Raw genomic sequence first — 922,746 nt, 5'->3', positions numbered from 1 at the left:
AAGGGTTTTATCTCTCTCAACAAAAAACATATTAGTGCATGGACAATATTCTTTCTAAATGAAGGGCTTCTATAAGCTTCCACAGGTAACATGCAAAGCATGTTACCTCAGAAAAAGGTAAATGTCAAGATAATATTAATGAGGTTATTGTTCGTATAATACGCTATAGGTCTTTTTCGCAGCTATGTTGCTGATAGGCCTGTAATACATTATAAAACCGGTAATGTACAAACAGAGATATTTGGTTTAGGGACTTATAGTGAAATTTTACAAGAAATATCTAAAAATGAAAAATATAAAGAAGCTATAATAAAACGTATTTTTGAAATTGTAAAAAATAAAGAAAGTAATAGTGAAATAGAAATAAACCAAGGCTTAAATAATTTTGCCGAACAATTAGCTCATTTATTATTTATTGTAGAGATGCAAAGAAATAATGCTACGTTATTTACTGCACCGATATTTCTTGAACTTATTGCAAAAGACGCAAAATATTTAGAATATGAGAAATTTTTTCCTATGTCGGCAAAAACTGCCGTTTCCCAAGCACGAGGAGTAATCAAAGACTATAGCAAGGAATTACCTAACACTCATATATGGATTACGATACAACTAATGTAAAAAATGGTTATATACTACTTAAAAGAGAAGGAGGTATTTTTGTTGAATGGCTTAATATAGTGATGGGTAATAGTGTATTAAATTATATAACTCAAATATTTGATGCAGTAACTTTAGTAGAAATTATTAGTAACAAAAAAATAAATCGTATAAGTATTCAAGAATTACAAAATTTTTTAGACGATATAAAAAAAATAGATAATTGTCCTCATAATTTATTAACTGCATTGGCAGAAAGCTTAAATAATTTAATACCTAATTTTGGAAAAAGATCAGAGCAATATTTAAATCTTGCTAAAGAAAATCTTCTCAAAAAAAATATATTTACAGAAGATATTAAAGACTTAATAGAAGTAACCTATTATATATTTCAAGAAACGTTAACTAAGCTTGAGAGCTTTTTACTACAAGCACAAATAAAATTAGCTGCCGATATTGAGAAAATTTTACCGGAAATTCTTACTGTGTTATGTGAGAAAATAAAAGAATGGTATAATATTAAAGTGCCGGAATATATTACCGCCAACCTGCCTCCTAAAGATATAACAGATAGTAAAGTTCTCAGAGATATTACAGTTAATGTTAATATTGACTCTAGCTCTAATTCTATAAAAATTTTATTATCTAATCCTTGTAAAAGAAAAGAAGTAGATGGAAATATAAAAAATGATAATAATAAAGTTCTAAAACTATTAGCTGAAAAAGAAATAGATAATTTTCTTAATATAATATATGAGGAATTGCCGGTAATAGGTGAAGATTCATCTTATAGTCTTTAATTTTTTACTTCAATTTTTCTAAAATCAGTGTGGATAGAATTTTTGCAAAGCATTCAGGTGTCATGCCGGCGTTGTTACGTGGCTCATAATTTACCGTATTATGGTTATTACAAGTATGGTGTCATACCGAGGCTTGAGCCTGTGTTGTAGAACGTTAAAGAAAAGGCTGTGTCATTCTAGCCCGGATATTGCATGAGATATAGGAGACAAAATCCTCGTAAAGCTGTATAATACTGGTATTTCATTAGAATAATACAAAGGATTTTGTCATGACAAATTGTATAGCATATAGTTACCAGTTTTCCAAAGTAAAAAATCGGACAATAGAGATAAATTTCACTGGAGGTGATATTAGTAGCGATGGAGGTGTGTTGTTATTAAGAGAAGCAGATAACCCGGATATTGCATGAAGTGAGATTTAAAGTAAGAAATTGAGTAATTTATAATATTAGCAATGATACTTTTGTAAAAATTTTGCCAAAAAGTGCTTTGAAGCCGTTATTTTCAAATTTTAGATGTAATGCCCCTTACCCCATTTTTTCTAAGCACCGGGAACAGTGCTAATCTAGGTTATTCTAATGCTAATTTCTTCATCACATGATTCCATACCTGTCGGTAAGGATATGATGAAGATAACAAAAACTTAATACGCCTAGTATTACGGATAATTACTACCCCAATTTTTAATAATTTTAAACGTATTGTACCTATTTGTGCTTTTGCTAATGCACTACCTTGTAATAAATTACCTCTGATATATTCTACTAAAGTGTATGCAAGACCCGATAAAATCATTCTGAGCTGATTAGCCCACCATCTATGACAAGAAGTACGATCTGCAAATAATTCTAGTTGTTGCTCTTTTATACGGTTTTCCATATCACCACGACCACAGTAAACTTTGTCGTATAAATCTTCAGGTTTATCTGATAAATTAGTTACTATATACCTTGGATTTTCTCCAAGCATTGTCATTTCTGCCTTACCAATTATTCTACGTTCATGACTCCAACTACCAGCCTTATATGGAAACTCACTAAAAAGACGTTGCTTTTCTTGGGTTATAATAAATGCTGCTTTTGACTTCTCCATTGTAGGTTTCAGTAACTCATTTAGTCTGTTATTTTGGGGCATTCCTACAATATATTTTATATTATGAATATCACACCAATCAAACATCTGATGACGACAAAATCCACTATCACCACGAAAAATAATCTTTACCTCTGGCCAAGCTTGGCGAAAACGTTTTACTAACAATGATAATATTGCCCAAGAATGTTTTGCTTGATCCTGCTTTGACGTCCTAAGATAACTAACTAACAGATGCTTTCCACAAAAAACATACAAAGGTAAAAAGCAATTATGACCGTAATAACCATGATAAAACTTACCTTCCTGTTGCCCATGAATTTCATCATCCGTAGCATCAAAATCAAGTATTAGCTGCTTTGGTACTATTTTATGAGACTTAATAAATTTATCAAGCATTAGTTCATGCACTTTAATTGCAAAGTGTCTATCAGCATTGTTTTCTATACGACATAAGGTAGAACTACTTGCCATATCATCAATTGTTTCCATAGCTGTTTGCATAGCAGGACATTTTCGTAGATAATTGTGGTCATTTAAATCTTCATAACCTAATGCAATACCATAAATTCGTTGCCTCAGCATTGTTGCCATATTATGGGTAATTTTACTACCATCTCGTCTATCAGGAAATATTTTAGCAAGCTCCTCTGTTATACCAAGCCTTTTATCTGCTTCTCTTAATAACAACACACCTCCATCGCTACTAATATCACCTCCAGTGAAATTTATCTCTATTGTCCGATTTTTTACTTTGGAAAACTGGTAACTATATGCTATACAATTTGTCATGACAAAATCCTTTGTATTATTCTAATGAAATACCAGTATTATACAGCTTTACGAGGATTTTGTCTCCTATATCTCATGCAATATCCGGGATAAAAGGCTTGGTATAACAGAGGAGCTTGCTAAAATATTTCCTGATAGACGAGATGGTAGTAAAATTACCCATAATATGGCAACAATGCTGAGGCAACGAATTTATGGTATTGCATTAGGTTATGAAGATTTAAATGACCACAATTATCTACGAAAATGTCCTGCTATGCAAACAGCTATGGAAACAATTGATGATATGGCAAGTAGTTCTACCTTATGTCGTATAGAAAACAATGCTGATAGACACTTTGCAATTAAAGTGCATGAACTAATGCTTGATAAATTTATTAAGTCTCATAAAATAGTACCAAAGCAGCTAATACTTGATTTTGATGCTACGGATGATGAAATTCATGGGCAACAGGAAGGTAAGTTTTATCATGGTTATTACGGTCATAATTGCTTTTTACCTTTGTATGTTTTTTGTGGAAAGCATCTGTTAGTTAGTTATCTTAGGACGTCAAAGCAGGATCAAGCAAAACATTCTTGGGCAATATTATCATTGTTAGTAAAACGTTTTCGCCAAGCTTGGCCAGAGGTAAAGATTATTTTTCGTGGTGATAGTGGATTTTGTCGTCATCAGATGTTTGATTGGTGTGATATTCATAATATAAAATATATTGTAGGAATGCCCCAAAATAACAGACTAAATGAGTTACTGAAACCTACAATGGAGAAGTCAAAAGCAGCATTTATTATAACCCAAGAAAAGCAACGTCTTTTTAGTGAGTTTCCATATAAGGCTGGTAGTTGGAGTCATGAACGTAGAATAATTGGTAAGGCAGAAATGACAATGCTTGGAGAAAATCCAAGGTATATAGTAACTAATTTATCAGATAAACCTGAAGATTTATACGACAAAGTTTACTGTGGTCGTGGTGATATGGAAAACCGTATAAAAGAGCAACAACTAGAATTATTTGCAGATCGTACTTCTTGTCATAGATGGTGGGCTAATCAGCTCAGAATGATTTTATCGGGTCTTGCATACACTTTAGTAGAATATATCAGAGGTAATTTATTACAAGGTAGTGCATTAGCAAAAGCACAAATAGGTACAATACGTTTAAAATTATTAAAAATTGGGGTAGTAATTATCCGTAATACTAGGCGTATTAAGTTTTTGTTATCTTCATCATATCCTTACCGACAGGTATGGAATCATGTGATGAAGAAATTAGCATTAGAATAACCTAGATTAGCACTGTTCCCGGTGCTTAGAAAAAATGGGGTAAGGGGCATTACATCTAAAATTTGAAAATAACGGCTTCAAAGCACTTTTTGGCAAAATTTTTACAAAAGTATCATTGCTAATATTATAAATTACTCAATTTCTTACTTTAAATCTCACTTCATGCAATATCCGGGCTAGTTCTCACGGCATCCAGAAAAATAAAGCCATATTAGACTTATTTTAGAGCCTTTTTATGACGTTATAAAACTGGATGCCGTGGTCAAGCCACGGCATGACACCGCCGTACGCTTTGCAAAAATTCTATCCACGCAACAATGCTTCCTCGCAATAACGATTCTTCCTTTTCACCCCTCTTCCTCAAGCTGTTCTACCGGCTCTAAGCCGTATAGTGATACCATACGCTCAAATACACGTCCGGCAGTAGGGGCAGCTGTCCAGCTTGCCGTTGCAAAGCCAAAGCTTTCTTTTGTCCCTTTCGGTTCATCAAACCTGATAAAAATAACATATTGCGGGTTAGATACGGGCAGCATACCTAAAAATGAGGAAGCTCTGCTATTTTTTAGATATTTCTTTTTGCCGCCGCTGCCTTGTGAAAGCTTTTCTGCCGTACCGGTCTTACCGCCGACAAGATAGCCTTTTACTTCTGCTCTTTTGCCGTTGCCGTCTTTTACTACCGATCTAAATAATTTCCTCATTTGGTTAGAAGTGTTTTCACTAAAAACTCTAGTTCCTACCGGATTATTTTCTTTTCTCTTTAACAATGTAAGATCATGTAACATACCGCCATTTACCACCGGTAACATTGCTTTGACAAAATGCAAAGGGCTAATTGAAATACTATAGCCGTAAGACATAGTAACGCTTGTTAGCTCATTCCATCTTTTTTCAGACGGAAAGAGAGGAGTGCCTCGCTCCGGCAACTCTATCTGCAACTGATCTAACAAGCCTAATTTCTTTAAATATTCTTTAAAATCTTTTTTACCGATTTCCAGCATAATTTGACTTGTGCCGATATTTGAGGAATGCAGAAAAATTTCAGGCACGCTATGCCACCCTTGTCTTGGCGTATAATCCTTAAGTTGGAATCCTCCGACCTTCATATAGCTAATATCATAAGCATCATTCATAGTTATCGAATTAGTATCAAAACCAACCGCCATCGTTAATGATTTAAAGACCGAACCCATTTCATAAATGCCAAGGCTTGCTATGTTAAACAACTCTTCCGGCTTGGCTAAATTAGGGTAATGAGGGTCAAAATCAGGTTTATTTACTAACGCTAAAATCTCTCCGTTATTCGGATTAGCAATAATCCCTACCGCTCCCACGGCATTAAACTGTTTGAAGGTTTTATCGATTTCTTCGCTTAAGATATTTTGCAGTCTTATATCGATAGATAATTTAAGAGGTTCTTTTTGATTTCCTGCCTCGCTTAAATTCGGGTCGGAATTGGTAAGAAATTTATCGTAAGCAAGCTCTAAGCCGCTAAGACCGGTAAGGTCTCGACCTACATACCCGACAATATGAGATAATAAATTAGAAAAAGTATAAATTCGCTTTTGCTCTTCCTCAAATTCAAAACCCGGTAATCCTAAATTAGCAATTTTTTCTTGTTCTTTCGGTAATAAATCTCTTTTTATCCAGACAAAACTTTTATTTGATTTAAGCTCGGCAAGTAATTTTGCTTTATTAATTTCCGGTAATATTTCTGCCAATCTGTCTATTGAAGTTTTAGGATCGATAATTATTTGAGGATTAGCAAATAATGAAGATAAAGGTACATTAACCGCTAATAAATTACCGTTACGATCAACTATTTCTTTTCTAAATTGATTATGTTTTTTTGAGTACCCGGCGTTTTTATCATAGCCGTTTGTGGCAACTATTATTAAACGATAGGATAAACCACAAAAGAGAAAAGCAAAACTGCACATAACTACTATTAATCTTGCCTTGATGTTTTTGTTACAAACATTCCAATCGGTAAGATTTTTGATAGCAGGTTTTAGCTTTTCTAAAGTTTGTTTCATATTGCAGCGATGTCATTCCCGCGAAGGCGGGAATCCAGAAATTTTTTAAATAAATAGTATTTATGATATAATCCTACTCGTTTTAAGCTTTTTCTGGATTCCCGCCTTCGCGGGAATGACATCGAAAATTTGTTCCAAACCATATTCCACGAAAATACCCCAAAAGACCTAAACTTCACGGTTTCACCCTACTTGAAATAGTTTGGACATATTTATTATTAACGCTTCTTTTATAACGCCATTTATTACCGCTTGTAGAAATATTTTGATTAAATTTTACATATTGCACATCATTTGGAACTAAAGGATCTTTTATCATCTGAGAAGATTTAATAGTGTCTAATTGTAAATAAGCACTAGCCAATTTTTTAAGCCTTGACGGTGAAATAAGATAAGCTTTTTCTGCTTTCAAAAGGTGGATATTATTGGTTTCGTCGTTAATCTGTTTTACTACGCTACTCAATTGATAATCAAGTGTTGAAACCTTATCCTTAATACTGAATAGACTACAAACAGCAATAATTATTATCAATAACGCTAAATAATGAAATTTTTTAATACTCATAAATTTTGTATTTTTTCAGCAGCTCTTAGCTTTGCCGACCTAGAACGTGGGTTTATAGAAATTTCCTTATCCGAAGGATGCAACGCTTTATTAGTAATAATTTTAAGCCATTTACTCGAATCAATAATTTCGTTCGATTTTTTTGCATATTTAGATTTAGCTACTATTTTTTCGGAATTTTCTCGAAAAAAACTTTTAACAATTCTGTCTTCCAACGAATGAAAAGATACGATTATTAACCGCCCGTTTTTCTCTAATATATTACGCACATTTGCTAAAAACTCTTCAAGCTCTCCAAGTTCATTATTTACATAAATACGAATAGCTTGAAAAGTTTTAGTCGCCGAGTCAATTTTACCCTTTCTAAACCCGATACTATTACGAACTATTGCAGCTAGCTTTGCAGTGCTATTAATTCTTTCGGTTTTTCTATGTTCAACAATTCTTTTTGCAATCCTTCGTGAAAAAGTCTCATCACCGTATTTATAAATTATATCGGCTATTTCTTTCTCTTCAGCACTATTAATAAAATCCCCGGCACTAAACCCTTCGTTGCTCATTCTCATATCTAAAGGTCCATCATGTGAAAATGAAAATCCCCTAGCTGCTATATCTAATTGCATAGAAGAAACACCTAAATCTAATATCACGCCGTTAAACTTTTTTTCCCCTAATTTAGCAAAACTGTTCGAAAAATTTGTTTCAATAAAATCAAACCTACCCGGATAATTTTTGGTAATTTCCGCAGCTCGCAATTTAACGCTCGGATCACGATCTAAAGCCGTAACATAGCAATTGCAGGAGTTTAAAATTGCTTCACTATACCCCCCTGCTCCAAAAGTACAGTCTAAATAAGACTCGCCGGCTTTTGGCTTCAGGTTGTTCAGCATCTCCTGTAACATTACCGGCTTATGAGTATACTGCTCGTCTTTCAAAAATTGGTTTGTCATTCATTAACCTAAAGGGTGTCATGCCGTGGCTTGACCACGGCATCCAGTCTTTTTATCAGTAATTTTCTGGATTCTCGTTTTCACGGGAATGACAGACGTTTTTTAAGTTCCAATATTCTTCAAAGTCAATCGACTATTTTGGGCAATTTCTCTAGCATGTGCTAAATACTCTGCAAAATTTTGCGGTTGCCAAATTTCAAAAATTACTCCTTTACCGACAAAACAAGCTTGATCCTCAATGCCCGCATGCTCTATTAACGATTTTGATAAAATTACTCTTCCTTCGCCGTCAAACGGTAATTGCACTGCCTCACCGAGTATTATAGTCTCAAATGCATCTCTTTCCTCGGAATAAGGGTCTAATGTCCCTATTATCTGACTTAGCTGATTGATACGGGAAATACCGCACACTTCAATACATTTATTTCTAAATGACGGATAAGCAATAACTCCATTAAACGATTCATTATTTAATGTCGCACGATAATGTGCCGGCACCGATACCCTACCCTTTTTATCAATATTGTTGATATATTTCGATAAAAATATATTCATATTAGTTAACTTGGTAATGTTTGGGTTATTTTGGGATTTAATGGAAAATTATAGGATATTCTACTAATATTTCATAGTCAAGAGGTTTTAATGGTATAAGATTTAAAATATTGACAGGTGTTTTAAAAAGAACTAGACTAAGTTAGTTTAATTTAAAGGCTTAAAATGCAAGTTGTTAATACTCATAGTGCTAAAACTCGTTTGTCGGAGCTTATCAAGTCAGCAGCAAACGGCGAAGAAATAATTATATGCAAAGCCGGTAAACCTATGGTCAAACTTGTACAATATAATTCTAAGCGACAAGAGCGTAAACCTGGATATTGGGAAGGTAGAGTTGTTATAAAAGAGGATTTTGATAAATTACCTGAAAGTTTTATTAATTTGATGAAAAAAGATATTTAATGCGATATTTATTAGATACTCACGTTTTATTATGGTGGTTAAACGGTGATGTAACTTTATCAAAGAAGGTGCGAGAAATTATTGCTAACCCCGATAACATTATTTTTATTAGCAGTGTTAGCACATGGGAATTTGCTATAAAAAAGTCTTTAGGGAAACTTATCGCTCCAGATGATTTAGAAAAAGCCATTGAAGCTAATGAATTTCAAAAATTACCGATTACTATTAAACACACTATATTTATTGAGAATTTACCTGCATATCATGATGATCCATTTGGTAGGTTACTAATAGCTCAAGCAATAATCGAAGGGTTAACCTTATTAACTCGTGATGCTCAAATACCTAAATATCAAGTGCATACAATTAAAGCTTAGTATACGATTAAACTCCCAAGATATCATTTTATTTGCCTTGAAAATTCATGTTATTTAATATATTAATTTAGCTTTAATAATAAAGGCGAGGTTTTTGTGTTGGAGAAAGTCAAAAACGAACAACTACAAAAATCCGTAGAAGAATTGTTTCAAGCATTTTACCTCGGAAATGTTGATAAAATTAAATCTCTTATTGAGTCGGCTTTAGCTCAAGGTGTTGACCCACATTCTAAGGATGATACAGACGATTCTTTGCTTCACTATATTTTTATGTGGGAGCTTAAAGACAAGGCTAAGCTTTCATTAGATAATGGAGCTGATCCTAATATTAAAAATAACCATGATAGAACTCCTTTACATATAGTAGCTAACAATTATGAAGAAAATCTTATTTTAGTAGCAATGCTTCTTAAAAAAGGTGCTTTAATAGAGTTAACAGATTGTTGGGGATTTACTCCTCTTCTATTAGCGGCTCGTAGCGGACATAAAGAAATAATTAAATTATTACTACAATATGGTGCTGATCTTAACGTAATAGTTCCACCCTCTTTTTTTGATAAGCCAGATAAAAGCTTGATAGGACTAGTACCTGATGACAAGCTCGAACTAAAAGCGTTGTTGCAGTTAGCAAAAGCATGCAATAATAATGATTTTAGCATAATAGATAATTCTGTTACTGCTGAGAATATAAAAGAATTTTTTGACTAGAAAATATCAATAAAGCCTAAAGATATTAATTGCAACTCTAAGCTTTTTTCCAAACATTTAAGTGAATTATATAATTTCAAAGAATTTCTAAAAATTAATGCTGAGTTTAAAGATAGTCAGGGACTAGAAAAGTTAAATGATACTCTAAATCTCTATACAAACGCTAAATATTTAGAGAAAGATGAAAGCCTAGCTTTAACTTTAAAAACTTTATTAGAGTTTAATATTGCAAAAAATCCTGAGCTATATAAGGATAATCCTAAAGTTAATGAGCTACCTATAGGTATAATAGAAGAACTTGAAGAATATGGAGTTGATTTAAGCGGTGAAGTAAATAAAGCAGAAGAAAGCATAATAGAAGAATAAGCAAATGTTGTATGGATAGTGTTTTTGATGTCATTCCCGCGAAAGCGGGAATCTAGAAAAAACACTTAAAATAAGTAAAATTATATAAAAATTTACTACATAATTCGCTTAAATATTCTCTAGATTCCCGCTTTCGCGGGAATGACACCAAAAATTCGAGCCATGCAACAATGCCTGCAGCTGCTCGCAATGACGTCTGAGGTATCCACGCAACAACGCCACCACGGTATGACAACATACTTTGAAAGCATTTTTTACTCGTTAAAGTAATAAAAACATCCTGAATATACTACTCGCATATCAAAGATTAATAGCTTATAGTTTAAATTTAATTATACAAACTTAAGCTATGTCTAAAATACCAATCGACAATATTATAGTTTTTATATATCTAATATCGATTTTACTTATCGGTATATATTATCGTGCTAGGCATAGTAGTTTTAAAAATTATGCTAATGTCGGAGGAAGTGCTAAAAATAGTAGATTGCTCTTAATAGCCACAATATTTGCTAGCTCCGTCGGCGGTGCGACTACCTTCGGCATTACGGAAAAAGCATTTTCCGGTTATGCATATTACGGTTATGCTTTAATGCTTACTTTGCCTATAGATATATTAATTGCTATTTATGTGGTACCACGTATTGCTACGCATTACGGAGCCGAGAGCGTCGGGGATATAATGAGTAAATATTACGGAGGAGTCGGACGCTTTATCGGCGGGATTAGTTCAATTATCGTATCTATTGGATTTGTGGCAGCACAAATTAGCGTTAGCGGCTATATCTTTCAGTATATTTTAAAGATAAACTATATTGAAGGCGTAATTTTAAGCTATAGCATCGTGCTAATTTATACTACCGTCGGCGGGTTACAATCAATTATTTTTACTAATTTATTACAATTTTTTGCGATGATACTCGCTATACCGATTATAACTATCGTCGGCTTAAATAAAATCGGCACAATGACTTTTTTTAGCCAATTATCTACTACACAAACAAATTTTGATTGCTCTAATTTACTTCCTTTAACAATTGCCGCTGCGTTAAGTTTTTGCGTAATGAATCTCTATCCTCACTTTATTCAACGAGCTTTGATTAATAAAAATCCTGCTCAAACAACTAAAGCAATATATGTAAAATCTGCTATCTATATTACTTTTCTAATATGCGTTACTTTAAACGGCTTAATTGCTTATAATCTTTACCCAACTCAACCTTCTAATTTGGTACTGCCCTACTTGATTAACCGGATAATACCTCCTTTTGTGCAAGGCATAGTAATAACAGGCTTGCTTGCAGCCGTTATGTCTACAGCAGATTCTGATTTAAACGTGACATCTATAGCTTTGGTAAAAGATATATTAAATCCTATTTTTAAAGTCAAAAACCAACAAAAATTATTATTGATTGCTAGGATTACTAATCTCATAATCGGCAGTTTTGCTATAGTTATAGCCTTAAAATTTAATAATGTTATTGATTTGGTAGTATTTATTACCGGTTTTTGGGGACCGATAATATTAGTACCGCTGGTAATGGCTTTGTTTGGTATTGTCGTATCGGCAAAAATGATGGTTTTATCATCTATTAGCGGTGCAGCTGCATTTTTATTATGGGAACATTTTTCGCTGCAGTATTTTTATTTTAAAGGCGTCTTTGTCGGTACGATGACAAGCCTCTTGGTATTCGGTTGGGGAATTATTAGGAAGAGGCAGCGGTAATATAGTTGCATGGCTCTAAAAAAGTGCTATATGTCATTCCCGCGAAAGCGGGAATCCAGAAAAAAATATTTTTAAGTCATCCTGAATTTATTTCAGGATATACTAAAAAGATGCTGAAACGAGTTCAGCATGACAAAAAAAGTCTGGATTCCTGCTTTCGCAGGAATGACATCAAAAATTCGATCCATGGCAACAATGCTCCGCCTTTAGCTAGAAAATGACGTCTTCGGACATAATTCTCTAATCTATGGCAGAAATAATATCTCAATAACTACAATTGAAATTTTTTATTAGAATACTTATTAATGGGCTGCCAAAATAACCGGTTTATTAGCACGACAAACAGCGACATCATTCCGATCCCTAAAATTATTTTGTTAAAATCCGCCGCTACCGTCATTTCTGCTATATAGCTGCCAAGACCTTTAGCTACTATTTTTTGATCACCGAAATTAATAACTTCAGCAACAATACTTGCATTCCACGCTCCGCCGCAAGCGGTAATGCTACCCACAATAAAATAAGGAGTAATTGCCGGTAACATTACTTCTTTCCACCATGCTAAGCCTTTGACGTTTAAAATTTTTGTTGCGTCTTTAAGCTCACTAGGCAAAGACGACACCCCGACTATAACATTAAATAATATATACCACTGCGTACCCATAATCATTAAAGGGCTAACCCGGATATTGCATGAAGTGAGATTTAAAGTAAGAAATTGAGTAATTTATAATATTAGCAATGATACTTTTGTAAAAATTTTGCCAAAAAGTGCTTTGAAGCCGTTATTTTCAAATTTTAGATGTAATGCCCCTTACCCCATTTTTTCTAAGCACCGGGAACAGTGCTAATCTAGGTTATTCTAATGCTAATTTCTTCATCACATGATTCCATACCTGTCGGTAAGGATATGATGAAGATAACAAAAACTTAATACGCCTAGTATTACGGATAATTACTACCCCAATTTTTAATAATTTTAAACGTATTGTACCTATTTGTGCTTTTGCTAATGCACTACCTTGTAATAAATTACCTCTGATATATTCTACTAAAGTGTATGCAAGACCCGATAAAATCATTCTGAGCTGATTAGCCCACCATCTATGACAAGAAGTACGATCTGCAAATAATTCTAGTTGTTGCTCTTTTATACGGTTTTCCATATCACCACGACCACAGTAAACTTTGTCGTATAAATCTTCAGGTTTATCTGATAAATTAGTTACTATATACCTTGGATTTTCTCCAAGCATTGTCATTTCTGCCTTACCAATTATTCTACGTTCATGACTCCAACTACCAGCCTTATATGGAAACTCACTAAAAAGACGTTGCTTTTCTTGGGTTATAATAAATGCTGCTTTTGACTTCTCCATTGTAGGTTTCAGTAACTCATTTAGTCTGTTATTTTGGGGCATTCCTACAATATATTTTATATTATGAATATCACACCAATCAAACATCTGATGACGACAAAATCCACTATCACCACGAAAAATAATCTTTACCTCTGGCCAAGCTTGGCGAAAACGTTTTACTAACAATGATAATATTGCCCAAGAATGTTTTGCTTGATCCTGCTTTGACGTCCTAAGATAACTAACTAACAGATGCTTTCCACAAAAAACATACAAAGGTAAAAAGCAATTATGACCGTAATAACCATGATAAAACTTACCTTCCTGTTGCCCATGAATTTCATCATCCGTAGCATCAAAATCAAGTATTAGCTGCTTTGGTACTATTTTATGAGACTTAATAAATTTATCAAGCATTAGTTCATGCACTTTAATTGCAAAGTGTCTATCAGCATTGTTTTCTATACGACATAAGGTAGAACTACTTGCCATATCATCAATTGTTTCCATAGCTGTTTGCATAGCAGGACATTTTCGTAGATAATTGTGGTCATTTAAATCTTCATAACCTAATGCAATACCATAAATTCGTTGCCTCAGCATTGTTGCCATATTATGGGTAATTTTACTACCATCTCGTCTATCAGGAAATATTTTAGCAAGCTCCTCTGTTATACCAAGCCTTTTATCTGCTTCTCTTAATAACAACACACCTCCATCGCTACTAATATCACCTCCAGTGAAATTTATCTCTATTGTCCGATTTTTTACTTTGGAAAACTGGTAACTATATGCTATACAATTTGTCATGACAAAATCCTTTGTATTATTCTAATGAAATACCAGTATTATACAGCTTTACGAGGATTTTGTCTCCTATATCTCATGCAATATCCGGGCTAGTATTTTTAAAATGTCAGGATGGCGTAAATTTTGGCAAATAGAAGTTCCTTTTGCTATTCCTTCTTTGGTGTGGAATATGGTGGTGTCAATGTCTAGTAGTTGGTTTTTTGTAGTAGCTTCCGAGGTAGTTACGGTAGGTAATAACAAATTTACCTTGCCCGGTATCGGGTCATATATATATTTAGCGATCGAGCAGCAAAATATGGCAGCAATTTTATATGCGGTGCTAGCAATGTCGTTGATAATTATACTGTATGATCAGCTATTATTACGCCCTTTAATAGTATGGTCGGAGAGATTCCGCTACGAAACATCCGCAGGGGTTAAAGCAGGTCATTCATGGGTATTAACTATATTTCAAAGAAGCGTAATTATTAAAAAATTTTTTTCGCCTTTAATATATGTTGCAAAATTTCTTCTTTATTCTCCTTTATTTAACGGTGTAAATAGCCTTACAGTAAACCCTCCCGAAATTACGGAAAATAATCATAATAAATTATGGTTAAATTATCTATGGTATTTCATATTAATTGTTAGCGGCGTGATTGCTCTTTTTTATATCGGTTCTTTTTTACGTAATATAGGTTGGCATGAAATTGTTAAAGTATTTATTTTAGCCTCGATTACTCTATTGCGGATCATAATACTCATAACTCTTGCCTCGCTATTTTGGGTGCCTATCGGTATATATATCGGTTTACGTCCTCGGTTAACGGCAATTACTCAGCCTTTTACTCAGTTTTTTGCAGCTTTCCCGGTAAATTTATTATTTCCGATAGTTTTTATTATCATCACTAAATATGATTTAAATCCTAATATTTGGCTTAGCCCGGATATTGCATGAGATATAGGAGACAAAATCCTCGTAAAGCTGTATAATACTGGTATTTCATTAGAATAATACAAAGGATTTTGTCATGACAAATTGTATAGCATATAGTTACCAGTTTTCCAAAGTAAAAAATCGGACAATAGAGATAAATTTCACTGGAGGTGATATTAGTAGCGATGGAGGTGTGTTGTTATTAAGAGAAGCAGATAAAAGGCTTGGTATAACAGAGGAGCTTGCTAAAATATTTCCTGATAGACGAGATGGTAGTAAAATTACCCATAATATGGCAACAATGCTGAGGCAACGAATTTATGGTATTGCATTAGGTTATGAAGATTTAAATGACCACAATTATCTACGAAAATGTCCTGCTATGCAAACAGCTATGGAAACAATTGATGATATGGCAAGTAGTTCTACCTTATGTCGTATAGAAAACAATGCTGATAGACACTTTGCAATTAAAGTGCATGAACTAATGCTTGATAAATTTATTAAGTCTCATAAAATAGTACCAAAGCAGCTAATACTTGATTTTGATGCTACGGATGATGAAATTCATGGGCAACAGGAAGGTAAGTTTTATCATGGTTATTACGGTCATAATTGCTTTTTACCTTTGTATGTTTTTTGTGGAAAGCATCTGTTAGTTAGTTATCTTAGGACGTCAAAGCAGGATCAAGCAAAACATTCTTGGGCAATATTATCATTGTTAGTAAAACGTTTTCGCCAAGCTTGGCCAGAGGTAAAGATTATTTTTCGTGGTGATAGTGGATTTTGTCGTCATCAGATGTTTGATTGGTGTGATATTCATAATATAAAATATATTGTAGGAATGCCCCAAAATAACAGACTAAATGAGTTACTGAAACCTACAATGGAGAAGTCAAAAGCAGCATTTATTATAACCCAAGAAAAGCAACGTCTTTTTAGTGAGTTTCCATATAAGGCTGGTAGTTGGAGTCATGAACGTAGAATAATTGGTAAGGCAGAAATGACAATGCTTGGAGAAAATCCAAGGTATATAGTAACTAATTTATCAGATAAACCTGAAGATTTATACGACAAAGTTTACTGTGGTCGTGGTGATATGGAAAACCGTATAAAAGAGCAACAACTAGAATTATTTGCAGATCGTACTTCTTGTCATAGATGGTGGGCTAATCAGCTCAGAATGATTTTATCGGGTCTTGCATACACTTTAGTAGAATATATCAGAGGTAATTTATTACAAGGTAGTGCATTAGCAAAAGCACAAATAGGTACAATACGTTTAAAATTATTAAAAATTGGGGTAGTAATTATCCGTAATACTAGGCGTATTAAGTTTTTGTTATCTTCATCATATCCTTACCGACAGGTATGGAATCATGTGATGAAGAAATTAGCATTAGAATAACCTAGATTAGCACTGTTCCCGGTGCTTAGAAAAAATGGGGTAAGGGGCATTACATCTAAAATTTGAAAATAACGGCTTCAAAGCACTTTTTGGCAAAATTTTTACAAAAGTATCATTGCTAATATTATAAATTACTCAATTTCTTACTTTAAATCTCACTTCATGCAATATCCGGGCTAGCTGCATCATTTAAATCTGCCGGCACTGTTTTAAATGATTGATAGCAACTAAAAATCATATTCCAGACTTGCGAGGTAAAAATAGCAAATATAGCTGCACATTCCACCCCCATAATACTAGAAGGGAAAAGAGCTAAGAAAGCCGTAACGGTAAATGAAATATAGCCGAGAATCGGTACCGATTGCAAAATATCTAATAGCGGAATTAAAATTTGCTCTAGCTTAGGGTTTTTAGCGGCAAGCGTTGCATATATCAAGGTGAAAATTAAAGAGATGACCATTGCAATCATCATCCGCAAGATGGTTCTAAAAGAGTAGCCTATTAAATTACTATATTCAAGGGAAACCGGATCAAGCGTTAGAGTATTTAGCGGCTGGGTCATTCCCTTCAAGCCCCAGGATATAAATATAAAAGCGGCAACAACTAAACTAAACGCCAAAAAATTAAAAAATAACGATACGCCATTCTTTTTTTTTGTACAAAAAATATTTCGCAGGATGCCTTACCATTATTAAATAGTCTCCGCAATTTTCGCTTGTTTTAATAAACGTTCTACTTCAGCGGCATTATCAAACCCGTGATCATAATGAAAACGAATATCCGGAGAAAATTTCAGGTTAATTTTCTGAGTTATAAAATTTCGTATAGCATTTTTGGAATTATTTAACGCATCCATTAGCTCCGCTTCTTTTAAATTAGTATTAAAAGGCAAAAAATAACAATTTGCGAGTTTCAAATCACCCGTTACTAAAACTTTTGTAATCGTTACCGGACAATCAAGAAGCCGCCCGTCAAGCATTCGTCCACGCCTTAATATTTCAATTAAAGCTTCATTTATTAAAGCCGCTACTTTATGTTGTCTATGTGAATTCGTTTTATCTAGTTTTTTCATAAGGTAAGGTATTTTATTTAGTAGTTAACGACATTGCCACTCCGTGGCTTGTAGCACTAGTGTACGAACGTTGAAAAAAGGCTGTGTCATTCTAGTTCCTTGATCACGGCATCCAGTCTTTTTATTAAGGTTTTTTCTGGATACCGTGGGAGGGGTCACGGTATGACGCCGTACGCTTTGCAAAAATTCGTTCCATGCAACAACACAGGTACAAGCTGCAGTATAGCAGCTTTTTACATTAATGAAGTATACAATATCATTATATAATAACATGCTTTCACTATACAACCAATGCTTAAAAGCTTTAAAAAATTTATTCTAAAAAAACCGGCAAATAAAGAAATAAAACTTCCCCAAAAAGGAAAAATTATTAAAGAAAGCAAAATTACATCATATTTTAAACAAAATTTAGCAATATCTTTATGCCTGAGAAGTTTTTGCTCGTCCTTAGAAAAATAAAAAATATTTAGTAATATTCTGCCAAAAATATAATTTACCGTTGTAGCAACCATAGAAGCACAAACAGCTACTAGCAGCATTATTAAGGGGTTATAAACACCAAACATTTTCATCGAGTGGAATATTAGTTCACGCTGAAATCCTATAGCAAGATTGGCAACAAGACTATCAACAAATAATAAGCTATATATTTCAAATGGCGTCATGTTAATATTTAAAATGAATTTTTGGTGTCATCCCTCTGCAGGGGCGTTGTTGCATGACTCGAGAGAATCACGTTTTACTTAAAGCAACATCTTAGTCTGGTAATTTTTTAAAAAATTATCAATAATTATTTTATCTTTTTCATCTATTTCCCCGGAAGTCGGAGTTAAATTAGACAGCTTATTTAATTGAGCAAGCAAATTTACTAATTTATTCAGGGTTTCGGCAATATTTTTCGTAGCTACTATATTATTCTCGTTTCTTTGCAACATCAGCAAAGTAAGTTCGTCTTCCAGTAAAATAATAAGCCTAGCAATAAAATTATATAGGCTGTCTATGGTATCTATTATATCTTTGGTCATAAATTATCGCCGCCGGCAATAGGTTTAAGCCCGACAAAAGCCCTCTTCTCATTTAACGTCATGAAATTAGCACCAGCTATTTTAGCCCATAAATTTTCCCTTTTTTCGGTAAGAGCCGAAATACTATCTCGATCAAAATCAATAATGATATCTTCTTGATATAAATATGAAAACCAATTGCTTAAAGCGTCGGCAAGCTTATCAAGCAAAGGTATTAACGTTTCTTCCCACAAAGCAAGCCGTGCCTCTTGCATATTGCTATAAGTATTATCGCCGTTAATACCGAGTAATTGAGGCGGTACACCGAAAGCTAAGGCTATCTCTCTTGCCGCTGAATTTTTTGACTCAATAAAATCCATATCTTTAGGGTTAACGCTCATCTCTTGCCAGCCGAGACCGCCTTCTAATAATAACGGTTTGCCGGTGTTATTACTACCGGTAAATTTATCCACTAGCTGAGCTTGCAACCTTTCAAATTGTTCATCACTAAGATAGCCGTTTCCGTCTTTTACTATTAATGCACCGCTAGGACGTGCTCCATTTCGCAACAAAGAATTATTCCAATAAGTGGCTTGCTGATGTAAATCAATCGGTAAAGAAGCGGCGTCCAAGGCTGATAATCCATAATGCCCGTTAGTCGGATGGTAGTTTTTTAAATGCAAAACCCTACTTATTTTATTAATAGGATTAATATGGTAAATTTTTTCGCCGCTGCTACTTTTATATCGATAAGCAACCGCTTGATTTTGCTCCAATACTATTTCCGTAGCAGTTGGATGAAGTAAATAAATCTCTAGCGGTTTTATATCTGATGTAGATAAAATATAGCTATTCCCGAATAACAACTTGCTTGCTATCAGTTCACTAAAAAAATCAGCACCGGCCTTTTCCGGATTAGGTTTTTTTAATAAATGATATAGCGGATGCTTTGCAATTACTTCATTATTTTTCATTAATTTCCAAGGCACGTGACCTGCCGATTGAGCTATTAAATTAACGCATCTATATACTATGACGTTTTTTCGATAAGCATCTATACCGACTTTGATTTCTCGCAAATCACCATAGGCTACATTATTAAACTCAATAAAAGATTGTGATTTACGGTTTTGGTCTCTAAAAATATTCTTCAAATATTTCCTGATCATAACAGCCTCAAATATTTATTACATATAAAAATTATATAACAATTTATTTGATCCACTAAGAGAGCTGTAAATTTTAGAAATTAAATCAACATTGCCGCCATCGTAGCCGGCATTGTTGCACGGATACCCCAAACGTCATTGCGAGGAGGCGTTGTTGCGTGGAGCGGAATCATTACAAAAAACCCCGTCATTGCGAGGAGGGACGTAGTGCCGATGTGGCAATCTAGGAAAAAAAACAGCAAAAAATGCTATGAAAATTATTATTTTCTAGATTGCCACGCCGCTTGCAGCGGCTCGCAATGACGTTGCAGGTATCCACGCAACAACGTCGATCTACTATAAGAGATGTGCAAAAATGTATTTCTTCAATTATATTAACACACTCTAAAAATCCTAGAATATTTACTTGACATGTATCCACAAAGTAATTACAATATACTAAGACATTTATATTGGTATTGAAAAATGCATGCAGAAATTATTAAAATTGGTAATTCTAAGGGATTAAGAATCCCTCAAGCTTTTCTTAAACAATGCAAAATAAGAAATACTGTAAATTTAACAGTAAAAAATCATTCTCTTATAATAACTCATTATGAAGAGATAAGAGACGGTTGGGAAGAAAGCTTTAGCCTTATGGCTAAAAAGAAAGATGATTACCTTTTAGATGAAAATTATATAGACCCTTCTTTAGATACAGAGGAATGGGAATGGTAAATGTTAGTCGATTCGATATATTACTTATTTCCCTTGATCCCTCTCAAGGAGCAGAAATAAAAAAGACCAGACCATGCTTAGTTATTTCTCCTAATGAAATGAATAAATATATTAATACTCTTATTGTTGCACCTATGACAAGTAAAATTAAAAACTATCCAACTCGGATACCGGTTACCTTTGACGGTAAGAAAGGGAGTATTGTTCTTGATCAAATTCGTACTATAGATAAATCTAGAATTATAAAAAAACTCGGAGTGCTAGATGACAAAACTACAACTTTAGTTTTTAAGACTTTAGAAAAAATATTTACTTGAATTATAAATATAGACTTAAAAACAAATTTTACTTATTTTTTCATAAGCTAATTCCAATTCATCAGTAGTGATTGAATAAGGAGGTAATATATAAATAGTATTACCTAGAGGTCTAATTAATAACCCGGCTTCTAAAAATTTTAGTTTAAGGAGTTGATTATAATTGCTATCACTGTTTTTTAAGGCAAATGCACTAATAGTGCCAAGTATTCTTGAATGTTCAATATTTGGGCAATTTGCTTTTAAGTATGAAATCCCTTTTTTATGGGATTGATTGATAGACCGCACCGCATTTTTGGTGTTTTCTTGCTGAAGCAATTTTAGCGATGCTAAAGCTGCAGCACATGCTAAAGGGTTAGCCGTATATGAATGCCCATGGGCAAAAGCATATTTCCATTCGTTACCCAGAAAAGCATTATAGATATTATCTGTTGTAACCGTAAGTGCAAGGGGTAAAAATCCTCCTGTTATTCCTTTTGAGAGACACAAAAAGTCTGGTGTTAAGCCGATCTGTTCGAGTGCAAAGTAACTTCCTGTGCGTCCAAATCCTGTCATTACTTCATCGAAAATTACCAAAATACCTTTTTTTCTAACTTGCTCTATAACAGCTCTAATAAATTCAGGTCTACACATACGCATACCGCTTGCACCTTGTACTAAAGGTTCAAGAATAAGTGCTGCAATTTTATGGCTATATTCATTTAAATATCCATTCAAGACAGATAAAGCATGATCCTCTTTTGAGCTTATATTTAAATCTTCCTCCCAAGTTTCAGGATATGGAATAGTTAGTACCTTAAAAAAGAGGTCAGAGAAGGTATTATGAAATCCTGAATGTGCTCCTACAGACATTGCACCAAATGTGTCTCCATGATATCCACCTTCAAAGCTTAAGAATAATGTCCGATCGAGTTGATTTTGATTATGCCAATATTGATAAGCCATTTTTAAGGCGACTTCTACAGAAGTTGAGCCGTTATCAGAAAAGAAAAATCTATTTAATTCTTTAGGTAATAACTCCCTTAAACTTTCGCATAACTCAACAGCTGGTGCATGAGTAAAGCCTGCAAAAATAACATGCTCAAGTTTTAAAGCTTGGTCATAAATACTACGAGCAATATCGGGATGTGCATGACCATGTAGATTAACCCACCAGCTGGAGATAAGATCAAGATACGGCTTATTATTTTCATCATAGATATAAGAGCCTTTAGCCTTTTTAACAGCAATATTTGGTGAGGCTGTTTTTTCTTGAGTAAAAGGGTGCCAAATGATTTTTTTATCACGAGCGGAAAGAGAGGTCATTATTATACTCTAAATATTTGTTTTAAATTCTGCGTTAACGGTATTTTACTTAAAATTTCCTTATTAATTTCAGGTAAATAAGGAAATTGAATTAAAATTTTTGTTGCCCCGTAATACTCTATCGCATCACAATTATATTGATTTAGCTTACCGCTGACAATACACCCTAATATTTCTATATCTTTACTTCTCAAAGCCTCTAAACTTAATAAAGTATGGTTAATAGTACCAAGTTCAGAACTTGCAACAAGAATAACAGGTATAGAAAAAAGTTTTATTAGGTCAATCATTAGGTAATTACGGTTAATAGGAACTAACAGCCCGCCCGCACCTTCAACAATTAAATCTTTAGTTTTGGGTAGTTTAATTTTGCTTATATCAATTTCCTCATTTTCAAACATTGCCGCCAAATGAGGTGATAACGGTTCTTGATAAATATATACTTCTTTATGTATTTTATTACCTGTAAGGTGGGATATAGTCCAGCTATCGGTATGCCCGTAACCCCCGGTTTGAATCGGTTTAAAATACTCGTACCCGGTATGTAAACATAGCCAACTAGATATAAGCGTTTTACCGATATTTGTATTTGTACCTGTAATAAAAACTTGCATTATATTCTCTTTTTTTCCTTGAAGAATCGCATGCGATTCTTCAAGGAAGTTTTAAATAATGAGTAATAAAGGCAAAAGGCGGCTTCCGCCTTTATTACAAAATAATTTTATATTTCTTATTTTCGCTACTCTTCATTTATCCGGAGTGTATTCTCTTCATTATTCCAAAAAATACTTTATAAGTTATACTAAATTCCTGATCATGATTTTTGATTAGGTTCTTTATTTTATGTAGAGGCATTGTTGTAGAGCTTGCACCGGCACCTAAGTTTTGTAAATATTTTATAAAGAAATAAGCATTTTTGAATGTTAGCTGAAAATCTTTGATATCAAAATGGTAATTATTTGGTTCTAATGTTAATAAAAAACTGATTAAATTTTTTTTAAGTGGATATTGTTTAAGCATTATAGATAACTCATAATCTTTGAGAATATCTTGCCACTCTTTAAAAGTTCCATCAAGTAAGCAAGAAAAAGCCAATGTTTTTGACTGTGCATAGAATTTTTGCAAAGTCGCTTCTAGATTATTCACCCATTGCAGTGCAAAATTGCTAATAATAAGATCGTGATCCTGAAAATATCCATATTCCATATCACTTATATAAAAATTAAACTTTTCAGCCTGGCAAAATTTATTCTGCACTATTTTTATCATATTTGGTGCAATATCATTAAGTGTATATGAAGATTTGGGATAATGTGATAATAAGCCTGCCGTCACATAACCTGTACCTACTCCTAAATCTAGAATCGTTTCCGGATAAAATTTATAGTCGAACTCACGCAATTTTGTAACTAAAATATGTGCACTTTCTTTTTGAACATTTGCTACATTATCATAAGAATTACTTGCTGCATCAAATCTTGTCTGAATTTTTCTTTTCATAATGTTTTAAGTACCTTAAGAAGCTGCACTATATCTTGTTCTTTATGGCTAATGTTAAGAGCAATACGAATACGTGATGATCCGGGAGGAACGGTTGGAGGTCTAATGCAAGAAGCAATAACTCTATTTTGTAATAGATTTTCTTTTGCCTTAATCGCTAACTCTTCTGTACCTAAAATAATTGGAATAATATGTGAAGATGATAGACCGATATCAAGACCTAAATTTGTAAGACCTGCTCGCAAAGTAGCCCCTAAAGAAAATAAATAGTTACGTTCTTCTTCAAAATCTTTTATCATATCCCAAGCTTTACTTGCAGCACCAATTACCATAGGGGAACTCGCAGTAGAATAAATAAAACCCGGAGCTTTATTTATTAAATAATCTTTTAATATTTGGCTGCAAGCTATATAGCCTCCGCTACCTCCTAAAGCTTTGCTAAAAGTACCCATGATAAGATGAGGAATATGTTTCATATTAACTGTTGTTGATAAACCATATCCATAATGACCAATAATACCGGTAGCATGAGCTTCATCCAAATATAAAAAAGCACGATGCTTTTCGGCTAAAGATATTATTTCATGGATAGGCAAGATATCACCGTCCATGCCAAAAATAGTTTCTGTGACGATAAATTTTGGCTTTTGGTCATTTTCGTATTTATTTAGAAGAGATGATAAATGTTCTATGTCATTATGATGGTATCTAATAAGTTCGGCACCACTTAAAAAAACTGCTTGATAAAGACTGGAATGATTTAATTTGTCAAAAAATACCAGTGCTTTTGTGCCTAGAATTTTAGAATCAAGTAAACTAGATAAAACACTAAAATTTGTTTGAAATCCGGAATTAAAGATAAGGGCTGCCTCAGTCTCTTTATCTTGTGCAATTTTATTTTCCAGAGATTCAAATAATTTATTATTACCCGAAAGCAACCTAGAGCCGGTAGCTCCGACCCCATAACTGTCTAGAGCAAGCTTCGCTGCCTTAATAACGCAAGGATGATGACTTAAAGCAAGGTAATCATTTGTAGAGAAATTTACGTAAGTTTTTTGGTCTAGATATTCTAGCTCTGGTAATTTACGATATTTCCCTGTATTATGCAGCGTAGATAAATATTGTTTATATAATTCGTACATTTAGATTTACTTAATTTGGTTAGACTTAACGCTATGCAAAAAAAATGGACTTTACACCGGGCAAAAGAAATTTTCAATTTACCTTTAACAGAGCTTCTTTATAAAGCTCAAAAAATACACCTAGATCATTTTATCCCTGCTACAGTACAAATCAGTACCCTTTTAAATATAAAAACAGGAAGTTGTCCAGAAAATTGTTCTTATTGTCCTCAATCTGCACATTATAACACGGGTTTAAAAAAAGAGCCACTTATGAAAATGGAAGAGGTGGTTGCTGCAGCTAAAAGAGCAAAAGATGCAGGGAGTAGCAGGTTTTGTATGGGAGCTGCATGGCGTGGACCACGAGATGAAGATTTAAAAATTGTTTGCGAAATGATAACGGAAATTAAAAAATTAGGCTTAGAAACGTGTGTAACTCTTGGGTTGCTAAAAGATTCTCAGGCACTCATGCTCAAGGAATCAGGGCTTGATTTTTATAATCATAATATAGATACCTCACCTGAATTTTATGAGCAAATCATCACAACTCGTACTTTTGAAGATCGCTTAAATACATTAGAATTGGTCAGAAAATCCGGTATTAAGGTTTGTTGCGGCGGTATCTTAGGTCTCGGAGAAACAAATGATGATCGTATAAAAATGCTGACTCTTCTTGCCAATTTAGAAGAACCGCCGGAATCTGTTCCCATTAACAAGCTGATAAAAATTCCAGGCACACCTCTTGAAAATCAAGCAGATATTGACCCTTTTGATTTTGTTCGAACAATTGCACTTGCCAGAATTTTAATGCCCAAATCTTATGTCAGGCTTTCAGCCGGACGTGAACAAATGTCGGATGAATTACAAGCGTTATGCTTCATGGGCGGGGTAAATTCCATATTTTACGGTGAAAAATTACTCACTGCGGGTAATCCTATTCCAGAGCGAGATAACCAATTATTTGAACGCCTTGGCTTAAAAAAATTACAATAATATTAACACAAACTTAAATAGCCCCAATTATAAATTGTTTTCTTAATGACCTTGCAAAAAAATAACGACATTCTACGGTGAGCCAAATTTATTAACCGTGCTAGCGGATATTTTATTTAAATATTTATCAAATAATTTGCACCTTGAGCTATAATTTCTAATTACAAAAATGCCTCCAATCCCTATATCATAAAGACTTTTGAGCCTTTTTACAACTCCAAATAATCTTTAATACTAACATAATTATTTTTTAATTATTTCAAATTACTCTATTTATAATAATTTATTTGTGTTATAAATCGTTAAATTATGATTAAAATAAAATATAACAAGGAGGTAGAATTAAGAATAATTATGGATACAAACCAAAAAGATTCAGTATTAAGTTGTTTCGACGTAGCTAATTATTTTCTGGTTTTAGTAGATAGAGAAGCCGGAGACACTATAACTCAATTAAAGTTACAAAAACTAGTTTATTTTGCTCAAGGGATAAGTCTTGCTTTATTTAACAAGCCACTTTTTAACGAAGAAATTGAAGCTTGGGAATTCGGACCGGTAGCACCAAAATTACGTATACCGTTTGGCAATCTAAAGAATGGTCCAATTGCAGCCCCCGGTGAGATGGATTTTGATATTTATAATCAGCAACAAAAAGGATTCATTTATAAAATATATTCTATATATGGTGAACATACAGCACATTATTTAAGTAATTTAACTCATACGCATTCTATTTGGCAAGAAGCTATAAAAAGAGAAGATACAACAATTACTAAACAAGAAATGCAGAATTTTTTTCAGAAATTTTTTACTGATACTGAAGATGCTAAACATAATTTTTCATTTCTTACTCCAAAAGATATGGAAGAAATAGAAAACGCAGAAGATCGGTGGTGGATGAGTTATGATAGTGGGGTACCTGCTGAAAATATCACAGAACAACTCTTAAAAGCAAAACAGAAACAAGAAGGCAAAAAAATTGAAAGTTATTTGGTCTGATGAAGCTTTAAAGCAGTTAGAGTTTTGGAAACGTAATAACCCCCAAATAATTAAACGAATCCAGCTTTTGATAGATAATATTATTCTAACTCCTTGCATTGGAAAAGGAAAGCCGGAGCCTTTAAAATATGACTTAAGCGGCTTTTGGTCTCGAAGAATAGATCAGGAGCATAGATTGGTATATTCTTTTAATAAAAAAACTCAAATTATAGAAATAGAAAGCTGCAAAGGACATTATTAACCTTTTGCAAAGAAACAGAAACTGAAAATTTTTGTTATTGAATGATTAATTCCCTCCGCAAAAATGTTTTTCAAACTCCCCCAAAACCACTTCTCAACCGCCGGTATAGGATAAGGAAGGAATAGAGATACAAGGCTTTTTTTTTCTAAAAAATCTATTAACTCTTTCATATTTTACTCCTTGATTAAATTTTTATTAAAAAACTAGCTAAATATGATAGGGTGATAATAAAAAAGTTTAAGGAGGCAAGAGATATTTAAATTGAAATGATTTACGGCTTATAAGAAGGGCAATAACCAGAGAATATTATTGTAAGGTTTTAGCACTACTATTCGTTTCTTTGAGAAGCAGCCCGTAAATTTCAGGATATTCAGCTTTGAATGCCGGTTGAAATTTATTATTAACACATATTTATCCCTTAAGTAAAAAAATATTGACTTTCAACGAAAAAAATATAACCTCTTTGTGTTTAATTAAAATGTTAAGAAGATGTTAGGCTATGAAATAGAGCAGAGAAGTTTAACAAGAGAACAAAAAAAAGCTATTGGACTATTATCTGTAGGTACTTTTCTTGAATACTTTGACTTAATGCTTTATGTACATATGGCAGTACTTCTTAACGAGTTATTTTTCCCAAAAACTGATCCTTATACTGCTTCTCTTCTTACCGCCTTGGCTTTTTGTTCTACGTTCGTTTTTCGACCTATCGGAGCTTTAATATTTGGTTGGATTGGTGATAATATAGGACGGAAAACCACTGTTATTATAACAACTTTTCTAATGGCTACTTGTTGTATAATAATGGCAAATCTTCCAACTTATGAACAAAAGGGTCTTGTGGCTACAGTAATTATAACATTATGCCGTGCTATTCAAGGTATTTCCTCTATGGGAGAAGTAATAGGGGCAGAGCTATACTTAACAGAAACTATAGCACCTCCTGCAAGGTATCCTGCTGTTGCAGTAGTATCAGTATTTGCAGCGTTAGGAGGAACTATTGCGTTAGGCGTCTCTTCTTTAGTAACTTCCTTTGGATTTAATTGGCGTGTAGCTTTCTGGATAGGTGCAGGAGTAGCTTTCGTAGGTACGGCAGCTCGAAGTAGCCTTAGGGAAACGCCTGAATTTGTGGATGCTAAACGTCAACTGAAAAAAACGTTAGAGGCGGCTAATGAAGACCTTTCAATATTACGAAGTAATCCTATAGTAAATGAGAAAATTATAAATAAAAACTTTTTAGCATATTTTTTAATAGAATGTTGTTGGCCTGTAGTTTTTTATTTTATATACGTTTATTGTGCAGAGATACTTAAAAACTCTTTTGGTTACAATTCAGAACAAGTTATTCATCACAATTTTATTATTTCTATAGTAAATTTATTTGGTTTTTTAATATTAACATATTTAAGTTATAAAATTTATCCTTTAAAAATTTTAAAAGTGAAATTATTTGCGTTTATTCTTTTTGTCGTAGCTGTCCCTTATATACTAAATAATCTTACAAATCCTACACAGTTACTTTTACTTCAAAGCATCGTTATTTTATTTGTATCAGATAGTATTCCTGCAGCACCAATTTTTTACAAACACTTTCCCATTTTTAAACGTTTTACTTCTGCTACTCTTATATATGCTTTATCAAGAGCTGTAATGTATGTTTTTGTATCCTTTGGACTTGTGTACTTAACTAAATATTTTGATTATTGGGGGTTAGTTCTTGTTTTTGCTTTAATAGTGACAGGATTTGCATTTGGGCTATCTCATTTTGAAAAACTGGAAAAAGAGACAGGGAATTATCCTCTGTAAATAACTGATATCGTTCTTGAGCCGAAAAATATTTAGTAATGGACAAATACTGATAGCATAAGTTTATTAATTTTTGCGTTAATGCCGGTATTTCTAAATGCATAGCAACTATCACGAACTCTCTTAAACTTTCTTTTATTATTTTTTTTGCCTTTTCCGGTGATTTAGCCCCTAATGTTTGTATATTATGAATTCTATCGAAAAGTTTAATAAGCCCTGTATCATATCTTTTTTGTTGAATTAATAAATTTAAACTTTCCTCGGCACTAATCTTTCCATAGGGTTTGACACGAGTTAAGCCTTCTACATGACTTGCTATATTTTTATCGAAAATTTTTGTAATATCATCTTCCGTAAGCGGCGTGTCCTCTATCGTATCGTGTAATAGAGCAGCATTTAGCATACTAGGGACGAAAAGCTTAGCCCGGATATTGCATGAAGTGAGATTTAAAGTAAGAAATTGAGTAATTTATAATATTAGCAATGATACTTTTGTAAAAATTTTGCCAAAAAGTGCTTTGAAGCCGTTATTTTCAAATTTTAGATGTAATGCCCCTTACCCCATTTTTTCTAAGCACCGGGAACAGTGCTAATCTAGGTTATTCTAATGCTAATTTCTTCATCACATGATTCCATACCTGTCGGTAAGGATATGATGAAGATAACAAAAACTTAATACGCCTAGTATTACGGATAATTACTACCCCAATTTTTAATAATTTTAAACGTATTGTACCTATTTGTGCTTTTGCTAATGCACTACCTTGTAATAAATTACCTCTGATATATTCTACTAAAGTGTATGCAAGACCCGATAAAATCATTCTGAGCTGATTAGCCCACCATCTATGACAAGAAGTACGATCTGCAAATAATTCTAGTTGTTGCTCTTTTATACGGTTTTCCATATCACCACGACCACAGTAAACTTTGTCGTATAAATCTTCAGGTTTATCTGATAAATTAGTTACTATATACCTTGGATTTTCTCCAAGCATTGTCATTTCTGCCTTACCAATTATTCTACGTTCATGACTCCAACTACCAGCCTTATATGGAAACTCACTAAAAAGACGTTGCTTTTCTTGGGTTATAATAAATGCTGCTTTTGACTTCTCCATTGTAGGTTTCAGTAACTCATTTAGTCTGTTATTTTGGGGCATTCCTACAATATATTTTATATTATGAATATCACACCAATCAAACATCTGATGACGACAAAATCCACTATCACCACGAAAAATAATCTTTACCTCTGGCCAAGCTTGGCGAAAACGTTTTACTAACAATGATAATATTGCCCAAGAATGTTTTGCTTGATCCTGCTTTGACGTCCTAAGATAACTAACTAACAGATGCTTTCCACAAAAAACATACAAAGGTAAAAAGCAATTATGACCGTAATAACCATGATAAAACTTACCTTCCTGTTGCCCATGAATTTCATCATCCGTAGCATCAAAATCAAGTATTAGCTGCTTTGGTACTATTTTATGAGACTTAATAAATTTATCAAGCATTAGTTCATGCACTTTAATTGCAAAGTGTCTATCAGCATTGTTTTCTATACGACATAAGGTAGAACTACTTGCCATATCATCAATTGTTTCCATAGCTGTTTGCATAGCAGGACATTTTCGTAGATAATTGTGGTCATTTAAATCTTCATAACCTAATGCAATACCATAAATTCGTTGCCTCAGCATTGTTGCCATATTATGGGTAATTTTACTACCATCTCGTCTATCAGGAAATATTTTAGCAAGCTCCTCTGTTATACCAAGCCTTTTATCTGCTTCTCTTAATAACAACACACCTCCATCGCTACTAATATCACCTCCAGTGAAATTTATCTCTATTGTCCGATTTTTTACTTTGGAAAACTGGTAACTATATGCTATACAATTTGTCATGACAAAATCCTTTGTATTATTCTAATGAAATACCAGTATTATACAGCTTTACGAGGATTTTGTCTCCTATATCTCATGCAATATCCGGGTTAGGTGCTTCGGTTGCCGTAAACTCAGCTAACAAATAAGCCACTTCTATTGGGTGGGAGTAATAAGGATCTCCTGATTGTCGCATTTGTGCACCGTGATATTTCCGTGCATAGTAAATACCCTTCTTAACTTCTCGAATGTCTATAGGATATTGTACTAACTTGTTTAAAGAAATAACCTTATCTAATAGCCTTGCAGCATAACCGCACATCTCAAACTTTTCTTCCCAGCAATTAATATCTTCCACAAAAATTAACCCAAATTTATTAGATTAATCCTTATAACATTTTCTATTGAAAATTTAAAGTAATTAATTGTAATAGGAAATATTTTTTAACCTTGTAATTTACTAATGATCTTTAAATAATATGAAATAAAAAACTTAAAATACATTAACATAATTTAAATTCTACGAAGCTGCATATTATATGCTTTATTTTTGCAACGAAATAATTTGTAGTCCAATTTAAAATATTATTTTAGCTTTTCCGCAGAATCTCTGAGTAATATATAACTAATTAAATAATATTTTTGCTATAAAATATTTTCAACTTATGATAAAGATAGATTTATTAATTGGCTAAAATGTAATTAGGCTGTAAAATGAAAGAAACTAATCTTACACAAGGTGAAGCTGACTTTTTTCTAAAGATGAAAAAAATTAAAGTAACTAAATGAATTTTGGAGTTTACCTGATTGCGGAGGTAAAATATCAGTTCCTTTAACCTCTCTTGATAAAAAAGAACATTTTTTGCTTGATATTAGTCGAGCAAGAATAAATCTTAAAAGGCAAAAATATCAAGCCCGCGTTAGAGAAGCTATAATATTGGCACGACTAGATTTAAGCGGCAGACATAGAAATCCTAACGGTGAAGAAGCAGGCACTCCCCACTTACACTTGTATAGAGAAGGGTATGGCGATAAATGGGCATTTCCTGTTCCGGATAATATTTTTCAAGATATTAACGATGCTTGACAAACACTACATGACTTTATGAAATATTGCGAAATAATTGAAACACCAAATTTTATAAAAGGGTTATTTACGTGAGTGGAACCGTTGAATCTCTTATAGAAGACTATTATAAATGGTTGAAAGACAAAACTGCTTGGCAGCAATTAAAAGATTGGGTAGAGATTACTACTCCTTACCTCGATCGCCATAATGATTATATCCAAATTTATCTAAGGCAGGAAGGAGGTCATTACATCCTTACCGATGACAGTTATACCATTGAAGACTTAGAACAATCAGGCTGTTTGATCTGTCAACAGTTTTCCGGACAGTTTTTTACGCACATTTTTGTATTTTTTCGTATTGTACTGGTGATAGATAATCGTTAGCAGAATGCATTCTTATACGATTATAAAATACCTCTATATATTCAAATATAGCATGTTTTGCTTCCTCCCTAGTTTTAAATTTATGTTGATAAATTAATTCTGTTTTTATAGTATGAAAAAAGCTTTCAGCAACAGCATTATCCCAGCAATTTCCTTTACGACTCATACTCTGTATAATACCATGTTGTTTTATAAGTTTTAAATGACTATCAGAACAATATTGGCTACCTCTATCAGTATGCCAAATAAGCTTTTTAGGTGGTTTACGTTGCCATATTGCCATTAGCAAAGCATTATTAACTAAATCAGCTTTCATATTACTATTCATTGACCAGCCTATTACTTTTCTAGAAAATAGATCAATAACTGTTGCTAAATATAACCATCCTTCTCCAGTTGGGATATAGGTGATATCACCAACCCAATAACAATTAACATTAGAAACTTTAAACTGTCTATCCAATAAATTAGGAGCAACTTGCTTATTATGCTTAGAATCAGTAGTTGCTTTAAATTTATACTTAGTTTTACATACTAAGCCAGCTTCATTCATTAGTCTTGTAATTCTCCTACGACTAACAATTATGCCTTGCCTCAACAAAGCCTTTTTAATGGGTCTAGATCCATAATTTCGTCTACCTTCCTGAAAAATAGCTCTAACCTTACAGGTTAATTCTCTATTTTCTTTATCTCTATTGCATCCAGGGTTATTTAACCACTCATAATAACCGCTACGTGATACCTTCATACATTTGCACATAATTGCAATTGAGAAATCATCTTGATGCTTCTTTATCCATGCATACCTTACAGGGACTCTTTTGCAAAGTACGCTGCAGCCTTTTTTAGTATATCACGCTCCTGTGTTACTATCACCAGCTCTTTCTTTAATCTTTTTAATTCATCATACAGATGTTCATCTGTTCTTGTTATTGATTCTTCAAATTGTTTAGAATATTTATCTATCCAACTATATAAAGTATTCTTACTGATACCTAATTCTTTTGCAGTCTGAATAACAGGTCGCTTCGATTCAGTTGCCAATTTAACTGCTGATTCTTTAAATTCACTAGAATACATTTTTGTTTTTGTCATACTGTATTTCCTTTCTGTTAATATTGTCTCATACTAACTGTCCGGAATACTATAGCCACATCACTACCTACTATACTTGAATTATGGCAATCGATTTTACAAAAAGCAGAGCATGAGGGATGGGATTATACTAAGTTTTTATCTATCCTTTTTGAATACGAAGTAGAAGCTCGTCAGAGGAAAAAGATTCAAACTTATTTAAGAAAAGCTCATCTACCGGTAGGTAAATCTTTAGCTACTTTTGATTTTAGTCAGGTTCAAACTTTAAATAAAGCAAAAGTAGATGACCTAGCTTGTAATATTAGTTGGGTTAACCCGGATATTGCATGAAGTGAGATTTAAAGTAAGAAATTGAGTAATTTATAATATTAGCAATGATACTTTTGTAAAAATTTTGCCAAAAAGTGCTTTGAAGCCGTTATTTTCAAATTTTAGATGTAATGCCCCTTACCCCATTTTTTCTAAGCACCGGGAACAGTGCTAATCTAGGTTATTCTAATGCTAATTTCTTCATCACATGATTCCATACCTGTCGGTAAGGATATGATGAAGATAACAAAAACTTAATACGCCTAGTATTACGGATAATTACTACCCCAATTTTTAATAATTTTAAACGTATTGTACCTATTTGTGCTTTTGCTAATGCACTACCTTGTAATAAATTACCTCTGATATATTCTACTAAAGTGTATGCAAGACCCGATAAAATCATTCTGAGCTGATTAGCCCACCATCTATGACAAGAAGTACGATCTGCAAATAATTCTAGTTGTTGCTCTTTTATACGGTTTTCCATATCACCACGACCACAGTAAACTTTGTCGTATAAATCTTCAGGTTTATCTGATAAATTAGTTACTATATACCTTGGATTTTCTCCAAGCATTGTCATTTCTGCCTTACCAATTATTCTACGTTCATGACTCCAACTACCAGCCTTATATGGAAACTCACTAAAAAGACGTTGCTTTTCTTGGGTTATAATAAATGCTGCTTTTGACTTCTCCATTGTAGGTTTCAGTAACTCATTTAGTCTGTTATTTTGGGGCATTCCTACAATATATTTTATATTATGAATATCACACCAATCAAACATCTGATGACGACAAAATCCACTATCACCACGAAAAATAATCTTTACCTCTGGCCAAGCTTGGCGAAAACGTTTTACTAACAATGATAATATTGCCCAAGAATGTTTTGCTTGATCCTGCTTTGACGTCCTAAGATAACTAACTAACAGATGCTTTCCACAAAAAACATACAAAGGTAAAAAGCAATTATGACCGTAATAACCATGATAAAACTTACCTTCCTGTTGCCCATGAATTTCATCATCCGTAGCATCAAAATCAAGTATTAGCTGCTTTGGTACTATTTTATGAGACTTAATAAATTTATCAAGCATTAGTTCATGCACTTTAATTGCAAAGTGTCTATCAGCATTGTTTTCTATACGACATAAGGTAGAACTACTTGCCATATCATCAATTGTTTCCATAGCTGTTTGCATAGCAGGACATTTTCGTAGATAATTGTGGTCATTTAAATCTTCATAACCTAATGCAATACCATAAATTCGTTGCCTCAGCATTGTTGCCATATTATGGGTAATTTTACTACCATCTCGTCTATCAGGAAATATTTTAGCAAGCTCCTCTGTTATACCAAGCCTTTTATCTGCTTCTCTTAATAACAACACACCTCCATCGCTACTAATATCACCTCCAGTGAAATTTATCTCTATTGTCCGATTTTTTACTTTGGAAAACTGGTAACTATATGCTATACAATTTGTCATGACAAAATCCTTTGTATTATTCTAATGAAATACCAGTATTATACAGCTTTACGAGGATTTTGTCTCCTATATCTCATGCAATATCCGGGTTAAGCGAGCCGAAAATTTATTAGTTTTTGGTCCATCCGGGGTAGGAAAAAGTCATTTAGTTGCTGCACTAGGGTATGCATTGGTAGAAAAAAATATCAGAGTACTCTTTACTTCCCCCACTAAGCTTGTTCAAAATCTGCAAGCCTCTCGTCGAGATTGTCGCCTTCCGGCAGAACTTGCTAAACTTGATAAATATGATGTTATTATCCTTGATGATATAGGATATGTACGTAAGGATGAAGCTGAAACGCATGTTTTGTTCGAACTGATTGCTCAGCGATATGAATCAGGGAGTCTTATTGTTACATCTAATCAGCCTTTTAGTGAATGGGATAGTATTTTTGCTACAAACTCTATGACTGTAGCAGCTATCGATAGGCTAATTCATCATTCTACGATTCTAGAAATTAATTCTGAAAGTTATAGGAAAAAACATGCTCTTAAACAAACTTAATACTTACAGAAAAACAATTATAAAATCAAGTATGACACAAATTTAACGTTGTTATATCTAGAATTTAAACTTAAGTAAATATTCCAATATTATAAAGCATTAACAAAAAGGAGGCTTATTTATGCAAACTTATCCACCCTCTTACCGGCAAAGTTAGCTGTCATCCCCAGGCAATAAATTTTGTCGTTGCATATCGCCACTTATATAATTTTTAACTAGTTGAAACCCTTTTTGTTCACCGTTACCTTTGCCTATTATTTGATGAACAGCTTTATAATCCGACCAATCTTTGTACCTAAAGCCTATTGCTTTGCCTCTTCTTGACCTGAAAAAGGCTATTAGCTGCTGCCATTGTTCTTCTGTTTTTATACCGCTACTTATGTCGTATCTAGCCCGTGCCTCTTGCCAGTTAATATTACGCTGCTCGTGTCCGCTAAAAGTTGTGACGATGTCGGTTGAAAACATCGCTCCGCCCTTAGAGCCATAAGATATTTCCGGCGGAAATTGTATTTCGGCAAAGGGGTTAATCATATTTAGAGAACAAAGAATGCTTATATTCCAGAAATTGAATTTTATTTTGAAGGGTGAACGCACGCAGCTTATTATAATAAGTGCCAAAATATAATAACTTTAATGGGTGAATCCCTGATAAAATGAAAGAGCAATTTTTGAAAGATGAGTATTCTTATAGGTTTCTTTTACTTCTGGATATCTGCCTTGCCATGTCGGCGGTAATTTGATTACGGCTTTGATTGAATGAAGCAATATCGGGCGTTTGAATATTCATATTAACAACTATATTACCCCCACTTGCTCCGGTTGTTTCTAAATTACTAAAAGGGACTATACTACCGATTGAATGCGGAATAAATAACTCCGGCTCGCCACCATCACCGACAATATGGGCTTTGCCGGGGCGTGCTGTACCGCCTTTAGCAAAGAAACCACCAAATGTAGAACCAAGCCCTGATAAAAAACCGCTGCCATTACCGCTTTTATTGCTACTACCAAATAATCTGCCTAACATTCCACCCTTGCTGCTTGTGCCTATTATATCCTCCTTCAGAGTCATTTTTAGAATATCGCTTTGTAACTCCTTAAAAAAATCACTGCAAGTTTCCTTTAAACTTTTAATATGACCGCCTGCACCAAAAGCAGCATCGGCGAAATTATCAATTAAATTATTAGCTCCGTCTTTAGATTTTTCGGTGATTAAATCAAATACATCTTTGCTATGTTCGCCGAATCTATCAAGCTGCTCTTCGCTTTGTTTTAAAGCTCTGTTATAAGTCTCTTGATCGATTAAACCTTGTTTTAGTAATTTATTTAGCTTCTCAATTTGAGCATTATGTTTTTCTAAAGGAGTTCTGGTTTGCTCGAATATTTGCCTAGCGTCACCTAACATTTCATTACTTTTACTCATAACTGCCATTTCTTCCTTTTTAGGAAGATTTAATTTTAAAGTCTCTATTACCCTTGGGGATTCAAGTGCTTTATTGTGTTTCTCTGCTGCTTCACTGCTTTTATTAAACCATTTTGTTAAAGTCACAAGCCCTGCAACTGTGCCGGTGATTGCTATAGCTGTTAAAGCCAATGGATTTGCCGTTAAGGCTACTGTAAAAGTCCTTACTGCCGCAGCAGTTGTAATAAACCATGCAGCTAATTTCAGCCCTAAAATCGTTGTAATAGCAGTTATGATAAAGGTAATTGCCGGACGACCTTCACGCATAGCTTCAAAAAAACTTGTTACAAGCGGCAATATCGGCACTAAACAGGAGGTTATCAGGCTTATCAGCACTGTCTGTAATTTATTTAATTCACTATTAAATTGTGCCATGGCGGTGCAGTCTTCTTCAGATAAAGAAACGCCTAGTTTTTGTGCTTCTTCCCGCATTCGCTGAATTCCTACCGCTCCTTGCTCAAGAACCCCCGTTAAAGTGCTACTTTCAGAGCCAAATAATTTCGCAGCAACAGTAGCTTTATCTGTGCTATCTGTTAACCTTTCAAACTGGCTAGCTATTTTCTCTAATTGCTGATCAGGGCTTAGACTAGCAAGCTCCTTAGCTGACAAACCGAGGGCTTGCAAAGCCTGTTTTGCTTCACCGCTACCTTTTGCCGCTTCATTAATTCTTGCAGCCATAACAGTTAAGCCTGACGTCAGGCTATCAAACTCCACACCACAATTGCTAGCCACATATTTTAGTTCCGATAAGCTACGAGTCGACATATCAAGTTTTGCTGACAATTTGCCGATCTGCTCCCCGCTATCGATTATTTTCTTTAAAGCATGAGTACTAAAAGCCGCAGCAATCGCCGTGCCGATTCTACCGAAACCGAAACTAAGCTTGCTGGTTAATTCTTGCAGCTTCTTAAAGTTTTGCCGAATCCTGCCAAAAGCTTCCCTAGTTTTATCGATACCCCGGAACGTTACCCTGACTTCCTTGTTTGTCACTTCCTTAATTTATTCTGTTTTTCTTTTTTAATCTTAAAATAAGCGAGCCAATGATGCCATTCGTCGATTGTCATTTGTTCAATTTCGGAAACTGTTTTATGTAAATGCTCGGCAAGCACAAACATATTCAGCAATATTGGCTCATCTATTAGTTTTTTTCCGACATCTCTAAATCGCTTTCACTCATAATATTATTAGCAATTCTGATTAAAACGTCAGGGTCACAACTACGCATTAATTCAGGCTTATCAGCTCTACTAAATAAGCAATTGCCTTCTTTATCTTTAGCTTTCATAATTAAAGCCTCAACCATCAACCCTAAATCATCTTCTTTAGCCATTTTATACAGGCGATTTTTTTGAGCCAAAGTTAAAGGGGAACAGTAAATATATAGCGGATTATCCCCGTCGCCCCATTCGGGTACTTCAATTATTTTGATTTCTGAGGTGGTACCCTTTGTCTAGACAAATTTTTTAAATTTTAGAGGTGTAATTCTCCTGTATTAATGTATTGGTTTTTCAAAGTAAAGTTTGCATTTTCTATGTCATATAGCCTCTTGATAATTTTCTAGTTTTTCTGCAAAATGTATCATTTCAGGTGTCTTATATTCAAGCGATTGATGAGGTCTTTGCTGATTATAAAATTCTATATAATCTCTGATAGCTATCTTTGCTTCACGTACTGTTTCAAGATCAAAACGATAAATCTTCTCTTGTTTCAAAGATCGCCAAAAACGTTCAATAAATACATTATCTAAGGCTCTGCCTTTGCCGTCCATACTAATAGCTATGCCTTGTTGCTCAAGTATTTGAGTAAAATCTTTTGATGTAAATTGTACTCCTTGATCCGTATTAAAAATGTCAGGCTTGCCATGTATAGATATTGCTTCATTTAGAGCTTCAATACAAAAATCATTTTCTAAACTAATCGACACCCGCCAACTCAAAATATAACGACTATACCAATCCATTATAGCAACCAAATATACAAAACCTTGCTTTAATCTTATGTAAGTAATATCTGCACAGTAAACTTGATTGGAGCAAACCACCTCTATATTATTTAATAGATATGGGTATACTTTATGAGCCTGATTCCTACGGCTTAAATTAATCTTTGGGTATACTGCTTCAATACCAAGTATTTTATAATATTTTCTTATCATCTTACGACTAACATTTAACCCTTCGGATTTTAGGACATGAGACATTCTTCTAGTACCATAATAGGGATGCTCTGTAAAAATCTCATCAATTCTGTTCAGTACTCTATACTCCTTATCATCTAAGGTATTCCTAGCTCGGTAGTAGTAACTTGAGCGGTTTAAATCTAAAAGTTTGCATTGTCTTGCTATGGTTAAATTTGAAGCATAACTTATCATTTTTTTCCTAACCTCTAAATCCAAAGATACTAGATTTTTTTTTAAGCCAGTCTCTTTCAACTGTTAACTGGCCTATTTGCTCAAATAATGATTTAATTAAATCTTCTTGGCCGGTATCTTGTTGTTTAGATTTCGATTTAAATCCAGAAACCATAAAATCTAAAGCTTCTTTCTTCCATTTATAAATCTGATTAGCGTGAACACCATATTTGCTGGTAATTTGAGCTATAGTCATTTCTCCAGATATTGCTTCAATTGCTATTTTTGCTTTTTCTTCTGCACTATATTTTTTAACTTGTTTTTTCATTTTTTGCTCCTTTTCCTAGGAGATATTATACCTACTTTTCTCTATTTTCTTGTCTAGTTTTTGGGTACCATTATATTCCTTAGCGTCAAAATGTGCTTTCACTCGATCTATAATTTTGTCATTCATTGTTATATCCTTTTTATTCTGGTAGATTTCTTTTATAGGTCGCTTATAGAGAGGAATTTAAAGGAAACACTTCACTGCGAACCGCAGCGTAGTAAACCTACGTGAGGATGAGGGGTTAGGATTGACGTATAAATTACCTCTAGAAGTAGAGCTATAAAAGAAATCTATTGTTTTAATTCGCCGTTACCTTGAAAAGTAAAAGAGCTTTCAACTAATCCGTCAAATGATGCTTGCCTTGAAATGCCGGTAACAATTGCACTGCCGTTAAAATATTTGCCGTTATTATCACCTTCAGGATAAAGTCGCAATTCTACAGTATTGCCGATAGCCATTTTACCTTGACCCTCTAAATCTTCCGTATCCCAAAATGCATCAATCGAACCTGACCAGCTTTTAATAGTTGCTTGATTCTTACGCCACTCTGTACCTATAATACTTGCGTCAACAGTGTCGCAAACTTCTTCCAGCGACCATGATTTTACTTCCATAATTTGTTTTTCGCCTATTTTGACGATTCCTTCCGATCCTGCATGGGTTGACATTTTCTTTTTCCTCCTTTTTTAGTTAATTTTTATATAATAATTTCCGGCTTGTCTTCCTTGGTTCTGTAACTCACCGAAAATACTAGAGTTGCCACCGCTACCGGTTGATCGCCGTCGCTATTAAGGTTGATGTCGGTTGATTGTAGTCGGCAATCCTTGCAGAGTTTTTTAAGGATAATGCTATTTGCAACTAACCGCTCAATTTCAGCCGCTATATTATCAACTGTTATATTAGCTTCTTTTGTTGCTTTGGCGTAGCACTCGACGATTATTTTAGCTATTCGATCTTGTGAGCGTGGCGGCGTTATCGTTGAAGTAGTCACTTCTTCATTGATTGAAAAAACGATAATACCCGGTAGTGAGGTATATCCCATATTGTAAAGTCTACTATCATAAACCCGATTGCCGACTAGCCCGGATATTGCATGAAGTGAGATTTAAAGTAAGAAATTGAGTAATTTATAATATTAGCAATGATACTTTTGTAAAAATTTTGCCAAAAAGTGCTTTGAAGCCGTTATTTTCAAATTTTAGATGTAATGCCCCTTACCCCATTTTTTCTAAGCACCGGGAACAGTGCTAATCTAGGTTATTCTAATGCTAATTTCTTCATCACATGATTCCATACCTGTCGGTAAGGATATGATGAAGATAACAAAAACTTAATACGCCTAGTATTACGGATAATTACTACCCCAATTTTTAATAATTTTAAACGTATTGTACCTATTTGTGCTTTTGCTAATGCACTACCTTGTAATAAATTACCTCTGATATATTCTACTAAAGTGTATGCAAGACCCGATAAAATCATTCTGAGCTGATTAGCCCACCATCTATGACAAGAAGTACGATCTGCAAATAATTCTAGTTGTTGCTCTTTTATACGGTTTTCCATATCACCACGACCACAGTAAACTTTGTCGTATAAATCTTCAGGTTTATCTGATAAATTAGTTACTATATACCTTGGATTTTCTCCAAGCATTGTCATTTCTGCCTTACCAATTATTCTACGTTCATGACTCCAACTACCAGCCTTATATGGAAACTCACTAAAAAGACGTTGCTTTTCTTGGGTTATAATAAATGCTGCTTTTGACTTCTCCATTGTAGGTTTCAGTAACTCATTTAGTCTGTTATTTTGGGGCATTCCTACAATATATTTTATATTATGAATATCACACCAATCAAACATCTGATGACGACAAAATCCACTATCACCACGAAAAATAATCTTTACCTCTGGCCAAGCTTGGCGAAAACGTTTTACTAACAATGATAATATTGCCCAAGAATGTTTTGCTTGATCCTGCTTTGACGTCCTAAGATAACTAACTAACAGATGCTTTCCACAAAAAACATACAAAGGTAAAAAGCAATTATGACCGTAATAACCATGATAAAACTTACCTTCCTGTTGCCCATGAATTTCATCATCCGTAGCATCAAAATCAAGTATTAGCTGCTTTGGTACTATTTTATGAGACTTAATAAATTTATCAAGCATTAGTTCATGCACTTTAATTGCAAAGTGTCTATCAGCATTGTTTTCTATACGACATAAGGTAGAACTACTTGCCATATCATCAATTGTTTCCATAGCTGTTTGCATAGCAGGACATTTTCGTAGATAATTGTGGTCATTTAAATCTTCATAACCTAATGCAATACCATAAATTCGTTGCCTCAGCATTGTTGCCATATTATGGGTAATTTTACTACCATCTCGTCTATCAGGAAATATTTTAGCAAGCTCCTCTGTTATACCAAGCCTTTTATCTGCTTCTCTTAATAACAACACACCTCCATCGCTACTAATATCACCTCCAGTGAAATTTATCTCTATTGTCCGATTTTTTACTTTGGAAAACTGGTAACTATATGCTATACAATTTGTCATGACAAAATCCTTTGTATTATTCTAATGAAATACCAGTATTATACAGCTTTACGAGGATTTTGTCTCCTATATCTCATGCAATATCCGGGCTAGAGTTTTACCTTGTAGCAGTTCAACAAAAGCCTCTCTTATTGTGGTTCTGGCGTGCATTGTTTAGCTTTGCCTTTCGAGTAGCAAACTAGCCCAGCCGCTGCCGTCAGGTTTAATTTCAACAATGCGGTAATTACGATTCTGGACTGTAAGTAAATCCCCATACTCAACTTCTATAATATCATCCTCGGCACATTCAAATATAGGCTTACTGCCTGCTACTCCGGCTGTGCCGCTATCAATATCAAAATAGTCTTCGCTCATAATGCCCTTAATTACATAAGACTCACCGAATGCCGGTGTTAAAATAGCATTAACTGCGAATCCTTGCTCAATATCTAAAAACTCGCTAAAATCTTCTTGAAATGACATAAAATTTGATGTAAATGTTATAACGCTTGAAGTTAAACTGATAATGTTATAAAATGATAGTAAGCTTTAAATGCAAACACACTGAGAAATTACACAATAGAGAGTTAGTTAAACGATTTGAAGCCTTTGCAGAAACTGCACGTAAAAAATTATATATGTTACACACTACTGTTGAGCTAGAAGATTTACGTATACCGCCTTCAAATCGTTTAGAAGCTCTCAAAGGTGATCGTAAACATCAATATAGTATTCGTATTAATATACAATGGCGTATATGTTTTACTTGGCATGACGGAAATGCCCATGATGTTGAAATTGTTGATTATCATTAAATTAATAAGGTTTAGATTTATGACAAAAAAATTACCTCCTATATCACCCGGTCAAATTCTTTTAGAGGAATTTATGCAGCCTTTGGATATTAGCCAAAGTAGGCTTGCTCGTGATATTGATGTACCTGTTACCCGTATAAATAATATAATCAAACATCATCGCTCTATTACAGCTGATACAGCTTTGCGCTTAGGGAAATATTTTAATGTAAATCCTCGGTGGTGGATGAATATGCAAAATCAATATGACTTAGAGCTAGCACAGGATCATGGTTGGCAGGCAACATCTCAAAGAATACGTACTTTATCGTATGCTAGTTAAAAGTTCTACTTCCTAGCCACAGCAAACGACTCAACATGCCTAATAGCAATGTCGATATCTTGCATTAAACGAATACGGATGCCGCCGCTAGTACCTAAAGCGTACGGGTCAACTAATACGTCTAACACGCCCCATTGCCCAATGATTAAATCGGCAAAATTACCGAATAATAAAGTATCTGCCGGCATTTGGTTAGTCGTGCCGACTCTATAGCCGTTAAGATACCCGAAGCCTGATGCTGCTCCTTTGCTTTCCCAGATAAATTGGGCTGTATTTTCTGCTTTTTCGGTTTGTTTTAAGTGACCACGCAGTGCGGCATTGCACAAATAACCGCCGGCAGTATTAACCAGCTTTTGCAAGTCTCTTTTTTCTAGTATTACGTCCAGCGGAATAAAAAAGCTTGCAGGTTCTCGACCCACTCGTTTTGCTATTTCAGTTGAAGCCTCCTGCTCCAGTTCTGCACCCCTCCAATTGCCGGCAACTGCTGCCTTTATGGCTTTGATTATCGAAAAGTTACGTGCTTCTTTCTCACTCATACCTATTATAGTTTGGTCGGGGGAAGAGGTGTTAATAAGCGGCACAGAACTAATATTTTCTAAAATCTTTTGCCTGAAAGCATCTAAACTTTTACCTTCTCTAATAAATTCCATAGCGGCATTTTTCATATTATGCTTATCGCCAAGGGTTAAGATTTCATTAATTCTAGTAGTTTCATTTTGCCTTATATCTTTAGTGATTTGTTCGGGGTTAACATTACTTATTGTTCTTACTTCATTGATAAAATTATTTGCTGTATTTTCATTAATTACTTGGTCATGATTATTTTCCATGCTACTTCTTACTCCATATTTATAATTAATTGTTTTCTTTGGTTCTTTGTTATCCTGATTATCCTGTTTTTCTGCGGGTTTCTCTTTACTTCTACCGATGCCAACAGTTGGGTCAGCCGGAATTGAAACAACTGATATTTCTAGCGGCTCCCAGGCTTTTATTCTAAATACTGCCGGTTTACTGCCTTTGGCTTCTTTTTCTAAAACTATATCGGTTTGTAAATAACGATAACCGACTGAAATATTGCTTCTAATGCCATCTAATACATCTTGATAAATGCTTTCAGCTAAGGCACTTTTACTAAATCGTACTTTTGCCCGAGCTTTGCCGTCGCCGGTTAGTTCGGCTGCCTCAATTACGCCGATTTGCTTAGTAGTATCATGATCAAGTAGTAGTGGAGCACTACCTGAATTAAGCCATGAGAGCTGTACGCTACCTGCCTTATGGTCAAGTATCTCTAAGCCATAAAAACGCTCTGCCGGTTCTTCGCTGGAAAAAGTAATCCAAAATCGGCGATTCCTTGTTTCTTCAATATTTAAAACCGGCATATTAGCATAACGCCTCTCAATTATCCCTCGCACGTTTAAATTATTCATCTGTTTTATCATTTGTAATTTCTTGATTTGTAATGTCTTGTCCGGCATTATTTTCTTGCTCCTTGTTTAAATTTAATCCGTATTTTTTCGCTAACTCCTCTTCAAAAACTATTTGTTTAAATAATTCTTCAATGTCTATGCCTTGGTCAGCTACTATTTGGCTGCGGCTTCTGGTTTTCTGATCTATTGCAATCTGGTTAGCGTGGTTATCTTTGAGTGGATCGACCCAAGCCCAGCCACGAGGTCGCCAAATAGGCTGGTTGAATTTATCGAATTCATTTATCGGAATAGGAATTTTGTTTTTGGTGATTGCCATTAATAACCAGTTTTCAAAGATTGGATTACAAAAATGCTCTATCATCCAGTTTTGTAACATCCGCCAGCTATCCCGATCCTCTAAATTACCATGCCTGATTGATGAAAAATTGACATTTTCAAGGTCATTGACAAGGGTGGCGTAAGAAATATCAAGACCGCTGGCGATTACAGCCCGAACCTGCAGCCTGATACCGCTATTACCGATTACATTGGTAGAAGTGCGTTTTAAAAATCTACGTGCATAATCGTTATTAATACATAGCTCTCGTGACCTATTGCGTAACAACTTTAAGCTCTTATAAAGCTCGGCATCGGCAGACAAACCGCTTGTAATCCAGTCGGACGTTAACCTATTAATAGTGGCAGCGTTATATTGACGCTGTGGCTGATCTTTGCGTTTTAAGAGACCTAAAATATTTGGAAATTTCATGAGTTCAAGTGTCATTCCCGCGGAGGCGGGAATCTAGAATAGCTTAAAAAATACGGATTTTAATAATTAAAGTAAGTATGGATACCCGCCTTCGCGGGTATGACATCACAGTGGATTACCGAATCTGATTTTGATTAAATTATGACCGCTAAGCCCTTTACTAAGCTGTTCTTCTTGCAAATTTCTTGCATATTCGGCTTTATAAACATCACGCCATTTTAATAATTCTGTCGGGCTTAATCGTGATAGGCTTCTGCTGCTAATCGAATATGAGAGTTGATCACGGCTAGCTTTACCAAGAATTGTAGCCTCTAATGCATCGAGTACCTGCTTAACGTGACTACGACCGTCGTAAGAATCAAGCAAAGCTAGATTAGGTTTAATGACAAACTCGCCGTTTTCTAGCACATATTGCATTTCTTCTTTGATAATTCTCGACTGCCACCAATAAATAGCCGGTTTATATTTGCTGGTTTCTTCGGAACTTAAACGGATAACATAATAATTATTTTCAGCTTGAGCCTTAACCTCAAATCTATACGCAAAATTACGAAAACAATAGACTAATTGCCAGCCGTCTTTAGGTGAATAATTAACTATTTCCTTCTGCCACTGCACAGTTTCACCGACTGTAAAGCTTGTAGGTTCAATATTTGGGGTATTCATTTTATTTATTTACCAGTTCTTGACAAAGCCGCTGGGAGGTCTTTTTGTAGGAATATATGAAGTTAGCAGCTGTTCTTTTTCTTCTTTAACTTCAGGCTTAATATCTTGCATTTTCTTTGCTAAAGCTTCTAAATTAGGATTTAATATATGCAGTGCCGCCAAAGCATAAACTCGGCAGTCTAAGGCTTCATTACGTCTGCCGCTAGGCTTTTCCCACTTACGAACGGGGAAGCCTTTATTATAGCGTGTTACGCATTTTTCGGCTTGTTAGCTGCTTAAAATATTGCTCATCATAAATAGCTGGAAAATGACAATAACCGCTACCGGGTTCTGTAATTTTAAGCCTGCTATAAATCATTTCTTTTGCCGTATCCGTGCCGATGGAAAATAATTTAACACGCATCTTATTAGTAATCGAAGGATGGCTAATTAGTGCTTTGCCGGTAACAGAAGAACCCTTAACGGCAAATATTCTACGTAACTGTCTTTTTTTGCAGTAGCTGTAAACGCTTTGGGTATGATGCCCGCCTGAATCTACGCAAGTACAAGCTATACGTAATTTAACGCCTATATTATTTTCTATTTGTTTTTCTAAGATATTGTCTAAATCATCCCATACTTGATTTTGTGCAGGGTCGCCGTAAATTACTCGATAATCAAGTGACCAGCTTTCTTCAGATATTCCCCAGCCGACTATTTCCATTTCTAGCCGATCATTTTGCACATCTACGCCGGCAGTAATTATAACGATTTCTTTTGGAATTAAAACGCCCCAATTTTCCTTACGAGCAAGTAAATTAGTCTCATCAATGCTGTCGCCGCTTTCTTCCCAAGTCTCACCAAGTGTTGTATTTACCCAGGTTTTAAGAGTTTCAGGCATTAGCTTTGCTTTCAGAAACTCACAGGCTATTTTTGACCAGGAAACCCAAGGGGAGTACAGTTCGCTTAAATGAAATCCGGCAATATTGCCTTTTATACCTTCAATATGCCACTCACCGTTTTTGAGCATTTGTTGTTTGTCTGTATCATAAAGAATACAGCCGTTAGCTTCACAGACATAATAAGCTTCTTCAGGCTTACCTTCATCCCACTTAACTTGTGACCATTTTAAAATTTGATATTCACCGCAATATTTGCAAGGCACGTAATAACGCCGTTGATCACTCTGTAAATATGCCTGTTCAATTCGGCTTAAATCTTTAATTGTAGGTGTGGAGGTTAGGACTATTTTACGATTCCAGAAGGTGGTAGCTCTTTTTTTAGCTAGATTAACGGGATCACCTTCAGCTCCAGCACTTGCCGGATATCGATCAACTTCGTCACAAAGTACTATTCTTACAGGTCTGCTGGCAAGCGATGAAGGCGAATTACTGCCTGCCATAGTAATATGACCGCCGGGGAATTTCTTAGTATGCAACTTACTAAATCGTACTTACCTCTAATGGGTGCAGGTAATATATTTTCTTTAACTAGCTGCTGAACCCGACGAGTAGTTAAAGTTAACACTTTTGCTATATCAAGTGCTTTGTAGTTAGTAGTACTCATAATCTGAATAAAAATTTACTCATCCTTTGAAATAAGTTTTTTTGGTTTTTTATTTCCTGCGAGTAAATAATTTTCTTTACTAATTATTGATTTTCCACTTTTCTTCTCTAGCTCACGTCTAGCATTTCCTGCAATAGTACCACCAGCTTTTGCGGCTGAATAATTTTCCTTAAACCCTTTAGCATCGGTATTACGGCTAATTTCAGTGGTAGATGCCTCTCCAAGCATTGAGAAAATAAGTTCTAAATCGTTCATGTGATCCCGTAAATTTTCTCGCTTTAGCCCTTTATATTCCTTATATTCAGAGGGCTTCATGCCAAAAGCTGCTTTCGTAATTTCAGCAGTTAAGATAGCAAATTCCTTATCTTCTAAAACGCCTCTATTGTTCCATTCGTCTGTTAACTCTTCGCGAATAGCAATGCTACGCATTCTCTTTTCAATCCAATCTTCGCTATATCCTTTCTCTTTATAAGTATTACGTGTACGAATACTTGCAAGTTCCGGATCTTCGATTTCTTGAATTCGTTCATAACCAACTTTTGCTAGCCATCGCTTAAATGGTTCAGCCTTAGTAGATGGAATAGATTGAATAATACGAAATACGGATTCTGTATTAGCACAATCTGTTTCACGCATCCTTCCGTCTGGAGCTTCCATTTTCAAGTGTACGATTTTTTCGTACAGTTGGGTAAAGCCTTCTTTTTCTATCAGTTGCTTTTTTAAATCTGACCAATAGCGGCGAGGATTAACGCTATCTGTTAGTACTCCCACTACATCAATAACTGAGAACCACCATTCTTCATTATGTAAAATTTTTCTGATAGATTTATCTTTAAAAACTACTAATTTTTGAATTTTATCAATATTATTCATACCAAATGTTTATTTAATTATTTCCTAAAAAGATATAATCTAACTAAATAGATTTTACAACTCTATTAAGAACCTAATTACATTGATACTGATCTTGCAACAAAAAAACGGACAAATTAAAGAGAGACGTTTTTAATTTTTTTATAATGTAACTCGTACTCATTTGGAGTTTGATAATTTAATGTAGAGTGCCTCCGTTTTTGGTTATAAAAAGTAAAAATATAAGTAAATATATCAAGCTTTGCTTCTTCTAAGCTTTGGTATTTTTTAAAATAAACAAGCTCAGTTTTCAGAGTGTGGAAAAAGCTTTCCATAGCAGCATTATCATAGGACACACCAGTCTTTCCATGACTTAAAACAATTCCGTGTTTTTTGGTTGCATTATAAAAGTCAAAACTAGTAAATTGGCTTCCAAGATCAGAATGATGAATAAGCCCTTTTAAGGGTTTACGTTGTAATGCAGCAGAGTTAAGAGCTTTAATTATCAAATCAGTTCTCATAGTTTCTTCTAACGCCATACCTACTACTTTCCGTGAGAACAGGTCAAGTACTATAGCAAGATAAGCCCATTTATTATTTACAGAAATATAACTTATATCAGCTACCCAAATGCTATTTGGGCTTGAGGCAGAAAAATTTTGTTTAACCAAATCTTCTCCCCTATGATAAGGTTTATCAGACTGCCTTGTAGTCTTTTTAAACTTTCTGTACATTTTTGCTTGAATGCTATTTACTTGCATTAGCCTTGCTACTCGAGGGCGTGAGCAAACAAAGCCTTGTTCTTTTAACTCTGTATGAATCCTTGGACTTCCATAAGTTTTATAACTTTCTGTAAAAATAGTTTTAATCTTACTTATCAATTCCTCATTATATTCAGCTCTTTTACTTGGCATGTGATTAATAAAATCTTAATAACCACTTCTACTAACCCCTAAAATCTTAGCCATCTGATCTACACAAAAACAAGAACTATGATTCTTCATAAATTCGTACCTTTGTTTGCGGGAGCTGAAAAGATGACCACTGCTTTTTTTAGGATATCTCGCTCTTGTTTTACAAGATGTAATTCCCTCTTTAAATCTCGTACCTCTTGATTCATTACATTGCCACTACCAACAAAGCTAGCCTCTCCTTTGCCTTTGTAATTCTTAAGCCAATATCCCAAACCAGAGCGTGAAACCCCTAAATCCTTAGCAATATCATTGATGCTTTTACTACCTTTATTTGCTAAATACAGTTTTACTGCATTAATTTTAAATTCTTTATCGTATATTTTTTGACTCATTGCAAATCCTCCTAAGATTTATTTTATCTCATCTTAATTCGATTTGTACGTTTTTTTATAGCATGATCAAGTAGTATTGATGATAGAAAAAATGATATTTATGATACAAGTATAGAACAAATGCTTATTCAAAGTACAGATAATAATGAAGTAGAAAAAGTAAAGCTTCTTGAGCAGTTATCTGATAAAGTAAAAGATAAGAGGGAACAAATTGAAGATGAATTTAATAAAACTCCTAAATCAACGATTATAAGAACTGGCCAGCAAATAGCAGATAATATTGGCATTAGCGATAAGGCGATAAAGAAAAGAAATATTAAACTACCAGGCTATAAAAATGACAATAATTAAAAAGAAATCTATACAAAATATCAAAAAATTAGCATTCATATTTATCTTACCATTAATATTTTTTAGCAGTGCTTTTGCAGAAAATACCACTAGTATTGTTAATGAAAAACCACAACCAATAGATCTACAAAGCAAGATTCAAGATCCCAATATTTTAGCAGAAGAGTATTTTAATATTGGAAGCTCTCTTTATAAATTAGGTAAATATGAAGAAGCAATTAAAAATTATAATTTAGTTATTAAATATAAATCTGATTGTGCTAAATGCTATAACAATAAAGGCATGACTTTAAATACATTAAAACAATACCAAGAAGCAATAGACAATTATGACTTAACTATTAAATATGATTCTAGTTTTGCAGAAGCATATAATAACAAAGCAAATGTATTATGCACAATAGGAAAGCATCGTGAGGCAATAATATCATACAACCTCGCTATAAAAAATAAGCAAGACTTTGCAGCAGCTTATAATAATAAAGGTAGTGCATTAAATGACTTAGGAGAATACCAAAATGCAATAGAAAATTTTGGTACTGCTCTTAAATATAATCCTAGATATCCGGAAGCTTATTATAATAAGGGAATATCTTTAATGTCTTTATGGCAACATCAGGAAGCGATAGAAAACTATGATTTAGCTATTAAGTATAAATCAGATTATGCAGATGCTTATAACAACAAAGGTGCAGCTTTAATAAACTTAGGAAAATATCAAGAAGCAATTGAAACCTGTAGTATAGCCATTAAATATCAACCCAATTGTGTAGAAGCATACTACAATAAAGCTATCTCTTTAAACATATTAAAAAAATATCAGGAAGCAATAACAAACTGTGATTTAGCAATTAAATATGATCCTACAGATTAGAAAAGAGCGAGGTAGAGCAATTATTGTTGATTTAACAGGTAGCTTTACGGATCGATTTTTTGATCCAAAATGTGATAAGTTACTCAATCCTTTGCAAGATGGTACAGAACATTGGTTACCATGGAATGATTGTCATGAAATTTGGGATTTTAATGATATAGCAAGTAGTTTTAGCAATTATAATCCAAAATTAGATGATTTTTTTGCTAAAAGTGCTGAGTTAGTGTTAGCTGAAGGATTAAGATTATATCATGATAGCAAAGATATCAAAAAGCTAATAAATACTATTCTTTATGCAAATAATAAAGAATTTGCAAGAAGTTTTAAGAATAGTGCAGTGTCCGGTATCATTAGTAGTAGTGCCCCTGAGACATCTTCAGGTATTCAAGCAACTGTTAGTAAGAATATTGAAGCTCTACAACATTTAAAGCCTAAAGGTGAGTTTAGTATTAGAAAGTGGTTTACTGCGGACAAAGGTTGGTTATTTATAACTAGTACTCCTAATCAAAGAGTAATGCTTCGACCACTTATTGCTGCATGGATTAGCATAGCTATAAAAGCATTAATGAACAGGAATATCAATAATGTTCATAATAATATGTGGTTTGTGATTGATGAGCTGCCAGCTTTACAAAAGATATCTTCTTTAGGGGTAGCTTTAGCTGAGAGTAGGAAATATGGTGGCTGCGTTGTTGCAGGTATGCAAAATATTCATCAATTAGAGGAAATATATGGTCATGCAGGAGCAGCTTCAATGCTTGATCTATTTGGCAGCAAGTTTATTTTTCGAGTAAGTGATCAACAAACAGCACATAAATCAGCTTTAATGCTTGGTGAGCAAGAAATTATTGAAACTCAAGAAAGTCTCTCATACGGAGCTAACTCTATGCGGGATGGAGTTAATATGAATCATTTAGAGAAAAGAAAATTATTAGTAATGCCTTCTGAAATTATGAATCTAGAAGATCTTACCTGTTATGTAAAACTTGTGGGTAATTTCCCGATTACTAAATTACAAATGAACTTACAACTTGATTTCAATGCAAAAATATAGAAACCATTTTAATAGCATTTTTAAAAGATTTCAATTGTTTGATAGAGGGATTACCTTATAAAGAAAAATCCTATTATAATGCCCCTTTAAATCGCTAATTTAGTATTACGAGTTTTAGAGGTAAGCTGTGTATAAAAAACTTTTTTGTTATTTCAGAATTTTTTATAAATGATTTTTCAAACAGCAGAGTAAATTTTACAAGAAATATGTTTACTCTAAAGAACTAATAAAAGCTTCATCAAGACCGGTTACACTAGAAATTAAAGCAATATAGCAACCTTGAGCTAACATTTTCTTTGCTACCTCTACTGCTTTATTATATTCCCCTTCAGCTTTTCCTTCAGCTTTTCCAATTTGGATACCTTTAGCTTCACCAATTTGGATACCCTCAGCTTTTCCTCTAGATTCACCAATTTGGATACCTTGAGCTTTACCAACTTGTAAGCCTTCAAGAATACCTAATTCTTTTCCTTCTTGTTGCCAATGCTCTGCTAAACTTCTCATAAGCCTTGTTCCTATTTCTGGATTCAACTTTGTTGATAATAAATTCTCTAGTTTTATTTTATCAGCTTGCTCTATCTTTGTCAAAGTATAATATAATATCATTTCTAGATAATCATAGCCTATCGTTATTTTGGTTAATTCCGGTAATATATCTGATATTTCTTGCCATCTTTTTAATAATTCCCTCTCATGTATATGCTTGAGAAAAAATTCTAATATCCCTGACCATATCCTTTGTTTAAACTCTTCATCAGGAATTTCATGGACATTCACTAATTGGTAATCATTAATCCATAATTCTCTTGCTAATTTGTTATTAGCAAATAAATCCCACAAATTCCTTGCAACATTATATTTCTCCTGACCATTGTAAAATATCATCGGGTATATTAATGGTAAAGTCTTAGCTTTAGGATTTTGTATTAAATATCGCTCACAAATATTAATCATATATTTAAAAAGCCTAAAAGCCATAAAATGATCTGCTTTTGATTGATGTTCTACAAGCAAAAATAAGTATCCGTCTTGTTTATCAAATTTGCATGAGAATAAAACATCAGAGATAGAATCTTTTAAAGAGCTTTCTACAAAAGTGGTATTTTCCATTGCTAAACTAGGAAAATCTATTAAACTTTTAATATTTGGGGGCAAATGTGCATTAAAGAACTCATGGGCGACTAGAGGATTCTCCAGTGCCTTACGAAATATCTTATCATGCTTAGCTTTCTTCGTGCCTTTATCTGGATCACCCAGCAGGTTTCCTTGTTCACTCATATATTTATATTTTTTAACTTGATAAAATATTATTACACTACACTCTAAACTCTTATTCCTTGATTTAGCTTGATCTCAGATACTTGCTTTACTGCACTTCTTATTTCTTTAGCTATTTCTGAGCTTGGACTTATATATTGCATTACTTGTTTATCTCTTCCTATGGCATTTAAGTAATCTTCAGGGACGAGATGGCTTTTGCCTTGAAAATCATGTACTACTATATCAGAAAATTTTTTATCACCAAGATTATAATTAGGATCAAATTTATTCTGCATAATTTGTAAATCTTTCTGTATCTTCTGCTCTATTGCTGCTATGCAAATCTTGTTACTATAAGCAGTACAAGAATCTATACCTTTTTCTCTGTAGATTTGTAAAGCAGTATCGATATTTTCTGCTGTGCCAAACTTGGCTAGAGCTGTTATTTGCTGTTGTTGCAAATTATTTAGTCCGTTATTATCGTTATTTGCAAATTTTGAAAATAGTAATTCTATAGACTTAATTTGTGATTTGCTATTATCATTTGCTTTTAAGGATGATTTAAGTTCTGTTGCCTTACTAGCTGCTGTTAATTTTATTATTTCAGGCTCTATAAGCTTGTCTATAGATTCTGCTCCTTGGGATTTTAACATATCATTAAAATCGCCTTTTTCTGGTGGTCGTATTATTGCTACCGTCGCTCCTTGCCTAATTAATTCTTCCTGAGCCTTAATTACAGTATTAACTGATACTGCATCTTTGCCATCATTATCAGCAGCAATTATTATTCTCTCACCTTTGATAGGCTCATAGTTCCTGATGTTACTTACACCTAAACTACAAAGCATTTTGCCCTTAATACCAGCTTCTGCAATGCTTAAAGTTGTCTCGAGCCCCTCTGCTATAATCGTTACATTACTTGCTGAATTGTTGCCATCTTTACTGTTTGGTATGTTCTGCTGTTCATTATTTTTACTAATCTCAACAAAAGAACCTCTGATTCTGCCAAAAGAACGTTTATTAACCTCAATATCAGCTTTATTATTTGTTTCTTTGTTTAAATAAATTGATTGTCCACCGGTAATATTACCATCTTTATTTCTAGCAAAAGCAATTAATGCAGGATAATATTGTTTGCTATTACTGTCCCACATCATATTGGTTCTAAGATCATTATTGATATCCTGTTAATATTTTTTTAATTCCACGATGTTCTAATAAATATTTTTTTGCTATATTATTTGGCGTCATATAGATTATAGAATCTGATTTTTCATATAATTCTTCAGCTCTCTTTATCTTAGATATTTCAGCATATTTCGCTTGTTGATCTTGATTCTTAACTTTTTGGTCAAATTGCTCTTTTATCTTATCTTCTAATAACTTGCTATTGTTTGATATACCAACCATATCTTGTAAATATTTCTTAGCTTCTACAAAATCACAATTTTTTTCTCTTTGTACTAAGGTAAATAAATCTCCTCCCTCTCCTTTACTAAAATCATACCATCTGCCAGCTTTACTGCCGCCTATCCTCATCACTATTTTGCCATCTTTCTCCCAGCGTAACACTTGACTATTTGATAAATGCTTATTTGGACTACCTAGCAAATTTCTACCTATTTCTTCCGCTTTAAATGATAATCTTTGCTTCAATTCCAATGCTTCTTGTTTATTAATAGCATTATAATCTATTTTATTCTTTGCCATAATATCCTCTTGTAATTTAACACTTATTGTTGTATCTTGTTTATTACAATTCTTGAGGTTATAAGAAGAGCTTTTTCGCTCTTCTTGGGCTTTATGGCTTGTGGCAAGATTTGTGCTAGTGCTTCTTAGGATTTCTGCTACTTTAGCAGGTGGCTCTAACTTCACTCTTAAGTGGTAATAGTTATCATTACTGTGTAATCTATCCTTAATATCTTCTACTACCCCTTTAAACCAATTACCTACTTTATCTATAATATTAGGACTCTTGCTTTCCTGAACTGCTAGCAACTCTTCTAAAGTTTTAAAATTAATGCTAGATAGCCTATTATCTATTTTGCTAAGTTGCGATATTAAACTGGCCATATTCCTGGTAGCCTTCCTATTATAGTAAAGTTTTACCTCTTCTATATGTCTAGTCATGGCTACATAAGAATTTCTGCTATTTCCTGCTAGATTATGTAATACATAGACATCTTTAATTGATGCTCCTTGTGCTTTATACACTGTAGAAGCATAGCCATGTTTAAAGCTTACATCTTGAGGATTAAATTCTATTTCTTTTCCGCTATCTGTTTTAGCTATCAATCTATCGTTACTTACTGAAGTTATCGTTGCAAATTCACCATTTTCTATTTGTAAATCTTTATTAGTACTTTTAAACAAAATACGATCTCCTGCCATATAATCTTCGTGCTTTTCAGATGATAGATAGTGTCTATATTCTTTACCGGTAAGCAAGCCTTTAGCTTTTAATAACTCCCTGATCCCTTGATTAATACTATCTACTTCAACATTACGCATGGTAATTATTAAACGCTCATTTAGAGCAAATTTGCTGTTACTCCAATCATTAATTAATCTTGCCATTGATTCTTCTAGCGTATGATCAATCTTTAAACATTTATGCTGTTCTAGTAACCGCAGACCACCGGCAATATCTGATTTTGCAAAGCATGAAGCCATTTCTCTTGCCCATACTTTATTTTGTCTTCTAATGCTACTTAACTCATATGAGCCAAATTTACTAGCCAATACTGCAAACATTCCTCCTCGCTCAACGGAAGTGAGTTGTCTCTCATCTCCAGCCAGTATCAAATTACAATTATTACTCCTTGCTACTTTTAATAATTCTAAATAATCACTATTACCTACCATTCCTGCTTCATCTACTACTAGCGTAGTATTTCTTGGTAGATTAGCTTTACATTTTCCAGCACGAAATTGGATTAAAGCATGGCTTAAATCTGGCGTGATGGAAGAATATCAATTCACCAAAACAACAGTTGGAACTCCTCAAGGGGGAGTAATAACCCGGATATTGCATGAAGTGAGATTTAAAGTAAGAAATTGAGTAATTTATAATATTAGCAATGATACTTTTGTAAAAATTTTGCCAAAAAGTGCTTTGAAGCCGTTATTTTCAAATTTTAGATGTAATGCCCCTTACCCCATTTTTTCTAAGCACCGGGAACAGTGCTAATCTAGGTTATTCTAATGCTAATTTCTTCATCACATGATTCCATACCTGTCGGTAAGGATATGATGAAGATAACAAAAACTTAATACGCCTAGTATTACGGATAATTACTACCCCAATTTTTAATAATTTTAAACGTATTGTACCTATTTGTGCTTTTGCTAATGCACTACCTTGTAATAAATTACCTCTGATATATTCTACTAAAGTGTATGCAAGACCCGATAAAATCATTCTGAGCTGATTAGCCCACCATCTATGACAAGAAGTACGATCTGCAAATAATTCTAGTTGTTGCTCTTTTATACGGTTTTCCATATCACCACGACCACAGTAAACTTTGTCGTATAAATCTTCAGGTTTATCTGATAAATTAGTTACTATATACCTTGGATTTTCTCCAAGCATTGTCATTTCTGCCTTACCAATTATTCTACGTTCATGACTCCAACTACCAGCCTTATATGGAAACTCACTAAAAAGACGTTGCTTTTCTTGGGTTATAATAAATGCTGCTTTTGACTTCTCCATTGTAGGTTTCAGTAACTCATTTAGTCTGTTATTTTGGGGCATTCCTACAATATATTTTATATTATGAATATCACACCAATCAAACATCTGATGACGACAAAATCCACTATCACCACGAAAAATAATCTTTACCTCTGGCCAAGCTTGGCGAAAACGTTTTACTAACAATGATAATATTGCCCAAGAATGTTTTGCTTGATCCTGCTTTGACGTCCTAAGATAACTAACTAACAGATGCTTTCCACAAAAAACATACAAAGGTAAAAAGCAATTATGACCGTAATAACCATGATAAAACTTACCTTCCTGTTGCCCATGAATTTCATCATCCGTAGCATCAAAATCAAGTATTAGCTGCTTTGGTACTATTTTATGAGACTTAATAAATTTATCAAGCATTAGTTCATGCACTTTAATTGCAAAGTGTCTATCAGCATTGTTTTCTATACGACATAAGGTAGAACTACTTGCCATATCATCAATTGTTTCCATAGCTGTTTGCATAGCAGGACATTTTCGTAGATAATTGTGGTCATTTAAATCTTCATAACCTAATGCAATACCATAAATTCGTTGCCTCAGCATTGTTGCCATATTATGGGTAATTTTACTACCATCTCGTCTATCAGGAAATATTTTAGCAAGCTCCTCTGTTATACCAAGCCTTTTATCTGCTTCTCTTAATAACAACACACCTCCATCGCTACTAATATCACCTCCAGTGAAATTTATCTCTATTGTCCGATTTTTTACTTTGGAAAACTGGTAACTATATGCTATACAATTTGTCATGACAAAATCCTTTGTATTATTCTAATGAAATACCAGTATTATACAGCTTTACGAGGATTTTGTCTCCTATATCTCATGCAATATCCGGGATAAGTCCCTTACTTTTAAATACAGCTCTTCATGGAATGGAAGACATACTTAACATAACTTATGATAAATATGATCATCTCCATCCAAAATCTGAATATGCTTTAGTAAAATATGCTGATGATTTTATAGTTTGTGCAAAATCTGAAAGCTCTTGTATTAAAGCAAAGAAGATAATTAACGATTGGTTAAATATTAGAGGATTAGCATTATCAGAAGAAAAGACTAAGATACTTCATATTAAAGAAGGGTTTGATTTTCTGGGATTTAATATCCGGCAATATAATACCAAGAGTAGAAGAAGAGGTATAACACTACTAGTTAAACCATCCAAAGATACTATAAAATCATTCAAAAAGCGAATGATGATAGAATGGAAAAGAAGCTTCTCATGGGAAATTGATAGGATAATTGAAAACCTTAATCCTAGAATAATGGGATGGTGCAGTTATTTTAACAAAGTTATAGCCAAAAGAACTTTTATCCAACTAGATCGTTGGATGTGGATGCGACAAGCAAGATTTGCTTGTAGAAGACATCCTAATAAATACTGGTGGTGGCTTAAAGAGAAGTATTGGTATGCAACGACAAAATTTATTGCCTGGGGATGACAGCTAACTTTGCCGGTAAGAGGGTGGATAAGTTTGCATAAATAAGCCTCCTTTTTGTTAATGCTTTATAATATTGGAATATTTACTTAAGTTTAAATTCTAGATATAACAACGTTAAATTTGTGTCATACTTGATTTTATAATTGTTTTTCTGTAAGTATTAAGTTTGTTTAAGAGCATGTTTTTTCCTATAACTTTCAGAATTAATTTCTAGAATCGTAGAATGATGAATTAGCCTATCGATAGCTGCTACAGTCATAGAGTTTGTAGCAAAAATACTATCCCATTCACTAAAAGGCTGATTAGATGTAACAATAAGACTCCCTGATTCATATCGCTGAGCAATCAGTTCGAACAAAACATGCGTTTCAGCTTCATCCTTACGTACATATCCTATATCATCAAGGATAATAACATCATATTTATCAAGTTTAGCAAGTTCTGCCGGAAGGCGACAATCTCGACGAGAGGCTTGCAGATTTTGAACAAGCTTAGCCCGGATATTGCATGAAGTGAGATTTAAAGTAAGAAATTGAGTAATTTATAATATTAGCAATGATACTTTTGTAAAAATTTTGCCAAAAAGTGCTTTGAAGCCGTTATTTTCAAATTTTAGATGTAATGCCCCTTACCCCATTTTTTCTAAGCACCGGGAACAGTGCTAATCTAGGTTATTCTAATGCTAATTTCTTCATCACATGATTCCATACCTGTCGGTAAGGATATGATGAAGATAACAAAAACTTAATACGCCTAGTATTACGGATAATTACTACCCCAATTTTTAATAATTTTAAACGTATTGTACCTATTTGTGCTTTTGCTAATGCACTACCTTGTAATAAATTACCTCTGATATATTCTACTAAAGTGTATGCAAGACCCGATAAAATCATTCTGAGCTGATTAGCCCACCATCTATGACAAGAAGTACGATCTGCAAATAATTCTAGTTGTTGCTCTTTTATACGGTTTTCCATATCACCACGACCACAGTAAACTTTGTCGTATAAATCTTCAGGTTTATCTGATAAATTAGTTACTATATACCTTGGATTTTCTCCAAGCATTGTCATTTCTGCCTTACCAATTATTCTACGTTCATGACTCCAACTACCAGCCTTATATGGAAACTCACTAAAAAGACGTTGCTTTTCTTGGGTTATAATAAATGCTGCTTTTGACTTCTCCATTGTAGGTTTCAGTAACTCATTTAGCCCGGATATTGCATGAAGTGAGATTTAAAGTAAGAAATTGAGTAATTTATAATATTAGCAATGATACTTTTGTAAAAATTTTGCCAAAAAGTGCTTTGAAGCCGTTATTTTCAAATTTTAGATGTAATGCCCCTTACCCCATTTTTTCTAAGCACCGGGAACAGTGCTAATCTAGGTTATTCTAATGCTAATTTCTTCATCACATGATTCCATACCTGTCGGTAAGGATATGATGAAGATAACAAAAACTTAATACGCCTAGTATTACGGATAATTACTACCCCAATTTTTAATAATTTTAAACGTATTGTACCTATTTGTGCTTTTGCTAATGCACTACCTTGTAATAAATTACCTCTGATATATTCTACTAAAGTGTATGCAAGACCCGATAAAATCATTCTGAGCTGATTAGCCCACCATCTATGACAAGAAGTACGATCTGCAAATAATTCTAGTTGTTGCTCTTTTATACGGTTTTCCATATCACCACGACCACAGTAAACTTTGTCGTATAAATCTTCAGGTTTATCTGATAAATTAGTTACTATATACCTTGGATTTTCTCCAAGCATTGTCATTTCTGCCTTACCAATTATTCTACGTTCATGACTCCAACTACCAGCCTTATATGGAAACTCACTAAAAAGACGTTGCTTTTCTTGGGTTATAATAAATGCTGCTTTTGACTTCTCCATTGTAGGTTTCAGTAACTCATTTAGTCTGTTATTTTGGGGCATTCCTACAATATATTTTATATTATGAATATCACACCAATCAAACATCTGATGACGACAAAATCCACTATCACCACGAAAAATAATCTTTACCTCTGGCCAAGCTTGGCGAAAACGTTTTACTAACAATGATAATATTGCCCAAGAATGTTTTGCTTGATCCTGCTTTGACGTCCTAAGATAACTAACTAACAGATGCTTTCCACAAAAAACATACAAAGGTAAAAAGCAATTATGACCGTAATAACCATGATAAAACTTACCTTCCTGTTGCCCATGAATTTCATCATCCGTAGCATCAAAATCAAGTATTAGCTGCTTTGGTACTATTTTATGAGACTTAATAAATTTATCAAGCATTAGTTCATGCACTTTAATTGCAAAGTGTCTATCAGCATTGTTTTCTATACGACATAAGGTAGAACTACTTGCCATATCATCAATTGTTTCCATAGCTGTTTGCATAGCAGGACATTTTCGTAGATAATTGTGGTCATTTAAATCTTCATAACCTAATGCAATACCATAAATTCGTTGCCTCAGCATTGTTGCCATATTATGGGTAATTTTACTACCATCTCGTCTATCAGGAAATATTTTAGCAAGCTCCTCTGTTATACCAAGCCTTTTATCTGCTTCTCTTAATAACAACACACCTCCATCGCTACTAATATCACCTCCAGTGAAATTTATCTCTATTGTCCGATTTTTTACTTTGGAAAACTGGTAACTATATGCTATACAATTTGTCATGACAAAATCCTTTGTATTATTCTAATGAAATACCAGTATTATACAGCTTTACGAGGATTTTGTCTCCTATATCTCATGCAATATCCGGGTTAGTGGGGGAAGTAAAGAGTACTCTGATATTTTTTTCTACCAATGCATACCCTAGTGCAGCAACTAAATGACTTTTTCCTACCCCGGATGGACCAAAAACTAATAAATTTTCGGCTCGCTTAACCCAACTAATATTACAAGCTAGGTCATCTACTTTTGCTTTATTTAAAGTTTGAACCTGACTAAAATCAAAAGTAGCTAAAGATTTACCTACCGGTAGATGAGCTTTTCTTAAATAAGTTTGAATCTTTTTCCTCTGACGAGCTTCTACTTCGTATTCAAAAAGGATAGATAAAAACTTAGTATAATCCCATCCCTCATGCTCTGCTTTTTGTAAAATTGATTGCCATAATTCAAGTATAGTAGGTAGACGTAACTCTTTTAAAAGTATAGGTAGTGCTGTAGCATTATGCATGGCTAACCTCTCTTACTAAAAATGAAGGCAAAAGATGATTATATGTTTGTAGTGGAATGTTGCTTAATTTCTACAGGAGGAGGTACTAACTTCATACAAGGTTGATATCGGTTTTGTAACGTTCCTAAACAAGGAACCTTACCTTTAATTAGGGATGACACAACAAATTCTCCTAATTGTTGCTCACAGTTATAATCTGCTGCAAGCTTTAAAATACCTACCATCAATTTATTAGCCTGACGTGGTGTACAATGTTGATCAATTAGCAACCAAATTTTTTTATATATAGGAGTTGGTAGTATGTCATCCCGCAGAATAGAATAGCGAAAAGCTCCGGGTTTACGTACCAAGCTATTAATTAAATGACGATAATTAATGCATCTAGCTGCTTTTTGCTTGTCATCCCCTCTTACTCTAGGTAAATCCAAAACATGATCACTTCCCAAGTAACATGACAAACGATCATCATAAATATGTATTCCTAATTGATACCCTATTAATCTGGAAGGTACACTATACATAACTTTTTTTACTGTAATAGTGCTAGAAGTTGTCACCCTAGCTGTTGTTTGGCTAAAATCTATAGTTCTGTGGGCCGGCAATCCTTTTAAATAAGATCGTTCAATATAAAGTTGTGGTTGATGACGATTATTGTGTCGTTGAACAACAGAGTCTATAAAATTTTGATAGTCATCTATAGATTCAAAATTATAAGAACCACGCAATAAAAGAGCTTGCTCTAAACGTCTCTTAAGATGACCATGTGCAGCCTCAACGCTACCATTCTCATGTCCTTTCCCACGATTGTTTCTTGTAGCATGCATGCCATAATGAGCACATACTTCTTTATAAGAACATGTTATATCATCTGACTCCTCTTGCGATAAATTCTTGAAAGCAGCTGACAAACTGTCAGTCCTATGTTCTTCAGGACATCCTCCTAAACTCCATAATGCATCCTGAAGCGATTGAGAAAGAGCGGTAAAACTTTCTCCGCCCTGAATCACTTTCATAAAAGACCAATTACTATAAGCTAACCGAAAATGATACAATAGATGCTTAACCCGGATATTGCATGAGATATAGGAGACAAAATCCTCGTAAAGCTGTATAATACTGGTATTTCATTAGAATAATACAAAGGATTTTGTCATGACAAATTGTATAGCATATAGTTACCAGTTTTCCAAAGTAAAAAATCGGACAATAGAGATAAATTTCACTGGAGGTGATATTAGTAGCGATGGAGGTGTGTTGTTATTAAGAGAAGCAGATAAAAGGCTTGGTATAACAGAGGAGCTTGCTAAAATATTTCCTGATAGACGAGATGGTAGTAAAATTACCCATAATATGGCAACAATGCTGAGGCAACGAATTTATGGTATTGCATTAGGTTATGAAGATTTAAATGACCACAATTATCTACGAAAATGTCCTGCTATGCAAACAGCTATGGAAACAATTGATGATATGGCAAGTAGTTCTACCTTATGTCGTATAGAAAACAATGCTGATAGACACTTTGCAATTAAAGTGCATGAACTAATGCTTGATAAATTTATTAAGTCTCATAAAATAGTACCAAAGCAGCTAATACTTGATTTTGATGCTACGGATGATGAAATTCATGGGCAACAGGAAGGTAAGTTTTATCATGGTTATTACGGTCATAATTGCTTTTTACCTTTGTATGTTTTTTGTGGAAAGCATCTGTTAGTTAGTTATCTTAGGACGTCAAAGCAGGATCAAGCAAAACATTCTTGGGCAATATTATCATTGTTAGTAAAACGTTTTCGCCAAGCTTGGCCAGAGGTAAAGATTATTTTTCGTGGTGATAGTGGATTTTGTCGTCATCAGATGTTTGATTGGTGTGATATTCATAATATAAAATATATTGTAGGAATGCCCCAAAATAACAGACTAAATGAGTTACTGAAACCTACAATGGAGAAGTCAAAAGCAGCATTTATTATAACCCAAGAAAAGCAACGTCTTTTTAGTGAGTTTCCATATAAGGCTGGTAGTTGGAGTCATGAACGTAGAATAATTGGTAAGGCAGAAATGACAATGCTTGGAGAAAATCCAAGGTATATAGTAACTAATTTATCAGATAAACCTGAAGATTTATACGACAAAGTTTACTGTGGTCGTGGTGATATGGAAAACCGTATAAAAGAGCAACAACTAGAATTATTTGCAGATCGTACTTCTTGTCATAGATGGTGGGCTAATCAGCTCAGAATGATTTTATCGGGTCTTGCATACACTTTAGTAGAATATATCAGAGGTAATTTATTACAAGGTAGTGCATTAGCAAAAGCACAAATAGGTACAATACGTTTAAAATTATTAAAAATTGGGGTAGTAATTATCCGTAATACTAGGCGTATTAAGTTTTTGTTATCTTCATCATATTCTTACCGACAGGTATGGAATCATGTGATGAAGAAATTAGCATTAGAATAACCTAGATTAGCACTGTTCCCGGTGCTTAGAAAAAATGGGGTAAGGGGCATTACATCTAAAATTTGAAAATAACGGCTTCAAAGCACTTTTTGGCAAAATTTTTACAAAAGTATCATTGCTAATATTATAAATTACTCAATTTCTTACTTTAAATCTCACTTCATGCAATATCCGGGTTAATTGTAAAGTGCCAGGAGAAAGGGTACAAATGGACGTTTGCAAAATTGCTAATAATTTATATCAATATACTGCTATAGATGATTGTACCAGGTATAAAGCTTTAGCTTTATATAATAGACGCACTGCTGTAAAACTTTGGATTTTTTAGATCAGGTTATAAAACGTATACCATTCCCTATACAACGCATACAAACTGATAGAGGGCAAGAATTTTTTGCTTATGTAGTTCAAGAATATTTAAGAGAACGAAAAATTAAATTTCGTCCTATCAAACCTTTATCTCCTCATTTAAATGGTAAAGTAGAAAGAACACAAAGAACAGATTTAGATGAATTTTACAGCAGCGTTGATCCTAAGGATTCAGAACTCCAAAACAAACTTATGGTTTGGGAAAAATATTATAATCAGCATAGAGTTCATAGCTCTCTCCACGGCAAAACTCCAAATGAGAAATATGAGAATTTAAAACATATTATTCCTTCCATACAAGAAATTAATGATAACTATAATTCAAAAAAAGAACCATTTGCTGTACAAAATTACAAACATGATCAAATGTTAAATGCTTTACTTAGCAAAAAACAATGACTTACGAGGATGTTTATTGTCACAGTAATAAACTAGAAAGTTACAACTTCATCTGACGACCAGATTGTAATAAGGTATATAAATCACACACGTTAGACCTCCTAATTCTTTCAAGTATACTTGCACGTTCTGCTTCTGCTATGCTGCTTAGAATAGTAATCACCATTTTTCCTGTGCTTCCTTCCGTACTAATCCCATCATCTAAAAAACGAATAGCCACGCATTCTCTTATCCCTAATGATGTTGAAGTATACTAACAGCAAGCTCTATTAATTCCTGCTCTATCTCTTTTATACCTAAATATTTTGCAAGAGGTACATAAATTCTAAGTGTTTCCTTAGCCTTTTTTATTTGCTTTATAGGCGGCATATATTTTATTGTGTGCAAGTTATGTAATCTATCTACTAGCTTAATCAAGATCGCTTTTCTGGATTGTTTGCCACAGGTAAGCTTTAATACGATTTCTTCTTCTGTCAATCGATAAATATTAATTGAATCATTGAGCTTTGTAACCTTAGCTACGAGTTGAGAAATATTATGATTAAAGAGAAATGTAATTTTTTCTAAAGTGAACTCCGTATCTTCTACAGTATCATGTAATAATGCAGCTATTATTACTTCTGAATCTAGAGACCAATCTAGTATTATATATGCAACTTCAAGAGGATGAGAGTAGTAAGGTTCTCCTGTTTTTCTTTTTTGATTACCATGATATTTTTTAGCATAATAAATAGCTTGTTTTATTTTAGAAATATCTAACGCAATATTTCCTTTATTCAATAACGAGATTTTACCTAATAGCTTTTTAGAATAATAACATAATTCTAAATAATCATTAATAACTTGCATAAAATCATACTTATTATATATTAACTATAATGATTGAGATTTCTTAACTTAAGTTAAGAATCCCTAAAGCTTTTTATATAATATAATTCAAACATATGACAACAATAAAATTATATTATTTAAATGATTGGAATAAAATAAAATTATATGGGTGGCAAGCTATCTGTGATAAAGGTTTAGTAGCCCTTAAATCTCCACATAAACTACATAGATGTAATCTATGTTGGGATATAAATTCTGAATCTATGTTACAAGAGATAATAGCATTTTATGGAGATAACCCATTTTTTTTATATAATACATGTAATATTAATTCTAATTATCTGCAATCAGAAGGTAATCTTTTAGAAATGAAATTTGAAACATATAATATAAAAAAAATAAACTGTTATAAAAATGACAATGATTCAATGTTCCTGGAGACCCAAGACATATATTTGTGGGCTAAAGTACTTGCAAACGCAATTAACAAGGAGCATAAGACATTGTTTTTATTTATAAAAACAATGTCAGCTCTAAAAAATTCTAAGTTTTTTTTACTATATTGGAAAAATATTCCTGTAGCTACTTCGATGTTGAGTATTTACGATAATAATGCAGTTCTATCTTTTGTAACAGTTCAAAAACAATTTAGATTACAAGGCTTAGGGAGAACTATTATATTGAAAATAATTAGTTTAGCACACGATATGGATATTAAAACTATTTATTTATACTCAACAGATAGAATTAGCCATGTATATGTAAAGATTGGTTTTACCTTAATAAATAGCTTTTACCTTTATAGAAGCATCTTATGAAAGTATAATAATTTTATTCAAAAATTATTATACTTGGAACTAAAACTAAATAATCCTTATCTAAGAATCGTCACTAGTTGCTAGGATTGGGAATCAATTGCAAAATAACTTAGTTAGAAGGTAAAATTAATGAGTGTAGATATAATAATTCTAATTACTTTTCTTTTAGCTAATCTTATAGTTGGTATATTTTCATCAGGAAAAATTAAAACAGTTAAAGAATATGCTGTAGGAAGGCAAGATTTTAGGACAAGTGATATTGTGGCAACGATAGTAGCTACTTGGGTAGGTGGTGGGATGTTTTCCAATGTTCTACAAAAAACCTATACGGATGGTTTTAAATTTTTGATTGCTGATATTACTAATTGCTTCTCTTTTCTTTTTTGCTATATGCTTGTTCCACGTATGGGTGAATTTTTAGGTGCAACTTCTATAGCTACAGCAATGGGTAATATATATGGGAAATATGTAAAACTTATTACAGCAATTGCTGGATTAATTGTCTCTGTAGGTTTTATTGGTATACAACTCAAAGTTTTTGGTGGCTTAATAGGACATTTTTTTGATGTCCCCATAGCATATACAATATTTATCAGTGGAATAATAGTTGTATCATATTCTTGTTTTGGTGGAATAAGAGCTGTAACTTTTACAGATGTATTACAATTTTTTACTTTCTGTGCCTTTATCCCAATTCTAGGATTCTCTATATGGAGACATTCCTCTCAGGATATAATTGATATTCTAAAAAATTCTCCTTTACTTAATTACCGGGATATATTTAATAGTTCTCAAGAATTTTTCATTTTTATTACTCTTTCGTTGTACTTTGCATTACCATCATTTTATCCTGCATATTTTCAGCGTTTTGCTATTGCAAAAAATATTTTTCAACTACGCAAAGCATTTTTAATTGCAACTTTAATTTTGTTATTAATGAAAATTTTTATAGCATTAATTAGTATATTTCTATATTCAGTCAATCCCACACTACAACCTAATTTAATGCTTGGATATATTATTGATAACTATTCTTATCCAGGGCTGAAAGGTATTATAGTATCAGGGCTTGCAGCTCTTATTATGTCTACTGCAGATTCACATATCAATGCTGCATCTATGCTTGTAGCTTCTGACATAATGAATAAAGATAGTAATTCTAATAATCTATTTGTATGCAGATTGGCATCAATAATAATTGGTGTTTTAGGAATTTTTCTTGCTATTTCACAAAATAATATTCTTGATATAATGCTTATGTCAGCAAGTTTTTACATGCCTATTGTAACTGTACCATTTATTTTTACTGTAGTTGGATTTCGAAGTAGTGGTAAAGCTGTGTTAATTGGCATGATAGCCGGTTTTATAACAGTTGTTATTTGGCGTATATTCTTTATGAATACAGGTATAGATAGTGTAGTTCCGGGTATAATTGCAAATTTATTATTTCTGTTTGGTAGCCATTATTTATTAAAACAACCAGGTGGATGGGGCATGATAAAAGATCCTTATACCATAAAAGCTATTCAAGATGAAAGAAAAAGAAAAATTATTAGTATTTATCATTCTTTTACTAAGTTTAATTTAACTAAATTTTTAGAAAATAATACTCCTAAAAATAATATCACCTATAGTTTTTTCGGTGTTTTTATTTTCTTCTCTACCATAGCAACTATTTACACAGTAAAAATATTCGTATTAGTTGTAGAAGAAAAACTATTAACTACTATATTTCAAATAATGTTAATTATGTCTGCTTTATTTATTTGCTACCCTATATGGCCTGCAGGGTTAAATAAAAAACTAAAACAGATGCTTTGGTTCATAAGTATATTTTTTCTTTTAACCTTATGTAATAGTTTTTTTGTTATTATCAATAACTTTGCTACATCTCAACTAATTATCTTTGCTTTAAATACGGTAGTATTAGCTATGCTTATAAGATGGAAAGTTGCAGTTATTACATTAATTATTGGCACATTTTGTAGTATTCAGATTTGTGAATATTTTATATTACCTGCTCTTCAAATTAAGATTACAATAAGTTATTTTTATATTACATATATATGTTTACTTATTAGTACAATTATAGTTGCTTTTATTATCCCAAAAGAAAAAGAAAAAGAATTGATAGCATTTTTTTTAAATCAGCTTACACATCAAAATGAAGAAAGAAAAAAAACTCTCCTAAAAGTATTGCAGTATAGAACAGAATTTTTTAACAATATTGATCAAAATTGTATAAGTTTATTCCAAAGTTTAAATCAAAAAATTCAGTCATTGAATCAAGATATACAGCAATGTAAAGAACCTAAACAAATCCTACAAAAAAGCAAAAATCTTTCAAAGGTAGTATCCAAAATTAATGAAGGTGGGGAATATTTACGTAAAGTAATATTTCAATTACAACATAATTTAAAAATAAACTTAGATGAAGTTAATTTACGTGATTTTTTACAAAAAATTGTGGATGAGCAAAAACCATTATTGTTTAATAAAAAAATCTTATTTCAATTCAATAGTGATAATACGGAAAATATCTATCTAGATGTAATTTTAATTAAACAAATTATTGAACTTTTTATTCAAACTGGTATCAAATACCTAACTCAAGATATTATACTAATAAAGATCGATGATACAGAAATATGTTATGATTTAAGCTTTACAGATAAAATGAAAGCTATAAGAAAAGCGGTGAAAATTACAGTAATATTTAATGCTGTTAAGGTAACACCTAAAATTATAAGCACTTTGCTATTAAAATTAAATGATGTAAATTCAGATTTTTATCAAATAGTTTTTGCCCATTTTGGAAAATGTAATTTACAAATAACAGAAAAAAAAGAACTTTGTTATTCTTTAACTATTCCTAAAGAATTAAATAAAATTAGATCAGCAAAATTTAATTTGCTTAATGATGAATGGGAAAAAATAATATCCATGTATTCTGAATTAAAAGAGACAAGTGATCAAGTTAAAATTAATGTAGCAAAAAAACTTTTAGAACATGGTATAGATAATTATATAATTTCAAAATCTACTAACTTACCTATTGAAGAAGTGAATAAGTTAACAACATAAACGTTAAACATAATAGGGTGCTGTTGCAAATAGAATAAGAGTAATTTAATTCTTTTGCACACGATCAATTTGATATTGCAGAGCTATTTTCTTACAGAAAAAAGCCATAGATATTTTGATATATTTGTGTGATTTATATACCTTATTACAATCTGGTCGTCAGATGAAGTTGTAACTTTCTAGTTTATTACTGTGACAATAAACATCCTCGTAAGTCATTGTTTTTTGCTAAGTAAAGCATTTAACATTTGATCATGTTTGTAATTTTGTACAGCAAATGGTTCTTTTTTTGAATTATAGTTATCATTAATTTCTTGTATGGAAGGAATAATATGTTTTAAATTCTCATATTTCTCATTTGGAGTTTTGCCGTGGAGAGAGCTATGAACTCTATGCTGATTATAATATTTTTCCCAAACCATAAGTTTGTTTTGGAGTTCTGAATCCTTAGGATCAACGCTGCTGTAAAATTCATCTAAATCTGTTCTTTGTGTTCTTTCTACTTTACCATTTAAATGAGGAGATAAAGGTTTGATAGGACGAAATTTAATTTTTCGTTCTCTTAAATATTCTTGAACTACATAAGCAAAAAATTCTTGCCCTCTATCAGTTTGTATGCGTTGTATAGGGAATGGTATACGTTTTATAACCTGATCTAAAAAATCCAAAGTTTTACAGCAGTGCGTCTATTATATAAAGCTAAAGCTTTATACCTGGTACAATCATCTATAGCAGTATATTGATATAAATTATTAGCAATTTTGCAAACGTCCATTTGTACCCTTTCTCCTGGCACTTTACAATTAAGCATCTATTGTATCATTTTCGGTTAGCTTATAGTAATTGGTCTTTTATGAAAGTGATTCAGGGCGGAGAAAGTTTTACCGCTCTTTCTCAATCGCTTCAGGATGCATTATGGAGTTTAGGAGGATGTCCTGAAGAACATAGGACTGACAGTTTGTCAGCTGCTTTCAAGAATTTATCGCAAGAGGAGTCAGATGATATAACATGTTCTTATAAAGAAGTATGTGCTCATTATGGCATGCATGCTACAAGAAACAATCGTGGGAAAGGACATGAGAATGGTAGCGTTGAGGCTGCACATGGTCATCTTAAGAGACGTTTAGAGCAAGCTCTTTTATTGCGTGGTTCTTATAATTTTGAATCTATAGATGACTATCAAAATTTTATAGACTCTGTTGTTCAACGACACAATAATCGTCATCAACCACAACTTTATATTGAACGATCTTATTTAAAAGGATTGCCGGCCCACAGAACTATAGATTTTAGCCAAACAACAGCTAGGGTGACAACTTCTAGCACTATTACAGTAAAAAAAGTTATGTATAGTGTACCTTCCAGATTAATAGGGTATCAATTAGGAATACATATTTATGATGATCGTTTGTCATGTTACTTGGGAAGTGATCATGTTTTGGATTTACCTAGAGTAAGAGGGGATGACAAGCAAAAAGCAGCTAGATGCATTAATTATCGTCATTTAATTAATAGCTTGGTACGTAAACCCGGAGCTTTTCGCTATTCTATTCTGCGGGATGACATACTACCAACTCCTATATATAAAAAAATTTGGTTGCTAATTGATCAACATTGTACACCACGTCAGGCTAATAAATTGATGGTAGGTATTTTAAAGCTTGCAGCAGATTATAACTGTGAGCAACAATTAGGAGAATTTGTTGTGTCATCCCTAATTAAAGGTAAGGTTCCTTGTTTAGCCCGGATATTGCATGAGATATAGGAGACAAAATCCTCGTAAAGCTGTATAATACTGGTATTTCATTAGAATAATACAAAGGATTTTGTCATGACAAATTGTATAGCATATAGTTACCAGTTTTCCAAAGTAAAAAATCGGACAATAGAGATAAATTTCACTGGAGGTGATATTAGTAGCGATGGAGGTGTGTTGTTATTAAGAGAAGCAGATAAAAGGCTTGGTATAACAGAGGAGCTTGCTAAAATATTTCCTGATAGACGAGATGGTAGTAAAATTACCCATAATATGGCAACAATGCTGAGGCAACGAATTTATGGTATTGCATTAGGTTATGAAGATTTAAATGACCACAATTATCTACGAAAATGTCCTGCTATGCAAACAGCTATGGAAACAATTGATGATATGGCAAGTAGTTCTACCTTATGTCGTATAGAAAACAATGCTGATAGACACTTTGCAATTAAAGTGCATGAACTAATGCTTGATAAATTTATTAAGTCTCATAAAATAGTACCAAAGCAGCTAATACTTGATTTTGATGCTACGGATGATGAAATTCATGGGCAACAGGAAGGTAAGTTTTATCATGGTTATTACGGTCATAATTGCTTTTTACCTTTGTATGTTTTTTGTGGAAAGCATCTGTTAGTTAGTTATCTTAGGACGTCAAAGCAGGATCAAGCAAAACATTCTTGGGCAATATTATCATTGTTAGTAAAACGTTTTCGCCAAGCTTGGCCAGAGGTAAAGATTATTTTTCGTGGTGATAGTGGATTTTGTCGTCATCAGATGTTTGATTGGTGTGATATTCATAATATAAAATATATTGTAGGAATGCCCCAAAATAACAGACTAAATGAGTTACTGAAACCTACAATGGAGAAGTCAAAAGCAGCATTTATTATAACCCAAGAAAAGCAACGTCTTTTTAGTGAGTTTCCATATAAGGCTGGTAGTTGGAGTCATGAACGTAGAATAATTGGTAAGGCAGAAATGACAATGCTTGGAGAAAATCCAAGGTATATAGTAACTAATTTATCAGATAAACCTGAAGATTTATACGACAAAGTTTACTGTGGTCGTGGTGATATGGAAAACCGTATAAAAGAGCAACAACTAGAATTATTTGCAGATCGTACTTCTTGTCATAGATGGTGGGCTAATCAGCTCAGAATGATTTTATCGGGTCTTGCATACACTTTAGTAGAATATATCAGAGGTAATTTATTACAAGGTAGTGCATTAGCAAAAGCACAAATAGGTACAATACGTTTAAAATTATTAAAAATTGGGGTAGTAATTATCCGTAATACTAGGCGTATTAAGTTTTTGTTATCTTCATCATATCCTTACCGACAGGTATGGAATCATGTGATGAAGAAATTAGCATTAGAATAACCTAGATTAGCACTGTTCCCGGTGCTTAGAAAAAATGGGGTAAGGGGCATTACATCTAAAATTTGAAAATAACGGCTTCAAAGCACTTTTTGGCAAAATTTTTACAAAAGTATCATTGCTAATATTATAAATTACTCAATTTCTTACTTTAAATCTCACTTCATGCAATATCCGGGTTAGGAACGTTACAAAACCGATATCAACCTTGTATGAAGTTAGTACCTCCTCCTGTAGAAATTAAGCAACATTCACTACAAACATATAATCATCTTTTGCCTTCATTTTTAGTAAGAGAGGTTAGCCATGCATAATGCTACAGCACTACCTATACTTTTAAAAGAGTTACGTCTACCTACTATACTTGAATTATGGCAATCGATTTTACAAAAAGCAGAGCATGAGGGATGGGATTATACTAAGTTTTTATCTATCCTTTTTGAATACGAAGTAGAAGCTCGTCAGAGGAAAAAGATTCAAACTTATTTAAGAAAAGCTCATCTACCGGTAGGTAAATCTTTAGCTACTTTTGATTTTAGTCAGGTTCAAACTTTAAATAAAGCAAAAGTAGATGACCTAGCTTGTAATATTAGTTGGGTTAAGCGAGCCGAAAATTTATTAGTTTTTGGTCCATCCGGGGTAGGAAAAAGTCATTTAGTTGCTGCACTAGGGTATGCATTGGTAGAAAAAAATATCAGAGTACTCTTTACTTCCCCCACTAAGCTTGTTCAAAATCTGCAAGCCTCTCGTCGAGATTGTCGCCTTCCGGCAGAACTTGCTAAACTTGATAAATATGATGTTATTATCCTTGATGATATAGGATATGTACGTAAGGATGAAGCTGAAACGCATGTTTTGTTCGAACTGATTGCTCAGCGATATGAATCAGGGAGTCTTATTGTTACATCTAATCAGCCTTTTAGTGAATGGGATAGTATTTTTGCTACAAACTCTATGACTGTAGCAGCTATCGATAGGCTAATTCATCATTCTACGATTCTAGAAATTAATTCTGAAAGTTATAGGAAAAAACATGCTCTTAAACAAACTTAATACTTACAGAAAAACAATTATAAAATCAAGTATGACACAAATTTAACGTTGTTATATCTAGAATTTAAACTTAAGTAAATATTCCAATATTATAAAGCATTAACAAAAAGGAGGCTTATTTATGCAAACTTATCCACCCTCTTACCGGCAAAGTTAGCTGTCATCCCCAGGCAATAAATTTTGTCGTTGCATACAAAAATATTGTCACGGATTTTTTTAATTATGTGCCAAGCAGATTCCGGTATATTTTTAAAACCGTCATACTTAAGCAACGCAAAAACAGGATTATTAATTAACTGATTATCGCAAATAATATAACCTTGTTTAGCGAGATACTTAGCAATGGTATATTTCCCCGTGCCTGGTTTTCCTATTAGATAAATGATAGTGGTCATATTGTTTTCAGCATCCATTTTCAAAAAATCTTATAATTTGCAGTTAAAAAGAACTAAAATAGAGTAATTTAAATTTTGTTCGCAGAGCCTAATGTCTAAAAATTCCATTCTTATTATTTCTTACCCTATCTTCTATCATATTTCATACTTATTCGAAAAGAATTTTAGCTAAGTGAAGATAAATATCCATAGTTTCACGCTCATCTTTATTAAAAATATAAGGAGCTTTTACGTAAATAAGATTTTTTAAATTAGGTTGATTTATTTTATCCTTAGATAAATACACATATAGCTGATGAGAAGAATTAGGTTTATCCGTATTTGTTTCCGCATTCAATACTTGAAAAGCTGTTATCTCTTTTTTAGTGCTCGCTAAAAAGGAAGATATTGAATCCTCTAATTCTTGTTTGAATAAAAAACTTAATTCCTTATCTTCTGCCAATTCTTCTTGTGATATTATTCTAATATCATCTAGTTTAAAGTAAAATTTAATATTTTCTAAAAATGACAAAATATAATTTTGTGATGGAGGAAATTCAAAATTTTTAGTAAGTTGGTTATGAAGAAATTTTTTATCTAAATAAAACTGGATTACTTTTAAGTCTTTTTCCTTTAAAATTTTTTCATATCGCCATAATTTTATAGCACCCATTACAATTATAAAGATAAAAACGCTAAGTAGCAGAGGGCATAAAATATTCATTTGGTTGAGCATTATTTTAATTAGTTTAATAAATTAAGTACCTATAGTAGTAAAATTTATTTTAATTTCAACTAATTTATTTATTTTAGTTTCAACCTATTTGTTTTTGTATTTTTAAAAGCAAATTGCTTATTAAGCTGGCTATGATTTAATAATACCTACTTTTCTTGAAAATTGACTAAAGTTATTGAAAGTAAAAGAATTCAACTAAATTGAGTTTTAAAATCTATTTTTAAAGTTAAAACTCTTACTTGATTTAAATCTGAAGATGAATTATAATTAACTTTATGGTTAACTATATTTATAGGTTATAATGAAGGTAGCAAAAATTTCACAATGTTCCGTTGAAAAGATTTGTGAATTACCTCTATATGAAACAAAAGTCCAAGCAGGTTTTCCTTCGCCGGTGGATGGGTATATGAGTAATAGCCTTGATTTAAATAGTCATTTAATTAAACATCCGAAAGCAACTTTTTTTGTTCAGGTGACCGGTGATTCTATGCTAGATGCCGGTATTAAAGAAAATGATTTGTTAATAGTCGATAAATCAATAAAGCCGACTAATAATAAAATAGTCATTGCCGTTATTAATAATGAATTTACAGTTAAACGCTTGAAGATAATAAATAATGAAGCATATTTAGTGCCGGAGAATAAGGATTTTTTACCTACTAAAATAGAAGAAGGTACTTATATTTGGGGCGTAGTAACAAGTGTAATTCAGCAATTTTAACGAGGTATCTAAAAAAGGATATTAAACGCTATATATCAAAATATTATTAAGCTATAGCTTTTTCGAAACTTCTATAAAATAATGAATTGCGTGGAATATAGGCGCGGATAGGGTGGGATTCGAACCCACGGTACGGTTGCCCGTACGCCAGTTTTCAAGACTAGTGCCTTAAACCGCTCGGCCACCTATCCAAGGAAATTCATAGCAAATAACTTCCACTAATTCAAGTAAAATCGAAAAAACTTTCTCAAAAAGAATCTTTTTGCGTAATTTATGCCGTTCTTAAAGCTTCCTATGTGGTTTGCGTAAAAACGAGGTCTTGTTGCACGTCTTGAAAAAAGTGCTATATGTCATTCCTGCGAAAGCAGGAATCCAGAAAAAACACTTAAAATAAGTAAAATTATATAAAAATTTACTATATAATTCGCTTAAATATTTTCTGGATTCCCGCCTTCGCGGGAATGACATGGAAAATTTGAGCCACGCAACAACGCCTCCAATTGCTTACAATGACGGATCATTTCTTACACCATGCAGCAATGCCATAAATTTACCGCACTTTGTGTTTAAAATATCATCACTTTATTAATATTCAAGTGATATAGACCGGTATGATAGTTTATATCATTGAAAAGCTTTTTTAAAATCCTCAAACTATTTAAGATTAAGTTAACTAAATAACTTAAATTTACTAAAATATCAAAGTCAGTTTACGTTACAAAAATTGCTGCTTTTTAATTAACAATTATTTATTTATGAATTTATGAAGAAATATCTTAAGAGGTGTTTTAAGCGTGTTAACTTTATGATATTAAATATATTGATTGTTTCAGGGAATATTACGGCAGCTACTACTAATACCACTTTTCAGGTTACTGCTACTATCCTTGACGCTTGCAGCATTTCAGCAAATGCTCTTAACTTTGGTAGCTATGTATATACGGCTAATTCAGATCAAATAACAACTATTAACGTAACGTGTACAGCCGGCACAACATATAAGATTGCTTTAGATGCCGGCTTATCCGGAGGTACAACCTCAAGCCGCAAAATGAGAGGAACGCCGACAACAAATACCCTAAACTATTTTCTTTACTCTGATTTTGGTAGGACTGCTAACTGGGGAAATATAATAGGCACTGATACGGTAGCAGGTACAGGAGATGGTACTACTCAAGGGATAATAGTATATGGTAGGATTCCTTCAGGTCAGAATACTGCAGTTGTTGATTCTACTTATACAGATACAATAACCGTAACGGTAACATTTCCATAATTTTAGAATAGAGATTACATAATATGAAAAAACAATTTTACGCCCTATTAACTGTGATATTAATCTGCCTTAATTCCTCTGTTGCTCAAGCGGTTTTTACTATCGCTCCGGTAAAACTGACGATAAATAAAGATAATAGGGTAGCTAATATTAACTTAAGAAATGATAACGATGGACCAAAGAGTTTTCAATTAGTACTTTATAAAGTAGAATATATCAAAGGTAAAGAAGTCTTAAAGGAAACAAAGGATTTGATGGCAACACCCGTAATGTTTAGAATCGGTGCCGGAAGAACTCAATTGATACGTATTGCTTTAACTAATAAAATGAGTTACAGCAGAGAACCGGACGCTTACCGCATTGCAGTAAAGGAGCTAGCACATAGGCAGCTAGACGTACAATCTCAAGTTCAGTTTGTAGTAGAGTTTAGAGTACCGGTAACTATAAATTAGGATGTCATTCCTGCCTGTATGGGAAGGTTGTTGTGTGGTTCTAAAAAAGTGCTATATGTCATTCCCGCGAAGGCGGGAATCCAGAAAAAACACTTACAATAAGCAAAATTATATAAAAATTTACTATATAATCCGCTTAAATATTCTCTGGATTCCCGCCTTCGCGGGAATGACATAAAAAATTCGAGCCATGCGGGCTGTCGGTCAAGCCACGGCACGACAAGCGTTGACGCCCATCATCATTACCGGAATGGCAAAGAGATTGTGGGAATGATAATAAATCAACAATTTCTTAAGATGGTTTTTCGTATTAAGATATTATTAATTGCAAGCATTATCTTACTAATAACTACTAGCTTTGCTGATGATAATATAGAAAATAGTACAGAAAATGGAGCATTAATAGTAACGTTAAAGGTTAATTACATTGACTCTGAGAATTTTTCTATAGTAGTAAAGAATAACGCAAACCATATGTTAGTCCCTTTAGATGATCTGAAGGCCTTTAATATTAAAGATGAATATTTAGAAAGTGCTAGCATAGATTTACACGATATACGTTATGTTAATTTAAATTTACTTCAAGGAGTAAATTATCATTTAGATGAAGAAACTTTAGCTTTAGAAATCAAATTTCCTCCTAGTCAAATGAAACTTCAACAATTTAATGCTATAGAGATGCCAGAGAAAGAAATTTCCGGTAAGCAGATAAGCGGAGCATTTCTAAATTATGACTTAATATTAACGGATACCTCCCACTCCAAATCTTTAGCCGGCTTCCAAGAGTTAAATTATTTCTGTGAATATGGAACATTGAGTAATAGTTTTGTTATGCGAAGTGCACCTGTTAATTCCAGTTTTAAACCACAAAAGAATTTTAAACGAGACTATAATATTTTTACTAGGCTTGAAACAAATTGGACGTTTGATAACGTCGAGAATGTTGCTAGGTGGAGGATCGGCGATAGCCTAACAAAAGCGGCGGATTGGTCTAATAGTAGCAGGTTCATCGGTTTGCAATATGCTACTAACTTTTCGGTAAGACGAGTCAGTCATATAATTTGTGTAAGTTGAAAAAAAGCAGATAAAGAATTACTGTAAAAAATAACAACTTAACCAAAGGAAATTATGGCTAAAAAATTAGAACAAGAGACAGCAAAAACAAATATAAATAATGAACTAGTAGAAGAGCTATTATCGCAAGCTAATCCTTCTGAGCTATTTGGTAAAGATGGACTGTTTCAGCAACTAAAGAAGCGTCTAGTAGAAAGAATATTGGAAAGTGAACTAAATCATGAATTAGGATATTCTAGGCATAGTAAAGTAGCGAAGATAGATAGCAATCGTAGGAATGGTACAACAGAAAAAACAATAATAGACGAGAGCGGTCAAAAAATAGTAATTGATGTACCACGTGATAGAGATAGTGAGTTTGAACCGCAACTAATCCCTAAAGGAGTTAGAAGGTTTTCCGGATTTGATGATACGGTTATTTCTCTCTACGCTCGAGGTATGACCATGAGTGAGATACAAGCACATTTAGAAGAAATCTACCACACTGAAGTTTCTAAGGAGCTCATCTCTACTATTACCGATGGAGTAATGGAAGATGTAATAAGATGGCAAGCTCGAGCATTAGATAGGATATATCCGATTGTTTATTTAGACTGTATAATGGTAAAAGCAAGAGATAATAATATGGTTATAAATAAAGCTGTTTACCTTGCTATTGCAGTTAATACAGAAGGTAAGAAAGAGTTGCTTGGTATTTGGATTAGCAAAAATGAAGGTGCAAAATTTTGGATGCAAGTTGTAACCGAGCTAAAAAATCGAGGTATAGAACAAATTTATGTAGCATGTATTGATGGGCTTAAAGGCTTTAGAGATGCCATAAACAGTATATTTCCAAATACTATAGTACAGCTTTGTATCGTGCATATGGTTCGTAATTCTGTAAAATATGTTTCTTATAAAGATCTTAAAGAAGTAACGTCTGACTTAAAACAAATCTATACAGCAAATAATGAGAGCATGGCAAATTTAGCATTAGAAGAGTTTGCTAAAAAATGGGATAGCAAATATCCGGTTATTTCTGATATATGGAAACGTAATTGGACTGGAATAGTGCCTTTTTTTGCCTTTCCGGAAGAAATTAGAAGGGTCATCTATACTACTAATACGATTGAATCGGTAAATCGTCAAATCCGTAAAATTATCAAAAATAAGGGAGTTTTTCCAGATGATAAATCTATTACAAAAATCGTCTTTCTGGCCCTAAAAAATGCTGCAAAAAAATGGACCATGCCCATTAGAGAATGGTCCCTTGCTTTAAATCAATTTGAGATACTTTGCGGAGATTTTAAATATGAATTATTAGAAAATGAATTTTAGATACTTACACAAAATTTATGATTGACTCATAAAACACTATTATACGCTCATGATTTACATTAAAAATCTTTTTAGTGTAAAGATTATTTCTGCATATCTAATAGTAATTGTTTTCTAGTACTTGCATCTGGATTATCAGGATCCAATTCTAACCCGGATATTGCATGAGATATAGGAGACAAAATCCTCGTAAAGCTGTATAATACTGGTATTTCATTAGAATAATACAAAGGATTTTGTCATGACAAATTGTATAGCATATAGTTACCAGTTTTCCAAAGTAAAAAATCGGACAATAGAGATAAATTTCACTGGAGGTGATATTAGTAGCGATGGAGGTGTGTTGTTATTAAGAGAAGCAGATAAAAGGCTTGGTATAACAGAGGAGCTTGCTAAAATATTTCCTGATAGACGAGATGGTAGTAAAATTACCCATAATATGGCAACAATGCTGAGGCAACGAATTTATGGTATTGCATTAGGTTATGAAGATTTAAATGACCACAATTATCTACGAAAATGTCCTGCTATGCAAACAGCTATGGAAACAATTGATGATATGGCAAGTAGTTCTACCTTATGTCGTATAGAAAACAATGCTGATAGACACTTTGCAATTAAAGTGCATGAACTAATGCTTGATAAATTTATTAAGTCTCATAAAATAGTACCAAAGCAGCTAATACTTGATTTTGATGCTACGGATGATGAAATTCATGGGCAACAGGAAGGTAAGTTTTATCATGGTTATTACGGTCATAATTGCTTTTTACCTTTGTATGTTTTTTGTGGAAAGCATCTGTTAGTTAGTTATCTTAGGACGTCAAAGCAGGATCAAGCAAAACATTCTTGGGCAATATTATCATTGTTAGTAAAACGTTTTCGCCAAGCTTGGCCAGAGGTAAAGATTATTTTTCGTGGTGATAGTGGATTTTGTCGTCATCAGATGTTTGATTGGTGTGATATTCATAATATAAAATATATTGTAGGAATGCCCCAAAATAACAGACTAAATGAGTTACTGAAACCTACAATGGAGAAGTCAAAAGCAGCATTTATTATAACCCAAGAAAAGCAACGTCTTTTTAGTGAGTTTCCATATAAGGCTGGTAGTTGGAGTCATGAACGTAGAATAATTGGTAAGGCAGAAATGACAATGCTTGGAGAAAATCCAAGGTATATAGTAACTAATTTATCAGATAAACCTGAAGATTTATACGACAAAGTTTACTGTGGTCGTGGTGATATGGAAAACCGTATAAAAGAGCAACAACTAGAATTATTTGCAGATCGTACTTCTTGTCATAGATGGTGGGCTAATCAGCTCAGAATGATTTTATCGGGTCTTGCATACACTTTAGTAGAATATATCAGAGGTAATTTATTACAAGGTAGTGCATTAGCAAAAGCACAAATAGGTACAATACGTTTAAAATTATTAAAAATTGGGGTAGTAATTATCCGTAATACTAGGCGTATTAAGTTTTTGTTATCTTCATCATATCCTTACCGACAGGTATGGAATCATGTGATGAAGAAATTAGCATTAGAATAACCTAGATTAGCACTGTTCCCGGTGCTTAGAAAAAATGGGGTAAGGGGCATTACATCTAAAATTTGAAAATAACGGCTTCAAAGCACTTTTTGGCAAAATTTTTACAAAAGTATCATTGCTAATATTATAAATTACTCAATTTCTTACTTTAAATCTCACTTCATGCAATATCCGGGCTAACGCTTTATTAAATGATTCGAGGGCTAAGTTATATTTTTTCCAATTAAATAATGTAACACCCTTATCAATATGAGGTGTAGGATTATTAGGGTCTAATTCTATTGCTTTATTAAATGATTTCAGTGCAAGTTCATATTTACCAAGCTTTCCTAATAATGATCCTTGCATAATATAATTAGTAGTATCTATAGGATCAAGTTGTATGGCTTTATTATAAGACTCAAGTGCTAACTCGTATTTATCTAAACTATATAATGTACGTCCTTTATCACTATAAGCTATAGGATTATTAGGGTCTAACTCTATTGCTTTATTATGTGATTTCAGTGCAAGCTCGTATTTACCAAGCTTTCCTAATAGTGATCCTTGGTTGATATAATAAGTAGCATCTGTAGGATTAAGTTGTACGGCTTTATTATAAGATTCAAGTGCAAGCTCATATTTACCTAAGTTTTCTAACACTACCCCCTTATTAGAATAGGCTCCAGAGTATGTAGGGTTTAATTCAATTACTTTATCATATGAATTAACTGCAAGTTCATATTCTCCAAGACCAATTAAAACAGCTCCTTTATTAAGATAAATTTTAAAATCATTAGGATCAACTTCAATTGCTTTATTATACACTTCAAGAGTATGCAACGACAAAATTTATTGCCTGGGGATGACAGCTAACTTTGCCGGTAAGAGGGTGGATAAGTTTGCATAAATAAGCCTCCTTTTTGTTAATGCTTTATAATATTGGAATATTTACTTAAGTTTAAATTCTAGATATAACAACGTTAAATTTGTGTCATACTTGATTTTATAATTGTTTTTCTGTAAGTATTAAGTTTGTTTAAGAGCATGTTTTTTCCTATAACTTTCAGAATTAATTTCTAGAATCGTAGAATGATGAATTAGCCTATCGATAGCTGCTACAGTCATAGAGTTTGTAGCAAAAATACTATCCCATTCACTAAAAGGCTGATTAGATGTAACAATAAGACTCCCTGATTCATATCGCTGAGCAATCAGTTCGAACAAAACATGCGTTTCAGCTTCATCCTTACGTACATATCCTATATCATCAAGGATAATAACATCATATTTATCAAGTTTAGCAAGTTCTGCCGGAAGGCGACAATCTCGACGAGAGGCTTGCAGATTTTGAACAAGCTTAGTGGGGGAAGTAAAGAGTACTCTGATATTTTTTTCTACCAATGCATACCCTAGTGCAGCAACTAAATGACTTTTTCCTACCCCGGATGGACCAAAAACTAATAAATTTTCGGCTCGCTTAACCCAACTAATATTACAAGCTAGGTCATCTACTTTTGCTTTATTTAAAGTTTGAACCTGACTAAAATCAAAAGTAGCTAAAGATTTACCTACCGGTAGATGAGCTTTTCTTAAATAAGTTTGAATCTTTTTCCTCTGACGAGCTTCTACTTCATATTCAAAAAGGATAGATAAAAACTTAGTATAATCCCATCCCTCATGCTCTGCTTTTTGTAAAATCGATTGCCATAATTCAAGTATAGTAGGTAGACGTAACTCTTTTAAAAGTATAGGTAGTGCTGTAGCATTATGCATGGCTAACCTCTCTTACTAAAAATGAAGGCAAAAGATGATTATATGTTTGTAGTGAATGTTGCTTAATTTCTACAGGAGGAGGTACTAACTTCATACAAGGTTGATATCGGTTTTGTAACGTTCCTAAACAAGGAACCTTACCTTTAATTAGGGATGACACAACAAATTCTCCTAATTGTTGCTCACAGTTATAATCTGCTGCAAGCTTTAAAATACCTACCATCAATTTATTAGCCTGACGTGGTGTACAATGTTGATCAATTAGCAACCAAATTTTTTTATATATAGGAGTTGGTAGTATGTCATCCCGCAGAATAGAATAGCGAAAAGCTCCGGGTTTACGTACCAAGCTATTAATTAAATGACGATAATTAATGCATCTAGCTGCTTTTTGCTTGTCATCCCCTCTTACTCTAGGTGATCTGTCAACAGTTTTCCGGACAGTTTTTTACGCACATTTTTGTATTTTTTCGTATTGTACTGGTGATAGATAATCGTTAGCAGAATGCATTCTTATACGATTATAAAATACCTCTATATATTCAAATATAGCATGTTTTGCTTCCTCCCTAGTTTTAAATTTATGTTGATAAATTAATTCTGTTTTTATAGTATGAAAAAAGCTTTCAGCAACAGCATTATCCCAGCAATTTCCTTTACGACTCATACTCTGTATAATACCATGTTGTTTTATAAGTTTTAAATGACTATCAGAACAATATTGGCTACCTCTATCAGTATGCCAAATAAGCTTTTTAGGTGGTTTACGTTGCCATATTGCCATTAGCAAAGCATTATTAACTAAATCAGCTTTCATATTACTATTCATTGACCAGCCTATTACTTTTCTAGAAAATAGATCAATAACTGTTGCTAAATATAACCATCCTTCTCCAGTTGGGATATAGGTGATATCACCAACCCAATAACAATTAACATTAGAAACTTTAAACTGTCTATCCAATAAATTAGGAGCAACTTGCTTATTATGCTTAGAATCAGTAGTTGCTTTAAATTTATACTTAGTTTTACATACTAAGCCAGCTTCATTCATTAGTCTTGTAATTCTCCTACGACTAACAATTATGCCTTGCCTCAACAAAGCCTTTTTAATGGGTCTAGATCCATAATTTCGTCTACCTTCCTGAAAAATAGCTCTAACCTTACAGGTTAATTCTCTATTTTCTTTATCCCTATTGCATCCAGGGTTATTTAACCACTCATAATAACCGCTACGTGATACCTTCATACATTTGCACATAATTGCAATTGAGAAATCATCTTGATGCTTCTTTATCCATGCATACCTTACAGGGACTCTTTTGCAAAGTACGCTGCAGCCTTTTTTAGTATATCACGCTCCTGTGTTACTATCACCAGCTCTTTCTTTAATCTTTTTAATTCATCATACAGATGTTCATCTGTTCTTGTTATTGATTCTTCAAATTGTTTAGAATATTTATCTATCCAACTATATAAAGTATTCTTACTGATACCTAATTCTTTTGCAGTCTGAATAACAGGTCGCTTCGATTCAGTTGCCAATTTAACTGCTGATTCTTTAAATTCACTAGAATACATTTTTGTTTTTGTCATACTGTATTTCCTTTCTGTTAATATTGTCTCATACTAACTGTCCGGAATACTATAGCCACATCATATGCCCATTATCTTCGTCCGCTAGAAAGTATTTGGTAGTCATAAGTTTATATGATTTTTTAGAAAGAATTTTTCCTTGATTCAGAGCTTTATACCATTTAATAAGATCAAAAGTGTTAGAGACGATCCCCACATCCGCATAAGGACGAGCAACAAAATCAGCATTAGCTAAAGAAAATATAGGTTTATTGTTAGTAGGTTCAATAAAATACCTAATGGGATAATTCGCACTAACATCATTTCTTTGAATTCCGATAGCTTCATAAAACGAAGCAAGTTTTGTAGATTTCATATGCAGAGGATTAAAAAATTCATCTCGAAAGAAATCAGCTAGATTTTGACCGCTTACTTTTTCAATAATCATGCCGAGTACAATAAAATTAGTATGACTATAATTATATTTTTTACCTATCTGTACTTCTAAAGGCTTTGTAGTAACATATTGTATTATTTTTTTATTAGCCTCTTTCTGAGACATATCAAAATCTAGCTTAACAAACCCAAAATACTCGGCAAGACCGCTAGTATGAGTTAGTAAATTATGAATTGATATTTTATACGCCCAATCAGGTATAACGCCTTGCCAAATATCGGCATCAAGATATTGATAAATTTTATCGTTAACATTTAATAATCCTTTATCTTGCAGCCTTAAAATCCCTGCAGCCGTGATCGGTTTTATGCCTGAAGAAACAGGCATTACTTCATTAGTCTTTAATTGATCACCGCTTAAAGAAAAAATTCCCTTAGCTCCTGTTATTAAAATCTTTTCATCATTCTCAAACCTAAAGACTGCATTCAGAAACCTGTTGGCTAAGTAATCTTTTTCAGCAACTATAATCCTTTCCTGCATATCTGCAAAACTATCTACATTATCAATTAACAGAAAAATAAATAACAAAAAATATTTACGTGTCACAATCACTCCTTATAAAAAATGTACTTTCTTCTACTTCGGATTAATAATATATACATGTAAAGTAAAATCTTCTAAAAAATATGAAGTTAAAGGTTTTATTTGATATTAAAAAAATAATTCGGCAATTTTACCTCTAAAGTAATTTCTTCACCGAATATTTTTTCATGTAAAACTATCTTGCTTGCATGAAGTAGCATATGTTTAGAATATGAAGAAGATTGTGCAGAACCATATTTAGTATCGCCGACTATCGGACAATTTAACAATTTCGCATGAAATCTTAACTGATGCATTCTGCCGGTAATCGGTGTAAATTCTATTAACGATAAGTTGTTATTAAGAGGTTTTAATAATTTATAATAAGTAATTGCGAGTTTGCCGTTTTCATTATCGACATCAACAATTTCATACGCTCCGTCTCTTTTCTTTCCTATTAACCCACGAATCTCTCCCGAGTCTTCAAGAGGTCTACCGAAAACCACGGCAATATAAGTTTTTGCAATTAGCTTTTCTTTAAAAGCATTTACGAGCTTTACACTGCTTTCATAATTTTTAGCAACTAATAATAAACCGCTTGTTTCCTTATCTAACCTATGCACTAATTTATAGTTTAAATACTTCAATGCGTCATCGATAGAAAGGTTGATTTTAGTCCCCCCTTGCGTTGCAAGCCCGGCAGGCTTATTAATCGCTATAAAATGCTCATTTTCATAGATTAAATAATCTTTAGTAATTTTGCTTGCCAATTTAATTACTGAATCGGAAAATATTACTTCCAAGGTTTCTTCTTGCGGTAAATTTAATTTGTCGTTTATAAAAATTTCATCATCTTCCTTTACTCTTAAATTTGCCTCTACTTTATGACCGTTAACCATTATTTGCTTTTGCCTTAAAGCTCGCTCAATAATTCCTTGCGTAAGTCTAGGGTATAAACGCCTTAGATATTTGTCTAGCCTACAGGGAATAGTTGTATCTACTTTAATAATCATTTTAAATAAAACTCTTCAAGTTCCTTACTAACTCAGCATTGCCTGCGTGGATCAATAAGCACGCTCTTTATGTCATTCCTGCGAAAGCAGGAATCCAGAAAAAACACTTAAAATAAGTAAAATTATATAAAAATTTACTATATAATTTGCTTAAATATTCTCTGGATTCCCGCTTTCGCGGGAATGACATCGAAAATTAGAGTCATGCAACAATGCTAATGCCTCGCAGGAATGACATTTCAAGCTAAGTATTTTTAATTAAAAAATAACACCATATTATAGTAGACAATAGAATTACGGCAAAAATTTGATGCATAAGAGCAATTATAAGTGGAACAGCGTATAAAATAGTCAAAATGCCGGTTAGCATTTGTATTAGCAAAGCAATAATTAAACAGTAAGCTACTTTATTTAATTTTGGATGCCGAATTTTTAATAAACTCACTATAAGGAACGATACAATAATAAATACGCTATAAGCCCCTAACCTATGTATAAATTGGACAAAAACCGGATCGTACCAATTATTTATATTAGCAAAATTATTTTTTATCTCCAGAGGAACAAAACTATCACCCATCAACGGAAAGCTATTATATACAAGCCCGCCGTGCAAACCGGCAACTAAGCCGCCCAAGAAAATTTGTCCATAAACTATAGCAATAGCAGCTAAACAAAAGAATAACGGTATTTTTAAATTTATTTGCGGAGAAATTAAGAGAATATCAAAGCTATTTTTTATTAATTGATAAAAAAGTAAATGATAAATAATAACGGCAATAATTAAATGAAATGCTAACCTAAAATGGCTAACGCTTGGATTATTAATTAATCCGCTTTTAACCATATACCATCCCATAAAACCTTGTATACAAAACAATATTAATACAGAGATATAGGGTACAATTGCGTATCTTTTAATTTCTCTTTTCAAATAAAAATATATTAAAGGTAGGAGATATATTAAACCTGCAACTCTTCCGGCTAAACGATGAATAAATTCCAGCCAGTAAATAAATTTAAATTCCGACAAAGTCATACCGTAACGAATATGATATTCAGGAAATGTTTGATATTTAGCAAATTCTATTTGCCACTGCCAAGCATTTAGAGGGGGGACAATACCGGTTATAGGTTGCCATTCAACAATTGATAACCCCGATCCCGTAAGCCTGGTTACCCCGCCGATAAGAACCATGAATATTACCATAATACAACATAGGAATAACCATTTTGTAACTAACGCTTTGGACATAATTATTGACTAAGTTATACGGAAGATGTAATTCCCACCTGAAATAGGCATTGTTGCATGGCTCGAATTTTCGATGTCATTCCCGCGAAAGCGGGAATCCAGAGAATATTTAAGCGAATTATATAGTAAATTTCTATATAATTTTACTTATTTTAAGTGTTTTTTCTGGATTCCTGCTTTCGCAGGAATGACATACAGCACTTTTTTCGATCCATGCAACAACGCTCGCCGCAGCTAGGAATAATATCAACAATATCTTTAAGTTATCGGCGGTTGCTCACTATTTTCTTTAGAAGTATCTTTATTTAAATTACCGGCAGACGAACGCTTATAATTTCTTCTATTGCGATATTTACGTTTCGGCATCACTTTTGCCTCAACTCCCTCTATTGCTTTATTATCATCAGGTGCCGTATAACTTTCATCTCCCTTGGGATTATTTACCGGTGGTACGTCTTCAACATCATTGGTAACAGGTTCTTGTAGAGTTTTTACCGCTTCCGCATCTTTATTTTTTAATTCTTCAGAAGCTACCGATTCATTATTATTAGTTTTCCATTTCTGTTTACCTTTGCGTAGTGCCTCTTTCCTTTGCCCGACTCCTTCATGATTGTTAGCTTCATGATAATCAGCACTATCATTTTGGATCATCGGTTTACTTATTGCTTCGTTGACATTATTTTTTTTAAGCAATTTTATTTTTTCAATAGAATAATTATCCGAGGTAGCATTAGGATCGGAATAAAAATTAAGTTTTATATTATATTTTTCTTCAATAAATTTAATTTCTCGGCGTTTGCTATTAAGCAGATAAATTATTGAAGAAATATTTGCAAAAATATTTACTATATCAACGTTTTCCTCACAAATTTCGTCTTCTACCGTCCGTAAAATTAACATGGCATTGGATTCATCGGCACGTACTATCCCCTTACCGTTACAATGAGAACAAATTGCCGAATTAGCTTCCAAGAAAGAGGAACGCAATCTTTGTCTAGAAAATTCAAGCAAACCGAATTGACTAATATGACTGGTTTGTATACGAGCACGATCACGACTTAAAAACTCTTTAAAAGATCGCTCTATGATTTTACGGTTTCTAAGCTCACTCATATCGATAAAATCTACGACTAGCAAGCCCGATAAATCTCTAAGCTTAACTTGCCTTGCTACTTCTTTTGCTGCTTCTAAATTAGTCTTTAATGCCGTTTCTTCTATATTTTTTTCAGAAGTTGATTTACCGGAATTTACGTCGATAGAGATAAGTGCTTCGGTTGGATTAATTACGATATATCCACCGGAAGGTAAAGTAACAACCGGTTGATAAAGTTTGGACAATTGCTCTTCAACTTGAAATTTAGTAAAAATCGGTATTTTATTTTTATGCTCTTTAAGCTTTACAAGTTCCGAAGGTAAAATATCTTGCATAAATCGTGTGGCAGCCACATAAGCATCTTTCCCTTGGATTATGACCTCTTTGACGCTGTGATCACACATATCCCTGATAGTTTTACGAATTATACTATCTTCTGCATGTATAAAACAGGGAGCCGGAAATTTAGTAGTAGTTTTGCGAATTTTATTCCACAATTTCACTAAATAATTATAATCTTTCTTTAAGTCAAGAGTAGTACACCCCTTACCTGCAGTGCGAACAATGACGCTAGAGATATTTTTAGCATTCTCGTTATTTATTATTTTACTAATAATATTCTTAAGTCTCTTCCTCTCGTCAGCATTAGATATTTTTCGTGATACACCGTTTTGAGCGGATTTATTAGGCATTAGAACACAATATTTTCCGGCAAGCGATATGTAAGTGGTAAAAGAGGCACATTTATTACCTCTTTCTTCTTTGGTGACTTGGACTAATAATATTTGGTTTTTTCTTATTACTTCCTGAATTTTATACTGTTTATGAGGCGTGTTTTCTTCTTTAATATTAGTAATAATTTCGACATCGTCAGCCGCCTCTAAATTAAATTCCGACTGGAATTTATTGTCGACTAATTCTTCTATAACTTTTAAATCAATTTCTTCACTATCCATTAAAGGGTCGTAAGAAGCCGTTAAAGGGATTTCATCGCCTTCCTCTAAAACAATATCGTGCGATATTATTTCCGGAAATTCATTAACGGGGAAATTTTTCTCCGTCTGAGGTAAATTATAATAATTAGGGTGGATTTCACTAAAAGGTAAAAATCCGCTTTTATCCATACCGTACTCTATAAAAGCGGCTTGCAAAGACGGCTCTACTCGTGTTATTTTTGCTAAATAAATATTACCTTTATTTTGTTGTTTTATTGACGTTTCATATTCAATATCTTCTATATTGTCGCTATGTCCTAATAATGCCACTCTCGTTTCATTAGGAAAATTAGCGTCAATTATAATTTTTTTACTCATTAATTTTGCTCACTATGACTTAAACACAAAATAGTAACAATCTATAAGTTTATTATTGCCCTATTTCGGTTTGAATTTTTATATAATAAAGAACAGCTACCTGCTATATCCTCATATTATTATTTATTAAAATTTTTATATTTATTTATATTTACAGTAAAATTAAATATGTAGTTACATTACATGTATTTTTAAAATCTTTATATGATTTTAATAAAGTTATATACAAATCAAATGTAATACTTTAACATAATATGCATGTAAGTATATGAATTTATTAAACAATCATAAAATATAGATAACAGTAAAATATAGATTTAGGGGAAATAAATTATATTAAATTTAATTATGAGCTATATAATCTGAAGGCAAGGATAACCATATTCTTGACCATAATTTATATACCATGTATTTGTGTTTAGCAAACAATTATTTATGCCTTTAAAAGTCGATTATAAAACAATTTTTTTCTCTCTGCTGGGAATATTTTTTTTCTCTTGTATTAATAGTACTTACTTTTATATACTTAAACCTTTTTTACTAATTAAAGGTTTAAACGGGGAACAATTAGAACACCTCGCTCAAACTAGACTTCTCGGTTTTATAATAGCCGCCTTTTCTTTGACCCAATTAATTAATAAATTAAGCAATAAGAAAATCATAATTACTAGCTCATTTATAGTTATAATTAATATAATAAATCTTATTATATTTAATAATTATACTATAATTGAAATTAGTCTTGTCGTAATGAACGGTGCGGCATTTGCCTACTTTACCGCTGTAATAATGCATATTATTGAATCAGCGAATGATAAAAAATATCTTTTTTTATCCCTTATCATTTTTTTTTGGGCAGGTGGACATATTGCCGTATCTTTTCTAAAACCCTTATTAAAGCCTAATCCTTATACGATGGTAATTTGTGCCTTACTTTACTGCATCAATATTTTAACGGAATTATTACATACTAATAAAACTCCTCACAATTTAGAATCAAATTCCAAATTTTCCTTATTAATAAAAAATATAGAATTACAATTATTGACGGGTTTTATAGTAGCTTACGTTGCTTTTGACACATTATGGTATTATGAAGCTTTTGCTCTTAAACAAGAATTAGCATTAATAAGCTCAAACATTATATTTGCTTACATATTCAAAGCTATATTTTTTTCTATAATACCAATGTCTTATATACTAAATAAAGCTAACAAATATTTTGCTAACCTACTGTTAATATTAATACTTTTAGGATGTTTTATTTTATTACCTCTATATGGGATGAACCAAAGCTGGAATATATTACTTATAATCCTAGTCGGTATTTGCCTATGCTCGATTTTTATCTGCAATTTATTAATATTATTAGATAAGTTTAAAGCATATGATCTCCGAACCGCAATATTTTCATATTTTTCCATGTATGCGGTAGGAGTATATGCCGGTGCTTTATCTTCCAGCACGCCATATGGATTAGTTGAAGGTAATGACTTTTTATTTTCTATTTTTGCCGTGGTAGGAACTTTTGTAGTTTATTATTTTTGCTACTTTATTAAACATAGATTATATAAACATTAATAACTAAAATACCTAACCCGGATATTGCATGAGATATAGGAGACAAAATCCTCGTAAAGCTGTATAATACTGGTATTTCATTAGAATAATACAAAGGATTTTGTCATGACAAATTGTATAGCATATAGTTACCAGTTTTCCAAAGTAAAAAATCGGACAATAGAGATAAATTTCACTGGAGGTGATATTAGTAGCGATGGAGGTGTGTTGTTATTAAGAGAAGCAGATAAAAGGCTTGGTATAACAGAGGAGCTTGCTAAAATATTTCCTGATAGACGAGATGGTAGTAAAATTACCCATAATATGGCAACAATGCTGAGGCAACGAATTTATGGTATTGCATTAGGTTATGAAGATTTAAATGACCACAATTATCTACGAAAATGTCCTGCTATGCAAACAGCTATGGAAACAATTGATGATATGGCAAGTAGTTCTACCTTATGTCGTATAGAAAACAATGCTGATAGACACTTTGCAATTAAAGTGCATGAACTAATGCTTGATAAATTTATTAAGTCTCATAAAATAGTACCAAAGCAGCTAATACTTGATTTTGATGCTACGGATGATGAAATTCATGGGCAACAGGAAGGTAAGTTTTATCATGGTTATTACGGTCATAATTGCTTTTTACCTTTGTATGTTTTTTGTGGAAAGCATCTGTTAGTTAGTTATCTTAGGACGTCAAAGCAGGATCAAGCAAAACATTCTTGGGCAATATTATCATTGTTAGTAAAACGTTTTCGCCAAGCTTGGCCAGAGGTAAAGATTATTTTTCGTGGTGATAGTGGATTTTGTCGTCATCAGATGTTTGATTGGTGTGATATTCATAATATAAAATATATTGTAGGAATGCCCCAAAATAACAGACTAAATGAGTTACTGAAACCTACAATGGAGAAGTCAAAAGCAGCATTTATTATAACCCAAGAAAAGCAACGTCTTTTTAGTGAGTTTCCATATAAGGCTGGTAGTTGGAGTCATGAACGTAGAATAATTGGTAAGGCAGAAATGACAATGCTTGGAGAAAATCCAAGGTATATAGTAACTAATTTATCAGATAAACCTGAAGATTTATACGACAAAGTTTACTGTGGTCGTGGTGATATGGAAAACCGTATAAAAGAGCAACAACTAGAATTATTTGCAGATCGTACTTCTTGTCATAGATGGTGGGCTAATCAGCTCAGAATGATTTTATCGGGTCTTGCATACACTTTAGTAGAATATATCAGAGGTAATTTATTACAAGGTAGTGCATTAGCAAAAGCACAAATAGGTACAATACGTTTAAAATTATTAAAAATTGGGGTAGTAATTATCCGTAATACTAGGCGTATTAAGTTTTTGTTATCTTCATCATATCCTTACCGACAGGTATGGAATCATGTGATGAAGAAATTAGCATTAGAATAACCTAGATTAGCACTGTTCCCGGTGCTTAGAAAAAATGGGGTAAGGGGCATTACATCTAAAATTTGAAAATAACGGCTTCAAAGCACTTTTTGGCAAAATTTTTACAAAAGTATCATTGCTAATATTATAAATTACTCAATTTCTTACTTTAAATCTCACTTCATGCAATATCCGGGCTAAGCGTAGATGGTTAAAATCACCAAAAACTGTCACCTAGCGGCTTGCTAAGCGTTGTTGTATGGATCAAATTTTTGATGTCATTCTAGCTAAAAGCGGGAATCCAGAGAATATTTAAGCGAATTATATAGTAAATTTCTATATAATTTTGCTTATTTTAAGTGTTTTTCTGGATTCCCGCTTTTAGCTAGAATGACATATAGCACTTTTTTCGAGCCACGCAACAATACCTCCACCTTCGCAGGAATGGCATTAGGACGCTAGTATAGCAAAAAGCATTAAGGTATAGACCTTAATGGTTGAAGCTATATGTAATATTTTGTAACATAATATAGCTTGTACATATCAGCGTTAAATATTAATATTTTATTATATTTTTTAGATGATATAAATTAATGCAAGTATCACTACGGAAACCGGTTAGTTGTTATGGAATAGGAGTTCATTCGGGTAAAACTGCACAATTAACTTTAAAGCCTGCTAAAGAAGATACGGGTATTGTATTCGTTAGAACCGATATCTCGGTAGAGGAAACCAATTACATCCAAAGTAGTTATTTAAACGTTTCCGACACTTTGCTATCGACAAGTATAAAAAATCCTCACGGCGTATATGTTTCAACGATTGAACATTTAATGGCGGCACTTTGGGGCTGCGGAATCGATAACGCTATAATAGAAATTGACGGTCCGGAAGTACCGATAATGGACGGTAGCAGTAAACCGTTTGTTTTTATGATTGAGTGTGCAGGTAAAAAATTACAAAAAGCTTCTAAGAAATATTTGAAAATTTTAAAAGAAATAAAAGTAAGTCATAAAGATTGTGAGTTATTTTGCACTCCCTCCCCTAATATGACTATAGATTTAACTATAGACTTTACTAGTAAAGTTATCGGCAGACAAAATTTATTTTTTTCCGGAAAAGAGTTTTTTGAGAAAAATATTGCCGACGCTCGAACTTTCGGTTTTATACAAGATGTTGATTATTTAAAAAGTAAAGGTCTTGCACAAGGAGCTTCTCTTGATAATGCTATAGGTATCGACCGAGATACTATTTTAAATCCTGCCGGTCTGCGGCATGAAGATGAATTTGTTCGTCATAAACTCCTAGATTTATGCGGTGATTTATATACTAGCGGTGCTAATTTTATCGGAGCAATTAACGGTTATAAAACCAGCCATACATTAAATAATGAATTTTTACGACAAATATTTAGCGATCCCGGTGCTTATAAATTTGTTAGCAGCTCTGATTTAAATCCTTAATTTATTCTTCAAATATTCCATAATTTAAGTTTTCGATCCATACCCACGAGACATTATTGCATGGCTCTAAAAAAGTGTTATATGTCATTCCCGCGAAGGCGGGAATCCAGAAAAAACACTTAAAATAAGCAAAATTATATAAAAATTTACTATATAATTCGTTTAAATATTCTCTAGATTCCCGCCTTCGCGGGAATGACATCAAAAATTTATCCATGCAACAACGCTGGCTTGACCACGGTATGACACTAAACGCTTTGCAAAAATAGGTTCTGTGGATATTTATCAAATCACCTATTTAATAATTCTAACATAGTTTTACCGATATCGGCGGGCGATCTGGTAATAGTCACGCCGGCACTTTGCAGAGCTTCCAGCTTATCCTCGGCTGAACCTTTACCGCCGGATATAATAGCACCGGCATGCCCCATTCTTTTACCCGGCGGTGCGGTAATACCGGCGATGAAACTTACTATCGGTTTTTTTATTTTTGAATGTTTAATAAATTCAGCAGCTTTTTCTTCATCATCTCCGCCAATTTCACCGATTATAATAATTGATTTTGTTTCTTCATCTCTTAAAAACATTTCAATACAATCAACGAAATTAGTACCGTTAACCGGATCGCCGCCAATCCCTACACAAGTTGATTGGCCTAACCCCACCTCGGTAGTTTGTGCGACCGCTTCGTAAGTTAAAGTGCCGGACTTTGAAATAACGCCGACTGAACCTTTTTTATGGATATGACCCGGCATAATGCCAATTTTACACTCGTCCGGCGTAATCACGCCCGGGCAATTAGGACCGATTAATCTGGTTTTAGAACCGATAAGCACCCGCTTAACCTTTACCATATCAAGCACCGGTATCCCTTCGGTAATACATACGACGATTTCAATGCCCGCATCTATCGCCTCTAATATAGAATCGGCAGCATGAAGCGGCGGTACATAGATAACGCTGGCATTAGCTCCTGTTTTTACTTTTGCTTCGTGAACGGTATTATATACGGGCAGGTCAAGGTGAGTGTTTCCACCTTTGCCGGGAGTTACCCCGCCGACCATTTTTGTCCCGTAGATTATTGCTTGCTCGGAATGAAAGGTTCCTTGTGAACCGGTAAATCCTTGACAGATTACTTTAGTATTTTTATTGATTAATATTGCCATTTTTGCCTTATTTATTATTATTTTTTAGCTTTTCATGTCATTTTTCAGCTAGCACGGATACCAAAATCGTCATGGCGAGCGGGTATAGCTAGAAGCTAATAAAACGGCTATGGACAATAATCTCTAAAGAGTTGATCAATATCACATTGATATTTTCTCCTAATAGATTTAGCTTGAGCCCATTTATGTTCAATTGGATTTAAATCTGGGCTATATGCCGGTAAATATTCAAGGATATGCCCAGCATTTTTGATATAATATTGCATATCTTTATTCTTATGAAAAGCAGCATTATCTAAAACAATTACACAACCATCTGGTAATTTAGGCATTAAATCCTCTTTTACCCAATGAGTAAAAGTTTGTGTATCAATATTATGTTCGAAAAGACTAACTGTCAAAAGTGCTTTGTCTAGCAAGGCTCCTATAGCATTAGTACGTCCTTTAGCTCCCCAATCATGTGTACCAAAACATCTTTCTCCCTTCATAGAATATCCATGAGTACGAGGCATGTCATGCATAAAACCACTTTCATCCAAGTATACTATAGGTTTTCCATCATGTGTATATTGAGTAATTTTATTTTGAAAGCATAACCTCTCTTTTGCTTTGGCTTTTGGGTGATTCAGTGTTTTTTTTATATGTAATATTTAAGCGTTTAAGAGCTCTCCAAATGCCATGTGTACTTACAACTAAACGTTCAGCTCTCTCATAATTATAAGCATCAGGATAGTCCTTGACATCTTGTTTTAATGCTTCCATGTTGATTTTTGTTGCAGGTTTATTACGAGTACGTGAAGGCTCCAAACGTTTTGCCCAACGCACTAATGTTGTCTTCCCTACATCAAAACGCTTGGCTGTTTGTACATAACTTAAACCTTCTTTGTTCTTTATCTTAAATACCTTTCTACGAAAATCTATACTATATGTCATAAGTCTTTTTTTATAGCCGTTTTATTAGCTTCTAGCTATATTGTTGCATGGATACCCTAAACGTTCTCGGTGTCATTCCCTCGAAAGAGGGAATCTACTTAATAATATGACAAAAGTTAGATACCAGCTTTCGCTGGTATGACACCAAAAATTCGATCCATGCAACAACGCTTTCAGTCGCTCGCAATGACGGAGGAGATCAGCATTACTTAATTGCTTCAACAATTTTATTTGCCGCATCTGCTAAGTCATGTGCGGGGATTATTTCTAAACCGGAATTAGATAAAATATCTTCTCCTTTTTCAACGTTAGTGCCGGCAAGACGAACTACTAGCGGAACTTTTATACCAATCTCTTTAGCAGCGGCAATAATGCCTTCGGCTATAATATCACAGCGCATAATACCGCCAAAAATATTCACTAAAATACCTTGTACGGCTTTATCCGATAAAATAATTTTAAAAGCCTCTTTAACTCGTTCACGATCAGCTCCACCCCCAACATCAAGAAAATTTGCCGGTGCTGCACCGTAAAGCTTAATAATATCCATAGTAGCCATAGCAAGACCTGCTCCGTTTACCATACAGCCGATATTCCCGTGCATCTTCACGTAGCTAAGCCCGGCATTTGAAGCTCTAGTTTCTAAGGGATCTTCTTCATCGTTATCACGCATAAATAGAATATTTGGATGCTTAAATAAAGCATTATCGTCAAAAGTAATTTTTGCATCTAAAGCAAGCAATTCCCCGTCTGTCGTGACTATTAAAGGATTAATCTCAATTTGTGCCGCATCGTTATCTATAAAAGCATTATAAACTGCTTCAATGATTTTCTTCATTTGCTTTACTTGATCATCTTTAAACCCTAATTCATAAGCAATGCCTCGTGTATGAAATGCTTGCAAACCTGTTGCCGGATCGACAAAAAACTTAATTATTTTTTCAGGGGTTTTATCAGCTACCTCTTCAATATCAACACCACCTTCAGAAGAAGCTATAAACGCAATGCGGCTACTCGATCTATCAAACACGACGCTAAAATAATATTCTTTAAAAATATTCTTTCCTGATTCGATATAGAGGCGGTTAACTTTTTGTCCTTCCGGACCCGTTTGGTGAGTTACTAAATTAATGCCGAACATATCATGTGCCACTTTTTTAGCTTCTTCTTTACTTTTTACAACTTTAACTCCGCCGGCTTTTCCTCTTCCGCCCGCATGTATTTGAGCTTTAACAACATATACTTCAGCGTTTAAGCTATCAATAGCCGCATTAATATCTTGCGTTTTTGTGATTACTACACCGGTAGAGGTAGGCACGCCGTATTTCCTTAAAATTTCTTTTGCCTGATATTCATGAATATTCATATTTTACAATTTCTCTGAAGGATTAACTAGCTAATAGTATAATAATTTATCTTTAATCTGTAAAGATTTTATAGAGGATACTTCTCGATGTAATATTTATCCTTATCACGTAAATCGAAGGTCTTATAATTTTGATTAAATAACTTATTTGCTTTATTTAAAGCATCGATATATTTTAAGGCTTCTTCAGTTCCTGTTTCAGACATTTTAACTGTAATATTCCCCTCAAGGTTCAAGTCCCATCTACGATCCCCGCAGCGTACGGCAGATAAGGATTTAGTCATTAGAGCCGGATATTTTTTTAACTCCTCCACCAATTTACTAGCATAGATATTAGCACCGTTGCCGACCACATGTAATAAATGCGGAAAAGGTTCGATGTTTTTAGTAATCTCATAACCTTCTTCATCAATTAGAAAAAGCTGTCTATTAATTTGCCAAATGGCGATAGGCTCACGTTCAAATAATTTGATATAGACGGTATTTGGTAACCGCCTGCCGACATAGACGTCTTTAATCCATTTATTATTTTTTAAATTATTTCTAATTTCATTTAAGTTAAGGGCAAAAATAGGAGTACCCTTATCGGCATTTAAAACTTTTAATATATTAGATTCTAGAACATTTTGTTGCCCTTCTATTACGACATTTTCAAGCCTAAACCCCATATTTGCCGTCGATTCATAAATATTTTGCACTATTTTATGTTTGGTAGAAGCAAAATATTTTGTAAAAAAAAACAAACCTACAAAAATAATTAGTGAAATTTTAATAATAAATATCATTCTAGTATAGATTAGTCCAATCTTTCTACGCAGTGAGATATTAGTTTTTTTTACCTTATTTTTTTTGTTAGAGTTTTGTTTTTTTCTCATGAGTCAAAGCTTGCCGTCTTTAAAATTTCTTCAATTAAAGTAATAAAATTTATGCCGCTATAAGCTGCTATCTCCGGTACTATCGATAAAGGCGTCATACCGGGATGGGTATTTATCTCAAGAGCAATTAATTTATTTGTTTGATCTTCTAAAATAAACTCTACTCTTGCTGCTCCCTTGCAATGCATGGTTTTATAGATTTTTTCAGATTTTGCAAGCAATTCCGAATATATTTCGGAAGGTATCGGTGCAGGGCATAAATGCTGAGCAAATCCTTCCGTATATTTAGTTTCATAATCATAAAAACGATTTTTTAAAAGCTTAATCTCCAAAGCTCCTAAAGCTTTGCCGTTTAAAACCGCTACTTGTAGCTCCCGCCCTTTTATATATTTTTCTATCATTATTTCATCGCCATAAGGAAAATCATAATCGGTAAAATCAAAATCATCTTCCGCAAAAATGATCTCAACCCCGATACTTGAACCTTGTGTGAGGGGCTTTATTACATACGGGCGTGGTATAGGGTCACTTTTAATATTATCACTTTTATTTACTATAATACTCTCCGCCATAGTAATATTATTTGCCGTGAACCAAGCACGGGAATGTATTTTATTAAATGCTAAAGCAGAGGTAAGTATGCCGCTATGCGTATATGGAATACGCATAATATTTAATAGCCCCGGTAAGCAACCGTCTTCACCGTATGTGCCGTGCAGACAGTTAAAAACAATATCGGGTTTTATCTCGAGAAGCTTTATAGCAATATCTGCACCCATATCTATAAAAGTAACCTGATACCCCGCATCTGTTAATGCTTTGTTAACCCCTTCAGCCGATACTAACGATACTTCCCTTTCGGCAGACATCCCCCCGCCGATAACGGCGATATGTTTTTTGCCGCTACTAGTTAGTATCGTAATTTTAGAATCCTCTACCCAACATGTTTGATATTTATGCATATACTGCCCGTTAATGTTATTATTTTTCTACTTTTATGTCATTCCCGCGAAGGCGGGAATCCAGACTTTTTTTGTCATGCTGAACTTATTTCAGGATATACTAAAAAGTGTTTTTCTGGATTCCCGCCTTCGCGGGAATGACATAAACAAAAACTTTTCAGGCTAATTAACTATACCTGCCTATCCGTTTAATTTCCCACTCTAACTTAACACCGCTATCTTCAAATACTTTTTGTTGTACAAAATTGCCTAAATCTTCGAGCTCTTTAGCAGTTGCGTTACCGTGATTTATCATAAAATTACAATGAAGCTCTGAAATAGAGGCGTCGCCTATTCTATATCCTCTAAGACCCGCCTTGTCAATAAGTTGCCAAGCTTTCATAAAATGTTGAGTTGTCATACCGGGGCTTGACCCTGGTATGACATTATTAATTTGTTTGCCCGTAGGATTAGCAAACGTACTGCCGCCGGTGCGTTCTTTTATCGGCTGGGTTTGAGACCTAGCATCATTTATTTCATTCATCCGCTGCGTTATATCTTCTTCGCTACCCGCTTTAGTCTTAAAAATAGCTTTAGTTATAATCAAATTTGAAGGTAAATTGTTACTGCGATATTTAAAACCTACTCCTTCATTAGAAAAAATTAAAGTTTTTCCGGAAAAATCAACTGTTTCTATTTCTACTATAATATCTTTAAATTCGGAATTATAAGAACCGGCATTCATTGCAACGCCGCCGCCGATAGTCCCGGGGATCCCCACTAAAAACTCAAAGCCGCTAATAGAATTAGCCTGACAGAATTTGGCGAGATTATAATTAAGGCAGCCGCTACCGACCGCAAGGCGGTTATCTTTAGTAAGCTCAATATTAGTAAAATTTTGTCCAAGCTTTATTACGCAGCCTTCTATCCCGCCGTCTCTAATAATTATGTTGGAACCTGCCCCTAAAATCGTTACCGGTAATTCTTGGTTATTTTGTTGCAAAAAGCTTACCAAATCATCAGTGTCGGCAGGCTTAAAAAATATCTCGGCATTGCCGCCTACTTTAAACCAAGTCAGATGCTTTAAATTATAATCTCTTCTATACTCACCTCGAATTTTGGGTAGTTTCATAAAAAACCCCGAGAGATGCCATTCTCACAATAAGGTGGCATTGTTGCATGGTTCGAAAATATAAGAAAATTTCTGATGTCATTCCCGCGAAAGCGGGAATCCAGAAAATAATATTTAATTATTAATACAGTATTTATAGTAATTTTATAATAAAAAAGCTGGATTCCCGCTTTCGCGGGAATGACATCGGATATGAAATCTATAATATCAAGCATATTATCAATCCGTACCTTTCAATTTTAGATCATTAGCCCAGGTTGAAATATTGCCGGCACCCATCATTATTATCATATCGCCCGGGCGTGCATGATCTTTAATAATTTGGGCTATATTTTGCGGATAAGGTATAAAGCTTGCTTGAGCGTGATGGTTATTTTTCGTTATTTGCTCAACTAAATTCTTAGACGTTATACCCTCTATCGGCGATTCGCCGGCTTCATATATATCGGTAATATAAAGTATATCGGCATCGTTAAAACAAATCATAAAATCATCAAATAAATATTGTACCCTGGAATATCTATGCGGCTGAAAAATAGCAATAACTTTGCCGTTTTGCTTATCGGCAATATTCTTAGCGGTAGCAAGCGTAGCCTTCACTTCTTCCGGATGATGAGCGTAATCATCGATTATAGAAGCATTATTATATTCGGCTACTTTTGTAAATCTTCGCTTTACCCCTTTAAAGTTACTAAAACCGTTTTTAATAACCTTGATACCAAAATCTAGCTCTACTCCGACTGCAACGGCAGCTAAACTATTTAAAATATTATGTCTTCCGGGCGTTGGGATAGTAATTCGCTCAATAATCGTAACACCGCTTACATTCGGTAATTTAATTCTGATATCAAAAGTCGAAGAGGCAATATCAGTACTGATATTAAAAGCCTTAACATGTGCGTCATCCGAATTTATGCCGTAAGTAACAATTTTACGTTCAGTAACGGTGCTAATTAATTCTCTTACTATTTTATGATCAATACAAGCAACGGCAAAGCCGTAAAAAGGTAAATTAGTAATGAAGCTTCTAAAAGCGTTAATTAGCGTAGCAAAATCTTGATAATAATCTAAATGTTCGGGGTCGATATTGGTTATTATCGCAATAGTTGATGGTATGTTAATAAAAGTAGCATCTGATTCATCGGCTTCCGCAATTAAATAATCTCCCGATCCAAGATAAGCATTTGTTGATCTATTATTAATAATACCGCCGTTAATTACTGTAGGAGATAAGCCTGCCGCTTCAAATAAACACGCTATAAGGGAAGTAGTGGTAGTTTTGCCGTGCGAGCCGGAAACCGCTACTGAGCATTTTAACCTCATTAATTCGGCAAGCATTTCAGCACGCCTAATAATCGGAATTTTTCTTTGCAAAGCCTCTTGTATTTCCGGATTATTTTTATTAATTGCCGAGGATATCACTACATACGAAACATTAGTAATATTTTGTGCATGATGTCCCAAGAATATTTTAATGCCGTTTGACTCTAACCTTTTGGTATTATAATTCTCCGATAAATCAGAGCCTTGTACTTTGTAACCGAGATTATGCAGTATCTCGGCGATGCCGCTCATGCCAACGCCGCCGATACCTATAAAATGGATAGTCTCAAGGATTTGTTTAGTTCTTTTTAATTCAAGTAAAAGCATTTAATTATTTAATATAAAATTTTAGGAATAAGTCTCTTCCCATATAAGTTTTTGATACATACGTCAAGCCTCGATGCCATTCCCACGTGGATAAGGGGGTGTTGCGTGGCTCGATTTTTTGATGTCATTCTAGCTAAAGGCGGGAATCCAGGCTTTTTTTTGTCATGCTGAACTCGTTTCAGCATCTTTTTAGTATATCCTGAAATAAATTCAGGATGACTTAAAAATATTTTTTTCTGGATTCCCGCCTTCGCGGGAATGACATACGGCACTTTTTTAGATCCACCCAACAACGCCTTCCGCAGCTAAGAACGACGTCGAGAATGCCGCTTTTTAATCTTTTCTTAATTCTGCTAATTCTTTTTGTAATTTTATTACTAAAATTTGCAGCTTCTCAAATTCTTCTCTAGTGACATAATTATCTTTTAATATTTTATCTTCAATTAAGTTATGGCTTTTCTCTACTATATTATTAGTAACTTTTTGTGCTATGCTGCCGGCACCTATCATTACTTTTAGAATATTATTTGTTTTCATAATGTCTCTATTGATAAAGCGTGTAAACCGTTTGCTAGCTCGTCTGCAAGAAGGTTGTTAATTATACGGTGTTTTGCTATTAAACTTTTACCTATAAATAAATTTGTAGAAATTTGTACTTTAAAATGGCTTTCAATGCCAGCGTTATGCCCGGCATGTTTGTGGCTTTCATCTATTATTTCACAGAAATGTGGTTTTAGTGCCTTTAATTTTTCTTTTATCCGATCTATTCGAGTCATATTTCGCTATTATTCATTATATAAATTTCATATTATCATATTATATTACTAAAATAAACATGATAAAATTAATGACCGAACTAGAAATTTTCCAGTCAGAAATTGATAATTTAAAAGAAGGTACATGTTTATCTTGTAAATTAGCCAATTATTATGAAATTAAAGCTATAAGAAAAGATCGTTACCCGATAATTGAGGAACTTAATCAAATTATTGATCGAGTAAGCACGGAGCTTAATACTCCACTTAGCTATAAAAAAATTAAAAAAGATAGGATATTATTTATCTTAAAAACGCAAGATTCTCATTTAATTAAAAATTTTGCTAGAAAACTATATTTACTTTCTCAGCTTTACACTGACTCAGGACATCCCGCTATTTACATGAACTGCTATATTGCAAGCATTCAATTCCCTCAAATAAACAATAATGCCGAGGAAATTAAAAACATTTTAAATATGCTTCTTTCGTCGCAAAACGGCGAATATTATTACCGAGAATATAACCTTATTGATTATGATTTAGAAAATATTAAAAAATCTAATATTCAGCTTAATTTACTCCGGCAAGCCTTAGCTAAAAAAACCATGATATTTGCTTATCAGCCGATTATCGATCGCACGACTATGAAAATCCATTATTATGAATGTTTACTTCGAATACCGGATGAAAACAATAATTATATTTCCGTCGGTCCGATAATTCCTATGGCAGAAAATAAAGGATTAATTTTTGTGATTGACCAAATTGTCCTTGAAATGACTATTCAAGAATTAGTTAAAAACCCTGATTTAATTCTTACCGTTAATATTTCAAATGTTGGTACGACAGATGAAGCTTTATGGGAGCTTGCCGAAAATTTACTACAAACTTATGACGTACATGGTCGCTTAATTATTGAAATCACTGAAACTTCTTTTAATGAAAATTATGAAAAAATAACGTTATTTATTAATAAATTACGTAAATTCGGTTGTAAATTTGCTTTAGACGATTTCGGCTCCGGTTTTACTTCCTTTAAGCAACTACAAAATTTACCGATTGATATTATAAAAATTGACGGTAAATATGTACGTAACATTATAAGTGACGCACACAGCCAGTATTTTGTTGAAAAGTTAATTAAGATTTCAGAAGATTTAGGAATAAAAACAGTAGCGGAATTTGTTGAAAACGGTGAAATAGCACAATTTTTGATTAATTTAAAAATTAGCGGCATGCAAGGAAATTTTTTCTCGGAAGCAACATTTGATAGGGTTAAGGATATTAAGAGGTGATGACGTTTTGACCTATCCACGGTGTTCTTTATTCTCTTGTAATTTTTCTCTGAGTTTTGCAAGCCTTAAGAAACGTGCAAAGGCAAAAATCATTGAATCAATAAAACCGTCAAAGCCGAATATAAAATATCGCCTAATAAAAAAAGCTTTAAAAAAACATAATAGCATTTCCGTAACAATTCGAGCGTGCGACGGCACTTTACCGGTGTTAAATAAATCTTTTGCTTGCTCTCCCGAATAAAAATTTGCTTTAGCAACCAACTGCTCAATTGAAGTACCGGAATGATGATAAGCTACGCCGTTTAAAAGGTATATTTTATTCTCAATACCCTCATTAAATACTACCGAATCATGAGTAGTGCTATCATGAGTATTGCCGAAACTAGCAAATTTTTTATTATATAACCTGATGCATTTATTATAAGGTGCAAATCGACTGGGTTTTGAATTATTACGATGTATTATTAAGAGCTTTATTTGATAAGCTAAATAACGATCTTGGTTTTTGGCAGCAAAAATATACTCTATTTCATCTTGCAGCTCTTTCGATAATTCTTCATCGGCATCAATGTTAAGTATCCAGTCATTAGAACATAATCCTTCTCCGAAAGTTTTTTGTGCAACATAACCGGACCAAGGGTTAACGATTACTCTAGCACCTAATTTTTTAGCAATTTCTACTGTCTCGTCAGTACTTTCACTATCAACTACAATTACTTCCTCGGCAATATTTTTTACGCTATTTATAGCTCTGGCTATCCTTGCAGCTTCATTTTTTGTAATGATAAAAGCAGAAATTTTTGTCATTTTTACTAAGATAAAATAAATAATTGTCTTGATTATCTGTTATACCGTGGTCAAGCCGGCATTGTTGCGTGGCTCGAATTTTTGATGTCATTCCCGCGAAGGCGGGAATCCAGGGAATATTTAAGCGAATTATATAGTAAATTTCTATATAATTTTGCTTGTTTTAAGTGTTTTTTCTGGATTCCCGCCTTTAGCTAGAATGACACAAAGTGTAAAACCGATCCATGCAACAACGCCATTACAACCACCGAAGTAACCAAAACGCCGCTTTAACTATAAAAGTTAAAAGCAACGTTGCCGTTATACCGCCGAGCCACAAGATAATAAACCATTGCCACCCTTTTAGGGAAGACATTACTTTTAAAAGCTTAAGGTGTATTTTCTTAATATATTGGGTGATGAGTCGATTTTCCACGAAATATATAATAACAATAAATTGTATAACCAAGTATCACCGGTAAAAATATTCCGATACCGATTAATAACAGAGATTGCGATTCAGGAGCAGCTGCCGCTTGTGCTAAAGTTACTTGGTAAGGCACTATAAACGGCCATATACTTATACCAAGACCCAAATAACCGCATAAAAATAAGAGGATTACGCATATAAAGGACTGTACGTCATTTTCTCCACGAATAGTTTTAATTAATCTAAAGAATATTAAAGCCGTTAAAATAGGAATAATTGCCAGATATAAAATATTAGGCATGCTAAACCAACGATCATGTATTTGCTTATTTAAAAAAGGCACCCATAAACTTACAAGTCCCATAAATAGCACAACGTAGCACGAAATATAAAGAGCGGATTTACGAGCCCATTGTTGAGTATTATCCGCCGTTTTCATTATTAACCAGCTAGAGCCGAGAAGAGCATAGCCACATATAAGGGCAAATCCCGTCATTATAGAAAAAGGACTTAACCAGTCAAAAGCGTTGCCGGCAAATACTCGCCCTTTAACTTCTATTCCCTGCACAAAATTACCAAGCATTACCCCCTGACAAAAAGCGGCAAGCAACGAACCGAAATGAAAAGAATAATCCCAAATATAACGATGATTTGCACGAGCTTTAAATCTAAATTCAAAAGCCACGCCACGGAATATTAAACCCAGTAACATTAATGTAATGGGAATATATAAAGCCGGCATTAGAATTGAATAAGCAAGAGGAAAAGCGGCAAACAACCCTCCTCCTCCGAGTATTAACCATGTTTCGTTACCGTCCCAAAAAGGTGCTATAGAATTCATCATTTTATGGCGACATTCATCGGTCGGTGCAAAAGGAAATAATATACCTACCCCTAAATCAAATCCGTCTAATAAAACATAAAGACAAATCGCCGTAGCAATTAAACCGCCCCAAATAAGCGGTAAATCTATATAAGAAGCAAAGTTAAGCATCAGTTTTTCCTAAATTTTAATTGCGGTATAGTTCCGTGTAGATAGCTAAACATCATGGCAAGAAGGTATTTATGCCATTGCGAGCGGCTTGATCGGCGTTGTTGCATGGCTCTAAAAAAGTGCCGTATGTCATTCCCGCCTTCGCGGGAATGACATCAAAAATTCGAGCCATGCAACAACGCCAGCCACTTCGTGACCTCGCCATGACGATTCCGGGAGCCATCCTACTTAATATTAAACTTATCCTGCATAAGTTTATTTTCTACTGCTCCTACTAAAGAATCGGCAAAATTTTCGGAAAGGTTTTTACTTAGTATACCCAATTTTCTTTTAAGCCACGGCTGTTTAGCACTAACATATTGAAATTTGATATTTTCACCGAATTTTTCTTTCATAACACTATACATATCATTGATGCCGTCAATTAAACCGTAATCAGCGGCAACTTGTCCTACCCAAAATTCACCGTTAAATAAAATATCATCTCCTTGGGTTAATTTACCGATACGTCTTTCTTTCACATAATCGACAAAATGCTCATAAACTTGCTTTTGTAAATTTTTAATTATTTTAAGATCATCTTTTTGTATCGGCTGAAAAGGGTCTAAAATTGCTTTATTTGTCCCTTCGGTATAAATACGCCGCTCTATTCCAAGTTTACCGATAGCTTCATGAAAACCAAAGCCGCTTGCTATAACCCCGATACTGCCTATAATCGAACTACGTGAGGCATATATTTGATCGCCGATGCAAGCAAGCCAGTATCCTCCCGAGGCAGCAACGTCCTCTATAAAACTATAAATTTTTATTTCATTTTCTTCAGCAAGCTCACGAATACGTTTGGCAATAAGCTCTGCCTGTACCGGTGCACCGCCGGGTGAATTAATCACTAAACAAACCGCTTTAAGTTTTTTTATTTTAAAAGTTTTTTCTATTAATTCATTTAACGATTCTAAAGTAAGCCCTGACTGCATAGTACTGATTTTGCCTATCACCCCGCTAAGCCGCAGAACAGCGATAACATCTTTGGAATTGGTGAAAATTGACGGAAAAAAAGAAAATAATTGTTCTAATTTACTCATTTGACGTTTACTTATTATCGGTTCAAATTCTGCTTTAGCAATGACGCTTTTATTTCTTTCATTCATTATTTTGCTCTTTTTTATCTTCTGAAGTAAATTCTTCATCCGAAGTTGATTTTTCTGACTCACCTTGATTTGTAGATTTTTTGACCGTGCCTTTTTGCACTGGTTTTAAAGGCTTACCGGGCTGATTAAGAGACCCTTCATTATAACTATTTTTTGGATCAGGATAATTTCCCGGAATATTGGATAAAATAATCCCTCTAATTTTTTCGTCATGCCAATTTGTATTACCGGTAAAGCTAGCTATTTTTTTTCCCTCCGGACTTATTAATATACTAGTCGGTATCCCTACAATTGAAAATGCTTTAAATAATTGATTTTTATAATCGTGATAAATCGGTAAATATCTTATTTGATAGCTTTTAAAATGTTCTTGGATAACTTTTACCCCTTGATAATCCTCCGATACGGGTATTATCTCAAAAGGTAACTTTCTAAAATCTTTTTGTAAAATATCAAGATCGGGCATTTCTTTAATACATGCCGCACACCAAGTTGCCCAAAATACTAATAATATAGTTTTTCCTTCAAACTGATCAAGAGAATATTGATTTTTTTCTTCATCAAAAAATATTACGTTATCCGGAACGTTCGAGCCGCTTAAAAATTTTACGGTAGGTTTACCGAACTGGGAAGAGGCGAAGCTAGTTGTAGTTAATAATAAGCTTACTATAATAATAAAAAAGTATTTACTATAATTTTTCAAAATCATATAAATAAAAGTATTTTTTATAGTTTTACGAGATTTTAATGAAAACATTTTTACTTTTTTTATTATTAATATCTACAATATTAAGTAGCTGCGGTATCAAAAAACCGTTAGAGGTTCCTCAACAAACAGAAGTAGCTTGATGTCATTCTCATTAGGCATTGGCATTGTTGCATGGATTAGTTTTACACTTTGTGTCATTCCCGCGAAAGCGGGAATCCAGAGAATATTTAAACGAATTATATAGTAAATTTCTATATAATTTTGCTTATTTTAAGTGTTTTTTCTGGATTCCCGCCTTCGCGGGAATGACATACTGCTACTTTTATTGATCCATGCAACAACGCCCACAGGCAGGAATGACATACGACACCTTTTTAGAACCACACAACAATGCTCTGCGAGGTGGATACATATTTACACTAATATCTCTTTAAAGTAGTGCCTGACAACACCAAATCAAAGCAATATGCTTTTATTTCTTGTTCTACAGTAAATAAAGCCGGATTCATTTCACCGCACTCACCTTCACAAATATTTTTATCGGATAATTCTAATCGTGTTTGCAAAGTCTTAAGGCTAGGATGTTCCACTCTAATATTTGCATTCTTAAAACGAGAAGATAACATACTAATAAAATAATATTCCCCTTTGTTATTAGTAGTAGCAGTACCGGAGCCGGTAAAACTTGAATTACTATTAGCGTAGAATCTTTTTTTATCGACCCGTGTCCGTAGCGGCTCATACGGATATCTTCCGTCTTGCCCGACTTGCCATAAATATATTTTTGCATCTGACACCGGTACACAATTCTGGTCCAGCACTCTACCCTTTATTAAAATTTTTTCGCCGCTATATTTAGATAATTGACCTGTTTTACGAAGTAAGTTATTGGTGGGTTCAAAAACTTTCGGTTCATAATCATTTAATATATTTCTAGTAATATTACAACGATTAAGGTTATTACTATAAAATTGAGGCGTAGCAGCAAATACGTTAACTGCCAAAAAACAAAGTAAACAAAATAAAAAATTTTTCACATTTTACCACTTATAATTATTTTTATTAAACTTGTCCCCTTGGTCAAGTCAGCGTTGTTGCGTGGCTCGAATTTTTGATGTCATTCCCGCGAAGGCGGGAATCCAGAGAATATTTAAACGAATTATATAGTAAATTTCTATATAATTTTGCTTATTTTAAGTGTTTTTTCTGGATTCCCGCCTTCGCGGGAATGACATACGGCACTTTTTTAGAGCCATGCAACAACACAGCTACAAGCCTCGATACGACAACTCTTTAAATTAACCAAGTTATATAATATATTAGTAGATCAATTAATTACGTTAATCAAATTAATTTTAAGTATAATTTTTATTTGTTTGTTGATCAATTGATTATTGATTGTTAATATACATAAAACATTAATCCTCAAACCTGCTATGCAAAAATTTTTAACTCTAATAATTGTAATGTTAATACTTTACAACATTGTAAAGATAAAAGCATCACCTTCTTTAGAGAATAATCAAAAAGAACAAGCAACCGTCAGTAACCTTACTTCTGAAAACCGGTCGCCCGATCATGCTGAGCCGAATAATCTGTTAACCGGTAATTTAATTGAAAAAACCATTTCAAAAGTAATAATAAATGCCCTTAAAACCGAAGAAGGAAGAGTATTTTTTGAAAATCTTATCCAGCCGTTAAATAAACCTCTCGATACTGAAAATTATACAATAGAAGTGCATAAAGATTTAATCACACCGTTATTTAAAATTAATACTATCGGTAACGGTAATATCGGTCCTGCTTCTTGCGGTCATGTCGTAACGGTATATTATCAATTATCTGATATTGATAATAATTTACTTACCGAAGACACCAAGACTTTTACTTTAGGTTCAAGAGCTATATTACCGGGGATGGATAGCATAATTGTCGGAATGATGGTCGGTCAAGCAAGAGAGGCGATTATTCCGGCAAAATATGCCTATTATAATCAAGAATACCAAAGTAAAAATATTGACCCAAACAGTCCGTATAGGCTGAATGTCGTATTAAAATCTATATTACCGCAAAACTTTATACAAAGTAATGAAGTAAAAGTATTTGATGATGAAATAGCTTACCGTGTACCTTTGTTATGTGGAGAAAAGGTAGCCTTTGATGCAAAAATCACTCGTTTATCAGACGGTAAAATATTATATGATTCAAAGCTATCGCAGAAAAAAATTGATATGAAAATAGGCGATATTGCTTATCCCTTAATTTTTTCATATGCTCTGCACGGCAAAGTGCCGATAGGAACTAGAACGGTAATTGCTAAAGGCAAAACTTTTAAAGCCACGGGATCGAATTTAAATAAAATTATTTCTAATGACTCCTTACCCTTGGAGGAATATTTAATGCTTGAGTTAAATAATTTCAGCTCTTTTTAGTAGTTTTGTTTTCGATGTCATTCTCGCTAAAGGCTGGGTGTTGTTGCATGGCTCATAATTTACCGTATTATGGTTATTACAAGTATGGTGTCATACCGTGGCTTGACCTGGTTTGTTGCACGGATCGAATTTTTGATGTCATTCCCGCGAAGGCGGGAATCTAGAAAAAACACTTAAAATAAGTAAAATTATATAAAAATTTACTATATAATTCGCTTAAATATTCTCTGGATTCCCGCCTTCGCGGGAATGACACATAGCACTTTTTTTGAGCCATACAACAACACCGATCAAGTCGCTCGCAATAACGGATTTTTATTAATTCTCGAGCCATGCGACAACGCCTGCTTGACACCGGGCTTGTAATAACCTAAGTAGAACATAAAATAATAAAAATATGCCTTCAAAAAAAAATATTAAAAAACAAAAGAATTATATTTTGTTAACTATTCTTGTCATTATGGTTATATTAGTGTATTTTGTCTCTTTAATAAAAATTGCCGGCTAAACTTTTATAGATGCTTACATGAGAAATATTATTTTATTATTAAGTTCAATAGGTTTTTTACTAGCAATAATTACAATTATCGCTATAAATAAGCAACCTAGTAAAGATACTAAAGAAGAGATATTAGAAGTAAATATTATTATAAAAGATCATAAATTTATTCCCAGTATGATTGAAGTACCTAAAAATACGAAATTACTGTTAGTTATTCATAACCAGGATGATGTAGTAGAAGAATTTGAAAGTAATGATCTCCATCGGGAAAAAATAGTAATGCCTAACTCCTCTATAAATATTATACTTGCACCTTTAGCACCCGGGAGGTACGATTTTTTTGGTGATTTTCACCAGGAAACTGCTCAAGGTTGTCTTATCGTTAATTAGATGTAAGGTATAAAATGTTTAAAATTGCTTTAATTGTATTCCGTGAATGTTTAGAGATATCTTTATTACTTGGGATAATACTTGCCGTAATAAAGCAAATAGAGAAATCACGTTTATATATTATTGCCGGCATCCTGCTTGGAGTAGTATCTGCCTCAATTTTTGCATTTTTCACTCGAAAAATATCTTTATCCTTTGGAGGGATGGGTGACGAGCTGTTTGACTCTTGCGTTATGATATTAACCACTATCTTAATTAGCTGGACGATAATTTGGATGCAAGGTTACGGTGTTAAAGTAAAGCTACATCTTAATGATTTATCCGCAAAAATTAGCGAAGGGAGCGGCAGTTATATAATGCTGGTTTTACTTGTGGCCAGCACTATTTTACGCGAGGGAGCGGAAATTATTATTTTAGTATATAGTATCTCTTCAATTGAAACACTTACTAGCAGTGTTTATTTACAAGGGGTTATCATAGGCACGACAACCGGATTTTTACTTGGTTTAATAATATATTTCGGGTTAATAAAAATTACCAATCAAAAATATATTTTTAAAATTTCTACTATCTTATTAATGCTGATCGCCGGAGGCTTTGCGGCAAGTGCCGCCGGTATCTTAACTTCCTCAGGTCTAATTACGTTTTTATCCGATCAGCTTTGGGATAGCTCTTGGTTAATCTCTGATAAGAGTATAACAGGCAAGGTATTACATATTGTTACCGGTTACATTGCAAGACCAAACGGTTTACAGGTTGTGGCTTATTTTTTCACTATAGGTTTAATTAATATTTTAATACAAATAAAATTAAAATATACGAAGTTTTCATACTAGTTGACTTTAGAATAAATTTATTCTAAACACATTTAAAAAATATTATATGTTCAAATTCTTATCAGAAATCGGTCCTGTAATAGCATTTTTTGCCGGATTTTTTTATGGCGGCGGTATACAAAGTGCTACTTTGTATATGCTTATCACCGCTATTATTTGTATCACTCTTTGTTATTTTATCGACGGGAAAGTATCAAAATTATCTCTAATTTCTGCAAGTGTTTTACTTGTTTCCGGTAGTGTCACGCTAATTAGCGGCAATTCGATGTATATAAAAATAAAACCGACTATCTTATATATTATTTTCGGTATTATTTTTCTTATGAGCGGTATAAGAAAAAATCCCTTTATTAAATATGCTTTAGAAAATATAATTGAGCTTAAAGAAGAAAGTTGGATTACTTTAAGCTACAGAGCTGCCGGGTTTTTCTTTGTCATGGCCATAATTAATGAAATAGTTTGGCGTAACTTTACGGAAGTAACATGGGTAAAATTCAAAGTATTTGGGGTAATCCCGATTACTCTTATATTTATTTTATTACAAGTACCTTACTTGCTAAGAAACAAATTACCTGATAAAAAATTATAATTATGCAAAAAATTTTAATCATCATGTTTTTATCTCTTACGCTAAGCGGTTGTTTACCGGCAATCTTTACCGCTGCAACTACTACCGGTATTGCCGCTTCAAAAGATCAGCCGATGTCGGAAACAATCAATGACGCAAAAATCTCGGCGGCAATTAAAACGGCACTCATTAAAAATAACTTTAAGGAGCTCGGTGCAAAAATTAAGGTAGAAGTGTCACAAGCACGAGTATTATTCACAGGAAATATAGAAAAAGAAGAAGATGCCTTGAAAGCAATCGAAATTGCTTGGAATCAAAAAGGAGTTAAAGAAGTTATTAATGAACTTAAAGTTAATAAAAAAAGCAATCACTTTGATTTAGTGCAATATACCAGAGACAGCCTTATAACAACGCAGATTAAAACAAAAACTTTAGTTAGAAAAGATATAAAATTTGCAAATTATACAGTTCTTACCGTAAATAATATCGTATATTTGTTCGGTGTGGCTAGGTCAGAAGAAGAATTAGCAAAAATATCTGCTATTTCATCAAAAATAAAAGGGGTTGAGAAAGTAGTCTGTTATGTTAAAATCATGGATAATTTTTCCGATACTAATGAAAATAATGATATAGATGATGGTAACTTATAATAAATTAAAATTATTAATTTTTTTGATCCTATGTTTTGGGCTTATAAGCTGTAATACTTCAAAGCAACATCTATATAAAAAGCTCTCAAAAGATGATCCTCACAATTTGAGTTATCAAGGACACTATAAAGTCGGAAAAAGCTATAAAATAAATGGTAAGACTTATAAACCTCAAAGTCCTAATAAAATATATACCCAGCTAGGCATAGCTTCCTGGTACGGCACTAAAGGCGGATTTCACGGTAAGAAAACTGCTAATGGAGATAAATATAACAAAAACCTATTAACGGCAGCCCACAAAACCCTACCCTTGCCTTGCCTTATAAAAGTAACCAATCAAGCTAATAATAAATCTGTGATACTTATGGTCAATGACCGAGGTCCTTTTAAAAAGAATCGCATCGTAGATGTTTCCGAAAAAGCCGCTGAAATTTTAAATTTTAAAAAGCAAGGAATAGCAAAAGTTAAGGTAGAATATTTAGCTCATGAAACAGATAAATTTTTGAAAAATATAAAATTAAAGCCTCAAGAAAATTTTATTGTAAAACGCACCTCAACTACCTTAGCTAGTAGCCAATGTAGCGTTAACTGCCACATTAAGCTAGTCAACTTAAAACACAAATTAGCTTTAACTCCTTAGATTCTGTGGGCATTGTTGCGTGGCTCTAAAAAAGTGCTATATGTCATTCTAGCTAAAAGCAGGAAGCTACTATCTTAAGAGTCAAGAATAAAAAAGTTAAATTTTATAAAATTAGTTACTGCTTCATCTATATTATTAATTTTGTAATGTTTTTTATTTATAGATATATCTAGTGTTGCTTTTGATACGTCTCTTCCAATAAATACCTTGTTTTCTTCTGTCATTTCTGCTACCTTGGGACATTGTTGCCTGGCTCAAAAAAAGTGCTATATGTCATTCCTGCGAAAGCAGGAATCCAGAAAAAAATATTTTTAAGTCATTAAGTCATCTTGAATTTATTTCAGGATCTACTATAAGAAATGCTGAAACAAGGTCAGCATGACAAAAAAGCCTAGATTCCCGCTTTTAGCTAGAATGACATCAAAAATTCGAGCCACACAACAACGCCTGCCTTTAGCTAGAATAACATCGAGAGCGTTTTACGATCCATGTGCAAATATATAAAAAAACAACTAACGAGTTTGAAATGGACAATTATGATTTAGTGGTAATAGGCGGTGGTCCAGGGGGATATGTTGCGGCAATCAGGGCGGCACAATTAAAGAAAAAAGTTGCTTTAATCGAGAAAGAGCATTTAGGAGGGGTATGCCTTAACTGGGGATGTATACCGACCAAGTCGCTACTTAAATCGGCAGAAATTTTTGAGCATATAAAACATGCTGCGGATTATGGTGTTGAAGTAGGTAGTCCGACGATTAATATAAAAAAAATAGTTGAGCGTTCAAGAGAAATATCCGCTAAGTTAGCAGGCGGTGTTAAATTATTGCTTAAAAAAAATAAAGTTACCGTAATAGACGGGATAGCATCACTAAGTGCTGATAAAGTAATAAATATAGATTCATCGCTCGGTAAATCGGCGATAAAGGCAGAAAATATTATTATAGCGACAGGAGCACGTCCAAGAATTTTAAAAGGATTTGAGCCTGACGGCAAACAAATTTGGACTTCTAAGGAGGCAATGGTGCCGCACGAGTTGCCTAAATCGATGATTATAGTGGGTTCAGGTGCAATCGGGATAGAATTTGCTTCGTTTTATAATAGCTTAGGCGTGGATGTTACGGTGATTGAAGCACACAGCCGAATATTACCCGTTGAGGATGCTGAAATTTCTTTAATTGCTAGAAAAAGCTTTGAAAAAAGAGGGATAAAATTTTATACTGATGCAAAACTTTTAAAGCAAACTAAATTAAAAGATAAAATAGAGGTAGAACTTGAAATAGCAGGGAAATTATACAAATTACCGGCTGAAATTTTACTTATGGCGGTCGGGATTATTGCTAATACTGAAAATTTGGGACTGGAAAAAACCAAAGTCAAAATAGAAAATGGGCATATCGTAACGAATGAATTTATGCAGACCGATGAGGCAGGAATTTATGCTATAGGCGACGTTGCCGGTAGCCCTTGGCTCGCACATAAGGCGAGCCATGAAGGTATTATTGCGGCAGAATTTATAGCCGGGCTTAAACCTCATATTATTAATAAGCAGAATATCCCCGGCTGTACTTACTCCTCTCCGCAAGTTGCTAGTGTCGGACTCACGGAAGAAGCGGCTAAGAAAGCGGGCTATCAGCTAAAAGTCGGGAGATTTCCTTTTTCGGCAAACGGTAAAGCCCTAGTTAGCGGCGATAGTGAAGGGATGATAAAAACCGTCTTTGATGCTAAAACCGGTGAGTTGCTCGGAGCTCATTTAATAGGAACAGAAGTTACCGAATTAATCCACGGTTATGTAATTACCAAAAACTTAGAAGGCACAGAGCTAGATATAATTAATAGTATTTTTCCGCATCCGACATTATCGGAAATGACGGCAGAATCAGTATTACAAGCTTTCGAGAGAGCTATACATATTTAAAAAGTACCATGACTAGAGAAAAATTAATTAAAAATTATGCCGCTGCGTTGTTTAATAATGGTAGAGATAATAACACCGAGGGAGAAATTTTTGAACAAATCAAGGTCATAAATCAAGCTATCGATGATAATACTAATATCAAAAAAGTTATGTCTTCGCCTATAATTCATAAGCTGCATAAAATTAACGCTATCAAATTACTAGCAAAAACGTTAAAAATTAATAATATGGTGCAAAATTTTTTATTGTTATTAATAGAAAATTCCCGTATGTCTATTTTAGAAGAGATAGTAAAAATCTATCATCAATTATTAGATGAAAGTAAGAATATAAAAGCGGTACAGGTTATTTCAGCTAAAATATTAAAGTCACAAGAACAAGGTTGGCTAAAGAATTATATAGAGGAAGAGTTGAAACAAAAAGCCGAGATAGTTTTTACTTTAGACCCTACAATTATCGGTGGGGTGGTAATTAAATATGATAGTATATTACAGGATTATTCTATAAAAGGAAGTTTAGAGATGATAGCAAAAACCTTAAAAACTGCGAGATAAAACCAATGAAGTTAAAAGCCGTTGAAGTTGTCGAAATATTGCAAAGAGAAATTGCCAATATTGATCAACTTACTGAATTACAGGAAGTTGGGCAGGTGATAACTATCGGTGACGGCGTAGCTAAAATATACGGTCTCGATAACGTAAAAGTCGGTGAAGTAGTAGAATTTGAGTCAGGCATTAAGGGGTTTGTTCTTAACTTAGAAACCGACTGTGTGGGCGTCGTGATTATGGGGGATGATAATCAAGTAGAGCAAGGCGATAAAGTAAAAAGAACTAAAGAAATTTTAGAAGTGCCGGTTGGAAAAGCTTTGCTTGGTCGAGTCGTTGATGCACTGGGCAAACCGATTGACGGAAAAGGTGATATTGCGGCAGAGCAGTATCGACATATTGAAATGAAAGCACCGGGGATAATAGCCAGAACTAGCGTTAGCGAACCGGTACAGACAGGCATTAAAGCTATTGATTCGCTGATTCCTATCGGTAGAGGTCAAAGGGAGTTAATTATCGGTGACAGGCAAACCGGTAAAACCGCAATAGCTATCGACACTATTATCAATCAAAAACAAGCTCATAGCCTCACCAACGAAAAAGATAAAATTTATTGCATTTATGTTGCCATCGGACAAAAAAGGTCAAATGTTGCACAGATAGTAAAAAAATTAGAAGATGCCGGTGCGATGGATTACACGATTATCGTCTCGGCAACGGCATCGGAAGCGGCTGCACTACAATTTATTTCGCCTTATTCTGCTTGTAGTATGGGGGAGTATTTTCGTGATAACGGTATGCATGCTTTGATTATTTATGATGATTTAAGTAAACATGCGGTAGCTTATCGGCAGATTTCATTATTACTTAGACGACCTCCGGGACGTGAAGCTTACCCGGGTGATGTCTTTTATTTGCATTCAAGGTTATTGGAGCGAGCCGCTAAAATGTCTGATGCGGAAGGCGGCGGGTCGTTAACCGCTTTGCCGATAATTGAAACGCAAGCAGGTGACGTATCGGCATATATCCCGACTAATGTTATCTCAATTACCGACGGGCAGATATTTTTAGAGAGCGAGCTTTTTTATAAAGGCGTGAGACCTGCAGTAAATGTCGGTATATCGGTCAGTAGAGTCGGCTCCGCTGCACAAATAAAAGCTATGAAACAAGTAGCAGGTTCGGTGAAACTTGAGCTTGCACAATTTAGAGAACTTGAATCCTTTTCACAATTCGGTTCTGATTTAGATCCCGCAACTAGGAAGCTTATCGACCACGGCAAAAAGCTTGTCGAAATATTAAAGCAAAGTCAATATCAACCTTTTCCGATAGAAGAGCAAGTAATTAGTATTTACATCGGCACTAAGAAATATTTAGATAATGTTCCGGTAGAAAGAGTTAAAGAATTTGAACATAAATTGTTAGAAGAAATGAAGGCTAGTAAAAAAGACATTCTCGACTCTATTAAAAATGAAAAACGTATAACGGACGAAAATGAAAAAAAGTTAAAGGTGTTTTTAGAGGTATTTGTGAAAGGGTTTTTAGTTTTAGAATTATCATGACGTGGTGGCATAAAGCCCTCTCTATGTCATTCCCGCGAAAGCGGGTTTAGTTTTAGAATTATCATGACGTGGTGGCATAAAGCCCTCTCTATGTCATTCCCGCGAAAGCGGGAATCCAGACTTTTTTTGTCATGCTGAACAAGTTTGCCGCAGCTAATTCAAGGGATACTGAAATAAATTCAGGATGACTTATTTTTTTCTGGATTCCTGCTTTCGCAGGAATAACATCATCAGATATAAATAATAATTATGTCAAATTTAAAACAATTAAGATCAAGAGTAAAAAGTATTAAATCTACTCAAAAAATAACTAAAGCGATGCAATTAGTTTCGGCGGCTAAACTTGCAAAAGTAAAGAGTCAAATCGTTAATTCCGGTTATTATGTAGAAGCGATACAAAAAATGATGGCAACTATATTGTCCGGTAATAATATATACGACTTATCAGTAGAAGATCAAAAATTTTTCTTGAACGAACAGCAAAATAAATCGCATTTATTTATAGTATTGACCTCTGAACGTGGATTATGCGGGACGTTTAATTCATCGATAATTAAACAAGTAAAAACTGATATTATAGATTTGGAAAATAACGGCACACAGATAAAGCTTATTATTATCGGTAAGAAAGGTTACGAGGCACTTAAAAAGGAATATTCGAATTATATCGATAGTTATTTTGAACTGTCAAAAACATATGACGAGAATTTACTTTTTCAAATAAAGCAAAAAATCCTGGAGGCAGTTGAAAATTCAGAAATTAGCCACTGCTCGGTATATTTTAATAAATTCAAAAATGCGATGATGCAAGTAATCACCAAGCAACAAATTTTACCGGTTGAGCAATATACCAAGGTTCAGGAAGAAAAAGCCGTAAATTATATTTATGAATATGAAGGTGAAAATCTCATTGCTAATATGATTAATTTATATATTAATTCTCAAATAAATTATGCATTGTTGCAAAATATGGCAAGTGAAGAAGGTGCAAGAATGACCGCTATGGAAAATGCAACAAATAATGCTAATGAGATTATTGATAAATTAACTTTGAAATTAAATAGATCACGACAAGCTATTATCACTAATGAGTTGATAGAGATTATTGCCGGTGCGGAGGCTGTATAGCTTGTTTATGTTATTCTCATGCAGTATTGTTGCGTGGATCGAATTTTTGCAAAGCGTACGGGTGTCATGCCGTGGCTTGACTGCATAACTGTTGAAAGTGAGAAAGAGTATCTTAAAATATTCTTTATATGAGGTAAAAATTACTACTAATAATATCGCAATATTACGATTATTTCCTTCTTTAGTAGTAAAAAATTGTAATAACTTAATTACTACTTTCTCACTTTCAACAGTTATGGGCTTGACTGGCTTTGTTGCATGGATCGAAAAAAGTGCCGTATGTCATTCTAGCTAAAAGCGGGAATCCAGAAAAAACACTTAAAATAGGCAAAATTATATAAAAATTTACTATATTTACTATATAATTCGCTTAAATATTCTCTGGATTCCCGCTTTTAGCTAGAATGACATAGAAAGCAGATAGGAATAACATCGATAACACTAACGTTTAAGGGCAAAAAAATGACAAAAAATATCGGTAAAATCACTCAAGTTATTTCAGCAGTAGTTGACGTGAAATTTACAAATATCAGTAAATTACCGCCAATTTTAAATGCCCTTGAGTGCTATAACGATGATCAAAAATTAGTGCTAGAAGTAGCACAGCATATCGGGGACGATACGGTACGCTGTATTGCAATGGACTCAACGGAGGGGCTTGTGCGAGGGGTAGAAGTAACCGATACGGGTACACCTATTCGTATACCGGTGGGCATTGAAACTTTAGGCAGAATTATCAACGTTACCGGTCAACCGATTGATAATAGGGGAGAAATCAAAACTGAAAATTATTCTTCTATCTATAAAGAAGCTCCGGCTTTCACCGACCAATCAACTGATAGAAATATTTTAGTAACAGGAATCAAGGTAGTAGATTTACTAGCACCTTATACAAAAGGCGGTAAAATTGGTTTATTCGGTGGTGCAGGAGTGGGAAAAACTGTGCTGATAATGGAGCTTATTAATAATATAGCTAAGGCACACGGTGGATATACGGTATTCGCCGGAGTGGGTGAACGAACCAGGGAAGGAAACGACCTTTATAATGAAATGATCGATGCCGGCGTTATTAATCTTGAAGAGCCACGAAAATCGAAAGTGGCACTAGTTTACGGTCAAATGAACGAGCCACCGGGTGCCAGGGCAAGGGTTGCGTTAAGTGGTTTGACTATTGCCGAAAGTTTTAGAGATATGAATGAGGGGCAAGATGTGTTGTTTTTTGTCGATAATATCTTTCGTTTTACTCAAGCGGGGTCGGAGGTATCAGCACTTCTAGGTAGGATACCGTCGGCGGTCGGTTATCAACCGACTCTGGCAACGGATATGGGCGAGCTACAAGAGCGTATTACTTCTACTAAAACCGGTTCTATAACTTCGGTGCAGGCTATATATGTACCGGCGGACGATTTAACCGATCCGGCTCCCGCTACCTCTTTTACGCATTTAGACGCTACAACGGTATTAAGCCGTCAGATCGCCGAGCTAGGTATTTACCCCGCTGTCGATCCGCTTGATAGCAATTCTCAAATACTCGATCCGGTGATTGTCGGGAAAGAGCATTATGAAGTTACGCGGAAAGTACAACAGATTTTACAAACTTATAAATCGTTGCAGGATATTATTGCGATTTTGGGCATGGATGAGCTATCGGAAGAAGATAAATTAATCGTTGCTAGAGCCAGGAAAATACAAAAATTTTTATCTCAACCGTTCCATGTAGCGGAAGTATTTACCGGTGCTGAGGGGAAATTTGTAAATTTGGCAGATACTATTTCAGGGTTTAAAGCTTTAGTAGAAGGTAAATACGATGACTTGCCGGAAGCCGCATTTTATATGGTTGGGACGATTGAAGAAGCTATAGAAAAGGCTAAAACTATTAAAGGGGAAGTTAAAAATTAATTCTTAATTTACCGTATTATGGTTATTACAAGTATGGTGTCATACTGTGGCTTGTACCTGTGTTGTTGCGTGGATAGAATTTTTGATGTCATTCCCGCGCAGGCGGGAATCCAGAAAATATTTAAGCGCATTATATAGTAAATTTTTATATAATTTTGCTTATTTTAAGCGTTCTTTCTGGATTCCCGCCTGCGCGGGAATGACATACGGCACTTTTTTAGAGCCATGCAGCGGCGTCGATCAAGTCACGTGGCATCCCCACGACTTTTTAACTTACGAGCGGTATACTAACTTTATACTAACATTTTTACATTAATTCTAATGATTACATTATTTGACGTTACGATTTTTGCAATTATTACTATTTTCTCATTCATTGGGTTATATCAAGGAATAATAGGTTTTATCTTTAGAGTGGTAGGTTTTACGGTCTCTATAGCCCTTACCTATTTTTTGTATCCATATGCGTTAGAAATAATCCATAAATATACCGACAATGAAATTATAGGAATAATTTTTGCCGGTGTTGCATCATATATTATTTCTTTAATTTTATGTATTTTTATAACCTATAAATTCCTTGCCGTAATTTCTTTTATGAGAGGGGGGCTTGTTGATAAATCCTTAGGGCTACTATTAGGGCTCGCTATCGGTATTATTATCTCGACTATTTTATTTCTTATTACGGCAATGTTTACTTCTACTAGCTATTTAAAAAGCGAAACTTTTGAAGGATTTATACAAAGTAACGATAATAATAAATATTCCGGTATATTAAAAAGATCTTTAACTACCGGTTATTTAGATGAAATAAGTAAAAATATTATAATAATAGTGCCGCCAAGTAGTTTAAAATCAATTGAGATATTAAATAATAAAGCTTCGGATAGTTCCAAAAATACCGTACATAAAACATTTAAAAGTAAGAACTCCGGAACTAATCACGAGTTTTCAGATGATCTACAAGATGAGCTTGACGGAATTTCATCGCATATAGATGATGAATAAGTTTCGCAAAAAGTAAATTCATGAAATTATATAGTTTTGCCGAGCATCTTTCAGAGTTAAAAACTCGATTATTTAGAATAATCGCTATTTTTATTGTTACTTTTATTATTTGTTATTATTTTAGCGATAATATATATAGTTTTTTATTACGACCTTTAGCAAAATTAAGTCACGATAATTTAAGGAATATCATTTATACCGGTCTTACCGAAGCATTTTTTACTTATATAAAACTTTCGGCTTTTTCTGCCTTGCTAATTATCATTCCGGTTATAGCAATTGAATGCTATTTATTTGTTAAACCCGGCTTGTATTCGCATGAAAAAAAAATTATCGCCTTTCTTCTTTTTATGTCTCCAGTTTTGTTTTGGGGCGGAAGTATTTTTGTATTTTATTTTGTAATGCCGAAAGCATGGATTTTTTTCCTTAGTTTTGAAAAACGTGATATAATAGTACCGATAATACTAAAAGCAAAAATTAGTGAATATCTAAATTTAGTAATTCAATTAATTATTGCATTTGGCGTAGCTTTTCAATTACCGATTGTTATTATAATATTGAATATATTAAAAATAATAAAGGTAAGCACGCTGCAGAATAAAAGGAGACTTGCTGTGGTAATTAACTTTATTATTGCCGGAATATTAACACCGCCGGACGTGTTAAGTCAATTAGCTCTTGCAATACCGCTGCTTTTATTATATGAAATTTCAATTATAGTATGCTGCTTTATAGAAAAAACCGAAAAAATAACCAAGGAAATTAAATGTTAAGTATTAAATGGATTAGAGAAAATAAAAATATCTTTGACGACCTCTTAAGAAAAAGGTTCATTGAGCCGATGTCGGATAAAATTGCTAAATTAGACGAAGATAAGCGAAAAATAACAAATTTAATTCAAGAATTTCAACATGCACGTAAAACAAAATCCAAAATTCTTGGAGGTATGGACCCTAAGAATGAAGAGTTTAAAAGCATAAAACGTGACGTTGAACATATAAATGAAAAGCTAGAAGAGCTTAATCTTGATTTAAATAATAATACCGAATTAAACGATATATTAAATATGCTGCCGAATATACCGGAGGAAGAGGTTCCTTACGGTATTGACGAAAGCATGAATAAATTAATACGAACCCACGGCGAAACAAAAACTTATCCATATAGCAAACAACATTTTGAATTAGGTGAAAAACTAAAGCTAATGGATTTTGAGCAAGCAGCTAAAATGTCCGGCAGTAGATTTGTAATATTAAAAGGGGATTTAGCAAAATTAGAGCGTGCTTTAATTAATTTCATGATTGATACTCATACTAGCGAGTTCGATTTTGTTGAAATTTCACCGCCGGCGTTAGTTCGTGACATAGCAATGTATAATGCCGGTCAATTACCTAAATTCGCCGATGATTCTTTTGAAACTACTAACGATTATAGACTTATACCGACTGCAGAAGTGCCGCTAGTGAATATGGTGGCCGATAGCATTATCGCACGTGAAAAATTACCGATCCGTTATGTTGCTCATACGCCGTGCTTTAGGTCGGAAGCAGGCAGCAGCGGCAGGGACACTAGAGGGATGATTAGGCTACATCAATTTAGTAAAGTTGAATTAGTAACAATTACCACACCTGAAGAATCAAAACGTGAACATGAGCATATAACTAATGCCGCCGAAACAATTTTAAAAAAGCTTGATCTATCTTATCGAGTTATGCTACTTTGTACCGGTGATATGGGATTTTCAGCACAAAAAACTTATGATTTAGAAGTATGGTTGCCAGGTCAAAAACAATATCGAGAGATTTCCAGCTGCTCCAATTGCGGAGATTTCCAAGCTCGAAGAATGAAAGCACGATATAAAGAATTCGGTAGCTCGGAAACTACTTTTGTTCATACTTTAAATGCTTCCGGTTTAGCGGTAGGACGCACGATTATAGCCATTTTAGAAAACTATCAAAATGCAGACGGTTCTATAACGGTGCCGGACGTTTTAGTGTCTTACATGAATGGATTACAAAAAATTTCTATAGATGAAGAATAAATTGTTTTGTTAACGCTAAATATTAAGGTAAGATTTTAAAGTTGGAAAAGGATATAATATTGCAGGAGTAGTTAAAGCGTTCTTGATATTATTTCTGCTACCGACTATGTCATTCTAGGCGGGATGCCCTTGGTGTTTTGCATGGCTCGAATTTTTGCAAAGCGTATGGTGGTCATACCGTGGCTTGACCACGGTATGACCACCATACTTGTAATAACCATAATACGGTAAAATCGAGTCACGCAACAACGCCAATGCCATGCGGGAATGACATCGAAAATCTGAGCCATACGAGCAACACCTTACTAGCAGTATAATTTATAGGTATCATTTGTGTTTAGTGATCTAAGAAAAGTTGATAAGGATATATATAATAATATTGCGGAAGATTTTATACCTATCGCATGTCATTATAACGAAAATACTTTGCTTACTAAAGATGGAAAATTACTACAAATTATCCAAATAAACGGTCTTAATTCAGAAAAAATTAGCGATAAATTATTTAATTTACGTGAGTTAGTCCGCTCTTCCATAAAAAAAAATATAACTAATCATGATTTTGCATTTTGGGTACATACGGTACGTGAAAAACAAAATTTAGACGATCCTACTTTATATAAAAAATTACTATCCGCTAACATCCATGAGTTGTGGCAAAAGAAAAATTACTGGCATGATAAATTTGTTAATACCTTATACATATCAATAGTCTACGATTCAACGAAAATTAAAATTAATAATCTTAATTCGTTAATAAACTCCTTATCCTCTAAATTAATAGTCGATTTTGAAACTACATATTTAGATAATGCTTTTCAAAAATTAAATAATATTGTCGATAATATCCTTTCAGACTTACAAGAATTCGGTGCAGAAAAATTAGGAATAATATTTGAAGGAGATAAATCTTTTTCTGCTCCTATGTATTTATTTAATCGGATAGCTAATCTTAGCGATGATTATTGCTTAGTACCGATAACTGATTTATCTAGTGCTTTGGGGAAAAGTAAGTATGCGGTCGGCAATGATAAAATTACGGTTATTGATAATGAAGCAAATCAACAATTTATTTCCATCCTTTCAATAAAAGAATATCAGGAAACCCCTTCTACCGCTCTGGACAAGTTTCTTCAACTACCTATCGAGCTAATAATAACGGAAATATTTTATTTTATCAATAAAAAGCAAATAATCTCAGCTCTAAAAGATCAAGATTATATTTTAAAAATTAGCGGCGACGTGGAGCTTAGTAGATATAAAGGAATTAATAAAATAATAGAACTACCTGATTCATCAAATCAGTTTTGTAATCAACAAATTTCTATCGCCGTTATAGAAAATGATCTAACAAAGCTTTACAAATCTACTGCTAAAGCATCTACTGAACTCTCTAAGCTTGGCATTGTTCACGTAAAAGAAGATATCAACCTTGAACAAACATTTTGGGCACAATTACCGGGTAATTTTGCATTTATACGAAGAATGACGCCGATAATTTTAGAAAATATTGCAGCTATGGCAGCACTTCATAATTCACCGCTCGGTAGTCAATATAGCCCTTGGGGTAAAGCCTTGACTTTACTTAGAACAGAGAAAGGCACTCCCTATTTTATGAATTTTCATGATAAAACCGGCAAGGGACATACTTGTATTTTCGGAACCGGGAAAACCGGAAAAACCGTATTATTAAATTTTTTAATATCCGAAGCTACAAAATACAATCCGACAATAACTTATATTTCCAATAACAATGATTCTAAAATTTTTATCGAAGCACTTGAAGGTAAGTGGGTTGAGCCGGAAAAAGAATTTTTTAATCCTTTTTTATTAGATAATACGGAAAAATCACAAGCTTTCATTCAAGAATTTTTAAAAATAATATGTAATCATTATGTTACTCCGCTTACTGAAGCGGAAATATCTTTTTTGCAAAAACTAAAAGATAAAATTCTTTTAATAGAAAAAGAAAATCGGAATTTTTCTACAATTTTAAAATCAGAAGATTTTAGCATAGAAGGCGGAGAGCAAATACGCATCAGACTACAGGATTTTCTAGAAGGAGGATTATATAGCGGAGTATTTGACGGTTCAGTGCTTAATATATCAGAGGGAAGTATAACGGGGTTAAATTTATGTAAATTTTCAGAAGAATATTTTACAAAACAATTTTATCCTACGGAAAGGAAATTTTTAGAACAATTTACTATAAATTTAACTAAGCATCAAAGTGTTTGTGCCGGCTTAATATACGCCCTTACTTATCATTTAACTTTAGTCGGGACAGCTCCAAAAATATTTGCAGCCGACAATCTGGATAAGTTTTATAAACCTGAAATTTATTATGATACTATAAATTTGATTTTTGATAACCTAGCTCAAAATAACGGTATTATGGTAAGTAATTTTGATTTTATTTATCTTAAATCATCACCTGACCGTATCTTGCAAAAATGGTTAGATTTAATTAATACTAAAATTATTTTATCGTCCGACGTAAAAATTGAAGATTTGGATAAGATTTTAGGCTTGAATAAGTCGGAAATATATAAATTATCACAATTTGTTCTTTCTTCAAGAATGTTTTTAATCAATAAAGACGGGGAGTCTATTGCCTCTGAGCTTAGTATAGCTGCATTGATAGGAATAGTCCGAATTTTATCGAGCAAAACTAAGGAATTGGATATTTATCGGGAGATATTAGAAAAATATCAAGGTCCTCCTGATAATTGGCTTAATTATTTATATAATGCATTAAATACGATGTACTAGGTTCTACGTCATTCCCGCAGGGCGGAGTGTTGTTGTGTGGATACCCCAAACGTCATTGCGAGCGACTGAAAGGAGCGTGGCAATCCAGTTTTTGTCATACCGTGGCTTGACCACGGTATCCAGAAAAATAAAGCCATATTAGACTTATTTTAGAGCCTTTTTATGATGTTATAAAACTGGATACCGTGGTCAAGCCACGGTATGACACCATACTTGTAATAACCATAATACGGTAAATTATGAGCCACGCAACAATGCTGATGCCACGCAGGAAGCACATCAAGGCAGGAATGAAATTGTGATATATTATCCATTAAACCTGTATTATTTAGAGTTTCAAAAGTGTTAAAAAAATATTACTTAGCCTTATTGCTTTTAATTTTTTCTTGTAATGCAGTGGCATCTGTATGGGGTGATATTGGCGATTGTTTGTCCGATCCTTGCAATTGCGGTCAAGGTGATAGAACTGAAATTTGGAACGCCGGTACTATAAATGCAGTAACAAAAACCTTTAAACCGGGTAGTTTATGCCCTCCTTGGAATAAAAGCGACGGACGTGATGAAGATACTTGTTTATTACAATATGATCATCCGGACACATTCATTGGTTTTTATTTAAAAAGATGTGCAGAAGCAACAGCTAGCAGTAGTTATTTTTCGCCAAAAATTCGTATACGAATTCAAAGTTGTAATGCGGCTGCCTGTTGGAGTCAATCCTCTACCTTAAATTGGGACGGTGAATGTGTATTATGGCCTACCGGTTACGGTCTACCGTTAACTCGAATTTGTGCACGTGTTGCAATACCCGAAACGCCGCCGCCGCCCGGATTAAAAGCTCAAGGCAACCCCGCTGATCCCGGTTATACCGCAGGAAAACATCTAAATGAAGTCGGTTATATAGAAAATGATGACACAATTACCGGCGTAGACGGAGTAGCAATTACACTTCAATCTCCTAAACTTTGTGCTTATAGCGATCCGGGACTAGTCAACCTTGTTTCGGATTCAGGAGGTAATACCGATGCAATGGACTGGAATCCGAATAGTCAGCCTTTGCATAAAACTACGGACCTTAGCCCTATTGCAAAAGTATTAAAATTTTTAGTCGATACTGCCGGCAGTGAAAATCTACCAAATTTACTTGGCAGTTTATTAGATATGATGGGAGCAGAAAATTCTGAAATTTTAAAAGTTTTTAAAACAGTATTTAAAGCAATAGGAGAAATTTTAAATTTTTTTCCAAGTTTGATAATCGAGGCTATAGAAGAATTCGGATCATTAAATAGTGCTGTAGATAATTATTCATTCGGCTGCGTACAATTACCTTTCGGACCTTATCCTCCACCATTTTGTTCATCATTGAATGAACTTACCGTTAGCCCGCTTCTTCATAATATTTGTAGCCAAAAAAATTCCGACGGTACATTTAATCAGTCTTCGACTATATCACCTTGCGTGGTCTCAAATGTAGCAAATAATGTTATTAATAATGCCGTGCGAGTTAGCTTTAATAATCTTGTTCCACTGTGCAGAGGGGCAAGTCCTGATCTTACGACGTGCATTGAGTTAAAAAATATAGAGCCGTTTTCTTCAGCCCAGGGTGCTCACCTAGCTACTAGCTATACGGATTTAATAAAAGTTTGTAGTTCTGCAACAGCGGGTGCTCCATGTATTAATACCGCCATCCCTTTATCCTGTAGCGTAACGGCAAACGGTTGCAACCAAGGCTTTAGAATTGTATATTCTCAAGAAATAAGTACTAGCTCCACCCCAAGTGATTATTATATAAGTGATTTACCTGATTGCGGTGCAGCTACTACCTGCCAAAAAATATGGGGAGTTAATATTGGCGAATTTATTGATATAAGCGTAAAATTTCCTATGGTTCAAAATCAAACTGACTTAACACCATTGCAACAAACTTTTTCATTAAAAGATAATAACAACAAGGCAAGAAATTTTTATGCCTCGATTGTTAACAAGACGACCGCTCAACAATCTCCTGCAGATATTTGCGTATTTGAATCTGCTAGTTTAATAGGTTGTCAAGCAAGGGTAGATAAGGGTTATAGTCTTGTTACGTACAAATGCGGGGAACATGCAGGGCTTAATTGTCCTAATAATACTTATTATACACCTCAATTCATTGCTTCAATGCAAGTAAGAGACGATAGCAACAATATTTTAGCAGAAACCAATACTATTGTTACACCTCTGTCCTTTACAGGTAGCCCTAATTCTACGGCAATAGAAACTATCGCAACGCTCGCTGGGTATGATTTTAGTTCTTCCGTGGCATATATTCCTGCAATACCGCCGAAAAGTCCAGCCGATAAATATATTGCTATGCCTTTTTCAGGTCCTAATTCTCTGAATCAATCAACTATTTATGGAACATATAAAAATAATGAAACACCCTATGACGCTAGCGGACGAGTTAACCCTAATGCCGTATACTTAAAATATCTGGAATATATAAACGGTAAATATATTCAAGGAGGAACACATGCTTGCTTAATGCCGAAAGATTTTCAACATTGCGTTCCTATGATACCGCCATCAAAGCCAAATATTCCAACACCGCCACAAAATACTCAAATTAATTGTACGCTTGCTAAGTTAACAGAATCCGATACGGTTGATTGTAAAACCTTTCAAGGTAAATCTATTTTATATCCAAATCTTGGAATATGTCAGGGTGATATAAGTAGCTGTACCCAAAAAGAAGTTGTAGCTGGTAATAAAGGCAAGGGTATTACGATTTATAGTTGTGGAATTACTAATTGTTATACTAATAATGACAAGGCTAATACTCCCGTATGCGTTCTAAGTAAGGATTATCAAAATAGGATTGATCCGGCTCCTGATAAAGGTCCTATATTAACCGATTCACAATATTACGCTGTTAAATACGATAAAAATAACAATTATATTGTTCCCGATAGCAACCAAACGTATACGTTAGCAGTTGCCGACGTCCGGGATAAAACCTCTCAAGAATTAAATCTTTGCGTGCCGATTTTAGGAATCTGCTCAGCAATTACTACTCCTTCAAATGATAGCGGTAATGCTACTTGGCCTGAAACCGATATAGGAGATTTAGCTAAAGGAACATGTAAACCTGATTGGATAACCATTGATCCAAATAAACCGTTAGAACGTTATTGCTTATCAAATTTTGATAGCAAAACCGTGGCTTTTGAAAAGCTAGCTACTGATGTTGGGTGCAGAGAATCTAAAGGTATTACTATTGAAGACCCGGACAGTAATTTTCCTGAAAATGTTGACTCTTCAAATCAATATGATAATTCTAGTAAAATCGGCAGCTTTACTTTAAATAAAGAACCGCAGAATAACGGTGCTTTTCCTGAGGATGTAATAATAACTCAAGGCTTGTATCACGCAATTTATAAGTTTGAAATTGATTCCATTATAGATGATATAGAATATTTTCAGATAAAAAAAGTAGCCTATGATGATTGTGTTTTAATAAAAATTAATGATCAGAAAGTTTTAAGTGAACCTACTGATGTTAACGATTTTAATCTTAATACATGTAACGGCGGAAAAGATCAAGGAAACGTTAGATTTACTACAAATGTACCGATTGATGTAAAAAGCAAATTAAAACAAGGCACAAATACGATTTCTTTTCAACTAGGCGTCATAGGGAAAGGAGGATTATATTATCATATGGAATATAAAATGCGCAGATAATATTACTTATCTTTAAGGCAGGTTAATAGTGATTCGTATTTGATAAGATCAGTTTTAATAATATTTATTTTCGTAGTATTTGTTTCATTATTTATATTATTTTTAAGATTAGCTATTTCTTCCGATATCTCAACTTGACTAAGCTTTGTAACATTGACAGCAAATTCAGTTACTATATTAACCTCTATACCGGTTACTTCCGCCATACCTTTATAAATAAAATAAATAGTATCTTGCTCGCTAAGGTTATTTATAAAAATCTTTACTAACCCCGGTTTTAAACTAGCTATTAAAGGAGCGTGATTAGGTAGTACGCCAAATATACCTTCCTCCCCCGGCATTGTCACCATTTTGGTCTTGGCTTCAAAGACAATATTTATAGGCGTAATTATTTTAAGGGTAATTGTTTCATTCATTTTGATATAATTTATTTTTGTTATGCAGGGCTTCTATGTCATTTCCACACGCTAATGGTGTTGTTGTATGGCTCTAAAAATGGTTTCAATGTCATACCGTGGCTTGACCACGGTATCCAGAAAAAACCTTAATAAAAAGACTGGATGCCGTGATCAAGGAACTAGAATGACACAGCCTTTTCTTTAACGTTCCTACAACACAGGTACAAGCCAAGGTATGGCACCGTCCGTGTTTGCGTAGTATACAACACACTATAAATATAAACGATAATATTATTAACTTCTATTGAATAATTTAGTCTATTGCATATATATTATAATCAAATGAGCTAAATTAAAATAAAGAAATTAAATTATTATGAGTGAGAAGGTTTTTTATAATTTATCGGGTAAGACCTTAGTTGCTACGCCTTATGTCATTAAAGAAGGGATGTTCCATAAATCTTTAATTTATATGCTATCTCATACAAAGGAAGGAGCGATAGGGCTAATATTTAATCGTTTAGTAAATTATATAGAATTTAAATCATTTTTTAAAATAAAAAGTGATGCAATAGACGATAATGTCATGATACCGATATATCTCGGTGGACCGGTCGAACATGAAAGGGGGTTTTTCCTTCATTCAAATGATTATGATAAAAATTTGCTGTTGCAGTTTCAAAACGATTTAGCGGTAAGTTCTAATTCGGAAATTTCAGAGGATATAGCTTTCGGTAAAGGACCTAAAGATAGCTTATTTATCGTAGGTTATACAGCATGGAAAGCCGGGCAGCTTGAACAAGAGCTAGAAAATAATTTATGGCTGATAATGGATTGTGATAAAGATTTTATTTTTGCGGATCATCCTGAAAATAAATGGTCTGATGCATTAAAGCATTTAGGAATAGATGAAGTACATTTTGCTGCACAAATAGGCAATGCTTGATGAGGTTGATATCACTCTTATGCTCCTTATGTCATTCCCGCGTAGGCGGGAATCCAGAGAATATTTAAGCGAATTATATAGTAAATTTTTATATAATTTTGCTTATTTTAAGTGTTTTTTCTGGATTCCCGCCTACGCGGGAATGACATCAAAAATTCGAGCCATGCAACGACGCCAAGAGGCACCTCGCCATGACGATTCTGGGAATCACACAACAACGCCCGCCGTAGCTAGGAATGACATAAAAACGGGAATGATATCTAAACCTTAATAGAGGATAAATTTTGACTTGGATTGTTTTTTGCACTGTAATTTTGACCTTATTGATTTTTGATCTCGGGTTTATACATCGCAAAAATAATGTGATGAGCTTCAAGCAAAGTTTACTTTTTAGTCTTTTTTATTTTACGATAGCATGCCTATTCGGCGTGTATATTTTTTACGCTATGGGAGGAGATAGCACTAAAGAATATTTCACCTGTTTTTTAATTGAAAAAGCAATGTCGCTTGATAATGTTTTTATTATCTCGATGATTTTTCAATTTTTTTCTATCCCTTCTAACTATTAACATCGGGTGTTATTTTTAGGTATAATCGGCGTAATAGTCTTTCGGGCTATTCTGATTTACGGCGGCATTATTATCATAGCTAAATTTTCTTGGATATTATATATTTTTGCCGTAATACTGATTATTACCGGCGTAAAAACTTTCTATATATCGCACAAAACTTTTGATATCCAAAACTCCTACATTTATGGAGTGCTAACAAAGCGTTTAAATATTACGCCTAAACTTGCAGGTGGTAAATTTTTTATTACTCTAGATAAAAAATTATACGTTACTCCTCTTTTCGTATCGTTACTACTTATAGAAATTATAGATTTAGTATTTGCTATCGATAGTATTCCGGCAATATTTGCTATTACAAATAACCCTTATATAATTTATACTTCAAATATTTTTGCTATTTTAGGGCTTAGAGCGTTGTTTTTTTGCTTAGCAAATATTGTAGAAAGATTTAGATATATAAAATACTCTTTAGCTTTAATATTAATATTTATCGGCATCAAAATATTTATTCATCCTTTTATGGAAATTCAGCCCTTTATTTCTCTTATTGTTACAATTACCTTATTAATTTTAGGAGTTATCGTATCTATTGCTAAAAAAATTAAAAAATCGGCGTAGAATTTTAGTTGACCGTACCTAAAGCCGATATATAATAGGCTTTTTTTTAAGTCTGTTTTTATGATTAAATTATCTAAAATATTTACTGTAATTTGTATTTATTATTTTGTTGTTATTACTTCGGTTGCATACGCACAAGAAGAAGAGGTTAATCAAAGATCTTTATATATAGGAGCGGAGGGCGGAATAGTGGAGCCGGTCGTTAGTAAATTTCGTCACAAAAGCTCTAATACCGCTATTACTTTAAAAAGATCGGGTATGTATAGCGGTAAAATAGGCTATATTTTTTATCCGCAAATGGCTATTGAATTTTCGGCAACCTATCAGCCGAAATATCGCCTTCATTACGTATTACCGCAGCAAGATTTAAGTAACGGTTTATCTATTCCGAAAACACCGGGTAAAACTAGAGTAGTATCTAATATATATATGGTAAATCTTATCTATGATTTTCAGGAAGTAAAAAGCCTTACTCCTTTTGTAATATTCGGTGCAGGCATAGCACAGGTGAAAGTTAAACCGACTTCTTCCAGATGGGATTTAATGAATACGGAATATTTTAAAGTAAGAAGAACTCACACTAATTGCTTTGCTTGGCAAGCCGGTCTTGGTGTTTCAAAATATGTAACTCCAAATTTTAGCATTGATTTAGCCGCAAAATTGCAAGTAGTTCAAAACGTAAAAATTAATTACGATACCCTAAATATTCAAACTCAGCAATTCGCACCGGCAAATCCTATCAAAAAAACTATAGGTGTCGGAGAATTTGGTATAGGATTTACTTATAAGTTGCCAATTTAGAAATTTTTGATGTAATATACTTAAGTGACGCTGTCATACCTGTATAGGAATTTTGATGTCATTCCCGCGAGGCATTGTTGCGTGGATACCCAAATCGTCATGGCGAGGCATCTCTTGGCATTGTTACATGGAACGAGTTTTCTATGTCATTCCCGCGAAGGCGGGAATCCAGAAAAAACACTTAAAATAAACAAAATTATATAAAAATTTACTATATAGATTTGCTTAAATACTTTCTGGATTCCCGCCTTCGCGGGAATGACATAGAAAATTCGTTCCATGTAACAATACATCACAATATGACAAGTAACTTTAATTTATCAATTTACAAGGAAGAACTATGAACGTAAAACTTGCAACTCCAGCCAATACTTATGACGAAGTGCCGTATGAAAGCTATCCGTATGCACTAACTAATCCTTATCATTTAACTACTCTTGCTACATTATTCGGTATGACTCCGCCGCCGCTAGAAACCGCCAAAGTTTTAGAACTCGGTTGTGCAGCCGGCGGTAATTTAATACCGCATGCCGTTAATTATCCTAAAGCTCATTTTGTCGGTGTTGATTTATCTAAAGTACAAATTGATGAAGCAAACAAGCACAAAGCAGGGCTTGGGCTTAAGAATATAGAATTTCATCATTGTTCTATAACCGATATTGACAAGTCTTTCGGTAAATTTGATTATATTATTTGCCACGGCGTAATTTCTTGGGTACCGAAATTTGTTAGAGATAAAATTTTTGAAGTCTGCAATAAAAATTTAAGTGAAAACGGTATAGCCTATATTAGCTATAATACTCTGCCCGGCTGGAATATGGTACGCACCATTAGAGATATGATGCTTTATCATTCAAGTTCATTTCCAAATGTACAAGATAAAGTCGCTCAATCTAGGTTGTTACTTGAATTTGTTAAAGATAGTTTAGAAAATTCTAAAACTCCTTATGCTGAAGTATTAAAAAACGAAGCGGGATTACTTGCTAAACAAAGCGATCATTATTTACGTCATGACCATTTAGAAGAAGATAACGCCCAGTTTTACTTTCATGAATTTATGGATGAAGCTAAAAAACATGATTTACAATATTTAAGTGATTGTAACATATCAACTATGTATCTCGGTAATATGCCGCCAAAAGTTGCTGAAAAGCTCCAAGCGGTGAATGATATAGTAAGAACCGAGCAATATATGGATTTTATTACTAATCGCCGTTTTAGAACTACCTTATTATGTCATAATAACGTTAAATTAAATAGAAATATCAATAATGACGATATTACTAAATTCAATCTAGTCTTTAATATAGTGCCGGAAAAACCTCTTGCCGAGGTCGATCTTAATAATTCCGCCGAATCTTTAAAATTCTTTTTAAACGGTAATAAAGAATCTAACTTATCGACTTCCTCACCTTATATGAAAGCTATTCTTTATAGCTTTAGCGAAAATATTAATAACCCGCTAAGTTTTGAAAAAATCACGTCTGAAGCTAATAAAAAATTGCATAATACTAAATTAAATGAAATAAAAGCCGAGCTTTTAAATAATGCCATGAAGTTAGTATTACAAGGTTATATTAATATTACCATGCAAAAACAGAGAAGTGCGCCGAACCTTGATAAGCCTAAAACATCAAAATTTGTGTCATATCAAGTTAGTAATAGTCCGGCTATGTGGGTGACAAATTTGAAACATGAGCCGATAGGTGTTAATTTCTTTGAAAAATTTGCTTTAAAATATATGGACGGCAAACATGACAAAAAGGCAATTATCGATGCCGTAATGACTCATGTAGCTAGCGGTGAGATAGTTTTAAATAAAGACAATAAAAAGATAGAAGATAAAGAAGAAATTAGAAAAGAGTTGGAAGTTTTATTTGCTCCAACGATAGAAAAATTTGCCGCTAATGCTCTATTGGTCTAATGCTACCGGCGTTATTGCATGGCTCTAGAAATGCCCAAACTCGTCATTGCGAGCGGGCATTGTTGCGTGGATCATAGTTATCGTATTATGGTATTACAAGTACGGTGTCATACCGTGGCTTGACCCTTTGTTGTACGAACGTTAAAGAAAAGGCTGTGTCATGCCGTGACTTGATCACGGCATCCAGTCTTTTTGTTAAGGTTTTTTCTGGATACCGTGGTCAAGCCACGGTATGACATTGGAGTCGTTTTTCGAGCCATGCAACAACGCCTTCGTGGCTTCGCAATGACGTTTGGGATATCCATGCAACAATGCCTCCTCGCAATGACGATTTTGGTATTCACGCCACGATTACTTATTATAAATGAAGTCCGGGTAAATTTATTATATCCGTCAGCCGCAAGCCCTTATCGCAGGCATTTGCCAATTCCGGCATAATCGGTATTTTATGGATTAAAGGTATATTATATTTATCCGAGAAATATTTACCGCTATTACCGTCAAATATATTTAAAATTTTCCCGGAAGATGGATCGCTTAAATAACTCATATTTTCAATAATGCCCAGAATAGATAGGCTCAGCTTTTGATATAAATCGATAGAACGAATTACATCTATTTGCGACATTTTTTGCGGAGTGGTGACAATTATAACACCGTTTAAATGATAATTTTCTAAAATACTCAAATGAATATCGCCGGTACCCGGGGGCATATCAATAATTAAATAATCGAGATTATCCCATTTAGTTACCGATAATAATTGATAGATAGTTTTGCTAGCCATCGGTCCACGCCAAATAATTGCGGAATAATCTTTAACAAAAAAGCCGATAGAGATAATTTGAATATTACGTGATATTAAAGGAATTATTCGCTGATTGATTGTTTGCGGCACCTCATTAATACCGAATATCTGCGGGATTGACGGTCCGTAAATATCCGCATCGACTATACCGACTCGATGCCCTTCCTTGTTTAATTGCTCGGCAATTAAGGCAGCAACGGTAGATTTACCGACGCCGCCCTTGCCCGAAGCAACTAATATTACTTTTTTTACATTCTCTATAAAATGTTTAGCTTTTTGCGGAGAATTTTTTATATTTTGAGGTTTTTTATCTAGGCTTTTGCTACTGGTAAAAATAATTGTTATTTTGCCGATACCGGCAATTTCACTAAGTTTATCTATCGCCTTAACTTTTATTTCCTGTGCTTCTTCTTGATTTTGTTCAGAGATATCAATTGAAAAACCTATATTTTGACCTTTAATAATTATATTTGATATAATATCGGTTAAGTTAGTGCCGTCTTTAAATATAATATTTTGGAGTTTATTAAAAATTTGTTGTTTAAGTAAGTCAGTCATATTTTTTAATCTTATATTTAGTTCATAGCTTATTGACCTTAATTAGTATAGTATATATAATAATAAAATTCGCATTCTTAATATATTTCAAATATACAAAAAAAATGTTTAACAAAAAATATATTCAAATTTTCAAAAAATCTCCTTGGAAAGATTTTGAAGATAATAATGATAATAACATATTCACAAGACCACGGAAAAATCAATTTGATTTTAATAAATTTAACTTTAACTTTAATTTTAGTAGTAAAGCTATAATTTTAGCGATATTTGCACTTTTAGCTCTGTGGCTTGCCTCCGGTATTTATGAAGTAAAGGAAGGAGAGGAAGCTGCCGTAATAAGATTCGGACGCTTTGTACGCAAAGGGTTTCCCGGTCTTAATTATCGGTTGCCTACACCAATTGAAACGGTAATAATAGAAAAAGTTAATCAATCTCGTAGGATTGAAATCGGTTATCGAACAAGCAATTTAGGTAAAAACAGCAATGATAATACTAAAAATGTTGCCGGCGAAAGTATTATGCTAACGGGCGATGAAAATATTGTTGCTTTAAATTGTGATGTAATGTGGCATATCAGCGATCTAGAAAAATTTAGCTTTAATATATTAAGACCTGAGGAATCAGTCAAAGCTACCGTTGAAAGTGCTGTTAGGGAAGTGATCGGCAATACTCCTATTTCTTGGGTATTATCCGATCAAAAACAGGAAATTACTTATAAAATTGAGACTTTAGCACAAAAAATCTTAGATAGCTATAATGCGGGCGTTACTATTGAAATGGTACAATTGTTAAAAGCTGAACCGCCGGCCGAGGTAATAGACGCTTATAGAGACGTACAAACATCCAAAGCCGATAAAGAAAGAGAAATAAACCAAGCTCAAGCTTATAATAATAAAATTTTGCCGGAAGCACGTGGGCTTGCCGCAAAAATTTTCCAAGAAGCAGAAGCTTATAAAGCAGAAATAATTTCAAAAGCCGAAGGGGATAGCCAAAGATTTAACGCTATTTATAAGCAATATGCGATGAACAAGCAATTAACTAGAGACCGCTTATACCTAGAAACGGCAGAAGAAGTTTTAACAGGAGCAAATAAAACGATTATCAATAATAACCTTTTACCCCACATGGCTATTAAACCTTCCGGGAATTAAGGCGTTTGTGTATAGACGATGTTAGTTTAAGGATAGGCGAAAAAAGCCGGTAACCGTCATGGCGAGCTTTCAATTACCCATAAGTTATAAAATAATATACAATAGGAAAAAATTTATGAGTAAATAATGCCAAGAAATAAATTTTCAACACAAGCAGAATTAAGTAAGGTAGTAAGAAACCATGGTCAGAAGAAGTGGTTAGATAGCGATAGTGCAGGTAATGGTTTTAAGGATAAGCGTTTACAGCAACGTTTTAGAAAACTACTTGAACAGATATGGAACAGTTTAGGTCAAACTATACCTCTTGCCTGTCAAGACTGGGCAAATACTAAAGCTGCATATAGATTTCTGTCAAATGATAAGGTAAGCACACAAGAGATATTAGAAGGACATTTCCGGATTACAAAAGAACGTGTATCAGCTCATAAAGAAGGAAAGATACTTGTACTTCAGGACACTACAGAGTTTTCATATAATAGAATAAAAGCTGAAGATATAGGCTGGACTCAAAACATCCATACAGGTAAGGATATAATGGGTAGACCTATCTTGCATAAAAAATGTGGTATTTTAATGCATTCAAGTTTAGCAATAACTGACAATGGTTTACCACTAGGTCTTTGTGCCATCAAGTTTTGGACACGCAAGCAATTTAAAGGAACTAATGAATTAAAAAAACGTATTAACTATACCAGATTACCTATTGAAGAAAAAGAAAGTTATCGCTGGCTAGAAAATTTGACACAATCGACTGTTCTACTGAAGGCACCACAGAGATGTGTTCATATTGGGGATAGGGAAAGTGACATTTATGAATTATTTGTAATAGCGAAAGAATTTGATACGCATTTTCTTGTCAGAATTTGTCAGGATCGGTTAATTGAAGATGGCTCTCGTACTATTACTAATAAAATGAATACGGTAAAAATCAATGGATTGCACAATATTGCGATCAAGAGCTCGGATGGTAGTATGATAGAAGTGGCCTTAGAAATCAGATATCAGAATATAAAAATACTTCCTCCTGTTGGTATTAAGCAGAAGAAATATCCAGCATTACTACTCACAATCATCCATGCAATAGAAAAAGAAACGCCAACTAGTAGAGAAAAAATAATATGGAAGCTTGTTACAGATTTACCTGTTACAACAATAGATGAAGCCATTGAAAAACTCGATTGGTATGCCTTAAGATGGAAAATAGAAACTTTTCATAAAATACTCAAGTCCGGTTGCAGAGTTGAATCATTAAAACTCAGGACAGAGGCACGCCTGAATAATATTATTGCTATATTCTGTATAGTAAGTTGGAGAATTTTTTGGATGACTATGATGAATAGGTGTACACCTAATGCACCACCAGAATTAGCTCTAACAGATGAAGAAATTACCCTAATTAATGCCTTGCCCAATAATAAAGCTAGTGATAACATACAAAACAAAACTCTTTCTTATTACTTAACCAAGATAGCCAGGCTTGGCGGGTATATGAACAGAGCATTAGACCCACCTCCTGGGAATATAGTAATGTGGAGAGGGTTGTCTAGGTTGGTTGACCTTAGGTTAGGATTTAATATTGCAATGAAAATGACTTATGGGTAATTGAAAGCATGGCGAGGCGGCGTTGTTGCGTGGATCGAATTTTTTGCAAAGCGTTCGGTGTCATGCCGTGGCTTGTACCTGTGTTGTTGCATGGCTCAAAAAAAGTGCTGTATGTCATTCCCGCGAAGGCGGGAATCCAGAGAATATTTAAGCGAATTATATAGTAAAATTTTATATAATTTTGTTTATTTTAAGTGTTTTTTCTAGATTCCCGCCTTTAGCTAGAATGACATAGGTGATGTTGATGGATTACCGTGTCGGCAAAAATGCCTCCTCGCAATGACGTTTAACGATCCATGCGGGCAATGCTCATAATGACGGACAAGTATACGGAATTCAAAAAACAATAAAGAATACTAAAGGGATACTAGATGAAAAAAATTTATTACTTAATTTTTGCGATTATTTGCGGACTAATATTAATTTCTAGCTCGTTATTTTCTGTTGATCAACGTCAATTAGCCGTGGTATTCCAATTCGGTGAAGCAGTAAGAACTATAGAAGCTCCTGGCTTACATATTAAAATTCCGTTTATTCAGAATGTAGAGTTTTTTGATAAGCGTATTTTGGATGTCGAAGTAGAATCAAAGGAACTAACGGCAGCTGATGGAAAAAGGGTTATTGTCGACGCTTATGCCAAATTCCGTATTAATAATCCGGTAATGTTTTATAAAACAGTACATAATTATCAAGGCGTTAAAATAAGGCTTACTAGAAATTTAGAGTCCTCAATGCGTAAAGTGATCGGTAAAGTATCCCTAAGTAACCTTCTTACCACGGAACGCACTAACGTAATGTTTAATATTTTAAATCAAGTGAACGAGGAAGCAAAAAATTTCGGCATTGATGTAATTGACGTCAGAATATTAAGAGCGGATTTACCGAAAGAAAATAGTGCTGCTATTTATCGCCGTATGCAAACTGCTCGTGAAAAAGAGGCCACACAAATTAGAGCCGAAGGACAAGAGGAAGGTGTGCGTATTCGTTCAAGGGCTGATAAAGAAAGTAAGATATTATTAGCCACGGCTTACAGAGATTCACAAATCATTAAGGGTGAAGGGGACGAGAAAGCTGCGAAAATATATAATGCCGCTTACTCTATCGATCCGGAATTTTACAAATTTTACAAATCACTTATAGTATATAAAAATTCTTTAAAGAAGGAAGATACTGTATTTGTAGTTTCGCCTGACTCGGAACTGTTAAAATATTTGAACTTATCGAAATAAATATTGTGAATATGTTATACTATTCATCTTTCAAGAATTGGAGACCGTTACCCCGTGACTTGATCAGCGTTGTTGCCCGGCTCGAATTTTTGATGTCATTCCCGCGTAGGCGGGAATCCAGAAAATATCTTAAAAAAAGACTAGATACCGTGGTCAAGCCACGGTATGACAACTTTTCATTTATGAGTAATATACTAAATCTTAAATACATTATCTTTTGTTTAAGTTTGATTCTAAACAGTCACGTATTAGCGGAAAAAAATTCCAAAACGATAGAAAATGATTTTACTGAAATAAGTTCCGTGCCGTTAAAAATTAACGAATCAGCACGTTATAGCTTTGCCGATATAGTTGAACCGTTGATACCTGCCGTAGTAAATATATCGACTATTGAATATATAAATAATAAATCCGAATCTAATGATAAAGAGCCTTTGCGTGAAAAAAATCCGTTAGATTGGATTAATGAATTTTTAGAACGCTTAAATATTCCTCTTAATTTAGAAGAAGTTGATTCAGCTCCTAAATCTGTTCCTTTGGGTTCCGGTTTTATTATTGACCCTAGCGGTCTGATCGTTACTAACTATCATGTAATTGCCAACGTAAATAAAATTAGCGTTAAGCTAGCCGATAATACCGAGCTATCGGCTAAAATAATAGGTAGTGACACCAAAACCGATTTAGCCCTGTTGAAAGTAGAATTTCCTGACCCGTTACCTTTTGTTGAGTTTGGAGATTCGAATAAAGCCAGGGTAGGCGATTGGATTATTGCGATAGGCAATCCTTTCGGCAATCTCGGCGGTACCGTAACTGCCGGTATTATATCGTCAAAAGGTCGAGATATCGACATAGATACCAATAATATAGTAGATAACTTTATTCAAACCGATGCAGCAATTAATAACGGCAATTCAGGCGGTCCGATGTTTAACCTTGAGCAAGAAGTAATAGGGGTAAATACCGCTATTTTCTCACCACTCGGTACTAATATCGGGATAGGTTTTGCTATTCCTTCCAACACTGCAAAGCCTATTATAGAAAGGTTAAAAAAAGACGGTAAAGTTAGCCGTGGGCGTCTTGGGATAGTAATTCAAGATTTAACGGATGAAATCGCCGCAGGGCTTGAATTAAAAGATACTAACGGGGTAATAGTTGCAAAAGTACAAGAAGGCGGATCAGGAGATAAAGCAGGAATAAAACCCGGTGACGTAATAATAGAATTTGCCGGTCAAGCGGTTAAAAATACTAGAAAGTTACGAGTAATAGTTGCCGAAACGCCAATTGACCAAGAAGTGAAAATTAAGGTAATACGTGGCGGCAAAAACCTAGAATTAGCAACTAAGGTTACTGTTGATAACGAAGAAATAATAAAAGAAACAACAGAAGATAATGATAAAAAAGTTATTGAAGGTGAAGAAGGAAACAATCTATCTATTGTAAAAAATAATATTACTTTTAGCAATTTAACTGATAAATTAAGAGAAAAGTTTGCTATTTCTAAAGATAAATCAGGCGTTATTATTACTAATATCTTGGAAGAACAAGAAGAAAATACCCAAGGAGGAAACGCTTTTAAAGTCGGTGATTTAATATTAGCCGTTAATCAAGAAGATATCGTCGATGTTAATGGATTAGAAAAATTATACGAAGCTGCCAAAAATGCTACAAAGTCAAATATTTTACTTTTAATTGAAAGAGGTAGTACTAGTATGTTTATACCTTTGTTGATAAATAGCGACTAGAAAAACGTTATTGCGAGGTGGCATTGGCTTTGTTGCCTGGCTCGAATTTTTGATGTCATTCCCGCGAAGGCGGGAATCCAGAAAATATTTAAGCGAATTATATAGTAAATTTTTATATAATTTTGCTTATTTTAAGTGTTTTTTCTGGATTCCCGCCTTCGCGGGAATGACATACTGCTGCTTTTATCGAGCCACATAGCAACGTTTTCAGTCGCTCGCCATGACGATTCTGGGAGCCACGGCAACAACGCCGGCAGTGCTGAGCAATGACGGTTCAAGCATATTATGCAACAACGCCTTACAACAATGACCTTAAACCCTAATATAAATTTAACGTTAATTAATTATGATAGCAATTTTAAGTTTTTATAGTTTTGTTAATATAGAAGAGCCGGAGTTTTTAATAGCTAAGCTTTTACTTATCGGTAAAAGGAAATATGTAAAAGGCACTATTCTTGTATCGCACGAAGGTTTTAACGGTTCAATTTCCGGTTCTCATGAAAACGTTCAAATTATCCTTGAAGAAATTACAAAATTGACCAAGGCTAAAGACGTTAATATTAAAATAAATTATAGCGATATTCATCCTTTTCAAAAGTTAAAAGTAAAGCTCAAGAAAGAAATTGTGGCTATGGCAGCCGGCAGGCTAAATATAGACGAATTAAAAGGCGAATATATTGAACCTAAAAACTGGGATGATTTCATTACCAAGGAAAATGTTATAGTAATTGATACACGCAACAACTATGAAGTAGAAGTTGGAAAGTTTAAATCTGCTATTAACCCGCATACGGAAACATTTAAGCAATTTCCGGCATGGGTAGAACAAAATAAAGATATTCTCGCCGGGAAAAAAATTGCTATGTATTGCACCGGCGGCATTAGATGTGAAAAATCCACCAGTTTACTAAAAAATTTAGGCTTTACCGATGTATATCATTTAAAAGGCGGAATATTACAATATTTAGAAGATACTCAAAATAAAAATAATTTATGGCAAGGAGAGTGTTTTGTTTTCGATGATAGAAGAGCGGTAGCAAGCGACTTAACCCCTGCAGAAGGGCATTGGTTACAAAGAGAGACATCGTTGCATGACTCAAAAAATTAATCCGTGCGAAGCCACGAAGTGGCTGGCGTTGTTGCATGGCTCAAATTTTTGATGTCATTCTAGCTAAAAGCGGGAATCCAGAAAAAACACTTAAAATAAGCAAAATTATATAAAAATTTACTATATAATTCGTTTAAATATTCTCTGGATTCCCGCTTTCGCGGGAATGACATACAGCACTTTTTTCAAGCCATGCAACCAACGCCAATGCCTCTTCGCAATAACGCTTCCGGTAGCCACACAACAAGGTCACAAAGAGTATAATATGACAAAAACAAAGCAAGAAGTTTATGATAATAGACCTACCTCCCCTCATTTAACAATATATAAACCGCAAATAAGTTCCGTTTTATCAATTATGCATCGCATGACAGGAATAGGCTTATTTTTTGCTCTTTCAATATTAGCGTGGGGAGTAATTTTATGGAGATTTAGTGAATTCGATAATAGTTATTTGCAGCTTGCTAATAGCTGTATTATTAAAATTTGTTTAATATTAGTTACTTTTTCATGGTTTTATCATTTGTGTAACGGTATTCGTCATTTATTTTGGGATAGCGGTTACGGCTTTTCTATAAAAGCGATTAACATTACCGGCTGGTGCGTGGTTATAGCTTCAGTAGTAATGACAATATTATTGTGGATATAAAATGTCATATAATTTAAAAACAGATATTGCAAAAGCTAAAGGTCTCGGCTCTGCAAAAACCGGTTCACATCATTGGTTAATGCAGAGAATAACCGGCATTATTTTAGTTATATGTTCGATTTGGTCGGTAGTTTTTATAAAATACCATAGCGGTAAAGATTTAACTACTTTTATCGATAATCTAAAAAAACCATATAATATAGTAGCTATAACTATTTTTATACTAATGTCTTTCTATCATGCTATGCTCGGTATGCGGGTAGTAATCGAGGATTATATAAGCTGTGTTAAACTGCGTAATATACTAATTATAGGGATACAATTATTTACTATTGTAACTGTTGTAGCTCTTATAGTTGCATGGTTATATTAGGCACTGTTAATAAATATTTCCATAATCAGTTTTTAAAACGAAATAACTTGCAGATACTGCTCTTCATAACTATTTTATATTTGTACTTCTATCCTTTTAAAATGTTTAAATAAAAATTTATGCTCAATAATATTAGAAAAACTGCCGATAGCTTTGTAATGCGTATTTTATTTGCCATGATTGCTTTTGCCTTTGTCGGATGGGGGATTAAAGATGTATTACCTAGAGCGATCGGCGGCGACTTCGTTACTTTTACTCATGCCAAAAATATAAGCCGAGAAGATTTTTTGAAAGCAAAATCAATGGAAATTAATGCTATTCAAAAACAAATGGGCACGAATTTAAGCGAAGAAGAGATAAATCAGTTAAATATCGATAAGCAAGTTATGAAAGGACTTATATATAATAATATTTTAGATTATTTAGTTGATTATTATGATTTTGATTTAAGCGATAATACCGTTACGGAATTAGTTAGGGAATCGCCTGTTTTTAAAAATGAACAAGATGTTTTTGATATAAGAATTTTTAAAACTTATTTCAGAAATTCCTATCTTAATGAAGAGGAATATTTATTAAATTTCAAAGAAAAAACTTTAAAAAATGTTCTTGTCAGTAGTTTTTTAGAAAGTTTTTATGTCCCTAAAGTAATGACTCAAAACATCATTAATTATATGGCAGAAAAAAGAAACGTTGAATTGTTACAAATAAATTTGAAAAACAAACCGAAAGATTTAAAAATTCCTCCGCCGAGTGATGAACAATTAGAGGATTTTTATAAAAATAACAAAAATTTATTTGAGATACCGGAAAAACGTAGCTTTTCTTATATTAAGATATCTAATCAAAATTTACAGAAAAAAATTAATATTACTAAAGAAGAATTATTAGATTTTTATAATGAGAATAAAGAAGAGTTCGGTGACAAGAATTTTGATGCGGTACAAAAGCAATTATATGATTTATTACTAAGTCAAAAAATTGACATGCTTAATATGGAGCTTGCGAAAAATCTAGAAGATGACGTAGCCGCCGGCTCAACCTTAGTCGAGATTGCCGAAAAATATGAATTACCGTTGCAGAATGTTAATTACGTAAGTTATGAAGAACTCATTGAAAATAAAATAATTGCCGAGAATGTCGATAGTATTTTTGAACTTGCAGAAGGCGAATTATCATATCCTATAGAGTCTGAAGATAAAAGTTATCTTATATTAGTAGAGTTAAAAGCGATTCAACCGGCAAAAATTCCGGAGTTTTCTATTATCAAAAATCAAGTAGCAGTTAGCTGGAATAAACAATATTTAGCCGATATTAATTTACAAACTATAAAAGATTTAGCAAAGGAATATAAATCGGGGCAAGAAGATATAAAAAACCTTAACTTAGTAGGAATCGAGGTAAGCCGACAAAGCTATATAAGATCGGAAATTGAAAATGATACAACCTTATCTCCGGAGATATTATTATCGATTTTCAGAACTAAAACCGGTAGTAATACGCCGGTTTTTCAAATAGGTAATAAAGTTTATTTTGCACATATCAAATCAATAAGCTTGGATAAGTTAGCTGCCGAAACTATCCAAAAAAATTCAGAAGAAAATATAGCAAATACTATTAAGAATTCTATTGTTGATGAGCTTATAAATTATGCAATAAAGCAAAATGATATGAAAATAAAAGGCGGCTTAAAAACTGTTGGTTAAGGCGATATAGTAGTTAACTCCAAATTACTCTAATTTCCCTTCTCTAATCTTTTTAAAAAAACTTTTCATCAATATTTTTGACTCTAGGGCAAGTATATCACCGTATATCTCCGGTCTATGAAAACAAGCTTTACTATTAAAAAAGCGTAAGTTACTCTCAATAGCTCCTTGTTTAGGATCGTTTGTGCCGTAAAATAAACGACTTAATCTGCTATGTGCTATTGCACTAGCACACATTGCACACGGCTCTAAAGTAACATATATATCATGACCTATTAAATTTTTACTGCCTAAAATCCGACATGCTTTATTAATAGCGATAATTTCGGCATGAAAAAGTGCATTATTTTTTTCTTCGGTAATATTATGAGCTACCGCAATAATTTTTTGATTTACCCGATCAACTATAACTGCACCAACCGGAATTTCGTTTTTGCCGAAAGCAAGCCTAGCTTGCTTTAGTGCTTCTTGCATAAAGAAATTATTTAATCTCATCACGATAATTAACTTGCTCTTCTAAGCCGTAAGGGTCTTGGTGAATTATTATCTCGGCACCGGGAAATTCTTTTAATATTTCAAGAAGGATTTCATCGCTAATTTCATGAGCATTATATAACGATATATTACCGTCTAGTTCTAAATGACACTGGATAAAAGGTTTGTGGGCTGCATATCTGGTTTTCATATCATGCATTCCTTTTACTTTTTTATGCTTATTAACTATCTCGATGATTTTCCGCCTATCTTCCTCCGGTAATTCTTGATCAATCAAATTTTTAAAAGCTTTTTTAAATAAAGAATAAGAAGCATAAAATATATATAGTGATATAACAATGCCAAATAACGGATCAATAAACCAAAAATGGCTACTTAAATTTATAGATATTATTACTAAAATATTTGTCAGCAAATCGGTGAAATAATGTAATTTATCGACTTTAATAATTTCCGAATGAGTTTTTTTTATTACATATGTTTGATAAAGCACTAATATCACAGTAAGAAATATACATAAATACATTATGTTAGTGCCGTACACAATATTCTCAGGGGAATTGCCGTCCGTTAAAGATTTAAATGAGGAAAAGCAGGTAAAAAGAGCCGAAGCAAAAAAGAACATTGATTGTGAAAAAATTGTTAAATCCTGCACTTTTTCGTGACCGAATCGATGGTGGTAATCAGGAGGTTGAAAAGCGAAACGTATTGCAATTAAATTAACGAAGGAGGATGAAATATCAAGCATTGAATCAATCAAAGAGGCAAGTATTGATTGCGAATTTGTTATAAACCAGCCGTAAGTTTTAATAATTAAGATAATCGCAGCTATCGTAAATGATAAATAAGACGCCGATTTTATTAAATTATTCTGCTTGATAGTATTCATAAAATATTTTTTGGTTGTTTTGCGATATAAAGTTAAATAATTTGGTTGTATGCAGTCTAACAGAGAAAATATAAAATTCAATCGTTAGAATAAATATTAGAGCTTTACAAAAATCTTTTTATAAGGTAATTTTTAACTTACTTTTTACAATAGGTAATTTATATGAAATTAATATCTAAATTTATTGTTATGATCTTAGCATGTGGGGTGTTACAAGCATGTTCCGGTCCGGGCGGCATGAATAAACAAGGTAGCGGTACGTTAATCGGCGGAGCAACCGGTGCTTTACTAGGAGCTCAATTTGGTAAAGGTACAGGAGCATTATTTGCCACCGGTGCAGGTGCGTTAATCGGTGCATTAGTAGGCGGTCAAATCGGAGCCGGTATGGATGAGCAAGATAGAAAACTTGCCGAACTCAGTTCTCAAAGAGCTTTAGAAGCTGCCCCTACGGGCAATACCGTAGAGTGGCGTAATCCTGATAACGGTCACCGTGGTGCCATCACACCTACCAGTACTTTTAAAAATGATCGTGGTCAATATTGCCGTGAATATACTCACACAGTCGTAATAGGCGGACAGCAACAAAAAGCTTATGGAAAAGCGTGCCGTAAACCTGATGGACAATGGGAAGTGGTGAATTAAATACTCGCGGTAACAAGAGGTGTCATGGTCAAGTCGACTTTGTTGTATGACTCAAGAATTAATAAAAATTCGTCATGGCGAGGCGGCGTTGTTGCGTGGATCAAATTTTTGGTGTCATTCCCGCGAAAGCGGGAATCCAGAAAAAACACTTAAAATAAGCAAAATTATATAGAAATTTACTATATAATCCGTTTAAATATTCTCTGGATTCCCGCTTTCGCGGGAATGACATCGTTCTCGATTTATTGGGGAATGACATTTCGGATATAACACTTACAAAACCAAAAGGAGTAAGTTATGACTTTTGAATTAATAAGTACGGCATTTAATCATAAAGAGCGTATCCCTGATAAATATACTTGTAAAGGCGAAAATATTTCCCCTGCTTTAGAATGGAAGAACGCTCCTGTAGGTACGAAGTCTTTTGCTTTAATTATGGATGACCCTGATGCCCCCGTAGAGCTAGCACCTCCTCACGGAATATGGGATCATTGGATAATTTATAATATTCCGGCATCTACATTAAAATTGTCGGAAGGAAAAATAGATGCTGCTATTAAAACGCTTAATAATAGTTGGGGCGAGAAAAAATACGGCGGTTCTTGCCCTCCTCCAGGCAAAGCTCATCGCTATTTTTTCAAATTATATGCTTTAAAAGATTTTCTTGAACTTAAAGAAAATGCTAGCAAGCAGGATTTACTATCGGCAATAGAAGAGCATATTTTAGGAAAAACTGAACTAATCGGCATGTACTCTATCGATAAATGAGTGTCAAGCCACGGTAGGCATTGTTGCGTGGATTGAATTTTTGATGTCATTCCCGCGAAAGCGGGAATCCAGAAAAAACACTTAAAATAAGCAAAATTATATAAAAATTTACTATATAATTCGCTTAAATATTCTCTGGATTCCTGCTTTCGCAGGAATGACATATAGCACTTTTCTTGATCCAGGCAATAATACCGATCAAGGAACTAGAATGACACCGAACGCTTGGCAAAACTTTGATCCATGCAACAACGCCGCCTCGCAGTAACGATTTTTTGACAGTTCACAGAAAAATATCCATATAAAACAGTAACATTTACCTTGGAAAATCCCTTAATAGAATTTCGTAACGTATCTAAAAAATTTGGCAATAAGTTACCGATCAATAATATTAGTTTTACTATAAAAAGAAATAATATTACTACCTTAATAGGTCCAAACGGTGCCGGTAAAACTACTATAGTCCGACTAATGCTGGGCTTAGAAAAGCCAAGTAGCGGCGAAATAATAATTAATTCTAAATTAAAGATTGGTTACGTGCCGCAAAAATTTAATCTTGGTGCTTCTTTACCGATCACGGTTAGAAAATTTTTAGATTTATTAGCTCCCAATAATAAAAATAATGAACTAAAAGAGGTTCTTACTTTTATTAATTTAGAGAAATTAAAAGATCATGATATCTCAGAGCTTTCTATGGGGCAATTCCAAAAATTGGTTTTAGCGAGTGCTATACTTAGTAATCCGGATTTAATTATCTTAGACGAGCCTATTCAATCCCTTGACGTTGCAAGCCAACAAGAATTTTATCAGATCATTAACCATATTAAAAAAAATCTTGATATTACGGTTTTCATGATTTCGCACGATTTATTTACCGTGATGAAAAATTCCGATCAAGTAATATGTTTAAACGGGCATATATGTTGTAGCGGAGTGCCGAATGAATTAACGCCTAATTCAGATTTTTCTAATATACTTTCTTCGTTAGGATTTTATACTCATCACCACGACCATAAACATTAACCTAGCTACTCATGAAAAATATTTTTCTACAATCTTTAACCTTGGAAAATTATCGTAATTTTCGGCATTTTGAGGTTAAAACAGATAACAAAGCTATAATATTAATCGGCGAGAATGGCAGCGGCAAAACTAGTATTTTAGAGGCGATTTCGTTGTTTTATCCAGGAAGAGGCTTACGCTCTGCAAAACTTGCCGATATTTGTAAAAGCTCAGAAGATTATTGTTCCATTCATTCATTATTGCAAAGCAAGCTTGGGCTAGCAGAAATTATTACAAAATTTAATCGTAATTCTAATAAACGTATTACCGAATTTAACGGTGCCAAAATACTAAATAACGAACTAAGTAAATTTACTAGTATAGTATGGTTGACACCGCAGATGGAAGGTATTTTTGCGGCAGGAGCTAGCGACAGAAGAAAATTTTTTGATAAAATTGTTTATAATTTCGATTCTAATCATGCGAGTTTAGTTAGCAAATATGAATATTATATGCAGGAACGCAATAAAATTATTGTAGAAGATTATATAGATGAGAATTGGCTTAAAGTAATTGAGGAAAAGATGGCGGAGATATCCGCTCAAATCGCTTCTAACCGACTCAAAACTTTAAAATATATGCAACAAGCAATCGATGAGCTTGATAACGAGTTTCCTAAAGCCGACTTAGCTATTGACGGGGTAGTAGAGCAAAAAATATTAGCAGATGGAGAAGAAGTAACGGAATTTATCATTGATGAGCTCTATAAAACACGTGCTAAAGATAAATTAATCGGACGCACTAGTTTTGGGGTACATAAAAGCGATATTTTAGTAAAGCATAAGAAAAAGAATATTTTAGCAAAATTTTGCTCTACCGGTGAGCAAAAAGCAATATTAATTACCGTAATGCTTGCAGAAGTTAATTATTTTATTAAATCTAATCAAGCGCCCCCTATTTTATTATTAGATGAGGTTTTTGTTCATCTTGATAATAAGAGGCGTGAATATTTGACAGAGTTTTTTATAACCGCCGGTTTACAATTATGGATTACCGCCACCGACCTTCAGGGTATAGAAAGCTTAGCAAGGCATGCACAGCTAGTAGAGTTATAATACCATTGTCGTTCAGTTCAAAGGAGGCATTGTTGCGTGGCTCGAATTTTTGGTGTCATACCAGCGAAAGCTGGTATCTAACTTACTAATTTTGTTATATTGTTAAGTAGATTCCCTCTTTCGAGGGAATGACACAAAGTGTAAAACCGAGCCACGTAACAACGCCCACTCGCAATGACGTTTGATGTATCTACGGAAATTATTTAGCGTTCATTACATTACTAGCATTATTTAATTTGTAAATGTATATATTCCTTGCTTAATTCTACTAAATTTTTTAAAATCACCTTTTTTATTTAGGAAAAATCATGACCGCACAAAATAATAAAATATCTTACGACGAAATTCCATATTCACCGTTTTCTTTTGGCTATACCACACCTGACCATTTAAGAACTATCGGGTTGTTATTCGGATTAAATCCGCCAAAAGTAGAAAAAGCAAGAATATTGGACATAGGTTGCGGCGTCGGCAGCAATATGTTTAATTTTGCTGAAATTTATCCTAATTCTTATTCACTCGGTATTGATTTATCAAAAAAACAGATAGAGCAAGGCATTAAAGTAGCTAATGACTTAAAACTCAAAAATATAGATTTAAAGCATTTATCTATAATGGATTTAGATGACTCTTTTGGTAAATTTGACTATATAATTTGTCATGGCGTATTTTCTTGGGTACCGGATGCGGTAAAAGAAAAAATCCTTGAGGTTTCTAATAAATTGTTAAATCCAAACGGCATCGCATTTGTTAGTTACAATACTCTGCCTGGCTGGAATATGCAGAGAACTATTAGGGAAATGATGATATTTCATTCGGAAATTTTTCAAAATAGTAATGATAAATTGCAACAAGCAAAATTACTATTAAGCTTTATTAACGAATCGTTAGGTGATTCTTCTTCTTATGCTAAATTCTTACAGGATGAAGCAAAAATTTTAGCTTTATATGACGATGCATATCTGTTGCATGAATATTTAGGTGAAGAAAATACCGGCTTTTATTTTTATCAATTTATGGAGATGGCGAGCAAATACAAGCTTGCTTACCTTGGCGATACTTCTCCGGCTTCGATGTTTGTCGGTAATTTACCACCAAAAGCGGCGGAAAAATTGCAAACTATTAATGATATAGTGCGTACAGAGCAATATATGGATTTTATTACTAACCGCAAATTTCGTGCTACCTTGTTATGTCATAATAACGCTCCTATAAGTAGAAATATTGAATTTAACAAATTAAAAAATTTCTACACCACTTTTAATATTATACCGGTAACTAATCAGCAAGATATCGACCTAACTAATGAGCAAGAAAATATTAGCTTCTATTACGAAAGTTCGTCAGAGCCTTTTATTTCCACTACTTCATCGGTTATGAAAGCTATTTTATACGTATATAGCGAAAATATTGCGAGTCCAGTAAGTTTAGAGCAAATTGCCGAATTAGCATTAAAGAAACTCGGAAAATTCCAATTACAAGATTTTTTAACAGCGTTGGAAGCAAATTTTGTTAAGTTTATATTTCAAGGTTTCGTAAAAATATATGCCGAAAAGCCGAATGCTATAGCAAATATTACTGCAAAACCAAAAGTTAGTGAATTTATGAGATATCAGGCAAAACATGCATATTTTAATGCCGCTAATAAGCTGATAAGTGTTACAAATCGACTTAACGATATGATTGGTGTACAAATCAAGAAAAATGTATTTTGGAGCTGCTAGATGGAACTAACGAGATTAAAGATATTGAGCAAGAAATTCTGAAAAAATTTATTTCTAAAGAATTAACCGCTCTTGATGAAAAGGCACAGCCGGTAACAGATGAGGCATTACTTAAAGAATTTGTTAAGCATGTTGTTACGCTAACGTTAGAAAAATTTAGAATTAATTATTTTCTGATTGGGTAAAGATTATAGAAGAGCCGTAGGCTTTGCTGGGCGTTGTTGCCTGGCTTGAATTTTTGATGTCATTCCTGCGAAAGCAGGAATCCAGAAAAAAACACTTAAAATAGGCAAAATTATATAAAAATTTAATATATAATTTGCTTAAATATTCTCTAGATTCCCGCCTTCGCGGGAATGACACCAAAAATTCGATCTACGCAACAACGCCGGCTTCGATCACGGTATGACACCATACTTGTAATAACCATAATACGGTAAAATCGAGCCATGCAACAACAACGTTAATGTCATGTTAAAAAATCATAACGCTATACTTAACTCATTATTTTGCCCTGTTATTTTAACATTCATACCGCCGCTTACCTCACCGCTAAGAATCATTTTAGCCAGATTATTTTGTAACTCTCGCTGGATAAGGCGTTTTAACGGGCGAGCACCAAATATCGGATCGTAACCTTTTTCGGCTAAATAATTCAAAGCCGACTCGTCAAATTCTAAAGTTATATTTTGCTGCAATAAAATTTTCTTTAAATTATCCAGCTGGATTTTAACTATATCGTGAATATTATCACGATTTAACCGATGAAATAATATAATTTCATCAAGTCTATTTAAAAATTCCGGTTTAAATACGGCTCTTACATATTCCATAACTTGGTCTTTTACTTTATATGTATCTTCGCCCTCCTGCTGATTAACTAATATCTCGGCACCGAGATTGGAAGTTAGAACAATAATAGTATTTTTAAAATCAACGGTGATGCCTTGGCTATCGGTTAACCTGCCTTCATCTAATATTTGTAGCATGATATTAAAAATATCGGGATGAGCTTTTTCAACTTCATCAAATAATATTACTTGATAAGGACGCCGACGTACCGCTTCGGTTAATACGCCGCCTTGATCATAGCCGATATATCCAGGAGGTGCACCGATCAACCTTGAAATAGCATGCTTCTCCATATATTCGGACATATCGATACGCAAAATTGCATTGCGATCATCAAAGAGAAAATAGGCAAGTGCCTTAGTCAACTCGGTTTTACCGACACCGGTTGGACCAAGAAATAAAAACGAACCTAAGGGGCGGTTAATATCCTGAATACCGGCACGTGATCTACGCACCGCATCACTAACGCCTTTTATTGCCTCATCCTGCCCAATTACCGACTCCCTTAATTTTTGCTCCATAACAAGTAACCGCTCACGCTCACTAGATAACATCGTGTCGACAGGAATACCGGTAATTTTGGAAATAATATTTGCTATATCGCTCTCTAATACCACTTCTTTTAAAACATTTTTTCCGCCGTTTAACTCAACCTCTTTAATCTTTTTTGTTAGCTCAGGGATGATACCATATTTTAATTCGCTTGCTTTAGTTAAATTTGCACTTCTCTCGGCACGTTCTAACTCCCCTTTTGCTTTTTCTAGCTCCTCTTTTAATTTTTGCTCAAGCTGCATTTTTGACTTTTCCGCTTGCCATTTTGTCGTCATATCGTGAGAAGCCGCTTCGAGTTTATTTAATTCTTCCGTTAAATGGGTAATTTTCTTTTTAGAATGCTCATCATTTTCCTTATTTAAGGCAGCAAGTTCCATTTTTATCTGAATAATACGACGGTCAAGCTCGTCTAGCTCTTCGGGCTTGCTTGATAATTCAATCTTTAACCTACTACAAGCCTCATCAATCAAATCAATTGCTTTGTCCGGTAAATAACGATCGGTAATATATCGATTTGACAAGGTAGCCGCCGCCACTATTGCACTATCGGAAATCCTAACGGCGTGATGTAGTTCATATTTTTCCTTAATACCTCGAAGTATTGAAATAGTATCTTCAACTGTCGGCTCACTAATATAAACAGGCTGAAATCTTCTAGCCAGTGCGGCGTCTTTTTCAATATATTTACGATATTCGTCCAAAGTAGTTGCACCGATACAATGTAATTCCCCTCTAGCTAACATCGGTTTTAAGAGATTAGAAGCATCCATTGCACCATCCGTTTTACCGGTACCGATTAGCAAATGCAGCTCATCGATAAATAAAATAATCTCGCCGCCGGCTTCTTTAATTTCCCCAAGAACTGCTTTAAGTCGTTCCTCAAACTCACCTCGATACTTGCTACCTGCAATAAGTGCCCCCATATCCAGCTCGATAATACGACAATTAACTAAAGTCTCCGGCACGTCTTTACTAAAAATTCTTTGTGCAAGCCCTTCAATGATAGCGGTCTTACCGACTCCAGGCTCACCGATGAGAACAGGGTTATTTTTCATCCTGCGTGATAATACTTGCACCGTTCTTCTGATTTCCTCATCTCTGCCGATTATCGGGTCTAACTTGCCGTTTTCGGCAAGCTCGGTAACGTCTCTGCCGTATTTTTTAAGAGCGTCATAACTATTTTCTGCCGATTCGGTATCGGCTTTTTTACCCTTTCTGAGCTGTAAAATCGCCGCAGCAATTTTTTTATTAGTGATAGAAGCATTAGCAAGGAGCTTGCCCGCTACGCCGTTATCATACGCTAAGGCTTCAAAAATTCGCTCAATCGTGACAAAATTATCGCCGTTATCTTTGGCAAGGCTAGTAGCTTTTTCTAAGCATTTCAGGCTTTCGGCAGCAAAATAAAGCTGCCCTCCTCCCTCTACTTGAATTTTCGGAACTTTATTTAGCTCTAATTGTAAATTAGAGTTAAGGTTATTTAAATTACCGCCGATAATATTAATAAGACCGGCAATAATTCCTGTATCTTCATTTAAAAGAGCCGCTAATATATGCAACGGCAACACCTGCTGATGATCGTTTTTGGCAGCTATTGCTTGGCTACCGGCAATTATATTTTTAGCATGTGCAGTAAATTTATCAATGTTCATATAAATAACATATTCTAATTATTAAGATTAAATATTTTCAATAGATTATTTTTATATAATTATTTTAAATTAAAATACAAGAGATGATGAAATTAATGAGGAGTGTTTGAAATGCCTACAGATTTAAATGTTAGATTTAATAAAGATAAAGCGTTTCTTATAGAACAAACAAAAGAATTTTTAAAAGATAAAAGTAGATTTAGCGAGCCTTTAACAGCAACTAGGGAAGACGTCGCAAAAGCTGTTGGAGAAGGTAATTTTACTGAAGCTTTACAGAACCTGGAAATTTTACGTGAAAAACAAGCCGGCATAACATTGATCAAAATAGAGGGCAAAGACGGTAACTCCCCGATGATAATCCGTGACGGTCGTGAAAATCCTAATGATTCACGCATTCTTGGCACGGAAGGCTTTGAAATGCAATATTTAAATGCTATTAGAGCAGGCATTGATATTGCTAAAATCGAAGGAAAGCCTGAGCTTGAAGAGCAGCTGAAAAACGAAGCAGTTACATTTATTGAAAACTTCAACAAGAAGAATAAAAATAACTCTCAGGAAGAAATTTCTGTTAACGTCAAAAATAAAATTAATGATATAGCAATAGTTCTAGAAACAAATGGTATTAAACAGGTACATAAGAAACTTAATGTTGCTAAGGATTTTCAGAATCTTAATGATGAACATTGTAATATAGTTACTGTCTCAAATATTAAAGATAGTCAAGGTAAAGAGCATGCTGTTATTGAAGCGGAAGTAGCTCTAAAAGGATTAACAAACGAACAAAAAGCGGAATATGAAAAAATAAAAACAACTAATAAACCTAAATGGTTTACAAAAATGGACAATTGGGAAGGTAAATTGGTGGAACAATATGCTCCCAAAATAACAGCAGGTAATCATGTTATTTCTACTCAACTGCGGCAAATAGTCGGTATGAAAAATGCTTTTGAAAAAATTACCGCTATCGCTAACGATAATGGAGAGCTTGATGTTATACATACTTCAAAACATGCAGGAACGTTGGCCTCTATTTCTCATGATAAGAACTCAAGACAAGAAATTACCAATTTAAATGCTAAGCAAGCACAAGAATGGATGGGCAAGGACCATATTCTTCATACTAATACTTTAAATAGCGGTCCTGCTAATATTCCATTCCCGTCAGTTCAAATCGATATAGATATTGTAAAAAACACAAATTTAGCAATGCAAGCAGTAGGTGGCAAAAATACTAATACAGCTTTCAACAAATTTAGAAAAATTGCTGCCTTCAATAATTTCAATGGAGTAAAGGATCAGCTTAAGGATATTGCCAACAATTTACCAAAAGAAGGAAATTTCGAAAGTATTGCAACTCATTTAAAACCTAGAGGAAGATTAGAAAGATTTTTTGGTATTAATAAACCTGTAGGCGATCTTACGGGATTACTAGACATCGCTAAGAAAACTCATAATTTATCTCCAGAAACCCATAAAATATTAGAAGACGCTGCTAATTTAAAAAAGGATATAGAAAAAGCTGATGTCGTTTTTGCTAGAGGAGCAGATAAAGAAAATATTAGCGTAGATATTTCAAGAAAGCTTAATTATTTAAGCCACCAAATCTCAAACTCTGAAGATTTTGTTTTTAGAAAGGTTCCAAAGTATGAGATACTCACTATGTGTGCCAGTGGCAAAGATCGTACTGGGCTTGCGGAGCACGATCAAAGTAGCAGTGCTGTAGCCGCTAAATTAGGAATACAAGTTACTGAAGTTGATAAGCAACTCCTAAAAACAGGACATACTGCCGGTCAAGCCGGAGGAGTCTATGCCGGCGGGGCAACAGTTGGTTGCTATGGTACATTACAAGTAACCGGTGAAGGATTCCCGGCAAGTAGAAAGGAATCGCTGCAATCAATAATAGAGGTGACAGGTGCTAATAATAAAATTAAAAAACTGAAAAAAGGTGAGATTATAAATGAGAAGGAAGAGCAGAAAAAAGCTACAGAAATTCCTAATATGTATAGAGATGAAGGATATACAACATCTGCCAAACAACCGGCATTGGCAACAAGTATAGCACAATCTAATAAGCAAGCTCCAGTTGCACCTGAAGTAAGCCAAAGTCAACAACAAACAAGGAAATCTAACAAGGAAATCGAAAAAATAGATAAGCCTATTCCTACGCCGACTCGTAAAGATGAGATTCAAAAAAAACGGAAAAAAGGAAGACAAATGAAACAGTTTACTAAATATTAAGAGCGTTGTTGTGTGGCTCTAAAAAAGTGCCGTATGTCATTCCTGCGAGGCATTGTTGCGTGGATAGCCATAAAGCACCTTTGATGTCATGGCTCAAATTTTTGATGTCATTCCCACGAAGGCGGGAATCCAGAGAATATTTAAGCGAATTATATAGTAAATTTTTATATAATTTTGCTTATTTTAAGTGTTTTTTCTGGATTCCCGCCTTCGCGGGAATGACATACTGCACTTTTCTCGAGCCACGCAACAATGCCTCGCGGTAATGACATACAGTTAGAGCAATCCAACGCAGGAATGACATTCTAGGTGCTTTAACCATCTACGAGAGCAATGCCTAGTGGATTGACATCGGAATATAATTAATACAATATCATTAAATACAAATTACAAGGGAGAAAATAATGTCAAGGCTAGCGATAATAACAGGCGGGACAAGAGGAATAGGCAAGGCTACCGCTATTGCATTAAAAAATAAAGGCTTTACGGTTGTTGCCAATTTTTTCAGCAACCACGATGCAGCTAAAGAAATGCTAGAAAAACATGCAATACGAACCAAACAATGGAACGTAGCGGATTATGACGAGTGCCGGCAAGCGGTCAAAGAAATCGAAGAGGAATACAAAAAACCGGTAAGTATTTTAGTAAATAATGCCGGTATTACCAAAGACGGAATGCTACATAAAATGACTCAACAAGATTGGCATGACGTTATTAACGTTAACCTTAATTCGTGTTTTAATATGTCAAGTAGCGTGATCGCACAAATGCGTAACCAAAATTACGGGCGTATCGTTAATATTAGCTCGATCAATGCTCAAGCCGGACAGGTGGGACAAACTAACTACTGTGCTGCCAAGGCTGCACTTATCGGCTTTACTAAAGCATTAGCCAAAGAATCTGTTTCTAAAAACATCACTGTTAATTGTATTGCCCCGGGTTACGTCAGGACGGAAATGGTTGGACAAATACCCTCTAGCGTTCTTGAGCAAATAGTTGCAACTATCCCGATGAAAAGACTCGGAGAACCCGAAGAGATAGCTAGAGCCATCGAGTTTTTAACCGATGAAAATGCCGGATTTATTACCGGCGAAACTCTATCGATCAATGGCGGTCATAATATGGTATAAATAAAATTTATATGAAAAATAAAACGCTGCAAGATTACTCTGAACAAGAGGAAACACTATTGGCTTCAGGCGATTTAGAAGCAATGAAGGCTTTTATTGGGGAATGTTACCGGCAAGGGCACACTTATTTTGAGAGGGGGGCTTTTCAGGAAGCAGCAGAATTTTTTCAGTATGTATCTGTGCTTGACCCAAAATATCTCGATATTTATTATCATATGGGGATAGCTTTTTATAAATCGAATAATAACCGTCAAGCATATATTGCTTTTAAAAATGCTATTAAATTTGATTCACACAATACAGAAATAATAAATCTTATGAAAAATGTTCAAATAAATTTAGGAATAGAAGTAACGGAAGAAGAAACAGATTTTCAAAGAATAACTAAAAATTTACCACAATTTTCTTCAGGTGAAGGAATGTTTCTTTTTGGACAAGCTATACTTGAAGCTATTCAAAACCAAGAAACACGTACACAAAATCACGAAGTACGGATACAGAAGACAGAACACAAAATTACAAGTTACCGGAGTTGATGATTCATACGATATTTCTATAGAGGTTAATAGTTTAGATCCTCAATCTCGTATTTATTATAACAGACTTTATTCAGTCTTAGAAAGCACATTAGATGCTTGCAGACTGGTAGGCAACGGGTTGACAGCTGCACAAACAGCAGATACGATGAACCCACACGTGCAGGTTCTCAAAAAAGTATTATTTTGCGGTCTTTGCGGTATTATTACGCATATACCATGGGTCGGTATAGGAGCGACGATTTTCCACGAATATGTTGATGATATGTGGGATATTTCAGCTGACAAAGCTGAAACAGAAAAGATGAAGAAGATAGCAAGTATAGTAACTACCAAGCTTAGTAGTATAAATGCTAGAGAAGTAGCTGCCGAAACATTAGCATTAAATTTTGTTAAGCTAAGAAGCGAAGAAATTTTAACAATTAATAAAACTGATGAACAAAATAATAGTAAAATTAAAAATATTTTTAATTTGTTTATTAAAAAGTTATCTATATCTAATACGCCTAAAATTACCGTTATTGGGATTAAGGAAGATGTTGAGTCTATTACTAAACTAGCTTTGCTGGACGCAGCTTTAATAATAAAATACTTATATGATAATCATGAAAGGATAATAGCAAGCTCAAATGAATTTATCCAAGAAATCAATAATACTATTATTTTGAAAGAATTAGTCAAGATACAATCTGGTATAGAACAAAATCAGTTTATGGCTCTACAATATGATTTATACAATCAAATTGAATGTAAAATATCGCCCGTAAATATAAAAGAAATACGTGATAAAGCAGCAATAGGTCAATGGGAAGATATGAGGTGGTACCCTTTGTCTAGACAAATTTTTTAAATTTTAGAGGTGTAATTCTCCTGTATTAATGTATTGGTTTTTCAAAGTAAAGTTTGCATTTTCTATGTCATATAGCCTCTTGATAATTTTCTAGTTTTTCTGCAAAATGTATCATTTCAGGTGTCTTATATTCAAGCGATTGATGAGGTCTTTGCTGATTATAAAATTCTATATAATCTCTGATAGCTATCTTTGCTTCACGTACTGTTTCAAGATCAAAACGATAAATCTTCTCTTGTTTCAAAGATCGCCAAAAACGTTCAATAAATACATTATCTAAGGCTCTGCCTTTGCCGTCCATACTAATAGCTATGCCTTGTTGCTCAAGTATTTGAGTAAAATCTTTTGATGTAAATTGTACTCCTTGATCCGTATTAAAAATGTCAGGCTTGCCATGTATAGATATTGCTTCATTTAGAGCTTCAATACAAAAATCATTTTCTAAACTAATCGACACCCGCCAACTCAAAATATAACGACTATACCAATCCATTATAGCAACCAAATATACAAAACCTTGCTTTAATCTTATGTAAGTAATATCTGCACAGTAAACTTGATTGGAGCAAACCACCTCTATATTATTTAATAGATATGGGTATACTTTATGAGCCTGATTCCTACGGCTTAAATTAATCTTTGGGTATACTGCTTCAATACCAAGTATTTTATAATATTTTCTTATCATCTTACGACTAACATTTAACCCTTCGGATTTTAGGACATGAGACATTCTTCTAGTACCATAATAGGGATGCTCTGTAAAAATCTCATCAATTCTGTTCAGTACTCTATACTCCTTATCATCTAAGGTATTCCTAGCTCGGTAGTAGTAACTTGAGCGGTTTAAATCTAAAAGTTTGCATTGTCTTGCTATGGTTAAATTTGAAGCATAACTTATCATTTTTTTCCTAACCTCTAAATCCAAAGATACTAGATTTTTTTTTAAGCCAGTCTCTTTCAACTGTTAACTGGCCTATTTGCTCAAATAATGATTTAATTAAATCTTCTTGGCCGGTATCTTGTTGTTTAGATTTCGATTTAAATCCAGAAACCATAAAATCTAAAGCTTCTTTCTTCCATTTATAAATCTGATTAGCGTGAACACCATATTTGCTGGTAATTTGAGCTATAGTCATTTCTCCAGATATTGCTTCAATTGCTATTTTTGCTTTTTCTTCTGCACTATATTTTTTAACTTGTTTTTTCATTTTTTGCTCCTTTTCCTAGGAGATATTATACCTACTTTTCTCTATTTTCTTGTCTAGTTTTTGGGTACCATTATAATCCGTTGACAGTAGTAAAGAACCAAAAAATTATACATGTATTGAAAAATTTAAAGAAGCTTATTCCGATATAGTTAATAAGCTAATGGATTTCCAAATATGGCGTTTATTTCCAAATAAAAAAATAATTGATATATGCGTTGAAAATCCACAGCTTAAGTTACAAATTACAGACAGCTTAAATAATGTTAAAGGACTTCAAGATTATTTGAACCCTCCCTATCCCCTAGAGCGTATAGGCGGTAATGAGGTTGATCCAATAGATGAATGGGTTGTGGTAGTGGGAGGGAGTAGTAACTAGCAGCGTTGTTGCGTGGATACCCCAAATCGTCATTGCAAGGAGGTATGTATCCATTCAGCAGCGTGGTTTAAGAGACAAGAGATAGGAGATTTTGGAATGGGTTTAGTTGTTGTTGTTTGCAAGTTAAATACAAAGAAATTATCCGCTCTAGGAAAATATTTCCTCGCTCAGATTGAGTAAAGTATGAGTTTTTGCGATAGACCACGTAATGCCTGATTTGCCTTTCAGCATGGTTATTAGTCAATGGAATATTCATTGGATCATCTAAAAATTTCCACATCATATTTTCTACTTTTATAATATTCTTTGCCACTCTAACAGCATGAACAGCATTGCTTATACAAGTAATATTTTTAAGATAATACCATGTTCGCTTTCGCAATTTTCTAGTTCGTCTTAAAAATCTAAGCATAGCAATTTCATTATTTGATAAAGCTTTTTGTAACGCAAATAATTCACTGGCTACCTGCCTTAAATAACAGCCTAATTTCTTAACCTCTATATGTTGGCTATGAGCAAACCTTTCAAAATCACGTGCTAAGTGAGCCCAGCAAATTTGCCTATTTTCTTTGGCAAAATAATTGTAAGCTGCGTATCTATCAGTAACGTATATGTTATCGCTGCTACTAAAGCTACTAGTTTCTAAAACCTTCTTACCTCTAGAATTAGTTAACTTTAGTAAACTACCGACTTGACTCGTAAACATCCAACACCAGCCAAGCTTACCTTTGTTATAGTGGCTAGTTTCATCTATATGTATTATCTTACTTTTGACAACTTCCTGTTCTATCGCATAGTAGTAATCTTTGCATTTTGCTGAAACTCTATTCTCACTATTAGAGATACTACCGACACTAATATCAAGGTTAAATATATCCTTCAATATATTAGCTACTTCTTGCTTAGAATTTTTGTAAAATCCTGTTAACGCAGCTATTACTGACTTAACATTTGAGCCGAATGTATCTGCCGCAACTCCTTCTGGAAGCCTACTTGCCTTTCTTCTGCCGCATCTTCTGCAACGACCATGTTGTAGATGATATTCTACTACATACGGCTTAATTTCAGGTAAATCTACTTTTTGATGAACATAGTCTGTTTTTGATAAAGCTATTTCACCTCCGCATCCACATTGCACTGCTAGAGGAACTTGAATTATTTTATCAGCAAGCATTTTTTGACGTCTCACACCATTATGACCAACCTGTCCACCTGCCTTACGGTCGCTCTTTGGCTTATTTCTCTTCAGTTTATATAGTTCTTTTGAACTAGGTAAAGAGCTATTCTTTGAAGTTAACCCCAGCTTTTCCTTTAGCTCAGCATTTTCTAATCTTAAAGCCTCATTCTCTGACTTTAAAATCCTTATCTCTTCTATTAATCTTTCTATTATTTCTTCTAACTTGCTCATCTAGTTTTTCAATTTTAACTTGTATCTTATTATTAACTCTTTTTATCTACCTTGTCACTTATATTTTTACCGCTCTACTGAATGGATACGGAGGTATTGGAGTTATTGCATGGCTCGAAAAATGGCTTCAATGTCATACCGTGGCTTGACCCTATGTTGTACGAACGTTTAAATTAAAGAGGTAAAATCCTGTCATTCCGTGGCTACGACCACGGAATCCAGTTTTATAACGTCATAAAAAGGCTCTAAAATAAGTCTAATATGGCTTTATTTTTCTGGATGCCGTGATCGAGTCACGGCATGACACCGTACGCTTTGCAAAAATTAGAGCCATGCAACAACACTCATCCCTCCTCGCAATGATAAGGTAAGATCGATCCACGCAACAACACCCAACGCCACGCTGCGTAGGCTCGCCTTTAAATTCATCAAATCTTCCGCTTTCTGAATTTAGCTGTACTATTTTTACCCGGTAAAAGCCGGATCAAAACCTACCGTATTTCCCATAACCTCAGACGGGTTGTAGCTCTCAAAAATTTCAGCTCCATCAAAACTCACATTACCCATTTTACAATAACTTTCAACTAGTTCAGGACAACAGTCTTTTGTATCTAAGTCAGATAAAGGAATGCTTTCAACATCTTTTAACGCTATTACTTTTAAGAAGTTGTAGTAAATTTTGTTATCCATCTGATATGGCATTTCTTCTATGATTAGCTTTTTATATATAATATCATAAATCTCTTTGTTAATATCCTTAATAGGCTTCAAGTCAACAAATTTTTGCCATCTTTCGGTTAATATGTTAAGAACGTAATTAGGATCACGCTCTATAACCAATTCCTTTAAAACTGCTATATTAGTTTTTAGCAAATCTACCGCTAAATCTACCCCACCGGTAGGGGACGTAATGTTAAGCATATGTTTTATTATTGTAAAATTATTTATATCTTTGTCTGCAAGAATTGATTGTAACAATTTTAAGCTATAGATGTTCTTTATAGTATCTTCGCCTAAAATTTTTGTAGGATTAGACAATTCTCCTAAAAATGCCTTTAAGCGGCAAGGAAAAAAATCTTGCATAGCAGTTTTAAAAGATTCTACTAATTGCTTATTTATATCCCCAATACTTAAAACTCCGTCAGCTAACATTTTAAACCAATTATCATGCATGTTTGTTATATTTTCTCTATTATCTGCACTTTATTGCCGTAAAATATTTTAAATAATCTACATAACTACTTAATTTAACGTTTAATTCGCTTGATTCTTTATTTGTTAAAACATTGTATAATGCATTATTTAATGCTAAAAATTTTGCAGTATCATTATCTATAATATTATTATTAGAAGAATCATTACCAGGATTTTTTAACCATTTAAAAATGCCTTGCAACTTCTTTAATGCTTCAGTATTCGGCATATCCATGCGACCATCGCAGATTTTCTTTGTTTCTAGGGTGAATAGCGAAGCTTTTTCCTTCTCCCACTTTGTTTTTATTTTATCACTTAATTTGCTTATACCGTCTCTTAACCCCTCCTTAATGTAAGATTGCAGGGTTAAGATATCAGATATATCCGCAGAACTCATCGTTATTTTATTATCTGCATTAGTTAAAATGGAAAGCGGTTTATTTAAAATAGCTTGTAAATCCTTTCCTAAAGTTAATTCTCCGCAAGAAAAAGGACGAACAATACAAATTGAGTAGCGCAGAATAGCTATAATTTCTACTTCCTTCTTTATAAGGTTCTTCTCCTCTTCCACAGAGAACGTCCACCTTAAAGCGTGATTACCACGAAGCTGCTCCATATACTCAAATATATCCTTCTTGTCTCTATAAGCAAGATGACTGGTAACAACAAGAGAAAAATTATTTTCGGTTAACGGAATTTTTTCTAGTAAAATAGCAAGTTTTTTTACTTGACTTAGAAATTCCTTTCTAAAATCGCTGCCTCTCACATCTATCATATTAGTAAATTTATCTTCACTATCTTGCATAGTAAGAATAAATTTAGTGTTATTGCTTACAATTTTTTGTAGATATAATGCATTAACCGTTGCTTCTGATTTAGAAAGATTGTCTTGAAGGTAATTGCTATCGCAAACTATTAAACCATCAACACCTTTTATTATATTGATCACAGGCTTGTTAGACAAAATAATATCTTGCGAAAATTTGGAAGACGAGGAAGCTATTATTAATTTTCCGCCGCTCTCTTCTAACTTAAGAGTTTTGTGAGCCAATAAATTAGTTAAAATATTTTTGTCATTAGTTGAATTTCCAAAAACAATTACGGCTTGAGTTTCTTTTAATGCAGAATTAGGCTTCATACTTTGCTTATCTAAACTGTTATTGTATCCTTCCAATAACGAATAAAACTTGCTATTATACTTCTTATCCAACAATTCTAATGTTGGATTGAATTTATTTTCAACTATTATTTCCTGCTGTGGTGTAGTTTCATTAGTTACACTACCCGCTTCTGTATAATTACTAATGACTGGTGAAACTGATGAAGCTTCGTTTACTAGTTGCTCTGTCGGCTGCAATGCAGGAATTAGGTTAGCAACCGGTAAAAGAGATACCGGTTCCTGCGGTTCTGGTTCAGGAATCACCTCCTCTACCCATACATCTAATGCGTCCGGTAATAATGTGTCAGACGTTTTGAGAAAAGCTTCAATTTCTTTTTCTTCAACTAGTTTGGTTAATAATTGATAAGTTTCCAGTGTTACATTTGTTGTATTCGGCTCCTCAACCTGCTCTGTTCCAACATGAAAACTTTTAACACTATCGTTAAACTTTAAAAAATGTATCAGAGCCTCTATTCCTTCATTATGTATTTTGTTATTATCAAAATGAAATTCGACTAGATTACTATTTTTTTTATGAGCCGCCAACCAATATTTAAACCCTCTATCGCTTATATTATTGTCACTAAAGTTAAGGAATGTAACAGGAGATTTTTCGGCTATTTTAGCAAAAGCTTTTAAGCCGTTATCGCCTATTTTATTGTTGTTAAGAGAAAGAGATTGTATGGTTTTATTATTTGCAAGGATACCGGCTAAAATTTCCGCTTCTTTACTTGTAAGATCGTTGTTAGAAAGATCAAGATTTTCGAGTGAGGTACAGTGAGTAAATACATCTTCTAACTTTTCTATTTCGTCCCCTGTTAACTTAATAGAATTAATAGTTAATGCTATAACATTATGCTTGGTATTCTTTATCGATTCTACAAGCACCCCCATATCAATCGGTCTTGTGGAAATCATAATTCTATGTGAGGGGTCAAGAAATTCCGAATTATTTAATTTTGCTATAACTTCCTTAAATTCTGGGCTAAATTCCAAGAGCATAATTTGTACTGTTATTAATTTAAATTTTGTTCACTGAGTCTAAATATTAACTTTAAAATACTATCCTTAGAAATTTAATTAGTTTAGTTAATAGCTTAATTATTCAATTAATTTAATAAGGTGCTTATAGTAAAATTATCACAGGTGATTTACCGTTATAGCTAAGTAATTCCATAAACTACTTTTATTTTATCCTGTCTAATCCTTATTATATCTAAGATAGTTATAGTTAAGTTAGTAATAAAAAATATGAAACGCCATAAACACTCTACATCTATTATAAAAATTTTTATGTCCATTGGGATAATTGTAGGCATAATAGCTACATATTTATTATATTCGACTGCTCACCAATCCAAACCTAATATTATTGTAAAAAATGATAATAATAATATTAACGCTACCGGAGATTTCACACTTATTGATCAAAACGGTAAAAAATTTAAAAGTAGTTATTTAAACAACCATTTGAGCTTAATTTATTTTGGAGTTACTTACTCTTTAACCGATTATAATTATATGAGGCAACTATCTGAAATTATTAAAATTCTACAACAAGAACATATAATTGTTAGGCTGGTCTTTATTACTTTAGATCCTGAACATGATAATAGTGAGGTACTCAAAAAGTATTTAGAAAAGTTTAATAGTGATTTTATAGGTTTAACAGGTTCTGTTGAAGATATTCAAGATGTTGCTCGTAAATTTGAGGTTTTTTACAGGCAAAAACAATTTGATAAGGAAAATAATAGTTACCGACTTGAACATTCTGCTTTTGTTTACCTAATAAATAGTGTAGGTAAGTTCTTAAAATATTATTGTTTAGGATTACCGAAAGATTAATAAAAATCCGTCACCGGCGTGACACCGAAATGCCTTAACTCTTCAAGGTTAATTGAATATGACTATGACAAACAAGATTATTTGGGTACTCGGCGATAATAAAGCGGGTAATACGAATCAAGCTATAGCCCTAGCGGAAGAACTAGGAGAAAAATATGAATTAATAGAGCTAAAATATAATTACTTTAGCAAGTTACCGAATTTTTTTCTTCAAGGACGATCTACCCATATCAAAAATAAATTATTACGATCTTTAGAAGCAAAACCATTCCCCGATATAATAATTACGGCCGGAAGAAGGACAGCAACGCTGGCACTTTATTTAAAGAGAAAATCTAATAATAAAATAAAGCTGATTCAAATAATGCAGCCGGCTATTACTTACGATGAATTTGATACCATAATCTTGCCGTATCATGATTCTCTAATGCAAGAATCCGCAAATGTTATAAGGATTACGGGTGCACTTAGCGGCGTTTTGCCGAAACTGCCTTTTGCCGCTGAGGAGTTACATAAAAATTATCCTCAGCTTGAAAAATTTATAGCCGTTATTATCGGCGGAAATAATAAATATTATAAACTTAGTGATGAGGATGCTTTTCTATTATCATCGTTATTATTTAGAGTAAATCATGTTCGGAAGCTACCCTTTTTTATTAGTTTTAGTAGGCGTACGCCAAGAACGGTGAAACTGATTATTAAAAACTTGATGCCTGACTCTACAATTATTTACGATCCTAAGGAGAATGATAACTCAAGCAATAAATTTAATCCGTATTTAGGTATGCTCTCTCAAGCGGAATATATAGTTTCTACTGCCGATTCAATTTCAATGTGCAGCGATGCAGCAGCTAGCGGCAAACCTCTTTATATATTTTGTCCCCCTAGCTTTAATGCTCCAAAACATCAAGTTTTTATCAAACAACTCGTAGAGCAAAAAATAGCAAAAATTTTTGATCAGTTTACTACCTCACTAGAAAAATATAGTTACACTCCTCTGAATGAAGTTAAAAAAGTAGCAGAGATTATTAAGAAGAAGTTCTAGGATTAAAGATATTGGAAGATACAGCGTCATTGCGATCGCTTGATGGCATTGTTGTGTGGTTCTAAAAAAGTGTTCTATGTCATTCCTGCGAAAGCAGGAATCCAGAAAAAACACTTAAAATAAGCAAAATTATATAAAAATTTACTATATAATTCGCTTAAATATTCTCTGGATTCCTGCCTTCGCAGGAATGACATCCGCCCCTAGCCGCCTATTACATAACCCAAGGAAGTTAAAACATTTACCGTTTCAAATAAAGGCAGCCCCATAACATTTGAGTGAGAGCCTGAAATAAATGGAATAAAAGCTTCCGCATAGCCGGAAATTCCGCATCCACCTGACTTATTTAATCCTTCATTAAGTGAACAATAAAAGTCGATTTCTTGCCGGCTTAATCTTTTAAATTTAACGATTGTTTGAACTATTTTTTGTCTTACCGTCGTTTGATTGTGATGTTTTTTAATAACACACAAACCGGTATAGACTCGGTGACGTCTTCCTGATAATATATTAAGGCAATTTTTTATTTCTTCATGGGTGGTGGCTTTCGGTAATAATTTTCTACCGGCTACAACGACGGTATCCGCCGCTATAATAATAGCCGGTTCTTCTATTTGCAAAGCAATTTTTACGGCTTTTTCATTTGCAAGTCTGATAGCTAAATGATTTGGTAATTCACGCAAACGCGGTGATTCGTCAATATCGGCAGGTAAAATTTGAGTTGGAACAATTTTTAATCTTTTTAATAACTCAAGTCTAGCAGGTGATGAAGACGCTAATATGATGGGTAAATTATGCATATTTTGTATATGAGAGATAATTAATTACGATGAATTACTCGACCTTTAGTTAAATCGTACGGAGTCATTTCAACGGTAACCTTGTCTCCTACTAATATTCTAATACGATTTTTACGCATTCTACCGGAGGTATGAGCAATAATTAAATGATCATTTTCTAGCTTTACCTTAAAGGTTGCATTAGGTAAAAGTTCAAGCACGACTCCCGCAAATTGGATTAGATCTTCTTTTGACATTTATATTTACAAATATGTTTAAAAGCTACCGCTATTTTATTTCTCAATAGCAGCTTGGCGTTATGTTATAGCTATAATACTCGTATTTCGAGAATTGGACTTTATTTTAAAGGGTGAATACGCACAACGCACACTTAAGTAACGTGAGTACATGAATCCCTGACAAAATGCAAGCGTTGATGGATACCTAAAGCGTCATTGCGAGTGACTAAAGGCATTGTTGCATGAATCGATAAAATAGCAGTATGTCATTCCCGCGAAAGCGGGAATCCAGAGAATATTTAAACGAATTATATAGTAAAATTTTATATAATTTTGTTTATTTTAAGTGTTTTTCTGGATTCCCGCCTTTAGCTAGAATGACATCAAAAATTCGATCCATGCAACAATACCTTCGCCATGACGGATTTTTATTAATTTCTCGATCCAATTCTTGAAATATAAGTAGTATATACAATAATTTTTCAACTTTGTCTAGGCTCAGTGAACAAAATTTAAATTATTTATATTTTAAGGTATTTTTATACGAAAATTAATAAGATTTTTGCAGGAATAGTTATTCATATTTCAAAAAAATCTTATTAATTTGCAGTTAAAAAGAACTAAAATAGATTAATTTAAATTTTGTTCACTGAGCCTAGGTAATTCGGAAGCGGATAGGTCGTATTTCAGTTTAATCTTAACTTGTTTTAAAGTTCTAGCATTTGCGTCAATGACTTCAATTTCAATATTGTCCGAGATATTTATTTTAGTACCGATTGACGGAACGTTGCCGATTTTTGTAAGTACCAACCCCCCTATCGTATCAAATTCATCAGCCTCTTCTTTTAATTTTTCACCGATTAATTTTTCTAATACTTCTACTTCTACACGAGCATTTGAGATAATAGTGTTATTATCAATAATCTTAAAATTATCGCTGTCTAATTGCTTATCGTGTTCATCGTCTATTCTGCCTACTATCGCTTCCATAATATCCTCAATAGTCACCATTCCATCAGTACCGCCATATTCGTCTATAACTATTGCTATATGAGTCCGCTCTCTTCGCATTTTAGCAAGCAAATCAATTAACTTTATGGAAGGTGCGGCAATTATATGTTTACGAATTAGTTTTTTTAACTGAAAATTTTGTTTAGTAACTAATGCTTTAAATAAATCTTTAATATGAAGAAAACCGACTATATTATCTAAAGTTCCGTCATATATTAGAGTTCTAGTATGCGGAACTTTTGCTTTAATAATCTTATTTAATTCTTCTTCACTAGTCGTTAGCTTTATTGCGGCAATGTCTGACCTCGGAATCATTATATCTTCAACGGTTTTACCTTCTAATTTTAAAAGATTAGTTAAAATATTACGTTCGTCTAGTGTCATTTTTCGACTATTAACTCTAAGCTGTTTAATAGTAATAGAAAAATCATCCTTTACTTTGGCTTTACCTAAAAGATTTATAAAGGAAGATTTAATAGAGGATAACAATTTTTGTGAAGTAGGAATAATTTTATGATTTAATTTATTAGTCATTTGATTAATAAGGTGAAGAAATGTTGAAATAATTTAATATTTTAATTTCTAGATTTTCCATAATATTCGCTTCTTCGTCATTTTGATGGTCAAATCCGATTAAGTGTAAAATACTATGGATTAAAAGGTGAATAAAATGATTTTCAAAAGTTTTTTTCTGTTCAAGGGCTTCGTGGTAAATTGTTTCATAACCGAAGGCTATATCGCCTAAATACACATAAGGAAGATTAGCCTGTCGCTTGGTGTTTTTTGTTACCGCATCATTTAAACGTAAATCTTGCCAATTTAATTCTTCATGAGGAAAAGAAAGAACGTTTGTAGCTTTTTCCTTATCACGAAATTGGCTATTTAAATCTAGCATCCTTGGATTATTCGTCAATAAAATTGATAGTTCAAATTGCTTTATAGTAGCGAAATTATTAAATCGCTGTAATATATTATGAGTAATTTTTTTAATTAAAGCTTTGTTAATTAACTTATGTTCTTGCCATTTTTTATAATTTTTTATGAGTTCTATATTAATTATCATGTAATATACTTAAATATAACCTGAAGAGTTGTAGTTTATACCATTCCCACGTAGCAATGACGTTGTTGCGTAGCTCGAATTTTTGATGTCATTCTAGCTAAAGGCGGGAATCCAGAAAAAACACTTAAAATAAGCAAAATTATATAAAAATTTACTATATAATTCGCTTAAATATTCTCTGGATTCCCACCTTCGCGGGAATGACATACGGCACTTTTTTAGAGCCATGCAACAACGCTCATAGCAATACACTACGCCGGCATAACATTGATTAAATTTGCATTATTATAATTATTTTTCAGTTTTTGAAAATCCTCATCAGCATGGTAGGAGGAGCGAGTTAAAGGGCTTGCCGAAACCATTAAAAAGCCTTTAGTCTTAGCTACTCTTTCAATATACTTAAATTCTTCCGGCGTAACGTATCTTGCAACCGCCGCATGGTTTTTAGTAGGCTGTAGATATTGACCGATAGTTAAGAAATCAACTTTTGCTTCTCTTAAGTCATCCATTACTTGGATTATTTCGCTCGTTTCCTCTCCAAGCCCTACCATCATACCGGATTTAGTGAAAATTTCAGGAGATAATTTTTTTATATTATGCAGTAAACTCAAAGAATTATAATATCTTGCCCCCGGTCTTATCTTTTTATACAAGGAGGGAACAGTTTCAACGTTATGATTAAAAACGTCGGGCTTTGCTGCCGCTATTATTTCCGCCGCTCCGTCTTTTCTTAAGAAATCAGGGGTTAAAATCTCAATTGTTGTAGCCGGGGAAGAGTGTCTAATTTCTTGAATGCAATTAGCAAAATGCCTAGCTCCGCCGTCTTCTAAATCATCACGATCAACGGAAGTAATTACTACGTGCTGAAGATTTAATTTTTTCACTGCTTCAGCAAGGCGCTGAGGTTCATGAGGATCAAGCAAATCCGGTCTGCCGGTTGCAATATTACAAAACCTACAAGCTCTGGTACAAACCGAGCCTAAAATCATGACGGTCGCATGTTTTTTAGACCAGCATTCCCCTATATTAGGACAAGCGGCTTCCTCACAAACCGTATTTAATTTTAAATCTGTTATTAATTCTTTTGTTTCCCGGTATTGCTTAGAAGTCGGAGCTTTTACTTTTATCCAATTGGGGCGTTTTATTGGCAATATTGTCTCTATTTTCTCATTATGCAGCATATAATCAAAATATTTTTAAACCCAACGGTTTTTACTATAACGCAAATCGTGAATTGAAGCGATAAGTCTAAAATATGCTATAAAAATTATGAGGTCAATGTTAATAAAGAATAATTGTTGTATGGTTCTAAAAAAGTGCCGTATGTCATTCCCGCACAGGCGGGAATCCAGAAAAAACACTTAAAATAAGCAAAATTATATAAAAATTTACTATATAATTCGCTTAAATATTCTCTGGATTCCCGCCTTTAGCTAGAATGACATCAAAAATTCGAGCCACGCAACAAAGCTCGTACCTCCCCCGCCATGATGGATTTAAGTATAAAGGCTATAACTCTCTGTGTGGCTTTAGCACTGATTTTTTGTTGCCGAAAATATTTATTGTGGAAAATAGATTAGCCAGAGATTGCGGTTTTTTTAAATTACGTTTATAAGGCTTGCCGGTCACGAGAGTATAGCTTGTAATCAGCGATGGTATAACCTCGTTATAATATATTTTATAAAGGTCTTGCATAGTCGCCATTGTCGTTAAATAGCCCCACTTCATCACTTGTTGCGGAACTCTAGCTAGTGCTTCGATACAAGCGATAGCCTCTTCAATTTCCGGATTTTTATTTTTATAAACATCTGCCATCGGGGATAAGTTAGCTTGCATATCCTTAAACATTGCTTCAATCATTAATCCCATATATTGATCGCTTTTAAATTTTCTAATAAAAATTAGCTTATGTTTATCGGCATAATTTAAAAGCTGATATTTATATATAAAAATCATTAATTTGATCCAATAAATTTTTAAACCGTAAATATTATTTTTATGATAAAATTTAAGTTTTGTTTCATGTTGGATTTGTTTGTTCATACCGGCTTTAAGCAATTTATGAAGTAAAGCATTACAATTTATTATATCGTCTTTCCTGCTTTGGCGAGCCGCAGGAGTTGCTTTCGTACCGGAAAAATTAGCGGAATGGCGACCGACTTGCCGCCCCAAATTATCACGTTTTATATCGGCAAAATGACCGAGCTCCTGAGCTGCTATAATTTGCAGCCTTGCAACTGCCGACCAACCGTTGCCGTAAGTCGGATGGTCTTTATTTGTCTCGGCAAATGGATTCCCACCACATGAGACAAAAATAGCAACGTCTTTACCGTTAGTACTTTGCATACCGCTATTAGAGCCGGCACGCTGCCAATCGACAATATCCATCATGTCGCCGATATTATGGGAGTAAGTAATAAATACCTCGACTTTGTCATATAACAGCCATTTTATTACGATTGGGTGAGCCGATTGGACGAAAATCCGGGTTAATTTTTCTGTAACCTCTTTATTTACGGGGCGTAATTTATGTATTTGTTTTTTTAAATCGGCAAAAATCGATGCCATTTTTTTATCGGAAATTGAATTTTTATATAGAGCTTTAAAAAAATTAATAGTAGAGGGAATTAAAGCCGGCGAAGTTAATTCCTCTTTACTAACCATTAAACTAATATTAAATGCGGGATCGGAAAATCTTGCGAAATTACAACAATCATCCGTATCTATCCGTAGCTTTCCCGACTTAATCAATTGCTGTGCTAATAATTCATATTCTATTTGCATATCCTCGGCATAAATAGCAGGCACACGGTCAAGAATGTGATATATCGAACTCATAATTAACTTTGAATAAAGTTTATTTAAAACTTAACATGTATGGACCTCCCTAATAATGCAAGAAAAAAATAATATTTAATAGCAAAGAAGCAAATGCAGACATGTATCCGGCTTATAATTGATAAATTATTTCAAATTTATCATATAGCCCTGATGGAATTCGCTACCTACAAACTTTTACTTATCACTTTTGCGGCTTCATTAGAGCCTGTGTGTCAATCAGTTTTTTCATAGGCTAAGGTTTGTCTTATTTACCGTCAATATTATTTCTCACGCATATTCTAGGTTGGTATCTCTATATCATTCGTTTTATTTTATTATCTATTTATTATTAACACTTAATTAAATATTTAATACTATTAAGTTATTCATCTTTTATTAGCTACAAACTTTACTTTCATTATAATCGTTGCCGTTACGTAATACTGCAAATACTACTCGTGCCAATTTATTCGCTATTGCGACGGTAGTTTTATTATGCCCGCATCGTTCCGATAAATTAAACATCCATTCAGTAAATTTACTAAAGTCTTTTTTATTTTTTTGTGCTTCGGTTGTAAATCTTAGTTTAGCATTTAGCCCGGATATTGCATGAAGTGAGATTTAAAGTAAGAAATTGAGTAATTTATAATATTAGCAATGATACTTTTGTAAAAATTTTGCCAAAAAGTGCTTTGAAGCCGTTATTTTCAAATTTTAGATGTAATGCCCCTTACCCCATTTTTTCTAAGCACCGGGAACAGTGCTAATCTAGGTTATTCTAATGCTAATTTCTTCATCACATGATTCCATACCTGTCGGTAAGGATATGATGAAGATAACAAAAACTTAATACGCCTAGTATTACGGATAATTACTACCCCAATTTTTAATAATTTTAAACGTATTGTACCTATTTGTGCTTTTGCTAATGCACTACCTTGTAATAAATTACCTCTGATATATTCTACTAAAGTGTATGCAAGACCCGATAAAATCATTCTGAGCTGATTAGCCCACCATCTATGACAAGAAGTACGATCTGCAAATAATTCTAGTTGTTGCTCTTTTATACGGTTTTCCATATCACCACGACCACAGTAAACTTTGTCGTATAAATCTTCAGGTTTATCTGATAAATTAGTTACTATATACCTTGGATTTTCTCCAAGCATTGTCATTTCTGCCTTACCAATTATTCTACGTTCATGACTCCAACTACCAGCCTTATATGGAAACTCACTAAAAAGACGTTGCTTTTCTTGGGTTATAATAAATGCTGCTTTTGACTTCTCCATTGTAGATTTCAGTAACTCATTTAGTCTGTTATTTTGGGGCATTCCTACAATATATTTTATATTATGAATATCACACCAATCAAACATCTGATGACGACAAAATCCACTATCACCACGAAAAATAATCTTTACCTCTGGCCAAGCTTGGCGAAAACGTTTTACTAACAATGATAATATTGCCCAAGAATGTTTTGCTTGATCCTGCTTTGACGTCCTAAGATAACTAACTAACAGATGCTTTCCACAAAAAACATACAAAGGTAAAAAGCAATTATGACCGTAATAACCATGATAAAACTTACCTTCCTGTTGCCCATGAATTTCATCATCCGTAGCATCAAAATCAAGTATTAGCTGCTTTGGTACTATTTTATGAGACTTAATAAATTTATCAAGCATTAGTTCATGCACTTTAATTGCAAAGTGTCTATCAGCATTGTTTTCTATACGACATAAGGTAGAACTACTTGCCATATCATCAATTGTTTCCATAGCTGTTTGCATAGCAGGACATTTTCGTAGATAATTGTGGTCATTTAAATCTTCATAACCTAATGCAATACCATAAATTCGTTGCCTCAGCATTGTTGCCATATTATGGGTAATTTTACTACCATCTCGTCTATCAGGAAATATTTTAGCAAGCTCCTCTGTTATACCAAGCCTTTTATCTGCTTCTCTTAATAACAACACACCTCCATCGCTACTAATATCACCTCCAGTGAAATTTATCTCTATTGTCCGATTTTTTACTTTGGAAAACTGGTAACTATATGCTATACAATTTGTCATGACAAAATCCTTTGTATTATTCTAATGAAATACCAGTATTATACAGCTTTACGAGGATTTTGTCTCCTATATCTCATGCAATATCCGGGTTAGTACCGCTCTTGCTCCTTGAATTAATAAAGTACGCAAATAAATATCACCTCTTTTACTAATCCCAAGTAGCTTATCTTTACCGCCACTAGAATATTGTTTCGGTACTAAACCGAGCCATGCCGATAATTGCCTGCCGTTCTCAAAATATTTTGCATTACCTATTGCTGCTATTAATGCCGTAGCGGTAATTAAACCTATACCGGGTATAGCTGTTAATTGTTTATAATGTTCTAATCCACCGACTAGTATTTTTAATCGTTTTTCTAACTCTGTTATTTTTTTATCATTCTCTACAAATTCTTCTTTCAACTCACTAACCCGGATATTGCATGAGATATAGGAGACAAAATCCTCGTAAAGCTGTATAATACTGGTATTTCATTAGAATAATACAAAGGATTTTGTCATGACAAATTGTATAGCATATAGTTACCAGTTTTCCAAAGTAAAAAATCGGACAATAGAGATAAATTTCACTGGAGGTGATATTAGTAGCGATGGAGGTGTGTTGTTATTAAGAGAAGCAGATAAAAGGCTTGGTATAACAGAGGAGCTTGCTAAAATATTTCCTGATAGACGAGATGGTAGTAAAATTACCCATAATATGGCAACAATGCTGAGGCAACGAATTTATGGTATTGCATTAGGTTATGAAGATTTAAATGACCACAATTATCTACGAAAATGTCCTGCTATGCAAACAGCTATGGAAACAATTGATGATATGGCAAGTAGTTCTACCTTATGTCGTATAGAAAACAATGCTGATAGACACTTTGCAATTAAAGTGCATGAACTAATGCTTGATAAATTTATTAAGTCTCATAAAATAGTACCAAAGCAGCTAATACTTGATTTTGATGCTACGGATGATGAAATTCATGGGCAACAGGAAGGTAAGTTTTATCATGGTTATTACGGTCATAATTGCTTTTTACCTTTGTATGTTTTTTGTGGAAAGCATCTGTTAGTTAGTTATCTTAGGACGTCAAAGCAGGATCAAGCAAAACATTCTTGGGCAATATTATCATTGTTAGTAAAACGTTTTCGCCAAGCTTGGCCAGAGGTAAAGATTATTTTTCGTGGTGATAGTGGATTTTGTCGTCATCAGATGTTTGATTGGTGTGATATTCATAATATAAAATATATTGTAGGAATGCCCCAAAATAACAGACTAAATGAGTTACTGAAACCTACAATGGAGAAGTCAAAAGCAGCATTTATTATAACCCAAGAAAAGCAACGTCTTTTTAGTGAGTTTCCATATAAGGCTGGTAGTTGGAGTCATGAACGTAGAATAATTGGTAAGGCAGAAATGACAATGCTTGGAGAAAATCCAAGGTATATAGTAACTAATTTATCAGATAAACCTGAAGATTTATACGACAAAGTTTACTGTGGTCGTGGTGATATGGAAAACCGTATAAAAGAGCAACAACTAGAATTATTTGCAGATCGTACTTCTTGTCATAGATGGTGGGCTAATCAGCTCAGAATGATTTTATCGGGTCTTGCATACACTTTAGTAGAATATATCAGAGGTAATTTATTACAAGGTAGTGCATTAGCAAAAGCACAAATAGGTACAATACGTTTAAAATTATTAAAAATTGGGGTAGTAATTATCCGTAATACTAGGCGTATTAAGTTTTTGTTATCTTCATCATATCCTTACCGACAGGTATGGAATCATGTGATGAAGAAATTAGCATTAGAATAACCTAGATTAGCACTGTTCCCGGTGCTTAGAAAAAATGGGGTAAGGGGCATTACATCTAAAATTTGAAAATAACGGCTTCAAAGCACTTTTTGGCAAAATTTTTACAAAAGTATCATTGCTAATATTATAAATTACTCAATTTCTTACTTTAAATCTCACTTCATGCAATATCCGGGCTAAACGTTTGATAACTAAGTCGGCTTAAAGTTCCGCTATCTAAAATTTCCGTTAATTCGGCAGTAATTTTATTTATCCCTTGCGGAATAATTAAACCGAATTCATGCAATAATCCCCTAACCCGGATATTGCATGAGATATAGGAGACAAAATCCTCGTAAAGCTGTATAATACTGGTATTTCATTAGAATAATACAAAGGATTTTGTCATGACAAATTGTATAGCATATAGTTACCAGTTTTCCAAAGTAAAAAATCGGACAATAGAGATAAATTTCACTGGAGGTGATATTAGTAGCGATGGAGGTGTGTTGTTATTAAGAGAAGCAGATAAAAGGCTTGGTATAACAGAGGAGCTTGCTAAAATATTTCCTGATAGACGAGATGGTAGTAAAATTACCCATAATATGGCAACAATGCTGAGGCAACGAATTTATGGTATTGCATTAGGTTATGAAGATTTAAATGACCACAATTATCTACGAAAATGTCCTGCTATGCAAACAGCTATGGAAACAATTGATGATATGGCAAGTAGTTCTACCTTATGTCGTATAGAAAACAATGCTGATAGACACTTTGCAATTAAAGTGCATGAACTAATGCTTGATAAATTTATTAAGTCTCATAAAATAGTACCAAAGCAGCTAATACTTGATTTTGATGCTACGGATGATGAAATTCATGGGCAACAGGAAGGTAAGTTTTATCATGGTTATTACGGTCATAATTGCTTTTTACCTTTGTATGTTTTTTGTGGAAAGCATCTGTTAGTTAGTTATCTTAGGACGTCAAAGCAGGATCAAGCAAAACATTCTTGGGCAATATTATCATTGTTAGTAAAACGTTTTCGCCAAGCTTGGCCAGAGGTAAAGATTATTTTTCGTGGTGATAGTGGATTTTGTCGTCATCAGATGTTTGATTGGTGTGATATTCATAATATAAAATATATTGTAGGAATGCCCCAAAATAACAGACTAAATGAGTTACTGAAACCTACAATGGAGAAGTCAAAAGCAGCATTTATTATAACCCAAGAAAAGCAACGTCTTTTTAGTGAGTTTCCATATAAGGCTGGTAGTTGGAGTCATGAACGTAGAATAATTGGTAAGGCAGAAATGACAATGCTTGGAGAAAATCCAAGGTATATAGTAACTAATTTATCAGATAAACCTGAAGATTTATACGACAAAGTTTACTGTGGTCGTGGTGATATGGAAAACCGTATAAAAGAGCAACAACTAGAATTATTTGCAGATCGTACTTCTTGTCATAGATGGTGGGCTAATCAGCTCAGAATGATTTTATCGGGTCTTGCATACACTTTAGTAGAATATATCAGAGGTAATTTATTACAAGGTAGTGCATTAGCAAAAGCACAAATAGGTACAATACGTTTAAAATTATTAAAAATTGGGGTAGTAATTATCCGTAATACTAGGCGTATTAAGTTTTTGTTATCTTCATCATATCCTTACCGACAGGTATGGAATCATGTGATGAAGAAATTAGCATTAGAATAACCTAGATTAGCACTGTTCCCGGTGCTTAGAAAAAATGGGGTAAGGGGCATTACATCTAAAATTTGAAAATAACGGCTTCAAAGCACTTTTTGGCAAAATTTTTACAAAAGTATCATTGCTAATATTATAAATTACTCAATTTCTTACTTTAAATCTCACTTCATGCAATATCCGGGCTAATTTCATTAGCAAGTGCCGTACGATTTCTTACTAGTCTTGCTCTTATTCTATGAATTGACAAAATATCTTGTTGCTCTATACTCTTGATCGGAACAAATCTCATATTTGGTCTTGCTACCGCTTCGCATATTGCTTCGCTATCTGCTTGATCGTTTTTATTAGTTTTTACATACGGTTTTACAAATTGTGGAGCTATCAATTTAACCTCATGTCCTAATTTTGTTATTTCTCTTCCCCAATAATTAGCTCCTCCGCAAGCTTCCATTCCTACTAAACATTTTGGTAAGTTAGCCATAAAACTCAATACTTGATCTCTCATCAATTTTTTCTTCAGTACCGTCTTCCCGTTTTTATCTACCCCATGAATTTGAAAAATTCTTTTTGCAATGTCTATGCCAATTGTGGTAACTTCCATTTGGACCTCCTTATTGTTGTCTAGGATTAATTTCCTATTCTAGAACTATAACTACTGTTATTGATTCTGTATATAGGGAGGTCCATTCCATTACGCCTAGGGACTCTTGAAAGAAGTGATAAGTTTCCTGAAGTTCATCAATGCTATTATTATGATAGATTTGCAAGCGGAAGACTATAAGAGATAGTAGCTGTCTTGCAGTTTTGCTTAAGATTTTACCATTATTAGAGGTCAGATTATTCCATTCAGGTGGAATAAAATTCCCAACAAAATTGTAGAAAATAGTGGGATTTTTATCACCTTCATCATGGATTACACAATCAGGAGTGAAATGTGAGCAGCATATAGTGTGCATAAGACCTCAACTTAAACATCAGTTTATAAGAGGCACACAAGGCAATTATAGTACTATTTTTCAAAATGCAAGGAGCATATAGTGAGCATACGGAGTATGGAGATAAAATTAGCAGATTAAGAAAAGCTTGACTTTATACTGGTGGAGATGAAGGGAATTGAACCCTTGACCCTCTGCGTGCAAAGCAGATGCTCTACCCCTGAGCTACATCCCCTGTTATTTATTAATGAGATTTGTGAGGTGAAATGAGGTGAAATATTAAGATAAACTTTTTACTAATCCCCAAGCTAATGCTTTGCCGTTATTTCCTAAAACTAGATCGCCTGAACCTTCATATTCGGCTGCCAAAAAAGAAGTTTGAGCAGATATAAGCTTTACCGGCTTAATTTTCTGACCGTTATAAAAATATTCTTTAGCTTGCTCCCTAGAAGTCGGGTTATTTTTTGAAGCAGTTTTTGCTTTTGACATATAGAATTAATATTTATTTAAACTTAAAAGATAATATAAAATCTTTTTACTTATTTGTCAATAAGAAGGAGCGGTAAATTTAGAAAGACCGGCACAAGGAAATATAATTATTTACAAAATAATACATCATGCTATCATTTCGGTAAGGTTTTAATTATTTAAATAGAGGTAATAAATGTCAACTAACTTAGCAAGGTTATTAGAAGGAAAAAAAGGGTTAATTACCGGCATTGCAAACAACATGTCCATATCTTGGGCAATTGCTCAATTAGCCAAAAAACATGGGGCAAGGCTTGGTTTCACTTATCAATCGGAAATCCTTGAAAAACGCATAATGCCTTTAGCTGAAGAAGTAGATTGCGATTTTGTAACAATGTGTGACGTTACGGATGAAGATTCAATTAATAAGTTATTTGAAATTATTAAAGAAAAATGGGGAACATTTGACTTTCTCGTTCATTCTATGGCTTTTGCCGATAGAAATGAGTTAAAAGGGCGTTATATCGACACGAGCTTAGCCAATTTCCTAAATTCAATGAATATATCCTGCTACTCCCTTACAATGCTTGCAAAACATGCAGAGCCTTTAATGACTGACAAGGGAAGCATTATAACGTTAACTTATTACGGTGCTGAAAAAGTAATCCCTAATTATAATGTTATGGGAGTCGCTAAAGCTGCATTAGAAGCAAGCGTTAAATATCTAGCGAGCGACATGGGTAGTAATAACATCAGAGTAAACGCTATTTCGGCAGGACCGATTAAAACCCTTGCAGCCAGCGGTATTAACGACTTTAATTCTATGCTTACCTCTCATGAAGCAAATGCACCGTTACGCCGGAACACTTCAGGACAGGATGTAGCAGGAGCAGCGGTATATTTACTAAGCGAGCTATCTTCAGGCGTTACCGGTGAAATACATTATGTCGATTGCGGTTATAACATAATGGGCAGTAATAGGCTTAAAGGTTAGTATAGTAACGTTGTTGCGTGGCTTGAAAAAAGTGCTATACGTCATTCTAGCTAAAGGCGGGAATCCAGAAAAACCTTAATAAGCCTGGCTCGAGAAAAGTAGCAGTATGTCATTCCCGCGAAAGCGGGAATCTAGAGAATATTTAAGCGAATTATATAGTAAATTTTTATATAATTTTGCTTATTTTAAGTGTTTTTCTGGATTCCTGCTTTCGCAGGAATGACATATAGCACTTTTTTAGAACCGCAACACCAGAGACGCCTCGCCATGACGGTTTGGGTATCCATACAACAACGCTCTCAGCGGGTAATAGACAACAAAAGATAATTATCTGCTATTCTTTTTTTAAATTTATTGTTATTTTAATGACAAAGTTCTTAATTATAGTTAATATTTAACTTTTAATTATAGTTAAGATTTATATGAGCTTAATAGATAAATTGGTTTTAAACAACCAAATATATAAAGCTAACTTTCGACAGAATAAGCTTTTCAAAATCGTTAAAGAAAATAAATTAACCCGGATATTGCATGAGATATAGGAGACAAAATCCTCGTAAAGCTGTATAATACTGGTATTTCATTAGAATAATACAAAGGATTTTGTCATGACAAATTGTATAGCATATAGTTACCAGTTTTCCAAAGTAAAAAATCGGACAATAGAGATAAATTTCACTGGAGGTGATATTAGTAGCGATGGAGGTGTGTTGTTATTAAGAGAAGCAGATAAAAGGCTTGGTATAACAGAGGAGCTTGCTAAAATATTTCCTGATAGACGAGATGGTAGTAAAATTACCCATAATATGGCAACAATGCTGAGGCAACGAATTTATGGTATTGCATTAGGTTATGAAGATTTAAATGACCACAATTATCTACGAAAATGTCCTGCTATGCAAACAGCTATGGAAACAATTGATGATATGGCAAGTAGTTCTACCTTATGTCGTATAGAAAACAATGCTGATAGACACTTTGCAATTAAAGTGCATGAACTAATGCTTGATAAATTTATTAAGTCTCATAAAATAGTACCAAAGCAGCTAATACTTGATTTTGATGCTACGGATGATGAAATTCATGGGCAACAGGAAGGTAAGTTTTATCATGGTTATTACGGTCATAATTGCTTTTTACCTTTGTATGTTTTTTGTGGAAAGCATCTGTTAGTTAGTTATCTTAGGACGTCAAAGCAGGATCAAGCAAAACATTCTTGGGCAATATTATCATTGTTAGTAAAACGTTTTCGCCAAGCTTGGCCAGAGGTAAAGATTATTTTTCGTGGTGATAGTGGATTTTGTCGTCATCAGATGTTTGATTGGTGTGATATTCATAATATAAAATATATTGTAGGAATGCCCCAAAATAACAGACTAAATGAGTTACTGAAACCTACAATGGAGAAGTCAAAAGCAGCATTTATTATAACCCAAGAAAAGCAACGTCTTTTTAGTGAGTTTCCATATAAGGCTGGTAGTTGGAGTCATGAACGTAGAATAATTGGTAAGGCAGAAATGACAATGCTTGGAGAAAATCCAAGGTATATAGTAACTAATTTATCAGATAAACCTGAAGATTTATACGACAAAGTTTACTGTGGTCGTGGTGATATGGAAAACCGTATAAAAGAGCAACAACTAGAATTATTTGCAGATCGTACTTCTTGTCATAGATGGTGGGCTAATCAGCTCAGAATGATTTTATCGGGTCTTGCATACACTTTAGTAGAATATATCAGAGGTAATTTATTACAAGGTAGTGCATTAGCAAAAGCACAAATAGGTACAATACGTTTAAAATTATTAAAAATTGGGGTAGTAATTATCCGTAATACTAGGCGTATTAAGTTTTTGTTATCTTCATCATATCCTTACCGACAGGTATGGAATCATGTGATGAAGAAATTAGCATTAGAATAACCTAGATTAGCACTGTTCCCGGTGCTTAGAAAAAATGGGGTAAGGGGCATTACATCTAAAATTTGAAAATAACGGCTTCAAAGCACTTTTTGGCAAAATTTTTACAAAAGTATCATTGCTAATATTATAAATTACTCAATTTCTTACTTTAAATCTCACTTCATGCAATATCCGGGTTAAGTACCGACGCACAAAAAGAAAATTTCCTTAATTACTTTCAAATATGGTCAGACGAGTTTCAAAAAATGATTCTGGCAAGAATAGTCTTTTCTGAAGGCAAAAGTTATTCTAATCTTGCATGGCAGCATTTAGAAGAAGAATTCGGTCACAATTTACAGCTTTTAAAAAGCCGTAAAAACTATGTAGCTGTCGAAGACCCTATTTTTGAAGCATTAGCTAGTTGGTTTACTATGAAAATGTTAACGCTTAGCGATGCTGAGCGAACCGTACTGATACATTTAGTAATAGAATCCTGTGCTACTATATTTTATGAATATTTAGGTCCCATCTTTTTAGATAATAATAAAGAAGAAGAACATTTTAATACTCACCAAGAACTTGATCCGGAGCATGAACAAATCGGCATAGATTTACTAAAAAAAATGAATGTTACGGACTCGTCTCTAATAACCATCCAAAAAAAAGGCTGGGCGATGATTGAAGCTTTATTTACCCGCCTTGCCGAAAATTGTTTAGATTAGGATTTAGTATAAAATAATACTTAACTTTACGGTAAAAATGCTTTTTGAATAGGCAATAATTTCAAATCTGGTAGCATCGGCATAATTAAATCTATACCTTTTTTCTCGTTGCTATTGCCATGTACTAATATAAAAGAGCCTTCTTTTACAATTTCACCTTTGGCGAGCCAGCTTTTACTTCCAAGCGGAATAAGACCGAATTTTTTTAATTTCCTAACTAATGTCTTATCGGAAATTAAACCTGGAAAGCGGAAAAAAGGCGACGGTGCAATATTATATTGTAATAATATTTTTTCCGTTTCAAAAACTTCCTTTTCAAAATCGTTTTTATTAGAAAGTAGGAAATTATTTTCAAACGGAACATCCTTAAAATAAGGATGAGTAAGGGAATGATTAACCCAAGTTATTTGTAATTTACCGCTATCTTGTTGTTTTTTTAACCATAAAAATTCATCTGCGTGTTTAACTATCCATAACCCCGATATGCATATAGCGATAGGTAGCGGCTTATGTAATTGATCCGATAACTCCACTAATTTTTTAAAAAAATCTTCTTCAAAGCTTTTAGAAGAGGGACACATATCAATAGTTAGAAAGCAACCGTTTCTTTTATATATTGATTCGGTAGCACCATAATTTTGCTGGATGTAAGGAGGAGAACTATATTTATTTAAAGTTTTTAAATAAGGCGTTTTATTTAAACTTTTTATGATCTTACGCTGCTTTTTTTTATTACCGGAAAAGGTTACTTTATTAGCTAAGGATATTTCAGTCTTGAATGAATAAGGATCTACTAAAACAAAAAACGATTCTGAAAAATGCGTATAAGAACGGATAGCAATTTTTATTTTTTTATCTTGTGTAGAAACCGGTAAGAATATCGGTTTATAATCTTGTATGGCTTCAATTTTTTCCTTTCCATACGATGAGCTACTATATATAAAAATTAATATTATATAGATACATTTCAATATAGAGGAGGTAAAATATTTTTTCATTCTAGCTTTCCTTATTTAAAAGCTAGAATATACATGAAATATTTAATTTTGTTAAGTTATTTTTAGTAAAATATTAATTTTTATTAAATATGATCGACCACCTAACTATGTAACGTTGTTGTGTGGCTTCCGGAATCGTCATGGCGAGGAGGCTTTGTTGCATGGATCAAATTTTTGATGTCATTCCCGCGAAAGCGGGAATCCAGAGAATATTTAAACGAATTATATAGTAAATTTTTATATAGTTTTGCCTATTTTAAGTGTTTTTTCTGGATTCCCGCCTTTAGCTAGAATGACATACAGCACTTTTTTCGAGCCACGCAACAACGCCGCCACGAAGTGGATAATGAACTTACTTAAATTAATATAAAAACAATTTATTAGAGCTTTTATTGACATTTTTGTTATTATTTGCATTTGGATAGTGAGTATTAGTATTTATTGATTTTAAATACTTATTTATCGCTTGCGTAAATTCTTCAGTTTTATAACGGAAAAAATGATCTGCTCCGGTAACTATTTTATAATCAACTTTTATATGTGATTGTTGCTTAGATAATTTATTTGCTAATTTACGTACTTCCTCAACCGATACGATACTATCTTTATCGCCTTGTAAGATAAAGCCCGGGATAGGACACGGCGATAGAAAAGAAAAATCATATTTATTTACCGGCGGCGAGATAGCAATAAAATTATTGATTTCAGGACGACGCATTACCAACTGCATAGCTATCCATGCACCAAATGAAAACCCTAATATTAAATTAATACCGCTATTAGGGTTATTTTGCTGGAGCCAATCAAGGGCGGTTGCCGCATCTATTACCTCACCTACACCATTGTCAAATTTACCTTGAGAACGCCCTACCCCTCTGAAATTAATTCGCAGTACCGTAAAACCGTTATCGGCTAAAATTCTATATGAGTTGTAAACTACCTTATTATTCATAGTTCCCTCATATAACGGGTGTGGATGCAGAACTAAAGCAAGAGGAGCATATTGTAAAGCAGATTTTGTATAAACTCCTTCAATTCGTCCGATAGGACCGTTAAAATAAATTTGCGGCATATGATTTATAATAAATTTTATAGGTTAAAATATAACATATTAATTAATGCGGATCAAGAAAAGTAAATAAGCATAATTAATTTGATGTCATTCTAGCTAAAGACGCAGACGCCTCGCCATGACGATTCTGGAAACCATGCAACAACGCTCTATGGAAGCGGGAATGACATAAGAGGTGCAGGAAGGACATAGGAATATGCAGGCAATGCACCACGATATAACAAACAATACTACTTAATCGCTTCAATTAACTTCTTAACGCCGTCGACTGAATTGTTAAATAATATTTTTTCTTCCGTATTTAACTCTATTTCTATTATTTTTTCGACGCCGTTTTTACCTATAATAATCGGTACGCCGACATATAAACCCTCTACGCCGTACTCACCTTGTAAATAAGCAGCACAAGTAAGGATTTGGCGTTTATCTTTTAAGTAAGATTCTAACATCTGGATTGCCGAAGCTGCCGGTGCATAGTAAGCAGAGCCGGTTTTAAGTAATGCTACGATCTCTCCGCCGCCATTTCGAGTGCGATCGATTATTTGATCGATACGTTCCTTACTCGATAACCCCATTTTTATTAAATCCGGTATTGGGATACCTGAAATAGTCGAGTATCCGGCAAGCGGTACCATCGCATCACCGTGACCGCCAAGTACCATGCTAGTAACATTCTCTATGGATACTTTAAATTCATCAGCTAGGAAATAATTAAATCTTGAGGAATCAAGTACGCCCGCCATGCCGATAACTTTATGATGCGGCAAACCGCTAGTCTTTAGCATCACGTAAACCATAACGTCAAGCGGGTTAGTAATGACTATAACAAAAGCGTTCGGGGCATATTTCTTTATATTTTCCGCCACCGTCTTCATGATGGCAGTATTCACGCTAATCAAATCGTCTCTGCTCATCCCCGGTTTTCTCGGTAAACCGGCAGTAATAATTATTGCGTCGGAATCTTCTATATCTTTATAATCGTTAGTACCCTTTATTGTAATGTCAGAACCCGTAACCGCATTTGCTTGTGAAAGGTCAAGTGCCTTCCCTTGCGGCAAACCTTCCGCCACATCAAATATTACTATGTCACCGAGTTCTTTAATGCTAATTAGATGGGCAAGCGTTCCGCCTATATTACCCGCACCGATTAATGATATTTTAGGGTTTTTCTTCATTATTTCCTCCATAAATTATTTTTATGTTGCGTGGATCATACAAGTATGATGTCATACCGTGGCTTGTACCTGTGTTCTTGCGTAGCTCGAATTTTTGATGTCATTCCTACATCCATTTATGTCATTCCCGCGAAGGCGGGAATCCAGAGAATATTTAAGCGAATTATACAGTAAATTTTTATATAATTTTGCTTATTTTAAGTGTTTTTTCTGGATTCCCGCCTTCGCGGGAATGACATACAGTACTTTTTTCGATCCACGCAACAATGCCGCACGGGAATGACATCAGAGACACCTTAACCTTATGAATTCATTAAATCAAAAAATTCGCTATTAGTTTTAGTATTTTCTAATTTCTTCAATAAAAATTCCATTGCTTCCGTTTCGCCCATTGGATTGATAAGACGGCGAAGTACCCACATTTTCTTTAAAGCTTCTTTGTCAACTAATAGCTCTTCTTTTCTAGTACCTGACTTGGTAATATTAATTGCCGGATAAATACGTTTATCGGCAATTTTCCGATCTAAGACGATTTCCGAGTTACCGGTTCCTTTAAATTCTTCAAAAATCACTTCATCCATCCGTGAGCCGGTCTCAATTAAAGCCGTTCCTATTATGGTCAGCGAACCGCCATTTTCAATATTTCGTGCTGCTCCGAAAAATCTTTTCGGTCTTTGCAAGGCATTAGCGTCAACACCGCCCGTTAATACCTTACCTGATGACGGAACAACGGTATTATAAGCCCGTGCAAGCCTTGTTATCGCATCCACTAAAATTACTACATCTTGTTTGTGTTCAACCAAACGTTTGGCTTTTTCAATAACCATTTCGGCGAGCTGAACGTGCCTACTTGCCGGCTCGTCAAAAGTAGAGCTTACCACTTCTCCACGCACGGAACGCTGCATATCGGTGACTTCTTCAGGGCGTTCATCTATTAATAATACTATTAAAAATACTTCCGGATTATTAGTAGTAATAGCGTGAGCTATATTTTGTAGTAATACGGTTTTACCGGTGCGAGGCGGAGCAACGATTAAAGCACGTTGTCCTTTGCCCATAGGAGAGACTAATTCTATAACTCTTGTACTTAAATCTTTGCTGTTATCCTCAAGCTCTAAGCAAAGTTTTTCATCCGGATATAAAGGTGTTAGATTATCAAAATGTACACGATGATAAGATTTGGCAGGATCTTCAAAATTAACTTTATTCACTTTCAGTAAAGCAAAATAACGTTCTCCGGCTTTCGGTGCTCTAATTTGACCTTCTACGGTATCACCGGTACGCAAACCGAAGCGACGAATTTGGCTAGGGGAAATATAAATATCATCGGGACCGGCTAAATAATTCACTTCCGGAGAACGTAAGAAACCAAAACCGTCAGGTAAAACCTCTAATACCCCCTCCCCCAAAATTAATCCGCCCTGCTCAACCGATTTTTTTAAGATCGCAAAAACTAATTCTTGTTTTAATAAAGAATTAACATTTTCGATTTTTAGCTCTTCAGCTTGTGCTTGGAGTTCTTCAGGTAATTTCCCTTTTAATTGTTTTAAATTAATAACATTAGTAGTTTCTACGGGGATATTGTTTGTATTGTGTTCGTAATTATTAGATTCTTCTTTAGGTTCTTTATTTATTATGCTCATTGATTTTATTTTTTATGGATTTAGTTAAATATGGATGGATTAAATATTAGGTCTCGTGAATATTTTTATTGAAAGTTTATTTTGAGTAGCAACATTTACAAAGCTTATAACCTCAACTATTTTACCTCGTCATTGCTAGGAGGCTTTGTTGCATGGATCGATTTTACCGTATTATGATTATTACAAGTATGGTGTCATACCGTGGCCCCTCCCACGGTATCCAGAAAAAACCTTAATAAAAAGACTGGATGCCGTGATCAAGGAACTAGAATGACACCGTATGCTTTGCAAAAATTCGAGCCATATAACAAAGCCCCTAAAATAAGGGAATGATAATATAGTTTATTTTAAATTTTGTTCACAGGACCTAGATTAAGGATAAAATTAGATTTGTATACTGCTTAGAGTCAAAAATCAAATTTTATTTATGAATATGGCAAATGCGATAAACTTAAGTATATTCTAGCTTTAAATAAAATGAAAAATGATTTTTGAAAAATGAGTAGTTATATAGAACTCATCAGCTTTGCAAGCCATTCGGCTATGTTTATGCCTGACTATATTTATATTTGGTCTGGTATTAATTGAAGTTTTAACAAGTTAAGAGCTAATTGTCAAGTAATTTGTCACGCTATACTCTATAAGGCATTGTTACATGGCTCGAATTTTTGGTGTCATACCGGCGAAAGCCGGTATCTAACTTACTAGTATTGTTATATTGTTAAGTAGATTCCCGCTTTCGCGGGAATGACACAAAATGTAAAATCGAGCCATGCAACAATGCCGCTCTATAATCAGGTTACTTTTTATTATCTCTAATATCTTTAACCATAGTTTGCAATTGTACTAAATCTATTAAGCCGGGTATTAATCGACCGTTTATAATATAAACCGGAACGCCGTTAATTTTTAAATTTCTAGCTATTTCCATATCTTTCTCAATTAAGGCTTTAATTTCTTTACTATCTGCTATTTCTTCAATTTCCGAAATATTTAAATTATTTTCTAATAATAAGTCTTCTACCGATTTTTTAGTAATATCTTGTATTTCCATTAACCCGTCGTGAATAACTTTAAATTTAATCGGATTAACCTTATAAACAGCCAAAGCAACCTGTGCAAGATACGAAGAGGCGTTCCCTAAAATGGGTAACGGTCTTAACAACACTTTAATATTTGTGTCATTTTGTAATAACTGATTTATCAGTAAATCACTTTTTTTACAATAAGAACAATTATAATCAAAAAATGCTACTATCGTTATATCACCGTCTTCATTGCCCAGAGTCGGGAAGCTTTTAATATTCTCAATATCTATTTGATTATTTTTAATATAATCATTAACTTTATTTTCTTTTTCTTGGATTTTACGTTTTTGTAATCCTTCAATTGATTGAATAATTACCTCAGGACTATTTATTAAATATTCTTTTATAATTTCTTTAACCCTTTCTTCTTCATAAATTTTATCCACTGATTTACTTTCCGTAATGATTACGGACACCGGTTTTGCATATGAAACTTTCATAGTTTTATAAATAAATAAGGCCGCTATAGTAATTATAACTATAAATAGTATTTTACCGATGATATTTTGCATAATTTGTTTTGTTTAAACTTATAATATAATTTATAGAAAATTTATTTTTTAAAGTAAAGTATAACAGTAGCTTTATAGATAAAATAAATTAAGGCTCTGTTATTAAATATTTTATTTCTGCCTCATTAACCTACTTTGGTCTCTTTTCCAATCTTTTTCTTTAATGGTTTGTCTTTTATCGTGTAATTTTTTACCCTTTGCAATACCTAACTCAACTTTTATTTTATTTTTTTTATTAAAATATAACGAAAGTGCCACAAGAGTATAACCCTTTATCTTAACTTTACCGATTATTTTTCTTATTTCACTAGCATGCAAAAGTAATTTTCTGGGTCTTCTAGTCGTATGATTAAGTCTATTAGCTTGCTCATATTCTGCAATATGACAATTATATAAGAATATCTCATTTAATGAATCTGCCGCATGGCTTTCCTCAATTGAGGCTTTACCGAGGCGGAGCGATTGCACTTCGCTACCCTTTAATACTATGCCTGCCTCTAATCTTTCTTCGATAAAATAGTTGAACAGTGCTTTCTTATTTTGGGCAATAATTTTTTTATATTCACTCATAATATTAATTAGTTTTTTTCGTGCACCGGTATTTTTAACAATTTCTTTATAGCTTCTTCTATTTGTTGTTTAGTATTATAGCTTGCCTCCGTTAAAGGTAGTCTAATCTCGTTACTAGATAAACCTAAATAATGAGCGGCGTATTTTACCGGAATCGGGTTTGACTCAGCAAATAATGCTTTATATAAAGGTAGTAACTGCCTATGAATTTCAAGGCTACCTGCAACATCATTCTTATACCATTTATCTAATAATTCTCTGCATAATTTCGGCACAATATTGGAAGTTACGGAAACCCACCCTACTCCGCCTTGTGCACTATAAGCTAAAGCCGCTTCATCATTTCCCGTTAAAAGATTAAAGTCCTCACCCGCTACTGCTCTAACTCGAAGTGGACGCTCTAAATCTGCTCCACAATCTTTTAAAGCTACAATTCGTGGTAACTTAGCAAGTTTGAATATTGTCTCATCGGCAAAATCTACCCCGCTTCTACTCGATACCGAATATAGCATAATAGGCAGATTGCTTGCTTCATGCATAGCTTCAAAATGCTTATATATCCCTTCTTGAGTAGGTTTTAAGTAAGATGGCGGACTAGCCATAAAACCGTCAACTCCAATTTTTGTAGATTCAGCAGCAAGCTCTACGGCATAAGCGGTATTGTTCGAGGAGCAACCGGCTATCACCGGAATACGCTTATTAACGATTTCCATACTAGTTTGTAGCAATAATTTATATTCTTCAAAACTTAAACTACTCCCCTCGCCCGTCGAACCTGCGACCACCACGCCGTCAATTTCTGCTGCCATTTGATATTTAAGAATTTTCTCGAGTGACGTTAAATCTAATTTATTGTTTTTAAAAGGAGTTATAATTGCCGTGATTAAACCTTTAAATATATTCTGCATTTTATTTACTCTTTAATTCTTATGGTTTTATTAAATACGGTGTTATGCCGTGGTCAAGTCCTGTGTTGTACGAACGTTGCAAAAATCGTCATACGTAACATTATTACTTACTCAATTCCATATATTCCTGATTTAGTTTTACTATATCCCATACCCACAACGCCAATATAATAATAAAAATAATCAACAAGTAGAATATTATGGAGTCAAAGGTAGCACTCGGAATTATTATAAATATCAAAGATTGAATAAATGCCCCCAAAGACTTACCGAACTTAGTGCCGATTACTTCAACAGCCGCTTTACCTTTAGTTCTAAGCTCTAAAGATAACGGAATATACGCCATCTCTTTTGTTGAATCGAATAATGAATATTTTGCCGATTTACTTAATATATTTTGTACTCCGCCGACAAATACTGCTGCATATAAAAGATTAATATTTTCTGCAACTAAACCTATTTCTTCTAAAAAGATTATAAAAACAAAAAACAAAAAACCGGTTATAAATAACATCAGCGGAGTTAATAAAGCAGCAACCAACCAGCTAAGCCTTCTAAGGATATTACTACCGATCACCATAAAAGTAACACAGGATATCCCCATCCAAATATTAAATCTGCCCATAAAATGAACGTAATCTATCGTATTTGGATAGAGCTCCTTTACTTTAGCTTTCCACGGTCCTTCAACGATGTTAATGAGCAATCCGTAACAAATTATCAATAATGCTATACGCCCGATATATTTCGACTTGATTATTAACTTAATACTCTCTCTTACAGAAAGTGAGGTTTTTGTTTTCGCCGTTACTTTTTTTAAATCAAGTGTACTTGTAGCGTCGGTTAAAATAAACCGATTAATTACCTTAAATAATATCATCGCCGTTATGCCGGCAACAACTATTATCGACATGACGGGTTTTAACATTGCTTCCGATCGGTATTCTAAAGTAAAAGAATCGGGTAATAAATCAAAATCTATTACTTCTTTCACTTGCGAGAAAGCGACTAAGACATTTCCTGCAAGTATAAGACCGATATTTCCGACCATTCCAAGGACCGGATAAAATCTTTTTGCTTTACTTGTATCAAAAATATGATTAGCAAATTGCCAAAACATTAAATTAATAACTACCGCACTCCATAACTCGGAGAAAATATACATTACGGCATAGCTCCACTTACCGGCTATTTTGATAAACCATTGAAAATTAGGATAAGAAAGAATTAAGCGATTTATTAATTCAGGATTTGGATGATAAAAATCTTGATTGGGGAAAATAATGTAAGCAAATATTAAGAAAAATAATAGAAAACAACTAACTATCAGATAAAAGATATACTCAAAATTAAACTTATTACTAAGTTTAACATAAGCAATAGTAAAAATAACACAGGAAGGTAGAACTAACCATAATTTTAGGAAGCTGATAACTTCCGCACCCATAGCAGGAACTACTAGTGCATCTTTAATGGAGCGAAGTGCACCAAAATTAAAGAGTATACAAAGCATCATTAAGGCCATAGGCAAAAAAAGTTTTAGCTCTTCTTTCTCTATCGGCCAAATAATTTCTTGAATTTTGTTGGTTTTTGGCAGTAACATTATTTATACTGAGACCTTTGCATAAAATAGAATAAACTTTTAGATCGCCTAAGGGATAAAGTCAATAAAAATAGCCGAATTGTTATACAGCTAAACCGAGATGTTGTTGCATGGATCGAAAAAAATGCTATATGTCATTCTCGCGAAGGCGGGAATCCAGAAAAAATACTTAAAATAAGCAAAATTATATAAAAATTTACTATATAATTCGCTTAAATATTCTCTGGATTCCCGCTTTCGTGGGAATGACATCAAAAATTCGAGCCATGCAACAATGCCCAGTCGCTCGCAATGACGAGGTAAAATCGATCCATGCAACAACGTCCTAAACCGATCGAGACGACGCTATACTGAAATATCTTTCCACGGGGTTACCTCTCTATATTGCCAGTAATTTTTTACATTTTCACTTAATTTATCTCGGTTAGTTTTCCATAATTCTTGTATCTTAGGAGTCCACGGCTTCGGACCTGCATAATGTGCTATAAAATATGAAAAATAAGGATTTACATCATCAAAATAAGTAGAAAAATTCCATCTTATTGACAAAGGATAAATATAATTACAAAATGCTACATTAAATAAATCTTGATCAGGAAAAGGAAAATTACATTCTGAGCCATTTAAAGTTTTTGATAAAAAAGCACCGGCTTTTTTCTTTTTCATATTTTCTAAGTTAAAAAATATTACTCCACTGTTTTTATAAGAATTAATCATATTTTTATGACATTTAAGATTAATATTACTTTTAGAATGAACTAAACTTAAGTCCATAACTCCGGCAGCAATATAATTATCCATATCTATTTTTTTTAGAGAATTTAAGTCATGCAACACTATTATATCGGCATCAAGATATAATATAGAATCTAAATCCGGAAAAATTTGATCAAGATACAAACGGTAAATTATCAGCAACGGCCAATGAGAGGGAAATTTTACCTTCTTTTGTATCAAATCTTTAGTTATTAAGTTTTCCGGAAAATTAATAAAATCTATTGAATAATTTTTTATGTATTGCATAGCCGATAATTTTGCTTTTGATTCTGTAGAAACCTGATCATTAGGATTCATAACTATATGAAATCTATAAAAACTATCTAAATCTGAATTAAGTAGAGCGGAGGCAATAACTACGCCTGCATGAGATGCAAATTTATCATTAATAATTAATGCTATATCAAGAATGTTATCTTGTTTAATTTTTGTGATTTTAATAGTTTTTTGTAGCTCTTCCATAGCAAGCATATAATTAGGATCAGGAATTCCCTCATTAAACGATGATCTACCGAATAAATGAATTAAGCTAAGCCTATATAAACATTTTGCCGTAAGAGGTGGAACATCAAGCGAAATTAGACTATTTAAAAAAGGAATTTCATCTTTTGCATAACCTGTATAATATTTTGTAAAATCAAGGTCACTTGCTAAACCTAATAACTCTTTTACTTCTTTTTCATATCCTTTAACGATTAGTTTTACTAAATTAATTGCCCCCCTTTCCGTATAAATAACGTCTAAACCGTAACTACCGTTTTTTATGGCTTTATATATCTCTACTAAGGTAGAATTTTCATTTGCATATAAACGAAGTAAACAGTCATATCCTTTGGCTACTTCTAGCCTGTCTATTCCATCTTCTACATGAAAAGAACATATCTTTTCTAACTTTTCTTTATCTTGCTTACTTAAAGTTTTATTACCTAATTGCTCAAGAGAAAAATCAAAATTTAATTGATTTTCACGTATAAGGCTATAAAATTTTATATAACTATAGCTAGTAATATCCCGTGTATGATTAAAATCTCGATATATTTTAATATTACTTATGAAGAAACCAATTACTATTATTATTAAAATAAACACCGTTACTAATAATAGCAGAGTAAGGGATTTATAATTAAAAATTTTTTTAAGGCTTATAATTAGGCTCATCAAAATATTTTCATAATAAAAAAATAAAATATAGCAACTAATAAATAATAAAGCAATCTTCTTGCCCGGGTAACTTTATTATTATATTGTGACTTTTTTTATATATCTAATTTATTTATGCTAAGCAATTCTCGATTATTCATTGCCTGGTTATTTGGTTTTATCAGCGGTTTTGCGATAATGATCAGCGGTAATACTTTGAATTATTGGCTTGCTAAAGAAAATATTAATTTACAAACCATCGGTATATTTTCTTTTATACTCCTGCCTTATTCTATTAATTTTCTATGGGCACCGATTTTTGACACCGTAAAGCTTGGGCGACTAAATAAAATATTCGGTCATAGGCTATCCTGGCTTTTCCTTATCGGCATTTTTTTAGCATTTGCTACATTTGCTTTAAGCTTTTTAAATCCTACTAAGGATTTATGGTTATTTGCCTTAGTAGCATTAATTATTTCCTTTTTAAGTTCAGCACAAGACACTATTTTAAGTGCATTCAGAACGGAGATAATAACAAAAGAAGCTCAAGGAACCGCCTCAGGAATATATATATTCGGCTATCGATTTGGTATGCTACTTTCCGGCTTCGGTGCTATATATTTATCTAGTTATTTAACATTCGGTGAAATATATAAAATTTTTGCTATATTAGTACCGATTTATTTGATCCTGTTGTTTTTCTCTATTAAATGCTTTAATATTGTGGCAAATAATATTTCTTTTCCTCCAATAACAAATTATCCTAATAATTACCCTAATAATATTTATAATTTTCTATCCGACATATTAAAACCTATCGGCTCATTTTCTTTTATTACTTTAATAATAATTTTTCTAATTTTATATAGATTACCCGATAATTTTATTAACGTTATGATCAATCCGTTTTTAATCCATATTGGTTATAATGCAATTGAGATAGCTAGCCTTAGCAAATTTCTAGGAATAATGGGGGCTATAATCGGGGGATTAATAGCAAGTTTCATAATGAAAAAAAAGAATATCTTAGATAGTATATTTCTATTCGGTGTTATTCACTCGCTAGCTCATATTTTGTTTATTGCATTAGAAATATACGGCAAAAATTTTTCCCTATTATTTATCACGGTAGCAATAGAAAGTATCACGGGCGGTATGGCAATGGCGGCATATATTGCTTTTATTTCTTCTCTTTGTCACGGTAAGTTTAGAGCTACTCAATATTCTTTTTTCTCATCGATGATGGGATTCTCAAGAGCAATTTTCCCGACTATTTCCGGCTATGTAGTAGTAAATTTCGGTTGGCAAAATTTCTTTGCTTTTACTACTATTATCACTATTCCCTCTTTGCTAATCGCCTTAAAAATAAAAAACCGATTTTTGCGAAAATAGACCTCTTGCATACTTATATAAGTATATATTAAGCTAATTACATATGTTTATGGACGTTATAAATTATTCAGAGTTTCGTAGTAACCTTGCAAAAATTTTAGATAAAGTAAATGATGATCATACTCCCGTAACTATAACTCGGCAAAAGGGAAAGCCTGCAGTAATAATATCTTTAGAGGATTTTAAATCATACGAAGAAACCGCTTATTTAATGGCAAGCCCTAAAAATGCTAAGTGTTTAAACCAATCTATAAGAGAAATAGAGCAAGGTAAAGTTATAAGACAAGCTTAACATCAACCTCGTCATTGCGAGGAGGCATTGGCATTGTTGCATGGATCGATAAAAGTAGCAGTATGTCATTCCCGCGAAAGCGGGAATCCAGAAAAAACACTTAAAATAAACAAAATTATATAAAATTTTACTATATAATTCGCTTAAATATTCTCTGGATTCCCGCCTTCGCGGGAATGACATCAAAAATTCGAGCCACGTAACAACGCTCGTCCCTCTTCGCAATGACGTTTAGGGTTATCTACACAACAACGCTGAACTAGAATGACAATACAATACTCAATTCAATTCGCTTAATTCAGCTCTTGCAAATAATTTAATTTGAAAATTAACAAAATCGTAATTAACGTTAGGGTTTGCAGCGGCAAATTTGTTCGCCTTGATTAATAACTCTAGATCACGTGCTAAATCGGCAAAGAAAAATTGTATTTCGCCGCTTTGCTTCATGCCTAGAATTTCACCGCCGCCACGAAGTTTTAAATCTTGTTCCGCTATATAAAATCCATCGTTAGTTGACTTCATTATTTCAAATCTCTTGCGTGCTACGTTACTTAATCTTTTGGGGTTATATAATAATATACAGTAAGAGGGGGCTGAACCCCGCCCTACTCTTCCCCTTAATTGATGAAGCTGGGCTAAACCGAATTGCTCGGCGTTTTCTATAATAATTAAAGTGGCTTCCGGTACGTCAATGCCTACTTCGATAACGGTAGTTGCCACTAACAATTTAATTTGCCCTTCCTTAAATTGCCTCATTACCGCATCTTTTTGATCATTTTTCATTTTACCGTGAATAATACCCCCTATTTTGGGATATACTAAATCAATAGCGGCAAAACGACTCATTACGTCGGTAAGCGGAATAATATTTTCTGCTATTTTAAGTTCTTTATCGTTTTGATCAATTAAAGGACATATCCAGTAAATTCTTTCGCCTAGAGTGAGTTTTTTATTTAATACTTCTATGATATTTTCTATTCTACTAAAGGGCATAACATTAGTGGTAATAGCTAGCCGATTTTTGGGCTTACTAGTCAATTTTGAGATAGCCATATCACCGAAGACCGTCAGTGCAAGGCTTCGAGGAATCGGCGTTGCCGTCATAACTAACACGTCGGGATTTGCTCCTTTATTTATTAGATTCAAACGCTGTTGCACCCCGAACTTATGTTGTTCGTCTATAACGATATAGCCAAGATTTTTAAAATTTACCTTTTCTTGAAATAAAGCATGCGTACCTATTAATATGTCAATCTCGCCGTTTTCAAGCTGAGACATAACATTTTTTCTGGCAATACCTAATATTTTACCGGTCAAAAGAGCAACTTTTATATCGGTATTTTTTAAAGCTTTAACAAAAAACTCATAATGCTGATTTGCAAGCAAATCGGTAGGTGCCATAAGGGTTGCTTGAAACTTTGCTCCTACCGCATTTACGATAGTAAGCAGAGCTACCAAGGTTTTACCCGATCCGACGTCGCCTTGTAACAGTCTCATCATTTCAAATGAAGAACTTTGATCTTGCTCTATTTCTGCGATAACTTTTTGTTGCCCTTCTGTCAACTCAAACCCTAATTCATTTAATACGGATTGCTGTATAACTGTAGCTTTGCTAAAATTATTGCCACGCTTTAACTGAATTTGTTTGCGGATATTATAGAGAGATATTTGATTAGCGATAAGCTCCTTAGCGGCTAAGCGTTTTATAGATTTTTCTATAATATTTTCTTCAGTGTTATTTCTGTTTACTTCCGTGTCCTTCTCTCTTACTTCGATGTCATTCCCGTGAAAACGGGAATCCAGACTTAATTTTTCTAGATTCCCGCCTTCGCTGGAATGAGATAATGAAGCGTAGGAATGACATATTGAGGCATCATAGGGATATTGAAAATGAAGGATTTTTAAATCGGCTAATAACGATTCTATATATTCCATTACTTCTTTATTAGCTCCTAGCTTTAACTTATTATATTTCTCTTCAAATATATCAATTAGCTTTAAGATGTAAGAATAAATTTGTTTGTTGTTAATCCCGAATGTTAAGGGATAAATCGGTTCTATTGCACCTGCAAATTTAGGATTATAAATAAATTCCGGGTGGAAAATTTGCACATAATGATCGAAAAACTGTACCTTACCGCTAATCGTGTGGGTAGTACCGACTTTTAATTTATTAAAAATGAAAGGCGGTAATTTATGAAAAAATACCATTAATAAAGAACCGGTATCATTAGCTGCCGTAATCTTTAACGGCTGATGTTTTTTTATCGGTAAAAATATTTTTTCGATTGTTACCTTGGTTTGAATTAACTGCCCTTCTTTTACCTCGTATAAATTCGGCGATATTATTTTTACCTGCCATGAAATCGGACGATAAAATAATAAATCACGCACGGTTATTATACTGAGCCTTTTGAGACCTTGAGATATATTTTCACTAAGGTTAAGCAGTGAGCCGACTGAAACAAATAAAAACTTTTCTATATTGATTAACATAATTCTCAAATATCTTTCTATAAACTTAAGATACGAATATACTATACTCAAATGATTTGAAGAATTAAATTTTATATTGAATTTTATTTTGATGGGGAATGTACGCAACCTATATTTGTGAATACACGAAATTACTGCAATAGTCTTATTAATTTTTGTATAAAAACACCTTAAAATATAAATATATTTTAATTTTGTTCACAGAAGCTAGCTAAATACTTGACATCCAGGGTATCGATCTTTAAATTTGTTTATATTCAGAGGGTGCGGGTTTAAGGAGTAATACCAGCGTTGTTGTGTGGCTCGAATTTTTGCAAAGCACTCGGGTGTCATGCCGTGACTTGACCACGGCATCCAGAAAAAATCTTAATAAAAAGACTGGATGCCGTGGTCAAGCCACGGCATGACACCGTACTTGTTATACCATAATTATGAGCCACGCAACAACGCTATGACTTCTCTCTATGACGGTTTCGAAAACAATTTTGATACACACAAACAACTTTTAAATTAATTACAATTTATGAATAAAATTTATCCCTCTTCTGAGTTAGCACTAGAAGGTTTGCTTTACGACGGTATGACGATTATGGCAGGAGGATTCGGTCTTTGCGGTATTCCGGAAAATTTGATAAATGCGTTACTTAAAAGCAAAGTGCAGAATTTAACCGTTATGATGTGGCTATAGTATTCCGGACAGTTAGTATGAGACAATATTAACAGAAAGGAAATACAGTATGACAAAAACAAAAATGTATTCTAGTGAATTTAAAGAATCAGCAGTTAAATTGGCAACTGAATCGAAGCGACCTGTTATTCAGACTGCAAAAGAATTAGGTATCAGTAAGAATACTTTATATAGTTGGATAGATAAATATTCTAAACAATTTGAAGAATCAATAACAAGAACAGATGAACATCTGTATGATGAATTAAAAAGATTAAAGAAAGAGCTGGTGATAGTAACACAGGAGCGTGATATACTAAAAAAGGCTGCAGCGTACTTTGCAAAAGAGTCCCTGTAAGGTATGCATGGATAAAGAAGCATCAAGATGATTTCTCAATTGCAATTATGTGCAAATGTATGAAGGTATCACGTAGCGGTTATTATGAGTGGTTAAATAACCCTGGATGCAATAGGGATAAAGAAAATAGAGAATTAACCTGTAAGGTTAGAGCTATTTTTCAGGAAGGTAGACGAAATTATGGATCTAGACCCATTAAAAAGGCTTTGTTGAGGCAAGGCATAATTGTTAGTCGTAGGAGAATTACAAGACTAATGAATGAAGCTGGCTTAGTATGTAAAACTAAGTATAAATTTAAAGCAACTACTGATTCTAAGCATAATAAGCAAGTTGCTCCTAATTTATTGGATAGACAGTTTAAAGTTTCTAATGTTAATTGTTATTGGGTTGGTGATATCACCTATATCCCAACTGGAGAAGGATGGTTATATTTAGCAACAGTTATTGATCTATTTTCTAGAAAAGTAATAGGCTGGTCAATGAATAGTAATATGAAAGCTGATTTAGTTAATAATGCTTTGCTAATGGCAATATGGCAACGTAAACCACCTAAAAAGCTTATTTGGCATACTGATAGAGGTAGCCAATATTGTTCTGATAGTCATTTAAAACTTATAAAACAACATGGTATTATACAGAGTATGAGTCGTAAAGGAAATTGCTGGGATAATGCTGTTGCTGAAAGCTTTTTTCATACTATAAAAACAGAATTAATTTATCAACATAAATTTAAAACTAGGGAGGAAGCAAAACATGCTATATTTGAATATATAGAGGTATTTTATAATCGTATAAGAATGCATTCTGCTAACGATTATCTATCACCAGTACAATACGAAAAAATACAAAAATGTGCGTAAAAAACTGTCCGGAAAACTGTTGACAGATCATTATTAGTAATAATTGCGGGGTGGATAATTTCGGTCTTGGGCTGTTACTCCAAACTAGACAGATAAAAAAAATGATTTCCTCGTATGTCGGCGAGAATAAAATTTTTGAACAACAATATTTAGATAAGACGCTAGAGCTTGAACTTAACCCGCAAGGAACTTTAGCCGAAAGAATTAGAGCCGGCGGCAACGGTATTCCGGCTTTTTACACCAAAACCGGTATCGGGACAATAGTAGAAGAAAACAAAAAAGTAGGTGAATTTAACGGTGAAAAATACCTGATGGAAACCGCACTTTTTGCCGACCTTGCTATTATCAAAGGCTTTAAAGCCGATAAAAGCGGCAACGTAATATACAATAAAACGGCAAGAAATTTTAACCCTATAATGGCAGGAGCTGCTAAAGTCACTGTTTGTGAAGTAGAAGAAATAGTTGAACTCGATCCCAATAATATTCATACCCCTAATATTTTCGTACAGAGATTGGTTTTAGGAGAAAAATATGAGAAACGTATAGAACAATTAACAACTCGATCAAAATAGGGTTAAAAATGGCTTGGAGTAAAGAACAAATTTATCAAATAACCGCTGAACTTGAACTTAAAGAAGGCTTATATGTTAATCTCGGAATAGGAATGCCGACCTACGTCGCCAACTATATCCCTAAAGGAGTAAATGTCATATTTCAAAGCGAAAACGGCATGCTAGGTATGGGACCGTTTCCTTTGCCCGGTGAAGAAGATGCTGACTTAATTAATGCCGGTAAACAAACTATTACCGAACTAGCAGAAAGTAGTTATTTCGACAGTAGCTTTTCATTCGGCATGATTAGAGGCTCCCACATTGATTTAACTATTTTGGGGGCAATGCAAGTGTCACAAAAAGGTGATCTTGCTAACTGGACTATACCGGACAAAATGGTAAAAGGCATGGGCGGTGCTATGGATTTAGTGGCTAATACCAAAAGGGTCGTCGTGATAATGGAGCATACGGCAAGAGACGGCGGCATTAAATTACTAAAAGAATGTAGCTTTCCTTTGACAGGTGCCAAGGTAGTTAGCAGAGTAATAACCGACCTTGGAATTTTTGATATTGATAAAGATGAAATGTTACTAACCACAATAGCACCGGATGTAACGCTCGACGAGATTAAAGCAAAAACCGAAGCAGAATTTAAAGTAGCTTTGTGACTATCCAGGTCAGTATTGTTTTGTGGGTAGTTAAAATCACTTAAAAATTTTTTAATATATTTTAGCTCTATGACCGATAATAACTTGTAATAACAATAATCCCGAAAGATGCAATTACGTACATTAAAGCTCTTGAGAAATTAAAGATCAAATTAACTTGTCTGTAACGTTTAAAAATCGAAAAGCTTTTATAAAATATAGCAAAAGCCGGAAATGATGTTGGGGCTAATAAACAAATAAATGCTTGGAAAAGCGATAATTGGTACGGCGTTGAAATATAATTTAATCCAACGCAAAAAATCGGAATAAAAATACTAAATATAATTAATTTTATTTGCAAAATTTTTAAAGGCGGTACTCTACCAACTAAATATTTAAATAAACGGCTGATAGATATGAAAATTGCCTATGAATAATAAAGCTATAGTCTCTCTATGATGTTTAGTTAATTTTATTCCATTATTCATCATCTTAATAAAAGCTTTTGGCAAGCATGAAAAAATACCGATTCATTATCCGCTATCATCTAGGTAATCGTCGTCTTCTTCTTCATCCCATTCACTTATACCCCCTTTACTTGCTAAAACTGTATCTACTAATTCCTTAATCTCATTTACTTGTTTAGAAAAATTTTCTAAATTTGCTTCTACTTTTTTTTCATAATTGAAAATTTTTGTTTCTATTGAATGCATAAAAATATTATCCTTATTTTTAGTTGGCGTCTTAAGTAAGAGTTTAAATTACCTAAGACATAATCTGCTACATGACCAGTTAAAGCGTGCTTTAATCGATATTCAAAAATTCTTGGATGTCGGTGTTATCTATGAGAGAAACTAACTGAAAAGTAGGATGAAGAATAACAAAGCAATATTTTGAGATGTAGAGCCAGCTAAATACTTAAGTCGGGTTGTTTTTGGACGGGCTATGTTTACGGAATAATTTTTAGATGAGTGGAATTTATTTGAAACGACAATTTTATAACTTTTAAAACGAGATGTGCTACTACCTATTATATATTTAGGTGCGATTATCCCCTTGCCTTCTTTAAAGCTTTTTGGTATGTTCATAATCGTACTATGTCTTAGTCACATTTGTATTAGACCGGTAAATATTTTAATTTTGACGAATCGGAATATTTACTGGTTATATAAAATTTTTATAACTTACAAAAATGCAGTTACATATATGTAATTATGTTAAGTGGTTTTTTAAAAAAATGTCAATAAAAATATTCATTCATCTGTTATTTTAATTGTAATTAATAATAATATTTTAAATCTGTAATAAAAACGCAACGGTAGTTTAAAAACCTATGTCAGATACGGTATTACAAAAAAATTTATATAAGTTTATAAAAGAGCGTAATATTCAAATTAAGGAACTTGAAATAAAGGCGGGCTTAAAAAAAAATAGTGCTTATAACATCCTCAAAGGGATATCTAAAAAACCTTCTGCAGAAATGCTGCAGACAATAGCTGATACTTTAGGCGTTACAATTAAAGATCTATATGACCCTACTATTAAAGTTAACGACTTTCTTAACGAAAAAGATTACCTCTTAATAGAGAAAATCCTTCCTGAAATAATAAAGACAATAAATAAATTAAATTTGGTGGTTTCTGAAGTAGAGTTTGCTCATGTATTTAGTGAAGTATTTCGTTATTATCGTTCAATGCCTGAGGAGGATATTGATAATAAAGTTATTGAATGGATATTACATCAACGAGTACAAGAAAAATACCTTGGGTACCAATAAATAAATTATTATTGATCTAAATTTATATCTTATTACTCATATATTTAGTAAAATCTACCACTTGCCCCATATTTTTATTGGAAGTATTTGATTTATTTAATAAAGGATAAATAACTTCAATTACGTGTGACTTGTCATTTGAAAAAATATTATATTTAAATTTATGTTCTTTTAGTGATTTGAATATCTTGTGGCAGTTTAAAATAAAAAAATCTATATGTTCTTCTATTATAATATCTGATAATTTAATCATTTTTCTTTCATCTAACGGAAAACTATCATTAACAATAGTAATCTTATTCTCACTAAAATTTATTGTAAGTATTTGAGGAATATTGCTTTGTCTATCCATAAATTTTATTAAATTGAACACTAAGCTAAATATTAACTGGTAAAAAACTTCAGCAGAGCAATTAATTTCAATATCCTTTATATTGCTGGTAATTCTAAGACCTATCTTGGCAAAGTAAGGGGCAAAATACTCTTGCAATAATTGAGTCAAATTTTTTATATTAATTATGGTAAGCGATAAATCGGTTAAATATATAGGAAATAGCTGATTTTTAGATGAAAGAGTATTTGGATCGTATGTTTCGCCTAATTCTCGTTTTAAATACATTTCTGTCAATTTTCTTATAAAAAGCTTTTTCAGTTGATGATCAACTTTAATATTATTAAGTAATGCCGTATTAATTTTTTTCTCTTCATATATCTCTTGACTTAATATGCTAAATTTCCTCTTTATGTTACTGCTTACCCTTAAATAAAAATATAAAAATATTGAAAAAATTAAAAACGAACTAATGCCGGAAATCAAAATACTTTTCTGTAATTTATTCTTCTTATCTAAATAAAATATTGATTCTTTTTTAATTCCTAATTTTAAACTTAAAATATCATTTAATCCTATTGAGTTATTTTGAGTTAAGTCATATTCTGTTTTTTGGTTTCCATCAGTTAATATATTATGATTATTAAAGCTTAATTCATAAGTTATAAACGCAGGAAATATTTTGTTTATAGTTTCTTTTAAGTCAGGTAAATCAAAGATATATTCTTCTTTTAGATTTTTTACTTTCATAACATCAGGACTTAATATAATTAAGTTTACCGCAGGCTTTGACCTAGTAATAATTTCAAAATCTTTCAGTAAAAAAAACTTTTTATTAAGGGAAGAATTATTAAGCACATTTTCTAAATCTTGCGTAAGTAGACTGGCTATGCTACTTGTATAACCTTTAAGCAATAGGGCGTATTCTTTTTTCTGATGATATATTAAGTAATTGTAAACTATAATATTAAAAATAAGAAAAAGAAAAACTGCTATAATGTAAGGGGCTAATTTATTAATAACATGTTTCACTAAATACCTTTTAACATACTTGGCTTATCTTAGAGAAAAAGGTTAAAATTTTTCTACTAAAAGTCAATGAGATTTTTTAATACGTTAGTGACCTGGATTATGACATTTCAAATTTAAAATTTCTATACTCCGTGGGTGATCACCGCCAAATTTTTCTATATGGTGATTACGAAATTTCTTGTGCCAAAATTTTTGAGGTATATCGCTGTCTTTAGGCACACCACAACTAGCTTTAACAGCGTCAAGATACATAATACTTATTTCATCAACGTTTTTCATATTTTCTCGATAGTTATTCCAATATATATTTTCTGCTGTCGCATAAGACTTAACTGCTTCTTCATTTTTATTAAGAACAGCTAAAACATCTCCTTCTACAACAAATGCCTTTGCTAAATCTACGTCCGGTGAAGTAATGATGTTATTGTTATATCTAATTGGATCATTAATGAAGATTGTTTTAGCTTTTCTCGCATGTTCTAAAGCTTCAGCAACTTTTCCGAGCCCAAGTTCCGCTCTAGACATCTCAGTAAAAATACGCCCGAATATTTGATTATCTTCTTTTTTATTAGGTTTATTCATATTATACACTTGTTCCGCTTGAGAATAAGCTTCTTTAAATCTCCCAAGACTATTTAATATGTTTGATTTAATTAGATACCTCCACTAAGAAATAAATCTTTAGGATTCATTCCACTTTCAATACATATATTTATAGCATTATCAATTTGCTCTAGGGCTTCATAATATTTACCTTGAATAATAAATAGTTTCGCTTTTGCAGAATACAAAGTTGTGATATCAGCTTTATCTACTAAACCTTTATTAAACATATCTTCAACTATTTGAATATTTTTTTCTGCTTTCTCTAGATTCCCTAGTTGAATATTATCTATAGCTAAAGCATAAGCTACATTACATTTAACAGAATCATACCCCTTAACCTCATCATATACTTCTTTTGCTTTGATATCATATTTAATTGCTTTTTGATAATCTGAACATTTCGCATAATATCCTCCCATAATTCCAAAATAGGCAGCATAATCACATTTTTCATCGTTATTCATTATCCATAGTTTAAATTTATTTTCTTGATCGTTTTTATCAAACCAATCTACTAATTTTTTTGCATTATATAAATCAGAATAATTAACATACTGTATTATCAAATTTAATTTTAACTGTAAAATTTTGTATATTGATATGTCATATTTTTCAGCATTTTCTGTAATTATCCTAATATTATCTGATATCGTTTTAGCATTTCTAAACATACTTCCTTTTACTACACTTTTAGGTATGGAATTTAAAAGATTGGTAGCAAGCTGCTCAAGATGTTCTTTATTGTTTTTATTTCCGTTCATTTGTAGTATTTTCTCAACTATAATATCGTGCATCTCAAATACCGGATTAACCCGGATATTGCATGAGATATAGGAGACAAAATCCTCGTAAAGCTGTATAATACTGGTATTTCATTAGAATAATACAAAGGATTTTGTCATGACAAATTGTATAGCATATAGTTACCAGTTTTCCAAAGTAAAAAATCGGACAATAGAGATAAATTTCACTGGAGGTGATATTAGTAGCGATGGAGGTGTGTTGTTATTAAGAGAAGCAGATAAAAGGCTTGGTATAACAGAGGAGCTTGCTAAAATATTTCCTGATAGACGAGATGGTAGTAAAATTACCCATAATATGGCAACAATGCTGAGGCAACGAATTTATGGTATTGCATTAGGTTATGAAGATTTAAATGACCACAATTATCTACGAAAATGTCCTGCTATGCAAACAGCTATGGAAACAATTGATGATATGGCAAGTAGTTCTACCTTATGTCGTATAGAAAACAATGCTGATAGACACTTTGCAATTAAAGTGCATGAACTAATGCTTGATAAATTTATTAAGTCTCATAAAATAGTACCAAAGCAGCTAATACTTGATTTTGATGCTACGGATGATGAAATTCATGGGCAACAGGAAGGTAAGTTTTATCATGGTTATTACGGTCATAATTGCTTTTTACCTTTGTATGTTTTTTGTGGAAAGCATCTGTTAGTTAGTTATCTTAGGACGTCAAAGCAGGATCAAGCAAAACATTCTTGGGCAATATTATCATTGTTAGTAAAACGTTTTCGCCAAGCTTGGCCAGAGGTAAAGATTATTTTTCGTGGTGATAGTGGATTTTGTCGTCATCAGATGTTTGATTGGTGTGATATTCATAATATAAAATATATTGTAGGAATGCCCCAAAATAACAGACTAAATGAGTTACTGAAACCTACAATGGAGAAGTCAAAAGCAGCATTTATTATAACCCAAGAAAAGCAACGTCTTTTTAGTGAGTTTCCATATAAGGCTGGTAGTTGGAGTCATGAACGTAGAATAATTGGTAAGGCAGAAATGACAATGCTTGGAGAAAATCCAAGGTATATAGTAACTAATTTATCAGATAAACCTGAAGATTTATACGACAAAGTTTACTGTGGTCGTGGTGATATGGAAAACCGTATAAAAGAGCAACAACTAGAATTATTTGCAGATCGTACTTCTTGTCATAGATGGTGGGCTAATCAGCTCAGAATGATTTTATCGGGTCTTGCATACACTTTAGTAGAATATATCAGAGGTAATTTATTACAAGGTAGTGCATTAGCAAAAGCACAAATAGGTACAATACGTTTAAAATTATTAAAAATTGGGGTAGTAATTATCCGTAATACTAGGCGTATTAAGTTTTTGTTATCTTCATCATATCCTTACCGACAGGTATGGAATCATGTGATGAAGAAATTAGCATTAGAATAACCTAGATTAGCACTGTTCCCGGTGCTTAGAAAAAATGGGGTAAGGGGCATTACATCTAAAATTTGAAAATAACGGCTTCAAAGCACTTTTTGGCAAAATTTTTACAAAAGTATCATTGCTAATATTATAAATTACTCAATTTCTTACTTTAAATCTCACTTCATGCAATATCCGGGTTAACCTCATTAGGATCAATATTTGAGATCAACGCAAACTTAGAAAGTTGGTAAATGTCATCATCTAAACTATCCTTATCTTCAGTAATAGAGTTTAATAATTCTTTTGAAAAACTTTGATTATTTATTAAAGCTATGTCATTTAATAATTTTTTAGCTGTCGGTTTTAATTCATTAATGGCGAGTTTTATATTTAACTCAATTTTATCATCAGATGCTCGTATCTTTTTCTTATATTCTTCAAGATTTAAGCCTTGTACTTGATTTAATATTTGAGTGCAAGAATAGGGTAACCTTGAAATTCTTGCGTTAAAAATTCTATTAATTCAGGATTTTTATTTTCTAAAATATTTTTTGCAAGCAAGGCAGTTTCTGTTTTACTAAAAGCATTTACTTTTATTATATTAGGTAATAACTCACTATCTTGAGAACAAAATATAATGTTGCCGTTATGCTCCCAATTAATAAAATCCTGTATTTTTTTGTTTTCCTTTATTTTTAAATTATCAAATACCAACAACCATCTATCTTTGCTTGCTAGCCCGGATATTGCATGAAGTGAGATTTAAAGTAAGAAATTGAGTAATTTATAATATTAGCAATGATACTTTTGTAAAAATTTTGCCAAAAAGTGCTTTGAAGCCGTTATTTTCAAATTTTAGATGTAATGCCCCTTACCCCATTTTTTCTAAGCACCGGGAACAGTGCTAATCTAGGTTATTCTAATGCTAATTTCTTCATCACATGATTCCATACCTGTCGGTAAGGATATGATGAAGATAACAAAAACTTAATACGCCTAGTATTACGGATAATTACTACCCCAATTTTTAATAATTTTAAACGTATTGTACCTATTTGTGCTTTTGCTAATGCACTACCTTGTAATAAATTACCTCTGATATATTCTACTAAAGTGTATGCAAGACCCGATAAAATCATTCTGAGCTGATTAGCCCACCATCTATGACAAGAAGTACGATCTGCAAATAATTCTAGTTGTTGCTCTTTTATACGGTTTTCCATATCACCACGACCACAGTAAACTTTGTCGTATAAATCTTCAGGTTTATCTGATAAATTAGTTACTATATACCTTGGATTTTCTCCAAGCATTGTCATTTCTGCCTTACCAATTATTCTACGTTCATGACTCCAACTACCAGCCTTATATGGAAACTCACTAAAAAGACGTTGCTTTTCTTGGGTTATAATAAATGCTGCTTTTGACTTCTCCATTGTAGGTTTCAGTAACTCATTTAGTCTGTTATTTTGGGGCATTCCTACAATATATTTTATATTATGAATATCACACCAATCAAACATCTGATGACGACAAAATCCACTATCACCACGAAAAATAATCTTTACCTCTGGCCAAGCTTGGCGAAAACGTTTTACTAACAATGATAATATTGCCCAAGAATGTTTTGCTTGATCCTGCTTTGACGTCCTAAGATAACTAACTAACAGATGCTTTCCACAAAAAACATACAAAGGTAAAAAGCAATTATGACCGTAATAACCATGATAAAACTTACCTTCCTGTTGCCCATGAATTTCATCATCCGTAGCATCAAAATCAAGTATTAGCTGCTTTGGTACTATTTTATGAGACTTAATAAATTTATCAAGCATTAGTTCATGCACTTTAATTGCAAAGTGTCTATCAGCATTGTTTTCTATACGACATAAGGTAGAACTACTTGCCATATCATCAATTGTTTCCATAGCTGTTTGCATAGCAGGACATTTTCGTAGATAATTGTGGTCATTTAAATCTTCATAACCTAATGCAATACCATAAATTCGTTGCCTCAGCATTGTTGCCATATTATGGGTAATTTTACTACCATCTCGTCTATCAGGAAATATTTTAGCAAGCTCCTCTGTTATACCAAGCCTTTTATCTGCTTCTCTTAATAACAACACACCTCCATCGCTACTAATATCACCTCCAGTGAAATTTATCTCTATTGTCCGATTTTTTACTTTGGAAAACTGGTAACTATATGCTATACAATTTGTCATGACAAAATCCTTTGTATTATTCTAATGAAATACCAGTATTATACAGCTTTACGAGGATTTTGTCTCCTATATCTCATGCAATATCCGGGCTAGATACGTCATTAAATCTTTCCTTACTATTGCTACATCTTCTGAAATCATCGGAGATTTTAATTGAGTATTAATAGACTTTGCTAATTTTAGTAATTGTTGATTAATGTCTAGATTACAGTCAATAAACCAGATTACGTCGTAGTTATTTTTATTTTCGTAAGCATACATCCTAGCAAGCTGGGTTTTACCCATACCGCTTATACCTACTATACTAGACTGCTTATATTTAGTTAGATTGCTTTTAAGCTTTTCCAATTGTGATACGTGATTAATAAAATAACTAACCGGCACAACAAGATTATTTATTTGCTCTTGTGCAAATACAGCTTTATTCATTAAAAGCATAATTATTACTAATATATATTTTTTCATAATATTTTTACTATTATTTTACTATTCTAAATTTCTAGGTGTAAAGATTTATGACTTTTCGATTAAAAGTCAATAGAAATTTTATACTGTGGGATTATGAGGTGAAAAATGAAGCATTTTATTAATGCTTCATTGAGATGAGAAAATAGATAACTAAAGCTTTAAGTGATTATAAGGATATTTCGCAACCTTCTTTAGTTGCAGGAGTATTTTGACCTGCAAGCGGCACTTTCTTCTCCGGTAAATCATGAGTATCACTATAGGTAGTAGGATAAGAATTAGTAGAATTTATTTGGGTGTTAGGTTCATTTCCAGCTTTCATAAAACATTTAAACATTGTCTGCCAACAAAAGCAAAGCCAGCTCCCAACTCAATTAAAAATTTTTCTATATGTTTAGTTAATTCTTTTTCTACTTCCCTTTCATGTGCTTCATTTCCTACACTTAAAAAATCAAAAACATATGGATCTTTGAGCGTATAATGTGCTAGATCAGAGTGTGGATATGCAAGTTTACTTTGAAAATTTGTTATTGCTTGTCCTTGCCTCTTATGTAACTCAAGTTCAATTTGCGTAGTAAGTACACTACGTGACCACCCATATTCAACTGTTTTTTTCATGTAAAAGATTCTGTGCTGATTATCTTTTACCTTATCTAATAAAATAACTATATGAAACCACGGTAATTGTGCAGCAACTTGCTGCACAAATTCTACATCTTTATATTCTTCAGCAAAACGCCTCATATATTTAAGGTTCCTACTACTAAATCCTTTCATTTCAGGAAATGCAGAATGTAAATCACGACTTAAGTTATCTATTACTTTAGCACCCCAACCATATATTTCTTGTCGTTTAAGAATTTCATTACCTATATGATGGTAAAGCTTTATTAATTCACTATTTACTGTTCTTGCAGCTTGATAGCGACTTTCAGATACACGAATTTTCAATTGCTCTACAAATTCTAAATATTCCGAATTAATAATATTTTTATTCATAAAAATTTTTATTTATTAGTAGGTAATAATTTTATTACCTGACCTTAATTTAAATCGTTGAGATAATTATTATTTTCTCTAATTATTTATTTTTTTACATTGATCAATTTTATCTTGAATTTCTTAGTATATTTCAAGAGGGTTTCCAATACCATTTTAGCTTATCTAATATCGGGGCATAATATTGAACCCAACGATAAATTGTAGAATGGTCCACCTCTACTCCTCGCTCAAGCAACATTTCCTCTAAATCACGAACTGATGCCATATTTACAATACCATCTTACTGCCCATATCATTATATCGTATTTAAAATGACGTCGCTTGAAGATATTCATAAAACCTTATTTTATTAATTTTTCCACTCCTTATATATTTATTACTACCTATTTGCAACGGTACCTTTTATTCCCTTAATCCTTATTTTCTCAAGCAATTCCTCTAAAATATTTCATTATATCTACATCTGTTGGTATGTGACATATCTGAAACAATTATTGATTTTTCGTGTAAAATCAAGTATGTTGTGTTTACTATTTAATAATTAACGATTAAGTTATAAATTAAGTTTAGTAACTCAAAAATTAATTTAATTACGTTTCACTTTTTAATAAACAATATAAAAAGAAAGACAGCTGTATAAATAATTATTTACTAACTTGTTTAATCTCCTCAGAAGTTCCTAATTAATTTATATTTTGTACTATTCTTTACGAAACTATCCAACTTTTATAAGCATAAACACGCATGCTTTGAAATTGTTTCGTAAATAAGCAACAAAAACAAAATATAATACTCTCAAATACATCTTCTTTAAAATCTAAGCTTAAGTTTTTCGTTAAATATCAAATAGCTAAATAATAATTTTATTAATTAACATAAACATTTAAGGATTAAACATATGCCAATAAGTACAACAAATAATGTAATATAGCTAGAAGCTAATAAAACGGCTATAAAAAAAGACTTATGACATATAGTATAGATTTTCGTAGAAAGGTATTTAAGATAAAGAACAAAGAAGGTTTAAGTTATGTACAAACAGCCAAGCGTTTTGATGTAGGGAAGACAACATTAGTGCGTTGGGCAAAACGTTTGGAGCCTTCACGTACTCGTAATAAACCTGCAACAAAAATCAACATGGAAGCATTAAAACAAGATGTCAAGGACTATCCTGATGCTTATAATTATGAGAGAGCTGAACGTTTAGTTGTAAGTACACATGGCATTTGGAGAGCTCTTAAACGCTTAAATATTACATATAAAAAAAACACTGAATCACCCAAAAGCCAAAGCAAAAGAGAGGTTATGCTTTCAAAATAAAATTACTCAATATACACATGATGGAAAACCTATAGTATACTTGGATGAAAGTGGTTTTATGCATGACATGCCTCGTACTCATGGATATTCTATGAAGGGAGAAAGATGTTTTGGTACACATGATTGGGGAGCTAAAGGACGTACTAATGCTATAGGAGCCTTGCTAGACAAAGCACTTTTGACAGTTAGTCTTTTCGAACATAATATTGATACACAAACTTTTACTCATTGGGTAAAAGAGGATTTAATGCCTAAATTACCAGATGGTTGTGTAATTGTTTTAGATAATGCTGCTTTTCATAAGAATAAAGATATGCAATATTATATCAAAAATGCTGGGCATATCCTTGAATATTTACCGGCATATAGCCCAGATTTAAATCCAATTGAACATAAATGGGCTCAAGCTAAATCTATTAGGAGAAAATATCAATGTGATATTGATCAACTCTTTAGAGATTATTGTCCATAGCCGTTTTATTAGCTTCTAGCTATATTACCTCCTAAAGGTAAAGGAATACTCCCTCCTAAATTAGATATGGAAATGTCAGATCAGGATTACAATAAATTATTGGAAGCTGTAAAAAACGATAAATCGGAAGAATTTATTGCTGAATATAAAAAAACGCATAACTTTTTAAATGATAAAGATGTAATTAGCATCGGTTTAAGCAAATTTATTAATAATTATGATGCAACATTATATAATGGTACCCAAAAACTAGACAAGAAAATAGAGAAAAGTAGGTATAATATCTCCTAGGAAAAGGAGCAAAAAATGAAAAAACAAGTTAAAAAATATAGTGCAGAAGAAAAAGCAAAAATAGCAATTGAAGCAATATCTGGAGAAATGACTATAGCTCAAATTACCAGCAAATATGGTGTTCACGCTAATCAGATTTATAAATGGAAGAAAGAAGCTTTAGATTTTATGGTTTCTGGATTTAAATCGAAATCTAAACAACAAGATACCGGCCAAGAAGATTTAATTAAATCATTATTTGAGCAAATAGGCCAGTTAACAGTTGAAAGAGACTGGCTTAAAAAAAAATCTAGTATCTTTGGATTTAGAGGTTAGGAAAAAAATGATAAGTTATGCTTCAAATTTAACCATAGCAAGACAATGCAAACTTTTAGATTTAAACCGCTCAAGTTACTACTACCGAGCTAGGAATACCTTAGATGATAAGGAGTATAGAGTACTGAACAGAATTGATGAGATTTTTACAGAGCATCCCTATTATGGTACTAGAAGAATGTCTCATGTCCTAAAATCCGAAGGGTTAAATGTTAGTCGTAAGATGATAAGAAAATATTATAAAATACTTGGTATTGAAGCAGTATACCCAAAGATTAATTTAAGCCGTAGGAATCAGGCTCATAAAGTATACCCATATCTATTAAATAATATAGAGGTGGTTTGCTCCAATCAAGTTTACTGTGCAGATATTACTTACATAAGATTAAAGCAAGGTTTTGTATATTTGGTTGCTATAATGGATTGGTATAGTCGTTATATTTTGAGTTGGCGGGTGTCGATTAGTTTAGAAAATGATTTTTGTATTGAAGCTCTAAATGAAGCAATATCTATACATGGCAAGCCTGACATTTTTAATACGGATCAAGGAGTACAATTTACATCAAAAGATTTTACTCAAATACTTGAGCAACAAGGCATAGCTATTAGTATGGACGGCAAAGGCAGAGCCTTAGATAATGTATTTATTGAACGTTTTTGGCGATCTTTGAAACAAGAGAAGATTTATCGTTTTGATCTTGAAACAGTACGTGAAGCAAAGATAGCTATCAGAGATTATATAGAATTTTATAATCAGCAAAGACCTCATCAATCGCTTGAATATAAGACACCTGAAATGATACATTTTGCAGAAAAACTAGAAAATTATCAAGAGGCTATATGACATAGAAAATGCAAACTTTACTTTGAAAAACCAATACATTAATACAGGAGAATTACACCTCTAAAATTTAAAAAATTTGTCTAGACAAAGGGTACCACCTCATTAGATACAAAAATATTATTTTATTTACCAAGAAACTTATTATATTTTAAAGAAAAATTTAACTTTGAGTCAATAGTAACAACAGATAAGTATGGTAACACTCCTATTTATTATGCTTTAAAACAAGATATATGTGTAAAAGCAATTATTACCTTTATAGATATAGCTCCAGAAATGAATCCTGCACTTTCACCAAAGAAGTTTATACTCGACGACGATTCGATAAAAAAAATCGCCCAAGTAATGCATAAAACTAATTATGAGGAACATCCTAATGTAATTATAAAAGAAATTTTTACTCCCTTATATACGGAAGAAAGTATAGAAAAATTGATAGGAGAATTAGATGAAGACTGGTTAGATAGTTACTATTCTTAAAATATAAATTGCTTCGTGCTTCGGTTTTTATAAATAATATATACAAAGCTTGTTGTTTCTGGCATACCAGAAAATGGAATCCAAAACCACCTTTCCACACGTCCGAAAACACTTTTATGAATATACCTATTATATGCTTTTTAATTTTAGCATGCAGCTTTATGTACAACAATGCATATGCTGATCTTGTTTACAAAATCAAACATACAGGTGAAGAGATTTTCATACAAGCTCGATTTGATAGTTATGACATTACTGGAGTGGAAGAGTTATATGTGCCAGAGCGAATATGGGGTACAGATTATAGTCAACAAATCAAAAATTTAAGGATAAATAGAGGAGCTTTTCATAGTACTAATTATTTTAAACCTAGTAAAGACTCTCAACTAAACTTAGTTAATGGCAATTATAGTATTGAATATAGCATTAAAAACGTGCCGTATGATAACTTAGTAAATACATTTGGTAATCGTTATTATCATTTTTTTAATAATGATTACTTTTTTCTATTCGGACTTGGTCTTTTTATATTACCTAAAAATTTATTAGACCAAAAGAATGAGAAAGTAAGCATCATAATTGATTCAACTGTTAAACATATTATATCAACAATTACACCTTATAACAGCAATATTATTGAAACAAACATCGGCAGTTTAGATAATATAATCATTGTTGGGAATGAAAGATTAAATCAGCTACAGGATAAAAACTTAAATATCAATATTATAGTACCACATTTAAAAAATAAATAACATGGTACTAGATACAATAAAAAAAGAACAAGAATTTTTTGATGATAAGTTTACTAAGGCAAAACTGTTTTTATTTATTCCATCCCCATTTTCAAACAGCAAAAAAAAAGTTTGTGGTGGTACAGTAATTGGTAATGCTGCTATCATTTTTATTAACCATAATGCTTTAGATTATAATGATATATTAGAGGTTATAAAGCACGAAAGCTTACATTTTTGGATCGGTAATAAGGGTTTAATTAATGGACCGATTTGGGTTAGAGAGGGATTTACAGATTATTTAGTAGATAAAATTACTTACTATTATTCTAAAGATAAATTAAGTTTTATAAAAAAATATAATAAAAAACTGCAAAAATACTTTGTTACTATGGTTGATAATATACCCGATGATATCATAAATGATAACTTTTTTAATTATACATTAACTGAAAAATTATATTATTTAAAAGGATATATTATCTTAGGGCAAATAGATAATATTATTGATTTGCATAGTGCGTTAAAGTCTATGATTAAAAATTGTAAAGCAAGTATTGATATTTGTAAATTTTCTACGGAACTTCTAGCTCAAAACATTGATATAGAAACAAATATAAAAAGCAGTATTGGAAATATAATAAATAACTTAAATGCAGAAAAGCTTAATCCACAATTTTTTGGGGCTAAACTTTTTAATAAACGTATGCAAGTTGAGCAAATACCTAACTTTGTCAATGCAATTAAAAGTGGGTATATAGAATCAATATATCTTAATAGTTCAGAGTTCCAAGATAAACAATATATTATAGATGAGATAGTACGAGAAGATTCAGGCAAACTTAAACTATATATATATGTTAATGAAGATATAAAATATGCACCTCTTAAAGCATATAAAACTACAATAGAAGTTCCTTATTATGAGTAATATATTAGTTCTTGAAAATAAAGATATGCAAATACAAGAAAATCCGTTCAAATATTTTATTGCAAAAAAATTCTTTACAGATGAATATGCCAATATTTTACTTAAATGGGTTCAAGGTCATACAGCTTGGACTAGGGTTATAAAACACTTCTACGACCAATATGAATTTAGGATTAACAAAAGCGATTCGTTACCAAGCTTTGTTAACGTCTTGGTTGAAACAGAATTTTTACAAAAAATTAGAAAATATGCAGAATATGCATTCAAAGTTGCTCTAAAAGATAAAATTGATGTAGATCTACACAAGCTTCTACCTGGTCAAGCAATAAGTATACACAATGATCATACTGGCAACCCAGATTATGAAACGCATAGGATAGTGGTACAACTTAATAATGGTATGACTGTAGAAAATGGAGGTATTTTGTGTACTTTTAAAAGTAATTCTATAGATAATGTTGATAAAGCAATTAGACCAATGCATAACAGTTGTTTTGGGTTTGAAATTAGTAAGGACTCATATCATGCGGTGTCGCCTGTAATTTATGGCGAAAGGTTTACTTTAATATTTTCTATGTACAGAATCATAGTACCCTACGTTTTTAAAGAGAAAGAGTTAGAAAAGGTATGCAAAGGTTGAAAATTAGTTAACAAAATAGTTTGAATTAGGCTTTTAGAGCTAGTAAAAGAGTTGAAAAAAGTAGATTTAATATATTAATGTTTAATTAAAATTTGAGTCAGTCATATAATTTGTGTAAGTTGAAAAAAAGCAGATAAAGAATTACTGTAAAAAATAACAACTTAACCAAAGGAAATTATGGCTAAAAAATTAGAACAAGAGACAGCAAAAACAAATATAAATAATGAACTAGTAGAAGAGTTATTATCACAAGCTAATCCTTCTGAGCTTTTTGGTAAAGATGGGCTGTTTCAGCAACTAAAGAAGCGTCTAGTAGAAAGAATATTGGAAAGTGAACTAAATCATGAATTAGGATATTCTAGGCATAGTAAAGTAGCGAAGGTAGATAGCAATCGTAGGAATGGTACAACAGAAAAAACAATAATAGACGAGAGCGGTCAAAAAATAGTAATTGATGTACCACGTGATAGAGATAGTGAGTTTGAACCGCAACTAATCCCTAAAGGAGTTAGAAGGTTTTCCGGATTTGATGATACGGTTATTTCCCTCTACGCTCGAGGTATGACTATGAGTGAGATACAAGCACATTTAGAAGAAATCTACCATACAGAAGTTTCCAAGGAGCTTATCTCTACCATTACCGATGGAGTAATGGAAGATGTAATAAGATGGCAAGCTCGAGCATTAGATAGGATATATCCGATTGTTTATTTAGACTGTATAATGGTAAAAGCAAGAGATAATAATATGGTTATAAATAAAGCTGTTTACCTTGCTATTGCAGTTAATACAGAAGGTAAGAAAGAGTTACTTGGTATTTGGATTAGCAAAAATGAAGGTGCAAAATTTTGGATGCAAGTTATAACCGAGCTAAAAAATCGAGGTATAGAACAAATTTATGTAGCATGTATTGATGGGCTTAAAGGCTTTAGAGATGCCATAAACAGTATATTTCCAAATACTATAGTACAGCTTTGTATCGTGCATATGGTTCGTAATTCTGTAAAATATGTTTCTTATAAAGATCTTAAAGAAGTAACGTCTGACTTAAAACAAATCTATACAGCAAATAATGAGAGCATGGCAAATTTAGCATTAGAAGAGTTTGCTAAAAAATGGGATAGCAAATATCCGGTTATTTCTGATATATGGAAACGTAATTGGACTGGAATAGTGCCTTTTTTTGCCTTTCCGGAAGAAATTAGAAGGGTCATCTATACTACTAATACGATTGAATCGGTAAATCGTCAAATCCGTAAAATTATCAAAAATAAGAGAGTTTTTCCAGATGATAAATCTATTACAAAAATCGTCTTTCTGGCTCTAAAAAATGCTGCAAAAAAATGGACCATGCCCATTAGAGAATGGTCCCTTGCTTTAAATCAATTTGAGATACTTTGCGGAGATTTTAAATATGAATTATTAGAAAATGAATTTTAGATACTTACACAAAATTTATGATTGACTCTAAAATTTTTATAAAGTAAAGCAAATGTATGATATTTTAATATTAGGATACCAATTTTTATTAATATAGTTATTTGGATTATAGTCAGTCAGGGAAGTAAACATATCTATAAATTCTTTATCTTCTTTTGTAAGGGAATCATTAGCAACATTTCTACGATTTAAAAGTGAGTAATCTACGTCAATACAAGTGTCTCTATAATCACCAACGTTAAACGTGTTCTTCATAATTTTATTCCATGTACTGAATAAAATTCATATTTAAATTTTAACCTCTCATATTTCAAGCTTTTTCTATTCTTATATATTGTCTTATCTAAAGTTTTTTATAAGATCTATAGACGAGTAATTAATATTATCTTTAGTATGTTCTGATGCTATTATTTCTTTAATAAACGTTCTAAAGGTAAGCCATTTAATTAAATCGGCATGCTTTCTTTTATCATAATTTATTTTAACTTTCTCAACAGCATGGAAACTTTTTAATTCTTGTTCTCGAATTCGTGATTCGACAATACCCCATTTTTGCTCAATAATATCTAAAAAGTCATGATCTTTAATATCACAATCAATATTTCTAGCATCCTCATCCTTCAGTTCCATATCAATATCAACTTCCGTATAATGAATTCGGCTTTCACTAAAAAATTGGTCATAATTTAAAGCTATTATCTTTTCTAACTCTTGTTTATTATTTGATATAGTTAACTTATTAGCATTAGCAAAGTGAGTTATCTCTATAATAGTTGGCGGGATATATTTTGCTAAAAAATCTATTACCAGGACTGCTCTTTGTAATGACTTTAGATCAAGGTGTAATATAGCTCCTGGCTTTATGTGACCTTCTGCTAAAAGAACAGGATAAAGATTTTCCGGTACATCTTGATAATATACTTCTAAATCCAAATTTTTGGCTTCTTTAAAATATGAAAGTATAAAGTGCTTACTGTCTTCAAACGCTATACATTTAAGTTTTCTTAAGAGTTTAATTAATAAATACTCATTATGAATTTTATAATACAACCGTACCGGCATAAATGGTTCATTAGTGGTTGTATAAATTATTTGCTTATTATTATGTCTATCACGACTATATTTTGTCAGCATAAGATTTTCTTAATAACTTTCTTTAAAGAAAACAGTAAAATTAGTGATTTTTAATCAAAAATTATACTTCTATTTGTTTTAGTGTCAAGGGTTGATATTTTTAACAAAAAATTTAATTTGTTTTTTATATGCGATATTATAACACAATTTGCTGTTAAAAGCTTGATATATTAAGGATAAAAGCAATTTATATAGCAATAAGCTTTTGTTTATTGCTATATAGTAACCATTCTTTTAGCTTAGAATAACGTAATAATCCTTTATTATTTTCCACTGCAATTGCTAAAGCTTTTCTCTATCCAACTATTATTACCAATTTTTTACCTCGTGTGATAGCAGTATAAATAAGGTTGCGTTGTAACATCATAAAACTTTGCATAGTTAGGGAAATAATTACTGCTGTATATTCCGATCCGTGAGACTTATGAATTGTTGTAGCATAAGCAAATAAATCAATTTCAAACCTTTTATTTGAAACCGCTATGGGATTTAGTATAAAAATTTATTTAACTGGATGACCACGTCGGCACGATGTACCTCCTCGCCATGACGATTTGGGTATCCATACAACAACGCTGTCGTAGCCGCGGAATGACATCGTTTTTTAGACATTCCTTGAGCCATTACAGCCGCAGTATCGTTAATAAAATATATCAAGCTATAGACACCAACCAGCATTACCGTTGCCGCTCTTATTTACAGTGTCGCTTGTCTGCTCAGTATCAGAATCTCCCATTAAAGATACATTGGAAAAATCTACTATCTCACTTACATTTACACCATCCCCGTCCTCTTCTATATCAAATGAAAGCAGAGAACTAATTTTAGGCGTAGGAAATAATACGTTGAGGTAACCTAAGGAATTTTTTTTAATATCCTCTCTAATTTTTTGCTTTATATTATTATCAATTTTTATTTTTTTATCAGAATAGAAGCTGTTATCGCATGTAATGAATTTAGAACAATTATAAATTCTATTATCAAGATATACATTATCTAACAAGCAATTATTATGATAAACATCTAAACGACCTAAACATTTCTCCGAATACAATTGCTGACCTAAAAGGATTAAAAAATCTCCGTTATCTTTATTGCTGGTATATTCATTATATATCCAGCCGTTATAATGCAATTGTGCTGCATAAAAACAAGCATCTCCTTGCCCGAGCAATGCTGCATATTTTAAATTTTGCATCATTTGTGTAAAAAGTTCTTTATGTTCTTCTGCTATCACGACTGTTTTTGCTGCATTTTGTTTAAAATCATAAATTTTTATAAACTCTTCATATTGCTCTATTGCTTTAGCTAGCATTTGAGTAGAGGTCAAATAAATAGTTTTTTCTTCTTTCATAATTTATTTCCTTTTATTATGTGATAATACATCCACCATCGCAACAATTATCAAAGTAGTGTGGATTCTTGGCTATTAACTTTGAGGTATTATCTTCTTCATTGTGCATATTTGGCTCTTGCTTAGGTATTTCCTGTAATTCTATTGCTATTGGTGTAAAGTCATTTAATTCTATATGACTTTTCATATCACTATCATTGAGGATAAAGTGACATTGTATTTTTTGCTTTTGAAACTCGTTATTGCATTCTTTTAGAATTGCCTCCAGAACAGATCTAAATAAATAATTTACTATTGGTATCCTAGTCCACACTAATCTCTCACCCTCCATAATATTTAGCACAGGCTCGTCACATTGAATCTGTTCTGCCACTAATATAGCTTTGTGAACTTTATCTATTACCGTTCCTGTATCTTTAAGGCGTATGTTAATAGGATCGTCGTTATAAAACTTTGCTACTGCAACAAAAGCATCTTTATTACCTAAAATCATAGCACATTGTAGGTATTGCATAGCTTCCGTATATTTTTCTATTTTGTTATTGGAGTTAGCCTCAGTCTCGGCTTCCTGGTATAAACTTATACCCGTGTTGTATAACTCTACAATATTTAATGGCTCACTTATAGGTGAAAACTGAAGAGATTTTCTCACAATATTTTTTAACATACATCATCACTCATAAATTGAACTTAAGATTTAAAATTTAATATTATTTTATTTAAAAAGAAAGTTCGCCGGCTACAAAATAAGATATTTTTTTTGGAGAGAGTTGTATAATTATCCTACCAAGCTCATCGATGCCTTTAAATATACCCGTAATAGGAGTGCTATTATCGTTAATCGTGACTGATTCATTTAGTTTATAAGCCTTTTCTAGCCAAATTTTTCTAATTTCGGTGAATCCTTTTTGCTGCCAAATTTGATAATATTTTTCAAAATTTACTATAAAAATATCAAGTAACGCTGTCGGTTCATGAATTGTTATATTCTCGGCAGAGAAGCTAGTAGTTAGTTGATCAATATTTAATGGGTTATGTATTATATTGATTCCTACCCCGATTATTAGATAATTATTATTTGCAACGGTAAGAGATTCAAGAAGTATGCCGGAAATTTTTTTATCGTTGATCAGGATATCATTCGGCCATTTCAATTTAATACTATTTTTTCCTACAGTGTCATTCCCGCGAAGGCGGGAATCCAGGAAAATATTATATAGATTCCCGCCTTCGCGGGAATGACATTGAAAAATAAGAGACTTTATAGTTTCATATACGGCAAGACCTGTTACAAAAGATAACTGAGGGAAAAATGTTAGTTCTTTATTGGGCTTTAATAATAAACTAGCATGTAAATTGCCTAGTAAGGATTGCCATTTTTTACCGTTCCGTCCACGTCCTTGGGTTTGAGTTTTTGCAAGTATTGCATAATTTAGAGAAGGGTTAGTTTTTGCGATTCTAATAGCCTCTAGGTTAGTACTATCTATTTCGTCGAAGATGAGCAGCTTATAGTTGTTCATATATTATATTAAGTTATTCCCACTTTTTCTTATGTCATTCTCGTTTTCACGGGAATGACATAAAACATGTTTTAACTCATTTATGCAGTAATTGCCTCTGAACGTCTGGCGGCTATTAATTCATCGACAAGGGAAATATCTTGACCAAGCTTATTAGTATAATTTTTTACTTTTGCTTGTAATTTGCTTAGAGCTTGATCAGGGGTAGTAATATATATTATATCCTCTTTCATATGCAATATAATATCATCTCCCGGTGTAAGGTGAAGGTTTTGACGAAAAATTGCCGGAATAATAATTCTGCCCCCATCACCTAGTTTTGTACGTATAACTTCCATAATACCCTCATTTTGCCATATTATTTTTTTATATGTAGCCTGTTTTGTAATAAACATCAAATATAAAGTCAAAACTTAATAAAAAAAGAAGCAAAAAGTAAAAAAACTATAACTATGGAATTAATTAATAGCAACCCATATTGCGACGGTATTTTTTTCTCGACTAGCTCAATATTTTCGACAAAAGACATGGTTTTAATAATTTTGAGATAATAATAAGCGGCGATAACGCTAGTAAAAATACCGACAAAAGCTAATAAATATTCCCCTTTATTAATTGCTTGATAAAAAAGATAATATTTTCCTAAAAAGCCGGCTAACGGCGGAATGCCTATCATGGAAAACATAATAACCGTTATGGCACCTGCCAGTGCTTTGTGGTTTGCAGCCACTCCTTTTATAGTTTCAAAAGTTGCTTTATCTGCTTCACTTCCTAGCAAGGCTATTAGACACGCAAAAAATCCTATTGTGCCGGTGGCATATATTAGCATATAAAGCATAGCGGCAAAATCTCCATCGACGCTATGTAATGCTACTCCAACCAACACATAACCGACATTTAAAATACTACTATATGCCATTAGCCTTTTTAAAGATGTTTGCCTAATTGCTCCGAGTGCTCCAAAAATCATTGATAATACGGCTATTATTTTTACTAAATTAACACTAATTGAGTGATAATCACCGATAATTAGATTCATTACATTTAATAAGACCGCAACCATGCCGATTTTTGAAGCGGTAGCAAAATACGTAACCGAGCTTATAGGTGAGCCTTCATATACATCCGGTGCCCATGAATGCAAAGGAACGCTTGCAAGTTTAAAAAATAAGCTGCTTAAGAAAAGTACAATCCCGACTATTAAACCGATATTCGCATTAGCAGTATTTAATTTATATGAAATATCGCTAAACTCTAAACTTCCGCCGAAGCCGTAAATAAAAGAAATACCGAATAACGATAAACAAGTAACTAAACTACCTAAAATAAAATATTTTAATGCTCCTTCCGATGATCTGATATCGTTTAATTTAAAGCCGGCAAGGACGTACGCTATTAAAGCCGATAGCTCCATAGCGCAAAATAATAGCAAAAAATTTCGTGCCGAGATTGCAACAAAAATTCCTGCAGTTGATAATAACACTAAAGTAAAGAATTCATTTTTTAATTCTTCTTCGTTAGTAGCACAGTAATCGTAGTAAATCAGCATCGTCAATATAGTAAATATTAAAACTAAAGCTTTATAGTTACCTGTAACTACGTTAGTAGCAAAGGAATCGTTAAATGCGATAGCTTCCTGACCGGAAATTTTTAAAACCACAAAAACTACTATTATTGATAATAGAATAGTAGTATTAACAATAATCTTGTTTTTACCGGTAAAAATTACGGCAAAAAATTGGCTAAAAAGTGCCAGTAATATAAGCGTTAACTCGGGTATTAAAATATTAAATTGTGCAAGCATGATGTTATTCATAAAAAAAATAGATATTAGTAAATAAATAATGCTTAATCAATAAACTTCATTATTTTATATGTTATAACATACTACTCTATCATATTTTCGTTCTTTTTTCTTCCCCTTTATGCTATATTCGTGTAATCTACGGTTAATAAAATTTATGTTTAAATATTTAAGTTAAAAATGCACTTAGTATCATTTATATTAGTATGGTTAAATACGTTATTCCGTCAATTGCGGCTATCCGTTAGCTCGATAAATTTTTATAAAGATGTTTATAGGAATTACCAAGGATACGGTATTAGGTATTTATTTGTCGTTTCTTTTATCCCTTCAATAATTTATTGTATTTTTGTATTAAATTATATAACAACGTTAAAAGATTATTTTGACGGGAAGCATTTATCAAAAGCTACCGAAAACATTGAATATATCATAAATCAACTGCCGGATATTCAATATAACGGTACAAAAATTTCCTTAGAAGAGGAAGAGCCTTTATATTTATATAGCAAAAATAAAAATAAAATAGTAGCTATCGACGTTAATAATCAGCTGCCGCTTAACGAAAAAAGTAAGATACCTATTATATTAACCGCAAATAAGCTTATAATAAATTTAGTAGAAGCCACTACTAAGAAAAAGTTAACTACCGATATTGAATATTTTAAAATATTTGGTCCAAACCAAAACGCTTTAACTCCCGAGATGGTAAAAAAATATTGTGCAGATAGTTTAGATAAAATTCCGGGTCTCTTTATTTATATAGGGATGCCGATTATACTTCTTTTTTGGTTTGTTACTTTTTTATTTGAAAAAAGTTTTATAATTTTATTAGTTTACGTTTTAACTAATTTATTCGGTCCTAAAACCCCAATGAAAATTTGTATAAGACTGGTGATGTTTGCTAGCGGCGTGCCAATATTACTTCAACCTATTATTACGTTACTCTCTCCCGCACTTGGCGAGGTGATACTTTTCCTCCAAATGTTTACTGTTGGATTGTTATTTGCAGCACTTTGGCAAATAAAAAATAAAGAAATATTCGGTAAATATAGTTAGAGGGAGGTTGGAGAGATATTTAAATGCTAGCGTTGTTGCATGTCTCTAAAATTAATAAAAATCCGTAATGGCGAAGCCACGAAGGCGTTGTTGCGTGGCTCGAATTTTTGCAAAGCGTACGGTGTCATTCTAGTTCCTTGATCACGGCATCCAGGAAAATAAAGCCATATTAGACTTATTTTAGAGCCTTTTTATGACGTTATAGACTGGATTCCGTGGTCGTAGCCACGGAATGACAGATTTTCACCTCTTTATTTAAACGTTCGTACACTAGTAGGCTTGACCACGGTATGACATTGAAGCCATTTTCAGAGCTACACAACAATGCTTGTGCCGCCTCGCCATGACGATTCCAGGAGCCACACAACAACGCCCTATTCAGGTTAATCGGAATATGCTATTTTTCCTTGTTCAACGCCTGAAAAATTATTTGTGCTAAGGGAGTGCTGATGCCTTTTACTTTCGATAATTCGGCTATGCTAGCTTCGCATATTGCTTTGTAAGAGCCGAAATAATGTAGTAATGCTTTTTTGCGTATTTCTCCGATATTATCTATTTGATCAAGGCTAGATATTTTTATAGCTCTCGACCTACCTAGTCTATGGTTTTTTATAGCAAAATTATGTGCCTCATCTCGCAGAATTTGTAAATATTTCATCAGCGGCTGATTCTTATCTATGGTAAAAACCTCTCTATTTACCATATGAAGCTGCTCGAGACCGGCGTTTCTATCAGGACCTTTTGACATACAAACAAACGGCAAGTTTATACCTAATTTATTCATTACTTCTTTCACTATGCTTAAATGTCCTTTCCCGCCGTCGATAATCATTAAGCTTGGGGTTTTATGTGGCTCTTGCTTTAGCCTTGTAAGCCTTCTTGTGAGAACTTGCCTTAGCATATCAAAATCATCTCCCCTGCTCTCTCCTTTAACGTCGTCCTTTTCAGTTACCGCAACGTTAGAAATTCTATATTCTTTCTTATCAAAACCTGATTTACCGGCGACAATCATCACTCCTACTGCAAACTTGCCCATAATATGGCTATTATCATATACCTCTATACGTTCGGGCAGTTCCGGTAGATCAAATAAATCTTTGATTTCTGTTATAACTGCTTGATTTTTGGCAAATCTTTTTAAATGCTGATCTAAGGATAGTGCCGCATTTGCTTCAGCATTTTCTATTAATTTAGCTTTGCCGCCGCTAACCGGCATAGTAATAGTAAGCTTAGCCATATTATTAAATTTTTTTATGGCTTCTACTATATTCTCTTTATTATTTAGTGAGCAATTAACTATTATTTCCGGCGGAGCTTGTTGTTTTTGATAAAACTGCAGTATGAAATACTCTAAAACCTCTTCCTTACTACTATTCTCCGTATGAACCGGAAAATAAGAGATATTACCGCATGCTTGACCGATGCGATAGAGAAACACCTCTACGCAATAATGACCGTTTTTTTCTATAATAGTAATCACATCGGCATCTTTAACGGCATTAAATATACCGGCTTTTAGCTGCACGTAACTTAAAGCTTTAATACGATCCCTAATTTCCGCTGCTTCTTCAAAACGCATTTGCCGGCTTAATTCTTCCATTTTGCTAGATAAATTTTCTTGCAGCTCTTTAGTGCGACCTTGCAAAAAATCTTTCACTTGCATCACTAGCTCGGCATAATCTTCTTTATTAATTTTCCCGACGCAAGGAGCATAACAACGCTTAATCTCATATTGTAAACATGGACGTTTGCGAGTATTGAAATAATTATCGGTACAAGAACGTAATTTAAAAATTTTTTGTAATTCTTTTAAAGTAGTAATGACATGAGCAGGAGAAGCAAAAGGACCAAAAAACTTACCGTTTGTTAAATTTCTCCCTCTAAATTTAAGTAACTGAGGGTAATCGTGATCTAAACGTAATTTGATAAAAGGAAATGATTTATCGTCTTTTAGTAATATATTAAATTTCGGTTGGAATTTTTTAATTAACTGTGCTTCTAGAAGCAGAGCCTCTACCTCGGAATTTGTCACGCTATATTCCAAGAAATGAGTAGCCGCTACCATCCGAATAGTTTTGGTATCTAAGTCAGTGTTAATATAATTAGTAAGACGTTTTTTTAGATTTTTAGCTTTCCCGACATAAATAATTTGTTTGCTAATATCAAACATGCGGTAAACCCCCGCACTAGTCGGAGCATCTTCAAGACGAGATTTTATTAACCTACTTCCTATAAGTTGTTTTAATTCTGAAGCCATGCAACAATGCCAATATTCTTAATCATGTAATTTAACAATGTAACTTAATAATTTATATATTTTTATTATAAAATAGTTGTATATCCTTACCTCTTTCTCTATTATGTTGCTAAAATATGCTCTACACAGAAGTTGTAGTTATATATCTTATAATTAACTAAATTTCAATTCAAAAAATTTAAATATGACTCATAAGAATTTATCACATTTGACTGAACAACAAATTAAAGAGCTAATAAACCGCTACTATAATAATGAGAAAGTAACAGGTTTATTAAAAGAATTTGAAATTAATGTGGCTGCCGGTGTTTTAGTTAGTCTATTTCCACCTGTAACTCATAATGAATTATTTTGCAAATATTGCCAAGATACAAATTTAATTAGCAAACTAGAAAGTAGAAGTTATTATAGCTATTATGGTGAAACGGTTTTTGATCCTTTTTGTCCTATATGTAATCATAAATATAACTCTCCTTGTTCATGTGATAATTGCAAGGAAACTAGAAAACAGAAAAAACAAGTTGAAGAAGAAAATAAAAGAAATCTTATAAAAGAGAGATATTATTATGATTATATTAAAACCGGCTCGGAAAATATCTCAATTGAAAAATTAACTTTAAAAGATGCTTTATATTTATTAAGTGTAGTACCGCATTCTGCTTCTGAAAATTTTGAATTTATAGAGCCGTTTTCTAAAAACCCTTCCATCCCCGATTTAACACCTGATAACGAGTTAACTTTTAAGATTATAGATCATTTATGTAGTAAAAGCTTTATAGTAATTAGTCCTTCAAGTCCTCTTGATGCCTTTAAGTTTGATACAGAACAAAAATTGCAACTATATTCCCCAGAAAAAATATTATGGGAACTTTTACCATCAATGAATATTAAGGAAAAACAACAATATTTAGATGGTATAAGGAACGTTGTTAAAGGTGAGTGGCCTTTGTCATGGAAAAACGATATTGCTGAGATATGGCAACAAATTGCTAGCTATGAATGTATAGAAAATTTTAAACATTTATTAGCTAAAAGAGATTTTACTTTAAATGAGCCTATTGGAGAAAAAACTATGAATACTTTTATAGGTTTGTTAAAAAATTTTTCAGTAGGACAAATATTTATGTTATCGTGGCAGGCAGTTAGCCCGGATATTGCATGAAGTGAGATTTAAAGTAAGAAATTGAGTAATTTATAATATTAGCAATGATACTTTTGTAAAAATTTTGCCAAAAAGTGCTTTGAAGCCGTTATTTTCAAATTTTAGATGTAATGCCCCTTACCCCATTTTTTCTAAGCACCGGGAACAGTGCTAATCTAGGTTATTCTAATGCTAATTTCTTCATCACATGATTCCATACCTGTCGGTAAGGATATGATGAAGATAACAAAAACTTAATACGCCTAGTATTACGGATAATTACTACCCCAATTTTTAATAATTTTAAACGTATTGTACCTATTTGTGCTTTTGCTAATGCACTACCTTGTAATAAATTACCTCTGATATATTCTACTAAAGTGTATGCAAGACCCGATAAAATCATTCTGAGCTGATTAGCCCACCATCTATGACAAGAAGTACGATCTGCAAATAATTCTAGTTGTTGCTCTTTTATACGGTTTTCCATATCACCACGACCACAGTAAACTTTGTCGTATAAATCTTCAGGTTTATCTGATAAATTAGTTACTATATACCTTGGATTTTCTCCAAGCATTGTCATTTCTGCCTTACCAATTATTCTACGTTCATGACTCCAACTACCAGCCTTATATGGAAACTCACTAAAAAGACGTTGCTTTTCTTGGGTTATAATAAATGCTGCTTTTGACTTCTCCATTGTAGGTTTCAGTAACTCATTTAGTCTGTTATTTTGGGGCATTCCTACAATATATTTTATATTATGAATATCACACCAATCAAACATCTGATGACGACAAAATCCACTATCACCACGAAAAATAATCTTTACCTCTGGCCAAGCTTGGCGAAAACGTTTTACTAACAATGATAATATTGCCCAAGAATGTTTTGCTTGATCCTGCTTTGACGTCCTAAGATAACTAACTAACAGATGCTTTCCACAAAAAACATACAAAGGTAAAAAGCAATTATGACCGTAATAACCATGATAAAACTTACCTTCCTGTTGCCCATGAATTTCATCATCCGTAGCATCAAAATCAAGTATTAGCTGCTTTGGTACTATTTTATGAGACTTAATAAATTTATCAAGCATTAGTTCATGCACTTTAATTGCAAAGTGTCTATCAGCATTGTTTTCTATACGACATAAGGTAGAACTACTTGCCATATCATCAATTGTTTCCATAGCTGTTTGCATAGCAGGACATTTTCGTAGATAATTGTGGTCATTTAAATCTTCATAACCTAATGCAATACCATAAATTCGTTGCCTCAGCATTGTTGCCATATTATGGGTAATTTTACTACCATCTCGTCTATCAGGAAATATTTTAGCAAGCTCCTCTGTTATACCAAGCCTTTTATCTGCTTCTCTTAATAACAACACACCTCCATCGCTACTAATATCACCTCCAGTGAAATTTATCTCTATTGTCCGATTTTTTACTTTGGAAAACTGGTAACTATATGCTATACAATTTGTCATGACAAAATCCTTTGTATTATTCTAATGAAATACCAGTATTATACAGCTTTACGAGGATTTTGTCTCCTATATCTCATGCAATATCCGGGTTAGCCAGACAAATGATTATATTTCTGCAGAAAAAATAAACTACTCACATGGAAGAAATATGTTTATAGGCAGCATACAAAGAAAAGCTGATAAAGCAATTGCGGAAGGCTGGACAATAAAAAATGCTAGAAGAGACTTTTATCTTCCACAAACTATAATTAGCTCTACCTTTTTCAATACATTTTTAGAATTAGGGAATGAATATTATGAAAATGTTATGCCGGTTGATTACAAACGATAATATATAACAAATAACTTCAGGAAAGCTTTTATAACCTCAAATTAACATAATTTTTGACCGTTCAGTGCTTTAGGGTCAACCGTAACTAAACATATATCATTGTTGCTATCCGGAAAGCCTACCAATAAAAACTGCGATAAAAAACCTGCTATATTTTTCTCTCCTAAATTTACACAACCGACTATAGATTTACCGATTAAGGTTTCAAGAGCATAATGTTTTGTTATTTGTGCCGAGGTCTGCAATATACCAATGTCTGTCCCAAAATCAGCCCAGACTTTAAAAGCCGGTTTTTTAGCTCTCGGAAATTCTTCTACTTTGGTGATTGTACCGGAACGTAACTCCACTTGTTCAAACTCTTCATATGTTATAGTTTTCATATTTTCCTGATATTTTTAAATTGCTTAGTCAGTATAAGACAATAGGCTTCCACCTTAGCAGGAATGACATATAACACTTTTTTCGAGCCATGCAACAAGGTCAAGGCTGAATCGGGATAGTGGCAATCTCAGATAGTTAGGTTAATTAAGCATATTATTTTTTTTCATCTTCAAAATTATCGTCGGTAAAAACTTGATTATCTAAATCAGAATAATCTTCTCCTATATAAATATCCGATCCGCCCGGTATATAGTCAAAATTTTCAACGTTTTCTTCTATTTCACTATCACCGTTATCGTAATTAATAGGCTCAATTCTGCTTTTGGTACGTAAACGGTTCAGCAACTCACTTTCTAAATGAGGAACCGATACCTGACCGGAAGCAATTTGACGAAGTATGCTTACCGTCGGTTTATCACGCTTTTCTTTATTATTAGGATTAATTTCCGCTCTAGAATTTATATATTTAGCCCCTTGTGCCGCAAGTGCTACCAGCTTAAATTTATCATTAACTTTTTGAGCACAATCTTCAACTGTAATTCTTGCCATAATTTACTCCATTTATTAAACTTAACTATACACTATTTTATCAAAACATTATACTCTTATAATATTTGCACCGCAATTATTTAGTTTTTTTTCAAGTGTTTGAAATCCACGGTCTAAATGATAAATCCTATGGACTATCGTTTCATCTTTAGTAGTAAGCCCTGCTAAAATCAGCGAAACCGAGGCTCTAAGATCGCTTGCCATAACTTCCGCACCTTTTAAAGCCGGCACTCCTCGCACTATTGCCTTATTACCGTGTACGGTGGTAATATCCGCTCCCATTCTACATAATTCAGGAACATGCATAAGGCGGTTTTCAAAAATATTTTCGGTGATTACCGAAACACCGCTTCCAAGCGTCATAAGGCTCATAAATTGGGCTTGCAAATCTGTTGAAAAGCCTGGATATGGATTAGTCTCCACATCTACCGAGTTTAATTTATCCGTATAAGTTACCCGAAATCCATTGTCAAACGGTGTAACTTTTATTCCGGCTTCAATAAGCTTTAGAGCTATATTTTCAATGATATGATAATCAATCCCTAAGATTTTTAAATCACCTTTGGTAATTGCCGCCGCAAACATATATGTACCGGCTTCAATACGATCCGGCATTACTCTATAGCTCGTTTCATTTAAAGAAGATTTGCCTTTAATGGTTATTTCGCTAGTACCGATGCCGGAAATATCAGCCCCCATTTTATTAAGACAATGACATAAATCTACAATTTCAGGTTCTTTTGCACAATTAAAAAGTATAGTTTCTCCTATCGCTAGGGTTGCAGCCATTATTGCATTAATTGTTGCTCCGACGGAAACTTTGTTAAAAGCAAAATGAGTAGCTTTTAAGCGACCTTTACTTACCGCCTTTATATAGCCATTCTCAATTTCAATTTCAGCACCCATAGATGTTAAGACGGCAACATGCAAATCTAGCTGTCTTGCCCCTATGGCACAACCGCCGGGCAAAGACACTTCTGCTTTACCGTAACGGCTAACTAGCGGTCCAAGAACCCAAATAGAGGCTCGCATTTTACGAACTATATCATAGGAAGCTTTAAAATTATTTATATTATTACAATTAATCGTTAGCTCAAATTGATCAGGATGCTCTACTATATCAATAATACTACCGTGGCTTTTAAGCAAATCCTGCATAGTATATACGTCAGTCAATTTCGGGACATTAGTAATATGTAGCTTATCGGTAAGCAATGAAGCTGCCATAATAGGCAATACGGCGTTTTTAGCACCGCTAATATTAATATTACCTTTAAGGGGTTTACCGCCTTTAATTATTAATTTCTGCATAATGTTTAATATTTTAATTTTTGCCGTAAGGCAGTGCTGCATGGATAAGTTAAAATGTATCCTATGTCATTCCCGCGAAGGCGGGAATCCAGAGAATATTTAAGCGAATTATATAGTAAATTTTTATATAATTTTGCTTATTTTAAATGTTTTTTCTGGATTCCCGCCTACGCGGGAATGACATAGACTAAGACCTAATAAGCTCTTTATAGTGTTTTGCTAAAACCTTCACCCCGTACATCCAGACAACGCAAACAATAACGAAAACAAACATAAGCATCCCTGCAAGGTCATTATGTACAGCATTTGGGAAAATACTGAAAGAGATAAATTGAATAATTGCTCCTATTGACTTACCTATTTTATAGCCCATAACATCAACGGCCGCTTTACCTTTAGTTTTCATCTCGTTATCAAGAGGAATATATGCCATTTCTTTACTTGAATCAAAAAGAGAGTATTTCACACTTTTGGCAAGCACATGCCATAATCCGCCAATGAAAACTGTTATAACTAACGGTGAAGCATAACCGAGTGCTAAAACAATATCTCCTAAATGATTCTCAAGCACCGTAAAAGAGAAAAACATAACTCCGGATATAAACATCATGATAGGCGTGGCAATGGCCCCCCAAAACCAACCAAAAACTCTAATTAAACTACTTCCTAAAAAAGCACTAATTAGCGTTAATACTCCTGTCCAAAAGAACACTTCTCCTTGATAAGAGATAAAGCTTTGCGTTGTCGGGTAAAGCTGCTTTGTTTTAGACATCCATAAGCCTTCAATCAAATTAATGCTCATAGAATATGAAATCATTAATATACAAATAAAACCTAAATATTTAGAGGTTAGAACTATTTTTGCACTGTCTCTTAACCCTAATTTTAATATATCGGTTCTTTTATTTTTAAATTTAATATTTTTATCCGACTCTACTATTGTAAAATCAATAAGTTTATGAAGAGCTAAACAAATTACTCCCGATAACAATACAACCGTAGTAAATGATTTTAAAAGAATTTCCGTTTTATCGCTTAAATGAGCAAATAACGGTAAAAAGAAATGATCACCCTTAGCAAAATAGATAATTATCGTTCCGGAAATTAACAAATTAGTCTGACCGAATAAAGTGAAGAAGGAATAAAATCGCGGTGCTTCTTCAACTTTAGTAATCTTATTTGCCAGCTGCCAATATAAGAGAGTAAAGACAATTACCGGCCATAATTCACCAATTATATAAAATAATACTAAACTCCACTGCCCCCAGATTACTATAAACCATTTTAAATGAGGCAATAACGTTATATAATGTTTAATTAATTCAGGATCGGGGTGAAAATATTCTCGGTAAGGAAATAAGATAAAAGCAAAAACGGCAAAAAAGCCAAGAAAAACACAGATTATTATTCTAAAAACTTGCTCCGTAGTCATGATATTACAGAGTTTCGAGTAAAGAATAACAAACAAAATTCCCATCGGCATTTCGCCCCAAAGCTTTATAAAGCTAATTACTTCAGAACTAATTAAAGTAATAACAAAACTATCTTTAATGCTACGTACTAAATTCTGGTTAAGCAAAATAAAAAACATTAACAGTGCCATCGGAATGAATTTGGTTAATTCATACGATCTAATCGGCCATACAATATGTCTAAATTTACTATTCCTAGCCTTGTTCCAGAGTGTAAAATTAGAGTTCACGGCGTCCATTAATTACCTTTAAGCTTATTTTAGAGCAACCTAAACTATAAGAAAAATTATGTCAAGGTTTTTTAAGTTCTGTGTATTTCTTAAGATTTATAAACAAATATTTAACTTAAAGATATCTCATGCTCTTCATAAAATTTTATAGCCTTTATTAAATCTTCTTCCGTATCTACGGAAATCGGCACGTTATCTACTAAACACGTACCGATACTCATACCATTTTCAAGAGCTCTTAGCTGCTCCAAACGTTCTATTTTTTCCAGCGATGTAGGCTCAAGCTCAACAAATCTTTTTAAAGCATTTTTTCGAAAAACATACATCCCCACATGATATAAAAAATCCTTGGCACCATTTGGAATTATGCTGCGTGAGAAATATAACGCTCTACCTTTAAGATCAACCACCGCATTTACATTACTGTGGTCTTTTACCACATCAATACCGACTTTAACTACCGGTGTCATAATATCATAATCGTTCTTTTTTAGCTCTTCAATTGCTTTTATGATTGAACTAGGCTCAATAAAAGGCATATCTCCCTGAACGTTCACAACATAATTAATATTTGTATTATCAGGAATTTTAGTAAAAGCCTCATATACTCGGTTTGTACCGCAAGGAATATTACTATCCGTAAATATTACTTTTCCACCAAGTTTAGTAATTTTATCAGCTATTTTTTCTGAGTCGGTCGTAACGTAAATATGTTCAAGGTTTGTTCGTGTTACATTAGTAAATACCCGTTCAATTATTGATAATGAACCGATAAGCTTTAACGGTTTTTCAGCTAGCCTAGTTGAGCCAAGTCTTGAAGGAATAATTATTGCGACGTCGGAATGAGGCATAAAGCTACTGTATTATTTGATTATTACGGAAAATAATTGTTGACATACTAGCCTTTTTCCACGATAAAGTAAAACATAATTTGAATGTAGTTTTAGGTGTTATTTTATATAGCACTTTAAATAGCAAGAGCATTGTTGAGTGCAAAAGCACCTTGGATGTCATTCTAGCTAAAGGCGGGAATCCAGACTTTTCTTTGTCATGCTGAACTTGTTTCAGCATCTCCTTAAATAGATCCTGAAATAAATTCAGGATGACTATAATTTTTCTGGATTCCCGCCTTTGCGGGAATGACATCACTGTTTAAACTGCCCTGCTATTCTAATATTTAAAACTTATATTCGAGCTCGTAGCTCAGTTGGTAGAGCACTTGACTTTTAATCAGGTTGTCCCGGGTTCGAGCCCCGGCGAGCTCACCATATTTTTAGTTGTTTTTAAGATTAATCTGCATTGTTGTATGGATAGAAAAAAGTGCTGTATGTCATTCTAGCTAAAAGCGGGAATCCAGAAAAAACACTTAAAACAGGCAAAATTATATAAAAATTTACTATATAATTCGCTTAAATATTCTCTAGATTCCCGCTTTCTCGAGAATGACATCAAAAATTCAAGCCATGCAACAATTCCAGGTTAATCCCCAAATATACGCAAAGTATTTCAAGAATTGAATTTTATTTTGATGAGCGAGCACACACTTAGTATGTGGGTACGCAAAACCCCAAAAAATGAAAAAACGATTCTTGAAAGACGAGCAGTATATAGTCAATTCAGATGAATCTAGGACTAGGCACAAGGAGTAGAGCCTATAAATAATAGGCGAGCCGACGAGCAACGACGTCCTAGGTTTATATCAATTGACTATTAAGGGTTTGTAGCTCAGTTGGTTAGAGCACACGCCTGATAAGCGTGAGGTCGGAAGTTCAAGTCTTCTCAAACCCACCATTCTTTAGTTTTTGGTATTTCTACAAAGGCATTAAACGGCGGACGTAGAGAGTAGATGTCATTACCGCCTTGACCACCTTTCAATTACCCATAAGTCATTTTCATTGCAATATTAAATCCTAACCTAAGGTCAACCAACCTAGACAACCCTCTCCACATTACTATATTCCCAGGAGGTGGGTCTAATGCTCTGTTCATATACCCGCCAAGCCTGGCTATCTTGGTTAAGTAATAAGAAAGAGTTTTGTTTTGTATGTTATCACTAGCTTTATTATTGGGCAAGGCATTAATTAGGGTAATTTCTTCATCTGTTAGAGCTAATTCTGGTGGTGCATTAGGTGTACACCTATTCATCATAGTCATCCAAAAAATTCTCCAACTTACTATACAGAATATAGCAATAATATTATTCAGGCGTGCCTCTGTCCTGAGTTTTAATGATTCAACTCTGCAACCGGACTTGAGTATTTTATGAAAAGTTTCTATTTTCCATCTTAAGGCATACCAATCGAGTTTTTCAATGGCTTCATCTATTGTTGTAACAGGTAAATCTGTAACAAGCTTCCATATTATTTTTTCTCTACTAGTTGGCGTTTCTTTTTCTATTGCATGGATGATTGTGAGTAGTAATGCTGGATATTTCTTCTGCTTAATACCAACAGGAGGAAGTATTTTTATATTCTGATATCTGATTTCTAAGGCCACTTCTATCATACTACCATCCGAGCTCTTGATCGCAATATTGTGCAATCCATTGATTTTTACCGTATTCATTTTATTAGTAATAGTACGAGAGCCATCTTCAATTAACCGATCCTGACAAATTCTGACAAGAAAATGCGTATCAAATTCTTTCGCTATTACAAATAATTCATAAATGTCACTTTCCCTATCCCCAATATGAACACATCTCTGTGGTGCCTTCAGTAGAACAGTCGATTGTGTCAAATTTTCTAGCCAGCGATAACTTTCTTTTTCTTCAATAGGTAATCTGGTATAGTTAATACGTTTTTTTAATTCATTAGTTCCTTTAAATTGCTTGCGTGTCCAAAACTTGATGGCACAAAGACCTAGTGGTAAACCATTGTCAGTTATTGCTAAACTTGAATGCATTAAAATACCACATTTTTTATGCAAGATAGGTCTACCCATTATATCCTTACCTGTATGGATGTTTTGAGTCCAGCCTATATCTTCAGCTTTTATTCTATTATATGAAAACTCTGTAGTGTCCTGAAGTACAAGTATCTTTCCTTCTTTATGAGCTGATACACGTTCTTTTGTAATCCGGAAATGTCCTTCTAATATCTCTTGTGTGCTTACCTTATCATTTGACAGAAATCTATATGCAGCTTTAGTATTTGCCCAGTCTTGACAGGCAAGAGGTATAGTTTGACCTAAACTGTTCCATATCTGTTCAAGTAGTTTTCTAAAACGTTGCTGTAAACGCTTATCCTTAAAACCATTACCTGCACTATCGCTATCTAACCACTTCTTCTGACCATGGTTTCTTACTACCTTACTTAATTCTGCTTGTGTTGAAAATTTATTTCTTGGCATTATTTACTCATAAATTTTTTCCTATTGTATATTATTTTATAACTTATGGGTAATTGAAAGCTGGTAAAGGCGGTCTATAAAAGCAAAAGGGTTGTAGTATTATTCTATAGTATTAATAACATTAGGAATAATAGTGTGATGAATATTAGAAGGAAGAATATTACAGCTTTAATAATAAAGCCAATTTAAATTAACCTTTTTTTAAGATAAGTTAGTATCAAAAATAGAGTTTTAGCTTTTTATTTGCCTAATACGTTTACTTATTTTTGGGTTAGTACATTTCCAAAATTGTAACTGCTCTAGGGTTTTATCAGACCAAATGACTTTCAACTTTTATTACCTTCTTTTTTCTGCTTTACCTTTAACAGGTATTCTGTAATATCTTCAGCAGGTACGCCACTATCATAGTTCATCCACCACCCATCTTCAGCATTTTCTATTTGAGCAATATCTGCTTAATGTGTATGTGTTAAGTTACGTAAATAAGCAGCTGAATGTTCACCATAAAAAGAATATACTTTGTGAAGTAATTTTTTTGTTGCTAAGTCATAAATAGCAAAGTCTATTTCTCCGGGCAAAGGAATTACATTATCTCTAAAGCTACCAAATATTGTGTCAACAGCGGTCGAAAAATGATACAGATTTTAAATATGTGCCGGCTGAAAATTGATACAGTATCATAAAAAAAAATCTGATATTTAAGTCATAAAATTATCCTCCTGTTTATTAATAATTTCTATTGGCACAAGACCAGCTTTCTTTTTATCCTTAAGCCTGAAACTATCACCTTTGATATTGAGTATAGTGGAGTGGTGAAGCAGACGATCTAAGATAGCAGCTGTAAGAGCACTATCCTGAGCAAGACTATTATGCCATTGCCCAAATGGCAGATTACTTGTAAGAATTATGCTACCCTTCTCATAACGCTTTGCTATAACTTGAAATAACAGATTAGCTTGTTCCTGTTTTAACGGCAGATACCCAAATTCGTCTATTATAAGTAATTTATATGGTAGTATGACTCTTTTGAATATGGAGTCCAGGTTTCCCTGATTTAGCCCAGCATTAAGTACAAGCATCAAATCTGCAGCTATTGAAAATTTAGTCTTGATTCCACATTGTGTAGCTGCATAACCAAGGGCAATAGCTATATGGGTTTTCCCTACTCCAGAAGGACCAAGCAGAATAATATTTTCCTGTCTTTCTACAAAAGACAGAGACCTTAGACCTTCTAGAATCTTGCGTTTTATTCCTGTAGCAAAATCATAATCAAAATTATCCAGCGTTTTAATAGCAGGAAAGCCTGCCATTCTGGTGAGTATTGATTTACTTCTATTCTGTCGTGCCAACAGCTCTGTTTTTAATATTGACTCAAGGAAATCCGTATAACTTGAGTCTTCTTTACTAGAGGATTGTGCAATATCAAAATAATTTTCAGCTATCTGAATAAGGTTTAAAGAGCGGCATAGCTCTTCTATACGTTGGTGCTGCAGGTTCATAATGCCTCCAGTATACTTTGGTATATGCAGAGGGAATGTTGTAAGGAAACTGTAGAAAATCGTTTCCTTTTATCTTCCATAATCTCTAGTACTGCAGGATGACTACCGCTATAATCCAATGGTAGTGGCTGAAGATTGCTCCTTTCAAACTTTAATCTTTCTGCAGGTATTTCGCCTGTTGTGCCATGCACACGCCGATTCGCAGTATCACGCAACCATTTTAGCACCTCCGAATTTGCAGTATCCACATCCAACACTAACTCTGCAGTTTTTAATTTTGTCGCTAATGGGTTATAAAAGCTTTCTCTTATATATCTGTTAAATCGCTCAACCTTGCCCTTAGTTTTTGCTCGATAAGGTCTACACATGTATGGACCTCCCTAATAATGCAAGAAAAAAATAATATTTAATAGCAAAGAAGCAAATGCAGACATGTATCCGGCTTATAATTGATAAATTATTTCAAATTTATCATATAGCCCTGATGGAATTCGCTACCTACAAACTTTTACTTATCACTTTTGCGGCTTCATTAGAGCCTGTGTGTCAATCAGTTTTTTCATAGGCTAAGGTTTGTCTTATTTACCGTCAATATTATTTCTCACGCATATTCTAGGTTGGTATCTCTATATCATTCGTTTTATTTTATTATCTATTTATTATTAACACTTAATTAAATATTTAATACTATTAAGTTATTCATCTTTTGTTAGCTACAAACTTTACTTTCATTATAATCGTTGCCGTTACGTAATACTGCAAATACTACTCGTGCCAATTTATTCGCTATTGCGACGGTAGTTTTATTATGCCCGCATCGTTCCGATAAATTAAACATCCATTCAGTAAATTTACTAAAGTCTTTTTTATTTTTTTGTGCTTCGGTTGTAAATCTTAGTTTAGCATTTAGTACCGCTCTTGCTCCTTGAATTAATAAAGTACGCAAATAAATATCACCTCTTTTACTAATCCCAAGTAGCTTATCTTTACCGCCACTAGAATATTGTTTCGGTACTAAACCGAGCCATGCCGATAATTGCCTGCCGTTCTCAAAATATTTTGCATTACCTATTGCTGCTATTAATGCCGTAGCGGTAATTAAACCTATACCGGGTATAGCTGTTAATTGTTTATAATGTTCTAATCCACCGACTAGTATTTTTAATCGTTTTTCTAACTCTGTTATTTTTTTATCATTCTCTACAAATTCTTCTTTCAACTCATTAAACGTTTGATAACTAAGTCGGCTTAAAGTTCCGCTATCTAAAATTTCCGTTAATTCGGCAGTAATTTTATTTATCCCTTGCGGAATAATTAAACCGAATTCATGCAATAATCCCCTAATTTCATTAGCAAGTGCCGTACGATTTCTTACTAGTCTTGCTCTTATTCTATGAATTGACAAAATATCTTGTTGCTCTATACTCTTGATCGGAACAAATCTCATATTTGGTCTTGCTACCGCTTCGCATATTGCTTCGCTATCTGCTTGATCGTTTTTATTAGTTTTTACATACGGTTTTACAAATTGTGGAGCTATCAATTTAACCTCATGTCCTAATTTTGTTATTTCTCTTCCCCAATAATTAGCTCCTCCGCAAGCTTCCATTCCTACTAAACATTTTGGTAAGTTAGCCATAAAACTCAATACTTGATCTCTCATCAATTTTTTCTTCAGTACCGTCTTCCCGTTTTTATCTACCCCATGAATTTGAAAAATTCTTTTTGCAATGTCTATGCCAATTGTGGTAACTTCCATTTGGACCTCCTTATTGTTGTCTAGGATTAATTTCCTATTCTAGAACTATAACTACTGTTATTGATTCTGTATATAGGGAGGTCCATTCCATTACTTATTTACACAAGAACCTGTTTGTATTTAACGAGCTCGCTCGGTAGGTTTAAAGGGCTTTTTATGTTGTTCATTTAGTTCTTTATTAGAGGTGTTATTATATTTAAATTTTTTTGCCTCTTCTCTTATTTCCATAAGTGATTGTTGTACTTCAGGGGCTAACTTACTCAAAAATGCCGGTATTTTTTGTTCATCCTTTTTAAATATATTTTCATTTTTTACTTTTACTTCTTGTAACGATTCCTTAACCTGCCTACCTAATACTTCATCTAAAGAAACATTTTTATACTTTGCTAGTTCCACGACTGTACCGCTATTAAGTGTTTTTGTACCACCTTTTAGAAAACTTCCAAGCACCGTTTCACTGCAACCCATAATTCTGCTTAATTCATATGAGTTTAACCCGTCTTCTTTTAGCGTATTATTTATAAAATTTCTTAAATGCTCACTATATTCTCCTTTTGAATATTCTTTTTTAACATCGCTCATTATCACTTTTTCCCGTAAAATTTACCTTTAAGAAACATTGAAGACCTACAAAAATTTATTTCTAATAAACGAATTTATAGTTTTAAACCTACCTATCTATATTGATTATGACTTGTTTATAAGAATCATCACATTATTATTAAAACTAGCACTTTTTTAAATTATTAATTTCTTAAGAGTCATTCTTTTGCTTTTTAAATTATATAAGCCTAGCCTTGAGAGTAAAGGAATATATAGAAGAGGGGAAAAATAAACACCAAATAAGCCATTAGCTAATGGGGCTTTTGCACTACCCAAAAAAAATTTATTTTTTTAATATATATATAATAAGCTGTAAATAGAAGAGATTTATATAGAAATTATTAAGTTTAATATATAAATAAGTACCAATAAAACAAATTATATAAAATTTGGTCATAATACGTAACCGCTAGTGGTATATATGCCTTGTTCATATTTTGGAGGTTGATTTTATTGGATATTTGATAATGCGGAGGCATTGTTGCATGGATCGGTTTTACACTTTGTGTCATTCTAGCTAAAGGCGGAAATCTACTTATAACAATATAACAAAATTAGTAAGTTATTTTAAAACAAGTCAGCATGCGTGCCTGTGCGATATAAAATAACTACATCTTCTTTTACTTCGTATATTAATAGCCAATCAGGTTCAATATGGCATTCCCATTTTGGATAATGATCACCTGTAAGTTTATGAGGTCTGTATTTTGCCGGTAGGGGGGTATTATTTACAAGCATACTTACTATTACTTGTATTTTTTTTATATTTTTGCTTCTCTTAACCAATCGTTTTAAATCACGATTAAAAATTACAGTAGAGCGAATTTGCTTCATTTAGCCATATCATCTAAAAATTTTTCAAACTGATTTAAATTATGGGTTTTAAACTCTCCATTTTCTGCCTGCTTAAATGAGTCTAACGTTTCTTTATTGGGACTCTTAGCGTGTGGTTTAAAAGGCAAACCGCCACTATTTATACATTGATTTAGAAATATCCTCATGGCTTCTGACATAGTCATACCCATTTGTTTAAATATTTCTTCTGCTTCAACCTTTACGTCTTCCGAAACGCGTACCCTAATATCTACTGTACTCATAATATAGCATATAGCTCCATTTAGTTATTATCCGCCATTGTGGCATATATAGCGGCATACGTCAATTATATTCTTGCTTATTACTTTAATTTAAATTGTGGTTCTGTGGTTGAGCCTGTGCTGTAATTTATTATTGCCTCTACTCTACCTCATCAACGAGAGCGAACCACAGGCTAGAGTTTGCAAATCTTTTTTGCAAACGACGGGAAAGTATACTTAAAAATGCCTCATTTTTGGCACTCTTTCCGTATCCTGCATCGTAATTTATCCTTAACCGAATGCCATTGTCCATGCAACAACACCGTTATTAATTTACTATATTTAAGAGATAGTGCCTGATATTTCGAAGAGATTATGTAAATTACAGATTGTTTTTTCGGTATCTTGATCATTGATTAAGAGAGAAATTTTAATTTCTGATATTTGCACCATTTTTATTGTTATATTATCTTTTTCTAAATTAGCTAATATAGTTTCAAGTAAGCTATGATCATTTTTAATGCCGTGACCGATTATGGACACTATAGCGATTTCGACATCAAGAACAAAATTACCTATTTGATTATTTTTCTTTAGCTTAGTAAGTAAATTTTGTAAGTTATTTTTATCAGCTAAGCCGGTGATGAAACTATATTGTTTTTTCGGAGCAATTTCCTGCATTAATTCGATATGGCTATTGCTTGCGGCGATTATACCGGCGGTTTTGATAAAACTTATTGTTGGATTTTCTATTAATATTTTTAATAAGTTTTTATTAGACGTAATACCGGTAATTACTCTATTTTCCATAATTTTATCCTTTGAAGTAATTAATGTACCGCTTACTTTTGAAGTAAAAGAAGAAAGAACACGCATAGGTATTTGATAACGCTTTACTATTTCTGCAGCTCTAGAATGAAGTATCTTTGCACCGCTTGAAGCAAATTCGAGCATTTCTTCAAAATTTATATTATTTAATTTTTTTGCCTTGGGAACAATTCTTGGGTCGGCAGTAAATACCCCTTCAACATCGGTATATATATCGCATCTATCCGCTTTCATCGCAGCAGCAATTAAAGCCGCACTAGTATCTGATCCGCCTCTACCTAAGGTAGATAGCCTACCCAAGCAATTTATTCCTTGAAAACCGGCAATTATCGGAATAACATTTAAATTTATACATTCCTTTAATAAGGATGTAGATATTGATTCGACTAAAGCTTTGCTATAATTACTATTAGTTATGATAGGTAATTGCCAAGCGAATACTGATCTAGCATTTATTTCTTCTTCCTGCAATCTTAAAGCAAGCAATGAAGCGGTAACCATTTCACCGCTACAAAGAGCAGCATCATATTCCGCCAGTTGATTTGCATTGCCAAGAGAGGATATCTCATTACATAAGGTAACTAGTTGATTTGTTACCCCTGCCATAGCGGAAACAACCACTATTAGCTGATTATTTTGTGTTAGCTCAGATTTAATTATAGGAATAATTGCGTTTATTCTATTGATGTTGGCGACGGAAGTACCGCCGAATTTTTGAATTATTAAGGCCATAAATTATAAAAGCCTTGTTATTGAGGGGGAAGCGTTATTGCACATAGACTTCAATTTAAGGAATAATCTCTGAAGATATCATTCCCGCAGGGCATTAGCGTTGCTGCATGGTTCCCGGAATCGTCATTGCGAGGAGGTCTTGTTGCGTGGATCGATAAATCAGCAGTATGTCATTCTAGCTAAAAGCGGGAATCCAGAGAATATTTAAGCGAATTATATAGTAAATTTTTATTTTAAGTGTTTTTTCTGGATTCCTGCCTTCGCAGGAATGACATATAGCACTTTTTTTGATCCATGCAACAACACATACATATCCCCGCAATGACGGTTTAAGTAACTATGCACTTACTTTTTCTTCTCTAGCGTTAACGTTAACAAATTTTTGATCTTTCTTAGTTACAAATTCAACCAAGCCTTCTATCAACGCAAATATAGTGTGATCCTTACCAAGACCGACATTTTTTCCGGGATGAATTTTTGTACCGCGTTGCCTGACAATAATATTACCGGGTATTACATATTGACCGTCTGCTTTTTTTGCTCCTAGCCTTCGTCCGGCTGAATCTCTTCCGTTCCTAGAACTACCGCCAGCTTTTTTGGTTGCCATTTTATAATTCCTTTATTCTTCTATTATTGTTTAGTAATATCTAATATTTTTAGCTCTGTCAATTCCTGTCTATGACCGGCTTTACGACGATAATTTTTCCTACGCTTTTTCTTAAAGACGATAATTTTATTATCTTTAAATTGGTTAGTAATCTCAGCGGTAACAACTGCCCCTTTTACCATTGGAGTACCGATAAAAGATGGTTTTGAGTTTTCACCTATCATCAAAACTTGATCAAGACTGATTTTAGCACCAAGCTCTCCCTCAATCTTTTCTACTTTGATGATACTGTTTGTACCTACTTTATATTGTTTTCCACCTGCTTTTATGACTGCGAACATGAAAAATATCTCTTAAAAAATTATAAACACTTGCGGTATCATATTATTATATTAAAAATTAGTCAATAGAAACATTATGTGAATGTAACATAGTGGTTTAACTGCTGTTGATGTCATTCCTAGCTGTGGCGAGTCTTGTTGTATGGTGACCCCTACGGGAATCGAACCCGTGTTCCCACCGTGAAAGGGTGGTGTCCTAACCGCTAGACGAAGGGGCCTTTATGTAAAGGATAACAAGCTAAAGTTTTATACATCATCCTTGAAAATATTGCAAGCATGAAATTATGGGTAATTACTGCGTTGTACGAACGTTGCAAAATCGTCATTGCGAAGCCACGAAGTGGCTGTGGCAATCCATAAAACATAATAAAATTATGCTAAAATTAGCATTTTTACTGGATTGCTTCGTCAATTTACTACCGTAAATTTCCGGCGTTGTTGCATGGATCGAGAAAAATGCTATATGTCATTCCTGCAAAAGCAGGAATCCAGACAAAACGCTTAAAATAAGTAAAATTATATAAAAATTTACTATATAATTCGCTTAAATATTCTCTGGATTCCCGCTTTTGCGGGAATGACATCAAAAATTTGATCCATGCAACAAGGTTCTCTGCTTAAGCTATCCTTGCTTTATAACTACAAATATCGTAATATTAGAAAATAGGAATTTCATAAACGAAAATATTAAATATAGATATGAATTATCTTGCTTTTCAAGAACAATTATTTAGTTTAGAAAAAAAGTAGAAAAATAATAAATTAAACTAACTCTTCATTTACGAGCAGTATATTTATGATCGTCGGCGTTGGAACAGATATAGTACAAATTCCTAGAATCGAAAAAATATTATCTTTATATAAAGAGCGTTTTATTAAAAGAATTCTAGCAGTAAGTGAGTTAAAAAAACTTGCTTTACTAAATGAAGAAGCACATGCCGGTTTTTTAGCAAAACGTTTTGCCGCAAAAGAGGCTATTAGTAAAGCTCTAGGTACTGGAATCGGTATGGGAATCAGCTTTAAAGATATCATAATATTAAATGATAGCTTTGGGAAACCTTTTGTTGAGCTCGCCTCAAATTACTTAGAAAAATTTACTTCCGTAAATATCCATCTATCTATTTCGGATGATTACCCTGTTTGTATCGCTTTTGCAGTGATTAGCAAATAATATCCCAATATATTTTAATTGAGATGATTTAATTTGTCATTCCCTATAATTTGGAGTGTTGGCATTGTTGCCCGGCTCTAAGAATCGTCATGGCGAGGCGTCTCTTGACGCCGTGACCATCCAGGCTATCCTGAATATATGAGGAATTTAATTAGAATACTAAACTTGTAAATTCTATTCCGGTAAATATTTTACTAATATATAAGCCGGAATAAAACAAAAGCTCGATAATATAAAAAAGTACGGCCATCCAAGGTAAGTAGCACTGAATCCTGAGACGCTACCTAAAAATATAGGAGTAATAGCAGCGGTAGAGGTTAATATCGCAATTTGAGTTATACAATATTTTTGAGTGCAGCATTTTAATTGATAGGAAAAAAAGGGCGAAAGCGTTAATCCTTTAGTAAGTTCTTGAAGAAAAACTACTATATATAAGTTAACAAGGTTTCTGTCGTAATAATAAAGGAATAGGAAAGATAAACCGGATAATGCATGACATATTAACACTCTTTTAAATATAAACCGGTAATCATATTTGTAGCATAAATATCCGCCGAGAAATCCGCCCACAGTAGCTGCACCCAGCCCTAGAGCTTTATAGCCGAGTGCTAAATCCGTTTTTGAATAGCCGATATCTAGGTAAAACATATTCGGCATCATAGCGACAAAATTATCTTGCAGCCTATATAGCAACATAAAACTAACGATTAATAGTAACTTTGGTTTTTTAATAAAATCGTAAAAAGCAGGTAAGAATTTATAAGAAATGTGAGAGCTAGTACCAATATCAATACAAAAAGAATAAAATACTATTAAAAATAATGACGGCAAACATAAAATTGCCATAATTTGATAAACTTGTTCCCATGAGATAATAGTAGATAAATACAATGCTCCGGAACTTGCAACTAATAGACCTATTCTAAAACCCGTCGTACAAGCAGCTTCGCTTAAACCCCAATTTTTACTACTAACAAGCAATATTTGAGAAGAATGAACAAGTGTTTGATAAATAGAAGAAAAAAATCCTAAAACTACTAACGTCAAAGCAAATAATGTAAAATCATTATCAGGTTTAAAGAGTGTTAAAGTGTATAAACATATAATGCAGGCGAGCAGCGAAAAGATTAAACAATATTTATAGCCTTGAGAGTTTGGATTTGAAAAACTTATTTTCTCAAGTAGCGGTCCCCATAAAAATTTAAATATCTGAAGAAAATTCACTAAACTAAAAAGCCCGATAGTGATTTTATCAAACCCGGATTCCCTTAGCCAGAAGGAAAGAGTAGCTCCACTAAGTAAAAAAAACAACCCGGATGGGAAGATTATTACTAAAATAAATAAAATACTGAAAGTAGGTTTTAGTTTTAAAAAAATAGAATTTATAAATTTAACCCTCTTTGTTGTTTATATTGAATTAGACGTTTATTTTCGAAGTGCATAGATGTTAATAATCGAAGCTATACCCCTAATTTTGAGCCTTTTGACTGGCTTTGTTCAACATTTTGAGTTTGAGATTTTACTTGTTTTATAGCAAGGTCGACTATATGTTCATATCTCCCGCCGTTCTCCAGTAGCACATGACCATATTTATTTACCTCCTGAACATCTTCTTTAGAAAATTTGTTAATAATTATATCCGTAATATCATATAAAAACTTCCAGGATAATTCTATCCTTTCTTGCATAGTAAGTTTCTTATCTTGCTGTTTTCTATTATTAATTCCAAGCACTTCAGGAACTGTTACAGCATTTAAAGTATTTTCCGTTAGATTGATATTTTTCCGATTAGCAGAAAATTTTTTGTAAATTAGAAATATTACCACTAATGACAAGCCCATTATGGCTATTAAAATATTAGTATTTAGCATTTTTTATCCTCTTTTAAGTTTTCGGCGTTGTTGCGTGGTCCGAATTTTTGATGTCATTCCCGCGAAAGCGGGAATCCAGAGAATATTTAAGCGAATTATATAGTAAATTTTTATACAATTTTGCCTATTTTAAGTATTTTTTCTGGATTCCCGCCTTCGCGGGAATGACACAAAGTGTAAAACCAATCCACGCAACAATGCCGATCAAGTCACGGCATAACACAACCTTTTTTCAACGTTCGTACAACACAGGGTCAAGCCACGGCATGACACCATGACTTGTAATAACGGTAAATTATGAGCCACGCAACAACGCCAATTCCTCCTCACCGTGGGCGGTCATTTTCCTCTCGACTGACTCGGTGTTTCTGTTCTAGATATTTTAGTTATTATAGCTTTACTTATCCCTACCATGCTCATTATAACCGGTGCTAATTCTTTAAGTACCACGATTTCTTTAGGTAATATAGTTTCTACGCCTCTTTTTACGGTGCTATTTATTGCACTTACTAACCTTTTACCGCCGGGGACTCGTTCAGCTATTTTTGTCATTTCTTCGGCAATCTCTTTTATATTGTTAGCTGCTTCACAACATGCCGCTACTTTTTCAGCAAAAGAAGTTTGCGGGTTAACAACTTTCGCCAATTCTACCGTTGCCTTAGTTAAATTCTCTGAAATAATTTTTTTGCAGACATTAATTTATCCTTATCTATATCTGCCGGAATAATTTTTTCCAAATCATTTTTTATGTCCGATATTGTTTTTTCCACTTCTTTTTTACTTTTAGGCATTGATTCAGACGCTTCAACAATCTTATTAACAGACTTTTTTTCCTGATCATTAAAAACCTTTTTACTTGCTTCCTTTAACGAATCTTTGTTTAAATTTAATGCAGCTACCTTATGCGGTGCAACTTCAGCTTTTTCTGCAACTTCAGCAGTTTGTTCTGCTTTTTGGTAAACTCCTCCAAGTTTTTCATTATTCGCTATTTTTTCTTGCATTGTCTGAATATCTTTATGCCACTTTTTTACTTTAGGCAGTAGATTTTCATGACCGATAACATCATTTATTTTATCAAAAATACCGCTCATTTTTATTAAAGCTCCGACTAACGGTAGCTGCGTAGAAATAGCTCCAATTAACAAAGTTTCTAATGATTCAATAATTGCTTTAGAGGTTCCCGGATACATCTTGTCTAATGCTTCTTCAAATTCTAAGATTTTCTTGAGAACGCTCAGAATTTTTTCTGCAACAACGCCGTCAAATAGAAAAATATCCGTTGTTTTAAGTTGCCCTTGATAAGTATTTTCTATAGTTTCTAACAAAGCATCTTGAGCTTTTCCTATAGTATCGTCAAAAAGCTTTTCGATATCTAATTTTTCCGTTTCTGAAAATTCGACTAAAGAATTACGCAAAATATCACGCATCTTTTTACGAAAATCTTTTAGATTTACGACAGTAGCCTTAGCAACATTATTTGCTCTATCCGAAAGTTTTTGTAATTCTGCCTTCTGCTCGTCGGTTAAAGTAGCAAATTGTGCTAGGTTAATAAATGACACGGTCATAAAAATCTCTCCAAAAATTGTTTGTATTTTGCTCGTCTTTGGCATTGTTGCATAGATCGAAAAAAGTGCTGTGTGTCATTCCTGCGAAAGCAGGAATCCAGAAAAAAATATTTTTAAGTCATCCTGAATTTATTTCAGTATCTACTATAAGAGATGCTGAAACAAGTTCAGCATGACAAAAAAAGCCTGGATTCCCGCCTACGCGGGAATGACATCAAAAATTTGATTTATGCAACAACGCCCTCGTTTTTCAAGAATTGAATTTCAGTATTTAACTCAAATTCTAATATTAATAAAGCAAAATGTAAAACGACTTACATAGTTATATTGCTCTTATGATTAATTTTTGTTATATTACGTGCTAGCATTGCTACAAAAATCTGTATTTTTTAGTTTTAAAACATCTAATATTCTTGCAGAGATAAGCAAAATTCCTTAATCTTAATAGTTATTTATAAAAATATTTATGCGTAAATTAGCTGTACTCATTATTATCCTATCGTTTGGCTCACCGGTTTTTGCTATTAATTTAGAAGAGGCTCTAACTAGAGGGTATGAAAATAACGATGATTTAAAAACTATTAGAAATAAATTTTTAAATGAAATCGAACGATTTCCGCAGGCTTTTTCTAATTTTATGCCTAGTGCTTCGTTAGAAGTGGCAAAAGTAAATACTAAAAATAAACTTAATAGTCAATATGCTAATACATTAGGTCGTACTCCGAGAGAAATAGATAGTCAACAAGGAGCATTAAAAATAAAACAATCTGTTTTTAGCGGCGGCTCTAGCGTAGCGGCACTTAAATCTGCACAATCTGCTTTTAGAGCTTCCCGAGGTGACTATTATGCTCAGGAACAAAAAGTTCTTCTGAGTTTAATAAATGCTTATCTTGACTATTATGAAACTAAAGAAAAATATGAAATTTCCGAAAGTCGTTTGCGTACTAACATTCAGCAGATAAGAACTGTGGAAGAGAAATTAAGGCTCGGCGAAGCAACTGAAATAGACATGGCGACGGCAAGAGCCGGTCTTGCGGCAGCAGAGACGGATAAACTTATTGCTTACGCTAATTTTCAATCAAAAAAAGCTGCTTTTATTAGACTATTCGGGATAGAGCCGAATAATATCACAATGCCTGCTTTACCGGAAAATTTACCGACTTCCTTAGATGAATTAACGCAGAAAGCAATTAAGCTAAATCCTAATATAGATGCCGCAAGACACAACGTACAAGCTACCAAAGCAAATGAAATGGTAGAAAAAGGTAAATTATTACCGCAGGTAGATTTTAGCGTGCAAAGCGGTAAAACTTATTATAATCCGGAAGATATTGTGCAGCGTGATCTTAATAATAGAACTATTACCTCTACGCTTTCAGTAACCATACCTATTTATCCGAACGGCGGTGCACAATATTCGGAGATTAGAAAAGCCAAAAACCAAACTAGAAGTAATGCAATTCAACTTGATAATACGATAAAACAAATCCAAGCACTCGCCATTAGCAGCTGGGAAGAGTTAGCGGCTGCAAAATCCCGTATTATTTCTACTAATCACGGAGTTGAGGCGGCACAGATATCATATAACGGAACGGTACAAGAAGAAATTGTCGGCTCTAAAACAATATTAGATGTTCTAAATGCCGAAGATAAATTATATGAGGCAAAAACATCACGGGTCGATGCGTATAAAGCTTCGATACTAGCTGCGTATCAAATGAAGTCTTTAACAGGCGAATTAACTGCAAAAAGCTTAAAGCTTAAAGTGCGATATTTTAGCCCTGAAGATGAATTTAAAAATATTAAAAAGAAACTTATTATAGGTTTTTAGGTGGGTAAGGAAGATAAAAAACATCATGATATGTCGGTAGAGGAAATACTGAAATCAATAAAAGGAGTAATTAACGAACGTAAGCATCTTAACCCTACTATTAGTCATGATGAAGATATACTTGAGCTGACTGAAATAATGACTGATAAGGAAGAGGGATTAGATGGCTCGGATGATGAAGATTCTAACACGGAAGAACCTTTAATATCACCAAAATTTGCTTCTGAAACTAGCGATATTTTGAAAAATTTTGCTCATACTATAAAAGATAAGCAGTTAGATACTTCCGCTCCGACAAAAAATGCACTTGAAGAGTTAATAATCGAAATGTTAAAACCGGAGCTACGTCAATGGTTAAACGCAAACTTACCGACACTTGTTAAACAATTAGTAGAATGCGAAATAAAAAAACTGATACCGAATAGTAAGAAATAAGGCGGCGGTGTTATTTCGGCAACGGCGGGGCGTTGTTGCGTGGCTCGAATTTTTGATGTCATTCCCGCAAAAGCGGGAATCTAGAGAATATTTAAGCGAATTATATAGTAAATTTTTATATAATTTTACCTATTTTAAGTATTTTTCTGGATTCCTGCTTTCGCAGGAATGACATACGGCACTTTTTTAGAGCCATACAACAATACCTTATCTACGTAGGAATGACATCAAAAGTACTTTTAAAAAAATAAATTATATAGGGATATATGTTAAGTAAAATATATAAGATATTATTTTTTAATATATTGTTGCTTACGGCTCAGAGCTATGCAGCACCGCCTTTACCTTCAGGCTCACCGCCGCCTTTACCTATTCAAGAAATAAAGTCTACTGTTTCTGCAAATGAAAAACCGCAAGAAATATCAACCCAAGAAATATCGACTTTTGCTAAAATAAAACAATTTTTTTATAAACCGAAAATTTCTCCTGTATCTCAAACAGTAGAAGAGGAAAATAAAGTAGCTAATAAAACAAATGCTACTACTATAAATGAAGAGCCGGAAAAAGATAATTCTCTAGAGCCGTTTATTGACCTTGGTGACCATAAACTACCTAGTGCTGCAGAATCACAAACCATAGATCACCAATTAAAGCCTTCTGCCGATAGCACGAGTTTAGCATCTAATACTATCAAAAGCACGCCTTTACCTGTAACGACTAACGTACCGGCTCCATTGGTAAGCGAGCCTCCGACGACTCCGGTAAATGCTCCGGTATCACCGCCTCAAACCGTAGCACCGCCTGCACCGCAGTCTCCTAGCTTTCCCCCTACTCCAATGCCGATAATTAACTCACCGGTGAATAGCAATAATGTACCTACTCCACCTGTACCGGTAAACGTTCCGACATTACCGCCACCGCCTGCACCGACAACCGATTCTACAGATAAAATAAATACTCCTCCGGAAAGTAAAGTTGTTCCTCCGGAAAATACAACGCCTCAAAATGAGCCAAATCCTAGCAATGTACAAAAATCTTCTACTACTGCTACAAATTGGTATACCCCGCTTACCCCCATCAAGGTAGTTGCTAACCCTCAAAGTCAATCAGCTCCCCTCCCTCTTCCCGCTACAAACAAAGAAGTACAACAACCTATAGTAAAGCCGAATAATGAACCGACTAGTGACAAAAAAATTATAACTGCTAAAGAGAAAGAAGATAACGCCCTTACCGTAGCTTCTCCGTCGGCTACGAAATTTGCTAAAGATGAAACGCAAATGCTGCTTTTACCCAATGATGATATAGTATTAGGTAAATTAACGGAGCAGGCAAAGTTAGAACAAATGGATATATATTCTTATATAAAATTAATGCAGAAAAAAGAAGAATGGATAGCAAATACCGCTCGACGAGAAATAGTAAGTAATTTTATTAAGTATGATAATACTTTAAACAAAAAGGCAATAATTTATTCAAATTTATCCTATTGTGATGCTATAGAAAATGCTTTTGCCGCAATAAACAAGGATAATCTTTTTATACTTCGGTCATTACTTGACGTTTACCCGATTTTACAAGACAAGAACAGAAACGGCGAAACGCTTTTAACCGCAGCTGCTCAAAACGATAGTTATTATTTAGCAAAATTTCTAGTAATTCGTGGTATTAAAATTTCCTCGCTTAATTCTGAATGTCAAAATGCTTTAGACATTGCTTTAGCAAGGAATAACAATAACATAGTCTGTATGTTAACAAAAGCTAGAGGGTGGTAGATATATGAATATATCTGGGGATTCTGCTGAGATGGCATTGTTGCGTGGATACCTGCAACGTCATTGCGAGCGACTAAAGGCGTTATTGCCTGGTTCGAATTTTCGATGTCATTCCTGCGAAAGCAGGAATCCAGAGAATATTTAAACGAATTATATAGTAAATTTTTATATAATTTTGCCTATTTTAAGTGTTTTTTCTGGATTCCTGCTTTCGCAGGAATGACATATAGCACTTTTCTCGATCCATGCAACAACGCCCCGTTTGAACTAGAATGACACCGGAAGTGTTTTTTCCATTCATACATAATAACTTTCTTACAATGACGACTTCAGTATCCACGCAATGCTTGCTTTCTTTAGGTAAATAGTTTAATTTATTCAAAAAATTACAATCAAATTTACCGATATATGAGTGATCTTTTCAGTTTTAACAATGAAAAAAAAACTAAAATCGTCAATTCTTATAGTGCAAAAGACATTGAAGTATTAGAAGGTCTTGAGCCTGTTCGGAAAAGACCCGGGATGTATATAGGCGGGACGGATAGTGCCGCTATGCATCATCTAGTTTCCGAGGTATTAGATAACGCTATGGATGAAGCGGTTGCCGGCTTTGCCAATGTTATCGCTATAAAAATGCATGCAGATCACAGTGTCACTATCTGGGATAACGGTCGAGGGATACCGGTAGACAACCATCCTAAATTTCCCAATAAATCAGCATTAGAAGTAATTTTAACTACGCTTCACTCGGGCGGGAAATTCTCAAGTAACGTCTATCAAACGGCCGGTGGATTGCACGGCGTCGGTATATCTGTAGTCAATGCTTTATCGCAACATTTGGAAATTAAAGTTTATAACCAAGGAAAATTATATAAGCAATCATACTCTAAGGGCGAAAAATTAACGGAACTTATATGCGAGGGGACGCTTAAAAAATTAAAAGGCACTGCTATCAACTTTAGTCCCGATCCGGAAATTTTTGGTGAAAATACTCATTTCAACCCTAAAAAAGTCTATGAACTTGCACGCTCAAAAGCTTATTTATATCGTGGCGTTACTATCGAATGGGAATGCGAGCTTGAATTAAACAACGACATACCTAAGAAGGCTTTAATAAATTTCCCAAACGGCTTAAAAGATTATTTAACTTCAAAAATTACTGCCGATAATTTAATCACTCCTAATATTTTTGCAGAAAATATAGAAGGAGAACAAGGGGGGCAAAAGCAAGATAAGATAAAAATCGAGTGGGCAATTTGTTGGCAAAATAATGAGCAACAGGCATTTATTCAATCATATTGTAATACTGTACCGACGCCCCTTGGCGGAACTCATGAGCAAGGACTTAAAAGTGCTTTACTACGAGGTATTAAAGTATACGGCGAAATGGTCGGCAACAAAAAAGCTGCCAACATCACAATCGAAGATATCTTAGAAACTGCTTTAATAGTGCTTTCAATCTTTATACCTGAGCCGTCCTTTCAGGGGCAAACTAAAGAAAAATTAGTATCAAACGGCGTTAGTAAAATCGTTGAGAATATTATAAAAGATCATTTTGATCATTGGCTTAGTAGTGATAAAACGGCAGCAACCGGGCTAATTGAGCATATTATTAATATAGCTGAATATCGCATAAATAAGAAAAATGAAAAAAATATTTCTCGTAAAACCGCTACTCAAAAATTACGGTTACCCGGTAAGCTGGCAGATTGTACTCGAACTTCACCGCTCGGTACGGAATTATTTATAGTAGAAGGCGATTCAGCCGGCGGCTCTGCTAAACAAGCGAGGAATAGGGAAACTCAAGCCGTACTTCCTTTATGGGGAAAAGTATTAAATGTTGCAAACTCTACTTTAGAGAAAATTGTTAATAATCAATCAATTCAAGATTTGGAAATAGCACTTGCTTGCGGCAGCTTAAAAAACTATCGTAGCGAAAATTTACGTTATGAAAAAATAATTATCATGACCGATGCAGATGTTGACGGTGCTCATATAGCAGCACTTTTAATGACGTTTTTTTTCCTTAGAATGCCTAAATTAGTAGAAGGCGGGCATCTATATTTAGCCAAGCCACCGCTTTATCGCTTAACTCAGTCTAACAAAACTCATTATGCCGGCGATGAAGATGAGAAAGCTAGCATGATCGCTAAATTATCCAAAGCTAGCAAAGCTAAAATTGAAATTGGTAGGTTTAAAGGACTCGGCGAAATGATGCCTGCTCAGTTAAAAGAAACTACGATGAATCCCGAAAAAAGATCGCTTTTAAAAGTTACTCTAGAAAATTTTAAGAATGTTGATAAAATAGTAGATGATTTAATGGGCAAAAAACCGGAAAAACGCTTTCAGTTTATTTATGAGCAAGCCTTAGTTAAAATGGATAAAATAATAAATAACTTGGATATTTAACTCTGTTATTGTCGATGTCATTCCGGCACAGGCATTGTTGCATGGCTCAAATGTTTGATGTCATTCCCGCGAAGGCGGGAATCCAGAAAATAATAGTCATCCTGAATTTATTTCAGGATTTGATTATAAAGAGATGCTAAAATAAGTTCAGCATGACAAAAAAAGCCTAGATTCCCGCCTTCGCGGGAATGACATCGAGGGGTGGAAATAACACCCTTACTTAATTAATTATATTTGGAATATTATGTACTTACGTTTAATCTTACTATTACTTTTTATCACGAATTTTACTATTTCTTTTGCTGAAGAGAAAGAGGAAGAAGAAGTTAAAAATACCATATCGGATCAAGAATATTATAAACAGTTTCAAGAAGTATTTGAACGGGTGAATAAAGATTATATTCAAGTTCCAGATAAACAAAAAATGATCGACGAAGCAATTAATGGTATGTTAAATTCTCTTGATCCTCATTCAAGCTATTTTACCGGTGAAGATTTAGAGGATATCTTAACTTTTACCGAAGGTGAATTTGGCGGTATCGGTGTTGAAATAATGTATGATAGCGGTGCTATTAAAGTAATATCGCCGATTGATGATTTGCCGGCATATAAAGCCGGTATTAAAGCCGGTGATTATATAGTCGGGGTAAACGACGAATTAGTCTCTTCTTTAGGTGCCAATAAAGCTGTAAAGGAAATGCGTGGTCCCCCGGGGACTAAGGTAAAATTATTGGTGATCAAAGAGGAAGAGCCTAAACCGCAAGAACTAGAAATTACTCGTGAGATAGTTAAAATAAAGCCGGTGAAGGCACATTTAGAAAAAGGCAATATTGCCTATATACGCATAATCACTTTTAATAATTTGACGATTTCAGAATTAAAAGACGCCGTAAAAAAATTAAAAACCGAAAGTAAAGATAATATTCAAGGTATTATCTTAGATTTACGCAATAATGCCGGCGGTATATTAGATCAAGCTATTGCCGTTAGCGAGTATTTTATTGATTCCGGAATAATTGTAACGACTAAAGGAAAAACTCAATCAAGCAATAGCGAAGTTAGTGCTAATAAATTTTCACCGAAAGCTCCGAAAGTGCCGATGGTAGTTTTAATAAACGGCGGTTCTGCTTCTGCATCGGAAATAGTAGCCGGAGCTTTGCAAGATCATAAAAGAGCCTTGCTACTCGGGACAAAATCTTTCGGCAAAGGGTCTGTTCAATCTCTTACGCAAATTAATGCACGTGCTGCCGTAAAACTTACCATTGCTAAATATTATACGCCAAACGGTCGCTCCATTCAGGCAGAAGGGATTGAGCCGGACATTATTATTAAGCCGGAAAAAATTGAATATGCCGAGGAAAAAAAGCCAAATATACGTTTTTCTGAAAGTTCTTTAAAAAACTACTTAAAGAATGATAGCGAAAAAAATAAAGACAAAAATACTAGTTCATCTAAAAATAAAGATAGCAAAAAAGGAACAAAAACAAAAAATAATAAGCCGGAAGAAGAACAATTATCGGAATTATATAAAAAAGATTATCAATTTGCACGGGCTTATGATGTAATTAAAGGATTAATTCTTAATCAACAATTAAATACAAAAATTGAGGATAAGTAGGTATACTCGATGTTGCTCTAGTACAGTATTGTTGTGTTGATAGGTTAAAGCATGCTGTATGTCATTCCGCGAAAGCGGGAATGACATACAGCACTTTTTTAGAGCCACGCAACAACACAGCTACAAGCCACGGAATGACAAACGCATTAAGCCGACTTAATATAAAGATCAAATATAATGAACCAAAATAAATACATAGTAAGATTGTCATTCATTGTATTATTTCTTAATATTATCATAAATATGATGTTTTATCGTTATTTTATGATAAAGGAAATGATCTTAAAACATGTGGCGGCGGAAAATATTCAAATTGCCGAAATTTATACAAAACATGTTTGGAATACTCATCCGGCGGCAACAGAAAAATTGCATAAATTCGGTTATATGAGTTTATTGCAGGATCAAGATTTTATTGACTTTGCTACGGTTTCTGCCGACTGGTTTACTAATCTTAATATTAATATTTCTTTATACGATATTAAAGGTAATAGATTTATCACTAGCGGCTTGCTTAACATGTATAGTGTAAAAAGCTATCCGGACGATAATTTGTATGAAATAATTACCGCAAAAATTGATAGATATTTTTTAAGACAGTTTATTTTTACAGGAGTACTTCATAAAGCATTTAACGGAATCACAAGCCATATATTAGCACCTAAAGTAATAATAGAAAATAATAACAACCAAGAAAAAGCTGTTTTTATTACAAGCTATATACCTATAATAGATAACAACCTATATGAGTTTCCGGTGGACGGCGTATTAGAAATTAATACCGATATTACCGATCAATGGGCGAATATATTAGAGCTTGAGAAAAAAGTTTTTATAGCATTTATCATTATTTTTATAATATTTTGTACTATAATTATTAGTAATACTAATTATGCTAGACAAATTATAGACCAACAGCTTAAAACTAATAGAAACTTAAAAGCAGAAATAATTAAAGCAGAAAAAACAAGTTCTTCAAATACTAAATTTTTTGCTAATATTAGTCATGAGTTGCGTACCCCGCTTAATGCTATAATAGGTTTCTCGGAAATTTTAATGTCGGAGAAAGATGCGGCAAAAAATACTACTTACCTACAAGATATTAATAATGCCGGCAAGCACCTACTTAGCATGATTAATGATATTTTAGACCTTTCTAAAGCCTCTGCCGACAAATTAAAAGTAGATAATATCGATCTCGATCTAAATAAATTAATTAGCTCTTCAATAAGACTTGTACAGCCGAGAGCAGACCAAGCAGGGGTAACATTAGTCACTAAATTACCTCAAGACCACATTATTATAAAAGCTGATCCGAAGAGGCTTAAACAAGTATTATTGAACCTTTTATCGAATGCGGTTAAATTTACTAATAACGGCGGTACGGTAACTATAAGTATCGAACAAAACCAGCTAGAAAGATTAGTATATATAAAAGTTATAGATACCGGCATCGGTATTGAAGAAAAAGATATACCGAAAACATTATCGGCATTCGGGCAAATTGATAGTGAGCTCAGTCGAAAATACGAAGGTACCGGACTTGGTCTGCCGTTAACAAAAAAATTAGTTGAACTTATGAAAGGTAAGTTTAATTTAGAGAGCAAAATAAAGGAAGGAACGACGATAACTTTAACTTTTTCTTATGACGAAAGTATGGAAATATAAAAAGATATGGAATAATAATAAAAAATCGGTATTATACTATTCGTAAATGAAGGATCATAGATGTCATACTAGTTCAAACGAGACGTTGTTGTGTGGTTCTAAAAAAGTGCCGTATGTCATTCCCGTGAAGGCGGGAATCCAGAAAAAACACTTAAAATAAGCAAAATTATATAAAAATTTACTGTATAATTCGCTTAAATATTTTCTGGATTCCCGCCTTCGCGGGAATGACATCGAACCACGTCTGGACTATGTCCCTCCTCACCATGACAATTTCGGGAGCCACACAACAACGCTCTGTTTAAACTAGTATGATATCAAAAAAATAAAAAATATATGAAAATAATTACCTTAATAATTACTGTTTTGTTACCTTTCTATGCATTTGGAGATAGCCAAGCAATTAAAAGTAAAAATCTAAAATTTGTAGCAAATAATGATTATGAAAATAGATTAGACGAGCAGGAAAAAGAAATTCAGCGATTACTCGGCAAAATTGAAATCTTAGAGCATAAAGTTGGAATAATAACAAAACAATTAAATATTACGGAGTCTGCTCAAAATTCGGACAATATACCGGAAACTTCCGACACGCCCGATGTATTTGACGTATCTGCTTTAGAAGAGATAAATAATACCCCTAATTCCACAGCTCCCGTTATTAACAAAAAAGATATAGCAGCCGACAAACAAGCTTATGATTTAGCCCTTGCTTCTTTTAAAGACGGTAAATTAGAGGAAGCGGAGAAGAAATTTGCAAATTTTATACATACTTACCCGAAAAGTGAGGTAATTAGTAATGCTTATTTTTGGTATGGAGAAAGTTTTTTTAAACGCAAAGATTTTAACGGTGCGGCGATCAATTATTTAAAATGTTATAAACAATCTCCTAAAGGTCCTAAATCTTCCGATGCTTTACTTAAATTGTCGTTATCACTCGGTGAATTAAAGAAAACACAAGAGGCATGTAATATCCTTACCAAGCTTGATAAAGAATTTCCGACTAATAGATCCGCAACATCTAAAAAAATGGCGGAGGATGCTAAAGTTAAATTTGGCTGTAAAGTTAATAAAGATAGGCAAAGTAAATAAAAATGTCTGATATTCTAGAAGAAGTATTAAATGACCAAAACGAAGAAAAAAGGTTAAAATTTTTCAAAAAGATTTTACCTATCATTATAGTTTTTGCGATATTTATTGTGATTATAATGATAATTAATAACCGTCATAAAGATAACCAAATTAAAAATAATCAGAAAAACGGTGATATTTTTGTTAAAGCCGTTAGCCTTGAAATGAGCGAAGGCAATAAAGATTTAGCTTTTAGTACCTTAGAAAATTTAAGCAATACAAGTAGCAATAGAATAAAAGAAATTGCTTTATTAGAGCAAGTTGCTATAAAGATTTCAGAAAAAAAGCACCAAGATGCTAAGGCTTTATTAGAAAAAATTATTCAAAATACCGAGTATCAAGAAATAACTACGGCTTATGCCCGTATTTCATGGTTAAGTTTAGTTATTGACGAAGAAAATATAGCTAAAGAAGATAAAGAAAAGGCATTAACATATTTAAAATATTTTGATAACGAAGAAAAAGCTTTTTGGGCTACGGGCAACTTTATAAAAGCAATTTGGGATATAAAAAACGATATGCCGGACGTAGCAAAAGAAACTTTAAAAATACTAATAGCGTCAAATAATGCTCCGGAACTGACAAAAGATCAGACCAAGGCTTTACTCTCAAATTTAGATAGTGATAAGGACAAGAAAATATGAACAAAAAATTAGCAATTTTATTATTACCTTTTATTTTAATTTCCTGTAACGGACTCGGACCTAAAAGGGTAAAAAATATTGTAGAATTAACTCCAAGGCTCTCAGTTCAAACTAATGAATCAATATATTTAGATTCTAGTAGAGAGACTTATTTATTTAACCCTAACACGTTAAAAAATAAAGGATATTCCTTTACTAAATACAAAACCGTTACTGAGCCGGTTTTTGTTAATAACATAGTGTATGCTTTAGATATTAAGTCAAATATATCGGCATTTTCCAAAGAAAAAAATAGTATAATCTGGTCTTATAATATCAGTAGAAATAAAGCAGATAATTATATCGGCGGCGGAATTTTGTATCATGACGGAAAATTATACGTAACATACGGTTCAAGGTTATTAGTAGTATTAGATGCAAAATCAGGGCATGAACTAATACGGAAAGAGCTGCCGGATATTATCAGAATTAAGCCGATTATGATAAATGACGATACTATTTTAGTTCAAACTATTAGTAATCAGCTAGTTGCTTTAAATACCAAAACTTTAAACCCTATTTGGCAACATGAAGGAATGGTAGAAGTTTTATCTTCTAGCTATCAAGTTGCTCCTATAATATATCATGATCGTGTCATAGTTACTTACAGTTCGGGACAAATTCTTGCTATTAACACCAAAAAAGGTGAAGTTCTTTGGAGTTTTGAGCTTACAGATTCCGAGTATGCGGCTCTACCGAATTTTGAAGAAGCTAGCATATTATGCACACCTATTAGCGACAATAATAATTTATACATAGCAAGCGGTTTAGGTAAAATAATAAAGCTAAATATTGCAACCGGTGCCGTTATTTGGCAAACTAACGCTAATGATGTTCAATCCATGTCATTAATCGGTAATAGCTTATTTATCACAAATAATGCTCGGCAGGTTGCAGCACTCTCTCTTGCATCAGGTCAAGTAAAATTTATCGCCGATTTAAATGACGGTAAAGACGTTAAAAAATTAAAATCAGCAATTTTTTTAGCACCTTCTGTTAGTAAAGATAATACGGGTATGAGTTTAAACGTTATTTCCGTTAACGGAGTTTTATATAGTTTCCACTCAGATAAGGACGGACATTTAAATACAATACCTACTATTACAAAAATTACTAAAAATATCCGTTATTACGGGATAGGGTTTGATAATAATATGTATTTTTCTACCGATAAAAAAATAATATTCGATACTAACAAGGCGATTTAATAATTAACTTGACAAATAGCCGGCTTTAATGCTATTTAATATGCTCAAATAATCTTGATTTGAATAATTCTAATTAAAAAGATATTACTGTGAAAACTTACTCTGCAAAACCATCGGATATTCAAAAAAAATGGTGGGTTATAGACGCACAAAATCTGGTTCTTGGTAGGCTTGCTAGCAAAGTTGCTAATATATTACGCGGTAAACATAAACCTACTTTTACTCCTCATATGGATTGTGGAGATAACGTAATTATAATTAATGCGGAACATATAAAATTAACCGGTAAGAAAGCAAATCCCAAAGACGGTAAAGTGTATTACAGACATACGGGATTCCCGGGCGGGATTAAAGAAACTACGGCAGGGAAAATTTTAAGCGGCAAATATCCTGAACGCATTGTTAAATTAGCTGTAAAAAGAATGATTACGAGAAATGTTTTGGGTACAAAGCAAATGAGTAATTTATATGTTTATGCAAAAGAGGAACACCCTCATCAAGCACAACAACCGGTAGCTTATGATTTTGCAAGCCAGAATCCCAAAAATAAAAAGTAATTTAGTATGACAAAATTAAAGATTAAAAACGAAAAAGAGCCTTTAACTCAAGAAAAATTGTTAGTTAAATCTCCTAAAGAAAGTTCAGAAAATACTAATAAGTTTTACGCTACGGGCAAAAGAAAAAATGCTATAGCTAGAGTTTGGATAAAAGCCGGCAAGGGTAAAGTAACGGTTAACGAAAAAAATATAGATCAATATTTTACTTCTAATACGCATGTTAAAACCATTTTACAACCTTTTGTTTTAACAAAAACTAGCGGACAATATGATGTAGTTTGTACCGTCAAAGGCGGCGGGATTTCCGGACAGAAAGGTGCTATTTTACACGGAATTGCTAAAGCACTTGATATATCCGCTCCGGAATTTCATCCGCTTTTACGTAAAGGTGGGTTTTTAACTCGTGATTCTAGAGTTGTAGAACGTAAAAAATACGGACAACGTAAAGCACGTAAGAAAACTCAATTCTCTAAACGTTAAGATATTCCTGACAATGTTGTTAATGACTGTATTATAACCATACGTCAAGGTAGGTATTGTTGTGTGATAGTCAAAAAATTCTCGATATCATTCCTAGCTAAAGTCGGCACTGTTGCGTGGTTCTAAAAAAGTGCTATATGTCATTCCCGCGAAGGCGGGAATCCAGAGAATATTTAAGCGAATTATATAGTAAGATTTTATATAATTTTGCTTATTTTAAGTGTTTTTTCTGGATTCCTGCTTTCGCAGGAATGACATCAAAAACTCGAGCCATACAACAACGCCGATCAAGTCGCTCGTAATGACGTTTGTGGTATCCATGCAACAACGCAGCTACAAGCCACGGTATGAACACCATACTTGTAATAACCTTTAGCATTCTAAACTATAATATTTCCCCTGGCGGGGTAGCTCAGTTGGTTAGAGCGGCGGAATCATAATCCGCATGTCGGGGGTTCAAATCCCTCCCTCGCTACCATTAAAATTATACTTACCTTTAAGTTTTACTATATACTATAATATACAGCTCGCTCGTAAGGCAGTAGCTGCGTGAAACGTTAAACGTCATTGTGAAGCCACGAAGGCATTGTTGCATGGCTCGAATTTTCGATGTCATTCCCGTGAAAACGGGAATCCAGAGAATATTTAAGCGAATTATATAGTAAATTTTTATATAATTTTACTTATTTTAAGTGTTTTTTCTGGATTCCTGCTTTCGCAGGAATGACACCAAAAATTTGAGCCATACAACAAACCCGATCAAGGAACTAGAATGACATCGTACGCTTTGCAAAAATTCGAGCCATGCAACGACGTTGCTATATCTCCTTAGAACATAGAGTTTATTACTATGATATATAAAAATCTTATAAAAGCAGTTGTTATTTTCGGCATTAGTGTGCTTGCTAGTTTATTCTTATATAAAATTATAAATGAAAAACATCCTGGATTTTTTGATCAGCCTCAAAATCTTGTAGCATTTTTTTCAGCGTTGATAATATTAATTAGTTTTATATATAGTTTTTTCAGTCAAAATAACTTACGAAAATTTTTTCTGCAACTATCAAGTTGGGGAATTATTTTTTTAGTTATAATAATCGGCTATGCTTTTAGGTTTGAATTAACTTATGCGAGTCAGCGTGTATTATCTGTACTAATTCCTTCATATAGCTGGGTTAATAGGCAGGGTGAAATCGTTATAGCCCGCAGCGGTGACGGACATTTTTATCTCGAGGCACTTGTAAACAACATGAAAATAAACTTTATGATCGATACCGGTGCAAGCGATGTAGCTTTGACTCAGCAAGATGCTAAAAAATTAGGATTTGATTTATCTAAATTAAACTATAGCAGAGTCTATCTTACCGCTAACGGTGCAAGTAAAGCTGCTCCTATAACGTTAGATAGCGTGGTGATCGGTAGAGTATTTAAAGATGTCAACGGTCATATAGGTGTCGGCGATCTAGATATTTCACTACTCGGTATGTCGGTACTTCAGCGTTTTAAGGGCTTTAAAATAAATAAGGATTTGTTAATACTGAGTTATTAGCTCCTACTCCTCTACGATAATTTTAGGCGTTGTTGCATGGATCGAAAAAAGTGCTATATGTCATTCCCGCGAAGGCGGGAATCCAGAAAAAACACTTAAAATAAGCAAAATTATATAAAATCTTACTATATAATTCGCTTAAATATTCTCTGGATTCCCGCCTTCGCGGGAATGACATCAAAAATTTGAGCCATGCAAGCTGATCAAGGGACTAGAATGGCACCGAACACTTTGCAAAAATTCGAGCCACGCAACAACGCCGAGATACCGCATTACTTAAATTATTCTTGTATCAAGCCGCCAAATTAGTTATATGTTATTATTACTATACAAATTTTTTAATAATTTTCGTGTTATATTATATAAATAAATTTTTTTCGAATAACAAGCTACAAGCTGTTATTTTAAGCGTGATAGGTTTAGGCATTATTTGTGCTTTAATAACTTATAAAACCGATGATCCTTGCTTTAATTTAGTAACTCAAAGATATCCTAACAATTTATTAGGTGTTTTCGGTGCATATTTATCGGATTTTTTGTATCAATTTTTTGGTATAGCCGCTTTTATTCTACCTATTTGTTGTTTTATTTGGGCGAAAAGCCGTTGGCTTGCTCAAAATAAATTGTTACCAGCACGTATAATTGTAATGTTATTTACTATCATTAGTATGGCAACATTATTTGCAAATCTCGAGATACCCTATTTGCAAGGAAGTGCCGGCGGAGCAATAGGGATAGCTAGCTTTAATTTTCTTAAGCAATTTACGAATCAACTTTATCTATTATTAATCTTCTCGACATTTATTTTATTCGTTATTTTACTTGAAATAAAATTTACCTCACTGAAGGATTTTATAATAAAATTATATAGCATTCTATCTTATCAAATACGTAATACCTTATCTAATCTAATGCCTTACTTATCGCTTGCAAAATTTTTATTGCCTAAAAAAGACGAAGCAAACCAGCCAAGAATTACCCCTTCTTATTTTGCTACTCAGGAAAAAACAAAAGTAACGGAAATAAATATAGCTAAGCCGGCAACTAATATCCAGCCGAAATTTTTTAATAAATCTACGTCGCTACCCAAAAATGAACAAAGCAATCTAGTATTGTTACCGCCTATTTCATTACTGCGAAATGCTGATAATCACCATATAAAAAGTGATTCTTCGCAAGAGCTTAAACAAAAATCAGAAAAATTATTAACTGTTCTGAGTGACTTCGGCGTTAAAGGGCAAATTATTAATATTAGTCAAGGACCGGTGGTTACTTTATACGAATTTGAGCCGGCAGCCGGTACAAAGACCTCAAGAGTAGTAGGGTTATCCGACGATATAGCAAGATCGCTTTCCGCCGTTTCAACCAGAATAGCGGTAATACCCGGTAAAAACGTTCTTGGTATTGAGCTACCGAATAAGCATAGAGAATTTTTTTGTTTAAAGGAGCTAATTGAAACACCGGAATATCAAGATCAATCTATTTTATTGCCGCTAATTTTAGGGAAAGATTTAGCCGGCAAACCATTAATCGCCGATTTGGCTAAAATGCCTCATTTACTAGTTGCAGGAACTACCGGCTCCGGTAAGTCGGTCGGGATTAATGCGATGATCGTCTCACTATTATATCGTTACACCCCCGAAGAATGCCGCCTTATTATGATCGATCCGAAAATGCTGGAGCTATCTGCCTATGAAGGAATACCGCATTTACTGACTCCCGTCGTAACCGAACCTGCTAAAGCGGTGGTAGCTCTTAAATGGGCAGTAAAGGAAATGGAAAATCGTTATAGAATGATGTCGAATATCGGCGTTAAAAATATTGCCGGTTATAATGCTAAAATTTTAGAAGCAGCAAGGCAAGGTAAAACCCTTGAACGTACTATTCAAACAGGATTTGATCATGAAACCGGCAGACCTACTTATGAAACGGTAGAAATGAATATGGATAAATTGCCGTTTATCGTGGTGATTGTTGATGAGATGGCCGATTTAATGTTAGTTGCCGGTAAAGATATTGAGTTATCTATTCAACGACTTGCTCAAATGGCAAGGGCTGCAGGCATTCATATTATTATGGCGACGCAAAGACCGTCCGTAGACGTTATTACCGGCGTAATTAAAGCAAATTTCCCCAGCCGTATTAGTTTTAAAGTTACTTCCAAAATCGATAGTCGGACAATTTTAGGCGAGCAAGGCTCCGAACAGTTACTCGGCATGGGAGACATGTTATTTATGGGTAATACTTCAAAAATTACCAGGGTACACGGACCTTTTGTCGATGAAAACGAGATTGAGAAAATTACCGAATATTTAAAAGAAACCGGTACCCCTGAATATATTTCGGCAGTAACCGAACAGATCGATGAAGGAGATGCAGCTTTAGAGAATAGTAGCAACGACGGAACAACGGACGAAATGCTGTATAAAAGAGCAGTGCAGATAGTGCAGCTTGAACGTAAAGCTTCAATTAGCTATATTCAACGAGCACTCCGAATCGGTTATAATAGAGCAGCTATTTTAGTCGAAAAGATGGAACAAGACGGCATAATTTCCCCGCCGAATCACACCGGCAAAAGAGAAATATTATTACCGGAGAAGTGAGTAAGCGTTGTTGCATGGTTCGAGAAATCAGTGTGACAACCGTGGCTTGATCCACTAGTGTACGAACGTTGCAAAAAGGCTGTGTCATTCTAGTTCCTTGATCACGGCATCCAGTCTTTTTATTAAGTTTTTTTCTGGATTCCCGCTTTTGCGGGAATGACATACAGCACTTTTTTCGATCCATGCAACAACACAGGGCTTGACCACGGTATGACACCATACTTGTAATAACCATAATACGATAATTATGAGCCACCGCAACAACGCCTTTTCACAGGAATGATATAAAACAGCATACAACATGATAAAAACGTTATTTAATATCACCGCTAAAACCTATTTGCTATTTCAGCTTATTACTAGGCTGTCCTTATGCATTTATGCCATATGGCATAAACAAATTTCTTTTGCCGATTTGCCGTTAATATTTCTTCTAGGCGAGATTAACGATCTAATATCCTGTAGTTACTTTCTGCCGGTAATATTAATTTTAACGCTATTATTTCATTTAATATTATCAAGGTGCGAATTTTTACACCGATTATGTTGCTACGCATTTTACTGTTGTTTTATTACTTTTCTGATTTTTATCTCAATTGCCGAAATTACCTTTTGGGACGAATTCGGTACGAAATTTAATTTTATTGCCGTCGACTATTTAATTTACACACATGAAATTATCGGCACAGTAAAAGAATCTATGCCGTATGTCGAGATATCAACCGGCATTATTGCAATCGCTGTGGTGATTACTTATTTGCTAAGAAATACTTTAATTAATGCCGCAAGTAACATACAAATCAAATCTCATTTGATTGCAATAATTATTTTAAGCATATGTAGTTTTACGGCTTTTAAGTTCTATGCTCCCGAAAAGCTTAATTTTTCTAATAACAGATATGCGGTAGAATTAAGCAAAAACGGTCCTTACGAATTTTTCTCCGCTTATTTTAATAATAGCTTAAATTATAATAGTTTTTACCCGATAATCGATAATGCTCGTGCTTTAAGCGTGGTGCGTACACTACTTCAAAATAATAATTCAAAATTTTTATCTACGGATTCAATAGAACGCATTATTACTCCAAAAACCTTATTCGGCGGTAAATATAACGTGATGCTTATTACTGTTGAAAGTCTTAGTGGAAAATTCATGAAAAGCTTTGGGAATTCCGATAATATCACGCCGCACCTAGATAAACTCGCTGATAACGGCATATTTTTTACCAACCTATATGCTACGGGGACAAGGACAGTGCGAGGCTTAGAGGCTATTACTTTATCCGTACCGCCGACACCCGGCTCTTCAATTATTAGAAGACCAGATAACCAAAATTTATTCAATATCGGCACTATTTTTAAACAACAAGGTTATCAAATTAATTTTATCTTCGGCGGCTATAGCTATTTTGATAATTTTCAGAATTATTTTACCGGCAACGGTTATAATATAATTGATCGAAGTAACTTAACGGCAAATGAAATAAGCTTTGCAAATATTTGGGGAGTAGCGGACGAAGATATATTTAATAAATCGCTTGAGGCAGCTGATCAAGATTATAAAACCGGTAAACCGTTTTTTTCTTTGATTATGACAACTTCCAATCATCGCCCTTATACTTTTCCCGAAAATAGAATTGATTTGCCTTCCGGCGGCGGACGTAATGCGGCAGTGAAATACACTGATTACGCCATCGGTCAATTTCTAGAAAAGGCAAAAACTAAAGAATGGTTTGATAATACTATTTTTGTAATTACCGCCGATCATTGTGCCGCAAGTGCCGGTAAAACAGAGCTGCCGGTTAATAAATATCACATACCTTTAATTATTTATGCACCTAAAATATTATCCCCGCAAAAAGTAGCTAATTTAGCCAGCCAGATAGATATAGCACCAACGATTTTCGGCTTATTGGGTTTTGAATATAAAAGTAAATTCTGGGGACAAGATATATTAAACGAGCCGGCAAATAGGGCATTTATAAGTACTTATCAATTGCTCGGCTTTATGAAAGACGAATATTTAGTAATTCTAAGCCCAAACTCTCTACCTAAAACTTATAAATTATCCCCGAACGGCAAAAAACAGGAAATATTAGACCTCCCAATTTTAACAGAAGAAGCCATTAGCCTTTATCAAACAGCCTATGATTTTTATATCCAGGGCAAAATGACGGAATAGCTAGCTCATGCTCCGCTTGCTCTGCCTTAATGTATATGAGAGAAAAGCAACAGGCTCTATCCTCACGCCCGATCTCTAATTCATATATTACAATCTTCCTTGTATTAATAATAAAAAATATATATACTTATATAAATCATGGATTGTTTTAATTTCTAATCAGCGATTATATCAATTGTTGATCCGAAAAATCATCGTATAATAATATGTGAATTAAAAAACAATTATTACAAATGAAATCAACTACTCAAGAATACTCTAAGCCTCTATTATTGAATATTTTGAATAAACAAACTCCATCATTAGATAAAATTGATTATGCGGTATGGCTTGGTGATGTAGAAAAATTTTTATCAAATCTTCCTATGGAACCGATATTTGACCTAATTATAACTTCTCCCCCTTATAATATCGGGAAACCGTATGAAAAAAAAATGATTTATAAATATATTTAGAATGGCAAAAAAGAATAATTGATCAGCTAATTCCAAGATTAAAATCTACAGGAAGTATTTGTTGGCAAGTCGGTAATTTTATAGATAACGGTTATATCGTTCCTTTAGATATTGAATTTGCACCTATGTTTAAGGAACACAAATTACAAATGCGTAATCGTATTATTTGGCATTTTGGGCATGGGTTGCATTCTAAAAAACGCTTTTCCGGTCGTTATGAGGTTGTTTTATGGTATACAAAATCTAATGAATATACATTTAACCTTGACGATGCACGAGTACCCTCAAAATATCCAGGGAAAAGACATTTTAAAGGTCCAAAAGCCGGTCAGCTATCGGGGCATCCTCTTGGTAAAAACCCTGATGACGTTTGGAATATTCCGAATGTAAAAAGTAACCATGTTGAAAAGACAAGCCACCCCTGTCAATTTCCGGTGGGGCTTATAGAGCGTTTAACCTTAGCACTTACCAATAAATCAGAGCTAATATTTGATCCGTTTGCCGGAGTTGCTTCAGCAGGAGTAGCAGCTGCTATACATTCCAGACGTTTTTGGGGTTGTGAATTAAATAAAGAGTATGCAAAAATAGGTATTACCCGTTTAGAAGAAACTTTAAGAGGGCAGGCCAAATATAGACCGCATGATAAACCTCTATATGACCATACTAAAAGTAATTTATCTTTAATGCCTGAAAATTTAAACTTAATCTTTGAAATCAGAGGAAAAAAAATGAGATACTGCTCAATAAGCCATTTTGAAGGTGACCAAGTTGTGACTAAGGATATCATGAATGAGGTTGCAGACGCAATAAATCAAGTAGTGATCATGCTATAAAAAAACGTACAAATCGAATTAAGATGAGATAAAATAAATCTTAGGAGGATTTGCAATGAGTCAAAAAATATACGATAAAGAATTTAAAATTAATGCAGTAAAACTGTATTTAGCAAATAAAGGTAGTAAAAGCATCAATGATATTGCTAAGGATTTAGCCCGGATATTGCATGAAGTGAGATTTAAAGTAAGAAATTGAGTAATTTATAATATTAGCAATGATACTTTTGTAAAAATTTTGCCAAAAAGTGCTTTGAAGCCGTTATTTTCAAATTTTAGATGTAATGCCCCTTACCCCATTTTTTCTAAGCACCGGGAACAGTGCTAATCTAGGTTATTCTAATGCTAATTTCTTCATCACATGATTCCATACCTGTCGGTAAAGGATATGATGAAGATAACAAAAACTTAATACGCCTAGTATTACGGATAATTACTACCCCAATTTTTAATAATTTTAAACGTATTGTACCTATTTGTGCTTTTGCTAATGCACTACCTTGTAATAAATTACCTCTGATATATTCTACTAAAGTGTATGCAAGACCCGATAAAATCATTCTGAGCTGATTAGCCCACCATCTATGACAAGAAGTACGATCTGCAAATAATTCTAGTTGTTGCTCTTTTATACGGTTTTCCATATCACCACGACCACAGTAAACTTTGTCGTATAAATCTTCAGGTTTATCTGATAAATTAGTTACTATATACCTTGGATTTTCTCCAAGCATTGTCATTTCTGCCTTACCAATTATTCTACGTTCATGACTCCAACTACCAGCCTTATATGGAAACTCACTAAAAAGACGTTGCTTTTCTTGGGTTATAATAAATGCTGCTTTTGACTTCTCCATTGTAGGTTTCAGTAACTCATTTAGTCTGTTATTTTGGGGCATTCCTACAATATATTTTATATTATGAATATCACACCAATCAAACATCTGATGACGACAAAATCCACTATCACCACGAAAAATAATCTTTACCTCTGGCCAAGCTTGGCGAAAACGTTTTACTAACAATGATAATATTGCCCAAGAATGTTTTGCTTGATCCTGCTTTGACGTCCTAAGATAACTAACTAACAGATGCTTTCCACAAAAAACATACAAAGGTAAAAAGCAATTATGACCGTAATAACCATGATAAAATTTACCTTCCTGTTGCCCATGAATTTCATCATCCGTAGCATCAAAATCAAGTATTAGCTGCTTTGGTACTATTTTATGAGACTTAATAAATTTATCAAGCATTAGTTCATGCACTTTAATTGCAAAGTGTCTATCAGCATTGTTTTCTATACGACATAAGGTAGAACTACTTGCCATATCATCAATTGTTTCCATAGCTGTTTGCATAGCAGGACATTTTCGTAGATAATTGTGGTCATTTAAATCTTCATAACCTAATGCAATACCATAAATTCGTTGCCTCAGCATTGTTGCCATATTATGGGTAATTTTACTACCATCTCGTCTATCAGGAAATATTTTAGCAAGCTCCTCTGTTATACCAAGCCTTTTATCTGCTTCTCTTAATAACAACACACCTCCATCGCTACTAATATCACCTCCAGTGAAATTTATCTCTATTGTCCGATTTTTTACTTTGGAAAACTGGTAACTATATGCTATACAATTTGTCATGACAAAATCCTTTGTATTATTCTAATGAAATACCAGTATTATACAGCTTTACGAGGATTTTGTCTCCTATATCTCATGCAATATCCGGGTTAGGGGTTTCACGCTCTGGTTTGGGATATTGGCTTAAGAATTACAAAGGCAAAGGAGAGGCTAGCTTTGTTGGTAGTGGCAATGTAATGAATCAAGAGGTACGAGATTTAAAGAGGGAATTACATCTTGTAAAACAAGAGCGAGATATCCTAAAAAAAGCAGTGGTCATCTTTTCAGCTCCCGCAAACAAAGGTACGAATTTATGAAGAATCATAGTTCTTGTTTTTGTGTAGATCAGATGGCTAAGATTTTAGGGGTTAGTAGAAGCGGTTATTATGATTTTATTAATCACATGCCAAGTAAAAGAGCTGAATATAATGAGGAATTGATAAGTAAGATTAAAACTATTTTTACAGAAAGTTATAAAACTTATGGAAGTCCAAGGATTCATACAGAGTTAAAAGAACAAGGCTTTGTTTGCTCACGCCCTCGAGTAGCAAGGCTAATGCAAGTAAATAGCATTCAAGCAAAAATGTACAGAAAGTTTAAAAAGACTACAAGGCAGTCTGATAAACCTTATCATAGGGGAGAAGATTTGGTTAAACAAAATTTTTCTGCCTCAAGCCCAAATAGCATTTGGGTAGCTGATATAAGTTATATTTCTGTAAATAATAAATGGGCTTATCTTGCTATAGTACTTGACCTGTTCTCACGGAAAGTAGTAGGTATGGCGTTAGAAGAAACTATGAGAACTGATTTGATAATTAAAGCTCTTAACTCTGCTGCATTACAACGTAAACCCTTAAAAGGGCTTATTCATCATTCTGATCTTGGAAGCCAATTTACTAGTTTTGACTTTTATAATGCAACCAAAAAACACGGAATTGTTTTAAGTCATGGAAAGACTGGTGTGTCCTATGATAATGCTGCTATGGAAAGCTTTTTCCACACTCTGAAAACTGAGCTTGTTTATTTTAAAAAATACCAAAGCTTAGAAGAAGCAAAGCTTGATATATTTACTTATATTTTTACTTTTTATAACCAAAAACGGAGGCACTCTACATTAAATTATCAAACTCCAAATGAGTACGAGTTACATTATAAAAAAATTAAAAACGTCTCTCTTTAATTTGTCCGTTTTTTTGTTGCAAGATCACTTATCTTGGATAACAGCTTTTTTACCTCGATACATAAAAAAGATGATAGCAGTAAACAGACCAATAGTAAAAGTAATAATACCTTCTTGCCAAGCTGAATGCAATAAAAATTGCCCAAATTGATTGATATTATGCGAATGCTGTGTAACATGCCAAAATTTATGAACAAATTCTTCAGCATTACGGTAAACCCAAGCTTTTTGCTCTAAATAATAGAATTTAATACCTATTTGATCTATAGGATAAAAATGTTCTCCTATAGCAAGTTTTAACTCCGCATATCTCTCTATAATAAAATAATATAAGCTTACTAAGGATAATTTCTGATATGTACGCCACATTAACCAAACTATGGTAAATACCAAAGCAACTGTTAAAGCATTGATACTTCCTTGACTAAACATTCTCATCTGATGAGCAAAAATTTGTGAACCACGAGTAAAATTATTTTGATTTTGTTGCATCCAATTATAAATTATCTTGCATTATCTTTAATTTTTCTTCAAACTCATTAGCCATTAGATCATTACCTAATTGCCTTAAAGCTTTAATTATTGCTTCATATTCTGTCATAAGATTAGGTTTGTATTTAAGAGCTAAGTGAAAATTTTCTTTAGCTTCCTTATGTTTTTCCATGCTAATTAAAGTAATCCCTTTTTCTAATGTGCTAAACATTTTAGCTTACTATCTCTTAGGTCACTTTTCTCATAATCTTCTTTCCATTCATTATTTAGCGATGTTTTTAGATTAACCCTATACACATAATCAAACTTACCTGACCAAATTTCTCCAATACTCCATTTATGTGCCATATACTGCATCAACGTACTCTTACCAACTCCAGCAGCACCAAGAATCAACAATTTGGCTGGATCTTTAGCATCCGCACTTTCTTCTAACCTACGGAAGATCTGTTCTATTTCAATTTCCTTTTTCTCTCCAAGTATACTCTCATAAACACTGCTTTTCCTCTCTTCATCCTCCTTGATAATAGTCTGTAACTTTACGTAGTAGTCCTGCATAGTTTGCTGAGGAATCTCATCTAGCCCTTCTATCAATTGTGCGATCTTATCTTGTCTTTTATATATTTCTTTTAATTTGTCCTGAAATGTCATGATTTATCACTCAGTTAAATTTATTAAACTAATTTTGTACGAGTAGAGCTTTGGTATTATGTTTAATGCTAATCATTCAAAATTAGTTAATTTCTGACTAACCATAGGCTTGATTTGAACCTAGCAATGGTAGAAAAACAAGAGTCATAAAGATACATTAATTATCTTTAACAAGTTTAATACCTTAATATTAAATAAAATTTAATATTTTTATAGCAAAAAAAAAGTGGAAAAAGAAAAATAGCTACAAAAATATTAATTTTTACAAGAAGATTATAAACTAGGTTCTATGAACATTTCTCACCTCAGCCAAATAAAAGTTGAAACAAAGTGAAGAAATGCTAAAAAAGAGCTAGCCGTTTTATCAAATCTCGAAAAAATTCGTCTAAAATGTTTAATTTTGCTAAAAAAACATTCAATCAAATGACGTTCTTTATAGACATGTTTATCATACTCCCTTTGGTCTTTTCGGTTCTTTTTTGGTGGAATAACTGAGGTGGTACCATTTGTCTAGACAAAATTTTTAAATTTTAGAGGTGTAATTCTCCTGTATTATGTATTGGTTTTTCAAAGTAAAGTTTGCATTTTCTATGTCATATAGCCTCTTGATAATTTTCTAGTTTTTCTGCAAAATGTATCATTTCAGGTGTCTTATATTCAAGCGATTGATGAGGTCTTTGCTTATTATAAAATTCTATATAATCTCTGATAGCTATCTTTGCTTCACGTACCGTTTCAAGATCAAAACGATAAATCTTCTCTTGTTTCAAAGATCTCCAAAAACGTTCAATAAATACATTATCTAAGGTTCTGCCTTTGCCGTCCATACTAATAGCTATGCCTTGTTGCTCAAGTATTTGAGTAAAATCTTTTGATGTAAATTGTACTCCTTGATCCGTATTAAAAATGTCAGGCTTGCCTGTTATGCCTCTACCTAAAAAACAAGTAGTAGTCATCGAGAAACCGGCATTACAAAACAAACCTGCTAATGCTCAATATACTGGGAATGTTATTAAGCCTAATGCTAGTAACACTAAAGTTCAAGATGGTAAAGCTGCTAAAGAACAAATTAAAGCAGAAAAAGCCAGGGTGCTAGCCGAACAACAAAAAGAAGCTCTAAAAGCTAAACTTACCAGATGGAAAACAGAATACAAACAAATCTTAAAATTACTGCAATCAAAATATCCTCTATGCTTCTCTTTTGCCAAAAAACCACTTGCTATAGGTATTAGTAAAGGAAGTTATAGTGCTAGAGAAAGATAATTTCTCAAAACAACAGATGCGTAGGTTTTTAGAAGATATTGTTCTGATTACAGATATAAAAAACTCCTTGTTGAAGGAGCTCAGCGTTTTAACTTAGATGGCACACCTGCTAGTTTAGTAACTAAAGAGGAAGTACTGCCAAAAACTCATAAATTCTCTAAACCTCAAAAACCTACTAAGAGCCTGTCTTGAAAGTGTTTAAGCATTGTAACTTATATTCATATAACTTTCAAGACAGGCTCTAAAATACCTCATTTAAATTAGACAAGATAATCTAATTTTTATAACTTTTATCAATTTCCTATCCTAACTATTTCAATCTTTATATTGCTCTAATACTACACTGGTTATCTTTATAACAATAATTTTATAATTATCTTAAATAACTTAGTTGATAAAACCAAAAAAGCTGATATAATGACCAGCGTCACAATAGTAGCAATAATAACAATGCCACGAATAAATAATTTTTTAATAAAACTCAAGAGATAAAAATGAATAATGAAATTTTTTCCCTATCTTTAAAAACCTTCAACACTATCTGGGACCGTACAAAAACATGTGATGATAGCGATAAAACATTTGCAATTGTAAAACTTGGTAATACTCTTCGTAAGAGTACATATCGTCTTATGGATCAGAAACTTATTTCTAGTAACTGCTTCTCTGATAACAATTGTTCACTCGATGAAGAAGTAGAATGTAATATTTTTGACTTTGTAAACAAAGGTAGTAACTCTTTAAACCTAATAGCATATGTTGAACACGTAAATAATACCATATTTAGAGTCGTAAACTCATTCAATAATATAAGAATCTTTGGTCCAGAATATAAAATCTTTAGTCTTAACAACACTCCACTATTGTATGAACATCAGTGTCTTACAGATGAGTCAATACTGATTAAGAATGTACATAAGACGGTGCTGCAAGGTCAAGATGTGTCTATGCGGACACCAAAAACGGGAAAATGTGGTATATTCCGTATAGAATATATGTCTGATAAATTAAAACAAATGGTACAAGAAGTAATACCCGATTTAGTTAATAACACCACTTCATCTATACTAGACTTCTTCTCTACAACTGCAACCGAACAGACAAGCTTAAACTATACTAATAATTATGGAATGATAGATTATAATAGTACCAATAGTACTGATATTAGTAGCTATGATAAACAGCATAGCCAAGATAATACTATGTTAGTAAACGGGTTAGTTTTAGCATCAACAGTAACATTTACCGTATCAATGACATATTTATTAACGCGTATGTATAATAAATACTGTAAAGCACCCATAGTACAACTAGAAACTTCTGATACTAATATTAGCGATCCTAATCTAATTGAGATTAATAGTAAAAAAGTTAAAATATATTACAGTGATAGTTCTTCAGATGGCAAAGATTATGCTATCGTAGATATTGCTAGTAAGAAGGCTAAATATACAAAATCTACATATGACTCTTCAAATCCCTCTAGCTCACATTCTAACGATCACGAAAGAATGGAGTTAATGAATTCAAGTGATGACTCTATACACGATAACATTAATATAAATGCCTATAGCCTTGCTAGCTCCTCAGCAAATAAAACAGATTATGTTAATATGTCTAGTAAGAAAGAAACAGATAAGAAATCTACACATGATACTTCACATCCTTATACTTCTGACTCTCACATCTACGAAACAATTGATAAAATAACTGATCAAGGATATGCAACTGATAGCTCTACTTATGATCACAGTAATGTCAATGCTTATGGTCTTCCTAAATTACATCCAAAAGAAACACCACATATTAAAAGACAAGTTAAGACTCAACTGCAAATAAGTGTTGATATAGAGGACAAAGACTCTGGGATGCCAATATATGACGATTGTGGTCCAGTTTATGATTACCCTCCTCTACACCCAAGACCTGTAACTGTCATCGAAAACAAAAACTTTCATTTTCCAGTAGAACAATATCATGATGCTACCCTTTTAGGATTAAGTGAATTCCCATGCTGATTGCTCTTGCAGTAATAACGCATTTTATGGGACTGTTGCAAGATGAATGTTTTGTTTCAAATTTTCTAATTTGAGAACAAAAGTATCAGGATTTCGGGGTATATATTTTATAATTTGATCAAAAATTTTTCATCTCGCAACAGTCCCAAAATGTAATTAATTTTTACTGAAGTATTATTTATTGTATTTAAGTAATTTTTATCAATCTCATCTAACTCAAAAATAAATTGACGTTCTTCATCAGTGAGTTTAGGTATTTTATATAATTTATCGTAATCATCATCAGATAAGATTCTCAATCTTGTCATAATTTGTTATTCCAGAAACTGCTGTTTTTGATATCCCAAAATTATATTACACTTCTGTAATGTATTCTTAGTAAATATCTATTCCAAAACTAATGCCAATTGACATTAGATGAAAATACCTTATCATTTAGGTTTTTGGAACATTTTATTTAAAATAAAAAGTAAAAAATGAAATTTGGTTATGCTAGGGTTTCTAAAAATGAACAAAATTTAGATATTCAAATTCAAAAACTAACTGCTGCCGGTTGTGATGAAATTTTTAAAGAAAAAGTTTCCGGAGCAAAAGATGATAGATTAGAGTTAAACCGTCTTATCAGTAAACTCCGGAAAGGCGATACCGTGCGTGTTGTTCGGCTTGACCGCTTAGGACGAAGAACCACAAAACTAATGGAGCTTATAAATGATTTTAAAGTAAAGGGAATTGAATTTATTTCATTAGAAAATAATATTGATACCACAACTCCAATGGGAATGGCACTGTTTATAATATGTGCAGCGTTTGCTGAAATGGAAAGAGCACTTATTACCGAACGAGTTAAAGCGGGGCTTGAAGCGGCTTATCTCAAAGGTAGAAAAGGTGGAAGACCTAAAGCTCTTACTCACGAAAAGCTTAAAAAATTAAAATCATTAGCAAAATCAAAGGATTTTTCAGTAACCGAAATCTGTAATATGGTTGGGATTAGCAGATCTGTATATTATCGGGCTATTACAAACAAGCCTTAAAATATGAAAATTATGCAAAGCCGAATTCCTTGATTTAACAGGCTTTTAGAGTAATACTAGCTCATGATTTTAAAATCAATTTGTCCTCTGAAAGCCTTATAAGTAAAGGGCTAAATACCTCTTGCGAGAAAAATTGTCCTTTCCTGTAGAAAACCCCTTAAAATGGCTTAAAAGTTCTGGCGATATATGGAAGGGCATGTTTATAATTTTTCGCTCCTTATACTCTATATCTCAAAACTTCGCAATAGATGCGACAGAACCCAGATGCTCGGGTTAACTAAATTCTTTTGATTACCAACAATTATAGTCAAAATTCAATATGAGACTGATAATTTTGACAATTTGTATAAAATTTATGGCTAATATACTTGTTAATTTGATTTTCTTATTATAATCTAATCTAAATATTTAAAAACTTGAGCTATAATGAATAAAATATTGGTTACAGGAGCAGCTGGTTTAATTGGATTAGCTTTAGTAGAGAAATTAGAACAACATGGTTATGAAGTAATTTGCTGTGATATAAGGTTAAAGGATAATCCACTAAATTTTTACTCAGAACAAATTATACCGTTGCTTAATGAGTGCATTGGAATTGTTCATCTTGCAGCAATTTCAAGAGTTATTCATGGAGAACAATATCCAGATTTATGTAAGAAGGTTAATGTTGAAGATACAACAAAATTTTTAGAACTATGTAAGTTACTTCCCCATAAACCTTGGTTTATTTATGGAAGTAGTAGAGAAGTATACGGAGAACAAAGAAATTTACCAGTAACAGAATCCGCTCCTTTAAGTCCAATGAATAATTATGCTAGGGGCAAAGTATTAATAGAAGAACTTGTAGCAAATTTAGAAAATTTTGGTTTTAATATAGCAATTTTAAGGTTTTCAAATGTGTATGGTGGTTTATCAGATCATTATAATAGAGTAGTTCCAGCATTTTGTATTAACGCATTAAAAGGAGAATCTGTAAGAATAGAAGGTAAGGAATGTGTTTTTGATTTTACTTACCTAAAAGATGTAGTAGATGGTATATCTTTAACTGTTAGTCATTTGCAAAATATCAAGTCTTCCCTACCCCCAATTCATTTTACCACTTGCAGACCTTGTAGCTTGGAAGAATTAGTAAACATAACATTAGAACTGACTAATAGTAATTCAAAAGTTGATTTTCATCCTTCAAGAAATTTTGATGTAAGCCGTTTTTATGGTGATTTTGGTAGAGCTAAAAAATTACTTGGTTGGTCACCAAAACATTCTTTAGAAGATGGGTTAAGTAAATTCATAGCAAATCTTAAGAATGGTAAGAAAAAATGTCCTAAAAATTTAGATATGGTAATATATGAAAATATTGAAAGTTATTCATGGCTACCCGCCTTATTATAGTGCTGGTTCTGAAGTATATAGTCAAATCCTTGCGCGAAAATTATCTGACAATCACGAGGTGCAAGTTTTTGCTCGGCTTGAAAATAGTTTTTTACCTAGTTTTCACTACAGTACAGTTTTAGATTATGGAGATCCTAGAATTTTATTACATTTGATTAATATACCTATAACTAAATATCGTTATAAATTTATTAATGAAGAAGTAAATATAAGATTTGAAAAAATAATAGATGATTTCAAACCTGATCTTATCCATTTTGGTCACTTGAACCATTTATCTACAAGTTTACCTGAAATTGCCGCAAAAAGAGATATACCTACAGTATATACTTTACATGACTTTTGGTTAATGTGTCCAAGAGGAAGGTTCATTCAACGTAATTCTAGAGAATTACTGCAACTTTGTGATGGACAAGAGGACAAAAAATGCGCAATAGAGTGTTATAAAGGATATTTTACAGGGGATGAAGTATTTTTAAATTCAGAGATAACCTATTGGAAGCAATGGGTATCTACTAGAATGAAGCAAACTAACAAAATAGTTGATTACGTTGATTGCTTTGTTGCTCCATCAAAATTTTTGATGAATAAGTTTGTTAAAGAATTTAACATTCCACATACGAAAATTTCTTATCTTGACTATGGTTTTGATTTAAATCGTCTAAAGGATCGAAATAGAATTCCAGAAGAAGACTTTGTTTTTGGTTATATTGGTACTCATACTCCAGAGAAAGGTATAGATTTATTACTTAAAGCTTTTTCTAGTTTATTAGCAAAGGCTAAACTTAGAATTTGGGGGGTGTTAAGCCAAGAAACTGCTGGACTTAAAGCAATCGCTGATCAATTTTCACAAAAAGTCAAAGATAAGATAGAATGGGTGGGACATTACAGGAATGAAAATATAGTTACAGAGGTATTTAACAAGCTTGATGCCATTGTTGTCCCATCGATCTGGGGAGAAAATTCCCCGCTAGTTATTCATGAAGCCGAGCAATTAAGAATACCTGTAGTTACTGCTGATTATGGTGGAATGGCAGAATATGTACAAGATAGAATAAATGGATTGTTATTTAAGCATAGAGACGTAGAAAGTTTATCAGCGAAGATGGAAAACTTAGTTACAGATAAAAAACTATATACTAAACTCACCCAGAAAGGTTACCTTTACTCTGATGATGGTAACGTACCCTCTATAAATGAACATACTAAGCAACTTGAAAAAATTTATTTTAATATCATTACAAGCAAGAACAAGTCAATATCTACAAAGCCTGGACCTTGGAGAATTACTTTTGATACTAATCCAGATTATTGTAATTACGCTTGTGTCATGTGTGAATGTTTTTCTCCTTATAGTAAAGTCAAGGAAAACAAAAAAGCCAAAGGAATTAGACCTAAAATAATGCCAATTGCCACTATTAGAAAGGTAATACAAGAAACAGCTGGCACACCTTTAAGAGAAATTATCCCATCTACTATGGGAGAACCTTTAATGTATAAAAATTTTGATGAAATAATAAACATATGTCATGAATACGGATTAAAACTGAATCTAACAACTAATGGTTCTTTTCCTGCTAAGGGAGCTAAAAAATGGGCGGAGTTATTAGTACCAATTTTATCTGATATTAAAATTTCCTGGAATGGAGCGAGTAAAGAAGTACATGAGAAAATTATGATTGGCTCAAAATGGGAAGTTGTAACAGAAAATTTAAAAACCTTTCTTGATGTGCGGGATGAGTATTTTTCTAAAACAAAAAAACGTTGTAGTGTTACCCTGCAATTAACATTTTTAGAAAGTAATCTATTTGAGTTGTATGGTATAGTTAAAATGGCTATAGGGTTAGGTATTGATAGAGTTAAAGGGCATCATCTATGGGCACATTTTGAAGAAATTAAAGATTTATCAATGAGAAGGGATGAATCATCAGTAAAGAGATGGAATACTGAAGTAAAAAAATTATATGAATTAAGAGATAACATGTTATTGCCAAATGGCAAGAAAATAATATTAGAAAATTTTACTATTCTTGCTAAAGAAGGAGTAGAAGATTTAGCTCCAGGTGGTCCATGTCCGTTTTTGGGTAAAGAAGCATGGATTAATCCTGAAGGAAAATTTAGTCCTTGTTGTGCTCCTGATGATTTACGACAAAAGTTAGGAAATTTTGGTAATATAAATGAAGTAAAATTAGAAGATATATGGCAGAGTAACCAGTATAAAAACTTACAAAAAAACTATTTTAATCATGAGTTATGCAAGACATGCAATATGAGAAAACCACTGGTCAGTTAAGAGAAAATAATCAACTGAAGTTTATTAAGATTTCACCTTGTAGGCAATTTCATACGCTCCATGAGAAACCATTATATGCAGCAAGGTTTCTGCATGTAGAGAAATTTCATGAACCAGGTCTTGCTCCTGTTCATGATAAAACAGGAGCCTATCATATCAATTTAAAAGGAGAAGCGATTTATACAAAAAGGTTTAATAAAACCCATGGGTTTTATTGTGGAAGAGCAGCGGTAAAAGATGATAATAGGTGCTATCATATAGACTCTTACGGTAGTAGAATATACAAGCAATCATACCAGTGGATTGGAAATTATCAAGAAAATATTTGTGTAGTAAGAATATCTAATAAATTTTACCATATTGATTTACATGGTAATAAACTTTACCGGGAAGAATATGATTATGTTGGGGATTTCAAAGATGATATTGCGGTAATTTATAAAGATGACAAAGCTACTCATATTAATCCTCAAGGGAAATTAATACATAATAAGTGGTATAAACAGCTAGGTATTTTTCATAAAGGATTTGCCATAGCCGAAGATAATAATGGTTGGTTCCATATAGATATAGAAGGAAATGGAGTTTATTTACAAAGATATAAAACTGTTGAGCCGTTTTATAATGGACTTGCTAGAATAGAGACGTATAACAATACTTTAGGACAAATTGATACTATAGGCAATATAAGGCTTACTACTTTTACTCCAGGGACAGAATCTCAGATACATAAAATTTCTGCAGAACTTGCCGGTTTTTGGAAAACCTATTTAACAAATGTTGCTATTGAGCTTGATTTATTAAATATCTTACCAGCAACTACGGAATTATTATCTAAGAAATTAGGTATTATTGAGTCAAATTTACAGAGATTACTCAGAGCTTTGTGGGAAATAGAATTAATAGTATATAATCACAATAAAGACCTATGGCAACTCTCAGTAAAGGGAGAATTCCTAAAAGATAGCTCATTTTTGCCTCAAGCAGCAAAAATGTGGGCAAGAGTTGTTACTGAAAAAAATTGGTTAAAAATAACAGATTTATTAAAACAAAAAGCTATATATTCATTTTCATCTTTTAAGGAACAAGAAACTTCATTAAAGACAAAAACTGAATTTTATCAAGCCTTGATAGGTTATACTAAACTTGATACTAAGGAGTTTAATAACAAAATAAGTATAGAAGATAGTAAAAATATATTACTATTTGGGGTACACTCTTTAGCTTTAACTGAAGCCTTAAGAAATAAAGACATGAACACTACAAATTTAAATTATTATAATGATCAAGAAATTCCTGAGGAGTTAATAAAAGCCTATAATGTTAGCTTGAGTACCCAAGATAAATTAGCAAATTATGATTTAAGTATATTCTGTCGTTTCTTGCAAAATCAAGATGACGAGAAAGTAATATCTTATTTCAAACTTGTAAAAGATAAGAAAATAGAGCGTATTTTGCTAATTGAAACTATTTTAACTGATAGTTCTCCAATGGGAGGTGCTGTAGATATCAATATAATGGTTGAAACAGGTGGAAGATTAAGAAAATTAGATGATTGGGAAGTAATATTAGCACAAGTAGGTGGTCTAAAAATATTTGATGTTTTGCCTTTAACTAATTATTTATCAGTTATTGATATAAGGTGTCCATAATATGGAAAAATTACAAGATGATGGTTTTTTTATTATAAAAAACCTTGTTTCTTTAGACTTAATTGTCTGGTATTTGCATGATATTAAGAATAAAATAGATCGATCAGCAGAGGAGCTTAATGTATCTGTTCCAGATTATCTAAATTGTACTGGTAGATGGGGTACTCCATCACAAATTACTAAAACTATCTCAGATTTATTAAATGATACAATTAAAGATAATCTTGAAAAATTATTACAATGTCAAATACTAAACAAAAAATCAAATATTATATGTAAAACTGCTGATTTAGTTGATGCTGTACCTTTTCATCAAGATATTTCTTACAGTCCTGATAGCCCTTATCACTTTTCCGTATGGCTTGCGTTAAATGATGTTGATGAGACTTCAGGCGCTCTACAAATTATAAAAAATAGTCATAATTGGAAGATAAAACCAGCTGTTGATTTTTGGTCACCATATTTTATCGATAAATATTCAGCTAAATTAACTAATCAGCAAACTATAACATTACCTATTTCAGCAGGTGATGCAATAGTTTTTAATTCAAGATTATGGCATGGTAGTGGAGAGAATTTAGATGCTAAAGATAGGTTTGCTTATGTTACAAGATGGGTTATAAAGAATAAAGAATTTCCTGTTATTCCAAAACCTAAGCCATTAATTTTTGGTATGTATAATTGTGGTTTATTAACAGAAGATATACTTAAAAAGGCCTTATTATATTTTAATAACTACCATGATGTAAAAGAAAAAAACAAAGAAGAACTTATAAAAACTTGGTTATCTTATCTAGAAAATAATCATGATATTTCTGAAATTGACATTGCTGCAGCTAGTAAAGACCTATCTAAATTACTGATTCTTGATCAAGCTACTGTGCTACATAATGCTGGAGATATTTCTGGTAAAATATATAAAAACCTATGGTTTTCTTTTCTCAACTTTCTCAATAAAAAGGTTCAAGTATTAAAAAATCTAGAGTTACAATGAGTAAAAGTACCTTTCATGATTTAAAAAATGTTCTTTTATTTATATTAAAGATATTACCTCAATTCAAGCTAAATATAGTAATAATGTTTTTGGTATCTTTAATGTGGGCTATTGATTTATCTTTGAGAAAATATGTAATAAAGGATATTTTGGATATAGCTGTAAAATATCAAGGGGGTAGTATTATTGAACATCTTTTTTTACCTATAAGCATTTATATTTTTATGGGATTGTTTATTACTACTATTTTTAGGCTTTATGGCTATTTTGTAGATATCAAAATGGTTCCATTACTTAAAGGAAAAATAGCTGACAGAGCTTTTTATATGTTATTAAACCAAAGTCATTCTTACTTCCTAAATAATTTCTCAGGTGATTTAACGCATAAAGTAAATAATTTAATTGATAGTACAATAGAATTAATTAAGCTAATTATAGATCGTTTTTTTGCCTATAGTTTAGCATTAATTTTTGCTATTTATATTTTATCGTTAGCAAATATAAAGTTTGCGATAGCTACTTTAATTTGGGTAATTATTTTTATACTAGTTTCAATTTTATGTTTTCGAAAACTAAGTAATTTAGCTAACTGCTATTCAAGTAGCGGTACTAAAGCTACTGCCAATCTAACTGATAGCTTATCAAACATAACAATAATACGTCTATTTACTAAGCAAACTTATAAGAGGCTTAAATTTCTGCGGATTTACAAGGAAAAAATAGATACAGAAAAAAAAATGCAAAGGGCATATTTCTGGATTTGGTTCATATATGGCTATTCATTTGAATTATTACAAGCTATAAGCTTATACTTTTTAATTTATGGCTATCAATCAGGAGAGGTAGAACTCGGAGATATAGCTCTTGTACTTGGTATTAATATAGCAATAGTAGAATTCTTGAATCAACTTACTGGATATATGACTCAATTTTCTACTCATTTTGGTAAAGTTTCAGATGCTTTGTCTTCTATCAATACTAAATTAGAAATCACAAATAAAGAAAATGCAACAACACTTGAAGTCAACAAGGGAGAAATAAAATTCAAGCAAGTTTTGTTTTGTTATCCTAATAAAAAGCCTTTATTTAAAGATTTTTCAGTTACTATTAATCCTAAAGAAAAAATAGGTTTAGTAGGCCACTCCGGTAGTGGTAAATCCACTTTTATAAATTTAATCTTAAGATTATTTGAAGTTAAAGAAGGAACGATACAAATTGATAATCAATTTATAACTGATGTTACTCAAAACTCATTAAGGCAGAAAATAGCTGTAGTACCTCAAGATTTAATGTTATTTCATGATACTATTTTAGAAAATATTCGTTATGGTGGTAATAACGAGACAACTGAGCAAGCGGTAGTTCAAGCTGCTAAATTTTCAGGTATTCATAAGTTTATCAATGGTTTGCCTAAAGGCTATTATACTATAGTAGGCGAGAAAGGTTTGAAATTATCAGGGGGTGAGAGGCAAAGAATAATAATTGCGAGAGTTTTTCTTAAAAATACTCCAATATTACTTCTTGATGAGGCAACAAATCAGTTAGACTCAGTAACAGAAAAAGAAATCCAAGAAAGTTTATTTAAGTTAATGGAACATAAGACTACAATTGTAATAGCCCATCGTCTTTCTACTCTTCTTCATATGAATCGTATTTTAGTATTTGATAATGGTACAATAGTTCAAGATGGAAGTCATTCTGAATTAGTTATACAGAAGGGACTTTATCAAGATATATGGAATACTCAAACAGATGATATATTACGTTATTGACTATATTAATTATGAAAAAAGTAAAAATTATAGATTTAAGGAGTGATACTGTAACTTTACAAACCCCGGAAGTTATAGAAGCAATGAACACAGCTGTTGCAGGTGATTCTGCTTATGGTGAAGATCAAAGTTGTAATGATTTAACAGAATATTGCAAACACTTATTTAAAGTAGAGGATGCATTATTTGTTACAAGTGGTATGCTTGCAAATAGGTTAGCTATTGCCAGTCAAACAAGCTCTGGGGACGAGATAATTACTCATTATAATTATCATATAAATTTTTTTGATAGTGCCGGTAATGCAAAAGTAAGTAATATTGTATTCAACTGTATAAATAATACTAGTGGAATCTTAGAAAACAAAGACATAAAGTACGCTATTAATTCCAAGCCAAGGTATAAAATTTTTGCTCAAGTTAAGCTAGTTACCATAGAAAATAGCATAAATGGTTTTAATGGTAAGATTTATCCATTTGAAAAACAAGTAGAGTTATATAAGTATTTAAAGTCTAATAATATAAATCTTCATCTAGATGGGGCTAGGTTATTTAATAGCCATGTTGAAACAAATATTGATCTGGCAGATTATGCAAAATATACAGATACATTAAGTTTTTGTTTTTCCAAAGGGTTAGGGGCTCCATTTGGATCAATGTTAATAGGAAAAAATGAAATAATTGAAAAAGCTAGAAAATTACAAGTTTGGCTAGGTAGTGGATATCACCAAATTGGCTATTATGCTAATGCAGCAAAATATGTGCTTCAGAATAATATATCCAGGCTCAAAGATGACAATAAGCTTGCTAAATTATTTTGTGATGGCATCAAAGAAATCCAACATATAAAATTAATCTATCCATATCCTGAAACTAACATAGTAAGTTTTAGTATAAAAGAATTAAACATTACTAACGATATTTTTCTGAATGAGTGTCAAACTTATGGCTTGCTGTTATTTCCTTGGCTCCAGCATCATATTAGAGCAGTAATTCATCTAGGTATAACTAGATTAGACATTGCAAATGCTATTGGAATTATACAAAAGGTAGTTTTAGTTTATAAAAAGTAATATGAAAATGGAAATCGACTTTTTCAGTGATTCAAATACTAATCCTTCTATTGAGATGAGAAAAGCTATGACAAGAGCTGAAGTTGGTAATGAAGTTGCAGGTGAAGATCCAACTGTAAATGAGTTAATAGAAGAAACCTGTAAAATATTAGGAAAGCCCGCGGGGATATTTTTAGTTTCAGGTACAATGTGTAATGTAATTGCATATAAAACTCATATAAAAAATCCTGGAGATTATTTAATACTTGATGAAACATCACACCCATTATTAGTACAATCAGGTCTTATTGCTGGCCAAGCACATGCTACTCCATTACCAATAAAAGGAAACAGAGGTATATTTACAGCAGACCAAATTAGAGAGTTTGTTACCCGTCCTAACTTAAGGAACATACCAAAAGCTAGATTAGTATCAATTGAACAAACAACAAACTTTGGTGGTGGTGCTGTATGGCCTTTAGAATATATTAAGGATATTTCTAAATTATGTAGAGCAAATAATGTATTAACCCATTTAGATGGAGCTAGATTATTTAATGCCTGCACTTATACTAAGATTTCTTCAAAAGAATATGCGGATTATTTTGACTCTGTATTTGTTGATTTTAGTAAAGGACTGGGAGCCCCTATGGGTGCTGTACTAGTTGGTAGTAAGGAATTTATAGAACAGGCTTGGTACTATAAATTTCAAATTGGCGGTGGAATGCATCAAGCGGGTATTATTGCGGCTGGCTGCTTGTATGGCTTAAAGAATAATATAAATTCCTTAGAGGAAGATCATAAAAAAACAAATTATCTAGTGGAATGTTTGAGTAAAATAGAACAAATTGATATAGATTCAAATTTGTATAAAACAAATATAGCATATTTTACATTAGTCAATACCTCTGTATCTGAAAAACAACTAGTAGATATATTAATAAAAGAATACAGGATAAGGATGCCTATCGTATTGAGTAAGATTAGAGTTATAACTCATAGGGATATAAGTTATAAGGATATTGATACCACTGTATTGGCTATAAAAAAGATTTTAGGTTGTGTATAAACGTATAGGCTGCCAACCATATGGAAAAGCTTTTGCAGCAAGTTGAGAGGACACATCCAATATTACGGAATAACTTTTAACATTAAAACAGTAGAGAATTTTGTATGGAAAGCAGTAGCAATAATGTTCAAATGGCTAAATCGTCGTAGTCAGAGAAAATCATTTAGTTGGGAGAAATTTAAGTTATTTATAGAACGCAACCCATTACTAAGGGTAAAAATCTACCACGCCTTAACATAAGTAAAAGACCATGTGAATGATGATATCCTGAGCCCATTGCCTTAATAGGGTATGATGAGGTTCTCACGAGGGGCGTAAGGGGTAACTTTTACGTCTACCCACTTATGCGGCGTATGGCGAAGTATTTACAAACCCAAGGGTTTGCAGTAGGACGCAGCGGTGTAAGGCGTTACTACCGGATAATGGGACTTGCAGCTGTTTATCCTTATAACAGACAAAGAATGCATCAAGCTTTGGATTATAAGACTCCAGAATTTATATATTTTGAGAAAAATATTGTATTAAAATCATTAATTTATGAGAATTCTATCTCAATATATCTGTTTTTTTTTCTAGACAAATTAGACCATCATCAAGAGTTGATATAGAGTATAGATTGATAGAATCCCAAAAAGATATGATTAAGTTGTATGAGGAGAAGTTAGGGAAGAGGCTTGATTGGCTTTGGGAAATTAAATACTAATAATTAACATTATGAATAAAAGTAAACATCAAGAAAAGAGAAAGTAACTATGTTTAAAATAAGTAAGGCAATAAAGGGTTTAGCAACAACAGTATTAAGTAAAGTGAAGATAGGACATAAGAACTATAATGGTAAGATTTGTAAAGAAGTGGGACAACAGTTTCATAATAAAGAATTAAAAGCCATATCAAAAATATCTGATATAAATTTGGTTAAGTATAAACTTCAGGAAGAGTTTAAAGAGTATAAGTTATTAGGATATAATTTTGCTGATCAGAAGGATGGTTTAGAAAGAAGCATGTCATACTTGTGTGACGATAAGATAGGATCAGAGAAGAATAATGATCTGTTAGAAATGCTATCATTAAAAGATCGAATGTTAGAGTTATCTGTGTCAGGGTATATATTAAGATATACAGGAGAAGAGGGGTTAAGAAATAGTTTGAAAGAGATAAATCAAGTAAGCAAGAATGTCTTAATGAAATGATGATAATAATATCTGGCATAGATAATATATCAGAAATAGATAGAATTGAAGAAGTAGATGTTCTAGGAGGAATGGGAATCATCTAAATAGATAAAATTAGGAAGGATGGATTGTTTAGTGAATAGTTTAAAATGTTATTTACTTCCTAAACAATTCAATTTTTAATCTCATTGAAATAGTAACACGAAAAAGAAAGGATAGAGAAGATATATGTCAGGTATAAGTAATGCAAAGAAGAATTTAAATATCAGTAGTATAAAAGAGTATCCAAAATTAAGGGATAAGTTAGCAAGACTTGCATATAATTGTTTAGAGGAGTTGCAAGTTATCAGGAAAGAATTAACTATGGCATATATAGTTAGTGGAAAAGTGGTGACAGAAGAAGATGATAAGTATGAGTTTAGAAATGAGAAAGAAGTCAGGATAGATAATAAGCAAGGACAAGATATTGATAAGAAACAGAGAGAAGAAGAACAAATACTAAAAGATCTTAAGATATTATGTTCTATTAAAAATAATATAGCGGATAATTCGGCAAGAGGTAATCAAGAAGAAAAGGGAAATATTAAGGAAAAAGTAAGAAATAATTTTTTAGGAAAGATATTAAGATTATTAAAGAGAGTATTTTTTTAACTGTGTCATAGTAAAAAAGTCACTTTTTAAAATTAAGCCTATTAGGAAAGAAAATATCTAGCTGAGATATAGTCAAAGCCCAGTTTTGCAGGGGCTGATTCCATTTAGCAGTATCTGTTTTATAGCACAAAAAACTAGCTTAAATAGTAAGCGTCTGGTGAAGCTTTCAATTACCCATAAGTTATAAAATAATATACAATAGGAAAAAATTTATGAGTAAATAATGCCAAGAAATAAATTTTCAACACAAGCAGAATTAAGTAAGGTAGTAAGAAACCATGGTCAGAAGAAGTGGTTAGATAGCGATAGTGCAGGTAATGGTTTTAAGGATAAGTGATCTGTCAACAGTTTTCCGGACAGTTTTTTACGCACATTTTTGTATTTTTTCGTATTGTACTGGTGATAGATAATCGTTAGCAGAATGCATTCTTATACGATTATAAAATACCTCTATATATTCAAATATAGCATGTTTTGCTTCCTCCCTAGTTTTAAATTTATGTTGATAAATTAATTCTGTTTTTATAGTATGAAAAAAGCTTTCAGCAACAGCATTATCCCAGCAATTTCCTTTACGACTCATACTCTGTATAATACCATGTTGTTTTATAAGTTTTAAATGACTATCAGAACAATATTGGCTACCTCTATCAGTATGCCAAATAAGCTTTTTAGGTGGTTTACGTTGCCATATTGCCATTAGCAAAGCATTATTAACTAAATCAGCTTTCATATTACTATTCATTGACCAGCCTATTACTTTTCTAGAAAATAGATCAATAACTGTTGCTAAATATAACCATCCTTCTCCAGTTGGGATATAGGTGATATCACCAACCCAATAACAATTAACATTAGAAACTTTAAACTGTCTATCCAATAAATTAGGAGCAACTTGCTTATTATGCTTAGAATCAGTAGTTGCTTTAAATTTATACTTAGTTTTACATACTAAGCCAGCTTCATTCATTAGTCTTGTAATTCTCCTACGACTAACAATTATGCCTTGCCTCAACAAAGCCTTTTTAATGGGTCTAGATCCATAATTTCGTCTACCTTCCTGAAAAATAGCTCTAACCTTACAGGTTAATTCTCTATTTTCTTTATCCCTATTGCATCCAGGGTTATTTAACCACTCATAATAACCGCTACGTGATACCTTCATACATTTGCACATAATTGCAATTGAGAAATCATCTTGATGCTTCTTTATCCATGCATACCTTACAGGGACTCTTTTGCAAAGTACGCTGCAGCCTTTTTTAGTATATCACGCTCCTGTGTTACTATCACCAGCTCTTTCTTTAATCTTTTTAATTCATCATACAGATGTTCATCTGTTCTTGTTATTGATTCTTCAAATTGTTTAGAATATTTATCTATCCAACTATATAAAGTATTCTTACTGATACCTAATTCTTTTGCAGTCTGAATAACAGGTCGCTTCGATTCAGTTGCCAATTTAACTGCTGATTCTTTAAATTCACTAGAATACATTTTTGTTTTTGTCATACTGTATTTCCTTTCTGTTAATATTGTCTCATACTAACTGTCCGGAATACTATAGCCACATCATTTTTAGTATATCACGCTCCTGTGTTACTATCACCAGCTCTTTCTTTAATCTTTTTAATTCATCATACAGATGTTCATCTGTTCTTGTTATTGATTCTTCAAATTGTTTAGAATATTTATCTATCCAACTATATAAAGTATTCTTACTGATACCTAATTCTTTTGCAGTCTGAATAACAGGTCGCTTCGATTCAGTTGCCAATTTAACTGCTGATTCTTTAAATTCACTAGAATACATTTTTGTTTTTGTCATACTGTATTTCCTTTCTGTTAATATTGTCTCATACTAACTATAATGGTACCCAAAAACTAGACAAGAAAATAGAGAAAAGTAGGTATAATATCTCCTAGGAAAAGGAGCAAAAAATGAAAAAACAAGTTAAAAAATATAGTGCAGAAGAAAAAGCAAAAATAGCAATTGAAGCAATATCTGGAGAAATGACTATAGCTCAAATTACCAGCAAATATGGTGTTCACGCTAATCAGATTTATAAATGGAAGAAAGAAGCTTTAGATTTTATGGTTTCTGGATTTAAATCGAAATCTAAACAACAAGATACCGGCCAAGAAGATTTAATTAAATCATTATTTGAGCAAATAGGCCAGTTAACAGTTGAAAGAGACTGGCTTAAAAAAAAATCTAGTATCTTTGGATTTAGAGGTTAGGAAAAAAATGATAAGTTATGCTTCAAATTTAACCATAGCAAGACAATGCAAACTTTTAGATTTAAACCGCTCAAGTTACTACTACCGAGCTAGGAATACCTTAGATGATAAGGAGTATAGAGTACTGAACAGAATTGATGAGATTTTTACAGAGCATCCCTATTATGGTACTAGAAGAATGTCTCATGTCCTAAAATCCGAAGGGTTAAATGTTAGTCGTAAGATGATAAGAAAATATTATAAAATACTTGGTATTGAAGCAGTATACCCAAAGATTAATTTAAGCCGTAGGAATCAGGCTCATAAAGTATACCCATATCTATTAAATAATATAGAGGTGGTTTGCTCCAATCAAGTTTACTGTGCAGATATTACTTACATAAGATTAAAGCAAGGTTTTGTATATTTGGTTGCTATAATGGATTGGTATAGTCGTTATATTTTGAGTTGGCGGGTGTCGATTAGTTTAGAAAATGATTTTTGTATTGAAGCTCTAAATGAAGCAATATCTATACATGGCAAGCCTGACATTTTTAATACGGATCAAGGAGTACAATTTACATCAAAAGATTTTACTCAAATACTTGAGCAACAAGGCATAGCTATTAGTATGGACGGCAAAGGCAGAGCCTTAGATAATGTATTTATTGAACGTTTTTGGCGATCTTTGAAACAAGAGAAGATTTATCGTTTTGATCTTGAAACAGTACGTGAAGCAAAGATAGCTATCAGAGATTATATAGAATTTTATAATCAGCAAAGACCTCATCAATCGCTTGAATATAAGACACCTGAAATGATACATTTTGCAGAAAAACTAGAAAATTATCAAGAGGCTATATGACATAGAAAATGCAAACTTTACTTTGAAAAACCAATACATTAATACAGGAGAATTACACCTCTAAAATTTAAAAAATTTGTCTAGACAAAGGGTACCACCTCAAACTGTCCGGAATACTATAGCCACATCAGTATGAGGAGAAGTTAGGGAAGAGGCTTGATTGGCTTTGGGAAATTAAATACTAATAATTAACATTATGAATAAAAGTAAACATCAAGAAAAGAGAAAGTAACTATGTTTAAAATAAGTAAGGCAATAAAGGGTTTAGCAACAACAGTATTAAGTAAAGTGAAGATAGGACATAAGAACTATAATGGTAAGATTTGTAAAGAAGTGGGACAACAGTTTCATAATAAAGAATTAAAAGCCATATCAAAAATATCTGATATAAATTTGGTTAAGTATAAACTTCAGGAAGAGTTTAAAGAGTATAAGTTATTAGGATATAATTTTGCTGATCAGAAGGATGGTTTAGAAAGAAGCATGTCATACTTGTGTGACGATAAGATAGGATCAGAGAAGAATAATGATCTGTTAGAAATGCTATCATTAAAAGATCGAATGTTAGAGTTATCTGTGTCAGGGTATATATTAAGATATACAGGAGAAGAGGGGTTAAGAAATAGTTTGAAAGAGATAATATCAAGTAAGCAAGAATGTCTTAATGAAATGATGATAATAATATCTGGCATAGATAATATATCAGAAATAGATAGAATTGAAGAAGTAGATGTTCTAGGAGGAATGGGAATCATCTAAATAGATAAAATTAGGAAGGATGGATTGTTTAGTGAATAGTTTAAAATGTTATTTACTTCCTAAACAATTCAATTTTTAATCTCATTGAAATAGTAACACGAAAAAGAAAGGATAGAGAAGATATATGTCAGGTATAAGTAATGCAAAGAAGAATTTAAATATCAGTAGTATAAAAGAGTATCCAAAATTAAGGGATAAGTTAGCAAGACTTGCATATAATGAGGTGGTACCCTTTGTCTAGACAAATTTTTTAAATTTTAGAGGTGTAATTCTCCTGTATTAATGTATTGGTTTTTCAAAGTAAAGTTTGCATTTTCTATGTCATATAGCCTCTTGATAATTTTCTAGTTTTTCTGCAAAATGTATCATTTCAGGTGTCTTATATTCAAGCGATTGATGAGGTCTTTGCTGATTATAAAATTCTATATAATCTCTGATAGCTATCTTTGCTTCACGTACTGTTTCAAGATCAAAACGATAAATCTTCTCTTGTTTCAAAGATCGCCAAAAACGTTCAATAAATACATTATCTAAGGCTCTGCCTTTGCCGTCCATACTAATAGCTATGCCTTGTTGCTCAAGTATTTGAGTAAAATCTTTTGATGTAAATTGTACTCCTTGATCCGTATTAAAAATGTCAGGCTTGCCATGTATAGATATTGCTTCATTTAGAGCTTCAATACAAAAATCATTTTCTAAACTAATCGACACCCGCCAACTCAAAATATAACGACTATACCAATCCATTATAGCAACCAAATATACAAAACCTTGCTTTAATCTTATGTAAGTAATATCTGCACAGTAAACTTGATTGGAGCAAACCACCTCTATATTATTTAATAGATATGGGTATACTTTATGAGCCTGATTCCTACGGCTTAAATTAATCTTTGGGTATACTGCTTCAATACCAAGTATTTTATAATATTTTCTTATCATCTTACGACTAACATTTAACCCTTCGGATTTTAGGACATGAGACATTCTTCTAGTACCATAATAGGGATGCTCTGTAAAAATCTCATCAATTCTGTTCAGTACTCTATACTCCTTATCATCTAAGGTATTCCTAGCTCGGTAGTAGTAACTTGAGCGGTTTAAATCTAAAAGTTTGCATTGTCTTGCTATGGTTAAATTTGAAGCATAACTTATCATTTTTTTCCTAACCTCTAAATCCAAAGATACTAGATTTTTTTTTAAGCCAGTCTCTTTCAACTGTTAACTGGCCTATTTGCTCAAATAATGATTTAATTAAATCTTCTTGGCCGGTATCTTGTTGTTTAGATTTCGATTTAAATCCAGAAACCATAAAATCTAAAGCTTCTTTCTTCCATTTATAAATCTGATTAGCGTGAACACCATATTTGCTGGTAATTTGAGCTATAGTCATTTCTCCAGATATTGCTTCAATTGCTATTTTTGCTTTTTCTTCTGCACTATATTTTTTAACTTGTTTTTTCATTTTTTGCTCCTTTTCCTAGGAGATATTATACCTACTTTTCTCTATTTTCTTGTCTAGTTTTTGGGTACCATTATACTCTTTCAACTGTTAACTGGCCTATTTGCTCAAATAATGATTTAATTAAATCTTCTTGGCCGGTATCTTGTTGTTTAGATTTCGATTTAAATCCAGAAACCATAAAATCTAAAGCTTCTTTCTTCCATTTATAAATCTGATTAGCGTGAACACCATATTTGCTGGTAATTTGAGCTATAGTCATTTCTCCAGATATTGCTTCAATTGCTATTTTTGCTTTTTCTTCTGCACTATATTTTTTAACTTGTTTTTTCATTTTTTGCTCCTTTTCCTAGGAGATATTATACCTACTTTTCTCTATTTTCTTGTCTAGTTTTTGGGTACCATTATAGAGAGTATTAGAGTCAGTCATATAATTTGTGTAAGTTGAAAAAAAGCAGATAAAGAATTACTGTAAAAAATAACAACTTAACCAAAGGAAATTATGGCTAAAAAATTAGAACAAGAGACAGCAAAAACAAATATAAATAATGAACTAGTAGAAGAGCTATTATCGCAAGCTAATCCTTCTGAGCTATTTGGTAAAGATGGACTGTTTCAGCAACTAAAGAAGCGTCTAGTAGAAAGAATATTGGAAAGTGAACTAAATCATGAATTAGGATATTCTAGGCATAGTAAAGTAGCGAAGATAGATAGCAATCGTAGGAATGGTACAACAGAAAAAACAATAATAGACGAGAGCGGTCAAAAAATAGTAATTGATGTACCACGTGATAGAGATAGTGAGTTTGAACCGCAACTAATCCCTAAAGGAGTTAGAAGGTTTTCCGGATTTGATGATACGGTTATTTCTCTCTACGCTCGAGGTATGACCATGAGTGAGATACAAGCACATTTAGAAGAAATCTACCACACTGAAGTTTCTAAGGAGCTCATCTCTACTATTACCGATGGAGTAATGGAAGATGTAATAAGATGGCAAGCTCGAGCATTAGATAGGATATATCCGATTGTTTATTTAGACTGTATAATGGTAAAAGCAAGAGATAATAATATGGTTATAAATAAAGCTGTTTACCTTGCTATTGCAGTTAATACAGAAGGTAAGAAAGAGTTGCTTGGTATTTGGATTAGCAAAAATGAAGGTGCAAAATTTTGGATGCAAGTTGTAACCGAGCTAAAAAATCGAGGTATAGAACAAATTTATGTAGCATGTATTGATGGGCTTAAAGGCTTTAGAGATGCCATAAACAGTATATTTCCAAATACTATAGTACAGCTTTGTATCGTGCATATGGTTCGTAATTCTGTAAAATATGTTTCTTATAAAGATCTTAAAGAAGTAACGTCTGACTTAAAACAAATCTATACAGCAAATAATGAGAGCATGGCAAATTTAGCATTAGAAGAGTTTGCTAAAAAATGGGATAGCAAATATCCGGTTATTTCTGATATATGGAAACGGTATGTAATGTCATGTAAGATTGCCGAGGGATGACAGTTAGCTTTGCCGGTGATAAAATAGGCATCTGAATACTTTTGGAGTTTACAGATGCCCGGTAGAAGAATAACAAATCAGCAATACGAGGTATATATGAAATTAAGAAAATCAGGTTTGAATCAAACAATTTGTTCAGCTAAAGCAGGTTTTTCACAACGTAGTGGTAGGAATTTAGAACGTAGGGAAGTGTTATCTTTATCGAAAGGGAAGAAAGTACGTAAGTACCGTAACGATCCATTAGAAGGAGTATGGGAAGGTGTATTAGTTCCTTTATTAGAACAACTACCATATTTAACATCTTGGACATTATTAGAATATCTTCAAGACGAATACCCAGGAAAATATCCGGACAGCATTTTAAGAACTGTTCAGCGACGCACTAGCAAGTGGAGAGCATTATATGGTCCGGAAAAGGAAGTTATCTTTCGCCAGCTTCATGTACCCGGTCGTCAAGGTTTATCGGATTTTACTGCTTTAAAAGGCATAGAGATTACTATTTGTGGTAAACCGTTTAAGCATCTATTGTATCATTTTCGGTTAGCTTATAGTAATTGGTCTTTTATGAAAGTGATTCAGGGCGGAGAAAGTTTTACCGCTCTTTCTCAATCGCTTCAGGATGCATTATGGAGTTTAGGAGGATGTCCTGAAGAACATAGGACTGACAGTTTGTCAGCTGCTTTCAAGAATTTATCGCAAGAGGAGTCAGATGATATAACATGTTCTTATAAAGAAGTATGTGCTCATTATGGCATGCATGCTACAAGAAACAATCGTGGGAAAGGACATGAGAATGGTAGCGTTGAGGCTGCACATGGTCATCTTAAGAGACGTTTAGAGCAAGCTCTTTTATTGCGTGGTTCTTATAATTTTGAATCTATAGATGACTATCAAAATTTTATAGACTCTGTTGTTCAACGACACAATAATCGTCATCAACCACAACTTTATATTGAACGATCTTATTTAAAAGGATTGCCGGCCCACAGAACTATAGATTTTAGCCAAACAACAGCTAGGGTGACAACTTCTAGCACTATTACAGTAAAAAAAGTTATGTATAGTGTACCTTCCAGATTAATAGGGTATCAATTAGGAATACATATTTATGATGATCGTTTGTCATGTTACTTGGGAAGTGATCATGTTTTGGATTTACCTAGAGTAAGAGGGGATGACAAGCAAAAAGCAGCTAGATGCATTAATTATCGTCATTTAATTAATAGCTTGGTACGTAAACCCGGAGCTTTTCGCTATTCTATTCTGCGGGATGACATACTACCAACTCCTATATATAAAAAAATTTGGTTGCTAATTGATCAACATTGTACACCACGTCAGGCTAATAAATTGATGGTAGGTATTTTAAAGCTTGCAGCAGATTATAACTGTGAGCAACAATTAGGAGAATTTGTTGTGTCATCCCTAATTAAAGGTAAGGTTCCTTGTTTAGGAACGTTACAAAACCGATATCAACCTTGTATGAAGTTAGTACCTCCTCCTGTAGAAATTAAGCAACATTCACTACAAACATATAATCATCTTTTGCCTTCATTTTTAGTAAGAGAGGTTAGCCCGGATATTGCATGAAGTGAGATTTAAAGTAAGAAATTGAGTAATTTATAATATTAGCAATGATACTTTTGTAAAAATTTTGCCAAAAAGTGCTTTGAAGCCGTTATTTTCAAATTTTAGATGTAATGCCCCTTACCCCATTTTTTCTAAGCACCGGGAACAGTGCTAATCTAGGTTATTCTAATGCTAATTTCTTCATCACATGATTCCATACCTGTCGGTAAGGATATGATGAAGATAACAAAAACTTAATACGCCTAGTATTACGGATAATTACTACCCCAATTTTTAATAATTTTAAACGTATTGTACCTATTTGTGCTTTTGCTAATGCACTACCTTGTAATAAATTACCTCTGATATATTCTACTAAAGTGTATGCAAGACCCGATAAAATCATTCTGAGCTGATTAGCCCACCATCTATGACAAGAAGTACGATCTGCAAATAATTCTAGTTGTTGCTCTTTTATACGGTTTTCCATATCACCACGACCACAGTAAACTTTGTCGTATAAATCTTCAGGTTTATCTGATAAATTAGTTACTATATACCTTGGATTTTCTCCAAGCATTGTCATTTCTGCCTTACCAATTATTCTACGTTCATGACTCCAACTACCAGCCTTATATGGAAACTCACTAAAAAGACGTTGCTTTTCTTGGGTTATAATAAATGCTGCTTTTGACTTCTCCATTGTAGGTTTCAGTAACTCATTTAGTCTGTTATTTTGGGGCATTCCTACAATATATTTTATATTATGAATATCACACCAATCAAACATCTGATGACGACAAAATCCACTATCACCACGAAAAATAATCTTTACCTCTGGCCAAGCTTGGCGAAAACGTTTTACTAACAATGATAATATTGCCCAAGAATGTTTTGCTTGATCCTGCTTTGACGTCCTAAGATAACTAACTAACAGATGCTTTCCACAAAAAACATACAAAGGTAAAAAGCAATTATGACCGTAATAACCATGATAAAACTTACCTTCCTGTTGCCCATGAATTTCATCATCCGTAGCATCAAAATCAAGTATTAGCTGCTTTGGTACTATTTTATGAGACTTAATAAATTTATCAAGCATTAGTTCATGCACTTTAATTGCAAAGTGTCTATCAGCATTGTTTTCTATACGACATAAGGTAGAACTACTTGCCATATCATCAATTGTTTCCATAGCTGTTTGCATAGCAGGACATTTTCGTAGATAATTGTGGTCATTTAAATCTTCATAACCTAATGCAATACCATAAATTCGTTGCCTCAGCATTGTTGCCATATTATGGGTAATTTTACTACCATCTCGTCTATCAGGAAATATTTTAGCAAGCTCCTCTGTTATACCAAGCCTTTTATCTGCTTCTCTTAATAACAACACACCTCCATCGCTACTAATATCACCTCCAGTGAAATTTATCTCTATTGTCCGATTTTTTACTTTGGAAAACTGGTAACTATATGCTATACAATTTGTCATGACAAAATCCTTTGTATTATTCTAATGAAATACCAGTATTATACAGCTTTACGAGGATTTTGTCTCCTATATCTCATGCAATATCCGGGTTAGCCATGCATAATGCTACAGCACTACCTATACTTTTAAAAGAGTTACGTCTACCTACTATACTTGAATTATGGCAATCGATTTTACAAAAAGCAGAGCATGAGGGATGGGATTATACTAAGTTTTTATCTATCCTTTTTGAATACGAAGTAGAAGCTCGTCAGAGGAAAAAGATTCAAACTTATTTAAGAAAAGCTCATCTACCGGTAGGTAAATCTTTAGCTACTTTTGATTTTAGTCAGGTTCAAACTTTAAATAAAGCAAAAGTAGATGACCTAGCTTGTAATATTAACGCGAATAGTGAATTAATGAGAGTATAAAAAAGAATAAGAAAAAGTAGACAGGATAAGGGATCATAGGCTATTTTTTTGGTTTAAAAACTAAAGGAAATAACCTATGAAAACTGATTTTACCTCATTATTTTGTTTTGTCGATGATTTGTTTAAAGAATTTGATAAAAATACTCTAGCAATTAATAGTAGCAAAGCTAAACCTGGTCCGAAAAGTTCTTTAACTAAAAGTGAAGTTTTAACCATATTAATAGGCTATTATCAATCATCATCAGATTGCTTTAAAAATTATTATAAATACACAATTTTACCTATACATTCCAAAGATTTTAAGCTAGTTTGTTATGAGCATTTTAATAAATTGATAGGAGAATATCTGCCTTATCTTACGATTTTACTAAATCATCTATTTGATAAATGCACCGGTACTTCGTTCGTAGATTCAACTTCTATTGCTGTTTGTAAGAATTATCGTATTTATTCACATAAGGTTTTTAATGGCTTAGCTGCTCGAGGAAAAACAACAAAAGGATGGTTTTTTGGACTTAAATTGCATTTGATTATAAACCCGCAAGGCTCTTTAATAAAGGCATCTTTCAGTAGTGGTAATAAAGATGATCGCAAACATTTTTCTTCTAGGATTAAAGATATTTTTGGCAAGGTATTTGGTGATCGTGGTTATATAAGTAAAGAGTTATTTAATGATTTACTTGATAAAAATATTCAGCTTATTACAAGAATTAAGAAAGGTATGAAAAATATCTTAATGCCTCTTAATGATAGAGCACTACTGCTAAAACGAGCTTTAGTTGAAACGGTTATCGGCAAAATAAAATTGCTCAATAAGTTCGAACATTCAAGGCATAGATCAGTCAAAAATGCCTTCTCTCATATGATCGCTTCTCTTATCAATTACCAGTTGCTCCCTACCAAGCCTTCTATCGACACGATACTTAATTCTTCATCTCTTTAATTCGCTATTCGCGTTAATATTAGTTGGGTTAAGCGAGCCGAAAATTTATTAGTTTTTGGTCCATCCGGGGTAGGAAAAAGTCATTTAGTTGCTGCACTAGGGTATGCATTGGTAGAAAAAAATATCAGAGTACTCTTTACTTCCCCCACTAAGCTTGTTCAAAATCTGCAAGCCTCTCGTCGAGATTGTCGCCTTCCGGCAGAACTTGCTAAACTTGATAAATATGATGTTATTATCCTTGATGATATAGGATATGTACGTAAGGATGAAGCTGAAACGCATGTTTTGTTCGAACTGATTGCTCAGCGATATGAATCAGGGAGTCTTATTGTTACATCTAATCAGCCTTTTAGTGAATGGGATAGTATTTTTGCTACAAACTCTATGACTGTAGCAGCTATCGATAGGCTAATTCATCATTCTACGATTCTAGAAATTAATTCTGAAAGTTATAGGAAAAAACATGCTCTTAAACAAACTTAATACTTACAGAAAAACAATTATAAAATCAAGTATGACACAAATTTAACGTTGTTATATCTAGAATTTAAACTTAAGTAAATATTCCAATATTATAAAGCATTAACAAAAAGGAGGCTTATTTATGCAAACTTATCCACCCTCTTACCGGCAAAGTTAGCTGTCATCCCCAGGCAATAAATTTTGTCGTTGCATAAACGTAATTGGACTGGAATAGTGCCTTTTTTTGCCTTTCCGGAAGAAATTAGAAGGGTCATCTATACTACTAATACGATTGAATCGGTAAATCGTCAAATCCGTAAAATTATTAAAAATAAGGGAGTTTTTCCAGATGATAAATCTATTACAAAAATCGTCTTTCTGGCTCTAAAAAATGCTGCAAAGAAATGGACCATGCCCATTAGAGAATGGTCCCTTGCTTTAAATCAATTTGAGATACTTTGCGGAGATTTTAAATATGAATTATTAGAAAATGAATTTTAGATACTTACACAAAATTTATGATTGACTCATGAAATCAGAACTCATCAATCTTTGGCAGCTAAAACTCCTCTTGCTTTCTTACAAAATTGTCAACGAATTACGTAACCTTTACAGTAGAAATTTACTTTAATTTCTCAATCTCTTCTTTTTTTAAGCCTGTAAAATTTACAATCTTTTCTATAGGTTCTTTGATACCTATCATCTTTTTAGCTAAATTAATCTTTTCTTATTTTTATTTCACTTCTCGTTCTTTCTTGTTTTATGCCTTGTTGCTCCCAATGATGTGCTAAACTGCCCATAAGTTTTTCTCTTAATTCAGGGTTTAAATAATAAATCAAACAAAAGAAATATTTAGCCTTATTCCTAAAGCTATAGCGGCACGGTCGAGAGTATCGAGGGTAACATTTGGGTTGTTAGGATTTAGAAGTCTATTTACAGCTGATCTACTTGTTTCCATTTTTTCAGCCATTTCTGATTTTGTTATGTGCTTTTGTTCCATAATTTGCTTTATTTGTTCAGCAAGGATACGCTTATGAGCTATTGCTGTAACCTCTTCTAATATTCCAATTTCATTAAGAAAATCATCAAAATTAGAACCAATATGCTTTTGATTAAGTTCATTCACAATTCCACCTCTTTTTTTCTTTTATATGCTAATTCTAATTCTTTCTCAGGAGTTTTTTGAGATTTTTTTATAAATCCATGTAAAAGAATCATTTTATTACCTATTATACAAAAAAATACTCTTCCTATTTTGCCGTTTGTTAAGTTTGATCTCACCTCATACATTCCTTTACCTAAAGATTTACATACAGGCATCCCCATTGGCCAAGAGTATTCTATAGTTTTTATATCCGTACCAATGATTTTACAGTCTTTAGAGGCTAGTTTAAGTAACCAATCACGTACCGGTTCTTTTTTAGTCACAGATCGATAAAATTTTACAGTAAGAGTTTTTGAAATATTAAGCATTATATCAGTGTACCATATTTAGTACAATTTGACAATTTATATAATAAAAAATTATTTAAAGAAAGAACAAAATCTTGTTTTCTATAGATTTGGATAATCGCATCATATTTGGTTTATCAGACATAATATTAGTCTTAATTGTAAATAAAGCAATATTATATAAGCTTCTTCCTCATGAGTATATTAAAAAATGAAACCAATTTAGAAACCATCATTTGTAAATCTTTAATACCCGCCTTCATCCTCATTATACGTTTGTCCTAAAATATTTGTTTCATCTGGATAAATATCCAAGATATTTGAATTTAGAACTACCGGTAGGACAATCTTGTTTTTTATGGGGAGCACGGAAAACCGGTAAATCGACTTATTTAAAAGAAAAATTTTCACAAAGCCTTTATATAGATCTATTGCAGGCAGATATATATCAAATTTATTTTCGGTATCCTGAGCGTTTACGAGAGGAAATTCAAGCACAAAATAAAATATCTACTATCATCATTGATGAAGTACAGAAAGTACCGTTACTTCTTGATGAAGTACATCATTTAATAGAATCAAATAAATCTCTTCAATTTATTCTTTGTGGATCAAGTGCAAGGCGTTTAAAATCAACAGGTGCTAACTTGCTTGGAGGTAGAGCTTGGCGATATATGTTTTTACCTTTATGCTATCCTGAAATAAAAGAAATTAATTGGCATAAAATTTTTAATCATGGTCTTATACCTAGCCATTATACAGCTCCAGTGATGGTTCACAAATTTTTAGCCTCTTATCTGTTTGACTATATTTTACCTGAGGTACAATTTGAAGCAGGCCTTAGGAAAAGAGAAGCCTTTGCAAAGTTTTTAGAAATTATAGGGATTTCTAACGGTGAAATGGTCAATTTTAGTAATATTGCTAGAGATTGTGGAATTGATGCAAAAACTGTAAGAACGTATTTTGAAATATTAGAAGATATGTATTTGGGATATTATTTATATCCTTATAGATCACGTACAAAACGACAAATTATAACAGAAACACCTAAATTTTATCTTTTTGGCACCGGTCTTGTAAATTATTTAAGAAGATATGAGTACAAAGAAATGATAGGATTTGAAGCCGGCAGAGCTTTTGAGCATTATGTATTTCTCGAATTTATAGCATACAAGTATTTACATGATAAAAGAGATCAATTATTTTATTGGCGTACAAAAGAAGGTTATGAAGTTGACTTCATAGTTCAGGATAATGCATTTGAAGTTAAAATTTCCTCATCTATACAAAAAAATCATTTAAGAGGTCTTTTAGAAATTGCCAAAGAGCATAATTTTAAGTTACATATTATTTGTTTTGAAAAGAAAAAGCGTATAATTACCATAGAAAATAAAGAAATTATTATTTGGCCTATAAAAGAGTTTTTAGATACATTATGGTGCCATGATATATGGAAATAAGAAACTATTTAAGAAATTTTGCTAGCTTTGGAAACTCCAATACAACTTCAGCACTATGGTGTATAAATTTCAGCTATTAGTAATTGCCTGTGGCGTCCTCTCCTAGTATCACCCAACCTTCTTCTTTAAGACTTTCGCTTGTATAATTATTTTGGCATATTATATTTATCGGCTGGTGCGGAGAGTTACCAAACCATAATTTTTCCTTATCTAATGCAACCAAATTCACAATTGAACGATCAATTAAATATTCAGGATGATGGTCTATTATCTTCTGAAATAACCAGGGATATTCATGCACAAATTTTTGAACGCAATTATAATCTTTACTTTTCATAGCACCTAACCCGGATATTGCATGAAGTGAGATTTAAAGTAAGAAATTGAGTAATTTATAATATTAGCAATGATACTTTTGTAAAAATTTTGCCAAAAAGTGCTTTGAAGCCGTTATTTTCAAATTTTAGATGTAATGCCCCTTACCCCATTTTTTCTAAGCACCGGGAACAGTGCTAATCTAGGTTATTCTAATGCTAATTTCTTCATCACATGATTCCATACCTGTCGGTAAGGATATGATGAAGATAACAAAAACTTAATACGCCTAGTATTACGGATAATTACTACCCCAATTTTTAATAATTTTAAACGTATTGTACCTATTTGTGCTTTTGCTAATGCACTACCTTGTAATAAATTACCTCTGATATATTCTACTAAAGTGTATGCAAGACCCGATAAAATCATTCTGAGCTGATTAGCCCACCATCTATGACAAGAAGTACGATCTGCAAATAATTCTAGTTGTTGCTCTTTTATACGGTTTTCCATATCACCACGACCACAGTAAACTTTGTCGTATAAATCTTCAGGTTTATCTGATAAATTAGTTACTATATACCTTGGATTTTCTCCAAGCATTGTCATTTCTGCCTTACCAATTATTCTACGTTCATGACTCCAACTACCAGCCTTATATGGAAACTCACTAAAAAGACGTTGCTTTTCTTGGGTTATAATAAATGCTGCTTTTGACTTCTCCATTGTAGGTTTCAGTAACTCATTTAGTCTGTTATTTTGGGGCATTCCTACAATATATTTTATATTATGAATATCACACCAATCAAACATCTGATGACGACAAAATCCACTATCACCACGAAAAATAATCTTTACCTCTGGCCAAGCTTGGCGAAAACGTTTTACTAACAATGATAATATTGCCCAAGAATGTTTTGCTTGATCCTGCTTTGACGTCCTAAGATAACTAACTAACAGATGCTTTCCACAAAAAACATACAAAGGTAAAAAGCAATTATGACCGTAATAACCATGATAAAACTTACCTTCCTGTTGCCCATGAATTTCATCATCCGTAGCATCAAAATCAAGTATTAGCTGCTTTGGTACTATTTTATGAGACTTAATAAATTTATCAAGCATTAGTTCATGCACTTTAATTGCAAAGTGTCTATCAGCATTGTTTTCTATACGACATAAGGTAGAACTACTTGCCATATCATCAATTGTTTCCATAGCTGTTTGCATAGCAGGACATTTTCGTAGATAATTGTGGTCATTTAAATCTTCATAACCTAATGCAATACCATAAATTCGTTGCCTCAGCATTGTTGCCATATTATGGGTAATTTTACTACCATCTCGTCTATCAGGAAATATTTTAGCAAGCTCCTCTGTTATACCAAGCCTTTTATCTGCTTCTCTTAATAACAACACACCTCCATCGCTACTAATATCACCTCCAGTGAAATTTATCTCTATTGTCCGATTTTTTACTTTGGAAAACTGGTAACTATATGCTATACAATTTGTCATGACAAAATCCTTTGTATTATTCTAATGAAATACCAGTATTATACAGCTTTACGAGGATTTTGTCTCCTATATCTCATGCAATATCCGGGCTAAATAGCTGCTTTTACAAGCATCCAAGCCAAATGAAATATTTTACAATATATTCTGCTTCAAAAATCATACAAACCTTGCTTGAAGAAAGTGATGACCGTCTAGTTATTATACATCCTAAACTTAAAAAATCTTCTTTAGAATTAGCACAAGAGCATATCAAAAATGATTATGGGGCTTCGAAATTTATAAAGGCTTATCTTAGTTTAGCACCATTAAAAGATTACCTTAATAAGCACGTTCCTGAATTTATAAAAAATGGTGGCACAAGAGAGCTTATATTAGAGAGAGGAAGTACGGATAGTAGTATACTAAAAGTTAAAGAAAAACTACAACCTGAAGTTTTAAACAAAATAGCAGAATTAGCAAGTATAGGAAGGTGGAGTTTCAAAAGCATACTTAATAATTGGGGAGTCAAGGGTTATTTAGAAGAACAATATTTACAAAAAGTATTAGGAAATTTATACAATAATTGGACTTTAGAAATTGCCCAAATGCTTTGTTTTGAAGCAACTTGTTTAGCCCGGATATTGCATGAGATATAGGAGACAAAATCCTCGTAAAGCTGTATAATACTGGTATTTCATTAGAATAATACAAAGGATTTTGTCATGACAAATTGTATAGCATATAGTTACCAGTTTTCCAAAGTAAAAAATCGGACAATAGAGATAAATTTCACTGGAGGTGATATTAGTAGCGATGGAGGTGTGTTGTTATTAAGAGAAGCAGATAAAAGGCTTGGTATAACAGAGGAGCTTGCTAAAATATTTCCTGATAGACGAGATGGTAGTAAAATTACCCATAATATGGCAACAATGCTGAGGCAACGAATTTATGGTATTGCATTAGGTTATGAAGATTTAAATGACCACAATTATCTACGAAAATGTCCTGCTATGCAAACAGCTATGGAAACAATTGATGATATGGCAAGTAGTTCTACCTTATGTCGTATAGAAAACAATGCTGATAGACACTTTGCAATTAAAGTGCATGAACTAATGCTTGATAAATTTATTAAGTCTCATAAAATAGTACCAAAGCAGCTAATACTTGATTTTGATGCTACGGATGATGAAATTCATGGGCAACAGGAAGGTAAGTTTTATCATGGTTATTACGGTCATAATTGCTTTTTACCTTTGTATGTTTTTTGTGGAAAGCATCTGTTAGTTAGTTATCTTAGGACGTCAAAGCAGGATCAAGCAAAACATTCTTGGGCAATATTATCATTGTTAGTAAAACGTTTTCGCCAAGCTTGGCCAGAGGTAAAGATTATTTTTCGTGGTGATAGTGGATTTTGTCGTCATCAGATGTTTGATTGGTGTGATATTCATAATATAAAATATATTGTAGGAATGCCCCAAAATAACAGACTAAATGAGTTACTGAAACCTACAATGGAGAAGTCAAAAGCAGCATTTATTATAACCCAAGAAAAGCAACGTCTTTTTAGTGAGTTTCCATATAAGGCTGGTAGTTGGAGTCATGAACGTAGAATAATTGGTAAGGCAGAAATGACAATGCTTGGAGAAAATCCAAGGTATATAGTAACTAATTTATCAGATAAACCTGAAGATTTATACGACAAAGTTTACTGTGGTCGTGGTGATATGGAAAACCGTATAAAAGAGCAACAACTAGAATTATTTGCAGATCGTACTTCTTGTCATAGATGGTGGGCTAATCAGCTCAGAATGATTTTATCGGGTCTTGCATACACTTTAGTAGAATATATCAGAGGTAATTTATTACAAGGTAGTGCATTAGCAAAAGCACAAATAGGTACAATACGTTTAAAATTATTAAAAATTGGGGTAGTAATTATCCGTAATACTAGGCGTATTAAGTTTTTGTTATCTTCATCATATCCTTACCGACAGGTATGGAATCATGTGATGAAGAAATTAGCATTAGAATAACCTAGATTAGCACTGTTCCCGGTGCTTAGAAAAAATGGGGTAAGGGGCATTACATCTAAAATTTGAAAATAACGGCTTCAAAGCACTTTTTGGCAAAATTTTTACAAAAGTATCATTGCTAATATTATAAATTACTCAATTTCTTACTTTAAATCTCACTTCATGCAATATCCGGGTTAGCAGCTTGCCGGCATCTTGAGAATCCATTTTACTAAAATATGTCTTAAGTTCATTTTCATAAGCCCCTTTATATTTTCCCCGAGTAATATAAGCCTCTATAAAAAGCTCTAAGCTTTTATTTTGATCACCTAAATCATAGTAAACCCTTCCAATATCATACAGAGCTTTAAAAATATATTGCCCCTCTATATCTTTATCTTTATGCATTTTACAGAATTTTTTAAAGCCCTGCTCCAAAAATGGTAAAGCCAAATGTAGGCTGCTTTTTTTTAATGTGTTATCGTTTTGCTCTTCAGCTTTATTTAAGTATGCTATTCCCTGATTATAATCTACAATAGCAGATTCAAGGGGTGAGATATTTTGGTCTTGTTCTAGCTGTTTTATTTTTCCTTTAATTATTTCTATAGACTCAAGGTATGCGGCAATATCAGGATGATTTGGATTCAGGCTTTTCTTTACTTCATAAGCGGGTTTAATGTAAGACTTTAAGTAATCTTGTGCTTTATATGGATATAATTCTACACCAATTATTCCAGCGTTATAACGAGCTGTAGCAATTAGTCTATCAAATACTAAATCTTGTAACTTTAATTCATGACTTGAATTAAAGGCTTTGTTTATTTCTAAAACTTTTTCATAATATTGATATGACTGTTGAAGATCATGCTTAATAAATTGGTTATAAGCCGCAAGTTTATTGTATAAATTCGCTAACTCAGTATTTGTTATGAGTAACTTTTTATTTTCACAATCCTTTAATATTTTTTCTGCATATGTATAAAGTATTTTTGCTTTTTCCCATTCCTTTTCTTGCTCTTTATTTATTTCAGGAAAAATTGTATCCAAAGCTTTTATCAAATTTTTATAAATTTCAATTTCTTGTGTATAGCCTCTATCATTAGGAGGATAATATTTATTTACTGCTTCTAAAATTGACTCTGTTAATTTTATTTTATTTTCGCTTTGTTCTTGTTGCATTAATACCCAAAACCCTAACTCTATCTTTGTATCTATAACAGTTTTATCAAATAAGCTTGTAAGGATTTCTACAGGTATAGAATTAGTGCCTAAATAACTAGAATGCAGCAATATATTCCAAGCTGTAACATGCTCCTTCTGCATTAACTCAAACAATTTAAACAACTTCTCTATCGTAACAATATCATTAGCACTTTTTTCTTTCATAAATATTTCATTTGTTAATCTATAATTGTTAAAGAAGTTTAATAGACTAACTTTACTTTTTCAACCTAAATTTAAGTTCTGTGAACATTTCCAATTGATTTACTATTTTGAGATGTTTTTTAGCGAAAATTAATAAGGTTTTTGTCGGAATAGTTGCAACTGATCTTGCAACAAAAAAACAGACAAATTAAAAAGAGTTGTTTTTAATTTTTTTATAATTTAACTCGTACTCATTTGGAGTTTTGTATTTTAAAGTAGAATGCCTCCGTTTTTGGTTATAAAAAATATAGATATAAGTAAATATATCAAGCCTTGCTCCTGCGAAGCTTTGGTATTTTTTAAAATAAACAAGCTCAGTTTTTAAAGTATGAAAGAAGCTCTCCATAGCAGCATTATCATAAGAAATACTGTTTTACCATGAACTTAAAACAATTTTAGAAGGTTAAGTAAACATTACGAACATACTGTCAAATCTGCTACTAATCAGATTTATATTGCTTTGATCCGATTAATGCTTAATAGATTAATACCTATTTACAGATAGGCTCTAAGGTTTTATAAATTTAAAATAATTTAATATTATATTTTATATAGTTTAAGTAGCCATACCATTAAGCATTTACTATGTGTTATCTCTATACTAAATATTATAAAATATCTTAGTTTAAAACGTGATAATAGCTCTTCTACTTAAGTGAAAATAGAAGAGCCATTAGGGAAAATATTAGCTTTTTACTTCAATTTTCCTTGAAGTACTTTGTTCTTTTTTTGGTATTTTTATATGCAATATACCATTTTCAAAACGAGCTTCTACATTTTCTTCATTGATGTTTAACGGCAAACTTATTGATCTTTGAAAAGTTCCGTAATATCTTTCTCGCATGTGATAATTCTTATTTTTATCTTCTGAACTTTCTTCTCTTGAGCCTTTAATAGTTAAAATATTATTGTCTATTTTTAATTCTATATTTTGCTGAACTACTCCCGGTAATTCTACTTCTAAATTATATTCTGTATCTGTTTCCGATATATCTGTTCTAGGTGCTAGATTCCTTGCTGTATCGGTTAAACCGGGATTCGTCAAAGAATAAAAATCATTAAAAAATTCGTTAAATATATTATCTAAATAACTATATCTTGCATTATTATTGGCTTCAGATTTATTCCTTATCCGTGGTAAATTAAATGCCATAACGTACCTCCTTTCCAATTTGGTTAATAGATCGAAGGAGTTAGCCTCCGTAGATTAACTCCTTCTAAGTAATTATTTTTTATTCATCGTCATGGTCGCCTTTATGAGAAGCATGTCCTCCTTTAGCAGCTATTTCTCTAACTTTTTCTTTATCCATAGCGGCAAATCCTCGTTTTCCTGATTTACTATCATCATGCTCGCTGTGACCATGCCCGCCATGAGAAGCGTGCCCTCCTTTAGCAGCTATTTCTCTGACTTTTTCTTTGTCCATGGCAGCAAATCCTTTATCTTTATTAGTCATAATGCCCTCCTTAATATTCAGGGTTGATAAGATAGAACCACTTTTATATCGTTTTGTGTAGCTCCATATATAATGGTAGGAAAATCTAACCCGGATATTGCATGAAGTGAGATTTAAAGTAAGAAATTGAGTAATTTATAATATTAGCAATGATACTTTTGTAAAAATTTTGCCAAAAAGTGCTTTGAAGCCGTTATTTTCAAATTTTAGATGTAATGCCCCTTACCCCATTTTTTCTAAGCACCGGGAACAGTGCTAATCTAGGTTATTCTAATGCTAATTTCTTCATCACATGATTCCATACCTGTCGGTAAGGATATGATGAAGATAACAAAAACTTAATACGCCTAGTATTACGGATAATTACTACCCCAATTTTTAATAATTTTAAACGTATTGTACCTATTTGTGCTTTTGCTAATGCACTACCTTGTAATAAATTACCTCTGATATATTCTACTAAAGTGTATGCAAGACCCGATAAAATCATTCTGAGCTGATTAGCCCACCATCTATGACAAGAAGTACGATCTGCAAATAATTCTAGTTGTTGCTCTTTTATACGGTTTTCCATATCACCACGACCACAGTAAACTTTGTCGTATAAATCTTCAGGTTTATCTGATAAATTAGTTACTATATACCTTGGATTTTCTCCAAGCATTGTCATTTCTGCCTTACCAATTATTCTACGTTCATGACTCCAACTACCAGCCTTATATGGAAACTCACTAAAAAGACGTTGCTTTTCTTGGGTTATAATAAATGCTGCTTTTGACTTCTCCATTGTAGGTTTCAGTAACTCATTTAGTCTGTTATTTTGGGGCATTCCTACAATATATTTTATATTATGAATATCACACCAATCAAACATCTGATGACGACAAAATCCACTATCACCACGAAAAATAATCTTTACCTCTGGCCAAGCTTGGCGAAAACGTTTTACTAACAATGATAATATTGCCCAAGAATGTTTTGCTTGATCCTGCTTTGACGTCCTAAGATAACTAACTAACAGATGCTTTCCACAAAAAACATACAAAGGTAAAAAGCAATTATGACCGTAATAACCATGATAAAACTTACCTTCCTGTTGCCCATGAATTTCATCATCCGTAGCATCAAAATCAAGTATTAGCTGCTTTGGTACTATTTTATGAGACTTAATAAATTTATCAAGCATTAGTTCATGCACTTTAATTGCAAAGTGTCTATCAGCATTGTTTTCTATACGACATAAGGTAGAACTACTTGCCATATCATCAATTGTTTCCATAGCTGTTTGCATAGCAGGACATTTTCGTAGATAATTGTGGTCATTTAAATCTTCATAACCTAATGCAATACCATAAATTCGTTGCCTCAGCATTGTTGCCATATTATGGGTAATTTTACTACCATCTCGTCTATCAGGAAATATTTTAGCAAGCTCCTCTGTTATACCAAGCCTTTTATCTGCTTCTCTTAATAACAACACACCTCCATCGCTACTAATATCACCTCCAGTGAAATTTATCTCTATTGTCCGATTTTTTACTTTGGAAAACTGGTAACTATATGCTATACAATTTGTCATGACAAAATCCTTTGTATTATTCTAATGAAATACCAGTATTATACAGCTTTACGAGGATTTTGTCTCCTATATCTCATGCAATATCCGGGCTAAATAGCAAGTCAACCTAAAAAATCATAAATTATAAATTATTATTGTTGTTAATAAAATTAATTTTTAAGTATTTTAGGTTATCTTTAAAAAGTTTAGTTTTATTGTTGTTTTTTTAACCTTGACCTGAAAAAATTTAAGGAGTAAGCTTATAATTGCAATAGAAATTAAGGAGGCTAAAATGACAACTTTAGTAGGAACTCAAAATAATTTTGTAGACGCAACAACACTTTTAGTTGCTCGCAATGACATTGAGAATCTACCTACCCACCAAATTGTTCTTTTATAATTCGATCTTCAAGAGTGTGATTTTTATTAAAAAGTAATTTTATAGCTTTGTCTTTTACTGATTTAATAGTTACCGATTTTATATTACTAAATTCTTGAAAGTCTGCAGTTGCATTTATAGGTCTTTTATTTACTTCAAGTATCTCAAACTTGATGGAAGTAGAGGAGGGCAGTAATGCTCCGTGCCATCTCCGAGGTCTAAATGCACAGATAGGAGTTAAGCATAATACGTTTGATTCTAGCGGTAGAATAGGACCACCTGCGGAAAGATTGTAAGCACTACTACCTGCCGGAGTAGAAACTATAGCCCCGTCGGCGATTAACTCACTCATCCGCTCGATTTGATTAACTTCAATACTAAACTTAGCGGCTTGATTGGTTTTACGAAATATTGATACTTCATTTATAGCAAGAGCATAATGGATATTGCCGTTAACGTCTTCCGCCTCCATTGAGAGGGGATTTAAGTCAGCAGTTATACTTTCATGTAAATTTTCTAATAATTTTTCATTATTAATAGGGTTCATTAAAAAACCTAAACTACCTGAGTTAATGCCGTAAAAAGGTAGATTAAGGTTCATATAACGATGGATTGCGTGTAATAATTCTCCGTCCCCTCCTATTACAATAATTATTTCAGCCTCACTTGGTTTGCTAAAGGAAAAAAGTTTTTTCAGTTGCTCGGCAAGTGCAACGGATTTAGGAGAATTATTATAAACCACCGCTATTTTATTTACGTTCATTGGATTAAGTTCCTCTTAAACTTTAAGTTTTTGATATTATTCTTGCACTCTATGTCATTCCGTTGATCGCAGGAATCCAGAAAAAACACTTAAAATAAGTAAAATTATATAAAAATTTACTATATAACTCGCTTAAATATTCTCTGGATTCCCGCGTTCGCGGGAATGACATATACCACTTTTCTTGATCCACGCAACAATACTTATACTTTACGAGAATGACATTGACGCAGTCTTTGCCATACCAAGTATAATATATGATTAACTACTAAAATAATAAAACAAGATGCCGCAACATCACTAATAAAATGTCCGCCCATTAATATACGGCTAAAGCCAACTAACGAACCGAAGAGTAGGGCGGTAACATAAAGCCATGAAAAATATATATGCGGTAAAATATAAGCAAAGCTAGTGAAATAATAACCCATGGCGGCATGACCGGAGGAAAATGAGCAATTACGATCACATTGATCGGTTATTAGTAAAGCCTTGGTAAAATCTTTTTCTCCGCCGAAATTCTCTATTTGCGTCGGGCGGGCTCTACCGAAATTCTCTTTTAAAGCGTAATTAACTATCAACCCCGGACCGATAGCAGCAGTAATTAATATATAAAAACTCCATGATAAAAAAATAGTTTTTCTATATTTAATAAGATAATAAAATGTCCATAATAAAGATATTATAACTATCGCTTTCGTTAATATCGGTATAGATAAAAATAAAAACCTCACTATAGCGGTATTTTTATAAATAAAGCCGTTACTATGGTGATAGAAAAATTTAGAAAAATCTATATCTAACTGAGGAAATAAAGTAAGTATAATTAAAATAATTCCTGATATAAACATACTTATATAAACTAAACGATTATTAATCATAGACGATAGAACAAGAATAAGTTATAAGTTAAGATTATAATAACTATAGAAATTAATTATGTCATCATTCAATATTAAAAACCATAAAAATGATTTACTCTTTGTGCCGCTCGGTGGAGCTAACGAAATAGGGATGAACGTTAACCTTTATCATTATAAAGGTAAATGGTTGATGATTGATTGCGGTAGCGGATTTGCCGATGATTATTTACCCGGCGTTGATATGGTAATTGCTGATATTAGCTTTATTGAAAAACATAAAAAAGATTTAGTGGGTCTTATACTTACGCATGCTCATGAAGATCATTTAGGGGGCGTACAATATTTATGGAATAGCCTGAAATGCCCAATATATGCCACTAAATTTACGGCAAATTTCTTAAGGCTGCGTTTAGCCGAATATGATTTTGCTAAAAATATCAAGATTCATGAAGTAGACGCCGGTGCAAAAATTAATATAGAGCCGTTTTCTCTTGAAATGGTGCCGTTAACACATTCAGCACCGGAAATGCAAGCTATTATGATCCGTACCGAAATGGGGAATGTGCTTCATACGGGAGATTGGAAATTTGATAACGATCCGATATTAGGGGTGAAAGCCGATGAAGAGCTTTTGACTAGGTATGGCGATGAGGGAGTTTTAGCTCTAGTATGCGATTCAACTAACGTATTTAACGAAGGGAGTTCCGGTTCGGAAGGGGAAGTACGTAAAAGTCTGATAGATATAATAGCCGGTTGCCCTAAATTAGTGGTGGTTTCAACTTTTGCTTCAAATCTTGCACGATTAGATACTTTAATACATGCAGGGCAGTTAGCAGGCAGAAAAGTTGTTTTAACCGGCAGAAGCTTACATAGAATGATGAGTGCAGCACAAGAAAGCGGCTATTTTCAAGATATCGAGCCGTTAATCAATGAGAGAGACATAAGTAGATTTAAAAAAGAGGAATTATTAGTAATTGCTACCGGCTGTCAGGGCGAGCCGATGGCAGCAACCGCTAAAATGGCAAGTAATTCTCATCAATCAATAAAATTAGCTCCAAAAGATACCGTTATTTTTTCTTCAAAAATTATCCCCGGTAATGAAAAGAAAATATTTAGGATGTTTAATATATTTGTTAAAGCCGGTATTGAAGTGATTACCGAGCGTGACCATTTTGTGCATGTATCGGGTCACCCGGCTGTTGACGAGCTTAAAAAAATGTATTCTTTAATTAGACCTAACGTTTGTGTACCTGTTCACGGTGAACCTGTGCATATCCACGAACATGTTAAACTTGCTAAGAAAAATGGCATAAAACACGCAGTAGAAGTAGAAAACGGCAGTGTAGTATTGCTTGAGCTAAATAATTCACGAGTAATTGCTAAGGTTAATAGCGGCTATTTAGCTGTTGACGGCAATTATCTATTACCGGTAGAGTCTTCAATTTTTAAGGCTCGTAGGCGTATGCGTGAGTCCGGCATAGTAATAGCTACGGTTGTAATAAATAATAAAGGTGAATTAGTAGCAAATCCTGTATTATCGATGCCCGGGCTGCTTGATTCAAAAGAAGACATAAAATTAATTAATTTAATCAAAAACGATATTGTTAAACTTATTGAAATTCAAAATAAGCAAGTAAAAAGAATTTTATCAACTGAACAAATTGAAGAAGCTATAAAATCGACTATCCGCAAAACTTTAAAACACGAAGTCAATAAATCTCCGGTAACTAAAGTAAATATTGAAAAAATTATTGAATAGTTGTTTCTTATAAATCAGAGTTTATTAGACATGATTATAACATGTTTAAATCAAAATATTTATTACATTTTAAAGGGATATTATGAGTGAAGTATGTTTAATCGATAAGGTCTGTGTTCCATGTCAAGGAGGTGTGCCTCCTTTAAATGATAAGGAAATAAACACATTTTTATCTCAACTTGAAAAGGATTGGCTAATTAATGAAGTTGGGCATTTATATAGAAAATATATATTTAGTAATTTTATGGAGGCTATGGATTTTGCTAATAAAATAGCCAACCTTGCTGAAAAGGAAGCCCATCATCCGGATTTAACCGTATCGTACGGCATGTGTAAGGTAGAAATATGGACTCATAAAATCAATGGTCTTTACGGAAAGTGATTTTATATTAGCCGCCAAAATTGAAGCCATTGACGGTAGTAAATAGCGTCGTTACCTGGCTCGAAAATTAATAAAAAGCGGCGTTGTTGCATGGGTCAAAAAAAGTGCCGTATGTCATTCCCGCGAAAGCGGGAATCCAGAAAAAACCTTAATAAAAAGACTGGATACCGTGGTCAAGCCACGGTAGACATTGAAGCCATTTTTCGATCCACGCAACAATGCCTCCTCGCATATCGTAATATATTTAACTAAAATATTTACGCTCTTTAATCATATTGCTGTCTTCAGTAGTATTTTCTTCACCCTTTGAGCGTTTTTTATTGACCTCACGCTGATCATTCTCTGAATTTTCTTTGAAATTATTTTTTGGTTTTATATCAGCTTTTACCGATTGCTTTAAACCTTCAGCATTTTTTATAGTTAATTTTGCTTTACCTTTATTATCAAAGCCGATAAGTTTAACTTTCACTATATCACCGTATTTTAAAACACTAGCTACCGACTCAATTCTTTCTTCGGAAATTTCGCTAATATGCACGAAGCCGTCTTTGCTGCCGAGATAGTTAATAAATGCACCGGAATCTAACACTTTCACCACGGTGCCGTCAAATATTTCGCCGATTTCAGGTTCAATAGCAATTGATTTGACTTTGTCCATGGCAATTTTTAATTTTTCCTTATCTGAGGCATAAATAGAAACTGTACCGTCATCGCTGATATCGATTTTAGCACCGCTAGTTTCACAAATTTCTTTTATTACTTTGCCGCCGGTACCTATAACTTCTCTAATTTTATCTTTATCGATTTTTATACTTTGAGTACAAGGTGCATGTCGGCTAATTTCCAAATTAGGTGAATTAATTACTTTATTCATTTGCTCAAGGATATGCAAACGACCGTTTTTTGCTTGTTCAAGTGCTTCCTTCATTATTTCAAAAGTTACGCCGGATATTTTTATATCCATTTGCAACGCCGTTATTCCTTCACTACTACCGGCTACCTTAAAATCCATATCGCCTAAATAATCTTCATCGCCTAGTATATCCGATAATACGGCAAATTTACTACCTTCTTTAACAAGCCCCATTGCAATACCGGCAATAGGTGATTTTATAGGAACACCGGCATACATTAAAGCAAGCGAAGTACCGCAAACCGTCGCCATTGAAGAAGAGCCGTTAGATTCGGTAGTTTCGGCAACTATCCTGATTGAATAAGGAAATTGTGCTTTAGTCGGTAAGACGGAATTAATAGCACGCCATGCGAGTTTACCGTGTCCGACCTCACGACGCCCCGGTGCTCTCATCGGTGTTGCTTGCCCGACGCAATAAGGCGGGAAAATATAATTAAGCATAAAACGCTCTTTATACTCACCTTCTAAACTATCAACGATTTGTTCATCTTGAGTAGTGCCGAGTGTTGCGGTCACTAAACTTTGTGTTTCGCCTCTAGTAAATAAAGCTGACCCGTGAGTCCTCGGCAATATTCCTACTTCACAAGCAATTTGTCTGATATCGGTAGATTTACGTCCGTCAATTCGATGGTTATTTTGTAGAATATCACTGCGTAATATGTCAGCTTCAACTTTTTTAAGAGCTGACTCAATTTGATAATTATTATAAGTTTTATTAGCCATATCCTCGGCAAAATGCTCAAGAACTTTGGCAGGAATAGCATCTAAGGCGGTACTAAGTTCCTGTTTTGAAGTTATGGTAAAAGCTTCCTTTATTTCTTTCCCTACCATTTGCTCAATTTGTTCTTTTAAATGTGCGGGGTATAAATCCTGCATTTGTAATTTCGGTTTACCTGCTTCTTTTGCGAGTTCTTTAATTATTTGAATTACCGGCTGAAATGCGTCATATCCGAACTTTACGCCTGCAAGCATTTGATCTTCGGATAATAAATTAGCTTCTGACTCAACCATCATTACGGAAGTTTCAGTACCTGCAACGATTAATTCTAATTGACTAGATTTTAAGGCTTCAAATGACGGGTTTAAGACAAATTCGCCGTTGATAAAACCGACTTTACTAGCGGCAATAATTTCCGTATATGGAGCAGGGGATAGTGCTAGTGCTGCTGAAGCCCCAATAACCGCAAGAATATCGGTAGTACATTCCGGATCGTACGAAAGGACAGTACAAACTACTTGCGTTTCATTAACAAAAGCCGGATGAAATAGCGGTCTAATCGGTCTGTCGATTAAGCGAGATATTAAAACTTCTTTATCGGATGCTTTACCTTCACGTTTAAAAAATCCACCCGGTATTTTACCCGCTGCACCTGCCATTTCTCTATAATGGGTAGTTAACGGGAAAAAACCTATACCTTCTTTTGCTTCTTTAGCACTTACTGCCGTACATAATAACACGGAATTACCCATTTTTACCATTACCGCACCGTCTGCTTGCCTAGCAATTTTACCGGTACTGATCTCAAGGGTTTTCCCACCCCATTCTACTGTTTTCATTATTTCATTAAACATTTTCATCTCATAATTATAATTGTTTTTTTGTTATCCGTATGTCATTCCCGCGAAAGCGGGAATCCAGAGAATATTTAAGCGAATTATATAGTAAATTTTTATATAATTTTGCTTATTTTAAGTGTTTTTTCTGGATTCCCGCTTTTAGCTAGAATGACATACAGCACTTTTTTAGAGCCACACAGCAACGCCATACCTTCGCAGGAATGACACCGCAAGGCATTCTACCTTGAAATCTCTAACGTGTCTTTCTAATTCCGAGCTTACCTATTAGCTCTAAATAATTACTTACACTTTTTTTCTTAATATAATTTAGTAATCTGCGACGACGGCCGACTAAAATTAACAACCCTCTTCTGGTGGTAAAATCTTTAAGATTAACCTTACAATGTTCAGTTAAGTTGTTGATTCTCTCGGTTAAAATAGCACATTGTACTTCGCTAGACCCCGTATCGGCTTCCGTAAGGGCATATTCTTTAATTAATTGTTGTTTACGCTCAGCTGTAATCGACATCGATAAATCTCCTTATTTTATTAAATTAAACACACGCATAGAATTAAAGCAATTCTTGTTTAAGCTACCGATAGCAAGCAAAACACCTTCATAACGAACCCATAAAAGAGTAACATCATTTTCATAATTAAAATAACATTGCTGTCCGTATTTAATTTGTTGTGCTTGCACTGAATTAGCATCAAGAACCAGGATGTCGTCCAGTATTGCCTCAATTCTTATACTCTTTTCCTCAAGAAACTCTTTTGTTATCTCTTGCTTTGATTCTTCAGGTTTTGACATTATAATAGCATTTTCCATTTTAAATGCCCCAACCTGAGTACGGCGTAATTCTATCACAAATGCTAAACTTTGCAAGGATAATGCCATATCTTCTGCTAAAGTCCTTATATAAGTACCTTTTGAGCATTCGACGCAGTAAGTAGCAATCGCTTTTTTTTCATCGAAATTAATACATTTTAGGTTGTAAATCGTTATATTTCGTGCTTTTAATTCTGTAGCTAATCCTTGTCTTGCAAGTTTATAAGATCTAACACCGTTAACTTTAATAGCCGAAAAAGCCGGCGGAGTTTGTGAGATTATACCGGTAAATTTAGAACAAACGCTGAAAACTTCTTCTTTAGAAGGAATATAACTAGTGGTATTTATTATTTTACCGCTGTAATCACCGCTATCAGTTTGTACGCCGAATTGCAAAGTGAAAATATAAGTTTTTTTAGCATCGATTAGTATTTGCATTAATTTTGTCGCTTCACCTATGGCTAAAGGTAAAACGCCTTCCGCCTCTACGTCCAAAGTTCCTGCATGACCGATTTTTACCTTACCAAGTAGCTGTTTAATCATCGCAACGGCTTTTGCCGAGCTTATACCTTTGGGTTTATAGATATTTAGCCAATAACTGTTCATATTTGATATTATTCCCGCCTTTATAGGGCATTGTTGCATGGCTTGAGAAAAGTGCTGTATGTCATTCCCGCGAAAGCGGGAATCCAGAAAAAACACTTAAAATAAGCAAAATTATATAAAAATTTACTATATAATTCGCTTAAATATTCTCTGGATTCCCGCTTTCGCGGGAATGACATCAAAAAGCAGGCATTGCTTGCCGCCTCGCAATGACGATGTTTTGATAATTTACACTTGACTTAAATAAGAAAAATCTTTAATATAGGGCTCTAACCAAGCAACATGTAGGTTAGGCTGAAAGATGGCAATTATCCCAGACATTTCGAAAAATTCTTCTTCATTGTTAAAAACTAATCTAGATAAATCTACTACTAAAATCAACAAATTTTTAGACTATATTTGGCCCATAGAGCGTGTTGAGCTTTCTAAGTTCTTAGCTATAACCCTATTAATGTTCTGCATTTTATTTATTCAAAATTTAATCAGAGCTTTAAAGGATAGTATCGTTAATACTATGATCGGCGTAGAGACTATTTCTTTCCTTAAATTTTGGGGAGTGATGCCGGCCGCCTTTTTAGTCACGGCTATTTACGTTAAGCTTGTCAATCATATGAAAGGTGAAAATATCTTTTACCTTATTATGTCGATTTTTTTAGCATTCTTTGCACTTTTTGCTTTTGCTATTTTTCCGAATTATGAGATGTTGCATCTAAATGCCGATACTGCTCAATCATTAATTCAATCTTTTCCTAATCTTAAATGGTTTATCCTGCTTTTATCAAATTGGAGCTTTTCCTTATTTTATATTATCGCTGAATTATGGCCAAATGTAGTTTTTGCCTTACTTTTCTGGCAATTCGTTAATAACGTTACTACGGTCGAAGAGTCAAAAAGATTCTATCCGTTATTCGGTTTGCTTGGTCAAACAGGGCTTTATCTAGCAGGACAGTTTTTAACAAACCTCGAATATATAAATAAATATGTTACCGATAAATTTGCTTTGCAAGCATCTTATAACACTATTTCAATCCAAGTTATATTAACTATAGTTTTAATTTTAGGCTTCTTGGCTATTAAAACTTTTTGGTTACTTAATCATAAAATATTAGATAAAGAACATATTGCATTATTACGCTTTAAGGTCAAGAAGCAATCAATGACAATTGTTGAGAGTTTCAAAATGATTTTATCGTCAAGGCATATAAGATTAATTGCCACTCTACTTATTTGCTACGGGTTAGCGATAAATCTAGTCGAAGGTCCTTGGAAAGCTACAGCAACAAAGATTTATAAGACTCCCACCGAATATGCCGCTTTTATCGGTAGCTATTTAAGCTATACCGGCATACTAACCCTTATATTTGTTATTTTAGGTTCAAATATCGTTAGAAAACTAGGTTGGTTTACGGCGGCTATTATCACGCCGCTAATGGTTTTTATAACGGGTTTATTATTTTTTGCCGTCAATAATTTTGAAGGATTCGCAGCAATAATAGTAGTAAGTTTCGTCTTTGCCGATCCGACTTTAATTGCCGTAACAATCGGTGCTATTCAAAACGTGCTTAGTAAATCTAGTAAATATACCTTATTCGATTCGACAAAAGAAATGTCTTATGTGCCTCTTGATAACGAATTAAAGATAAAAGGTAAAGCCGCCGCCGACGTAGTAGGTACAAAACTCGGTAAGTCCGCTGGTGCATTTTTACAATCAATAGTTTTTATTATTTTGCCTTCTGCAAGTTATCAGTCGATTTCTCTGTGTTTAATGATAATATTTATTATTACTTGCTCAATATGGATTTGGGCAACAAAAGAATTAAATAAAGAGTATAATGCGGCAATAGAAAATAGTGGGCAAAAAAATTGTCATTATTAAGTTTTAACGGTGTTGTTGTGTGGGTCGATAAAAGTAACAGTATGTCATTCTAGCTAAAAGCGGGAATCCAGAAAAAACACTTAAAATAAGCAAAATTATATAAAAATTTACTATGTAATTCGCTTAAATATTCTCTGGATTCCCGCTTTCGCGGGAATGACACCAAAAATTCGAGCCATGCAACAATGCTATTTTTAACTTGAAATAATTGAATTTAAAACTTACTGTTAAATAAGTTTAATTATTTCAATAATTAAGGAGATGATATGAGTAACGAAACCGATACAGAGATAGCAGCACAAACTACTCCGGAAGCAGGAGATAGTATTTTTCAGTCGCAGAAGTCGCAGACGATATCCACTCCGGAGCTTAATGCTTTATCTGCTTCAGTAAGTAGTAAAGAAGCAGTTGATCCGATTACTAAGGCTATTAGGGAAGAAATTCTGCAAAAACAAAGAGATGTTTTAAGAGATTATTTTTTAAAGCCTGAAAATTTAGCAAAGTTGGATGAAAAAATTAAAGAAGATTTAGCTAAACAATTAGAAAACGATGAAAAATTTAGAGAATTTTTAAGTAATTTAGAGAAAGAGAAAGATGAAGAAAAAAGAAAATTACTAAATGCTGCTTTGAATACCGCTTTAAATGATCCGGCAACTAAGGAAAAGTTTGAAGCCGTCGAAATAGCCGGCTATAAAAAAGTTCATACAGATTTTAAAGATAGTTTTAAAACAATAGCATGGGACGGTCCTACAGGAGAAGACGCTAATAAAAATACTACCCAATCCCAAAAAATTACCAATGATGTTGATGGCGAAATTTGTACTTTAACTGAAACGACACATGCAACTAAACCAATATCCGTAACAAAATCAGACGGAACAGAGGTAAAAGTTAATTCCTACCGGACAATAGATTTTCCGGTAAAATTAAACGGGGCTCCCGGTAATATGCACTTATCGATAGTAGCGTTGGATGAAAACGGCAATAGACCTCCTATAGATAAAGCAGTATATTTTACCGCTCATTATGAAGAAGGACCTAACGGTAAACCGCTGCTTAAAGAAATTAGCTCGCCGATGCCTATAAAATTTATAGGTGATGGTAAAGATGCCATAGGATATGTTGAGCATGGCGGGAAAATTTACACGATGCCGGTAACACGCGGCAAATATGAAGAAATGATGCAAGAAGTTGTTGCAAATAAAGGGCATGGTGTCGATTTATCACAAACTGTGCAAGAAATAGCTAACGATAAAGTTATGAATATGAGCCAAGAGCAGGGTGATAAAAGCATAGTAGACGGCTATAAAGCTATATCTGAAAAATATGCTGATTTGCAGAAAAATCCTGAAGGTAAATTGCCGGAAGAATTATCAAAAGAAGAATTGAAAGATAAAAAAGCATTTATTAAAGACCTATCCAATAACAATAACTCATTAAGCGATAAAGATAAAGTAGTAATATTAGAAGAGTTAATAAAGTATGAAACTAATCGTGGCGAAAAAGTTATCGGTGATGGTAAAATAGCTATCAATGAAACACTTGAAATGTTAAATACTGAAAAAGGAATACTTAAAGAAAGGATTGTAGAACAAGATAAAGCTAAGCTAACTAAAGAAAAAGAAACAGTTGAACATTTTTCAGAGTTGCCGTCTCATGGTCTGACTGCGGAAGAAATGCAAAAAGAAGCTTCAGAAAATAAAGAAAAAGAAACAGCTAAACTTTTTTCAGAGTTGCCGTTTCATGATCGTGAAGAATTGGATGCTAAATTGAAGACAGTTAGCACTCCTTATTATACATCTGATTCTAAAAATCTACAACAAGTGGAGGCACAAACAGCTCAACCTATTCAACAAAATAAAGGAAGTGAAGTTGTAGAGTCTACTGTAGCTCTTAATCCTATAGAAAATAAAGCCGAAATTGAACAAGTTTCACCGCCGTCACCGCCACCAATACCTCCTAGACCTGACAAGCCTTTAGAGTCAGAAGGAAAGGCTGAACATGATGATAAACAAGCTCCTATACAGAGTGAAACAAAGTCTGAACTAGCTGTACCAACTCAAATTTCTTCTTCTCATCCTGTTGAATCTTTATCTTCTAAAATTTCTCAGCCATTGGATGCTAAAGCGGAGACAGTTAGCTCTCATACATCTGATTCTAAAAATCTACAACAGGTAGAGGAGCAAGCAGCTCAACTAATGGCAAATTTAGGAGGCAGTAGTTCAAGCAGATCAACAGAGGGAGAATCGACAAAACAAAAACTTCATGCAGCTGCAAAAGCTGTTATAGATGAAGCGGAAAAGCTCGTTGATCAAATGCCCGACTCTAAAGTCAAAGCTGACAATATAAAAAATATTCTTTCTAGCTCTGCTCCTATATATCCAAAAGAAGATCAAAAAAAACAAATAATCGATGAATATAATAAGCAAAATACTATCGATGAAAAGAAGTATTTTATTGAAGATAAAATAGTCAGCAATAAAGATTTATCTAAAGAAGAACGTTTAGGTATAATAGATAAGTTAATAATACTAGAAGTAAACGAAAGATATAGTAAAGTAGAAAATGCTGAAGTAACTACAGCAAGGAATCCAACAGCAGGACAGGTAAAAACCCCTACAGAGCAAACAGAACTTCAAAAAGTACAAAATCAGCAAGGCGAAAAAGCTATAAGGCAAACGCAAGTAGAAACTGTTAACACTCCAAATAATGTTGGAATAATAACCGGATTAAATGAAGCAAAAATAAAAATCAATAGTGAGGATCAATCTTTAAGTAAATCAGCAATTACTAAACAAGGACATATACGCTAAGTATGTCATTCCTACGAGGCATTGTTGCGTGGTTCTAAAAAAGTGCTATATGTCATTCCCGTGCAGGCGGGAATCCAGAAAAAACATGCAACAACGCCGCCTCGCCATGACGATTCTGATAGCCATGCAACAATAAAGCTATTGACTATTCCGATATAGGTGTCGAAATGTTATTGACTATTCCGATATTTGGTTATAGAATAGTTGTAAATTTATATGACTATATTATTGATAAATCTTGCTTTGATAGTACCGGCTATTACTTTTTTGTCTCAATTTATTTAAAGGATACATCTTAAAGGTACGGCAAGAAATTTATCAGAAAAAGTGATTATTTCATTACCGGTATAAAGTATAATACCATGCATAATTCGTGGTGCTAGTGCTTCAGATAAATCTTTAAGCCCCATAAAATGTCGGCTCTGAATAGTTTCTGTGGCTTTACACTCTAAACCACAAAATATATCGCCTTTATATAGCAGAAAATCAACCTCTTTTCCTAAATGTGTGCGATAAAATGCTTGCTCTACGCCCGTAGTTAAGGTTAATAATTTCCTAAGTTCTGCCCATAACCATGTTTCGAATATTGCCCCATAATAAGGGCTTTTTAACAACAAATTAGGAGTTGCTATACCGTTTAAATATGAAGCATAGCCTGAATCATTTATATAAATTTTAGAAGTTTTAATTAATCTTTTACGTGTATTGCTAAACCAAGGCGTTAATTGATTTACCTGAAAAGTTGTTTCTAGAATCTCTAAATATCTTGATATTGTTCTTTGATCTAACCCTATTTCAATACTTAAATTCTTTTGATTTAATAAATTACCGCTTTGTAAACCAATCAGGCGAAAAAGTTTAGCAAAAGAAACAACGTCTAAAAATTTATTTATATTTCTTACATCTCGTTCAATATAGGCTGATTGATAAGAAGAAAACCAACGTTCACGAAATCTTTCTTGCTTTTTTAAGACAATTTCCGGAAATCCACCATAGAAAATATATTCATTTAAAAATTGATTATTTATTTCCGGTTTATATTCTAATTCTTTAGCCCATTTGTCTTTTAATTCAGGAATAGTTAACCCTGAAAAAATATCTAATATAAAGGAAGAAGGTTTATTTTGATTTAAAATTTCTCCTAGGCTTAACCCTTCAAGATGTATTACGTCAATGCGTCCTGCCAAGCTTTCGGACACTCCTGGGTAAGAAAAAATATTAGCCGATCCGGTTAAAAGGAAACGACCGGGTCTTTTATCTTCATCAATTGATTTTTTTATAGCTTTTAAAAGATCGGGAGCTCTTTGAATTTCATCAATCGCAAGAGGATAATTTGCATTTTTTATAAATCCATGAGGGTCGCCGGTAGCCGCTTCTAATTGAGAAATATCATCTAAAGTAATATATGATTTAAAAATTCCTTCATCATATAACTGCTTTACTACTGTAGACTTCCCCACTTGCCTAGCTCCAATAATAAGAACCGCAGAGAAATCTTTTAAAGATTGTTTTACAAACGATATTATGTGTCTATTAATCATGTTGTAAATAATAACATACAAATGCTATTATTTACAACTATAATTTTTACTTTAAATAATATAGTATGCTGTGGTTCGAAGTGAGGTGTGTTCTTTAAGTTGTTGCAAACAGAGAATTAAGTTTATTATAAATAATGAAAAACTTTAAAAATATTATTTTGCTAATTTATGTATTGATTTATTCTAAGATAAATAATAAAACTATAGAAATCTAATAAATAAAAAATTATAGGCTTTTTATGATAGCACAAAAAAGTTACAATTGATAATTGAGAAAATCTGGATTCCTGCTTTCGCAGGAATGACATCAAAAATTCGAGCCATGCAACAACGCCTATGCTCACGTATGAGAATACAATGAAGAAAAAAACTAGACTGATTAAGTTTATCTAATGTATACTGACTAAATTTAATCAGTGAGTGTTATACGCAACTTGATCCTAGATTTAAAATTAGGTTTATAGAAAAATGAAATTCGAAATATATCTTGCTTCTTGGAATTCAGATTATTTAAATGCTTTACAAACTTGCCCGATTACTAAACAAACAGTAATCAATATAGCTTTTGGAAGCTTCAACTTTAATGCCCAGGATACTATTAACGGTATAACTACTATTACTGATGACCAGATAAAATTTATTATATCTTATGCCCGTAATAAAGGTGCTAAAGTTAAATTAGCTTTAGGAGGAGGAACAAGTCCCTATTTCTTAAGTAAATCTAATTTATGGAATGATATAGATAATATGTCTAAGGCCATTACTCGTATTTTGATTAAATATACTTTAGACGGATGCGATCTAGATATTGAGGAACCTAATAAGGATGGATTACAACAAAAAACCTTTTCTTTAATAAAATCTTTAAGAGCACTAAACCCTGACAAGATACTAACTCTCACAGTACCCGGACAAGGATGGGATAGCTATTGGAAACCACTATCTATAGAAGCTTATAGTTATCTAGATTATATTAATTTTATGGAATATTATATAACGGTTAGCCCAAATATTACTTTTGATGAACAAATCAAAGCCGATATTAAGGATTATTATATTAGCCAGTGGAATATACCAAGCAATAAAATTTGCTTAGGTATTATGCCGGGAAAAAGCACTACCGAAAATATTTTAACATTAGATATGGCTAATTCTTTATCATCATGGGCGGCTAATGAGTCTTTAGCAGGAGTTATGCTTTGGAATATGAATAGAGATTATAGCGGTATAGATACACAACCATCGTTTTCCTATATAAATACCGTATTAAAAAATATCAATAAATAGTAGGTGCTAAATAATGATAGAAACATTATCTAAAATTCTTGCAGTAATTTTAAAAATAAAAGACTTAATAGAAGTATTAAATCAATCTCAAGGAGCTATAAATAATAATATTTATAATGAATATATAGTAGATCTGGTTGACCTTATAAAACAAGCTAAAAAACATCTAATGTTATATCAAGGTACAGATAAGATATTAAAATCTTTGGATAATATCATTATTAAAATTCAAAACGGTAATAATAGTTTATCAAAAATAATTACCGATTTACAAGTAATCGGTAACGAGATAAGTAGCATTTTTACTGAAGAAAAAGAAGCAGTAAATACAATTCTTAATTTAATTAAAACTATCAAAACCTTATTTCTTGATCTACCTAAACTATAGCTCCTATTCTTAAAATACATGCACTTGCGGATGTTGTTGTATGGATACCAAAACCGTCATGGCAAGGCACCTCTAGCATTGTCGCATGGATCGAGAAAAGCACTATATGTCATTCCCGCGAAGGCGGGAATCCAGAGAATATTTAAGCGAATTATATAGTAAATTTCTATATAATTTTGCTTATTTTAAGTGCTTTTTCTGGATTCCTGCCTTCGCGGGAATGACACCAAAATTCGATCCATGCAACAACGCTGCGTAGGTGCAGGAATAACATCAGAGATGTATTTTACAAATTAAATTAGTTTTCATATTGTGCGTATTTTTTTTACTCTAACTATATTTTTTATGTTATCTGCATTTTCAAATACAAATTTCCAAAAAGATAATCTTAAATTTATTGAATTATTAAAAGATAAATCAATTACGGTTGTTGCTCCGGCTTCCGGTGCCGATAATACTGAATTATCCATTTTAAAAAATATTAGTTCATTAAAATTAAATATGCCTGTTGGATGTGTTGACACTACAAAAAGACCGTTTCATTCTAACAGCGACGAATTAAGATTTGATTTTTTAAAAAATGCATTATTTAATGACTCAAATCATGTAGTGTGGGCATTACGAGGCGGGTACGGCTCGGCAAAACTAATTCCGTATTTACAAAAATTAGCAAAACCGGCTAAAGAAAAATTTTTTATAGGCTATAGCGATATAACTGCACTGCATATTTTCCTTGCTCAAGAATGGAATTGGAAACCCATTCACGGCAGCGTTATAACTGAAATATTAAAGCCCGAGAAAGATCGTAATAATTTCACGAAAATAGCCAAAATAATTTCCGGCAAACTCAAGCAAGTTACGATTAGCGGCTTATCGGCAATTAATTCTATAGCAAAATCAAGCAAAATCAGTTCCGGTAAGCTTACCGGCGGTAATTTAACTATGGTGCAGACAAGCATCGGTACAAACTGGCAAATAAAAACCGCTAATAAAATTCTTTTTTTGGAAGATGTCAATATAAAACCTTACCAACTAGATAGGACTTTACTACACCTACAACAAGCGGGGTTATTAAAAGACGTAAAAGCAATAATATTCGGTAGTTTCGCTCCTGAAGATAAAGATATTACGGCAGTACTTAATAATTTTGCCACTAGTTTAACTATTCCGGTATTTAAGACTAACAGATTTGGGCATGGCAAAATTAACGATCCGATTATTTACAATACGGCGAGTAAAATCATTTCTACCGATGACGGTAATTTTAAGTTAATAATGGATATTTGATAAGTATGGTGTCATACCGTGGCTTGACCACGGTATCCAGAAAAAACCTTAATAAAAAGACTGGATGCCGTGGTCAAGCCACGGCATGACACCGTACGCTTTGCAAAAATTCGAGCCATGCAACAAAGCCTTCAATCGCTCACAATAACGATTCCGGTAGTCATGCAATAATGCCGGAATATATGACTGTTTTTTTATCTTCTTAAATGTAAATAATCGTTATACTTCAATAAATCTACACTGTAAGGGAAGAATTTATTAGTTATATAATATTCTAATAAGTTTATTAATCCTTGTTTGTGACGGCTTAAAGCTTCTTTGTTTAACTTTATTGCCGTTAATTGAATATAAGGCTCGGAACTCGAAATTTTTACGTAAGCGATGGTTATATCATGGTCAATATTAGGCATAATTGCAAAGCCGTTTTCTAATATCATTAAGCTTTCAATAATAAGCTGTGGCGATAGCCCCGAATCAATTTCTTTTTTACTTGGAATAGCACCGGTTTTATAGTCTAGTATAGTTACTTGATTTAATTTGTTGATTTCAATTCGATCGGCTATGCCGATAATTTTTAAATTATGCCCCGCAATATTTAGCTGTAATTCGCCTTTAAGCTCAAAATAAATATTTTTACAATTTTTTCTTTGCTCATCGTCAAACGAAATAAAAGCTTTAGCAAGCGGTAGGAGCTTTATTTGCCAGGTCTTTTTTGTGTATACCGGTAGAGTCGTGTTTTGCAAAATATTATTGCCGATATTTATTAGGAGTTGTTGCTTTATATTGGAATCGACATACTGATCATAGCTTTGGCGGTCATAATCCTTTGAATATTTCTCTAATACTTTATGGATAAAATTACCGAAATCCGATATTTTAGGTTCTTCCCAAATCATATCTTTTTTGCGTAAATTTAGAATTTTTTTAGCGTAAAAACTATATGGATTTCTTATTAGTATTTCTATATCGGTAACCGATAATATGTCCGGGAAAGTTTTACTATATGCTCCTTTAATTTGACCTTCTTTTGTTAGTTTTTTTTCATGCCGAACTTGTTTCGGTATCTTTATAGATGGATAACCGTACTGTAATTTCAATAAGAAGTTAGACGGGGTCGTAGATTTACCGTCCTGTTTTTTAGAGCGTAATATAATTACTTGTTTATTATGTAAAAACAAATAAAAATGATATAAAGATAAAGCCGTAAAGATTTCATCATAATTTATTTCTAACTGTTGCCGTGCTTCCTTGCTAAGCCACGGATGAATAGGGGTAGGCGGTGGCCAGTTTTCACCGGTAAAGTTTGGTAAAATCACTAAATCAAATTTTGATAGGGCTAAATCCTCTGCACAGCCGATTATTATATTAGCGGTGTCATTACTATTGAAATATCGCACGCTAGATATTAGAGAAGCAAAAATTTTTGGAAAATCTTGTTTGCTCTCAAGGGTTATATATCGGCTAAAATTTATTAAATTAGCCAAGAATTCTAATATTTCTTTCCCTCCTTCTTCTTGCCAAATGTTTGGATAAAGCTTTGCGGCGACTTCGCTAGTAGTTTTTAAAATATCCTGGATAGTATAGACTTTAGCCTCAAATAAAATGCTAATTAACTCCCTGCAATAGACTATTAGCTCTTCGTCCTCTGTTGCCTCTACTATCAATAATAAATATTTTGGAGAGGAGATAAAGCGATTTTTATTTGATAACAATATCTCTAATTTTTGAATTTCCAAGGAATTTATTAAAGGATTTTTTAGCAATAAAAATAATGTTTTTAAGTCGAAACCATTACATAATATTTTGCTAATAGTAACTAATATATGGCTAATATTAGTAGTTGCTAAATCATTACCGAGCAAATCCACGAATTCTAGCGAATATTTAAGTAAAGAATTACCGTATATTTCTTTAGCTTTTTGATTATTTACAATAATTGCGACTTTTTGACTGCTATTTTGTTGGCATATTAAAGCTATTTGCTGTGCTTCTTCGTAAATATTTAAGGGTTCTGCATAATATATATTATTAGGTGAAGTAGCAGGATCGGGAAAGCTTGCCTCAGGATTAATTATAGATACGGAAGGGATAGGTGCTAATTCTTGTAAAAACTTTTTGGACATAATATCCTTAGCAAATAATCCCGCTATTATCACTCCTTTGTTACTATTTTTTATTTTTGTTATTTCTTCTTGCAATATTGCCAATTTATAGGCGGCTCTATTTTGCTTCCCTAGCTCCTTTATTTTTGTTTGCCATCCGTCAAAGCCGTATTCTAAGAATTTATAAATTGTTTGCCAATATTTAGAATTATTATAAGTTTCAATAGATTTTATAGAAATATCATTGCTTATTAGTTCGTTAAATAATTTGCTTAAAAGTTCAGCTGCCTTTAGTGCTTCATTCATACTAAATTGCAACTTGTCGTAATTGATAATTATTTCCGCTAGGAGAAGTTTTTCTTCTAAAGGGGCTATCGGTTCATAATCTTCAGAGGTATTTTTTCTATCCGCAATAATAGCTGCGAAGGGGAGAATGGTCGGTAAAGTTGTGATTTGATAATCTAGGGTTAAAATTTTTTTTAGCTCCGTGCAAGCAAAATTATTAGGTAATATTATCTTAAGCTGCGGTTGCAAATTTTGTTTACCGAATTCATCAATAATAAATTTAGCCACTACTTCTAAAAAAGAAAAATTAAGAGAAATTTTATATAAATTCATGGGGGTTTTTTTTATAATGTACATACTTCCCACGTTATCGCAAGGGGCGTTGGTGTTGTTGCATGGATCTAAAAAAGTGCTATATGTCATTCCCGCTACCCCCGATGTCATTCCCGCGAAGGCGGGAATCCAGAGAATATTTAAACGAATTATGTAGTAAAATTTTATATAATTTTGCCTATTTTAAGTGTTTTTTCTGGATTCCTGCTTTCGCAGGAATGACATATAGCACTTTTTTTGATCCACGCAACAATGCCACACGGTTACCCTATCCCAAATATTTAGCATTCTCTTCTTTTACTAACTGCGTTAACTGCTCTATAGTCAAAATTTCCTGAGCTTCTACACCGAGTTTCCTGATCGTTACAGTGTTATTTTCCATTTCTTGCTTACCTATTACGGCGATTAACGGTACTTTTTGATTAGAAAATTCTCGAATCTTATAGTTAATTTTATCAGGAGAGATATTAATATCAACTCTTATATTATTGTTAATTAAAGCTTTTTGCACTTCAACAGCATAATCGTTTAAATCGCTAGTAATAGTAGCAATTGCTACTTGAACGGGAGCAAGCCAAAGCGGAAAACGACCGGCATATTCTTCGATTAAAATACCGATAAAGCGCTCAAAAGTACCTATAACGGCTCGATGAAGCATAACCGGTCTCTTTTTTTCGCCACTTGCCGCAATATAATTAGCGTCTAAACGCTCCGGCATAACAAAATCAACCTGCAGCGTACCACATTGCCATTCACGCCCTATTGCATCAGTCAAAACAAATTCAAGCTTTGGTCCATAAAATGCTCCGTCTCCCGGATTTAGAGTATATAAATAGCCCGCCTTTTTTACCGCTTCTTTTAAAGCATTTTCCGCCTTGTCCCAAACCTCATCACTGCCGGCTCTAACTACAGGACGATCCGAAAATTTAATTTTAAATTCAGTAAAACCGAAATCTTTATATATTTCCGTCAGTAACTTACAAAAACTTACTGTTTCACTAGTAATTTGCTCTTCAGTACAAAAAATATGAGCATCATCCTGGGCAAAACTTCTAACTCTCATAAGCCCGTGTAAAGCACCTGATGCTTCATTTCTATGGCATAAACCGAACTCAGACATACGCAAAGGTAAATCACGATAGCTTTTAATACCTTGCTTAAAAATTTGCACATGGCAAGGGCAATTCATCGGCTTTAAGGCTAAAGTTTTATCTTCTGCTTCTAAGGCAAACATATCTTCTCTAAATTTCTCCCAATGCCCTGAAGCTTCCCAAAGGCTTTTATCGACTAAAACCGGTGTTTTAACTTCTATGTAACCGGCTTTTTTAATCTTTCTTCTGATATATTGCTCAATAATATTATAAATATTAAAGCCTTTGTCATGCCAAAATACCATTCCTTGAGCTTCCTCTTGGAAGTGAAATAAATCTAACTCTTTTCCTAGCTTTCTATGATCACGTTTTTCTGCTTCTTCCAGCATATAAAGGTAGCTATCTAGCTGCTCTTTTGTAGCCCATGCAGTGCCGTAAATACGCTGCAACATGGGATTACGACTATCACCACGCCAGTAAGCACCTGCAACCTTCATTAACTTAAAATGCTTGACAAAACCTGTTGAAGGAGCATGCGGACCTCGACATAAATCAATAAAATTACCTTGCCGATAAAGGCTTATAGCTTCATCGCTTGGAATTGAGGCAATAATTTCCGCTTTATAATACTCACCTATTGACTTAAAAAACTCTACCGCCTTATCACGATCCCACAGCTCACGAGTAACTTGTTCATTTCTTTTGACAATTTCCTGCATTTTGGCTTCTATTTTTACCAAATCTTCCGTGGTAAACGGCTTATCTCGCACAAAATCGTAATAATAGCCATTTTCAATTGCTGGACCGATTGTTACTTGCGTTTCCGGAAATAATTCTTTCACCGCTTCGGCTGTTAAATGTGCTGCGTCGTGCCTTATTATCTCAAGACATTCAGTATCTTTAGCAGTTAAAATTCTTAATTTACAGTCAGTAGCGATTATAGTACTTAAATCTTTTAACTCACCGTTTATTTCAGCAATCATTGCTTGTTTTGCTAAAGAAGTAGAAATTTTATTTGCTACCTCAAAAGCACTAATATTTTTTTCAAATTGCTTGGAATTTCCATCGGGAAAAGTAATATTAATCATTATTTTATAACTTATAATTTGTTATTTAACGCCATTTATAAATGACGCTGTAAATTATAACGTATTTTATATTTATTTAAAAGAATTAAGGTACAGAAATTTCAGAGCGGGTTAAGGCAACGATGCCGCCTCGCCATGACGATTCCAGGAGTTCTGCAACAACGCCGGTAATTTGACGAAATAGAAAATGCCCGTTTCAGCGCTAAAGGAATCTCAATAATGTCGTGTCCCCCTACATTGCGGAAAGCGTGAACATCCGTAAAATTTGTTTTTATCCCACCTTCTTTCTCGTACAATCATTGCAGAATTACAGTGCGGGCATTTCACATTCCTAAGAGCCGGTTTACTAGGCTTGGATCCTTTTCCTCCTTTACATTTGTTGCAGAAACGACCATAGCCGCTGCGAAGTTTCCTATCTCTAACCCGGATATTGCATGAGATATAGGAGACAAAATCCTCGTAAAGCTGTATAATACTGGTATTTCATTAGAATAATACAAAGGATTTTGTCTCCTATATCTCATGCAATATCCGGGCTAGATTAGCACTGTTCCCGGTGCTTAGAAAAAATGGGGTAAGGGGCATTACATCTAAAATTTGAAAATAACGGCTTCAAAGCACTTTTTGGCAAAATTTTTACAAAAGTATCATTGCTAATATTATAAATTACTCAATTTCTTACTTTAAATCTCACTTCATGCAATATCCGGGCTAAAGTCGTCCCGTTCCTTTACCTTTTTGCATTGCGGACATTCCTTCATACACCCGCTTTGAAGGCCATCTATGTTTTTATGAATTTCGGTAACTATTGAGTGGTTGCCATAGGTTTTTTTTTTATAAGTCCTTCTAGGCGAAGGCTCAACGTTGCCACAGGGTCTTTGCCTACGTTAAAGCGGTTTAGCCTTAGGAAATTATAGCCGTAACTTTCCAGCACCTTTTCACGGTAAACATGCTTTTCCGTATGATATTCATCATAATTAAATTCATTCACTAAAGAAAAATCTTGGAAGTGGAATTCAAACCCGTCATATTCAATAATGATTTTATGTTGCTTACCTTCCGCATCTAGGTAAACAAGTAAGAAATCCACCACGAAGGTCGGGTGCGAGTAGCGTTTATCTAGCTGCTTAATATATTTGCCCAGAGGAAATTGCGTGTGCAGTTCAATAACGGCTTTATTGGTCTTGAAAAATGTCGTTTCCTGTATCCAGTGCAGCACTTTCTTTTCCATCGGTGAGCGTGAATCGGTGCTTTCCGAATTCGGCAGGTGTTTAGCTTCCTCACAGGTTTTTTGATAGTGTCGTAATGCTTCGCCGATTGAGCCGGTGTAATCTTCAAGCGGCTTGCTCAAGTAAAAATCCATGCGTTCTTTCGCACGGCTGAAGCCGACATTTAGACGCTGCAATTTGATTGTCCCGCCTTCTTCAAGCTCTACGCTAGTGCGATCTTTAATGAAAATACCCCAAAGCTTATCTGACACGGCACTTGCCACCATCGAATAAAGAATAATATCACGCTCCTCCCCTTGGCATGTGTCAAACGTCATAATTTTTAACTTATGCTGTTTGACAAAATGCTCATTATCAGGATGCTTTGAAAATGCGTCCACCAGTAATTTTTGCTGGTTAGTGTGCGGAGTAATAATGCCGATCGAGCGGTTAGGCTCCTCCCGAGCAATACGCTCAATTTCGGCAATAATTGCCTCACGCTCAAGCTGATTGCTATTTTCAATTAGTTCAATGCGTCCGTCATGCTCAATAAAGTTAAAGCGGATCGTGTTTTCTATCGGCGTGGCACGTATTTTAACCGCTTGTAGGTTATCACCGTAAAAATACTTACTGGAATATGAAATTAATTCCCGATAACCCCGAAAATGCTTTTTAAGCATGATGTTATAATTACTGATATGCTCAAAAAATTCGAGAACGGAAGTTTTGATATTGAACTTGCTAAGGCGTTCAAGTTTAGCGGATTCGTTCGAAATCGTTTCTACAAAAATACCACGCAAGCGGTTAAGATATTCTCGATTGGTGTCAGAACGTGCTTGGTTGGATTTAACATTGCTAAACTGCTTTTTATCACCGAGAACAATGATTTTTTTGCCACGTAGCAAAGCCGGAAATGCTTGAGCAATGCTGACCTGTGAAGCTTCATCTAAAATCACTAAATCAAAAATTTCCGATTCCAGCGGTATATATTGAGCAAAATCCCTAATACTGGCAAGTATACAGGGGAAGGATTTTTTAAGTTTATCAAAGCTGTTTTTATCAAAGCGTTGCTTTTTAGAAATCACGCCGGACAGCGTTTTAGCATCATTCTTGTGGTTTTCAAAGAAATTAACCACACGCTCATCCATTTTATAGGTCATCTGCGTGGTAACGAGTTCTTCAATCGTTTTCTTTTCCGCTATGTAATTATGTTCAGGGATTTTGTTAAAGTGATCATGTAGAGCATTTTTTAAGTAAAGATATCTTGCTAGCTCGTTAAACTCCGTTTCGGGATATTTAGTAAGGGTGTTGTCAGTAAAGCTAAAAATATTGCTGCTTTTCGCACCTATATTTGCAGCAGTTTTGCTATGCTGATTAAGGCGTGCCACGATATCGGAAATAGAATCTAATAAATCTTTGCGTTCAGTCGCCGTTGTCAGAGGCAAATTGAGTGTAAGTAACTGGTGAACGCTTTTATTGAAATCCTGCATAAACTCAAAGCCGCTAGCTATTTCTTGTGCCTCTTTCAGCTGCTTGCAAATTCTAAACAGTTCAGCAATGCTTTTCAGCTGCTCTAACTGCGTATGTGGTGCGATAAAATCATTAGCCAATTTTGCACCTAATTGCTCATTTAGTGCCGCAATCTGTCTTCCTTTGAAAAAAAAACGGACCAACTTGCTTTAAACTGCTCGCATTTCGTTATGTAGTTTTCCAAAGCAGCTAACCCCTCAGCAGAAGGATTGCGAATTTTAGCAATATGCTCCAGCCGGCTATTTGCCTTGATGCGTAAATCATCAACAATAGCCATGAAGGTAATAAAATGCCGGAATGCGGTTACGCTTCTATCGTTAGGGTAAAAATTCTTAAAAAGGTTCACCAGCCTACTTTGCGAGTCGTTAAGCTTATCCTTCAATTTCAGCATTTCCGCTCGGAGATTAATTAAACTATCTTCTAAAAGCCGGTCACCGTGTAACTCCATCAGATCCAGGGGTAAGTTTTCCGCTGCGGTAATTCGGTTTTCTAGTTTGATGAATTCAGCAATTTCGATCAGCTTGATTTTTTCGTAAGCGGTAACAGTGTTGCCGATCTAATTTTTTAGGTTCGATACTGACTGTTCAATATTGGTTTCAAGTTTTTTGTATTCGTTCTTAACCGCTTTGTAATGCTCCTTGATGCGTTCCATTGAGGTGGTGGAAAGGATTTTTGAGTAGGTATTACTTCCCCGTCCAAGCCGTAAAATAGGATTTTGAAACTCGCTATCTAACCTCACTTTATTCATAGTTTCAGTGATTTTATCTTCCACTACGTCCAGTGCTTCTTTCTTATCGGAAAGCACCAAAATGGATTGATTTTTAAGAATAGCATTGCATGCTATCGCCGTAATAGTGTGGCTTTTACCCGTACCCGGCGGACCTTCCACCGTGATATATTTGCAGTGTTTTTTATTTAGAGCACTGAGAATCTGCCTTTGCTCTTCATTCAGCGGGACAGGGCTAGCATAAACCAGCTTTTCGTTCAGCTCAGTATTATCCCAATCATGTTCAATTTCGGCTATCACCGAGACAGGGTTGTTTGTAATAAAATCATCCACCATCGATTGAAAGGCGGCAGCTAAAACGTTATCACCGCCATTTAACTTCTGAAAAACTTCTTCATAATCATTTACTAAGGATTCGTCTGATTTATTAAATAAACCGAGATAGCAGCTATTTGTAATCTGCAAGCCCCGCCCCTTAGCAACTTGGCGTTCCGGACTGTTAATATTAATGTAAGGAGTTAGTCCAAAATAGTTGATTGCTTCCTTAACCCGGATATTGCATGAGATATAGGAGACAAAATCCTCGTAAAGCTGTATAATACTGGTATTTCATTAGAATAATACAAAGGATTTTGTCATGACAAATTGTATAGCATATAGTTACCAGTTTTCCAAAGTAAAAAATCGGACAATAGAGATAAATTTCACTGGAGGTGATATTAGTAGCGATGGAGGTGTGTTGTTATTAAGAGAAGCAGATAAAAGGCTTGGTATAACAGAGGAGCTTGCTAAAATATTTCCTGATAGACGAGATGGTAGTAAAATTACCCATAATATGGCAACAATGCTGAGGCAACGAATTTATGGTATTGCATTAGGTTATGAAGATTTAAATGACCACAATTATCTACGAAAATGTCCTGCTATGCAAACAGCTATGGAAACAATTGATGATATGGCAAGTAGTTCTACCTTATGTCGTATAGAAAACAATGCTGATAGACACTTTGCAATTAAAGTGCATGAACTAATGCTTGATAAATTTATTAAGTCTCATAAAATAGTACCAAAGCAGCTAATACTTGATTTTGATGCTACGGATGATGAAATTCATGGGCAACAGGAAGGTAAGTTTTATCATGGTTATTACGGTCATAATTGCTTTTTACCTTTGTATGTTTTTTGTGGAAAGCATCTGTTAGTTAGTTATCTTAGGACGTCAAAGCAGGATCAAGCAAAACATTCTTGGGCAATATTATCATTGTTAGTAAAACGTTTTCGCCAAGCTTGGCCAGAGGTAAAGATTATTTTTCGTGGTGATAGTGGATTTTGTCGTCATCAGATGTTTGATTGGTGTGATATTCATAATATAAAATATATTGTAGGAATGCCCCAAAATAACAGACTAAATGAGTTACTGAAACCTACAATGGAGAAGTCAAAAGCAGCATTTATTATAACCCAAGAAAAGCAACGTCTTTTTAGTGAGTTTCCATATAAGGCTGGTAGTTGGAGTCATGAACGTAGAATAATTGGTAAGGCAGAAATGACAATGCTTGGAGAAAATCCAAGGTATATAGTAACTAATTTATCAGATAAACCTGAAGATTTATACGACAAAGTTTACTGTGGTCGTGGTGATATGGAAAACCGTATAAAAGAGCAACAACTAGAATTATTTGCAGATCGTACTTCTTGTCATAGATGGTGGGCTAATCAGCTCAGAATGATTTTATCGGGTCTTGCATACACTTTAGTAGAATATATCAGAGGTAATTTATTACAAGGTAGTGCATTAGCAAAAGCACAAATAGGTACAATACGTTTAAAATTATTAAAAATTGGGGTAGTAATTATCCGTAATACTAGGCGTATTAAGTTTTTGTTATCTTCATCATATCCTTACCGACAGGTATGGAATCATGTGATGAAGAAATTAGCATTAGAATAACCTAGATTAGCACTGTTCCCGGTGCTTAGAAAAAATGGGGTAAGGGGCATTACATCTAAAATTTGAAAATAACGGCTTCAAAGCACTTTTTGGCAAAATTTTTACAAAAGTATCATTGCTAATATTATAAATTACTCAATTTCTTACTTTAAATCTCACTTCATGCAATATCCGGGTTAAGTGCCAAGTCAATTTCTTTCATCAGATATCGGTGCTTTTCTGCAAGGTAAATAATGCGTTCAGCAAATGCACCCAGAGAGCCTTTACGGTCAATTGCGGCGTTGTAATTCTGTGCTATAAATTGCACCGCTTTTTTGTTCACATATAAGAGAGAATCAAAACTAAAGGTACAATATTCCGTGCTTTTCTGTATCTGAATGGGAATATAAAATAGCGGGTAAGTTTTATTTTTATAGCTGATATCACAGAAATATAAGTAAAATTCCTGCTTTTCCATAAGGCTCTTGTTATTGACCAGTTCAGAAACCTCAAAAAATAAGTCGCCGGAGGCAAAACCCTTAAAAAAGCTTTCTAACTTATTTTGCACGTCCTTAAGTTCAAAAACCCGCTCTAGCGATTGCTCAGTCTCGATCTCTTTTCCTAAGCTAATCTGGTTGATGATCGAAGACACCGCATCTTCCAGTGAGTGTATTAAAATGTCAGTGCATTCTTCCTCAATTTGATATACGGAATCAATCGTAGCCGTGCGGATTTTATCTAACGGCTCTCGAATTTTCTCCACGAAAGAGGCAAGGAAGTTTTCACGAATGACTCGGGCAATGCCGTCAAGTGCAAAGGTTACGGCGGCGGTGGTATCGTTAGGGCTTTTGGATATCCCTAACTCTATTTCATTGTGGAACAGTTTTATAACCGTCTCAACTTCTTCTGACTTAATCGCAGCTATTTGGTCTTGCACTAGCTGCAGGAGAGATTGAGGAATAGCGGTGGTATGTATACCACGCTTAAGCTCGTTGAGAGTGCCGTCTTCAAAGCCGCTTCTAATGACTTTCCACACTAGTGAGGTGTATTTTTTGTATTTGTTAAGGTTTATGCAAACTTGCAGGTTATTACTGTTGCGATGCTGGATATGACGTTTAGGGTTTTTAACTTTATGAAAATCGGTTTCCAAGAAGTCCATGAAGTAACGAGCCACTTCCGTTACAAACGGTATAACCCCTTTTGGTTCAGGTTCTTGTTTTGCTGATACCGATATCGTCATTTGCTCCCATTCCTGTTTGACATTGCTTTTCTGCAAAGCAATCCAATTTTTTTAAGCCTTGACGCTTAAAACTCCTTACATAAAAATAGGGTAAAATTTTCTAAAGATAAAGCTTTTTATTAGAATGGGTTAGTTGCAATTCAACTTTTAATCCCCGGCGTTGTATCTGTGCCGGCAAGGGGCGTTGTTGCATGGATATCCCAAACGTCATTGCGAGCGACTGAAAGCGTTATAAAAGTAGTAGTATGTCATTCCCGCAAAAGCGGGAATCCAGAAAAAACACTTAAAATAAACAAAATTATATAAAAATTTACTATATAATTCGCTTAAATATTCTCTGGATTCCCGCTTTCGCGGGAATGACATACAAGCACTTTTTTTGAGCCACGTAACAACGCCAAAACTTGTTCAGCATGGTAAAAACTAGATTGCCACAGCCACTTCGTGGCTTCGCAATGACGGAGTTTTTATTAATTTTCAAGCCATGCAACAACTATGCTCATTGATTTTCGTCTTTAAACTATCAAAAACATTTTTATGTTCATGTATATTATTTTTTGCTAAGTCATCTAATCCTTCAGTAATAGCCATAAGTATTTTCATAAAATCATTTAAAATTTTAACTTTAATATATATTATGGTTAGTTATTAAACAAATATATTATATGACTTCCCGGAGTAAGTTTGCAAAAATCCAGCCTATCCCTTTTTTATGGTCTGTTATAAAGCCGTATAAATATCTATATCTTGTTATGATGATTGCACCGTTTGCGGGTAGCATTCATCCTATTATATATAACTATGCCGTAAAGCTTTTACTTGATTTATTTACTCAAAATGAGCAAATTACATTTGCACAAAGTTATAAGCCGGTAACGTGGTTTATAATGGCACAAGTTATACTTGATGGAGCTTGGCGTGCTCACAATTTTGCACAACTTAAAGCCATGCCTTATGTTTTTCAAGGTATGATGAATAAAATATGTAGCCACTGTTTTAATTTGCCGTACATCTATTTTCAAAATAATCTTTCCGGCTCCATAGTAGGAAGAATACGTGGCATAGGTGATAATTATCATAAAATGCACCAAGCAATTGAATATAAATTAAGCCAACCTCTACTTATTACGTTGTTTTCCGGTATTGTACTTGCTTTTATTAATATCAAAATATTTACTGTTATTATGGCCTTTACCGCCACTTATTTACTGCTTGCATTGCGGTTTTTTACCAAACTTGCTAAAATGGAACAAGCTAGGCAAGATGCGTGGTATAATTTGTTTGGTATAGTAGCTGATTGTATTAGCAACATCTTTACTATTTTTTCATTTGCCGCAAAAAAGCGAGAATTAAATAAGATAAATGATTGCTACAATAATGTACATAATCCTTTAGCGATTAAATATTATAAATATGATCTAATTATCTCTATAATACTGTCCTTGGTGTATTGGGTATATTTGATAGGGGTATTTGTATATGTAATTTATTTGCGTAATCTAGGCGAAATTGGCATTGGTGATATCGCTTTTATTATGTCACTAACTTTTTTATTTGCTGAAAATTCTTGGCATGCTACTATGGCAGTTAAAGACTTTTTAGAAGATGTAGCCGCTTTTCGTTCGAGCTTTACAATAATGCAAACCCCGCAAGATACCATAGATAAAGAAAATGCGACTGAATTAAAAATTTCTAACCCGGATATTGCATGAGATATAGGAGACAAAATCCTCGTAAAGCTGTATAATACTGGTATTTCATTAGAATAATACAAAGGATTTTGTCATGACAAATTGTATAGCATATAGTTACCAGTTTTCCAAAGTAAAAAATCGGACAATAGAGATAAATTTCACTGGAGGTGATATTAGTAGCGATGGAGGTGTGTTGTTATTAAGAGAAGCAGATAAAAGGCTTGGTATAACAGAGGAGCTTGCTAAAATATTTCCTGATAGACGAGATGGTAGTAAAATTACCCATAATATGGCAACAATGCTGAGGCAACGAATTTATGGTATTGCATTAGGTTATGAAGATTTAAATGACCACAATTATCTACGAAAATGTCCTGCTATGCAAACAGCTATGGAAACAATTGATGATATGGCAAGTAGTTCTACCTTATGTCGTATAGAAAACAATGCTGATAGACACTTTGCAATTAAAGTGCATGAACTAATGCTTGATAAATTTATTAAGTCTCATAAAATAGTACCAAAGCAGCTAATACTTGATTTTGATGCTACGGATGATGAAATTCATGGGCAACAGGAAGGTAAGTTTTATCATGGTTATTACGGTCATAATTGCTTTTTACCTTTGTATGTTTTTTGTGGAAAGCATCTGTTAGTTAGTTATCTTAGGACGTCAAAGCAGGATCAAGCAAAACATTCTTGGGCAATATTATCATTGTTAGTAAAACGTTTTCGCCAAGCTTGGCCAGAGGTAAAGATTATTTTTCGTGGTGATAGTGGATTTTGTCGTCATCAGATGTTTGATTGGTGTGATATTCATAATATAAAATATATTGTAGGAATGCCCCAAAATAACAGACTAAATGAGTTACTGAAACCTACAATGGAGAAGTCAAAAGCAGCATTTATTATAACCCAAGAAAAGCAACGTCTTTTTAGTGAGTTTCCATATAAGGCTGGTAGTTGGAGTCATGAACGTAGAATAATTGGTAAGGCAGAAATGACAATGCTTGGAGAAAATCCAAGGTATATAGTAACTAATTTATCAGATAAACCTGAAGATTTATACGACAAAGTTTACTGTGGTCGTGGTGATATGGAAAACCGTATAAAAGAGCAACAACTAGAATTATTTGCAGATCGTACTTCTTGTCATAGATGGTGGGCTAATCAGCTCAGAATGATTTTATCGGGTCTTGCATACACTTTAGTAGAATATATCAGAGGTAATTTATTACAAGGTAGTGCATTAGCAAAAGCACAAATAGGTACAATACGTTTAAAATTATTAAAAATTGGGGTAGTAATTATCCGTAATACTAGGCGTATTAAGTTTTTGTTATCTTCATCATATCCTTACCGACAGGTATGGAATCATGTGATGAAGAAATTAGCATTAGAATAACCTAGATTAGCACTGTTCCCGGTGCTTAGAAAAAATGGGGTAAGGGGCATTACATCTAAAATTTGAAAATAACGGCTTCAAAGCACTTTTTGGCAAAATTTTTACAAAAGTATCATTGCTAATATTATAAATTACTCAATTTCTTACTTTAAATCTCACTTCATGCAATATCCGGGTTAAGTGCCAAGTCAATTTCTTTCATCAGATATCGGTGCTTTTCTGCAAGGTAAATAATGCGTTCAGCAAATGCACCCAGAGAGCCTTTACGGTCAATTGCGGCGTTGTAATTCTGTGCTATAAATTGCACCGCTTTTTTGTTCACATATAAGAGAGAATCAAAACTAAAGGTACAATATTCCGTGCTTTTCTGTATCTGAATGGGAATATAAAATAGCGGGTAAGTTTTATTTTTATAGCTGATATCACAGAAATATAAGTAAAATTCCTGCTTTTCCATAAGGCTCTTGTTATTGACCAGTTCAGAAACCTCAAAAAATAAGTCGCCGGAGGCAAAACCCTTAAAAAAGCTTTCTAACTTATTTTGCACGTCCTTAAGTTCAAAAACCCGCTCTAGCGATTGCTCAGTCTCGATCTCTTTTCCTAAGCTAATCTGGTTGATGATCGAAGACACCGCATCTTCCAGTGAGTGTATTAAAATGTCAGTGCATTCTTCCTCAATTTGATATACGGAATCAATCGTAGCCGTGCGGATTTTATCTAACGGCTCTCGAATTTTCTCCACGAAAGAGGCAAGGAAGTTTTCACGAATGACTCGGGCAATGCCGTCAAGTGCAAAGGTTACGGCGGCGGTGGTATCGTTAGGGCTTTTGGATATCCCTAACTCTATTTCATTGTGGAACAGTTTTATAACCGTCTCAACTTCTTCTGACTTAATCGCAGCTATTTGGTCTTGCACTAGCTGCAGGAGAGATTGAGGAATAGCGGTGGTATGTATACCACGCTTAAGCTCGTTGAGAGTGCCGTCTTCAAAGCCGCTTCTAATGACTTTCCACACTAGTGAGGTGTATTTTTTGTATTTGTTAAGGTTTATGCAAACTTGCAGGTTATTACTGTTGCGATGCTGGATATGACGTTTAGGGTTTTTAACTTTATGAAAATCGGTTTCCAAGAAGTCCATGAAGTAACGAGCCACTTCCGTTACAAACGGTATAACCCCTTTTGGTTCAGGTTCTTGTTTTGCTGATACCGATATCGTCATTTGCTCCCATTCCTGTTTGACATTGCTTTTCTGCAAAGCAATCCAATTTTTTTAAGCCTTGACGCTTAAAACTCCTTACATAAAAATAGGGTAAAATTTTCTAAAGATAAAGCTTTTTATTAGAATGGGTTAGTTGCAATTCAACTTTTAATCCCCGGCGTTGTATCTGTGCCGGCAAGGGGCGTTGTTGCATGGATATCCCAAACGTCATTGCGAGCGACTGAAAGCGTTATAAAAGTAGTAGTATGTCATTCCCGCAAAAGCGGGAATCCAGAAAAAACACTTAAAATAAACAAAATTATATAAAAATTTACTATATAATTCGCTTAAATATTCTCTGGATTCCCGCTTTCGCGGGAATGACATACAAGCACTTTTTTTGAGCCACGTAACAACGCCAAAACTTGTTCAGCATGGTAAAAACTAGATTGCCACAGCCACTTCGTGGCTTCGCAATGACGGAGTTTTTATTAATTTTCAAGCCATGCAACAACTATGCTCATTGATTTTCGTCTTTAAACTATCAAAAACATTTTTATGTTCATGTATATTATTTTTTGCTAAGTCATCTAATCCTTCAGTAATAGCCATAAGTATTTTCATAAAATCATTTAAAATTTTAACTTTAATATATATTATGGTTAGTTATTAAACAAATATATTATATGACTTCCCGGAGTAAGTTTGCAAAAATCCAGCCTATCCCTTTTTTATGGTCTGTTATAAAGCCGTATAAATATCTATATCTTGTTATGATGATTGCACCGTTTGCGGGTAGCATTCATCCTATTATATATAACTATGCCGTAAAGCTTTTACTTGATTTATTTACTCAAAATGAGCAAATTACATTTGCACAAAGTTATAAGCCGGTAACGTGGTTTATAATGGCACAAGTTATACTTGATGGAGCTTGGCGTGCTCACAATTTTGCACAACTTAAAGCCATGCCTTATGTTTTTCAAGGTATGATGAATAAAATATGTAGCCACTGTTTTAATTTGCCGTACATCTATTTTCAAAATAATCTTTCCGGCTCCATAGTAGGAAGAATACGTGGCATAGGTGATAATTATCATAAAATGCACCAAGCAATTGAATATAAATTAAGCCAACCTCTACTTATTACGTTGTTTTCCGGTATTGTACTTGCTTTTATTAATATCAAAATATTTACTGTTATTATGGCCTTTACCGCCACTTATTTACTGCTTGCATTGCGGTTTTTTACCAAACTTGCTAAAATGGAACAAGCTAGGCAAGATGCGTGGTATAATTTGTTTGGTATAGTAGCTGATTGTATTAGCAACATCTTTACTATTTTTTCATTTGCCGCAAAAAAGCGAGAATTAAATAAGATAAATGATTGCTACAATAATGTACATAATCCTTTAGCGATTAAATATTATAAATATGATCTAATTATCTCTATAATACTGTCCTTGGTGTATTGGGTATATTTGATAGGGGTATTTGTATATGTAATTTATTTGCGTAATCTAGGCGAAATTGGCATTGGTGATATCGCTTTTATTATGTCACTAACTTTTTTATTTGCTGAAAATTCTTGGCATGCTACTATGGCAGTTAAAGACTTTTTAGAAGATGTAGCCGCTTTTCGTTCGAGCTTTACAATAATGCAAACCCCGCAAGATACCATAGATAAAGAAAATGCGACTGAATTAAAAATTTCTAACCCGGATATTGCATGAGATATAGGAGACAAAATCCTCGTAAAGCTGTATAATACTGGTATTTCATTAGAATAATACAAAGGATTTTGTCATGACAAATTGTATAGCATATAGTTACCAGTTTTCCAAAGTAAAAAATCGGACAATAGAGATAAATTTCACTGGAGGTGATATTAGTAGCGATGGAGGTGTGTTGTTATTAAGAGAAGCAGATAAAAGGCTTGGTATAACAGAGGAGCTTGCTAAAATATTTCCTGATAGACGAGATGGTAGTAAAATTACCCATAATATGGCAACAATGCTGAGGCAACGAATTTATGGTATTGCATTAGGTTATGAAGATTTAAATGACCACAATTATCTACGAAAATGTCCTGCTATGCAAACAGCTATGGAAACAATTGATGATATGGCAAGTAGTTCTACCTTATGTCGTATAGAAAACAATGCTGATAGACACTTTGCAATTAAAGTGCATGAACTAATGCTTGATAAATTTATTAAGTCTCATAAAATAGTACCAAAGCAGCTAATACTTGATTTTGATGCTACGGATGATGAAATTCATGGGCAACAGGAAGGTAAGTTTTATCATGGTTATTACGGTCATAATTGCTTTTTACCTTTGTATGTTTTTTGTGGAAAGCATCTGTTAGTTAGTTATCTTAGGAGGTCAAAGCAGGATCAAGCAAAACATTCTTGGGCAATATTATCATTGTTAGTAAAACGTTTTCGCCAAGCTTGGCCAGAGGTAAAGATTATTTTTCGTGGTGATAGTGGATTTTGTCGTCATCAGATGTTTGATTGGTGTGATATTCATAATATAAAATATATTGTAGGAATGCCCCAAAATAACAGACTAAATGAGTTACTGAAACCTACAATGGAGAAGTCAAAAGCAGCATTTATTATAACCCAAGAAAAGCAACGTCTTTTTAGTGAGTTTCCATATAAGGCTGGTAGTTGGAGTCATGAACGTAGAATAATTGGTAAGGCAGAAATGACAATGCTTGGAGAAAATCCAAGGTATATAGTAACTAATTTATCAGATAAACCTGAAGATTTATACGACAAAGTTTACTGTGGTCGTGGTGATATGGAAAACCGTATAAAAGAGCAACAACTAGAATTATTTGCAGATCGTACTTCTTGTCATAGATGGTGGGCTAATCAGCTCAGAATGATTTTATCGGGTCTTGCATACACTTTAGTAGAATATATCAGAGGTAATTTATTACAAGGTAGTGCATTAGCAAAAGCACAAATAGGTACAATACGTTTAAAATTATTAAAAATTGGGGTAGTAATTATCCGTAATACTAGGCGTATTAAGTTTTTGTTATCTTCATCATATCCTTACCGACAGGTATGGAATCATGTGATGAAGAAATTAGCATTAGAATAACCTAGATTAGCACTGTTCCCGGTGCTTAGAAAAAATGGGGTAAGGGGCATTACATCTAAAATTTGAAAATAACGGCTTCAAAGCACTTTTTGGCAAAATTTTTACAAAAGTATCATTGCTAATATTATAAATTACTCAATTTCTTACTTTAAATCTCACTTCATGCAATATCCGGGCTAAAGGGGAAATCATATTTAAAGAAATATCTTTTGCTTATAAAGATGGCAGTAAGGTATTTGAGCATCTTAATTTGCATATTAAAGCCGGTGAAAAAATAGGTATTGTAGGGCATTCCGGTGCCGGCAAGTCTACTTTGATTGCATTATTATTAAAAAATTTTAAAGCAACAAATGGAGATATTATCATCGATAACCAAAGTCTCTACGATACTTCCTCTGATAGTTTGCGAACGCAGATATCGTTAATCCCTCAAGATATCATGCTTTTTCATCGTTCAATTGGCGAAAATATCGGTTATGCAAAAGAAAATGCTACGCAACATGAAATAGAAAATGCGGCAAAAGCGGCAAACATCCATGAATTTATCGATGGGTTACCGGAAAAATATAACACAGTTGTTGGTGAGAGAGGTATAAAGCTAAGCGGCGGGCAAAGGCAGCGAATAGCAATTGCCCGGGCTATTCTTAAAAACGCCCCGATCTTGATTTGATCATGCTATAAAAAAACGTACAAATCGAATTAAGATGAGATAAAATAAATCTTAGGAGGATTTGCAATGAGTCAAAAAATATACGATAAAGAATTTAAAATTAATGCAGTAAAACTGTATTTAGCAAATAAAGGTAGTAAAAGCATCAATGATATTGCTAAGGATTTAGGGGTTTCACGCTCTGGTTTGGGATATTGGCTTAAGAATTACAAAGGCAAAGGAGAGGCTAGCTTTGTTGGTAGTGGCAATGTAATGAATCAAGAGGTACGAGATTTAAAGAGGGAATTACATCTTGTAAAACAAGAGCGAGATATCCTAAAAAAAGCAGTGGTCATCTTTTCAGCTCCCGCAAACAAAGGTACGAATTTATGAAGAATCATAGTTCTTGTTTTTGTGTAGATCAGATGGCTAAGATTTTAGGGGTTAGTAGAAGTGGTTATTATGATTTTATTAATCACATGCCAAGTAAAAGAGCTGAATATAATGAGGAATTGATAAGTAAGATTAAAACTATTTTTACAGAAAGTTATAAAACTTATGGAAGTCCAAGGATTCATACAGAGTTAAAAGAACAAGGCTTTGTTTGCTCACGCCCTCGAGTAGCAAGGCTAATGCAAGTAAATAGCATTCAAGCAAAAATGTACAGAAAGTTTAAAAAGACTACAAGGCAGTCTGATAAACCTTATCATAGGGGAGAAGATTTGGTTAAACAAAATTTTTCTGCCTCAAGCCCAAATAGCATTTGGGTAGCTGATATAAGTTATATTTCTGTAAATAATAAATGGGCTTATCTTGCTATAGTACTTGACCTGTTCTCACGGAAAGTAGTAGGTATGGCGTTAGAAGAAACTATGAGAACTGATTTGATAATTAAAGCTCTTAACTCTGCTGCATTACAACGTAAACCCTTAAAAGGGCTTATTCATCATTCTGATCTTGGAAGCCAATTTACTAGTTTTGACTTTTATAATGCAACCAAAAAACACGGAATTGTTTTAAGTCATGGAAAGACTGGTGTGTCCTATGATAATGCTGCTATGGAAAGCTTTTTCCACACTCTGAAAACTGAGCTTGTTTATTTTAAAAAATACCAAAGCTTAGAAGAAGCAAAGCTTGATATATTTACTTATATTTTTACTTTTTATAACCAAAAACGGAGGCACTCTACATTAAATTATCAAACTCCAAATGAGTACGAGTTACATTATAAAAAAATTAAAAACGTCTCTCTTTAATTTGTCCGTTTTTTTGTTGCAAGATCATTAGCAGTGGTGCACCTGAGACTTCGTCCGGTATTCAAGCAACTGTTAGTAAAAATATTGAAGCTCTGCAACATTTAAAGCCTGATGGTAGTTTTAGTATTAGAAAGTGGTTTACTGCGGACAAAGGTTGGTTATTTATAACTAGTACTCCTAATCAGAGAGTAATGCTACGACCACTTATTGCTGCATGGATTAGCATAGCGATAAAAGCATTAATGAATAGGAACATCAATAATACTCATAGTAATATGTGGTTTGTGATTGATGAGCTGCCAGCTTTACAAAAGATATCTTCACTCCCTATAGCTTTAGCTGAAAGCAGGAAATATGGTGGCTGCGTTGTTGCAGGCATGCAGAATATCCATCAATTAGAGGAGATATATGGTCATGCAGGAGCAGCTTCAATGCTTGATCTATTTGGTAGCAAATTTATTTTTCGGGTAAGTGACTGGCAAACAGCACATAAATCAGCTTTAATGCTTGGTGAGCAAGAAATTATTGAAACTCAAGAGAATCTCTCTTATGGTGCTAACTCCATGCGTGATGGAGTAAATATGCATAGCTTAGAGAAAAGAAAATTATTAGTAATGCCTTCTGAAATCATGAATCTACCGGATCTTACCTGTTATGTAAAACTTGTGGGTAATTTCCCGATTACTAAATTACAAATGAACTTACAAACTTGATTTCAATGCAAAAATATAGAAACCATTTTAATGGCATTTTTAAAAGATTTTAATTGTTTGATAGGGGATACCTTATAAAGAAAAATCCTATTATAATGCCCCTTTAAATCGCTAATTTAGTATTACGAGTTTTAGAGGTAAGCTGTGTATAAAAAACTTTTTTGTTATTTCAGAATTTTTATAAATGATTTTTCAAACAGCAGAGTAAATTTTACAAGAAATATGTTTACTCTAAAGAACTAATAAAAGCTTCATCAAGACCGGTTACACTAGAAATTAAAGCAACATTGCAACCTTGAGATAGCATTCTTTTTGCTATCTCAACTCTTTCTTCAGCTTTTCCTCTAGCTTCACCTCTAGCTTCACCAATTTGGATACCTTTAGCTTCACCAATTTGGATGCCTTTAGCTTCACCAATTTGGATACCTTTAGCTTCACCAATTTGGATACCTTTAGCTTCACCAACTTGTAAGCCTTCAAGAATACCTATTTCTTTTCCTTCTTGTTGCCAATGCTCTGCTAAACTTCTCATAAGCCTTGTTCCTATTTCTGGATTCAACTTTGTTGATAATAAATTCTTTAGCTTTATTTTATCAGCTTGCTCTATCTTTGTCAAAGTATAATATAATATCATTTCTAGATAATCATAGCCTATCGTTATTTTGGTTAATTCCGGTAATATATCTGATATTTCTTGCCATCTTTTTAATAATTCCCTCTCATGTATATGCTTGAGAAAAAATTCTAATATCCCTGACCATATCCTTTGTTTAAACTCTTCATCAGGAATTTCATGGACATTCACTAATTGGTAATCATTAATCCATAATTCTCTTGCTAATTTGTTATTAGCAAATAAATCCCACAAATTCCTTGCAACATTGTATTTCTCCTGACCATTGTAAAATATCATCGGGTATATTAATGGTAAAGTCTTAGCTTTAGGATTTTGTATTAAATATCGCTCACAAATATTAATCATATATTTAAAAAGCCTAAAAGCCATAAAATGATCTGCTTTTGATTGATGTTCTACAAGCAAAAATAAGTATCCGTCTTGTTTATCAAATTTGCATGAGAATAAAACATCAGAGATAGAATCTTTTAAAGAGCTTTCTACAAAAGTGGTATTTTCCATTGCTAAACTAGGAAAATCTATTAAACTTTTAATATTTGGGGGCAAATGTGCATTAAAGAACTCATGGGCGACTAGAGGATTCTCCAGTGCCTTACGAAATATCTTATCATGCTTAGCTTTCTTTGTGCCTTTATCTGGATCACCCAGCAGGTTTCCTTGTTCACTCATATATTTATATTTTTTAACTTGATAAAATATTATTACACTACACTCTAAACTCTTATTCCTTGATTTAGCTTGATCTCAGATACTTGCTTTACCGCACTTCTTATTTCTTTAGCTATTTCTGAGCTTGGACTTATATATTGCATTACTTGTTTATCTCTTCCTATGGCATTTAAGTAATCTTCAGGGACGAGATGGCTTTTGCCTTGAAAATCATGTACTACTATATCAGAAAATTTTTTATCACCAAGATTATAATTAGGATCAAATTTATTCTGCATAATTTGTAAATCTTTCTGTATCTTCTGCTCTATTGCTGCTATGCAAATCTTGTTACTATAAGCAGTACAAGAATCTATACCTTTTTCTCTGTAGATTTGTAAAGCAGTATCGATATTTTCTGCTGTGCCAAACTTGGCTAGAGCTGTTATTTGCTGTTGTTGCAAATTATTTAGTCCGTTATTATCGTTATTTGCAAATTTTGAAAATAGTAATTCTATAGACTTAATTTGTGATTTGCTATTATCATTTGCTTTTAAGGATGATTTAAGTTCTGTTGCCTTACTAGCTGCTGTTAATTTTATTATTTCAGGCTCTATAAGCTTGTCTATAGATTCTGCTCCTTGGGATTTTAACATATCATTAAAATCGCCTTTTTCTGGTGGTCGTATTATTGCTACCGTCGCTCCTTGCCTAATTAATTCTTCCTGAGCCTTAATTACAGTATTAACTGATACTGCATCTTTGCCATCATTATCAGCAGCAATTATTATTCTCTCACCTTTGATAGGCTCATAGTTCCTGATGTTACTTACACCTAAACTACAAAGCATTTTGCCCTTAATACCAGCTTCTGCAATGCTTAAAGTTGTCTCGAGCCCCTCTGCTATAATCGTTACATTACTTGCTGAATTGTTGCCATCTTTACTGTTTGGTATGTTCTGCTGTTCATTATTTTTACTAATCTCAACAAAAGAACCTCTGATTCTGCCAAAAGAACGTTTATTAACCTCAATATCAGCTTTATTATTTGTTTCTTTGTTTAAATAAATTGATTGTCCACCGGTAATATTACCATCTTTATTTCTAGCAAAAGCAATTAATGCAGGATAATATTGTTTGCTATTATTATCCCACATCATATTGGTTCTAAGATCGTTACTTAGTTGGTATCTTGTTAATACTTCTTTAATTCCACGATGTTCTGATAAATATCTTTTTGCTACATTATTTGGCATGACATATTTTATAGAGTCTGATTTTTCATATAAGCTTATAGCTCTCTTAATTTTTACTATTTCAGCCTCTTGCTCTGTTTGAGTTTTAATTTGTTGATTTTTGTTTGCTGCTAAATTTGTTGCTAGATATTTACTGTTTGTTGATATACCAACCATATTTTGTAAATATTTCTTAGCTTCTACAAAATCACAATTTTTTTCTCTTTGTACTAAGGTAAATAAATCTCCTCCCTCTCCTTTACTAAAATCATACCATCTGCCAGCTTTACTGCCGCCTATCCTCATCACTATTTTGCCATCTTTCTCCCAGCGTAACACTTGACTATTTGATAAATGCTTATTTGGACTACCTAGCAAATTTCTACCTATTTCTTCCGCTTTAAATGATAATCTTTGCTTCAATTCCAATGCTTCTTGTTTATTAATAGCATTATAATCTATTTTATTCTTTGCCATAATATCCTCTTGTAATTTAACACTTATTGTTGTATCTTGTTTATTACAATTCTTGAGGTTATAAGAAGAGCTTTTTCGCTCTTCTTGGGCTTTATGGCTTGTGGCAAGATTTGTGCTAGTGCTTCTTAGGATTTCTGCTACTTTAGCAGGTGGCTCTAACTTCACTCTTAAGTGGTAATAGTTATCATTACTGTGTAATCTATCCTTAATATCTTCTACTACCCCTTTAAACCAATCACCTACTTTATCTATAATATTAGGACTCTTATTTTCTTGATCTTGAATCGCTACTAATTCTTCTAAAGTTTTAAAATTAATGCTAGATAGCCTATTATCTATTTTGCTAAGTTGCGATATTAAACTGGCCATATTCCTGGTAGCCTTCCTATTATAGTAAAGTTTTACCTCTTCTATAGTCTAGCCCGGATATTGCATGAAGTGAGATTTAAAGTAAGAAATTGAGTAATTTATAATATTAGCAATGATACTTTTGTAAAAATTTTGCCAAAAAGTGCTTTGAAGCCGTTATTTTCAAATTTTAGATGTAATGCCCCTTACCCCATTTTTTCTAAGCACCGGGAACAGTGCTAATCTAGGTTATTCTAATGCTAATTTCTTCATCACATGATTCCATACCTGTCGGTAAGGATATGATGAAGATAACAAAAACTTAATACGCCTAGTATTACGGATAATTACTACCCCAATTTTTAATAATTTTAAACGTATTGTACCTATTTGTGCTTTTGCTAATGCACTACCTTGTAATAAATTACCTCTGATATATTCTACTAAAGTGTATGCAAGACCCGATAAAATCATTCTGAGCTGATTAGCCCACCATCTATGACAAGAAGTACGATCTGCAAATAATTCTAGTTGTTGCTCTTTTATACGGTTTTCCATATCACCACGACCACAGTAAACTTTGTCGTATAAATCTTCAGGTTTATCTGATAAATTAGTTACTATATACCTTGGATTTTCTCCAAGCATTGTCATTTCTGCCTTACCAATTATTCTACGTTCATGACTCCAACTACCAGCCTTATATGGAAACTCACTAAAAAGACGTTGCTTTTCTTGGGTTATAATAAATGCTGCTTTTGACTTCTCCATTGTAGGTTTCAGTAACTCATTTAGTCTGTTATTTTGGGGCATTCCTACAATATATTTTATATTATGAATATCACACCAATCAAACATCTGATGACGACAAAATCCACTATCACCACGAAAAATAATCTTTACCTCTGGCCAAGCTTGGCGAAAACGTTTTACTAACAATGATAATATTGCCCAAGAATGTTTTGCTTGATCCTGCTTTGACGTCCTAAGATAACTAACTAACAGATGCTTTCCACAAAAAACATACAAAGGTAAAAAGCAATTATGACCGTAATAACCATGATAAAACTTACCTTCCTGTTGCCCATGAATTTCATCATCCGTAGCATCAAAATCAAGTATTAGCTGCTTTGGTACTATTTTATGAGACTTAATAAATTTATCAAGCATTAGTTCATGCACTTTAATTGCAAAGTGTCTATCAGCATTGTTTTCTATACGACATAAGGTAGAACTACTTGCCATATCATCAATTGTTTCCATAGCTGTTTGCATAGCAGGACATTTTCGTAGATAATTGTGGTCATTTAAATCTTCATAACCTAATGCAATACCATAAATTCGTTGCCTCAGCATTGTTGCCATATTATGGGTAATTTTACTACCATCTCGTCTATCAGGAAATATTTTAGCAAGCTCCTCTGTTATACCAAGCCTTTTATCTGCTTCTCTTAATAACAACACACCTCCATCGCTACTAATATCACCTCCAGTGAAATTTATCTCTATTGTCCGATTTTTTACTTTGGAAAACTGGTAACTATATGCTATACAATTTGTCATGACAAAATCCTTTGTATTATTCTAATGAAATACCAGTATTATACAGCTTTACGAGGATTTTGTCTCCTATATCTCATGCAATATCCGGGCTAGTCATGGCTACATAGGAATTTCTGCTATTTCCTGCTAGATTATGTAATACATAGACATCTTTAATTGAGGCTCCTTGTGCTTTATACACTGTAGAAGCATAACCATGTTTAAAGCTTACATCTTGAGGATTAAATTCTATTTCTTTCCCGCTATCTATTTTAGCAACAAACTTATCGTTGCTTACTGAAGTTATCGTTACAAATTCACCATTTTCTATTTGTAAATCTTTATTAGTACTTTTAAACAAAATACGATCTCCTGCCATATAATCTTCATACTGCTGAGATGGTAGATAGCGTCTATATTCTTGACCGGTAAGCAAGCCTTTAGCTTTTAGTAACTCCCTGATCCCTTGATTAATACTATCTACTTCAGCATTACGTATGGTAATTATTAAACGCTCATTTAGAGCAAATTTGCTGTTACTCCAATCATTAATTAATCTTGCCATTGATTCTTCTAGCGTATGATCAATCTTTAAACATTTATGCTGTGCAAGTAACCGCAGGCCACCAGCAATATCTGATTTTGCAAAGCATGAAGCCATTTCTTTTGCCCATGCCTTGCTTAGAGCAAATTTGCTTTGTCTTCTAATATTACTTAATTCATATGAGCCAAATTTACTAGCCAATACTGTAAACATTCCTCCTCGCTCAACGGAAGTTAGTTGTCTCTCATCTCCAGTCAGTATCAGATTACAATTGTTACTCCTTGCTACTTTTAGTAATTCTAAATAATCACTATTACCTACCATTCCTGCTTCATCTACTACTAGCGTAGTATTTCTTGGTAGATCAGCTTTGCCATTATATAATTTAAATAAAAACCCTTTTATCGTATGACATTCCTGATATCCTTTACTTTTAAGTTCTGATGCTGCTTTATGAGTAGGGCTAAGCCCTATAATATTTTGTCCATGATTGGTGGCAATTTTATAAGCCTTCGCAAGTACTTGTGACTTACCGGTGCCGGCTCTACCTTGTAAAATCCTAATCCCTTGATTATTAATTAAAATATGCTGCAGACTTTCTCTTTGTGCTTCATTAACACTTGCAAGATTATCGATAGCACTTTTAAGCTTAATAACGTTATTAAAATGAATCTGGCTATTTACCTTATCTGCTATTCTAACTATCCTTAATTCTTCATCCCGTATATCTATAGTAGTATAGTATTTAGTATCCGTGCCATCTTCATTATATAGTTTTACCAGCCTATCTGAATTTAATATTTCCCTTATTAGTTTTTGCTTTTCTGCTTCTTCTGGAATCTCTTTTACTGCTTTTTCTATATCCAATTTAGTAAAAATAGATTGATGACGAATAATACGATCAAGTATCCCATCTGCTCCTTTGATGATTTCAAGATGGGCAAGCCTGCATATTTTATTTTGCTCTGCTATTTCATTGATAATACTTCGCATTCTAGTAGGGCCGACATGCTGCTGTGGCATAAAACTTATTGGGTCTACTCTGATTTCTAAACCTAACTTGGCAAAATATTTATTGATTACTTCTTTAGCTCTCTCATGAATAATTTTATTGATCATGCTATAAAAAAACGTACAAATCGAATTAAGATGAGATAAAATAAATCTTAGGAGGATTTGCAATGAGTCAAAAAATATACGATAAAGAATTTAAAATTAATGCAGTAAAACTGTATTTAGCAAATAAAGGTAGTAAAAGCATCAATGATATTGCTAAGGATTTAGCCCGGATATTGCATGAGATATAGGAGACAAAATCCTCGTAAAGCTGTATAATACTGGTATTTCATTAGAATAATACAAAGGATTTTGTCATGACAAATTGTATAGCATATAGTTACCAGTTTTCCAAAGTAAAAAATCGGACAATAGAGATAAATTTCACTGGAGGTGATATTAGTAGCGATGGAGGTGTGTTGTTATTAAGAGAAGCAGATAAAAGGCTTGGTATAACAGAGGAGCTTGCTAAAATATTTCCTGATAGACGAGATGGTAGTAAAATTACCCATAATATGGCAACAATGCTGAGGCAACGAATTTATGGTATTGCATTAGGTTATGAAGATTTAAATGACCACAATTATCTACGAAAATGTCCTGCTATGCAAACAGCTATGGAAACAATTGATGATATGGCAAGTAGTTCTACCTTATGTCGTATAGAAAACAATGCTGATAGACACTTTGCAATTAAAGTGCATGAACTAATGCTTGATAAATTTATTAAGTCTCATAAAATAGTACCAAAGCAGCTAATACTTGATTTTGATGCTACGGATGATGAAATTCATGGGCAACAGGAAGGTAAGTTTTATCATGGTTATTACGGTCATAATTGCTTTTTACCTTTGTATGTTTTTTGTGGAAAGCATCTGTTAGTTAGTTATCTTAGGACGTCAAAGCAGGATCAAGCAAAACATTCTTGGGCAATATTATCATTGTTAGTAAAACGTTTTCGCCAAGCTTGGCCAGAGGTAAAGATTATTTTTCGTGGTGATAGTGGATTTTGTCGTCATCAGATGTTTGATTGGTGTGATATTCATAATATAAAATATATTGTAGGAATGCCCCAAAATAACAGACTAAATGAGTTACTGAAACCTACAATGGAGAAGTCAAAAGCAGCATTTATTATAACCCAAGAAAAGCAACGTCTTTTTAGTGAGTTTCCATATAAGGCTGGTAGTTGGAGTCATGAACGTAGAATAATTGGTAAGGCAGAAATGACAATGCTTGGAGAAAATCCAAGGTATATAGTAACTAATTTATCAGATAAACCTGAAGATTTATACGACAAAGTTTACTGTGGTCGTGGTGATATGGAAAACCGTATAAAAGAGCAACAACTAGAATTATTTGCAGATCGTACTTCTTGTCATAGATGGTGGGCTAATCAGCTCAGAATGATTTTATCGGGTCTTGCATACACTTTAGTAGAATATATCAGAGGTAATTTATTACAAGGTAGTGCATTAGCAAAAGCACAAATAGGTACAATACGTTTAAAATTATTAAAAATTGGGGTAGTAATTATCCGTAATACTAGGCGTATTAAGTTTTTGTTATCTTCATCATATCCTTACCGACAGGTATGGAATCATGTGATGAAGAAATTAGCATTAGAATAACCTAGATTAGCACTGTTCCCGGTGCTTAGAAAAAATGGGGTAAGGGGCATTACATCTAAAATTTGAAAATAACGGCTTCAAAGCACTTTTTGGCAAAATTTTTACAAAAGTATCATTGCTAATATTATAAATTACTCAATTTCTTACTTTAAATCTCACTTCATGCAATATCCGGGCTAACCATTTATGCGGTGTAATAAACCGCCAACTATTATCGAGCCTTTGAGCTATTTTATTTGGATGATTTGCAAATTCTTCGGTAGCATTTTGACCGATTATATATAACTGCCCCGATCTTGGGGAGTCAGGCGGCGAAGTTATATAAACCTCGTGAATTACCGAATTTACTAGTACATCAAGCATATTTAATGCTTCATTATGGGTAATTTCCTTCTGTGCCTGCCCGCTATGGATAAGCGGCAGTTTTAACCGATTTGTATATGTCATATTTTATTCTTGAATAGTTTTATTAAAAGCTTTATTATTAGTACTAATTAAAGTAATTTAGAGATATTAGTATGAGTCACGTAATTTGTGCAGATGTAGTAGCAAGTGTTTCTGAGCTTAAGTCAAACCCTATGGGTACTATACAAAGTGCCGGAGGGAAACCACTTGCTATATTAAACCGCAATCAACCGGTTTTTTATTGTGTTCCTGCTGATTTATATGAAGCAATGACTGAAATGATTGATGATATTGAGTTAGGTAGAATTATAGATGAACGTAAAAACGATAAAGAAATACCGGTAAATATTAATGACCTATGAATTGACCTTTTTAGAAACTGCTAAAAAGGAATGGAGAAAGTTAGCACCAGATATTCAAAAACAGTTTAAAGCAAAATTACAAGAACGTCTTATAAATCCCTGTGTTCCTAAAGATAAACTTAGTACAATGCCAGATTGTTATAAAATTAAACTTCGCACTGTAGGTTATCGTTTAGTTTATAGAGTTATAGATTCAAGGTTAGTAGTACAAGTTATAGCTATAGGGCGTCGTGATCAAAATACTGTTTATAAGCTAGCACATAGTCGTTTATTTTAAAATGATATAGTAGTTCCGTAGCCTCTACCTATTTGAGAAGAAAGCTGGTAGATAGTGGCGGTTAGTTCTTCCGGGGGATTTCTAAAGTCGTTAGTTACTGATGTTACGCAGTATTTATCAAATAGGCATATTTGCCGCCATATTTTTTAATTGCTGAAATGCGATTTGATTAGCTTTTACAAGTAGCTTATATTTTATAGCAAAATGGTTAAGGTGAGTTTTTATTTTAAGTTTTTCCAATTTACAGTAAGCTATTAGTACAGAAAAAATATGGTTACATTGTGAACGAATAACTTTAGTCGGAGACTTTGCCAAACTAGCATTTTGCTTTATTGATTTGTGATATTCTTCGATACGCCACCGTTTTTGATAGAGTTCGTAGAAATATGGAACTTCTAGGCTTAAATCATTGGTAATCAAGTATAATATACCTTGTTTGCCGTTCTCGTTTGTGAAAACTTTTTTGAGTAGTTTGACCGGAAAATCAACTTCTTTAAGCCAAACCGTTAAAGTAGTATTATCTTGCATATTTAATGATTCAATACGTTTAAAGTTTCCTAGCCCGGATATTGCATGAGATATAGGAGACAAAATCCTCGTAAAGCTGTATAATACTGGTATTTCATTAGAATAATACAAAGGATTTTGTCATGACAAATTGTATAGCATATAGTTACCAGTTTTCCAAAGTAAAAAATCGGACAATAGAGATAAATTTCACTGGAGGTGATATTAGTAGCGATGGAGGTGTGTTGTTATTAAGAGAAGCAGATAAAAGGCTTGGTATAACAGAGGAGCTTGCTAAAATATTTCCTGATAGACGAGATGGTAGTAAAATTACCCATAATATGGCAACAATGCTGAGGCAACGAATTTATGGTATTGCATTAGGTTATGAAGATTTAAATGACCACAATTATCTACGAAAATGTCCTGCTATGCAAACAGCTATGGAAACAATTGATGATATGGCAAGTAGTTCTACCTTATGTCGTATAGAAAACAATGCTGATAGACACTTTGCAATTAAAGTGCATGAACTAATGCTTGATAAATTTATTAAGTCTCATAAAATAGTACCAAAGCAGCTAATACTTGATTTTGATGCTACGGATGATGAAATTCATGGGCAACAGGAAGGTAAGTTTTATCATGGTTATTACGGTCATAATTGCTTTTTACCTTTGTATGTTTTTTGTGGAAAGCATCTGTTAGTTAGTTATCTTAGGACGTCAAAGCAGGATCAAGCAAAACATTCTTGGGCAATATTATCATTGTTAGTAAAACGTTTTCGCCAAGCTTGGCCAGAGGTAAAGATTATTTTTCGTGGTGATAGTGGATTTTGTCGTCATCAGATGTTTGATTGGTGTGATATTCATAATATAAAATATATTGTAGGAATGCCCCAAAATAACAGACTAAATGAGTTACTGAAACCTACAATGGAGAAGTCAAAAGCAGCATTTATTATAACCCAAGAAAAGCAACGTCTTTTTAGTGAGTTTCCATATAAGGCTGGTAGTTGGAGTCATGAACGTAGAATAATTGGTAAGGCAGAAATGACAATGCTTGGAGAAAATCCAAGGTATATAGTAACTAATTTATCAGATAAACCTGAAGATTTATACGACAAAGTTTACTGTGGTCGTGGTGATATGGAAAACCGTATAAAAGAGCAACAACTAGAATTATTTGCAGATCGTACTTCTTGTCATAGATGGTGGGCTAATCAGCTCAGAATGATTTTATCGGGTCTTGCATACACTTTAGTAGAATATATCAGAGGTAATTTATTACAAGGTAGTGCATTAGCAAAAGCACAAATAGGTACAATACGTTTAAAATTATTAAAAATTGGGGTAGTAATTATCCGTAATACTAGGCGTATTAAGTTTTTGTTATCTTCATCATATCCTTACCGACAGGTATGGAATCATGTGATGAAGAAATTAGCATTAGAATAACCTAGATTAGCACTGTTCCCGGTGCTTAGAAAAAATGGGGTAAGGGGCATTACATCTAAAATTTGAAAATAACGGCTTCAAAGCACTTTTTGGCAAAATTTTTACAAAAGTATCATTGCTAATATTATAAATTACTCAATTTCTTACTTTAAATCTCACTTCATGCAATATCCGGGTTAGGGGTTTCACGCTCTGGTTTGGGATATTGGCTTAAGAATTACAAAGGCAAAGGAGAGGCTAGCTTTGTTGGTAGTGGCAATGTAATGAATCAAGAGGTACGAGATTTAAAGAGGGAATTACATCTTGTAAAACAAGAGCGAGATATCCTAAAAAAAGCAGTGGTCATCTTTTCAGCTCCCGCAAACAAAGGTACGAATTTATGAAGAATCATAGTTCTTGTTTTTGTGTAGATCAGATGGCTAAGATTTTAGGGGTTAGTAGAAGTGGTTATTATGATTTTATTAATCACATGCCAAGTAAAAGAGCTGAATATAATGAGGAATTGATAAGTAAGATTAAAACTATTTTTACAGAAAGTTATAAAACTTATGGAAGTCCAAGGATTCATACAGAGTTAAAAGAACAAGGCTTTGTTTGCTCACGCCCTCGAGTAGCAAGGCTAATGCAAGTAAATAGCATTCAAGCAAAAATGTACAGAAAGTTTAAAAAGACTACAAGGCAGTCTGATAAACTATAATGGTACCCAAAAACTAGACAAGAAAATAGAGAAAAGTAGGTATAATATCTCCTAGGAAAAGGAGCAAAAAATGAAAAAAAATGAAAAAACAAGTTAAAAAATATAGTGCAGAAGAAAAAGCAAAAATAGCAATTGAAGCAATATCTGGAGAAATGACTATAGCTCAAATTACCAGCAAATATGGTGTTCACGCTAATCAGATTTATAAATGGAAGAAAGAAGCTTTAGATTTTATGGTTTCTGGATTTAAATCGAAATCTAAACAACAAGATACCGGCCAAGAAGATTTAATTAAATCATTATTTGAGCAAATAGGCCAGTTAACAGTTGAAAGAGACTGGCTTAAAAAAAAATCTAGTATCTTTGGATTTAGAGGTTAGGAAAAAAATGATAAGTTATGCTTCAAATTTAACCATAGCAAGACAATGCAAACTTTTAGATTTAAACCGCTCAAGTTACTACTACCGAGCTAGGAATACCTTAGATGATAAGGAGTATAGAGTACTGAACAGAATTGATGAGATTTTTACAGAGCATCCCTATTATGGTACTAGAAGAATGTCTCATGTCCTAAAATCCGAAGGGTTAAATGTTAGTCGTAAGATGATAAGAAAATATTATAAAATACTTGGTATTGAAGCAGTATACCCAAAGATTAATTTAAGCCGTAGGAATCAGGCTCATAAAGTATACCCATATCTATTAAATAATATAGAGGTGGTTTGCTCCAATCAAGTTTACTGTGCAGATATTACTTACATAAGATTAAAGCAAGGTTTTGTATATTTGGTTGCTATAATGGATTGGTATAGTCGTTATATTTTGAGTTGGCGGGTGTCGATTAGTTTAGAAAATGATTTTTGTATTGAAGCTCTAAATGAAGCAATATCTATACATGGCAAGCCTGACATTTTTAATACGGATCAAGGAGTACAATTTACATCAAAAGATTTTACTCAAATACTTGAGCAACAAGGCATAGCTATTAGTATGGACGGCAAAGGCAGAGCCTTAGATAATGTATTTATTGAACGTTTTTGGCGATCTTTGAAACAAGAGAAGATTTATCGTTTTGATCTTGAAACGGTACGTGAAGCAAAGATAGCTATCAGAGATTATATAGAATTTTATAATAAGCAAAGACCTCATCAATCGCTTGAATATAAGACACCTGAAATGATACATTTTGCAGAAAAACTAGAAAATTATCAAGAGGCTATATGACATAGAAAATGCAAACTTTACTTTGAAAAACCAATACATTAATACAGGAGAATTACACCTCTAAAATTTAAAAAATTTGTCTAGACAAAGGGTACCACCTCATACCTTCTATTAAGTTATCATGACCAAAATTTATCTCTTTGCCATCCGTTAAAAGTGATGCATGTAATTCTTGTAGACGTTTATCATCATTAGGTGCACGATGGTCACAAACTACTATTCCGTTTATTTTTTGTCCCGCCACTTGGCTTATATCTCGTAAATAATAATTTTAAATTAAATCAATATATTTTTTATTGTGGCAATAGTTGCGATTGCTGTAATTGCCCAGCCTGCATCTGTGCTTTTGATATTTTTCCTAAATATTTATTAAATAACGCATAATTATTTGCTGCTTTCTTCTCAGTCATAAACCCCTCTCATTCCTCATATTATAGAGGTTTTTACTATGGATTACAAATGGAAAAGCAATAAAAGGTTAACTTATGGTTATCATCGTAAATTATTCTATTTATTAAGCTATTTTTATGTTATGATTCACCTATAAATTGTAATAATGATTGAGAAATGCTAAAACTTTCTACAGATAAAATAGAAAATATAGATGAATTAAAAAATACTGCCGCAGAAAATGATGAGGAATATATAGAAGATGGTGAATGAGTTATGATAGCGGCGTACCTAAGCAACTTTTAGAAGCAAAAAACATAGACGAATTCACAAAACTGAAAAAAACTGAAAATTTTTGTTATTGACCGGTTAATTCCCTCCGCAAAAAATTTTTTCAAACACCCCCCAAGCCCATTCCTAAAGCCAAACACCCCCCTATTGAAACTTTAGTCTTAAGTTCTGGCAAAAAAATAAGAAAAAACGGCAAAAAATGGCTAGAAAACCATAATATTTAGCTTAATTCGTTAAATTAGCCTTAACTCTCTGCTTTTCCATCAGAGGGCTAAGCAGTGAGAACCCTGATAACTATAAGGATTGCAATAGTCTTTTAGTTCCGTATGTTCCGAATATGCTCCTTTAACGTAAAACTATATTATTATACTAATTATTATAATTGCTTCTTTGCTAATACAATTAATTTAAGTAGTTAAAGTATAGCCGAGCTAATAAATATAATTGTCTTATTATTTAGTGGTTTATATTGACCTCGCTTTTTTGGTTTATCCTATGACATCGATAGGATAAACCAAAAAAACAAGTAATTATATATAAGTAAAATAATTACACAAACAATAGTAATAAATAAATTTATAAATAAATATTTTTTTACCGTTATGAAGTAAATAGATCACAATAACAACTTAACTATTAATAAATTGTGAAATTTAAAACTTTAATAAACTTAACAAGTAATAATTAACATTAACAAAAAATTTTATATTATACGTAAAATAGATTTTACGACTGATGGCGAGGCTGAGGCGTTAGAATATAACGACGAATTAATTACTGCGTATTACAAAGACAAGCAGGAAATAACCAATAAGAATAACTCGCTGGAGGATAGGCTTAATAGGCTTGATTTAATGTTTTGTAATAATAATTTAGATTATCATATATGTTTTGAACCTTTAATTTTCAACGAAATAATAGCTTTTGAATGCGGCTTAATACCCTTTAAATATCGAGGTAAGAGTATGTTAACTGCAACCTTTTACGGCAAGGAGTTAACCGTTTGGCTAGGAACGTATGAATTATTAGCAAATATTATAATTAATAACCGGGGCAACTTTTTTACCTCTAAAGGTGAAATTTCTAAGAAGTTTAAAAATCTTATGGACAAAAACCTAGCCGAGAAAATCCTAAAAATATATTTAAAAGTATCAAAAACCCTTAACGATAAAACTAAAGAGAATTAGACTTTTACTAATTCAAAAGTAAAATTACAACTTTCACAAGCTAGCCTTAATGCGGTATAGTATTTACCGCTGATCCACGACCCTATGAAAGGGGTTTCGGGTTTAAGCGTTATTCGTCTTGAGTCGTTATTTTCTTCAACCGCCTCCAATTTACTAAACCAAGATTTGTCAATAGCCTCGCCGTATTGTTTTATTAAATATTGCCTTACTTTATACCATACCGAGTTAGGGTTTAACCCTGCAAGCCCAAGGTAACCGCTATCGGCTGTTTTAAGGGGTTGTTTAGGGGCGTTACCGGTAAAAGGTAAGATTTCTAAACGCTGTATTTCTTGCCCATATACCGCTTGTATTTCTTGAAGCAATCGGGTTTTGATATAATCGGGCAAAGTAATATTTTTTGTTAATTTTAGTTGATAAGCCTCCGAGGCAATTTCAGAAAAATTACAAGAGCGTAGCAAAGCGTAAGCAATATCCGGTTCGAAAACTGCCGCTATTTTTCGCTCTAATTGTGCCTTTTGACTCGTACCTAAGCCATATTCTTTTTCAGCTAAATATTCATCTCGTGCTTTAGTAGCCTCATCCGTTTTAAACCTAAAGCCCTCGTTATTCACGACCGGTGCTTGTCGTAGCTCATAAGTCAAAGCTTTAGCCATGTAATTTAAAACTGCTTTTTTGTTATAAAATTTATTATCTGGGTATTGCTCGGCAAGTTTCATCAGTAATTTATTCATATAGCTTAAGTTAAATTCTCGATTTGATCGAAGCCGCAATATGCCTGCCTCTTCTTCGGTTAACGGATGGAATTCGGATAATTTCCTACCGCCGCACCATTTTTTTGCCTTATCGATAAGCGTAGAAATGGGATTAGAGGAAGCAGGAGGGGAAGCGGAAGCACTAGAACCGGAATCGGTGGAGTGAGAATTTGCTGCTGGCGGGGGTGTAGGAGTTTTTACCTGGTCGTTTTTATTACTTATTTCTAAATTTTTATTAACAAAATTAGATTTATCTTTATATTTATATTTATACTTAGATATAGATATATCTATTATATTGTCTTGTTGAAAATTCTTGTCGGTTAACCCGAAATTTTTTTCCGGTTCAGTGGAAATATTTTTCTTATAAGGTTCAAATTTTTTTACCAGTTGTATTTAAAGTAAGCTTAATAAAACCGCCGTCACGTAATTCAAGCAAACACTGCCTGATACGTTTCTGACATACCCCGAGTAGCTGCTCAAAATAATAATAACTTTCTTGTAATTCATCATTTACCCCGTCGGAAATCTGATCATTTTGTAACTGCGAAACTATCAATGATAAAACTTGCCGTGCGGTTTTACTTAAAATTTTACCGTCGCTAGAGGTCAGCGTACGCCACTCAGGAGGGATGAAATTACCGACTATATTATAAAAGATGGTATCGCTAGAATTGGAATTTTTAACAGAAATTGCGTCAAAAGGTGTAACTATTTTGTACATATTACACCCCTCTGAAATCCAGTCAGGAAGAGGCTTGGCGAGCTATTACACCACTCGAAAATTAAGTCAAAAGGCGAATAAAAGGAGCATACGGAGTTTTTAGGAAATTTAGGAAAGCCCTGAAAACCCCAGCAGGAACTGGCGGGAGTGACGGGGCTCGAACCCGCGACCTTCTGCGTGACAGGCAGACGCTCTAACCAACTGAGCTACACCCCCTTCTAAGATGAAAGGCAACAGGCGTTAATATATAATAATTATTCCGTCACTGCAAGGGCAAAATGTGAAAATATAAACAAAATTATTTACTGGTAGGTCATTCTTAGCCGGCATTGTTGCGTGGATAGAATTTTTGCAAAGCGTTCGTGTGTCATACCGTGGCTTGACCACGGTATCTAGAAAAAATCTTAGTAAAAGGCTGGATGCCGTGGTCAAGCCACGGCATGACACCGTACTTTCATGGCGAAGCCACGAAGCGGCTGTGATCATGACGAATTTTTATTAATTTTCAAGCCATGCAACAACGCTAGGTCTAACCAATAAAGACACTTCCTTAAATTTTCAAACTCTAAAATAGGTTAATTATTTTAAAGCCTAACTCTTAGTTGTGATCTAAAAAATTATTATACTTTGCAAGACTCATTAATAAGGGAGGTTTGTATCTAAATTCAAAAAAAATCTTAACATAATTTAATAAATTTTATTTTAAATCCCTTAATATGAGAGGTATAGAATGGCTAAGCCAAATGTAATTAGATTAACTACTCCGTTTGAACGCATAAAACTATATAATGTTTCTCCTGATGTTGCACTGCGTAGAGCTATCATTACGCAAGCAATAATTGATGCAACTAATACTTCACCGAAACGAGAAGCGAAAAAAATAGAATATGAGGCAAAAGAATGGATTTTTGGAGGAAGCGAAGCGTTTCTTTCAACTTGTTCTGAAGCAGGAATTAATCCTTCTTTAGTAGTTAAAATTACTAAAGAGTTAATTAAATTACATAAGAGTAAATTGAGATTTAGAGATAAAAGGGTTGCATCTTTAAAATCAAAATCTACTAGAAATACAAAAAAATTTCCTTATTAACATAGGCTTATTTCAGTATTTTTATGATAAACTTAAAAGTCAAAATTTTATTTAATAATAAGGACTTGAGTTTAATTTAATTATCTATTAATTATATAGGTGTATTTAAGCTCTAGCTACCTATATAATAATAATTATTGTATAATTATAGGAAATAGATATTAAATTATATCATCAATTTTTTTATTACTAAATCACAGAGGTATTTATGAGTATATCAGTTTCAGGACAACATATTTCTATAGGTAGTGCCTTACAGGAACATTCAAAAGAACGTACTACCCAAATAGTAAAAAAATATTTTGCCGATATAATAAATACAAATATACATTTTTCAAAAGATAACTCCCATTTTACTTGCGATATCATAGTAAAATACGGCACCGGAAAGCATAATACAGTAAAAAGTAGTTTCAGCTGTGACGATATATATTCTGCATTTGATATGTCGCTTGTAAAACTTGAAAAACAACTTAGAAAATATAAGTCAAAATTTAAAAATCATCATGCCGACAAGGTGAAAATTTCCGAAATCGCTTCTGCAGGAACAAAATATATTATTAGTAGCAAGAAACATTCGGAAGATGAAGAGCTAAATGATAACGATAGCGATAATAGTCCGGTTATTATTGCTGAAAAATCTTTAGAAATATTAACATTATCGGTAAAAGAAGCCGTAATGAAAATGGATTTAGAAGATCTGCCGGCTATATTATTTAAAAATAGCAAGAATGATCGTATTAATGTAGTTTATTATCGCAAAGACGGTAATATTTCTTGGATAGACTATAATAATTAATAAAATGTCTTTTAATATTGTCCCTTATCAAGGGATTACTCCCGAAATTGATAAAGAAGCTTATATTGCACCTAGCAGCACTTTAATAGGAGCGGTAAAAGTCGGTAGTAAATCCGGTATTTGGTTTAATACCGTCCTTAGAGGTGATGTTAATTCGATCAAAATCGGCAGTAACACTAACATACAGGACGGGACGGTAATTCATACCTCTCGGTTTAACGGTCCCGTAGAGATAGGAAATAACGTAACAGTCGGTCACCTTGCTCTTATACATGCCTGCAAAATTCATAATAATGCCTTTATCGGTATGCGATCTACTATAATGGATTATTCTATAATTGAAGAATATGCTTTTATTGCCGCCGGGAGTCTTATTCCTCCAAATAAAATAATTAAATCGAAAGAATTATGGATGGGATCGCCGGCAAAATTCGTTAGATATTTAACTGATCAAGATTTAGAATATATGGAAGATAACATAAAAAATTATGTCAATCTTGCCGACACCTACTTAAAATTACAGAAATAATTGCTATATTTTGAGTGTTTTCCTAAAACGCTTCGGTGTCATATCGGCTAGGCGTTGTTGCATGGATACCCAAATGTCATAGCGAGGTGCCGCTTGGCGTTGTTGCGTGGATACCTGCAACGTCATTGCGAGCCGCTGCAAGCGGCGTGGCAATCTAGAAAATAATAATTTTCATAGCATTTTTTGCTGTTTTTTTTCCTAGATTGCCACGTCGGCACTACGTCCCTCCTCACAATGACAGGGTTTTTTGTAATGATTCCAATCCACGCAACAACGCTGCACTGTTGCTGGAATGACATCGGTTTTAAAAGATTTCGAATTTATAATTTTTCTTTTATTTTCTTTTTGTTAGCCAAGCACTTTACTAAATTGTTAATTGCTTGTTGCTCCGTACTATCAATTTTCATGAAATTTCTTGAAACTTCAATACACATACGTTGATGTTGAGTATGAATAGGCTGCGGGTTATCGGCTTCGTCTAATCCGTCAAAAAAATAATCAATATTTCTATCTAAAGCTTTTGCAATAAATACTAATCTACCGACCGAAATTCTGTTAATTGCTTTTTCGTATTTTTGTAGTTGTTGATGTGTAACATCTATCACTTCTGCAAGTTGTTGGCGAGACAAACCTTTTGCAAGGCGCAAGGAATAAATCTTTTTTCCGATAAAATCATCAATTTTTTGTATGAAGTCATTTTTTCTTACCATTATTATCTCCCTGATTAATTATTGTTTACTAGACTTCTCACATAACTTGCTTCTAAGGGTAATTTGTACGTCAATCCAGTACTCGCATCCTCACGTACTTCTTTGTACGCTACGGTGTAGGTAAAGTGTTTCCTTCAAATTCCGCCTTATTAGTTACGTTATGCAAGAAGTCTGCTGTTGTAGCAATTGTCCTTCTAACAAAATTGTCAATTATTGTGTTTTGCAAAAATACTAATTATTAAAAATCTAGTATTTATGAATGTTATACAATTATGGGTGGAAATTGTACCATATTTTAATATTATATACAACTATAAAATAACAATTTTTAAGCTTTTTGTAATTATTTATTAAATATTTCTTAAGTATGTTCTAATATATTTGAGATAAAACCTAAAAATAAAAGAAAATTGTAATAAATTTAAAATATTTCTTATTAAATTTGTACTTTAGCAGTATATTAGTATTCGTTTAAAAATAACTTAATTTTCGACGATAATATTTAAAAATATTTTTATAAAGATTTATAGTAAAAATATCACATAAATATCGCAGATAGATATTAAGTTAATAAAAATTTTAACTGCTTTATATTTTTAACAAATCAGCTACTTATCAAAAATTATTTTCTACCAAAAGTATAAATAATTTCAATTTATAAAAAGTTTTAATTTTCGGTATTATATAGATTTATAAGGTTTAAGCAAGAAGAATTTTAAAAACTTATTAAAAATAATTTTAAAAAAATAAGGATGTGTTTTTTATACCTATATAATAATTTAAACATAGATATTTTTAATATCACTTTGCACTTTACTATAAAACTTTGTATGCTTTCCAAGTTATATACTAAAATAAAAAACCTTTAATGAGTAAAATTTTTAGCTGCCTTTATCATGCACTTTTCAGAACTATAGAACATGACGGGGTTGAACATTCCGGTTATATGTCGTTTATGATACTCTTATCTATTTTTCCTTTTCTAGTATTTTTATTAGCTCTTACAAGTTTTTTGGGAGCTTCGGAACTTGGACAAAATTTTATACAAATTTTTCTAGAAAGCATGCCTGAACAAGCCACCGAATCAATTCAAAAAAGAATAAAAGAATTATTAAGTGCTCCTCCTCAAAGCCTTATGACTCTTGCGGTGGTAGGTAGCGTCTGGACAGCTTCGTCATTTGTTGAATGCCTTAGAACAATATTAAACCGTGTATACGAAATAAAATCTCCCCCGCCTTATATAAGAAGAAGATTACTTAGCATTATACAATTTCTTATAATAAGTATATTAATCACCCTTACAATGTTTCTTTTAGTTTTTATCCCGATAATACTTACAAAAATTCCGGTAATATTAGAAGTTATTGACCAACATAAAAACACTTTAAATTTTATAAGATATGCTTTAATTTTAGCTTTACTATTCCTCGGGGCTTCTTCGCTATATTATATATTACCTAATATAAAATTAAATTTTGTCGATGTATTTCCCGGTGCTTTTTTAACGGTAATATTATGGGTAATAAGCGGCTACTTACTTTCTACTTATATCGTATATTATAATCAATTAAACATAATGTACGGGTCTTTGGGCAGCATAATAGTTACACTGATATTTTTTTATATTATCAATATGATTTTCATTTACGGCGCAGAATTTAATTATCTAATGAATAATTATAGTTCAAATACCAATTGAGATAGTAGAACGATATGACGTTTTTTTGAGTCATACAGCAACGCTGGAGCTACGGGTGTTGTTTGGATGGCTCAAGAAAAGTGCTATATTTCATTCCTGCGAAAGCAGGAATCCAGAAAAACACTTAAAATAAGCAAAATTATATAAAAATTTACTATATAATTTGCTTAAATATTCTCTGGATTCCCGCTTTCGCGGGAATGACATCGAAAATTCGAACCAGGCAATAACGCCTTTAGTCGCTCGCAATGACGATTCCGGGAGTCATGCAACCAAGACCAATGCCGGTCGCAATGACGTTTAGCGTCCCAGGCAACAGGCTATAAGTGACCGGTAGAACCGAAGCCACTTGAACCCCGTGCCGTTTCCTCCAGAGATTCGGCTTCTTCCCACGATATTTGCTCATATTTGGCAATCACCATTTGAGCAATTCTCATGCCTCGTTCAATAATAAAATCTTGCTTACTTAAATTAATTAAAATAACTTTTATTTCACCGCGGTAATCAGCATCAATAGTACCCGGAGAATTAGCAACCGTAATACCGTGTTTAGCAGCAAGTCCTGAGCGTGGTCTTATTTGAGCTTCAAATGAAAAAGGCAAAGCTATGGCAATACCGGTGGGGATTAATATTATTTCCCCTGCTTTGACAGTGACAGGCTCGATATTTGCGGCAAACAAATCCATACCTGCACTATGTTCCGTTGCATAACTAGGCAATAAGCTTGTGAAATTCGAGAGTTTTTGAATTTTTACTTTAGCGACCATATAAAAAAATGTGATAATTATAGAAGGAAAGAAATTATAGTTATTTAGCTGCTTTGTCAAGAAGCCGAAGTTATAGAATAAATTTATTCTAACTTCGGTTATGGTTATTACAAGTATGGTGTCATACCGTGACTTGTACCTGTGTTGTTGCGTGGATCGAATTTTTGATGTCATTCCCGCAAAAGCGGGAATCCAGAGAATATTTAAGCGAATTATATAGTAAATTTTTATATAATTTTACCTATTTTAAGTGTTTTTTCTGGATTCCTGCTTTCGCAGGAATGACATATAGCACTTTTCTCGATCCATGCAACAAGGCTGGCTTGACCACGGTATCCAGAAAAAAGCTTCATAATTTCTTTTCCATTAACGGATTATTCAAACCATGTTCACCGTAAGTTTCTTTATTCTCAGCTATCACCGTCCTTTAATGATTAAATGCATGATATAATATAATCCGGAACCGAACACCACGGCATAAACCAGTATAAAGGCAATAAGAGAAATAAATACATACTCCCCAAGCACGGGCGATACTACTTCCGATGTTCTAAGAATATTATAAACAATATAAGGTTGCCTACCGATTTCGGTAACAAACCAACCGGCAAGTACTGCTATAAAACCGGAGGGGGCCATTGCTATATACCAATATTGAAACCAACGGGTAGTATATAACCTTTTTTTCAGATAAAGATATAATCCCGCAAGTCCCGTAAATACCATTAAAAACCCGATTCCAATCATAATACGGAAACTAAAAAATACAATAGCAACAGGTGGACGATCTTTTTTTGACCATTCTTTTAGCCCTTTTATTTCGCCGTTTAAACTATGAGTTAATATTAGACTTGCACCTTTAGGAATTTGAATTGCATATTTAGTTTTTTCTTCTTTTTGATCAGGAAATCCTATCAGAGTAAATGCTGCTCCTTTCTCCGTATCCCAAATCCCTTCCATAGCAGCTATTTTTGCCGGTTGATATTGCAGCGTATTTAAACCATGCCGATCGCCGATAAAAAGCTGAATAGGAGCAACGAATAATGCCATTAACACTGCCATAAAAAGCATAATTTTAGCGTGTTCTTTATAGCGGTTATTTAGTAGATACCAACAACCTACACCGCCAATAACAAAAGAAGTAGTAAGATATGAGGCAGTAAGCATGTGCAAAAAGCGGTAAGGAAAAGAAGGATTAAAAATAATTTCTAACCAGTTTAAAGGATAGAAAAAACCGTCTTCATTTAATCTAAAACCGGTTGGGGTGTGCATCCAACTATTAGCGGACAAAATCCAAAAGGCCGAAATAACCGTGCCGATCGCTACTATTAAAGTAGCTATAAAATGCATTTTTTTGCTAACTTTGTTAAAGCCAAATAGCATAATACCAAGAAAAGAGGACTCAAGGAAAAAAGCCGTAAGAACTTCAAAGCCTAACAAAGGACCGAGTACGTTACCGACTTTGTCCGAAAAACCCGACCAGTTAGTACCGAATTGATAAGACATTACTACACCGGAAACTACACCCATACCGAAAGTAACGGCAAAAATCTTTACCCAAAATTTATATATTTCTTGATAAATATTATTTTTTGTTTTTAGCCATAATCCTTCCACGACGGCTAGCCAACTAGCAAGCCCGATAGTGAATGCCGGAAAAATTATATGAAAGCTTATTGTAAAAGCAAATTGTATCCTTGACAATAATACTTGATCAAATTCCATATTATACTATTTGCTTTAATTAGTTGTTTTTGATATGATTATATTCATTCTGACCGGTTTTTATAAATTTTTCTTTTACAGGATTCCAGCTATAATGAACGTTTACAATTCTTACTTCCGTTACATTGACATCACCATTAGGCAGTTGTGTTACGTCAAACCCTCTTCGTATCGATTCGGTAATTAACGCACTTGCTTGACAAATATATTTTACATCAAAAAAAGGCGAATCGTTATTTTTTAATGATTTTTTTTTAGTTTCTAAAAGGTTAGAAGGTAATTCTTTTTCTTTCATTTCTAATGATTTAAGGTTATTTTATCCATTTTTTGTAACATTATTTACAAAAAGAAGCAAGGTTTGTTTGTTATTCTATTTGCAAATTATAAATTATAGAGCATATATCGTGGCGAAAGCTCCCAATCTTTCTAAATCTACAATGAATTTAGGTTTTTATTTTCTAAAATTCAAGAAGATACAAATTATTCTCCTAGCCGTAAGCTGCGTAATATTTGGTATGATACCGGCGGTTGATAGCATATTATTACAAAAGATTATTGACTTAATTGAATCTTTCGGCGATGAACGTACAAATAATCTTGTATCTTCTATGCTCTTCTGGGCAGTAACTTACGGTCTTTGGTGGGAGACAATTAATATTACATATCGTGTATATGATTATCTTTATCTTAAAACTATGCCTTATATAAAAGGTAAAATACTAGATGAACTTTATGATTATACTCAGTATCATAGCCATAAATTTTTTCAAGATAATTTAGCCGGACATATTAGTAATCGTATTACCGAAACTGCTAGGTCTTTCGAGATGATTATTTCAATATTGGGTGAAAAAATTATTCGTAAGGTAGCAATTATTGTTTTTGCTCTTATTGCTTTATATTCGGTACATTACATAACCGCCACTATCTTCATAATATGGATTTCTGTTTTCTTCGGCATTAGTATGTTCTTTTCAAGTAAAATTAATAAATATTCAATAAATTATGCAAGAAGTCAATCGCTAGTCTCCGGTAGTATCGTTGACGCTATTACTAATATTAGTGCGGTTAGGATGTTCACCTCGCATAAATTTGAACGTCACCATTTAGAAACCAGAATAGAAAATGCCATTGCCGACGAGCAGACTATGCAGTTTTTTATGTTCAAATTACGCTATATATTAGGTCTGTCTTGTTCAATAATGATCTTTATAATGATTTATTATTTATCATCGCTCCGCTCGCAATTATCTATTACCATCGGGGATTGTGTACTTGTCTTAACGCTTTGTGTGAATGTATCGGATGATATTTGGGAGTTAACGCAAGAAATCGGCGATGTGTTTGAACAAATCGGTGCATTTAATCAAGGATTATCATTAATGGCACCGCATATTATCACCGATATTGAAAATGCTACTCCTTTAAATGTAGATAAGGGACAAATAGAATTTAAAAATGTTACTTTTAATTATTATCACAATAATAACTTATTCCAAAATAAATCGGTACTAATTCCAAGCAGGCAAAAAGTAGGGTTGGTAGGATTCTCCGGCTCAGGTAAAACAACTTTTGTAAGTTTAATTACTAGGTTGCACGATATAGAGGAGGGAATGATTTTAATCGATAATCAAAATATTAGAGATGTAACTCAAGACTCTTTACGAAAAGCGATTAGCGTTATCCCGCAAGAGCCGATTTTATTTCATAGAACCATTATAGAAAATATTAATTACGGCAAGAAAGATGCTAGTATTGAGGAAGTTATGGAAGCAGCAAAAGCTGCACATATCCATGATTTTATAATGAATTTACCGGAAGGTTACGATACTATGTGTGGAGAACGCGGTAATAACCTATCCGGCGGGCAAAGGCAAAGGATTATAATAGCTAGAGCAATATTAAAAAATGCTCCTATATTAATTCTTGACGAAGCTACCAGTAGTTTAGATAGCGAAACCGAGAATTTAATTCAAGATTCTCTGCGTTATTTAATGAGTAATAAAACTGTGATAGTTATCGCTCATAGATTATCTACTTTATTGCACATGGACAGGATTTTAGTGTTTAATAAAGGTAGTATAGTTGACGATGGAGCACATACGGAATTGTTAAAAAACAGTGAACTCTATCAAAGGCTGTGGAATTCACAAGTAAAAGGGTTGATAGTGTAAATAACAATGAAACTATCCGATTTTGATTTTAATTTGCCTACTGAGCTGATAGCACAAATGCCTAGTGAAAAGCGTGATCATTCGGATTTGCTAGTTGCTGCTCTAGAGCCTATTAAAACCAAATTTTATAATATAATTGATTATTTATTACCGGGCGATTTACTAGTTTTCAATAATAGTAAAGTGATTAAAGCTAAGCTAAATTTAGGGAAAAATATAACTATCAATTTAAATAAAAAACTACATGGTAATTGTTGGGCAGCTTTTGCTAAACCCGCTCGTAAACTTCATGTCGGCGATGAGTTTACTTTTGATAAGCACAAAGTAGTTGTTGTAAAAAAGCTAGCAATGGGTGAGATTGAATTACAGTTTGAGCTGGATAATATTACCATTTTTGAATTTTTGGATAAATATGGTGAAATGCCGCTGCCGCTTTATATTAAGCGTAATAAGCTTCAGGCTAATACTCCTTTATGTCATACCCGCGAAAGCGGGTATCCAGAAAAATTAAAAATAGATTCCTGCTTATACGGAAATGACGACGTACTAGACAACGACCGTTATCAAACTGTTTATAGTAAAGTTAAAGGATCGGTAGCAGCACCGACTGCCGGTTTGCATTTTACTAATGAGATACTTGATAAAATCAAGGAAAAAGGCGTAGAAACAGCTTTTGTAACGTTGCATGTCGGAGCCGGAACTTTCATGCCGGTAAAATCTGAAAATATCGATGAGCATAAAATGCATACGGAATATTGTTCTATTACTTCTGAAACGGCTGAAATTATCAATAAAGCGAAACAAGAAGGGCGGCGTATTATTGCCGTCGGGACTACCGCTATGCGTACCTTGGAAAGCTCAGCACTGCAAGGAAAAATTAAAGCAGGTGATTTTGAAACAAGTATTTTTGTTAAACCCGGCTATAAGTTTCAAATGGTCGATATGCTACTTACTAATTTCCACTTCCCTAAATCTACTTTATTTATGTTAGTATGTGCGTTTGCCGGTTTTGAAGAGATGCATAAATTATATAAATATGCTATAAAAGAAAAGATGCGTTTTTTCAGCTATGGCGATGCAACACTTTTATATAGAGCTACTATATGAACAATATAATGCAATATTCTTTTTTGACAAATTTAACTAAATTACCTTTTATAAAGGAAATTTGGCTTTTTGGCTCACGTGCTCGAGGAGATAATAATGAACGTGCGGATATTGATATCGCCTATCCTTTGCCCTAGTGCAAATGAAAACGATTGGCATCAAGTTTTAGAAATAATATATGATGCAGATACACTTTTAAAAATAGATTGTGTACGATTCGATACATTAAATGATGATGATAAATTTAAACAAAATATCAATAATTTTAAAAAAATTCTTTATAAAAAAGGAGAAGTTCTAATGGAAAAAATATTTTGGCAAGATTATTTTAAAACACTAGGACAAGCAATAAGCCGTTTACATGAAGTTATAGAACGATCAGCAATAGATACAGATTCTATTATTTTAGATGCGTCTACTCAACGATTTGAATTTGTTATTGAACTATTCTGGAAAGTATTAAAAAAAGTACTAGCCTATGAAGAAATTGACAGTACCACCCCAAGAGATGTAATAAGTAAAGCATTTCAATTTAACATGATTGATGATGAAAAAATATGGTTAAGAATGCTTGATGACCGCAATAATACTTTACATGTTTATAAATATGAAGACGCAAAACGAGTTTTTGAAAATATTAAATTATACTTACCGATTTTGGAAAAAACATATCATAAATTAGAGAAAAAATATTTTGGATGACTTTAAACTCGTATCCTTCGTTAGTATTAGACGAAAAACAAAGCACTTTATTAGATGAGCTAAAAAAAATAGCTACGGAACTTAATAAAAAAAAGTCTTTACTTGATATCTTAAACAAAAAAAACTTAAAAAGCATAATCTTTTATATCTATTCAATCTTTAGAAAAATTTTACGAAGAAGTCTAAATTATTTAGTTAGTAATCTTTTTGTTAACCTAGGCTGTAATGTTGGAAATAGTTTTTTTGCTTCTTTGTAAATATAATCATACTCATCAGTTACTTTATATACTATTTTATCTCTATTAAGGTAAAAAGTAATATTACCTTAATATATTACTTCTCCGCCTTTAATAGAAAATTTTGCAAGTCCAGCTACATAATAAGTTGAAATAGTTGTATCACTGAAGAAATCGTTTTTCATTGAGATAATTTCTTTAATATTATATTCGCCAGGCTCTAGTATATACGAGCATAGACTATAACCTTCCAAATAATTTTTAGGATCTGTAACCCATAGTGTACGATGTATATTTTTTTGACCAGTATTTTTCCACACAATGTAAGCTGGTAAATAGTCTTTATTAGAATAAGTACTAATTCTAGAAACTGATACTACTAAAGCTTTTTCATTATTCTTGACTAAATCGATGTCTTTTTTTGAAATAACATAGTTTTTGCAAGAAGTAAGAATAAACAAAGCTAGAATTAATATAATTTGTTTACAATTTATTATCATAGTTAGTAATAATTTATTTAGGTAATTTACTTATGAAGTCTTTAAATTCTTCACTTACACTACGAATTTTTTCAGGATATTCATTTCTTATTAATTTTTTTGTTAATCTATACTGTAAGACTGGGTAGGTGCTTTTAACCACTGCATAAGCTTCATCATAATCATCTATTATTTGATATATTATTTCATTTTCATAACGATAAAAAATAATATTACCTAAATAAATTACTTCTCCTGCCTTAACAGAGAATTTCAGCAAATTAGGTGTATATAAAGTGGAAACAATACCAAATTGCTCATCAGCACTTATACCGTAAAAAGCTACTTTTTGTAAGGTATATTCTCCTGGTTCTAAAACCCATAAACGATAGTCTACGTATTGGGAGTTATTTTTTGACAATTCAAAAGTCTCAATTTTTTTTAAATTATTTGACCTAGACCAGCCGGTATGAGCAAAAGCAAAAGAATAATAAGGATAGGTAGCAATTTCGGAGTTAAAGATAATTATAGCTTTTTCATTATTTAGAACTGCATTTAAAGTTTTTTCCGGTACTTTAAAATTCATACAGTTAGATAGAAAAAATAATACTAACAATAATATTATTTTACTTTTAAATTTCACAATGTTCCCTAAAATGAATTTGCTAAAGAAATTATTAGAAGTTATAATACTTAAAATAATTATTTAGTAAATGCTTTTGTGAGTTTCGATATAAAACTAGACTTAAAACAAATTGCTTTATCAAAAGAGTTAGCTGAGGTTGCATTAAAGCTTAATAAGCCTCGAAAATTACTTCAAATATTTAGTAAAAATAACTTAAAAAGCGGTATTTACTTATACGGTTCTGTCGGCACGGGTAAGACTATGTTGATGAATTCTTTTTTTGAATTATTAACTACCTCAAAAATTATAATTCATTATCAGAATTTTATGCAGCAAGTGCATCAAGCTATGCATCAATTACAAGGTAAGAATGAGTCAAAAAATAATATCATTCCTAAAATAGCCAAGAATTATGCAAAAAAAACTAAGATACTTTGTATTGATGAGTTTGAAATTAAAGACATCACCGATGCGATGATCATAGGTAATTTGCTTACGGAGTTAATAAAACAAAGCATATTTATCTTTGTTACAAGCAATACAAAGCCTGCTAATCTTTATAAAGACGGCTTGCAAAGAGAATCATTTTTACCTTTTATTGATAAAATAAATGCCGAATTTTACATTATGCAATTAGATAACAATCATGATTATAGGTTTGATAAGGCTCTAGAAATAGCTAATGATAGAATAATTTACCCTCTGACTCTTGAGAATCAAAGTAAATTAACACAGATTATTAAAGATATTACCGAAGACCGTTTAACACCTCAAACTCTGGAAGTTTTGGGGAGAGAAATATCATTTAAGCAAGGCTATAAAAAAGTGTTGATAACAGATTTTGAGGAGCTTTTTACTCGCAATCTTAGCTACATAGATTATGTCAATATTTGCCAAAAATTCAATATTATCATAGTTGAAAATATCCAAATCATCCGACCGGATAACACCGATATAGCCGTTAGATTCATTAACTTTATCGATAATGCTTATTTTTATAAAATATTATTATTTATGACTCTCGAAGATCAGCCGGAAAAAATATGTCAAGGAGCAGCTAGACGAGAGGAGTTTAAACGCACCGTGTCAAGATTACGGGAAATGAATAGTGATTTATATTTATAGGAAGCATTACCTAAAAAAGTGCTGTATGTCATTCCCGCGAAGGCGGGAATCCAGAGAATTATAGTCATCCTGAATTTATTTCAGGAGCTATTAATGAGATGCTGAAACAAGTTCAGCATGACAAAAAAAAGCCTGGATTCCCGCTTTCGCAGGAATGACATCACAAATTTGATCCATGCAACAAGGCTACTTCAACCTCTTGAAATCAATAAAGTACCGACAGGTATATCTACTCCCCTTAAAAACTCTTCGGTAATTACTATTTTCTTTCCTTCTTGCTGTAGCTTTTTAATGATCAATATACCGGTGCCGCAAGCTATTTCTAATTTTTTACTAATGACGGTGCCGGCTAAAAAATCATGAGGTTGATTTAGATAATCCGCCTCAAGAATTTTGATAATTTTATCTTTATAACTAAAATATACTCCGGGCCATGGATTCATTCCACGAATTTTACAATCTATTTGATAAGCGGCTTCTTCCCAATTAATTTTTCCTTCTTCTTTAGTGAGTTTATGTGCATAACTTACACCTTGGTCGATTTGAGGAACATGCGGCAAATGATCTATTTCATCTAATGTTTTAATTAAAAGTTCGGCTCCTATAGCAGCACATTTATTATGCAACTCCTCTAACGTCATTCTCGCCGGTATATCAAAATTTTGTTTTACTATTATATCGCCGGTATCAAGCCCCTCATCCATTCGTATAATACATACGGCACTTGCTTTATCTCCGCAGATAATAGTACGCTGCAAAGGTGCAGCCCCACGATGCCGTGGCAAATCAGACGGGTGAATATTTAAACAACCGTATTTCTTAGCATTTAAAATTGCCGTCGGAACTATAAAACCGTAAGCTACTACTACTATTATATCGGCTTCTATAGAATTGATAAGGTTAATTACTTCATTTGATTTTAATGTAGACGGAGTATAAACCGGTATTCGATGCTGCAGGGCTAATTGATGTACAGGGGATTTCACCTCGTGAAGCCCCCTGCCCTTAGCTTTCGGCTTTTGCGTAAAAACACTAATTAGTTGGTGGTTATTAGAGTATATAAGTTTTTCAAGGGCGGGCAGTGCAAAGGCAGGCGTCCCCATGAGGATTATTTTCACACTATATTATTTTTAAGTTTTCGGAGTTTTCTTAAAGCAACATCTCTTTTTAGACTACTTAAATAGTCGATCATTAATTTACCTTCTAAATGATCGTATTCATGCTGGATAACTCTTGCTAGCCAGTTATTCGCCGCAAGCTCTTGCAGATTATTATGATAATCAAGAAATTTTATTTTTATAGATTCAGGTCTTGTTATTTCAAATCTCTGTTCCGGCAATGAAATACAACCTTCTTTAGCGGTTACTAATTCTGCTGATTTTTCTATTATTTCAGGATTTACTATAAATAGAGGATAAAAATTTGCCGGTCTTGGCACATCATCATGATCTTTTATATCAATTACCAAAATTCTTTTCAAAGCTCCGACTTGTACGGCAGCAAGACCGGAACCATCTTCATGATACATAGTTTCCACCATATCATCCATGAATTTTTGAGTTTCTTTAGTAATTAGCTCTACCGGCAAAGATTTTTGCTTTAATCTATTATCCGGAGCCGTTACTATCGGTAATATCGACATAAATACCTTAGCCCGGATATTGCATGAAGTGAGATTTAAAGTAAGAAATTGAGTAATTTATAATATTAGCAATGATACTTTTGTAAAAATTTTGCCAAAAAGTGCTTTGAAGCCGTTATTTTCAAATTTTAGATGTAATGCCCCTTACCCCATTTTTTCTAAGCACCGGGAACAGTGCTAATCTAGGTTATTCTAATGCTAATTTCTTCATCACATGATTCCATACCTGTCGGTAAGGATATGATGAAGATAACAAAAACTTAATACGCCTAGTATTACGGATAATTACTACCCCAATTTTTAATAATTTTAAACGTATTGTACCTATTTGTGCTTTTGCTAATGCACTACCTTGTAATAAATTACCTCTGATATATTCTACTAAAGTGTATGCAAGACCCGATAAAATCATTCTGAGCTGATTAGCCCACCATCTATGACAAGAAGTACGATCCTGCAAATAATTCTAGTTGTTGCTCTTTTATACGGTTTTCCATATCACCACGACCACAGTAAACTTTGTCGTATAAATCTTCAGGTTTATCTGATAAATTAGTTACTATATACCTTGGATTTTCTCCAAGCATTGTCATTTCTGCCTTACCAATTATTCTACGTTCATGACTCCAACTACCAGCCTTATATGGAAACTCACTAAAAAGACGTTGCTTTTCTTGGGTTATAATAAATGCTGCTTTTGACTTCTCCATTGTAGGTTTCAGTAACTCATTTAGTCTGTTATTTTGGGGCATTCCTACAATATATTTTATATTATGAATATCACACCAATCAAACATCTGATGACGACAAAATCCACTATCACCACGAAAAATAATCTTTACCTCTGGCCAAGCTTGGCGAAAACGTTTTACTAACAATGATAATATTGCCCAAGAATGTTTTGCTTGATCCTGCTTTGACGTCCTAAGATAACTAACTAACAGATGCTTTCCACAAAAAACATACAAAGGTAAAAAGCAATTATGACCGTAATAACCATGATAAAACTTACCTTCCTGTTGCCCATGAATTTCATCATCCGTAGCATCAAAATCAAGTATTAGCTGCTTTGGTACTATTTTATGAGACTTAATAAATTTATCAAGCATTAGTTCATGCACTTTAATTGCAAAGTGTCTATCAGCATTGTTTTCTATACGACATAAGGTAGAACTACTTGCCATATCATCAATTGTTTCCATAGCTGTTTGCATAGCAGGACATTTTCGTAGATAATTGTGGTCATTTAAATCTTCATAACCTAATGCAATACCATAAATTCGTTGCCTCAGCATTGTTGCCATATTATGGGTAATTTTACTACCATCTCGTCTATCAGGAAATATTTTAGCAAGCTCCTCTGTTATACCAAGCCTTTTATCTGCTTCTCTTAATAACAACACACCTCCATCGCTACTAATATCACCTCCAGTGAAATTTATCTCTATTGTCCGATTTTTTACTTTGGAAAACTGGTAACTATATGCTATACAATTTGTCATGACAAAATCCTTTGTATTATTCTAATGAAATACCAGTATTATACAGCTTTACGAGGATTTTGTCTCCTATATCTCATGCAATATCCGGGTTAGCTTAATATTTATTACTATACCATAAAATAGTGGATATGTAAATACTCGCAAAATGCCGGCGTTGTTGCATGGCTCGATTTTACCTCGTCATTGCTAGGAGGCATTGTTGGGTGGATCGAATTTTTGCAAAGCGTTCGGTGTCATTCTAGTTCCTTGATCACGGCATCCAGTCTTTTTATTAAGGTTTTTTCTGGATACCGTGGTCAAGCCACGGTATGACATTGAAACCATTTTTGACCTATGCCACAGCCACTTCGTGGCTTCGTCATGACGGATTTTTATTAATTTCTCGAGCCATGCAACAACGCTCAAAATGGCTAGAAATATTTATGAATTTTAAGGTGGATAATATGATTTATTGATTATTTTGCGGTGAAGTTGTATCTCCTATAGGCTCGACGTCGACGACGAGCCAGTCCTTTTCTTCCCTAATAGTAAAATTATTACTATCTTGTGGTTGCTCACCTACTAAATCATTAATATACTTAGTAATATTATCTGCAATATAAACTGCAATATCGGAAGTAGCTCCGGTTGCACTTCTTACCACACGTGCAAGACCATAAGAAAAAAAATCTAACATCTGAAATTTATTTTTATATTATAAATAACTTAACACACTAAAATTAAATTATTGTTCATATCTCCTATCGGCAACACTTCTTCCATAGTATAATTTTGTAAATCCGAATATGCTAAGGGATATTGATCTATCAATACTAAACTGCCATATTCATGCTCATCAAATAATACAACGTCTTTCCCTGTAGATTTTACAGCTTTAAACTGAGCATTGTTCTTATCATCTCTTAATATCGGTTGAGTCTTATTCCACCCCTCTACTACATAAACAAGCTTATCTAAATCAGCAAAATTATGAAGCTTATGTTGGTTGATTTGCTCCGTTATACTTGTAATACCTAAATAATCGATACTTGTTTGAACCACAGAGCCGATTGTATTGTATAAATATTCGCCCCATCCCCAAAGCCCTGCTGCCTTCGGTGCTTTTTGCTCTTCTACTATATTATTTTTTACTTGCGGAAGAACTAAATTTACTTCTCCAAAAGAAGTATTAGTAGTATTGATAAAATTAGGTTTTGCATTATATATTACGGAATGCTTAGCTAATTCTTCTATTGAAGCCTTAACTTCACCCGTAAATAGCTTTTCTTGGATAGCATATTTTACTACTTCACTTGAGCCTGGACTATCAAAAGTTGTCGATTTATCAAACTTAAAATTACGTGAATATAACTCCACCGCAGTTAAATCTGACACAATAGCTCCAAGCATACGCATCAAGTTAAGAAAAGCAAGTAGGTTATACTGGTATTACGGTAGTAAATTATGAATTAAAAAGAAGCTAATATATGGTATAAATTTTTGCAAGATTAACAACTAAATTGTGAGAATTTGTACTATGGGGAAAATAGTAAACTTAGCAAAACTATGCCAAGAGTTTTTTGGAGAGACAGCCAATAATTTATCCATTACAACAGGATTTATTAAGAGACAACGAAAAATAACTGGTTCAGCTTTTCTAAAAGCTATAGTGTTTGGTAATATGAGCGATAGTAATTGTAGTCTTGATGGAATGCGTAACTTTTTAAGTGAAGAAACTATAGATATTTCTGCCCAAGGCTTAGACTTTAGGTTTACTGAGGTAGCAGTAAAATTTATGCAGTCAATGTATGAACAATGCTTGAAATTATTTAGAAATACTATGCCGCTTGATTGCAACATTTTGCAGCAATTTAATAGCGTTAAATTATTGGATAGTAGCCATATTATTCTACCTGCCAATATGGCGGATATGTATAAGGGTTGCGGTGCTTGCTATAAGGGGCGTAGTAGTACAGTGCAATCTTCTCTTAAATTACAGGTAGTATTTGATTATTTAAATCAATCGTTAGATAAAGTCGATATAACAGAAGGTATAAGGGCTGATCAAGGATATAGAGAACATTTATCAAACATATCTACTAAGGACTTATTAATATCTGATTTAGGTTATTTTGTCCCAGCTTCATTTATTCAAATTATCGAACTTGGTGCATATTTTATTAGTCGTTATAAAGCAGATACTAATATATATGACCCTATCACTGAGGAAAAAATTGATTTATTAAACTTATTAGATAATAAATTCTTTTTATCAAAAGATGTACTTTTAGGTAAACAAGCAAAAGTTAAGCTACGGATTATATGTCATAAATTGACTGATGAACAGGCTATTGGTAGAAGAAGGAAGGCTAATTTATTAGCTAAGTCTCATAAATATAAATCTTCTTCAAGAAACCAGAGATTACTAGATTGGTCAATATTTATCACTAATATATCAGAGGATATGGTTAATGCTGAGCATATAATGATAATTTATCGAGCAAGATGGCAAATTGAATTATTATTTAAATTATATAAAAGTCATGCAAAAATTGAGAATCTTAAAGGGAGAAGTAAACCTGCAAGAGTTTTGTGTGAATTATATGGTAAATTATGTAGTGTGCTTATTTTTCATGGATTATCGAATTGTGTAGAATTAGCAAATGATAGAGAAATTAGTTTAACCAAAGCATTTATTGAACTACAGAAAAGGTCAAGAGAATTATTCCTGTCTATTACTGGACGTCTTAATGATTTAGAGCAGTTCCTTAAGAAATTAATTATAGATTGGGGGAAATTTTCTTTGAAAGATAAATATCGTAAAACCAGATTATCTTCCTTAAATACACTAAAATTATTAACAATTATGGCTTAACTTGATGCGTATGATAGCTCCAAGAGAATGCCCGCTAGTACTAAAAGTATAATTTTGTACTGCTTCTTCTCTATTTTCCTCTTTGGCGATTTTTGCAATTATTGCATCAATAAATTCTTTAGCTGAAGCTAGTTTATTAGGAGTATAATGAAAAGTAATTAACATATCGTCCCATAAATCATGCTTATCAGCTTTTGTTCCTGCACTGGCAATATGAATTTCTTTAGTCTGCTTATTAATAAATGCGACGGCTTTATAACCATACTGCGAAGTATTCAACTCACTTGATGTGGCAAATATTTCAAAGCCGCTACCGACCAACTCTTTACCGTCTATTTCTAAAGCCTTTGCTAAATATTTATCTGGATCAGCACTATTATATGCAAGATTTATTGCTGAATGAGCAAGTTTATTAGAACTTATAGATTTATTAGGAATCTCCGTTAAAGAAACTAGTTCCATATCTTCTAAACTTATTAAGTTTCCACTCATAAATATACCCTAAATTAATTTAGGCAAAATATACCAACATTTTAGCTAAAAGTCAAGCATTATTTAATTTTTATTAATTAATTACAAAAAACGAAGTAAATTAATATTTACAAGTTGTTTTACTTCTCCACCCACTGTCCTTTTTCATTTTTATGATATTTTTTTTCGACTGCTGCCCAAGCTACTTTATATGCTACTGTTTCTCTTGAATCATTACTGCGTCTTTTTTCCGGTGATTTATATTCTTCGAAAGCGTGATTAAAAGCTTCACGATAAATATCTTGTGCATGTTTCGGAAGATGATTTTTAACTGACTCAGGTAAGCTAGCATTATTTTTGTACGGCATAACTCCTCTCAATTTAATATTAGTAGATAATCTATTATAATATAATATAATATTTAAGGTTTAAATTCCATACAAAAATTTTAATAAAAATCCATCATGGATAGACGGCATTGTTGCGTGGATACCTGCAACGTCATTGCGAGCGACTGAAGGCTTTGTTGCATGGATCAAATTTTTGATGTCATTCCCGCGAAGGCGAGAATCCAGAGAATATTTAAGCGAATTATATAGTGAATTTTTATATAGTTTTGCTTATTTTAAGTGTTTTTTCTGGATTCCCGCCTTTAGCTAGAATGACATACGGCACTTTTTTCGATCCACACAACAACACCTAATACCTGTGCAAATGTCCTAAAAAACTATGACCATAAATTTTTCATTTTATTAAAAAAATTACTATCATTGTCTTTATCGTTTACCGATTCTTTTTTAAATTCTTCTAATAATTCTTTTTGTCTTTTGGTTAAATTTTTAGGTATCTCAACGTGGATATGGGCAATCATATCACCCCTAATAGTTGCTCTAATCTTAGACATTCCTTTGCCTCGAAGTCTTAGCTGATCGCCGCTTTGCGTACCGGCAGGAATTTTTAAATTTACTTTTCCGCCTTCAATTACCGGCACTTCTATATCATCGCCAAGAGCAGCTTTTACAAAACTAATCGGTAGCTTACAATGTAAATTTACTCCCTCTATTTTATAAAGATCATGAGGTTTTATGGCAATATCGACATATAAATCGCCGCTGCTTCCTCCTCGAATTCCTGCTTCCCCCTCACCGGTATGCCTTATCCTCGTGCCGTTTTCCACGCCGGCAGGAATATTTACCGTTAAGTTCCTATGTTTAGCATAACGCCCATTACCACGACATTTTTTACATGGATTTTTTATAATTTGTCCGCTACCCTGGCAATGATTACAGGTCTGCTCTAAGGTAAAAAATCCTTGTTGCATCCTTGTTACTCCATGACCGCCGCAAACACTGCAACTAGTCATTCCTTCATTAGTTTCAGAACCGGTACCGTGGCATGAATCGCATTTTACTTCACTAGAAAAACTAACATTTTTATCGACACCGTGAAATGCTTCTTCTAAACTAATTGTTAAATTATATTTTAAATCCGACCCCCTAATTTTGCTTGAAGTAGAGCGTGATCTTTTATTCCCACCCATGAAATCACTAAAAAAGTCACCGAATATGTCATTAATATCGGCATGAAATCCACCGGCTTGACCATGTGATTGCTGACCTCCACCGCCTCTATTTTGAAAAGCATCATGCCCGAAACGATCATAAGCCGCTCTTTTTTGCTCATCTTTTAGAACATCATAAGCGGCACTTATTTCTTTAAATTTTTTCTCGGCATTTTTATCCTCAACCTTATTATTATCGGGATGATATTGCTTAGCGAGCTTATGATAAGCTTTTTTTAGCTCTGCTTGAGTCGCAGACTTACTAACGCCAAGTATTTGATAGTAATCAGTTTGTGACATGATTTAAGAATAATTAATTATGTGTTTTTTATTAACGTCATTCCCGCACAAGCGGAGCGTCGTTGCGTGGACACCAAAATCATGGCGAGGCTCCCTTGACGCCGTGACCATCCAGTTTTTGATGTCATTCCCGCGAAAGCGGGAATCTAGAAAAAATACTTAAAATAAGCAAAATTATATAAAAATTTACTATATAATTCGCTTAAATATTCTCTAGATTCCCGCTTTCGCGGGAATGACATCAAAAATTCGATCCATGCAACAATGTTGGTCAAGCCACGGCATAACACCGTACACTTTGCAAAAACTCGATCCACGCAACAACCCAGGTACAAGCCGCAGGATGACACGTTAGTTACTTCTTCCCTGCCTCTTCAAAATCGGCGTCTACTATTTTTTCATCATTAGCGGCTTCCGGTTCAGCAGTATTTGTATTTTCCGCTTGAGATTTATACATTGCTTCACCGATTTTCATACTACTAGCCGTTAACGCTTCCGTTTTTTCTTTAATCTGAGCTAGATCTTCCGACTCTAAAACAGCTTTTAAGCCTGTAACAGCTTCTTCTATTCCGGCTTTATCTTCAGCAGATACTTTATCACCGTAATCTTTAAGGGTCTTCTCGGTAGAATAAATTAGACTATCGGCGTTATTTTTAGCTTCAATTAACTCTTTACGCTTTTTATCTTCATCGGCATTTTTTTCGGCATCTTTCACCATCTGCTCAATTTCTGCTTCACTAAGCCCACCCGATGCTTGGATAGTTACCTTTTGCTCCTTCCCGCTAGCTTTATCTTTAGCGGAAACATGCACTATGCCGTTAACGTCGATGTCAAAAGTTACCTCTATTTGCGGCATGCCTCGTGGTGCAGGAGGGATACCTTCAAGGTTAAATTGCCCGAGTAATTTATTACTAGCCGCCATTTCTCGCTCACCTTGGAACACTCGAATAGTTACCGCATGCTGATTATCGTCGGCAGTAGAGAATACTTGGCTCTTTTTGGTCGGGATAGTAGTATTACGATCAATTAACCTGGTAAATACGCCTCCAAGTGTTTCAATTCCAAGCGATAAAGGCGTAACGTCTAATAATAATATATCCGTTACTTCTTTATTTAATACCCCCCCTTGAATAGCAGCACCGAGTGCTACAACTTCATCAGGATTAACTCCCTTATGCGGTTCACGACCGAAAAACTCTTTAACTTTTTCAATTACTTTCGGCATTCTGGTCATACCGCCGACTAGTACAACCTCTTGAATGTCGGAAGCCTTTAAGCCGGCATCTTTTAATGCTTTACGGCAAGGCTCAATAGTATTGTCGATTAAATCGGCTACTAGTGATTCTAATTTTGCTCTGGTAAACTTAATATTTAAATGTTTTGGACCGGTATTATCTGCAGTAATATAAGGTAGATTAATATCGGTATTTACTGCAGAAGATAGTTCTTTTTTAGCTTTTTCGGCAGCTTCTTTTAAACGTTGCAAGGCGAGTGGATCATTACGTAAATCAACGCTACTTTCTTTTTTGAATTCATCTATTAAATAATTTAATATTCTAGTATCAAAATCTTCGCCGCCAAGGAAAGTATTGCCGTTAGTCGACTTAACTTCAAATACGCCGTCGCCTATCTCAAGTATCGATATATCAAATGTTCCCCCACCAAGGTCATAAACCGCAATGGTTTTACTAGCTGATTTATCGAAACCGTAAGCAAGGGCTGCGGCTGTCGGTTCGTTAATTATACGTAAAACTTCAAGACCGGCGATTTTACCGGCGTCTTTTGTTGCCTGACGTTGTGCATCGTTGAAATAAGCAGGAACGGTAATTACCGCTTGCGTTACCTTCTCGCCTAGATAATTTTCGGCAGTTTCTTTCATTTTTTGCAAAATATAAGCACTAATTTGACTAGGCGAATATTTTTGCCCGTCTACTTCAACCCATGCATCATTATTATCGGCTTTTACTATTTTATAAGGCACGATATCTTGATCCTTTTTAACCATCGGATCGGTAAAATTTCTGCCGATTAATCTTTTTACCGCATAAATAGTATTTCTTGGATTAGTTACCGCTTGCCTTTTTGCCGACTGACCGACTAATTTTTCGCCGTTAGCAAAAGCTATGATAGACGGCGTAGTCCTCTCACCTTCAGAATTTTCTATTACTTTGGGCTCTTTGCCTTCCATTACGGCAACGCAAGAGTTTGTCGTCCCCAAATCAATACCTATTACTTTTCCCATAATTATCCTCTTTAAAATTTTATTCTTGCAGTATTTTCTTATTTACGTTTATTATACATCTTTTATTATTTACCTTTTTGATATAATGCTAGGGTGATAATTTTACAAGAGGAACAAATGAAAAAAGTCCCAATTTTAATAAAAATTTTATTTATCATTAACTTGTTTTTCGTAAATATTGTTAATGCCGCCGCTATTCCTAACAGTTTAGAACACGCAAAAAAAGCCATAGTGACTATCGACAGCAGAATTGCCGTATCCGCCTATAAGGATATAGGTAGCTGAACCGGTACCGGTTTTGTAACCGATAAAGCAAACGGTTTTATCGTTACTAACGCACATGTGATCGGTAGGGCTTCTATCGGCACTTATTTTGTTACCTTCCATAGCGGTCAGCAAGCCGAGGCAAAACTTATTTATTACGATATCTGGCAGGATTACGCTATTTTAAAAGTAGCAAAATCAGACTTACCGGAGTCGGTTGAACAAATAGTTTTTTCGAAGGAAATACCTAAATTAAATCAAAGCGTTTCTGTCGTAGGTAATACCGAAGCACAAGGTTTTTCCTTTCATAGCGGCTATTTATCCGATTTATATAGTATTGACGGAGGGATGCCTCAAGGCTCTTATATAATTAACCTTAATATTACCGGAGGTGCAAGCGGCTCGCCGGTGTTAAATGAAAAAAATGAAGCTATCGGCATAATATACGGTGGGGGACAAACTTATGCCTTAGCTCTTCACTCGGATTATGTGCAACGTAGTTTAGAGAGCCTTAAAAATAATAAAGTTCCAAATAGGAATCATATCGGTATTATTACCGAATTATATTCTTTAAATAAAGCAGTAAGGCATCGTAATTTTCCACAAGCAGAAATGGATATATATTTAAAAAAATTCCCCGATGCACGAAATAGAGTAGTGATTGTTAAAACTATTATACCGAATTCTCCTGCTGAAAAATTTCTTAAACCAGGTGATATTATTTGGAAAATTAACAATATAGAACTCGGCGGTAACCTTACTATGTTTGATAAAGAAATGGATAATAGTAGAAACCCTAATATTAAACTCGTAATTTATCGTGAAGGGAAAAAGATAGAACAAACTATAGATTTGTATAACATCAATAATAACAAAATAGAGCAGCTTGTTAATTTTGGCGGTGCAATCTTTTTTGAAGCCGATGATTATTTTAGCAGCAAATCAGGTGTACCTCTTAAGGCACTAACGATAGCAACCGTTCAATCAGGCAGTAGCTTTAGTGCGATACCGGCTTATTTTACTCAAGATTATAAAAATTTATATCGCACTCATATTTATGCGATAGAAAATTATAAGTTAGATAATATTACGGATTTAATCAAATATATGCCTAGTATTACTAAAGAAAAATTTATAACTATTCGGTTTAAAAATTATCAACCTTATTATTCTTCTTTCGGTCATAGTTTCATTTCTTCGCATGACGATATGATCGCCGATATAGTCCTCGATTCTATTGACACTAAACCGTATATATTGAAATATAATAGTATTTCTAACGAGTGGGGTACGGAGGATATAGAGTTAAGGAATTAGTTAACAAATCTATTGTCCTGATATTTTCGGTTTTGTTGTATGGTTCAAATTTTCGATGTCATTCCCGCGAAGGCGGGAATCCAGAGAATATTTAAGCGAATTATATAGTAAATTTCTATATAATTTTGTTTATTTTAAGTGCTTTTTCTGGATTCCCGCCTTCGCGGGAATGACATATTACGGCTTTTACTTTTTAGGGATTATTTATAGAGTCATAATTTACTACTCTAATATTTTAGCCAAAAAACCTGCACTTTCTTTTTCCGAAAGAAAACCTTTTTTACTAGCATTTTTTGCCTGCATTACCCAATACATATCTTCAAGCTGATTAAATTTTTCATATTCTTCATGAGAGATAAGAGCTTCCTCTGAGCTTTCAGCAGCTTCTAGTAAATTATCTATTTCTTTCAAAGTCTGGTTATATTCTGTTTCTGTCTTTATAATTTTTATTTCCATAATTAAACCTCCTTAATATTCACTTTATCATAATTATAACCCATAAAGATAACAAAAAGCAATTCTTGAAAGCTACAGAGTATTTCACTATAATAGACTTAAATTAATATAGGCAGTACAATTGTGACTAGTAATAAAGATTATCCTAATTTAATACCGGTAAATATTGAAGACGAAATGAAATCGTCTTACCTTGATTATGCCATGAGCGTTATAGTAAGCAGAGCAATACCGGATGTACGGGACGGACTGAAACCCGTACACCGCCGTATAATTTACTCGATGTATGAAGCCGGTAATCATGCCGACAAATCTTACCGCAAATCGGCAAGAATCGTCGGTGATACGATGGGTAAATATCATCCGCACGGCGATAGTGCTATTTATGATTCATTAGTCCGTATGGCACAGGATTTTTCACTGCGTCTGCCCCTCATTGACGGTCAAGGTAATTTCGGCTCAATGGACGGTGATGCGGCGGCGGCAATGAGATATACCGAATCACGTATGGCAAAAGTTGTTCATAAACTGATTGAAGATATCGACAAGGAAACAGTAGGGTTTATTCCTAATTATGACGGTTCAGAAGAAGAACCGTTAGTTTTACCTGCAATGTTCCCAAATTTACTGGTTAACGGTAGCGGCGGTATTGCCGTCGGTATGGCAACTAATATCCCTCCCCATAACCTTGGTGAAGTTATTGATGCATGTTGTTTATATGTCGATAATAACGATATAGATATTCTGGATTTGTTAGAAGTAGTAAAAGGTCCTGATTTCCCGACCGGCTCAATGATTTTAGGTACGCACGGTATTAAATCGGCATATTTAACTGGTCGTGGAAGTATTGTGACCAGAGGACGTGCACGAATTGATGACCTGCCGAATAATAGACAAGCTATTATTATTACCGAAATCCCTTATATGGTTAATAAAGCCAAATTGGTAGAGAAGATTGCCGAAATGGTTAAAGAAAAGCGTATTGAAGGCATTAGTGATTTACGTGATGAGTCAAATAAAAAAGGTATAAGAATTTATATAGAGCTAAAAAAAGATGTAGTAGCGGAAATAGTATTAAATCAAATATATGCCTGTACGCAGCTACAAACAAGCTTTGGCGTAATTATGTTAGCCCTAAAAGACGGGCTACCGAAAGTTATGAATTTAAAAGAAGTGATAAGTGCTTTTGTTAATTTTCGGGAAGTAGTAATTACTAACCGTACTATATATTTACTTAACAAAGCTAGAGATAGAGCACATATATTACTCGGTCTTACTATCGCAGTTAGTAATATCGATGAAATTATCCGCATTATTAAATCGGCAAGTGATCCAAATAGTGCAAAACAAGAATTAATGGCAAGAAATTGGGACGCTCAAAGTATCTTACCTCTTATGAAGCTGGTTGACGATAAAGCTATGCTAGATGAGCAAGGGAGATGTTATTTTACCGAAGCTCAAACCAAGGCTATCTTAGAAATGAGATTGCAACGTTTGACCGCCATGGAGAAAAATAAATTAGAAGAAGATTTAAAAAATCTTGCTAAAGAAGTTAGTGAATATCTTAATATCCTCGAATCTCGTGAAAGGCTTTTAGAAATTTTAAAAGATGAATTAATTAAGGTTAAAGAAGAGTTCGCCACCCCTCGCCTCACCTCAATTGAATTCGGGGAATTTGATCAAGATATAGAGGATTTAATTCAGCGTGAAGAAATGGTAGTAACCGTAACGCTTGGCGGTTACATAAAACGTGTGCCGTTAACTAGCTACCGAGCACAAAAACGAGGCGGTAAAGGTAGATCGGGTCTGTCAATGAGAGACGAGGATATTACCACGCAAATATTCGTCGGTAGTACCCATACGCCGATGCTGTTCTTCTCTAATATCGGGCAAGTTTATAGCTTAAAGCTTTATAAATTACCGCTAAGCAATCCGCAAGGAAAAGGTAGACCGATTGTTAATATCTTACCTTTAAAAGATAAGGAATATATTACTAATATTATGCCGCTGCCGGAAAATCAAGATGAATGGGATAATTTAAATATCATGTTTGCAACTTCTTTGGGGAATATTAGAAGAAGCGATTTAGTGGATTTCAAACGTATCCAAGCAAACGGCAAAATCGCCATCAGGCTTGACGACAATGATAAATTAGTTGACGTAAAAGTTTGTAAAGAAGAAGAGCATATTTTACTTGCCACAAAAGCCGGCAAAGCTCTAAGATTTCCGGTTGAATCTCTACGGATTATTAAAAGCCGCACCTCTGACGGTGTCCGAGGAATGAGACTAACAAAAGATGACTCGGTAATTTCTATGACAGTGCTTAAAGGCGTTTCTTGTACGATGGAAGAGCGTGAAGCTTATTTATCGATTCCGACGGAGCGAAGGCTTGCAATTGCCAAGGGAGAAGCCTTTTCACCGGAAGAATTCGGCTCAACGCTAAGCTCAGATATGATTTTACAAATGGCAATTTCAGAAGAATTTATTATGACCGTTAGCGAAAACGGCTTTGGTAAAAGAAGCTCGGCTTACGGCTATAGAATTACTAATCGCGGCGGCAGCGGCATTGTCAATATGGATATATCCGACAAAACCGGTCTCGTGGTCGGAGTAATGCCTGTTGCCATGGATGATGAATTAATGTTAATTACTAATAGCGGTAAGTTAATTCGCTGCAAACTCGAATCCGTGCGTATAACAGGACGTAATACCGGCGGAGTAATCTTGTTTAAAACTGAAGACAATGAAAAAGTTGTATCTGCATCGTTAATTGCTGAAAATTCTGATGACGAAGAGGATAATGAAGAGGAAGCTAAAGAAGTATAATAGCACATAGCGAGGCGGCATTGTTGCATGGATCGATAAGAGTAAATCCGTTTTCAAAACAACATTACTATATGTTTATTACTCATAATGTCCCCACATTCTAAGTATTTTTATTATTTTTTTATCCTCTAATATTTCATAAATTAATCGATGTTGTAAATTAATTCTTATAGAACGCTTACCCGCTAAATCACGATAAAGTCTTTTGCTATTTGGAGGAGTGGGATTAATAACCAAATTATTACATAATTGTTGTGCTTTATCTATTAATTTAGCTACGGTTAATTTATCCTTGTCGGCTACTGCTCTTTTGCCATATATTAGAGTATATTTCATGATTTCCAAAATTCTTCATGGCTAATAAATTCTTCTAATGGTTCTTTACTAGCTTCAAGTATTGATTCCACTAATCTAGGTACAGAATAAATAGCCAAAGTTTCTTGTAACCCTTCGTAGTCTTTTTCTGATATAATTACCGCATTATTACGTTTTCCCTTTATATAAATAGGCTCATGAGTTTCATTTGTCTCGTCAATAAGATTAAATAGTTTAGCTCGTGCCTGTGTACTCGTGTAAATAGTCACAATAGTACCCCTAAAAAAGTTGTATGTTTAAGTGTACTATATTATGTACGCAATAGCAATAATAAAACTTTTTTTAATAGAGTTCTTTGAACGGTTACGTAAAATTATGTTCTTAACTTCTTTGTTATCTTGACAATTCGTGTGCCGAATAAAATAGCGGTTGCTAAATCTCCTTTAGGGGGAGCAATATCAGGGGAAGATTTATGATTTGACTGTGTCATAAGACCCGACCAACTACCTAAGCGATTAGTAATATCATGATTCGGTAATTCATGATCGGCAAAGGTAGGGCATGCCTCCCCTTGTCCTACCCAAATCATACCGTGCTGCATAGCTAGATGAAATAGCTGTTGAATACTGCAAAGCTTATCTCCTGAATAACAAGCGGAATTAGTAAAACCTGCGGCTATTTTATCTTTCCATTTTTGTTCAGTCCATTTAACAGAAGTGGCGTCCATAAACACTTTAAACGGTCCGGCTATACTGCCCATATAAGTCGGTGCTCCGAAAATAATTGCATCCGCCTCGTCAAGTAGCTGCCAATCTATATTATTTACATTATCCTTACTTATTTGAATCAAAGAACTATTAGCTCCGGCTTCACTCGTTCCTTTATGTATCGCCTCCGCTACTTTAGCAGTATGACCGTATCCGCTATAATATATAATAACTACTTTAATCGTCATATTGTTCCTCATTAAAAAAATTTAACCTATTCTCAACTTTATATTTTTTGTTAACAAAAGCAAAGGACTATTTATTCTTTACCGATTTTTAAAGCAGCAATAAAAGCTGATTGTGGGATATCGATATTGCCGTATTGTCGCATTTTTTTCTTGCCCGCTTTTTGCTTTTCGAGTAGTTTTCGTTTACGGGTTATATCACCGCCGTAACATTTAGAAAGTACATCTTTACGAAGTGCTTTAATAGTTTCTCTTGCTATTATGCGGCTACCTATAGTTGCTTGAATAGCGATATCGATTTGCTGCCTTGGTATCAAATCTTTAAGACGCTCACATAACGCTCTGCCTCTCTGCTCGGCACGAGTGCGATGGACGATTGTCGAAAGAGCGTCTACAACTTCGCCGTTTACTAAAATCCCAAGTTTAACAAGCTCGCTGGGCTGATAGCTATCCATTTGCCACTCAAAGCTTGCATAGCCTTTTGAACAGCTTTTTAGCCGATCGTAAAAATCATAAACTATTTCGTTTAAAGGCAATTTATAAATTAATCTAGCTCTATTGGCTATATAACCATGGTCTAGCTGAATGCCCCTTTTTTCCGTACATAGCGATAAAACCGCCCCTAAAAATTCATCCGGCACCATGATCGTCGCTTTGATCCAAGGCTCTTCCATAGATTCGATTTTTTGTATATCCGGTAAATCCGCCGGGTTATGAATCTCAAAAACCTCCCCTTCCCGTAGGTGAATTTTATACACTACGCTTGGTGCAGTGGTAATCATGTCTAAATCAAACTCACGCATTAAGCGTTCTTGGATAATCTCTAAATGCAATAATCCTAAAAATCCGCACCTAAAGCCGACGCCTAGAGCCGACGAACTTTCCATTTCGAACTCAAAACTTGCATCATTCAAACGAAGCTTGGCAAGCGAATCTTTTAAATGCTCAAATTCTGCACTATCTGTCGGGTATAAACCACAAAATACTACCGGTAAATTTGGCTTAAAACCGGGCAGAGGCGTAAGGCACGGCTTTTTCTCATCGGTTATAGTGTCCCCTACTCTACAATCGGCTACTTGCTTAATTGAAGCGGTAAAAAAGCCGATTTCTCCGGCATATAACACATCGGATATATGTTTTTTGGGAGTAAAATATCCGACATTTTCCACTATATAACTGGAATTTGTCGCCATCATTTTTATACGCATATTTTTACGCAAAGCCCCGTCAATTACTCTAACTAAAATAACCACACCAAGATATGGGTCGTACCAACTATCCACCAGCAATGCTTTTAAAATATCTGTATTATTCTCTGCCGGCGGCGGTAGCCTTTTAACAATAGCTTCTAATACTTCTTCTATCCCGATGCCGCTTTTTGCAGAAATTAACACGGCATCACTTGCATCAATACCTATTATATCTTCTATTTGTTGTTTAACTTGCTCGGGTTCCGCTGCCGGTAAGTCAATCTTATTAAGTACGGGTATAATTTCATGATTATTTTCGATTGCTTGATAAACATTGGCAAGCGTCTGAGCCTCTACCCCTTGGCTACTATCAACTACCAATAACGACCCTTCACAGGCGGCAAGCGACCTACTCACCTCATAAGCAAAATCGACATGCCCGGGCGTATCCATTAAATTTAAATAATAATTATTGCCGTCTTTGGCTTTATATACTAGCCTAACAGTCTGTGCTTTAATAGTAATGCCGCGTTCTTTTTCTATATCCATCGAGTCCAGCACTTGATGGCTCATTTCCCTTGATTGTAACCCGCCGCAATACTCTATTAGCCTATCTGCTAAAGTAGATTTACCGTGATCGATATGAGCGATAATTGAAAAGTTTCGGATAAATTTTTGATTGTTCATGATATATGTGGTATAATTCGGTTTATTGTTATAACTGCTTTTCTATGTCATTCCTGCACGGCATTGTTGCGTGGATAAAGTTAAAGCATGTTCTATGTCATTCCCGCGAAGGCGGGAATCCAGGAAGTCATATAAGCGAATTAAATAGTAAATTTATTATATACATTTTGCTTGTTTTAAGTATTTTCTAGATTCCCGCCTACGCGGGAATGACATCGAGAGCGTTTTTATCGATCCACGCAACAAGACCTCGCGGGAATGACATCTAATATATAACAAAACAAAATTTTATAGTAGGAAAAAATAATGCGTGCCGAAATTGAAACTTATGTAAAAAAAATTGAGCAATCTTTAGAGTTGCTTCGGAGGTCACTTTGACGTCGATACTTCTACGGCAAGGCTTACTGAACTAGAAGAATTAGTAGCAAATCCTACATTATGGCATGACCGAGCTAATGCTCAAAAACTTTCAAAAGAAAAAAGTATTTTAGAAGAAAAATTAAATTCTTTTCATAAGCTTAAAACTGATTTAAACGATGCTTTAGAATTTGAAGAGCTGGCAGGTATTGAGAACGATACCGCAACGCTTAATCAAATAGAGAAAGACTTACAAAAATTAAGCGTTGTTGCCGAGAAATTTGAAACTGCTTGTTTATTTTCCGGTGAAGCCGACAATAATAATTGTTTCCTAGAAATTAATGCCGGTGCCGGTGGAACGGAAAGCCACGACTGGGCTTCTATTATGATGCGGATGTATTTACGTTTTGCCGAGCGTTTAGGTTTTAAAACCGAGATAATTAACTTAATTAACGGCGAAGAAGCTGGCATAAAATCATGCACTATTAAAGTAATAGGTCATCAAGCTTACGGGTGGTTTAGAACTGAAGCGGGAGTACATCGATTAGTCAGAATATCGCCCTTTAATGCTGCCGGTAAAAGAATGACCAGCTTTGCCAGTAGTTGGGTATATCCGGAGATTGACGATAGCATAGCGATTGTTATTGACGATAAGGATTTAAGAATAGATACTTACAGATCATCGGGAGCGGGCGGACAACATGTTAATACTACCGACTCAGCCGTTCGTATTACTCATTTGCCGACCAATACCGTGACCCAATGCCAAAGCGGCAGATCGCAGCATAAGAATAAAGCCGAAGCAATGAAAATGTTACAAGCAAAACTTTATGAGTTAGAACTACAAAAACGTACCGATAGCGTGAACGAACAAAATGCCGCTAAAACCGATAATAGTTGGGGGCATCAAATTAGGTCGTATGTACTGCAACCTTATCAAATGGTGAAAGATTTACGCACCGGTTTTGAGACTTCCGACACTAAAGGCGTGCTTGACGGCGATTTAGAAAAATTTGTTTCGGCGAGTTTATCAATGAATGTCGGCGGCGGTATTAAGTACTAGGTTCTGTACAGGCGAGGTCTTGCTGCATGGCTCAAATTTTTGATGTCATTCCTGCGGAGGCAGGAATCCAGAGAATATTTAAGCGAATTATATAGTAAAATTTTATATAATTTTGCCTATTTTAAGTGTTTTTTCTAGATTCCCGCCTTTAGCTAGAATGACATACATCACTTTTTTTGAGCCATGCAACAAAGCCTCCTCACAATGACGATTTGGGCAACTTCTAGAACCACGCAGCAAGATCCCCGTAGGCGGCAATTTTTATCAGTCAAAATTTACCTTAATCTGCGAATATTTTTAACAATATAAGAAACGGTAGTTATTGGATGACAAATAATTATTTTTACAAGTTTAATATATGTTTTAAAATTTTTATCTTCAATAAACCACATATACAAATCATAAATCGGTTTGTTCTTTTCAGGAATTACATATTTATCTTGAAATATTTTTTTCAAAGTTTTTTTCGCAATTCTAATCTCTTCTTTACGTTCTTCTGTAAGGCTTGTAGGGTGAACACGGTAAAAATATAAAGATTCCTTAAGATGAAAAAATTTGGTAATTAGTCCTAGGCGAAGCCAATATTCATAATCCTCTACTAAAAACATCTTTTCATTATATTCCCCTACTTGCCGAGCTAAATTAGCCCGATATAAAAAACAGGCACCGACGCAATCTCTAATAGGCAAAAATTCCGGCGGCTCTTGGTATATTCTACTTCCTATTTCATTCTTTTCGTTAATTAAAGTATAGTCCGTATATACAAGACCTATATCCTCTCTATCGTCTAAACATTTACTCATTTTTCCTAAGGCATCTTTATGATATAGATTATCATCGGAAATCCATGTAAGGTATTGACCTTTAGCTTTTTTAAAGCCTATATTCAACGTAGCGGGTAGTTTTTTATTAGTTTTATTTTCTATTATTCTGATGCGGTTATCTTGGCTTGCATAATCACGGGCAACTTCAAGACTATTATCGGTAGAACAATCATCAATTATTATTAGTTCAAAATCGGTAAATGTTTGCGTAAGGCAACTTTCAATAGTTTGAGATAAATACTCTGCTCTATTATATGAAGGTAATATTATCGAGATTTTAAAGAGAAAGTTAGAAGTCATTTTGTGTTTTATATAAAATTGTTGGTATTGTTAAGTAATCACCGGAATCGTCAGCGATTGCGAGGAGGTACCGGTCTTGTTGCATGGCTCGAATTTTTGTAAAGCGTACGGTGTCATTCTAGTTCCTTGATCACGGCATCCAGTCTTTTTATTAAGGTTTTTTCTGGATACCGTGGTCAAGCCACGGTATGACATTGGAACCATTTTCCGAGCCATGCCACAACGCCTATCTCACGACTTGCAAATTTATATATTTTGTATTCAGATACTCAAATATTCCTTCAAATGAGCCTTCTACGCCAAAACCGGAGGCTTTACGTCCGGCAAAAGGTGCTTTAGCATTTGCCGGTAATGGATCGTTAACTGATATCATACCGAAATCTAATTGATAGGTAATACGTTGAACCGTGACTAAGTTTTTTGTGTAAATATAGCATTGCAAGCCGTATTCGGTATTATTTGCTCTTTCTATAACTTCCGTCTCGGTACGAAATTTATAACAAGCAACCACCGGTCCAAATATTTCGGTTTTAAAGATATCCATATCGTCAGTGCAATCGACAATAACCGTCGGCTCTAAAAAATTTCCTTCAGCTTTCCCGCCGCAAAGTAATTTAGCTCCTTTAGCTTGTGCATCTTTTAGTAAATGCTGAATTTTATCAACGGCAGCTTTATTAATTAACGGTCCGATATCTGATTGCTCATTTAAGCCGTCACCGACTTTAAGCTTAGCAAATTTAGCGGTAAAAATTTCTATAAACCCCTCATATATTTTTTCATCAATAAATATTCTATTCGGTGCGGTACAAGATTGCCCGCTATTTCTAGTTTTAGCAATTACTAAACTATTAGCCGTTTGGTCTAAATCCGTATCGGCAAACATAATAAAAGGTGCATTACCGCCAAGCTCTAAAGATAAACGTTTAACAGTAGATGCTGAATTTTGATAAAGTATTTTGCCGACATTTGTTGAACCGGTAAAGGATAATTTGCGGATTCTGAAATCTTCACAAAATGCTTTACCGATAATATCGGCATCACCGGTAATGATATTAAATACTCCTGAAGGTAAACCGGCATCACTGCCAAGTTTTGCAAGCACCAGAGCAGAAAAAGGCGTAAGGCTTGAGGGCTTTAATATTACGCTACAGCCCGCAGCTATTGCCGGAATAACCTTGCGGGTTATCATAGCATTCGGGAAATTCCACGGTGTTATGCACGCAACCGGTCCAACAGGTTCATATTCGGTGATAATATTATGACCTTTATATTTTCCGGCTCTTGTAGTTCCGTGGATATTATAGATAACACTCGCATACCATTCAATAAATGATGCACCGTATAGAATTTCATTTTTTGATTCCTTAAGTATCTTGCCTTGCTCTAGAGTTAATATATAGCTTAATTCTTCGATATTTTCGAGTATTAAACTATGCCATTTTCGTAGTATCGATATTCTCTGCTCAAAAGAACTTTCCGACCATCTATTAAAATTCTTTATAGTGTTATCAATAGCATTATTAATTTCAGACAAAGCTAAATTCGGCACTGAACCGATTTCTTTTAAGGTTGAAGGGTTAATAACCGGTATTTGCTTTATAGAAGTCAGCCACTCACCGTTTATATAATTTTTTCCTGTAATAATTTTAAATATATCCATAAAATTCCTATTTTATTATTACCTTGAGTTGGTAAAGCACTAACGATGTCATTCCCGCGAAGGCGGGAATCCAGAAAGTGTTTAAGCAAATTATATAGTAAATTTTTATATAGTTTTGCCTATTTTAAGTGTTTTTCTGGATTCCCGCCTTCGCGGGAATGACATCAAAAATCTAATTATACGCTAAACGATTTTCCACAGCCACATTCAGCTTTTTGATTTGGATTGGTAAAAACAAACCCCGATTTAAATTGACTTTCAACATAATCCATTTCGGTATTTATAAGATACATTAATGCTTTAGGATCAATCAATATTTTTACGCCTTTTTCTTCAACTATTTCATCAAACTGGCTTTTATTGTCAGCATATTCTACATAATAAGAAGTTCCTGCACATCCTCCTGATTTTACTCCAACCCTAATGCCGAAAGACGGCTTACCTCGTTTCTCAAGCAATAATTTAACTTGTTTTGCTGCTGCTGCAGTTAATGCAATAACATTTTTACTCATTATTTTTTTTATTTTTATAATCAGCTATGGCTGCTTTTATTGCATCTTCGGCAAGTAGTGAGCAGTGAAGTTTTACAGGCGGTAGTGACAGCTCTTTTGCTATTGCAGTATTTTTAATAGTCTCTGCTTCGTCAACCGATCTACCTTTAATCCATTCCGTTACCAAAGAACTTGAAGAAATAGCGGCACTACAACCGAATGTTTTAAATTTAGCATCTTCGATAATGCCGTTTTCATCAACTTTAATTTGTAATTTCATTACATCGCCGCAAGCCGGTGCACCGACAAGTCCCGTACCGACATTTTTATCTTCTTTATTAAGTACACCGACATTACGAGGATTTTCATAATGATCAATCACTTTCGGGCTATATACCATTGTTATTCTCCTATTATTTAAGTATTTACTATCGATGTCATTCTAGCTAAAAGCGGGAATCCAGAAAAAACACTTAAAATAGGCAAAATTATATAAAAATTTACTATATAATTCGTTTAAATATTCTCTGGATTCCCGCCTTCGCGGGAATGACATACAGCACTTTTTTCGAGCTATGCAATAAGGCTCGCATCTCCTCGCAATGACGAATTTAATGAGTTGCCCATTTTATTTTTGTTAAATCTATCCCTTCTTGCATCATTTCCCAAAGCGGGCTTAATTCCCTTAATTTATTGATTTTTTCGGTTATTAACTCTACAGCATAATCAACTTCTTTTTCAGTCGTAAATCTTCCTATACCGAACCTAATAGAGGTATGTGCAAGTTCTTCGCTGATTCCCATAGCACGCAAGACATAAGACGGCTCTAAAGAAGCTGAAGTACAAGCAGAACCTGAAGAAACCGCTAAGTCTTTAATACCGACTATAGTAGATTCACCTTCAACTCCGGCAAAACTTAAATTTAAATTACCTTTATATCTATTATCTTTATCGCCGTTTAAATGCACATCCGAGATTCTTTTATTTATATTACTTAAAAATTTATCGAATAAATAATTTACGTGTTCAAGGTCTTTATGCATTTCATTTAAGGCTATTTCAGCAGCAACGCCAAGCCCGACAATTAACGGAGTCGGAAGTGTTCCCGAACGCATTCCTCTTTCTTGCCCGCCGCCATTTATCAGCGGTGTTAACCTTACTCTAGGCTTTTTCCTAACATATAAAGCACCGATACCTTTAGGAGCATATATTTTATGCCCGGAAATACTTGCAAGGTCAATATTACATTCATTAACATCAATCGGGATTTTACCGAATCCTTGAGCAATATCTGAATGAAAAAACACGCCTTTTGCTCGACAAATTGCCCCTATTTCTTTTAAGGGCTGAATAACCCCGATTTCGTTGTTAACCGCCATTACTGATACTAACATGGTTTGATCAGTAATATTACTTTTTAATAGCTCTAAATCTATTAAACCATTTGTTTGAATCGGTAAATAGGTAACTTTAATGCCTTCCTGCTCTAAATGCCGACAAGCATCTAATACGCATTTATGTTCACTAACAACGGTAATAATATGATTTTTTTTGCCGCCGTAAAATTTAGCTATGCCTTTTATAGCTAAATTATTAGATTCGGTTGCACCGGAAGTAAAAATAATTTCTTTAGCTTCCGCTCCTATAAGCGTCGCTATTTGTTTTCTTGCTTCTTCTACGGCTTCTTCAGCTTCCCAGCCAAAAGAATGACTACGTGAATGAGGATTGCCGAATTTAGTAGTAAAATAAGGAATCATCGCCTCCATTACTCTTGGGTCTATCGGAGTAGTAGCTTGATAATCCATATAAATTAGACTTCTTGCATAACTTGCTTTTTCCGCTTCGCTCATATTAATTCCTGTTTATAAATTTCTTCAAACGCTTTAATAAAAATTTTAACGTCTTCCGATGTTTCATTATGACTAAACGATACTCTAATAGAAGAGCTTATTTCGTCCTCGTTTAAACCCATAGCACTTAGCACATGCGATTTAGATACTTTACCTGATGAGCAGGCAGAGCCGGAGCTAACATAAATATTTCGCAAATCAAAAGCTATTAATTTTGCTTGTGCATCGGTTTTAGGTACTATAATTAACGAGGTATTAGGTAACCTTGAAACGCCCTGTCCTACTATTTTCACATTTTTATATTTACTGAGATATTTCTCTAATAACTCCTGTAGCATCTTTATTTTCTTGTATCTCTCTTCTATTTCATTTGTTACTATTTCACAAGCAAAGCTAAAACAGGCAATTGCTAAAACATTTTCCGTACCGGAGCGTATATTTTTCTCTTGTCCGCCGCCAATCATTATCGGCGTCAGTATATTTTTTGAGCTAGCAATTAATGCGGAACTACCATACCCCGCACCTATTTTATGCCCTGAGATCGTACAAAAATCTAGCTCTAAACTCTTAATGTTTATCGGTATTCTACCGAGTCCTTGCACGCAATCGCTATGGAAAACCGCACCGTATTTTTTAACAACCACGGCAATCGCCGCTATATCCTGAATAACGCCCGTTTCGTTGTTGGCAAGCATTATAGAAACTAGCTTTTTATTATTCTTACTTTGAGATAGCAGATTTTCTAGGTTTTCTAAATCAATAATGCCGTTATTGTCAACCTTTATTATTTTAATGCTAGGAGCATATTTTACATGATTAAAAATTGATAAATGTTCGGTAGCGGCAATGAAAATATCACCGTCATAATAATTTTTCATTATTAAATTATTGCTTTCAGTACCCGAAGAAGTAAAAATAATTTCATATTCTTTTGAGTTTAATTTTAATCCCACTGAGTTTGCTATTTGCTCCCTCGCCTCTTCTATTATTTTTCTAGCTAACCGCCCTTGTGTATGAATAGAAGAAGGATTTAAAGCACCCCTCATTAAACTTACCATTAATTCCCTAACTTCCGGCTCGGTAAAACTAGTAGCGTTATGATCCAAGTATAACATGACTATTTCATTATGTCTTGTATTGATATATTTTCAAAATAATTACGAATATGATTAGTAAGACCTAACCACAAATGATGTGAATTACATTTTACTTTATTAGGTATGCAAGCCTTCATTGATTTTTGATAACATTTTGCCATTTCAATATTCTCATCTACCGCATCCATAATATTGGAAATTTTTATTTCATTCAATGTAGTATTAAAAACATATCCGCCCTTCGGTCCCTTAATCGATTTTACTAAATTAGCTTTTTTAAGCTTAGCAAAAATCTGTTCTAAATAATTAACGGAAATATTTTGTTTTGAAGAAATCTCGGCTAAAGTAATAGGTTTATCGGTTGACCTTGATGCCATCTCCAAAATAGCCATCACCGCATATCTGCCTTTTGTTGTTAGCATCATATACTATTCCTTAAAAATTTAAATTATTTATACATTATAACTATAATATCATAGTAATTTAGTCAAGTATTATTATTTAATGAAAAAATTAATTTGTGAAGACAAGTTATTGCTGCATGGTTCGAAATCAATGGCGTTGTTGCATGGATCGGAAAAAGTGCTGTATGTCATTCCCGCGAAAGCGGGAATCCAGAGAACATTTAAACGAATTATATAGTAAATTTTTATATAATTTTGCTTATTTTAAGCGTTTTTTCTGGATTCCCACCTACGCGGGAATGACATAGAACATGCTTAACCTATCCATACAACAACGCCGAAATCTATTAACTATTTATAAACATAATTAATTATAAGCGTAATTAATATTTCTTCTAGCAAAACCTATATTTTTTAAACGCTCGTATACTTTTTCAAATACTTGCTTAGGTAAGGTATTTGAGGTAGTAATTTGGAGAAATTTATCATCTTTTAACTTAATAAAAAAAGACGGCTCATAAAATTCCGGTCCGTCAATTTCCCGAGAAATTTTTATAAAATAACCGATTATGTGACTATTATAATAATCGCATTTACTAATCATTTTTTTTGCTATTTTATTAATATAAATATCTGTTCTAACGGTATAAGTAAAAGCAAGAGCAATGCCGAGCATCAGGCGTTGACGGTGACTAAAAGGAATATCGGAGGATAAAATAAATTCCGAAACAAAATTTGCTCGAAGAGTCTTATCGATATTTTTATTATACTGTGCCAGCATGATAGCCAGTTCTATGGTGATAAGCGTCGTAGCATCAGGGTTAATTAAAAGATATTTTATCGCTTCAACATATTTATCAATTTTACAAATATCTCTATCAAATTTTACTAATTTTTTTACTCGCTCATAAATAATATCTTTTTTCTGTTCGTGGTAGGGAAGCGAATCAAATCTAACGCCCTCTTTCAAACCATAATTTGAAATTATTATTTTTTCCGGCGAAAACACCTTAATCATCGACTTTACTACTAAAACCGCATTATAATTAATAGCTTTTTGTTCGTAATAACTTAGTTTTAGTTTGTCGATGTGAGATAACTTTTCAAGATAAAATTCAAACTCAGCTCGGTTTATTTCAAAATTATGTAAATTTTTAAGGGGATAATTGATAGATTCCATATATAAACGACCCATCAACCTTAAAGCTCCGCCGATTAAATATAAATTAGGATAATGTAACTCACCAAATTCTTCTTTAATCATTTTAGTAATTAAATTACTACTATCAAAATGATTGCTAGTAATAACTTTCGTCCCTAAAGGCAAAGACTTTAATTTACCGACCTTTTTATTTTCAATTTGTGCAAGCTCAAGACTTCCGCCACCTAAATCAGCCACCACTCCGAAAGCATCGCTTATGCCCGAAATCAAACCGGCAGCAGTTAAATAAGCTTCTCGCTCACCGGAAATAATTTCAATATCTATATTAAATTTCTTTTTAATTATTTCCTTAAATTCTTTAGCTTTGGGGTGACCTCTAAGTATTGCGGTAGCAACGCATTGTATGTTGCTAACAGAAAGCCTAGTAAACACATGAATAAGATATTGTAGTGATAGGTAAGTTTGATGCTTGATTTCTAAATTGTCTAGATCGAGTAAATTTATAATATAACTTTTAAATTTATAATTAAAAATCTCGGGAGCTCCTAGTTCATCACATTCATAAACTACAGCCCTTACGGCATTAGAACCTATATCAATAATAGCTGAACGCATGATAATATATTATTTATTCGTTTCAGCAGAAATATTTTCCGTTTCTGCCGATATTTCTTCGGAAGATTCACTATTTGCTTTAGGATCAAAAGGCACTTGCGTAGGTACAAATGTAGGAGGTAATAACCTACTAGTAAAAAACTTATCCTCATAATATTTAATCTTACGAGATTTTATAGGAGGAAAGGACTCAATTAAAACAATTTGCTCATCCTTCGGTAATTGTATTACTTCTTGCGGTAAAAGTAAAGCTCTTTGAACCTGTGATACATTTTGTGTTCTAGTCGAAATATTAAGGTCGAAAAATATAGGTTTACTAAATGACCTTTGTTCTACTGTTTTGTTACCGACAAGTTGCGATATCAAATTAGCCGTTTCATAGTTATTAGCCGCAAAAGTAATTCGATATGTAGCATTTGATAAAAACGAATTCATGCCGGCATCTTCATATGTCCCTTTGAGCTGTTGAGTATCCTGAATAATCAGAAACAAGCGAACTCTATATCCTCTAAAATAAGCAATACCGGATTTAAACGTATCCATTTTGCCGAGCGTCGGAAATTCATCCAATAAAAACATCACGCCGTATGGTTCTTCCTTAAGATCGGGCATTTTACGACTTAAAAATTCCGTACTCTGCTGATAAAATACCTGCATTAATTTTTGCAAACGCTGAATGTTATCAGGTGTGAGACCGACATATATCGTGGTTTTTTTTCTTTTTAATTCTTGGATATTAAAATCGGAAGAAGCGGTAGCGGCATCAATTAACGGATTTGCCCATAATTCAAGTGACGAGTTCATGGTAGAGATCACACCGGAGCGTTCCTTATCGGCTTTCTGTAAAAACGCCGCAATATTCATATAAGCAACGGGATGTATTACTTTGCCTAAAGTATCAAGTACCACCGCTAAGTTATATACTACGTCATCACTACGCATTGTTCTAACTACTTCTCCGAAAGATTTTGTTTTATTCGGATCGGCAATTAAATATAGCGTTACGCCAAGGAATAAGCTGCGTGCTTCGTTATTCCAAAAATCTTTTTCCGGCATAATGAGGTTAGAAATTTTTTGAACGTCATCAACCATTTGCCCGGGCTTAGTACTAACCCAGTCTATAGGGTTATAACAATGGGTTACGCCGTCGGGATTTGACGGTTCCCAAACAAAAACCGCTTGACCTTGCTTTTGCCGCCAGCCGCTAGTTAAACCGTGATTCTCTAATTTAATATCATGTACAACTATCGAATCGCTCCAAAATAACAAATTTGGAATTACAAACCCTACCCCTTTACCTGATCCGGTCGGAGCAAATAATAGAGCATGCTGAAATCCGTCGGCAACAAAATAACCTCCGCTATCGACTCCTATTAACATACCTTTTTTGGCACGAAGACCCGCAGCTTCAATATCGCTATAGCTTGCCCAACTTGCATCACCATATACTTTTTCTTGCTGTTTAAAAAACTGTAATGCCTTTATTCTGTCAAAATTTTTAATATAAAAAATTATGACGGTTATGGAAGGAACAAGAAGAGATAATATTAATTTTAACTTTAAATAGTTATAATCGGTAAATTTTAATTGCCCCCATACATTGATAAGCCAATAAGCCCATTTATAAGCAATATTTATAGCATTTACATTGATGCCTAAGTTACCGAGTTCATTGGTAAAAATTGCCACAAAAGCACCGCTTACCCATAATGTACAAAAAATAACACACGGATGAATTATAGCATGCCCGAATATATTTCTGGTAACTCTAAGTATCTTATACCACTCCATTAATATTCCTATTTTTACCTAAAATTATTTTTCGTGTAGTGTTGTTGCGTGGATCATAATTATCGTATTATGGTTATTACAAGTTATGGTGTCATACCGTGAAGTATAGTGTCATACCGAGGCCCCTCCCACGGTATCCAGAAAAAACCTTAATAAAAAGACTGGATGCCGTGATCAAGGAACTAGAATGACATAGCCTTTTCCTTAACGTTCGTACACTAGTCGGTCAAGCCACGATATGACACATAATAATGACAAGAATACACCTAAACCATTCCGGTAGCATTTCTGTTTTTCTTATAATATACCTCGGAAACGTATCTTTTTCCGCCGCTACCACGCTTTAATTGCACGACAATATCGACCACGGATAGAATATATTTTTTTACCTCTTCAGGCGGCATACCTAAATCCGCTTGCATAACCATCAGCTTCATTTGTTCTATCGCCATAGCCGGACTATCGGCATGCAGAGTTGATATAGAACCCGGGTGACCGGTATTAATTGCACGCAAAAAACTAAAAGCTTCTGCACCTCGTAGCTCTCCGACTATAATTCTATCAGGTCGAAGCCGCAAGCACGCTTCTATTAAACTTTGCGTATTAACATTAGCACGACCCTGCCCGCCTTTAGAAGAAAGTAAATGTACTTTATTAGGATGTTTCGGCAATAACACTTCCCTTGCATCTTCTACCGTAATTATTCTTTCTTCTATCGGTATTTCACCAAGTGCCGCATTAGTAAAAGTAGTTTTACCGGTAGAAGTTCCGCCGCTAATAATAATATTTTTCTTTGAAACCACCGCATGTCTAACAAATTCTTTTATCTTTTTTTCCGCTAAGTAATTATTTAGAATTCCTTCATTTTCGTCTATTATTGCTTCAGTAACGGTTGCATCGAAAGCCCCCATTTTAGCATATTCATCTAATGAAAGATTCATAGTACTACCTTTCCTAATCGAATAGATAATTTGCCCTATCTCACAAGCGGGGGGGAATACTATTTGAATACGATAACCATTCGGCAAAGAAGCTGAAAGCAGCGGTTTTTCTTCTGAAATAATTTGCTCTGTAGATTGAGCAACTAAACGCCCGAGCGACATAAGATGCTCAAAATCAAGGTCGGGTATTTGCTTAGAATATATTTCTCCTTTCTTTTCAACCCAAACTTCCCCGGGTTTATTAACCATGATCTCATTAATACCTTCCTCGGCAAATAAATCCTTAAAGGGCAATAAAAATGTTTCTAGTGCAGCAAATGCATCCGCCATACCAACTCCTAATTATAAATAAATACTGATTATTGCATTAACCTTGATTTTAATAATACAGCTTTCGGAAATTTATAATCTTTATTAACATATATTTTAATCGCAGTACCTTGATTAATAGTAGTGGTCGGCTTAAACTCTTGTTGTGCTATCATGTCTTTAACCGTATTAGTTACGTCAGTAAAAGCTTGAGTAGATGCTTGCTGTGCTTGTGTCGGAGCAGAAGCGGTAGTAGCCGTAGTCAATAAACTTGCAGCAGCACTATTTACTGCTTGCACTAAAGCAGCTAATCGTTGAGCTGCAGTATTTGCCGTTGCCGGATTTTGAGCGGTGGTACAACTTTGCGTCATTGAAGAATAAGCCGCCGAAGTTGTATCGGTAATAGCACCGAGTACGCTAGTACAAATCATTACAATTCTTACATCTTCGGTCATGGCAGTATTAGCGGCATTCGATTGAGCTATATTTTGTATTTGCGTTGCAATAGTACTATTCGCCGCTGCAGCTTGTGAGTTAATCGGCGGTGCTACTACTTTGTCAAGGGCATTTGCAAACGCAATATTAAAGGCTGATTGTAAGATAGAGTTAGCAAAACGTTCTTTAAATTTATTATCTACCCTTCCTTGCGTTCCTTTTCTGCCTAAGTTATCTACAGCAATAGCATCAAAATCGATAGTATAACCATTGGTAAGGTCAATCCTACTCCATATTATTGAAATTCTACCGTAAGCGTCTGATGAAGTTCCATAAGTCCCAAAAATCTTCGATCCTTTTGGAATCAAAATAACTTTACCTTTCTCTGAGAATACGTCTCTACTAATCATGGCTTCCACTTCACCGCCAAAATCACTATTTATAGCCGTTTCTAATACTGCATCAATTATTTTGCCTCTACCCAAGATAAAACTCATGTCGCCACGATCTTTAAAAGTCGCTTCTTGCGTCACTTGTTCCGGAGTTTTTTTAACTTCCGTGCCGCCGATTAATACTATGGAAGATTTTCTTTTTGCTTCACGACGTTGTTTTTCTGCATCGCTATCGACTAAATTTGACTGAGCAGACGGCAAAGAAAGAGACGGAGGTAACGGCACTTTATCTTTGTCTTTATCTTCTACCGGAGAAGGCAAAACTGGCGGAGCTACTACTACAGGCGGCGGAGGCGGAGAAGCAGGTGTCTCAAGTTTAGGAGGTTCCGGTAATTTAGGGATTTCGGGAATATTATCCTGAACGTCTTGAGCCGGTTTTGCAATATTAACAAGCGGCACCGAATCCTGAGAATCATCCTTTTTATTACTAAAGAAAAGATAGAAAAATATATATGCAAAAATACCGCAAATTATCACTAAAATAGCGATACTTTTGTTAAAGCTAACAGAAACTTTAGAAAGCTCTTTTTGAACCTCGGGTAACTCGGTCGCTGAAGAATTAGGATTATTAATATTTTGCTCTTCGGCCATAATTAAATTTGTGTTAATTTTAAATGTTCTTCGTGTAACAGTTATATTGATACTTAAAACGTCGTAGTGAAGCACCTTTAGTTTTGTCGCACGGATCGAATTTTTGATGTCATTCCCGCGAAGGCGGGAATCCAGAAAATATTTAAGCGAATTATATAGTAAATTTTTATATAATTTTGCTTATTTTAAGTATTTTCTGGATTCCCGCCTTTAGCTAGAATGACATATAGCACTTTTCTAGAACCACGCAACAATACCTACAGCGGCTCGCCATGACGCTTTACCCTCAAAAATCGTTAGACCTTTTTTTAGGATAATAAAATCTAATTACATATACTAAGTCTTTTTCGCGTCCTTCTTCGAGTTCCATAGCCGCAATATCAAACTCATAAGTTCTTTTATTAGTTATTATAGTCATATTTGTTCTAATATCTTTTTCCAAGGGTTTTATAAACAACCTATTAGCTAGCGGCGTTATTTTCCACGCATAGGCATCTCCCAAAGTTATAGTTTGAATTTCTTCATTCTTGGCAAATTCTATATGAGATTGAAAACCGAAATGTAAAACTAATAAATAAACCTCATTGGGATTATATATATAAGTTTTTATTCTATTATCGGTAGTTATAGATAGGTCATCGATATAATTATCATTATATGATCTAGCCGGTCCTAAAGAACACTCAGCCTTTACCGTGAAGCTACTTAATAATACTATAATTAAAAAACAAAATTTAGCTATTGTCATCGTCTACCCTATATCCGCTTACTTGAAAACCCACCGGGTTTATATCAAGCTCTACGTCTGTTAATTCCATCGGTACATAAGAAAAACTTATCACCGATATTTTGTTAAAAACTCGTCGGTCTCCTGATGTTTCACTTATAGAGAACCTTACTATATATTTATCTTGAGCTAATTTTGACCATGATTTTATCGTTAAAAAAGTAGTGTTATCCTGGGCATATTTTAAGATAGGATCATTATCTTTGTTTCTTATAAACCCTAGATAATTATAGTAAACACTGCTTGTGGAAAGTAATCGAACGGTAGTACGAGCGATAGTTGTAAAATCTACGGGATTATAAGTTTCTCTTGCTACAAGGTATTTTTTTATAAAATATCTTGTAAGAGAATCATCGGCAGCAAGTAGCGTTGAAGAAACAGGGGTCACTATTACCGCCCTTCCCGTACTATCATCAAGCTGAATTACAAACGGATCAAATTGTTTGGAATTTACCACAAAAGCAATCACCAAAGTAGCTATAACCATAAAACTTGTAAGAATTATTAACAATATCATTAATAAATTACGCTGAACGATTATTTTGTCCGATCGTTCTTCATACCAATTTTGAGTAGCTTTTAATGCGTTAAGCGGTTTGTCGCTTACTTGATTTGGCTGTAAGCCGTCTCCGGTTTGCAGTTGCCCATTTTCTTGCTTATTAGTACTCGATTTTAAAGAGCTAAATATATCACTTATTTTGAACATTATATATTATCACATTATGAATGGTTATTTACATAAATAAGTATTATTAAAATAATAAGCATTAATTTTCTAATTTTACAAAGAAAAGCCAATATTCAATTTAAAAAAATAATCTTTAATCATTACGCTATATCAACTAATGAATTAACCGGTCTACGAACACACGGATTTACGGGTACACTAAATAAGTCATTTGATTCAGCCGATACGCAAGGGCTTTTTATTTCATAAGGAGCCGAAGGCGTGCATGATAACAACTGCAAAAGTATAACCAACGATATTGAAAGTTTTAATAATCTTAACATTATTAATTAATTATAAAATTTCTTGTTCTGCTTTAAATTAACTTAGTATAAAATACTTCTCAAGCATTTTTTATAAAAAATTTACTTTTATATGAAAATAAATTAATGAAGCTTGTAAAGTTTCTAATTACTATAGTCTATAATAAATAACGGTTATTATAAATTTAAATTTACAAATTAGTTTTTTTAGTTCAAACTTAATATTATGCACCTGACATAGTAGCAACAAAATAAACTTATTTATTAGTTTAAATAACCAAGCATGTTAATAAATAATAATTATATTTAAATAAATATGCTAGACTTTAGCAAATTAAATGAATAGCTATTAAATAACTATGGATCCAATACTTAGCTCCGTACAAGAATATATTAAATCGGGAGAATATTTCGCCGACGCAAAAAAATGGTATAATTTTAAATATGTAACCCCCTTAAGTCAGAGGTCTTTATTATTTTTAACTTGCACTGTTTTCTTGATATTACTTATAACAATTTGTGTAAGTATTAACGCCTTATTACCGATAAAGCAAAAAGTAAGCTATGCCGTACAATCAAAAACGGAAAAGCACGCGACAATAACCGATACAAACAAAGCTACGCAACATGATCCTTATACTTCCCTTGTTAATATTATGATTAAAAATTATTTAACAAAACGGGAAACGTATAATTATAATACGATAAAAGAGCAGTTTACTTTTATCCAAAATACTTCAACCCGAATAGTTTACATGCAATTTGTTAACTTTATGAATATCGATAACCCTTTATCACCGGTTATGAGATATCAAAAATTATTTAGACGTTCCGTGGTTATATCATCAATTACCAATATTAATGATAACGAAGTAACCGTTATTTTTGAATCATTAGCAAAAAATACTGCCGGTGAAATTTTAGAAAATATGGTATGGGAAGCAACAATAGGTTTTATAATGGACTCAATTAATTCAGATTTAGCTCCAGGATCACCATATAATTTTACCGTTACCAGCTATAAATTAAAATTATTAAAAGATAAGAAATAATATGAAGCAATTATTGATATTTTGTATATTAATATTCTTTACGCTAAATGTATTTGCCGTTAGAGAATCAAGACCGCTTGGTACTGATCCACGTATCAGGATTATGGTTTATAATCCTGACGATGTTTTTAAGTTTACCGGCTATTACGGCTATCAAGCAAGTATAGAACTTGCAAGGGATGAAGAAATCGTCAGTATTTCTATGGGTGATACTACTTCTTGGCAGATCGTACCGGCAGGACATCGGATTTTTATAAAACCTATGGAGCAAGACGCTACCACTAATATGACGCTTATTACTAATAAACGCACTTACTTTTTTGAATTATATGCAGCGGAAACTCTTGATATGAGAGACCCGGAAATGGTTTTTAACGTAAGATTCATCTATCCAGATGACGAAACCGATAGCAGCAGTCATATGCAAACTTATACGGCATCTTTAGCTAGTCCTGATTTAGCTCACCCCGAAAAATATAACTTTAATTACTCTGTTAGCGGTAATGAAGAAATCGCTCCTATCAAAATTTTTGATGACGGCGAATTTACATATCTACAATTTAGGGATAAAAATGCCGAAATACCGGCTATTTTTGCAGTCGACGAAGCCTTAAGAGAGTCTATGGTAAATTATCGCTTAGCACAGGACACTCCTAATATGATCATTATCGAACAGGTTTTTCCAAAATTATCGATACGCAAGGGTAAAAAGGTCACATGTGTATTTAACGACTCCTTTAAGGCGTATTAACGCTGATGTCATTCCTGCACGGTAGTATTTTACATGGCTTAATAAAAGCAGCAGTGTGTCATTCCCGCACAGGCAGGGCGTTGTTGCATGGCTCTAATTTTTGATGTCATTCCCGCGTAGGCGGGAATCCAGAAAAAACACTTAAAATAAGCAAAATTATATAAAAATTTACTATATAATTTGCTTAAATATTCTCTGGATTCCCGCCTACGCGGGAATGACATCTAGCACTTTTTTAGAACCACGCAACAATGCCTATGCTCACTCACAACGACAATATAACTTTATGCACCTTTCAATCTATTTTTTTGCATTAATAATTTTAACATGCGGCTTATTTATAATGCTTACCGGCCGTAATTATGTTCATAAAATTATAGGGTTTGGGGTTTTTCAAAGTTCCGTATTGATTTTTTACTTAGCTCTTGGTAAAATTAACGGCGGCGGAATCCCTATTCAGCAAGAAGGGATAACTGCTTATTCTAGTCCACTACCTCATGTATTAATGCTCACCGCTATCGTCGTCGGATTTGCTACTTTATCGGTGGGGCTTAGTCTAATATATCAAATCTTCAGGCAGTTCGGCACTATCTCGGAAGATGAAATTAATTTTAACGATAATAAATGACTTTACTAATACAACATTTCCCCTCTTTACAAATATTATTACCGCTCGCAGGTGCTTTACTAATAATATTAACTTTCCACCACCTTTTTATTGCTAGAATAATTGCTATTATCTGCGTTTTTGCAAATTTTATACTTAGTATTTACGGCTTTACTATCATAGATGCCGGACAAATATCTTATACCTTCGGCGGATGGAAGCCGTGGGTCGGTATTGAATATCAATTAACATCTTTCAATCAACCTATTATCATCTATCTTAACTTTGTTTTATTATTCTTTTTAGTTTTTTGCCGTAATCTTATTGAAGATACGGTTACAAAATTCATTAGCGATAAAAGAAAATCTTTATTTTACTCGGTATTATTATTTGCTCATACGGGATATTTAGGGATGGTTAGTACTAACGATTTTTTTAATCTCTATGTATTTATTGAAATTGCTTCACTTAGCAGCTATGTTTTAATGGCTCAAGGTAACAATCCTAAAGCTTTTATTGGAGCTTTTGATTATTTAATAATGGGTAGTATCGGTGCAACTTTCATATTAATAGGCATCGGGTTTTTACTTAGCTTTACCGGCAGCCTTAATATGCTAGACGTAGCAACCCGTGTTCAAGGATATTATAATTCTCGAATAGTAATAGCCGGTATTAGCTTCTTTTTAATCGGTGCTATCCTTAAAACTGCTTTTTTTCCTCTACATTTCTGGATGGTAAGAGCTTATACCGGCACTGCTGCGGTTATTCTAACTTACCTTGCCGGTATCTCTACTATAATAGGCATTTATATAATATTTAAATTTAGCCGTTTAGTGTTAAATTACGACGAAATAGCTACACCTTTAGCAAATTTTATAAGACCGATAGCTTTATTTACTATTATTATAGCCCCCTATTTTGCTTATAAAGCAAAATATTTAAGAACTATTATAATTTACTCCGGACTTACGCAAATCGGTTATGCCTTCCTATTATTAATAACAACAGAAGGTGAAACAATTTTACCGGTTTTTTTACTAGTCGACAGCATTAACAAAATCGCTTTATTTTTAATTACTGCCTATAATGAGACATACGGAGAAGTTATTCAAAGTAAAACATCTTGGCGTAGTGTGGTAATAGTTAGCATAATTTGCAGCACCGGCTTACCTATCAGCCCGTTATTTATAATTAAAATTAACATTTTTGATTTACTCATTAGACAAAATTTATGGCTAGATTTTATTATTATATTAATAAGCTCGGTAGGATCGCTCTTTTATCACTATAAAATAGTTAAAATATTATTTTGGGAGCAGAATAATATAGTATTATTGCGTGATAGATAACGCACTTTCGATGTCATTCCTGCGAAAGCAGGAATCCAGTAAAACATATAAAAAACTTGTTTTTTTATATGTTTATTTTATCAAATATATAATTTTTGTACCAATATTAAGGTTATTTTTTTCTGGATTCCCGCTTTCGCGGGAATGACACCGGAGCTATGCAACAACGCTTTCGGTCACTCGCAATGACGTTGATATTAAAACCACAACCATATTAAACAACAACATGATTGAATTATTTGCCGTACCTAACCTTTTGATATTCTCGACATTACTGGTAGGTATGTTAAATTTAACTATTCCTTTCGTCACCAAGGAAGATAGCTTTATTCGTAATTTCCTACTAATTGCAGTGAGTATTTTTTTCTTCGGTAATATTTTAATCATTGATTGGTTATTTTTAAAAGGTATAAGAACTAATATTACATTTCATATATTAGGCAATTATTCTATCGGCTTGTATCTTGAGCCTTTAGGGCTTATTTTCTTGAGTCTGCTTGGATTTTTATGGATATGTGCCTTGCTTTACACTCCAAAATATTTAGCAATTAATAATATTGAAAATTCTGATAGGTTTCTATTTTTCTTTAACTCAAGCATACTTGCCGGTGTTTTTATTGCTTTATCGGCTAATCTTTTTACGATGTTTATTTTTTATGAACTTCTAACTTTAGCAACCGCTTTCCTTATCGGTCATTCCGGTGGAACTAATGTTATGACCGGATTGTATAAATACTTAAAAATTCTAATGATTTCAGCGACGCTATTATTCTTACCTGCCATAATAATTATTTACGTTAAAACCGGCAGCGGAGATTTTACTAGCGGCGGCTTTATCAGTGATTATTTTTCCAAAAACGAGGCTATTATTTTGCTGCTAATGTTTATTTTCGGCATAGCTAAAGCAGCTTTATATCCTGTGCATTCATGGTTATCGGCGGCTATGGTCGCCCATTATCCGGTAAGTAGTTTGCTCCATGCCGTGGTAATAGTTAAAGCCGGTCTATTCTGTATTTATAAAATTTTAATATATATCTTCGGCTTAACATATTTACAATCAATATTTGCACCTTTTAATTGGCTACTATTTTTCCCGATAATAACCATATTTTACAGCTCATTTAAAGCTCTGGGGACGGATAATATCAAGAAAATTCTTGCTTACTCAACTATGAATCAACTAGGCTTAGCTCTGCTTAGTGCCTTTATGCTAACCCCAAAAGCCTTAGGTGCCGCAACATTACATTTAGTTTCTCATTCATTCACTAAAATTTGCTTGTTTTATAGCATGGGAAGTATTTATAGTTTGAAAAAAACTAATCAGGTGCAAGATTTAGCCGGTGTAAGCAAGGAGCTACCGATGGTATCTTTTATCATATTTATTGCCTCGCTATCATTAATAGGTATACCGATTTTTAGCGGCTTTATTAGTAAATTCTCAATATTCCTTGCAGCAAGCGAGCAAAATCAGATTCTAGTAATGGCGGTTATAGTAATTAGCAGTATATTCTCGGCTCTTTATCTTACAAAAATACTTAGTTTTATCTATAAACCGCAATTAGAAAAACAGCCTGAAATATCTAAAAAACTCCCCTATTCTATGCAATTAAGTTTAGTTATATGCTCTTTAGCGATAACATTATTTTACTTTATTCAAATTTTTATTAGAGGATTTTTGGAGTATATTGTATGAGCCTGTAGATTGCACTTTACTTAAAAAGTATATAATCATATAATATGTAAATATGATATTATTTCGAGGTAACAAATGGCACAAATTATTAGAGCAACAGAGGTAGTACGTTCTTTTTCAGATATTATGAACAGGGTTTATTATAAAGGAGAAAGTTTTGATATTCAAAAAGGGCATAATATAGTAGCAAGGATCTCACCTATAGAAAACAAACCTCCTGTACCGACAGGTACTCTAAAGGAGTTTTTAAAGAATGCTCCTAAACTTGATCCTGACGATGCAGAACAATTTATAAAAGATATTGATGATATAAGACGCAGTACTAGAGTAGACATTAAAAAGTTGTATCAAAAATGGGATTAATAATTGATACATCTTTTTCGATGCCATTCTAGTTCAGACGGAGCGTTATTGCATGGCTCGAATTTTTGCAAAGCGTACGGTGTCATTCCCGCGAAGGCGGGAATCTAGACTTTTTTTGTCATGCTGAACTCGTTTCAGCATCTTTTTTAGTAGATACTGAAATAAATTCAGGATGACTTAAAAATATTTTTTTCTGGATTCCCGCCTTCGCGGGAATGACATATGGTACTTTTTTAGAACCATACAACAACACTCCGCCTTCGCAGGAATAACATAAATCTTAATGCAGATAACAGATAACATTCTTCAAATTTCGCTAACTAGTTTTACTCTTATCTTCGATTTCAGTTCGCAAAATAAGTTAATAGCACTAGCATTTTTAATTATTGCAGCGGTTACCGGTTTATATGCATTTAGTCAAAATAGAAAAGTTGAAGTTTTAATAGGCAGTTTATATTGTTTATCTTCGCTTGCTTGCTTATTTGCCGGCGATTTTATTTCTATGCTTATCTTCCTCGAATTCATGACCATATTTGCCTGTATACTTATTTTTTACGGCGAACGCTTAAATAATATGCAAGCCGTAAGGCAATATTTTCTTACTCATCTATTTAGTAGCGGGTTGATTCTTATCGGTATTAGCTTGATAATTGCTAAAACTAACGACAATAAAATTATCTCTTTAACAGAGTTTGCAAGTAACTATAATTTGCCGGCAATATTGATACTTACGGGCTGCTTGATCAATGTCGGTTGTGTATTTTTCACCGGCTGGATAGTTAACTGCTACCCTACTGCTTCCGGTTCAGGCTTTATATATTTAATTAGTTTTACCAGCAAAGTTGCGGCAATAATCTTGCTTAAGTTATTTAGCGGCTTTATTATGCTAAAATTCTTCGGCATAGCAATGATTATATACGGCATGATATATGCTTTAATTGAGCAGAATCTTAAGAGATTATTATGTTATCTTACTATTGCACAGCTTGGTTTTATAGTAATAGCTATCGGAACAAACTCGAATATGCTAACCTATGCCGTTATTAGTTTTCTCTTTATTCATATATTATATAACGGCTTACTTGCTCTATATATCGCCGTAATTACCGATTCGCAAAATATAAAAAATTATTCCGAACTTAAAAATATCTCATTATTACAACATCCTATATTATTAATTAGTTTAATATTTGGTATAGCAATAGCTGCCGGTTTACCGCTATTTGCTACTTTCGCCACCAAAATTGCTCTAATGAACCTAATAGAGTGTAACGTTAGTTATTATGCCGTACTCTTTTTAAAAATATCTACTTGTATAATATTATTCTCAATATTTTTAGAACATGGGTTTTTATCAAAAGCCTTCTCTAATTCTACAAAGTTTTTGGCAAATTTTAGTCTTTTCATCATGTTTAGTATTACGATGATTATTTGCTTATTATTACCGCAAATATTATTGATTACCTGGCAAGACTACCCGCTTGAGATACTGAGCACACAGCGATCAGATATAATTAAACAAATAGGCGTTATAATAATTTCGGCAATTTCAGCCTTAATATTTAGAAAAATCCCAAGAATATCAAGCGAGTATATTAGCCTTGATTTATTCCAATTAATCGAGATAACTCTACGGTATTTTGCCGGCAGATATAAGAAAAAAGATATTAATCATGAAGAGGATAAACAATATTCTTACCTAAAGCCTTATATACAAAATATTTTAAGTAAAATAACTGCTTTTCATAATCAACAAACTAGCATATTTACGGTATTGCTGTTATTAATTATTTTAATTTATATATTATTATAAACAGCATGTTCTATGTCATTTCCGCTGTTGCTGAACGTTGTTGCGTGGATCGAGAAATTAATAAATCCGTCATTGCGAGCGACTGAAAGGAGCGTGGCAATCCAGTTAAATAAATTTTTATACTAAACTTGTTTAGTATTCTAATTAAATCCCTCATATATTCGGGATAGCCTGGATTGCCACGTCGGTACTACGTACCTCCTCGCAATGACGAGGTAAAATCGATCTATGCAACAAGGCTGGCTTGACCAGGGCATGACACCGAACACTTTACAATTTTTTAAATTAATTAAATATATTAAAATTAATCATGAAAAATTTGTTTTTATTGATTAAGTGGGAATTATTGGTACAAAATCGTATTAACAATATTACTAAATATCTTGTTGTATTTTTTTTATTTTGTACTATTAGCACTAGTTTGATTAATAGCCAAGAGGATATTAAAAAATTCGGTTTAGTTTTCTCGGTAATTTGTTTATTAATTTCGTTAATCGGTTTTACGCCGCTTTTATTTAAATCTGATTTAGAAGACGGTAGTTTAGAGTTATTGCTATCAAACTTTAATTCAGAAAAGATTATATTAGCTAAATTTTGTGCTATATTGATAAGTAGTTTTATAGGTATAATTTTAGTTATACCGGTTATTTACATTTTCTTTAGCTTGCAACTATTGGAAATTATACATTTGTTTATCAGTTTATGCCTTTTATTCATGTTAGCAAGTGCTTTAATCGTTTTATCAAGTAGTATGCAAAGCTATTTTAGGACTAATACTAATTTTCTCGGTACGTTTATTATGCCTTTATTAATACCGAGTGTAATAATGACCGGTTTAATTTTGCAAAATAATAATATAAATGATAATTTGGGATTGATTTTTATTATGACCGGAATCAATTTAATATTTTTACCGATTTTATTTTTTTTATCTGCGTATTTAATTAGAAATATTTACAATATTTAAAGTGTATAAAATTATTTTTCTTTGTTTTATTAAAGTGATAGTATAAAATATTTTAGAATATATTTATAATTGTTGAGAGTTGAGAAAAAATTTATGTGGCAAGCTTTAAGAAGGCTAATTGCGGCTAACCCTATGGGACTGTTTCTCTGGGGTATTATTAGCAAATGGTACTTAATGGTGGCAATTACATCGTTAATCGTACTATATTATGTAGCAAAAGGGCTTGACGATATAGGGTTTATAGATTATGTAACTAAAACTGTTTCAGAGGAGTTGGAACAGACAAAAGCAGCTGCTCAAAATTGTACTCCAAAACTCGGAGCCGACTGGAATCATCTTGTTAGATTTTGGAATTGTTTGGGCGATCCGGGAAAATATGAAGTTAGAGAGGGTACGGGTGAGCAGCAATTGCAACAAGGCATGGATAAGCTTATACAAAGCCAACCTGACGGAACAATACCGGAACCTGCTACTCCTGTAGTAAATCCTTATGACTCGGGTAATACCAGTAATAATAACCAGTAAAGTATATTTTTGTTGCAGGCTATAAAAATTATTAACTATCGATGTCATACCGAGGCTTGTACTTGCGTTGTTGCGTGGATACCCCAAACGTCATTGCAAGCGACTAAAGGCGTTGTTGCGTGACTCGAATTTTTGATGTCATTCCTGCGAAAGCAGGAATCCAGAAAAAACACTTAAAATAAGTAAAATTATATAAAAATTTACTATATAATTCGCTTAAATATTCTCTGGATTCCCGCCTTCGCGGGAATGACATACAGCACTTTTTTCGATCCATGCAACAACAGAGGTACAAGTCACGGCATGACATCGTACTTTTTTAATCCAAGTACAAATATTAAAATATGACATTATCTGAAATGACAGAGCAATTATTGAAAGACGAGCTGGATAAGCAGACACGTAGGGACTTTATGGTGCTATCCGCTACCGGTATAGCAGCGGTCGGAGCGGTTTGTACTGCGTGGCCGTTAATTGATTCCTTAAATCCTTCTGCCGATGTGCTGGCTTTGTCGTCAATTGAAGTTGATTTATCTAATATTGCGGCAGGTCAGACTGTTACCGTGAAATGGCAAGGAAAACCTGTTTTTATTACTAATCGCACTCCTGATAAAATCACCGAAGCAAGAAATGTTAAAATGTCGGAGCTGATCGACCCCGAAGCGGATCAAGATAGAGTTAAGGCTGGGCATGATAATTGGCTAGTAACTATCGGCATTTGTACGCATTTGGGATGCGTTCCCTTGGCTAATCAAGGTGAGTATGACGGCTGGTTTTGCCCGTGCCACGGTTCGCAATATGATTCTTCCGGTAGAGTTCGTAGAGGTCCTGCACCGTTAAATTTAGCAATCCCGCCTTATAGCTTTATCAGTGATAAAAAAATCAGAATCGGATAATTATTTATGCACGAAAATAATACTCCGGAAAAATCTTCTGGCTCAATAATAGAATGGATCGACTATAGATTACCCATTTTTTCCTTTTTAAAACATTTTAGCCAGTATCAAACTCCTAAAAATTTAAGTTATTTGTGGAATTTAGGCTCGATAGCCGGCATTGCGTTAGTAATTCAAATAATTACCGGCGTAGTTTTGGCGATGCACTATACGCCTCATGTCGATTATGCATTTGATAGTGTCGAGAAAATAATGCGCAACGTTAATTATGGCTGGTTGATACGTTATGCACATGCAGTCGGGGCTTCGATGTTTTTCGCTGCCGTGTATTTACATATTTGTCGAGGGCTATATTACGGTTCATACAAAGCACCACGTGAATTGCTTTGGCATATCGGCATTATTATTTTCCTAACCATGATGGCAACCGCTTTTATGGGCTATGTACTCCCTTGGGGGCAAATGAGTTACTGGGGAGCAACGGTAATTACTAATTTATTTTCGGCCATTCCGTTTGTCGGCAAATCAATAGTTACTTGGTTGTGGGGTGGATTCTCGGTTGATAACCCCACTCTTAATAGATTCTTTGCACTGCATTATTTGCTGCCGTTTATTATTGTTGCACTTGTGTTATTGCATATCGTTGCTCTGCACCGACACGGCTCGAATAACCCCAAGGGGATTGATGTTAAGACCCCTAAAGATACTATTCCTTTTCATCCATATTATACTGTTAAGGATTTTGTCGGATTCGGCGTTTATTTTATAATATTTGCCTATTTTATCTTTTATCAGCCGAATTATCTAGGACATCCCGATAATTACATACCGGCGAACCCGTTAGTAACGCCGGCACATATCGTCCCTGAATGGTATTTTTTACCCTTCTATGCAATATTGCGAGCCGTGCCGTCAAAGCTTGGCGGGGTATTGCTAATGTTTTCAAGTATATTTGTGTTATTTGTTCTGCCTTGGCTTGATAGCTCAAAGGTAAGGAGTAGCAATTACCGACCTATCTATCGCATTGCTTTCTGGATATTTATTGCGGATTGTTTACTGCTCGGTTATTTAGGCGGTCAACCGGCAGAAGAGCCGTATATTACGTTAAGTCGTTTTGCTGCAAGCTATTATTTCTTTCATTTTTTAGTCGCATTGCCGTTAATTAGCAAATACGAAAAGCCGTTACCGCTACCGGAGGAGTTATAAAAGCCTCTTATAATGATGTGATAGTTATAAGCGTAGGAACGACATTTATAGAGAAGAATATTATGAAACAAACAAACTGGGCTGAACCACAAAAAGTAACAGCTTCCTATGCATGGAGAAGATTTTTTGCTAGAGGCGTTGATTGCCTTTTTTATTGGTATTTGGTTAATTTAACATTAAAAATAATTAATTATGCTTTTTCTGTAAATTATTTTTACACAATTAAAGATAAATTAAATAATAACTATTTTATACAGTGGGTGGTAACAACTTATATATGGTTATTTGTTAATGCATTTTTAATGCATTATTTTGGTAATACGCTGGGAAAAAAAATATTAGGTATAAAAGTATTAGAATCAAATAATATGGAACCAAGCCTTATTAGACTTATTAAACGCGAATTCTTAGTGTTATTAAAAGGTATGGCATTAGGAATTCCTATTATCAGTTTGATACCAACATTTTTATCTTATAAGAAGTTAATCAAATTTCAAAATACTTCATGGGATACAAAAATGAATTTTAAGATAATATATCGCAAGCAAAGTTTATTAATTACTCTTATTATTATATTTGTTTATATTATTTTTTTTGAGTTGCTGAATATTTTAAAATAATTCGTTTATGCAAGTTAAATTTATCATTTCTATTTTTATATTGTTGATATCTCAGATTACGCTAGCCAACGAAGCTTTGCCGCCGAAAAAGATGAATTGGCCGTTTGATGGAGTGTTCGGTAGTGTTGACCGTGAGGCAGCCCAAAGGGGCTTTCAGGTTTATAAAGAAGTATGTAGCGTTTGCCACGGACTATATAATTTATCTTACCGGAACTTGAAAGATATCGGCTTTTCCGAAGATGAAATAAAGGAAATAGCCAAAGGTTACACTGTTAAGGACGGTCCGAACGATGAGGGTGAAATGTTTGATAGACCCGCTTTGCCGGCTGATCATTTTGTGCAGCCCTATCCAAATGAGCAAGCAGCAAGAGCCGCAAATAACGGTGCTTATCCGCCGGATTTGTCATTGATTATTAAAGCCCGTCATGATGGAGCCGATTATTTATATTCTCTACTTACCGGTTATGCCGATGCACCTGCCGGCTTTAAATTAATGTCGGGGCTAAGCTATAACCCATATTTTGCCAATGATCAAATTGCTATGCCGCCGCCACTCACAAACGGGCAAGTGACTTATATAGACGGCACGCCTGCAACTGTTGAGCAAATGAGTAGAGACGTTGCCGTATTTTTGCAATGGGCGGCGGAGCCGGAAATGGAACACCGTAAATCTATGGGACTTAAAGTAATGATGTTTTTAGTAGTATTTACTATATTATTTTATATTGCTAAAAACCGCATCTGGTCAGATTTTAAATAAAGGGTAAATTTCACTAGCAACGGTTTTCGGTATTTTTAATACTATAAATTAATTTATTACTTGACTATTGCTATTACTTAGGTATCACACCTAATCTAATGATGCTTAACTTCCATCGTTGATAATACCAACTTTAAAAAATCTTGGTTTTTATGCCGGGAGCCCTCTATCTTTTATATATGCATAAAAGGTAGAGGAGGTTGTTTATACAACGACTGAAGTTAGCTCTCGGCACCATTTTTATCAGATATTAATTTTTGTAGATAGTAGGCTTTGCTGCATGGCTCGAAAAACCCCGTCATTGAGAAGGCACAAAGGCATTATTGCATGGCTCTAGAACTTGCCCAAACGTTATTGCGAGCGACTGAAAGGAGTGCAGCAATCCAATTTTTGTCATGCCGAACTCGTTCCGGCATCTTTTTTGTAGAACCTGAAATAAATTCAGGATGGCTATTATTTTATTAAATTGCCACAGCCACTTCGTGGCTAGCGTTGTTGCATGGCTCGAATTTTTGATGTCATTCTAGCTAAAAGTGGGAATCTAGAGAATATTTAAGCAAATTATATAGTAAATTTTTATATAATTTTACTTATTTTAAGTGTTTTTTCTGGATTCCTGCTTTTAGCTAGAATGACATATAGCACTTTTCTTGCTCCATGCAACAATTCTTTCGTGGCTTCGCAATGACGGATTTTTATTAATTTCTTGGTCCATGCAACGATGTTTGTCTAATATCAAGGGGATAGGTAAAGGATACTATTCTGATTGTATATTAGGTTTGAGGTATTTAGAATGACCCGTTTTATAAAAGTGACATATCTGTTCAATATAATTACGAAAATCCGTATTTTCTTTAGCTAAACGGTTCGCCGTATCCCAGTCTATTTCTTGCCGTTCTTTTGCCGGAATTTTAATATAGCTTTCTAAAGGGTCATCTATATTAAGCTCAATAACACCAATCCCATGTAAGTTGCATAGTATTGTTAGTTCTTTTATTGTATTTTTACCTTGAATTTCTGTGGTAACTAAATATCCCAAATTAGCCCAAGAAGAATTGCTAACAGCTTGAAAAAATACTTCACGAACATTGACCGGATTAATGAATGTTTTTACTTCATATGAGGTTAATTTTGTTTTTTTGTTAAAATATTCCCTTACACAATCTTTGATTTCACGATTCCAATCAGTACTTAGATCTTCTACTCCAACAATATCGGGATATAACCATTTATTACCGTTCCGCCCACGCTTGTTGGCTGAACGTTTTTCGTTAATGCGATGACTATATATATTGAGCTCTGAGTGTAAATATGTGGATAATTTACTATACAAATCTTTTTCTTTTAGCAAAGGCTGGTTTTGTGAAGAAGAGATAGAAGTATTAAACATCTCTGTCTGCTCAACTTCTTCTGTATCGATTTCTGCCTGCTTGGCTTCTTCTATATCGGTTTTTTCGGTATAGTAATATTTACGAGGTCGTCCTTCTATCGTTTTAATTTGAGGGTACTTCTTCTGTAAGCTTGGTCAAAGCCTTCCGATCTCAGCTGCAATTTGCTCGATCAAAGCCTTATCATCTATTAATAATATTTTGGTTGCTTTACTTCTTTGTCGTTTTTCTTCGCATTCTCTAGGATAATTTTTAAAAATTTCTTTGGCAAGCTCGCGAGCTGTAAATTTCTCGTTAGAGTGTTTTTGTAAAAATTCAGGAATAATTTTTGGTAAATTTAATGTCATACCTATTCTTATTTTCATTTCTTGCTGATACTGGTGTTGGTTGCATGGCTCTCAGAAGGCGTCGTTGCATGGATCGAAAAAAGCACTGTAGGTCATTCCCACGAAAGCGGGAATGACGTTGATAGCGTTTTTATTGTTCTGTTTTACCCTTCATGTGTAGCATCAGCATTATCGCCTGCTAACCCGGATATTGCATGAGATATAGGAGACAAAATCCTCGTAAAGCTGTATAATACTGGTATTTCATTAGAATAATACAAAGGATTTTGTCATGACAAATTGTATAGCATATAGTTACCAGTTTTCCAAAGTAAAAAATCGGACAATAGAGATAAATTTCACTGGAGGTGATATTAGTAGCGATGGAGGTGTGTTGTTATTAAGAGAAGCAGATAAAAGGCTTGGTATAACAGAGGAGCTTGCTAAAATATTTCCTGATAGACGAGATGGTAGTAAAATTACCCATAATATGGCAACAATGCTGAGGCAACGAATTTATGGTATTGCATTAGGTTATGAAGATTTAAATGACCACAATTATCTACGAAAATGTCCTGCTATGCAAACAGCTATGGAAACAATTGATGATATGGCAAGTAGTTCTACCTTATGTCGTATAGAAAACAATGCTGATAGACACTTTGCAATTAAAGTGCATGAACTAATGCTTGATAAATTTATTAAGTCTCATAAAATAGTACCAAAGCAGCTAATACTTGATTTTGATGCTACGGATGATGAAATTCATGGGCAACAGGAAGGTAAGTTTTATCATGGTTATTACGGTCATAATTGCTTTTTACCTTTGTATGTTTTTTGTGGAAAGCATCTGTTAGTTAGTTATCTTAGGACGTCAAAGCAGGATCAAGCAAAACATTCTTGGGCAATATTATCATTGTTAGTAAAACGTTTTCGCCAAGCTTGGCCAGAGGTAAAGATTATTTTTCGTGGTGATAGTGGATTTTGTCGTCATCAGATGTTTGATTGGTGTGATATTCATAATATAAAATATATTGTAGGAATGCCCCAAAATAACAGACTAAATGAGTTACTGAAACCTACAATGGAGAAGTCAAAAGCAGCATTTATTATAACCCAAGAAAAGCAACGTCTTTTTAGTGAGTTTCCATATAAGGCTGGTAGTTGGAGTCATGAACGTAGAATAATTGGTAAGGCAGAAATGACAATGCTTGGAGAAAATCCAAGGTATATAGTAACTAATTTATCAGATAAACCTGAAGATTTATACGACAAAGTTTACTGTGGTCGTGGTGATATGGAAAACCGTATAAAAGAGCAACAACTAGAATTATTTGCAGATCGTACTTCTTGTCATAGATGGTGGGCTAATCAGCTCAGAATGATTTTATCGGGTCTTGCATACACTTTAGTAGAATATATCAGAGGTAATTTATTACAAGGTAGTGCATTAGCAAAAGCACAAATAGGTACAATACGTTTAAAATTATTAAAAATTGGGGTAGTAATTATCCGTAATACTAGGCGTATTAAGTTTTTGTTATCTTCATCATATCCTTACCGACAGGTATGGAATCATGTGATGAAGAAATTAGCATTAGAATAACCTAGATTAGCACTGTTCCCGGTGCTTAGAAAAAATGGGGTAAGGGGCATTACATCTAAAATTTGAAAATAACGGCTTCAAAGCACTTTTTGGCAAAATTTTTACAAAAGTATCATTGCTAATATTATAAATTACTCAATTTCTTACTTTAAATCTCACTTCATGCAATATCCGGGCTAAGTGTATCTCTGCCTTCTCAGGGTTTTCTGATGTTCCACCGCCAAGTCCAGTTTTTTCTTTTGCAATTTGTACCGCTTCTTTATGATCGGAGGCATCAGGGTTAGTAATATGGCTGACATGAACGCCTGTATTGTTTTCAACAGATTTATCGGCAGCCCTACCTAATTTATCGGCTTCTTTGTCTAATTGCTTGGTGCCTTTATCTATTTCTTTACTAAGTTGTTTTCCAAGTTTTTTCATAACTACCTCCATAATTTACAGTTTATAATATAATTATAACATTTAACTTGTCATATGCAAGAATTTTTAGAAAAAAATAGATGGCATTGCTAAATAAAGAAAGATACCTTGGAAAATCTACGTCATTGCGAGGAAATTACGAAGTAATTGACGTGGCAATCTAGGAAAAAATGACAAAAAGTGCTATGAAATTTATTATTTTCTGGATTGCCACGTTCCTTACAGTCGCTCGCAATGACGATATCTATCTTTATTTTACAGATTAACTTTATTCACAGAGCCTAGCTATTAAATTTTGTACGGACGAATTAAAGACTTTGAAAATAGAGTTTGGCATTAGACCGAAATAAATAATTAAAAAGCATAAAGGAGCGATCGCAATTATTTCATAGGTATATAAATCTTTAAAACTTAGAATCTCTTTATTGTTTATCTCTCCAAGCATTACTTCTTTGTAAAGTTTTAGCATATAAATTGCACCGAGAATTATCCCAAGTGCTGCCGCAAAAGCAGCTAATATATTAACGTGATAAATACCGAGTAAACTTAAAAATTCTCCTATAAAACCGCTGCTACCAGGTAGACCTATAGAGCCAAGCATTGCAATCATGAAAAAAACGGCAAGTATCGGCATTTTGCTTGCCACACCGCCATATTGCACTATTTCTTTCGTATGTAGCCTTTCGTATAAAGTACCGACTATCAAGAATAAGCAAGAAGATACCACGCCGTGGCTAAGCATCTGAAATAAAGCACCTTTAATTCCGGCTTCCGTAAAGCTAAAAATACCTGCCGTCACATACCCCATATGGGCAACCGATGAATAGGCAATCATTTTTTTCATATCTTTTTGTGCTAACGCAACAAGTGAGGCATATATTATTGCTAAAATACTCAAAGCTAACACATAAACGGCAAATTCTTTGGAAGCTATGGGCAGCAAAGGCAATAAAACACGTAAAAAGCCATATCCGCCAAGCTTTAGCAGAATACCGGCAAGTATTACCGAACCGGCGGTAGGAGCTTGAACGTGAGCATCAGGAAGCCAAGTATGAAACGGCAACATCGGGATTTTTACTGCAAAGGCTATAAAAATTGCCCACCATAAAAATTGTTGTGCCAGTAACGGTAAATTAGCAAGTGAGCTGCCCAACTCTAATAAATTGAAACTATGAAATTTACTATAAATATAGATTAACGATAACAGGAAAAACACTGAACCGAAGAAAGTATATAAAAAGAATTTAAGAGCGGCATAAACTCTATTTTCTCCTCCCCATATCCCGATAATAATATACATCGGGATTAGTATCACCTCGAAAAAAAGATAAAATAATAATAAATTTATGGAAGTAAACGCACCGATACAAAAGGATTCAATCAATAAAAAACATAATAAATATTCTTTTATGTATTTTTTAACGGTAAATAAGCTAGCTATTATACAAATAAGCGTAAGAAAAGAGGTTAAAACTACAAATAATATTGATATACCGTCAACGCCGACATGGAATTCAAGCCCGATTTTCTCGATCCAGCTATAACGCTCAACAAATTGATAAGAGGAATTTTTTGAATTAAATTCTATTAATATATAAATGGTTGAGATAAAAGTTAAAACAGAGCTAAGCACCGCTACATACATTGTATATATTTGCCTGTTCGGCTTTTTGCTCTGACTAATAAATAATATGATATATAACGCACTTATCAACGGCAGAAAAATACTAATTGATATAATCGGTAATTCTAACATTTGAAACTCTAAAATATTTTTTTCAGCTTAAGGGGATAACGCTTGTCATGCCGTGGCTTGACTCTCTAATGTATGAACGTTCCCGATGTCATTCCCTCGAAAGAGGGAATCTACTTAACAATATAACAAAATTAGTAAGTTAGATACCAGCTTTCGCTGGTATGACACCAAAAATTCGATCCACGCAACAAGGTCTTCCCGCGAAGGCGGGGATCCAGAAAAAAACACTTAAAATAGGCAAAATTATATAAAAATTTACTATATAATTCGTTTAAATATTCTCTGGATTCCCGCCTTCGCGGGAATGACATAGAAGAGCTTTTGCTTCTACTCATACAGAAATAACAGATAGCCCTATAAAACAAGTAATTACACTAACCACAAATAATACTATATATAACGTATAATTAAAAACATAACCTGTTTGGGTTTTGCTTGCTAGAAAGCCAAAACAATTAACAACTCTTGAAAAGCCTTCCGGTCCAAAACGATCAATTATTTTCTGATCACTAAAGTAAAATAAGCGACTAATTTGGGTAAGCGGCTTTACTATTGCTAGCTCATAAATCTCATCAAAATAATATTTATTTTGTAATATATGCCGGGTTAACCTCAAGGGTGTCATATTACAACCTCGTCTGCTTTGTTGCATAGTTTTGGATATACCTTCGATGTCATTCCCGCGAAAGCGGGAATCCAGGCTTTTTTTGTCATGTCGAAATTGTTTCAGCATCTTTTTAATATATCCTGAAATAAATTCAGGATGACTTTTTTGTATTTCCTGGATTCCCGCCTTCGCGGGAATGACATCGGAAATTCGTGCCATGAAGCCAAGCTCACTTTGCCATGGAGTGACAGTCCTTAACCTGTAAACATAAATACCTATAATAATTCCTATTATACCGACTGCCATCGGTAACATTTTAATATATAACGGCGGATGGTTAATTAATAATCTGTAAATATGCAAGCTAAATATACTCTCATGGAAATAGCCGCCCGGTTTATCTATCGATAGTAAATAATAACCGATCATACCGCAAAAAAAGCTACCCGCTACTAGTATTGTAAGGGGATTATTCATAATACTCGGCGGCTCATGGGCGTGTTCAAAAACGTCATGAGCTAATTTGGTTTTACCGTGAAATACTAATATTATGATTTTCATTGAATAAATTGCCGTCAAGATTGCCGCAATAATACCGAATATGAACATAAAGGAACCGGCACTATAAACTGATTCTAAAATTAAATCTTTAGAATAGAATCCGGCTAATGGGTAAATACCTATTAAAGCAAGCGAGCCTATTAGAAAATTCCCGTAAGTAACCGGCATTTTATCACGAAGTCCGCCCATCTTAAATATATCTTGCTCATGTATTGCATGGATCACGCTACCCGCTGATAAGAATAATAACGCCTTAAAAAAGGCATGCGTAACCAAATGAAATATGGCAGTGTTATAAGCAGATACGCCGCAAGCAAGGAACATATAACCGAGCTGGCTACATGTTGAGTAAGCAATAATTTTTTTGATATCACTTTGTGCTATCGCAATGCTCGCTGCAAAAAGGCAGGTAATACCGCCGATGACAGTAATAAATTGTAAGATAGCCGGGCTATATTCAAACAAGTAAGAACAGCGTGCTACTAAAAATACTCCCGCCGTTACCATAGTTGCCGCATGAATAAGTGCCGATACCGGCGTCGGTCCTTCCATTGCATCAGGCAGCCAGACATGCAAACCTATTTGTGCCGATTTACCCATACAGCCGATGAATAACAGCAGGCATATAATATCTAACCTTGAAGGTAAGAAACCAAATAAGTTAACCGGAGCATTAGCTAGCCCTTTTGCAGCTAAAAATACCTCTGTAAAATTTGCCGAACGACAATAGAAAATAATAGCAATAATGCCTAAGATAAAAGCAAAATCTCCTATCCTATTCACGATAAACGCTTTGATAGCCGCTTTATTTGCCGCTTCTTTTTTATACCAAAAACCGATTAATAAATATGAGCAAAGCCCGACTCCTTCCCAGCCAAAAAATAACTGGAGAAAATTATCGGCTGATACTAACATCAACATAAAGAAGGTGAATAACGACAGAAAGGAAAGAAACTTGGGGAGCCCTGTATCTTCCGCCATATAGCCAAGCGAATAAACATGCACTACGCTAGAGACGCATGTTACTACTAAAAACATAATGCTAGTCAGCTGATCAACGTAAATTGCCCAATTTACCTTAAATTTAGCAATTTCAAACCATTTACCTAAAGTGATATGTATTATATTTTGATTTAAGCCGGTATAATAAAATATGTATAACGAAAATAATGCCGAAATAATTATAGCACTACTTGAAATTATAGACGCATATTTTTTGTTTACTACCAGGCATAACGCACCGTTAATAATAGCCGAAGCTAACGGCAATATTACAATCAATAAAGCAATAGTTCCCTGCATTTTATCCCTTCATCTGATTAACGTCCGCTACCTCAATCGTGCCTTTATTACGGAAATATACCAATAATATAGCAAGCCCGATAGAGGTCTCGGCAGCTGCAACCGTCAAAATTATTATACTAAAAACCTGCCCTGATAATTCTTGCATATATACGGAAAATGCGACAAAATTTATATTTACCGCAAGCAGCATTAACTCGATCGACATTAATATCGTAATAATATTTTTGCGATGCATAAATAACCCAAGCATACCGATAGTAAAAACTAAGCAGCTTACGATTAGATAATGTTCAAGCCCTATACAATTATTCATGGTGTTTTTTTCTTCTTATTTTGTGGTGTCATTTTCGCATTTCCTTATGTCATTCCTGCATAGGCGGGAATCCAGAAAAAGTATAAAAAGTCATCCTAGATTTGTTTTAGGGCCTCTTTAAATTAGATACTGAACAAGTTCAGCATGACAAAAAGACTGGATTCCCGCCTACGCGGGAATGACATAAATCATAACTCTCACTTATACTTAATTCCCTCTACCCCCTTATTTAAATCAGGGCTAGTCATTAATACAGAGTTAGCTTTATTCTTACTATTTTGCTCTGCTATATTTTGCCGTTTTACTCCTACACGTTTCCGAAGCGTCAGCGTAATACACGAGATCATCGCCACAAATAAAATAATACCAGAAATTTGAAACGGCAATATAAAATCGGTATAAAGTACTGCACCTATTGCTTCGGTATTGGTAATACTCTTCGGTATAGCAAATAATTTATCAGAATTAAAGTTAATATTTTTAGTACCGAGCAGAATAATAATTATTAAATCGGTGAACATAACTAATGCCACCACGATACTTAAAAATAAATTTTCCTTTAGCTGCGATATTGTGGCGGTTAAATTAATATCTAACATCATTATTACGAATAAAAATAATACTGCCACCGCACCGACGTAAATAATAATTAGCATCATCGCCAAAAACTCGGCACCGAGTAGTATCATCAATCCGGAGCCGTTACAAAATGCAAAAATTAGCCACAACACCGAATAAACGGGATTTTTGCTTAAAACTACGCAAACACTGCTTATAGTAATGAGTGTAGCAAATAAATAAAAAAATATCGGCATAATGTTTTTGTTTAAGCGTTCTTACAATTTATAGTTAACCTCATGGCGAGGAGGCTTTGGCTTTGTTGCGTGGATACCCAAACCGTCATGGTGAGCGACTGAAGGCGTTGTTGCATGGATCAAAAAAAGTGCTGTATGTCATTCCCGCGAAGGCGGGAATCCAGAAAAAACACTTAAAATAAGCAAAATTATATAAAAATTTACTATATAATTCGCTTAAATATTCTCTAGATTCCCGCTTTCGCGGGAATGACATCAAAAATTCAATCCGTGCAACAACGCTGACAAGCCACGGAATAAACGTTCGTACAACACAGGGCTTGACCACGGTATCCAGAAAAAACCTTAATAAAAAGACTGGATGCCGTAATCAAGGAACTAGAATGACACCATACGCTTTGCAAAAATTCGAGCCACGCAACAATGCCAACTTGACCACAATACAACCTTATACTACCTATATTTGTAATCCTGCTGCAGCTTAACGGCTAATTCTTGCTCCCACCTATCGCCGTTTTGTAGTAATCGCTCCTTATCATAAAGTAACTCCGTATGGGTAAGGGTAGCAAACTCAAAATTAGGTCCTTCGACTATTGCATCCACCGGACACGCTTCTTGACATAGCCCGCAATAAATACATTTCGTCATGTCGATATCATAACGAGTAGTACGACGGCTGCCGTCTTCTCGCTCATCCGCTTCTATTATTATCGCTTGTGCCGGACAAATCGCTTCACAAAGCTTGCAGGCAATACAACGCTCTTCGCCGTTTTCGTAACGCCTAAGTGCATGCTCGCCCTTAAACCTTGGACTTACCGGACTTTTTTCATAAGGATAATTAATTGTAACCTTTGGCTTAAACAAATATTTCAAAGTTAGAGCCAAACCCATTATTATCTCAAATAAAAAAAATGACTTTAAGTAATTTATCATGTTATATAAACACTTTTGAATTCGGTAAATTATCGGTATACATTAACACGCTTGACATTAGTATAACCCAAAATAAAGTTAACGGCAAAAATACTTTCCATCCCAAACGCATTAGCTGATCATAGCGATATCTCGGCAAGGTTGCTCTGATCCATAAAAAACAGAATAATAAAAATCCGACTTTTAAAGCAAACCAAATAAAGCCTGGCACGAAAGCCAACCATGATATATTAAAAGGCGGCAAATAGCCACCTAAAAAGAAAGTTGTAGTAATTGCACTTACTAATATCATATTAGCATATTCGCCTAAGAAGAATAAAGCAAATCCCATAGAAGAATATTCGACGTTATAACCGGCTACTAGCTCTGACTCTGCTTCCGGTAGGTCAAAAGGTAATCTGTTAGTTTCGGCTAAAACTGAGATGAAAAATACAACGCACATCGGTAATAACATCAAATCTATCCACCACGGCAAGTTTTTTTGTGTTTCAATGATTTCGGATAAATTAAGGCTACCGGTAGTCAGTAATACAGTAACAATCACCAGCCCCATCGATACTTCGTAAGAAATCATTTGTGCCGATGAGCGGATCGCTCCAAGAAATGCGTATTTCGAATTACTTGCCCAGCCGGCAATAATAATTCCGTAAACGCTTAGCGAAGATATTGCTAGAATATATAAAACGCCGACATTAATATCGGCAAGTACTATCCCTTTAGCAAAAGGAATTACTGCCCAACCGATTAAACTTAAGATAAAAGTAATAATCGGTGCAATGATAAATAATATTTTATCGGCGTTAGTCGGGATAATAGGCTCTTTAAATAGTAATTTAACGGCATCGGCTATGGGCTGCAACAAACCGAAAGGACCGACAACGTTTGGACCCCTTCGTAGCTGCATTAACCCAATTACTCGACGCTCCGCATAAGTTAAACATGCAACGCATAATATCAAAGGGAGAGTAATCGCTATTACTTTTAACGCTATAAGAATTAACGGCCAAGCATATTCATAAAAAAGTTCGGTCATAATTGGTATACTTAGTTAATCTAAAGAGTCGGTTTTTATGTCATTCCTGCCTGTGAGCGTTGTTGCATGGCTCGAAAAACCCCGTCATAGAGAAAGCACCTATAGCATTGCTGCATGGCTCTAAAAAAGTGCTGTATGTCATTCTAGCTAAAAGCGGGAATCCAGAAAAAACACTTAAAATAAGCAAAATTATATAAAAATTTACTATATAATTCGCTTAAATATTCTCTGGATTCCCGTTTTCACGGGAATGACATCGAATACGCTTTAACCAAATGCGAGATACACATTATGCTACTTCCTCTCGTTCCTGCTTTGCTTGCACGCATTTTGCCATAGTAACCGAAGCTCTGCTAATTACGTCCGTCATATAATAATTGATCAATGGCGTCACTATATCATCTTTTAATAACTTATCTTTAGAGCTAAATTTTACAAATTTATTTTCTATAATTTTATTGATATTGGCAAATATCGGATATTCGGCTGCTAGCTTGCTTCTAACTTCTTCTAAATTATTTACACCAATTTCTATCTTTAAATGATTAGCTAAATTTTTAATGATTAACCAATCTTCTTTAGCTTCGCCTACCGGTTCTACTGCTTTGTTTGATATTTGCGGTCTACCTTCTAAATTGACGTAAATACCGCTTTGTTCAGTATAAGCGGCACTCGGTAAAATCACATCGGCATTTGTTGCACCTAAATCTCCGTGATGACCGTGATATACAATAAAAGCTGATTTTAGTTTATCAAAATCAATCTCATCGCTTCCTAGCAAATAAACTAATTTTATTTCTTTTTGTTCTGCTTTAGCTAAAATTTCGTTGGTAGTAATAGAGTTAAAGCCGATATCAAGCCCACCGACAATAGAAGTATGATTATGCAGTATGTTAAAACCGTTCCAAGCTTCTCGTACAATATTATATCTATCGGTAATTTTATGGATAAGCGATAAAATAGCATAGCCGTCATTTCGTGAATATACTCCGTCACCAATTATAATCATCGGATATTTTGCTTCACTTAGCTCTTTCGCAAACTCATGTGTTCCTTCAGCTAAATCTTTAATTATTTCTACACTATTTCCTAGTTCCTGCACTTTATATGTTTGATTATGTCCCTCGCCGATTCTTGCAACTTTTAATGTGCCTAATCGCTGACATTTACCGATACGGCTATTTAACACCGGTGCTATCTGCCTTGGATTTGCACCTATTAATAAACATAAATCGGCTTTTTCTATACCGGCAATGCCAGTATTAAATAAATAATTACCTCTGTTTGAATTATCAATTTTATAACCAAACTGATTAACGTCAAAATTATTACAACCGATTTTTTGCAATAAAGTTTTTAAAGTAAACATCGACTCTACGCAAGCAAGCGAGCCGGCTATAGAAGCTATTTGATTGCCTTGTAGCGATGTTATTTTATCGGCTACGACTTTTAAAGCTTCACTCCAACTTGCTTCAATTAATTTGCCGTTTTTTCGAATATATGGACGATCTAAACGCTGATATTTCAAGCCGTCATAACTAAAGCGAATTTTATCCGAAATCCATTCTTCGTTAATTTCTTCATTAATGCGAGGTAATATCCTCATTACTTCCTCGCCTCTGCTATCAATACGGATATTAGTACCTTCCGCGTCTAACACTCCTATCCCATCGGTATGTTTCAGTTCCCAGCTGCGAGCCTTAAAGGCATAAGGCTTAGAGTTTAAAGCACCGACCGGACAAATATCGATCATATTACCGGAAATTTCAGAATCTAAACTTTGCTCTAAATATGAAGTAACTTCCATATGCTCACCTCGGTGAATAGCACCCATCTCTTCAATGCCGGCTATATCATTGGCAAATCTAATACATCTAGTGCATTGTATGCATCTGGTCATTGCCGTTTTAATGAGCGGTCCCATATATTTATCTTTAACGGTTCTTTTATTCTCGTGGAACCTGTTAGTAGCTTTACCGTATTTAAAAGCTTGATCTTGCAGATCGCACTCACCGCCTTGGTCACAAATAGGACAATCTAAAGGGTGGTTAATGAGTAAAAACTCCATCACTCCTTCTCGTGCTTTTTTAACCATTAAGGTATCGGTATGAATTACCATACCATTACCCGCCGGCATAGCACACGAAGCAATAGGCTTTGGCGATTTCTCCATCTCAACCAGACACATACGACAATTACCGGCAATTTTCAGCTTCTCATGATAACAAAAATGCGGGATTTCTATACCGGCTTTTGTACATGCTTGAAAAACCGTACTACCTTCCGGTACTTCTACTTCTTGCTCATTTATAGTCAGCTTTATCATTCTTTATACTATTAATCTTTACCAATTTTAGAGGTCATTCATGAACTCCTTTATGTCATTCCCGCGAAGGCGGGAATCCATTCTTGTCATGCTGAACTTGTTTCAGCATCTTTTTAGTATATCCTGAAATAAATTCAGGATGACTTTTTTGTATTTTCTGGATTCCCGCCTATGCGGGAATGACATCTCACTTTAATTATTTAATCCAAAACGTCTCAGGATTTGGATGAGATCGGTCGTTTAGTAAATATTTAAAGCCGACGGCAATGCGTAGCAAAAACCAAAGAGATACAGCTATATATAACACCAACCCGATATAAATTATCATAGTAATTGTTGATATGACATAGCTGATAAATGCAAGCCAAAAAGTACGAAATAAAAATATATAATGGCTTGATAAAAATCTATCGCTAACATCTTTATTAACATAAGCAAAAAATACGCCGACTACCGGTAATAAAGGAGCAACAATTCCGCATAAATATAAGATATATAATATAATTAGGTTTTTCTTACCTGCTTGAGTGTATTCTTTTATTTGTTTATCCATATATTTGTTCCTTTGTTATTTTTATGGAAAAGGAATTTTATTGCATAGATTCAATGTCATTCCCGCGTAGGCGGGAATCCAGAAAAATCTTTGCCTAAATCTTCCTACTCAGGATTGATTTTTTCTATTAATTTTATTTTCCAACTACGATTCCATTTCTTTAACGTTTTTTCTCTTGCAAGGGCTTCTTTGATATCAGTAAATTCTTCTGTATAGACAAGCTTTATAACATTATACTTTGTCGTAAAACCCTTGATTATTTTTTGCTTATGTTCATAAGTACGACGCAGTATATTATTAGTAATACCAATATATAAAGTACCATTGCGATTAGAACATAATATATATACCCAATACATTACTAGTATTTTTGTTTTACTGTTTTCTGGATTCCCGCTTTCGCGAGAATGACATACGGCACTTTTCTCGAGCCACGCAACAATGCCCTCCTCGCAATGACGGTGAGTATCACTTCTCAATTCTTTAAATTCTGCACTACTAAATGCATTATACTGCCGTGTTTTATATAGTTTATCTCATTATCCGTAAATATTTGCAATATTAAATCAACAGTTTCTACTGTTCCACTTTGTCTTTTTATCACACATTTAAGCTTTTGATAAGGTTTTATTTGATCATTTAAGCCTTCAATATTAACAAGCTCCGATCCGTCAAGTTTTAAATCTTTTCTAGTCATACCATTTGTAAAAATAAGCGGTAAGACTCCCATCCCTACCAAATTCGATCGATGGATTCGTTCAAAACTTTTGGCAATTACGGCTTTCACGCCGAGCAATTGAGGTCCTTTAGCTGCCCAATCTCTTGACGAACCGCTACCATAATCTTTTCCGGCAAAAATTACTAATGGAATATTGTGAGTTTTATAATCCATTGTCGCCTCATAGATGTTTGTTTGCTGACCATTTAATTGGTTTATAGTAACTCCTCCTTCAACGCCTTCGCACATTTCATTTTTTATCCGAATATTGGCAAATGTTCCACGCATCATTATTTCATGATTACCGCGGCGTGATCCGTAAGAATTAAAATCCGCAATATCTATATTATAATCCATTAAATATTTAGCAGCAGGACTTGTTTTACTAATATTTCCTGCCGGCGAAATATGATCGGTAGTAATAGAATCTCCAAAAACCGCAAGAATTCGTGCCGATATTATATTTTGTATAGTTTTATTTTCTTCCGTTATATTGTCAAAATAAGGCGGGTTTTGTATATAAGTGCTTTCTTCACGCCAATTATAAGTAGCCGTATTGCTAATTTTTAACTCTTGCCATTCTTTAGGTCCAACAAATATATCTGCATATTTATCTATAAACATAGATGAATTAATCGAATCTTTAACTACTTCATCTATCTCCTGCTTTGTCGGCCAAATATCTTTTAAATAAATCTCTTTTCCCTTATCATTTTTTCCTATCACACCATTAGCAAGGTCAATATTAACAGTGCCGGCTAAGGCGTAGGCTACGACTAATAACGGCGAAGCAAGATAGCTAGCACGAACTGAAGGATTTATTCTACCTTCAAAATTTCTATTACCGGAGAGAACAGCAACCGTAACAAGCTGATTTTTATTAATTACTTCTTCTATTTCCGGCATGAGCGGACCAGAATTGCCTATGCAAGTAGTGCAGCCGTAACCGACTAAGCTAAATCCCAGGTCGTCAAGGTATTTATCAAGACCGCTAGCTTTTAAATATTCCGTCACTACTTTCGAGCCTGGAGCTAAAGAAGTTTTAACCCACGGCTTTACGGCAATTCCTTCCTCTATTGCTTTCTTAGCAAGCAAAGCTGCACCAATCATAACATCAGGATTTGAGGTATTAGTACAGCTAGTAATTGCCGCAATTGTTATGTCACCATGTCCAAGGAGATAATCTTTATTATTAACTTGGTATTTTTTATCTATATCCGTTTCATTTAAAGCAAGCGACGGCAATTCGTGTTTAAAGTTATTTGCCGTATCTTCTAAATTAACTCTATCGTGCGGACGCTTCGGACCTGCCAAAGAAGAAGATATTTGATTTAAATTTAGCTCTAAAATATCGGTATATTCAGGTGCATCATCAAGACTATACCACAAATTTTGTGCTTTGGCGTACTGCTCTACTAATTTAATATGTGCCGAAGGTCTACCGGTTAGCTCCAAATATTTTAGAGTTTCGTTATCGATCGGGAAGAAACCGCAAGTAGCTCCGTATTCAGGTGCCATATTAGCAATAGTTGCTCTATCGGCAAGCGAAAGAGAATTAAGCCCCTCGCCGTAAAATTCTACAAATTTCCCGACCACTTTTTTTGCTCTAAGTAACTCCGTTACTCTTAAAACAAGATCGGTAGCGGTAGCCGTACCACTTAAAACACCGCTTAATTTAACGCCTATTACTTCCGGTAAAATCATCGATAGCGGTTGTCCGAGCATTGCCGCCTCCGCTTCAATCCCGCCAACTCCCCAACCGAGAACGGATAAACCGTTAATCATAGTAGTATGGCTATCCGTACCGACTAACGTATCGGGATAGGCAATATTTACGCCTCCTTCTTCCTTTATCCATATTACTTTTGCTAAATATTCTAAATTTACTTGGTGACAAATTCCGGTACCCGGCGGTACTACTCTAAAATTATCAAATGCTTGCTGTCCCCATTTTAAAAATTCATAACGCTCTAAATTACGCCTCATTTCCATTTGGACATTCTTAGTAAATGAATCGTTAGAAGCATAATAATCCACACTTACTGAATGGTCTATAATGAGATCGACGGGAATAAGCGGATTAATCTTTGAAGTATCGCCGCCGAGTTTTTGCATAGCATCCCGCATGGCCGCCAAATCAACAATAGCAGGCACACCGGTAAAATCTTGCATCAAAACCCTAGTCGGCATAAAAGCTATTTCTGCGGTTGATTTTTTATTTACCAACCATTCTTTAAAAAGTAACAAATTTTGCTCAAGACCGTGACAACGCAATATATTTTCAAATAACACTCTTAAACTAAAAGGAAGTTTTTTAAGATTAAGATCAATATCGCTTGCGGCTTTATTGATATCAAATATTTTATATATAATATTGTCTACTAATAATTCCTTAATATATTTTGAATTATTGCCTTTAGTCATTTTACCCTCAAATTAAATCACTTTAGTTAGCTTACTCGAAAAAACAAATATTTTAAATGATTTAATGTGTTAGCATAACATATTAGTAATAATTGATTGATTTTTATGAACATGCTACAATATGTGTTGTGTACATATTAAGGGTGTCTTATGCAAAAAAAATTAACAAAAAGTGCTGTATGTCATTCCCGCGAAGGCGGGAATCCAGAAAAAACACTTAAAATAAGCAAAATTATATAAAAATTTACTATATAATTCGCTTAAATATTCTCTGGATTCCCGCCTTCGCGGGAATGACATCAAAAATTCAATCCACGCAACAATAACATCAGAAACTTTATAACCTTAATAATTACAAATGCTATCATTTCATCGACTAAAATTTAATATCGAGCAAAGAAATTTGTTCAATTTGAGTATTACTTTTTTGCCGTCTTCTATTGTTTGTGTTCAAGGAGTAAACGGTTCAGGAAAAACCTCTCTTCTTAAGATGATTGCAAACATCATGCAACCGACTGATGGGAATATTTATTATAAGAATATAAATTGCAATATTTTAGAAAAACCTTACTGTAACTATATCGGGCATAATTTAGCCTTAAAAACTGAAATGACCGTATTTGATAATCTTAAATTTTGGTCGGAAATTTATAACTCACCTGAAACAGTTGAGGCAGCAATATATTATTTTAAATTATATGAGTTGTTAAATGAAAAATGCTATAAACTCTCTAAAGGCATACAGAAGACGGTGGCGTTAGCAAGGCTTATCGCTTGTCAATCGGATTTATGGTTATTGGATGAAGTAGAGACTCACTTAAGCAAAGAGAACCGAGATTTATTAAATAATTTGATTGTTATGAAAGCAAATAGCGGCGGGATCATTCTTTTAACGTCACACACGGAAACGACAATTAAATCCGCTCAGATATTGAACCTGGATAGTCATTGCGAAACGTCGTAGCGTCGTTGGCTTGAATTTTTTATGTCATTTTGTTTATTGTAAGTATTTTTTCTAGATTCCCGTTTTCACGGGAATGACATAGAACACGCTTTAACCTATCCACGCAACAATGCCTTAGCTATTATCATTTTTTCTTTTGCACATTTTCCGCAGCTTGATGTACATTTTCGGCAACGTTTTTATTTACGGCTTCTAATATTTTTGCAGAAGATTCATAAGCAATATTTGCTAGTTCTTTTGCATTATTTATAGATGTTTCATAAACTGATTTCAAACATTGTTGATGACAATCCGTTGCTTGTTTAATATCTCCGGAATTCATTGCTTCTTTAGTAGAATTCACAATATTATTAACGTTACTTTGTAAAATCTCAGAATTTTTTTTAATTAGTGCTTGCATGCTTTCAACAGCTATTTGGTTGGTCGTCGTAAAAATATTCATAGCTCTTTGCATAGTACCCGTAACAGACGAAAGATCGACGTTAGGTATATTTTTTATGGAACTCATATAAACCTCCGGATTCATATAAGATTTCATCATATCCAAAAATTGTGTATTATTTAACATTGCCTTTCTCCTAAAGATATTGTTTTACTTTATACATAAGTATTAATAAAGAATTTTAGTCTACAAGATTTACGTTAAGCAAACGCATACCGTATAAGCATGCTAACATTTATAAAAATACGAGTCAATAACAGTTAGACTTTTATTAGACATAAAAATTTATAATTTAGTAAAATTTCTTATTTTATGTTAAAATAGGAAACTACTAAATTATTGAAGATTTAATAATGTTACTGGATATTCACACTAAAGAGCTAATAGACAAATGGCAGAAATACCTTAAACTACAAAAAAATTATTCCGATCATACTATAATTGCTTATAGTAATGACCTTAAGCACTTTCTTGAATTTCTGAATTATTATAATTCAGAATTAGTAACTATTAATCGTATACAAGAGGTGGATATAAGGTTTATACGAAGTTGGTTATCAAAAATGCAGTGTGATAATTTTGTCGCTTCTTCTATTGCTAGGGGCTTATCTGCCGTAAAGAATTTTTATAAATTTTTAGAAAAGACAATTCATATAAATTGTCATGTTATTTTTTCTGTTAAAAATCCTAAAAAAAATAAATTATTACCTAAAGCTTTATCACAAGATGATACTATTATCTCACTTGAACATATTAATGAATTTACTAATATTGAGTGGTTGGAACTTAGAAATAAGGCACTGCTTATTCTTATTTATGCTTCGGGTTTAAGAATTTCCGAAGCATTATCTATTACTAAAATTCACCTGCAAAATTTAGATTTTATTAAGGTAGTCGGCAAAGGCAATAAAGAAAGAGTTATCCCTTGGCTACCTATCGTTCGCAGCTTAATTGAAGAATATTTAAAATTATTACCTTATGATTTAAATGATCAGGAACCGATATTTAGAGGAAAACAAGGCAAAAAATTGCAACCTCCCGTTTTTAATCGTGAACTTATTAAATTGAGACGTTTTTACGGTCTACCGGAATATTTAACGGCACACTCATTTAGGCACAGTTTTGCGTCGCATTTGCTTGAAAACGGTGCTGATTTACGCTCTATTCAAGAATTATTGGGACATAAAAGCTTATCTACTACTCAAAGCTATACTAAAACTAATATTAAGCATTTAGAAGCAGTATATAACGTTTCCCATCCTATTAAAAAAGAAAAATATCTTAAATTAATATAATCTTCTTGCTTTAATTTTGAGTTATCCATTATATTATTTTAAAGCTTTAGTATCGAGAAATTAATATGCCTAAACTTATATTACCATCAGGTTATGCTCCTTCTAAAAAAGAGGAATATATGAATCCTTTGCAACTAGAATATTTTAGGCAAAAACTTTTAGAATGGAAAGATTCGTTATTAGGTGAATCACGAGAAACTTTAAACCATCTTAGAGAAGAAAATTGGAACGAACCAGATTTTAACGATCGAGCTTCGATTGAAACAGATACGGCTTTTGAACTTCGCACAAGAGACAGATACCGTAAACTACTAGATAAAATAGAAGAAGCTTTATTACGCATAGAAAATAAAGAATATGGTTATTGTGAAGAAACAGGTGAGCCGATCGGCATAAAACGACTACAAGCACGACCCATTGCCACATTGTGTATTGAAGCACAAGAACGGTACGAAAATTACGAAAAAAATCATCTAGACGAACCAAACAGCTAAGTAAAGAACCCCTCTAAGTATAATAATATTGTTTATGTCCTTCCTGTGAAGCATTGCCTGCGTGGATCGAAAGTGTTGTAGAAAACATCATCATTACGAGGCGGTATCGGCGTTGCTGCCTGGGTCGAATTTTTGTAAAGCGTTCGGTGTCATACCGTGGCTTGTACCTTTGTTGTTGCATAGATCAAATTTTTGATGTCATTCCCGCGAAAGCGGGAATCTAGTCTAGCGTCATGCTGAACAAGTTTTGCACATCTTTTTTAGTAGATACTGAAATAAATTCAGGATGACTAGAAAGGACTTTTTTCTAGATTCCCGCTTTCGCGGGAATGACACATAGCACAACAACGCTACTTATTACTTAGAAGTTCATTTTTACCTTAACAGTACCGCTCTGAGCTTGGTATTTTCTTGCAAGGTTCAAACCGTAGTGCAAACCATACTCCATTCTACCTTTCTTAAGCTCTACTCCAGCCCCTAAATCATATAACGTTTTAGTAGCTTTAGCCGTAGGCACGGTCAGCAGATTTGTATATTCGTCAAGCTCTGCAACGATCGACGGCGTTTTACCTTTAAAGTCGTAATTAATAAAGGCATGTACTTGCGGTTTTATTAAAAACCCGCCTTTATAGAAGGTTGTTTTAATTTCTCCACCGACTATTCCTTCAAACTTGTTATATTGGCGTTTCTTAATAGTTAAGTTCTGGAACGACGTACCGAATTCATGATAACCGGAGTCTTTCATTTTAGCAAGTCTAAGCCCGACCATTGGCGACAAGGTTGTTTCGTTCCATAAATAATTATACCCACCGACTACTTGACCGCTATAAGAATAAGAACGATATTTAGCATGAGCCGTTTCCGTACCGTTTATTATATTACGAACCTCGTTAGTTTTGATTATACTACGTGAATACGAGGTTATACCCTCTACAAACCAGTTATTTATAAAATTGTATAAACCGTATACCGAGAACATATTCGTGTTAATCTTAGTATTATTACCGATCTTAGCATCTTGGTAATTTAACTTAGTATCAACTTTCGTATAAGCGGCTCCGAGTACTATATTGTCATTTATTGCAGTATCAAGCCCGATCGACCCACCGGCGGATTTTAATTTATAACCCATAAGATTATTTTGCTGCTTTTGTGTAGCTTTACCAAAATAAGGAGAACCCCAGAGACCATAGATAACTTTATTACTATCACAATCACCGGCACCGACAGCCGCACCTCCCCTACGAGAAACATCTTGTTCTTGCTCTGCAGCTATGCTATCCGAAGCATTTTCAGCATCTCTAATTTTAGAAGTTCTATCAGAAACATCTTTAGTACCGGCATTCGTATTGCCTCTTGCTGCATTAAAACCGTCATTCGGATTAGTAGTTGTAGCTCCCGTACTTGCTGCACCGGAACTTACACCACTGCTACCAATACCGGTATCTCTACCGATTTCAACAGCCGGCATAATGAACGGGGGTCTAATTCGCGTTATTCTATGTATTTCATTTGAAGGAAGCGGAATAATCGGTACTAAACGATTAGATATAACTTTTACTTGATCCGGCTGTGCTATTATAACGTCAGCAAGTTTTGCCGTATCTGTTTCAAGAGGAGCAGCAAGCGATTTTTTAATTATATTATCTACAGCTACATCACCGGTTAGTTCTACAGGATAAAGTGTAAGGGAAGCGGAATTAATAACCCACCTTACAAATACTCCTTCATTAGTGGTAACGTTAAATGGAAGATTCGCAGCATTTCCTAAGGTTATTCCATTACCTGATAATGAAGTAATTATAGGGTAAGCACTATTTTCGCTTATGCTATTTGGGCTAGACGGGGCGGTTAACAATATTTTAAGTGCGGTTACGCCTGATAAGTCAATATTTGATCCCTCTGCAATAACTATATTACCGCTACCGGTATTGTTGCTTGTGCCGCTATTTGTCACGTCATAAAAGACATTAATAGTAAGCTCGCCGCTAGGAGCAGCATTACCCGTATAAGTAACTTGATTATTTCCAAGGTCAAGTGTGATATTGCTACCTGTTACATCTCCTTTAAGAGCTAGATTATTATCAATAAACATTAAAGTAGCTTGATCGGCAATAATTTTCTTTGCCTCTAAATTTGATTGTATTATTGATATTTTTTTTGGAGCAAAAGTAACGCTATCTACTCCGGTTAGCGGTTTTTGTAACCATACGTCATCTTCAAATTTAAAGCTGCCGCCTTTAATCGGGCTCTGAATTAAGGCTGCATTACTAAAAGTGCCTGAAGAGCTAGCATCGGCACCGGTAAAATTATCTGCAACAATTTTAGTTTTATAATTAAATTCTTTTATTGATCGTGGAACGAAAACACCGTTTACCTTGGCATCAGCTACGCTTAGCTTTCTACTAGTATATCCTGTAAATATTGCAGATTTACCGGAATCGATAGAGATATTTTGCGAGTAAGTATCTCCTTTTACTGTACCTTTAACGCTACGGAATTGTACAGTGTTAAGGCTAGTATTGCTATCTCCTAAATCATCGGTAAAGCCGTTATCGGCATTAAAAACTACAGTACCTGTATTATTTGTATTAGTGGTAATAGTTGAATAAATACTAGGACTATTAGCGGTGAATGTACTATCGGTAAGGAATTGTATAGTCTTAAGAGGGTTAGATTCAGAGCCAAAAGAAGACGTGCCTGTAGTTACGTCATTTGATATAGCTATAGTATGTATTTTATTACCGATAGTCGTTGCTTCACCAATTTGAGCTATACCTTTAAAGTTTGTCGTAACGGAGTTAGGTGTAGTAAAATTAAGGTTATTAATATATACCGTGTCTAAAAACGTTATGTCTGATCCATCTACCTGAAATGCCTTTAAAGGCATATCTGCACTTGCAATATCACCTTGATAAATTTCAGGTTTATCGCTATGGGCTATCCATAAAGTATCATTTACTGTAGTTACCAAAGCAGCAGGGTGAAAAGCATGGGGAGTAGGAGGAGAACCTATTACAATTTTAAAGTTAAATTCACCTCTACTATCAAGCTTTGCTCCATTACCCGGCACTATATAAAGGGTATTACCCTCACCTTTACCGAAAAATGTTGTTTCACCCCCTTGAAGGACGATATCACCAATTTTGGCACCTGTCCCTACATCTCCACTAATAGTACCGCCATTTGTAAATGTTAAATTAACTGCCTTACCCCCTGTTATATTAATATCTCCCGTTAACTTAGTATTTGCGGCAAATACTATAGTACCGGTACCGATTCCTTGAATCTCATCGATGGACATATTCCCGCCGGAATTAATCGTTACGGTGCTATTATCTGCACCGGCTTTTAACATTTTGAGATTCGTAATTGTTGTTGCACCGACCGTGCCGATTATACCGTTATCCACAAACTCTACGGTACCGTTAGATCCACCGGTACTCGTAATATTACCGGTAATTTGTGCACTCTCTCCTAATATTATACTGGTAAAAATTGCGGTACCCGCCTGATTTGCAAAATCCATATTACCGGTAACATTTCCAACCTCAAATTCGGTATTGGTAGCATATGTAATATTTGAAGTTACATAATCGGTAAGACCTGCTGCTACATTTAATAGGATTTCCGGAGTAAAAGTTTTTGCTGATACAACAATAAGTCCTTCACCGGAAAAAATTAACTGCTTTAATGGCTTAAGTGCCGTACCAAATGACTTCTCTTGACCATATATTATAAGAGTAGCACCTTCATTGGCAGAATTTAATTCAACTATACCGGTGCCTGCTGCCGGTGCCAAATCCTCCATTAACTGGATTGTGGAGAGCACGCCTGCGGGTGCTGTAGATTGTAGCCTTAACACTGAGTCAGGATTTGCAAAATTCACACCGGAAGCGTTAAGAGTAAATTCGGGAGATCCAGGCAAATCCCCTATCGCTCCAATTATTGGTGCATTAACAGCATCAAGAACATAAGTTGCCTTACCGTTGGCTCCATCTACACCTATATTAATTTCATTTATTTTTGCTGAGGTAAGGCTTTTATCGGTAAACACGGAAGCAGGAGCTAGGTTAAGCACAGCTACGTTACTAACATCAAGTTTAGTATCAGCACCTGAAATTGTAACAGCACCGCTAACATTAAGTTCTGCAAGTTTATTAGCACCACCGAGTGTTTTAGCACCTTTATTACTTGCAAGAGTTAAAGTATTACCGTTACCGTTCAAATTAACTATTCCCGTATTACCGGCTCCACCGTTTAAACTGTTATTAAAAGTTACCGTTTGTGCTGTATTAGTAGTTAATCTAAATACTGACTTTGCATCACCGAATGTAATAGTACTTCCTGCGGCTTGTAGAAGATTAACCGCTCCGGCACTTGCATCTACGGTAAATGTTTTAGCATTGCCTATATTAATCGTCTTTACTTTTCCAATATCTGACTTGGTTGCAGTGAGCGTAGTGTTAACGGTTAAGATACCGGTCTCCCCATTCGCTATTATACTGTTAAAAGTATGGTTAGCAGGATTAGCATCACCGACAAGACCGGACAATTCTAGTGTACCACCGCTAACACCAAAATCAACCTCTCCCGTTGTTGTAAGCGATCCTAGTAAATTTGCCGTACCGGCATCAGTAAAGCTAAGCGAAGCAGCCGATACGTCCTGTTGGAAATTAACTATCTTCCCGTTAGCACCGTTAAGGGTAATTGCTCCTATATTACTTACGCCTTCCGTAACATTAGCATCTCCGGCAAAATTTAAGTTACCGATAAAATTTCCGTCACTGCTAGTTACTCCGGCAAGTGTTCCGGTATCTTTAACATTTACCGTACCGGCTTTACCGGCAAAATCCGTCAGATCACCGACACTGCCGGTTGTTAGAGTCCCTTCTCCCTTGAAGGTTACCGTAGTACCGACATTACCGGTAAAATCACCGCCGGCTATTGTTGCACTAGTCGAAACATTACCGGTAAAATCACCATTGACGCCTACTGAACCGCTACCGGTCACATTTCCCTTAAATGTACCGCCTCCGGCTGCTACGTTACCCGCTACCCTGCCTTCAGCTGATAATATACCGTTTCCCTCAATGGTTACGTCTCCGGTCATTAGACGATACGCTGAGACGTTAGCTCTGTCGCTAACAGTGAAAAGCTTGGCATTGGAGACCTTAGTTAAATTAATACCTGTGCCGTTAAAATTTACAGCCGTGAGTGACTTCGTTCCCCCTATTACTCCATCGACTACAATCCTCTCTGCTAGGTTTAACTTACCTCCTACACCTCCTGTACTATCTACTGCTCCGGTAATCATTGAATTAGCAGTAAGGTTAAGAGTAGCGGTAGCTTGACCTTTAAAATCTACGTTACCGTTAACATCGTCCACCGTCAGATTTGTCCCCGCAGTATAAGTAATACCGGCGTTAACATTACGGAGAATTAAGTCACCTTCTAGCCCCACCGAAAGAGGATTTGCCGCATTAATCGTCGGTATTACGGTAATATTTCCTTTACCGGCAAAAGTAACGCTATTTAAGGTATTATCTCCGGCAATACCTAATTTAAATTTTCCGTCTATGGTTAAAACTTCTCCTGCAGTTGCAGAATTTAAGGCAACAATACCTTTCCCTATCCCACCGGGATTTAAATCTGCATTTATGGTTATTCTCCTATCATTTCCTCGTGCATCCGAAGATGCTAATTGTAATACTGAGGCTGCATTTTTAAAACTTATACCACCGGTATCAAGAGCAAAGTCATCGTTTACCGCATCAAGTATATAAGTAGCTGCTCCCTCTACTTCCCCTATATTTATTGCCGCAACCTTTACCGAGGTAACACTCTCATCGGTAAATGTTGAACCGGCTTTAATATTAAGCATGTCCGTACCGCTAACATCGAGCTTGGTTGTTACTCCTCCTGAAACAGTAACCTTGCCAATAATATTTAACTGATCCAACTCAACTCCATTACCGATTTTTACACCCCCGGTACCTTGAACGACTAAAGCATTAGTACCGTCAAAATTAACTATTCCGCCACCGCCTCCTACACTGTTTAAGTTACCGTTGAACGTTACCGTTTGAGGCTCAGCCGGAGCTAACACAAACGTTGAATTGTCATTCCCCATAGCAACTGTCCCACCTACTGCTAGAAGGTTCAAAGCCGATGCATTTACTGCTATAGTAAATGTTTGAGGAAATCCACCTGATCCTATATTAATTGCCTTAAGTGTACCGATAATTGAATTTGTTGCGGTAAGCTTAGTTTGCACATTTAACGTACCATTCCCACCGTTTACTATCGGACTTGCAAAAGTATAATTTGCCGGATTTTCTCCTCCTACAGCTCCATTAAACGTTAATGTTCCACCAGCGGCATTCTTGCCGAAAGTAACTCCCCTCCCTCCTGCCGGTGTTGTAAGCGATCCGCCAATCTGAACCCTTCCGGCAGCACTTGCAGCTGTAAAATTAAGAGCTTCGACGGTAACATTCTTTTGTAAAACTAAGGTGTCAAAATTAATACCTTGAGCGTTTATCGTAGCAACTTCTATATCTTTAGAAACTACAGAATTACCGACAAAATTTAAGGTTACTTTATTTTCCCCTAAAAGATGATCTATATTCTCGCCGGTAGCACCTCCAACATTCTTACCGTGCCCTATAGTAACTTGTGCAGAACTACTGTTAAAATCTATGTCAGAAATTATGTTTTGTTGAAATCCCGCAAAAGAACTTTGCGTAAATTGTATTACCCCTCCTGCTCCATCAAGATTTGTGCCGCCGGATAAAATTGTATCGCCTGCTATTACGTTTCGGTTAGCCGTACCAAGTGCACTAGTGCTTGCAAGTATCATTGCCGCCGAAGCAGCAAACATACTTTTTTTGAATATTTTTTTCTTTAAGCTTTCTTTTTGACTTGACATAACAATCTCCTTTTTTTCCATTAATTTATTTTTAATTTTCTTAACCCGGATATTGCATGAGATATAGGAGACAAAATCCTCGTAAAGCTGTATAATACTGGTATTTCATTAGAATAATACAAAGGATTTTGTCATGACAAATTGTATAGCATATAGTTACCAGTTTTCCAAAGTAAAAAATCGGACAATAGAGATAAATTTCACTGGAGGTGATATTAGTAGCGATGGAGGTGTGTTGTTATTAAGAGAAGCAGATAAAAGGCTTGGTATAACAGAGGAGCTTGCTAAAATATTTCCTGATAGACGAGATGGTAGTAAAATTACCCATAATATGGCAACAATGCTGAGGCAACGAATTTATGGTATTGCATTAGGTTATGAAGATTTAAATGACCACAATTATCTACGAAAATGTCCTGCTATGCAAACAGCTATGGAAACAATTGATGATATGGCAAGTAGTTCTACCTTATGTCGTATAGAAAACAATGCTGATAGACACTTTGCAATTAAAGTGCATGAACTAATGCTTGATAAATTTATTAAGTCTCATAAAATAGTACCAAAGCAGCTAATACTTGATTTTGATGCTACGGATGATGAAATTCATGGGCAACAGGAAGGTAAGTTTTATCATGGTTATTACGGTCATAATTGCTTTTTACCTTTGTATGTTTTTTGTGGAAAGCATCTGTTAGTTAGTTATCTTAGGACGTCAAAGCAGGATCAAGCAAAACATTCTTGGGCAATATTATCATTGTTAGTAAAACGTTTTCGCCAAGCTTGGCCAGAGGTAAAGATTATTTTTCGTGGTGATAGTGGATTTTGTCGTCATCAGATGTTTGATTGGTGTGATATTCATAATATAAAATATATTGTAGGAATGCCCCAAAATAACAGACTAAATGAGTTACTGAAACCTACAATGGAGAAGTCAAAAGCAGCATTTATTATAACCCAAGAAAAGCAACGTCTTTTTAGTGAGTTTCCATATAAGGCTGGTAGTTGGAGTCATGAACGTAGAATAATTGGTAAGGCAGAAATGACAATGCTTGGAGAAAATCCAAGGTATATAGTAACTAATTTATCAGATAAACCTGAAGATTTATACGACAAAGTTTACTGTGGTCGTGGTGATATGGAAAACCGTATAAAAGAGCAACAACTAGAATTATTTGCAGATCGTACTTCTTGTCATAGATGGTGGGCTAATCAGCTCAGAATGATTTTATCGGGTCTTGCATACACTTTAGTAGAATATATCAGAGGTAATTTATTACAAGGTAGTGCATTAGCAAAAGCACAAATAGGTACAATACGTTTAAAATTATTAAAAATTGGGGTAGTAATTATCCGTAATACTAGGCGTATTAAGTTTTTGTTATCTTCATCATATCCTTACCGACAGGTATGGAATCATGTGATGAAGAAATTAGCATTAGAATAACCTAGATTAGCACTGTTCCCGGTGCTTAGAAAAAATGGGGTAAGGGGCATTACATCTAAAATTTGAAAATAACGGCTTCAAAGCACTTTTTGGCAAAATTTTTACAAAAGTATCATTGCTAATATTATAAATTACTCAATTTCTTACTTTAAATCTCACTTCATGCAATATCCGGGTTAACTTATGTTTCGAGAGTGATATTTTTTGGCAAGCATTTATAAGAAGAGCGTCTTGATTTTATTGCTAAAATATTTTCTAAGTGAAAATTCAAGACGATTTAAACAGTGATATACGCAGATTTAATACTTAAATTACTGAAAAAACTAATTCTAAGTATTTACCGTAACGTATTTAGGTCCCAAAAAAGCAATTTTTTTAAGATTTTACTCTTTAATAAATATTAATTTTATTTTTGGTGTAATTTAATTAAATAATAAAACTCGACGCTAGAAAATAATTAACCCGGATATTGCATGAAGTGAGATTTAAAGTAAGAAATTGAGTAATTTATAATATTAGCAATGATACTTTTGTAAAAAATTTGCCAAAAAGTGCTTTGAAGCCGTTATTTTCAAATTTTAGATGTAATGCCCCTTACCCCATTTTTTCTAAGCACCGGGAACAGTGCTAATCTAGGTTATTCTAATGCTAATTTCTTCATCACATGATTCCATACCTGTCGGTAAGGATATGATGAAGATAACAAAAACTTAATACGCCTAGTATTACGGATAATTACTACCCCAATTTTTAATAATTTTAAACGTATTGTACCTATTTGTGCTTTTGCTAATGCACTACCTTGTAATAAATTACCTCTGATATATTCTACTAAAGTGTATGCAAGACCCGATAAAATCATTCTGAGCTGATTAGCCCACCATCTATGACAAGAAGTACGATCTGCAAATAATTCTAGTTGTTGCTCTTTTATACGGTTTTCCATATCACCACGACCACAGTAAACTTTGTCGTATAAATCTTCAGGTTTATCTGATAAATTAGTTACTATATACCTTGGATTTTCTCCAAGCATTGTCATTTCTGCCTTACCAATTATTCTACGTTCATGACTCCAACTACCAGCCTTATATGGAAACTCACTAAAAAGACGTTGCTTTTCTTGGGTTATAATAAATGCTGCTTTTGACTTCTCCATTGTAGGTTTCAGTAACTCATTTAGTCTGTTATTTTGGGGCATTCCTACAATATATTTTATATTATGAATATCACACCAATCAAACATCTGATGACGACAAAATCCACTATCACCACGAAAAATAATCTTTACCTCTGGCCAAGCTTGGCGAAAACGTTTTACTAACAATGATAATATTGCCCAAGAATGTTTTGCTTGATCCTGCTTTGACGTCCTAAGATAACTAACTAACAGATGCTTTCCACAAAAAACATACAAAGGTAAAAAGCAATTATGACCGTAATAACCATGATAAAACTTACCTTCCTGTTGCCCATGAATTTCATCATCCGTAGCATCAAAATCAAGTATTAGCTGCTTTGGTACTATTTTATGAGACTTAATAAATTTATCAAGCATTAGTTCATGCACTTTAATTGCAAAGTGTCTATCAGCATTGTTTTCTATACGACATAAGGTAGAACTACTTGCCATATCATCAATTGTTTCCATAGCTGTTTGCATAGCAGGACATTTTCGTAGATAATTGTGGTCATTTAAATCTTCATAACCTAATGCAATACCATAAATTCGTTGCCTCAGCATTGTTGCCATATTATGGGTAATTTTACTACCATCTCGTCTATCAGGAAATATTTTAGCAAGCTCCTCTGTTATACCAAGCCTTTTATCTGCTTCTCTTAATAACAACACACCTCCATCGCTACTAATATCACCTCCAGTGAAATTTATCTCTATTGTCCGATTTTTTACTTTGGAAAACTGGTAACTATATGCTATACAATTTGTCATGACAAAATCCTTTGTATTATTCTAATGAAATACCAGTATTATACAGCTTTACGAGGATTTTGTCTCCTATATCTCATGCAATATCCGGGTTAACGTTTATAAAATAAAAAAAAGTTTTTAACTGCCTATATTGTTGATATAAATAACACATAGTTATTAGTTAAAAAATTATTAATTTATTACTATAACACAATAATAGACCTTAGTTAACCCTGATTATATTCAGTATTTAACAATTTTAGCCACACAACTAAAAGTTATATTTTTATATTAAAAAAAATTAAATTATAGTGCTTTTTAAGCAATTATAGAGAGTATTTTTGAGGCGATGGCTTTGTGTAGGCATAACTATAACGATGGTATTATGTTATTTCTAGGTTCTGTGAACAAAATTTAAATTATTTATATTTTGAGTTATTTTTTAGCGAAAATTAATAAGATTTTTGCAGGCATAGTTATTCCTATTTCAAAAAAATCTTATAATTTGCAGCAATACAATAACCCCTTTACAATATGACATTAATTTTTTTAATAAAAAAATTGATTTACTCGATATTATGGGGTATATACTAATAAATAATCTAAATCTTAACTTTACAATTTTCGGGGCGTAGCGCAGCCTGGTAGCGCATCTGGTTTGGGACCAGAGGGTCGGGAGTTCGAATCTCTCCGCCCCGACCACATTTAATAGATTTATACTGCTCGTAAACGAAGGGACGCCATACCGTGGCTTGATCCCGTGTTGTTGCGTGGCTCTAAAATTAATAAAAATTCGTCATGACGAAGCCATGAGAGCGTTATTGCATGACTCTAAAAAAGTGCCGTATGTCATTCTAGCTAAAGGCGGGAAGGCGTTGTTGCGTGGATCGATTTTATCTCGTCATTGCGAGGAGGCATTGTTGCGTGGATCATAATTTACCGTATTATGGTTATTATAAGTATGGTGTCATACCGTGGCTTGACCACGGTATCCAGAAAAAAACTTAATAAAAAGACTGGATGCCGTGATCAAGTCACGGCATGACACCGTACGCTTTGCAAAAATTCGATCCACACAACAATATCTTCTGCAATGATTATGGTAAATCTACATTTAGTTAGGAATGCCCATGTCTTTATTGCACGCTTCAATTCTTACCGTTTTTCCTGAAATGTTTCCGGGATCGTTAGGTTTATCTCTGGCCGGTCAAGCATTACAAAAAAATATTTGGTCATATGATGTTATCAATATCAGAGATTTCGGTATAACTAAGCATAAAAATGTTGACGACGAAGCTTACGGCGGGGGCGACGGCTTAATAATGCGACCGGATGTTTTAGGTGAGGCTATTGATTATAGCTTATCTTTAAATCCGCAAAGTAAGATTTATTACCCGTCACCAAGGGGCAAATTATTTAATCAAAGCCTTGCAAGGGAAATGATAGGTCAAGATAAAATGATAATTTTATGCGGTCGCTATGAAGGGATTGACGAACGCATAATTGAAGAGTATAATATAACCGAAATTAGCGTAGGGGATTATATCCTATCGGGCGGCGAAGTAGCTGCTCTTACTATTCTTGATTGCTTAATCAGATTACTACCGGGCGTTTTAATAAATCAAAACACGTTATCCTCCGAATCTTTTGAGCAAGACGGTGAGTTTAGCGGCTTATTAGAGTGTGCTTTATATACCAGACCCGAAAATTGGCGAGGAAGAAAGGTACCGAGTGTTTTACTATCGGGCAACCCTCGATTAATTAACGAATGGAAACGCCGAGAATCTATTGAGGCTACAAAATTACGTCGTCCGGATTTATTAACACGGATTTAGGATAGCTTTGTTGCATGGATAGATTAAAACATGTTCGATGTCATTCCCGTGAAAACGGGAATCCAGAAAAATAATAGTCATCCTGAATTTATTTCAGGATATATTAAAAAGATGCTGGAACAAGTTCAGCATGAAAAAAAAGTCTGGATTCCTATGAAAACGGGAATGACATCAAAAGTACGATCACATAATTTTTTACTAGGAGTTACATAAATGAATATTATTAACCAGTTTGAACAGGAAAATATTGCAGCACTTACCGCAAATAAAAAAATTCCTGCTTTTAACGCCGGTGATACTGTTAAAGTTACCGTCAAGCTTATTGATAGATCAATAGAGAAGGACGGTAAAGAAAAGATAATTGAAAGATTTCAAGCTTACGAAGGCGTAGTAATCGCTAAAAGAAATAGGGGTATCACCTCTTCTTTTCTAGTGCGTAAAATTAGTCACGGTGAGGGCGTAGAAAGGCGTTTCATGACTTATTCCCCGATTGTACACGCTATTGATGTAGTAAAATACGGCGTGGTTCGTCGTGCTAAGCTTTATTATTTAAGGCAAAGAAGCGGTAAATCGGCCAGAATTAAAGAAAGATTCATCCATACTAGTAAGAACCCTAAAACTAAAGCAGTATAGTTTAAGCTATTTATTCTTGATGTCATTCTCACCTCCGTTGCTGTGTTGTACGAACGTTGAAAAAAGGCTGTGTCTTCTAGTTCCTTGATCACGGCATCCAAGAAAATAACGCCATATTAGGCTTATTTTAGAGTCTTTGTATGACATTATAGACTGGATTCCGTGGTCGTAGCCATGGAATGACAGAATTTTTACCTCTTTATTTAACCGTTTGTACACTAATGCCCCCGTGGGTGCTGTTGCATGGACACCCAAGCCATCATTGCGAGGTGCCTCTTGCCAACAACGCCGCTACGGTATGACAAGCTGCCCTAAAATCTTCCTCCTCCCTTTCAACTTTGTTGCAAATTTACAGTCCGTTAAATTTTTATCAGATGCTTAATTAATTATTTATTCAACTTATAAGACAAAAATGCTTTTATATTGGTTGATCAAAATAAATAAATAATTATAAGGCAGAGTATGATTAATGATGATGGTGATAACAATAATAATAGTGGTTTGTTTGGTAGTCTTGTTAATGGTGTTAAAAAGATATGGTCACCGACACAAGATCGTTTTACTGAAGAGAAAGAGGCATTAGAGAGAGCTAAAGCAGAGAAAGAGGTATTAGATAAATTAAAGGAAGATTTGTCGGGGCAGTATTCTCTTGAGGATTTTTTTGCAAAGGCAGTAAAGGAATATTATTCTACACCTGCTTCTTTGAACAAGCTAAGAAACCTATTAAAGAATTATTCTATTAATGAAGGTAAAAATGAACCAGAATTTAGTTTGACACGAATATTAAAAGCTAAAGAGCTTATTGGTGGCTTAAGTTGCCAAGATAAAGATCATAATAGTCTACGTTTTGTTTATCCCCGTAATACTGAGTGCCCTAAGCCTAATATTGAAAAAGCAATACGTGAAGGAGTAGAAGCTTTTGAGCAAGAATGGTCGGATATTATCCTAGAATGGACTAAAGAGCACGCAACAGTTATAGATACAGGAATTATCTTAGAATGGATTGAAAAAAACGTAGAGTGGCGTAATGACATAAATTGGTTAGAGAATAGAGAAGTATCACCTTCTATTTCTCCTTTACTTAATATTGAGACCTTAAATATTTCTAATACTTTTTTTAATGATGCTAATATTTTAAAGCTTGCAAACTGGCTTAGAAATAATACCAAGGTTACATATTTGAAGTTAGCAGGAATCGGTTTAGATAATAAGAAGGCAATAACTTTAGCGGAAATATTTAGGATTAATGAAACAATAAAAACGGTTGACCTTAGAGGTAACGAATATCTAACAGAAGAAGGGATAAAAACTTTATTAAAAATAAAAGGATTTAACAAATCAGTCGGAAAGATTCTTATTGATGGGGGACCAAGAGGAACCAATATTTTGGACCAAGGTTATCAAGTTACACAACTACAATACTTAGAAGATGAAGAACTTTCACAAAAATTAAATGGACAAGAGGTGGAAGATATAAGAGTTGGGCAAATATTAGATAAAATGATAATTGGCGGTAATGAAATAAAAGGAAACTATAAAGAAGTTTCGATGATTTTTGGAGCAGAAGGTGCAGGTAAAAGTATTCTTGCTGGCGTTCTAATAAGAAAACAATTAGCAGGATTGTATAATGAACTTACCGGGACTTGGACTTTTAAAATAGTTAATCCCGAAATAATGGAGTTAAAAAACGAGCCAGGCAAAATTAACACTCCAACTAAATTTACCGGAAAAAGTGTAATTATTGAGTGTCCGGGTATCGGAGATATCGGAGAAAAAACTATCGAGCATATAATTACTAGTCAGTATTATATTTGGCAAACATTCAATAATGCAATTAAGCCGCAATTAAAGCTATGTAAGTTTTTACTTACTACCGATTCCCCTGATAATTATGCTATTATTACTACTTTAATTAAGGATTTTGCCAAGATTTTTAAAGATAAACATGAAAATATTTGGCAAGAGAATATTAAGAAATTAGAAAATAGCGTATCGTTAATAGTAATTCATGCGGGTAAAACAAAGGAGCATATACAAAATATCCTTAATGAGTATATAATAAACAATAAATCTGATGAATCTTTAAAAGAATATCATAAAGATATAGGAAGATTTTTAAAAGATTCCGTAAATATTTTTTGTCAGCCTACTAAGCCTACTAATAATAACAACGAAAATAATAACGATACGATATCCAGCTGGCTAGATAGGGAAAATTTAAAATTAGGTAATCTTATTGAAGCTAAAGAAGGTTTTATTGAAGTTAAAGAAGGCGATGCATATCTAACTATTCCCGATAATCTAACTATTTTCGATAAATTATTAGTAAATGAATTATACAATCGAGTCTATGATAATATTTATATAATAGGCAAAATTATATTAAAATTTTTTCAGGATAACCATGAAAATTTAACTAATCCTTATAAATCTTTTTATTCTCTTGATTTACATCAGAAATTAGACACGACAGCATTTTCTCAATATAAGCCTCTTTTACAAGCTTGCTTTCCTAAATCTATTATACATGACAATAATAAAGCTACAGCAAAAAAATCTGATTTTCCTGCGTTAGCAGAAATAATAGAACTCAAAAATTCAACTATTAAAGGCGGTGATAATTTTATAGATGATGTGAACATTTTAATTGGGTATTTAGGGATTATAAAGGATTTTTTATCCGGTAATGAAAAAAATCAAATGGATAATTATATCCACATTTTAGAGCAACAAGCCAATTTTCTAATATTTTTTAAAAAGTTGTCAGATACAAGAGGTGAGCCAAATCCATTTAATGAAATACTTAATGAGTATGGAAGAATAGAGCCTCATGTCACTGTCGATATTCATGACATTATAGAGAAAATGCTTATTCCGGCCATTAAATGTATGAAATTAAAAAAGAATCAACCCTTATATTATTATCAAGAAGCCTTGGGTTGGATAGCAGAATATAAAAAGCTTACAGATGTAGATGAGGTGAGAATAATAAAGAATACAGGTAAAGCCTGGTATAAAATAGGGTTAATACACGTTAAAACTGCAGAGGAGGCGAGTAAGCAGAAGAAAATTATAGAACAGGTAGAAGACAATTTAAGTCAGGTAGGATTAAGTTTAGAGAAGGTGGCTAGGGCTAAAGAAACTATACATGAGCTGAAACAAACTGTATACCAGGGGATGGAATTAAGTTTGGAGGGGCTGATTAAGAAGAAGGAATTTATCGAAGTAATGGAAGGATGTTATTTAGGTGGAGTAAAGTTAGAAAATATAAATGCCGATGGAAATCCGCAACGAGAAGAAGGTAATTTAAACAATAACGGAAATTCGTCTGCTCCTTTAAATGCTGATGAAATACAGCAGCAAAATGCCGATGAAAATCTACAAAGAGAAGAAGCTAATTTAAACAATAATGGAAATCCGCCTGCTCCTTTAAATGCTGATGAAATACGCCAGCAAAATGTCGATGGAAATCCGCAACAAGAAGGAGCGAATTTAAATAATAATAACAATTCGCAGCGAATTCCTTTAGAAGGGTTGGTGAAAAAAATGATTGAGCAAATGATTATAGATAATGAATCTATAAAAGGGCTAGAAAGCGATTTAAAAGGAAAGGGATTAAGTTTAGAGAAGGTGATTAAGCAGAAGGAAGCTATAGAGAAGGCAGAACAAGATTTACATCAAATGAATTTAACTTTAGAGGAGATAATTAGGGATGAAAATCTAAATAATAGAGACCAGATAAATAAATATTGGCGGGAGGCAGGATTAAGTTTTACTAAGTCTATCCTAAATTATCCTGAGCGTTATGGAACATATAAAGCATTAGGCGATTTATTATGTAAATTACAAAATGAGGAGGCACTAAACAATGCGATAGAATATTATACGACCATTAATAATGATACAGGAGTAAATCATGCCTTTTCACTCTTAGAAGCATTATTCCAAAATCACTTTAACACTTTAAAAGAATCATTAGAAGTGCATTATAACATTTTAGCAAATTCCTTAATAATCAAGATAGGATAGATAGTACAAATGCAATAAAAGGGCTTGAAGCTGAACGTAAAGAAATAGCCTTTAAAAAAATAGATCTTAAAATACGCCAAGGTGACTATGAAGTCAAGAAGGGTAAAACCCAACCTGCTAGAGATGATTATCAGCAGGCAACGGAATTAGCCAACGAGGAAAATGATAAAGCAAAACTAAATGATATAGAATTAAAAAAGCGTAAGAGTCATCAAGTAGATATAGACGCAAGCAAACAAGATAATATTTTTATTAAAGCAAGCCATGAAAAACTAAAAACAGGCAAGAGTTGGGAGGCTTTAAAAATTGGTAGAGACGTACTCGATATATACTTAAAAAGAACCGCAAGTATAATAAAAAAATATTTTCCTTGTGAGGATGATGTTGAAATAGAGCAGCGAGAAGGAGGTGATGCAAATGTTGTTGTTGCTGAAATTCCACCGCTGAACAACGGTAATGCTGCTGGAAATGTTGTTGGTGGTGCTGAAATTCCACCGCAGGACAACGGTAATGGTGATAACAATCTGCTGCCCTTTGTAAATCTTGGTCCACCACCTTTACTACCCCTAGCAGAGATATTAGGAGAAGGTTATCACCATGAATAATTAAGGGTCTTGTTGCGTGGCTCTAAAAATGATTCCAATGTCATACCGTGGCTTGACCACGGTATCCAGGGAAAACCTTAATAAAAAGACTGGATGCCGTGATCAAGGAACTAGAATGACACCGTACGCTTTGCAAAGATTTGAGCCAGGCAACAAAGCCAATAGATGTACGAAATAACAGCTTTTAAATTTTCATTAACAATGTCGTAAGTTCGCCGTTTTGATACAGCTCTTTAACTATATCAGAGCCGCCGATAAATTCACCTTTAATATATAATTGTGGAAAGGTCGGCCAATCGCTGAAAATTTTTAGAGCTTCTCGAAGTTCCGGATCGCTAAGCACGTTAATATCACGAAATTCTACATTTAGTTTTTCTAAAATAGCTACTACTGTAGCGGAAAACCCACACATAGGCGACTCTTTAGTACCTTTCATAAATAACACAACATTATTATTGTTTATTTCATTTTTTATAAATTCAAAATGTTTATTGGCAAAATTTTTGTTTTCCGTCATCTTAAAACCTGATAAAATTTGATTTTTGAAATCGTAATTAGTATACTCGATTAATTTGAAGAGCTTAGATTTATGCCATTGCCGCACTCCTTTCAGTCGCAGCGTTGTTGCATGACCCCCAGAATCGTTATGACAAGGAGGGACAGGTTTGTATAGCTCTAAAAAAGTGCCGTATGTCATTCCCGCGTAGGCGGGAATCCAGAAAAAACACTTAAAATAAGCAAAATTATATAAAATTTTACTATATAATTCGTTTAAATGTTCTCTGGATTCCCGCCTACGCGGGAATGACATCGAAAATTTGAGCCATGCAACAACGTTCGCAGCAGGCGGGAATAACATACGGCACTTTTTTTGATTTATGCAGCAACGCTCCTCTGTAGCTAGAAATGGCATCGACCGAGCAGGAAAATGATAACATTAAAACTAACTCTTCATCTACGAGCAGTATAGTTTACCATTCAAGCAGTGCAATATGCAAGCAAAAATAGTTGATAAAATTTTTGAGATTTTAAGCGATAATAATGAAAATCCTAAAACGGAATTAGAATATAAGAATGACTTTACTTTATTGGTAGCGGTAATATTATCGGCACAGGCTACTGATATATCAGTGAATTTAGCGACAAAATCCTTATTCGAGGTTTACGACACGCCGGAAAAAGTCTTACGGCTCGGCGAAGAAGGGCTAAAAAATTATATCAAATCTATCGGGTTATTTAATGCTAAAGCAAAAAATATAATTTCTTTGTGTAGCCTACTAGTAAATAATTATCACAGCTGCATACCGCACAGCTTTGAAGAATTAATTAAATTGCCCGGAGTGGGTAGGAAAACGGCAAATGTTATATTAAATTGTTTATTTCAGCAGCCAACCATAGCCGTTGATACTCATGTATTTAGAGTGGCAAAAAGGCTAGGGCTTGCCAAAGGTAATAGTCCCGAAAAAGTGGAAGCCGAATTATTGCAAATTATCGATAAGAAATGGCTGGCACATGCCCATCACTGGTTGGTATTACACGGGCGATATATTTGTAAAGCCAGAAAACCGGAATGTGCTATTTGTCCGCTTACAGGATATTGTGAGTATTATAGTAAGTTAAAGGAGTCTATGTCATTCTCGTGAAAACGAAACATTGTTGCGTGGCTCGAAAAAAGTGCCATATTGTCATTCCTGCGAAAGCAGGAATCTAGAAAAAAATATTTTTAAGTCATCCTGAATTTATTTCAGGATATACTAAAAAGGTGCTGAAACAAGTTCAGCACGACAAAAAAAGCCTGGATTCCCGCCTACGCGGGAATGACATCAAAAATTCGAGCCACACAACAACATCGTTAGAGATATCTCTACCCCAACCGCTCCTTCAATTCCTGCAAGGAAAAATTTACCGGTTTTATAAAATCCGTTATTATATACCCGTTCTCAACCACTATAAGCCGTTTGCCGTAATTTACGGCATCTTCCAAATTATGCGTAATCATTAAAGAGGTTATCTTATGCTCTTCTATAATTTTTGCCGTTCTATCCATAACTTCCTTAGAAGCTTTAGGGTCAAGGCTAGCGGTATGTTCATCTAAAAATAATATCTTTGGTGGATGGGCAATAGCCAGTGCTAACAAAATAGTTTGTTTTTCGCCGCCGGAAAAAGCACTAAGCGGCTGTTTTAAAAGAGCTAAAAAACGCTTAGGGTTACCGGTTAATTCAAGCACCTTCTCATTTGTCAAACGCTGTTTCTTTGGAAATCTACTTTCCCATAAAGTAATATTTTCCTCTAAGGTCAATTCGGAAAATAATCTATCTTCCGCTTTTTGCGTTATCGTCACAAGCATTAAAGCTTTCTTAGTTGAGGGGATTTTATCGATTTGCATTTGATCCAAAAATATTAAGCCGGAAGTCGGCTGCATATAACCGGCTAGTATTTTAGTTAAAGTAGATTTACCGCTACCGTTATGCCCTAATATTACAACAAATTCTCCTTTAGAAATACTAAGCGTAGTTTTGGCAAGTATCGGCTCGTTTCTTTCTTTAACTTTAAATTCTATCTTTTCGGCATATAGATAAGGTTTCACAAGCTACCTTTTCTTACTCTGCGTAATGAAATAAATAATATTATTCCGAGGATTAGCTTAAGATTTATTGGATCAATTCCTATTGCTAACAAAAAACTAAGACTGATAAAGTAAAATAATATACCTATGAAACAAGCGGATATTTCTTTAAAAGGACTAAATTTATTGGCATGGATTAAGATATGACGTCCGATTACAATAGCTCCGATACCGACAAGTGCAACGCCAAACCCCATATTAATATCGGCAAAGCCATTTACCTGCACAGTTAAAGCACCTGTTAAAGCAGCAAGCAAGTTGCTAAGACTAAGCCCTATCGTACGATAAAGCTCCGCCGGTTTACCTAAAGTATGTAGCAGGTTTCTATTATAACCGAATGCACGAAGTAATAGCCCTACCCTACCTTGCAATAAAATTATTACCGCAATCATGGTCAAACTATTAGTTATAATCAGAGGAATTAACCAATTTTCACTATTAAACAAAGATAAAATAGTCGGCATACCCAAAACGGATATATTAGGGCGTTGAAGAACTTGCAAATTAACCGAATAGAGCATAAAAACTGCAAGTATGCCGGTTATTAAACTATTAACTCGATTATCTTTTTGCATAAAGCTCACCACGCTACCTACTATAACACCGGCTATCATGCTAAGAATCAATGCAGGAAATAAGCCAAATGAAATAGTACGAGCAAATACTGCAGCCCCTAAAACATAAGTACCGTCAACAGTAAGATCAGTAATTTTCAAAATCTGATAGCTTATATACATACCTAGAATAAGAGGCAGCATTAGCAAAGACTGCTCAAGTGCAATAATTAAAATACTCATTTTTATTTCCCAATTACAATATTAGTAAATGGTAACGTAGATAAATTTTCTTTAGTTAGGATTTTTTGTTTAGCAAAGGACACCGGATTAATAAATAGCGTTAAGTCGCTCATAGATTCGAAAAGAATATCACTCGGCTTTGTGCCGGTTAAAATCTTTTTAGCTATTACACCGGCTTTTACTCCTATTTCTTTTTCTCTTACCCCTACTGCAATAGTTGCACCATTAATTACCGAGCCTTCATCTGAAGCAATTATCGGAATTTCACGCTTAAAAGCTTCTTGCTTTAAAATATTTACGCCACTAACTATTAAATGATCTTTTAATATTAGAAAACTTTGTGTGTCTCTTGGAGCGTTTTTTACAGCTATCGGTAGATCATTCAAAGTTTGGATCATTGCAAGATGCAGCGAAATATTGTTTTTTGCAGCGTATAATTTCAACTCCTCAACTTCCGGCATAACTTTTTCACTGCTGCTATAAATCAGAGTTATATTATTCAAAAAAGATAATTTACTAATCGAATCAGTAATTTTTATTTCGTCATTAACACCGGTAACTAAAGGAAGGTTTTTATTATCAATCATGGCTGCCGCACAAACTATCGGCTTATCCTTTATATGTGCAATTACGGTTTGACTAGCAGAAGTACCGATCGGGATTATTAAATCGATATTTTGATGCTTAATTTGTTTGATGTAGCTAAGCAAAATATTAGAGTCGGCATGAGCATTTTTGACTATAATTTCTACGTCACTATCGCTTAGAGATTCTTTAATTCCGACAACAATTTGCGTCATCGCTTCATGTTCAAGAGGTACTATAATTGCAACTTTTTTCTGCTCTGCATAAATTATAATAGGAGCAAATAGAAAAAATAAAAAAACTAAAAGATTTTTTTTGAGATTTTTTTTTGAAGAAAAGATTTGAGGAATAAAAGGAAGAAACATATTAGTATCCTATAATGTAAAGTTAATAATTTATTCTGAAGCTCATATAATATGAGTTTTTAAAGGCTTAGAAAATTATCTACGCCAACCTAAGTTCTGAATAAAATTTTTAACTTTTAATGATACTATCATGATTTAACTATATATCATTATTTTATTACTTAGTCAATTCCTAAATGCGTTGTTGCATGGATCGAGAAAAGTGCTATATGTCATTCCTGCGAAAGCAGGAATCCAGAAAAAACACTTAAAATAAGTAAAATTATATAAAAATTTACTATATAATTCGCTTAAATATTCTCTAGATTCCCGCTTTCGCGGGAATGACATCAAAAATTCGAGCCATGCAACAACGCTAATGCCTGCTTGCAATGACGAGTTTTTTATTAATTTTTGTGTATTTATACATTGCCGTGAGTATCAAAAGGATTAAACATTCGTATATCAAACATACTATAATGCTTAATATTCCTAGTCACTAACGTCATATTTCTTTGCTTTGCTTGAGCAGCTATCAAACTATCAATAGCATTTGTACTATCTATACTCATCAATTCTGCCCATTCTTCACAAATTTCTAGGTTAACCTCAATAATCTTCTCAGCATAATCTATTATTAAATTATGTAACCATTTCATCAATCCTAAGCTTGCTGCCTTATCCTTTTTAGCTATTTTCAATACTCCAATTTTTATTTCTCCTATAGTTAAACAACTCAAATATAACTGGCTAGGATGAATATTTGAAAACCATTCTATTACTCTAATATCCGGTTTTTTTTTACGTAATTCCGATATAATATTAGTATCTAGCAAATATTTCATAATTCAACCTCTCTAGCCTTACCTTTTGCTCTTTCAATTTCTAAATCGTCAAATTTTGGACCGCTTAATAAGAATTCGCTAAAATTAAGTTTTTGTTTTGTAAGCTTTTTATAATCATTTATTCCTATGATTATTACCGCATCTTCTCCTCTTTTAGTAATACATTGCGGTTTGCCGTGCATTGCCGTATCAATAATGTTACTCAACTTATTTTTTGCTTCATGTAATTGCCATTTATTCATACTACCCTCCTAATAATGTTTAACTTTTAATTATAGCTAGGCTGTCTAGGCTAGAATAACATAATAATCTAACTATGTAAACAGATCGAAGCTATATTTGACATGCCAGGATAAATTGCATAATATACTCCTCATATTTTTAAATGAGTGTTATGGAATCAGATAAATTATATCTTTTTAAAGATAAGCGTTTTTTACCGAATTTTATAATACAATTTTGCGGTTGCCTTAATGATAATATACTAAAAAATGCTCTTATCATTCTGATAACTTACGGCTTATCGAATCATTTAAGTGAATATAGTAATATGCTGGTGTTAGCTGCAAATACTATCTTCGTATTACCCTTTATAATATTTGCTAGTATTGCCGGACAAATTGCCGATAAATATGAACGTTCATATTTAGTTAAAATTATTAAAATCTGCGAAATTGCTATAATCGGGCTTGCTATTTACGGCTTTCTTCATAATAGCCTGCTAATCCTTTTCCTCTCTATTTGTTTTATGGGGATTCATTCGACATTTTTTGGTCCGATAAAATATAGCGTTTTACCGGATCATTTAAATAAAGATGAGCTACTTGGTGCTAACGGCTTTGTCGAAGCGGGAACTTTTATTAGTATTTTTATCGGTACTATAATAGGTAGTTATTATACTATCAGCAGCAATTTCATTATTCTAGCCTTAGTTATAGTGGCTATTTTGGGATTTATTGCTAGTTTTTTTACACCGAAATCAAATAATGCAAATCCTGATATTAAAATAAATTTTAATATTATAAGCGAAAGCTTAAACATGCTTAAATATGCTAAAGCCAAAAAGCAAGTATATTTAGCAATACTCGGTATTTCATGGTTTTGGTTTATCGGGGCGGCAATAATTGCTCAAATTCCTCTGCTTGCTAAAGAAACTTTCGGTGCCGACGAAAATGTTGCTAATTTATTTTTAGCAATTTTTTCCCTCGGGGTAGGAGTAGGATCATTTTGGTGCAGCAAGATTTTTGAAAATGAAATTACTTCCAAATATGTTTTTATTTCGGCACTCGGAATTAGTATATTCGGCATCGATCTATTTTTTGCCAGCCGAATAAGTGCAATTCACTATGAACCTGAACAACTAAAAAGTATTTTAGTATTTTTATCGAAAAAACATAATTGGCGTATAGTTATAGATTTATTTTTTATTGCAGCTATCGGCGGTTTGTATATCGTACCGCTCTTTGCGGTATTGCAATATTTTACGAGTCCCGCCCATCGTAGCCGCATTATAGCCGTAAATAATTTGATCAATTCAATTTTTATGGCAGCTTCTACTATAATATTATCATTATTATTTTACCTAAATTTCTCAATTCCATTCGTCATATTAGTAGTAAGCTTACTTAATATAAGCGTTGCTTTTTACATTTATCGCTTAATGCCGGAAGTTAAGATTATTCCGTTTAGCGTGATAAGAGGTATTTTTCAAGCATTCTTTGATTTTATGTATAAAGTTGAAGTTAAAGGGATCGAGAATTTTTATAAAGCCGGAAAAAGAGCCGTAATTATAGCTAATCATATTTCTTATCTTGATCCGCCGTTACTTGCTACTTACCTACCGGAACAACTGACTTTCGCTATTAATACCGAGATATCTAAAGTCTGGTGGATTAAGCCTTTTCTTCGTATGGCAAAAACATTGCCCGTTGACCCGACTAACGCTATGGCTATAAAAACTTTAATAAAAGAAATTCAAAAAGGTAAGAAAATAGCTATTTTTCCTGAAGGAAGAATAAGCATGACCGGTTCTTTAATGAAAATTTACGAAGGTCCCGGCATGATTGCCGATAAAGCCGATGCGGTAATTTTACCGGTTAGAATAGACGGAACACAATTTACGCATTTTTCTAAGCTAAAAAATATAATAAAAAGAAAAACATTCCCCAAAATTACTATTACCATTTTACCGCCGGTAAGATTTGCTTCTCACGCAACAATGGATAATAAAGAAAGACGTAAATATATCAGTCAAGCACTCTATGATATCATGGTCGATATGATGTTTGAAAGCTCCGATTATAAGAATACCTTATTTCAATCTCTTATTGACTCAGCTAAACTTCATGGCTTTAACAAAAAAATAATTGACGATATCGAGAATAATTTAACTACTTATCGCCGGTTATTATTTAAATCTTTTATTCTAGCCGATTTAATCAAAAAAAATACCGCCTTAAATGAGCATATCGGGATAATGCTACCTAACATGTCGACAGCCGTAATTACTTTTTATGCTACACAATTCTGTTGCCGCATTCCCACCATGATTAATTGGACAGGTGGTGCAAATACTATTATTGCATCATGTAAAACAGCACTAGTGACAACAATTTACAGCTCTCGAAAATTCATTGAAAAAGCTGCTTTACAAGAGGTAGTAGCTAAGCTTCTTGATGCTAATATCAAAATAATATATCTTGAGGACATGAAGGACGATATCGGTTTATGGCTAAAAATAAAATCATATATCGGCAGCTTTTTTCCGCAAAGCTACTATAATCACTTTTGTAGTAATTCGAGCTACAAAGATAAAGCAGTAATACTTTTTACTTCAGGTACTGAAGGCACGCCTAAAGCCGTAGCATTATCTCATCAAAATTTACAGGCTAATAGATATCAAATATCCGCTAAAATACACTTTAGTCCTGAGGATTTAGCTTTTATTGCACTGCCTATGTTTCATTGTTTCGGTCTTACCTGTACAATAATGATGACACTTAACGGCATAAAATCATTTTTCTATCCTTCACCGCTGCATTATCGGGCTATTCCTGAAATAATATATGATGTCGGTGCGACTATTTTAATCGGTACCGATACGTTTTTAAACGGCTATGCCTGCTATGCTCATCCTTATGATTTTTATTCCGTGCGTTATGTATTTGCCGGTGCAGAAAAACTTCAAGAAAAAACCAGACAATTATGGCTTAATAAATACGGCATCAGAATTTTTGAAGGGTATGGTATTACCGAAACCGCACCGGTTATTGCTTGTAACACTCCTATGCACAATAGACAAGGGACGGTCGGAAGATTATTATCTAAAATCGAATATAATATTAAACCGGTGGAAGGAATAAAAGAAGGCGGGCGTTTATTCGTCAAAGGACCAAATATTATGCTTGGTTATCTGCAAAATGGTGTCATACCCGCACAGGCTGGTATCTCTGATATGGATTCCCGCCTTCGCAGGAATGACATCGAGTTTGAAGGCGATTGGTATGATACGGGCGATATCGTAAAAATCGATTCAGAAGGCTATATAACTATCATCGGAAGAGTTAAACGCTTTGCCAAAATAAGCCGGCGAGATGATTTCATTAGCAGCTATAGAGGAGCTAGCAACGCAAATAGATTCAAATCCTAATAGTGTAAATGCTGCTATTTATTTAGCTGACGAGAAAAAAGGCGAGCAAATTTTACTTTTCACTACTAGCTCTATTATCACTAAAGAAAGCTTTATAGATATAATAGATAAAGCTATGGTTTCGGCAATGCATTTACCTAAATTTGTTATTAACGTTAAAGAAATACCGATATTACCGACCGGTAAAGTTAATTATCCGGAAGTAATTAAAATAGCACAGGAATATGTAGCGTAGATACCGGAATCGTCATGGCGAGCGACTAAAAGCGTTGTTTGAGAAGAGCAAAATTTAGAAATATTCAAAAATTTCAAGTTCAAGTTTATATAATAGCAATAGTTCAAAATTTCAAAAGGATCATAAAAATTATCTTTTTATGTTTTTACCTATTGCTATTAAAAAGTAAAAAATATTGAAATAATTTTAATCATTCCTACTTTTTCAACAGATTGTCTAAATTTCTACAGCTTCTGTTAACTTGACAGTGTCCATTCCAAGTATTGGCATAGAATTGCTTTTACCTAACTCCTCATGCAAAAACCCTATATTCTGCTTAGGGAGCAAATCACTAAATTCTTTATCAATATCAATCTTTTTGTGACCGGTAGGCTTCGAATTATCATGCTGTTGTACTATAGCTCTGATAATTTTGTGGCATTATTCTTAATATCTCTATTAGATATATCGCAACTTCTAGCAATATATTTATAAGCCATAATTGGCCACTTAGTAATCACAAAACAATATTTATTAATAAGATATAAGGTACAGCACCAAAAGCTATGCTGCCTGCCGTAATATAGTACGGGTTAACTTCAGCACTACCGATTGATTTATTCGTAGAGTTTATGGCACTAGCGTAATCATCCGGTAAAGAGACTACGTAACTATCTGGCGTTTCATTATATTGATTATTGATGTCACGTGGCGATATGTTATGTTTTACAAGAAGTTGTGTTATATTAGCATTAATATTATCTATATTACTTATGGAAACATTTAGAAGTGCATGGGTATTGTTCAGCTCTATGTTCTTTTGTTGTAGTTCTAATTCCAGTTTCTTCTTCTCTTGTGTACATGTTGCTAAATCGCGTTGAGCATTGCTAAGTAACGTGTCTAGTAACTTTTTGTCTCTTTCATAGGTGCCTTGATAATTCGTATAGTTTGTTTGTTTTGCTTCAAGATGATTTAATGCTTCTGTAACATTCAAAGTATCCAAAGTATCGTCAACACCGTCCCTTAGTTTAGTAATCGCCTGTGATAAGACACGTAAAGCGAAATTAGGACTCTCGAACTCATGATTAGTTCTACTTAAGTTGCTTTGTAATTCTTGTACTGTATCTTGAGCAGTAGTAAGCTTTTTATTTAATTGTTGAATATGATATTCCAATATTATTTTATCAGAGCTTAAGGATACTACCTTTGCGTTAAGCTTATCTTTCTCTTGTGTTACTTGCTTTAGTCTAGATTTTAATTCCCTATTTTGGTTTCCAATGGATGTATTGTGTTCTTCAAGTACTGTATTCTGAGTTTGAAGTAATGTTATCGTTCCTGACATTTTTTTGCTCAAGTCTGCAAGATGATGGTCTATTCCTGACATTCTAATTTTCTGTACATTATTATTGCCCTGTGTACAGAAAGCTTTAAACATTGTATCTAAAGTAAGATTAATATTGTATAACGTACCTGAATTATGAATACTAATACAATTATCTTTTGCTGAAAGAGTTTGATACTGACAAATCATTTCATATAGTACTTTAAAACGATCTAATACCCAGGAATCTACGCCCTTTACGTCAATAGTGCATAGTGTATCATGTATCTTAAGAGTGTATATTTTCTCATATTCACTATATGTACTATTGTAACACATAACCACATCAATTATATCATTTGTACTTGATGGATATATGATAACTTGAGGTAATATGCCTGAAGTAGCGTCTGAACCGATTGCTAAAGAACAAGATTGGCTTATGAGAGAAGACAGCATAATATTATCACTAACCAACTGCCCTCTGTGATACTTTATTTTGGTGTATATATCAGAAGTGCATTTATATACCTGATCTGTAATACGGGAAGAATACGTTTTTCTATTTAATAAGATGATAAAAAATTCATACATAGAAGTTATATAGTAAGAAATAGTTGCTGAGAAAAATAATGAAATCTTGTATCTTGAATATTCATCTGACAATCAGACTAGCATTCTATAGTGCCTGTAAGATTAAATCTAAATTTCTACAGCTTCTGTTAACTTGACAGTGTCCATTCCAAGTATTGGCATAGAATTGCTTTTACCTAACTCCTCATGCAAAAACCCTATATTCTGCTTGGGGAGCAAATCACTGAATTCTTTATCAATATCAATCCTTTTGTGACCGATAGGCTTCGAATTATCATGCTGTTGTACTATAAGCTCTGATAATTTTGTGGCATTATTCTTAATATCCCTATTAGATATATCGCAACTTCTAGCAATATATTTATAAGCCATAATTGGCCACTTAGTAATCACAAAACAGTATTTATTAACAAGATATAAGGCTACAGCACTAAAAGCTATGCTGCCTGCCGTAATATAGTACGGGTTAACTTCAGTGCTACCGATTGATTTATTCGTAGAGTTTATGGCACTAGCGTAATCATCCGGTAACACGATAAGTGATGTATTAATATTACTTTCAGTTAGATTGCAATTTTGTAAATTATCTATTTCTTTTCCTTCGTTTTGATGTATTTGAGATTTTAATATATTATTTTCCTTTTCAAGTGATGTAAAAATTGTTAGTATTTCTTCAACTTTTCGTTCGGAATCAGCAACTCTTGCTTCATAAGTATCTTCCATAATTTGCTGAGAGACTGCGTAACTATCTGGTGTTTCATTATATTGATTATTGATGTCACGTGGCGATATGTTATGTTTTTCAAAAAGTTGTGTTATATTAGCATGAATATTATCTATATTACTTATGGAAATATCTAGAAGTATACCGGTCTTGTTCAGCTCTATGTCCTTTCGTTGTAGTTCTAATTTCAGTTCCTGTATCTTTTGTTCCTTTGTTATTACATCGCGTTGAGCATTGCTAAGTAACGTGTCTATTGACTTTTTGTTTCTTTCATTGGTGTCTTGATAATTCGTATAGTTTGTTTGTTTTGCTTCAAAATAATTTAATGCCTCTGTAACATTCAAAGTATCCAAAGTATTGCCAACACCGTCCTTTAGTTTAGTAATCACCAGTTTTAACCCATGTAAAGCGGTATTAGAACTCTCGAGCTCATGGTTAGTTCTACTTAAGTTGCTTTGTAATTCTTGTACTGTACCTTGAGTAATAGTAATATTTGTTTTTAATTGTCGAATATTCTCTTCCAATAGCAGTTTCTCAGCACTTAAGGAGTCTACCTTTGCACTAAGCTCATCTCTCTCTTGTGTTACTTTCTTTAGTCTAGATTCTAATTCCCTATTTTGATTTTCAATGGATGTCATACCCTTGTCAAGTAATGACAACTTTGTCATAATAGCTGCAGTTTTGTTTTTAATACTGGCCTCTATTTGGTTATAGCGAATGAAGCTATCGTTTTTTACAGTAGTTACCATACTCGTTCCACCTTTTTTGTTACTGTCAATGTTAGAGAAGCACCTTGTATCAAGTTTCTTGAAAATCGACATAGTGCGGTCTGACACCTCTGGATTATAATTATTTATACAATGCTTAAAATTACAAATCATTTCATATATTTCTTGTACCCTACATGATAGCCAGCCAGACCAACCGGTATTGATAGGGCATAGTGAATCTTCTATATTATTAAGATCTATTTTCTGATATTCAGAATATGTATTATTGTAATGCAAAATCACATTGATTGTATCATTTATATTTGATGGGAATATACTAGTATGGGATAATATATCTGAAGTAATGTTTGAATAAGTTGTTAAAGAACAAGATTTTTCTATGAAAGAATGCAGATATTCGTCATCAACCAACTCTTTTCTATTAGATTGTATGTCTGAGTATATGTCAGAATTACATTGAAATATTCTATCTTTAGCGTCGTCAGTCGTCAGAAGAAAATGTTCTATTCAATAAGATAAGGTAAAAGTTGCGCATAATATTAAATTATTAGTTAAATGTTATCATTAACATCCATCTAAGCTCCTGTGGAAGTTTAGACGGAGTATTGAAAAAGTATTTCATATACTCATATTTTTTGTATAAACTATCTTAGTTCTGATGAATAGGTGTATAAAATATAACTCCGTCTAAACTTCTACATATGATGGCCTATCACTTTTATATCATTATATATTTCTTCATGTATATTCTCTGCAATCGGAATATTTGCATAGTGTGGATTATTAGGTATTAAATATTCTGTTTCCTCATCACCAAGCATTGGGGTATAAAGTGGTTCATCAGTATCACTCTCTGCTTTACTATTAGCCTGAGCATTAGCTTGTTCTTGTTTAAATAATTTCATTGCTTCTTCAGGAGTTCTTACTATCTTTACATTATTATCCTCCTTATTTTCTGCAACCTTCGATAATGCTATTCCATTATCATTAATTTGCTGATCAGATATTCCACAATTTCTAGTAATATATTTATAAGCTATAATTGGCCACTTAGTAATCACAAAACAATATTTATTAATAAGATACAAGGCTACAGCACTAGAAGCTATACTGCCTACCGTAATATAGTATGGGTTAATTTCAGTGCTACCAATTGATTTATTCGTAGAGTTTACATCACCGCCGTAATCATCCGGTAACGCGTTAAGTGATTTATTATAATTATTTTGTTTCAAACGATTTAGGATATAGGTTGCATCTTCTTCTGCCTGCTTTACTATTGCCTGATGTTCATCAGTTAATTCATGTCTTTGCATAACCTACCTCTGATTTTCATTATTATTAATACTTACTTCTGTATATAGTAAATAAATTTTTACTATTTGGCAATATATTAAGTAATTTATTATTAATGCTTACTTCTAATATAGTAAACAAATTTTTATCATTTGGCAACACGTTAAGTGATTTATTATTATAATTATTTTGTTTCAAACGATTTATGATATAAGCAGCAGCAATTCCAAATATGGCAGTAAAGAGACTCAGAATGCTAGGAATGGAAGTTTTGGTAAGGATGTAACCACAGAGAATGGGGCTATAGAGTTAAATATGAGATAGAGGGGGTAAATTTCAGCCGGCAATTATAGGCAAGAAGCAAACTAGAATTGATGGCTTGGATCAGAAGATAATATCACTGTATGCTAAAGGGATGAGCGGCATTGTTGCATGGATACCACAAACGTCACTGCGAGCGACTAAAAGCGTTGTTGTGTGGCTCATAATTTACCGTATTATGGTTATTACAAGTATGGTGTCATACCGTGGCTTGACCACGGTATCCAGAAAAAACCTTAATAAAAAGACTGGATGCCGTGATCAAGGAACTAGAATGACATTGAACGCTTTGCAAAAATTCGATCCACGCAACAATGCCGCTCACACTCACACTATCCTACAAAATCCCGAGTAAGCAAACTATTACCCCCGAGAACGATGATCAACCTTTTTCAGTTGAGGATTTTTTATGGCGTTTGCTAATTCTTGTTTATGGTCATTTTGCTCGCTACTTTTAGCAGGTTCTTTCTTAATTAACTCTCCGGCCTTAGTCGCTTGTTGTTGTATATTAATAGGAATTTCCGATTTATTTACGGCTTGCGGTTTCCATCCGGCATGAGGTAGAGGCGGAGGCGGTGGAGGAGACATTGAAACAGCACTAGGTGATAGCAGCATTTTAGAAGATTGATGCGGTTCATTACTTACTACTCCCGATATTTGCTGTTTTTGTCTATCCACTTCTTCTTTTTTACGCTTTATCGCAGCCATAGCTCCTTGAGCCTGTCTCTCTAGGGCTGTTGGCTCTGATTTTGTCGCCTTATTACTACTATTTTTATTGTCAAATTGCTTTGCTCTTTTGTCAGTATCTTTTATAGTATTTATTTCTTTTTCACAACTTTTTAATGTGGCCTCAGCGACCGGTATAATTTTATTATTAATCTCTCTCATGCGTTCGTTAATACTATTTATTAGTGCTTTATCTTGAGCCGTTCCTTTTTTTGCTCTCAATTTTTTTAGTTCGGCTTCAGCATCTTTTTTTGATTTCTGTGCTACTATTTGCTGTTGTTTTAACTCTTCTAAACGTTGTGCATGATTATTTATTTTCTCTTCAGAAGTTTTTACTTGAGAGAATGAAGTCCGAGCAGTAGCATCTTGTTTCTTGCTAGCCGCAAATTTTGCTGCCAGTTCTTCTGCAAGAGTAAGCGGTTTCTTCTCGGTTACTTGGCTAATTTTATTATCTGATGATTTATCTCCTAGGTCTGCTGTTTCAAGATCATTAAATTTTGCTTCAGGTGATAACTGCTTATCTTTAACTTTTTGTAATTCCGGCTCTTCCTTTTGCAACTTCTCTGTTGTCTCTTTCAACAAATTATGAAGCTGTGTGGTAGTGCTGACAATAGGAGTTTTTACCCGGTCAGGAAATCGCAAAATTTTATAAGCTTTTTCTAAGTCTTCTTTTAAATAATCATAAGTCGCTTTAATACCGATTACCTCTGTATCAAAACTTGCAGCAATTTGAGCAGCTAAATTGACAGCCTCCGGTGTCGGTTGTTTTCCATCTTCACATAAAGGTTGTATTATAACTTTAGATTTATCCCCCAAGAACCATTTTGAGAAAATATTTGGTTCATAAATTTGTATTTGAACTTCCACGCCTTTTGTATCTTGGATCTTTATCCCTCCTGCGTAGCCCGTAAATTTATTTAACCAAAATTTTGGTTGATCTAGCTCTGTTTTTAATCCATCAATATCTTTTAACTTAGGAAAAATATTTTTTATATCATTATCCTTACTCTCAAGGAAATTATTTAAATTCTTAAAAACCTTATCATTCTGAGAATTTACATTGTTTATCTCATAACCGGCGGCATTTTCCGTAAAATTTAATTCAAACGGCTCTGCTTTTATTTTACCATATAATTTTTTTAAAAATTCTTCATTAAAATCTCCGTTATCATTTGTGCCACGCAAATTTTTCTTCAACTCTTCAAAAGTCATTTTTCGTGAAGCGGCAATACTAGAACTATGCAGATCGGTATTAAGCATGATTGTTTGAAACGCTAATATATATGCAGCATCTTTACTTTTTATTTCCCCGTTCCGGTTTTGTTCACAGTATTTTTCTCCAAAAGCTTCAACTAACCTATCTATTTTTTGAGCTTCACCCGGTAACTTAAAGGCTTTTAAATAATCCCGTAAACTTTCTAAAAAAAACTTTTCTTTAAAATCAAATTGTTCAACAAAATTTTTTAATATTTTTTGGTTATCTATTCCGCCGGTTCCTAGATAATCTCCTACCGATTCTAAATTTAAATTTCTTTTTTTTTCATAAAAAAACTTAGCGGTTTCTTCTACAAAATCTTTATTTTCTTGCAAACATAAATCTTTAATTTTTTTTATACCATCTTTAGAATGATTATTAAAAAAATTAATTATTTCTTTTTTATTTTTTTCAGAGAAAGCCATAATATCCCCTATTAAGTTAATTAATTTTAATCTTTCATATATCTTTATACATATAAAGTTACCTTAATTCAAACACTTTATATATTTTATTAAATTAACTACTAAAAGCTGCTTCAATACAAGCAAAAGTTGCAATTTTTAATATATCATTAGCAGTAGCACCGGTTTGTAAAATTTGAACCGGATATTTAAAACCGTTGGTTATTGGACCGATAAAGCTATTTGAAGAAAATTCTTGAAGTAATTCGGTAGAGATAGCAGCGGAATTTAAACCAGGCATAATTAACACGTTGGCCGGTCCCGATAACCGACAAAATTCATATAATTTGCGTAAATTAGAATTCAGAGCTACATTTACCGACATTTCACCGTCATATTCAAAATCTAGCTTCATATTATTAAGTTCCGGCTCATCATCTTCCTGAAAATTATCTAATATTTTTACCGCTTCACGAATACGAGCGGTTTTTTCTTTAGTAGCATTACCAAAATTCGAGAAGGAAAGAAGTGCAACCCGCGGTGTCATGCCCATATTTTTAGCAATTTCTGCGGTCTGTACGGCAATTTGAGCAAGCTCCCAGCTATTTGGAAATTCAGTAATACTATTATCGGCAATAATTATGTTCTGCTCCTTAGCGATCATAATAGAATAGCCTAAAATTCTGCGATTCTGTTTTACCGAGATTACCCTCATTATATCTTCAAGGCTATCTGCATAACTCTTGGTGATCCCTGTTAGTACCGCATCCCCATCGCCGCACGCTATCATACAAGCGGCAAAAATATTTTTATCCGTTTTAACTAATTTTGCACAATCTCGGTAGAGATATCCTTTGCGTTGCAATCTTTCATATAAATAATCAATATATTTATCAAGATTCTTGTTAATAGCCGCATTCATTATTTCTATGTCGTCTAAATTAGTACCTTGCCCTATTTTTTTTAAAGTAGCTGCTATTTTTTCCTGACGTCCTATTATAATAGGATGACCTAGTTTATCGTCACGCATCATAATCGCTGCCATAATTACTTCTTCCTCTTCTCCTTCGGCAAATATGATTCTTTTAAGAGGTGCATTATGTATTTTTTCGGCAAGCAAACTCATATAATTAGAAGTAGGGTTTAGTCTACTTTCTAATTCTTTCTTATATTTATTAATATTAAAGTCGGTAATTTTAGCAACTTTACTATCTATCGCAGCTTTAGCAACGGCGAGCGGCACTACGGTAATTAATCGAGGATCGAAAGGCACGGGAATAATATAATCAGGTCCGAAAACCATTTTATAGCCGAAATAAGCTTTATATACTTCTTCCGGCACGGGCTTTCTAGCAAGACCCGCTATTGCCTGTGCAGCGGCTATTTTCATTTCTTGATTAATGGTTTTAGCTCGAACGTCCAAGGCTCCTCGAAAGATATACGGAAAGCCCATAACGTTATTAATTTGGTTATTATAATCAGAGCGACCCGTGGCAATAATTGCATCACTCCTAACTAACTTTATTTCCTCGGGGGTAATTTCCGGATCGGGGTTAGCCATGGCAAAAATAATCGGGTCTTTAGCCATTTTAGCCACCATTTCTTTTGATACCGCACCTTTTGAAGATAATCCTAAAAATACGTTAGCCGACGCCATAGCTTCCGAAAGAGTGCGTAAATCCGTCTCTTGTGCATACAGCTCTTTCCATTTATTCATGCCACTAGTGCGACCTTTATAGATTACTCCCTTCGTATCGCACAAAATTATATTTGACTTGTCGGCTCCAAGAGCTATCAATAACTCAATGCAGGCAATCGCTGCTGCTCCTGCACCGTTTACAACAATTTTAAGATCGCTAAACGAGCGGTTAGTAAGATGTGCGGCATTTATAAGTCCGGCAGCGGTAATAATTGCCGTTCCATGCTGATCATCATGAAATACCGGTATTTCCATGAGACTTTTCAGTTTTTCTTCAATTATAAAACATTCAGGGGCTTTAATATCTTCAAGGTTAATACCGCCAAAACTATAATTAAGATATTTTACCGCATTAATAAATTCCTCAGGATCTTCCGTATTAATCTCCAAATCTATAGCGTCGATATCGGCAAAATTTTTAAATAAAACTGCCTTGCCTTCCATCACCGGTTTTGAAGCAGCAGCACCTAAATTACCTAGCCCCAAAACAGCAGTGCCGTTAGATATTACTGCCACCATATTACCCCTTGCGGTATATTTATAAATATCATCGATATTTTTAGCAATCTCAAGGCAAGGAGCCGCCACACCCGGAGAATAAGCTAGAGACAAATCTTGCTGCGTAACTAAAGGCTTTGTCGGAGAAATAGCAATTTTTCCTGCTTTACCTTTGCTATGATATTCTAACGCTTCAGCGTAATTAATTTTATTCATTTCATCCATATATTTTATAATTATAATTATATTACTTGGTTGTAATTTATAACTTATAGAGATTTAGATCAAGAAATTATTAAAATGATCATAAAATACAAGGTATTTATAAGGTCCAGTGGGCTTTGGGCATTGTTGCGTGGATCCCTCAAACGTCATTGCGAGGAGGTACATCGTGCCGACGTGGCCATCCAGAAAATTAATAAAAATCCGTCATGACGAGGCGGCATTGTTGCGTGGCTCTATGGTCATTACAAGTATGGTGTCATAGTGGGGCGGCATTGTTGCGTTGTTGCATAGATAGAATTTTTGATGTCATTCCCGCGAAGGCGGGAATCCAGAGAATATTTAAGCGAATTATATAGTAAATTTCTATATAATTTTGCTTATTTTAAGTGTTTTTTCTGGATTCCCGCCTTCGCGGGAATGACATACTGCTACTTTTATCGATCCACGCAACAACACAGGATCAAATCACGGCATGACACCGTACGTTTTGCAAAAATTCGAGCCATATAACAACTTTGCTTCAATGAAAAAAAATAATATATTAAGATTTAATATATTATTAATAAATTGTTGATTTGTTAAAATTTATTATCTATAATGCCGTTCTAATTAATAATTACTTAACGATTAAATTGAGGAAAATAGATATGCCTAACCCGGATATTGCATGAAGTGAGATTTAAAGTAAGAAATTGAGTAATTTATAATATTAGCAATGATACTTTTGTAAAAATTTTGCCAAAAAGTGCTTTGAAGCCGTTATTTTCAAATTTTAGATGTAATGCCCCTTACCCCATTTTTTCTAAGCACCGGGAACAGTGCTAATCTAGGTTATTCTAATGCTAATTTCTTCATCACATGATTCCATACCTGTCGGTAAGGATATGATGAAGATAACAAAAACTTAATACGCCTAGTATTACGGATAATTACTACCCCAATTTTTAATAATTTTAAACGTATTGTACCTATTTGTGCTTTTGCTAATGCACTACCTTGTAATAAATTACCTCTGATATATTCTACTAAAGTGTATGCAAGACCCGATAAAATCATTCTGAGCTGATTAGCCCACCATCTATGACAAGAAGTACGATCTGCAAATAATTCTAGTTGTTGCTCTTTTATACGGTTTTCCATATCACCACGACCACAGTAAACTTTGTCGTATAAATCTTCAGGTTTATCTGATAAATTAGTTACTATATACCTTGGATTTTCTCCAAGCATTGTCATTTCTGCCTTACCAATTATTCTACGTTCATGACTCCAACTACCAGCCTTATATGGAAACTCACTAAAAAGACGTTGCTTTTCTTGGGTTATAATAAATGCTGCTTTTGACTTCTCCATTGTAGGTTTCAGTAACTCATTTAGTCTGTTATTTTGGGGCATTCCTACAATATATTTTATATTATGAATATCACACCAATCAAACATCTGATGACGACAAAATCCACTATCACCACGAAAAATAATCTTTACCTCTGGCCAAGCTTGGCGAAAACGTTTTACTAACAATGATAATATTGCCCAAGAATGTTTTGCTTGATCCTGCTTTGACGTCCTAAGATAACTAACTAACAGATGCTTTCCACAAAAAACATACAAAGGTAAAAAGCAATTATGACCGTAATAACCATGATAAAACTTACCTTCCTGTTGCCCATGAATTTCATCATCCGTAGCATCAAAATCAAGTATTAGCTGCTTTGGTACTATTTTATGAGACTTAATAAATTTATCAAGCATTAGTTCATGCACTTTAATTGCAAAGTGTCTATCAGCATTGTTTTCTATACGACATAAGGTAGAACTACTTGCCATATCATCAATTGTTTCCATAGCTGTTTGCATAGCAGGACATTTTCGTAGATAATTGTGGTCATTTAAATCTTCATAACCTAATGCAATACCATAAATTCGTTGCCTCAGCATTGTTGCCATATTATGGGTAATTTTACTACCATCTCGTCTATCAGGAAATATTTTAGCAAGCTCCTCTGTTATACCAAGCCTTTTATCTGCTTCTCTTAATAACAACACACCTCCATCGCTACTAATATCACCTCCAGTGAAATTTATCTCTATTGTCCGATTTTTTACTTTGGAAAACTGGTAACTATATGCTATACAATTTGTCATGACAAAATCCTTTGTATTATTCTAATGAAATACCAGTATTATACAGCTTTACGAGGATTTTGTCTCCTATATCTCATGCAATATCCGGGCTAAATTAACAATAAAGGAGAACGCTTTAAATCCTATTGTAAAATTAAGTGAAAATGCTCCAATGATTACAGTGTCAGTAGAGGGTAATGTAATAATTAGCGGTCCTTTTACTGTTACTGATAATATGCCTCTTACAATATGCGGTCTTACTGATATTGAAGTTTATGATAATCACAATCTTACAATTGCTAGTAGTGAGCTACCTTTAAATAATATTAATATTGTTCACGGTGCTATAAATTTAAATAATAATTATGAAGGAACAGTGCCTGTAGCTGTTTCTGTAGGAGAAAATAGTAAATTTACTCAAAGCGGTAAAGATTTGCCAATGAATTCAGTAACTATATGTGCACAATCAGATTTTAATTTTACTCATCATGGAGCTAATTACCATATTCATAATTCAGCTGAAGCACTTAGCACTTATGGCGATGCTAATGGATCAAACGTTGTTTTACCTGCTGGAGTGGGGGCTAAGATAGTAATTAACAACCCACATGAAAAATTAGATTCGATAATAGAAATTGCTAAAAATCCTGCATTAACTAGCCGTAAAGACCTTAAAAAATATGAAGAAAATAAAAAATTCTTAGATTCACTATCAGAAAATACTAATTTATCCGATGAAGCGAATAAGATTGATTCTTATATCAATCAGCATTATTTTGAGCTTACGAGGGTTGTAAAACAGAATAGTACTATAGGACTGCCTAATGAAATACTAACACATATTAGTTCTTATTTAAATTTGGATGATGTAATACAACCAGAATTAGTAGGAGAAACCCTTAGTTTTACAGGTGAGTAAAATTTATAGTTATTACTATAGTGTGGCGGCATTGTTGCGTGGATCAAATTTTTTATGTCATTCCCGCGGAGGCGGGAATCCAGAGAATATTTAAGCGAGTTATATAGTAAATTTTTATATAATTTTGCTTATTTTAAGTGTTTTTTCTGGATTCCCGCCTCCGCGGGAATGACATAAAAGGCAGCACGGGAATGGCATAGAAGATAGCGGGAATGACGTCGCAAACATCCCCCTCACCCCAACATATACATAATAATCGATAGAGTGATGAGTGAGAAAAAAGTAGTAAATGTTATGATAGATGCCATTGATTCCGGATCGCCGCCAAGTTGACGAGATAATACATACGCCGTGCTTGCACAAGGCAAACAGCTATATAATACCCCTACGGATTTGTTAACGCCGTCAATTGACATTAACCATAAAACTATTACCGTAACTAACGGAAAAGCTATTAATTTGACAAAACTTGTTAATATTACGTTAAATAAAAGTTCTTTATGGATAGTAAAATTAAGACCTGCCCCAACATTCAACATGCCTATAGCTAAAGCCGCATTAGATAGACTATCTAATGTTTTCTTCAAACCTAAATGTAGTTCAAGGTTAGAATAATTAAACATAAATCCGACAATACTGGCGATAATTAACGGATTGCGGATTATTAGCTTAACCATTAAAAGAATGCTGGTTTTAAGAGTAGTGGCTACTGATTTATCGGGAATATAATAAGCAAAAATTATAACCGATAAAATATTAGTAAAAATAATCATATAAGAAGAAATTACTGCAACTATCGCCAGCCCTTCTTCACCCAGTAGCGGAGCACTTATGCCAAAGAAAATGTAACTATTATAACGAATTGAACCTTGAAATATGGAAGTAAATTGTACTTTATTAATATTATATTTTTTCTGATAAATAGCTAAAATAATCGAGATAATACAAGTGGATATAATAAGAGCGAATACTAGTTTTATTATTGATGAAACGCTTAAATCCGCAGTGGACACGTAATTAAAAAGCATCGCCGGAAATAATACGAAATATGATAGTTTTTCTATCCCTCGCCAAAATTCTTCTGAAGTCAACCATTTTGTTTTGATAATACTACCAAGGATAGTAATCAAAAAAATAGGTAATGTACTAGAAAAAATATCGTTCATTTGTTAATAGTTTTGTTTTTATTTTAGCGTTGATGTCATTCGTGCGAAAGAATAACTTTGTTGTATAACTCTATGTCATTCCTGCGAAAGCAGGAATCCAGAAAAAACTATAAAAGTCATCCTGAATTTATTTCAGGATCTGTTGCAAGAGATGCTGAAACGAGTTCAGCATGACGCTAGACTGGATTCCCGCTTTCGCGGGAATGACACCCTTTTTGCAACAATTTCCGAGCCATGCAACAACACCCCGTTTTCGCAGGAATGACATCTTAAGCACTTTTACCTAGCTTCTCGTTGATTAGCTTTATCGTTTCCGCTACTCCGAAAAGCTTAATAAAAGTTCCAAGCCTTGGACCTTCACTTTGCCCGAGTAATATCTGATATAATTCTTTAAAATAATCACGTAAATTTTCATAACCGGCTTTCATACCGATATCATATATTGCCGTCTGAATTTCCTCAGATTCTGCATCAGCCGCTAAACTAACCAACATTTTTAAAATATCTTCTAAAATAATCTTGTGTTTAGCCGTCGGCGTTAAATATGATTTATACGCTTTAATAAAGTCATTAAAGTATTTTACCGCAAAATCTGCTAAATGATCAAGATATAAAGCAGTTTCAGCTGTTGCTTTCGGTTCATACCTTGTAATAAACGCCCAAAGTACTGATTTATCTGAAGGATTACATACTGAAGCTAAATTTAATAGTAATGCATAAGTAATGCCAAAAGTCTCAATTTTCGGTACTTGTCCGTGATGAATATGATAAACAGGATTGGCTAATTTCTTTACCGGCTCTTCTTCCGCATGATATTTTTTATTAAAAGTAATATATTCATCAACGTTTTTGGGTATTATATCAAAATATAACCTTTTTGCTCTAGTCGGCGATTGATACATAAAAAGCGACATACTTTCAAGCGGTGCATATTTTAGCCAATCGTCAACGCTGATGCTATTACCTTTAGATTTAGAAATTTTTTCGCCGTTTTCATCAAGAAATAATTCACAACATAATTGCACCGGCGGAACTCCGCCAAGAATTCGGCAAATCTCGGAATAAAGACGTGCATTTGCTAAATGATCTTTGCCGTACATTTCATAATCAATGCTTAAAGCCGCCCAGCGCATACCGAAATCCGGCTTCCATTGTAATTTACAATGTCCTTTTGTTACGGGTACTTCTACAAACTTACCTACTTCATTTTTATAAGTAACCGTGCCGCTACTCGGATCAATTTTTTCGATAGCTACCTGCAAAACTTTACCGGTATCAGGGCAAATAGGCATAAAAGGCGAATAGGTTGCCTTTCTCTCGGCTCGAAAAGTCGGCAGCATTAATTCCATTATTTCGTCATATTTTTCTAGTACTCGCATCATCATCTCATCAAACATACCTGATTTATAACAATACGTACTACTATAAAACTCATAGTTAAAGCTGAACCTATCAAGAAATGAACGCATTTTAGCATTCATATAATGACCGTAACTTTCATATTCGCCGAACGGATCGGGAATAGCAGTTAACGGCTGATCCATATGTGCAGCTACCATTTCAGGATTGGGGATATTACTCGGTACTTTACGTAACCCGTCCATATCATCGGAGAAACAAATTAATTTTGTCGGAATATCGGATAATTGTTTAAACGCTTCCTGCACCATAATTGTTCGAGTATTTTCTCCAAAAGTGCCGATATGCGGTAGTCCTGAAGGTCCGTAACCCGTTTCAAATAATACATAACCTTTAGCGGGTATTTTACCTTTTAAATGATCTAATATTTTTTTTGCCTCTAGAAAAGGCCAAGCATTTGACTTTATTGCATCTTCAAATATTTCTGACATTTTTTTATTTTACTTGTGCTATATTGATAATGAAAGATAATCTAATACTCAAATGATTTGGATAATTGGAATGTAAAACGAGGGGTGAGCACGCACAGCCTATACTTAATAGGTGAGCATGCGAATCCCCCGAAGTTTTGCATAAACAATTCTTCAAAGCAGAAGAGTATACACTAAATTTAATTAATTGTAAAATATGACTTGTGTTTTTTATAGTTTTAGACAATTTTATTAATTATAAAAAAAATTTAAATAACTATGTTAATTGTTTCAGTTATAAATTTCGTTAGAAAAGATAATTTTCGTATCCTGCATTTAGGGCTAATTACGATTTCTATAATTGCTTTAACTACCGCTTATTTTGCCGAATATATATTACATTATACTCCTTGCCCCTTATGTGTATATGAAAGATTTCCTTATTTAACTTTAATTAAAATTTCTTTAACTGCTTTACTGATTAAAAAATTAAGTAAATATAGTTTAGGTTTTATTTTCCTTACTATACTTAGTTCCTGCTTATTATCTACTTACCATAGCGGCATAGAGAGAGGAATTTTTGAGCCGAGTGCTCTTTGCTCCTCAATGGTTCATATCCCGAAAGGTTTATCTATAAAACATATTAAAGAAATATTTTATAGTCAGCCGATAACCTCCTGTACTAAAGCAACATTAAAAATATTCGATTTATCAATGACCGAATATAATTTGCTGTTAAATCTTTGCCTTTTATTTGGGCTATTAATTATTTGGTTTTATCCAAAAGATAAAAATTTAGAAGCGTGAATGTCATTCCTCTTTATGTCATTCCAGCCTGGGGGCGTTGTTGCGTGGATCGAAAAAAGTGCCGTATGTCATTCCCGCAAAAGCGGGAATCCAGACTTTTTTTGTCATGCTGAACTCGTTTCAGTATCTTTTTTAGTAGATCCTGAAATAAATTCAGGATGACTTAAAAATATTTTTTTCTGGATTCCCGCTTTTGCGGGAATGACATCGGAAATTCGAACCATGCAACAACGCCTAAGCATGTTATGCATTACATGTATTATAAAACTCTGTTATTTTATCCTTTACCGCTATCGGATCATTCATTAAATTAATAGCTCCCCTAAATTCTGCCGAGTTAGGTAGACCGCTACTATACCAACCTATATGTTTTCGAGCAAGTGGCACACCGGTATTACTGCCGTAATATTCTAATAATGCTTCATAATGTTCAATGATTATACTAAGCTGCTCAGCTATAGAAGGGGGTGGGGTTTCTTCACCGGTTTGCAAATAATGAGCGATTTGTGAAGTTAGCCACGGCTTGCCGTAAGCACCTCTACCTATCATAATCCCGTCTGCCCCTGATTGTTTTAAAGCCTCTTTAGCTTTGTCAAAACTATTAATATCACCGTTGGCAATAACCGGAATTTTAACCTCTTCTTTGACGTGCCTTATAAACTCCCAATCGGCACTGCCTGAATAAAACTGGCATCTTGTCCTTCCGTGAACGGTAATCATTTGAATTCCTGAGTCTTCGGCAATTTTTGCAAGCATCGGTGCATTTCTGGTTTGATCGTCCCAGCCTGTACGCATCTTAACGGTTACCGGAACTTTTACCGCCTTAACGGTTGCTGCAAAAATTTTTGCCGCCAGTCCCTCATCTCTCATTAAAGCCGAACCGGAATAGCCGCCTACTACTTTTTTTGCCGGACAGCCAAAATTAAGGTCAATAATCTTAGCACCCATATCTTCGTTCATTTTTGCCGATTCCGCTATAACCTCAGGCTCGCAACCGGCAAGCTGAACGCATGCACCGGTTTCGTCATCATGAATGATTGCACATTTTTGTAAGGATTGCCGTGATTCTACAATCATTGCTCTACTTGCTACCATCTCTGAAACTACAAGACCGGCACCGAATTTTTTGACTAACTTCCTAAAAACTAAATCCGTAACGCCCGACATAGGTGCCAATATCACGTTAGAAGCTAGTGTTATATTACCGATTTTAATCATTTATATGCTCACTTCAAGAATTGGAAATTGTCACCCTATGACTATAGCGGCGTTGTTACGTGGATCGATAAAAGTAGCAGTATGTCATTCCCGCGTAGGCGGGAATCCAGAAAAAACACTTAAAATAAGCAAAATTATATAAAAATTTACTATATAATTCGCTTAAATATTCTCTGGATTCCCGCTTTCGCGGGAATAACATCAAAAGTTCTAGCCATGCAACAACACTCCCTTACTTCCCCGATGACAAGGTAGAGTATACGCCGTTTTCTTTTCTAATAATATCATACTGCCTTTGTGCTATTGAGTCGACAAAATGAATATTACCGGATAAACCGATATAAGGTTGACGGCTTTTCATTCTATTTAAAAATCGCTCTAAAGCAAATTCTTCGCCGATATAGCTAGCGGTCATCCTGCCAAGGTCGTAGGCTAAAGCGTGCATAAAATTTATATGATTAATTCCGAGCTCTCTAGCTCTTTCAGGCACATTGCTATTAACAATATTTAAAGAACCGGTAAAATTAATATTAATATTCTCCGGATAATCGATATCAATACGATTATCGCCGATTAAAATAGCTTTTTTGTCTAAATTATGTTTCGCTATACTAGATGCAACTAAATTTAAATTCTTTGGGTCATCCGATAAATAAATCACCGGTTTTGCTGAATCTTCTCTTTCATTGATGATATCAACATTATCGGAAATAATCGCTGCCGCTTTTGCTATCGATTCAGGAGTATCAAGATAAAATGCAGTGCGTACCAAAGTTGCACTTTTCTGAATTAATAGATTTTGTATTACTTGATTAACGGTTTGAGAATGCTTTCCTTCAGGTAAGAGAGCCATAAAATCCTTATAATTATTATCGCCGAAATAATTGATGATTCTAATTAACTGTTTTAAAGGTGCATGTCCGAAAACAAATAATTTTTCTTCTGCTAATACCGGATTATTAGACATGGTTATAATAATAATGTCGTTTGCTCTTGCTTTCTCGGCTATTAGCGAAGTAAAATTAGAATATAAAGGTCCAAGGATGATCTTGGTTTTACGCTTTACTATCTTATCCATAGCGGCAAGTACGTTTTTTTCATCCGATCCGTCATAAGAAATAACGTGGATATAAGATTTTACCGCATCGCTAAGACCCATTTTAATTAAATCTTTATATTGCTTGCCTGCTACTCCGTCTGCTCCGGTCGTCGGCATTAAAATTGCAATCTCAATTTCTTCTTTCACGGGTTTTGGTTTTGTTACAGGGATTTCTTCCTTAACGCTTTGACAAGCCGATAGATAAACTAGGCAAAAAAATGATAAAGTGATTCTGAGATTCAGTGAAGTTTTTTCAAATAATCTAATTCTGGCTCTTTTTTGCTGCAAATTATAAGATTTTTTTGAAATAGGAGTAGCTATTCCTTCAAAAATCTTATTAATTTTCGCTAAAAAATATCCTATAATATAAATTATTTGAAAAAACTTCACTGAACCTAAAAATTTTTGTTTTATACTAGCCATAAAATATTATTATAAAATTTAAAAAATTATGAATCTGAAATCTGGATTGTATATTGTTTCAACACCCATAGGAAATTTAGAAGATATAACGTTACGGGCATTATCAACCTTAAAAAACTCGAGCATTATTTTGTGCGAGGATACCAGAATATCGCAAAAATTACTAGCAAAACATGGGATTAAGGTAAAATTACAAGTTTATAATGACCATAGTGACGAACAGAATAGGAAAAATATTGCAAGGTTAATTGATCAAGGGGAAGTAGTTAGTCTTATATCCGATGCAGGTACGCCTTTAATTTCCGACCCGGGGTATAAGTTAGTACGAGAATTATGCACCCTTAATTATCATATAGAAATAGCCCCCGGGGTTTCATCGCCGATTGCCGCTTTAACTTTATCGGCTCTTCCGACCGATCGGTTTTTATTTTGCGGTTTCTTGCCTAAAACAATCGAAGGTAAAAAGAAAATTTTTAATGAATTTGCAAATCTTCGTGCTACTTTAATCTTTTTTGATACGGCAATACGCCTAATAGAGTCGTTAGTTATAGCTAAAGAAGTTTTAGGCAATAGAGAAATATGCGTAGCGAGGGAGCTGACAAAGCTTTACCAGCAGGTAAAAACAGCACCAATTAACGAGGTAATCGAATTTTATCAAAATAATCCTTTAAAAGGCGAGATAGTTTTATTAATTTCCGGCTTAGCTGATGAAAATGATGAAAAATTAATAAGTGATTTACAAGCCTTTATAAAACTGTCATTAGCTAAAAACCTAACTGCCAAAACTACCACTGACCTTGCTTATGAACGATTTGGCAATAGCTATAGCAGAAAGGAAATATATAAGGAGGTGAATCAAATGAAGGGTAAAGGTATTATTGGTAAAGTTCATGATTGAAATTAGAATTTAGAATTTTCTTTTTTTGCTTCTTGATATTTTTGTTCAAGAAACTCGTCTACAAGCGAACCTAAATTATGATTATATTGCTTTAACAAATTTTGAGCTTCTTTTATTGCTTTTTTTATACTTATTATACGCAATTCATCATTAACGGTATTTATAATAAAAGAGTCTCCCGGTTTATATTTCAGAGAGTTTCTAATTTGATGAGGAATTAATATCCTACCGTTTTTATCTAAGTGAGTATGTAAAGCTTTCATAACTTAGTTCCTTTTATGACTAGTATTAAATTATGCCATGTTGTATAAAACGTGTCAAATAGTAATATTACGGTAGAATATGATCCGATGGAAGAACCTCCCCTGCTCTTTTTTCGAAAGCATTAATCATTTTTTCCGTTGCTTTGACAAAATACCCCCCTATCAATTTATCTAATATACTCGATTGCATTTTAAAATCGATATTAAACTCTACTAAACTTCCTTTAACATCCGGTGAAAATTGCCATATATTCTTTAAATATTTAAAAGGTCCGGAAATAGCTTCGACATTAATTAAATATCTTTCGCCGTCTAATATTTTACATGTAATACTTGATTGATATTTTTCCGAAAATCCTTTTACCTGCAGCACTAACTCGGCAATAATTTGTTCATTATTTTTAGAAATAATTTTAGCAGCCGCACACCAAGGCAAAAATTTAGGATATGCTTCTATATCAAGCACTAAATAAAATAATTCGACAGGGCTATACGGCAAGATTTTTACTTGACTAAATGAAGGCATAAAATTCGGTTAATTTCATATGGATAAGATATACTGCTCGTATTTCAAGAATTAGATTTTATTTTGAAGGGTGAACGCACGCAGCCTATACTTAATAGGTGAGTACGTGAATCCCTGATAAAATGAAAAAATAATTCTTGAAAGATGAGTAGTATACTAAAAATCTGTTACTTTGCCTTTATGCTGCCAATCGCCGTATCTTGTAGGTTCTAACCCTTTGGCTCCGCCTATTTCTTTACTGCTTTCTTTTTCTTTTGGCAAATTTTCTTCTTCTAATATATTATCTTTTTTATTATCCATAGTTTGATATTTTTTAATTTATGAAATTTTCCAACCTTAATAGAATTTATATTAATAATGCCTTAGCTGCAAATAGTAAAATAGAATTAACAGACAATCAGGGACATTATATTAAAACGGTGCTGCGATTAAAAATACAAGATCAGTTTCGAGTCTTTAATAATGTCGACGGCGAATTTATAGCACAAATTAACAATATCGGCAAAAATAATTTATCTATAAACATTACGAATCTTTTAAGAAAGCCGACGCCGCTACCATCCTTAACGCTAGGGCTAGCAATAATAAAACCGGAAAATTTTTTGCTAGCAATAAATATGGCAACGCAACTCGGCGTGACTAAAATTGTGCCGTTAATTACGGAAAGATGCCAGTTAAGAAATGTTAATAATGAGCGTTTGCTTAAATGCACTATTGAAGCAACTGAGCAATCGGAACGGCTTAGCCCGGATATTGCATGAGATATAGGAGACAAAATCCTCGTAAAGCTGTATAATACTGGTATTTCATTAGAATAATACAAAGGATTTTGTCATGACAAATTGTATAGCATATAGTTACCAGTTTTCCAAAGTAAAAAATCGGACAATAGAGATAAATTTCACTGGAGGTGATATTAGTAGCGATGGAGGTGTGTTGTTATTAAGAGAAGCAGATAAAAGGCTTGGTATAACAGAGGAGCTTGCTAAAATATTTCCTGATAGACGAGATGGTAGTAAAATTACCCATAATATGGCAACAATGCTGAGGCAACGAATTTATGGTATTGCATTAGGTTATGAAGATTTAAATGACCACAATTATCTACGAAAATGTCCTGCTATGCAAACAGCTATGGAAACAATTGATGATATGGCAAGTAGTTCTACCTTATGTCGTATAGAAAACAATGCTGATAGACACTTTGCAATTAAAGTGCATGAACTAATGCTTGATAAATTTATTAAGTCTCATAAAATAGTACCAAAGCAGCTAATACTTGATTTTGATGCTACGGATGATGAAATTCATGGGCAACAGGAAGGTAAGTTTTATCATGGTTATTACGGTCATAATTGCTTTTTACCTTTGTATGTTTTTTGTGGAAAGCATCTGTTAGTTAGTTATCTTAGGACGTCAAAGCAGGATCAAGCAAAACATTCTTGGGCAATATTATCATTGTTAGTAAAACGTTTTCGCCAAGCTTGGCCAGAGGTAAAGATTATTTTTCGTGGTGATAGTGGATTTTGTCGTCATCAGATGTTTGATTGGTGTGATATTCATAATATAAAATATATTGTAGGAATGCCCCAAAATAACAGACTAAATGAGTTACTGAAACCTACAATGGAGAAGTCAAAAGCAGCATTTATTATAACCCAAGAAAAGCAACGTCTTTTTAGTGAGTTTCCATATAAGGCTGGTAGTTGGAGTCATGAACGTAGAATAATTGGTAAGGCAGAAATGACAATGCTTGGAGAAAATCCAAGGTATATAGTAACTAATTTATCAGATAAACCTGAAGATTTATACGACAAAGTTTACTGTGGTCGTGGTGATATGGAAAACCGTATAAAAGAGCAACAACTAGAATTATTTGCAGATCGTACTTCTTGTCATAGATGGTGGGCTAATCAGCTCAGAATGATTTTATCGGGTCTTGCATACACTTTAGTAGAATATATCAGAGGTAATTTATTACAAGGTAGTGCATTAGCAAAAGCACAAATAGGTACAATACGTTTAAAATTATTAAAAATTGGGGTAGTAATTATCCGTAATACTAGGCGTATTAAGTTTTTGTTATCTTCATCATATCCTTACCGACAGGTATGGAATCATGTGATGAAGAAATTAGCATTAGAATAACCTAGATTAGCACTGTTCCCGGTGCTTAGAAAAAATGGGGTAAGGGGCATTACATCTAAAATTTGAAAATAACGGCTTCAAAGCACTTTTTGGCAAAATTTTTACAAAAGTATCATTGCTAATATTATAAATTACTCAATTTCTTACTTTAAATCTCACTTCATGCAATATCCGGGTTAGCCCGCCAATTATCGAGCCGGTTATTTCGCTTGAACAATTTTTAAAAAACCATAGCAATAACCTAATATTATATGCTAATGAGTGCGAGGATAAAGCTAATTCTTTGCTTAAAATTTTACCTAGCGGCTTAAATAATGTATCGGATATTTTATTTATTGTCGGACCTGAAGAGGGATTTAGTAGCGGCGAACTCGAAAAATTAGCCGCCCAAGGAAACACTAAATCTTTTAACCTTAGTGCTTATATCTTACGAACCGAAACCGCTGTTGCTGTCGGTTTGGCACAGATAGGATTGGTTAGGAGCTTTTAGAAATATTAAATTATTCCTAAAATTCTTTATTTCGTCGTTTGACATCAATCATCTTATTGTAGTATTCCGCAGCCTCATCAAGGCGACCGAGTTTTTCAAATAACATACCTTTTCTATCGTAAAGCTTTGCATTAGCTGGATCATTCATTATTAATCGATCATATTCTGCAAGTAGTTCTTCATATTTATCAGCTTTCTCTAATATATAAATTAGCTCTTCCGTTAAAATCTCTGAGTATGGGGTATCAAAATTTTTATTATTCCTTAAAGTTTCTAAAGCTTCATCATATTTATTAAGCTTACATAAAATTTTAGCTTTTAATTGTACACATATTTCTAAGTCGTATAAAGGATACTGCATAATTCCTTTATTTAAGCATATTATAGCTTCAGAATATTTACCTATTTCGTCTAGTATAACCGCTTTTTGATGGTATGAATAAGCACCTCCTAATTCAATTGCGTTATCACATGCTACCAATGCTTCTTCGATTTTCCCTAATTCCTTTAAAATTTCTGCTTGGCACGCATAAAAACGCCAATACAAATATTTTGTCTCTGTGTTTGGTGGCAACTTTATAGCTTTATTAATATATTCTAATGCTTGTTCATATTCTGATATTTTAAATAATGATTCACTTATTTTATAATAATTATATGGATCGAGGGGATGTTTTTTAATTCTATTATTAAAAGCTAAAATGGCAAGATCATATTTTTTTACTTCAAAAAGGATATCACCTTTTACGGCAAAAATGATATCATCATTTAAATACTTGGAGTCTTTGCTAAAATTAATTGCTTTATCAATGACCTTTAAAAGATCTTCTTCTCTATCTTCTAAAAAAAATAGAGCTTCAGTTTTTTGCCAGTATAATTCTGCATTTTTAGGTATAAGCGTAATTAGTTTATCATAAATTTTTATTGCTTCTTCGTAATTGCCGCTTCTATGAAATTCGTCAGCTTGCTGATATAAAGCTTGGTATTCTTTATTTTTAAAGAATAATTTTTTTAATCTTTGAAGTAGGGGCATTTTGAATGATCCTATAATTACTGTGAAAACTCACTCATCAATAAAACGCAGCTGGTTCTTAGATCAAGGTCATAATCTATAGTATTATATATTAAGCGTTTAATGTCAGTGAATTTATCAAGTAGTGAAGAAGGGGTTTTCGTCGGTAATTTATTTAATATTTTATCCTCTAAATCTGTAAGCTCGATATTAACGCCCGAAGATTTTTTTATAATTCGATTCATTAATTGTAAAATATTATCAATAAATTCTAACCATAATTCTCTATCCTTACCGGAAAATTGATTAATGAAAGCTAGCCTAGCATTTAAGTCCGTATAATCGGCAAGCGGCTTAATGAATTTTGCATATGCTTCATTACCTATAAAATATTTCGGCGATCTAATACTAATTTTAAAACACCTTGATCTTATGGTAGTAAGAATACTAGCGGCTTTTAAAGTAATTAAAAAAATATAACTATTTTTTGGGGTGTCCTCTAAGATTTTAAGGCAGGAATTCGCAGCGTTTAAATTCATTAAGTCTGCTTGATAGATTATAGCAACCTTGTAACCGGAAATGGCTGAAGTTTTATTTAAGAATTCTTGCAGCTTTCTTATCTGATCTACAGAAATATCTTTAGAATTGGCTGTAGCTGAAATTTCTTTTGCTACAAAATAATAATCAGGATGATTTTCTAAAGCAATATTCTCTCCGAATATTTTTTGGCGTATAAATTCTTGAACATCTTTTAAAGATTGATCTACGTCTTCGGTTTCAATAAGCCAGCTATTATAAAGTTTTTTTTGGTTAAAACTAAATTTAAGACGTTCGATTATCATATTTTTTGGGTATTGGTGTCGGTTTAGAGAATCGTCATTGCCGGCAATAGCCGGCATTGTTGCATGGCTCGAATTTTTGCAAAGCGTATGGGTTGTCATACCGTGGTCAAGCCCTGTGTTGTACGAACGTTAAAGAAAAGGCTGTGTCATTCTAGTTCCTTGATCACGGCATCCAGAAAAATAAAGCAGTATTAGGCTTATTTTAGAGTCTTTTTATGACATTATAGACTGGATTCTGTGGTCGTAGCCACGGAATGACAGAATTTTCACCTCTTTATTTAAACGTTCGTACAGCAGTGGGTCAAGCCACGGTATGACACTATACTTCATGGCATAACACCATACTTTTAAGAATTACTCGCTTCCTTCATTCTAGTACCCGCTCTAAAAACCGGTTGCTTATAAGCAGGAATGGTCATTTTTTCTTTTGTTTTTGGGTTACGCCCTTCACGTGTTGCTCTGTGCTGAACCATAAATGAACCGAAACCTATTAAACTAACACCTTTGCCACGTTTAATTGCTTCAAGAATACTCTCTAGAACTAAGTTAAGTGATCTTTCAGCCTCGGCTTTTGTCAGTGATTTATCCGTAGAATTTTTAGAATGCCCTAAATCGACCATTAAATTAATTAATTCTGCTTTATTCATTCCTTTATTTACTGCTTTATTCATAATGAAATTAACTCCTATTTGATAATTTATAGTATTAAACCTGAGGTACTAATGATAATATATACAACTAGCTATAATATACATCAATACATATTTTTATTTTTAGCGTACAAAAATGATTATAACAAACCATTAATTGACTGCAAATGAGAGTTATTTGTAAAGTTTAAATATCTATGTTTATTATGTAATTTTATAAAAATATGTAACCATATTACATCAGTTTTGTCTTTCAAGCTAAATATAATTGAATAATTTTAATGGAAACGTATAATCATGAATAGTACGAGCTCTATAAATATATACTTATTTGCTTAGAAAAAGTTACTCATCCCTATTTTTGGTTATATAAATGCTATTATCTGAAATTTGTATAAAACGTCCGGTATTTGCGACGGTTTTAAGCCTGATTATAATAACACTCGGGGCGGTGTTTTTTACTAAATTACAAATTAGAGGTACACCTGATATTTCAGTACCCATTATTAACGTCACGGCTCTTTACCCGGGAGCCGATGCTTTATATATGGAAAAAGAAATTACCACCCGTATTGAAAAAGCTTTAAAGACGGTTAAAAACCTTGATTTTACAACCTCCCAAAGCTCAACGGGTCAAAGTAATATAACTTTGTCTTTTCTGTTATCTACCGATATTGAGGTAGCTCTAAATGACGTACGCTCCAAAGTCTCCGACATAACTTATATGTTTCCTAAAGATATGAAAGCACCGTCGGTAGCAAAGCTTGATGCCGATAGTTTTCCGAGTCTTTTTTTAAGCATTGAAAGTGATCAATATAATGATTTGGAGTTAACAAAAATCGTTGAAGATAGTTTACAAACTCCTCTAGATAAGCTTGAAACGGTCGGGCAATCGGAGATATACGGCGGATATGATTATGTAATGAAAATAGAACCCGATCCTAAAAAATTATATCAGTATAAAATTTCTCCGTTAGAAATTGAAGCAGCCATTACTGAACAAAATAAGGATTATCCGGCGGGAACAATCAAGACGGGTATCAATAACTTTATAATAACCCTTGAAGGATCTTTAACTAAACCGGAAGAATTCAGCAATATTATACTAAAAGCCAGAGGCGGCGGAATAATAAAATTAAGAGATGTAGCAAAAGTATATTTGGGTGCTCCCGATCAAGATGTTATTTTTAGATATAACGGCAAAAGCTCTATTGCTCTTGGGCTTATAAAAGAATCAAAAGCTAATATTATAGATTTATCAAATGAGGTGAGAAGTGTTTTAGATCAAATTAAAGCATCATTACCGAGCGGTATAAATGTCAGTATTGCCTATGACGGTGCAACACCGGTCAACGCCTCGGTCTATGCCGTGTTTCGTACTATTTTTGAAGCTTTAATATTAGTAATTTTAGTTACTTATTTATTCCTAGCATCAGCTAGAATTACTTTAATCCCCTTTGTAACGATTCCGGTGTCGTTAATCGGTACTTTTAGCGTTATGTACGCAATGGGCTTTTCTATTAATATCTTCACTCTTCTAGCGATGATTTTAGCTATCGGGTTAGTAGTCGACGATGCAATCGTTATGCTTGAAAATATTTTTAGATATAACGAACTGGGACATCCGCCGATAGAGGCAGCTTTTCTTGCTTCCAAGGAAATCGGTTTTGCTATTATCGCCATGACTATTACCCTTGCCGCCGTATTTTTACCGATCGGCTTTATCGACGGCTTTGTCGGTAAATTATTTATCGAATTCGCTTGGACTTTAGCATTTTGCGTTTTACTCTCAGGCTTTGTTGCACTAACGTTAACACCGATGATGGCAAGCCGCATGATCAAAAAACATGATAAGCCGTTACCGAAATTTTTAGCTAAATTTAATGAAATTCTGCAGCTTGTGCAAAGTAAATATCTTTATTATTTAAATCTTACCTTTGATAACAAAAAGAAGTTTTCCCTTATTATTGCTTTATCTTTCATAGTGTTAATAATCAGCTCTAAATTTGTGCAAAAAGTTTTTGTTCCGCAAGAAGATGACGGATTTTTGCAGCTTTCTTTTACCGGACCTGCAGGCTCAGCTATTGAACATTCGACAGCGATAGTTATGGAAGCCGAAAAAATCTTGGCAAATTATAAAGAAATACTCGGTTATTTAATGGTAATCGGTGCAGGAGGTAGCGATAGCGTTTTTGCTTATGTTCCCCTTAAAGACTGGAGCGAAAGAATACGTTCACAAGAAACTATTAAGAATATGCTTAATGCACAATTTGCAGAAATACCGGGTATGTCGATTTTTGCTATGGATCCACGATCAATGGTTAGTAATAATGCTCAAAGCCCGATCGAATTTACTTTGCAAACAACACTTGAATATGACGATTTAGATAAATTATCCGATAAATTTGTCGATTTGATGAAAGCAAATCCTGTATTTTCTAACGTAAATAGGGATTTGCAGTCGGCAATGCCGACGATTAATATCGATATTGATCGTGATAAAGCGTATTTATACGGGATGAGTATGGGAAATATAGGAAGAACCGTACAATATTTACTTGCCGGTCAACAAATCGGCGATTTTAGAATGGGCAACGATCTATATAATGTCGTATTACAATATAATTTAAAAGATCGTAACAATGTTAATGACTTTAGTAAAATTCTAATTCCGGCAAAAAATAATACTATGCTACCGCTTGGAGTAATTGCCAAAATGACGGAGAAAGTATCGGTAAAATCATACAGTCACTATAATAATTCAAAAGCAGTTACTATTTCATCGGACTTAGCTCCGGGACAGGAAATCGGCGACGCAATAAAAGAAATTAATAATATAAGCGACAAGCTACTCGATCCTAGCACCACAATACTTGAATATATAGGTGAAATTAAACAAATGAGTGAGTCGGATAGTAATATGCTTATGACTTTCTTATTTGCTCTAATATTTATTTATTTAGTACTCTCTGCACAATTTGAAAGCTTTATTGATCCTTTATTAATATTGCTTGCCGTACCTTTCTCGATAACAGGGGGAGTGTTAACTCTTTGGCTATGCGGTAACAGCCTCAATATGTACAGCAATATCGGTCTTATTACTTTAGTCGGATTGGTTACTAAAAATTCTATTATGATAGTAGAATTTGCCAATCAGTTAAAAGAACAAGGTGCAAATATTAGAGAAGCAATAGTTAAATCCTGTAGCCTCCGATTACGACCGATATTAATGACAACACTTGCCTCAATAGTAGGTACATTGCCGCTAGTCTTTGCTTCCGGTGCAGGTGCCGCCGCCCGTAACTCTATCGGTTTGGTAATAGTCGGAGGCATGAGCATTGGGACTATATTTACTATTTTCGTCATTCCCGTAATATATCAAACCTTTAAACGGGATTAATTGCTTTCAGTAAAATTATAGTCATCCTGAAATAAATAGTGTTGTTGCATGGATCAAAAAAAAGTGCTATATGTCATTCCTGCGAAAGCAGGAATCCAGAAAAAAGCGAAATATTTTGAGCTTTTAGTTTTAAAAATCCAAGGCATTCACACCTTTTTATTACTAGATTCCTGCTTTCGCAGGAATGACATCAAGGGATTAGCTATAATTTTCGATCCATACAACAACACCGACTTGATCACGGCATCCAGTCTTTTTTATTAAGGTTTTTTCTGGATACCGTGGAAGGGACCTCGGTATGACACCATACTTGTAATAACCATAATACGGTAAATTATGATCCACGCAACAAGTCTATGCAGCTTCATAGAATTTAAATTATATTAATGTATATATTTAAAAATTATTATTAAATTGTAAGATTAAAAAACGCTTCCTAATTTTATTACTTTAAATTTTCAATAGAAAATGTTATAAAGCTTGATCTAATAAATTTAGGTTAATTTTTATGGAAGATATTAATTGCTGGGAAGAAAAGTTTGAGATGTGCGGATATGCTACAAGGCTATTGGATAAAATTACTTATTTAAACAGGTTGGTAAAACCCCCGATAGATATTGGAGAAGTTAAGAAAGGTTTATACTACGCACGGAAATATCACGGTGTACAAATACGGCAATCAGGTGATCCTTATTACTCCCATCCGGTAGAAGTTGCATATATGGCAGCTAAATATAGCAGTTTGCAAAAACAAGAATTTTTTAGAACAGATATGATTGTTACTGCATTACTTCATGATACTATTGAGGATACTGAATTTACTAAAACTATGATTACAAATATCTTTGGGTATAAAATTGCTTGTCAAGTAGAAGATTTAACTAGAATCAAGCTAGATAAAAAAATAAGCTCTGCAGAAATGGTCCACTCCTTATTATTACAAAATAATAAAGATATGTTATTTATTAAAGTATTTGATCGTCTTCATAATATGCAAACAATTGGGGTTAAGTCACCTGAAAAAATGAAGAAGATAATGTTAGAAACTTTAAGTGTATTCATAACCCTTAGTATGCATCTCGGAATGCCGCAAATAAAAGATGAATTAATAGAGCTTTATTTAAAAGCGACTCCTACTTTAAAGGATAATTTTCTGCAACCTTTTCTAACCGCTCAAAATGCAGTATACCGAATCCGTAACCTATACTTACCGGAATCACAATAACTAATATTCCCCAATGACCAAAATAATCTATTAAATATATAAGACCAAAAGAAGTAATTAGATACACTAAAGCTCTAGACAAAGCGTATAAAAAGCTTGAGTAAGTGAAGCGTTTAAAAACTGGAAAATGTTTAAAGAAAATAGGAGCAGCTGGAGCATCTCCTAAGCCAAAGACTATTATAATTGATTGTAACAAAAGTAATTCCCCGGGAGTTCTAAGGTAATTTAGTAAATAAGGAGTCATTACGGTAAATAATGAAAATACTATCAAACACACTCTAAGGATTTTCAAAGGATGTACTATACTACTTAAATAACACCTTAAAATTAATCCTCCAACTAAATGTATTAAAGATATAATAAAATTATGATTTATAATTTCCTCAGCACTATAATTAAAAGAATTCTTTAGAATATTATGCAATATATATATACAAGAAAAAATGTTACTGGCCATGCACACTGAATTAAAAAATAGGCTAAGGTCGTTTTCCAATTAACTTTTTCTTTCCACAGTAGATCATTTTCAAGTATTTTTATATTTACTTTAGCTTTACTAAAGCTATTTTTAACTTGCCGTTTTGCATCTATAAATTCTTGCGTTTCTCGCAAACGATTTCTTGCATAACCTCCGGTTACTGCAATTCCCGCTCCAATAAAAAAAGCTATTCGCCAACTAAATCCAAAATTAGTAATTAATGATGCCATACCTAAAGCTATAACGTTACCAAATGTAGAAAAAGAAGAAATTAACGATACATAAGAATATTGTTTAGGGGGTTTTATCATTTCAGTAAGATAAAGTTCTGCACCGATTATTTCCCCTAGTGAGGATACACCTTGAACAATTCGACATAGCGTAACTATTATAGTAGCGATTAGTCCTTTTTCAGCATAAGTTGGACTAACGGCCATAATAATGCATGATATAGCCATCATAAAACTCGTAATAATCACTGTAGATTTACGCCCTATATTATCCCCTATCCAGCCAAATACAAGAGCTCCAAAGGGTCTAAAAACAAATGTAGAACAGAAGGCAGCAGCAGAATAAATAGCTGTGGTATGAGGATCAGCTTTCGGGAAAAATAACTCATTGAGTAATACTGCCATATGAACATACAGCATAAGGTCAAAATATTCTAGGAAAGTGCCTACGGATAGTAACCCGATAGCTTCCTTTTGTTGTCTAGTTAAACTTTTTTGCTCTACTTCATATCTTAACATTTCTTTACACTTTATTTAAATATAAAAAAGTTATATTTTTTTCGTTGAAAGTCAATAAAAAAATTTGTTGAAATAGTAATAAATTTTACTGTTATTATAGTTTTAGTTTAAAAATGAGGGGGAAATTTTAAGTATTTATATATGCACTTAGTTAAAGTATTTTCTGCTAACAACAAACTCGTTATCTCATGGAAAACTGCAACCGTAGTAGTTTCGCCCTTCCCGCCTTCAAAGCCGAATATCCGAAGCGTTATGGGCTGCTCCTCACAGAAACAACTGGCGTTGTTGCATGGCTCGATAAAAGTAGCAGTATGTCATTCTAGCTAAAGGCGGGAATCTAGAGAATATTTAAGCGAATTATGGTTATTACAAGTATGGTGTCATACCGTGGCTTGACCACGGTATCCAGAAAAAACCTTAATAAAAAGACTGGATGCCGTGACCAAGGAACTAGAATGACACCGTACGCTTTGCAAAAATTCTATCCATGCAACAACACCATTAACCTTTATAGTAAGGTTTGTAATAAAATATATTTAAATTATTACCCTTTCACTACGGCGGCTACTTCGTCGGCAAAGTTTTTTTCTTCCTGTTCTATGCCTTCACCAAGTTCGTACCTAATGAATTTTGTGATTTTAATATCTGCCCCTAATTTTTTAGCAGCGTTAGCAATAACTTCAGAAACCCGGAGTTTAGTATCAAATAAAAAATTCTGTTCAAGTAATACAACTTCTGCTAGGAATTTACGTATTCTTCCTTCTACCATTTTAGCAATTATATCGTCGGATTTACCGGCAGCTTTTGATTGCTCAAAGAATATTTTCCGCTCACGCTCTATTAAGGCAGGGTTTAAGCTTGATTCATCCAAACTTTGTGGATTGTTACCCGCAATATGAACGGCTATTTGCTTCCCTACTTCTTCTAGTCCGGCTTTATCTTTAGCAGTTGATTCGAGTCCTACTAATACGGAAATTTTACCCAAATTTTTTGTAACTTCATTATGAACATATGAGCCGATTACTCCTTCAGATACTTTTAATATATCCATACGCCGTAAAGTTAAATTTTCGCCGATAGTAGCAACATTTTCTAAAATTTCTTCGTTAACCGACTTACCGTTTGCTAATTTAACTTCTTTTAGCTCGTCAATATTTTTTAGTTTTATTGCACTATCGGCAATATTTCTTACTAAATCTTGAAATTGCTCATTACGGGCAACAAAATCCGTTTCGGAATTCACCTCAACGAGTACACCGATTAGACCATCAACTTTTACGGCAGTTAACCCTTCAGATGCAACTCTACCGGCTTTTTTTGCTGCGGCAGATAAGCCTTTTTGCCTTAACAAGTCAACAGCCGCTTCAAAATCACCTTTAGTTTCAATTAAAACTTTTTTGCAATCCATCATTCCGGCACCGGTTTTTTCTCTTAATTCCTTGACGCTTGCAGCACTTATAGTTACTTCACTCATATTTTATTTGCTCCTTTTATTTGTTCTATTCTCTTATGTATAGGCTCCATAACCGTTATTGAGAGCCGCTGTAGGCGTTGTTGCGTGGATCGAAAAAAGTGCTGTATGTCATTCCCGCGAAGGCGGGAATCTAGAGAATATTTAAGCGAATTATATAGTAAATTTTTATATAATTTTGCTTATTTTAAGTGTTTTTCCTGGATTCCCGCCTTCGCGGGAATGACATCAAAAATTCAAGCCACCGGGGGTGACCATCGTATAACCTTTACCCTTCCTTTTTATCCGACGTTGTCGTTAAAGCTTGTTCGAACTCGGTAGTTATCTCTTCACTTATATTTTTAGTTTGAGAGAATTTTTTAGTCGACTTTAATTTAGAAATATTTTGAGATACTTTACCTTTTTCCCCATGATCTTCTATGGCTCCGAGATCTACACCCGAAGCTCTCATTGCTTCCTCAAGTCCCTGCAATGCCGCGTCGGCAAATAGGCTACAATAAAGTCTAATTGATCTAATTGCATCGTCATTACCCGGAATCGGATAATCAATATTATCAGGGTTAGAATTAGTATCAACGACCGCAATAATAGGAACACCGAGCTTTACGGCTTCATTAATTGCTATATGCTCTTTGTTGGTATCAATTATTACTACTAAATCCGGTTTAGAATGAATATTCCTAATTCCGCCTAGCAAAAGAAGTAATTTATCTTTTTTGCGGCTCATATCCAATATTTCTTTTTTGGTATAACCGACGCAAGCTTCTTCGTTTTCTAAAGTCTTTTCAAGCTTATTTAATTTCTCTATTGAACCGGAAATAGTTTTCCAGTTAGTAAGCATTCCGCCGAGCCACCTGTGATTTACGTAATATTGACCGCATTTTTCGGCATATTCGGCTATTATGTCGCTTGCTTGAATTTTAGTACTTACAAATAATATTTTGCCGTCCTTCTTCACTGTTTCATAGATCGCATTTAATGCAACGCCCATTAATACAGAGGTTTGCCTTAAATCAATAATATGCACGTCATCACGTTCTCCATAAATATAAGGAGCCATTTTAGGATTCCAACGGGAAGTTTTGTGACCGAAATGCACGCCGGCATCGAGTAAATCTTTAATATTAACTGGTTGTATTTTTGACATTATTAATAAATCTCCTTAAGTTGTTATTTTACCTCCGCAAGATGTGATCCATATTTTTAAATGAACTAACCTTAATATCTTACGTGCGAATTTTTATATTGTGTTATGCTTATAAAAGTAATGATGTCATACCGTGGCTTGTACCTGTGTTGTTGCATGGATATGTCATTCCCGCGAAGGCGGGAATCCAGAAAAAACACTTAAAATAAGCAAAATTATATAAAAATTTATTATATAATTCGCTTAAATATTCTCTGGATTCCCGCCTTCGCGGGAATGACATCAAAAATTTGATCCATGCAACAACGCCGGCTTGACCATGGCATATAAGCCCTATCATTATATACACTTATTTCAATATTTACAAGAACCTATTTTCTCCAAATAGTCGTGCCGTCCGTTTTATCTTCGAGAATTATCCCCTCCTCTAGTAGCTGCTTGCGTATTTGATCGGCGAGTAGCCAATCTTTTTGCTTTTTTGCCTCTAAACGTTTATCAACTAACCGATTAATGTAAATTTCGTCTATTCCGGCATGAAACCATGCTTGCGGTTTTTGGGTCATTAAACCGATGAAATTAGCACAAGCAAGAAGAGAAGAGGCGTTAATTTGTTTTTCTTCGACGGTTTGCACCAAAAAAACCTGCTTGGCATAATCATTGATTATTTTTATCGCCAGCGGCGTGTTCATATCATCAAGCAGTGCTTGCATAAAATCCTGCGGCAGCGTAGAAAGCTTTATAGTATTAACATTCTCAATTGCTCGATACCAGTAATCCATAGTTTTTTTGGCATCATCTAAAGCTTTATCGTTATAATCAAGCGGCTTACGGTAATGGACAGTTAGTAAAAATAATCGCACTATCTCCCCTGGAATTTTTTTATTTATCAAATCTTTTACCGTAATAAAATTTCCTAGAGACTTACTCATCTTTTCGCCGTTTGACGTTAGAAAGCCGTTATGAACCCAATATTTGGCATATAAAGAATCAGGAAAAGCACATTTACTCTGAGCAATTTCGTTAGTATGATGGGGGAAAATTAAATCCACACCGCCGCCATGTATATCAAAATTCTCGCCTAAATATTTATAACTCATGCTAGAGCATTCAATATGCCAACCCGGGCGTCCTAACCCCCACGGACTCTCAAAATTTGCCTCTAAAGATTCATCCGGTTTTGCCAGCTTCCATAGCACAAAATCGTACGGATGTTTTTTTGCTTTACTGTTTTCTATCCGTACACCCTCCGCCATTTCGTCTAAATCACGATTAGATAACTCCGTATAATTCGGTGCAGTCGAAACATCAAAATAAACATGATTATCAATAATATAAGCATGATTTGTTGCTATTAATTTTTCTATTATCTCTATCATCTCCTTGATATGCTCGGTAGCTCGAGGCTCTAAGGTCGGAGATTTACATCCTAAATAATACATGTCCTGATGGAATTCAGCGGTAATTTTTTTAGTTAATTCTCCTATAGTAATTTTATGCTCTGCCGCTCTATCAATGATTTTATCATCCACGTCGGTAATATTCCGGACATATTTTACATTCGCCTCGCCGAATATTTCTTCAAGCAAACGATATAATATATCATACACTACTACCGACCTAGCGTTGCCGATATGCGGATGATCGTAAACGGTAGGACCGCAAACATACATTTTTATCAAATTCTTATCTATCGGCTGAAAAATTTCTTTAGTACGGGTAAGAGTATTATGTAAGTAAAACTTCATGATTTTGTTGTGAATTAATTTATTATTATAGAGACTATATTTTACTTAGACAAACTATAAGTATACTCTAGCAGCTCATTCGGTAGCTTTTCTTGTTGGTGTAATTTTCTTAATCTGAGTGGGAATTATTAAAGTATAGACTAGTTCTTGAGCATTATTTAAAGTAATTTCTAACTTACCGTAATGAGCGTTAATTATTTTTGCTATCTCTGACAAAACAAAATTATCGTATATTTCATTTGGTGAATTCAATAAATTATCTCCGTTATCCGGCTTTACTTTAATTCTAGTAAAAATTAAAGTAATTTTTACGGCATCTTTTTTAGTCTTAAGTAAGTCGCTATCAAGACAGTCATCTTCAAATAAAAAATGTGCAATATTACTTTCCGAACTTAATCGTCCATAATCGAGTAAAGCAATTATGGTATTTAGCATTAGCTCTTCATCAATTTCTAGTTGCTCATGCTGCACTTTAAAAATAGTACTGATTTGCATTTCGGAATTAAGATTAATTTCTTTATAGTGATTGAGTATTCTAGCAAAGAACTGTTTTAATTCTACACTGGCAGGTTTTATTGATATTTCATCTTTAATTTTTAATATTACTTCATCTAAATATTCAGCTTCGTCTTTTAATCTTTTGGCTATTTTTAATAAATTAGCTTTTTCTGCGACTAATTCTTGTTTATCTGACTTTTCATCAATATCGGTTTCTAATTTTTTTATTTCTGTACATAATGATTTAAATAGCTGAACGCAATTTTTATCTAACTTATGTAAAAGCTCTTTTCTATGTTGTGTGACCTTAAATAAATTAGATAAATTAACATTGTTTTTTTGCTCTAAATCTTTTTTATAATTTTCAGCTAACTCATCATATTTTTGTTTTGGTTTAATAAAAGCAAGTAAGATACTACTAAATAATAGTAAAAAATAAATCACTTTAAATTGTATATTGCCGAAATTTCCCGGGATAGGTGCATGAGTATATAATTTAAAAAATTCGCTTGAAATAATAATTCCAAAGGCTAGCATTAATAATGTCACTTGCCAACGAAGTATAATACCCATAACAACCATATTCAGCATAAAAACCATTAACTGTATTTCGCTGAAATGGCTAATTATAACTAAAATACTACCGACGCAAATAAGAATATAAAATATTGCTATATTCCAATATATTGTTATAAATTTTTCATTTTTAAAACTATTCGGCCATATTGGATATGATAATAGAATTGCCGACATTATTAGCACGGAATGATAAATAAAATTATATATTTCTTTATAATGAATTCTTAAACTTTCAGGTATTGTATATAGAGAAGAATAAGTAGAGGCTATTATAAAAATTCCAAGGTAAGTATAAGTGATTTCTTCCAGAGGTAAATTATTATTACAAAATCTTAATATATTAAATTCTTTAATATTGGTAATGAAATTATTTATTTTACGTTTTTGCTCCATTCGTGCAACTATTAAAGGCAAAGGATTTTTCACTCCTACCCAACCGCCCGGTTGTTTTAACATATAATGGCTAGCGAATAAGAAAACCATATTCATAAAAGTAGCGGGTACTACCCCTTCAATCTCTGTATTTGGAAAAATAAATCTCCATAAAATAATCGAGATAAAGCCGGCTGCCATGCCTATTAAAACCGATTTAGAAGAGCTGCGAAACCCTAATGCCGCAAAAAGTATAGGTATTGCAACAATAGGCATATAGAATTCATTAATTAATATAAGTAAATCAAATAAATTATTAGAAGATAATGCGGCTATAATTGCAAATACTCCTACCGCTACCGCAAATAATTTAGAAGAAAGTAGCTCATTATTTTTAATCCACTTTATTCCAAGCAGCTTACAAAAATCATGGGCAAATATTACTGCCGAAGAATTTATATAAGAATCTGCCGTTGACATTAACATGGCGACTATACCTATTAAAGCAAATCCTTTAAAACCTGGGTAGGTATAATTGTCGATAACATAACTTAATAAACTATCTGCTGCGATATCATTTTTAACGGATAATAATAAAACTGCTATCCAATCCATAAATAGATAAATAACTATCAGAATTACGCCGGAAATGAAAAAAGACTTTCTTATTTGTTTGGTATTTTTAGCCATAGAAACTCGTTGAAACATCGCCGGATCAAAACATATCGGATATGCAAAAAGAGGAAAAAGTATTATTAAACTCCAAAAATGCGGGTTGCTATAGCTAAATACCTCTTTAAAATCAAAAGCTGAGTTATAAGTAATCGTATCAAATACAATTTCCGGATTATGTAGCGTACCATAAATTACTAATGCTAAAATCGGTATAAAGGCACCGAAAGTAAGAAATTGGATAATATCGGTAAAAGTGACCGCTTTTATACCGCCGCCTGCGGAATATATAATTACTATCATGCCGCTAATTATAGTAGCATATATACTATTTATCCCAAAAAAATAACCTAAAATTGTTGAAGCTACCTTAAATTGCATAGCAACTGCACCGGCTGTTATAGCAATACTACAAACTGCAGTAATAACTCGAACCTTCTTGCCGAAAAGGTTTCCCATAGCTTCGGCAATAGATAAGATTCCTAAAAACTCTGCCATTCTTGGTGCTAAAAAATATGCCGTAATAAAAAAAGCTGATATTTCCCCGACATTTAAAAATATATAAGCTAAGCCGTCGCTATAAGTTTTAGATAAAGTTAAAGAAAAAACCCCGCCGCCGATAAAAGTTGCAATGATAGTCGCAATAATGGTTGAAGTAGAAAAATTTCTATCTCCTATGGCATATTCTTCTATAGTTTTAATATTGCGGCTATAATACATGCCGACACCTAAATTAACGGCTAGAAAGCCGAAAAAAATAACAATATCTAAGCTACTCATTATTATATCTTTTTTTTTTAATTAAGCTTTATCTGGGTAGTTATTATAATTATACAAAAAAATAATTCTACTAATAATTTTATTAGTAACAACAGGTTTAAATTAAATATTAGTTTTTATGGTATTTTAGCCAAAATTTATTTATAATGACATTATTTAAAAAGTTTAGCCATTACTATTTTTATTGAAAAGTTATCGCTTTTTCTAAACAGTTAAATTTTAGTTGTTAAACCCTCTTTTCAATAAACCCTTGAAAAGAGTAGCTTTTGAGAATATTATTTTTCTGTTTATAAATTTTTAGTTATATAATTTTAAAAAATTAGATTTGTTCACAGAACTTAAGGTAATTAGATAAAGGAGGTATGTTTGATTGATATTATTACTTGTCTTCTTCATGAGGATTTACTTAAACATAGCATAAAAGCAGAAATCTCCGGTAGAATTAAAGAACCTGAATCTATTTTAAGGAAAATAATAAGAAAAGAAACTACTTTAGAACAATTAACGGATCTTATTGCATTACGAGTTATAGTAGCTGATAAAAAGGAATGTTATAAAGTACGTGATATTATTTATAAGCTTTATAATGTGGATTTACAAAAAAGCAAAAACTTTATCGATGACCCTAAAGAAAACGGCTATCAATCTTTACATATCGTAACTGAAATTAATCCTTATAAGCGAAAAATAGAAATACAAATACGTACGGCAGAAATGCATAAACAAGCGGAAACAGGTAAATCGGCACACTGGCAATATAAATTTGAGAATGAAGAAAAATTTCAAAAAATTAGCAGTGATAGTATTTTATTAAGAAAAGTATACGAAGCCATAAAACAAAATAATTGCACGGAAAATGACCTATTAGCTTATGAAGAAGCATTAAGAGCTACATTAAATTATATGGTTTGTCACATTCAAGATGAACTTTAAAGTATCTTTGCTAAGGTTTTAAAATTACGCCGAGACCTCATTGCAAGGAGGTGCGAGCGTTGTTGCATGGCTCGAAAAATGACTTCAATGTCATACCCGTGGTCAAGCCCTGTGTTGTTGCATGGATCAAATTTTTGATGTCATTCCCGCGAAAGCGGGAATCCAGAGAATATTTAAGCGAATTATATAGTAAAATTTTATATAATTTTGCTTATTTTAAGTGTTTTTTCTGGATTCCCGCTTTCGCGGGAATGACATATAGCACTTTTCTTGATCCAGGCAACAACGCCCTTGAATAACCTCAATGCAGCCCCTGCTTTTCTTACGTATTACAACCGCAGCTTTTTTTGTTCTTATTTTTCTCGGCAGAATCTTCGAGTTTCTTACCGCCTGCTTGCACATCTTTTCCCATACCTTGCATAGTATTGCAGGCACTAGTTAAAAAAGCTATTGCTGCTATTAAAGTAATAAGTGTTAAACGCATAATTTTGCCTATTTAAATTTTGTAAGGGAAATTTTATTAAGCAAATAAAAACTTGTCAATCTAAAAAATAACTACTTTATTTTAAAACAGCTGAACCGGAAGGGTTTTTAGTAGCGTAATTTAAAATTATAATGCCAAATAAAGCGGATACCAAGGAGCCTATTATTACGGCGATTCTCATAGCATTAGAAGGGCAACCCGATTCAAAAGTTATGCTGCCGATAAATAAACTCAAAGTAAAACCGATCCCGCCTAGAACCGCTATAGCGTAAAACTTTAACCATGACGTGCCTTGCGGTAAATCACAAAATTTTAACCGAATAAACGGATATGAAAACAAAGTAATACCTAATTGTTTACCGATAAATAACCCAAATATTATACCCCAAGTGATGTTAGAACATACACTTCCAAATGAGAAATGTTTTAAAACGATACCGGAATTCATAAACACAAAAAGAGGTAAAATAAAATAATTTACAAAAGGACGCATTAATTCTTCTAATCTTTTAAAAGAGTCGTTAAGACCGCCATTTATATTAACCGGTATGAAAAGTGCAATAATAGCACCGCATAACGTGCCGTGAATACCGGCCTCAACCATGCTAATCCATAACAATAATCCTATTGCCATATAATAAAGGGGTTTTTGTACTTGATAATAGTTAAGTATGGATAAAATAACTATAATTCCTAAGGAAGCCCATAAGGCTGCCATAGAGATTGTTTTAGTATAAAATAAAGCAAGTATAATTAAAGCAAAAGCATCGTCAATTAGCGAGAAACCTATAATAAAAGCTCTTAATTCTAAAGAAGTATGTCGGTGAAAAAAAGATAAAATACCGAGGACAAAAGCCGTATCGGTTGCTATCGGAATAGCCCAGCCTTTTAACGTTGATTGATCAAAATTAAAATATACGTAAATTAATGCCGGTGCTACTACTCCTCCTAAAGCTGCCGCACTCGGTAATATTAACTTCTTCTTGTTTTTATATTCTCCTTCTACTAAGTGAAACTTCATCTCCAAACCGATTAATAAGAAGAAAAAACTCATAAAGCCGTCATTAATCAACTGTATAAAAGTGGTTTGTAGACTTAAACTTCCTACTGATAAAAATATATTGCTATAGACAAAAGCAGTATAATATTTATTTAAAAAACTATTATTGCTAATGACTAGTGCCAAGGCAAATGTTATAATTAGTAATATACCGGCAAAACTACCGGTCTGAATTAATTCTTTAAATTTATTATTTATAGACATATTTTAATATTAGTAATTTTTGTTTATTAAAAAAGTCGAAGCTACTATGCTTTTATCGTCATATTTTATATATGTATAACTCATCCTTTGGCTAATATAAAATAACCATATATTTAAATTAATAAAATATTATGTAAGCATTGTCAAAGTAATAGAGTTTCTTATAGAGAAGTATACTTAACATTACAGTTTAATTTACCATAAAACAGGCTATTTCATGCTAGCAGAACAACAAACCGAGTGGATTATAAACAACAATCTGGTGAATAAAGGTTGGCGTATAGACAGTAATAATAATAAAAATGTTTATTTCCAAAAACCAAAATTAAATGATAGAGTAAATGCACATTAACTACCTAAAAGAATTGCTTAGCTTTGAGTCGGTAACGCCGAATAGTGCCGGTGCTATTGAATATATTGACAAGTTACTCCAAGAAAGCGGCTTTCAGACCGAAATAAAATTATTCGGCGGTTCCTCCTCGCAAGTTACTAATCTTTACGGATTTTACGGCAATAAAAAACCGAATATTTGTTTTGTCGGTCATGTTGACGTCGTACCTTCAGGCGATTATAACCTTTGGCATAATTCTGAACCGTTTAAGGCTAACGAACAAGATGGGAAAATATACGGCAGAGGAGCGGCTGATATGAAAGGGGCTATAGCCTGTTTTTTAGCAGCAAGTTTGGATTTTATAAAGAATAATCAAAACCTTAACGGTTCGATTAGTTTTTTAATTACCAGCGATGAAGAAGGCGAGGCGAAATACGGCACTAAAGAAATGTTAAAACACATTTATAATCAAGGTCATAAAGTTGATTTTGCTATTGTCGGCGAACCTACTTGTGAAAAAGAAATTGGCGATATCATCAAAATCGGCAGAAGAGGAAGTATAAATTTTAATTTAAGTATAGAAGGATTAGAAGGACATGTAGCCTATCCGCTAAAAGCAAAAAACCCTTTGCCGTGCCTAATAAAAATAATGAACGATATTATCAATATTAAACTCGATGAAGGCAGTGCATTTTTTGATTACTCGAACACCTGCGTTACCTCGATTGATGTCGGTAATAATATAACTAACGTAATTCCTGATAAAGCTTCCGCACGATTTAATATTCGGTTTAATGACCTACATTCAGCCGAAAGTCTAACAAATCTAATAAACGGGATTGCCGAAAAATATTGTAACGAATATCAATTAAATTATGAATTAACCGGTAAAAGCTCAGCCGAAAGCTTTATTCAAAGCCCTATAGACAGAATAGCCGATTTCGCCGGAATAGTTGCAAGCACAACTAATATAAAACCTAAATTCTCGACTAGCGGCGGTACTTCCGATGCTAGATTTGTTAAAAACTATTGCCCGCTTGTTGAATTCGGTTTATTATCCGAAACAGCACATAAAATTAATGAATATACAAAAATTACTGATTTACAAAAATTATACAATGTGTATTATAATTCTTTGACAAAATTCCTAATTTAAGAAGTTTTGCGGATGTGATGGAACTGGTAGACATGCAAGATTTAGGTTCTTGTGCCGCAAGGCGTGGGGGTTCAAGTCCCTTCATCCGTACCATATTTCTATAAGGTTTTAACGCTACAGCCGGATTTGGTTTATAATAAAAGCTAAGGTTAAGATATAGTACAGGCGGTTACTCCTATAAGACTTAGACCTGTCGTTATTAAATCATCAGCTGAGTCAGTCATATAATTTGTGTAAGTTGAAAAAAAGCAGATAAAGAATTACTGTAAAAAATAACAACTTAACCAAAGGAAATTATGGCTAAAAAATTAGAACAAGAGACAGCAAAAACAAATATAAATAATGAACTAGTAGAAGAGCTATTATCGCAAGCTAATCCTTCTGAGCTATTTGGTAAAGATGGACTGTTTCAGCAACTAAAGAAGCGTCTAGTAGAAAGAATATTGGAAAGTGAACTAAATCATGAATTAGGATATTCTAGGCATAGTAAAGTAGCGAAGATAGATAGCAATCGTAGGAATGGTACAACAGAAAAAACAATAATAGACGAGAGCGGTCAAAAAATAGTAATTGATGTACCACGTGATAGAGATAGTGAGTTTGAACCGCAACTAATCCCTAAAGGAGTTAGAAGGTTTTCCGGATTTGATGATACGGTTATTTCTCTCTACGCTCGAGGTATGACCATGAGTGAGATACAAGCACATTTAGAAGAAATCTACCACACTGAAGTTTCTAAGGAGCTCATCTCTACTATTACCGATGGAGTAATGGAAGATGTAATAAGATGGCAAGCTCGAGCATTAGATAGGATATATCCGATTGTTTATTTAGACTGTATAATGGTAAAAGCAAGAGATAATAATATGGTTATAAATAAAGCTGTTTACCTTGCTATTGCAGTTAATACAGAAGGTAAGAAAGAGTTGCTTGGTATTTGGATTAGCAAAAATGAAGGTGCAAAATTTTGGATGCAAGTTGTAACCGAGCTAAAAAATCGAGGTATAGAACAAATTTATGTAGCATGTATTGATGGGCTTAAAGGCTTTAGAGATGCCATAAACAGTATATTTCCAAATACTATAGTACAGCTTTGTATCGTGCATATGGTTCGTAATTCTGTAAAATATGTTTCTTATAAAGATCTTAAAGAAGTAACGTCTGACTTAAAACAAATCTATACAGCAAATAATGAGAGCATGGCAAATTTAGCATTAGAAGAGTTTGCTAAAAAATGGGATAGCAAATATCCGGTTATTTCTGATATATGGAAACGTAATTGGACTGGAATAGTGCCTTTTTTTGCCTTTCCGGAAGAAATTAGAAGGGTCATCTATACTACTAATACGATTGAATCGGTAAATCGTCAAATCCGTAAAATTATCAAAAATAAGGGAGTTTTTCCAGATGATAAATCTATTACAAAAATCGTCTTTCTGGCCCTAAAAAATGCTGCAAAAAAATGGACCATGCCCATTAGAGAATGGTCCCTTGCTTTAAATCAATTTGAGATACTTTGCGGAGATTTTAAATATGAATTATTAGAAAATGAATTTTAGATACTTACACAAAATTTATGATTGACTCATAAAAGAAGATATTTCCTTTTCATCAGAAGTTTTATAATCTATTACTTCCCATCCTTCATTTATATCTGAATCTACAGGATATGGGGCGACAAGTTTCAAACCTTCGTAGCATAGATGTAATTCATTTAAGGCATTAATTAAATCGTCCAGCTCTTCATCCTCAGTTATATCACTAACCTCTTCATTCTCAGCTATATCACTAATCTCTTCATCCTCAGTTATATCACTAATCTCTTCATTCTCAGCTATATCATTCATAATGTCTGATACTACTTCCTTCATATTTTCAGAGTTTTCTGGGTTTTTTAATTCAGCTTCCAAACACTCTTTATTTCCTAACTGTTTTCCTATAAGCATTGCTAAGTCTCCTATATCTGGGTTCGGCAATATATCATAACCGTTTCCATAATAATATAATTCTGCAAGCGAGAAACATGCTTCTTTTCCTCCATCAAGCATGGCAGACGTTAATAATGTTACGAAATGATCAAATAATTTTTTTTGAGCTACTTCCCTTTCCGACGATACTTTCGGTTTCAGAAATTTATTAACAAATGCTTTCATTTTTAATTTATTTAGGTGTTGTTGCATGGATACCCCAAACGTCATGGCGAGGAGGCATTGTTGTGTGGGTCGATAAAAGTAGCAGTATGTCATTCCCGCGAAAGCGGGAATCTAGAAAAAACACTTAAAATAAACAAAATTATATAAAAATTTACTATATAATTCGCTTAAATATTCTCTGGATTCCCGCCTTCGCGGGAATGACATCAAAAATTCGATGCTAGAGGTCTCACCATGACGATTCCGGTAGCCATCCAACAAAGTTTTTTACTAAAACAGTAACTTCAACTTCAATGAGCCTTGGTGGCTGTGATATTTACTACGTAAATTACAGTTATAAGTTGCTAACAGCTCAATGTTTTTATGCTTAGTAAGTAAGCTTGCACCTAAATTATATCCGACCTTTGGCGTGCTAGCGGTAGCTGCATTCTCAAAATAATTGTCTGCCCAAATAAATCTGGCTTTAACTTTTTGTTGTTTGTTATTAAAGCTATTCTCTATAGAAGCATGTAGTCCCGGTATTATTTGAGTATCTTCGGATAATTTCTTAGACATTGTAATTTTCATACCGGCAATGCCCGTTACCATATTACCGGATTTGGCTGGTACATACGTGTTATTTACACCTGTGCCGGTTTCAGTGTAAGCTTCATCTTTATATGAATTATATCTAATACCGATATTAGGCATTAAACTTATATCATTAATTGTTGAAACTTGATAGCCAACAGTGGTTTCAAAGGCATAAGCTTTGTTTGTATATTTACCTATAGCTAATTTATAGATACTAGCTCCAACTTGCCTTGAATCTTTCTTGGTAATTTTACTATTACTACCGGAGAATATTCCTTGTAGCATAAAACCATTGTTAAACTGTTGCTGCCCGTAAATAGAAATAACATTGCTGTTTGCTGATAGTTTATCTCTTGGATTTGCACCGGTGAACTTAAAATTAGAGCTCATATTACTATATGCAATACCTACAACACCATTATCACCAATATAAAGATCACCGCCGATAGTAGTGCCGGCAACTTTACCGTTATAGCTAGCACCGCCCTTATATATACCTTGGTTACTTGAACCGAAAGTACCGGCAACCCATATCCCTTTCTTCGAGCTTAGAATGCTATTATCATCTTCATCACCGGCAGCAATTGCCGTATTACTACCGGATAAATGGTTAGTAATATTAGCACCGACGGCTTCAGTTGTAACATTTGCCACACTAACCGATCTTGTTGCTTGATCTGTTAAATGTTTTACTGCTTCGTCTTGTTTGTCAGGAGCAATTTGACTTAAAGTTGCGGCAAATAAAAGAGATTGCTCTTGCTTTGTTTTACCGGTTACATACGCATCATCATTAGCTACTCTTGCAGCTTCTTTAAAATCAGCTCCGCTACTTGCTAATTCCTTAGCTAACTCTGTTGCATGTTTTTCAGGGTTTTGCATAACAGATACAGCTCTCTTATTTATCACTTCTTGTGTTGCTTTATTTGCCGTAGCTCCTTGCTTAGCAGAAACAACAATATTAGAAATTGCATTAGCTAATTCTATAATCGGCACTACAACAGGAGCTGCTGGAGTTGGTGCTGCTGCCACTACTGGAGTTGGTGGAGGTGCTGCTCCCCCTGGCACTGGTGCTCCTGCTGGAGCCAGTGCTGCTGCTTCCCTTGGTGCTGCTGCTCCTGCTCCCCCTGGGGCTGGTACTCCTGCTGGTGCAGGTGCTGCTACTCCCCCTGGTGCTGCCGGTGCTGCTACTCCCCCTGGTGCTGCCGGTGCTGCTCCTCCTCCTGGTGCTGGTGCTGCTACCGCTATCCCTGCTCCTGCTGCCGCTCCTGGTGCTGGTACTACCGCTGGAGGCGGTACTGCTGCCGCTACTGCTCCTCCTGGTGCTGGTGCTGCTACTCCCCCTGGGGCTGGTCCTACCGGTGCTGCTGCTGCTCCTCCTCCTGCTGGCACTCCTACTACTGCTGGCGGTGCTGCTGCCGCTACTGCTCCTCCTGGTGCAGGTGCTGCTACTACCGGTACAGGAGCTCGAACCGGTCCAGCCGGTATCGCTCCTCCAAGACCCGGTAAAACTAGAATACCTCTAGCTGCATCATAATGAGACCCCACAGGAGGGAATACTCCAACATCAACTTTAAACGCAGCCAACGCCGTTCCTTCATTAGCCGGCTGAGCACCATCAATAGTAATGATAATGTTTGCACCCTTGTTATCTACAGTAGGTGCGTGATTTTTAAATATTAACTTATTTCCACCGGTTACAAATAAATTAATATTATTAGAAAATTCTACTTTTTCAATAAAAATTAGGTTATGCTTGTTAAGATTTAGCGTTGAGCCGTTAACATTGGCATTTCCATCAATTTTAATATCCTTAGTTGTAATATTATAAGTTCCGCTATCAAAATTAATACGTTCGGCATGAATATTTTTATGCAAATTGTGAATATGATTGCCTTCAAATATTAATTGCTCAATTTTTTTGTTTTTTCCAACACGATAAATATCAGGAGTATTTACAAATGTTGCTCTGCCTAATTTAGGCATTTTAGCAGTAATATCTCCTGCAAAATCTTTATGGAATTTTACCTGAGCATGATTTGTAATTTCTAAATTACCGGCAAGTTTTTCTTTAAACTCTACATCATTACTTGCTACTTTGATACTCTTTGCATATACGTTATTATTGAATTCAGTTTTTTTCCCTCTCTCAATATTTATCTCACCAACTCTGGTATATTCTGAGCCGATATCGTTAATAAAAGTTATAGTATTTTTTGCACCTCCTTTTACTTGAATAATTCCGTCACCATCGTTCATCCCCCCTAGGCTATCGACGGCAACCCCAGAGTTCACCTTTATATTTTGTTTAGAAGAATCTATAATTAGTTTGGAATCTTTTTCTAAAACAATATCAGTAGCATAAATATCAGATTTTAAGGTAACAGTTTTGTTATCATCTACTGTCATTACATAAATACTATAATTCTTTATGCCATCGTGACCAATAGGAGCTTCAAAAACAGCATTGTTCTTTACTTTTATAATCCCTCTATTATAAGCACTAGAATATATTGGAGCAGTAACTGTAATAGGTTTTTCAAAAATTAATGTAGCACTTGCTCCGTCTAATAGAATAGAATCTACAGCACTAATATTATCACCTTTAATGGTTAACTGAGATTGCTCTTCAGCTCCAATTTGTAGAAGTCGTATTTGCACTTTTGCATCTTTATTACCTCCATATGCGAGTGGAACTCCTAAAGCACTTTGAGCTGCTGTTCTAGCTTGCTGATCATTAAAATTAACTATATTATTAATACTAACTTGGTTAGTTGGATCATTAGCAAAAATAACAAGTCCGCCTGAAGTGAAACCATACAGATTAATATTACCTATGTTAATATCGCTATCAAAATTGATTTGCTGATTATTTGCTGTTAAAATAACATTATCATTATCTTGCGGAAGATAAGCCTTCCCGTTGTACTTCCAATCATACTGTGCACCTATATGAGCATTATAATTCACAGGATAAGTATTATGCGTCACAGGAGTAATATCAACAACTGCCAACGCTTCTGTGCTTGCCAGCAGCCCAATACTACTGGTCGCTAATAGAAAATATTTAGATTTAGAAAGGAAAATTTTATTTTTGGTAAACATAGACATATACCCCAATTCTATAAGATTATAGTTTATTAAGAATTATTAATTTAGTAGGAATTATATGGTAATTTTTAATAAAAGTCAATTAATAGTTAATTTATTTACTAAATGTTATTCTAGCTAAAGGCGGGGGTTGTTGCGTGGCTCATAATTTACCGTATTATGGTTATGCAAGTATGGTGTCATACCGTAGCTTGACCCTGTGTTGTACGAACGTTAAAGAAAAGGCTGTGTCATGCCGTGACTTGATCACGGCATCCAGAAAAATAAAGCCATATTAGACTTATTTTAGAGCATTTTTATGACGTTATAAAACTGGATTCCGTGGTCAAGCCACGGCATGACACCGTACGCTTTGCAAAAATTCGAGCCATGCAACAATTATAAGAGAGGGATAGTTTTTATCGTAATTGCATGTAGTTTTGTGTTCAATATTTCTCCGAGAGCATTTTTAACTAATTTATGTTGGTTAATTAAAGTAAATTCTTTAAACTTACTATCGGCTATTTCCAGTGAGTAGTGATCTTGATCCCCCACGAGATCGGTAATTTTTATTATACTATTCGGAAAGCTTTTCCGAAGTATTGCCTCTAGCTCTTCTATAGATATTGCCATTATTTTTTACTTTTTTTATATAAAATTAAATTGTATATTACTTGCAAATCAAGAATTCTATTATAAAATTTTAAACATTCATTGATAAAATACGTTCTTAAGCATATAATCATTATCAACTAATTTAAATTCTATATATAATACCGATATGACAAAAGATACAGAAGAATTAAAAGAATTTATCATTGCTTGTTTAGAAGAAAAGAAAGCCGATAATATTGATATAATAGATTTAAGAGGCAGAAATAAATTAGCGGATTATATTATATTTGCCAGCGGTCGTTCTACTAAAAATGTTGGAGCGATAGCGGAGTATGTAGCTTTAGAGTTAAAACAGAAAGCTAATATCAATACTAATATTGAAGGCTTAGGCAAGTCAGAATGGGTATTAATAGATGCACGAAATATCTTAATTAATATTTTTTATCCGGAAGCACGAACACATTTTAAATTAGAAGAAATGTGGAAAAATAAATAAATATATAAGGCTCGAATTTTCGATGTTATTTCTGCGAAGGCGGAGCGTTGTTGCGTGGTTCGAGAATTAATAAAAATCCGTCATTGCGAGGAGGCATTGTTGCGTGGTTCGATAAAAGTAGCAGTATGTCATTCTAGCTAAAAGCAGGAATCCAGAAAAAACACTTAAAATAAGCAAAACTATATAAAAATTTAATATATAATTCGCTTAAATATTCTCTGGATTCCCGCTTTCGCGGGAATGACATCAAAAATTCAATCCATGCAATAACGCTAGAGGTCTCGCAATGACGGTTTGGGTATCCATGCAACAACACCGGCATGACACCGAACGCTTTGCAAAAATTCGAACCGCACAACAACGTCGGCTTGACCTTTCATCATTTTATCAATCATAAACTGGTATTTACAAGGTATAAATGAACGAACATATTCTCATCAATGTTATAATTTTGCTTGCTACCGCCGTTTTTGTCGTGGCGATACTTAAACGTTTTAAGCTAAGTCCGGTATTAGGTTATCTAATTGCCGGTGCAGCAATCGGCGATCACGGTTTTAAAATAGTAACATACGATCAGACTAAACTTCTCGGCGAATTAGGGGTTGTTTTCTTACTTTTCGCTATCGGTCTTGAGTTATCTTTTGAACGATTAAAAGCCATGCGAAGATATGTGTTTGGCCTTGGGTCTTTGCAAGTTTTAACGACGGGTATAGTAATTGCCGGTGCGATGGTACTTATTGACGGGAATAGTAGTGCGGCAATTATTACCGGCGGCGGTCTTGCACTTTCTTCCACTGCTCTAGTTATGCAGGTAATTGAGGAAAATCGTAGTCAATCAACGCAAGTAGGAAGGATTTCTTTAGCAATTCTTTTGCTGCAAGATTTAGCAGTAGTACCTTTGCTTGTGATAGTACCGCTACTTGCCGGTAATAACACGGCTTCACTTGCCACAGCTCTAGGCATTGCACTTTTAAAAGCGGTTACCGCACTACTAACTATATTTATAGCCGGTCGAGTGCTGTTACGCCCTTTATTTACCCTAATTTCTTCAGAAAGCAATAGTGCTAACGAGCTACCTATCGCAATGACCCTGTTAATCGTATTATCTGCCGCTTGGGCTACCGAGATTTTTGGTTTGTCGTTAGCACTTGGGGCATTTGTAGCCGGTGTATTGGTCGCAGAAACTGAATTTAGATTGCAAGCAGAAGAAAGTATTTATCCTTTTAAAAGTTTATTTTTAGGATTGTTTTTCATGACTGTCGGTATGAATATCGACGCATTGGAAATGTATAATAAAATATCGCACATTATTACTTTATCGGTAGCATTAATTGCTATAAAAACTTTAATTATTACCGCTTTTTGTATCCTATTCGGCTTCAATAAAGGGGTAGCGTTTTATTCAGGCTTATTACTATCGCAAGGTGGAGAATTTGCTTTTGTCTTATTTAGCTTAGGTAAAGAAAATGGTGTTTTAGAAAAACACACCGCAAATATATTGCTGTTGGTTGTTACCTTTACTATGGCACTTACTCCTTTACTTGCGGCTTTAGGACGTAAACTTGCCGAAAAAATTGATAAAGGTCTTGGGAAAACCCCGACACAGTTAATCGAGCTGGGAGCTAGAGATTTAACTAATCATGTTATAATCGCAGGTCTCGGTAGCGTCGGCAAAATGGTAGCAAGAGTTTTAGAAGCCGAAGGAACAAGTTACGTAATATTAGACCTAAATGATGAACGTATTAAAGAAGAAACTTCTAACGGTTTTCCGGTGTTTAAAGGGGACGTATCGCAAATTGATACGTTAAAAGCCGTCGGGACGGAAAGAGCCTTAGCAATAATACTTACAATGAATAATCAAGTAACTATCAAAAAGTCGCTAAAGACAATCTCAAACCATTTTATGGATATGCAAGTTGTCGTTAAGTTAAAAAATCTGAAAAACGCCCGAGAATTTTATGATTTAGGGGCAACAACTATTATCCCTGAAAGCTATGAAACCGGCTTACAATTAGGAGGAACAGTTTTAAAACTTATCGGTATTAGTGAGCAAGAAATTAATCGTATTAAAGGGCAATTTAGATTAGGTAATTATATAGCCGCTAAGAGGGAAGATTTGTTAACTGCAGCAGAAGAAAATGACTAGTATACTCAGGATAACTTTTATTTTATTAATTATCATAGCGTTATCGCTTACGGCTAAGGCTGATAATAAAAAATTACCTATTCCTCGCTTTGTTTCAATAAAGTCTAATGAGGTAAATGCTAGAAGCGGTCCAACGATAAAATCCTCGATAGAATGGACTTTTATTAAAAAAGGCGAACCGGTAGAAATCATTGCGGAATATGAACAATGGCGGCAAGTTCGTGATGTTAACGGTGAAGGCGGATGGATACATTCAAGTGTTTTATCCGGTAAAAGGTCGGTAATTATTATCGGTGATAAAGAAATAGAACTTACTAAAGGTGAAAATCCTAAAAGTAGAGTGATTGCAAAATTAATGCCTGAAGTTCGCTGTACTTTAAAAAAATGTAAAGAACAATTTTGTCAAATTTCTTGTAAAGACTATATAGGATGGGTACCTAAAAAAGTAATTTGGGGAGTTTACAATGACGAAAAGGCGTATTAGATAATTATATAATACGGTTGCCTAGCTCGATAAAAGCGATAGTACGTGTCATTTTCTCGCTGCCCCCCGTGTCATTCCCTCGAAAGAGGGAATCTACTTAACAATATAACAAAATTAGTAAGTTAGATACCAGCTTTCGCTGGTATGACACCAAAAATTCGATCCATGCAACAATGCCTCGCGGGAATGACATCGAAAATACGAAATACGACTCACGCAATAACACTATTCAAGCCACGAAATGACAGTAGAAAAAATATAAATATATGATTTCCATATTTAGTAAATTAAAGCAAAGTTTATCTAAAACCTCTAACAAAATATCGGAAGGGGTAGATAAAATTTTTTACAAGAAGAAGTTAGATAAAGAAACGCTAGAAGAATTGGAGGAATTGCTAATTACATCAGATATGGGTGCTTTAGTTGCAACTAAGATTATTGAAGATTTGAAATCCATAAAATTCGGTAAAGAACTAGATAGCAGCGTTATTAAAGAAACTTTAGCAAAACTAATTCGGCAATTACTCCTAAAATCCGAAATTCCTTTTACTTTAAATGAAAATAAATTAAACGTAATTTTAGTTTGCGGAGTTAACGGTGCCGGCAAAACTACAACTATCGGTAAACTTGCCTCAATTTATCAAGCACAAGGGAAAAAAGTAGCGATTGCCGCTTGTGATACTTTTAGAGCTGCTGCCGTAAATCAGCTTAAGGAATGGGCGAACAGAGCACAGGCTTTATTTGTTACCGGCGAAGAGTCGGCGGACCCTGCAAGCGTTGCTTACCTTGCTATGCAAGAATCAATAAAGCAAAATATCGATATACTTTTTATCGATACCGCCGGTAGGCTACATAACAAAAAAAATCTTATGGATGAATTAACTAAGATTATCAAGGTTATTAAAAAAGTAGATGAAAACGCTCCCGCTCATAGTATTTTAGTAATAGATGCCGTTACCGGTCAAAATGTTTACAATCAAGTAGAGCAATTTAATAACAGTGCTAATTTAACCGGTCTCATTGTTACTAAATTAGACGGCAGTGCTAAAGCCGGCATAATTGTCGGTATAGTGCAAAAATTCTCCTTGCCTATATATTTTATCGGCATAGGTGAGCAAATAGACGATTTGAAGGTATTTGATCCTAATGATTTTGCAAATAGTTTAGTCGGGCTATAATAGCATACGAAATCGTCATTGTGGGACGCTACACTGATTTCTAGAGCCATGCAACAACGCCACATCTATGTGAGAATAACATAAAACAATGCAAAACTAACTAACCCAAAATGCATATTATAAAAAAACCATTACAAATTTCTTCTAAAGGCTATAAAAGAATTTTAGCACAGCTTCAAGCAGGCGGCGGGAAAGCTCGGCTTATCGGCGGATGCGTGCGTGATGCATTGCTTAATAAAGCCAGTTACGATATTGATATAGCAACTAGCTTGTTGCCTAATGAGGTAATTAATATTTTATCAAAAGCAGGCATAAAAGTTATACCTACCGGTATAAAATTCGGTACCGTCACGGCTATTTTGAATAAGGAGAAATTTGAAATTACTACCCTTAGGAAAGATATTGATTGTAACGGACGGCATGCAAAAGTGCTTTTTACCGATGATTTTGCCGAAGACGCCGCAAGGCGAGATTTTACTATTAACGCCTTAAGCTACTGCCCCTTTGAAAATGAAATATATGATTATTTTAACGGTCTAGAAGATTTGAAGTTAAAAAAAGTAATATTTATCGGTCAAGCAAGCCAAAGGATTAAAGAAGATTATTTAAGGATTTTGCGTTTCTTCCGCTTTTCTAGTTATTACGCCGACCATATCGACAATGAAGGGCTAAAGGCTTGTGAGGATTTGCAGGATGGTTTAAAGATACTTTCACGGGAAAGAATAAAAAGTGAAATGGATAAAGTAATAATATCAACGAATGCTAGCAAAGTTTTGGAAACAATGTTTACTTGCGGGATATTACCGCTAATATTTTACGGAAAATATTATGAATCAAAATTTTTTGAACAAGCTAATTTTTTTAAACTACAATTATCTACGCACTATGCACTTTTATTTTATAAATTAGAAAATTTAAAGTTTAATACACTAATAAGCTGGAAATATTCAAAACAGGAAACAACAGCAATATTATCGATAATTAATTTTATTAACTTATCGCCGATAACCGAATTTGATATGAAGAAAATTTGGTTAGAAAATCTGGATTACAAAGAATATTTGCTTGCTGCCCACATAACAGATAAGTTAGATTTACCACACATACAAAGATTTATTGATAAATATGATAAGTTACAGCACCCTAATTTTCCGGTAACCGGTCATGATTTACTAAAAATGAAGATAGAAAATAAAGAAATCGGCAAACAATTAGAGCATTTAAAAAATATTTGGCTAGAAAATGATTTTGCTCAAACTAAATCACAATTGTTAACTTTTATAAAAAAATAAAAAACCTCATTGCGAGCAGGCATTGTTGCGTGGATTGAAAAATCCCGTCATGGCGAGGAGGTACGAAGTGGCTGGCGTTTTTGCATGGATTGAATTTTTGATGTCATTCCCGCGAAGGCGGGAATCCAGAGAATATTTAAGCGAATTATATAGTAAATTTTTATATAATTTTACTTATTTTAAGTGTTTTTTCTGGATTCCTGCTTTCGCAGGAATGACATATAGCACTTTTTTCGATCCACGCAACAACACAGGTACAAGTCACGGTATGACACCGCACTTGTAATACCATAAAAAGAATGCAATTATGAAAATTAAAATTTTCTTTCTGATATTTTTCTTACTATTAAATTCCGTTAGCTACAGTGAAATACAGCTAAATTCAGAAAGTTTTAGACAAGATGAATTTAAAGGTGAGCCTGCACAGCGTATAATAATACGTGAGCACAGGCGAATCCAGAAAAATTCGCTTGTATCAAGCGATCGAGATGACGCTGTACATAAACCTAAAATAGTTACGAGTATTACGCCGATAGCTAGCGTTGTTGCGATGTTAGTTAAAGACGAAGCCGTTATAGATAGCTTAGCGGTAAATAGTAGTTGCCCTCACCATTATCATCTAAAACCTAGTGACCTTGCAAAAGTAAAAAATGCCGATATAGCTATTTATATAGATGGACTGTTTGATAGTTTTGCCGAGAAATTAATGCAAGGTCATAGCAAAAATATTATCAAAATTAGCGATATTAAATCTTTAAAAATCATTAAAGATAATAACGAACCGAACTGGCATATTTGGTTAGATATTGAGAATGTTAAAATTTTATTACAAGAATTATCGTTAATATTAGCACAAAAACTACCTAATTTACGTGAAGATATTAATAAAAATCTTCATATAGCATTAAAGCAGCTAGAAGATTTAAACAAAATGAAAAACCGTAAATTTGAAGGATTGCAAGACGTAATTTTACTAAGCGATAGTGCAGAATATTTTTTTATTGATACAAAAATTAAAACTCAGAAACTATATAGCGTGAATCAAAAAAGTTTAAAATATGTAAGTAAGTTGGAAGAATTGTTAAGTAAGTCAGCTAATAAATGCTTAATTTTAGATACGCAACAAGATGCAAGACTTTATAAAAAACTAAATGCTAATATAGTGACGTTGGAAAGCGAAAATTGGTCGATAGTTGATATTAATCACCGAGTATTTTACGAGCAATATTTACAAATGATTAATCAATTTGAGATATGTATTAAAATAGCCCCCTTCACGCAGTAAGCGGCATTGTTGCATGGCTCTAGAACTCGCCCAAACGTCATTGCGAGCCGACATTGTTGCATGGAGCGGAAATCATTACAAAAAACCCCGTCATTGCGAGGAGGCATTGTTGCATGGATACCCAAACCGTCATGGCGAGGCACCTCTTGGCACCGTGGCCATCCAGTTTTTGTCATGCCGTAACTTGATCACGGCATCCAGTCTTTTTATTAAGGCTTTTTCTGGATACCGTGGTCAAGCCACGGTATGACACCGTACTTGTAATACCATAATACGATAACTATGATCCACGCAACAATGCCTTCCTGCACAGGAGGGAATGACATCAAAAATTTGATCCTTGTAATTGATAGATGAGCGGTAGATTGAAATTAAGCCGATTCAGATAAAGATTCAGTTTGCTCTGTTTTATTTTCCAGTAAAAAGCTTTGGGATTCGGATTCAGACCTTGCAACAACGACTTTAACCCAGGTGCTAAGCTCAGCATGAAGCCTTATCTCAATTGCAAAAACTCCCGTAGATTTTATTTGCTTATCAAGCGTTACGTTTAAGTGTGAAATAGGATGAGCTGTAATTTCAGTCAACTTTTCTGCAATTTCTTTGTTACTAACTGAGCCAAAAAGCTTTCCGTCGTCTGATGACTGCCTTATAAAAATTAGTTTTTGACCTTTTATAAGATCATTAACTTTTTCTACTTCTTCTTTTATTGTCTTATCTTGTTTTTCAAGCTCATGTTTTTGTTGAACAATTAACTCTTTATTGAGTTCAGTAGCTCTAACCGCCAATTTTTGCGGTAGAAGATAATTACGACCAAATCCATCGGCTATTTTAAGAATTTCACCGATTCTTCCTAATTTTCTTACCGGCTTAATTAAAATAATTTCCATTTAATACCTTTCAGTTACCCTATTAGTTGTTCTTCAGCTAACCTGAAGAGTTTGGATTAATGTCATTCCCGGCATTGTTGCATGACTCATAATTTACCGTATTATGGTTATTACAAGTATGGGGTCATACCGTGGCTTGACCACGGTATCCAGAAAAAATCTTAATAAAAAGACTGGATGCCTTAATCAAGTCGGCGTTGTTGCATGGATCAAATTTTTGATGTCATTCTAACTAAAAGCAGGAATCCAGAGAATATTTAAGCGAATTATATAGTAAATTTTTATATAATTTTGCCTATTTTAAGTGTTTTTTCTGGATTCCCGCCTTCGCGGGAATGACAGCACTTTTTTCGAGCCACGCAACAATACCCGCCACAGCGAGGAATGACATCAAAAAACAATATATTTAAATTTGAAATACAAAAGGTAACAATGCTAAAATCCTTGCGACTTTAATAGCATTTTTTAATTTTCTTTGTTTTTTTGCACACACATTTGTGATTCTACTCGGTAACATTCTTCCGCCCTCAGACAAAAATTTTCCCAGTAAATCGGGGTTTTTATAATCAATGCTCGGTGCACCGGGAACAGAAAGGGGACACCCTTTACGCCTTCTAAAAAATACTTTTTTAGCAGGTTTTTCACCAACTTTACGATTTCTTGTTTCTCCTAGGTTATTTCCTAACATTCTTTACCTTAAGTAATTCTATGATATTTTAAAATTAATCCTTACTAACCGTTACGTCAATCACCGGTTCATTTTCTACATGGTGATTTTTTAATATCGGTGAAGGTTCACTACTAATTGATTCCACTTTAATAGTAAGGAATCTAATAATATTTTCGTTAAGCCGCATTTTTCTTTCTAATTCTTTTATTACTTCTGAATTAGTGTCTAAACCTAAAAAGATATAATGTCCTTTTTTGTTATTACCTATTTTATAGGCTAAAGTCCTTAAATCCCAATATTCGGTTTTAACAACGTTACCTTTATTATCTTTAACAATTTTGACAAAATCATCGGTAATTTTATCTATATCGTTTAGCGATACATCTTGACGTACTATAAAAATTGATTCGTAAAAGCTCATAATATATAAGAATCTCCAGCAAGCAAACTTAAAAATAAAGACCATTTATAACAATTAAAACTATTTAATTCAAGTATTATCTTTAACAAAAATAATATTTCTTGATTTCTTTTTGTATAAAATTTGCTATAAAGCCTTTATAATTTGCTATAATAACTTAAAAATGCTTAAATAAAATTTTCAATAAGGCAATTTTTGAGTATAATTTAATTATATTTAATGGAGATTACTTTAAGTGCTTGATAAATTACTGCCTCAAGTTCTAATCATCGAACGTAAAGAAAATATCAATATTTCTTTATATAATATTATCGAGAGAGCAGGATTTGATATAATAAAAGCTAATACTCTAGAAAAAGTATTTTCTCTTGCTATTACACCGGCTATAATTATAATCGGTACGCAATTACAGGAAGAGCCGGCGGCGGTAATAATCGCAATTAGAAAAGTCGGTAAATTATTAAAAATACCGATAATTTTCCTATCTACTGCAACAGAATCAGATTTAAGTCGGGCTCAAGCGGATACTCTTATTTCATTTTTGCCTAAGCCTTTTTCTTCAGATCAATTAATAAATACGATAAAAAATTTACTAAGGCGTTCTAAAACAATTTTGCAAGATAATGTTATTAAATTTAAAAATATAAATATCGATCTAAATACCCAAAAACTTTATAAAAACGGTAAGATTGTTCGGCTTGGTCCTATGGAATTTAAAATTTTGCAACTTTTCCTACAATTTCCAACAATTATTTTTTCCCGTCAAAAAATGATAACATATTTATGGGAAGATAATAAAGATTTTAATCCACGTGTTATAGACGTCCATATAAACAGGATCAGAGAAGCACTAGGTGATGTCGGCGAGGAAAAAAAATTTATAAAAACGGTACGTTTTGTCGGTTATTGCCTTAACCTTCAAAATAGCGATAGCGAAGAAATATAACTATGTACTAGGGCAATTAATTTACTAAATATATATTAAAATTAAGAATTTCTTTGTATTATACCAATAAATATGCTAATATAATTGGCGTTATTGCATGGATGAAATTTTTGATGTCATTCTAGCTAAAGGCGGGAATGACACACGGCACTTTTCTAGAGCCGGGCAACAACACCAATTTACCTTGATAAAAGAAACTTATTACTAAACTAATTTAGGTTGAGTTATGCTAAGTAAAGTCAATAAGCCTGCGTTATTTACTTTAATTTTTTACCCTATTTTGCTTGCAGTACTTTTAACAAAATACTGGCTTAATCACGGAATAGGATGGACTGAAATTATTTTAACAATTAGTAGCTATTATATCTACAACATTACGGTAGGAGTCGGCTTACACCGGTTATGGTCACATAACGCCTTTAAAATAAATAAATTTGTAGAGTTTATTTTAGTCATGCTGTCGGCAGGAACGCTGCAAGGTCCGGCTTTATCATGGGCGTCAAATCACTACAAACATCATGCTCATACCGATAAAGATCAAGACCCCCACAGCCCTTCAAAATTCGATAATAAATTAGTCGGGTTTTTATGGTCTCATCTTGGTTGGATGCTTATCGGAGAAGGTAGTTATAAGTCTATTGATCGCATAACGTGGGTCAAACTCGGAAGAAATAAGCTATTAAAATGGCAATTGAAATATTATTGGCAAATAGCCGTTTTTATGAACGTTATTGTGCCTTTATTTATCGGTTATTTAATCGGCGGAATGCTTGCATCAGCCTATACGGCTTTTTTATTCATAGGAATAGGTAGAGCTTTGCAACAACAAGCAACTTTTTGCGTTAATTCTTTATGTCATTTTGCCGGGAGCAAAAAATACTATAAAGGAACAGCGGGAGATATTTGGTGGATGGCTTTATTCTTATTAGGAGAAAATTGGCATAATTATCATCATGCTTTTCCGTCTGATTATCGTAACGGCGTAAAATGGTACCATTTTGACGTTCATAAATGGATAATATACTTAATGAGTAAAGTAGGTTTAGTATGGGAGCTAGATCGTACGGCAAAAGTAAGAATACAGGCAAAAATGCAAGAAACTTTTAGCTATCTTGTCGACGGGCGTAAGCAACAGTTAAATTTAATGCAAAATAAAGTAGACCAATTAATAGAAAATCTTTATTTAAAAATTAAAGAACTTGAAGAGTCTTCTATATTAATTAAAGAGCAATTTAAAAAATCTTTTATAGAAATTCAAGATTCCCTTAAAAACTTAGCGGAGCAGCTACATTCATCAACCCAAGTGGGTGAGAAACCATCCGAAAAATTATTGAAAATGATCAATAGAAAAATTAGCGATACCGAACAAGCTATTTATAAATTATATAATCAATTACATTCTATACAAATTTCTAACTAATTTAAAAAACTTACTTACTGATTTATCTTCAAATTGCATCGATGTCATCCCTGCGGAAGTGCAGCGTTGTTGCATGGATCAAAAAAAGTGCTGTCATTCCCGCGAAGGCGGGAATCCAGAGAATATTTAAGCGAATTATATAGTAAATTTTTATATAATTTTACTTATTTTAAGTGTTTTTTCTGGATTCCTGCTTTCGCAGGAATGACATATAAGCACTTTTTTTGATCCATGCAACAAAACACCCTTCAGTCGCTCGCAATGACACTCTAATATCCATGCAACAACGCCACTAGCATTATACTATTTCAGGACGCAGCTTTGTTGTTGATAGGATAGCTTTTTGCAAATCGCTTTAGCTTGAGCAAGGCTTTTATAGTCACCTGCTAACACTAAATAGAAAAATTTACCGTCATCATATTTAACTTTTTTAGTCGTAATATTAGCGTTTTTAAGAATTTTTATAAATTTCTTTTTGATTCTCTCTCCTTCCTCAACTGCTTCAGCTTCAGATTTTACCGAAGCAAGTTGGATTTTATAACCTTCTATCTTATTGTAATCTTGCGGCTGCTTGATTTTTGCATTTTCTCGATTAATTTTTATTATATTTAAACCGGTTGTATTTTCTTCTATTTTAGGCGAATCGGCAATATCACCGGGCATATCATTTAGCGGTATTAAATCAGAAATTTTATCAAATTGATCTACGCTAGTAGAAAAATCAGTTAGCAAATCTTCTATTTTCTCATCAGTTCGCCGACGAGAATCTATATTAATAGGTTTTTCCGGTTCCGGTAGAAGCTTAGCATCTTTTATTAAAGTTTTTTGAGAAGCAAGATTTTCGTATATAGAACCGCCGATTTTAAAGGGTTTTGTGTTTTCTATTTCTTGTGGTTTAATTTTTGCAGGATAATCATCGGGGTAAATAGTAATTACCGGCTTATTGTTATAATGGTAATGATAGAAAAAATAGCCGGCAGTTAACAATATTATAATTATAATAAAAATTTTAAATAATCTATTGTTAGTCATGATTTGAAGGGTTTTTATTTAGGTATTGCTTGCAGTGGTGTATATCCTTTGGCAGTAGCATTGTTGCATGGCTCGATTTTACCGTATTATGGTTATTACAAGTATGGTGTCATACCGTGGCTTGACCAACGTTGCATAGATCAAATTTTTGATGTCATTCCCGCGAAGGCGGGAATCCAGACTTTTTTGTCAAGCTGAACTCGTTTCAGCATCTTTTTAGTAGATCCTGAAATAAATTCAGGATGACTTAAAAATATTTTTTCTGGATTCCCGCCTTCGCGGGAATGACATATAGCACTTTCTTTCGATCCATGCAACAACGTTGTCGGAGCCACGGAATGACAGAATTTTACCTCTTTAATTTAAACGTTCGTAAAACAACAGGGTCAAGCCACGGTATGACAGCTACATCCTATCCACAGGCTCTACCCCTATAACTTCTAAACCGCTAGCTATAATTTTTTGAATAGATTTAGCTAGAGCCAGCCGTGCACTAGTTAACTCTTTATTATTTTCAATTACAAATCTATAATCATTATTTTCTTTACCAAAGTTCCACAAAGTATGAAATCTAGAAGCCAAATTTATTAAATAGAACGCTATACGATGCGGCTCAAAATATTTTGCGGCACTTTCGAGCGTCTTCGACCACATTGCTAGAAGCTTAATTATTTCTATTTCCTCTTCTGAAGAAAGCAACGATAAATCATACTCATTAGCTTTAAAATTATCATATGCTTCCGGCATTATTTCTTTAGCTTTTGACAATATCGAAATCGTTCGCACATGAGCATATTGTACGTAAAATATAGGATTTTCCTTTGATTGCTCCTTGACTTTTACCAGATCAAAATCAAGGGTGGCGTCATTTCTACGGGTTAGCATCATGAATCTTATTATATCTTTTCCTACTGCTCTATTCACGTCTCTAACACTGGTAAAGTTACCCAAACGTTTTGACATTTTTATCGGCATGTTATTTTCAACAAAATTCACTAGCTGACAGATTTTTACGTCAACTTTAACTTTATTGCCCCCTAAAGCTTTTACTACGGCCTCAATCCTTTTAACATAACCGCTATGATCAGCACCAAGGACATAAATCAAATGGTTAGCGCCTCGATCTATTTTATCCTTAGCATAAGCAAGGTCGGCAGCAAAATATGACCAAGTACCGTCAGCTTTTTCAATAGGTCGATCTTGATTATCACCGAACTCAGTAGATTTAAATAATTTTTGCGTCCTATTTTCCCATTCTTCATGAATTTTGCCTTTAGGAGCCGGCAATTCTCCTTCATAAATTAACCCCATATCGGTTAACAACTTAACGGTCTCGCTTATTTTACCGTTATCATGTAATAATTGTTCCGAAAAAAATACGTCATGTTTAATACCCAGCTCTTTTAAATCTTCCTTATTTAACAACAACATTTCTTGCACGGCAAAATTTTTAACTAGCTTAAATTTTTGCGTCTCATCCATTGTAAGTAATTTATCACCATATTGCTTTGCCAGCTTTTGGCCGACGGGAATTAAATACTCTCCCGGATATAATCCTTCAGGTATTTGGATTTTTTCGCCTAAAGCTTCTTGATAACGCAACATTACCGCATTAACTAAGTCATCTATTTGCGATCCGGCATCATTAACATAATATTCTTTTGTAACATTATATCCGACTTTTTGTAAAATTCCGGCAAGTGCATCACCGTATACCGCACCCCTTGCATGACCTATATGCATAGGACCGGTAGGATTTGCCGAAACATATTCAATATTGATATTTTTGTTTTCGGCAATATCAATTGCAAAAAATTTTTCTTCATTTTGCAAAATATCTTTAATAGCACTATGCCAATTTTCGGCTTTAATAGTAAAGTTAATAAAACCCGGACCAGCTATTTCTATACTAGCGATATAAGGCAGCAATATAAGAATTTCTTTAAATTTTATCGCTACTTCACGAGGAGAAATATTTTCATTAGCCGCAATAATCATCGCTATATTACTTGATAAATCACCGTTAAAATTATCCTTAGGAATCTCAATATTAGCAATTTTTGCTATATCGTGATTGCTATATATCTGTTTGCCTACAGTAATTACGTCGTGTTTTAATTGGTTAAATATATTCATAAAAATTGGTATCAAGTCAAATATTGTTAAAATTTACTAAGCAAAGCTCGTTATACTCTTGGATAGCAAAACGATCAGTCATACCGGCTATATAATCCGCAACTATTCTGGCTTTAAGTTTAGTATCTTCTGATTTTATTAATTCTTTCCAACTAAAAGGCAATAAATTAATATCATCCATATACACCTTAAACAAGCCTTGCACGATTTTATGACATTTACGGCTAATCGCCGTAATCCTATTATTTCTATAAACTTTTTGAAATAAAAATTGTTTGATTTCATTAATACGCTCTTTGGCATTATCGGTAAAATCAACTATTTGATAATTTAAGTTACGTATTTCATCAACGCTTTTGATTTGCTCTTTATTTAAATTATCTTTTGTTTGTCCTAATAAATCGGTAATTAATTCATTCATCAGTCTACGGACTATTTCATAGATTAAACAAGAAGAATTTATATCTTTAAATTTAGCCTTAAGCTCAAAAATATGTTGATCGATATATTTGATTTCCGCTAAATGATTAAAATCAATAATTTTTGCACCGATACTATCTTCCAAATCGTGAGAGATATAACTAATATCATCAGCAAGGGAAGCTATTTGTGCTTCCGCAGTGGCATAAGTTCCAAGACCTAAATCATTTTCTTTATTATATTCCGCTATATATTCATTTATATTTTCCGTTAAAGGACCGTTATGCTTAACAATCCCTTCTAAAACTTCCCAGGTTAGATTTACGCCCTGGTAAGCAGCATATCTTTTTTCTAACACAGTTAAAATTTTTAGAGATTGTGCATTATGGGAAAAATTGCCATATTCCTTCATACATTCGTTCAAAGCAATTTCTCCCGCATGACCGAAAGGCGTATGTCCAAGGTCGTGAGCAAGTGCTATAGCCTCCGCTAGATCGCTTGATAAATTTAGAGTGTTCGCTATGGATCTTGCAACTGTTGAAACCTCTAAAGAATGAGTTAGCCTATTCCTATAATGATCTCCTTCATGATTTATAAAAACTTGCGTTTTATATTGTAAACGCCTGAAAGCATTAGTATGAATGATGCGATCACGATCACGCTCAAACTCATTCCTATAGGAGGTCGGAGATTCAGGGTATAACCTGCCTTTACTCTCCGCCGGATCACAAGCATATAAAGCAAGCATTTTGCACTCCACCTTGAAAAAATATTAAATATATAGTATAGTAATTGATGTCACTTGCATAAGCATTATTGCCTGAACAAGTTAAAGCACACTCTATGTCATTCTAGCTAAAGGCGGGAATCCAGACTTTGCTTTTGTCATGCTGAACTTGGTTCAGCATCTCTTTACAATTAGATACTGAAATAAATTCAGGATGACTATTATTCCCTGGATTCCCGCCTTCGCGGGAATGACATAGAACTAACATGCATATACTATATAATTAAGAAGATATTTACAAGGGTATTTTAGTGTCGATAATAATCACCGATAACGCTTTTAATCGAGTTCACGAATTAATTAAGCTCGAGCAAAACGAAAATTTAGCTCTCCGAGTTTCGGTTGATAGCGGCGGCTGTTCGGGACTTATGTATAATTACGAACTTGTAGCAAAAGACACTATTGAGGATGACGATTATATTGCTACTAAAAACAATGCTATAGTCGTTATCGACCCAATCTCTAAAAAATTCATAGCAGAATGTGTTTTAGACTTTATAGAAGAACTAGGCAGTTCATATTTTAAAGTTAGCAACCCGCAGGCTAAAACAAAATGCGGTTGCGGTAATTCGTTTGGAGTGTAAGTTTCGCTGTCATACCGTGTGGTCGAGCCAGCGTTGTTGCATGGCTCTAAAAAAGTGCTATATGTCATTCCTGCGAAAGCAGGAATCCAGAAAAAACACTTAAAATAAGCAAAATTATATAAAATTTTACTATATAATCCGCTTAAATATTCTCTGGATTCCCGCTTTCGCGGGAATGACATCAAAAATTCGAGCCACGCAACAACGCCGTGTTTTCACAGGAATGACATCGAAAGCAGGAATACTCTACTGTTCAAAATAATCAAACAGGAAATTCTTTGAATAATTCAACAAAAATATTAGGCATTGAATCAAGTTGCGATGATACGGCAGTAGCAATAGTTACTTCCGATCATAAAATTCTTGCTAATATAGTCATCTCGCAGAATAAAGAGCATGAAGCTTTTCAAGGTGTAGTACCGGAAATCGCTGCAAGGTCGCATTTGGCTAACTTAGAGAAAGCAATGAGGCAGGTATTAGACGAGAGTAAACTTACATTAGCAGAACTTAACGCCATTGCTGCAACTTCCGGTCCCGGATTAATAGGCGGTGTTATAGTCGGATCAATGTTTGGCAAAACCCTTGCTAGCGTTTTAAAAAAACCTTTTATCGCAATTAATCATTTAGAAGGTCACGCTTTAACCGCTCGGCTAACTCACAATATTCAATACCCTTATTTACTGTTATTAGTTTCAGGAGGACATTGTCAATTTGTAGCTGTTATGGCTTTAGGTAAATATAAAATTCTAGGGCAAACTATCGATGATGCAGTAGGTGAAGCGTTTGACAAGGTTGCTAAGATGCTAAGACTTCCGTTTCCCGGAGGACCGGAAATAGAGAAAAGAGCCAAACTCGGCGATCCTTACAAATATATTTTACCGAAACCGATTATTAATAGCGGTGATTGTAATATGTCTTTTTCCGGTCTTAAAACCGCCGTGCGTACATTGATAATAAAACTTGAAACTATAGGAGAGGTAGAGATTAACGATATAGCCGCCGGCTTTCAATATACGATCGGAGAGATTCTTACTATAAAGACTTTAGAAGCTATTAAGGCGTACTCTTCTGCTTTGAGTACACACGAGCAAACTGAAAAATCCTTTTCTCAAAAAACTGTTGTAATTGCCGGCGGCGTTGCTGCCAATGAATATTTACGCCAATTACTGACCGAGCAATTAGCAAAGCACGGCTATGAGCTTATAGCTCCGCCTACTCGGTTATGCACTGATAATGCAGCGATGATTGCTTATGCCGGACTTGAGCGTTTTAATAATAATTTATTTAGTCCGATAAATTTCTGCCCCAGAGCTAGATGGAGCTTGGAGGATTTGTAAAATATAAACCATTAGACTTGACACCCTATCTTTATCCTTGTAAATGAGTCAGTCATATAATTTGTGTAAGTTGAAAAAAAGCAGATAAAGAATTACTGTAAAAAATAACAACTTAACCAAAGGAAATTATGGCTAAAAAATTAGAACAAGAGACAGCAAAAACAAATATAAATAATGAACTAGTAGAAGAGCTATTATCGCAAGCTAATCCTTCTGAGCTATTTGGTAAAGATGGACTGTTTCAGCAACTAAAGAAGCGTCTAGTAGAAAGAATATTGGAAAGTGAACTAAATCATGAATTAGGATATTCTAGGCATAGTAAAGTAGCGAAGATAGATAGCAATCGTAGGAATGGTACAACAGAAAAAACAATAATAGACGAGAGCGGTCAAAAAATAGTAATTGATGTACCACGTGATAGAGATAGTGAGTTTGAACCGCAACTAATCCCTAAAGGAGTTAGAAGGTTTTCCGGATTTGATGATACGGTTATTTCTCTCTACGCTCGAGGTATGACCATGAGTGAGATACAAGCACATTTAGAAGAAATCTACCACACTGAAGTTTCTAAGGAGCTCATCTCTACTATTACCGATGGAGTAATGGAAGATGTAATAAGATGGCAAGCTCGAGCATTAGATAGGATATATCCGATTGTTTATTTAGACTGTATAATGGTAAAAGCAAGAGATAATAATATGGTTATAAATAAAGCTGTTTACCTTGCTATTGCAGTTAATACAGAAGGTAAGAAAGAGTTGCTTGGTATTTGGATTAGCAAAAATGAAGGTGCAAAATTTTGGATGCAAGTTGTAACCGAGCTAAAAAATCGAGGTATAGAACAAATTTATGTAGCATGTATTGATGGGCTTAAAGGCTTTAGAGATGCCATAAACAGTATATTTCCAAATACTATGTACAGCTTTGTATCGTGCATATGGTTCGTAATTCTGTAAAATATGTTTCTTATAAAGATCTTAAAGAAGTAACGTCTGACTTAAAACAAATCTATACAGCAAATAATGAGAGCATGGCAAATTTAGCATTAGAAGAGTTTGCTAAAAAATGGGATAGCAAATATCCGGTTATTTCTGATATATGGAAACGTAATTGGACTGGAATAGTGCCTTTTTTTGCCTTTCCGGAAGAAATTAGAAGGGTCATCTATACTACTAATACGATTGAATCGGTAAATCGTCAAATCCGTAAAATTATCAAAAATAAGGGAGTTTTTCCAGATGATAAATCTATTACAAAAATCGTCTTTCTGGCCCTAAAAAATGCTGCAAAAAAATGGACCATGCCCATTAGAGAATGGTCCCTTGCTTTAAATCAATTTGAGATACTTTGCGGAGATTTTAAATATGAATTATTAGAAAATGAATTTTAGATACTTACACAAAATTTATGATTGACTCGGATATAGAGGAGCTTAAAGATAGATTATTTGAGTATTTAATTTATTATAATGAAATCAGAACTCATCAATCTTTGGCAGCTCTAAAACTCCTCTTGCTTTCTTACAAAACTGTCAACGAATTACGTAACCTTTACAGCCCCCTACCCTTTTTACTGCATAGAATTTAACAAAAGGCTTTTCGGTATAAGGATCACGCATAATATTAATGCCGCTACGATCAACTATTTTATAGGCTGCTTTAAAATCCCCTATCGCAATAGCACAAATATCTTTACCTATCGGCTTCATATCCGAACAACAAATAACCGGTACTCCGAAAATAGTTTGTTTAAACGAATCGGAAAGTGATTGCTGCCAAATAAAATGTCCGTTTTTGTCTTTTAGTTTTTGTCTTTTAGTTTTTGTATTTCCGATAAGGTAACACGATTCATTAACAGCGTTGCATTGGCTAAATATTCTTCTTTGAGAGAATTAATAAAATCTAATAATTTTTCCGGCTCGATTTTATTACCCATTTTAAATTTCTCTATTTTACCATGATCGGGTGATAATATACCTCTAGGTTTTTTTACTCCATCACCGTTAATAAACGCATCATTCTCCATTCTAACAAAATTATCTCGCAGACGCTCCGTTAACCAATTTTCCACCTTAATCGTTGCATCGTCAAGTAATGCTTGGCTTGCTTTCGGCTGTGCATAAAGCTCATGCACAAAAATCCTTTGTTGTTTTAACTTTGCTGCCGGCGTTTCCTCTCTCAAATCAACTTCTCCAACCCACCCACTGCTAAACTTACCGTTTTCGCTTATCACATCAAGGGCATTGGTAGAAATCGTTTCAATTGAAGCTATTTGCCTCATTGGACAACGGGCGTTAATCTCGCTAATAATGCTATTATATAAGGTTTGCAATATCAATACGCCGCCTTCTTCACTACTACTATTTAAAGATGATTTACGAATAAATGCATTTTCCTCTCCCTTGCGAATATATTCAATAAAGGCAGTTTTATACTCACTATCCTCTATATTTGCACTGTGCGGTCTTGCTAGAAAATTTTGTATGTTATGCATCTTTTCTTGTAATTCATTAATTTTCTCGGCGTTAATTTGATCGGTTATTACATCTTTGGTTACTATATTTTGCTCCATATTATCCTCTTGTTTAGTGATATATAAAATTTTAGCATTACGGTTAGCCGGAAAAGTTACTATACTTACCTCAACAAGCTCAGCTTCAGTAATGACCCGTTGCTTTACTTCGTTATAATTTGACATTTTTACGTAAAACCCAATAGATAAGCCGTCTATTGCTCCTTGCTTTATTAACTCTATTGCTTCACTACCCGCTTTAACTTTATTATTAATTACGGCTTCCATTTTTAGACTGTAATCGTCCTCCGATAGATGCGTAATAACTCCTATCGGTTTTTTGCTGTCATGCTGCCAAAGAAATCTAATATTACTATGATGTGCTGAAGCAAAAGCTCCCTTAACGATTAAATCATTATGATGATCCGCAAGATTATAAACGCTTGCATAACCGACAATGACCACCTCATTATCGGTAGCCGACTTTATTATCATATTTTGGAAAGTTTGATTGCTATATATTATCTTCTTCATATATTACCTTTAGTTGTAAATTAACTAATAGATAATATACATGAAAAAAAGGTAGCACTAAGTGGTGAGGGATAATTAATTTTAATGATATTAGAAACGATAGGTTAAATTATTGACCAATCTTCTAAAGCTAAGCCTTTTACACGCTTAAATTCTGATATATTATTTGTTATTAAAATTGCTTGTTCGCATAAGGCATGACTTGCTATTAGTAGATCGTTATTACCTATTATAATGCCTTTTTTCTTAAGTTCTGCCCGTAACTCTCCATAATAAAAAGCACATTTGGCAGAAAAATCTATTACTTCTAATTTACTTAAAAATATATTTAACTTGATTTGATTTTGTTCTTTCCTCTTACTATTAGCAACACCATATTGAAGCTCCGCTAATACTATCGAAGATATAGCTATAATATTATCTTTCTCTAATAATTCTAATTTTTTATAATAAAATTCCGGTTGTTGATTAATTGCATAAACGCAAATATTGGTATCAAGCATGTAAATCATTCAAAATACTTCCTTTCTTGAGGAGGTAAATCTTCTCTACCAATTAAAATATCATCAGTTGGAATTGAAGCAAGCTCCTGAAATACTTCTTTCCAGGTTTTAGGCATAGGTTGTAGAATCAAACCATTACCTAATTGTATAATACTTACTTCCTTAGTTTTAAATCTAAATTTTTTTGGCAATCGTACAGCTTGACTGTGACCATGCATAAAAACTTTTACTTTATTCATAAGCCCCCTATAACGTATATATATTATAGTATATGCTAATTTTTACCGTATACAATAAAAAATATTGCACCTTTAGATATTTAATTATATAAAGAATTCTTTAATAAGTTACTTAACTAAATTTTATGCTTCTAAAGAAAATTTTTAAAGATTATCGATTATTTGAAATATTAATTTTAGGGGTAATTAGCGGCATGCCTCTTGCTATAATTTTTTCTACGCTGGGAGTATGGCTTAAAGAGTCAGGAATTGACATTGCCGTTATCACTACTTTTGCAGTTGCCAGATTATCATATTCTTTAAAAGTATTTTGGTCGCCTTTAATTGATAGTTTTAAAGTGCCTTTGTTAAGTAAATTCGGTCACAGAAAAGGCTGGCTTATATTATGCAGTAGCCTAATCGCCCTAGTGTTAATTACTATGAGTAACGTTAAGCCGGCGGCTTCTTTAACTTTACTATATTTTTTAACGATAGCATTAGGATTTTTATCTGCCACATTTGATATTGCCGTTGATGCTCTTCGTATTGACAAGTTTGACCAAGAAACACAAAGTTTAGCGAGTGCAACTGCCGTACTCGGTTACCGAATCGGTATGCTTATTACCGGTGCCGGTGCTTTATATTTTGCAGAAATAACCGGTGATGATTGGCAAGCAACATTCCTTGGGATGGGCGTAATCTTTGCTATTGCAACGATTTTTATTATAACCGTTAGAGAAAAAGAACTAATACGAGAAACAATTAACATTATTTCCTTTGTGTCCTGGGTACACGCAGTAATTAATCCTTTTAAAGAATTTTTTACTCGAAAATTTGCGGTAATTATCCTCTTAGCGGTAATATTCTTTAAACTAGGCGATGCGATGCTTGGTGCTGTTGCCTCGCCCTTTTACATAGAACTAGGCTATACAAAAGGACAAATAGCCGTAATTGTTAAATTTTACGGACTGCTTGCAACGCTAATCGGCGGTTTTGCCGGCGGGATTGTAATGTATCGCCTTGGAAATTTCAAAGGGTTAATTATTACCGGCATAGCCCAAAGCCTTACACATTTTGCATTTATCTGGCTTAATCACCAAACGCCGTCTTTTGAAGCATTGCTAGTTGCTATTTCTGTAGAAAATTTCGCTTGTGCTATGGGAGCTACTGCATTAGTCGGCTATATCGGCAATTTATGTAATAAAAAATATTCTGCCACACAATATGCATTACTTAGTAGTGCCGCCTCTTTATGTAACAATACGGTCACTATTTATGCCGGCAAATTAGTAAATATACTCGGATGGGACGGTTTTTTTGTATTAACTATAATTTTAGCCTTGCCTGGACTTGCTATATTAGTTTATCTTAATAGAAAAGTATAGCTTCGAGTATTAAGGTCTAGATTTGAATTTTCGATGTCATTCTAGCTAAAGGCGAGCGTTGTTGTATGGATCGAAAAATGGCTTCAATGTCATACCGTGGCTTGACCACGGTATCCAGAAAAAACCTTGATAAAAAGACTGGATGCCGTGATCAAGTCACGGCATGACACCGTACACTTTGCAAAAATTCGAGCCAGGCAACAGCACAGGTACAAGCCACGGCATAACACCGGGTTGCTTTGCAAAAATTAACATTCACAAAAAAATCCTATGGTAAAAAAATCTTTATTACCTTTTATTGTTTTTATCGTAGCTTTTATTGCACCGATAAGCGAAGCAAAAAAAGCTATCAAAGTTTCGCCGAAACCCCCTATTCAAACTAGCTTAGTAGTTGACGCAAAAACCGGCAAGGTTTTACATGCTCAAAATGCTCAAATCAGAATTTATCCCGCTTCTCTAACAAAGCTTATGACTTTGTACTTAATGTTTGAAGCAATCGAAAACGGCAAATTATCTTTAAATAAAAAATTAGTCGTATCGGAAAAAGCAGCAAAAATGCCCCCGTGTAAACTTGGTTTAAAAGCCGGTGAGACTATTACCGTAAAAGAAGCAATTATAGCTTTAGTCGTGCAATCTTCTAATGATGTTGCAGTAACGGTAGCGGAGAATATGAAGGGTTCAGAAAAAGATTTTGCTCATCTAATGAATGTTCGTGCATATCAACTAGGCATGAAAGATACTTACTTTAAAAATGCTTCGGGTTGGCATGATCCTTTGCAAAAAACTACGGCAAGAGATATTGTTAAATTAGCATTGGCATTACAAAAAAATTATCCTTCATTCTATCCTTTATTTTCAAAAACCAGTTTTGTTTTTAGGGGTAATATTGTACACGGTCACAATAGAGTCACTAAAAATTATGCGGGTGCTAACGGGTTAAAAACCGGTTATCATACTCCTGCCGGTTTTAATTTAGTAACTACTGCCTCTAGAAACGGTAAATCTCTAATTGCCGTAGTTACCGGCGGCAAAACAGCAATTTCTCGAGATAAACAAATGATCGGATTATTAGACCGACATTTTAATGTCGCTCCATCTAAGCCTTCTATTAAGCTTGCTTCTAATAATAAAATTAAAGCTAAGAAATTAGGGAAGAAAAAAGTTATACGTGGTTAAAGCATCGTTACATGGCTCGAATTTTTGATGTCATTCCTGCGAATCGGTGTCGTTGCATGGCTTGATAAAAGCAGAAGTATGTCATTCCCGCGAAAGCGGGAATCTAGAAAAAACACTTAAAATAAACAAAATCATATAAAAATTTATTATATAATTCGCTTAAATATTTTCTGGATTCCTGCTTTCGCAGGAATGACATAGAGCACTTTTTTTGAGCCACGCAACAACGCCTTTTCAGTCGTTCGCAATGACGGATTTAGGCGTTTTTCGAGCCATGCAACAATTGCTGATCAAGTCACAACATAACGCTTTTAACCTTTTTCACAACAAATTCTTTATCTGCTCTTGCTGCAATTTTTCCTCTTGCTCCAATTTTTCTAAAAATTTCTTATAAAAATTATCCGTTACATATGTAAGTTCCATATCAACGCTAAACTCCGGAGCTTCAAGTATTATTGAACAACCATCATTAATAAAAGTAGCACTTTTATTTCCTTCCGGTTTTATGTCTTGTTTTACTAACATATATTTACTTGTTAAAGCGGTATAAAATTCTTCAAATTTATTTTTATCGATTGTTAAAATTACGGCTTCTACGATATTAAAATCGTTACATATTACTAAAGCCCGTGATATTTTTTCTAAATTAACGTCTTTGATATCTATAAAATAATTATATCCTTGCCAATAATTGGGTTCTTTTTTAGTAATTTTGTATTTTTTTATTATGTCATCTACCGTTGCTTTATTTAATTCAAGACTGATAGGAACAGGCATTGCATAAGAATTTATATAAAAAAATGTAACAAATAAAAAAAATACAAATTTTAAAAACATGTGGATAATATGTTTATTTTATGCACTTTAAATAACATATATATTATTAATTTTCAATTAAAAATTGCTTAAAAAATTTATAGGTGTAATTATATTAATGAAAAAATAAAATTTTAAAATATTATTATACCAATATAAAGCACATTTTGTATGCAAATCGGGTTGAATTAACTATAATTCCCATATAACGGATATTTAAAGTAAAAATTATTTGCTATTTTTATTAAGATTCAGTAGGTTCTCTGGGCGTTGTTGCATGACTCATAATTTACCGTATTATGGTTATTACAAGTATCGTGTCATACCGTGGCCCCTCTCACGGTATCCAGAAAAAACCTTAATAAAAAGACTGGATGCCGTGATCAAGGAACTAGAATGACATCGTACGCTTTGCAACATTTCGAGCCATGCAACAACGCCGGTTCTCTGACGGTTATAGACCATTTGATAGTTATTTTCGGCTTTTTTCATGATAATCTTTAGTATAGTTTTCTTTAAAACCATCTCCGTATTACTAAGCGTGGTGATAGGTTTTTTGGCAGGTAAATACTCAAATGTCGAGAAGGATAGTATTTCTTCTTTATTATTCTATTTTATCTCACCTATAGTATTTTTTACTATTCCTGCTAGTACTACCCTTACACTTTCTGCTCTAAGCGTTACGGTCGTAACGTTTGTCATTGCTACTTTGCTATCATTATTTTCTTATTATTTCTTCGGTAAATTCTGGCAAGATCATACCCGTAACATTATAGCATTATCGGCAGGCACGGCAAATGGCGGTTATTTTATGTTGCCTATAGCCGCTGCTCTCTTTGACGATTACACTTTAGGTATTTATATGATGGCGGTAATAGGCGTAAATATTTATGAATCTTCAGTTGGGTTTTATATTTGCATGCGAAGCTTTGCCAACACTACGGATAGTATTTTAAAAGTAATAAAACTTCCTATTTTAAACGCTTTTTTATTAGGATGTTTATTTAGTTTTTGCGGTCTTACTTTACCGGATTTTTTAGATGATTTTTTGTATAATATGAGAGGAGCTTTTTCTATACTCGGTATGGTTATGGTCGGTCTTGCTCTCTCAAGCATGCAAAAATTTGAGATCGATATAAAATTTACTCTAGCTACTTTTACGGCAAAATTTTTGTTTTATCCCATCGGGGTAGGAATTTTTATTTTGTTTGATCATTTTGTTACCAAATGGTATAATAATGATCATTATAATGCTTTAAAGCTGCTTTCTACGGCACCGCTTGCTGCAAATACTATAGTTATAGCTAATTTACAAAAATTTTATCCCGAGAAAGTTGCCGCTACAGTTTTTTTATCTCTACTTTTTGTAGTAATATATATGCCGACTATGGTAAGTATATTTTTAAATAATTTAAATTAACCTTTTAAACTATAGTAATATCGGTAGCACGAATGCAAATACATGCAATTAAAATTAACTCTTATATTAATTGGTTTTCTGCTCAATATGTCCCTTCTCATAAAATTTCTTATCTTGAATTCGGTAACCATGAAAACCCTAACGTAATAGTATGTGCACACGGGTTAACTAGAAACGCTCATGATTTCGATAAAATTGCCGAAGGGTTAAGTAATAATTTTAGAGTAATTTCTTTAAATTATCCGGGACGAGGTGAGAGCGAAAATTTTGAAATGAATAAACATTATAATTATCATGTCTATGTTAAAGATACGTTGCTTTTTTTTAAAAAGTTAAACATCAAAAAGCCGATTTGGCTCGGTAGCTCAATGGGCGGCATAATCGGTATGGTACTTGCAAGCAAATATAAAAATATTTTTAAAGCTATGATACTAAACGATATCGGTCCGTTTATTTCTTCAGCTCCTTTGGTTAAAATTGGCAAATATGCTAAAAAAACTGTTATTTTCGATGATTTAGATAGTGCAAAACAACATTTAAAGGTTATTTATTCTCAAATCGGCATTAATAACGAAGAAGATTGGAATTATCTAACTAAATATAGTGTTATCCCTACTCTCGGCGGAAAATATAAAATGAATTATGACCCCGGCATAGTTCACGGCATGTCAATTGATAATACTACCCCGAAAGATGTAAATATGTGGACGATATGGAAAAGAATAGTATGTAAATTATTAGTGATTCATGGAGTAAAATCTGATATTTTAACAAAATCTACTATTGAAGAGATGCAAAAAACAAAAAACTTTGACCTTTATGAAGTAAGCTATGCCGGTCATACTCCATCTTTAACGAATCTTGATCAAATTAATTATATAAAATCGTGGTTGGAGAAAATTTAATAGGTAATGTCACGCCATATAATCGTTTTCGTGCAGAAGATTAAAAGGCTCTTTATGTCATTCCCGCGAAAGCGGGAATCCAGCCCTTTTTTTGTCATGCTAAAATGAATTCAGAAAGTATTTTTCTGGATTCCCGCTTTGAGCTAGGAATGACATAGAAAAAACAAAATAATAAATACATATTATGAAAATTACAACAAAAGTATTAATAATAGGTTCAGGACCTGCGGGGCTGAGTAGTGCAATTTATACGGCAAGAGCAGCCTTAAAACCGATATTAATTCACGGCAACCAACCGGGCGGGCAGCTTACTATTACTACCGATGTTGAAAATTACCCGGGCTTTGCAGAAAGTGTGCAAGGACCGTGGCTTATGGAACAAATGACGCTGCAGGCAAAAAATGTCGGCACTGAGATTATAACCGATTACGTTGAAAAAGTTGATTTATCGAAAAACCCTTTTTCGATTTTTACCGGTTCAGGTACGGAATATGAAGCGGATAGTATAATTATTTGTACCGGTGCGGAAGCAAGGTGGCTTAATATTCCTTCGGAGAAAAAATTTCAAGGATTTGGCGTATCGGCTTGTGCTACTTGTGACGGATTTTTTTTCAAGAAACAGGAAGTAATAGTGGTCGGCGGAGGCAATAGTGCCGTTGAAGAAGCATTATATTTAACTAATCATGCAAGTAAAGTTACGGTAATACATCGCCGCAATAGTTTTAGAGCCGAAAAAATATTACAGGAAAGGTTATTTAAAAATCCCAAAATATCGGTAATTTGGGATCACGTCGCCCATGAAATAATCGGCAGTGAAAATCCTACTTCAGTCACTGGCGTAAAAATTCAAAATGTTCACACTAAAGAAGTAAGCTTAATTAATTGTAGCGGCGTATTTATAGCTATCGGTCACCAACCGAATACTAATTTATTCAAAGGACAAATTGCCATGGATAGTGACGGCTATATCATCACTAAACCGAACTCAACTAAGACTAGCATAGAAGGAGTCTTTGCTGCCGGCGACGTGCAAGATAAAATTTTTCGGCAAGCCGTTACTGCTGCAGGAACAGGCTGTATGGCTGCCCTTGAAGCAGAAAAATTTTTAAATAGGTAATGTTATTGTTATACCGGCAATAGATATAAACTTAAGGGATAATGCCTGAGGATGTCATTCTTGCATGGCATTGGCGTTGTTGCATGGCTCGAATTTTTGATGTCATTCCCGCGAAGGCGGGAATCTAGAGAATATTTAAACGAATTATATAGTAAATTTTTATATAATTTTGCCTATTTTAAGTGTTTTTTCTGGATTCCCGCCTTCGCGGGAATGACATATAGCACTTTTTTAGAACCACACAACAACGCCCGCAATATGAGAAATATAATTTGACAACTTGCCTTAGAAGATAACAAAAGCTAATTTTGAAAGTAAAAAAATATAAAATGGCACGCAATAAAATTAATCCTGAAGCAAACTCGAAAACAGTAAATCTTTTTAACAGCACTGAAGATAAGCTCCTACCTGTAGCTAGAACTTTACCGTCAAACGTGCAAGCCGAACAAATGCTACTCGGAGCAATTTTAACTAATCACAATTCTTTAAATTCCGTATCGGAATTTTTGCGGGTCGAACATTTCTTAGAACCTATTCATCAAAAAATCTATAATGCAATAGAAGTAATTACCGAGAAAGGCTTAATAGCCACTCCTATAACTCTGCGTAGCATGCTACACCAAGATGTTTTATTTCAAGAAATAGAAGGAGCCGAATATCTTACCAAGCTAGTAACCCTTGCGATGATGGTAATAAATCCTCTGGATTACGGCAAAATAATATATGATTTGGCGTTAAGGCGTAACTTAATCCAAATCGGTGAAGAAGTAGTAAATAACGCTTATAATGCTTCTTTAGATTTAGATGCACCACAGCAAATTGAACATGCAGAAGTCAAGCTTTATAATTTAGCCAGTGAAGGAATAAATGAAAAAAGCTTTATAAAAATAGGTACGCCTATTTCTGAGTCGTTAGCCAGCATTAACAGGGCTATGAAAAATGGCGATCACGTAATCGGTATATCTACCGGTTTGAGTGATTTAGATCAAACATTATCAGGGTTTCATAATTCAGATCTGATAATTCTTGCCGGTCGTCCTTCAATGGGTAAAACGGCATTTGCCGTAAATCTTGCTATTAATGCCTGCAAAGCAATGCAGTTAAAAAATACCAGACAACAAGAAGAAATGCAGTCCGTAGGTTTTTTCTCGTTGGAAATGTCTTCGGAACAACTTACTACACGTTTGCTGTCAATGCATACGGAAATTAATTCTTCTGCACTGCGTACCGGACATCTTAGCGAAGAGAATTATAATAATCTCCGCACTGAGGCGGCAAAATTATCTGAATTACCGTTTTTTATCGATGATAGTGCAGCTTTATCAATCTCTGCTATCCGTACACGTGCAAGGAAAATGAAGCGGAAACATAACCTCGGAATATTATTTATAGATTACTTACAATTAATTAGAGGAGTCAGTAAGTCTGAAAATAGAGTAGCCGAAATTTCAGAGATTACCCAAGGTTTAAAAGCTATAGCTAAAGAGTTAAATATACCGGTTATTGCTTTATCTCAGTTATCGAGAGCCGTGGAACTCAGAGAAGATAAAAGACCGATGTTATCAGACCTTAGAGAATCGGGAACGATTGAACAGGATTCGGATATAGTAATGTTTATTTACCGTGAAGAATATTATTTAACAAGAAAAGAACCGGATGTAGGTGATACAAAACACCTTGAATGGCAAGAGAAACTTAATAAAGTTTATAATATTGCCGATATTATAATAGCCAAACATCGTAACGGCAGAGTCGGCAATGTGCAGCTTCATTATGATAGTCAATATTCTAAATTCAGTAGTTTAGCAAAAAATCTTTAAGCACTGTTATTTAAACCTTGTATAATTATTTTTGCCAAGCGTACGGTGTCATGCCGTGGCTTGTACCCGTGTTGTTGTGCTATATGTCATTCCCGCGTAGGCGGGAATCCAGAAAAAATACTTAAAATAAGCAAAATTATATAAAAATTTACTATATAATTCGCTTAAATACTCTCTAGATTCCCGTTTTCACGGGAATGACATTGAAAGTAATTCTAACCGGCAACTTGCATTAAACTAATTTTCTTGCACAAATTTATTATTTGCTCACTATATTGTTGTTTATGTAAATATCGGCTTTTTAGTTTTAGCTTTTTAAAATCTTCTTCCGTTACCGGCAGTGCTTGACACACTTTATTAAATCTTCATCTAAAATAAAATGTTTGCGAGGGATATCTATTTGTTTTACTTGCTCTTCACGATAGCTTGCTAAAATTTGCATTTTAGCAATAAGCTCGCTTGATTCTTTACTAAATCTAACCTTTCGCCAAGCATCTTCAGGTTTAACAAAATAGTTTTTAATATTTAATAAATATTGCAATTGAGTATTATATTCTTTTATTAAATTATTTTCGGTAATTATCTTATATAGTTTTTTATAAATTACTTCTAAATATTCTACGTCCTGCATTGCATAATTTAACATCTCTTCTTTTATCGGACGTTTTAACCAATTGGCTTTTTGATAAGTTTTATCGATTTTTACATCATAAATTTTATAGCAAATATCATCATAGCTTAGTTGCTTACCGAAACCGCAAATATCGGCGGCAATTTGAATATCAAAGATATTACAAGGCAACACGCCGAATAAATAATAAAAAATCTCCAAATCTTCACGAGGAGCATGAAATAATTTAAGGATTTTATCGTTAATTAATATCTGATTAAAAGCGGCAAGGTCTAGGTTACTTAAACCGTCGATCATAGCACTATAACTTCCGGCTTTAACTTGAATAATACTCAACTTAGCATAATAAGTATTACGGCGTGAGAATTCCGTATCTATACTTATTATATCGATATTAGACAATCTAGTGCAAAACTCATCTAATATTTTTTGATTATCAATAATCAGCATAAATTTGGGAATTTATTAAGAATCGGTATTGCGTGAAACCGAGAGGATTTGAACCTCCGACCTAGCGATTAGGAATCGCTCGCTCTATCCAACTGAGCTACGGCTTCTTAGCCATATTTTATAACATAGGCAATAGAGTCAAACAAGGGATATTTGGTAATAATAAATATATTCGTTATTTTGCATATTTTATGCTTGCTTTTTAGTTAGTTGTTTTTTATATTCAAGTTTCGCTTATTATTTAAGTTAAGCGGGTGTAGCTCAGGGGTAGAGCACTACCTTGCCAAGGTCGAAGTCGAGGGTTCGAATCCCTTCACCCGCTCCATATCGTCGTATATTGAGCTTTTAATAAACTTAAATGCCTTAACCTTTAAAATCTCTAATTTTTCTTTTCTTCTATTTTTTTTAAATATATCTACTTATGAAATACAAGAATAAACGAAGTTCATATAGAAAAAAATTAAAAAAACAGTTTCAACCTTTTATAGACAAAAATTGGTTTAAATACTGTTATGAAGTTGATAAAGCTTATATTAAATATATAGAAAGGATATTTAATTCTAAGTTCTTACTAAGGTTTTCTGGCTTCATACTAGCTTTATATTGTATAGAAGGTTTATTATCTATAAAGTATTCTTTTCCTAAGTTTAAAATGTTTTTTCATTTAACATGTTTACGTATACTTTTATCACCATTCCGCACAACTTTTTTTAATCTCAAGTTATATTTAAAATTTAAAAATCCAAAAAATTATTTGAAAACTATAACTTTTTTACGTGATAAGCTCAATATAACTTTTCTGCGTATAATCGTTTTTTATCTCATTATATATTTTGTTACTAGGATATTAACTTTAGCTTTTATAAAAAATGTGGGAATAGATAGTAAAGTATTTGAAAATTATGAATTGGCAATATTTCTAGCTTTTATTATAGTTTTCTCTCTCCCAATAATATGTGCACATATTTCAATAAAAAATTATTTACAAACAATTAATATTAAGTGGATAAAATATAAACCTAGTATATTTTACATAAGTGGATATATTCCTATTTTATTTTTCTTCTTAGATGCTTTTATAAGTGCATTTCCTGAAATAAATATCTCAATGCAAGAAGAGTTAAAAAAATATACTATAGGATGCGAAATAAAAATTTTTATTGATATTTTATATTCAAAGCTTTTTATTAAATATTTATTTATAGCTTATATATTTCATTTTATAGGTCATTTAGTTAGCGAATATTTTGTAGATAAAAAATATATCGAAGAACATAATATTCTTATGAATAAATCTTAATCTATTTCCCCTTGCATAAAAACGATTCTAAAGCTATTTTTAACATACTAAAATTTAAAGTTATATAGAGGAAAATATGGCATCTAATGAAACTAATACAGCAAATAATAGCGATATAATAGAAATACAGGAAACGGAAGTCGTGCCTGTAGAACCGTCGCAACCTTTTTCGGGTTTGACTAGTTTAATCCCGATGGTATTAATTTTTGCAGTATTTTACTTCTTATTACTTCGCCCGCAAGAAAAACGTCGCCGTCAAAGAGAAAAGCTAGTTGGCGACGTGAAAAAAGGCGAAGAAGTTTTAACAAATAGCGGTATTTTCGGAACGGTCAGTAAAGTTAACGATACGGATAATAAAATTGAAGTTGAAATAGCCAAAGACGTTCATATTAAAATCTTAAAAAGTGCAATCGTTGATATCACCAGTCGCCCGAAGGAAATTAAAACCAACAAGAAAGATATTAATAAAAAAGATAAGAAGGTAATCAGTGCAAAATCTTCCTAAAGGGAAAATTTTTCTTTCTATTATATGTACAATAATCGCTATTATATGTGCTTTGCCTAATTTTACAGCGGTAAATTCTAAATTCTTACCTCATAATACGGTGAATTTAGGGCTTGATCTGCGAGGCGGAGCACATTTATTACTAGACGTAGATTTTGATAGCTATTTAAACGATTCAATGGAAAATTTAGCCGATACTTTACGAAAATCTTTTCGAGAAGATAAAATAGGTTATAAAAATCTTACAATTAGACAAAATACCCTGCAATTAGAATTACGTAATCCTGAAGAATTGAAGCTAGTCAAAAAAATCGTTAATAAAATTGATTCTGAAATTACTGTTAACTATGAAGATAATAAACTTAAGCTTAGCTATAGCGATACAAAATTAGGTCATCTTCTTAATGAAGTAGTCGATCAATCTATTGAGGTTGTTCGGATGCGGGTTGATAGCACCGGTACAAAAGAACCTACTTTGCATAGGCAAGGCGATAAACATATATTATTGCAAGTACCGGGCGAGGAAGACCCGACACACTTAAAAAATATCTTAGGCAAAACGGCAAAGCTAACTTTTCATTTAGTCGATGAAACGGCAAATATAGAAGAAGCAGTTAAGGGGCATGTGCCTAGCGGCTCGATTTTAGTGAAAGGAGAAAGCGAGAATCATCAAGAATATTATGTAGTTATCAAGAAAAAAGCTATTTTAGGCGGTGATCAACTGACTAATGCTTCAGCCTCTTTTAATCAAAATTCACAGCCGGTGGTGGCTTTTTCCTTTAATAATTTAGGTAGTAAATTATTTGGCGAAATAACTAAAAATAACGCCGGTAAACGTTTGGCTATCGTGCTGGATAATAAATTACTTAGTGCACCGGTAATAAATGAGCCAATCTTAGGTGGTAACGGCATTATTTCCGGTAATTTCACCGTCAAATCGGCAAATGAATTATCCTTATTACTTAGAGCCGGCTCACTCCCTGCCCCGCTAAAAATAATCGAAGAAAGAAGTATCGGTCCAAATCTCGGTGCTGATTCTATCGAAGCCGGTAAAAAAGCCGGGATTATCGGCTTTGTTGCCGTAGTAATATTTATGATTTGGTCATACGGCGTGTTAGGGCTGTTTGCTAATATTGCCTTAAGCATTGCAATGCTATATATTTTAGCATTATTGTCCCTCTTTCAGGCAACGTTAACGTTACCCGGGATTGCCGGCATAATATTAACGATCGGCATGGCAGTCGATGCTAACGTATTAATTTATGAAAGAATCAAAGAAGAGCTACGCAAAGGAGCTTCAAACCTTTATTCAATCAAAATAGGTTTTGAATCTGCTTTTGCGACTATTCTTGATTCTAATATTACGACCTTGATCGTCGCCTTTTTACTTTATATCTTTGGTGTCGGGGCAATAAAAGGCTTTGCGGTTACGCTAACAATCGGTATTATTTCTTCGATGTTCTCGGCAATTATTATTACCAAGCTATTAATAGATATTTGGGTTAAATATTATAAGCCTCGAAAATTAGGGTTGTGATTTATACTGTATAACTTGCAGGATTTGGGATGAAATTCGGCGTTGTTGCATGGATACCCTAAACGTCAAGGCGAGCGACTGAAAGCGTTGTTGCATGGATCAAAAAAAGTGCTGTATGTCATTCCCGCGAAGGCGGGAATCCAGAGAATATTTAAGCGAATTATATAGTAAAATTTTATATAATTTTGTTTATTTTAAGTGTTTTTTCTGGATTCCCGCCTTTAGCTAGAATGACATCAAAAACTCGATCCACGCAACAACGCCAAAAACAATACCAAAAGATGCGACAGCCTACACTTGCATAATCTTTTTTATCCACATTTTAATTCCTATCACTTTTCTCTAAAAGCCTTAAATGCCGTATCAGTTAGAGGATCAAGGAGATATTTTAAAAGCGTTCTGGTGCCGGTAACGATTTGTACTTCGGCTTGCATGCCGGGATGCAGCTCTAATTTCCTAGATTTAGCAATTTTATTGAACTCGTCCATATCAATTTCAATGCGAGCTATATAATAATTATCAGGTTGAGCGGGGTTTTGATTCCGATCTTGTACAATATCGGGTGAGATTTTCACTACTTTGCCGGTAAATAATGGCGTCGTTCTTGATTTAAACGCACTGAAGCGTATTTTAGCTACTAGCCCTTCATGCACGGCATCAATATTTTTTTGCGACACTTTCGCCTCTATTATTAAAGGATCATTAGTCGGCGAAATCTCTAAAATAGGTTGCCCCGGGCTGATAAAGCCACCGATTGTATGATAGTTTAAGACATTAATAACCCCGTCGACCGGTGATTTTATAATTATGCGACTAAGCGAATCGGTAAGGGAGGTAAATTTTTCTCTAAGATGTGCTACCTGTACTTGTGCTTCTCGAAGATCGGTTAATGTTTTTTCAGTATATTTATTTTGTAAATTTATGATACTAATTTCACTTTCGGTAATAGCATGCCTTGTGCCGGCAATCTCGGTATCTATTCCGGCAACTTCACTTCTGGAATTAGCTTCTTTTGCTTCCATTTCCAGCAAAGTTGCTTTTTGTACAAAACCTTTTTGCATTAAAATTTTCAAGGCTTTTAGGCGATCTTGTAATACTTCCGCTGTTTTTTTAGCGGCAACTTTTTTAGCCTCTAGCCCTTCAATTTTTTTCTCCAGCTGGGCAATTCTCTGATTTAGAGCATTTTTTTCTGACCTGTAGACTTCCTTTTTTGACCTAAATAAATTTTCTTGCGTATGAATTATTTTTGCCACTTTGGGAATATTTATATCTTCCATTAAAAACTCGGCAAATTCAATTTGTTCTAAATTATCCCGTTCGGCAATTAAACGATTTTCGGTAGCTAAAGCATTTCTATATTGATTTAAGATACTTTCATGTTCGCTCTTGATTCTAGTTTCATCAAGTTCGATTAATTTATCCCCGGCTTTAACTTTGTCACCTTGTGCCACAAAGATACCGGCAATAATTCCGCCTTCATGATGTTGAATTGTCTTTTTGTTGGTGCTAGGCATTACTATACCGACTGAAACGGCTCCGCTATCTAACGGTGCAAAGCTTGCCCACATGCCGCCTATTAAAACTAAGAAAATTATTACATAAACGCCAAAAATAATCGGTGACCTGGCAGTTTGCACCACATTATTACGATCCTTATCCGTTTTTCTGGTAATAAAATTAACGAATCTATCAAGTTTGATCAGTAAAAATTCTATTATTTTAGAAATTCCGGTAAGTATTTTATTGGATAATATTTTACGTTTGGAACCCTTGGCAAACATTGCATCACTTTTTAAAGACAATAATTGCTTTAATTGTTCCGGCGTAATTTGAGGCTTATTGTTTTTTGATTCTTGCATAATATTTAAAATCTAGTCATTAATATGAATTGTGCCGCCCTTTAAAGTTTTAAAATGGTTTTGGATTTCTTCCTGGTTACCGTAAACAGCTACTGCACCGTCTTGTAATATTAAAATTTTATCTACCACCGATAATACCGACGGTCTATGAGAAATTACCACGCAGGCAATTCCTTTAGCTTTTGCTTGTTTTAAAGCACTTGCTAAAGCCACTTCTCCCGCTTCGTCTAAGTTAGCGTTCGGCTCGTCTAAAATAATCAGTTTCGGATTACCGTAAAAGGCTCGAGCAAGTCCAAGGCGTTGCTTTTGTCCGCCGGACAGATTTGAACCTCCGGCACCGATATCGGAATCATAACCGTCGGCAAATCTTAAAATCATCTCATGAGCACCGGCTATCTTTGCCGCTTCGATAACTTTTTGTGGATCGGGATTCTCAAGCATTCTGGCTATATTTTGTTTAATACTGCCGCTAAAAAGCTCTATTCCTTGCGGTAAATATCCTACATGATTACCGAAATCTTCTCTATTCCATCGGTAAATTTCTGCCTCGTCAAGTCGCACTGAACCTGATAATGCTTTCCATACTCCGACTATAATCTTAGCTAAAGTAGATTTTCCCGCCGCCGAAGGTCCAATAATTGCCAGTATTTCTCCGGGCTGGACGGCAAAGCTTACTCCTTTTAAAATATATTTTGGTACGGGCGGTTGCGGTAAATGGCTTGGAATAGGAGTAGCATAATAAATATTATCCACCGTGAGATGCCCCTCGACGTTAGGAATCGGCATAGCTTCATCTCTTGACTTATATGTCGCAAATAGTTGATTAATATTTTTATACGATTTAAGAGCACCGCTCATACTTTTCCACATCTCAATAGCATTATCGAAAGGTGCTAATGCTCTACCGACTATTATCGAACTCATAATCATATTGCCGGGCGTCATGTCTCTACCGCCGCTGGTGACGACAACATAAGCACCGACGCCCGTTACCGCCATTTGCATAACGTTACGAATAAACCTTGAAAAGTTAGAAATTGCACCGTTACGGTAGCTAGCAACCGATTGCTTATCTAATGCCGCCAAATTAAATTTATGCCAATTGTGAGTAACGTTTTTCATCATCCCCATAGCTTCAACTACTTCGGCATTTCTATTGGCGATATCTGCCTGCGTCATACCTTTTATTGAAAATTCGGTAGCTTCACCGAGCGTTTTATTAGTAGCCGCCGCATTAAAAAAGGCAGTCGAAACTATAATAACCGCTCCTAAAACCGTAATAGCTCCAAGATACTTATTAATTAAAAAAATAACTATAATATAGATAATACTCCAAGGAGCATCGAATAAAGTATTAATGCCGGTACTGGTTAAAAAGGTTTTAACCGTTTGGAAGTCCCTAAGCAACTGGCTAGAACCCATATTAGACCTGGTTGCGGCGGCGGAAATAGAAATAGAAAAAACTACCGGTGCTACCGTTCTATCAAGCCATTCTCCTACTTTAATTAGAGTAAAGGATCTTGCAACTTGTAACAGCCCGTAAACAAAGTAAACATAAGCTATTATTATCGATAAAAATAATAAAGTTGATAAATTGCCGCTGCCAAGGACTCTATCTAAAACTTGCAAAGAATAAAGCGGCGTAATTAACATCAAAACATTAATTACGAAAGCAAACCAAAAAACTATCCAAAAAGCCGTTTTGCATTGCTCTAATGCTTGTACCAAAGGGTTTTTGTTAGTTATAACATTATTTTTATTCATGTATTTATCTCAAGTTTATGTAGCTTTTTTATAAATCTTTTTAAATTTGAAGTTAGAATTAATAAAAATCCGTCATAGCGAAGCCACGAAAGCGTTGTTGCGTGGATACCTAATCCGTCATGGCGAGACGCCTTTTGGCATCGTAGCCATCCAGACTATCCCGAGCGTTGTTGCGTGGCTCAAATTGTTGATGTCATTCCCGCGAAAGCGGGAATCCAGAGAATATTTAAGCGAATTATATAGTAAATTTTTATATAATTTTACTTATTTTAAGTGTTTTTTCTGGATTCCCGCTTTCGCGGGAATGACATACGGAACGTTCTAGAGCCATGCAACAACACCGTCAAGCTTTATGAATGACGCTGTAAGCATAGCATTATAAAGACAAAGTTAACAAGATAAAGTAAAAATTTGTTTATTGTAAATAATTCTTAATTAATTCTTCAGCAATTTGTACGCCGTTTAGTGCAGCCCCTTTACGTAAATTATCGCACGTGACCCATAAATTTATAGTATTTGCTTGCGTATTGTCGTCTCTAATTCTGCTGACATATACTGAATCCTCACCTACTACTTCAATAGGAGAAATATACGGTGTTTCATTAAGTTTAGAGATTGTAATGATTCCGTCGGCGTCTTTTAATATTTCTTCTGCTTCAAATGCGTCCATTTTACTATTAAATTCAATATTAACTGCCATAGAATGAGCAACAAATACCGGTACTCGGACACAAGTAACGCTAACATTTATATGATTTCCTATAATCTTTTGTAATTCAAGAGCAATTTTAGATTCTTCACTTGTATAGCCGTCTTCATTAAAATGACCTATATAAGGAAATAAGTTAAAGGCTATTTGCTTGGGAAATATTTTTGCATCAACTTCCCCGAAAGTATATTTGGATTTAGTTTGCTTATAAAGCTCGTCCATACCTGCTTTACCTGCACCGGACACCGATTGATAAGTAGAGATAATAACCCTTTTAATTTTTGCTTCATCATCTAAAGGTTTTAGTAAGACTGCCAGCGGTATAGTACAACAATTCGGGTTAGCAACAATATTTTTAACCGAATAATCCTTTAATTTTGATAAATTAGCTTCAGGAACAATTAAAGCTACTTCTGCGTCGAGTCTAAAAAAAGAAGATTTATCAATAACTATACATTTTTTAGCGATAGCTTTTGGGATATGTTCTTTTGAAAGATCAGAGCCGGCACAGAAAAAAGCAATATCAACATCACTGAAATCTAAATTATCTAAACTAATTGTTTTTACTATATCGTCGCCGAAACTAATTTCGGTGTTCATAGAATTATTTGATGCTACGGCGTAAATTTTGTTAATCGGAAAAGAACGCTCAGCTAAAATATTAATGGTTTCCCGCCCAACATTTCCCGTAGCACCGATTACTGCAATATTATATTTTTTACTCATATTCTTCTAACCGATTAAACCGGAAATTTTTTTTCCGCCTATAATGTGAAAATGAAAGTGAAAAACGCTTTGCCCCACATTTTCCCCTTTATTAGTTACTAACCGGTAACCCGATTCATTCAAGCCGGCTTCTTTTGCGATATCAGAAATTTTAGCAAAAAAATATTTTATTTCTTCAGAAGAAGCCTTAGCAATAAAATCATCATAATCAATATATTCTTGTTTAGGAATAACGATTAAATGCACCGGTGCTACCGGATTTATATCTTTAAATGCTAACAGCTTTTCATCTTCATAAATTATTTCTGCCGGAATATCCTTATTGATAATTTTTGCAAAAATATTTTTTTTATCGTACATATTATATTTTTTTACTTAATTGTTATATGTTTGTCATGCTGAACTTGGTTCAGCGTTGTTGCCTGGCTCGAATTTTTGATGTCATTCCCGCGAAGGCGGGAATCTAGAAAATATTTAAGCGAATTATATAGTAAATTTTTATATAATTCTGCTTATTTTAAGTGTTTTTTTCTGGATTCCCGCTTTTGCGGGAATGACATATAGCACTTTTTTAGAACCACGCAACAACACCGCTTAGTTCAGCGTCTCTTGTACCAAGCTTTATGAAATATACTGTAAATCTAAAATATGATATAACAAATAAGAGGGAAATGTAAAGAAAAAGCTTTATAATGACGATTCCGGTAGCCATGCAACAAGGTTAGTTGAGAGGCGGTGGACTTAATGCTATAGCGAGCGGCTTGATGTTTGTCTTTATTTGTGGTAAAACAATCTTTTCTAGAAATAATCAAATTTATGACATTTAAAAAACCCTCGAAAGAAGAAGCCAAAGAAGCAGTAAGAACGCTTCTTAAATTTATCGGCGAAGACCCGAATAGAGAGGGGCTACTTAAAACACCTGAGCGTGTAATTAATAGTTACACTGAAATGTTTTCCGGTTATAAAAAAGATATAGCCGAGATATTAAGCACTAAATTTTATGATACTTGTAATTTTCAGGATTTTATTTTACTGCGAGATATTCATTTTAATTCCTTTTGCGAGCATCATATATTACCGATGAGCGGCACGGTTGATATAGCTTATATCCCCGATAATTGTATAATCGGTATAAGTAAACTGGCAAGAATAATAAACGTTTTTGCCGGAAGGCTGCAAATCCAGGAAAAAATGACCGTCCAAATTGCCGAAAGTCTACAAGAGCATTTAAAGCCCTTAGGCGTTGCCGTAAAAATTTCCGCTTTGCATAGCTGTATGTCGCTTCGGGGAGTAATGCAAAATAATAGTATTATGAATACTATGCATTATACGGGTATATTTGCCGAACAACAAAAATATCGTCATGAATTCCTTAACCTTACTTCAAAAAGGTAGAATATATAGCTCGTAAATGAAGAGTTTAGAACTTGTCACCCCGTGGCTTGACCACGGGGTCTAGAAAGGTAAGAACTGGATGCCGTGATCAAGTCACGGCATGACACCCGTGGCGTTGTTGCATGGCTCTAGAAAAGTCCTATATGTCATTCCCGCGAAGGCGGGAATCCAGAGAATATTTAAACGAATTATATAGTAAATTTTTATATAATTTTGCTTATTTTAAGTGTTTTTTCTGGATTCCCGCCTTCGCGGGAATGACACCAAAAATTCGAGCCATGCAACAATGTCGGTATGACACTATAACAACTATAAATATTAGTAAAAAAGTAAATAAATTATGTTATTATCCAAATATTTCCTACCTGTATTAAAAGAAGAACCGGCAGAAGCACAAATAATATCCCACAAATTAATGCTTAGGAGTGGGATGATTAGACAGCAGGCAGCCGGTATTTATAGCTGGTTACCATTAGGTTTAAAAGTCCTTAAAAATATTGAAAATATCGTACGGCTAAATATGAATAAAGCCGGCGTGCTTGAGGTGTTAATGCCCTGCATTCAACCGGCTTCTTTATGGGTAGAGTCGGGACGTTTTGAAAATTACGGTAAAGAAATGCTGAAATTTCAAGATCGTCACGATCATACTTTATTATTCGGTCCGACTAATGAAGATATGATTACCGATATTTTTAGGCATAATATCCAATCATATAAAGATTTACCGAAAAATTTATACCATATTCAATGGAAATTTCGTGATGAGATTAGACCCCGCTTCGGTGTTATGCGAGGGCGGGAATTCTTAATGAAAGATGCTTATTCGTTCGATATAGACGAAGAACACGCCGTTAAAACTTATAACAATATGTATAAGGCATATATTAATACATTTTGTGATCTCGGTGTTAGCGTCGTGCCGGTGATTGCCGATAACGGTCCTATCGGCGGCAATCTTAGCCATGAATTCCATATTATTGCCGAAACCGGCGAAAGTACTATTTATTACGATAAAAGATTTAAAACATTAAAAGAACACACTGAAATCGACATAGAGGAACTTAAAACTTGGTATGCAGCAGCTGAAGAAAAACACGACCCAACTAAATTATCGATTTCGGAAAATGACATAATCAGCAGTAAAGGAATCGAAGTCGGACATATTTTTTATATCGGCGATAAATATTCTATGGCGATGAATGCACTGATAAACGACAAAAACGGCAAACTCGCACCGGTGCAAATGAGTTCTTACGGCATCGGCATTTCACGGCTAGCTGCCGCCATAATAGAGGCAAATTACGATGCAAAAGGTATTATATGGCCGGTAAATATTGCACCTTTTAAGGTCTCGCTTATTAATTTAAATATTCTTGATAGTCAATCTTGCCAAATAGCGGAACAATTATATAAACAACTTACAGCTCACAATGTGGAAGTATTATATGATGACACTAATGAACGAGCAGGTAGTAAATTCGCCACGCATGACCTGATCGGCTCACCTTATCAAATCATAATCGGACCTAAAAAAGCGGCAAATAATCTAGTAGAGTTAAAAAACCGTAAATCCGGCGAGATAGAGGACATAGAAGTTGATAGTATGATTGAGCGGTTACTAAAAAGTTTTAGCTGAAATAACGAGGTACGGTGTCATTCTAGTTCCTTGATCGGTGTTGCTGCGTGGGATCGAATTTTTGCAAAGCGTACGGTGTCATGCCGTGACTTGATCACGGCATCCAGTCTTTTTATTAAGGTTTTTTCTGGATACCGTGGTCAAGCCACGGTATGACATTGGAACCATTTTTAGAGGCATAACAACACCTAAGACATTAGCGTTGTTGGGGTTAATAATACCATAACGGCAGTGATAATTTAATATCAAAACCCGCTACCGTAATATTTAAATCTTTCTCGGCAGAATATTTTTCTTCCCTAATTAAGGCAATCGCTTTATTTTGATAAGCTGAGCATATAACACCGATTTTGTCCTGACCTGTAAAAATCTCATCTTCTTTTACTAAAATAGATAAATCTTTTTCAGCAGAAACTTTAAATATTTTTTTTCTGATTACCCCTTGATATTTTGCTCTTGAAATAACTTCTTGCCCAACATAGCAACCTTTATCATAACTAATAGCGTTTAATTTTTCTGCTCCGTATTCGATAGGAATAGATTTATTACTAATTAAATCTTCGTAACCGTCAATAATTGAAAAATTATATTTATCTTCTAAATATAATTTTTTAGTAGTAATATTTTGCTCCAAATCAACCTCTTTACTAATTATCGAACGAAACCCTAAAGATTTATAACGCGGATCACGAATAGCAATTAATGATTCGGTATTAAGGATTTGATGAGAATAAATTACTTGATAAATACCGCTTAAATCCGTTATTTCTATTTTAGCACGTAATTTATAAAAAATTAAATGGCTTATAAATGCTTCTTTATTATTTTTATTTATATCGATAAAAACCTGTTCCATCGAGGGAATAAAAACGAAAAAATCAAATAAATACCTTCCTTGATTGTTTAGAAGATAAGTATAACAATAATTAGTTTTTGTAAGATCGTTAGTTGTCAGGTTTTGTAAAAACTTTACTGCATCCTTGCCGGTAATTTCAATAATCGACCTATCGCTTAATATTTCATACATAATATACTAGTTTAACCTAAATAGCTTGGATTTGTATCATTCCTGCGTGGATACGGCGTTGTTGCACGGATCATAATTCACCGTATTATGGTTATTACAAGTATGGTGTCATACCGTGGCTTGACCACGGTATCCAGAAAAGACCTTAATAAAAAGATTGTACACTAGTCCACAGTATGACACCGTACGCTTTGCAAAAATTCAATCCATGCAACAACACTGGAGGAACGACATTGGGGAATTGGTATACTGCTCGTATTTAAACATTAAATCTGAAATGTACTATATCACCGTCTTGCATTTTATATTCCTTACCTTCTAATCGCATCTTCCCAACTTCTTTAGCTTTTGCTTCGCTACCTAAATTTATATAATCTTCATAGCCGATAACTTCTGCACGGATAAAGCCTTTTTCAAAATCCGTATGAATTATGCCGGCTGCAGCAGGTGCAAAAGTACCTTCTTTAAAAGTCCAGCTATGTGCTTCTTTAGGACCAATTGTAAAAAAGCTTTTAAGATTTAGCAAATTATACGCCTCTTTAATAACCTTGCTTAACCCCGTTTCCTCAAGCCCGATATCTTTTAAAAATTCTTCTTTTTCTTCTTGATGCTCAAGTAAAGCAATATCAGCTTCTATTTTTGAGGAAATAACCACGCATTTAGCATTTTCCTTTGCTGCTCTTTCAGCTACTAATTTTGTTAATGCATTGCCTATTGCTGCATCTTTTTCAAGGACATTACAAATATATAAAGTCGGTTTTGAGGTTAGTAATTGCAGCTGTTTTATATCTTCTTGATCATAAATATTATTAAGCACTCGTGCAGGCTTGCCGTCAGCTAATACCTTATATATTTCCTTTAGTAATTCTACTTGATCTTTTAATGCTTTATCACCTGTTTTTAAGCGTTTTTCGCTCGCAGCTAAACGTTTTTCTACCGATTCTATATCGGCAAGTATTAATTCTGTTTCTATAATTTCTAAATCATGTATCGGGTCAACCTTATCATGAACATGCGTAATATCCGTATCCTCAAAACAGCGTAACACATGCAAAATTGCGTCTACCTCTCTTATATGAGCTAAAAATTTATTGCCGAGCCCCTCGCCTTTACTCGCTCCTTTAACAAGCCCGGCAATATCAACAAATTCTATATAAGAGGGAATAAGTTTTGCAGAGCCGGCAAGACTTGCTAGTCGTTGCAAACGCTCGTCAGGCACGGAAACTATACCACTATTAGGCTCAATAGTACAAAACGGATAATTCGCCGCATCCGCCGATTGACTCGCCGTTAGTGCATTAAATAACGTCGATTTGCCGACATTCGGCAAGCCCACAATCCCACATTTTAGTGTCATAAATTTTTTTATATTAAACTATATTACTAATGAAAACTCTTGAATTCTTTTTAATTCTTCTTGTATTAACTTTTTTGTATCTTCAACTTTTTTATGCACTGCTATTATCTCTTGCTGCTTTTCAATATCAAATTCACCGGTTAAGGTTATTGGAATATTAACCAATAAATTTGCAACTTTTTCTTTACTTGCTGTTTTGCTCCATTTAAAACCTTGTGCTAATAACACATTTTCTATAGCGTATCTCATATATTCGATATCTAGAATTTGTGTATATTCTTCTTTTATTATCATAGGTCTATGATGATCATTCGTTGTAAATTTATTTTTATGGTAAAAGACATAGCCAACTGAACCTTCTCTATTCCATGCTAAACAATTTTCAAAATATGCAACATTATTTAAATTATCTTTTATATATCCGATAGGTTCTTCGTCTTTCTTACCTCCATATACTGGTATGTTACCTTTATTCGCTTCAATAAATGATTTTGTAAGTCCCTTTATTGAAGGTAAATCAAAAATATCACCAATCCTAACTTCTTTACTTTTAGCAATATTTTTGTTACAAGTAGTAAGTTTTATTTCTTGTAAAGTTGTGCTGAAGGCTTTTAAAGTATCAGCCATACCTGACACTACTGAACTAAACTCCAAAACATTCAATGTTTTATTTTCTTTTTCAATTCCTAACGCAATTTTTTCTTCTTTACTCCACCATCTATCAACCGCCCAATGAATATCCGATTTAAACTTTTCTATTGAAACTATTTTACAACGAGGATCTTTATTAATAGTTTCAAATGCTTTTTTATTACCTTTAAAGAAATTATAAAGTGTAGTGGCTTCTATGAGGTCATTTTGTTCGATATCAAAGCGATAAATATCTCGGCTTTCACCAATTTCACTTACTAAATAAGTAAAAACAGAATCAGTCTGAATATCTGTTTTACTATTTTTTTTAGTTATACATAAAATATATGTCTTTTTATTGGTAGTGAAAAATGTGTTTACTGGTAACGATATTATTCCGTCAATAAAACATTCTTGACGTAAGAATGCTCTTAAATTTTTTCCATTCTGATTATCAAATATACTATCTGGTACAATAACAAAAGCTTTACCATGTGGCTTTAAAGCTCTAATTATCCATTCTATAAATAATCCCTCAACCCCTTTTGCATTAATTTTATAGTATTTCTTAAGATCATTATTTTTTTGTATTTCTTCTTTTAAGTTACTGCTACCATCAGTAACATAAGGAGGGTTTGTAAGAATTAAATCATATATATTTTCAATTGGATCTCTTAGAGTACCTAAAATTGAACCGATTTTAAGAGTAAATGTAGAATTAAATAAATCTGCAAATTCTTTTGTATGATTCGGATAATTTTTTATAATCTCACTAAAGTAGATAAGCATATTGGCTTTGGCAAGAATGATTGTTCTCTGTTCATCTTTGTCAAAACCTTTATCAAAACCTCGAATAGTTATTTTTGGTATTATTTTACCATCCTCAATTTGATAAAAACGATCTAATTTACTTTTTATCGGTTCTAATAAAAACTTTCCGACACCGCAAGCAGGATCACATATCACCGCTCCTTCTCTAATCTCATCTCGAACAATTATTTCTATTGCTCTAACTACTTTCATTGGAGTAAAATATTGCCCCCAATTTTTTTTGCTTATACTTTCTTTTAAAAAGCTCTCAAATAATTTACTTTTAAAATCGTAATCAATATGTTCAAGGCGTCCATACTTATTAAATTTGTCAAGTACTTTGAAAAAAACGGTACTATAACCTGCGACTGCTTTTTGATCTTTACTTACAAATATCGAACCATTAATTATAGTCGTATTATCATGAGGATTATAAGGAAATAACTCTTTTATTTTCTTTCTTACATTATCGACATAAAAAATTAGCACTTCATCATAAGTATCTGTTGCATACATTTCCATTAAAGAATAGAAACTATTTCGAGATTTCAGAATACCAAGATCACTAAGATACTTAAATATGAAAAGCTCTACAAAAGTATAAAGACAATTTTCAGGAGTAGCACCGCTAACGCTCCAAACATCTTGCCATATAGAACTTGCTAAACAAGTCGGATTCACTAATTTTGGCGATAATAACTGATTATTAGTTTCATTTATTGAATAACTGATTTTTTCTATAAGCAACGGGAGTGTTTCAATAGTTATATCAAATAGCACGGAAATATGATTACCGTCTTCGTCTAAAATTAATTCTCCTGTTAACGCATTAACCCATAAAGTATCAATCGTATCTGTTGCAATAACTATTTTTGATCCTAGTATTTTTGCAACCTCGATTTCTTGCTTAACTGCTTTTTGTTGCTGCAATATTGTTTTAAATTCTTTGGGCTGCTTAAACTCAACAATCGCAATGACATTTTGTTTATTTACAATAAGTGCATCAACTTTTTTATTTTCTAACACACCATAATCAACATTACGTATGATACCCGCACTTTTTAACGCTTTCAGTGTTGTCGCTCCAATATTATAGTAATCCCATTTACCAATTTTGGATGTTGGAGTTTTTCTATTTAATCCCCGTTGTAATAGCTCTTCACTCATAACAAAATCTCTAATATTTTTCTCTATAAGTAATATAGTATTTTTGTAAATTAATATAGTGCAAACCAAATCTTAAGCTAGGAAATACTGGCTACCACAAGAGCTATGTATCTCCTCACAATAATAAATCTTTCCTTAAAGAGTATAATATAGAGCCTTTCTCATAGCCATGTCTGGCAAATTCAACTTTATAGCCTAATTTTTCGTAAAATGGTTTTGCTTGCCAGTCCATAGTTATTAAATGGGTAAAATTACAGTCTCGTTCACGTGCTAAATCTTCAGCTTTTTCCATTAATAAAGTACCGTAATTCTGATCCCTTATATCCTCATTTACAAACAGTGAACCGATATAAAGCCCACCCCAAGAACTCATACCGCTAATTCCTGCAATAAAATTTTCATCCTTATCAAAACATGAAAAAGAAAAAGATTTAATATCTCCTTCTAAGCCCTTTTTCTCTCTAGCATCTTTATTAAAAGCCTCGATAATGATAGATCGATGGTTTTTATCCTTCTCCTCGGCATAGATAATTTTAAACGGTAATTCTTTTTTCATAGTGTCTTATGTTTTTTTTAAATTAGTCGCTTCAACGTTATTCTCACATGGCATTATTGCGTGGATAAGTTATGTGCTCTATGTCATTCCCGTGAAAACGGGAATCCAGAAAAAGGTGAAACAATTTTAACTTTTAGTTTTAAAACTTATAGCGTTTACGCCTCTTAATTACTAGATTCCCGCCTTTGCGGGAATGACATCGGGAACGTTTGTACACTACTGGGTCAAGCCACGGCATGACACCCTAAATAACTTCATATTTTATTTTTAAATTCTTCTAATTTACCTGCAAGCAATAAATCAAAATTATTAATTATTTTATCTATCGCCGACTCTATTATATTATACTCAGCCTTAAAAAAATTATGAAGCACATAATCGGCTACTTCTTCATTATTTTCCGGTCTACCTATCCCGATTCTTATACGATGGTAATTATTACCTATAGTTTGGTCTAACGATTTTAAGCCGTTATGCCCGCCACTGCCTCCACCTTGTTTACATTTCACTCTCCCGACGGCTAAATCGATATCATCGTGAATAACATAAATATTTTCAAGTTTAATATTATAGTAAGACTTTATCGCTGTTATTGCATTACCCGATAGATTCATATAAGTCATCGGTTTTACCAGCAATATTTTATACGCTTCTATATTTCCTTCAGCAATTTCGGCATTAAATTTTTTTTTCAAAGAAAATGATAATTGATAATATTTTGCTAACTCATTAATAGCCATATACCCGACATTATGCCTTGTATCTTGATATTTTATTCCCGGATTTCCAAGACCGATAACAAGAATCATAATATTACCTTGAATAAAAAGAGACTATAATTTGATTGATGTGAATTTGGCGTGCGGCGGGCGGTGATGAAGGAAATATAATATAAGAGGTTATTTGTTGTGTGGTTTATTGTGCGTGGATCGGAAATTGCCTAGAATCGTCATTGCGAGGAGGCATTCTCCTATGTCATTCCCGTGAAAACGGGAATCCAGACTTTTCCTTGTCATGCTGAAATAAATTTACAACTGTCCGAAGTGGAAAAATAAGTAGAAAAAATATAAAAACTTTTCGCTTTATAATATATCAAAATAGTAATATTTTTAGCATTAACGACAAAAACAAGTACTATTTAATAATCTTAGTTTTTTAACTTCGGACAGCTGTAAAATAAATTCAGGATGACTATAATTTTCTGGATTCCCGCCTTCGCGGGAATGACATCAAGAACGTTTTTAAACAATCCATGCAACAAGGCTTTTTCGCAATGACGACTCACACTATTTCGCCGCTTCAGCAGCAACAACTCCCTCTTCTGCGTCAGCTTTTCCTCTACGTCCGATTATCGTTGCAAGGACAAATTCTTTTTTAGTAGCAAATTGACATCCTTCAGGCAAATTTACACTTGAAGATTTTATAGAAGTAGCAATCGGCATATTAGTTACGTCAATAGTAATATTCCGTGGAATATTATTAACGTCACATAACATAGGAACCGTTCTTTTTATGATATTAAAATATCCTCCCCTTTTTACTCCAAGTGCTCTTTCTTTCCCTTCATATACTACCGGTATCGCCGTTTTTTGAGTTTTTTCTTCTAAAAACACAAAATCAACATGGCGTACTATATCCGTAACAGGATGCAACTCTATAGCTTTTGGCAGTACTTTATATTTTGTTTTACCGACTATAATATTGATTAATCCGGATATAAAAGCCGGTTTTCTGTAATGTTTTGTTATTTCTTTCTCTTCGATGGAAATAGCAACGGGCGTTTTATTTGCTCCGTAAATAATAGCAGGGACTCTGCCTGTTCTTCTTAATTCCCTTGCTGCACCCGTACCGAATTCTGATCGCACCTCTGCGGCAAGTTCTAATATCTCACTCATCTTAATATACTCTCCTTAAGCCTTTAAACTTTAAAGCAAGTAATATTAACCTCAAATTTCTAAAAATTCAAGTTCTAATTATAATTTTTTACTTTTTATTCACATTAACAATCCGCCGCCTTAATGCCCTTATTTACTATTAATTAAAATTTACTACTTAGTAAAATTTCCTTAAAGAATAGTTTGCAATATTTAACTTTTTTCTTATAATAGTGTACAATAAATATATTGCGAGGATACTATGACAACAATTATTAATGCTAAGTCAGGTTATGATAACTCTAAATCTACATTTGATCATGCCACATTTGATAATGATTTTGTAAAAACTAATAGGGTATTATCACTTTCCGGCGGCGGAGTAAAAGGCATAGCTGAATTAGTAGTACTTACTGAAATTGAAGAAAGAACAGGTAAATCTATATCCGAATTATTTCCTATTATTGCTGGTACCAGTGTTGGAGGGTTAATAGCTGCCTTATTGACTATTCCTAAAGAAAAGGGTTCAAAAGAAGCCAAATATTCAGCAAAAGATGCATTAGAAATATTTACTAACAGTGCTTCCGAGATTTTTCCTAACGTATTTTTAGGATCATTAAAACAGCTATTTACACATAAATATAGTCAAGCTTCTTTAAAAAAAATATTAGACGAATATTTAGAAAATAATAGGTTAAGCGATACTACTTCTCGTCTTATTATTCCGGTAACCGATTTAAATGCTAAAGAAAAAGAAGCCACAATTTTTGATAGTGATGATAATTATAGTTCACATGTTAAAGTAAAAGACATAATACTTGCAACAACTGCAGCACCGACTTTTTTTAAACCCGTTACAAATAGGGAATATACTAAAAGCCAGCAAGAAGGAGATATATATGCTTATGCGGATGGGGGACTTGGAGCAAACCGTCCGGCTTATGAAGTTTTAAAAACACTTAAAAAAGGTCATACTAGAACTGAACAAGCAGAAATTCTAGATCATACGATGATTTGTTCTATTAACTTTAATAACGATATGGAGCTAAATACGTCAATACCGAAAATTGGTTTAGACGGAGGATTAGGATGGTTGCTTAAAGGTAAAATACTAAACAGAATCATGAAAGGTAATGAAAATTTATCTACGGCAGAAGTTAAGGCTGATTTACCCGGAGAAGATGAATTTATTGAAATATCAATCCCTATTACTAAAGAAACTGCGAGCTTGGATAATGCAAATTCTAAAAATATGGAAAATTTGATAGCAGTAGGGCAAAAATATATAGCAGAAAATAGCGAAGCGATCCAAAAATTATGTGATAATTTACTTGATAATATTAACAAGGAACAAGGGCTTAATACAACAGAAAGTCTTCCTGAAATTACTGCCGATAGTGCAGATATTATTGATGATAGCGGTAAAGAACAAGTTTTAACAATAATACGAGAATATACTGAAGCATTTTGTGAAAAAAACCCTCTTTTAAAAGAAAATATAGATAAATTTTTTAATGCATTAAAAAATTATACTTACGATGAACTAGAAAAATTAGTTTTAAACTTTAATGAGTTAGGAGATCTTAGTGAAAATGAATTAGACGTATTTGTTACAAATTTTAATATGTTAGAAAATTATACTAGCAATAACCTACAGAATTTAATTTTAAATTTATCTGCAATTACTAACGAAATCTCAAATACACAAAATAATTTCACTCCCTTTACTAGTTGCAGTATTGAAGCATTAAAGGAAGATTCAGCACTTGAAGGAATTGATATAGAAGCAGATGATGTATATGCTTAATCTGTAATTAATCAAAACTCTGTCATTGCGAGCGACTAAAGGTGTTGTTGCATGGCTCAAAAAAAGTGCCGTATGTCATTCCCGCGAAAGCGGGAATCCAGAAAAAACACTTAAAATAAGCAAAATTAGACAAAAATTTACTATATAATTCGTTTAAACATTCTCTGGATTCCCGCTTTCGCGGGAATGACATCAAAAACTCGAGCCATGCAGCAAGGTCTTTAGTCGCTCGCATCGCTTGCAATGACGTTTGTGGTATCCATGCAACAATGCTTTCGTGGCTTCGCCATGACGATCGCAGGAGCCATACAACAACACACGCACCTCCTCGCAAGACATACTTACGCTTTAATCGAGCATTCTAGAAATTTTAATTCAGCCTCTATTTCAGACCATACGCATCAAGTTAAGAAAAGCAAGTAGGTTATACTGGTATTACGGTAGTAAATTATGAATTAAAAAGAAGCTAATATATGGTATAAATTTTTGCAAGATTAACAACTAAATTGTGAGAATTTGTACTATGGGGAAAATAGTAAACTTAGCAAAACTATGCCAAGAGTTTTTTGGAGAGACAGCCAATAATTTATCCATTACAACAGGATTTATTAAGAGACAACGAAAAATAACTGGTTCAGCTTTTCTAAAAGCTATAGTGTTTGGTAATATGAGCGATAGTAATTGTAGTCTTGATGGAATGCGTAACTTTTTAAGTGAAGAAACTATAGATATTTCTGCCCAAGGCTTAGACTTTAGGTTTACTGAGGTAGCAGTAAAATTTATGCAGTCAATGTATGAACAATGCTTGAAATTATTTAGAAATACTATGCCGCTTGATTGCAACATTTTGCAGCAATTTAATAGCGTTAAATTATTGGATAGTAGCCATATTATTCTACCTGCCAATATGGCGGATATGTATAAGGGTTGCGGTGCTTGCTATAAGGGGCGTAGTAGTACAGTGCAATCTTCTCTTAAATTACAGGTAGTATTTGATTATTTAAATCAATCGTTAGATAAAGTCGATATAACAGAAGGTATAAGGGCTGATCAAGGATATAGAGAACATTTATCAAACATATCTACTAAGGACTTATTAATATCTGATTTAGGTTATTTTGTCCCAGCTTCATTTATTCAAATTATCGAACTTGGTGCATATTTTATTAGTCGTTATAAAGCAGATACTAATATATATGACCCTATCACTGAGGAAAAAATTGATTTATTAAACTTATTAGATAATAAATTCTTTTTATCAAAAGATGTACTTTTAGGTAAACAAGCAAAAGTTAAGCTACGGATTATATGTCATAAATTGACTGATGAACAGGCTATTGGTAGAAGAAGGAAGGCTAATTTATTAGCTAAGTCTCATAAATATAAATCTTCTTCAAGAAACCAGAGATTACTAGATTGGTCAATATTTATCACTAATATATCAGAGGATATGGTTAATGCTGAGCATATAATGATAATTTATCGAGCAAGATGGCAAATTGAATTATTATTTAAATTATATAAAAGTCATGCAAAAATTGAGAATCTTAAAGGGAGAAGTAAACCTGCAAGAGTTTTGTGTGAATTATATGGTAAATTATGTAGTGTGCTTATTTTTCATGGATTATCGAATTGTGTAGAATTAGCAAATGATAGAGAAATTAGTTTAACCAAAGCATTTATTGAACTACAGAAAAGGTCAAGAGAATTATTCCTGTCTATTACTGGACGTCTTAATGATTTAGAGCAGTTCCTTAAGAAATTAATTATAGATTGGGGGAAATTTTCTTTGAAAGATAAATATCGTAAAACCAGATTATCTTCCTTAAATACACTAAAATTATTAACAATTATGGCTTAACTTGATGCGTATGCTATTTCAGACTGTGCAAATACTACATCTCTCAAACGATAATTTTTCCGTTGTAAATCATATTCCCTGATATCGGAAGCAAAAAAACCGAATATCAGCATTATAGTTAATTTACTAATAAATACTAATCCTTGAATATTAATTGTCGTTACAATTATATTAATTATTATAACTAAAAATAAAGCTAGCCATATTTTATGATAAACTGCCCAAAAAACATTAAACAGCAAAGCTCTCCATGAAAATCCTTCTCTAACAATAATAAAATTATTACTTTTTTGTTCAGGATTGATATATATTGCGTATATATTCATTAATAAGCCTTGAAATTTAAGAAAAAATAATTAACTAAGACAGGTATATATTACCTAATTAACTGTTAAATATCAATATTTAAAATTTTTCATTATGTCAAATAATCTAGACTTACACGGCACTACAATACTTTGTATAAAAAAGAATGCAGAAGTAATTATAGCTGCTGACGGGCAAGTGTCGCACGGCAATACAATATTAAAAGCCGGAGCTCGAAAACTTAGAACTATCGCCAATAATAAAATTATCGCCGGTTTTGCCGGTTCTACTGCCGATGGGCTTGCTTTGTTTGAAAAGTTAGAAGCGAAATTAGAGAAATATTCTCATAATTTGCTTAGGAGTTCCGTGGAACTTGCCAAAGATTGGCGTAGCGATAAATATTTACGACGTTTGGAGGCAATGATGATAGTTGCCGATAGTGATCATATCTTAATTCTAACCGGTAACGGTGACGTAATTGAACCTGAAAATAATGTAGCGGCAATAGGCTCCGGCGGATTGTTTGCGTTAGCGGCTGCTAGAGGTTTAATGTCTTGCGATAATAATTTAACGGCAGAGGATATTGCATTAAAATCAATGAATATAGCTGCTGATCTCTGTGTTTTTTCTAACCATAATATCATTCTGGAAAAAGTTTTATGACTGCTACTCAAAAAAAAGATTCTATGGGATTTACCCCTTCTCAAATAGTTAGCGAACTTAATAGATTTATTGTCGGGCAAGACAAGGCTAAAAAAGCGGTGGCTATTGCTCTTAGAAATCGTTGTCGTCGTAAAAATATTAAAGGTATGCTCCGTAATGAAATTGTTCCTAAAAATATTTTAATGATTGGACCTACAGGGGTCGGTAAAACCGAAATCGCTAGAAGGCTTGCGGGTCTTAGCGGTTCACCGTTTTTAAAAATAGAAGCGACTAAATTCACGGAAGTAGGATATGTCGGGCGTGATGTTGAATCAATAATACGTGATCTTGTAGAAATAGCGGTTAATACTCAGAAATCTCAAGCTAAAATTGAAGTAAATATCAATGCTAGAGAAAAAGTAATAGAAAGGATATTAGATAGTTTAGTCGGTAAGTCTTCTAGTACAGAGACCAGAGAAAAATTTCGTGATAAAATTTTAAGCGGTACACTTGATGAGACCGAAATTGAAATAAATATTGCCGATACTACTCCGCCTTTAGGTAGCGGTAATTTTGAAATTCCCGGCATGCCCGGTAGCTCTATGGGTGTTCTTAATTTAGGTGATATGCTTGGTAGAGCTTTAGGAAGTAGTAAAACTAAACTGAAAAAAATGCTTGTTAAAGAAGCAATGAATATCATCCTTTCGGAAGAGTCGGAAAAATTAATAGATCAAGAAAAAATTATAGGGCAAGCTATAAATTTAGTTGAAAATGACGGGATAGTGTTTATTGATGAAATCGATAAAATAGCTTCTAATTCTGCATCAAGTGCAAAGAGTTCAGAAATAAGCCGTGAAGGAGTTCAAAGAGATTTACTGCCTTTAATCGAAGGAACCAGCGTTAATACTAAATACGGGTCGGTTAAAACCGATCATATATTATTTATTGCCTCAGGAGCTTTTCATTTAACAAAACCTGCCGATTTATTGCCGGAACTGCAAGGCAGATTACCGATTAGAGTGGAATTGCATCCGTTAACTAAAGATGATATGGTGAAAATATTACTGGAACCGGAAGCGAGTTTAATCAAACAATATTCGGCTTTACTTGCAACGGAAGGAGTAGAGATAGAGTTTACTGCAGAAGCTACGGAAAAAATTGCTAGTTACGCTACGACTGTTAACTTAGAAGTAGAAGATATTGGTGCCAGAAGGTTACACACGATCCTTGAAAATTTATTAGAAGATATAAGTTTTAATGCTAGCGAGATGAAAGGGCAAAAAGTCACTATAGATAAAGAATTTGTGGAAAAACAATTATCAAAAATAATAACTAATCTTGACTTAGCAAAATTTATATTGTAATATGACTTTTCAACTGAAGGTAGAAATTAATTAAAAAGGATCACTCCGTGACTTGATCAGCGTTGTTGCGTGGCTCGAGAAATGGTTTCAATGTCATGCCGTGACTTGATCACGGCATCCAGTCTTTTTATTAAGGTTTTTTCTGGATACCGTGGTCAAGCCTGTGTTGTTGCATGGCTCTAAGAAAGTGTTATATGTCATTCCCGCGAAAGCGGGAATCTAGAAAAAACACTTAAAATAAGCAAAATTATATAAAAATTTACTATATAATTCGTTTAAATATTCTCTGGATTCCCGCTTTCGCGGGAATGACATCAAAAATTTGATCCACGCAACAATGCCGGCTCCGACCACGGAATCCAGTTTTATAACGTCATAAAAAGGCTCTAAAATAAGTCTAATATGGTCTTATTTTTCTGGATGCCGTGATCAAGTTACGGAGTGACACAGCCTTTTCTTTAACATTCGTACAACACAGGTACAAGCCACGGCATGACACCTCCTCAGGTGAACCGAGGCTAAACACAAACAACGAACTCATGATAGTCCACATTGCTAGCTTAACATTTAACGGAATCGAAATTACCGATGTTGATGTGCAAATACAGATATCGCCGGGTATTCCGTCTTTTACTATAGTAGGGCTTGCCGATAAAACTATTGCGGAATCAAAAGAACGAGTAAAAGCTGCCCTTTCTTCGATCGGGCTTGCACTGCCTACAAAGAAAATTCTAATAAATTTAGCACCCGCCGATTTAGTTAAAGAAGGAAGTCATTTTGACCTTGCTATTGCTTGTTCTATACTTACGGCAATGAATATTTTGCCTAATATTGAAATACAAGAATATCTTATAATGGGTGAATTATCGTTAGACGGTTCTATTTTACCGGTCAATGGAGCTTTGCCGGCAGCAATTGGAGCTTTAGCACGCGGTAAAGGGCTTATCTGCTCACGCCGGAACGGTTCAGAAGTTGCTTGGTCCGGCAATAATAAACTTTTAGTATCCGGTAATTTAATTGAATTAGTCAATCATTTTAAAGGTTCACAAGTTTTAACGGCTCCTGAGCCGCAAGCTGATAATAGCGTAATAAATTATCCCGATTTTAGAGATATAAAAGGTCAAAAAACCGTAAAAAGAGCTTTGGAAATTGCAGCGGCAGGAGGACATAATCTTTTAATGTTCGGTCCTCCGGGTACCGGTAAATCAAGGTTAGCTCAGTGTATGCCGGGAATATTGCCTAAAATGTCTTCGGAAGAAATTTTAGAATGTAGTATCGTTGCAAGCATTGCCGGTAAACTTTCAGGGGGTAAACTTACTAGGGTTAGACCGTTTAGAGCACCGCATCATTCTTGTTCGATAGCTGCGATGGTAGGGGGCGGAGTAGGGAAAAAAGTTAAACCGGGAGAAATTTCGTTAGCTCATAACGGCATATTATTTTTAGACGAATTGCCTGAATTTCCACAATATAGCTAGAAGCTAATAAAACGGCTATAAAAAAAGACTTATGACATATAGTATAGATTTTCGTAGAAAGGTATTTAAGATAAAGAACAAAGAAGGTTTAAGTTATGTACAAACAGCCAAGCGTTTTGATGTAGGGAAGACAACATTAGTGCGTTGGGCAAAACGTTTGGAGCCTTCACGTACTCGTAATAAACCTGCAACAAAAATCAACATGGAAGCATTAAAACAAGATGTCAAGGACTATCCTGATGCTTATAATTATGAGAGAGCTGAACGTTTAGTTGTAAGTACACATGGCATTTGGAGAGCTCTTAAACGCTTAAATATTACATATAAAAAAAACACTGAATCACCCAAAAGCCAAAGCAAAAGAGAGGTTATGCTTTCAAAATAAAATTACTCAATATACACATGATGGAAAACCTATAGTATACTTGGATGAAAGTGGTTTTATGCATGACATGCCTCGTACTCATGGATATTCTATGAAGGGAGAAAGATGTTTTGGTACACATGATTGGGGAGCTAAAGGACGTACTAATGCTATAGGAGCCTTGCTAGACAAAGCACTTTTGACAGTTAGTCTTTTCGAACATAATATTGATACACAAACTTTTACTCATTGGGTAAAAGAGGATTTAATGCCTAAATTACCAGATGGTTGTGTAATTGTTTTAGATAATGCTGCTTTTCATAAGAATAAAGATATGCAATATTATATCAAAAATGCTGGGCATATCCTTGAATATTTACCGGCATATAGCCCAGATTTAAATCCAATTGAACATAAATGGGCTCAAGCTAAATCTATTAGGAGAAAATATCAATGTGATATTGATCAACTCTTTAGAGATTATTGTCCATAGCCGTTTTATTAGCTTCTAGCTATATGTTATCGAATCTTTAAGGCAACCGATAGAGAACGGCGAAATATTAATTTCACGGTCAAATTCCCATATAAAATATCCGGCAGATTTTCAGTTAATAGCTGCCATGAATCCATGTAAATGCGGTTATTTAAGCGATCCTTATAAAGCATGCGTAAAAGCTCCCAAATGCGGGAGTGATTATCAAATGAAAATATCAGGTCCTATTATGGACAGGTTTGATTTAAATATAGAAGTTTCTAATAATATGAATTTTTTAAATTATAATAATCATCCGGAAGAGGAAAATTCCAGCGATATTGCTGTCCGAGTGGAAAAAGTCCGTCTTATACAGCAAAAAAGATATGAAGGATATAATATCAAAACAAATAATCGGTTAGACGGGCAGTTGCTAGTAGATTATGCAATGCCTATAGATGATGGGAAAGAATTGTTAAATGAGGCGGCAGTAAAATTCCGATTATCTATGCGTGGTTATAACAAAATCCTCCGAGTAGCAAGAACTATTGCCGATCTTGAGGATTCAGATAAAGTATATAAGTTACATATTGCCGAAGCATTAAGCTATAGAAAAATGGATTTTAATAATAATTCCGTTTCAAGATAGGCGTTGTTGCGTGGCTCTAATTTTTGCAAAGCGTACGGTGTCATTCTAGTTCCTTGATCACGGCATCCAGTCTTTTTATTAAGGTTTTTTCTGGATACCGTGGTCAAGCCCTCTACTGTACGAACGTTTAAATAAAGAGGTGAAAATTCTGTCATTCCGTGGCTACGACCACGGAATCCAGTCTATAATGTCATAAAAAGACTCTAAAATAAGCCTAATACTGCTTTATTTTTCTGGATGCCGTGATCAAGTCACGGCATGACACAGCCTTTTCTTTAACGTTCGTACAACACAGGGTCAAGCCACGGTATGACACCATACTTGTAGTAACCATAATACGGTAAATTATGATCCACACAACAATCCCTCCTCGCAATGACGAGGTAAGCTCGATCCATGCAACAAAGCCTTCAGTCGCTCGCCATGACGATTTGGGTATCCATGCAACAACGCTTTCAAGATAAATAAATTTTATGTAATACTCACAATTAATGGTTGTTTTTTTAAATATAAATTATTAATATTTTAGATTCTGTGAAGGAGATTTACTAAATATCGGCAAGTATGGTGTCATGCCGCGGCTTGTACCCTGTGTTGTACGAACGTTTAAATTAAAGAGGTAAAATTCTGTCATTCCGTGGCTTCGACGATGTTGTTGCATGGCTCATAAAGTATGGTGTCATACCGTGGCTTGACCACGGTATCCAGAAAAAACCTTAATAAAAAGACTGGATGCCGTGATCAAGGAACTAGAATGACATATAGCACTTTTTTAGAACCGCACAACAGTGCTTTTAGTCGCTCACCATGGATTCCAAGAACCATGCAACAAGACCACGCTTTAGCGAGAATGACATCCCTATAACAAATACTGCCTAACTAAGCTAGGTTTTGTGAACAAAGTATAAATAATTTAAATTTTGTTCACAGGACCTAATAACGGTAATTTTTTATCAGGAGAATCATGCATGAATATTAATTGGAATTTAGATACAATTATTTTCCTTAGTTTTTTATTAGTTAACCTATCATTTGGGCTTTATCACGGTAGAAAAGTTAAAACTATAGAAGATTATGCACTTGGCGGAAGAAATTTTAGCACGGGTGCCTTAGTTTCTACTATAATCGCTACGTGGATCGGTGGGGATTATCTCTTTATTACTTTAGCGGAAGTTTATAATACAGGACTACATTACACCATTGGTTGCCTTGGTATGGTAGTCTGTCTGCTTTTAAATGCATATTTATTTATTCCTAAAATGGGGAAGTTTTTAGGTAGCATTTCAGTTGCGGAATCAATGGGAAAATTATACGGTAAAAATGTCCGTATTATTTCAGCTATTTCCGGTACTATAGCCTCTGCAGGTTTTATAGCCGTTCAATTTAAAGTTTTCGGCGAAGTTCTTAAAAATTTCGTTGGATTATCCGGTAATACGCCAATTTTTTTAGCAGCCGGTATAGTAATAATTTATTCAGCTTTCGGCGGTATTAAGTCCGTTACTTTCACCGATATAATACAATTTTTTACTTTTGGGGTATTAATACCGGTTCTAGGATTTGTATTATGGAGTGATTTTAATAGCCAACCTAATTTTACTTTTGCCAATGCATTAACCAGTCCAATATTTGACTATAAACAATTTTGGGGTTTTTCAAATCCAAATTTTTGGTCATTATTATTATTATTTATACTATTTTCTTTGCCGGACATTAACCCTGTGATGTTTCAAAGGGTAGCGATGGGGCGAAATATACTGCAGGTAAAAAAAGCTTTTACCATTTCTGCGTTTATATTGATGGTAATTTTGCTCGGCATGGCGTGGATTGCCTTTTTACTATATAGTATACACCCTAACCTTGAGCCGACTTCTTTGGTTCAATATATAATAGGTCAATATTCTCACACGGGATTAAAAAGCTTTATATTAATAGGGATTGTCGCAATGTGTATGTCTACGGCCGATTCAAATATAAATGCTTCTTCCGTACTTTTAACTCATGATTTTTGTAGTCCGTTAAATATTAAATTTAAAAATGAACTAGTTTTATCTAAAATTATTTCTATTACGCTTGGCGGCATTTCTATATATTTGGCTTTGTTAGAATATGATTTATTACCGCTTGTATTTATGACGCAAAGCTTTTATATCCCTATTATCGATGTTCCTCTTATCCTTGCAATACTTGGGTTTCGTACCTCGACTAAATCCGTATTTATAGGAATGGGAGCGGGTCTTATCGCTGTTATAATATGGCGAATATATTTTATGGATATTACAAATGTCGATAGTATTCTACCCGGTATGGTAGTTAATTTCATATTTTTAATGGGGAGTCATTATTTACTAAAGCAACCTGGAGGATGGCAAAAAAAAGAACCGATTATTAGACCGACAAATAAGTTTAATACTGTAGTTAATTCTATTAAGAAATTTAATATTGTAACATTTTTTAACCAAAATGCACCTAAAAACGAGTTAATTTATACAGGCTTTGGAGTATTCTGTATAGTTTCGACTATCAGCAGCATGTATTCCATAACAAATATAATAGGTAATAAAACATTATTATTTTTCTTTGAAAGTATGTTAATTCTTTCTATTAGCTTTTTGACTTATCCGATTTGGCCGGTTAGCATTAAAAATAATATTATTATAAGACCGGCATGGTATATATCGGTTTTTTACTTATTGATAGTTTGTAGTACTTTCTTTGTTTTATTAAGCAGCTTTTCACACTTACAAGTTACGATATTTATATTAAATATTGTAGTAGCGGCAATTATAGTACGGTGGAATATTGCTTTTATAATGATTATATCGGGAGTATATCTGGCTATTGAAATATACTCCTATTATATAGGCGGTAATATTAAAATGGTTATAGAATATAATCAATTTATTTTATATGCTCTTCTCTTGATAGGTACCGTAATAATTATTTTCCTTAAACCGAAACAACAGAATGAGGAAATGGCTGAAACAATAAGAATTTACCTTAACAATAATAATAAACAACAACAGTTAGAGTTGATAAAACTCGCAAATTATCGTGAAGATTTTATCTCCCGCCTTGATGATCAATGTATAGCGGTATTTAAATCAATTCATCGACAAATTAATAACTTAGAGCAGGAGTTACATAAGCAAAATCCCAATAATTTAAAAAATATAAAACATGAATTGGTAAATATTGTAGAAAAACTAAAATCCGGAGCAGAGTATTTAGATACCGTAATTTTTCAAATAAAAGATAAAATTAAAATTTTTCCTGAAAAAGTAAAATTTCAGCCTTTTTTGCAAAATGTAATTAGTGAGTATAAAAAGCTTCACGGTTATTCTCACCTTGAAATACCTATTGATTTTAAAAGTAACTTAACAGAAATACAGCTTGATCCAAAGCTTATTAAAGAAACGCTTTTTGATTGCTTTAATCATGCCGTTATGAATTCTTCTACGCCAAATATTTCGGTAATAGTTGAAGATAGTGAATTACTATACGACCTTGAATCATTGAATAATTTTCAACAACTTAAACGTGATGCGGTAAAAATTTTAATTATCGGAAAAAACTCTACTTTAACACCGGAAGACATAAGAAAAATGATACGTCCGGCATATACTACGATAAATGAAATTCGTTCCGAAGAGATACAAAAAATAATTAACGCTCATTACGGTAAAATTGTTCTTATCTTAAATCGCTTTGCCGAAGCGAATTATATTATTACCCTTCCTGCTAGGTTAAATGAAATTAGACCTAAAAAAATGGATTTACCGGACAAAGAATTAAATAACGCTAATATAACGAATGCATTTATTACCGCTAATAATAAAGAAATATTGAAAGATGTTGCTATAGAATTAATAAAATTAGGAATGACCCCTACGTTTGTAGCAAAAGTAACTAAATTAAGCTTAGAGGAAATAAATCAGCTATAGTTAAAATCGCTTAAAATGTTATGTCGCATCATGGCGGGCGTTGTTGCACGGATACCCAAACTGTCATGGCAAGACCACGAAGGGCATTGTTGCGTGGATACCCTAAACGTCATTGCGAGCGACTGAAGGTCTTGTTGCATGGATCAAATTTTTGATGTCATTCCCGCGTAGGCGGGAATCCAGAGAATATTTAAGCGAATTATATAGTAAATTTCTATATAATTTTGCTTATTTTAAGTACTTTTTCTGGATTCCCGCCTACGCGGGAATGACATATAGCACTTTTTTAGAACCACGCAACAACACCAACCATACGCATCAAGTTAAGAAAAGCAAGTAGGTTATACTGGTATTACGGTAGTAAATTATGAATTAAAAAGAAGCTAATATATGGTATAAATTTTTGCAAGATTAACAACTAAATTGTGAGAATTTGTACTATGGGGAAAATAGTAAACTTAGCAAAACTATGCCAAGAGTTTTTTGGAGAGACAGCCAATAATTTATCCATTACAACAGGATTTATTAAGAGACAACGAAAAATAACTGGTTCAGCTTTTCTAAAAGCTATAGTGTTTGGTAATATGAGCGATAGTAATTGTAGTCTTGATGGAATGCGTAACTTTTTAAGTGAAGAAACTATAGATATTTCTGCCCAAGGCTTAGACTTTAGGTTTACTGAGGTAGCAGTAAAATTTATGCAGTCAATGTATGAACAATGCTTGAAATTATTTAGAAATACTATGCCGCTTGATTGCAACATTTTGCAGCAATTTAATAGCGTTAAATTATTGGATAGTAGCCATATTATTCTACCTGCCAATATGGCGGATATGTATAAGGGTTGCGGTGCTTGCTATAAGGGGCGTAGTAGTACAGTGCAATCTTCTCTTAAATTACAGGTAGTATTTGATTATTTAAATCAATCGTTAGATAAAGTCGATATAACAGAAGGTATAAGGGCTGATCAAGGATATAGAGAACATTTATCAAACATATCTACTAAGGACTTATTAATATCTGATTTAGGTTATTTTGTCCCAGCTTCATTTATTCAAATTATCGAACTTGGTGCATATTTTATTAGTCGTTATAAAGCAGATACTAATATATATGACCCTATCACTGAGGAAAAAATTGATTTATTAAACTTATTAGATAATAAATTCTTTTTATCAAAAGATGTACTTTTAGGTAAACAAGCAAAAGTTAAGCTACGGATTATATGTCATAAATTGACTGATGAACAGGCTATTGGTAGAAGAAGGAAGGCTAATTTATTAGCTAAGTCTCATAAATATAAATCTTCTTCAAGAAACCAGAGATTACTAGATTGGTCAATATTTATCACTAATATATCAGAGGATATGGTTAATGCTGAGCATATAATGATAATTTATCGAGCAAGATGGCAAATTGAATTATTATTTAAATTATATAAAAGTCATGCAAAAATTGAGAATCTTAAAGGGAGAAGTAAACCTGCAAGAGTTTTGTGTGAATTATATGGTAAATTATGTAGTGTGCTTATTTTTCATGGATTATCGAATTGTGTAGAATTAGCAAATGATAGAGAAATTAGTTTAACCAAAGCATTTATTGAACTACAGAAAAGGTCAAGAGAATTATTCCTGTCTATTACTGGACGTCTTAATGATTTAGAGCAGTTCCTTAAGAAATTAATTATAGATTGGGGGAAATTTTCTTTGAAAGATAAATATCGTAAAACCAGATTATCTTCCTTAAATACACTAAAATTATTAACAATTATGGCTTAACTTGATGCGTATGACAACACCAACCGTCTCTCGTAATGACGGGTTTTTTATGTTAATATATATAATCACCATGTTAAAAAAAACATTGAAAGCTAAGTTTACTTTTATAATTTTATTGCTAATCTTATTTATTACTTTTTTAAATTTTAGTATATTTTATCTTTTTGTACCGGGATCGTTGCCTGAAAATAAAACATTAATTATTGAGCCTAAACTTTCCGTAAATCAAATTGTTACAAAGCTCTATGATAACAATATAATCAAATATCCGGAACTATTTACAATCATTGCCAGGCTTTATTCTTTAAAAAATCCGCTTAAAAGCGGTGAATATATTTTTACGAGTAATATCTCTCCGCTGCAAACTTTAAAAATTTTAGCAAGCGGTAAGTCTATTATACATAAGTTAGTTATTCCCGAAGGGGTGTGGGTCAGTGAGATCGTAAAAAAGATTAATGAAGAAGACCGTTTAATAGGTGAGATAAAAGGTATTATTCCTGAAGGTTTTTTGATGCCTTCAACTTATTTTTATTCTTATGGTGATCAGAAAGAACAAATAATTGATAGGATGAGAAAGCTAACCCGGATATTGCATGAAGTGAGATTTAAAGTAAGAAATTGAGTAATTTATAATATTAGCAATGATACTTTTGTAAAAATTTTGCCAAAAAGTGCTTTGAAGCCGTTATTTTCAAATTTTAGATGTAATGCCCCTTACCCCATTTTTTCTAAGCACCGGGAACAGTGCTAATCTAGGTTATTCTAATGCTAATTTCTTCATCACATGATTCCATACCTGTCGGTAAGGATATGATGAAGATAACAAAAACTTAATACGCCTAGTATTACGGATAATTACTACCCCAATTTTTAATAATTTTAAACGTATTGTACCTATTTGTGCTTTTGCTAATGCACTACCTTGTAATAAATTACCTCTGATATATTCTACTAAAGTGTATGCAAGACCCGATAAAATCATTCTGAGCTGATTAGCCCACCATCTATGACAAGAAGTACGATCTGCAAATAATTCTAGTTGTTGCTCTTTTATACGGTTTTCCATATCACCACGACCACAGTAAACTTTGTCGTATAAATCTTCAGGTTTATCTGATAAATTAGTTACTATATACCTTGGATTTTCTCCAAGCATTGTCATTTCTGCCTTACCAATTATTCTACGTTCATGACTCCAACTACCAGCCTTATATGGAAACTCACTAAAAAGACGTTGCTTTTCTTGGGTTATAATAAATGCTGCTTTTGACTTCTCCATTGTAGGTTTCAGTAACTCATTTAGTCTGTTATTTTGGGGCATTCCTACAATATATTTTATATTATGAATATCACACCAATCAAACATCTGATGACGACAAAATCCACTATCACCACGAAAAATAATCTTTACCTCTGGCCAAGCTTGGCGAAAACGTTTTACTAACAATGATAATATTGCCCAAGAATGTTTTGCTTGATCCTGCTTTGACGTCCTAAGATAACTAACTAACAGATGCTTTCCACAAAAAACATACAAAGGTAAAAAGCAATTATGACCGTAATAACCATGATAAAACTTACCTTCCTGTTGCCCATGAATTTCATCATCCGTAGCATCAAAATCAAGTATTAGCTGCTTTGGTACTATTTTATGAGACTTAATAAATTTATCAAGCATTAGTTCATGCACTTTAATTGCAAAGTGTCTATCAGCATTGTTTTCTATACGACATAAGGTAGAACTACTTGCCATATCATCAATTGTTTCCATAGCTGTTTGCATAGCAGGACATTTTCGTAGATAATTGTGGTCATTTAAATCTTCATAACCTAATGCAATACCATAAATTCGTTGCCTCAGCATTGTTGCCATATTATGGGTAATTTTACTACCATCTCGTCTATCAGGAAATATTTTAGCAAGCTCCTCTGTTATACCAAGCCTTTTATCTGCTTCTCTTAATAACAACACACCTCCATCGCTACTAATATCACCTCCAGTGAAATTTATCTCTATTGTCCGATTTTTTACTTTGGAAAACTGGTAACTATATGCTATACAATTTGTCATGACAAAATCCTTTGTATTATTCTAATGAAATACCAGTATTATACAGCTTTACGAGGATTTTGTCTCCTATATCTCATGCAATATCCGGGCTAATGTCTTTTAATTTAGATGAGACTATGGCAAAGCTCTCACCTGATTCGCCGTTAAAAACTAGGCTTGAAGTGTTGACGCTTGCCTCTATAATTGAAAAAGAAGCCGGTTCAAATTTAGAAAAACCTATGATTGCTGCGGTATTCTTAAATCGTCTTCGGAAAAATATGAAATTACAAGCCGACCCTACTACGATATATGCACTAACCGAAGGAAAAGTCAAGTTAGGTAGGTCTTTAACTCGAAAAGATTTGCTACAAGAATTACCGTATAATACTTATTATATAAAAGGGCTGCCGCCCGGTCCGATTTGTTGCCCTTCCAAAGGCTCGCTAGAAGCGGTAGCAAATCCGGCTAAAATTAACTCATTATACTTTGTTGTCGACGGTAAGGGGGGCATAATTTTTCTAATAATATTGCTGATCATAATAAGCATGTAGACAACTACAGAAAAAGTTTGCTTATTAAAACGCCGCAAATAGAAATACTGCCGACAGATATAATAAATATGAATGATTAGGCTCTGTGCACAAAATTTTAATAATAATAGAATAATGGAAAATACTGAATTTGCAAAAATAGCGGAAAAAACAATTAGTTTGATAGCCGATATAATTGAAACGGAAGATAAAAGCTGCCTCATAGATGTAGATTTTCAAGGGGATATTTTAAATCTAATTACCGATAAGGGCATTTTTGTAATTAATAAGCATAGTGCGGCTAAGGAAATTTGGTTGTCTTCACCTATTAGCGGTCCTTACCATTTTTTTTATAAATTAGGTATTTGGCAAACAAAAACCGATATGAAATTATATGAAATTTTAGAGCAGGAACTACAAATTAATTTTGATAATATGCGAATCGATCCAAATCACCATTTTTAAAAATATCATTCTGTGAACGCTCACAATTTTTGATGTCATTCCCGCGAAAGCGGGAATCCAGAAAAAACACTTAAAATAGGCAAAATTATATAAAAATTTACTATATAATTCGTTTAAATATTCTCTGGATTCCTGCTTTCGCAGGAATGACACATATGGCACTTTTTTAGCACCATGCAACAACGCCGACATGACAAGATTTTCCTACCTACGCAAGCAACAACATCTCAGTTAGTTCTCACAGCTAAATTCAGAAAGATACGTAATTAAATACATAACTGCTGCAACGCTAAGCCCAATGCCTATTTCGATTATAAATATGCCGCTATGTTGAGCCGATAGCTTATCTTTTGTAAAATTTGCCAGAGAATAATAATTTAAATAATTATCGTTAAACAATAGGGATATCACGCCGACAGAAGCATATATTATCACCCCTAACGCAGCAATAAAAAGCAAAGAATCAGTAGAAAAATATCGTTTTTTACTCTCTCCGTAAACTAAATCAAAGCCGATAAGAGCGGAAGCAAATATAACGCCCGCTTGAAATCCGCCTCCGGGCGAGACCTCACCGTTAATTTGAATATATAAACTATATAAAAATATATAAGGTAGAGAAAAAAGCGTAACATTTTTAATTATTGGATAATCTTTAAGCATTATTGTTTTTCCTCGATAGTAATAATAATACCGAAATTCCGGCAATTAAAATTACACTAGTTTCGCCTAAAGTATCAAACCCCCTATAGCTTGCAAGCAAAGCAGCAACAAACGAGTCTATACCGATATCATTACCAGTATTTTCAATATAATATTTACTTAAGTGAGTATGCAAAGGTGCGTTGATGTCGCCGTAATGCGGTAATTCAAGCCCTACATAAACAAGCGTTATTATAAAAGCTAAACATATAATAGCTGCCGGAATAATTTTTGTTTTTTTAATATTAGTTGTTGCTGTTATCGGCAAATTTTTTAACAAGCTCAAATATACGCATGTTGACAGACAAGCACCTAACGCCGTTTCGGTCATAGCAACATCCGGTCCGTCCATGAGTAGATAAGATAGACCTATTAATAAACTAAATACCGACATAGTAACTACTGCCTCTAATAGACTTTTAGCAATTACAAGTTTTATAGAAATAATAACTAATAAAAGAGCGGCTAGATTAAGTAAATAATTACTTAACTCAAAATCTATAATTGCCAGTAGGTTGAAAAAATTATCAGTCATTTTTCTTATTATTATAATAAGCTCTAACCTTCATCAATAAAGATGCTTTACCTAAGGCATGAGTTGAAACCGGATTTAATAGAAAAACTAAAAAAGCTGCTAAAATTAATTTTATGCTACTAGCTACGCTTGTTTGAGTGCATGCAAGACCGATTAAACAGAGAGGCACGCCTGCACATTCAATAACACTTGCCGCATGCAGCTTCGTATAAAAATCCGGCAACCGAAAAAGCCCGATAATACCGGACAATATGGCAAATAATCCGAAAATAATTAATAATGCACCGATGTAATGTAATATCATTAATGTTTCTTTGGGTTTGTGTTATGTCATTCCTAGTAAAGTGGGGCTTTGTTGCATGGATCAAGAAATTAATAAAAATCCGTCATGGCGAGCAACTGAAAGCCTCGTTGCATGGCTTGATTGAATTTTTGATGTCATTCTAGCTAAAAGCGGGAATCTAGAGAATATTTAAGCGAATTATATAGTAAATTTTTATATAATTTTACTTATTTTAAGCATTTTTTCTAGATTCCCGCCTTCGCGGGAATGACACCGAAAGTGCTATAATAATCCATATAGTATAATGACAAAACTCTATTCCCCTTGAGCAAGAGAGAAGCCGGCTTTGCCATCAAATTCAAATAAATTTTCAACTTTGATGAAATCAATATTTGCTTTACTCAAAGCTTCCAGTAATTTTACTATCGCTAGATGTTCTAAATCGGCATTATTTTTTACAGTAAAACGACAACACCAATGATCGGAGATAGTCTCAAACCTCACATCTCTTGGCCATAATTTTAAACCTTTAGAGGATATAGTTTTGAGTTCCAAATTACCTAATTCAAGTTTTTCGATTTTTTCGGCTATGTCATGAGCGGATGAAACGTTAATATTAACAAATATATCGGCACCGACCAGTTTTTTAATCTCCTTGGTATTTATTGAATAAGTTATATTGCTTGCTTGTTTTACTCTTGATAACGGATATATAGCTTTAGTAAGCACGCTTGGATACTCTCCTAGTCTTTTCACTATTTCCTCGGCAAATTCCTTAGTCCCTACTTTTTTACTTGAGGTTTGTGCGTTATAAATATCTGCGGTATGCACGCCTTCCTCAATGGTTTTTTTCCAAGCATTTTCTATTAAATTAGCAATATCACCCTGCCCTATATGTACTAGCATCATTATCGCCGCATTTAACAACCCCGATGGATTAGCGATATTTTTACCGGCTATGTCAGGTGCACTGCCGTGTACCGCTTCAAACATTGCATAATCTTCACCGATATTTGCTGAACCCGCTAGCCCCACCGAGCCGGAAATTTCAGCCGCAACATCGGAAATAATATCGCCGTATAAATTCGAAGTTACTATTACGTCAAATATTTCCGGCTTAGTTGCAAGTCGTGCCGTACCTATATCGATAATATAATGTTCATGATTAATTTGTGGATATTGCTCGGCTATTTCATCAAAAACCTTGTGAAAAATTCCGTCGGAAAATTTCATAATGTTATCTTTGCTGAGTGCCGTCACTTTTTTACGATTATTTTTTACGGCATATTCAAAGGCAAATCTAATAATTTTCTCACAACCGGTTCGGCTAATTAGCTTTAGCGACTCATACATATTATGCGTTTGACGGTATTCAATACCGGCATATAAATCTTCTTCGTTCTCTCGGATGATTGTTAAATTTAAGTTGGGGTGAAGGGTTGTAGTAAATGGATGATAGGAAACGGAAGGACGAATATTTGCATAGAGCGATAGGGTTTTTCTAATCGTAACGTTTAAACTTTTATATCCTCCGCCTTGCGGGGTAGTAATCGGTGCTTTAAGTAATATATGAGTACGCTGTAAAGCTTCCCAACTTTCCTCGCTTATCCCGGAAGTATAATGTTTTTTATATAATTTTTCACCGACTTCTATCGTCTCTAAACGAATACGAGCCTCTGCCTTTTGTAAGATATAAAGCACTGCTTCCATTATTTCAGGACCTATCCCATCCCCGTAAGCAACCGTAATCGGCGTAAATCCTTGCATATTATGTACTCTTATGGTTTTTTATGATAATATTCGTATGTCATTCCCGCGAAGGCGGGAATCCAGAAAAATATTTAAGCGAATTATATAGTGAATTTTTATACAATTTTGCTTATTTTAAGTATTTCCTGGATTCCCGCCTTCGCGGGAATGACATACGACACTTTTTTAGAGCCATACAACAACGCTTAAAGGAGTGCGGCATGAAAATTGCACGTAATAGCATGAAAGACCAATTTTTGAAAGACGAACGTATATTTAATAATTAACCGTAACATCCTTTAAACGCTCATTTAAAATAAAAGTTACTTCGGCAGTTATATTAAGGTTATTCTTGGCATATAAAATTTGAGTACTTGGAATTACTAAGTTCAGATTATGTTTTTCCGCAAGCTCACTAATGATAGTAATAGTCATTTCGTGAATCATACCCATAGCTTCTGCGTGTGCCTGTTCAAGTCTTGTTTTTCTAACCTGAATTTCTTTTTTAGCTTCACTAACTTTTGCGTTAAATTCATTTACTCGTTTTTCAAAATCATCTTCACTTAACAATTGACGTTCTTTTATTAACTTCTCTTCCAAAGGTTTGAATTCCGCTTCTTTTGTTGCAATATCTTGTTGAATTTTTTGATTAAACTGCTCAACAATTTTTCGTAAATTTTGTATAGCAATAGAGCCTTCTAAAATAGATTGGATGTCAACGACTGCTACTCTAACTTTAAAATTGTCTTCTTTATTTTGAATATTTTCCTGCTGAGCAAAAACAGGCAAACTTATTATTAAGAGATAAATAAATAATAGTCGTTTATAATATTTCACAATATAATCCTGTAATTTATCAAATAAGAATAACTAACATATAAGGATTTGTCTATTGCAAAAAAATTAAAGATTGTTGCTATCTCCTAATAATTCCTCACTCTGCCAAGGCGTATATTCCCCATTTGATAAATTACACTTTTCAAAATCAATGCCCATAATCTCATTATTTGAATCATCACTACTTAATTCTTCAGTTGAAACATCATCTGGATTAAGGAAATTTCTTAACAATTTTGAGGCGTATCTTAAATAGTCCATTCCATACTTATCAACAGTCACCGTTTGAACACCGACCTTTTTTGCAGTAGTAATATTATTGCTATTATCATCAATTAAAACAATATTTTGAAATTTTTCTATTTTAAAATGTTCTTTTACTTTTTCTATTTGCTTTTGTCTAGTATTAACGAAACCACCTAAAACCACAAATATTTTACTTTTATCTTCAGCGGATAATTCTAATTGTTCTACTAAACATTCAATTGCTACACGAAAAATGTTATGAGTTACTACAGCAATTTTATAATCTGCTTTAAATATTTCGCTCATTAGGTTTTCTGTCTCTTTTTTATTTTTCCAACCTATTATAGGGCTAGCAAGAAATTCCTGCATATATCCTCTAATCTTATCTTCTCGTCCTTCCTGTACAGCATTCCCGTATTTCCGAAGTAAGCTAGATATTATATAATTATGAGAATTACTATTAATTAATGTACCGTCAACATCAAAACAAAATACCACATCATTTTTATTTTGTTCAGTAGCTCTTGATTCTATTCCTTCTTTTCCCATAAATATCCTTAAATTAAATTGTAAAATTTTGTATAGTTTTAGTTTCTAATTGCATTAATAATAAATTTTCAATAAATAATTTTCTTTTTTTAACCTTTGTTCACAAAGCCTAAAGTACTTGCTTTACTGATAAGGTTAGTTTTTGAGCAACAAGGGCGTTTAGACTTATTTTTGCTTTGGTTGCTTCAAGTATGAGAGCTCTATGAATACGCTTATCAATCCGAATATTAAATTGTCCACTATACTCTTTCCTAGTAGGAGCTAAAGGAATAGGATTATTATGGCTTAAATAGCTTTCTTTCATAATTTCCCAAGCTGTTTGTAATTCTTGTAAAGCTTTTTCAGGTGAATCTCCAAAAGCTGAAACATTAGGCAGCTCCTCAAAACGAGCTAGCCACTCGTCTTCTTCGTCTTTAAAAAGTTCTATTGTAAAACCATCAAATTTATCAATCGTTTTCATTTTTTCTTTCCTCATTTACAATGCTTAAAAACTGTTGAACCTGATACCCTTTAGCCATTCCATTACGCATCTGAATAGAAAGCCGTATACCTTTTGGAGAATACCAAATTTGATGGCTTCCTTTTTGTCTATCTTTGATCCAACCACATTGAATCATTAAAGTATAAAACTCAGAAAAATCTAATCCAGAAGGATTCCGTTCAGCTTTGTTAAAAAGTTTTTTGTGTTGGCTCATATTGTAACTATATATGGTTACATTTAGCGTGTCAATAGTGGCATTGTTGCATGGATTAAATTTTTGATGTCATTCCCGCGAAGGCGGGAATGACATATAGCACTTTTTTCGATCCATGCAACAACACCGTCAATAATGCGTTATGAAATTTGAAACAAGTATCCTGATAGTTTTTCAAGAACTTTATTCCTATTGAAAGCATTTTATGTTATCATGCGTGTAATTATAACTAATTTATGAGAATTTTAAAGATGCCTTCTATTCGTAATATTGCTATTATTGCTCACGTTGACCACGGAAAAACTACACTTGTCGATAATATGCTTAAACAAAGCGGTACGTTTAGAGCTAATCAGGCAGTAGCCGAGCGAGCAATGGATTCCAATGATTTAGAACGTGAACGCGGTATTACTATTCTTGCCAAATGTACCTCGGTTATGTGGCAAGATGTTTGTATTAATATCGTTGATACGCCGGGACATGCTGATTTCGGCGGCGAAGTAGAGCGAATATTAAGTATGGTAGACGGCGTTGTGTTGCTTGTCGATTCATCAGAAGGACCTATGCCGCAAACAAAATTTGTCTTATCCAAAGCTTTAAAGCTAGGTCTAAAGCCGATTGTAGTAATTAATAAGGTTGATCGCCCTGATAGAAGAGTTAAGGAAGTTGTTGATGAAATATTAGAATTATTTATGGCTCTCGAAGCTAATGACGACCAGCTTGACTTTCCGATTATTTACGCATCGGGTCGTGCCGGCTGGGCTTCTCTTGACTTAGATCAGCAAACGGATAATCTTTCAGCTCTTTTCGATCTTATCGTTACGCATGTACCGGAGCCGACCGCGGACACGGAAGCACCGTTTTCTATGCTTATTACCACTAGAGAATATAACCCTTATTTCGGTAGAGTTTTAACCGGTAGAATACATAGCGGTATCGTCAAAGTAAATCAAAACGTTAAAGTATTAAATCGTGAAAATAACATTTTAGAAAATGGACGTATAACTAAGATACTCGCATTTCGTGGACTTGAGAGGATATCCATAGATTCGGCAACCGCCGGTGATATTATAGCCATATCCGGTATTGAAAATGCGACTGTTGCCGATACTGTTTGTGCCCCCGAAATATTAACCGCTCTGCCGTCGTTACCGATTGACCCGCCGACCTTGTCGATGACTTTCAGTATTAACGACTCACCGCTGGCAGGACGAGAAGGATCAAAGCTTACATCAAGGCTAATAGGTGATCGATTAATTAGAGAATTAGAGAGTAACGTTTCAATTCGCATTACCGAAGCAGCTGAAAAAAACGCCTTCCAAGTTGCCGGACGTGGAGAGCTACAGCTTGGCATATTAATTGAAACCATGCGTCGTGAAGGATTTGAGTTATCGATTAGTAGACCGGAAGTATTATTTAAGACGGATGAGAGCGGCAATAAACAAGAACCTATGGAAGAAATTCAGGTGGACGTCGATGATGATTTTGTCGGCGTAGTAGTTAAGTCCTTAGCCTTCAGAAAAGCCGAAATGATTGATATGCGTCCTTCCGGCGGCGGTAAAAGTAGAGTCACTTTCCTTGGACCTTCTAGAGGTTTAATCGGTTATCATAGCCAATTTTTAACCGAAACACGCGGTACCGGTATCATGAACCGTATTTTTCACGGCTACGCTCCTTACAAAGGTGCGATTGAAGGAAGACGTAACGGCGTGTTGATTTCTAACGGCGACGGTCAGGCAGTGGCATATGCTTTATGGAACCTTGAAGAACGTGGAAAAATGTTTATAAATCCCGGTGAATCGGTATATAGAGGGATGATTATCGGCGAGCATAATCGTGATAACGACCTAGAAGTAAATCCTTTAAAAGCAAAACAATTAAGCAATGTTAGAGCTTCAGGAAAGGATGAAGCCATAAGACTAACTCCGCCAGTGCTTTTAACGCTTGAACAGGCAATTAGTTATATTGAGAATGATGAAAGAGTAGAAGTTACACCGAAATCTATCCGCCTGCGGAAGGCTTTCCTCGACCCGAATGATCGCAAAAGAGCCGGAAAGTAAGCCAATCCGTGCTTACTATTATGTTTCTGCGAAACAGAATATTGTTATGTCATTCTCGTGAAAACGAGCGTTGTTGTGTGGATTGAGAAAAGTGCTATATGTCATTCCTGCGAAAGCAGGAATCCAGAAAAAACACTTAAAATAAGTAAAATTATATAAAAATTTACTATATAATTCGCTTAAATATTCTCTAGATTCCTGCTTTCGCGGGAATGACATCAAAAATTCGATCCATGCAACAACGCTGAAACGAGTTCAGCATGACAAAAGCTGGATGGTCACGGTGCCAAGAGGTGCCTCGCCATGACGTTTGGGGTATTCATACAACAACGCTTGAAATTTCCGAGCTACACAACAATAAAAAAAATCATAGATATGCAACGTTGCGGATGGGCTAAAAGTGAATTAGATATTCTTTATCATGATTTAGAATGGGGAAATCCTGTCTATGATGATCAAAAGTTATTTGAGTTTATTATACTTGAAACTGCTCAAGCAGGTCTTAGCTGGTCAACTATTTTAAAAAAGCGAGAAAATTATCGCAACGCCTATGATAATTTTGATTTTGTTAAAGTAGCTGCTTACAACGATACAAAAAAACATTTATTATTACAAAATTCCGGTATTGTACGGAATAAGCTGAAAATTGAAGCATCAATTAGTAATGCACAAGTTTTTTTACAAATTAGCAATGAATTTAAAAGCTTTAGTAATTATATTTGGCATTTTACACATGGTGAAGTTATTTATAATAATTTTAATATGCTATCGGATATCCCAACTCAAACAGAGCTATCTTTAATAATTAGCAAAGACTTAAAAGCTAGAGGCTTTAAGTTTTTTGGTCCTGTTACTTGCTACGCATTTTTGCAAGCAATCGGCGTAGTTAACGATCATATTACTTCTTGTTTCCAATTTTTAAAATCATCAGAGAAAAGATAATGACTAATGAATCACCGTTTAAAGGATGGAAGTTTTTAAAAGGTAAAGAAGGAGGTGCTAACGAATCCGGAGAGTATGGCGGTGTATATGAAAGCGTAGACGGCAACACTAAAGCCATGATAAAGAAAGAAAGCTTCCCTGCAAAAAATATATCGGAATTTTTAGGCTCAAAAATTTTTGAAGCAATAAGCCCGGGTAACGGTGCACAAGTTTCTCTCCTTGCTCCGAATCGGTTAGAAGATAAAATATCTCGTGGAGAAAAATCAAAAAATACTGATTCTAATATCTATGTAAAATCTGAATTCTTTAAAAATTATAGCAATGACATGTATGTTGACATGGATAAATATATGTCTCCTGCAACTAAGCCAAATTCTTGGTTTAGAAAAAACGGCGGTAGACCTCTTTTTATGGGAATAAGAAACTTAGTATATAGAACTTATGATAAAGCATTTGAACAACTTAAATATCAAGGTTTTGAAAAAGTTATGCCGGCAAGTTTATTAATCGGTGATTTTGATATTCACGCCGGTAATATAGGAATTATTAGAGATACTGAAACCCCTAATCTTTTACCCCAAATGGTACGAATAGATTTTGCCGGCAGCCTTGATAAATTAACAAATAAGATTTATCCTAACTCCAGAATGAAACACCTGCCCGGCTTTGGTCCTACCAACCATTTTAGAGAATTCCCGTCATATCTCCGAAGCAATAACCCTGAATTTGCCGATAGTTTGCTAGCAGCTTCCAAAAATAATCTAGATAGCACTATAGATAAAAGCTTTGAAGAAATGTCTAAATATTATAGCAATGACGCCCTAGCTGCTTGGGCAAAACAAGCGATGCCTAAAATATTTAACGGTAAAAAACTACAAAAAGTTACGCCGGAAGAAATTAAAAATTCCTTTAAAACTATTATTAAAAAGAGACAAGAATCATTACAAGAATACGGCTTAGAAGTTAAATTAAGCACTTTAATAACTAAAAAACTTACTGCTCCTTATTATCAAGTAGATGAAAAGAAGTTAAAAACATTAATTCAAGAATATCCCGACCATTTCAAGAAAATTATTAATTATGAAAAAGGAAAAAAAGACGGGAAAAAACTTAAATTAAGTGATAAATCCCTTCGAAGTATTTTGCTTAAAAAAACTAGTGCCGAGAAGTATTTAATAGAAAAAATTGCCGATTTAAGGAAATCTATTAAAACAGAAATAATATCAAACTTAACTAGAAAAATTGAAGCACTAGAAGAAAAACTAAAACAAAAAGCAGTTACTACATCCAAAATTTCTAAACTAAGTCAAGATATTATTAATCAGAAAGCAAATAATCTCCTTAGCGTATTACAAGAAAATATTTTAGATAAGCAGCAAGCACTATTAGCTGCTTTTCAAAAAAAATTTGGTGAGAACAAAATAAAAGACAATTATCTTATACAAAAAGATTTTGAGAATAAAATCAACAGCTTAGAGGTATCAGGATATAAAAAACTTCTTGCGGCAGCTGATTTCCAGCCCATAAATTGGGATAGAGCAAAAACTGCAAATAAAGAATCTATTAAAACAAAAACAATAAAAAAAGATGATAAAGAATTATTTACTTTAACTGAAACAGCTATAAATATTCCAATTAATATTACCGAAAATGATGAAAAAAAAACTATCTTTATTCATAGAAAAATAGATTTTCCTATAAATATTGATTCTCCTGAAACCTCTATTAGCCTTTCTTTAGTTTTACAGGATCGTCACGGTCAAAATATGCTGCTAAGTAAAGCAGTTTACTTTACCGTTCATTACAATGAGCAGGGGCAGCTTATAAAGATAAGTAATCCGCTTGGTTTAAAATTTTCCGGCACAGATAAAAATGCAATAGGTTATATTGAGCGAGAAGGTAATATTTATACTTTACCGGTAACTAAAGGTAAATATGAAGAAATGAACAAAGAAATTGAAAAAAATCAAAACATTAATAAGGTCGTCGAAAAATCAATAGAGCCTTTATCGGCAGATTTTCTTTCTACAACCGATTTAGAAATTATACAAAAAGTAAGCAATACTATCACTGCAAAGGAAAGTAATACCTACTCTTCTACAACACATATGACACCTAACAAAAAGGCAAATAGGGGAAAAGGATAAAATATCTCCTTACCCTAAAAGCCACCAATTCTTCAAACCGGCGGTATATATGTAAACAAGTATGAATTGGATAATTGCTAAATGAATGCAATAAATGCCGATAGTATGGCGGCTTATCCATTTTAAGTTTATTGTAGTTTTTTGGGTAAAATCTCTTATTACCATCAATATATAGACAGTGATTGATAAAATAACCGTCAAAATAATATAAGCGTCGGACAAATTAAAACCGGTGACCGTATGTAATAACGAGATCACTAGCGAGACAAAAACACAAAGCCGCAAATTCAGCGGATCATGTTTGGCGATGTATCCAAGCACCATAACAGCAATCACGACGGTACCATAGTCAACAAGAAACCAACTAACGCACCATAACAATGCTAGTGCTACAGCATGACAATAACCTCGATAAAAGAAGTTATTTAAGTCATTGCGAAAATAGTAAAGATACCACTGCCCTAAATAAATGGGAATTAAAATATTGGTGGTAAGAAATTGCTTAAATAATATAGTAGTATATATCTGTAATAAAATACCGCATATTATTATTTTATGTTTTGGTTTATCATGAAAATTATATCCGGCAAAAAAACAAAAAATCGGCATGCTTATCCGCCCGATAACCCTTATAACTGTCACTTCAGGATATAAGTAAAGTCCCATATGATCGATGATCATTGCTATAATAGCCAAGCTTTTTAACAAATCCTGGTAATTTGATTCATTTTTATTGGTTGTAACCATTTTATTACTTTTTTTATTAAGTGGTGTACAGCATAATTTATAAAGCTTGATACAAGCGAATTTTTGATGTCATTCCCGCGAAGGCGGGAATCTAGGCTTTTTTTGTCATGCTGAACTTGTTTCAGCATATAATTAATAGATCCTGAAATAAATTCAGGGTGCTATAATTTTTCTGGATTCCCGCCTTCGCGGGAATGACATATAGTACTTTTTTCGCTCCATGCAACAACGCTGATCAAGCCACGGCATGACACCCGAACACTTTGCAAAAATTAGAGCCATGCAACAATGCCTACAGCTTCTTGCGGTGACTACCCCCGGAGTAATGTAACTTAAATAAAAAAGCCAAACCGAAAAAAACAGTTATGCCGGCTAGAATAGTTCCGCCTAAAGCAAAAATTTTAACTAATAAATATTCTGAGTAAAAATATTCTTGATAACAAGATTTTATTAGCCAAATTACTAAAATCATTATTAAACAATTAGCTAAGATTTTATAACAAAAAATTTTTACTTCAGACTCTATATAAAATTTATTTTGTTTTTTACTATAACTATATAATAGCCATAAATTATACCACGCCGCTATGGAAGTTCCGACGGCAATCCCGATATGTTTTAAAGGAACCATTAAAATGATATTAAGCAATGTGTTAACGATAAGTGAGCATAAAGTTATCTTAAGCGGAGTTTTAGTATCTCCGTTAGCATAAAAGATAGGAGTCAAAATTTTTGCTAAGATAAAAGCAGGCAGACCAAACGCAAAAGCAGAAATTGCCTCTGCAGTATAAATTGTATCTTGCGGGGTAAAAAGCCCTCGCTCATAAATTACATGAATTATAGGATGTGATAAAATAATAATACCGAAAGTAGCAGGCAGGGATAGTAACAACCCCATTTTAATTGCGTTATTTTGAATTTTGACAGCTGCCTTAAAATCATTTGACTTATAGACTTTGGATAATTCCGGCAATAATATAGTAGCAAAACTAGTACCTATTATCGACAGTGGGAATTGATATATTCTATCGGCATATGATAATATGGAAATTGCTCCTTCGATAAAGCTAGCAATAGATTGAGAAATAAAAAGATTTAATTGTTGAACGCCTGAGCTGATAGCTGCCGGTCCCATATTAATTAAAAACTTTTTTACATCCTTATCTTGGGGTTTAAAAACTAACGGAAAAACTAAGCCGGCTCTTTTTACACAAATAAACATAAACGAAACTTGTAATATACCCGCAATTATTAAAGCCATACTTATTGCTATTACGGATTCTAAATAATTATCTAGCCATAAAGTACAAATTATTACGCAGATGCTTAGAATGCTAGGGACAAAAGCAAAGGCGGCAAATTTCTTTACCGAATTTAAAATTCCGCCAAACAAAGCAGTTATAGAGATAAATATCAAATACGGCATAGTAATACGACACAGCAAAACCGTCAGAGCAAATTTTTCTGTGTTGCCGTGAAAACCGGGAGCTATAATAAACATTAGCGAGGGCATAAAAATTTGCATTAATACTATTAAAATTATTAAAGTTAATAATAAAATAGTAAAAACCTCACCGGTAAAATAGCTAGCAGCTTTTTTTGAGGTTAACATTTTTTCGTTAAAGATCGGAACAAATACGTTTGAAAGTGCTCCTTCGGCAAAAATTCGTCTAAATAAATTTGGAAGTTTAAAAGCCACGTTGACGCCATCGGCAATATTTGTCGAACCGAATAATGAAGCGATAAATAACTCCCGCACTAAACCGAAGATACGAGAAATTAACGTAAAAAAAGCTACTATAATTCCTGAACGAAATAAGCTCACTGTTTGTTTTTAGCCCTTATTATACCTTCTTCAATCAAAGCTCGAGCTTTCGCTGCATTTTCCCAGCCGGTAACTTTCACCCATTTACCTTTTTCTAAATCTTTATAATGCTCAAAAAAATGTACGATTCGTTGTTTTAGCATGTCAGATATATCTTCTAATTCTTTTATATTATCAAAAGTAATATCAAGCTTAGAGGCAGGCACCGCAATAATTTTTTCATCTAAGCCCGATTCGTCTTCCATCATTAACACTCCGATAGAGCGACATTTAACAACACAGCCCGGTATCACCGAATAAGGTGCTATAACAAGCACGTCTACCGGATCGCCGTCATTGGAAAGCGTGTGCGGAACAAAGCCGTAATTACAAGGATAGCTCATCGAGGTTTGCATAAATCTATCAACAAAAATTGCCCCTGATTCTTTATCAAATTCGTATTTAACTGGCTTATCATTCATCGGAATTTCAATAATTACGTTTATTTCCTCGGTAGTTGCTTTTGCTTTAATTTTATCGATTAACATATTTACTCTTTTTTTGCATTGTTGGTGGATAGTAATTTTCATCATGTTTGGTTAATAATTGCCGAGCAATAAATTTATTATTTGATAATTTTCCTATAGCTATTATACCTTGATTTTCACGAAATAGAGCAGGAAGTACACCTTTATAAAATATTTCTAAATCTTTAATATTGTCAGTGATAATAAAGCTAATTTTATCTGCCTCGATTTTATTTATTGAATCTACTTTTACAAGCCCCCCTACCCTAAATTCTTTGGTATTATCAATTTCATTAATTTTAGACGGCGGCAGAAAAAAAATTATATTTTTCTCTAAATTATATAATATAATATATATACCTGATGCTGCTAAGAACAAACAAATTATTATTGCTATTAATCTATTTTTTACCTCTTTTTGCATCAAAACTCTTTTGAAAAATTACTTCTTTTTATAGCTAAGCCACGTTTTAATTAAAATTAACGCAAGGACTAAAAAAGTAAATAAATATGATAATAGTAAATAATTGTCCATTTAATTTTTTCTATTTGCGGAATTAATTACTCTTAAAAAATCTATTATTTCATTAGAAGGAGAATCTAAATAAAAATGCTTCAAATATTTACCTTTTGCATCCATTAAATAAACAAAAGATGAGTGATCAATCATATAACTTGACTTATCACTATCAGGATTTGCAACAGCATAATATACTTTAAATTTATCAGCCGTCTCTTTAATTTGCTCCGTACTGCCGGTAAGACCGATAAATTTAGGAGAAAAATGTTTTAAATATTCTTTAAGGACAACAGGAATATCACGCCTTGGGTCAATAGTAATAAATACCGGCGTAACGTTCACGCCGTATTTATCAAGACTATTTATAACTTCTGTTATTTTTTGCAAAGAAGTCGGACAAATATCAGGGCAGTAAGTAAAACCAAAGTAAATTAAGCTTAATTTGCCTTTTAAACTATTACTATTAAATATTTTCCCGTCTTGATCGATCAACTCAAAATCGCCGCCGATTTGTACCTGATCGTTATCATACATCTCACCTTGCCCTGCTAAAGGTTTTTTTGGCGATTCTATCGACAATAGTAAATATAGTGACACTATACCGATAGCACTAGCTATTATTATAATAATCTTCAATATATTAGCTTGCATTTATTATCCTTTATTATTTTTACTTGAAATTAACTCCAAGTCTTTGCGTATTAGGTTTTGAAAATTCTCACTACATCTATTAAAATCAATGACATCAACTTTAAAAGGCAAATCTGATTCTTCAAAATCTTCATCAATATGTGCCCAAATATTCCAAGGAATATTTTCCATAAAGCATATATCTAAATCAGAAAACTTTCGAGAATTTCCTTTTACTCTAGAACCAAAAGCGTAAAAATTATAAGGGTATTTTGCTAAAATTTCCTTAACTATTTTTAAATAGCGTTCTTCCATGTAAATCATGTTTCTTCTTGGAGCTTATTTATTAATTTTTTGAGTTCCTTTGAAAATAAATCAAAAATTTCAATAATCTCATCTGCTACTTTCTGCTCATAAATATGAGATGTTAAATTACGTTTTTTTTGGAACTCAAACCATATTTCAGGATCTTCGATAAATTTCTCTAGAACAGCACTTCTAAATATTGTTTTTGGCGAACTAGCTTCTACCCCTCGTGCTTCCAAAAACCTTTTCATCATCTTCCACGATAACTCATAGCAAAATTCAAATGCCTGTATTGCACCTGCTTTATCACGATCATTATGCATATCAATACGAAATCTTTCAAAAACATCGCAAGCTTTAATAAGACTACTTATATCTATCTTCTTTTGCATATTTTATCTTCTTTCCTTTAAAATTTCTGCCACTTCCAAAGCTGCATAAGTAAAGATGGCACCGGCACCGGCTCGTTTAAAACTTATTAACGATTCTAATAAAGCTTTATGCCAATCGAGTACTCCGGCTTGGGCAGCAAATTTTAGCATAGCGTATTCTCCACTAACCTGATAGGCAAAAATTTTGGTATTAAAATTATTGGCAGCTTCTCGAATAACATCCAAAAACGGCATACCCGGCTTGATCATTACCATATCAGCCCCTTCAGCTATATCATGTTCTATTTCAAGCATTGCCTCTTTTATATTGCGTATATCCATCTGATAGCTAGACTTGTCTAAATAATTCTTTTTATTGCTACCGAGAGCATCACGAAATGGTCCATAAAAGCTAGAAGCATATTTAGCGGCATAAGCAAGTATATTAACATTTATAAAACCTTCATGATCTAAATACTCCCTGATAGCCATAATCCGCCCATCCATCATATCGGAAGGTGCAACAACATCTGCACCGGCTTTAGCAAGAACTAATGCTTGATTGCAAAGTGCTTTAACCGATTTATCATTATCTATCTCACCGTTATATAAAATGCCGTCATGTGAATGAGTAGTATAAGGATCTAGTGCTACATCGCATATTATGCCGATATCGATACCGGCATTTCTAATACTACGTATCGTTCGGCAAATTAGATTATCTAAATTATAGGCCTCATCAGCATTATCACTTTTTAAGCTCTCATCAATACAAGGGAATAAAGCAATAGCATTAATACCCATTTTCGCCGCTTGTTTAGCGGTCTCTATAACTTGGTCGATAGATAAACGATATATCCCCGGCATAGTTTTAATTTCTTGCCTTTGATTATGCCCCTCAACGATAAATAACGGCAATATTAAATCATTTACCGTTAAACGATTCTCTGCTAGCAACTCACGGAGCCAATAAGCTTTTCTATTTCTTCGAAGACGCACTAATGGATACATAAATCTAATCTTTTTAATTTTGCCTTTCATTTTAATATTATTAATCCAATCCCGCAAGCAAGTTTTTGTAATAAACCCTCAATGTCATTCCTAGCTGCAGCGGATGTTGTTGCAGGGTTTAAAAAAAGTGCTATATGTCATTCCGTTGATCGCAGGAATCCAGAAAAAACACTTAAAATAAGCAAAATTATATAAAAATTTACTATATAATTCGCTTAAATATTCTCTGGATTCTCGTTTTCACGGGAATGACATCGAAAATTCGAGCCATACGACAATGCTTACGGCTCTCGTAATGACGGTTTACGTTTACCTTCTAATAAAAACTTTTAGGATCAATATCGATTTTGACATGACAAGATGAAGGGATTTTTACCAGACTTAGCAAAAATTTTAAATATTTTTGTAAGTTAAATTTTTTATCCACTATAACAAGGATTCGGAAACGATATTTACCGGCAAGTTTTGACATTAAAGAGCTAGCGGGTCCAAGAATTTTTGCCCTAGTATTTGGGGCAATTCTCACTAAATTCTTAGCTATTGCCAGTATTTTATGCTCATCAATACCCGATAAAATTATTGAAGCCATTTTGGTAAAAGGCGGCATATCTGCGGTTTTTCTTGTTTGCAACTCATACTGAAAAAATGCCTCTTCATCGGAGTTAATAATATGACTAAAAATCATATTATCGGGATAATAGCTTTGCATTAATACGATGCCTTTTGCTTCTCCTCTCCCTGCTCTCCCCCCTACCTGATGAAGCAACTGGTATGTTCGCTCACTTGAACGTAAATCGGCGTTGCTACTGCCAAGATCGGCATCGATTACCCCGACTAGGGTAAGATTCGGAAAATGATAGCCTTTTGTTATTACTTGCGTCCCTATCAAAATATCAATCGCCGAATGCTCCATTTTATGCAGTAATTCGGCTATCTTTTCCGGCTTCCCTAAATGATCTTTACTAATTACTGCAATTCTACTATTCGGAAAAAGTAATTTTGCCTCTTCTTCTATTCGCTCTATTCCGGGACCGCAAATTGTCAGTGCGTCGTCTTCCTTGCATTCAGGACAGTTAGTAGGAATTTGGCTTGTATAACCGCAATGATGACATTCAAGTTTTCTAGTTCCTTTATGCAGCACTAACCAACTTGAGCAAGATTTACAAGTAAAACGATGACCGCAAAGCTTGCAGAGCATTAAAGGTGCATAACCTCGGCGGTTAAGGAATAGCAATATTTGCTTATTATTTTTTAGATTTTCAGCAATAGCCGTTATTAAAGGCTTAGACAAATAAGAATTTTTTGATAAATTTTCCTTTTTCATATCAATTATTTCTATTGTCGGCATAGCTGCATCTTTATACCGAGAAGCTAGAATAATTAACTGATATTTTCCTTGCTCTACATTATACATCGTTTCAATAGAAGGCGTAGCAGAGCATAAAATAATTTGTGCCTTATCAAGCCCCGCCCTTATTATTGCCGTATCTCGTGCATTATATAATATACCGTCATCCTGTTTATAAGAATCGTCATGTTCCTCATCAATAACGATTAGACCAAGATTTTTGTACGGCAGAAAAAGGCTACTACGTGCTCCTATTATAATCTTAACCTTATCGCTTAATATCCCTCTTAAAATCGCTTTCTTCTTCGCTTTAGTAACTTCAGAATTCCACACTACCGGCTCAAAACCGAAACGCTCGGTAAAGCGGTTAATAATTTGCATGCTTAAAGCAATTTCCGGCAACATAATTAATGCTTGCTTTCCTTGGTGTAAGTAATCGGCAATTAGGTTAAAATAAACTTCCGTCTTACCGGAGCCGGTAACCCCCTTAACTATCACCGGCTTCTCGGTTTGCTTTATTAACTTGATTGCTTGCTGCTGTTCGCTAGATAAATCCGGCAATGTAAAATCCGTTTTTATTAACTGCTCTTTAACCTTAATCGGTTTCTCGGCAATATCTATGGGCAGTACTAATTTAGCAATCCCTCCTAATTCACTTAAATAATACTCACTCATCCATTTTATTAATTCTAAAATTTCCGAGTTAAGCCTAAATTCCAGCGGTATTTTTTCTTTGATAGATTTTAGCTTTTCTTTATTGGAAGTAACATTAAGCTCCCATACTATCCCTGTTACTTCTTTATTTCTAAAAGTCACTATTACCAAATCCCCTACTTGGAGTTCTAACTCGTTTGGCACTTCATAATCGAGTGGGAATAATTTTGGTAGCGGTAATAATATTTTAGCTATTTGCATAATTAGGTATATAAATTAATTATCACCATAGTGACTCCACATGCGTAAAATTTTTATTCTTTTGCCTTCTTCATCTACTTGATAAAATAGCCTATGTTGTAGATTAATTCTTCTCGAATAAGCTTCGCTATAAGCAATTAATTTTTTATAAGGTGGAGGGTGTTGAAAGGGATTGTTTTCAATTAGAGTTAATAGTTTTTGAATTTTAATTTTATAAATAGATTTATTTACTAACTTATAATCTTTACGTGCTTCTTGAGTAAAATACAAACTATACATTTTACTTAAATTATTATTCTAGGGTTGTGCTACATTTTTCAAAAGGCGTATTTAAACCTTTAATAATTGAGTCGCTTAATTCTTTATTAGAAGCTACAAATATTGTTTCTTGTATATCTTCCCAATCATCCAACGATATTAAGACTGCTACGTTTCGCTTGCCTTTTATTAAAGTAGGCTCATGGCTTGCAGTTACTTCATCAATTAATTTATATAAGCTTTTTCTAGCTTCACTAGCAATTAAATAGGTCATAATTTATTCCCTTAATTCTCTCATCTACAATGGTACTATATAAAGTACTGTTAGTCAACCAATATCAGACTCAATTAATGGTATTACTAACTAATTCTTTATTTTTATATATATGTATTTATAATAATATCTTATTTGGTATAGAAAACTTAAGTATGAAAAAAATAGTTATAGCGATTTCCGGTGCATCGGGAGCTATCTACGGCATTCGGCTACTTGAAATATTAAAAGAGCAAAATATCGAAACTCATTTAGTTATTTCAAATGCTGCTCATCTTACTATAAATGCTGAAACTAAATATTCTATAGAACAAGTGAAAAACCTAGCAAGTTATTATTATAATATAATGGATGTGGGGGCTGCCATTTCCAGCGGTTCATTTAAAACACTAGGCATGATAATAGCACCTTGTAGCATGAAGACCGTAGCGTCTATTGCTCATTCGTTGGAAAATAATTTAATTAGCAGAGCTGCGGGAGTAGTGTTAAAAGACAAAAGAAAACTTATTTTAATGGTTAGGGAAAGCCCGCTTCATACCGGACATTTGGAGAATATGCTAAAAATATCGAGTTACGGCGGAATAATCGCCCCGCCGGTACCGGCGTTTTATAGCAATCCTGAAAAAATAGAAGATATAATTAATCATTCCGTTAGCAGGGTATTAGATTTTTTCGATATCGATACTAAATTAATCAAACGCTGGCACGGGCTATAAGTAGCGACATATATTTAAAAGTAAATTAAAAAAATATATACTATTTCTTGGCGTTGCAAAATAAAGATAGATATTGTCATTGCGAGCGACTGAAAGCGTTGTTGTATGGCTCTAAAAAAGTGCCGTATGTCATTCTAGCTAAAGGCGGGAATCCAGAAAAAACACTTAAAATAAACAAAATTATATAAAAATTTACTATATAATTCACTTAAATATTCTCTAGATTCCCGTTTTCACGGGAATGACATAGAACATGCTTTAACCTATCCACGCAGCAACGCTTTCAATCGCTCGCAATATCTATTTCCACAAACATTTCATAATAAGTATCGCTCCAGATAGGATTAATGTTATCATTTCTGTTATAATAAGCGGCAATGAATTAATCAGAACACCGTAAATAAGCCACAACACTACACTAGTACAATATATAATATACATAGATAATGAAATATTTTGAGTAGAGCGAGATTGATAAGTTTTAATTACTTGCGGGACAAAAGCAATCGTAGTTAATATACCGGCAATATATCCCATAATTTCCGTATAATCTGACATATGGGTTTTTTATATAAGAGTTATCTATAGTATACTAAAAAAATAAATGAAACCACACATTAAATAGCTTATATTATATTTTTGAAAAAATGATATATACCGCAAAACAATTTAGGAAGATGCTAGCAAATAAAATAATCTTACTTAGTTATATAGCTTGTAAAACAAACTCGTCATTGTGCGGAGGCATTGTTGCATGGCTCGAAAATTAATAGAAACTCCGTCATGGCGAAGCCACAAAGTGGCTGTGGCCATCCAGGCTATCCCGAATGTAATGAGGGATTTAATTAGAATACTAAACAAGTTTAGTATAAAAATATGTTTTACTGGATGGCCACGGCACCAAGAGGTGCCTCGCCATGACCGGTTTTGGTATCCACGCAACAATGCCGTACAAGAATGACATCGAGAGCGTTTTTAACCATCCCATGCAATAACAAATCGCTCAGCTCAGACGTTTGGGGTATCCACGGCAACGTTACGATTCAACTTCTTGAAATTCTAAAATGTCACCGGGTTGACAATTTAGATACTGACAAATACTTTCAAGAGTTGAAAAACGTATAGCTTTAGCTTTACCGGTTTTTAAAATTGATAAATTTTGAACCGTAATTCCCACTGCTTCGGCTAAATCTTGAAGCCTTACTTTTCTTTTAGCAAGCATTACGTCTAGATTTACAACAATACTCATTGAAATATTTTTTTAAATAGTGAATTTATATTCGGTTTGTATTTTGCTTGCCTCAAGCATTACCCACGAAATAACAATAACTAATATTCCAAAAAAGATATCTTGTAAATTTGGTGTTCCAAAACCAAGATAAATATAACGCTGTCCGACAGGATTAGACATAGTCACTGCAAAAGTCAGTAACATATCACCTATAGGCTTTATCAAAACAGCACTTAAGAAAAATATCCACGCAATATTATTGTAATATTTTGCATTTAAAACGTTAAATATTTCACCTACCGAATAATTTATAAAAACCTTTTTTAAATAATATAAATTAAATAATAAAGGTAATACTCCGAAAAGATAAGCCATAAACCCTAGAAATTTCGAGAATATTGTCCATTTTATTAAACTTAAATCAGTATAAACTCCGCCTTCGGAATAAGAAAGTACAAAAATACCTTTATGAGAGAGATTTTTCATGATTTCTGAATCTATAAAAATCCAATTTAATAGTAAAAAACTTGGAATCGCAATAATTAAGAAGTTAAGAAGCCAGGAAACATAATAACTCACTTTCTGAATTTTATTCATATATACCTCGTATAATTCTTAAATAGAAATATATTATTGAAATAACTTGTTTGTCAATAATTTCTTATTGTTTTTCAATAAATAATTATTGTGATTCAATATATGGCAAACAGCGAGTATCATGTTTTCGATTTCTTTCGTCACTGATCATTAATGGGCGTTAGTTTCAACTTTTAACTGAAGACCTAGGATGGTTAGTAAAGAACCGATGTTATCAAAACTTGGATTTCCTTTACTAGAAAGCATTTTATATATATGCTGTCTATTTATATCAGCTTCTTTAGAGATTTTTGTTATTCCTCCTCTAGCTATAATAGCCTCCTTTAAAGTAGCCAGAAAAAGCTCTTTATTATGATCTAAAAAATATTGTTCTAAAGCAATGTTAATATAAGCTACTAATATTTCTTCATCTTGTAATTTGTCCCTTAAATAATCTATAAATTTTTCCATATAAAACCTAATCTTTCTTATAAATTTCTTCTTTACCACTTTTAGTTATAAAAAATTGTATCTCTTTAGTTTTTTGCATATAAGGGTAATAAATAGATAATTGTATTGTCGTATAAATACGACGCCTTGTCTAGTGAGAAATTATAAATTTTTATGCTGCATTGCCATGTAGTAAGAGATACTGCTTTATTCAGGTCTTCATCGATCATATTAATACCATTTTATGTGGCTGTATAATATATATGCTGAAGCGGCTTAAATCAAGTATTTTAATTAGTGGTTGCTATATAGCTTTAACCGTTAAGGTATTGACATCGAATTTTGTAGAGTTTGCTTGTGTATTATGTTTATATTATACGCATAACTATAAACTTCTTTTACTGTGGATTTAACTGATGATTCTATAAAGGAGCTGAAAATGAGAAAGAGAGGTAATAGATTTTTTAAATCGTAAATAATTAGTTAAAGATAGTGACAGCAAAAATTGGACTGAGTAATTACCTATATAAATATAAGCAATATACTAATTTAGTCTTTAAAGGAGGTAATCCAGCCGCAGGTTCCCCTACGGCTACCTTGTTACGACTTCACCCCAGTCGCTAATTTTACCGTGGTTGGCTGCCTCTTGCGTTAGCTCACCACCTTCAGGTAAAACCAACTCCCATGGCGTGACGGGCAGTGTGTACAAGGCCCGAGAACGTATTCACCGCGGCATGCTGATCCGCGATTACTAGCGATTCCAACTTCATGCTCTCGAGTTGCAGAGAACAATCCGAACTGAGATGTCTTTTAGGGATTTGCTCCACGTCGCCGTATTGCTTCCCTCTGTAAACACCATTGTAGCACGCGTGTAGCCCAACCCATAAGGGCCATGATGACTTGACGTCGTCCCCACCTTCCTCCGGCTTATCACCGGCAGTTTTCTTATAGTTCCCGGCATTACCCGCTGGCAAATAAGAATGAGGGTTGCGCTCGTTGCGGGACTTAACCCAACATCTCACGACACGAGCTGACGACAGCCATGCAACACCTGTGTGTGGTCCAGCCGAACTGAAGGAAAGCATCTCTGCGATCCGTAACCACCATGTCAAGGGTTGGTAAGGTTTTTCGCGTAACATCGAATTAAACCGCATGCTCCACCGCTTGTGCGAGCCCCCGTCAATTCCTTTGAGTTTTAATCTTGCGACCGTACTCCCCAGGCGGAGTGCTTAATGCGTTAGCTACGAAACCGAAAGAAATTCCTCCGATATCTAGCACTCATCGTTTACGGCGTGGACTACCAGGGTATCTAATCCTGTTTGCTCCCCACGCTTTCGTGCATCAGTGTCAGTTGTAGCCCAGATGACCGCCTTCGCCACCGGTGTTCCTCCTAATATCTAAGAATTTTACCTCTACACTAGGAATTCCATCATCCCCTATTACACTCTAGATTAGTAGTTTTGAAAGCTATTCCGAGGTTAAGCCCCGGGCTTTCACTTCCAACTTACTAAACCACCTACGCACTCTTTACGCCCAGTAATTCCGAACAACGCTAGCCCCCTCCGTCTTACCGCGGCTGCTGGCACGGAGTTAGCCGGGGCTTTTTCTGCAGGTAACGTCATTATCTTCCCTGCTAAAAGAGCTTTACAACCCTAAGGCCTTCGTCACTCACTCGGTATTGCTGGATCAGGCTTTCGCCCATTGTCCAATATTCCCCACTGCTGCCTCCCGTAGGAGTCTGGGCCGTGTCTCAGTCCCAGTGTGGCTGATCATCCTCTCAGACCAGCTACAGATCGTAGGCTTGGTAGGCCATTACCCCACCAACTACCTAATCTGACGCGGGCTCATCCATCAGCGATAAATCTTTCCTCCTCGGAGAATATACGGTATTAGCTTTTATTTCTAAAAGTTATTCCGTACTGATGGGCAGATTCCCACGTGTTACTCACCCGTCTGCCACTAATTAATTAGAGCAAGCCCTAATTAACTCGTTCGACTTGCATGTGTTAAGCATACCGATAGCGTTCGTTCTGAGCCAGGATCAAACTCTCAAGTTTGATTCTGTCTATTTTTACTTCAAAAAATTGACAGGTTTAATTAATCACTTAAAGTGATATGTACATTTCGCTATCACTATCTATATCTAATTATTTACTTTTAAAACAGCTGCGAAACCTTTGTAAGTCGTCGCCTTCGTAGAAGTAGTTATAAGCAAGATATCCTCCTATGTCAACTACATTTTTTAAATTATTTCTATTTTTTTTGTTTTATTTCAAATCGTCATTGCGGAAAGTCGTAGGTGTTGTTGCGTGGGTTGAATTTTTGCAAAGCGTACGGTGTCATGCCGTGGTCAAGCCCACTGCTGTACGAACGTTTAAATAAAGAGGTGATTCTGTCATTCCGTGGCATTAGAACCATTTTTTGAGCCACGCAACAACGCCTACAGATACTTACAACAACGGTTTAGTTATTCACGAAAACACTACACTTTCAAGCGTTTAATTTTGCTCGCTAATTCTTCGGTATTAAATTCTATATTAATTACTGCCCCGCCTTGTTTGCGGTTAGCTATATCTAAGCTAGCACAATGTTCTTGAGCTATTTTCTTAACGATAGCAAGCCCTACTCCCATGCCTTTATTGCGAGTAGTTACGTAAGCTTCTGCTGCTCTACCGATTAGCTCCGGCGGGAAGCCGATGCCGTTATCTATTACGGATATAGTAACTAGCGAAGGCGTAGATGTTATAGAAACCGAAATATTACCTTTTGTAGCATTTTTTTTGGACTCTATTGATTCTTCGGCATTTTTTAATAAATTAGTCATTATTTGGTTTATCTGCGTAGCATCACAGATAAAATCGATTGAATTAATATCACTATTAAAAATATATGATATTTTATCATTTATTAATTTACGTGATTTAACTATATCCTTAATAAGCATTACTAAATCGCAGTGAGCAAAAACAGGAGCAGGAAGCCTTGCAAAAAGTACAAACTCGGAAACAATCTTTTTTATATCGTTAGTATGGCGGATAATCATGTGTAAATAATTCTCAAACTCCGCTCTGTCTTTTACCTCGCCACTAAATTTTTTCAGCAATCTCTCTGAAGCAAGTAAAATAGGGGTTAAAGGATTTTTAATCTCATGTGCTACTTTTCTTGCTACATCCGACCAAGCAAGAGCCCGCTGGGCAATAACTAAATCTCTTTGTTGACGACTAAGCTGTTTAATCATTCTATTAAATGCCGAATAGAGTGCACCTATTTCATCTTTATCAACTTCATCTTCAGGAACTTGAATAGTTAAATCACCGTCTTTTACTTTATCTGTCGCATTAACTAATTTTTTTATAGGATTCACTATTTTAGCGGTAAACATAACTCCGAAACTTATTGCGACTAACAAAAGCAATAAAGCAATGAAAATAAAAATGATCGAAAATTTAATTTGCATACCGGAAACTTGCTTTTTAAGGCGGTAATATTCCCCCGCTGCTCCGTTGGTTTTATCGATATGATCAATAATTTTATTGTCAATCAACCTACCGACTAATAAATATACGTCATTATATTCTTTGAGCTTAATCAGCATACGGATTTTAGTAGGATCGGACTTTACTTCCACTATCTCACCCAAATCCGCTTTTTTTATTAAATGTGCCGGTATAGTGGCAAAGGATAAGGAAAAACTTAAAAAAGTATTGGCAATAATAGTGTTGGTAGATTTATTCAAAACTATTGCTTCATCAAGCGAACGCATTTCAGCTTCGGTATTTAGCGTTTTGGTAAACAAGGCGGGATTATGCACCAAATCATAATACATATCGCTTAAATCTTCGGCAACGGATAAAACGGTTTCCTTTAGCTGTAATTTATGTTCATCAATATAAGATTCGGCGACTATTATGGATTGATCTAAAACGGCGGAAATCTTTTTATCAAACCAAACTTGAATACCAAAATTAAAGAAATAAGCGGAAAATACCGAAACAATAATAGTCGGTACGGTAGCTACTAAACTAAAAGCAATAATAATGCGGTTTTGCAATTTAGAAACATTTTGATCATCGCCCTTAGTAAAAAAACTTTGAAAAAATTTTCGAGCAAGTAATACACCTAAAATTAAAAAAATTACTAAATCGACTAATATAAATCCTATAACTTTGCTCGGGTCTAGCCCGCCTTTTCTTGACTCTACCGACATCACGTAATAAGTAGCACAAGCTAGAATAGTCGCAACTATCATTAAAATAAAAATTATTGATCTGCTGCGAAGATATTTTTGTAATAGCGGTTTAAAATAATTTAGCATAAAGGTTAATTACTATAAGTGTCATCTCTGGGTGCGGCAAGAACTTAGTAAAATTAAAGTCATGTACAGCGTCATACCGTGGTTTGTACCCGTGTTGTTGCACTTTCAATTACCCATAAGTCATTTTCATTGCAATATTAAATCCTAACCTAAGGTCAACCAACCTAGACAACCCTCTCCACATTACTATATTCCCAGGAGGTGGGTCTAATGCTCTGTTCATATACCCGCCAAGCCTGGCTATCTTGGTTAAGTAATAAGAAAGAGTTTTGTTTTGTATGTTATCACTAGCTTTATTATTGGGCAAGGCATTAATTAGGGTAATTTCTTCATCTGTTAGAGCTAATTCTGGTGGTGCATTAGGTGTACACCTATTCATCATAGTCATCCAAAAAATTCTCCAACTTACTATACAGAATATAGCAATAATATTATTCAGGCGTGCCTCTGTCCTGAGTTTTAATGATTCAACTCTGCAACCGGACTTGAGTATTTTATGAAAAGTTTCTATTTTCCATCTTAACCCGGATATTGCATGAGATATAGGAGACAAAATCCTCGTAAAGCTGTATAATACTGGTATTTCATTAGAATAATACAAAGGATTTTGTCATGACAAATTGTATAGCATATAGTTACCAGTTTTCCAAAGTAAAAAATCGGACAATAGAGATAAATTTCACTGGAGGTGATATTAGTAGCGATGGAGGTGTGTTGTTATTAAGAGAAGCAGATAAAAGGCTTGGTATAACAGAGGAGCTTGCTAAAATATTTCCTGATAGACGAGATGGTAGTAAAATTACCCATAATATGGCAACAATGCTGAGGCAACGAATTTATGGTATTGCATTAGGTTATGAAGATTTAAATGACCACAATTATCTACGAAAATGTCCTGCTATGCAAACAGCTATGGAAACAATTGATGATATGGCAAGTAGTTCTACCTTATGTCGTATAGAAAACAATGCTGATAGACACTTTGCAATTAAAGTGCATGAACTAATGCTTGATAAATTTATTAAGTCTCATAAAATAGTACCAAAGCAGCTAATACTTGATTTTGATGCTACGGATGATGAAATTCATGGGCAACAGGAAGGTAAGTTTTATCATGGTTATTACGGTCATAATTGCTTTTTACCTTTGTATGTTTTTTGTGGAAAGCATCTGTTAGTTAGTTATCTTAGGACGTCAAAGCAGGATCAAGCAAAACATTCTTGGGCAATATTATCATTGTTAGTAAAACGTTTTCGCCAAGCTTGGCCAGAGGTAAAGATTATTTTTCGTGGTGATAGTGGATTTTGTCGTCATCAGATGTTTGATTGGTGTGATATTCATAATATAAAATATATTGTAGGAATGCCCCAAAATAACAGACTAAATGAGTTACTGAAACCTACAATGGAGAAGTCAAAAGCAGCATTTATTATAACCCAAGAAAAGCAACGTCTTTTTAGTGAGTTTCCATATAAGGCTGGTAGTTGGAGTCATGAACGTAGAATAATTGGTAAGGCAGAAATGACAATGCTTGGAGAAAATCCAAGGTATATAGTAACTAATTTATCAGATAAACCTGAAGATTTATACGACAAAGTTTACTGTGGTCGTGGTGATATGGAAAACCGTATAAAAGAGCAACAACTAGAATTATTTGCAGATCGTACTTCTTGTCATAGATGGTGGGCTAATCAGCTCAGAATGATTTTATCGGGTCTTGCATACACTTTAGTAGAATATATCAGAGGTAATTTATTACAAGGTAGTGCATTAGCAAAAGCACAAATAGGTACAATACGTTTAAAATTATTAAAAATTGGGGTAGTAATTATCCGTAATACTAGGCGTATTAAGTTTTTGTTATCTTCATCATATCCTTACCGACAGGTATGGAATCATGTGATGAAGAAATTAGCATTAGAATAACCTAGATTAGCACTGTTCCCGGTGCTTAGAAAAAATGGGGTAAGGGGCATTACATCTAAAATTTGAAAATAACGGCTTCAAAGCACTTTTTGGCAAAATTTTTACAAAAGTATCATTGCTAATATTATAAATTACTCAATTTCTTACTTTAAATCTCACTTCATGCAATATCCGGGTTAAGGCATACCAATCGAGTTTTTCAATGGCTTCATCTATTGTTGTAACAGGTAAATCTGTAACAAGCTTCCATATTATTTTTTCTCTACTAGTTGGCGTTTCTTTTTCTATTGCATGGATGATTGTGAGTAGTAATGATCTGTCAACAGTTTTCCGGACAGTTTTTTACGCACATTTTTGTATTTTTTCGTATTGTACTGGTGATAGATAATCGTTAGCAGAATGCATTCTTATACGATTATAAAATACCTCTATATATTCAAATATAGCATGTTTTGCTTCCTCCCTAGTTTTAAATTTATGTTGATAAATTAATTCTGTTTTTATAGTATGAAAAAAGCTTTCAGCAACAGCATTATCCCAGCAATTTCCTTTACGACTCATACTCTGTATAATACCATGTTGTTTTATAAGTTTTAAATGACTATCAGAACAATATTGGCTACCTCTATCAGTATGCCAAATAAGCTTTTTAGGTGGTTTACGTTGCCATATTGCCATTAGCAAAGCATTATTAACTAAATCAGCTTTCATATTACTATTCATTGACCAGCCTATTACTTTTCTAGAAAATAGATCAATAACTGTTGCTAAATATAACCATCCTTCTCCAGTTGGGATATAGGTGATATCACCAACCCAATAACAATTAACATTAGAAACTTTAAACTGTCTATCCAATAAATTAGGAGCAACTTGCTTATTATGCTTAGAATCAGTAGTTGCTTTAAATTTATACTTAGTTTTACATACTAAGCCAGCTTCATTCATTAGTCTTGTAATTCTCCTACGACTAACAATTATGCCTTGCCTCAACAAAGCCTTTTTAATGGGTCTAGATCCATAATTTCGTCTACCTTCCTGAAAAATAGCTCTAACCTTACAGGTTAATTCTCTATTTTCTTTATCCCTATTGCATCCAGGGTTATTTAACCACTCATAATAACCGCTACGTGATACCTTCATACATTTGCACATAATTGCAATTGAGAAATCATCTTGATGCTTCTTTATCCATGCATACCTTACAGGGACTCTTTTGCAAAGTACGCTGCAGCCTTTTTTAGTATATCACGCTCCTGTGTTACTATCACCAGCTCTTTCTTTAATCTTTTTAATTCATCATACAGATGTTCATCTGTTCTTGTTATTGATTCTTCAAATTGTTTAGAATATTTATCTATCCAACTATATAAAGTATTCTTACTGATACCTAATTCTTTTGCAGTCTGAATAACAGGTCGCTTCGATTCAGTTGCCAATTTAACTGCTGATTCTTTAAATTCACTAGAATACATTTTTGTTTTTGTCATACTGTATTTCCTTTCTGTTAATATTGTCTCATACTAACTGTCCGGAATACTATAGCCACATCATAATGCTGGATATTTCTTCTGCTTAATACCAACAGGAGGAAGTATTTTTATATTCTGATATCTGATTTCTAAGGCCACTTCTATCATACTACCATCCGAGCTCTTGATCGCAATATTGTGCAATCCATTGATTTTTACCGTATTCATTTTATTAGTAATAGTACGAGAGCCATCTTCAATTAACCGATCCTGACAAATTCTGACAAGAAAATGCGTATCAAATTCTTTCGCTATTACAAATAATTCATAAATGTCACTTTCCCTATCCCCAATATGAACACATCTCTGTGGTGCCTTCAGTAGAACAGTCGATTGTGTCAAATTTTCTAGCCAGCGATAACTTTCTTTTTCTTCAATAGGTAATCTGGTATAGTTAATACGTTTTTTTAATTCATTAGTTCCTTTAAATTGCTTGCGTGTCCAAAACTTGATGGCACAAAGACCTAGTGGTAAACCATTGTCAGTTATTGCTAAACTTGAATGCATTAAAATACCACATTTTTTATGCAAGATAGGTCTACCCATTATATCCTTACCTGTATGGATGTTTTGAGTCCAGCCTATATCTTCAGCTTTTATTCTATTATATGAAAACTCTGTAGTGTCCTGAAGTACAAGTATCTTTCCTTCTTTATGAGCTGATACACGTTCTTTTGTAATCCGGAAATGTCCTTCTAATATCTCTTGTGTGCTTACCTTATCATTTGACAGAAATCTATATGCAGCTTTAGTATTTGCCCAGTCTTGACAGGCAAGAGGTATAGTTTGACCTAAACTGTTCCATATCTGTTCAAGTAGTTTTCTAAAACGTTGCTGTAAACGCTTATCCTTAAAACCATTACCTGCACTATCGCTATCTAACCACTTCTTCTGACCATGGTTTCTTACTACCTTACTTAATTCTGCTTGTGTTGAAAATTTATTTCTTGGCATTATTTACTCATAAATTTTTTCCTATTGTATATTATTTTATAACTTATGGGTAATTGAAAGCATGGCAAGGCGGCGTTGTTGCATGGCTCAAATTTTTGATGTCATTCCCGCGAAGGCGGGAATCCAGAAAAATTAAACTAAAGATATAACGATAACTTACAGTTATATAGAAAAAAGCCTTACAAGCTAAGGCTTTTTAGCCTGGATTCCTGCCTTCGCAAGAATGACATAAGGGACAGCGGGAATGACATTAAAGCCTTTCTACCCTCTTCAAACAAATTCTAATAATACTTGCCCTCTCAATACATGATCTTTTTCGTTAACAAAAATTTTAGCTACTTTCCCGTCTCTTTCAGCTAAAATTATATTCTCCATTTTCATAGCGGTTAGGGTCATGATTTCCTGCCCTGCTATTACTTCTTCGCCTTCTTTTACTTTAATTGCGGCAATTTGCCCCGTAAGAGGTGCTTGTAGTTCCGAGCTTTCTTCTTTAACGATTTTTGTAACCATTAACGCTTCAAGCTCCGATATACGCGGGGAACGGACGAATGCTTTTACGCTAATACCCGCATGTGATAAAATATAGCCGGTCGGTATATTTTCAATTTTAACATTAGCTTTTTTGCCGTTAACTAGACATGTAAAAAGATCATTACCTAAATGCCAATTACTCCGAATATATAGCCGATCGCTTTCATGACGTATATTATAGCCGTTTTCAACGGGAGTAATTAACGTCTGAAATAATTTATCATCAATCGATACTACCCATCTAGTACCGATTTTATTACTTTGATTATTAATATTGCCGGAAATTGATGAAGCACGTTTTTGTTCTGAAATATAAACAAAAATAGCAGTTGCAACAAATACGCCGGTACTCTCAGAGGTTAAGCTAGCACCCGAAAAACCGTCCGGATATTCTTCTTCTATAAAAGCAGTAGTGATATCACCGCTAACAAAGCGAGGATGCAGCATTACCGCTTCCAAAAAACTTATATTATGAGAAATACCGCTAATTATATATGAGCTTAAAGCCGACCTCATGACCTCTATTGCCTGCACCCGATTCTCTCCGTAGGTACATAATTTTGCAATCATCGAGTCATAAAACATACTTACTTCACCGCCAAGCCCAATACCGGTATCTATGCGAATATTAGAGCTTTTTGCAGGTTCGGAATAAGCAGTAATCCTACCGCTAGACGGCAAGAACCCACGACTTGGGTTTTCTGCACAAATTCGAGATTCAAACGCCCAACCTTTTAACTGCACATCTTCTTGAGAAAATGAAAGTTTTTCTCCGGCAGCAATTCTTATCATCTGTTCAACTATGTCTATACCGGTGATTAATTCGGTAACAGGATGCTCTACTTGCAATCTCGTATTCATTTCTAAAAAGTAAAAGTTTTTCTCGCTATCTACTATAAACTCAACAGTACCGGCTGAATAATAGCCAACCTTTTTGGACAAAGATACTACTTGGCTATACATTTGTTGCCTTATTTCTTCGGTAATAAAAGAGCTCGGAGCTTCTTCTATTACTTTTTGATGGTGACGCTGGATGGAACATTCCCGTTCACCTAAACACACACTATTGCCGTGCTGATCGGCAAGTAATTGAATTTCAATATGCCTTGGCGACTGGATTAATTTTTCAATAAATAACCTACCATCACTAAAACTATTTACTGCTTCAAGCTTAGCCAATTCGAAAGCACTAGCCATTTCTTCTTGATCTTTTACTACCCTCATACCACGCCCACCACCGCCGGCAGTCGCTTTAACTATTACGGGGAAACCTATTTCATTAGCAATATCGATTGCTTGCTTAACATTGCTGATTGTTCCCATATAACCCGGGACAGTGCTAACTCCTGCCTCAATTGCAATTTTTTTTGCTTCAATTTTATCACCCATTTTTTTAATAGCCGTCGCACTTGGACCAATTAAAGTAACGCCTTCCCTCTTTAAAATATTAGCAAAATTCGGATTTTCAGACAAAAAGCCGTAGCCCGGATGCACTGCACTTGCCCCGCTCTCACGAATAGCCGAGATAATATTTTTAATTGATAAATAGCTTTCAGTTGCCGGAGAATTACCGATATAATAAGCTTCGTCTGCCTGCTGTACATGCATTGAGCTAGTATCTGCTTCAGAATATACGGCAACCGATTTAATGCCCATTTTCCTTAAGGTACGGATTATTCTCAAGGCAATTTCACCACGGTTAGCGATTAAAATTTTATCAAATAATGGTTTAGTCATAATTTCTCGTATAAATATAATGTATTGTTAGTATGGTGTATCCTTTTATGTCATTCCTGCTGCCTACTATGTCATTCCCGCGAAAGCGGGAATCCAGTCTTTCCTTTTGTCATGCTGAACTTGTTTCGGCATCTATAAAGAATATCCTGAAATAAATTTAGGATGACTTAAAAGTGTTTTTTCTGGATTCCTGCCTTCGCAGGAATGACATTAAAGCGGCAAATTATCGTGCTTTTTCCAAGGTAATTCAACTTTTTTGGTACGCAGAAAATTTAATGCCCTACATATCCGCCATCTAGTATTTTGCGGTTTTATAATGTCGTCTAAATACCCTCTAGAAGCTGCAACAAACGGCGATGTCACCGTATCTTTATATTCGGCGATTTTCTGCTTTTTCGCTTCCGCATCTTTACATTCTTCTTTAAATATTATCTCTACCGCTCCTTCAGCTCCCATAACGGCAATCTCCGAATTAAACCATGCATAATTTATATCTCCCCGCAGATGCTTCGAGTTCATAACTATATAAGCACCGCCGTAAGCTTTGCGAGTAATCACGGTAATTTTAGGAACTGTAGCCTCGGCATAAGCATATAAAAGTTTAGCTCCGTGTTTAATAATACCTTCATGTTCTTGAGCAGTACCCGGTAAAAAACCGGGTACGTCGACTAAACTAACAATCGGGATATTAAAAGCATCGCAAAAACGGATAAATCTTGCCGCTTTCCTTGAGGCGTTAATATCCAAGCAGCCTGCTAAATGCAGCGGCTGGTTCGCTACAAAACCGACCGGCAGCCCTTCCATATAACCAAAGCCGATAATGATATTTTTAGCAAAATCAGGCTGTAATTCAAAAAACTCCCCTTCATCAACTATACGCTCTATTAATTCCTTCATATCATAAGGTTTATTAGGTGTAACGGGTATTAACGTACTTAAAGACATATCTACCCTATCAGCCGGATCAACAGTATAACGGACAGGCAGAGGATTACGGTTAGATAAAGGCAGAAAATTAAAGAATCTACGAACTTCTAACAATGCTTCTACGTCATTTTTAAACGCCAAATCGGCGACACCGCTTTTAGTCGTATGCATATGAGCACCGCCGAGTTTTTCTTGGCTTACTTCTTCACCGGTAACGGTTTTAACTACGTCCGGACCGGTTACAAACATATAAGAAGTATTTTTAACCATAAATATAAAATCGGTTAAAGCCGGAGAATATACGGCACCACCGGCACAAGGTCCCATTATCAAAGTAATTTGCGGGATAACTCCGGAAGCAAGGACGTTGCGCTGAAATATTTCACCATAACCGGCAAGGGCATCTACTCCCTCTTGAATCCTAGCACCGCCTGAATCGTTAATACCGATAACCGGTGCACCGCTAGCTATCGCAGCATCGATAACGTTACAGATTTTCTTAGCGTGATATTCACCGAGCGAACCGCCGAATACTGTAAAATCTTGGCTATATATAAAGACTAATCTACCGTTTATAGTGCCGTGACCGGTTACCACGCCGTCACCTAAAAATTTCTTATCTTTCATACCGAAATTATCGCATCTATGGGATACATACATACCTGTCTCGGTAAAGCTATTCGGGTCTAATAATATTTCTATTCTTTCCCTACTTGTTAGTTTACTTTTTTTATGTTGCAAGTTAATTTTTTCTTCACCGCCTCCTTGCCTCGCAATATTTCGCTTCTCGTCAAGTAACTCGGCAGAGTGGATATTAAATTGACTCATATATGCTTTTATCTGTTTAATGATTAAGGTATACTATAATAATAAAACTGTAAAAAGAATAGCAGAAATTTTAAAGGGAAGTATCAAATGACTAGAACAAAAGAAAATTTAGAGAAAGCTGAAAAGCCTAAATCAAAAACAAAATTTGAGAATTTATCAAGTGCCTTAAAAGAAAATTTACGCCGACGTAAGAAAATACGCCAACATTGTGAGGATACATTATTGCAGGCATCGAGAAAAGTGCCCTAATGTCATTCCCGCATAGGCGGGCTGTGTTGTACGAACGTTGAAAAAAGGCTGTGTCATTCTAGTTCCTTGATCACGGCATCCAGTCTTTTTATTAAGGTTTTTTCTGAATACCGTGGTCAAGCCACGGTATGACACCATACTTGTAATAACCATAATACGGTAACGCTAACCTATATAGTAATGACATCAAAATAGTTACTTATCATGGACATATGTTTTTAAGAATAATATAACATCGGCTATGTCTTGCGGTTTTGATAGCCCTATAAAAGACATTTTTGTCCCCGGAGCGTATTTACTTGGCTTATGCAAAAAAGAAAATAGACTATCATCATCCCATACGCCGCCGATTTTAGTTAATGCAGCGGAATATTTATAATCTTCTACGCTAGCTTTCGGGCGTCCTGCGACATCCCAAAGATGAGGACCTATTTTATTTGGTCCATCCTTATCTAAAGAGTGGCATACTAAGCATTTTTTTGCTATTTCTTTACCGTTGTCGACATTAGCATTTTTCATTAATTCCGGTATATTTATTACCGCTTCTGCACTCTTGGTATTCACTTGAGAGGCAGAAGATTCTTCTACTGCAACACTATAACCTCGATGAGAGGCTTGTAAATTCGGTTTATAAAGTATATTCGCAATAAAACCTACCATCATTGCAATTAAACTAGCCAGCAAGACGGCCGCAACGATTTTGTTTAATTCTTTTCCGGACATTTATTTGTGTATTTTAGGTTGAGTAACATTTTAATAATTAAAATCTACTAATAATTTTCTGTATTTATTTGATTATAAAGTTTTAGGAGCCTATTATAATTTGTTATAATTTAGATTATAGAGGCTATTAATTCAATGACTAAAATAAAGAATTTGAAAAAAAACACAATCGATGATTTAGAAATTGAAAATCAAAAAAAAATCTCAAAACTTAAAGCAACAATTGTTGAAAAAAGAAGTAAAGACAATTTAGATTTACCAAGCAGAAAAAACTTACCTTTAAAAAAATTACAAACTAGCAATTTTGAAAACACTTCTCCGGGAAAAAAATCAAAAATTAGTCAGATATTTGCTAAAATAAAGTCTAAATGGGAGTTTTTTAAAAATAGTAAAGTAGGTAAAATTTTATTCAGCAATAGTTTTAACTATGCACTTTCTCTTGGAGGTGCTACAATTGCACTTACCGGAATTTTTACACCTATATCTCCCTTAATTATAGCCGTAGCAAGTATAGCGGCAATAGGGGTAGGAATTAAAGCAGTAAACGAAACTTTAAAGATACACTCTTTACGTAAACTTCATAAGGAAAATAACTTATTAGTTCAGAATAGAAATGCTAAAACTACGCAAGATTATGTCTTATCTTTAGAAGACGGCTTAAAAAATGCTTTAAAAAATGAATTATATATACCGCAACAAATAGAACAGAAAAATCCCAATAAAAATAAATATAATATAAATTCAAAAAAATTATCAAGCACCGGTCGAGTACTAGCAGATAATATCGGTGGAGCAGCTTATATTACAGCCGGTATTATTGAAGGAGCTAGCGGTAACGTAATCGCTATTTTAAAAGCTACCGGCTACGGTGTAATTACTAGTGTATCTTTAATTACCGACGGGCTTAGTGAAAAAGAAAGAAATGACGTTCAAAAAATATTTAAATTAAATATAAATGAAGAATTAAAAAAACAAGATACCCCGAATTATAAAAATTTAACCCAATTGGAAGAATTCACAAAAAAACAAACTATGCAAACGTTAGCTTTAAAAAAGCTAATAACAGATAAAAATTACTGGAGAATGAAAGATGCCGATAAACAAGAAAAGTTTCGTGAAATCAAAAAAGAATTTGAAGAAGAAATAAATAAAGATGGGTTAAAAGCATTTTTGACAAAAAAAGAACAGTATATAGATAACAGAGAGGAAAGTTATGTAAAAGATTTTACTAAAGGACTGAATCCATTTTATGAACGACCTACTAAGGCTCAAGAATACACAAATTTAACAAAAGCTATGGAAGCTAATCCTAAATTTTTTGAGGATACAAAAGATATTTTAAATAAGCAGAATAGAAATAGTAAAAAAGAGGTTATAGATTTAACAAAAACTCTAAAAACTAATCAAAATGATATTTTAAACAAGCAAAAAGAGAAAGAAAAAAACAAAAGATTGAGAATGAGAGGTTAGAAAATCATAGTCATCCTGAATTTATTTCGGCTTTATTGCATGGCTCGAGAATTAATAAAAACCCGTCATGGCGAGGAGGCACATCGTGCCGACGTGGCCATCCAGGCTATCCCGAATGTAATTCGGGATTTAATGAGAATACCAAAAAAATTTATATAGGTGGCAAGTTTAGCATAAAAATATGTTTAACTAGATTGCCACGCTCCTTTCAGTCGCTCGCAATGACGTTTGGGTATCCACGCAACAATACCTATATCAAGCAATCGAGATGACGCTGTATTATCTAAAGGTTCTGAAAGATTAGTTTGTTTAACTCATGGGTTAAAACAGAAAAATCTACTTTGTCAAAGCCTTTTCGGGGGATTATTATCATACCTAAATTAGTTATTTTAAATTTAGGGTTATTAATAATAAGTCTCGTTAAATGCTTTATACGTCTTTTGATTTTATTACGAATTACTGCTCTTTTATCTAATTTCTTACTAACTTTTATTCCTAAAAAAATAGTATTTTGGCAGTTATGAAGAATGTTGGAAAAATTTTTTGCTATTACTAAAATAAAATATTTTCCATGCAGCTTTTTACCGCGTTTATTTACGAGTTCAAATTCTTCCTGATTTTTTAATGAAGTAACAAACAATTTATTTATGCAGATAATTTTTTTCGACCTTTGGCACGGCGCTTTCTTAATATTTCTCTTCCTGCAACAGTAGCCATTCTTGCTCTAAAACCGTGTCTTCTCTTTCTTACTAAATTGCTTGGTTGAAATGTACGCTTCATATGATTTTATACCGAACGAAAAATGAAATTTCTAAATAATAAGTATTTATAATTAAATAATTCTAATTTGTCAATGTCATTCTCGAACGTTATTGGCGTTGTTGCATGGATCGAATTTTTGATGTCATTCTAGCTAAAAGCAGGAATCCAGAAAAAACACTTAAAATAAGCAAAATTATATAGTAAATTTTTATATAATTTTGCCTAATTGTAATTTGTAATAAAGTTAAGCAAGAAATAATTTAGCAATCTTATTCATAGGTAAAAATAATTTATTTGAATTATCTATAAATTCATTAAACCCATAATTTTTATAGAAATTTTTAGCTTCTATATTTTTAGCATCAACAATAACAGCAAAAGCTGCAATTCCCGATTTATAGGATTTATAAAGAGCGTCCATTAAAAGGAATTCACCGATTTTTTTCTTTTGATATTTTAAATCAATAGCAAGCCTACCTATTAACGTAGCCGGTAAATATGGATAACAAGGTAATTTTTTTGTATAATTTTCCGGTAGTGCTGATATATCAATTCTATTAGAAGATAGAGTATAATAACCTATTATATCTTTCTGACCTTCTAAGGTACAAACATAAATCGCTGTTAAATATCTTTTCAAGTCTTGAGAAGCGTATTTTATTAAATAATCATTTAATATAGCTACTCCACAATCAAAATTTTTTAGATCAAAACTTTTGCCAAAAGGAAGTATTTTAAAAGGTGAAAGTAACATTTTATATATTATTCAACTGTATAAATCTTGTGGCTGCTTTTGTTAATTTTTTATTTGGAGAAGAATCATCCGCAGATTTTTGAATAAAATTTATTGCATCTCTTAAGGTTAGGCTAATTAATGTCTGTTGCCTAAAAGTAGCTTCAGCTTCTTTTTTAGCACTAGCAATAATAAAATTAGTTAAGCTAGTACCCTGCATTTTCGCTGCTTCTAAAAACAAATTTTTTAGCTTTGGCTCAACTCTTGCTTCTAGCCTTGCCATCGTATGTTTGCTCATATCAAGTAACCTTATAAATAATTTTATACTTATATAATACGGCAAATTGCCGTATTATGCAAATATAAAATTATTAGCTTTTTATAGCATGATCACATTAAGTGTGCGTCAAGTCACAGTATAGTATGACAGGCAGGCAATAGGCTTTAAACCAAAAAAACATAAGCTAAACTTAAGAAAGTGAAAAAGCCGAGTGCATCCGTTATAGTGGTGAGAAAAACGCCGGAGCCGGCAGCAGGATCTATATCAAAATAATGTAATGCTATAGGTATAGCAGAGCCGAACAAGCCGGCAGCAAGAAAATTTAAAATAACGGCAACAGCAAAAATTATGCTAAGATTTATATCAAGTAACATCACAAAACTTAATCCTGCCCCAATGCAGGCAAGAACAAAGCCGTTAAATCCGCAAACGGCAACTTCTTTTAGTATTACTTTACTAAAATTATTATAATGAATATCTTTATTAGCTAAAGCTCTCACCGTGACGGTCATAGCTTGTGTTCCGGCATTCCCTCCCATCGAAGCAACAATCGGCATGATAACTACAAGAGCTACAAGTTTTGAGATTGTATCGTTAAAGTGATTGATAATAAGCGAGGTCATGCAGGCAGTAATCAAATTAACAAATAACCAAGGAAAACGATGTTTAACCGTATAAAATAAGTTAAAGAAAGTATCTTGAGTATGAACACCGCTAAGCGATAGTATATCTTTCTCGGCTTGTTCTTCGATAATATAAATTATATTATTTATCGATACGCTACCTACTAATTTCCCGCTTTTATTTACTACCGGTACTATAGTTAGTGCGTATTGCCTAAAAATAAAGCTTAGCTCGTTTAAATCGGTAAAAGCATCTGCAAGTTTGAATTCTTTATTGACTAAATTCTTTATTACTTCCTTATTTTCATGTTTCAGTAAAGTACTAAGTAATATAATGCCGACAGGACGAGATTTGCTATCTGTTACGATAGCTGCGTGGAAGTCTTGTTTTTTGTGTTTAATAAAATTTATCGATTCTTCTACCGTCCAATTTTCCTGAAGATTAATAAAGTCTCGCTCGATTACTCTACCGACGGTATTTTCCGGATAAGTACACCCTTCCGCAATTTGTTGCCTTTTTTCTTTACTAAGCCCGTTTAAAATTAGCTGTTTTGTATCATCGTCCAAATCTATTATTACTTCAATAGCGTCTTCTATAACAAGCTTATCAATTAATTCCGTAGTTTTTTGTATGCCGAGTTCCTCTATTACTAAAGGCTTACTATTAGCATTTAACCATACTAATGTTTCCGGTTTTATAGTATCTTTTAAAAAGGGAAGAATTTTTTTGTAGGTTTTATTATTTACGTTATCTAAGAAATCAGCTAAATCAGCATAGTGCAATTCTGATAGCATTTTTGCCGCAGCATAAAATTCTTTATCGTCTAAAAGATCATTAATTTGATCAAAAATTTCAGCGAATTGATCATGATGATCAGGTAATATGCTTTTGAACATATTAGGCATAATTTTTTACCTACTAGCTAAAGGTGCTTAGGTGTTAAACTTGATGGGTAAACATTAAAAAATGTCACTCTGTGGTCAAGCCGGTATTGTTGTGTGGCTCATAATTTACCGTATTATATGGTGTCATACCGTGGCTTGACCCTGTGTTGTTGCGTGGATCAAATTTTTGATGTCATTCTAGCTAAAAGCGGGAATCCAGAAAAAACACTTAAAATAAGCAAAATTATATAGAAATTTACTATATAATTCGCTTAAATATTCTCTGGATTCCCGCTTTTAGCTAGAATGACATCAAAAATTTGATCCACGCAACAATATCGACCAAGCCACGGTATGACAAAATAATATAATTGGTGCGGTCGAGAAGATTTGAACTTCCACTCCTGTTAGAGAACAGCACCCTCAATGCTGCGCGTCTACCAATTTCGCCACGACCGCTTTTTTTAATGATATAGCAAATTATCACGCTAACATCAATAAATAATATTGCCAGTAAATATCTAATTTAGCTTAACAACAAAAGTCGGCATTACGTCCTGCTCTAGAGCGGCAATTTTTAACTGTACTAATTTTTCGTCTAAATCATTATATTTACTATGAAATTTTTCAGCATTACCGGTTAAGACTAAAGCAGAATCGATACCGAGTTTATTAGCTCCTAAAATATCGGTATAAAAAGTATCACCGATCATAAGAATACGATTTTTCGGTACGTTATCTAATTGATTTAATACTTTATTATAAATTTCTCCGTAAGGTTTTCCTGTATAAACTACTTCCCCGCCGAATTGCTTTAATTTTTGTGCATAATAACCGGCACAATATCTATATATACCACGCTGGTTAATACCGATATCAGGATTGGCACAAATATTAATCATTCCACGTTTAACGGACATTTTTAGGATATCGTCAAATTCATCTAAATCTAAATTTTCCCCTTCATCTCGGTGAAGAGTTAACAATAAAATATTAGCATCGTTAATATTATCGGTAATCGGGCATTGAATGCCGTTTATTATATCATTCTCTCCATAACCTAAATGATATATTACCGGCTTTTCGATACCAAATTGCTCTTTACTTCTTAAAATCATGTCAACGGCTACTTCACCTGAGCTAATAATCATTTCTGAAGTAGCATTAAGCCCCCAAGATTTAACCATTTGTAGTAAGAAAAAAGTATTACGAGGAGCGTTAGAAACAAAAAATACTTTTCTCGAGGCTATTATTTTATTAATATTATCAACAACGTTGGGATAGGTATATTGCCCTTCAATTACTACTCCCCAAAGGTCAAATAAAAATACGTCATAGTCATTTACTATGTCGGAAATATTTTTAAAATCTAGCTTATTCATCCTTCTTCTCTAAATTATTGTTAGATTTCGATGTCATTCTAGTTCAGTATTGTTGCGTGGTTCAAAAAATGTCCCCAATGTCATACCGTGGCTTGACCACGGTATCCAGAAAAAATCTTAGTAAAAAGACTGGATGCCGTGGCCAAGCCACGGCATGACACCGAACGCTTTATAAAAATTCTATCCACGTGGGCAAAGGCCTCCTCGCAATAACGTTCTTTCCTTTTAATAACTTTATTAGAAAACTTTACTCTTCCTGCAAGTTTGAGTATACTTGTAAGATTCGTTTTATCAGTATGTGAGATATATGTCAAATAATGAACAAAATATTATAGAAGAATTGATTATCGAGGAAGCATATAGTGCTGATTCTATTAAAGTTTTAAAGGGTCTTGAAGCGGTAAAGAAAAGACCGGGAATGTATATCGGTGATACCGATGACGGTTCGGGTCTTCATCATATGATTTATGAAGTAGTGGACAATGCTATTGATGAATCGCTAGCCGGACATTGTGATTTAGTTCAGGTAACTTTAAACAAAAACGGTTCGGTAACCGTGCGTGATAACGGGCGAGGGATACCTATCGACATTCATGAAGAAGAAGGTATTTCGGCGGCTGAGGTCATCATGACGCAATTACATGCCGGCGGTAAATTTGATCAAAATTCCTATAAAGTTTCCGGAGGATTGCACGGTGTCGGCGTATCGGTAGTAAATGCACTATCCGAATGGTTGGAACTCCGCATATGGCGTGCTAATAAGGAATATTTTATTAAATTTCATAACGGAGTAGCGGAAGCACCGCTTGCTTGCCTTGGTGATGCTATTGAAAGAAAAGGTACGGAAATTACTTTTTTCCCGTCAGTTGAAACTTTTAGTAAAATAGAATTTGACTTTGCAACTATTGAACATCGATTGCGAGAGCTGGCTTTTTTAAATTCCGGAGTAAAAATTTTATTAACCGATAATAGATTTGAAGAAGCTAAAGCAGTAGAGTTTTATTATACGGGCGGAGTAGAAGAATATGTAAAATATATAGACCGTGCTAAGCATGCCGTGCATCAATGTATAACGATAAATACTAATAACCCTGAGTCCGGTATTAGCCTTGAATTTGCGATGCATTGGAACGATTCTTATCATGAAACTATTTTATGCTTTACAAATAATATCAGGCAACGTGACGGCGGCACTCACCTTAGTGCTTTTAAATCCGGTCTGACACGTGTTATTACCGCTTATTTAAAAAGTACCGGACTTGATAAAAAAATGAAAAGTGAATTTATCGGCGAAGATGCGAGGGAAGGACTATCGTGTGTTTTATCCGTTAAAGTACCCGATCCTAAATTTTCTTCGCAAACAAAGGATAAGTTAGTTAGTTCCGAGGTACGTCCGGTAGTTGAAAATGCCGTACATACTAAAATTCTTGAATGGTTTGAAGAGCATCCGGCAGAAGCCAAGTTAATTGTTAATAAAATCATGGAGGCGGCAACGGCTCGTGAAGCTGCTAGAAAAGCACGAGAATTAACTAGACGTAAATCTGCTTTAGAAATCTCTAATTTACCCGGTAAGCTTGCCGATTGTCATGAAAAAGACCCGGCACTTTCCGAGTTATTTTTAGTAGAAGGAGATTCTGCCGGCGGTACGGCAAAACAAGGAAGAGATAGCAAAACTCAAGCTATTTTGCCTTTGCGCGGTAAAATTTTAAATGTTGAGCGAGCAAGATTCGATAAGATGCTTAATTCCGACCAAATCGGTACTTTAATTACCGCTCTTGGTACTAATATCGGCGTACAGGATTTTTCGGTTGAAAAACTTAGATATCATAAAATTGTTATTATGACCGATGCGGATGTCGACGGTTCCCATATTAGAACCTTGTTGCTGACATTTTTTTATCGTCATATGCCGGAACTTATTAATAAAGGATATTTGTATATAGCACAGCCACCGCTTTATAAAGTAAAAAAAGGCAGCCAAGAACTTTATTTAAAAAATGAACAAGCACTGCAAGATTATCTAATAAAATCAACCATTAACGATGCCTCTCTGATCTTATCCGATCAAGAGCAACTAACAGCTCTAGATTTGGCAGAGTTTATTGCCAAGGTAATTAAATTTAACGGTTTGCTTGACCACGCTAGCAAAAAATTTAATCGCCCGATTGCCGAAAGTTTAGCCATTAATAATTTACTAAATAACGAAATATTTAATACAGAAAGGGCAGCTGATCTTAAAAAAGCCTTAGATATCTTAAATGCTACGCAAATCTCACTTGATAAAACTGTTTGGGAGGTATCAGTTCAGGAAAATAGTGTAGAATTTTTCCGTTTTAGTCGAGGCTTAAAGGAAAGTAAAATATTATTGCGGGAACAATTAGAGTCTTTTGAATTTGGGCAAATATCTAAAATGGCTCTTGCTTTCTCTAATATTTTCAAAAATCCCTTAAAATTTGTAACTAAAAATCAGGAATTTAATATATTAACTCCCCATCAGCTGTTAAATGTTATTATGGAATACGGTAAGAAAGGTATAACCGTCCAACGCTTTAAAGGTCTTGGTGAAATGAATTCCGAACAATTATGGGAAACTACCCTTGACCCTACTACCAGGACTTTATTACAGGTAAGAGTAACGGAAATTGACAGTGCCGAAGAAATTTTTTCAACGTTAATGGGAGATATAGTTGAACCGAGACGTCAATTTATCCAAGCGAATGCTTTAAACGTAGTAAATTTAGATGTTTAGGACATGAAAGATAAAATATCGAATTTTGTGGCGTTGGATTTCGGCAGTAGTAAAATTGCCTGTATTGCCGCTTATATCGGTAAAAAAGGCGAAACTAAGATAGTTAGCCAAAATTTACATCATTCTAGAGGCATTAAGTCAGGTATTATATTAGATTTAAAAAACGCAGAGAGCAGCCTTATCGGAGCAATTTACGCTTTGGAAAAAGACTGCGGTAAAAATATCAAAAAAGTAATTGTCTCTTTATCGGGAACCGCTACTAAATCATATTATGTGAATTATAAAATAAAACTTGCAAATACAATTGTTTCAGACCAAGACGTTAAAAAATTACTACAAAAAGCATTATTAGAATTTAAAATTAAAGATCAAGAAATTATCCATTATTTTCCTATAGAATTCACCCTTGATAATAATGCGGTTGAAAACCCTATCGGCATGTACGGTAAAGAATTAGCTTGCGAACTGCATGTTATAGCCGCAAATAGCAATATGCTTTCAAATATCGTTAATTGTTTTGCTAAATGTCACGTTGAAGTTACTAACATCATACTCGCAATTTATGCCTCAGGAATTGCTTGTCTTTCGGAAGATGAGAAAAAACTCGGCTCTCTTATTATAGATATGGGAGATAAAACCACTTCATTCGGTATTTTTTTTGCCGGCAAATTAATATATACGGCTCACGTAGATCTAGGGAGTTTTCATATTAGCTCCGACATCGCCAAAGTTTTTGGGGTGGATATTATTACGGCAGAAAAATTAAAAATTCTCTACGGTAATGCAATATTATCTTCATTTGACAAAGATTCTATTATCAATTTAGAGGATTTACAAATTGATAATCCTTATAATCTTAATACGGCAATCACTATTTACAAGCTTACCGAAGTAATCGGTCCTAGGGTAGAAGAAATATTAACCATGGTAAAAACAGAATATGATAAAGCAACAAAAGGTCAAATGGTTGTTTCTCGGACTATTATCACCGGCGGCGGGTCAATGCTTAGAGGAGTAAAGGAACTTGCTAGTAGAATTTTTGAGAGACAAGCTAGAATCGGCAAACCGGATATTATCGACGGCTTTGCCGAAGATTATAACCCGGCTATTTATTCTACAATTATCGGTATGCTAAAAATTCATGCCTTAAAACAACAAAAAGAATCTTTTTATATTGAATTAAACGAAAATACTAACCTACTTAAAAAACTTTTCCTGTGGTTGAAGGAGAATATTTAGTACCGGTATTTAGGCTCTGTACCTACGGCTTCGTTGCAAGGTTCTAAAAAGTGCTATGTCATTCCTGGGAAAGCAGGAATCCAGAAAAAACACTTAAAATAAGTAAAATTATATAAAAATTTACTATATAATTCGCTTAAATATTCTCTGGATTCCCGCTTTTGCGGGAATGACATCAAAAATTCGAGCCATGCAACAACCCCGGCTTGACCACGGTATCCAGAAAAAACCTTAACAAAAAGACTGGATTCCGTGGTCGAAGCCACGGAATGACAGAATTACCTAAGAATATTACTTACCGTCCATTTCGGCAAAGACTTCTTCCCAAGAGCCGGTAGTTGCCGCTTTGGTATATTCCGTCGGTCTGTTTTCAAAAAAGTTAGTATGTTCAACGCCGTTTAACATTTCATCAAGCCACGGCAAAGGATTATGATCAACTAAATAAATTTCTTTAAGACCTAGCTGCATTAATCTACGATCGGCAATGTAACGAATATATTGCCTTACTTCTCTAGCGGTTAATCCTTCAATGCCGCCTACCTCAAAAGCCAGCTCAATAAAAGCATCTTCAAAATGCACGATGGTAGCACAAGCCTCGTAAAGGCGGCTACGAAGCTCTTCGGTCCAAACTTCGGGGTTTTCTCTAACAAAAGTTTTAAACAACATAATAATCGAATTAGTATGTAACGTTTCATCTCTTACCGACCAGGCAATGATTTGTCCCATACCTTTCATTTTGTTAAAACGTGGGAAATTTAGCATAATTGCGAAAGATGCGAATAATTGCAGCCCTTCGGTAAAAGCTCCAAAGACGGCTAAAGTAGCGGCAATATCTTCTTTGGTTTCGACGCCGAAACGTTGCATATAATCATATTTATCTTTCATTTCTTTATATTTAAGGAAAGCCGAATATTCGACTTCCGGCATACCTACAGTATCAAGCAAGTGAGAATAAGCCGCTATATGAACCGTTTCCATATTAGAAAAGGCCGATAACATCATTAGCACTTCCGTCGGCTGAAATACTCTTGAATAATGTTTCATATAACAATTATTTACTTCAATATCAGCTTGGGTAAAAAAGCGAAATATTTGTGTTAATAAATGTTTCTCTCCAGGAGTTAAATTATATTTCCAATCCTTAACATCGTCGGCAAGCGGCACTTCCTCAGGCAACCAGTGAATTTTTTGCTGAGTATGCCAAGCTTCATATGCCCACGGATAGGAAAACGGTTTATAAATCGGACTTGCATCAAGTAATGACATATATTTCCTTTAACTCTTTGTTATTTTATTTTTTCTGTTTGTTATTTTATTTCCACTTTCGAACTTTGTTTTATGGCTATAAAAAAGCGTTCTATGTCATTCCCGCGTAGGCGGGAATCCAGAATAAAGCGAAATTATTTGAGCTTTTAATTTTAAAAATTTATTAGCTTTATACTTTTTAGTGACTGGATTCCCGCCTACGCGGGAATGACATCAAGAGTGTTACTGACAAGCTAAACATTCGTCATATTTATTTGCCGATTCTTCTTCAATTTTCTTATTATCTTTCTCGATATCTTTAAAATCAACTTTAACTACGCTATGGGAAACTTTATCTGCTCGTTGAATTGAAGTCGAGCGGCAATAATACAAACTTTTTACACCTTTTTTCCAAGCTTTAAAATGGATATTATTTAAATAATTTTTACTGACGTTACCGGGCAGAAAAATATTTAAGGACTGAGCTTGTGAGATGTGCGGCGTTCTGTCGGCAGCTAGCTCTATCAACCAATTTTGATCTATCTCATAAGCAGTTTTAAACACTTCTTTTTCTTCGTTCGATAAGAATGTTAAATGCAGCACTGATCCTTCATGCGTGGCAATCGACGACCAAACTTGCTCATTATTAAAACCTTTCTCCATTAAAAGCTTTTCTAAATGTTTATTACGTACGTTAAAAGAACCGGTTAAAGTTTTCTGAATAAAACTATTAGCGGCAAAAGGCTCAATCCCGGGTGAAGCATTGCCGGCAATAACCGAAATTGAAGCAGTCGGTGCAATTGCCATTTTATTACTAAAACGTTCCTTACTTCCCGCTTCTTCCGCATCAGGGCAAGCTCCCCTCTCCTTTCCCAAAGCTATTGAAGCTTTATCGGCTTCACTCCCTATATGCTCAAATATTTTTTTATTCCAAACTTTCGCCATTACCGATTCAATCGGTACGTTCTTTAATTGTAGAAACGAATGAAATCCCATTACACCAAGACCGACGCTACGCTCACGCTGAGCTGAGTATTTGGCCCTTGCCATAGTATCAGGTGCTTTATTGATAAAATCTTCTAGAACGTTATCGAGGAAAAGCATAATAGCCGGAATAAATTCTTTATCATGTTGCCACTCTTCAAAATATTCCAAATTTAATGAAGACAGACAGCAAACGGCGGTTCTGGCTTTGCCCAAATGATCGATTCCCGTCGGCAAGGTAATTTCACTACAAAGATTCGACATTTTAACTTGCAGCCCTAGTTTTTTGTGATGCTCCGGTATAGCTCTATTAACACTATCAATAAATAACAGATACGGCTCGCCGGTCTCTATTCTGGTGGTTAATAACTTAACCCACAAATCTCTAGCCCTAACTTTACTGACGACTTTTTTAGTTGCCGGACTAATAAGCTCAAAATCTTTATCATGCTCAACGGCTTTCATGAATTCGTCGGTTATGGCTATACCATGATGAATATTGAGAGCTTTACGATTAATGTCGCCGCCTGTTGGGCGTCTTATATCAATGAACTCCTCAATTTCCGGATGGTTAATAGGTAAATATACTGCCGATGAACCACGTCTAATAGAACCTTGCGAAATAGCAAGAGTCATAGAGTCCATCACTTTAATAAACGGTATGATCCCTGAAGAGTTACCTTTACCGCTTATCGTTTCATTAATAGAGCGAACATTACCCCAATAGCTACCGATTCCACCGCCACGTGACGCTAACCATACATTTTCCGTCCATAATTCTACTATATCGTCTAAACTGTCATCTGTTTCATTTAAGAAGCATGAAATAGGTAACCCTCTATCCGTTCCGCCGTTACTTAAAATCGGTGTTGCCGGCATGAACCACATTTTACTCATATAGCCGTATAATCGCTGTGCATGCTCTTTATTTGCCGCATAATAACTTGCAACTCTGGCAAATAATTCCTGGAAATTTTCATTCTTTAAAAGGTAACGATCTCTTAAAACGGCTTTACCGAAAGAGGTAAGCAAATTATCGTTATTAAGATCGATATTTATTGGAAATTTAGCTTTTGCAGGTGCGTTCATTATATGTACTTGATATATTGATTAAATTTAGTAATAGAGTAAGAATTAATAAAAACTTGTCATGGCGAGGCGTTGCAAGCTTTGCTGCACGGCTCTAAAAAAGTACTGTATGTCATTCCCGCGAAGGCGGGAATCCAGACTTTTTTTTGTCATGCTGAACTGGTTTCAGCATCTTTTTAGTATACCCTGAAATAAATTCAAGATGACTTAAAAATATTTTTTCTGGATTCCCGCCTTCGCGGGAATGACATCAAAAACTCTATCCACGCAACAAAACAAAACCTGCACCTCCTCGCAATGACGAAGTAAAATCGCTCCACGCAACAATGCCTTCGCAGGAATGACATAAGAGCACAAGCAATGACCTCGAAGATTTTAATACAAAAATATACCCTAGTAGACACGAGAATAGTATAATATTCAATATAAATATTTAAGATTATAGCAGATTTTTTTCTTGACACTAAGCACTCCCGCATAACCTTAAGGAAAGTATATTTTTTAACAAATACAATGTTAAAACATAGTCAGTATGTTACGGTAGCAGTAATAGTGTCAAGGTAAGAACCTGCTTGTGCAAGAGGTTGCACAGGAAGAGTTGCGTATATTGTATGGTTGTTAGTTCCGGAACCGACAATAAGTGTGAAACTACCGGTAACCACAATACTAGTGAGATTAAGAATTTGCGTTCTAGCTACATCCTTGTATAAATTGTAATTAAGCGTTTTTACTCCGCTTTTCATTTGACGAGGTGTAAAAGTCCCGGATGAGCCGGTATTAAAACCTACACTATAATTAAGAAGCAAGCCAACTAGACCTGTGCATGTTACGGACATATTAATAGTAACCGGTATAGGGGTGTTGGAAAAAGGAGCAAAATTACCAAACGCAACTGTTGGAATAGTTGCGGTACAAACTGCAAAACTATTGAAAATTAAGGCTAGATTAATGAGGATGAAAACTATTAATTTTATTATTATTTGCATACTACTTCTCCTAAATCCAATATCGAATCTGAGGCATTAAAATCATTATTAATTGATGCCTCAAAGCGGCAACAATCATCGTCTTGACAAGCTTTACCTTTTAATGACTTTAAATCTTTAATATTATGTATATATAATTTACCTTCATATCCGACAAATAATTCCTCTTCTATACCTTCAATCGTAACAATTCTATCAAAAGGTATGATTTTTTTATTGTCATCTACTAAAACCATTTCTACACTATTGACTATAGTAACACCAAAATCTACTACAACCGCACTTTTCCATTTTGGTGCTACATTTAAAGTTAGAGACTCAAACTCGCTATCTAAAGGAAGGGTTTCGTCATCTAACCTTATTTCAGATGATATATAAGGCAAGACATTAGGTATAAGCACTTTTCCCTGTTTATTAGTATAACCGGTTATCAAGTTATTATTGTAAATTGCAACATCTTTTAGTTTTCCTACTTTAACTAAAGCTAGGCTATCATTAATCGGTCTAGTAAAGTAAAAATCTTTATCTAAAGTAACAATACTTCCTTTAAATTCTAATTGAGAAGTTAAATTTTTATCATATTTATATAAATATACTGCAGCATCACCGATTTGACTGTTTCTATTAAATTGCATATTATAATCGGTAGTCTTACCTTTCATTAAATTTGCGGTATACCCAAAGCCAAGCGGTGTACTTATAGGAGAGGAAAAATTAATTTGTTTAGTGCTATATTTATTTTGATAAGCATTACTTATACTAGCACTTTTTGAACCGCCAAGATTCATGCCAAAAGTCATATAAGCAAAAGTATGTTTATGCTTTCTATTTAAATCCGTTCCGGCAGTAATATTAAAAAAAGTGTTTTGTGTAATATCTCGTTGATAACTAGTTGATATAATCTGCAAACGCTTACTTTTCCTTTCAGTAGTATCTGTAGCAAAAGATAAAAAATTAACTGAAATACTGCCTAATGTTTCACCATTATAGCCTGTTGATATTTGATAGCTTATTTCGGAAGTAGCAGGCAGCGAATAGTTATAAATATCATAATAATTATTACCGTTTTTACTTATATTAGCATTAAAATCCCAGCCTGAAGAATCATAACTATAGCCTATAAGCACTCTTTGAGCATTATTAACATTATGTATATTAGATGCTAAAGAGGCGGTAATTACCCCATAATTACCGATTTGTACATTATTAGTAGTACCGATTGTGCCGAGACTCTTTAGAGATTCAAAATGCACACCGGTAGTCCAATAATCGGACATCCCGTACATATAATCGGCATTTGTAATAAAATATTGATATTCGTTGCTTTTCACTGCAAAATTTTGTCTTTGAATACCTGAGGCAAAAGAAAAGTTGGATAATCCTTTAGTTAATAAGAGGGTTTTAACTACTAAGTCGCCTCTACCGGTGATAACAGGCAGATTAAATACATTAAAATCTCCTACTTTAGATTCACCGTGAAAAATAGAACTAGAATTTGCATAAACGTCAAGAGTGCTAGGCAATTCTGATTTACCGGCAAATTCCAGTAAAGGGTGAGTAATTAAATTCGGTCTTACCGAGTCAATCATAAATTTTGTGTAAGTATCTAAAATTCATTTTCTAATAATTCATATTTAAAATCTCCGCAAAGTATCTCAAATTGATTTAAAGCAAGGGACCATTCTCTAATGGGCATGGTCCATTTTTTTGCAGCATTTTTTAGGGCCAGAAAGACGATTTTTGTAATAGATTTATCATCTGGAAAAACTCCCTTATTTTTGATAATTTTACGGATTTGACGATTTACCGATTCAATCGTATTAGTAGTATAGATGACCCTTCTAATTTCTTCCGGAAAGGCAAAAAAAGGCACTATTCCAGTCCAATTACGTTTCCATATATCAGAAATAACCGGATATTTGCTATCCCATTTTTTAGCAAACTCTTCTAATGCTAAATTTGCCATGCTCTCATTATTTGCTGTATAGATTTGTTTTAAGTCAGACGTTACTTCTTTAAGATCTTTATAAGAAACATATTTTACAGAATTACGAACCATATGCACGATACAAAGCTGTACTATAGTATTTGGAAATATACTGTTTATGGCATCTCTAAAGCCTTTAAGCCCATCAATACATGCTACATAAATTTGTTCTATACCTCGATTTTTTAGCTCGGTTACAACTTGCATCCAAAATTTTGCACCTTCATTTTTGCTAATCCAAATACCAAGCAACTCTTTCTTACCTTCTGTATTAACTGCAATAGCAAGGTAAACAGCTTTATTTATAACCATATTATTATCTCTTGCTTTTACCATTATACAGTCTAAATAAACAATCGGATATATCCTATCTAATGCTCGAGCTTGCCATCTTATTACATCTTCCATTACTCCATCGGTAATAGTAGAGATGAGCTCCTTAGCCCGGATATTGCATGAGATATAGGAGACAAAATCCTCGTAAAGCTGTATAATACTGGTATTTCATTAGAATAATACAAAGGATTTTGTCATGACAAATTGTATAGCATATAGTTACCAGTTTTCCAAAGTAAAAAATCGGACAATAGAGATAAATTTCACTGGAGGTGATATTAGTAGCGATGGAGGTGTGTTGTTATTAAGAGAAGCAGATAAAAGGCTTGGTATAACAGAGGAGCTTGCTAAAATATTTCCTGATAGACGAGATGGTAGTAAAATTACCCATAATATGGCAACAATGCTGAGGCAACGAATTTATGGTATTGCATTAGGTTATGAAGATTTAAATGACCACAATTATCTACGAAAATGTCCTGCTATGCAAACAGCTATGGAAACAATTGATGATATGGCAAGTAGTTCTACCTTATGTCGTATAGAAAACAATGCTGATAGACACTTTGCAATTAAAGTGCATGAACTAATGCTTGATAAATTTATTAAGTCTCATAAAATAGTACCAAAGCAGCTAATACTTGATTTTGATGCTACGGATGATGAAATTCATGGGCAACAGGAAGGTAAGTTTTATCATGGTTATTACGGTCATAATTGCTTTTTACCTTTGTATGTTTTTTGTGGAAAGCATCTGTTAGTTAGTTATCTTAGGACGTCAAAGCAGGATCAAGCAAAACATTCTTGGGCAATATTATCATTGTTAGTAAAACGTTTTCGCCAAGCTTGGCCAGAGGTAAAGATTATTTTTCGTGGTGATAGTGGATTTTGTCGTCATCAGATGTTTGATTGGTGTGATATTCATAATATAAAATATATTGTAGGAATGCCCCAAAATAACAGACTAAATGAGTTACTGAAACCTACAATGGAGAAGTCAAAAGCAGCATTTATTATAACCCAAGAAAAGCAACGTCTTTTTAGTGAGTTTCCATATAAGGCTGGTAGTTGGAGTCATGAACGTAGAATAATTGGTAAGGCAGAAATGACAATGCTTGGAGAAAATCCAAGGTATATAGTAACTAATTTATCAGATAAACCTGAAGATTTATACGACAAAGTTTACTGTGGTCGTGGTGATATGGAAAACCGTATAAAAGAGCAACAACTAGAATTATTTGCAGATCGTACTTCTTGTCATAGATGGTGGGCTAATCAGCTCAGAATGATTTTATCGGGTCTTGCATACACTTTAGTAGAATATATCAGAGGTAATTTATTACAAGGTAGTGCATTAGCAAAAGCACAAATAGGTACAATACGTTTAAAATTATTAAAAATTGGGGTAGTAATTATCCGTAATACTAGGCGTATTAAGTTTTTGTTATCTTCATCATATCCTTACCGACAGGTATGGAATCATGTGATGAAGAAATTAGCATTAGAATAACCTAGATTAGCACTGTTCCCGGTGCTTAGAAAAAATGGGGTAAGGGGCATTACATCTAAAATTTGAAAATAACGGCTTCAAAGCACTTTTTGGCAAAATTTTTACAAAAGTATCATTGCTAATATTATAAATTACTCAATTTCTTACTTTAAATCTCACTTCATGCAATATCCGGGTTAAGGGCTACTAAACCTTTATCACAGATAGCTTGCCACCCATATAATTTTATTTTATTCCAATCATTTAAATAATATAATTTTATTGTTGTCATATGTTTGAATTATATTATATAAAAAGCTTTGGGGATTCTTAACTTAAGTTAAGAAATCTCAATCATTATAGTTAATATATAATAAGTATGATTTTATGCAAGTTATTAATGATTATTTAGAATTATGTTATTATTCTGAAAAGCTATTAGGTAAAATCTCGTTATTGAATAAAGGAAATATTGCGTTAGATATTTCTAAAATAAAACAAGCTATTTATTATGCTAAAAAATATCATGGTAATCAAAAAAGAAAAACAGGAGAACCTTACTACTCTCATCCTCTTGAAGTTGCATATATAATACTAGATTGGTCTCTAGATTCAGAAGTAATAATAGCTGCATTATTACATGATACTGTAGAAGATACGGAGTTCACTTTAGAAAAAATTACATTTCTCTTTAATCATAATATTTCTCAACTCGTAGCTAAGGTTACAAAGCTCAATGATTCAATTAATATTTATCGATTGACAGAAGAAGAAATCGTATTAAAGCTTACCTGTGGCAAACAATCCAGAAAAGCGATCTTGATTAAGCTAGTAGATAGATTACATAACTTGCACACAATAAAATATATGCCGCCTATAAAGCAAATAAAAAAGGCTAAGGAAACACTTAGAATTTATGTACCTCTTGCAAAATATTTAGGTATAAAAGAGATAGAGCAGGAATTAATAGAGCTTGCTGTTAGTATACTTCAACATCATTAGGGATAAGAGAATGCGTGGCTATTCGTTTTTTAGATGATGGGATTAGTACGGAAGGAAGCACAGGAAAAATGGTGATTACTATTCTAAGCAGCATAGCAGAAGCAGAACGTGCAAGTATACTTGAAAGAATTAGGAGGTCTAACGTGTGTGATTTATATACCTTATTACAATCTGGTCGTCAGATGAAGTTGTAACTTTCTAGTTTATTACTGTGACAATAAACATCCTCGTAAGTCATTGTTTTTTGCTAAGTAAAGCATTTAACATTTGATCATGTTTGTAATTTTGTACAGCAAATGGTTCTTTTTTTGAATTATAGTTATCATTAATTTCTTGTATGGAAGGAATAATATGTTTTAAATTCTCATATTTCTCATTTGGAGTTTTGCCGTGGAGAGAGCTATGAACTCTATGCTGATTATAATATTTTTCCCAAACCATAAGTTTGTTTTGGAGTTCTGAATCCTTAGGATCAACGCTGCTGTAAAATTCATCTAAATCTGTTCTTTGTGTTCTTTCTACTTTACCATTTAAATGAGGAGATAAAGGTTTGATAGGACGAAATTTAATTTTTCGTTCTCTTAAATATTCTTGAACTACATAAGCAAAAAATTCTTGCCCTCTATCAGTTTGTATGCGTTGTATAGGGAATGGTATACGTTTTATAACCTGATCTAAAAAATCCAAAGTTTTACAGCAGTGCGTCTATTATATAAAGCTAAAGCTTTATACCTGGTACAATCATCTATAGCAGTATATTGATATAAATTATTAGCAATTTTGCAAACGTCCATTTGTACCCTTTCTCCTGGCACTTTACAACTATAGCGTTTGATTTGCTTCCGATAATGACGCTTTAAATGAAGCGGTGCTACTGCATGTTTTTTAAATACTTTATGAATAGTAGCTGTAGAAAATGAGATACTATATAAACGTTTTAACTCACTCTGAATACGTCTGGCACCTAAATTTCTTTCTTTTCTTAAATTAAGTATAAGCTCCTCGTCTGCCTCACTTCTTTTTTGAGTAGGAAAAGTTTTTGGGATACTACTAACATTATACAACCCTTCTTCACTAAGCAGTTCATAACGCTTATACCATTTACGTAAAGTAAAACGTGAAATACCATAATGTGTACATACTTTTCCTGCATGCTTTAACTGCTTATATAGCTTAATCCAATTCAGACGAAGCTGAACTTTAGAGTCCATGATTAGTTATTATTTATATTCCTAATTATTATTATTGTAATAATCTCTATGAATCAAGATTTTATGCAATTAAATAATACTTCATCTGACGACCAGATTGTAATAAGGTATATAAATCACACAACAGCACTTACCGCTGCTGATATGCTTAATGATCGGGTATTACCATGGTATGAGAGTCAACAAATACCAATACTTCGTATTCTAACTGATAGAGGTAGTGAATATAAGGGCAATATAGAGCATCATGCTTTTGAATTGTTTCTAAGTATCGAAGGTATAGAGCATACTACTACTAAAGCATATTCTCCTCAAACAAACGGTATGTGTGAGCGTTTTAATAAAACTATAAAACAAGAATTCTTTGATACAGCTATGCGGAAAAAGATTTATACTGATCTTGACGATCTACAACTAGATATTGACATTTGGTTAGAACATTATAATAATGAAAGACCACATGCTGGAAAATATTGTTATGGAAAAACTCCTATGCAAACTTTCAAGGATAGTAAAAAATTAGCTGTTGAAAAGAATAACGAAATCTTATATCTTGAGTACTCGTCTGACAGTCATAACTTATCAGACATTCAGATATAAAATTTATAGTGTCTGTAAGATTAAATCTTGACTTCTACAAATCATTAGCAAAATCAAAGGATTTTTCAGTAACCGAAATCTGTAATATGGTTGGGATTAGCAGATCTGTATATTATCGGGCTATTACAAACAAGCCTTAAAATATGAAAATTATGCAAAGCCGAATTCCTTGATTTAACAGGCTTTTAGAGTAATACTAGCTCATGATTTTAAAATCAATTTGTCCTCTGAAAGCCTTATAAGTAAAGGGCTAAATACCTCTTGCGAGAAAAATTGTCCTTTCCTGTAGAAAACCCCCTGCGACACGAGGTCGTTGGTAGAGCTGTAGTACGCTTAGATACTACCACCTGTACTGCCAGGTGAACCTACTATCCTGAATAAAGAGCGGATAGAACAACGTAGCAAAGTACAAATAGTACGGGATGAGAAACGTGAGTAGATCACCCTCCTGGTAGTCATACAAACCGGGTAAGCACTAGGTAACTGATATGCTGAAAATATTTGAACCTGTATTGAGAGATCGTAATCTGCAACAATGGTAAATGGCTGACACCATTGTATCAGGAATAGGAGCGGATGGCGGGGTTAATCCGTTCGCAGTCAATAAATTCCTCGGTTTATAGCAGGCAGCTAAGTCAGTAATGCTCTTAAGGCGAAACGTGGAAACCCTGTATAACTCCTATTGTAAGAATTAATAGGAAAATAGTTCGTAAGAACTATTGATAGTTGTGCAGGTTTGGGATACTGGAAAAAGCTAATGCCATTCTGTAATGGAGTGGATACTGATCATCTGATCAGGCACGAAAGTGAGCCTACGTCCAGTTGGTCCTAAGTAGCAAGAAAGTTTGAAGAACCGAATTAATGGAGAAACGCAAATGACAACGGTAGCAATATCGATTGGTGCCTCTTCAGCATCTGATACCGAAATATGGGATAACCTCTCATGGAATAAAATCAGTAAACAAGTAACTCGGCTACAAATGCGTATTGCTAAGGCAGTTCGAGAAGGGAGGAAAGGTAGAGTGAAAACTTTACAAAGACTCTTAACTTGCTCGTTTTATGCTAAATGTTTGGCAGTAAAACGAGTTGTACTCAACAAAGGTGGCAAAACACCCGGTGTTGATGGTATTATCTGGAGAACATCTCGACAGAAAATACAAGCCGCATTATCACTTAAACGACATGGATATAACCCATTACCTACGAAAAGAATTTATGTACCCAAAAGACAAAAAGGCAAGTTTAGACCGATTTCAATCCCAACTATGAAGGACAAAGCCATGCAAGCCTTGTGGCTCATGGCTTTAATACCTATAGCAGAAGAACGAAACGATCTTAACTCTTACGGCTTTAGACCTAAGCGTTCTGCTCAAGACGCTAGGGAGCAATGCTTTAATGCTCTTGGTAAAGGCAAATCCGCTCAATGGATCTTTGAAGGTGACATTAATTCGTGTTTTGATAAAATCTCACATCAATGGTTATTAGAAAATATTCCTATGGATAAACAAGTCCTTAAGAAATTTCTAAAAGCTGGATTTAGGCTATAGGTGACGGTAGGATGGATTTTGTGGAAACTCGTTCCCTTTTCATTTTTGTAGTTGTCACTTTATCGTTTTTAAAACCTGCCAAACGGCGGAGTGCTATAGAATAGACGAAGAGCTGCCATTTTATTAAAAAAGCCTATAAATATAAGGTTTCACAAGGGAATAACAAAGAAAAACCATAAGAGCAAAATAAGCTTTTTTCCATTTTTACAAAAGATTTAAGTATAAGTTCCTATAATGATTGGAGGCAGAACTTTTGCTGTCAAAAAATAGTAAAAGTTAAACTTTATGGGAAGTATAATAGCATCAAAACGATAAAGTGACAACTACAAAAATGAAAAGGGAACGAGTTTCCACAAAATCCATCCTACCGTCACCTATAGCCTAATTGAATTTGATCAATAGTTAAGCCTGTAACTTCCGAGATATACAAAATACTCTTATTTTCTTTTAATAATTTAACAGCAGTTTCGATCTGGGATTTATTCATATTAAATTTTCAATTTCTTCTTTAGTAAGTTTAGTATATTTCACAATTTTTTCTATAGGTTCATCATCGGCTAGCATTTCTTTTGCCATAGAAATTTTTACTTTAATTTCAGCATCTTCGATTTTTTGCTGTTCCACAGCTAGGTTATCAAGGTCAGCTTTTACTATTTTTTCATAGGTGCGTAGTTCTTCTTCTGACCAACTAGCTTGATCTATTGCTTGAAACGCCCTTTTTATAATTATATCGCTGCCGATTAAGTGTTCCATTTCTTCTAAGGTACTATGGTGAGCATGTTTAAAGAAGTACGCCCATTTTTCTTCAAGAGTTTCTAGTTGTTCAATTGTTTTATTGAATTTCTTGAGTTCCATAAAAGTAAAGTAAAAGTCTTTTAGATCGTTCTCATAAGTTTTAGTATCAAGTAATCTATGTGTTGATTTCCATTCTTTTTTATCAGGAAACATAATAAAATCAGCAATAGCCAAAAATACTACTCCTTTCAGTTTGGCATATACTGCCATATTCTTATGATTTTCATCTTCTTTGATTATTTGTTTAGAATATGCTTTTGCTGCGTAAAATTGAGCTCTTTTTTCAAAGCCTGAGTGTTTGCTTATCTGCATTTCCACGATGAATTGTACGCCGTGTTTATCTTTACATAACACATCAATAATAGATTGCTTATAAATAGCAATATCTGGGTTTTGAATAGTTTGTAAAAATTCTATTTCAGTAATTTCTTCTTCATCTTTATAACCTAAAACATCATTTAGGAAATGAATAAGTATATCTTTATTTTTTTCAGTACCGAAGATTTGCATAAAAGCAAAGTTATTCTTGGGATCTAAAAAACGAGAAATTGGCATAATAAACAACCTAAATTATATTTAATTCATTATAGCACAGAAGCTATAAAGTACCAAACAATACAATTAGGATAAAATCAGTAAATGAATGAATGATCGTTACTTGGAAGGTTCTTTTATTTCTTCTACGGTTTGTTGCGGTTCTTGGTTTGAAGGTGAAACTCTACCTATTGTTTCATCAATTGAAATTTTAAAATAATCGGCAAGTGCTACTATTACCGCAGTGCTTAAGTTTTTATTAGAATTGTTAATAAATTCAACAATAGGGCTTTCACTAAAGCCTATTTCTCTGCCTAGTTTATAAGGATTAAGATTATTTTTTTGTAGCTTATCATTTATATAATTTCTTAAATTTAATATTGCTTCTTCTAAAGAAATATCATTAAATTTATAATTTTGTGTTGCTACATAATAATCTGTTCTTGCTATAACTTCATCAATAGTACAGTTAAAATACTTAGCGATCTTTAAAATAGTTGTAAGGTCAGGGTTTAATCTTTCTGCATTAATAAGTTTATTAACTGCGTTATAAGAAATACCGCTTTCTTGAGCAAAAATTTTTCTTTTTAAGTTATTTTCTTCTAATTTTTTCTTTAGAAAGATTTGTATAATATTAGCAAGTGCCATGAAATTATGTAAATAAAATAAAAAAAAACCCAGTAACTGTATTTTTCTATTGACATGATTAAGTATTTACAATAAAGTAAATATTGTAGTCGAAATTAACTCTTCGATTACTAGGTCTAAAGCTTTACTCCCTATGATTACCAAAAAATAAAAGGGTAAAGTTTTAGGCTGAACAAATAAACAAAAAGCTAAGTATGTTTTTTTATAAGCCTTATTATTTAGAAATAAAATACAATTTATTACTATTTAAACGGTTTTATAAAAAAATTTAGTTGAATCGGTAAATATAGCATCTTGCAAATTCAGTATTTACCGACTCAAGAACCAATAATTAAAGGCTATCCTTATGACAATATCTAATTATCCTACTAAAATCAACAATATTCTAGCTTCTGCCTTATACCTATGTAGATAATTTAAGTATTTTTACTTTTTTATAGCTAATTTATTCGCCTTTTTAAAGGCTAACCCGGATATTGCATGAAGTGAGATTTAAAGTAAGAAATTGAGTAATTTATAATATTAGCAATGATACTTTTGTAAAAATTTTGCCAAAAAGTGCTTTGAAGCCGTTATTTTCAAATTTTAGATGTAATGCCCCTTACCCCATTTTTTCTAAGCACCGGGAACAGTGCTAATCTAGGTTATTCTAATGCTAATTTCTTCATCACATGATTCCATACCTGTCGGTAAGGATATGATGAAGATAACAAAAACTTAATACGCCTAGTATTACGGATAATTACTACCCCAATTTTTAATAATTTTAAACGTATTGTACCTATTTGTGCTTTTGCTAATGCACTACCTTGTAATAAATTACCTCTGATATATTCTACTAAAGTGTATGCAAGACCCGATAAAATCATTCTGAGCTGATTAGCCCACCATCTATGACAAGAAGTACGATCTGCAAATAATTCTAGTTGTTGCTCTTTTATACGGTTTTCCATATCACCACGACCACAGTAAACTTTGTCGTATAAATCTTCAGGTTTATCTGATAAATTAGTTACTATATACCTTGGATTTTCTCCAAGCATTGTCATTTCTGCCTTACCAATTATTCTACGTTCATGACTCCAACTACCAGCCTTATATGGAAACTCACTAAAAAGACGTTGCTTTTCTTGGGTTATAATAAATGCTGCTTTTGACTTCTCCATTGTAGGTTTCAGTAACTCATTTAGTCTGTTATTTTGGGGCATTCCTACAATATATTTTATATTATGAATATCACACCAATCAAACATCTGATGACGACAAAATCCACTATCACCACGAAAAATAATCTTTACCTCTGGCCAAGCTTGGCGAAAACGTTTTACTAACAATGATAATATTGCCCAAGAATGTTTTGCTTGATCCTGCTTTGACGTCCTAAGATAACTAACTAACAGATGCTTTCCACAAAAAACATACAAAGGTAAAAAGCAATTATGACCGTAATAACCATGATAAAACTTACCTTCCTGTTGCCCATGAATTTCATCATCCGTAGCATCAAAATCAAGTATTAGCTGCTTTGGTACTATTTTATGAGACTTAATAAATTTATCAAGCATTAGTTCATGCACTTTAATTGCAAAGTGTCTATCAGCATTGTTTTCTATACGACATAAGGTAGAACTACTTGCCATATCATCAATTGTTTCCATAGCTGTTTGCATAGCAGGACATTTTCGTAGATAATTGTGGTCATTTAAATCTTCATAACCTAATGCAATACCATAAATTCGTTGCCTCAGCATTGTTGCCATATTATGGGTAATTTTACTACCATCTCGTCTATCAGGAAATATTTTAGCAAGCTCCTCTGTTATACCAAGCCTTTTATCTGCTTCTCTTAATAACAACACACCTCCATCGCTACTAATATCACCTCCAGTGAAATTTATCTCTATTGTCCGATTTTTTACTTTATTGTCCGATTTTTTACTTTGGAAAACTGGTAACTATATGCTATACAATTTGTCATGACAAAATCCTTTGTATTATTCTAATGAAATACCAGTATTATACAGCTTTACGAGGATTTTGTCTCCTATATCTCATGCAATATCCGGGCTAAGGAGGCAATATGTCATGGTATAAGTTTGAAGGAACTTCTAACAATAAACAATTTAGGCAAAGAACCGAAAAAGAACAATTACGAAATATAATTAGTAAATTAGGCTCTATATCTGGTTATTTCACTGGTATGAGATTCGAAGTTAAAAATGGCTTTGAGGAAGTACATAGGCTTCTCATCCAACAACAAAATTATTTGTATTCCATACAACATAGAGCAGAACAGTATTTTTATATTACAGTAATTTTATTCTTAATTTCTTTTGGTCAGCAGCAACTTGGATAAATACCATCTTTTATTTCTGTTTTTTCAGACCAAAATATTTGGATATTATTTTAATTATAATTTAAAAGGTAAAACTATATGACATATTACACTATAACATTGCTATTTATTTTTCTCTTAAGTATTTTAATATTTAAATTTGGAATATATTTAAGAAATAATTTCTCACTAAATAACGAAATATTAAAAAACCTAGAGAAGCTAAATAACACCAATGAAATACAATATCAATTTTGCATCACTTAAATCTAATTTAACTATAAAACCCTTATAGAAAACAAGATTTAATAGAAAAGCTTAATAAAATATTTTAATCTTTTAGTATTAAGCTTTTTCAATTAATATGTCAATTAACATCAATCAGGCAAAGCATGAACTAAAAGAATCTAATATATTTAAGATAGATTTAATTAAAAATATTAGTAATAAATTAGATATATCATGTAATGAAATGCTCTCTGAGCTACTGACACTTTATGGAGTAGAAAAAGATCCTAATAAGAAGAACTCCTTATCTAATATTGTCATAGATTGTGCTAAGGGACTATTAGATTATTCTCATAATCTGGTTAATTTGCTGCATAAAGATGCTAAACTAGTTCCCATAGATCTACAAGCTTTTAATCTAGAGCAATTAGTAAATGAAACTGTTAATAAAATTATACCAGAAGCTAAGGATAAAGGTTTAGATCTTTTTTGTAATTTTCAGTATGATATAGTCAAGATTATTATTGGAGATAGTTACTGGATAAAGGCAATATTAGAACAATTAGTAGCTAATGCAGTTAAATTTACTGAAGAAGGCAAAATTATTGTGACAATTAATTTGTTTCCTACTACTATAGCTGAAGATAATAAGGAGATGGTGCTACAACTTATTATCCATGATACAGGTATTGGCATGTCTGAAGAAATACAGCAATATATTAGAGATCCGAATAGCGAATTTGATTCTGTAACTGGGTATAAAGGATTAAAATTAGGACTTAGCTTTGTTAAAAGACTTATCAACGAAATGCGTGGAGATATTAATGTCGAAAGCGAAGAAGGTAAGAGTACAACTGTTACATGTAATATACCAGTAAAATTGCCTATGTATCATCAATAATTACTAAATAACCTAAGGTCTTGTAAGTAAATTTTACAAGACTTTATACGGACTATTGAAAGAGTCTTAAGTGATTTAAATACGTTACAGCAACAAAACTAAAGGTTATATTCCGTAAGTGTTTATTTATCAAAATTAAGGTCGTTGCATAACAGGGATATGAGTACAAAAATACTTTTTCAACAGTCCGTATACTTGAGGTAAAATCTAACCTATTATAATAAAAATATCTTGATTATTGCCGTTACGTTAACTAATCTTAATAGATGAGAGTAAAGAATGACAAGATATGGTTAAAAATCCAGTAAATTATAAGTATGAAGAGTCTTTAAATTGTTTTTATAGTAAAAGATTATTACAAAAACTTTTGCTATTAAATAAATATGCAATAAATAAGATAAATCTTACTCAAGTTACTAAGGCTATTTACTATGCCAAAAAATATCACAATGGACAAAAACGCAGAACTGGAGAATTATTTTATACTCATTGTTTAGAAGTCGCCTATATGGTATCTGATTACATATTTAAAACTGATATTATTGTTACCGCTATATTACATGATGTTATTGAGGATACAGAATGTACGCAAAAAATGATAGCAGAAGCATTTGGGGATAATATAGCTTATTATGTTGAGGATTTAACCAGAATTAAGAAAGATCATAAGATTAGTGCCGTAGAAATGGTGAAGATATTATATGTGCAAAAGAAAGATGATTTATTACTAATTAAGTTATTTGATAGACTGCATAATATGCAAACAGTCAGGGCTAAGTCTCTTGACAAGATTTGGCAAACAACATCTGAAACTTTACAAATATTTTTAGCTTTAGCTGCTTATTTAAAAATACCTAAAGTTGTTAAGCGATTGGAGGAACATTGCTTAAGTGTAATCTTCAATTATGAAATTTTGCAGAATAGAGTATTAGCAAATAATTAAAATAGCAGCAATTATGTATTTATTTTCAAATTTTGAACTACTAAAAAGCCAAAGAGATTTAATCATGATCTTCTACTTCTAGAACTAAAAAGTTTGTATGTTCCAGAGTTCAGTACACGACATAAAAGTTAACAAGTAGAAAATAATGTAAGGAATATAAAAGTAGAATTAGTGAATATCTAATGAAATAGGAGTAGATAAAGACATTAATAGTCAGTATTATTTGTAGTTGATTAAAAAAATTATATAACTATGAAAGAATCTTTCAGGAGTTTCGCAGTTAAAAAAAATAGGAAGAGTTTATAATAGAGATACACTATCCATCGGATTGGAATAACCTGAACAAGAAAAACCCTATTATAATATCTCTTTAAATCGCTAATTCGGTATTATGAGTTTAAAAAAAATGTATATAAAAAACTTTTTTATTCTATTTACTTTTTACATAACCTTTAAGAAATTTACACAGTTAATTGGAAAACTCCAAACTTAATTTTGTATGATAGGCTAATTTTTAAATTAAGTAATTATATTATGGCAGTTGGAATATTACGTTATTGGAGCTATTTAGCTTTTTATAAGGATATCACAAAACTAGATAAAGCTAGTAATGATCATTATCTAGATAAAATAATAACTAAATTCAGAGAATCTACAATTAAGACAGAGAAGTTATATGGTAATGATAATCTGTTTGCTTTTAGATTAAATGATAAAGAACGTATAATTTGTACTGTTACAAAGTATGATAACAAGGACTGTCTAGTAATCTTAGATATATTACCTAATCATGAATATCATAGTTCTAAATACCTAAATCAAAAAAATACTGTTGAACTATTTCCGAATGACATCAAAATAGTTGCAAGTTCTGTAGCAAATCAAGGAATATTTAAGAATGCTGAACATAAATTGTCGGAATTACCAAAAATATGTAGTACACGTATAAATAATAAAACCATAATAATTGGAAAAAATCAGTTAGAGATTTTGGAGAAAGAAGTTTATCAACCTACTATCTTTAAAATTAGTGGAGTTGCAGGTTCCGGCAAAACAACTATTGCAGAATTATTAATTTATAAAAACCTTAATGATAATAAAATTTTATATGTTACTAAATCAGCAGGGTTAATCTCTGATATAAAAAATAGATGTGAGAAAGCTTTAACAAATGTTATAACAGAAAACAATCCAACCAAAAATTTACCTCAAATAACTTTTAGCACATATCTAACTCTTTGTAGTGACTTGATTTTTAAGAAGCTATTTTCTGAAGATAATTTTAAGAATTTTAATGAATATGTAAGTAATAAACTAAAGGAATCTAAAGAAAAAACCATTCACGAACGAGAAAATCCTTCGTATAAAAACGTACTAGATGCCCTTAGTAAAAATAATAATCTAGATATTAATAAGGAGATAATATCTGTTAATAGACTATACCTACCTGGCTATTTATCAGAGAAATTATATGATCTAGATAAATTCATGGAATGGATTCAAAATATACCATATTTCCAAAAATATGCTGGAAATGAAAAATTGCGGATAGGTCGGGAGATATATGAGGATATTCGTAAATTAAGTGATAAAGGTTCCTCAGAATCAACTAATATGACTCTTGGAAAGAAGGAAAGCTATGGTCACACTATATCTAGTGATATATTTAAGCTGTATACAAAGCATTTGCAGGACACAGGGAATCTTGATTTATCATTAATTGATCCAAGTACTAAGAAAAAATTTCCAGACAATAAACAAGATATTGATCAATATGACTACATTATAGTAGATGAAGCTCAAGATTTAAGAAAATCAGAGTTAAATTATATAAAATCTCTTATGAATAAGAGTGGTAGCATATACTTTTTTATAGACTCTAACCAAAGTTTACTTGATGATTTTAATCTAACATCACAGTATATTCAAGAACTTGCTAATGAATCAGGTCGTATAATAGAGCAGTATAAGTTAACAGATGCATATAGAATGCCTAGCAATATTACTACATTAGCTAGTAAAGTATTACAAATTAAGAGGGAAATAATTGGTGGGGGTTTAAACAAAGATGAGCAAGGAAATATAAAACCGGTAGGGAAAATTGAAGAAGAATTATCATCTAATCTAGCAGAACAATTATTAGATAGTAGTAAATCACCTGGATATATAGGATGGATTGAGATCTCTGACCAAAAATTCGGTAAACAAGGAATACAACAAACAAGTACTGCTAATTTAGATTTATCATCAGCAGAAATATTAACAAATCTAAGGAGTGAAGCTGCAAGATCAATTTCATTAGCAATAATTATTCCTGATAATTCTATTTTAAAAGAGGTAAGAGAGATATTTTCTAATGGGATAGTATTTACTCCAGAAGAGGTAAAAGGTTTAGAGTTTCAGAAAATAGTATTATTTAATTTTTTCTCAGGTAATTATCAATTTAACTATTTAAATAATAAAAATACCCAATTACCTGTTTCTGATTTTAGCAAGAATACTAATTTTCCAAAAGACACGGTACTTGCAAAAGAAATGGGGAAACATTCTCAATTCTTTAGCAATCTTTTTATTGCTATTACTCGTACAACCGATAGTTTATACTTTATTGAAACAAATAAAAAAACAAAAGCGTCATTTTATTTTAAGGAGAAATTTGAAAAATATACTAACAAAGGTAAGCAAATTAAATTGGAAGATTCCTCTATAAGGGAAATTATTGGATGGATTAAAGATAATGGAAATAAATTAGTTCCAGACAAGTTATTAGATTACTGTCAAATAGCTTATGATAAAATAGAAGGCTCCATAGAATCTTTAGAAGCATCTATAGTTCCTAATATTGATAATGATAATGCAGCTGAATACCTTTGGAATATTGTAGAGATTATTAATAGCATGGGCAATACTAGTAATTTGGCAGGTAATGCATCTTTGTTTAATAATTTAAAGAAATTGGCAGAACGTTTGCTTAACCATTTTAAAGATATAGATATTAATGATACAGTATTTAGTAAGCCATTGCATATTGATCATGAAATAGGAAATAGTATATTTGACGACCAAAAATATGCTGATTCACATTTGATTAAAATAGTTAATAAACGTGATCAAAATAATAAATCTGCTTTAGATTATATAACTCAACAAAAACATTATGATCTTGCTTGTATTCTATTACTTCATGGAGCAAATATTAGTTCTCTCTCTGTAGAACAACAACAAAAGTTATTACTATATTCTTCCAATATAACACACGATTCTTACCAACAAGATCATGAGCTGCGTCCAATCGTAGGTTTATTAGCAATTAAGGTACCTGAGGCAGTTCTAAACTATTCAGATGATTATCAATATCCTCGATTATTGGCATACTTTTGTGTACATGGACACACTAAAGTAATTGCATCTTTATTGTGGGCTATTAAAGATCAAGACAGAAAAATAAAAATCATTAATCATGGTGATAATAATTGTACACCATTAGACAGAGCTAATAATAGCCATATAAAACTTAGCGATTATGATCATCTACAGATAATCAAATACTTATTTGAACAAGGAGCAACAAAGGTTGCAAATAATGTTAATCATATTTATCTTACTTTACAATCTGCGGCGTGTAAAGGTCACATAGAGACTTTTAAATATTTTGTAAATCAAGGAGATAAGAAAGACTTTAATACTTATATAGGTTTAGCAACCATAGATAATCATATGAATATTATAGAATATTTATGGCAAAACTATCGTCAGTATACTACTGATTCTGCTGGAAATACTGCATTACATTATGCAGCATGGAGGGGAGGTTTAGCAAGTATAAAATATTTATGTGAAAATGGTGCAGATGTAAATCGTACTAATACTGCTGGAAAAACTCCTCTTGATAATGCAATAGAGTCTAATAACCTAGATGTTATTAAATATCTAGCTTTAGAACATAATGCAAGAGGATTAGCATATAACGAATCTAGGTTTAGTAATATCCATAAATTTCTAAGTATACAACATGATGATATTAATAACATTAGTGATCAGTTTGGTAATAACTTACTACATGATGCAGTAAAATTAGGTAAAATGATATTTATAAACCATCTTGTAGCTCAAGATATAGATATTAATAAACCTAATGCGTTTGGCCTCACTCCATTACATTTAGCAGTACAAAATACTGATGATAATATTACTAAATTCTTATTACAGCATGGTGCTATATATGATATCTCTACCAAGGATAATAAAACTGCACTAGATCTTTCAATATATAGTAATACTAAGACACTGAAAATCGTACATTATCTATTCCAAAGTTCCAATTTATCCCAAGATATTGATAAGATAATTAGTATGTTTTCATCTTACAAAGACGCTTATGATCCAGCTAATCCTATGATTTTTCTTATAAACGTTAGAAATAATCAAGGACAAACATTACTACATAAATCTATTGCTCTAAATGATAAAGATGCTACGCTATTAATATTAGAGTATAATAAATCATATATTGGAATAAGCAACACAATGAAATTAGCTCATGCAAAGGAATATGTAGCGATTGATATCTCTTTACAAGATTTACAAGGTAATACTCCCTTACACTTAGCAGCTCGTAATGGCAATATTGAAATTGTTAATGCATTAATAAGTGAAAACCCGGATATCAATGTGAAAAATAATTTAGGATATACGCCTATATTTATAGCCGGACACCATGGTCATAAAAACATTGTTAAACTTTTATTAGAAAAAATTCATCTACCACAAAATATTAAAGTAGAAAATGTACAGTATAAAATTAAGGATTCAACAAATGCTATAACAAAAGAACTAAAAGTAGAACAAAAAAATGAAATTTTAGATGAGTCTAATGCTCTAGAAGCAGCAGCACAAGTTTCAAAAAATATTATCACTATAGTAGAAAATAATGTGGTATCTATGGGTGAAACACAGGATATGAATATTATATAGTCTCTCTGTACTGTCAAGTTAACTGAAAAATATCTAATTTTTTAAAATCTGTGGTCTGTAAAAACCGCATAGTCTCGTTCACGAAATACTTGTTTTTTGTAAAATGACGGTGCCAATTTCTTTAGTAAAGTAAGCAAAAATTAGGGTTTTGGATTATCAAAAGCATTTTTGCCATGTATGGACATCCCCAATAATGCAAGAAAAAAAATAACATTTAATAGCAAAAAAGCAAATGCAGCCATGTATCCGACTTATAATTGATAAATTACTTTAAATTTATCCTATAGTCCTGATGGAATTCGCTACCTACAAACTTATTACTTATCAATTTGTCGACTTCATTAGCCTGGATATTGCATGAATGTAAGGAAAATACCTTATTAAACCCTTGTGGTATAAGGGATTAAAAATTTATATAAAAATACAATTTGTATTTTTATATTTTATGATACAATCCCCTATAATCCTGATCACTTTAAAGCATAAAGAGATTTTATAATGTTTATCATGCAATATTCAGGCTAGCTTCTTTCTCTAACTTAATAATTAATAAGTAATATAGTTGGTAAATTTTTAGCTTACAAAATTGATCATGGAATTATGTTAGCAACGGATAAAAATTGATACAGTATTAAAATAGACCCATAAATATGCATTTGTTAATTTCTGGATCCATTCCATTATACCATAGTCTCATTAAGATAATGAATGTTGATTATTTAATTTTTGATCAAAAATATTTTTGCCGATTTGAGTCCATTGATCTTGTATTCTTGGGCTCTCAGTCAATTCATTTTGCAGAGAAACCAAAGCACCAAGTAAGCTATTAGTTGGCAAACAGTCAAGTTTTGCTTTTACAACTAAACCTCCCATTTCAATCAAATGACGAGTACGAATTTTCCTTTCTTGAATTTTAAGTTTAGCCTCTTCCGTAACTATTTTAGCCTTCTTTTGTTCTAATTTTAATCTTCGTTTTATGACGTTATCCATATAAATAGTTTAAACTTTTCATTGTTACAATCATCATGAATGCTCAATAAATTTTGGAAGTCAACTGCATAATTATAAGTGTTAAGGAATTCTGCAAATTTTTTCTTGAACAGATCAATATTGGATACAAGTTTTAAGTTTGCAAAGTTCAGTATACAGTATAATGGTGAAATAAAAAACCATTTAAAATCAAAATATCCCTATATCTAAAAACTGAACCAGCAAACTAAGATCAATAAAAACAAATAAAGATGATTACCATTATTCAAAACCTATAAGAAGTAGAGTATGTAATGTCATGTAAGATTGCCGAGGGATGACAGTTAGCTTTGCCGGTGATAAAATAGGCATCTGAATACTTTTGGAGTTTACAGATGCCCGGTAGAAGAATAACAAATCAGCAATACGAGGTATATATGAAATTAAGAAAATCAGGTTTGAATCAAACAATTTGTTCAGCTAAAGCAGGTTTTTCACAACGTAGTGGTAGGAATTTAGAACGTAGGGAAGTGTTATCTTTATCGAAAGGGAAGAAAGTACGTAAGTACCGTAACGATCCATTAGAAGGAGTATGGGAAGGTGTATTAGTTCCTTTATTAGAACAACTACCATATTTAACATCTTGGACATTATTAGAATATCTTCAAGACGAATACCCAGGAAAATATCCGGACAGCATTTTAAGAACTGTTCAGCGACGCACTAGCAAGTGGAGAGCATTATATGGTCCGGAAAAGGAAGTTATCTTTCGCCAGCTTCATGTACCCGGTCGTCAAGGTTTATCGGATTTTACTGCTTTAAAAGGCATAGAGATTACTATTTGTGGTAAACCGTTTAAGCATCTATTGTATCATTTTCGGTTAGCTTATAGTAATTGGTCTTTTATGAAAGTGATTCAGGGCGGAGAAAGTTTTACCGCTCTTTCTCAATCGCTTCAGGATGCATTATGGAGTTTAGGAGGATGTCCTGAAGAACATAGGACTGACAGTTTGTCAGCTGCTTTCAAGAATTTATCGCAAGAGGAGTCAGATGATATAACATGTTCTTATAAAGAAGTATGTGCTCATTATGGCATGCATGCTACAAGAAACAATCGTGGGAAAGGACATGAGAATGGTAGCGTTGAGGCTGCACATGGTCATCTTAAGAGACGTTTAGCCCGGATATTGCATGAGATATAGGAGACAAAATCCTCGTAAAGCTGTATAATACTGGTATTTCATTAGAATAATACAAAGGATTTTGTCATGACAAATTGTATAGCATATAGTTACCAGTTTTCCAAAGTAAAAAATCGGACAATAGAGATAAATTTCACTGGAGGTGATATTAGTAGCGATGGAGGTGTGTTGTTATTAAGAGAAGCAGATAAAAGGCTTGGTATAACAGAGGAGCTTGCTAAAATATTTCCTGATAGACGAGATGGTAGTAAAATTACCCATAATATGGCAACAATGCTGAGGCAACGAATTTATGGTATTGCATTAGGTTATGAAGATTTAAATGACCACAATTATCTACGAAAATGTCCTGCTATGCAAACAGCTATGGAAACAATTGATGATATGGCAAGTAGTTCTACCTTATGTCGTATAGAAAACAATGCTGATAGACACTTTGCAATTAAAGTGCATGAACTAATGCTTGATAAATTTATTAAGTCTCATAAAATAGTACCAAAGCAGCTAATACTTGATTTTGATGCTACGGATGATGAAATTCATGGGCAACAGGAAGGTAAGTTTTATCATGGTTATTACGGTCATAATTGCTTTTTACCTTTGTATGTTTTTTGTGGAAAGCATCTGTTAGTTAGTTATCTTAGGACGTCAAAGCAGGATCAAGCAAAACATTCTTGGGCAATATTATCATTGTTAGTAAAACGTTTTCGCCAAGCTTGGCCAGAGGTAAAGATTATTTTTCGTGGTGATAGTGGATTTTGTCGTCATCAGATGTTTGATTGGTGTGATATTCATAATATAAAATATATTGTAGGAATGCCCCAAAATAACAGACTAAATGAGTTACTGAAACCTACAATGGAGAAGTCAAAAGCAGCATTTATTATAACCCAAGAAAAGCAACGTCTTTTTAGTGAGTTTCCATATAAGGCTGGTAGTTGGAGTCATGAACGTAGAATAATTGGTAAGGCAGAAATGACAATGCTTGGAGAAAATCCAAGGTATATAGTAACTAATTTATCAGATAAACCTGAAGATTTATACGACAAAGTTTACTGTGGTCGTGGTGATATGGAAAACCGTATAAAAGAGCAACAACTAGAATTATTTGCAGATCGTACTTCTTGTCATAGATGGTGGGCTAATCAGCTCAGAATGATTTTATCGGGTCTTGCATACACTTTAGTAGAATATATCAGAGGTAATTTATTACAAGGTAGTGCATTAGCAAAAGCACAAATAGGTACAATACGTTTAAAATTATTAAAAATTGGGGTAGTAATTATCCGTAATACTAGGCGTATTAAGTTTTTGTTATCTTCATCATATCCTTACCGACAGGTATGGAATCATGTGATGAAGAAATTAGCATTAGAATAACCTAGATTAGCACTGTTCCCGGTGCTTAGAAAAAATGGGGTAAGGGGCATTACATCTAAAATTTGAAAATAACGGCTTCAAAGCATTTTTTGGCAAAATTTTTACAAAAGTATCATTGCTAATATTATAAATTACTCAATTTCTTACTTTAAATCTCACTTCATGCAATATCCGGGTTAGAGCAAGCTCTTTTATTGCGTGGTTCTTATAATTTTGAATCTATAGATGACTATCAAAATTTTATAGACTCTGTTGTTCAACGACACAATAATCGTCATCAACCACAACTTTATATTGAACGATCTTATTTAAAAGGATTGCCGGCCCACAGAACTATAGATTTTAGCCAAACAACAGCTAGGGTGACAACTTCTAGCACTATTACAGTAAAAAAAGTTATGTATAGTGTACCTTCCAGATTAATAGGGTATCAATTAGGAATACATATTTATGATGATCGTTTGTCATGTTACTTGGGAAGTGATCATGTTTTGGATTTACCTAGAGTAAGAGGGGATGACAAGCAAAAAGCAGCTAGATGCATTAATTATCGTCATTTAATTAATAGCTTGGTACGTAAACCCGGAGCTTTTCGCTATTCTATTCTGCGGGATGACATACTACCAACTCCTATATATAAAAAAATTTGGTTGCTAATTGATCAACATTGTACACCACGTCAGGCTAATAAATTGATGGTAGGTATTTTAAAGCTTGCAGCAGATTATAACTGTGAGCAACAATTAGGAGAATTTGTTGTGTCATCCCTAATTAAAGGTAAGGTTCCTTGTTTAGGAACGTTACAAAACCGATATCAACCTTGTATGAAGTTAGTACCTCCTCCTGTAGAAATTAAGCAACATTCACTACAAACATATAATCATCTTTTGCCTTCATTTTTAGTAAGAGAGGTTAGCCATGCATAATGCTACAGCACTACCTATACTTTTAAAAGAGTTACGTCTACCTACTATACTTGAATTATGGCAATCGATTTTACAAAAAGCAGAGCATGAGGGATGGGATTATACTAACCCGGATATTGCATGAAGTGAGATTTAAAGTAAGAAATTGAGTAATTTATAATATTAGCAATGATACTTTTGTAAAAATTTTGCCAAAAAGTGCTTTGAAGCCGTTATTTTCAAATTTTAGATGTAATGCCCCTTACCCCATTTTTTCTAAGCACCGGGAACAGTGCTAATCTAGGTTATTCTAATGCTAATTTCTTCATCACATGATTCCATACCTGTCGGTAAGGATATGATGAAGATAACAAAAACTTAATACGCCTAGTATTACGGATAATTACTACCCCAATTTTTAATAATTTTAAACGTATTGTACCTATTTGTGCTTTTGCTAATGCACTACCTTGTAATAAATTACCTCTGATATATTCTACTAAAGTGTATGCAAGACCCGATAAAATCATTCTGAGCTGATTAGCCCACCATCTATGACAAGAAGTACGATCTGCAAATAATTCTAGTTGTTGCTCTTTTATACGGTTTTCCATATCACCACGACCACAGTAAACTTTGTCGTATAAATCTTCAGGTTTATCTGATAAATTAGTTACTATATACCTTGGATTTTCTCCAAGCATTGTCATTTCTGCCTTACCAATTATTCTACGTTCATGACTCCAACTACCAGCCTTATATGGAAACTCACTAAAAAGACGTTGCTTTTCTTGGGTTATAATAAATGCTGCTTTTGACTTCTCCATTGTAGGTTTCAGTAACTCATTTAGTCTGTTATTTTGGGGCATTCCTACAATATATTTTATATTATGAATATCACACCAATCAAACATCTGATGACGACAAAATCCACTATCACCACGAAAAATAATCTTTACCTCTGGCCAAGCTTGGCGAAAACGTTTTACTAACAATGATAATATTGCCCAAGAATGTTTTGCTTGATCCTGCTTTGACGTCCTAAGATAACTAACTAACAGATGCTTTCCACAAAAAACATACAAAGGTAAAAAGCAATTATGACCGTAATAACCATGATAAAACTTACCTTCCTGTTGCCCATGAATTTCATCATCCGTAGCATCAAAATCAAGTATTAGCTGCTTTGGTACTATTTTATGAGACTTAATAAATTTATCAAGCATTAGTTCATGCACTTTAATTGCAAAGTGTCTATCAGCATTGTTTTCTATACGACATAAGGTAGAACTACTTGCCATATCATCAATTGTTTCCATAGCTGTTTGCATAGCAGGACATTTTCGTAGATAATTGTGGTCATTTAAATCTTCATAACCTAATGCAATACCATAAATTCGTTGCCTCAGCATTGTTGCCATATTATGGGTAATTTTACTACCATCTCGTCTATCAGGAAATATTTTAGCAAGCTCCTCTGTTATACCAAGCCTTTTATCTGCTTCTCTTAATAACAACACACCTCCATCGCTACTAATATCACCTCCAGTGAAATTTATCTCTATTGTCCGATTTTTTACTTTGGAAAACTGGTAACTATATGCTATACAATTTGTCATGACAAAATCCTTTGTATTATTCTAATGAAATACCAGTATTATACAGCTTTACGAGGATTTTGTCTCCTATATCTCATGCAATATCCGGGCTAAGTTTTTATCTATCCTTTTTGAATACGAAGTAGAAGCTCGTCAGAGGAAAAAGATTCAAACTTATTTAAGAAAAGCTCATCTACCGGTAGGTAAATCTTTAGCTACTTTTGATTTTAGTCAGGTTCAAACTTTAAATAAAGCAAAAGTAGATGACCTAGCTTGTAATATTAGTTGGGTTAAGCGAGCCGAAAATTTATTAGTTTTTGGTCCATCCGGGGTAGGAAAAAGTCATTTAGTTGCTGCACTAGGGTATGCATTGGTAGAAAAAAATATCAGAGTACTCTTTACTTCCCCCACTAAGCTTGTTCAAAATCTGCAAGCCTCTCGTCGAGATTGTCGCCTTCCGGCAGAACTTGCTAAACTTGATAAATATGATGTTATTATCCTTGATGATATAGGATATGTACGTAAGGATGAAGCTGAAACGCATGTTTTGTTCGAACTGATTGCTCAGCGATATGAATCAGGGAGTCTTATTGTTACATCTAATCAGCCTTTTAGTGAATGGGATAGTATTTTTGCTACAAACTCTATGACTGTAGCAGCTATCGATAGGCTAATTCATCATTCTACGATTCTAGAAATTAATTCTGAAAGTTATAGGAAAAAACATGCTCTTAAACAAACTTAATACTTACAGAAAAACAATTATAAAATCAAGTATGACACAAATTTAACGTTGTTATATCTAGAATTTAAACTTAAGTAAATATTCCAATATTATAAAGCATTAACAAAAAGGAGGCTTATTTATGCAAACTTATCCACCCTCTTACCGGCAAAGTTAGCTGTCATCCCCAGGCAATAAATTTTGTCGTTGCATACAAATTATATGACTGACTCGAAAACTGAGCTTATTTATTTTAAAAAATATCAAAATTTAGAAGAAGCAAAACTCGATATATTTACCTATATTTTTACTTTTTATAACCAAAAACGGAGGCACTCTACATTAAATTATCAAACTCCAAATGAGTACGAGTTACATTATAAAAAAATTAAAAACAGCTCTCTTTAATTTGTCTGTTTTTTTGTTGCAAGATCATTTATGATCCTCTACTGTACTTTGTAATTCTTCCTGCTTATTGAACTCTTGATCCATTGCTTTTAATCAATATCCTAATTATCTAACTGATTTTCATCCCACTAGAGACCCACTCTAAATAAAATCCTAAAATAATACCAATAGCTACAATTGCTCCGGCAAGTCTTAAATTACCCCTGACTACTGCCCAGATTGAGGACAAAATCGTTGCCCCTGATGATATCCCGATAGTTTTCAGTTTACCAGTAGAGAGCCCACCAATGCGATCTAACTGTCCTTCTAATGTTTCTCCTAAAGCTACTTCAGATAGTATTACATTTACACAAAAAATTAATAATACCGGTAATAAAGGATATATTATTCTTAAACACTGTTTATTATTTTCTTTTTCTATTACATCTTTGTTTTTTACATTCATGATGCTTCTCTTCTTTGTTATTAGTTAACTTTATTACTTCTTGTTCTAAATCAAACTTAATAAGTCTAATTGGTGTTGGTTTGCTTTTAGTAAAATTCAGCATTAAATCTTGGATCGTACCATTTTCTCCAATTAGGGTTAAGTAAAGCTTAGTTTGATCTTGCTGCGGCAAAATAAATAAACAGCCTGAATCATGTACTACTACTTCTGCAGCTTCCTGCGGATGAATAAAGATATCATTAATCTTTTCTCCTTCGATATTAATCCTAGTTGGAGCGTCTTTTGCTATTTGCAGCTCTAACAAAGAATCAGCATGTAACATATAGCTTATCCCATAAGCATTACTACTAAAGCTTGCAAGCATTATGCCAACAAAAACTACTAAGATCTGCAATTCTGACTTCAAACTCTTCATTGCTTATTTACCTCTTCTTCTTTAATACCAGTAAGTAACAACAAATGATTAGCTCCTCGCTTGTAAGTTAATAAATAAGTTTTATCAGCATGTAATCAGCAATAATCTCTTATTATATTTAACTAGCTGCTGAATAGAGCTTTGCTTAAATAAATGATCCATTACTTACCTACCTTTTTCCCAAGCAAATTAGGATAAGAAGTAGGAGCATATAGCCATTTCTTAGCGACTAAATAACTCTTAAGTATAAAATATTCTGATAATTTCTTAAACTTCTTAAATGCATAACAAAGTACAACTCCAGCTATAATGCATATCATCCCAAGCTTAGCATGTCCGCTATTTAGTAACACTATCCCAGGTACTATACCAAGTAAGATAACTAACCACTCATCTAAGCTTAAACCCATATATTTTAAGGAAGTAGATAGTGACCAATATAATCTTTGATTAGCACAATTATTATCCATATTAATTAAGTGATGTTTCCATTAATAGATAAGTTTTGCTAGTCATGACATTAACCCGGATATTGCATGAGATATAGGAGACAAAATCCTCGTAAAGCTGTATAATACTGGTATTTCATTAGAATAATACAAAGGATTTTGTCATGACAAATTGTATAGCATATAGTTACCAGTTTTCCAAAGTAAAAAATCGGACAATAGAGATAAATTTCACTGGAGGTGATATTAGTAGCGATGGAGGTGTGTTGTTATTAAGAGAAGCAGATAAAAGGCTTGGTATAACAGAGGAGCTTGCTAAAATATTTCCTGATAGACGAGATGGTAGTAAAATTACCCATAATATGGCAACAATGCTGAGGCAACGAATTTATGGTATTGCATTAGGTTATGAAGATTTAAATGACCACAATTATCTACGAAAATGTCCTGCTATGCAAACAGCTATGGAAACAATTGATGATATGGCAAGTAGTTCTACCTTATGTCGTATAGAAAACAATGCTGATAGCCCGGATATTGCATGAAGTGAGATTTAAAGTAAGAAATTGAGTAATTTATAATATTAGCAATGATACTTTTGTAAAAATTTTGCCAAAAAGTGCTTTGAAGCCGTTATTTTCAAATTTTAGATGTAATGCCCCTTACCCCATTTTTTCTAAGCACCGGGAACAGTGCTAATCTAGGTTATTCTAATGCTAATTTCTTCATCACATGATTCCATACCTGTCGGTAAGGATATGATGAAGATAACAAAAACTTAATACGCCTAGTATTACGGATAATTACTACCCCAATTTTTAATAATTTTAAACGTATTGTACCTATTTGTGCTTTTGCTAATGCACTACCTTGTAATAAATTACCTCTGATATATTCTACTAAAGTGTATGCAAGACCCGATAAAATCATTCTGAGCTGATTAGCCCACCATCTATGACAAGAAGTACGATCTGCAAATAATTCTAGTTGTTGCTCTTTTATACGGTTTTCCATATCACCACGACCACAGTAAACTTTGTCGTATAAATCTTCAGGTTTATCTGATAAATTAGTTACTATATACCTTGGATTTTCTCCAAGCATTGTCATTTCTGCCTTACCAATTATTCTACGTTCATGACTCCAACTACCAGCCTTATATGGAAACTCACTAAAAAGACGTTGCTTTTCTTGGGTTATAATAAATGCTGCTTTTGACTTCTCCATTGTAGGTTTCAGTAACTCATTTAGTCTGTTATTTTGGGGCATTCCTACAATATATTTTATATTATGAATATCACACCAATCAAACATCTGATGACGACAAAATCCACTATCACCACGAAAAATAATCTTTACCTCTGGCCAAGCTTGGCGAAAACGTTTTACTAACAATGATAATATTGCCCAAGAATGTTTTGCTTGATCCTGCTTTGACGTCCTAAGATAACTAACTAACAGATGCTTTCCACAAAAAACATACAAAGGTAAAAAGCAATTATGACCGTAATAACCATGATAAAACTTACCTTCCTGTTGCCCATGAATTTCATCATCCGTAGCATCAAAATCAAGTATTAGCTGCTTTGGTACTATTTTATGAGACTTAATAAATTTATCAAGCATTAGTTCATGCACTTTAATTGCAAAGTGTCTATCAGCATTGTTTTCTATACGACATAAGGTAGAACTACTTGCCATATCATCAATTGTTTCCATAGCTGTTTGCATAGCAGGACATTTTCGTAGATAATTGTGGTCATTTAAATCTTCATAACCTAATGCAATACCATAAATTCGTTGCCTCAGCATTGTTGCCATATTATGGGTAATTTTACTACCATCTCGTCTATCAGGAAATATTTTAGCAAGCTCCTCTGTTATACCAAGCCTTTTATCTGCTTCTCTTAATAACAACACACCTCCATCGCTACTAATATCACCTCCAGTGAAATTTATCTCTATTGTCCGATTTTTTACTTTGGAAAACTGGTAACTATATGCTATACAATTTGTCATGACAAAATCCTTTGTATTATTCTAATGAAATACCAGTATTATACAGCTTTACGAGGATTTTGTCTCCTATATCTCATGCAATATCCGGGATAGACACTTTGCAATTAAAGTGCATGAACTAATGCTTGATAAATTTATTAAGTCTCATAAAATAGTACCAAAGCAGCTAATACTTGATTTTGATGCTACGGATGATGAAATTCATGGGCAACAGGAAGGTAAGTTTTATCATGGTTATTACGGTCATAATTGCTTTTTACCTTTGTATGTTTTTTGTGGAAAGCATCTGTTAGTTAGTTATCTTAGGACGTCAAAGCAGGATCAAGCAAAACATTCTTGGGCAATATTATCATTGTTAGTAAAACGTTTTCGCCAAGCTTGGCCAGAGGTAAAGATTATTTTTCGTGGTGATAGTGGATTTTGTCGTCATCAGATGTTTGATTGGTGTGATATTCATAATATAAAATATATTGTAGGAATGCCCCAAAATAACAGACTAAATGAGTTACTGAAACCTACAATGGAGAAGTCAAAAGCAGCATTTATTATAACCCAAGAAAAGCAACGTCTTTTTAGTGAGTTTCCATATAAGGCTGGTAGTTGGAGTCATGAACGTAGAATAATTGGTAAGGCAGAAATGACAATGCTTGGAGAAAATCCAAGGTATATAGTAACTAATTTATCAGATAAACCTGAAGATTTATACGACAAAGTTTACTGTGGTCGTGGTGATATGGAAAACCGTATAAAAGAGCAACAACTAGAATTATTTGCAGATCGTACTTCTTGTCATAGATGGTGGGCTAATCAGCTCAGAATGATTTTATCGGGTCTTGCATACACTTTAGTAGAATATATCAGAGGTAATTTATTACAAGGTAGTGCATTAGCAAAAGCACAAATAGGTACAATACGTTTAAAATTATTAAAAATTGGGGTAGTAATTATCCGTAATACTAGGCGTATTAAGTTTTTGTTATCTTCATCATATCCTTACCGACAGGTATGGAATCATGTGATGAAGAAATTAGCATTAGAATAACCTAGATTAGCACTGTTCCCGGTGCTTAGAAAAAATGGGGTAAGGGGCATTACATCTAAAATTTGAAAATAACGGCTTCAAAGCACTTTTTGGCAAAATTTTTACAAAAGTATCATTGCTAATATTATAAATTACTCAATTTCTTACTTTAAATCTCACTTCATGCAATATCCGGGTTAACATCCTAATTTTTACATTGCCAGTGGAGTTTTAAGCCATAACAAAAAAAGCTGTAATTCATCTAAAACTGTGCCTATCTGGAGATAGAATCTATAGCTCTATCCATGAATTTGTTGATAACTAGCAGTAATTTTGCTAGTATTAACGAAATAAATTATTGGTGAGTTGTGTATGTTTAGAAGTGATGTAGAGTTAAAATTAGAATGTTTAAAACTTGCTATTCAGTCCTGCTGTAGTTATGATGCTGTGGATCTTGCAAAACAATATTATCGTTTCCTTATAGAAAATAGTGAAAATGTGCCGATGCAATTTTCTATCAATAAGGTAAGTTTAAATTAGTATTCATAGAATATGAACATCTTTGTTACTGATATTTCTCCTATTGTATCTGCCCAAGCATTAGATGATAAGCGTGTTGTTAAAATGATACTTGAATCTGCACAATTATTAAGTTCGGCAATTTTCATCAACAGTCAATCCATTTATAATGACATATATAAACCAACTCATTTAAAACATCCTTGTACTATTTGGACTTCTGTGAATATTGCTAATTGGAATTGGCTCTTTAAACACTTCGAAGCTTTATGTTTAGAGTATAAATTTCGTTTTAATAAGTTACATAAAACAGAAATATTGTTATCCACCTTACCAAAATATAATTATTATCTTCCTAATAGTACAATAACTACATTTATTAATTGTACTAGATCAAAAATCTTAAACTTAGATTTTACTAGTGTATCTAATGTATGTATAGCTTATCAAAAATACCTTAGTGCTAAATGGTATCATGATAAGATAAAACCTCGATGGTCTAAAAGAAATATGCCATATTGGTTTACATATCATGAATCGGTAAATCTCACTACATTAATTTGAAGATAGAATACCATAATACTCTATGTGTTATTTATGAACCTGTCCTGATTTGCGTAGGTTCTTCTAGAATATTTGATATTTCAGTACACGGTAAATTTTGTCCTACTTGTTAGTATTTATCTTTTGAATAATACTAGCAATTACTATTATCGAAAAAGTTAATTTATAATAATAGAGAGCTTTCTTATTACTAATTTATGCGAATAAGAATCTAAACTTACACTATATTTTATAACAAATGACTTAAGTTTAAAATACTGTATTATTAAAATCTGCTTTATAATCAAGGTCTTTTATTATATTTGCTATAACATAGTGTAAGTTTAGCTTTTTAATAACAAAATATGTACTTTTTCTTAAATTTGAATAAATTATGTGCATAATTAAGTTTTTAATTTATATTTTGAAATAAAATACTATGTTTAACCATTTAGATCAAATAGCAGATGTATTAAATAATACTAATCAATATAAAGTGATTAAACGATACAATAAACCTAATTATTATAACATACCTGATGACAGGCCAAAAAAAATAGGAGTGTTTTTAGATACAGAAACTACTGGATTATCTTATGTTACTGATAAAATCTTAGAACTTGGAATGGTGAAGTTTGAATACACGAACGATGGACGTATTTACAGTATACTTGAGGAATTTAATCAATATCAAGATCCAAAAGAGCATATAGCACCACATATTACGGAACTAACCGGCATTACCGATGAAATGGTTCGTGACCAAAATATAAATAAAGAAGAAGTTATTAATTTTCTTCAGAATGTAAGTATTATTATCGCACATAATGCAGGATTTGATAGACCATTTTTTGATAAATTGTTTCCATATCTGACACCCCAAATTTGGGGCTGTTCTAGAGTAGACATAGATTGGAAATATGAAAAAATAGAAAGCCAAAAATTGGAATATCTTGCATATAAATATAATTTCTTTTATGAAGGACACCGAGCAGTTATAGATTGCCTTGCAGGGTTACATTTACTATCACAGTATCTACCCGTTTCTAAAGAATTAGTATTGAAACAATTACTCATGAATTGTCATAAAACAAGATTTAAAGTTTGGGCTAAAAATGCACCCTATGCGACTAAGGATTTATTAAAGTCTAGAGGATATCGTTGGTCTACCCATCCACAGGAAAATTATAAAGCATGGATGGTTGAAATTATTGAGAATAATATGGAATCAGAACTAAATTTTTTACAATCTTGTATTTATCATAAAAATTATGCTATCCCTATACAAACTATTTTGCCATATAATAGATTTACTTAATGATATTCAAACATTAGACCTATTTTGAAACTGGAATTTAAGATCAAAATAATATGCTTTAGCTATGATAGCAAATCATATAAGAATAATCACTGAAATTAGATAATGGTTGATAATATTAATGCTCCATATTTTCTCCTGTCAGTGTAAGTTGTTAGTATATTTAATAAGTATTTGACAGGTCATTCAAAGTTAACTACAGTAAAATTATTCCTTTACACATCAAAGAGGTAGCTATGAATATAAAGCTTTCACTAGGCGTGATACAGCACTATAGTGCTGCATTTTATTTTTATGAAATTGCTAGGGTAATATCTAGAAAAATGAACTGTTACGTTGACTTCGTAAAGGTCGGGGGTTCGATCCCCCCATCGCCCACCACCATATAATCAAGCTTTTCATAATCTACTAATTTTAGCCTCATACCTCGTATGCTGCTTATATGCTCCTCGCATTTTTAAAAATGGTGTCTTAATTGCTCTATTACCTCGATTAAACCTAATGTTTAAGTTGAGGTCTTATGCACACTATATGCTGCTCACGTTTCACTCCTGATTGTGTAATCCATGATGACGGTGATAAAAATCCCACTATCTTCTACAATTTTGTTGGTAATTTTATTCCACCTGAATGGAATAATCTGACCTCTAATAATGGTAAAATCTTAAGCAAAACTGCAAGACAGCTACTATCTCTTATAGTCTTCCGCTTGCAAATCTATCATAATAATAGCATTGATGAACTTCAGGAAACTTATCACTTCTTTCAAGAGTCCCTAGGCGTAATGGAATGGACCTCCCTATATACAGAATCAATAACAGTAGTTATAGTTCTAGAATAGGAAATTAATCCTAGACAACAATAAGGAGGTCCAAATGGAAGTTACCACAATTGGCATAGACATTGCAAAAAGAATTTTTCAAATTCATGGGGTAGATAAAAACGGGAAGACGGTACTGAAGAAAAAATTGATGAGAGATCAAGTATTGAGTTTTATGGCTAACTTACCAAAATGTTTAGTAGGAATGGAAGCTTGCGGAGGAGCTAATTATTGGGGAAGAGAAATAACAAAATTAGGACATGAGGTTAAATTGATAGCTCCACAATTTGTAAAACCGTATGTAAAAACTAATAAAAACGATCAAGCAGATAGCGAAGCAATATGCGAAGCGGTAGCAAGACCAAATATGAGATTTGTTCCGATCAAGAGTATAGAGCAACAAGATATTTTGTCAATTCATAGAATAAGAGCAAGACTAGTAAGAAATCGTACGGCACTTGCTAATGAAATTAGGGGATTATTGCATGAATTCGGTTTAATTATTCCGCAAGGGATAAATAAAATTACTGCCGAATTAACGGAAATTTTAGATAGCGGAACTTTAAGCCGACTTAGTTATCAAACGTTTAGTGAGTTGAAAGAAGAATTTGTAGAGAATGATAAAAAAATAACAGAGTTAGAAAAACGATTAAAAATACTAGTCGGTGGATTAGAACATTATAAACAATTAACAGCTATACCCGGTATAGGTTTAATTACCGCTACGGCATTAATAGCAGCAATAGGTAATGCAAAATATTTTGAGAACGGCAGGCAATTATCGGCATGGCTCGGTTTAGTACCGAAACAATATTCTAGTGGCGGTAAAGATAAGCTACTTGGGATTAGTAAAAGAGGTGATATTTATTTGCGTACTTTATTAATTCAAGGAGCAAGAGCGGTACTAAATGCTAAACTAAGATTTACAACCGAAGCACAAAAAAATAAAAAAGACTTTAGTAAATTTACTGAATGGATGTTTAATTTATCGGAACGATGCGGGCATAATAAAACTACCGTCGCAATAGCGAATAAATTGGCACGAGTAGTATTTGCAGTATTACGTAACGGCAACGATTATAATGAAAGTAAAGTTTGTAGCTAACAAAAGATGAATAACTTAATAGTATTAAATATTTAATTAAGTGTTAATAATAAATAGATAATAAAATAAAACGAATGATATAGAGATACCAACCTAGAATATGCGTGAGAAATAATATTGACGGTAAATAAGACAAACCTTAGCCTATGAAAAAACTGATTGACACACAGGCTCTAATGAAGCCGCAAAAGTGATAAGTAAAAGTTTGTAGGTAGCGAATTCCATCAGGGCTATATGATAAATTTGAAATAATTTATCAATTATAAGCCGGATACATGTCTGCATTTGCTTCTTTGCTATTAAATATTATTTTTTTCTTGCATTATTAGGGAGGTCCATACATGTGTCAAGAACGAGTACGACAATGCTTACTTGAATTACAAAAAAGTAGCTTTATTAAAGTTTATAATGCAACAATCGTGAAATATGGTATTAAATGCCGCAATACTCCTTGTATTAAGCTGGCTAGAAATTTCCAACCATTTTCTCAGAAAATCCACAGCGAAAATGAAAAAAATTTTGCATCAACTCCAAAAAACTTTGGGGTGAAACCCAAAGAAATTTTGCCTCAACCCCAAAAAAGTTTGGATGAGACAATATATATAGATAATAATAAAAATATATCTAATAAATCTAGATATAGCGAATCTACAATTTTTCAAAATGAAACTGTTCAAAATCAGCAATTATTACAATATTTACAAAAACAAAATCTTGCACAAGAGTTAAAATTTGTAACAACAAGATCAGCAAATAATCAGCAAGAGAGTGAAAATGATAAAACATCTGAAAGTAATTTTATCATTGGTCCATTACAGGTTAATAAGGCATTGCAAGCAGTTCTTGATAAGGTTGATAAGGCAAGATGTCAGCAAATAGTATCATCAGCTGATAATGCTTCAGCAGTAAAATTTGTGAAGAATCAAGGCTGGTTCAAAAGGAAAAAATTAACAGATTTCCATCCATTAACCCAAGAAGAGGCTGATTTATTACAGATAAAATCAAATCGAGAATTTAATCTTACTTTTATTAACAAGCTCTTATTAAAACTAGCAGCACAATACCCAGAACATCATTTTGGTCATAAAAAAGTGTTTTTAAATTACATGGCTAAAGCTTTAGCCCGGATATTGCATGAGATATAGGAGACAAAATCCTCGTAAAGCTGTATAATACTGGTATTTCATTAGAATAATACAAAGGATTTTGTCATGACAAATTGTATAGCATATAGTTACCAGTTTTCCAAAGTAAAAAATCGGACAATAGAGATAAATTTCACTGGAGGTGATATTAGTAGCGATGGAGGTGTGTTGTTATTAAGAGAAGCAGATAAAAGGCTTGGTATAACAGAGGAGCTTGCTAAAATATTTCCTGATAGACGAGATGGTAGTAAAATTACCCATAATATGGCAACAATGCTGAGGCAACGAATTTATGGTATTGCATTAGGTTATGAAGATTTAAATGACCACAATTATCTACGAAAATGTCCTGCTATGCAAACAGCTATGGAAACAATTGATGATATGGCAAGTAGTTCTACCTTATGTCGTATAGAAAACAATGCTGATAGACACTTTGCAATTAAAGTGCATGAACTAATGCTTGATAAATTTATTAAGTCTCATAAAATAGTACCAAAGCAGCTAATACTTGATTTTGATGCTACGGATGATGAAATTCATGGGCAACAGGAAGGTAAGTTTTATCATGGTTATTACGGTCATAATTGCTTTTTACCTTTGTATGTTTTTTGTGGAAAGCATCTGTTAGTTAGTTATCTTAGGACGTCAAAGCAGGATCAAGCAAAACATTCTTGGGCAATATTATCATTGTTAGTAAAACGTTTTCGCCAAGCTTGGCCAGAGGTAAAGATTATTTTTCGTGGTGATAGTGGATTTTGTCGTCATCAGATGTTTGATTGGTGTGATATTCATAATATAAAATATATTGTAGGAATGCCCCAAAATAACAGACTAAATGAGTTACTGAAACCTACAATGGAGAAGTCAAAAGCAGCATTTATTATAACCCAAGAAAAGCAACGTCTTTTTAGTGAGTTTCCATATAAGGCTGGTAGTTGGAGTCATGAACGTAGAATAATTGGTAAGGCAGAAATGACAATGCTTGGAGAAAATCCAAGGTATATAGTAACTAATTTATCAGATAAACCTGAAGATTTATACGACAAAGTTTACTGTGGTCGTGGTGATATGGAAAACCGTATAAAAGAGCAACAACTAGAATTATTTGCAGATCGTACTTCTTGTCATAGATGGTGGGCTAATCAGCTCAGAATGATTTTATCGGGTCTTGCATACACTTTAGTAGAATATATCAGAGGTAATTTATTACAAGGTAGTGCATTAGCAAAAGCACAAATAGGTACAATACGTTTAAAATTATTAAAAATTGGGGTAGTAATTATCCGTAATACTAGGCGTATTAAGTTTTTGTTATCTTCATCATATCCTTACCGACAGGTATGGAATCATGTGATGAAGAAATTAGCATTAGAATAACCTAGATTAGCACTGTTCCCGGTGCTTAGAAAAAATGGGGTAAGGGGCATTACATCTAAAATTTGAAAATAACGGCTTCAAAGCACTTTTTGGCAAAATTTTTACAAAAGTATCATTGCTAATATTATAAATTACTCAATTTCTTACTTTAAATCTCACTTCATGCAATATCCGGGCTAATTCAGTATGGTACAGGGCACGGAAATTTCTTATTGAACATTATAACCAATATATTGATTTTGGGGTATTAAGTAAATTAGTAGTGGTAGAGGAAGATATAGTCAACAACAAGGTAATCCTTAAATCAACAACGGCTTTTAATGATTACTATGTTAGAAATCGTCATATGCAAGATCTAGAAGAAGCTTTTAAGACGCAAGATTATTGCTTTGAATTAATCAAGTTTGAATATAACTAAGCTATTGTGGTAATTGATAATTTGTAATAACTACTTCATCAGATATTTTATTGTGCTCAGGCATAGAATATTTAACCTTAATAGTACTAATATTAAAATTTTTGTATAAGTTTCTAATAAAGGGAGTATTACTATTAGAAACCATTATTTTAACATTTTTATCATTGAGTTCTGTAGCAAAATCTTTAAGTCTCGTTTGCTCATTTTCATCAAAGGGTAATCTGGTATAAAATTTCTCACCTGATTTATGATAAGGAGGATCAAAATAAACAAAATCACCTTTTTGTGGTTCAATGAAAGAAAAATCCATAGCACAAATAAATGTGCCAGCTAAAAGCTGACTACACTGTTTTAATCTAAAGGCAAGATCAGATTTACTATAATTCCTACCAGAGAAAGTTTGAGCTGGTTTTCCATCAATATTAATCCGGTAAATGCCTTTAAATGAATATCTATTAAGATAGATAAATCTTGCAGTAATCTTCGCTGGGTCATTACTGTCATTATTACTTCTAACTTGGTAATAATGCTCTTTAGAATGTTTTTCTTTATGAGAGTCTAATAGTTTACTGACCTTATCTGGATTCTTCTTAACTGCGTTATAGGACGTTACTAGCTCTAGATTAATATCAGATAGGAAGCAATGTTTAAATTTATCTCTAACTTGAAAAAATAAAGCCCCACCACCAAGGAATGGTTCATAGTAGTTATTCAGTGTTGATGGAAAAAACTTAATTAATTGATCGGCAATTTTTCTTTTACCACCCACCCATTGCAAGAATGGTTGTGGTTTATCTAAGTTCTTTACTGACATAATTTGTTATTTATCTTTATTTTCTACTAAAGATTATATCAGAAAATAGGCTTAAATGCGAGAAAAACAGCATATTCAAAGGGATTTTAGTATTTATTATAGCATCACTTAGTGTTATTTTTATCTATGTATAATTGATAAAGAATAGGGCTAACAAATATTATATTTTAAGTCTGTCTCATTTATGCAGCTGTTTGCCCAATTGTATAAAAATCTGTCAAAAAAGCTCTTAAATCCTCTGTACTTCGCAGAATTGTGGTGATATCTGTCCTTACCATGAGCTGCATGGTGCAGTTCTGGTTCAGAGGTTAAATTAAAACTACAAAATTTTAGCACTTTAACCTCTGAGCTGTTTTTTTTAACTTACAACAGCAAGGAGATGCTATGATAATTAATAACACAAATCAACAACAAGATCACAATAAAGTTAAAAACACTCTGCAGCAAGCTTGGATATTGCAATTATCTCCCATATCTGTCACATTAATGCCATCTGACCCAGAATATAGTTTTACAGATAAGCATCAAGAATTAGAGCAAGAATTACAAAAGGCAAAGCATGAACTAAAAGAATCTAATATATTTAAGATAGATTTAATTAAAAATATTAGTAATAAATTAGATATATCATGTAATGAAATACTCTCTGAGCTACTTACACTTTATGGAGTAGAAAAAGATCCTAATAAGAAGAACTCCTTATCTAATATTGTTATAAATTGTGCTAAGGGACTATTAGATTATTCTCATAATCTAGTGAGTTTTTTACAACAAGATACCAAATTAGTTCCCATAGATCTACAAGCTTTCGATCTAGATCAATTAGTAAATGATACTGTTAATAAAATTATACCAGAAGCTAAGGATAAAGGTTTAGATATTTTTTGTAATTTTCAGTATGATATAGCCAAGATTATTATTGGCGATAGTTACTGGATAAAGGCAATATTAGAACAATTAGTAGCTAATGCAGTTAAATTTACTGAAGAAGGCAAAGTTATTGTAACAATCAATCTATTTCCTACTACTATAGAAGAAGATAATAAGGAGATGGTGCTACAACTTATTATCCATGATACAGGTATTGGCATGTCTGAAGAAATACAGCAATATATTAGAGGTAAGAATAGCGAAGTTGATTCTGCAACTGGGTATAAAGGATTAAAATTAGGACTTACCTTTGTTAAAAGACTTATCCATGAAATGCGTGGAGATATTAACGTCGAAAGCGAAGAAGGTAAGAGTACAACTGTTACATGTAATATACCAGTAAAATTACCTATATCTATTTATTAACAATCAATAAACAGTAAAGTCTTGTAAAGTAAAATTTACAAGACTTTACTTAACTATCTATAAAACTATAGTCCTGGTAACCATGCTGTAGTAAAAATATCTTGACTATTATTAGTTTAGTTAACTAAACTTAAGAGAGGATAGTAAAGAATGACAAAATATGGTTAAAAATCAAGTTAATTGTAAATATGAGGAATCTTTAAATTGTTATTATAGTAAAAGATTATTACAAAAACTTTTACTACTAAATAAATATACAACAAATAAGATAGATTTTGATCAAGTTGCTAAGGCTATTTACTATGCCAAAAAATATCATGGTGGGCAAAAACGCAAAACTGGAGAATTATTTTACACTCATACTTTAGAAGTGGCATATATGATTTCTGATTACTCATTTAAAACTGATCTTATTGTTACTGCCATATTACATGATGCGATTGAGGATACAGAGTTGACTCAAGAAATGATAGCAGAAGCATTTAGTGATAAGATAGCAAGTTATGTTGAAGATTTAACTAGAATTAAAAAAGATCATAAGATTAGTGCCGTAGAAATGGTTAAGATGTTATATATACAAAAGAAGGATGATTTATTACTAATTAAGCTGTTTGATAGATTACATAATATACAAACGGTTAGAGCGAAGTCTCTTGACAAGATCTGGCAAACAACATCTGAAACTCTGCAAATATTTTTAGCATTAGCTGCTTACTTAAAAATACCTGAGATTGCGGAGCAATTAGAAAAACACTGCCTAAATGTAATCTTCAATTATGAAATCTTACCAAGCAGGATGTTAGCAAATAATTAAAACAGTGAAGATTATCAGATAATTCTGTAAATAAACTTATTACACAAGAACTATTAAAATGTTGATAATATACACCTCTAATAATAGATAAATTAAAATTGTATTCAAGGTGGAAACCTCTTTTCACCTTGAATACTCATTATTTAAAACTTCTTTGAAAAGGAGTATACTTTTACATATAAAAATAATATAGTTAGTAACTTATTGTTAATCAAAGATTTTTGTTATATAATTATAGGGTAGTTACAGTAAATAGTATCATAGGATAAGTTAAGAGAGTATAAAATTTATGGCTTTATCAAGATTTCTTGATCCAAAAAATGATGTGGCGTTTGTGTGACATGAGGTCAGCAATTAAATTGTTTAGCTGAGTTAAGTCTGACTAAACCAAGTGTTTTGCCACTTGTACCCTACTAAACTACGTACCAGCAGTAATGCATTACGTAAAGCGTTTAGGACAATGTACCCCAACCATTAGGGAGAAGAAGAATCCGTGAGGAGGAAAATATGCTGATAGTGTCAAATCGGCATGGGGACTAGGGTGTACGGTATGGATAGCATATGCGAATGATCGTAAGTATCGTTATGTCGAATAAGCCAAAGGCACTGACAGGCTTAAACCAAAAGGTGTATGGTAGGTTATCAGATTGAATGCTTCTGATACGCAAACAAAATACCATCGGTATATAGATCAATCCTAACCCGTACTATTGTTTAATTGGTGGAACATGGGAACCCCGTATATCTTCATATATCTAGGATATGATAAGCAAATCGTAAGAGATGCCCATTGATGTGCGGGATTGGGATAGTGGAGAAAGCGAATGCTTGTTTGTAATGAACAAGATACAAGTTTTAATGTTACTTGGCTTGAAAAAGAGCCCACTTCCACTTGGTCATCTTGGATAAGAGTGTTTATAGAACCTTCGAAGAAAGGAAAGCAAATGGTTACAAATAAAATTGTAAGTGCATCTTTCAATGAAATAACTAGTTGGAGTCAAATTAATTGGCTACAATGCGATAAAAACATTAGAAGGCTACAAACTCGTATTGTTCAGGCAACAAAAGAGAAAAGATGGAATAAAGTAAAAGCTTTACAGCATCTTTTAACTCGTAGTTTTAGTGGTAAAGCCTTAGCAGTAAAACGAGTTACAACGAACAGAGGAAAATGTACAGTTGGCGTAGACGGCAAGCTGTGGCAATCTTTAAGTTCTAAGTTTCAAGCTATTACTGAATTAAAGCATAAAGGTTATAAACCTCAACCATTAAGACGAATATATATTCCTAAATCAGATGGTGGTAAAAGAGCTCTTGGCATACCAACAATGAAAGACAGAGCAATGCAAGCATTACATCTTATGGGATTATCTCCAGTAGCAGAAACCACAGGAGATAATCACTCATATGGGTTTAGAATGCATCGTTCTACTGCTGATGCTATAAGCCAAATATTTTTAACTTTGGCTGGGAGAAATCGGGCAGAATGGATTTTAGAAGTGGATGTCAGAAAATGTTTTGATGAAATTGACCATAACTGGCTACTAAGTAATATTCCTATGGAAACAAGGATTTTAAAAAAGTGGTTAAAATCTGGTTATATAGAAAAACAAATGTTTTGTTCTACAAAGTGGGGTACTCCACAAGGTGGCATTATATCACCTACTCTAGCTAATATGACTCTTGATGGCTTAGAATCTGTCATAATAAGACAATTCGGTCAGAAAGATGGAAAGAAGCGAAAGAAAAGTGGAGTACACTTGATACGTTACGCAGATGACTTTATAATAACAGGAAAAACTAAAGAAATTTTAGAATTGCAAATGTTACCGTTATTACAAGAATTCTTAGAAACAAGAGGTTTAACTCTTTCACCTAAGAAAACAAAGATAACAAATGTAAAGTTAGGTTTTGATTTTCTTAGCCAAAGCGTACGAAAATTTGGTTCAAGTATAATCATAAAACCGTCTAAAGATAGTATTAAGAGGTTGCTGGACAGAGTGCGTCATACAATTAAGAACAATCAAGCACAAACTCAAGGGTATTTAATAGATCTACTTAATCCTTTAATTAGAGGATGGGTCTATTATCACCATAAGATATGTGCAAGAAAGGTCTTTGAAAAAGTTGATCACGAAATTTTTCAAATGTTGTGGAGATGGTCCAAAAGAAGACATCCTAACAAAGGTTCATGTTGGATTAAAGAAAAATACTTTAAGACAAAGGGAAGCAATAGTTGGTGTTTCTTGGTTAGGACCATAAAGGAAGGTGTAGTGAATTTTAAAGAGTTATTTAAAGCCTCAAACCTTTCGATTCGCAGGCATAGAAAAATTAGGGCAGCAGCTAACCCATTTTGTAGAGAGTGGTTTTCTTATTTCAAAGAACGTTACTCTACTCTGAAAGGAATATAGGAAAAAAAGAGATGCTGAATAGAACTATACATATTTCATCAGAAGTTGTTACCGGTACTCAGCAACAGTACTTAAGATGGCTCGAGCCGAATGAATTGAAAGATTCACGTTCGGTTCCACGAGGAGGGAGTCATAGTAGAAGCAAATTCGCTTCTCCTATGATCCCCCTACTCTACAAAAAGATTTTTGGTTCTGAAAAAAATAAGGATATCTTAATACATTTCCTAAATGATATATTATTGTTTAAAGGTAATAATCAAATAACAGAGATAGAATTTTTAAATACCATTCAAGATCCTGATATAGCATCTAAGAAACAATCAATAGTGGATGTTTTATGTAAAGATAAGAGCGGGGTGCAGTATATTATAGAAATGCAGGTAGATCCTTCTATTGGTTTTGAGAAAAGAGCCCAATATTATGCAGCAAAGGCATATTGTCGGCAGACTAATAGGGGGAGAGAAGAAGATGGGAAATATTCTAATCTCAAAGAAATCATCTTTATAGCAATAGCAGGTTGCATATTATTTCCAAAGAAGAGAGAATATATATCACGTCATGTAATATTAGATAAGAATAGTTATGAGCATGATTTAAAGGATTTTTCTTTTACCTTTATAGAATTACCAAAATTTAAGAAAGATAAGGTAGAAGAACTAAATAATATAACAGAGAAATGGTGTTATTTTTTCAAGCATGCGAAAGAGACGACAGAAGAAGAGTTACAAAAGATAATAGGTACAGACCTAGTTATAAGAAGAGCGTATGAAGCACTTGATCAGTTTAATTGGAGTGAAGAAGAGTTAATAAGCTATGAACAAGAGCTAAAGCGTATCTGGGATAATAGGGCTGTAGAAGAATATAAACTGCAGCATGCTAAAGACGAAGGAATCCAGATCGGAAAAACTGAAGGAAAAGCTGAAGAAAGAATTGAAATAGCAAAAAAAATGTTATCTGAGGATTGTAATACTTCTTTAATTTCTGCTGTCACCGGTCTTGATGAGTCCCTTTATCCGTTCCCTTAAAAAGTAACAGTAGGATTTCAATTTTTGCTTGAATTTTTGACTATTAGTTACCAAGCTTTTCCCTTATCCAATCAAGCCAACATCCGGCTGACAGTTAGTAGTTACATTAGCATAATTTTCTATCTCGGCAATATTATACACTATATCTGTGTTTTCTATTTTTGATTGATTATTGAATTGATTATTTTGCCTATTGTCAATTAATGGTTCATTTGCTAATAACATATCTTGTTGTTTTTTTAGCATTACTGTGATTTTATCTTGCAAGTGGTTTTTTAGTTCAGTAGCCTTAGTAGCTAGCTGAGTTTTTTCTAGAGATTTAGATAATATTTCCACTATATTACTATGATTACCATTGACTATTTCGCTGATTAATTGCATTTGTAGAGTTATAGGGTCAAATTCTAATTCTGCCATTAAAATATCTTTTTCTTGGGCATATTCCTCTAATATTTCCTCAAATCCTGCTATAATATTAAGGACTTGAGCTTGCAGCTCTAATAAATTAAGCGGTTCTTCTTTTGTAATATAGGGTTTTACTTTTGTAATTTTTCTGATTATTAAATCAGCTAATGTTAAACTATCATTTAGATTAAATTGTCCATAATCTACTGATTTAATTGATGCTGAATTCTCAGTTGTATTATTTGTCCTACTATCAGCTATCTGTGCTGCATCTATCGATGAGCTCTTAATATTTTCTGCAGTAAACCAATTGATTTTATTAACTGGATTTAGTACATTCGATAATAATACTCCTACTACATTCGTTTTAAACCAATTAATCATATTATTCATTGGTGATGATGGCATACTACTTGCGGTACTAGTTATTATAATATCACTGATATTTTCTATTTCATCATCATGCTCATTTTGTGCATCAATAGCTCTACGACTACGAACATGTTGTGGTATTTCACTATCTAATACTTCAGTGATTGACTTTGTAATAAATGCTGATGATGTTACTTTACTTGCCTTGAACTCAGCTGTTATTTTTTGTTTTAATTCTGGTTCATGATGTTTGATAAATCTCTCTATTTTAGCAATAGCATGTCCTTCTTCTAAATGCTTTAATAAGCGATGTATTATTTTACCACTTATAACTTCCTTATAACATTTACTAATTGCTGTTATTAATGCTATTTTCTCTTGGCTTGGTTCTTGCAATGATAAATCATTATAATCTTTTGCAATTAACCATGTTAACGCCTTAATTATTTGATCATGATTCAGTATTTTCTGTAATTGTTGTTGATTATAGTTCTTCCCATAAGAGGATATAAATTCTTGTTGCTCTACTAAGTTTTTAAAGCCTAAACAGTGATTATTACCAGTAAGACCAACTTTATGGTTGCTCACAAGTAAATATTTAAGGTCATTTACTATGTTATTATCTAATTGTTCTAGTTGCTTAGTTATTTCATAAGATAATTCAGCTTTACTTACTAAGTTTTGTATCTTAGCTATTTCTGATAACTTCAATTTATTAATCGCTCTAATCTCTATAGCTGGTGATAATTGATCAAACTTTAATGTTATAATTCCATGATCAGTGTTATTAATATTGTTGGCAGGCCAATTCTTGATCCTTAAAGTATGATTGCTACCACTTGCTACAAACAGCAAATCATTATTACTTGCCGTAACCTTTAATTCTCCAGTTTTTACAGTTTTTATGTTATTTAATATTATTGTGGCTTTGTTAAGCTGATTATAATTAATCGTTCGAGAGCTATTATTTAGATTTACTAAATATTCTTGTTCTCTATTCTCATCTGTAGTTTGCTGATCTATATATTTTGTACTTGATGTAGTAATATTGCTTATCTGATTTTTAGTTAAACTATCTTTTAATGTTTTGACAGACAATATTTCTGTCTCACTAAAATAAAGCTTGGTGCTATCTTCTAAAGATTTTAGAGTTAAATCATTAATTTGCAAAGTATCATTCTTTACCAGAATCTTACTGTCTGCAACTGACTGCGGAAAACATATTCCCACCATTTTTTCCATGTTGCCCAAGTTGGATATAGCACCATACTTTATTAATTCATGACCATCTATTATATCTTGTCCTGCAGCACTTGCACAAATCATCTGATTTTTTACAATATAATTAATATTATTTAACTTAATTGTCCTATTTATTGGAAAATAATGATATAATAAATACCCAGCTGGTGTTTGAAATTCTAACACATCTGCCTTACCATAATAGCTGCCAATACTGAATTCTAGCATATTACCATTATCTGTATTTGTTACTAACTCGGAATTAGTGATTACAGTTACATTAGGTTCAATAGTTCTAAAAACCTTCTGCAGGATTAAACCATCTTCTAACATAGCACTTGCATCATAATGAGCTACCTGGGTAGTGGCAATGCTATTGTCATCATTAAATACTCGTAAAGTATCACTCTTTGCCTCTATTTGCAGTAATCCTCGTTTACCATCTAATCTTCCTGCAAGCTGCAATGTATTATTTATTGGTAATTTATTATGCCAATGATACTGAACATCATTACTGCTAAACTTAATATCCATGAATTCACTATTATTGGATCTTAACATGGTCTCTAATATCGGCTGTAAATTGTCTAAATTAAACTCATAAAGTGCTATAACTTTATTATGTGCTGATTTAGCATAAATTATTGCTGGTAATATATTGGCTACTTCTCCACTCATCTGTAAATAAGTTGCTTGATCGCTAACTATAATATCACCTCTCAAAGTAATATTAAAACTATTTACTGCCTGCATAATATCAATCTTACTATTTTTATCCAATCTCCCTTGTGCTTCTATAATATCGACATGTTCAGCTGATATTCTTAAGTGATTATCAATAACATGGTTATTTAATACAAGCTGCAAATATTTTTTATCCTCCGAAATTAAAATCTTGCCTGACATATCTGTTAAATTTAAATATTCTATTTGATTTCTATCATTAACCATCTTGTTATTGCATTGCCATTTTAATATAAAAATAGTGTTAGGTTCAGAACGAATAGTAGTGCACATTTCCTGTTGTGCTAAGTTAGACATAAAACTAATGCGTGTTGCACTAGTAAAATCTTTAATTACATAATCTATATTATCATTAATCACATATTGACTAATTATTCTCTGACTATTATCTTGCACAAAAAACTCGCCTTTTCTATTAGAAAACTCTAATGAGCCTGGATAAGGTTTATTTGCTACTTGCACAGTAATCATATAAGGAGAAGTACCGTTAAGTGAATGATGCATAACTCCATTTTCAGTAACAAAATATCGCATCACATTCATTGTATCAATTCTTTCTAATCCTTGCGAAGTAAAATCTAGCTCTATATCTCCTTCACGAGGATCAAAACCTACATAAAAATTACTTTGAGCATTAGCATTACGATAAGCCTCAGTACTAATATAAACTGCAGCTGCTTCTGCTTCATTTCTCTTTAATACATCTTGGCCATTTAGAAAGATACCTGTTGCCTTTGATGGAATTCTTTGATAATTAACATTCTCTACTAATAGCTGATCTAGGAAAATATTATCTTCATGTTTAAAACTATTCATATTATTATGGTGCAAGGCAAATTTGAGTTTACTTTTTTGTGGGTAAGCATCATAACTGGCTTTTTGCCAAATGCTACTAATTAGCTGACCTCTATAGCTGCTCACATCACCATCCATGGCAAAATCATTATTAATAGTCTGATAATTATTTACTTGTCTCAATCCATCACTTGCTAGTATCCGTTGTCCAGGAGAATTTATTTTGCTTATCACTTCTTCTTGCATATTATTGATTTTATTACTAATAGCAGCTGGTATCTGATCCTGAGTAATATTGTACCATTTTAACTTACCTAGTTTAGGAATCTTAACAATGGTCAAACCATAAGGAATTTGCGTTTGATTGTTGATTTGATTTACTAATGCTAAGTTCATCTCTACTAACTGTCTTTCTTCTAAGATATTTTGTAATTTATCCTGCTCAAATCCTAAACTCATGGCAAGTGCCTCCCAAAATGGGATTTCTAAATGATTTTGCTTTCTAAAAGATGTCGCATCAAAAATAAGCTGCTCGGCAATTAAGCCTATCCATAATGGTGTTACTTCAAACCCTAATAATTCAGCTACCATTAAACCGGCTGTAACATATTGTTCTCCTAATTTATGCTTAATTATACTGCGTTCTTCTGAATTAGCTGGCAGACTTGCAAGTTGCTTATGTAACTCAACAATAGAATATATTGTTAAGGCTTTAAATATTGGACTAGTTACCGGTAATTTGCCTAGTAACTCAGCTCTGCCTGCCGGCATAATTGTTGCTAATTTATTGATTAATGCACTATATAGATGGTTAATAGCAGCATCTCCTGCCATCATCGCCCCTGTTTGCTCTAAATTACTTATATCGCCACTATTTGCTGCTCTGATAATATCAGGTAAAAAGAACAAGCCTTGAGTTGCCATGCCTTTAAGCATTGCCCCTTTAGATGCTGCCTCATGTACTTGCTTATTACTATTGACTATTTTGCTTGCAAGCTCACTAGAAATATCTGGATGATTTGCCACACCATCACTTAAAGATTCCCAAGATAGTTCTGATAAAAGCTGCGGCGTTATTATTACATCTGTCTTTAATTTATTTGTTACTTTGTTATAATATAACTCTAACCCGGATATTGCATGAGATATAGGAGACAAAATCCTCGTAAAGCTGTATAATACTGGTATTTCATTAGAATAATACAAAGGATTTTGTCATGACAAATTGTATAGCATATAGTTACCAGTTTTCCAAAGTAAAAAATCGGACAATAGAGATAAATTTCACTGGAGGTGATATTAGTAGCGATGGAGGTGTGTTGTTATTAAGAGAAGCAGATAAAAGGCTTGGTATAACAGAGGAGCTTGCTAAAATATTTCCTGATAGACGAGATGGTAGTAAAATTACCCATAATATGGCAACAATGCTGAGGCAACGAATTTATGGTATTGCATTAGGTTATGAAGATTTAAATGACCACAATTATCTACGAAAATGTCCTGCTATGCAAACAGCTATGGAAACAATTGATGATATGGCAAGTAGTTCTACCTTATGTCGTATAGAAAACAATGCTGATAGACACTTTGCAATTAAAGTGCATGAACTAATGCTTGATAAATTTATTAAGTCTCATAAAATAGTACCAAAGCAGCTAATACTTGATTTTGATGCTACGGATGATGAAATTCATGGGCAACAGGAAGGTAAGTTTTATCATGGTTATTACGGTCATAATTGCTTTTTACCTTTGTATGTTTTTTGTGGAAAGCATCTGTTAGTTAGTTATCTTAGGACGTCAAAGCAGGATCAAGCAAAACATTCTTGGGCAATATTATCATTGTTAGTAAAACGTTTTCGCCAAGCTTGGCCAGAGGTAAAGATTATTTTTCGTGGTGATAGTGGATTTTGTCGTCATCAGATGTTTGATTGGTGTGATATTCATAATATAAAATATATTGTAGGAATGCCCCAAAATAACAGACTAAATGAGTTACTGAAACCTACAATGGAGAAGTCAAAAGCAGCATTTATTATAACCCAAGAAAAGCAACGTCTTTTTAGTGAGTTTCCATATAAGGCTGGTAGTTGGAGTCATGAACGTAGAATAATTGGTAAGGCAGAAATGACAATGCTTGGAGAAAATCCAAGGTATATAGTAACTAATTTATCAGATAAACCTGAAGATTTATACGACAAAGTTTACTGTGGTCGTGGTGATATGGAAAACCGTATAAAAGAGCAACAACTAGAATTATTTGCAGATCGTACTTCTTGTCATAGATGGTGGGCTAATCAGCTCAGAATGATTTTATCGGGTCTTGCATACACTTTAGTAGAATATATCAGAGGTAATTTATTACAAGGTAGTGCATTAGCAAAAGCACAAATAGGTACAATACGTTTAAAATTATTAAAAATTGGGGTAGTAATTATCCGTAATACTAGGCGTATTAAGTTTTTGTTATCTTCATCATATCCTTACCGACAGGTATGGAATCATGTGATGAAGAAATTAGCATTAGAATAACCTAGATTAGCACTGTTCCCGGTGCTTAGAAAAAATGGGGTAAGGGGCATTACATCTAAAATTTGAAAATAACGGCTTCAAAGCACTTTTTGGCAAAATTTTTACAAAAGTATCATTGCTAATATTATAAATTACTCAATTTCTTACTTTAAATCTCACTTCATGCAATATCCGGGCTAATAAAGATTTCTCATCTCCAGATAATGTATCAAGATAAGTTCTATCTATTGCTATATTATATTTCTTGATTACAGCCATTAATGCTTGTCTTTGTTCTACGTTTAATGATTGCAACACTTCATGTAATACCTCAAATCTGAGACTAATATCATTCTTATTATGAGCAAAAAAATCTACATGTAATCCGGCAATATCCGGGCTTTGACCATGCAGTAAGAATAATTTTCGAATTACTGATGCTGAAATAGATTCTATCAGCCCTAAATGTTGCTCATTAAGTAATACATTATCCGGAGCTACTTGTTCAGCATGCCAAAATTTAGCAAGCTTTAATTGCTCTATGAGATTTGCTGGTAAAGTATCAGCTAAAGTAAATGTTTGATATTTACTACTACCACTATGCCACTTGAAAAATGCCTTAATAAATCCTTCTAGTTGCTCAAAGGTTAAATCTTCCCTTGTTTGAAATTTTTGTCTGTAATTAAAATCTTGGCTATATAAGCCATAATGTTTACCTTCCTTAAACACCAACATGCTTTGCTGACCATTATCAAATAACCAACTCTGATTATCATCAATATTAACTACTTCACCACTATTTCTTGCTATTTTCTTAAGCAGCTTTGTTTCTGGATAATCTTTTAAAAATTGTTGTGCTTGTTGATAATGACTAGCTAGTATTCTTTGCTCACGTGGACTATTATTAGTTTTTTGCTCTGATATAATCTCACCGATATATTTATTATAGGTAAGAACATGATCAAGTGGATTATTATTACTACTCAAAAATTGCTCGGCATGTTTTAAAATTACTGCCATGCTTATTTGGCTATAGATTTTACTAGCTCTCGCTTGCTCCACAGATACTGATTCTTCCAATGGTTCATATGAGAAATTATCAGATTCTTCCTCTTGGCAATTTCCTATATGACGTTTTGTACGGTATTGTGCATTACAACCAACAGCACTTACGCCCCCTGATGGTTCTAAGCCAATTTCTCTTTGCTCTTCTTGTAACTCCGTTAAATTATCTAATGATATTTCTATATATTGTTTATTTTCTAGCTCAATACTTGCTTTTTGTAACTGCTTGATAATTTCTTGATGCTGCTCTTTCCTAGCTATTTCTAATGCCGTCTCACCATTTCTATCACGTAAATTAATATTGGCGTTCTTTGCCACTAATAATGCGGTAATATCCTGATAATTGTCCAGAGCTGCCAAATGTAGAGCACTCTTACCGAACTTGTCTTGAGCATCAATAGCTGCATGCTTTTCCTCTATCAACCATTTAACCAAAGCTAAATTACCTGAAGCAGTAGCAAAGTGCAGTAAACTAGTATCATACTTATCTGGAGTGTTAATATCAGCACCTTGCTCTTCTAGAAGCCATTTAACTAAATCCAAACGGCCAAATTCAGCTGCTTTGTGGAGAATAGTTCTACCAAACTCATCTTTAGCGTTAATATCAGCTCCTTTTTCCTCGGTTAACCATCTAACTACTTCATCCCACTTACCAGTTTTAATCACTTTTTGTTTACCAGGTTCTTCTTCCTTCTCACTACAACTCCATATAGCTCGTTTCTTACGAGAGTGTGAACTATTTGCACCACTACTAGCACTACTACAACTTGAATCGCTTGCTGAGCGAATTAATGGTTCTAATGTCTCTTCTTCTTGTGCCGTACTCAGTCCATGTTCTAAATTCACATCAGTTTCCTTATTTAAAAAGTCAATAATTTCTGTAAGATCAGAATCCTTATTGATAAGGGGATAAGAAGAGCTAATTTTAACAAAAGCATCAGTATTCTTCTTCAAAACTGCACAGAGGAGCATGCTCAAGCATTTGAATAAACTTGACAATAGATGATTATCCTTAGGTGTAATATCCTTTTTTTCTGCCAAATCTAATGCTGTATAACCATCATGGTTTATAGCATCAACATTTGCACCATTATTCACTAACCACTGCACTAACACTAAATTACCACTTTGTGCAACTTTATGTAGCACCGTATTTTCATTACTGTCTATAGCTGCATTAATGTTAATGCCTTGTCCACCTTCTTCCTGAGCCTTGATCAAAGACTTTAAAAAATCAAAATCAATCCTCTTAGCATGACTAGCTGCATATAGTACTTGTGCATCAGCATTGGCATGGTTCTTTATTAACCATTTTGCTATTTTCCAATAATTATGTGCAACAGCTAAATCTAATGCTGCATAACCATCATTGTTTTTAATATTAAATCTGCACCATGATTCACTAACCACTCCACTAATTGATGCTGACGTGTGCAAGTGATTATATGTAATACAGTATCACCATTGTTGTTTTTAGCATTAACATCTGCATTTTTCTTATCTACTAACCATTTTATAGACTCCAGGTGACCTTTAAAAGCAGCTAAATGTAATATTGTGTTGCCATTATTATCTCTATCATTAATATCTCCAACTCTTTCTACTAACCATCTAATTAGCTGCCACTGACCTTTTAATGGTAATTGATTGTCGGCAAAAAACCAAATTGATTTTGTTACTTTTTCATCAGCAACTTGAAGCAGCATCGTTTGACCTTTATCATTTTTAGCATTAACATCTACTCCTTTTTCTACCATTAATTGTAGTAAACCCCATTGCTGTTTATTAATCAGCCTATCTACAATTGCTCTGGCGTGTTGGTTAATATCTTCTATACCTAGTGTAATTAAAAATCGTGCTACACTCCATTGATTATTAGTAACAGCTAAATCTAATACTGTATTACCATCCTTATTCTTAGTATTAACATCTGCTCTATGCTCTATTAAGTACTTTATTAATTTTAAATCAATAAAATTTTTAGCATTTTTTGTATCAACAGCAGCATGCAATATTGAATTTCCATTATTATTTATGGCATTAATATTTGCATTATATCTTATAAGCAATTCTACCACCCTTAAATCACCAGAGCGTGCTGCCATATGTAATATGGTATCACCATCACTATTTATAGTATAAACACTTGCACCATGCTCTATGAGCCATTTTATTATACGATAATGACCTAATTCATAAGTGAGATGTAAAACTGTGTTACCTTTGTCATCGTTTAATAACATTAGATACTTCTGAATATTTTTATCACTAACTTTATTCAATTGTTTCTCTAAATCATTAATATTTGCATTCTGTATTGTTTCAAGGAAAGGTTTTATTAATTCCCACTTTTTTTGAATATCATCAGAGATTAACTTTATTGCTGTATAATCTTCATTCTGTGATATATGTCTTAATAAATACTTTATATTAGGATCGTCCTTATCCTCAGCTTTTCTAAAAATAGTGGCTAAAAGAAGCTTTTGTTGAATATCTTTTTTACAATCTTTTACGCTATCTAAAAATTTCTTAATAAGATTATCATTTTTATTCCGAGCTGCTATATATAAAGCTGTTTCTTGATTATTAGCACGTACCGTAAGAAATGATATAAGTTTTTCTTGATCAGAATTAAAAATATTTAATAGTAGATCAATTATTTGTTCATTATTCTCTTGAGTAGATATGTGTAAAGCTGTTTGACGTGCTTCACTGAAAAATTGTTCTTGTGCTTCTGACCATAGTGTAGTAACTTTTTGTCCATAGAATTCTAATGCATCACTTGGTAATTGCTGTTTAGCTAACTGTCCATTAAGAAATAACCTAATAACTTTATGTTGTAGTTCAAGCAGAATTTTTGTTACTAAGAACTTTTCTGTAGGTGGATATTTTGGATGGCGACCATGTTCTTTTCTTAACCAATTATTTAGTAATTCAGCAACAAAATATTCAGCAAAAGTATAATGAATAAATTCAATAGGAGTAGATTGATCAGATCTGATTATTACACCAATACGAATTAGTGTTTCTAACTCATCATCAGATACAAAAGCCCCATTTGCTCTAACTTCTGAAAGTTGGTCTTTCTTCCCTATAAAATCTTTAGCTTGATCAGAAAATAATTCCTGAAATGCTAATCTCCAATATCCTTTTGTTAATTCTTCTTGAAGCTTTACCTTTTCATATCCTATATCAGCAGATAATCCCATTTTTTCTTTAAAATATATCTTATATTTACCATCAATGATATCTTGATATATAGTTAGCCCGGATATTGCATGAAGTGAGATTTAAAGTAAGAAATTGAGTAATTTATAATATTAGCAATGATACTTTTGTAAAAATTTTGCCAAAAAGTGCTTTGAAGCCGTTATTTTCAAATTTTAGATGTAATGCCCCTTACCCCATTTTTTCTAAGCACCGGGAACAGTGCTAATCTAGGTTATTCTAATGCTAATTTCTTCATCACATGATTCCATACCTGTCGGTAAGGATATGATGAAGATAACAAAAACTTAATACGCCTAGTATTACGGATAATTACTACCCCAATTTTTAATAATTTTAAACGTATTGTACCTATTTGTGCTTTTGCTAATGCACTACCTTGTAATAAATTACCTCTGATATATTCTACTAAAGTGTATGCAAGACCCGATAAAATCATTCTGAGCTGATTAGCCCACCATCTATGACAAGAAGTACGATCTGCAAATAATTCTAGTTGTTGCTCTTTTATACGGTTTTCCATATCACCACGACCACAGTAAACTTTGTCGTATAAATCTTCAGGTTTATCTGATAAATTAGTTACTATATACCTTGGATTTTCTCCAAGCATTGTCATTTCTGCCTTACCAATTATTCTACGTTCATGACTCCAACTACCAGCCTTATATGGAAACTCACTAAAAAGACGTTGCTTTTCTTGGGTTATAATAAATGCTGCTTTTGACTTCTCCATTGTAGGTTTCAGTAACTCATTTAGTCTGTTATTTTGGGGCATTCCTACAATATATTTTATATTATGAATATCACACCAATCAAACATCTGATGACGACAAAATCCACTATCACCACGAAAAATAATCTTTACCTCTGGCCAAGCTTGGCGAAAACGTTTTACTAACAATGATAATATTGCCCAAGAATGTTTTGCTTGATCCTGCTTTGACGTCCTAAGATAACTAACTAACAGATGCTTTCCACAAAAAACATACAAAGGTAAAAAGCAATTATGACCGTAATAACCATGATAAAACTTACCTTCCTGTTGCCCATGAATTTCATCATCCGTAGCATCAAAATCAAGTATTAGCTGCTTTGGTACTATTTTATGAGACTTAATAAATTTATCAAGCATTAGTTCATGCACTTTAATTGCAAAGTGTCTATCAGCATTGTTTTCTATACGACATAAGGTAGAACTACTTGCCATATCATCAATTGTTTCCATAGCTGTTTGCATAGCAGGACATTTTCGTAGATAATTGTGGTCATTTAAATCTTCATAACCTAATGCAATACCATAAATTCGTTGCCTCAGCATTGTTGCCATATTATGGGTAATTTTACTACCATCTCGTCTATCAGGAAATATTTTAGCAAGCTCCTCTGTTATACCAAGCCTTTTATCTGCTTCTCTTAATAACAACACACCTCCATCGCTACTAATATCACCTCCAGTGAAATTTATCTCTATTGTCCGATTTTTTACTTTGGAAAACTGGTAACTATATGCTATACAATTTGTCATGACAAAATCCTTTGTATTATTCTAATGAAATACCAGTATTATACAGCTTTACGAGGATTTTGTCTCCTATATCTCATGCAATATCCGGGTTAGCATATTTAGATTATTAAAATCTTCTGAAAGATCATTATCATTAGTAATAAATTTCTTAAATTTGTCTTGATAACTTTCTGCTAATAAGCGTAAAGTTAGTGGTATTCCCATAAACTTAGTATTCTGCTGCATCAAAACTGTATTCATCATCTTCAATAATTGTTCTACATATATTTTGAATTTAGCATTTGGTGAATCACTGAACAGTTGATTATCTAGGTAATCCTTGCTAAAACTCCATCTAAGATAATTCTTCCAATATTCCTTAAGTAACGCTTTTTGCTTTGGTTCTTCTAATGGTTCAAATTTAATATCAAATACTGATAAACTATCTTGTAAAATATTTGTTTCATGCTCACGTGCGGTTACCAATATAGAAGCTTGAGTATTGTCTTTTAAAAACTTTAATAATTTACTAACCTTATTTTTACCTTGATCTTTAGCTCTATCACCCTTTATTTCATCAAAACCATCATATTTTATTAATAAAGGTTTGAGAGTATTGCCATGTTTAAGTGTGTATTTAGCTAATTTTTTTTCTAACGGTCTCCTTACATTAATATTACCTGTATCTTCCAAAAATTTAAGCACAGCATTAATATCAATATTATTAGGCAACTGATCTATTGCACTCTTATGATCTTTCAACTTTATATCCATAACCCAATATGATTTCAGCATCTCTGATAATATAGCTAACCCGGATATTGCATGAAGTGAGATTTAAAGTAAGAAATTGAGTAATTTATAATATTAGCAATGATACTTTTGTAAAAATTTTGCCAAAAAGTGCTTTGAAGCCGTTATTTTCAAATTTTAGATGTAATGCCCCTTACCCCATTTTTTCTAAGCACCGGGAACAGTGCTAATCTAGGTTATTCTAATGCTAATTTCTTCATCACATGATTCCATACCTGTCGGTAAGGATATGATGAAGATAACAAAAACTTAATACGCCTAGTATTACGGATAATTACTACCCCAATTTTTAATAATTTTAAACGTATTGTACCTATTTGTGCTTTTGCTAATGCACTACCTTGTAATAAATTACCTCTGATATATTCTACTAAAGTGTATGCAAGACCCGATAAAATCATTCTGAGCTGATTAGCCCACCATCTATGACAAGAAGTACGATCTGCAAATAATTCTAGTTGTTGCTCTTTTATACGGTTTTCCATATCACCACGACCACAGTAAACTTTGTCGTATAAATCTTCAGGTTTATCTGATAAATTAGTTACTATATACCTTGGATTTTCTCCAAGCATTGTCATTTCTGCCTTACCAATTATTCTACGTTCATGACTCCAACTACCAGCCTTATATGGAAACTCACTAAAAAGACGTTGCTTTTCTTGGGTTATAATAAATGCTGCTTTTGACTTCTCCATTGTAGGTTTCAGTAACTCATTTAGTCTGTTATTTTGGGGCATTCCTACAATATATTTTATATTATGAATATCACACCAATCAAACATCTGATGACGACAAAATCCACTATCACCACGAAAAATAATCTTTACCTCTGGCCAAGCTTGGCGAAAACGTTTTACTAACAATGATAATATTGCCCAAGAATGTTTTGCTTGATCCTGCTTTGACGTCCTAAGATAACTAACTAACAGATGCTTTCCACAAAAAACATACAAAGGTAAAAAGCAATTATGACCGTAATAACCATGATAAAACTTACCTTCCTGTTGCCCATGAATTTCATCATCCGTAGCATCAAAATCAAGTATTAGCTGCTTTGGTACTATTTTATGAGACTTAATAAATTTATCAAGCATTAGTTCATGCACTTTAATTGCAAAGTGTCTATCAGCATTGTTTTCTATACGACATAAGGTAGAACTACTTGCCATATCATCAATTGTTTCCATAGCTGTTTGCATAGCAGGACATTTTCGTAGATAATTGTGGTCATTTAAATCTTCATAACCTAATGCAATACCATAAATTCGTTGCCTCAGCATTGTTGCCATATTATGGGTAATTTTACTACCATCTCGTCTATCAGGAAATATTTTAGCAAGCTCCTCTGTTATACCAAGCCTTTTATCTGCTTCTCTTAATAACAACACACCTCCATCGCTACTAATATCACCTCCAGTGAAATTTATCTCTATTGTCCGATTTTTTACTTTGGAAAACTGGTAACTATATGCTATACAATTTGTCATGACAAAATCCTTTGTATTATTCTAATGAAATACCAGTATTATACAGCTTTACGAGGATTTTGTCTCCTATATCTCATGCAATATCCGGGTTATGGGTAATTTTACTACCATCTCGTCTATCAGGAAATATTTTAGCAAGCTCCTCTGTTATACCAAGCCTTTTATCTGCTTCTCTTAATAACAACACACCTCCATCGCTACTAATATCACCTCCAGTGAAATTTATCTCTATTGTCCGATTTTTTACTTTGGAAAACTGGTAACTATATGCTATACAATTTGTCATGACAAAATCCTTTGTATTATTCTAATGAAATACCAGTATTATACAGCTTTACGAGGATTTTGTCTCCTATATCTCATGCAATATCCGGGTTAGGTGTAAGTAACATCAGGAACTATGAGCCTATCAAAGGTGAGAGAATAATAATTGCTGCTGATAATGATGGCAAAGATGTAGTATCAGTTAATACTGTAATTAAGGCTCAGGAAGAATTAATTAGGCAAGGAGCGACGGTAGCAATAATACGACCACCAGAAAAAGGCGATTTTAATGATATGTTAAAATCCCAAGGAGCAGAATCTATAGACAAGCTTATAGAGCCTGAAATAATAAAATTAACAGCAGCTAGTAAGGCAACAGAACTTAAATCATCCTTAAAAGCAAATGATAATAGCAAATCACAAATTAAGTCTATAGAATTACTATTTTCAAAATTTGCAAATAACGATAATAACGGACTAAATAATTTGCAACAACAGCAAATAACAGCTCTAGCCAAGTTTGGCACAGCAGAAAATATCGATACTGCTTTACAAATCTACAGAGAAAAAGGTATAGATTCTTGTACTGCTTATAGTAACAAGATTTGCATAGCAGCAATAGAGCAGAAGATACAGAAAGATTTACAAATTATGCAGAATAAATTTGATCCTAATTATAATCTTGGTGATAAAAAATTTTCTGATATAGTAGTACATGATTTTCAAGGCAAAAGCCATCTCGTCCCTGAAGATTACTTAAATGCCATAGGAAGAGATAAACAAGTAATGCAATATATAAGTCCAAGCTCAGAAATAGCTAAAGAAATAAGAAGTGCGGTAAAGCAAGTATCTGAGATCAAGCTAAATCAAGGAATAAGAGTTTAGAGTGTAGTGTAATAATATTTTATCAAGTTAAAAAATATAAATATATGAGTGAACAAGGAAACCTGCTGGGTGATCCAGATAAAGGCACAAAGAAAGCTAAGCATGATAAGATATTTCGTAAGGCACTGGAGAATCCTCTAGTCGCCCATGAGTTCTTTAATGCACATTTGCCCCCAAATATTAAAAGTTTAATAGATTTTCCTAGTTTAGCAATGGAAAATACCACTTTTGTAGAAAGCTCTTTAAAAGATTCTATCTCTGATGTTTTATTCTCATGCAAATTTGATAAACAAGACGGATACTTATTTTTGCTTGTAGAACATCAATCAAAAGCAGATCATTTTATGGCTTTTAGGCTTTTTAAATATATGATTAATATTTGTGAGCGATATTTAATACAAAATCCTAAAGCTAAGACTTTACCATTAATATACCCGATGATATTTTACAATGGTCAGGAGAAATACAATGTTGCAAGGAATTTGTGGGATTTATTTGCTAATAACAAATTAGCAAGAGAATTATGGATTAATGATTACCAATTAGTGAATGTCCATGAAATTCCTGATGAAGAGTTTAAACAAAGGATATGGTCAGGGATATTAGAATTTTTTCTCAAGCATATACATGAGAGGGAATTATTAAAAAGATGGCAAGAAATATCAGATATATTACCGGAATTAACCAAAATAACGATAGGCTATGATTATCTAGAAATGATATTATATTATACTTTGACAAAGATAGAGCAAGCTGATAAAATAAAGCTAGAAGATTTATTATCAACAAAGTTGAATCCAGAAATAGGAACAAGGCTTATGAGAAGTTTAGCAGAGCATTGGCAACAAGAAGGAAAAGAATTAGGTATTTTTGAAGGCTTACAAGTTGGTAAAGCTCAAGGTATCCAAATTGGAAAAGCTGAAGGAAAAGCTGAAGAAAGAGTTGAAATAGCAAAAAAACTATTATCCCAAGGTTGCAATATTGCTTTAATTTCTAGTGTAACCGGTCTTGATGAAACTTTTATTCGTTCTTTAGAGTAAATATGTTTCTTGTAAAATTTACTCTATAAAAATTCTGAAATAACAAAAAAGTTTTTTATACACAGCTTACCTCTAAAATGCATAGTACTAAATTGACGATTTAAAGGGGTATTATAATAGGATTTTTCTTTATAAGGTCCCTCCCATCAAATAATTGAAATCTTTTAAAAATACCATTAAAATGGCTTTTATGTTTTTGGATTTAAATCAAGTTTGTAAATTCATTTTAAGTTTGGTAATAGGGAAATTACCCACAAGTTTTACATAACAGGTAAGATCTTCTAGATTCATGATTTCAGAAGGCATTACTAATAATTTCCTTTTCTCTAAGCTGTGCATATTAACCCCATCACGCACGGTATTAGAGCCATAAGAGAGATTCTCTTGAGTCTCGATTATTTCTTGCTCACCAAGCATTAAAGCAGATTTATGTGCTGTCTGCTGATCACTCACTCGAAAAATAAATTTGCTACCAAATAGATCAAGCATTGAAGCTGCTCCTGCATGACCATATATCTCCTCTAATTGATGAATATTCTGCATGCCTGCAACAACGCAGCCACCATATTTCCTACTCTCAGCTAAAGCTACCCCTAAAGAAGATATCTTTTGTAAAGCTGGTAGTTCATCAATCACAAACCACATATTACTATGAGTATTATTGATATTCCTATTCATTAATGCTTTTATTGCTATGCTAATCCATGCAGCAATAAGTGGTCGTAGCATTACTCTTTGGTTAGGAGTACTAGTTATAAATAACCAACCTTTGTCCGCAGTAAACCACTTTCTAATACTAAAACTACCATCAGGCTTTAAATGTTGCAGAGCTTCAATATTTTTACTAACAGTTGCTTGAATACCGGACGAAGTCTCAGGGGCACTACTGCTAATTATACCGGCTACTGCACTATTTTTAAAGACTCTTGCAAATTCTTTATTATTTGCATAAAGAATAGTATTTACAAGCTTTTTGATGTCTTTACTATCCTGATATAATCTTAATCCTTCAGCTAATACTAGCTCAGCACTTTTAGCAAAAAAATCATCTAATTTTGGATTATAATTACTAAAACTACTGGCCATATCATTATAATCCCAAATTTCATGACAATCATTCCATGGTAGCCATGCTGAACTATTCTCTTGCAAAGGATTAAGTATCTTATCACATTTTGGATCAAAAAATCGATCAGTAAAGCTACCTGTTAAATCAACAATAATTGCTCTACCTCGCTCTTTTCTAATCTGAGGTAATAGCTCATTTAACATATTAGTTTTACCACTACCTGTAGTACCGGTAATAAGAATATGTCTTCTCTCACTATCATTTAACCAATGGTAATCCAGAAAAGCAAATATTAGCAGCTTGTTTGTTTTTATAAAGCATTTTTGCTAAAGTACCTGCTTCCACAAAATCTGCTCCCCTAATCTTATCTTGGATAACAGCTTTTTTACCTCGATACATAAAAAAGATGATAGCAGTAAATATTCCAACAGTAAAAGTAATAGTACCTTCTTGCCAAGCTGAATGCAATAAAAATTGCCCAAATTGATTGATATTATGCGAATGCTGTGTAACATGCCAAAATTTATGAACAAATTCTTCAGCATTACGGTAAACCCAAGCTTTTTGCTCTAAATAATAGAATTTAATACCTATTTGATCTATAGGATAAAAATACTGTCCTATGACAAGTTTTAATTGTACGTATCGCTCTATGATAAAATAATATTGATCTGTCAACAGTTTTCCGGACAGTTTTTTACGCACATTTTTGTATTTTTTCGTATTGTACTGGTGATAGATAATCGTTAGCAGAATGCATTCTTATACGATTATAAAATACCTCTATATATTCAAATATAGCATGTTTTACTTCCTCCCTAGTTTTAAATTTATGTTGATAAATTAATTCTGTTTTTATAGTATGAAAAAAGCTTTCAGCAACAGCATTATCCCAGCAATTTCCTTTACGACTCATACTCTGTATAATACCATGTTGTTTTATAAGTTTTAAATGACTATCAGAACAATATTGGCTACCTCTATCAGTATGCCAAATAAGCTTTTTAGGTGGTTTACGTTGCCATATTGCCATTAGCAAAGCATTATTAACTAAATCAGCTTTCATATTACTATTCATTGACCAGCCTATTACTTTTCTAGAAAATAGATCAATAACTGTTGCTAAATATAACCATCCTTCTCCAGTTGGGATATAGGTGATATCACCAACCCAATAACAATTAACATTAGAAACTTTAAACTGTCTATCCAATAAATTAGGAGCAACTTGCTTATTATGCTTAGAATCAGTAGTTGCTTTAAATTTATACTTAGTTTTACATACTAAGCCAGCTTCATTCATTAGTCTTGTAATTCTCCTACGACTAACAATTATGCCTTGCCTCAACAAAGCCTTTTTAATGGGTCTAGATCCATAATTTCGTCTACCTTCCTGAAAAATAGCTCTAACCTTACAGGTTAATTCTCTATTTTCTTTATCCCTATTGCATCCAGGGTTATTTAACCACTCATAATAACCGCTACGTGATACCTTCATACATTTGCACATAATTGCAATTGAGAAATCATCTTGATGCTTCTTTATCCATGCATACCTTACAGGGACTCTTTTGCAAAGTACGCTGCAGCCTTTTTTAGTATATCACGCTCCTGTGTTACTATCACCAGCTCTTTCTTTAATCTTTTTAATTCATCATACAGATGTTCATCTGTTCTTGTTATTGATTCTTCAAATTGTTTAGAATATTTATCTATCCAACTATATAAAGTATTCTTACTGATACCTAATTCTTTTGCAGTCTGAATAACAGGTCGCTTCGATTCAGTTGCCAATTTAACTGCTGATTCTTTAAATTCACTAGAATACATTTTTGTTTTTGTCATACTGTATTTCCTTTCTGTTAATATTGTCTCATACTAACTGTCCGGAATACTATAGCCACATCAAGGTAAATCCAAAACATGATCACTTCCCAAGTAACATGACAAACGATCATCATAAATATGTATTCCTAATTGATACCCTATTAATCTGGAAGGTACACTATACATAACTTTTTTTACTGTAATAGTGCTAGAAGTTGTCACCCTAGCTGTTGTTTGGCTAAAATCTATAGTTCTGTGGGCCGGCAATCCTTTTAAATAAGATCGTTCAATATAAAGTTGTGGTTGATGACGATTATTGTGTCGTTGAACAACAGAGTCTATAAAATTTTGATAGTCATCTATAGATTCAAAATTATAAGAACCACGCAATAAAAGAGCTTGCTCTAAACGTCTCTTAAGATGACCATGTGCAGCCTCAACGCTACCATTCTCATGTCCTTTCCCACGATTGTTTCTTGTAGCATGCATGCCATAATGAGCACATACTTCTTTATAAGAACATGTTATATCATCTGACTCCTCTTGCGATAAATTCTTGAAAGCAGCTGACAAACTGTCAGTCCTATGTTCTTCAGGACATCCTCCTAAACTCCATAATGCATCCTGAAGCGATTGAGAAAGAGCGGTAAAACTTTCTCCGCCCTGAATCACTTTCATAAAAGACCAATTACTATAAGCTAACCGAAAATGATACAATAGATGCTTAAACGGTTTACCACAAATAGTAATCTCTATGCCTTTTAAAGCAGTAAAATCCGATAAACCTTGACGACCGGGTACATGAAGCTGGCGAAAGATAACTTCCTTTTCCGGACCATATAATGCTCTCCACTTGCTAGTGCGTCGCTGAACAGTTCTTAAAATGCTGTCCGGATATTTTCCTGGGTATTCGTCTTGAAGATATTCTAATAATGTCCAAGATGTTAAATATGGTAGTTGTTCTAATAAAGGAACTAATACACCTTCCCATACTCCTTCTAATGGATCGTTACGGTACTTACGTACTTTCTTCCCTTTCGATAAAGATAACACTTCCCTACGTTCTAAATTCCTACCACTACGTTGTGAAAAACCTGCTTTAGCTGAACAAATTGTTTGATTCAAACCTGATTTTCTTAATTTCATATATACCTCGTATTGCTGATTTGTTATTCTTCTACCGGGCATCTGTAAACTCCAAAAGTATTCAGATGCCTATTTTATCACCGGCAAAGCTAACTGTCATCCCTCGGCAATCTTACATGACATTACATATCATCACCGATAATAGCGACTAAGTTATTTTGATAAATCTGTAATAGCCACGGAACTGATATTTGATCAAAGGAAGGCAGTAAATGTCTTGCTACTATGCCGAACTCATGCCCCCCAAGGCTTGGAAACATTTTTTTAAATAGCGGAAAATATTTTTTAGATAACAGTAAATATTTCTCAAGCTTAAGGCTTTTCTCGTCTTCTAAGATATCTTTGAGCAGCAGTGGATGGTTACTTGGCATGACAAGTGCGGTATATTCTATTAAACTACTATGAAGTTTGCTTAAATTCTTACGCAAATCTTGCATTAAGTGATATACTTTTCTGCTTAACCTCTCTTCTGTATCGGTCTCACTAACAGCTCCTCTTGAGCCTTCACTTACATCACTCTCATAATTTACTGCAGAAGTTATAGTAGGGGAATTCTCAATTACTTCTTCCACATGCTCAGTTAATTCATTGGATAATAAAAAATCTTTACTTCTATCATTTATCGGCTTTTCTAAAATTAAGCCTCGCAATAGCTCACAAATTTCTTCCTGTCTTTTGCCGGCAATAATCTCTTCAGCTCGTCTTAGCTGATGTTGTTCGCTTAATTTAGTAACTAACTGATTTACTATGGAACTGATTTTTGCTTTTAACTGCTGCGGCGTAGTAGTCCCGTTAATAGAATTTACCTCTCTAATGATTAGTTCTTTTCCTTCATTACTAAATAAATATTTAGTAAGTATCGGATGTGTAACATCAAGCATATTGCTATAAAATCCTATAGTTTTCTGCTCAAAAAACTTATCTAAATTAACAAGCAAATCCTTTCTATTATCATTACTTCTACCGGCATAATATAGTAAAAGTGCTTTATTAAGCTTGAAAATGGTGTTATGCATTTCCTTGAGCTCTTTATCTTTTGTCGGCTCTATATTTATAACGCTTTTTACATGCTTAATAATTTCTTTAGCTGTTTTGATTATTGACCTAATCAGTTCTATATCTAGCTGTTTAATCTTTTCACAAATACTGACATTAAATGAAAAAGCATTATTATCTATATATTCAATTAACGGATTATCATTTAAAATAGCTGGAATATTTAAATTTTGATTTCTTATATTATTTATCGATTGAATTATATCATTACTTAATCTCTCATTATCATTAAGTAGCTGCTCTATTAAAGATAAATTCTCGTATTCACCGCTAAATATATTTTCAAAATTCGCATATAAATTGCCGCCTATGCGATAAAAAGCAAATACAGATCCCAATAACTCCATAATTAAAGGCATTTGCTCTTTATAATATCTTTTTAAAAATGCTTGAATTTGAGGAGCTGTAGCTCCATAATCTTTAATTAGCTTGCAGTTTGCCTTAAAGCAATTTCCTATATCAACATTGTCAATCGCTAGCTTTATCATATTTGCCGCTTGAGATTGCACAATATTTTCAAGCTTGGTAGTTCCACCTCGAAATTCTACACTACTATCATCCTTGATAGCTTGCACTATAGCATGGTCAAGTGCCGCTTCATCAGGACGCATAATATTAACATAACAATCTGCATATATAGGTTTATGCAGTTCTTTATTTTTGGCAGTAAAATATTTAGTATGTAAGCTTTCTATATATTCTTTGCTGTCCCCGCCTATATCATCGCTTCTTCGTACATGAAAATATAGCTTATCTTCGTTATCACCATAAATAGGAGTAATGCTCAGAATAATAGCGTTATTACCGCCTAAATAATGCGGTGTCCAGCCCATGATCTTTAAATCCTGTGAGTAAGTAAAACTAGTAAATGATCCATCCTTTAGCACGGCAAAAATCATTGAGAAAGGGCTGTTAATTCCAACTATTTGCCTGATTCCGCTACTGAATATATGCTCGGCATAAGCAGTAATATCTGATAGCTGGAAACCGCCTTTTTCTTGAGAGTAATATAAGCTATTGATTTTACAGCCACTCCCTTCTACAAAAAATATAGTTTTACCGATTATTACAGGTTTGATAGGTGATACCGGTACATCTAGCTCTTTATGGACTTTGATAAACTCGCCTTTAGAGCGATCGCCTTCTTTAATTAAATAAATCCCGTCGGTAGTACCAATCAACATTTCCGTTGAGAAAGGCACTGTCCATAACACGTTATCAAAGGTGCTTGAGGAAAAAGTAGCAGATAAGGCAGTTAAAGGATTACGAGCTTCTAGCAAAGTTTTATATGCCATACGAAAATCGCTAAAATCGCTCTTATAGCTTGCCCAAATTGCATGAATATTTTTATTAGCTCCGAAACACCATAAGCGGTTTTCAAAGGTAACGACTGAACTACAATATAATTGTTCCTGTTTTTGCTCATAGACATTAACGTTGCTTTGAGCGTGCAACTTTTTAAGCTCGTCGTTTATTTTATCTATTTCAGTATTATAAATAACTTCGTTAAACGGCTTTTGTATTGTTTGGTTATTTTGCTTATAGTAATTTACATGACATTTTAGCGGCTCGATGATAAACATCTTTTCCTTATCGGGAAACCCTGCTGCCGTTTCAGGTGTCGAAGCAATAGAACCACTAACAGCTGTTAATTGTTGTTGTGCCGCTAAATGAGCATAAAACTTTTCAACAATACTAGGGTCAACTGAAAACTTAAATATCGGTCTGTTAATGCCGCTTCCACCGCTACCGAAATTTATATAAGCTATTCCTTGAAAACAGCAATAAGAAAAATCTTTAAGCCGAAAGTGAAAATCTTGCACCCCATCCTTTAATATTTTGGTTGTTAAAAACAGCTCGCCGTTAACAAAGAATGAGCAAGTAGTTTTAAGGGGATGAGCTTCAAACACTAATAAATAAGATAGCTTCCTTGAGAACATTATACTTATTATTTTCCGTGGGACATTCTCTTTAAATAAATGCACAAATTGCGTACCATGTCTTCGCATAATACCGCCTGACGGCAGAATTATAAAATTAATTAATTTCTTTGCTCCGTTTTGATATAACCCAAGCTCGGTACGTCCTTCAATGGTCGGTGTTAGCTCACCGCCGGAAAAATTATTTTTCTGTGAATAGATAAATTGTTCAGACATATTTAACTTTCGCTCGCTTTTTAAACTTCGCCGGAGTTTACTAAATTATAACCAATATTATAAAGCCGTTTTGCTTGGTCTGAATGAATTAAATATTGTTTCTTAAGACCATCAGCAAATAAGCTATCTGAATAAAGGGCAAAAGCTACCTTTGACGCTAAAGAAAGAGCGGTAAGTAATCTAAAATTTTGTGGAACGTGCTTCCAAACATTGCCGTCATTATTAAGTAATAATTCTATAACTGTGCTGCTGTAATAAAAGAGCGAGGTAAGATTACCGCCTTTAAAGTAAATCTTCCCCGTTTCAATATAAAACTCTAAATTAGACGGCACAATAATTACTACTTTAATACAATCTTCAATATTTTCTATTTCTTTAAATTCATTATTACTGCCATCTATATTATCTATCCGCTTTAAAGCAAAATCCCATCTAACCGACAATACTGCCTCCTCAATAGCACTATCAACAAACTCCTGACAAAGATTTTCGGCTTTTGATATACTAGTGCTGTTTTGCATAGCACCATAATTTCCACTATTTGAGCCAAGTAATGCTAAAGCTTTACGGATTATTTCTTGTTTCATATGCTACTTGTATTTTACTTTAATTATTTCGCTAGTAGCGATTCTAATGCATCAACTTTAATATCATCCGTATTATCAACATTACGGCACTCTCTACCGATCATTTGCCACGGCACTATACTTGCATGCACTGCACCATTAAAATGTGCATTGTCTGCTGCCGCATTCCAATGATCGCCTGTATGCCCTGCAACGTCCGCCGGCTCTAAACATTTAATGCAAACTATTTGCCCCTCTTCAGTTCTCGTTGCCCCAAAGCCTTCGGAATAGTATAAACTCAGTGCATAATGATATTGCACTAACCTATCTATTTGCCGCTCCACCGATCCTGTAACAGTACCAAACCTTATTGAGCTTTCCGTAAAGGCGTAACAATCTCTTATGGAGTTTGCTGTATCTCTTATGTTGTTTGCCGTACCTCTTATGCCGCCTAGCATTTCGGTAATGATAAAGTTAAACCCGACAAAACTATTTACTTCACCGCTAACAAGGGCTTTAACGCTGTTATAATAGTGGCTAGTTATTTGGCTGTCTCGGAGTAAATTGCCGATTTGATAAGAGGAGCAAACTAAATAATATTTTTCATCTGCCCCGAAGCTATGTTTTTTAAGTAATTGATGAGCTTTAAGTAGTTTCTCAACAGTGAGCCCGCCGACTCTTAGTGCTTCCTTGGCGTTTGCTCCTTGCTGTCCGCCAGCACCCCCCGCCAAGTTATTTGCATGCAGCCCAAGCGTCGTATCAACCAGCTTAACACCGACGGGAATAACATTATTTACTACATCAAAATAAATGAGATTTTGCCCGGTTCTGCCGCCATTAACAGGTGAGGCAAAGCTATTGATAATTACTTGATCTTGTTTCCTGCCCATTGCAAAACCAGCAAGTTTCGGGAATTTAGACGTCGGATCACTAAGCAGATTAAGCTTATCGTTTCTATCCATAGCAGCTTCCCAGTAATAGACTTGTGCTATAACTTGGCGTCTGGTGATTTTTGGCGTTCTAAATTCGGTTAGTTTTTCCAGTTTACCTGTATTGCCATCGCCAGGCTCATGATAGCCTGCTGCTGTTCTATGTCTTGGTAATGCTTCGTGGGTGTGCATCGTCTCAAATTGGATTACTTCCGTATCTTGAGATTCGTTCGTAACAAATTTGCGGAGTTTTGAGCCTTCTTGTTGAATAACGAGTCCGATATTGCGAGCGAATTGCTCTTTTAGTGCTTCGGTGATTTGTTCCATGTCGGTAACCTTTTTAAAATGTTAAGCTTTAATAAATATCTATCGTTGATAATTATTAGTGGCTTCTTTTTAAAAGGTTACCGCTAAGATTTATGCGACCTTAAGAAGTTGTCACTTAGGATTATAAGCGATGGTGTATAACTCATTCATTTGGGCAATAGCTGATGCATGCCCCGTATGATTCTTATCTTTAAATTTTAGCATAAAATCATGGTTAGATTCAAGTCTTTTTATTTCTTTTAATGCCGAGTCAGCCCCTGTAATTGTAGGCTTTTCTGCTCCTGTTACCAGTGAGTCGGATTTTAACGTTTCACCGATTTTAACTAACATATCTACAAGAGCAGGGTTATAGTTTGATTCCTCTATTAATCCCGCTAATTCTTTCGTGCCGAAGTTTTTTAAAGCTACGTTCATAACGTTTATTTTACTATCAAATCCGTCATTATAACGTTTCTTTAACCAGTCTATATTTGAGTGACGCAATCCCTCTATTTCTTCCTGCTGTTTCTTCTGAATATCTACGGAATAATTATATAGACTATTAAGCAGCTTCTCTCCCTGCCTTTTGCTTAGACCGCTTTGATAAAACATTTCTTCATATTGTTTTAAATATTCCTCATCCTCAACAGTTCTCTTGTCAGTATATTTCTTATCTTCCGGCAAGCCTAAACGAGTATAAAATTTGTTCCATTCTTCATTTGGAGCATCTCCCTTAGGTATAGCAACTCGGCTATTTAAGTTTTTTTCGGCTTCTAAATAACTACTTGCTAAAGAGGAAATATCTTTAAACTTGCTTAAAGATTCTGCTTTTTGTAGATCTTCCGGCAAAGCCGACAGCCAGGACGTACTAGCTGCTTCCCCGATATTATCACTTTGTAGCTCGTTTTGTTCTTCACTCATCTCTTTCCTCTTTTAGCTTCTCTATTTCATCCTCAGATAACCCTGTAAATTCTGCTATTTGTTTAACAGACTTGCCTTGTTTTATCATCATTTTTATTAATTCAGCTTTACCTTCAACTTTTCCTTTTTCTTCAGCAGAAACAATATAATCACGCTCCTTTAAGGTTTTGTTCATATAGTCTCGATAAGCTTTTAATTCTTTAGGAGTCATCTTAAGTATGCTAAGCTTCTCGGCTATTTTCTTCATGTAAGGTGATTTAAAATCTTCTCTTACTTCTGAATGTTTGGTCATATATAGCCATTCATCCATTTCATCTTTTACAACATCATCAAATAAAGGTACGGATATTACAAAATACTCCGGAAACAAATTATAATTGTCAAATATTCTACCGCCCATGTCGGCTAAGTGCAAGTGCATAGGATGCTCACGGTCTACCTCTCTAAAAATAGTTTTACCGTGATATAACGGCACTTTCATATTAGCAAACGGAAAGTATAATAAATTAATATGGAATACTTTTTTGATAGTAGCGTAGTCCTCGCTTTTAGAAATACTATCGACGATTAAACGGCTACTGTTAAAACAAGCTTTTTTTAGGAAAAGATCAGTATGTGAGCGATCTATTTCCACTATATATTTATGCCCTTGCTCGTCTTCAACTACGACGTCTGCTACACTAGACTTTAATGTTGCTTTTTCCTTATTACTTTCACTTTCAAGTACTGCTGTTATTTTTACTGCACTATATCCTGCATCTTTAAGAATAATCGAAATAAACCCCTCGACTATGTCATAATCGCCTTTATTCCTTAATAAATTTTTAATAGCGTAATCAAAACTGACTATAGTACTCATAAATTCCCTTCCATATTATTTGTGTTATTTTCCAACTGCGAACAAATATATAAAAATAAAGCCCTTTGTCCTTCTAAATAAGCGGTGTGCCTATCATTATCGGCTATAAAATTTGATCTATACATGCCGCTCATATTTGCCAAATCCTCTAAGATCATTATACCATCATTTGAGGTAAAAATTCTACTATAAATTTGTGTTAAATCTTTTGCCTTTTGAATTACTATATTTATATCAGAATTAATTTGCTCACTTTGAGAGTTATTTGTTTCAATTAGAATTTTCATAATCTACTTATATTTTAAATTAAATCAATCTATTTTTTATTGTATCGGTAATTGCGATTGCTGAGCTTGCATTTGCTGTGCCTGAGCCATTTTTCGTTGCTGTCTGATTTGCATTACTTCTTTGTCGGGTCTAAGGATCGATTGTGGTATCCCTCTATGTTCGGCAAGTAGTTTAAAACATAAATCCCAGTTTATATTGTCGTAAATCTCCGGGCATAAATTACTAATGCCGCTACGTTGAAAGAATCCTATAACTTGCTCAATGCTATTAACTGCCGATGATTTTTGTGCTCTAGTTAAAGGTGAGACATAACTAATTTCAATGTCGGGTAGGATATTTACTCCTTCTAATGCCGGCAATTTGTTATACTTGGCTAATATTCCATAAATAGCTCTAATTAGCGGATTTAAAAACTCCGTTTCAATTCTGCCTACCATCGGCGACATCATCCGCATTTGCTCCTCATTTCGTATTTGTACTTCCGTCGCCGTCATTTCTTTATTTTCTTTCTGCATGCGGAATATATCAATATAAGAAGCCTTAAATATTGCATCCCGGCATTTATCTTGTTGTAGTTCTGTAGCTACAGGGTTATCGATATTGCTAAGATTTGTTATTTTTTCAGTGCCGTTCTCAAAATAATTTGCTGCCCCTGGAGTATCACGAAGTGGTAATTGATAGCCACGTTTTGGTATCAAACGAGATGGTTGTAATTGCAGCTGTGATACCTTAGCTGTAGTATTACGAAATGAATTTAACAGCTTTATATCCGGTAAAACGTGATGAGCCGGGGCATAGCCGTAAACTTCCCCCTCTTCTTTAATCCACCTTGTGACAAAGAATGGAAAATATGAATAGCCGGACTCGGCAATTAATTTTTGTTCAGCTAAATAAATATATTGTGATGTATAAGCTAAACTTTTCTTTTTACCGCCTTCATCTGCAGGGGCGACGATATGCAATATCTCTATTTGTTCGTCAGGGCTTTTAAGCAGCTTATCTTTAAATGGTGCAAAATCCGACCATTTACTTGCTGCCGTTTTGACGTTCATCGTAAAAAGTCGGTACATGGAATTAACAAAGCCGTATTTATCTTCTTCAAAATAACATTCTTTTAGACTAATATTGCGAAAAAACAGCCCTGATCGTAATTCCGGCTCTTCTTCGACGTAAAATATAGAAGTGCCAAATGCTGCAAGATTTAAAAAAAACTCGTGTATTTGGTTGTAAAAATTTGATCCCGGATTATTAAAAATATTTAAGATAGTATTTTCTATCGTTTCCAACCATAATTTGACTTCCGGTAGCTCATTTAATGGCTGGTCGTCTTCACTACCTTCTTGCTCTAACAAATTAATATTAAACCATTTAACAGCTCTATTAACCATTAAACTTTGCAGTCCTGATGCTAGTTGCTCCCTTGCCCAAATAGAGGTGGAATCAAATATTTCCTTATTGCTTGTGGTTTGCGGACAGACATATTTTTTTAGCTCGTCCCAAACGGCGTTCCATTTCTCTCGCTTAGTTTTTAAAGTTTCAAAATATTCTATCTTACCGGCGATATCATCACGCATAAGCTATGTTACTCCTGCTATTTTGGTTATAATTTGTGTTACCTCTTAAATAAGGAGTTCCTAAACTTCTCGAGACTTTTTTAAGTTTCTTCAAAAAATCCAGATCATATAACACTTCCGAGCTGTATTTTTTGCCGTCTGCTGAAGTCATTTGCGGTAGCCCTAAGCTTAAATTATTCAAATCACCAAGGGCAGTAATTTTTCCTAGCGATTCCTCAAGCTTTGGTAAGTCTTGAAGTTTCGGTACAGTCGGCATATTAAAATGTGATAAAGATTGTTTTATGCCGCCTAGCCCGGATATTGCATGAAGTGAGATTTAAAGTAAGAAATTGAGTAATTTATAATATTAGCAATGATACTTTTGTAAAAATTTTGCCAAAAAGTGCTTTGAAGCCGTTATTTTCAAATTTTAGATGTAATGCCCCTTACCCCATTTTTTCTAAGCACCGGGAACAGTGCTAATCTAGGTTATTCTAATGCTAATTTCTTCATCACATGATTCCATACCTGTCGGTAAGGATATGATGAAGATAACAAAAACTTAATACGCCTAGTATTACGGATAATTACTACCCCAATTTTTAATAATTTTAAACGTATTGTACCTATTTGTGCTTTTGCTAATGCACTACCTTGTAATAAATTACCTCTGATATATTCTACTAAAGTGTATGCAAGACCCGATAAAATCATTCTGAGCTGATTAGCCCACCATCTATGACAAGAAGTACGATCTGCAAATAATTCTAGTTGTTGCTCTTTTATACGGTTTTCCATATCACCACGACCACAGTAAACTTTGTCGTATAAATCTTCAGGTTTATCTGATAAATTAGTTACTATATACCTTGGATTTTCTCCAAGCATTGTCATTTCTGCCTTACCAATTATTCTACGTTCATGACTCCAACTACCAGCCTTATATGGAAACTCACTAAAAAGACGTTGCTTTTCTTGGGTTATAATAAATGCTGCTTTTGACTTCTCCATTGTAGGTTTCAGTAACTCATTTAGTCTGTTATTTTGGGGCATTCCTACAATATATTTTATATTATGAATATCACACCAATCAAACATCTGATGACGACAAAATCCACTATCACCACGAAAAATAATCTTTACCTCTGGCCAAGCTTGGCGAAAACGTTTTACTAACAATGATAATATTGCCCAAGAATGTTTTGCTTGATCCTGCTTTGACGTCCTAAGATAACTAACTAACAGATGCTTTCCACAAAAAACATACAAAGGTAAAAAGCAATTATGACCGTAATAACCATGATAAAACTTACCTTCCTGTTGCCCATGAATTTCATCATCCGTAGCATCAAAATCAAGTATTAGCTGCTTTGGTACTATTTTATGAGACTTAATAAATTTATCAAGCATTAGTTCATGCACTTTAATTGCAAAGTGTCTATCAGCATTGTTTTCTATACGACATAAGGTAGAACTACTTGCCATATCATCAATTGTTTCCATAGCTGTTTGCATAGCAGGACATTTTCGTAGATAATTGTGGTCATTTAAATCTTCATAACCTAATGCAATACCATAAATTCGTTGCCTCAGCATTGTTGCCATATTATGGGTAATTTTACTACCATCTCGTCTATCAGGAAATATTTTAGCAAGCTCCTCTGTTATACCAAGCCTTTTATCTGCTTCTCTTAATAACAACACACCTCCATCGCTACTAATATCACCTCCAGTGAAATTTATCTCTATTGTCCGATTTTTTACTTTGGAAAACTGGTAACTATATGCTATACAATTTGTCATGACAAAATCCTTTGTATTATTCTAATGAAATACCAGTATTATACAGCTTTACGAGGATTTTGTCTCCTATATCTCATGCAATATCCGGGCTAGTTCAGGGATAGCTACTTTGTTACCGAATAAACCCTGTTGCCATAGAGAAGCAGAATTATTATAGCTTTCTGCTCCTCTATTCTCTAATGCTATTCTCTGCCAATCAGCAGCCATCCTGCCTTTATTCATCTTATTCATAAAATGACCTATGCCAAGCACAGGAGCCGCATATTGCAACCCCGTACCAAGCGAGCCAAGTAGAGAAGAACCGAAAGCCCCCGATGTAGCAGCTCCAGCCCCTGCACCGGTTGCAGCGGCGGCAGGAGCCAGATACATACCCGCACCGAATGTTAAAGCTGCCAGTGCTGCTCCTTGTGTCAAACCGGTTAGTCTGCTAGCTTTCTTAAGTTTATTTGCTCGAAAACCTACACTATTCCCCAAATTATCTAAATGTGCTTGGGCAGTATTGCTGTAATTATCCAGCTGACTATTTAGGCTTTCAGTTTGCGACTTATGACTGTTATATTCATTTTCTAATCTTTGTTGCTCATTCTGATAATTGCGTATAACACTCTCTAATTGACTGCGAGCATTATTAAAATGATCGCTATTTTGTAATAGCCTATCTTGTTGTAGCTTGTAAGAGGATAATCGCTGCTCTAAATTAGCTCTCTCGCTAGAGAGTCCCGTATGCTGCTTAGTTATTTCATCTAAGCCTTTCCGTATGTTGTTTTCGGTCTCTTCTCGATGCTTCTTTAAATTCTCGGTGTCCGCACGATATCTTTTGATCTCGCCGCTTGCCTCATCTTCGGTTAAACCTCTAAGCCGCTCCTTTTGTTGTAAAACCGACTCGAACATTTGCTGAAAAGTAGCAGGCAGCTTTTGTATTTCACTTATTTTGTTACTTAACCCGGATATTGCATGAGATATAGGAGACAAAATCCTCGTAAAGCTGTATAATACTGGTATTTCATTAGAATAATACAAAGGATTTTGTCATGACAAATTGTATAGCATATAGTTACCAGTTTTCCAAAGTAAAAAATCGGACAATAGAGATAAATTTCACTGGAGGTGATATTAGTAGCGATGGAGGTGTGTTGTTATTAAGAGAAGCAGATAAAAGGCTTGGTATAACAGAGGAGCTTGCTAAAATATTTCCTGATAGACGAGATGGTAGTAAAATTACCCATAATATGGCAACAATGCTGAGGCAACGAATTTATGGTATTGCATTAGGTTATGAAGATTTAAATGACCACAATTATCTACGAAAATGTCCTGCTATGCAAACAGCTATGGAAACAATTGATGATATGGCAAGTAGTTCTACCTTATGTCGTATAGAAAACAATGCTGATAGACACTTTGCAATTAAAGTGCATGAACTAATGCTTGATAAATTTATTAAGTCTCATAAAATAGTACCAAAGCAGCTAATACTTGATTTTGATGCTACGGATGATGAAATTCATGGGCAACAGGAAGGTAAGTTTTATCATGGTTATTACGGTCATAATTGCTTTTTACCTTTGTATGTTTTTTGTGGAAAGCATCTGTTAGTTAGTTATCTTAGGACGTCAAAGCAGGATCAAGCAAAACATTCTTGGGCAATATTATCATTGTTAGTAAAACGTTTTCGCCAAGCTTGGCCAGAGGTAAAGATTATTTTTCGTGGTGATAGTGGATTTTGTCGTCATCAGATGTTTGATTGGTGTGATATTCATAATATAAAATATATTGTAGGAATGCCCCAAAATAACAGACTAAATGAGTTACTGAAACCTACAATGGAGAAGTCAAAAGCAGCATTTATTATAACCCAAGAAAAGCAACGTCTTTTTAGTGAGTTTCCATATAAGGCTGGTAGTTGGAGTCATGAACGTAGAATAATTGGTAAGGCAGAAATGACAATGCTTGGAGAAAATCCAAGGTATATAGTAACTAATTTATCAGATAAACCTGAAGATTTATACGACAAAGTTTACTGTGGTCGTGGTGATATGGAAAACCGTATAAAAGAGCAACAACTAGAATTATTTGCAGATCGTACTTCTTGTCATAGATGGTGGGCTAATCAGCTCAGAATGATTTTATCGGGTCTTGCATACACTTTAGTAGAATATATCAGAGGTAATTTATTACAAGGTAGTGCATTAGCAAAAGCACAAATAGGTACAATACGTTTAAAATTATTAAAAATTGGGGTAGTAATTATCCGTAATACTAGGCGTATTAAGTTTTTGTTATCTTCATCATATCCTTACCGACAGGTATGGAATCATGTGATGAAGAAATTAGCATTAGAATAACCTAGATTAGCACTGTTCCCGGTGCTTAGAAAAAATGGGGTAAGGGGCATTACATCTAAAATTTGAAAATAACGGCTTCAAAGCACTTTTTGGCAAAATTTTTACAAAAGTATCATTGCTAATATTATAAATTACTCAATTTCTTACTTTAAATCTCACTTCATGCAATATCCGGGTTAAAGACGGGGCTTTATTTTTAAACCCTTCAAAGGCGGCTTGCAATTCGTTTGCTTCAGAGCCTAAACTTGCCTTTTGCTGTTCTAAATTCTGCAAGCCTCTTTGATACTCATCTACGTGACTCTGCAACTGATAACTATTTTGTCCATGCTGATATTTCTGCTGTTCGATACTTTGCAGTCGTTGTGCCGATTCGTATAATTGCTTGTTTAAATTATCGATAGTAGATTGTGCTTGAGATGCATAGCTGTTATAGTCATTTAAGGCATTGTTATAATGGAATTTTTGCCTTTCGGTCTCTCGACCGGTTAAATATTTTCCGCCGGGAACAAATTTACTTACCGCTCCGATAGTTGCCTTAAGCGGGTTTCTAAAGAATCCACGAGCCGGCACAATATGATCTACCAATTTTGTAACCGGCACAACATGATCTACTAATTTTACAACAGGTTTAGTAACTGCTTTGACAACTTTTTTTAACCATCCCATATATTCCCTCTTGATTTTTTTATAGCAAATAGATTAAATCTGTAATTCTAGGGCGTTATAATCGCTAATAACTTTATTATGACGTAATATATTAGCTCCTAAATTTTCCTTCTCTTTACCTGTTTTTACTTCCATAGCCAGATAACAAAAGCTGTCGGTTATGTCCGTACATCTAGTAGAGCTTGAATGCACCCCACGTTTACTCGCATCAAACTCATATATCCCGCTTATACCATATCGGCATTTTCTCTCATCTATACGACAATAAGGACTAGCAAGTAACTTCTTCGCTTCACTTATTCTCTCCTCACGTAAATATCTTCTTCCTATCTCAAATGGGATAAAACCTAAACTCTCAGCATCTTCATTACATTTATTTAATCGGTTGTCTAGCGTCGGCATGTCTCGCCTATTCATATCGTGCGGCAATACATTTCGCCCGTATTGGTAACCTCTAGTCCTTAAATGATTTAGATAAAATTTTATATCCTGACCTCTATTAATATAAAAATTGATAATATCAATTGTTTCTTGTTTTTCTTGGACAAACCAAATTGTCGTATAATCTACGTGTCCTCCCACATCCCAATAAGTATTTACTTTATAAGCAGGATCATAAGGTATATGCGTAATGCGTCCCTCGGCTTCGGCAAGTCTTAATTGCTCGACAAACGTCCCGCCCTGGTCGGCTCTTTTAAATCTATAGGCTTCAAAGTCGCAATAAAATTCTCGGCGTATCTCCTCAAGAGTCATGTCTACCGATTTAAGCCCGGCAGCTTTTACTAATGGCTTGCCCTCGTGATCTAGAGTATCCTCAATAGTTTTAATCTCACAAAATGCCGTTGCATCGTCTTTATATTTTAAATATAATTCTTCGCCATGTGTTAGTTTCGAATTATCGGCAGGCGTATATAAATAAAGCAGCCACGCATTATTACGTATTACCATCGGCTCAATTACCGAACTCATCGCCCTTGGGTCGTGATAAGAATATTCAGAGATTACCGCCCCTTTTATACCGCTGCCCCTAATACTAGCATAGCGATCACTCCCGACAAACTGGATTACCGAGCCGTTTTTAAATAGTATCCTTTGTTTATATTGTTGACTCTTAGCAATAGCAGACTCCGGAATAAATGACATGTAAGCCCTGCCGTCTAAGGTCATGCCGTCCCAGACCGACATTTTAGCCTGGTTATAGGTCGGGTAGACATACCAGTATATCCCAACTTCTCGCAATGCTGCCGCCGTTATCCAGTTAATGCCCATAATATCCTTGCCGGCTCTTCTATGCCACACGGCTATTGCTTTCTTGCCGCCCTTATATAAATAACGCCATAACGGCAATTGAAAGGGATAGGGCGACCAATCAATAGGGAATTTTATAACTTTTTTATCCTGCTGCTTTATCATCGCTACTTTCTGCCTCGTAAGCCTCGACCTCAAAAACATCAATTTCTTTTAGCTGACTTAATTTATCGTCAGTCTCTGTCTGCTTCTTATTTCCCCTGACAACGTTTCTACCGCTACGTTGATATTTCGGTGAATTGGCTTCAAGATATGTTACCAAACTTTTATGACAGCCATTAATACCAAGCTCATATAAGACTTTTTCTGCCTTTACTATTTCCATTTCTGCCGCATAACCTTTAGCAAGCTTTACGCATTTGCTTAAATCCCTATCACTATTTATTATTTTATGCACCAGCAAAGGTGAAATAAAAGGCGAGCTTAACTCTATCTTCTTCGCAGCAAGCCCCACACAGCCACAATTGCACAGCTCTAATAAAAAGATAATTATATTATCGAGACCACTAAATTTATTAATCGTCTCTTTTGATATTTTTCCTAAATATTTATTAAATAACGCATAATTATTTGCTGCTTTCTTCTCAGTCATAAACCCCTCTCATTCCTCATATTATAGAGGTTTTTACTATGGATTACAAATGGAAGAGCAATAAAAGGTTAACTTATGGTTATCATCGTAAATTATTCTATTTATTAAGCTATTTTTATGTTATGATTCACCTATAAATTGTACTCATGAATAAGAAATGCCAAAACTTTCTCAAGACGAAACAAAAAATACTGCCGCAGAAAATGATGAGGAATATATAGAAGATGATGAATGGTGGATGAGTTATGACAGCGGTGTGCCTGCGGAAGATATTACTGAGCAACTTTTAAAAGCAAAAAAAAGAACTGACAGAATGAGGTGGTACCCTTTGTCTAGACAAATTTTTTAAATTTTAGAGGTGTAATTCTCCTGTATTAATGTATTGGTTTTTCAAAGTAAAGTTTGCATTTTCTATGTCATATAGCCTCTTGATAATTTTCTAGTTTTTCTGCAAAATGTATCATTTCAGGTGTCTTATATTCAAGCGATTGATGAGGTCTTTGCTGATTATAAAATTCTATATAATCTCTGATAGCTATCTTTGCTTCACGTACTGTTTCAAGATCAAAACGATAAATCTTCTCTTGTTTCAAAGATCGCCAAAAACGTTCAATAAATACATTATCTAAGGCTCTGCCTTTGCCGTCCATACTAATAGCTATGCCTTGTTGCTCAAGTATTTGAGTAAAATCTTTTGATGTAAATTGTACTCCTTGATCCGTATTAAAAATGTCAGGCTTGCCATGTATAGATATTGCTTCATTTAGAGCTTCAATACAAAAATCATTTTCTAAACTAATCGACACCCGCCAACTCAAAATATAACGACTATACCAATCCATTATAGCAACCAAATATACAAAACCTTGCTTTAATCTTATGTAAGTAATATCTGCACAGTAAACTTGATTGGAGCAAACCACCTCTATATTATTTAATAGATATGGGTATACTTTATGAGCCTGATTCCTACGGCTTAAATTAATCTTTGGGTATACTGCTTCAATACCAAGTATTTTATAATATTTTCTTATCATCTTACGACTAACATTTAACCCTTCGGATTTTAGGACATGAGACATTCTTCTAGTACCATAATAGGGATGCTCTGTAAAAATCTCATCAATTCTGTTCAGTACTCTATACTCCTTATCATCTAAGGTATTCCTAGCTCGGTAGTAGTAACTTGAGCGGTTTAAATCTAAAAGTTTGCATTGTCTTGCTATGGTTAAATTTGAAGCATAACTTATCATTTTTTTCCTAACCTCTAAATCCAAAGATACTAGATTTTTTTTTAAGCCAGTCTCTTTCAACTGTTAACTGGCCTATTTGCTCAAATAATGATTTAATTAAATCTTCTTGGCCGGTATCTTGTTGTTTAGATTTCGATTTAAATCCAGAAACCATAAAATCTAAAGCTTCTTTCTTCCATTTATAAATCTGATTAGCGTGAACACCATATTTGCTGGTAATTTGAGCTATAGTCATTTCTCCAGATATTGCTTCAATTGCTATTTTTGCTTTTTCTTCTGCACTATATTTTTTAACTTGTTTTTTCATTTTTTGCTCCTTTTCCTAGGAGATATTATACCTACTTTTCTCTATTTTCTTGTCTAGTTTTTGGGTACCATTATAGTCCGGAAAACTGTTGACAGATCAACATTCAAGATAGTTATAATAGGGCTAACCCGGATATTGCATGAAGTGAGATTTAAAGTAAGAAATTGAGTAATTTATAATATTAGCAATGATACTTTTGTAAAAATTTTGCCAAAAAGTGCTTTGAAGCCGTTATTTTCAAATTTTAGATGTAATGCCCCTTACCCCATTTTTTCTAAGCACCGGGAACAGTGCTAATCTAGCCCGGATATTGCATGAAGTGAGATTTAAAGTAAGAAATTGAGTAATTTATAATATTAGCAATGATACTTTTGTAAAAATTTTGCCAAAAAGTGCTTTGAAGCCGTTATTTTCAAATTTTAGATGTAATGCCCCTTACCCCATTTTTTCTAAGCACCGGGAACAGTGCTAATCTAGGTTATTCTAATGCTAATTTCTTCATCACATGATTCCATACCTGTCGGTAAGGATATGATGAAGATAACAAAAACTTAATACGCCTAGTATTACGGATAATTACTACCCCAATTTTTAATAATTTTAAACGTATTGTACCTATTTGTGCTTTTGCTAATGCACTACCTTGTAATAAATTACCTCTGATATATTCTACTAAAGTGTATGCAAGACCCGATAAAATCATTCTGAGCTGATTAGCCCACCATCTATGACAAGAAGTACGATCTGCAAATAATTCTAGTTGTTGCTCTTTTATACGGTTTTCCATATCACCACGACCACAGTAAACTTTGTCGTATAAATCTTCAGGTTTATCTGATAAATTAGTTACTATATACCTTGGATTTTCTCCAAGCATTGTCATTTCTGCCTTACCAATTATTCTACGTTCATGACTCCAACTACCAGCCTTATATGGAAACTCACTAAAAAGACGTTGCTTTTCTTGGGTTATAATAAATGCTGCTTTTGACTTCTCCATTGTAGGTTTCAGTAACTCATTTAGTCTGTTATTTTGGGGCATTCCTACAATATATTTTATATTATGAATATCACACCAATCAAACATCTGATAACGACAAAATCCACTATCACCACGAAAAATAATCTTTACCTCTGGCCAAGCTTGGCGAAAACGTTTTACTAACAATGATAATATTGCCCAAGAATGTTTTGCTTGATCCTGCTTTGACGTCCTAAGATAACTAACTAACAGATGCTTTCCACAAAAAACATACAAAGGTAAAAAGCAATTATGACCGTAATAACCATGATAAAACTTACCTTCCTGTTGCCCATGAATTTCATCATCCGTAGCATCAAAATCAAGTATTAGCTGCTTTGGTACTATTTTATGAGACTTAATAAATTTATCAAGCATTAGTTCATGCACTTTAATTGCAAAGTGTCTATCAGCATTGTTTTCTATACGACATAAGGTAGAACTACTTGCCATATCATCAATTGTTTCCATAGCTGTTTGCATAGCAGGACATTTTCGTAGATAATTGTGGTCATTTAAATCTTCATAACCTAATGCAATACCATAAATTCGTTGCCTCAGCATTGTTGCCATATTATGGGTAATTTTACTACCATCTCGTCTATCAGGAAATATTTTAGCAAGCTCCTCTGTTATACCAAGCCTTTTATCTGCTTCTCTTAATAACAACACACCTCCATCGCTACTAATATCACCTCCAGTGAAATTTATCTCTATTGTCCGATTTTTTACTTTGGAAAACTGGTAACTATATGCTATACAATTTGTCATGACAAAATCCTTTGTATTATTCTAATGAAATACCAGTATTATACAGCTTTACGAGGATTTTGTCTCCTATATCTCATGCAATATCCGGGCTAGGTTATTCTAATGCTAATTTCTTCATCACATGATTCCATACCTGTCGGTAAGGATATGATGAAGATAACAAAAACTTAATACGCCTAGTATTACGGATAATTACTACCCCAATTTTTAATAATTTTAAACGTATTGTACCTATTTGTGCTTTTGCTAATGCACTACCTTGTAATAAATTACCTCTGATATATTCTACTAAAGTGTATGCAAGACCCGATAAAATCATTCTGAGCTGATTAGCCCACCATCTATGACAAGAAGTACGATCTGCAAATAATTCTAGTTGTTGCTCTTTTATACGGTTTTCCATATCACCACGACCACAGTAAACTTTGTCGTATAAATCTTCAGGTTTATCTGATAAATTAGTTACTATATACCTTGGATTTTCTCCAAGCATTGTCATTTCTGCCTTACCAATTATTCTACGTTCATGACTCCAACTACCAGCCTTATATGGAAACTCACTAAAAAGACGTTGCTTTTCTTGGGTTATAATAAATGCTGCTTTTGACTTCTCCATTGTAGGTTTCAGTAACTCATTTAGTCTGTTATTTTGGGGCATTCCTACAATATATTTTATATTATGAATATCACACCAATCAAACATCTGATGACGACAAAATCCACTATCACCACGAAAAATAATCTTTACCTCTGGCCAAGCTTGGCGAAAACGTTTTACTAACAATGATAATATTGCCCAAGAATGTTTTGCTTGATCCTGCTTTGACGTCCTAAGATAACTAACTAACAGATGCTTTCCACAAAAAACATACAAAGGTAAAAAGCAATTATGACCGTAATAACCATGATAAAACTTACCTTCCTGTTGCCCATGAATTTCATCATCCGTAGCATCAAAATCAAGTATTAGCTGCTTTGGTACTATTTTATGAGACTTAATAAATTTATCAAGCATTAGTTCATGCACTTTAATTGCAAAGTGTCTATCAGCATTGTTTTCTATACGACATAAGGTAGAACTACTTGCCATATCATCAATTGTTTCCATAGCTGTTTGCATAGCAGGACATTTTCGTAGATAATTGTGGTCATTTAAATCTTCATAACCTAATGCAATACCATAAATTCGTTGCCTCAGCATTGTTGCCATATTATGGGTAATTTTACTACCATCTCGTCTATCAGGAAATATTTTAGCAAGCTCCTCTGTTATACCAAGCCTTTTATCTGCTTGATCTGTCAACAGTTTTCCGGACAGTTTTTTACGCACATTTTTGTATTTTTTCGTATTGTACTGGTGATAGATAATCGTTAGCAGAATGCATTCTTATACGATTATAAAATACCTCTATATATTCAAATATAGCATGTTTTGCTTCCTCCCTAGTTTTAAATTTATGTTGATAAATTAATTCTGTTTTTATAGTATGAAAAAAGCTTTCAGCAACAGCATTATCCCAGCAATTTCCTTTACGACTCATACTCTGTATAATACCATGTTGTTTTATAAGTTTTAAATGACTATCAGAACAATATTGGCTACCTCTATCAGTATGCCAAATAAGCTTTTTAGGTGGTTTACGTTGCCATATTGCCATTAGCAAAGCATTATTAACTAAATCAGCTTTCATATTACTATTCATTGACCAGCCTATTACTTTTCTAGAAAATAGATCAATAACTGTTGCTAAATATAACCATCCTTCTCCAGTTGGGATATAGGTGATATCACCAACCCAATAACAATTAACATTAGAAACTTTAAACTGTCTATCCAATAAATTAGGAGCAACTTGCTTATTATGCTTAGAATCAGTAGTTGCTTTAAATTTATACTTAGTTTTACATACTAAGCCAGCTTCATTCATTAGTCTTGTAATTCTCCTACGACTAACAATTATGCCTTGCCTCAACAAAGCCTTTTTAATGGGTCTAGATCCATAATTTCGTCTACCTTCCTGAAAAATAGCTCTAACCTTACAGGTTAATTCTCTATTTTCTTTATCCCTATTGCATCCAGGGTTATTTAACCACTCATAATAACCGCTACGTGATACCTTCATACATTTGCACATAATTGCAATTGAGAAATCATCTTGATGCTTCTTTATCCATGCATACCTTACAGGGACTCTTTTGCAAAGTACGCTGCAGCCTTTTTTAGTATATCACGCTCCTGTGTTACTATCACCAGCTCTTTCTTTAATCTTTTTAATTCATCATACAGATGTTCATCTGTTCTTGTTATTGATTCTTCAAATTGTTTAGAATATTTATCTATCCAACTATATAAAGTATTCTTACTGATACCTAATTCTTTTGCAGTCTGAATAACAGGTCGCTTCGATTCAGTTGCCAATTTAACTGCTGATTCTTTAAATTCACTAGAATACATTTTTGTTTTTGTCATACTGTATTTCCTTTCTGTTAATATTGTCTCATACTAACTGTCCGGAATACTATAGCCACATCAACACACCTCCATCGCTACTAATATCACCTCCAGTGAAATTTATCTCTATTGTCCGATTTTTTACTTTGGAAAACTGGTAACTATATGCTATACAATTTGTCATGACAAAATCCTTTGTATTATTCTAATGAAATACCAGTATTATACAGCTTTACGAGGATTTTGTCTCCTATATCTCATGCAATATCCGGGCTAGGGCTTAGCAGATGTAATGCAGAAGAACAAGCCTTAGCCTTAAAAAGGGCAAAAGACCAGTGTCACTATGTTGGTACATATTGTGCTAAGAAAGATCCTATATTTAAGAAATGTATTACCAAAAAATCTACTTATTGTTGTTTTAATTCAAAACTTGCACGAGTATTTCAGGAACAAGGCAAAAAACAATTATCTATTAGTTTTGGCACGGCACAACATGCTAATTGCAGGGGGTTTACAGTAGAAGAGCTGCAAAGAATAGATTTTTCTAAATTTGATTTAGAGGAGCTGTTTAGTGATTTACTTGATCACGCTAAAAGTAAAATGCATAAGAATTTTCCGCAGCAACTAAAAAACCAGATGCCTATAATGCAACAACAAAGATTTAATAATAATCATACTGATTCAAATTTATCCTATTAAAATGATGAAGTGGCTGGTAAACATAGCAAATAAATCATTACTAGCCATTACATTACTAGTAATTAATTTATGGTTATTAATCAATGATTGGTCAAATCATGCATTTGCTGGTACTATGGAGTTAGATAGTAGTAATAAAAATGAAATGATCAGGTTTAATGTAAATAATCAGTTTTGGCAACAACCTCAAGGGTTTTTATGGTATAACGAGGATCATGCTTACAAGCCAGAAATATTAAAATTTTCTCAAGATAAAAAAAAGCAAGAGCCAGAACTTGAGCCTTATAATCAAAGGATAGAAGCTTTAAAGAAGGAATTTAATAGAGCACAGCACCAAGCCTTAGATGATCCTACTCTTGAAAATGTCATTATTGCTCAAAGGTTACATAAACAAATCTTAGAAAAATCACATAAATTTGCCACCATGTGGCAACTAGCAACGATATTAGATTACAAGCTAGTAAACATGGATGAACCAGTAAATTCCTTACATAAGAAATTATATGAAGTAAGGCAAGAAGAAGAAAACAGCAAAAAACTAAGATTTTTAGCTAAGGATTGGGGATTAATTCTGCAAGTAAATCAAGGATGTGAGTATTGTCATGCATTTACTCCCATTGTACTAGAATTTGCCAATAAATATAAATTTCAGCTGTTATTTGTCTCCAATGATGGAGAAAATTTTGAATATATAAAAACTACTAGGGATACTGGGTTGCTCAGTCGTCTTAATCCTACAAATCTTGTTCCGGTGTATTTAGTGGATAGCAGTGGTAAACAAATATATCCAGTTGCAAGAGGAATTATTAGTGAAGATAAAATTGCTAAAAATATTTTATTGATAGTTCAGCACTATAATGGACTAAAGGTTAGTGATTATGATTGGTAACAATAAGTTTAGAAGAGTGATCTATATAAAGCATGTGATACATATTGTCATGATAGTTTTATTGTTACAAGCAACAACATCTTATGCTTGGGATTTACAGGATGTATTTGAAGGGATGAGTGTTAATGTAACGAAACCTGGTTCATATCAATCTCAAGCTGCTGGCTATTATGCGGCAGGAGGATTATCAATGCGGACTAGTAAAACAGCTTTTAATCCGATCTCTATAACTCCGCCAACACTGACCATGAGCTGTAGTGGTATAGACACTTATCTTGGTAGTTTTTCGATTATTTCAGGTGAAGAGCTGGTACAGCTGATGAAAAATATTGGTACGCAAGCAAAAGCTTATGCTTTTTCATTGGGTCTTAAAACTTTTGCTCCACAAATTGAAAATGCCTTAAAAGATTTAAGAAATCTTGCTATGGAAATGAATCAATTTGCTAAGGGAGATTGTGAAATGACTAAGGCTCTTTTTGCTTCCATTTTGCCTAAAGATTCAGCCATGAGAGAATCAGTTTGCAAGGATTTACAATCCAGCTCTGGCTTTGATTATTTTGCCGCAGGAAAAAGATGTAGAAATGATCTAGAGCAGAAACAAGCTTTAGCGAATGTCCAAAATAAAGATCCGGAATTAATGCTTACCGATTATAATATCTTTACCAAAGCAGCAGAAAAAGCAGGGATTCCTGAAAATATGAGAAGTGCCATTATGTCAATGACAGGAACTATTATAGTTCGAGATAATAATGTCTATTTTCTTGCGTCACTTGCTCAAGATGAAAAAAGCTGGATTACTCATTTAAAAGGTGGAGAATCAGCATCAATTTATAATTGTGATAATTCTAGTTGCTTAAATCCCAGCTTACAGAAAAATATTTTTATCCCGCAAGAGCAATCATATCAAGGTAAGGCTAAAACCAAGCTAGATGAATTAAAGAGCAAACTTACAAGTAATAACGAGTTTAGTAATGCAGACATATCTTTCCTATCCTCAATAGGAGAAGCATTTCCAATATATGATTATATTACTTTAGAGGCAATATCTGGAGTAACTATTTTAGATAGTTCTTCAGAATTAGTTGCCAGTTATAGTGTGCTGCAGCATTTAAAGGAGGTAATCTCAGAGGTAAGAAAAGCAGTTACCATGCTAAAACCGAAACAAGTAGTAGATCATCATTTAACTGCTTACTTAAAAGCTTTAGATCGAGTGCAACTTTTTGCTCAGGAGAAATGGAGTAATATGCTAACAAGTAGTGATCAGATTGATAGAAGAGCAAAATTAATAGAACAACATTTAATAGCTAAAGAGAGGGCTTAAAAAATTAATTATAAATTAAAATTAGATGAGTAAGAAGATAAGCAGGTACAAAAATAAGCAAAGAAGATAAAAATATAAAAAGCATATGGCAGATTACGTAATACATACATTTGGTGGAGGAGATATATTATGGCAAATTTTTAATGGTATAGGAAGAGTATTTGCATCCCACAGTGAGTATTTTACACCAGTAGGTAAATTTGCTTTGACAATTGGTGGAATTTGGGCAGCAACTCGTGCTATTTTTAGAGGTAATATTGGTATTTTTGCCATGGAGTGGTTTTTTCCATCCTTATTTATTTTTATCTTTTTATTTGCTCCAAAAGCAAATGTGTGGCTTAAGGATGAAATATCAATGCAGGCTCCTGTTAAGATCGACAATATCCCAATAGGTGTTGCTTTTTTTGCCTCTATATCATCAAAAATAAGTTATTCCTTATCAGAAACGCTAGAAAAGCATTTACTTCCACCTGATGAAGGGTTATCAAGCAGGAAGAATGGGATTATGTTTGGGGCAAAAGCTATTGGTAAAATCAAGGATATTCAAATAGAGGATCCAGTAACTTTAACCAACACAAAAGAATTCTTAAGACAATGTTTTATGAAACCTTACATCATCGGCAATATTTTAGGTAAAAAAGCAGAAGCACAAAGAGCTAGTGACATCATTGCTTTTATTCAGCAAAATATACCCAATAATTTTGGTATATATTATAAAGATCCAAGTAATTCTGCTATTTCTTTTAAAACCTGCAGGCAGGTAACTCCTTTAATTAAGGCAGCTATTAATAAAGAATTAAATGATGGGTTATTAACTAAATTTGCAAATATTATAGGCATTAGCTCTGATAGGCAGGAGATGTTAGCGAGTAGATTAAAAGCTATGACATCTGATACGTTAAAATATCTTAAAAAAGAGCAAACAGATATTCACCAGTGGATGAGGCAAGCAATGTTACTTAATGCTAATCGTGAAGCTTATGATGACTTGCGGGAAAAATTCTCACTCTCTAGAATATATCCTCAGTTAGTAAGTATGAATGCGACCCGCGGGTTATTTCAGCAATCATTTTCTTACCTGGTTGCAGGAGAAATGGCAGCAAATATCATGCCCATCTTACAGTCAGTATTTTTTGCTTTGGTAATTTGCCTTATTTTTGTAGTATTTCCCATGTCAATGTTGCCTGGTGGTTATACAATTTTTAAAACTTGGATAACCTTAATTCTCTGGGTAACTAGCTGGCCGGTATTTTTTACCGTGATTCATTGTTTAGGAATGATTAGTTTAGCCGGTAAAGGCACAAGTCACCTTACTGGTTTAAATATCTTATCGCAGGGGAGTTTTTCAGAAATGCTGTTGCATGAGTTTGCAACATTTCAGATGTTAGCAGCTTCAGTTCCGATGTTATCCTGGGCAGTATTAAAGGCTTGTGCTCATGCAACTACCACTTTGGCCAATCAATTTTCTCCGGTACCGGTTGCAAGTAATATTGGTACTAATATTGCTGATAATAACCTATCTATGGATAATTACAACATCGGTAATAGAACAATTGCCCAGCAAAATCTTACCCCAACGCTGCAATTAGCAGGAGGAATTATTGATGATGGAGGAATGAGAGTCACCAGTACTGATAGTGGTAGACAAGTGCTGACTCAAGCAGTAGACTCACTTGTTAACAATTACCGCTCCTCTAAATTATTGCAGGATAGTTATCAATCTCAGTTTATGAGTTCACAAAGTTATCTTGACTCATTAAATGATAGATATAGTGATTTAGCTACTACAGGAAATTCTATAGCAACTGAAATAGGCAAAAGATTAAGCTATGAAGAAGCAAAATCTATCGGTATTACTGATAGCCAGTATCTAGCCTTGCAGCAGATGAATTCAGATAGCATTGCTGCTACTGATCATACTGGTAGCAGTAATAGAAAAGGAACTGGTACTAGTGCTGAGGGAAGTATAGGGTTAAATACTATGGTTGGTACTGCAATATCAAGAGTTACATCAGATCATGTCCAAGGAAAAGAACAAGGAAAATCAGTCAACCAACAACAATCATATAATGAAGCATTATCTAAGATTAAAAGTGCCACTAAAGAGGGTAGATTAGGTCACACAAATAGTGATCTGCAGTCATTTAGTAATAATCTAAATAGTAATTTTTCTGAGCAACAATCTGTAGGGCAAGAAATAGCCAGAACTAAACAAAATATCGAGCAATTAAGCTATAATATGAATTACGTGTCTCAAAACTCTGCTGCTATTGATCGTAATTTAAATGAACCGGTATTAAATAGCATAATTGCCAAAAATATTCCTGGAGTAAGTAGTAAAGAGCAAGCTGCTATGTGGGCAAGTACTCACCAAAAAGATGCTGAACAAATAGCTTTAAACATAGCTAAAATTAATAATACTATACCTCAAAACTTAAGCTCTGTAAGTAGAGTCAATATTCCGTCGAAAGAAGCCTTAAGAACAAGTTTTGATGAAAATAAACAACGATTAAATGATCAAGCTGCTATTAGTAGTATTGATAACAGAAGAAATGATATTTATGATAAAAATGTAGAACAAATGCTAATTAATAATGTAGATAATAATGAAGTAGAAAAAGTAAAGACTTTAGAGCAATTATCTGATAAAGTAAAAAATAAGAAGGAACAGATTGAAGATGAATTTAATAAAACTCCTGAATCAACGATTGTCAGAACTGGCCAGCAAATAGCAGATAATATTGGCATTAGCGATAAGGCGATAAAGAAAAGAAATATTAAACTACCAGGCTATAAAAATGAAAATAATTGAGAAAAATTTATGCAAAATATTAAGAAATTAGCATTCATATTTATCTTACCACTAATATTTTGTAATGTTGTTTTAGCGGAAGACTATACTAATTCTACTAATACAAACCAACAAATAGACCAACACATTCAAATTCAAGATCCTAATATTTTAGCTGAAGAATATTTCAATATTGGTAGTTCTTTTTATAAATTAGATAAATATCAGGAAGCTATCAAAAACTATGATTTAGCTATTAAATATAAGCCTTACTATGCTATAGCTTATAATAGCAAAGGAATAATTTTCAATAAGTTAGGAAAATATCAAGAGGCCATTAAAAATTATGATTTATCCATTAAATATAACCCTCACTGTGCAGAAGCATACAATAATAAAGGAAACGTTCTAAATACAATAGGACAGTATCAGAAAGCTATAACTTTATATGACATAGCTATTAAATATAATGCTAGTTTTGCAGAAGCATATAATAATAAGGGGAATTCTTTAAATAATTTAGGAAAGTATCAAGAAGCGATAGAGAATTTTGATCTTGCTTTAAAATATAATCCTAGATATCCAGAAGCTTATTATAATAAGGGAATATCTTTAATGTCTTTATGGCAACATCAAGAAGCGATAGAAAACTATGATTTAGCTATTAAGTATAAATCAGATTATGCAGATGCTTATAACAACAAAGGTGCAGCTTTAATAAACTTAGGAAAATATCAAGAAGCAATTGAAACCTGTAATATAGCCATTAAATATCAGCCTAATTGTGTAGAAGCATACTATAACAAAGCCATGTCTTTAAACATATTAAAAAAACATAAGGAAGCAATAGAGAATTGTGATTTAGCAATCAAATATAATCCTGATTATATAGGATCATACTTAGAAAAAGGTATAGCTCTTAGAAAATTAGGTAAATATCAAGATGCAATTAAGAGCTATGATTTAGCTATTAAGTATAAATCTGATTATGCTGAAAGTTACTTAGAAAAAGGGATTACTTTAATTAGCATGGAAAAACATAAGGAAGCTAAAGAAAATTTTCACTTAGCTCTTAAATACAAACCTAATCTTATGACAGAATATGAAGCAATAATTAAAGCTTTAAGGCAATTAGGTAATGATCTAATGGCTAATGAGTTTGAAGAAAAATTAAAGATAATGCAAGATAATTTATAATTGGATGCAACAAAATCAAAATAATTTTACTCGTGGTTCACAAATTTTTGCTCATCAGATGAGAATGCTTGGGCAAGGCAGTATTAATGCTTTAACTATTGGATTAATATTTTCTGTAATTTGGCTGATATTACGAATATCTCAGCAATTATCTTTAATAAGCCTATATTATTTTATCATAGAGCGATACACACAATTAAAACTTGCTATAGGAGTACATTTTTATCCTATAGATCAAATAGGTATTAAATTCTATTATTTAGAGCAAAAAGCTTGGGTTTACCGTAATGCTGAAGAATTTGTTCATAAATTTTGGCATGTTACACCGCATTCGCATAATATCAATCAATTTGGGCAATTTTTATTGCATTCAGCTTGGCAAGAAGGTATTATTACTTTTACTATTGGTCTGTTTACTGCTATCATCTTTTTTATGTATCGAGGTAAAAAAGCTGTTATCCAAGATAAGATTAGGGGTGCAGATTTTGTAGAAACTAAAACTTTAGCTACAATGCTTTATAAAAACAAGCAAGCTGCTAATATTTGCTTTTCTGGATTGCCATTAGTTAAAGATAGCGAGAGAAGACATATTCTTATTACCGGTACTACAGGTAGCGGTAAAACTAACATGTTAAATGAGCTGTTACCTCAGATTAGAAAAGAACGAGGTAGAGCAATTATTATTGATTTAACAGGTAGCTTTACTGATAGATTTTTTGATCCAAAATGTGATAAGATACTTAATCCTTTGCAAGATGGTACAGAGCATTGGCTACCGTGGAATGATTGTCATGAAATTTGGGATTATAATGATATAGCCAGTAGTTTTAGTAATTATAATCCAAAATTAGATGATTTTTTTGCTAAAAGTGCTGAGCTAGTATTAGCTGAAGGATTAAGATTATATCATGATAGCAAAGACATCAAAAAGCTAATAAATACTATTCTTTATGCAAATAATAAAGAATTTGTTAGGATCTTTAAAAACAGTGCAGTAGCCGGTATAATTAGTAGTGGTGCACCTGAGACTTCCTCAGGTATTCAAGCAACTGTTAGTAAAAATATTGAAGCTCTACAACATTTAAAGCCTAAAGGTGAGTTTAGTATTAGAAAGTGGTTTACTGCGGACAAAGGTTGGTTATTTATCACAGCAACTCCTAATCAAAGAGTAATGCTACGACCACTTATTGCTGCATGGATTAGCATAGCGATAAAAGCATTAATGAATAGGAATATCAATAATACTCATAGTAATATGTGGTTTGTGATTGATGAGCTGCCAGCTTTACAAAAGATATCTTCACTCCCTATAGCTTTAGCTGAAAGCCGGAAATATGGTGGCTGCGTTGTTGCAGGCATGCAGAATATTCATCAATTAGAGGAGATATATGGTAATGCAGGAGCAGCTTCAATGCTTGATTTATTTGGCAGTAAATTTATTTTTCGAGTGAGTGATCAGCAGACAGCACATAAATCAGCTTTAATGCTTGGTGAGCAAGAAATTATTGAAACTCAAGAGAATCTCTCTTATGGTGCTAACTCCATGCGTGATGGAGTAAATATGCACAGCTTAGAGAAAAGGAAATTATTAGTAATGCCATCTGAAATCATGAATCTACCAGATCTTACCTGTTATGTAAAACTTGTGGGTAATTTCCCTATTACTAAATTACCAATGAATTTACAAATTTGATTTAAATCCAAAAACATAAAAGCCATTTTAATGGCATTTTTAAAAGATTTCAATTGTTTGATGGAGGGGGGGTGACCGTTCACGGATAATATAAAAAATAAATGAAAATAGGAGCTTTAAAAGTAAATAGAATTATATAGAAATAGATAGGAAAAGAAAAGCAGCAATATTAATGAATAATCTTGATCGAATTATAGAGTTAGAAAAGCTAGTAGAATTATTAGAAGTAACCAACCAACGGCTTTTACAAGAAAATAAAGAATTAAAGATTAAGCTAATAGAGTTGGAAGATAGGCTAAATAAGAACTCTAGCAACTCTGGTCTTCCTAGTTCTAAAGATATATACCGGATAGAGAAGAAGACAAAGCCAAAGAGCGATAAAAATCCCGGTGGTCAAATAGGTCATAAACATAATGCTTATGAAATAAAAGCATCAAATATCAACGTTGATATTATACCTGAAGAAGAGAGTTGTAAATGCGGTGGTTCATTGCTATTAGAAGAAAAATATAGAACCCATCAAAAAATAGAAATTCCTATTATCCAGCCGGTTGTTACGGAATATAGGTTGTATAGGAAAATATGCACTTTATGTAATAGAAGATATAAAGCAAAACTTGATAATTATCGATTGTTAGGGAAAAACGCTGAAAGTATAATTAGCTCTTTAAGTGGATTCTTTAATAATAGTAAGAGAGAAGTACAATTAATATTAAAGCAAATATTTAACCTTGATATTAGTCTTGGCTTAATCTCTAATACTGAGAACAGAATATCAGTTAAGTTAGAAGATAAATATAATGAATTATTGAATAAAATCGAAGAGAGCAGTTACCTACATTTAGATGAGACAAGTTCTAATAATAAAGGCAATAAACATTGGTGTTGGGTGGCTGCAAACAAAGCTTTGACGGTATTTAAGCTAGCTAATTCAAGAGGGCAGAAGGTATTAAAAAGTTTTTTACCGGAATATGAAGGCAAAGTAATAAGCGATAGATATGCAGCTTATAACATGTTTGATAGCAACAAACGTCAAATATGTTTAGCTCATTTGCGTAGAGATTTTAAAAGATTTGCTTATAGTCAGAATGCCTCGCTTGCTAAAATTGGTTCAGACCTTCTTTATATAACTGATACGATATTTAGGCTTTATAATTTACATAAAGAAAATAAGCTAGATCAAGCTCGATATTTAGCAGTAATGCAAAAAATTAAAAAGGTTATGTTGTATTACTTGCAAGACGTCGCTAATACTGACTACTTACAAGCCCAAAGGGTAGCAAATAATATACTAAAATCATTCGATATGATATGGCTCTTTTTATATGATCCACAAATAGAGCTAACTAATAACTTGGCAGAACGACAGATAAAACATTTTGTTAAATATCGAAAAAATTCTTTTTTTACATGGTCACTAAGAGGCGACAGATTCTTAGAAAGGATTAAGTCACTTTATGCGACCTCTAAACTCCAAGGTGTTAACCCTTTCTGCTATTTACTAAAATTACCGTGAACGGTCACGGAGGGGGGAATACCTTATAAAGAAAAATCCTATTATAATGCCCCTTTAAATCGCTAATTTAGTATTACGAGTTTTAGAGGTAAGCTGTGTACAAAAAACTTTTTTGTTATTTCAGAATTTTTTATAAATGATTTTTCAAACAGCAGAGTAAATTTTACAAGAAATATGTTTACTCTAAAGAACTAATAAAAGCTTCATCAAGACCGGTTACACTAGAAATTAAAGCAATATTGCAACCTTGAGCTAACATTTTCTTTGCTACCTCTACTGCTTTATTATATTCCCCTTCAGCTTTTCCTTCAGCTTTTCCTTCAGCTTTTCCTTCAGCTTTACCAATTTGGATACCTTTAGCTTCACCAATCTGGATACCTTTAGCTTTACCAATTTGGATACCTTGAGCTTCACCAACTTGTAAGCCTTCAAGAATACCTAATTCTTTTCCTTCTTGTTGCCAATGCTCTGCTAAACTTCTCATAAGCCTTGTTCCTATTTCTGGATTCAACTTTGTTGATAATAAATTCTCTAGTTTTATTTTATCATCTTGCTCTATCTTCGTCAATGTATAATATAATATCATTTCTAGATAATCATAACCTATCGTTATTTTGGTTAATTCCGGTAATATATCTGATATTTCTTGCCATCTTTTTAATAATTCCCTCTCATGTATATGCTTGAGAAAAAATTCTAATATCCCTGACCATATCCTTTGTTTAAACTCTTCATCTGGTATTTCATGGACATTCACTAACTGGTAATCACTAATCCATAATTCTCTTGCTAATTTGTTATTGGCAAATAAATCCCACAAATTCCTTGCAACATTGTATTTCTCCTGAGCATTGTAAAATATCATCGGGTATATTAATGGTAAAGTCTTAGCTTTAGGATTTTGTATTAAATATCGCTCACAAATATTAATCATATATTTAAATAGCCTAAAAGCCATAAAATGATCTGCTTTTGATTGATGCTCGACAAGTAAAAATAAATATCCGTCTTGTTTATCAAATTTGCATGAGAATAAAACATCAGAGATAGAATCTTTTAAAGAGCTTTCTACAAAAGTGGTATTTTCCATTGCTAAACTAGGAAAATCTATTAAACTTTTAATATTTGGGGGCAAATGTGCATTAAAGAACTCATGGGCGACTAGAGGATTCTCCAGTGCCTTACGAAATATCTTATCATGCTTAGCTTTCTTTGTGCCTTTATCTGGATCACCCAGCAGGTTTCCTTGTTCACTCATATATTTATATTTTTTAACTTGATAAAATATTATTACACTACACTCTAAACTCTTATTCCTTGATTTAGCTTGATCTCAGATACTTGCTTTACCGCACTTCTTATTTCTTTAGCTATTTCTGAGCTTGGACTTATATATTGCATTACTTGTTTATCTCTTCCTATGGCATTTAAGTAATCTTCAGGGACGAGATGGCTTTTGCCTTGAAAATCATGTACTACTATATCACAAAATTTTTTATCACCAAGATTATAATTAGGATCAAATTTATTCTGCATAATTTGTAAATCCTTCTGTATCTTCTGCTCTATTGCTGCTATGCAAATCTTGTTACTATAAGCAGTACAAGAATCTATACCTTTTTCTCTGTAGATTTGTAAAGCAGTATCGATATTTTCTGCTGTGCCAAACTGTGCTAACCCGGATATTGCATGAAGTGAGATTTAAAGTAAGAAATTGAGTAATTTATAATATTAGCAATGATACTTTTGTAAAAATTTTGCCAAAAAGTGCTTTGAAGCCGTTATTTTCAAATTTTAGATGTAATGCCCCTTACCCCATTTTTTCTAAGCACCGGGAACAGTGCTAATCTAGGTTATTCTAATGCTAATTTCTTCATCACATGATTCCATACCTGTCGGTAAGGATATGATGAAGATAACAAAAACTTAATACGCCTAGTATTACGGATAATTACTACCCCAATTTTTAATAATTTTAAACGTATTGTACCTATTTGTGCTTTTGCTAATGCACTACCTTGTAATAAATTACCTCTGATATATTCTACTAAAGTGTATGCAAGACCCGATAAAATCATTCTGAGCTGATTAGCCCACCATCTATGACAAGAAGTACGATCTGCAAATAATTCTAGTTGTTGCTCTTTTATACGGTTTTCCATATCACCACGACCACAGTAAACTTTGTCGTATAAATCTTCAGGTTTATCTGATAAATTAGTTACTATATACCTTGGATTTTCTCCAAGCATTGTCATTTCTGCCTTACCAATTATTCTACGTTCATGACTCCAACTACCAGCCTTATATGGAAACTCACTAAAAAGACGTTGCTTTTCTTGGGTTATAATAAATGCTGCTTTTGACTTCTCCATTGTAGGTTTCAGTAACTCATTTAGTCTGTTATTTTGGGGCATTCCTACAATATATTTTATATTATGAATATCACACCAATCAAACATCTGATGACGACAAAATCCACTATCACCACGAAAAATAATCTTTACCTCTGGCCAAGCTTGGCGAAAACGTTTTACTAACAATGATAATATTGCCCAAGAATGTTTTGCTTGATCCTGCTTTGACGTCCTAAGATAACTAACTAACAGATGCTTTCCACAAAAAACATACAAAGGTAAAAAGCAATTATGACCGTAATAACCATGATAAAACTTACCTTCCTGTTGCCCATGAATTTCATCATCCGTAGCATCAAAATCAAGTATTAGCTGCTTTGGTACTATTTTATGAGACTTAATAAATTTATCAAGCATTAGTTCATGCACTTTAATTGCAAAGTGTCTATCAGCATTGTTTTCTATACGACATAAGGTAGAACTACTTGCCATATCATCAATTGTTTCCATAGCTGTTTGCATAGCAGGACATTTTCGTAGATAATTGTGGTCATTTAAATCTTCATAACCTAATGCAATACCATAAATTCGTTGCCTCAGCATTGTTGCCATATTATGGGTAATTTTACTACCATCTCGTCTATCAGGAAATATTTTAGCAAGCTCCTCTGTTATACCAAGCCTTTTATCTGCTTCTCTTAATAACAACACACCTCCATCGCTACTAATATCACCTCCAGTGAAATTTATCTCTATTGTCCGATTTTTTACTTTGGAAAACTGGTAACTATATGCTATACAATTTGTCATGACAAAATCCTTTGTATTATTCTAATGAAATACCAGTATTATACAGCTTTACGAGGATTTTGTCTCCTATATCTCATGCAATATCCGGGCTAAAGCTTTTATTTGCTGTTGTTGCAAATTATTTAGTTCGTTATTATCGTTATTTACCATTTTTGACAATAGTAATTCTATAGACTGAAATTGTGATTTGCTATCATCACTTGCTTTTAAGGAGACTGTTTAGTTATTTTACTAGCTACTGTTAATTTTGCTATTTCAGGCTCTATAAGCTTGTTTATAGATTCTGCTCCTTGTGATTTTAACATATCGTTAAAATCGCCTTTTTCTGGTGGTCGTATTATTGATACTACAGCTCCTTTGCTAATTAATTCTTCCTGAGCTTTCATTACAGTGTGAACCGATACTGCTTCTTGACCATCATTATCAGCAGCAATTATTATTCTCTCACCTTTGATAGGCTCATAGTTCCTAATGTTACTTACACCTAAACTACAAAGAATTTTGCCTTTAATACCAGCTTCCCCAATGCTTAAAGCCGTTTCTACCCCTTCTGCTATAATCGTTATATTACTAACTGAATTATTGCCATCTTTACTGCTTTGTACATTCCTGCTTTGTACGTTCTGCTGTTCGTTATTTTTATTAATCTCAACAAAAGAACCTCTGATTCTACCAAATGAACGTTTATTAACCTCAATATCAGCTTTATTATTTGTGTCTTTGTTTAAATAAATTGATTGTCCACCGGTAATATTACCATCTTTATTTCTAGCAAAAGCAATTAATGCAGGATAATATTGTTTGCTATTACTGTCCCACATCATATTGGTTCTAAGATCATTATTGATATCCTGTTAATATTTTTTTAATTCCACGATGTTCTAATAAATATTTTTTTGCTATATTATTTGGCGTCATATAGATTATAGAATCTGATTTTTCATATAATTCTTCAGCTCTCTTTATCTTAGATATTTCAGCATATTTCGCTTGTTGATCTTGATTCTTAACTTTTTGGTCAAATTGCTCTTTTATCTTATCTTCTAATAACTTGCTATTGTTTGATATACCAACCATATCTTGTAAATATTTCTTAGCTTCTACAAAATCACAATTTTTTTCTCTTTGTACTAAGGTAAATAAATCTCCTCCCTCTCCTTTACTAAAATCATACCATCTGCCGGCTTTACTGCCACCTATCCTCATCACTATTTTGCCATCTTTCTCCCAGCGGAGTAACTGGCTATTTGATAAATGCTTATTTGGACTACCTAGCAAATTTCTACCTATTTCTTCCGCTTTAAATGATAATCTTTGCTTCAATTCCAATGCTTCTTGTTTATTAATAGCATTATAATCTATTTTATTCTTTGCCATAATATCCTCTTGTAATTTAACACTTATTGTTGTATCTTGTTTATTACAATTCTTGAGGTTATAAGAAGAGCTTTTTCGCTCTTCTTGGGCTTTATGGCTTGTGGCAAAATTTGTGCTAGTGCTTCTTAGGATTTCTGCTACTTTAGCAGGTGGTCTTGAGCTTATTCTTAAGTGGTAATAGTTATCATTACTATGTAATCTATTCTTAATATCTTCTACTACCCGTTTAAACCAATCACCTACTTTATCTATAATATTAGGACTCTTATTTTCTTGATCTTGAATCGCTACTAATTCTTCTAAAGTTTTAAAATTAATGCTAGATAGCCTATTATCTATTTTGCTAAGTTGCGATATTAAACTGGCCATATTCCTGGTAGCCTTCCTATTATAGTAAAGTTTTACCTCTTCTATATGTCTAGTCATGGCTACATAAGAATTTCTGCTATTTCCTGCTAGATTATGTAATACATAGACATCTTTAATTGATGCTCCTTGTGCTTTATACACTGTAGAAGCATAGCCATGTTTAAAGCTTACATCTTGAGGATTAAATTCTATTTCTTTTCCGCTATCTGTTTTAGCTATCAATCTATCGTTACTTACTGAAGTTATCGTTGCAAATTCACCATTTTCTATTTGTAAATCTTTATTAGTACTTTTAAACAAAATACGATCTCCTGCCATATAATCTTCGTGCTTTTCAGATGATAGATAGTGTCTATATTCTTTACCGGTAAGCAAGCCTTTAGCTTTTAATAACTCCCTGATCCCTTGATTAATACTATCTACTTCAACATTACGCATGGTAATTATTAAACGCTCATTTAGAGCAAATTTGCTGTTACTCCAATCATTAATTAATCTTGCCATTGATTCTTCTAGCGTATGATCAATCTTTAAACATTTATGCTGTTCTAGTAACCGCAGACCACCGGCAATATCTGATTTTGCAAAGCATGAAGCCATTTCTCTTGCCCATACTTTATTTTGTCTTCTAATGCTACTTAACTCATATGAGCCAAATTTACTAGCCAATACTGCAAACATTCCTCCTCGCTCAACGGAAGTGAGTTGTCTCTCATCTCCAGCCAGTATCAAATTACAATTATTACTCCTTGCTACTTTTAATAATTCTAAATAATCACTATTACCTACCATTCCTGCTTCATCTACTACTAGCGTAGTATTTCTTGGTAGATTAGCTTTACATTTTCCAGCACGAAATTGGATTAAAGCATGGCTTAAATCTGGCGTGATGGAAGAATATCAATTCACCAAAACAACAGTTGGAACTCCTCAAGGGGGAGTAATAAGTCCCTTACTTTTAAATACAGCTCTTCATGGAATGGAAGACATACTTAACATAACTTATGATAAATATGATCATCTCCATCCAAAATCTGAATATGCTTTAGTAAAATATGCTGATGATTTTATAGTTTGTGCAAAATCTGAAAGCTCTTGTATTAAAGCAAAGAAGATAATTAACGATTGGTTAAATATTAGAGGATTAGCATTATCAGAAGAAAAGACTAAGATACTTCATATTAAAGAAGGGTTTGATTTTCTGGGATTTAATATCCGGCAATATAATACCAAGAGTAGAAGAAGAGGTATAACACTACTAGTTAAACCATCCAAAGATACTATAAAATCATTCAAAAAGCGAATGATGATAGAATGGAAAAGAAGCTTCTCATGGGAAATTGATAGGATAATTGAAAACCTTAATCCTAGAATAATGGGATGGTGCAGTTATTTTAACAAAGTTATAGCCAAAAGAACTTTTATCCAACTAGATCGTTGGATGTGGATGCGACAAGCAAGATTTGCTTGTAGAAGACATCCTAATAAATACTGGTGGTGGCTTAAAGAGAAGTATTGGTATGCAACGACAAAATTTATTGCCTGGGGATGACAGCTAACTTTGCCGGTAAGAGGGTGGATAAGTTTGCATAAATAAGCCTCCTTTTTGTTAATGCTTTATAATATTGGAATATTTACTTAAGTTTAAATTCTAGATATAACAACGTTAAATTTGTGTCATACTTGATTTTATAATTGTTTTTCTGTAAGTATTAAGTTTGTTTAAGAGCATGTTTTTTCCTATAACTTTCAGAATTAATTTCTAGAATCGTAGAATGATGAATTAGCCTATCGATAGCTGCTACAGTCATAGAGTTTGTAGCAAAAATACTATCCCATTCACTAAAAGGCTGATTAGATGTAACAATAAGACTCCCTGATTCATATCGCTGAGCAATCAGTTCGAACAAAACATGCGTTTCAGCTTCATCCTTACGTACATATCCTATATCATCAAGGATAATAACATCATATTTATCAAGTTTAGCAAGTTCTGCCGGAAGGCGACAATCTCGACGAGAGGCTTGCAGATTTTGAACAAGCTTAGTGGGGGAAGTAAAGAGTACTCTGATATTTTTTTCTACCAATGCATACCCTAGTGCAGCAACTAAATGACTTTTTCCTACCCCGGATGGACCAAAAACTAATAAATTTTCGGCTCGCTTAACCCAACTAATATTACAAGCTAGGTCATCTACTTTTGCTTTATTTAAAGTTTGAACCTGACTAAAATCAAAAGTAGCTAAAGATTTACCTACCGGTAGATGAGCTTTTCTTAAATAAGTTTGAATCTTTTTCCTCTGACGAGCTTCTACTTCGTATTCAAAAAGGATAGATAAAAACTTAGTATAATCCCATCCCTCATGCTCTGCTTTTTGTAAAATCGATTGCCATAATTCAAGTATAGTAGGTAGACGTAACTCTTTTAAAAGTATAGGTAGTGCTGTAGCATTATGCATGGCTAACCTCTCTTACTAAAAATGAAGGCAAAAGATGATTATATGTTTGTAGTGAATGTTGCTTAATTTCTACAGGAGGAGGTACTAACTTCATACAAGGTTGATATCGGTTTTGTAACGTTCCTAAACAAGGAACCTTACCTTTAATTAGGGATGACACAACAAATTCTCCTAATTGTTGCTCACAGTTATAATCTGCTGCAAGCTTTAAAATACCTACCATCAATTTATTAGCCTGACGTGGTGTACAATGTTGATCAATTAGCAACCAAATTTTTTTATATATAGGAGTTGGTAGTATGTCATCCCGCAGAATAGAATAGCGAAAAGCTCCGGGTTTACGTACCAAGCTATTAATTAAATGACGATAATTAATGCATCTAGCTGCTTTTTGCTTGTCATCCCCTCTTACTCTAGGTAAATCCAAAACATGATCACTTCCCAAGTAACATGACAAACGATCATCATAAATATGTATTCCTAATTGATACCCTATTAATCTGGAAGGTACACTATACATAACTTTTTTTACTGTAATAGTGCTAGAAGTTGTCACCCTAGCTGTTGTTTGGCTAAAATCTATAGTTCTGTGGGCCGGCAATCCTTTTAAATAAGATCGTTCAATATAAAGTTGTGGTTGATGACGATTATTGTGTCGTTGAACAACAGAGTCTATAAAATTTTGATAGTCATCTATAGATTCAAAATTATAAGAACCACGCAATAAAAGAGCTTGCTCTAAACGTCTCTTAAGATGACCATGTGCAGCCTCAACGCTACCATTCTCATGTCCTTTCCCACGATTGTTTCTTGTAGCATGCATGCCATAATGAGCACATACTTCTTTATAAGAACATGTTATATCATCTGACTCCTCTTGCGATAAATTCTTGAAAGCAGCTGACAAACTGTCAGTCCTATGTTCTTCAGGACATCCTCCTAAACTCCATAATGCATCCTGAAGCGATTGAGAAAGAGCGGTAAAACTTTCTCCGCCCTGAATCACTTTCATAAAAGACCAATTACTATAAGCTAACCGAAAATGATACAATAGATGCTTAAACGGTTTACCACAAATAGTAATCTCTATGCCTTTTAAAGCAGTAAAATCCGATAAACCTTGACGACCGGGTACATGAAGCTGGCGAAAGATAACTTCCTTTTCCGGACCATATAATGCTCTCCACTTGCTAGTGCGTCGCTGAACAGTTCTTAAAATGCTGTCCGGATATTTTCCTGGGTATTCGTCTTGAAGATATTCTAATAATGTCCAAGATGTTAAATATGGTAGTTGTTCTAATAAAGGAACTAATACACCTTCCCATACTCCTTCTAATGGATCGTTACGGTACTTACGTACTTTCTTCCCTTTCGATAAAGATAACACTTCCCTACGTTCTAAATTCCTACCACTACGTTGTGAAAAACCTGCTTTAGCTGAACAAATTGTTTGATTCAAACCTGATTTTCTTAACCCGGATATTGCATGAGATATAGGAGACAAAATCCTCGTAAAGCTGTATAATACTGGTATTTCATTAGAATAATACAAAGGATTTTGTCATGACAAATTGTATAGCATATAGTTACCAGTTTTCCAAAGTAAAAAATCGGACAATAGAGATAAATTTCACTGGAGGTGATATTAGTAGCGATGGAGGTGTGTTGTTATTAAGAGAAGCAGATAAAAGGCTTGGTATAACAGAGGAGCTTGCTAAAATATTTCCTGATAGACGAGATGGTAGTAAAATTACCCATAATATGGCAACAATGCTGAGGCAACGAATTTATGGTATTGCATTAGGTTATGAAGATTTAAATGACCACAATTATCTACGAAAATGTCCTGCTATGCAAACAGCTATGGAAACAATTGATGATATGGCAAGTAGTTCTACCTTATGTCGTATAGAAAACAATGCTGATAGACACTTTGCAATTAAAGTGCATGAACTAATGCTTGATAAATTTATTAAGTCTCATAAAATAGTACCAAAGCAGCTAATACTTGATTTTGATGCTACGGATGATGAAATTCATGGGCAACAGGAAGGTAAGTTTTATCATGGTTATTACGGTCATAATTGCTTTTTACCTTTGTATGTTTTTTGTGGAAAGCATCTGTTAGTTAGTTATCTTAGGACGTCAAAGCAGGATCAAGCAAAACATTCTTGGGCAATATTATCATTGTTAGTAAAACGTTTTCGCCAAGCTTGGCCAGAGGTAAAGATTATTTTTCGTGGTGATAGTGGATTTTGTCGTCATCAGATGTTTGATTGGTGTGATATTCATAATATAAAATATATTGTAGGAATGCCCCAAAATAACAGACTAAATGAGTTACTGAAACCTACAATGGAGAAGTCAAAAGCAGCATTTATTATAACCCAAGAAAAGCAACGTCTTTTTAGTGAGTTTCCATATAAGGCTGGTAGTTGGAGTCATGAACGTAGAATAATTGGTAAGGCAGAAATGACAATGCTTGGAGAAAATCCAAGGTATATAGTAACTAATTTATCAGATAAACCTGAAGATTTATACGACAAAGTTTACTGTGGTCGTGGTGATATGGAAAACCGTATAAAAGAGCAACAACTAGAATTATTTGCAGATCGTACTTCTTGTCATAGATGGTGGGCTAATCAGCTCAGAATGATTTTATCGGGTCTTGCATACACTTTAGTAGAATATATCAGAGGTAATTTATTACAAGGTAGTGCATTAGCAAAAGCACAAATAGGTACAATACGTTTAAAATTATTAAAAATTGGGGTAGTAATTATCCGTAATACTAGGCGTATTAAGTTTTTGTTATCTTCATCATATCCTTACCGACAGGTATGGAATCATGTGATGAAGAAATTAGCATTAGAATAACCTAGATTAGCACTGTTCCCGGTGCTTAGAAAAAATGGGGTAAGGGGCATTACATCTAAAATTTGAAAATAACGGCTTCAAAGCACTTTTTGGCAAAATTTTTACAAAAGTATCATTGCTAATATTATAAATTACTCAATTTCTTACTTTAAATCTCACTTCATGCAATATCCGGGTTAATTTCATATATACCTCGTATTGCTGATATGAAGAATCATAGTTCTTGTTTTTGTGTAGATCAGATGGCTAAGATTTTAGGGGTTAGTAGAAGTGGTTATTATGATTTTATTAATCACATGCCAAGTAAAAGAGCTGAATATAATGAGGAATTGATAAGTAAGATTAAAACTATTTTTACAGAAAGTTATAAAACTTATGGAAGTCCAAGGATTCATACAGAGTTAAAAGAACAAGGCTTTGTTTGCTCACGCCCTCGAGTAGCAAGGCTAATGCAAGTAAATAGCATTCAAGCAAAAATGTACAGAAAGTTTAAAAAGACTACAAGGCAGTCTGATAAACCTTATCATAGGGGAGAAGATTTGGTTAAACAAAATTTTTCTGCCTCAAGCCCAAATAGCATTTGGGTAGCTGATATAAGTTATATTTCTGTAAATAATAAATGGGCTTATCTTGCTATAGTACTTGACCTGTTCTCACGGAAAGTAGTAGGTATGGCGTTAGAAGAAACTATGAGAACTGATTTGATAATTAAAGCTCTTAACTCTGCTGCATTACAACGTAAACCCTTAAAAGGGCTTATTCATCATTCTGATCTTGGAAGCCAATTTACTAGTTTTGACTTTTATAATGCAACCAAAAAACACGGAATTGTTTTAAGTCATGGAAAGACTGGTGTGTCCTATGATAATGCTGCTATGGAAAGCTTTTTCCACACTCTGAAAACTGAGCTTGTTTATTTTAAAAAATACCAAAGCTTAGAAGAAGCAAAGCTTGATATATTTACTTATATTTTTACTTTTTATAACCAAAAACGGAGGCACTCTACATTAAATTATCAAACTCCAAATGAGTACGAGTTACATTATAAAAAAATTAAAAATGTCTCTCTTTAATTTGTCCGTTTTTTTGTTGCAAGATCATTGTTCTAATTTTTTAGCCATATTTTCCTTTATTTAAGTTGTTATTTTTTACAGTAATTCTTTATCTGTTTTTTTTTAACTTACACAAATTATATGACTGACTCACTGGTCCTTATTAGAAAATAATTTATAAAGTGGTTTTGCTGAATGGTGCTTATTAAAAGACAATGAATAATAAATTGATTCTGCTGACAACATAAAGTATATCCTTTTAAAATTGTTTTAGTTTTTCAATCTCTTCTTTTTTTAAGCCAGTTGAGGTAATTATTAAATCAGTTTTTAAACCAGCTTTGATTAAATTTTTGGCTATAATAATTTTTTCTTTTTTTCTACCTTTTTCTTCGCCTTGTTGTTCCCAACGGTGTGCTAAGCTAGTCATAAGTTTTTCTCCTAATTCAGGGTTTAGATGTGATTTTAACATTTCTTCTAGTTCTATTTTATCATTTTCCCCTATCTTATTCAAGGTGTAGGAAAAAATTAGTTCCATATAACCAATACCAATATTAACTTTGATAAATTCAGGTAAAAGGTCAGCTATTTCTTGCCATCTCTTTAACAAATTTCGTTCGTGTATATGCTTCATAAAAAATTGCAATATCCCAGACCAAGCTTTTTCTTTTAATTTTTCATCAGGGATATCGTGAACATTGATTAATTGATAATCATTAATCCAAGTATTTTTTACAAGTTCACTACTATTAAATAATTCCCATAAATTAAGAGGAGCATTATATTTTTCTTGACCATTATAGAAGACGACGGGGTAAATAAAAGGAAATTGCTTACTTTTAGTTACTTTCATATGATATTCAGCAATGTTTAACATATACTTAAATAAGCGAAAAGCCATATAATGGTCGGGGGTACTTTGGTGTTCCAGCAATAAAAATAAGTAACCATCCTCACCATCAAATTTAGCAGAAAATAAAATATCTAATATGGATTTCCTAAGGTTACGCTCTACAAAACTATCTTTTTCCATTTTAAGAGTTTCAAAAGAAAATAAAGTTTTGATATGAGGAGGCAAGTAAGTTTCAAAAAATTCTTTGGCTACTATAGGATTTTCAAAAGCACTTCGTATAATTTCGTCATGTTTAGGCTTGTTCTTTTTAGACATAATGTTATTTCCCATTATAAAATAAACATTATACAAGCTTCTTTATCAGGAGTATATAAAGAATAAATGATTTAACTAATTAGTTTCAAATGTAAATTGAAAACCTTGACTAATTAATAATTTTCTTTATGGTTTAATTTCTCTAATGGTATTTAAGCTTACCATTAATATAAACAAATCCAAGTGTAAATTCTTATTTTATGCTGGGAATCTGCTATTATAATTATTTTTTAAAATAAGAAGTATTAGTGGAAAGTCGTTATATTAATGGCGGAGCTTAATTCCCAGCACCTTACTTTCGTAGCATACTTTAATTAAAAGTAGAAGAGACGTTATAACCTCTATATTGTCTAATTCTGATAATACGTTTTAAGGCAGCGTCTACCTCTTGCGAGAAAAATTGTCCTTTCCTGTGGAAAACCCCAAATAATAATTTTACAATTACCAAGATTATTACAAACAGAACCCCAAGAGCAGATTATGCTAGTTGAGCCGAAGAAGTTTGATTGTAGATGCACTTTATAATATCTATGACCCTTACGCCAAGTACAAGGTAATTTAATCATAGAATTATACAAAACTAATTAGTAATCTTATCTTTTTCTAAGGTTTGTGGTTCTTGGTTTGAAGGTGGAATTCTGCCTATCATTTCGTCAATCGAAACTTTGAAATAATTGGCAAGTGCAAGTATAACTTCAGTGCTTAAGCTTTTAGTAGTATTATTAATAAATTCAACAATAGGGCTTTCACTAAATCCTATTTTTCTGCTTAATTCTTTAGGTTTAAGGTTTTCCTCTTTTAATTTTTTATTAATAAAATTTTTTAAATTTAATAATGCTTCTTCTAAAGATATATCATTAAATTTATATTTTTCTGATTCTGCGGGGGCATTGTTTCTAACTTTATTAGAATCTTTTTTAATTTTTCTTCCTATAACTTTATCAATGGTACAATTACAGCATTTAGCAATCTTTAATATTGTTGCGATGTCAGGATTTAGTCTTTGTGCATTAATAAGCTGATTAACAGCAGTATAAGAAATACCGATTTTTTTAGCAAAATCTTTTCTTTTTAAATTATATTCTTTTAATTTTCCTATTAAAAAGATTTGTATATTATTAACAAGTGTCATGAAACCACACAAATAAAATAAAAACGCAGGAGCTGCGTTTTTCCTTGACATGATTAAATAATTACAATAAAGTGAATATTGTAATTGATATTAAGCTCGTTGATTACTAGGCTTGAAGCTTTACTTTTAAGTTCTGAAAAAATAAAAGAGTAAAGTTTTAGGCTGAGCAGCAAACAAAGAGCTTAATATGTTTTATTTTTTAAATTTAGTTGAATCGGTAAATATAGCATCTTGCAAATTCAGTATTTACCGACTCAAAAACCAATAACCCTTAATCAAAGGCTATCCTATGACAATATATAATTACCCTACTAAAATCAACTCTATTTTCTTTATTACCTTACATTATTATTGGACACAATAACTAATAACAACTGCTTTTTCTACACGCTTTTAGTTATTAGCCTTTTAGGTACGAGGGAAAATTATGTCTGATGATAACAAAAATAATTCATCATCTGAAGAACAACAGCTGCAAGGTATAAAAGATATAAAAAGTAAATTAGGTCATGTATCAGGTTTTAATATAGCTATGCGAAGTGAAATTGCGGATAGCTTTCAAAAACTTCATATACAAAATCAACGACATTTAAATATGATCCAAAATAAAGCAGAGCTTCATTTTTCTATTAATTTATTTTTTACATTATTGTTATTTCTTAAACAATTATCTTTTTTTATTACGTTTGTTTCTGATCAAAGTATTGTGAAATTTATAAAATTATTATGAGGTTAAATATATATATGACATATTATACTATAATATTACTGTTAGTTTTTGTTCAATTTGCCTTAATATTGAAATCTTTACAGTACTCAAAGAAAACTTATTTAATAGTCGATGAAATAAATAATAATTTACAATTCAAAACCCTAACTAACCCGGATATTGCATGAAGTGAGATTTAAAGTAAGAAATTGAGTAATTTATAATATTAGCAATGATACTTTTGTAAAAATTTTGCCAAAAAGTGCTTTGAAGCCGTTATTTTCAAATTTTAGATGTAATGCCCCTTACCCCATTTTTTCTAAGCACCGGGAACAGTGCTAATCTAGGTTATTCTAATGCTAATTTCTTCATCACATGATTCCATACCTGTCGGTAAGGATATGATGAAGATAACAAAAACTTAATACGCCTAGTATTACGGATAATTACTACCCCAATTTTTAATAATTTTAAACGTATTGTACCTATTTGTGCTTTTGCTAATGCACTACCTTGTAATAAATTACCTCTGATATATTCTACTAAAGTGTATGCAAGACCCGATAAAATCATTCTGAGCTGATTAGCCCACCATCTATGACAAGAAGTACGATCTGCAAATAATTCTAGTTGTTGCTCTTTTATACGGTTTTCCATATCACCACGACCACAGTAAACTTTGTCGTATAAATCTTCAGGTTTATCTGATAAATTAGTTACTATATACCTTGGATTTTCTCCAAGCATTGTCATTTCTGCCTTACCAATTATTCTACGTTCATGACTCCAACTACCAGCCTTATATGGAAACTCACTAAAAAGACGTTGCTTTTCTTGGGTTATAATAAATGCTGCTTTTGACTTCTCCATTGTAGGTTTCAGTAACTCATTTAGTCTGTTATTTTGGGGCATTCCTACAATATATTTTATATTATGAATATCACACCAATCAAACATCTGATGACGACAAAATCCACTATCACCACGAAAAATAATCTTTACCTCTGGCCAAGCTTGGCGAAAACGTTTTACTAACAATGATAATATTGCCCAAGAATGTGAGGTGGTACCCTTTGTCTAGACAAATTTTTTAAATTTTAGAGGTGTAATTCTCCTGTATTAATGTATTGGTTTTTCAAAGTAAAGTTTGCATTTTCTATGTCATATAGCCTCTTGATAATTTTCTAGTTTTTCTGCAAAATGTATCATTTCAGGTGTCTTATATTCAAGCGATTGATGAGGTCTTTGCTGATTATAAAATTCTATATAATCTCTGATAGCTATCTTTGCTTCACGTACTGTTTCAAGATCAAAACGATAAATCTTCTCTTGTTTCAAAGATCGCCAAAAACGTTCAATAAATACATTATCTAAGGCTCTGCCTTTGCCGTCCATACTAATAGCTATGCCTTGTTGCTCAAGTATTTGAGTAAAATCTTTTGATGTAAATTGTACTCCTTGATCCGTATTAAAAATGTCAGGCTTGCCATGTATAGATATTGCTTCATTTAGAGCTTCAATACAAAAATCATTTTCTAAACTAATCGACACCCGCCAACTCAAAATATAACGACTATACCAATCCATTATAGCAACCAAATATACAAAACCTTGCTTTAATCTTATGTAAGTAATATCTGCACAGTAAACTTGATTGGAGCAAACCACCTCTATATTATTTAATAGATATGGGTATACTTTATGAGCCTGATTCCTACGGCTTAAATTAATCTTTGGGTATACTGCTTCAATACCAAGTATTTTATAATATTTTCTTATCATCTTACGACTAACATTTAACCCTTCGGATTTTAGGACATGAGACATTCTTCTAGTACCATAATAGGGATGCTCTGTAAAAATCTCATCAATTCTGTTCAGTACTCTATACTCCTTATCATCTAAGGTATTCCTAGCTCGGTAGTAGTAACTTGAGCGGTTTAAATCTAAAAGTTTGCATTGTCTTGCTATGGTTAAATTTGAAGCATAACTTATCATTTTTTTCCTAACCTCTAAATCCAAAGATACTAGATTTTTTTTTAAGCCAGTCTCTTTCAACTGTTAACTGGCCTATTTGCTCAAATAATGATTTAATTAAATCTTCTTGGCCGGTATCTTGTTGTTTAGATTTCGATTTAAATCCAGAAACCATAAAATCTAAAGCTTCTTTCTTCCATTTATAAATCTGATTAGCGTGAACACCATATTTGCTGGTAATTTGAGCTATAGTCATTTCTCCAGATATTGCTTCAATTGCTATTTTTGCTTTTTCTTCTGCACTATATTTTTTAACTTGTTTTTTCATTTTTTGCTCCTTTTCCTAGGAGATATTATACCTACTTTTCTCTATTTTCTTGTCTAGTTTTTGGGTACCATTATAGTTTGCATAGCAGGACATTTTCGTAGATAATTGTGGTCATTTAAATCTTCATAACCTAATGCAATACCATAAATTCGTTGCCTCAGCATTGTTGCCATATTATGGGTAATTTTACTACCATCTCGTCTATCAGGAAATATTTTAGCAAGCTCCTCTGTTATACCAAGCCTTTTATCTGCTTCTCTTAATAACAACACACCTCCATCGCTACTAATATCACCTCCAGTGAAATTTATCTCTATTGTCCGATTTTTTACTTTGGAAAACTGGTAACTATATGCTATACAATTTGTCATGACAAAATCCTTTGTATTATTCTAATGAAATACCAGTATTATACAGCTTTACGAGGATTTTGTCTCCTATATCTCATGCAATATCCGGGCTAAAACATTTTACTTAGATGAAATTGATAAAAATCTTAAGAAGATTTTAGAAAAATTAAGTTAAAATGAGATAAAATAATGTGAGGAATGAAGCTTGTTATTTAGTTTTTCACACATTCCAAAATTACTTGTGGATTTTGGTTATTATCTTCTGCTATCGATAACTCAATTAAAGCAGTAGTTCCATAACTTCTTAATTGAGACTGTACCTTTAAAAAAACAAACTCTATAAAAGGTGCTTGTATGTGTGCAATAATCCTATCAGCATGTGCAATAGCGTAAAAGAATTGAGGGGGATGTGCTTGATGTTCATTAATTGAATATGCAAATTGTTTATTCCAACAGCTTTGAACCTGTGAAGATTTAATGATAATATTACTTATAGTAATATTATCATTAAAGTTCACAGGCTTTATATTCCTTGTGAAAGAAATCTTTGTCGGCTTAGGTGCAGAGCATGCTGAAATAGTAACTATACTAAGTAAAAGCATAAGAATATTTTTCATAAGGATTTACTTTATTTAAAGTTAATAGCTAGCTCACCTTTGTTAAGTGCAATGGCTAGCTGTTCTTTAGTAGGTAGCTTTTTTTTATTTGTATATAGCTGTAAAGTAGAAGATAAAGAAATTAACTTGTCCATAAAGAAGCGATCATTATAATATAAAGCTTTCTCGCATCTAATTGGATTTTCACCATTTAGTAATATTATTTCTTGTTCAAAAGGCAGCTGTTTTAATTCTTGCGGTAGCATTAAAGCCCGTTTTGCTTCACTTTTAGATTTGCCTTGCGATACGTAAGTTTGGTTAGTATTCCTGCTTTCTGAAGTAGATTTAGTAGTAGTATAGGCTATTTCTTTTGAAAAATATTCGGCATCGTCTTGCTCATTTGGTGCAAAGACTATTTTACACGAATGGTTAGCAAGTAAGGTTTTACGCCCTTGATCTTCGTAGATTTCGTTAAGCTGCGATACGTTTTGAAAGATAGTTAGCAATTGTATTTTATAGCCTGCAATATATCCTGCGGCTTCTTTTATGTAAGGTATATTGCCTATTGCCGGAAATTCATCAAGTATTAATAGCAGCGAATATTTAAGCTCCGGTATAAAGTCAGGGTTTTCACTAAGGTTAATTTTAATTGCACAGTTAAAAAATAAATTCAAAATCAGTGAAGCTATTTTTAAATCTTTCGGTGCAATACTTAAGTAGATAGTCATTTTTTTACGTCTTGAGTCTCGAAAATCAAAGCTATTGTCGTCAGTGGCATTTTTTACTACGGACAGAGCAAAAAGCTTTAGTTGCTTTTCAAAAGTAGCCATGACGCTCGCTTTTCCTTCATCACCAAGAAGCATGAAGCTTCTAATTTTTGCTAAGCCATCCTTAGCAAGTTCGATTTGTAGGGCATTTAGCTTCTTCAGACTTAAATTTTCTTCTAAAATTTCTGTTAAATCATTCATAAGTACGGTGTTGTACAAAACAAATAAATTACCGATAGAGAAGATATTAGCAATATTATGTTCCTGTAAAAATATAAGATTCTTTTGAAGAAGTATCCAAAGAGTTTTTGCAAGAGCAATAAAAAGGCTTTGTGCAGAATTATTAAAGTGCTTTTCTGCACCAGTAACGTTATCTGTTGGATAAATAATTTCAGCCATCCCCATTAAGTCAGTACTGCCTTCAGTTTCATCTAAGTTAATGTAGTAAAAAGGATTAAATTGATGAGTATTAAAGCTAAAAGGGTTAAACAAAAATACTTCTTGCTTTAAGACGTCTTGCCTATATTTGCTGGTGATATTATAGCATTCTTGCTTAATATCGAGTATAATAAGGGATTCTTGCCATTCGAGTAAGTTAGGAATCACTACCCCCGCCCCTTTGCCTGACCTAGTACCTGCACCGAGTGAAACAAAATCAGGTTTTGTATAACGAATTAACTTACCTCTGAATTTACCGACAATTATTCCCCTGCCTTTTTCGTTGCCATAGCTAACAGCTTTTGAATTTAAAATGTCTTTAAGAGTGGCAAACTTAGCATCGCCGTATAAGGTTTCCTTAGGTAGCCTATTAATAGCCATTAAGCCAAGTAACGGTATTATTAAAGATATGCCAAAACCGATAAGCAAAGCTTTATATCCTTGTTGTTTAATATTATCTGGTACGTAATTCTCAAAAATAATCTCAAAAATCTTGAAAAAATCCCAGTTATTAATGATTGCTTTTATAGGTATTTCGTGCAAATAATAAACAAAAAAATTGGCTGCTAGAAATGCTAAAATAAGCATGCAAATAAACGTAAATATCATTTGTCCTTTGTTAAAGAATTTCATAATTCCGCTTTTAATTTTGCAAGTTCCGTGTCTTTATAATATATCTCGCTTAAATATCTTTTTCCTCCGCTACAATTAATATGGCAAACTATATCAATACTAGATAGTACAATATTTTTAATAACCGAATAGCTAAGATTTTGACACTCTAGATTCTGATAACAACGAGTAATAATACCTTCTAATGCTTCACTAATAGAACCAGCATGTATTGAGGTCATACTACCGCCGTGTCCAGAATTAACTACTTTAACGAAGTCCCAAGTTTCACCGCCTCGAATTTCCGATAATAAAATTCTGTCAGGCTTCATTCGGAAACAGGCTTTTAATAAACTGGCAGAGGTAATAACTGCCTGCGGATCATTTGCAGCTTCGGAAGGAAAAAAAAGATGTACATAATTCTTATGTTTATAAAATTTTACTTCAGAAGTATCTTCAATAGTAATTAATCGGCAATTAAGAGGGATATATTCTATTAAGGTCTTCATATAGCTTGTTTTCCCTGAACCTGTTGCACCTGCAAAGACTATCGTTTTACCAAATTCTACGGCACGCTCCATAAACAAAGATATTTGTTTTTGTGAATACAAACTGATTAATTCCTGTTTTTCTTGGTCTACTACCTTCGCTGCAACGATTTTACTATAAAAATCGTTTTCTATGTAAGACTCGTGACTTAATATATTTTTTGATGGTTTACGCAGCGTAACAGAAATAGTATTTTTCTCTACTGCAGAAGGTAAAACAACCTGTATACGCTCCCCTGTTTCAAGCGTTCCCGATAAGATCGGCTGGCAATCATCTATTGCTGTTTCATTAAATGATGCAAGCGATATAGCAAAAGATTTAAGTAATTTATTAGTAATATTAGCATTATCATTTTTTTGCCAAATGCCGTGCTGTTCGTACCAAACTTCCCCTGGTCGATTAATTGCTATTTCAGTTATTTCTTTTTGATCAAGAAAAGGCTGAAACAACTTCTCGGCAAAATAATGTAATGAAATATTAGTAATAGTCACTTGCACATCTTTAATTTATAAACCTTAGAAAAGTCAATGTCTTTGCCTACAAGGATGCCGATTATGTCCCCTTGATTTTTATACATAGTCGGAGCTATATTAATGCTGTTATCAAGCATTTTCTCTACTATTGTTACAAAAGTATCTTTTGTATTATCTATATTATTTATATTTACAGTGTTATTGTTTTTCTTCTGTTGCCGCTCTGCGGCAATCTTTAATGCATCTCTTACAACGCTAAGCATTAAAGCACCGCCGAAACGCTGCCGAAAATGTGAGTCAATCCATCCATCAATACCTGCCTCGCCAAGTTGCCCGACAACCTGCGTATCTATAAGCTTTATACGTTTAAAGTCTGGAGTGATTAATTTCGTCCAAATAACAAGCATTCTTCCTTTTCCTTGCTCTAAAGTGCCGCCTGGAATTCCAATTGCTTTTGTACCTTTTTCAATTAATTTGACCGAGCCATTGGCACTATATACGTCTTCTGCAATAATACATGTAATACGTCCCGTCACATCAGACACAAATTTTATCATCAAGCTACAAGATATATAAGTACTTTCGGGAATTAAAAAGTTAGGATCAATTTTGATTCTCTCGGCTATAACGGCACTATCCGCATCATTACTTTGTACTTCCTTATTAGGGGAATCAGAAACCTCAGTAGTTTCATCAGATTTTAAAGGAATTGATTTGTATTTTTTAAATGTAGGCTTTGCAGTAGTTAACGACTTATCTTCATCCTTGACGTTAAAATTACGCTCTGCAATCTGTGCTACAGGCTCTTTTACTTCTTCCTGCTTTTCTTTTTTAAAGGAAAATTCTTTTTTTATAATTTCTGATTCAGACTTAGCTTTATCTATGGTGCTACTGCTTTTTTCGTCCTTAGTCTTAAAATAAAAGATATAACCACCAACTAATAAGAACAAAGTAAGACCTAAACCAATCGCTATCTTATGTATTAACAATATTTTATTTTTCTTACTTAACTTTGCTATTTCCGGTACAATATTGTTAGTTTGCGGTTTATCTAGCTTAGTATTATCAGTCATCAATTTGCTCCTCTCGGCTCACGTAAGAGGAACTTGTAGAACTATAAGGCTGATCTTGCAACAAAAAAACGGACAAATTAAAGAGAGACGTTTTTAATTTTTTTATAATGTAACTCGTACTCATTTGGAGTTTGATAATTTAATGTAGAGTGCCTCCGTTTTTGGTTATAAAAAGTAAAAATATAAGTAAATATATCAAGCTTTGCTTCTTCTAAGCTTTGGTATTTTTTAAAATAAACAAGCTCAGTTTTCAGAGTGTGGAAAAAGCTTTCCATAGCAGCATTATCATAGGACACACCAGTCTTTCCATGACTTAAAACAATTCCGTGTTTTTTGGTTGCATTATAAAAGTCAAAACTAGTAAATTGGCTTCCAAGATCAGAATGATGAATAAGCCCTTTTAAGGGTTTACGTTGTAATGCAGCAGAGTTAAGAGCTTTAATTATCAAATCAGTTCTCATAGTTTCTTCTAACGCCATACCTACTACTTTCCGTGAGAACAGGTCAAGTACTATAGCAAGATAAGCCCATTTATTATTTACAGAAATATAACTTATATCAGCTACCCAAATGCTATTTGGGCTTGAGGCAGAAAAATTTTGTTTAACCAAATCTTCTCCCCTATGATAAGGTTTATCAGACTGCCTTGTAGTCTTTTTAAACTTTCTGTACATTTTTGCTTGAATGCTATTTACTTGCATTAGCCTTGCTACTCGAGGGCGTGAGCAAACAAAGCCTTGTTCTTTTAACTCTGTATGAATCCTTGGACTTCCATAAGTTTTATAACTTTCTGTAAAAATAGTTTTAATCTTACTTATCAATTCCTCATTATATTCAGCTCTTTTACTTGGCATGTGATTAATAAAATCATAATAACCACTTCTACTAACCCCTAAAATCTTAGCCATCTGATCTACACAAAAACAAGAACTATGATTCTTCATAAATTCGTACCTTTGTTTGCGGGAGCTGAAAAGATGACCACTGCTTTTTTTAGGATATCTCGCTCTTGTTTTACAAGATGTAATTCCCTCTTTAAATCTCGTACCTCTTGATTCATTACATTGCCACTACCAACAAAGCTAGCCTCTCCTTTGCCTTTGTAATTCTTAAGCCAATATCCCAAACCAGAGCGTGAAACCCCTAAATCCTTAGCAATATCATTGATGCTTTTACTACCTTTATTTGCTAAATACAGTTTTACTGCATTAATTTTAAATTCTTTATCGTATATTTTTTGACTCATTGCAAATCCTCCTAAGATTTATTTTATCTCATCTTAATTCGATTTGTACGTTTTTTTATAGCATGATCACCCCTTGGGATTAGGTCAAACCATGATTGATTAATTGCAGTATTAAAATCGTAATAACTCATAATATTATTCCCCTTTTTTTGATTTTGTTGTTGATTTGATTTGGTTCATTAAATTACCCAGATGCGGCGGCTCGATCATTTCCAGCTTCCCCGACCGATCTTTAGCAGGGTAGCCGTAAGGGTTTAAAGTGTGATTGATGAAACTCCGAGATTCCCCTTTTTCGGTTTTTACCTGTGCCATAGTTATAACTTGGTCAACATCATAAATTTAAGTTGTAGACACGTGTAAATATTCAATTCTAGCTCATATTAAAGCTTGTAAAACACGTACCTTGAAAAATATTTTATCTCTGCAATTTATAATTTAAGCAAAGGTATATTTATGAAATTAGAGGAATGGATGTATATAACAGGAACATCACCAAGCAAAATGGCTGAATCAATTGGAGTTTCGCAATCGTACATTCATAAATATTTGCATGAGAAAACAATCCCTAGAGTAGCAATTATGAAAAGAATTTATATAGCTACTTCAGGACTCGTAACTCCAAATGATTTTTATGATTTTGTTTCAGAAAATTCAACTGGAGAATTATTAAAACAATTATTAAAAAAGCTTTATCAAGCATTAAGGATAGAAAAATGAATAACCCAAAGAACCACAAAACAATATTAGCCCTAGACCTCGGCACTATAACAGGCTGGGCTTTACACTACAATAACGGCAGCATTACCTCGGGTACGGAAAACTTTAAAATGGATAAATTTGAAGGTGGCGGGATGGTATTTGTACGATTGCAACGATGGCTTTCAGAACTTAGCCCGGATATTGCATGAAGTGAGATTTAAAGTAAGAAATTGAGTAATTTATAATATTAGCAATGATACTTTTGTAAAAATTTTGCCAAAAAGTGCTTTGAAGCCGTTATTTTCAAATTTTAGATGTAATGCCCCTTACCCCATTTTTTCTAAGCACCGGGAACAGTGCTAATCTAGGTTATTCTAATGCTAATTTCTTCATCACATGATTCCATACCTGTCGGTAAGGATATGATGAAGATAACAAAAACTTAATACGCCTAGTATTACGGATAATTACTACCCCAATTTTTAATAATTTTAAACGTATTGTACCTATTTGTGCTTTTGCTAATGCACTACCTTGTAATAAATTACCTCTGATATATTCTACTAAAGTGTATGCAAGACCCGATAAAATCATTCTGAGCTGATTAGCCCACCATCTATGACAAGAAGTACGATCTGCAAATAATTCTAGTTGTTGCTCTTTTATACGGTTTTCCATATCACCACGACCACAGTAAACTTTGTCGTATAAATCTTCAGGTTTATCTGATAAATTAGTTACTATATACCTTGGATTTTCTCCAAGCATTGTCATTTCTGCCTTACCAATTATTCTACGTTCATGACTCCAACTACCAGCCTTATATGGAAACTCACTAAAAAGACGTTGCTTTTCTTGGGTTATAATAAATGCTGCTTTTGACTTCTCCATTGTAGGTTTCAGTAACTCATTTAGTCTGTTATTTTGGGGCATTCCTACAATATATTTTATATTATGAATATCACACCAATCAAACATCTGATGACGACAAAATCCACTATCACCACGAAAAATAATCTTTACCTCTGGCCAAGCTTGGCGAAAACGTTTTACTAACAATGATAATATTGCCCAAGAATGTTTTGCTTGATCCTGCTTTGACGTCCTAAGATAACTAACTAACAGATGCTTTCCACAAAAAACATACAAAGGTAAAAAGCAATTATGACCGTAATAACCATGATAAAACTTACCTTCCTGTTGCCCATGAATTTCATCATCCGTAGCATCAAAATCAAGTATTAGCCCGGATATTGCATGAGATATAGGAGACAAAATCCTCGTAAAGCTGTATAATACTGGTATTTCATTAGAATAATACAAAGGATTTTGTCATGACAAATTGTATAGCATATAGTTACCAGTTTTCCAAAGTAAAAAATCGGACAATAGAGATAAATTTCACTGGAGGTGATATTAGTAGCGATGGAGGTGTGTTGTTATTAAGAGAAGCAGATAAAAGGCTTGGTATAACAGAGGAGCTTGCTAAAATATTTCCTGATAGACGAGATGGTAGTAAAATTACCCATAATATGGCAACAATGCTGAGGCAACGAATTTATGGTATTGCATTAGGTTATGAAGATTTAAATGACCACAATTATCTACGAAAATGTCCTGCTATGCAAACAGCTATGGAAACAATTGATGATATGGCAAGTAGTTCTACCTTATGTCGTATAGAAAACAATGCTGATAGACACTTTGCAATTAAAGTGCATGAACTAATGCTTGATAAATTTATTAAGTCTCATAAAATAGTACCAAAGCAGCTAATACTTGATTTTGATGCTACGGATGATGAAATTCATGGGCAACAGGAAGGTAAGTTTTATCATGGTTATTACGGTCATAATTGCTTTTTACCTTTGTATGTTTTTTGTGGAAAGCATCTGTTAGTTAGTTATCTTAGGACGTCAAAGCAGGATCAAGCAAAACATTCTTGGGCAATATTATCATTGTTAGTAAAACGTTTTCGCCAAGCTTGGCCAGAGGTAAAGATTATTTTTCGTGGTGATAGTGGATTTTGTCGTCATCAGATGTTTGATTGGTGTGATATTCATAATATAAAATATATTGTAGGAATGCCCCAAAATAACAGACTAAATGAGTTACTGAAACCTACAATGGAGAAGTCAAAAGCAGCATTTATTATAACCCAAGAAAAGCAACGTCTTTTTAGTGAGTTTCCATATAAGGCTGGTAGTTGGAGTCATGAACGTAGAATAATTGGTAAGGCAGAAATGACAATGCTTGGAGAAAATCCAAGGTATATAGTAACTAATTTATCAGATAAACCTGAAGATTTATACGACAAAGTTTACTGTGGTCGTGGTGATATGGAAAACCGTATAAAAGAGCAACAACTAGAATTATTTGCAGATCGTACTTCTTGTCATAGATGGTGGGCTAATCAGCTCAGAATGATTTTATCGGGTCTTGCATACACTTTAGTAGAATATATCAGAGGTAATTTATTACAAGGTAGTGCATTAGCAAAAGCACAAATAGGTACAATACGTTTAAAATTATTAAAAATTGGGGTAGTAATTATCCGTAATACTAGGCGTATTAAGTTTTTGTTATCTTCATCATATCCTTACCGACAGGTATGGAATCATGTGATGAAGAAATTAGCATTAGAATAACCTAGATTAGCACTGTTCCCGGTGCTTAGAAAAAATGGGGTAAGGGGCATTACATCTAAAATTTGAAAATAACGGCTTCAAAGCACTTTTTGGCAAAATTTTTACAAAAGTATCATTGCTAATATTATAAATTACTCAATTTCTTACTTTAAATCTCACTTCATGCAATATCCGGGTTAGCTGCTTTGGTACTATTTTATGAGACTTAATAAATTTATCAAGCATTAGTTCATGCACTTTAATTGCAAAGTGTCTATCAGCATTGTTTTCTATACGACATAAGGTAGAACTACTTGCCATATCATCAATTGTTTCCATAGCTGTTTGCATAGCAGGACATTTTCGTAGATAATTGTGGTCATTTAAATCTTCATAACCTAATGCAATACCATAAATTCGTTGCCTCAGCATTGTTGCCATATTATGGGTAATTTTACTACCATCTCGTCTATCAGGAAATATTTTAGCAAGCTCCTCTGTTATACCAAGCCTTTTATCTGCTTCTCTTAATAACAACACACCTCCATCGCTACTAATATCACCTCCAGTGAAATTTATCTCTATTGTCCGATTTTTTACTTTGGAAAACTGGTAACTATATGCTATACAATTTGTCATGACAAAATCCTTTGTATTATTCTAATGAAATACCAGTATTATACAGCTTTACGAGGATTTTGTCTCCTATATCTCATGCAATATCCGGGTTAGAAGCACTACCAAGGGGTTTGATGAAGTTTATTTTGAACAGGTACGCAGTCACAAGGGAACAGATGCCGCTCATAAATACGGCGGTTTCGTAGCCCACGTAATGGCTTTTTGTGAAATTCATCAAATACCTTATAGAGGGGTGCCGGTCGGTACTATCAAGAAACACATCACCGGCAAAGGCAACGCTACTAAATACGCCGTAATCGATGCAGTCAAAAGTAAAGGTTTTAATCCCGTAGATGATAACGAAGCCGATAGCTTAGCTTTATTGCACTGTGTTTTAGTAAAATATAACAAAGGGGAGTTATGAATAAAACAGATTTAGCTGAAAAGTTTAACAATATAGTCACAGCTATTTATGACGCCTATGAGGGAGCAATAACCGAAGAAGAGGCAAGAAAGGCAGCAAGGAATTTTGTAGGATTTTGTCAAAAGGTTATTGAAGTACAAATTAGAATAGAGACGGAGAAAGAAAAAAAAGATATAGAAAACAATAAAGCCTAGTTGACTTTTAAGGGGAGTTGTATAAAATCGTAACCGGAGTAGTTGCAAAACTATTCTGGGGTTTAGAAACCTCTATCCTAAGCGGTAGTATCTGCCGTATAAATGATATAAACCCTCGACCCTACGGTCGGGGTGATAATAGTTATGTTCAGGGTCTAAGGTGAAAACTTTAAACCTAAAAGCTATTATAGCTGTCTTAGGCGGTTTTTCTAACTCCCCGACCACCTTAGGTTGATAAAATCTTTGGTGGTTAAAATTTAAGCAACTTAAATTAATGGGGATAAACCAATATGACCAATCAAAATAATCAATCTACTAAATTAAACTCATCAACTCCAAACTTTATATTACCGGCTTCCAAAGCAATAATTTTTCTTAAGCCTCTTTCCAATTCTATAAGCCACAAACGCCGACAAAGCCTCATCACTAACTACTGCCGGCAAAAGAATTTCACCATATTAAAAATTGTAGAATATAAAGGCTCACTTAATTATCCTACGTTACGTGAATTAATTAATCAAATAAGCCTTGAACCTAAAAGAACTGTTACGGTTCTAGTTGAAGATCAATTATTAAATTATCCATCTAGCATTCTACTTTTTTCAGTACTTGGTACTTTATCTTTACTCGGGCTAATTAATACAGAAATATATAAAAAATCTTATAACGATATAAGGCTTTACGAGTCAGTACTTACACAAAATGATTTTCTAAGTATTGCTACTTTTATCCTTAATTACGCCTTAAAAAGTTATGAAAATAAAAGTACTAAGGAGGAAGAAAAATAATATGACCAACAAAGCAACTAAGGCAATAATATTATCCCGTGTATCGTCTAGAGATCAAGAAGACGGTTGCTCATTAGAAACACAAGAAACAAGGTTAGAAGAGTATTGTAAACGGAAAAGTCTAAATATTATAGAGAGATTTAAAATTGTTGAATCATCAAGTAGAGGTGATCGTAAGCAATTCATGGAAATAATAAAACTCATAGAAAAACAAAAAGAACCTATAGCCCTTATAATAGATAAAGTGGACAGATTACAGCGTAGACAAACTGAAACACCAATATTAGATAAACTTGTAAAACAAGGTAAATTAGAATTACATTTTAATAGCGAAGGTTACGTTATTGATCAAAATTCAAATGCACATCAACTTTTTATGTGGGGTACAGGAGTATCATATGCTAAATTATATACAGATTTATTAAGTGAAACAGTAACGAGGGGCTTAAAATATAAAGTAGAAGTATGTGGCGAATGGTTTGCATACGCTCCTTTTGGTTACTTAAACACAAGAGATGAAAGAGGTAGGGGGTTGGTAATACCTGACCCGGTTCGCGCACCGCTAATAAAAAAATTATTTGAAGAATACGCAACAGGTAGTTATACTATAGGTGAGTTAGTTATAAAGGCAAAAGAAAGGGGATTACGTGCTAAGGCAGGGCAACCTATAGCAAAGTCGGTAATTCATAGGCTAATACAGAATCCCTTTTATTATGGTGAGATGCGTTTTAAAGGTGATATATTACCACATTGTCACGAGCCGTTAATTACAAAAGAAACATTTAAAGCATGCGAGGCGGTTAGGATGAGATGGAATAAAAAACCTTTTCAATATAGAGGTAAAGAATTTTTATTTAGGGGTATATTAAAATGTGCCATTACCGGTAGAGTAATTACAGCTTCTACTAGAGTAAAGAAATACCCAAGCGGCAAGGTAGGGGAATGGACATATTTACGTACCTGGAATCCTGAAAATCCTAAACAAACTATGTTAGTAAGAGAGGACGAGGTAATAGGACAAGTTGAAAACATACTAAAAGGATTAAAGATAAAAGACCCTGAAATTTTAAAGCAAACTATGGATTATTTAAAAGGTATTAATAGAGGCAGAGCTGACGAAATTAGCGGTGAAGTAAAGGCATTAAGAGAAGAGCATACCAAAATACAAAATAAGCTTGATTTGTTAGTAGATTTAGTAGCTGACGGCCGTTTTAACAAGAGAGGAGTTTTTACGTAAGAAATCACAATTAAAAGAGCGTCAAGGTGAGCTAAACGAATTAATTAAGAGTTATGACGGTATAGACGATAAGCTTTCCAAAAGGCTTTTAGACTTTATAAATATTATGACAAACGCCTATGAAACTTTTAAGGGTTTGACAATTGCCGAAAAACGTGAATTTTTAAATTTCATATTTGCAAACCTGGAGCTGAAGGGCTGCAAGGTGCATTACTCTCTACGTTTCCCGTTCGATAAACTCCAAGAAGTAGCTAACTGTCCAGACTGGCGGAGAGAGGGGGATTCGAACCCCCGATACGGTTACCCGTATAACGGTTTAGCAAACCGTCGCCTTCGGCCACTCGGCCACCTCTCCATAATGCAGGTAAATAAGCGCTTACCCTTAACTGCATATCCCTAAGAATGGCTTAATTTTATATCACCTAAATTACAAAATTTCTAGAGTTATTTTTTCTTTTGTATATTTTATTTTAAAACTTGAGTTCATCTCCTAATAATTTATAATATTTATTGTTAAGAACTCCATAGACAGATAAGAAAATATACTAGGCTCTGTGAACAAAATTTAAATGGTGATTTTTTTTACAATGACACACTTAAAAAAACATTCTCATTTCTGCGGGAAGGCGTTGTTGCATGGATCATAATTTACCGTATTATGGTTATTACAAGTATGGTGTCATACCGTGGCTTGACCACGGTATCCAGAAAAAACCTTAATAAAAAGACTGGATTCCGTGGTCGTAGCCACGGAATGACACCGTACGCTTTGCAAAAATTCGATCCAGGCAACAATGCCCTGCGGGGATGATATTGAAAACTCTTATCTAAACCACCATTTTGTCGTAACAAGTTTAATTTTATGATCCTCATACCGATATTAACTATTCTTGGGTTTTCATATTTATTTTCTAGCCGCTTAAAAACAAAATTTATTTTTGCTGTTCTGATAGTTACGTCCCTTTTAATATCACTTTTATATTGTGCTGCTATGGTAAATTTTTTACCTGCAGCCACTTATTTATTTTATTTTCTAGGTACAATATATTTTGCTTATTATTGTACCAAAATCTCAAAAGATGACTTTTTAAAAAATATAAAACCATACGTTAATGAAATTATCTCATTAAGTATAATTATCATTGCATTTTTTATTTATACAAGCGGCTCGTATTTACATGCCTATGATGATTTTTGCCATTGGGGAGTATTTACTAAAGAATTATTATATTTCGGTTTTTTTGAAAATCAAAATTCCGCCTCTTCTATTATAACTACCCACGCTCACTATCCAAGAGGTAGCGCCGTTTATCATTATTTTATGTTGTTACTTTCAGGTTATTCTGAAGGTAATGTATTATTTGCTCATTTTTTATTGCATTTGATTTTTCTTGCACCATTAATGGCAAATCGAAAATTTTGGCAAACGATTTTTTTTATTGCTGTAATGCTGGCTATAGTCGTGCTTTACACAACGGGTCTACGATCAATATATAACGATAGCACCATTGGCTTAATGTTCGGCTGTATATTTGCTATCTACATACTTGAAGAAGACAAACATAAAGCCATGCTTTTTGTCTTACCGATTGTGATGCTGCTTGTTTTTTTCAGAGAAGTTGGATTATGGCTAGCTAGTTTTGCCTCTATAATTATAATATCCCATCATATAAAATTTTATAAGGGCGGTAGAAATAAAAAAGATGTAATCCTTTATTGCTTATTATTAACTTTACCGATTTTATGTAGCTTTATTTGGCTGAGTTATTTTAAAAATACTCATGATTTTTTTGGTAGAAGAGAGCATAGCTTTAGTAATATCGTCGCAATTATAGAAAATTTTAATGAGCAGCATAAATTATTACTACTTAATTACGGCAAGTTTTTTCTTAAATTTTTAGTGAAAGAGGGGAGTATCGCACTATATATTATCGGTGGGTTAGCTTGGTACTCGGTGCGTAAATATAAGCCTTCTTTATTAAGAGAATATAAATTTTTGCTAGTTGCTACCTTTATTTGTTATCTAATATTTATCTTATGGCGATTATATTTGTATTTTTTCACTTTCACTTATGCAGAAGCAATTAAAGGTGCCTCATTACTTAGATATTTAGGATGCTATAGTCTAGCATTCGGTATAATTTCTTGTGCATATATAAAAAATAGTATTTTCTTATTCAATCAAAGTAAAAAAGAATTATTTATTTTTGCGATATTACTTGCCGTTGCATCATTTTCGGTAATTAAAAATACCTTAAGAATAAAACAATTATCGTTGCCTCAAAAAATTTTTAATGAGCAAAGCGAAATAGTAAAGAAATTGCTAGAGCAGGGCGTAGAAGTGAATTTTGATTTTGGTAATAAACAGGATGGTTTGCAGTGTTATATGTTAAATTATTCCTTAGCTCCTTACTTGAATAATAAATATTTAAAAGAATGTATGAAAGCCCCTGAAAATTCCATAATTAATAAAGATTTTTCAGAAGAAAATAAAATTATCTATAGACCTTTTGTAAATGAGCTTGATATAAAAAAATGAAATATATTTAATCAATTATTGAATAATAAGCATGCTTATCATTTATTGTTGATCTATGATAACGATAAATTCTTTTTAGTTTAGTAATGTAAGTATCTTCGGGAAGATAATCGGTTGGTCCGACATAAGATGAAGGTAATACTAATATAGGACCATATAAAAACATTTTTTTACTAATTATATCTATTAAATTCCATCTCATAGAAGTATTTTTTTTATAAAACTTATCTAATGCTTGTGATAAAATAGGGCTATTTGCTACTGCTCCTATAAGCCTATTTGATGCTAAAATTTGTAAATTTTGATGATTGACCGGTTGTATCCCGGTATATAACTTCAACTTATTACCTAGTTCAAATATAGGAACTATTGGTTTTGCTTTGAAATCTATGTAATGCCCTCCTTCTTTATTAATTATCTCTAAACCTGCTAAAAAACGTATATCTTCATTATTATAGTTAGTATTGTCAAAATAGGCTGCTAAATATGGGAAAGATTTTAAAATTTTGTCTTTTGTCCAGATATAAATCTCAAATGTACGGTTTAACATAACCCATTCTGGTATATTAAGATCAAGCTCTTTTTTTTCTTCTTCATTAAATACGATAAATATTATTTTTTGAGGAATTTCTCCTATATTTTTAGTATGAAATTTCTCATAATTTTCTCGCATCATGTTTAACCGATGTTGCTCAATTAAAGGTAATTTTTGGAAAGCTTGCCCCCGTTCTACATCATATATGTCCATCCCTTCATTAAATGGTAAATAGCCTATTTCAGATTTAGAAGCATAATTATGAAATACCAACGCTTCTTTTGGTACTCTAGCAAAAGCTAATTTATGAGGTTGAGGATTTCCTAAAGCTGCTTTTATGAGATTAAAAATATTATTTGGGATAGGGGTTACAGAGTTTGTCCAAGACACGAGATCACCGTTTATAGTACCAAAAAAATAAGTGGTCGGTATGGCTATAGCTTTATCGTTAAAATTTGAGATTTTTTTAAAAGCTTCAGTTAAAGGAATCATTGAAGTTTTTACTATAAAATTATGAAATGAAGCAAAATAAAGTTCTCCGTTATCATATTTTATAAATTCTAAAGGTAAATTATTATTAATCTGATCTAAAGTCTCTTTTATTATAGGATGATTAGGTGCTGATGCTATAAAACCGTTATTAATCACTCCTACATATTCTAATGCTGCATAAAAATCATATTTATGATTCATTTCATCGAGAGGTCGATAGCATTTAACATCCATATCTCTATACACACCGCCAAATCGTAACAAAATTTCATATCTTAATATATCTGATCTTTGTACTAGGCTACGAGCAAGATCATATATATTTTTATATTGCATGTTTAATTTGGCTATATCTTCGTCCTTCCATAATTTAAACTCCCAATTGGGATGTAAAAGACGACATTCCTCCGTATAATTTTTATAAAGAGGAGGAATATCTTTTGAGCCGATCCATATTTGATGTATGATTTTGGGAATTAATAAATCCTTGCTATAGGGCATTTTTGAAGGTGCTTTTAAAGAATAATGTTTAGCCATTATTTCTAAAGTATCTAAATTAATACCTGCATTATTTAGATATTTATTTCTTTCCTTAACGTTTTCTTTTATTAACTTTGATCCACCAGACATAGATTCCATAAAATCTACATCCGGTATATTTTTTGCAAATGTTAAATTATTAAAAAATAATAAAGCTAATAGTAAGGCGAGGAGAATAGGCATAAATTAAAATATTTGAGATTATTGTAAGATTCTCTTCAATAAACCTAATAAATGTAACTTTTTAAGTATGTATTTTACGCCTAATAAAGTTTTTTTGATTATAGGATTGTGAATTACTATACAAAGAGCAGGGTTATAAGAAGACATATCTATTAACATTTCATTATCTCTTGTTGCTAGACGACAAGCTGTTAAAGAATCAAGAGCTATATTTTTGTAATCTTCCGTAGTGTAATTAATATTTTTGTAAAGTAATTTGTTAATGGTTAATTGATCGTTATTTAATACCATATCAATAATAGTTTCCCATTGAGAAATTACTTTATTATTATCAAATCTTTTAGCTAGTTCGATTGCTTTTTTGCTCATTTTTAGCCTTAACTCGCTATCTTGCAGTAAAAGAATAGTTTTTTCAGCCATCCCTTTTATATCATCTTGCTCTACTATAAAGCCGTTTTGACCTTCGAGAATAACATCTTCAAGCCCGTTTATTTTATTTGCGACTACAGGTAAGCCGTATGCTCCTGATTCTAAAAGTACCATAGGCATACCTTCTAACGTTGAAGTCATAATATATACAGCTGATTTTTTGTAATAAGAAGATACGTTATAAATCACTCCTATAAAAATAATATCTTTTCCTATTTCTAAATTATTTTTTTCAATTAACTCTTCTAATGTTTCTGTTTTGTTATTTATTTTTAATGTTAAATTATATAAACCGATTACATACAGTACGGCATCGTTATGTTTACGCTTTACTTCTATAAAAACTTTCAATACCCTATCTAAGCGTTTATTTCTTCCCATATCTCGTATAAAATCACCGATACACAGTAAATTTTTATTATTAGAGAATTGAGGTTCTATATCATAAGTATTAAAAGTATTAAGATTCGGTATTATAGTTATATTATTTAAGCCGGCTAGCCTACAGCTTTTATAGGTATAAGTGTTTAAAACCGTAACTATATTAGCTTTTGCAATAATATTTAAAAGTTTATCAAAAAATGGAGCAAAATAAAATAATGTGCTATGAACCGTGAAAATATATTTAATATCAGGATAATGCTTATAGATAAGATTTATATGCCTGTCCATATATAGAATACTTATAATAAGCTCAATTTTTGTATTATCAATAAGCTCTAATAAATGGTCTTTTTCGTTCTGTATACTTGATTTAGTGACTTTAACATTTTCATTCAATTCATATTGATATGTTTCGTTCTCGCCATAAAAAGTGATTAGATTTATGTTATATTGGGGGTTAGAAGATAAGTTATTCATTATATTAGATGCTACTCTTTCCGCCCCGCCTTTTTGTAGGCTATCTAATAAAAACAAAATATTAATTGTCATAAGTTAATAAAATATTAATAAACTCAACTATTTTATCATCCTTCGTAAATAAAGATAATTTGCTCGATTATATCCTTAAACAGTAGGTCTGTCAATTAACTTTAGTCTATTATAATAAATCCTCTAGGTATATAATATTTTATATAAACCGTCCAATATTACTAGATTCAAGAGATAAATGTGTTTATAATTGTAACATTATAAAAACTTAAATCAAATTTATAAATGAATATTTTAATTACCGGTGGAGCCGGTTTTATAGGCTCTCATCTTGCCGATTACCTTTTAAAAGATAGGCATAATATTACAATATTTGATGACTTATCTTCAGGAAAAATAGAAAATATTGCAAAAGAATGTAAGTTAATCGTCGGAGATATTAATGATGCTAATATACTTGAAAAAACATTTGATAAAATAGATTTTTGTTATCATTTAGCAGCCATACCGTCCGTGCAAAAGTCAATTGATAATTGGCTTGCTTGTCACAAAGTTAATTTAACCGGTACTATTAATGTTTTTTTAGAAGCCGCTAAGAGAAAAATACCGATTATATATGCATCTTCGGCGGCTGTGTATGGAAATTCAACGCAGATGCCTTTATCGGAAGGGAATATAGGAAAATTTATTTCGCCTTACGGGGTTGATAAATATAGCTCTGAATTGCAAGCTAGTGTTTTTGCCCATTGCTATGGTTTAAAATCTATAGGATTTAGGTTTTTTAATGTTTACGGTCAAAGGCAAGACGCAAACTCTCCTTATTCGGGAGTTATTTCGATTTTTATTAATAACTTGCAAAATAATAAACCCCTAAATATTTATGGTGACGGAACTCAAGAAAGAGATTTTATATTCATCGATGATGTTGTTAAATGCTTAGCTTTGGCTAAAGATTATATTGCAGTTGAACCGCAAATATATAATTTAGGTGTTGGCTACGGTACAACCCTTAACTATTTAATAAAAACTTTATTTCAAGCAGCCGGTCATGAAGTAAAGCTAAATTATTTAAACGCACGAGAGGGAGACATTTATAAATCTATTAGCAATCCTGAAAAGGTTAAAAAAAATCTTGGATTTAAGGCATCTATAAAATTGCCGGAAGGTATAGCTTCGCTTATTAAGCCATTAATTAAAAACTTATGACCGATATAAAATATAATCTGGCTGCTGCCTACCGAATAATGGCGTATTTAGCTATGGACGACCATACTTATACTCACTTATCCGCAAGACCCTTAAATGCTGATTTTTATTATATTTATCCTTTTGGTCTAAGATTTGAGGAAGTAACCCAAGACAATCTACTTAAAGTTAGCTTAGAAGGGGAAGTTTTAGAGGGAAGTGAATATCAATATAATAAAACCGGCTATTTTATTCACGGTAATATATATAAAGCACGGTCTGATATTTCTGCTATATTTCATTTTCACACGCCGGCAAGTGTTGCGGTTTCGTCGATGCAATACGGGTTATTACCGATTAGCCAGTGGGCATTACATTTTTATGAAAGAGTTTCGTATCATAATTACGGTTCTTTAGTGCTTAATAACAATCAAAGTGCAGCACTGGTTAATGACCTTGGACAAAATTATGTAATGTTTTTACGTAATCACGGAGTAATTACTTGCGGGAAAACAATTCATGAAACCATGTTTTATAGTTATAATTTGGAACAAGCTTGTAAAACGCAATGCTTAGCTTATAGGGAAGGGCGAGAGTTAATTTGATCTTGCAACAAAAAAACGGACAAATTAAAGAGAGACGTTTTTAATTTTTTTATAATGTAACTCGTACTCATTTGGAGTTTGATAATTTAATGTAGAGTGCCTCCGTTTTTGGTTATAAAAAGTAAAAATATAAGTAAATATATCAAGCTTTGCTTCTTCTAAGCTTTGGTATTTTTTAAAATAAACAAGCTCAGTTTTCAGAGTGTGGAAAAAGCTTTCCATAGCAGCATTATCATAGGACACACCAGTCTTTCCATGACTTAAAACAATTCCGTGTTTTTTGGTTGCATTATAAAAGTCAAAACTAGTAAATTGGCTTCCAAGATCAGAATGATGAATAAGCCCTTTTAAGGGTTTACGTTGTAATGCAGCAGAGTTAAGAGCTTTAATTATCAAATCAGTTCTCATAGTTTCTTCTAACGCCATACCTACTACTTTCCGTGAGAACAGGTCAAGTACTATAGCAAGATAAGCCCATTTATTATTTACAGAAATATAACTTATATCAGCTACCCAAATGCTATTTGGGCTTGAGGCAGAAAAATTTTGTTTAACCAAATCTTCTCCCCTATGATAACGCGAATAGCGAATTAAAGAGATGAAGAATTAAGTATCGTGTCGATAGAAGGCTTGGTAGGGAGCAACTGGTAATTGATAAGAGAAGCGATCATATGAGAGAAGGCATTTTTGACTGATCTATGCCTTGAATGTTCGAACTTATTGAGCAATTTTATTTTGCCGATAACCGTTTCAACTAAAGCTCGTTTTAGCAGTAGTGCTCTATCATTAAGAGGCATTAAGATATTTTTCATACCTTTCTTAATTCTTGTAATAAGCTGAATATTTTTATCAAGTAAATCATTAAATAACTCTTTACTTATATAACCACGATCACCAAATACCTTGCCAAAAATATCTTTAATCCTAGAAGAAAAATGTTTGCGATCATCTTTATTACCACTACTGAAAGATGCCTTTATTAAAGAGCCTTGCGGGTTTATAATCAAATGCAATTTAAGTCCAAAAAACCATCCTTTTGTTGTTTTTCCTCGAGCAGCTAAGCCATTAAAAACCTTATGTGAATAAATACGATAATTCTTACAAACAGCAATAGAAGTTGAATCTACGAACGAAGTACCGGTGCATTTATCAAATAGATGATTTAGTAAAATCGTAAGATAAGGCAGATATTCTCCTATCAATTTATTAAAATGCTCATAACAAACTAGCTTAAAATCTTTGGAATGTATAGGTAAAATTGTGTATTTATAATAATTTTTAAAGCAATCTGATGATGATTGATAATAGCCTATTAATATGGTTAAAACTTCACTTTTAGTTAAAGAACTTTTCGGACCAGGTTTAGCTTTGCTACTATTAATTGCTAGAGTATTTTTATCAAATTCTTTAAACAAATCATCGACAAAACAAAATAATGAGGTAAAATCAGTTTTCATAGGTTATTTCCTTTAGTTTTTAAACCAAAAAAATAGCCTATGATCCCTTATCCTGTCTACTTTTTCTTATTCTTTTTTATACTCTCATTAATTCACTATTCGCGTTATGATAAGGTTTATCAGACTGCCTTGTAGTCTTTTTAAACTTTCTGTACATTTTTGCTTGAATGCTATTTACTTGCATTAGCCTTGCTACTCGAGGGCGTGAGCAAACAAAGCCTTGTTCTTTTAACTCTGTATGAATCCTTGGACTTCCATAAGTTTTATAACTTTCTGTAAAAATAGTTTTAATCTTACTTATCAATTCCTCATTATATTCAGCTCTTTTACTTGGCATGTGATTAATAAAATCATAATAACCACTTCTACTAACCCCTAAAATCTTAGCCATCTGATCTACACAAAAACAAGAACTATGATTCTTCATAAATTCGTACCTTTGTTTGCGGGAGCTGAAAAGATGACCACTGCTTTTTTTAGGATATCTCGCTCTTGTTTTACAAGATGTAATTCCCTCTTTAAATCTCGTACCTCTTGATTCATTACATTGCCACTACCAACAAAGCTAGCCTCTCCTTTGCCTTTGTAATTCTTAAGCCAATATCCCAAACCAGAGCGTGAAACCCCTAAATCCTTAGCAATATCATTGATGCTTTTACTACCTTTATTTGCTAAATACAGTTTTACTGCATTAATTTTAAATTCTTTATCGTATATTTTTTGACTCATTGCAAATCCTCCTAAGATTTATTTTATCTCATCTTAATTCGATTTGTACGTTTTTTTATAGCATGATCAATTATCGTTTGAAAAAGATTTAGGCAGGCGTGACTGGGAAGCTTGGCTTAGATGTATAGACTTTAAACCAGTTAAAAGCAAAGCTCTATGAAGCGTTGTTGCTTGCAATAACGGGTTTTAATTTACCGCCAAAGCCAAAACTAACATTAAACCGACATAATTATTATTTTTAAATATTCCAAGGCAATTAGCGGGATCGTTAATATTTAATATTGCCGCTTGCCGTAACAACATTATTAAAGCCAATAAAACAGCGATATAACTAATTGAATAATGGGCTATAATTGTACTTAAAAGGAATAAGGTTATAAAGATTAAATAAAAACTACATAGCCAAAGCTTATAATTTTTATTTTCTAGCCATCTTGCAAGCGACTTTATGCCTATTTTTTTATCATCGACCAAATCCATAAAGCCGTAAATTGTATCATAACCTACTGTCCAGCTACAACATGCTATATACATAATAAAGGCTTGTATAGTGAGCTTATCTAATATCGCAGCATAGCCGATTAATACGCCGAGATTAAAAGTTAATCCTAAAAATACTTGCGGGAAGTGAGTAACACGCTTCATTAACGGATATAACGTAATCATCATAAAAGCAAAAAAACCGATATATATAGCCGTCTTATTCAACGATAATAAAATTAATAAGGAGCAAATTAATAATATAATTAGCAAAATCAAAGCGTCTTTAACGGTTAATGATCCGTTTGCTAAAGGTCTTTCTTTAGTTCTAGCAACATGTTTGTCAAAATTCTTATCAAATATATCGTTAATTACGCAGCCTGCACTTCTGGTAATTACACTACCCAAGAAAAATACCGGCACTAATTTTATTAATTCTAATATTGTAGGCTTAGCAAGTAATAGCCCATAAAGTGCCGGAAAAAATACTAATAGATAGCCGGTAGGGCTGTTTATCCTCATCAGCTTCAAAGCAAGAAAGAATTTGGTTGGCATTTTTGTACAAAAATATTGATGTTTTGTATCAAACATGATACCTTATATTAAAGAACTTTGGAAGAATATTATGGCAGCTAAACGATTATTGGTATCTTTAGACGAAGAAATTTTTAATGAAATTGCAGGTTTTGCCAAAGTCAATAATGAATCATTATCTAAGGTAGCAAGAGACCTTATTATAACTGGTCTAGAACTTCAAGAAGACAAAGTATTTGCTAAACTTGCCGATGAAAGGATACGCAATACTAAAAAATGGGTTAGTCATGCAGATGCTTGGAAATAAGCTCAATGTATAACCTTATCTATTCAGACCAAGTTGTATACAAAGATATTCCTAAACTTTCGACATCAACTAACTCCTTAATAAAATTAACTATTGAAAAAAATTTATTATCTGATCCAATAAAATTTGGTAAGCCTTTAAGATACAACTTAAAAGGCTGTCGTTCTCTCAGAATTGGTGATTATAGAGTAATTTATCAAATAATAGATACAACTATTAACATATTAGTAATACAACATCGTAAAGATTGCTATAATCATTTTTAAAATAACATTTCAGTAACCATAAAACCGATGAAAGAATTTCCAAAGAATTATAATTTTTCTGAAAGCGAAAAAAAATTGCAAGAATTTTGGCAAGAAAAACAAATTTATGCTTATGACGAGAATATAGCTAAAGAAGAAACGTTTGTAATAAACACTCCGCCGCCGACCGTTTCGGGACAGCTCCATATCGGACATGTTTATAGCTATACGCAAACGGATTTTATCGTACGTTTTCAGCGTATGACGGGTAAAAATATTTTTTACCCGATGGGCTTTGACGATAACGGACTCCCGACGGAACGTTTAGTAGAGAAGCAAAAAAAAATTAAAGCATCTCACATGGATCGTCAGGAATTTATTGAAATTTGCAAGGAAGTAGTTAAAAGCGAAGAAGAAAAATTTAGAGATTTATTTAATCAAATAGCCTTATCGGTAGATTGGAATTTAGAATATCAAACTATTAGTCCATTATCTCGAAAAATATCGCAAATGTCTTTTTTAGATTTAGTACAAAAAGGCGAAGTTTATCGCAATAACCAACCTATTTTATGGGATCCTGTTGACGGCACGGCACTTGCACAAGCCGATATTGAAGACATCGAAAAAACTTCACAAATGAATTATATTAACTTTAAAACTGAAAAGGGTGAACCGCTTACTATAGCCACCACGAGACCGGAGTTATTACCGGCGTGCGTCACCGTATTTTATCACCCCGAAGATGAGAGATATAAACATTTAGCAGGTCAATTTGCCGTAACACCGCTTTTTGATGTTAAAGTGCCTTTGCTTGCCGATCCTTTAGTACAACCGGGTAAAGGCAGCGGGCTTGTTATGTGCTATACTTTCGGCGATCAAACCGACATTACTTGGTGGAAAACTCATAAACTACCTTTAAAAATTATTATTACTAAAAAAGGTACTATAGATTTTCCTCATGATTCAATTCAGATAGACGGCTTGAAAATAAAGGAAGCACGAGAAAAAATTATTAATATTTTAAAAGAGCAAAATCTACTTATAAAACAGGTAGAAATTACTCATACCGTAAAATGTGCGGAGCGTTCAGGTGCACCACTTGAAATACTCACCGTGCCGCAATGGTTCGTTCGAACAATAGACCATAAAGAGGAATTGCTTAAGCGAGCAAATGAATTAAATTGGCATCCTAAAAACATGAAAATTCGGTTACAGAATTGGATTAATGCTATTGGTTGGGATTGGTGTATAAGCCGCCAGCGTTATTTTGGCGTTCCATTTCCTGTTTGGTATTCCAAGCGAGCAGGCGAAGAAGGTAGAATTTTATACGCTGACATTTCACAATTGCCCGTTGATCCGTTAAAGGATTTGCCTCTTGGTTATGCCAAAGAAGAAGTAGAGCCTGATTACGACGTAATGGATACTTGGGCGACAAGCTCGATTTCACCGCAGCTTAGTAGTCATGGTATATCGGATAGTTTTATTGTAGATAAAGAGAAGCATGCTAAATTATTTCCGATGGATTTAAGACCGCAAGCACACGAGATCATTAGAACTTGGGCATTTTACACTATCTTAAAAGCTCATTTGCATCAAAATACTTTGCCGTGGAAAAACATTATGGTTAGCGGTTGGTGTTTAGCTGAAGATCGTAGTAAAATGTCCAAATCAAAAGGCAATGTTTTAGTACCTGAAAAGCTGTTAGAGCAGTACGGCTCCGACGTAATCCGTTACTGGTCGGCAAACTCAAAGCTTGGAGCTGATACCTCGTATTCTGAAGATGTAATGAAAAACGGCAAAAGATTAATTAATAAACTATGGAATGCCGCTAAATTCGTCTCCATTCATTTTGATAAGTTAGATGCAAAAGATAAAAATAACGATCTTTCAAAAGTAAGCGAAAAAATCACTCATGATTTAGATAAATGGATGATTAACAAACTGATAGAGTTAATCAAGCAAGCGACAATTGAGATGCAGAATTATGAATATGCAAATGCCATGCATTTAATAGAAAAATTCTTTTGGTCGGTATTTTGCGATAATTACCTAGAAATTAGTAAAACTAGAAGTTATAACGAAGATAATACAAATCCTATAGGACAACATAGTGCTATCCTTACTCTTTATCATGTCATGCAAGTTTTATTAAAGCTATTTGCACCTTTTTTACCTCATATTACTGAAGAGATTTACCGGCTTTTATATAGTGAAAACACCTCTATCCATGAAAAAGGTCAGTGGCCGAATTATGATAATTTAAACTATATTATAGATTCAAAACAGGCAGAAGGCTTATTAGAAATTTTGGATTTAGTACGAAAATTTAAAGCCGAGAAAAATCTTTCAATTAAAGCTCCGATTAGTCTAATCGAGGTTAAAGGTATAGAATTATCACCTGATTTAACAGCAGATTTAAAGAGCGTAACCTCAGCAGAATCTATAAAATATTATTTACAAGAAGGTAAAATTGTAGTTAATATTATTTTATAAAATAAATGTAAATTATGTTTATCAATAGAAAATTTAATAGACGTAAAAATACTTTACCTACCAAACTTGTAGGAATAATTATTATTATTTTCGCTTTTTGGGTTTATTACATTTATGTAAAGGAGCATGATTGGCGGTATGTTACGCCTACCGATGAACAAGTAAAAAGTTATGCGATTAGTGAAACCACAGCACTTAATCTTTACCAATTAATGAAAGATACCCACGAAATATTAACCAAACACAATATACCATATTGGATTGAAGGCGGTACTCTACTCGGAGCGGTGAGGCATCAAGGTATAATCCCTTTTGATGATGATTTAGATATCGACATAATGCATAATGATGAAATAAGGCTGCAAAAAATACTATCGGAGTTTGAAAAACTCGGGTATAATATTAAGTATAATAAAATTTACAGTATATGTAAAAAAAGCTGCCTAGATATTTTTATATTTCACAAGGAAGATAATAAATTTGTACATACTAATATAACTATACGTGATAAATATCCGGAAGATTTTTTTTATGATAATGAGTTATTCCCGCTAGAAAAATACCAATTTGGTAGCATAGAGGTTTACGGTCCACAAAATCCTCAAGGAAATTTGGATAGGCAATATCCAGAATGGGATAAATATGCGGTTATACAACAACCTCATAATAATCATCTTTTTTTCCTCACCAATATCGAAAAAAAAACGAAACTGATACTAACTCCAGAATTATTAAAACCTGCCCGGCCTTTAGAACCGCTAGAGGATAGGGTGGATAAAACGTAGCTCGTCATTGTGAGGAGGCACAGGCATTGTTGCGTGGCTCGAGAAAAGTGCTGTATGTCATTCCCGTGCAGGCGGGAATCCAGAAAAAACACTTAAAATAGGCAAAATTATATAAAAATTTACTATATAATTCACTTAAATATTTTCTGGATTCCCGCCTTCGCGGGAATGACATCAAAAATTTGAGCCATGCAACAACACCGACACCAAGGGACGTCTCGCTTCTCTTTTTTATATAAAACACTAAATAAAAAACATGCTTTATTTACTATTACTCTTAATAATTAGTTATTTTACTTTCTTTGGTCTACTAATTCGGTTTTATATCAAAACTAAAACCTTAAAAGCTGAGTTAAAATTTTTAGCCGATCATAATTTGGAGCTAACTAACAGTAACCAGCTGCTTAATCAGGAAAAAATCACTCATTTACAAAAAATAGAACAGCTTAATTGTAAAATTGAATATCAAGAGCAGACTATTAATGATTCTGAAAGAATAAGAAATGAGTCCTTTTCATCGGCTAAAGCTGCATTATTTGATTTAGGTAAGGATTTATCTAAGCAATTAATCGAAATTCATAAAATGGAAAATACGGCAGCAAGGGAGCTTTCGGAGAAAAATATTGCTACCGCTTCCGGAAAATTTAATAGCGAGTTTGAGCGATTAATTACGATGGTGGGAGCACTAAATAAAGATATAGAACAATCAAAAGGAACTGTTGATTTAATCAAGCAATCGCTGCTTTCTCCGATCGGTGCAGGGCTACTTGCCGAGATTACCTTAGAGAATATTTTGAAATCATCGGGCTTACGCCCTAACTTAGATTTCATCCTTCAATACGGCTTAACAACACAAGATAACGCACGACTCAGACCTGATGCATTAATTTTCCTTCCTTCCGGTAACTTAATGGTTATCGATGCTAAAGCCTCTAAATTTCTAGTAGATGAGCAAAATTCGGCAAATCTTAGCAAGACTATGAATTATCATTTGAAGTCTCTTGCTAATAAAGATTATGCTGAAAATATTTTAGCCAACTTACATAGTAAAGAAGAAAATTATAACAATATTATAACGTTAATGTTTTTACCCACCGAACAAGCAGTTGAGAAAATCCTTGCCGCCGATCCCGATTTTTTGCAAAAAGCTTGGACAAATAATATATTTCCGGTAGGTCCTAGCGGGATTATGAATATGTTATCATTTGCAAGATTTCAAATTACCGATCATCGTCGCTCAGAAAATTATAAGATTATTATAGAAGAAGTCAGGAAGTTATTAGGTTCAATAGGTACTATAGCTGATTATTCTCAAAAGATCGGCAATAATCTACAAAATATGGTTACTAATTACGATAAGTTTGCCGGCTCATTTAATCGTAATTTTATAACCCGTGTTAAAAATATTAACAAACTCGGTATTGACGGCGGCAATAAAACTCCCCCACAAGTGCTAGAGCGTTATCAAATTGTTTCCTCAAAATCGGAAATTATCGAGGTTGAAGCAAGCGACGCTATCGAGCAAATAGAGGAAGTGAAATAGTAGGAAAAGCGTTGTTGCGTGGATGGTTAAACGTTCTCTATGTCATTCCCGTGAAAACGGGAATCCAGAAAAATTAAACTAAAGATGTAACATAACTTACAATTATATAGAAAAAAGCCTTAGAAGCTAAGGCTTTTTAGCCTGGATTCCCGCCTTCGCGGGAATGACATAAAGGGTAGCGGGAATGGACATAGAAAACCCAAACCACGCAACAATGCCTAGTTTGAACTAGAATGACATCAACATATTTGCAGTATACTTAAGAAGCATTCTCTTGATCAAGTTTTGCTGCAAGCTTACGCATTTTATTCATATAGAAACCTGTTCCTGCCGGTACTAAACGTCCGATAATAACATTTTCTTTTAATCCAAGCAATTTATCAACTTTACCGGCAATAGCCGCTTCGGTTAAAACTCTTGTAGTTTCTTGGAACGAAGCAGCAGAAATAAATGACCTAGTTTGCAGCGAAGCTTTAGTAATACCTTGCAATATTGCTTGAGCTTCAGCCGGTTTTAGATTGTTTTTAATAGCTTTCTCATTTATTTCGGTGAATTCACGACGGTCTATTTTTTCACCTATTAATAAGGTAGTTCCGCCGGAATCGGTAATTTCTACTTTTTGTAACATTTGACGAATTATTACCTCTATATGCTTATCGTCAATTTTTACACCTTGCAAGCGGTATACCGCTTGAATTTCTTTTACTATGTAATTAGCAAGTATTTCTACACCCATTACTTTTAAGATATCTTGCAATACCGGATTACCGTCAATTAATAAATCACCTTTTTTTACAAAATCGCCTTCATTTACTACTACGTGCTTACCTTTCGGTACCATATATTCAATAGGGGTTGAGCTATCACCCGGGTGAATAACTATACGCCTTTTGGACTTATAGTCTTTACCGAATTCAACTCTGCCGTCTATCTCGGCAATCACGGCATGATCTTTCGGACGTCTTGCTTCTACCAGCTCGGCAACTCTCGGCAATCCACCGGTAATATCTTTGGTCATAGTCGATTCTTTTGGAATACGTGCTACTATATCGCCTATCGATATCTGCATTCCGTCTTCCACACTTAAAATTGCCCCGACCGGTAAGTAATATCTAGCTTCCAAGCCGTTTAATAACGTAATGACTTCTCCTTTGTTATCAAGTAATTGAATACGAGGGCGTAACTCTGCACCGTGTGAATATTGCTTTGATTCAATAACAACCTTGCTAGCAATACCCGTTGCCTCGTCGGTTACGTCACGAATAGAAATTCCCTCTACCATGTCTTTAAACAAGACTTTACCGGATTTTTCGGTAATAATCGGCACGGTATAAGGATCCCACTCAGCCAATTTTTGTGTTTTAGTAACTATATCCATATCATCAACCAGCAATCTAGCACCATACGGTATTTTATGACGAGCTTTCTCATTACCGTTACTATCAAGTAACAATAATTCACAGTTACGACTCATAACAATCTTGCGTCCTTCAGAATTAATAACCACGTTACGGCTTAAGATTTTAGCTTTTGCATCGTAAGAAGCTTCTACGGAAGATACTTCCGCACCCTTAGTTGACGCTCCACCGATATGGAAAGTTCTCATAGTTAACTGAGTACCCGGCTCACCGATCGATTGTGCCGCAATTACACCGATAGCCTCACCTTCAGCCACTAATGAACCGGTAGCAAGATCCCGACCGTAGCAGGTACTACATAGACCGGTAGTACTTTCACATGTTAAAACGGATTTAACCTTGAGCCTATCTAAGCCCGCAGATTCAATTTCTTCTAATTTAGCTTCGTTAATCAACTCGCCCGTGCTAAGAATTAAATCGTTAGTAATTGGATGATAGGTATTAATGGCAACGGTACGCCCTAAAACTTGATCGGCAAGAGCCACCATAACTTCACCGCCGTCGATAATAGATTTTACTTCAATACCTTTACTTGTTCCGCAATCTATTTCCGTAATAATACAATCTTGTGCAACATCTACTAACTTCCTGGTTAAATAACCGGAACTTGCAGTTTTTAGAGCCGTATCTATCTGCCCTTTACGCATACCGTTGGCAGCAATAAAACACTCAAATTCCGTTAACCCTTCACGGAAATTAGAAATAATCGGGGTCTCAATAATTTGACCATTTGATTTAGTCATTGGACCACGCATACCGCCTAGCTGCTTAATCTGTGCGAATGATCCTCTTGCACCCGAAGTAGCCATCATATAAATAGAATTTATTTTTTGATGATTCGGCTCATCATTAACTGCAAGCGTGGCAATCTCTTTCATCATGTCGTTTGCCACTTTATCGGTACATCTTGACCAAGAATCTATTACTTTATTATATTTCTCACCGTAAGTAATTAAACCGTTAGCATATTGTTGTTCGAATTCTTTTACCTCAGTACGTGTTTCTTCTATATGAGCACCTTTAGATTTCGGTACGACCATATCATCCATGCCAAAAGAAATACCGGAAGAACAAGCATATTTAAAGCCGAGTTTCATTAATTGGTCAGCAAAAATTACCGTAGCCTTTTGACCGCAATGACGATATACCAAATCTATTACCGCCGATATATCTTTTTTAGTTAGCGGTTTATTGATGAATTTAAACCCTATGTTAGGATTAGCCGGCAATAATTCACCGACCATTAACCTACCGAAAGTAGTATCCACTATAGTAGAACTCATTTCTCCTTCGGCATTTAATTGCTTCCGACGAAATTTTATTTTTGTATGAATAGTTATAACTTTCTCATATAAAGCATGCTCCATTTCCGCTAAATCGGCAAATATCATCCCTTCACCGGCTTCATTATCAAAAGCAAGGGTTAAATAGTAAAGACCAAGAACTATATCTTTATCGGGAACAATAATCGGTCTGCCGTTTGCAGAGCTTAAGATATTATTAGTAGACATCATAAATACCCTAGCTTCAAGCTGTGCCTCAATCGACAAAGGAATATGTACAGCCATCTGATCACCGTCAAAATCCGCATTAAAAGCGGCACAAACTAACGGATGAAGCTGAATAGCCTTGCCTTCTATCAATAACGGCTCAAATGCTTGTATCCCGAGGCGGTGCAATGTAGGAGCTCTATTAAGCAATACGGGATGTTCCCTTATAACCTCTTCTAATATATCCCAAACTTCCGGTTTTTCCGATTCAACCATTTTTTTGGCTGCCTTGATGGTGGTAGCAATTCTGTATAATTCAAGCTTAGAATAAATAAACGGCTTAAATAATTCTAGTGCCATTTTTTTCGGTAAACCGCATTGATGCAGTTTAAGCTCAGGTCCTACTACGATAACCGAACGACCGGAATAATCGACCCTTTTGCCTAAAAGATTTTGACGGAAACGCCCTTGTTTACCTTTTAACATATCACTTAATGATTTAAAAGGACGCTTATTGGCATTTTTTACCGCTTTTCCACGGCGACCGTTATCAAACAATGCATCAACCGATTCCTGAAGCATTCTTTTTTCATTTCTGACTATTATGTCAGGTGCTCTTAGATCAATAAGCCTTTTTAAACGATTATTTCTATTAATTACTCTGCGGTAAAGTTCGTTAAGGTCAGAGGTTGCAAATCGTCCGCCGTCAAGCATAACTAACGGTCTTATTTCCGGTGGAATCACCGGTAGGACGTTCATAATCATCCATTCCGGTTTATTTTCCGACTCAAGGAAATCTTCAACTAATTTTAAGCGCTTTACTAACTTTTTCTTTTTAACTTCTGAAGAAGTGTTTAATAATTCTTCATATAACTGTTCTTTTAATTTTTGGAAATCAAGCTCAGCAAGCATTTGCTGCACAACTTCAGCTCCTATAGATGCCGTAAAACTATCTTCTCCGTACTTATCTTTAGCTTTCTGCAATTCTTCTTCTGATAAAAGCTCGCCTTTTTGGAGTACCGATAGACCGGGATCGATAACTACATAACTTTCAAAATATAATATCTTTTCTATATCTCTCATCGTCATATCAAGGAGCGTACTAATTCTTGACGGTAATGATTTTAAAAACCAAATATGTGCTACCGGTGCGGCGAGCTCAATATGTCCCATTCTTTCACGTCTTACCCTAGAAACAGTAACCTCAACGCCGCATTTTTCACAGGTAATACCACGGTTTTTCATCCGTTTATATTTACCGCAAAGACATTCATAATCTTTTACGGGACCGAAAATTCTAGCACAAAATAAACCGTCTTTTTCTGGTTTAAAAGTACGATAATTAATAGTCTCCGGCTTTGTTACCTCGCCGAAAGACCACGAACGTACTTGATCGGGGCTGGCTATATTGATCCTTATTTGATCAAATTGCTGAGTGCTACTCAATTGCCCGTAAAAATTTACCACTCCAGTCATAAATATTTTTCCCTAAAATTTATAAGACGGTTTATATTATTCGTAATGTAGGTAGTTATTGTGATGAGGAATTGTTGCGTGGTTCATAATTATCGTATTATGGTTATTACAAGTATAGTGTCATACCGTGGCTTGACCACGGTATCCAGAAAAAACCTTAATAAAAAGACTGGATGCCGTGGTCAAGCCACGGCATGACACCGAACGCTTTGCAAAAGATGGAAAAATTACTATTTTCCGCCCCAACAATTTCCTATCACAATGACAGCTGACCAAATCCCTAACTTGAAGTTGTATCCTCAAGTTTTACGTTAAGGCATAACGATCTAAATTCTTTTATCATTACATTAAAAGATTCAGGGATACCGGACTCAAAATTATTATCACCCCGCACTATAGAATCATAAATTTTGATCCTACCATTTACATCATCCGACTTAACGGTTAACATTTCCTGCAATGTATAAGCAGCACCGTAAGCTTGCAGTGCCCAGCATTCCATTTCTCCAAAACGCTGCCCGCCGAAATGTGATTTTCCGCCTAAAGGTTGTTGAGTTACTAAACTATAAGGACCGATAGAACGAGCATGAATTTTGTTATCGACCAAGTGATGTAATTTTAGTAAATATTTTTGCCCGACGGTAACTCGGCGATCAAAATATTCACCGGTTCTACCGTCAATTAATTTTACTTGACCTGAAGTATCTTGATCGGCAAGCTTTAGCATTTCCTTAACGTCTTCAACTTTTGCTCCATCAAATACCGGCGTCGCAAAATATACTCCTTTACTATTTTCTCGACAGAAATTAATAATTTCTTCGTCTGACATTTTTAGTATTTGGTTAGCAGCTTCACCGTATAAATGGGATATAAAAGATTTAACTTCCTTTATACTAATTTCTTCATTTTTATATTGAGTAACTAATCCGGATATTTTTTTAGCCAAATTGACCGATGCCCAACCGAGATGTGTCTCTAAAATCTGCCCGATATTCATCCGTGAAGGAAGCCCTAAAGGATTAAGCACAATATCCACTACCGTTCCATCTTCTAAAAACGGCATATCTTCTTCCGGCAGTATACGAGAAATAACCCCTTTATTGCCGTGTCTTCCTGCCATTTTATCGCCGGGTTGTAATTTATGTTTAGTAGCAATAAATACTTTTACTACTTTTAAAGCCCCTTGCGGTAAATCATCACCACTTTGCACTTTCTCAACTTTAGTGGTAAATCTTTTATTAAGAATATCTTTTTTCTCATCATAATGTTGTTTTATTTGCTCAATTTCATTCATTACGGTTGAATCTTCAACTATAAGCTGCCAGAACTGACCTTTAGATAAATCTTCTAACATTTTCTTAGTAATCTCTTGACCGGCTTTTACTGATTTAGGTCCGTTAACAATTACTTGCCCTGTTAGAATTTTTTCTAATCTAGCAAAAACAAAATGTTCAATAATTGCTAGCTCATCATCTCTATCTTTAGCAAGTTTTTCTATTTGTTGTCTTTCGATAGCGATTGCACGCTCATCCTTTTCAACTCCTCGGCGAGAAAATACTCTAACTTCTACTACCGTACCGCTGACCCCTGAAGGCACATGCAATGATGAATCCTTAACGTCAAAAGCTTTTTCTCCGAAAATTGCTCTCAGTAATTTTTCTTCCGGCGTAATCGGTGATTCACTTTTCGGTGTTACTTTTCCAACGAGAATATCACCGGATTTTACTTCTGCCCCGACATAAATTATTCCCACTTCATCAAGATGACGAAGGCTTTCCTCACTAACATTAGGTATATCACGAGTAATTTCTTCAGGTCCAAGACGAGTGTCTCTTGCTATTACTTCAAATTCTTCAATATGAATAGAGGTAAAGACATCTTCTTTTACTATACGCTCCGATATTAAAATTGAATCTTCAAAGTTATAGCCGCTCCAAGGAATAAAGGCGACCAACACATTTCTACCTAATGCAATCTCGCCGTTATCGGTACTAGGTCCATCAGCTATAATATCGTTTTTCTTAACGTGATAACCGACTTTAACTAAAGGTTTTTGATTGATACAAGTATTGTGGTTAGATTTCTGGAATTTTAATAAATTATAGATATCGACAGAAGGCGAGCCATCAGATTTTTCTTGCGTAGTTCTAATTACAATTCTATTTGAATCAACTTGCTCAACTATACCGTCATGTAAAGCGAGTACCGAAGCACCGGAATCCTTTGCTACCACTCCTTCAACCCCTGTACCAACAAAAGGTGCATCCGATTTAATTAAGGGTACGGCTTGCCGCTGCATATTCGACCCCATTAACGCACGGTTAGCATCGTCATTCTCAAGGAAAGGAATAAGCGAGGCGGCAATAGAGACGATTTGCATAGGAGTAATATCAATGAAATCTACTTCATTCGGCTCTACTAGAGCAAAATTACCACCTTCAATTCGGCAATTGATAAACTCATCTTGCAATACTCCTTTTTTATCGACTTTAGAATTAGCTTGACCGATTTTATATTTACCTTCTTCAATCGCCGACAAATAAACTACTTCATCAGTTACCTTACCGTTAACGACTTTTCTATAAGGACTTTCTATAAAGCCGTGTTTATTAATTCTAGCATAGGTAGCCATCGAATTAATTAAACCGATATTTTGACCTTCCGGCGTCTCAATCGGGCAAATACGACCGTAATGAGTAGGATGTACGTCACGTACTTCAAAGCCTGCTCTATCGCGGCTCAAACCGCCGGGACCAAGTGCCGACAATCTTCTTTTATGGGTGATTTCCGATAATGGATTAGTTTGATCCATAAATTGAGATAGTTGTGAGGTACTAAAAAATTCTTTTACTACGGAAACTAAAATTTTAGAATTCACTAAATCATGAGGCATTACGGTATCAACATCACCCGCTGACATTCTCTCAACTACCGATTTCTCCATACGAACCAGACCCACCCTAAATTGATTTTCAATCAATTCTCCGACAGACCTAACCCTTCTATTACCTAAATGATCGATATCGTCGATAATTCCCTTGCCGTCTTTAAGCTCTACTAAAACCCTTAAAATATGCTTAATATCATCAATGGTAAGAACTGTATTTTCTTCAGGAATAGCCAACTCTAATCTGGAATTCATTTTTATCCGACCGACCTCAGAAAGGTCATATCTTTCAGGCTCAAAAAATAAATTATGAAATAACGCTTCGGCAGCTTCAATATTTGCCGGTTCTCCCGGTCTTAATACTCTAACTATATCAAATAAAGCCGATTCACGATCGTGATTTTTATCGGCAAATAAAGTATTCCTTATATAAGGACCTGATTGAGGACTTATGACTAACACGCCGATAGAGGTAATTTTAAGTTCGGCAATAACCTTTAACGTATCGGCAGTGACTATTTCACCGACACCCGCCAATATTTCTCCACTAGTCGGATCTACCAAATCTTCCGATAGGTATTTACCGATTAGGGATTCATGCGTTACTAAAATATTCTTTACGCCTTCACTTGAATATTTTTTAGCTAAACGCGGAGTAACTTTCTTACCTGCCTCAAGTATTATTTCACCCGTATCGGCATTTATTAAATCAGTTGTTAAACGATGAGCAGTAATAGATTTCGGCATGAACTCAACCGCCCAACCTTTATCTTTCGCTTGGTAAGTTACTGTCTGATAGTAAAATTTTATAATTTCACTGGTATTCATACCTATTGCTCTAAGTAAAGTAGTAGCATAGAGTTTTCTTTTTCTATCTATTCTGAAATAAACGATATCTTTAGCATCAAATTCTAAATCAAGCCATGATCCTCTGTAAGGAATAACTCTAGAGGAATATAAAAGCTTTCCCGATGAATGTACTTTTCCTTCATCATGATAGAAAAACACCCCCGGGGAACGATGCATTTGAGAAACTACTACCCGCTCCGTACCGTTAATAATAAAAGTACCGTTTTTGGTCATTAACGGGATATCTCCCATATAAACTTCTTGCTCTTTAATACCCTTAATTTCCCTTGCACCGGTATCCTCATCAATATCCCAAATACTTAATCTTAAAGTTACTTTAAGAGGAGCAGCATAACTTAAGCTTCTTTGACTACATTCTTCTACATCATATTTCGGGGTATCAAATTCATATTTAACAAATTCTAAATTAGCAACGTTTGAAGGATCGGAAATAGGAAAGATAGAATTTAATATGGATTGCAATCCTTTATTTTTTCTTTCAGTATCTTTTATCGTAAGCTGTAAAAAATTCTTCTCGTAGGAATTTTTTTGAATTTCAATTAAATTCGGTATATCCGCTACTAGATTTATATGTCCAAAATTCTTTCTTATTCGTTTACTATTCGACAAGGGCTGAGTTGTGATATTATCCCTTAATGAAGCCATATAATCTCCTAATAAAACTGTTGTCGACGTTACTTTAATAACAAAAATGAACTATTTAGTATTTCTCTAAATTAATATTCTTCAATCACTAATTTATAGGTTTATTTGATAGTTAATTTAGATGAATTAGGTTATACAGCATATTTCATAAAACGGAAGATTTGAGGAATTTAAAGGCGAGCCTGTGCTAATCGTTAAAAATACGTGAGCACAAGCAAGTTTCTTTCAAATTCGATTATATCAAGCTTTATGAAATATGCAGTAGCTAATGAGCATTAGACAACAATATTGCCTATAGCTGATTAAAATCAGCCTATTACTATAGGCTATTTCTTACTCTAACTATTAATAATTATTTATCTTTACACTCAATTCCAAATTCATCTAAATTAACTATAGTATTTTCTAACTGTACAATAACCGGCATTGTTGCATGGACCGAGCAAAGTGTTATATGTCATTCCTGCACAGTATTGTTGCATGGATGCTCCAAACGTCATTGCGAGCGACTGTAAGGAGCGTGGCAATCTAAGACTCTCGCCGTCATTGCAAGCGAAGCGAAGCAATCTAGCTATTTTTTCCTAGATTGCCACGGAGGTAGCTAGCATTTCCTGGCAATGACGAGGTAAAATCGATCCATGCAACAACGCCACAATAACCATAAAAAACAAAATATCTATAAGCTTCTTCTCTACAAAAGAAATTTACAAAAACTTATAGATTTAACTTTAAAAAATTGGTTATACTAGGTTCTATGAACAAGGTTTAAATTAATTTATTTTTATTCTTTAGAAAAATTAGCATTTTATATTTAAATATATAACTCACTAAATTTTAATAATTTACAAAAGTGACTTTATTTATTTACTTTATCAAGTTAAATAATCTAAGTGCTAAGCTATAGAGCTTGCTATCTTAAATGCAGATAGGATGGCAAATTATCCTAAAGCTGATTAAAATAGAACAATCAAGGGTAAGGATGACTTAACCTTGATTGTAAATTAAAGGCTCAAATAATAGCGGCGTTGTTGCATGGCTCGAATTTTCTATGTCATTCCCGTGAAAACGGGAACCTAGAGAATATTTAAGCGAATTATATAGTAAATTTTTATATAATTTTACTTATTTTAAGTGTTTTTCCTGGATTCCTGCGATCAACGGAATGACATCTAGCACTTTTTTCGAACCATACAACAACGCTCGAATCTTCTCGCAATGATGAGCTAAATCTTAATTACTTTAATTCAACTTTTGCACCGGCAGCTTCTAAGCTTGCTTTGATTTTTTCAGCTTCTTCTTTGTTTACGCCGTGTTTAACCGGCTTAGGAGCTTCGCTTACTAAATTTTTAGCTTCTATCAAGCCAAGTCCGGTAATTTCTCTTACTACTTTAATTACTTCTATTTTTTTATCACCGCTACTTACTAAAATTACATCAAAATCTGTTTTTTCAGCAGCTGCTTCAGCAGCAGCCGGTGCAGCAGCAGCCATTGCAACAGGTGCAGCAGCAGACACGCCCCACTCTTCTTCAAGTGCTTTTACAAGCTCAGCTGCTTGCATTAATGTCAGGGATGATAATTCTTCTTTAATTTTAGCTAATGTTGCCATAGTTTTTTCCTTTTTACTTTAATGTCTTAATTAATTTTTATTAACATATGCTTGTATCACTCTTACCAAGCTTGATGCCGGTGCTTGTAATACACCCACTATTTTTGTAGCAGGAGCTTGTAACAACCCTATAATTTTACCTCTAAGCTCGTTTAGCGACGGTAACTTAGAAAGCTCTCTTATTGAATGTTCATTTAATAGTTGGTCATTAACTATACCGCCTACTATTTTAAGATTGTCATTAGATTTAGCAAAATCTACAACAAGTTTTGCCACTTCAACCGGGTCTTTAGAGTAAGCAATAGCAGTAGGACCTGCAAACAAATTAACGGCACTGTCTAGCCCCGCTTTATTAGCAGCTATTTTAGCCAAAGTATTTTTAACAACTTTAAAACCGGCTCCTTTAACTTTAAGAGACTCTCTAAGTGAACTAATTTGACTAACCGTTAACCCATGATAATGAGCAACAATTACGGAAGTTGATTCCTTATAAACCTTTTCAAGCTCTTCTACAACTATTGGCTTTTCCGATCTTAACACTTTTTAATTCTCCTTGAATAGTATTACAATATACTGGCTAAATCTATTTTTACTGATGGTCCCATAGTAGAAGATAAATACATTGCCTTTAAATAATTTCCTTTAACACCGGCAGGCTTTGCTTTAATTACCGCAGTGATCAAAGCTTGTAAATTTTCTCGTAAATCTTGCTCCGAAAAAGATAATTTTCCAACACCTGCATGGATTATACCGGCTTTCTCTGCTCTATATTCCACTTGTCCGCTTTTGGCATTTTTTACGGCAGTCGTAATATCTAATGTTACGGTACCAAGCTTTGGATTAGGCATTAAACCTTTAGGTCCTAAAATCCTTGCAACCGAACCGATGACAGACATCATATCCGGCGTTGCTATACAGACATCAAAATTAATTTTACCGGCTTTAATTTCTTCGATAATCTCTACCGAGCCAGCCATATCTGCTCCGGCTTTTTTTGCCTCTTCTATTCTTTCTTCTTTGCAGATAACTGCAACTTTCACGGTTTTACCGGTACCGGCAGGCAAAGTAATAACTCCTCGCACCATCTGATCAGAATGCCGAGGGTCTACGCCTAATTTCATTACTATTTCTAAAGTTTCGTCAAATTTTACATATGACACAGACTTTAAAAATTCAATACCGCTTGTTAAATTATATAAAGTAGATAAATCTAACTTTTCTCTCGCTTCTCTTATTTTTTTACCGCCGCTAGCTTTAGCGGTAACAATTTTTTTATTTATTGACATATGATTAATTCCCTACAACTTCCAATCCCATGGATTCAGCAGTACCGCGAATAATTTTCGCCGCTGCATTAATATCATTAGTATTAAGATCAACTATTTTAAGTTTAGCAATCTCACGACAGTCATCCATAGTAACTTTCTCGATCATGGCTTCTTTTTTAGTAGCTTTCGATCCTTTTTCAATTTTGGCATATTGCTTTAGATAATAAGATGCCGGCGGCGTCTTAATTCTAAAAGTAAAACTACTATCTTCATAAACGGTAATTACGGTCGGTAAAGGCGTGTTAGGTGCAATACTTTGTGTTGCGGCATTAAAAGCTTTACAAAATTCCATAATATTTACCTTCCGCTGACCGAGTGCAGGTCCGATAGGCGGAGCAGGAGCAGCCTTAGCTGCCGGAATAATTAAATTAATATAACCTTTTATCTTTTTCGCCATTAATAAATCCTTACTTTATTCACGTCTGTTATTATAAAATTGTACATTGCTGTGTAGTAACCGTCATTGCAAAGGGTCATAGGCATTGCTGCATGGCTCGAAAATTAATAAAAACTCTGTCATGGCGAAGCCATAAAGGCGTTGTTGCATGGCTCGAATTTTTGATGTCATTCCCGCGTAGGCGGGAATCCAGAGAATATTTAAGCGAATTATATAGTAAGTTTTTATATAATTTTGCTTATTTTAAGTGTTTTTTCTGGATTCCTGCTTTCGCAGGAATGACATACAGCACTTTTTTAGAGAGCCACACAAACAACACCGCCTCGCAATGGCGATTTTTAATCTCATCAATTTCTTCTTTTACAAAAACCGTATAATACTATTTGTTCACAGAACCTAGTTATTTTTTTTCACTTGCGTAAAATTTAATTCTATCGGAGTTGCTTTTCCAAAAATTGATATTGAAACCCTCAACTTATTTTTTTCTTGATCAACTTCTTCGACCATACCTGCGAAAGTTTCAAATGGTCCCTCTGTAACTATGACCGACTCGCCGATTTCAAATAATTTAAAATCCTTAGCTTCTTTGGCTTCTGACTCCAATTTACTAAAAATATTCCGTATTTCACTTTCAGTAAGAGCTTTTGGAGTAGTTTTACTTCCTAAAAACCCAGTTACTCCAGGTATATTTTTTACTAAATGCCAAGATTTATCGCTCATATTCATCTTTATCAAGATGTAGCTAGGCATAAATTTTTTTTCAGTCCTAACGTTTTTGCCTCGCTTAACCTCAGGCACTCCGAAAACCGGAACTAATATATCTTCAAAAAATTCAGACATTTTTTGCTTAAGTATCTTATCGAGTATCATTTGCCTTATGCGTTTTTCAGAACCCGATAATGTATGAATAACGTACCAACGCATTTCATGTTTTTGAGAATCCGTTAATGTATTACTAATGCTTTGCTCCGTCACAATTTTCCCTATTTACCGGCTATTTACCAAGGTTAAGTAAAATTTGTATTATATTATGTATAGTGTAATCCAATACTAAACAAATTAAGCTAAAAATAAAAACCGCAACCACTACTATCGATGTTGAAGCAATTAGTTCTTTTTTAGCGGGCCAAACAACTTTATAAGTCTCGTGTTTGACTTGCTCAAAAAATTTATAGATTTTATTTTCTTTAAACATATCCTAAATTGCTAATTCCAAACGACAAATCGAATTTTTAAATTATCTAAGGGCAGGAGCGACAGGCATCGAACCCGCAACCTCCGGTTTTGGAGACCGGCGCTCTACCAATTGAGCTACACTCCTATCATATTTTTAAAAACAAATCAATATATATTTATTAAAATCCGCCTATAAAGACCTCTAAAGTCCGCCATTGCAAGGAGGCACAGACATTGTTACACGGCTCGAATTTTTGCAAAGTGTATGGTGTCATACTGCGGCTTGACCCTGTGTTGTACGAACGTTAAAGAAAAAGCTGTGTCATGCCGTGACTTGATCATGGCATCCAGAAAAATAAAGCCATATTGGACTTATTTTAGAGCCTTTTTATGACGTTATAAAACTGGATTCCGTGGTCGTAGCCACGGAATGACAGAATTTTATCTCTTTAATTTAAACGTTCGTATAACACAGGGCTTGACCACGGTATCCAGAAAAAAACTTAATAAAAAGACTGGATGCCGTGATCAAGTCACGGCATGACACCATACTTATAATAACCATAATACGGTAAATTATGAGCCATGCAATAAGGTCTACTGCTCTTCGCAAGGACAACCTACATTTTATTCCTTAAACTAACGCCTCACAACGGCGTTTTCTCTACTTCTTAGCTTTGATAGCTTCTGCTATTTGCGTTGGCACTTGGTCATAATGAGAGAATAGCATGCTATATTGTGCTCTTCCTTGAGACAAAGACCTAAGCATATTAACGTAGCCGAACATCTCGGCTAAAGGAACATTGGCAGTAATTACTTGTGCATTAGCCCGTGGCTCCATGCTTTGAATAGAGCCTCTACGACTATTTAAATTACCGACAATATCACCCATATACTCATTAGCGGTAATAACTTCAACCTTCATAATAGGCTCTAGTAATTTGGGGCTACCTTTCGGCATACCTTCTCTAAAGGCCGCTTTTGCCGCAATTTCAAACGCCAAAACACTAGAATCTACATCATGAAATGCACCGTCAATTAAAGTAGCCTTAAAATCAATCATCGGGTAACCTGCAATAACTCCGGTTTCCCTAATATTGTTTAATCCCTTCTCTACACCCGGGATAAATTCTTTTGGAACAGATCCGCCGACGATTTTACTTTCAAAAACGAAGCCCGATCCTGCTTCTTGCGGTTCAAATATTATTTTTACACGTGCAAATTGACCGGCACCGCCTGATTGTTTTTTATGTGTATAATCAATTTCACAAGTCTTAGTAATAGTTTCACGATATGCTACTTGAGGAGCTCCTATATTTGCTTCAACTTTAAATTCTCTTCGCATACGGTCAATGATGATTTCTAAATGAAGCTCACCCATGCCCTTAATAACAGTTTGCCCTGTTTCATGATCAGTGGACACTCTCAATGATGGATCTTCAGAAGCAAGGCGAGCAAGTGCTAGCCCCATTTTTTCTTGATCGGCAGTTGATTTAGGTTCCACAGCCAGCTCAATAACCGGCTCAGGGAATTCCATCCTTTCCAAGATAACTTGTCTATCCATATCAGATAAAGTATCACCGGTAGTAGTATTTTTAAGCCCCGCTAACGCTACAATAGCACCGGCTCTGGCTTCTTTTATATCTTCACGATCGTTAGCATGCATAAGTAGCATTCTACCTACTCTTTCTTTTTGTCGTTTTACGGTATTAATAACCGTTGTACCTACCTCAATTTTACCGGAATATATTCTAATAAATGTTAACGAGCCAACATATGGATCGGTCATTACTTTGAAAGCTAAAGCAGAAAAAGGTTCTGTTACCGAAATTGGAAAATCCCGCTCTTCTTCGGTACTAACTTCTATACCTTTTACCGTTTCGATATCAACCGGCGAAGGTAAATAATCTACTACGGCATCTAATAAAGGCTGCACGCCTTTATTTTTAAAAGCACTCCCACATAAAACCGGATAAAATTTAGCTCCTATTGTACCCTTTCTTATTAACTTCTTAATTTCTTCTTCTGCTACTTCCTCACCCGATAAATATTTTTCCATTACCTGATCATCTAAATCAGCGACCATATCAAGCAAACTAGCACGATATTTTGTAGCTAGCTCCAACATATCGGCAGGAATTTCTTCGTAAAAATATTCAGCTCCTAAAGATTCATCTTTCCAGATCATGGCTTGCATCCTTACTAAATCTACTAGCCCTTTAAAATTTTCTTCAATACCGATGGGTAATTGCAAAACAAGCGGTTTTGCACCCAAACGGTCTTTTATCATCTCTACACATCTATAGAAATCAGCACCCATCCGGTCCATTTTATTGACAAAACACATCCTAGGCACGTTATATTTATCCGCCTGCCGCCAAACGGTTTCCGATTGCGGCTCAACACCGGCTACACCGTCAAATACGGCAACTGCACCGTCAAGAACACGCAAGGATCTTTCTACTTCGATAGTAAAATCAACGTGTCCGGGCGTATCGATAATATTAATTTGTTTCCCGTTCCATTCGCAAGTGGTAGCAGCTGACGTAATAGTAATACCACGCTCTTGCTCCTGCTCCATCCAGTCCATAGTTGCACCGCCCTCATGGACTTCACCTATTTTATGAGATTTTCCGGTATAATATAAAATACGCTCCGTAGTAGTTGTTTTGCCTGCATCAATATGTGCACATATACCGATATTACGAATATCGTTAAGCTTTGCTTTTTCACTCATTTTTAGTTTACCTTATTTCATTTTTTTAGGACTAAAATGAGAGAAAGCTTTGTTAGCTTCAGCCATTTTATGAGTGTCTTCTTTCTTTTTGATAGCGGCACCTCTATTATTTGACGCCTCAAATAATTCTTCTGCAAGCTTATCAATCATCATTTTTTCAGATCGCTTTAATGCAGCGTTAATAATCCAACGTGACGCCAAAGCATACCCTCTTCTTTCATCCACGGGAGCCGGTACTTGGTAATTAGCTCCGCCCACTCTAACCGAAGTCACTTCAAGGTAAGGCTTTACATTATTCATGGCATTATTAAAAGCCTCATAAGGTTCTACTTTATGCTTTCTTTCCATCTTATTAAAGGCTGAATAAACTATTTTTTCTGCAAGAGCCTTTTTACCTTCTTTCATAATATTATTAATAAATCTTGACAGCAAAGTGCTGTTATATTTCATATCAGGTAAAATTACTCGCTTTTCTGCGGCGTGACGACGTGACATTTATTTTTCTCTCTATCTATGTAATTATTTTTTTGCAGCTACGGCTTGTTTACGGGAAGCACCGTAACGTGAACGACCTTGCTTACGCCCTTTAACACCTTGAATGTCATAAGCACCGAGTACTATGTGATATTTCACCCCCGGAAGATCAGGAACCTGTCCGCCTCTTACTAATACTCTATCATGCTCTTTTATACTATGCTTTTCACCGGGTATATAAGCATTAACGCTTCTTTTATTACTTAAACGTACCGTAGCAATTTTACGAAGAGCAGAGTTAGGCTTTTTAGGGGTCACCGTTTTGACCACAAGACAAACACCGCTTTTAAAAGGATTAGCCTCTAAGGCAGGAGATTTCGTTTTACGAGTTTTTGACTTTCTCCCAAAACGTACTAATTGATTATATGTCGGCATTAAAAAAACACTCCAAAAAACTTTATTCAAAATATACTGTTCGTAAATGAGGAACTGTCACCTCGTGACTTGATCGGCGTTGTTGCGTGGCTCTAAGAAAGCACTGTATGTCATTCCCGCGAAGGCGGGAATCCAGAAAAAACACTTAAAATAAGCAAAATTATATAAAAACTTACTATATAATTCGCTTAAATATTCTCTGGATTCCCGCCTTTAGCTAGAATGACATCAAAAATTCGAGCCACCCAACAACGCCGGCTTGATCACGGGGTGACAACTCTTCAGGTATATATACTATCGCACCTCAGACAGCACTAAATTTAAATTATAATCACTTTTTCTATAAAAGCAAGGACGTTTTAACTAACTGTTAGCTTTTTCTCTATTATTTTTGCTATATTGCTGATTATCATAACTAGAATGTAATAACAAGAAGCGGCAATAAGAGCCGGTAAAAAATAATTATACGTTTCTCCCGACACTATTGTTGCTCTACGCATTAAATCCATTTCACCGATCGTAGAAATAATTGCCGATTCTTTTATCAAATTAACTAGCTCGTTTATTAGCGAAGGAAATATATTTTTAATTGCCTGCGGCAAAATTATATCTTTCATTATTAACGCTTTCGGTATAGCAAGAGCTTCCGCCGCTTCAACTTGCCCTTTATCAACGGCATTAATACCGGCTCTAATTATTTCTGAAACATATGCCCCCGAATTAAGGGAAAAAGCCGTAACTCCGGCAACAAATACGCTAAGTTTAATACCGATTAAATAAGGTAAACCGAAATAAATAATACTTAACTGAATAAGTAAAGGCGTGCCTCGAAAAATAGAAGTATAAAAATTGGCAAATAATCGTAATATAAAATTTTCGCTTACTTTACAAATTGCTAATAGCACCCCTATTAGCAAACCTAATATAACGGCAATCACGCTATATTTTAAAGTGACTAACGTTCCTTTTACGATAAAAAGAATATGGGGCGAAAATTCTATAAAATATTCAAGCATTATAATTGCTATAATTAAAATCGATTAAAATAACATCTTGAAATATTTTTTGCAAGGAATCTAATAACTAGGTTAAGTTTTATGGGAGTTAAAACACTAGAACTTACTATACTAAATAATTTCGGCTTTATTGCTTTTTTACCATAATTAAAAATTATTTCTAAAATATAATATAAATTATCTATGCTTTTCTAAATAGTTTCCCTTAAGCTATTTAATTTCATTAATAAATTAAAAGTATAATAGTATGTCATATATAAAATATATAGTTTTAGGGTTAATTATATTAACTAATGTTAATCTTTATGCTGACAGCAAAGATATAATTTCCGGCAAAGAAACTTTAAAAGTAACAGTAAGTAACGAACATCTTCGTACCCTTAATACAGCTTCTACTCTTCTTATTTCTTGTGTAGATTTTCGTCTACAAAGTGAAACTGTTGAGTTTATGAACAAATTAAATTTACTAGAAGATTATGATCAAGTGTCGCTTCCAGGCTCTTCTCTTGCTTTAGTTAACGATCAATATCCTTATTGGGGTAAAACAATTGAAGATGTTATAGATACTTTACAAAAACTACATAATATTAAACAAGTTATCTTTCTCGATCATCGTGAATGCGGAGCGTATAAGCTTCTTGTCGGAGCAGAATATCTTGCAACGCCTCAAAAAGAAACAGATATACATACGGAAACTTTAAATAAAGCACGCAAAGTCATTAACGAAAAATTTCCAAATTTGAAAGTCTATACTTTTTTAATGGGGCTTGACGGGAAAATAGAGCAAGTTTACGATAAACCAAACTAAATATATAATGGGTTATGTATGGTTATTGCCTCGTTTATACGGCGTTGTTGCATGGACCCGAAAAAAGTAGCAGTATGTCATTCCCGCGAAGGCGGGAATCCAGAAAAAACACTTAAAATAGACAAAATTATATAAAAATTTACTATATAATTTGTTTAAATATTCTCTGGATTCCCGCCTTCGCGGGAATGACATCAAAAATTTGATCCATGCAACAACGCTGATCAAGCCGCGGCATGACACACTGATTTCTCGAGCCATGCAACAAAGCCCCTTTATACTTAACTTGACAATGCCGCTAGCATAAATTATGATGCGTCAGTAGAGAATTTTAATACATTATGGGCAAAAACGAAGGTTTTTGCCGCATGATTCTTTAATTCTCAATGTAGATAGTTTCAGGATAAGGATAGTATGGCAAATCATAACAATTTAGCAGGAACTCATAAACAAACTACACCGTTAAATAATACTAGCTCAGCTTCAGAAAAACGCATATTAGTATCCACTATTTCAAATGCATTATTCAAAGAATCTAATATAAATAATAATAATCAAGGGACGCAGAATAATAGCATATATCCCGAAAATAATTTTAATAATATTATAGATGCTGATGATCATAACACAGGGTACGGTATGTGTGACTGTCTCGGAGTTATAGCTACTGTCTGTTGTAATATTTTATTATTCCTATGTGAGTAAAAAATCTAGGTAGTTTTCATAATTGGTTTCCAAAATCATTATATAGTTATTGTTTATGTCATTCTCAGGAGCGTTAAGCGTTGTTGCATAGCTCAAAAATGATTCCAATGTCATACCGTGGCTTGACCCTGTGTTGTACGAACGTTTAAATTAAAGAGGTAAAATTCTGTCATTCCGTGGCTACGACCACGGAATCCAGTTTTATAACGTCATAAAAATGCTCTAAAATAAGTCTAATATGGCTTTATTTCTCTGGATGCCGTGATCAAGTCACGGCATGACACAGCCTTTTCTTTAATGTTCGTACAACACAGGGTCAAGCCACGGTATGACCACCGTACGCATCAACCAATATATTCTTCAATAACACTCAAATAATTTTCTAATATCGACTGATTTTTATTGACGAATTTTAAAGCATTTTCTTGATAATCTTTTAGTGCCTTCTTATTACTCGAGGTTAAGAGATATTGCAGCTTTGCGAGTAAATCATTCTCGTCTTTAATTTGAATGGTCGATTTGTTGTTAACCGCATCGCTCGCAATGTCGGTGTTTTTACTCATATCAGGACCGAATATAATACAATTAGCAAAATATGCCGCTTCTAATATGTTATGCCCGCCTTGCTTGAACGACCCGCCGATAAAAGAAATTGAAGCTAAAGAAAAGAATAAACCCATTTCGCCGAATTTATCGACAATATAAAGGTCATCGCTTAAAATCGGCAAATTATTTTGCGATTTAGCGGTAATTGCTAAATTTAACAAAACACAATTATCAATTATTGACTTTACACGCTCAGGATGACGAGGGATTAAAATAAAATAACAATCTGAAAATTGCCGTTTTAAGCTTTTAAGGATAGGAAAAATTACTTTCTCGTCTTCCGTATGAGTGCTGGCAAAGACGATAATACGCTTATTCTTAAGGTGAGCAGCTAATATAGCTAATTCTTGTTCATTTACCTCAAGTTTTTGATTAGCAAATTTAATGTTACCTAAATTGACTATTTCGGGAACACCCAGCTCGTTAAATTTTTGTCGGTCAACTTCACTTTGTACAATAATCTTGCTAAAATTTTTAACGATCAAGGCGAAAAAATTTTTTCTTTTTTGCCAAGACTTAAACGATTTATCGGAAATACGTGCATTTAGTAATAATAATTTGCTATATTTTGCCCCTTCGATAATCATGCATGGCCATAATTCAGATTCTATAAAAATCCCTAAATCAGGTTGCCAATTTTTTAAAAATTTCTTAACAAAAATAATGTTATCGATCGGCAGAAACTGATGAATAGCTATATCGGGCAATTTAGCTGTTAACATTCTAGCAGCACTTGTTGTCCAAGAGGTGACTAAAAAACGTATCTGCGGGAATCGGCTATTTATGCTTCTAATCAAATTCAAAGCAGCTACCGACTCCCCAACGCTTGCCGCATGTATCCATATTAAAAACTCTCCCCCTTTTCTTTTTTGTCCTAAAGCAAAGCGTTCTTTTACTCGGCTTATATCTTCTTTACCTATTAACAGCCGAATAAAAATTATGATAAAATATATCGGTAGCAGTATAAAACTTAACAGATGATATAAATATAATATTGCCTGCAAATGAAGAATTGGTTTGTGTGGTATCATTTTCCTATTTTCTCAATGTCATTCACACATTAGAGTGGCGTTGTTGCATGGCTCAGAAAAAGTGCTGTGTGTCATTCCCGCGAAGGCGGGAATCCAGAAAAAAATATTTTTAAGTCATGCTGAATTTATTTCAGGATATACTAAAAAGATGCTGAAACAAGTTCAGCATGACAAAAAAAGCCTGGATTCCCGCCTTTAGCTAGAATGACACCAAAAATTCGATCCATGCAACAACGCCCTTCGTGGTGGCGGTTTGGGTATCCATGCAACAATGCCTATTTACGCTATACATTAAAAAATAATTCGGTTATCAGGTAATTACTAAGCAAAATAAGAATAGAGGAATTTACTACCGCCGAAGTAGTCGCCATCCCGACGCCTTTTGCACCTTTATTAGAATAATAGCCGCTATAGCAACTTACTATAGAAATAATAAAGCCGAAAACTCCTGCTTTTACTAAGCCGGAAATTACGTCAATTGCTTTTAAATATTGAAAAGTATTAGTTAAATAGCCTACACTATTAAAATTAAGCTTATATACGCTTACTAAATAACCGCCCATTACGCCGACTATATCACCGATTAACACTAAGCACGGCAAGGTAATAACTGCCGCTATTACTCTTGGGAACACTAAATATTTAATCGGATCGGTAGATAAAGTATATAGAGCATCTACTTGCTCGGTTACTCGCATCGTGGCAATTTCAGCGGCGATTGAAGCACCTACACGACCGGCAACCATAAGACCGGCAAGCACGGGACCGAGTTCTCTGGTTAAAGATAACACTACCACCGTTGCAATTGAGCTTTCGGCAGAAAAGCGTGAGAATCCCGTATAGCTTTGTAGTGCTAGCACTGCTCCGGAAAAAAAAGTAGTCATTGCAACGACCGGCAAAGAATAAAAACCGATAAATAATAATTGCCGATAAATTAAACTGAAATATATAGGAGGTCTAACGATACTACTAACCGCTGCGAAGCTAAATAACGAAAAAGCCCCGACATTTCTTGCAATATCAATAGTACGTTTGCCGATTAAGTTAACCGTATTAAGTATCATTTTTATATACTCTTTTGTATCTATTACCGAGACTAGTTAATATTTCATATCCGATAGTGCCTATAATATTTGCTATTTTATCCGGAGTACAATAATTCCCTATTATCTCTACTTGTTGACCTAGAAAAATTTGTGAATGAGGTAGATCGGTAACATCAATATTAACTAAATCCATTGATACCCGCCCTATTACGGGTGCAACATAACCGTTAATAAACACTTCTCCGCAGTTACTAAAATTTCGGCTATAGCCGTCTGCATAACCTAGCGGTAATGTAGCAATTACGCTATCACGTTCGGTTGTAAATGATCTATTATAACCGATAGAGCTGCCTGCTGTCAATTTTTGTAAATGTATTATCGGTGCAGTAAGGGTAACAGGATTTTGCATTGGGTTTGGTTTACCTTTGCCTAAAGGGTTAAGACCGTATAAAGCCATCCCCGGTCTTACTAAATCAAAATGGTAATTTTTACCTAGAAATATAGCAGCAGAGCTAGCTAAACTTGTTTTTACGCCCGGAAAATGTTGTAAATAGCTTTTGAATTTTGTTAATTGCTCAAGATTATAAGGGTTCTCGGCTTCTTCCGAGGCGGCTAAATGACTTATAATATATTGTAGCTGTAACCCTTCTAATAAATCACGATCATTAATGATATGCTCTATTTCGGCGTGGGTTAGACCTAAGCGATTTATACCGGTATTAAAATGCAAAAAGCATGGTAATAGCTGATTACGAGTTTTGGCAAATTGTTGCCATATTTTTATTTGTTCTAGATTATTAAGTACCGGTATTAAATTATATTCAATAAATTCCGCAGCATCACTTTGAGCGACGCCGTTAAGGACTAAAATATTTGAGTGGCTACTCAATATTTTACGTAAATTTATTCCCTCGATGCTTGAAGCGACAAAGAAAAAGCGGCAATTTTCTTCTTCTAATGCTTTAGAAACTTCATTTGCTCCAAGCCCGTAGCTATTAGCTTTAACAGCTGCCCCTACTGCCGAATTCGTGCAAATGTTACGTAAAATACGATAGTTAGCTTTTATTTTTGCTAAATCAATTTCAAGTGTGCATTGAGCTAACTGCATATTTATAATATATTTTGTAATGCTTGGATAATAATAGGTGCTATCGGTATTATATGAAATTTAGCAGATAAATTAGCAACTTGTATAGTATCTGTTACGTAAATATTATTTATAACCGAATTTTGGATATTTTCTAGAGAGCCTGCTGAAAATACGGGATGAGTTACAAATGCATCAACCGATAAAGCCGAATTATCCATTAAAAATTTAGCCGCTTGACAAATAGTTTCACCGCTATCGATAATATCATCAATTAACACACAATTTTTTCCTTTAACGTCTCCGGTTATTTTTGTCATTTCGCAGATATTATTAATATCTCTTTGTTTATCAATAGTGGCTATATCTGCATTAAATAGTTTGTTAATTTTTTGAACTCGTTTAATACTGCCTTTGTCAGGAGACACTATAATAAGATCATTATAATTTTTCAGAAAAGGTAAATACAAACTTATAGGGCATAGATTTTTAATAGGAATTTTAAAAAACTTCTCTATTTTATCAGTATGCAAATCAACGGTAATTATAGAAGTTGTGCCCGTAATTTCTAAAAGATTGGCTATTAATCGTGCGGGAATTGATATCTCATTAACAAATATACGATCTTGACGGCTATAGCCGAAATACGGTATGACGACAATAATCTGTTTTGCTTTAGCTCTTTTTGCGGTATCTATTAATAATAACAATTCTATTAGATGATCATTAACCGGTCTTGAAGTTGACTGAATTATAACAATATCTTCATTATAAATAGGGTCTAAAATTTCTACCTTTATTTCGGTATCATTAAAATGTGTAGTTAAACATTCTATATAATGAGCATTTAATGCTAAGGCCAGATGTTTTGCGAGTATTCTATTACTATTACCGGCTAGAATTTTCATTTAAGGTTTTCGTATTTTTCTGGGATTGATCGGTGTCATGCCGTCTGGCGTTGCTGCTGCGTGGATCAAATTTTTGATGTCATTCCCGCGAAAGCGGGAATCTAGAAAGTATTTAAGCAAATTATATAGTAAATTTTTATATAATTTTGCCTATTTTAAGTGTTTTTTCTGGATTCCTGCCTTCACAGGAATGACATACAGCACTTTTTCCGAACCACGCAACAACGCCTACTTATTACGAAGAATGTTTTTTCAAATTTTCTACTAACTTATCGAAACCCTCAGTTTGTAGCGTGTTAGTAAATTCTTGTTGTTGAGCACTGATAAGACTTACGCCTTCAGTTACTATATCCGAAACTTTAAAAGTGTTTTTCCCGCCGTTTTTTATTTGACGTACTAAATATTCCACTCTAATAGGCTCTTGTCCCGTATTGCTGACTATATTCATCGTTACTATAAAATCCGTGGAGGTGGAACCTGATTGGCGAACTCCAGTTATTTTCGGTTGTTCACCCTTATAGTCTTTTATTAAATCTGTATAAGCTTTAGTAACATATTTAGAGTAGACACTTATAAATTCTTTAGTTTGCTCGGGCGATAAATCTTTTCTACCCTGACGACCAAGCGTATAATTAGCCATCCACTCAAAGTCTAAATTATTTGAAATTAAGCTGCGTGCTTTCGCAATTTTTACGTCTTGGGTTAAGTTTGGATCGTTAAGTGTACCGGAAGCTTCACTTACAAGCTTAGTAATATAATCGCTTAATCCCTCAGGCACGCTATTATCCGAATAGGCAGAAAAAGTAATAAATAATAAAAATATAGCTGTAATAATTCTATTCATAGCAACCTCTATAATTTAATTAATATTTTTTGTATTAAATTTTGTTTTAACTTGTGGGCATTTAAAATTTGCCGGATACTGAATCGATGCCTCTCTAGCTTGATGTAAAGCCGACCTAATAGCAATGTAAGGGTCGGTGGAGTTATTCATGATATAATCACTAAAAGGCAAGGCGATATATCGGTCATTTATTTTACTAATCGCTAAAGTAGTTAGATCAAAATCATTATGAGTATAATATGTCATAGGATTAAGTGCATAGTTTGTAAATATCGAATCGGTCATATCTCGAGCATTAGTACTGCCGATTATGGGTAATACTAAATAAGGTCCCGGACCGACGCCGTAATGTGCTAAAGTATTACCGAAAGTTTGGCGTTCCGAAGGCAAACCTACTTTGCTTGCCACGTCAAATAACCCCCCTATGCCGAGAGTCGTATTAATGATAAATCTCCAAGCACTTTTCACGGTTTTATCGTAATTTAACTGTAGCCCGTAATTTACGGCAGTAAGAGGAGTATCGATATTATTAATAAAGCTGTTAACTCTTGTTTTAGTATAATTATTGGTAGCTTTCTTATAACCGACGGCTAAGGGGCGTAAAATCAAATAATCTAACACCGAATTAAAAGCAAAAATTTTGCGATTTAATTTTTCATACGGATCATAAACTCGGCTACAGCCGATATCGGTAGTATTATAATTATACTTATCGTCGTCAATATATTCAAGGTCGGCTTGAACAATAAAAGGACAAAGACCTATCATTAATAAGATGATAGGTAATATTAATATCTTCATAGTTTAAATGCTAGCTTTTTTACACACTACAATACAATATTTATTGTTTTCCGCTAGTATTAATTTTTGAGAGCTTAATATAGTAAACTTGCCGGTATTTAAGATTTCAATGATTTCGTCTAAATTAAAAATAAATTCTTTCCGTTTTAAAGAGTAACTTGTACTTGCCGCAATCGGTAGACAAAAGGCGAAATAGCCGGATTCATTTAACAAAGAATAAATAGCATCAAAATAAATTTTTAAGTTACAGGTAAAGGATAAACCGCAAAAGCTCAATATTATATCAAAAGACCTCTTGGATAACTCTACTTCTTCTGGTAATTTGTACGTCGATCCGGTACTCGAATCCTCACGTACATTAGAGTACGCTCCGGTTCTGCGTTCCGTGTCTCCTTCAAATTCCTGAGAATAAGCGAGTTCTGCAAGAGGTCTAAATTTATCGGATAATTGTTTTATAAAATCCGGTATTGAAACCTCAAATACTTGATCATAAATTTTAGTATTAGGATAATATATATTTAGTAAATTATTCATGACGGTAGAACTTTCAACACCGGTTAAGCTAAAGCTTTCAGGAAAACGTTTTTGGATTTCATATCCTATAAGTCCAACATTACTGCCTAATTCTAAAATATTATAATTATCAGGTAAATCGGTTATCCGGTTTATAGTTTCATGAATAAAGCTATAAGGAAGATGGATATTATTTTCATTGCGAAAACTATTAGTATAGTATCTTGCCGTTAAATCTCTATATTGTTGCTGCACCGCTCCGGGAATTTCCTTCGCATTTTTATAATTTTGTAAAAACCTTCCTAGCTGTGCCTTATCTTCCGTAGAAGATTTTTGAGCATAATCCAGAGAGGTTGAATAATTATTTTTTAAAAAGTAAGTCCAGGCAAGCCAATAATATATTTTAGGGTCTGCACGTGCAAAAAATTTATCGACCAATTTAAATCTTAATATTGCATCATTTAGATTTCCTTTATATAAATGATCAATTCCTAACTCAAAATTGCTCTCTTTTAAATGGCTGAGTTTGTACTTACAATCATTATAATAGTTTGTAGAATCTAGAATCTTATTTTTGCACCAATTAGGGATGTTTGTTATTTTATAATAATAAAGTTTTATCTTATCTTTTATCGTAGAAGTTATTTTGCTACCAAACATGACGTCTAAATTTTATTTAATAATACAAATATATATCTTACAAGCGTTACCGTCAACAAATTAGGGGTTAATTTATGTCCATCATTTCTAAACGCTTAAGCGTTATCAAGCCTTCTCCGACTTTGGCGGTGGTTAAAAAGACGCTTGAACTAAAAAAAGCCGGCGTGGATATTATTTCACTTGGTGCGGGAGAGCCTGATTTTGATACGCCCGATAATATAAAAGAGGCGGCAATAAAAGCAATAAGGGACGGATTTACCAAATATACGAATGTTGAGGGTATGCCGCTCCTTAAACAAGCAGTGCAAAATAAATTTAAACGTGAGAATAATTTAGATTATGAACTTGATGAGATAATAGTATGTAGCGGCGGCAAGCAGGTTATATATAACCTGTTTACGGCTTCTTTAAATGACGGTGATGAGGTAATTATTCCTGCCCCTTACTGGGTCTCTTATCCCGATATGGTCTTACTTGCGGGAGGTAAACCGGTTTTTGCTAATTGCGGAATTGAAAGTAATTTTAAGTTAAGTAGCGAAGCATTAGAGCGATTAATTACGCTTAAAACTAAATGGCTGATTATTAATTCCCCGAGTAATCCGACTGGCTCTAGCTATTCCTACGAAGAGCTGGAAAATATTGCTAAATTGTTGCGAAAATATCCGCATGTTAACATAATGTCGGATGATATTTATGAGCATATTATTTTTGACGATTTTAAATTTTATACCTTAGCACAAATAGCTAGTGATTTAAAGGATAGAATATTTACCGTAAACGGCGTATCTAAAGCTTACTCGATGACCGGTTGGCGGATAGGTTACGGCACCGGTTCTAGAGATTTAATTAAAGCTATGGCTATTATTCAATCGCAAAGTACTTCAAATCCTTGTTCTATAAGTCAAGTTGCGGCTATTGAAGCACTAAACGGTACGCAAGGTTTTATTAAGCAAAACGCTTTGAATTTTCAAAAAAAGCGTGATTTAGCACTGTCAATTCTAGAGAGGATAAAATATTTTAGTTGTTACAAACCCGAAGGAGCGTTTTATTTATTCGTTAAATGCGATAAAATATTTGGCTTGAAAACTTTATCCGGTAAAATCATAAAAAATAGTAATGATTTAGGCGAGTATTTACTTGAAGAGGCTAAAGTTGCTGTAGTACCGGGGATTGCTTTCGGCTTAGAAGGGTATTTTAGAATTTCTTATGCTATTTCTATGGAAGATTTAAAAGAAGCCTGTGTTAGAATAGAAAAAGCTTGTAATATATTAAATTAAAGAGGTTATTTCCATATATGGTGTCATACTGTGGCTTGTACCTGTGTTGTTGCATGGATCAAATTTTTGATGTCATTCCCGCGAAAGCGGGAATCCAGAGAATATTTAAGCGAATTATATAGTAAATTTTTATATAATTTTGCTTATTTTAAGTGTTTTTTCTGGATTCCCGCCTTCGCGGGAATGACATACAGCACTTTTCTCGATCCACGCAACAATACCTTTGTAGAAGTAATATAAGTGCAATTGAATCAATTATAAAAATAATGAGAAAAGCTTTTAAAAAATTTCTAAAAAATAATAATTGTGCGGTTAATATAATTACGATTTTACTATATGGTTATTTAAAATTTGTTTATTTTACTTCAAAACAAAAATTTATATTCTCAAATGAAAGCGATAGGAAAAAATTTTTAGCAGAACAGGGAGTAATTTTTGCTTTTTGGCATAATATGCTTGCCTTAAGTCCATGTATGTTTAAAGGACATATAGATATTTACGCTTTAATATCTCCTCATTTAGACGGCAAATTTCTCAATAATATCGTTAGCAAATTCGGTTGCGGCGTCATAATCGGCTCTACTAATAAAAATCCGGTTGGGGCATTGAAACTAGTCATTCAAAAATTATCCAAAGGCAGTAATGTAATAATTACGCCCGACGGTCCCAAAGGACCGGTTTACAAAATCAATAGCAGTATTACCGAAATTGCACGTAAATATAATAAAAAATTAATACCGATCGTTAGTAATACATCGAGGTATTTTTTGTTAAAAAGTTGGGATAAATTAATAATGCCGCTACCGTTCGGCACTATAACCGTCATAGTCGGCTCACCTCTAAATTTTACGAATAATAAAGAACAAAACGATATTAACCTTGAGAAGCAGCTAAGCAGTTTAACACAGAATTTACCGAAATGAGGTGTAGTTTGAGTACCCCTGATGTCATTCCTGCACAGCATTGTTGCGTGGCTCAAGAAAAGTGCTATATGTCATTCCCGCGAAAGCGGGAATCCAGAAAAAACACTTAAAACAGGCAAAATTATATAAAAATTTACTATATAATTCGCTTAAATATTCTCTGGATTCCCGCCTTCACGGGAATGACATCAAAAATTCGAGCCATGCAACAATGCTGTTCAAGTCACGGCATGACACCGTACGCTTTGCAAAAATTCGAGCCATGCAACAAGCCTTATGTCCCCTCGCAATGACGTCTTCAAGTTAATCATACCAAAAAATACCAAATATATGCTTTACAAAAAATTTCAAAATAATATTAACAATTTAATCGGTAATTTTCCTTTCACCAAAATTGCTATTGCCGTTTCAGGAGGTAGCGACTCAACAGTTCTTTTATATCTTACTAGCCTCTGGGCAAAAAAGAATAACGTTAAATTATTTGTTATATCCGTCGACCATAATTTAAGAGAACAATCAAAGCTAGAAAATGACTATGTAAAAGAAATAAGCGATAAGCTAGGACACCCTCATTATCAATTACATTTTGATCATCAAAATAATTTTTCTAATTTGCAAGAGAGAGCAAGAGAAGGACGCTATGAGTTAATGACCGATTTATGTCATAAACTCGATATATTAATTCTTTTAACTGCTCATCACGCCGATGATTATGTTGAAAATTTTTGTATAAGATTAGAGCGTAAAAGCGGTATATTCGGTTTAAGCAGTAATAATATTAACTGGTATAATAATATCCAAATAGCACGACCTTTATTTAACATCCCGAAAAGTGAACTGATTAGTTATTTAATTGCTAATAATATTAAGTGGTTTGAAGACGAGTCTAATTTATCGGACAAATATCAGCGTAACGTCATTAGGAAAAAACTTACACAAGAAAATGAATATATTAAAGCCGATATACAGCTAAGACAAGTTGAAGCTAATAAGCTACTAGAAAATACATTTAAACCGGAGCTAATTGCCGCAATAGCGGAATCGGTAAAAATTTATGAATTCGGTTTTGCTCGATTAAACTTGCTGGAATTTGCTAAATTTTCTTTTGAAGTAAGAGTACAATTAATTAGTTTTCTACTCATAATAATCGGCGGCAAAAAACGTAGTGTACGTTTTTATTCGATAGCACCGATATTAACTTTGATTGAAACGGCTACGAAATTAAAAAAAACCCTACATGGTTGCGTTCTTAAACGAATAGAAAATAATTTACTGATATACCGAGAATTTGGTAAAAAACTTCCAAGCAATATAACATTACAAAACAACCCGGTTATTTGGGATAATAGATTTCATATTACAAAAAACATAAAAATAGTTGAAAGGGCGAACAACGATATAGGCGAGGAAGGATTATTTGAATATGTAACTAATTTAACACTGAAAGATTACAGTACGATAAAAAAATATTTAGATATTAAATTACTAAAAGATTTAACTTTTGGAAACCACATAGCAATTTTATTTACCCTGCCGGTGATTAAAATACTTGAAAAAGTTATAGCAATGCCTCATATATCATATTATGATAACGAGAGAGAAATTTTTAACGTTTCTTTTAATCCGAGTTTTATATCACGTTTTACACATTTTTGTTAGGTTTTATATATAATGAATAATCAAGGTAAAAATATTTTAATCTGGGCAGTAATTTTTGTTTTTACAATATTGCTCTTTAATGTTTTTCAGTCAGATAGCTTAATAGGCAGCAAAAACAATATTACTTTCTCGGACTTCCTAGCAAGAATTGATGAAAAAACTATTAGTTCGGTAAAGATTCAAGGTAGAACAATCGAAGGTATCTCTTCCGACGGTTCTTCCTTTTCTACTTACGCACCTGATTATCCGGATTTAATAAATCGTCTTAATAATAATGAAGTAAGTATTGAGGTCGTACCTCCCGATACAAAAATGCATTCTTTACTAGGTATTTTTATTTCTTGGTTCCCGATGTTGCTGTTAATCGGCGTTTGGGTTTTCTTTATGCGTCAAATGCATAGCGGCGGTAAAGCAATGGGTTTCGGGAAATCTAAAGCTAAATTATTATCGGATAAAGGACAGAAGATTACTTTTAAGGACGTAGCCGGCATTGATGAGGCAAAAGAAGAATTAACGGAAATTGTTGATTTTTTAAGAGATCCCGGTAAGTTTCAAAAAATCGGCGGTAAAATTCCGAAAGGGTGTTTACTGATAGGTCCGCCGGGAACCGGAAAAACTCTTTTGGCTAGAGCAATAGCAGGTGAGGCTAACGTGCCGTTCTTCAGCATATCAGGCTCTGATTTTGTTGAAATGTTTGTTGGCGTCGGTGCAAGCCGTGTGCGTGACATGTTTGAGCAAGGTAAGCGTAATGCACCTTGCATTATTTTCATTGACGAAATCGATGCGGTGGGTCGCCATAGAGGTATCGGCATGGGAGGCGGTAATGATGAACGCGAGCAAACGCTTAACCAAATGCTAGTCGAAATGGATGGCTTTGAAACAAATGAAGGTGTTGTTATTATCGCAGCTACTAACCGTCCTGACGTTCTTGATCGGGCATTATTGCGTCCCGGTAGGTTTGACCGTCAAATTATAGTATCTAACCCCGATATTAATGGGCGAGAACAAATATTACAAGTACATTTGAAAAAAGTAAAATATAGCTCTAAAATTTTACCTAGAATTATTGCCAGAGGTACTCCCGGATTTTCCGGTGCACAACTTGCTAATTTAGTTAATGAAGCTGCATTACTTGCTGCAAGGCGAGGTAAGAAAGAAGTAGATATGAGCGATTTGGAAGAAGCGAGAGATAAAGTATTAATGGGAGTTGAACATCACTCAATGGTGAGGTCAGAGGAAGAAAAGAAACGAACGGCATACCATGAAGCCGGGCATGCAATAGTCGGGCTTTATTCTTCCGCTTCTCATCCTATTCACAAAGCTACTATTATCCCAAGAGGCAGAGCGTTAGGAATGGTCGAAAGATTACCGGAAACAGATCAATATTCTGAAAGCCGAGAGCAATTAGAATCAGATATAGCCGTTTCTATGGGTGGAAGAGTAGCGGAAGAAATTATTTACGGCAGAAATAAAGTTACTTCCGGTGCTTCGTCAGATATAAAAGGAGCCACCCAAGTAGCGAGAGCTATGGTTACACAATTAGGGTTAAGCGATTTAGTCGGACCGATATTTCACGGTTCAGCCGGTGACGATATATACGGTAGACAAAATACTAGTGAGAGGTCGGAAGCTACTGCGGATTTAATTGATGCAGAGGTAAAAAGAATTATTACGGAAGGATATGATTTTGCTAAAAATATTTTAACTAAGCATATTGATCAACTTCATATACTTGCCAATGCTTTAGTAGAATATGAAACATTATCCGGCCAGCAAATTAAAAACTTGCTTAGTAATAGACCTTTAGACGCTGAGGAAGAAAACACTTTTCCTCTCGGTACTCCACCGGTTATTAAGATAGATAAGGAAAAATCCGTTAGTAAAACGAAAGCAAGTAATACTAAAATCGAGGATAAAAAGCCTGCTTGAAAATGGCATCATTCTATGGCTTGATCCTGTGTTGTTGCATGGCTCGAGAATTAATAAAAATCCCGTCATGGCGAACAAATCTATATTTAAGAGGTAATTAATGGCAGAGTTAAGATTACCGCCGAATTCTGTTATACGAGGCGGCAAGCTACATAAAGCAACTGCTACGGCAAAACAGCCACGCACCGTTAAAATTTACCGATACGATCCTGACTCGGGGAAAAATCCGAGTATGGACAGTTATGAAATAGATTTATCTAAAACCGGTCCGATGGTTTTGGATATTTTAATTAAAATCAAAAATGAAATAGATTCTACTTTAACCTTTAGGCGTTCGTGTCGGGAAGGAATTTGCGGCAGTTGTGCCATGAATATAGACGGAACCAATACTTTAGCTTGCATCAAACCGATAGAGGAAATCTCCGGCGATATAAAAGTTTATCCGCTTCCTCATATGAAAGTAATAAAAGATTTAGTAGCGGACATGGCACATTTCTATGCCCAATATGAATCTATAGAGCCGTGGCTTAAAGCAGATAGTCCTCCTCCCTCCAATATGGAACGGTTACAATCTCTGAAAGATAGAGAGAAACTTGACGGCTTATATGAATGTATATTATGTGCTTGCTGCTCTACAGCTTGCCCTAGCTATTGGTGGAACGGCGATAAATATTTAGGTCCGGCTATTCTACTCCAAGCTTACAGATGGATTGTGGACTCTAGAGATGATCATACCGGCGAGCGGCTTGACGATTTAGAAGACCCGTTTAAACTTTACCGCTGTCACACAATTATGAATTGTACAAAAACCTGTCCGAAAGGCTTGAATCCTGCTAAAGCCATTGCAGAAATAAAGAGTTTAATCGTAGAACGTCACGGCGTGTAGTTTTAGGCGTTGCTGCATGGCTCGAATTTTTGATGTCATTCCGGTGTTGTTGCCTGGCTCAAATTTTTCGGTGTCATTCCCGCGAAGGCGGGAATCCAGAGAATATTTAAGCGAATTATATAGTAAATTTTTATATAATTTTGCTTATTTTAAGTGTTTTTTCTGGATTCCCGCCTTCGCGGGAATGACATACGGCACTTTTTTAGAGCCATGCAACAATAACCTAAAAAAAACATAAGACTTCATAACAATTTAATCTTGATTATACAGCTAAATTCAGAAAGATTTAGACAAGATGAATTTAAAGGTGAGCCTGCGCAGTGTATAATAATACATGAGCACAGGCGAATCCAAAAAAATTCGCTTGTATCAAGCTTTCTGAATGACGCTGTACTCAACCACTCTCAATTTAAGCATACACATGATTATTATAAATAACCTGGCTATGAGCTATGGTGCGAAAATATTATTTATTGACGTAAATCTTCACATTAAAAAAGGTAATAGATACGGCCTTGTTGGAGCTAACGGTGCAGGAAAAACTACTTTTTTTAAGGTTTTACTAAAAGAAGAAGAACCGGCTTTCGGTGAAATTAGTATTTCTAGAAACTCCAAAATAGGCTGTTTAAAACAAGATCAATTTCGCTATGAAAATACGTTAATTATAGATACCGTAATTGCCGGCAAAGAAGAATTATGGAATGCTTTACAAGAAAAAAATAAATTACTTGCAAAATCTGAATGTGATGAAAAAACAGGTTTTAGACTCGGCGAGCTTGAACAAATAATATATGATAATGACGGCTATACGGCAGAAATTTTCGCTGCAGAATTGTTAGTCGGTCTCGGCATAAAAGAAGAATATCATTATCAACCGCTTTCGGTATTATCCGGCGGCTACAAGCTCCAAGTATTGCTTGCTCAAGGTTTATTTAACAATCCTGATATATTATTACTTGATGAGCCGACCAATCACCTTGATATAATTTCTATTTACTGGTTAGAAAATTACTTAAAAACTTCATTTAAAGGTACTTTAGTTTTTATTTCTCATGACCTTACTTTTCTTAATAGTATTGCTACTCATATTCTCGATATCGATTACGGTGAAATTAAACCCTATACCGGCAATTACGATAATTTTGTTCGAGAAAAACAATTAGTCGCTGAGCAAAAACTTAATGAGCATGCTTTTTTAGAGAAAAAAATTGCTACAATGCAGGCTGGAATTGATAGATTCCGAGCAGGCACAAGAGCAAGGCAAAGTGCCTCAAGAGAAAAACAACTTGAAAAAATACAGCTACCGGATTTACAAAAATCTTCACGCATTAGTCCCGTTTTTAATTTTCAGCAAAATAGATCATCCGGAAAATTAGTATTAAAAGTTAATGATATTTCCAAAAGCTTTGCCGATAAAATGATATTTAGCAAAGTGAATTTTACTGTCTCTCGTGGTGAAAAGATTATAATTATCGGTCCGAACGGCGTCGGAAAATCAACGCTTCTAAAAATTTTACTAGGAAAAATCCAAGCCGACCACGGTAGTTATGAATGGGGATATGAAATCCAAATTTCTTATTTCGCTCAAGATCATCATGAATTATTAAATGAAAATATTAGTATTCTTAACTGGTTAACAGCTCAAGCGGAAAAGGAAACTGATCGGACAATTCGAAGCACTTTGGGGCAAGTATTATTTCGTCAAGAAGAAGTAAATAAAAATATTTTAAGTTTAAGCGGCGGTGAGGGAGCAAGATTATTACTAGCTAAAATTATTCTAGAAAAAAGTAATATTCTGGTGCTTGATGAACCGACTAACCACTTAGATATCGAAGCTCGCAACACTTTAAAAGAAGCTCTAGTTAATTATCCGGGTACTGTAATTCTTGTTACTCACGATCGAGATTTTGCCAGCCATATCGCTACTAGAGTTATAGCTATTTCTTACAAATCTATAATAGATTTTAAAGGCAAATATCAGGAATATCTAAGTAAGTACAATAATGATTATTTGAATAGTAAGTGGGTAATAGATAATAAAAAATAGCGTTGTTGCATGGCTCGAGAAAAGTGTTATATGTCATTCCCGCGAAAGCGGGAATCTAGAAAAAACACTTAAAATAAGCAAAATTATATAAAATTTTACTATATAATTCGCTTAAATATTCTCTGGATTCCTGCTTTCGCAGGAATGACATCAAAAATTCGAGCCATGCCAACAACGCCTTTAGTCGCTCGCAATGACAAGGTAATACCGAACTATGCAACACAACATTAAAAATTAATTATATTTACTATCAGAATTTTTAATTTGATTATTCATTAGATTTTTAGCAATATCACTATCTAATAAGTCGGTACTTTTTGATGATTGAAAATAAGCTAAAGCTAATTCTATTACTTGGTCACAAAGTTCGACTTGTAAAGCTTGACTTGCTTGGTTTTTCTGATTTTCGACTAACTTAACAACTTCTACTTTTTTATGTTCTAAAAGTTCTTCAATTTCCTTATTTTTTTCTTTAACTATTTCTTCGGTATGTTTTGCCCCTTCTTGCAGCATTTTATTACGCAAAATTTCTAACTTTTTTATTTGTTCGCTAATTTGAGCAAATAACAACACAGCATCATCTTTTAACTTTTCGGCTTTTAAAACCTTTTCCTGAATTTCTAAAACTTTAGTATCCAAGGATTTTAAAATTGCTTTTTTTGTCGGTCTATAAATTAAATATATAAAAAATATAAAACTCACGGCAAGCCAAAAACTTTCATCTAAAAAATTCATCATCTTATTTTCCTGTAATTTTCTTTAATAAATTTATATCAGCTTGCTTACCGGTAATTTTTTTAATTACATTAGCAGCTAAGCTTGCTACGGCATTGTTCCCATTAAGCCAAAAGGCTTTATTGGCTATATTTATATCTTCAAGATTTTGTTTTATCTGCTGTTTTAACTCTTTTTCCATATTAGTTTTTTTTACCAAAAAAGTAGCTTCCAAGGAATTTATAGCCTCTTTTTTGAGATGTGCTATATCATCTGATATTTTAGTTAATTCTTCATGATAATACTTGGTTAATTCTTCAGCTTCTAGCGTTAATTTATCCGCTTGCTCTACATTATCTTGAATATTTACCTGTCTGTTATTTAAAATTTGCTCAGCAACAGGCACTATAAACTTATAAACAACAATATATAGCAAACTGAAAGTAACAATTAGCCAAAAAATTTGTGAATAATAGTTAGTAAGATCAAATTGCGGCATATATTGCTCGTAAATGAAGGATTGGATTGGTTTTGTGTCATGCCGTGGCTACGACAGTGTTGTTGTATGGATACCCTAAACGTCATTGCGAGCGACTGAAAGGAGCGTGGCAATCCAGGAAAAAAATAAATTTCATAGCATTTTTAGCTATTTTTTACTGGATTGCCACGTCGATGCTACGCATCTCCTCGCAATGACGGTGCTTTACAACGATTTCAATCCATGCAACGATGCCTCCTCGCCATGACGTGTCCGGTAGGCATACCACAACACCCCGCCCCTGCGAGAATGACCTCAAAGTTAGGAAAATATAAGCAACATCGCTATCACAAAAGAAAACAGCCCCATCGCTTCGGCAAGTCCGGCACCGATTAATGCCATTCTTTGTAGTTGTTCGGAGGCCGAAGGGTTTCGAGCTATCGAACTTAGTAGTGAGCTAAATATATTGCTCACACCGAGTGCCGCTCCAAACATACCGATAGCCATAAACCCGACACCTATATATTTTAAAGAGATCATATCCATATAAATTTCCAACGTTAGTTAAATAAATCAGTGTAGGTTAATAGCATCATTAAGATACACACAAGAAAGAATAGTAAAAATATAAGCTTGAAGTATCGCAACAAAAATTTCAAACCCGATTAGCACGACTATAAGAGGAAGCGGGATAAATTTCAAGTAAATCATTAGAGAAACCGAAAAGCCGGCTATTACCTTTAATAAGATATGTCCGGCTATCATATTAGCGGCAAGTCGCAATGATAAACTTAGCGGTCTTGCAAGGTAAGTAAATAATTCAATTATTATCATTAAGGGAGCAAGCCATAAGGGAGTTCCATGCGGTAAAAAAACAGTTAAAAAATGCAGCCCGTAATTATAAAAACCGACAATCGTTACCGTTAAAAAAACCATAACTGCCAAGGCAAAAGTTACTGAGATATGGCTAGTAACGGTAAACCCGTAGGGAATCATACCTAGCAAATTGCAAAATAAAATAAATATAAATAAACTAAAAATTAACGGGATGAATTTACGCCCCTTTGCTCCGACATTCTGACTTAGCATACCGGTAACCAAATTATAGACCATTTCAGCACTTACCTGCAGCCTTGAAGGAATCACCTGTTTTTTTTGTAAAGCTACATAAAAATAAGTCAAAGCTAAAATAACGGCGAGTAACATATAGCCGCTGGAATTAGTAAAACTAATATCGATACCCGACAACTGAATTTCGAGCAATTTTTTTACGTTAAATTGGACTAAAGGACTGTGTGTCATTTTTTATTGGTTATTTTTAATTTTTGCCAAATTATATTAAAGCCGGCAATAATTCCTATTATCATACATAATATAAGAAATAACGGTTTGGAATTAAATAATTTATCGATCGTTATGCCGATAAACACGCCGACCATTGTTCCGGCAACTAAATCTACGCCTATAGTAAATGTACTAATTTCTTGCTTTGACTTTAAATTAGAATCCTCCGTTGCTTTAAATTCTTTTATTCTTTTTTGAATATTTTTTAATTTTCCCTGATCCATTAAATTTTAACTTCATCTTTCTCTAAAGCTTTATCTATAGCCACCGAAATATTATTAATAGTATATCCTTGCTCAATCTGTACACCGTTAACAAAAAATGACGGGGTACCGATAAATTTTGGAGCTTTTGCTACAAAATTAGTATTAGCAAGCAATATCTCCGTAATTTTATCGTTACTTAAACATTGTTGATAGGTTTCAGGAGAAATACCGCCGATTTGACCGATATTTGTTAACAGCTCACGATATTTATTACTATATGCCCATTTATCTTGCTGCTCTAATATTACTTTATGAAATTGTAAAAAGCTATCTATATCACCTTTGCAACGAGCTAAAATTGCTGCATCCAAATCTTGCTTATTACTAATAAATTCCCGAATAACATAAGCTATTTTATTAGTATCAATATATTTTTTCTTAATTTCCGGGAAAGCTGCCGTGTGGTAATAAGCACAATGCGGGCAAGTAGGAGAAAAATATTCTACCATCACCACCTTTGATTCTTTATTTCCAAGGACGATGTCGTTTTTGCCGACGTTAAAAGTTACGGCGGATTCTACCAAGGCAGCACTAGAATCTGTTACCGTTGCATTTTTTTGCTTATCTTGCAAAGTAACTTCTTGATTATTACTATCTTGCTCAGAAATACCCGCTTCCGTAGGCGGTTCTTCTAAATTATTATCACTATTTTGAGGAGCTACCGGCTCGCTTACATTTGCAGGGACTTTTGTTTGCTCTATCGAAATATCGCTATTTTCTTTTATGACTTGCTCCGGTTTTTCTTCTTGTTCTTTGGCTTTAACTTCAGAACAAGAGCTTAAAAACAATAAAAATATTATAGTAATAAAAATATTATACATAGCCATTTATTTTTTAGTTATATAATTACTCCTCTCGTCATTGCGAGCGAAGCGAAGCAATCCAGCTAATTTCATAAGATTGCCACGTCGGTACTTTGTACCTCCTCGCAATGACGAGGGTTTTAAATACAATAGGATTTTATTAATATTATTACAATAATAAAATTTTTCTTTGTTAACTTAAATCTCTGCGAAAATCGTATCATAATAATAAAACTTAGTACTTTCTAACTATAGTAAAATATGCTATATTAAGCTCTGGTATTTTGTATAAAACTACAATTATACCCCTCTCACTATTTCAAAAATTTCTAGAAAGGTGAGTAGTGTAAGCCTAAATATTTTACGGAGGAACTAAAATATGTCAACACAATCTGAGTTTAAAATAGGGCAAAGAATCGTATACCCGTCTCACGGAGTAGGAGAAATAATAAATATAGAATTTCATACTTTAGCCGGTACGGAAATTAAAGTTTATGTAATTTCTTTTCCGCAAGATAAAATGACGCTAAAAGTTCCTGTTAGCAGAGCGGTCGTTGTCGGTCTTAGAGCGGTTGCAAGCAAAAAAGATCTCGATGTAATATATTCCACCCTGCAAGGTAAAGCTAAACAAGGCAATAGAATGTGGAGTAGAAGGGCACAAGAATATGAAAGTAAAATTAACTCAGGAAACATTGTTGCTGTTGCCGAAGTATTGCGTGACCTCCACAAAAATGTTGATAATGATCGTTCTTACAGCGAAAGAACCCTTTACGAATCTGCATTAAATAGACTTGCCGGTGAGCTGGCTATTCTCGAAAATATAAACCCCGCCGAGGCAATTAATAAATTAGTAGAAGTATTGCGTGAGAAGCTGGTGGCGTAACCGTCATTGCGAACCACATAAGGTGTTGTTGCGTGGCTACCTGTAACGTCATTGCGAGGTGGCATTGTTGCATGGATACCTCAAACGTCATTGCGAGCGACTGAAAGGAGCGTGGCAATCCAGGAAAATAATAAATTTCATAGCATTTTTAGCTATTTTTTACTGGATTGCCACGTCGGTACTTCGTACCTCCTTGCAATGACGAGGTAAAATCGATCCACGCAACAATGCCTCGCTGGTATGACACCAAAAATTCGAGCCAAGCAACAACACCAATGCCTTCTCGCAATAACGGGGTTTTTTGAATGACATCTTAATAACATATGCTAAACCACGAAACATTATTAAATAACGAAGAAGAGTCTAAAAATTTTGCTAAAATTTTAGCTCAAAAATTAAGTGCGGGTAGCGTTGTACTATTTACCGGTGACCTCGGCTCCGGCAAAACCTTTCTATGCAGGGAAATTATTAAATATTTTTGCGGCTCTAACACCGAAATTATTAGCCCGACTTTCAATATTCTCCAAACCTACCAAGCAACAAATTTTATGATCTATCATTTTGACCTTTATCGGTTGAAATCATCCGAAGAAATTTATGAACTCGGTATAGAAGATGCCTTACAGGGCAATTTATGCCTAATAGAATGGCCGGAAATAATTGAGCATTTACTCCCTGAACCGTTAGTTAGGATTAACTTACAGATAACTCTAAATAATAAACGCCGCTGTGTAACTTTACCGGATATTGCCACTTAATTTGCAGCAACGCCGAAATAAATTCAGGATGACTATGATTTTCTGGATGACCACGGCGTCAAGAGACGCCTCGCCATGACGGCTTGGGTATCCACGCAATGATGCTGTATATATAAACTTAATATATCTCTTGGGAATTATCTTTTTCAGTTGGTACGTAATCGAAAATATTATTATCTTTAACAAAATCATCAGATTCGAGCATATGAATGTTATTTACTTTAAATGCTTCCATAACGCTACCTTGCGGTGTAACTTTTCCGGTTGCTCTATCTACCGCTAATAATTTTATCGACTCCGGTACTTTAAACGGTAGCGAAGGAATATCTTTATAAGCATTTTGCATAAAGTCTATAAAAATAGGTAATACTACACTAGAACCGGTTGCCGATCTGCCAAGGCTTTTAGGAATATCGTAGCCGATATAACTACCGACTACTATTTTTGGAGTAAAACCGACAAACCACGTATCTTTACTATCATTACTTGTGCCGGTTTTCCCCCCCATAATCTTCCCGAGCTTTTTGGCTGAATACGCCGTTCCTCTATCTACTGCTCCCGTTAGAAAGGAAGTAATTTGATAATTGCTAGCCTCATCTATAACCATATAAGCATTCTCTGCCGGTATGGTTAGCATTGCCGTTTCTAGCTCAGTATCCGAAACGTTACAAGATTCGCAATTTCTATTATCTCGTCGGTAAATTATTTTGCCGTTGCGATCTTTGATCAATTCCACAAAGTGCGGTGAAATTTTTTTGCCGGAATTTGCTATAATCGCATAGGCAGTAGTCATTTTTTCAAGCGTAGTTTCAATAGAGCCGAGTACCATCGAGTAAACTTTTTTCGGCTCGCTATTAATTCCGAAACGCTTAATTATATCAACGATTTTTGTAAGCCCGACGGCACTAGCCACTCGAACAGTTATAAGATTTCTAGATTTCTCAAGACCGGTACGCATAGTAATGGGACCTAAAAATTTCCCCTCATAGTTTTTTGGTCGCCAGCTAGGCATACCTTCGCCTTGAGATATCTCTATCGGTCCGTCATCAAAAATTTGATTAGGTTTTATGCCGTTTTCTAAAGCCGCTAGATAAACAAAAGTTTTGCTTAAAGACCCTGGTTGCCGCAATGCTTGCGTTACTCTATCAAATTTACTGGCGGTAAAATCATAGCCGCCGACGCTTGCCAGTACCTGACCGGTATTTGGATTCATAACCATAATAGCACCGTTTACCGCCGGAATTTGCCTTAATGCATAATGATCTTTTACCGGCTCAACCACTATTACATCGCCTTTTTTTAATATAGTTTTAACTGATTTTAAATTACTCTTTGCCCATTTCATTTCGGAAATAGGAATTTTAGCTTTTTTGCCGTTGTCAAGTCCGATTTCAGCATAATTATCCGCCACGTCCAATATCACGGCTAGCTTATATTCGAGAAGTGAGAGGGGAGGCGGTAAATTTTTTAAATTTTCTTGCCAATTCTCAAGGGTAATATTAGCGATCGGTTTCCTGAAACCGTATTTCCGATCATATTCTCTTATACCTTTTCTAAGCGAATTTTCAGCGATTCCTTGCATTTCTGTATCTAAAGAAGTGATAATAGTCAGACCGCCCGTATAAAACTCTTCTTTGCTACCTAGCATTTTAATTACTTCTTCCCTTACTTGCTCTGCGTAGTAATCTGCCGTAATCGTTTCATTGCGATCTCGTTTTTGTAAAATAATCGGTGTGTCTATGGCTTCTTTTGCCGCTTCTTCAGTTATATAGCCATCTTCAAGCATTCTAAGAACTACATAGTCACGACGCTCTTTTACCCTTGCATAATTTTTATCGGGATTTAGATTTGAAGGGGCTTTCGGCAAGCCGGCAATAAAGGCTGATTCGGCAATAGTTAATTCTTCGATTGATTTGTTAAAATAATTCTGTGCCGCCATAGCTACGCCGTATGCTCCATGACCAAAAAATGTTTGATTAAGATACAACTCTAAAATTTGCTCCTTGGTGAAGGTGTTCGAAATCATATAAGATAGCACGGCTTCTTTGACCTTACGCTTTATTGAAACTTCGTTGGTTAACAAGAAATTTTTTACTACTTGCTGAGTGATGGTAGAGCCGCCCTCCATTCGACGGTGATGCAGAAGGTTTGAGATATTAAAGATCGCTGCTCTGATTATACCCAGAATATCCACGCCGGGATGGCTAAAAAAATTCTTATCTTCTGCTGCAATAAATGCCTCGATCAATGAATTCGGTACACTGTTAATAGGCACAAATACTCGACGTTCAAAGGCATATTCTTCCATTAATTTCCCGTCATGCGAATAAACACGAGTCACTGACGGCGGATAATAATTTGCCAGCTGTGAGTAGTCCGGTAGATCTCTCGAATAATAATAGATTAAATAAGCAACTACGCCGAAACCTATTAAAGCCAGCACGCTAAAAATTTTTAAGTAAAAATATAATGATTTGTACATGACTTACTTATTAATTATCTTCCTATAGTTTGTTTAGGTTTATTTGAAGGACGAGGTGGAACAGAAGGAGGAGTTTTTATAATTTTTTGCTCTTTTTCTGCGTAACTTATAATTAACTGCACTATCCGTTGATCCTTTGTTAGCATTGCTGCTTGTAATGGTGTGGTACCGTCTTTCAAAGCTTTACTCGAATCCGCTCCCACTTCTAATAGTTTTTCTACTATCTCTACATGTCCCTTTGTAACCGCAACCAATAAAGGAGTAACATCGCGACCATTCGCTTTATTTACGCCTGCACCTTTCTCTAATAGTTTCTCTACTACCTCTATATGTCCATTTTGAGATGCTATCAATAAAGGAGTAATACCTATATTATCGGATTGATTCACATTTACTTCATGCTTTAACAGCTCTTCTACTACCTCTATATGTCCATTTTGAGATGCTATCAATAAAGGAGTAATACCTATATTACTAGGTTGATTCACATTTGCTCCATGCTTTAACAGCTCTTCTACTACCTTTATATGTGCTTTTTGAGATGCAATATATAAAGGAGTAACACCACTTGTATTGGGTTGATTCACATTTGCTCCATGCTCTAAAAGCGTTTTTACTGTATCGCTATGTCCTTCTTGAGCTGCTATATATAAAGGAGTAATACCTATATTACTACATTGATTCACATTTGCTCCATGCTCTAAAAGCGTTTTCACTGTACCGCTATGTCCTTCTTGAGCTGCTATACATAATGGTGTAATACCCAATACATTATTATCTAAATCTATTCCAATTTGCTTGATAGTATATAGGTATTCTTTAAATAAACCTTGATTTTTAATATTATTATTACTTAAATATATCGCTATTCCTAGTGCTAAATTTTTTGCTTCTTCATCGCTAAGCTCAATTTTTACTGCATCCGATTCTTTAAAATTAGCTTTTAAATAGCCTTGTTCTTTAGCTTTTTTAAATTCTTGGCTACTTTCAATTTTTCTTATATCTTCAGCAATAAAATCAATAAAAACAGCAGTTAAATCACTAGTATATTCAAATTTTTTAGCAATATCTTTTAATGTTTCAGGTTTCAGGTTTCAGAGTACGAGCAGTCTTTAGATGAATAGTATCTTTGGGGTCAGACGTAGGATTAAAATTAAATGTTGAAGATTGAAAAGAATATTTTCGCTCTTCAACCCATCTCGTATAAATATCTTTTTCAGGATTTTTTAAGTAATTTTCTAACGATTTTTTTATAGTATAATTTTCTAAACCTGAGGCAGCTGTACTTTTAGAATTAACATTAGTAATTAAAGTGTTACCTTTTCCTAAAATATGTGCGGCTTTATTAGCACTCCCCCCAAAACAAGACCATAAATGCCACTCTCCTGTTAATTCTTGTTTTCCAGAATGTTTAAGCAAAAGATTTTTAAACTGTTCTAAAAAATCTTCTGTCTTAATCAGATAGGATAATTCTAAGTGTATATGTTGTTGTTTTTGATCATCCCTATCACCATGGGCATTAATATCAATACGAAGATTATCTGCAAATGTAACTTCTTGCAGCTTTTCGTTAATTAACTCCAACGTTACATCGCTCTTTCCATCACCAATACATAATACTTCTTCTCTATTAGCGAATTCATTTAACACATGTATGGACCTCCCTAATAATGCAAGAAAAAAATAATATTTAATAGCAAAGAAGCAAATGCAGACATGTATCCGGCTTATAATTGATAAATTATTTCAAATTTATCATATAGCCCTGATGGAATTCGCTACCTACAAACTTTTACTTATCACTTTTGCGGCTTCATTAGAGCCTGTGTGTCAATCAGTTTTTTCATAGGCTAAGGTTTGTCTTATTTACCGTCAATATTATTTCTCACGCATATTCTAGGTTGGTATCTCTATATCATTCGTTTTATTTTATTATCTATTTATTATTAACACTTAATTAAATATTTAATACTATTAAGTTATTCATCTTTTGTTAGCTACAAACTTTACTTTCATTATAATCGTTGCCGTTACGTAATACTGCAAATACTACTCGTGCCAATTTATTCGCTATTGCGACGGTAGTTTTATTATGCCCGCATCGTTCCGATAAATTAAACATCCATTCAGTAAATTTACTAAAGTCTTTTTTATTTTTTTGTGCTTCGGTTGTAAATCTTAGTTTAGCATTTAGTACCGCTCTTGCTCCTTGAATTAATAAAGTACGCAAATAAATATCACCTCTTTTACTAATCCCAAGTAGCTTATCTTTACCGCCACTAGAATATTGTTTCGGTACTAAACCGAGCCATGCCGATAATTGCCTGCCGTTCTCAAAATATTTTGCATTACCTATTGCTGCTATTAATGCCGTAGCGGTAATTAAACCTATACCGGGTATAGCTGTTAATTGTTTATAATGTTCTAATCCACCGACTAGTATTTTTAATCGTTTTTCTAACTCTGTTATTTTTTTATCATTCTCTACAAATTCTTCTTTCAACTCACTAACCCGGATATTGCATGAGATATAGGAGACAAAATCCTCGTAAAGCTGTATAATACTGGTATTTCATTAGAATAATACAAAGGATTTTGTCATGACAAATTGTATAGCATATAGTTACCAGTTTTCCAAAGTAAAAAATCGGACAATAGAGATAAATTTCACTGGAGGTGATATTAGTAGCGATGGAGGTGTGTTGTTATTAAGAGAAGCAGATAAAAGGCTTGGTATAACAGAGGAGCTTGCTAAAATATTTCCTGATAGACGAGATGGTAGTAAAATTACCCATAATATGGCAACAATGCTGAGGCAACGAATTTATGGTATTGCATTAGGTTATGAAGATTTAAATGACCACAATTATCTACGAAAATGTCCTGCTATGCAAACAGCTATGGAAACAATTGATGATATGGCAAGTAGTTCTACCTTATGTCGTATAGAAAACAATGCTGATAGACACTTTGCAATTAAAGTGCATGAACTAATGCTTGATAAATTTATTAAGTCTCATAAAATAGTACCAAAGCAGCTAATACTTGATTTTGATGCTACGGATGATGAAATTCATGGGCAACAGGAAGGTAAGTTTTATCATGGTTATTACGGTCATAATTGCTTTTTACCTTTGTATGTTTTTTGTGGAAAGCATCTGTTAGTTAGTTATCTTAGGACGTCAAAGCAGGATCAAGCAAAACATTCTTGGGCAATATTATCATTGTTAGTAAAACGTTTTCGCCAAGCTTGGCCAGAGGTAAAGATTATTTTTCGTGGTGATAGTGGATTTTGTCGTCATCAGATGTTTGATTGGTGTGATATTCATAATATAAAATATATTGTAGGAATGCCCCAAAATAACAGACTAAATGAGTTACTGAAACCTACAATGGAGAAGTCAAAAGCAGCATTTATTATAACCCAAGAAAAGCAACGTCTTTTTAGTGAGTTTCCATATAAGGCTGGTAGTTGGAGTCATGAACGTAGAATAATTGGTAAGGCAGAAATGACAATGCTTGGAGAAAATCCAAGGTATATAGTAACTAATTTATCAGATAAACCTGAAATTTATACGACAAAGTTTACTGTGGTCGTGGTGATATGGAAAACCGTATAAAAGAGCAACAACTAGAATTATTTGCAGATCGTACTTCTTGTCATAGATGGTGGGCTAATCAGCTCAGAATGATTTTATCGGGTCTTGCATACACTTTAGTAGAATATATCAGAGGTAATTTATTACAAGGTAGTGCATTAGCAAAAGCACAAATAGGTACAATACGTTTAAAATTATTAAAAATTGGGGTAGTAATTATCCGTAATACTAGGCGTATTAAGTTTTTGTTATCTTCATCATATCTTACCGACAGGTATGGAATCATGTGATGAAGAAATTAGCATTAGAATAACCTAGATTAGCACTGTTCCCGGTGCTTAGAAAAAATGGGGTAAGGGGCATTACATCTAAAATTTGAAAATAACGGCTTCAAAGCACTTTTTGGCAAAATTTTTACAAAAGTATCATTGCTAATATTATAAATTACTCAATTTCTTACTTTAAATCTCACTTCATGCAATATCCGGGCTAAACGTTTGATAACTAAGTCGGCTTAAAGTTCCGCTATCTAAAATTTCCGTTAATTCGGCAGTAATTTTATTTATCCCTTGCGGAATAATTAAACCGAATTCATGCAATAATCCCCTAATTTCATTAGCAAGTGCCGTACGATTTCTTACTAGTCTTGCTCTTATTCTATGAATTGACAAAATATCTTGTTGCTCTATACTCTTGATCGGAACAAATCTCATATTTGGTCTTGCTACCGCTTCGCATATTGCTTCGCTATCTGCTTGATCGTTTTTATTAGTTTTTACATACGGTTTTACAAATTGTGGAGCTATCAATTTAACCTCATGTCCTAATTTTGTTATTTCTCTTCCCCAATAATTAGCTCCTCCGCAAGCTTCCATTCCTACTAAACATTTTGGTAAGTTAGCCATAAAACTCAATACTTGATCTCTCATCAATTTTTTCTTCAGTACCGTCTTCCCATTTTTATCTACCCCATGAATTTGAAAAATTCTTTTTGCAATGTCTATGCCAATTGTGGTAACTTCCATTTGGACCTCCTTATTGTTGTCTAGGATTAATTTCCTATTCTAGAACTATAACTACTGTTATTGATTCTGTATATAGGGAGGTCCATTCCATTACTATTGGGCATACCATTCCCAATAATCATAATTTCATCGATTAGAATTTTTGTCATAAATTTACTCTACATTTAATTATAAAATTACTTCACCGGCTAAGCTATTATTTGCTGCTTTAATAATTTTTACGTCAATAATTTTTCCGAGTAAATTTTTATTGGGATTTGCTATATACACCGATTGCATATAGGGTGTTTTGCCGATTATTTGATCATCAAATTTACCGTTGCGGTCAAATAAAACTTTCATCACGGTGCCGACACAAGTTTCATTAAAAGCTAATTGCTGAGCACTCAGTTCTTTTTGTAATATGCTAAGCCTTACCGATTTTATATTTTCCGGTAATTGCTCTTTTAATGCACCTGGCGTACCCGGGCGTGGGCTATATTTAAACGAATAGCATTGACCGTAACCGACTTTGCGAACCAAATCCAAGGTGTCGGCAAAATCTTCATCGGTTTCGCCCGGAAAACCGACAATAAAATCTGAAGAAAAAACTATATCAGGACGCTCCGCACGCAGGCGGTTAATAATATCAAAATAATAATTCCGATCATGCTTGCGGTTCATTGCCTTTAAAATTTTATTTGCACCCGATTGTACCGGTAAATGCAAGAAAGGCATTAATTTAGGTTCTAAGCCATGCAACTTTATTAAATCATCCGACATATCAATAGGATGCGAAGTAGTATAGCGTATTCGTTCTAAATTTGGAATTTGTACCAAATGCTTTATTAAATCTGCCAAACTACAAATTTTATCCTCAGTATCTTTGCCATGATAAGCATTAACATTTTGGCCGAGTAACGTTATTTCTTTAGCACCGCTTGTAGTTACCTTTAATGCTTCTCTATATATTTGTTCAAGATTCCTTGAAAATTCTGCACCCCTGGTATAAGGCACTACACAAAAAGTGCAAAATTTATCACACCCCTCTTGTACAGAAATAAAGGCACTAGACCCTTGAGGGTATAACTGCTCCGGTAATTTATCAAATTTTGCTTCTTCAACAAAATCAAGGTTGATTAAATGTTTTTCGTGCCTGACGACTTTTGCGATTAGTTCAGGTAAGTTATAATATGATTGCGGTCCGACAACAATATCTACATAAGGCGTTCTTTGAAAAATTTCTTCCCCTTCCGCTTGTGCAACGCAACCGGCCACCACGATTATTGCCGAATTTAAGCCCCGCCCCTTTCTTTGATCTTGAAGTTTTTTAATGCGTCCTAATTCTGAATAGGTTTTTTCTGCGGCTTTTTCTCTAATATGACAAGTATTTAAAATAATAATATCGGCATCCGCCATGCTTTCTGTAGCTTCATAGCCGAACGGATAAAGCAAATCCTGCATTTTGATGGAGTCGTAGACATTCATCTGACAACCGTAGGTTTTGATAAAAAGCTTTTTGCTCATGGCTTAGGATAGTTATACAAATAAAGTGATAAAGTTATGCTGAACAAGTTTTAGCGTTGTTGCATGGATCGAAAAAAGTGCAGTATGCCATTCCCGCGAAGGCAGGAATGGCATACTGCACTTTTTTCGATCCACGCAACAATGCCCCACCTTCGTAGGAATGGCATCAATAACAATCTTAAAAATGCGTTGTAAAACTTAAGTGGAAAGTTTGGGTATCGTCATATTTCTTTTTCTTAATCGGGAACCCCCAATACATTCTGATCGGTGCAAAACGCGTTATCCAAATAAACCCGAAACCTACCGAAGCTCTGATTGAATTATCATTATAAAAACCATTCGGTGTTTGGAATTTTTTATTATTTAAACCTACTCCCCACAAGCTCCCCATATCCATAAACACTGCTCCCGTCAAGTTAAACTCTTCAGGTAAAGGAGTCGGGAAATTAAGCTCCGTAGAAAATGTCCAGTATTTTTCACCGCCTAGTCCTTCATTAGTAACCTTTTCACGAGGTCCGACGCCGCCGCTGGCGAACCCTCTTAAAGTATAATCGCCAAGATTAAAACGATCCGAGATACGAACGGTTTTACCCGCCACCCCTATAATATTACCGGCTGCAGCCGATAATTTTAAAGTAAGTTTATTATTTATAAAGGATTTAAAATATTTACTATCAATTTCATGTTTTAAATATTTATCATTCCCGCCGACGCCGGCAAATTCTTGAGTACCGCTTATGAGATAACCGTTTTTCGGAATAATTCTACTATCCGTTTGATCATAAGTAATAGTCTGACCTATTGCAGAAGTATAAAATGTTCCCATTTGTTCATTTAAAAATATCGAACTTGACGGAGTTGGAGCATTTAAAATATCTCGCTTAATCAAATAATCGATTTCATGGCTTAAATCCTCCATGATGTCATAACCAAGGGAAGTCTTAGAACCGATAGAATGTAATTTATAGCCCTGATCACCTTGCGACAAGAGAGTAGAGCCATGACCGCTATAATTTCTAAATATGTTCTCACTAAGCGATAAATCTCTGTCCAAAAAGTGTGGTTCGGTTATACCGGCATAGTAACTAGAGCTTTTTTTACCCATTTGCACGCCGGCATTCAACAATTTACCGGTACCGACTAAGTTACGCTCTAAAAACGATAAACGTCCAAATATTCCGCCGGCAGTATTATACCCTAAATCGAAACCGATAGAGGAGGTAGATTTTTCATCAACATCGATATTAAGGTCGTATTTGTCTTTTTCTTTTGTCGGAACGACGGTAATCGCCACTTTTTCAAAATAATCTAAGTTGCGAAGATTACGCTCCCCTTTTTCTATATAGGTACGATTAAATATATCCCCTTCTTCAATTTTAAACTCTCTTCTGATAACTTTATCTTCGGTTTTTAAATTGTTAGCAATATTAATTTTATTTATAAAAACTCGATCTGCTTTATCGATAACAAATTTAACATCGATAGTATGGTCGGGAGTTTTATTTACTATATCCGGATAAGCATTTACTGCAGGGTATCCCATACTAGCAAAATAGCCGGTAATTTTTTCAGCCGTATTATCCAAAGATTTCATATTAAAAACATCACCTTGCTTGATGTTAATAAATTTGTTAATTTTCGATATATCAATATTGGGTAATTTGTTATCAATCGTCACATTTCCGAAATTATATTTATCACCTTCCTCTATTGAGTAGGTAAGCATAAAATATTCTTTAGTAGGACTTAGTTCCGCCGTTGCCGATATAACCCTAAAATCGGCAAAACCCACTGACTGATAAAATTCTTTTAATAACTCTTTATCATATTCTATACGATCAGGATCATATGTATCGTTAGTTTCTAAAAAACGAAACCATTTAGATTCTTTAGTCAAAATAACGGATTTAAGCTCGGCATCACGATAATTTTCATTACCGCTAAAATAAATATATTTTATACCGGTTTTCGGTCCTTCGGCGATATCAAATATAACCTTAACTCTATTATTTTCTAAATTCTCGATTTTAGGCGTTACGGTACTGGAAAAACGCCCTGAACGTTTATATATTTCTAATATTTTTTTCACATCCAATTCAATTTTTGCCTGGCTGAGTGACTCACCCGACACGGTATAAATCTCTTTAGCTAACATTCCCGTTTTTATTTTGGAATTACCGGTAAATACCACGCTACTTATAAAAGGTGTTTCCGTAACGGTAACAACAAGGTTACCGCCGTTTAGAAATTTAATGTTTATATTTTTAAAAAGCGAAGTAGCATATAAATTTTTAACTGCTTCATCTTCCTTTGACGAATTATAAACATCACCGACTTTAAGGTTTAAATAACTCTCGATAGTAGAGCGTTCTACTCGGTGATTGCCTTCTATCGTTATTTTTTGAATAGTACCGTCGGCTAATAAAAAATGACAATAGAAAACAGTTATTGCTACAATTGCTAATTTAATAATTGATCGAATTTTCACCCAAAACCTTCTTTAGATTGTAATTAATAAAAATACTTTTAAAATTTAAAACTCGTGTTCCACAATAGTAGATAATATAAAAAAAAACAAGTAAATCGTGCGTTAAACTTATAATTTAGCATATTATATTTAAGGAAATAAGTTTTTTATATCATTTGAAATAGAAATTATCATAAGAAAAATTATCATTCCCACTCCCAATCGTAGTAAAATATCTCTAATACGGTTGTTCGGTAATTTACCGGTAATTGCCTCGTAAATTATAAATATTAAATGCCCGCCGTCAAGGATCGGAATAGGCAAAAGGTTAAGCAACCCTAAATTAATCGATAGCATGCTATAAACAATAAAAACGTAGCTGACCCTTCAGCTAGCGACTTACCGGATTCCTTTGCGATAGTTAACGGTCCGCCTATTTCCTCAAAAGATCGCTGTCCTATAACTATTTGAACAAGAGCTTTCAATGTTAAAGTTGAAAAATTTATAGTAGTACTAACAGCTTCTACGCCACTTGAAAAAATATTCATTTTAACACGGATAGGTTCATTTTTAGCTATAATTCCTATACGAGTTTTTTTTACCTTTCTCGCTTGGTTAGATGTAGAAAATACTTCTTCAGGTGTTACCTCAATAGTAACTTCTTCCCCTTTCCTTTCGATTAGTAAATTTAAAGGCTGATTTCGGGTAATTAATATCTCATTTTGTAGATCGCTAAAATCTTTAACGATTTTATTATTAATTTTAATAATCTTATCATTTTCCCGTAAGCCGGCTTTTTCTGCAGCGGATGAAGCTATTACTTCCCCGATCACTGCCGGAATTTCTACCTTCCCTAGAAAAGAATAAAAGCCGGTAAATATTATAATGGCCAGCAAATAATTAATCATCGGTCCGGCAACCACGATTAAGAAACGTGCTAAACATGATTTAGCAAAAAAAGCTACTTTCTCATTAATAACTTGTGTTGTATCAATCGTTGATCGATCATAACCGTAAATCTTAACATATCCGCCAAACGGCAAGAGGCAAATTTTCCATCTCACTCCTCTTTTGTCCGTAATGCCTATTAGTTCTTTCCCGAATCCTATAGAAAACTCTTCAATTTTTACGTCAAAAAACCTTGCCGCTAAGTAATGCCCCAATTCATGGATAAATACTAAAATACTAATTGTTAAAATAAATCCAAATATTGATAACATAAATAAATTTTATAAGTTTACTAATAAGAAGTTTTGTTATATTCTCAAAAACATCATTGCGAGGAGGCATTGGTCTTGTTGCCCGGCTCATAATTATGGCATTACAAGTACGGTGTCATACCGTGGCTTGACAAGCCTTGCTGCATGGATCGAATTTTTTATGTCATTCCCGCGAAGGCGGGAATCCAGAGAATATTTAAGCGAATTATATAGTAAATTTTTATATAATTTTACTTATTTTAAGTGTTTTTTCTGGATTCCCGCTTTTAGCTAGAATGACATACGGCACTTTTTTAGAACCACACAACAACGTTTGTACCTCCTCGCAATGACGTTTAATGACCCACGCCATACAACTACAATATTAATTTACTCTTCTCTATAGCATATTTTATACATTATGAGTTCAAACAAAATCAATAAAAAAACAATAGCACGCATTGCAGCGGTACAAGCTATTTATCAATATACGTTACAAAGCTCGGAACAAAATATAGATTCTATAGTAGAAAAAATGCTAGCTTTTTATCAAGATGAAAAAACAAGCGAGACTTCCGAAACTAATTCACATAAGCATTTAAAAATAACGTTAAACATAAGTCATTTTAGGATGTTGGTAAAGCTAGTAATTGAAAATTTTGAACAAATAGAGCAAATTATCTCTACGCATCTAACAAATACTAAAGATATTACTCATATGCCTATTTTACTCTTGGCATTATTACGTGTTAGTATCTGCGAATTACTGTTTTTTGCCGATATACCGGCTAAGGTGGTAATTAACGAATTTACCGATATCGCCAACGATATGTTAAATGAGCATGAAATAGGCTTTGTTAATTCGATGTTAGACACCATAGCCAAAGAGAGTAAAAAAATCATATGTCAGACAATTTAAAAGGTTTTAGAAGTAAATTTGTTAGAGTTAAAACTTCTAAAAAACGAACAATCTCATCAAATAAATGGCTAAAACGCCAATTAAACGATCCTTATGTTTCTAAAGCTCGCTTAGACGGCTATAGATCGAGAGCGGCATATAAATTGCTTGAGATTCATGAAAAGTTTAAATTATTCAAATCCGACATGAAAATAGTTGATTTAGGTGCAGCTCCCGGCGGCTGGAGTCAAGTTGCGGCAAATTTTACCAAATCTACAGATAGCGATTCAAATAGTAAAATAATTTCCGTAGATTTATTAGAGATTGAACCGATTGCCGGAGTAGATTTTTTTCAAAAAGATTTTTTTGATAAAGAAACGGCAGAGAGGATTATAGAAGCTTTAAGCGGCAAAGCCGATATAGTAATGAGCGATATGGCATCAAATACTACAGGGCATAAAGCAACCGACCATACTCGAACAATGTTTTTATGCGAACAGGCTTTTGAGTTTGCTTTAAAAATTCTAAAACCTCAAGGACATTTTATTGCAAAAATTTTTCGTGGAGGTACGGAAACCGAGCTTTTAACTAAAGTTAAACTCAATTTCTCTTTAGTTAAACATTTTAAACCTTCTTCCAGTAGGAAAGAATCTACAGAAATTTATTTAGTCGCCTTAAATAAGCGAAATATTGAGACCAAATAAAAAATAAGCGAAATTTTATAGCCCAATAGTTGCATAATAATCTCACTCAACGCTAATAATTTACCTTCTTAAATATATTTCATTAAAATTTTCATGGCAAATATTAAATAAAATGCTAATAGTGAAGTGGCATAAAATATATATATGGAGAAGAAAATAATGCATTGGCTTGATGTTGAAGAAATTGCTAGACCCGGATATTGCATGAAGTGAGATTTAAAGTAAGAAATTGAGTAATTTATAATATTAGCAATGATACTTTTGTAAAAATTTTGCCAAAAAGTGCTTTGAAGCCGTTATTTTCAAATTTTAGATGTAATGCCCCTTACCCCATTTTTTCTAAGCACCGGGAACAGTGCTAATCTAGGTTATTCTAATGCTAATTTCTTCATCACATGATTCCATACCTGTCGGTAAGGATATGATGAAGATAACAAAAACTTAATACGCCTAGTATTACGGATAATTACTACCCCAATTTTTAATAATTTTAAACGTATTGTACCTATTTGTGCTTTTGCTAATGCACTACCTTGTAATAAATTACCTCTGATATATTCTACTAAAGTGTATGCAAGACCCGATAAAATCATTCTGAGCTGATTAGCCCACCATCTATGACAAGAAGTACGATCTGCAAATAATTCTAGTTGTTGCTCTTTTATACGGTTTTCCATATCACCACGACCACAGTAAACTTTGTCGTATAAATCTTCAGGTTTATCTGATAAATTAGTTACTATATACCTTGGATTTTCTCCAAGCATTGTCATTTCTGCCTTACCAATTATTCTACGTTCATGACTCCAACTACCAGCCTTATATGGAAACTCACTAAAAAGACGTTGCTTTTCTTGGGTTATAATAAATGCTGCTTTTGACTTCTCCATTGTAGGTTTCAGTAACTCATTTAGTCTGTTATTTTGGGGCATTCCTACAATATATTTTATATTATGAATATCACACCAATCAAACATCTGATGACGACAAAATCCACTATCACCACGAAAAATAATCTTTACCTCTGGCCAAGCTTGGCGAAAACGTTTTACTAACAATGATAATATTGCCCAAGAATGTTTTGCTTGATCCTGCTTTGACGTCCTAAGATAACTAACTAACAGATGCTTTCCACAAAAAACATACAAAGGTAAAAAGCAATTATGACCGTAATAACCATGATAAAACTTACCTTCCTGTTGCCCATGAATTTCATCATCCGTAGCATCAAAATCAAGTATTAGCTGCTTTGGTACTATTTTATGAGACTTAATAAATTTATCAAGCATTAGTTCATGCACTTTAATTGCAAAGTGTCTATCAGCATTGTTTTCTATACGACATAAGGTAGAACTACTTGCCATATCATCAATTGTTTCCATAGCTGTTTGCATAGCAGGACATTTTCGTAGATAATTGTGGTCATTTAAATCTTCATAACCTAATGCAATACCATAAATTCGTTGCCTCAGCATTGTTGCCATATTATGGGTAATTTTACTACCATCTCGTCTATCAGGAAATATTTTAGCAAGCTCCTCTGTTATACCAAGCCTTTTATCTGCTTCTCTTAATAACAACACACCTCCATCGCTACTAATATCACCTCCAGTGAAATTTATCTCTATTGTCCGATTTTTTACTTTGGAAAACTGGTAACTATATGCTATACAATTTGTCATGACAAAATCCTTTGTATTATTCTAATGAAATACCAGTATTATACAGCTTTACGAGGATTTTGTCTCCTATATCTCATGCAATATCCGGGCTAGACAGCTAGAAGAAAATTATCATGATGAGTACGTCCCGCATATGAAATTATTAGACCTTCAGCAAATGATAACCTCTCTAAGCGATTTTGAAGATCACGAAGTAGAAGTACAAAGGGCTACGTTAGAAGAAATCCGTGACAAATGCGAAGAAATAAGAGAAGAGCTTAATGAAGAAGATACTGATTAAATACACTTTATTAAGGTATCTATATCGTTAAATTGATATTATCAGGCAGCAAGATATATAATAACTAACAGTAAAATAGCAATTGCTTGAAAAAATACCCTTAGAGACATTAGCTTTGAGCCAAATTTCTTTCCAAACTTCCCACCGATAGCCATCGATATAACACCTATCACTAAAACTATAACCGTCAAACTTAAGGCAATTAATATATATATCATAGTAGTATATGGTTATATGGTGCCAATGTGGGGATTTGAACCCCAGACCTACGCATTACGAATGCGCCGCTCTACCGGCTGAGCTACATCGGCGATTATATAGTTAACACGTCATTACTCACGTGAATCGGCTTTGTTGTGTGGCTTCCAGAATCGTCATGGCGAGGTGCTTTTAGCGTTGTTGTCTGGCTCGAATTTTCGATGTCATTCTAGCTAAAGGCGGGAATCCAGAGAATATTTAAGCAAATTATATAGTAAATTTTTATATAATTTTGCTTATTTTAAGTGTTTTTTCTGGATTCCCGCCTTTAGCTAGAATGACATATAGCACTTTTTTCAAGCCAGGCAACAACGCCCACGTGAATCGAAAAATAATATACGAGCGTATACTAATTTAGCACGTTCGACCATTCAGGATCAGAAGCGTCTTGCGGCGTGATGATTTCCCTTTCATTATAGCCTGTTATATCTATTGCGTAAATCCTATTTTTACCGGCAACTTTACCTTTTGACGGCCACCCTTTAGCAAACATAATAACACGACCGTTAGGTGCCCAACAAGGTCCTTCTACTAAATACCCGCTAGTAATTATCCTTTCGCTATTTTCGTCTGCCTCGCCGTACGGTTTCATAACTCCGATAGTAAAGCCTTCTCCTCGAGTAATTTTAGTAAATACGATATGATCTCCTTTCGGTGACCAGCTCGGTGCGGCATAAGACCCGCCGCCGAAGCTAATACGCTGTACATTCGTCCCGTCGGAATTCATAATATATAATTGGCGGGTGCCGCTTCTATCGGAATTAAATACTATTTTGCTGCCGTCCGGCGAATAGGTCGGTGAAGTATTAATACCGAAACCATCGGTTAACTGGCGAAGATTTTTAGTTGCCAAGTCAATTTCATAAATATGAGTCGAACCGTTTTTTGCTATCGACATCACTACTTTGTTACCGTTAGGAGAAAAACGTGGAGCAAAAGACATGCCTGAAAAATTACCTACTACGTTTTCTTTACCTGTTTTTAAATCTCGTTCATAAACAAGAGCTCTTTTTTTCGCATATGAGACGTAAAAAATCTTATCTGATGAACAGGAAAATCTCGGCGTTAATGTAAGAATTTTACCGTCGGTAAGGTATCTATGGTTAGCACCGTCATAATCCATTAACGCTATTCTTTTTACCCTCTTTAAATATGGTCCGCTTTCTGAAACATACACTATTTTAGTATCAAAATAACCCTGGTCGCCGGTAATTTTTTCATAAATTTTATCGGCAATTTTATGTGCTACTCTGCGGCTTAAATTTGCAGACACCTCAAATATTTCACCGGCAAGCTGTTTTTCTAGCGTTGTATCCCATAATATAAAACTAATTTTAAGCTTCCCGTTAGAAAGCTTCTCAACTGAACCGTTTATTAACAGGCTAGCATTAATTTGTCGCCATGCGGCAAAAAGCGGCTTATGCCCTACCCCGCTCTTTTCTTCTATAAAAGAGACAGAAGGAATAGGGCGAAATAAACCGGATAGTTTTAAATCATTGGCAATAACTTTAACTATTTCATTCCCGATTTCATTATCTTCACTATTATCCGCATCGAATTTATTGACTGCCACCGGCGTCGGATTAGCTTGCCCACGGTCTATATTTATAGTTTCAATAGCATAACTATTTAAGCTGGATAGTAATAATATAAAATATACGATACCATATACGATGTTTTTCACTTAACAATACTCCGATTTTTTAATATAGTATAGTAGGCTCTATGAAGGAAATTTAAATTAGCTCTTTTTGACGGCGTTACTGCATGGCTCTAAGAAAGTGACGTATGTCATTCCCGCGCAGCATTGTTGTGTGGATCGATTTTACACTTTGTGTCATTCCCTCGAAAGAGGGAATCCAGAAAAAACACTTAAAATAAGTAAAATTATATAAAAATTTACTATATAATTTGCTTAAATATTCTCTGGATTCCCGCTTTCGCGGGAATGACATCAAAAGTTCTAGCCATGCAACAACGCCCTTCGTGGCTTCGCAATGACGATTTTTGCAACGTTCGTACAACACAGGGTCAAGCCACGGTATGACACCATACTTGTAATAACCATAATACGGTAAAATCGAGCCAGGCAACAATACCGCTTTACGTAGTTAAACCCTACAACTTACTCGGATCGAAACTAAAATTAATTTCTTTCCAATAATTAAAACGTGCCGGTTCAAGATTTTCGATAGGGCTTGCTTGCCACACTGCTCTAACTGCACTATCGACTAATGCCTCACAAACACTACCGGCAATATTAGGACAAATTGCTTCTTTAATTTTTACTTGTTCCACATTGCCGATTTTATCTAAAGTAATATTTAAGATTACTTGTACCTTATTATTATTTCGTGCACCTGCCGGAATATTATTCCACTGTCTTTCAATTTGTTTTTTTATTAACGCCGCTTCGCTAATAGAAAGCAGTGAGTCTTCTCTATAGTTTCCTTTAGATTCTTTTTCTTTATTCTCTTGCTTTGATCGTGAATATTTACTTGATTTTAAATTATTCCCTTCAGAAGATTGCTCTAGATTTTTTAAGAGCGAATCTAAATCATCGGTATTTTTTTCCTTCTTTTTTATTTCTTTTGGCTGTTCTTTTTTTATTTGAGCTTCTTTTTTGGCTTCCTTTACCGGTGGTTTTTCTTCCGGCTTTTTCTCTTCGGGCAATTTTTCCTCTTTCGGTTTCTCTTCCGGAATAATTTCCTTTTTTTCTTCTAGCGGCTTTTTCTCTTCCTCCGTCGGTTTTTCTTCTTGCACTTTAGGCTCTACAGGCGGTTCTTCCTTCGGCTTCTCTTCCGTTAAAGGTTTTTTATCAGGTAAATTTTGTTCCTCGCTAACTTTCGGTTTACTCTGTTCTGATTTCTTAGCATCCTCATTTTCGACAGGTTTCTCTTTTTGTTTTTTCTGGGTTATAACGTTAGATTTATCGCTAATCGGCAACATTTCAAAGGTTATTATTTGCTCTTCCGGTAATTTTCCAAAAAGTGAAGGTACGCCGAATAGAAAAAAATACAGCAAAAATAAATGTAGAGCAATCGAGCAGCTAAGAAAAATAAAGAAATTATCGTTATCTGTCATTATGCTTAACATTTGAAATAAGAGCTACTCTTGAAAAACCGGCGGCATGTATTTCGGCAACCACCTCTACCACTTCCCCATAAGATACGTTTTTATCACCTCGTACAAAAATTCTTGTGTCTTTTTTTTCTTTAGTAATATTTGCCAGCTTAGCTGTTAAAGATTTTCTCTCTATTGAAGTTTCAAGAAGAAAAACCTCACCTTTATTATTAATACTAATAACGAGGGGCTCATCCTGACCTGAAATAGGACTAGAATTTGTTTCAGGCAAATCAACGTTAATGCCCGATACTAACATCGGCGACGTAACCATAAAAATAATTAACAGCACTAACATTACGTCCACTAGAGGCGTAACGTTAATTTCGCTTACCAACGCCCTTTTATTTCTTCTAATAGCTGAATTTCCTAGCTTAATAGCCATTACATTTTCTCCTGATCAATTGCTTTAGACAGTATAGAATTTAATTCACTAATAAAATCTTCAATTTTGTTATTCATAAAAGTTATGCGAGCAGCAAGGTAATTATAAAAAATTACCGCCGGAATTGCGGCAAATAAGCCGATTGCAGTGGCAAGTAATGCCTCGGCAATACCCGGTGCTACAACCGCTAGGGAAGTATTTTTTGAAGTAGCAATAGACTGAAAGCTATGCATAATTCCCCAAACCGTACCGAACAAGCCTATAAAAGGGGCACTAGAACCGACAGTTGCTAAAAAACTTAAATTTTTCTCTAATTTTTCGATTTCTCTATTTTGTGCTAAATACATCGATTGCACTATTCTCTCCTTATGGCTAGTTTTTAGGGCATCGGAAAGCCCTTTAGTGTTTAGGCTTTTACATTCATCCATAGCCGATACGAATACTGAAGCAAGAGGATTGTTAATTGACCTTTTAATATTCTCATATAAATGCTCCAAAACTCCGCCGGACCAAAAAATACTTTCAAAAGCCGTGATTTTTTTCCTTATCTGCATTAAGCGAAAAATTTTATCAAATATAATAGCCCATGACCAAATAGAGGCAAGTACCAACATTAGCATAACGGATTTGCCTATAATATCGGAAGAGCTTATTAAAGCAAAGATTGAAAAATGATCTTGCGTTACGACTTCTAAGGTTTCTTGAATATTTGGAGTTGTACTCATTGAATTACACTAATTATTTACGTTAATAAATTATATATATTTATTTCTGCTTTGTCATTAGGTTATGTAAATGGTATTATTGCGTAGATAGAAAATTATCTCAAAAAGGATATCATTCCTAACTGTGGGGGCGTTGTTGCGTGGCTCAAAAAAAGTGCTATATGTCATTCCCGCGAAAGCGGGAATCCAGAGAATATTTAAGCGAATTATTATAGTAAATTTTTATATAATTTTGCTTATTTTAAGTGTTTTTTCTGGATTCCCGCCTGTGCGGGAATGACATCAAAAATTTGAGCCATGCAACAAGGCTCAATTTCTACGAGAAATAATTTAAATTTTGTTCACAGAACCTAGTTAGAAATTCTAAGCAAGCTTTGCTACCAATAACATTTTCACTACTTGCTCAAAGCTCATTAAATACTCTTCTTCTTTATCTAAATCTTTTATTTTTAGGTTATTATTTTCTTGCTCGGTATCGCCGATAAAAATAACAAATTTAGTATTTTCGGCAATTGCTCGTTGCATTCTTTTAGCTATTTTTCCGGCAGCATTCATAATTACAGGGATATTTTGCGAGCGGAATTTATCGGCAATTATTAAGCAAGGCTCTATATTATTATCCTTGATAGGCAAAATAAATACGGGTCTTACTGAAACTATATTATATTCTTTCATTAAAGCAAGCCTTTCAATTCCGGCAGCAAAACCGATAGCTGGGACATTTTCCCCGCCCATAACTTTACTAAGACCGTCATAACGTCCGCCGGCAAGGATGGTCGATTGTGCTCCAAGTTTTGTAGCAGTAAATTCAAAAGCGGTGTGGCAATAATAATCAAGACCTCGCACAAGCCTTGGGTTAATCTTATATTTTACATCTAAACCATCAAGATATTTTAGTAATTCATCAAAATATTTTTTAGCTTCATCGGTATAATATTCAGATAAAATCGGAGCGTTTGCTACTATTTTTTGATCATTTTCATTTTTAGAATCAAGAATTCGCAAGGGGTTTTTAATTAGCCTTTTTTGACTATCTTCAGATAATTCATCCTTAAAATTATTTAAATATTCGACTAATTCTTGCTGATAATCCGCACGAGACTCAACGCAACCAAGCGAATTAAGCTCTAAAATTGTGTCCTTTTCAATTTCAAGGCTTGTTAGAATATCAACGGCAAGCTTTATAACTTCAGCATCGGAATAAGAACTGCTAGCACCGATATACTCATAATTTAACTGGTGAAATTGCCTTTGTCTGCCTGCTTGCGGTCGATCGTATCTAAAAACCGGTCCGTATGAGAAAAACTTTAGAGGGAGTTTTTGTTGCAAGTTGTTTGAGATAAAAGCCCGCATAATTCCAGCGGTAAATTCAGGACGTAGTGCTACAGATTCGTCGCTTTTATCTAAAAAACTATAAATTTCTTTACTGATAACGTCAGAGCTTTCACCCATAGAGCGATTAAAGACTTTAGTATATTCAAGGATCGGCGTACTCATGGGCTTATAGCCGTATAACTCACCAATCTCTCTTGCCTTTTTAATTATAAAGTCATGCACTTTATAATCTTCCGGCAAGAGGTCTTTCATTCCACGTAAAGGTCTAAGCTTATCGGTCATTTTGGCTTATCTATTTTATTTATAAGTCAGGCTGTCATACCGTGGCTTGTCCACGGTATCCAGAAAAAAACTTAATAAAAGACTAGATACCGTGGACAAGCCACGGTATGACAGCCTATTCGACAATTTCTTTCTTCATAAAAAATGATCTAACAATATATAAGCCAAATATTGCAATAAACCAATATATGAGCGTTCGTCCTGCCGTTAACAGGTTAAACTCACCGTCATATATTTGAATAAATAATAAATATGTACAAGCAAGTAAGATAAACGGCGCAATAATAAATACTAAAGGACATTTAAAAGGTCTTTGTGCATTCGGCAATTTTATCCTAAACATCATCACGATAATTGCAACGGTTACATAATCAATTAAAGCACCCATTGAAGTTAATTGTGTTGTAATTTCAGTAGGACAAAAACCTCCAAGCAATGCCGCAAGAGCTGCAAATATTATAATCGTGACATATGGACTATCATATTTAGGGTGCAACTTTGCAAAACTTTTCGGCAGTAAACCGTCACGTGCGATAGCGTAAAAAATACGTGAAGTGCCGTAGATATTCATCATTAATACGGTCATCATGCCGCAAACTGCACCGGTTGCAACAATCGCTGAACCAATTTTGCTATTATTAATAGTTAGGGCATAAGCAAGCGGCTGATCGTTATTTAACTGATCAAAAGGTGCTATACCCGTCACAAGCCCTGCCATTACAACATAGACTATAGTAGTTAACACCAGTGAACCGATAATACCGATCATTATATCACGCTTCGGATTCTTACACTCTTCAGCTGCAGTTGCAATTGTTCCAAAGCCGGTAAAAGCTAAGAATAAAATAGATGCACCTACTAAAACATTGTTAAAGCCAAAAGGCATAAAATTGCTCCAGTTAGTTGCGTCGAAATGTGGAGCGGCAGCTAATACAAAAACAAATATGGCAGCCATCTTTATAAAAACTAAGATTGCATTTAATCGTTTACTATCTTTAGTACCTAAATATAAAATAAATCCGATAAATACTGAAATTAAAAATGCCGGTAAATTTATTATACCGCCATTCGCCGGTACCGTAGTTAATTCTTTCGGTAAATGTACCCCGCCTGCTGCTAATATTCCTTGAACATAACCGGACCAACCGGCGGCAACTATTCCTGCAGCTACACCAAGCTCCAACACAATAACGCTACCTATTAACCAAGCAAATACTTCACCAAATGCAACATAGGAATAAGTATAAATACTCCCGGAAGTTGGCAACATTGCTGCAAGCTCGGTATAAACAAGTGCAACAAAAATACAGGTAACTCCGGCAATCATATAAGATATCATTACCGCCGGACCGGAATATTTAGCAGCAATTATGCCGGTAACAACAAATACGCCGGTACCGATCATCGCACCAAGACCGAGCAATATTAAATCAAATGCTCCAAGCGTCTTACTAAGACCGCTAGAACTTCCCATTTCTCTTACTGATTCAAAACTTTTCTTCTTTAAAAAGCTCATTATTTCCTCAAATTATAAAATAAATTTTTATTTAATATATAGTGTTCAGTGTCATGCCATGGCTTGTATCTGTGTTGTTGCATGGATCGATAAAAGTAGCAGTATGTCATTCCCGCGAAGGCAGGAATCCAGAGAATATTTAAGCGAATTATATAGTAAATTTTTACATAATTTTGCTTATTTTAAGTGTTTTTTCTGGATTCCCGCCTTCGCGGGAATGACATCAAAAATTCAATCCACGCAACAACGCCCCATTTGCACGGAAATGACTTTCCAAGTTTACCTTATCTCTCTAGTAATCCAGCCGCCGCCGAGTACCCTGTCGTTATCGTATATAACGCATGCCTGCCCCGGTGCTACCGCTTTTTCCGGCGATAATAATTTTATCTTCATTTCGGAGTCGCTAATTTTACTTATATAAGCAGGCGTCGGCGGTCTCATTGAGCGAATTTTAACGGTTACCTCAAGTTTCTCTCCTTCTTTAATCTCTTCCCCTAGCCAATTAACATCTTTAATAATAAATTCACAAGCTTTTAAAGCCGATTCCGGTCCGGCATATATAGTTTTTGTTATCGGATCAATTTTTACTACGTATAAAGGCTCATGAAATGCTATACCAAGACCTCGACGTTGCCCGACTGTATAATTAATTATCCCGTCATGACTACCTAGCTCAAAACCGTTAACATGAACTATTTTACCTTTTTCATTAGCATCTTTACGAATTTTACTAATTACTGAACGATAATCGCCATCGGGTACAAAACAAATATCTTGGCTATCCGGTTTATTCGCAACCTCAAGCCCAAATTTATTTGCCGCTTGCCGTGTTTCTTCTTTAGTTAAACCCCCTAAAGGAAAATGCAAATAGTCAAGTTGAGCTTGAGTAGTAGCAAATAAAAAATAACTTTGATCTTTTAGAGGATCAAGCCCCGTATGTAGCTCTGCACCGTTATCTCCCATAATTTTCCGAACGTAATGACCGGTAGCTAAACACCCTGCTCCCAGTTCCTTTGCCGTTTTTAATAAATCTTTAAATTTTACCGATTGATTACACTGCACGCAAGGCAAAGGAGTTTCCCCTTGCATATAACTATCAACGAAATTATCAATTACCGAATCTTTGAATCTACTTTCATAATCAAGGACATAGTGAGGAATATCTAATTTTACCGCCACCATTTTTGCATCATAAATATCTTGACCGGCACAACAAGCATTTTTTTTACTAACTGCTAAACCGTGATCATATAATTGCAAAGTAATACCTATTACCTTATACCCTTGCTCACATAGCATAGCGGCAACGGTAGAGCTATCGACCCCTCCCGACATCGCAACCACCACAGTAAAATCTTTATTCATCAAGTATATTGTCTCCAAATAACCTATAAACAAACAGTGCATTATACTAGATAATCTGATAAATTACAATAAGCTATTTAAAAAATTTAATATTAACCGAGTTTTTTAGTTATTCCTTAATATCTCGCACCTTAAAAAAACTATAAGATAAGGTAATCACTTTAACATCGTTCATTTCCGGGTCATTCTCAAAGTCTTTATCTATAAAAAATGTTACGGGCATTAGTATTTTTTCGCCGGCTTTTAATAATTGTTCTTCAAAACAAAAACAATGGATTTTAACAAAATATTTTCCCGCTTTATTAGGAGTAACGTTATAAATAGAAGTACCTATTATATCATTATTACTTAAATTTTCCGCTTCATAAAAAACTAAAGTATTTTGTCCCGGAATAAGCTTAGCTTTTCGTTGTTTAGGCACAAAATGCCAAGGCAAATTTTTATCGACGTTTGAATCAAATTCTATAGTTATCGTACGACTACCTTTTTCAGGTGAATATATATTTACTATCTCGCGGCTAGTAGTGCCGCCATAGCCCGTAACTTTACAAAATAAATTATAAATCGGTACGGAGGCAAAGCTTAGTAATATCATGCTAAGTATTAGTCCGAGCAAAGAAGCTGCTAAGTTTTTATTAGATTTTTTCAATCTTGACCTTTAATTAGTTTATTTTAGCTAATATATATGGTAATATAATTAATGATATTGATGATAATAGGTATAATATATGGCTAATAAAGTTAATGCACTAGCAATTTCTAACGAATCAGGATTTTATAGCTACTTACAAAAAATTAATAAAATACCTTCTCTTTCTCAAGAAGAAGAATTTTCGCTGGCAAAATCTTACCTTGACGAAAATAATTTGCAAGCTGCCCATAAATTAGTAACTAGCCATCTTAAATTAGTAGCAAAAATCGCTAGCAGTTATAGAACTTATGGACTTCCTTTAACAGAATTGGTTTCAGAAGGAAATATCGGCTTAATGCAAGCAGTAAAAAAATATAAACCCGATTTAGGTTTTCGTTTATCTACTTATGCGATGTGGTGGATTAAAGCTGCGATTCAAGAATATATACTAAAATCTTGGTCATTAGTAAAGATGGGTACTACCGCTGCACAAAAAAAATTATTTTTTAGCCTTAGTAAAATTAAACATAAAATTACTAATTTATATTCAAGAGCCGTCACTGTACAAGATTTTACTCAAATAGCCGCTGAACTCGGAGTAACGACAAATGAAGTAGCCGAAATGAATGCTAGGCTTTCCGGAGCTGATTTATCATTAAATAATTCTATAAATAATGATGATAGTAGCAGCGGAGAACTAATTGAACTTTTACCCGAAACTCGCCCAAGTGCTGAGGCATTGCTTATTAATAAACAAGATTTTACTAATAAAAGAAGTTTGTTATCAAAAGCAATGAAAATTTTAAATGATCGAGAGCTTCGTATTTTAACGGAACGTAAATTACAAGATTATCCTAAAACTTTAGATATTTTAAGCACTGAATATAAAATTTCTAAAGAGCGTATTAGGCAAATCGAAAATACCGCTTTTGAAAAAATTAAGAAATTTATTTTAAAACAAATTGTTGATAACAATAAATCAACTGCGGAATCTATTTGATTTTAGATTAGACATATTTGTATGTAGGTATGTCATTCGTACTACTTAACTATGTCATTCCCGCAAAGGCGGGAATCCAGAGAATATTTAAACGAATTATATAGTAAATTTTTATATAACTTTGTCTATTTTAAGTGTTTTTTCTGGATTCCCGCCTTTGCGGGAATGACATCGAAAAGTTTAAGGCTTATATCATAATCTTCTCCTTAGCTGCCTTTCATTTATAAATAACATATTGCTCCCTTGAATCATTTAAGTATCTATATTCATTGGCCGTTTTGCTTGTCAAAATGTCCTTATTGTGATTTTAATTCTCATATTGCAAATAAAATAGATCATAACCTTTGGCTTAAATCTTATGAAAAAGAAATTGAGCATTTTACGGATATAATTCAAAACAAATATATAAAATCTATTTTTTTCGGCGGCGGTACTCCCTCCTTGATGGAGCCGTTTGTGGTAGAAGGAATAATAAATAAAATAAAAGAACTAGCTAATATTGATGATCAGACGGAAATAACTTTAGAAACTAACCCGACATCTTTTGAGACTAACAAATTTCAATCATTTAAATTAGCCGGAGTAAATCGTGTTTCCATCGGCGTACAATCCTTAAGAGAAGATGACTTAAAAAAATTAGGTAGGCAGCATGATGCAAAACAAGCCATTAAAACAATTGAAGCAGCTCGTAAAATTTTTCCAAAAATATCTTTTGATTTAATATATGCAAGAAGTGATCAAACTTTAAAAGATTGGCAACAAGAATTAAAGGAAGCAATGCAGCTCGCTAGCGGGCATATTTCTTTGTATCAATTAACTATTGAAAAAGGCACGTTATTTTATAAATTATTTAAAGATGGTAGTTTAATACTTCCTAATTCCGACAAAGCAGCGGAAATGTATGAATGGACAAATTATTATTTAGAATCTAATAACTATTTTAGATATGAGATATCTAATTATGCACTGCCAAACCATGAATGCATACATAATTTAGCTTATTGGCATTATGATAATTATTTAGGTATAGGTCCCGGTGCTCATAGTAGAATTATTGACTCTAAACAGGCAACGGCTTATAGCATGATGATGTGGCATAAACCGGAAAAATGGCTTCAAACCGTTAATGAATTAAACACCGGTATTCAGGCTAAAATTAAATTATCGCTGCAAGAAATGATTGAAGAAATATTAATGATGGGGCTACGACTTAAAGGCGGAATAAATATTAATAGTTTAGAGCAAAAAATCGGTATGAAGTTAACGGATATCTTAGATATCGATATGCTACAATATTATCAAACATTGAATTTAATAAAATTAGACAATAATATCTACCTTACCGATAAGGGATTAATGCTGCATAGCTACCTAGTCCCAAGGTTAATTAAGGATATTCAATAGGGTTCTTTACCAAACTCTAAATAGTGTTGTTGCCTGGGTTCGACCTTACCTCGTCATTGCGAGCGGGCTTTGTTGCATGGATCGAATTTTTGATGTCATTCCCGCGTAGGCGGGAATCCAGAAAAAACACTTAAAATAAGCAAATTATATAAAAATTTACTATATAATTCGCTTAAATATTTTCTGGGTTCCCGCCTACGCGGGAATGACATACGACGCTTTTTTAGAGCCATGCAACAACACAGGTACAAGCCACGGTGCCTTGCAATGACGATTTAGGCATTAGAGCCACACAATAAAGCCAACGCTAATAAAAAAGTAGAGTCTTTTAAAACTCTACTTCTTATTATAATTAAGATTTTTTAAGCCCTAATAATTATCTTAACGTTTTTATGCAATACTAGTAACTCCACATGTTGTATCGGCAGTGCCGCCGGCTACCATGTTTACTATATCCGGAGCTTTAAATAATATTATAATAGCAGCTATTATAACCAAAGCTACTTCCCATTGTAACTTACCTCTAAGAGTTTGAATTCCTAGAACAATTATACCGACAACCGCTATTCCTCTAGCCGTATTACCTCTAAATATTTTTATCATATTACATAATGCAGCCCCGACAGGATCAGCAGAAGCACCACTTGCAAATGTATCAAATGACGTCATAATTGCAGCTATACTAAGAAAGGTAAGTAATAAGCGTACTCCCAAATTTTGGTCTAGCGGTTCTATATTTAACTTTTTAAAATTCATAAATTTACCTCGATAATTATTTTAAAGATTCACATTACACTCTATCTCTATATTAATCAACTTCTTAATATATGCAAACTATACTTATTTTATATAATAAAATACTATTATAAACAAATATTTTTAAGTAACATTATAATCACACTAGTTAATTTTACCTTTATTAAAATTTTTTTATACGATTAAAATAGCATATCAAATATCACCTACCGAATACATATATAAAAGTAAATAAAAACAACCATACTACATCGACAAAATGCCAATACCACGCAGCAAATTCAAACCCTAAATGACCGTTATCGTTACTAGTAAAATCTCCTCTTTTTGCCCGAAAATAACAGACTGTTAAGAATATCGTACCGATTATTACATGTGCCCCGTGGAAACCGGTTGCTAAGTAAAAATTAGAGGCATATATTCCATCCGTAAATTTAAAAGCCGCATGATGATATTCATAGGCTTGCATTAAAGTAAAAAATATTCCCAGCAATACAGTAAGACCAAGGGCCGTAGCACAATCTTTTTGATTTTTTTCTTCTAATGCATAATGTGCCCAGGTGACAGTACTACCTGATAATAGCAATATCAGAGTATTAATAAATGGGATGTCAAAGGGGTCAAAGGTTTTAATGGAAGGCGGGGGCCAAATTCCTTCTTTTACTACCCAGACACCGTCAAGAATACCTACCGGCGACAAGCTAGATTTAAAAAAAGAAGCAAAAAACACCCCGAAAAATACTATTTCCGTTAAAATAAATAACGCCATACCGATTCTAAGACCGGCTCTAACGGGTGTGGTATGCTGCCGCTCTATTATTCCTTCTTTTATTACATCCCTCCACCAAGAATATAAACAAAAAACTACCGAAGCACTTCCTAAAGCTAGGACATAAGCCCCAAATTTATAATCATGCATAAACATTGTACCGCCTATGACTAAAATAAGTAAGGCAAATGAGGTAAGCACGGGCCAAGGACTCGGTTCGACAAGATGAAATAAATGTGCCTTGATTTCCGAATTTTGATGAATAGAGATTATTTCCTGACTCATATTTAATAATTTTACTTTATTGAATAATGATATTAAGCTTTATTTTCTAACTTATTATATATTTAAAAGTAAATCTTGGCAAAAATTAATTATATTTTTGCTGGAATAGCTATTCCTATTTCAAAAAAATCTTATAATTGGAAGTATAAAAAGAGCTAAAATAGATTAATTTAAATTTCGTTCACAGAACCTAGTAACTAGTAATTACATTTTTTCTTTATGGTGACAACTAAAATATCTTGACTCTTTCAATTATTACATTAATGTAGAAAATCGCTAATAATGTTTAAGCTCCATTGTTACAAAACCAATCTGTTAAGCCTGGTACTAGAGTTATGCCAGGGGTCCATTGTTATAAGTGACCAAAAATCATGAAGTGCAATGGAAGGTTGTTGTTTTCAATGACGGAGCTTAGCCCCTGGCACCTTTTGACTGCTAACAGGTTGATTTATATATAAAACACATAAATTTACCGTAGGGAGTTAAAATGGTTGATAAAGACGAAAATTTATTTGTAATTAAGGTTGAAGAAGAAAATCCCCCAAATTTTAAAAATATTAAAAGACCGGTTAGGAAAAATTACTTTTTTTCCCTCCCCTTTTTAGCCAGCCTTTTGCTATTTTTTTATTTTCTTCTCAATTATTTAGCAAAGTAAGTTATTTCCGGAAGAAAATTTTATTTTACAGTTAAGAGACAATAAAGAATTTTAATAAGTTGTTGCATGGATCGATTTTACCGTATTATGGTTATTATAAGTGCTGTGTCATACCGAGGCCCCTTCCACGGTATCCAGAAAAAACCTTAATAAAAAGACTGGATGCCGTGATCAAGGAACTAGAATGACACAGCTTTTTCCTTAACGTTCGTACACTAATGGATCAAGCCACGGTATGACATTGAAACCATTCTTCGAGCCATCCAACAACGCTATTCACACAATACAATTACTTTTATTCCAGCCCCAGAATATTCTTTAACTCTTCCCATTCTCTTTTTGTCATTTCGCTAGTTTCATGACTGACATTTTCGCCGTTAATCATCCTTTTTATAACGCTAAGCCCTTTTTTAGAAATGCTTTTTCCTTCTAAGCGATGCTCATTAAAAGCATCATAAGTAAAAGGTACCCAAGCTTTGACGATTTCAAGCATTTTTTCGGCATATACTCTTATTTCATATTGTGCATGGGAATCAGCTCTTAGTCTTAGAAAATGTAATAAATTATGTAAATTAATTTTCCAATACCATTCCGTATAAAAATTTAGAGTTAAATTCATCCGTGCAAGCTCTCTAGTAATACCGATAGTATTTTCGTCTAATATATTTCCGTCCTCATCGGCATTTAGCATTTCGGTATAATGGCTATAGCAATTCCTTGCATCCTGCTCAAGCAATGATAATACTTTGTCGGCTATTTCTTTTGGTACGCTATTTTCTTCTTCTCTACCCTGTTTATTAATTTTAGACTGTGCGGAAATATTTTCCCGTTCCGGCAAATAAAATTCATTGCCTAAAATCGAATATCTCGCTGAATATTCATTTACGCTAGCAGTTCTGTGACGTATCCATTGCCTCGCCACAAAAATAGGTAATTTTATATGAAATTTAATATCGCACATTTCAAACGGCGTAGTATGATGATGACGAATTAAGTAATTAATAAGCCCCTTATCTTGATTAGTCTGTTTTGTTCCCTTACCGTATGATACACGAGCCGCTTGTACTATAGCACTATCGTCGCCCATATAATCGATAACCCTAATAAAACCGTGGTCTAAAACTTTGATAGGTTCATATAATATTTCTTCTAGAGAAGCAACAGTTACTCTTTTAGTGTGGCTAGTTTGATTCATTTTTATTCTCTAAATGGGGTTAAATTTTGTGTGTTTGTCATACCGTTATCGTAACCGGCGTTGTTGCGTGGCTTGAAAAAAGTGCTACATATCATTCTAACTAAAGGTGAGACTTTGTTGCATGGCTTGAATTTTTGATGTCATTCCCGCGAAGGCGGGAATCCAGAAAAAAACACTTAAAATAAGCAAAATTATATAAAAATTTACTATATAATTCGTTTAAATATTCTCTGGATTCCCGCCTTCGCGGGAATGACATATAGCACTTTTTTAGAGCCACGCAACAACGCTTTTAGTTGCTCGCAATGACGTTTGAAGCACAATATCGTCACTTCAAATAATTATACAAATTCTTACCGTTATTCTTTAGCCATAATTTTGCCGCTATATATTCCGGGTAGATATTTGCTACTAAGTCCCAAAAATTTTTACCGTGATTCATTTCTTGCAAGTGAGACATCTCATGGACGACTAAATATTGCAGCACCTCATAAGGTGCAAAAACTATCCGCCAGTTAAAAGCAAGGTTGCCTTTGCTTGAACAACTTCCCCATCTAGTTACATTATCCATAATTCTAAGGTTAGAATAATCTAATTTATGTTTGCTAGATACGGTATTTACTATTTTAGTTATTTCTTCTAATAATTTCTTTTTAAGGAAAATTTGTAAAGTTGTTTTTTTAAGCGTTTCTGTAGTATATAATTCTATCGTATCACAATTTAATTTTACGGCATGATCATTTGACAGAGTATAAGCCACGTTATAAATTTTACCTAAAATAGGAATATTCTTGTTGTCCGCTTCAACCAAAGTTACCTTTGCTCGTAATTTTTGCCTAATCCAAGATTCTTTACTTAGCAAAAATTTATAACCTTTTTCCGGATTTGCTTTAAAGGGTAAAACCAACTCTGCCCCTTTGTGAGTAATCCTTATACTGATATTTTGGGCTTTTTGGCTTCTTCTTATTTCTATCCTTTGAGGATCACCATATCTATCCAGAATAAAAAATTGTTCTGTCATTTAGTTTAGCGGTACATATTCAGCCGGATCGACGGCAATTTTACCTTTGCGAATTGCAAAATGCAATTGAGCAGTTTTAGCATTACCGGTATGTCCTACATAACCGATTACCTCACCTTTAATCACCGAAGCACCTTTTTTAGGTATCGCCTCTTTTAGATGAGCATATGCGGCATATAGATTACTACTATCTAATTTTACTATCAGTAAATTACCGAATTGCTTATCATAACCGGAATATACTACTTTGCCGGCAGCTACCGACTTAACGCTACTGCCTTCCGCTGCTGCAATATTTATTCCTTTACTTTTTCCATATGGCGTTTCCTCACCGAAATTAGTAATAATTTTGCCGTCTACCGGTTTGATAAAATCGGTATTTACTTGACGAATATTTTTTTTATTTAGCAGCTCATTACTAACTTTAATTTTAATAATTTGCGACTCATCTAAAATATACGGATAAGTTAAATCATTAAAGTTGGCTAATGCTTTTAAATTTTGTTCGTAATCCTTCGCAATAGATTCTAATGTTTCCCCCTCTTGCACTTCGTGATAAATTATTTTACTATCATCTCTAGTAGGTACTGTAATTACATCATCTGATTCTTCTAAGCTTTCTTGCTCTTCTTTTAAGATTCCGGCAGATTTTTCCTGTACATCACTCTCATCAATATTCTTTCTAACTATTACGCCTTCATCCTGCTCTAACCGGTTAGGCGATTTATTAGTATTTATTAAAGTGTGAGAGGCATTTGCTCCTCCCCCATATTCAATAGGTGCGGCGGGCTGATCAACACAGGCGACAACAAAAATTACCGCAAAAAAAAGCAACATAATTCGAGATATCATATATTTACTGAAATTTATTATTAGGCAATGAATTAAGCATAGTATATATTTTTTATCATTATTTTCTATAAAAAAATTAATTATGAAAACTTACGATATTGTCATAGCTAGCGATCACTCAGGTTATCAATTAAAAAGCGAAATTATTAATTATTTACAAAAAAAATCTTTATCTGTTTATGATTGCGGTACTAATAATACGGAAAGAGTTGATTACCCTGATTATGCAAAAAAAGTTGTAGACGGAATTATTGAGGAATTAGCACCTCTCGGCATTCTAATTAGCGATACCGGTATCGGTATGTCGATTGCAGCTAATAGAAGTTCTCAAATAAGAGCGGCACTTTGTTTTGACGTATTTACGGCAAAAAGGGCACGATCTCATAATGACGCTAATATATTAATTCTGGGAAGCAAAATATTAGAGCCTAAAATAATTTATGAGATGATCGATAATTTTTTAACTACTAAATTTGAAGGCGGCAGGCATAGCGTTAGGTTATCAAAAATAAAGTAAATATTTAAGCTGTCACGGTGTCATTCCCGCGAAGGCGGGAATCCAGAAAAAAACACTTAAAATAAGCAAAATTATATAAAAATTTACTATATAATTCGTTTAAATATTCTCTGGATTCCCGCCTTCGCGGGAATGACATACTGACGCTTTTATAGAGCCATGCAACAACGCCTCGCCATCGTGGAACATGACAGAGAAGAGTGTGGGAATGACATCAAAATACAAATTTTTATTTCATGTTTAAGTATACAAAATGAACATTCTTGATTTTAAACAAAAATATAATTACGATGCCGCAACTAAAATGATGCAGCAATATTTAGATATTAAATTTGCCCATTTGGATTGTCTGTTGTTATTTAGGATGGGTGATTTTTATGAAATGTTTTTCGAAGACGCAATTTTAGCAAGCGGCGTGCTTGGCATTGCATTAACCAAAAGAGGTAAAAACGGCGAGGAAGATATATCAATGTGCGGCGTACCTCATCATGCACTTGAGACATATTTAACCAAATTAATTGAAGAAAATTATAACGTTGCTATTTGCGATCAGCTAGAAACACCGGAAGAAGCTAAAAAACGTGACGGATATAAAGCAGTAGTAAGTAGAAACGTCACACGTATTATCACACCCGGCACAATTATTGAAGAATCGTTAATTTCAGCAAGCGAGCCGAATTACTTAGCAAGCCTTGCTTTACATAAAAATAAGGATTTAGCGGCGATTTGCTATATTGATTTATCTATTTCACAAATTTCCGTAATTAATATTGCAGCCGATGAAGTTCTAAATGAACTGGCACGGCTTAAACCGAAAGAAATTTTACTTAGCGAAAATTTAAGATCTTCCGAGCTTGCCGGCAATATCTCTAAACAATTAGGTCTCCGAATCACCTACCAAGTCGATAGTTTTTTTGCCTTCAATAAATGTCAAAAAATTATTTTAGATTTTTATAAAATCAAAGATATTAAAGCCATCGGCGAAATATCCGACCAACAAGTGAGTAGTATCGGTAGTATACTAGAATATTTAAGCTTAACGCAAAAAGAACATATACCGCACTTGCCGCTACCGAAAATCGTAAATTTGTCTCAGCATATGACAATTGATTTCGCAACAAGACGTAACCTTGAAATTGTCGCTAACTTATCCGGTAACGTCAAAGGAAGTTTACTAAGCACAATTGACCGCACGGTTACCAAGCCGGGAAGTCGTTTATTATATAATTTTCTATCTAGTCCGTTAACTAACATCACCAAAATAAATCACCGCCTTAACATTACGGAATTTTTTTACTCTAATCTAGAAATAGCGGCGGCGATTCGAGGAGTCTTAAAAAAAACCGGTGATATAGAACGCTGTTTAACACGGATTACTATGAATCGTAGCACCGGCCGTGATTTGTTAAATATTAAATATACACTAGATGCAGCACTGCAAATTAAAGGAATATTTTTTAGTCATTACGGTCTTAATTTACCGCCCTTCATTGAAAAAATTACTAAAACTTTAGCAGGGGATGAAGAATTATATACTTTAATAGACGAGTCAATTAAGGAAGATGCACCGAATAACTTAAATGACGGCGGGATAATAAAACCTGAATATCATCCAAGAGTAAAAGAATTACATGATTTAATTGATAACGGCAAATCACATATAGAAAAATTAAAAGAGCAATATCGTCGTGAAACAGGTATAGACAGCCTTAAAATATCACATAATAACGTTATAGGACTTTTTATCGATATCACTACCAAAAATATTAATAAAATAACTGATTCGAAATTTATCCACCGCCAAACTACGGCTAATAGTGCCCGTTATACCACTCCTGACCTGCAAAGGCTGGAGAGTGATTTAGTAAATGCTAAAAGCTTAGCAATTAGTTTAGAACAAGAATTATACGCTGATATTTGCCGGCAAATAGTTGATAAAACCGTATTTTTACGAATGCTGGCAAGCTCTTTAAGCGGTCTCGACGTATTTTGTAATTTTGCACATATCGCCGATGAATATAATTACGTTAAACCGGAATTTACCGAGGATCAAAGTTTTGAGATTATCAAAGGACGCCATCCCGTAATAGAACAGGCATTACTTCGTGACAGTAAGAGTTTCGTAAGTAACGATTGCTCTTTAGCAGAAGACAAACGAATTTGGTTAATTACCGGTCCGAATATGGCAGGTAAAAGTACTTTCCTACGGCAGAATGCTATTATTACCATAATCGCCCAAATAGGCTGTTTTGTACCGGCTAGCCGTGCCAAAATAGGTATTGTAGATAAAATATTTAGTAGAATAGGTGCAGCAGATGATCTATTAAAAGGGCAATCAACCTTTATGGCAGAAATGCTTGAAACTTCGGCAATTCTTGCACAATCAACTAAGAATTCTTTAATTATACTTGATGAAGTAGGCAGAGGTACATCTACTTACGACGGCGTATCGATTGCCTGGTCGGTGCTTGAGTATATACATGACAAACTAAAATGCCGCTGTCTTTTTGCTACTCACTACCACGAGCTTACTATTATGAATAATTTTCTGCCGGCTTTACAAAATTATACTATTGCTATTGAAGAATCGGGAAAGGATGTTTTATTTTTGCATAATATTATAGAAGGAGCAGCCGACAAATCATACGGGATTCATGTAGCTGCGATTGCCGGTTTGCCGGCTAGTGTTATCAATCGAGCTAATCAAATTTTAGCAAAATTTGAAAAAACAGCGGTCGGCAAAGGTAAAAATATCTTATCTACCGAATCAAATAATTTAAGCTTATTCACTTTATCGCCGCCCGTTAAAGAAGCAGTGCCTTTAAGTAAATTAGAGGAAGAAGTAAATCGCATTAACCCCGATCAACTCTCTCCAAAAGAGGCGTTAGAAATAATATATAAATTGAAGGGATTAATAGCCAATTAGTAGTATAATCCCAAGCTGTTTAAAAGTCGTGGTCGTCGACATCACCCCGGCATGGATCAGACGTTGTTGCCTGGCTCGAAAAAGGTGCTGTATGTCATTCCTGCGAAAGCGTGAATCCAGAAAAAAATATTTTTAAGTCATCAAATTGTTTTTGATTTTTAAAAATTATAACATATCTAAATCAATATTTAGAACAGTACTTAGCTTTTTCAGCGTATCTATTGTACCTTTTCGTGACCCGTTCTCAATAGCTGAGATATATTGTTTAGTTTTACCAATCTTAGTAGCTAACTGCTCTTGAGATAGTCCTCTATATTCACGATAAACTTTAATAGGATTTTCGCCGTTTAGAATTTTTTGTACTAATTCTTCAGGAAAATATTCTTCATTTTTAGCTATTCCTTCAGCGTATAACTCTTCATCGGTAATATGATGTTTTTTAAAATTTACAAGCTCCTGATATTCATAAAAAGGTATAACAACAAAAGCAGGTTTGCCTTGATATTCAATTATATGTTTATTACTCATTTATATACTTCTCCTCTAACATCAACATTGATTACTAGAATTTCTAACTTTCCTTTATCTGTCCTGTATATAACTCGATAATCTCCAATTCTTAACCTATAACCGTCCTGTCCTATCAACTTCTTAATATTATTATTTTCTTTATATGGATATGGATTTAGCTTTAACTGTTCTAATTTTTCTAATATAGCTTTTCTTTTATTTACAGAAATTTTGAGTAAGTTTTTTAAAGCTGTTTTGGAAAAGCTAAGTTTATATTCCATTTTAGAATTATTATATTCAAGTTAATTTATAGTATATGATATTACAATATTAGTCAACATATTGTTGACCTTTGAGAAATTAATTTAGGATTTTGATTCATTAATGGCAGTTATTGCGAAATAAACCAATCTATCAATACGAATATAATAGCATATTGCACTACGGCAGCAAATATTGCGGCTACTATATCGTCCAGCATAACACCGGTAGCACCATGAATATTGCGGTCAAGCCAATTAATCGGCCATGGTTTTATTATATCAAAAATGCGGAATAAGCAAAACGGTAAAATAAAAAGTACAATTAAATTAATTTTTAAAGGACTTAAATATTTTATTATGTTTGATTCATTGACAAATACTACCGAGAAAAAACAAAGGATTAAAGTTAACATTTGCCCGACTACTTCGTCTATTACTACCTCTTGCGGGTCTTCTCGTCCTGTATATTCTATATATATTTTAGTGAAATAACTACTAAACACTAATAATATCACCCATACACCGAAAGTTATTATAAATAAGGTTATAAGCTGTGCTTCGCCGAGGGTAAGAGCAGGAAATGAAAAGATGATTTTACTAGTAATAATAAAATACATAACAACGTAACATAGCGGAAAAGCCGCCAGAGAGCCAAAAGTACCCGGGCAGTATTTTATTTTGCCTATATAAAAAAAAGTTGCAAAAAACTCTGCTATTTGTTTTTTAGTAAACATTTCATTTTAACTTTTAAGTAAATATTATACTAGATCAATTCTATAACATTTTATATAATAAACTTAAAATAATATAATAGGAATAATATAATGGGAATGAGTTTTAGTCATCTTTTAATAATTTTATTAATTATTTTTGTACTATTCGGTGCCGGTAAATTACCCCAGGTCATGGCAGATTTAGCCAAAGGTCTTAAGGCTTTTAAAGACGGCATAAAGGATAAAGACAAAGAGGATTTGTAGAATTTAACAAAAAATCGTTATTTCTGCGTGGCATCGTTGCGTGAATCAAAAAATCGTCATGGCGAACCACATAAGGCGTTGTTGCGTGGATCGGTTTTACACTTTGTGTCATTCTAGCTAAAGGCGGGAATCCAGAAAATATTTAAGCGAATTATATAGTAAATTTTTATATAATTTTGCTTATTTTAAGTGTTTTTTCTGGATTCCCGCCTTCGCGGGAATGACATACAGCACTTTTTTTGATCCATACAACAACGCCCTCCACGCAGTAATACGGTCAGGTTAAACTGCCTTTCACTCCCCTTAACGGTTGAAACGTCCTAAACCCCTTTCCTACCGTACTTTAATACTTAAAATTTGATAACATTATTAACACAATCTTTGGAATTTATCCTATACCTTACCTTTATATATAGACAAAACAACTTAAATATAGTAACATATACGTTATTTTTTGATAAACAAATTAACTTTTGTTCAAGAATTCAACAATATAGGGTATATAATAATGACCGGCAATTCTTCAAAATTTTTTCGTAAAATATTAAAAACAGGTTTAGTAACAGCTTCCGGAGCAGCGATAATGCTGAGTAGCAGCGGAGCTTTGGGTGCGGCGGCAAGGACTACTGCTAATAATGGTGTAAACCTTGCAACCGGTGTAAATTTAGGTGAAGCAGCGGCTGTATTTACTCCCGGCTCTACATTGCAATTTACAGGAGTTCATACTGTTACCGCAATGAATATAAACGTCGGGGCAGTTGACATGAATAATTTTGCCGGCGGTCCTGCAACAATTACTAAGAGCATTGGCTTAGGTTCAGTTGTAGATAACGTTGCTGCTAATAAACTTAATGTGAGTATTAATAATGGTGTGACATTAACTCTAACTGGTACAGGTGATGGTGGGCTAGGATTTGTAGGCGGAGGTAATGCTGCTGCTAATGATTATACTGCATTAGGTAATATAACCCTCGGAGGAGCAACTGCAGGATTAACTATTAATTCTGCTACTCCGGCACTAATAACACTTACAGGAACTATAGATGGTGCGGGTAATTTGCTAGTTAGTACACCGACAGATTTTACCGCTGCTATAGGTGCTACAACACCCTTAGGAGCAGTTACTTTTAATAATGGTAACGGTTTGAATGCAGCGACAGCCAAAGCCATAACGGCAACGACAGTGACGATAGGAAAAGATGCGGCAAATAATGCGTCTGCAGTATCAACGGGGAAAATAGGCGGAGCGGTGAATTTTACAGCCGATGGACAATTGACGGTAGATGGTGGAATAACCGGAGCAGTAACGACAGCTGCTAACGACGAAGGTACACTTATTGTAACAGCTGGAAATGTAGCAGATATTGGTGTCGGTGCGCCACTAAAGCAAGTAACGTTTAATGGTGTATCTATCCTTAATGGAGTAATAGACGCAAAAACAATTACAATAAATGGGGCTGTGACTGCAAATGTAGGAGCGATAACCGGAAATGTAAATATCACATCAGGGACGTTAACTACTAATCAAGTTATAACAGGGGATTTAGATGTAAGCGGCACTGGTAATTTAGCAGGGGATGCGGCAGCAACGGATGTAGCAGGAACGGTAACGTTACAAGCTGGTGCTACTGGAGCTGTAACTATTCATGATGCTTTAAATGCTGCTGTTGTTATGACAGAAGGTGGTACTCTGACTTTAAGAAAGGCTGCCGGAGGAATTAAATTCACCGGAACTGCAATAGCTGGTACTATAATAAATGTTGTAGACGATGTGGCTAGTAATGTCGGGGATGTAAATAATGATGCTGCTAATGGTGCCGGTACAGGAATATTAAATTTCTTAGGTGCTGGTACAGCAGGTACTATAGGTGCTAACAATTCGCTTGCTGAAGTAAATTTTAAAGGAGCCGGAGCAGTAGCAATAACTGGCACATCAAATGCAACAACTTTCACAGTAGGCGATGCCGGTGCAGATGTTACAGCAACTGGTTTAATGACCGGTAAGGTAGCATTTACAGCCGATGGTCAATTAACATTAGGTAATGGCATAACGGGAGCAGTAACGACAGCAGCGAATAATACCGGTAAGCTTATAGTGACAGCAGGGGATGTTGGCGGAGCGATAGGAACAAACGGAGTAAACATATTAAACAGCGTAACGTTTAATGGAGCGAGTAACGTAACAACGATTGATGCAACGACAGTAGCAATTGGTGCAGGTGGAGATGTAAAGACAACAGGAGCGGTAACTGCGGACGTCAACTTTACCGGTGATGAACAATTAACGGTAGGAGCTGGAGGTATAACCGGAGCAGTAACGACAGCTATTAATGACGAAGGTACACTTATTGTAACAGCCGGTGATATACAAGCTGTTGGTGGTGTCGGCAAGTCACTAAAGCAAGTAACGTTTAATGGTGCATCTACCCTTAATGGGGCAATAGACGCACAAACAATTACAATAAATGGGGCTGTGACTGCAAAGGTAGGAGCGATAACCGGAAATGTAAATATCACATCAGGGACGTTAGACACTAATCAAGATATAACAGGAAATTTAAATGTAAGCGGTGGCGGTAATTTAGCAGGGGTAGTGGGAACAACGAATATAACAGAAACAGTAACGTTACAGGCTACGGCTGGTAATGTAGCTATTAATAACGCTATTGGAAATGTGGCAGTTGCAGGCGGTACATTGAATTTAGCAGTTGCTGCAGGTGATATGACGATAACAGGAGGTACGGTAACTCAAACAGATGACATTGTCGGGAATTTAACTGTTAGCGGTGCTGGTAATTTAGCAGGAGCAGTGGGAGCAACGAATGTAGGAGGAACGGTAACGTTACAACCCGGTGCTACCGGAATAGTAACTATTAAGGATGCATTAAATGCTGCTGCTGTATCTGTTGCAGGCGGCACGTTAAATATACATAACGCAGCAGGTGGGATAAATTTTACCGGCAATGCAGACGCAACTGTTAACGTTGCAGCCGGCGGTGATGTGGGTGCCGTGAATAACACAACAAAGATAGATGGGATTGGAATATTAAACTTTACCGATGCAGGGGACGCCGGAGCGGTGGGTGCTACTAACTCGCTCAAGGAAGTAAGATTTTCCGGAGCCGGAGTAGTTACGTTAGGTGCCGTCACAGCAACGAATATTAACTTTGCTAACGCTGCTGTTGTTAATGCTAACGGAAACATTACAGCTAATATAGACTTTAAAAATAATGACGGTGTTATTATACTTGACGACGGCGTAAATATTACAGGTACCGTAGGGAGTACTTTGGGAGTCAATGGAACATTAAGCTTTTTAGGGAGCAGTACAGTTACGGAAACTATAGGGGGAGCAGCAGGAATTGCTAAGTTAGAATTAATTCAAGCTAAAGGAAATGGAGGCAATGTAGTTGATTTTAATAAAGACGTATTCGTTACCGATCTTAAATTTACTCCCGTTGTTATCGGTCCTGCTAGTACGATAAAAATCGGCGGAAATCTAACGGGCAATGTTACATTCTATGCCGGTAATAATAATGGCGGTATTTTAGAGTTTAATGGTAATGCCGTTGATGCTGCTGGTGATCCCATAGTTTACAAATTTGATGGAGATATAGCGGCAAATGCTGATAAAGGTACGCTTAATGTTAATACTACACTTCTTATTGCAACCAGTGCCACTGTAACTGGTCTTAAAGAAATTAATATCGTAAATACTAAAGCTTTAGCCATCGATGCTAGTAATGGTGATGTTACTTTACCAGCGGTGCAGACAATTGCTTTTGCAGGGGCAAATTCTGGGTTAGGATTTAGTAATACTGGAAATAGAGATAATGCAAAAATAATATTCTCAGGTGATTTCGTGCCTGCTAATGATGGTCAAGGTAGAATTACTTTTGCTAGTGCTGACCCAAACGATATTGGCGGTGCTGTTCCTAAGGCTTTAACTATTATCAGTGATAATCCTGCAAATATTCGGAAAATCGGTACTGCAGCCGTCGGGGGGAAAAAATTTGCAAATTTAAGTGTTTTTGATCAAGTAATCGTTGATAAAACAATTGATTTAAGCGGGATAGCAGAACTTGATGTTATAAATGGTGCAAATTTTGTTGATCAAGGAGCAACTTCTGCAGCTATTCAGATAATAAATATCGGTGCTGATGGTGGAGCGGGTACAGGTCCGGCAACGCATACAATTGATGTAAGTACTGCAGCGGCTGTTAATCTTTTAGGCGATAATGTTAAATTTGCCGATGCCGGTTCAACATTTAAGTTACAAAATACTGTTGCGGGTAATAAAACTGTGACTTTGGCGAATAATATAGAAGGAAATGTTGCAAATGGAGCTGGCGGTATAGTTGAGCTTAATGCTGATTTTGCAGGCGGTGTTAGTATACTAACTATTGACGGAGGCGGAGGTGCCGGTAAGTCACTAGGTACTGCAGCGAATAAATTGCAGACATTAATTTTCTCTGGAAATGGAGAGATTAAGCTAATAAACAAGGCAACATTCAATGCTATAAATCTTAATTTAGGCGTTACTGCAATTGAATTAGGAGATATTGTTCAGCATTTAGAGTTTAGTGGTGACACAACATTAACCGAAACCGGAGATATTGCCAGCGTAGATTTCAAAGGTTTTAATGCTGTAATAAATATGGATCCTGGTAAGAATATTACTGGCACTGTAACCAACACAGGTGTTGCTACAACAACGGAACCATAGAATTTAAAGGTACCGGCTCTATTGGCGGTAATATTAGCGGTCTTGCTATGTTAAAAGTTGGAGCCGGAGCAGTAGAACTTAAAACCGGCGGTGCTACCAAAATCACTGAAATCCAAGGTACCGGTCTTTCAATTACCCATAAGTCATTTTCATTGCAATATTAAATCCTAACCTAAGGTCAACCAACCTAGACAACCCTCTCCACATTACTATATTCCCAGGAGGTGGGTCTAATGCTCTGTTCATATACCCGCCAAGCCTGGCTATCTTGGTTAAGTAATAAGAAAGAGTTTTGTTTTGTATGTTATCACTAGCTTTATTATTGGGCAAGGCATTAATTAGGGTAATTTCTTCATCTGTTAGAGCTAATTCTGGTGGTGCATTAGGTGTACACCTATTCATCATAGTCATCCAAAAAATTCTCCAACTTACTATACAGAATATAGCAATAATATTATTCAGGCGTGCCTCTGTCCTGAGTTTTAATGATTCAACTCTGCAACCGGACTTGAGTATTTTATGAAAAGTTTCTATTTTCCATCTTAAGGCATACCAATCGAGTTTTTCAATGGCTTCATCTATTGTTGTAACAGGTAAATCTGTAACAAGCTTCCATATTATTTTTTCTCTACTAGTTGGCGTTTCTTTTTCTATTGCATGGATGATTGTGAGTAGTAATGCTGGATATTTCTTCTGCTTAATACCAACAGGAGGAAGTATTTTTATATTCTGATATCTGATTTCTAAGGCCACTTCTATCATACTACCATCCGAGCTCTTGATCGCAATATTGTGCAATCCATTGATTTTTACCGTATTCATTTTATTAGTAATAGTACGAGAGCCATCTTCAATTAACCGATCCTGACAAATTCTGACAAGAAAATGCGTATCAAATTCTTTCGCTATTACAAATAATTCATAAATGTCACTTTCCCTATCCCCAATATGAACACATCTCTGTGGTGCCTTCAGTAGAACAGTCGATTGTGTCAAATTTTCTAGCCAGCGATAACTTTCTTTTTCTTCAATAGGTAATCTGGTATAGTTAATACGTTTTTTTAATTCATTAGTTCCTTTAAATTGCTTGCGTGTCCAAAACTTGATGGCACAAAGACCTAGTGGTAAACCATTGTCAGTTATTGCTAAACTTGAATGCATTAAAATACCACATTTTTTATGCAAGATAGGTCTACCCATTATATCCTTACCTGTATGGATGTTTTGAGTCCAGCCTATATCTTCAGCTTTTATTCTATTATATGAAAACTCTGTAGTGTCCTGAAGTACAAGTATCTTTCCTTCTTTATGAGCTGATACACGTTCTTTTGTAATCCGGAAATGTCCTTCTAATATCTCTTGTGTGCTTACCTTATCATTTGACAGAAATCTATATGCAGCTTTAGTATTTGCCCAGTCTTGACAGGCAAGAGGTATAGTTTGACCTAAACTGTTCCATATCTGTTCAAGTAGTTTTCTAAAACGTTGCTGTAAACGCTTATCCTTAAAACCATTACCTGCACTATCGCTATCTAACCACTTCTTCTGACCATGGTTTCTTACTACCTTACTTAATTCTGCTTGTGTTGAAAATTTATTTCTTGGCATTATTTACTCATAAATTTTTTCCTATTGTATATTATTTTATAACTTATGGGTAATTGAAAGGGTACCGGTACGGATACGTTAACCTTGCCTGAAAACTTTAAATTAACCGGAGCAATCAACTCAACAGGCGGTCTGGCAGTCAAATTAAACTTCAAAGGCGGTACTAATAGTATCAGCGGTGTTGTCGGGACGGCAGCAAATCCGGTTGGTGGTATTACTACAGCCGGTACGACGACTTTCACAAGTGCGGTTAACAGTAAAGGCCCTATAACCACAGCGGGTAATACAACTTTCAGTAATAGCTTAAATAATATAGGCGATGTTACAACAAGCGGTACGACAATCTTTACCGGTGCATATACTAATACCGGTACTGCAAAATTTGGCGGGACAACAAACTTTGCAAGCACTTTTAACAATACTGGTGCTATTACTACAACCGGTACAACAACATATACAGGTGCCTATACTAATAAGAGTACTGCAACATTTGGCGGAACAACAAGTTTTGCTGATACATTTAACAATACCGGTGCAGTTACTTTGGCACCGGGTTCGATAAATAACTTTGCTAAAAACGTAACGGCAACTAGTTTTGTAGCAAGCGGTGCTACTATGAATTTTAGTAACAGCTTGGCGTTTAATAGTAGCTTAACCGGTAGCGGTACAACGATTAATTTAGGTTCAGGACAATTAGCATATACCGGTGAAGGTAGTTTTTCTGATAAGTTAATTATCGCTACAACCTATGAGCAAGCAATACCCGGCGGCGGTAATATATTAATTAAAGCCGGTAGTAAACTTGATTTATCTCAAGTCAATGACTTGGAAATTCAGTTTACAGCACCTGGTTTAACTATTGATCAAATAAATAAAAATACTAAATATCAGCTAATAGTAGCTGAAGCTAGCGGTGGTTTAGTACCAACATCTGCTAATATTAATTTTATAGTCAACGGTCAAGAATTTACTAACGCTTTTGTTAAATGGTCTATAGATACTTCGTCCTTAACTTTATCTGCAAAAGACGTAGCCGAAGAAACAATAGACGAAGAGTTTGGACCGGGTGGAGAATTAGAGAATATTCCAAATGCTACAGAGTTAGAAATAGCGTTTAGAGAAATGGAAAACGCACCAAATGGTGCAGATGCACGTGAAGCTCTCAATAACTTAGGGATATTAACTCCAATACAGCGAGCTGAAGCAGGAACTCACCTTTTACAAAATGATACCAGACCCGGTGTGGAAGCGTCTAATATTACTACACAAGTTGTAACAAGTAATATCACTAGTAATTTAGTTTCAGTTAGTGCACGCATGGATAAAATTTCAACAGGAAACCAAACACAAGTCAAAAGTCCTGTTAGTGCCGGGGAAGAGGATGACACAAGTTTCGGTGTATGGGGTAGCCCTTTTGTCGGAAATAGCACGCAAAAAATGCGTAATAACGTCAATGGTTATAAGTCTACTCCAAATGGTGGTACCGTCGGATTTGATGCATTATTAAACGACGATCTTGTACTTGGTGTTGCCTATACAAGAGCTAATACTAAAATTAAGCTAAAAGATACTAAAGTCGGCGATAAAACTAAAGTAAATAGTAATATCTACTCTTTGTACGGATTATATAACTTACCTAATAATAATTGGTTTTTCTCAGCTATAGCTTCTTATGGTGATAGTAAAATGAAAAGTTATTCGAAGCGTATCGTTGCAGTAGCTCCGAATACTCCTGGGTTTCAAACCGCAATCGGTAAGTACACATCTAAGTCATATACCGGACAAGTGATGGCAGGTTACAACTATCTAGCCCGGATATTGCATGAGATATAGGAGACAAAATCCTCGTAAAGCTGTATAATACTGGTATTTCATTAGAATAATACAAAGGATTTTGTCATGACAAATTGTATAGCATATAGTTACCAGTTTTCCAAAGTAAAAAATCGGACAATAGAGATAAATTTCACTGGAGGTGATATTAGTAGCGATGGAGGTGTGTTGTTATTAAGAGAAGCAGATAAAAGGCTTGGTATAACAGAGGAGCTTGCTAAAATATTTCCTGATAGACGAGATGGTAGTAAAATTACCCATAATATGGCAACAATGCTGAGGCAACGAATTTATGGTATTGCATTAGGTTATGAAGATTTAAATGACCACAATTATCTACGAAAATGTCCTGCTATGCAAACAGCTATGGAAACAATTGATGATATGGCAAGTAGTTCTACCTTATGTCGTATAGAAAACAATGCTGATAGACACTTTGCAATTAAAGTGCATGAACTAATGCTTGATAAATTTATTAAGTCTCATAAAATAGTACCAAAGCAGCTAATACTTGATTTTGATGCTACGGATGATGAAATTCATGGGCAACAGGAAGGTAAGTTTTATCATGGTTATTACGGTCATAATTGCTTTTTACCTTTGTATGTTTTTTGTGGAAAGCATCTGTTAGTTAGTTATCTTAGGACGTCAAAGCAGGATCAAGCAAAACATTCTTGGGCAATATTATCATTGTTAGTAAAACGTTTTCGCCAAGCTTGGCCAGAGGTAAAGATTATTTTTCGTGGTGATAGTGGATTTTGTCGTCATCAGATGTTTGATTGGTGTGATATTCATAATATAAAATATATTGTAGGAATGCCCCAAAATAACAGACTAAATGAGTTACTGAAACCTACAATGGAGAAGTCAAAAGCAGCATTTATTATAACCCAAGAAAAGCAACGTCTTTTTAGTGAGTTTCCATATAAGGCTGGTAGTTGGAGTCATGAACGTAGAATAATTGGTAAGGCAGAAATGACAATGCTTGGAGAAAATCCAAGGTATATAGTAACTAATTTATCAGATAAACCTGAAGATTTATACGACAAAGTTTACTGTGGTCGTGGTGATATGGAAAACCGTATAAAAGAGCAACAACTAGAATTATTTGCAGATCGTACTTCTTGTCATAGATGGTGGGCTAATCAGCTCAGAATGATTTTATCGGGTCTTGCATACACTTTAGTAGAATATATCAGAGGTAATTTATTACAAGGTAGTGCATTAGCAAAAGCACAAATAGGTACAATACGTTTAAAATTATTAAAAATTGGGGTAGTAATTATCCGTAATACTAGGCGTATTAAGTTTTTGTTATCTTCATCATATCCTTACCGACAGGTATGGAATCATGTGATGAAGAAATTAGCATTAGAATAACCTAGATTAGCACTGTTCCCGGTGCTTAGAAAAAATGGGGTAAGGGGCATTACATCTAAAATTTGAAAATAACGGCTTCAAAGCACTTTTTGGCAAAATTTTTACAAAAGTATCATTGCTAATATTATAAATTACTCAATTTCTTACTTTAAATCTCACTTCATGCAATATCCGGGCTAGCACCTCAAGATATTAATTTAATACCAATGGTTGGGCTTCGATATTCTAATATAAAAGATAAAGGCTATAAGGAAACAGGAGCAACTTTCCAAAACTTGATTGTTAAAGGGAAGAATTATAATATCGTGGAAGGGCTTGCAGGAGCTAAAGTATCAACAAATGTTAATGTCGATCAGGTAATTCTAACGCCGGAATTATATGGATTAATTAATTACGGCTTTAAAAATAAAGCTCCGGCAATTGATGCAAGGTTACAAGGAATGGATGCACCATTCCCGACAAATAGCTTTAAATCTCCTAAAACTAGTTATAATCTTGGTGCCGGCGTGACTGCTAAATACCAAATGATGGAATACGGCATTAACTATGACGTGAATATTGCAAGTAAATATTTCGCTCAACAAGGTAGCTTAAAAGTACGTGTGAACTTCTAAGGTTGTAAATGTATGGTGCCATACCGTGGCTCTGTGTTGTTGCATGGCTCTAATTTTTGATGTCATTCCCGTGAAAACGGGAATCCAGAGAATATTTAAGCGAATTATATAGTAAATTTTTATATAATTTTACTTATTTTAAGTGTTTTTTCTGGATTCCTGCTTTCGCAGGAATGACATATAGCACTTTTTTCGATCCATGCAGCAATGCCGGCTTGACGCTGTGTTGTACAAACGTTAAAGAAAAGGCTGTGTCATGCCGTGACTTGATTGATGTGGCTATAGTATTCCGGACAGTTAGTATGAGACAATATTAACAGAAAGGAAATACAGTATGACAAAAACAAAAATGTATTCTAGTGAATTTAAAGAATCAGCAGTTAAATTGGCAACTGAATCGAAGCGACCTGTTATTCAGACTGCAAAAGAATTAGGTATCAGTAAGAATACTTTATATAGTTGGATAGATAAATATTCTAAACAATTTGAAGAATCAATAACAAGAACAGATGAACATCTGTATGATGAATTAAAAAGATTAAAGAAAGAGCTGGTGATAGTAACACAGGAGCGTGATATACTAAAAAAGGCTGCAGCGTACTTTGCAAAAGAGTCCCTGTAAGGTATGCATGGATAAAGAAGCATCAAGATGATTTCTCAATTGCAATTATGTGCAAATGTATGAAGGTATCACGTAGCGGTTATTATGAGTGGTTAAATAACCCTGGATGCAATAGGGATAAAGAAAATAGAGAATTAACCTGTAAGGTTAGAGCTATTTTTCAGGAAGGTAGACGAAATTATGGATCTAGACCCATTAAAAAGGCTTTGTTGAGGCAAGGCATAATTGTTAGTCGTAGGAGAATTACAAGACTAATGAATGAAGCTGGCTTAGTATGTAAAACTAAGTATAAATTTAAAGCAACTACTGATTCTAAGCATAATAAGCAAGTTGCTCCTAATTTATTGGATAGACAGTTTAAAGTTTCTAATGTTAATTGTTATTGGGTTGGTGATATCACCTATATCCCAACTGGAGAAGGATGGTTATATTTAGCAACAGTTATTGATCTATTTTCTAGAAAAGTAATAGGCTGGTCAATGAATAGTAATATGAAAGCTGATTTAGTTAATAATGCTTTGCTAATGGCAATATGGCAACGTAAACCACCTAAAAAGCTTATTTGGCATACTGATAGAGGTAGCCAATATTGTTCTGATAGTCATTTAAAACTTATAAAACAACATGGTATTATACAGAGTATGAGTCGTAAAGGAAATTGCTGGGATAATGCTGTTGCTGAAAGCTTTTTTCATACTATAAAAACAGAATTAATTTATCAACATAAATTTAAAACTAGGGAGGAAGCAAAACATGCTATATTTGAATATATAGAGGTATTTTATAATCGTATAAGAATGCATTCTGCTAACGATTATCTATCACCAGTACAATACGAAAAAATACAAAAATGTGCGTAAAAAACTGTCCGGAAAACTGTTGACAGATCATGATCGGCATTGTTGCATGGATTGGTTTTACACTTTGTGTCATTCCCGTGAAAACGGGAATCCAGAGAATATTTAAGCGAATTATATAGTAAATTTTTATATAATTTTACTTATTTTAAGCGTTTTTTCTGGATTCCTGCTTTCGCAGGAATGACATATAGCACTTTTTTTGATCCATGCAGCAACGCCGGCTTGACGCTGTGTTGTACAAACGTTAAAGAAAAGGCTGTGTCATGCCATGACTTGATCGGCATTGTTGCATGGATTGGTTTTACACTTTGTGTCATTCCCGCGAAAGCGGGAATCCAGAGAATATTTAAGCGAATTATATAGTAAATTTTTATATAATTTTACTTATTTTAAGCGTTTTTTCTGGATTCCTGCTTTCGCAGGAATGACATATAGCACTTTTTTTGATCCATGCAGCAACGCCGGCTTGATGCTGTGTTGTACAAACGTTAAAGAAAAGGCTGTGTCATGCCGTGACTTGATCGGCATTGTTGTATGGATTGGTTTTACACTTTGTGTCATTCCCGCGAAAGCGGGAATCCAGAAAAAAAATAGTCATCCTGAATTTATTTCAGGATCTACTAAAAAGATGCTGAAACGAGTTCAGCCTGACAAAAAAAGCCTGGATTCCCGCTTTCGCGGGAATGACATCAAAAATTCAAGCCGCGCAACAACGTCCGTATATCCTCGCAACACCGATCCACGTGAGCAATGGCATTTAAGTTATTACTCATCTTTCAAGAATTAAATATAATTGTTTTATGAATTTGTCTTCTTCTGTATTGGGTAATTCCGTACTCGGTAAAAAAACAATTTATAGCAATAGTTACGATCCGACATTGTTATTTAGAATCCCAAGAATAGACAATAGAGAAAAATTAAAGCTTAAGGAGGATAATATTCCGTTTTACGGGGTGGATATTTGGAATGCTTATGAAATTTCTTGGCTAAATGAAAAGGGCAAACCATGTGTGGCAATCGGTAGTTTTTACATTCCCGCTAATTCCTCTAACATTATCGAATCCAAATCGTTTAAGCTATATTTAAATTCCTTTAATAATGATGTTATTTCTTCTATGGAAGAATTAGAAAGAATAATATTAGAAGATTTAAGTACTGCGACAAATGGTCAAGTATTCGGTCGATTATCATCCTTAAATGAAAAAATAGAATTTGCTGAAATAAATGGTGAAAATATCGACTATTTAGATGTTGAATGCAATATTTACGATCATCCGCATAGCGACCTAACCCGGATATTGCATGAGATATAGGAGACAAAATCCTCGTAAAGCTGTATAATACTGGTATTTCATTAGAATAATACAAAGGATTTTGTCATGACAAATTGTATAGCATATAGTTACCAGTTTTCCAAAGTAAAAAATCGGACAATAGAGATAAATTTCACTGGAGGTGATACTAGTAGCGATGGAGGTGTGTTGTTATTAAGAGAAGCAGATAAAAGGCTTGGTATAACAGAGGAGCTTGCTAAAATATTTCCTGATAGACGAGATGGTAGTAAAATTACCCATAATATGGCAACAATGCTGAGGCAACGAATTTATGGTATTGCATTAGGTTATGAAGATTTAAATGACCACAATTATCTACGAAAATGTCCTGCTATGCAAACAGCTATGGAAACAATTGATGATATGGCAAGTAGTTCTACCTTATGTCGTATAGAAAACAATGCTGATAGACACTTTGCAATTAAAGTGCATGAACTAATGCTTGATAAATTTATTAAGTCTCATAAAATAGTACCAAAGCAGCTAATACTTGATTTTGATGCTACGGATGATGAAATTCATGGGCAACAGGAAGGTAAGTTTTATCATGGTTATTACGGTCATAATTGCTTTTTACCTTTGTATGTTTTTTGTGGAAAGCATCTGTTAGTTAGTTATCTTAGGACGTCAAAGCAGGATCAAGCAAAACATTCTTGGGCAATATTATCATTGTTAGTAAAACGTTTTCGCCAAGCTTGGCCAGAGGTAAAGATTATTTTTCGTGGTGATAGTGGATTTTGTCGTCATCAGATGTTTGATTGGTGTGATATTCATAATATAAAATATATTGTAGGAATGCCCCAAAATAACAGACTAAATGAGTTACTGAAACCTACAATGGAGAAGTCAAAAGCAGCATTTATTATAACCCAAGAAAAGCAACGTCTTTTTAGTGAGTTTCCATATAAGGCTGGTAGTTGGAGTCATGAACGTAGAATAATTGGTAAGGCAGAAATGACAATGCTTGGAGAAAATCCAAGGTATATAGTAACTAATTTATCAGATAAACCTGAAGATTTATACGACAAAGTTTACTGTGGTCGTGGTGATATGGAAAACCGTATAAAAGAGCAACAACTAGAATTATTTGCAGATCGTACTTCTTGTCATAGATGGTGGGCTAATCAGCTCAGAATGATTTTATCGGGTCTTGCATACACTTTAGTAGAATATATCAGAGGTAATTTATTACAAGGTAGTGCATTAGCAAAAGCACAAATAGGTACAATACGTTTAAAATTATTAAAAATTGGGGTAGTAATTATCCGTAATACTAGGCGTATTAAGTTTTTGTTATCTTCATCATATCCTTACCGACAGGTATGGAATCATGTGATGAAGAAATTAGCATTAGAATAACCTAGATTAGCACTGTTCCCGGTGCTTAGAAAAAATGGGGTAAGGGGCATTACATCTAAAATTTGAAAATAACGGCTTCAAAGCACTTTTTGGCAAAATTTTTACAAAAGTATCATTGCTAATATTATAAATTACTCAATTTCTTACTTTAAATCTCACTTCATGCAATATCCGGGCTAGAACAGACAAGACTCGCCGATATTGAAAGAGAAGCAGAACGCAAGACTTTAATATCGCATACGGAGCAAATCAAACATGAGATATTGACGTCCAAGACAGTATCCGAGGTATTTGTAGCTTTAGAGAAAGATCAAAAGTTTTTTGTAGCACAAAATGGAAATATCAAATATACAACATTTAACTATAAATTTGCAAAACTAGCGAAGCAAGCTCTTGAACATCAAGAAAAACAACTTTTACCTAAATTAAAAGATGTAGCAGCAGCAGTAGAGCGTAATGACGTCTTCAGTACACAAGAAATATTATCTCAGCTCAAGGACAGTAAAGACTTAGAAGAGACATATAAGCACTTTGATAGTAATTTAGAACGTCATCAATTAGCGACTCAGCATCAAGCAATTCAGCAAGATAAAGTAAATGCTAAAACTACTGATGAAATGTTAACTGCAATTAGTCGTGAGCATGAGTTCTTTAAGTCTCTTGATGGTAATATTCAATACAGGCAGTTGAATAATCAGTATATTAATTACTCACAGCAGGCTATAGAGTATGAAGAGCACGCATTATTACCTAAATTAAAAGATGTTGCAGCATCAGTAGAGCACAATAGCGTCTTCGCTACTGCGGATATATTAACTCAGCTTAAAGGTAGTAAAAATCTAGAAGAGACTTACCAGCATTTTGATAGCAGTTTAGAGCATAATCAATTAGAGACTCAGCATCAGGTGATTCAGCAAGATAAAGTAAATGCTAAAACTGCCGATGAAATGTTAACTGCAATTAGCCGTGAACATGAGTTCTTTAAGTCTCTTGACGGTAATCTAAAATATACAGAGAAGTATGATAATAGTTTATTATCTGCGATCTCAAATGCTAAGACTCATGAGCAAGATAAGTTAATCACCAATATGCATAATATGGTAGTATATGCCCAAAAACATGGTATATTAAATGATCAAGAGATACTAAATCAATTTAACTCGTCTGATAGTCATAATGTACTTAAGAATTTAAGTAAAACATGTGAGAAACATTATATGGATCATCACAATGAGAATATTAAGCAGCTATTAGATGATGAGCATGTGATGGTAGGAACTAAGAAATATTCATGTCCGCTTAAATATATGAAACATGAAATGCAAAATAATATACCAGGCTTTGTAGATGAAAAGCAAATAGCTACAACCTTTGCTAAGGTAAAAGCAGAAGTTAAAGAGCTACGCTTAGAAAGAGAGTTAGAACATACAATGACTATAAGATTTTAAGGATTTGCAAGCATGACTAATGAAGAGAATAATCAGAGGCAACAGCAACAAGACTTAAGTACAAATAGTGACAATTCTGGACGTCCAAGGCATGATGAGCTATTTAAAAAGGTCATGAGTGAGCCTGTAGCTGCTCGTGAGTTTCTAGAGCATTATTTGCCAGTGTCATTCAAGAACAAGATTAATCTAAATAGTGTTAAAATAGAAAAAGAAAGCTTTGTTACTGAAGATTTAAGGAAAAGATTAAGTGATGTTGTTTACTCTGTTTCTTTAAAACAAGATAATGTCGCAGCTGGTAATACAGACAGTACCAACAAAAACATTAATAATATAGAAGATATAGAACATAATAAAGCTTATGTCTACGTACTTATAGAACATCAGTCTAGTAGCGATTACTGGATCTCTTTTAGACTTTGGCAGTATATGCTTTTATTATGTGAAAGGCATAAAGAAGTAAATAAAAGTAATCTCAAACAGGAAAAAGATAATAAACTCCCTCTAATATGTCCTATAGTAGTATATGCAAACGATAAGCCCTATAATGCCCCTAGAAGCTTCTGGGAGTTATTTGAAGATAGCAAAACTGCTAAGGAGATGATGGGTGACGAGTATTTACTTGTTGATTTACAACAACAAAGTGATAATGAGATAGAGCAAAAGCAGCATCTTGGTATGATGGAGTATATGCTTAAACATATCAAAACTCGTGATATCTTAAATCTTTGGCAAAGTTTACTTGAGAAGTTTGAAAGTAGTATTGAAATAGATAAGGAAAATGGCTTTATTTACATTAAGTGGTTATTGTGGTATAGTGATGCTAAGGTATCTGAAGATAAACAAGTAGAGCTAGCTAACCCGGATATTGCATGAAGTGAGATTTAAAGTAAGAAATTGAGTAATTTATAATATTAGCAATGATACTTTTGTAAAAATTTTGCCAAAAAGTGCTTTGAAGCCGTTATTTTCAAATTTTAGATGTAATGCCCCTTACCCCATTTTTTCTAAGCACCGGGAACAGTGCTAATCTAGGTTATTCTAATGCTAATTTCTTCATCACATGATTCCATACCTGTCGGTAAGGATATGATGAAGATAACAAAAACTTAATACGCCTAGTATTACGGATAATTACTACCCCAATTTTTAATAATTTTAAACGTATTGTACCTATTTGTGCTTTTGCTAATGCACTACCTTGTAATAAATTACCTCTGATATATTCTACTAAAGTGTATGCAAGACCCGATAAAATCATTCTGAGCTGATTAGCCCACCATCTATGACAAGAAGTACGATCTGCAAATAATTCTAGTTGTTGCTCTTTTATACGGTTTTCCATATCACCACGACCACAGTAAACTTTGTCGTATAAATCTTCAGGTTTATCTGATAAATTAGTTACTATATACCTTGGATTTTCTCCAAGCATTGTCATTTCTGCCTTACCAATTATTCTACGTTCATGACTCCAACTACCAGCCTTATATGGAAACTCACTAAAAAGACGTTGCTTTTCTTGGGTTATAATAAATGCTGCTTTTGACTTCTCCATTGTAGGTTTCAGTAACTCATTTAGTCTGTTATTTTGGGGCATTCCTACAATATATTTTATATTATGAATATCACACCAATCAAACATCTGATGACGACAAAATCCACTATCACCACGAAAAATAATCTTTACCTCTGGCCAAGCTTGGCGAAAACGTTTTACTAACAATGATAATATTGCCCAAGAATGTTTTGCTTGATCCTGCTTTGACGTCCTAAGATAACTAACTAACAGATGCTTTCCACAAAAAACATACAAAGGTAAAAAGCAATTATGACCGTAATAACCATGATAAAACTTACCTTCCTGTTGCCCATGAATTTCATCATCCGTAGCATCAAAATCAAGTATTAGCTGCTTTGGTACTATTTTATGAGACTTAATAAATTTATCAAGCATTAGTTCATGCACTTTAATTGCAAAGTGTCTATCAGCATTGTTTTCTATACGACATAAGGTAGAACTACTTGCCATATCATCAATTGTTTCCATAGCTGTTTGCATAGCAGGACATTTTCGTAGATAATTGTGGTCATTTAAATCTTCATAACCTAATGCAATACCATAAATTCGTTGCCTCAGCATTGTTGCCATATTATGGGTAATTTTACTACCATCTCGTCTATCAGGAAATATTTTAGCAAGCTCCTCTGTTATACCAAGCCTTTTATCTGCTTCTCTTAATAACAACACACCTCCATCGCTACTAATATCACCTCCAGTGAAATTTATCTCTATTGTCCGATTTTTTACTTTGGAAAACTGGTAACTATATGCTATACAATTTGTCATGACAAAATCCTTTGTATTATTCTAATGAAATACCAGTATTATACAGCTTTACGAGGATTTTGTCTCCTATATCTCATGCAATATCCGGGTTAGCACCCAAAGTTTGAATATTATGAATTCTATCAAAAATCTTGATTAAGCTTGTATCATATCTTTTTTGTTTAGTTAACAAATTTAAACTTTCCTCGGCACTGATTTTGCCTGAAGGTTTAATCCGTGTTAAACCCTCTACATGGTTTGCTACATTTTTATCAAAAATTCCTATAATATCATCTTCCGTAAGCGGTGTGTCTTCTATAGTATCGTGTAATAAAGCAGCATTTATCATACTGGGTATAAAAAGTTTAGGGGCTTCAATTGCTGTAAACTCAGCTAACAAATAAGCAACTTCTACCGGATGAGAGTAATAAGGGTCACCTGATTGCCGCATTTGTGTGCCGTGATATTTCCTAGCGTAATATAAACCCTTCTTAACTTCCCTAAGGTCGACCGGATATTGTACTAACTTGTTTAAGGACGTAATCTTATCTAATAGCCTTGCGGCGTAACTGCACATCTCAAACTTTTCTTCCCAGCAATTGACATCTTCTATAAGAATTAACCTAGATTTATTAGATTAATATTTATAACATTTTCTATTGAAAATTTAAAGTAACAAATTAAATATGATTAGTAACTATATTATAAATATATTAAATTCTTTTAAAATATTATGAATAATCTGTGTGATTTATAGACATAGTTACAACTATGCAACGACAAAATTTATTGCCTGGGGATGACAGCTAACTTTGCCGGTGATAAAATAGGCATCTGAATACTTTTGGAGTTTACAGATGCCCGGTAGAAGAATAACAAATCAGCAATACGAGGTATATATGAAATTAAGAAAATCAGGTTTGAATCAAACAATTTGTTCAGCTAAAGCAGGTTTTTCACAACGTAGTGGTAGGAATTTAGAACGTAGGGAAGTGTTATCTTTATCGAAAGGGAAGAAAGTACGTAAGTACCGTAACGATCCATTAGAAGGAGTATGGGAAGGTGTATTAGTTCCTTTATTAGAACAACTACCATATTTAACATCTTGGACATTATTAGAATATCTTCAAGACGAATACCCAGGAAAATATCCGGACAGCATTTTAAGAACTGTTCAGCGACGCACTAGCAAGTGGAGAGCATTATATGGTCCGGAAAAGGAAGTTATCTTTCGCCAGCTTCATGTACCCGGTCGTCAAGGTTTATCGGATTTTACTGCTTTAAAAGGCATAGAGATTACTATTTGTGGTAAACCGTTTAAGCATCTATTGTATCATTTTCGGTTAGCTTATAGTAATTGGTCTTTTATGAAAGTGATTCAGGGCGGAGAAAGTTTTACCGCTCTTTCTCAATCGCTTCAGGATGCATTATGGAGTTTAGGAGGATGTCCTGAAGAACATAGGACTGACAGTTTGTCAGCTGCTTTCAAGAATTTATCGCAAGAGGAGTCAGATGATATAACATGTTCTTATAAAGAAGTATGTGCTCATTATGGCATGCATGCTACAAGAAACAATCGTGGGAAAGGACATGAGAATGGTAGCGTTGAGGCTGCACATGGTCATCTTAAGAGACGTTTAGAGCAAGCTCTTTTATTGCGTGGTTCTTATAATTTTGAATCTATAGATGACTATCAAAATTTTATAGACTCTGTTGTTCAACGACACAATAATCGTCATCAACCACAACTTTATATTGAACGATCTTATTTAAAAGGATTGCCGGCCCACAGAACTATAGATTTTAGCCAAACAACAGCTAGGGTGACAACTTCTAGCACTATTACAGTAAAAAAAGTTATGTATAGTGTACCTTCCAGATTAATAGGGTATCAATTAGGAATACATATTTATGATGATCGTTTGTCATGTTACTTGGGAAGTGATCATGTTTTGGATTTACCTAGAGTAAGAGGGGATGACAAGCAAAAAGCAGCTAGATGCATTAATTATCGTCATTTAATTAATAGCTTGGTACGTAAACCCGGAGCTTTTCGCTATTCTATTCTGCGGGATGACATACTACCAACTCCTATATATAAAAAAATTTGGTTGCTAATTGATCAACATTGTACACCACGTCAGGCTAATAAATTGATGGTAGGTATTTTAAAGCTTGCAGCAGATTATAACTGTGAGCAACAATTAGGAGAATTTGTTGTGTCATCCCTAATTAAAGGTAAGGTTCCTTGTTTAGGAACGTTACAAAACCGATATCAACCTTGTATGAAGTTAGTACCTCCTCCTGTAGAAATTAAGCAACATTCACTACAAACATATAATCATCTTTTGCCTTCATTTTTAGTAAGAGAGGTTAGCCATGCATAATGCTACAGCACTACCTATCCCGGATATTGCATGAGATATAGGAGACAAAATCCTCGTAAAGCTGTATAATACTGGTATTTCATTAGAATAATACAAAGGATTTTGTCATGACAAATTGTATAGCATATAGTTACCAGTTTTCCAAAGTAAAAAATCGGACAATAGAGATAAATTTCACTGGAGGTGATATTAGTAGCGATGGAGGTGTGTTGTTATTAAGAGAAGCAGATAAAAGGCTTGGTATAACAGAGGAGCTTGCTAAAATATTTCCTGATAGACGAGATGGTAGTAAAATTACCCATAATATGGCAACAATGCTGAGGCAACGAATTTATGGTATTGCATTAGGTTATGAAGATTTAAATGACCACAATTATCTACGAAAATGTCCTGCTATGCAAACAGCTATGGAAACAATTGATGATATGGCAAGTAGTTCTACCTTATGTCGTATAGAAAACAATGCTGATAGACACTTTGCAATTAAAGTGCATGAACTAATGCTTGATAAATTTATTAAGTCTCATAAAATAGTACCAAAGCAGCTAATACTTGATTTTGATGCTACGGATGATGAAATTCATGGGCAACAGGAAGGTAAGTTTTATCATGGTTATTACGGTCATAATTGCTTTTTACCTTTGTATGTTTTTTGTGGAAAGCATCTGTTAGTTAGTTATCTTAGGACGTCAAAGCAGGATCAAGCAAAACATTCTTGGGCAATATTATCATTGTTAGTAAAACGTTTTCGCCAAGCTTGGCCAGAGGTAAAGATTATTTTTCGTGGTGATAGTGGATTTTGTCGTCATCAGATGTTTGATTGGTGTGATATTCATAATATAAAATATATTGTAGGAATGCCCCAAAATAACAGACTAAATGAGTTACTGAAACCTACAATGGAGAAGTCAAAAGCAGCATTTATTATAACCCAAGAAAAGCAACGTCTTTTTAGTGAGTTTCCATATAAGGCTGGTAGTTGGAGTCATGAACGTAGAATAATTGGTAAGGCAGAAATGACAATGCTTGGAGAAAATCCAAGGTATATAGTAACTAATTTATCAGATAAACCTGAAGATTTATACGACAAAGTTTACTGTGGTCGTGGTGATATGGAAAACCGTATAAAAGAGCAACAACTAGAATTATTTGCAGATCGTACTTCTTGTCATAGATGGTGGGCTAATCAGCTCAGAATGATTTTATCGGGTCTTGCATACACTTTAGTAGAATATATCAGAGGTAATTTATTACAAGGTAGTGCATTAGCAAAAGCACAAATAGGTACAATACGTTTAAAATTATTAAAAATTGGGGTAGTAATTATCCGTAATACTAGGCGTATTAAGTTTTTGTTATCTTCATCATATCCTTACCGACAGGTATGGAATCATGTGATGAAGAAATTAGCATTAGAATAACCTAGATTAGCACTGTTCCCGGTGCTTAGAAAAAATGGGGTAAGGGGCATTACATCTAAAATTTGAAAATAACGGCTTCAAAGCACTTTTTGGCAAAATTTTTACAAAAGTATCATTGCTAATATTATAAATTACTCAATTTCTTACTTTAAATCTCACTTCATGCAATATCCGGGCTAATCGAATATGAAGAGATATTTGTTGAAGAAGAAATTAACTCAAATTTATTAAAGTCCAATTGTTTAGTAACAAATCAACCTGATTGGGGAACGATAATAATAAAATATCAAGGTAAAAAACTAAAACATGATAGTATTCTTAGATATTTAGTATCTTTTAGAAATTGTAATGAATTTGCCGAGCAATGTGCCGAGCGTATTTTTGTCGATATTAAAAATGCTATAAATCCTACTTATCTATCCATATATATTAGATACACCAGACGTGGAGGAATCGATATTTGCCCTTATCGTTCCACCGAACGAAATTATATATTACCAAGCAATAAAAGGTTAATTAGGCAGTAAATAAAAGCTTCTTCCCTCACAGGTGTTGTTGTGTGGCTCGATTTTACCTCGTCATTGCGAGGAGGGACATAGTCCCGACGTGGCAATCCAGTAAAAAATAGCTAAAAATGCTATGAAATTTATTATTTTCTAGATTGCCACGCTCCTTTCAGTCGCTCGCAATGACGTTTGGAGTATCCATGCAACAACGCCGGCTTGACCACGGTATCCAGAAAAAACCTTAATAAAAAGACCGGATGCCGTGATCAAGTCCACTGCTGTACGAACGTTTAAATAAAGAGGTGAAAATTCTGTCATTCCGTGGCTACGACCACGGAATCCAGTCTATAATGTCATAAAAAGACTCTAAAATAAGCCTAATACTGCTTTATTTTTCTGGATGCCGTGATCAAGTCAAGGCATGACACCGTACGCTTTGCAAAAATTTGATCCAGGACAACGCCCGCACCTCCTTCGCAATGAGGGGTTTTTAGCTGTATCCACAAAACAATACTGCACGAGGCTAACATTAAAAATTTTGTAGTATAGGTAAAAGATATTTATAAGTTAAATAAGCGAATGTTAAACCAAGTGTAGTGCCGATTACTATTACACGAAATTTTGAAGGGCTGAAAATTAAAACGGCGATAACAACTATAATTGCTATTTTTTCCCAGTCGGCTGTAGTATAAGGCTGGTTATTTATAGCATAAGCATTACCGCTACTTAAGATAGTCAGCAGAACACCGATAGACGATATATTTTTAAGTAAAATTTTAAACATGGTCAACCTCAATAGGTCCGGTAGTCGAACCGGTGATAAATTGTTTAAGGTAAGGATTGTCGTTATCGGTCATTTCTTTTTTTGTTCCATACCACATAATTTTTCCTTGATAAATCATTGCTACTTCCTTGGCTATTTTCTCGGCACTAATCATATCATGCGTTATAGTAACGGTAGTTGCACCTAACTCCTCTTGAATTTTAATAATTAGTTCATTAATGACATTAGCCATTATAGGATCAAGCCCTGTGGTCGGTTCATCTAAAAAAAGAATTGACGGGGTGCTACAAATTGCTCTCGCAAGTGCTACTCTTTTCTGCATGCCGCCGGATAATTCGGAAGGATAAAGATTGAGTATTCTAGAAGATAATCCAACGGATTCAAGTTTAGAGGTCGCTAATTCATTTTTTTCTTTTTTGGATAATTTTTTAGTAAAAAAAGTAATATTATCTTGTACGGTTAAAGAATCAAAAAGAGCTCCTCCTTGGAATAAAAAGCCGATAGTTTCCATAATATCAAATCTTTTATTATCAGAGATATTTGTGGTGTCTACTCCATCAATAGAAATCTTGCCGCTATCCGGTTTGAGTAACCCTACTATAGCTTTTATTAGCACCGATTTACCCGTGCCGGAACCACCGAGAATTACTAGAGAACTCCCCTTTTTTATGTCTAAATCTATGCCGTTAAGTACTTTGTGACCGGAAAAAGATTTATGCAAAGACCGAATTTTAATTTTTAATGTTTCTTCTGTCATTTTTTCCTATTTTTTTGACGCCATTCCTGCGTTGGCTCCAGAAGTGTACGAACGTTCCCGGTGTCATTCCCGTGCAGCATTGTTGCGTGTATCTAAAAAAGTGCTGTATGTCATTCCCGCGAAGGCGGGAATCCAGAAAAAACACTTAAAATAAGCAAAATTATATAAAAATTTATTATATAATTCGCTTAAATATTCTCTGGATTCCCGCCTTCGCGGGAATGACATCAAAAATTCGAGCCACGCAACAATGCTGCACGGGTATGACATTGAAGCCATTTTTGAGCCATGCAACAATGCCCGTTGACTCCGGTGCTGTTGCCTCTTCGCAATGCCGAACCTTACTTAGTAATCCACTCCGATAAAATATAGCCCGCAAGCCGGAGCAGTAGGACCTGCCGCTTTTCTATCCTTCGCTTCTAAAACAGTTTTTATTTCCGGCGTTTGCCAAATATTACGACCGACTAATACTAAACTTCCGACGATATTACGCACCATGTGATGTAAAAATGACGGAGCAGAAAAGTAAAATTTTATTTCTTCATTCTCTTGAATAATTTCAATTTTTGACAAAGTTTTTATTGCCGATTTTGATTGACAGGCTGTAGCTCTAAATGAAGTAAAGTCATGATTTCCTAAAAGATGTAATGCCGCATCCTTCATAGCTTCAACATTTAAATTTTCACTAACCCACCATGCTCTATTAAAGTCAATCACTAATCTATATGGTCTATTAACAATTTTATACATATAATGACGAGCTACGGCTGAAAACCTAGCATGAAAATTATCGTCTACTAACGTACATTCTCTTATCCCTACTACATAAGGAAGAACAAAATGATTAATTGCTGTAACTATTTTATGCGGTACGATATATTTAGAAATATCAAAATGTGCTACTTGCCCTAAAGCATGAACTCCTGCGTCGGTTCTACCCGATCCCCAGACGGTTACTTGTTCACCGCTAAATTTATAAATGGCTTCTTCTAATATTTGCTGAACGGACATTGCGTTTAATTGCCTTTGCCAACCAGCAAGTCCGGTACCTAAATATTCCACGCTAATTTTATATCGGTATGATGTCATTCCTGTTAAGTTTAAATACAGTTTGATCAAACGTTGCTGATGTCATTCCCACGAAGGCGGGAATCCAGAGAATATTTAAGCGAATTATATAGTAAATTTTTATATAATTTTGCTTATTTTAAGTGTTTTTTTCTGGATTCCCGCTTTTAGCTAGAATGACATACGGCACTTTCTTAGAGCCATACAACAATGCCCACGGGAATAACTCAACCCGTTTGCGACTGTTTGAAATATTAACCTTATCCCCCTATTAGAGAATCCGGATTATCGCCACGTTTCCCGTTACTTCTAAAGCTACTAAGCTTTTTCGACCTAATCGGATGCTTTAATTTACGCAAAGCTTTTGATTCGATTTGCCGTATACGCTCTCTAGTTACATAAAATTGCTGCCCTACTTCTTCTAGAGTATGATCGGTATTCATACCTATACCGAAACGCATTCTAAGCACTCTTTCCTCTCGAGGCGTTAGGGTCGCAAGCACTCTGGTCGTCACTTCCCGTAAATTTGATTGAATCGCAGCATCAAGAGGTGCTACGGCATTTTTATCTTCAATAAAATCGCCTAGGAAACTACCATCGTCATCTCCTACGGGGTTTTCTAGACTTATAGGCTCTTTTGCTATCTTCATTACTTTGCGTACCTTATCAATCGGCATCGATAAGCGAGCTGCAATTTCTGCTGCGGTAGGCTCATAACCGAGTTCATTAAGCATTTGTCTTGAAGTACGAATGATTTTATTGATTGTTTCAATCATATGTACGGGGATACGTATAGTTCTTGCCTGATCGGCGATGGCTCTCGTTATAGCTTGCCTAATCCACCAAGTTGCATAAGTAGAAAATTTATAGCCTCTACGATACTCAAATTTATCTACCGCCTTCATTAAGCCGATATTGCCTTCTTGAATTAAATCTAAAAACTGTAAACCTCTGTTGGCATATTTTTTAGCAATCGATATAACAAGTCGCAAATTGGCTTCTATCATATCTTTTTTTGCTTGCAAAGTTTGCCGCTCACCTTTTTGGATAGTATTTACCAATTTTTTAAATTCAATTACCGAAAGACCTATGTTCATTTCTATAGAAGATAATTCATTAATCATTTGATCAATATAATCTGATTCCTTATTAATTAGCTCTTTCCAACCAGATTTTTTGTTTTTTTTCATCTGCTCTTTCCAAGCAGTATTAATAACGACGCCGATATATTCTCCTAAAAAGTTTTGACGGGTTATACCGTATTTTTCGGCTAATTTTAAAAATGCCGTTTCTTTATTTATTAAATCTCGATTTATGCTATACATTTTACTAAGAATTTCTTCCGTTCTTTTGGTATTAAAATGAATATCCGAAATTTCATTTACTAATAACTCTAAATTAGCTATATATTTTTTACTAGTTTGTAATGTTTTTGGTTGAGGAGGCTTGGCATAATAATTTTTTGCCTCCATTACTAAATCTTCGCATATATTCGAGATTCTTTTCATACGCTCAATAACATTCGGTAGTATTTGCGATTCCATAGTAGATATCGCTAACCCGCTTTCTTCGTGTTCATCAATTTCGGGATCAATAGTTGGATCGTCTTCAAGGTCTATCTCTTCCTCATGTATTATATTAGATTCTATCTCGATCAAATCACGTAATAACATCTTTTCGTTAACTAAATCTTCATACCATGTTATGAAAAATTTCATAGCAACAGGGCTTGCACATAATGATGAAATCATTAACTTCCGCCCGCCTTCGATTCTCTTAGCTATTTCTATTTCATCTTCACGAGTTAAAAGATCGACTCCGCCCATATCTTTTAAATATAACCTTACCGGATCGTCAGTAGTGCCTAAAGCTTCTTCTTCAACTTCATCTTCCGCTTCTTGATCAACATTACTAACTAACTTAAATTCTTCATCCATGCCTATATCTAACTTAATTTCGTCCTCTTCTCCCGGTTCTAAAATATCAACTCCGGCATCGGAAAATTTCAATATTGCCTTTTCTAGGTCGTTTACCGTTAAATTTTTATTAATAGGAAGAGCTTTATTTAAATCGTCATAAGTTATGGCTGTTTTTTTAGCTTTAGCTTTTTTAACCAAATTATCTAGTTTATCTACATCCTTATTTATATTACTCATACGTTACATACCTAGATCAATTGTTAAAAGATTCATTTAAAATTTGAAGTTCACTTGCAACTTTCAAGATTTCTTTTTGGTACAATAAAGCTTTTTCAAATCCTTCATTGTCGCCGGTTTGAATAATAGAAACATATTCTTGTTTTAATGATACCAGATAATGTTTTTTAAGTAACCATTGCCAAAATAAGTCTAAATGAACATTATCTTTATTAAACGGCATACCTAAAAACAGACTATCAGAGCGTGATAATAGTAAAAAAATATCAAAAAAGCTAGTATTTTCCACAATCATACTAATATTGTCCACCTCTATATTAGTATCGATAATTTCTTCAAAATACCAGTTACGAAACTCCTCGAGTAGTTTGTTATTAAAATTTAAATTCAATAAAAAATCTCGTGTATCGCCGTTTTTCAACATCTCCGGAAATTTAACCAATATAGTGCAAAATGCATGTTCTAATATCTCGAATTCTGAATAATCAGGGCTTGAAGGAACAATATTTAAATTTTTAGTACCGCTCTTCCCTCTACTAACTAAATTTTGCCATATTTGATCTTTAAAAAATCTATAATAATTAGTACTTAAATCTCTATCTGCTATTTTTGCACAATAATTTTTCAGATTCCTCTCTAAAACAGCCTTATCTTCTGCGGTTCTAAAAACTTTGCCGCTATATTCTATATCCCAAATCATTTCCGATAGGCTAATTCTTTTTTCTACTAGATTTGTAAAAAATTCCGTATTATTTTTATTAACGGCATCATCAGGATCCAAGCCCGCCGGTAATCTAATGAAAGAAATCTTTTTATTACTATTTATTAACGGCAAAGCAAGGTTAATTGCTCTTATACTTGCCTTTACTCCGGCAACATCTCCGTCAAGGCATAATATAATCTCATCCCCGGCACGCCATAATTTTTGTAAATGGCTTTCGGTAACGGACGTACCTAAACTTGCTACCGCCTCATTAAATCCCGCTTGATAGAGAGCAATAACATCAAAATAACCTTCAACTAAAATTGAGCGATTCTTTTTATAGCTACTACTAATTGCTTTATTTTCGCCGTACAGAGTTTCACTTTTTTGAAATACTATAGTTTCCGGAGAATTTAAATATTTAGGCATGCCGTCGCCGATTACTCTACCGCCGAAGCCGACTATTTTATTATATATATTCCTAATAGGAAAAGTTATCCGATCGTAAAATATTTCATATATTTTGCCGTTTTCTCTTTTGCCTATCAATCCCGCTTTTTCAAGCTTCGCAGACTCGATGCCTTTTTCCTTAAAAAATTTCTGTAATTCTTTATTCGCCGGTGCAAAGCCTATTGAAAACTCTTTTATTGTTTCTTCCTTAATAGCTCGACTATGTAAATAATTTAATATTTTAGGGGAAATTTGCGATCGAAAAAACTTATTAGCCAGTTCTAAAATATTTAAAATCTCATCGGATTCTTCATAAAGCTCTTTTTGCTGCTCAGTTAATTTGGGTAATTCTATACCGTAATCACTAGCAAGTTTTACGGCTGATTCCGAATAAGATAACCCGCTAATTTGAGCATTAAATTTTATTACGTCACCGGATGCCGCACAACCGAAGCAATAATAAAATCGTTTAGAATCGTTAACTGTGAAGGAAGGAGTTTTTTCTCTATGAAAGGGACATAAACCGATATAATTACCGGATTTTCTAGTTAAGGTTACCTTTTGCCTCACTACATCCGAGATATTAATACGATTTCTTAAAAGTTCATAAAATTCTAACGGAACTCTCATATATACTCGTTGAACTTGAAAAATTGGCATCGTCGCCTTTGTAAAGTCCGCAGGTAGCCACGTTACTTGCGTGTACGCTCCACACAGTCGCCTCGGTGCTGTTGCGTGTATCGAAAAAAGTGCTGTATGTCATTCTAGCTAAAGGCAGGAATCCAGAAAAAACACTTAAAATAGGCAAAATTATATAAAAATTTACTATATAATTCGTTTAAATATTCTCTGGATTCCCGCCTTCGCGGGAATGACATCAAAAATTTGATCCACGCAACAATGCCTTTGCCTTCAGTCGCTCGCAATGACGTTTGGAGTATCCACGCAACAACGCCGGTCGCCCTCAAAATAAACTTCAATTCTTGAAATCATTTGAGTATACTATAATATAAAACTAAAAATAACGGTAGAAAGACAATAAGCAAGCGGAATCGACAAATTATCGTTAACACCGATTTGTTTTGAATAGAACTCAACGGCGGTTGCAGCTATAGAACTAATTATTATAACGATAAAGCTTGTATTAAACCCGATGAAAAAATAGACTAGAATACTGATAAAAACCGCCGAGCTTAAGAAAGCACTTGCTCCAGCTATTGATTTACCGTTATCTAAAGGCTCACCTATTTTTATCCCGACTAACGCCGCTAAACAATCGGATATTATCAAAATTAGCCACGAACAAATTACTAAATTTTTAGGAAAAAGAAGAGCCGTTACAAAAAAGCCCAGCATCATAAAGCTAACGCCGCTTAAGCGAAATGAGCCGCTAGCCTCTTCCGATCTCATAATTTTTGTAAAAAATTTAGTTACAAATTCTCTAATCGTCCCATTATAATGTCTAGATATATCAAGATATAAAGTAGCCGCTACCGCTATGAATAACAATAAAACGGCAATTAACCTAGAGGTGAATAGATAGCATAAAGGTACTGCTAAAGCAGATAAGTGGAAAATTTTACGTTTTAGTTCAAAATTTAAGTCCATAATTTCATATATCTAAACAAGCTTACATTATTGCGTGACTCCCGTAAACGTCATGGCAAGCTTTCAATTACCCATAAGTCATTTTCATTGCAATATTAAATCCTAACCTAAGGTCAACCAACCTAGACAACCCTCTCCACATTACTATATTCCCAGGAGGTGGGTCTAATGCTCTGTTCATATACCCGCCAAGCCTGGCTATCTTGGTTAAGTAATAAGAAAGAGTTTTGTTTTGTATGTTATCACTAGCTTTATTATTGGGCAAGGCATTAATTAGGGTAATTTCTTCATCTGTTAGAGCTAATTCTGGTGGTGCATTAGGTGTACACCTATTCATCATAGTCATCCAAAAAATTCTCCAACTTACTATACAGAATATAGCAATAATATTATTCAGGCGTGCCTCTGTCCTGAGTTTTAATGATTCAACTCTGCAACCGGACTTGAGTATTTTATGAAAAGTTTCTATTTTCCATCTTAAGGCATACCAATCGAGTTTTTCAATGGCTTCATCTATTGTTGTAACAGGTAAATCTGTAACAAGCTTCCATATTATTTTTTCTCTACTAGTTGGCGTTTCTTTTTCTATTGCATGGATGATTGTGAGTAGTAATGCTGGATATTTCTTCTGCTTAATACCAACAGGAGGAAGTATTTTTATATTCTGATATCTGATTTCTAAGGCCACTTCTATCATACTACCATCCGAGCTCTTGATCGCAATATTGTGCAATCCATTGATTTTTACCGTATTCATTTTATTAGTAATAGTACGAGAGCCATCTTCAATTAACCGATCCTGACAAATTCTGACAAGAAAATGCGTATCAAATTCTTTCGCTATTACAAATAATTCATAAATGTCACTTTCCCTATCCCCAATATGAACACATCTCTGTGGTGCCTTCAGTAGAACAGTCGATTGTGTCAAATTTTCTAGCCAGCGATAACTTTCTTTTTCTTCAATAGGTAATCTGGTATAGTTAATACGTTTTTTTAATTCATTAGTTCCTTTAAATTGCTTGCGTGTCCAAAACTTGATGGCACAAAGACCTAGTGGTAAACCATTGTCAGTTATTGCTAAACTTGAATGCATTAAAATACCACATTTTTTATGCAAGATAGGTCTACCCATTATATCCTTACCTGTATGGATGTTTTGAGTCCAGCCTATATCTTCAGCTTTTATTCTATTATATGAAAACTCTGTAGTGTCCTGAAGTACAAGTATCTTTCCTTCTTTATGAGCTGATACACGTTCTTTTGTAATCCGGAAATGTCCTTCTAATATCTCTTGTGTGCTTACCTTATCATTTGACAGAAATCTATATGCAGCTTTAGTATTTGCCCAGTCTTGACAGGCAAGAGGTATAGTTTGACCTAAACTGTTCCATATCTGTTCAAGTAGTTTTCTAAAACGTTGCTGTAAACGCTTATCCTTAAAACCATTACCTGCACTATCGCTATCTAACCACTTCTTCTGACCATGGTTTCTTACTACCTTACTTAATTCTGCTTGTGTTGAAAATTTATTTCTTGGCATTATTTACTCATAAATTTTTTCCTATTGTATATTATTTTATAACTTATGGGTAATTGAAAGCATGGCAAGGCGGCGTTGTTGCATGGCTCAAATTTTTGATGTCATTCCCGCGAAGGCGGGAATCCAGAAAAATTAAACTAAAGATATAACGATAACTTACAGTTATATAGAAAAAAGCCTTACAAGCTAAGGCTTTTTAGCCTGGATTCCTGCCTTCGCAAGAATGACATAAGGGACAGCGGGAATGACATACGGCACTTTTTTAGAACCATGCAACAACGCACCTCGCCATGACGATTCTGGAAGCCAGGCAACAAGCCGCCTTGACCTGACAAACCCATGCACACAATTTATTAAAGGCTTGTTTGACAAATTTTATTAATATAAATATACTAGCTTGAGTACATATTTATAACTTAATAGTCTGCCTAGTAGCAGTGTATCAAAAATACTTAATTTAGACAAGATAATTATGGCAAAATTTCCTATTACCAACAAAGGCTTTGAAAAATTAGAGCAAGAACTTAAGCACTTAAAACATGTAGAACGTCCGAAGACTACCCAAGATATAGCCACAGCTAGAGAGTTTGGCGATTTGTCGGAAAATGCTGAGTATGATGCCGCTAGGGAGAAGCAAGCTTTTGTTGAAGGACGTATTTTACATTTTGAAGACATAATGGCAAGAGCCGAGATTATTGATATCTCAAAGCTCTCGGGTGATAGTATAAAATTCGGCGCAACGGTTACATTAATTGATGATGAAATCGAAGAAAACGTTACCTATATCATTGTTGGAGAATATGAAGCGGATATAACTAAAAAAAGAATCTCGATAGCTTCGCCGCTTGCTAAAGCTTTAATCGGCAAATCGATAGGCGACGTTGTAGAAGTAATAACACCCAAGGGACTAAAATCTTATGAAGTATTAGAAGTAAAATACGAGGAGCTGGAACTTTAATTAGAAAATTATTAAGGAGTATTATACCTAATGACAAACCTATATGGCTGTATAAAAATTGATTTTAACGACTTAAATACTTATCGAGATAATTTGTCCTTAGAAGAAACCAATAATCTTCATCTAATAACAAATTTGTTAATGCTGAAGTCAGAAATTCAGGTTGGGGGATTAAAAGCATTGCATGATTCTCTAAATTCTTCTACTAAACCTTCTATTGCTGAATTAAAAGAAAAATATACTGAAAAATTATTAAAAGACCTAGAATTACTTACAAAAAGAAAGGATTTTCAAGACGTTAAAAATATAAAGCAAGAACCGGAAAATTTTGAATTCAAAGCAAAATTTTATGAGGAAATCAAAAAACCTGCTACTGAAATATCTTCTGAATTAAATAATTTTTTAAGCTCTTGTGCTAATTTAATTGATGATACGGGAGGGAAAAATACTCTTACTACTACAGAAGCAATTTCGGCTAAAATGCTCCTAGAATTTAATAAACCAAATATAACTTCCGAGAATATAGCAGCTAGCTTAGAAAATAGGCTAAACGCTTACAAACAAGTAGTTCAAGGACAAACTACTAAAGATATCGGCGGTACAATCACGGATATAAACGGTAACACAGCTCAAGTTGATCCACGAGCGGAAATTTTATTTAAAGATAAATCAGGTAATACAAGAATTATTAATGCAGAAACCATAAAGAATGAATCATCTTTAACCGGCGAGCAAAAAGATTTTATTACCACTTTGTGGCATCAAGGTACATTTGGTGCCGGTTGGTTTCCTATTAATGCTTTTACCAAGAATTTTCAAGGTAAAATGGAGCAATTTTACCCGAATGGTACTCCTGATATGAACAGAGAAAGAGATTTTTTAATGGTTGAAGTAGCGGAAGGTAATAAAGTAATAGTTCGGAGTAGGTCTAATATGGGTATTCATATTGACCCTACAAGTTCTGACGAATCCGTAGATTATGCTCAAGGGGTTTTAGAAGTAGATATTACTAATTTGAAAGGAAAGGATTTTATTCCCGGCTGTGCTTCAAAGATGCCTAAAATGAATGTTTATATCTCTGAATTTAATAAAGATATTAGATATGACCTACCGAAGAAATTAAAAATCTCACAAGATGTTACCAATGATAATATAAGGCAAACTCTATTTGATGATAAAAAAATCGCTTATATCAATGAAATAATCGCAGGAACTCCTAAAGCCGACGTTGCATTAGAGTCATTATCTCAAATAACCGGTCTTGATGAAAAAACTCTTAACAACTTTCAAGAGCAAGGAATATTAGTAGGGCTTAAGAAAATTGAGCTCCGAGAAATACAAAGCTTACCGGAAGATGCAAAAATCGAATCTTTGGCAGTTAAATGTTTTAAAAACACTCATAAAAATTCCGAAGAGCGTAAAAATTTTGCGAAAGAACAATTAGACAAATATTGTGATAAAACTAATGTCAAGATTTTAGATGATAAAGAAATAAAAAGGTTAAAAACTGGAATAATTTCTATATTAGAACCGATAATTAAAGATGAAAAAGAAAAAGCTACTTTAGAAGCTAATATAGGTGCAGCACTTAGAAAATGTGCTAAAATGGCAAACAAAGAAATGAGCTTCGGACAAAAATGGCGTTCAATTGTAATTGATCCAATAAAACAACTTTTCAAAAAAGATAAGTTAGAAGCAATAATTGATAAGCATCCGGAAATTGTTAAGGCTTTTAAGCAACCTAGCAATATTAGATATACTTCCTTATCTCCACAATCTAGTTTAAAAAGCAATAAGAAAGAAAGACCTGAAAGATAGTATTTATTTTTATATGGTACAATTTATAACGATACCGGGATTATCAAATTACCTAGATACTCTAAATTTGATGGAGAAGCATGTTAGCGGCGTAATTAACAATTCCTTAGCGGAAACCGTTTATTTAGCCGAGCATTCGGAAGTTTATACTGCCGGCACTAGTTATCGGCAAAATGAATTACTAAACCCCGATAATATTCCGGTAATTTATACCGGTCGAGGCGGGAAATTTACTTTTCACGGCGAGGGGCAAAGAGTTATCTACCCTATTCTTAATTTAGCATCCCCTAACCGCACTAAAGATTTAAAATTATATATTAAAATGTTAGAGGAATGGCTAACAAATAGTTTACTGTGTTTAGGAATTAAAGCATATATTATTAGCGATAAAGTAGGGGTTTGGGTGAAAGACAAAAATAATGATTTTGCCAAAATTGCGGCAATAGGGGTAAGGGTAAAAAAATGGGTTACTTATCACGGAATAGCTATAAATATCTCAACGGATTTGAACAAATTTACCGGTATCATACCTTGCGGGTTAACTGATTCTTTAGTAACTTCCTTGACTCAAATCGGCGTTAATATTAAAATGAATCAATTTGATAAAATTCTTCAAACAGAATTTAAAAAGGTATTTAATTAATGCGAAAAATTGCATTAGCTATTTTAACAATATGCTTCCTTTGGGTTAGCGGTTTTGCATATTATATATATCTAATAAATTCCTATAAAACTAATAATACCATCACTAATGCCATAATAGTATTTGCCGGAGGCGGGCGGCGAGTAGAAACCGCTATTGCTTTATTAAAAGCCGGCTATGCTCCTATATTATTTATTACCGGTATCTCTTCACAAGATCAATTAAGAAATTTATTAAAAGAACAGGATATTAGAGACGAACAGGTAATATATGCACCGAATAATATAATGTCCGAAGAGGATTATGCTAAAAAAGCAACTGATTTTATTGTAGCTAATAATCTTACATCTGTGCGTTTAGTAACTTCTGCTTATAATATGCCGGTAGCTCTAAGAGAATTAACTGCAGCAATTCCTCAAACTCGTCAAGTTTACGTAACGCCACACCCGACTGCTTCGACATCCGGACAATATAAAATATTACTCAAATCCTATAATCAGTATTTAATGAGTCTTTTTTAACTTTGTGCGGCGTTGTTGCATAGTTCTAAAAAAGTGCCGTATGTCATTCCTGCCTTCGAGCGTTGTTGTATGGATACCCCAAACGTCATTGCGAGCGACTGAAGGCATTGTTGCGTGGCTCGAATTTTTGATGTCATTCCCGCGAAGGCGGGAATCCAGAGAATATTTAAGCGAATTATATAGTGAATTTTTATATAATTTTTCTTATTTTAAGTGTTTTTTCTGGATTCCCGCTTTTAGCTAGAATGACATAAGGTGCTTTTTTAGAGCCACGCAACAACGCTACTTTGCTCTTTCAGTTACAATAATTGAATGTATCTTTTCCACAGTAACATCAAAATCATCATTAGTTATTATATAATCATATTCTTTTGCATGTTCTATTTCGCTTGCTGCCGATTGCATTCGTAATTTTATGACTTCTTCATTGTCTGCGGCTCTATTTCTCAAACGTTGCTCTAGCACCTCAAGACTAGGCGGAAGAATAAAAATCGATATTACGTTACTTGCGGCTTGCTTAATACTTCTTGCTCCTTGCCAATCGATATCAAATAAAACATCTAAACCTTGATTTAGTAAGTCATCGACATCTTTTTTTAAAGTGCCGTAATAATTATCATAAATTTTAGCATATTCTAAAAACAGATTTTGTTTTATTAGCTCTTCAAATTCCGGTTTAGTTTTGAAATAATAACTTACTCCTTCAATCTCCTTAGGTCTTGGCATTCTAGTGGTTGCCGAAATAGATAATCGTAAATTATCATCAATTTTTAGTAACGCTCTAGTTAAGCTGGACTTACCGGCACCGGAGGGTGAAGATAAAATTATAATAAGTCCTTTATGTATATTTATTGTATATAATACCATATCTGTTATTTTGATATAAAATTACTTATAACTATAATGACTTTGCATAAAAAAACAATCATAATTACAGGTAGCTCAAGCGGTCTTGGCAAGGCTTTAGCTACTAAATACGCTGCTAAGGATACTCGGCTTTTTTTATTCGGTAGGAATAAAGAACGGCTTGAAGAAGTAGCCTCTATTTGCAAAAACTATCAAGCAGAAGTAATATCAATTATTTGTGATGTGAGAGATAAAGAACAAATAGCTATTCATTTAGCGGAAATTATTAAAAATAATAAAATCGATATTTTAATTAATTCGGCTGGAATATCGGCCGGCACATTAGATAAGCCCGAAACTTCGCAACAAGTAGAAGAAATATTTGCTACTAACTTAAACGGCAGTTTAAATTTTATCTTGCCTTGTATGCAGCAAATGATTAAAAATAAAAACGGCACAATAGTTATGATAAGCTCAATGGCGGGCATGCTAGGACTCTCAAGTGCTCCCTCATACTCCGCTAGCAAAGCGGCTATTAAAATATTCGGTGATGCTTTGAGAGGATATCTTTCGCAATTTAACGTGCAAGTTTGTGTAGTAATACCCGGATATATAGATACCCCGATGACTCAAGTTAATAAATTCCCGATGCCCTTTAAAATCTCGGCAAATACAGCTGCACAAATTATAATAAACGGCATCAATGCACAAAAGGGTTTAATAATATTTCCCAAATTAACCTATTTCATGCTAAAATTGTTGAATTTACTACCTTATCAATTAATAGATTATATTAACTCTAAACTACCAGGAAAGCCGGGATTTGAGGAATAGTCTTTTCAGGTCATACCATATTTTAGACTTACAATAGCGAAGCCACGAAGTGGCTGTGGTATGGTTCGAATTTTCGGTGTCATTCTAGCTAAAAGCGGGAATCCAGAAAAAACACTTAAAATAAGCAAAATTATATAAAAATTTACTATATAATTCGCTTAAATATTCTCTGGATTCCCGCCTATGCGGGAATGACATATAGCACTTTTTTAGAGCCATCCAACAACACCTGAAATAAGTAACAAGTACCATATGAAAACAGAAAATATTGACTTTGCCGATGCTTTATCGGAACGTTACCTTGCTTATGCTTTATCGACTATTATGTCAAGGTCGTTGCCTGATGTGCGTGATGGGTTAAAGCCCGTGCATCGTCGGTTATTATATGCCATGTTGCAACTAAAGTTAGAGCCGAATTCTGCTTATAAAAAATGTGCAAGGGTAGTCGGGGATGTCATCGGTAAATATCACCCGCACGGTGATGTGGCGGTATATGATACGTTAGTACGTCTTGCTCAACATTTTTCTCTTCGTTATCCGTTAATTGACGGGCAAGGAAATTTCGGTTCAGTCGACGGCGATAACGCAGCGGCAATGCGTTATACCGAATCACGCATGACTGAAATTTGTACGCTGTTAATGGAGGATATTGATAAAGAAACGGTTGATTTTCGCCTTACTTATGATGATTCCGATTATGAGCCGGTAATAATGCCTGCAAGTTTTCCAAATTTGCTAGCTAACGGCTCGGAAGGCATAGCAGTAGGCATGGCAACCAGTATTCCTCCCCATAATTTACATGAGTTATGCGATGCCTTGCTCTATTTAATTGATCATCCTGAAGCTAGCGTTTCTAATATAATGAATTTTGTTAAAGGACCGGATTTCCCGACAGGCGGCATAATTATTGATAAAGCCGAGGTAATTAATCAAGCTTATATGACCGGACGGGGTAGTTTAAGAGTCAGGGCTAGATGGGAAAAAGAAGAGCTATCTTACGGTTCTTATCAAATCATAGTTACGGAAATACCTTATCAAATCCAAAAATCAAGGCTTATCGAGCAAATAGCCATGTTATTAAAGGATAAAAGAATTCCGCTAGTCGGCAATATTCGTGATGAATCAACGGACATTATAAGGTTGGTTATCGAACCGCGTGATCGCAATTGCGATCCGCAAATAGTCATGGAGTCACTTTTTAAATTAACGACTTTAGAAAGCCGAATCCAAATTAATATGAATGTGATCGGTAGTAATAACGTGCCGAGAGTTATGAATATCTTGGAAATATTGCAAGAATTCTTAAGTCATCGTCAAAATATCGTTACCCGCAAGTCAACTTATCTTTTAAATAAAATAAAGCATCGTCTAGAGATATTAGAGGGGCTACGAATAGCCTATTTAAATCTCGATGAAATTATCAAAATCATTCGGGAAGAAGACGAGCCGAAAGAAATTATGATAGAGTGGTTTAAATTAACTGAAATCCAAGTAGAGGCGATACTTAATACCAGGCTTCGCTCTTTACGCAAACTTGAAGAGCAAGAAATTATTAATGAATATAATAAGCTACAGAAAGAACAGGCGGTATTAGAAGAAATATTACGTAATCCAAAAGAATTATGGAAAATCGTTAAGAAAGAAGTAAAGGCGGTACAAGTTAAATTCGGTTTAAATACTCTGCTTGGTGCACGACGCACTAGCTTTGATGAAGTTAATGTTACCGCTCAAATAGTTGATATATCGGCTTTTGTAACTAAAGAACCGATTACGATTTTATGCTCAAAAATGGGTTGGGTACGTTCTTTAAGAGGTCATAATAACGATTTATCAAATATTAAATATAAAGAAGGCGACAAAGAAAAATTTATTTTGGAAGCCTATACGACCGATAAAATCCTGATAGTCAGTTCGGAAGGTAAATTTTTTACTATTCTAGCCGATAATATTTTTAAAGGTAAAGGTAACGGCGAATCTATTAAATTATTGGTGGATATAGGCAATAACGAGATCACTAATATACTCGTTCATAAACCCGATCAACTTTTATTGCTAGCAAGTGATAACGGCAAAGGCTTTATTGTTAACTCAAACGAAGTAATGGCACAAACTAAAGGCGGCAAGCAAATTATGCAAATGCCTGCGGGTTATTCTTGCATTGCTTGTTTAGAGGTTAACGGGGACAGCATCGCTTGCATCGGTGAAAGCCGAAAATTATTAGTATTTAATATTGATGAAATACCGGAGATGAAGAAGGGGCAGGGGGTAATATTTCAGAAATTTAAAAATGCTAAACTTACCGATATTAAAATATTCAATAAAGCAGATGGCTTAAGTTGGAACATAGGCGGTAAAATTAGGCTCGAGAAAAATATTACGGCATTTTTGGCTAAAAGAGGCACTGTCGGCAAAATCCCACCGAATGGCTTTCCGAAAAATAATAAATTTTCGTGATTGATGTTAGTTAACGGTATTGTTGCATAGTTCGATAAAGCAAAAGTATGTCATTCCTGCACAGGCATGGCGTTGTTGCATGGCTCGAATTTTTGATGTCATTCCTGCGAAGGCGGGAATCCAGAGAATATTTAAGCGAATTATATAGTAAATTTTTATATAATTTTGCTTATTTTAAGTGTTTTTTCTGGATTCCCGCTTTTAGCTAGAATGACATAGAGCGATATGCTGTGCAATCTCGCTCTAAAATTTAATGTCTGAACCTTATTGCTTGAAGCTATACGTATAATATGTACACGTTAACTCAAATTTTATTAATTTACAAGTAAATTTTTGTTTAAGTATTAATAGTAATATTGAGAAAAATGTTATAAACTCATTAAAAAACTATCAATAAATAATAGGTGTGAACATGAACATAATAAAAGCTTTAGAAGTAATTTTAGCCGATAGTTACGCTCTATATTTCAAAACCCAAAATTATCATTGGAATGTGGAAGGCTCGGAATTTAGAAGCCTGCATTTATTGTTTGAAGGACAATATGAGGAGCTAGCGGAAGCAATAGACGAGCTTGCCGAAAGAATCCGTACACTTAAGTCCAAAGTATCGCCTTTATCTGATTTAATGAAACATACTTCTATTAAAGAGCCGAATATAAATTCTAACTCAACTGCAATGCTTAAAGATTTAGTTCATGATCAAGAAATTATCATTGCTACGCTTTATAAAGGTGTTAAAATTTCTCAAGAAGAAGGTGACGAGGGAACTGCCGATATGATTATCGGGCGTATTAAAGTTCATGAAAAAAATAAATGGATGCTGAGTAGTAGTTTGTAAAGGAGTAGTGTTGTTGGGTGGCTCGAATTTTCGATGTCATTCCCGCGTAGGCGGGAATCCAGAGAATATTTAAGCGAATTATATAGTAAATTTTTATATAATTTTGCTTATTTTAAGTATTTTTTCTAGATTCCCGCCTGCGCGGGAATGACATACTGCTACTTTTATCGATCCACGCAACAACGCTGCTACCTTCTCACAATGACGTCCTCGAATTAACTACACAACCAAATAACAAACCTTCACATGAAAACAAACCCCTCTACTAAAACATCACTCAATAAAGTTATTGGGGCTTTTTTAGGTACTATCATTGAATATTACGATTATAGCTTATACGGTTTTTCTGCCGGCATCATTGCCGATAAATTTTTTCAAGCTACGGATCATTTAACGAGCTTAATAAATGTTTTTGCCGTTTATGCGGTTGCCTATTTATCAAAGCCTATCGGTGCACTTCTTTTCGGGCGAATAGGAGATTTATACGGTCGTAAGGTAGCATTAAGCATTACTATTATCGGTATTGTAATTCCGACTGCAATAATCGGTTTATTACCCGAATATTCTTCAATCGGTGTTTGGAGTACGATAATTTTAGTTTTATGTCGCTTTATGCAAGGTATCTTTATCGCCGGCGAATATGACGGTGCGGCAATTTACGTTATTGAACATTTAGGTCCTAAATTCCAATTTACCGCTTCAGCTATAACTAGATGCACCGGCGTTATCGGTTTATTAATCGGGATCGGCACAACTAATTTTTTTAACGCTCATATTTTTCCCGATTGGGGTTGGCGTATTCCGTTTTTATTAAGTTTACCTCTTGCTTTGGTAACTATCTATTACCGCCAAAAATTTGACGAAACACCTGAATTTATAGAAACTAAAAACAAGCAATTAGTTACCGAAAAATTTACTTACTTAATCAAAAAACAATGGCAAGTTATTTTAATGCTAATATTTTTAGCGGGAGGCTTTGGGGTAACATACCAAATATCTATTATTTTTATGAAGCAATATTTACCGATGGTGCTACCTCAAACCACTTTTATTATTAGTAGTTTCTCGGTATTAATAGTAATGTGCTTTGCAGTGTTTATGCCGATCGCCGGCTTGATAGCCGATCGCTTGGGTGCTATGATAGTGGTAAAAATTGCTCTTCTAGGTACGATTACGGCGAGTAGTTTTTTTATTGTTGCGGTTTATTACCAAATGACTAATTTAGGACTTGCCGCCTGCCTAATGCTTGCTGCTTCCGTTGCTCCCTTTAATGCTCTTGCTCACAGCGTCGTTATTCAAGCTTTGCCGGTTAAAGAGCGTTACCGTGTAATAAGTTTCGGTCATACTATCGGCTCAATGCTAATGTCCGGCACCGCTAATTATATCTGTTTATTATCGATGAAATCGTTTAATTTTAATCTATTTCCTATTTTATATCTTTGCGGCTTCGCTATTTTAGCTTATTTTATGGTAGTATTATTTAACCTTAACTATCAAAAAAATAATAAATAATGCAATCAAATATACTAATGGAAAGGATATATATTACTTTATGCACTCTATTCACAGTACTATCAATAATCGGTAATTGCATATATCAAAAATTTGTATATTTACCTATTCTACCTTTTCATACATTTGAATTATCGGTGGGGGCAATTTTCTATCCGCTAACATTTCTAATAACCAATTTAATCGCTGAATTTTACGGTAAAGCAAAAGCAAAATTTTGTATTAGACTTGCATTAACGATGAGTATTTTGGTAGCTTTAATTTTAATGCTAATGAATAAGTTAGATGCAACTAGCCTGGATATTGCATGAATGTAAGGAAAATACCTTATTAAACCCTTGTGGTATAAGGGATTAAAAATTTATATAAAAATACAATTTGTATTTTTATATTTTATGATACAATCCCCTATAATCCTGATCACTTTAAAGCATAAAGAGATTTTATAATGTTTATCATGCAATATTCAGGCTAGCTTCTTTCTCTAACTTAATAATTAATAAGTAATATAGTTGGTAAATTTTTAGCTTACAAAATTGATCATGGAATTATGTTAGCAACGGATAAAAATTGATACAGTATTAAAATAGACCCATAAATATGCATTTGTTAATTTCTGGATCCATTCCATTATACCATAGTCTCATTAAGATAATGAATGTTGATTATTTAATTTTTGATCAAAAATATTTTTGCCGATTTGAGTCCATTGATCTTGTATTCTTGGGCTCTCAGTCAATTCATTTTGCAGAGAAACCAAAGCACCAAGTAAGCTATTAGTTGGCAAACAGTCAAGTTTTGCTTTTACAACTAAACCTCCCATTTCAATCAAATGACGAGTACGAATTTTCCTTTCTTGAATTTTAAGTTTAGCCTCTTCCGTAACTATTTTAGCCTTCTTTTGTTCTAATTTTAATCTTCGTTTTATGACGTTATCCATATAAATAGTTTAAACTTTTCATTGTTACAATCATCATGAATGCTCAATAAATTTTGGAAGTCAACTGCATAATTATAAGTGTTAAGGAATTCTGCAAATTTTTTCTTGAACAGATCAATATTGGATACAAGTTTTAAGTTTGCAAAGTTCAGTATACAGTATAATGGTGAAATAAAAAACCATTTAAAATCAAAATATCCCTATATCTAAAAACTGAACCAGCAAACTAAGATCAATAAAAACAAATAAAGATGATTACCATTATTCAAAACCTATAAGAAGTAGAGTATGTAATGTCATGTAAGATTGCCGAGGGATGACAGTTAGCTTTGCCGGTGATAAAATAGGCATCTGAATACTTTTGGAGTTTACAGATGCCCGGTAGAAGAATAACAAATCAGCAATACGAGGTATATATGAAATTAAGAAAATCAGGTTTGAATCAAACAATTTGTTCAGCTAAAGCAGGTTTTTCACAACGTAGTGGTAGGAATTTAGAACGTAGGGAAGTGTTATCTTTATCGAAAGGGAAGAAAGTACGTAAGTACCGTAACGATCCATTAGAAGGAGTATGGGAAGGTGTATTAGTTCCTTTATTAGAACAACTACCATATTTAACATCTTGGACATTATTAGAATATCTTCAAGACGAATACCCAGGAAAATATCCGGACAGCATTTTAAGAACTGTTCAGCGACGCACTAGCAAGTGGAGAGCATTATATGGTCCGGAAAAGGAAGTTATCTTTCGCCAGCTTCATGTACCCGGTCGTCAAGGTTTATCGGATTTTACTGCTTTAAAAGGCATAGAGATTACTATTTGTGGTAAACCGTTTAAGCATCTATTGTATCATTTTCGGTTAGCTTATAGTAATTGGTCTTTTATGAAAGTGATTCAGGGCGGAGAAAGTTTTACCGCTCTTTCTCAATCGCTTCAGGATGCATTATGGAGTTTAGGAGGATGTCCTGAAGAACATAGGACTGACAGTTTGTCAGCTGCTTTCAAGAATTTATCGCAAGAGGAGTCAGATGATATAACATGTTCTTATAAAGAAGTATGTGCTCATTATGGCATGCATGCTACAAGAAACAATCGTGGGAAAGGACATGAGAATGGTAGCGTTGAGGCTGCACATGGTCATCTTAAGAGACGTTTAGCCCGGATATTGCATGAGATATAGGAGACAAAATCCTCGTAAAGCTGTATAATACTGGTATTTCATTAGAATAATACAAAGGATTTTGTCATGACAAATTGTATAGCATATAGTTACCAGTTTTCCAAAGTAAAAAATCGGACAATAGAGATAAATTTCACTGGAGGTGATATTAGTAGCGATGGAGGTGTGTTGTTATTAAGAGAAGCAGATAAAAGGCTTGGTATAACAGAGGAGCTTGCTAAAATATTTCCTGATAGACGAGATGGTAGTAAAATTACCCATAATATGGCAACAATGCTGAGGCAACGAATTTATGGTATTGCATTAGGTTATGAAGATTTAAATGACCACAATTATCTACGAAAATGTCCTGCTATGCAAACAGCTATGGAAACAATTGATGATATGGCAAGTAGTTCTACCTTATGTCGTATAGAAAACAATGCTGATAGACACTTTGCAATTAAAGTGCATGAACTAATGCTTGATAAATTTATTAAGTCTCATAAAATAGTACCAAAGCAGCTAATACTTGATTTTGATGCTACGGATGATGAAATTCATGGGCAACAGGAAGGTAAGTTTTATCATGGTTATTACGGTCATAATTGCTTTTTACCTTTGTATGTTTTTTGTGGAAAGCATCTGTTAGTTAGTTATCTTAGGACGTCAAAGCAGGATCAAGCAAAACATTCTTGGGCAATATTATCATTGTTAGTAAAACGTTTTCGCCAAGCTTGGCCAGAGGTAAAGATTATTTTTCGTGGTGATAGTGGATTTTGTCGTCATCAGATGTTTGATTGGTGTGATATTCATAATATAAAATATATTGTAGGAATGCCCCAAAATAACAGACTAAATGAGTTACTGAAACCTACAATGGAGAAGTCAAAAGCAGCATTTATTATAACCCAAGAAAAGCAACGTCTTTTTAGTGAGTTTCCATATAAGGCTGGTAGTTGGAGTCATGAACGTAGAATAATTGGTAAGGCAGAAATGACAATGCTTGGAGAAAATCCAAGGTATATAGTAACTAATTTATCAGATAAACCTGAAGATTTATACGACAAAGTTTACTGTGGTCGTGGTGATATGGAAAACCGTATAAAAGAGCAACAACTAGAATTATTTGCAGATCGTACTTCTTGTCATAGATGGTGGGCTAATCAGCTCAGAATGATTTTATCGGGTCTTGCATACACTTTAGTAGAATATATCAGAGGTAATTTATTACAAGGTAGTGCATTAGCAAAAGCACAAATAGGTACAATACGTTTAAAATTATTAAAAATTGGGGTAGTAATTATCCGTAATACTAGGCGTATTAAGTTTTTGTTATCTTCATCATATCCTTACCGACAGGTATGGAATCATGTGATGAAGAAATTAGCATTAGAATAACCTAGATTAGCACTGTTCCCGGTGCTTAGAAAAAATGGGGTAAGGGGCATTACATCTAAAATTTGAAAATAACGGCTTCAAAGCATTTTTTGGCAAAATTTTTACAAAAGTATCATTGCTAATATTATAAATTACTCAATTTCTTACTTTAAATCTCACTTCATGCAATATCCGGGCTAGTTGGTCAAAGCTCGATAACAATCTATTTAATAAAGTATTTGGCATGTATAGTGTTTCATTAATCGGGTCGTTGATAGCAAATTACACCGCCCAATTTGTCGATATTAATCTTTATTTATTAATTCGCAAACTTACCGGCGATAAATACCTTTTTTTAAGGAGCTTAAGCTCTACAATATCATTATTTATTGATACAGTAATTGCGGTTACATTCATTACCATCTCCGGAGATATAATACCTTATTCACAAATGCTGCCCTTGGTATTTAATAGCTACTTATTTAAATTATTTTTTGTAATCGTCACTATCCCGTTATTTTACCTGCTCGTTTATTTGATAAGAAGGTTAAATGAAGGGAAAAAGCAGCCTTTAACTGATTTAGTTAAAGGCTTGCATAGTTAATTTATTGCGAAGGATAGCAAGAGAAGAGACTATCACAACAACCAACTTTCGTAACCTGTTCAGCCGGTTCTCCAGCAACGTTAGTATCCTGATCATTAGGGTTATTAGAATTGGAACCGGAAGGTGAAGAAACAGAAAGTGCACTCTGCAAAAGATTTGCCGTTGTCTCTTGCCTTTCCATAACAATCGCGGCGTTTTTATAAAAGCTTGCTTTATTAATTGCGTACTCTCTCTTCATCTTTGCAAGTTGTTCTCGCATTTGTTCTGGTGTTTTGCTCATTATATTTCTCCTTTTGTTTTATAGTTAAATTACATTTATATTACGATATAGAACAACCATTTGATTTTTTAGACCTATTGATTGCCTTCTCTAGATTGGCTCTTTTTGCTTTTTGTATTGCTATAACTTCCTTGGTGTTTTCATCAAACTTCTTCTTATTAGCTACTTGTTTAACCTTTTGCTGTGCAAGTCTTTCTTTAATTTTTCTACGTCTATTTCACCTTTATTACCTAGTCCCCTTTCCATACATTACCTTTGTGATTTAGTTATATTGTATTTATCTCTTTTTTTCAGTATTTTTAGAATTATTCTTAATAGGGGTAAGAGTAGGAGATAAATCGCCTATATTACACTTCTCTTCTCCGGCTTGTATTTTTATTTGGTCTTTCATCTTATTTGCTACTTGCGTCATTTCTTTACTTCTAATTTGCAATAACACTTCACTATGAGCTTCAATATCCTTAACTTTTCCATTATTTACAATTGCTTCTTCTTGATTCTTAAATACTTCGTACTTCTTTTTTAGTTCTATTTTTCTTTCAGGATCTTTTATTGCTTCTATTCTTTTCTTTAAATCTTTTGTTTTTTGGTTGGTTAGCTTTATTTCAGATTTAATCTGCTCAACAATTTCATCTATTTGCTTTTTCTCATTATTTACTTCCTTTATGAATGAAGTATATTCATTTAACTCTTCTTTATAATTTTTTATAGTATTTTGCAATTTTTTAGCTTCTTCTAACGTTAAACCCGGTTTTTCAAATTGTTTTTCTAATTTTTTAATTGCTTTCTCTATAACTTTGGCTTCGTGATGAAGCTGTTTATGCCTCTCATTTACCTCTTTACAATCTTCCTCTAGTTGCTTATAGGTTTTATATTTTTTTTCTACTATCTCAAGAGTTAGAATTAGTTTATCTAGCTTATCGCTCAATAATTCAGGATTTTCTTCATTTATTGCTGAATCTAATTCCTTACTTTTTTTTTCTAGTATACTACAGACTTCCTTAGAAGATTCTTTAAAATTATTTTTACTTTTTTTCCAATTAGAACGTAATATACTCAACTCAGCGATTCTTCTTTCTATTTCTTGTCTCTGCTGTATCAGCTCTTGTAGCCTTTTTGCTTCTAAGAGTTGCTCCTCTTGATCTTGAACTTTGTCGATATTTTTATCGACTTCAAAGCTTTTAATTTTAGTTTCAACTGCTTTTTCAAGTCCCGATACATCAACTGTTATACCGAACGCTGCAGCTTCATTAGCCAGACTTTTTATATCTCCTAAAAGATAATCAGCTTGTATTCGAGAATATACATTTTCCAATTCCGCTTTTAATTTGTTTAATTTTTCCTTTATAATCTCGTTTATACCTAGCATAATAATTACCATCTTTTAGTTGATAAATACGTTAACAAAACTTAATATAGCAGTCAAGAAATATTAAGATATTTTAGTAAAATATTATTTCTAAATTTCCAGCCACTCATTTAATAACAAATCTCGCTTCTGCTTACACAAATTTAATTGCTGTGTTATTAGATTATACTTAGCAGGATCGGCTAAATATAAATTGCTATCATAAAGTTCTGTCTCTAAATTTTTAATTTGTAATTCTAATTTTTCTATTTCTAGCGGCAAAGTTTCAAGTAAACGTTGATATTTATAAGATAGTTTTTTATTTTGAGGCTCTTTGTAAGAAGGAGAGGAGGAAGGGGAAAGGGGTTTTGTAAGTTTTTTTGTAGAAGGTACACTTGAAAAATATTGTTTATAATCCTCATAACCTCCTGTTAAATCAATAATTTTTCCTTGCGTAAAAACTAAAGTCCTAGTAGCTAATTTATCTAAAAAATCCCGATCATGACTAACAACTATTAATGTTCCGGAATAATCGGCAAGTATATCTAACAAAATTTCCAAGCTATCCATATCAAGGTCATTAGTCGGCTCATCTAAAATAAGTAAATTCCCTGGATTGATTAAAATTCTGGCAAGTAATAATCTATTTGCTTCACCGCCCGATAAAATAGAGGTTTTAGCCTTAACCCGGATATTGCATGAAGTGAGATTTAAAGTAAGAAATTGAGTAATTTATAATATTAGCAATGATACTTTTGTAAAAATTTTGCCAAAAAGTGCTTTGAAGCCGTTATTTTCAAATTTTAGATGTAATGCCCCTTACCCCATTTTTTCTAAGCACCGGGAACAGTGCTAATCTAGGTTATTCTAATGCTAATTTCTTCATCACATGATTCCATACCTGTCGGTAAGGATATGATGAAGATAACAAAAACTTAATACGCCTAGTATTACGGATAATTACTACCCCAATTTTTAATAATTTTAAACGTATTGTACCTATTTGTGCTTTTGCTAATGCACTACCTTGTAATAAATTACCTCTGATATATTCTACTAAAGTGTATGCAAGACCCGATAAAATCATTCTGAGCTGATTAGCCCACCATCTATGACAAGAAGTACGATCTGCAAATAATTCTAGTTGTTGCTCTTTTATACGGTTTTCCATATCACCACGACCACAGTAAACTTTGTCGTATAAATCTTCAGGTTTATCTGATAAATTAGTTACTATATACCTTGGATTTTCTCCAAGCATTGTCATTTCTGCCTTACCAATTATTCTACGTTCATGACTCCAACTACCAGCCTTATATGGAAACTCACTAAAAAGACGTTGCTTTTCTTGGGTTATAATAAATGCTGCTTTTGACTTCTCCATTGTAGGTTTCAGTAACTCATTTAGTCTGTTATTTTGGGGCATTCCTACAATATATTTTATATTATGAATATCACACCAATCAAACATCTGATGACGACAAAATCCACTATCACCACGAAAAATAATCTTTACCTCTGGCCAAGCTTGGCGAAAACGTTTTACTAACAATGATAATATTGCCCAAGAATGTTTTGCTTGATCCTGCTTTGACGTCCTAAGATAACTAACTAACAGATGCTTTCCACAAAAAACATACAAAGGTAAAAAGCAATTATGACCGTAATAACCATGATAAAACTTACCTTCCTGTTGCCCATGAATTTCATCATCCGTAGCATCAAAATCAAGTATTAGCTGCTTTGGTACTATTTTATGAGACTTAATAAATTTATCAAGCATTAGTTCATGCACTTTAATTGCAAAGTGTCTATCAGCATTGTTTTCTATACGACATAAGGTAGAACTACTTGCCATATCATCAATTGTTTCCATAGCTGTTTGCATAGCAGGACATTTTCGTAGATAATTGTGGTCATTTAAATCTTCATAACCTAATGCAATACCATAAATTCGTTGCCTCAGCATTGTTGCCATATTATGGGTAATTTTACTACCATCTCGTCTATCAGGAAATATTTTAGCAAGCTCCTCTGTTATACCAAGCCTTTTATCTGCTTCTCTTAATAACAACACACCTCCATCGCTACTAATATCACCTCCAGTGAAATTTATCTCTATTGTCCGATTTTTTACTTTGGAAAACTGGTAACTATATGCTATACAATTTGTCATGACAAAATCCTTTGTATTATTCTAATGAAATACCAGTATTATACAGCTTTACGAGGATTTTGTCTCCTATATCTCATGCAATATCCGGGTTAAGCAGCTTCGGATCAAACATAAATTGTTTTAGATAACCGGCTACATGCATAGTTTTACCCGGTAAAAATACCTGATCACCGCCGGTAGGGCATAAAGTTTGTTGCAAAGTATGATTAGGATTTAGTTTTTCTCGATGTTGATCAAAATAGGAAATATCTAAATTACCGCCATATATAACTTTACCGGTCTCGGGCGATAATTGCTTAGTTAATAATTTGATGAACGTTGATTTTCCTGAGCCGTTTGCACCGATTACTCCTATTTTCTCGCCTTTTTTCACTCGAAAACTAAAATTATCGATAAGCTTATTTCCGCTATAACCAAAAGAAACACTATCTACTTCTATAATAAATTTGCTTTTAGCAATATTTTCCGCAAGCTCTGCTTGGACTTTTTGCTTCGATCTAAATAATTTTTCGGCATGCTCCCTGGTTATTTCTCTTAAAGCTCTAAGCTCGCCGAGTCTCTTTTGATTTCGTTTGCGTCTAGCTGTAACTCCGGCATTTAACCAATCATTTTCTTGCTCTAATTTTTTATTTAATTTTCTTAAAGTCGCTTCTTCTTGTGCAACGATAATTGTTTGCCATTCGTCAAAATATTTAAAGCCTTGCTCGGATTTACGCAAAACTCCGCGATCAAGCCACCAAATTTTGTTAGTAACGTTTGATAAAAAAGCTCTATCATGGCTAACGCAAATAATAGCACCGCTATAAGATTTAACAAATTCTTCTAACCACTCAATTGTTTTGATATCAAGGTGATTAGTCGGCTCATCAAGCAATAATATTTCCGGCTCTAATACTAAAGCTTTAGCAAGATAGGCTCTTCTGATCTGTCCGCCTGAATAGGTAGATAAATTATCGTTTCCTTGGATGTCTAATTTTTCTAAAATTATATCGATTTGATATTTATCTATTTTTTTACCAAGAAATCCTTGAGTAATAAAATCATAAACACTAATGCTTAAGTTATTAGTAACATCTTGTGTTAAATAGCCTACTTCCGCAATAGGGTCTTTAAATAACTCGCCTTTATCTAATTCATAAATTCCTGATATTATCTTCATAAGGCTAGCCCGGATATTGCATGAAGTGAGATTTAAAGTAAGAAATTGAGTAATTTATAATATTAGCAATGATACTTTTGTAAAAATTTTGCCAAAAAGTGCTTTGAAGCCGTTATTTTCAAATTTTAGATGTAATGCCCCTTACCCCATTTTTTCTAAGCACCGGGAACAGTGCTAATCTAGGTTATTCTAATGCTAATTTCTTCATCACATGATTCCATACCTGTCGGTAAGGATATGATGAAGATAACAAAAACTTAATACGCCTAGTATTACGGATAATTACTACCCCAATTTTTAATAATTTTAAACGTATTGTACCTATTTGTGCTTTTGC

General features: G+C 33.7%; 812 protein-coding genes, 15 tRNA genes, 1 rRNA gene and 70 pseudogenes (2 of these 898 only partly in view). 400 read left to right on the top strand and 498 right to left on the bottom strand.

Going from position 1 to position 922,746, the window contains the following annotated elements; genetic code table 11:
- From AAGD48_RS05000 to AAGD48_RS04985, 4 genes are all read left to right on the top strand, one after another.
- Positions 1 to 58 carry the final stretch of a Tn3 family transposase gene (locus tag AAGD48_RS05000; RefSeq protein WP_341790664.1) on the top strand. It extends 1,268 nt beyond the left edge of the window, so 58 of the gene's 1,326 nt are visible here — the last part of the coding sequence; its start codon lies beyond the left edge, outside the window; it ends in the stop codon at positions 56 to 58.
- Between the two features lie 365 nt (positions 59 to 423).
- Positions 424 to 621: a hypothetical protein gene (locus AAGD48_RS04995; protein ID WP_341790663.1), complete on the top strand. Its 198-nt coding sequence runs from the start codon at positions 424 to 426 to the stop codon at positions 619 to 621.
- Positions 597 to 1,400, top strand: a complete 804-nt coding sequence (locus AAGD48_RS04990) for a hypothetical protein (protein ID WP_341790662.1) — start codon at positions 597 to 599, stop codon at positions 1,398 to 1,400. Before AAGD48_RS04995 ends, AAGD48_RS04990 begins: the two co-directional genes overlap by 25 nt.
- Before the next feature lie 269 nt (positions 1,401 to 1,669).
- A complete protein-coding gene (locus AAGD48_RS04985; protein WP_341790661.1) occupies positions 1,670 to 1,810 on the top strand; it encodes a hypothetical protein in 141 nt (46 codons plus the stop codon).
- A 160-nt stretch (positions 1,811 to 1,970) separates the two neighbouring features.
- Here the strand turns inward: AAGD48_RS04985 and AAGD48_RS04980 are convergent, their stop codons facing one another.
- Positions 1,971 to 3,284 (bottom strand): IS1380 family transposase, encoded by a 1,314-nt coding sequence (locus AAGD48_RS04980; RefSeq protein ID WP_341789277.1) that lies wholly within the window; start codon positions 3,282 to 3,284, stop codon positions 1,971 to 1,973.
- 37 nt (positions 3,285 to 3,321) lie between these two features.
- Here AAGD48_RS04980 and AAGD48_RS04975 point away from each other — a divergent pair, with 37 nt between their 5' ends.
- Complete coding sequence (locus AAGD48_RS04975; RefSeq protein ID WP_341790741.1) at positions 3,322 to 4,566, top strand: IS1380 family transposase; 1,245 nt, start codon at positions 3,322 to 3,324, stop codon at positions 4,564 to 4,566.
- Between the two features lie 347 nt (positions 4,567 to 4,913).
- Here the strand turns inward: AAGD48_RS04975 and AAGD48_RS04970 are convergent, their stop codons facing one another.
- The 4 genes from AAGD48_RS04970 to mraZ form a co-directional block, all read right to left on the bottom strand.
- A complete protein-coding gene (locus AAGD48_RS04970) occupies positions 4,914 to 6,599 on the bottom strand; it encodes a penicillin-binding protein 2 (protein WP_341790660.1) in 1,686 nt (561 codons plus the stop codon).
- A gap of 175 nt (positions 6,600 to 6,774) precedes the next feature.
- Positions 6,775 to 7,164, bottom strand: a complete 390-nt coding sequence (locus AAGD48_RS04965) for a hypothetical protein (RefSeq protein WP_341790659.1) — start codon at positions 7,162 to 7,164, stop codon at positions 6,775 to 6,777.
- Positions 7,161 to 8,114 carry a 16S rRNA (cytosine(1402)-N(4))-methyltransferase RsmH gene (rsmH, locus tag AAGD48_RS04960; RefSeq protein WP_341790658.1) on the bottom strand — a complete coding sequence of 318 codons (954 nt, stop codon included), beginning with the start codon at positions 8,112 to 8,114 and terminating at the stop codon, positions 7,161 to 7,163. The genes AAGD48_RS04965 and rsmH overlap by 4 nt, the downstream gene beginning before the upstream one ends.
- 102 nt (positions 8,115 to 8,216) lie before the next feature.
- Positions 8,217 to 8,669, bottom strand: coding sequence for a division/cell wall cluster transcriptional repressor MraZ (gene mraZ / locus AAGD48_RS04955; protein WP_341790657.1), 453 nt, complete (start codon positions 8,667 to 8,669; stop codon positions 8,217 to 8,219).
- A 165-nt stretch (positions 8,670 to 8,834) separates the two neighbouring features.
- On the opposite strand from mraZ, the gene AAGD48_RS04950 reads away from it, so the two are divergent.
- From AAGD48_RS04950 to AAGD48_RS04940, 3 genes are all read left to right on the top strand, one after another.
- Positions 8,835 to 9,071 carry a type II toxin-antitoxin system prevent-host-death family antitoxin gene (locus AAGD48_RS04950; RefSeq protein WP_341790656.1) on the top strand — a complete coding sequence of 79 codons (237 nt, stop codon included), beginning with the start codon at positions 8,835 to 8,837 and terminating at the stop codon, positions 9,069 to 9,071.
- Positions 9,071 to 9,448 carry a type II toxin-antitoxin system VapC family toxin gene (locus AAGD48_RS04945; protein ID WP_341790655.1) on the top strand — a complete coding sequence of 126 codons (378 nt, stop codon included), beginning with the start codon at positions 9,071 to 9,073 and terminating at the stop codon, positions 9,446 to 9,448. Before AAGD48_RS04950 ends, AAGD48_RS04945 begins: the two co-directional genes overlap by 1 nt.
- A gap of 99 nt (positions 9,449 to 9,547) precedes the next feature.
- Positions 9,548 to 10,156: an ankyrin repeat domain-containing protein gene (locus AAGD48_RS04940; RefSeq protein WP_341790654.1), complete on the top strand. Its 609-nt coding sequence runs from the start codon at positions 9,548 to 9,550 to the stop codon at positions 10,154 to 10,156.
- Positions 10,157 to 10,433: 277 nt separating this feature from the next.
- On the opposite strand, the gene AAGD48_RS04935 is transcribed toward AAGD48_RS04940, so the two are convergent.
- The gene (locus tag AAGD48_RS04935; RefSeq protein ID WP_341790653.1) at positions 10,434 to 10,556 is read right to left on the bottom strand and encodes a hypothetical protein; all 123 of its coding nucleotides are present in this window, start codon (positions 10,554 to 10,556) and stop codon (positions 10,434 to 10,436) included.
- A 107-nt stretch (positions 10,557 to 10,663) separates the two neighbouring features.
- On the opposite strand from AAGD48_RS04935, the gene AAGD48_RS04930 reads away from it, so the two are divergent.
- Positions 10,664 to 10,792 (top strand): hypothetical protein, encoded by a 129-nt coding sequence (locus tag AAGD48_RS04930; RefSeq protein WP_341790652.1) that lies wholly within the window; start codon positions 10,664 to 10,666, stop codon positions 10,790 to 10,792.
- Positions 10,793 to 10,871: 79 nt separating this feature from the next.
- Positions 10,872 to 12,248: a sodium:solute symporter family protein gene (locus AAGD48_RS04925; RefSeq protein WP_341790651.1), complete on the top strand. Its 1,377-nt coding sequence runs from the start codon at positions 10,872 to 10,874 to the stop codon at positions 12,246 to 12,248.
- A 271-nt stretch (positions 12,249 to 12,519) separates the two neighbouring features.
- Here AAGD48_RS04925 and AAGD48_RS04920 read toward each other — a convergent pair whose 3' ends face one another.
- The 4 genes from AAGD48_RS04920 to AAGD48_RS04905 all read right to left on the bottom strand — a co-directional run bounded on the left by AAGD48_RS04920 (position 12,520) and on the right by AAGD48_RS04905 (position 15,370).
- Positions 12,520 to 12,918 (bottom strand): ABC transporter permease subunit, encoded by a 399-nt coding sequence (locus AAGD48_RS04920; protein ID WP_341790650.1) that lies wholly within the window; start codon positions 12,916 to 12,918, stop codon positions 12,520 to 12,522.
- A 187-nt stretch (positions 12,919 to 13,105) separates the two neighbouring features.
- A complete protein-coding gene (locus AAGD48_RS04915) occupies positions 13,106 to 14,419 on the bottom strand; it encodes an IS1380 family transposase (RefSeq protein ID WP_341789277.1) in 1,314 nt (437 codons plus the stop codon).
- Positions 14,420 to 14,485: 66 nt separating this feature from the next.
- Positions 14,486 to 14,659, bottom strand: a complete 174-nt coding sequence (locus AAGD48_RS04910; protein ID WP_341790649.1) for a hypothetical protein — start codon at positions 14,657 to 14,659, stop codon at positions 14,486 to 14,488.
- A 588-nt stretch (positions 14,660 to 15,247) separates the two neighbouring features.
- Positions 15,248 to 15,370 carry a hypothetical protein gene (locus AAGD48_RS04905; protein WP_341790648.1) on the bottom strand — a complete coding sequence of 41 codons (123 nt, stop codon included), beginning with the start codon at positions 15,368 to 15,370 and terminating at the stop codon, positions 15,248 to 15,250.
- 59 nt (positions 15,371 to 15,429) lie between these two features.
- Between AAGD48_RS04905 and AAGD48_RS04900 the strand changes: the two genes are divergently transcribed.
- Positions 15,430 to 16,743: an IS1380 family transposase gene (locus AAGD48_RS04900; RefSeq protein ID WP_341789277.1), complete on the top strand. Its 1,314-nt coding sequence runs from the start codon at positions 15,430 to 15,432 to the stop codon at positions 16,741 to 16,743.
- Between the two features lie 160 nt (positions 16,744 to 16,903).
- Here the strand turns inward: AAGD48_RS04900 and AAGD48_RS04895 are convergent, their stop codons facing one another.
- From AAGD48_RS04895 to AAGD48_RS04875, 5 genes are all read right to left on the bottom strand, one after another.
- Positions 16,904 to 17,305: a hypothetical protein gene (locus AAGD48_RS04895; protein WP_341790647.1), complete on the bottom strand. Its 402-nt coding sequence runs from the start codon at positions 17,303 to 17,305 to the stop codon at positions 16,904 to 16,906.
- A 129-nt stretch (positions 17,306 to 17,434) separates the two neighbouring features.
- Positions 17,435 to 17,815 carry a 30S ribosome-binding factor RbfA gene (rbfA, locus tag AAGD48_RS04890; protein ID WP_341790646.1) on the bottom strand — a complete coding sequence of 127 codons (381 nt, stop codon included), beginning with the start codon at positions 17,813 to 17,815 and terminating at the stop codon, positions 17,435 to 17,437.
- A gap of 233 nt (positions 17,816 to 18,048) precedes the next feature.
- The gene (locus tag AAGD48_RS04885) at positions 18,049 to 18,480 is read right to left on the bottom strand and encodes a DedA family protein (protein WP_341790645.1); all 432 of its coding nucleotides are present in this window, start codon (positions 18,478 to 18,480) and stop codon (positions 18,049 to 18,051) included.
- Between the two features lie 78 nt (positions 18,481 to 18,558).
- Positions 18,559 to 18,840: a hypothetical protein gene (locus AAGD48_RS04880; protein ID WP_341790644.1), complete on the bottom strand. Its 282-nt coding sequence runs from the start codon at positions 18,838 to 18,840 to the stop codon at positions 18,559 to 18,561.
- Positions 18,837 to 19,988, bottom strand: coding sequence for a phage portal protein (locus AAGD48_RS04875; RefSeq protein ID WP_410526029.1), 1,152 nt, complete (start codon positions 19,986 to 19,988; stop codon positions 18,837 to 18,839). Before AAGD48_RS04875 ends, AAGD48_RS04880 begins: the two co-directional genes overlap by 4 nt.
- A gap of 465 nt (positions 19,989 to 20,453) precedes the next feature.
- Between AAGD48_RS04875 and AAGD48_RS04870 the strand changes: the two genes are divergently transcribed.
- A complete protein-coding gene (locus AAGD48_RS04870; protein WP_341790642.1) occupies positions 20,454 to 20,705 on the top strand; it encodes a hypothetical protein in 252 nt (83 codons plus the stop codon).
- Positions 20,699 to 21,022, top strand: a complete 324-nt coding sequence (locus AAGD48_RS04865; RefSeq protein WP_341790641.1) for a type II toxin-antitoxin system PemK/MazF family toxin — start codon at positions 20,699 to 20,701, stop codon at positions 21,020 to 21,022. The genes AAGD48_RS04870 and AAGD48_RS04865 overlap by 7 nt, the downstream gene beginning before the upstream one ends.
- Before the next feature lie 15 nt (positions 21,023 to 21,037).
- Here AAGD48_RS04865 and bioA read toward each other — a convergent pair whose 3' ends face one another.
- From bioA to AAGD48_RS04845, 4 genes are all read right to left on the bottom strand, one after another.
- Positions 21,038 to 22,327, bottom strand: a complete 1,290-nt coding sequence (gene bioA, locus AAGD48_RS04860; RefSeq protein WP_341790640.1) for an adenosylmethionine--8-amino-7-oxononanoate transaminase — start codon at positions 22,325 to 22,327, stop codon at positions 21,038 to 21,040.
- Between the two features lie 2 nt (positions 22,328 to 22,329).
- Positions 22,330 to 22,941, bottom strand: a complete 612-nt coding sequence (bioD, locus tag AAGD48_RS04855; protein ID WP_341790639.1) for a dethiobiotin synthase — start codon at positions 22,939 to 22,941, stop codon at positions 22,330 to 22,332.
- Positions 22,942 to 23,077: 136 nt separating this feature from the next.
- Positions 23,078 to 23,827 (bottom strand): methyltransferase domain-containing protein, encoded by a 750-nt coding sequence (locus tag AAGD48_RS04850; RefSeq protein ID WP_341790638.1) that lies wholly within the window; start codon positions 23,825 to 23,827, stop codon positions 23,078 to 23,080.
- On the bottom strand, positions 23,824 to 24,969 hold the full coding sequence (locus AAGD48_RS04845; protein WP_341790637.1) for an 8-amino-7-oxononanoate synthase: 1,146 nt from the start codon (positions 24,967 to 24,969) through the stop codon (positions 23,824 to 23,826). Before AAGD48_RS04845 ends, AAGD48_RS04850 begins: the two co-directional genes overlap by 4 nt.
- Positions 24,970 to 25,002: 33 nt before the next feature.
- Between AAGD48_RS04845 and bioB the strand changes: the two genes are divergently transcribed.
- The 3 genes from bioB to AAGD48_RS04830 all read left to right on the top strand — a co-directional run bounded on the left by bioB (position 25,003) and on the right by AAGD48_RS04830 (position 27,181).
- Positions 25,003 to 25,941, top strand: coding sequence for a biotin synthase BioB (bioB, locus tag AAGD48_RS04840; RefSeq protein WP_341790636.1), 939 nt, complete (start codon positions 25,003 to 25,005; stop codon positions 25,939 to 25,941).
- Between the two features lie 354 nt (positions 25,942 to 26,295).
- Entirely contained in the window at positions 26,296 to 26,940 is a 645-nt protein-coding gene (locus tag AAGD48_RS04835; protein ID WP_341790635.1) for a Panacea domain-containing protein, read from the top strand.
- Positions 26,921 to 27,181 (top strand): Txe/YoeB family addiction module toxin, encoded by a 261-nt coding sequence (locus AAGD48_RS04830; protein ID WP_341790634.1) that lies wholly within the window; start codon positions 26,921 to 26,923, stop codon positions 27,179 to 27,181. Before AAGD48_RS04835 ends, AAGD48_RS04830 begins: the two co-directional genes overlap by 20 nt.
- On the opposite strand, the gene AAGD48_RS04825 is transcribed toward AAGD48_RS04830, so the two are convergent.
- Complete coding sequence (locus tag AAGD48_RS04825) at positions 27,178 to 27,351, bottom strand: hypothetical protein (protein ID WP_341790633.1); 174 nt, start codon at positions 27,349 to 27,351, stop codon at positions 27,178 to 27,180. The genes AAGD48_RS04830 and AAGD48_RS04825 overlap by 4 nt on opposite strands.
- A gap of 319 nt (positions 27,352 to 27,670) precedes the next feature.
- On the opposite strand from AAGD48_RS04825, the gene AAGD48_RS04820 reads away from it, so the two are divergent.
- On the top strand, positions 27,671 to 28,984 hold the full coding sequence (locus AAGD48_RS04820) for an MFS transporter (RefSeq protein WP_341790632.1): 1,314 nt from the start codon (positions 27,671 to 27,673) through the stop codon (positions 28,982 to 28,984).
- On the opposite strand, the gene AAGD48_RS04815 is transcribed toward AAGD48_RS04820, so the two are convergent.
- The 3 genes and pseudogenes from AAGD48_RS04815 to AAGD48_RS04805 form a co-directional block, all read right to left on the bottom strand.
- Positions 28,866 to 29,387 carry an HD domain-containing protein gene (locus AAGD48_RS04815; RefSeq protein WP_341790631.1) on the bottom strand — a complete coding sequence of 174 codons (522 nt, stop codon included), beginning with the start codon at positions 29,385 to 29,387 and terminating at the stop codon, positions 28,866 to 28,868. The two genes, AAGD48_RS04820 and AAGD48_RS04815, sit on opposite strands and share 119 nt — an antisense overlap.
- 196 nt (positions 29,388 to 29,583) lie before the next feature.
- Positions 29,584 to 30,897, bottom strand: coding sequence for an IS1380 family transposase (locus tag AAGD48_RS04810; protein WP_341789277.1), 1,314 nt, complete (start codon positions 30,895 to 30,897; stop codon positions 29,584 to 29,586).
- A gap of 91 nt (positions 30,898 to 30,988) precedes the next feature.
- Positions 30,989 to 31,234: pseudogene (locus AAGD48_RS04805) on the bottom strand (guanosine polyphosphate pyrophosphohydrolase); the annotation flags it as partial.
- Positions 31,235 to 31,696: 462 nt separating this feature from the next.
- Between AAGD48_RS04805 and AAGD48_RS04800 the strand changes: the two are divergent.
- Together AAGD48_RS04800 and AAGD48_RS04795 are read left to right on the top strand one after the other, a co-directional pair.
- Positions 31,697 to 31,963 carry a DUF6978 family protein gene (locus AAGD48_RS04800; RefSeq protein ID WP_410526036.1) on the top strand — a complete coding sequence of 89 codons (267 nt, stop codon included), beginning with the start codon at positions 31,697 to 31,699 and terminating at the stop codon, positions 31,961 to 31,963.
- Between the two features lie 71 nt (positions 31,964 to 32,034).
- Positions 32,035 to 32,331, top strand: coding sequence for a DUF1828 domain-containing protein (locus AAGD48_RS04795; protein WP_341790629.1), 297 nt, complete (start codon positions 32,035 to 32,037; stop codon positions 32,329 to 32,331).
- Here AAGD48_RS04795 and AAGD48_RS04790 read toward each other — a convergent pair.
- Positions 32,279 to 33,426, bottom strand: a protein-coding gene (locus AAGD48_RS04790; protein WP_410526007.1) for an IS3 family transposase whose coding sequence is annotated in 2 segments (ribosomal slippage) — positions 32,279 to 33,180 and positions 33,180 to 33,426 — 1,149 coding nt in all. Because the reading frame shifts where the segments join, the coding sequence is not laid out codon by codon here. The two genes, AAGD48_RS04795 and AAGD48_RS04790, sit on opposite strands and share 53 nt — an antisense overlap.
- Positions 33,427 to 33,456: 30 nt before the next feature.
- On the opposite strand from AAGD48_RS04790, the gene AAGD48_RS10635 reads away from it, so the two are divergent.
- Positions 33,457 to 33,756, top strand: coding sequence for an ATP-binding protein (locus tag AAGD48_RS10635; protein ID WP_410526035.1), 300 nt, complete (start codon positions 33,457 to 33,459; stop codon positions 33,754 to 33,756).
- Positions 33,757 to 33,916: 160 nt separating this feature from the next.
- Here AAGD48_RS10635 and AAGD48_RS04785 read toward each other — a convergent pair whose 3' ends face one another.
- Entirely contained in the window at positions 33,917 to 35,230 is a 1,314-nt protein-coding gene (locus AAGD48_RS04785; protein WP_341789277.1) for an IS1380 family transposase, read from the bottom strand.
- 37 nt (positions 35,231 to 35,267) lie between these two features.
- Between AAGD48_RS04785 and AAGD48_RS04780 the strand changes: the two genes are divergently transcribed.
- Positions 35,268 to 35,774, top strand: coding sequence for an ATP-binding protein (locus AAGD48_RS04780; protein ID WP_341790740.1), 507 nt, complete (start codon positions 35,268 to 35,270; stop codon positions 35,772 to 35,774).
- A gap of 153 nt (positions 35,775 to 35,927) precedes the next feature.
- On the opposite strand, the gene AAGD48_RS04775 is transcribed toward AAGD48_RS04780, so the two are convergent.
- The 8 genes from AAGD48_RS04775 to AAGD48_RS04740 all read right to left on the bottom strand — a co-directional run bounded on the left by AAGD48_RS04775 (position 35,928) and on the right by AAGD48_RS04740 (position 42,485).
- Positions 35,928 to 36,305: a DUF2460 domain-containing protein gene (locus AAGD48_RS04775; protein ID WP_341790628.1), complete on the bottom strand. Its 378-nt coding sequence runs from the start codon at positions 36,303 to 36,305 to the stop codon at positions 35,928 to 35,930.
- Between the two features lie 154 nt (positions 36,306 to 36,459).
- Complete coding sequence (locus AAGD48_RS04770; protein WP_341790627.1) at positions 36,460 to 38,226, bottom strand: hypothetical protein; 1,767 nt, start codon at positions 38,224 to 38,226, stop codon at positions 36,460 to 36,462.
- 148 nt (positions 38,227 to 38,374) lie between these two features.
- On the bottom strand, positions 38,375 to 38,566 hold the full coding sequence (locus AAGD48_RS04765; protein ID WP_341790626.1) for a hypothetical protein: 192 nt from the start codon (positions 38,564 to 38,566) through the stop codon (positions 38,375 to 38,377).
- A gap of 204 nt (positions 38,567 to 38,770) precedes the next feature.
- Positions 38,771 to 39,607: an IS3 family transposase gene (locus AAGD48_RS04760; RefSeq protein ID WP_341789327.1), complete on the bottom strand. Its 837-nt coding sequence runs from the start codon at positions 39,605 to 39,607 to the stop codon at positions 38,771 to 38,773.
- A gap of 7 nt (positions 39,608 to 39,614) precedes the next feature.
- Positions 39,615 to 39,914, bottom strand: coding sequence for a transposase (locus AAGD48_RS04755; protein ID WP_045812944.1), 300 nt, complete (start codon positions 39,912 to 39,914; stop codon positions 39,615 to 39,617).
- 290 nt (positions 39,915 to 40,204) lie between these two features.
- Positions 40,205 to 40,582, bottom strand: coding sequence for a phage tail tube protein (locus tag AAGD48_RS04750; protein WP_341790625.1), 378 nt, complete (start codon positions 40,580 to 40,582; stop codon positions 40,205 to 40,207).
- Positions 40,583 to 40,611: 29 nt separating this feature from the next.
- Positions 40,612 to 40,956, bottom strand: coding sequence for a hypothetical protein (locus AAGD48_RS04745; RefSeq protein WP_341790624.1), 345 nt, complete (start codon positions 40,954 to 40,956; stop codon positions 40,612 to 40,614).
- Positions 40,957 to 41,171: 215 nt separating this feature from the next.
- Positions 41,172 to 42,485 carry an IS1380 family transposase gene (locus AAGD48_RS04740; RefSeq protein ID WP_341789277.1) on the bottom strand — a complete coding sequence of 438 codons (1,314 nt, stop codon included), beginning with the start codon at positions 42,483 to 42,485 and terminating at the stop codon, positions 41,172 to 41,174.
- 59 nt (positions 42,486 to 42,544) lie between these two features.
- Here AAGD48_RS04740 and AAGD48_RS04735 point away from each other — a divergent pair, with 59 nt between their 5' ends.
- Positions 42,545 to 42,667: a hypothetical protein gene (locus tag AAGD48_RS04735; RefSeq protein ID WP_341790623.1), complete on the top strand. Its 123-nt coding sequence runs from the start codon at positions 42,545 to 42,547 to the stop codon at positions 42,665 to 42,667.
- On the opposite strand, the gene AAGD48_RS04730 is transcribed toward AAGD48_RS04735, so the two are convergent.
- A complete protein-coding gene (locus AAGD48_RS04730) occupies positions 42,639 to 42,947 on the bottom strand; it encodes a hypothetical protein (RefSeq protein WP_341790622.1) in 309 nt (102 codons plus the stop codon). The two genes, AAGD48_RS04735 and AAGD48_RS04730, sit on opposite strands and share 29 nt — an antisense overlap.
- Positions 42,948 to 43,000: 53 nt before the next feature.
- On the opposite strand from AAGD48_RS04730, the gene AAGD48_RS04725 reads away from it, so the two are divergent.
- Together AAGD48_RS04725 and AAGD48_RS04720 are read left to right on the top strand one after the other, a co-directional pair.
- Positions 43,001 to 43,279 (top strand): type II toxin-antitoxin system RelE/ParE family toxin, encoded by a 279-nt coding sequence (locus tag AAGD48_RS04725; RefSeq protein WP_341790621.1) that lies wholly within the window; start codon positions 43,001 to 43,003, stop codon positions 43,277 to 43,279.
- 19 nt (positions 43,280 to 43,298) lie between these two features.
- Positions 43,299 to 43,601, top strand: a complete 303-nt coding sequence (locus AAGD48_RS04720; protein WP_341790620.1) for a HigA family addiction module antitoxin — start codon at positions 43,299 to 43,301, stop codon at positions 43,599 to 43,601.
- A gap of 5 nt (positions 43,602 to 43,606) precedes the next feature.
- On the opposite strand, the gene AAGD48_RS04715 is transcribed toward AAGD48_RS04720, so the two are convergent.
- The 8 genes from AAGD48_RS04715 to AAGD48_RS04680 all read right to left on the bottom strand — a co-directional run bounded on the left by AAGD48_RS04715 (position 43,607) and on the right by AAGD48_RS04680 (position 50,145).
- Positions 43,607 to 45,076: a phage major capsid protein gene (locus tag AAGD48_RS04715; protein WP_341790619.1), complete on the bottom strand. Its 1,470-nt coding sequence runs from the start codon at positions 45,074 to 45,076 to the stop codon at positions 43,607 to 43,609.
- Positions 45,021 to 45,791 (bottom strand): phage portal protein, encoded by a 771-nt coding sequence (locus AAGD48_RS04710; protein WP_341790618.1) that lies wholly within the window; start codon positions 45,789 to 45,791, stop codon positions 45,021 to 45,023. Before AAGD48_RS04710 ends, AAGD48_RS04715 begins: the two co-directional genes overlap by 56 nt.
- A gap of 90 nt (positions 45,792 to 45,881) precedes the next feature.
- Positions 45,882 to 46,442 carry a hypothetical protein gene (locus AAGD48_RS04705; protein ID WP_341790617.1) on the bottom strand — a complete coding sequence of 187 codons (561 nt, stop codon included), beginning with the start codon at positions 46,440 to 46,442 and terminating at the stop codon, positions 45,882 to 45,884.
- 9 nt (positions 46,443 to 46,451) lie between these two features.
- Complete coding sequence (locus tag AAGD48_RS04700; RefSeq protein ID WP_341790616.1) at positions 46,452 to 46,604, bottom strand: hypothetical protein; 153 nt, start codon at positions 46,602 to 46,604, stop codon at positions 46,452 to 46,454.
- 76 nt (positions 46,605 to 46,680) lie between these two features.
- Positions 46,681 to 47,859, bottom strand: coding sequence for a phage terminase large subunit family protein (locus tag AAGD48_RS04695; protein WP_341790615.1), 1,179 nt, complete (start codon positions 47,857 to 47,859; stop codon positions 46,681 to 46,683).
- Positions 47,860 to 48,002: 143 nt separating this feature from the next.
- Positions 48,003 to 48,860, bottom strand: a complete 858-nt coding sequence (locus AAGD48_RS04690) for a Bro-N domain-containing protein (protein ID WP_341790614.1) — start codon at positions 48,858 to 48,860, stop codon at positions 48,003 to 48,005.
- Positions 48,861 to 48,976: 116 nt separating this feature from the next.
- Entirely contained in the window at positions 48,977 to 49,753 is a 777-nt protein-coding gene (locus AAGD48_RS04685; RefSeq protein WP_341790613.1) for an IS3 family transposase, read from the bottom strand.
- Between the two features lie 86 nt (positions 49,754 to 49,839).
- Positions 49,840 to 50,145, bottom strand: a complete 306-nt coding sequence (locus AAGD48_RS04680; RefSeq protein WP_341789367.1) for a transposase — start codon at positions 50,143 to 50,145, stop codon at positions 49,840 to 49,842.
- Positions 50,146 to 50,265: 120 nt separating this feature from the next.
- Here AAGD48_RS04680 and AAGD48_RS04675 point away from each other — a divergent pair, with 120 nt between their 5' ends.
- The 3 genes and pseudogenes from AAGD48_RS04675 to AAGD48_RS04665 form a co-directional block, all read left to right on the top strand.
- Positions 50,266 to 50,496 carry a hypothetical protein gene (locus AAGD48_RS04675; protein WP_341790612.1) on the top strand — a complete coding sequence of 77 codons (231 nt, stop codon included), beginning with the start codon at positions 50,266 to 50,268 and terminating at the stop codon, positions 50,494 to 50,496.
- Positions 50,483 to 51,370: a tetratricopeptide repeat protein gene (locus tag AAGD48_RS04670; protein ID WP_341790611.1), complete on the top strand. Its 888-nt coding sequence runs from the start codon at positions 50,483 to 50,485 to the stop codon at positions 51,368 to 51,370. The genes AAGD48_RS04675 and AAGD48_RS04670 overlap by 14 nt, the downstream gene beginning before the upstream one ends.
- Positions 51,348 to 52,424, top strand: a pseudogene (locus AAGD48_RS04665) (type IV secretion system DNA-binding domain-containing protein); the annotation flags it as partial. The gene AAGD48_RS04670 and the pseudogene AAGD48_RS04665, both read left to right, overlap by 23 nt.
- Positions 52,425 to 52,634: 210 nt before the next feature.
- Here the strand turns inward: AAGD48_RS04665 and AAGD48_RS04660 are convergent.
- From AAGD48_RS04660 to AAGD48_RS04650, 3 genes and pseudogenes are all read right to left on the bottom strand, one after another.
- Complete coding sequence (locus AAGD48_RS04660) at positions 52,635 to 53,702, bottom strand: Rpn family recombination-promoting nuclease/putative transposase (protein WP_341790610.1); 1,068 nt, start codon at positions 53,700 to 53,702, stop codon at positions 52,635 to 52,637.
- Between the two features lie 44 nt (positions 53,703 to 53,746).
- A pseudogene (locus tag AAGD48_RS04655) lies at positions 53,747 to 56,597 on the bottom strand (AAA family ATPase); the annotation flags it as partial.
- 283 nt (positions 56,598 to 56,880) lie between these two features.
- The gene (locus AAGD48_RS04650; RefSeq protein WP_341789277.1) at positions 56,881 to 58,194 is read right to left on the bottom strand and encodes an IS1380 family transposase; all 1,314 of its coding nucleotides are present in this window, start codon (positions 58,192 to 58,194) and stop codon (positions 56,881 to 56,883) included.
- A gap of 59 nt (positions 58,195 to 58,253) precedes the next feature.
- On the opposite strand from AAGD48_RS04650, the gene AAGD48_RS04645 reads away from it, so the two are divergent.
- Entirely contained in the window at positions 58,254 to 58,892 is a 639-nt protein-coding gene (locus AAGD48_RS04645) for a group II intron maturase-specific domain-containing protein (RefSeq protein ID WP_341790609.1), read from the top strand.
- Positions 58,893 to 59,052: 160 nt separating this feature from the next.
- Here AAGD48_RS04645 and AAGD48_RS04640 read toward each other — a convergent pair.
- From AAGD48_RS04640 to AAGD48_RS04620, 5 genes and pseudogenes are all read right to left on the bottom strand, one after another.
- Positions 59,053 to 59,382 (bottom strand): annotated as a pseudogene (locus tag AAGD48_RS04640) (ATP-binding protein); the annotation flags it as partial.
- Between the two features lie 181 nt (positions 59,383 to 59,563).
- Complete coding sequence (locus tag AAGD48_RS04635; protein WP_410526034.1) at positions 59,564 to 60,118, bottom strand: transposase; 555 nt, start codon at positions 60,116 to 60,118, stop codon at positions 59,564 to 59,566.
- Positions 60,119 to 60,285: 167 nt separating this feature from the next.
- Positions 60,286 to 61,599 carry an IS1380 family transposase gene (locus tag AAGD48_RS04630; RefSeq protein WP_341789277.1) on the bottom strand — a complete coding sequence of 438 codons (1,314 nt, stop codon included), beginning with the start codon at positions 61,597 to 61,599 and terminating at the stop codon, positions 60,286 to 60,288.
- A gap of 73 nt (positions 61,600 to 61,672) precedes the next feature.
- A complete protein-coding gene (locus tag AAGD48_RS04625) occupies positions 61,673 to 62,104 on the bottom strand; it encodes an ATP-binding protein (RefSeq protein ID WP_341790608.1) in 432 nt (143 codons plus the stop codon).
- Positions 62,105 to 62,142: 38 nt separating this feature from the next.
- Complete coding sequence (locus tag AAGD48_RS04620) at positions 62,143 to 63,117, bottom strand: Mu transposase domain-containing protein (RefSeq protein ID WP_341790607.1); 975 nt, start codon at positions 63,115 to 63,117, stop codon at positions 62,143 to 62,145.
- Positions 63,118 to 63,256: 139 nt separating this feature from the next.
- Here AAGD48_RS04620 and AAGD48_RS04615 point away from each other — a divergent pair, with 139 nt between their 5' ends.
- Both AAGD48_RS04615 and AAGD48_RS04610 read left to right on the top strand, forming a co-directional pair.
- Complete coding sequence (locus tag AAGD48_RS04615) at positions 63,257 to 64,570, top strand: IS1380 family transposase (RefSeq protein WP_341790606.1); 1,314 nt, start codon at positions 63,257 to 63,259, stop codon at positions 64,568 to 64,570.
- A 315-nt stretch (positions 64,571 to 64,885) separates the two neighbouring features.
- Positions 64,886 to 65,338, top strand: coding sequence for an integrase core domain-containing protein (locus AAGD48_RS04610; protein ID WP_410526010.1), 453 nt, complete (start codon positions 64,886 to 64,888; stop codon positions 65,336 to 65,338).
- A 106-nt stretch (positions 65,339 to 65,444) separates the two neighbouring features.
- On the opposite strand, the pseudogene AAGD48_RS10630 reads toward AAGD48_RS04610, so the two are convergent.
- Together AAGD48_RS10630 and AAGD48_RS04600 are read right to left on the bottom strand one after the other, a co-directional pair.
- Positions 65,445 to 65,558 (bottom strand): annotated as a pseudogene (locus AAGD48_RS10630) (recombinase family protein); the annotation flags it as partial.
- Between the two features lie 14 nt (positions 65,559 to 65,572).
- The gene (locus AAGD48_RS04600; protein WP_341789555.1) at positions 65,573 to 66,187 is read right to left on the bottom strand and encodes an HD domain-containing protein; all 615 of its coding nucleotides are present in this window, start codon (positions 66,185 to 66,187) and stop codon (positions 65,573 to 65,575) included.
- A gap of 95 nt (positions 66,188 to 66,282) precedes the next feature.
- Between AAGD48_RS04600 and AAGD48_RS04595 the strand changes: the two genes are divergently transcribed.
- Positions 66,283 to 66,987 carry a GNAT family N-acetyltransferase gene (locus tag AAGD48_RS04595; protein WP_341789556.1) on the top strand — a complete coding sequence of 235 codons (705 nt, stop codon included), beginning with the start codon at positions 66,283 to 66,285 and terminating at the stop codon, positions 66,985 to 66,987.
- 129 nt (positions 66,988 to 67,116) lie between these two features.
- Positions 67,117 to 70,071, top strand: a complete 2,955-nt coding sequence (locus AAGD48_RS04590) for a sodium:solute symporter family transporter (protein WP_341789557.1) — start codon at positions 67,117 to 67,119, stop codon at positions 70,069 to 70,071.
- A 215-nt stretch (positions 70,072 to 70,286) separates the two neighbouring features.
- On the opposite strand, the gene AAGD48_RS04585 is transcribed toward AAGD48_RS04590, so the two are convergent.
- Positions 70,287 to 70,739 (bottom strand): integrase core domain-containing protein, encoded by a 453-nt coding sequence (locus AAGD48_RS04585; RefSeq protein WP_410526010.1) that lies wholly within the window; start codon positions 70,737 to 70,739, stop codon positions 70,287 to 70,289.
- Positions 70,740 to 70,924: 185 nt separating this feature from the next.
- On the opposite strand from AAGD48_RS04585, the gene AAGD48_RS04580 reads away from it, so the two are divergent.
- From AAGD48_RS04580 to istB (AAGD48_RS04570), 3 genes are all read left to right on the top strand, one after another.
- Entirely contained in the window at positions 70,925 to 71,836 is a 912-nt protein-coding gene (locus tag AAGD48_RS04580; RefSeq protein ID WP_341789558.1) for a Mu transposase domain-containing protein, read from the top strand.
- A 66-nt stretch (positions 71,837 to 71,902) separates the two neighbouring features.
- Positions 71,903 to 73,216 carry an IS1380 family transposase gene (locus AAGD48_RS04575; protein WP_341789277.1) on the top strand — a complete coding sequence of 438 codons (1,314 nt, stop codon included), beginning with the start codon at positions 71,903 to 71,905 and terminating at the stop codon, positions 73,214 to 73,216.
- Positions 73,217 to 73,519: 303 nt separating this feature from the next.
- A complete protein-coding gene (gene istB / locus AAGD48_RS04570) occupies positions 73,520 to 74,266 on the top strand; it encodes an IS21-like element helper ATPase IstB (RefSeq protein WP_341789733.1) in 747 nt (248 codons plus the stop codon).
- A gap of 119 nt (positions 74,267 to 74,385) precedes the next feature.
- On the opposite strand, the gene AAGD48_RS04565 is transcribed toward istB (AAGD48_RS04570), so the two are convergent.
- Positions 74,386 to 74,685 carry a hypothetical protein gene (locus AAGD48_RS04565; RefSeq protein ID WP_341790605.1) on the bottom strand — a complete coding sequence of 100 codons (300 nt, stop codon included), beginning with the start codon at positions 74,683 to 74,685 and terminating at the stop codon, positions 74,386 to 74,388.
- 124 nt (positions 74,686 to 74,809) lie between these two features.
- Entirely contained in the window at positions 74,810 to 75,313 is a 504-nt protein-coding gene (locus AAGD48_RS04560) for a hypothetical protein (protein ID WP_341790604.1), read from the bottom strand.
- A gap of 364 nt (positions 75,314 to 75,677) precedes the next feature.
- On the opposite strand from AAGD48_RS04560, the gene AAGD48_RS04555 reads away from it, so the two are divergent.
- Entirely contained in the window at positions 75,678 to 76,097 is a 420-nt protein-coding gene (locus AAGD48_RS04555) for a translesion error-prone DNA polymerase V autoproteolytic subunit (RefSeq protein WP_341790603.1), read from the top strand.
- Between the two features lie 104 nt (positions 76,098 to 76,201).
- Here the strand turns inward: AAGD48_RS04555 and AAGD48_RS04550 are convergent.
- Positions 76,202 to 76,288: transfer RNA gene (locus tag AAGD48_RS04550), tRNA-Ser, on the bottom strand.
- A 614-nt stretch (positions 76,289 to 76,902) separates the two neighbouring features.
- Here AAGD48_RS04550 and AAGD48_RS04545 point away from each other — a divergent pair.
- The 5 genes from AAGD48_RS04545 (at position 76,903) to AAGD48_RS04525 (ending at position 81,771) form a co-directional block, all read left to right on the top strand.
- Positions 76,903 to 77,373 (top strand): spore coat U domain-containing protein, encoded by a 471-nt coding sequence (locus AAGD48_RS04545; protein ID WP_341790602.1) that lies wholly within the window; start codon positions 76,903 to 76,905, stop codon positions 77,371 to 77,373.
- Between the two features lie 23 nt (positions 77,374 to 77,396).
- Positions 77,397 to 77,825, top strand: a complete 429-nt coding sequence (locus AAGD48_RS04540; RefSeq protein ID WP_341790601.1) for a molecular chaperone — start codon at positions 77,397 to 77,399, stop codon at positions 77,823 to 77,825.
- A gap of 270 nt (positions 77,826 to 78,095) precedes the next feature.
- Positions 78,096 to 78,899, top strand: a complete 804-nt coding sequence (locus tag AAGD48_RS04535; RefSeq protein ID WP_341790600.1) for a hypothetical protein — start codon at positions 78,096 to 78,098, stop codon at positions 78,897 to 78,899.
- A 54-nt stretch (positions 78,900 to 78,953) separates the two neighbouring features.
- Entirely contained in the window at positions 78,954 to 80,216 is a 1,263-nt protein-coding gene (locus AAGD48_RS04530) for an IS256 family transposase (RefSeq protein ID WP_341790305.1), read from the top strand.
- A gap of 241 nt (positions 80,217 to 80,457) precedes the next feature.
- Complete coding sequence (locus AAGD48_RS04525; RefSeq protein ID WP_341789277.1) at positions 80,458 to 81,771, top strand: IS1380 family transposase; 1,314 nt, start codon at positions 80,458 to 80,460, stop codon at positions 81,769 to 81,771.
- Positions 81,772 to 81,906: 135 nt separating this feature from the next.
- Here the strand turns inward: AAGD48_RS04525 and AAGD48_RS04520 are convergent, their stop codons facing one another.
- From AAGD48_RS04520 to AAGD48_RS04485, 8 genes and pseudogenes are all read right to left on the bottom strand, one after another.
- Positions 81,907 to 82,599, bottom strand: coding sequence for a tetratricopeptide repeat protein (locus AAGD48_RS04520; RefSeq protein WP_341790599.1), 693 nt, complete (start codon positions 82,597 to 82,599; stop codon positions 81,907 to 81,909).
- A gap of 180 nt (positions 82,600 to 82,779) precedes the next feature.
- On the bottom strand, positions 82,780 to 83,526 hold the full coding sequence (gene istB, locus AAGD48_RS04515; RefSeq protein WP_341789733.1) for an IS21-like element helper ATPase IstB: 747 nt from the start codon (positions 83,524 to 83,526) through the stop codon (positions 82,780 to 82,782).
- Entirely contained in the window at positions 83,519 to 83,875 is a 357-nt protein-coding gene (locus AAGD48_RS04510) for a hypothetical protein (protein ID WP_341789734.1), read from the bottom strand. Before AAGD48_RS04510 ends, istB (AAGD48_RS04515) begins: the two co-directional genes overlap by 8 nt.
- Positions 83,876 to 83,974: 99 nt before the next feature.
- Positions 83,975 to 85,122, bottom strand: a protein-coding gene (locus AAGD48_RS04505; RefSeq protein WP_410526007.1) for an IS3 family transposase whose coding sequence is annotated in 2 segments (ribosomal slippage) — positions 83,975 to 84,876 and positions 84,876 to 85,122 — 1,149 coding nt in all. Because the reading frame shifts where the segments join, the coding sequence is not laid out codon by codon here.
- Between the two features lie 52 nt (positions 85,123 to 85,174).
- Positions 85,175 to 86,104 (bottom strand): annotated as a pseudogene (locus AAGD48_RS04500) (serine hydrolase domain-containing protein); the annotation flags it as partial.
- A gap of 95 nt (positions 86,105 to 86,199) precedes the next feature.
- Positions 86,200 to 87,093: an RluA family pseudouridine synthase gene (locus tag AAGD48_RS04495; protein ID WP_341790598.1), complete on the bottom strand. Its 894-nt coding sequence runs from the start codon at positions 87,091 to 87,093 to the stop codon at positions 86,200 to 86,202.
- Between the two features lie 244 nt (positions 87,094 to 87,337).
- Positions 87,338 to 88,348 carry a COX15/CtaA family protein gene (locus tag AAGD48_RS04490; RefSeq protein ID WP_341790597.1) on the bottom strand — a complete coding sequence of 337 codons (1,011 nt, stop codon included), beginning with the start codon at positions 88,346 to 88,348 and terminating at the stop codon, positions 87,338 to 87,340.
- 258 nt (positions 88,349 to 88,606) lie between these two features.
- Positions 88,607 to 90,754 carry an Rne/Rng family ribonuclease gene (locus tag AAGD48_RS04485; protein ID WP_341790596.1) on the bottom strand — a complete coding sequence of 716 codons (2,148 nt, stop codon included), beginning with the start codon at positions 90,752 to 90,754 and terminating at the stop codon, positions 88,607 to 88,609.
- Positions 90,755 to 91,189: 435 nt separating this feature from the next.
- On the opposite strand from AAGD48_RS04485, the gene AAGD48_RS04480 reads away from it, so the two are divergent.
- The 3 genes from AAGD48_RS04480 to lpxC all read left to right on the top strand — a co-directional run bounded on the left by AAGD48_RS04480 (position 91,190) and on the right by lpxC (position 95,196).
- On the top strand, positions 91,190 to 92,335 hold the full coding sequence (locus AAGD48_RS04480; RefSeq protein ID WP_341790595.1) for an MFS transporter: 1,146 nt from the start codon (positions 91,190 to 91,192) through the stop codon (positions 92,333 to 92,335).
- A 105-nt stretch (positions 92,336 to 92,440) separates the two neighbouring features.
- A complete protein-coding gene (locus tag AAGD48_RS04475) occupies positions 92,441 to 93,754 on the top strand; it encodes an IS1380 family transposase (protein WP_341789277.1) in 1,314 nt (437 codons plus the stop codon).
- A gap of 572 nt (positions 93,755 to 94,326) precedes the next feature.
- Complete coding sequence (gene lpxC, locus AAGD48_RS04470; RefSeq protein WP_341790594.1) at positions 94,327 to 95,196, top strand: UDP-3-O-acyl-N-acetylglucosamine deacetylase; 870 nt, start codon at positions 94,327 to 94,329, stop codon at positions 95,194 to 95,196.
- Positions 95,197 to 95,486: 290 nt separating this feature from the next.
- On the opposite strand, the gene sucD is transcribed toward lpxC, so the two are convergent.
- The 10 genes from sucD to AAGD48_RS04420 all read right to left on the bottom strand — a co-directional run bounded on the left by sucD (position 95,487) and on the right by AAGD48_RS04420 (position 104,035).
- A complete protein-coding gene (gene sucD, locus AAGD48_RS04465) occupies positions 95,487 to 96,362 on the bottom strand; it encodes a succinate--CoA ligase subunit alpha (protein ID WP_341790593.1) in 876 nt (291 codons plus the stop codon).
- A 107-nt stretch (positions 96,363 to 96,469) separates the two neighbouring features.
- Positions 96,470 to 96,940: an IS630 family transposase gene (locus tag AAGD48_RS04460; protein WP_341790737.1), complete on the bottom strand. Its 471-nt coding sequence runs from the start codon at positions 96,938 to 96,940 to the stop codon at positions 96,470 to 96,472.
- Position 96,941: 1 nt separating this feature from the next.
- Positions 96,942 to 97,295 (bottom strand): IS630 transposase-related protein, encoded by a 354-nt coding sequence (locus AAGD48_RS04455; RefSeq protein WP_341789396.1) that lies wholly within the window; start codon positions 97,293 to 97,295, stop codon positions 96,942 to 96,944.
- 205 nt (positions 97,296 to 97,500) lie between these two features.
- Entirely contained in the window at positions 97,501 to 98,661 is a 1,161-nt protein-coding gene (gene sucC, locus AAGD48_RS04450; RefSeq protein ID WP_341790592.1) for an ADP-forming succinate--CoA ligase subunit beta, read from the bottom strand.
- A 68-nt stretch (positions 98,662 to 98,729) separates the two neighbouring features.
- Positions 98,730 to 99,536, bottom strand: coding sequence for a cell division protein FtsQ/DivIB (locus AAGD48_RS04445; RefSeq protein WP_341790591.1), 807 nt, complete (start codon positions 99,534 to 99,536; stop codon positions 98,730 to 98,732).
- A complete protein-coding gene (locus AAGD48_RS04440; protein WP_341790590.1) occupies positions 99,533 to 100,498 on the bottom strand; it encodes a D-alanine--D-alanine ligase in 966 nt (321 codons plus the stop codon). The genes AAGD48_RS04445 and AAGD48_RS04440 overlap by 4 nt, the downstream gene beginning before the upstream one ends.
- Before the next feature lie 166 nt (positions 100,499 to 100,664).
- A complete protein-coding gene (gene murB / locus AAGD48_RS04435) occupies positions 100,665 to 101,609 on the bottom strand; it encodes a UDP-N-acetylmuramate dehydrogenase (protein ID WP_341790589.1) in 945 nt (314 codons plus the stop codon).
- A 219-nt stretch (positions 101,610 to 101,828) separates the two neighbouring features.
- Positions 101,829 to 103,259 (bottom strand): UDP-N-acetylmuramate--L-alanine ligase, encoded by a 1,431-nt coding sequence (gene murC / locus AAGD48_RS04430; protein WP_341790588.1) that lies wholly within the window; start codon positions 103,257 to 103,259, stop codon positions 101,829 to 101,831.
- A gap of 333 nt (positions 103,260 to 103,592) precedes the next feature.
- Complete coding sequence (locus AAGD48_RS04425) at positions 103,593 to 103,796, bottom strand: hypothetical protein (protein ID WP_341790587.1); 204 nt, start codon at positions 103,794 to 103,796, stop codon at positions 103,593 to 103,595.
- The gene (locus AAGD48_RS04420) at positions 103,793 to 104,035 is read right to left on the bottom strand and encodes a BolA family protein (protein WP_341790586.1); all 243 of its coding nucleotides are present in this window, start codon (positions 104,033 to 104,035) and stop codon (positions 103,793 to 103,795) included. Before AAGD48_RS04420 ends, AAGD48_RS04425 begins: the two co-directional genes overlap by 4 nt.
- A 71-nt stretch (positions 104,036 to 104,106) precedes the next feature.
- Here AAGD48_RS04420 and AAGD48_RS04415 point away from each other — a divergent pair, with 71 nt between their 5' ends.
- Entirely contained in the window at positions 104,107 to 105,312 is a 1,206-nt protein-coding gene (locus AAGD48_RS04415; RefSeq protein WP_410526028.1) for an EAL domain-containing protein, read from the top strand.
- A gap of 12 nt (positions 105,313 to 105,324) precedes the next feature.
- On the opposite strand, the gene AAGD48_RS04410 is transcribed toward AAGD48_RS04415, so the two are convergent.
- From AAGD48_RS04410 to cydB, 3 genes are all read right to left on the bottom strand, one after another.
- Positions 105,325 to 106,119, bottom strand: a complete 795-nt coding sequence (locus AAGD48_RS04410) for a glycosyltransferase family 2 protein (protein WP_410526027.1) — start codon at positions 106,117 to 106,119, stop codon at positions 105,325 to 105,327.
- The gene (locus AAGD48_RS04405; protein WP_341790585.1) at positions 106,082 to 106,210 is read right to left on the bottom strand and encodes a hypothetical protein; all 129 of its coding nucleotides are present in this window, start codon (positions 106,208 to 106,210) and stop codon (positions 106,082 to 106,084) included. Before AAGD48_RS04405 ends, AAGD48_RS04410 begins: the two co-directional genes overlap by 38 nt.
- Before the next feature lie 292 nt (positions 106,211 to 106,502).
- Positions 106,503 to 107,522 (bottom strand): cytochrome d ubiquinol oxidase subunit II, encoded by a 1,020-nt coding sequence (gene cydB / locus AAGD48_RS04400; protein WP_341790584.1) that lies wholly within the window; start codon positions 107,520 to 107,522, stop codon positions 106,503 to 106,505.
- Positions 107,523 to 107,671: 149 nt separating this feature from the next.
- Between cydB and AAGD48_RS04395 the strand changes: the two genes are divergently transcribed.
- Positions 107,672 to 107,800 (top strand): hypothetical protein, encoded by a 129-nt coding sequence (locus AAGD48_RS04395; protein ID WP_341790583.1) that lies wholly within the window; start codon positions 107,672 to 107,674, stop codon positions 107,798 to 107,800.
- Here AAGD48_RS04395 and AAGD48_RS04390 read toward each other — a convergent pair.
- The 3 genes from AAGD48_RS04390 to AAGD48_RS04380 all read right to left on the bottom strand — a co-directional run bounded on the left by AAGD48_RS04390 (position 107,747) and on the right by AAGD48_RS04380 (position 110,416).
- Positions 107,747 to 108,670 (bottom strand): S49 family peptidase, encoded by a 924-nt coding sequence (locus AAGD48_RS04390; RefSeq protein ID WP_341790582.1) that lies wholly within the window; start codon positions 108,668 to 108,670, stop codon positions 107,747 to 107,749. The two genes, AAGD48_RS04395 and AAGD48_RS04390, sit on opposite strands and share 54 nt — an antisense overlap.
- Entirely contained in the window at positions 108,663 to 109,379 is a 717-nt protein-coding gene (locus AAGD48_RS04385; protein WP_341790734.1) for a TlpA disulfide reductase family protein, read from the bottom strand. Before AAGD48_RS04385 ends, AAGD48_RS04390 begins: the two co-directional genes overlap by 8 nt.
- A gap of 419 nt (positions 109,380 to 109,798) precedes the next feature.
- The gene (locus AAGD48_RS04380; protein WP_341790581.1) at positions 109,799 to 110,416 is read right to left on the bottom strand and encodes a dioxygenase; all 618 of its coding nucleotides are present in this window, start codon (positions 110,414 to 110,416) and stop codon (positions 109,799 to 109,801) included.
- A gap of 399 nt (positions 110,417 to 110,815) precedes the next feature.
- Between AAGD48_RS04380 and AAGD48_RS04375 the strand changes: the two genes are divergently transcribed.
- From AAGD48_RS04375 to AAGD48_RS04350, 6 genes and pseudogenes are all read left to right on the top strand, one after another.
- Entirely contained in the window at positions 110,816 to 111,811 is a 996-nt protein-coding gene (locus AAGD48_RS04375) for an FKBP-type peptidyl-prolyl cis-trans isomerase (protein ID WP_341790733.1), read from the top strand.
- A 526-nt stretch (positions 111,812 to 112,337) separates the two neighbouring features.
- The gene (locus AAGD48_RS04370) at positions 112,338 to 112,703 is read left to right on the top strand and encodes a cupredoxin domain-containing protein (RefSeq protein ID WP_341790580.1); all 366 of its coding nucleotides are present in this window, start codon (positions 112,338 to 112,340) and stop codon (positions 112,701 to 112,703) included.
- Between the two features lie 14 nt (positions 112,704 to 112,717).
- Positions 112,718 to 113,539: an FTR1 family protein gene (locus tag AAGD48_RS04365; protein ID WP_341790579.1), complete on the top strand. Its 822-nt coding sequence runs from the start codon at positions 112,718 to 112,720 to the stop codon at positions 113,537 to 113,539.
- A 46-nt stretch (positions 113,540 to 113,585) separates the two neighbouring features.
- Positions 113,586 to 114,128 (top strand): septation protein A, encoded by a 543-nt coding sequence (locus tag AAGD48_RS04360; protein WP_341790578.1) that lies wholly within the window; start codon positions 113,586 to 113,588, stop codon positions 114,126 to 114,128.
- Positions 114,129 to 114,130: 2 nt separating this feature from the next.
- Entirely contained in the window at positions 114,131 to 114,757 is a 627-nt protein-coding gene (locus AAGD48_RS04355; RefSeq protein ID WP_410526026.1) for a BON domain-containing protein, read from the top strand.
- Positions 114,758 to 114,767: 10 nt separating this feature from the next.
- Positions 114,768 to 115,397, top strand: a pseudogene (locus AAGD48_RS04350) (septal ring lytic transglycosylase RlpA family protein); the annotation flags it as partial.
- 74 nt (positions 115,398 to 115,471) lie between these two features.
- Here the strand turns inward: AAGD48_RS04350 and AAGD48_RS04345 are convergent.
- Positions 115,472 to 115,621: a hypothetical protein gene (locus AAGD48_RS04345; RefSeq protein ID WP_341790577.1), complete on the bottom strand. Its 150-nt coding sequence runs from the start codon at positions 115,619 to 115,621 to the stop codon at positions 115,472 to 115,474.
- Positions 115,622 to 115,775: 154 nt separating this feature from the next.
- Here AAGD48_RS04345 and AAGD48_RS04340 point away from each other — a divergent pair, with 154 nt between their 5' ends.
- The 12 genes from AAGD48_RS04340 (at position 115,776) to AAGD48_RS04285 (ending at position 131,981) form a co-directional block, all read left to right on the top strand.
- Positions 115,776 to 115,901 (top strand): hypothetical protein, encoded by a 126-nt coding sequence (locus AAGD48_RS04340; RefSeq protein WP_341790576.1) that lies wholly within the window; start codon positions 115,776 to 115,778, stop codon positions 115,899 to 115,901.
- Between the two features lie 22 nt (positions 115,902 to 115,923).
- On the top strand, positions 115,924 to 117,312 hold the full coding sequence (lpdA, locus tag AAGD48_RS04335; RefSeq protein ID WP_341790575.1) for a dihydrolipoyl dehydrogenase: 1,389 nt from the start codon (positions 115,924 to 115,926) through the stop codon (positions 117,310 to 117,312).
- Between the two features lie 8 nt (positions 117,313 to 117,320).
- The gene (atpH, locus tag AAGD48_RS04330) at positions 117,321 to 117,866 is read left to right on the top strand and encodes an ATP synthase F1 subunit delta (protein ID WP_341790574.1); all 546 of its coding nucleotides are present in this window, start codon (positions 117,321 to 117,323) and stop codon (positions 117,864 to 117,866) included.
- 5 nt (positions 117,867 to 117,871) lie between these two features.
- Positions 117,872 to 119,416 (top strand): F0F1 ATP synthase subunit alpha, encoded by a 1,545-nt coding sequence (atpA, locus tag AAGD48_RS04325; protein ID WP_341790573.1) that lies wholly within the window; start codon positions 117,872 to 117,874, stop codon positions 119,414 to 119,416.
- 249 nt (positions 119,417 to 119,665) lie between these two features.
- Entirely contained in the window at positions 119,666 to 120,544 is an 879-nt protein-coding gene (gene atpG, locus AAGD48_RS04320; RefSeq protein ID WP_341790572.1) for an ATP synthase F1 subunit gamma, read from the top strand.
- Positions 120,545 to 120,641: 97 nt separating this feature from the next.
- Positions 120,642 to 120,839: a hypothetical protein gene (locus AAGD48_RS04315; protein WP_341790571.1), complete on the top strand. Its 198-nt coding sequence runs from the start codon at positions 120,642 to 120,644 to the stop codon at positions 120,837 to 120,839.
- A gap of 167 nt (positions 120,840 to 121,006) precedes the next feature.
- The gene (gene atpD / locus AAGD48_RS04310; RefSeq protein ID WP_341790570.1) at positions 121,007 to 122,443 is read left to right on the top strand and encodes a F0F1 ATP synthase subunit beta; all 1,437 of its coding nucleotides are present in this window, start codon (positions 121,007 to 121,009) and stop codon (positions 122,441 to 122,443) included.
- A gap of 321 nt (positions 122,444 to 122,764) precedes the next feature.
- On the top strand, positions 122,765 to 123,451 hold the full coding sequence (locus tag AAGD48_RS04305) for a CvpA family protein (RefSeq protein ID WP_341790569.1): 687 nt from the start codon (positions 122,765 to 122,767) through the stop codon (positions 123,449 to 123,451).
- A gap of 20 nt (positions 123,452 to 123,471) precedes the next feature.
- Positions 123,472 to 124,224, top strand: a complete 753-nt coding sequence (tatC, locus tag AAGD48_RS04300) for a twin-arginine translocase subunit TatC (protein WP_410526025.1) — start codon at positions 123,472 to 123,474, stop codon at positions 124,222 to 124,224.
- Complete coding sequence (gene serS / locus AAGD48_RS04295; protein WP_341790568.1) at positions 124,218 to 125,492, top strand: serine--tRNA ligase; 1,275 nt, start codon at positions 124,218 to 124,220, stop codon at positions 125,490 to 125,492. Before tatC ends, serS begins: the two co-directional genes overlap by 7 nt.
- Positions 125,493 to 125,825: 333 nt before the next feature.
- Positions 125,826 to 128,264 carry a VirB4 family type IV secretion/conjugal transfer ATPase gene (locus tag AAGD48_RS04290; RefSeq protein ID WP_341790567.1) on the top strand — a complete coding sequence of 813 codons (2,439 nt, stop codon included), beginning with the start codon at positions 125,826 to 125,828 and terminating at the stop codon, positions 128,262 to 128,264.
- 342 nt (positions 128,265 to 128,606) lie between these two features.
- Positions 128,607 to 131,981, top strand: coding sequence for a hypothetical protein (locus AAGD48_RS04285; RefSeq protein WP_341790566.1), 3,375 nt, complete (start codon positions 128,607 to 128,609; stop codon positions 131,979 to 131,981).
- 2 nt (positions 131,982 to 131,983) lie between these two features.
- On the opposite strand, the gene AAGD48_RS04280 is transcribed toward AAGD48_RS04285, so the two are convergent.
- Positions 131,984 to 132,397, bottom strand: a complete 414-nt coding sequence (locus AAGD48_RS04280) for a F0F1 ATP synthase subunit epsilon (protein ID WP_341790565.1) — start codon at positions 132,395 to 132,397, stop codon at positions 131,984 to 131,986.
- Between the two features lie 358 nt (positions 132,398 to 132,755).
- Between AAGD48_RS04280 and AAGD48_RS04275 the strand changes: the two genes are divergently transcribed.
- From AAGD48_RS04275 to AAGD48_RS04255, 5 genes and pseudogenes are all read left to right on the top strand, one after another.
- Complete coding sequence (locus AAGD48_RS04275) at positions 132,756 to 133,325, top strand: YqgE/AlgH family protein (protein ID WP_341790564.1); 570 nt, start codon at positions 132,756 to 132,758, stop codon at positions 133,323 to 133,325.
- A 142-nt stretch (positions 133,326 to 133,467) separates the two neighbouring features.
- On the top strand, positions 133,468 to 133,596 hold the full coding sequence (locus AAGD48_RS04270) for a hypothetical protein (RefSeq protein WP_341790563.1): 129 nt from the start codon (positions 133,468 to 133,470) through the stop codon (positions 133,594 to 133,596).
- 13 nt (positions 133,597 to 133,609) lie between these two features.
- Positions 133,610 to 134,515 (top strand): annotated as a pseudogene (locus tag AAGD48_RS04265) (TerC/Alx family metal homeostasis membrane protein).
- A 60-nt stretch (positions 134,516 to 134,575) separates the two neighbouring features.
- Positions 134,576 to 135,316: an outer membrane beta-barrel protein gene (locus AAGD48_RS04260; protein ID WP_341790562.1), complete on the top strand. Its 741-nt coding sequence runs from the start codon at positions 134,576 to 134,578 to the stop codon at positions 135,314 to 135,316.
- 367 nt (positions 135,317 to 135,683) lie between these two features.
- A pseudogene (locus AAGD48_RS04255) lies at positions 135,684 to 137,240 on the top strand (methyltransferase regulatory domain-containing protein); the annotation flags it as partial.
- A 358-nt stretch (positions 137,241 to 137,598) separates the two neighbouring features.
- On the opposite strand, the gene AAGD48_RS04250 reads toward AAGD48_RS04255, so the two are convergent.
- Entirely contained in the window at positions 137,599 to 138,606 is a 1,008-nt protein-coding gene (locus tag AAGD48_RS04250; protein ID WP_341790561.1) for an Mrp/NBP35 family ATP-binding protein, read from the bottom strand.
- A 104-nt stretch (positions 138,607 to 138,710) separates the two neighbouring features.
- On the opposite strand from AAGD48_RS04250, the gene hflK reads away from it, so the two are divergent.
- Positions 138,711 to 139,760 carry an FtsH protease activity modulator HflK gene (gene hflK, locus AAGD48_RS04245; protein WP_341790560.1) on the top strand — a complete coding sequence of 350 codons (1,050 nt, stop codon included), beginning with the start codon at positions 138,711 to 138,713 and terminating at the stop codon, positions 139,758 to 139,760.
- Between the two features lie 126 nt (positions 139,761 to 139,886).
- Positions 139,887 to 141,362, top strand: coding sequence for an IS4 family transposase (locus tag AAGD48_RS04240; RefSeq protein WP_341789378.1), 1,476 nt, complete (start codon positions 139,887 to 139,889; stop codon positions 141,360 to 141,362).
- Here AAGD48_RS04240 and AAGD48_RS04235 read toward each other — a convergent pair.
- Positions 141,331 to 141,480, bottom strand: a complete 150-nt coding sequence (locus AAGD48_RS04235; protein WP_341790559.1) for a hypothetical protein — start codon at positions 141,478 to 141,480, stop codon at positions 141,331 to 141,333. The two genes, AAGD48_RS04240 and AAGD48_RS04235, sit on opposite strands and share 32 nt — an antisense overlap.
- A gap of 253 nt (positions 141,481 to 141,733) precedes the next feature.
- On the opposite strand from AAGD48_RS04235, the gene hflC reads away from it, so the two are divergent.
- The 6 genes from hflC to AAGD48_RS04205 all read left to right on the top strand — a co-directional run bounded on the left by hflC (position 141,734) and on the right by AAGD48_RS04205 (position 148,169).
- Entirely contained in the window at positions 141,734 to 142,591 is an 858-nt protein-coding gene (gene hflC, locus AAGD48_RS04230; RefSeq protein ID WP_341790558.1) for a protease modulator HflC, read from the top strand.
- A gap of 191 nt (positions 142,592 to 142,782) precedes the next feature.
- Complete coding sequence (locus tag AAGD48_RS04225; protein WP_341790731.1) at positions 142,783 to 144,333, top strand: Do family serine endopeptidase; 1,551 nt, start codon at positions 142,783 to 142,785, stop codon at positions 144,331 to 144,333.
- Positions 144,334 to 144,679: 346 nt separating this feature from the next.
- A complete protein-coding gene (locus tag AAGD48_RS04220; RefSeq protein WP_341790557.1) occupies positions 144,680 to 145,441 on the top strand; it encodes a rhodanese-like domain-containing protein in 762 nt (253 codons plus the stop codon).
- A gap of 265 nt (positions 145,442 to 145,706) precedes the next feature.
- Entirely contained in the window at positions 145,707 to 146,090 is a 384-nt protein-coding gene (sdhC, locus tag AAGD48_RS04215; RefSeq protein ID WP_341790730.1) for a succinate dehydrogenase, cytochrome b556 subunit, read from the top strand.
- A 1-nt stretch (position 146,091) separates the two neighbouring features.
- On the top strand, positions 146,092 to 146,463 hold the full coding sequence (gene sdhD / locus AAGD48_RS04210) for a succinate dehydrogenase, hydrophobic membrane anchor protein (protein WP_341790556.1): 372 nt from the start codon (positions 146,092 to 146,094) through the stop codon (positions 146,461 to 146,463).
- 119 nt (positions 146,464 to 146,582) lie between these two features.
- Positions 146,583 to 148,169 (top strand): SurA N-terminal domain-containing protein, encoded by a 1,587-nt coding sequence (locus AAGD48_RS04205; RefSeq protein WP_341790555.1) that lies wholly within the window; start codon positions 146,583 to 146,585, stop codon positions 148,167 to 148,169.
- Between the two features lie 24 nt (positions 148,170 to 148,193).
- Here AAGD48_RS04205 and AAGD48_RS04200 read toward each other — a convergent pair whose 3' ends face one another.
- Complete coding sequence (locus AAGD48_RS04200; RefSeq protein ID WP_341790554.1) at positions 148,194 to 148,664, bottom strand: nucleoside deaminase; 471 nt, start codon at positions 148,662 to 148,664, stop codon at positions 148,194 to 148,196.
- Positions 148,651 to 149,553, bottom strand: coding sequence for a cation diffusion facilitator family transporter (locus AAGD48_RS04195; RefSeq protein WP_341790553.1), 903 nt, complete (start codon positions 149,551 to 149,553; stop codon positions 148,651 to 148,653). The genes AAGD48_RS04200 and AAGD48_RS04195 overlap by 14 nt, the downstream gene beginning before the upstream one ends.
- A gap of 162 nt (positions 149,554 to 149,715) precedes the next feature.
- Between AAGD48_RS04195 and AAGD48_RS04190 the strand changes: the two genes are divergently transcribed.
- From AAGD48_RS04190 to AAGD48_RS04165, 6 genes and pseudogenes are all read left to right on the top strand, one after another.
- Positions 149,716 to 150,195 carry an RT0821/Lpp0805 family surface protein gene (locus tag AAGD48_RS04190; protein WP_341790552.1) on the top strand — a complete coding sequence of 160 codons (480 nt, stop codon included), beginning with the start codon at positions 149,716 to 149,718 and terminating at the stop codon, positions 150,193 to 150,195.
- 46 nt (positions 150,196 to 150,241) lie between these two features.
- Positions 150,242 to 150,367, top strand: coding sequence for a hypothetical protein (locus tag AAGD48_RS04185; protein WP_341790551.1), 126 nt, complete (start codon positions 150,242 to 150,244; stop codon positions 150,365 to 150,367).
- Between the two features lie 125 nt (positions 150,368 to 150,492).
- On the top strand, positions 150,493 to 150,963 hold the full coding sequence (locus AAGD48_RS04180; RefSeq protein ID WP_341790550.1) for a YbhB/YbcL family Raf kinase inhibitor-like protein: 471 nt from the start codon (positions 150,493 to 150,495) through the stop codon (positions 150,961 to 150,963).
- Between the two features lie 321 nt (positions 150,964 to 151,284).
- Positions 151,285 to 151,986, top strand: coding sequence for a metal ABC transporter ATP-binding protein (locus tag AAGD48_RS04175; RefSeq protein WP_341790549.1), 702 nt, complete (start codon positions 151,285 to 151,287; stop codon positions 151,984 to 151,986).
- A gap of 11 nt (positions 151,987 to 151,997) precedes the next feature.
- Positions 151,998 to 153,080 (top strand): DNA replication/repair protein RecF, encoded by a 1,083-nt coding sequence (recF, locus tag AAGD48_RS04170; RefSeq protein ID WP_341790548.1) that lies wholly within the window; start codon positions 151,998 to 152,000, stop codon positions 153,078 to 153,080.
- A gap of 308 nt (positions 153,081 to 153,388) precedes the next feature.
- Positions 153,389 to 154,989 (top strand): annotated as a pseudogene (locus AAGD48_RS04165) (methyltransferase regulatory domain-containing protein).
- 297 nt (positions 154,990 to 155,286) lie between these two features.
- On the opposite strand, the gene clpB reads toward AAGD48_RS04165, so the two are convergent.
- Complete coding sequence (gene clpB, locus AAGD48_RS04160; protein ID WP_341790547.1) at positions 155,287 to 157,857, bottom strand: ATP-dependent chaperone ClpB; 2,571 nt, start codon at positions 157,855 to 157,857, stop codon at positions 155,287 to 155,289.
- A 111-nt stretch (positions 157,858 to 157,968) separates the two neighbouring features.
- Between clpB and AAGD48_RS04155 the strand changes: the two genes are divergently transcribed.
- From AAGD48_RS04155 to AAGD48_RS04140, 4 genes are all read left to right on the top strand, one after another.
- A complete protein-coding gene (locus tag AAGD48_RS04155; protein ID WP_341790546.1) occupies positions 157,969 to 160,095 on the top strand; it encodes a hypothetical protein in 2,127 nt (708 codons plus the stop codon).
- Positions 160,096 to 160,499: 404 nt separating this feature from the next.
- Positions 160,500 to 161,225 carry an SDR family oxidoreductase gene (locus AAGD48_RS04150; protein ID WP_341790545.1) on the top strand — a complete coding sequence of 242 codons (726 nt, stop codon included), beginning with the start codon at positions 160,500 to 160,502 and terminating at the stop codon, positions 161,223 to 161,225.
- An 11-nt stretch (positions 161,226 to 161,236) separates the two neighbouring features.
- On the top strand, positions 161,237 to 161,761 hold the full coding sequence (locus AAGD48_RS04145) for a tetratricopeptide repeat protein (protein ID WP_341790544.1): 525 nt from the start codon (positions 161,237 to 161,239) through the stop codon (positions 161,759 to 161,761).
- Positions 161,762 to 161,921: 160 nt separating this feature from the next.
- Complete coding sequence (locus AAGD48_RS04140) at positions 161,922 to 162,611, top strand: hypothetical protein (RefSeq protein WP_341790543.1); 690 nt, start codon at positions 161,922 to 161,924, stop codon at positions 162,609 to 162,611.
- 67 nt (positions 162,612 to 162,678) lie between these two features.
- Here AAGD48_RS04140 and AAGD48_RS04135 read toward each other — a convergent pair whose 3' ends face one another.
- Entirely contained in the window at positions 162,679 to 163,515 is an 837-nt protein-coding gene (locus AAGD48_RS04135; RefSeq protein WP_341789327.1) for an IS3 family transposase, read from the bottom strand.
- A 7-nt stretch (positions 163,516 to 163,522) separates the two neighbouring features.
- Positions 163,523 to 163,822, bottom strand: coding sequence for a transposase (locus tag AAGD48_RS04130; RefSeq protein WP_045812944.1), 300 nt, complete (start codon positions 163,820 to 163,822; stop codon positions 163,523 to 163,525).
- Positions 163,823 to 163,982: 160 nt separating this feature from the next.
- On the opposite strand from AAGD48_RS04130, the gene AAGD48_RS04125 reads away from it, so the two are divergent.
- Positions 163,983 to 164,198 (top strand): hypothetical protein, encoded by a 216-nt coding sequence (locus tag AAGD48_RS04125; RefSeq protein ID WP_341790542.1) that lies wholly within the window; start codon positions 163,983 to 163,985, stop codon positions 164,196 to 164,198.
- A gap of 67 nt (positions 164,199 to 164,265) precedes the next feature.
- Here the strand turns inward: AAGD48_RS04125 and tnpC (AAGD48_RS04120) are convergent, their stop codons facing one another.
- From tnpC (AAGD48_RS04120) to AAGD48_RS04110, 3 genes are all read right to left on the bottom strand, one after another.
- A complete protein-coding gene (tnpC, locus tag AAGD48_RS04120) occupies positions 164,266 to 165,606 on the bottom strand; it encodes an IS66 family transposase (protein ID WP_341790541.1) in 1,341 nt (446 codons plus the stop codon).
- A 465-nt stretch (positions 165,607 to 166,071) separates the two neighbouring features.
- Positions 166,072 to 166,779 (bottom strand): hypothetical protein, encoded by a 708-nt coding sequence (locus tag AAGD48_RS04115; RefSeq protein WP_341790540.1) that lies wholly within the window; start codon positions 166,777 to 166,779, stop codon positions 166,072 to 166,074.
- A gap of 19 nt (positions 166,780 to 166,798) precedes the next feature.
- On the bottom strand, positions 166,799 to 168,961 hold the full coding sequence (locus AAGD48_RS04110) for a hypothetical protein (protein WP_341790539.1): 2,163 nt from the start codon (positions 168,959 to 168,961) through the stop codon (positions 166,799 to 166,801).
- Between the two features lie 249 nt (positions 168,962 to 169,210).
- Here AAGD48_RS04110 and AAGD48_RS04105 point away from each other — a divergent pair, with 249 nt between their 5' ends.
- Both AAGD48_RS04105 and AAGD48_RS04100 read left to right on the top strand, forming a co-directional pair.
- On the top strand, positions 169,211 to 169,804 hold the full coding sequence (locus tag AAGD48_RS04105) for an SCO family protein (protein ID WP_341790538.1): 594 nt from the start codon (positions 169,211 to 169,213) through the stop codon (positions 169,802 to 169,804).
- A 58-nt stretch (positions 169,805 to 169,862) separates the two neighbouring features.
- A complete protein-coding gene (locus AAGD48_RS04100; RefSeq protein ID WP_410526024.1) occupies positions 169,863 to 170,849 on the top strand; it encodes a mitochondrial fission ELM1 family protein in 987 nt (328 codons plus the stop codon).
- Positions 170,850 to 171,052: 203 nt separating this feature from the next.
- Here AAGD48_RS04100 and AAGD48_RS04095 read toward each other — a convergent pair whose 3' ends face one another.
- The 9 genes and pseudogenes from AAGD48_RS04095 to AAGD48_RS04055 all read right to left on the bottom strand — a co-directional run.
- Positions 171,053 to 171,649: a nucleoside triphosphate pyrophosphatase gene (locus tag AAGD48_RS04095; RefSeq protein ID WP_341790536.1), complete on the bottom strand. Its 597-nt coding sequence runs from the start codon at positions 171,647 to 171,649 to the stop codon at positions 171,053 to 171,055.
- Positions 171,650 to 171,669: 20 nt separating this feature from the next.
- Positions 171,670 to 171,885, bottom strand: a complete 216-nt coding sequence (gene infA / locus AAGD48_RS04090) for a translation initiation factor IF-1 (RefSeq protein WP_341790535.1) — start codon at positions 171,883 to 171,885, stop codon at positions 171,670 to 171,672.
- 612 nt (positions 171,886 to 172,497) lie between these two features.
- Positions 172,498 to 173,412, bottom strand: a complete 915-nt coding sequence (locus tag AAGD48_RS04085) for a hemolysin family protein (RefSeq protein ID WP_341790534.1) — start codon at positions 173,410 to 173,412, stop codon at positions 172,498 to 172,500.
- A 4-nt stretch (positions 173,413 to 173,416) separates the two neighbouring features.
- Positions 173,417 to 173,938 carry an rRNA maturation RNase YbeY gene (gene ybeY / locus AAGD48_RS04080; protein ID WP_341790729.1) on the bottom strand — a complete coding sequence of 174 codons (522 nt, stop codon included), beginning with the start codon at positions 173,936 to 173,938 and terminating at the stop codon, positions 173,417 to 173,419.
- A 254-nt stretch (positions 173,939 to 174,192) separates the two neighbouring features.
- Positions 174,193 to 175,122, bottom strand: a complete 930-nt coding sequence (lipA, locus tag AAGD48_RS04075) for a lipoyl synthase (RefSeq protein ID WP_341790533.1) — start codon at positions 175,120 to 175,122, stop codon at positions 174,193 to 174,195.
- A gap of 328 nt (positions 175,123 to 175,450) precedes the next feature.
- The gene (locus AAGD48_RS04070; RefSeq protein WP_341790532.1) at positions 175,451 to 176,779 is read right to left on the bottom strand and encodes a DUF2748 family protein; all 1,329 of its coding nucleotides are present in this window, start codon (positions 176,777 to 176,779) and stop codon (positions 175,451 to 175,453) included.
- A gap of 378 nt (positions 176,780 to 177,157) precedes the next feature.
- Positions 177,158 to 177,286 (bottom strand): hypothetical protein, encoded by a 129-nt coding sequence (locus AAGD48_RS04065; RefSeq protein WP_341790531.1) that lies wholly within the window; start codon positions 177,284 to 177,286, stop codon positions 177,158 to 177,160.
- Between the two features lie 248 nt (positions 177,287 to 177,534).
- Positions 177,535 to 178,848: an IS1380 family transposase gene (locus tag AAGD48_RS04060; protein ID WP_341790530.1), complete on the bottom strand. Its 1,314-nt coding sequence runs from the start codon at positions 178,846 to 178,848 to the stop codon at positions 177,535 to 177,537.
- A gap of 90 nt (positions 178,849 to 178,938) precedes the next feature.
- Positions 178,939 to 179,151 (bottom strand): annotated as a pseudogene (locus AAGD48_RS04055) (transposase); the annotation flags it as partial.
- 196 nt (positions 179,152 to 179,347) lie between these two features.
- Between AAGD48_RS04055 and AAGD48_RS04050 the strand changes: the two are divergent.
- Positions 179,348 to 180,661, top strand: coding sequence for an IS1380 family transposase (locus AAGD48_RS04050; RefSeq protein ID WP_341789277.1), 1,314 nt, complete (start codon positions 179,348 to 179,350; stop codon positions 180,659 to 180,661).
- A 160-nt stretch (positions 180,662 to 180,821) separates the two neighbouring features.
- On the opposite strand, the gene AAGD48_RS04045 is transcribed toward AAGD48_RS04050, so the two are convergent.
- Entirely contained in the window at positions 180,822 to 180,947 is a 126-nt protein-coding gene (locus AAGD48_RS04045; RefSeq protein WP_341790529.1) for a hypothetical protein, read from the bottom strand.
- A gap of 100 nt (positions 180,948 to 181,047) precedes the next feature.
- Between AAGD48_RS04045 and AAGD48_RS04040 the strand changes: the two genes are divergently transcribed.
- Positions 181,048 to 182,361, top strand: coding sequence for an IS1380 family transposase (locus tag AAGD48_RS04040; RefSeq protein ID WP_341789277.1), 1,314 nt, complete (start codon positions 181,048 to 181,050; stop codon positions 182,359 to 182,361).
- A gap of 178 nt (positions 182,362 to 182,539) precedes the next feature.
- Here AAGD48_RS04040 and AAGD48_RS04035 read toward each other — a convergent pair.
- From AAGD48_RS04035 to AAGD48_RS04020, 4 genes and pseudogenes are all read right to left on the bottom strand, one after another.
- Positions 182,540 to 182,956 (bottom strand): annotated as a pseudogene (locus tag AAGD48_RS04035) (IS110 family transposase); the annotation flags it as partial.
- Positions 182,957 to 183,041: 85 nt separating this feature from the next.
- Positions 183,042 to 183,311, bottom strand: a pseudogene (locus tag AAGD48_RS04030) (hypothetical protein); the annotation flags it as partial.
- A 139-nt stretch (positions 183,312 to 183,450) separates the two neighbouring features.
- A tRNA-Ala gene (locus tag AAGD48_RS04025) sits at positions 183,451 to 183,525 on the bottom strand.
- A gap of 44 nt (positions 183,526 to 183,569) precedes the next feature.
- Positions 183,570 to 183,779 (bottom strand): hypothetical protein, encoded by a 210-nt coding sequence (locus tag AAGD48_RS04020; protein ID WP_341790528.1) that lies wholly within the window; start codon positions 183,777 to 183,779, stop codon positions 183,570 to 183,572.
- A 175-nt stretch (positions 183,780 to 183,954) separates the two neighbouring features.
- On the opposite strand from AAGD48_RS04020, the gene fabI reads away from it, so the two are divergent.
- The 3 genes from fabI (at position 183,955) to AAGD48_RS04005 (ending at position 187,375) form a co-directional block, all read left to right on the top strand.
- The gene (gene fabI / locus AAGD48_RS04015) at positions 183,955 to 184,752 is read left to right on the top strand and encodes an enoyl-ACP reductase FabI (protein WP_341790527.1); all 798 of its coding nucleotides are present in this window, start codon (positions 183,955 to 183,957) and stop codon (positions 184,750 to 184,752) included.
- Between the two features lie 608 nt (positions 184,753 to 185,360).
- Positions 185,361 to 186,674: an IS1380 family transposase gene (locus AAGD48_RS04010; protein WP_341789277.1), complete on the top strand. Its 1,314-nt coding sequence runs from the start codon at positions 185,361 to 185,363 to the stop codon at positions 186,672 to 186,674.
- Positions 186,675 to 186,826: 152 nt separating this feature from the next.
- Positions 186,827 to 187,375, top strand: a complete 549-nt coding sequence (locus AAGD48_RS04005; protein ID WP_341790728.1) for a hypothetical protein — start codon at positions 186,827 to 186,829, stop codon at positions 187,373 to 187,375.
- A 26-nt stretch (positions 187,376 to 187,401) separates the two neighbouring features.
- On the opposite strand, the gene AAGD48_RS04000 is transcribed toward AAGD48_RS04005, so the two are convergent.
- The 9 genes from AAGD48_RS04000 to AAGD48_RS03960 all read right to left on the bottom strand — a co-directional run bounded on the left by AAGD48_RS04000 (position 187,402) and on the right by AAGD48_RS03960 (position 198,759).
- Entirely contained in the window at positions 187,402 to 188,373 is a 972-nt protein-coding gene (locus tag AAGD48_RS04000; protein WP_341790526.1) for a hypothetical protein, read from the bottom strand.
- 361 nt (positions 188,374 to 188,734) lie between these two features.
- Positions 188,735 to 189,445, bottom strand: coding sequence for an alpha/beta hydrolase (locus AAGD48_RS03995; protein WP_341790525.1), 711 nt, complete (start codon positions 189,443 to 189,445; stop codon positions 188,735 to 188,737).
- A 230-nt stretch (positions 189,446 to 189,675) separates the two neighbouring features.
- Positions 189,676 to 190,620, bottom strand: coding sequence for a malate dehydrogenase (mdh, locus tag AAGD48_RS03990; protein ID WP_341790524.1), 945 nt, complete (start codon positions 190,618 to 190,620; stop codon positions 189,676 to 189,678).
- A 302-nt stretch (positions 190,621 to 190,922) separates the two neighbouring features.
- Positions 190,923 to 192,263 carry a transcription termination factor Rho gene (gene rho / locus AAGD48_RS03985; protein ID WP_341790523.1) on the bottom strand — a complete coding sequence of 447 codons (1,341 nt, stop codon included), beginning with the start codon at positions 192,261 to 192,263 and terminating at the stop codon, positions 190,923 to 190,925.
- Positions 192,264 to 193,062: 799 nt separating this feature from the next.
- Positions 193,063 to 193,863, bottom strand: a complete 801-nt coding sequence (locus AAGD48_RS03980; protein ID WP_341790522.1) for a DsbA family protein — start codon at positions 193,861 to 193,863, stop codon at positions 193,063 to 193,065.
- 111 nt (positions 193,864 to 193,974) lie between these two features.
- On the bottom strand, positions 193,975 to 194,433 hold the full coding sequence (gene smpB / locus AAGD48_RS03975) for an SsrA-binding protein SmpB (RefSeq protein WP_341790521.1): 459 nt from the start codon (positions 194,431 to 194,433) through the stop codon (positions 193,975 to 193,977).
- Positions 194,434 to 194,441: 8 nt separating this feature from the next.
- Positions 194,442 to 195,341, bottom strand: coding sequence for a 4-hydroxy-tetrahydrodipicolinate synthase (gene dapA / locus AAGD48_RS03970; protein WP_341790520.1), 900 nt, complete (start codon positions 195,339 to 195,341; stop codon positions 194,442 to 194,444).
- 103 nt (positions 195,342 to 195,444) lie between these two features.
- Complete coding sequence (locus AAGD48_RS03965; protein WP_341790519.1) at positions 195,445 to 196,944, bottom strand: Npt1/Npt2 family nucleotide transporter; 1,500 nt, start codon at positions 196,942 to 196,944, stop codon at positions 195,445 to 195,447.
- 345 nt (positions 196,945 to 197,289) lie between these two features.
- Positions 197,290 to 198,759 carry a glycosyltransferase family 8 protein gene (locus AAGD48_RS03960; RefSeq protein ID WP_341790727.1) on the bottom strand — a complete coding sequence of 490 codons (1,470 nt, stop codon included), beginning with the start codon at positions 198,757 to 198,759 and terminating at the stop codon, positions 197,290 to 197,292.
- Positions 198,760 to 198,996: 237 nt separating this feature from the next.
- On the opposite strand from AAGD48_RS03960, the gene AAGD48_RS03955 reads away from it, so the two are divergent.
- Positions 198,997 to 200,253, top strand: coding sequence for an AmpG family muropeptide MFS transporter (locus AAGD48_RS03955; protein WP_341790518.1), 1,257 nt, complete (start codon positions 198,997 to 198,999; stop codon positions 200,251 to 200,253).
- Positions 200,254 to 200,302: 49 nt separating this feature from the next.
- Positions 200,303 to 200,545, top strand: a complete 243-nt coding sequence (locus AAGD48_RS03950) for a type II toxin-antitoxin system prevent-host-death family antitoxin (protein WP_341790517.1) — start codon at positions 200,303 to 200,305, stop codon at positions 200,543 to 200,545.
- Between the two features lie 279 nt (positions 200,546 to 200,824).
- On the opposite strand, the gene AAGD48_RS03945 is transcribed toward AAGD48_RS03950, so the two are convergent.
- Positions 200,825 to 203,041 (bottom strand): ATP-dependent DNA helicase RecG, encoded by a 2,217-nt coding sequence (locus tag AAGD48_RS03945; RefSeq protein ID WP_341790516.1) that lies wholly within the window; start codon positions 203,039 to 203,041, stop codon positions 200,825 to 200,827.
- A 382-nt stretch (positions 203,042 to 203,423) separates the two neighbouring features.
- Here AAGD48_RS03945 and AAGD48_RS03940 point away from each other — a divergent pair, with 382 nt between their 5' ends.
- The 5 genes and pseudogenes from AAGD48_RS03940 (at position 203,424) to AAGD48_RS03920 (ending at position 206,145) form a co-directional block, all read left to right on the top strand.
- The gene (locus AAGD48_RS03940; RefSeq protein ID WP_341790515.1) at positions 203,424 to 203,555 is read left to right on the top strand and encodes a hypothetical protein; all 132 of its coding nucleotides are present in this window, start codon (positions 203,424 to 203,426) and stop codon (positions 203,553 to 203,555) included.
- 9 nt (positions 203,556 to 203,564) lie between these two features.
- A pseudogene (locus AAGD48_RS03935) lies at positions 203,565 to 203,717 on the top strand (CoA-transferase); the annotation flags it as partial.
- Positions 203,718 to 203,778: 61 nt separating this feature from the next.
- Positions 203,779 to 204,926 (top strand): IS3 family transposase gene (locus tag AAGD48_RS03930; RefSeq protein ID WP_410526007.1). Its coding sequence is split into 2 segments (ribosomal slippage): positions 203,779 to 204,025 and positions 204,025 to 204,926, totalling 1,149 coding nucleotides; the frame shifts between segments, so codons are not numbered across the junction.
- A 26-nt stretch (positions 204,927 to 204,952) separates the two neighbouring features.
- Positions 204,953 to 205,498 (top strand): CoA transferase subunit A, encoded by a 546-nt coding sequence (locus tag AAGD48_RS03925; protein ID WP_341790726.1) that lies wholly within the window; start codon positions 204,953 to 204,955, stop codon positions 205,496 to 205,498.
- 8 nt (positions 205,499 to 205,506) lie between these two features.
- Positions 205,507 to 206,145: a 3-oxoacid CoA-transferase subunit B gene (locus AAGD48_RS03920; RefSeq protein WP_341790514.1), complete on the top strand. Its 639-nt coding sequence runs from the start codon at positions 205,507 to 205,509 to the stop codon at positions 206,143 to 206,145.
- 512 nt (positions 206,146 to 206,657) lie between these two features.
- On the opposite strand, the gene AAGD48_RS03915 is transcribed toward AAGD48_RS03920, so the two are convergent.
- Positions 206,658 to 206,837: a hypothetical protein gene (locus tag AAGD48_RS03915; protein ID WP_341790513.1), complete on the bottom strand. Its 180-nt coding sequence runs from the start codon at positions 206,835 to 206,837 to the stop codon at positions 206,658 to 206,660.
- A gap of 620 nt (positions 206,838 to 207,457) precedes the next feature.
- Between AAGD48_RS03915 and AAGD48_RS03910 the strand changes: the two genes are divergently transcribed.
- Positions 207,458 to 207,901 (top strand): helix-turn-helix transcriptional regulator, encoded by a 444-nt coding sequence (locus AAGD48_RS03910; RefSeq protein WP_341790512.1) that lies wholly within the window; start codon positions 207,458 to 207,460, stop codon positions 207,899 to 207,901.
- 22 nt (positions 207,902 to 207,923) lie between these two features.
- Here AAGD48_RS03910 and AAGD48_RS03905 read toward each other — a convergent pair whose 3' ends face one another.
- The 3 genes from AAGD48_RS03905 to AAGD48_RS03895 all read right to left on the bottom strand — a co-directional run bounded on the left by AAGD48_RS03905 (position 207,924) and on the right by AAGD48_RS03895 (position 210,664).
- Positions 207,924 to 209,264, bottom strand: a complete 1,341-nt coding sequence (locus tag AAGD48_RS03905; RefSeq protein WP_341790511.1) for a hypothetical protein — start codon at positions 209,262 to 209,264, stop codon at positions 207,924 to 207,926.
- 84 nt (positions 209,265 to 209,348) lie between these two features.
- Positions 209,349 to 209,846, bottom strand: a complete 498-nt coding sequence (locus AAGD48_RS03900) for a hypothetical protein (RefSeq protein WP_341790510.1) — start codon at positions 209,844 to 209,846, stop codon at positions 209,349 to 209,351.
- Between the two features lie 71 nt (positions 209,847 to 209,917).
- Positions 209,918 to 210,664, bottom strand: a complete 747-nt coding sequence (locus AAGD48_RS03895; protein WP_341790509.1) for a tetratricopeptide repeat protein — start codon at positions 210,662 to 210,664, stop codon at positions 209,918 to 209,920.
- 106 nt (positions 210,665 to 210,770) lie between these two features.
- On the opposite strand from AAGD48_RS03895, the gene AAGD48_RS03890 reads away from it, so the two are divergent.
- A complete protein-coding gene (locus AAGD48_RS03890; RefSeq protein ID WP_341789277.1) occupies positions 210,771 to 212,084 on the top strand; it encodes an IS1380 family transposase in 1,314 nt (437 codons plus the stop codon).
- Between the two features lie 441 nt (positions 212,085 to 212,525).
- Here the strand turns inward: AAGD48_RS03890 and AAGD48_RS03885 are convergent, their stop codons facing one another.
- From AAGD48_RS03885 to AAGD48_RS03860, 6 genes and pseudogenes are all read right to left on the bottom strand, one after another.
- The gene (locus AAGD48_RS03885; protein WP_341790508.1) at positions 212,526 to 212,780 is read right to left on the bottom strand and encodes a hypothetical protein; all 255 of its coding nucleotides are present in this window, start codon (positions 212,778 to 212,780) and stop codon (positions 212,526 to 212,528) included.
- Positions 212,781 to 212,977: 197 nt separating this feature from the next.
- Positions 212,978 to 214,291, bottom strand: coding sequence for an IS1380 family transposase (locus AAGD48_RS03880; protein ID WP_341789277.1), 1,314 nt, complete (start codon positions 214,289 to 214,291; stop codon positions 212,978 to 212,980).
- 66 nt (positions 214,292 to 214,357) lie between these two features.
- Positions 214,358 to 214,756 carry a hypothetical protein gene (locus tag AAGD48_RS03875; RefSeq protein ID WP_341790507.1) on the bottom strand — a complete coding sequence of 133 codons (399 nt, stop codon included), beginning with the start codon at positions 214,754 to 214,756 and terminating at the stop codon, positions 214,358 to 214,360.
- 169 nt (positions 214,757 to 214,925) lie between these two features.
- On the bottom strand, positions 214,926 to 215,078 hold the full coding sequence (locus AAGD48_RS03870; RefSeq protein ID WP_341790506.1) for a hypothetical protein: 153 nt from the start codon (positions 215,076 to 215,078) through the stop codon (positions 214,926 to 214,928).
- Between the two features lie 14 nt (positions 215,079 to 215,092).
- Positions 215,093 to 215,755 (bottom strand): annotated as a pseudogene (locus AAGD48_RS03865) (PDDEXK nuclease domain-containing protein); the annotation flags it as partial.
- A gap of 142 nt (positions 215,756 to 215,897) precedes the next feature.
- Positions 215,898 to 216,093: pseudogene (locus AAGD48_RS03860) on the bottom strand (IS6 family transposase); the annotation flags it as partial.
- 631 nt (positions 216,094 to 216,724) lie between these two features.
- Here AAGD48_RS03860 and AAGD48_RS03855 point away from each other — a divergent pair.
- The 10 genes from AAGD48_RS03855 to AAGD48_RS03810 all read left to right on the top strand — a co-directional run bounded on the left by AAGD48_RS03855 (position 216,725) and on the right by AAGD48_RS03810 (position 223,225).
- Entirely contained in the window at positions 216,725 to 217,078 is a 354-nt protein-coding gene (locus AAGD48_RS03855) for an IS630 transposase-related protein (protein WP_341789396.1), read from the top strand.
- On the top strand, positions 217,008 to 217,550 hold the full coding sequence (locus AAGD48_RS03850) for an IS630 family transposase (RefSeq protein ID WP_341790702.1): 543 nt from the start codon (positions 217,008 to 217,010) through the stop codon (positions 217,548 to 217,550). Before AAGD48_RS03855 ends, AAGD48_RS03850 begins: the two co-directional genes overlap by 71 nt.
- A 72-nt stretch (positions 217,551 to 217,622) precedes the next feature.
- Positions 217,623 to 217,841: a hypothetical protein gene (locus tag AAGD48_RS03845; protein ID WP_341790505.1), complete on the top strand. Its 219-nt coding sequence runs from the start codon at positions 217,623 to 217,625 to the stop codon at positions 217,839 to 217,841.
- Between the two features lie 15 nt (positions 217,842 to 217,856).
- Positions 217,857 to 218,156: a transposase gene (locus AAGD48_RS03840; RefSeq protein ID WP_045812944.1), complete on the top strand. Its 300-nt coding sequence runs from the start codon at positions 217,857 to 217,859 to the stop codon at positions 218,154 to 218,156.
- A gap of 7 nt (positions 218,157 to 218,163) precedes the next feature.
- Positions 218,164 to 219,000, top strand: a complete 837-nt coding sequence (locus AAGD48_RS03835) for an IS3 family transposase (protein ID WP_341789327.1) — start codon at positions 218,164 to 218,166, stop codon at positions 218,998 to 219,000.
- 276 nt (positions 219,001 to 219,276) lie between these two features.
- Positions 219,277 to 219,480 (top strand): hypothetical protein, encoded by a 204-nt coding sequence (locus AAGD48_RS03830; RefSeq protein ID WP_341790504.1) that lies wholly within the window; start codon positions 219,277 to 219,279, stop codon positions 219,478 to 219,480.
- A gap of 161 nt (positions 219,481 to 219,641) precedes the next feature.
- Positions 219,642 to 220,235: a hypothetical protein gene (locus AAGD48_RS03825; protein ID WP_341790503.1), complete on the top strand. Its 594-nt coding sequence runs from the start codon at positions 219,642 to 219,644 to the stop codon at positions 220,233 to 220,235.
- 1 nt (position 220,236) lies between these two features.
- Entirely contained in the window at positions 220,237 to 221,145 is a 909-nt protein-coding gene (locus AAGD48_RS03820; RefSeq protein WP_341790502.1) for a M1 family aminopeptidase, read from the top strand.
- Positions 221,138 to 221,785: a cyclophane-containing peptide 2OG-Fe(II) oxygenase YhhC gene (gene yhhC, locus AAGD48_RS03815; RefSeq protein WP_341790501.1), complete on the top strand. Its 648-nt coding sequence runs from the start codon at positions 221,138 to 221,140 to the stop codon at positions 221,783 to 221,785. The genes AAGD48_RS03820 and yhhC overlap by 8 nt, the downstream gene beginning before the upstream one ends.
- A 177-nt stretch (positions 221,786 to 221,962) precedes the next feature.
- A complete protein-coding gene (locus tag AAGD48_RS03810) occupies positions 221,963 to 223,225 on the top strand; it encodes an IS256 family transposase (RefSeq protein WP_341790500.1) in 1,263 nt (420 codons plus the stop codon).
- A gap of 36 nt (positions 223,226 to 223,261) precedes the next feature.
- Here the strand turns inward: AAGD48_RS03810 and AAGD48_RS03805 are convergent, their stop codons facing one another.
- From AAGD48_RS03805 to nuoN, 8 genes are all read right to left on the bottom strand, one after another.
- Entirely contained in the window at positions 223,262 to 223,480 is a 219-nt protein-coding gene (locus tag AAGD48_RS03805) for a hypothetical protein (protein ID WP_341790499.1), read from the bottom strand.
- Between the two features lie 84 nt (positions 223,481 to 223,564).
- On the bottom strand, positions 223,565 to 224,359 hold the full coding sequence (locus AAGD48_RS03800; RefSeq protein WP_341790498.1) for a hypothetical protein: 795 nt from the start codon (positions 224,357 to 224,359) through the stop codon (positions 223,565 to 223,567).
- A 295-nt stretch (positions 224,360 to 224,654) separates the two neighbouring features.
- Positions 224,655 to 224,750, bottom strand: coding sequence for an ATP-binding domain-containing protein (locus AAGD48_RS03795; protein WP_341790725.1), 96 nt, complete (start codon positions 224,748 to 224,750; stop codon positions 224,655 to 224,657).
- A gap of 267 nt (positions 224,751 to 225,017) precedes the next feature.
- Positions 225,018 to 225,713: a hypothetical protein gene (locus AAGD48_RS03790; protein WP_341790497.1), complete on the bottom strand. Its 696-nt coding sequence runs from the start codon at positions 225,711 to 225,713 to the stop codon at positions 225,018 to 225,020.
- A 16-nt stretch (positions 225,714 to 225,729) separates the two neighbouring features.
- Positions 225,730 to 226,380: a hypothetical protein gene (locus AAGD48_RS03785; protein WP_341790496.1), complete on the bottom strand. Its 651-nt coding sequence runs from the start codon at positions 226,378 to 226,380 to the stop codon at positions 225,730 to 225,732.
- Positions 226,381 to 226,432: 52 nt separating this feature from the next.
- On the bottom strand, positions 226,433 to 227,233 hold the full coding sequence (locus AAGD48_RS03780; protein WP_341790495.1) for a biotin--[acetyl-CoA-carboxylase] ligase: 801 nt from the start codon (positions 227,231 to 227,233) through the stop codon (positions 226,433 to 226,435).
- An 80-nt stretch (positions 227,234 to 227,313) separates the two neighbouring features.
- On the bottom strand, positions 227,314 to 227,571 hold the full coding sequence (locus tag AAGD48_RS03775) for an AbrB/MazE/SpoVT family DNA-binding domain-containing protein (RefSeq protein ID WP_341790494.1): 258 nt from the start codon (positions 227,569 to 227,571) through the stop codon (positions 227,314 to 227,316).
- Between the two features lie 68 nt (positions 227,572 to 227,639).
- Positions 227,640 to 229,037 (bottom strand): NADH-quinone oxidoreductase subunit NuoN, encoded by a 1,398-nt coding sequence (nuoN, locus tag AAGD48_RS03770; protein WP_341790493.1) that lies wholly within the window; start codon positions 229,035 to 229,037, stop codon positions 227,640 to 227,642.
- A gap of 180 nt (positions 229,038 to 229,217) precedes the next feature.
- Between nuoN and AAGD48_RS03765 the strand changes: the two genes are divergently transcribed.
- A complete protein-coding gene (locus AAGD48_RS03765; RefSeq protein ID WP_341790492.1) occupies positions 229,218 to 230,096 on the top strand; it encodes a DUF1189 family protein in 879 nt (292 codons plus the stop codon).
- A gap of 397 nt (positions 230,097 to 230,493) precedes the next feature.
- Here the strand turns inward: AAGD48_RS03765 and uvrC are convergent, their stop codons facing one another.
- Positions 230,494 to 232,353 carry an excinuclease ABC subunit UvrC gene (uvrC, locus tag AAGD48_RS03760; protein WP_341790491.1) on the bottom strand — a complete coding sequence of 620 codons (1,860 nt, stop codon included), beginning with the start codon at positions 232,351 to 232,353 and terminating at the stop codon, positions 230,494 to 230,496.
- A 184-nt stretch (positions 232,354 to 232,537) separates the two neighbouring features.
- Here uvrC and AAGD48_RS03755 point away from each other — a divergent pair, with 184 nt between their 5' ends.
- Entirely contained in the window at positions 232,538 to 233,515 is a 978-nt protein-coding gene (locus AAGD48_RS03755; RefSeq protein WP_341790490.1) for a hypothetical protein, read from the top strand.
- A gap of 160 nt (positions 233,516 to 233,675) precedes the next feature.
- Here the strand turns inward: AAGD48_RS03755 and AAGD48_RS03750 are convergent, their stop codons facing one another.
- The 6 genes from AAGD48_RS03750 to AAGD48_RS03725 form a co-directional block, all read right to left on the bottom strand.
- A complete protein-coding gene (locus AAGD48_RS03750; protein ID WP_341789277.1) occupies positions 233,676 to 234,989 on the bottom strand; it encodes an IS1380 family transposase in 1,314 nt (437 codons plus the stop codon).
- A 372-nt stretch (positions 234,990 to 235,361) separates the two neighbouring features.
- Entirely contained in the window at positions 235,362 to 235,700 is a 339-nt protein-coding gene (locus tag AAGD48_RS03745) for a tRNA-binding protein (RefSeq protein WP_341790489.1), read from the bottom strand.
- Between the two features lie 154 nt (positions 235,701 to 235,854).
- Positions 235,855 to 236,250: a DNA-directed RNA polymerase subunit omega gene (rpoZ, locus tag AAGD48_RS03740; RefSeq protein WP_341790488.1), complete on the bottom strand. Its 396-nt coding sequence runs from the start codon at positions 236,248 to 236,250 to the stop codon at positions 235,855 to 235,857.
- 48 nt (positions 236,251 to 236,298) lie between these two features.
- Positions 236,299 to 237,561 carry a UDP-N-acetylglucosamine 1-carboxyvinyltransferase gene (gene murA / locus AAGD48_RS03735; RefSeq protein WP_341790487.1) on the bottom strand — a complete coding sequence of 421 codons (1,263 nt, stop codon included), beginning with the start codon at positions 237,559 to 237,561 and terminating at the stop codon, positions 236,299 to 236,301.
- A 187-nt stretch (positions 237,562 to 237,748) separates the two neighbouring features.
- A complete protein-coding gene (gene tlc2 / locus AAGD48_RS03730; RefSeq protein ID WP_341790486.1) occupies positions 237,749 to 239,272 on the bottom strand; it encodes a nucleotide exchange transporter Tlc2 in 1,524 nt (507 codons plus the stop codon).
- 101 nt (positions 239,273 to 239,373) lie between these two features.
- On the bottom strand, positions 239,374 to 240,114 hold the full coding sequence (locus tag AAGD48_RS03725; RefSeq protein WP_341790485.1) for a 3-deoxy-manno-octulosonate cytidylyltransferase: 741 nt from the start codon (positions 240,112 to 240,114) through the stop codon (positions 239,374 to 239,376).
- A gap of 341 nt (positions 240,115 to 240,455) precedes the next feature.
- On the opposite strand from AAGD48_RS03725, the gene AAGD48_RS03720 reads away from it, so the two are divergent.
- A tRNA-Lys gene (locus AAGD48_RS03720) sits at positions 240,456 to 240,531 on the top strand.
- A gap of 446 nt (positions 240,532 to 240,977) precedes the next feature.
- Positions 240,978 to 241,054: transfer RNA gene (locus AAGD48_RS03715), tRNA-Ile, on the top strand.
- Between the two features lie 84 nt (positions 241,055 to 241,138).
- On the opposite strand, the gene AAGD48_RS03710 is transcribed toward AAGD48_RS03715, so the two are convergent.
- The 11 genes and pseudogenes from AAGD48_RS03710 to AAGD48_RS03660 all read right to left on the bottom strand — a co-directional run bounded on the left by AAGD48_RS03710 (position 241,139) and on the right by AAGD48_RS03660 (position 250,277).
- The gene (locus tag AAGD48_RS03710) at positions 241,139 to 242,614 is read right to left on the bottom strand and encodes an IS4 family transposase (protein ID WP_341789378.1); all 1,476 of its coding nucleotides are present in this window, start codon (positions 242,612 to 242,614) and stop codon (positions 241,139 to 241,141) included.
- Between the two features lie 698 nt (positions 242,615 to 243,312).
- Entirely contained in the window at positions 243,313 to 244,113 is an 801-nt protein-coding gene (gene istB, locus AAGD48_RS03705) for an IS21-like element helper ATPase IstB (protein ID WP_341790484.1), read from the bottom strand.
- A gap of 118 nt (positions 244,114 to 244,231) precedes the next feature.
- Positions 244,232 to 244,487, bottom strand: a pseudogene (locus AAGD48_RS03700) (IS21 family transposase); the annotation flags it as partial.
- Between the two features lie 335 nt (positions 244,488 to 244,822).
- A complete protein-coding gene (locus AAGD48_RS03695; RefSeq protein ID WP_341790483.1) occupies positions 244,823 to 245,872 on the bottom strand; it encodes an IS110 family transposase in 1,050 nt (349 codons plus the stop codon).
- Between the two features lie 120 nt (positions 245,873 to 245,992).
- Positions 245,993 to 246,454, bottom strand: a complete 462-nt coding sequence (locus tag AAGD48_RS03690; RefSeq protein ID WP_341790482.1) for a helix-turn-helix transcriptional regulator — start codon at positions 246,452 to 246,454, stop codon at positions 245,993 to 245,995.
- Between the two features lie 588 nt (positions 246,455 to 247,042).
- On the bottom strand, positions 247,043 to 247,309 hold the full coding sequence (locus tag AAGD48_RS03685) for a type II toxin-antitoxin system YafQ family toxin (RefSeq protein WP_341790481.1): 267 nt from the start codon (positions 247,307 to 247,309) through the stop codon (positions 247,043 to 247,045).
- The gene (locus AAGD48_RS03680; RefSeq protein WP_341790480.1) at positions 247,306 to 247,572 is read right to left on the bottom strand and encodes a type II toxin-antitoxin system RelB/DinJ family antitoxin; all 267 of its coding nucleotides are present in this window, start codon (positions 247,570 to 247,572) and stop codon (positions 247,306 to 247,308) included. The genes AAGD48_RS03685 and AAGD48_RS03680 overlap by 4 nt, the downstream gene beginning before the upstream one ends.
- Before the next feature lie 321 nt (positions 247,573 to 247,893).
- Positions 247,894 to 249,111: an aspartate kinase gene (locus tag AAGD48_RS03675; RefSeq protein WP_341790479.1), complete on the bottom strand. Its 1,218-nt coding sequence runs from the start codon at positions 249,109 to 249,111 to the stop codon at positions 247,894 to 247,896.
- A gap of 337 nt (positions 249,112 to 249,448) precedes the next feature.
- On the bottom strand, positions 249,449 to 249,718 hold the full coding sequence (gene rpmA / locus AAGD48_RS03670) for a 50S ribosomal protein L27 (RefSeq protein ID WP_341790478.1): 270 nt from the start codon (positions 249,716 to 249,718) through the stop codon (positions 249,449 to 249,451).
- 23 nt (positions 249,719 to 249,741) lie between these two features.
- Complete coding sequence (gene rplU / locus AAGD48_RS03665) at positions 249,742 to 250,059, bottom strand: 50S ribosomal protein L21 (protein ID WP_253308208.1); 318 nt, start codon at positions 250,057 to 250,059, stop codon at positions 249,742 to 249,744.
- A 143-nt stretch (positions 250,060 to 250,202) separates the two neighbouring features.
- Positions 250,203 to 250,277: transfer RNA gene (locus tag AAGD48_RS03660), tRNA-Glu, on the bottom strand.
- A gap of 578 nt (positions 250,278 to 250,855) precedes the next feature.
- Here AAGD48_RS03660 and acpS point away from each other — a divergent pair.
- Entirely contained in the window at positions 250,856 to 251,230 is a 375-nt protein-coding gene (gene acpS, locus AAGD48_RS03655; RefSeq protein WP_341790477.1) for a holo-ACP synthase, read from the top strand.
- A 174-nt stretch (positions 251,231 to 251,404) separates the two neighbouring features.
- Here the strand turns inward: acpS and AAGD48_RS03650 are convergent, their stop codons facing one another.
- The 4 genes from AAGD48_RS03650 to AAGD48_RS03635 form a co-directional block, all read right to left on the bottom strand.
- Positions 251,405 to 252,616, bottom strand: coding sequence for an MFS transporter (locus tag AAGD48_RS03650; RefSeq protein WP_341790724.1), 1,212 nt, complete (start codon positions 252,614 to 252,616; stop codon positions 251,405 to 251,407).
- A 74-nt stretch (positions 252,617 to 252,690) separates the two neighbouring features.
- Positions 252,691 to 253,101, bottom strand: coding sequence for a DUF2660 domain-containing protein (locus AAGD48_RS03645; protein ID WP_341790476.1), 411 nt, complete (start codon positions 253,099 to 253,101; stop codon positions 252,691 to 252,693).
- A 339-nt stretch (positions 253,102 to 253,440) separates the two neighbouring features.
- Positions 253,441 to 253,746 (bottom strand): hypothetical protein, encoded by a 306-nt coding sequence (locus tag AAGD48_RS03640; RefSeq protein WP_341790475.1) that lies wholly within the window; start codon positions 253,744 to 253,746, stop codon positions 253,441 to 253,443.
- Positions 253,747 to 253,763: 17 nt separating this feature from the next.
- Positions 253,764 to 254,666, bottom strand: coding sequence for a hypothetical protein (locus AAGD48_RS03635; RefSeq protein WP_341790474.1), 903 nt, complete (start codon positions 254,664 to 254,666; stop codon positions 253,764 to 253,766).
- A 466-nt stretch (positions 254,667 to 255,132) separates the two neighbouring features.
- Here AAGD48_RS03635 and AAGD48_RS03630 point away from each other — a divergent pair, with 466 nt between their 5' ends.
- The 18 genes and pseudogenes from AAGD48_RS03630 to AAGD48_RS03545 all read left to right on the top strand — a co-directional run bounded on the left by AAGD48_RS03630 (position 255,133) and on the right by AAGD48_RS03545 (position 276,279).
- Entirely contained in the window at positions 255,133 to 256,497 is a 1,365-nt protein-coding gene (locus tag AAGD48_RS03630; protein WP_341790473.1) for a TolC family protein, read from the top strand.
- The gene (locus tag AAGD48_RS03625) at positions 256,498 to 256,932 is read left to right on the top strand and encodes a DUF2497 domain-containing protein (RefSeq protein WP_341790472.1); all 435 of its coding nucleotides are present in this window, start codon (positions 256,498 to 256,500) and stop codon (positions 256,930 to 256,932) included.
- Between the two features lie 1,244 nt (positions 256,933 to 258,176).
- A pseudogene (locus tag AAGD48_RS10625) lies at positions 258,177 to 258,704 on the top strand (ankyrin repeat domain-containing protein); the annotation flags it as partial.
- 408 nt (positions 258,705 to 259,112) lie between these two features.
- Entirely contained in the window at positions 259,113 to 261,113 is a 2,001-nt protein-coding gene (gene parE, locus AAGD48_RS03615; RefSeq protein ID WP_341790470.1) for a DNA topoisomerase IV subunit B, read from the top strand.
- 244 nt (positions 261,114 to 261,357) lie between these two features.
- A complete protein-coding gene (locus AAGD48_RS03610) occupies positions 261,358 to 262,731 on the top strand; it encodes a S41 family peptidase (protein ID WP_341790469.1) in 1,374 nt (457 codons plus the stop codon).
- Between the two features lie 177 nt (positions 262,732 to 262,908).
- The gene (locus AAGD48_RS03605; RefSeq protein WP_341790468.1) at positions 262,909 to 264,399 is read left to right on the top strand and encodes a HAMP domain-containing sensor histidine kinase; all 1,491 of its coding nucleotides are present in this window, start codon (positions 262,909 to 262,911) and stop codon (positions 264,397 to 264,399) included.
- 336 nt (positions 264,400 to 264,735) lie between these two features.
- On the top strand, positions 264,736 to 265,491 hold the full coding sequence (gene ybgF / locus AAGD48_RS03600) for a tol-pal system protein YbgF (RefSeq protein ID WP_341790467.1): 756 nt from the start codon (positions 264,736 to 264,738) through the stop codon (positions 265,489 to 265,491).
- Positions 265,492 to 265,493: 2 nt separating this feature from the next.
- A complete protein-coding gene (locus AAGD48_RS03595) occupies positions 265,494 to 266,174 on the top strand; it encodes a DUF2659 family protein (RefSeq protein WP_341790466.1) in 681 nt (226 codons plus the stop codon).
- Positions 266,171 to 267,421: a PQQ-binding-like beta-propeller repeat protein gene (locus AAGD48_RS03590; RefSeq protein WP_341790465.1), complete on the top strand. Its 1,251-nt coding sequence runs from the start codon at positions 266,171 to 266,173 to the stop codon at positions 267,419 to 267,421. Before AAGD48_RS03595 ends, AAGD48_RS03590 begins: the two co-directional genes overlap by 4 nt.
- Positions 267,422 to 267,510: 89 nt before the next feature.
- Entirely contained in the window at positions 267,511 to 267,978 is a 468-nt protein-coding gene (gene rplM, locus AAGD48_RS03585; protein WP_341790464.1) for a 50S ribosomal protein L13, read from the top strand.
- A gap of 6 nt (positions 267,979 to 267,984) precedes the next feature.
- Entirely contained in the window at positions 267,985 to 268,458 is a 474-nt protein-coding gene (gene rpsI / locus AAGD48_RS03580; protein WP_341790463.1) for a 30S ribosomal protein S9, read from the top strand.
- Positions 268,459 to 268,859: 401 nt separating this feature from the next.
- Positions 268,860 to 268,936: transfer RNA gene (locus AAGD48_RS03575), tRNA-Met, on the top strand.
- Between the two features lie 375 nt (positions 268,937 to 269,311).
- Positions 269,312 to 270,007, top strand: coding sequence for a TIGR02281 family clan AA aspartic protease (locus AAGD48_RS03570; RefSeq protein WP_341790723.1), 696 nt, complete (start codon positions 269,312 to 269,314; stop codon positions 270,005 to 270,007).
- 350 nt (positions 270,008 to 270,357) lie between these two features.
- Positions 270,358 to 272,610, top strand: coding sequence for a DNA translocase FtsK (locus AAGD48_RS03565; RefSeq protein ID WP_341790462.1), 2,253 nt, complete (start codon positions 270,358 to 270,360; stop codon positions 272,608 to 272,610).
- A 301-nt stretch (positions 272,611 to 272,911) separates the two neighbouring features.
- Positions 272,912 to 274,792 (top strand): LTA synthase family protein, encoded by a 1,881-nt coding sequence (locus tag AAGD48_RS03560; RefSeq protein ID WP_341790461.1) that lies wholly within the window; start codon positions 272,912 to 272,914, stop codon positions 274,790 to 274,792.
- A gap of 233 nt (positions 274,793 to 275,025) precedes the next feature.
- Positions 275,026 to 275,247, top strand: a complete 222-nt coding sequence (locus tag AAGD48_RS03555; protein WP_341790460.1) for a hypothetical protein — start codon at positions 275,026 to 275,028, stop codon at positions 275,245 to 275,247.
- Positions 275,238 to 276,080: a site-specific DNA-methyltransferase gene (locus AAGD48_RS03550; protein ID WP_341790722.1), complete on the top strand. Its 843-nt coding sequence runs from the start codon at positions 275,238 to 275,240 to the stop codon at positions 276,078 to 276,080. Before AAGD48_RS03555 ends, AAGD48_RS03550 begins: the two co-directional genes overlap by 10 nt.
- A 55-nt stretch (positions 276,081 to 276,135) precedes the next feature.
- A complete protein-coding gene (locus AAGD48_RS03545) occupies positions 276,136 to 276,279 on the top strand; it encodes a hypothetical protein (protein ID WP_341790459.1) in 144 nt (47 codons plus the stop codon).
- 130 nt (positions 276,280 to 276,409) lie between these two features.
- Here the strand turns inward: AAGD48_RS03545 and AAGD48_RS03540 are convergent, their stop codons facing one another.
- Positions 276,410 to 277,729 carry an IS1380 family transposase gene (locus tag AAGD48_RS03540; RefSeq protein ID WP_341790458.1) on the bottom strand — a complete coding sequence of 440 codons (1,320 nt, stop codon included), beginning with the start codon at positions 277,727 to 277,729 and terminating at the stop codon, positions 276,410 to 276,412.
- Between the two features lie 59 nt (positions 277,730 to 277,788).
- Between AAGD48_RS03540 and AAGD48_RS03535 the strand changes: the two genes are divergently transcribed.
- Positions 277,789 to 278,025, top strand: coding sequence for a hypothetical protein (locus AAGD48_RS03535; RefSeq protein WP_341790457.1), 237 nt, complete (start codon positions 277,789 to 277,791; stop codon positions 278,023 to 278,025).
- Positions 277,938 to 278,888, top strand: coding sequence for an IS3 family transposase (locus tag AAGD48_RS03530; protein WP_341790717.1), 951 nt, complete (start codon positions 277,938 to 277,940; stop codon positions 278,886 to 278,888). The genes AAGD48_RS03535 and AAGD48_RS03530 overlap by 88 nt, the downstream gene beginning before the upstream one ends.
- A 27-nt stretch (positions 278,889 to 278,915) precedes the next feature.
- Here AAGD48_RS03530 and AAGD48_RS03525 read toward each other — a convergent pair.
- The 5 genes and pseudogenes from AAGD48_RS03525 to AAGD48_RS03505 form a co-directional block, all read right to left on the bottom strand.
- A pseudogene (locus AAGD48_RS03525) lies at positions 278,916 to 279,380 on the bottom strand (TraD N-terminal domain-containing protein); the annotation flags it as partial.
- Positions 279,381 to 279,384: 4 nt separating this feature from the next.
- Positions 279,385 to 279,585 (bottom strand): annotated as a pseudogene (locus tag AAGD48_RS03520) (hypothetical protein); the annotation flags it as partial.
- Positions 279,576 to 279,728 (bottom strand): hypothetical protein, encoded by a 153-nt coding sequence (locus tag AAGD48_RS03515; RefSeq protein ID WP_341790721.1) that lies wholly within the window; start codon positions 279,726 to 279,728, stop codon positions 279,576 to 279,578. The gene AAGD48_RS03515 and the pseudogene AAGD48_RS03520, both read right to left, overlap by 10 nt.
- A gap of 603 nt (positions 279,729 to 280,331) precedes the next feature.
- Positions 280,332 to 280,526 (bottom strand): annotated as a pseudogene (locus AAGD48_RS03510) (IS5/IS1182 family transposase); the annotation flags it as partial.
- Between the two features lie 98 nt (positions 280,527 to 280,624).
- On the bottom strand, positions 280,625 to 280,987 hold the full coding sequence (locus tag AAGD48_RS03505; RefSeq protein WP_341790456.1) for an integrase core domain-containing protein: 363 nt from the start codon (positions 280,985 to 280,987) through the stop codon (positions 280,625 to 280,627).
- Here AAGD48_RS03505 and AAGD48_RS03500 point away from each other — a divergent pair.
- From AAGD48_RS03500 to AAGD48_RS03490, 3 genes and pseudogenes are all read left to right on the top strand, one after another.
- A complete protein-coding gene (locus tag AAGD48_RS03500; protein WP_341790455.1) occupies positions 280,956 to 281,294 on the top strand; it encodes a hypothetical protein in 339 nt (112 codons plus the stop codon). The genes AAGD48_RS03505 and AAGD48_RS03500 overlap by 32 nt on opposite strands.
- Positions 281,295 to 281,381: 87 nt before the next feature.
- Positions 281,382 to 281,486, top strand: a pseudogene (locus AAGD48_RS03495) (hypothetical protein); the annotation flags it as partial.
- A gap of 302 nt (positions 281,487 to 281,788) precedes the next feature.
- Entirely contained in the window at positions 281,789 to 283,312 is a 1,524-nt protein-coding gene (locus AAGD48_RS03490; protein WP_341790454.1) for a hypothetical protein, read from the top strand.
- 107 nt (positions 283,313 to 283,419) lie between these two features.
- Here AAGD48_RS03490 and AAGD48_RS03485 read toward each other — a convergent pair whose 3' ends face one another.
- A complete protein-coding gene (locus tag AAGD48_RS03485; RefSeq protein WP_341789369.1) occupies positions 283,420 to 283,620 on the bottom strand; it encodes a hypothetical protein in 201 nt (66 codons plus the stop codon).
- 168 nt (positions 283,621 to 283,788) lie between these two features.
- Here AAGD48_RS03485 and AAGD48_RS03480 point away from each other — a divergent pair, with 168 nt between their 5' ends.
- The 10 genes from AAGD48_RS03480 to AAGD48_RS03435 all read left to right on the top strand — a co-directional run bounded on the left by AAGD48_RS03480 (position 283,789) and on the right by AAGD48_RS03435 (position 296,384).
- Complete coding sequence (locus AAGD48_RS03480; RefSeq protein ID WP_341789370.1) at positions 283,789 to 284,343, top strand: recombinase family protein; 555 nt, start codon at positions 283,789 to 283,791, stop codon at positions 284,341 to 284,343.
- A gap of 426 nt (positions 284,344 to 284,769) precedes the next feature.
- A complete protein-coding gene (locus AAGD48_RS03475) occupies positions 284,770 to 285,732 on the top strand; it encodes an NAD(P)-dependent oxidoreductase (protein WP_341790453.1) in 963 nt (320 codons plus the stop codon).
- Positions 285,689 to 288,025, top strand: a complete 2,337-nt coding sequence (locus AAGD48_RS03470) for a glycosyltransferase (RefSeq protein ID WP_341789372.1) — start codon at positions 285,689 to 285,691, stop codon at positions 288,023 to 288,025. The genes AAGD48_RS03475 and AAGD48_RS03470 overlap by 44 nt, the downstream gene beginning before the upstream one ends.
- Positions 287,986 to 289,677, top strand: a complete 1,692-nt coding sequence (locus AAGD48_RS03465; RefSeq protein WP_341789373.1) for a WG repeat-containing protein — start codon at positions 287,986 to 287,988, stop codon at positions 289,675 to 289,677. Before AAGD48_RS03470 ends, AAGD48_RS03465 begins: the two co-directional genes overlap by 40 nt.
- 1 nt (position 289,678) lies before the next feature.
- Positions 289,679 to 290,671, top strand: a complete 993-nt coding sequence (locus tag AAGD48_RS03460; RefSeq protein ID WP_341789374.1) for a phytanoyl-CoA dioxygenase family protein — start codon at positions 289,679 to 289,681, stop codon at positions 290,669 to 290,671.
- The gene (locus AAGD48_RS03455; protein ID WP_341790452.1) at positions 290,668 to 292,443 is read left to right on the top strand and encodes an ABC transporter ATP-binding protein; all 1,776 of its coding nucleotides are present in this window, start codon (positions 290,668 to 290,670) and stop codon (positions 292,441 to 292,443) included. Before AAGD48_RS03460 ends, AAGD48_RS03455 begins: the two co-directional genes overlap by 4 nt.
- Positions 292,444 to 292,454: 11 nt before the next feature.
- Positions 292,455 to 293,513, top strand: coding sequence for a GntG family PLP-dependent aldolase (locus AAGD48_RS03450; protein ID WP_341790451.1), 1,059 nt, complete (start codon positions 292,455 to 292,457; stop codon positions 293,511 to 293,513).
- Position 293,514: 1 nt separating this feature from the next.
- Positions 293,515 to 294,561, top strand: a complete 1,047-nt coding sequence (locus AAGD48_RS03445) for a threonine aldolase family protein (RefSeq protein WP_341789376.1) — start codon at positions 293,515 to 293,517, stop codon at positions 294,559 to 294,561.
- Between the two features lie 752 nt (positions 294,562 to 295,313).
- Positions 295,314 to 295,751 (top strand): hypothetical protein, encoded by a 438-nt coding sequence (locus AAGD48_RS03440; RefSeq protein WP_341790450.1) that lies wholly within the window; start codon positions 295,314 to 295,316, stop codon positions 295,749 to 295,751.
- A gap of 210 nt (positions 295,752 to 295,961) precedes the next feature.
- Positions 295,962 to 296,384, top strand: a complete 423-nt coding sequence (locus AAGD48_RS03435; RefSeq protein WP_341790449.1) for a hypothetical protein — start codon at positions 295,962 to 295,964, stop codon at positions 296,382 to 296,384.
- Between the two features lie 364 nt (positions 296,385 to 296,748).
- Here the strand turns inward: AAGD48_RS03435 and AAGD48_RS03425 are convergent.
- Together AAGD48_RS03425 and AAGD48_RS03420 are read right to left on the bottom strand one after the other, a co-directional pair.
- Positions 296,749 to 297,896, bottom strand: a protein-coding gene (locus tag AAGD48_RS03425; RefSeq protein ID WP_410526007.1) for an IS3 family transposase whose coding sequence is annotated in 2 segments (ribosomal slippage) — positions 296,749 to 297,650 and positions 297,650 to 297,896 — 1,149 coding nt in all. Because the reading frame shifts where the segments join, the coding sequence is not laid out codon by codon here.
- Positions 297,897 to 297,945: 49 nt separating this feature from the next.
- Positions 297,946 to 298,212: a transposase gene (locus AAGD48_RS03420; protein WP_341790448.1), complete on the bottom strand. Its 267-nt coding sequence runs from the start codon at positions 298,210 to 298,212 to the stop codon at positions 297,946 to 297,948.
- Positions 298,213 to 298,325: 113 nt separating this feature from the next.
- Between AAGD48_RS03420 and AAGD48_RS03415 the strand changes: the two genes are divergently transcribed.
- From AAGD48_RS03415 to AAGD48_RS03405, 3 genes are all read left to right on the top strand, one after another.
- A complete protein-coding gene (locus tag AAGD48_RS03415) occupies positions 298,326 to 298,625 on the top strand; it encodes a transposase (RefSeq protein ID WP_045812944.1) in 300 nt (99 codons plus the stop codon).
- A gap of 7 nt (positions 298,626 to 298,632) precedes the next feature.
- Complete coding sequence (locus AAGD48_RS03410) at positions 298,633 to 299,469, top strand: IS3 family transposase (protein ID WP_341789327.1); 837 nt, start codon at positions 298,633 to 298,635, stop codon at positions 299,467 to 299,469.
- Positions 299,470 to 299,703: 234 nt separating this feature from the next.
- Positions 299,704 to 300,228, top strand: coding sequence for a hypothetical protein (locus AAGD48_RS03405; protein ID WP_341790447.1), 525 nt, complete (start codon positions 299,704 to 299,706; stop codon positions 300,226 to 300,228).
- A 321-nt stretch (positions 300,229 to 300,549) separates the two neighbouring features.
- Here the strand turns inward: AAGD48_RS03405 and AAGD48_RS03400 are convergent, their stop codons facing one another.
- The 3 genes from AAGD48_RS03400 to AAGD48_RS03390 all read right to left on the bottom strand — a co-directional run bounded on the left by AAGD48_RS03400 (position 300,550) and on the right by AAGD48_RS03390 (position 302,024).
- Positions 300,550 to 301,386: an IS3 family transposase gene (locus AAGD48_RS03400; RefSeq protein ID WP_341789327.1), complete on the bottom strand. Its 837-nt coding sequence runs from the start codon at positions 301,384 to 301,386 to the stop codon at positions 300,550 to 300,552.
- A gap of 7 nt (positions 301,387 to 301,393) precedes the next feature.
- Positions 301,394 to 301,693: a transposase gene (locus tag AAGD48_RS03395; protein ID WP_045812944.1), complete on the bottom strand. Its 300-nt coding sequence runs from the start codon at positions 301,691 to 301,693 to the stop codon at positions 301,394 to 301,396.
- Between the two features lie 70 nt (positions 301,694 to 301,763).
- Entirely contained in the window at positions 301,764 to 302,024 is a 261-nt protein-coding gene (locus AAGD48_RS03390) for a transposase (RefSeq protein ID WP_341790446.1), read from the bottom strand.
- A 168-nt stretch (positions 302,025 to 302,192) separates the two neighbouring features.
- Here AAGD48_RS03390 and AAGD48_RS03385 point away from each other — a divergent pair, with 168 nt between their 5' ends.
- Together AAGD48_RS03385 and istA (AAGD48_RS03380) are read left to right on the top strand one after the other, a co-directional pair.
- Entirely contained in the window at positions 302,193 to 303,206 is a 1,014-nt protein-coding gene (locus tag AAGD48_RS03385; RefSeq protein WP_341790445.1) for an IS256 family transposase, read from the top strand.
- A gap of 54 nt (positions 303,207 to 303,260) precedes the next feature.
- A complete protein-coding gene (gene istA, locus AAGD48_RS03380) occupies positions 303,261 to 304,796 on the top strand; it encodes an IS21 family transposase (protein ID WP_341789898.1) in 1,536 nt (511 codons plus the stop codon).
- Positions 304,797 to 304,956: 160 nt separating this feature from the next.
- Here istA (AAGD48_RS03380) and AAGD48_RS03375 read toward each other — a convergent pair whose 3' ends face one another.
- The gene (locus AAGD48_RS03375; protein WP_341789277.1) at positions 304,957 to 306,270 is read right to left on the bottom strand and encodes an IS1380 family transposase; all 1,314 of its coding nucleotides are present in this window, start codon (positions 306,268 to 306,270) and stop codon (positions 304,957 to 304,959) included.
- Between the two features lie 59 nt (positions 306,271 to 306,329).
- On the opposite strand from AAGD48_RS03375, the gene AAGD48_RS03370 reads away from it, so the two are divergent.
- The 4 genes and pseudogenes from AAGD48_RS03370 to AAGD48_RS03355 all read left to right on the top strand — a co-directional run.
- On the top strand, positions 306,330 to 306,680 hold the full coding sequence (locus tag AAGD48_RS03370) for an ATP-binding protein (protein WP_341790444.1): 351 nt from the start codon (positions 306,330 to 306,332) through the stop codon (positions 306,678 to 306,680).
- A 76-nt stretch (positions 306,681 to 306,756) separates the two neighbouring features.
- A complete protein-coding gene (locus AAGD48_RS03365) occupies positions 306,757 to 307,623 on the top strand; it encodes an IS982 family transposase (protein WP_341789395.1) in 867 nt (288 codons plus the stop codon).
- Positions 307,624 to 307,629: 6 nt separating this feature from the next.
- Entirely contained in the window at positions 307,630 to 308,106 is a 477-nt protein-coding gene (gene istB, locus AAGD48_RS03360) for an IS21-like element helper ATPase IstB (protein ID WP_341790720.1), read from the top strand.
- Between the two features lie 192 nt (positions 308,107 to 308,298).
- Positions 308,299 to 308,586, top strand: a pseudogene (locus AAGD48_RS03355) (transposase); the annotation flags it as partial.
- Between the two features lie 334 nt (positions 308,587 to 308,920).
- Here the strand turns inward: AAGD48_RS03355 and AAGD48_RS03350 are convergent.
- Together AAGD48_RS03350 and AAGD48_RS03345 are read right to left on the bottom strand one after the other, a co-directional pair.
- Positions 308,921 to 309,211 (bottom strand): helix-turn-helix transcriptional regulator, encoded by a 291-nt coding sequence (locus tag AAGD48_RS03350; protein ID WP_341790442.1) that lies wholly within the window; start codon positions 309,209 to 309,211, stop codon positions 308,921 to 308,923.
- A complete protein-coding gene (locus tag AAGD48_RS03345; RefSeq protein WP_341790441.1) occupies positions 309,208 to 309,558 on the bottom strand; it encodes a type II toxin-antitoxin system RelE/ParE family toxin in 351 nt (116 codons plus the stop codon). The genes AAGD48_RS03350 and AAGD48_RS03345 overlap by 4 nt, the downstream gene beginning before the upstream one ends.
- A gap of 269 nt (positions 309,559 to 309,827) precedes the next feature.
- Between AAGD48_RS03345 and AAGD48_RS03340 the strand changes: the two are divergent.
- Both AAGD48_RS03340 and AAGD48_RS03335 read left to right on the top strand, forming a co-directional pair.
- Positions 309,828 to 310,181: pseudogene (locus AAGD48_RS03340) on the top strand (AAA family ATPase); the annotation flags it as partial.
- A gap of 240 nt (positions 310,182 to 310,421) precedes the next feature.
- Complete coding sequence (locus AAGD48_RS03335) at positions 310,422 to 310,997, top strand: ATP-binding protein (RefSeq protein WP_410526033.1); 576 nt, start codon at positions 310,422 to 310,424, stop codon at positions 310,995 to 310,997.
- A gap of 76 nt (positions 310,998 to 311,073) precedes the next feature.
- Here AAGD48_RS03335 and AAGD48_RS03330 read toward each other — a convergent pair whose 3' ends face one another.
- Complete coding sequence (locus tag AAGD48_RS03330; RefSeq protein WP_341790440.1) at positions 311,074 to 311,334, bottom strand: hypothetical protein; 261 nt, start codon at positions 311,332 to 311,334, stop codon at positions 311,074 to 311,076.
- Between the two features lie 185 nt (positions 311,335 to 311,519).
- Positions 311,520 to 312,833: an IS1380 family transposase gene (locus tag AAGD48_RS03325; RefSeq protein ID WP_341789277.1), complete on the bottom strand. Its 1,314-nt coding sequence runs from the start codon at positions 312,831 to 312,833 to the stop codon at positions 311,520 to 311,522.
- Positions 312,834 to 312,892: 59 nt separating this feature from the next.
- Between AAGD48_RS03325 and AAGD48_RS03320 the strand changes: the two genes are divergently transcribed.
- Complete coding sequence (locus AAGD48_RS03320) at positions 312,893 to 313,468, top strand: hypothetical protein (RefSeq protein WP_341790439.1); 576 nt, start codon at positions 312,893 to 312,895, stop codon at positions 313,466 to 313,468.
- Between the two features lie 66 nt (positions 313,469 to 313,534).
- Positions 313,535 to 314,848 (top strand): IS1380 family transposase, encoded by a 1,314-nt coding sequence (locus AAGD48_RS03315; protein WP_341789277.1) that lies wholly within the window; start codon positions 313,535 to 313,537, stop codon positions 314,846 to 314,848.
- 135 nt (positions 314,849 to 314,983) lie between these two features.
- Here the strand turns inward: AAGD48_RS03315 and AAGD48_RS03310 are convergent, their stop codons facing one another.
- The 7 genes and pseudogenes from AAGD48_RS03310 to AAGD48_RS03280 all read right to left on the bottom strand — a co-directional run bounded on the left by AAGD48_RS03310 (position 314,984) and on the right by AAGD48_RS03280 (position 321,257).
- On the bottom strand, positions 314,984 to 316,213 hold the full coding sequence (locus AAGD48_RS03310; RefSeq protein WP_341790438.1) for a hypothetical protein: 1,230 nt from the start codon (positions 316,211 to 316,213) through the stop codon (positions 314,984 to 314,986).
- A 187-nt stretch (positions 316,214 to 316,400) separates the two neighbouring features.
- A pseudogene (locus AAGD48_RS03305) lies at positions 316,401 to 316,613 on the bottom strand (IS3 family transposase); the annotation flags it as partial.
- 324 nt (positions 316,614 to 316,937) lie between these two features.
- Positions 316,938 to 317,405 carry an Hsp20/alpha crystallin family protein gene (locus tag AAGD48_RS03300; protein WP_341790437.1) on the bottom strand — a complete coding sequence of 156 codons (468 nt, stop codon included), beginning with the start codon at positions 317,403 to 317,405 and terminating at the stop codon, positions 316,938 to 316,940.
- 79 nt (positions 317,406 to 317,484) lie between these two features.
- Positions 317,485 to 317,706 carry a KGG domain-containing protein gene (locus AAGD48_RS03295; protein ID WP_341790436.1) on the bottom strand — a complete coding sequence of 74 codons (222 nt, stop codon included), beginning with the start codon at positions 317,704 to 317,706 and terminating at the stop codon, positions 317,485 to 317,487.
- A 265-nt stretch (positions 317,707 to 317,971) separates the two neighbouring features.
- Positions 317,972 to 319,285 (bottom strand): IS1380 family transposase, encoded by a 1,314-nt coding sequence (locus tag AAGD48_RS03290; protein ID WP_341789277.1) that lies wholly within the window; start codon positions 319,283 to 319,285, stop codon positions 317,972 to 317,974.
- A gap of 353 nt (positions 319,286 to 319,638) precedes the next feature.
- Positions 319,639 to 320,406 (bottom strand): NAD kinase, encoded by a 768-nt coding sequence (locus AAGD48_RS03285; RefSeq protein ID WP_341790435.1) that lies wholly within the window; start codon positions 320,404 to 320,406, stop codon positions 319,639 to 319,641.
- 203 nt (positions 320,407 to 320,609) lie between these two features.
- The gene (locus tag AAGD48_RS03280) at positions 320,610 to 321,257 is read right to left on the bottom strand and encodes a phosphatase PAP2 family protein (RefSeq protein ID WP_341790434.1); all 648 of its coding nucleotides are present in this window, start codon (positions 321,255 to 321,257) and stop codon (positions 320,610 to 320,612) included.
- Positions 321,258 to 321,345: 88 nt separating this feature from the next.
- On the opposite strand from AAGD48_RS03280, the gene AAGD48_RS03275 reads away from it, so the two are divergent.
- Positions 321,346 to 323,028, top strand: a complete 1,683-nt coding sequence (locus AAGD48_RS03275) for a ribonuclease J (RefSeq protein ID WP_341790433.1) — start codon at positions 321,346 to 321,348, stop codon at positions 323,026 to 323,028.
- Positions 323,029 to 323,110: 82 nt separating this feature from the next.
- Positions 323,111 to 323,456, top strand: a pseudogene (locus tag AAGD48_RS03270) (4a-hydroxytetrahydrobiopterin dehydratase).
- Between the two features lie 198 nt (positions 323,457 to 323,654).
- Here AAGD48_RS03270 and pnp read toward each other — a convergent pair.
- The 3 genes from pnp to truB all read right to left on the bottom strand — a co-directional run bounded on the left by pnp (position 323,655) and on the right by truB (position 327,315).
- Positions 323,655 to 325,895: a polyribonucleotide nucleotidyltransferase gene (pnp, locus tag AAGD48_RS03265; RefSeq protein WP_341790432.1), complete on the bottom strand. Its 2,241-nt coding sequence runs from the start codon at positions 325,893 to 325,895 to the stop codon at positions 323,655 to 323,657.
- A gap of 238 nt (positions 325,896 to 326,133) precedes the next feature.
- A complete protein-coding gene (rpsO, locus tag AAGD48_RS03260; protein WP_341790431.1) occupies positions 326,134 to 326,409 on the bottom strand; it encodes a 30S ribosomal protein S15 in 276 nt (91 codons plus the stop codon).
- 12 nt (positions 326,410 to 326,421) lie between these two features.
- Positions 326,422 to 327,315 (bottom strand): tRNA pseudouridine(55) synthase TruB, encoded by an 894-nt coding sequence (gene truB / locus AAGD48_RS03255; protein WP_341790430.1) that lies wholly within the window; start codon positions 327,313 to 327,315, stop codon positions 326,422 to 326,424.
- Between the two features lie 301 nt (positions 327,316 to 327,616).
- Here truB and AAGD48_RS03250 point away from each other — a divergent pair, with 301 nt between their 5' ends.
- Positions 327,617 to 329,191, top strand: coding sequence for an Npt1/Npt2 family nucleotide transporter (locus tag AAGD48_RS03250; RefSeq protein WP_341790429.1), 1,575 nt, complete (start codon positions 327,617 to 327,619; stop codon positions 329,189 to 329,191).
- Between the two features lie 266 nt (positions 329,192 to 329,457).
- The gene (locus AAGD48_RS03245) at positions 329,458 to 332,004 is read left to right on the top strand and encodes a Sca4 family spreading effector (protein WP_341790428.1); all 2,547 of its coding nucleotides are present in this window, start codon (positions 329,458 to 329,460) and stop codon (positions 332,002 to 332,004) included.
- 281 nt (positions 332,005 to 332,285) lie between these two features.
- Here AAGD48_RS03245 and AAGD48_RS03240 read toward each other — a convergent pair whose 3' ends face one another.
- Positions 332,286 to 333,566: an ATP-binding protein gene (locus tag AAGD48_RS03240; protein ID WP_341790427.1), complete on the bottom strand. Its 1,281-nt coding sequence runs from the start codon at positions 333,564 to 333,566 to the stop codon at positions 332,286 to 332,288.
- A gap of 447 nt (positions 333,567 to 334,013) precedes the next feature.
- On the opposite strand from AAGD48_RS03240, the gene AAGD48_RS03235 reads away from it, so the two are divergent.
- From AAGD48_RS03235 to AAGD48_RS03225, 3 genes are all read left to right on the top strand, one after another.
- The gene (locus AAGD48_RS03235) at positions 334,014 to 334,832 is read left to right on the top strand and encodes a glycosyl hydrolase family 18 protein (protein WP_341790426.1); all 819 of its coding nucleotides are present in this window, start codon (positions 334,014 to 334,016) and stop codon (positions 334,830 to 334,832) included.
- 13 nt (positions 334,833 to 334,845) lie between these two features.
- Positions 334,846 to 335,220: a hypothetical protein gene (locus tag AAGD48_RS03230; protein ID WP_341790425.1), complete on the top strand. Its 375-nt coding sequence runs from the start codon at positions 334,846 to 334,848 to the stop codon at positions 335,218 to 335,220.
- A gap of 345 nt (positions 335,221 to 335,565) precedes the next feature.
- Positions 335,566 to 336,507 carry an LD-carboxypeptidase gene (locus AAGD48_RS03225; protein WP_341790424.1) on the top strand — a complete coding sequence of 314 codons (942 nt, stop codon included), beginning with the start codon at positions 335,566 to 335,568 and terminating at the stop codon, positions 336,505 to 336,507.
- A 194-nt stretch (positions 336,508 to 336,701) separates the two neighbouring features.
- Here the strand turns inward: AAGD48_RS03225 and AAGD48_RS03220 are convergent, their stop codons facing one another.
- The 7 genes from AAGD48_RS03220 to AAGD48_RS03195 form a co-directional block, all read right to left on the bottom strand.
- Positions 336,702 to 339,212 (bottom strand): PD-(D/E)XK nuclease family protein, encoded by a 2,511-nt coding sequence (locus AAGD48_RS03220; protein ID WP_341790718.1) that lies wholly within the window; start codon positions 339,210 to 339,212, stop codon positions 336,702 to 336,704.
- Between the two features lie 283 nt (positions 339,213 to 339,495).
- Positions 339,496 to 341,406: a threonine--tRNA ligase gene (gene thrS, locus AAGD48_RS03215; RefSeq protein ID WP_341790423.1), complete on the bottom strand. Its 1,911-nt coding sequence runs from the start codon at positions 341,404 to 341,406 to the stop codon at positions 339,496 to 339,498.
- 213 nt (positions 341,407 to 341,619) lie between these two features.
- Complete coding sequence (locus AAGD48_RS10620) at positions 341,620 to 341,706, bottom strand: hypothetical protein (RefSeq protein ID WP_410526032.1); 87 nt, start codon at positions 341,704 to 341,706, stop codon at positions 341,620 to 341,622.
- 23 nt (positions 341,707 to 341,729) lie between these two features.
- Positions 341,730 to 341,858: a hypothetical protein gene (locus AAGD48_RS03210; protein ID WP_341790422.1), complete on the bottom strand. Its 129-nt coding sequence runs from the start codon at positions 341,856 to 341,858 to the stop codon at positions 341,730 to 341,732.
- 353 nt (positions 341,859 to 342,211) lie between these two features.
- On the bottom strand, positions 342,212 to 344,224 hold the full coding sequence (locus AAGD48_RS03205) for an AAA domain-containing protein (RefSeq protein ID WP_341790421.1): 2,013 nt from the start codon (positions 344,222 to 344,224) through the stop codon (positions 342,212 to 342,214).
- Between the two features lie 20 nt (positions 344,225 to 344,244).
- Positions 344,245 to 344,592 (bottom strand): hypothetical protein, encoded by a 348-nt coding sequence (locus tag AAGD48_RS03200; RefSeq protein WP_341790420.1) that lies wholly within the window; start codon positions 344,590 to 344,592, stop codon positions 344,245 to 344,247.
- A gap of 108 nt (positions 344,593 to 344,700) precedes the next feature.
- The gene (locus AAGD48_RS03195) at positions 344,701 to 345,336 is read right to left on the bottom strand and encodes an AAA domain-containing protein (protein ID WP_341790419.1); all 636 of its coding nucleotides are present in this window, start codon (positions 345,334 to 345,336) and stop codon (positions 344,701 to 344,703) included.
- A gap of 172 nt (positions 345,337 to 345,508) precedes the next feature.
- On the opposite strand from AAGD48_RS03195, the gene AAGD48_RS03190 reads away from it, so the two are divergent.
- The gene (locus tag AAGD48_RS03190; RefSeq protein WP_341789277.1) at positions 345,509 to 346,822 is read left to right on the top strand and encodes an IS1380 family transposase; all 1,314 of its coding nucleotides are present in this window, start codon (positions 345,509 to 345,511) and stop codon (positions 346,820 to 346,822) included.
- A gap of 160 nt (positions 346,823 to 346,982) precedes the next feature.
- Here the strand turns inward: AAGD48_RS03190 and AAGD48_RS03185 are convergent, their stop codons facing one another.
- A complete protein-coding gene (locus AAGD48_RS03185; protein WP_341789576.1) occupies positions 346,983 to 348,041 on the bottom strand; it encodes a hypothetical protein in 1,059 nt (352 codons plus the stop codon).
- Positions 348,042 to 348,793: 752 nt separating this feature from the next.
- Here AAGD48_RS03185 and AAGD48_RS03180 point away from each other — a divergent pair.
- Positions 348,794 to 349,753, top strand: a complete 960-nt coding sequence (locus AAGD48_RS03180) for an ABC transporter transmembrane domain-containing protein (RefSeq protein ID WP_341789575.1) — start codon at positions 348,794 to 348,796, stop codon at positions 349,751 to 349,753.
- A 73-nt stretch (positions 349,754 to 349,826) separates the two neighbouring features.
- Positions 349,827 to 351,140: an IS1380 family transposase gene (locus AAGD48_RS03175; RefSeq protein WP_341789277.1), complete on the top strand. Its 1,314-nt coding sequence runs from the start codon at positions 349,827 to 349,829 to the stop codon at positions 351,138 to 351,140.
- 160 nt (positions 351,141 to 351,300) lie between these two features.
- Here AAGD48_RS03175 and AAGD48_RS03170 read toward each other — a convergent pair whose 3' ends face one another.
- A complete protein-coding gene (locus AAGD48_RS03170) occupies positions 351,301 to 352,359 on the bottom strand; it encodes a hypothetical protein (protein ID WP_341789576.1) in 1,059 nt (352 codons plus the stop codon).
- 752 nt (positions 352,360 to 353,111) lie between these two features.
- Between AAGD48_RS03170 and AAGD48_RS03165 the strand changes: the two genes are divergently transcribed.
- The 6 genes and pseudogenes from AAGD48_RS03165 to AAGD48_RS03140 all read left to right on the top strand — a co-directional run.
- Entirely contained in the window at positions 353,112 to 354,071 is a 960-nt protein-coding gene (locus AAGD48_RS03165) for an ABC transporter transmembrane domain-containing protein (RefSeq protein WP_341789575.1), read from the top strand.
- A gap of 73 nt (positions 354,072 to 354,144) precedes the next feature.
- Positions 354,145 to 355,458: an IS1380 family transposase gene (locus tag AAGD48_RS03160; protein ID WP_341790418.1), complete on the top strand. Its 1,314-nt coding sequence runs from the start codon at positions 354,145 to 354,147 to the stop codon at positions 355,456 to 355,458.
- A 250-nt stretch (positions 355,459 to 355,708) separates the two neighbouring features.
- A complete protein-coding gene (locus AAGD48_RS03155) occupies positions 355,709 to 356,128 on the top strand; it encodes an ATP-binding cassette domain-containing protein (RefSeq protein ID WP_341790417.1) in 420 nt (139 codons plus the stop codon).
- A 66-nt stretch (positions 356,129 to 356,194) separates the two neighbouring features.
- Positions 356,195 to 356,500 (top strand): transposase, encoded by a 306-nt coding sequence (locus AAGD48_RS03150; protein WP_341789367.1) that lies wholly within the window; start codon positions 356,195 to 356,197, stop codon positions 356,498 to 356,500.
- Positions 356,413 to 357,363 carry an IS3 family transposase gene (locus AAGD48_RS03145; RefSeq protein WP_341790717.1) on the top strand — a complete coding sequence of 317 codons (951 nt, stop codon included), beginning with the start codon at positions 356,413 to 356,415 and terminating at the stop codon, positions 357,361 to 357,363. Before AAGD48_RS03150 ends, AAGD48_RS03145 begins: the two co-directional genes overlap by 88 nt.
- A gap of 23 nt (positions 357,364 to 357,386) precedes the next feature.
- Positions 357,387 to 358,076: pseudogene (locus AAGD48_RS03140) on the top strand (type IV secretion system DNA-binding domain-containing protein); the annotation flags it as partial.
- Positions 358,077 to 358,302: 226 nt separating this feature from the next.
- Here AAGD48_RS03140 and AAGD48_RS03135 read toward each other — a convergent pair.
- From AAGD48_RS03135 to AAGD48_RS03120, 4 genes and pseudogenes are all read right to left on the bottom strand, one after another.
- A complete protein-coding gene (locus tag AAGD48_RS03135; protein WP_341790416.1) occupies positions 358,303 to 359,382 on the bottom strand; it encodes an Rpn family recombination-promoting nuclease/putative transposase in 1,080 nt (359 codons plus the stop codon).
- Positions 359,383 to 359,426: 44 nt separating this feature from the next.
- Positions 359,427 to 361,487: pseudogene (locus AAGD48_RS03130) on the bottom strand (toprim domain-containing protein); the annotation flags it as partial.
- Positions 361,488 to 361,670: 183 nt separating this feature from the next.
- On the bottom strand, positions 361,671 to 362,984 hold the full coding sequence (locus tag AAGD48_RS03125; RefSeq protein WP_341789277.1) for an IS1380 family transposase: 1,314 nt from the start codon (positions 362,982 to 362,984) through the stop codon (positions 361,671 to 361,673).
- A gap of 91 nt (positions 362,985 to 363,075) precedes the next feature.
- A pseudogene (locus tag AAGD48_RS03120) lies at positions 363,076 to 364,620 on the bottom strand (AAA family ATPase); the annotation flags it as partial.
- A gap of 68 nt (positions 364,621 to 364,688) precedes the next feature.
- On the opposite strand from AAGD48_RS03120, the gene AAGD48_RS03115 reads away from it, so the two are divergent.
- Both AAGD48_RS03115 and AAGD48_RS03110 read left to right on the top strand, forming a co-directional pair.
- Positions 364,689 to 364,814, top strand: a complete 126-nt coding sequence (locus AAGD48_RS03115) for a hypothetical protein (RefSeq protein WP_341790415.1) — start codon at positions 364,689 to 364,691, stop codon at positions 364,812 to 364,814.
- Positions 364,815 to 364,880: 66 nt separating this feature from the next.
- On the top strand, positions 364,881 to 366,194 hold the full coding sequence (locus AAGD48_RS03110) for an IS1380 family transposase (RefSeq protein ID WP_341789277.1): 1,314 nt from the start codon (positions 364,881 to 364,883) through the stop codon (positions 366,192 to 366,194).
- Positions 366,195 to 366,329: 135 nt separating this feature from the next.
- On the opposite strand, the gene AAGD48_RS03105 is transcribed toward AAGD48_RS03110, so the two are convergent.
- Positions 366,330 to 366,641 (bottom strand): DUF2793 domain-containing protein, encoded by a 312-nt coding sequence (locus AAGD48_RS03105; protein ID WP_341789745.1) that lies wholly within the window; start codon positions 366,639 to 366,641, stop codon positions 366,330 to 366,332.
- A gap of 71 nt (positions 366,642 to 366,712) precedes the next feature.
- Between AAGD48_RS03105 and AAGD48_RS03100 the strand changes: the two genes are divergently transcribed.
- Both AAGD48_RS03100 and AAGD48_RS03095 read left to right on the top strand, forming a co-directional pair.
- Complete coding sequence (locus AAGD48_RS03100) at positions 366,713 to 366,961, top strand: antitoxin (RefSeq protein ID WP_341789746.1); 249 nt, start codon at positions 366,713 to 366,715, stop codon at positions 366,959 to 366,961.
- Positions 366,951 to 367,238 carry a type II toxin-antitoxin system RelE/ParE family toxin gene (locus AAGD48_RS03095; RefSeq protein ID WP_341789747.1) on the top strand — a complete coding sequence of 96 codons (288 nt, stop codon included), beginning with the start codon at positions 366,951 to 366,953 and terminating at the stop codon, positions 367,236 to 367,238. Before AAGD48_RS03100 ends, AAGD48_RS03095 begins: the two co-directional genes overlap by 11 nt.
- A gap of 117 nt (positions 367,239 to 367,355) precedes the next feature.
- Here AAGD48_RS03095 and AAGD48_RS03090 read toward each other — a convergent pair whose 3' ends face one another.
- A complete protein-coding gene (locus AAGD48_RS03090; protein ID WP_341789748.1) occupies positions 367,356 to 367,829 on the bottom strand; it encodes a transposase in 474 nt (157 codons plus the stop codon).
- Between the two features lie 59 nt (positions 367,830 to 367,888).
- Here AAGD48_RS03090 and AAGD48_RS03085 point away from each other — a divergent pair, with 59 nt between their 5' ends.
- The 6 genes from AAGD48_RS03085 (at position 367,889) to AAGD48_RS03060 (ending at position 372,991) form a co-directional block, all read left to right on the top strand.
- Positions 367,889 to 369,202, top strand: coding sequence for an IS1380 family transposase (locus AAGD48_RS03085; RefSeq protein ID WP_341789277.1), 1,314 nt, complete (start codon positions 367,889 to 367,891; stop codon positions 369,200 to 369,202).
- 197 nt (positions 369,203 to 369,399) lie between these two features.
- Positions 369,400 to 369,585, top strand: coding sequence for a hypothetical protein (locus AAGD48_RS03080; protein ID WP_341789337.1), 186 nt, complete (start codon positions 369,400 to 369,402; stop codon positions 369,583 to 369,585).
- Entirely contained in the window at positions 369,582 to 369,899 is a 318-nt protein-coding gene (locus AAGD48_RS03075; protein WP_341790414.1) for an IS3 family transposase, read from the top strand. Before AAGD48_RS03080 ends, AAGD48_RS03075 begins: the two co-directional genes overlap by 4 nt.
- Before the next feature lie 80 nt (positions 369,900 to 369,979).
- Positions 369,980 to 370,279 (top strand): transposase, encoded by a 300-nt coding sequence (locus AAGD48_RS03070; RefSeq protein ID WP_045812944.1) that lies wholly within the window; start codon positions 369,980 to 369,982, stop codon positions 370,277 to 370,279.
- 7 nt (positions 370,280 to 370,286) lie between these two features.
- Positions 370,287 to 371,123, top strand: a complete 837-nt coding sequence (locus tag AAGD48_RS03065; protein ID WP_341789572.1) for an IS3 family transposase — start codon at positions 370,287 to 370,289, stop codon at positions 371,121 to 371,123.
- Between the two features lie 1,646 nt (positions 371,124 to 372,769).
- Positions 372,770 to 372,991, top strand: coding sequence for a hypothetical protein (locus AAGD48_RS03060; RefSeq protein WP_341790413.1), 222 nt, complete (start codon positions 372,770 to 372,772; stop codon positions 372,989 to 372,991).
- On the opposite strand, the gene AAGD48_RS03055 is transcribed toward AAGD48_RS03060, so the two are convergent.
- The 3 genes from AAGD48_RS03055 to AAGD48_RS03045 form a co-directional block, all read right to left on the bottom strand.
- Positions 372,988 to 373,722: a DnaA N-terminal domain-containing protein gene (locus tag AAGD48_RS03055; protein WP_341790412.1), complete on the bottom strand. Its 735-nt coding sequence runs from the start codon at positions 373,720 to 373,722 to the stop codon at positions 372,988 to 372,990. The two genes, AAGD48_RS03060 and AAGD48_RS03055, sit on opposite strands and share 4 nt — an antisense overlap.
- Before the next feature lie 394 nt (positions 373,723 to 374,116).
- Positions 374,117 to 374,467, bottom strand: a complete 351-nt coding sequence (locus tag AAGD48_RS03050; RefSeq protein ID WP_341790411.1) for a hypothetical protein — start codon at positions 374,465 to 374,467, stop codon at positions 374,117 to 374,119.
- Between the two features lie 139 nt (positions 374,468 to 374,606).
- Positions 374,607 to 374,683: transfer RNA gene (locus tag AAGD48_RS03045), tRNA-Asp, on the bottom strand.
- A gap of 514 nt (positions 374,684 to 375,197) precedes the next feature.
- Between AAGD48_RS03045 and AAGD48_RS03040 the strand changes: the two genes are divergently transcribed.
- From AAGD48_RS03040 to AAGD48_RS03030, 3 genes are all read left to right on the top strand, one after another.
- Complete coding sequence (locus tag AAGD48_RS03040; RefSeq protein ID WP_341790410.1) at positions 375,198 to 375,554, top strand: hypothetical protein; 357 nt, start codon at positions 375,198 to 375,200, stop codon at positions 375,552 to 375,554.
- Between the two features lie 208 nt (positions 375,555 to 375,762).
- The gene (gene hpf / locus AAGD48_RS03035) at positions 375,763 to 376,353 is read left to right on the top strand and encodes a ribosome hibernation-promoting factor, HPF/YfiA family (RefSeq protein WP_341790409.1); all 591 of its coding nucleotides are present in this window, start codon (positions 375,763 to 375,765) and stop codon (positions 376,351 to 376,353) included.
- 4 nt (positions 376,354 to 376,357) lie between these two features.
- Positions 376,358 to 376,882, top strand: coding sequence for a gamma carbonic anhydrase family protein (locus AAGD48_RS03030; RefSeq protein ID WP_341790408.1), 525 nt, complete (start codon positions 376,358 to 376,360; stop codon positions 376,880 to 376,882).
- Between the two features lie 3 nt (positions 376,883 to 376,885).
- Here the strand turns inward: AAGD48_RS03030 and AAGD48_RS03025 are convergent, their stop codons facing one another.
- Positions 376,886 to 377,008: a hypothetical protein gene (locus AAGD48_RS03025; protein ID WP_341790407.1), complete on the bottom strand. Its 123-nt coding sequence runs from the start codon at positions 377,006 to 377,008 to the stop codon at positions 376,886 to 376,888.
- 194 nt (positions 377,009 to 377,202) lie between these two features.
- Positions 377,203 to 377,592, bottom strand: coding sequence for a helix-turn-helix domain-containing protein (locus AAGD48_RS03020; protein ID WP_253307547.1), 390 nt, complete (start codon positions 377,590 to 377,592; stop codon positions 377,203 to 377,205).
- An 868-nt stretch (positions 377,593 to 378,460) separates the two neighbouring features.
- On the opposite strand from AAGD48_RS03020, the gene AAGD48_RS03010 reads away from it, so the two are divergent.
- A complete protein-coding gene (locus tag AAGD48_RS03010) occupies positions 378,461 to 379,291 on the top strand; it encodes a YihY/virulence factor BrkB family protein (protein WP_341790406.1) in 831 nt (276 codons plus the stop codon).
- Positions 379,292 to 379,611: 320 nt separating this feature from the next.
- Here AAGD48_RS03010 and dut read toward each other — a convergent pair whose 3' ends face one another.
- From dut to AAGD48_RS02995, 3 genes and pseudogenes are all read right to left on the bottom strand, one after another.
- On the bottom strand, positions 379,612 to 380,058 hold the full coding sequence (gene dut / locus AAGD48_RS03005; protein WP_341790716.1) for a dUTP diphosphatase: 447 nt from the start codon (positions 380,056 to 380,058) through the stop codon (positions 379,612 to 379,614).
- A 349-nt stretch (positions 380,059 to 380,407) separates the two neighbouring features.
- A pseudogene (locus AAGD48_RS03000) lies at positions 380,408 to 381,783 on the bottom strand (cytochrome ubiquinol oxidase subunit I).
- A gap of 19 nt (positions 381,784 to 381,802) precedes the next feature.
- Complete coding sequence (locus AAGD48_RS02995) at positions 381,803 to 382,078, bottom strand: DUF2671 domain-containing protein (RefSeq protein ID WP_341790405.1); 276 nt, start codon at positions 382,076 to 382,078, stop codon at positions 381,803 to 381,805.
- A 109-nt stretch (positions 382,079 to 382,187) separates the two neighbouring features.
- Between AAGD48_RS02995 and AAGD48_RS02990 the strand changes: the two genes are divergently transcribed.
- The 4 genes from AAGD48_RS02990 to AAGD48_RS02975 are packed head-to-tail and all read left to right on the top strand — an operon-like array spanning position 382,188 to position 385,766.
- Positions 382,188 to 383,957 carry an ABC transporter ATP-binding protein gene (locus tag AAGD48_RS02990; protein WP_341790404.1) on the top strand — a complete coding sequence of 590 codons (1,770 nt, stop codon included), beginning with the start codon at positions 382,188 to 382,190 and terminating at the stop codon, positions 383,955 to 383,957.
- Positions 383,958 to 383,963: 6 nt separating this feature from the next.
- Positions 383,964 to 385,064 (top strand): tRNA preQ1(34) S-adenosylmethionine ribosyltransferase-isomerase QueA, encoded by a 1,101-nt coding sequence (queA, locus tag AAGD48_RS02985; RefSeq protein WP_341790403.1) that lies wholly within the window; start codon positions 383,964 to 383,966, stop codon positions 385,062 to 385,064.
- 23 nt (positions 385,065 to 385,087) lie between these two features.
- Positions 385,088 to 385,201: a nucleotidyltransferase domain-containing protein gene (locus AAGD48_RS02980; RefSeq protein ID WP_341790402.1), complete on the top strand. Its 114-nt coding sequence runs from the start codon at positions 385,088 to 385,090 to the stop codon at positions 385,199 to 385,201.
- Positions 385,176 to 385,766: an HI0074 family nucleotidyltransferase substrate-binding subunit gene (locus AAGD48_RS02975; protein WP_341790401.1), complete on the top strand. Its 591-nt coding sequence runs from the start codon at positions 385,176 to 385,178 to the stop codon at positions 385,764 to 385,766. Before AAGD48_RS02980 ends, AAGD48_RS02975 begins: the two co-directional genes overlap by 26 nt.
- Before the next feature lie 325 nt (positions 385,767 to 386,091).
- Here AAGD48_RS02975 and AAGD48_RS02970 read toward each other — a convergent pair whose 3' ends face one another.
- Complete coding sequence (locus AAGD48_RS02970; protein ID WP_341790400.1) at positions 386,092 to 386,502, bottom strand: hypothetical protein; 411 nt, start codon at positions 386,500 to 386,502, stop codon at positions 386,092 to 386,094.
- Positions 386,503 to 386,515: 13 nt separating this feature from the next.
- Positions 386,516 to 387,124 (bottom strand): hypothetical protein, encoded by a 609-nt coding sequence (locus AAGD48_RS02965; RefSeq protein WP_341790399.1) that lies wholly within the window; start codon positions 387,122 to 387,124, stop codon positions 386,516 to 386,518.
- 78 nt (positions 387,125 to 387,202) lie between these two features.
- Here AAGD48_RS02965 and zapE point away from each other — a divergent pair, with 78 nt between their 5' ends.
- Positions 387,203 to 388,231, top strand: a complete 1,029-nt coding sequence (gene zapE / locus AAGD48_RS02960; protein WP_341790398.1) for a cell division protein ZapE — start codon at positions 387,203 to 387,205, stop codon at positions 388,229 to 388,231.
- Between the two features lie 191 nt (positions 388,232 to 388,422).
- Here zapE and fmt read toward each other — a convergent pair whose 3' ends face one another.
- From fmt to AAGD48_RS02935, 5 genes and pseudogenes are all read right to left on the bottom strand, one after another.
- A complete protein-coding gene (gene fmt, locus AAGD48_RS02955; RefSeq protein ID WP_341790397.1) occupies positions 388,423 to 389,349 on the bottom strand; it encodes a methionyl-tRNA formyltransferase in 927 nt (308 codons plus the stop codon).
- A complete protein-coding gene (gene def / locus AAGD48_RS02950; RefSeq protein ID WP_341790396.1) occupies positions 389,346 to 389,873 on the bottom strand; it encodes a peptide deformylase in 528 nt (175 codons plus the stop codon). Before def ends, fmt begins: the two co-directional genes overlap by 4 nt.
- Positions 389,874 to 390,060: 187 nt before the next feature.
- Positions 390,061 to 391,375: pseudogene (locus tag AAGD48_RS02945) on the bottom strand (IS1380 family transposase).
- A 448-nt stretch (positions 391,376 to 391,823) separates the two neighbouring features.
- Positions 391,824 to 392,051 (bottom strand): hypothetical protein, encoded by a 228-nt coding sequence (locus tag AAGD48_RS02940; protein ID WP_341790395.1) that lies wholly within the window; start codon positions 392,049 to 392,051, stop codon positions 391,824 to 391,826.
- Positions 392,052 to 392,080: 29 nt separating this feature from the next.
- Positions 392,081 to 392,764 carry a hypothetical protein gene (locus AAGD48_RS02935; RefSeq protein ID WP_341790394.1) on the bottom strand — a complete coding sequence of 228 codons (684 nt, stop codon included), beginning with the start codon at positions 392,762 to 392,764 and terminating at the stop codon, positions 392,081 to 392,083.
- A gap of 127 nt (positions 392,765 to 392,891) precedes the next feature.
- Between AAGD48_RS02935 and AAGD48_RS02930 the strand changes: the two genes are divergently transcribed.
- Positions 392,892 to 394,229 carry an IS4 family transposase gene (locus AAGD48_RS02930; protein ID WP_341790700.1) on the top strand — a complete coding sequence of 446 codons (1,338 nt, stop codon included), beginning with the start codon at positions 392,892 to 392,894 and terminating at the stop codon, positions 394,227 to 394,229.
- 9 nt (positions 394,230 to 394,238) lie between these two features.
- Here the strand turns inward: AAGD48_RS02930 and AAGD48_RS02925 are convergent.
- From AAGD48_RS02925 to dnaK, 4 genes and pseudogenes are all read right to left on the bottom strand, one after another.
- Positions 394,239 to 394,721, bottom strand: a pseudogene (locus AAGD48_RS02925) (hypothetical protein); the annotation flags it as partial.
- Positions 394,722 to 394,840: 119 nt separating this feature from the next.
- Complete coding sequence (locus AAGD48_RS02920) at positions 394,841 to 395,068, bottom strand: ChaB family protein (protein ID WP_341790393.1); 228 nt, start codon at positions 395,066 to 395,068, stop codon at positions 394,841 to 394,843.
- 359 nt (positions 395,069 to 395,427) lie between these two features.
- Positions 395,428 to 396,561: a molecular chaperone DnaJ gene (dnaJ, locus tag AAGD48_RS02915; protein ID WP_341790392.1), complete on the bottom strand. Its 1,134-nt coding sequence runs from the start codon at positions 396,559 to 396,561 to the stop codon at positions 395,428 to 395,430.
- 355 nt (positions 396,562 to 396,916) lie between these two features.
- Complete coding sequence (dnaK, locus tag AAGD48_RS02910) at positions 396,917 to 398,803, bottom strand: molecular chaperone DnaK (protein WP_341790391.1); 1,887 nt, start codon at positions 398,801 to 398,803, stop codon at positions 396,917 to 396,919.
- Positions 398,804 to 398,899: 96 nt separating this feature from the next.
- Here dnaK and AAGD48_RS02905 point away from each other — a divergent pair.
- Positions 398,900 to 400,384, top strand: a pseudogene (locus tag AAGD48_RS02905) (S1C family serine protease).
- A gap of 222 nt (positions 400,385 to 400,606) precedes the next feature.
- On the opposite strand, the gene AAGD48_RS02900 reads toward AAGD48_RS02905, so the two are convergent.
- Positions 400,607 to 400,840, bottom strand: coding sequence for a hypothetical protein (locus tag AAGD48_RS02900; protein WP_341790390.1), 234 nt, complete (start codon positions 400,838 to 400,840; stop codon positions 400,607 to 400,609).
- Positions 400,841 to 401,017: 177 nt separating this feature from the next.
- On the opposite strand from AAGD48_RS02900, the gene gyrA reads away from it, so the two are divergent.
- The gene (gyrA, locus tag AAGD48_RS02895) at positions 401,018 to 403,666 is read left to right on the top strand and encodes a DNA topoisomerase (ATP-hydrolyzing) subunit A (protein ID WP_341790715.1); all 2,649 of its coding nucleotides are present in this window, start codon (positions 401,018 to 401,020) and stop codon (positions 403,664 to 403,666) included.
- 78 nt (positions 403,667 to 403,744) lie between these two features.
- Here the strand turns inward: gyrA and AAGD48_RS02890 are convergent, their stop codons facing one another.
- The 5 genes and pseudogenes from AAGD48_RS02890 to lepA all read right to left on the bottom strand — a co-directional run bounded on the left by AAGD48_RS02890 (position 403,745) and on the right by lepA (position 406,810).
- Positions 403,745 to 404,002 (bottom strand): type II toxin-antitoxin system RelE/ParE family toxin, encoded by a 258-nt coding sequence (locus AAGD48_RS02890; protein ID WP_341790389.1) that lies wholly within the window; start codon positions 404,000 to 404,002, stop codon positions 403,745 to 403,747.
- Positions 403,999 to 404,250 (bottom strand): type II toxin-antitoxin system Phd/YefM family antitoxin, encoded by a 252-nt coding sequence (locus AAGD48_RS02885; protein ID WP_341790388.1) that lies wholly within the window; start codon positions 404,248 to 404,250, stop codon positions 403,999 to 404,001. The genes AAGD48_RS02890 and AAGD48_RS02885 overlap by 4 nt, the downstream gene beginning before the upstream one ends.
- A 104-nt stretch (positions 404,251 to 404,354) precedes the next feature.
- On the bottom strand, positions 404,355 to 404,570 hold the full coding sequence (locus AAGD48_RS02880) for a transcriptional regulator (protein ID WP_341790714.1): 216 nt from the start codon (positions 404,568 to 404,570) through the stop codon (positions 404,355 to 404,357).
- Between the two features lie 36 nt (positions 404,571 to 404,606).
- Positions 404,607 to 404,936 (bottom strand): annotated as a pseudogene (locus tag AAGD48_RS02875) (flavodoxin family protein); the annotation flags it as partial.
- Between the two features lie 71 nt (positions 404,937 to 405,007).
- Positions 405,008 to 406,810, bottom strand: coding sequence for a translation elongation factor 4 (gene lepA / locus AAGD48_RS02870; protein WP_341790387.1), 1,803 nt, complete (start codon positions 406,808 to 406,810; stop codon positions 405,008 to 405,010).
- Between the two features lie 306 nt (positions 406,811 to 407,116).
- Here lepA and prfB point away from each other — a divergent pair.
- Positions 407,117 to 408,230, top strand: a protein-coding gene (prfB, locus tag AAGD48_RS02865; protein ID WP_341790386.1) for a peptide chain release factor 2 whose coding sequence is annotated in 2 segments (ribosomal slippage) — positions 407,117 to 407,179 and positions 407,181 to 408,230 — 1,113 coding nt in all. Because the reading frame shifts where the segments join, the coding sequence is not laid out codon by codon here.
- 275 nt (positions 408,231 to 408,505) lie between these two features.
- Here the strand turns inward: prfB and AAGD48_RS02860 are convergent.
- The 15 genes from AAGD48_RS02860 to AAGD48_RS02790 form a co-directional block, all read right to left on the bottom strand.
- On the bottom strand, positions 408,506 to 409,354 hold the full coding sequence (locus AAGD48_RS02860; protein ID WP_341790385.1) for a glycosyltransferase family 2 protein: 849 nt from the start codon (positions 409,352 to 409,354) through the stop codon (positions 408,506 to 408,508).
- A 226-nt stretch (positions 409,355 to 409,580) separates the two neighbouring features.
- The gene (locus AAGD48_RS02855) at positions 409,581 to 411,014 is read right to left on the bottom strand and encodes an NAD-dependent succinate-semialdehyde dehydrogenase (RefSeq protein WP_341790384.1); all 1,434 of its coding nucleotides are present in this window, start codon (positions 411,012 to 411,014) and stop codon (positions 409,581 to 409,583) included.
- Positions 410,975 to 411,103, bottom strand: coding sequence for a hypothetical protein (locus tag AAGD48_RS02850; RefSeq protein WP_341790383.1), 129 nt, complete (start codon positions 411,101 to 411,103; stop codon positions 410,975 to 410,977). Before AAGD48_RS02850 ends, AAGD48_RS02855 begins: the two co-directional genes overlap by 40 nt.
- An 87-nt stretch (positions 411,104 to 411,190) precedes the next feature.
- A complete protein-coding gene (locus AAGD48_RS02845) occupies positions 411,191 to 411,526 on the bottom strand; it encodes an iron-sulfur cluster assembly accessory protein (RefSeq protein ID WP_341790382.1) in 336 nt (111 codons plus the stop codon).
- Positions 411,519 to 411,905 (bottom strand): Fe-S cluster assembly scaffold IscU, encoded by a 387-nt coding sequence (gene iscU, locus AAGD48_RS02840; protein WP_341790381.1) that lies wholly within the window; start codon positions 411,903 to 411,905, stop codon positions 411,519 to 411,521. Before iscU ends, AAGD48_RS02845 begins: the two co-directional genes overlap by 8 nt.
- Positions 411,906 to 412,116: 211 nt before the next feature.
- Positions 412,117 to 413,355 carry an IscS subfamily cysteine desulfurase gene (locus tag AAGD48_RS02835; RefSeq protein WP_341790380.1) on the bottom strand — a complete coding sequence of 413 codons (1,239 nt, stop codon included), beginning with the start codon at positions 413,353 to 413,355 and terminating at the stop codon, positions 412,117 to 412,119.
- On the bottom strand, positions 413,352 to 414,470 hold the full coding sequence (locus AAGD48_RS02830) for a cysteine desulfurase family protein (RefSeq protein ID WP_341790379.1): 1,119 nt from the start codon (positions 414,468 to 414,470) through the stop codon (positions 413,352 to 413,354). The genes AAGD48_RS02835 and AAGD48_RS02830 overlap by 4 nt, the downstream gene beginning before the upstream one ends.
- Before the next feature lie 2 nt (positions 414,471 to 414,472).
- Entirely contained in the window at positions 414,473 to 414,877 is a 405-nt protein-coding gene (locus AAGD48_RS02825) for an Rrf2 family transcriptional regulator (protein ID WP_341790378.1), read from the bottom strand.
- A 346-nt stretch (positions 414,878 to 415,223) separates the two neighbouring features.
- Positions 415,224 to 416,633: a Ppx/GppA phosphatase family protein gene (locus AAGD48_RS02820; protein WP_341790377.1), complete on the bottom strand. Its 1,410-nt coding sequence runs from the start codon at positions 416,631 to 416,633 to the stop codon at positions 415,224 to 415,226.
- A 9-nt stretch (positions 416,634 to 416,642) separates the two neighbouring features.
- Positions 416,643 to 418,424, bottom strand: a complete 1,782-nt coding sequence (locus tag AAGD48_RS02815) for a type IV secretory system conjugative DNA transfer family protein (protein ID WP_341790376.1) — start codon at positions 418,422 to 418,424, stop codon at positions 416,643 to 416,645.
- A 266-nt stretch (positions 418,425 to 418,690) separates the two neighbouring features.
- Positions 418,691 to 419,695: a P-type DNA transfer ATPase VirB11 gene (virB11, locus tag AAGD48_RS02810; RefSeq protein WP_341790375.1), complete on the bottom strand. Its 1,005-nt coding sequence runs from the start codon at positions 419,693 to 419,695 to the stop codon at positions 418,691 to 418,693.
- 29 nt (positions 419,696 to 419,724) lie between these two features.
- Complete coding sequence (locus tag AAGD48_RS02805; protein ID WP_341790374.1) at positions 419,725 to 421,152, bottom strand: TrbI/VirB10 family protein; 1,428 nt, start codon at positions 421,150 to 421,152, stop codon at positions 419,725 to 419,727.
- A gap of 286 nt (positions 421,153 to 421,438) precedes the next feature.
- Complete coding sequence (locus AAGD48_RS02800) at positions 421,439 to 421,900, bottom strand: TrbG/VirB9 family P-type conjugative transfer protein (protein ID WP_341790373.1); 462 nt, start codon at positions 421,898 to 421,900, stop codon at positions 421,439 to 421,441.
- Positions 421,887 to 422,636, bottom strand: coding sequence for a virB8 family protein (locus tag AAGD48_RS02795; RefSeq protein ID WP_341790713.1), 750 nt, complete (start codon positions 422,634 to 422,636; stop codon positions 421,887 to 421,889). Before AAGD48_RS02795 ends, AAGD48_RS02800 begins: the two co-directional genes overlap by 14 nt.
- Positions 422,637 to 422,767: 131 nt before the next feature.
- Positions 422,768 to 422,950 carry a DUF2706 domain-containing protein gene (locus tag AAGD48_RS02790; RefSeq protein WP_341790372.1) on the bottom strand — a complete coding sequence of 61 codons (183 nt, stop codon included), beginning with the start codon at positions 422,948 to 422,950 and terminating at the stop codon, positions 422,768 to 422,770.
- 338 nt (positions 422,951 to 423,288) lie between these two features.
- Between AAGD48_RS02790 and AAGD48_RS02785 the strand changes: the two genes are divergently transcribed.
- From AAGD48_RS02785 to AAGD48_RS02725, 13 genes are all read left to right on the top strand, one after another.
- Positions 423,289 to 423,981, top strand: a complete 693-nt coding sequence (locus AAGD48_RS02785) for a virB8 family protein (RefSeq protein WP_341790371.1) — start codon at positions 423,289 to 423,291, stop codon at positions 423,979 to 423,981.
- A 1-nt stretch (position 423,982) separates the two neighbouring features.
- Positions 423,983 to 424,732 carry a P-type conjugative transfer protein VirB9 gene (virB9, locus tag AAGD48_RS02780; protein ID WP_341790370.1) on the top strand — a complete coding sequence of 250 codons (750 nt, stop codon included), beginning with the start codon at positions 423,983 to 423,985 and terminating at the stop codon, positions 424,730 to 424,732.
- Between the two features lie 286 nt (positions 424,733 to 425,018).
- Positions 425,019 to 425,360, top strand: a complete 342-nt coding sequence (locus AAGD48_RS02775) for a Na+/H+ antiporter subunit C (protein ID WP_341790712.1) — start codon at positions 425,019 to 425,021, stop codon at positions 425,358 to 425,360.
- Positions 425,357 to 426,688 carry a proton-conducting transporter membrane subunit gene (locus tag AAGD48_RS02770; protein WP_341790369.1) on the top strand — a complete coding sequence of 444 codons (1,332 nt, stop codon included), beginning with the start codon at positions 425,357 to 425,359 and terminating at the stop codon, positions 426,686 to 426,688. Before AAGD48_RS02775 ends, AAGD48_RS02770 begins: the two co-directional genes overlap by 4 nt.
- Positions 426,689 to 426,914: 226 nt before the next feature.
- The gene (locus AAGD48_RS02765; protein WP_341790368.1) at positions 426,915 to 428,381 is read left to right on the top strand and encodes a proton-conducting transporter membrane subunit; all 1,467 of its coding nucleotides are present in this window, start codon (positions 426,915 to 426,917) and stop codon (positions 428,379 to 428,381) included.
- Positions 428,382 to 428,456: 75 nt separating this feature from the next.
- Positions 428,457 to 428,744 (top strand): antitoxin, encoded by a 288-nt coding sequence (locus AAGD48_RS02760; protein ID WP_341790367.1) that lies wholly within the window; start codon positions 428,457 to 428,459, stop codon positions 428,742 to 428,744.
- A 283-nt stretch (positions 428,745 to 429,027) separates the two neighbouring features.
- Positions 429,028 to 430,557 carry a proton-conducting transporter membrane subunit gene (locus AAGD48_RS02755; RefSeq protein ID WP_341790366.1) on the top strand — a complete coding sequence of 510 codons (1,530 nt, stop codon included), beginning with the start codon at positions 429,028 to 429,030 and terminating at the stop codon, positions 430,555 to 430,557.
- Between the two features lie 310 nt (positions 430,558 to 430,867).
- Positions 430,868 to 431,524, top strand: coding sequence for a heme exporter protein CcmB (locus tag AAGD48_RS02750; protein ID WP_341790365.1), 657 nt, complete (start codon positions 430,868 to 430,870; stop codon positions 431,522 to 431,524).
- Between the two features lie 93 nt (positions 431,525 to 431,617).
- Positions 431,618 to 432,049 carry a DUF2670 domain-containing protein gene (locus tag AAGD48_RS02745; protein WP_341790364.1) on the top strand — a complete coding sequence of 144 codons (432 nt, stop codon included), beginning with the start codon at positions 431,618 to 431,620 and terminating at the stop codon, positions 432,047 to 432,049.
- Positions 432,050 to 432,393: 344 nt separating this feature from the next.
- On the top strand, positions 432,394 to 432,945 hold the full coding sequence (gene petA, locus AAGD48_RS02740) for a ubiquinol-cytochrome c reductase iron-sulfur subunit (protein WP_410526023.1): 552 nt from the start codon (positions 432,394 to 432,396) through the stop codon (positions 432,943 to 432,945).
- Between the two features lie 6 nt (positions 432,946 to 432,951).
- Positions 432,952 to 434,151, top strand: a complete 1,200-nt coding sequence (locus AAGD48_RS02735) for a cytochrome b (protein WP_341790363.1) — start codon at positions 432,952 to 432,954, stop codon at positions 434,149 to 434,151.
- Between the two features lie 62 nt (positions 434,152 to 434,213).
- A complete protein-coding gene (locus tag AAGD48_RS02730; protein ID WP_341790362.1) occupies positions 434,214 to 434,771 on the top strand; it encodes an RDD family protein in 558 nt (185 codons plus the stop codon).
- 7 nt (positions 434,772 to 434,778) lie between these two features.
- Complete coding sequence (locus AAGD48_RS02725; RefSeq protein WP_341790361.1) at positions 434,779 to 435,531, top strand: cytochrome c1; 753 nt, start codon at positions 434,779 to 434,781, stop codon at positions 435,529 to 435,531.
- A 757-nt stretch (positions 435,532 to 436,288) separates the two neighbouring features.
- Here AAGD48_RS02725 and AAGD48_RS02720 read toward each other — a convergent pair.
- Both AAGD48_RS02720 and AAGD48_RS02715 read right to left on the bottom strand, forming a co-directional pair.
- Positions 436,289 to 436,921 (bottom strand): hypothetical protein, encoded by a 633-nt coding sequence (locus AAGD48_RS02720; RefSeq protein WP_341790360.1) that lies wholly within the window; start codon positions 436,919 to 436,921, stop codon positions 436,289 to 436,291.
- 135 nt (positions 436,922 to 437,056) lie between these two features.
- Positions 437,057 to 437,284: a hypothetical protein gene (locus AAGD48_RS02715; protein WP_341790359.1), complete on the bottom strand. Its 228-nt coding sequence runs from the start codon at positions 437,282 to 437,284 to the stop codon at positions 437,057 to 437,059.
- 253 nt (positions 437,285 to 437,537) lie between these two features.
- On the opposite strand from AAGD48_RS02715, the gene AAGD48_RS02710 reads away from it, so the two are divergent.
- Complete coding sequence (locus AAGD48_RS02710; RefSeq protein WP_341789277.1) at positions 437,538 to 438,851, top strand: IS1380 family transposase; 1,314 nt, start codon at positions 437,538 to 437,540, stop codon at positions 438,849 to 438,851.
- A 135-nt stretch (positions 438,852 to 438,986) separates the two neighbouring features.
- Here AAGD48_RS02710 and AAGD48_RS02705 read toward each other — a convergent pair whose 3' ends face one another.
- The 11 genes from AAGD48_RS02705 to acnA form a co-directional block, all read right to left on the bottom strand.
- On the bottom strand, positions 438,987 to 439,271 hold the full coding sequence (locus tag AAGD48_RS02705) for a hypothetical protein (protein WP_341790358.1): 285 nt from the start codon (positions 439,269 to 439,271) through the stop codon (positions 438,987 to 438,989).
- 268 nt (positions 439,272 to 439,539) lie between these two features.
- Entirely contained in the window at positions 439,540 to 441,027 is a 1,488-nt protein-coding gene (locus AAGD48_RS02700; protein WP_341790357.1) for an NADH-quinone oxidoreductase subunit M, read from the bottom strand.
- 331 nt (positions 441,028 to 441,358) lie between these two features.
- The gene (gene nuoL / locus AAGD48_RS02695) at positions 441,359 to 443,497 is read right to left on the bottom strand and encodes an NADH-quinone oxidoreductase subunit L (protein WP_341790356.1); all 2,139 of its coding nucleotides are present in this window, start codon (positions 443,495 to 443,497) and stop codon (positions 441,359 to 441,361) included.
- Between the two features lies 1 nt (position 443,498).
- Positions 443,499 to 443,813: an NADH-quinone oxidoreductase subunit NuoK gene (gene nuoK / locus AAGD48_RS02690; RefSeq protein WP_341790355.1), complete on the bottom strand. Its 315-nt coding sequence runs from the start codon at positions 443,811 to 443,813 to the stop codon at positions 443,499 to 443,501.
- A gap of 197 nt (positions 443,814 to 444,010) precedes the next feature.
- On the bottom strand, positions 444,011 to 444,628 hold the full coding sequence (locus tag AAGD48_RS02685) for an NADH-quinone oxidoreductase subunit J (RefSeq protein WP_341790354.1): 618 nt from the start codon (positions 444,626 to 444,628) through the stop codon (positions 444,011 to 444,013).
- Between the two features lie 453 nt (positions 444,629 to 445,081).
- Complete coding sequence (nuoI, locus tag AAGD48_RS02680; RefSeq protein WP_341790353.1) at positions 445,082 to 445,561, bottom strand: NADH-quinone oxidoreductase subunit NuoI; 480 nt, start codon at positions 445,559 to 445,561, stop codon at positions 445,082 to 445,084.
- Position 445,562: 1 nt separating this feature from the next.
- Positions 445,563 to 446,594 carry an NADH-quinone oxidoreductase subunit NuoH gene (gene nuoH / locus AAGD48_RS02675; RefSeq protein WP_341790352.1) on the bottom strand — a complete coding sequence of 344 codons (1,032 nt, stop codon included), beginning with the start codon at positions 446,592 to 446,594 and terminating at the stop codon, positions 445,563 to 445,565.
- 289 nt (positions 446,595 to 446,883) lie between these two features.
- The gene (gene nuoG / locus AAGD48_RS02670; protein ID WP_341790351.1) at positions 446,884 to 448,920 is read right to left on the bottom strand and encodes an NADH-quinone oxidoreductase subunit NuoG; all 2,037 of its coding nucleotides are present in this window, start codon (positions 448,918 to 448,920) and stop codon (positions 446,884 to 446,886) included.
- 196 nt (positions 448,921 to 449,116) lie between these two features.
- On the bottom strand, positions 449,117 to 449,473 hold the full coding sequence (locus AAGD48_RS02665) for a hypothetical protein (RefSeq protein WP_341790349.1): 357 nt from the start codon (positions 449,471 to 449,473) through the stop codon (positions 449,117 to 449,119).
- A gap of 104 nt (positions 449,474 to 449,577) precedes the next feature.
- Positions 449,578 to 449,832: a GIY-YIG nuclease family protein gene (locus AAGD48_RS02660; RefSeq protein ID WP_341790710.1), complete on the bottom strand. Its 255-nt coding sequence runs from the start codon at positions 449,830 to 449,832 to the stop codon at positions 449,578 to 449,580.
- A 116-nt stretch (positions 449,833 to 449,948) separates the two neighbouring features.
- Positions 449,949 to 452,615 (bottom strand): aconitate hydratase AcnA, encoded by a 2,667-nt coding sequence (gene acnA / locus AAGD48_RS02655; RefSeq protein ID WP_341790348.1) that lies wholly within the window; start codon positions 452,613 to 452,615, stop codon positions 449,949 to 449,951.
- Between the two features lie 358 nt (positions 452,616 to 452,973).
- Between acnA and ccmA the strand changes: the two genes are divergently transcribed.
- Positions 452,974 to 453,579, top strand: coding sequence for a heme ABC exporter ATP-binding protein CcmA (gene ccmA, locus AAGD48_RS02650; RefSeq protein ID WP_341790347.1), 606 nt, complete (start codon positions 452,974 to 452,976; stop codon positions 453,577 to 453,579).
- Between the two features lie 124 nt (positions 453,580 to 453,703).
- Here ccmA and AAGD48_RS02645 read toward each other — a convergent pair whose 3' ends face one another.
- A complete protein-coding gene (locus AAGD48_RS02645) occupies positions 453,704 to 454,147 on the bottom strand; it encodes a phasin family protein (RefSeq protein ID WP_341790346.1) in 444 nt (147 codons plus the stop codon).
- A gap of 227 nt (positions 454,148 to 454,374) precedes the next feature.
- On the opposite strand from AAGD48_RS02645, the gene AAGD48_RS02640 reads away from it, so the two are divergent.
- Positions 454,375 to 455,316, top strand: coding sequence for a tyrosine recombinase XerC (locus tag AAGD48_RS02640; RefSeq protein ID WP_341790345.1), 942 nt, complete (start codon positions 454,375 to 454,377; stop codon positions 455,314 to 455,316).
- Positions 455,317 to 455,381: 65 nt separating this feature from the next.
- Entirely contained in the window at positions 455,382 to 455,810 is a 429-nt protein-coding gene (gene dksA, locus AAGD48_RS02635) for an RNA polymerase-binding protein DksA (RefSeq protein WP_341790344.1), read from the top strand.
- 361 nt (positions 455,811 to 456,171) lie between these two features.
- Here dksA and AAGD48_RS02630 read toward each other — a convergent pair whose 3' ends face one another.
- Positions 456,172 to 462,738 (bottom strand): autotransporter domain-containing protein, encoded by a 6,567-nt coding sequence (locus AAGD48_RS02630; RefSeq protein WP_341790343.1) that lies wholly within the window; start codon positions 462,736 to 462,738, stop codon positions 456,172 to 456,174.
- A 133-nt stretch (positions 462,739 to 462,871) separates the two neighbouring features.
- On the opposite strand from AAGD48_RS02630, the gene AAGD48_RS02625 reads away from it, so the two are divergent.
- Positions 462,872 to 464,185: an IS1380 family transposase gene (locus tag AAGD48_RS02625; protein ID WP_341789277.1), complete on the top strand. Its 1,314-nt coding sequence runs from the start codon at positions 462,872 to 462,874 to the stop codon at positions 464,183 to 464,185.
- 637 nt (positions 464,186 to 464,822) lie between these two features.
- On the opposite strand, the gene AAGD48_RS02620 is transcribed toward AAGD48_RS02625, so the two are convergent.
- Entirely contained in the window at positions 464,823 to 466,136 is a 1,314-nt protein-coding gene (locus AAGD48_RS02620; RefSeq protein WP_341789277.1) for an IS1380 family transposase, read from the bottom strand.
- Positions 466,137 to 466,740: 604 nt separating this feature from the next.
- Here AAGD48_RS02620 and AAGD48_RS02615 point away from each other — a divergent pair.
- From AAGD48_RS02615 to AAGD48_RS02595, 5 genes are all read left to right on the top strand, one after another.
- Positions 466,741 to 466,817: transfer RNA gene (locus AAGD48_RS02615), tRNA-Pro, on the top strand.
- A gap of 428 nt (positions 466,818 to 467,245) precedes the next feature.
- Entirely contained in the window at positions 467,246 to 467,950 is a 705-nt protein-coding gene (trmD, locus tag AAGD48_RS02610; RefSeq protein ID WP_341790342.1) for a tRNA (guanosine(37)-N1)-methyltransferase TrmD, read from the top strand.
- 30 nt (positions 467,951 to 467,980) lie between these two features.
- Positions 467,981 to 468,163 carry a hypothetical protein gene (locus tag AAGD48_RS02605; protein ID WP_341790341.1) on the top strand — a complete coding sequence of 61 codons (183 nt, stop codon included), beginning with the start codon at positions 467,981 to 467,983 and terminating at the stop codon, positions 468,161 to 468,163.
- On the top strand, positions 468,164 to 468,583 hold the full coding sequence (gene rplS, locus AAGD48_RS02600) for a 50S ribosomal protein L19 (protein ID WP_341790340.1): 420 nt from the start codon (positions 468,164 to 468,166) through the stop codon (positions 468,581 to 468,583). It begins immediately after the preceding gene.
- 462 nt (positions 468,584 to 469,045) lie between these two features.
- Complete coding sequence (locus tag AAGD48_RS02595) at positions 469,046 to 472,612, top strand: hypothetical protein (protein WP_341790339.1); 3,567 nt, start codon at positions 469,046 to 469,048, stop codon at positions 472,610 to 472,612.
- Positions 472,613 to 472,823: 211 nt separating this feature from the next.
- On the opposite strand, the gene AAGD48_RS02590 is transcribed toward AAGD48_RS02595, so the two are convergent.
- Complete coding sequence (locus tag AAGD48_RS02590; protein ID WP_341790338.1) at positions 472,824 to 473,135, bottom strand: hypothetical protein; 312 nt, start codon at positions 473,133 to 473,135, stop codon at positions 472,824 to 472,826.
- A gap of 266 nt (positions 473,136 to 473,401) precedes the next feature.
- Positions 473,402 to 473,734, bottom strand: coding sequence for a Grx4 family monothiol glutaredoxin (gene grxD / locus AAGD48_RS02585; protein WP_341790709.1), 333 nt, complete (start codon positions 473,732 to 473,734; stop codon positions 473,402 to 473,404).
- Positions 473,735 to 474,209: 475 nt separating this feature from the next.
- Between grxD and nth the strand changes: the two genes are divergently transcribed.
- Positions 474,210 to 474,860, top strand: a complete 651-nt coding sequence (gene nth, locus AAGD48_RS02580; RefSeq protein WP_341790337.1) for an endonuclease III — start codon at positions 474,210 to 474,212, stop codon at positions 474,858 to 474,860.
- 221 nt (positions 474,861 to 475,081) lie between these two features.
- On the opposite strand, the gene AAGD48_RS02575 is transcribed toward nth, so the two are convergent.
- The 5 genes from AAGD48_RS02575 to AAGD48_RS02555 form a co-directional block, all read right to left on the bottom strand.
- The gene (locus tag AAGD48_RS02575) at positions 475,082 to 475,804 is read right to left on the bottom strand and encodes an ATP-binding cassette domain-containing protein (RefSeq protein ID WP_341790336.1); all 723 of its coding nucleotides are present in this window, start codon (positions 475,802 to 475,804) and stop codon (positions 475,082 to 475,084) included.
- On the bottom strand, positions 475,801 to 476,640 hold the full coding sequence (locus tag AAGD48_RS02570) for an ABC transporter permease subunit (protein WP_341790335.1): 840 nt from the start codon (positions 476,638 to 476,640) through the stop codon (positions 475,801 to 475,803). Before AAGD48_RS02570 ends, AAGD48_RS02575 begins: the two co-directional genes overlap by 4 nt.
- 2 nt (positions 476,641 to 476,642) lie before the next feature.
- Positions 476,643 to 477,440, bottom strand: a complete 798-nt coding sequence (locus AAGD48_RS02565) for an ABC transporter substrate binding protein (protein ID WP_341790708.1) — start codon at positions 477,438 to 477,440, stop codon at positions 476,643 to 476,645.
- A gap of 551 nt (positions 477,441 to 477,991) precedes the next feature.
- Positions 477,992 to 478,414, bottom strand: a complete 423-nt coding sequence (locus AAGD48_RS02560; protein ID WP_341790334.1) for a type II toxin-antitoxin system VapC family toxin — start codon at positions 478,412 to 478,414, stop codon at positions 477,992 to 477,994.
- Positions 478,411 to 478,656 (bottom strand): type II toxin-antitoxin system Phd/YefM family antitoxin, encoded by a 246-nt coding sequence (locus AAGD48_RS02555; protein ID WP_341790333.1) that lies wholly within the window; start codon positions 478,654 to 478,656, stop codon positions 478,411 to 478,413. Before AAGD48_RS02555 ends, AAGD48_RS02560 begins: the two co-directional genes overlap by 4 nt.
- Positions 478,657 to 478,808: 152 nt before the next feature.
- On the opposite strand from AAGD48_RS02555, the pseudogene AAGD48_RS02550 reads away from it, so the two are divergent.
- Positions 478,809 to 482,298, top strand: a pseudogene (locus AAGD48_RS02550) (acyl-[ACP]--phospholipid O-acyltransferase).
- Positions 482,299 to 482,794: 496 nt separating this feature from the next.
- Here the strand turns inward: AAGD48_RS02550 and AAGD48_RS02545 are convergent.
- The 6 genes from AAGD48_RS02545 to AAGD48_RS02520 all read right to left on the bottom strand — a co-directional run bounded on the left by AAGD48_RS02545 (position 482,795) and on the right by AAGD48_RS02520 (position 494,216).
- Positions 482,795 to 484,192 (bottom strand): hypothetical protein, encoded by a 1,398-nt coding sequence (locus AAGD48_RS02545; RefSeq protein ID WP_341790332.1) that lies wholly within the window; start codon positions 484,190 to 484,192, stop codon positions 482,795 to 482,797.
- Positions 484,193 to 484,300: 108 nt separating this feature from the next.
- Entirely contained in the window at positions 484,301 to 486,058 is a 1,758-nt protein-coding gene (locus AAGD48_RS02540) for a hypothetical protein (RefSeq protein WP_341790331.1), read from the bottom strand.
- A 284-nt stretch (positions 486,059 to 486,342) separates the two neighbouring features.
- Positions 486,343 to 486,963, bottom strand: a complete 621-nt coding sequence (locus AAGD48_RS02535; protein WP_341790330.1) for a hypothetical protein — start codon at positions 486,961 to 486,963, stop codon at positions 486,343 to 486,345.
- 664 nt (positions 486,964 to 487,627) lie between these two features.
- Positions 487,628 to 489,670, bottom strand: coding sequence for a T4SS guanine nucleotide exchange effector RalF (ralF, locus tag AAGD48_RS02530; protein ID WP_341790329.1), 2,043 nt, complete (start codon positions 489,668 to 489,670; stop codon positions 487,628 to 487,630).
- A gap of 94 nt (positions 489,671 to 489,764) precedes the next feature.
- Positions 489,765 to 492,071 (bottom strand): NADP-dependent malic enzyme, encoded by a 2,307-nt coding sequence (locus tag AAGD48_RS02525; RefSeq protein ID WP_341790328.1) that lies wholly within the window; start codon positions 492,069 to 492,071, stop codon positions 489,765 to 489,767.
- Positions 492,072 to 492,902: 831 nt separating this feature from the next.
- Positions 492,903 to 494,216 (bottom strand): IS1380 family transposase, encoded by a 1,314-nt coding sequence (locus tag AAGD48_RS02520; RefSeq protein WP_341789277.1) that lies wholly within the window; start codon positions 494,214 to 494,216, stop codon positions 492,903 to 492,905.
- 214 nt (positions 494,217 to 494,430) lie between these two features.
- Between AAGD48_RS02520 and AAGD48_RS02515 the strand changes: the two genes are divergently transcribed.
- A complete protein-coding gene (locus AAGD48_RS02515) occupies positions 494,431 to 495,114 on the top strand; it encodes a hypothetical protein (RefSeq protein ID WP_341790327.1) in 684 nt (227 codons plus the stop codon).
- Positions 495,115 to 495,347: 233 nt separating this feature from the next.
- Here AAGD48_RS02515 and AAGD48_RS02510 read toward each other — a convergent pair whose 3' ends face one another.
- Positions 495,348 to 496,280 (bottom strand): AEC family transporter, encoded by a 933-nt coding sequence (locus AAGD48_RS02510; protein WP_341790326.1) that lies wholly within the window; start codon positions 496,278 to 496,280, stop codon positions 495,348 to 495,350.
- Between the two features lie 269 nt (positions 496,281 to 496,549).
- Positions 496,550 to 498,130, bottom strand: a complete 1,581-nt coding sequence (locus AAGD48_RS02505) for a lysine--tRNA ligase (RefSeq protein WP_341790325.1) — start codon at positions 498,128 to 498,130, stop codon at positions 496,550 to 496,552.
- Positions 498,131 to 498,388: 258 nt separating this feature from the next.
- Here AAGD48_RS02505 and AAGD48_RS02500 point away from each other — a divergent pair, with 258 nt between their 5' ends.
- Positions 498,389 to 498,916, top strand: coding sequence for a disulfide bond formation protein B (locus tag AAGD48_RS02500; protein ID WP_341790324.1), 528 nt, complete (start codon positions 498,389 to 498,391; stop codon positions 498,914 to 498,916).
- Positions 498,917 to 499,159: 243 nt separating this feature from the next.
- On the opposite strand, the gene dusB is transcribed toward AAGD48_RS02500, so the two are convergent.
- Both dusB and AAGD48_RS02490 read right to left on the bottom strand, forming a co-directional pair.
- Positions 499,160 to 500,134 (bottom strand): tRNA dihydrouridine synthase DusB, encoded by a 975-nt coding sequence (gene dusB / locus AAGD48_RS02495; RefSeq protein ID WP_341790323.1) that lies wholly within the window; start codon positions 500,132 to 500,134, stop codon positions 499,160 to 499,162.
- A gap of 232 nt (positions 500,135 to 500,366) precedes the next feature.
- Positions 500,367 to 501,656 carry a penicillin-binding protein activator gene (locus AAGD48_RS02490; RefSeq protein ID WP_341790322.1) on the bottom strand — a complete coding sequence of 430 codons (1,290 nt, stop codon included), beginning with the start codon at positions 501,654 to 501,656 and terminating at the stop codon, positions 500,367 to 500,369.
- A gap of 28 nt (positions 501,657 to 501,684) precedes the next feature.
- Between AAGD48_RS02490 and rsmI the strand changes: the two genes are divergently transcribed.
- Positions 501,685 to 502,554 (top strand): 16S rRNA (cytidine(1402)-2'-O)-methyltransferase, encoded by an 870-nt coding sequence (gene rsmI, locus AAGD48_RS02485; RefSeq protein ID WP_341790321.1) that lies wholly within the window; start codon positions 501,685 to 501,687, stop codon positions 502,552 to 502,554.
- Positions 502,555 to 502,556: 2 nt separating this feature from the next.
- On the opposite strand, the gene AAGD48_RS02480 is transcribed toward rsmI, so the two are convergent.
- The 3 genes and pseudogenes from AAGD48_RS02480 to AAGD48_RS02470 all read right to left on the bottom strand — a co-directional run.
- The gene (locus AAGD48_RS02480) at positions 502,557 to 502,817 is read right to left on the bottom strand and encodes an AbrB/MazE/SpoVT family DNA-binding domain-containing protein (RefSeq protein ID WP_341790320.1); all 261 of its coding nucleotides are present in this window, start codon (positions 502,815 to 502,817) and stop codon (positions 502,557 to 502,559) included.
- Positions 502,818 to 502,884: 67 nt separating this feature from the next.
- On the bottom strand, positions 502,885 to 503,343 hold the full coding sequence (locus AAGD48_RS02475; protein ID WP_341790319.1) for a type II toxin-antitoxin system RatA family toxin: 459 nt from the start codon (positions 503,341 to 503,343) through the stop codon (positions 502,885 to 502,887).
- 156 nt (positions 503,344 to 503,499) lie between these two features.
- Positions 503,500 to 503,625: pseudogene (locus AAGD48_RS02470) on the bottom strand (DUF1674 domain-containing protein); the annotation flags it as partial.
- 38 nt (positions 503,626 to 503,663) lie between these two features.
- Between AAGD48_RS02470 and AAGD48_RS02465 the strand changes: the two are divergent.
- The 3 genes and pseudogenes from AAGD48_RS02465 to AAGD48_RS10615 form a co-directional block, all read left to right on the top strand.
- Positions 503,664 to 504,098 (top strand): annotated as a pseudogene (locus tag AAGD48_RS02465) (16S rRNA (uracil(1498)-N(3))-methyltransferase); the annotation flags it as partial.
- A gap of 79 nt (positions 504,099 to 504,177) precedes the next feature.
- Positions 504,178 to 505,491, top strand: a complete 1,314-nt coding sequence (locus tag AAGD48_RS02460) for an IS1380 family transposase (RefSeq protein ID WP_341789277.1) — start codon at positions 504,178 to 504,180, stop codon at positions 505,489 to 505,491.
- Positions 505,492 to 505,621: 130 nt separating this feature from the next.
- Positions 505,622 to 505,981, top strand: coding sequence for an RsmE family RNA methyltransferase (locus AAGD48_RS10615; protein WP_410526031.1), 360 nt, complete (start codon positions 505,622 to 505,624; stop codon positions 505,979 to 505,981).
- A 16-nt stretch (positions 505,982 to 505,997) separates the two neighbouring features.
- Here the strand turns inward: AAGD48_RS10615 and AAGD48_RS02450 are convergent, their stop codons facing one another.
- The 3 genes from AAGD48_RS02450 to AAGD48_RS02440 all read right to left on the bottom strand — a co-directional run bounded on the left by AAGD48_RS02450 (position 505,998) and on the right by AAGD48_RS02440 (position 508,482).
- Entirely contained in the window at positions 505,998 to 507,014 is a 1,017-nt protein-coding gene (locus tag AAGD48_RS02450) for a tetratricopeptide repeat protein (protein ID WP_341790317.1), read from the bottom strand.
- Positions 507,015 to 507,031: 17 nt separating this feature from the next.
- Positions 507,032 to 507,835, bottom strand: a complete 804-nt coding sequence (locus AAGD48_RS02445) for a DNA polymerase III subunit delta' (RefSeq protein WP_341790707.1) — start codon at positions 507,833 to 507,835, stop codon at positions 507,032 to 507,034.
- A gap of 347 nt (positions 507,836 to 508,182) precedes the next feature.
- Positions 508,183 to 508,482 carry an HU family DNA-binding protein gene (locus AAGD48_RS02440; RefSeq protein WP_341790706.1) on the bottom strand — a complete coding sequence of 100 codons (300 nt, stop codon included), beginning with the start codon at positions 508,480 to 508,482 and terminating at the stop codon, positions 508,183 to 508,185.
- A 376-nt stretch (positions 508,483 to 508,858) separates the two neighbouring features.
- Here AAGD48_RS02440 and AAGD48_RS02435 point away from each other — a divergent pair, with 376 nt between their 5' ends.
- The 3 genes from AAGD48_RS02435 (at position 508,859) to AAGD48_RS02425 (ending at position 513,110) form a co-directional block, all read left to right on the top strand.
- On the top strand, positions 508,859 to 511,885 hold the full coding sequence (locus AAGD48_RS02435) for an efflux RND transporter permease subunit (protein WP_341790316.1): 3,027 nt from the start codon (positions 508,859 to 508,861) through the stop codon (positions 511,883 to 511,885).
- A gap of 48 nt (positions 511,886 to 511,933) precedes the next feature.
- Positions 511,934 to 512,149, top strand: coding sequence for a hypothetical protein (locus AAGD48_RS02430; RefSeq protein WP_341790315.1), 216 nt, complete (start codon positions 511,934 to 511,936; stop codon positions 512,147 to 512,149).
- A 244-nt stretch (positions 512,150 to 512,393) separates the two neighbouring features.
- A complete protein-coding gene (locus AAGD48_RS02425) occupies positions 512,394 to 513,110 on the top strand; it encodes an HD domain-containing protein (protein ID WP_341790314.1) in 717 nt (238 codons plus the stop codon).
- Here the strand turns inward: AAGD48_RS02425 and AAGD48_RS02420 are convergent.
- The 5 genes and pseudogenes from AAGD48_RS02420 to AAGD48_RS02400 all read right to left on the bottom strand — a co-directional run bounded on the left by AAGD48_RS02420 (position 513,019) and on the right by AAGD48_RS02400 (position 521,601).
- Positions 513,019 to 514,337, bottom strand: a pseudogene (locus AAGD48_RS02420) (MFS transporter). The gene AAGD48_RS02425 and the pseudogene AAGD48_RS02420 overlap by 92 nt on opposite strands.
- 544 nt (positions 514,338 to 514,881) lie before the next feature.
- A complete protein-coding gene (tsf, locus tag AAGD48_RS02415) occupies positions 514,882 to 515,811 on the bottom strand; it encodes a translation elongation factor Ts (protein WP_341790313.1) in 930 nt (309 codons plus the stop codon).
- A 265-nt stretch (positions 515,812 to 516,076) separates the two neighbouring features.
- Positions 516,077 to 516,955, bottom strand: coding sequence for a 30S ribosomal protein S2 (rpsB, locus tag AAGD48_RS02410; protein ID WP_341790312.1), 879 nt, complete (start codon positions 516,953 to 516,955; stop codon positions 516,077 to 516,079).
- Positions 516,956 to 517,326: 371 nt separating this feature from the next.
- The gene (gene cysS / locus AAGD48_RS02405) at positions 517,327 to 518,700 is read right to left on the bottom strand and encodes a cysteine--tRNA ligase (RefSeq protein ID WP_341790311.1); all 1,374 of its coding nucleotides are present in this window, start codon (positions 518,698 to 518,700) and stop codon (positions 517,327 to 517,329) included.
- Between the two features lie 75 nt (positions 518,701 to 518,775).
- On the bottom strand, positions 518,776 to 521,601 hold the full coding sequence (locus AAGD48_RS02400) for a sodium:solute symporter family transporter (protein ID WP_341790310.1): 2,826 nt from the start codon (positions 521,599 to 521,601) through the stop codon (positions 518,776 to 518,778).
- A 366-nt stretch (positions 521,602 to 521,967) separates the two neighbouring features.
- Between AAGD48_RS02400 and AAGD48_RS02395 the strand changes: the two genes are divergently transcribed.
- The gene (locus tag AAGD48_RS02395; RefSeq protein ID WP_341790309.1) at positions 521,968 to 522,534 is read left to right on the top strand and encodes a bifunctional (p)ppGpp synthetase/guanosine-3',5'-bis(diphosphate) 3'-pyrophosphohydrolase; all 567 of its coding nucleotides are present in this window, start codon (positions 521,968 to 521,970) and stop codon (positions 522,532 to 522,534) included.
- Between the two features lie 322 nt (positions 522,535 to 522,856).
- Here AAGD48_RS02395 and AAGD48_RS02390 read toward each other — a convergent pair whose 3' ends face one another.
- Both AAGD48_RS02390 and nhaA read right to left on the bottom strand, forming a co-directional pair.
- Entirely contained in the window at positions 522,857 to 523,018 is a 162-nt protein-coding gene (locus AAGD48_RS02390) for an entericidin A/B family lipoprotein (protein WP_341790308.1), read from the bottom strand.
- Between the two features lie 76 nt (positions 523,019 to 523,094).
- On the bottom strand, positions 523,095 to 524,282 hold the full coding sequence (gene nhaA, locus AAGD48_RS02385; protein ID WP_341790307.1) for a Na+/H+ antiporter NhaA: 1,188 nt from the start codon (positions 524,280 to 524,282) through the stop codon (positions 523,095 to 523,097).
- A 341-nt stretch (positions 524,283 to 524,623) separates the two neighbouring features.
- Between nhaA and dapE the strand changes: the two genes are divergently transcribed.
- The 3 genes from dapE to AAGD48_RS02370 all read left to right on the top strand — a co-directional run bounded on the left by dapE (position 524,624) and on the right by AAGD48_RS02370 (position 527,328).
- A complete protein-coding gene (gene dapE, locus AAGD48_RS02380) occupies positions 524,624 to 525,769 on the top strand; it encodes a succinyl-diaminopimelate desuccinylase (RefSeq protein WP_341790306.1) in 1,146 nt (381 codons plus the stop codon).
- Positions 525,770 to 525,777: 8 nt separating this feature from the next.
- A tRNA-Leu gene (locus AAGD48_RS02375) sits at positions 525,778 to 525,862 on the top strand.
- A gap of 203 nt (positions 525,863 to 526,065) precedes the next feature.
- Positions 526,066 to 527,328 carry an IS256 family transposase gene (locus tag AAGD48_RS02370; protein WP_341790305.1) on the top strand — a complete coding sequence of 421 codons (1,263 nt, stop codon included), beginning with the start codon at positions 526,066 to 526,068 and terminating at the stop codon, positions 527,326 to 527,328.
- A 15-nt stretch (positions 527,329 to 527,343) separates the two neighbouring features.
- Here AAGD48_RS02370 and AAGD48_RS02365 read toward each other — a convergent pair whose 3' ends face one another.
- The 3 genes from AAGD48_RS02365 to AAGD48_RS02355 form a co-directional block, all read right to left on the bottom strand.
- The gene (locus AAGD48_RS02365; RefSeq protein ID WP_341790304.1) at positions 527,344 to 528,015 is read right to left on the bottom strand and encodes a hypothetical protein; all 672 of its coding nucleotides are present in this window, start codon (positions 528,013 to 528,015) and stop codon (positions 527,344 to 527,346) included.
- A 177-nt stretch (positions 528,016 to 528,192) separates the two neighbouring features.
- The gene (locus AAGD48_RS02360) at positions 528,193 to 531,597 is read right to left on the bottom strand and encodes an autotransporter outer membrane beta-barrel domain-containing protein (RefSeq protein WP_341790303.1); all 3,405 of its coding nucleotides are present in this window, start codon (positions 531,595 to 531,597) and stop codon (positions 528,193 to 528,195) included.
- A 384-nt stretch (positions 531,598 to 531,981) separates the two neighbouring features.
- Positions 531,982 to 532,215: a BolA/IbaG family iron-sulfur metabolism protein gene (locus AAGD48_RS02355; RefSeq protein WP_341790302.1), complete on the bottom strand. Its 234-nt coding sequence runs from the start codon at positions 532,213 to 532,215 to the stop codon at positions 531,982 to 531,984.
- Positions 532,216 to 532,363: 148 nt separating this feature from the next.
- Between AAGD48_RS02355 and rsfS the strand changes: the two genes are divergently transcribed.
- From rsfS to AAGD48_RS02325, 6 genes are all read left to right on the top strand, one after another.
- Entirely contained in the window at positions 532,364 to 532,693 is a 330-nt protein-coding gene (gene rsfS, locus AAGD48_RS02350; protein ID WP_341790301.1) for a ribosome silencing factor, read from the top strand.
- 418 nt (positions 532,694 to 533,111) lie between these two features.
- Positions 533,112 to 534,839: a cation:proton antiporter gene (locus AAGD48_RS02345; RefSeq protein WP_341790300.1), complete on the top strand. Its 1,728-nt coding sequence runs from the start codon at positions 533,112 to 533,114 to the stop codon at positions 534,837 to 534,839.
- Complete coding sequence (locus AAGD48_RS02340; protein WP_410526022.1) at positions 534,832 to 535,323, top strand: SH3 domain-containing protein; 492 nt, start codon at positions 534,832 to 534,834, stop codon at positions 535,321 to 535,323. The genes AAGD48_RS02345 and AAGD48_RS02340 overlap by 8 nt, the downstream gene beginning before the upstream one ends.
- A gap of 266 nt (positions 535,324 to 535,589) precedes the next feature.
- On the top strand, positions 535,590 to 536,501 hold the full coding sequence (ftsY, locus tag AAGD48_RS02335) for a signal recognition particle-docking protein FtsY (RefSeq protein ID WP_341790299.1): 912 nt from the start codon (positions 535,590 to 535,592) through the stop codon (positions 536,499 to 536,501).
- 110 nt (positions 536,502 to 536,611) lie between these two features.
- Positions 536,612 to 537,793, top strand: coding sequence for a CCA tRNA nucleotidyltransferase (locus AAGD48_RS02330; protein WP_341790298.1), 1,182 nt, complete (start codon positions 536,612 to 536,614; stop codon positions 537,791 to 537,793).
- A gap of 307 nt (positions 537,794 to 538,100) precedes the next feature.
- Positions 538,101 to 539,078, top strand: coding sequence for a metal ABC transporter solute-binding protein, Zn/Mn family (locus AAGD48_RS02325; RefSeq protein WP_341790297.1), 978 nt, complete (start codon positions 538,101 to 538,103; stop codon positions 539,076 to 539,078).
- A gap of 371 nt (positions 539,079 to 539,449) precedes the next feature.
- Here the strand turns inward: AAGD48_RS02325 and rplI are convergent, their stop codons facing one another.
- From rplI to rpsF, 3 genes are all read right to left on the bottom strand, one after another.
- Positions 539,450 to 539,965: a 50S ribosomal protein L9 gene (gene rplI, locus AAGD48_RS02320; protein ID WP_341790296.1), complete on the bottom strand. Its 516-nt coding sequence runs from the start codon at positions 539,963 to 539,965 to the stop codon at positions 539,450 to 539,452.
- A gap of 406 nt (positions 539,966 to 540,371) precedes the next feature.
- Positions 540,372 to 540,653, bottom strand: a complete 282-nt coding sequence (gene rpsR, locus AAGD48_RS02315; protein ID WP_341790295.1) for a 30S ribosomal protein S18 — start codon at positions 540,651 to 540,653, stop codon at positions 540,372 to 540,374.
- A 34-nt stretch (positions 540,654 to 540,687) separates the two neighbouring features.
- Complete coding sequence (gene rpsF / locus AAGD48_RS02310; RefSeq protein WP_341790294.1) at positions 540,688 to 541,056, bottom strand: 30S ribosomal protein S6; 369 nt, start codon at positions 541,054 to 541,056, stop codon at positions 540,688 to 540,690.
- Positions 541,057 to 541,291: 235 nt separating this feature from the next.
- On the opposite strand from rpsF, the gene AAGD48_RS02305 reads away from it, so the two are divergent.
- Positions 541,292 to 542,002 (top strand): response regulator transcription factor, encoded by a 711-nt coding sequence (locus tag AAGD48_RS02305; protein ID WP_341790293.1) that lies wholly within the window; start codon positions 541,292 to 541,294, stop codon positions 542,000 to 542,002.
- A gap of 226 nt (positions 542,003 to 542,228) precedes the next feature.
- Positions 542,229 to 543,422: an acyl-CoA desaturase gene (locus AAGD48_RS02300; protein ID WP_341790292.1), complete on the top strand. Its 1,194-nt coding sequence runs from the start codon at positions 542,229 to 542,231 to the stop codon at positions 543,420 to 543,422.
- Between the two features lie 303 nt (positions 543,423 to 543,725).
- Here AAGD48_RS02300 and AAGD48_RS02295 read toward each other — a convergent pair whose 3' ends face one another.
- Positions 543,726 to 544,454, bottom strand: coding sequence for an SPOR domain-containing protein (locus AAGD48_RS02295; protein ID WP_341790291.1), 729 nt, complete (start codon positions 544,452 to 544,454; stop codon positions 543,726 to 543,728).
- Positions 544,455 to 544,738: 284 nt separating this feature from the next.
- On the opposite strand from AAGD48_RS02295, the gene AAGD48_RS02290 reads away from it, so the two are divergent.
- On the top strand, positions 544,739 to 544,891 hold the full coding sequence (locus tag AAGD48_RS02290) for a hypothetical protein (protein WP_341790290.1): 153 nt from the start codon (positions 544,739 to 544,741) through the stop codon (positions 544,889 to 544,891).
- Here the strand turns inward: AAGD48_RS02290 and argS are convergent.
- The 3 genes from argS to AAGD48_RS02275 all read right to left on the bottom strand — a co-directional run bounded on the left by argS (position 544,860) and on the right by AAGD48_RS02275 (position 548,005).
- Positions 544,860 to 546,590 (bottom strand): arginine--tRNA ligase, encoded by a 1,731-nt coding sequence (gene argS / locus AAGD48_RS02285; RefSeq protein WP_341790289.1) that lies wholly within the window; start codon positions 546,588 to 546,590, stop codon positions 544,860 to 544,862. The two genes, AAGD48_RS02290 and argS, sit on opposite strands and share 32 nt — an antisense overlap.
- 16 nt (positions 546,591 to 546,606) lie before the next feature.
- On the bottom strand, positions 546,607 to 547,758 hold the full coding sequence (locus AAGD48_RS02280) for a deoxyguanosinetriphosphate triphosphohydrolase (RefSeq protein WP_341790288.1): 1,152 nt from the start codon (positions 547,756 to 547,758) through the stop codon (positions 546,607 to 546,609).
- A gap of 103 nt (positions 547,759 to 547,861) precedes the next feature.
- Positions 547,862 to 548,005, bottom strand: a complete 144-nt coding sequence (locus AAGD48_RS02275) for a hypothetical protein (RefSeq protein WP_341790287.1) — start codon at positions 548,003 to 548,005, stop codon at positions 547,862 to 547,864.
- Between the two features lie 43 nt (positions 548,006 to 548,048).
- Between AAGD48_RS02275 and AAGD48_RS02270 the strand changes: the two genes are divergently transcribed.
- The 3 genes and pseudogenes from AAGD48_RS02270 (at position 548,049) to AAGD48_RS02260 (ending at position 551,108) form a co-directional block, all read left to right on the top strand.
- Complete coding sequence (locus tag AAGD48_RS02270; protein WP_341790286.1) at positions 548,049 to 548,381, top strand: iron-sulfur cluster assembly accessory protein; 333 nt, start codon at positions 548,049 to 548,051, stop codon at positions 548,379 to 548,381.
- Positions 548,382 to 548,659: 278 nt separating this feature from the next.
- Positions 548,660 to 549,718 (top strand): tRNA (adenosine(37)-N6)-threonylcarbamoyltransferase complex transferase subunit TsaD, encoded by a 1,059-nt coding sequence (gene tsaD / locus AAGD48_RS02265; RefSeq protein ID WP_341790285.1) that lies wholly within the window; start codon positions 548,660 to 548,662, stop codon positions 549,716 to 549,718.
- Between the two features lie 128 nt (positions 549,719 to 549,846).
- A pseudogene (locus AAGD48_RS02260) lies at positions 549,847 to 551,108 on the top strand (IS256 family transposase).
- A gap of 141 nt (positions 551,109 to 551,249) precedes the next feature.
- Here the strand turns inward: AAGD48_RS02260 and AAGD48_RS02255 are convergent.
- The 4 genes from AAGD48_RS02255 to AAGD48_RS02240 form a co-directional block, all read right to left on the bottom strand.
- Positions 551,250 to 551,498, bottom strand: a complete 249-nt coding sequence (locus AAGD48_RS02255) for a phage major capsid protein (RefSeq protein WP_341790704.1) — start codon at positions 551,496 to 551,498, stop codon at positions 551,250 to 551,252.
- Positions 551,499 to 551,518: 20 nt separating this feature from the next.
- Positions 551,519 to 552,763: a phage major capsid protein gene (locus AAGD48_RS02250; protein ID WP_341790284.1), complete on the bottom strand. Its 1,245-nt coding sequence runs from the start codon at positions 552,761 to 552,763 to the stop codon at positions 551,519 to 551,521.
- A 104-nt stretch (positions 552,764 to 552,867) separates the two neighbouring features.
- A complete protein-coding gene (gene vapC / locus AAGD48_RS02245) occupies positions 552,868 to 553,266 on the bottom strand; it encodes a type II toxin-antitoxin system tRNA(fMet)-specific endonuclease VapC (protein WP_341790283.1) in 399 nt (132 codons plus the stop codon).
- Positions 553,267 to 553,271: 5 nt separating this feature from the next.
- Positions 553,272 to 553,505: a type II toxin-antitoxin system VapB family antitoxin gene (locus AAGD48_RS02240; RefSeq protein ID WP_341790282.1), complete on the bottom strand. Its 234-nt coding sequence runs from the start codon at positions 553,503 to 553,505 to the stop codon at positions 553,272 to 553,274.
- A gap of 125 nt (positions 553,506 to 553,630) precedes the next feature.
- On the opposite strand from AAGD48_RS02240, the gene AAGD48_RS02235 reads away from it, so the two are divergent.
- Positions 553,631 to 554,869, top strand: coding sequence for an AmpG family muropeptide MFS transporter (locus tag AAGD48_RS02235; protein WP_341790281.1), 1,239 nt, complete (start codon positions 553,631 to 553,633; stop codon positions 554,867 to 554,869).
- Positions 554,870 to 555,139: 270 nt separating this feature from the next.
- On the top strand, positions 555,140 to 556,045 hold the full coding sequence (locus AAGD48_RS02230; protein ID WP_341790280.1) for a D-alanyl-D-alanine carboxypeptidase family protein: 906 nt from the start codon (positions 555,140 to 555,142) through the stop codon (positions 556,043 to 556,045).
- A gap of 321 nt (positions 556,046 to 556,366) precedes the next feature.
- On the opposite strand, the gene AAGD48_RS02225 is transcribed toward AAGD48_RS02230, so the two are convergent.
- Complete coding sequence (locus AAGD48_RS02225; protein ID WP_341790279.1) at positions 556,367 to 556,882, bottom strand: hypothetical protein; 516 nt, start codon at positions 556,880 to 556,882, stop codon at positions 556,367 to 556,369.
- 469 nt (positions 556,883 to 557,351) lie between these two features.
- Between AAGD48_RS02225 and AAGD48_RS02220 the strand changes: the two genes are divergently transcribed.
- From AAGD48_RS02220 to AAGD48_RS02205, 4 genes are all read left to right on the top strand, one after another.
- Positions 557,352 to 558,281: an AEC family transporter gene (locus AAGD48_RS02220; RefSeq protein WP_341790278.1), complete on the top strand. Its 930-nt coding sequence runs from the start codon at positions 557,352 to 557,354 to the stop codon at positions 558,279 to 558,281.
- 32 nt (positions 558,282 to 558,313) lie between these two features.
- A complete protein-coding gene (locus tag AAGD48_RS02215; protein WP_341790277.1) occupies positions 558,314 to 559,186 on the top strand; it encodes an alpha/beta hydrolase in 873 nt (290 codons plus the stop codon).
- A gap of 184 nt (positions 559,187 to 559,370) precedes the next feature.
- A complete protein-coding gene (gene trxB / locus AAGD48_RS02210) occupies positions 559,371 to 560,303 on the top strand; it encodes a thioredoxin-disulfide reductase (protein WP_341790276.1) in 933 nt (310 codons plus the stop codon).
- 329 nt (positions 560,304 to 560,632) lie between these two features.
- Complete coding sequence (locus tag AAGD48_RS02205) at positions 560,633 to 562,123, top strand: replicative DNA helicase (RefSeq protein ID WP_341790703.1); 1,491 nt, start codon at positions 560,633 to 560,635, stop codon at positions 562,121 to 562,123.
- 215 nt (positions 562,124 to 562,338) lie between these two features.
- On the opposite strand, the pseudogene AAGD48_RS02200 reads toward AAGD48_RS02205, so the two are convergent.
- Both AAGD48_RS02200 and AAGD48_RS02195 read right to left on the bottom strand, forming a co-directional pair.
- Positions 562,339 to 563,204 (bottom strand): annotated as a pseudogene (locus AAGD48_RS02200) (ribonuclease D).
- 33 nt (positions 563,205 to 563,237) lie between these two features.
- Positions 563,238 to 563,311, bottom strand: a tRNA-Arg gene (locus AAGD48_RS02195).
- 143 nt (positions 563,312 to 563,454) lie between these two features.
- Between AAGD48_RS02195 and AAGD48_RS02190 the strand changes: the two genes are divergently transcribed.
- The 4 genes from AAGD48_RS02190 (at position 563,455) to secD (ending at position 566,546) form a co-directional block, all read left to right on the top strand.
- Positions 563,455 to 563,529, top strand: a tRNA-Gly gene (locus tag AAGD48_RS02190).
- A 96-nt stretch (positions 563,530 to 563,625) separates the two neighbouring features.
- Positions 563,626 to 564,504, top strand: coding sequence for a hypothetical protein (locus AAGD48_RS02185; RefSeq protein ID WP_341790275.1), 879 nt, complete (start codon positions 563,626 to 563,628; stop codon positions 564,502 to 564,504).
- A 76-nt stretch (positions 564,505 to 564,580) separates the two neighbouring features.
- On the top strand, positions 564,581 to 565,009 hold the full coding sequence (yajC, locus tag AAGD48_RS02180) for a preprotein translocase subunit YajC (protein WP_341790274.1): 429 nt from the start codon (positions 564,581 to 564,583) through the stop codon (positions 565,007 to 565,009).
- On the top strand, positions 564,993 to 566,546 hold the full coding sequence (gene secD / locus AAGD48_RS02175; RefSeq protein WP_341790273.1) for a protein translocase subunit SecD: 1,554 nt from the start codon (positions 564,993 to 564,995) through the stop codon (positions 566,544 to 566,546). Before yajC ends, secD begins: the two co-directional genes overlap by 17 nt.
- 332 nt (positions 566,547 to 566,878) lie before the next feature.
- Here the strand turns inward: secD and AAGD48_RS02170 are convergent, their stop codons facing one another.
- The 4 genes from AAGD48_RS02170 to AAGD48_RS02155 all read right to left on the bottom strand — a co-directional run bounded on the left by AAGD48_RS02170 (position 566,879) and on the right by AAGD48_RS02155 (position 571,964).
- The gene (locus AAGD48_RS02170; protein WP_341790272.1) at positions 566,879 to 568,405 is read right to left on the bottom strand and encodes an HlyD family type I secretion periplasmic adaptor subunit; all 1,527 of its coding nucleotides are present in this window, start codon (positions 568,403 to 568,405) and stop codon (positions 566,879 to 566,881) included.
- A 12-nt stretch (positions 568,406 to 568,417) separates the two neighbouring features.
- Positions 568,418 to 570,169, bottom strand: a complete 1,752-nt coding sequence (locus AAGD48_RS02165; protein ID WP_341790271.1) for a type I secretion system permease/ATPase — start codon at positions 570,167 to 570,169, stop codon at positions 568,418 to 568,420.
- Positions 570,170 to 570,584: 415 nt separating this feature from the next.
- Positions 570,585 to 571,604, bottom strand: a complete 1,020-nt coding sequence (asd, locus tag AAGD48_RS02160) for an aspartate-semialdehyde dehydrogenase (protein WP_341790270.1) — start codon at positions 571,602 to 571,604, stop codon at positions 570,585 to 570,587.
- A 6-nt stretch (positions 571,605 to 571,610) separates the two neighbouring features.
- Complete coding sequence (locus AAGD48_RS02155) at positions 571,611 to 571,964, bottom strand: histidine triad nucleotide-binding protein (RefSeq protein ID WP_341790269.1); 354 nt, start codon at positions 571,962 to 571,964, stop codon at positions 571,611 to 571,613.
- 456 nt (positions 571,965 to 572,420) lie between these two features.
- Here AAGD48_RS02155 and folE point away from each other — a divergent pair, with 456 nt between their 5' ends.
- Together folE and proS are read left to right on the top strand one after the other, a co-directional pair.
- A complete protein-coding gene (gene folE / locus AAGD48_RS02150; RefSeq protein ID WP_341790268.1) occupies positions 572,421 to 572,999 on the top strand; it encodes a GTP cyclohydrolase I FolE in 579 nt (192 codons plus the stop codon).
- Between the two features lie 340 nt (positions 573,000 to 573,339).
- Complete coding sequence (proS, locus tag AAGD48_RS02145) at positions 573,340 to 574,635, top strand: proline--tRNA ligase (protein ID WP_341790267.1); 1,296 nt, start codon at positions 573,340 to 573,342, stop codon at positions 574,633 to 574,635.
- Positions 574,636 to 574,846: 211 nt separating this feature from the next.
- On the opposite strand, the gene AAGD48_RS02140 is transcribed toward proS, so the two are convergent.
- From AAGD48_RS02140 to AAGD48_RS02115, 6 genes are all read right to left on the bottom strand, one after another.
- Entirely contained in the window at positions 574,847 to 575,662 is an 816-nt protein-coding gene (locus tag AAGD48_RS02140) for a folate-binding protein (protein ID WP_341790266.1), read from the bottom strand.
- Positions 575,663 to 575,921: 259 nt separating this feature from the next.
- Positions 575,922 to 577,019 (bottom strand): redox-regulated ATPase YchF, encoded by a 1,098-nt coding sequence (ychF, locus tag AAGD48_RS02135; RefSeq protein ID WP_341790265.1) that lies wholly within the window; start codon positions 577,017 to 577,019, stop codon positions 575,922 to 575,924.
- An 18-nt stretch (positions 577,020 to 577,037) separates the two neighbouring features.
- Positions 577,038 to 579,626 (bottom strand): N-6 DNA methylase, encoded by a 2,589-nt coding sequence (locus tag AAGD48_RS02130; protein WP_341790264.1) that lies wholly within the window; start codon positions 579,624 to 579,626, stop codon positions 577,038 to 577,040.
- Between the two features lie 115 nt (positions 579,627 to 579,741).
- On the bottom strand, positions 579,742 to 580,182 hold the full coding sequence (locus tag AAGD48_RS02125; RefSeq protein WP_341790263.1) for a GNAT family N-acetyltransferase: 441 nt from the start codon (positions 580,180 to 580,182) through the stop codon (positions 579,742 to 579,744).
- 254 nt (positions 580,183 to 580,436) lie between these two features.
- Positions 580,437 to 580,991 (bottom strand): aminoacyl-tRNA hydrolase, encoded by a 555-nt coding sequence (gene pth / locus AAGD48_RS02120; RefSeq protein ID WP_341790262.1) that lies wholly within the window; start codon positions 580,989 to 580,991, stop codon positions 580,437 to 580,439.
- A gap of 477 nt (positions 580,992 to 581,468) precedes the next feature.
- Entirely contained in the window at positions 581,469 to 582,077 is a 609-nt protein-coding gene (locus AAGD48_RS02115; RefSeq protein ID WP_341790261.1) for a 50S ribosomal protein L25/general stress protein Ctc, read from the bottom strand.
- A gap of 241 nt (positions 582,078 to 582,318) precedes the next feature.
- Here AAGD48_RS02115 and AAGD48_RS02110 point away from each other — a divergent pair, with 241 nt between their 5' ends.
- A complete protein-coding gene (locus AAGD48_RS02110) occupies positions 582,319 to 583,863 on the top strand; it encodes a patatin-like phospholipase family protein (protein ID WP_341790260.1) in 1,545 nt (514 codons plus the stop codon).
- Positions 583,864 to 584,386: 523 nt separating this feature from the next.
- Positions 584,387 to 585,724 carry an IS4 family transposase gene (locus tag AAGD48_RS02105; protein ID WP_341790700.1) on the top strand — a complete coding sequence of 446 codons (1,338 nt, stop codon included), beginning with the start codon at positions 584,387 to 584,389 and terminating at the stop codon, positions 585,722 to 585,724.
- Here AAGD48_RS02105 and AAGD48_RS02100 read toward each other — a convergent pair.
- Positions 585,721 to 586,050 carry a DUF2628 domain-containing protein gene (locus AAGD48_RS02100; protein ID WP_341790259.1) on the bottom strand — a complete coding sequence of 110 codons (330 nt, stop codon included), beginning with the start codon at positions 586,048 to 586,050 and terminating at the stop codon, positions 585,721 to 585,723. The two genes, AAGD48_RS02105 and AAGD48_RS02100, sit on opposite strands and share 4 nt — an antisense overlap.
- A gap of 94 nt (positions 586,051 to 586,144) precedes the next feature.
- Between AAGD48_RS02100 and hslV the strand changes: the two genes are divergently transcribed.
- The 9 genes and pseudogenes from hslV to AAGD48_RS02055 all read left to right on the top strand — a co-directional run.
- Entirely contained in the window at positions 586,145 to 586,693 is a 549-nt protein-coding gene (hslV, locus tag AAGD48_RS02095) for an ATP-dependent protease subunit HslV (RefSeq protein ID WP_341790258.1), read from the top strand.
- A complete protein-coding gene (gene hslU, locus AAGD48_RS02090; RefSeq protein WP_341790257.1) occupies positions 586,690 to 588,036 on the top strand; it encodes an ATP-dependent protease ATPase subunit HslU in 1,347 nt (448 codons plus the stop codon). Before hslV ends, hslU begins: the two co-directional genes overlap by 4 nt.
- A 539-nt stretch (positions 588,037 to 588,575) precedes the next feature.
- Positions 588,576 to 589,511 carry a YifB family Mg chelatase-like AAA ATPase gene (locus AAGD48_RS02085; protein WP_341790256.1) on the top strand — a complete coding sequence of 312 codons (936 nt, stop codon included), beginning with the start codon at positions 588,576 to 588,578 and terminating at the stop codon, positions 589,509 to 589,511.
- Positions 589,512 to 589,542: 31 nt separating this feature from the next.
- The gene (locus AAGD48_RS02080; protein ID WP_341789396.1) at positions 589,543 to 589,896 is read left to right on the top strand and encodes an IS630 transposase-related protein; all 354 of its coding nucleotides are present in this window, start codon (positions 589,543 to 589,545) and stop codon (positions 589,894 to 589,896) included.
- A complete protein-coding gene (locus AAGD48_RS02075) occupies positions 589,826 to 590,368 on the top strand; it encodes an IS630 family transposase (protein WP_341790702.1) in 543 nt (180 codons plus the stop codon). The genes AAGD48_RS02080 and AAGD48_RS02075 overlap by 71 nt, the downstream gene beginning before the upstream one ends.
- A gap of 28 nt (positions 590,369 to 590,396) precedes the next feature.
- A complete protein-coding gene (locus AAGD48_RS02070; protein WP_341790701.1) occupies positions 590,397 to 590,996 on the top strand; it encodes an ATP-binding protein in 600 nt (199 codons plus the stop codon).
- Between the two features lie 968 nt (positions 590,997 to 591,964).
- Positions 591,965 to 594,937, top strand: coding sequence for a sodium:solute symporter family protein (locus AAGD48_RS02065; protein ID WP_341790255.1), 2,973 nt, complete (start codon positions 591,965 to 591,967; stop codon positions 594,935 to 594,937).
- 440 nt (positions 594,938 to 595,377) lie between these two features.
- Positions 595,378 to 596,715 carry an IS4 family transposase gene (locus tag AAGD48_RS02060; RefSeq protein WP_341790700.1) on the top strand — a complete coding sequence of 446 codons (1,338 nt, stop codon included), beginning with the start codon at positions 595,378 to 595,380 and terminating at the stop codon, positions 596,713 to 596,715.
- Positions 596,716 to 596,785: 70 nt separating this feature from the next.
- Positions 596,786 to 597,295, top strand: a pseudogene (locus AAGD48_RS02055) (endolytic transglycosylase MltG); the annotation flags it as partial.
- 177 nt (positions 597,296 to 597,472) lie between these two features.
- Here AAGD48_RS02055 and AAGD48_RS02050 read toward each other — a convergent pair.
- Positions 597,473 to 598,786, bottom strand: coding sequence for an IS1380 family transposase (locus AAGD48_RS02050; protein WP_341789277.1), 1,314 nt, complete (start codon positions 598,784 to 598,786; stop codon positions 597,473 to 597,475).
- Between the two features lie 89 nt (positions 598,787 to 598,875).
- Between AAGD48_RS02050 and mltG the strand changes: the two are divergent.
- Both mltG and cyaY read left to right on the top strand, forming a co-directional pair.
- A pseudogene (mltG, locus tag AAGD48_RS02045) lies at positions 598,876 to 599,396 on the top strand (endolytic transglycosylase MltG); the annotation flags it as partial.
- A 34-nt stretch (positions 599,397 to 599,430) separates the two neighbouring features.
- The gene (gene cyaY / locus AAGD48_RS02040) at positions 599,431 to 599,760 is read left to right on the top strand and encodes an iron donor protein CyaY (protein WP_341790254.1); all 330 of its coding nucleotides are present in this window, start codon (positions 599,431 to 599,433) and stop codon (positions 599,758 to 599,760) included.
- A gap of 231 nt (positions 599,761 to 599,991) precedes the next feature.
- Here cyaY and AAGD48_RS02035 read toward each other — a convergent pair.
- From AAGD48_RS02035 to AAGD48_RS02025, 3 genes and pseudogenes are all read right to left on the bottom strand, one after another.
- A pseudogene (locus tag AAGD48_RS02035) lies at positions 599,992 to 600,994 on the bottom strand (DUF4040 domain-containing protein).
- Entirely contained in the window at positions 600,987 to 601,298 is a 312-nt protein-coding gene (locus AAGD48_RS02030) for a Na+/H+ antiporter subunit G (RefSeq protein WP_341790253.1), read from the bottom strand. The pseudogene AAGD48_RS02035 and the gene AAGD48_RS02030 overlap by 8 nt, the downstream one beginning before the upstream one ends.
- 294 nt (positions 601,299 to 601,592) lie before the next feature.
- Positions 601,593 to 603,044, bottom strand: a complete 1,452-nt coding sequence (locus tag AAGD48_RS02025) for an NADP-dependent isocitrate dehydrogenase (protein WP_341790252.1) — start codon at positions 603,042 to 603,044, stop codon at positions 601,593 to 601,595.
- Between the two features lie 23 nt (positions 603,045 to 603,067).
- Here AAGD48_RS02025 and AAGD48_RS02020 point away from each other — a divergent pair, with 23 nt between their 5' ends.
- Positions 603,068 to 603,313: a hypothetical protein gene (locus AAGD48_RS02020; RefSeq protein ID WP_341790251.1), complete on the top strand. Its 246-nt coding sequence runs from the start codon at positions 603,068 to 603,070 to the stop codon at positions 603,311 to 603,313.
- On the opposite strand, the gene AAGD48_RS02015 is transcribed toward AAGD48_RS02020, so the two are convergent.
- From AAGD48_RS02015 to AAGD48_RS02000, 4 genes are all read right to left on the bottom strand, one after another.
- Entirely contained in the window at positions 603,303 to 603,788 is a 486-nt protein-coding gene (locus tag AAGD48_RS02015; protein WP_410526030.1) for an OmpH family outer membrane protein, read from the bottom strand. The two genes, AAGD48_RS02020 and AAGD48_RS02015, sit on opposite strands and share 11 nt — an antisense overlap.
- Before the next feature lie 141 nt (positions 603,789 to 603,929).
- The gene (locus AAGD48_RS02010) at positions 603,930 to 604,658 is read right to left on the bottom strand and encodes a hypothetical protein (protein WP_341790249.1); all 729 of its coding nucleotides are present in this window, start codon (positions 604,656 to 604,658) and stop codon (positions 603,930 to 603,932) included.
- A 109-nt stretch (positions 604,659 to 604,767) separates the two neighbouring features.
- The gene (locus tag AAGD48_RS02005) at positions 604,768 to 605,118 is read right to left on the bottom strand and encodes a type II toxin-antitoxin system HicB family antitoxin (protein WP_341790248.1); all 351 of its coding nucleotides are present in this window, start codon (positions 605,116 to 605,118) and stop codon (positions 604,768 to 604,770) included.
- Positions 605,105 to 605,353 (bottom strand): type II toxin-antitoxin system HicA family toxin, encoded by a 249-nt coding sequence (locus AAGD48_RS02000; RefSeq protein ID WP_341790247.1) that lies wholly within the window; start codon positions 605,351 to 605,353, stop codon positions 605,105 to 605,107. Before AAGD48_RS02000 ends, AAGD48_RS02005 begins: the two co-directional genes overlap by 14 nt.
- A gap of 251 nt (positions 605,354 to 605,604) precedes the next feature.
- On the opposite strand from AAGD48_RS02000, the gene typA reads away from it, so the two are divergent.
- The 3 genes from typA (at position 605,605) to AAGD48_RS01985 (ending at position 610,502) form a co-directional block, all read left to right on the top strand.
- A complete protein-coding gene (gene typA / locus AAGD48_RS01995) occupies positions 605,605 to 607,413 on the top strand; it encodes a translational GTPase TypA (protein ID WP_341790699.1) in 1,809 nt (602 codons plus the stop codon).
- 375 nt (positions 607,414 to 607,788) lie between these two features.
- Entirely contained in the window at positions 607,789 to 608,355 is a 567-nt protein-coding gene (locus AAGD48_RS01990) for a DNA-3-methyladenine glycosylase I (RefSeq protein ID WP_341790246.1), read from the top strand.
- On the top strand, positions 608,355 to 610,502 hold the full coding sequence (locus AAGD48_RS01985; RefSeq protein ID WP_341790245.1) for a Sca4 family protein: 2,148 nt from the start codon (positions 608,355 to 608,357) through the stop codon (positions 610,500 to 610,502). Before AAGD48_RS01990 ends, AAGD48_RS01985 begins: the two co-directional genes overlap by 1 nt.
- Positions 610,503 to 610,511: 9 nt before the next feature.
- Here the strand turns inward: AAGD48_RS01985 and AAGD48_RS01980 are convergent, their stop codons facing one another.
- From AAGD48_RS01980 to AAGD48_RS01930, 11 genes are all read right to left on the bottom strand, one after another.
- A complete protein-coding gene (locus AAGD48_RS01980) occupies positions 610,512 to 611,249 on the bottom strand; it encodes a TraX family protein (RefSeq protein WP_341790244.1) in 738 nt (245 codons plus the stop codon).
- A 292-nt stretch (positions 611,250 to 611,541) separates the two neighbouring features.
- Complete coding sequence (gene murJ, locus AAGD48_RS01975; RefSeq protein ID WP_341790243.1) at positions 611,542 to 613,074, bottom strand: murein biosynthesis integral membrane protein MurJ; 1,533 nt, start codon at positions 613,072 to 613,074, stop codon at positions 611,542 to 611,544.
- On the bottom strand, positions 613,071 to 613,601 hold the full coding sequence (ppa, locus tag AAGD48_RS01970; RefSeq protein ID WP_341790242.1) for an inorganic diphosphatase: 531 nt from the start codon (positions 613,599 to 613,601) through the stop codon (positions 613,071 to 613,073). Before ppa ends, murJ begins: the two co-directional genes overlap by 4 nt.
- Positions 613,588 to 614,004: a cytochrome c maturation protein CcmE gene (ccmE, locus tag AAGD48_RS01965; RefSeq protein ID WP_341790241.1), complete on the bottom strand. Its 417-nt coding sequence runs from the start codon at positions 614,002 to 614,004 to the stop codon at positions 613,588 to 613,590. The genes ppa and ccmE overlap by 14 nt, the downstream gene beginning before the upstream one ends.
- Before the next feature lie 111 nt (positions 614,005 to 614,115).
- Entirely contained in the window at positions 614,116 to 614,751 is a 636-nt protein-coding gene (locus tag AAGD48_RS01960) for an SCO family protein (protein ID WP_341790240.1), read from the bottom strand.
- A 3-nt stretch (positions 614,752 to 614,754) separates the two neighbouring features.
- A complete protein-coding gene (locus AAGD48_RS01955) occupies positions 614,755 to 615,045 on the bottom strand; it encodes a nucleotidyltransferase domain-containing protein (RefSeq protein ID WP_341790239.1) in 291 nt (96 codons plus the stop codon).
- 5 nt (positions 615,046 to 615,050) lie between these two features.
- On the bottom strand, positions 615,051 to 615,428 hold the full coding sequence (locus AAGD48_RS01950; protein ID WP_341790238.1) for an HI0074 family nucleotidyltransferase substrate-binding subunit: 378 nt from the start codon (positions 615,426 to 615,428) through the stop codon (positions 615,051 to 615,053).
- 3 nt (positions 615,429 to 615,431) lie between these two features.
- Entirely contained in the window at positions 615,432 to 616,418 is a 987-nt protein-coding gene (hemB, locus tag AAGD48_RS01945) for a porphobilinogen synthase (protein WP_341790698.1), read from the bottom strand.
- Between the two features lie 316 nt (positions 616,419 to 616,734).
- On the bottom strand, positions 616,735 to 618,681 hold the full coding sequence (locus tag AAGD48_RS01940; protein WP_341790237.1) for a primosomal protein N': 1,947 nt from the start codon (positions 618,679 to 618,681) through the stop codon (positions 616,735 to 616,737).
- 15 nt (positions 618,682 to 618,696) lie between these two features.
- A complete protein-coding gene (locus AAGD48_RS01935; protein ID WP_341790236.1) occupies positions 618,697 to 618,960 on the bottom strand; it encodes a Txe/YoeB family addiction module toxin in 264 nt (87 codons plus the stop codon).
- A gap of 13 nt (positions 618,961 to 618,973) precedes the next feature.
- A complete protein-coding gene (locus tag AAGD48_RS01930; RefSeq protein ID WP_341790234.1) occupies positions 618,974 to 619,213 on the bottom strand; it encodes a type II toxin-antitoxin system Phd/YefM family antitoxin in 240 nt (79 codons plus the stop codon).
- Between the two features lie 155 nt (positions 619,214 to 619,368).
- Between AAGD48_RS01930 and AAGD48_RS01925 the strand changes: the two genes are divergently transcribed.
- Positions 619,369 to 619,929, top strand: a complete 561-nt coding sequence (locus tag AAGD48_RS01925; protein WP_341790233.1) for a flavin prenyltransferase UbiX — start codon at positions 619,369 to 619,371, stop codon at positions 619,927 to 619,929.
- Positions 619,930 to 620,229: 300 nt separating this feature from the next.
- On the opposite strand, the gene AAGD48_RS01920 is transcribed toward AAGD48_RS01925, so the two are convergent.
- The 7 genes from AAGD48_RS01920 to AAGD48_RS01890 form a co-directional block, all read right to left on the bottom strand.
- A complete protein-coding gene (locus tag AAGD48_RS01920) occupies positions 620,230 to 620,487 on the bottom strand; it encodes a SemiSWEET transporter (RefSeq protein ID WP_341790232.1) in 258 nt (85 codons plus the stop codon).
- A gap of 478 nt (positions 620,488 to 620,965) precedes the next feature.
- Entirely contained in the window at positions 620,966 to 621,178 is a 213-nt protein-coding gene (locus AAGD48_RS01915; RefSeq protein ID WP_341790231.1) for a helix-turn-helix transcriptional regulator, read from the bottom strand.
- Positions 621,179 to 621,190: 12 nt separating this feature from the next.
- Positions 621,191 to 621,757: a DUF2975 domain-containing protein gene (locus tag AAGD48_RS01910; protein WP_341790230.1), complete on the bottom strand. Its 567-nt coding sequence runs from the start codon at positions 621,755 to 621,757 to the stop codon at positions 621,191 to 621,193.
- Positions 621,758 to 621,907: 150 nt separating this feature from the next.
- Positions 621,908 to 622,207, bottom strand: coding sequence for a transcriptional regulator (locus tag AAGD48_RS01905; RefSeq protein ID WP_341790229.1), 300 nt, complete (start codon positions 622,205 to 622,207; stop codon positions 621,908 to 621,910).
- A gap of 537 nt (positions 622,208 to 622,744) precedes the next feature.
- Positions 622,745 to 624,243, bottom strand: a 16S ribosomal RNA gene (locus tag AAGD48_RS01900).
- A gap of 425 nt (positions 624,244 to 624,668) precedes the next feature.
- The gene (locus AAGD48_RS01895) at positions 624,669 to 626,501 is read right to left on the bottom strand and encodes a PAS domain-containing sensor histidine kinase (RefSeq protein ID WP_341790228.1); all 1,833 of its coding nucleotides are present in this window, start codon (positions 626,499 to 626,501) and stop codon (positions 624,669 to 624,671) included.
- A 109-nt stretch (positions 626,502 to 626,610) separates the two neighbouring features.
- Positions 626,611 to 627,054: a hypothetical protein gene (locus tag AAGD48_RS01890; protein ID WP_341790227.1), complete on the bottom strand. Its 444-nt coding sequence runs from the start codon at positions 627,052 to 627,054 to the stop codon at positions 626,611 to 626,613.
- 59 nt (positions 627,055 to 627,113) lie between these two features.
- Here AAGD48_RS01890 and AAGD48_RS01885 point away from each other — a divergent pair, with 59 nt between their 5' ends.
- Positions 627,114 to 628,427 (top strand): IS1380 family transposase, encoded by a 1,314-nt coding sequence (locus tag AAGD48_RS01885; RefSeq protein WP_341789277.1) that lies wholly within the window; start codon positions 627,114 to 627,116, stop codon positions 628,425 to 628,427.
- A 342-nt stretch (positions 628,428 to 628,769) separates the two neighbouring features.
- Here the strand turns inward: AAGD48_RS01885 and AAGD48_RS01880 are convergent.
- The 4 genes from AAGD48_RS01880 to AAGD48_RS01865 all read right to left on the bottom strand — a co-directional run bounded on the left by AAGD48_RS01880 (position 628,770) and on the right by AAGD48_RS01865 (position 634,936).
- Positions 628,770 to 629,917, bottom strand: a protein-coding gene (locus tag AAGD48_RS01880) for an IS3 family transposase (RefSeq protein ID WP_410526007.1) whose coding sequence is annotated in 2 segments (ribosomal slippage) — positions 628,770 to 629,671 and positions 629,671 to 629,917 — 1,149 coding nt in all. Because the reading frame shifts where the segments join, the coding sequence is not laid out codon by codon here.
- Between the two features lie 60 nt (positions 629,918 to 629,977).
- Positions 629,978 to 630,913 (bottom strand): transposase DNA-binding-containing protein, encoded by a 936-nt coding sequence (locus tag AAGD48_RS01875; RefSeq protein WP_341790226.1) that lies wholly within the window; start codon positions 630,911 to 630,913, stop codon positions 629,978 to 629,980.
- Between the two features lie 270 nt (positions 630,914 to 631,183).
- Positions 631,184 to 633,181 (bottom strand): acetyl/propionyl/methylcrotonyl-CoA carboxylase subunit alpha, encoded by a 1,998-nt coding sequence (locus AAGD48_RS01870; protein ID WP_341790225.1) that lies wholly within the window; start codon positions 633,179 to 633,181, stop codon positions 631,184 to 631,186.
- 210 nt (positions 633,182 to 633,391) lie between these two features.
- Complete coding sequence (locus AAGD48_RS01865; protein ID WP_341790224.1) at positions 633,392 to 634,936, bottom strand: acyl-CoA carboxylase subunit beta; 1,545 nt, start codon at positions 634,934 to 634,936, stop codon at positions 633,392 to 633,394.
- An 87-nt stretch (positions 634,937 to 635,023) separates the two neighbouring features.
- On the opposite strand from AAGD48_RS01865, the gene AAGD48_RS01860 reads away from it, so the two are divergent.
- A complete protein-coding gene (locus tag AAGD48_RS01860) occupies positions 635,024 to 635,185 on the top strand; it encodes a hypothetical protein (protein ID WP_341790223.1) in 162 nt (53 codons plus the stop codon).
- Positions 635,186 to 635,380: 195 nt separating this feature from the next.
- On the opposite strand, the gene AAGD48_RS01855 is transcribed toward AAGD48_RS01860, so the two are convergent.
- A complete protein-coding gene (locus AAGD48_RS01855; RefSeq protein ID WP_341790222.1) occupies positions 635,381 to 635,908 on the bottom strand; it encodes a cytochrome c family protein in 528 nt (175 codons plus the stop codon).
- Positions 635,909 to 636,043: 135 nt separating this feature from the next.
- Here AAGD48_RS01855 and AAGD48_RS01850 point away from each other — a divergent pair, with 135 nt between their 5' ends.
- The gene (locus tag AAGD48_RS01850) at positions 636,044 to 637,378 is read left to right on the top strand and encodes a hypothetical protein (RefSeq protein ID WP_341790221.1); all 1,335 of its coding nucleotides are present in this window, start codon (positions 636,044 to 636,046) and stop codon (positions 637,376 to 637,378) included.
- Between the two features lie 283 nt (positions 637,379 to 637,661).
- Here AAGD48_RS01850 and rnpA read toward each other — a convergent pair whose 3' ends face one another.
- The 7 genes from rnpA to AAGD48_RS01815 form a co-directional block, all read right to left on the bottom strand.
- A complete protein-coding gene (gene rnpA, locus AAGD48_RS01845; protein WP_341790220.1) occupies positions 637,662 to 638,018 on the bottom strand; it encodes a ribonuclease P protein component in 357 nt (118 codons plus the stop codon).
- Between the two features lie 5 nt (positions 638,019 to 638,023).
- On the bottom strand, positions 638,024 to 638,158 hold the full coding sequence (rpmH, locus tag AAGD48_RS01840) for a 50S ribosomal protein L34 (protein WP_253307453.1): 135 nt from the start codon (positions 638,156 to 638,158) through the stop codon (positions 638,024 to 638,026).
- A 226-nt stretch (positions 638,159 to 638,384) separates the two neighbouring features.
- Positions 638,385 to 638,894: a GNAT family N-acetyltransferase gene (locus tag AAGD48_RS01835; RefSeq protein WP_341790219.1), complete on the bottom strand. Its 510-nt coding sequence runs from the start codon at positions 638,892 to 638,894 to the stop codon at positions 638,385 to 638,387.
- Between the two features lies 1 nt (position 638,895).
- Positions 638,896 to 639,156, bottom strand: coding sequence for a DUF1778 domain-containing protein (locus AAGD48_RS01830; protein WP_341790218.1), 261 nt, complete (start codon positions 639,154 to 639,156; stop codon positions 638,896 to 638,898).
- 161 nt (positions 639,157 to 639,317) lie between these two features.
- A complete protein-coding gene (mgtE, locus tag AAGD48_RS01825; RefSeq protein ID WP_341790217.1) occupies positions 639,318 to 640,682 on the bottom strand; it encodes a magnesium transporter in 1,365 nt (454 codons plus the stop codon).
- 351 nt (positions 640,683 to 641,033) lie between these two features.
- A tRNA-Leu gene (locus tag AAGD48_RS01820) sits at positions 641,034 to 641,120 on the bottom strand.
- Positions 641,121 to 641,182: 62 nt separating this feature from the next.
- Positions 641,183 to 642,043, bottom strand: coding sequence for a TIGR01459 family HAD-type hydrolase (locus AAGD48_RS01815; RefSeq protein ID WP_341790216.1), 861 nt, complete (start codon positions 642,041 to 642,043; stop codon positions 641,183 to 641,185).
- 307 nt (positions 642,044 to 642,350) lie between these two features.
- Between AAGD48_RS01815 and gyrB the strand changes: the two genes are divergently transcribed.
- Both gyrB and ftsA read left to right on the top strand, forming a co-directional pair.
- Positions 642,351 to 644,792, top strand: coding sequence for a DNA topoisomerase (ATP-hydrolyzing) subunit B (gene gyrB, locus AAGD48_RS01810; protein ID WP_341790215.1), 2,442 nt, complete (start codon positions 642,351 to 642,353; stop codon positions 644,790 to 644,792).
- 3 nt (positions 644,793 to 644,795) lie between these two features.
- On the top strand, positions 644,796 to 646,031 hold the full coding sequence (gene ftsA / locus AAGD48_RS01805) for a cell division protein FtsA (protein ID WP_341790214.1): 1,236 nt from the start codon (positions 644,796 to 644,798) through the stop codon (positions 646,029 to 646,031).
- A gap of 291 nt (positions 646,032 to 646,322) precedes the next feature.
- Here ftsA and AAGD48_RS01800 read toward each other — a convergent pair whose 3' ends face one another.
- The 5 genes and pseudogenes from AAGD48_RS01800 to AAGD48_RS01780 all read right to left on the bottom strand — a co-directional run.
- Positions 646,323 to 647,297 carry a ribonucleotide-diphosphate reductase subunit beta gene (locus AAGD48_RS01800; RefSeq protein WP_341790213.1) on the bottom strand — a complete coding sequence of 325 codons (975 nt, stop codon included), beginning with the start codon at positions 647,295 to 647,297 and terminating at the stop codon, positions 646,323 to 646,325.
- A 222-nt stretch (positions 647,298 to 647,519) separates the two neighbouring features.
- A complete protein-coding gene (locus AAGD48_RS01795; protein WP_341790212.1) occupies positions 647,520 to 649,349 on the bottom strand; it encodes a ribonucleoside-diphosphate reductase subunit alpha in 1,830 nt (609 codons plus the stop codon).
- A gap of 527 nt (positions 649,350 to 649,876) precedes the next feature.
- Positions 649,877 to 650,335: a spore coat U domain-containing protein gene (locus AAGD48_RS01790; protein ID WP_341790211.1), complete on the bottom strand. Its 459-nt coding sequence runs from the start codon at positions 650,333 to 650,335 to the stop codon at positions 649,877 to 649,879.
- Entirely contained in the window at positions 650,326 to 651,924 is a 1,599-nt protein-coding gene (locus AAGD48_RS01785) for a fimbria/pilus outer membrane usher protein (protein WP_341790210.1), read from the bottom strand. The genes AAGD48_RS01790 and AAGD48_RS01785 overlap by 10 nt, the downstream gene beginning before the upstream one ends.
- A 17-nt stretch (positions 651,925 to 651,941) precedes the next feature.
- Positions 651,942 to 652,757: pseudogene (locus AAGD48_RS01780) on the bottom strand (IS256 family transposase); the annotation flags it as partial.
- Between the two features lie 97 nt (positions 652,758 to 652,854).
- Here AAGD48_RS01780 and AAGD48_RS01775 point away from each other — a divergent pair.
- The 3 genes and pseudogenes from AAGD48_RS01775 to AAGD48_RS10610 form a co-directional block, all read left to right on the top strand.
- On the top strand, positions 652,855 to 654,168 hold the full coding sequence (locus AAGD48_RS01775; protein WP_341789277.1) for an IS1380 family transposase: 1,314 nt from the start codon (positions 652,855 to 652,857) through the stop codon (positions 654,166 to 654,168).
- Positions 654,169 to 654,534: 366 nt separating this feature from the next.
- Complete coding sequence (locus tag AAGD48_RS01770) at positions 654,535 to 655,149, top strand: HD domain-containing protein (protein ID WP_341790209.1); 615 nt, start codon at positions 654,535 to 654,537, stop codon at positions 655,147 to 655,149.
- A gap of 14 nt (positions 655,150 to 655,163) precedes the next feature.
- A pseudogene (locus tag AAGD48_RS10610) lies at positions 655,164 to 655,277 on the top strand (recombinase family protein); the annotation flags it as partial.
- 106 nt (positions 655,278 to 655,383) lie between these two features.
- Here the strand turns inward: AAGD48_RS10610 and AAGD48_RS01765 are convergent.
- Positions 655,384 to 656,360 (bottom strand): annotated as a pseudogene (locus AAGD48_RS01765) (IS481 family transposase).
- Between the two features lie 123 nt (positions 656,361 to 656,483).
- Between AAGD48_RS01765 and AAGD48_RS01760 the strand changes: the two are divergent.
- Together AAGD48_RS01760 and AAGD48_RS01755 are read left to right on the top strand one after the other, a co-directional pair.
- Positions 656,484 to 656,960 (top strand): annotated as a pseudogene (locus AAGD48_RS01760) (integrase core domain-containing protein); the annotation flags it as partial.
- Between the two features lie 875 nt (positions 656,961 to 657,835).
- Positions 657,836 to 658,507, top strand: coding sequence for a reverse transcriptase N-terminal domain-containing protein (locus AAGD48_RS01755; RefSeq protein WP_341790208.1), 672 nt, complete (start codon positions 657,836 to 657,838; stop codon positions 658,505 to 658,507).
- Positions 658,508 to 658,990: 483 nt separating this feature from the next.
- Here AAGD48_RS01755 and AAGD48_RS01750 read toward each other — a convergent pair whose 3' ends face one another.
- The 3 genes from AAGD48_RS01750 to AAGD48_RS01740 all read right to left on the bottom strand — a co-directional run bounded on the left by AAGD48_RS01750 (position 658,991) and on the right by AAGD48_RS01740 (position 662,388).
- Positions 658,991 to 659,857: an Rpn family recombination-promoting nuclease/putative transposase gene (locus AAGD48_RS01750; RefSeq protein ID WP_341790207.1), complete on the bottom strand. Its 867-nt coding sequence runs from the start codon at positions 659,855 to 659,857 to the stop codon at positions 658,991 to 658,993.
- Positions 659,858 to 659,956: 99 nt separating this feature from the next.
- Positions 659,957 to 660,484, bottom strand: a complete 528-nt coding sequence (locus tag AAGD48_RS01745; RefSeq protein ID WP_341790206.1) for a helix-turn-helix domain-containing protein — start codon at positions 660,482 to 660,484, stop codon at positions 659,957 to 659,959.
- 644 nt (positions 660,485 to 661,128) lie between these two features.
- Positions 661,129 to 662,388: an IS1380 family transposase gene (locus AAGD48_RS01740; protein WP_341790812.1), complete on the bottom strand. Its 1,260-nt coding sequence runs from the start codon at positions 662,386 to 662,388 to the stop codon at positions 661,129 to 661,131.
- A 176-nt stretch (positions 662,389 to 662,564) separates the two neighbouring features.
- On the opposite strand from AAGD48_RS01740, the gene AAGD48_RS01735 reads away from it, so the two are divergent.
- The 5 genes from AAGD48_RS01735 (at position 662,565) to AAGD48_RS01715 (ending at position 669,865) form a co-directional block, all read left to right on the top strand.
- On the top strand, positions 662,565 to 662,840 hold the full coding sequence (locus AAGD48_RS01735; RefSeq protein ID WP_341790205.1) for a hypothetical protein: 276 nt from the start codon (positions 662,565 to 662,567) through the stop codon (positions 662,838 to 662,840).
- 78 nt (positions 662,841 to 662,918) lie between these two features.
- Positions 662,919 to 663,086 (top strand): hypothetical protein, encoded by a 168-nt coding sequence (locus AAGD48_RS01730; RefSeq protein WP_341790204.1) that lies wholly within the window; start codon positions 662,919 to 662,921, stop codon positions 663,084 to 663,086.
- Positions 663,087 to 663,183: 97 nt separating this feature from the next.
- Positions 663,184 to 663,948, top strand: a complete 765-nt coding sequence (locus tag AAGD48_RS01725; RefSeq protein WP_341790203.1) for a sensor histidine kinase — start codon at positions 663,184 to 663,186, stop codon at positions 663,946 to 663,948.
- A 289-nt stretch (positions 663,949 to 664,237) separates the two neighbouring features.
- Positions 664,238 to 664,891: an HD domain-containing protein gene (locus AAGD48_RS01720; protein ID WP_341790202.1), complete on the top strand. Its 654-nt coding sequence runs from the start codon at positions 664,238 to 664,240 to the stop codon at positions 664,889 to 664,891.
- Between the two features lie 534 nt (positions 664,892 to 665,425).
- Positions 665,426 to 669,865 (top strand): ankyrin repeat domain-containing protein, encoded by a 4,440-nt coding sequence (locus AAGD48_RS01715; protein ID WP_341790201.1) that lies wholly within the window; start codon positions 665,426 to 665,428, stop codon positions 669,863 to 669,865.
- 696 nt (positions 669,866 to 670,561) lie between these two features.
- Here the strand turns inward: AAGD48_RS01715 and AAGD48_RS01710 are convergent.
- Positions 670,562 to 670,855 carry a conjugal transfer protein TraD gene (locus AAGD48_RS01710; RefSeq protein WP_341790039.1) on the bottom strand — a complete coding sequence of 98 codons (294 nt, stop codon included), beginning with the start codon at positions 670,853 to 670,855 and terminating at the stop codon, positions 670,562 to 670,564.
- A 374-nt stretch (positions 670,856 to 671,229) separates the two neighbouring features.
- Here AAGD48_RS01710 and istA (AAGD48_RS01705) point away from each other — a divergent pair, with 374 nt between their 5' ends.
- From istA (AAGD48_RS01705) to AAGD48_RS01690, 4 genes are all read left to right on the top strand, one after another.
- Positions 671,230 to 672,036: an IS21 family transposase gene (istA, locus tag AAGD48_RS01705; protein ID WP_341790038.1), complete on the top strand. Its 807-nt coding sequence runs from the start codon at positions 671,230 to 671,232 to the stop codon at positions 672,034 to 672,036.
- Positions 672,037 to 672,102: 66 nt separating this feature from the next.
- Complete coding sequence (locus AAGD48_RS01700; protein ID WP_341789277.1) at positions 672,103 to 673,416, top strand: IS1380 family transposase; 1,314 nt, start codon at positions 672,103 to 672,105, stop codon at positions 673,414 to 673,416.
- Between the two features lie 194 nt (positions 673,417 to 673,610).
- Entirely contained in the window at positions 673,611 to 674,342 is a 732-nt protein-coding gene (locus AAGD48_RS01695) for a Mu transposase domain-containing protein (protein ID WP_341790200.1), read from the top strand.
- Positions 674,335 to 674,466 carry a hypothetical protein gene (locus AAGD48_RS01690; RefSeq protein ID WP_341790199.1) on the top strand — a complete coding sequence of 44 codons (132 nt, stop codon included), beginning with the start codon at positions 674,335 to 674,337 and terminating at the stop codon, positions 674,464 to 674,466. The genes AAGD48_RS01695 and AAGD48_RS01690 overlap by 8 nt, the downstream gene beginning before the upstream one ends.
- Positions 674,467 to 674,626: 160 nt before the next feature.
- Here the strand turns inward: AAGD48_RS01690 and AAGD48_RS01685 are convergent, their stop codons facing one another.
- Positions 674,627 to 675,940, bottom strand: coding sequence for an IS1380 family transposase (locus AAGD48_RS01685; protein ID WP_341789277.1), 1,314 nt, complete (start codon positions 675,938 to 675,940; stop codon positions 674,627 to 674,629).
- A gap of 37 nt (positions 675,941 to 675,977) precedes the next feature.
- On the opposite strand from AAGD48_RS01685, the gene istB (AAGD48_RS01680) reads away from it, so the two are divergent.
- A complete protein-coding gene (gene istB / locus AAGD48_RS01680; protein ID WP_341790811.1) occupies positions 675,978 to 676,664 on the top strand; it encodes an IS21-like element helper ATPase IstB in 687 nt (228 codons plus the stop codon).
- A gap of 201 nt (positions 676,665 to 676,865) precedes the next feature.
- Positions 676,866 to 677,051, top strand: coding sequence for an IS3 family transposase (locus AAGD48_RS01675; RefSeq protein WP_341790198.1), 186 nt, complete (start codon positions 676,866 to 676,868; stop codon positions 677,049 to 677,051).
- 109 nt (positions 677,052 to 677,160) lie between these two features.
- On the opposite strand, the gene AAGD48_RS01670 is transcribed toward AAGD48_RS01675, so the two are convergent.
- The 4 genes and pseudogenes from AAGD48_RS01670 to AAGD48_RS01655 all read right to left on the bottom strand — a co-directional run bounded on the left by AAGD48_RS01670 (position 677,161) and on the right by AAGD48_RS01655 (position 678,381).
- A complete protein-coding gene (locus tag AAGD48_RS01670; RefSeq protein ID WP_341790197.1) occupies positions 677,161 to 677,496 on the bottom strand; it encodes a hypothetical protein in 336 nt (111 codons plus the stop codon).
- Positions 677,456 to 677,911 carry a hypothetical protein gene (locus AAGD48_RS01665; protein WP_341790196.1) on the bottom strand — a complete coding sequence of 152 codons (456 nt, stop codon included), beginning with the start codon at positions 677,909 to 677,911 and terminating at the stop codon, positions 677,456 to 677,458. The genes AAGD48_RS01670 and AAGD48_RS01665 overlap by 41 nt, the downstream gene beginning before the upstream one ends.
- Positions 677,908 to 677,997, bottom strand: a pseudogene (locus AAGD48_RS01660) (conjugal transfer protein); the annotation flags it as partial. The gene AAGD48_RS01665 and the pseudogene AAGD48_RS01660, both read right to left, overlap by 4 nt.
- 75 nt (positions 677,998 to 678,072) lie before the next feature.
- Positions 678,073 to 678,381, bottom strand: coding sequence for a hypothetical protein (locus AAGD48_RS01655; protein WP_341790195.1), 309 nt, complete (start codon positions 678,379 to 678,381; stop codon positions 678,073 to 678,075).
- A gap of 143 nt (positions 678,382 to 678,524) precedes the next feature.
- Here AAGD48_RS01655 and AAGD48_RS01650 point away from each other — a divergent pair, with 143 nt between their 5' ends.
- Positions 678,525 to 678,905 (top strand): transposase, encoded by a 381-nt coding sequence (locus AAGD48_RS01650; RefSeq protein WP_341790194.1) that lies wholly within the window; start codon positions 678,525 to 678,527, stop codon positions 678,903 to 678,905.
- A 160-nt stretch (positions 678,906 to 679,065) separates the two neighbouring features.
- Here AAGD48_RS01650 and AAGD48_RS01645 read toward each other — a convergent pair whose 3' ends face one another.
- Positions 679,066 to 680,379, bottom strand: a complete 1,314-nt coding sequence (locus AAGD48_RS01645) for an IS1380 family transposase (RefSeq protein ID WP_341789277.1) — start codon at positions 680,377 to 680,379, stop codon at positions 679,066 to 679,068.
- Positions 680,380 to 680,500: 121 nt separating this feature from the next.
- On the opposite strand from AAGD48_RS01645, the gene AAGD48_RS01640 reads away from it, so the two are divergent.
- From AAGD48_RS01640 to AAGD48_RS01610, 8 genes and pseudogenes are all read left to right on the top strand, one after another.
- Positions 680,501 to 681,421 (top strand): IS1380 family transposase, encoded by a 921-nt coding sequence (locus tag AAGD48_RS01640; protein WP_341789433.1) that lies wholly within the window; start codon positions 680,501 to 680,503, stop codon positions 681,419 to 681,421.
- Between the two features lie 531 nt (positions 681,422 to 681,952).
- Positions 681,953 to 682,483, top strand: coding sequence for a pyrimidine dimer DNA glycosylase/endonuclease V (locus AAGD48_RS10605; protein WP_395477344.1), 531 nt, complete (start codon positions 681,953 to 681,955; stop codon positions 682,481 to 682,483).
- Between the two features lie 418 nt (positions 682,484 to 682,901).
- Positions 682,902 to 683,780 (top strand): 3'-5' exonuclease, encoded by an 879-nt coding sequence (locus AAGD48_RS01635; protein WP_341790193.1) that lies wholly within the window; start codon positions 682,902 to 682,904, stop codon positions 683,778 to 683,780.
- Positions 683,781 to 684,300: 520 nt separating this feature from the next.
- Positions 684,301 to 684,570: pseudogene (locus tag AAGD48_RS01630) on the top strand (hypothetical protein); the annotation flags it as partial.
- A gap of 85 nt (positions 684,571 to 684,655) precedes the next feature.
- Positions 684,656 to 685,705, top strand: a complete 1,050-nt coding sequence (locus AAGD48_RS01625) for an IS110 family transposase (RefSeq protein ID WP_341789760.1) — start codon at positions 684,656 to 684,658, stop codon at positions 685,703 to 685,705.
- Between the two features lie 341 nt (positions 685,706 to 686,046).
- Positions 686,047 to 686,844: pseudogene (locus AAGD48_RS01620) on the top strand (hypothetical protein); the annotation flags it as partial.
- Between the two features lie 72 nt (positions 686,845 to 686,916).
- On the top strand, positions 686,917 to 688,230 hold the full coding sequence (locus tag AAGD48_RS01615; protein WP_341789277.1) for an IS1380 family transposase: 1,314 nt from the start codon (positions 686,917 to 686,919) through the stop codon (positions 688,228 to 688,230).
- A gap of 178 nt (positions 688,231 to 688,408) precedes the next feature.
- A pseudogene (locus tag AAGD48_RS01610) lies at positions 688,409 to 688,648 on the top strand (hypothetical protein); the annotation flags it as partial.
- Position 688,649: 1 nt separating this feature from the next.
- Here the strand turns inward: AAGD48_RS01610 and AAGD48_RS01605 are convergent.
- Complete coding sequence (locus AAGD48_RS01605) at positions 688,650 to 689,462, bottom strand: Dam family site-specific DNA-(adenine-N6)-methyltransferase (RefSeq protein ID WP_341790191.1); 813 nt, start codon at positions 689,460 to 689,462, stop codon at positions 688,650 to 688,652.
- A 384-nt stretch (positions 689,463 to 689,846) separates the two neighbouring features.
- Here AAGD48_RS01605 and AAGD48_RS01600 point away from each other — a divergent pair, with 384 nt between their 5' ends.
- From AAGD48_RS01600 to AAGD48_RS01585, 4 genes are all read left to right on the top strand, one after another.
- Positions 689,847 to 690,758, top strand: coding sequence for a sensor histidine kinase (locus AAGD48_RS01600; protein ID WP_341790190.1), 912 nt, complete (start codon positions 689,847 to 689,849; stop codon positions 690,756 to 690,758).
- A 160-nt stretch (positions 690,759 to 690,918) separates the two neighbouring features.
- Positions 690,919 to 691,572, top strand: a complete 654-nt coding sequence (locus AAGD48_RS01595; protein WP_341790189.1) for an HD domain-containing protein — start codon at positions 690,919 to 690,921, stop codon at positions 691,570 to 691,572.
- Positions 691,573 to 692,396: 824 nt separating this feature from the next.
- Entirely contained in the window at positions 692,397 to 693,980 is a 1,584-nt protein-coding gene (ltrA, locus tag AAGD48_RS01590) for a group II intron reverse transcriptase/maturase (protein WP_341790188.1), read from the top strand.
- A gap of 158 nt (positions 693,981 to 694,138) precedes the next feature.
- Positions 694,139 to 695,005, top strand: coding sequence for an Rpn family recombination-promoting nuclease/putative transposase (locus AAGD48_RS01585; protein WP_341790810.1), 867 nt, complete (start codon positions 694,139 to 694,141; stop codon positions 695,003 to 695,005).
- A gap of 63 nt (positions 695,006 to 695,068) precedes the next feature.
- On the opposite strand, the gene AAGD48_RS01580 is transcribed toward AAGD48_RS01585, so the two are convergent.
- Positions 695,069 to 699,721: a hypothetical protein gene (locus AAGD48_RS01580; RefSeq protein ID WP_341790187.1), complete on the bottom strand. Its 4,653-nt coding sequence runs from the start codon at positions 699,719 to 699,721 to the stop codon at positions 695,069 to 695,071.
- A 59-nt stretch (positions 699,722 to 699,780) separates the two neighbouring features.
- On the opposite strand from AAGD48_RS01580, the gene AAGD48_RS01575 reads away from it, so the two are divergent.
- Complete coding sequence (locus AAGD48_RS01575; protein ID WP_341789277.1) at positions 699,781 to 701,094, top strand: IS1380 family transposase; 1,314 nt, start codon at positions 699,781 to 699,783, stop codon at positions 701,092 to 701,094.
- Between the two features lie 135 nt (positions 701,095 to 701,229).
- Here AAGD48_RS01575 and AAGD48_RS01570 read toward each other — a convergent pair whose 3' ends face one another.
- From AAGD48_RS01570 to AAGD48_RS01545, 6 genes are all read right to left on the bottom strand, one after another.
- Positions 701,230 to 703,548 carry an ankyrin repeat domain-containing protein gene (locus AAGD48_RS01570; protein WP_341790186.1) on the bottom strand — a complete coding sequence of 773 codons (2,319 nt, stop codon included), beginning with the start codon at positions 703,546 to 703,548 and terminating at the stop codon, positions 701,230 to 701,232.
- The gene (locus tag AAGD48_RS01565) at positions 703,488 to 705,347 is read right to left on the bottom strand and encodes an ankyrin repeat domain-containing protein (RefSeq protein ID WP_341790185.1); all 1,860 of its coding nucleotides are present in this window, start codon (positions 705,345 to 705,347) and stop codon (positions 703,488 to 703,490) included. The genes AAGD48_RS01570 and AAGD48_RS01565 overlap by 61 nt, the downstream gene beginning before the upstream one ends.
- A gap of 233 nt (positions 705,348 to 705,580) precedes the next feature.
- Complete coding sequence (locus AAGD48_RS01560) at positions 705,581 to 706,894, bottom strand: IS1380 family transposase (protein WP_341789277.1); 1,314 nt, start codon at positions 706,892 to 706,894, stop codon at positions 705,581 to 705,583.
- 66 nt (positions 706,895 to 706,960) lie between these two features.
- Entirely contained in the window at positions 706,961 to 707,635 is a 675-nt protein-coding gene (locus AAGD48_RS01555; protein ID WP_341790184.1) for a hypothetical protein, read from the bottom strand.
- Between the two features lie 227 nt (positions 707,636 to 707,862).
- Positions 707,863 to 709,176: an IS1380 family transposase gene (locus AAGD48_RS01550; protein WP_341789277.1), complete on the bottom strand. Its 1,314-nt coding sequence runs from the start codon at positions 709,174 to 709,176 to the stop codon at positions 707,863 to 707,865.
- Positions 709,177 to 709,249: 73 nt separating this feature from the next.
- Entirely contained in the window at positions 709,250 to 709,462 is a 213-nt protein-coding gene (locus AAGD48_RS01545) for a transposase (RefSeq protein WP_341790183.1), read from the bottom strand.
- Positions 709,463 to 709,542: 80 nt separating this feature from the next.
- Here AAGD48_RS01545 and AAGD48_RS01540 point away from each other — a divergent pair.
- Both AAGD48_RS01540 and AAGD48_RS01535 read left to right on the top strand, forming a co-directional pair.
- Positions 709,543 to 710,325, top strand: a pseudogene (locus AAGD48_RS01540) (toprim domain-containing protein); the annotation flags it as partial.
- A gap of 44 nt (positions 710,326 to 710,369) precedes the next feature.
- A complete protein-coding gene (locus AAGD48_RS01535; protein ID WP_341790182.1) occupies positions 710,370 to 711,365 on the top strand; it encodes an Rpn family recombination-promoting nuclease/putative transposase in 996 nt (331 codons plus the stop codon).
- Between the two features lie 207 nt (positions 711,366 to 711,572).
- Here the strand turns inward: AAGD48_RS01535 and AAGD48_RS01530 are convergent.
- The 13 genes and pseudogenes from AAGD48_RS01530 to AAGD48_RS01470 form a co-directional block, all read right to left on the bottom strand.
- A pseudogene (locus AAGD48_RS01530) lies at positions 711,573 to 713,139 on the bottom strand (type IV secretion system DNA-binding domain-containing protein); the annotation flags it as partial.
- Positions 713,132 to 714,279, bottom strand: a protein-coding gene (locus AAGD48_RS01525) for an IS3 family transposase (protein WP_410526021.1) whose coding sequence is annotated in 2 segments (ribosomal slippage) — positions 713,132 to 714,033 and positions 714,033 to 714,279 — 1,149 coding nt in all. Because the reading frame shifts where the segments join, the coding sequence is not laid out codon by codon here. The gene AAGD48_RS01525 and the pseudogene AAGD48_RS01530, both read right to left, overlap by 8 nt.
- 60 nt (positions 714,280 to 714,339) lie before the next feature.
- Complete coding sequence (gene istA, locus AAGD48_RS01520; protein ID WP_341790180.1) at positions 714,340 to 715,449, bottom strand: IS21 family transposase; 1,110 nt, start codon at positions 715,447 to 715,449, stop codon at positions 714,340 to 714,342.
- Between the two features lie 80 nt (positions 715,450 to 715,529).
- The gene (locus tag AAGD48_RS01515) at positions 715,530 to 718,619 is read right to left on the bottom strand and encodes a hypothetical protein (protein ID WP_341790179.1); all 3,090 of its coding nucleotides are present in this window, start codon (positions 718,617 to 718,619) and stop codon (positions 715,530 to 715,532) included.
- Between the two features lie 20 nt (positions 718,620 to 718,639).
- Entirely contained in the window at positions 718,640 to 719,206 is a 567-nt protein-coding gene (locus AAGD48_RS01510; RefSeq protein ID WP_341790178.1) for a hypothetical protein, read from the bottom strand.
- 23 nt (positions 719,207 to 719,229) lie between these two features.
- Positions 719,230 to 720,441, bottom strand: coding sequence for a phage capsid protein (locus tag AAGD48_RS01505; protein WP_341790177.1), 1,212 nt, complete (start codon positions 720,439 to 720,441; stop codon positions 719,230 to 719,232).
- A 111-nt stretch (positions 720,442 to 720,552) separates the two neighbouring features.
- A complete protein-coding gene (locus AAGD48_RS01500) occupies positions 720,553 to 721,341 on the bottom strand; it encodes a hypothetical protein (RefSeq protein WP_341790176.1) in 789 nt (262 codons plus the stop codon).
- Entirely contained in the window at positions 721,334 to 722,200 is an 867-nt protein-coding gene (locus AAGD48_RS01495; protein ID WP_341790175.1) for an Rpn family recombination-promoting nuclease/putative transposase, read from the bottom strand. The genes AAGD48_RS01500 and AAGD48_RS01495 overlap by 8 nt, the downstream gene beginning before the upstream one ends.
- Positions 722,197 to 722,487: a hypothetical protein gene (locus AAGD48_RS01490; RefSeq protein WP_341790174.1), complete on the bottom strand. Its 291-nt coding sequence runs from the start codon at positions 722,485 to 722,487 to the stop codon at positions 722,197 to 722,199. Before AAGD48_RS01490 ends, AAGD48_RS01495 begins: the two co-directional genes overlap by 4 nt.
- A 36-nt stretch (positions 722,488 to 722,523) precedes the next feature.
- On the bottom strand, positions 722,524 to 724,062 hold the full coding sequence (locus AAGD48_RS01485; protein WP_341790173.1) for a portal protein: 1,539 nt from the start codon (positions 724,060 to 724,062) through the stop codon (positions 722,524 to 722,526).
- The gene (locus AAGD48_RS01480) at positions 724,055 to 724,318 is read right to left on the bottom strand and encodes a hypothetical protein (protein WP_341790172.1); all 264 of its coding nucleotides are present in this window, start codon (positions 724,316 to 724,318) and stop codon (positions 724,055 to 724,057) included. The genes AAGD48_RS01485 and AAGD48_RS01480 overlap by 8 nt, the downstream gene beginning before the upstream one ends.
- A gap of 212 nt (positions 724,319 to 724,530) precedes the next feature.
- Complete coding sequence (locus tag AAGD48_RS01475; RefSeq protein WP_341789277.1) at positions 724,531 to 725,844, bottom strand: IS1380 family transposase; 1,314 nt, start codon at positions 725,842 to 725,844, stop codon at positions 724,531 to 724,533.
- A gap of 66 nt (positions 725,845 to 725,910) precedes the next feature.
- The gene (locus AAGD48_RS01470; RefSeq protein ID WP_341790171.1) at positions 725,911 to 726,816 is read right to left on the bottom strand and encodes a hypothetical protein; all 906 of its coding nucleotides are present in this window, start codon (positions 726,814 to 726,816) and stop codon (positions 725,911 to 725,913) included.
- A 59-nt stretch (positions 726,817 to 726,875) separates the two neighbouring features.
- Here AAGD48_RS01470 and AAGD48_RS01465 point away from each other — a divergent pair, with 59 nt between their 5' ends.
- On the top strand, positions 726,876 to 728,189 hold the full coding sequence (locus AAGD48_RS01465; RefSeq protein WP_341789277.1) for an IS1380 family transposase: 1,314 nt from the start codon (positions 726,876 to 726,878) through the stop codon (positions 728,187 to 728,189).
- Positions 728,190 to 728,324: 135 nt separating this feature from the next.
- On the opposite strand, the gene AAGD48_RS01460 is transcribed toward AAGD48_RS01465, so the two are convergent.
- From AAGD48_RS01460 to AAGD48_RS01450, 3 genes are read right to left on the bottom strand one after another with little or no spacing between them, the layout of a single operon-like run.
- Positions 728,325 to 728,855 (bottom strand): hypothetical protein, encoded by a 531-nt coding sequence (locus AAGD48_RS01460; protein WP_341790170.1) that lies wholly within the window; start codon positions 728,853 to 728,855, stop codon positions 728,325 to 728,327.
- Positions 728,856 to 728,888: 33 nt separating this feature from the next.
- Positions 728,889 to 730,268: a hypothetical protein gene (locus AAGD48_RS01455; protein ID WP_341790169.1), complete on the bottom strand. Its 1,380-nt coding sequence runs from the start codon at positions 730,266 to 730,268 to the stop codon at positions 728,889 to 728,891.
- Positions 730,249 to 730,755, bottom strand: a complete 507-nt coding sequence (locus AAGD48_RS01450; protein ID WP_341790168.1) for a hypothetical protein — start codon at positions 730,753 to 730,755, stop codon at positions 730,249 to 730,251. Before AAGD48_RS01450 ends, AAGD48_RS01455 begins: the two co-directional genes overlap by 20 nt.
- A gap of 157 nt (positions 730,756 to 730,912) precedes the next feature.
- Here AAGD48_RS01450 and AAGD48_RS01445 point away from each other — a divergent pair, with 157 nt between their 5' ends.
- Positions 730,913 to 731,104, top strand: a complete 192-nt coding sequence (locus tag AAGD48_RS01445) for a hypothetical protein (protein ID WP_341790167.1) — start codon at positions 730,913 to 730,915, stop codon at positions 731,102 to 731,104.
- A gap of 67 nt (positions 731,105 to 731,171) precedes the next feature.
- Here AAGD48_RS01445 and AAGD48_RS01440 read toward each other — a convergent pair whose 3' ends face one another.
- The 5 genes from AAGD48_RS01440 to AAGD48_RS01420 form a co-directional block, all read right to left on the bottom strand.
- On the bottom strand, positions 731,172 to 732,008 hold the full coding sequence (locus tag AAGD48_RS01440; protein WP_341789327.1) for an IS3 family transposase: 837 nt from the start codon (positions 732,006 to 732,008) through the stop codon (positions 731,172 to 731,174).
- Between the two features lie 7 nt (positions 732,009 to 732,015).
- Entirely contained in the window at positions 732,016 to 732,315 is a 300-nt protein-coding gene (locus tag AAGD48_RS01435) for a transposase (protein WP_045812944.1), read from the bottom strand.
- A 478-nt stretch (positions 732,316 to 732,793) separates the two neighbouring features.
- Entirely contained in the window at positions 732,794 to 734,107 is a 1,314-nt protein-coding gene (locus AAGD48_RS01430; protein ID WP_341790166.1) for an IS1380 family transposase, read from the bottom strand.
- Between the two features lie 94 nt (positions 734,108 to 734,201).
- Complete coding sequence (locus AAGD48_RS01425; RefSeq protein WP_341790165.1) at positions 734,202 to 735,410, bottom strand: IS1380 family transposase; 1,209 nt, start codon at positions 735,408 to 735,410, stop codon at positions 734,202 to 734,204.
- A gap of 19 nt (positions 735,411 to 735,429) precedes the next feature.
- A protein-coding gene (locus tag AAGD48_RS01420; protein WP_410526007.1) for an IS3 family transposase occupies positions 735,430 to 736,577 on the bottom strand; the annotation gives its coding sequence in 2 pieces (ribosomal slippage) (positions 735,430 to 736,331 and positions 736,331 to 736,577; 1,149 coding nt in all).
- A gap of 225 nt (positions 736,578 to 736,802) precedes the next feature.
- Here AAGD48_RS01420 and traN point away from each other — a divergent pair.
- The 7 genes from traN (at position 736,803) to tnpC (AAGD48_RS01385) (ending at position 746,665) form a co-directional block, all read left to right on the top strand.
- Complete coding sequence (gene traN, locus AAGD48_RS01415; RefSeq protein WP_341790164.1) at positions 736,803 to 737,258, top strand: conjugal transfer protein TraN; 456 nt, start codon at positions 736,803 to 736,805, stop codon at positions 737,256 to 737,258.
- Between the two features lies 1 nt (position 737,259).
- Positions 737,260 to 738,147, top strand: a complete 888-nt coding sequence (locus tag AAGD48_RS01410; RefSeq protein WP_341790163.1) for a conjugal transfer protein TraF — start codon at positions 737,260 to 737,262, stop codon at positions 738,145 to 738,147.
- Complete coding sequence (locus AAGD48_RS01405; RefSeq protein WP_341790162.1) at positions 738,137 to 739,468, top strand: conjugal transfer protein TraH; 1,332 nt, start codon at positions 738,137 to 738,139, stop codon at positions 739,466 to 739,468. Before AAGD48_RS01410 ends, AAGD48_RS01405 begins: the two co-directional genes overlap by 11 nt.
- An 85-nt stretch (positions 739,469 to 739,553) precedes the next feature.
- Positions 739,554 to 742,280 carry a conjugal transfer protein TraG N-terminal domain-containing protein gene (locus AAGD48_RS01400; protein ID WP_341790161.1) on the top strand — a complete coding sequence of 909 codons (2,727 nt, stop codon included), beginning with the start codon at positions 739,554 to 739,556 and terminating at the stop codon, positions 742,278 to 742,280.
- Between the two features lie 9 nt (positions 742,281 to 742,289).
- Complete coding sequence (locus tag AAGD48_RS01395) at positions 742,290 to 743,456, top strand: tetratricopeptide repeat protein (RefSeq protein WP_341790160.1); 1,167 nt, start codon at positions 742,290 to 742,292, stop codon at positions 743,454 to 743,456.
- A 4-nt stretch (positions 743,457 to 743,460) separates the two neighbouring features.
- The gene (locus AAGD48_RS01390) at positions 743,461 to 745,149 is read left to right on the top strand and encodes a type IV secretion system DNA-binding domain-containing protein (RefSeq protein WP_341790159.1); all 1,689 of its coding nucleotides are present in this window, start codon (positions 743,461 to 743,463) and stop codon (positions 745,147 to 745,149) included.
- 172 nt (positions 745,150 to 745,321) lie between these two features.
- Positions 745,322 to 746,665, top strand: coding sequence for an IS66 family transposase (gene tnpC / locus AAGD48_RS01385; protein ID WP_341789949.1), 1,344 nt, complete (start codon positions 745,322 to 745,324; stop codon positions 746,663 to 746,665).
- A 178-nt stretch (positions 746,666 to 746,843) separates the two neighbouring features.
- Here the strand turns inward: tnpC (AAGD48_RS01385) and AAGD48_RS01380 are convergent, their stop codons facing one another.
- From AAGD48_RS01380 to AAGD48_RS01365, 4 genes and pseudogenes are all read right to left on the bottom strand, one after another.
- On the bottom strand, positions 746,844 to 747,923 hold the full coding sequence (locus tag AAGD48_RS01380) for an Rpn family recombination-promoting nuclease/putative transposase (RefSeq protein WP_341790158.1): 1,080 nt from the start codon (positions 747,921 to 747,923) through the stop codon (positions 746,844 to 746,846).
- Positions 747,924 to 747,967: 44 nt separating this feature from the next.
- Positions 747,968 to 748,351: pseudogene (locus AAGD48_RS10600) on the bottom strand (conjugal transfer protein TraA); the annotation flags it as partial.
- Between the two features lie 167 nt (positions 748,352 to 748,518).
- The gene (locus tag AAGD48_RS01370) at positions 748,519 to 749,832 is read right to left on the bottom strand and encodes an IS1380 family transposase (RefSeq protein ID WP_341789277.1); all 1,314 of its coding nucleotides are present in this window, start codon (positions 749,830 to 749,832) and stop codon (positions 748,519 to 748,521) included.
- 84 nt (positions 749,833 to 749,916) lie between these two features.
- Positions 749,917 to 752,418, bottom strand: a pseudogene (locus AAGD48_RS01365) (AAA family ATPase); the annotation flags it as partial.
- A gap of 49 nt (positions 752,419 to 752,467) precedes the next feature.
- Here AAGD48_RS01365 and AAGD48_RS01360 point away from each other — a divergent pair.
- Complete coding sequence (locus AAGD48_RS01360) at positions 752,468 to 753,130, top strand: reverse transcriptase domain-containing protein (protein WP_341790156.1); 663 nt, start codon at positions 752,468 to 752,470, stop codon at positions 753,128 to 753,130.
- Positions 753,131 to 753,290: 160 nt separating this feature from the next.
- Here the strand turns inward: AAGD48_RS01360 and istB (AAGD48_RS01355) are convergent, their stop codons facing one another.
- Together istB (AAGD48_RS01355) and istA (AAGD48_RS01350) are read right to left on the bottom strand one after the other, a co-directional pair.
- Positions 753,291 to 754,037 (bottom strand): IS21-like element helper ATPase IstB, encoded by a 747-nt coding sequence (istB, locus tag AAGD48_RS01355; RefSeq protein WP_341789733.1) that lies wholly within the window; start codon positions 754,035 to 754,037, stop codon positions 753,291 to 753,293.
- Positions 754,030 to 755,541, bottom strand: a complete 1,512-nt coding sequence (istA, locus tag AAGD48_RS01350; RefSeq protein WP_341790155.1) for an IS21 family transposase — start codon at positions 755,539 to 755,541, stop codon at positions 754,030 to 754,032. Before istA (AAGD48_RS01350) ends, istB (AAGD48_RS01355) begins: the two co-directional genes overlap by 8 nt.
- A gap of 59 nt (positions 755,542 to 755,600) precedes the next feature.
- Between istA (AAGD48_RS01350) and AAGD48_RS01345 the strand changes: the two genes are divergently transcribed.
- Both AAGD48_RS01345 and AAGD48_RS01340 read left to right on the top strand, forming a co-directional pair.
- Positions 755,601 to 756,914: an IS1380 family transposase gene (locus AAGD48_RS01345; RefSeq protein WP_341789277.1), complete on the top strand. Its 1,314-nt coding sequence runs from the start codon at positions 755,601 to 755,603 to the stop codon at positions 756,912 to 756,914.
- A 206-nt stretch (positions 756,915 to 757,120) separates the two neighbouring features.
- Positions 757,121 to 757,987: an IS3 family transposase gene (locus AAGD48_RS01340; protein WP_341790154.1), complete on the top strand. Its 867-nt coding sequence runs from the start codon at positions 757,121 to 757,123 to the stop codon at positions 757,985 to 757,987.
- 238 nt (positions 757,988 to 758,225) lie between these two features.
- Here the strand turns inward: AAGD48_RS01340 and AAGD48_RS01335 are convergent, their stop codons facing one another.
- Together AAGD48_RS01335 and AAGD48_RS01330 are read right to left on the bottom strand one after the other, a co-directional pair.
- Entirely contained in the window at positions 758,226 to 759,131 is a 906-nt protein-coding gene (locus AAGD48_RS01335; protein WP_341790153.1) for an Rpn family recombination-promoting nuclease/putative transposase, read from the bottom strand.
- Positions 759,132 to 759,711: 580 nt separating this feature from the next.
- On the bottom strand, positions 759,712 to 760,263 hold the full coding sequence (locus AAGD48_RS01330) for a helix-turn-helix domain-containing protein (protein ID WP_341790152.1): 552 nt from the start codon (positions 760,261 to 760,263) through the stop codon (positions 759,712 to 759,714).
- A gap of 427 nt (positions 760,264 to 760,690) precedes the next feature.
- Between AAGD48_RS01330 and AAGD48_RS01325 the strand changes: the two genes are divergently transcribed.
- A complete protein-coding gene (locus tag AAGD48_RS01325) occupies positions 760,691 to 760,993 on the top strand; it encodes a hypothetical protein (protein ID WP_341790151.1) in 303 nt (100 codons plus the stop codon).
- A 14-nt stretch (positions 760,994 to 761,007) separates the two neighbouring features.
- Complete coding sequence (locus tag AAGD48_RS01320) at positions 761,008 to 761,160, top strand: hypothetical protein (RefSeq protein ID WP_341790150.1); 153 nt, start codon at positions 761,008 to 761,010, stop codon at positions 761,158 to 761,160.
- Between the two features lie 160 nt (positions 761,161 to 761,320).
- Here the strand turns inward: AAGD48_RS01320 and AAGD48_RS01315 are convergent.
- The 11 genes and pseudogenes from AAGD48_RS01315 to AAGD48_RS01265 form a co-directional block, all read right to left on the bottom strand.
- Positions 761,321 to 762,031: pseudogene (locus AAGD48_RS01315) on the bottom strand (IS1380 family transposase); the annotation flags it as partial.
- 102 nt (positions 762,032 to 762,133) lie between these two features.
- Positions 762,134 to 762,970, bottom strand: coding sequence for an IS3 family transposase (locus tag AAGD48_RS01310; RefSeq protein WP_341789327.1), 837 nt, complete (start codon positions 762,968 to 762,970; stop codon positions 762,134 to 762,136).
- Positions 762,971 to 762,977: 7 nt separating this feature from the next.
- A complete protein-coding gene (locus AAGD48_RS01305) occupies positions 762,978 to 763,277 on the bottom strand; it encodes a transposase (protein WP_045812944.1) in 300 nt (99 codons plus the stop codon).
- A 53-nt stretch (positions 763,278 to 763,330) separates the two neighbouring features.
- The gene (locus tag AAGD48_RS01300) at positions 763,331 to 763,648 is read right to left on the bottom strand and encodes a transposase (RefSeq protein ID WP_341790149.1); all 318 of its coding nucleotides are present in this window, start codon (positions 763,646 to 763,648) and stop codon (positions 763,331 to 763,333) included.
- A 191-nt stretch (positions 763,649 to 763,839) separates the two neighbouring features.
- Complete coding sequence (locus tag AAGD48_RS01295; protein ID WP_341790148.1) at positions 763,840 to 764,244, bottom strand: hypothetical protein; 405 nt, start codon at positions 764,242 to 764,244, stop codon at positions 763,840 to 763,842.
- An 11-nt stretch (positions 764,245 to 764,255) separates the two neighbouring features.
- A complete protein-coding gene (locus tag AAGD48_RS01290; protein ID WP_341790147.1) occupies positions 764,256 to 765,971 on the bottom strand; it encodes a type IV secretory system conjugative DNA transfer family protein in 1,716 nt (571 codons plus the stop codon).
- Positions 765,972 to 766,057: 86 nt separating this feature from the next.
- Positions 766,058 to 767,080, bottom strand: coding sequence for a P-type DNA transfer ATPase VirB11 (gene virB11 / locus AAGD48_RS01285; RefSeq protein ID WP_341790146.1), 1,023 nt, complete (start codon positions 767,078 to 767,080; stop codon positions 766,058 to 766,060).
- Complete coding sequence (locus AAGD48_RS01280; RefSeq protein ID WP_341790145.1) at positions 767,077 to 768,135, bottom strand: TrbI/VirB10 family protein; 1,059 nt, start codon at positions 768,133 to 768,135, stop codon at positions 767,077 to 767,079. The genes virB11 (AAGD48_RS01285) and AAGD48_RS01280 overlap by 4 nt, the downstream gene beginning before the upstream one ends.
- Before the next feature lie 77 nt (positions 768,136 to 768,212).
- Positions 768,213 to 769,163, bottom strand: a complete 951-nt coding sequence (locus AAGD48_RS01275) for an IS3 family transposase (RefSeq protein ID WP_341790717.1) — start codon at positions 769,161 to 769,163, stop codon at positions 768,213 to 768,215.
- Positions 769,076 to 769,381, bottom strand: a complete 306-nt coding sequence (locus AAGD48_RS01270) for a transposase (protein WP_341789367.1) — start codon at positions 769,379 to 769,381, stop codon at positions 769,076 to 769,078. The genes AAGD48_RS01275 and AAGD48_RS01270 overlap by 88 nt, the downstream gene beginning before the upstream one ends.
- 135 nt (positions 769,382 to 769,516) lie before the next feature.
- Complete coding sequence (locus AAGD48_RS01265; RefSeq protein ID WP_341790144.1) at positions 769,517 to 769,693, bottom strand: hypothetical protein; 177 nt, start codon at positions 769,691 to 769,693, stop codon at positions 769,517 to 769,519.
- Between the two features lie 141 nt (positions 769,694 to 769,834).
- Between AAGD48_RS01265 and AAGD48_RS01260 the strand changes: the two genes are divergently transcribed.
- The gene (locus tag AAGD48_RS01260; protein ID WP_341790143.1) at positions 769,835 to 770,098 is read left to right on the top strand and encodes a helix-turn-helix transcriptional regulator; all 264 of its coding nucleotides are present in this window, start codon (positions 769,835 to 769,837) and stop codon (positions 770,096 to 770,098) included.
- Positions 770,095 to 770,289 (top strand): hypothetical protein, encoded by a 195-nt coding sequence (locus AAGD48_RS01255; RefSeq protein ID WP_341790142.1) that lies wholly within the window; start codon positions 770,095 to 770,097, stop codon positions 770,287 to 770,289. Before AAGD48_RS01260 ends, AAGD48_RS01255 begins: the two co-directional genes overlap by 4 nt.
- A 160-nt stretch (positions 770,290 to 770,449) precedes the next feature.
- On the opposite strand, the gene AAGD48_RS01250 is transcribed toward AAGD48_RS01255, so the two are convergent.
- The gene (locus AAGD48_RS01250) at positions 770,450 to 771,355 is read right to left on the bottom strand and encodes an IS1380 family transposase (protein WP_341790141.1); all 906 of its coding nucleotides are present in this window, start codon (positions 771,353 to 771,355) and stop codon (positions 770,450 to 770,452) included.
- 59 nt (positions 771,356 to 771,414) lie between these two features.
- On the opposite strand from AAGD48_RS01250, the gene AAGD48_RS01245 reads away from it, so the two are divergent.
- Complete coding sequence (locus AAGD48_RS01245) at positions 771,415 to 772,728, top strand: IS1380 family transposase (RefSeq protein ID WP_341789277.1); 1,314 nt, start codon at positions 771,415 to 771,417, stop codon at positions 772,726 to 772,728.
- Positions 772,729 to 772,863: 135 nt separating this feature from the next.
- Here AAGD48_RS01245 and AAGD48_RS01240 read toward each other — a convergent pair whose 3' ends face one another.
- Entirely contained in the window at positions 772,864 to 773,346 is a 483-nt protein-coding gene (locus tag AAGD48_RS01240) for a transposase (RefSeq protein WP_341790140.1), read from the bottom strand.
- 59 nt (positions 773,347 to 773,405) lie between these two features.
- Between AAGD48_RS01240 and AAGD48_RS10595 the strand changes: the two genes are divergently transcribed.
- The 5 genes from AAGD48_RS10595 (at position 773,406) to AAGD48_RS01220 (ending at position 775,968) form a co-directional block, all read left to right on the top strand.
- On the top strand, positions 773,406 to 773,531 hold the full coding sequence (locus AAGD48_RS10595; RefSeq protein ID WP_410526020.1) for a hypothetical protein: 126 nt from the start codon (positions 773,406 to 773,408) through the stop codon (positions 773,529 to 773,531).
- Positions 773,532 to 773,539: 8 nt separating this feature from the next.
- A complete protein-coding gene (locus tag AAGD48_RS01235) occupies positions 773,540 to 773,749 on the top strand; it encodes a hypothetical protein (RefSeq protein ID WP_410526019.1) in 210 nt (69 codons plus the stop codon).
- On the top strand, positions 773,746 to 773,943 hold the full coding sequence (locus tag AAGD48_RS01230) for a hypothetical protein (RefSeq protein WP_341790139.1): 198 nt from the start codon (positions 773,746 to 773,748) through the stop codon (positions 773,941 to 773,943). The genes AAGD48_RS01235 and AAGD48_RS01230 overlap by 4 nt, the downstream gene beginning before the upstream one ends.
- Positions 773,944 to 774,233: 290 nt before the next feature.
- The gene (locus tag AAGD48_RS01225) at positions 774,234 to 774,731 is read left to right on the top strand and encodes a hypothetical protein (protein ID WP_341790138.1); all 498 of its coding nucleotides are present in this window, start codon (positions 774,234 to 774,236) and stop codon (positions 774,729 to 774,731) included.
- Positions 774,697 to 775,968: a recombinase family protein gene (locus tag AAGD48_RS01220; protein WP_341790137.1), complete on the top strand. Its 1,272-nt coding sequence runs from the start codon at positions 774,697 to 774,699 to the stop codon at positions 775,966 to 775,968. Before AAGD48_RS01225 ends, AAGD48_RS01220 begins: the two co-directional genes overlap by 35 nt.
- A gap of 265 nt (positions 775,969 to 776,233) precedes the next feature.
- On the opposite strand, the gene AAGD48_RS01215 is transcribed toward AAGD48_RS01220, so the two are convergent.
- Positions 776,234 to 776,323 (bottom strand) — tRNA-Ser (locus AAGD48_RS01215).
- 507 nt (positions 776,324 to 776,830) lie between these two features.
- Between AAGD48_RS01215 and AAGD48_RS01210 the strand changes: the two genes are divergently transcribed.
- Positions 776,831 to 778,507 carry a hypothetical protein gene (locus tag AAGD48_RS01210; RefSeq protein WP_341790136.1) on the top strand — a complete coding sequence of 559 codons (1,677 nt, stop codon included), beginning with the start codon at positions 776,831 to 776,833 and terminating at the stop codon, positions 778,505 to 778,507.
- A gap of 7 nt (positions 778,508 to 778,514) precedes the next feature.
- Here the strand turns inward: AAGD48_RS01210 and AAGD48_RS01205 are convergent, their stop codons facing one another.
- Entirely contained in the window at positions 778,515 to 780,164 is a 1,650-nt protein-coding gene (locus AAGD48_RS01205) for a glycosyltransferase (RefSeq protein ID WP_341790135.1), read from the bottom strand.
- 111 nt (positions 780,165 to 780,275) lie between these two features.
- Entirely contained in the window at positions 780,276 to 781,619 is a 1,344-nt protein-coding gene (locus AAGD48_RS01200) for a glycosyltransferase (protein WP_341790134.1), read from the bottom strand.
- Between the two features lie 225 nt (positions 781,620 to 781,844).
- Between AAGD48_RS01200 and AAGD48_RS01195 the strand changes: the two genes are divergently transcribed.
- Positions 781,845 to 782,765, top strand: a complete 921-nt coding sequence (locus AAGD48_RS01195) for an NAD-dependent epimerase/dehydratase family protein (RefSeq protein ID WP_341790133.1) — start codon at positions 781,845 to 781,847, stop codon at positions 782,763 to 782,765.
- Positions 782,762 to 783,319, top strand: a pseudogene (locus AAGD48_RS01190) (class II aldolase/adducin family protein); the annotation flags it as partial. The gene AAGD48_RS01195 and the pseudogene AAGD48_RS01190, both read left to right, overlap by 4 nt.
- Before the next feature lie 54 nt (positions 783,320 to 783,373).
- Here AAGD48_RS01190 and AAGD48_RS01185 read toward each other — a convergent pair.
- From AAGD48_RS01185 to ubiA, 5 genes are all read right to left on the bottom strand, one after another.
- Positions 783,374 to 783,907 (bottom strand): IS3 family transposase, encoded by a 534-nt coding sequence (locus AAGD48_RS01185; protein WP_341790132.1) that lies wholly within the window; start codon positions 783,905 to 783,907, stop codon positions 783,374 to 783,376.
- 32 nt (positions 783,908 to 783,939) lie between these two features.
- Positions 783,940 to 784,806: an IS982 family transposase gene (locus tag AAGD48_RS01180; protein WP_341789395.1), complete on the bottom strand. Its 867-nt coding sequence runs from the start codon at positions 784,804 to 784,806 to the stop codon at positions 783,940 to 783,942.
- A gap of 76 nt (positions 784,807 to 784,882) precedes the next feature.
- Positions 784,883 to 785,233 carry an IS3 family transposase gene (locus AAGD48_RS01175; RefSeq protein WP_341790131.1) on the bottom strand — a complete coding sequence of 117 codons (351 nt, stop codon included), beginning with the start codon at positions 785,231 to 785,233 and terminating at the stop codon, positions 784,883 to 784,885.
- Complete coding sequence (locus AAGD48_RS01170; RefSeq protein ID WP_341789367.1) at positions 785,230 to 785,535, bottom strand: transposase; 306 nt, start codon at positions 785,533 to 785,535, stop codon at positions 785,230 to 785,232. The genes AAGD48_RS01175 and AAGD48_RS01170 overlap by 4 nt, the downstream gene beginning before the upstream one ends.
- A gap of 186 nt (positions 785,536 to 785,721) precedes the next feature.
- Positions 785,722 to 786,570, bottom strand: a complete 849-nt coding sequence (ubiA, locus tag AAGD48_RS01165; protein ID WP_341790809.1) for a 4-hydroxybenzoate octaprenyltransferase — start codon at positions 786,568 to 786,570, stop codon at positions 785,722 to 785,724.
- A 70-nt stretch (positions 786,571 to 786,640) separates the two neighbouring features.
- Between ubiA and AAGD48_RS01160 the strand changes: the two genes are divergently transcribed.
- From AAGD48_RS01160 to AAGD48_RS01140, 5 genes are all read left to right on the top strand, one after another.
- Entirely contained in the window at positions 786,641 to 786,856 is a 216-nt protein-coding gene (locus tag AAGD48_RS01160) for a DUF6290 family protein (RefSeq protein ID WP_341790130.1), read from the top strand.
- Positions 786,857 to 786,861: 5 nt separating this feature from the next.
- Positions 786,862 to 787,122 (top strand): type II toxin-antitoxin system RelE/ParE family toxin, encoded by a 261-nt coding sequence (locus tag AAGD48_RS01155; protein ID WP_341790129.1) that lies wholly within the window; start codon positions 786,862 to 786,864, stop codon positions 787,120 to 787,122.
- Between the two features lie 27 nt (positions 787,123 to 787,149).
- The gene (locus tag AAGD48_RS01150) at positions 787,150 to 789,594 is read left to right on the top strand and encodes a valine--tRNA ligase (RefSeq protein WP_341790128.1); all 2,445 of its coding nucleotides are present in this window, start codon (positions 787,150 to 787,152) and stop codon (positions 789,592 to 789,594) included.
- Positions 789,595 to 789,608: 14 nt separating this feature from the next.
- Positions 789,609 to 790,379 (top strand): LicD family protein, encoded by a 771-nt coding sequence (locus AAGD48_RS01145; RefSeq protein ID WP_341790127.1) that lies wholly within the window; start codon positions 789,609 to 789,611, stop codon positions 790,377 to 790,379.
- Positions 790,380 to 790,635: 256 nt separating this feature from the next.
- On the top strand, positions 790,636 to 791,922 hold the full coding sequence (locus AAGD48_RS01140; protein WP_341790126.1) for a DNA recombination protein RmuC: 1,287 nt from the start codon (positions 790,636 to 790,638) through the stop codon (positions 791,920 to 791,922).
- Between the two features lie 259 nt (positions 791,923 to 792,181).
- On the opposite strand, the gene rpoC is transcribed toward AAGD48_RS01140, so the two are convergent.
- The 13 genes from rpoC to AAGD48_RS01075 all read right to left on the bottom strand — a co-directional run bounded on the left by rpoC (position 792,182) and on the right by AAGD48_RS01075 (position 809,877).
- Entirely contained in the window at positions 792,182 to 796,306 is a 4,125-nt protein-coding gene (rpoC, locus tag AAGD48_RS01135) for a DNA-directed RNA polymerase subunit beta' (protein ID WP_341790125.1), read from the bottom strand.
- 280 nt (positions 796,307 to 796,586) lie between these two features.
- Complete coding sequence (gene rpoB / locus AAGD48_RS01130; protein ID WP_341790124.1) at positions 796,587 to 800,708, bottom strand: DNA-directed RNA polymerase subunit beta; 4,122 nt, start codon at positions 800,706 to 800,708, stop codon at positions 796,587 to 796,589.
- Positions 800,709 to 801,942: 1,234 nt separating this feature from the next.
- On the bottom strand, positions 801,943 to 802,314 hold the full coding sequence (rplL, locus tag AAGD48_RS01125) for a 50S ribosomal protein L7/L12 (protein ID WP_341790123.1): 372 nt from the start codon (positions 802,312 to 802,314) through the stop codon (positions 801,943 to 801,945).
- A gap of 30 nt (positions 802,315 to 802,344) precedes the next feature.
- Positions 802,345 to 802,854 (bottom strand): 50S ribosomal protein L10, encoded by a 510-nt coding sequence (gene rplJ / locus AAGD48_RS01120; RefSeq protein ID WP_341790122.1) that lies wholly within the window; start codon positions 802,852 to 802,854, stop codon positions 802,345 to 802,347.
- 23 nt (positions 802,855 to 802,877) lie between these two features.
- Complete coding sequence (gene rplA, locus AAGD48_RS01115) at positions 802,878 to 803,600, bottom strand: 50S ribosomal protein L1 (protein WP_341790121.1); 723 nt, start codon at positions 803,598 to 803,600, stop codon at positions 802,878 to 802,880.
- A 4-nt stretch (positions 803,601 to 803,604) separates the two neighbouring features.
- Positions 803,605 to 804,039 (bottom strand): 50S ribosomal protein L11, encoded by a 435-nt coding sequence (gene rplK, locus AAGD48_RS01110; RefSeq protein ID WP_341790120.1) that lies wholly within the window; start codon positions 804,037 to 804,039, stop codon positions 803,605 to 803,607.
- Between the two features lie 396 nt (positions 804,040 to 804,435).
- Positions 804,436 to 805,014 carry a transcription termination/antitermination protein NusG gene (gene nusG, locus AAGD48_RS01105; protein WP_341790119.1) on the bottom strand — a complete coding sequence of 193 codons (579 nt, stop codon included), beginning with the start codon at positions 805,012 to 805,014 and terminating at the stop codon, positions 804,436 to 804,438.
- A gap of 19 nt (positions 805,015 to 805,033) precedes the next feature.
- Complete coding sequence (secE, locus tag AAGD48_RS01100; protein WP_341790118.1) at positions 805,034 to 805,234, bottom strand: preprotein translocase subunit SecE; 201 nt, start codon at positions 805,232 to 805,234, stop codon at positions 805,034 to 805,036.
- A 53-nt stretch (positions 805,235 to 805,287) separates the two neighbouring features.
- Positions 805,288 to 805,360: transfer RNA gene (locus AAGD48_RS01095), tRNA-Trp, on the bottom strand.
- 519 nt (positions 805,361 to 805,879) lie between these two features.
- Complete coding sequence (gene fusA, locus AAGD48_RS01090) at positions 805,880 to 807,952, bottom strand: elongation factor G (RefSeq protein ID WP_341790117.1); 2,073 nt, start codon at positions 807,950 to 807,952, stop codon at positions 805,880 to 805,882.
- Positions 807,953 to 807,964: 12 nt separating this feature from the next.
- Positions 807,965 to 808,447: a 30S ribosomal protein S7 gene (gene rpsG / locus AAGD48_RS01085; RefSeq protein WP_341790116.1), complete on the bottom strand. Its 483-nt coding sequence runs from the start codon at positions 808,445 to 808,447 to the stop codon at positions 807,965 to 807,967.
- A 24-nt stretch (positions 808,448 to 808,471) separates the two neighbouring features.
- Entirely contained in the window at positions 808,472 to 808,861 is a 390-nt protein-coding gene (rpsL, locus tag AAGD48_RS01080; RefSeq protein WP_341790808.1) for a 30S ribosomal protein S12, read from the bottom strand.
- A 359-nt stretch (positions 808,862 to 809,220) separates the two neighbouring features.
- Positions 809,221 to 809,877 carry an amino acid ABC transporter permease gene (locus AAGD48_RS01075; RefSeq protein WP_341790115.1) on the bottom strand — a complete coding sequence of 219 codons (657 nt, stop codon included), beginning with the start codon at positions 809,875 to 809,877 and terminating at the stop codon, positions 809,221 to 809,223.
- Between the two features lie 247 nt (positions 809,878 to 810,124).
- Between AAGD48_RS01075 and AAGD48_RS01070 the strand changes: the two genes are divergently transcribed.
- Together AAGD48_RS01070 and AAGD48_RS01065 are read left to right on the top strand one after the other, a co-directional pair.
- The gene (locus AAGD48_RS01070; protein ID WP_341790114.1) at positions 810,125 to 810,685 is read left to right on the top strand and encodes a carbonic anhydrase; all 561 of its coding nucleotides are present in this window, start codon (positions 810,125 to 810,127) and stop codon (positions 810,683 to 810,685) included.
- A gap of 414 nt (positions 810,686 to 811,099) precedes the next feature.
- The gene (locus AAGD48_RS01065) at positions 811,100 to 811,390 is read left to right on the top strand and encodes a hypothetical protein (protein ID WP_341790113.1); all 291 of its coding nucleotides are present in this window, start codon (positions 811,100 to 811,102) and stop codon (positions 811,388 to 811,390) included.
- Between the two features lie 344 nt (positions 811,391 to 811,734).
- Here the strand turns inward: AAGD48_RS01065 and waaA are convergent, their stop codons facing one another.
- The 7 genes from waaA to AAGD48_RS01030 form a co-directional block, all read right to left on the bottom strand.
- The gene (waaA, locus tag AAGD48_RS01060) at positions 811,735 to 812,991 is read right to left on the bottom strand and encodes a lipid IV(A) 3-deoxy-D-manno-octulosonic acid transferase (RefSeq protein ID WP_341790807.1); all 1,257 of its coding nucleotides are present in this window, start codon (positions 812,989 to 812,991) and stop codon (positions 811,735 to 811,737) included.
- Between the two features lie 320 nt (positions 812,992 to 813,311).
- Positions 813,312 to 814,091: an ABC transporter permease gene (locus tag AAGD48_RS01055; RefSeq protein ID WP_341790112.1), complete on the bottom strand. Its 780-nt coding sequence runs from the start codon at positions 814,089 to 814,091 to the stop codon at positions 813,312 to 813,314.
- Positions 814,081 to 815,181, bottom strand: coding sequence for an alanine racemase (locus AAGD48_RS01050; RefSeq protein WP_341790111.1), 1,101 nt, complete (start codon positions 815,179 to 815,181; stop codon positions 814,081 to 814,083). The genes AAGD48_RS01055 and AAGD48_RS01050 overlap by 11 nt, the downstream gene beginning before the upstream one ends.
- A gap of 2 nt (positions 815,182 to 815,183) precedes the next feature.
- Positions 815,184 to 816,068, bottom strand: a complete 885-nt coding sequence (locus tag AAGD48_RS01045) for a ribose-phosphate pyrophosphokinase (protein ID WP_341790110.1) — start codon at positions 816,066 to 816,068, stop codon at positions 815,184 to 815,186.
- A 235-nt stretch (positions 816,069 to 816,303) separates the two neighbouring features.
- Entirely contained in the window at positions 816,304 to 816,912 is a 609-nt protein-coding gene (locus AAGD48_RS01040; protein WP_341790109.1) for a phospholipid-binding protein MlaC, read from the bottom strand.
- 15 nt (positions 816,913 to 816,927) lie between these two features.
- Positions 816,928 to 817,713 (bottom strand): VacJ family lipoprotein, encoded by a 786-nt coding sequence (locus AAGD48_RS01035; RefSeq protein ID WP_341790108.1) that lies wholly within the window; start codon positions 817,711 to 817,713, stop codon positions 816,928 to 816,930.
- Between the two features lie 3 nt (positions 817,714 to 817,716).
- Positions 817,717 to 818,886 carry a palindromic element RPE1 domain-containing protein gene (locus AAGD48_RS01030; RefSeq protein ID WP_341790107.1) on the bottom strand — a complete coding sequence of 390 codons (1,170 nt, stop codon included), beginning with the start codon at positions 818,884 to 818,886 and terminating at the stop codon, positions 817,717 to 817,719.
- A 74-nt stretch (positions 818,887 to 818,960) separates the two neighbouring features.
- Here AAGD48_RS01030 and AAGD48_RS01025 point away from each other — a divergent pair, with 74 nt between their 5' ends.
- From AAGD48_RS01025 to AAGD48_RS00995, 6 genes are all read left to right on the top strand, one after another.
- Positions 818,961 to 820,163, top strand: a complete 1,203-nt coding sequence (locus AAGD48_RS01025) for a pyridoxal phosphate-dependent aminotransferase (RefSeq protein ID WP_341790106.1) — start codon at positions 818,961 to 818,963, stop codon at positions 820,161 to 820,163.
- A 266-nt stretch (positions 820,164 to 820,429) separates the two neighbouring features.
- Positions 820,430 to 821,086: a lysophospholipid acyltransferase family protein gene (locus AAGD48_RS01020; protein WP_341790105.1), complete on the top strand. Its 657-nt coding sequence runs from the start codon at positions 820,430 to 820,432 to the stop codon at positions 821,084 to 821,086.
- A 330-nt stretch (positions 821,087 to 821,416) separates the two neighbouring features.
- Positions 821,417 to 822,745, top strand: a complete 1,329-nt coding sequence (gene tilS / locus AAGD48_RS01015) for a tRNA lysidine(34) synthetase TilS (protein ID WP_341790104.1) — start codon at positions 821,417 to 821,419, stop codon at positions 822,743 to 822,745.
- Positions 822,746 to 822,757: 12 nt separating this feature from the next.
- On the top strand, positions 822,758 to 824,674 hold the full coding sequence (ftsH, locus tag AAGD48_RS01010) for an ATP-dependent zinc metalloprotease FtsH (protein ID WP_341790103.1): 1,917 nt from the start codon (positions 822,758 to 822,760) through the stop codon (positions 824,672 to 824,674).
- Positions 824,675 to 824,774: 100 nt separating this feature from the next.
- The gene (locus AAGD48_RS01005; RefSeq protein ID WP_341790102.1) at positions 824,775 to 825,560 is read left to right on the top strand and encodes a succinate dehydrogenase iron-sulfur subunit; all 786 of its coding nucleotides are present in this window, start codon (positions 824,775 to 824,777) and stop codon (positions 825,558 to 825,560) included.
- 421 nt (positions 825,561 to 825,981) lie between these two features.
- Positions 825,982 to 827,607, top strand: a complete 1,626-nt coding sequence (locus AAGD48_RS00995; protein ID WP_341790100.1) for an ABC-F family ATP-binding cassette domain-containing protein — start codon at positions 825,982 to 825,984, stop codon at positions 827,605 to 827,607.
- 234 nt (positions 827,608 to 827,841) lie between these two features.
- Here the strand turns inward: AAGD48_RS00995 and AAGD48_RS00990 are convergent, their stop codons facing one another.
- The 6 genes from AAGD48_RS00990 to AAGD48_RS00965 all read right to left on the bottom strand — a co-directional run bounded on the left by AAGD48_RS00990 (position 827,842) and on the right by AAGD48_RS00965 (position 831,230).
- Complete coding sequence (locus tag AAGD48_RS00990; protein WP_341790806.1) at positions 827,842 to 828,342, bottom strand: ATP F0F1 synthase subunit B; 501 nt, start codon at positions 828,340 to 828,342, stop codon at positions 827,842 to 827,844.
- Positions 828,343 to 828,346: 4 nt separating this feature from the next.
- Positions 828,347 to 828,820, bottom strand: coding sequence for an ATP F0F1 synthase subunit B' (locus AAGD48_RS00985; RefSeq protein WP_341790099.1), 474 nt, complete (start codon positions 828,818 to 828,820; stop codon positions 828,347 to 828,349).
- Positions 828,821 to 829,120: 300 nt separating this feature from the next.
- Entirely contained in the window at positions 829,121 to 829,345 is a 225-nt protein-coding gene (locus AAGD48_RS00980; RefSeq protein WP_253308170.1) for a F0F1 ATP synthase subunit C, read from the bottom strand.
- 27 nt (positions 829,346 to 829,372) lie between these two features.
- Complete coding sequence (locus AAGD48_RS00975) at positions 829,373 to 830,101, bottom strand: F0F1 ATP synthase subunit A (protein WP_341790098.1); 729 nt, start codon at positions 830,099 to 830,101, stop codon at positions 829,373 to 829,375.
- Complete coding sequence (locus AAGD48_RS00970) at positions 830,098 to 830,367, bottom strand: AtpZ/AtpI family protein (RefSeq protein WP_341790097.1); 270 nt, start codon at positions 830,365 to 830,367, stop codon at positions 830,098 to 830,100. Before AAGD48_RS00970 ends, AAGD48_RS00975 begins: the two co-directional genes overlap by 4 nt.
- Complete coding sequence (locus AAGD48_RS00965; protein WP_341790096.1) at positions 830,367 to 831,230, bottom strand: DsbA family protein; 864 nt, start codon at positions 831,228 to 831,230, stop codon at positions 830,367 to 830,369. Before AAGD48_RS00965 ends, AAGD48_RS00970 begins: the two co-directional genes overlap by 1 nt.
- A 361-nt stretch (positions 831,231 to 831,591) precedes the next feature.
- Here AAGD48_RS00965 and AAGD48_RS00960 point away from each other — a divergent pair, with 361 nt between their 5' ends.
- Together AAGD48_RS00960 and tsaE are read left to right on the top strand one after the other, a co-directional pair.
- Complete coding sequence (locus AAGD48_RS00960) at positions 831,592 to 832,095, top strand: CarD family transcriptional regulator (RefSeq protein WP_341790095.1); 504 nt, start codon at positions 831,592 to 831,594, stop codon at positions 832,093 to 832,095.
- 323 nt (positions 832,096 to 832,418) lie between these two features.
- Positions 832,419 to 832,853: a tRNA (adenosine(37)-N6)-threonylcarbamoyltransferase complex ATPase subunit type 1 TsaE gene (gene tsaE / locus AAGD48_RS00955; protein WP_341790094.1), complete on the top strand. Its 435-nt coding sequence runs from the start codon at positions 832,419 to 832,421 to the stop codon at positions 832,851 to 832,853.
- A gap of 118 nt (positions 832,854 to 832,971) precedes the next feature.
- Here the strand turns inward: tsaE and AAGD48_RS00950 are convergent, their stop codons facing one another.
- From AAGD48_RS00950 to AAGD48_RS00935, 4 genes and pseudogenes are all read right to left on the bottom strand, one after another.
- Positions 832,972 to 835,335, bottom strand: coding sequence for a penicillin-binding protein 1A (locus AAGD48_RS00950; protein ID WP_341790093.1), 2,364 nt, complete (start codon positions 835,333 to 835,335; stop codon positions 832,972 to 832,974).
- Between the two features lie 14 nt (positions 835,336 to 835,349).
- Positions 835,350 to 836,102, bottom strand: coding sequence for an ankyrin repeat domain-containing protein (locus tag AAGD48_RS00945; protein WP_341790092.1), 753 nt, complete (start codon positions 836,100 to 836,102; stop codon positions 835,350 to 835,352).
- A gap of 313 nt (positions 836,103 to 836,415) precedes the next feature.
- Complete coding sequence (locus AAGD48_RS00940; RefSeq protein ID WP_341790091.1) at positions 836,416 to 836,985, bottom strand: hypothetical protein; 570 nt, start codon at positions 836,983 to 836,985, stop codon at positions 836,416 to 836,418.
- A 343-nt stretch (positions 836,986 to 837,328) separates the two neighbouring features.
- A pseudogene (locus AAGD48_RS00935) lies at positions 837,329 to 837,844 on the bottom strand (IS110 family transposase); the annotation flags it as partial.
- 91 nt (positions 837,845 to 837,935) lie between these two features.
- Between AAGD48_RS00935 and AAGD48_RS00930 the strand changes: the two are divergent.
- A pseudogene (locus AAGD48_RS00930) lies at positions 837,936 to 839,224 on the top strand (IS1380 family transposase).
- Positions 839,225 to 839,455: 231 nt separating this feature from the next.
- Here AAGD48_RS00930 and AAGD48_RS00925 read toward each other — a convergent pair.
- The 4 genes and pseudogenes from AAGD48_RS00925 to rseP all read right to left on the bottom strand — a co-directional run.
- Positions 839,456 to 839,959 (bottom strand): annotated as a pseudogene (locus tag AAGD48_RS00925) (IS110 family transposase); the annotation flags it as partial.
- A 168-nt stretch (positions 839,960 to 840,127) separates the two neighbouring features.
- Positions 840,128 to 841,465: a tRNA (N6-isopentenyl adenosine(37)-C2)-methylthiotransferase MiaB gene (gene miaB, locus AAGD48_RS00920; RefSeq protein ID WP_341790090.1), complete on the bottom strand. Its 1,338-nt coding sequence runs from the start codon at positions 841,463 to 841,465 to the stop codon at positions 840,128 to 840,130.
- A gap of 178 nt (positions 841,466 to 841,643) precedes the next feature.
- The gene (gene bamA / locus AAGD48_RS00915) at positions 841,644 to 843,953 is read right to left on the bottom strand and encodes an outer membrane protein assembly factor BamA (protein WP_341790089.1); all 2,310 of its coding nucleotides are present in this window, start codon (positions 843,951 to 843,953) and stop codon (positions 841,644 to 841,646) included.
- A 129-nt stretch (positions 843,954 to 844,082) separates the two neighbouring features.
- Positions 844,083 to 845,152: pseudogene (rseP, locus tag AAGD48_RS00910) on the bottom strand (RIP metalloprotease RseP).
- 400 nt (positions 845,153 to 845,552) lie between these two features.
- Between rseP and nusB the strand changes: the two are divergent.
- Together nusB and AAGD48_RS00900 are read left to right on the top strand one after the other, a co-directional pair.
- Positions 845,553 to 846,050 carry a transcription antitermination factor NusB gene (gene nusB, locus AAGD48_RS00905; protein WP_341790088.1) on the top strand — a complete coding sequence of 166 codons (498 nt, stop codon included), beginning with the start codon at positions 845,553 to 845,555 and terminating at the stop codon, positions 846,048 to 846,050.
- Positions 846,035 to 846,733, top strand: a complete 699-nt coding sequence (locus AAGD48_RS00900) for an RlmE family RNA methyltransferase (protein WP_341790087.1) — start codon at positions 846,035 to 846,037, stop codon at positions 846,731 to 846,733. The genes nusB and AAGD48_RS00900 overlap by 16 nt, the downstream gene beginning before the upstream one ends.
- 368 nt (positions 846,734 to 847,101) lie before the next feature.
- Here AAGD48_RS00900 and AAGD48_RS00895 read toward each other — a convergent pair whose 3' ends face one another.
- On the bottom strand, positions 847,102 to 848,415 hold the full coding sequence (locus AAGD48_RS00895) for an IS1380 family transposase (RefSeq protein WP_341789277.1): 1,314 nt from the start codon (positions 848,413 to 848,415) through the stop codon (positions 847,102 to 847,104).
- A 133-nt stretch (positions 848,416 to 848,548) separates the two neighbouring features.
- Between AAGD48_RS00895 and AAGD48_RS00890 the strand changes: the two genes are divergently transcribed.
- Positions 848,549 to 848,695, top strand: coding sequence for a peptide deformylase (locus tag AAGD48_RS00890; RefSeq protein ID WP_341790086.1), 147 nt, complete (start codon positions 848,549 to 848,551; stop codon positions 848,693 to 848,695).
- A gap of 41 nt (positions 848,696 to 848,736) precedes the next feature.
- Here AAGD48_RS00890 and AAGD48_RS00885 read toward each other — a convergent pair whose 3' ends face one another.
- From AAGD48_RS00885 to AAGD48_RS00840, 10 genes are all read right to left on the bottom strand, one after another.
- Positions 848,737 to 848,913 (bottom strand): HIG1 domain-containing protein, encoded by a 177-nt coding sequence (locus AAGD48_RS00885; RefSeq protein WP_341790085.1) that lies wholly within the window; start codon positions 848,911 to 848,913, stop codon positions 848,737 to 848,739.
- A 17-nt stretch (positions 848,914 to 848,930) separates the two neighbouring features.
- A tRNA-Thr gene (locus tag AAGD48_RS00880) sits at positions 848,931 to 849,006 on the bottom strand.
- Between the two features lie 296 nt (positions 849,007 to 849,302).
- Positions 849,303 to 850,628 (bottom strand): Tol-Pal system beta propeller repeat protein TolB, encoded by a 1,326-nt coding sequence (gene tolB / locus AAGD48_RS00875; RefSeq protein ID WP_341790805.1) that lies wholly within the window; start codon positions 850,626 to 850,628, stop codon positions 849,303 to 849,305.
- A 443-nt stretch (positions 850,629 to 851,071) separates the two neighbouring features.
- Positions 851,072 to 852,037 (bottom strand): energy transducer TonB, encoded by a 966-nt coding sequence (locus AAGD48_RS00870; RefSeq protein WP_341790084.1) that lies wholly within the window; start codon positions 852,035 to 852,037, stop codon positions 851,072 to 851,074.
- Positions 852,027 to 852,461: a protein TolR gene (gene tolR / locus AAGD48_RS00865; protein ID WP_341790083.1), complete on the bottom strand. Its 435-nt coding sequence runs from the start codon at positions 852,459 to 852,461 to the stop codon at positions 852,027 to 852,029. The genes AAGD48_RS00870 and tolR overlap by 11 nt, the downstream gene beginning before the upstream one ends.
- Positions 852,461 to 853,186 carry a protein TolQ gene (tolQ, locus tag AAGD48_RS00860; protein WP_341790082.1) on the bottom strand — a complete coding sequence of 242 codons (726 nt, stop codon included), beginning with the start codon at positions 853,184 to 853,186 and terminating at the stop codon, positions 852,461 to 852,463. The genes tolR and tolQ overlap by 1 nt, the downstream gene beginning before the upstream one ends.
- 363 nt (positions 853,187 to 853,549) lie before the next feature.
- Positions 853,550 to 854,803: a histidine--tRNA ligase gene (gene hisS, locus AAGD48_RS00855; protein ID WP_341790081.1), complete on the bottom strand. Its 1,254-nt coding sequence runs from the start codon at positions 854,801 to 854,803 to the stop codon at positions 853,550 to 853,552.
- 115 nt (positions 854,804 to 854,918) lie between these two features.
- Positions 854,919 to 856,319 carry an amino acid permease gene (locus tag AAGD48_RS00850; protein ID WP_341790080.1) on the bottom strand — a complete coding sequence of 467 codons (1,401 nt, stop codon included), beginning with the start codon at positions 856,317 to 856,319 and terminating at the stop codon, positions 854,919 to 854,921.
- A 279-nt stretch (positions 856,320 to 856,598) separates the two neighbouring features.
- On the bottom strand, positions 856,599 to 857,684 hold the full coding sequence (mnmA, locus tag AAGD48_RS00845) for a tRNA 2-thiouridine(34) synthase MnmA (RefSeq protein ID WP_341790804.1): 1,086 nt from the start codon (positions 857,682 to 857,684) through the stop codon (positions 856,599 to 856,601).
- A gap of 109 nt (positions 857,685 to 857,793) precedes the next feature.
- Complete coding sequence (locus AAGD48_RS00840; protein ID WP_341790803.1) at positions 857,794 to 858,279, bottom strand: cytochrome c oxidase assembly protein; 486 nt, start codon at positions 858,277 to 858,279, stop codon at positions 857,794 to 857,796.
- Positions 858,280 to 858,412: 133 nt separating this feature from the next.
- Between AAGD48_RS00840 and rpoH the strand changes: the two genes are divergently transcribed.
- Positions 858,413 to 859,315 carry an RNA polymerase sigma factor RpoH gene (rpoH, locus tag AAGD48_RS00835; RefSeq protein ID WP_341790079.1) on the top strand — a complete coding sequence of 301 codons (903 nt, stop codon included), beginning with the start codon at positions 858,413 to 858,415 and terminating at the stop codon, positions 859,313 to 859,315.
- 243 nt (positions 859,316 to 859,558) lie between these two features.
- A complete protein-coding gene (gene hemW, locus AAGD48_RS00830) occupies positions 859,559 to 860,719 on the top strand; it encodes a radical SAM family heme chaperone HemW (RefSeq protein ID WP_341790078.1) in 1,161 nt (386 codons plus the stop codon).
- Positions 860,720 to 861,109: 390 nt separating this feature from the next.
- Here hemW and AAGD48_RS00825 read toward each other — a convergent pair whose 3' ends face one another.
- Complete coding sequence (locus tag AAGD48_RS00825) at positions 861,110 to 861,475, bottom strand: TrbC/VirB2 family protein (RefSeq protein WP_341790077.1); 366 nt, start codon at positions 861,473 to 861,475, stop codon at positions 861,110 to 861,112.
- A 202-nt stretch (positions 861,476 to 861,677) separates the two neighbouring features.
- Complete coding sequence (locus AAGD48_RS00820; protein ID WP_341790076.1) at positions 861,678 to 862,529, bottom strand: cytochrome c oxidase subunit 3; 852 nt, start codon at positions 862,527 to 862,529, stop codon at positions 861,678 to 861,680.
- Between the two features lie 487 nt (positions 862,530 to 863,016).
- Here AAGD48_RS00820 and AAGD48_RS00815 point away from each other — a divergent pair, with 487 nt between their 5' ends.
- A complete protein-coding gene (locus AAGD48_RS00815) occupies positions 863,017 to 863,184 on the top strand; it encodes a hypothetical protein (protein ID WP_341790075.1) in 168 nt (55 codons plus the stop codon).
- 295 nt (positions 863,185 to 863,479) lie between these two features.
- Here the strand turns inward: AAGD48_RS00815 and thyX are convergent, their stop codons facing one another.
- From thyX to AAGD48_RS00800, 3 genes are all read right to left on the bottom strand, one after another.
- Complete coding sequence (gene thyX, locus AAGD48_RS00810; protein WP_341790074.1) at positions 863,480 to 864,379, bottom strand: FAD-dependent thymidylate synthase; 900 nt, start codon at positions 864,377 to 864,379, stop codon at positions 863,480 to 863,482.
- 328 nt (positions 864,380 to 864,707) lie between these two features.
- Complete coding sequence (locus tag AAGD48_RS00805; protein ID WP_341790073.1) at positions 864,708 to 865,400, bottom strand: SprT family zinc-dependent metalloprotease; 693 nt, start codon at positions 865,398 to 865,400, stop codon at positions 864,708 to 864,710.
- Complete coding sequence (locus tag AAGD48_RS00800; RefSeq protein WP_341790072.1) at positions 865,401 to 866,237, bottom strand: LysM peptidoglycan-binding domain-containing M23 family metallopeptidase; 837 nt, start codon at positions 866,235 to 866,237, stop codon at positions 865,401 to 865,403.
- A gap of 97 nt (positions 866,238 to 866,334) precedes the next feature.
- Between AAGD48_RS00800 and rpiB the strand changes: the two genes are divergently transcribed.
- On the top strand, positions 866,335 to 866,769 hold the full coding sequence (gene rpiB, locus AAGD48_RS00795; protein WP_341790071.1) for a ribose 5-phosphate isomerase B: 435 nt from the start codon (positions 866,335 to 866,337) through the stop codon (positions 866,767 to 866,769).
- A 253-nt stretch (positions 866,770 to 867,022) separates the two neighbouring features.
- A complete protein-coding gene (gene mutS / locus AAGD48_RS00790; RefSeq protein WP_341790070.1) occupies positions 867,023 to 869,695 on the top strand; it encodes a DNA mismatch repair protein MutS in 2,673 nt (890 codons plus the stop codon).
- 165 nt (positions 869,696 to 869,860) lie between these two features.
- On the opposite strand, the gene AAGD48_RS00785 is transcribed toward mutS, so the two are convergent.
- The 3 genes from AAGD48_RS00785 to AAGD48_RS00775 form a co-directional block, all read right to left on the bottom strand.
- On the bottom strand, positions 869,861 to 870,223 hold the full coding sequence (locus tag AAGD48_RS00785) for a helix-turn-helix transcriptional regulator (protein WP_341790069.1): 363 nt from the start codon (positions 870,221 to 870,223) through the stop codon (positions 869,861 to 869,863).
- Positions 870,220 to 870,486: a type II toxin-antitoxin system RelE/ParE family toxin gene (locus tag AAGD48_RS00780; protein ID WP_341790068.1), complete on the bottom strand. Its 267-nt coding sequence runs from the start codon at positions 870,484 to 870,486 to the stop codon at positions 870,220 to 870,222. Before AAGD48_RS00780 ends, AAGD48_RS00785 begins: the two co-directional genes overlap by 4 nt.
- A 110-nt stretch (positions 870,487 to 870,596) precedes the next feature.
- Complete coding sequence (locus AAGD48_RS00775) at positions 870,597 to 871,202, bottom strand: phosphatidylglycerophosphatase A (protein WP_341790067.1); 606 nt, start codon at positions 871,200 to 871,202, stop codon at positions 870,597 to 870,599.
- A 90-nt stretch (positions 871,203 to 871,292) separates the two neighbouring features.
- Here AAGD48_RS00775 and AAGD48_RS00770 point away from each other — a divergent pair, with 90 nt between their 5' ends.
- Complete coding sequence (locus AAGD48_RS00770; protein WP_341790066.1) at positions 871,293 to 871,445, top strand: Sec-independent protein translocase subunit TatA; 153 nt, start codon at positions 871,293 to 871,295, stop codon at positions 871,443 to 871,445.
- A 508-nt stretch (positions 871,446 to 871,953) separates the two neighbouring features.
- Entirely contained in the window at positions 871,954 to 876,171 is a 4,218-nt protein-coding gene (locus AAGD48_RS00765) for a hypothetical protein (RefSeq protein ID WP_341790065.1), read from the top strand.
- Positions 876,172 to 876,303: 132 nt separating this feature from the next.
- Here AAGD48_RS00765 and AAGD48_RS00760 read toward each other — a convergent pair whose 3' ends face one another.
- Entirely contained in the window at positions 876,304 to 877,779 is a 1,476-nt protein-coding gene (locus tag AAGD48_RS00760) for an IS4 family transposase (RefSeq protein WP_341789378.1), read from the bottom strand.
- A gap of 57 nt (positions 877,780 to 877,836) precedes the next feature.
- Here AAGD48_RS00760 and AAGD48_RS10590 point away from each other — a divergent pair.
- The 6 genes and pseudogenes from AAGD48_RS10590 to AAGD48_RS00735 form a co-directional block, all read left to right on the top strand.
- A pseudogene (locus tag AAGD48_RS10590) lies at positions 877,837 to 878,043 on the top strand (hypothetical protein); the annotation flags it as partial.
- A gap of 351 nt (positions 878,044 to 878,394) precedes the next feature.
- Entirely contained in the window at positions 878,395 to 879,612 is a 1,218-nt protein-coding gene (locus AAGD48_RS00755; RefSeq protein ID WP_410526046.1) for an autotransporter outer membrane beta-barrel domain-containing protein, read from the top strand.
- A gap of 66 nt (positions 879,613 to 879,678) precedes the next feature.
- Complete coding sequence (locus tag AAGD48_RS00750) at positions 879,679 to 880,992, top strand: IS1380 family transposase (protein ID WP_341789277.1); 1,314 nt, start codon at positions 879,679 to 879,681, stop codon at positions 880,990 to 880,992.
- A 176-nt stretch (positions 880,993 to 881,168) separates the two neighbouring features.
- Positions 881,169 to 881,606 (top strand): annotated as a pseudogene (locus AAGD48_RS00745) (autotransporter outer membrane beta-barrel domain-containing protein); the annotation flags it as partial.
- A 173-nt stretch (positions 881,607 to 881,779) separates the two neighbouring features.
- A complete protein-coding gene (locus AAGD48_RS00740; protein ID WP_341790063.1) occupies positions 881,780 to 881,923 on the top strand; it encodes a hypothetical protein in 144 nt (47 codons plus the stop codon).
- A 17-nt stretch (positions 881,924 to 881,940) separates the two neighbouring features.
- A protein-coding gene (locus tag AAGD48_RS00735; RefSeq protein ID WP_410526007.1) for an IS3 family transposase occupies positions 881,941 to 883,088 on the top strand; the annotation gives its coding sequence in 2 pieces (ribosomal slippage) (positions 881,941 to 882,187 and positions 882,187 to 883,088; 1,149 coding nt in all).
- A gap of 140 nt (positions 883,089 to 883,228) precedes the next feature.
- Here the strand turns inward: AAGD48_RS00735 and AAGD48_RS00730 are convergent.
- Complete coding sequence (locus AAGD48_RS00730; RefSeq protein WP_341790062.1) at positions 883,229 to 883,405, bottom strand: hypothetical protein; 177 nt, start codon at positions 883,403 to 883,405, stop codon at positions 883,229 to 883,231.
- Positions 883,406 to 883,512: 107 nt separating this feature from the next.
- Between AAGD48_RS00730 and AAGD48_RS00725 the strand changes: the two genes are divergently transcribed.
- From AAGD48_RS00725 to AAGD48_RS00705, 5 genes and pseudogenes are all read left to right on the top strand, one after another.
- Entirely contained in the window at positions 883,513 to 883,875 is a 363-nt protein-coding gene (locus tag AAGD48_RS00725; protein ID WP_341790061.1) for a hypothetical protein, read from the top strand.
- A 13-nt stretch (positions 883,876 to 883,888) separates the two neighbouring features.
- Positions 883,889 to 884,377, top strand: a pseudogene (locus AAGD48_RS00720) (NADPH-dependent 7-cyano-7-deazaguanine reductase QueF); the annotation flags it as partial.
- Positions 884,378 to 884,467: 90 nt separating this feature from the next.
- Positions 884,468 to 885,781, top strand: a complete 1,314-nt coding sequence (locus tag AAGD48_RS00715; protein ID WP_341790060.1) for an IS1380 family transposase — start codon at positions 884,468 to 884,470, stop codon at positions 885,779 to 885,781.
- Positions 885,782 to 886,044: 263 nt separating this feature from the next.
- Complete coding sequence (locus AAGD48_RS00710; protein WP_341790059.1) at positions 886,045 to 887,229, top strand: hypothetical protein; 1,185 nt, start codon at positions 886,045 to 886,047, stop codon at positions 887,227 to 887,229.
- A 12-nt stretch (positions 887,230 to 887,241) separates the two neighbouring features.
- Positions 887,242 to 888,084, top strand: a pseudogene (locus AAGD48_RS00705) (Rpn family recombination-promoting nuclease/putative transposase); the annotation flags it as partial.
- A 178-nt stretch (positions 888,085 to 888,262) separates the two neighbouring features.
- On the opposite strand, the gene AAGD48_RS00700 reads toward AAGD48_RS00705, so the two are convergent.
- Together AAGD48_RS00700 and AAGD48_RS00695 are read right to left on the bottom strand one after the other, a co-directional pair.
- A complete protein-coding gene (locus tag AAGD48_RS00700) occupies positions 888,263 to 889,576 on the bottom strand; it encodes an IS1380 family transposase (RefSeq protein WP_341789277.1) in 1,314 nt (437 codons plus the stop codon).
- A 91-nt stretch (positions 889,577 to 889,667) separates the two neighbouring features.
- A pseudogene (locus AAGD48_RS00695) lies at positions 889,668 to 890,168 on the bottom strand (HD domain-containing protein); the annotation flags it as partial.
- A 244-nt stretch (positions 890,169 to 890,412) separates the two neighbouring features.
- Here AAGD48_RS00695 and istA (AAGD48_RS00690) point away from each other — a divergent pair.
- From istA (AAGD48_RS00690) to AAGD48_RS00680, 3 genes and pseudogenes are all read left to right on the top strand, one after another.
- Positions 890,413 to 891,942, top strand: coding sequence for an IS21 family transposase (gene istA, locus AAGD48_RS00690; protein ID WP_341790058.1), 1,530 nt, complete (start codon positions 890,413 to 890,415; stop codon positions 891,940 to 891,942).
- 107 nt (positions 891,943 to 892,049) lie between these two features.
- Positions 892,050 to 893,363, top strand: a complete 1,314-nt coding sequence (locus tag AAGD48_RS00685; RefSeq protein ID WP_341789277.1) for an IS1380 family transposase — start codon at positions 892,050 to 892,052, stop codon at positions 893,361 to 893,363.
- Between the two features lie 170 nt (positions 893,364 to 893,533).
- Positions 893,534 to 893,890, top strand: a pseudogene (locus AAGD48_RS00680) (NADPH-dependent 7-cyano-7-deazaguanine reductase QueF); the annotation flags it as partial.
- 508 nt (positions 893,891 to 894,398) lie between these two features.
- Here the strand turns inward: AAGD48_RS00680 and AAGD48_RS00675 are convergent.
- Both AAGD48_RS00675 and AAGD48_RS00670 read right to left on the bottom strand, forming a co-directional pair.
- Positions 894,399 to 894,653: a DUF5510 family protein gene (locus AAGD48_RS00675; protein WP_341790057.1), complete on the bottom strand. Its 255-nt coding sequence runs from the start codon at positions 894,651 to 894,653 to the stop codon at positions 894,399 to 894,401.
- Positions 894,646 to 895,410 (bottom strand): ABC transporter ATP-binding protein, encoded by a 765-nt coding sequence (locus AAGD48_RS00670; RefSeq protein WP_341790056.1) that lies wholly within the window; start codon positions 895,408 to 895,410, stop codon positions 894,646 to 894,648. The genes AAGD48_RS00675 and AAGD48_RS00670 overlap by 8 nt, the downstream gene beginning before the upstream one ends.
- A gap of 221 nt (positions 895,411 to 895,631) precedes the next feature.
- On the opposite strand from AAGD48_RS00670, the gene AAGD48_RS00665 reads away from it, so the two are divergent.
- On the top strand, positions 895,632 to 895,775 hold the full coding sequence (locus AAGD48_RS00665; protein WP_341790055.1) for a hypothetical protein: 144 nt from the start codon (positions 895,632 to 895,634) through the stop codon (positions 895,773 to 895,775).
- Here AAGD48_RS00665 and truA read toward each other — a convergent pair.
- The 5 genes from truA to AAGD48_RS00640 all read right to left on the bottom strand — a co-directional run bounded on the left by truA (position 895,756) and on the right by AAGD48_RS00640 (position 902,938).
- Complete coding sequence (truA, locus tag AAGD48_RS00660) at positions 895,756 to 896,499, bottom strand: tRNA pseudouridine(38-40) synthase TruA (protein ID WP_341790054.1); 744 nt, start codon at positions 896,497 to 896,499, stop codon at positions 895,756 to 895,758. The two genes, AAGD48_RS00665 and truA, sit on opposite strands and share 20 nt — an antisense overlap.
- Positions 896,500 to 896,738: 239 nt before the next feature.
- The gene (gene rpoD, locus AAGD48_RS00655; RefSeq protein WP_341790053.1) at positions 896,739 to 898,634 is read right to left on the bottom strand and encodes an RNA polymerase sigma factor RpoD; all 1,896 of its coding nucleotides are present in this window, start codon (positions 898,632 to 898,634) and stop codon (positions 896,739 to 896,741) included.
- 16 nt (positions 898,635 to 898,650) lie between these two features.
- On the bottom strand, positions 898,651 to 900,417 hold the full coding sequence (dnaG, locus tag AAGD48_RS00650) for a DNA primase (protein WP_341790052.1): 1,767 nt from the start codon (positions 900,415 to 900,417) through the stop codon (positions 898,651 to 898,653).
- Positions 900,418 to 900,789: 372 nt separating this feature from the next.
- Positions 900,790 to 901,395, bottom strand: coding sequence for a diacylglycerol/polyprenol kinase family protein (locus AAGD48_RS00645; RefSeq protein ID WP_341790051.1), 606 nt, complete (start codon positions 901,393 to 901,395; stop codon positions 900,790 to 900,792).
- 67 nt (positions 901,396 to 901,462) lie between these two features.
- Positions 901,463 to 902,938 (bottom strand): IS4 family transposase, encoded by a 1,476-nt coding sequence (locus tag AAGD48_RS00640; protein ID WP_341789378.1) that lies wholly within the window; start codon positions 902,936 to 902,938, stop codon positions 901,463 to 901,465.
- 244 nt (positions 902,939 to 903,182) lie between these two features.
- On the opposite strand from AAGD48_RS00640, the gene AAGD48_RS00635 reads away from it, so the two are divergent.
- The 5 genes from AAGD48_RS00635 (at position 903,183) to AAGD48_RS00615 (ending at position 906,878) form a co-directional block, all read left to right on the top strand.
- Positions 903,183 to 903,320 carry a hypothetical protein gene (locus AAGD48_RS00635; RefSeq protein ID WP_341790050.1) on the top strand — a complete coding sequence of 46 codons (138 nt, stop codon included), beginning with the start codon at positions 903,183 to 903,185 and terminating at the stop codon, positions 903,318 to 903,320.
- 87 nt (positions 903,321 to 903,407) lie between these two features.
- Positions 903,408 to 903,896, top strand: coding sequence for a transcription elongation factor GreA (greA, locus tag AAGD48_RS00630; RefSeq protein WP_341790802.1), 489 nt, complete (start codon positions 903,408 to 903,410; stop codon positions 903,894 to 903,896).
- Positions 903,897 to 903,926: 30 nt separating this feature from the next.
- Positions 903,927 to 905,714: a hypothetical protein gene (locus AAGD48_RS00625; RefSeq protein WP_341790049.1), complete on the top strand. Its 1,788-nt coding sequence runs from the start codon at positions 903,927 to 903,929 to the stop codon at positions 905,712 to 905,714.
- Positions 905,715 to 905,727: 13 nt separating this feature from the next.
- Positions 905,728 to 906,357 carry a lipoyl(octanoyl) transferase LipB gene (lipB, locus tag AAGD48_RS00620; RefSeq protein ID WP_341790048.1) on the top strand — a complete coding sequence of 210 codons (630 nt, stop codon included), beginning with the start codon at positions 905,728 to 905,730 and terminating at the stop codon, positions 906,355 to 906,357.
- Positions 906,357 to 906,878: a YdcF family protein gene (locus AAGD48_RS00615; RefSeq protein WP_341790047.1), complete on the top strand. Its 522-nt coding sequence runs from the start codon at positions 906,357 to 906,359 to the stop codon at positions 906,876 to 906,878. Before lipB ends, AAGD48_RS00615 begins: the two co-directional genes overlap by 1 nt.
- On the opposite strand, the gene AAGD48_RS00610 is transcribed toward AAGD48_RS00615, so the two are convergent.
- Positions 906,875 to 907,015: a hypothetical protein gene (locus AAGD48_RS00610; RefSeq protein ID WP_341790046.1), complete on the bottom strand. Its 141-nt coding sequence runs from the start codon at positions 907,013 to 907,015 to the stop codon at positions 906,875 to 906,877. The genes AAGD48_RS00615 and AAGD48_RS00610 overlap by 4 nt on opposite strands.
- Positions 907,016 to 907,160: 145 nt before the next feature.
- Positions 907,161 to 907,745: a guanylate kinase gene (gmk, locus tag AAGD48_RS00605; RefSeq protein WP_341790045.1), complete on the bottom strand. Its 585-nt coding sequence runs from the start codon at positions 907,743 to 907,745 to the stop codon at positions 907,161 to 907,163.
- A gap of 36 nt (positions 907,746 to 907,781) precedes the next feature.
- Between gmk and AAGD48_RS00600 the strand changes: the two genes are divergently transcribed.
- From AAGD48_RS00600 to AAGD48_RS00580, 5 genes are all read left to right on the top strand, one after another.
- Positions 907,782 to 908,558 carry an SDR family NAD(P)-dependent oxidoreductase gene (locus AAGD48_RS00600; RefSeq protein ID WP_341790044.1) on the top strand — a complete coding sequence of 259 codons (777 nt, stop codon included), beginning with the start codon at positions 907,782 to 907,784 and terminating at the stop codon, positions 908,556 to 908,558.
- Between the two features lie 252 nt (positions 908,559 to 908,810).
- The gene (parC, locus tag AAGD48_RS00595) at positions 908,811 to 911,012 is read left to right on the top strand and encodes a DNA topoisomerase IV subunit A (protein WP_341790043.1); all 2,202 of its coding nucleotides are present in this window, start codon (positions 908,811 to 908,813) and stop codon (positions 911,010 to 911,012) included.
- Positions 911,013 to 911,424: 412 nt separating this feature from the next.
- On the top strand, positions 911,425 to 911,850 hold the full coding sequence (locus tag AAGD48_RS00590; protein WP_341790042.1) for a Dps family protein: 426 nt from the start codon (positions 911,425 to 911,427) through the stop codon (positions 911,848 to 911,850).
- A 246-nt stretch (positions 911,851 to 912,096) separates the two neighbouring features.
- Positions 912,097 to 913,362 (top strand): MFS transporter, encoded by a 1,266-nt coding sequence (locus tag AAGD48_RS00585; protein WP_341790041.1) that lies wholly within the window; start codon positions 912,097 to 912,099, stop codon positions 913,360 to 913,362.
- Complete coding sequence (locus AAGD48_RS00580) at positions 913,362 to 913,673, top strand: VUT family protein (protein ID WP_341790040.1); 312 nt, start codon at positions 913,362 to 913,364, stop codon at positions 913,671 to 913,673. The genes AAGD48_RS00585 and AAGD48_RS00580 overlap by 1 nt, the downstream gene beginning before the upstream one ends.
- Before the next feature lie 335 nt (positions 913,674 to 914,008).
- On the opposite strand, the gene AAGD48_RS00575 is transcribed toward AAGD48_RS00580, so the two are convergent.
- Positions 914,009 to 914,302: a conjugal transfer protein TraD gene (locus AAGD48_RS00575; RefSeq protein ID WP_341790039.1), complete on the bottom strand. Its 294-nt coding sequence runs from the start codon at positions 914,300 to 914,302 to the stop codon at positions 914,009 to 914,011.
- Positions 914,303 to 914,676: 374 nt separating this feature from the next.
- Between AAGD48_RS00575 and istA (AAGD48_RS00570) the strand changes: the two genes are divergently transcribed.
- The 3 genes from istA (AAGD48_RS00570) to AAGD48_RS10585 all read left to right on the top strand — a co-directional run bounded on the left by istA (AAGD48_RS00570) (position 914,677) and on the right by AAGD48_RS10585 (position 917,446).
- Positions 914,677 to 915,483, top strand: a complete 807-nt coding sequence (istA, locus tag AAGD48_RS00570) for an IS21 family transposase (RefSeq protein ID WP_341790038.1) — start codon at positions 914,677 to 914,679, stop codon at positions 915,481 to 915,483.
- Between the two features lie 66 nt (positions 915,484 to 915,549).
- Entirely contained in the window at positions 915,550 to 916,863 is a 1,314-nt protein-coding gene (locus AAGD48_RS00565) for an IS1380 family transposase (protein WP_341789277.1), read from the top strand.
- A 223-nt stretch (positions 916,864 to 917,086) separates the two neighbouring features.
- Complete coding sequence (locus AAGD48_RS10585; protein WP_410526018.1) at positions 917,087 to 917,446, top strand: queuosine precursor transporter; 360 nt, start codon at positions 917,087 to 917,089, stop codon at positions 917,444 to 917,446.
- 1 nt (position 917,447) lies between these two features.
- Here AAGD48_RS10585 and AAGD48_RS00560 read toward each other — a convergent pair whose 3' ends face one another.
- The 6 genes and pseudogenes from AAGD48_RS00560 to AAGD48_RS00535 all read right to left on the bottom strand — a co-directional run.
- Positions 917,448 to 917,726: a hypothetical protein gene (locus AAGD48_RS00560; RefSeq protein ID WP_341790037.1), complete on the bottom strand. Its 279-nt coding sequence runs from the start codon at positions 917,724 to 917,726 to the stop codon at positions 917,448 to 917,450.
- A 277-nt stretch (positions 917,727 to 918,003) separates the two neighbouring features.
- On the bottom strand, positions 918,004 to 919,095 hold the full coding sequence (locus tag AAGD48_RS00555; RefSeq protein ID WP_341790036.1) for a hypothetical protein: 1,092 nt from the start codon (positions 919,093 to 919,095) through the stop codon (positions 918,004 to 918,006).
- A 90-nt stretch (positions 919,096 to 919,185) separates the two neighbouring features.
- Positions 919,186 to 919,761: pseudogene (locus tag AAGD48_RS00550) on the bottom strand (ATP-binding cassette domain-containing protein); the annotation flags it as partial.
- Between the two features lie 175 nt (positions 919,762 to 919,936).
- A complete protein-coding gene (locus AAGD48_RS00545) occupies positions 919,937 to 921,250 on the bottom strand; it encodes an IS1380 family transposase (protein WP_341789277.1) in 1,314 nt (437 codons plus the stop codon).
- An 88-nt stretch (positions 921,251 to 921,338) separates the two neighbouring features.
- A pseudogene (locus AAGD48_RS00540) lies at positions 921,339 to 922,421 on the bottom strand (ABC-F family ATP-binding cassette domain-containing protein); the annotation flags it as partial.
- Positions 922,422 to 922,593: 172 nt separating this feature from the next.
- Positions 922,594 to 922,746: pseudogene (locus AAGD48_RS00535) on the bottom strand (IS1380 family transposase); it runs 1,160 nt beyond the window's last position.

The sequence above is a fragment of the Rickettsia endosymbiont of Polydrusus tereticollis genome, from assembly GCF_964026385.1.
Classification (GTDB): Bacteria; Pseudomonadota; Alphaproteobacteria; order Rickettsiales; family Rickettsiaceae; genus Rickettsia.
Note: the sequence above shows the minus strand (reverse complement) of the source record. Positions and strands in the feature narration are given on the sequence as shown.

Bases quoted from the DNA above. Each gene is read 5' to 3' on its own strand.
- AAGD48_RS04995 (WP_341790663.1), top strand. From the start codon at position 424: ATGCAAAGAAATAATGCTACGTTATTTACTGCACCGATATTTCTTGAA.
- AAGD48_RS04990 (WP_341790662.1), top strand. From the start codon at position 597: ATGGATTACGATACAACTAATGTAAAAAATGGTTATATACTACTTAAA.
- AAGD48_RS04985 (WP_341790661.1), top strand. From the start codon at position 1,670: ATGACAAATTGTATAGCATATAGTTACCAGTTTTCCAAAGTAAAAAAT.
- AAGD48_RS04980 (WP_341789277.1), bottom strand. From the start codon at position 3,284: ATGACAAATTGTATAGCATATAGTTACCAGTTTTCCAAAGTAAAAAAT.
- AAGD48_RS04970 (WP_341790660.1), bottom strand. From the start codon at position 6,599: ATGAAACAAACTTTAGAAAAGCTAAAACCTGCTATCAAAAATCTTACC.
- AAGD48_RS04965 (WP_341790659.1), bottom strand. From the start codon at position 7,164: ATGAGTATTAAAAAATTTCATTATTTAGCGTTATTGATAATAATTATT.
- rsmH (WP_341790658.1), bottom strand. From the start codon at position 8,114: ATGACAAACCAATTTTTGAAAGACGAGCAGTATACTCATAAGCCGGTA.
- mraZ (WP_341790657.1), bottom strand. From the start codon at position 8,669: ATGAATATATTTTTATCGAAATATATCAACAATATTGATAAAAAGGGT.
- AAGD48_RS04950 (WP_341790656.1), top strand. From the start codon at position 8,835: ATGCAAGTTGTTAATACTCATAGTGCTAAAACTCGTTTGTCGGAGCTT.
- AAGD48_RS04945 (WP_341790655.1), top strand. From the start codon at position 9,071: ATGCGATATTTATTAGATACTCACGTTTTATTATGGTGGTTAAACGGT.
- AAGD48_RS04935 (WP_341790653.1), bottom strand. From the start codon at position 10,556: ATGACATCAAAAACACTATCCATACAACATTTGCTTATTCTTCTATTA.
- AAGD48_RS04930 (WP_341790652.1), top strand. From the start codon at position 10,664: ATGACACCAAAAATTCGAGCCATGCAACAATGCCTGCAGCTGCTCGCA.
- AAGD48_RS04925 (WP_341790651.1), top strand. From the start codon at position 10,872: ATGTCTAAAATACCAATCGACAATATTATAGTTTTTATATATCTAATA.
- AAGD48_RS04920 (WP_341790650.1), bottom strand. From the start codon at position 12,918: ATGATTATGGGTACGCAGTGGTATATATTATTTAATGTTATAGTCGGG.
- AAGD48_RS04915 (WP_341789277.1), bottom strand. From the start codon at position 14,419: ATGACAAATTGTATAGCATATAGTTACCAGTTTTCCAAAGTAAAAAAT.
- AAGD48_RS04900 (WP_341789277.1), top strand. From the start codon at position 15,430: ATGACAAATTGTATAGCATATAGTTACCAGTTTTCCAAAGTAAAAAAT.
- AAGD48_RS04895 (WP_341790647.1), bottom strand. From the start codon at position 17,305: ATGACCCAGCCGCTAAATACTCTAACGCTTGATCCGGTTTCCCTTGAA.
- rbfA (WP_341790646.1), bottom strand. From the start codon at position 17,815: ATGAAAAAACTAGATAAAACGAATTCACATAGACAACATAAAGTAGCG.
- AAGD48_RS04885 (WP_341790645.1), bottom strand. From the start codon at position 18,480: ATGACGCCATTTGAAATATATAGCTTATTATTTGTTGATAGTCTTGTT.
- AAGD48_RS04880 (WP_341790644.1), bottom strand. From the start codon at position 18,840: ATGACCAAAGATATAATAGATACCATAGACAGCCTATATAATTTTATT.
- AAGD48_RS04875 (WP_410526029.1), bottom strand. From the start codon at position 19,988: ATGATCAGGAAATATTTGAAGAATATTTTTAGAGACCAAAACCGTAAA.
- AAGD48_RS04870 (WP_341790642.1), top strand. From the start codon at position 20,454: ATGCATGCAGAAATTATTAAAATTGGTAATTCTAAGGGATTAAGAATC.
- AAGD48_RS04865 (WP_341790641.1), top strand. From the start codon at position 20,699: ATGGTAAATGTTAGTCGATTCGATATATTACTTATTTCCCTTGATCCC.
- bioA (WP_341790640.1), bottom strand. From the start codon at position 22,327: ATGACCTCTCTTTCCGCTCGTGATAAAAAAATCATTTGGCACCCTTTT.
- bioD (WP_341790639.1), bottom strand. From the start codon at position 22,941: ATGCAAGTTTTTATTACAGGTACAAATACAAATATCGGTAAAACGCTT.
- AAGD48_RS04850 (WP_341790638.1), bottom strand. From the start codon at position 23,827: ATGAAAAGAAAAATTCAGACAAGATTTGATGCAGCAAGTAATTCTTAT.
- AAGD48_RS04845 (WP_341790637.1), bottom strand. From the start codon at position 24,969: ATGTACGAATTATATAAACAATATTTATCTACGCTGCATAATACAGGG.
- bioB (WP_341790636.1), top strand. From the start codon at position 25,003: ATGCAAAAAAAATGGACTTTACACCGGGCAAAAGAAATTTTCAATTTA.
- AAGD48_RS04835 (WP_341790635.1), top strand. From the start codon at position 26,296: ATGGATACAAACCAAAAAGATTCAGTATTAAGTTGTTTCGACGTAGCT.
- AAGD48_RS04825 (WP_341790633.1), bottom strand. From the start codon at position 27,351: ATGAAAGAGTTAATAGATTTTTTAGAAAAAAAAAGCCTTGTATCTCTA.
- AAGD48_RS04820 (WP_341790632.1), top strand. From the start codon at position 27,671: ATGTTAGGCTATGAAATAGAGCAGAGAAGTTTAACAAGAGAACAAAAA.
- AAGD48_RS04815 (WP_341790631.1), bottom strand. From the start codon at position 29,387: ATGCTAAATGCTGCTCTATTACACGATACGATAGAGGACACGCCGCTT.
- AAGD48_RS04810 (WP_341789277.1), bottom strand. From the start codon at position 30,897: ATGACAAATTGTATAGCATATAGTTACCAGTTTTCCAAAGTAAAAAAT.
- AAGD48_RS04785 (WP_341789277.1), bottom strand. From the start codon at position 35,230: ATGACAAATTGTATAGCATATAGTTACCAGTTTTCCAAAGTAAAAAAT.
- AAGD48_RS04775 (WP_341790628.1), bottom strand. From the start codon at position 36,305: ATGATTAACCCCTTTGCCGAAATACAATTTCCGCCGGAAATATCTTAT.
- AAGD48_RS04765 (WP_341790626.1), bottom strand. From the start codon at position 38,566: ATGGCTAAAGAAGATGATTTAGGGTTGATGGTTGAGGCTTTAATTATG.
- AAGD48_RS04760 (WP_341789327.1), bottom strand. From the start codon at position 39,607: ATGATAAGTTATGCTTCAAATTTAACCATAGCAAGACAATGCAAACTT.
- AAGD48_RS04755 (WP_045812944.1), bottom strand. From the start codon at position 39,914: ATGAAAAAACAAGTTAAAAAATATAGTGCAGAAGAAAAAGCAAAAATA.
- AAGD48_RS04750 (WP_341790625.1), bottom strand. From the start codon at position 40,582: ATGTCAACCCATGCAGGATCGGAAGGAATCGTCAAAATAGGCGAAAAA.
- AAGD48_RS04745 (WP_341790624.1), bottom strand. From the start codon at position 40,956: ATGGGATATACCTCACTACCGGGTATTATCGTTTTTTCAATCAATGAA.
- AAGD48_RS04740 (WP_341789277.1), bottom strand. From the start codon at position 42,485: ATGACAAATTGTATAGCATATAGTTACCAGTTTTCCAAAGTAAAAAAT.
- AAGD48_RS04730 (WP_341790622.1), bottom strand. From the start codon at position 42,947: ATGTCATTTCAAGAAGATTTTAGCGAGTTTTTAGATATTGAGCAAGGA.
- AAGD48_RS04725 (WP_341790621.1), top strand. From the start codon at position 43,001: ATGATAGTAAGCTTTAAATGCAAACACACTGAGAAATTACACAATAGA.
- AAGD48_RS04720 (WP_341790620.1), top strand. From the start codon at position 43,299: ATGACAAAAAAATTACCTCCTATATCACCCGGTCAAATTCTTTTAGAG.
- AAGD48_RS04715 (WP_341790619.1), bottom strand. From the start codon at position 45,076: ATGCCGGACAAGACATTACAAATCAAGAAATTACAAATGATAAAACAG.
- AAGD48_RS04710 (WP_341790618.1), bottom strand. From the start codon at position 45,791: ATGACACTTGAACTCATGAAATTTCCAAATATTTTAGGTCTCTTAAAA.
- AAGD48_RS04705 (WP_341790617.1), bottom strand. From the start codon at position 46,442: ATGAATACCCCAAATATTGAACCTACAAGCTTTACAGTCGGTGAAACT.
- AAGD48_RS04690 (WP_341790614.1), bottom strand. From the start codon at position 48,860: ATGAATAATATTGATAAAATTCAAAAATTAGTAGTTTTTAAAGATAAA.
- AAGD48_RS04685 (WP_341790613.1), bottom strand. From the start codon at position 49,753: ATGCCAAGTAAAAGAGCTGAATATAATGAGGAATTGATAAGTAAGATT.
- AAGD48_RS04680 (WP_341789367.1), bottom strand. From the start codon at position 50,145: ATGAGTCAAAAAATATACGATAAAGAATTTAAAATTAATGCAGTAAAA.
- AAGD48_RS04675 (WP_341790612.1), top strand. From the start codon at position 50,266: ATGCTTATTCAAAGTACAGATAATAATGAAGTAGAAAAAGTAAAGCTT.
- AAGD48_RS04670 (WP_341790611.1), top strand. From the start codon at position 50,483: ATGACAATAATTAAAAAGAAATCTATACAAAATATCAAAAAATTAGCA.
- AAGD48_RS04660 (WP_341790610.1), bottom strand. From the start codon at position 53,702: ATGAGTGAACAAGGAAACCTGCTGGGTGATCCAGATAAAGGCACGAAG.
- AAGD48_RS04650 (WP_341789277.1), bottom strand. From the start codon at position 58,194: ATGACAAATTGTATAGCATATAGTTACCAGTTTTCCAAAGTAAAAAAT.
- AAGD48_RS04630 (WP_341789277.1), bottom strand. From the start codon at position 61,599: ATGACAAATTGTATAGCATATAGTTACCAGTTTTCCAAAGTAAAAAAT.
- AAGD48_RS04625 (WP_341790608.1), bottom strand. From the start codon at position 62,104: ATGCATAATGCTACAGCACTACCTATACTTTTAAAAGAGTTACGTCTA.
- AAGD48_RS04620 (WP_341790607.1), bottom strand. From the start codon at position 63,117: ATGAAAGTGATTCAGGGCGGAGAAAGTTTTACCGCTCTTTCTCAATCG.
- AAGD48_RS04615 (WP_341790606.1), top strand. From the start codon at position 63,257: ATGACAAATTGTATAGCATATAGTTACCAGTTTTCCAAAGTAAAAAAT.
- AAGD48_RS04600 (WP_341789555.1), bottom strand. From the start codon at position 66,187: ATGCAAGTTATTAATGATTATTTAGAATTATGTTATTATTCTAAAAAG.
- AAGD48_RS04595 (WP_341789556.1), top strand. From the start codon at position 66,283: ATGACAACAATAAAATTATATTATTTAAATGATTGGAATAAAATAAAA.
- AAGD48_RS04590 (WP_341789557.1), top strand. From the start codon at position 67,117: ATGAGTGTAGATATAATAATTCTAATTACTTTTCTTTTAGCTAATCTT.
- AAGD48_RS04580 (WP_341789558.1), top strand. From the start codon at position 70,925: ATGAAAGTGATTCAGGGCGGAGAAAGTTTTACCGCTCTTTCTCAATCG.
- AAGD48_RS04575 (WP_341789277.1), top strand. From the start codon at position 71,903: ATGACAAATTGTATAGCATATAGTTACCAGTTTTCCAAAGTAAAAAAT.
- istB (WP_341789733.1), top strand. From the start codon at position 73,520: ATGCATAATGCTACAGCACTACCTATACTTTTAAAAGAGTTACGTCTA.
- AAGD48_RS04560 (WP_341790604.1), bottom strand. From the start codon at position 75,313: ATGGGTGCTATAAAATTATGGCGATATGAAAAAATTTTAAAGGAAAAA.
- AAGD48_RS04555 (WP_341790603.1), top strand. From the start codon at position 75,678: ATGAAGGTAGCAAAAATTTCACAATGTTCCGTTGAAAAGATTTGTGAA.
- AAGD48_RS04545 (WP_341790602.1), top strand. From the start codon at position 76,903: ATGATATTAAATATATTGATTGTTTCAGGGAATATTACGGCAGCTACT.
- AAGD48_RS04540 (WP_341790601.1), top strand. From the start codon at position 77,397: ATGAAAAAACAATTTTACGCCCTATTAACTGTGATATTAATCTGCCTT.
- AAGD48_RS04535 (WP_341790600.1), top strand. From the start codon at position 78,096: ATGATAATAAATCAACAATTTCTTAAGATGGTTTTTCGTATTAAGATA.
- AAGD48_RS04530 (WP_341790305.1), top strand. From the start codon at position 78,954: ATGGCTAAAAAATTAGAACAAGAGACAGCAAAAACAAATATAAATAAT.
- AAGD48_RS04525 (WP_341789277.1), top strand. From the start codon at position 80,458: ATGACAAATTGTATAGCATATAGTTACCAGTTTTCCAAAGTAAAAAAT.
- istB (WP_341789733.1), bottom strand. From the start codon at position 83,526: ATGCATAATGCTACAGCACTACCTATACTTTTAAAAGAGTTACGTCTA.
- AAGD48_RS04495 (WP_341790598.1), bottom strand. From the start codon at position 87,093: ATGATTATTAAAGTAGATACAACTATTCCCTGTAGGCTAGACAAATAT.
- AAGD48_RS04490 (WP_341790597.1), bottom strand. From the start codon at position 88,348: ATGTCCAAAGCGTTAGTTACAAAATGGTTATTCCTATGTTGTATTATG.
- AAGD48_RS04485 (WP_341790596.1), bottom strand. From the start codon at position 90,754: ATGAGTAAAAAAATTATAATTGACGCTAATTTTCCTAATGAAACGAGA.
- AAGD48_RS04480 (WP_341790595.1), top strand. From the start codon at position 91,190: ATGCCTTTAAAAGTCGATTATAAAACAATTTTTTTCTCTCTGCTGGGA.
- AAGD48_RS04475 (WP_341789277.1), top strand. From the start codon at position 92,441: ATGACAAATTGTATAGCATATAGTTACCAGTTTTCCAAAGTAAAAAAT.
- lpxC (WP_341790594.1), top strand. From the start codon at position 94,327: ATGCAAGTATCACTACGGAAACCGGTTAGTTGTTATGGAATAGGAGTT.
- sucD (WP_341790593.1), bottom strand. From the start codon at position 96,362: ATGGCAATATTAATCAATAAAAATACTAAAGTAATCTGTCAAGGATTT.
- AAGD48_RS04455 (WP_341789396.1), bottom strand. From the start codon at position 97,295: ATGACATATAGTATAGATTTTCGTAGAAAGGTATTTAAGATAAAGAAC.
- sucC (WP_341790592.1), bottom strand. From the start codon at position 98,661: ATGAATATTCATGAATATCAGGCAAAAGAAATTTTAAGGAAATACGGC.
- AAGD48_RS04445 (WP_341790591.1), bottom strand. From the start codon at position 99,536: ATGAGAAAAAAACAAAACTCTAACAAAAAAAATAAGGTAAAAAAAACT.
- AAGD48_RS04440 (WP_341790590.1), bottom strand. From the start codon at position 100,498: ATGCATAAATATCAAACATGTTGGGTAGAGGATTCTAAAATTACGATA.
- murB (WP_341790589.1), bottom strand. From the start codon at position 101,609: ATGAAACTACCCAAAATTCGAGGTGAGTATAGAAGAGATTATAATTTA.
- murC (WP_341790588.1), bottom strand. From the start codon at position 103,259: ATGCTTTTACTTGAATTAAAAAGAACTAAACAAATCCTTGAGACTATC.
- AAGD48_RS04425 (WP_341790587.1), bottom strand. From the start codon at position 103,796: ATGAAAACAAATAATATTCTAAAAGTAATGATAGGTGCCGGCAGCATA.
- AAGD48_RS04420 (WP_341790586.1), bottom strand. From the start codon at position 104,035: ATGACTCGAATAGATCGGATAAAAGAAAAATTAAAGGCACTAAAACCA.
- AAGD48_RS04415 (WP_410526028.1), top strand. From the start codon at position 104,107: ATGACCGAACTAGAAATTTTCCAGTCAGAAATTGATAATTTAAAAGAA.
- AAGD48_RS04410 (WP_410526027.1), bottom strand. From the start codon at position 106,119: ATGACAAAAATTTCTGCTTTTATCATTACAAAAAATGAAGCTGCAAGG.
- AAGD48_RS04405 (WP_341790585.1), bottom strand. From the start codon at position 106,210: ATGACATCAAAAATTCGAGCCACGCAACAATGCCGGCTTGACCACGGT.
- cydB (WP_341790584.1), bottom strand. From the start codon at position 107,522: ATGCTTAACTTTGCTTCTTATATAGATTTACCGCTTATTTGGGGCGGT.
- AAGD48_RS04395 (WP_341790583.1), top strand. From the start codon at position 107,672: ATGACATCAAAAATTCGAGCCATGCAACAACGCCAGCCACTTCGTGAC.
- AAGD48_RS04390 (WP_341790582.1), bottom strand. From the start codon at position 108,670: ATGAATGAAAGAAATAAAAGCGTCATTGCTAAAGCAGAATTTGAACCG.
- AAGD48_RS04385 (WP_341790734.1), bottom strand. From the start codon at position 109,379: ATGATTTTGAAAAATTATAGTAAATACTTTTTTATTATTATAGTAAGC.
- AAGD48_RS04375 (WP_341790733.1), top strand. From the start codon at position 110,816: ATGCAAAAATTTTTAACTCTAATAATTGTAATGTTAATACTTTACAAC.
- AAGD48_RS04370 (WP_341790580.1), top strand. From the start codon at position 112,338: ATGAGAAATATTATTTTATTATTAAGTTCAATAGGTTTTTTACTAGCA.
- AAGD48_RS04365 (WP_341790579.1), top strand. From the start codon at position 112,718: ATGTTTAAAATTGCTTTAATTGTATTCCGTGAATGTTTAGAGATATCT.
- AAGD48_RS04360 (WP_341790578.1), top strand. From the start codon at position 113,586: ATGTTCAAATTCTTATCAGAAATCGGTCCTGTAATAGCATTTTTTGCC.
- AAGD48_RS04355 (WP_410526026.1), top strand. From the start codon at position 114,131: ATGCAAAAAATTTTAATCATCATGTTTTTATCTCTTACGCTAAGCGGT.
- AAGD48_RS04345 (WP_341790577.1), bottom strand. From the start codon at position 115,621: ATGACAGAAGAAAACAAGGTATTTATTGGAAGAGACGTATCAAAAGCA.
- AAGD48_RS04340 (WP_341790576.1), top strand. From the start codon at position 115,776: ATGACAAAAAAGCCTAGATTCCCGCTTTTAGCTAGAATGACATCAAAA.
- lpdA (WP_341790575.1), top strand. From the start codon at position 115,924: ATGGACAATTATGATTTAGTGGTAATAGGCGGTGGTCCAGGGGGATAT.
- atpH (WP_341790574.1), top strand. From the start codon at position 117,321: ATGACTAGAGAAAAATTAATTAAAAATTATGCCGCTGCGTTGTTTAAT.
- atpA (WP_341790573.1), top strand. From the start codon at position 117,872: ATGAAGTTAAAAGCCGTTGAAGTTGTCGAAATATTGCAAAGAGAAATT.
- atpG (WP_341790572.1), top strand. From the start codon at position 119,666: ATGTCAAATTTAAAACAATTAAGATCAAGAGTAAAAAGTATTAAATCT.
- atpD (WP_341790570.1), top strand. From the start codon at position 121,007: ATGACAAAAAATATCGGTAAAATCACTCAAGTTATTTCAGCAGTAGTT.
- AAGD48_RS04305 (WP_341790569.1), top strand. From the start codon at position 122,765: ATGATTACATTATTTGACGTTACGATTTTTGCAATTATTACTATTTTC.
- tatC (WP_410526025.1), top strand. From the start codon at position 123,472: ATGAAATTATATAGTTTTGCCGAGCATCTTTCAGAGTTAAAAACTCGA.
- serS (WP_341790568.1), top strand. From the start codon at position 124,218: ATGTTAAGTATTAAATGGATTAGAGAAAATAAAAATATCTTTGACGAC.
- AAGD48_RS04280 (WP_341790565.1), bottom strand. From the start codon at position 132,397: ATGAATGAAACAATTACCCTTAAAATAATTACGCCTATAAATATTGTC.
- AAGD48_RS04275 (WP_341790564.1), top strand. From the start codon at position 132,756: ATGAGTGAGAAGGTTTTTTATAATTTATCGGGTAAGACCTTAGTTGCT.
- AAGD48_RS04270 (WP_341790563.1), top strand. From the start codon at position 133,468: ATGACATCAAAAATTCGAGCCATGCAACGACGCCAAGAGGCACCTCGC.
- AAGD48_RS04260 (WP_341790562.1), top strand. From the start codon at position 134,576: ATGATTAAATTATCTAAAATATTTACTGTAATTTGTATTTATTATTTT.
- AAGD48_RS04250 (WP_341790561.1), bottom strand. From the start codon at position 138,606: ATGACTGACTTACTTAAACAACAAATTTTTAATAAACTCCAAAATATT.
- hflK (WP_341790560.1), top strand. From the start codon at position 138,711: ATGTTTAACAAAAAATATATTCAAATTTTCAAAAAATCTCCTTGGAAA.
- AAGD48_RS04240 (WP_341789378.1), top strand. From the start codon at position 139,887: ATGCCAAGAAATAAATTTTCAACACAAGCAGAATTAAGTAAGGTAGTA.
- AAGD48_RS04235 (WP_341790559.1), bottom strand. From the start codon at position 141,480: ATGACATACAGCACTTTTTTTGAGCCATGCAACAACACAGGTACAAGC.
- hflC (WP_341790558.1), top strand. From the start codon at position 141,734: ATGAAAAAAATTTATTACTTAATTTTTGCGATTATTTGCGGACTAATA.
- AAGD48_RS04220 (WP_341790557.1), top strand. From the start codon at position 144,680: ATGATAGCAATTTTAAGTTTTTATAGTTTTGTTAATATAGAAGAGCCG.
- sdhC (WP_341790730.1), top strand. From the start codon at position 145,707: ATGACAAAAACAAAGCAAGAAGTTTATGATAATAGACCTACCTCCCCT.
- sdhD (WP_341790556.1), top strand. From the start codon at position 146,092: ATGTCATATAATTTAAAAACAGATATTGCAAAAGCTAAAGGTCTCGGC.
- AAGD48_RS04205 (WP_341790555.1), top strand. From the start codon at position 146,583: ATGCTCAATAATATTAGAAAAACTGCCGATAGCTTTGTAATGCGTATT.
- AAGD48_RS04200 (WP_341790554.1), bottom strand. From the start codon at position 148,664: ATGAGATTAAATAATTTCTTTATGCAAGAAGCACTAAAGCAAGCTAGG.
- AAGD48_RS04195 (WP_341790553.1), bottom strand. From the start codon at position 149,553: ATGAATACTATCAAGCAGAATAATTTAATAAAATCGGCGTCTTATTTA.
- AAGD48_RS04190 (WP_341790552.1), top strand. From the start codon at position 149,716: ATGAAATTAATATCTAAATTTATTGTTATGATCTTAGCATGTGGGGTG.
- AAGD48_RS04185 (WP_341790551.1), top strand. From the start codon at position 150,242: ATGACTCAAGAATTAATAAAAATTCGTCATGGCGAGGCGGCGTTGTTG.
- AAGD48_RS04180 (WP_341790550.1), top strand. From the start codon at position 150,493: ATGACTTTTGAATTAATAAGTACGGCATTTAATCATAAAGAGCGTATC.
- recF (WP_341790548.1), top strand. From the start codon at position 151,998: ATGAAAAATATTTTTCTACAATCTTTAACCTTGGAAAATTATCGTAAT.
- clpB (WP_341790547.1), bottom strand. From the start codon at position 157,857: ATGAACATTGATAAATTTACTGCACATGCTAAAAATATAATTGCCGGT.
- AAGD48_RS04155 (WP_341790546.1), top strand. From the start codon at position 157,969: ATGCCTACAGATTTAAATGTTAGATTTAATAAAGATAAAGCGTTTCTT.
- AAGD48_RS04150 (WP_341790545.1), top strand. From the start codon at position 160,500: ATGTCAAGGCTAGCGATAATAACAGGCGGGACAAGAGGAATAGGCAAG.
- AAGD48_RS04145 (WP_341790544.1), top strand. From the start codon at position 161,237: ATGAAAAATAAAACGCTGCAAGATTACTCTGAACAAGAGGAAACACTA.
- AAGD48_RS04135 (WP_341789327.1), bottom strand. From the start codon at position 163,515: ATGATAAGTTATGCTTCAAATTTAACCATAGCAAGACAATGCAAACTT.
- AAGD48_RS04130 (WP_045812944.1), bottom strand. From the start codon at position 163,822: ATGAAAAAACAAGTTAAAAAATATAGTGCAGAAGAAAAAGCAAAAATA.
- AAGD48_RS04125 (WP_341790542.1), top strand. From the start codon at position 163,983: ATGGATTTCCAAATATGGCGTTTATTTCCAAATAAAAAAATAATTGAT.
- tnpC (WP_341790541.1), bottom strand. From the start codon at position 165,606: ATGAGCAAGTTAGAAGAAATAATAGAAAGATTAATAGAAGAGATAAGG.
- AAGD48_RS04115 (WP_341790540.1), bottom strand. From the start codon at position 166,779: ATGCATGATAATTGGTTTAAAATGTTAGCTGACGGAGTTTTAAGTATT.
- AAGD48_RS04110 (WP_341790539.1), bottom strand. From the start codon at position 168,961: ATGCTCTTGGAATTTAGCCCAGAATTTAAGGAAGTTATAGCAAAATTA.
- AAGD48_RS04105 (WP_341790538.1), top strand. From the start codon at position 169,211: ATGAAACGCCATAAACACTCTACATCTATTATAAAAATTTTTATGTCC.
- AAGD48_RS04100 (WP_410526024.1), top strand. From the start codon at position 169,863: ATGACTATGACAAACAAGATTATTTGGGTACTCGGCGATAATAAAGCG.
- AAGD48_RS04095 (WP_341790536.1), bottom strand. From the start codon at position 171,649: ATGCATAATTTACCCATCATATTAGCGTCTTCATCACCTGCTAGACTT.
- infA (WP_341790535.1), bottom strand. From the start codon at position 171,885: ATGTCAAAAGAAGATCTAATCCAATTTGCGGGAGTCGTGCTTGAACTT.
- AAGD48_RS04085 (WP_341790534.1), bottom strand. From the start codon at position 173,412: ATGACTAATAAATTAAATCATAAAATTATTCCTACTTCACAAAAATTG.
- lipA (WP_341790533.1), bottom strand. From the start codon at position 175,122: ATGCTGCATAATGAGAAAATAGAGACAATATTGCCAATAAAACGCCCC.
- AAGD48_RS04070 (WP_341790532.1), bottom strand. From the start codon at position 176,779: ATGAGTTCGATATATCACATTCTTGACCGTGTGCCTGCTATTTATGCC.
- AAGD48_RS04065 (WP_341790531.1), bottom strand. From the start codon at position 177,286: ATGTTTAATTTATCGGAACGATGCGGGCATAATAAAACTACCGTCGCA.
- AAGD48_RS04060 (WP_341790530.1), bottom strand. From the start codon at position 178,848: ATGACAAATTGTATAGCATATAGTTACCAGTTTTCCAAAGTAAAAAAT.
- AAGD48_RS04050 (WP_341789277.1), top strand. From the start codon at position 179,348: ATGACAAATTGTATAGCATATAGTTACCAGTTTTCCAAAGTAAAAAAT.
- AAGD48_RS04040 (WP_341789277.1), top strand. From the start codon at position 181,048: ATGACAAATTGTATAGCATATAGTTACCAGTTTTCCAAAGTAAAAAAT.
- AAGD48_RS04020 (WP_341790528.1), bottom strand. From the start codon at position 183,779: ATGTCAAAAGCAAAAACTGCTTCAAAAAATAACCCGACTTCTAGGGAG.
- fabI (WP_341790527.1), top strand. From the start codon at position 183,955: ATGTCAACTAACTTAGCAAGGTTATTAGAAGGAAAAAAAGGGTTAATT.
- AAGD48_RS04010 (WP_341789277.1), top strand. From the start codon at position 185,361: ATGACAAATTGTATAGCATATAGTTACCAGTTTTCCAAAGTAAAAAAT.
- AAGD48_RS04000 (WP_341790526.1), bottom strand. From the start codon at position 188,373: ATGAAAAAATATTTTACCTCCTCTATATTGAAATGTATCTATATAATA.
- AAGD48_RS03995 (WP_341790525.1), bottom strand. From the start codon at position 189,445: ATGCCGCAAATTTATTTTAACGGTCCTATCGGACGAATTGAAGGAGTT.
- mdh (WP_341790524.1), bottom strand. From the start codon at position 190,620: ATGAAGAAAAACCCTAAAATATCATTAATCGGTGCGGGTAATATAGGC.
- rho (WP_341790523.1), bottom strand. From the start codon at position 192,263: ATGAGCATAATAAATAAAGAACCTAAAGAAGAATCTAATAATTACGAA.
- AAGD48_RS03980 (WP_341790522.1), bottom strand. From the start codon at position 193,863: ATGCAAAATATCATCGGTAAAATACTATTTATAGTTATAATTACTATA.
- smpB (WP_341790521.1), bottom strand. From the start codon at position 194,433: ATGAGTGAATATAAAAAAATTATTGCCCAAAATAAGAAAGCACTGTTC.
- dapA (WP_341790520.1), bottom strand. From the start codon at position 195,341: ATGCAGAATATATTTAAAGGTTTAATCACGGCAATTATAACTCCTTTT.
- AAGD48_RS03965 (WP_341790519.1), bottom strand. From the start codon at position 196,944: ATGTTACTGCCAAAAACCAACAAAATTCAAGAAATTATTTGGCCGATA.
- AAGD48_RS03955 (WP_341790518.1), top strand. From the start codon at position 198,997: ATGCTAAGCAATTCTCGATTATTCATTGCCTGGTTATTTGGTTTTATC.
- AAGD48_RS03950 (WP_341790517.1), top strand. From the start codon at position 200,303: ATGGACGTTATAAATTATTCAGAGTTTCGTAGTAACCTTGCAAAAATT.
- AAGD48_RS03945 (WP_341790516.1), bottom strand. From the start codon at position 203,041: ATGTTAATCAATATAGAAAAGTTTTTATTTGTTTCAGTCGGCTCACTG.
- AAGD48_RS03940 (WP_341790515.1), top strand. From the start codon at position 203,424: ATGCCGTGGTCAAGCCACGGCATGACACCGTACTTGTTATACCATAAT.
- AAGD48_RS03920 (WP_341790514.1), top strand. From the start codon at position 205,507: ATGGCTTGGAGTAAAGAACAAATTTATCAAATAACCGCTGAACTTGAA.
- AAGD48_RS03915 (WP_341790513.1), bottom strand. From the start codon at position 206,837: ATGCATTCAATAGAAACAAAAATTTTCAATTATGAAAAAAAAGTAGAA.
- AAGD48_RS03910 (WP_341790512.1), top strand. From the start codon at position 207,458: ATGTCAGATACGGTATTACAAAAAAATTTATATAAGTTTATAAAAGAG.
- AAGD48_RS03900 (WP_341790510.1), bottom strand. From the start codon at position 209,846: ATGAATAAACCTAATAAAAAAGAAGATAATCAAATATTCGGGCGTATT.
- AAGD48_RS03895 (WP_341790509.1), bottom strand. From the start codon at position 210,664: ATGCACGATATTATAGTTGAGAAAATACTACAAATGAACGGAAATAAA.
- AAGD48_RS03890 (WP_341789277.1), top strand. From the start codon at position 210,771: ATGACAAATTGTATAGCATATAGTTACCAGTTTTCCAAAGTAAAAAAT.
- AAGD48_RS03880 (WP_341789277.1), bottom strand. From the start codon at position 214,291: ATGACAAATTGTATAGCATATAGTTACCAGTTTTCCAAAGTAAAAAAT.
- AAGD48_RS03875 (WP_341790507.1), bottom strand. From the start codon at position 214,756: ATGAAAAAATATATATTAGTAATAATTATGCTTTTAATGAATAAAGCT.
- AAGD48_RS03870 (WP_341790506.1), bottom strand. From the start codon at position 215,078: ATGAAAGCTGGAAATGAACCTAACACCCAAATAAATTCTACTAATTCT.
- AAGD48_RS03855 (WP_341789396.1), top strand. From the start codon at position 216,725: ATGACATATAGTATAGATTTTCGTAGAAAGGTATTTAAGATAAAGAAC.
- AAGD48_RS03845 (WP_341790505.1), top strand. From the start codon at position 217,623: ATGTCAGATCAGGATTACAATAAATTATTGGAAGCTGTAAAAAACGAT.
- AAGD48_RS03840 (WP_045812944.1), top strand. From the start codon at position 217,857: ATGAAAAAACAAGTTAAAAAATATAGTGCAGAAGAAAAAGCAAAAATA.
- AAGD48_RS03835 (WP_341789327.1), top strand. From the start codon at position 218,164: ATGATAAGTTATGCTTCAAATTTAACCATAGCAAGACAATGCAAACTT.
- AAGD48_RS03830 (WP_341790504.1), top strand. From the start codon at position 219,277: ATGAATCCTGCACTTTCACCAAAGAAGTTTATACTCGACGACGATTCG.
- AAGD48_RS03825 (WP_341790503.1), top strand. From the start codon at position 219,642: ATGTACAACAATGCATATGCTGATCTTGTTTACAAAATCAAACATACA.
- AAGD48_RS03820 (WP_341790502.1), top strand. From the start codon at position 220,237: ATGGTACTAGATACAATAAAAAAAGAACAAGAATTTTTTGATGATAAG.
- yhhC (WP_341790501.1), top strand. From the start codon at position 221,138: ATGAGTAATATATTAGTTCTTGAAAATAAAGATATGCAAATACAAGAA.
- AAGD48_RS03810 (WP_341790500.1), top strand. From the start codon at position 221,963: ATGGCTAAAAAATTAGAACAAGAGACAGCAAAAACAAATATAAATAAT.
- AAGD48_RS03805 (WP_341790499.1), bottom strand. From the start codon at position 223,480: ATGAAGAACACGTTTAACGTTGGTGATTATAGAGACACTTGTATTGAC.
- AAGD48_RS03800 (WP_341790498.1), bottom strand. From the start codon at position 224,359: ATGCTGACAAAATATAGTCGTGATAGACATAATAATAAGCAAATAATT.
- AAGD48_RS03790 (WP_341790497.1), bottom strand. From the start codon at position 225,713: ATGAAAGAAGAAAAAACTATTTATTTGACCTCTACTCAAATGCTAGCT.
- AAGD48_RS03785 (WP_341790496.1), bottom strand. From the start codon at position 226,380: ATGTTAAAAAATATTGTGAGAAAATCTCTTCAGTTTTCACCTATAAGT.
- AAGD48_RS03780 (WP_341790495.1), bottom strand. From the start codon at position 227,233: ATGAACAACTATAAGCTGCTCATCTTCGACGAAATAGATAGTACTAAC.
- AAGD48_RS03775 (WP_341790494.1), bottom strand. From the start codon at position 227,571: ATGGAAGTTATACGTACAAAACTAGGTGATGGGGGCAGAATTATTATT.
- nuoN (WP_341790493.1), bottom strand. From the start codon at position 229,037: ATGCTTGCACAATTTAATATTTTAATACCCGAGTTAACGCTTATATTA.
- AAGD48_RS03765 (WP_341790492.1), top strand. From the start codon at position 229,218: ATGCACTTAGTATCATTTATATTAGTATGGTTAAATACGTTATTCCGT.
- uvrC (WP_341790491.1), bottom strand. From the start codon at position 232,353: ATGGCTTCAGAATTAAAACAACTTATAGGAAGTAGGTTAATAAAATCT.
- AAGD48_RS03755 (WP_341790490.1), top strand. From the start codon at position 232,538: ATGACTCATAAGAATTTATCACATTTGACTGAACAACAAATTAAAGAG.
- AAGD48_RS03750 (WP_341789277.1), bottom strand. From the start codon at position 234,989: ATGACAAATTGTATAGCATATAGTTACCAGTTTTCCAAAGTAAAAAAT.
- AAGD48_RS03745 (WP_341790489.1), bottom strand. From the start codon at position 235,700: ATGAAAACTATAACATATGAAGAGTTTGAACAAGTGGAGTTACGTTCC.
- rpoZ (WP_341790488.1), bottom strand. From the start codon at position 236,250: ATGGCAAGAATTACAGTTGAAGATTGTGCTCAAAAAGTTAATGATAAA.
- murA (WP_341790487.1), bottom strand. From the start codon at position 237,561: ATGCAGAAATTAATAATTAAAGGCGGTAAACCCCTTAAAGGTAATATT.
- tlc2 (WP_341790486.1), bottom strand. From the start codon at position 239,272: ATGGACGCCGTGAACTCTAATTTTACACTCTGGAACAAGGCTAGGAAT.
- AAGD48_RS03725 (WP_341790485.1), bottom strand. From the start codon at position 240,114: ATGCCTCATTCCGACGTCGCAATAATTATTCCTTCAAGACTTGGCTCA.
- AAGD48_RS03710 (WP_341789378.1), bottom strand. From the start codon at position 242,614: ATGCCAAGAAATAAATTTTCAACACAAGCAGAATTAAGTAAGGTAGTA.
- istB (WP_341790484.1), bottom strand. From the start codon at position 244,113: ATGAACCTGCAGCACCAACGTATAGAAGAGCTATGCCGCTCTTTAAAC.
- AAGD48_RS03695 (WP_341790483.1), bottom strand. From the start codon at position 245,872: ATGGAAGTTACCACAATTGGCATAGACATTGCAAAAAGAATTTTTCAA.
- AAGD48_RS03690 (WP_341790482.1), bottom strand. From the start codon at position 246,454: ATGAGCGATGTTAAAAAAGAATATTCAAAAGGAGAATATAGTGAGCAT.
- AAGD48_RS03685 (WP_341790481.1), bottom strand. From the start codon at position 247,309: ATGAAGCAAATTCGCTCTACTGTAATTTTTAATCGTGATTTAAAACGA.
- AAGD48_RS03680 (WP_341790480.1), bottom strand. From the start codon at position 247,572: ATGAGTACAGTAGATATTAGGGTACGCGTTTCGGAAGACGTAAAGGTT.
- AAGD48_RS03675 (WP_341790479.1), bottom strand. From the start codon at position 249,111: ATGGCCTTAATAATTCAAAAATTCGGCGGTACTTCCGTCGCCAACATC.
- rpmA (WP_341790478.1), bottom strand. From the start codon at position 249,718: ATGGCAACCAAAAAAGCTGGCGGTAGTTCTAGGAACGGAAGAGATTCA.
- rplU (WP_253308208.1), bottom strand. From the start codon at position 250,059: ATGTTCGCAGTCATAAAAGCAGGTGGAAAACAATATAAAGTAGGTACA.
- acpS (WP_341790477.1), top strand. From the start codon at position 250,856: ATGATCGTCGGCGTTGGAACAGATATAGTACAAATTCCTAGAATCGAA.
- AAGD48_RS03645 (WP_341790476.1), bottom strand. From the start codon at position 253,101: ATGCTAAATACTAATATTTTAATAGCCATAATGGGCTTGTCATTAGTG.
- AAGD48_RS03635 (WP_341790474.1), bottom strand. From the start codon at position 254,666: ATGACCGTGTCATTTATTAACCTAGCACAATTTGCTACTTTAACCGAC.
- AAGD48_RS03630 (WP_341790473.1), top strand. From the start codon at position 255,133: ATGCGTAAATTAGCTGTACTCATTATTATCCTATCGTTTGGCTCACCG.
- parE (WP_341790470.1), top strand. From the start codon at position 259,113: ATGAGTGATCTTTTCAGTTTTAACAATGAAAAAAAAACTAAAATCGTC.
- AAGD48_RS03610 (WP_341790469.1), top strand. From the start codon at position 261,358: ATGTACTTACGTTTAATCTTACTATTACTTTTTATCACGAATTTTACT.
- AAGD48_RS03605 (WP_341790468.1), top strand. From the start codon at position 262,909: ATGAACCAAAATAAATACATAGTAAGATTGTCATTCATTGTATTATTT.
- ybgF (WP_341790467.1), top strand. From the start codon at position 264,736: ATGAAAATAATTACCTTAATAATTACTGTTTTGTTACCTTTCTATGCA.
- AAGD48_RS03595 (WP_341790466.1), top strand. From the start codon at position 265,494: ATGTCTGATATTCTAGAAGAAGTATTAAATGACCAAAACGAAGAAAAA.
- AAGD48_RS03590 (WP_341790465.1), top strand. From the start codon at position 266,171: ATGAACAAAAAATTAGCAATTTTATTATTACCTTTTATTTTAATTTCC.
- rpsI (WP_341790463.1), top strand. From the start codon at position 267,985: ATGACAAAATTAAAGATTAAAAACGAAAAAGAGCCTTTAACTCAAGAA.
- AAGD48_RS03560 (WP_341790461.1), top strand. From the start codon at position 272,912: ATGATAAAAACGTTATTTAATATCACCGCTAAAACCTATTTGCTATTT.
- AAGD48_RS03555 (WP_341790460.1), top strand. From the start codon at position 275,026: ATGAAATCAACTACTCAAGAATACTCTAAGCCTCTATTATTGAATATT.
- AAGD48_RS03545 (WP_341790459.1), top strand. From the start codon at position 276,136: ATGAGTCAAAAAATATACGATAAAGAATTTAAAATTAATGCAGTAAAA.
- AAGD48_RS03540 (WP_341790458.1), bottom strand. From the start codon at position 277,729: ATGACAAATTGTATAGCATATAGTTACCAGTTTTCCAAAGTAAAAAAT.
- AAGD48_RS03515 (WP_341790721.1), bottom strand. From the start codon at position 279,728: ATGGCACATAAATGGAGTATTGGAGAAATTTGGTCAGGTAAGTTTGAT.
- AAGD48_RS03500 (WP_341790455.1), top strand. From the start codon at position 280,956: ATGCCTCTACCTAAAAAACAAGTAGTAGTCATCGAGAAACCGGCATTA.
- AAGD48_RS03505 (WP_341790456.1), bottom strand. From the start codon at position 280,987: ATGACTACTACTTGTTTTTTAGGTAGAGGCATAACAGGCAAGCCTGAC.
- AAGD48_RS03490 (WP_341790454.1), top strand. From the start codon at position 281,789: ATGAATAATGAAATTTTTTCCCTATCTTTAAAAACCTTCAACACTATC.
- AAGD48_RS03485 (WP_341789369.1), bottom strand. From the start codon at position 283,620: ATGACAAGATTGAGAATCTTATCTGATGATGATTACGATAAATTATAT.
- AAGD48_RS03480 (WP_341789370.1), top strand. From the start codon at position 283,789: ATGAAATTTGGTTATGCTAGGGTTTCTAAAAATGAACAAAATTTAGAT.
- AAGD48_RS03475 (WP_341790453.1), top strand. From the start codon at position 284,770: ATGAATAAAATATTGGTTACAGGAGCAGCTGGTTTAATTGGATTAGCT.
- AAGD48_RS03470 (WP_341789372.1), top strand. From the start codon at position 285,689: ATGAAAATATTGAAAGTTATTCATGGCTACCCGCCTTATTATAGTGCT.
- AAGD48_RS03465 (WP_341789373.1), top strand. From the start codon at position 287,986: ATGCAAGACATGCAATATGAGAAAACCACTGGTCAGTTAAGAGAAAAT.
- AAGD48_RS03460 (WP_341789374.1), top strand. From the start codon at position 289,679: ATGGAAAAATTACAAGATGATGGTTTTTTTATTATAAAAAACCTTGTT.
- AAGD48_RS03455 (WP_341790452.1), top strand. From the start codon at position 290,668: ATGAGTAAAAGTACCTTTCATGATTTAAAAAATGTTCTTTTATTTATA.
- AAGD48_RS03450 (WP_341790451.1), top strand. From the start codon at position 292,455: ATGAAAAAAGTAAAAATTATAGATTTAAGGAGTGATACTGTAACTTTA.
- AAGD48_RS03445 (WP_341789376.1), top strand. From the start codon at position 293,515: ATGAAAATGGAAATCGACTTTTTCAGTGATTCAAATACTAATCCTTCT.
- AAGD48_RS03440 (WP_341790450.1), top strand. From the start codon at position 295,314: ATGTTTAAAATAAGTAAGGCAATAAAGGGTTTAGCAACAACAGTATTA.
- AAGD48_RS03435 (WP_341790449.1), top strand. From the start codon at position 295,962: ATGTCAGGTATAAGTAATGCAAAGAAGAATTTAAATATCAGTAGTATA.
- AAGD48_RS03420 (WP_341790448.1), bottom strand. From the start codon at position 298,212: ATGACAAAAACAAAAATGTATTCTAGTGAATTTAAAGAATCAGCAGTT.
- AAGD48_RS03415 (WP_045812944.1), top strand. From the start codon at position 298,326: ATGAAAAAACAAGTTAAAAAATATAGTGCAGAAGAAAAAGCAAAAATA.
- AAGD48_RS03410 (WP_341789327.1), top strand. From the start codon at position 298,633: ATGATAAGTTATGCTTCAAATTTAACCATAGCAAGACAATGCAAACTT.
- AAGD48_RS03405 (WP_341790447.1), top strand. From the start codon at position 299,704: ATGTTTAAAATAAGTAAGGCAATAAAGGGTTTAGCAACAACAGTATTA.
- AAGD48_RS03400 (WP_341789327.1), bottom strand. From the start codon at position 301,386: ATGATAAGTTATGCTTCAAATTTAACCATAGCAAGACAATGCAAACTT.
- AAGD48_RS03395 (WP_045812944.1), bottom strand. From the start codon at position 301,693: ATGAAAAAACAAGTTAAAAAATATAGTGCAGAAGAAAAAGCAAAAATA.
- AAGD48_RS03390 (WP_341790446.1), bottom strand. From the start codon at position 302,024: ATGAAAAAACAAGTTAAAAAATATAGTGCAGAAGAAAAAGCAAAAATA.
- AAGD48_RS03385 (WP_341790445.1), top strand. From the start codon at position 302,193: ATGGCTAAAAAATTAGAACAAGAGACAGCAAAAACAAATATAAATAAT.
- istA (WP_341789898.1), top strand. From the start codon at position 303,261: ATGCCCGGTAGAAGAATAACAAATCAGCAATACGAGGTATATATGAAA.
- AAGD48_RS03375 (WP_341789277.1), bottom strand. From the start codon at position 306,270: ATGACAAATTGTATAGCATATAGTTACCAGTTTTCCAAAGTAAAAAAT.
- AAGD48_RS03365 (WP_341789395.1), top strand. From the start codon at position 306,757: ATGAAAACTGATTTTACCTCATTATTTTGTTTTGTCGATGATTTGTTT.
- AAGD48_RS03345 (WP_341790441.1), bottom strand. From the start codon at position 309,558: ATGCTTAATATTTCAAAAACTCTTACTGTAAAATTTTATCGATCTGTG.
- AAGD48_RS03330 (WP_341790440.1), bottom strand. From the start codon at position 311,334: ATGAAAAGTAAAGATTATAATTGCGTTCAAAAATTTGTGCATGAATAT.
- AAGD48_RS03325 (WP_341789277.1), bottom strand. From the start codon at position 312,833: ATGACAAATTGTATAGCATATAGTTACCAGTTTTCCAAAGTAAAAAAT.
- AAGD48_RS03315 (WP_341789277.1), top strand. From the start codon at position 313,535: ATGACAAATTGTATAGCATATAGTTACCAGTTTTCCAAAGTAAAAAAT.
- AAGD48_RS03310 (WP_341790438.1), bottom strand. From the start codon at position 316,213: ATGAAAGAAAAAAGTGCTAATGATATTGTTACGATAGAGAAGTTGTTT.
- AAGD48_RS03300 (WP_341790437.1), bottom strand. From the start codon at position 317,405: ATGGCATTTAATTTACCACGGATAAGGAATAAATCTGAAGCCAATAAT.
- AAGD48_RS03295 (WP_341790436.1), bottom strand. From the start codon at position 317,706: ATGACTAATAAAGATAAAGGATTTGCTGCCATGGACAAAGAAAAAGTC.
- AAGD48_RS03290 (WP_341789277.1), bottom strand. From the start codon at position 319,285: ATGACAAATTGTATAGCATATAGTTACCAGTTTTCCAAAGTAAAAAAT.
- AAGD48_RS03285 (WP_341790435.1), bottom strand. From the start codon at position 320,406: ATGAACGTAAATAAAATAGCGGTGGTTTATAATAATTCTCCTAAATCC.
- AAGD48_RS03280 (WP_341790434.1), bottom strand. From the start codon at position 321,257: ATGTTTATATCAGGAATTATTTTAATTATACTTACTTTATTTCCTCAG.
- AAGD48_RS03275 (WP_341790433.1), top strand. From the start codon at position 321,346: ATGTCATCATTCAATATTAAAAACCATAAAAATGATTTACTCTTTGTG.
- pnp (WP_341790432.1), bottom strand. From the start codon at position 325,895: ATGTTTAATGAAATAATGAAAACAGTAGAATGGGGTGGGAAAACCCTT.
- rpsO (WP_341790431.1), bottom strand. From the start codon at position 326,409: ATGTCGATTACAGCTGAGCGTAAACAACAATTAATTAAAGAATATGCC.
- truB (WP_341790430.1), bottom strand. From the start codon at position 327,315: ATGAACAGTTATTGGCTAAATATCTATAAACCCAAAGGTATAAGCTCG.
- AAGD48_RS03250 (WP_341790429.1), top strand. From the start codon at position 327,617: ATGGCAATTATCCCAGACATTTCGAAAAATTCTTCTTCATTGTTAAAA.
- AAGD48_RS03245 (WP_341790428.1), top strand. From the start codon at position 329,458: ATGAGTAACGAAACCGATACAGAGATAGCAGCACAAACTACTCCGGAA.
- AAGD48_RS03235 (WP_341790426.1), top strand. From the start codon at position 334,014: ATGAAATTCGAAATATATCTTGCTTCTTGGAATTCAGATTATTTAAAT.
- AAGD48_RS03230 (WP_341790425.1), top strand. From the start codon at position 334,846: ATGATAGAAACATTATCTAAAATTCTTGCAGTAATTTTAAAAATAAAA.
- AAGD48_RS03225 (WP_341790424.1), top strand. From the start codon at position 335,566: ATGTTATCTGCATTTTCAAATACAAATTTCCAAAAAGATAATCTTAAA.
- thrS (WP_341790423.1), bottom strand. From the start codon at position 341,406: ATGATTAATATTACTTTTCCCGATGGAAATTCCAAGCAATTTGAAAAA.
- AAGD48_RS10620 (WP_410526032.1), bottom strand. From the start codon at position 341,706: ATGATTGTACGAGAAAGAAGGTGGGATAAAAACAAATTTTACGGATGT.
- AAGD48_RS03200 (WP_341790420.1), bottom strand. From the start codon at position 344,592: ATGGAGTTACACGGTGACCGGCTTTTAGAAGATAGTTTAATTAATCTC.
- AAGD48_RS03190 (WP_341789277.1), top strand. From the start codon at position 345,509: ATGACAAATTGTATAGCATATAGTTACCAGTTTTCCAAAGTAAAAAAT.
- AAGD48_RS03185 (WP_341789576.1), bottom strand. From the start codon at position 348,041: ATGACGATATCGGTATCAGCAAAACAAGAACCTGAACCAAAAGGGGTT.
- AAGD48_RS03180 (WP_341789575.1), top strand. From the start codon at position 348,794: ATGATGATTGCACCGTTTGCGGGTAGCATTCATCCTATTATATATAAC.
- AAGD48_RS03175 (WP_341789277.1), top strand. From the start codon at position 349,827: ATGACAAATTGTATAGCATATAGTTACCAGTTTTCCAAAGTAAAAAAT.
- AAGD48_RS03170 (WP_341789576.1), bottom strand. From the start codon at position 352,359: ATGACGATATCGGTATCAGCAAAACAAGAACCTGAACCAAAAGGGGTT.
- AAGD48_RS03165 (WP_341789575.1), top strand. From the start codon at position 353,112: ATGATGATTGCACCGTTTGCGGGTAGCATTCATCCTATTATATATAAC.
- AAGD48_RS03160 (WP_341790418.1), top strand. From the start codon at position 354,145: ATGACAAATTGTATAGCATATAGTTACCAGTTTTCCAAAGTAAAAAAT.
- AAGD48_RS03150 (WP_341789367.1), top strand. From the start codon at position 356,195: ATGAGTCAAAAAATATACGATAAAGAATTTAAAATTAATGCAGTAAAA.
- AAGD48_RS03135 (WP_341790416.1), bottom strand. From the start codon at position 359,382: ATGAGTGAACAAGGAAACCTGCTGGGTGATCCAGATAAAGGCACAAAG.
- AAGD48_RS03125 (WP_341789277.1), bottom strand. From the start codon at position 362,984: ATGACAAATTGTATAGCATATAGTTACCAGTTTTCCAAAGTAAAAAAT.
- AAGD48_RS03115 (WP_341790415.1), top strand. From the start codon at position 364,689: ATGAGTCAAAAAATATACGATAAAGAATTTAAAATTAATGCAGTAAAA.
- AAGD48_RS03110 (WP_341789277.1), top strand. From the start codon at position 364,881: ATGACAAATTGTATAGCATATAGTTACCAGTTTTCCAAAGTAAAAAAT.
- AAGD48_RS03105 (WP_341789745.1), bottom strand. From the start codon at position 366,641: ATGACATATACAAATCGGTTAAAACTGCCGCTTATCCATAGCGGGCAG.
- AAGD48_RS03100 (WP_341789746.1), top strand. From the start codon at position 366,713: ATGAGTCACGTAATTTGTGCAGATGTAGTAGCAAGTGTTTCTGAGCTT.
- AAGD48_RS03095 (WP_341789747.1), top strand. From the start codon at position 366,951: ATGACCTATGAATTGACCTTTTTAGAAACTGCTAAAAAGGAATGGAGA.
- AAGD48_RS03085 (WP_341789277.1), top strand. From the start codon at position 367,889: ATGACAAATTGTATAGCATATAGTTACCAGTTTTCCAAAGTAAAAAAT.
- AAGD48_RS03075 (WP_341790414.1), top strand. From the start codon at position 369,582: ATGAAGAATCATAGTTCTTGTTTTTGTGTAGATCAGATGGCTAAGATT.
- AAGD48_RS03070 (WP_045812944.1), top strand. From the start codon at position 369,980: ATGAAAAAACAAGTTAAAAAATATAGTGCAGAAGAAAAAGCAAAAATA.
- AAGD48_RS03065 (WP_341789572.1), top strand. From the start codon at position 370,287: ATGATAAGTTATGCTTCAAATTTAACCATAGCAAGACAATGCAAACTT.
- AAGD48_RS03060 (WP_341790413.1), top strand. From the start codon at position 372,770: ATGTTAACTGCAACCTTTTACGGCAAGGAGTTAACCGTTTGGCTAGGA.
- AAGD48_RS03055 (WP_341790412.1), bottom strand. From the start codon at position 373,722: ATGAATAAATTACTGATGAAACTTGCCGAGCAATACCCAGATAATAAA.
- AAGD48_RS03050 (WP_341790411.1), bottom strand. From the start codon at position 374,467: ATGTACAAAATAGTTACACCTTTTGACGCAATTTCTGTTAAAAATTCC.
- AAGD48_RS03040 (WP_341790410.1), top strand. From the start codon at position 375,198: ATGGCTAAGCCAAATGTAATTAGATTAACTACTCCGTTTGAACGCATA.
- hpf (WP_341790409.1), top strand. From the start codon at position 375,763: ATGAGTATATCAGTTTCAGGACAACATATTTCTATAGGTAGTGCCTTA.
- AAGD48_RS03030 (WP_341790408.1), top strand. From the start codon at position 376,358: ATGTCTTTTAATATTGTCCCTTATCAAGGGATTACTCCCGAAATTGAT.
- AAGD48_RS03025 (WP_341790407.1), bottom strand. From the start codon at position 377,008: ATGACGTTGCAGGTATCCACGCAACAACGCCAAGCGGCACCTCGCTAT.
- AAGD48_RS03020 (WP_253307547.1), bottom strand. From the start codon at position 377,592: ATGGTAAGAAAAAATGACTTCATACAAAAAATTGATGATTTTATCGGA.
- AAGD48_RS03010 (WP_341790406.1), top strand. From the start codon at position 378,461: ATGAGTAAAATTTTTAGCTGCCTTTATCATGCACTTTTCAGAACTATA.
- dut (WP_341790716.1), bottom strand. From the start codon at position 380,058: ATGGTCGCTAAAGTAAAAATTCAAAAACTCTCGAATTTCACAAGCTTA.
- AAGD48_RS02995 (WP_341790405.1), bottom strand. From the start codon at position 382,078: ATGAAAGAAAAAGAATTACCTTCTAACCTTTTAGAAACTAAAAAAAAA.
- queA (WP_341790403.1), top strand. From the start codon at position 383,964: ATGAAACTATCCGATTTTGATTTTAATTTGCCTACTGAGCTGATAGCA.
- AAGD48_RS02970 (WP_341790400.1), bottom strand. From the start codon at position 386,502: ATGATAATAAATTGTAAACAAATTATATTAATTCTAGCTTTGTTTATT.
- def (WP_341790396.1), bottom strand. From the start codon at position 389,873: ATGTCGATATTACCGATAGTAACGGCTCCGGATAATAGATTAAAGCAA.
- AAGD48_RS02940 (WP_341790395.1), bottom strand. From the start codon at position 392,051: ATGTTAGATTTTTTTTCTTATGGTCTTGCACGTGTGGTAAGAAGTGCA.
- AAGD48_RS02935 (WP_341790394.1), bottom strand. From the start codon at position 392,764: ATGCTTGGAGCTATTGTGTCAGATTTAACTGCGGTGGAGTTATATTCA.
- AAGD48_RS02930 (WP_341790700.1), top strand. From the start codon at position 392,892: ATGGGGAAAATAGTAAACTTAGCAAAACTATGCCAAGAGTTTTTTGGA.
- AAGD48_RS02920 (WP_341790393.1), bottom strand. From the start codon at position 395,068: ATGCCGTACAAAAATAATGCTAGCTTACCTGAGTCAGTTAAAAATCAT.
- dnaJ (WP_341790392.1), bottom strand. From the start codon at position 396,561: ATGTCACAAACTGATTACTATCAAATACTTGGCGTTAGTAAGTCTGCG.
- dnaK (WP_341790391.1), bottom strand. From the start codon at position 398,803: ATGGGAAAAGTAATAGGTATTGATTTGGGGACGACAAACTCTTGCGTT.
- AAGD48_RS02900 (WP_341790390.1), bottom strand. From the start codon at position 400,840: ATGGAAATAAAAATTATAAAGACAGAAACAGAATATAACCAGACTTTG.
- gyrA (WP_341790715.1), top strand. From the start codon at position 401,018: ATGAAATCGTCTTACCTTGATTATGCCATGAGCGTTATAGTAAGCAGA.
- AAGD48_RS02890 (WP_341790389.1), bottom strand. From the start codon at position 404,002: ATGAAATATACTCTAATATATGGCAAAAGAGCAGTAGCCGACAAGGAT.
- AAGD48_RS02880 (WP_341790714.1), bottom strand. From the start codon at position 404,570: ATGATTTGGGTAGGACAAGGGGAGGCATGCCCTACCTTTGCCGATCAT.
- lepA (WP_341790387.1), bottom strand. From the start codon at position 406,810: ATGAACAATCAAAAATTTATCCGAAACTTTTCAATTATCGCTCATATC.
- AAGD48_RS02860 (WP_341790385.1), bottom strand. From the start codon at position 409,354: ATGACTTCTAACTTTCTCTTTAAAATCTCGATAATATTACCTTCATAT.
- AAGD48_RS02855 (WP_341790384.1), bottom strand. From the start codon at position 411,014: ATGGATATATTTAAAATTATTACAGGAAAAAATTATATAAACGGTGAG.
- AAGD48_RS02845 (WP_341790382.1), bottom strand. From the start codon at position 411,526: ATGAGTAAAAATGTTATTGCATTAACTGCAGCAGCAGCAAAACAAGTT.
- iscU (WP_341790381.1), bottom strand. From the start codon at position 411,905: ATGGTATATAGCCCGAAAGTGATTGATCATTATGAAAATCCTCGTAAT.
- AAGD48_RS02835 (WP_341790380.1), bottom strand. From the start codon at position 413,355: ATGAGCGAAGCGGAAAAAGCAAGTTATGCAAGAAGTCTAATTTATATG.
- AAGD48_RS02830 (WP_341790379.1), bottom strand. From the start codon at position 414,470: ATGTTATACTTGGATCATAACGCTACTAGTTTTACCGAGCCGGAAGTT.
- AAGD48_RS02825 (WP_341790378.1), bottom strand. From the start codon at position 414,877: ATGATGCTAACAACAAAAGGCAGATATGCGGTGATGGCTATTTTGGAG.
- AAGD48_RS02820 (WP_341790377.1), bottom strand. From the start codon at position 416,633: ATGCGTTCAGCTATTATTGATATAGGTTCTAATGCCGTAAGGGCTGTA.
- AAGD48_RS02815 (WP_341790376.1), bottom strand. From the start codon at position 418,424: ATGGAGTGGTATAAGATACTTAGAGTTACCAGAAATATATTCGGGCAT.
- virB11 (WP_341790375.1), bottom strand. From the start codon at position 419,695: ATGGCGGATGCATTTGCTGCACTAGAAACATTTTTATTGCCCTTTAAG.
- AAGD48_RS02805 (WP_341790374.1), bottom strand. From the start codon at position 421,152: ATGGCCGAAGAGCAAAATATTAATAATCCTAATTCTTCAGCGACCGAG.
- AAGD48_RS02800 (WP_341790373.1), bottom strand. From the start codon at position 421,900: ATGACAATAGCTAAATTTTGTTTTTTAATTATAGTATTATTAAGTAGC.
- AAGD48_RS02790 (WP_341790372.1), bottom strand. From the start codon at position 422,950: ATGTTAAGATTATTAAAACTTTCAATATCGTTGGTTATACTTTTGCAG.
- AAGD48_RS02785 (WP_341790371.1), top strand. From the start codon at position 423,289: ATGGATCCAATACTTAGCTCCGTACAAGAATATATTAAATCGGGAGAA.
- virB9 (WP_341790370.1), top strand. From the start codon at position 423,983: ATGAAGCAATTATTGATATTTTGTATATTAATATTCTTTACGCTAAAT.
- AAGD48_RS02775 (WP_341790712.1), top strand. From the start codon at position 425,019: ATGCACCTTTCAATCTATTTTTTTGCATTAATAATTTTAACATGCGGC.
- AAGD48_RS02770 (WP_341790369.1), top strand. From the start codon at position 425,357: ATGACTTTACTAATACAACATTTCCCCTCTTTACAAATATTATTACCG.
- AAGD48_RS02765 (WP_341790368.1), top strand. From the start codon at position 426,915: ATGATTGAATTATTTGCCGTACCTAACCTTTTGATATTCTCGACATTA.
- AAGD48_RS02760 (WP_341790367.1), top strand. From the start codon at position 428,457: ATGGCACAAATTATTAGAGCAACAGAGGTAGTACGTTCTTTTTCAGAT.
- AAGD48_RS02755 (WP_341790366.1), top strand. From the start codon at position 429,028: ATGCAGATAACAGATAACATTCTTCAAATTTCGCTAACTAGTTTTACT.
- AAGD48_RS02750 (WP_341790365.1), top strand. From the start codon at position 430,868: ATGAAAAATTTGTTTTTATTGATTAAGTGGGAATTATTGGTACAAAAT.
- AAGD48_RS02745 (WP_341790364.1), top strand. From the start codon at position 431,618: ATGTGGCAAGCTTTAAGAAGGCTAATTGCGGCTAACCCTATGGGACTG.
- petA (WP_410526023.1), top strand. From the start codon at position 432,394: ATGACATTATCTGAAATGACAGAGCAATTATTGAAAGACGAGCTGGAT.
- AAGD48_RS02735 (WP_341790363.1), top strand. From the start codon at position 432,952: ATGCACGAAAATAATACTCCGGAAAAATCTTCTGGCTCAATAATAGAA.
- AAGD48_RS02730 (WP_341790362.1), top strand. From the start codon at position 434,214: ATGAAACAAACAAACTGGGCTGAACCACAAAAAGTAACAGCTTCCTAT.
- AAGD48_RS02725 (WP_341790361.1), top strand. From the start codon at position 434,779: ATGCAAGTTAAATTTATCATTTCTATTTTTATATTGTTGATATCTCAG.
- AAGD48_RS02720 (WP_341790360.1), bottom strand. From the start codon at position 436,921: ATGTTTAATACTTCTATCTCTTCTTCACAAAACCAGCCTTTGCTAAAA.
- AAGD48_RS02715 (WP_341790359.1), bottom strand. From the start codon at position 437,284: ATGAAAATAAGAATAGGTATGACATTAAATTTACCAAAAATTATTCCT.
- AAGD48_RS02710 (WP_341789277.1), top strand. From the start codon at position 437,538: ATGACAAATTGTATAGCATATAGTTACCAGTTTTCCAAAGTAAAAAAT.
- AAGD48_RS02705 (WP_341790358.1), bottom strand. From the start codon at position 439,271: ATGAAAAAACTTGGAAAACAACTTAGTAAAGAAATAGATAAAGGCACC.
- AAGD48_RS02700 (WP_341790357.1), bottom strand. From the start codon at position 441,027: ATGTTAGAATTACCGATTATATCAATTAGTATTTTTCTGCCGTTGATA.
- nuoL (WP_341790356.1), bottom strand. From the start codon at position 443,497: ATGCAGGGAACTATTGCTTTATTGATTGTAATATTGCCGTTAGCTTCG.
- nuoK (WP_341790355.1), bottom strand. From the start codon at position 443,813: ATGAATAATTGTATAGGGCTTGAACATTATCTAATCGTAAGCTGCTTA.
- AAGD48_RS02685 (WP_341790354.1), bottom strand. From the start codon at position 444,628: ATGCCGATATTTTTTTATTTATTTGCTACACTCATTACTATAAGCAGT.
- nuoI (WP_341790353.1), bottom strand. From the start codon at position 445,561: ATGATAAATTACTTAAAGTCATTTTTTTTATTTGAGATAATAATGGGT.
- nuoH (WP_341790352.1), bottom strand. From the start codon at position 446,594: ATGACCGAACTTTTTTATGAATATGCTTGGCCGTTAATTCTTATAGCG.
- nuoG (WP_341790351.1), bottom strand. From the start codon at position 448,920: ATGATAAAGCTGACTATAAATGAGCAAGAAGTAGAAGTACCGGAAGGT.
- AAGD48_RS02665 (WP_341790349.1), bottom strand. From the start codon at position 449,473: ATGGATAAACAAATAAAAGAATACACTCAAGCAGGTAAGAAAAACCTA.
- AAGD48_RS02660 (WP_341790710.1), bottom strand. From the start codon at position 449,832: ATGTATTGGGTATATATATTATGTTCTAATCGCAATGGTACTTTATAT.
- acnA (WP_341790348.1), bottom strand. From the start codon at position 452,615: ATGACTAAAGGCAATAATTCAAAATATATTAAGGAATTATTAGTAGAC.
- ccmA (WP_341790347.1), top strand. From the start codon at position 452,974: ATGCTATCATTTCATCGACTAAAATTTAATATCGAGCAAAGAAATTTG.
- AAGD48_RS02645 (WP_341790346.1), bottom strand. From the start codon at position 454,147: ATGTTAAATAATACACAATTTTTGGATATGATGAAATCTTATATGAAT.
- AAGD48_RS02640 (WP_341790345.1), top strand. From the start codon at position 454,375: ATGTTACTGGATATTCACACTAAAGAGCTAATAGACAAATGGCAGAAA.
- dksA (WP_341790344.1), top strand. From the start codon at position 455,382: ATGCCTAAACTTATATTACCATCAGGTTATGCTCCTTCTAAAAAAGAG.
- AAGD48_RS02630 (WP_341790343.1), bottom strand. From the start codon at position 462,738: ATGTCAAGTCAAAAAGAAAGCTTAAAGAAAAAAATATTCAAAAAAAGT.
- AAGD48_RS02625 (WP_341789277.1), top strand. From the start codon at position 462,872: ATGACAAATTGTATAGCATATAGTTACCAGTTTTCCAAAGTAAAAAAT.
- AAGD48_RS02620 (WP_341789277.1), bottom strand. From the start codon at position 466,136: ATGACAAATTGTATAGCATATAGTTACCAGTTTTCCAAAGTAAAAAAT.
- trmD (WP_341790342.1), top strand. From the start codon at position 467,246: ATGTCTTTATTGCACGCTTCAATTCTTACCGTTTTTCCTGAAATGTTT.
- AAGD48_RS02605 (WP_341790341.1), top strand. From the start codon at position 467,981: ATGTTCGATGTCATTCCCGTGAAAACGGGAATCCAGAAAAATAATAGT.
- rplS (WP_341790340.1), top strand. From the start codon at position 468,164: ATGAATATTATTAACCAGTTTGAACAGGAAAATATTGCAGCACTTACC.
- AAGD48_RS02595 (WP_341790339.1), top strand. From the start codon at position 469,046: ATGATTAATGATGATGGTGATAACAATAATAATAGTGGTTTGTTTGGT.
- grxD (WP_341790709.1), bottom strand. From the start codon at position 473,734: ATGACGGAAAACAAAAATTTTGCCAATAAACATTTTGAATTTATAAAA.
- nth (WP_341790337.1), top strand. From the start codon at position 474,210: ATGCAAGCAAAAATAGTTGATAAAATTTTTGAGATTTTAAGCGATAAT.
- AAGD48_RS02570 (WP_341790335.1), bottom strand. From the start codon at position 476,640: ATGAGTATTTTAATTATTGCACTTGAGCAGTCTTTGCTAATGCTGCCT.
- AAGD48_RS02565 (WP_341790708.1), bottom strand. From the start codon at position 477,440: ATGACGCAAATTGTTGTCGGAATTAAAGAATCTCTAAGCGATAGTGAC.
- AAGD48_RS02560 (WP_341790334.1), bottom strand. From the start codon at position 478,414: ATGAAATATTTGCTAGATACTAATATTATATCGGAATTACGTAAAAAA.
- AAGD48_RS02555 (WP_341790333.1), bottom strand. From the start codon at position 478,656: ATGAATAAATGGCAATTACATGAAGCAAAAAATAAGTTGAGTAACATT.
- AAGD48_RS02545 (WP_341790332.1), bottom strand. From the start codon at position 484,192: ATGTATGAATTTTTTATCATCTTATTAAATAGAAAAACGTATTCTTCC.
- AAGD48_RS02535 (WP_341790330.1), bottom strand. From the start codon at position 486,963: ATGCAAAGACATGAATTAACTGATGAACATCAGGCAATAGTAAAGCAG.
- ralF (WP_341790329.1), bottom strand. From the start codon at position 489,670: ATGGCTTTCTCTGAAAAAAATAAAAAAGAAATAATTAATTTTTTTAAT.
- AAGD48_RS02525 (WP_341790328.1), bottom strand. From the start codon at position 492,071: ATGGATGAAATGAATAAAATTAATTACGCTGAAGCGTTAGAATATCAT.
- AAGD48_RS02520 (WP_341789277.1), bottom strand. From the start codon at position 494,216: ATGACAAATTGTATAGCATATAGTTACCAGTTTTCCAAAGTAAAAAAT.
- AAGD48_RS02515 (WP_341790327.1), top strand. From the start codon at position 494,431: ATGCCTCTTACAATATGCGGTCTTACTGATATTGAAGTTTATGATAAT.
- AAGD48_RS02510 (WP_341790326.1), bottom strand. From the start codon at position 496,280: ATGAACGATATTTTTTCTAGTACATTACCTATTTTTTTGATTACTATC.
- AAGD48_RS02505 (WP_341790325.1), bottom strand. From the start codon at position 498,130: ATGTCAGAAATATTTGAAGATGCAATAAAGTCAAATGCTTGGCCTTTT.
- AAGD48_RS02500 (WP_341790324.1), top strand. From the start codon at position 498,389: ATGTTAATTGTTTCAGTTATAAATTTCGTTAGAAAAGATAATTTTCGT.
- dusB (WP_341790323.1), bottom strand. From the start codon at position 500,134: ATGATTAAAATCGGTAATATAACACTAGCTTCTAACGTGATATTGGCA.
- AAGD48_RS02490 (WP_341790322.1), bottom strand. From the start codon at position 501,656: ATGGCTAGTATAAAACAAAAATTTTTAGGTTCAGTGAAGTTTTTTCAA.
- rsmI (WP_341790321.1), top strand. From the start codon at position 501,685: ATGAATCTGAAATCTGGATTGTATATTGTTTCAACACCCATAGGAAAT.
- AAGD48_RS02480 (WP_341790320.1), bottom strand. From the start codon at position 502,817: ATGAAAGCTTTACATACTCACTTAGATAAAAACGGTAGGATATTAATT.
- AAGD48_RS02475 (WP_341790319.1), bottom strand. From the start codon at position 503,343: ATGCCTTCATTTAGTCAAGTAAAAATCTTGCCGTATAGCCCTGTCGAA.
- AAGD48_RS02460 (WP_341789277.1), top strand. From the start codon at position 504,178: ATGACAAATTGTATAGCATATAGTTACCAGTTTTCCAAAGTAAAAAAT.
- AAGD48_RS02450 (WP_341790317.1), bottom strand. From the start codon at position 507,014: ATGCCCCTACTTCAAAGATTAAAAAAATTATTCTTTAAAAATAAAGAA.
- AAGD48_RS02445 (WP_341790707.1), bottom strand. From the start codon at position 507,835: ATGATAATCGAACGTCTTAAATTTAGTTTTAACCAAAAAAAACTTTAT.
- AAGD48_RS02440 (WP_341790706.1), bottom strand. From the start codon at position 508,482: ATGAATAAAGCAGAATTAATTAATTTAATGGTCGATTTAGGGCATTCT.
- AAGD48_RS02435 (WP_341790316.1), top strand. From the start codon at position 508,859: ATGCTATTATCTGAAATTTGTATAAAACGTCCGGTATTTGCGACGGTT.
- AAGD48_RS02430 (WP_341790315.1), top strand. From the start codon at position 511,934: ATGGATCAAAAAAAAGTGCTATATGTCATTCCTGCGAAAGCAGGAATC.
- AAGD48_RS02425 (WP_341790314.1), top strand. From the start codon at position 512,394: ATGGAAGATATTAATTGCTGGGAAGAAAAGTTTGAGATGTGCGGATAT.
- tsf (WP_341790313.1), bottom strand. From the start codon at position 515,811: ATGAGTGAAGTAACTATAAGTGCTGCAAGCGTCAAGGAATTAAGAGAA.
- rpsB (WP_341790312.1), bottom strand. From the start codon at position 516,955: ATGTCAAAAATACAACCAGTTAATATTAAAGATTTACTCGATGCCGGC.
- cysS (WP_341790311.1), bottom strand. From the start codon at position 518,700: ATGAAGTTTTACTTACATAATACTCTTACCCGTACTAAAGAAATTTTT.
- AAGD48_RS02400 (WP_341790310.1), bottom strand. From the start codon at position 521,601: ATGAGTAGCTTAGATATTGTTATTTTTTTCGGCTTTCTAGCCGTTAAT.
- AAGD48_RS02390 (WP_341790308.1), bottom strand. From the start codon at position 523,018: ATGCGTTTAACACTTATTACTTTAATAGCAGCAATAGCTTTTTTAACT.
- nhaA (WP_341790307.1), bottom strand. From the start codon at position 524,282: ATGTCTATAAATAATAAATTTAAAGAATTAATTCAGACCGGTAGTTTT.
- dapE (WP_341790306.1), top strand. From the start codon at position 524,624: ATGCACATTAACTACCTAAAAGAATTGCTTAGCTTTGAGTCGGTAACG.
- AAGD48_RS02370 (WP_341790305.1), top strand. From the start codon at position 526,066: ATGGCTAAAAAATTAGAACAAGAGACAGCAAAAACAAATATAAATAAT.
- AAGD48_RS02365 (WP_341790304.1), bottom strand. From the start codon at position 528,015: ATGACATACTGCTACTTTTATCGACCCACACAACAATGCCTCCTCGCC.
- AAGD48_RS02360 (WP_341790303.1), bottom strand. From the start codon at position 531,597: ATGTTTACCAAAAATAAAATTTTCCTTTCTAAATCTAAATATTTTCTA.
- AAGD48_RS02355 (WP_341790302.1), bottom strand. From the start codon at position 532,215: ATGGCAATATCTATAGAAGAGCTAGAGGCAATACTTCGGAAAAGCTTT.
- rsfS (WP_341790301.1), top strand. From the start codon at position 532,364: ATGACAAAAGATACAGAAGAATTAAAAGAATTTATCATTGCTTGTTTA.
- AAGD48_RS02345 (WP_341790300.1), top strand. From the start codon at position 533,112: ATGAACGAACATATTCTCATCAATGTTATAATTTTGCTTGCTACCGCC.
- AAGD48_RS02340 (WP_410526022.1), top strand. From the start codon at position 534,832: ATGACTAGTATACTCAGGATAACTTTTATTTTATTAATTATCATAGCG.
- ftsY (WP_341790299.1), top strand. From the start codon at position 535,590: ATGATTTCCATATTTAGTAAATTAAAGCAAAGTTTATCTAAAACCTCT.
- AAGD48_RS02330 (WP_341790298.1), top strand. From the start codon at position 536,612: ATGCATATTATAAAAAAACCATTACAAATTTCTTCTAAAGGCTATAAA.
- AAGD48_RS02325 (WP_341790297.1), top strand. From the start codon at position 538,101: ATGAAAATTAAAATTTTCTTTCTGATATTTTTCTTACTATTAAATTCC.
- rplI (WP_341790296.1), bottom strand. From the start codon at position 539,965: ATGGAAATTATTTTAATTAAGCCGGTAAGAAAATTAGGAAGAATCGGT.
- rpsR (WP_341790295.1), bottom strand. From the start codon at position 540,653: ATGTTAGGAAATAACCTAGGAGAAACAAGAAATCGTAAAGTTGGTGAA.
- rpsF (WP_341790294.1), bottom strand. From the start codon at position 541,056: ATGAGCTTTTACGAATCAATTTTTATAGTACGTCAAGATGTATCGCTA.
- AAGD48_RS02300 (WP_341790292.1), top strand. From the start codon at position 542,229: ATGCTAAGTAAAGTCAATAAGCCTGCGTTATTTACTTTAATTTTTTAC.
- AAGD48_RS02295 (WP_341790291.1), bottom strand. From the start codon at position 544,454: ATGACTAACAATAGATTATTTAAAATTTTTATTATAATTATAATATTG.
- AAGD48_RS02290 (WP_341790290.1), top strand. From the start codon at position 544,739: ATGACATATAGCACTTTCTTTCGATCCATGCAACAACGTTGTCGGAGC.
- argS (WP_341790289.1), bottom strand. From the start codon at position 546,590: ATGAATATATTTAACCAATTAAAACACGACGTAATTACTGTAGGCAAA.
- AAGD48_RS02280 (WP_341790288.1), bottom strand. From the start codon at position 547,758: ATGCTTGCTTTATATGCTTGTGATCCGGCGGAGAGTAAAGGCAGGTTA.
- AAGD48_RS02275 (WP_341790287.1), bottom strand. From the start codon at position 548,005: ATGTTAGTTCTATGTCATTCCCGCGAAGGCGGGAATCCAGGGAATAAT.
- AAGD48_RS02250 (WP_341790284.1), bottom strand. From the start codon at position 552,763: ATGAAGAAGATAATATATAGCAATCAAACTTTCCAAAATATGATAATA.
- vapC (WP_341790283.1), bottom strand. From the start codon at position 553,266: ATGCTTGATACCAATATTTGCGTTTATGCAATTAATCAACAACCGGAA.
- AAGD48_RS02240 (WP_341790282.1), bottom strand. From the start codon at position 553,505: ATGAATAAAGTAAAAGTTTTTATGCATGGTCACAGTCAAGCTGTACGA.
- AAGD48_RS02235 (WP_341790281.1), top strand. From the start codon at position 553,631: ATGCTTCTAAAGAAAATTTTTAAAGATTATCGATTATTTGAAATATTA.
- AAGD48_RS02230 (WP_341790280.1), top strand. From the start codon at position 555,140: ATGGTAAAAAAATCTTTATTACCTTTTATTGTTTTTATCGTAGCTTTT.
- AAGD48_RS02225 (WP_341790279.1), bottom strand. From the start codon at position 556,882: ATGTTTTTAAAATTTGTATTTTTTTTATTTGTTACATTTTTTTATATA.
- AAGD48_RS02220 (WP_341790278.1), top strand. From the start codon at position 557,352: ATGATAATCTTTAGTATAGTTTTCTTTAAAACCATCTCCGTATTACTA.
- AAGD48_RS02215 (WP_341790277.1), top strand. From the start codon at position 558,314: ATGCAAATACATGCAATTAAAATTAACTCTTATATTAATTGGTTTTCT.
- trxB (WP_341790276.1), top strand. From the start codon at position 559,371: ATGAAAATTACAACAAAAGTATTAATAATAGGTTCAGGACCTGCGGGG.
- AAGD48_RS02205 (WP_341790703.1), top strand. From the start codon at position 560,633: ATGGCACGCAATAAAATTAATCCTGAAGCAAACTCGAAAACAGTAAAT.
- AAGD48_RS02185 (WP_341790275.1), top strand. From the start codon at position 563,626: ATGAAATACAAGAATAAACGAAGTTCATATAGAAAAAAATTAAAAAAA.
- yajC (WP_341790274.1), top strand. From the start codon at position 564,581: ATGGCATCTAATGAAACTAATACAGCAAATAATAGCGATATAATAGAA.
- AAGD48_RS02170 (WP_341790272.1), bottom strand. From the start codon at position 568,405: ATGCAAGAATCAAAAAACAATAAGCCTCAAATTACGCCGGAACAATTA.
- AAGD48_RS02165 (WP_341790271.1), bottom strand. From the start codon at position 570,169: ATGAATAAAAATAATGTTATAACTAACAAAAACCCTTTGGTACAAGCA.
- asd (WP_341790270.1), bottom strand. From the start codon at position 571,604: ATGAGTAAAAAATATAATATTGCAGTAATCGGTGCTACGGGAAATGTT.
- AAGD48_RS02155 (WP_341790269.1), bottom strand. From the start codon at position 571,964: ATGTACGATAAAAAAAATATTTTTGCAAAAATTATCAATAAGGATATT.
- folE (WP_341790268.1), top strand. From the start codon at position 572,421: ATGACATTTAAAAAACCCTCGAAAGAAGAAGCCAAAGAAGCAGTAAGA.
- proS (WP_341790267.1), top strand. From the start codon at position 573,340: ATGTTATTATCCAAATATTTCCTACCTGTATTAAAAGAAGAACCGGCA.
- AAGD48_RS02140 (WP_341790266.1), bottom strand. From the start codon at position 575,662: ATGTATGAAATATTAAGCGATAGGTCGATTATTGAAATTACCGGCAAG.
- ychF (WP_341790265.1), bottom strand. From the start codon at position 577,019: ATGACACTAAAATGTGGGATTGTGGGCTTGCCGAATGTCGGCAAATCG.
- AAGD48_RS02130 (WP_341790264.1), bottom strand. From the start codon at position 579,626: ATGAGTGAAGAGCTATTACAACGGGGATTAAATAGAAAAACTCCAACA.
- AAGD48_RS02125 (WP_341790263.1), bottom strand. From the start codon at position 580,182: ATGAAAAAAGAATTACCGTTTAAAATTATCTATGCCGAGGAGAAGGAT.
- pth (WP_341790262.1), bottom strand. From the start codon at position 580,991: ATGATTCTTGTTATCGGTCTTGGAAATCCGGGAATAAAATATCAAGAT.
- AAGD48_RS02115 (WP_341790261.1), bottom strand. From the start codon at position 582,077: ATGAGTGAGATATTAGAACTTGCCGCAGAGGTGCGATCAGAATTCGGT.
- AAGD48_RS02110 (WP_341790260.1), top strand. From the start codon at position 582,319: ATGACAACAATTATTAATGCTAAGTCAGGTTATGATAACTCTAAATCT.
- AAGD48_RS02105 (WP_341790700.1), top strand. From the start codon at position 584,387: ATGGGGAAAATAGTAAACTTAGCAAAACTATGCCAAGAGTTTTTTGGA.
- AAGD48_RS02100 (WP_341790259.1), bottom strand. From the start codon at position 586,050: ATGAATATATACGCAATATATATCAATCCTGAACAAAAAAGTAATAAT.
- hslV (WP_341790258.1), top strand. From the start codon at position 586,145: ATGTCAAATAATCTAGACTTACACGGCACTACAATACTTTGTATAAAA.
- hslU (WP_341790257.1), top strand. From the start codon at position 586,690: ATGACTGCTACTCAAAAAAAAGATTCTATGGGATTTACCCCTTCTCAA.
- AAGD48_RS02085 (WP_341790256.1), top strand. From the start codon at position 588,576: ATGATAGTCCACATTGCTAGCTTAACATTTAACGGAATCGAAATTACC.
- AAGD48_RS02080 (WP_341789396.1), top strand. From the start codon at position 589,543: ATGACATATAGTATAGATTTTCGTAGAAAGGTATTTAAGATAAAGAAC.
- AAGD48_RS02065 (WP_341790255.1), top strand. From the start codon at position 591,965: ATGAATATTAATTGGAATTTAGATACAATTATTTTCCTTAGTTTTTTA.
- AAGD48_RS02060 (WP_341790700.1), top strand. From the start codon at position 595,378: ATGGGGAAAATAGTAAACTTAGCAAAACTATGCCAAGAGTTTTTTGGA.
- AAGD48_RS02050 (WP_341789277.1), bottom strand. From the start codon at position 598,786: ATGACAAATTGTATAGCATATAGTTACCAGTTTTCCAAAGTAAAAAAT.
- cyaY (WP_341790254.1), top strand. From the start codon at position 599,431: ATGGAAAATACTGAATTTGCAAAAATAGCGGAAAAAACAATTAGTTTG.
- AAGD48_RS02030 (WP_341790253.1), bottom strand. From the start codon at position 601,298: ATGATATTACATTACATCGGTGCATTATTAATTATTTTCGGATTATTT.
- AAGD48_RS02025 (WP_341790252.1), bottom strand. From the start codon at position 603,044: ATGCAAGGATTTACGCCGATTACGGTTGCTTACGGGGATGGGATAGGT.
- AAGD48_RS02020 (WP_341790251.1), top strand. From the start codon at position 603,068: ATGATAATATTCGTATGTCATTCCCGCGAAGGCGGGAATCCAGAAAAA.
- AAGD48_RS02010 (WP_341790249.1), bottom strand. From the start codon at position 604,658: ATGGGAAAAGAAGGAATAGAATCAAGAGCTACTGAACAAAATAAAAAT.
- AAGD48_RS02005 (WP_341790248.1), bottom strand. From the start codon at position 605,118: ATGAAAACGATTGATAAATTTGATGGTTTTACAATAGAACTTTTTAAA.
- AAGD48_RS02000 (WP_341790247.1), bottom strand. From the start codon at position 605,353: ATGAGCCAACACAAAAAACTTTTTAACAAAGCTGAACGGAATCCTTCT.
- typA (WP_341790699.1), top strand. From the start codon at position 605,605: ATGCCTTCTATTCGTAATATTGCTATTATTGCTCACGTTGACCACGGA.
- AAGD48_RS01990 (WP_341790246.1), top strand. From the start codon at position 607,789: ATGCAACGTTGCGGATGGGCTAAAAGTGAATTAGATATTCTTTATCAT.
- AAGD48_RS01985 (WP_341790245.1), top strand. From the start codon at position 608,355: ATGACTAATGAATCACCGTTTAAAGGATGGAAGTTTTTAAAAGGTAAA.
- AAGD48_RS01980 (WP_341790244.1), bottom strand. From the start codon at position 611,249: ATGGTTACAACCAATAAAAATGAATCAAATTACCAGGATTTGTTAAAA.
- ppa (WP_341790242.1), bottom strand. From the start codon at position 613,601: ATGTTAATCGATAAAATTAAAGCAAAAGCAACTACCGAGGAAATAAAC.
- ccmE (WP_341790241.1), bottom strand. From the start codon at position 614,004: ATGCAAAAAGAGGTAAAAAATAGATTAATAGCAATAATAATTTGTTTG.
- AAGD48_RS01960 (WP_341790240.1), bottom strand. From the start codon at position 614,751: ATGCAAGCTAATATATTGAAGATTATTATAATAATAGCTAGTGCTATC.
- AAGD48_RS01955 (WP_341790239.1), bottom strand. From the start codon at position 615,045: ATGGAAGAACGCTATTTAAAAATAGTTAAGGAAATTTTAGCAAAATAC.
- AAGD48_RS01950 (WP_341790238.1), bottom strand. From the start codon at position 615,428: ATGCAAAAGAAGATAGATATAAGTAGTCTTATTAAAGCTTGCGATGTT.
- hemB (WP_341790698.1), bottom strand. From the start codon at position 616,418: ATGTATCCATTAGTGCGTCTTCGAAGAAATAGAAAAGCTTATTGGCTC.
- AAGD48_RS01940 (WP_341790237.1), bottom strand. From the start codon at position 618,681: ATGCAAATAGCTAAAATATTATTACCGCTACCAAAATTATTCCCACTC.
- AAGD48_RS01935 (WP_341790236.1), bottom strand. From the start codon at position 618,960: ATGTATAGTTTGTATTTTACTCAAGAAGCACGTAAAGATTATAAGTTA.
- AAGD48_RS01930 (WP_341790234.1), bottom strand. From the start codon at position 619,213: ATGACCTATTTAATTGCTAGTGAAGCTAGAAAAAGCTTATATAAATTA.
- AAGD48_RS01925 (WP_341790233.1), top strand. From the start codon at position 619,369: ATGAAAAAAATAGTTATAGCGATTTCCGGTGCATCGGGAGCTATCTAC.
- AAGD48_RS01920 (WP_341790232.1), bottom strand. From the start codon at position 620,487: ATGTCAGATTATACGGAAATTATGGGATATATTGCCGGTATATTAACT.
- AAGD48_RS01915 (WP_341790231.1), bottom strand. From the start codon at position 621,178: ATGAGTATTGTTGTAAATCTAGACGTAATGCTTGCTAAAAGAAAAGTA.
- AAGD48_RS01910 (WP_341790230.1), bottom strand. From the start codon at position 621,757: ATGAATAAAATTCAGAAAGTGAGTTATTATGTTTCCTGGCTTCTTAAC.
- AAGD48_RS01905 (WP_341790229.1), bottom strand. From the start codon at position 622,207: ATGGAAAAATTTATAGATTATTTAAGGGACAAATTACAAGATGAAGAA.
- AAGD48_RS01895 (WP_341790228.1), bottom strand. From the start codon at position 626,501: ATGCTAAATTATTTTAAACCGCTATTACAAAAATATCTTCGCAGCAGA.
- AAGD48_RS01885 (WP_341789277.1), top strand. From the start codon at position 627,114: ATGACAAATTGTATAGCATATAGTTACCAGTTTTCCAAAGTAAAAAAT.
- AAGD48_RS01875 (WP_341790226.1), bottom strand. From the start codon at position 630,913: ATGCCAAGAAATAAATTTTCAACACAAGCAGAATTAAGTAAGGTAGTA.
- AAGD48_RS01870 (WP_341790225.1), bottom strand. From the start codon at position 633,181: ATGACTAAACCATTATTTGATAAAATTTTAATCGCTAACCGTGGTGAA.
- AAGD48_RS01865 (WP_341790224.1), bottom strand. From the start codon at position 634,936: ATGAGTCAATTTAATATCCACTCTGCCGAGTTACTTGACGAGAAGCGA.
- AAGD48_RS01860 (WP_341790223.1), top strand. From the start codon at position 635,024: ATGACTAGAACAAAAGAAAATTTAGAGAAAGCTGAAAAGCCTAAATCA.
- AAGD48_RS01855 (WP_341790222.1), bottom strand. From the start codon at position 635,908: ATGTCCGGAAAAGAATTAAACAAAATCGTTGCGGCCGTCTTGCTGGCT.
- AAGD48_RS01850 (WP_341790221.1), top strand. From the start codon at position 636,044: ATGACTAAAATAAAGAATTTGAAAAAAAACACAATCGATGATTTAGAA.
- rpmH (WP_253307453.1), bottom strand. From the start codon at position 638,158: ATGAAGCGTACATTTCAACCAAGCAATTTAGTAAGAAAGAGAAGACAC.
- AAGD48_RS01835 (WP_341790219.1), bottom strand. From the start codon at position 638,894: ATGTTACTTTCACCTTTTAAAATACTTCCTTTTGGCAAAAGTTTTGAT.
- AAGD48_RS01830 (WP_341790218.1), bottom strand. From the start codon at position 639,156: ATGGCAAGGCTAGAAGCAAGAGTTGAGCCAAAGCTAAAAAATTTGTTT.
- mgtE (WP_341790217.1), bottom strand. From the start codon at position 640,682: ATGCCTAATATGTTCAAAAGCATATTACCTGATCATCATGATCAATTC.
- AAGD48_RS01815 (WP_341790216.1), bottom strand. From the start codon at position 642,043: ATGAATAAGCTAGATTTTAAAAATATTTCCGACATAGTAAATGACTAT.
- gyrB (WP_341790215.1), top strand. From the start codon at position 642,351: ATGTCAAATAATGAACAAAATATTATAGAAGAATTGATTATCGAGGAA.
- ftsA (WP_341790214.1), top strand. From the start codon at position 644,796: ATGAAAGATAAAATATCGAATTTTGTGGCGTTGGATTTCGGCAGTAGT.
- AAGD48_RS01800 (WP_341790213.1), bottom strand. From the start codon at position 647,297: ATGTCATTACTTGATGCAAGTCCGATTTATAAACCGTTTTCCTATCCG.
- AAGD48_RS01795 (WP_341790212.1), bottom strand. From the start codon at position 649,349: ATGAACGCACCTGCAAAAGCTAAATTTCCAATAAATATCGATCTTAAT.
- AAGD48_RS01790 (WP_341790211.1), bottom strand. From the start codon at position 650,335: ATGCAAATAATAATAAAATTAATAGTTTTCATCCTCATTAATCTAGCC.
- AAGD48_RS01785 (WP_341790210.1), bottom strand. From the start codon at position 651,924: ATGATTGACTCGGTAAGACCGAATTTAATTACTCACCCTTTACTGGAA.
- AAGD48_RS01775 (WP_341789277.1), top strand. From the start codon at position 652,855: ATGACAAATTGTATAGCATATAGTTACCAGTTTTCCAAAGTAAAAAAT.
- AAGD48_RS01770 (WP_341790209.1), top strand. From the start codon at position 654,535: ATGCAAGTTATTAATGATTATTTAGAATTATGTTATTATTCTGAAAAG.
- AAGD48_RS01755 (WP_341790208.1), top strand. From the start codon at position 657,836: ATGACAACGGTAGCAATATCGATTGGTGCCTCTTCAGCATCTGATACC.
- AAGD48_RS01750 (WP_341790207.1), bottom strand. From the start codon at position 659,857: ATGCCAATTTCTCGTTTTTTAGATCCCAAGAATAACTTTGCTTTTATG.
- AAGD48_RS01745 (WP_341790206.1), bottom strand. From the start codon at position 660,484: ATGGCACTTGCTAATATTATACAAATCTTTCTAAAGAAAAAATTAGAA.
- AAGD48_RS01735 (WP_341790205.1), top strand. From the start codon at position 662,565: ATGTCATGGTATAAGTTTGAAGGAACTTCTAACAATAAACAATTTAGG.
- AAGD48_RS01730 (WP_341790204.1), top strand. From the start codon at position 662,919: ATGACATATTACACTATAACATTGCTATTTATTTTTCTCTTAAGTATT.
- AAGD48_RS01725 (WP_341790203.1), top strand. From the start codon at position 663,184: ATGTCAATTAACATCAATCAGGCAAAGCATGAACTAAAAGAATCTAAT.
- AAGD48_RS01720 (WP_341790202.1), top strand. From the start codon at position 664,238: ATGGTTAAAAATCCAGTAAATTATAAGTATGAAGAGTCTTTAAATTGT.
- AAGD48_RS01715 (WP_341790201.1), top strand. From the start codon at position 665,426: ATGGCAGTTGGAATATTACGTTATTGGAGCTATTTAGCTTTTTATAAG.
- AAGD48_RS01710 (WP_341790039.1), bottom strand. From the start codon at position 670,855: ATGGATAACGTCATAAAACGAAGATTAAAATTAGAACAAAAGAAGGCT.
- istA (WP_341790038.1), top strand. From the start codon at position 671,230: ATGCCCGGTAGAAGAATAACAAATCAGCAATACGAGGTATATATGAAA.
- AAGD48_RS01700 (WP_341789277.1), top strand. From the start codon at position 672,103: ATGACAAATTGTATAGCATATAGTTACCAGTTTTCCAAAGTAAAAAAT.
- AAGD48_RS01690 (WP_341790199.1), top strand. From the start codon at position 674,335: ATGCATAATGCTACAGCACTACCTATACTTTTAAAAGAGTTACGTCTA.
- AAGD48_RS01685 (WP_341789277.1), bottom strand. From the start codon at position 675,940: ATGACAAATTGTATAGCATATAGTTACCAGTTTTCCAAAGTAAAAAAT.
- AAGD48_RS01675 (WP_341790198.1), top strand. From the start codon at position 676,866: ATGACTGACTCGAAAACTGAGCTTATTTATTTTAAAAAATATCAAAAT.
- AAGD48_RS01670 (WP_341790197.1), bottom strand. From the start codon at position 677,496: ATGAATGTAAAAAACAAAGATGTAATAGAAAAAGAAAATAATAAACAG.
- AAGD48_RS01665 (WP_341790196.1), bottom strand. From the start codon at position 677,911: ATGAAGAGTTTGAAGTCAGAATTGCAGATCTTAGTAGTTTTTGTTGGC.
- AAGD48_RS01655 (WP_341790195.1), bottom strand. From the start codon at position 678,381: ATGGATAATAATTGTGCTAATCAAAGATTATATTGGTCACTATCTACT.
- AAGD48_RS01650 (WP_341790194.1), top strand. From the start codon at position 678,525: ATGACAAATTGTATAGCATATAGTTACCAGTTTTCCAAAGTAAAAAAT.
- AAGD48_RS01645 (WP_341789277.1), bottom strand. From the start codon at position 680,379: ATGACAAATTGTATAGCATATAGTTACCAGTTTTCCAAAGTAAAAAAT.
- AAGD48_RS01640 (WP_341789433.1), top strand. From the start codon at position 680,501: ATGCTTGATAAATTTATTAAGTCTCATAAAATAGTACCAAAGCAGCTA.
- AAGD48_RS10605 (WP_395477344.1), top strand. From the start codon at position 681,953: ATGAACATCTTTGTTACTGATATTTCTCCTATTGTATCTGCCCAAGCA.
- AAGD48_RS01635 (WP_341790193.1), top strand. From the start codon at position 682,902: ATGTTTAACCATTTAGATCAAATAGCAGATGTATTAAATAATACTAAT.
- AAGD48_RS01625 (WP_341789760.1), top strand. From the start codon at position 684,656: ATGGAAGTTACCACAATTGGCATAGACATTGCAAAAAGAATTTTTCAA.
- AAGD48_RS01615 (WP_341789277.1), top strand. From the start codon at position 686,917: ATGACAAATTGTATAGCATATAGTTACCAGTTTTCCAAAGTAAAAAAT.
- AAGD48_RS01605 (WP_341790191.1), bottom strand. From the start codon at position 689,462: ATGTCAGTAAAGAACTTAGATAAACCACAACCATTCTTGCAATGGGTG.
- AAGD48_RS01600 (WP_341790190.1), top strand. From the start codon at position 689,847: ATGATAATTAATAACACAAATCAACAACAAGATCACAATAAAGTTAAA.
- AAGD48_RS01595 (WP_341790189.1), top strand. From the start codon at position 690,919: ATGGTTAAAAATCAAGTTAATTGTAAATATGAGGAATCTTTAAATTGT.
- ltrA (WP_341790188.1), top strand. From the start codon at position 692,397: ATGCTTGTTTGTAATGAACAAGATACAAGTTTTAATGTTACTTGGCTT.
- AAGD48_RS01585 (WP_341790810.1), top strand. From the start codon at position 694,139: ATGATCCCCCTACTCTACAAAAAGATTTTTGGTTCTGAAAAAAATAAG.
- AAGD48_RS01575 (WP_341789277.1), top strand. From the start codon at position 699,781: ATGACAAATTGTATAGCATATAGTTACCAGTTTTCCAAAGTAAAAAAT.
- AAGD48_RS01565 (WP_341790185.1), bottom strand. From the start codon at position 705,347: ATGGGATTATCTGCTGATATAGGATATGAAAAGGTAAAGCTTCAAGAA.
- AAGD48_RS01560 (WP_341789277.1), bottom strand. From the start codon at position 706,894: ATGACAAATTGTATAGCATATAGTTACCAGTTTTCCAAAGTAAAAAAT.
- AAGD48_RS01550 (WP_341789277.1), bottom strand. From the start codon at position 709,176: ATGACAAATTGTATAGCATATAGTTACCAGTTTTCCAAAGTAAAAAAT.
- AAGD48_RS01545 (WP_341790183.1), bottom strand. From the start codon at position 709,462: ATGACAAATTGTATAGCATATAGTTACCAGTTTTCCAAAGTAAAAAAT.
- AAGD48_RS01535 (WP_341790182.1), top strand. From the start codon at position 710,370: ATGAGTGAACAAGGAAACCTGCTGGGTGATCCAGATAAAGGCACAAAG.
- istA (WP_341790180.1), bottom strand. From the start codon at position 715,449: ATGCCCGGTAGAAGAATAACAAATCAGCAATACGAGGTATATATGAAA.
- AAGD48_RS01515 (WP_341790179.1), bottom strand. From the start codon at position 718,619: ATGTCTGAACAATTTATCTATTCACAGAAAAATAATTTTTCCGGCGGT.
- AAGD48_RS01510 (WP_341790178.1), bottom strand. From the start codon at position 719,206: ATGAAACAAGAAATAATCCGTAAAGCTTTAGCATTACTTGGCTCAAAT.
- AAGD48_RS01505 (WP_341790177.1), bottom strand. From the start codon at position 720,441: ATGGAACAAATCACCGAAGCACTAAAAGAGCAATTCGCTCGCAATATC.
- AAGD48_RS01500 (WP_341790176.1), bottom strand. From the start codon at position 721,341: ATGAGTGAAGAACAAAACGAGCTACAAAGTGATAATATCGGGGAAGCA.
- AAGD48_RS01495 (WP_341790175.1), bottom strand. From the start codon at position 722,200: ATGAGTACTATAGTCAGTTTTGATTACGCTATTAAAAATTTATTAAGG.
- AAGD48_RS01490 (WP_341790174.1), bottom strand. From the start codon at position 722,487: ATGAAAATTCTAATTGAAACAAATAACTCTCAAAGTGAGCAAATTAAT.
- AAGD48_RS01485 (WP_341790173.1), bottom strand. From the start codon at position 724,062: ATGCGTGATGATATCGCCGGTAAGATAGAATATTTTGAAACTTTAAAA.
- AAGD48_RS01480 (WP_341790172.1), bottom strand. From the start codon at position 724,318: ATGCCGACTGTACCGAAACTTCAAGACTTACCAAAGCTTGAGGAATCG.
- AAGD48_RS01475 (WP_341789277.1), bottom strand. From the start codon at position 725,844: ATGACAAATTGTATAGCATATAGTTACCAGTTTTCCAAAGTAAAAAAT.
- AAGD48_RS01465 (WP_341789277.1), top strand. From the start codon at position 726,876: ATGACAAATTGTATAGCATATAGTTACCAGTTTTCCAAAGTAAAAAAT.
- AAGD48_RS01460 (WP_341790170.1), bottom strand. From the start codon at position 728,855: ATGGGATGGTTAAAAAAAGTTGTCAAAGCAGTTACTAAACCTGTTGTA.
- AAGD48_RS01455 (WP_341790169.1), bottom strand. From the start codon at position 730,268: ATGATAAAGCAGCAGGATAAAAAAGTTATAAAATTCCCTATTGATTGG.
- AAGD48_RS01450 (WP_341790168.1), bottom strand. From the start codon at position 730,755: ATGACTGAGAAGAAAGCAGCAAATAATTATGCGTTATTTAATAAATAT.
- AAGD48_RS01445 (WP_341790167.1), top strand. From the start codon at position 730,913: ATGCCAAAACTTTCTCAAGACGAAACAAAAAATACTGCCGCAGAAAAT.
- AAGD48_RS01440 (WP_341789327.1), bottom strand. From the start codon at position 732,008: ATGATAAGTTATGCTTCAAATTTAACCATAGCAAGACAATGCAAACTT.
- AAGD48_RS01435 (WP_045812944.1), bottom strand. From the start codon at position 732,315: ATGAAAAAACAAGTTAAAAAATATAGTGCAGAAGAAAAAGCAAAAATA.
- AAGD48_RS01430 (WP_341790166.1), bottom strand. From the start codon at position 734,107: ATGACAAATTGTATAGCATATAGTTACCAGTTTTCCAAAGTAAAAAAT.
- AAGD48_RS01410 (WP_341790163.1), top strand. From the start codon at position 737,260: ATGATGAAGTGGCTGGTAAACATAGCAAATAAATCATTACTAGCCATT.
- AAGD48_RS01405 (WP_341790162.1), top strand. From the start codon at position 738,137: ATGATTGGTAACAATAAGTTTAGAAGAGTGATCTATATAAAGCATGTG.
- AAGD48_RS01400 (WP_341790161.1), top strand. From the start codon at position 739,554: ATGGCAGATTACGTAATACATACATTTGGTGGAGGAGATATATTATGG.
- AAGD48_RS01395 (WP_341790160.1), top strand. From the start codon at position 742,290: ATGCAAAATATTAAGAAATTAGCATTCATATTTATCTTACCACTAATA.
- AAGD48_RS01390 (WP_341790159.1), top strand. From the start codon at position 743,461: ATGCAACAAAATCAAAATAATTTTACTCGTGGTTCACAAATTTTTGCT.
- tnpC (WP_341789949.1), top strand. From the start codon at position 745,322: ATGAATAATCTTGATCGAATTATAGAGTTAGAAAAGCTAGTAGAATTA.
- AAGD48_RS01380 (WP_341790158.1), bottom strand. From the start codon at position 747,923: ATGAGTGAACAAGGAAACCTGCTGGGTGATCCAGATAAAGGCACAAAG.
- AAGD48_RS01370 (WP_341789277.1), bottom strand. From the start codon at position 749,832: ATGACAAATTGTATAGCATATAGTTACCAGTTTTCCAAAGTAAAAAAT.
- AAGD48_RS01360 (WP_341790156.1), top strand. From the start codon at position 752,468: ATGGAAGAATATCAATTCACCAAAACAACAGTTGGAACTCCTCAAGGG.
- istB (WP_341789733.1), bottom strand. From the start codon at position 754,037: ATGCATAATGCTACAGCACTACCTATACTTTTAAAAGAGTTACGTCTA.
- AAGD48_RS01345 (WP_341789277.1), top strand. From the start codon at position 755,601: ATGACAAATTGTATAGCATATAGTTACCAGTTTTCCAAAGTAAAAAAT.
- AAGD48_RS01340 (WP_341790154.1), top strand. From the start codon at position 757,121: ATGAAGAATCATAGTTCTTGTTTTTGTGTAGATCAGATGGCTAAGATT.
- AAGD48_RS01335 (WP_341790153.1), bottom strand. From the start codon at position 759,131: ATGTCTAAAAAGAACAAGCCTAAACATGACGAAATTATACGAAGTGCT.
- AAGD48_RS01330 (WP_341790152.1), bottom strand. From the start codon at position 760,263: ATGACACTTGTTAATAATATACAAATCTTTTTAATAGGAAAATTAAAA.
- AAGD48_RS01325 (WP_341790151.1), top strand. From the start codon at position 760,691: ATGTCTGATGATAACAAAAATAATTCATCATCTGAAGAACAACAGCTG.
- AAGD48_RS01320 (WP_341790150.1), top strand. From the start codon at position 761,008: ATGACATATTATACTATAATATTACTGTTAGTTTTTGTTCAATTTGCC.
- AAGD48_RS01310 (WP_341789327.1), bottom strand. From the start codon at position 762,970: ATGATAAGTTATGCTTCAAATTTAACCATAGCAAGACAATGCAAACTT.
- AAGD48_RS01305 (WP_045812944.1), bottom strand. From the start codon at position 763,277: ATGAAAAAACAAGTTAAAAAATATAGTGCAGAAGAAAAAGCAAAAATA.
- AAGD48_RS01300 (WP_341790149.1), bottom strand. From the start codon at position 763,648: ATGACAAATTGTATAGCATATAGTTACCAGTTTTCCAAAGTAAAAAAT.
- AAGD48_RS01295 (WP_341790148.1), bottom strand. From the start codon at position 764,244: ATGAAAAATATTCTTATGCTTTTACTTAGTATAGTTACTATTTCAGCA.
- AAGD48_RS01280 (WP_341790145.1), bottom strand. From the start codon at position 768,135: ATGACTGATAATACTAAGCTAGATAAACCGCAAACTAACAATATTGTA.
- AAGD48_RS01270 (WP_341789367.1), bottom strand. From the start codon at position 769,381: ATGAGTCAAAAAATATACGATAAAGAATTTAAAATTAATGCAGTAAAA.
- AAGD48_RS01265 (WP_341790144.1), bottom strand. From the start codon at position 769,693: ATGGCACAGGTAAAAACCGAAAAAGGGGAATCTCGGAGTTTCATCAAT.
- AAGD48_RS01260 (WP_341790143.1), top strand. From the start codon at position 769,835: ATGAAATTAGAGGAATGGATGTATATAACAGGAACATCACCAAGCAAA.
- AAGD48_RS01255 (WP_341790142.1), top strand. From the start codon at position 770,095: ATGAATAACCCAAAGAACCACAAAACAATATTAGCCCTAGACCTCGGC.
- AAGD48_RS01245 (WP_341789277.1), top strand. From the start codon at position 771,415: ATGACAAATTGTATAGCATATAGTTACCAGTTTTCCAAAGTAAAAAAT.
- AAGD48_RS01240 (WP_341790140.1), bottom strand. From the start codon at position 773,346: ATGACAAATTGTATAGCATATAGTTACCAGTTTTCCAAAGTAAAAAAT.
- AAGD48_RS01235 (WP_410526019.1), top strand. From the start codon at position 773,540: ATGGCTTTTTGTGAAATTCATCAAATACCTTATAGAGGGGTGCCGGTC.
- AAGD48_RS01230 (WP_341790139.1), top strand. From the start codon at position 773,746: ATGAATAAAACAGATTTAGCTGAAAAGTTTAACAATATAGTCACAGCT.
- AAGD48_RS01225 (WP_341790138.1), top strand. From the start codon at position 774,234: ATGACCAATCAAAATAATCAATCTACTAAATTAAACTCATCAACTCCA.
- AAGD48_RS01220 (WP_341790137.1), top strand. From the start codon at position 774,697: ATGAAAATAAAAGTACTAAGGAGGAAGAAAAATAATATGACCAACAAA.
- AAGD48_RS01210 (WP_341790136.1), top strand. From the start codon at position 776,831: ATGATCCTCATACCGATATTAACTATTCTTGGGTTTTCATATTTATTT.
- AAGD48_RS01205 (WP_341790135.1), bottom strand. From the start codon at position 780,164: ATGTCTGGTGGATCAAAGTTAATAAAAGAAAACGTTAAGGAAAGAAAT.
- AAGD48_RS01200 (WP_341790134.1), bottom strand. From the start codon at position 781,619: ATGACAATTAATATTTTGTTTTTATTAGATAGCCTACAAAAAGGCGGG.
- AAGD48_RS01195 (WP_341790133.1), top strand. From the start codon at position 781,845: ATGAATATTTTAATTACCGGTGGAGCCGGTTTTATAGGCTCTCATCTT.
- AAGD48_RS01180 (WP_341789395.1), bottom strand. From the start codon at position 784,806: ATGAAAACTGATTTTACCTCATTATTTTGTTTTGTCGATGATTTGTTT.
- AAGD48_RS01175 (WP_341790131.1), bottom strand. From the start codon at position 785,233: ATGAAGAATCATAGTTCTTGTTTTTGTGTAGATCAGATGGCTAAGATT.
- AAGD48_RS01170 (WP_341789367.1), bottom strand. From the start codon at position 785,535: ATGAGTCAAAAAATATACGATAAAGAATTTAAAATTAATGCAGTAAAA.
- ubiA (WP_341790809.1), bottom strand. From the start codon at position 786,570: ATGCCAACCAAATTCTTTCTTGCTTTGAAGCTGATGAGGATAAACAGC.
- AAGD48_RS01160 (WP_341790130.1), top strand. From the start codon at position 786,641: ATGGCAGCTAAACGATTATTGGTATCTTTAGACGAAGAAATTTTTAAT.
- AAGD48_RS01155 (WP_341790129.1), top strand. From the start codon at position 786,862: ATGTATAACCTTATCTATTCAGACCAAGTTGTATACAAAGATATTCCT.
- AAGD48_RS01150 (WP_341790128.1), top strand. From the start codon at position 787,150: ATGAAAGAATTTCCAAAGAATTATAATTTTTCTGAAAGCGAAAAAAAA.
- AAGD48_RS01145 (WP_341790127.1), top strand. From the start codon at position 789,609: ATGTTTATCAATAGAAAATTTAATAGACGTAAAAATACTTTACCTACC.
- AAGD48_RS01140 (WP_341790126.1), top strand. From the start codon at position 790,636: ATGCTTTATTTACTATTACTCTTAATAATTAGTTATTTTACTTTCTTT.
- rpoC (WP_341790125.1), bottom strand. From the start codon at position 796,306: ATGACTGGAGTGGTAAATTTTTACGGGCAATTGAGTAGCACTCAGCAA.
- rpoB (WP_341790124.1), bottom strand. From the start codon at position 800,708: ATGGCTTCATTAAGGGATAATATCACAACTCAGCCCTTGTCGAATAGT.
- rplL (WP_341790123.1), bottom strand. From the start codon at position 802,314: ATGGCAACATTAGCTAAAATTAAAGAAGAATTATCATCCCTGACATTA.
- rplA (WP_341790121.1), bottom strand. From the start codon at position 803,600: ATGTCAATAAATAAAAAAATTGTTACCGCTAAAGCTAGCGGCGGTAAA.
- rplK (WP_341790120.1), bottom strand. From the start codon at position 804,039: ATGGCGAAAAAGATAAAAGGTTATATTAATTTAATTATTCCGGCAGCT.
- secE (WP_341790118.1), bottom strand. From the start codon at position 805,234: ATGTTTAAAGAAAATAAAATCTATAAATTTTTTGAGCAAGTCAAACAC.
- fusA (WP_341790117.1), bottom strand. From the start codon at position 807,952: ATGAGTGAAAAAGCAAAGCTTAACGATATTCGTAATATCGGTATATGT.
- rpsG (WP_341790116.1), bottom strand. From the start codon at position 808,447: ATGTCACGTCGTCACGCCGCAGAAAAGCGAGTAATTTTACCTGATATG.
- rpsL (WP_341790808.1), bottom strand. From the start codon at position 808,861: ATGCCGACATATAATCAATTAGTACGTTTTGGGAGAAAGTCAAAAACT.
- AAGD48_RS01075 (WP_341790115.1), bottom strand. From the start codon at position 809,877: ATGCTTGAATATTTTATAGAATTTTCGCCCCATATTCTTTTTATCGTA.
- AAGD48_RS01070 (WP_341790114.1), top strand. From the start codon at position 810,125: ATGTCATATATAAAATATATAGTTTTAGGGTTAATTATATTAACTAAT.
- AAGD48_RS01065 (WP_341790113.1), top strand. From the start codon at position 811,100: ATGGCAAATCATAACAATTTAGCAGGAACTCATAAACAAACTACACCG.
- AAGD48_RS01055 (WP_341790112.1), bottom strand. From the start codon at position 814,091: ATGATACTTAATACGGTTAACTTAATCGGCAAACGTACTATTGATATT.
- AAGD48_RS01050 (WP_341790111.1), bottom strand. From the start codon at position 815,181: ATGCAGTTAGCTCAATGCACACTTGAAATTGATTTAGCAAAAATAAAA.
- AAGD48_RS01045 (WP_341790110.1), bottom strand. From the start codon at position 816,068: ATGAAAATTCTAGCCGGTAATAGTAATAGAATACTCGCAAAACATCTG.
- AAGD48_RS01040 (WP_341790109.1), bottom strand. From the start codon at position 816,912: ATGAATAGAATTATTACAGCTATATTTTTATTATTTATTACTTTTTCT.
- AAGD48_RS01035 (WP_341790108.1), bottom strand. From the start codon at position 817,713: ATGAAGATATTAATATTACCTATCATCTTATTAATGATAGGTCTTTGT.
- AAGD48_RS01030 (WP_341790107.1), bottom strand. From the start codon at position 818,886: ATGTTTGGTAGCAAAATAACTTCTACGATAAAAGATAAGATAAAACTT.
- AAGD48_RS01025 (WP_341790106.1), top strand. From the start codon at position 818,961: ATGTCCATCATTTCTAAACGCTTAAGCGTTATCAAGCCTTCTCCGACT.
- AAGD48_RS01020 (WP_341790105.1), top strand. From the start codon at position 820,430: ATGAGAAAAGCTTTTAAAAAATTTCTAAAAAATAATAATTGTGCGGTT.
- tilS (WP_341790104.1), top strand. From the start codon at position 821,417: ATGCTTTACAAAAAATTTCAAAATAATATTAACAATTTAATCGGTAAT.
- ftsH (WP_341790103.1), top strand. From the start codon at position 822,758: ATGAATAATCAAGGTAAAAATATTTTAATCTGGGCAGTAATTTTTGTT.
- AAGD48_RS01005 (WP_341790102.1), top strand. From the start codon at position 824,775: ATGGCAGAGTTAAGATTACCGCCGAATTCTGTTATACGAGGCGGCAAG.
- AAGD48_RS00995 (WP_341790100.1), top strand. From the start codon at position 825,982: ATGATTATTATAAATAACCTGGCTATGAGCTATGGTGCGAAAATATTA.
- AAGD48_RS00990 (WP_341790806.1), bottom strand. From the start codon at position 828,342: ATGAATTTTTTAGATGAAAGTTTTTGGCTTGCCGTGAGTTTTATATTT.
- AAGD48_RS00985 (WP_341790099.1), bottom strand. From the start codon at position 828,820: ATGCCGCAATTTGATCTTACTAACTATTATTCACAAATTTTTTGGCTA.
- AAGD48_RS00980 (WP_253308170.1), bottom strand. From the start codon at position 829,345: ATGGATATGATCTCTTTAAAATATATAGGTGTCGGGTTTATGGCTATC.
- AAGD48_RS00975 (WP_341790098.1), bottom strand. From the start codon at position 830,101: ATGACACACAGTCCTTTAGTCCAATTTAACGTAAAAAAATTGCTCGAA.
- AAGD48_RS00970 (WP_341790097.1), bottom strand. From the start codon at position 830,367: ATGGATCAGGGAAAATTAAAAAATATTCAAAAAAGAATAAAAGAATTT.
- AAGD48_RS00965 (WP_341790096.1), bottom strand. From the start codon at position 831,230: ATGTATAATATTTTTATTACTATAATATTTTTATTGTTTTTAAGCTCT.
- AAGD48_RS00960 (WP_341790095.1), top strand. From the start codon at position 831,592: ATGTCAACACAATCTGAGTTTAAAATAGGGCAAAGAATCGTATACCCG.
- tsaE (WP_341790094.1), top strand. From the start codon at position 832,419: ATGCTAAACCACGAAACATTATTAAATAACGAAGAAGAGTCTAAAAAT.
- AAGD48_RS00950 (WP_341790093.1), bottom strand. From the start codon at position 835,335: ATGTACAAATCATTATATTTTTACTTAAAAATTTTTAGCGTGCTGGCT.
- miaB (WP_341790090.1), bottom strand. From the start codon at position 841,465: ATGAGCAAAAAGCTTTTTATCAAAACCTACGGTTGTCAGATGAATGTC.
- nusB (WP_341790088.1), top strand. From the start codon at position 845,553: ATGAGTTCAAACAAAATCAATAAAAAAACAATAGCACGCATTGCAGCG.
- AAGD48_RS00900 (WP_341790087.1), top strand. From the start codon at position 846,035: ATGTCAGACAATTTAAAAGGTTTTAGAAGTAAATTTGTTAGAGTTAAA.
- AAGD48_RS00895 (WP_341789277.1), bottom strand. From the start codon at position 848,415: ATGACAAATTGTATAGCATATAGTTACCAGTTTTCCAAAGTAAAAAAT.
- AAGD48_RS00890 (WP_341790086.1), top strand. From the start codon at position 848,549: ATGAAATTATTAGACCTTCAGCAAATGATAACCTCTCTAAGCGATTTT.
- AAGD48_RS00885 (WP_341790085.1), bottom strand. From the start codon at position 848,913: ATGATATATATATTAATTGCCTTAAGTTTGACGGTTATAGTTTTAGTG.
- AAGD48_RS00870 (WP_341790084.1), bottom strand. From the start codon at position 852,037: ATGACAGATAACGATAATTTCTTTATTTTTCTTAGCTGCTCGATTGCT.
- tolR (WP_341790083.1), bottom strand. From the start codon at position 852,461: ATGGCTATTAAGCTAGGAAATTCAGCTATTAGAAGAAATAAAAGGGCG.
- tolQ (WP_341790082.1), bottom strand. From the start codon at position 853,186: ATGAGTACAACTCCAAATATTCAAGAAACCTTAGAAGTCGTAACGCAA.
- hisS (WP_341790081.1), bottom strand. From the start codon at position 854,803: ATGACCGATAAGCTTAGACCTTTACGTGGAATGAAAGACCTCTTGCCG.
- AAGD48_RS00850 (WP_341790080.1), bottom strand. From the start codon at position 856,319: ATGAGCTTTTTAAAGAAGAAAAGTTTTGAATCAGTAAGAGAAATGGGA.
- mnmA (WP_341790804.1), bottom strand. From the start codon at position 857,684: ATGAATAAAGATTTTACTGTGGTGGTTGCGATGTCGGGAGGGGTCGAT.
- AAGD48_RS00840 (WP_341790803.1), bottom strand. From the start codon at position 858,279: ATGATATTACTAAGCTTTGCCTCCGTACCGATTTATAATTTATTTTGT.
- rpoH (WP_341790079.1), top strand. From the start codon at position 858,413: ATGGCTAATAAAGTTAATGCACTAGCAATTTCTAACGAATCAGGATTT.
- AAGD48_RS00825 (WP_341790077.1), bottom strand. From the start codon at position 861,475: ATGAATTTTAAAAAGTTAAATATAGAACCGCTAGACCAAAATTTGGGA.
- AAGD48_RS00820 (WP_341790076.1), bottom strand. From the start codon at position 862,529: ATGAGTCAGGAAATAATCTCTATTCATCAAAATTCGGAAATCAAGGCA.
- AAGD48_RS00815 (WP_341790075.1), top strand. From the start codon at position 863,017: ATGGTTGATAAAGACGAAAATTTATTTGTAATTAAGGTTGAAGAAGAA.
- thyX (WP_341790074.1), bottom strand. From the start codon at position 864,379: ATGAATCAAACTAGCCACACTAAAAGAGTAACTGTTGCTTCTCTAGAA.
- AAGD48_RS00805 (WP_341790073.1), bottom strand. From the start codon at position 865,400: ATGACAGAACAATTTTTTATTCTGGATAGATATGGTGATCCTCAAAGG.
- AAGD48_RS00800 (WP_341790072.1), bottom strand. From the start codon at position 866,237: ATGTTGCTTTTTTTTGCGGTAATTTTTGTTGTCGCCTGTGTTGATCAG.
- rpiB (WP_341790071.1), top strand. From the start codon at position 866,335: ATGAAAACTTACGATATTGTCATAGCTAGCGATCACTCAGGTTATCAA.
- mutS (WP_341790070.1), top strand. From the start codon at position 867,023: ATGAACATTCTTGATTTTAAACAAAAATATAATTACGATGCCGCAACT.
- AAGD48_RS00785 (WP_341790069.1), bottom strand. From the start codon at position 870,223: ATGAGTAATAAACATATAATTGAATATCAAGGCAAACCTGCTTTTGTT.
- AAGD48_RS00780 (WP_341790068.1), bottom strand. From the start codon at position 870,486: ATGGAATATAAACTTAGCTTTTCCAAAACAGCTTTAAAAAACTTACTC.
- AAGD48_RS00775 (WP_341790067.1), bottom strand. From the start codon at position 871,202: ATGTTTACTAAAAAACAAATAGCAGAGTTTTTTGCAACTTTTTTTTAT.
- AAGD48_RS00770 (WP_341790066.1), top strand. From the start codon at position 871,293: ATGGGAATGAGTTTTAGTCATCTTTTAATAATTTTATTAATTATTTTT.
- AAGD48_RS00765 (WP_341790065.1), top strand. From the start codon at position 871,954: ATGACCGGCAATTCTTCAAAATTTTTTCGTAAAATATTAAAAACAGGT.
- AAGD48_RS00760 (WP_341789378.1), bottom strand. From the start codon at position 877,779: ATGCCAAGAAATAAATTTTCAACACAAGCAGAATTAAGTAAGGTAGTA.
- AAGD48_RS00755 (WP_410526046.1), top strand. From the start codon at position 878,395: ATGAATTTTAGTAACAGCTTGGCGTTTAATAGTAGCTTAACCGGTAGC.
- AAGD48_RS00750 (WP_341789277.1), top strand. From the start codon at position 879,679: ATGACAAATTGTATAGCATATAGTTACCAGTTTTCCAAAGTAAAAAAT.
- AAGD48_RS00740 (WP_341790063.1), top strand. From the start codon at position 881,780: ATGACATATAGCACTTTTTTCGATCCATGCAGCAATGCCGGCTTGACG.
- AAGD48_RS00730 (WP_341790062.1), bottom strand. From the start codon at position 883,405: ATGACACAAAGTGTAAAACCAATCCATGCAACAATGCCGATCAAGTCA.
- AAGD48_RS00725 (WP_341790061.1), top strand. From the start codon at position 883,513: ATGACATATAGCACTTTTTTTGATCCATGCAGCAACGCCGGCTTGATG.
- AAGD48_RS00715 (WP_341790060.1), top strand. From the start codon at position 884,468: ATGACAAATTGTATAGCATATAGTTACCAGTTTTCCAAAGTAAAAAAT.
- AAGD48_RS00700 (WP_341789277.1), bottom strand. From the start codon at position 889,576: ATGACAAATTGTATAGCATATAGTTACCAGTTTTCCAAAGTAAAAAAT.
- istA (WP_341790058.1), top strand. From the start codon at position 890,413: ATGCCCGGTAGAAGAATAACAAATCAGCAATACGAGGTATATATGAAA.
- AAGD48_RS00685 (WP_341789277.1), top strand. From the start codon at position 892,050: ATGACAAATTGTATAGCATATAGTTACCAGTTTTCCAAAGTAAAAAAT.
- AAGD48_RS00675 (WP_341790057.1), bottom strand. From the start codon at position 894,653: ATGTTTAAAATTTTACTTAAAAATATATCGTCTATCGGTGTTCTGCTG.
- AAGD48_RS00670 (WP_341790056.1), bottom strand. From the start codon at position 895,410: ATGACAGAAGAAACATTAAAAATTAAAATTCGGTCTTTGCATAAATCT.
- AAGD48_RS00665 (WP_341790055.1), top strand. From the start codon at position 895,632: ATGACATCAAAAATTCGAGCCACGCAACAATGCTGCACGGGTATGACA.
- truA (WP_341790054.1), bottom strand. From the start codon at position 896,499: ATGACATCATACCGATATAAAATTAGCGTGGAATATTTAGGTACCGGA.
- rpoD (WP_341790053.1), bottom strand. From the start codon at position 898,634: ATGAGTAATATAAATAAGGATGTAGATAAACTAGATAATTTGGTTAAA.
- dnaG (WP_341790052.1), bottom strand. From the start codon at position 900,417: ATGAGAGTTCCGTTAGAATTTTATGAACTTTTAAGAAATCGTATTAAT.
- AAGD48_RS00645 (WP_341790051.1), bottom strand. From the start codon at position 901,395: ATGGACTTAAATTTTGAACTAAAACGTAAAATTTTCCACTTATCTGCT.
- AAGD48_RS00640 (WP_341789378.1), bottom strand. From the start codon at position 902,938: ATGCCAAGAAATAAATTTTCAACACAAGCAGAATTAAGTAAGGTAGTA.
- AAGD48_RS00635 (WP_341790050.1), top strand. From the start codon at position 903,183: ATGACATACGGCACTTTTTTAGAACCATGCAACAACGCACCTCGCCAT.
- AAGD48_RS00625 (WP_341790049.1), top strand. From the start codon at position 903,927: ATGACAAACCTATATGGCTGTATAAAAATTGATTTTAACGACTTAAAT.
- lipB (WP_341790048.1), top strand. From the start codon at position 905,728: ATGGTACAATTTATAACGATACCGGGATTATCAAATTACCTAGATACT.
- AAGD48_RS00615 (WP_341790047.1), top strand. From the start codon at position 906,357: ATGCGAAAAATTGCATTAGCTATTTTAACAATATGCTTCCTTTGGGTT.
- AAGD48_RS00610 (WP_341790046.1), bottom strand. From the start codon at position 907,015: ATGACATCAAAAATTCGAGCCACGCAACAATGCCTTCAGTCGCTCGCA.
- gmk (WP_341790045.1), bottom strand. From the start codon at position 907,745: ATGGTATTATATACAATAAATATACATAAAGGACTTATTATAATTTTA.
- AAGD48_RS00600 (WP_341790044.1), top strand. From the start codon at position 907,782: ATGACTTTGCATAAAAAAACAATCATAATTACAGGTAGCTCAAGCGGT.
- parC (WP_341790043.1), top strand. From the start codon at position 908,811: ATGAAAACAGAAAATATTGACTTTGCCGATGCTTTATCGGAACGTTAC.
- AAGD48_RS00590 (WP_341790042.1), top strand. From the start codon at position 911,425: ATGAACATAATAAAAGCTTTAGAAGTAATTTTAGCCGATAGTTACGCT.
- AAGD48_RS00585 (WP_341790041.1), top strand. From the start codon at position 912,097: ATGAAAACAAACCCCTCTACTAAAACATCACTCAATAAAGTTATTGGG.
- AAGD48_RS00580 (WP_341790040.1), top strand. From the start codon at position 913,362: ATGCAATCAAATATACTAATGGAAAGGATATATATTACTTTATGCACT.
- AAGD48_RS00575 (WP_341790039.1), bottom strand. From the start codon at position 914,302: ATGGATAACGTCATAAAACGAAGATTAAAATTAGAACAAAAGAAGGCT.
- istA (WP_341790038.1), top strand. From the start codon at position 914,677: ATGCCCGGTAGAAGAATAACAAATCAGCAATACGAGGTATATATGAAA.
- AAGD48_RS00565 (WP_341789277.1), top strand. From the start codon at position 915,550: ATGACAAATTGTATAGCATATAGTTACCAGTTTTCCAAAGTAAAAAAT.
- AAGD48_RS10585 (WP_410526018.1), top strand. From the start codon at position 917,087: ATGTATAGTGTTTCATTAATCGGGTCGTTGATAGCAAATTACACCGCC.
- AAGD48_RS00560 (WP_341790037.1), bottom strand. From the start codon at position 917,726: ATGAGCAAAACACCAGAACAAATGCGAGAACAACTTGCAAAGATGAAG.
- AAGD48_RS00555 (WP_341790036.1), bottom strand. From the start codon at position 919,095: ATGCTAGGTATAAACGAGATTATAAAGGAAAAATTAAACAAATTAAAA.
- AAGD48_RS00545 (WP_341789277.1), bottom strand. From the start codon at position 921,250: ATGACAAATTGTATAGCATATAGTTACCAGTTTTCCAAAGTAAAAAAT.